This is a genomic window from Microbacterium hydrocarbonoxydans (genome assembly GCF_900105205.1).
Classification (GTDB): Bacteria; Actinomycetota; Actinomycetes; order Actinomycetales; family Microbacteriaceae; genus Microbacterium; species Microbacterium hydrocarbonoxydans.
The window spans coordinates 2424875-3336084 of record NZ_FNSQ01000005.1; the positions used below are offsets into that span (position 1 = coordinate 2424875).

Sequence of the window (911210 nt, forward strand, 5' to 3'; positions counted from 1 at the left end):
CGCATCACCCTGCTGCACGGAGCGGGCCTCAACGCCCACACCTGGGACACGACCGTCCTCGCGCTGCGGCAGCCGGTCCTGTCGATCGACCTGGCAGGTCATGGCGACTCCTCGTGGCGGAGCGACGCCGAGTACAGCCCGCGCACGCTCGCGGCCGATGTCGCCGCAGCGCTGGACGCCTGGACCACGGAGCCGCAGCTGGTCGTCGGCCAGTCTCTCGGCGGACTGACGGGAGCTGCCCTCGCCGCAGCGCGCCCCGACCTCGTCGCCGAGCTCGTCGTCGTCGACATCACCCCCGGCATCGACACCTCGGCGGGCCCGGCCGCACTCCGCGAGTTCTACGCGGGACCGACCGACTTCGCCACCAGGGACGAGCTCGTGGATCGGGCGATCGCATTCGGGTTCGGCGGCGCGCGCGCCGACACCGAGCGAGGGGTGTTCCTCAACACGCGCCGCCGCGAGGACGGCCGGATCGAGTGGAAGCACCACTTCGCACACCTCGCCGCCCAGACTCTGGCCGCCCACCACCCCGGCGACGACGCCGCTCCCTCAGCGCTGCACACCACCGGATGGGACGATCTCGCGCAGGTCGCCGTCCCCGTGACGCTCGTACGGGCGACCGCGGGCTTCGTCACCGCAGCGGATGCGGAGGAGTTCGCCCGACGCCTTCCCGAGGCTCGGGTCGTGGCGATGCAGGCCACCCACAACGTCCAGGAGACCGCTCCGGCGGAACTCGCCGCGCTGATCGGCTCCCGACTCGCCAGCCACGGATTGTGACGTTCCGTTCCACACTCCGCCCGACCCACCCGAGACATCCCTAGGCTCGACCCACCGGCACACAGCAACTGCCGCACCGAGAGGAATCACCCCATGTTCCGACGTACGCGACGACTCGCGCTGATCTCCGCGATCGCGGCGAGCGCCATCGTCCTCAGCGCCTGCTCCGGCGGCTCCGCACCCGAGGCCACGGAGCCTGTGGGCGAGCCCGACCCCGATGCGACGCTCCAGGTCGGACTGGTCCTCGAACCCACCAACCTCGACATCCGCCACACGAGCGGCGCGGCCCTCGAGCAGATCCTGATCGACAACATCTACGAGGGGCTCGTCAGCCGCTCTCAGGAGAACGAGATCGAACCGCGCCTGGCCTCGGACTACGAGGTGTCGGAGGACGGGCTCACCTACTCCTTCACCCTCAACGACGGGGTCACTTTCCACAGCGGCACGGCGCTCACCTCCGCCGACGTCGTCGCGTCCTACGAAGCGGTCCGCACCGATGCCACCCTGCAGGGCAACGCCGAGTTCGCCTCGATCGCCTCCATCAGCGCGCCGGATGCCACGACCGTGCAGATCGTGCTCACCGAGCCGAACCAGAACTTCCTCTTCGCGCTGACGGGCCCGGCCGGACTCGTCTTCCAGAAGGGCGACAAGACGGACCTCAAGACCGCCGAGAACGGCACGGGGCCCTTCACCCTGACACGATGGAACAAGGGCAGCTCCATCACGTTCGCACGCAACGAGGCGTACTGGGGCGAGCCGGCCGGCGTGGCAGAGGTCGAGTTCCAGTACATCCCCGACTTCACCGCCGGCGTGAACACCGCGCTCGACGGCGGCGTGCAGGTGCTGACCGCCGTCGACCCGAACCTTGCGCCTCAGCTCGAGGACTCGGGCGACTTCACCCTCACCACCGGCCGCACGACCGACAAGGCGACGCTGGCGTTCAACAACGCCAAGGCTCCGCTCGACGACGTCAAGGTCCGCGAGGCCCTGCGTCTGGCGATCGATCACGAGGGCCTCGTCGAGGCCGTCGGCGCCGGCGCCACCCTCTACGGCCCGATCCCGGAGCTCGACCCCGGCTACGAGGACCTCTCCGATGTGATCTCCTACGACCCCGAGAAGGCGAAGGAGCTCCTCGCCGAGGCGGGCCAGGAGGATCTCGAGCTCACTCTGACGATCCCGAGCTTCTACGGCACGACCGTGCCGAAGGTGCTCATCTCCGACTTCCAGAAGGTCGGCGTCACGCTCAAGGTGGACTCGGTCGAGTTCCCGACGTGGCTCGAGGACGTCTACACCAACCACGACTACGACCTGAGCTTCGTGCTGCACGTCGAGCCGCGCGACTTCGGCAACTTCGCGAACCCGGACTACTACTTCGGATACGACAACACCGAGGTGCAGGAGCTCTACACCGAGGCCCTCGCCGAGGTCGACCCCGACAAGTCCGCTGATCTCCTCGCCGAAGCCGCCCGGATCGTCTCGGAGGACCACGCCGCGGACTGGCTGTACAACGGCGCGACGATCACGGCCGTGAGCCCGCGCGTCGCGGGGTTCCCCGAGGACTCGATCAACTCGCGCATCAACCTGGCCGGCGTCACCGTCGCCACCGAGAAGTGACGACGCGCACGTCGTGATCCGCTACGCGCTCGTCCGGGGAGCCCTGCTCATCGCAGGGCTCCTCGTGTCGAGCGTCGTGATCTTCCTGACGCTGCGGGTCTTCCCCGGCGACGTCGCCCAGCTGATCGCCGGAACCCAGGCCTCCCCCTCGGAGGTCGAGGCGTTGCGGGAGTCCCTCGGACTCGACCGTCCCCTGCCCGCGCAGTACGCGGAGTGGATCGGCGGCATCTTCCGCGGGGATCTCGGCACCTCGCTCCTCTCCGGCGCATCCGTCGGCGAGGAGCTACTGCTCAAGGCCCAGGTGACCGTGCCCCTGGGCATCATGGCTCTGCTGATCGCCGTGCTCATCGCCGTGCCCTTCGGCATCCTCGCAGCCCTCCGTCGCGGCGGACGCGGCGGCACGGCGCTCAGCGTCGGCGCCCAGGCCCTCGCGGCGGTGCCCGTCGTCTGGGCCGGGATGATGCTCATCGTCGTGTTCTCGGTGTGGCTCGGCTGGCTCCCCCCTCAGGGCTTCCCCCGCACCGGGTGGAGCACGCCGGGTAAGGCCATCGAATCGCTCCTCCTCCCCGCCCTCACGATCGGCATCGTCGAAGGTGCCATGCTGATGCGCTTCGTACGCAGCGCGACCCTGCAGGCGGCGGGACAGGACTTCGTGCGCACAGCCGCCGCGAAAGGGCTCACCCGCACCCGCGCTCTGATCTCGCACGGCATCCCCGCCGTCGGCCTGTCGATCATCACCGTGCTGGGCCTGCAGATCGCCGGGATCATCGTCGGGTCCGTCGTGATCGAGCAGCTGTTCACGCTCCCCGGCATCGGACGGATGCTGGTCGCCGACGTCGGCACGCGCGACCTCATCAAGGTGCAGAGCGAGCTGCTGGTGCTCACCGGCTTCGTGCTCGTGGTGGGGTCCGTGGTCGACCTCATCCACCGCGCTGTGGACCCCCGGCAGAGGGAGTCCTGATGCCCGGCTGGCTGTCGAGACTCTGGCGCACCGCCACAGGGCGGTTCGGGCTGATCGTGGTCGCGGTCATCACGGTCACCGCGCTCGTCTCGCTGCTGTGGACGCCGTTCGACCCGCAGGAGTCCGACGTCCGCAACCGCTGGGCGATCCCGAGCTGGCCGCATCTGCTCGGCACCGACGACACCGGCCGCGACATCCTGAGCCTGCTGATGGCCGGCGCCAGGACGACCGTCTTCGTCAGCGTCGGAGCCGGCGTCGTCGCGACGCTCGTCGGGATCGCCCTCGCGGCTCTCGGGGCGCTCACCGCTCGCTGGCTGCGGGAGACCGTCGCCGTGCTGGTCGACATCCTGATCGCCTTCCCCGTGCTCCTGATCGCCATGATGATCTCCTCGGTCTGGGGCGGTTCGCTCTGGGTCGTGATCTGGTCGGTGGGGATCGGGTTCGGCGTGAACATCGCCAGAGTCACCAGACCGGAGCTGCGCCGGGTGCAGCAGAGCGACTTCGTGCTCGCGGCCAAGGCGTCCGGCCTCACCGCAGGGCAGAGTCTGCGCCGCCATCTCCTCCCCAACGTCGCCCCGGTGTTCATCGTGCAGCTCTCCTGGTCGATGGCCGTCGCCGTGCTCGCCGAAGCGGGGCTCTCCTACCTCGGCTTCGGAGCATCGGTCGTCGAGCCGAGCTGGGGACTGCTGCTCGCCGACCTGCAGCGCTACATCGGCGTGCATCCGCTTTCGGTGATCTGGCCGGGTCTGGCGATCACGATCACCGTGCTGGCGCTCAACCTCCTGGGCGACGGCCTGCGCGAGGCCACTGACCCGACGCTGCGCCACCGCGCGGCCGAGGTCCACACCCCGGCGGTGATCGCATGAGCCTCGAGGTGAACGACCTCGTCGTCCGGATCGACGGACGCCCCGTCGTGGACGGCATCTCCTTCGAGGTGCCGGATGGCACCCGACTGGGGCTGATCGGCGAGTCCGGCTCCGGCAAGTCGCTGACGGCGCTCGCCGTGCTCGGCCTCCTTCCTGAGGGGGCAGTCGCGAGCGGCAGCATCCGCTGGAACGGCACGGAGCTGATCGGCATGCCGGATCGCGAACTCGCCCGACTCCGGGGGACGAGATCGGCATCGTCTTCCAGGAGCCGCGCACGGCGCTCAACCCCATCCGCACCGTGGGCAGGCAGATCGCGGAGTCGATCCGGATCCACGAGGGAATCGGCCGCAGGGACGCACGGGCACGCGCCGTCCAGGAGGCCGCGCGCGTGCGGCTGCCCGACCCGGAGTCGATCATCGACCGATACCCGCACCAGCTCTCCGGCGGACAGCGGCAGCGTGTGGCGATCGCGATGGCGCTGGCCTGCCGACCCCGTCTGCTCATCGCGGATGAGCCGACGACCGCGCTGGACGTCACGATCCAGGCCGAGATCCTGTCGCTGCTGCTGAGCCTCGTCGAGGAGCAGGGCATGTCGCTCGTGTTCATCACGCACGATCTGGCCGTGCTCGCGCAGGTCGCGACGCAGGGGGTGGTCCTCGAGGACGGGCACGTTGTCGAGGCCGCCCCGGTGCGCACCCTGCTGAGCGCACCGACGTCGCCGATCACCCAGGGCCTCCTCCGCGATGCCACCGCGACCCTGTGGCGGCCGGAGGGAGGGCAGCGATGAGCCTGATCGAGGCGCGGTCGCTCCGGCGTGACTTCGTCGTCCCGCAACGCTCGTCCTTCGCACGCGCCCGCACGCAGACCGCCCTGGCCGAGACGGATCTCGACATCGCCGAGGGGTCGTCCCTCGGCATCATCGGCGAGTCGGGCTCGGGCAAGTCCACTCTCATCCGGCTCCTGCTGGGCCTCGACCGGCCGACCTCCGGCACGGTCACCGTCGATGGAAGGGCGGTGGATGCGTCCGCATCCGCTCGCTCACTGCATTGGCTGCGACGTCAGACCGGGCTGGTGTTCCAGGATCCGTACGCCTCACTGGACCCCCGGATGACGGCGGAGCAGATCATCCGGGAACCCCTGTGGGCGCTGGACATCCCCGGCGATCACCGCGCCAGGGTTCGCGAGGTGCTGGCGCAGGTCGGCCTCGAGCCCGAGATGGCGAACCGCTATCCGCACGAGTTCTCCGGCGGTCAGCGCCAGCGGATCGCGCTGGCGAGGGCGATCGCGCACCGGCCGCGCATCCTGGTCGGAGACGAGCCGCTGTCGGCACTGGACGTGACGGTGCGGGCGCAGATCCTCGAGCTGCTCATCGACCTGCGACGCACGACCGAGCTCACGCTCGTGCTCGTCAGCCACGACATCGGGGTGGTGCAGAACCTCTGCGACACCGTCGTCGTGATGAAGGACGGCGCTGTCGTGGAGCGCGGTGCGACGGCTGATGTGCTGCTGCATCCGTCGCAGGAGTACACGAAGACGCTACTCGCGGCGATCCCCGTCATGCCCGCTCCCCCGGACTGAGCGCGGTCAGCGACCGGTGCCCGCGCCGAAGAATCTGCGTCGACGTGTCGGACGCAGCGCGCGCCGCATGTAGACGGTCCCGAGATCCCGCCCGAACTTGTGCCCGACCCGCCCCATGCGGCCGGCCTCGACGAATCCGAGCTTGGCGTGCAGGCGGATCGACGCGTCTGCTTTGCTGTCGCTGATCACGGCCACCATCTCGCGGATCCCGAGCTGCTCGCACGCGTCGATGAGCGCCTGGAGCAGTGCCGCACCGAGACCCTTGCCCCCGGCGCCGGGACCGAGGTAGATCGAGTCCTCGACCGTGTACCGGTAGGCGTTCTTGCCCGCCCAGGGCTGGGCCAGTGCGTAGCCGATCACGACTCCGGTCGGCGACACCGCGACGAGGAAGGGCAGCCCCAGCTTGCTCAGCAGGGCGAACTTCTCCCGCCAGTACGGGATGCTGCTGCGGCGCTCGTCGAGGGTCACGACCGAGTTGCTGACGAAGTGGTTGTAGATCTCGCGCACGTAGGGCAGATCTCCCGCCCTGGCCGGGCGGATCGAGTACGAGAACACATCGGGCTGCTGCTGCGGGCGCAGATGGCGCGGCAGCACACGGCGGCGGTCACCGGGCTCGAACTGCATGCGCTCAGCTTAGAGGCGAGCCGTCCTTGATGCGCCAGTCGATCGGGTCGACGCCGAGGCCTTCCAGCAGGGCATTGGCCCGGGAGAAGGGCCGGGAACCGAAGAATCCCCGGCTGGCTGACAGGGGGGACGGATGCGCGGACGCGATCACCGGCGTGCCCCCGAGGAGCGGCTGCAGGTTCCCGGCATCCTTGCCCCAGAGGATGGCGACGAGCGGCCGATCCCGTGCCACGAGAGCGCGGATGGCGAGCTCGGTCACCTGCTCCCATCCCCAACGGCGGTGGGAGCCTGCCTCGCCGGGGCGCACCGTGAGCACCCGATTCAGCAGCAGGACGCCCTGATCGCTCCAGGAGGTCAGATCGCCGTGAGGTGCCGGCGGGATACCCAGGTCGCTCTCCAGCTCGCGGTAGATGTTGCCGAGGCTGCGCGGCAGGGGACGCACGTCCCGGTCGACGGCGAACGAGAGTCCGATGGGATGCCCGGGCGTCGGATACGGATCCTGACCGGTGATGAGGACCTTGACGTCGGACATCGGGCGCGCGAAGGCGCGCAGCACGTGATCGCCGGCCGGGAGGTAGCCGCGACCGGCCGCCTGCTCCTCGCGCAGTCGATCGCCCAGCGCGCTGATCGTCTGCTGCGCCGGCGCCAGCGCCTCGGCCCACTCCTGATCGATCAGACCGTCGACGGCGAGCTCGGCGAGAGTCCGCGGCCCCATGCTCAGTCGATCGGACGCACGCGCAGCGGACCCCGCGCCAGCAGGTGGTTCGCGGACTGGGCGACCGGGCGCATCGTGATGAGGTCGAGGTTGACGTGCGCGGGGGCGTCCAGCGCATAGGCGATGACGTCCGCGACATCCTCGGCGCGCAGCGGCGCCTCGACGCCCGAGTAGACGGCCTCGGCGGCGACCGCGTCACCGCCCAGACGGTTCAGGGTGAACTCCTCGGTGCGCACCATGCCAGGGGCGATCTCGGCCACGCGGATGGGCTCGCCGTTCAGCTCCAGGCGCAGCGCGTGCACCAGCATCGCTTGCGCGGCCTTCGCGGCGTTGTACCCGCCGCCACCCGGGTAGGCGACCTGCGCGGCGGTCGAGGTCACGAACACCGTGTCCGCATGCCCGTCCGCAGCAGCGGCGCGCCTCAGCAGCGGCAGGAGCCCAGCGACGAGTCGCTGGCTGGCGAGCACGTTGGCGTCGTACATCCACTGCCAGTCCTCGGTCGATGCGTTCTCGATCCGGTCCGTGCCGCGTGCACCGCCGGCGACCTGCACCAGCGCGTGCACAGGCCCCGAGGCCTCGAGCTCCGTGACGAGCGCCGCGACCGCCTCCGGGTCCGTGAGGTCGCACGCGACCGCCGAGGCTCCGGTCTCGGCGGCGAGCGCCGCCAACCGGGACTCGCGCCGAGCGACTCCGACGACGCCCCACCCGCGAGAGCGGAGGGCACGCACCGTCGCCTCCCCGATTCCCGAGCTGGCACCGGTCACCACTGCACGCCTGTTCACCATGCCTCCACCGTACGATGTTCTGCGCCGAAACGCCGCTCCCCCGCCCCGGGTCGTCGCCCCGGTCATCCGGTCGACTGCACCGTCTGCACACTCCCTCTCGGCTCTCCTGCGAGCACGAGCCCGACCCCGATCCCGCACAGGACGAAACCGGCGAGCGTGACCACGGTCATCGGCTCGCCGAGCAGCAGACCGCCGGCCAGCGACGTCGCCGGCGCCATCAGGAAGAGGAGGGCCTGCAGCGCGGTGATTCCGACTCGGCGCAGCAGCCACCAGTACAGGCCGTAGGCGATCACCGTCGGGAAGACTGCGGTCAACGCCACCGCGAGCCAGAACGAGCCGGATGCCGGCGGCGCCAGCGTCCCCGTCGCCGCGGCGATCACGAGCAGCAGCACCGCCGTGACGGTCACGTGAATGGTCAGAGTCACGAGCACACCGGTTCTCACCGGCGACCTCCGCTGCACGAACGTGCCGAGTATCAGACACGCCATCGCGATGACGGGCAGTGCGTACGCCAGCACCGGAGCATCCGACGAGCCGAACTGCGAACGCACTACGAGAAGGACCCCGACCGCGCCGACGCCGAGGCCCATCCACTGCGCGCCACGCACCCGCAGCCCGAGGATGGGGCCGACCAGCACCGCCACCACGAGCGGCTGGACGGCATCGATCAGGGCCACGGTGCCGGTCGCGATGCCGGCGGCCACCGCGCCGTACACCGCCACGCAGTAGCCGAACTGCGCGAACACGCCGATCGCCGCCTGCACCCGCAGCTCGTGGCCAGAGACGCCCTTCGCTGCTCCCGACACGAGCGTGACCGCGATCAGCAGCCCCGCGAGCGGCACGAATCTCCAGACGAGCAGGGTGAGCGCAGAGACGTCGACCGTCGCGAAGGCCGGAATGATGAACCCCGAGCTCCACGAGACGATGAACGTTGCTGCGGCAGCCACCGTCACGGCGGCCTGAAGTACACCGATCTGTTTACTCATGACCTCGACTATACAGACTGGTATAGTCGAGGTCATGCCCCACCCCGTTCCGGAACTCGCGCCCCTCACTCCCGGTGGGCGGCGGGTACTCGACGCCGCGTCGCAGCTGTTCTACGAGCGAGGCATCCATGCCGTGGGCGTCGATACGATCGCCGAGGCGGCCGGCGTCACCAAGAAGACGCTCTACGACCGATTCGGATCGAAGGAGGCGCTCGTCGTCGCGTATCTGCAGCACCGCGATGCGCGGTGGCGTGAGCACGTGGCCCAGCAGCTCGCACTCGTCCCCGAGCCCGGGATCGATCGTGTGCTCGCGATCTTCGACGCCGCGATCAGCTGGTCGGATGCGAACAGCCCCAAGGGATGCAGCGCGATCAACGCCCGCGCCGAGATCGCCGACGGCACGGACGACCACCCGGTGTTTCCCGAGGTCTCCCGCCAGAAACTCTGGCTACTCGGCGTCTTCGAGGAGCTCTGCACCGAGGCGGGGCTTCGGGATCCTCGCGCCTCCGCGCAGGCGATGATGCTGCTCTACGAGGGCGCGATCGTCACGGTCGGGATGACCACGTTCGCAGAGCCCTTCGCTGTCGCGCGCCGCTGGGCCGCCGCGCTGCTCGCCCAGGCCTGAGCGCCGGGGGCGCCGTCCGCCGCTCGCAGGGCTCGGTCTGTTACGTCACATTTCCCACCCGCTGTTGACAGCCGGCGATATTCCGTACTGTCGCATGCAACGACATCAGTCGCATCGACCTTCCAACCGTTCCAGGGGGAACACATGTCCGCACCCGAGACCTGGCGCTTCGAGACCAAGCAGATCCACTCCGGCGCCGCTCCCGACCCCGTGACCAAGGCGCGCGCGACGCCGATCTACCAGACCACGTCGTACGTGTTTGACAGCGCGGACCACGCGGCGAACCTGTTCGCCCTCGCGGAGTTCGGCAACATCTACACGCGCATCCAGAACCCGACCCAGGATGTCCTGGAGCAGCGCCTCGCGGCCCTGGAGGGGGGCACCGGCGCCCTCGTCCTCGCCAGCGGCCAGGCGGCGTCGACGTTCGCGGTCCTCAACATCGCCCAGGCCGGCGACCACATCGTCTCGTCGAGCTCGATCTACGGCGGCACTTACAACCTGTTCAAGTACACGCTCGCGAAGCTCGGCATCGAGGTCACGTTCGTCGAGAACCAGGACGACCCCGAGGAATGGCGCCGCGCGCTGCGCCCGAACACGAAGCTCTTCTTCGCGGAGACGATCGGCAACCCGCAGATCAACATCCTCGACATCCGCACCGTCGCCGATGTGGCGCACGAGGGCGGCGTGCCGCTGATCGTCGACAACACGATCGCGACCCCGTACCTGATCCGTCCGTTCGAGCACGGCGCCGACATCGTCGTGCACTCCGTCACCAAGTTCCTCGGCGGCCACGGCACCACCATCGGCGGTGCGATCATCGACGGCGGCACGTTCGAGTGGTCGAAGAACGTCGAGCGCTTCCCCGGCCTCACCGAGCCCGACCCCTCGTACCACGGCGCCAGCTACACCGCCGCTGTCGGCGACCCGCTCGCCTACATCATCAAGGCCCGCGTGCAGCTGCTGCGCGACCTCGGCTCGGCCATCGCGCCGCAGAGCGCCTGGAACCTCATCCAGGGCATCGAGACCCTGTCGCTGCGAATCGAGCGCCACGTGCAGAACGCCCAGGAGATCGCCGAGTGGCTCGACGGCCGCGACGACGTCGCCTCGGTGAACTACTCGGGTCTGCCCTCGTCGCCCTGGTACGCCAAGGCGAACGAGTACGCCCCCAAGGGTGTCGGCGCGGTGCTGTCGTTCGAGCTCAAGGGCGGCGTGGAGGCCGGTCGTGAGTTCGTCAACAGCCTGTCACTGTTCAGCCACCTCGCCAACATCGGCGACGTGCGCTCGCTCGTCATCCACCCTGCGTCCACCACGCACGCGCAGCTCACCCCCGAGCAGCAGCTCACCGCGGGCGTCACCCCCGGTCTCGTCCGCCTGTCGGTCGGCATCGAGAACATCGACGACCTCAAGGCCGATCTCGACGAGGCACTCGCCGCAGCCCGCCGCGTCTCGGAGGCCGCCCGCGCCTGATCGAGCGCTCGCGACGAACATTCGGATGCCCCGGGCTTCGGCTCGGGGCATCCGTGCGTCTGCTGCAAGGTTCCGCCGCGACGTGCGGCTCCGACGCTCGGCGGGCACACAGGGTCGGCCGTCGAGAATGAGAGGCCCGACCGAGGAGCTCACGATCGCCGTCACGACGAATCACCCGACCCGCCGCCGCTCCTCCGCGCGCGCAGGGCGTGCCGTCGCCGCCGTCGGGGTCATCCTGATCCTCGCCATCGCATGCGCCTGGATACCGGGCGTGGTGGGCACAGCCGCCGCCGCGATCCTGCCCTGGCTCGGTCTCGTGCTGCTCGTCCTGGTCGCGCTCGCCGTCTTCGTGGCGAGGCGGGTCCTGGTGGTGCTGCTCGTTCCGGCGCTGCTGTGGGTGCTCGCGATCGCCCCCTCCGCACCCGGCTTCGCCTCGTCTGCCGCTGAAGGCTCCTCGTCGATCACGGTCGTGAGCCAGAACGTGCGTGCGCACTCCGGCGGCGCCGCGGATTCGGCGGCGGAGCTCGCCGCCTCCGGAGCCGACATCGTCGCTCTGACCGAGCTCGACGGCGACAGCCTGACCGCCGCGAGCGAGACACTGGCCGCCGAGTACCCGCACTCGTACGCGGTCGGCACGGTCGCGCTGTGGAGCCGTTTCCCTCTCACAGACGCGCAGCCGCTGACGCTCGGGCTGGACTGGAAGCGCGCACTGCGAGTGGTCGTCGACACGCCGGATGCCGAGGTCGCCGTCTACGTCATGCATGCGGCATCGGTGCGCCCGGGGCAGCAGCACGATCGCGACCTCATGCTCTCCGGGATCGCCGACGCCGTCGCAACGGACGCGGCCGAGTCGGTCGTGGTGGTCGGTGACTTCAACGCCGCATCCGCCGATCCCGCACTCGGCCCGATCCGCGCCCAGCTCGACTGGGTGAGGCCGACCGACGGCACGCTGGGTCTCACCTGGCCCGCAGCACTCCCCCTCGCCCGCATCGACCAGGTCTTCGTCCGCGGCGCGGACGTGCTCGGCTCCACCACCACCAGAGTCGGCGAGAGCGACCATCTCGCCACCGTGACGACCCTCGCGGTCCGACCCGCGAAACCGTAACGTTCGAGCGCGGCCCCCTTCGCCACGCGAGAATGGGGAGTATGGACTGGCAGACGACCTCTGAAGACACTGTGCCCTCGGCGCCGGTGACGGAGGCCGATGTCCGGCTGCTCCGCGCCAGGCCTCCGGCGACAGGAGCCTGGCGCGACGGCGACCCCGTGGGCGGCCGGCGGTTCGCCGCCTTCGGTCCGTTCGCGACGGAGAGCGGAGCGGAGCTCCCCGGCTTCCGACTCGCGTACGAGACGTGGGGAGAGCTGAATCCCACCCGCGACAATGCGATCCTGGTGCTGCATGCCCTGACCGGCGACAGCCATCTGCGCGGCGAGGCGGGTGCCGGGCATCCGACGGCAGGCTGGTGGGAGGCCGTCACCGGCCCCGGGGCGCCGCTGGACACCGACCGCTGGTTCGTGATCGCCCCCAACATGCTGGGCGGATGCCAGGGCTCGACGGGACCCGCGAGCATCGCCCCCTCCGGGTACGAGTGGGCCTCCCGCTTCCCGTACCTCACGATCCGCGATCAGGTCGCAGCCCAGGTGCGTCTCGCGGACGCACTCGGGATCGAGTCGTGGGCCGCTGTGGTCGGCGGCTCGATGGGCGGCATGCACGCCCTCGAATGGGCGGTGTCGCATCCCGAGCGCGTGCAGAGGCTGGCCGTGCTGTCCTCACCGCCGGTCACGACCGCCGACCAGATCGCGCTGAACTCCGTGCAGCTCGAGACGATCCGGATGGACCAGCGCTTCCAGGGCGGCGAGTACTACGACCTCGCGGACGGAGACGGCCCGCACCGCGGACTCGCCCTCGCCCGCCGCATGGCGCTGCTGAACTACCGGAGCCCGATCGAACTCAACCAGCGGTTCCAACGATCCTGGCAGTCGGGCGTGTCTCCCCTCGGCCACGGCGGCCGTTTCGCCGTGGAGTCCTACCTCGACTTCCATGGCAACAAGTTCACCCGACGCTTCGACGCGAACAGCTACATCACGCTCGTCGAAGCCATGAACTCGCATGACGTCGGCCGCGACAGAGGCGGTGTCGAAGAGGCGCTGCGGGCCGTCACGGCGACCACGCTGGTGCTGGGGATCGACAGCGACCGCCTGTTCCCCGTCGACGGGCAGCACCGGATCGCACGCAGCATTCCGAACACGCTCGACGGAGCGGATGCGGTCGTCCTCTCCAGCGACTTCGGGCACGACGGCTTCCTCATCGAGACCGAGGCGGTCGGCGCGCACCTGCGACGCCTGCTCGCGAGCTAGTCCTCCTCGAGTCTCCACGGGAGCGATCCGGTCCGCAGCCGCAGACCGTCCCAGGCGAAGTCCGTGCCCTCGGCCGAGGAGATCACCCGAGTGGCGAAGTGTCGCGCGACCCCGGCTGCGGCGAGCGCGGCGTCTGCGTTCTCGTATGCCGCGAGATGGTGCAGGGTCACCCACGTCGGCGGGTACAGCGTCCACTCCCCCGTGGCGTGCCTGGCAAGAGCCTCCGCCGGGCTGACCCAGGCGGTCTCCTCGACCTCGTCCGGCGAGGGGCGCAGTACGGTGTCCACCGCGCGTGCGAGGAAGAACCAGGTCCGAATGCGCACCGGCGCCTCCGCCGGCGGCTCCCAGCACGAGAGCAGCACCGGATCCGCGATGACCAGACCCACCTCCTCGGCGGTCTCCCTGACAGCGGCGCGGCTCGCGTCCTGCCACTCCTCGGCCTGATCGCGACGATCCCCCGGCTCCACCTTCCCTCCCGGGAAGACCCACGCGCCGGCGAACGAGCCTCGCTCGGGACGCCGCATGAGCAGCACCTCGACACCGCGCCCCGCCGGATGCAGGAGGACGGCAGTTCCGGCGACGGGCAGATCGTCGACGTCGGTGGGATCCTCGCTGGTCACAGCCTCACTCTACGGCGGCTCCGACGGCTCAGGCGCGGGCGCCCACGGGCATCCGCGCTTCCGCACGATACGAGAGCAGCGCGATCGCCAGTCCGGCGACGGCGAGAGCAGCGCCCGTCCAGGACGGCGCGGTGAAGCCCCACCCCGCGGCGATCACCACACCGCCGAGGAACGCTCCGAGGCTGTTGCCGATGTTGAGGGCGGAGTGGTTCATCGCGGCCGCGATCGACTGGTTGTCGCCGGCGACGTCCATCAGCCGGGTCTGGATCGTCGGGCTCAGCACCGAGGACACGAACCCGACTATGAGCACCAGGAGCGCCAGCGTGATGATCCAGAACGCCAGCACGGCGAGGAGCGCGAACACGACGGCCATGGCCGCCAGGCCGAACAGGAGCGTCCGGCGCAGATCGATGTCGGCGAGGTGGCCTCCGACGAGGTTGCCGGCCGTCATCCCCACGCCCATCAGCACCAGCACGATCGGCACCGCCCACTCCGGCGACCCCGCCACCTCGGTCACCAGCGGCGCGATGTAGCTGTAGACGGCGAAGAATCCGCCGAACCCGATCGCACCGATGCCGAGGGTGAACCAGACCTGAGGGATGCGGAACACTCCGAGCTCTTCTCGCATCGTCCGACCCGGCGAGCCGGGGTGCTCCGGGACGAACAGGACGATGCACAGCGTGGCCAGAGCGAACACGAGGGCGACGACGGCGAAGGCGGCCCGCCATCCCCACAGCTGCCCGAGGAACGTCCCGAGCGGCACGCCCACCACGTTGGCCACGGTGAGACCGGTGAGGATGAAGGCCACGCCCTTGGCACGGTTGCCGGGGCCCATCACGTCCGCCGCGACGAGGGCGCCGATGCCGAAGTACGCCCCGTGCGGCAGCCCGGCGAGGAAGCGAGACGCGCCGACCAGCTCGAAAGTCGGGAGGAACACCGTCAGGGCGTTGAACAGGGTGAGTGCGAGCGCGAGGCCGATCATCACGCGGTGCCGCGGGAAGCGCGCGACGAAGCCGGCGATCGTCGGGGCGCCGACCACGACGCCGAGCGCATAGAGCGAGATCAGCCAGCCGGCCTGACTCAGTGCGTCTTCGGGGCTGCTCGCCCAGAGGGTCGGCAGCAGCTCGTCGGCGATGTTGGGCAGCAGGCCCATGACGACGAACTCGGTCATGCCGATGCCGAAGCTGCCGATGGCGAGGGAGAGGAGCGCCCACTTCGCCGCACCCCTCGATTCAGTCGAGGGATTCACCTGACCATGCTACTGGCTGACGAATGCCCGAGGTGTCGTCCCCAGGATCCGGCGGAAGTGTCTGGTGAGGTGCGCCTGGTCGAAGAATCCCGCCTCCGCAGCCGCCGACGCGGGGGCGGCGCCCTCCAGCAGTCTCCGGCGCGCGAGGTCGACGCGGCGGCTGAGCACGTACTGGTGCGGCGCGAGTCCGTAGGTCTGCGAGAACGACCGTGCGAGGTGGCTGGGGTGCACTCCGAGTTCGGTCGCGACCTCGGCGATCGTGAACGACTCCGTGAAGCGCTCGTCGAGGAGGGAGCGCACGCGGCGCGAGAGCGGCGCGTCCTCCACGCGCCGCTCGCCGGTGCCGAGGTGGAGCAGGATGAGCTGCCGTACCGCGAGCGTCCAGTGCTCTGCCGCGAGGAGGTCGCCCGGTTCGGCGAGCGCACTGTGGATCCGCTTGGCTGCCGACACAGCCGCGACGCTGCGCACCGTGGGGCGGGACACCGAGAGTCCTGCCATGCGTTCCGGCAGCCACTCGCTGTCGAGGGAGACCACGCGCTTGCGGTAGATCGTGCCGTCGACGGCCGAGCGGCCGTCGTGTGAGATCCCGGGAGGCAGGATCGTCACAGCGCCGGGCGCGGCGATGTGCGAGGCGCGACCCAGATCGTAGGAGACCGCGCCGTCGTCCACGAGCATGACCGCCCATCCGTCGTGCGCATGCGGCGGGTACGCGTGATCGAAGGCCGCCCGGTACACCTCACGGACGGAGGGGACCGGCGGATGCCACGCGCGCAGGGAATCCGGCATGCAAGAAACGTACAAGACCGGACCGTGTGCGTCCGCGATCGTGGACGGTATGAGCACTGCATCCCTCCCGGTCGCCTCCGACGCCGTCCCACGCTTCGACACGAAGGTGGTGGTCCTCCTGCGCGATGACCTCGCCGCATGGCAGGAGTTGAACGTGACATCGTTCCTCATGTCGGGGGTCGCAGTGAGCGCGCCAGGCATCACGGGCGAGCCCTACCGCGACGGCGACGGCAACACCTACCTTCCGATGCTCCGCCAGCCGGTGCTCGTGATGACGGCCTCCGCGCCCCTGCTCGCTGCCGCCCGCGCCAAGAGCCTGGCACGCGGGGACGTGTCGATCGCGATCTACACTCGCGAGCTGTTCACGACCGGGCATGACGAGGCGAATCGCGCAGCGGTCGCCGCCGTCGCCGCGGACGATCTCGATCTGGTCGGCATCGCCCTGCGGGGTCCGCGCAACGCCGTGGACCGCCTCGTGAAGGGTGCGCGACTGCACGGCTGAAGCGCGGCTGCGCCTGTTCCGAGCGACTGCGTCGTCAGTCGGACTCCTCGATCGCCGCCTCGAGTCGCTCGATCTTGGCGTCGAGCTCGCCCGAGTACCCCGGACGGATGTCGGCCTTGAGAACCAGCGAGACGCGCGACCCGAAGGGCATCACGGCCTCGGTGGCGCGCTTGACGACGTCCATGACCGAGTCCCAGTCCGGGCCCTCGATCTCGGTGAACATGCTCGTCGTGCGATGAGGGAGTCCGGACTCCCGCACCACTCGGACGGCAGCGGCGACCGCGTCGTGGACCGAGGCATCGGAGCGCTCCGATCCGTCGGAGGGCACGCCACTCGGCGCGACGGAGAAGGCGATCAGCATGGGTTCACTCCCGGGGGCTCGACGAACGGTGGGCGGGCACCCGCACGACGGCGCGGAGGCCGACGACGAGAGCCACGATGAGGAGGAGGTTGCGCGCGGTCAGCATCACGACCGGCAGCACCTCGGCGCGGAGCAGCGCGTCGTAGTTCAGCGGATAGACGAGGCAGGTGAGGGCGCACAGCGCGAGCACGACCACCGCGGGGACGTTCGCCCTCGCCCGATCCCACACGAACCACAGGATGACCGGGGCGATCAGCCAGGTCTGGAACTGCGGCGACCCGACCTTGTTGACGACGATGAGCGCCGCCACCAGGGTGAGCGCGAGAGGCGGGAAGAGCCGGGCGAAGGATGCGCCGCGCATGGCTTTCAGCCCGCCGATGGCGGCGACGATCAGGACCAGGACCACCATCAGCGGCGTGAGCACCGCGCTGACGGCATCCGCTCCCGGTGCGGAGATCTGGAAGGTGAGGATGTCGAAGCTGTACTCGATCCGCGCCGCACCCGATACGGCGAGCCACAGGAAGGGGGTCGCCGCGACGGCCTCGATCTGCAGTCCACGCCCCGTCTGCTCGGTCAGGAACCCGAAGATCTCGGAGTCGGCGCCGAGCGCCCACAGCACGAGAATGATCCCTGCCGTCACGGCTGTCGCGGTGAGCAGCACGCGCATCCGGCTCCTGACCGCCACTACGGCTGCGAGCAGCAGCGCCCCCGGCCAGATCTTGATCCAGGCGCCGACCGTGAGCAGGACGGCCGCCAGCGCGGGGCGACCGACCAGCCACAGGCCGCCGAGCACTGCGACCGGCACGGTGATCGCATCGATGCGGTACATCGCGATCGGACCGAGCATCAGCAGCGCGGCGGTCCAGAACCAGCCGGCGACCCGCCGCTGCGGCACGGGCCTGCGGCCGAGCAGCACTGCGAAGGCGATCGCGTCGAGGACCGTGACGAGCACCGCCCACGCGACGAGGTAGGCCTGTGAGGCGTCGAGCACGGCGATCAGCGGCGTCGAGAGCATCTTGGCGATCAGCATCGGCACCAGCGCCAGCTGCGGGTACACCCAGGTCTCGGTGATGCCGACCACCGGTCCCCCCGACAGCGCCGCCGACGACCACGGCTCATAGACGAGCACGACATCGCCCATCGGCTGACTCGGGAACATCCAGCCCGCCACTGCGATCCAGACGTGCACGGCCGCGAACGCACTCCACAGCGCGGTCGTCCGCAGGGTCGAGGCGCGGCTCACGCGAGGACGTCCGCGATCGCCCGAGGAAGGGCCTCGGCGACATCGAGGGCGACGATCGGATGCCCGTGGGCACCGCCGACCTCGCCGATGCCGGCGGCGATCCTGCCGGCGTGACCGTGCAGCCAGGCGCCGGCGGCCGCGACCTCGGCGATCGGAGCATCGGGGTTGGCTGCCAGCATCGCCCCCAGCACCCCGCCGAGGACGTCGCCGGTACCGGCGGTCGCCAGCCAGCTCGTGCCGGCCCCCACTCGCAGAACGTGTCCCTCGGGGTCGGCGATCACGGTCTGCGCTCCCTTGAGCAGCACGACGGCGTCGAGCTCGGCAGCGACGACCGCCGCGGCCTCGGCGCGTTCGTCCGGCACCTCGGACCCCAGCTGCTCCTGGAGTCGCGCGAATTCCCGTCCATGCGGGGTGAGCAGTAGCGGGGCGGTGCTGTCAGGGGCGAGATCGAGCGCGCCGGCGTCGACCACCACCGGCACCGAGCCGCCCAGCAGCTCCCGAAGCTCCGCCGTCGCCGCCGCGCTGCGGTGCGCCGCATCCGTTCCCGAGCCGATCACCCACGCCCCGACCCGCGCGCCGGATGCGTGCGCGCTGACGACCGTCTCCGGGCGTCGAGCGATCACCGCATCCGCCGCACGTCCCTCGCCGATGTATCGCACGAAGCCGGCTCCGGCACGCCAGGCGGCCTCGACGCCCAGCACCGCGGCGCCGGGATATGCCGACGATCCCGTGCGCAGTCCGACGACCCCGCGGGAGTACTTGTCGTCGTCCGCCGTCGGCACCCGCAGGAATCGTGCGGTGTCCTCGCGGGTCCAGTCGCGTGCATCGGGCATGACTCCACGTTAGTCCGGCGACCCGGCACACCCCAGCCGCGCAGTAGCGTCGAGGGGTGAGCATTCTCTTCTCCCCTGTCACCATCCGATCCCTCACGTTCCGCAATCGGCTCTGGGTGTCGCCGATGTGCATGTACAGCGCGATCGACGGCGTGGTGCAGGAATGGCACCATACCCACCTCGCCCAGTTCGCGTCGGGCGGCGCCGGCCTGATCGTCGCCGAGGCGACCGCAGTGGTGCCGGAGGGGCGCATCTCGCCGCGCGATGCCGGTCTGTGGAACGACGAGCAGCGCGACGCCTGGACCCCGATCGTGGACGCGATCCATGCGCGGGGCGCCGCAGCCGGCATCCAGCTCGCGCACGCGGGCCGCAAGGCGTCGACCTGGTGGCCGTGGGCCGCGGAGCGCGGATCTGTCCCCGAGGCGGACGGCGGCTGGACCACCACAGCCCCCTCGGCCATCGCGTTCGACGGCTTCGCAGAGCCGACCGCGCTCGACGCCGACGGTATCGAGGCGGTCGTCGAGGGCTTCGCCTCGGCGGCGCGTCGTGCACTGGACGCGGGCTTCGACGTGCTGGAGGTGCACGGCGCGCACGGCTACCTCCTGCACCAGTTCCTCTCTCCCCTGTCGAACCGGCGCGAGGACGAGTACGGCGGGTCGCTCGAGAACCGCGCCAGGCTGCTCCTGCGAGTGGTGGACTCGATCCGTGCGGTCGCCGGAGACGGTGTGCCCCTGTTCGTCCGGATCTCGGCGACCGACCACGCAGAGGGCGGTTTCTCCCCGGACGAGGCGGCGACCGTCGGGGAATGGGCCGCGGCTCGCGGCGCCGACCTCATCGACGTCTCCAGCGGCGGGCTGGTCGCCCATCAGCAGATCAGCGTGTTCCCCGGCTATCAGGTGCCGCTCGCGGAGACCGTGCGTCAGGGCGGACGCATCCCGGTCTCTGCGGTCGGACTGATCACGGCTGCCGCGCAGGCCGAGCAGGTGCTCGCCGAGGGCTCGGCCGATGCCGTCTTCGCCGGCCGTGAGTGGCTGCGGGATCCGCACTTCGCCCTGCGCGCCGCCCATGAGCTCGGCGCCGACATCGCCTGGCCCCCGCAGTACGAGCGCGCGCACTGGCGCTGACCCGCGCACCCACGACGAAGCCCTCCGGTCCTCGAGGATCGGAGGGCTTCGTCGTACTCGTGAGTCAGTGACCTCGGATGCGACGGGTCGCGTCCTGCACCTCGCCGACGAGCTCCTCGAGGATGTCCTCCAGGAAGAGCACGGCGGTGGTGCGGCCCTGCGAGTCGCGTACCTTGGCGAGGTGACGACCGGCGCGGCGCATCAGCGCCAGAGCATCCTCGAGGTCGGTGTCCTCCTGTACGGGCACCATGTGGTTGATCCGCTTGGACGGCAGGGGCTCGACGAGCTTCTCCGCCGCACCGGGACCGTCGGATGCCCGCAGGATGTCCTTGAGGTGGACGTATCCGACCGGCACGCCCTCGTCATCGACGATCACGTAGCGCGAGAATCCATAGCGCGCGACCGCCTTCTCGATGTCGTCCGGAGTGGTCGACTGCGGCAGCGTCACGAGGTCGCTCAGCGGGACGGCCACGTCGCTGGCCTTCTTGTCGGTGAACTCCACGGCCGCAGCGACGGTGCCCGCGGTATCGGTGAGGACACCTTCGCGACGCGACTGATCGACGATCGTGGCGACCTCGTCGAGCGTGAACGTCGACGCCGCCTCGTTCTTCGGCTCGACGCGGAAGAGCCGCAGCACCCCGTTCGCGGCCGCGTTGAGCAGCCAGATCACGGGCATGAAGACCTTCGACACCAGCACGAGCGGCGGCGCGAGGATCAGGACAGCGCGATCCGGCACCGAGAACGCCAGGTTCTTCGGCACCATCTCTCCGAACACCACGTGCAGGAACGACACGATCAGCAGCGCGATCGTGAACGACACCGCGTCCACCACGCCGTCCGACCAGCCGACCGCATGCAGCGGCACGGCGAGCAGGTGGTGGATCGCCGGCTCCGAGACGTTCAGGATCAGCAGCGAGCAGATGGTGATGCCGAGCTGCGAGGTCGCGAGCATCAGGGTCGCGTGCTCCATCGCGTAGAGCGCGGTCTTGGCAGCGCGCGACCCGCGGTCGGCCTTCGGCTCGATCTGCGAGCGGCGCGCGGAGATCACCGCGAACTCGGCGCCGACGAAGAACGCGTTCGCCACGAGCAGCACGACCAGCCAGGCCAGTCCTCCCCAGTCGTTCATCGTCCGACCACCTCTCCCGGCTGATCCGGACTCGGGACGTACCTGACGCGGTCGACGCGTCGCCCGTCCATGCGGACCACCTGGAGCTTGCCGGTGTCGAGGTCGACCTCGTCGCCGACCGACGGCACGCGTTCCAGGACGCTCATCACGAATCCGCCCACGGTGTCGTAGACATCGCCCTCGGGGACCTCCACCCCGGCGCGTCGCCGGAGCTCGTCCGGCCTGAGCTCGCCGGGGAAGGTGATGCCGTCGCGTCCGCGGACGACTCCGGCGCGGGTGCGGTCGTGCTCGTCCGACACCTCTCCGACGAGCTCCTCGACGAGGTCCTCGAGTGTCACCAGCCCTGCTGTGCCGCCGTACTCGTCCACCACGACGGCCAGCTGATAGCCGCGCGCGCGGAGCTCGGAGATGAGCGCGTCGACGTGCACGGTCTCCGGGACCCGGAGCGGATCGGTCGAGAGGGCGCCCACCGGCACCTCGGCGCGGCGATCGCGCGGCACCGAGATCGCCGCCTTGAGGTGGACGACACCGGTGATGTCGTCGAGATCGTCGTCGTAGACGGGGAACCGGCTGTGACCGGTGCGACGGGCCAGCTGGATGACGTCATCCGCAGAATCTCCCACCGCGAGCGCGTGCATGCTCGGCCGAGCCGTCATCACGTCGGCGGCGGTGAGCCGCGAGAAGGTCAGAGTGCGATCGAGCAGGCTGGCGGTGTCGGCCTCGAGCAGTCCTGCGCTTGCGGAGCGGCGGACGAGCGACGACAGCTCCTCCGCGCTGCGGGCTCCGGAGAGCTCCTCCTTCGGCTCGATGCCGATGCTGCGCAGCACGCCGTTCGCGCTGCCGTTGAGCACGACGACCGCCGGCTTGAAGACCGTGGTGAACGCGATCTGGAACGGGATGACGAGCTTCGCGGTCGCGAGCGGCAGCGCCAGCGCGAAGTTCTTCGGCACGAGCTCGCCCAGGATCATCGACAGCACGGTGGCCACCAGCATCGCGACGACCGTCGCGATCGGGGCGACAGCGGCCTCGGGGATCTTCCACGCCACGAGGGTCGGGCCGAGGATGTTCGACAGCGCCGGCTCCATCGTGTATCCGGTCAGAAGCGTCGTCAGGGTGATGCCGAGCTGGGCGGACGACAGATGCGTCGAGGTGTGCTTGAGGGCGCTGATCGTGAGCGAGAGACGGGATTCGCCCCGAGCCTGTCGAGCCTCGAGGTCCGCGCGGTCCAGATTGACCAGTGCGAACTCGCTCGCGACGAACAGTCCGGTGCCGACAGTGAGCAGAAGCCCCACGCCCAGCAGGATGTAGTCCATCAGAGATTCCCCTCGCTAGCGAGGAGCGGGCTGTGGGGCGATGTACTGCAACTGGGAGGGTCGTCCATGGTGTCCACGATTCTACGGGATCGCCGTGCTGACAGGGATGTCTACCAGCTCACCGGCAGCGCCTTGCCCTCTTCATACCCGGCGGCGGACTGCAGCCCGACCAGCGCGCGATCGTGGAACTCGGGGACGGTCGAGGCTCCCGCGTAGGTGAACGACGAGCGCACCCCCGAAGTGATCATGTCGAGGAGATCCTCGAGACCGGGGCGCAGCGGATCGAGGTAGATCTTCGACGAGGAGATGCCCTCGGCGAAGAGCTCCTTGCGAGCCCGCTCATAGGCGTCGAGGCGTCCGAACCGCGCCTGCACCGCCTTGGTCGACGCCATGCCCCACGACTCCTTGAAGAGCCGCCCGTCCGCATCGCTCTGCAGCTCGCCCGGCGCCTCGATCGTGCCCGCGAACCAGGAGCCGACCATGACGGATGCGGCTCCCGCGGCGAGCGCGAGAGCGACGTCCCGCGGGTAGCGCACTCCCCCGTCGGCCCAGACGTGAGCGCCGAGCTCCCTGGCTGCCTCGGCCGTCTCCAGCACCGCGGAGAACTGCGGTCTGCCGACTGCGGTCATCATGCGGGTGGTGCACATCGCCCCCGGCCCGACGCCCACCTTGAGGATCGTGGCGCCGGCGGAGACGAGGTCCTCGACGCCGTCGGCGGTGACGATGTTGCCGGCGACGAGCGGGATCCCGAGTCCCAGCTCCGCGACGGTACCCAGGGCCTTCAGCATCCCCTCCTGGTGACCGTGCGCGGTGTCGAGGACCAGCACGTCTACTCCGGCCGCGGCGAGCGCCTCCGCCTTCGCCGCCACGTCGCCGTTGATCCCGACGGCTGCGGCGACCGCCAGACGTCCGTCGCCGTCCAGCGCCGGGCGGTACAGGGTCGAGCGCAGTGCGCTGCGGGCGCTCAGAGTGCCGACGAGGTGACCATGGTGCACGATCGTGACCATCTCGACCCCGGCATCGGTGATCACGTCGAACGCGTGTCTCTCGGACCCGATGTCGTCCGCGTCGAGCGACGGCGTCCCGGCGTGCACCAGGTCTCCGAGCTGCGCATCGGCGAGCGCCGTGGCCAGCCTCGTCGCCGGCAGCACTCCGACGATGCTGCCTCCGTCGTACGGGGCGGTGCCGCGCGCCACGACGATGCCGTGGCCCGCAGTGGGCGGCATCAGTCGGAGCGCATCGGAGACGGTCGCCTCGGGGGGAAGCACGATCGGGGTGTCCCACAGCACCGGCTGCGCCTTGACGTCGCGGATGGCGGCATCCAGCGACTGCAGGGCCATGTCCTGCGGCAGCACTCCCAGGCCGCCGCGGCGCGCCAGCACGGCCGCCAGTCGCGGACCGGTGACGGAGTTCATGTTCGAGGCGACCAGCGGCAGTGTCGCCGGGGTGCCGTCCTGCGGCGCCAGATCGACCTGCAGGCGACTGGTGACGGCCGATCGTCGCGGCACCAGGAACACGTCGGAATACGTCAGATCGACTGTGGGCGACTCACCGGAGAACTCCATACCCCCACGGTACTCAGATCACGCCGCCCGAGGCGCATGGCTTCGACGATTCGCACAGCGAAACACGTTAGGCTTGGTGGTCGAGAGTGTGCGGGCCCGGACGCATCCTGCGTCCTGGTGTGCATATGTGGACTTCAGCGATGAAAGAGGGCGATCGAGCGTGTCGAACCAGGTGACCGGCGTCGGGGGCGACGGGGGGTTCGGAGCCAATTCCTGGCTCGTGGAAGAGCTCTACGAGCAGTTCAAGGTGAACCGCGATTCCGTCGACAAGGAGTGGTGGCCGATCCTGGAGAGATACCAGTCGGATGCCGCCACCGGCGCAGCCCCTGCGGCTCCCGCAGCCGCGGCCGAACAGCCGTCGCACCCCGTGACCGCTCCGATCCCCGTGATCGGAGCCCAGCCCGTCGCGCGCACCACGACGAAGCCCGCAGCCGCCGCCCCCATCCCCGCGCAGGCCCCGAAGCCCGCACCCAAGGCGGACTCGGCTGAAGCCGAGAAGCCGACCGAGGAAGACAAGGTCACCCCGCTGCGCGGCCTTCCCAAAACCCTCGCCGCCAACATGGACGAGTCGCTGACCGTTCCGACGGCGACCAGTGTGCGCACGGTGCCGGCGAAGCTGATGATCGACAACCGCATCGTCATCAACAACCACATGGCGCGCACGCGCGGCGGCAAGATCAGCTTCACGCACCTCATCGGCTGGGCGCTGATCCGCACCCTCGACGAGTTCCGCAGCCAGAACGTCTTCTACGCGGAAGTCGACGGCAAGCCCTCCGTGGTCGCGCCCGCTCACGTGAACCTGGGCATCGCGATCGACCTTCCGAAGCCCGACGGCACGCGCGCGCTCATGGTGCCCAGCATCAAGCGCGCCGACACCCTCTCGTTCAGCGAGTACCTCGTCGCGTACGAGGACCTCGTCAGGCGTGCCCGCAACAACAAGCTCACCGCCGCGGACTTCCAAGGCACCACGGTCTCGCTGACCAACCCCGGCGGCATCGGCACCGTGCACTCGGTGCCCCGTCTCATGAAGGGGCAGGGCTGCATCATCGGCGCCGGCGCGCTGGAGTACCCTGCCGAATTCCAGGGCGCGAGCGAGAAGACGCTCAACGAGCTGGCCATCGGCAAGACCATCACGCTCACCAGCACCTACGACCACCGCGTCATCCAGGGTGCCGGATCCGGCGAGTTCCTCAAGAAGGTGCACGAGCTGCTGATCGGGCAGCGCGGGTTCTACGACGACATCTTCGCGGCCCTCCGCATCCCGTACTCCCCTATCCGCTGGAACCCGGACATCGCCGTCGACCTCGCCGAGCGCGTCGACAAGCAGTCCCGCGTGCAGGAGCTCATCAACTCGTTCCGCGTACGCGGCCACCTGATGGCCGACATCGACCCGCTCGAGTACGTCCAGCGCTCGCACCCCGACCTCGAGATCGAGAGCCACGGCCTCACGTTCTGGGACCTGGACCGCGAGTTCGTCACCGGCGGCTTCGGCGGGCGCAGGGTCGCGAAGCTCCGCGACATCCTCGGAGTCCTGCGCGACTCGTACTGCCGCACGCTGGGCATCGAGTACATGCACATCCAGGACCCGGAGCAGCGCCGCTGGTTCCAGGAGAAGGTCGAGGTCAAGTACCAGAAGCCCGGCCACGACGAGCAGCTGCGGGTTCTGCGCAAGCTCAACGAGGCCGAGGCGTTCGAGACCTTCCTGCAGACGAAGTTCGTCGGCCAGAAGCGGTTCTCGCTCGAGGGCGGCGAATCGCTCGTACCGCTGCTCGACGAGATCCTGCAGGGCGCCGCGACCGCCGGCCTCGAGGGCGCGGCGATCGGCATGGCACACCGCGGCCGCCTCAACGTCCTCACCAACATCGCGGGCAAGACTTACGGACAGGTCTTCCAGGAGTTCGAGGGCACGCAGACGCCGGGCAACCAGCGCGGCTCCGGCGACGTCAAGTACCACCTCGGCACCGAGGGCACCTTCATCGCCGACGACAAGTCGGAGCTTCCGGTCTACCTCGCCGCGAACCCGTCTCACCTCGAGACCGTCGACGGCGTGCTCGAGGGCATCGTCCGCGCCAAGCAGGACCGCAAGCCGATCGGGACATTCGCGTGGCTGCCGATCCTCGTGCACGGCGACGCGGCCTTCGCGGGCCAGGGCGTCGTGGTCGAGACGCTGCAGATGTCGCAGCTGCGCGGATACCGCACGGGTGGCACGATCCACGTCGTCGTGAACAACCAGGTCGGATTCACGACCCTCCCGAACGACTCGCGCACCTCGGTGTACTCCACGGACGTCGCCAAGACGATCCAGGCCCCGGTCTTCCACGTGAACGGCGACGACCCCGAGGCGGTCATCCACGTCGCCCAGCTGGCCTTCGAATACCGCGAGCGGTTCCACCGCGACGTGGTCATCGACCTGGTGTGCTACCGCCGCCGCGGACACAACGAGGGCGACGATCCCTCGATGACGCAGCCGCTCATGACCGACCTCATCCAGGCGAAGCGCTCAGTGCGCAAGCTCTACACCGAGTCGCTGGTCGGCCGCGGTGACATCACCGAAGAGGAGTACGACGAGGCCAAGGCCGACTTCCAGAACCGCCTGGAGATCGCCTTCGCCGAGACGCACGCCGCCGAGACCGGAGCCAACCAGGTCGTCCAGGAGCTCCCGGTCGAGGAGCAGGTCGGGGCGCCCGAGATCACCGGTGTCTCGAACGAGGTGATCCAGCTCATCGGCGACGCGTTCGTCAACAAGCCGGAGGGCTTCACCGTCCACCCCAAGCTGCAGCAGCAGCTCGAGAAGCGCCACGACATGAGTCGCAACGGCAACATCGACTGGGGCTTCGGCGAGCTGCTCGCCTTCGGCTCCCTCCTCGTCGAGGGCACGACCGTGCGTCTGGCAGGCCAGGACTCGCGGCGCGGCACGTTCGTGCAGCGCCACGCCACCCTGCACGACCGCGCGAACGGTCAGGAGTGGCTGCCGCTGTCGAACCTGTCCGAATCGCAGGGACGCTTCTTCGTCTACGACTCGCTGCTCAGCGAGTACGCCGCCCTCGGCTTCGAGTACGGATACTCGGTTGAGGCGCCCGAGGCTCTGGTGCTCTGGGAGGCGCAGTTCGGCGACTTCGTCAACGGCGCCCAGACCGTGATCGACGAGTACATCTCCGCCGCCGAACAGAAGTGGGGACAGCAGTCCAGCGTGACGCTGCTCCTGCCGCACGGCTACGAGGGCCAGGGACCTGACCACTCCTCCTCCCGCATCGAGCGCTTCCTGCAGATGTGCGCACAGGACAACATGATCGTCGCGCGTCCCTCGACGCCGGCGTCGTACTTCCACCTGCTGCGTCGTCAGGCGTACGCGCGTCCGCGCAAGCCGCTGATCGTCTTCACGCCGAAGGCGATGCTGCGTCTGCGCGGAGCGACCAGTCCCGTCGAGGCCTTCACCCAGGGACGTTTCGAACCGGTGATCGACGACGGCCGCGGTCTCGACCGCGCCGCCGTCAAGCGGGTGCTCGTGCACTCGGGCAAGGTCCACTGGGACCTGAAGTCCGAGATCGAGAAGAACCCGAACCCCGAGATCGCTCTCGTCCGGCTCGAGCAGCTGTATCCGACGCCGATCGAGGGCCTGAAGGCCATCACCGACTCCTACCCGAACGCCGAGCTGGTGTGGGTGCAGGAGGAGCCGGAGAACCAGGGGGCATGGCCGTTCCTCGCCCTGGCGTTCGCGGACGTCCCCGGCGACCGGTCGTTCCGTCCGGTCTGCCGGCCGGCATCCGCCTCGCCCGCGACCGGATCGTCGAAGGTGCACGCGGCCGAGCAGGCGAAGCTCCTGCGCGACGCGCTGACCCTGGGCTGAGACTCACGCACGCAGAAAGGGCGTCTCGACTCGGTCGAGGCGCCCTTTCTGCGTGCTGTGCGCAGGTCGGCCGTCAGTACCAGATGTCCAGAGCAGGTGACGGGAACGAGACGAATGCGCGGTCGAGGGACTCGACGATCGGCGCTGCAGCGGCGATGCGACCGGCGCCGTGCAGCGCCGCCGCCCGCACACCCCCGGCGAACAGGATCGACAGCGCCGAGATGTCGAGCGCGGCGTCAACCTCCGACGCTCCCCCTTCGACGGCTGCGACGGTCGCCGTCCCGTCATTCCCGATCTGCAGCCTCCAGTCGCCGGCCGCGAACCCGAGCGGGTCGCTGACCCGCAGCACGACGTCGAGCGGTGCGGAGTAATCGCGTGAACGCAGGACGGTCGGAAGGTCGAGGATGCGCAGCCAGCCGTGGTCGTGGACCGTCTGCTTCACTCCGCGCGGGTCGTGGACCAGCCACGGGAGAGAGTCGTCCAGCGGCCGCAGATCGGCGGTGACCTCGTCCACGAGGTCGTGCTGCAGGGCGAACCTCCACAGCGCCGCCGTCGCGTCCTGTGTCTCGGCGACCAGCAGGCGGACGTCGAGACCGAAGCGGAACGACCCGCCACGCTCGCTCACTGTGAAGGCCATGGCGCCGCGCACGGCCCCGGCCCCGTCGAGGAACCGGATGCCACGCACCTTGTCACGGTCGGTGTCGCTCGGCGACAACCCTGCGATCCCGGTCCAGCGCGTCGCCCAGCCCGGGATCTGCCCTGCGCGCGACGACCTCGCGCGCTCATGGATCGCGCCGAGCTCGGTCGCCAGCGTCTCGCGGTCGACGTACTCGAGGCGTCCGTCACCCGCTGTCCCTGCCCACCCCGCGCGCCGGGTGTCGACGGTGAAGCGCGACATCGGGAGCGCCGAACCGAAGCCGTACCGACCGTAGATCGTCGCCTCAGAAACGGTGAGCCCGGCGATCGGCACGCCGGCGGATGCCGCGGCACGCAGCTCACCCTCCAGGAGCGCCCTGGCGATGCCGCGACGGCGGTGGGTCGCAGAGACCGTCACCCCGCTGATCGCCCACATCGGGATCTCGCCACCACCCGCCGTCGTGAGAGGGGTCACCCACGAGTCGATGGTCGCGACCGGCTGAGCATTCGGAGCAGAGGCCTCGTACACACCCGTGTTGCGTCGAGCCTCGAAGGCAGGTCTTCCGAAGGCGATCGCCTCATCCGAGGGCTCGGCCCCGAGGAAGCCTCTCGACATCGCGCGCTGGAATCGCTCCGACTGCGCCCGATCGGCGGTGTCGACGACACGGTAGGTCAGCGACTGCGCGGCGAGTCGATCGGTGGACGCAGGATCAGCGGGCAGTTCGCGTGAATCGATGGACGTCATGCCTCCACCCTAGGGCGAACGTCAGGACGCGACCCGCGTCAGTGCTGCGAAGCCTGCACCTCGCGCAGGCGGGCGAACACCTGGTCGCGCAGCTCCTCTGGAGCAGTCTCCTTGCAGGCGCGCGCCACGACCTCGGTGAGGGTGGTCGCCACGAGAGCCTCGTCCCGGCAGGACGGGCAGTTCTCCAGGTGCTCACGGATCTCGGTGTGCTCGGTGTTGCACACCTCGTTGCGGAGGTACTCCTCGAGATCCTTGCGGGCCTTGTCGCAGCCGCAGTCGGTCATTTCTTGCTCCTCGGGTCGGCCGCGGAGATTCCCCGCTCTGCGGCGTACTCAGCCAGCAGCTCCCGCAGCATCCGCCTGCCTCGATGCAGGCGGCTCATCACGGTGCCGATGGGTGTCTTCATGATGTCGGCGATCTCCTGGTAGGCGAAGCCCTCGACGTCTGCGAGGTACACCGCCAACCGGAAGTCCTCCGGCACCGCCTGCAGGGCGTCCTTGACGACGGATGCCGGCATGCGGTCGATCGCCTCGGCCTCGGCGGAGCGGCTGTGCGACGCCGTGGTCGACTCCGCACCGCCCAGCTGCCAGTCCTCGAGCTCGTCGATCGTGCCCTGGAACGGCTCGCGCTGCTTCTTGCGATAGATGTTGATGTAGGTGTTCGTGAGGATCCGATACAGCCATGCCTTCAGGTTCGTCCCCTGCGAGAACGTCGCCCAGGACCCGTAGGCCTTCACGAACGTCTCCTGCACGAGGTCGGCGGCATCGGCGGGGTTGCGCGTCATACGCATCGCCGCCGCATAGAGCTGATCCATGAACGGGATCGCCTGTTCCTCGAATTCGCGCCGAGGGTCGCTGACCGTCTCTGCGGTTGCCGTGTCATCCATCACCGGCCAGTCTAGGCGGCTGAGGTCGACCGACTCGCGTTCCAGCGTTGCGAGCATGCTCTCTCCTTCTCAGCGAGGCCCGGTCATTCGATCGACCGGACACCCGCGTTCACTAAGGTGGAAACCGATGAGCGCCAACAGGTATTCCCCCTCCCCCGCCCAGGGCGTCTACGCCGCGCCGTCCGTCGACGGCCCGGTGCACGCGACCGTGACCGTTCCGGGGTCCAAGTCGCTCACCAACCGCGAGCTCATCATCGCCGCGACGGCCGACGGGCCCGGTCGACTGATCGCCCCGCTGCACTCGGACGACTCCCGACGGATGGTCGAAGCGCTGCGCGCGCTCGGCGTCGGCATCGCGGAGGTCGACGGCGAGGGAGAGTTCGGACCCGACCTGGTCGTCACGCCCGCCAAGCTCGTCGGCGGCACGACGGTCGACTGCGGTCAAGCCGGGACGGTGATGCGGTTCATCGCACCGCTCGCCGGCCTCGCCCAGCACGACGTGCACCTGACCGCGCACGAGACGGCCCTGCATCGTCCTATGGGCGGACTCATCAGCGCGCTGCGCGACCTGGGCGTCGACATCGACGACGAGGGCACCTGGGCTCTCCCCTTCACCATCCGCGGACACGGGCGGATCCGCGGCGGCCGCGTCGAGATCGATGCCTCCGCGTCCAGCCAGTTCGTCTCCGGCCTTCTGCTCGCCGCCCCCCGCTTCGACGTCGGGCTGCATCTGGTGCACACGGGCGAGCACCTGCCGAGCCTGCCCCACATCGACATGACCATCGAGGCCCTGAGCAGGCGTGGCATCCGGATCGAACGTCCGGCCACCGGCGAGTGGCTGGTGGAGGCCGGCGTCCCGCGCGCCAAGGAGATCGCGATCGAGCCCGATCTCTCCAACGCCGCACCGTTCCTCGCCGCCGCGCTCATCACCGGAGGGTCGGTCTCGGTGACCGGCTGGCCGGTGCACTCCACGCAGCCGGGAGCGCTCCTCCCCGAGATCCTGCAGGCCCTCGGCGCCCACGTCGGCCGCCACAGCGGCACGCTGACGGTGAAGGCCGGCTCTGAGATCCGCGGGCTCGACCTCGACCTCTCGGCGGCGAGCGAGTTGACGCCGACCCTCGTCGGCCTGGCTGCTTTCGCATCCGGTCCGACCACGATCCGTGGCATCGGACACATCCGACTGCACGAGACCGATCGCATCGCGGCCCTGATCGGCAACGTCCGGGCGCTCGGCGGCGAGGCGGAGGAGCTCTCCGATGGACTCCGCATCATCCCCCGCTCGCTGCACGGCGGCAGCTGGGCCGCGCACCACGACCACCGCATGGCGACGACCGGGGCACTCATCGGCCTCCGTGTCCCAGGGGTCGAGATCGACGACATCGGCACGACCTCCAAGACCCTGCCGGAGTTCACGCTCCTGTGGGAGCGGATGCTGCAGGGCGCGTCCGCGTGAGCTGGCTCGACGACTCCGACGACCTCGAGGACGACTTCGAGGAGTACGAGAGCAGCATCCGCACGCGTCCGAACCCCAAGGGGAACCGCCCTCGGACCAAGCGCAGACCAGCACACGACGACGCCCAGATCGGTCGTGTGCTCGGCGTCGACCGCGGCCGGTACTCGGTGATGCTCGATGAGGGAACCCCCGACGAGCGGATGATCACGGCGGCGCGCGCACGCGACCTGCGCCGCAACCCGATCGTGACCGGCGATCAGGCCAAAGTCGTCGGCGACACGACCGGCGAGGACGGCACGCTCGGACGCATCATCGGGATCGTCGATCGCACCTCGCTGCTGCGCCGCAGCGCCGATGACACCGATCAGGTCGAGCGCGTCATCGTCGCGAACGCCGATCAGATGCTGGTGGTCGTGGCCGCGGCCGACCCCGAGCCGCGGGCGCGTCTGGTCGACCGCTACCTCGTGGCCGCACTGGATGCCGGCATCCGTCCCCTCCTCGTCGTCACCAAGACGGACCTCGCCGATCCGACCTCCTTCCTCGCGCACTTCGACGGGCTCGACCTGCGCGTGTTCACGAGCGCGCAGGAGGAGATGCCCGTCGACGAGATCGGTGCGGCGCTGGTCGGCCACTCGACCGTGTTCGTCGGTCACTCCGGGGTTGGCAAGTCCACTCTCGTGAACGCCCTCGTCCCCAGCGCGCTGCGCGCGACGGGGCACGTGAACCAGGTGACGGGGCGTGGACGTCACACGTCCTCCTCCACGGTGTCGCTTCGATACGTCGGTCCCGCCGGCACGGGGTGGGTCATCGACACGCCGGGCGTGCGCTCCTTCGGGCTCGGCCATGTCGACCCTGCCAACATCCTCGCCGCCTTCACCGAGCTCGCGGTGATCGCCCAGGACTGCCCCCGGGGGTGCACGCATCTGGCCGACGCTCCGGACTGCGCGCTGATCGAGGCCGCCGAACGCGGCGAACTGTCGGAGACGGGCCGGGCGCGCCTGGACTCGCTGCAGCGGCTGCTGCAGACCTTCGCCGACAAGGCGGAGCAGACCCCCGGACGCTAGGCTGGAGCGGTGACTGTGCGCCTCGAACCCGGAACCGCTGCCCCCGACTTCGCTCTGCTCGACCAGGACGGCCGGACCGTCCGTCTCGACGATCTGCGAGGCCAGAAGACGGTGCTGTACTTCTATCCGGCTGCCATGACGCCCGGTTGCACGACGCAGGCGTGCGACTTCCGCGACAGCATCTCGTCTCTCGAGGGCGCTGGCTACCGCGTGATCGGAGTCTCGCGCGACGAGCCTGCGAAGCTCGCGGCGTTCCGCGAGCGCGACGGCCTGACGTTCACCCTGCTCAGCGATCCTGACCATGCCGTCCACACCGCCTACGGCGCGTGGGGCGAGAAGATGAACTACGGCAAGGTCGTCGAGGGAGTGCTCCGCTCGACCTTCGTGCTGGACGAGAACGGCATCGTCACCCTCGCGCAGTACAACGTCAAGGCCACAGGGCACGTCGCGCGGTTGCGCAAGCTGCTCGGCGTCGACGCCTGAGCGTCACGCCGCGGGGCGCTCGTTCTCGGCTCGAGTGGTCGCCAGCAGGAGCACGAAACCCAATGCTCCCGGCAGTCCCACTCCGACCGTGAACGGCCAGGAGATCGGCTGCACCGTCAGGGATGCGAGCGCGAGGGCGACAGCGAGCACCTGGAAGACGAGTCCGCCCGACCGCGCCCAGGATCGACCCGACCGCGTGCCGATCGCGAAAGCGAACAGCGCCGCCGCGCCGATCAGGGTCAGCACGATGAGCGCCAGGGCCGTCGGCAGCGACGCGGCATCGCCTGCGCCGAGGCCGAGGAGTTCGATGAGAGCGAAGACGGTCAGTGCCGCTCCCTCTGCGGCGAGGACGGCGGCGGCAGCGAGAGCCAGTCGGGGTGAGCGCACGATGTCTCCTGAGAATCGAATGAGAACCGGTGAAACCCTTGATTTCGCCGGTTTCATGTAACAGAATAGACAGCGTCATGTGCTCCCACAGCGGCGTGGGGCGGGCTTCGTGCTCGCATCACAAATCGCGGGCATCCGTCCGTATCTCAACAGGGTAGCTGAACCCGAACTGCACCCGAAATCCAAGTCGTCGCATGGCGATGGCTTAACAATCCACACCGAGGAGCCCCCATGGACTGGCGCGACAAGGCCGCCTGCTTGACTGTCGATCCCGAACTGTTCTTCCCCGTAGGGAACACCGGTCCGGCCGTCGACCAGATCGAGAAGGCCAAGACCGTCTGCGCCACGTGCACCGTGACCGAGATCTGCCTGCAGTACGCCCTCGAGTCCAGCCAGGATTCGGGCGTGTGGGGCGGTCTCTCCGAAGACGAGCGTCGTGCGCTCAAGCGTCGCGCCGCTCGCGCACGTCGCGCATCCTGATCTGACAGAAGAAGGCGCCCGAGACCGAGTCTCGGGCGCCTTTCGCGTTCCTCTGCTACTTCGTCAGCCAGCGGAGCGGGATGTCGATGACGACCTCGGTGCCCTCGCCCTCGCTCCCCCGCCACTCGATCGAGCCGCTGAGCTCTCCCTGGATCAGGGTGCGGATGATCTGCGTGCCGAGCCCCTGGCCGATCCGCCCCTCCGGGAGCCCGTGTCCGGTGTCGCGGACCGTGACCCGCAGGTTCTCCTCCGTGCGCGCGGCATCGATCGTGACGATGCCCTCCTGACCGGCCAATCCGTGCTCCACGGCGTTGGTGACCACTTCGGTGAGAGCCAGCGCGAGCGGCGTCGCGTACTCGCTCGGCAGAACGCCGAAGCGTCCGGTCGACTGCGTGCGCGCGCGGGTGTTCGGCGCGGATGCCACCTCGGCGACGAGCTTCAGCACCCGGTGGAAGACCTCGTCGAAGTCGACCTTCTGGGTCAGCCCCTGCGCCAGCGTGTCGTGCACGACGGCGATGGAGTCCACCCGGCGCATCGCCTGAGTGAGCGCGTCGCGGGCCTCGTCCGAGTGCGTACGTCGCGCCTGGATGCGCAGCAGCGACGCGACCGTCTGGAGGTTGTTCTTGACGCGGTGATGGATCTCTCGGATCGTCGCGTCCTTGGTGATGAGCTCCTGCTCCTGGTGGCGCAGTTCCGAGACGTCGCGGCACAGGAGGATCGCGCCGATGCGCGTCCCGTGGTCCTTCAGAGGGATCGCCCGCAGCGAGACGGTGACACCGCGCGCCTCGATGTCCGTGCGCCACGGCGCGCGCCCGGTCACGACGACCGGAAGCGACTCGTCGACCTGACGCGACGGCGGCACCAGCCGGGTCGTCACCTCGGCGAGGGACTCACCCTCGAGCTCATCGTCGAAGCCCATGCGATTGAACGCCGACAGCGCGTTCGGACTGGCGAACGTCGTGATGCCGTCCACGTCGATGCGGATGAGACCGTCAGACGCGCGCGGCGCTCCTCGGCGCGGAGAGGTGGGGGCAGCGGGGTCGGGGAAGCTGCCGTCCGCGATCATGCGGAAGATGTCGTTGGCGCATTCGTCGAACGTGATCTGCTGCCGCGAGGGCGTGCGCGCTTCACCCAGGTTCGTGTGTCGGGTCACGACGCCGATGACGCTCGATGCCGGGTCGGCGCCCCGACGTTCGATCACGATCGGAACGGCCCTGACGCGCGTCGGAGTCTCCTCGAACCAGTCCGGCGATGACGAGTCGACGATCTCCGCAGAGTCGAACGCCCCCTGCACCTGAGTGCGCCACTGAGGGCGGACCCGCTCGCCCACGATGTCGCGATAGAACAGCGTCGCCGCGCCGCTGGGGCGCGCATGCGCGACAGCGATGAACGATCCGTCCTCGGTCTGGATCCACACGACGATGTCCGCCGATGCGAGGTCGGCGAGCAGCTGGCCGTCTCCGGCGAGACGATGCAGCCATTCGACCTCGTGTTCGGTCAGAAGGCCCTGGGTCTGGGCGAGATCACTGAGGGTTGACACTCCACCAGCCTAGAGTGCGTCACCTCAGAGAACGGCCAGCGACGTCGCACGCCAGCGACGGTCGAGCCCCTCCAGGCGGATGGCCACCGCCCTGGTGCGCCCGGGTCCCGCCACGACCACCACCGCTTCGACCTTGCCGTCGACGGGCTCGGTCACCCTGGTCGACAGGATCTCGAATGTCGGCCGGGTGGGGGCGACGCCCCTGGCGCTGCGTGCTCGCGCCGAGAGATTCGACCGCGTCACCAGAGTCCGGTATGCCTCCTCGCTGAACCAGCGAGCGAGCTGGTCGACTTCACGCACCCCTGCCAGCACTTCGAGCACCCCCTGGGTGAGACTGCGCAACAGCGGCTGAGGATCCGGCAGCTCGTCGCGGGGCGTCGGCTGCGGGGCGAAGTATTCGTGAAGCATCATCGGCGGCACTCTCCATCGGGGAAGACTGCGGCCAGTAGAGCATGGGGCCGGAAGGCATCCGGCCGGAATCCGCGAACCATGTGGATAACTCGTACATGACCGTTCCGTCGTCGCCTACGGTGGGGCGCGTGCACTGGGACGGGCTGTTCGAAGACCTCGAAGGTCAGCTGGCTGCGGAGTGGGAGAGCGACCGCGCCGCCTTGGACGCGGAATCCGAGCGGCTCCGCATCTCGCGTCTGGAACTGCGCACCCGGCTGCGGATGCTGTGCTCAGCCGCGGCACCCGCGACGGTCGATCTGCCCGGCGGTCACCGCCTCCGGGCGCGCCTCCAGGCTCTCGGCGCCGACTGGATCGCCACCGTCGAGAGCGAGGGTTCGGGCTCTCGACCCTCGACACGGATCATCCCGCTCCACGCCCTACGCGGGATCGAAGTCGATCACGGACTGCTGCTGTCCAGCCTCGAACAGGACCTCGCATCCCACCCCGTGCTCCGCGAACGCATGTCGCTCGGCTTCGTCCTGCGGGATCTTGCCCGTCGTCGGGTTCCGGTCAGGGTGATCAGCATCGAAGGCGTCGATCTGCACGGAACGGTCGACCGCGCTGGCGCCGACCACCTCGACCTCGCTCTGCATGATCAGGGCGAGGCACGGGTGGCGGCCGCCGTGCGGGGCTTCCGCGTGATCCCCTTCCGTGCGCTGGCCTGTGTGCAGACTGCCGGCGATCAGATGCCGTGACCCCGCTGACTCCCCCACACCTCGGGGAAGCTCGCCGCGTCCGCCTGATGCCACAGCGCCATCCGACGCGCTTCCTCGGACTGCTCCGCCAGGTACTCGGACAGGCTCGGCTCCTCGATGCGCCAGCGCGACGGGGAGCCCAGCTGGGATCCTCGCAGCCGTCCCGCGTACACGAGCTCGATGACCTCATCGACCTCGATGCTCAAGAGCTCCGCGACCTGGGAGGGCGCGAGGAACCGCGGCGGGGGCGATGGGGAGGCGGACATGATCCCCATTCTCCCCCGGCGCGGGAGGGCCGCCGCAACCAGCGATGCTCTGTGGATAACTCCCGGCCCCCGCGGCGAAACTCTGTGACCATGACGCCATGAACAACTTCGCCCGATCTCGGCGTGCCTTCTGGGGCGACATCCGCTTCCTGATCGGTCTCGCGCTCGTCGCGCTGTCGATCGGCGGCGTCTGGGCTGTACTGTCCTCGTCCGGCACGACGACGCCGGTGCTGCAGGCCGGACGGACGGTGGTCACCGGCGAGCCCCTCGTGTCCGGGGACTTCCGAACCGTCGAGGTGAACCTCGGCGCGGTCGCCGGCGAGTACCTCGAGCCCGGGGACCTGCGCCCCGGCCTGATCGCGTCGCGGACCGTGGCCGAGGGAGAGCTCGTCCCGCGGAGCGCCGCCGAACCCGCAGACGCGCGCAGGTCGACCACTCTGGTGATCGAGAGCAGCACCGGCATCCCGAGCGACGTCGCGACCGGCAGCGTCGTGGAGCTCTGGCATGCTCCGGCCGTGGCGGACGGAGCGCCGGCAGAGCCGCCCAGGATCCTCGTCGCGGATGCGATCGTCGCGACGGTCACGAGGTCCGAGGGGATGCTCGCGGGCGACGCGACCGCCGTCGAGGTGGTGATCGATCGGGCGGACGTCGCGGAGGTCCTGGCAGCGATCACCGGCGGGTCCGTGCTCTCCGTCGTGCCGATCGGCGCCGGCTCGTGATCGCGGTGCTGCTCGCCGTCCCCCCGGTGCAGTCCGCACGGCTCGCCGCCGAGCTCGAGATGGAGGGCGTCCGGGTGGTGACTGCGGTGCAGCCCGACGCGATCCTCCCTCTCCCGCCGGACGTCGATGCCGTCGTCGTCTCTGCGGGACGCAGGACGCTCACCACCGAACTCATCGCCGCCTGTGATCGGGCCGGCGTCCGGATCGTCCCGCTCGGCGACACGGTCGGTCGCGCGGGACGCCGAGGGCTCCCGCCGGTGCTGCCCTCAGGGGCGCAGGGCTGGCAGGTCGTGGCCGCGCTCACCGCGGACATCCCGGAGCAGCCTGTGCCGACGGCGGCGCACCGCGTCACGGTCGTGTGGGGACCGTCGGGCTCTCCCGGTCGATCGACGGTGGCCATCCAGCTCGCGGTGGAACTCGCGCGAGCGGGATGGCGGGCGGCTCTTGTGGATGCCGACACCGTGGCGCCCTCGCTCGCCCTGCTGCTCGGACTCAGCGACGACGCGCCCGGAATCGCCGCCGCATGCCGACGCGCGGAGCGGGGCGGGCTCGATTCGGCCGAGCTCACCAGGCTCGCCTCAGCGCTGGAGACGAGCACAGGAGAGATCGCGGTACTCGGCGGTATCAATCGCCCAGGCAGGTGGCCCGAACTCGGGGCCGATCGGCTCCGCTCCGCACTGCAGGCCTGTCGTGGGTGGGCGCAGCAGACCGTGGTCGACGTCGCCAGTCCCTTCGGCGCAGACGACGAGGCGACCTACGACCTCGCGGGCCCGCGACGGCATGCCGCGACCACCGCTGCGCTGCAGGAGGCGGATGCCATCGTCGCAGTGGCATCCGCCGACCCGCTGGGCATCAGCCGCTTCGTCCGCGAGCATGCCGAGCTGCGGCGGCTCACCGCGCCGACGCCGATCAGAGTCGTGATCAACAGGGTCCGCCCTGGGCCGTTGGGTCTCGACGCCCGCGCGCAGATCCGGCGCACCCTCGAGCGGTTCTCCGGTGTGACGGACATCGCGTTCCTGCCCTGGGATCAGCGAGCTGCAGACGCGGCACTGCTGAACGCCCGCCCGATGGCCGACGTCACCCCCCGCTCGGCGCTTGTCGCCGCGGTACGTCGTCTGGCGGCGACGCACGCTCCCCCAGCGGCATCCGCGGTCACTGACGATAGCTCGAGAGGAAGTTCCCGAGTCGCTCGACGGCTTCTGCGAGCACCCGCGGCTCGGGGAGCGTCACGAGGCGCAGGTGGTCGGGGGTCGGCCAGTTGAAGCCGGTGCCCTGCACGAGGAGGATGTGCTCGGAGACGAGCAGGTCGTAGACCAGCTTGGCGTCGTCTCTGATCTCGTGCACGTTCGGATCGAGTCGCGGGAACGCGTACAGCGCCCCCTCCGGCTTGACGCAGGAGACGCCGGGGATGGACTCGAGCCCTTCCCAGGCGATGTCCCGCTGCTCGTGCAGGCGCCCGGTCGGCGCGATGAGCGCATCGATCGACTGCCCACCGCTGAGCGCCGCCTGCACCGCGTACTGCGCCGGTACGTTCGGGCACAGGCGTGTGGAGGCGAGCAGTGTGATCCCCTCGAGGAATCCCTTCGCGTGTCCTTGAGGCCCGGTGATGACGAGCCATCCCGAGCGGTAGCCCGCGACGCGATAGGTCTTGGAGAGCCCGTTGAACGTCAGGCACAGCAGGTCGGGGGCGAGCGTGGCGGTCGGGATGTGCACCGCATCGTCGAACAGGATGCGGTCGTAGATCTCGTCGGAGAGCAGGAGCAGCTGATGCTCCCTGGCGATCTGCACCATCCCCTCGAGGACCTTGCGGGAGTACACGACGCCCGTCGGGTTGTTGGGGTTGATGATCACGAGCGCCTTCGTGCGCGGCGTGATCTTCGAGCGGATGTCCTCGAGGTCGGGCTGCCAGCCGTCGTCCTCGTCGCAGAGGTAGTGCACGGGAGTCCCGCCGGCGAGGCTGGTCATCGCAGTCCACAGCGGGTAGTCCGGTGCAGGAATCAGGACCTCGTCGCCTTCGTCCAGGAGAGCCTGCATCGTCATCGTGATGAGTTCCGAGACGCCGTTGCCCAGGAAGACGTCCTCAGGATCGAAGCGAGGGAACCCCGGGATCTCCTCATAGCGGCTGACTACGGCGCGCCGCGCCGAGATGATGCCCTTGCTGTCGCTGTAGCCGTGCGCAGTCGGCAGCGCCGCGAGCATGTCATGCACGATCTGGTGCGGCGCCTCGAACCCGAAGGTCGCCGGGTTCCCGGTGTTCAGCTTGAGGATCCGATGGCCCTCGGCCTCGAGCCGCGCCGCCTCGACGAGCGTGTTCCCACGGATCTCGTACAGGACGTTCTTGAGCTTCGACGACTGGTCGAAGTGGCGCATCGGTGTCATTGAGCAAGCCTACAATGACGCGAAGAGGGGCCGATCCTCTCGGACCTGCCCCTCTTCGTCAGCGCTGCTACTTCTTCTTCTTGCTCTGTGCTCGGCGCTGCTCGCGGTTGCCTGCGGGAGTAGCCGGAGCCTCGGTGCGCTGCCCGAAAGCCCCTCGCGGGCCCTCCTCCGGCTCGGCCTGCTCGGCCGGAGCCTGACGCGCGGCAGCTGCCTGGCGCAGCTTGTCGGTGGCCGCCTGCTGGACCTGACCGCGGTCGTTGCGGACCTCGACCTCGCCGGCATCGTTCGCCGCCGAGTACTCGAGCCGCTGCTCGCCGCCGCCCTCGGACAGCCCCTTCGCCTCGACCTCGGCGGTCTCCGAGTCGCCTGCGCGGCGGACCTCGACCTCGAGGTTGTAGAGGTATCCGACGGACTCCTCCTTGATCTGGCCCATCATCGACTGGAACATGGCGTAGCCCTCGCGCTGGTACTCGATCAGCGGATCGCGCTGTGCCATGGCCCTGAGTCCGATCCCGTCCTTGAGGTAGTCCATCTCGTACAGGTGGTCGCGCCAGCGGCGATCGAGCACCTGCAGGACCACGCGGCGCTCGAGCTCGCGCGTCGCCGCTTCTCCGAGCGACTCCTCGCGGGCCTCGTAGGCGATCTTCGCGTCGGACAGCAGCTCGCGGGTCAGCCCCTCGGCCGTGATGCCGCCCTTGCGACCCGCAGCCTCGGACACGACCTCGTCGATGGTCACGCTCACCGGGTACAGGGTCTTCAGCTCCGTCCACAGAGCATCGAAGTCCCAGCTCTCGTTGTGGCCCTCGCCGGTGTGGTCGCGCACCACCCCGCTGATCGCATCCTCGATGAAGTGCTGCACGCGGTCGGCGATGTCGTCGCCCTGCAGGATGTGACGACGGTCGGCGTAGATCGCCTCACGCTGACGGTTCAGCACGTCGTCGTACTTGAGCACGTTCTTTCGCATCTCGGCGTTGCGAGCCTCGACCTGCGACTGGGCGCTGCGGATCGCGCGGGACACCAGCCCCGACTCGATCGGCACGTCGTCGGGGAAGTTGGTCCGGGACAGGATCGCCTCGGCGGCTCCCGACTGGAACAGGCGCATCAGATCGTCGGTGAGGCTGAGGTAGAAGCGGCTCTCGCCCGGGTCGCCCTGACGGCCGGATCGACCACGCAGCTGGTTGTCGATACGGCGTGACTCGTGACGCTCGGTGCCGAGGACGTAGAGCCCGCCGGCTTCGATGACCTTCTCGGCCTCCTCGGCGACGACCGCCTTCATCGACTCGTACGTCTCGTCCCAGGCGACCTCGTACTCCTCGGGCGTCTCGACGGGGTCGAGCCCCTTGCCCTTGAGCTCCTGGACGGCGAGGAACTCCGCGTTGCCGCCGAGCATGATGTCGGTACCGCGACCGGCCATGTTGGTCGCCACCGTGACGGCGCCGAGGCGTCCGGCGCGGGCAACGATCTCGGCCTCCCTGGCGTGGTTCTTCGCGTTCAGCACCTCGTGCTTGACGCCCTTCTTGGCGAGCAGTCGCGAGAGGTACTCGCTCTTCTCGACGCTGACCGTGCCGACCAGCACCGGCTGCCCCTGCGCGTGGCGCTCGGCGATGTCCTCGACGACCTGGGCGAACTTCGCCGTCTCGTTCTTGTAGACCAGATCGGACTGATCCTTGCGGATCATCGGCCGGTTGGTGGGGATCGGGATCACGCCGAGCTTGTAGGTCGACATGAACTCCGCCGCCTCGGTCTCGGCAGTACCGGTCATGCCGGCGAGCTTGTCGTACAGACGGAAGTAGTTCTGCAGGGTCACCGTGGCGAGGGTCTGGTTCTCGGCCTTGACCGGCACCGCCTCCTTGGCCTCGATCGCCTGGTGGATGCCCTCGTTGTACCGGCGACCGACCAGGATGCGGCCGGTGTGCTCGTCGACGATCATGACCTCGTCGTTCATGACGACGTAGTCGGTGTCCTTCTTGAACAGCGCGAGCGCCTTGATCGAGTTGTTGAGGAACGAGATCAGCGGCGTGTTCGCCGACTCGTACAGGTTGTCGATGCCGAGGTAGTCCTCGACCTTCTCGATACCGGGCTCGAGCACGCCGACCGTGCGCTTCTTCTCGTCGACCTCGTAGTCGACACCGGCCTCGAGGGTACGCGCGATCTTCGCGAACTCGGCGAACCAGCGGTTGGCCTCGCCCGACGACGGTCCCGAGATGATCAGCGGGGTCCGCGCCTCGTCGATGAGGATGGAGTCGACCTCGTCGACGATCGCGAAGTAGTGCTCGCGCTGGACCAGGTCCTCCTTGCGCCACGCCATGTTGTCGCGGAGGTAGTCGAAGCCGAACTCGTTGTTCGTGCCGTAGGTGATGTCGGCCGCGTACTGCTCGCGGCGCACTGCGGGGGTCTGGCCGGAGACGATGATGCCGGTCGACATTCCGAGGGCGCGGTAGACGCGGCCCATCAGCTCCGCCTGGTAGCTGGCGAGGAAGTCGTTGACCGTGATGACGTGCACGCCCTCGCCCGCGATCGCGTTGAGGTACGCCGGGAACGTCGCGACGAGCGTCTTCCCCTCACCGGTCTTCATCTCGGCGATGTTGCCGAGATGAAGCGCCGCGCCACCCATGATCTGGACGTCGTATGCGCGCATGCCGAGGGTGCGCTTGGCCGCTTCGCGAACCGCGGCGAAGGCCTCGGGCATGAGCTGATCCAGCGTCTCACCCGCGGCGTAGCGCTCCCGCAGCTCGGCGGTCTCGTTGCGCAACTCGTCGTCGGTGAGCTTGGAGATGTCCTCTTCCAGCGCGTTGACGGCCTTGACCACCTGGTTCAGACGACGGATGACCCGCCCTTCTCCGGCGCGCAGCAGCTTCTCAAGAGGATTGGCCACAGATGTCATCTCCCTGTCGATGGGTCCGGGGGCGCCGCGTGTCGGGCGCGCACCAGGCATACGTTGTCATGTTACCTGTCCGTGACCTGCACGTCGTCTGCATGGCGTGCCGTCATGTCGTTTCCGGGTATGTATATATTGGTCGACGACCCCCGGAGGCCTCTCATGTCGGTACGCCAGACCCTGCTCGCCATCCTCGCGCAGGGACCCTGTTACGGGTATCAGCTCCGGCACGAGTTCGACCGTCGCACCGGCTCGATCTGGCCGCTCAACGTCGGTCAGATCTACAACACGCTCGAGCGACTCGAACGCGACGGCCTGGTGGCGCGAGGCGCGACCGACGCGCATGGACACGTCTACTGGGAGATCACCGACGCGGGAGCCGCTGACGTCGATCGGTGGCTGGTCTCCCCCGTCGAGCGGGGCCAGGCCACCAGGGACGAGCTGGCGATCAAGATCGCCGTGGCCGCCACCCTCCCCGGAGCAGACGCCGCGGAGGTCATCGACACCCAGCGCGCAGCGTCCTCTCGCCGCCTGGACGGGCTTCGAGAGGTGCGAGAGTCTCGCGAGGACGACAGCCCGCAGGGACTCGCCTGGTCGTTGGTCGTCGACTCGATGATCTTCGCCGCGGATGCCGAGCTGCGCTGGCTCGATCACGTGCGGACGAGACTCGCCCAGCATCCTCAGCACACGCTCGCCCTCGAGCTGACCGCCGACCGCCCGAAACGGGGACGGCCCGCTCGAGCGGCCGGACCGGCACTCGTCTGAGTCGCGTTGCCAGTGTCCGCTCCGGCTCGGGCGTTCGCCTGAAGCGGATGCACAGCCAGCGCCACCACTCGGGAAACTAGGATCAGTCCTATGGCTGGAATATGGGGCAGACGCAAGCGTGAACAGGAAGAACTGGCCGCACAGGATGCCGATCTGGCTCGGCGCGCCGAGCAGGCACTCGTCTCGGCGGATGAGCGCATCAGGAGCACCTCCGATGAGCTTGCCTTCGCCGAGGCCGAGCTCGGCGAACAGCTCACGAAGGACCTGAAGAAGGCGCTCGCGGCCGTGCGCACCCATCTGCGCGAAGCGTTTCAGCTGCACCAGCTCAACCACGACGAGATCCCGGACACCGCCGAGGAGCTCCGCACCCGCAACGCGCGCATCATGCAGCTCTGCGACTGGGCGCAGGATCTGCTGGACGAGAAGACCTCCGATCTCGCCGCCTCGATCTCCAAGGTCCGCCGCGCGCCCGAGGTCATCGCCCAGGTCCGGGCGGATGCCGAGGCGCTGAGCGCACGGATCCCCCAGACCAACGAGACCGTCGCGCGCCTCTCCGCCCGCTACTCGGACTCGGCGATGCACCAGATCACCGCGAGCGCTGCGGAAGCGGAGCAGCTCATCGCCTTCGCCACGCACGGGGCATCGGTCTCCGAACGCCGTCGCGCCGCGAAGCAGAACGAGGAGGCCAACCTCGCCCTCGAGACGGCGACCGAGGCGACGCGGCGCGCATCCGCCCTGCTCGATGCGGTCGAGGATTTCGAGATCGAGGCGCTGCGCGCGGAGTCGACGCTCGCCGAGGTCGTCGCCGACTCGCGAGGCGACCTGATCGCGGCCAGGAACGCCCCGCAGGTGCCCGCGGTCGCCGAGGCGGTCGCGGCGCTGCAGGGCGCCCTCAGCTCACTCTCCCCCGCCGGTTCGCCCGGCGACCCCTTCGCAGAGCTCTCGCGTCTGCGCCAAGCCAACACCGCCCTCGACGAGGCCATCGCACATGCGCGGCATCGCGCCGAGCACCCCCTGCCCAGCATCGCGCAGGTCCAGCATGCGATCGACGACGCCGATCGTCAGCTCGGAGTCGCGCGCGGGCTCATCGCCGGGCACCGCGGATGGATCGGCGCAGACGCGCGCACCCGTCTCGCGGAGGCCGAGCGGCTCAGGGTCGATCTGTCCGACCTGCTGCCGGCAGAGGAGACCCGCGACGAAGCACTCGCCAGCGCACGGCGTGTGGCGCATCTGGCGTCCGAGGCGCTGCAGCTCGCTCAGCGGGACATCGACTCGTCCCGCCCGCAGGATCAGGGCTGGGGCGGCGGCGACGGCTGGGGAGGCGGCGGCTGGAGCGGTGGCGGTCGACGCGGAGGCGGCGGCGACGTCGCGTCCGGCATCCTCGGTGGACTCGTCATCGGCAGCATCCTGGACGGCATCTTCGACTGAGCGGGTCCGGCGCACACGCCAGAACGGCCCGGCCCCTCGGGGCCGGGCCGTTCTGGTGTCAGCTCACGAGGCGAGCGCCTCGGAAGGTGGGGCCTGCGTCTCGAGCGCGATCACACCGTAGTCCCAGCCCTTGCGTCGGTAGACGACGCTCGGGTGGTCGGTGCGCACATCGACGAACAGGAAGAAGTCGTGACCGACGAGCTCCATGCGGTCGACGGCCTCTTCGACGGTCATCCACTCCGCACCGAAGTTCTTGGTGCGGATGACGACCGGGGAGTAGACCTCGTCCTCGTCGTTCTGGATCGGCACGGCGCCCGTCGCGACTGCGCGAAGGACGTCTACGGATGCCGGCTGGACGTCGATGCCCTCGAGGGCACCGCTCTCCTTCTCGAAGTGCGCACCCCGGGGGTGCTGCCGTCCGTCGACCCGCTTCTCCTTGGCCCGGCGGAGCTGCTCGGCCATCTTGTCGACCGCGAGGTCGAGGGCGACGAACTTGTCGCCGTCCGTGGCCTCCGCTCGGACGACCGGTCCTTTGCTGACGAGCGTCAGCTCCACGGTCTCATCCGGAACGCGGCCGTTTCGGTACACCCGGTGGGTGACCTTCACATCCAATCGCTGCGCGCGTGACGCGAACGTCTGGATCTTGGCGATCTTCTCTTCGACAACGGTTCGGAAGCGATCGGTGATACCCACCCCGACGCCAACGATGCTCGTTTCCATTGCTGCCTCCTTGTCCCGGTCCTCCCGGCCAAGGGCGGACCGTGGTCGCCTTGTGACCCCCCACGGTAGTCCGCCTGCCGACGGATGTCACGGGTCATTTCCTGCGTGTCCCCGATGCGTTCGCATTCCGTTCGCTGAGACGTGGTGTCGCGGCGAGCGCGACGGCCGAGACGACCTCGAATCCGGCGTCGCCCAGCGCACGCGCCGCCTCGTCGAAAGTCGCACCGGTGGTCAGGACGTCGTCGACGAGGACGACCGACTCCCCTCGCCCTCGTCTGCGAGCGCGCATCGACCCTCGCACGTTCTCGATCCGCTGCTCGGCGTCGAGGCCTCTCTGGTCGGCGCTGCGGCGATCGAGGACCAGGAGCGGATGCGGGTCCTCCCCTGCCCCGCGGATGAGCAGCTCGGGAACCCGGTAGCCGCGCCGGCGGTACGACCGACGCGATGTGGGCACCGGCACCGCCCATGCGGAAGCCTCTGCGTCCGCCTTCGCGAGCTCGGGACGCAGGACCTCTCGCAGCACGCTGCCGAGAGGTCGGGCGAGCACGGTCTCGCCCGCATCCTTGAGCCTGCGGATGCAGAGCGCGGCGACCGATTCGAAAGGGAGTGCGGCTACGACTCGCAAGCCGGCCGGCGTGCGGAGCTCGAACGGCGAGGCGCCCAGTCGGGCGCGGCAGGGCGTGCACAGCACCGCGCCGGGCTCGTCGCACCCCGCACAGGAGGCGGCGAGAAGGAACGAGAGCAGGTCGGCGCCCACCGCCCGGAGCAGTCGAGAGGTCGATGGCATGCCTCGATCGTCGGGGGATGCGCCTCCGCCTGAGCGTCGTTCGTGCGGGCCCGCCCGACATCTGACCACTACCCGGCTGAACCGGGGGCCGTGCAGGAGGAGTGCTCAGTGGCCGGCGCGGGTGCCGAGGACTGTCACACCGACGATCGACTCGCTCCACGCCGATCCGCTGCGAGCGAAGACGGCTCCGCCCGCCCCCAGCACCCGGATGCCCGCCGCGGTCCGTGACCCGGCGATCGAGGCGGCGCCGGTCGGTGCGACCTCGGACGTGCCAGGACCTCCCACGACCTGAGTGAGGACGATGCGGTCTTCGGCATCGGACAGGACGCCGAGGCGATCGCTGCCGAGCCAGACGAGCCCGGACGCTGTGCCCTCCAGCTGCGCCAGCGGCTCGGTAGGACCGAGCTCCGTGGGCACTCCGTCGTCGTCCCTGATCACCGCGGAGACGACGACCCACCGCTGCCCTCCGACCACGAGCACCGCCGCGATCCTGGTGCCGTCGGCGGAGACGCGGATGGCGGACACCCCGGAGGCATCAGGCCAGGCGTTGGCTATCGGGCGCGGCGCCGCGTCGACGCCCATCACCTGCAGCGCGGCCGGAGCTGAGGAGGGCACCGACCAGGTGAAGTCGAACGGATCCATGGATGGACGCACGAGCGATGCCCGTTCGTCGAGGGCGTCGAAGCGGCCGTCGCCCGCGAGCCAGACGCGCCCGTCGGCGAGCTGGACGGCCGCATGAGAGCTGTCAACGGCGAGGTCGACCGCCCTGATCGGCTGCGACGACGCCAGTATCTCGTCCGTGACGCCCGGGATCGGAGTGATCTCGCCGCCGACCAGGGTACCGAACTGCCCGTCCTTCAAGACGACACTGCCCCCGTCGACCGGATCGTCGATGAGCTTCACGACGCCGGCCTCGAGGGTGCGTCCGTCGACGGTGAAGCGCACCTGGCTGATCTGCACGCCGGCTCCCAGGAGCGTCGCCTGCAGCTGCGTCCGCATCCTGGCCAACGTCTTCGCGGGAAGCCCCAGTGCCTCTCGGTTCAGCGCGACGTCGGCCACCTGGTCGGGATCGATCGGCACCGCATCCCTCGCCAGCTGCACTCCCGGCGGGAACGCGCTCTGCACCGCAGGGGCGAGCCATGGGCTCGGAGCCCCTCCGATGAGCGACTGCGCGATGGTCGTCGCGACGGTGGCTCGGCGCGGGAACCACCGCACATCCGGCACCAGTCGCTCCCAGGTCTGGTCGTAGTACTGCAGCGCATAGTCGTCATAGACGCGGGCGAATCGCGATTCGTCGATCACCACGCCGTCCGGGGCATCCGCGATACGCCATTGTCCGTTCGCGCGCACCACCACGAAGGCCGAGTTCGACGCCGCGACGGTCTGAGAGTACGCGCCGGTCGCATCCACGCTGGCGACCTGATCGAAGGTGACGCGCACATCCGCGGAGTCGCCGTTCGCCGATTCCGCGTCGTCCTCGACACTCGAGGTGAAGGATCGCGTCGCCGCGCTGGCGTCGATCGAGACGCCCGTGGTCGGCCGCCACGTCGAGGCCAGCTCGGGGGTGAGGAACTTCCGCGCCGTGTCCCAGTTGTCGGCCGGGGTGATCGCCGCCTCCATGAAGCCCTCGACGATTGCCGTGGGCCCTGCGCCCTCGACCGGGCCCGATGCGAGGGGCAGGAAGTCCTGCTCCTCTGGTGAGGCGCCCAGGGCGAGCCCCGGCTGCACGTCTCCCGTCGTCGGCAGACCCGTGCAGGCGGCCAGCAGCACGACGGCCGCGGCGATCGCGACGGTCTGGAGCGTGCGGCGAAGTCCGGCGCTCATTCGATGCTCCCTCGGTCGAAGAGCTCCGCCGGGATGTCGGCGAGCTGGATCGGCTGCGTGGCGTCCCCGAGCTCGGACAGCGGCTCCTGCGGCTCGACCGGGATGGGCGAGGGCCCCTCCAGCGCGTCCCCGCGGCGCGGGAGCGTGAGCACGAAGTTCGTGCCGACCCCGAGTTCGGACCAGACGGACAGGGTGCCGCCGTGCAGCGTCGCATCGCCGAGAGCGATCGAGAGGCCGAGGCCGGTGCCGCCGATGGTGCGCTGCCTGGAGGGGTCCGCGCGCCAGAACCGGTCGAAGACCCGTTCCGCATCGGCGGGGTCCATTCCGAGACCGAAGTCGCGCACACCCGCAGCGACCGCGTGCTGGTTGCTGTCGACGGTGACAACGATGGGCCGGCCCTCCCCGTGCTCGATCGCGTTGCCGATGAGGTTGCGAAGCACGCGCCGTACGCGCCGCGGATCCATATCCACGGGCGAGTAGCCGCCGGGAGCGACGAGTCGGAGCTCACTGCCGCGCCCGTCGGCGAGCGGCTGCATCTGCTCGATGATGTCCTCTGCGAGATGCGCGAGACTCGTCGCCTCGAGCTCCAACTGAACGGATCCTGCGTCGTACCGGCTGATCTCCAGCAGGTCGGACAGCAGGGTCTCGAACCGCTGCACCTGGGTGTGCAGCAGTTCGGTGGTCCTCGCGGTGGTGGGGTCGAACTCGCCGCGCTGGTCGTTCAGCATGTCGGCGGCGAGGCGGATCGTCGTGAGGGGTGTGCGCAGCTCGTGCGAGACGTCTGAGACGAATCGCTGCTGCACGAGCGACAGTTCCCCGAGCTCCTTGATCTGCGATTCGATGCTGTCCGCCATCGCGTTGAACGATCTCCCGAGGGTCGCGAGCTCGTCCTCCCCGTGCACGTCGATGCGCACGGCGAGATCTCCGGATGCGAGGCGGGCGCTGGTCTCTGCGGCCTCGACGATGGGTGTGGACACGGTGCGCAGCACGATGAACGAGATCGCTGCGACGATCGCCACGAGGCCGATGCCGGCGATCCACAGCGTGCGCTGCACGAAGGTGAGGGTGTTGTCGGCGTCAGCCAGGTCGTAGGCGAAGTAGAGCTGGAACGGTCCTGCTTCCGGGACCTGCAGCTGCTGGCCGACGATGATCCCCGGCACGACGCGGCCGCCGACGTCGAGCCCGACCGACTGCCAGGACTGACGGTCGTCGAACTGCACGACCCTGTTGCTCAGCCCCACACTGATGATGTTGGCGCTCAGCCCCGCCGAGAAGCCGTTGAGGGCCACGGCATCCGGGTCGGCGTTCATGCGGATGCCCGCGAAGCCCTCGGCCGTCGAATAGCGCCGGAGATCCGCCTGCACGCTGTCCCAGAGCTCCTGCAGCGCGGCTGGCTCGTCGCCGAGAGCCGCGGAGTCCAGGGTCACCTGCGCCAGGTTCACCGCGCGCGCCGCGTCTTCGAGCGCCTCCGTCTTGCGCGACTCGAACAGATCGTTCTGGATGACCAGGGCCATGGTCACGCAGGTGATCAGGATCGCCGTGGAGGTCAGGAGCAGAGTGATCGTGAGGGTGCGGAAACGTAGCGACCGCCGCCAGAGAGCGCGGGTGACGGTCGGCCAGCCTCGCCAGTCGCGGATGACAGCGACCGCCGTGGTGGTCGCTGAGGTCGCGGCCACGGGGTCCTCAGCCCGCGCTCCCGGCACGGTAGCCGACGCCACGCACCGTCATGACGATCTTGGGATTGTCCGGGTCGAGCTCGACCTTCGCCCGCAATCGCTGCACGTGCACGTTCACGAGTCGCGTGTCGGCCTTGTAGTGGTAGCCCCAGACCTGCTCGAGCAGCATCTCTCGGGAGAACACCTGCTGAGGCTTGGAGGCCAGCGCCACGAGCAGCTGGAACTCCAGCGGCGTGAGTGCGATCGGCGCGGTGCCACGGCGCACCTCGTGGGCGTCGACGTCGACGGTGAGGTCGCCCACCCGCAACTGCTCCCCCACCGTCTGCGGGGTCGGACGCAGACGTGTGCGGATGCGAGCGACGAGCTCCTTCGGGTTGAACGGCTTGACGATGTAGTCGTCCGCGCCCACCTCGAGTCCTCGCACGACGTCGGCGGTGTCGCTGCGTGCCGTGAGCATGATGACGGGGACTCCGGACTCGGCGCGGATGCGCGTGCAGATCTCGATCCCGTCCATCCCTGGCAGCATCAGATCGAGCAGCACCAGGTCGGGGCGCTGGGAGCGCCACTCCTCGACGGCTCGCGCACCGTCGGCGCAGAACACGGGCTCGAAACCCTCCGTGCGCAGCACGATGCCGATCATCTCGGCGAGCGCGGTGTCGTCGTCGACCACAAGAATGCGTGAGGTCATAACTGTTACCTTATGGCACTCAGTACCACGGCCCCCATGTCTGCGCGCCCGGCGGGTGTTGTGACACGATGGGAGCGCACGACGGAGGGAGTGCCGGTGAGCGGCCAGACGTGGACCCCTGCCCCGAAGAAGGGCATCATCCCCCTGCACCCGCTGACCTTCGGGATGCTGCTGGGCAAGTCCTTCGCGGCGCTCCGGCACAACCCCAAGGTCCTCTTCGGATTCGGCGTGCTGATCCAGCTCATCGTGGTGGTGCTGAGCGCCGGCGTGATGGGATTCGTCTTCGTCACGACCTTCGCGAGGATCGAGTCCCTCTCGCCCTCATCGCCCGACTTCGAGGCCGTGTTCGCGGGCATGATCGCGATGAACATCGTGGCCGGCATCGCCGTGGGCCTCGCCTCCATCGCCTTCACGGCCCTCATGCAGGGGGTCGTCGCTGCAGAGATCGGCTACGCATCGATCGGCGTGAAGGCGTCGCTGGGCACGCTGTGGCGCCGGATGATCCCGTCGTTCTGGCGGCTCGCCGGCTTCGCCTCGCTGTCGGTCCTGTTCATCTTCGGCGTCATCATCATCATCTTCCTGATCATCGCCGGGCTGATCGCCGGCGGCATCGGAGGATCGGCCGAAGCGGTGGGAGGGATGGTCGTCATCGTCCTCCTCCTGATCGCGGCCACCGTGCCGCTCGCGGTGTGGCTGACGACCAAGCTGCTCCTTGTCCCCTCGATCCTCGTGCTCGAACGGGCGAAGTTCCGTGACGCGCTGGTGCGCTCCTGGCGCCTCACGCGTGGACGGTTCTGGGTCGCGTTCGGCGTCACGTTCCTCATCGGCGCCATGATGGGGGTCGCGATGCAGGTCGTGAGCATCCCTGTCGCCCTCGTGAGCTCGATGGTCGGCTCCGTGATCGCGCCGACCGGGTCCACGGACGCGGCGGCCGTCCTGGCTTTCGTCTTCGCTCTCCTGGCACCGCAGATCCTGCTGCTCGTGCTCCAGGCCATCACCCTCGTCGTGCAGAGCACTGCGGGGACCCTCGTCTACCTCGACAGCCGGATGCGCTACGAGGGACTGGATCAGACACTCATCGGTCACGTCGAACGACGGGACCTCGGATGGACCGAGGAGCAACTCGGCGATCCGTTCGCCCTCGACCCCTCCCGTGCGGTGACGAGCGGTCCTCCGCCGAAGCAGGTTCCCGAGTGGGCGATGGCCTCCGCGGGATACGGCCCCCCGCAGTACCCGGCGCCGCAGTACCCGGCGCCGCAGTACCCGGCGCCGCAAGGCCCCGGCCAGCAATACCCGGGACAGCAGTCCCCGGCGCAGCAGTCCCCGGCGCAGCAATACCCGGCGCGGCAATACCCGAGTCAGTACTCCCCGCAGCCACCGGCATACGCACCACCGCCGGCATACGCGCCACCGCCGGCATACGCGCCCCCGCCCGCCGCCCCGACCGCCCCCGCCTCCGCCCCACCCGCACCGCCCTCATCGGATGACGTCTGGACTGCTCCGGGTGCCGGCGGCGAAGGAACGGCATGACCCGTCCTTTCGACGATGTCCTCGTCCCTGACGGCGATGAGGCGAGGAAGTGGGCCGAGCAGGAGCTCTCCGACCCGCGGTACGCCGATGCCACACCGACCTGGTTCGATCTCATGGCCCGCGACATCGGGCGGTTCCTGGCCGACCTGTTCAGCTCGGACAATGGGGCGAACGTCGGTCCGTCTGCGCTGATCATCGTCGGGATCATCGTGTTCGGCGCCCTGGTCGCCGCGCTCATCATCTGGGGGCGGCCGCGTCGGCCGAGCGCCGTGCGACGACCGTCCGGCGGGCTCCTGGGCGCCGACGACGACCGCTCCGCCGCTCAGCTGCGAGCAGATGCGGAGCGCAGTGCGCGCGATGGCGACTGGGATGAGGCGACGGTCCTGCGTTACCGCGCCCTCGCGAGAGGCCTGCTCGAGAGGGACCTCATCGATCCCGCTCCCGGCGCGACCGCTCAGGCCATCGCCCGCGAGGTCGCAGCCGTGTTCGCCGCCGAGGCAGCGGCGGCGCGTGCCGCGGCCGTCTCGTTCGATGACGTGCGCTACCTCCGACACCCCGCGACCGCAGAGAGCTACGCACAGCTCGCGGCCACCGACGATCGCCTCGCCGCCGCGCGGCCCGAGCTGGTGAGCGCATGACGGCCCCCGTCCAGATCGACGAGCAGCGGTCGACGGCCGAACGGGCTCCTCGCGGACGCCGACTGCGCTCCCTGCTCGGATGGGGCATCGTCGTCGTGCTCGTCCTCGGCGGCGTCTTCGTGGCGATCCAGGTCGCGGCCAGGATGCCGTCGGATCGCGGAGCCCTCGACCCCGAGAGCGTGGGCGACTCCGGAGCGATGGCCCTGGCACAGATCCTCGACGACCAGGGTGTCGAGGTCACCGTGCACCGCTCTCGCGCCGAGGCGCGCGCCGCACTCGACGACGGCGCCACGCTCGTGATGACGAATCCGTACACGCTGACGGACGAGGGGCTCGAGGAGCTGATCGCGCCCGCCGACCGCGTGATCTTCCTCTCCACCAGCACCCACCTGCTCAACCTCCTGCGGATCGGCGACAACGCCGCATCCGACCCCTCCCCGGTGGACGCGCAGTGCGCCGCGCCTGAATTCGCCCAGGTGGGGACGATCCGCCCGGAGCGCCTGTTCACTCCGGCCGACGGCGTGGAGGGATGCTTCGGCACCGACGAGGCGGCGGCTGTCCTGATCGACGAGTCCGACGGCGCCACGCGGGTCGTCGTCGAAGGGGCACGCCTGTTCAGCAACTCCTCCCTCCGCGAGGACGGGAACGCCGCCCTCGCCCTGGCCCTGCTCGGGCAGACGGATCGCGTCATCTGGTATGTCCCGAGCTTCGGCGACAGCGACATCGAGGGCGAGATGCCGGACACCCTCGGCTCGCTCACGCCGGGGTGGGTGACCCCGGCCATCCTGCTCCTGATGATCACCGGCGTCTCCGTCGCGCTGTGGCGCGGTCGGCGCTTCGGTCCTCTGGTCTCCGAGACCCTGCCCGTCACCGTCCGTGCCTCGGAGACGATGCACGGGCGTGCACGTCTCACCGCGAAGGCAGGCGATGCGGCGCACGCCGCCGAGGCGATCCGTGACGGGAGCACCCGGCGACTTGCTCGCCGATTGGGACTCGCGGTGAACGCCCGCCCCGAGGAGGTCGCGGACGCCGCCGCGGATCGGCTGAGGGTCCCCCGAGGGTCCCTGCACGACCTGATCGCTGGTCCTCTCCCCGGGGACGATCCGGCTCTGATCGAGATGGCGCGTCGGCTCCAGGAGCTGGAGAGCGCCGTCGACACCTCCTCCACCCCGATCCGCACACCCGACTGATGTCTCCCCTGCGCTGCACCGCCATCCACCTCTCCCTACGGAAGCCGAGGACACCACGTGACCGCTGAGAACTTCGACGACGCCTCGCTGCGCCAGGCCATGCACCGGGTCCGCACCGAGGTCGACAAGGCCGTGGTCGGCCAGGCCGGTACCGTCACCGGCCTCCTCGTCTCGCTCCTGGCCCGAGGACACGTGCTGCTCGAGGGCGTCCCCGGCGTCGCGAAGACGCTGGTCGTCCGCTCGTTCGCACGCGCGCTCGGCCTCGACACCAAGCGCGTCCAGTTCACTCCCGACCTGATGCCGGGAGACGTGACGGGTTCGCTCGTCTACGATGCGCGCACGGGCGAGTTCGACTTCCGCGCAGGGCCCGTGTTCACGAACATCCTCCTCGCCGACGAGATCAACCGCACACCTCCCAAGACGCAGGCTGCGCTGCTGGAGGCGATGGAGGAGCGCCAGGTGTCGGCCGACGGCGTCAGCCGTCCGCTTCCCGATCCATTCCTGGTCGCCGCGACGCAGAACCCCATCGAGCACGAGGGCACCTATTCCCTTCCCGAGGCGCAGCTGGACCGCTTCCTGATGAAGCTCGTGGTCGGAATGCCCGAGCGCGACGCCGAGGTGTCCGTGCTGCGCAAGCACGCCTCGGGATTCTCGCCGCGCGAGCTCACCGGCGTGGAGTCGGTGGTCACCGCTGACGAGATCCGCGCGGCCCAGAACGCCGCCGGCCGCGTCGAGGTCACCGACGACGTGCTCGGCTACGTCGTCGATCTGGCTCGGGCGACCAGACAGTCGCCCTCCGTCGAGCTCGGAGCAAGCCCCCGTGCGTCGACGGGTCTGCTGGCGGCGGCCAAGGCCTGGGCCTGGCTGAACGGGTCGACGGCGGTCACGCCCGACCATGTGCAGACCATGCTGGTGCCGGTCTGGCGCCACCGTCTGCAGCTGCGCCCGGACGCCCAGATGGAAGGCGTGTCGGCCGATGCCGTACTCACCTCCGTCGTCCAGCAGACCAGGGTGCCGATCTAGGTGTTCGTCACCGGTCGTCTCGCGCTCGCCGTCGCCGTCGGCATCGTCCCGCTCGTCCTCACCGGGCTCGCGGGATATCCGCCGTACGCGGCGCTCGGGATCTGGGTCGCTCTGTGCCTGCTGCTGGTCGGAATCGACGTGCTCCTCGCGCCGAGTCCGCACACGGTCGTCGTGACCAGACGGGTGCCTGCCCGCACGAGACTCGGGGAGCCGGTGCCGGTCAGCCTGGCACTGCAGAATCAGGGCTCACGAACGCTGCACGCGCTGATCCGCGACGCGTGGCAGCCGACGGCCGGCGCGAGCGACGCCCGCCATCGGCTGACGGTGCCGCCCGGCGAACGCCGACGTGTCGCCGTGCCCCTGCTCCCCCGCCGCCGTGGGGAGCTGTCGAGCGAGTTCGTGATGATCCGCTCCCAGGGCCCACTGGGGCTCGCCGGGCGTCAGGCACGTCATCGTGTCCGCGGCTCCATCCGCGTGCTCCCCGCCTTCTCGTCCCGCAAGCACCTGCCCTCGCGCCTCGCGAGGCTGCGTGAGCTCGACGGCAACACCAGCATTCAGGTGCGCGGGCAGGGCACGGAGTTCGACTCGCTGCGCGAGTATGTGCGGGGCGACGACGTGCGATCGATCGACTGGCGGGCGACAGCACGCGCCGGCACCACGATGCTGCGCACCTGGCGCCCGGAGCGCGACCGTCACGTCGTGATCATCATCGACACCGGCCGCACGGCTGCTGCGCGCGTCGGGGACGGGACCAGGGTCGACGCATCGCTCGAGGCCGCCCTGCTGCTCTCCGCTCTCGCCGCGCGTGCCGGCGACCACGTGCATCTGCTGATGTACGACCGCGTGGTGCGCGCCAGGGTGACCGGTGTCGAGGGCGCGGCTCTGCTTCCCGCACTGACCGACGCGATGTCCCCGGTGCACGCGCGCCTCGTGGACACGGACTGGCACGGGGCCTTCGCCGCGGTCCGCACCCTCACCACGCGTCCAGCGCTCATCGTCGTGCTGACCGCTCAGGACGCCGCCGAATCCGCGCGGGGCTTCCTCGGCGCGTTCCCCGATGCGTCGAGGGCCACCTCCATCCTGGTCGGCTCCGTGACCGACGACGGCATCGCGCGTCTTGCGATGCAGCGCGGCTCGCGGGAGGAGATCTACCTCGCCGCTGCAGCGGAGCGGACGATGCGCGACGCCGAGAACGTCGCCGACGCCGTGCGACGTGCCGGCGGCGAAGCGATCGCGGCGGACCCGGAGAGCCTTCCGCCGCGGATCGCCGACCGCTACCTCGAACTGAAGGCGGCTGGGCGACTGTGACCCCGTCTGCACCGGGAGGGAGCAGCGACGGCATCCCTGCGACCTTCGATGTCCTGGCCCCGTCGACCATGACGGCGCGCCTCACCGCGGAGGCCTTCGGCACGGCGATCCTGGTGCTGAGCATCGTCGGCGCCGCACTCTTCGCCTCCGGCATCGAAGAGGTCGACGCAGGCACCGGGATCGGCTTCGTCGGCGTGGCACTGGCCGCCGGCCTCGCGCTCACCGTCTCGTGGTACGCGTTCGGACCGATCTCCGGCGGCCACTTCAACCCGGCGGTCAGCATCGGGTTCGCAGCGGCGGGACGGATGCCGTGGCGCGACGTGCCCGCCTACGTCCTGGCGCAGTTCATCGGGGGGCTCGTCGCATCCACCCTGATCTTCCTCGTCGGGCTCTTCGGCCCGGACGGCTGGCTCGAGGCGAAGCGCACGACCGGATTCGCGAGCAACGGCTTCGGCTCCGCATCCCCCGCCGGATTCGGGATCTGGGCGGCGATCATCGTCGAGGCGCTGTTCGCGGCGATCTTCGTGCTGGTGGTCCTCGGGGCGACGCACCCGGTGCGGGGCTCGGGGTTCGGCGGACTCGCCGCCGGTCTCGCGCTGATGCTGATCCACCTGGTGATGCTTCCGATCGACCTCGCCTCGATCAATCCGGCGCGCTCGCTCGCGACGGCCGTCTACGGCGATGCGGATGCCCTGACGCAGCTGTGGGTGTTCCTGGTCTTCCCGGCGCTCGGCGCCCTGATCGCGGGCTTCGCGTACCGAGGGCTCTTCGACGCAGCCGAGAGGACCGCGTCCGCGACGATCTGAGGCCGTGGGGGTCAGCCCGCGAGGAGGCGGGGTGTGCCCGCCTCGTACTCGACCAGATCGCCGGTCTCGCCCTGCCGATGGGCGCGCCCTCCGACGACCAGCATGTAGATCAGGAACGCGGCGAGCGCGGCCGCCCCGATGCCGATCTTGAGCGGCCAGGGCAGCGCCCAGCCGGTGACGAAGCCCTCGATCAGGCCGGAGACGAACAGGGTGAAGACGAGTCCGATCGCCACGGTCGCGAGTGCCCGGCCCTCGGCGGCGAGGGATTCGCCCCGCGAGCGGTGCCCCGGCGCGACCCACGACCAGAACAGGTGGAATCCGGCGGCGCCGGCCACGAAGATCGAGGTCATCTCCAGGAGCCCGTGCGGCAGGATGTACAGGATCATCACGCCGACCTGGTCGTGCGCCGCCATCACCGCGCCGGATACCCCGAGGCCCATGGCGTTCTGCACCAGCACGTTCAGAGGCCAGAGCCCTGTGATGCCGAACAGGACGCACTGCAGCGCGATCCAGGCGTTGTTCCACCACACCATGCCCATGAACACCGCGGCAGGGTTCTCGGTGTAATAGCCCGTGAAGCTCTCGTCGGCGTACTGCTCCAGCAGGTCGGGCGGGCCGAGCGTCGCGATCAGTGCGGGGTCGGCGGAGATCCAGGCGGCTGTTCCCACGACGATCGCGATGAACGACACCGCGACCACGAGAGTCGTCCAGCGCAGGCGATAGAGGGCTGCCGGGAGCTGACGCGAGAAGAAGCGCGACGTCTGGGTGAGGATGTTGTCCGAGGCGCCCGTCAGACGCAGCCGTGCTCGCACCAGGATCGTCGACAGGTACGCCCCCTGCGGGGAGTCGCCCACCGACGTCTTCAGCTCGGCGAGATCAGCGGATGCCGCGCGATAGCGGACGATGAGCTCGTCGACGCCTGCGCCGTCGAGCCGAGCGCGACTGAGCTGCTCGAGCCGCTCCCACTCGGCGCGGCGTGCATCTGTCAGCGCATCGGCATCCACCTGATTTACTGTACTCATGTCTGCCCCGCTCGATGTGTCCGATGAGGTGCTCTCCGGCGAGGCCGTCGCGATCGACGTGCAGCCGGTGGGGTTCATCCTGCGGGCCGCAGGCGCGCTCATCGACATGCTGGTGTCCTTCGCCGTGTTCCTCCTCACGGTGTTCCTGCGGATCTGGCTCCTCGACATCGGCGTCCTCGATGAGGCGACGGACACGATCGCCGTGATCGCATCGATCGTCGTCAGCTTCGTCGTCCTCCCGATCACGATGGAGGTCGCGCTCGGCGGGCGCAGTCTCGGCAAGCTCGCGATCGGCGGACGCATCGTGCGGATCGACGGCGGCGCGACCGGATTCCGGCACGCGTTCATCCGCGCGCTGGTCGGCGTGCTCGAGATCTACATGACCTTCGGCGGGGTGGCCGTGCTCGCGGGTGCCTTCAGCGCCCGGTCACAGCGCCTCGGCGACATGGTCGCCGGCACCTACAGCCAGCGCGTGCGCACCCCGAAGCTGATCCCCTCGGTGCCCGTGCTGCCGGTCGACCTCGTCGGCTGGTCGCAGGTCGCCGATGTGGCCCGGCTGCCCGATCGGCTCGCGCGCCGCATCTCCCAGTTCCTGCAGAGCGCGCCGCGGATGGTTCCGGCCGCCCGCGCCCGCGTCGCCCAGGACCTGCTGACGGAGGCCGCACCCTTCGTCTCCCCTCTTCCGCCGGTCGCCCCGGAGGTGGTGCTCGTGGGCATCACGGTGCTCCGCCGTGAGCGGGAGCGCCGCGCGCTGCAGAATGCCGATCGGCGCGCCGAGAAGCTCACCGGGCGCCGCGTCGGCCTCTGACCTCGCCGCCGGGAGATGCCGCTACCCCTCGGCGCCGTCAGCGTCAGAATCTGATCGCGTCGATCACCTTGACCCGCAGTGCCACGAGGGCAGGGATGAACCCCGCGACGGCCCCGACGATGATGGACGCGGCGAGGCCGACGAACGCGGCCCGCAGGGGGAACGGCGGAATGTCCTGGATGCCGTAGAACAGGCTCGTGACCACCCAGTCCGACCGCAGCACGGCGACCACGACGGCGATGCCGACGAGACCGGCGACCGTGGTCGCGACGAGACTCTCGAGGAACACGGCGAAGAAGATCCGTCCGGACGATGCGCCGAACGCCCGGCGCACGCCGATCTCACGCACCCGCTGACGCATGGCGACGAGCTGGATGTTGATCAGGCTGAGCGCGCCGAGGCCGAGGATCACCGCCGCGATCCCCCGGTGATCATCTCGAACGTCGCCTGGGCGTCCATCGCGCCGGGCTGTGCCGCCCAGTCTGACCGGCTCACCGACACGGTCAGCCCCTGCGGCAGACCTGCCCGCAGGTCCATGGCGAGCACGGGGGCGATCTCATCGACCTGATCCGCTCCGAGCCAGACCTCGTACTGGGGCCACGCGTCCGCAGGGAGCGCCTCGACCCGTGCCCGATAGGCGTCGAACAGCATGTCGACGCGGAGCTCCTCGTCACCGAAGCCCTGCCTCGGGACGACTCCCACGACCTGATACGTGCCGCCGACGGAGCCGGTGAGGGAGAGAGTCGGATGCTCCGCCAGGGGCGTCCGCCCCATCCGGTCCCACAGCGGCTCGGTGATGACGACCGCCGGAGCGAGGGCCTCGGCATCCGATTCCTGCAGGAACCGGCCCTCCAGCAGCTTCTCGCGATGGATCTGCGAGTAGGCCGGGTCGAGGGCGCGGGCGGTGACATCGGCGACCCCGTCGGGGAGCTGCACGGGGACGAAGATGCCCTGCACGATCCGCGCGGTGTGCGTGAACTCGAATCGCTCCGAGACGCGCGTGAACCGCTCGTCGAAGGCGTCGAAGTCCACGGGTGATCCGTCGTCGCTGGCGACGCCGACGACCACGGTGGCGACCCGTCCTCCCCAGCGGTCGGACTGCTCCGCCTGGAACTGACGCTGATACTCCGAGATGGCGACGACTCCGGTCAACGCGGCCACCGAGACCGCGATGCCGATCAGGCTGAGCAGGACGCGGAGCTTGTGGACGCGGATCTCCGCCCATGCGTCGGCAAGAGCTCCGAGGAACCCGGTCACGATGTCCCTCCGTCGGTTGCGGACACGAGGGGCGGGGCGGAACCCGTGGGTGACGCCGCGGACTCCCCGGGGTGTGCGGAGGGAACCGGCGCCGCGAGGGTCGATGCCTCGAACGCGCGGCTGAGGTCGGCCGGCTCCAGGACGCCGGCGTCCAGCCGGTAGTGCCTGCGCGCACGGGCGGCCACATGGAGGTCGTGCGTGATCGTCACGAGCGCGGCGTCGGTCTCCGTCGCGACCTCGTCGAGCAGTGACATCACCGACGCACCCGTGTCGATGTCGAGGGCACCGGTGGGCTCGTCCGCGAGGATGAGCACCGGCCGACGGACGAGGGCTCGCGCGATCGCGACGCGCTGCTGCTCACCACCCGACAGGCGATCGGCGACCTGCTCGACGCGGTGGCCGAGACCGACCCGCTCCAGCATGTCGGCGGCGATCCTCCTGCGGTTCCAGAACACCCGCCCGCTCGCATGCCCGAGGGGCATCATCACATTGTCCAGGGCTGTGCGACCGGGCAGCAGGTTGAACTGCTGGAAGACGAAGCCGACGTTGTCGCCGCGCAGTCGGTCGAGTCGTCCCGATCGCATCCGTCGCACCTCCCGGCCCTCGAAGGACACCGAGCCGGTGGTGGGCGCATCGAGCATCCCGAGGATGTTCAGCAGGGTGGACTTGCCCGACCCCGACCTGCCGACGATCGACACGTGATCACCCGCGCTCACCTCGAGCGTGATGCCGCGCAGGATCTCGAGGTGCGAATCGTCCGCCAGACGAACGCTCTTGGTGATGTCCGCGAGAGCGACGAGGGTCACCAGCTGGCTCCGCTGTCGCACTGCTCGACGCCCGGCTCGACCTCGTAGCAGACCTCCTCGACGGGGGCGACGAATCCCGGCACGAACTGCCTGATCGACTCGCCCTCTTCGAGACCTTCCACCACCTCGACCATGGTGCCGTCGTTCACACCGAGCGTCACGGCCCGCTCCTCGGGCTCGGCGCCGTCGCCCTCATCGACCCAGACGTTGCCGCTGCCCGCTCCGCCCTGGACCGCGGTGACCGGGATCACCAGGGCATCGTCCACCTGCCCGAGGGCGAGGTCCATCGTCGCCGGGAGGCCGGCGAACACGACCTGATCCGCCGGGACGGCGCAGCGCACGCTCGCCGTCCCCTCGGCACTCACCTGCACCCGCACGCCCGTGCAGGTGAAGGGGGCCGGTCCTCCGGTGATGCTGACAGAGGCCTCGGCCGGGGCATTCACCAGCCGGTACAGCTCGACCGGCTGCACGGTCGCGAGCAGGTGGTAGCGGTTCGGCGTCAAGGTGTATATCTCAGTGCCGGCGGACGTCATCTGTCCCTTCACCAGCGCGATCGCAGAGATCTCCCCGGCCTCGGGAGCGGTGACGTCGATGTCCTTCCTCGGGTCGTCCTGCCGGACGGTGAAGAGCTTCTGCCCCGCCTTGACGGTCGTGCCGTCGGCGACGTGGACCGCGAGCACGGTGCCGTTGAGCTCCGTGCGCACGGCGAAGGCGTCGTCTCGAGCCACGTTGCCCGGCAGCGACAGCGCGTTCACGACCGACCCCCGCTCGACCGCGATCACGGGCTCACTGAGTGAGGCCCCCGGCGTCACCATCGCCTCGGAGCGGTCGGGGAAGAACGCGATCTTCACGAGCGCGGCGGCGCATGCGCCGAACACGAGGACAAGGAGCAGGGGGAAGATCCAGCGACGCCAGACGATCACAGCACGAGCCTTTCCGGCGACGCCGCCCTGGCGCACCCGCGGTCAGCGTAGCCCGGATGGAACGATGCCTCCTGTCAGGAGCGGCGTGTCCGAGCGTCGCGGATGGCCGACCCGGCCGCGGCTGCGTTCAGGCGCGGAGGGCCTCGTGACGGACGACGAGCCAGCCGGCAGGCACCGAAAGACGGTCGGCGTGCTGCGCGCACAGATCGTGCGCGTGCGGATGATCTGCGAGGCCCAGCGGCCCGAGCGCCGCCATCTGGTCGCCGTAGTCGTAGGTGAGCGTCGCCACTGCTTCTCGCGCGCAGCCGACCTTCGAGCAGAGTCTTCCGTTCATCTCCGCCAGACTACGTCTGCGAAGGCGCGACGAGCGGATGCCGCGCCGCCACGACCGACGGAGTCCGCCTAGACTTTCGCTATGCCCCGTCGTCCGCGCACCTCCGCCGCTCCCCGCCGCGGCGCTCGGCACGGCCGTCACGGTCGTCTGGGGCGCAGCGAGGTCGTACGGCCGCCGCTGGCACCGTTGGACGGTCGCATCGATCGCTTCGACCTCACGGTCGGGACGGCGGTGGAGTTCCTCCGCGGTACCTGGCCCGAGCTGCAGGACGTGCGCTTCGAGATTGGCGCGATGCCTGCATTCGAGGCCACCGACGAAGTGCCGCGCTGGTACCTGGACAGGGAGAATCGGCGGATCGTCCTCTTCCGGCTTCCCATCGAGCGGCTGCTGCCTCCCGGCCATGATGACAACGCGCACCGGCGGATGGCGATCGAGAGCGCCGTCTTCCGCGCGGCGGCCGAATACGTGGGTCGCGAGCCGTGGGATCTCGGCGGCCACGAGCACTGACCCGCGTCGCGGACGTGCCCCAGAGGCTCAGGGGTAGACGGTGATGCTCTGCTGCGCGCCTGCGGCCGGCCAGACCGGCCAGACCGCGAGCGCACCGGCCGCGGTCATCGTGACCGCGGCATGCACGGTGCTCGACGGAACCATCCGATAGACGGTCCGCGGCTTCAGCGCGACCGATGCCGAGGAGCCCGCCGGGACGGTGACGTCGATCGGATCGCCGCCGTCGACCGGAGCGAGCTGCATCGTCGCATCGGCATCCGCGTCGTTGGTGACGATCAGGCGCGGGGCCGGCCCTGCCGGCACCGACACGAGGACCTCGTCCTCGATCTCGGGCGCAGGCGTCACCCAGGCGAAGTCCGTCTCGGGTCCTGCACCGTCCTGCGCGCGAGCCGCGGCCAGCACGGGGGCATCCGCGTCGATCTGCACGGTGTACACGCCAGGATCGAGCGTCGACAGCGAGACCTCGGCCGGCTGGTCGGCAGTGAGCGGCACTGTGAACTCGTCGGCGATCGCGGCGGAGCCGACCTCGGTGACCGTCACCACCGCCTGCGCCTCGGCCTCCGGTGCCATGAGTCTGAGTACGGCCATCTCGGAGTTGTCCCCCGGGCTCTCGAAGACCTGGATACCGGGAATCACCGGATGCTGCTGAGGCGCGGGCACCGCGTCCTGCAGATCGATACCGGCAGGATCCAGCGTGCGCGTGAGAGACGACTGCAGCACGGCGCGCACGGGCGAGCCCGTCGCGGTGACCTGGACGATGGGGAGCTCGGAGCCGGCTGCGAGCGAGGTCAGCAGAACGGCGACCTGCGACTGTGCGGGGACGATCATCGTGCTCGACGCCCGGACCGACCCGTACAGGGTGAGAGCGACGGTCGAGGGCACGACGCCGGGGTTCGTGAGGACGATCAGATCCTCCGTGCCGGTCTCGACAGTGCCGCCGACGAGCCAGGATTCCGTATTGGCCGGGCGACAGGGTGCGGCCGCGAGACCGAACAGGTCGGGCTCCGACAGGGCGAAGGATTCGGTCGCGCCCAGCAGCGGGGCCGTCCGGCCCTCGACCTGGCCGACGAGGCGCTGCGCGGATCCGCCGTCCGCCAGATCGTCTGCGGAGAGGGGTTCGGATGCCGGTGCGCCCGCGCTGCCGTCGACGGTCGTCCGCGGGGAGGCGGCGGACACCATCTCGAGCGGATTCGAGGAGTCGCGTCCGATGGCGCGGAAGTCGCCGTTGCACACCAGCACCGTGTCGGCGGGGAGAGGGGTGACCGCGGTCTGCGCCGGCTCATGCGCGATCGTCGGCCACGGCGCGGACACGGCGAAGATGACTCCCACGACGCACGCGGCGGCGACGGCCGCTCCCGTGAGGACGCGAGCGCCGGTCGCGGCGACCCGGAATGCGCGGTTGCCGTTCATCGGCTCTCCTCCTCGGGGTCGTGTCGATCGTGCGACGTGTCGGGGTCCGCGATGTCAGAGTCCGGCGCGTCGGGACCCGCGGTATCAGGATCCGCGGTGTCGGAATCGTCCGGAGCAGGGTCGGCGTCCGCGCCATTCGGAGCCGCGACGTCGAGGTCCGTCGACGCCGCAGTCTCGGCAACAGCGTCGCCGGAGGGCGCGTCATCATCGACAGGCGCGACGACGGGATCGCCGCGGTACCGCTCCTCAGCGTGCCGAGGGAGCACCAGCGGCTCCTCCGGAACGCGTCCGACGATGCGGGACTTCGCCCTGGCAGCCCGGCGGGATGCCCGCGTCGGCACGGAGAGCAGCAGCGCGGCGAACACCAGCACGAGCTGCAGAGTGATCACGAGTCGGGAGGTCGCCTGCTGGCCTGGCGAGAGCTCGCCAGGCCGCGAGGCGTCGGCCTCGAGCCGATAGAGCACTCCGCGGTCCGTCGAGCCCGCCTGCACGAAGCCGGCGCGCTGGTCGAGAGAGGTCACGGCGGCGGTGCGCAGGATACGCGCCCGATCCGATTCGTCACCGGCCACCTGAGCGAGGAGCACATACGCGATCCCCTGTTCACCCAGCTCATCGGCCGCGTCGAAGTCACGGGCCGAGAGCAGGTCCACCGCGAGTGTCGTGAGGTCCGTACCCTGCGGCTCGGTCGCCGTCGACAGCATCGTGGCCTGCGCGCCGAGGGTCTCACTGCCGCCCCATGCCACGAGCATCGAGAGACCGCCATCGTTCTGCGGCGTGAGCACGAGCGTGCCGACGGGGCGGTCCTCCCCTGCCTGGGCCGCCACGTAGGCCGGAAGAGTGGATGCCGGACCGTCGTGCAGCACCGAGGAGCCCGCGTGGAAGGCAGCGAGCGCGGGTACCGCGCAGATCGCGACCGCGAGGCCGGCGACGGCGGCACTGAGAACCCGCACCCGCGGGAGCGTGAGAGCCGTGTCCAAGGTCACCAGGGCGGCGCCCGTCATTCCGATCCACATGAGGCTGAGTCCGGCTCCGGGCCAGATCGGTATCGCACTCCCCTGAGCGAAGGAGACCGTGATGCCCACGGCGAGGAAGGCAGTGGCGAATCCGGCGAGGGCGACGACGAGGAGGGTGACTCCGGCTCGCCAGCGCGGGGCGACGGCGGAGAGGAGCGCCAGGAGCGCCAGCGGAGCGAGCAGGACTCCGGCCCAGGGCGCCAGGTCCGACCCGATCACGGAGACCCACCGAGCGAGGTCGGAGGTCGGGAAGCCGGTCGCCAGCGCGAGCCTGCCTGCCGGGTCCGCCCCCGCGTGAGGTCCTGCCCAGACGGCGCCGGGGTCGGCGAGCACGGAGATCAGGGTGCCATGACCGAGTTGCCAGATCACCAGCGGTGCGAACAGCGCGATGGCGGGCACGGGCAGCCAGAGCAGTCGTATGGCACCGCGCAGGCGCGCGCCGGCCAGGGTGATTCCGAGCGCCACGACCCACAGGACCAGCAGGGCCGGTGCGAGCGAGGGAGCGCAGGCGGTGACGGCCGCGAACAGCACGGATGCGGCTCCTGCCGCGCCCCAGGATCGATGTGCCACCACTGCGGTGTGGAACAGCCAGGGCAGGAGCAGATGCACCAGCACCGCGGTGGGCCGGCCGTCGATCAGGGCGGTGAGGAACGTCGGCGCGAGCGCCCAGACGACGCCGGCGAAGATGCGCAGGCCGGAGCGGTCGGTGACCCGCGTGGACGCGAACCATCCGCCCAGCACCGCGAGCGGGAGGGCGAGGATCCACAGCAGCACGAGCGAGAACGAGGGGCCCGCCGGCCATAGCGAACCGAGCACCGCGACCACGCCGGCGAACGGGTCGGCAGGGCCGATGACGTCGGCCCCCAGGCCGCGCAGCCCCCAGGCCGCGTCGCTCCAGAGCGCGGCCACCGTCGTCCGCAGCGGCAGCAGTGCGCCCCCACCCAGGACCGGCCACGCCAGGAGCGTCGTGAAGGTCGCGATGCTCACGACGAGGGCGGCGAGCACGGTCCACGCTCCACCGCCGGAGAAGAATCGCAGCTCGCTGACGGCACCGCCTTCGCTGCCATGGCCGTCGTCGAGGCGGCGACGGAGATCCGAGCGGCTCACGCGCAAGGGCGCGATGCTCGCCCAGCTCGAGGTCCGGAACGCTCTGATCCGCTGACGGGATCGCGCGATCGCGGGGAATCGGAGCAGCACGGTCAGCGCGGCCGCCCACTCGGGGAGCACTGCTTCAGGGCGTTTCGCGATGAGGTCGGTGATCGAGCGCCAGAGCGCGAGCGGCAGAAGGCTCAGCCAGTGCAGCGGCACCGCGAATCCGGGCGCGTAGGCGAGACGCCGGTGCAGCTGTGCGACCCGGGTCGCGTAGGCGCGCCTGCCGCGCCCGGTCGGCAGCGCCGCAGGCCCGTCCGGAGACACCGACACCCGAGCCGCAGGCGCGAGGACCACGCGTCCGCCGCCGAGGCGCGCGCGTACTCCGAGGTCGAGGCCCTCGTCGGCTCCTGCCAATGCGGGGTCAGGACGCAGCGCGTCTCGCACCTCTCCGCGGATGAGGAGGCCGCGGATGTCGGCACCGAGCGCATCGTCGCGACCGTCGTGCTGTCCCTGGTCGAGTTCACCGGCGGCGAGCTCGACCGAACGACCGAGTCCGGTCATGCTCACCCCGAGGGACACGATCTCGCGGTCGTTGTCGGTGTGGACGAGCTTCGGAGCCACGATCGCCGCCGACGGCGATTTCTCCAGGGTCCCGACGAGGCGTTCGAGAGCACGCGGATGCGGGGCCGTGTCGTGCGCCAGCAGCCAGACGGCGGTGCCGTCGAGCACCCGGGGGCGCGCGAGTTCCACGGCATCCGCGAACGACGTGCTCTGGCGCGCTTCGATGATCCCCTCGACCATGCTCGCGACGGTGTCGCTCTCCCTGGCCGTGGTGGCGTCGCCGCACATCACCAGGGTGATGGCTGCCGCCGGTGTGCTCTGAGAGCGCAGGGCGTCGAGTGTGTGGAGCAGCTGCGCGCGGGCGGAGGAACCGGGGCGCGCCACGATGATTGCATGAACTCGGGCTGGCATGACGTGGTCAGCCTATGCGCGCCTCAGGTCCACGACAGGGACCGGATGCGGCGTGGCCGCGAAGCGAAGCCGGGAGCGTTCAGCTCGCGCGGCGCTTGAGCTTGCGGCGCTCGCGCTCCGAGAGGCCGCCCCAGATGCCGAAGCGCTCGTCGTTGTTGAGCGCGTACTCGAGGCATTCGCCACGCACGTCGCAGGAGGTGCAGATCCGCTTCGCATCGCGGGTCGATCCGCCCTTCTCGGGGAAGAAGGCCTCGGGGTCGGTCTGCGAGCACAGCGCATCGCTCTGCCAGGAGAGCGCGTTGTCATCGTCGCCCTCGGCCTTCCGAACTCCCGGAACACCGAGATTGACCGGATCGACGAACCAGTTCTCCGGTACGTCTGAACGGTAACCCGTCATCTCGCTCTCCAACCCTTTATTTCCGCCCCCTCGGCGGGCCGTGCTCAACTAATTACACCCGTGTCATTCGCATCGGTCAAGTCGCGGATCGTAAACCCTCAATCAGGTCTTGAAGGTTCTTGAGCTCGACACGGCGTGTCGCGGCCCCCTCGGCGGCTCACTTCGCGCGGGCGGAGGTGCCGTGACCCGGCGAGGCGACGAAGGCCTCTCCCACGCCGCTGAGTGTGAGCCGCGTCTCGTCGGCGGTGGCGAACACCGCTGTGCCGACCGGGACCGTCCGCTCGACGTCGGAATCCGAGCGCACGGCGACGCGACCATCGGTGGCGAGCACCATCGTGGGTCCCGCGACCTCGATCGGCAGGTCCTGACCGTCCAGCGCGACTCGACGCAGCGCGAAGTCGTCGACGGGCACCTCGTACTCGGTGACGGCCCCGACCTCTACGGGGCGCAGCACGGGCACCTCCCCCGTCGTGGTGTCGAGGATCGACAGGAGCTCCGCGACGTCGATGCGCTTGGGGGTGAGTCCGCCGCGCAGGACGTTGTCGCTCGCCGCCATGATCTCCACTCCGAGCCCCGAGATGTACGCATGCAGGAGACCCGCCCGCAGGAAGATCCCCTCGCCTCGGCGCAGCACCACGTGGTTCATCAGCAGCGCGACCACCACTCCCGGGTCACCGGGGTAGGTCTCGGAGATCGCCGACACCGCCCTCAGAGTGGTCGTCCACTCCCCCGCATCCGAGTCCGCAGCCGCACGCACGGACGCGATGATGTCATCGACCTCGACCTGAGCGTCCCCCGACAGCAGCCATCCGATCACATCGCGCAGCACGTCGCCGGGCTGCGAGAGACGCTCGACGAGGGCCGCGACACCGGCTCCGCCGTCGAGCGCGTCCAGGAGTCGCAACGTGTCGGGAACGGGCCGGAGTCCGCTCAGGGATTCGAACCGGTCGCTCAGCGCGACGATGAGCTCGGGCTTGTGGTTGTCGTCCCGGTAGTTGCGGGTCGGATCGTCCGCATCGAGCGCCGCCTCCCGCTCCCACCCCGCGCGGGCCTGCTCGCGCGTCGGGTGGACCTGGATCGACAGGGGCGAGGCTGCGGCGAGGAGCTTCAGCAGATACGGCAGCTCACCACCGGTCACGGCGTCGAGGGTCCCGTCGCCCTGCACGTCGGCGGGATCGCCGGGGTGGTCCCCGAACCAGACCTCCGCCTCCGGCCCGCTCGCGGGCGGGCGTCCTTCGAGTCCGGCGAGGAGAGTGGTCGATCCCCAGGCGTAGTCGCGGGGAGTGTTGGTGAGGCTGAGAAGCATGCCACCAGCGTATTGGCACCCGAACACACCGTGCCACGAGCGAAGACGTCGAGTGGGCGACCAGCCGCGCGCTGTAGCCTGAACCCGATGGCGCATTACACCAAGCACCCGGTGGCAGCCCCGCCCACCGCGCCGGAGCGCGAGTCGACGGGGCACCTTCTGCTGCGCGGGTACATCATCCTGGTGCTGTTCGCCGCCTTCGCGCATTCCGCCGTGTACAACCTGCTCGGCGAGATCGGAGCAGCGATCGCGCTCGCGGCGTTCCTGGTAGCCACCCTCGCGATCGGCATCCCGATGATCGCCCGTGGCCGCCCGCATGCCTTCGCCTGGCGCCGGCTCCCCTGGGCGGCGACCGGATACACCGTCCTCGCGCTGGTCTCGGTCGCGTGGTCGCAGTGGCGCGGAGCGACGCTCATCACGTGGGTCCTGCTCGCCGGTGTGACCGTGAACGCGCTGTTCATCGTGCACGTGCTCACGTGGCACGAGATCGTGAGAGCACTCGCGTCCGCTTTCAAGTGGATCCTCGGCCTCTCGCTCGCCGTCGAGCTCTGGGTGGCGCTCGTCGTGCACGAGCCGATCCTGCCGAACTTCTTCGTCCGCCCCGAGGGCGAGATCGATGCGCATTGGTACTGGGTACGCGGCAACCTGTTCGACGGAGGGCGCATCCAGGGCATCGTCGGCAACTCGAATCTCCTGGCAATCATCAGCCTGTTCGCCCTGCTCACGTTCGGGATCCTGTTCGCCGCCCGCGCCCGGTGGCGCACGACCCTGGCGCTGTGGGCACTGCTCGCCGCATATTTCATCCTCCGAGCAGGATCGGCGACCGCCTACGCGTGCGCGGCCGCGGCCGGCCTGGTGCTCGTCGTCGCCCTGCTGATGCGCCGCGCACCGACGCCAGGAGCGCGCACGCGACTGTATGTCGTCTTCCTCGGGGGCGGAGCGCTCGTCGCCGGACTCGTCTGGCTCTTGCGCGAGCCGCTCTTCGCCCTGGTCGGGCGGAGTGCCGATCTCACCGGCCGCTCGGACAAGATCTGGACGAAGGTGCTGGAGCGCGCCGCAGAGCATCCCGTCTTCGGCAACGGCTTCTCCAGCCCGTGGGTGCCCTTCGACCCCGCTTTCAAGGGGTGGATCACCGACCACCACATCACCGTCTTCCACGCTCACAACATGTGGCTGGATGTGCTGATGCAGCTCGGGGCCCTCGGTGTCGTCCTCATGGCACTCGCGTACCTCGGCCTCCTGTGGCGGTCGTGGTTCTTCGCCGTCGACCGGCCGAGGTGGGACCTGGATGCCGACCGCTCCTACTCCCCCCTCACGCTGCTGCCCAGCCTGTTCACGGTCGTCCTGCTCGTGCAGGGGCTGACGGAGTCGACGCCGATCATGCTGTGGGGCTGGATGCTCCTGGTGCTGCTGTCCTTCAAGATCAAGGCCGTGCCGCTGGTGGGCGTCGGCGAGCGCGAGCGCGTGATCGAGCGCGGCGAGAGAAGCCGGCGGGTTCCGTGACGTCTCAGGGCGGATTGGTGCGACTGCTCGGTTCGGCCGAGTTCGCGCGTGCCTATACGGTCGCGGTGCTCACAGCGGTCTTCTCCGCCTTCACGATCGAGCGCGCCGCAGCGCCCGTGACGCTCGCCACCGTGATCGCCGCGCTGTGCGCGTTGGGCGCCTGCATCCTCTGGGTGCGCCGGGAGGAGCTGTCGCTGCTGCGCATCGCGCCCTCCTCGCTCCTGGCGTTCCTCGCCTGGGCCCTGGTCAGTCTGGTCTGGACGACCGACAAGTCCGACACCGCCTTCGGGTGGATGGCGCTGTTCGGCTTCGCGTTCCTCGCGATCACGGTCGGCCACATCCGCGACACTCTGCAGACCGTCCGCGCGCTCGGCGACTCGCTGCGGATCCTGCTGCTGCTGTCCCTCGGTCTCGAAATCTTGTCGGGGGTGCTCCTCGACATGCCGTTCACCTTCCTCAGCATCCAGGGCGACCTGGCCGTCGGCGGTCCGGTGCAGGGGATCTTCGGCAGCCGCAACATGCTCGGCTTCGTCACGGTGATCGCCCTCATCACGTTCGTCGTGGAATGGCGATCCCAGTCGCTGACCGCCCGCATCGCGATCCCCTCGATCGCGCTCGGCGCCCTGCTCGCCTTCCTCTCGTCCTCGCCCACCGTGCTCGTGCTCGCCGCAGCGGTGGGTGTCGTGGCCGTCGCCCTGGCGATCGTGCGGCACACTCCGGCGGAGCGGCGCACGGTCGTGCAGTGGGTGCTCGGCGTCCTCGTGGCGATGGCGCTCACCGCCGCCTTCGCGCTGCGGCATGCGATCATCGCGTTGCTGGACGCCGGATCGGACTTCTCGATCAGGGCGACCCTGTGGAACACGATCCTCGACTTCGTCGCCCTCAAGCCGATCGAGGGGTGGGGCTGGTTCGGACCGTGGGCGCGCGGCGAGTATCCGTTCACGTACATCAACTTCCTCCTCGACGATCACCACCAGAGCGCTCTGAACGCGTACTTCGACGTCCTCCTCCAGCTGGGCACCGCCGGGCTCGTGCTGTTCCTCCTGCTCGGGGGTGTCGCGACCGTGCGGTCCTGGCTCGTGGCGAGCGTGCGCCGCTCCGTCGTCTACGCCTGGACGCCGCTGATGCTGGTCACGCTCGCGGTCGACTCGATGTTCGAGAGCTTCACGCTCGCAGGCGCCGGCTGGTTCATGCTCGTCCTGTGCGCGCTGCGCGCCGGGCAGTCCCGCTCGTGGCGCGAGAGCATCGACGCCGCGCACACCGGGACCATCCCCACCCTCCGAAGCAGCGGGCCTTAGCCAGGGCGGGCCTCAGTCGAGCGCGTCTTCGCGGAGCTTCGCCGCCCACCGCAGTGCGTCGCGGACTCCTTCATCGAGCGATCGCTCGGAACGCCACTCCAGAAGCGCCGCCGCACGGTCGACGATCGCGAAGGCGCCTGCCTGATCGCCGGGGCGCCGCGGCTGCTCGACCACGGGTACGGCGACGCCCGTCACTCGTGTGTACGCGTCGACGAGCTCCCGGACAGTGACGCCGTCCCCCGTGCCGAGATTGATCACCCGGTACGGGTTCTGTGCTGTGGCGACGTGGTCGAACCTCCGCACGGCGGCGACGTGCGCGAGCGCGAGGTCCCAGACATGGATGTAGTCGCGCAGGCCGGAGCCGTCTCTGGTGGGCCAGTCGGTGCCCGTGATCGCGAACGCCGCGCGCTCGGCGTGCGCCTGCATGATCTTCCCCAGTACATGGGACGGCGTCGGATTCTGCAGCCCCGTGCGCAGTCGGGGGTCGGCGCCAACCGGGTTGAAGTAGCGCAGGGCCACCGCGCGCAGATCGCCCGAGGATGCGGCATCCGCGAGGATCTGCTCGACCATCGCCTTGCTCGTGGCGTAGGGACTGGCCGGCGCGAGCGCGCCGTCCTCGTCGACTCCTGCGCCGCTGTCACCCGCATACACCGATGCCGACGAGCTGAACACGACGCGAGTCACGCCCGCGGCCCGCAGATGCTGGAGCAGGCGGATGGTCTTGCCCACGTTCGCATCGTAGTAACCGAGCGGGTCGGCGACGGATTCCGGTACGACGATCCGCGCCGCACAGTGCACGACGGCGTCGATGTCGGGGTGTTCCGTCATGATCCGCCTGACCAGCTCGGCGTCCGCGATATCACCGACATACAGGTTGCGGCCTTCGCCGAACGCCCTCATCCCGGTCGACAGATCGTCGAGCACGACGACGTCGATTCCGGCGTCGATGCACGCTGTCGCGACGGTCGAGCCAATGTAGCCGGCGCCGCCGGTGATCAGAACCTTCATCGCGGTCAGTTTAGTCATGGTGATAGGACGCTCCAACCGGCTCTCCGAAGATCCGAAGGTGCCGGGCGGTAGGCTACTCTCTGCTCGTCGAGTCCACCGGCACCTTTGCTGAGGTGCCGGTCGGCGCACTACCCACGGAGATTCCACCTGTGACACACGTCCTGCAGAACGTCGTCTTCCCTCTCGATCGCGACCCCGACCTCCTGCCGTTGTACGCAGACCCCGAGACCTGGTCCGTCATCGAGGAAGAACCCGTGCGCGTCTCCAATCGCGCCCACCTCGGCAACATCCTCGGCAGGCACCGCGCACGGATCGTCGCGGGTCGGCGTGTGTCGCTGGGCACGTATTTCAACGCTTTTCCCGCCGCGTACTGGCAGCACTGGACGAGCGTCCGCGACATCCGACTGACGGTCCGGACCACGGGCCCGGCGACCATCCTCGTCTACCGTTCCAACGGCAGCGGCATCCGCCAGCGTGTCTCCACCAGGGAGGTGACCGGCGACTCCTCCACCTCCTTCGACCTCGATCTGACGCAGTACAGCGACGGCGGCTGGATCTGGTTCGACATCGTCGCCGACGAGAAGCACGCGGTGCTCGAAGGCGCCGAATGGACCACCGAGCAGGAGCCCGCGCGTGCGGGCAAGGCCTCGCTCGGGATCACCACGTACAACAAGCCGGACTACTGCGTGGAGACGCTGCGCGCTCTGGCCTCCTCGCCCGACGCGCTCGAGTTCGTGGATCGCATCTTCCTCGTCGATCAGGGCACGCAGCTCGTCTCCGATCAGGACGGCTACGACGAGGTCGCCGAGCAACTGGGCGAGACGCTGCACGTGATCCGTCAGGGCAACCTCGGTGGTTCCGGCGGCTTCGCGCGCGCCATGCACGAGACCCTGAACAGGCCCGAGAGCGACTTCGTGCAGCTGCTGGATGACGATGTCCGCCTGGAGCCCGAGTCGCTGCGCCGGTCGATCGTGTTCGGGCGCTATGCGACCACGCCCGTCCTGGTGGGTGGTCACATGTTCGACCTGCTCGACCGCCCGAAGCTCCACGGATGGGCTGAGGTCGTCGACGAGAATCCGTTCATGTGGCGCAACCTGTACCAGGAGAAGATGCCCCACGACTTCGGCGTCGCCAACCTGCGCCAGTCTCCGCTTCTGCACATGCGGATGGACGCCGACTACAACGGGTGGTGGATGTGCCTGATCCCCCTCGATGCCGTCCGCAAGGTGGGGCTGTCCCTGCCGGCGTTCATCAAGTGGGACGACGCCGAGTTCTGCCTGCGCGCCGGTGAGGCGGGCTTCCCGACCGTCTCGATGCCAGGAGTCGCGTTGTGGCACGTGTCGTGGGTCAACAAGGACGACACGATCGACTGGCAGGCCTACTTCCATGCGCGCAACCGCATCGTGGCCGGCCTGCTGCACTCGAACGCCCCCCGGGGCGGCCGGCTTCTCACGCACAGCCGCCGCGTCGATCTCAAGCACCTGATGATGATGCAGTACTACCCTGTCGCGCTCCGAGCGTCGGCCCTGCGCGATGTCCTCGCCGGCCCCGACCACATGCGCAAGAACCTCGCCACGGCGATGCCGGCTGCCCGTGCACTGTCCGCCGAGTATCCCGAGACGATCGTGCATCGCGACCCCGCGCGCGTGCTGCACTCCCGTCACGGACGCCAGGTGTACAAGCGCCTCGCGAAGAACGACTTCGACAACCCGAAGGGACTTCGGCTGCGGTGGTTCACCCTGTCGACACTCCTCTCGCACTGGCTGCACCGACCGGACCCCGCGAACATCGAGCAGCCGGAGGTCGAGTTCGGCAAGGGAGACGCGCACTGGTGGCGTGTCCCCCTCTTCGACAGCGCCCTCGTCAGCGCCGCAGACGGCTCAGGCAAGAACATCTACACCCGCGACAGGGCGAAGTACCGCAGAATGCTGCGCGACACCGTCCGCCTGCACGCCCAGCTGCGGCGGAGGTGGCCCGAGCTGCAGCGCGAATACCGCGAGGCACTGCCCGAGCTCGTGTCCCCTGAGTCGTGGGCTGAGATCTTCGAGGAGAAGGCATGACCGCGGCATCCGCCGAGTTCGATCCGGCGTCGGCGACCATCGTCATCGTCACCTTCAACCGCTCGCACCTGCTGACCGGGCTGCTCGAGAGCATCACGGCGATGAGCCCGCAGCCGGGCCATGTGGTCGTGATCGACAATGCCTCATCCGACGACACGACCGAGGTCGTGGAGTCCTTCCGCCCCCGGCTGGGCACCGAGCTCGTCTACCGGCGCCTGGAGACCAACACCGGCGGCTCCGGCGGCTTCAGCGAGGGCATGCGCACGGCGTATGAACTGGGGTCCGAGTGGATCTGGATGATGGACGACGATGTCGAGGTCGTGCCGGACGGCCTGGCCAAGATGGGCAAGTGGGCGCCGCGCTTCAAGAGCATCCAGGGCCGCCGCTACGACTACGACGGCAGCGAGTTCTACTGGCAGTACCGGATCGCCGAGCGGATGGGGATCCCGATCCCCTTCGCCCCCTCAGGCTTCGACTCCTCCGGCTACAAGGAGATGAACAGCGGATGCTTCGAGGGCATGTTCATCCATCGCTCGATCGTGAAACAGATCGGCCTTCCCGACCCGCGCTTCTTCATCTACTGGGATGACCAGATGTACGGCTGGCTCGCCTCACGCAAGACGACCGCGGTGATCGTCGACGAGTTCGTACTGCGTCGCACCCGTGAGATCAAGCAGTGGGACATGGGCGTCCGGCACATGAACGCCTCGAGCAACGCGTACCGCTTCTACATCATGCGCAACCGCGCGTACATCAAGCAGTACTACCGCGTGCACGACAACTACAACCCGGTGCTGTTCGGGCTGGGGACGGCCATGACGTTCGCGAAGGAGCTCATCCGACTCCTGTTCGTCGAGCGCACCGTCCGCGGCACCAGCAATCTCTTCCGCGGGCTCAGGGAGGGCGGCCGCCTCGGCCGCGACCGCACCTGGCAGCCCATGGCTCCCCTGGAGGCATGAACCGATGACCGACGAACAGCAGCCCGACCTCCGCTGGGCACCCCTGCCTCCGAAGCCGAGCAACCGCGGACGCATCTGGTTGATCGTCGGCATCGTGATCGCCGTGCTGGCCATCGTCGGTGTGCTGCTGTTCCTCTTCCTGCCGCGCGGAGCGGCCCCTGAGCCGGTCGCGTCGCCCACGGCGTCCGCCACTCCGAGCGCGTCGCCGACGCCGACCCAGACGGCGGAGCCCACCGAGCCCCCGGTGCAGACGGAGGCCCCGCCCGTCGTCGATCCCAGCGTCGAGGCTTTCCGGACGCAGGTCGCTCCTCGGCTGCAGGACGCGGCGACGGGGCTGGACCTCGTCGCGAACGCCACCGGACAGGATGCGGTGTCGATCGTCGATCAGCTGCAGTTCGACCTGCAGAGCCTCGCCGACACTCCCGCGCCGTCGTCGATCCGCACCCAGTGGGACGACGGCCTGTCGAGCTACTCGCAGCAGCTCACCGACCTTCGTTCGGCTCTGAGCGCAGGATCGAGCACCACTGCGGCGCTCGACGGCGCCCGCACCGCGCTGAAGAACCTCGACGACCTCGTCGGTCGCTGATCCGCAGGATGCGCGCCTGTCGGCGCACGCATCAGGAGTTGTAGTCCGCGTTGTAGCGGTCGAGAACGTCGGTGATGGACGCGTCCAGAACGAGCGCGCCCTTGTCGAGGTAGAGGCCGCGCGTGCAGAAACGGCGCAGGTCACGCTCGTTGTGGCTGACGAAGAACAGCGTGCGCCCCTCTGCCAGCAGTTCGTCGATCCGCTTGTAGCATTTCTCGCGGAAGGCCTTGTCGCCGACGGCGAGCACCTCGTCGACGAGCAGGATCGGCTCGTCGAGCTGCGAGACCACGGAGAACGCCAGGCGCACCTTCATGCCGTTCGAGAGGTGCTTGTAGGGAGTGTCCTCGAAGCCGGCGAGTTCGGCGAAGGCGATGATGTCGTCGTAGCGGCGCGAGACCTCGTCGCGGGACATCCCGTGCAGACCGGCGGTCAGTCTGACGTTCTCGCGCACCGTGAGGTCTCCGACGAACCCGCCGGTGATCTCGATCAGGGGGGCGACGCCGCCGTTCACGGACACGGTCCCCTCGTCGGCGAGCAGCACCTTCGCGACCAGACGGAGCAGCGTGGACTTGCCCTGCCCGTTGCGGCCGACGACGCCGATCGACTCGCCCTGCTGCACGGTGAAGGACACGTCGCGGAGCGCCCAGAACTCGCCGGGGCGTGAACGGCGGGACGCGCCGGCGAACAGATCCTTGAAGCTGCGCTGACCGCGTCGGTTGCGCCGGAAGCGCACGCCGAGACCCTTCACCTCGATCGCGACCGACATCACAGCTCCTTCAGCACGGGGCGCTCGAGGGAACGGAACGTCCAGATGCCGAGCGCGAGGATCACCAAGGTCATGCCCACGCTCACCAGGAGCGTGAACAGGTTCCACTGATCAGGGAAGAACGGCATCCGATAGAGCATGAAGATCCCGGCGAGCGGATTGAACGCGCCCAGAGTCTGGAACATCCCGGGCAGGTCGGTGACGTTGTAGATGATCGGAGTGGCGTAGAACATCGCCCGCAGGATCAGCGCGGTCGTGCGCTCGAGGTCGACGTAGAGCACGCACAGCGGTGCGACGAGCAGCCCGAGCCCGACCAGGAGCACGGTCTGGAGGAACATCGCCACGGGCATCCACAGGATCCCCCAGCCCACCTGCACGGTCTGAGCGGGATCCTGCTCCACGAGCAGGTTGATGATCACGAACGCCGCGAGCACCGGCAGGGAGAACAGGTACTCCATGCCCTTGCTCAGCACGATGCGGTTGACCCAGATCGATCGAGGGATCGCCGTGGACCTGACCAGCCTCGCGTCCTTCTTGAAGGCGCGCGTGAAGTCGGACACGGAGGCGTTGAACCACACCCACGGCAGCAGCGCGCTGATCAGGAACACGATGTACGGCTGCTCGCCGACATCCCGACGGAAGATCTGGGTGAAGACGAACCAGTAGATCGCGCTCATGACGAGCGGGTCCAGGACCGACCACAGATACCCCAGGAGGCTCGTCGAGTACCGGACCTTCAGGTCGCGGGCAGACAGCAGCCACAGGGAATGCAGATAGCGCCGGGGCGTCCCGGGCGCCCCGACAGCAGCGTGACTCACGGTGTCGAGTCTACGAGAGCGTGTTGTTCCACAGCGACAGCGCCGAGCCGATCGCCATGTGCATGTCGAGATACTGATAGGTGCCGAGGCGCCCGCCGAAGTGCACGTCCTTCTCACCCTTCGCCAGCTCGCGGTAAGCGAGCAGCCCCTCGCGGTCGGTCGGGGTGTTGACCGGGTAGTACGGCTCGTCCTCGCGATTCGCGAAGCGGGAGAACTCCCGCATGATGACCGTCTTGTCCGACTCGTACACGTCCTTGCGCTCCGGGTGGAAGTGCTTGAACTCGTGGATGCGGGTGTACGGCACGTCCATGTCCGGATAGTTCATGACGCTCGTGCCCTGGAAGTCGCCGATGTTCAGCACCTCCTGCTCGAAGTCCAGCGTGCGCCAGCTCAGTGCGCCTTCGGTGTAGTCGAAGTAGCGGTCGACCGGTCCCGTGTAGACGACGGGCAGCTGTCCTACGGTGGCCTTCCTGCTCAGGGGCTGCGACTCGTCGAAGTAGTCGACGTTCAGCTTCACCTCGATGTTGGGGTGGTCCGCCATCCGCTCCAACCACGCGGTGTAGCCGTCGGTGGGCAGTCCCTCCCACGTGTCGTTGAAGTACCGGTTGTCGTAGGTGTAGCGCACCGGGAGGCGGCTGATGATGTCGCCGGAGAGCTTCTGCGGATCCGTCTGCCACTGCTTCGCGGTGTAGTCGCGGAAGAACGCCTCGAACAGCGGACGCCCGACGAGCGCGATGCCCTTCTCCTCGAAGTTCGCCGCCGACTTGACGTCGAACTCGCCTGCCTGCTCGCGCACCAGCGCACGCGCCTGGTCGGGGGTGTACGCCGACTGGAAGAACTGGTTGATCGTGCCCAGGTTGACCGGCATCGGGAAGACCGTGCCCTTGTGGGTCGTGTAGACGCGGTGCACGTAGTTCGTGAACGTCGTGAACCGGTTGACGTACTCCCAGACCGTCGGGTTCGAGGTGTGGAAGAGGTGCGCGCCGTAACGGTGCACCTCGATCCCCGTCTCGGGCTCGGCTTCGCTGTACGCGTTGCCGCCGATGTGGTGACGGCGGTCGATGACCGTGACCTTGCGGCCGGCGTTCGCCGCCCGTTCTGCGATGGTGAGCCCGAAGAAGCCGGAGCCGACGATGAGGAGATCCATCAGGCGGCCGTTCCGACGACGATGCGGGGGGTACCGGCCCACAGCGCGGCGTCCGTCGCCGCGCGGCCGTCGACGAGGAGCTTGATCCCGGGCAGCTGCGCGGGGGTGAGCTCCTTGTAGTCGGCGTGATCCGTCTGCAGGATCGCGATGTCCACGGCGCCGCCGATCTCGTACGGCTCGAAGCCGAGGCCCTGGAGCTCCTCATCGGTGTAGAGCGGGTCGTGGACGACGACCTGCGCACCTCGATCGACGAGCGCCTTGACCGTCGGGAAGACGCCGGAGAACGCGGTCTCCTTCACGCCGCCGCGGTACGCGGCACCCAGCACCACAGCACGCTGACCGGTGAGATCGCCGAGGATCCCCTCCGCCTGCGCCACGAGCCGCTCAGGCATCGAGGCGTTCAGCTGACGCGCCACCCGCACGATATCGGCGTCGGGGTCGGTCGAGAGGTACAGGCGCGGGTACACCGGGATGCAGTGTCCGCCGACCGCGATACCGGGCCGGTGGATGTGGCTGTAGGGCTGCGAGTTGCAGGCGTCGATCACCTTGTAGACATCGATGCCATGCGACGCTGCGAACAGACCGAACTGATTCGCGAGGCCGATGTTCACGTCACGGTAGGTGGTCTCCGCCAGTTTCGCCATCTCGGAGGCCTCGGTGCTGCCGAGGTCCCACACGCCGTTCGGCTTGGCGAGGTCAGGACGCTCATCGAACTGCAGGACCGCCTCGTAGAACTCGCGAGCTCGACGGTTGCCCTCGTCGGACAGCGCGCCGATGAGCTTCGGGTACTTGCGAAGATCCGCGAAGACGCGGCCGGTGAGCACGCGCTCCGGTGAGTAGGCGAGGAAGAAGTCCTCGCCTTCCTTCAGACCGGAGCCCTCTTCGAGCATCGGCTTCCAGCGGTTGCGGGTCGTTCCCACCGGGAGGGTGGTCTCGTACGAGACCAGCGTGCCCGGCGTCAGGTGCTCGGCGAGCGACTTCGTCGCGGAGTCCATGTACCGGAAATCGGGCTCCCACGTCTCGTCGTTCACGAAGACGGGTGCGACCAGGACGACGGCGTCCGCGCCGGGGATGGCATCGGCGTAGTCCGTGGTCGCGCGAAGCCGGCCGGCGGGGATCAGCTCTTCGAGCTTCTCCTGCAGGTGCGCTTCCCCGGGGAAGGGCTCCTGAGCGGCGTTGATGGAGTCGACGGCCTTCTGATTGACATCGACTCCGATCACGTCGTGACCTGACGAGGCGAACTGGACGGCAAGAGGGAGCCCGATCTTTCCGAGGGCCACGACGGCGATACGCATACGGTCCAGTCTAAGCGGGGGGAAACGGACGTTCGTCACACCAGGCGACGCACACCCGGCACACGTCGAGCGAGGATCACGAGGGCGAACGACAGGACGGTGACGATCCCCCAGACGGCGAAGGTCGACGGCAACGAGCTCGCGGTGTCGGAGAGCGCGGGAATGGCGCGGACGGCGAGCATGACCGCGAAATGAATGAGGAAGACGCCGAAGGAGGAATCCGAGAGCGTCCGCACGACGCCGGTCATACGGCCGGGCTGCCATCCGGCGAGGGCTCCGTTCGCCGTGACGTAGCAGCCCAGCGCGGCGATCACGACGACTGGGCCGTAGTAGCTGACCGGAAGAAGCGCATCGAGGTAGGGGAAGGTGCCTCGAGTGCCGTACTGCACGATGATCAGGGCGATCGCTGCCATCGTGATGAGAGCGGCCGCCGCGAGCCTCCAGCCCCGCAGGATCAGATCACGCAGTGCCCATCCCGCCAGGAAGAACCCCACGTAAGGCACCCACTGCGTCACCGCGGTCTGAGAGGAGGAGCGATCGTATCCCGCCGTCGTCAGGACGTTCGACGATACGAGGGACGCCACCGTCACGGCGAGGACCGCACCGGCGAAGATGTATGCACGGCGCTTCCCTCCGTCGCGCAGGAACGCCGCGAGGACCGGCGCGATGACGTACAGGCCGACGATCAGCCAGAGGAAGTACAGGTGGGTGTAGCTGCGTCCGTCGATGACACCCAGCACGAAGCTGCGCCAGCTCCCCGGCTGCCCTGTGACGGCCGGGTGGACCACGAAGACGTAGAAGATCGGCCAGAACACGAAGGCCGGCCCCAGGCGCAACAGGCGTCGCCGGTAGAAGGGGGCCGGTCCGCGATCGAACTGGCGGGGTTCCAGAAGCAGCGCGCCGCTGATCATGACGAAGACGGGTACGACCCAGACGAAGCCGAGATCCACGGCGACGGCGACCCACCACCGCACACTGCCGGACACGTCGGAGTTGCCCACCATGTTGCCGCACACATGGATCGCGATGACGCCGATGATCGAGATGATGCGCAGTACGTCGAGGGACCAGCGTCGGGTCGGATGCGCAACGGCGTGATCGGGCATCCGAACATCATATGCGCGCTCGCAACGCGCTTTCCTCAGCGCGCTCCGGAACCGCACGCCGCCCGATCGCTAGACTCGACGCCGACCCTCTCGCGGCGCCGAGTGAACGGCGCTCAGACATCTGGAGCTTCCGTGACCGAAACCTCTGGCATGCGCGCCCTTCTCGATCTGGAGGATGCCGCGCCGGCGGTACTGTTCGAGACCATTCCCGGCCTCGACGTGCCGATCTGGCCCCTCGCCCGCTGGCCGTTCTCCCGGGCGATCGCGGAGACCGACATCGGCACGGCGCTCCCGGTGTACCAACGCCCCACAGCCCGCCAGCGCGCCCTGATCGCCGCACGGCGCATGATCCCGAACCGCCACTCGACCAGGCACGCGCCGAAGGCCGATCACCTCTTCGTCGTCTCGGGATGGACCAAGGTACGCGGTCAGGGCGGCTACCGGAACTGGCTCGCGGACGACTTCTCCGAGGCGCTGGGCGAGTCCTCCATCGTGGCGCAGGATGCATACCTCGACGCCCTGAGCGGTGCGGACCAACGCCCGCTCAATCGATCCACGTACACCTACGCGCTGGCCAACGAGCGGATCATCCGAAGAACGGCGCGACGCCCGCTCGGCCCCCAGGACCGTGCGCGGGTCGAACGAGCGCTGCGCGCGATCTTCGACCTCGTCGCCTTCGATGTCACGGACGCGGGGAGGGAGCGGGCGATCGCAGACGCCCTCGGCCGGGCGGACCGGGCACGACACGCCCGAGACGAGTTCGCTCGTCTGCTCGACCGCGTGACGCCGCGCCGCATCTACATGCAGACCGCCGCATACGGCAACCGCGCCCCCGAGATCGCACTCGCGCACGAGCGCGGCATCGAGGTGGCCGAACTGCAGCACGGCTGGATCGGCAGCAGCCACGCGGCGTACAACTTCGGGGCCGCGATGCGAGAACCCGCCATGGTCCGGTGCCTGCCGGACACCCTGCTCGGCTATGGCGAGTACTGGGGGCGCGACATCCGATTCCCCGGACGTTTCGTGCCGATCGGCAAGCCCACACTCGATCGGACCACACTGAACGTGCTCCCCTGGGCTGACCGCCCCAGGACCGTGCTGTTCGTCTCGAGCAACTTCGAGCATGATCTCGTCGACAGCGCCCTTCTCGCCGTTCGAGACGCCCTGCCGTCCGACTGGAGTCTCGTTCTGCGTCCGCATCCGGTCGAACGAGCCACGGCCGCACAACGACATGCCGCGGTCCTGGCGCACGACGGCATCGAACTGGATCTCTCGGTGGACGGCGGCGAGGCTCTTGCCCGGAGCCGAGCGGTCATCGGATTCTCCAGCACGATGCTCTTCGAAGCCCTCGCATACGGCTGCCACACGGCGGTTCTCGAATCGGTTCTCGCCGAGCACTATGCGTCGGCCGATATCTTCCCCACCCGGATCGATCGCGAACTGACGCAGGTCGATGTGGCAGTCCAGGGATTCCTCTCACCTCCGACCGCTGTCGACCGCACCCTGTCCGACTCGGTCTGGCGACCCGACGGCACGAGCGCCTTCGCCGACTTCGCGCGCCTCTGAGTCTCAGCGAGTCAGCGCTGACGGCCCCTGAGCCTCGACAGCGACGTCGCGGCGAGAACGGATGCGGCGCTCATTCGCAGCCCGCCCTCGCGGTGCAGTGTGGAGGCGATTCCTCGCGCCAGCAGGGACCCCGGTCTGGCACGGTGCTGCCTCCGCTCCACCAGACGATCGAGTTCCTCGGCTGAGGAACTGGGAACCGCGGCGAGATCGAGCAGACGCCGGTCGACCAGCGGCAACGGCTGTTCCGCTCGCGGGGCTGCCGAGCGCAGCGCAGCGATCGCCGCGGCGAGATGCCGCCGATCCTCCTGGCTCCAGCCGGAGCCTCGTCGGTTGTGGATCGCGCCGATGACATTGACGCGGAGGATCTTCGTCACCACCGCGTCGCGCTGCCCCTGAGCGAGTGCCCGGAACGTCGCCGAGGTCAGGAGTCGATGCACGAAACGGAGGTCCTCCTCGACCGGCCTCGCCGTGAGGGAGGTCCGGGAAGCCGCATCGGCGTGTACGAGATATGCGGGCCCCCGGCTGAGAGAGATCGCCCCCGCCTGCGACCAGACCGTGGTCACGTACTGGACGTCCTCGCCGGTCGCCACCGCGGTGTCGAGTCGAAGGTCACCGAAGGTCCGCCGCGAGACGAGTCCCAGCGGTGCACTGCGATAGGACAGACGATCCTTGACCAGATCGAGCCGCCTCGACCGCCAGGGCCTGGTCGGAGGGGTCGGGACCACTCCCCCGCGCGCATGCGCCAGTCTGGGTATGACGGCGTCGGCGCCATCGCGTCGAGCGATGGCGACCCAGGAGTCGATCGCCCCCGCCTCGAGCTCGTCGTCGGAGCCCATGATCGAGGTGAAGCTCGCCCCGGCATGATCGAGGCCCTCATTGAACGGACCAGCGGGCCGGGGCACACCGTCGTGCAATTCGAGAAGCCGCACACGCGGGTCGCCTGTGAGCTCCCCGAGGCGTTGCGCGATGTCCTCCGATGCGATGTTGTGGCACACGACAGTCACTCGAAGAGGCACGTCGTTCATCAGCACGGAGCCGACCGCTCTCCGAATAGGTCGCGAGAGCTGATGAACGGCGATGATCACATCGACCACCGGCCCATCGACGCCGCCCTCCGCTCCCCGCGCGGCCCGGTAGACGGACTCGTAGTCACGCGCGCGCGACGCATCCGAGAAGGCCTCCCGCGCTCGGGCGCCGATATCTTCCTGAGATCGGCCGCGATTGAGGGCGAGGAGTCGCTCGACCGCATCGGCGAACGATCGCGGTGTCCGCTCCTCGACCAGGATCCCGTCGGGCGCCGTGACGAACTCGGTATGGCCGCCTCTGGCGCCCACGACCACCGGTGTCCCCGCGACGAGAGCTTCGGCGATCGCTATCCCGAACGTCTCCGACTCGGTCGGCAGCAGGAAGACGTCTGCCTGCTGCAGGTGCCTGGCCACATCCGCCTTCGGCACCGAACCCGAGAATGTCACGTGTTCGCTCACACCGGTGCGCGCAGCCTCCTGCCGCGCCGATTCACGCAGCGGGCCCTCTCCCACCCAGTCGAGCGACGCATCCATGCCACGCCGACGCAGCTCGGCGAGCGTCTGGATCGCGAGAATCGGTCCCTTGCCGGGAACCAGGTTGCCGACAGCGACGAGCCGTACCCGTGATCCGCTGCGCGGAGCGGTCGATCGCTCCTCCGGGGCGGCGACATGATTCGGGATCACCGCGACCTCGCCCGAACGCACCCGGGAGATGCGACGGGCCAGGGTGCGGCTCACTGCCACGACGCGATCAGGGCGCGCGAGCCCGCGCTCGGTGAGGGGCAGCGTCAGCCGCATCAGGCGGGGCACCGTCTCGGGCGCGAGCAGACCTGACCAGTGCTCGGTGTGCACCCAGGGAACAGTCACTCGCAGGAGGGACATCGGCAGGAGCGAGGACAGCGCCATGGAGTGGACGAGATCGGCGTCCCGCAGCATTCTCCGGATGAGCCGTGAGGCGCGAACCAGTTGATCCGGTCTGGATGGCGACATCGACGACCGCACGATCCGCACCCCGTCGCGGACCTCGCTCGCAGGGGCGGAGGGCGCGTCCGACGGCGGGATGAGGTGAAGGACGGTGACCTCGTTCGACTCCGCCAGCAGCCGCACGTCGTCAGCGACGAACGATCCTGCCCCCGGGGAGCGCGGACTGGGGAACCAGGTCGTCACGACGAGCACGCGCATGATTCCGACGCTATCAGAGGGCGGCGGACGGCTTCTGCGGATCCGGCCGACCGAGGAGCACGCCGGCTGTGGCGCGACTGTTGCGCTCGGAATCGCAGAGCTCTGCCCAGACGTCCCTGCTGTGGAAGCGCTCGCGGAGAGCGAGGACCTCGGAGATGCTCGCGGCAACCTGCTCTGTCCTCGGGTTCGGATCGACCAGTCGTCCCGCCTCCGCCGTGACGATCTCCGATGTCCCGCCGACGTCGGTGGCCACGATCGGGATGTCGAACGACATCGCCTCCATGATCGACACCGGCACGCCCTCTGACTCGCTGAGGTTGATGAACGCGTCGACGTACTCCCGCCCGTAGAAGTCGATCACGTCGTCGTGCGGGGTCTGACCACGAAGCTCCGCCTCGATGCGAGCGCTCCGGACCCGATCCTGGAGCGCGCCGAACTCCGCTCCACCACCGAAATGCACCCAGCGGAGGGCGGTCCCCTGTCCCGCGGCCTCCACGGCCTCGAATATGCGCTCGACCCGCTTCACCGGAATGACATGCGAGCAGCTGACCACGAGACGCGGACGGCCCTCGCCGCGCGGCTCGGGCAGGGCTCCCGGATCCGGTGTGCCCAAGCGGCTGACGACGACGTTCGCACCCGGATGACGCTCGGCGATGTAGTCGCGCGCATGCGCGGACACGGCGAGCACCGCGTCTACGGCGGCGTAGAGGTGTGCGCGGAAAGGGAGGTACCCTGGCGACTCGTAGAGGTCGTAGCGGTGCACGCGCACGAAGGCGCCCTGCGCGCGGTCAACGAGCCACGGGACCGCGAGGCCGCCGCCCAGCCCCCAGAACGAGTACAGGGTGATGTCGGCTCCGTCGTCGAACGACTCGCGCACGCGCCGCCCGGCCGCCATCCGCATCCCCCGGGCGCACGCGGCCGCGAACGCACCGAACTGCGCGGCTCCGACTCCGGCTCGGCGTTCGCTTCTCCAGGCTCGGGCCGCGATCCGCACTCGGCGAGGCGACAGCGCGGCCAGAAGGATCTCTCGCCGGCGGGAAGGGTACAGGTTTCCGCGATAGGTCACGCCTGCGGGCAGGGGCACGCTCGGCGACTCGCCGGCAGTGCAGTTGAAGACGTGGACCTCGTCGAAGGCCTCCACCAAGGCGGCGATCTCGCGCTCGACGAAAGCCGTGTCCCCGTATGCGAACGGGTACTCGTTCGTCAGCAGCACCAGCCGTCTCACGACGTCGTCTCCGAGGGGAGCATCCGATCGACCGCCTCGACCCAGATCCGCTGTTGCTCCTCTGCGGAGAGCGACGCGGCTGCCCGGTCGGCAGCATCCTTGAACCCCTCGACATCTGATGGCACCATCGCATCGAAGATTCGCGTCAGCGAGGCGGCGGAGAAGTCGTCGGCCACGACGCCGAAGCCGTGCGCACGCACGATCGCAGCCATCTCCGGGCTGGGGCCGATCACCACACCGAGTCTTGCCTGGACGAAGTCGAACAGCTTGTTCGGAAGCGCCCACCGGTAGTTGGCGTTGACCGGCGGCAGCACGAACACTCCGATGTCATGGTCGTTGAGTGTCGCAACCAGTTCGTCATAGGGAACGGCGTCATGGACTCGCACGTTCGAGGTCTGATCCGCGCGGACCTTCAGCTCGTTCAGGTAGACGGGATCGTTCGGGGTCAGATAGAGGTCGAGCGTCAGCGGGGTGGTGGACTGCTGCACCGCGTCGAGCATCAGGTCGAGGTGACGGTTGCGGAAGCACGCGCCGCTGTGCACCAGCGCGAGCGGTCGGTGCGTGGGTGTGGGGACGAGATCGGCTCGCGGCGTCGCGTTGGTCACGACCTCAGCAGTGATCCCGAACCGTCGCCGGTACTCCTCCGCGATCCCCGCTGCCACGGTGGTCACGCTCCGAGCACGCGTGACGTGTCGCCGGCAGATCCAGGCCAGGAACGGCGCGACGAACAGTCGCCAGCGCAGCATCTCGCTCTTCTGCGATGGCGCGAACTCGTGCAGGTCGGCATGGACGCCGTACGTCGGATCGAGCGACAGCGCCAGCGGCACAGCATCCACATCGTTGGCGACGATCACATCGAAGGCGGATCCCTCCAACAGCTTCCTGGCCGCGACGATCGCCTCGTTCTGCTCGTAGGCGAGCGCATACCGGCGAGTGAGGAGGAGCCGACGTGAGTAGCGCCAGACCTCTGTGTGCTCGGGAAGGGCGATGTGACGGTGGGCGCCGCGCGGCCGGGGTCCGTACCCGCAGGTCGTCACCTCGAACCGCCCCGAGAACGCCTCCACCTGTTTGCGCACTCGCGCGTCGGCGGAGATGTCGGAGAACGACAGGATCAGGAGCGAGCGCATCAGCGATGACCGGCCTTCGCGGCCAGGGTCGCCACGGCCTCCGTCCACGGCCCCATCGACTCCTCGGCGGACAGCTGGCGCGCGCTCGACGACGCGTTTCGTTTGAAGCGGGCGACATCGACCTCCGTCAGCGCATCGATGCAGGCGGTGAGCGAAGCGGCATCGGGCTCCGCAGTCACCATCCCTATGTCATGGTCACGCACGTACGGCTCCAGCTCGGGAGACGGCCCCACGATGACTCCCAACCGCGCCTGGATGAAATCGAAGAACTTGTTGGGCAGAGCGTGACGATAGCTGAAGTTGGCCGGTGGAAGGACGAACAGCCCCACGTCGTACTCGTTGAGGGTGGCGACCAGGTCCGCGTACGGCACCGGATCGCAGACCCTCACCTTGCCCGTGGTCGCCGCCTTCGCCCGCAGTTCGTCGAGGTAGTCCGGATGGTTGGGGGTCAGATAGAGATCGAGGGTGACGTCGGCAGCGCTCGCCCCGACCGCATCGACCATGAGCCCGAGATCGCGGTTGCGCAGACCCGCACCACTGTGGACGAGGCGGATGGGCTTCGACACCGCGGAAGGCTCGAGCGCGGCGAAGGGTGCGGCGTTCGTCACCAGCGCCGGATGGAAGCCGAACTCCCGGTCGTACTCCGTCGCCAGGCCTCGGCTGACGGTCGATGTGGCTGCGGCCTTCGAGACGTACTTGCGGCAGATCCACCGATAGTACGGCGAGATCCACCGCATCCACGCCGGATTCTCCTCGTGCAGTCGCGGCCAGTACTCGTGCAGATCGGCGAGCACTCCTCCGCTCGGCCGCAGCCGGAGCGCAAGCGGCACCGCCTGGACGTCGTTGGCGATCACCACGTCGAAGCGACGGCTGCGCAGGGCCTGCCATGCGAGCCGAACGCCGGCCAGCCGCCAGTAGGCGAGGCGGTACTGGCGCAGCGAGACGAACCGCCCGTAGGGGTTGTCGACGCGCGCTTCACTCGGCAGCTGCACGTGTCGGACGTCGTCGGAGGGCGACTCCTCATAGCCGCACGTCACGACGTCGTAGGTCCTCGCGAACAGCTCGACCTGCTTGAGCACTCGCGCGTCCCGCCGGATCGGCGAGAACGACAGAATGAGCAGCGACGGCTTCTCGCCGGACCCCACGGGCTCCTCGGCGACGTCGTCTCGAGGCGATGCGATCATCGTCTTCTCCAATTGTCCAGCAGGTAGTGAAGGTAGCGCACGGGAACGGCCTCTCGGTCGACCGCGTTCAGGAGTCGGGCCGGACGCACGACATCCCATCGCGACGCCGCACGGCGGGACGCGATCGCGCGCACGATCTCGTCCGGAGTGGCGCCCGTCGAGACTGCATCCAGCAGGCGGCGATCCGCGCGGGAGAGCGGGACGAAGGACCGCGGGCTGGCCTGCCGAACCCGCCGCACGATGTCCGACACGGCACCGACCCCCGCAGCGTCCCACTCTGCGGCGGACGGGCGGGCGAGAAGCGCATCGAGGACATGGATGCGCAGAAGTTTGACTCCCAGGGACGTCGCCTCGCGGACCGGCAGTGCAGACCACCACTCGCTGCCGAGGAGGTCGGTCACGGCGGCCAGCTGATCGGCCGCCGGCATGGGGGCGAGAGTGACGCGATCCCCGGCATCGGCGCCGATGACGTAGCACGGCAGGTCGCGCATCAGATCGATACGGGCGCCGCTGGTCCACAGCCGGGCGGTCATCGCGATGTCATCACCTGTGCGCAGCCCCTCCGCCAGCGTGGCGCCCGTCTCGCGCAGCACGTCACGCCGGATGAGTGCGAGCGGCGCGGTCCGGTAGAAGAGTCGATCGCGCACGGCATCGAGGCGCCGTGTGCGGCCGAGACGCGGCATCGGGTTCAGGAGACGAGCGCCCTGCTGGTGCCGCAGCGGGACGAGCGCGATGTCAGGCCGCTCGGAGCGCAGATAACGGCTCCAGGCGTCGAGGGCTCCGGGTTCGAGGTAGTCGTCCGATCCCATGATCGTCACGTAGTCGCCGGAGGCGGCATGCACGCCGAAGTTGAAGGGGCCGGCCGGGCTGGGGATCCCGTCGACGAACGCGAGGTAGCGGAGCCGTGTCCCCTCCGCCTTCCCGACGGCTTCCCGGATCTCTTCGATCGGCACCCCGTGGCACACCACCGTCACCCGCGCATCAGCGGACTCCGCGGACTCGAGCACGGAGTGCACGGCCCTCGAGATCGGCCGTCGTGCGTTATGGACGGCGATGACGACATCCAACATGGGTGTCATCTCACGAGACCCGCAAGGCGCGCCTGGACCGCGAACTCGGGAACGGCCGCCACGACTTCGTCGAACCGGCCGACCGCCGCGATACCGCCATCACGCATGAAGCAGATCTGGTCGTGGTCGCGGACGGTCGCCAGACGATGCGCGACCGAGATGAGGGTGACGTCGCCGCGTAGCTTCTGGATCGCATCCGTGACATCGGCTTCGGTCTTCGTGTCGAGCGCACTCGTCGCCTCATCGAGGACGAGAACGAGCGGGTCGCTGTACAGCGCTCGCGCGATGCCGAGACGCTGCCGCTGGCCGCCCGACAGCGACATCCCGCGATCGCCCACACGTCCGTCCATGCCGCCCGGCCGTGCTGCGACGACATCCCACAGCTGTGCGCGCCGCAGCGCATCCTCGACTCGGTCACGGTCCAGCTCCGAGGTCCAGGACAGCGCCACGTTCTGCGCGATCGATCCGTCGAACAGAGCGACGTCCTGCGGGACGTAGCCCACCTTCGAACGCCACGCAGCCATGACATCGTGCAGATTCTGGCCGTCGAGGCGGGCGGATCCCTCGGTCGGTTCGAGGAGTCCGAGGATCAGGTCGACCAGCGTCGACTTGCCTGCGCCGGAAGAGCCCACCAGGGCGAGCGTGCTTCCCATCGGCAGGGTCAGATTGACGCCGCTGAGCGCCGGGACATCCCCGCCGGGGTAGGTGAAGGCCACGTTCTCGAGGATGAGCCGCTCGGGCTCCCCGTCCAGAGGCTCGTGGCCGATCCGCTCCGCCCTCGCGATGTACCCTTCCGCGGCCTTGATGTCGCTGATCACCGCTCTGACATGGGGGACGTTCGACGTCGCCTGGGTGAGAACGGCCTGGAATCCCGTCAGAGAGGGCACGAGGCGGAACCCGGCGACGCCGAACAGCGCGACTGCCGAGACCGCCGACGCCGGACCGCCGACCACCATCGCGAAGCCGCCCACGAGCAGGAACCCTCCGATGAGCGCGGCGTCGAGCACGAATCGCGGGAAGGTCCCGAGGAAGCTGATGTTCGCCCTCGCGCGCGTCGTGTGGATCCGGTTGTCATGCACGACCTTCGCCACGTCGGGAGCCATGTTGCGCAGCGTGATCTCCTTGAGAGCCGCGACCATGTCCGTCATCAGCGATGCGACCTTGAAGGAGTAGTCGCGATTCACCCGTCCCGCCTCGACCGACTTGCGAGACATCCAGAAGTACAGGATGACGGCGATCAGCCCCAGATACACCATCGTGATCAGCGCGGTGAGAGGCTCGGCGACGACCAGCACGGCGATCACCGCGGCCGAGGTGCACAGGAGCTGCGGAAGTCCCAGCACCGGCAGCAGGAAGCCGGACGTGACGTTCGCGATGCCGACGTCGGCGAGGCGGACCAGCTGGGACGTGTTGCGCTTGAGGCGCTCCGTCCACGGTGCGCGGATGTAGGCGTCGAAGAGCCGATCGCCGATCTCGAGTTCGAAGGTGGCGAACCTGCGAGTCGCGAACCACTGCAGCGTGACAGCCAACGCGGACTTCGTGATGATCAGGAGCGACACCGCGAGGATGATCCAGATGTATCCGTCGCTTGTGATGGTGCCGATCACAGGCAGGGTGACATCCGCCTGCTGCACCATCGATGTGACGGAGACGGCGAGCATCATCAGGGCGATGACGTCGAGGAGGGACAGTGCGCACGACACGATCACGTACATCCACAGGAATCTCTGCGCGCGCGAAGGCAGCAATGGCACGATCGATCGCAGCGTGCTCCATATGAGCTTCATCTGCTCCTCACTTTCCGATGCATCATCACTGGGGTTCTTCCGGGTTTCACACTGGCCTCGACTCGGACGCGAGAACGTCCACGGCCCTGGCGGCGACGAGGTCGATGTCGACTGTCTCGGCCGCCCATCGGGCGATCGCCCGACGCTGTTCGATATCCACACGTGACTCGAGACTGCGTCTCATCGCAGCGGTCACGGCAGCGACGTCATAGGGCACGGCGTCACCTGCCGGCGATTCGTCCACGAACCGATGCCCCGGACCGGTACCCGCATAGATCACCGGCGTACCGCAGGCGGCGGACGCGTAGATCTTGGTCGGGAAGGCGAAGTCGTAGCCGCCGCCGGTGCGGACCGAAGCGAGAGAGGCGCAGGCCCCCCGCAACCAGACGGCGACCTGTTCAGGCTCCATCCGGGGCTTCATCACGATACTGCCGTCGGGCAGCCGGCTGGCCACCTCGGCGATGGCATCCCACTCCGCTCCCTGGCCCACGAAGACGAGCCTGGCATCCGGGTTCGTGGCGAGCAGCCGCTCGAATGCGTCGGCGAAGATGATCGCGCCGTGCACTTCGGATGCTGTACCGGCGTACACGAAGTACGGCGCACCGAGGTCGGCCGCTTCGCCCTCGGCACGGAACTGCTCGAGATCGATGCCGTTCCCGACCGTCACCGCATGCGTCGCCAGCCCCCACTCCCCCAGCCGCTCCGTCACGCCCGTGCTGACCGACAGGAGTCGGCGCGCACCTCGCATCGCGAACTTCTCCATCGCACGCACGACGCTCACCACCGCAGACGGGGCACCTGTCATGCGTGCGGCGTCCGACCAGACGTCGGCAGCGTAGTAGACGTAGGGGATCCGGCGTATCGCGCAAACGATACGCACGACGGACCCGGTGGTGGGAGGCGGCTCGACCAGGACGACGTCAGGCCTGCGCCCCGTCAGCAGCCTGAACAGCACGGGGAGGTCGAAACTCATGTACTGCAGGTACCCGCGGACATAGCCCGCCTTGTCACGCAACACGGGGGCACGACGAACCCGGACCCGAGGACCGAGATCGCTGACGACCTGACGGAGAGCCTCCGGCGCCGTACTCGTGAGGACGGTCACCTCGTGTCCTGAGCGTGAGGCGCTGTTGACGACGGCCCGCAGCCGGAAGGATGCAGCACTCGGCTCTGGAGCGAAGATCCTGCTGACGACGGTGAGACGCATCGCTTAGAGCACGACGACGGCGTTACTGCGCGCCGAGTCGAGGGCGGCTTCGACGACCGCGAGCGTTCGCAGCCCCTGAGCCATAGTGACGACGTCGGTCTCATGCCCGAGCACAGCATCGCGGAAGGCCTCATGCTCGACGCGCAGCGGCTCGCGCTTGGCGAACGCGTAGCGCGTGACGTCTCCTTCTGAGACCCCGCGGAACGACGACACAGACTCCCATTCGAGGGGGAACGTGCCATTGGCATAGAAGGTGAGGTCCCCCGTGGAGGTATCGGCGACGAACGCGCCCTTCTCCCCGGTGACCACGGTCAGCCTCTCCTTCATCGGGCTGAGCCAGTTGACGATGTTGTTGACGATCACGCCCGACGCGGTGCGCCCGGTGATCGTGATCATGTCCTCATGCTCCCGGCCGCTCTTGAAGGCGGTCTGGGCGAACACCGTCTCGTAGTCGCTCTGGACGACCCACGCGGTGAGGTCGACGTCGTGGGATGCGAGATCCTTCCCGACCCCGACGTCCGCGATGCGGGCGGGGAAGGGACCCTGGCGCCGGGTGACGACCTGGTACACGGCGCCGAGGTCGCCGGCTTCGATGCGCCGCCTCAGCTCCTGAACCGCCGGGTTGAAGCGCTCGATGTGCCCCACGGCACCCACCAGACCAGCCGAGGTGAATGCGTCGACCATCCGCTGACCGGCGTCGATGCTGTGCGCGATCGGCTTCTCCACCAGCGTGTGGACGCCCGCGGCCGCGAGCTTGAGCGCGGCGTCCTCGTGATACTGCGTCGGCACGGCGACCACGGCGATGTCGATCCCTGCCGCGATGAGCGCGTCGATGTCGGGGAGGATCTCCAGATCCCCGGCGACGCCGTGCGGGTCTCCCCCGGGGTCGGCGATCGCGACCAGGTCGATCCCGTCGATCTCGCGGAGGACGCGTGCGTGGTGGCGTCCCATCATCCCGACGCCGAGGAGACCGGCGCGCAGAGTCATCAGGAACCCGCCTTCGCGACGGCGTTGACGGCGGCGACGATGCGCTCGAGGTCGTCCTGACTCAGCGACGGATGCACGGGCAGCGACGCCACCTCGCGAGCGGCGCGCTCGGTCTCCGGCAGGTCGAGGCCGGGGGCGAAGTGGGTGAGGGAGGGCAGCCGGTGGTTCGGGATCGGGTAGTAGACACCCGCCCCGACGTTGTACTCGCTCTTCAGCGCGGCGACGAAGCCGTCGCGGTCCTCGGGAACCCGGATGGTGTACTGGTGGTAGACGTGAACGGCGCCCTCGGCGACCGGCGGAACCACGACTCCCTGCAGGTTCGCGTCCAGGAACGCCGCGTTCTGCTGACGCTGCCTGGTCCACGCGTCGACCTTGGTGAGCTGAACCCGGCCGATCGCGGCGTGGATGTCGGTCATCCGCGCGTTGAAGCCGATGACCTCGTTCTCGTACTGACGCTCCATGCCCTGGTTGCGCAGGAGCTTCACCTGGCGGGCGAGCTCGTCGGTCGCCGTCGTGACCATGCCGCCTTCGCCGCTGGTCATGTTCTTCGTCGGGTACAGGCTGAACATCGCGAACTCGCCGAAGGAACCGACCGGGCGCCCGTCGAGCGCCGCACCATGAGCCTGGGCGGCATCCTCGTACAGGGCGACGCCGCGCTCGGCTGCGAGAGCCTCGAGTTCGCGCATGCGGGCCGGGTGGCCGTACAGGTGGACCGGGAGGATGCCCTTGGTCTTCGGCGTGATCGCCGCGGCGACGGCCTCGGGATCGAGCGAGAAAGTGTCGGGCTCGATGTCGACGAACACCGGGGTGCCGCCGGTCAACGCGACGGAGTTGCCCGTGGCGGCGAAGGTGAAGGACGGGACGATGACCTCGTCACCCGCGCCCACACCGGCGGCGAGAAGCCCCAGGTGCAGCCCCGCGGTGCCCGAGTTCACCGCGACGGACGGACGACCGGGCACGAAGTGCTCCGAGAACTCCTTCTCGAACGCCGCGACCTCGGGGCCCTGCGCCACCATGCCGCTGCGGAGCACGCGGTCGACGGCCTCGCGCTCCTCGTCGCCGATGATGGGCTTTGCGGGGGGAATGAACTCGCTCACACGGTCTCCTTGGTCAGTTTTCCGTCGGTTTCGAAGAATCGGTCACCCGTGCTAGGGCAGACCCAGGTGTTCTCGGCATCGCCGCGCACCAAAGGCACGCCGGACTCCCCCACCCAGCCGATGCGACGCGCGGGGACACCGGCCACCAGGGCGTACGCGGGAACGTCCTTCACCACGACAGCACCGGCCGCGACAGTGGCCCAGGCGCCGATCGTCACGGGAGCGACGCAGGTCGCACGGGCGCCGATGGCGGCGCCCCTTTCGATGGTGACTCCGACGGGCTCCCAGTCGTGCGCGCTCTTGATGGTGCCGTCGGCGTTGATCGCACGCGGATAGGTGTCGTTGGTCAGAACGACGGCCGGCCCGATGAAGACGCCGTCGCCGAGCTTCGCCGGCTCGTACACGAGTGCGTAGTTCTGGACCTTGCAGTTGTCGCCCATGACGACCCCGGTGCCGATGTAGGCGCCGCGCCCGACGATGCAGTTCGCACCGAGCCGGGCGTTCTCGCGCACCTGCGCGAGGTGCCAGATGGACGAACCGTCACCGATCGTGGCGTCGGTGGAGACATCTGCGGAGTCGACGATCCGCACTCGAGAGAACTCTGCCACTTCACACGCTTCCTGCGCCGCCGCCGCAGGGCAGGCGCAGGGGAAAGTCTATCGGCTGAGGCGGCCACACCTGATGAATGGCCGAGAGCGGCCATGCGCCCTGTCAGAATGGTGTCATGCGTGAAACACCGAGCGGGTCCGTGCCGGACAGCACATCCTGGATCGTCATACCGCTCTACAACGAGGCGAGCGTCATCGGCGACGTCATCATGAACCTCCGGCCGCGCTTCACGCACATCGTCTGCGTCGATGACGGCTCGACCGACGGTTCTCCCGAGGAGGCGGCGCGCGCCGGAGCGCACGTCGTCCATCATCCGGTGAACCTCGGTCAGGGAGCAGCGCTCCAGACCGGGATCGAGTACGCCCTGACCCACGATTCCTGCGAGTACATCGTGACCTTCGACGCCGACGGCCAGCATCGTGTCGAGGATGCCGTGGAGATGCTCGAGACCGCACGCTCCGAGGGGGCTGCGATCATCTTCGGCTCGCGTTTCCTGGACGACCGCACGAATCCGGGATGGCTCAAGAAGGTCGTGCTGAAGACGGCGATCCGTGTGACCAACCTCACCACCGGGATGAAGCTCACCGACGCGCACAACGGACTCCGCGTGATCCGACGCGATGCGGCGGATCAGATCGACCTCAAGCAGGACCGCATGGCGCACGCGACCGAGATCGTCCTCGAGCTCGGTCGCACAGGTCTTCCATGGCGCGAGCACCCCGTCGAGCTGCTGTACACCGACTACTCGAAAGGCAAGGGGCAGAGCGTGCTCAACTCCATCAACATCCTGGTCGACCTGGTGGTGCGCTGATGTGGGTCCAGCTGCTGCTCATCGCAGCCATCGTCATCCTCGGACTGGTCGTCATGCGCCGCACAGGCGCCGACAGCCACCTGGCGATCCGCCGCATCCTCATGATGCTGTTCATCATCGCCGCGGTCCTGTCGGTGCTCTTCCCGCAGTGGCTCACCTGGGTGGCGTCGCTGATCGGCGTCGGGCGCGGGACGGACCTGCTCTTCTATGCCCTGGTCGTGATGTTCCTCACCTTCGTGTACACCCAGTATCGGAGGAACCTGGCCATGCAGCGTCAACTCACGCTCCTGGCACGGAAGATCGCTCTGCTCGACGCGGAGAACGACGAGCGCGCTACTCGCAGCCGGTGACCCGGTAGAGCGTGGCGTCGCCGACGCTCTCGACCTCGGTCAGGAGTGCCGAATCGCCGAGGTGATGCAGGCCATCGAAAGTCGTCCAGTGATTCTCGAAGAGCTGGCGGTCACCGAAGTCCAGCACGTGCGTCACACCGAGCCTGTCGACCGCGTCGCACACCTGATCTCCACCCGCGGCGAAGTCGCGGGCGAGCAGGTCGGCATCGGCTCCGTATCGCCCGGTGACGTGAGGGAACACCACGTCATGTCCGGTGTAGGCGAAGAGCAGCCCGGCCCCCGTGAGGGGGTCGCCGAGCACGATCGAATCGTCGTCCAGGTCGTCGCCGATCTCCTCGAACAGCGCGGCTTCGTCGGAGGACAGTCCCTGTGACTGCGCAGTGAAGAGGTAGCTGGAATTGCGCATGTACGACAGATCGTTGGCCAGGGCCGGCAGGTGACTCGCCGCCCCGAGCGCGAGCAGAGCGCCGACGACGACGGACGTGGCGCGTGCGCCACCGATCCAGCGCTCATGGAGCCACCCCGCGACGACAGCGGCCCCGAGGCCGGCCAGAGGGATGCCCCAGACCGCGAGCAGCGCCCCCACCCTGGTCGTGTCGTCGTACCAGACCCCCACGGCGAGGCTGCGGAGAGACAGGATCGGGAACCATGCCGACGCGAGATAGAAGGCGATCGACACGCCGCCGGCGAACAGCACCCACCACTGACGGTCCTTCACGACCCGCCAGATCCCGATCGCAGCGAGAGGCCCGAGCAGAAGACCTGCGGTTCGGCCGACCGGACTGAGCAGCGCGACCTCGCCCAGCGCCTGCCCCATGGTCTCGTTGGGAAGCCATTCGTGAGTCGTCACATTGGCGCGGATCCAGATGAACGCGATCACTCCGCAGAGGGCGATCACACTCACCGCGATCAGAGCCCTACGACGCGGCGAGGCCGAGGGCCACGGCCGCACGATCATCCAGAGCACGAAGGGAAGGCCGAGCGCGACGCCGCCCAGGAGCGAGGACGGATGCGCGGCCGCCGAGGCGCCACCCGCGGCGACAGCGACGAGGATCGACAGAGCTCGGCCTGATGCAGACTGCCCCGACCGGAATGCGCCGATGAGGAAGGCGAGGAACACCGGGATCAGCACGTTGCCCAGCAGGTTCGGGTACAGGACGCCCCAGGTGAGGAACCCGAGCGGGAAGACGCTGAATCCGAAGGCCACAAGCGGTGCCCAGACCGCGGCCATCGGGTGGCGCGGGAAGACCGCGGCGGCCAGGCACGCGAGCGCCACAGGCCAGATGACGGCGATCACCGCGACCGTGACGACGTTGGTGGCGGCGACCACGCCGCCCGACACAGGGACGACCAGCGCGACGATCGCATGCCAGAGGGTGGGATAGATCCCCGACGTCGACCCCGGGGTCACCATCGTCATATGCAGCGGAGAGGCATCCGCATTCCGGACGATGAACTCGACGGCGTTCAAGTGGAACAGACCGTCGTAGAGCTGGCTGGGATGCGACGGGTCTGCGATGCCGACGATCACGACGGCAGTCCACACCGCGAATGCTCCCGCCAGGGCGATCCAGATGGCACGAGGAGTGCGGCCGGCTGCGCCTTCGTCATGATGATCGAATCGGCGCAGCACCACTGCCACGATCGTGACGATCGCCGCCACGAGCGCCACCGGCAGCGGAGACCACCCCATGAACCACGGAGCGATGACGCTCGCTGCGGCGACGATCGCCATCGACAGGGCGATCGCAGCACCGAGGCGCAGCAGTGCGGTCGTGCGCAGGCACAGAGCGGCCGGCAGCCCCGGGAGGATCAGGATCGCGATCGCCGTGACCAGCGCGGGGATCTCGCCGATCCACGCTGACATCAGGCGTCCACCAATGCGATCGCGCCCTCGACCTCGCCGTCGTAGACGACCTCGCCCTTGTTGATCACGATGCCTCGCGTGCAGAGCTCGCGCACCATCTCCATGTCGTGGCTGACCACCACCAATGTCTTGCCCTGCGCGATGAGCTCCTCGAACTTGAGGCGGCACTTCTCCCTGAACGGCGCGTCACCGACCGACAGGATCTCGTCGACCAGCAGCACGTCGAGCTCGACGTGGATCGCGACCGAGAAGGCGAGACGCATGAACATGCCGGAGGAGTAGTGCTTGACCTCCTGGTCTATGAACTGCTCGATCTCGCTGAACGCCACGATCTCGTCGTAGCGCGCCTCGATCTCGTGGCGCTTCATGCCGAGGATGGCAGCGTTCAGGAAGACGTTCTCGCGACCGGAGAGCTCAGGGTGGAACCCTGCCCCGACCTCGATGAGGCCCGCGACTCGACCGCGGGTCAGAACCTCGCCGTCGTCCGGCTCCATGACGCCGGAGATGAGCTTGAGGAGCGTCGACTTCCCCGACCCGTTGAAGCCGAGGATCGCGACCGACTCCCCCTCGCCGATGACGAGGTCGAGACCCTTCAACGCCTCGAACTCGCTGGTGAGCTTGCGTCGTTTGATCCAGGCGACGACCGTGTCCTTCAGTGAGAACGCGTGGTTGAGGGTGAAGCGCTTGCGAACCCCGTCGATGATGATGCTCGGCTTATGCGCCGTCTGCTCGCTCATAGGTCTTGTGCGAACCTTCCTTCGAGGCGCCGGAAGACGAACTGTCCGAACAGCAGGGTGGCGACGGCGATGAGGAACGTCCACAGCGTGTTCCACGCCAGTCCCGGTGGAATGTCGATCATCGCCTCGCCGGCGTATCCGGCGGCGGTGACCATCCCCTCCGTCGCCGGTCGCCAGAAGGCGTAGTGGAAGAGCTCGACGCCCTGCGTGATCGGATTCAGAAGGTAGACCTCGACGATCCACTGCGGCCAGCCGAGCGTCTTGACGACCGCATCCTGCACCTGCACCCATCCGTACAGGACAGGGGATGCCCAGGTGGCGAGAAGCAGCATCAGCTCGACGATGTTCTCCGCGTCCCGGAAGCGCACGTTGACCGCTCCGAAGAAGAGGCCGAGACCCAGACTGAACACCATCACGATGATCATCCCCGCGAGGATCGCGAGGATCGAGACGATGGAGATGTGCGTGATCCAGCCGAGCAGGAGGCACACGACGAGGAGCAGACCGACCTGCGGCAGGAAGTGCACGAAGGCGACGATGATCGCCGAGACGGCGAAGAGCTGGCGAGGGAGGAACACCTTGCGCACGAGCGGAGCATTCCCGACGATCGAGGTCGTCGCGTTCTTGAATCCCTCGGAGAACAGATTGATCACGACGATGCCGGAGAACAGATAGACGGCATAGTTCGGGATGCCGCGATCCAGGTTCATGAACAGTCCGAGGACCACCCAGAAGACGAGGAACTGCGCCGCCGGACGCACATAGGACCAGGTCCAGCCCAGCACCGAGTTGCGGTATCTCGTCGTCACCCCGGTGCGCACCAGCAGGTTCAGCAGATACCGCCAGCGCACCACGTCGATGAGACCGCGGCTCTTGCCGGGGGTTTCGAAGTCGGAACGCGGGACGGCGGCGAAAAGATCTCGGGTATCAGTCACGGGCCCACTCACTAGGCGGCGGCGACGGGTGTCGCCGCAAACCTCTGTATTCTATGGCAGTCGCCTGAGACTGGGCGACGGAGACGCTCACGACACGTCTTGCTCGCGGAGGACGAGATCCGGATGCGTCTCGAGCAGACCCACCACCTGCTCCTGACCGAACGCCGCGTCGGTGTCGTGGAGATGCGAATATACGGTGCGCGCGAACTCGAGGTCGGCCGGGTGATCCACCGTCCACCGCAGTTCCGAGCGATCGATCGGCTGCGTCACCGAGCGCAGTCGGAACAGTTCGGGGCGCCGATAGATGCCCAGGGTGACATGCTCGCGCTCATCGGCCGCGACCGCCGACCCGTCGACCGCGCGCAGGGCATCGGCGCGGAACACCTCGACATCCAGTCCCCGAGGATAGGTCCGCTGGAGGGTGTTGGCCGTGTAGTCCGCTCCCCCGTCCAGGTGCGCGCTGATCACCTCGTCGATGACCCGAGGATCGCACAGGACGTTGTCGCCCGTCAGGCGGACGACGGTCTCGTCGTCGAACCGGTCGAGCACCTGGATGAACCGCGTCAGCACGTCATCGAGCGGGCCGCGCTGAACGACGTAGCCGGCGTCGGAGACCACGCGAGCCAGCGCATCGTCGGACGGGTCGTCAGAGGTGGCCAGCACGATCCGGTCGATCAGGGCGGACCGGGAGATGCGCTCGAGCGCCCTCAGAATGAGGGGCGTGCCGAGGATCGGCGAAAGCACTTTGCCCGGCAGACGATGAGAACTCGTCCGGGCCTGGAGGATCGCGAGCACCATCGTTCCATCCTATTCGGGACCTGCTGGCTAAGCTGGGAGGCGTGATCATCGTCCGCCCCGTTTCTCTCGACGACGCCGATGTGCTCCTCGAATGGCGTAATGATCCTGCGACGCGAGCGGCGTCGCTCAGCACCCAGCCGGTCGACCGCGACGCCCACGTCGAGTGGCTGATGCGCGCGATCGCCGATCCGCGTCGCACGCTGTACATCGGCGAGCTGGAGGGCACGGCCATCGGGACGATTCGCTTCGACGCGGAATCGGACACCGATGTTGAGGTCAGCCTGACCGTCGCTCCGCGCCAGCGCGGCAAACGGCTCGCCGGCCCTCTGCTGAAGGCGGGACTCGCCCTGTTCAGCGGCGACGCGGCGCAGAATCAGCGGATCACGGCGCGCATCCGCGAAGAGAACGCCGCGAGCAGGGCGCTCTTCACCTCCGCCGGGTTCGTGGAGCTCGGCAGCGCCGACGGCGTCCTGACGTACGCGCTGCCTCCGCGCGAGGTCAGGACAGAAGCTCCCAGCTGAGCGCGGTGCCGACCGTCGCGTCCGTCGCGAATGTCCGTCCGATGACCCGCGAGAGCTCTGCCGGAGGAAGACCGCCCGCAGGGCGCACGCTGCGCACGTTCGCGTCCGTGACCAGATCTCCCGCTGCCACATCGACGGTCACGTAGAGAGACGGACGCAATCTCAACGACTCCGCCTCCGCCCCTGTCGCCCAGACATGAGCCGAGCCCAGAGCGCGAGCGGCGGCGTCGCATCCATCGACGAGCAGACGGAGTTCGGCGGGCTCCAAAGAGAACGCGGAGTCCACGCCGCCGTCGCTTCGTCGCAGCGTGACGTGCTTCTCGATCACGGTCGCACCGAGCGCTGTCGCGGCGATCGACACACCGACGCCCATCGTGTGGTCGGACAGCCCGACCTTCACCCCGAACATCTCGGCCATGACCGGGATACGCCTGAGATTGGCGTCGTCGGGCTCGGCCGGATACGAGCTGGTGCACGCCAGCAGCGTCAGGTCCTCGCAGCCGCCACGACGCGCGGCCTCCACAGCGGCAGCGACCTCGCCGATCGTGGCCGTGCCGACAGAGAGGATGACCGGCTTCCCGGTGGCACTCACCTGCTCGATCAGCGGAAGATCGACGATCTCGAGCGACGCGATCTTGTACATGGGCACCTCGAGCTTCTCGAGGAACTCGACGGCGGTCTCATCGAACGGGGTGCTGAACGCCTGCATGCCCAACTGCTTCGCGAGCTCGAAGATCGGCTCGTGCCATTCCCAGGGAGTGTGCGCTTCCTGGTAGAGCTCGTGCAGAGTCCTGGACCCCCACAGCGCGTGTCCCTCGCTCACCCGGAATGCCGGCGAGTCCACATTCAGCGTGATCGTGTCCGCCGTATACGTCTGGATCTTGACTGCGTGCGCGCCCGCGTCGGCCGCCGCACGCACGATGTCGAGCGCCCGCTCCAGGGAGCCGTTGTGGTTGCCGGAGATCTCGGCGATGATCATCGGACTCTGGACCGTCTTCGTCATGTTGTGTCTCTCTCAGGCGAGGATCGATCGCACGGCGTCGATCACGCGATCCTGGTCGGCAGCGGAAAGGTTCGCGTACATCGGCAGCGAGATCTCCTCGCTGTAGTAGCGTTCCGCCACCGGGCACAGCCCGCGACGATAACCGAGGTCCTCGTAGTAGGGGTGCCAGTACACGGGGATGTAGTTCACCTGCACCAGGATCCCCTGTGCACGCAGCCGGTCGAACACCTCTCGGCGGCGGCCGTCCTGCACCCGGATGGGGAAGAGATGCCACATCGGGTCGACGTGCTCTCTCTTCGTGGGCAGGCGGAGTCCTTCCACGCCCCCCAACCCCTCGACGTACCGGTCGAAGACTCGGGAGCGGGACGCCTTGAACTCCTCGAGCCGTCGCAGCTGGCTCAGACCCAATGCGCACAGGACGTCGGGAAGACGATAGTTGAGCCCGAGCCGATGGATCTCCTGATGCCAGGCGCCCTCGTCCGGATTGCGCTGCAGCTCCGGATCCCGCACGAGTCCATGGCTCCGGAAGGCCCTCGCCGCGCCCAGGAGCGCTGCGTCGTCCGAGACCACCGCTCCCCCCTCGGTGGTCGTGAGGTTCTTGGTCGGGAAGAACGAGTAGGTGGTGAGGTCGGCGAGCGATCCGACGGGTCGGCCGTGATAGGTCGATCCGATCGAGTGCGCGGCGTCCTCCACGAGCAATGCTCCGACCGAGCGCGCGATCGGAAGCAGCGCATCGATCTCGGCGGGATGTCCGGCGAAGTCCACCGCGGCCACCGCCGCGGTCCGCTCGGTCGCCAGGGCGGTGACGGCATCGGGATCGATGTTGCCGGTATCCTCCTCGACGTCGGCGAACACGATCTCGGCGCCGAGCAGGGAAGCAGTCGAGGCGGTCGCTGCGAACGTGAGCGCCGGCACGATCACCTGGTCACCCGACGACACACCCGCGGCGGCGTAGGCGGTATGCAGTGCAGCCGTCCCGCTCGTCACCGCAACGGCTCCCTGGGAACCGGCGACTGCAGCGATCTGCCGTTCGAACTCCGCGACGGTGGGTCCGGTGGTGAGCCAGTCCCCGCGAAGTGCCGCTGCGACAGCCTCGATGTCCGACTCGTCGATGGACTGATGTCCGTACGGAATCGAATTCGTCACTAGTCCAGCGTCTCCAGGATGTCGCGGATTCCCTGCGCATCGAGCCACAGGTCATTGCTGTCGGACTGATAGGCGAAGCCCTCGGGGAGCTCGGTCCCTTCCGGCGCGGTGAAGCCCCAGTTCGCGATCGTCGGCAGCACGACATACCGGTCGCCCAGCCGCAGCGTGCGCCTCGCGTCGTCGAGACTGATCATCTCCTCGTGCAGCTTCTCGCCGGGTCGGATGCCGATCTCGTAGGTCTCGGCCCCTGGTGCGATCGCCTCGACGAGGTCGAGGATCTTCATGCTGGGGATGCGGGGGACGTAGAGCTCCCCACCCTGCATCTGATCGAAGGAGTCGACCACGAACTGGACGGCTTGAGGAAGCGTGATCCAGAATCGTGTCATCCGCGCGTCGGTGATCGGCATCGGCTTGCCTTCGGCAGCGAGTTTGCGGAAGAACGGGACGACGGAGCCGCGGCTGCCCATCACGTTGCCGTAGCGGACGACGCTGAACCGCGTCACGTAGCTGGCCGCGTAGTGGTTCGCCGACTGGAACAGCTTGTCCGCGGCGAGTTTCGTGGCGCCGTAGAGGTTCAACGGGCTGGAGGCCTTGTCGGTCGACAGGGCGACGACCTTCTTGACGCCTGCGTCGATGGATGCCTCGACGACGTTCTGGGACCCGACGACGTTCGTCTTCACGTATTCGAACGGGTTGTACTCTGCCGTGTCGACCTGCTTCAGCGCGGCCGCGTGCACCACGTAGTCGACCTCGTGCATGGCGCGGCGAAGCCGATCCTGGTCACGGATGTCGCCGATGAACCACCTCAGACGAGGGTCGTCCGCGAAGAGCTGCCGAGCCTCGTACTGCTTGAGCTCATCCCGGGAGTAGATGACGATGCGACGCGGATCCAAGTTATCCAACGCGTATCTGATGAAGGCTTTTCCGAATGATCCGGTCCCGCCGGTCACGAGAATCGATGAGCCCTGCAAAATGCTGATGATGGTCCTCCAAGTCCGAGACATAGCAATCCAGCGCACGCAGTCGCGGATAGCCGGCCAATAGGATCTTACTCGTGAGGTGCTTGATACGCGCAGACGCCGGCGAGGCGACCGGCACCGGACACGTGATGCGGTGTCTCACGATCGCCGAAGAGCTCAAGGCGCGAGGGCATGAGGTGGTCCTCCGGGGCTCCTTCGGGATGATCCAGTGGCTCCTCGCTCGGATCGCCGAAGTCGGCGTCGAGACGCAGGCTGAAGACTTCGGCTGCCTCAGTACCGACGAGCGCGACTACGACGGGATCGACGTCATGATCGTCGACTCCTACGTCCTTCCCTCCGGCGACATCACGCGTGTGAACCGCTCGGTTCCGACTCTGGCTGTGGTGGACGGGGACGCACGCGGAATCGACGCCGCCGCGTATCTGGACCAGAACCTGGGTGCCACGGGTGAGGGACTCAGCGCTCGACAGCGGACGCGGCTGCTCGCGGGTGCGCGTTATGCACTCGTCCGGCGGGAGATCAGGGATCTGCATCGTCCTGCCCCCCGCCCCATCGCCGATCCCAAGCGCATCTGCGCTTTCATGGGAGGCAGCGACCCCACAGGGGCGATGGTCGTGGTCGCGCGTGCTCTCGCTGCACTCCCTGGCGGCTTCCAGATCGACCTCGTCGTCACCGATCGCTGGCGTTCGGCCGTCACGGCGGCGGCCGGAGAGCACGTCCGACTCCACCATCCGACGCCCCGGCTGCCGGACCTGCTCGCACGCGCAGACGTCGTGATCTCGGCGACGGGCACGAGCGCGTGGGATCTCTGCACGATGGGTGTGCCGACGATCTTCACGACCGTCGCGGAGAATCAGCGTGCCGGGTACGAGGCGCTGCTTCAGCGGGGTCTCGCGCTCGGAGTCGACCTCGAGCACGATTCCTCGGCGGAGAGATCACTGGTCGACGCCGTCTTCAGGCTCATCGAGGATGAGCCGTTGCGCCATAGCCTGTGGGCCGCGTGCGCAGAAGCCTTCGACGGACGCGGACCCGAGCGGGTCGCCGACGCCGTGGAGCGCCTGGCGCTGCGACTCACCCCTTCCTGACGATCGTCACCTTGCCCGCGCCGCTCACCGTGATCGTGCCGTTCTGGAACGACTGCGAGCACCCGCCACCAGCCAGGCCGCACTTCTGCTCACCCGTCGGCCACCCCAACGCACCGGCGACACCACCGGCAGCACCATGCGCCGTCCGGATCGCGCCCGTCATCAGGAACGCACCACTGGGACCCGCGTTCACCAGACCACCCGCGAACGACTGCGCCGTGCCACCACCATTGGCAGACACCGACACCGTGTCACCCAACGGATAACCCAACGCCCCCGACGGACCACCCTTCGCACCGTAATAGTCCGCACCCGCCCCCGCACGAACGATCCGAGCCTTCCCGCCCACGAGATAGATCGTGCCGTGCTGGAACGACTGCGAGCACCCGCCACCGGCCAGGCCGCACTTCTGCTCACCCGTCGGCCACCCCAACGCACCGGCGACACCACCGGCAGCACCATGCGCCGTCCGGATCGCGCCCGTCATCAGGAACGCACCACTGGGACCCGCGTTCACCAGACCACCCGCGAACGACTGCGCCGTGCCACCACCATTGGCAGACACCGACACCGTGTCACCCAACGGATAACCCAACGCACCCGACGGACCACCCTTCGCACCGTAATAGTCCGCACCCGCCCCCGCACGAACGATCCGAGCCTTCCCGCCCACGAGATAGATCGTGCCGTGCTGGAACGACTGCGAGCACCCGCCACCGGCCAGGCCGCACTTCTGCTCACCCGTCGGCCACCCCAACGCACCGGCGACACCACCGGCAGCACCATGCGCCGTCCGGATCGCGCCCGTCATCAGGAACGCACCACTGGGACCCGCGTTCACCAGACCACCCGCGAACGACTGCGCCGTGCCACCACCATTGGCAGACACCGACACCGTGTCACCCAACGGATAACCCAACGCCCCCGACGGACCACCCTTCGCACCGTAATAGTCCGCACCCGCCCCCGCACGAACGATCCGAGCCTTCCCGCCCACGAGATAGATCGTGCCGTGCTGGAACGACTGCGAGCACCCGCCACCGGCCAGGCCGCACTTCTGCTCACCCGTCGGCCACCCCAACGCACCGGCGACACCACCGGCAGCACCATGCGCCGTCCGGATCGCGCCCGTCATCAGGAACGCACCACTGGGACCCGCGTTCACCAGACCACCCGCGAACGACTGCGCCGTGCCACCACCATTGGCAGACACCGACACCGTGTCACCCAACGGATAACCCAACGCCCCCGACGGACCACCCTTCGCACCGAAGTACTCCGAGATGTCGCCGACGACATACTTCCCGGCGGTGTCGCTGAGGTACGCGGTCCCGTGCTGGAACGTCTGGGAGCATCCGCCACCGGCCAGGCCGCACTTCTGCTCACCCGTCGGCCACCCCAGCTGTCCGGAGACACCGCCTGCGCGGCTGTGAGCCTTCCTGATCTCGCCGACGACGGCGTAGACGCCGGCGCCGCTCATGCTGACTGCGCCATTGGCGAATGCCTGCTCCTTGCCTCCGCCGCTCGCCGCGGACGAGACCAGCTTCGAGGTCGGGATGCCGAGAACGCCCTTCACCCCTCCGGAGGCGTTGTATGTCTTCAGCACCGAAGCGTCCGTGACCGACAGCGCTCGTCCGCCGACCTCCGAGATCACAGCGTTCTGGAACGTCTGCACGCATCGGTCCGTCCCGCTGGCACAGGTCTTCTCGGAGGTGGGCCAGCCCGCCGATTCACGGACGCCGCCGAGTGCGCCGTGCTCCGTCCGTGTGAGCCCGCTCAGCGAGAAGATCCCGCTCGGGCCGGCGTTGACCAGCACCTTGGTGAAGGACTGCGCCGTACCGCCACCGTTCTCTGTGACGGTGACGACCGCCGAGTTCGGATATCCGACCTTGGACACGCCGCGCGAGATCGCCCACTTCGCGATCGCTCCCTTGGCGAGGATGAGCGGTTTGCCCTTCTGCCAATAGGCGATCACATTCTGGAACACATGACCGCACACCGCGGCACCACTGCACTTGGGCGCGTCGAGACGGTTGCCCCAGGAGCCCTTGAGCCCACCGGCAGCCGCCCAGGCGGCGCTGATCGCCTGAGAGCCCTCGCCGACCTGACTCGACTGCGTCGAGCCGAACCAGTCCGTGAAGTAGTTGTAGAAGTTGCGGTTGCCGTAGGCCGAGCAGCTGTCACCCAGGCCGTAGCCTGCACGCAGCGCTGCCGCGTTGGGCTGGTACGGCGTGTAGTAGTAGAGAGCCGCCGTCGCCTTGTTCGCGACGTACACGCGTCCGGAGCCGCACGAGGCGTTCGGGTTGTAGAGGATGTTCCAGGTGTTCCCCGGCGCGTACCACTGGAACCACTTTCCCTCCATGTAGATCTGCATCTGCCGCGCGGCGCCATAGATCTGGTGGAAGAATCCGACGAAGTTCGGGTCGCAGGGAGCGGTGTCAGGGCAGCCCTGACCCAGCGCGATGTTGTATCGCCAGGCGCTCGGCCAGGTGTGCGTGATCAGCCCCTGCTCCTTCTGGAGCATCACGATCAGGACCTGCGGGTTGATGTTGCAGGACTGAGCGACCCGATAGATGATCCGGGCGGCTGTCTCGTTCGCCGCTCCCGTGTATCCGTTGCAGTACGCATCGGCTTGACGCGTCACCGAGGTGATCTTGAAGTCCTTCAGGCAGACGTAGCCGCTCTGACACTTCGACACCTTGCTGGTGAAGAAGCTCTGGATCTGCGCCTGGGTCATCGTGTTCTTGTTCGTGAACACCGCGTCGCTGATGATGTTGCCCGCGCTGAACCCCGCGAGGGTCGTCTTCACCTCGCGCGCCTGGACGGAGCCTGACGACGCCGCGATGGCGGCTGACGATGCCGGGGAGGCGGCTGAGGCGGAGGCAGCGGGAACGGCGACACCGACCACGAGCGCCGCGGTTGCGACGATGGTGGCGAGGATTCGGGGCATCCTCATGGTGTTTCGAGAGCGTGGGGCACGTCGAGACATGTGACCAGTGTGACGGAAGTTGCAGGATGATGCCACTGTTGCGGTAAATCGGGCGTTGCTCATCGGCGTGTCGCGTGAAGACACAGCCCGCGTTCAGGACCTCAGAGGTCGGCGTGCAGGCCCCAGACCCGCTCTGCGGCCCCGAGCCAGGAGAAGGAGCGCGAGCGGTCGGCACCGAGCACGCTGAGTCGGCGACCGGAGTCTCCGACCGCGTCCACGACGGCATCCGGCATCGACTCGGGATCGACCACAACTCCCCCGTCGGCGATGACGTCGTGGTGCACTCCGCTTTCGGCCGCGACGACCGGCACGCCGAGCGTCATGGCCTCGACCACGCGCCAGGGCCAGCTCGCGATCGTGCTCGTCGCCACGAGCGCCGATGCGGACGCGAAGACGGCGGCGCGGTCATCCGCTGACAGCACGCCGCGGATGTGCGCCCGGGATTCCGGGAGTCCGACCGATGCAGCGATCTCTGCGAGCTTCGGCTCCGACCCCTCAGGGGCGTCGAGCACGACGGCGTCCGTGCCCGCGGCGAGCGCCGCGCGGAATCCCTGGGCGAGCGAGTCGGCAGACCCCGTGAGCACGACGTATGCGGCGGGCATGGACAGCGCCTGACGGCGGGTCGCCGCATCGAACGGGACCACGAAACCCGAGGGCGCAGCGCCAGGGATCACCCGGATCCGATTGCCGAGCTTGGCGATCTCGACCAGACGTGCGCCGATCGCGTGCGAGGGCACGACGACCGCGTCCGCGTGCTTGACGGCCCGCTTCAGCATCCCGCGCTCCCAGGCGACCCTCGTCTTGGAGAGGCAGCCGGGTGCGTCCCACGCCTGCAGATCCCAGACCGTGACAGTGGTCTGGTCGTGGTCGTGCACCCTGTCGTGCCGCACGAGCGGGGCCATGAGGGTCGGAGAGTGGATGAGGCCACCTCCGACGCCTGCCACGATGCCCAGCTGCCAGGACCCGGCGAGTTCGCGACGGGCGAGCGAGAGACGGCGGATGTCGGAGATGCCCGGAACGGTCACCTCGGTTCCAGAGGGGACGATCGCGTCGACGACGCAGCCGGCAGGCGCCGTCGCGACCAGTGCTGCCGCGAGATCACTGGCCGCAGCGGCCTGATCGGCGTCCACGACATGCGTCAGCTGATCCAGAACAACACGCAGCCGAGCACCCATGCGACCACAGTAGTCGGCGAGGACCCGGATCCCCGGGAGCGCGTCGGCGTGCGGCCGGATCGCACCGCCACACCCCGGATATGCCGCTTCATGCTTGAATGCAGGAGTGAGTGACGGACGCCTGCCGGTACGTCGCCGTTGGTTGCGATGGACCATCGGCGTGATCCTGACTTTTCTCGTGCTCGCGATCGGGTGGGTCACGGTGCGCGGGGTCGGAGCGGTGCATGACCTCCAGCAGGTCGCGTCATCCTCGTCGAAGCTCAAGGAGGCGATCGGTCAGGGCGATCTCGAGCGAGCTGCATCGCTGTCGTCCCGCATCGCCCATCACGCGCAGTCCGCGCACGAGCTGACGTCGGATCCGATCTGGACCGGATTCGGATTCGTCCCCTGGCTCGGACCGAACTTCTCCGCCGTGAGCGAGGTCGCCACCATCGCCGACGATGTGGCGTCCGACGCCCTGGTGCCCGTCCTCGATGCCGCAGGCGCACTCGACCTCGCAAGTCTCGGTCTGTCCGGCGGCACGATCGACGTCACTCCCTTCGCGGCGATCGAGCCGTCGCTCGCGGATGCGAGCGACACCCTCAGCGGGGCCGAGGAGCGCGCCCTCCGGATCGACGCGGAATCGACGCTCCCTCCCCTCGCCGATGCCGTCCGAGAGATGCGCTCCACCGTCACACAGGCGGCGACCATCGTCGGATCCCTGCACGGGGCCGCGGCGCTGCTTCCGAGCATGCTCGGGGCCGAGGGGCCTCGGAACTACGTGATCGCGATGCAGAACAACGCAGAGCTGCGCTCCTCCGGCGGCATCATCGGGGCGATCGCCCTGCTGCACGCCGAGAACGGACGCATCACCCTCGTGCAGCAGGCATCGGTCCCCGACTTCCCCGCCCTGGACACGCCGATTCCTCTCAGCGAGGCGACCGTGGCGCTGTTCGAAGACCAGCCGGGGCGGTATATGCAGAACCTGACCAGCGTCGTCGACTTCACCGAGGCCGGCCCGGCGATCGCCCAACGCTGGCAGGACCGCTTCGGCCAGCGGGTCGACGGCGTCATCGCGGTCGACGCGGTCATGACCGAGAACCTCCTGGCCGCGACCGGGCCGCTCGCCTTCGGGCCCTTCACCGCGACGAAGGACACCGTGGTGAGCCAGCTGCTGTCCGAGATCTACGCCGCCGTCCCCGATCCGCGCGCCCAGGACAAGGTCTTCTCGCAGGCTGCAGGAGTGCTCCTGTCCGCCGCCCTGACGAAAGCCGATCCCAAGGACCTCCTGGCAGCCCTCGCGGAGTCGGCGGATCAGCGGCGCATCCGGATCTGGAGCGCGCACGAGGACGAGGAGAAGCTGCTAGCCGCGTCGTCCCTCGGTGGAGCGCTGCCCGTCGATGACACCGAGACGCACGTGGGCGTCCTCCTCAACGACACCACCGGCGGCAAGATGGATTACTACACGGATGCGGCGCTCTCGGTCGCGACCGGCACGTGCGACGGGAAGCCGACGACGCAGCTGAGGGTGACCTGGACCAATGACGCTCCTGCCGATGCGGCGACGTCACTACCGCCGTACGTCACGGCCGACGGGTTCTACGGTGTGCCTGCGGGGTCCACCCGCACCCTCGTCACGGTGTACGGCCCCGAAGGCGCCACTCCCTCGCACATCGATCGCGACGGGAAAGAGGAGAGCGTGCAGACGGCGCTCCTCGGCACGAGATCGGCCGTGCAGCACGAGGTCCTGCTGGCCCCCGGCGAGTCGTCGACGATCACCGTCGAATACCAGGGCACGGGGGCCGGCGAACGGCTCACCGTGGTCGATCACACCCCCATGATCGACACGCCGAAGACGGCCCGAGACGAACTGCGCTGCGCATCGTGACTTTCACCATCCGATGATGTAGTGTCGGTCTCACTGGGGAATATCTGGGTTCAGAACTCTGTCGTGGGGACAGAACGGGCCCACGCAGTCGGTTGCAGGGGTGTAGCCGAAGGCGATTCCGCGTGCATTTCTGGGGAGAATCATGCTGAAGAAACTGGCTGCCATCAGCCTTACCGCCGGCGCGCTCGTGCTCATCGCACCTGCTGTCGCCTCTGCCGCACCGAGTGGATCTGAGTCCTACTCGGAGCCACCGCGCGTGAGCGTCGATCAACCGATCATCGACACCTGCGAGGCCTCCACCGTCTCCTTCGGCGCGGGGTACTTCCTGCCGTCCGAGAAGGTCGGTGTGTCGGTCTCCGGGCTCGATGCCGGCGACTCCTCCGTGTCGGGCAACACCGCAGCAGCCGACGGAAGTCTCGTCGTCAGCTACCGTCCGCCGTCCGACGGCCAGGGCTCCTACGCCCTGTCATTCGACGGCTCGCGCTCGTACACCGCGACCATCACGGTCTCGCAGGGGCACGACTCGGCAGCCAGCTGCGATCACGACCCGGCAGTCACCGCGGGCACTGAGCTTCCGCTCACCGGCGGAGGTCTGGAGCTCGCCCTGACCGGCGGCAGCGTGTCGCCGTGGGTGCTGGGTGGAGGGGCCGCCGCAGTGGTGGCAGGTGGAGCACTCGTCGCCACAGGCATCGCGCGCCGCAAGCGCGCCTAGGTCAGATTCCCGCTCGCGCGGGGGTCGACCGGACGACGGTGATCCCTCCCCCTCCGATCACCGTCGTCTGGTGAATCCGGTCATGTACCGGAGGCCCACGACCGCCCCCTTCACTCTCAGGTGGCGGCCGTGGGCTTTACTCATGCCCGCCGGGTGCTTCACTCATGCCCGCCGTGTGCTTCACTCGTGCCCGCAGGTCGTCAGGGCGCCGGGGTCTCCGTCGGCGGGTGCAGCGTCTGCTGCATGAGATCGTGGATGAAGGCGTAGTCCGGCTCGAACTCGTCCACGCCGTTGTCGGGTGTGAGCTCGACGGTCGTCACGGTGTGCTTGCGCGCCTTCGTCATCAGCTCGAAGAACTCCGGCAGCTTGTCCTGCGGCAGATCCGTGCTGATGAGAGCGGTCCCCGCTGAGGCGACCTCATTGAAGCGCGTGAGCACGGTCTGCGGCGTGAACTGCGCGAGGATCGCCTCCTGCAGCTCGCGCTGACGCTTCATCCGGTCCCAGTCGCTCGTCGTGTACCGCGAGCGCGCATACCACTGGGCGGTGTCGCCGTCCATGTGCTGCTGCCCGACCTCGATCCATCCGGTCGCCCAGGCGTCGACGTCGTACGGGTCGGTGCCGTCGGGCGGACCGCCCTTGGGCAGACGCTCGGTCACGTTGATGTCTACTCCGCCGAGGGCGTCGACGAGGGCGGCGAAACCGTGCATGTCGACGAACACGTAATACGGGATCTCGATGCCGAGCACACCTTCGGCGGCATCCTTCGTCGCCTCGATGCCGGCGTCGGAGCCGTGTGCGGCAGCATCGGGGTAGAGGCTCTGCCCGTTGTCCTCGCGGCAGATCTCCGCCGCGTTGCGGACGTGGTTCATCCAGCCGTTCCAACCGCAGGAATCCGAACTGTGCCCCTCGAACCCGTTCGGATACAGCTCCTGCATCGGACTTCCCTCGCTGAACGGGGCATTGGGGAGCTCGCGCGGGATGCCGGTGATCGTGACGGCCCCGGTCGTGGCGTTCACAGAGACGACCGAGATGCTGTCGAACCGCATCGAGTCACGCCCCTCGCCGCTGTCCGCACCGAGCAGGAGGATGTTGTAATAGCCCTCGCTGGGCGGCAGGCTCGGTCCGCTCTGACCGAAGATCGTGCTGATCGTGCCTCTGGCCGTGCCGACGTACGATGCGGCGTACCCCATCCCGGTGCCGACGAGACCCAGCAGCAGCAGAGCGACCAGCGGGATCGCGAGCTTCGAGGGCCCAGGGATCCGGACGAGTCGGACCATCCTCAGCACGTCGAACGTGAGCACCGCCCAGAGGACGATGTAGCCGATCATCAGCACCTGCACGAGCGTGAGGACGACGGCCGAGAACCAGCCCGCCCCCACCGTGAGCCAGAGCACCACCGGTCGCGCGAAGAGCGCGAGCCCCGCCGCGACGATCACGAGGAACCAGGCGAGCAGCGTCGCCCCGAGCCCGAAGCGTCCCAGCCGGCGGTTGCCGGCGAGCACCTGAGCGGATCCGGGGATGAGGAGGTTCAGTGCGACGAGCCACCAGCCGCGCTTGGTCATGGTGCCGGCGTCCGTCGGATCGGGATGCCGCAGCGGGCGCGTCTCGATCAGCGGTCGCGCCGACCCTCGCGGCGGCGCAAGGGTCACAGCGAACCCTTCAGCCGATCGTTCTTCTCCTCGACCTGCGCCTCGAGGTCGAGGGCGAAGGCCTCGATGCGGTCGGCCAGGTCATCGTCCGACGTCCCGAGGATCCGGGCCGCGAGGATACCCGCGTTGCGCGCTCCCCCGATCGACACGGTCGCGACAGGAATACCGGCGGGCATCTGCACGATCGACAGGAGGGAGTCCATGCCGTCGAGGTATGCGAGCGGTACGGGAACGCCGATCACCGGCAGCGCTGTCATCGAGGCGAGCATTCCGGGAAGGTGCGCTGCACCGCCCGCGCCGGCGATGATCACCTTCACACCCCGGTCGCGGGCCTCACGGGCATACTGCATGAGCTTGTCCGGGGTGCGATGAGCGGAGACGACCTCCACCTCGTGCGGGATCGCGAAGTCCGTCAGCGCCTGAGAGGCGTCCTTCATCACGCGCCAGTCGGAGTCGGATCCCATCACGACGCCGACGAGCGGTGCGGTGGAGGAGTGCAATGGCTCAGTCACCCACTCAGGCTACGGTCTGCTGCTGGGAGAACCCCCCAGCGGCACGCCCGTGAAGCCCCTCAATCGAAGTGAGCCGCTGCCGCACGCGCCACGTACACCGCGTCGTCGAGGTCGTCCCCTGCGACATTGACATGACCGACCTTGCGGCCCGGCCGCGGCGCCTTGCCGTAGGTGTGGATCTTGGCGGAGGGATGCTCCGTCATCGCACCCGCGAATCGGTCGCCGAGCGAGCCCTCCTTCGGGCCGCCGAGGATGTTGACCATCACCGCCCAGGAGGCCCTGGGCGACGTGTCGCCGAGGGGAAGATCCGCCACCGCTCGGAGATGCTGCTCGAACTGGCCGGTCACGGCACCGTCCTGGCTCCAGTGCCCGCTGTTGTGCGGGCGCATCGCGAGCTCGTTGACGAGGATCCGCTCGTCGTCGGTCTCGAACAGCTCCACCGCGAGCATCCCGGTCACCCCGAGCCCCTCGGCGATCGACCGGCCGATGCCCTCGGCGACCTCTGCGAGCCGCTCGGGAGCGTGCGGCGCCGGAGCGATCACCTCGGCGCAGACCCCGTCGCGCTGGACGGTCTCCACGACCGGGTAGGCCACGATCTGCCCGCTGGGCCTGCGAGCGACCTGCTGAGCGAGCTCGCGGACGAAGCCGACCAGCTCCTCGACGAGCAGGGCCTCGCCGTCGTCCAGCCGCTCGAGCCAATCCGCCGCGTCGGATGCCGCGCGTACCACGCGGACGCCCTTGCCGTCGTAGCCACCGCGAGGGGTCTTCACGACCGCCTTCCCGTCGTGGTCGTCGAGGAATGCCTGCAGCTCCGCCTCGTCGCGCACCGCCGCCCAGTCGGGCTGCGGGACGCCGAGCTCTGCGAGACGCGCGCGCATGAGGAGCTTGTCCTGTGCGAACTGCAGGGCGTCGGGACCTGGATGGACGGCCACGCCATCGGCGACGAGCGCTCGCAGGATCTCCTGCGGGACGTGCTCATGATCGAAGGTGACGACGTCGACGTCCTTGACGAACGCGCGCACTGTCTCGAGGTCGTGGTAGTCGCCCACCGCGTGCGCGGCGAGCTGCGCCGCCATGCCCTCATCCTCTGCGAGCACCCGCAGTTCGAGTCCGAGCTCGACCGCCGGAGCGATCATCATCCTGGCCAGCTGGCCCCCACCGATCACGCCCACGCGCAGCGCCATGTGCGCCTCCATTCGTCCTGAACATTGTCTCGCATCGAGACGCACCGCGTGGACACCGAAGGCCTCGCGGCGACCGGCGGTCAGTAGCCGCTCGAGGAGTCCTGTCCTGACTGCGCGTCGCGGTGAGCGAGGATCTGACTGACCTCGATCTGGTCGGCCAGCGTCTCGTGCACGAGAGTGACATTCGGGACGTTGGCCAGGCGCAGCGGCGCATCGACGCCGTTGGACAGTGTGATGGTGCCGACCCCCCAGAGCCGCTGCAGCACGCTGCGACGGACGCCGATGCTGTAGCCGCGAGCGTGCGACATCTCCTGTCGGTTTCGCGCTCCGACACCGTGGTTCGCGATGACCCGGCGCGTCGTGACGGTCACCGTGCGCGAGTACCAGGCGACCCAGGGCACGACGACGAGGAGCAGCACGACCGCTCCGGCTGCTGTCAGGAGCATCCAGTTCTCGAACGGCGCAGGCAGATTGTCGAAGTAGTACGCCGTGGCACCGAATGCACCGATCAGGATCAGGGCGGACCAGAACAGCCGGCGCGCATGACCGCGGAACCGCGCGATGAGCAGCTCTTCGGTCGGCACACCGGGCGGTGGCATCGTCGGCCGTCCGCCGAGAGTCACTGGCTGGGTCACCCCTCCATTGTGCCCGCAACCGCAGACATCGCCCTGCTCCTCCGCCCGGGCGTGTCAGACGGCGGCGGGCCGGACGTGCACCACGTCGCCGGCCGAGATCGGATGCTCGACCCGGCTCGAGACGACCACGAGGCGCCCTGACGCGTCGAGCCGTGTGGCCGTCCCCTCGAGTGTCCTGTCGCCGGGGAGCGAGACTCGCACCTCCTGGCCGATCGTGGCGCATCGCCGACTCGTCTCCTCGTGCAGACCGCTGGAGACCGCGTCCCCGGTCCGAGCGAGCGCGCTCACCACCTCGTCGAGGCGGCGCACGTAGGTGGCGAGAAGCCGGTCGGCATCGACCTCGACACCGAGCACGGCGAAGGACGTCGCGGTCGGCACGGGGAGCTGGGCTGACGTCATCGCCGTGTTCACCCCGGTACCGACGATCACCGCCTCCCCCGTCGCCTCGGCGAGGACACCGCAGATCTTCCGCCCCTCGACCATCACGTCATTCGGCCACTTGAGGGACACCGCGGAGTGCGGCAGCTGCTCCGCGACCGCATCCGTCATCGCCACGCCTGCGGCCAGCGGGACCCAGCCTCGCGCCTCGATCTCGGCGGGGAGCCGACGCAGCAGCACCGACACCGCGAGCGAGGCTCCGGCCGGCGCCACCCATGAGCGGTCGAGTCGTCCGCGGCCGGCCGTCTGATTCTCGGTGAGCAGCACGGAGAGGTGCGGCCAGTCACGCGCGTCCGCAGCCGCCTCCCGAAGCAGCGCGTTCGTGGATCCCGCCTCCGGAAGGACATCGATCCTCGACCCGATGGCGCGGGCGAGCGGGAGATCCATCGTCAGACCTCTTCCTCGTCGGCCTCTTCGTCGTCGTCATCCTCGTCGGTGCGCACGGAGCCGATCTCGTTCGCCTGCCAGCTCTCCCACTTCTGCATGAGCTGCTCGATCGCCGCATGGAACTTCGCGGTCGCGACCCCTGGCGTCGTATCTCCGAAGTAGTGCTGGACCCACATGCGAAGCCGCGCGATCGCCGCCTCGTCCGCGCGCACCCGCTCCACCTCGGCGACGATGTCGGCTGCGCCTTCCGCCGTGAGCCACTCGCAATCCGAGAGGTAGCCGTTGGTGTCGACCGAGGCGCGCTCGTCGGTGGGGCGGGTGATCATCAAGGGCTTGCCCACGGCAAGACGGTCGTAGACCATCGCGGAGATGTCGACGACAGCCACGTCGGCCGCGGCCAGCTGCCAGCCGAGCTCCGCCCCGTCGTCGTACACGTGCTGCGCGGCGGCATCGGCGGCGTTGGCCGCGGCGATCGCCGCGATGATCCGGCGATGCGCCGCGCCGTACTCGTCGTCGACGACCCCGCTGCGGGGGTGCGGGCGATAGATCACGCGGTGCGTCCGGGAGGCGAGCAGCGCCGAGACGAGGGCTTCGCCGTGGGTCGCGATGGACCCGTAGTGCGCGCTCGGACGATCTCCCTCCCACGTCGGGGCGTAGAGCACGACCGTCCGCTCGTCGGGTGTGTACGGCAGAGACCCCGAGTAATGGTCGGCCTGCGGGCGCCCGATCTCGATCGTGCGGCTGTCGATGTCCCAATCCCAGAGCGTGCGGGAGAGGCGGTCTCGCGCCGCCTGTCCTGCGACCAGCGCATAGTCGTACGCCTTGTACTGGTTGGTGGTCATGTACATCTTGTCGGACTCGCCGTGATTGATGAACACATGCCACCGGCGCCCGTACCGGAACATCTGGAAGTTGCGCGTGTTCTGGTTCACGTACAGCACGACGCGGATGTCCTGCGTCGCGATGAAGCGCTCGAGGTCCCGGACGGTCGGGACGAAGGCGACGGGGGGCCCGTCCTCGTCGAGGAGCTTGTCGGCACCGGTGGCGGATCGGGACAGGACCACGACGGGCCAGCGCTTCGCCAGCTCGGTGAGCGGGCGGTACCACTGCCGCATCTGGTACATGTTGACCGCGCCGTCGGCGAAGTACACGGCCACCTGGTAGTGATCGGTGGGATGCGGCTCGCGGTCGGCCAGACGCCGCCGCACTCGTTGCACGGCCTTGCGCGAGGCCAGTGCCCGCTTCAGCAGACGGTAGGCCTTCTTCGCGTCGGACACTGCACCCATCCCTCCAGGATACCGTGGCGCGGCGTACGCCGACGGTGCTGCGCCCGGGCCCCGGCCGGAGCGAATCAGCGAACGCCCGAGAACCGCATGCCATGATCGTCATGTGCCTGACAACGACATCGCCGTCCCCGAGCCCGGGGTGTCGTTCGTCATGCCCGTGCTGAACGAACGGGCATATCTCGAGCACGCGATCCAATCGGTCCTCGCCCAGGAGCTCCCGGTTGCCGCCGAGCTCGTCCTCGCGCTCGGTCCTTCCACGGACGGCACGACCGAGCTCGCCCGGCGCCTCGCCGCGGACGACGACCGCATCCAGCTCGTGGACAACCCGGCAGCGCACATCCCCGTCGGACTGAACGCCGCAATCCGCGCCAGCCGGTTCGCGACGATCGTGCGGGTCGACGCGCACTCCGAGCTCTCACCCGGATACGCGGCACGCGCGCTCGAGACCCTCGACCGCACGGGAGCCGCGAACGTCGGCGGCGTCATGCGGGCCGACGGGAGGACGCCGTTCCAGAAGGCAGTGGCCCGCCTCTACAACTCCCCTGTCGGCCTCGGCGGCGGTGCTTACCACGGCGGCACGCACGAGGGCGAGGCGGAATCCGCCTACCTCGGCGTGATGCGGCGCGAGGTCCTCGACGCGGTGGGGCTGTTCGATGAGACGATCCGTCGCGGCGAGGACTGGGAGCTCAACCTCCGCATCCGACAGGCCGGTCACCTGGTGTGGTTCGACCCCTCGCTCTCGGTGACCTACTGGCCCCGGGAGAGCTGGGTGCGCCTGGCCAGGCAGTTCCGCGCGACCGGAGCGTGGCGCGGCGAGCTGGTGCGACGGTTCGGCCGCCGCAACGGCATCCGCTTCTTCGCTCCCCCGGCTCTCGTGATCCTGGTCGCGGTCGCTGTCGTCGTCGGCGTGCTCCAGCTGAGCGGCGTCCTCTCCGGGGCGCTCTCCGCCATCCTCTCGGCGATCGCGTACCTGCCGCTCCTCGCGTATGTGCTGCTCGTCGTCGCGGTCGCGGCTCTGCCCGGCGGCGGCGGGATCCGTCAGCGCCTCTGGACCCTGCTGGTGATGCCCACCATGCATCTGTCGTGGGGCCTCGGATTCCTCGGCGGCGTTCTCAGAGGAGCGCGCGACACGGTCGACGCGTCGCGGCTGGGCACCCGCAACACCCCGCTCCCCTGATCCGTCGGGCGGATCGGGGAGGCGTCACCGCGTCACGTACCCCTGGTCGAGGATGCGGGCGACCACTCGCTCGGCAGCATGGCCGTCGTCCCGGGAGTTGAACTGCGCACGCCACGCCATGTACCGCGCCCCGAAGGTCTTCTCGTGCTCGGGATCGGCCAGCGCGTCGACGAGTTCCTTCTGCGACCCGACGAGCGGTCCGGGTGCTCGCGAGGCGAGGTCGAAATAGAACCCGCGCAGCTGACCCCGGTAGTGGTCGAGGTCGGGCACCAGGAAGTACATCGGCTTGCCGGTGACGCTGAAGTCGAACATCACGGAGGAGTAGTCGGTGATCAGCGCGTCGGCAGCAAGGAGGAGCTGAGAGGTCTCGGGATACCCGGTGACGTCGATCACCCGCGCACCGGCGCGATCGCGACCCGTGTCGATGGTGCGTGAGTGGCCACGGACGAGCACGACGGCATCGGTCTGCCGTGCGAGCTCCTCCGGATCGACGAAGTCGACCATCTCCGTGCGGTCGTCACGCCACGTCGGCGCGTACAGCAGCACCCGCTCGCCCTGCTCGATGCCGAGCGCCGCGCGGATCGATGCGGCGTCCCCCGTCACGAGAGCGTCATTGCGGGGATACCCCTCGACCCAGATGGGTCGCCCGAAGAAGGCATATGCCTTGCGAAGGATGCGCTCGGAGTAGGTGTTCTGCGCGAGGAGTACATCCCAGCGGCGCGACTCCTTGACCACGGCGGCCATCCGGCGAGGATCGAAGCCGGGCCGGTGCAGCGCGAGGCGCTTGAGCGGCGTGCCGTGCCAGGTCTGCAGCACCCGCTGACCGGGCTTGCGCGCGAATCGCCGGCGCAGCCAGTCGTTGACGACGAGCAGGCGCGACGCCGCACGGGCACGCCACCACTCCGGGCTTCCCTCGACCACCGCGACCGCGCCTTCCGGCACCGCCACCGAGAGGTCCACCACGCTCCAGTAGCGCACCACGTCTGGTGCCTGCGCAGCAAGCGCCCTGTCGATCGCCTGAGGGTTGCAGCCGACCGTGCGGCCGTAGAAGCTCTCGAAGAAGACCGCGTTCTCGGTGGCGCCGGGGTGGGCGACGTACCGCCCCTCCAGGGTCGACTGGCCCTCCGCCGTCTCGTAGGCCGGATCCACCGGCGCTGCGATGCGCGCCACGGAGCCCCGCACCGCCACGCGCACGCCGGTCAGCACCTGCGGGGCCACGCTGAGGTCATCGAGCTCGGCATCCGCCACCGCGATCTCGTAGTCGCCGGTCGGCAGCGGCAGCTCTGCGCCGCCCCACCGCGAGGCGCGGAGCGGGAAGGTCGCCTTCCACGTCTTCCCTCCCCCGGTGATGCGCGCATCGACACGCGCACGCGGCCCGATCAGCTCCGCCGAGGCAGGACGCTGACCTTCCCCTGCGATGATCAGCGTCTCTGCCGCCTCATCGATCCGGGCCGTGGTCATACTGCTCCCTTCGGCGCGGGAATGCCCCGCGCGCGGATCGTCTCGTACACGCGTCGGGTGTTCCCGCCGTCGCGGAACGCATGCATCTCCGCGCTGAGCGTAGCGGACCGCTTCGACCTCGCAGCGAACACGCCGTCGTCGTCGAGCACCGCAGTCAGCTGCGCGAGCAGAGCCTGCCAGTCGCCTGCCGCGTCGTCGCCGGCCACATCCCGGAACCGGCCGTAGAAGCCGCGCGTGCGGGCATACTCGTCGGCATCCGGAGCGAGGTACAGCACCGGCATCGCGAGCAGTCCCACGTCGTAGGCGAGCGAGGAGTAGTCCGTGATCAGCACGTCCACCGCGGGGAGCACGGGGGTCACATCGGCGAGGAGCCCCGCCCCCAGCATCCGCACTCTCGTGCTCGGCAGCGGCGGAGCATACGATCCCTCCCCCAGCGGGTGCGACCGGACGAGCAGCACCGCGTCGCGCTGCTCGAGCGCACGGATGATCTCCACCCACTGCACGGCACTCGGAACTGCGGGGTCCGCCGCACCATCGCGCCAGGTGGGGGCATACAGGATCGTCCGCGTCGAGGGTACGATCGGGCCCACGACAGCCGAGAGGACAGCGGATGCCGTGGCTCGACGCTGTTCGGCACTCCCCGCGGAGAGTACGTCGACCCGCGGCTCCCCCGTGACCACCACGCGGTCGCCGCCGAGTGCGAAGGCCGACTCGAGGCGACCGCGCGAGCGGTGCGAGGCGGCGGGAAGGACGCGGATGCGCTGCGCGGTGCGGCGGTAGAGGATGCCGATCAGACGGCGCAGCACCGATGCGCCCGGCACGTCGGGGACCTGCGTCGTCGCGGGCGAATCGAGGCCGATGCGCTTGAGCGGGATGCCGTGCCACAGCTGCACCACGAAGGCACCCGGGATCGCATAGCGGTTGACGTCGCCCAGCCCGTGCGTCACCACGACCACCCCGGCGCGTGCGGTCGCCCACCAGCCGCGGAGTCCACCCTTGCGGACCGTCCGCAGCCCGAGAGCCGCAGCGTCCCGGTCCTCACGGTCGGAGGCGGTGAGCCACAGCGTCGCGTGTCCTTCGTCGGTCGCGAGGCGATGCAGCGCGAGAGCGCCGTCGCCGATGCCGGCGCCGCAGCCGAACACCCAGCGTTCACCGCGCGGGACGAGGAGAGTGCCGATGCGCCCGGCGAGGTACAGCGGGATCCGAAGCAGCTTGGCCGCATTGCCGGAGCCGAAGGAGAAGGACGCCACCCCGCGAGCCTATCGCGGGGTGGCGTCCTTCTCTGCGAGACGAGGAGCTGCGGCGGTCAGCCGGCGAGCTCGCCGAGCGTCACGTCGGCCTCGAACTCCTTGCCGTTGCGGATGTAGGTCACCTTCGCATCGCTGCCCGCAGCTGCCGCCCTGACCTGGGCGGTGAGGTCGCTCGCGCTCGTGACGGGCACTCCGTTGAAGGCGGTGACGATGTCGTCGGCCTTCAGCCCGGCATCCGCCGCTGCGCCGCCGCCGGTGACGTCGGCGATGTACGCGCCTGCCACCGACGCGTCCTCGACGCTCGCCGCATCGCGCACCGAGGCGCCGAGCAGACCGTGGCTCGCTGCGCCGTCGGCGATGATCTCCTCGGAGACGCGCTGCGCGATGTTCGACGGGATCGCGAAGCCGATGCCGATGGAACCGGACTCCTCGGAACTGCCCGAGCTCGCGATCGCGACGTTGATGCCGATCAGCTCGCCCTTGCTGTTGACGAGCGCGCCACCGGAGTTGCCGTGGTTGATCGCCGCATCCGTCTGGATGACCGCGATGGAGATCGTGTCGGTCGTCTGCTGGCCGGGGTTCCCCGGGAGGTCGAACTGGAACGGCCCCTCGCCTTCGCCGTCCTCCGGCGCCTGCTGGTCGTCCTGCGGGGCATCCTCGGCCGAGGAGTCCGGCAGCGCGGAGGAGGCGATCTGGATGCTGCGGTTCAGCGCGCTGACGATGCCGGTGGTCACCGAGTTCGACAGACCGAGCGGCGCGCCGAGCGCCACGGCGGTGTCGCCGACGTTCAGCTTCGACGAGTCCGCGAAGTCGATCGGCGTCAGGTCAGACGCATCGGTCAGCTTGATGACCGCGAGGTCGTAGATCGGGTCGGTGCCGACGACGGTCGCCGCGAAGATGCGGCCGTCCGAGGTCGTGACGCGGATCGTCGGATCGGCGGCCGCGCCTCCGAGCGTGACGACGTGCGTGTTGGTGAGCACGTAGCCGTCATCGCTGATGATGACGCCCGATCCGCTGCCCGCCTCGTCGGAGCCCGCCACCTCGATCGTGACGACCGAGGGCAGGGCCTCCGTGGCGACGGCCGTGGTCTCGTTCACCGAGCCAGGGTTGTTGACGGTCACCGTGTCGGGTCCCTGAGCGACTCCCGTGGAGCGGTCGTCGGAGATGCCGTTGAGGATCGCACCGCCGCCGAATCCGGCGACTCCACCCACGAGGGCTGCGGCGACCACGATCGCGGCGAACTTCACCCCGGCGCGCGGCTTCTGGTCCTTCGTCTTCACGGAACCGTCCGGCGACTGCTCCGGCGCGGTCGCGGTGTGGATGCCGAACGCCGCTCCCGGGGCCGTCGCGACCGGTGCCCCCGGGTGAGTGGGCCCGGTCTGAGCGGCCGCGCCGTACGGGTGGTGCTGGGGGGCGTTCCCGCTCGTCGGCGCGGGCGGCACGAACGCGGCCGGCGTCTCGAACGTGGGCGTCGGTGCGGCAGCGGCCGGCTGCGCCGGAGCCGACGGCTGCGCCGGCGACGATGCGAAAGTCGACGGCACCTCGTGGCCGTGGCCCTGGATGTCAGCGGCGGCACCGGTCGTCGAACGGTCGACGGCCTCTGCTGCCTCGGTGGGCGGCACGGCGTCGTTCGACGCGGGTGCCGAGTGGTCCTGGGTGCTGTCTTCGTTCATGGTGTGTGCTCCTTCAACAACGCCCCTTCAGAGTGACGCCTGTATCTGTGCGTTTCGTATGGCGAAGATGAGTTTCCGCTATGGCCTTAGCCTGTTGTTCATGAGTGTCATCCCCGGCGCATGGCGGCGCACGGCAGCGGGAGCCGGTCTGCTCGCATCCGACGGAACCGTCGCGCCCACCATCTTCGCAGAGATGTCGGCCGCTGCGGCCCGAACGGGCGCGATCAATCTCGGTCAGGGCTTCCCCGATCAGGACGGTCCGGCCGAGGTGCTCGAGGCGGCGCGCGAGGCGATCGCCAGCGGGGCCAATCAATACCCGCCGGGTCGCGGCATCCCCGACCTGCTCGCGGCGATCAGCGAGCACCAGCGACGCTTCTACGGCCTCGAGGTCGATCCGCAGCGTGAGGTGATCGTGACCGCGGGCGCGACCGAGGCACTCACGGCGACGCTCCTCGCTCTCATCGACGGGCCGGACGATGAGGTCGTCGTGTTCGAGCCGTACTACGACTCGTACGCGGCCGCTGTCGCCCTCGCCGGCGCCCGCCTGCGTACGGTCCCCCTGCGCGCTCCCGACTTCCAGCCGGATCTCCAGCGCCTGGCAGAGGCGGTGACCGACCACACCCGCATCATCCTCGTCAACGACCCGCACAATCCCACCGGAGCGGTGTTCGATCGCGCGGTGCTCGCCGAGGTGGTGCGGCTCGCCCACCTCCACGACGCGATCATCGTCACGGACGAGGTCTACGAGCACCTCGCCTTCCACGCCCCGCACACCCCCATCGCCACGCTTCCGGGTGCGGCCGAGCGCACCCTCACGATCTCCTCGGCGGGGAAGACATTCTCCGCCACCGGGTGGAAGATCGGCTGGGTGCACGGCCCTGCGGAGCTCATCACCGCCGTCCTGACGGTGAAGCAGTACCTGACCTACGTCAACGGTTCGCCGTTCCAGCCCGCCATCGCGGTCGGGCTGCGCCTCGACGATCACTTCTTCGCGGATGCCGCGTCGACCCTCGCTCGCAAGCACGAGATCCTCGGTGCCGGGCTGCGATCAGCCGGGTTCACGGTGCATCCGCCACAGGGCGGCTACTTCACGGTCGCCGATGCCACCGACCTCGGCGGAGCGGATGCCGTCGCGTTCTGCCGTGCGCTGCCCGAGCGTGCGGGGGTCGTCGCGATCCCGCTCGCCGCGTTCGTCTCGGACGAGCGGCGCGGCGACTACGCCGGTCTCGTGCGATTCGCCGCCTGCAAGCGCGTCGAGGTGCTCGAAGAGGCTGCGAGGCGGCTCGCGTCGAGCTTCTGACTCTCGGAGACGGCTCGAGCGGTCAGCTCGAACGGTCAGCAGGGCGCGACCGCGTAGCGACGCACCCGCAGCGACGGGTTGACCGCCCGCACCCGCTCGATGGCGGCGCGTTCGACGGCTGCCACGGCGATGCCCTCGGCGGTCCCGACTCCCGCCAGCACGACACCCTGCGGGTCGACGATCTGCGAGTGGCCCACCCCGATCGGCGTGGGATGGTCAGCGGCGATCACGTACGTGGTGTTCTCGATCGCGCGCGCGGCGAGCAGGGTGGTCCAGTGAAGCTCCTTGAGCGGACCTCGCACCCATTCGGCCGGCACCACGAGAGCATCTGCTCCGGCGTCGACGAGCGTGCGCGCCACCTCGGGGAAGCGCAGGTCGTAGCACGTCATCAGCCCGAAGCGGATGCCGGCGAGATCGAAGGTCGCGGCGCCCAGCTCCCCTGCCTCGATCCAGTCGGACTCGGTCTGCCCGAAGGCGTCGTACAGATGCTGCTTGCGGTATGTCGCGAGGATCCCGTCGCCGCGCACCGCAACGAGGGTGTTGCGCACGTGCTCGGAGTCCGTGGCCCTCTCGACGAGGCCGGCCACGATCACGACGCCGTGATCGGCCGCGAGCGCCGTGAGCGTCGAGACGAAGTCGCCATCGAGGGTCTCCGCATTCTCCGCGAGCGTCTCATCCATCGGGTCCACGAAGTAGCTCGAGTACTCGGGGAACACGATCAACCGGGCTCCCCGTGCTGCCGACTCGGCGGTGAGCCGCGCGATGCGCTCCCGGTTATCCGCGCGTGATGCCGTCGGCGCGAACTGGCAGACGGCGACGGGAACGGCGGCGGATGGGGTCTCGGTCATGCCCATATCCTTCCTCATCCGACCTGGCGCGGCCTCGATTCGCGCCCTCCTGATTCGCGTGTTAGGCTATAAAACGTGCCGCGGGGTGGAGCAGTTCGGTAGCTCGCCGGGCTCATAACCCGGAGGTCGCAGGTTCAAATCCTGTCCCCGCAACGAGAATGCGACACAAGAAAGGCCCCTGGTCGGAGAGATCCTGATCAGGGGCCTTTCGCATGCGCCCGCGCGGCGCCCGTTGCGTGCGGCGTCAGCGAGAGGTGCGACCGAGTCGCCCGCGCATCCTCTGGCTAGACTGTCCCACCGAACAGCCGCGCCACTTGCGAAGGTGCGAGCGGCAGCATCCGTGAGGGGGAGCTCCACCATGACGCAGACACCAGACGCCGCCACAGCGGACCGTGGCGCGTTCACATCCCGCCCATCGCGGCGGGCGACCATCGGCCTCTGGATCGGTGCGGCGGCGCTGCTCCTCTCCGCAGGGCTGATCGTGCAGTTCCTGCCCGTCCCTGCGCTGCTCGTCGCCGCCGCAGCCGCTGCGCTCGTTGCGGGCACCGCTGTGGTCCTCGGCGTACGAGGTCGGCGCTCCTCGGTGCCGCGCACGGGCACCGCGGCCCTCCTCGTCGCAGCGACCGCACTCATCGTCGATGTCATCCTCATCGTCGTGATCGCCGTCGGCGCGCTCGGAGGCAGCGGACTCAGCCAGGTCGAGGTGCGAGCCACGGGCGGCCCCGTCTTCACCGTGTCCTACGCGGACGACGCCCAGTCGTACGACGAGGAGTGGTCCGACAGCGGCTGGAAGCAGTACACGACCACGGGTGATACGGCGGAGATCACCGTGACCGCTTCGGACGATGACGCGGTCGCGACGGTGAGCTGCGAGATCCTGTGGAACGGCGAGTCGGTCGTGGAGCAGAGCGGCGTCGGCTCCGTCACCTGCCGCTACGACGCGAACTGATCGGGCCGCCCCTCCGCAGCCGATCTCCCCGACGGCGAGAGACCGTGTCCGAGGCGACGGTCCTCAGCTGCCGCCCCTGTCGATCACGGGGTGCTCCAGGTCTGCGTAGTCGACGAGGATCGTCGCGCGCTCCGCGGGCCGACACTCGCGGAGGTACAGTCGCTGGCCGCCGACGTATCGAGCATTCTCCTCGGCGTCGGGGTCCGGAGAGGATTCGTCTCGCACAGCCATCCGCGGGACGGACACGTCGAAAGGCACATCGAGGAAGATCGTCGCGTCCCAGACCTCGCGGAGCTCAGGCCTGTGCAGGAAGATGCCGTCCACGAGCAGGATCACTCCCCGCGGTACCGGATGCCGGGGACCGGTGAGGACCGCATCCGTCTCGACATCGTGAGCGGCGGACAGATACGTTCCCGTCCCGGCTCGGAAGGGGGCCACCACCTCGTGAAGGAATCGGTCGTAGTCGTACGAGTCGCGCCAGAAGCCCTCGGCAGACCCGCGGCCCCGCCGATATCGATGCTCGCGCTGATGGTGGAAGCCGTCGATGCTCACTCGCTCGACGCGATCGGACTCGCACAGGACGACGGCCAGGTCATCGGCCAGACGCGTCTTCCCCGCGCCGTCGACCCCGTCCACCCCGACGATCACGGAAGCGCCGGGGGTGGGTCGCGGGATGCTGCGAGCCAGCGCCGACAGGAAGAGGGATCGTGCCGTCGACTGGGTCATGCGGATCTCCGGTGGATGGATGCAGAATGGGCGCCCCCGAAGGGGCGCCCATTCTCGTGGTGTCGCAGCGGGATCACTCCCCCGCTGCGGACTCCAGTTCGAGCAGAGTGTTGACCGCGTCCGTGAGGCGCTTGTCCGCCTCGGCGAACGCCTCGAGGTCACCGGCCTTCAAGGCGGTCTCCCGGTCGGTGAGCGCCTGCTGAGCGGCGGCCAGGGCTTCCGCCTGGGCGTCGGTCGGCTCGGTGGGCTCGGTCGGCACCTCGCCCGTGTCGGGATCGGGCTCCGTCGGCTCCACCTCGTCGTCGCCGCCGGTCGCACCCGCGTCACCGCCGAAGAGGGTGTCGAGGGCCTCGGTCAGAGTGTCCTCGAACGCCACCTTGTCTCCGAACGCCACGAGAACCTTCTGCAGACGCGGGAGCTTCGTGCCCTCGGACGACTGCACGTAGACCGGCTGCACGTAGAGCAGACCGCCACCGACCGGCAGGGTCAGCAGGTTCCCGTACAGGACCTCCGACTCTCCCTGCTGCAGCAGGTTGAGCTGCGGCACCACGGCCGTGTCCGAGTTGTAGGTGTTCTGCACCTGACCTGGACCTGGGACCGTCGTATCCGTGTCGATCTCGAGCATCCTGAGCTGCCCGTATCCCTCCGCCTTCACGCCGGCCTCTGAGCCGGCATCCGAGTCGACGGCGAGGTAGCCCATCAGCACGTCGCGGTTGCTGCCGCCCTGCGCCGACGGGATGAACGTCGAGAACATCGAGAACCGCGGCGAATCCTGCCCCGGCATCTGCATCGTCAGGTAGTACGGCGGCTGCAGCACCGCATCGCTGCGCGGGTCGTTCGGGGTCTGCCAGCGGTTGTCCTGCTGGGCGAACGATCCGGCGGTGTCGATGTGGTAGGTGCCGAGCACGTCGCGCTGCACCTTGAACAGGTCGGTCGGGTAGCGGACGTGGCTCATCAGATCGCCCGACATCTCGCTGACCGGCTTGAGCGTCGACGGGTAGATCTTCTGCCACGTCTGCAGCACCGGATCCTCCGCATCCCAGGCGTACAGGGTCACGGAGCCGTCGTATGCGTCGACCGTCGCCTTGACCGAGTTGCGGATGTAGTTGATCTCGTCGATGGCCAGCGTCGGCGACGGCACGTTCGAGTCGGCGATCGCGTCGGACAGGCTCACGCTCGTCGAGTACGGGTACGTCGAGCTCGTGGTGTATCCGTCGATGATCCAGACGATCTTGCCGTCCACGACGCTCGGGTACGGGTCGCTGTCGAGCTCGAGGTACGGGGCCACCTTCTGCACGCGCGTCTTCGGGTTGCGGTCGTACAGGATCTGCGAGTCGTCGTTCACAAGGTTCGAGAACAGGATCTGCTCGGACTGGAACTTCAGCGCGTACAGCAGCTTGGTGAAGGTGTTGCCGATCTTCGGTCCGCCGTCGCCCTCGAAGGTCGTCTTCGTCTCGTTGGAGCCGTCCTTGCCGCGCGGGTAGTCGATCTCGACCGGGTCGGCACCGTCGGGACCGCCGACGATCGAGTACTCGGGCGAGGTCTCGCCGAAGTAGACGCGGGGCTCGAACTTCTCGCCGTCGGTGAGGAATCCGGACGACGGGATGCCGCGCTCGAGGAACACCGGCTCTCCGTCGCTGGTGCGCTGGTTGCCTGCGGCGGCGACGAGGCCGTAGCCGTGCGTGTAGACCGCCACGCGGTTGTTCCAGTTGGTGACGTCGACGCCATCCATGTCGAGGTCGCGCACCGACACCACGGTGTCCTGCATGACGCCGTCGATCTCGTAGCGGTCGACGTCGAGGTTCTCCTGGAACTGGTAGTAACCGCGGTACTGCTCGAGCTGGCGGACGGCCGGGCTGATGACGGCGGGGTCGACGATGCGGATGGATGCCGTGGTCTCGGCATCCTCGCGCAGCTGCCCTGCCTCGGCATCCGTCTCGGCCTCGAACGGCGTGGTCTCGAGGTCGGCGACCCCGTACGCCTCCTTCGTGCCGTCGATGTTCTTCTGGTAGAACTCCGCCTGGTAGGCGTTCTGGTTCGGGCGCACCTGGAAGGTGGTCACCGCCCACGGGAAGCCGACGCCGACGACGAGCGATGCGACGATCAGCAGCGCGGTCGCGGCGAGCGGGAAGCGCCACCGGCCGATGACGGCCGTGACGAAGAAGAGGATCGCGACGATCGCGGCGATGATCGTGAGGATCGCGAGACCGGGGATCGTGGCGTTGACCCCGGTGTACGCCGGTCCGACGATCCTGTCGTCCTGGGCGACCAGGGTCTTGTAGCGGTCGAGCCAGAGGCTCGCCGCCTGCACCAGGAGGTAGAGCCCCGCGATGACCGCGAGCTGGATGCGTGCCGGCTTCGAGATGCGCAGCTCGCCCTGGCCGATGCGGACCGAGCCGTACAGGTACGACACGAGCGCCGTCACGATGAGCGTGAGCAGCAGCACCGCCGATACGAAGGCGAGCAGGATCGAGTAGAACGGCATGGCGAACATGTAGAAGCCCGTGTCCATGCCGAACTGCGGGTCGGTGGCGTCGGTGGCGACGCCGTTCGCCCAGAGCCAGACCGTCTTCCACTGGCTCGCCGCGGAGAAGCCGGCGAAGAGCCCGAAGAAGATCGGCATGCCCCACATCGCCAGGCGACGCAGCGGCTCGATGACCTCCTGGTACCTGTCGAGCTGCGAGCTGAGCCGCACGTAGACGGGCCGCAGCCGGTAGGCGAGCTGGATGGCCACGAACAGCGGCACGGCCATGCCGAGGAATCCGACGACGAACATCACCGCCGTGGCGAACCATTGGGTGGTGAGCACTCCCGCGAAGCCCACCTGGTCGAACCAGAGGAATTCGGTGTAGAGCGACGCGAAGACGAAGAAGACGGCGATCAGCGCGGCGATGATCGCCAACGAGATGCCGAAGATTCGTCGCGAGGTTCGAGGAGTGGCCGGGTTCGGTGCGGAAGTCGAGGTCACCCTTCCATCCTAGGCTCGCCTTACTGTGCTGCGGCTGTCATCCCCGTCACGGGGAGGTCACGACGTCGCAGGACGGGAGCGAATCGACGTCGCCCCCCTCGGCGATGACATCCAGCGCCGCGAGGGATTCCTCGAGCGTCCCGGTGCTGATGACCGTGAGTCCGTCGGGCACGTGCCCGACCACCTCGTCGCAGTTCGTCGTGGGGGCGAGGAAGTACTCGGCCCCCGCGTCGCGGGCGCCGTAGAGCTTCTGACGGATGCCGCCGATCGGCCCGACCGTGCCGTCGGCCTCGATCGTGCCGGTGCCTGCGACGTTCTCTCCGCCGTTGAGCTCCCCCTCGGTGAGGGTGTCGATGATGCCGAGGGCGAACATCATGCCCGCGCTCGGACCGCCGACGTTGTCGAGCTGTAGCGTGACGTCGATCTCGAAGTCGTAGTCGGTACGCAGAGTCACCCCGATGAGCCACGTGGTCGCATCGCCGTCGATCTGCTTCTCGGGCGTGACCTCGACGACCTTCTCCTCGCCGACCCGCTGCACGGTCAGCTCGACGGGGTCGCCGCCGGCATCCTGGATCGCCTGGCGCAGCTGCTTCGCCGACGTCACCGCTGTGCCGTCGATCGCGGTGATGACGTCCTCCGCCTCGATGCTGCCCTCGGCGGGTGCGTCCTCGACGACCTCCTGGACCACCACGGCCGCACCGGTGTCGTAGCCCAGCTCGCCGAGAGCCGCAGCCGTCGCCTCGTGCTGGGAGTCGACCATCAGGGTCGCGTTGCGCTCATCGCGCTGCTCCGTGGTCACGCCCTCGGGGAACACCGACTCGAGCGGCACGACCGCTCGGGACGAGTCCATCCAGGCCAGCGCGAGCTCGAACCAGCTCGGCGTGCGCTCGCGGTTGCCCACGACCTGCACGGTGGTGAGGTCGAGCGAGCCGGCGGTCTCGAACGTCTCCGCACCTTCGACCTGGATCAGAGGCACCTGCTCGCCCTCGGGTCCGGCAGCCGTGCCGAGGGTGTCGTACACGGGACCCGGTCGCTGGATGACGTAGGGCGTGGGGAGGAAGGTCAGCACGACGAGCGCGATCAGCGCCACGATCAGCGACCAGACTCCCAGTCCGAGCTTCACAGACCGGGTTCGGTCCACAGGTTTCCTCCGTCGTTCGCGGGCGGCGTACAGCGATCTGCCCGCGTCGGGGTCTCGGGGCCGCTCCTGTGACTAGCGTAGATGCCACGGCTTCAGACGTGCTGAGAGGCGAGCGACATGTCAGACAACGACCCCACCCCCGAGGACTTCCAGGAGTTCCTGCGACGAATGATGTCCGGCCAGGGCGCCGGCGACATCGACCCCGAGGCGCTGCAGAACGCCTTCTCGGGTATGGAGGGGATCGAGCTCGACCCGGCGATGATGCAGACCATCATGGCGCAGCTGCAGGGAGCGTTCGGCGGGGATCCGTGGGAGAACGCGCTGCGGCAGGCGCTGCACATCGCGAACCGCGACGGCCTCGGCATCACCGACGGCTCGCGCACCTCGCTCGTCGACTCGTTCGCCCTCGCCGACCTCTGGCTGAGTGAGGCGACCACCATCTCCGAACTCGCGGAGGCGCCCAGAGCCATGACGCGCGGCGAGTGGGTCGAGGCCACGCTGCCCGTGTGGCAGGAGATCGCGGGGCCCGTCTCGACGAGCATCGCCGATGCGCTCACGAGCGCCCTCGACACTCAGGTGCCTGAAGAGATGCGCGGCGTCGTGCAGGGAGCGGGAAAGCTCATGCGGGGCCTCGGCGGCTCCGTCTTCGCCGCGCAGTTCGGCCAGGTGCTCGGCAACCTCTCGCTCGAGGTCGTGTCGGGCGGCGACGTAGGCATCCCCGTGCTCCCAGCGGGCACGGCGGCCGTGATCCCGCAGAACCTCACCGCCTTCGGCGAGGGACTCGAGATCCCCGAGGACCAGATCACCCTCTACCTCGCGACGCGCGAGCTGGCGTACGCGCGGCTGTACCGGCACGCCAAGTGGCTGCATCTGCATGTCATGGCGCAGATCACCGACTTCGCCCGCGGAGTGACGGTCGACGTCGACGCGCTCGAAGACGTCGCGAGCAGGCTCGACCCCTCCAACCCGGAGGAGTTGCGTGCGGCCATCGAGGGCGGCGCCCTGCTCCCGGCCCAGACGGATGCGCAGCGCGATGCCCTCGCCCGGCTCGAGAACCTGGTCGCGACGATCGACGGCTGGGTCGACGTGGTCACCGCACAGGCGACCTCCCGTCTGCCGGACGGGGCGCGGATCGCAGAGGCTGCCCGGCGCCGTCGCGCCGTGGGCGGTCCCGCCGAGGACGCCCTCGGCGCCCTCGTCGGACTCAAGCTCCGACCGCGGCGACTGCGTGAGGCCTCCGCGATGTGGCAGGCGGTCACCGACGCTGTGGGCATCGAGGGACGCGACTCCCTCTGGGACTACCCCGACCTCATGCCCACGTCGGACGACATCGACGACCCGACAGCGCTCGTCGCGCGCCTGCAGGCCTCCGCACGGGGCGAGCAGCCCGTCGCCGACGAGTTCGATGAGGCCCTCGCCCGACTGCTCGACGGTGACGACTTCTCGGGTGAGCAGGCAGACGGCTCCGGAGAGAGCGCCGAGGGACCGCTCGACGCGGATGACGACAGCGAGGGCGACAGCGGGACCGGTGGCGACCGACCGGTGTGACCGTCCGGCGTGACCCGGGCGCACTCTTCCTCCACAGGGGTGCGACCGGCCGCGACTTCTCCACGGATGGTTTGTACAGCGCCATCCGGCCTCCGCAAGTCCGCAGAATCGGTGGATGTCCCCGCTGACGCCCGCGACCACGACCCGCCTGGATCCTGCCGTGCCCCTGCTGTGGCGCGACGGCGAGACACTGCAGATCGGGATCGAGGGCACACTGCGGATCGCCGCATCCGAGCCCTGGGTCGAGAGACTCGTCGCGCGGATGGCCGCCGGTTTCCGACGCCCCTCGTTCGACGTGATCGCGCATGCGGCCGGAGCCCCTCGCGCGGAGGCTCGGCTGCTGCTCGCGCGCCTGGAACCGCTGCTCGTCGACGACCCGCAGACGCCACGAGCGGCATGGGTGGAGAGCATCCATCTTCTCGACGGCCGCTGCGAATACCGGATGCGCGATGCGCTGCGCGACGAAGAAGTCGAGGAAGGGTCGCGTCAGGATCCCGCGCACATCGGCGTCGTGCTCGTCGAGGGCGCGGCCGCGGCGCTGCAGTTCGGTCGATACCTCCGAGAGGACATCAGCCATCTGCCGGTCGCCTTCGAACCGGGACGGACGACGGTGGGACCGCTGGTCGTCCCCGGCTCGTCGCCCTGCCTGACGTGCCGCGATCGCGCTCAGGTGGATCGCGATGCCGCCTGGCCGCGCATGCACGCACAGCTGATCGGTCGCGCCGCCGGCCCGATCAGCGCGGCAAGGATCGCCGGTGCCGCAACTCTCGTCGCCCGGCTCCTCTCGGAGACCGGCTCCTCAGGATCGATCGTCGAGGTCAGCGCCGAGGGGCGCCACGAGTGGCGCTCGGTGTCGTTTCACGAAGAATGCCGGTGCCGCGAGCAGTCGTTCCTATCTCTGCCAGGAAGCGAGACGGCGCCCGCTCCCCTCGTCCCGCAGAGCGCGACCAGGACAGCGACAGCGTACGCGCGGCGCGCGTGACCCCGACGTAGGCCAGACGGCGTTCCTCGTCGATCGCCTCGAAGCCGCTGGCATACGAGATGGGCAGCGCCCCCTCCGCCCAGCCGACCAGATACACATGCGGCCATTCGAGGCCCTTCGCGGCGTGCAGGGTCGACAGCGTGACCGTCCGCATCGTCGGCTCGTGCTGGTCCTTGGCGCGGGCCATCAGCGCATCGCTGAAGCTGCGGAGATTCTCGTCCGGTCCGGCCTCCTCTGCCAGTCGCAGGATGGCTCGCCGCGCCTCCCAGCCGTCGCGCTGCGCTCCCCCGGCCTCGGGCGGCTCCTCGGTCAGCCCGAGCTCGCGGAGCACCCGCTGGACCCCCGGAAGGAACCCCTGCTCCGTCGGTGCGACGGCCGCCGCTCGGAGCGCGAGGATCGCCTGTCGAACCTCGGGCATTGCGAAGAACCGGGTGCCACCGAGGACCGAGGTGGCGATGCCTTCGGCGGCGAGCGCCTGCTGCAGCACGGCGGACTGCGCATGGGCGCGGTACAGCACCGCGATCTCCGCAGGAGACGCGCCGCCCTCGATCCGCGCCGACACCGCCGCCGCGATGCCCTCCGCCTCCTCGCGTTCGCTGTCGAAGGCAGTGACGGTTGGCGCCTCGGCATTGAAGGTCTCGCGGGCGGGCACGAGCTCGAGAGCACCGGGGCGTCCGTGCATGAGCGCGTTGGCGGCCTCGAGGATCGGCGCCTGCGAGCGGTAGTTGGTCTCCAGCCGCACCACCGTCGCGTCCGGATGGCGGCGCTCGAACTCGAGGAGGAACCTCTGCTCGGCGCCGGCGAACGAGTAGATCGTCTGGCTCGCGTCGCCGACCACGCAGATGTCCTTGCGATCTCCCAGCCACAGCTCCAGCAGGCGGTTCTGCAGCGGCGAGACGTCCTGGAACTCGTCCACGGTGAAGTGGCGGTACTGCTCGTGGACGGATGCCGCGACGCGCGGCTCCGCCTCCAGCATCCCTGCGCATGCCAGGAGCACGTCTTCGAAGTCGAGCTGATGCCGCTCATCCTTCAGCGCTTCGTACCGCTGCTGCAGCTCCGCGAGCTGGGTCTGGTCGATGCCGCTCACCGTGCGTCCGAGGGCGGCGTGCTGTTCGACGGAGAGCATCGACACCTTGCGCCACTCGATCTCCGAGGCGATGTCGCGCAGGGTGGCCGTGCTCGGACGAAGGCGCATCGCGTCGGCGGCCTGTCCGAGCATCCGCACCTTGTTGTCGATGATCGACGGCGCCGGCGATCCGGCGAGGGTGGGCCAGAAGAAGTTCAGCTGTGCGAGCGCCGCAGCGTGGAAGGTGCGGGCGGCGACGCCCTCGACCCCCAGTGCCCTGAGGCGTCCGCGAAGCTCACCTGCGGCCTTCGCGGTGAAGGTCACGGCCATGACCCGCGAGGGCGAATAGGCACCGGTGTCGACGCCGTGGGCGATGCGATGCGTGATGACACGCGTCTTGCCCGTACCGGCACCGGCGAGCACCGCGACGGGTCCGCGCAGCACGGATGCCGCCTCCCGCTGACGATCGTCGAGGGCTTCGAGCGCGCTCACGCGCGCTCCTCGAACCACGACACGATCAGGGCCCTGGCGATCGAGGCGGGGCCCGGCAGACCGACCGGTCCGTCACCCGCCAGCGCGCTGCCGATCTCGTCGCGGGTGAACCAGCGCACGTCGATGATCTCCTCGCCGTCCGGTCGCACCTCGTCCTCATCGATCGCGACGGCACGGAAGCCGAGCATGAGGGAGCGGGGGAACGGCCATGGCTGGGACGAGACATAGCGCAACGACGAGAGACGGACCCCTGACTCCTCCTCGAGCTCGCGATGCACGGTCGATTCGAGGGATTCGCCTGCCTCGGTGAAGCCGGCGAAGCAGGAGTACATCCGGCCACCCCAGTTCGCGTTCGCCCCGAGCAGCAGTCGGTCACCATCGGGGCTCTCGACCGCGACGATCACGGCAGGGTCGGTCCGGGGAAAATGCTCGCGTCCGCAGACGAGGCATCGGCGTGACCACCCGGCCTGACGGAGCTCGGTGCCCCCGCCGCACGTCGGGCAGAAGGGTGCATCCCGCAGCCAGCCGGCCACCGCGAGCGCCTCGATCAGCAGCTCCGTCTCCCCCGCTCCCAGCCGCGCACCGAGGTCGCGGAGGCCCAGCCAGGTCTCGTCGGGCGCCGTGTCGATGCTCCCGGTCTCGGGCGGCAGCACCGCAAGCAGCAGCGGCACCCCGTCGTCGCCGCGACCGAGCAGCGCCCAGGTCGCCTCGATGATCTCCTCGGGCGGAACCCGCAGGAGGGTCGCCGTGTCGAGGTCACCGCCGGCGATCCGCACGCGTCCATCGCGTACGGCGATCACCCTCGTCGTCGCATCGGCACGCAGCCGATCGATGACATCGGGTTCGACTCTGAGTTCTGCGGCACGATCGAGAGACGTGCTCATCACGGTCATCGACTCCCTCTCTCACGGGCGTGGCGGAAGCAGGACCACCCCTGCGCCCGCCTACCCTGGGGGTATGGGACGCTCTCCTTTCACTCTAGCCGCGGCGGTGACTGCCGCACTGCCCGGCGCGGAGGTGACCGGGGCCCGCGTTCTGACCGCTGACGGCGACGGTCGTTTCGACTCCGCGGTGGCCACGCTCGCCGACGGTCGCGAGCTCGCGATCCGAGTGGCGGACGACGACGAGGCCGCCCGCGAGCTCGCCGCCGAAGCCCTCGCACTGCGCGCGCTGACCGCCGGTGCCCGCGCCATGCTGCCGTTCTCGGCTCCGGAGTACATCGGGGAGACGCGTCTGTCCGAGGCGCGCGCTCTCGTGACCGAGCTGCTGCCCGGGTTCCAGATCGAGGCCTCCCTGGTGCCCCCAGGGCGGGGAGCCGCAGAGTCGATGGGCGCGGCGATCGCCGCGGTGCACGCTCTCCCTGTCTCCGTCGTGCGCGGTGCCGGGCTCATCACCCGCTCCGCCCAGGAGACACGAGACGAGCTGGAGCGTCTGATCGATTCAGCCGCCTCGACCGGGCGGGTCCCCGCGCGGCTCACGGTCCGCTGGCGCGACGCCGTCGCCGACGACGAGCTCTGGCGTTTCGAGTCCACCGTCGTGCTCGGAGGCGTCCAGGCGACGTCGTTCGTCTTCGACGACCATCCCGAGCGCGGCCCTGAGGTCACCGGGATCATCGGGTGGCACTCCCTCGCCGTCGGCGATCCCGCCGTCGATCTGTCGTGGCTCTCCACCGCACCCGCGGCTGCGGACGACGTCCACGCCGCCTATGCACGCGCATCCGACCGGGTCCCGGATCCGGCGCTGGAGGTGCGCGCGCGACTGCTTGCCGAACTCGAGTTCGCGCGCTGGCTGGTACACGGCGATTCGCTGCGCCGGCCGGACATCGTCGACGACGCGGCAGCACTCCTCGAGTCGCTGGCGGAGGGTCTGCACAGCGACGATCTGGGAGTCATCGCCTCGCGCACGGCCGGAGTGGATTCCGCTCTGGACGCGCTGGACCGCGTGCCTGCGAGCGCCACGTCGACCGCCGACACCTCGATGCAGACCGACGCCTACAACCCGAACGAGCTGTGGCACGACGACGACGGCACGAGCGACCTCTCAGAGGCGGCTTCCGATGCCGCGCGGCGTCTCGAGGTCGGCGGGCTCGAGACGGAGGATCTCTCGGCTGTCCGTGGCGATGTCCGCAGCGGATCGGCGGATGAGAGCGACGAGGATCGTCCGAGCGCTCGCCCGAATCGGTCGGACACCACGACGAACGCCGAGACAGCTGGCAGGGACTCCGACGAGGGATCGCCAGAGGATGAGGCTCAGCGTGCTGCGCGGGCGGCACTCCAGCGCTGGAAGAGCTCCGACTCGGAGTAGACCCGGTCCCCTCGGATGACGAGGTCGTCCGCGACGTAATACAGGGCGACGTCGATCTCCTCGAGCGGTACGCCGAATCTGCGGTGATACGCGAGGCGGTAGAGCGCGAGCTGCAGCATCCGCTCCTCCCGCTCCTCCGCCGTGCGCGGTGCTCGTCCGGTCTTCCAGTCGACGATCTCGATGCGACCTCCGCGGTCCTCCCGTCGGTAGACCGCGTCGAGCTTGCAGATCACGATGTGCCCGTCTTCACCCGCGGCAGAGCTGCCGCCGAGCGCGAAGTCGATCTCGATCTCGACCGCGATGGGCGCGAGGCCTCCCCACTCGCTGTTCTCGAATGTCTCCTGCAGGGTGGCGAGGTCCGCCGCATCCGCCGACGAGACCTCTGCGCCGCCCAGTTCCGCGCCGTCCATCGAATCGTCGTCGTCGATCTCCCACAGCGCCTCGTCGACCCGCTGCCCGACGCCCACCAACTCGCTGCGGCGTTCGACCCAGGCATGGAACAAGGTCCCGAGCCGCGTCTGCCGGTACGGGCGCTCAGGCATGGGACGCACGATGGATGAGAGCGTGCCGCCGAAGTCCGTCACATAGTCCTTGAACCGCGAGGCGGGTACACGAGTAGGCGGGGGCGCATCGGTGCCGCGCATCCGGGCGGCGCGTTCGGCCAGCAGCCGGGTCAGCTCGGGTGAGGCGGCCGGCTCGCGTGCGGCGGCGTCTCGGACCGCCTGTGCCGCGGATTCGACGACGCTCCGGCGAGCGCCGAGCGGGTCCAGCGGCCAGGTCAGCGTCGCTCCCGGCCCCTCGTAAGGGTTCTCATCGGGGTCGACCGGCGCGATCGGGTCGAGGCCGAGCACCTCCATGGCCTCGACGAGATACGGGCTCGGAACACGCGGGGACGTCTGCCCCGCCCAGTGCGAGCCGCTGAGCAGCAGGTCGGTCTTCGCCCTGGTCACCGCCACGTAGGCGAGTCGCCGTTCCTCCTGCTGCTGGTATTCGCGATAGGCGTCCTTGAACCGACGCAGAGCACCCCCCTGCGGATTCGCCTTCGAGACGCCGCCGGACAGTGAGGACTGCGCCAGCGCCTGCCTCTTCTTGGGATCGGTCTCGCCGCCCATCGCGGACTCCGGGTCCCACTGGAATCGGGGAAGTGCGTCTCGGTCGCCGCGCAACGCGAACGGCACGACGCCGAAGCCGAACCACCCCGAGGTGTCCGAGACGCGGCTCGGGAGCTCGTCGGCCACCAGACGCACCACCGCCACCGCATCCCACTCGAGACCCTTGGACCCGTGGATGGTGAGCAGCTGCACGACGCCGGGCTCGGGCGGCTCCGGGCGAGGCATCAGCTCGTCGGTGCTCTCCGCCTTGTCGAGCCAGGCGAGGAGGCTGCCGATAGTGCCGCGCTCATCAGCCGTGAGGAACGCGCGCACCTCGTCGGAGAAGGCGCGCAACTGCGTCGCCGCGACTCGCGCCGGCCCTCGCGTCTCGTTCGCCGCGAGCTCGATGTCGAGCCGCAGCTCGAGCTCGATGAGGCGGATGAGCTCGGGGATCGGCTGGGAAGACGCACGACGCAGCCTCTCGAGCATCTCCCCGCTGCGCGGATGCGCGATCGCCCTTCCGGCGTGATGGCCGCGAGCAGACGGTAGTCGTCGCGCACTGCGCGCACCACGTCGACCGCATCGATGATCGAGACCGCCTCGTCGGCGCCCCGCGAGGAGCGCAGTCGCAGCCTGACCTCCTCCGGCAACGGCATCATCGCCGTGTCCCGCTCGGCCAGGGCGCGCCCGAGGTCGTAGAGGGCGGCCATGTCGGCGACGCCCACGGCGAAGCGCGGTCCGGTCAGCAGTCTGATCAGCGCCGACCCCGCGGTCGGGTCGTGCACGACCCGCAGCGTCGAGACCACGTCGACGACCTCGGGAGTCGAGAGAAGGCCTCCGAGCCCGAGGATGCGGTGCGGCACGCCCTCGGCGGCGAGCGCAGCCGCGAAGGTCTGCATGTGCCGCTTCGAGCGGAACAGGATCGCGCCCGTGTGCGGCTTCTCGGAGGAGGGTGCGTGCGCCGCGCGACGCTCCGCGAACCAGGCCGCCACCTGCTGCGCCTCGTCATCGACGGTGAACGGATATCGCACTTCGACGGCGCCGGTGCCCGCGCCGGGACGCGGCTCGAGAGGGGGCACATCCAGGCCCGGCCGCTGGAGCGGCACGAGCACACGGTTGGCGACGTCGAGGATGCTGCTGTCGTTGCGCCAGCTCGTCATCAGGCTGTACGTCTCGGTGTTCTCCGGCGTGCTCGCGAACGTGCCCGAGAACGCGTAGAGGTTGTCGGCGCTCGCACCGCGCCAGCCGTAGATCGACTGGTGCGGATCGCCGACGGCCATCACCGCCGAATCCCGGAAGAGCTCAGCCAGGAACTTCGTCTGGATCACCGAGGTGTCCTGGTACTCGTCGAGGAGCACGACCCTGTGCTGTTCGCGCAGTTCGGCACGCACATCCGGGGCGGACTCGACGATGTCGTACGCGCCGCCGACCTGATCGGCGAAGTCCAGCACGCCGCGCCTGCTCTTCTCGGAGATGTAGTCCCGGACGAGCTCGGCCAAGGTGCCGAGGCCGAGAAGGTTGCCCGCGGCCTTGTCGACATCGGCATTGCCCCGGTACGGCTCGAAAGCGGTCGCCTGCTCCCGCGCGATCCGCACGGCCCTGTCGAGATCGACACGGTGATCGAGCACGTCGCCCGCGAGACGCTGCACCGCGTCGATCACGGTGCCGAGGGCGAAGTCGATCTCCTCGAGTTCGGGGAGATCGGACCGGAGGACCACCTCGCGCGCCAGCATCCACGACGCCGCCTGGCTCAGCATAGCGACATCGCTGTCCCGGCCGATCCTGGCCGCGTGCTCGCGCACGATGCCGTCCGCGAAGGCGTTGTAGGTCGACACCCGCGGCCGGATGAGGAGCTCGTCAGCGGGGCGCGGGGTGGCAGGCGTCCATCCGGTGCCGTATGCCTGCGCGAGCTCATCGAGCACGTGGAGCCGGACGAGCTCTCGCTGGCGCCCGGGCGCCGCGTCATCCACCCGTCGCAGCGCCCCGGATGCGACGATCTCGGGCAGGAACGGCAGCAGCCCCCGTCGCCCGTACTCGTCGATCACCGCGAGTCGTGCCCCGATCCGCTCGGCCAGCTCACCGGCGGCCTTGCGGGTGAAGGTGAGTCCGAGCACCTCGTCGCGGCGGACGTGTCCGTTGGCGACGAGCCAGACCACCCGTCCCGACATCGTCTCGGTCTTACCGCTTCCCGCCCCGGCCACGACCAGTGCGGGCGTCGGCGGAGCCTCGATGACCCGCTGCTGCGCCGGCGTCGGCGGCGGCTGTCCGAGAGCAGCGGCGACATCCGTCGCGGAGATGCCGAGTGCGCCCGGCCAGGTCTCTGTCGCGCCGGTGGCGAGTTCGATCGCCGTGCTCACGCGCTCACCGCCGGGACGGTGTGGATGCGGCAGGGGTTGATGCGGCGCTGCGTGTCGGCGCAGTGCGACTCGACCTGCGCGGTGAAGCTCGATGCCGACATCCCTCGTGCCGCCTCCCCCACCCTGCGGAGGAACGCCGTGCGCCCCTCGTCGTCGAGCGGATGCTGATGTGCGACGCGGTAGTCGCTCTTGGACAGGGTCTTCGAAACGATCACGAGACGCGCCCCGGCGAGCGCGTCCGCCGGCGCCCCCGGCACCAGCCCCTGCTGCACCGCGATCTGGTAGGCAGCCAGCTGGGCGTGCTCGACCACGCCCTGCTCCGATTCCGGGTCGCTCTTGCCTGTCTTGAGGTCGACCACGACGACCCGCTCTCCGGTCTCGGCACCGCCTGCGATGGGCTGCCACTTCTGGCCCCTGGCGTGCGGGTGATCTCCGGCGCCCGGCGGGTACGCCTCGATGCGGTCGATGTAGCCATGGATGATCGCCTGGTTCGCCGTGTCGTCACCGACGGGGTGGACGGACGGCACCTGATCGTCGCGGCGGGGGACGTCCACAGCGAAGCGGAACTCGACCTCGCTCGCCAGCTCCCGCCCGCCGTCGCGGCGCACGTCGCCGAGGTAGGTGTGCAGCCGGTCGATGAACGTGTCGGCCCTGCGGCGTTCTTTGCGCCCGATCCAGGCGGTCTCGAAGTCGAGCTCCGGCCAGTGCTCGGCGACGACGGCGCGCATGCGATCGAGGTCGCCGTCGGGCACCCGCTCCATCGCCTCGTGCACGATCGTACCGATGCCGGCCGTCGGCGGCATCACGGTGTCGCCGCCCAGAGCCGAGACCGCCCAGTTGAGCCCGCATTCCTCGTACGACTCCATCTTGGACGGCGAGACCCTGGCCGCCTCGATCTCGAGGTCGCGCAGCGCCGCCTCCGTCGTAGGCGCGATCACGCCGTACCAGTCCGACGGAGCAGCCCCGGGCACCCCCTCCCGGGCCAGAACCGCGAGCTGCTCAGCGGCGTCGCGGCGAGCCGACGCGGACGGCGAGGCGGTGAGCACCCGGCGGTGACGTGCGACGAGGCCTCGGAGCGTCAGCGGATGCTCAGCCGACGCGTGCAGCTCGGGAGGCTCCGGCGTCGGCAGGAAGGCGAAGAACGGGCTCGGCGTGAGGTCGTCGTCATCGACCGCGGTGATCAGCAGACGCCGGCGCGCGCGGGAGATCGCGCGCACGAAGAGCCGCAGTTCGTCGTGCAGAGCCGCGCGACGTCGATCCAGCGCATCCGGCGCAGTGGCGTCGACTCCGGTGCGCGCGGCGAGCAGTGCGTCGGCGAGGCGCCAGGTCTGGAGCATCCCGCCTCGCGGCCGGACGTTCGGCCAGATGCCGTCCTGCACCCCGGCCACCACCACGACCTCGAACTCCGTCCCCAGCGCCGTCGCGGGTGTGAGGAGCGTCACGCGCCCCGGCCGGTCGGGACTGGAGAGGGAATCCTCCGGCACTTCGCTGTCGAGGATGTCGCGCACGAACACCTCGGGCCGCTCGTTCGGTGTCCGCTCGACGAAGCGCTTGGCGGCGCCGAACAGCGACACGAGTGCGTCGAGCGCCCGCGCCGTCTCCGCGCCGCTGGATTGCAAGGACATCTCGCGCCAGGCGACCTGGAGCCGGCGCCCGTCGACGGCCCTCGCCTGATCCCAGACGCGCCAGAGCAGGTCGTGGATCGTCTCCCCCGCCGCCGCTCCCCCGGCGATCTCGGCGACCGTCGCGGCGAACCGCGCCGCCGTGCGCGACTCCTGCGAGTCGATCAAGGTGAAGTGGTCCGGCGCGGTCAGCGCCTGACGCAGCAGCTCGCGCGCGGGCGTGGAGCCGCCGTTCTCGAGTTCGATGTGACGCAGTCGGGCGCGGAGTCGCCGCAGTCCGATCGCGTCCATGCCTCCGAACGGGGTCCGCAGCGCTTCCTCCCACTCCTGGGGGGTGCGCTGCTCCGGCGGGGTGAGGGCCAGCCGGACGACGCCGACGATGTCCCTGACGATCGACTCGCTGCCGAGGGGCCGCTGCACCCCCGCCGCACGCGTGGGGATCTCGCGGGCGGCGAGCTCGGACTCGAGCTGCGAGACCTGCCGGGTGTCGTGGGCGATCACGCCCATGCGATCCCAGGGGATCCCGTCGACGAGGTGCCATTCGCGCATGACGCCGGCGATGCGATCCAGCTCCTCATGGGGCGAGGGGGCGACGAAGGTGGTGACGTCGGAGGCGGCGCTCTCGTCATCCGCGTCGAGGGAGGTGGGCGCCCGTCGATGGTCGACGCGACCTGCGGCTCCGATGGCCTGGGTCACCGTCCGCGTCAGGGCGGTCAGCGCCGGAGCCTGGCGGTGCGGAGCGTCGAGGACGTGCACCTCTCCCAGTGCGGTGGCCAACTGCGCGAACAGCTCCGGACTGGCGCCGCGGAACGCGCCGGAGGAGATGTCGGGATCGCCGAAGGCGAGCACCGCGACTCCCCTCGCACGGAGCGCCTGCACGATCGCGACACCGCCCCTGGTCAGCTCCTGCGCGTCGTCGATGAGCACGGCCTTCAGGTCGGCGAGCGGACCCAGTGCGGCAGGTTCGGCGAGCTGCAGGATCGCGCAGGCCTCGGCGAGGAGGTCGGCCGCATCCCGATGCGAGGCCCGCGCGAGATCGAGCACCGCCCGATACTCCACGAGGAAGTCCGCCACGGCGGACCAGGCGGCGTCGCCGGCCGCGCGCAGCTCATCCGGTCGGGCGCCGAGCTCGACGGACTCGGCCACGAACGCTCGGAGTTCCGAGCGGAAGCCCTTCGACGCGCGGACAGACGGACTAAGCGCGTCGGGCCAGCCGATGCGACCGTCTTCGGCATCTCCGGCGAGGAGTTCGGCGATCAGGCGGTCCTGGTCCGCTCCGGTGAGGAGCGCAGGGGGCTCGGCGCCCGCCCTGACCATCGCTCCGCGCACCACCTGGAACGCGAAGGAGCCGAGGGACCTGGCCAGCGGGCCCGGTGTCGCCTGCCCGATCCGCACGCCGATGCGGTCGCGTAGCGAGGTCGCCGCCTGCCGGCTCGGCGTCAGGACGAGGAGCTCTTCCGGCCGCATGCCCTCGCCGTCGAGCAGGTGCACGACCCGGTCGGTCAGCGTGCGGGTCTTGCCCGTCCCCGGAGCGCCGATGATGACGCCGGATGCGGTCACCGCTGCGCCGACGACGGCCCTCTGCGCAGCATCCTCTGTCATGTCCTCCACGCTACTGCCGCGCACCGACATCGGTTCGCGGTATCGAGCGACCTCGCGCTGTGCGCTCACGGCGAAACAGCGCCCGCGGGCGGTCCCGGCCGTCGCGGCGCCCGGTAGAGTTGGGCGCAGTCGTCGGCCCCCGCGGCCGACTCGACCACAGCAACGTCGACTGGAAAACAGGAGTACGCGTGGAAATCCGCATCGGCATCATCAACACCGGCCGTGAACTCAGCTTCGAGACCGCATCGAGCGCGGACGAGGTCCGCACCCAGGTGTCCTCGGCTCTCGAGCAGAACACCTCGCACCTGAGCTTCGCCGATGTGAAGGGCAACTCGTACCTGGTTCCGACCGCGAACCTCGCCTACATCGAGCTCGGCACCGAGGAGTCCCGTCGCGTCGGCTTCTTCGCCTGACACCGCGATGTACATCCTTCTCGCACTCATCGGGGCGTGCGTGCTCGGCATCGCCGCCCACTACCTGATCGGCGGCCGAGAGCTGCGCGGCGTGGCTGTGACCCCGGCGATCGCCACGGCCCTGGCCGCGGCGATCTACACGGGCATGCAGTGGCTGGGCGTCGGTGAGGACAGCATCTGGCTGTGGCTCGCGAGCGTGCTGGGATCCGTCCTGATCGCCGCTGCGGCGACCGTCGCGATCGTCGCGGTGCGTCGTCGGTCGGATGCCTCCGCCAGAGCCGCCCTCGGCATCTGAACGTCGTGCACGAGCGCCGCACGCTGCGCGGGATCCGCTTCAGCCTCGTGGTGCTGATGCTCGGTCTCGTGATCAGCGAGCCGTCCGCCGCAGCGACGACCCAGGCATGACCTACGAGGCGAGCCCCATAGCATCCATGCGGCGCGCATGCGCGCCCATGAGCTCGGTGTAGACCAGCTCGACCCTGTCCTCGCTCATCGCCGCGAGCTCGGGCTGGCGCAACGCGGACCGGCACACCAGGATCGTGTCGCCGACCAGACGACGAGCCCACATCGACAGGAGCGACCGCCACTCTCCGTCACCGTCGATGGTCTCCTGGATGATCGCCACGATCTCGTGACGCGCGTCGTCCTCGCTGAGGATCGCCGCGACCCGTTCGCCGGTCTCGCCATAGCTCGAGGCCAGCGCGAAGTAGAAGTCGTCGAGCATGCCGGCGGTGATGTAGACCGCGAGCAGCGTCTCCCGCGGACGCGCGCCGATCGTCTTGCGCCGGAACGCATCGAGGTTCTCCCGGAACGGGAGCATCAGCTGGGTGGGGTCGTCGCCGCGTTCAGCGATCACGTCGACGATCGCACGATGCTTGGTGAGGGCGGCCCCGGCGGCGCGAGACAGAGCCTCCTTCTCGGAGAGCTCCGGCGTCGCCCTGATCAGACGGGTCAGGGTCTCGAAGTAGCCGAGCTGCAGATAGGCGGCCTGACCGAGGAACCGGTTGAGCTCCGGCGCGAGCTCGGCGAAGTCCACGCGCGTCGCCGTGCCTTGATCGCCTCGGGTGCGCAACGTCAGTGTGCGCCGGGGCGTCCTTCGCTTCCAGAACCAGTTCACCACGGGGTTCACAATACTCGGGCGACGCGTCTCTTCCTGGCCCCGCCACCCGCTCGGGTAGGCTGGTCCCGTCCCCGCCGTCGGAGCGGGGCCCGCGCCTGTGGCACAAGAGACGGCGTGGATCCGTGAAATTGGCGATCTTCGCAGGTCGCCGGACAGGCATCTGAACATTGACTACCTTCGCTGATCTCGGAGTGGATCAGGACATCGTCGACGCACTCGCCTCCAAGGGCATCGTCGACGCGTTCCCGATCCAGGAGCAGACCATCCCCCTCGGCCTTCCCGGCCAGGACATCATCGGCCAGGCCAAGACCGGCACCGGAAAGACCTTCGGCTTCGGCATCCCCGTCGTGCAGCGCCTCGGTCAGAACCCGGAGCACGGCGTCAAGGCGCTCATCGTCGTCCCCACCCGCGAGCTCGCGGTGCAGGTCTACGAGGACATCGACCTGCTGACCAGCAACCGCTCGACCAGTGTGGTCGCGATCTACGGCGGCAAGGCCTACGAGGGTCAGATCGACCAGCTCAAGGCCGGAGCACAGATCGTCGTCGGCACCCCGGGGCGTCTCATCGACCTGGCGGGTCAGCGTCTGCTCGACCTCTCGAACGCGACCGAGGTCGTGCTCGACGAGGCCGACAAGATGCTCGACCTGGGCTTCCTCGCCGACATCGAGAAGATCTTCCAGCGCGTCCCCGCGGTGCGCCATACCCAGCTGTTCTCGGCCACGATGCCGGGGCCCATCGTCGCGCTGGCTCGTCGGTTCATGTCGAACCCGATCCACATCCGCGCGAGCGATCCCGATGAGGGACTCACTCAGGCCAACATCAAGCACCTGGTCTACCGCGCCCACTCGCTCGACAAGGACGAGATCATCGCGCGCATCCTGCAGGCCGAGGGCCGCGGCAAGACCGTGATCTTCACCCGCACCAAGCGCGCGGCGCAGCGCCTGGTCGATGAGCTCGGCGACCGTGGCTTCAACGTCGGCGGCGTGCACGGCGACATGGGCCAGGACCAGCGCGAGCGCTCGATGGCCGCCTTCAAGGCGGGCAAGAGAGACGTTCTCGTGGCGACCGACGTCGCCGCTCGCGGCATCGACGTCGACGACGTCACCCACGTCATCAACCACACCATCCCCGACGAGGACAAGACGTACCTGCACCGCGCCGGCCGCACCGGCCGTGCCGGCAAGACGGGGATCGCGGTGACCTTCGTCGACTGGGAGGACCTGCACAAGTGGGCCCTGATCAATCGCGCTCTCGAGTTCGGTCAGCCGGAGCCCGTCGAGATCTACTCCTCGAGCCCCCAGCTCTACGAAGACCTCGACATCCCGGCCGGCACCAAGGGCCGCCTGGTGTCTGCGCCCAAGACGCAGTCGGTGAAGACTGAGCGTGCGCCTCGCCCCGAGCGTGCGGCGGATGCTGCCGCTGAGGGCACCGCAGAGGGCGGGACTCGTCGCCGTCGTCGTCGTCGCGGCGGAGCGAACCCGGTCGGTTCGACGTTCGCCGAGGGGACCGCTGACGCCTCAAGCGGGGAGACGCCGTCCACTCAGACTGCAGACCGCGCAGCTGATGGCGGTGGCACCCACGACGGCGCGGGCAAGGAGCATCACGACGGCAAGCCGGCACCGGCTCGTCGCCGTCGCCGTCGCCGCGGCGGTGCCGGCGGTACGGGCGCCGCTCCGGTCGCCGGGGCCTGATCGACCTCGGAGGGGGCGGATGCTGCAGCAGCGGCATCCGCCCCCTCTGTCGTCCGCTCCGTGATCCGCCGGCCGGGCGTCGGTCGCCGAGGCGGATAGACCCAGGTGACCATGACGACAGAGATGATCATCAGCAGGAACCACGAGCTCAGCTTGCTCGCCGACACGGGCTGCCAGGCGATGACCTGGTCGGGGTATGCCCAGGCACCGGCCCACGTGCCGATGTTCTCGGCGAGGTAGATGAACACGGCGACTCCGGCGAACACGAGCAGGAGCGGCACCCGGAGCGTCCGCCTCCATACCCGCGCGTGCATGATCGTCGGCGACCAGAGCAGCACGACTGCTCCGAGTAGCACCCACCGGGCATCCCACCACCAGTGATGGGTGAAGAAGTTGACGTAGATGGCCGCCGCGACGACCGTGGTGAGCCAGCGGGCCGGGTAGCGCATGAACCCCAGGTCGAAGAGCCGGTGCACCCTGACCATGTACGACCCGACAGCGGCGTACATGAAGCCGCTGAAGAGCGGCACTCCCCCGATGCGCAGGATGCCGTCCGCGGCATACGCCCATGATCCGACATCCGTCTTGAAGAGCTCCATCGCCGTCCCGGTGAGGTGGAACATCACGACCACCCAGACCTCGCGCCCCGTCTCGAGGCGTGCCGCCAGCATCCCGATCTGGATCAGGATCGCGGTGAGGGTGAGCACGTCATTGCGCGCGACGAGCGCATCATCGGGGTACCAGAGTCGAGCTGCGACGATCGCGATCAGCAGCAGTGCGCCGAAGATGCACGCCCACGCCTGCTTGAGCACGAACACTCCGAGCTCGAGGATCCAGGCCCTGACGCCGCTCGATGACGCGTCCCGCAACAGACGGTGGGCGATCGCATCGATGCGATGCTCCAACGGGGTGGCTCGCTGCATGCCTCGAACCGTATCCGAGCCCCTCGACAGCGAGCAGGGAATATCCCGACAGGACGCCCAGGATCAGGGGTAGCGCGGCGTGGTACCGGTCGCCCGCTCGATGAGTCGCTGCACCATCTCGTCCGACGTCGTGTTCTCCCCGGGGAGATTCGGCTTGCCCGCGCCGTGATAGTCGCTCGAGCCCGTCACGATCAGGTCGTGCGACGCGGCGAGGGCGCGCAGCGTCCGCTTGCCCGCCTCGGTGTTCTCGCGATGGTCGATCTCGAAACCGCCGAGCCCCGCATCGATCAGCCGTTCGATGAACGGCACGGGCATCATCCGGTCACGCCCGGCCGTGACGGGATGCGCGATGATCGGCACTCCCCCGGCGCCCGTGATCAGACGCACAGCGGTCAGCGGGTCCGGCGCATAGTGCGGCTCGTAGTACCCCTCGCGCGGATGCAGGATGCCGTCGAAGGCCTCCGTGCGATCGCGGACGATCCCTCGCGCGATCAGCGCGTCGGCGATGTGGGGTCGTCCCACCGTGGCATCCAGGGTGGTCTGGGCCAGCACGTCGTCCCAGTCCAGGTCGTAGTCTCGGCCGATGCTGCGCACGATCCGCTCGGCCCGGCCGATACGGTCGCCGCGGATGCGGTCCGTCTCGGCGACCAGGTCGGCATCGAGGGGGTCGAACAGGTACCCCAGTACGTGGACGCTGCGCCACTCGTGCTTGGCGGAGAGCTCCATCCCGGGGATGAACGTCATGCCGCGCGCGGCGCTCGCCTCTGCGGCCTCGTCCCACCCGGTCGTGCGGTCGTGGTCGGTGAGCGCGAGGGTGCGTACCCCGTGAGCGTGGGCCTGCCGCACGACCTCGGCCGGTGACTGCGTGCCGTCCGAGTGGTTCGAGTGCATATGCAGGTCGGAGGGACCAGCGAAGCGAGGTGAGGGAGCGACGGCCATCCTCCGAGCGTACCGATGGCGGCGACCGTCGGACGCGCGGCCGGACGCGCGGCGCCCGCGGCAGGGACTTCACAGAGAGGACTTCTAGGCTTGAGGGGATGTTTCGTCTCCTGGGGATCCTCTTCACCGTGCTGCTCGCGATCGCGACGGCGGTCGTGGTGTGGCCGCAGCTCTTCCATCTCGAGCAGACCTTCCCGTTCGCGCAGATCGTGGCCGCACGCGGCGTGGTCCTGGCGGCTTTCCTGGTCGTCGCGGTGCTGTCCTTGCTGCTCCTGCTCGCGAAGCCCCTTCGAGGCTTCGCGGCGTCCGTGCTGATCGTGGCGCTGCTGGGAGCAGCCGCGACCGGCGCGATCGGCTACCTGCGCGGCTTCGGGGCCGACACGCTGCCCGAGCCGACGGAGTCGAGCATCCGGGTGCTCACCTGGAACACCGCGGGAGACGAGGTCTCCGCCGACGAGATCGCACAGCAGATCCTCGATCGCGGCGCCGATGTCGTGGCTCTTCCCGAGACGACGGAGGAGGTCGGTGAGCAGATCGCCGTGATGCTGCGCGAACAGGGCCATCCGATGTGGGTGCACCACGTGCAGTTCAAGCCCGATGTGGTCGACGGACCCAAGTCCTGGCACACGACGGTGCTCGTCTCGCCCGACCTCGGCGAGTACTCCGTCATCGAGTCCTCGGAGGACGGCTCGAACAACACCGGCTCGGTGCCCTCCGCTGTGCTGATGCCGGTCGACGGAAGCGGACCGGCCATCGTCGCCGTTCATGCCGTCGCTCCGCGTATGGAGGACATGGCCCAGTGGCAGAGCGACCTGCGCTGGATCGCGGACCAGTGCCCCGCCGGCGACTTCCTGCTGGCCGGTGATTTCAACGCGACGATCGATCACATGGCGGGCCTCGGAGTCGACGGCGGCGACATGGGCTACTGCCGCGACGCGGCGTCGCGCACGGGCAACGGATTCAGCGGCACCTGGCCGAGCTCGCTGCCGGCGCTGCTCAGCACCCCGATCGATCACGTCATGGCCTCGCCGAACTGGACGCCCACCGGCTCGGTCGTGATCGGCGGCGGAGGCGGCAGCGATCACCGGGGTCTCGTCGTGCAGCTCGAGCCCGCCGGCTGACATCCCGCGCTCCGCCCGCAGGTGACAGACTGGAGGGATGAGCACCGCAGAACCCGACACGATCGCAGAGCCCACCACCGAGACCGCGGCCGCCGCGAGCACGACGACGAACCGCAAGCAGCCCTTCCCGCGCGGATTCCTCGACACGATCTCCACCGGGTGGGCCGAACGACCGGAGTCGATCCCGACGCCCCGTGCCCAGGCGTCGTACGCGGCCGCGCGCCGCGCGGCCGTCTCGGCCGCCTTCCCGGGCCAGCGCCTGGTGATCCCGGCCGGCTCGTTGAAGCAGCGCAGCAACGACACCGACTACCCGTACCGCGCGCACTCCGCGTTCGCGCATCTCACCGGATGGGCGTCGGATGCCGAGCCCGACTCGATCCTGGTCTTCGACCCGACGGAGTCCGGGCACGACGTCACCCTGTTCTTCCGCGAGCGTGCCGACCGGACGACGACCGAGTTCTACGCGGATGCCACGGTCGGCGAGTTCTGGATCGGCCCCCGCCCCTCGCTCGAAGGCGTCTCGGCGGACCTCGACCTCGCCACCGCCCACCTGCAGGACTTCGCGTCCACCGAGGGCGAGCTCGTGCTCGACGAGCACGACGACCTCACCCGCTTCGTCTCGGAGCTGCGCCTGATCAAGGACGAGTACGAGATCGGCGAGATGCGCCGTGCCGTCGACATCACGGCCCAGGGGTTCGAGGACGTCATCCGCTCCCTCCCCGACGCCGTCGCGCACGCGCGGGGCGAGCGCGTCGTCGAGGGCGTGTTCCACCGACGCGCGCGGGAGGATGGAAACGGCGAGGGATACGACACGATCGCCGCCTCCGGCCCGCACGCCTGCTACCTGCACTGGACCCGCAACGACGGCACCGTCGTCCCCGGCGACCTGATCCTCGTCGACGCTGGTGTCGAGGCGGACAGCCTCTACACGGCCGACATCACGCGCACCCTGCCCGTCTCCGGCACCTTCACCGAGGTGCAGCGGCGGGTGTACGAGACAGTGCGCGAGGCCGCTGACGCCGCCTTCGCGGCAGCCAGGATCGGCGTGCGCTTCCGCGAGGTGCACGAGGCCGCGATGCGTGTGATCGCCGCCCGCGTGGCCGAGTGGGGCCTGCTCCCGGTGTCCGCCGAGGAGGCCCTCGACGCAGACGCCGGTGGACAGCACCGCCGCTACATGGTGCACGGCACCTCGCACCACCTCGGCATCGACGTGCACGACTGCGCGCAGGCGCGTCGCGAGATGTACTACGACGGCATCCTCGCTCCTGGCATGGTGTTCACGATCGAGCCGGGGCTGTACTTCCAGATCGACGACCTCACCGTTCCGGCCGAGTACCGCGGGATCGGCGTGCGCATCGAGGACGACATCCTGATGACCGAGGACGGACCCGTCAACCTGTCCGCCGACATCCCGCGCACCGCCGACGAGGTCGAGGCCTGGATCGCGCGAGTCCAGGGCTGACGCACCGAGATGCACGAGGGTGAGCTCGGCCTCTCTGACGATGACGCCGAGCGATTGATCGCTCAGCGCTTCCCCGAGCTCGCCTCCGTGCCGGTGCGGCGGGTGCACACCACCGGCACGGTCAACACGATCGTCCGGATCGGCGACGACCTGGCAGCGCGGTTTCCGCTACTGCCCGAGTCGGAGGCCGTGGTGCGCGCCGAATCGGACGCCCTGGCGGAGCTGGCCGAGTTCAGTGTCATCCCGTCACCGCAGCCGCACGGCGTGGGCGAGCCGACGCCGGAGTACCCCTCCGCCTGGTCGGTGCAGACGTGGCTGCCCGGTGAACCGGCGAGCCCGGTGGACCATGAGTCGTCGGATCCGCTCGCCCTCGACGTCGTCGCGATGGTCTCCGCACTGCGCGCGGCACCCGTCCGCGGGCGCTCCTTCGACGGGCACGGCAGAGGGGGCACACTCACCGACCACGACGAGTGGGTCGCCGAGTGCATCGGGAAGGGCGCGCACCTGCTCGACGCCGATCGGGTGCGACGGCTGTGGGCCGAGCTGCGCGAGCTGCCGTCCGTCGGCCCCGACGTCATGAGCCATCGCGACCTCACGCCGTTCAATCTGCTCGTCTCGCAGAATCGCCTGTCCGGGGTGCTCGACGGCGGCGGCTTCGGTCCCGCCGATCGAGCGCTCGATCTCGTCGTGTGCTGGCACCTCTTCGATGAGCGTCGGCGCGAGCTGATCAGGAGCGGGCTGGATGTCGAGACCGCGGAATGGCGGCGCGGCGCCGCCTGGGCGCTCCAGCAGGCGATGGGCCTGGTCTGGTACTACGAGCGCTCGAACCCGCCGATGAGTGCACTCGGCCTCTCGACCATGCGCCGGCTGCTGCACGACCCGGAGCTGTCGGCGATCGGCTGACTAGGCCGCGAAATCCGCGACGATCGGTGCGAGCGACGCGCCGATCTCGGATGCCGGACGCCGCTGTCCCTTGATCTCGAACGTGTGGCCGCCGCCGTCGATCCAGACCACCCGCGCGTCCTGGCAGGTGGCGACGACCTCCTCGAACTGCGACAGCGGCTGGATGAACGGGTCGTTCGTGCCCTCCACGAACAGCTGCGGGATCGCGATCGCCGGCAGGTGCTCGGCACGGGGCTTCTCGGGCTTGCCCGGAGCATGCAGTGGGTAGCCGAGGTAGGCGAGGCCGTCGACGACGAGTCCCTCCGCCACCGCCATCGAGGCCATCCGGCCGCCGTACGACTTCCCCGCGGCCCAGATCGGCGCCTCGGGAGCCTGCTGTCGCGCGACATCGACGACTGCTCGCCACGTCGCGATCGCGTGGGCAGCCGGTCCGGGCATCCGCCGCCCCTGCTCGACGTACGGGAAGTTGAACCGTAGCGTCCGGAATCCGTGTTCGACCAGCGCCTCCGAGAATCCGAGGAGAAAGGGATGGTCCTTGCCGGTTCCCGCCCCATGAGCGATCACGACGATCGCGCCTTCGCCGTCGCCCGCCCAGTCGGCGGAGACGGTCGTCGGGCCGGTGGGCAGCTCGACGCGGATCTCGGTCATCAGGCGCGCAGGTACGGGATGGCGAACGGCACGCGCATGACCTTGCCGCTCGAGGCGCGCACCATGCCCACGATCACGAGGACGAGGTGGAGCAGCGACAGCGCGAAGTACACGGTGATCGGGATGCCGATCGGATAGAACCCGGTAGGCGAGTCCTCGGTGAGCGTGAAGAGGATCACGAAGTGCGAGACGATGAGGACCGTCGAGACCAGCAGGTAGGTGAGGCCCCAGTTCAGTGCGGCACGCGCGTTCTCACGGGCGACACCGCCGAACCGGCGCGACGCTCCCCCGCTCACCGCCATGGCGATTCCGGACAGGAGTCCCCCCAGGAAAGGCACCGGGAACAGGATCAGGAGGCCGAGGGCCCAGGGCAGCAGTCCCCGCGGCGGAACGGCCGCCGGGTAGGTGCCTGCGGGGTATCCGCCGGTCGGGTAGGCGCCGGGAGTCTGCGGCGGGGCGTACCCCTGCGACTGGGGGTGGACGTACCCGGGCGCCTGAGGAGGCGCATACCCCGGCGCGGACACCTGAGGCTGGACGTACCCTGGAGCCTGAGGCGGGGCGTACCGGGACGCCTGAGGCTGGACGTGCCCTGGCGCTTGAGGCGGCAGGTCGCCGTATACCGGTGCGGCGACCTGTCCGGAACCTCCGGGCGCGGCGGGAGGTGCCGGCGGGACGGGTGGGTGCGCGGGCACGGAGTACGGCTGCGAAGGCTGTCCCGACTCGCGAGGCGCGTCGGCCATCAGGCCGTGCCCGCCGACGTGGGCGGCACCCCGGGCGCACCCGGCTGCTGCGGTTCATCGATCGGAGGAGCGGCGGGATCGGCCGGGCGCGGAGGAACGGCGGGGTCCGACGGAGGAGCGTCCGGACCCCCCAGCGGCGGAGTGGGTTCCGCGGCAGGAACAGGCGAGGACCCGGCAGCGGGCTCCTCCGGTGCGGGAGGGGTCGGTGCGGGAGGAGTCGGTGCGGGCTGGGCGCCCGGCGTGATCCGCTCGCCGTAGCGCGGCGGCTCGTCGAGGTTGACCGGCGCGCGCACCGGGGCGGGCGTCGCCGCACCGAGAGCCAGACGCGCCTTCGCGAGCGAGGATGCCTGCACCCGGACCTCGTAGTGGTCGGCGGCGAACTGGGTGATGCTCGCGAAGTCGCGACGCCGGCGCACGATCGCATAGGTCACGAGGCTCAGCAGCATGCCGAGGGCGACACCGATGAACACGAAGCCGACGAAGAGCTGGATCGGCACCTCGGGGTTCCCGATCACGAGGATGGCAGAGAGGAACAGGCCAATGAGGACGCCGTTGACGGCACCGGACCGTGCCGCTGCGGCATACCCGAGCCGGCCGGTGATCCGCTCGACCGTACGGACGCTCTGGCCGACGATAGCGATGTCGCGCGCAGGCACGTCCTCGGCGATCAGTTTCGACACCGTCTTCTGGGCACCTTCGTAATCACGGGTCGAGGCGACGATCTCGCCTTCATCGCGGCTGTCAGCTGGACGGTTGAGCATGCTCATCCCGCCATTGTTCCATGCCTGTCGATGAGCCGGACGGCGACGGGTCCTCTCGACCCTCCCGTACCGAGTCTCGGCGGCACCCGCACAGGCCCCGCGCACTACGCTGGACGGGTGAGCACACAACGGGTATTCGCCGCGCGCCTTGCAGGGTGCGCCGTCTTCGACCCCGTGGGCGACCGGCTCGGCAAAGTCCGTGATGTCGTCATCGTGTACCGAAGTACCGCGGCACCCCGGGTGATCGGCTTGGTCGTCGAGATCCCAGGACGCCGACAGGTGTTCCTCTCCATCGGACGGGTGACCTCGATCCGAGCGGGGCAGGTCATCAGCACCGGCCTCATCAACGTGCGGCGATTCTCGCCCCGTGCCGGCGAGGTGCGCGTGCTCGCCGAGCTCCTCGGCCGCCGGGTGAGCCTGGTCGACGGCAGCGGCTCCGCGGTGATCGAGGACGTCGCGATCGAACCCAACCGCCTGGGCGAGTGGGCCATCAGCCAACTGTTCCTGCGCCGGCCCAAGACCAGCGCCTCCCCCTTCGCGAAGGGCCCGACGACGTTCGCGGCATGGAACGAGGTCGCGGAGCAGCGTTCTCCCGGAGAGTCGCAGTCCGCAGAGCAGCTCGTCGCGTCGTACTCGGAGCTGCACGCGGCGGACCTCGCGAACACACTGCTCGACCTGCCCCAGCAGCGGATGATCGAGGTCGCCGAGGAACTCTCCGACGACCGGCTCGCCGATGCCCTCGAGGAGATGCCCGAAGACGAGCAGGTGCACATCCTCGACCGGCTCGGCGACGAGCGCGCCGCCGACATCCTCGATCAGATGGAGCCGGACGACGCCGCCGACCTCCTCGCGCAGCTCCCTCCCAGCCGTCTCGAGCAGCTGCTCGAGCTGATGGAGCCGGAAGAGGCCGAGGACGTCAGGATGCTGCTCCGCTACGGCCCCGACACCGCCGGCGGTCTGATGACCCCCGAGCCGATCATCCTCTCGGCCGATGCGACCGTGGCCGAGGCGCTCGCCCTGATCCGCCGACACGAGTTGCACCCCGCCCTGGCGGCGGCCGTGTTCGTCACGCTGCCCCCCTTCGAGACCCCGACCGGTCGACTGCTCGGCATGGTGCACTTCCAGCGGATGCTGCGCTACCCCCCGCACGAGCGGCTCGGCGCGATCATGGACGACAGCCTCGAGCCGGTGCGCGTCACGGCATCCGCCGCAGAGGTCGCCAGGATGCTCGCGAGCTACGACCTGGTCTCGCTGCCCGTCATCGACGCCGCGCACCGCCTCGTCGGCGCGATCAGCATCGACGACGTTCTCGACTACCTGCTGCCCGACGACTGGCGCACACACGACAGTGACGAGCCGACCGCCCCGAAGGAGGTGCGCTGATGGCACGCTCCCGGTCTCCACGCCTCGACGCACCGCTCGGACGCGGCACCTCGCGGCAGCGCTCGACGTCGCGCGACCGGTTCGGTCGGTTCACAGAGTGGGTCGCCCGCGCCATGGGCACCCCGGCCTTCCTGCTGATCCTGACGCTGTTCTGCGTCCTGTGGATCTGCTGGAACACCCTCCTTCCCGACCACCTGCGCTTCGATGACGCGGCGCTCGGCTTCACCGCCCTCACGCTCATGCTCTCGCTGCAGGCGTCGTACGCCGCTCCCCTGATCCTGCTCGCTCAGAACCGTCAGGACGACCGCGACCGGGTCCAGATCGAGCAGGACCGACAGCGGGCCGAACGCAACCTCGCCGACACCGAGTACCTCGCCCGGGAGATCGTGGCACTGCGCATGTCGCTCGAGGAGCGCAACTCGCAGGTCGTCACGCGCGACGTCCTGCGCCACGAGCTCAAGGCGCTGCTCGCTGAACTCGGCGAGCAGGACGAGACTCCCGGCGACCGCAGATCCACCGGCCGATCGTCCTCATGAGCACTGCCGACGCCGTCCGCACCGCCGTCGCCGCCGTCACCGATCCGGAGCTGCGGCGTCCGATCGGCGACCTCGACATGGTGCGGGAGATCACCGTGACCGACGGACTCGCCCAGGTCGGCATCGTGCTCACGATCGTCGGATGCCCGGCTGCCGCACGGATCGAGTCCGATGTGCGGGCGGCAGCGGCCTCGGTCGAGGGCGTGCGCGACGTCGCGGTCGATGTGGGCGTGATGACACCCGTCGAGCGCAAGGCGCTGACCGAGAAGCTCCGAGACGGACGCCCTCCCCGCCAGATGCCGTTCGGCCCCGACTCGCTCACCCGCGTGATCCTGGTCTCCAGCGGCAAGGGCGGCGTGGGCAAGTCCACCGTCACGGCGAACCTCGCCGCAGCCCTCGCGGCTCAGGGGCTGTCGGTGGGTCTCGTCGACGCGGACGTGCACGGCTTCTCGATCCCCGGTCTGCTCGGGATTCCCGCCGGCACCCAGCCGACCCGCATCGACGACCTCATGCTGCCGCCGGTGGCACACGGCGTGAAGACCATCTCGATCGGCATGTTCCTCCGCGACGGCGAGGCCGTGGTCGCCTGGCGCGGTCCGATGCTGCACCGCACGGTGCAGCAGTTCCTGACCGACGTGTTCTTCGGCGACCTCGACATCCTGCTGATCGATATGCCACCGGGCACCGGCGACATCGCGATCTCGATCGGGCAGCTGCTCCCCCACGCCGAGGTCCTCGTCGTCACCACACCGCAGGCGGCGGCCTCCGATGTCGCGATCCGCAGCGGCCTCGTCGCGCGTCAGACCGGCCAGCGCGTGATCGGCGTCATCGAGAACATGGCCGCGTTCGCCCTGCCCGACGGCACCGTCATCGACCTGTTCGGCTCCGGGGGCGGCGCTGCCGTCGCCGCAGCGCTCTCGGAGACGGAGCAGGTGCCGCTGCTGGCCAGCATCCCCCTCAGCCCCGCGCTGCGAGCCGGCGGCGACGTGGGTGTGCCGATCGTCCTCGGCGACACCTCGGATGCGGCGGCCGCAGCGATCCGGGAGCTCGCCACGACACTCGCGACTCAGGGGCGCCGCCTCGCCGGACGCTCCCTCCCGATGACGCTGGGATAGGACGATCATGAGCCTCACCGTCGACGAGCGGCTCCTGCGCGGGATGGCCCGCGATGCCGCGATCTACGCACTGACGCGCCCGGTGGCGATCGTGATGTGGGTCGCTCTCACTGCCGCGCTGGTGCTCAGCATCCTGAACCTCCGTGCGCCCGGGGTGAGGGAGGGCATCTCCGGCCTGCTGCCCGTCCTGAGCATCGGACTCATGCTCTACGCGGTCGTCATGACGATCGCGGGTGCCAGGAGGGCCGTGCGGGCGGCGACGCCTCCCGGCACGTCGGTGTGGGTACGGCTCGGCGAGACCGAGCTGCAGATCGGTGCGGGAACGCGGACATCGGACATCCCGTACACGACGTTCCAGGGCCTGCGTGCAGGGCGCGACGCAGTGATCTTCCGGATCAGCGGGAGCACAGCGGTCACAGCGGTCCCGCGTTCGCTCGTGTCGGACGAGGACATCGCCCGACTGCGCTCGCTGATCGGCTGATCGCGCCCACCCTCGGTGGCGTCGAGTCAGGCGGCGTCGAGGTCAGGTGGCTTCGCAGTCAGGTGGCTTCGCGGTCGTACGGCGGCGGGGTCGACAGCGAGAACTCGGGACGCACCTTCGGGGTCCGCACCGGCTTGACCTCGGGCTCCGCCACCACCGTCTCGGCACGAGCGGGCGACGGCGACCCGTCGTCCTCGAAGAGCGCGTCGCGGATGATGCGACGCGGGTCGTACTGGCGCGGGTCGAGCTTGCGCCAATCGACGTCGTCGATCTCCGGCCCCATCTCATCGCGCACGCGGGACTTGGTGTCCCGCAGGAACTCGCCGGCACGCCGAGCGAGCTTGGCGACGCTCTCCGCGTACCGTGGCAACCGCTCCGGTCCGATGAGCAGCGCAGCGATCAGACCGATCAGCAGCAGCTTCTCGAAGGTGATCCCGAACTGCATCTGTCCAGGCTACCGCCGCGCCTGCGGTTGTGCCGCGCACCGAGCGCATACCCTGGGAGAACACATATCCGAGTCGGGAGAAACAGGCAATGAGCGAGAACGATGCGAACGCACGTCTCATCCGCGAGACCATCGTGGAGCCGTCGCCGATCGCCCGCGCCCGCGCGCACGCCGTCGAGCTCGGCGCGAACCCGATCAGCGCTGCCGTCGGGTCGCAGATCGCCGTGCTCGCCGCCGCGACGGGCGCTCGTTCGATCGTCGAGATCGGCACCGGAGCGGGCGTCTCCGGTCTCTGGCTGCTGCGGGGCGCACCCCAGGCCGTGCTGACGTCGATCGACAACGAGCCCGAGCATCTGGCCGCTGCCCGCCAGGCCTTCTCCGACGCGCGCATCCCGATGACCAAGGCCCGCTTCATCACCGGTCGCGCCGCCGACGTGCTGCCGCGCATGAACGAGGCCTCGTACGACATCGTGCTCGTCGATGCCGATCCCGAGAACGTCATCGACTACGTCGAGCACGGCCTGCGCCTGGTCCGCACCGGCGGCATGGTGCTGGTGCCCCGCATCCTCGCCGGCGGGCGCGTCGCAGATCCCGTGCAGCGCGACGAGGTCACCTCGGCCTACCGCTCCCTCATTCAGGAGACGCAGGAGTCGTCCGCCGTGCTCGCCACCGTCTCGTCCTCGGGTGAGGGGCTGCTGCAGCTCATCAGCGTCGGCGACGCCTGAGCGGCACCCCGCTTCCTGGCATACGGAAGAGGGCGACGGATCGTTGATCCGTCGCCCTCTTCGTGAATCCGCGTGCGCGAATTCGAGTTCGATCAGGCGGGAGCCACGACGGCTGCCAGCACGTCGTGAAGTTCCTTCGCCTCTGCGTCGTTCACGGAGACGACCAAACGGCCGCCGCCTTCGAGCGGGACGCGCACGATGATGAGTCGCCCTTCTTTCACGGCCTCCATGGGTCCGTCTCCGGTCCTCGGCTTCATCGCTGCCATCGTGGGCTCCTTTTCCTCCGGTGGTATGGGATCAGTTTATCGGGTGTTACCCGAACCTGGATGTCGCCTATGAAAAATGCATCAACCCTTAACATTCACGGCACCTGCCAGAAGGTGTTGCCGAGGGCATAGATGTGGTGGATCCAGGTCCATTGGCCGAGCAGACACACCACGAGCACGCCGATGCGCCAGACGCGGGATCTCGGTACGGCGACCGCTCCCCACAGCGGACTCAGCGGCAGCAGCAGCCGGAAGGTGCTCGACTGCGGGAAGAAGACAGCGAGCAGGTACAGCAGATAGCTCGCGCTCCAGAGTCGCAGATCCGGACCGAGCGCGCGCACCTGCGGCAGGTACAGCAGTCCCGCCCCGACGGCGACGATCAGGAGGGCGAGCACCGCCGGCCCCCATCCGGTCGGGAGTCCCCACTGCGCGAACCAGAAGTGGGATGCCTGGATCCACCCGTCGAACGGCACGAATCCGTCGACGCCGCCGACGATCCACAGCCGACGCCAGGCGAGTTCCGTGGCGAGGTACGCATCGGCATCCCCAGTGACGACTCCCGCGATGACCTGCCACGAGAACCCGGCGATCGTCGCGAGTGCACCGAGCGCGACGATGTGCACGATCTCGCGCCCAGCCAGCGGATCCGAGCGACGGTGCCACCAGCGCAGGATACCGTGCAGTCCGAGGTAGAGCGCGAACGCGAGGATGCCCGGCCGGGTGAAGGCCATGATCGGGATGAGCAGGTACAGCCAGGCATACCGTCGCCGAATAGTCGCGTCCAGGGCGAGGAACAGCAGCAGGAGGAACAGCGTCTCGGCGTACCCGACCTGGAACATCGCGGCGATCGGACCGGAGGCGAAGAAGACGACCGCCCACATCGCTGCGCGCCGTCCGACGCGATCCTGAAGCAGGCGGTGCAATGCGAGGCACGCGAAGTACCCGGCGACGAACGACAGCAGGAACGCGCCCATCCCCCAGGACCCGAACGGGAGGCCGATCACCTTCGCGGCGATCGCGAACACCGGCATGAAGGCCCACTGGTTCTCCGCCACCTCGCCGGAGTCTGTGCGCGGAAGCTCCGTGGGATACCCCTCCTCCGCCACGAGCCAGTACCACTGGGCGTCCCAGCCGACCACGAAGTCGGCGAGAGACGGCTCGACACCGAACCGAGAGAACGCCGTCGACTGCGTCGCCGCCACGATCATCATCACCGTGGTCACGGCGCGAGCGGCGAGGTAGACGAGGGCGATCCGCAGCGGCAGCGGCGTCTCGGCCCAGCGCCGTGTGGCCGTCAGCGCGAACTGAGCCATGCGCGCAGTCCTCGCTCGACGGCGTCGATCTGCGCGAGCGGCACGCGCTCCTCGTCGTGGTGGGCGAGGTGCGGGTCCCCTGGTCCGTAGTTGACGGCCGGGATGCCGAGCGCCGAGAACCGTGCGACGTCGGTCCAGCCGTACTTGGGGCGGGGCTCGGCGCCGACGGCCGCCACGAACTCCTGCGCGATGGGCGCGTCGAGCCCTGGACGCGCCCCTTCGGCGGCATCCGTGATCTCGACGTCGAAGCCGGCGAGCAGGTTGCGGATGTGCGCCTCGGCGTCCGCGGCCGATTTGCTGGGCGCGAAGCGGTAGTTCACCTCGACCTCGCAGGCGTCGGGGATCACGTTGCCCGCGACGCCGCCGGTGATGCGCACGGCGCTCATGCTCTCGCGATACAGCAGCCCCTCGACCGGCACCTCCCTGGCGCGGTACTCGGCCAGACGCGCGAGGATCGGCGCGGCGCGGTGGATGGCGTTCTCGCCGATCCAGGCGCGAGCCGCATGCGCGCGCACACCTGTGGTGCGCACGATGGCCCTCATGGTGCCGTTGCAACCACCCTCGACCTGCCCGTTGGACGGCTCGCCCAGGATGGCGAAGTCGGCCTGGAACAGGTCAGGGCGCACGGCGGCGAGCAGCGCCAGCCCGTTCTTGGAGGCCTCGACCTCTTCGTTGTCGTACCACATCCAGGTGATGTCGACCGAGGGCTCGGCGAGCTCGGCCGCGAGCTTGAGCTGCACGGCCGTACCGCTCTTCATGTCGACGGTCCCGCGTCCCCAGAGGTGCGGGACGCCATCGATCTCCACGTCTCGGGTCGGGACGTTGCCGTTGATCGGGACGGTGTCGATGTGTCCGGCGATCGCCACCCGCTGCGCGCGACCGAGGTTCGTGCGCGCGACGATCGTGTTGCCGTGCCGGATGACCTCGAGATGGGGGTACGCCGAGATCGCCTCCTCGATGGCATCCGCGAGCGTCTGCTCGTCACCCGAGACGCTCGGGATGTCGCAGATCGCACGGGTGAGGTCGACGGAGGACGCTGTCAGATCGAGCACCATGCCCCCAGCCTACTTACCCGTCATCCGTGCGATCGCTGCCTGCCCAGCGCGATAGCGTGGAGACATGACTGAGGCGCGCACCGTGTGGGGTACCGGACTTTCGACGATCGCCGGTGACGGCACGGTCCTGGATGCCTGGTTCCCCCAGGTCGGCACGACCGCACCCACCGCGAGCGATGCCGCGGCATCACTGCTGACGATGGACCAGCAGGCCGGTCCCGACGACCGCCGCAACGTCAGGGTCGACCCCGTGCAGCTGCACATCGACCTGGATGCCGCTCCCGCCTCGACGGTCGATGCCTACCTGCGGCTGCACGCGCTGTCGCACCTCGTCGTGCGTCCGAACGAGCTCAACCTCGACGGCATCTTCGCGCACCTCCCGAACGTCGCCTGGACCAATGCGGGCCCCATGCACCCCGCGGATGCTGCGCGCCTGCGCCCCGCGCTGCAGCGCGCCGGCATCCAGGTGCAGGGCCTGGACAAGTTCCCCCGGCTCACCGACTACGTGCAGCCGGAGGGCGTCCGCATCGCCGACGCCTCCCGCGTCCGCCTGGGAGCGCACCTCTCGCCCGGTACGACCGTGATGCACGAGGGGTTCGTGAACTTCAATGCCGGCACTCTCGGCGCGTCGATGGTCGAGGGACGGATCTCGCAGGGCGTCGTCGTGGGCGACGGCAGCGACATCGGCGGTGGCTCGTCGATCATGGGCACCCTGTCAGGAGGCGGATCGCACCGCGTCTCGATCGGGGCGCGCACTCTGCTCGGCGCCAACGCCGGCATCGGCATCTCGCTCGGTGACGACTGCGTCGTCGAGGCCGGCCTGTACGTCACCGCCGGCACCAAGATCGTGCTCGTCGACGGCCCCGTCACCGCCGACGGCGGCCGCACGACGGTCAAGGGTGCCGAGCTGTCAGGTCGAGACGGGCTGCTGTTCCGCCGCAACTCGCTGAGCGGAGCCGTCGAGGCCGTGCGTCGCGCCGGAGTCGGAGTCACCCTCAACGAGGCACTGCACGCCTGACGGGGAGTGCCGTTCCTGGGGCCGGCGACTCGCGGCGCACGCGTCGTCCCAGGCTTCTCCCCTGTGCGCGTGATAGTGTCGGGCTGACGCTCCTCGCGATGCGAAGCGTCTGCGTCGTCGACACGCTCCCGCGCCACTTGCTTGGTTCTGGCCATTTCGAACGGCGAAACGATGCGCGATCCCGCGCCGTCGCCCACCTTCCCGCACCCGGCCGAATCATCCGTCGGTGCATTCTCGGAGATACCCCATGACTTCCTTCCTCGATCTCGGCGTGCCCGCCGACCTCGCCGCCGTCCTCTCGAAGGACGGCAAGACCGAGGCGTTCGCGATTCAGCGCGACACGCTTCCTGACTCGCTGGCCGGCCGTGACCTGCTCGGCCGCGGCCGCACCGGCAGCGGCAAGACGATCGCGTTCGCACTCCCGCTCGTCTCCCGACTCTCCGCCTCCTCCCGCACGAGCCGTCCGGGACACCCCCGTGGCCTGGTGCTGGCGCCGACCCGTGAACTCGCGACCCAGATCGCTGCGACCATCGCCCCGCTCGCCGAGGCGAAGGGCCTGCGCGTCACCACCGTGTTCGGCGGCGTCAGTCAGCGCCCGCAGGAGCAGGCCATGCGCAGCGGCGTCGACATCGTCGTGGCGTGCCCCGGCCGCCTCGAAGACCTCATGAAGCAGCGGGTCGTCCAGCTCGACGCGGTAGAGGTGACCGTGCTCGACGAGGCCGACCACATGGCCGACCTCGGCTTCCTGCCCGGCGTCACCCGCATCCTCACCGCCACTCCGGCCGGCGGGCAGCGACTGCTGTTCAGCGCCACGCTGGATCGCGGCATCGACACGCTCGCCCGCCGCTTCCTCTCCAACGCCGTCAGCCACGAGGTCGACGAGGAGAGCGTGCCCGTCGGCGAGATGACCCACCGGGTGCTCGTCGTCGACTCCACCGACAACAAGACCACGCTGGTGCGCGAGCTCGCCTCCGGCACCGGTCGTCGCATCCTCTTCACTCGCACGAAGCACCAGGCGAAGAAGCTCGCCAAGCAGCTCACCGCGGCGGGCATCCCCGCCGTCGACCTGCACGGCAACCTCTCGCAGAACGCCCGCGAGCGCAACCTCGGCGCGTTCTCGTCCGACCCCGCTGAGGGAGGCGTGCGCGTGCTCGTCGCGACCGACGTCGCCGCCCGCGGTGTGCACGTGGACAACGTCGATCTCGTCGTCCACGTCGACCCGCCCATGGAGCACAAGGCGTACCTGCACCGCTCGGGTCGTACCGCGCGTGCCGGCGCGGCAGGCACCGTGGTGACGGTCGTCCTGCCCGAGCAGCGCCGCGACGTCAAGGACCTGCTCCGCAAGGCGGCCATCTCGGCCGCCCTCGAGGACGTCACGTCCGCCGCGGTCACCGAGCTCGTGCCGGAGCGCGCGCCGCACGTGCGTCCCGCACCCGTCCAGGTGCAGCGCCAGGCGACGAAGCAGCGTCCGGCCGGCGGCGAGCGGAACTCCGCAGCGAACCCGCCGTCGCGTCGCAGCCGTCGTCCCCGCTCGGGCCAGGGCGGTCAGGGCGGTCAGGGCGCGCAGGCCGGCTCCCGCCAGGGCGGTCAGTCTCGCGCCGGAAGCCAGGGCGGCCAGTCTCGCAGCGGCGGCCAGGGCGGCCGCGGTCGCAGCTCGCAGGGTCGCTGACCCACAGACATCAGAGGCGGATGCGTCGATGCTCAGGCATCGGGGCATCCGCCTTCGTCATGTCCCGAGTCAGGACCGCACGGCCGCCAGGACCTCGGGATCGACGCAGCCGCGCGCGAAGCCCGCGATGCGCCTGCGGACCTCGAACCCGAGCACTCGGACGCCGATCCACTCCGCGATCGGTGCGAGCCAGGCGGGCCTGCACGAGAAGTTGTACTTCCAGACGGCGAGAGTGCCCTCAGGGACCGCGGTGAAGCGCCAGCCGCCGCCGAGCTTGATGAAGAACCACGGGCCCTCCTCCATCACCATGCCGACGTTCGTGGGCGGTGCGTAGGAGACGTAGCGGCTCACCATCGACAGGCCGAGCCGCTGCCGCGTGAACGTGCGTACGTCCTTCGCCGGCTTCTGCGCGTCGTCGAGGAAGTGCTGCTCGCTGATGAAGGGGTCCCAGCGCCGACGGACGCTGCCGGTCGTCTGCGAGACGGCGAACGCGGTCGCAGGATTCACAGGAACGATCGCCTCCGCGCTGACGACAGGCATCGCGGCTGACCTCAGCGGGTCTGGAAGGTGCGCTCCGGCGACCCCGTGTAGAGCTGCTGCGGGCGGCCGATCTTGGTCTGCGGGTCGAGCTGCAGCTCGCGCCACTGGGCGAGCCAGCCGGGCAGACGGCCGATCGCGAACAGCACCGTGAACATGCGCGTCGGGAAGCCCATCGCCTTGTAGATGACGCCGGTGTAGAAGTCGACGTTCGGGTACAGACGACGCTCCTTGAAGTAGTCGTCGGCGAGCGCGATCTCCTCGAGCTCCTGAGCGAGGTCGAGGAGCGGGTCGGTGACACCGAGCTCCGAGAGCACCTCTCGCGCCGCTTCCTTGACGAGCTTGGCGCGCGGGTCGTAGTTCTTGTAGACCCGGTGCCCGAAGCCCATCAGCTTCACGCCCTCTTCCTTGTTCTTCACGCGCTCCACGAACCGCGACACGCTCTGACCCGAGTCACGGATCTGTCCGAGCATCGTCAGCACGGCCTCGTTCGCCCCACCGTGCAGTGGACCGGAGAGAGCCTGGATCCCGGCCGAGATCGAGGCGAACTGGTTCGCCCCCGTGGAGCCGACGAGACGGACGGTCGAGGTCGACGCGTTCTGCTCGTGGTCCTCGTGGAGGATCAGCAGCAGCTCGAGCGCCTTCGACATCACCGGGTTCATCTCGTATGGCTCGGAGAGCACACCGAAGTTGAGCTTGAGGAAGTTCTCGACGAAGCCGAGCGAGTTGTCGGGGTACAGGAAGGCCTGTCCGACGCTCTTCTTGTGCGCGTAGGCGGCGATGACCGGGAGCTTCGCGAGCATGCGGATCGTGTTGAGCTCGACGTGCTCGGGGTTGTGCGGATCGGTCTGACCCTCGTAGTAGGTCGAGAGGGCTGCGACTGCCGAGGAGAGCACCGACATGGGGTGCGCGGTGTGCGGCAGCGCCGAGAAGAAGCGCTTGAGATCTTCGTGCAGCAGCGTGTGCCGACGGATCTTCTCGTCGAACTCGGCGAGCTCGGCCGCGGAGGGCAGCTCGCCGTAGATCAGGAGCCAGGCGACCTCGAGGTAGCTGGTGTTGCCGGCCAGCTGCTCGATCGGGTAGCCGCGATAGCGCAGGATGCCCTTGTCGCCGTCGATGAAGGTGATGTCCGACTTGGTGGACGCGGTGTTGACGAAGCCGTAGTCGAGACCCGTGTAGCCCGTCTGGCGGGTCAGCGTCGAGAGGTCGATGCTGTCGTTTCCTGCCGTGCCGCGCACGATCGGGAACTCCGCGGTGGTCTCACCGATCGTCAGCTTCGCCGTCGCCTGCTGCTCTGCCGCTGCGCTCACGCGGACCTCCTCATGGATTTCGATCAAAGCCGGATGGGGCGATGTCACGGCGCTGTGCGCCAGGCCGAATCGAGATCATCGATACACGACCGAATCGCCTTTACAGCCTAGTAGGCACGCAGGCCTACTGTGACAACCGACAAAAGAACCCCGATGGTGAGGCGGGAACCTACAGCGCCTGCGCGTGCAGCCGACGGGCACCCTCGGCGATGCGCTCCGTGGGAGCGGTCAGCGCGAGACGCACGTGCTGCTGCGAGGACGGACCGTAGAACGGACCGGGGCCCGCGAGGATCCCGAGGTCGGCCAGCCGCGCGATGCTCGTCCACGCATCCTCCCCCTCGGTCGCCCAGAGGTAGAGGCCCGCCTCGGAGCCGTCGATCCGGAATCCGGCCGCCTCGAGGGCCGGGCGCAGGAGATCGCGTCGCTCGCGGTAGAGGGCCTTCTGCGACGCCACGTGCTCGTCGTCGCCGAGGGCGACCACCATGGCGTGCTGCACGGGCTCCGGCGGCATGAGCCCGAGGTGCTTCCGGGCGGTGAGGAGCTCGCCGACGATCCTCGCGCATCCGGCGACGAACGCCGCGCGGTATCCCGCGAGGTTCGACTGCTTGCTGAGCGAGTAGACGCTCAGCAGGTTGGCCCTGCTGCCGTCCGTGACACGGGGATCGAGGATCGAAGGGATCGACTCGCTCGCCCAGCGTCCGTCCCACCCCAGCTCGGCATAGCACTCGTCGCTGGCCAGGACCGCCCCGAGCTCGCGGGCGCGACGCACCGCCGCCGCCAGCTCTTCGACCGTCCAAGTACGCCCGTCCGGGTTGCCGGGGGTGTTGATCCAGATCAGCTTCGTGCCCTCGGGCCAGTCCGCCGGGTCGTCGGCCGCGAGCGGGGTGGCGCCCACCACTCGCGCCCCGACCTCGTAGGTCGGGTAGGCGATGCGCGGATGCACGACGATGTCGCCCTCGCCGAGTCCCAGGAGTGTCGGCAGCAGGGCCACGAGCTCCTTGGAGCCGATGGTGGGAAGGACGTTGTCGACCGTGAGATCCGGCACGCCTCTGCGCCGCGCGTACCACTCGACGATCGCTTCGCGCAGGGCCGGCGTGCCGACGGTCTGCGGGTAGGCGTGCGCATCGGTGGCCTCGGCGAGCGCCCGACGGATCAGCTCGGGCGTCGGATCGACCGGCGAGCCGACCGAGAGGTCGACGATCCCCTGCGGATGCAGGGCTGCGCGCTCACGGAACGGGACGACGGCATCCCAGGGGTAGTCGGCGAGGTCGCGGACGCTCACGGACTACTCGCCCTGAGGCGGGAGGGCCGCGATGATCGGGTGGTCGTGCGCGATGACGCCGACCTTGGCCGCTCCACCGGGAGAGCCGACCTCGTCGAAGAACTCCACGTTGGCCTTGTAGTAGTCCTGCCACTCGTCGGGCAGATCGTCTTCGTAGTAGATCGCCTCGACCGGGCACACCGGCTCGCAGGCGCCGCAGTCGACGCACTCGTCCGGGTGGATGTACAGCGAGCGTTCGCCCTCGTAGATACAGTCAACGGGGCACTCGTCGATGCAGGCGCGATCCTTGACATCGACGCACGGGAGGGCGATCACATACGTCACCCCCTCAGTCTACGACTCGCGGCCTGTCCGATCGCCCAGGGAGGCGTCACGCGGCGCGGTCGGGACCTCGGTGATCAGCGGGGCCGGTGCCGGTACGGGCTCCTGCCGAACGGTCTCGGTGCGCACGGGCAGGCGAGAGAACGAGGGCCACGCGACCGTGAGCAGCACGAGGCCCGCCACGAGGTAGATCCAGATGCGGCCGCTGAGCGTGTCCTCCACGACGACCGAGCCGCCGGGACCCACCCCGGAGATGAGCACCAGCATCCCGAGCATCCCGAGCCCTGCGGCCAGGGTCGCGCCGCGGTCATGGGTGAGAGCGCGGATCGCGACGAGGATCGCGCCGCAGGCGATCGCGCCGACGACGAGCCCGAGCGGGACGGGCCCCCAGACCAGGCTGTGGCCGATGGTGCCGGCGACGCCGAAGACACCGCCGACGAGGGCCGCGGCGACCCAGGAGAGCACCCGGGAGATCCATCCGATACGCACGAGTCGATCCTACGCGGGGTCGAGTCGTGCGCAGGTCATGCGGCGAGGCCGACGAGCCGGAGGATCGCCGCGACCGCCGCCGCCGCCACGACGACGACGAGGAACGACTGCCGAAGCCACAGCAGCCCCGCCGCCACCAGGAGAGCGGGGACCCTGGCATCGACGACCACGGCCTGCCCCGCGCCGAGCGTCTGCACGGCGACGAGGGCGGCCAGCAGTGCGACCGTCAGCAGATCCGAGATCCGCGCCGGCCGCGGGGCCTCGAGCACCCGGGGCGGCACGAGGTATCCGGCCGCCTTCAGCGCGAGGCAGATCAGGGCGGCGAGCAGGATGGCGCTCCAGATGCTCATGACATGCCCTCCCTCGGCGTGGCTGCGGGCGCATCGGCTCGACCGAGCCAGTTGAACCAGCCGACGACGATCGCCACGACCGCGGCGACGAGCACGGGCAGGCCGGGCATGAGCACCGGAGTGAGGGAGGCTGCGACGACGGCGGCGGCGACCCCCACCGCGATGGCCTGCCGCTCTTTGAGGCGCGGCCACAGCAGCGCGAGGAACGCGGCGGCCGCCGCGGCATCGAGTCCCCAGGTCTGCGGATCGCCCAGCACGTCGCCCACCAGCGCTCCGACCAGGGTGGTGATGTTCCATCCGATGAAGATTCCGATGCCGGTCACCCAGAAGCCGACCTGGCGCAGCCGCGGGTCGACCTGCGAGATCGCGACAGCGGTCGACTCGTCGATCGTGAAGTGGGCCGCCGCGACTCGGAGGCGTGGCGTCGTGCCGACGATCGGCGACATCCGCATGCCGTAAGCGACGTTGCGTACACCGAGGAGCGCGGCGGAGGCGATGGCCGACGGCAGTGCCGACACTCCCCCGGCGGCGAAGACGCCGACGAAGGCGAACTGCGACCCTCCGGTGAACATCAGCAGGCTGAGGACGCAGGTCTGCCACACGTCGAGGCCGGATGCCACGGCGAGCGCACCGAAGGAGACTCCGTAGGCGCTGGTCGCCAGCACGACGCCGAGCGCCTCACGCCAGACTTCCCGTTCGGCGGTCACGGCCGGACCGTTCGCTCTGATGAACACACGTACATCATTCTGAACATCGTTTCATGCATAGTCAAGCGAACGATCGTTTGACATGATGAACACATGGAGGATCTGCGAACCCGCATCGCCCGCACCCTGCGCCGGGAGCGCGAGGGGGCCGGACTGTCCGTGTCGGAGCTCGCTCGTCGGGCGGGCATCTCGAAGGCCACGGTCTCGCAGCTCGAATCGGGGGCCGGCAACCCCAGCGTCGAGACTCTGTGGGCGCTGGGCGTCGCCCTGGGCGTCCCCTTCGCGGTGCTCGTCGATCAGCAGACGAGCGCGCCGACCCTGATCCGCGCCGGCGACCTCTCGGGTGTGCCGTCGGCGGCGTCCGTGTACAACGCGACCCTGCTCTCAGCGAGCCCGCCCGGCGCACGCCGCGACCTGTACGTGATCACGGCCGAGCCCGGCGATCCCCGCGTCTCGGATCCGCATCACCCCGGCACGACCGAGCACGTGATCCTCATCTCCGGACGGGCGCGAACCGGCCCGGTCGACGAGCCCGTGCTCCTGGAGCCCGGCGACTACCTGTCGTACCCGGGTGACGCGCCGCACGTGTTCGAGGCCGTCGTTCCCGGGACCAGCGCCGTGCTCATCTCCGAGCTCCGCTGATCTCCCCAATCCGCAGAGGCCCAGCTGCGCATCCTGATCAGTCAGCGGGCGCCGGCGACGGATCCGGGATCTCGTCCGGCTTGTACTTCGGCAGGCGGGATGCCGGCAGGATCGCCACGGCGCTGAGCCCTGCGAGCAGCAGCAGACCGAGCCGGAGTGTGCCGAGCCTGGACTCCTCGTTGACGGCGACCGCCGCATCGACCTGCTCCGGGGTGGCATCCGTCCCCTCGAGCACCGCACGCAGGTCGTCGTTGCTGACGAAGTTGACCTTGTCCATGTCGACCTGCGAGACGAGCTCCGGCGGCAGTTCCGGGTGCTCGACCACGGCTCTGCCGACACTCAACCCCAGCAGCGACACCAGCAGGGCGCCCGCCAGTGCCGTGCCGACCGCCGATGCGAGGTTCTGCGTCGTGCCGCGCAGCGAGCCGACGTCGCCCGCGAGCTCCGCGGGCGCGGCAGTGACGAGGACGTTGAAGACGAGGGTGACGAGCGCGCCCTGCCCGATGCCGAACACGATGAGTCCGAGGATCGTGGGCAGCGTCTCCCAGTTGTTGTCGACGACCACCGACAGCCAGATGAGCGCGACGGTCGTCAGGATGAACCCGAACACGCCGATCACCCGAGGCGGGTACGTCTTGTAGAACCGCACGACGAGCGTCGCCGTGATGAAGACGGTCAGGTTGAACGGCATCATCGCGAGCGAGGTGTCGAAGGGCGTCCGGCCCTGGACGATCTGGATGTACAGCGGGATCGTGAAGTTCACGCACGCTTCCAGCGCCACGACGATGAACATCGCGTACACCGCCGCCCGCTCCTTCGAGGAGTTCAGCACGCTGAGGTCGATGAGCGGCACCTTGCCCTCTGCCATCCGCCGTCGGGTCCACACGAAGAAGACCTGCCCGAGGACGATCCCGACCACGATGAACGCCGGCGCCGGCGACAGCCCGAGGATGCTGAACGGTGCCGCATCCGTGGCTGCGACCGCGCCCCAGCCGTTGAGGTTGTTGAACCCCAGGGTGAGCAGGACGATGGCCGCACCGATCAGCAGCGATGCGACGAGATCGATGCGGATGGAGGCATCGCCCCGATCGCCGCGGAGGGTGAAGCTGAACGCGAAGACCACCACCGCGATGCCGAGGACGATGAAGAACATCGGTCGCCAGCCGACCAGGGTGCCCAGGGTGCCGCCGATCAGGAAGGCGGTGACGCCGGAGATCGCCCGAGCCGAGCCGATCGCCCCGATCGCCGTCGCCTGCTGCGGGCCGCGGTAGTTCTCGGCGATCAACGCGACGATGGAGGGGACGATGATGGCGGCGGCCGCACCGGCGACCGCCTGACCGGCGATCGCCCAGCCGATGCTCGGCGACACGATCATCAGCACCGAGGACGCAGCGAACAGGCCGATCACGATGCGGAAGATCAGCACCCAGCCGATCCGCTGACCGAGCTTGGCGCCCGTCATGACGAGGGCGGCGACGGCCAGTCCATACATGACGATGGTGGTGCTCGCGACGGTGGGCGGCACGCCGAACTCGTCGACCATGCCACCGAGTGAGATCGGCAGGGCCGCGACGTTGAACGACATCAGGACCTGGGCGAGGAAGAGGCTGATCAGCGGCATCCAGGATGCCTTGACCGTCGCCTGCGCGGTGTGCGTCATGGGGTGTCCTCTCGACGGGCGGAGCAGGTCAGTGGTTGCGGCTGCGCGCGGGGGCCGACGCGAACAGATTCAGGCCGAGCGCGCGCGAGAGATGACCGATCGCGAGCTGCGATCGTACGGAGTTGCCCGCCGAGTCCAGCCGGGGCGAGAACCCGGCCACCGCACCCTTGCCCGGCGAGACCGCGACGATGCCGCCGGCGACTCCGGACTTCGCGGGGAGACCGATCTCGAACAGCCACTCCCCGAGCGCTCGTAGAGGCCGGTCGAGGCGACCACCGACAAGGTGTCTCGACACACGTCCGCCGAGACCACACGCTCGCCCGTCACGGGGTTCACCCCGCCGTCGGCGAGGGTCGCCCCCATCACCGCCAGATCGTGGGCGGTCACGCTGAGAGCGCACTGCCGCGTGTACACGTCGACGACCTCGTCCGGGTCACCGTCGAGGCGGCCGTAGCCGCGCAGCAGCCAGCCCATCGCCCGATTGCGCTCGTTCGTCTCGGCTTCCGAGGCGTACACGACGCCGTCGAGGCTGAGCGAGCGGCCCGCGAACGCCGACAGCCCCTCGCGGATGCGCTCCCACTTCTCGACAGCCGTGGCGCCCGGTGCCAGAGCCGTGGTGGCGATCGCGCCCGCGTTCACCATCGGGTTCATCGGGTGCCCGGCGTTCAGCTCCAGCGCCATCAGCGAGTTGAAGGCGAGCCCCGTGTTGTTGACGCCGACGATCTCGCGCACCCGCTCGTGCCCGTGCTCCTGGATCGCGAGCGCATAGACGAACATCTTCGAGATCGACTGGATCGAGAACGGATGCAGGGCGTCTCCGGCGTCGTGCAGCCCGCCGTCGACCTCGATCACGGCGAGACCGAAGAGCTCGGGATCGGCCTCGGCGAGCACCGGGATGTAGTCCGCCACCGTGCCGCTGCGGTCATCGGCGTATCGCCGGTGCGCCTCGTGCACGAGTGCGTCCACACTCTCCCAGCCGGGAAGTGCGCCGGTGGAGACCTGCTGCGGGATGCCGGACAGTGCCTCGACGTGCATTCGTGCTCCTCAGATCCGGGACGCCCCAGCCGTCACGCTCACCGTAGTGCGGATGGCCGACGGTGCATAGAGCGAGTGTCACGCGAGCACACGGCGAAACGACGAGACCCACCTGCCGCTCGGGAGCGGAGGTGGGTCTCGTCTGGAGTTCTGGTGGAGTGCGGCTCAGTACCAGTTCGTCGCCTGCGAGTGCGACCAGGCGCTGCAGGGCGCACCGTAGACGGAGGAGATGTAGCCGAGTCCCCAGGCGATCTGGGTCGCGGCGTTCGTCTGCCAGTCGCTGCCGGCCGACGCCATCTTGCTGCCGGGCAGCGCCTGCGGGATCCCGGTGGCGCCGCCGCCGGCGTTGTAGGCCTGGTAGTTCCATCCGGATTCCTTGGTCCACAGCGAGTCCAGGCAGGAGAACTGGTCGTCGCCCCAGCCGTATTCGCTCGCCGCCATCTCGCGGGCGGTGGCCTTGGCACCGTCGACGGTGTTCGCCTCCGCCAGCGCGGCAGCCTCCGCAGCCGCCTGCTCGGCGGCCTTCTTCGCCGCGTCGTCTGCAGCCTTCTTCTCCTGCGCCGCCGTCAACGCCTTCTGGAGCGCGGCGGTCTCGGACTCGACCTGGGCCGTGCCGGTGATCGCATCGACGGAGATGCCCGCGACCAGCAGCGCCGACATCTCGGCCCGGTCTCCGCCGAGGCGCTGGACGTCGGCGGCGAGTTCGTCGGTCGCGACCCGGGCGGGCGCTGCTCCGAGGTCCAGACCGGAGTCCGCGACCTGCGTGTTCAGGGTCTCCGCGGCCTCGATCGCGTCCTCGGCGAGGGCGATCGTGATGGCGGAGCTGTCGGCGGTCTTGGCGAGCGGCTCAGTGCCGGTGACGAAGGAGGAGACGTCGGCCACAGCATCCGGCAGCTCGGCGCCTGCGGCGGGACCGGAGGCCATCCCGACCGTGAGGGCCAGGCCGAGCACTGCACCGGTGACGGTGCCGAAGATGATCTTGGGACGGCGGGCGGTGATCGCGTTACGAGCAGATGCCGCCGCGTGGGCGCGCCGAAGCGCACGGGTGTTCTGAAGCATGGGTTCGACTTTCGGGTCGTCGTACGCCCGTCACAGGACACTCATCGGGAGGTTTGCCCCAGGCGCAAGGTAACGATTCTGCAACGGCGCGCCTGGGCGTTTCGTGAGAAAAGGGCCCTGTACAGCCATTTCGGCGGTACAGGACCCTTTCTCTTAGACGATTCTCAGGCGCTGGCGTCCTGACGCTTCAGCCGAGCGGTCTCACGCGCACGCGTGTTCGCATCGAGGTTGACCTTGCGGATGCGTACGACCTCGGGGGTGACCTCGACGCATTCGTCGTCGCGAGCGAACTCGAGGCTCTCCTCGAGGGTGAGCTGACGCGGCGGGGTCATCGACTCGAAGGTGTCGGAGCTCGCTGCACGCATATTGGTGAGCTTCTTCTCCTTCGTGATGTTCACGTCCATGTCGTCGGCGCGCGAGTTCTCGCCGATGACCATGCCCTCGTAGACCTCCTGCGTGGGCTGCACGAAGAACGACATGCGCTCCTGCAGGGCGATCATCGCGAAGGGGGTGACGACACCCTGACGGTCGGCGACGATCGAGCCGTTCTGACGCGTCGTGATGGAGCCGGCCCACGGCTCGTACCCGTGCGAGATCGCGTTCGCGATGCCGGTGCCGCGCGTCGTGGTGAGGAACTCGCTGCGGAAGCCGATCAGGCCGCGCGACGGGACGATGAACTCCATGCGCACCCAGCCGGTGCCGTGGTTCGTCATGTTCTCCATGCGACCCTTGCGGTTCGCGAGCAGCTGCGTGATGGCGCCGAGGTGCTCCTCGGGGGTGTCGATCGTGAGGTGCTCGAAGGGCTCGTAGGTCTTGCCGTCGATCTTCTTCGTGACCACCTGCGGCTTGCCGACGGTGAGCTCGAAGCCCTCGCGGCGCATGTTCTCGACGAGGATGGCGAGGGCGAGCTCGCCGCGGCCCTGCACCTCCCAGGCATCCGGGCGTCCGATGTCGACGACCTTGAGCGAGACGTTGCCGATCAGCTCCTTGTCGAGACGGTCCTTGACCATGCGAGCGGTGAGCTTGTGGCCCTTGACCTTGCCCATGAGAGGCGAGGTGTTGGTGCCGATCGTCATCGAGATGGCGGGGTCGTCGACCGTGATGGCCGGCAGCGGGCGCACATCCTCGGGGTCGGCGATGGTCTCGCCGATCGTGATGTTCTCGAAGCCGGCGATGGCGACGATGTCACCGGGGCCGGCGGACTCGGCGGGGTACCGCTCGAGCGCACGGGTCTTGAGCAGCTCGGTGATGCGCGCGTTCTGGTGGGTGCCGTCTGCACGGACCCAGGCCACGGTCTGACCCTTCTTGAGCGTGCCGTTGAAGACGCGCAGCAGTGCGAGGCGACCGAGGAAGGGGCTGGAGTCGAGGTTGGTGACCCAGGCCTGCAGCGGGTGCTCGTCGTCGTACGCCGGAGCGGGGACGTGCTCGAGGATCGCCTCGAAGAGCGGCTCGAGGTCGGGGTTGTCGGGCAGCGAGCCGTCGGCGGGACGGTTCTGCGATGCCGCACCGGCACGGCCGGACGCGTAGACGACGGGCACGTCGAGGAGCGCGTCGACGTCGAGGTCGGGCACATCGTCGACGAGGTCGGATGCGAGGCCCAGGAGCAGGTCGTGCGCCTCCTCCTCGACCTCGGCGATGCGAGCGTCGGGGCGGTCGGTCTTGTTGACCAGGAGGATGACGGGGAGCTTGGCCTCGAGTGCCTTACGCAGCACGAAGCGGGTCTGCGGCAGCGGGCCCTCGCTCGCGTCGACGAGCAGCACGACGCCGTCGACCATCGACAGGCCGCGCTCGACCTCGCCACCGAAGTCGGCGTGGCCAGGGGTGTCGATCACGTTGATCGTGATCTCCTTGCCCTGGGCGTGCTTGCCCTTGTAGGTGATCGCCGTGTTCTTGGCGAGGATCGTGATGCCCTTCTCACGCTCGAGATCGTTCGAGTCCATGGCGCGCTCATCGACGTGGGCGTGTTCGCCGAAGGAGCCCGTCTGACGCAGCATGGCGTCGACGAGAGTGGTCTTGCCGTGGTCGACGTGCGCGACGATTGCGACGTTGCGGAGGTCAGAGCGGAGGGCGTGCGCCATGCAGAAGTCCTAAAGAGTGTGGGTTTTTGTCGAGAAGCCGACGTTCCAGCCTATCGCACCCTCGCGAATCGTAGCTGAACAGGCCCTGTCCACCTCGAGCGTCACTCGAAGCCGATCGGCGGTGCGATACCGTGACCGCATGGGGGGCCAGATCTACGACACCGACCTCGCCGCTGCGCAGAATCCGTGGACGGCACCGGCTCAGCTCGCGGAGATCGCCACGCGGCGGGGAGATCTGCACGCGCTCGTCCTGAATCACCGGGCGTGCTACCCGCAGCTCCGGGAGTGGATACTCCAGGTCAACCCGGCCGCAGGAGCAGTGATGAACGTTCGACCTCTGGTGTCGGCTCCGGCTCCGCGAAGCGGGCGGGGCGGATTGTGCGCGCTCATCGGATGCGGCGGGATCGCTCTGCTGGGCTTCGCCGTCGTCATGGTCTTCGTCATCGGCGGACTGGTCGCGACCTCCCCGTCCCCTGATCCACAGACGGACGAGGGCACCTCGAGCCGCGGAGAGTCCCTGGCAGCTTTCGATGCGGAGCGGAGCAAGTACGACGAGCTCTACGCCCAGATCGAGACCAATCCGGTCGCTCCCCTGGTCGCCGACCTCCTGACGTTCCAGCGCTTGGAGAGGACGATCTCACAGCCCCCTGTGACCGACGCGTCGGTCGCCGATCATGCGAGCGAAGCCAGGAGCATCAGGGAAACACTCGAGCAGCGGATCGCAGACGCCGCGACGCGGCGGACCAATGCATCGGGCTCGGTCAGCGAGGCGATCGTCGACGAAGCCGGCCAGGGATTCATCGACATCGCCTGGAACGCGGACACCGAGTGCGGGACCCCCGGAGAAGCGGATGACGGACGTGTGACGATCGGCTGCATCTCGGAGGAACCGCTGACGGTTCACCTTGCGCCTGAGGACCAGCTCGGCGGCGACACCGCCATCCGTCTGGTCGTGCTGCATGAGCTCACGCACCTCTACATGCGCGCCGATAGCGATGCGAACGGGGCCGAGTTGGGGACATCCAGTGTCCTCGTCGAGCAGGGCTACTTCCAGGGCAGCAGCGAGGTGTTCGCCGACTGCTACGCGTTGACCTATCTGGGTATCAGGACCCTGACCTTCGACAGTCGCGACTACGGCTACGGCTACATCTGCACCGCCGAGGAGCGTCAGCTCATGCGCGAATGGGCGGCAGAAGTGCACGCGCCCATGCCGTAGTGACGCGCACTGCCGAGTACGATCGGTGTGCCATGAGTCTCCTCCCGAACGCCGCGCCCTCGCGCAGCCGCCTGTGGTGGGAGATCGCGATCGTGCTGGCTCTCGGCCTCGGCCAGTCGGCCGTGTACGCGATCGTCCAGCTCGCCTACCGGCTGACCGATGAGACGCCACTGGCCGACCAGACCGCGACGCTCAACCCCTCGCGCAGCGACCGGGAGATCTTCGACCTGATCTACCAGATCCTCTCGATCGGATTCTCACTCGTTCCGGTGCTGCTCGTGTGCTTCCTGCTCTGGCAGTCATCTCGCCCGCACCTGGGTCGCCTGGGACTCGACGGCACGCGCGTCGCATCCGATACGTGGCGAGGCGTGCTGTTGGTGCTCGCGATCGGCGTCCCCGGCCTGGGGCTGTATCTCGTCGGCCGGGCGACCGGGCTCTTCGTCGCCGTGAACCCTGCCGGCCTCGACGCCTACTGGTGGACGGTCCCCGTGCTTCTGCTGGCGGCGGCCAGGGCGTCGTTGCAGGAGGAGTTCGTCGTGCTCGGATACCTCTTCGCGCGGCTGAAGCAGCTCGGATGGGGCCCGTGGACGATCATCCTGACGACGTCGCTGCTGCGCGCGAGCTACCACCTCTATCAGGGCCCCGGTGCGTTCATCGGCAATCTCGCGATGGGGATGCTGTTCGGCTGGCTGTTCCAGCGCAGCGGACGGCTGATGCCGTTCCTCGTCGCGCACTTCCTGATCGACGCGACGGTGTTCGTCGGCTACCCCTGGGCTGCAGAGACCTGGCCCGCGCTGTTCGGGCTTCCCGGCTGAGGGCACCGGTCGCGCGCGTCAGTTCAGGTGTTCGCGATGACCACGGCCACCGCGGCCCAGACCACGATGAGACCGAGGGCCGCGAGGGCCCGGACGTCCCAGGTGCGGCTGATCGGCGTATCCCCGGTCGTGGCGGCCTCCTGCCAGCGATCGCGGATGTCGGTCAGGTCACGAAGCCCTGCCGGAGCCTTGGCCTCCTCGTCCCCGGAGGTGGGGCGCCGCAGCGGACGTGCCCTGGCAGGCCCGCCGTAGCAGGAGAGGTCTGAGCCGTCATCGAGGCTGAACAGCAGCTGCCAGCGCAGGTCGATGTCGCGAACCCGCGCCCAGCCGAAAGTGGTGCGACGCAGCATGTTCTGCACCGTCGCCCCATCCGCATCGACTCGGACCATCGAGACGAAGGCGATCTCGTAGACCACCCAGAGGCCGAGCAGCACCCAGGGAGCGAGAAGGAGCATCTGCCCCCATCCCGCCCGAACGACGGCGTCGCCCAGCAGGAAGATCGCGAGCAGCGTGCAGAGAACGAGGGAGACGGGCCCGGAGGCCGCACGGAATGTCCGTGCGGCCTCCGGTCGAGGTTCGGTGCTCACTCTCAGTGACCACCGAGGGTGATCGTCGCCCCGGGGATCGCCTTCAGGAGGCGATCGGTGTACTCCTGCTGCGGGTTGGCGAAGATCTCGTCGACCGTGCCCTGCTCGACGATCTTGCCCTTCTCCATGACGCACACGAGGTCGCTCGATACACGGACGACCGCGAGGTCGTGTGTGATGAACAGATACGTGAGCCCGAGCTCCGACTGGAGCTCGGCCAGCAGTTGCAGCACCTGGTCCTGCACCAGCACGTCGAGCGCCGACACGGCCTCATCGAGGACGATGATGTCGGGCTTGAGCGCGAGCGCACGGGCGATCGCCACACGCTGGCGCTGCCCGCCCGAGAGCTCGTTCGGGTAACGGGTCGCCAGCACTCGCGGCAGCGAGACCTGGTCGAGGAGTTCCTCGACCCGCTCACGCTGAGAGGCGCGGTCGCCCACCCCGTGGATCTGCAGGGGCTCGGCGATCGTGTTGCCGATGTTACGCAGCGGGTCGAGGGAGCCGTAGGGGTCCTGGAAGACCGGCTGCATGCGGCGTCGGAGGCCGAACGCCTGAGCGTTCGACAGGTTGGACACGTCCTGCCCATCGATCTCGATCGTCCCGCTGGTCGGCTCCTCGAGCTTGAGCACCATCTTCGCGACGGTGGACTTGCCCGAACCCGACTCGCCCACGAGAGCGAGCGTCTTGCCGCGAGGGATCGCGAACGACACATCGTCGACCGCGCGGAAGGCTTCGCTGCGGAAGCCCCCTTGGCGAATCCGGTAGTCCTTCGTGAGCCCGGCCACGCGCACGGTCGGCGGGATGTCGGCTAGGTCGTCGAGAGTCTCGATACCCCTGTCCTCCACCACGGCCTGGATCCGCTGCGACGCCACGCTGGGTGCCGCGCCGACCAGGCGCTTCGTATACGGATGCTGCGGGTTCTCCAGGATCTGCCGGCTCGGGCCCGCCTCCACGATGTTGCCGCCGTTCATCACGATGATCTTGTCCGCCCGCTCGGCCGCCAGGCCGAGGTCGTGCGTGATCAGCAGCACCGATGTGCCCTTGTCGCGAGTCAGCGACGCCATGTGATCGAGGATCACACGCTGCACTGTGACATCGAGAGCGGAAGTCGGCTCGTCCGCGATGAGCAGCTTCGGATCGGCCGCGAGGCCCATGCCGATCAGCGCTCGCTGGCGCATGCCGCCGGAGAACTGATGCGGGAACTGGTGCAGACGCTTCTCGGCATCGGCGAGCCCCGCCTGTTGCAGCACCTCGACGGTGCGGGCCTTGGCGGCGTCGCGGCTCTGGGCCACGCCGTTCGCACGGATCGCCTCCTTCACCTGGAAGCCGATGCTCCACACCGGGTTGAGGTTCGACATCGGGTCCTGCGGCACGAAGCCGATGTCTCGACCGCGCACGGCCTCGATCTCACGACGGTTGAGTGTCGTGAGCTCTCGTCCGTCGAGCGTGATGGAGCCCGCAGTGATCTGGCCGGTGCCTGGCAGCAGATTCACGATGGCCGTGGCCGTCGTGGACTTGCCGGACCCCGACTCGCCCACGATCGCGACCGTCTCGCCTGGCATGACATCGAAGCTGACTCCGTGGAGCACTTCGCGCAGACCCTCCTGCGTGCGGAACGCGACGCTGAGGTCGCGGATGCTGAGCAGAGGGACCTGTTCAGTGATGCGCTCGCTCATCGGCGTGCCCTCGCCTTCGGGTCGAGGGCGTCTCGGATGAGCTCGCCCAGAGTCACGAACGCCAGCACCGCCAGGGTGAGCGCGATCGACGGATAGATGAGTGCCATCGGAGCCACCCGCAACGAGGCTTGTGCCTTGCTGATGTCCAGCCCCCACGACATGACGTCACTGCCGAGTCCCACGCCGAGGAACGACAGGGTCGCCTCCGCGACGATCGCCGCCGCGAGCCCGAGCGTCGAGACGACGAGCAGTGGGGCAATGGCGTTGGGGATGACGTGGTTCAAGAGGATCTTGAACTTCGACTGACCGAGCGCCTGCGACGCCATGACGAAATCGGCCTGGCGCACGCGGAGCACTTCGGCGCGGACGACGCGGGCCGTCGAGGCCCAGGCGAACCCGCCGATCGCGAACGCGAGGGTCCACACCGACCGAGAGTCCCGGAACACCGTCATGACGACGACCGCCGCGAGGATGTACGGGATCGCGAAGAAGATGTCTCCGATGCGCGACAGGATCGAGTCGAGCCAGCCCCCGTAGAAACCGGCGAGAGCTCCCATGATCAGGCCGAGCACCGACGAGATCACCGTGGCGATGAGGCCGACCGCGAGCGAGGTCTGCGATCCCCACACGATGCGGGCGTAGATGTCGCATCCCTGGAACGTGTACCCCAGCGGGTGCCCCGCAGCAGGTCCCGCATTGCTCTCCGAGAGATGGCAGTCGGTCGGCGACGTCGCAGTGAAGAGCGTCGGCCATACCGCCATCACGAGGAAGACGAGCGCGAGCACGACGGACCCCCAGAACAGCGGACGCCGACGCACGTCGAACCATGCATCGCGCCACAGGTTGCTGGGCTTGTCGGCGATGCGCACGGCATCGACCGTGATCGACTCGGTCTCGACCGGGGCGACGTAGTGCTTCGGAGTAGTGGGCTCAGGCATAGCGAATCCTCGGGTCGAGCAGACCGTAGAGCAGGTCGATGAGCAGGTTCACCAGGACGTACAGGATGACGAAGACGGTCACGAAGGAGACGACCGTCGGTCCCTCGCCACGAGTGATCGCCTGGAACAGTGTGTTGCCGACACCGGGCACGTTGAAGATGCCCTCCGTGACGGTGGCACCCACGAGCAGCACGCCGAAATTCGTGGCCGAGTTGGTGATCACGGGGATCAGCGAGTTGCGCAGCACGTGCACGGGAAGCACGCGGTTGCGCGAGAGCCCCTTGCTGTAGGCCGTTCGGACCCAGTCCTGATTCAGAGTGTCGATGACCGAGCTGCGCATGAGTCGCATGCTCACTGCGTACAGGCTGAAGCCGAGCACGATGGCCGGCAGCCACAGCCCTCCCCAGTCGTTGTCCGCTCCCACCGTGGGTTTGAACCAGCCGAGCTGGATCGCGAGGAAGTACTGCGCGAGGAACGCCACGACGAAGATCGGGATCGCGATCGCGACGAGCGCCACGACGAGCGAGACGTTGTCGAACAGCTTGCCCTTCCGCAACGCCGAGATTGTGCCGATGACGATGGCCAGCACGAACTCGATGGCGATGGCCATGACAGCGAGGCGACCGGTGACCGGGAGGGTTGCCGCGAGTACCGCGGAGACCGGCCTGCCGGAGAACGTGTTACCCAGGTCGCCCTGGAACACGCCGGTGATGTAGTACCAGTACTGAACGATGAACGGGTCGTTCAGGTGGTACTGCTCGCGCAGCTGCTCGAGGACCGCCGGGTTCGGGGTCTTGTCGCCGAATAGCGCGAGGATCGGGTCACCTGGCATGGCGAACACGAGGAAATAGATGAGCAGGGTGGCTCCGAAGAAGACCGGGATCACCTGCAGAAGACGTCTCAGAATGTAACCGAGCATCCGCTTGTCCCTTCTTGAGGGCTAAGAAAGCGAGGCGAACACAAGCCTGTGAGGCGGTGACGAAGAATCGTCACCGCCTCACAGGTGAAGTGCCGTCAGACTTACTCGCCGGCCTTGGTGATCTCGTAGTAGAGCGGAACGGAGTTCCAGCCGAACGTCACGTTGTCGACGCTCTCTCCGTAGCCGCCGGTCACGTTCGAATACCACAGCGGGATCGCGGGCAGGTCCTCGAAGAGAACCTCCTGCGCCTTGGTGAAGTCCTCGACCTGGGCCTCGGCGTCAGGGTTGCTGATGCCGGCCTTGATCAGTTCGTCGAACTCGGGGTTGCTGTAGTCACCGTCGTTGGAGCCGGCGCCGGTCGCGTAAAGCGGTCCGAGGAAGTTGTACAGACCCGGGTAGTCGGCCTGCCATCCCGAACGCGCGGCGGTGGTGATGGAGCGGTCGTTGACCTTGGTACGCAGATCCTGGAAGGTCGGGTACGGGTCGCCGGACGCCTCGATGCCGAGCGTGTTCTTGATGCTGTTGCTCACCGCGTCGACCCAGGCGTCGTGGCCGCCGTCGGAGTTGTACGCGATCTTGAACTCGCCTTCCCACGGGGAGATGGCGTCGGCCTCGGCCCACAGCTCCTTCGCCTTCTCGGCGTCGAAGTCGAGGACCTCGCTGCCGGCGACATCCTCGGACCAGCCGGCGATGACCGGCGAGGTGAAGTCGGAGGCCGGGGTGCGGGTACCCGAGAAGATCGTCTCGGTGATCTCCTCGCGATTGATCGCCATCGACAGCGCCTGACGGCGAAGCTTGCCCTCTTCGCCGCTGAAGTGCGGGAGGAACTGGCCGATGGTGAACGACTGGAAGACGGCCGAAGGCTGGTTCACGGCGCGGTCGCCGAGCTCGTCCTGGAAGACCGGGAGCGAGTTCGTCGGGATCGCGTCGATGACGTCGACCTCGTTCGACAGCAGGTCGGCGTATGCGGCCTCCTGCGTGGCGTAGAACTTGATCGTGAGACCACCGTTGGCCGCCTTGCGACCGCCCTCGTAGTCATCGTTGCGGACGAGGTCGATCTGCACGTCGTGCTGCCACGCGTCGTCGCCGTCGATCATGTACGGGCCGTTGCCGATGGGGTTCTGGCCGAACGCCTCCATGTCCTCGAACGCGACGTCCGGGAGCGGGTAGAAGGCGGAGTAGCCGAGACGCAGAGCGAAGTCCGAGGCCGGCTTGTTCAGCGCGATCGTGAAGGTGTAGTCGTCGACCTGCTCGAGGCCGGTGAGCTCGGAGTCCTTCTCATAGCTGAAGCCCTCGATGTCCTCGAAGAAGTAGCTGGAGAGGTGACCGTTCGAGAGCTTCGCGCCCTCGTTCCACGCCTTGATGAAGTTGTCGGCGGTGACCTCTTCACCGTCGGTGAAGGTCAGCCCTTCCTTGATCTTGACGGTGAGGTTCTGCGGGTCCTCAGTGGTGATCTCCTCAGCCACGTCGTTGACCGGCTTGCCGTCGGCGTCGTAGTAGATCAGTCCGGCGAAGATCTCGTCGAGGATCTTTCCGCCGCCCACCTCGTTGGTGTTCGTCGGGATCAGCGGGTTCTCGGGCTCCGAGCCGTTCGTGGTGATGATGGCTTCCGGGTCGCCGGCCGGGCCGGAGCCGCCGTCGCCCTCATTGCCGTTTCCACCGCTCGCGCAGCCCGCGAGCGCCAGGGCGCCGATCGCGAACAGCGCGGTGCCCGCAAGGGCGATCTTGTTGCGCTTCACTTTGTGTCCTCCTGTGGACGGGATTTCATCAGACTGCGCGCTCATCGTCGAACGCGTAGGGATAGTTGACTGTAACCCGGCTTCGAACCGGCACCGCACTCGGCTAATGAACCGTTACTGAGTGGTGACCAACCGTAATATCGCGGAAACATGCGGAAATCCACGGAAACGAGAGACGGCGCCGCACCCTCGCGGGTGGCGGCGCCGTCTTCTGCATGTCATCGGCTCAGGCGAAGGCCTCCACCGGCGGGCACGCGCACACGAGGTTGCGGTCGCCGTAGGCCTGATCGATGCGGCGCACCGGCGGCCAGTACTTGCCGGCGACCAGCGCATGCACCGGGTATGCGGCATCCTCACGGGTGTACGAGTGGTTCCACTCCCCCGCGATGAGCGACACAGCCGTGTGCGGAGCGTGCACGAGGGGGTTGTCGTCGGCGGGCCAGCGGCCTGCTGCCACGGCATCCGCCTCGGCCTTGATCATGATCATCGCCTCGATGAACCGCTCGATCTCATCGATGTCCTCGGACTCCGTCGGCTCGACCATGAGGGTGCCGGCCACCGGGAACGACATGGTCGGCGCGTGGAAGCCGTAGTCGATCAGCCGCTTCGCCACGTCGTCGACCGTGATGCCGGTCGTCTCCTTCAGCGGACGCAGGTCGAGGATGCACTCGTGCGCCACGCGGCCGTTCTCGCCCGCGTAGAGCACCGGGTAGTGCTCGCCCAGGCGTGCGGCGATGTAGTTCGCCGACAGCACCGCCGCGGCCGTGGCGTTGCGGAGGCCGTCGGCCCCCATCATCCGCACGTACGACCAGGAGATCGGGAGGATGCCCGCGGAGCCGTACGGTGCCGCGGACACCGCACCGCCCTCGAACACGAATCCTCCGGCGTGCTCCGACTTCTGCGCGAGCGGGTGCGAGGGCAGGTACGGTGCGAGATGCGCCTTGGCCGCCACGGGCCCCACGCCGGGGCCGCCGCCGCCGTGCGGGATCGCGAAGGTCTTGTGCAGGTTGAGGTGCGAGACGTCGCCGCCGAGATCGCCGAACCTGGCGTACCCGAGCAGAGCGTTGAGGTTCGCGCCGTCGACGTACACCTGGCCGCCGGCGTCATGCACCGCGGTGGTGATCTCGACCACGTCCTGCTCGTAGACGCCGTGCGTCGACGGGTAGGTGATCATCAGCGCGGACAGCTCGTCCGCGTGCGCCGCGATCTTCGCTCGCAGGTCGTCGAGGTCGACGTTGCCGAGCTCGTCGCAGGCCACGACGACCACCTTCATGCCGGCGAGCACGGCCGAAGCCGCGTTCGTGCCATGGGCGGACGACGGGATCAGGCAGACGGTGCGCTGCGAGTCGCCGTTGGCGAGGTGGTAGCCGCGGATCGCGAGGAGACCGGCGAGCTCGCCCTGCGAACCCGCGTTCGGCTGCAGTGAGACGGCGTCGTATCCCGTGACCTCCGCGAGCCACGCCTCGAGCTGATCGATCAGCTCGAGGTATCCCGTGACGTCGGATGCCGGCGCGAACGGGTGGATGCCCGCGAACTCCGGCCACGTGATCGATGCCATCTCGGTGGCAGCGTTCAGCTTCATCGTGCACGAGCCGAGCGGGATCATGCCGCGGTCCAGCGCGTAGTCGCGGTCGGCGAGGCTCTTCAGGTAGCGCATCATCGCGGTCTCGCTGCGGTGCGCGTGGAAGACCGGGTGCGTGAGGTACCCGTCCTGGCGCAGCAGGCCGTCGGGAAGCGCACCGTGCGAGCCGGAGCCGAAGAATCCGAACGCCCGGTTCTGAGCGCCGCCGAAGACACGGGCCACCTGGTGGAGCTCGCTGACGGTGGTGGTCTCGTCGACCGAGATGCCGATGGTGTCGGCATCCGCCATGTTCAGCAGGATCCCGAACCCGTCATGCGCCTGCGCGACGAACTCCGCCGCCCGTCCTGGCACGCGCACGCGGAGGGTGTCGAAGAACGAGTCGTGGACCACTTCCACTCCGGCGTCGGCGAGCCAGTCGCGGAGCATCGAGGTCTTCGCCGCGACCTCCCTGGCGATCCCCTTCAGGCCGTCCGGTCCGTGGTAGACGGCATACATCGACGCCATCACGGCGAGCAGGACCTGCGCGGTGCAGATGTTGCTGGTCGCCTTCTCACGGCGGATGTGCTGTTCGCGGGTCTGCAGCGACAGCCGGTAGGCCGGCCGGCCGTCCGCGTCGACCGAGACGCCGACGAGGCGGCCGGGGAGCTGACGCTCGAGGCCCGAGCGCACGGCCATGTATCCGGCGTGCGGGCCGCCGAAGCCGATCGGCACCCCGAAGCGCTGCGTGGTGCCGACGGCGACATCGGCTCCCAGAGATCCAGGCGAGGCGATGAGGGTGAGGGCGAGCAGGTCGGCGGCGACGACGGCGAGTCCGCCGGCGACATGAGCGGCGTCGATGACGGCGCTCGGATCCCACACCCGTCCCGAGGCGCCCGGGTACTGCACGAAGACCCCGAAGAGCTCCTCTGGCAGCTGCTCCCCCGCGGCGAAGTCGACCGAGACGAGCTCGATGCCGACGGCGGCGGCACGCGTCTCGAGCAGCGCCTTCGTCTGCGGGAACGCGTCGGCGTCGACGGCGAACACCGGGGACTTCGTCTTCGAGGCGCGCCGCGCGAGCAGCATCCCCTCCACGACCGCGGTCGACTCGTCGAGCATCGAGGCGTTCGCCGTCGTGAGCCCGGTGAGCTCGGCGACCATCGTCTGGAAGTTGATGAGGGCTTCCAGGCGGCCCTGCGAGATCTCCGGCTGGTACGGCGTGTACGCGGTGTACCAGGACGGGTTCTCGAGCACGTTGCGCTGGATCACCTGCGGGGTGATCGTGCCGTAGTAGCCGAGACCGATCATCGGACGGTTGACCGTGTTGCGGGCGGCGAGCGCGCGCAGCTCGGCGAGGGCCTCGGTCTCACTCGCCGCGCGCGGGATGACCGACTCCTCGGTGGCGGCGGTGAAGATGGAGGAGGGAACGGCCTGGCGCATCAGCGCTTCGACCGGACTCCAGTCCTCGAGTGCGGACTCGACGCCGAGCGCGTCCAGCATCCGGCGCTGGGAGGAGGCGGTGGTTCCGATGTGACGATCGGCGAAGGAGACCACTGTGCGATCAGCCCTCCGTGAGTGCGACGTAAGCGTCGCGGTCCATCAGACCGTCGAGCGCGCCGGCGGCGACCGACACCTTGATGAGCCAGCCTCCGGCGAACGGCTCGGCGTTCACGAGCGAAGGGTCGTCGACCACGGCGTCGTTGATCTCGACGACGGTGCCGGCGACAGGGGCGTACAGCTCGCCGACCGACTTCGTCGACTCGATCTCACCGACGACGGAACCGGCGGTGATCTCGGTGCCGACGGCGGGCAGCTCGACGAACACGACGTCACCGAGCTTGTCGGCGGCATAGTCGGTGATGCCGATGGTCACGGTGTCGCCGTCTGCGGCGATCCACTCGTGCTCATCCGTGTAGCTGAGTGCGTTGAGGTCGGTCATTTGGTCCTCCGGTAGAAAGGCAGAGCGGTCACGGTCGCGGGAATCCTGGTCCCCCGCACATCAAGGAATACTGCGGTTCCCACCGCAGCGGAAGACGGAGCGATGTAGGCCATCGCGATCGGGTGCCCGAGCGTCGGGCTGAGAGCGCCGCTGGTGATCTCGCCGAGGACGGCACCGTCCTGATCGACCACGGGGTAGCCGGCGCGTCCTGCGCGCTTGCCCTCCGCCACGAGTCCGACGAGGACGGGGGCGTCGGATGCGGCATCCACGGCGCCCTTGCCGATGAAGGCCTCCTTGTCGGCCACCACGACGCGTCCGAGACCCGCCTGCGACGGCTTGATGTCGCGGGAGAGCTCGTGGCCGTAGAGCGGCATGCCCGCTTCGAGTCGCAGCGTGTCGCGGGCTGCGAGACCGGCGGGCACGAGTCCGTGCGCCTGCCCGGCGACGAGCAGGGCGTCCCACAGTGCCGGGGCGTCTGCCGCCTTCACGAGCAGCTCGAATCCGTCCTCGCCGGTGTACCCGGTCCTGGCCAGGAGGAGAGGGCTGCCGACGAACAGCGCGTCGGCCCAGGCGTAGTACTTCTGCTCCACCCACGGGGTGCCGAGGTCGGTGATCCCGGCCGTGGACGAGACGATCGCCTCGGCAGTCGGACCCTGCACGGCCAGAAGCGCGTACTCGTCCGAGACGTCTTCGACGTCGACGCCGCGGTCGCCGAGGAAGCCTTCGAAGCTCCGCTCCGATGCACCTGCGAGCTCCGGACGGTCCCGCTCGATCTTCGACGGGAAGGAGCGTACGCGCGAGGCGAAGGCCGCGTCGACGAATCCACGGTTGCCCGCGTTCGCGATCACGAGGTAGCGATCCTCGGCGAGGCGGTACACGATGACATCGTCGACGATGCCGCCGTCCTCGGCCAGCACCAGCGAGTACTTCGCCTTGCCCACGGTCATCGCCGAGAGCCGCCCGGCGAGCGCGTAGTCGAGGAACTCCCCCGCGAACTCTCCGGTCACCAGGAACTCGGCCATGTGCGAGATGTCGAACAGCCCAGCCGCCTGTCGCACCGCATGGTGCTCGGCGAGGTCGGACGTGTATCGCACCGGCATCTGCCATCCGCCGAAGTCGGTGAAGGAGGCGCCGAGCGCCTCGTGGCGCTCACGGAGCGGGGTGTAGCGGGGGTCCGACATGGAGTTCTCCCGGGCTGGGGCGGGCGGAACGACGGCGTCGCCGTTCCTCGGAACTCCCCCTCTGTCATGGGCCTGAGAGCTTCGCCCAGGGACTGGGCTTTCACCGTCGGCGGAGACGAGCGGATGCCGCGTCGCTCGAACTCGCTTTTCAGAGTGGCCGGAACCGCGCGGTACGCGTACCTGAGAGATTGGCGGGGAGGCTTGCTCCTTCGGTGCCCGGCTGCGTTCGCCGGGGCTCTCCCGCGTGGGTCATTCGGCCTGTCTTCACTTGTGGGGTCCAGTCTAGCGGGTCGACAGAGCCCCGCCGAGGGTGTTCGGTGCCGCTCTCATCTCCCGGCGATCTCGGCCCGCACCTCATCGCGCAGGCGGCCGAGGTTCTCCGGCTCGGGCGCAGCGCCCAACAGCGTCTTGGTGTACTCGTGCTGCGGGTCGAGGATGACCGCATCCGCCGGCCCGCGCTCGACGACGTCGCCCTTGTACAGCACCATGATCTCGTCGCTGAAATGGCGGGCGGTGGCCAGATCGTGGGTGATGTAGAGGACGCCGAGGTCGTCTTCGCGCTGCAGATCCGCGAGGAGGTTCAGGACCCCGAGCCTGATGGACACGTCGAGCATCGACACCGGCTCGTCCGCGACGATGAAGCGCGCACCGGGTGCGAGCGCGCGGGCGATGGCGACGCGCTGCCGCTGCCCACCGGAGAGCTCGTGGGGGCGCCGCTCCGCGAAGCTCTCCCCCGGGGTGAGCCGCACCCGCTCGAGCAGGTCGATCGCCCGGGCGCGCACCTCGTCTCCGGAGAGCTTCGGATGATGCAGTCGGATCGGCCGCTCCAGGTGATGCAGGATCGTGTGGAACGGATTCAGCGAGGCGAACGGATCCTGGAAGACCATCTGCACCTGCGAGCGGTAGCGCTCGACGGCTCGTCCGCGCATCCCGGTCTCCTGCCCGTCGAGCAGGATCTGTCCGCTGGTGGGCGTCTCGAGCTTCATGAGCATCCGGGCGATGGTCGACTTGCCCGATCCGGACTCTCCCACCAGGGCGACCGTCTTCCCGGCGGCGATGGTGAACGAGACATCCTTCACCGCGTGCAGCGTCGAGGTCTTGAGTCCCGAGCGCAGCGTGAAGTCCTTGACGAGGTTGCGGGCCTCGAGCGTGGGACCGGTCATCGGACCTCCTCCTGACTGGGCTGGTTGCCGGTGCGCACGAAGTCGCCGCGCGCGCCGGTCAGGCTGGGGAAGCTCGACAGCAGCCGTTTCGTGTACTCGTGCTGCGGCGTGCGGTAGATCTCCTCCGCCGTGCCCTCCTCGACGATCTCCCCCTGCAGCATCACCGCGATGCGGTCGCTGATCTCGATCAGCATCGGGAGGTCGTGCGTGATGAAGATCACCGCGAACCCGAGCCGCTCGCGCAGGCGCATGATCTCGCGGATGATCCCCCGCTGGACCACGACGTCGAGCGCCGTGGTGGGCTCGTCCATGATCATCACCTGCGGGTCGAGGGCCAGCGCCATCGCGATCATCATGCGCTGGCGCATGCCGCCGGACAGCTCGTGCGGGAAGCTCGTCAGCCGCGACGGGTCGACGCCGACGAGCGTGAGCAGCTCCTCCGCGCGCGCCTGCTTGTCCTTCTTCGACATCCCGGGACGGTGCGTGTCGAAGATGTCGAAGATCTGCGCCCGCACATCGATCACCGGATTGAGGGAGTTCATCGCCCCCTGGAAGACCATCGAGATCTTGTCCCAGCGGAACGCCCGCAGTCCGTCGCCGTCGAGCGCGACGATGTCGATGTCGTGCCCGTCTCGATCGTGGAAGACGATCTCCCCGCCGGTCATCAGCGCCGGCGCCTTGAGCAGTCGGTTCATCCCGTACGCGAGCGTCGTCTTGCCGCATCCCGATTCCCCGGCGAGTCCGAGGATCTCGCCGCGGTTGAGCGTCAGCGACACGTTCCGCACGGCCTTGACCGGAGGATCGACCTCGTACTCGATCGACACGTTGCGGGCCGTGAGCACGGCGTCCGGAGCGCTCATGCGGCGACCCCCTTCGTCTTGGCCGCCTTGCGCACACGCCGAGCAGCATCCGGCGCGGCGCGCAGCTTCGGGTTGATGACCTCGTCGATCGCGAAGTTGATCAGCGCGAGTCCCGCACCGAGCACGGCGATCATGACCCCCGGCGGCACGAACCACCACCACGCCCCTCGTCCGAGCGCCTGCCCGGACTGCGCGTCGTTCAGGATGGTCCCCCAGGTGATGGAGGAGTTCGGCCCGAGGCCGAGGTAGGACAGCCCCGCCTCGCCCAGGATGGCGAAGATGATCGCGAACAGGAACTGCGCGGTGAGCAGGGGCAGCAGGTTCGGCATGATCTCGACGAGGATGACGCGGAACGAGCGCTCCCCCGCGACCTTCGACGCGTACACGTAGTCGCGCGTGCGCAGCGACCGGGTCTGCAGGCGCAGGACGTAGGCGGCACCGGCCCACGAGGTGATCCCGAGCACGAACGCCACGAGCTGCCAGCTGCGCTGCGGCACGAAGGAGGCGATCACCATGACCAGCGGCAGGCCGGGGATCACGATCATCACGTTGGTGAACAGCGCGAGTGCATCCTCGCGCCACCCGCCGAGGTAGCCGGCCAGGACGCCGAAGACGAGGGAGAGCACGATGGCGATCCCGCCGGCGACGACGCCGACCAGGAGCGAGCCCTGGGCGCCGATCGCGAGCTGGGCGAACATGTCGTTGCCGAGCTTGGTGGTTCCGAGCCAGTGCTCCGCGGAGGGCGGCAGCAGCGCCGGATTGTCGGTGCTGCGCGGGTCCTGCGAGAACATCGGCGCGATGATCGCGAACAGCACGATCGCGAGGACGAGCGTGGCGCCGACGACGAACTTCGCCGACGAGGTCGGCAGCACGCGACGCTTGCGCGACCGCTGCGTGGCCAGCGAGATGGTGCTCGCCGGCTGGGTCATGGGCTGATCCTTGGTGATCAGCAGGGTGTTCTCGGTGTCAGACATTCTGGCGCGCCCTCGGATCGATGAAGCCATAGACGAGGTCCATGAAGAAGTTGGCGGCGAGCACGGTGATCGTGATGACGAGGAAGAGTCCCTGCATCAGCGCGTAGTCGTTGTTCGTGACCGCCTGGAACATCAGCTTGCCGATGCCGGGATAGGTGAACACCTGCTCCATGACGATCGATCCGGCGACCACGAAGCCCAGGGTGATCGAGAAGCCCGCGATCGACGGGATCGCCGCGTTGCGAGCTGCGTACGTGGTCATGATGCGCCGGGGACGCAAGCCCTTGGCCTCAGCGGTGAGCACGTAGTCCTCCGCCATGGTCTGCACCATCATGTTGCGCATCCCGAACATCCAGCCGCCGACCGAGGAGATGACGATCGTGAGGGCCGGCAGGACCGCGTGCGAGAGCGCGTTGGTGAAGAACGCCCACGTCGGCTCAGGGCCGTCCGGGAAGTCGAAGACGTCGTAGCCTCCGAAGATCGGGAACCAGCCGAGCCCGACGGCGAAGACGGAGACGAGCAGCAGCGCCATCCAGAAGTACGGGATGGACTGCAGCACCGTCGTCGCGGGGATCAGGTGGTCGACCCAGGTCCCGCGCTTCCACCCCGCCCAGGCGCCGAGGACGACGCCGAGGATGAAAGAGATGACGGTGACGGTGCCGACGAGGATGAGCGTCCAGGGCAGCGCCTGGCTGATCAGCTCGCTGACCGGGGTGGGGAACTTCGTCACCGAGACGCCGAGATCACCCTGGAACATGCGTCCCCAGTAGGCGATGTACTGCTCCCAGAGCGAGGAGTCATCGCCGCCGAGAAGCAGCTTGATGTTGCGGATCGTGGTCTCGGAGACCTCACCGCCTGCTCGCTGCATCTTGGCGATCATGATGTCGGCCGGGTTCCCCGGCATCAGCCGGGGAAGGAGGAAGTTGAGTGAGATCGCGGCCCACAGCGTGAACGCGTAGAACCCGATCCTTCGTGCATAGAACTTCATGTCACAGACCTTGCTTCCTCCTCCCCCGACTCACTGCTCAGTTGGCCGGCTCGAGCTGCGTCAGGACGTAGCCTGCCGCGATCGCGCCCCACGACGGCGGGAAGGCGTAGAGGTCGTCCTCCGTCGGCCAGCCCGTGAAGTCCTTCGTGTTGTAGAAGGTCTGCGTCGCGTTGACGACCAGCGGGATGTAGGGGAGGTCACGCACGATCTCGTTCTGGATCGTGCCGTACAGCTCCTTCTTCTCGGCCTCGTCGTTCGTGCTGATGGCGGCCTGGACGGCCTCGTCGACGACGGGGTTGTTGTAGCGGCTGAAGTTCCAGCGTCCTGCAGGGACCTCGGTGCCGACCGGGCTGGTCGATGCGACGTCGGTGCCACCGAACCAGTCGCGGTAGATCTGGAACGGGTCGGCGACGGAGGTGCCGATGACACCGCCGACGATCAGCTGGAAGTCACCGCCCTGACGGGCATCCGAGAACTCCTGCCACTGCACCGTCGATGCGGTGACCTTGATGCCGGCGGCCTCCGCCTGCTCGGCGATCAGCTTGGCCGCGTCGTTGTAGTCGGTCCAGCCGTCGACGGAGATCAGGCTGAGCTCGATCGGCGTGCCGTCCTTCGCATAGAAGTCGCCGTCCTTGGTGTAGCCGGCGGCCTCGAGGATCTCCCCCGCCTCCGCGGCGTTCGCCTCCTGCGGGCTGACCTCGTTCGCGGAGTCGGCCACCCACTTCTCGTCGCGGGGCAGCAGGGCGAAGGTCGGCGAGATGTCACCGGTCAGGCCCACGAACGCCTTGTCCTTGATGGCCGCACGATCGATGGCGACGTTGAGTGCCTGGCGCACCGCGACATCGGTCTGCGGGCCCGTGCATCCGAGCTCCGCGTTCGAGCAGGTGTACAGCACGGTCGGGTCCTGCGGGGTGTTGATCCAGTCGATCGCACCGTTGCCGGTGACGTCGTCGGGGTTCGGGATGAACATGCCGGTCCAGTCGAGCTTGCCGGCGGCGAGCAGGTCCTGCGCGGTCTGGTTGTTGTCCACCGCGATGTACTGCACCTTCTTGACGCCGAGCTCGTCCGCGTCACGGAAGTTCTCGTTGGCGACGAGGGTGTACGACTCGCTCGTGGTCTTGTCGACCACGTAGGCGCCGGACCCCACCGGATCCTCGTTGGCGAAGTTGGCGAAGTCCGTGACCTCGGACCAGACGTGCTCGGGAAGGATGTACGTCGAGCCCAGACGCTGGAACTCGGTCGTGTACTGCGCACTCGAATAGGTCAGCACGACCGTGGTGTCGTCGGTGGCCTCGGCCGAGACGAGGCCGTTGCCCTCGGGGTTGTTGGCTTCGTAGGTGAAGGAGAAGGCGACGTCGGCCGCCGTGAGGGGCTCGCCGTCGCTCCACTTGAGGTCGGGCTTGATGGTGATCGTGATCACCGTGCCGTCCTCGTTGTACTCGTACGAGTCGCCGATGAGCCCGATCGGCTCGGAGTCCGCGGTCTTGTTGAAGAAGAACAGCGGCTCGTAGATGGGTCCGAGCGCGCCATGGAGCACGGTCGGTGCGAACGGGTTGTAGTTCGCCGTGATCGGGGTCTGACTGCCGGCCCAGACACGAAGCGCGCGGTCGCTGTCGCCACCGCTCCCCTCGTTGCTGCCGCCTGCGCCACAGGCGGTCAAGCCCAGGGCGAGGACGGAGGCCCCCGCCACAGCGGTGAGCGCGATCTTGCGCCTTCCGTTACGGATCATTCTGAATTTCCTCTCGGTGCTGCACTGCAGGAGGGATTCTCCGGTTGGAGCCGAACCCCGGGATGGGGTCCGTGGCAGATCCCGGAAAAGGGATTTGTTAGGACAGTAACCTAACAAATCGATTTCGGGGCGACAAGGGTTCTTCCGGCCGTCGTATAACGTTTCGGCCTCAGCCCGAGGGATGTCATGAAGGTGCACTAACAGTCGCGATGACACTAAGATCGATCCCGGAGGTTAAGGTACCTATGACTCAAACCAGGGATATCGACGTGGCTGTCTCCACGGTGATCCTCACGCTGCGGCGCACCGACGACGGCGGGGCCGTGCTCGCCCTCCCCCTCGTGCTCCGCACCAGGGAACCTTTCGCCGGACAGTGGGCGCTCCCCGGCGGCTGGCTCACCACGACCGAGTCCCCAGTCGATGCGGCGGCCCGCACGCTCGCGGAGACCACCGGCCTCACCCCCAGCTACCTGGAGCAGCTCTACGCGTTCGGCGCCGTCGACCGCTCCCCCACCCGCGTCGTCTCGATCGTCTACTGGGCGCTGCTGCGTCAGGACGACGTCGACGCGCAGAGCGCCGCCCACCGCGCCTCCGGTCGAGCCCCGGAGAACGTGCGGTGGTTCGATCTCGACGACCTGCCGACGCTCGCGTTCGACCACACCAAGATCGTCGACTACGCGCTGTGGCGCCTGCGCAGCAAGGTCGGCTACAGCCGTGTAGCGCACGGATTCCTCCCCGCCGAGTTCACCCTCGCCGACCTCCGCGAGGCCTACGAGGCGATCCTCGGCAAGCACCTCGACCCCGCGAACTTCCGCCGTCAGGTCGAATCCGCGGGCAACCTGCTCCCCACCGACCATTTCCGCACCGGCAACCACCGCCCCGCCCGCCTGTACCGCTACAACACCGACGTCGAGCTCGCCGATCACGGCCCGCTCGGCCCAGAGGAGACGAGCATCCGATGAGCATCACCTTCGTTCCCACGCCGCAGGTCCCCGCACAGGATGCGTCGGTCGATCATCAGATCCAGGCGATCGTCTCCGGCGCCTCGACGGACAGCACCTGCACCACCGACCTCGCCGTCGGACCGTGGGACTTCGACTCCCGGCCCGGCTACGGCCCCGGCTCATCGATGGGCGATGTCATCCCCACGGGTGCGCCTCGCCAGGGCGAGCTGCCGCAGGAGTACCGCGACGCCGGCGAGGAGGAGCTCGACGAGCGGATCCGCGCGGCCAAGGCGACCCTCGGCGATCGGGTCGTCGTCCTCGGCCACTTCTACCAGCGCGAGGAGGTGGTGCGGCACGCCGACTATGTGGGCGACTCGTTCCAGCTGGCGACGGCAGCCAAGGAACGGACGGATGCCGAGGCGATCGTGTTCTGCGGCGTGCACTTCATGGCGGAGACCGCGGACCTGCTCTCGGGGCCCGACCAGGCCGTGATCCTGCCGAACCTCGCGGCGGGATGCTCGATGGCCGACATGGCCGACATCGACCAGGTCGAGGACTGCTGGGAGCAGCTCGCAGACGTCCTCGGAGACCTCGAGGCGAAGGACGAGGACGGCCGAGTGCCGGTGATCCCTGTGACGTACATGAACTCGTCCGCTGCGATCAAAGGCTTCGTCGGCAGGCACGGCGGGATCGTCTGCACCTCCTCCAACGCTGAGACGGTGCTCGAGTGGGCGTTCGAGCGCGGCCGCCGCGTGCTGTTCTTCCCCGACCAGCACCTCGGACGCAACACCGCGAAGGCGATGGGCGTCCCGCTCGAGCAGATGCCGATGTGGAACCCGCGCAGGGCACTGGGCGGATCGAGCGCCGCCGAGCTCGTGGACTCCCGCGTCATCCTGTGGCACGGCTTCTGCTCGGTGCATCGCCGCTTCTCAGTGGCTCAGATCGACCTGGCCCGCGCCGAGCACCCCGGCGTGCGGGTCATCGTGCACCCCGAGTGCCCGATGGAGGTCGTGGATGCCGCAGACGAGGCCGGCTCGACGGACTACATCCGCCGCGCCATCGCCGCCGCGGAGACCCCGACGACCTTTGCGATCGGCACGGAGATCAACCTGGTGCGCCGGCTCGCGGCGCAGTTCCCGCAGCACGAGATCTTCTGCCTCGACCCGGTCGTGTGCCCGTGCTCGACGATGTACCGCATCCATCCGGGATACCTCGCCTGGGTGCTCGAAGAACTGGTCGCCGGTCGTACGCCGAATCGCATCACGGTGACGGCCGACGTCGCCGATCCCGCTCGACTGGCACTGGAGCGGATGCTCGCGGCGAAGCCGCCCGTGGCGGTGAGCGCCTGATGGACGTCGTCGTCGTCGGCTCCGGGATCGCCGGGCTCACGGCGGCGCTGCATGCCTCGGAGGCGGGGCACGCGGTCACCGTGGTGACGAAGGGCGCACTGGGAGACGGATGCACCGGCCTCGCACAGGGCGGCGTCGCCGGGATCTACGGCACCGGCGACTCCGCCACGCAGCACGCCGCCGACACGATGACCGCCGGCGCCGGGCTGTCAGAGGCGGCGGCGGTCGACGTGCTGGTGCGCAGCGCCGGGGAGCGGATCGCCGAGCTGATCACCCGGGGCGTGGCATTCGACCGGTCTCCGACCGGAGAGCTGCTGCTCGGGCGGGAGGCCGCGCACAGCCATGCGCGGATCGTGCACACCGGCGGGGATGCGACGGGGGCGGCGATCGCCCACGCGTTGGTCGCGGCCGTCCGTCGGTCGCGCATCACCGTGCGGGAGCACGCGTTCCTGCTCGACCTCATCGTGCAGGACGGAATCGTCCGGGCCATCCGCAGCCTCACCGCCGGCGCGGAGTCCGAGCTCTCGGCCGATGCCGTGATCCTCGCCACCGGCGGGGCAGGTCACCTCTACGCCCACACCACGAACCCCGCCGGCGCCACAGGGGACGGCATCGCGGCAGCTCTGCGCGCGGGCGCCGCGGTCGCGGACCTGGAGTTCGTGCAGTTCCACCCGACGATCCTCGCGGAGGGACCGGCGTTCCTCGTGTCGGAGGCGGTCCGCGGCGAGGGAGCCACGCTGCTCGACGCCGACGGCCGGCGTTTCGTCTTCGACAGCCACCCGGACGGCGAGCTGGCACCTCGCGACGTGGTGTCGCGAGCGATCGCCAGGCAGGCCGCCGTCCAGGGGTCCGCCGTGCGGTTGGATGCCACGATGCTCGGCGCGACGACTCTCGCACGGCGTTTCCCCACGATCGATCGGGTGACTCGCGAACGCGGTTTCGACTGGGCCGCGCAGCCGATCCCGGTGACGCCCGCCGCACACTATCTGATGGGCGGCGTCGTCACCGACCTCGACGGGCGCTCCACGGTCCCGGGGCTCTACGCGGTCGGAGAGGTCGCGCGCACCGGCGTGCACGGAGCCAATCGTCTCGCATCGAACTCGCTCCTGGAGGGCGCCGTCTTCGGCGCTCGAGCGGCCGCAGCACTCGACAGCCCCTGGCCGCACCGGCCGCACGCAGCCGGGCAGACCTCGCCCTTCGACAGCAGCGCCAGCCACAGCGTCGCCGGTCGTCCGGATGCCGGTCCCACCCCCTTCCACCGCGCAGCCCTGCAGCAGCTGATGTGGGACGAGGTCGGACTCCTCCGTTCCGACGAAGGTCTCGGGCGCGCACTCGACGCCCTCCGCCGGTGGAGCGCCATGCCGCGGGACCCCCAGACGGTACCCGACCACGAGGACGCGAACCTCCTGCTCCTCGCCACCGCGACCGCATCCGCCGCCCTCGCCCGCACCGACTCCGTCGGCGCCCACTTCCGCGACCCCCTCGCCTCGCCCGTTCTGGAGACCGTCTGATGCTCACTCCCGCCCTGCTCACCCGTGTCGTCGGCGCAGCTCTCGAAGAGGATGCCCCCTGGGGCGACCTCACCAGCACGACCCTGCTCACGGCAGAGTCCACCGCGACGGCCGACCTGGTCGCCCGCGAACCAGGCGTCTTCAGTGGCGGCGATGTCTTCACCACGGCCTTCGCGCTCACCGATCCGTCGCTCGTCGTGGACGTGCACGTCGGCGACGGCGATGTCTTCTCGCCCGGAGACGTGCTCGCGTCGGTGTCGGGCGCTGCCCGCGGCATCCTCACGGCCGAGCGCGTCGCGCTGAACTTCACCCAGCGGATGAGCGGCATCGCCACGGTGACGGCGGCGTACGTCGACGCGGTACGCGGAAACCCCGCCCGCATCATCGACACCCGCAAGACCACGCCGGGGCTCCGCGCCTTCGAGCGGCACGCCGTGCTGTCAGGCGGCGGCCACAACCACCGGTACTCGCTGTCCGACGCGGTGATGGCCAAGGACAACCACCTCGAGGTGCTGCGCCGGTCAGGCGCTGACCTCGCCGTCGCACTACGAGACGCGCTGTCCCGCCTTCCCCACACGACGCACGTCGTCGTCGAGGTCGACCGGCTCGATCAGATCCCCGCGGTGCTCGACGGCGGTGCCCACACGGTGCTGCTCGACAACTTCAGCCTCGACGATCTGCGGGCCGGAGTCGCCCTGATCGGCGACCGCGCGACGACAGAGGCGTCCGGCGGCGTCAGCCTCGACACGGTCGCGGCGATCGCCGCAACCGGAGTCGATGTGATCTCCGTCGGGGCGCTGACCCACTCGGCCAGGGCACTCGACCTCGGCCTGGACGTGCGGGTCGACTGACCATGCTCTACCTCGACCACGCCGCGACGGCACCGGTCCGCCCCGAGGTCCTCGAGGCGATGCGCCCCTTTCTCACCGACGTCTTCGGCAACCCGTCCAGCCGTCACACGGTCGGCGAGGCTGCGGCGAGCGCTCTCGACGACGCCCGATCGCGCGTCGCCGCCGTGCTCGGGATGCGGTCGGGAGACGTGGTGTTCACGGCGGGAGGCACCGAGGCGAACAACCTGGCAGTGAAGGGCATCGTGCTCGCCGCCCTGTCCAGCGGTCGACGCCACCTCGCCGTCTCCCCCATCGAGCACGAGTCGATCCTCGAGTCGGCGGAGTATCTGCGGCGGTTCCACGGCGTCGAGGTGACCATGGTCGCGGTCGACGACGCCGGGCGGATCACCGTCGACGCGCTGCGGAGCGCGGTGCGCGACGACACGGCTCTGGTCGCGATCGGACACGCCAACAACGAGATCGGCACCGTCCAGGACGTGACCGCCCTCGGGAGCGTCGCTCGCAGTGCGGGGGTACCCCTGCACGTCGACGCCGTGCAGTCGGCAGGATGGCTGCCCCTCGCGGGGCTCGGCGCGGATGCCATCGCCGTCGCGGGACACAAGGTGGGGGCCCCGAAGGGCATCGGCGCGCTGGCCGTCCGTGGACGCGTGCCCCTCGAACCGCTTCTGCACGGCGGCGGTCAGGAACGCGGGCGACGCTCCGGCACCGAGAACGTGGCGGGAGCGGTGGCACTGGCCACGGCGCTCGAACTGGCAGAGTCCGAGCGCGCCGGCGTGAGCTCCCACATCGGAGCGTCGACGCAGCGGTTCATCGCCGGCGTCCTGAGCCTCGTGAACGAGGCCGCTCTCACCGGCGAACCGCTCGAAAGGCTCCCCGGCACGGCCAGCTTCACATTCGCCGGCGTGAGCGGCGAGGCCGTGCTCCTCGAACTCGAGCGGCGCGGAGTGGTGTCGTCCAGCGGGTCGGCATGCGCAGCGGGCAGTGACGATCCCTCGCATGTGCTCCTCGCCTGCGGTATCGACCCGCAGGTCGCCCAGACCTCCGTCCGCTTCACGTTCGGGCGCGAGCCGCTGCCGGCCGAACTCCCTGACCGACTCGCGCAGCTGGTCGCCGAGTCCGTGCGCGCCGTCGCCGGCCGGTGAGGGATCCCGCCCCACGCACCGGCCATAGACTCGGCTGGTGACCGCCTCCGCCCCGATCGTGACCCTGATCGTCCCCGGCCGCGACATCGCCGGTTTCGCTCCGGCCGCACTCGACTCACTGCGGGCGCAGACCGAGACCCGCTGGCAGGCTCTCCTCGTCGACGACGGATCGACGGATGAGACCGGCTCGATCTTCGAGGCCGCCGCCGCATCCGATCCGCGGTTCCGCGCCTTCCGTCATGAGGCCTCACGGGGCTTGGGGGCCGCGCGCAACGCCGCCCTCGACCGGGTCGACAGCGAGCTGGTCGGTTTCCTCGACGGTGACGACGAGCTGACGCCCACGGCACTCGAACGCCTCGTCGGCACGCTCGCCGAGACAGGCAGCGACTTCGTCGCCGGTGCGTACGTGCGGTCGCGCTTCGACGGCGAGGGCTACGTGCCAGGACGCGTGCAGCCCTGGGTCGAGGCTGCCACATCGCCCGCACGGTTCGGCACGAGCATCCTCGAGCACCCCCGCGCGAGCGCGAACATCGTGGCCTGGTCGAAGGTCAGCCGCACCGACCTGTGGAGCGACCTGAGATTCCCTGAGGGCGTGGCCTACGAGGACCAGGTCGTCGCGCAGCTCATGTACACGAGAGCTCGCGCCTTCGACGTCATCCCCGACACCGTGGTCCGCTGGCGTCTGCGCGCCGACGGCACCTCCATCACGCAGGGGCGCGCGCAGCTGCCCGTCCTCCGCGACTACCTTCGGGCCCTGCGCGGCGGTATCCGCGTCTTGCACGAGGCCGGTGCGCACGCGGCTGTCGCGGCACGACTCGAGCTCATCCTGGCGATGGACGTGCCGCCGCTGGTCGAGATCGCCGCCACTCATCCCGATCCCGACTACGCGGCCGAGGTGTCGGCGTTCACCTCCGAGCTCGAGGCGCTGCCCGAGTACGCCGACGCCCGACCGGACCCGACGCTCACGGCGGGCCTTGCGTGGTGAGCACGCCCGACAGGAGACCCATGGACGACTACCTCGACGACTATCTCGCCGAACTCTTCTCCCTCCGCGGCCGCACGGCCGTCGTCACCGGCGGCAGCTCCGGCATCGGACGCGGCATCGCCACCGCACTCGCCCGCGCCGGCGCGGCGACCGTCATCGTCGCGAGAGGCGAGGAGCGGATCGCATCCACCGTCGCCGAGCTGACGGACGCGGGATGCCGGGCGGCCGGCGTCGTGGGCGACCTCGGCTCGCGCGCCGGCATCCGCGCCGTCGCCGAGGCCGCTGCTGTGCCTTTCGGCGAACCGGACATCCTGGTGAACTCCGCGGGGATCAACATCCGCCCCTCCTTCACCGACATCACCGAGGAGGACTGGGATGCGACCATGACCGTGAACGCGCTTGCACCGTTCCTGCTCGGCCAGCGCTATGCGGTCGGGATGGCCGAGCGCGGCTTCGGACGGCTGATCCACATCAGCTCGCAGCAGGCGCACCGCGCCTTCGTCGGCAGCGGTGTCTACGGGGCCTCGAAGGGTGCGGTCGAATCCCTGATGCGCTCCGAAGCCGAGGCCTGGGGCGGCACCGGAGTCACGAGCAACACGCTGGTCCCCGGTTTCGTGCTCACGCCCCTCAACGCGCGCCTGCAGGAGGACCCCGCTCAGATCGCCGCCCTCGCTGCGCGGACGATGATCGGCCGCAACGGTCTCCCCGAAGACTTCGCCGCAGCGGCCGTCTTCCTGGCGGGCAGCGGTTCGGGCTATGTGACCGGGCAGTCCCTGTTCATCGACGGTGGGATGTCGGTGCATTGAGCCGGGGGCACTGAGCCAGGCGAACTGGCCCCGGCTCACGGCTCAGCCGGGTACACCCGATCGTCGGTGCGGGGCGCGTCGAGCAGCGGCACCGGGGCGGTGAGGGTCGCCACGGCATCCGCTCCCGCAGAGTCCTCGGGAGCCTGGTCGGCCCGGCGGTGGGCGAGCGCCGCGCCGACGCGGCCGGTCACCGCCTCCTCGATGACAGCCTCGGTCTCGATGACCCTGGTGGCCGCGACCTGCTGCGCGGCGAGCTCGGCATACAGCCCGCCGCGGGCGAGGAGCTCGGCATGCGTGCCCGATTCGACGATCTCCCCCGCTTCGAGGACATGGATGACGTCGGCGCCGATCACGGTCGACAGCCGATGCGCGATGGTCAGCGTCGTGCGCCCCTTGGCCGCCTCGTCGAGGGCCTCCTGCACGACACGCTCTGACACGGTGTCGAGAGCAGAGGTGGCCTCGTCGAGCAGGAGCACCGGCGGGTCCTTCAACAGCACCCTGGCGATCGCGATCCGCTGTTTCTCGCCACCCGAGAGGCGGTAGCCGCGCTCTCCGACGATCGTGTCGTAGCCGTCCTCGAATCCGGCGATGATGTGGTGGATGTTCGCCGCCGTGCATGCGGCGATCAGCTCGTCCTCCGTTGCGCCCGGACGCGCGTACAGCAGGTTCTCGCGGATCGTCGCGTGGAAGAGGTACGTCTCCTGCGAGACGATGCCGACCTGGTCGATGATCGACTCCTGAGTCAGTGTGCGCACGTCCGCACCGGCGAAGAGCACCGCGCCGCCGTGCGCCTCGTACAGCCGCGGGGCGAGGTAGAGGACGGTCGTCTTGCCGGCGCCCGAGGGTCCGACGAAGGCGACGTGCTGACCGGGCTCCGCCACGAACGAGACGCCCTGCAGAGTGGGACGTGCGTCAGCCGCCGCATCGGGATACCGGAACACCACATCGGCGAACTCGATGCGCCCGAGCGGGCCGGGAGCCTCAGCGACGGTGATCGCGTCCGGCGCGTCCTGGATCTCGGGCACGAGGTCGAGGTACTCGAAGATGCGCGCGAACAGTGCGGACGAGGTCTGCAGGTCGAGCGAGACACGCATGAGGCCCATCAGCGGCTGCAGCAGGCGAGCCTGCACGGTGGTGAACGCGACGACGGTCCCGGCGGTGATCGCTCCCGTGCCTCCGGCGATCAGGTAGCCGGACACGAGGTAGATCACGGCAGGCACGCTGGCCATCAGCACCTGGACGACCGCGAAGAATCCCTGACCGCTCATGGCCCGACGCACCTGGAGGGTCACCTGGTTGCGGTTCTCGGCCTGATAGCGCTGCGACTCGGTGCGCTGCCGGTTGAACGCCTTGGAGAGCAGCATCCCCGACACGCTCAGCGTCTCCTGCGTGATGGAGGTGAGCTCGGACAGCGACTCCTGCGTCTCGCCGGCGATCCGCGCCCGCACCTGTCCGACCTTGCGCTGCACCACGATGAGGAACGGCATGAGGAACACGGCGATCAGAGTCAGCCGCCAGTCGATCAGGATCATCGCGACGAGCGAGGCGATGACGGTGACGACGTTGCCGAGGATGCTGGTGACCGTGTTCGTCAGCACGCCGGAGACCCCGCCGACGTCGTTCTGCAGCCGCGATTGGATGACGCCGGTCTTGGTCCGCGTGAAGAAGCCGAGCTCCATCGCCTGCAGATGCTCGAACAGCCGGACCCGGAGGTCGCCCGTGACGCTGTTGCCGACGGTCGAGGTCAACCACGTCTGCGCGACTCCGAGCACCGCCGAGAAGAGGAAGAGGCCGACCATCGCCGAGACCAGCCAGAGCAGCAGCTGCAACTGCGGACCTCCGCCGTCGACCGGGAAGAGGGCGTCGTCGAAGATGCGCTGGACGATCAGCGGCGGGATGACCGCGATGCCCGCGCCGATCACGACGAGCACCCCCGTCCAGAAGATGCGCCAGCGGTAGGGGCGGAACAGGGAGACGACCCTCGAACCGAGTCCGGTGATCCGCGGCGCCTCGGCGTTGAGCCGTCGCTGCGCGTTCTCGTCCACGCCGCGGAATCCGCCGCGCCCGCCCACCATGCTCATGTCGCCAGCGTAGTCACCGCAGCAGACAAGGGATCCGGACCTCGACCCTGACCGTCCGCTGTGAGCGGATTCGGTGGGATCCGGAATGAAATGTCCGGACCCGCCGTTACGCTGAATGGTCCCCGCGCACTCGCGCAGTTCCTCCCTCTTCCGCGCCTAGGAGGCCGTATGTCCGCTGTCGACACCGGTTCGATCGCCACGCCCCCGGCCGCTGCCGCTCAGGGCGGTGAGATCGCACGCAGCGACATGCGTGTGATCTGGCTCCTGCTCGTCGCCGCATTCGTCGCCATCCTCAACGAGACGACGATGGGGATCGCGATCCCGCATCTCAACGTGGATCTCGGCATCCCGCCCGAGCTCGGTCAGTGGCTCACCAGCGCGTTCATGCTCACGATGGCCGTCGTCATCCCGACGACCGGGTTCATCCTGCAGCGCTTCACGACGCGTCAGGTCTTCATCGCCGCGATGATCTCGTTCTCGCTCGGCACCCTGGTGGCGCTCGTGGCACCGGGGTTCGAGATCCTGCTGGCCGGCCGCGTCATCCAGGCCGCCGGCACCGGCATCATGATGCCGCTGCTCATGACGACGATCATGAACGTCGTGCCTCCGCAGTCCCGCGGGCGGATGATGGGCCGGGTCGGCCTGGTCATCTCCCTCGCGCCCGCGATCGGCCCGACGCTCGCCGGTGCCGTGCTCGAGACGCTGCACTGGCGCGCCCTGTTCGCGATCATCCTGCCGATCGCCCTGATCTCCCTCTTCATGGGAGCCAAGTGGATGACCAACCTCGGCGAGACCAGGGTCGTCCCCCTCGACGTCCTGTCGATCCCGCTCGCAGCTCTCGGATTCGGTGGGATCGTGTTCGGCCTCAGCCAGTTCGGCGGCGAGGGCGGCTCGGGTGAGACCACCGGCATCATCGCGCTCGTCGTCGGTGCCGTCGCCCTGGCACTGTTCGTGTGGCGTCAGCTGCTGCTGCAGCGCGTCGACGACGCCCTCCTCGACCTGCGCGTGTTCCGCTCGGCCAACTTCACGTTCGCCGTCATCATCATGACGATCCTGGCGCTGTCGATGTTCGGCACGCTGACCCTGCTGCCGCAGTACCTGCAGAACGTCGCGGGCCTCAACGCCCTCGAGTCGGGACTCATCCTGCTGCCGGGCTCGGTGCTGATGGGTCTGCTCGGTCCGGTCATGGGGCGGGTGTACGACGCCCGCGGCACGCGACCGCTGCTGATCCCCGGCACCGTCCTGGTCTCGGCAGCGCTGTTCTACTACTCCACGGTGGGCGAGCACACGGTCTGGTGGGTGCTGATCATCGTCCAGGCCGCGATGTCGGTCGGTCTCGCGATGTCGTTCACCCCGCTGTTCTCCGCGTCGCTCGGGTCCCTGCAGCGTTCGCTCTACTCGCACGGCTCTGCCGTGCTGAACACGCTCCAGCAGGTCGGCGGGGCCGCGGGCGTGGCCGTCCTCACGGTGACGTACTCCGCGATCCTGCATGCGGGCGAGGCGGAAGGCCTGCCGACGGCCGTCGCCGGAGCCCCGGGAGCACGCATGGCCTTCCTCATCGCCGCGATCATCTCGCTCGCGGCCGTCGCGCTGAGCGCGTTCGTCCGCAAGCCGGCAGACGACGCGGGAGCCGTGCACGGCGGTCACTGAGACCGGCGGTCACTGAGACCGGCGGTCACTGAGACCGCCAGAAACACCGCAGCGGCGGCGTCTGATCGCTACTGCGTCTTCGGCGCAGGGAAGTGGCAGACGCCGCCGCTGCAGTATCCGGCGGCGGCATCGTCGAGCAGGTTCAGCGCGCCGGGGAGCTCGTGCAGCACAGCGGATGCATCCTGCTCGGCGGGGTCCTGTGTCGTGGCCATCATCCGATCGTACGCCTGCTGCGCGGGGGTGGCGTCGATTCGCGGATCGGTCGACAGTGCTCGGACAGGTTCCCTCCCGTACGGTGGACGAGTGCTCACACGACTCCTGGCCCGCCTGTTCTGGACCTTCAGCCGCTGGACCCTCACCGCAGAGGCGACCCCCACGCGGCCGACCATCCTGATCGGGGCCCCGCACACCTCCAACTGGGACTTCGTCCTGATGTTGGCCATCGCGTGGCAGCTGCGCATCGACGTGCACTGGCTCGGCAAGAGCAGCCTGTTCCGCGGATGGCGCGGTCCGGTCATGCGGCGCCTCGGCGGCATCCCCGTCGACCGGGCCGACCCTGCGCGGGTGGTGAAGGACGTCGTCGATCAGGTGAACTCGGGCGGCGTGTTCGGCCTGGTCATCACCCCGGATGGCACTCGAGGCGGCAACGAGTACTGGAAGTCCGGTTTCTATCGCATCGCGCGCGAGACCGGGATGCCGGTGACGCTGGGCTTCGTCGACCGCACCACGATGACCACCGGGCTCGGTCCGACCCTCGATCTCACCGGCGATGTGGCCGCCGACATGGACCGCATCCGGGCTTTCTACGCCGACAAGGCCGGGCTGCGCCCCGAACGGCGCACCGTGCCCCGGTTGCGTGAGGAGACCCCGGACGCTTCCTAGTCGTTCGGCGCCTCGTCCGCCTGCTCCAGCTCGGTGCGTGCGAAATCGAGGTCGTCGTCGGAGAGGGTCTCCGCCATCCCCACGACCGCCCCCGTGATCACCCTGATCTCCTCGCGCGCGGACTCTCCGAGATGGGGCGCGGATTCGAGGAGTCCGAGTCGAGCCTCGTCGGAGAGCTCCGACCACCAGTCCCTGATCGGCGGCAGGGTCATCCGTGCACCTCCGCTCTCGCGGGCGCAAGCCGCTGGACAGCATCGATGCCGCCCAGCGAGACTGGAGCCATGGAACCCGAAGATCTCCGCGGGCACGCTGTCGAGCGTGACGATCGCGCCGACGGACGCGATGAGACGCCCAACGAGCGCGCCGATCGCAACTGGGAGGAACTCCTCCAGGAGCTGCGGGTCATGCAGACCGGAACGCAGATCCTCACAGGGTTCCTGCTCGCCGTCGCCTTCACTCCTCGGTTCGAGGACATGGACGAGTTCCAGCGGGACGTGTACGTCGGGCTCGTCGCCCTCGCTGCGCTCGCCACGATCCTGGCACTCGCCCCTGTCGGCATGCACCGCGCCCTGTTCGGCCGGCGGCGCAAGCCGGAGCTCGTGCGTGTGGCCGCACGGATCGTGAAGATCGATCTCGTCGCGATCGCCGCACTCACCATCGGTGTGACGACGCTCATCATCGACTTCACGGTAGACCGGGCTGCGGGACTCATCGCGCTGGTCTCCTCACTCGTGGTCGTCGTGCTGCTCTGGGTGCTTCTCCCCCGCCTCGTCAAACGTGAGGCGGAACGCCGACGGGGCGTCGATCGCGGATGATCGACGCCCCGTGGCGGCGGGTCAGCGTCCGGCCGGGCTGCGGTTCTCCGCGCTGACCATCCAGGCGAACTGCTCGAGGCTCTCGATCACCGCGTGCAGGATGTCGGCGGACGTCGGGTCCTCCTCGTCGACGGCGTCGTGGACCCCTCTGATCGTGCCGACGGCGGCATCCAGACGCTCCGTGATCAGGTCGATCGTGTCGGTGGTCGACACCTCGCCGGCGGGGAAGGCGGGCAACGACGTCGTCTCGGCGATGGTGTCCGTCCGGCCGTCCGGCACGGCATGCAGGGCGCGCATGCGCTCCGCGACCGTGTCGCTGAAGGTGCGCGCGGCCTCGATGATCTCGTCGAGCTGACGGTGGGTGTCGCGGAAGTTGCGGCCGACGACGTTCCAGTGCGCCTGCTTGCCCTGCAGCGACAGCTCGATCAGGTCGACCAGCACGACCTGCAGATTGGCCGCCAGTGTGGGCGACGCGGTGAAGCCCTTCTCGGCGTTCTGTCGCCGCGTCGTCTTCGCGCCGCGCTTCGACGAGCCGGACTTCGGCTTGGGGGTGTCGGACTTCTTGTTCTCAGCCATGGGTTGTCCTCCTGCTCTCTGGCCTGCGACGGTAGCCGCGCGGGGAGGCCGAATCGAGGGGGTTGACACTGCCCGCGGTGACGTCCGATCGTGGCGCAGTGACGAATTCAGAGACACCGACTTCACAGACACCGACTTCACAGACACCGACGACACAGACGACCGGCAGCGGAGCGGAGGTGGTGATCGCCCCGATCACTGAAGCGGATGCCGGTGAGGTCCTCACCCTGCAGCGCGCCGCCTTCGTCTCGGAAGCCCAGATCTACGGCAGCGCAGACATGCCGCCCCTGACGCAGACGCTCGCCGAGGTGGAAGCGGAGCTCCGCTCGAGCACCGGCCTGACCGCCCGCATCGACGGACGACTCGTGGGGGCGATCCGCTACCGCGAGGACGACGGGGTGCTGCTGATCGGTCGGATCGCCATCGCACCGGACACCCAGGGCGAGGGCATCGGGCGCACGCTGCTCGCCGAGGCGGAGCGCTCGTCCACGGCACGCGTGGCCGAGCTCTTCACCGGCAGTCTGAGCGAGGCCAACATCCGGCTGTACGAGGCGTGCGGATACGAGGAGGCCGAGCGGGTGCCCCAGGGCGACGGCACCGATCAGGTCTTCCTGAGAAAACCTCTGCATCAGGTGGGAGACCCCTCCGAACCGCGCGCGTCGGGTTGAAAACGACCCCGCCGGTGCGGAATCGTGGCCCGGACACGTCGCGTCCGCGGCGTGACCGCAACCGGAAGGAGAGTCTCGTGCTCACCCTCACCGACAACGCCACCGCAATCGTCAACACCCTCGTCAGCCGTCAGACCGACGCTGACGACGCCGGCCTCCGCATCCACTCGACGCCGGCTCCCGGACCGGACGGCGGCGCACGCCTCGCCGTCCTCGTCACCCCCGACCCCGAGCCCGCGGATCAGGTCGTCGAGGTGTCCGGCACCCGCCTGTTCCTCGACGAGACGGCAGCGGCCGCCCTCGACGACAAGATCCTGGACGCCGGGGTCGATGACGAGGGCTCGGTGTCCTTCGCCGTGCTGTCGCAGGTCGCCTGACGGCTCGCCCCCAGGATTCACCGGATGCCGCGGCTCGCTGAGCCGCGGCATCCGTGCGTCCGCCGGGAGTGCGCGCGAGTGCGCGCACCCGGCGCTCGCGTAGGTTAGAGGGAGAGCGCGATCGTCGCCGCTCGAGGAGGACCGTTCACCGCATGAAGTTGGCACTGCTCCGTCGGTACGTCGTCCTCGCTGACACGCTGCACTTCCCGCGCGCGGCGAAGGAGCTCGGGATCCCGCTCGCCTCGCTCTACACCTCCCTCGACAAGCTCGAGGCCGAGGTCGGACACACACTCGTCAACCGCGAGGGCACGCCCCGGTTGACCAGTGTCGGGGAGCTGTTCCTCGTCGAGGCGCGCGCGACCGTCGCGGCGGCGCCGCCACCAGCCCCGAAGACCGTCGCCCCGGCCGGCGGCAAGGCCAAGGCATCGAAGGGCAAGGGTCGCGCGCCCATCGTGAAGGGGCAGCCGAAGCCCTACAAGAAGCGTCAGGGACGCTGAGGCTCAGTCTTCCGACACCTGTCCGGCCTCGACGCGCCACCGACGGTCGGTGTGGACGGCGTCGAGCATCCGCCGATCATGCGTGACCAGCAGCAGCGTCCCCGTGTACGACTCGAGGGCCTGCTCCAGCTGCTCGATGGCGGGGAGATCGAGATGGTTCGTGGGTTCGTCGAGCACCAGCAGATTGACGCCGCGGGCCTGCAGGAGCGCGAGCGCCGCTCGGGTCCGCTCCCCCGGCGACAGCCCGTCGACCGGGCGGGTGACGTGGTCCGCCCTGAGTCCGAACTTCGCGAGCAATGTCCGCACCTCCGCAGAGGCCATCTCCGGCACGAGCGACTCGAAGGCGTCGGCGAGCGCCGCGTCGCCGACGAGGAGCGATCGGGCCTGATCGATCTCCCCGACCTGCACGCTGCTCCCCTGCGCCGAGGTGCCCTCGACGGGCGCCTGGCGTCCCAGCAGCGCGCGCAGGAGCGTCGATTTGCCCGCTCCGTTCGGGCCTGTGATGCCGATCCGGTCTCCCGCGTCGACCTGCAGCGACACGGGGCCGAGCGAGAAGTCACCCTGACGGAAGACCGCTGAGTTCAGCGTCGAGACGACAGTGCTCGATCGGGGCGCCGAGCCGATGGTGAACTCGAGCTGCCACTCCTTGCGCGGCTCCTCGACCTCGTCGAGGCGCGCGATGCGGCTCTCCATCTGGCGCACCTTCTGAGCCTGCTTCTCGCTCGACTCCGTCGACGCCTTGCGCCTGATCTTGTCGTTGTCCGGCGCCTTCTTCATGGCGTTGCGCACGCCCTGGCTCGACCACTCGCGCTGGGTCCGAGCACGCGCGACGAGATCGGCCTTCTTGTCGGCGAACTCGTCGTACTTCTCCCGCAGGTGACGGCGCACGACGGCCCGCTCCTCGATGTATGCGTCGTATCCTCCGCCGTACAGCCGGTGACTGTTCTGAGCGAGGTCGAGCTCCAGTACGCGCGTCACGCTGCGCGCGAGGAATTCGCGGTCGTGGCTGACGAGCACGACGCCCCCGCGCAGCCCGCGGACGAAGGCTTCCAACCGCTCGAGTCCGTCGAGGTCGAGGTCGTTGGTCGGCTCGTCGAGGAACACGATGTCGAAGCGCGACAGCAGAAGCGCGGCGAGACCGACGCGGGCGGCCTGCCCGCCCGAGAGACCGGTCATGAGCGCGTCTGCTCCGACCCCACTGTCGCCGGGCAGCCCGAGGTCGGCGAGCATCGCGGGGATGCGCTCGTCGAGATCGGCGGCACCACTCGCCAGCCACCGGTCCAACGCCTGGGAGTACGTGTCGGCCGGGTCGGTGCCCGCCGGGACGAGCGACGGGTCGCCGAGCGCGGCCGCCGCGGCATCCATGTCCTCGGTCGCCGCCGCGCACCCGGTGCGCCGGGCGATGTACTGCGAGACCGTCTCCCCCTCGACGCGCTCGTGCTCCTGCGGCAGCCATCCGACGAACGCGTCGGCGGGAGCGAGGGACACCGTACCCTCCGCGGGCGGGAGAACGCCGGCCAGGATCCGCAGCAGCGTGGACTTGCCAGCGCCGTTGGCGCCGACGACTCCGATCACGTCACCGGGGGCGACCGTCAGATCGAGCCCCTCGAAGAGGATGCGGTGGCCGTAGCCGCCCGCCAGATTCTGGGCGACGAGGGTGGCGGTCATCTTCCCATCCTCTCAGCCGGCCGAGTACCTCACGACACCTGGGCTGGTGCTCGCGGCAGGCGACGACGGCGATGTGATGTGCCGGTCTGCACGCGGTGCCCCGGACCGCACACTCTTCTCGTCGAGACCTCTGCAATCTGGGGCATCCTGTGCAGACCGTACGGTCGTCGTCTGGAGCCGGGTCAGTCCCAGTCCAGGTACTCCTCGATGATCACACCGGTCTCGATCGGGTGGTGCATCGGGAAGAGGTGATCGCCGGCGATGGTCTTGATGCTCGAGCGGTCGGGGATCGTCACCTGCAGCGCCTCGGCGTTCGCGGCGGGAGTGTCGGAGTCCTCGGTGCCCTGCACGATCAGCACAGGGATCGCGGGGGCCACGTCGATGTCGACGTCCTCGACCCCCAGCAGCAGCAGTCCGTTCGCACGGTCAGGATGCGCCGCGACCAGGGCCCGGGCGATCGTGCCGCCGAATCCGTGCCCACCGACCCAGGTGTCCTCGATGCCGACCTGATCGATCACTGCGATGACGTCGTCGACACTCTCGTCGAGCGTGGCCTCGGAACCCGATCGGTGACCGACGCGGAGCACGTGGAAGCCCGCCTCCTCGGCGAGGTAGTGGGCAGCGACTCCCAGGACGTCCGCGGCAAGCCCCTGCTCCTGGATGAGCACGAGCTTCACGGGTCCGTCGCCCTCGTCCACGAACGGGATGGCGCGGCCCTCGGGCTCGAAGATCTGGGTGTCGGTCATGGGCGCACGGCTCCTCGTTCGGCGTTCAGGGATCGACATCCAGCGTAGCCGGAGACCGGCCGCGACCCCGCCCGCACTCTCGGCGCAGCCGACGGGCCACGAGTGTCCAGCAGGGGCGTAGAGTCAGGGCAGGAGCTGACCCCGGTTCCCCGAAGATGGGAACCCGTTGTCCGACATGACACACTCGTCCGCTGCTCACCGCACGCCCCAGACCGACGCGCTCCTGAGTCTCGGTCTGCTGGCCGGCTCCTCGATGGAGAACGAGCGCCGTCTGCCGATCCATCCGCGCCATTTCGATCGGATCGACGCCGACGTGCGAGCACGGATGATCGTCGAGCACGGCTACGGTGCCGACTTCCAGCTCGAACCCGGTTACATCGAGGCGCGCGTGGGGCGGGTCGCCGACCGGTCCGAGGTCATCGCCGCCGCCGATGTGCTGCTGCTTCCGAAGCCGCAACTCGCCGACGTCGCCGCGATCCCCGAGGGCCGGATCCTGTGGGGATGGCCGCACTGCGTGCAGGACGTGGCGCTCGCGCAGCAGGCGATCGACAGTCGACTCACGCTGATCGCCTTCGAGGCCATGAACCACTGGACGGCGCAGGGCGACATGAGCCTGCACGTCTTCCACAAGAACAACGAGCTCGCGGGCTACTGCTCCGTGCTGCACGCCATGAGTCTCGTCGGATCGACCGGCGACTACGGGCCGCGGCTCCGCGCCGTCGTCATCGGGTTCGGCGCGACGGCGCGAGGTGCGGTGACGGCGCTCAACGCGCACGGAGTCCACGACATCGAGGTCCTCACGCAGCGCGGAGCGGCTGCCGTGGGCTCCCCCATCCACAACGCCCACCTCACCCAGCTGAATACCGATGACGGGCCCACTCACCTCAGTGAGGTGAGCACGGATGACGGAGCGGTGCTCCTGCCCGACTTCCTGGCGACCTACGACATCGTCGTCAACTGCACGTTCCAGGACGTCGCGGCACCATTGACGTACCTCCGCACCGAGGACCTCGATCGCTTCTCGCCCGGCAGCCTGATCATCGACGTCTCGTGCGACGAGGGCATGGGCTTCGAGTGGGCGACGCCGACCTCCTTCGAGGCGCCGATGTTCAGCGTCGGGCAGGGCGTGAACTACTACGCGGTCGACCACAGTCCGTCCTACCTGTGGAACTCCGCCACCTGGGACATCAGCGAGGCCCTGATGCCCTTCCTGCGGACCGTGCTCGAAGGCCCGGACGCGTGGGCGGAGAACGAGACGCTCACCCGGGCGATCGAGATCCGCGACGGCGTGGTGCAGAATCCGAGCGTCCTGAGCTTCCAGGGACGCGACGCGGCGTACCCGCACGCGCTCACCGTCACACTCTGACGGATCGGGTCCGATTCCCCAGATGCGTGTCGTAGCCCGCGAGCGAGAATGCGTGGCGGACGGCGACTCTCTGCTGCCCTGTGACTCCGCTGCTCATCGGCATCCGAGGTACCTCAGTTGTTGAAGCGGAACTCCACGACGTCGCCGTCCTGCATGACGTAGTCCTTGCCCTCGAGGCGAGCCTTGCCCTTCGCACGCGCTTCGACGACGGAGCCGGTCTCGACGAGGTCGTCGAACGAGACGATCTCCGCCTTGATGAAGCCCTTCTCGAAGTCGGTGTGGATGACGCCGGCAGCCTGAGGTGCTTTCGAGCCCTTCGGGATCGTCCACGCGCGCGCCTCTTTGGGGCCGGCGGTGAGGTAGGTCTGCAGACCCAGCGTGTCGAACCCGATGCGCGCGAGCTGGTCGAGGCCGGACTCGTCCTGACCGGTCGAGGCGAGCAGCTCGGCTGCGTCCTCGGGGTCGAGGTCGATGAGCTCGGACTCGATCTTCGCGTCGAGGAAGATCGCCTTCGCCGGAGCGACGAGCGCCGCGAGCTCGGCCTTGCGCTCGTCGTTCGTGAGCACCGCCTCGTCGACGTTGAAGACGAAGATGACCGGCTTGGAGGTCAGCAGACCGAGCTCCCGGATCGGCGTCAGGTCGATGCCGGCGACGGACAGCAGCACGCCGCGCTCCAGGGCATCCTTCGCCGCCTTCGCGGTCTCGAGGACGACGGGCTCGATCTTCTTGCCTCGCACTTCCTTCTCGTACCGCGTGATCGCCCTGTCGACCGTCTCGAGGTCGGCGAGCATCAGCTCGGCGTTGATCGTCTCCATGTCGGATGCCGGGTTCACCGCACCGTCGACGTGCACGACGTCGTCGTCGGCGAAGCCACGGACCACCTGTGCGATCGCGTCCGCCTCGCGGATGTTCGCGAGGAACTTGTTGCCCAGCCCCTCGCCCTCGCTCGCGCCGCGGACGATACCGGCGATGTCCACGAACGACACGGCGGCAGGCAGGATGCGCTCACTGCCGAAGATCTCGGCGAGCTTGTCGAGACGCGGATCGGGCAGGTTCACCACCCCGACGTTCGGCTCGATCGTCGCGAACGGATAGTTCGCCGCGAGGACGTCGTTCTTGGTGAGAGCGTTGAAGAGGGTGGACTTGCCGACGTTGGGCAGGCCGACGATGCCGATAGTGAGAGCCACGGGGGTCGAGTCTACCTGTCGCCGATGCGACGATCCTGCGGGCGGTCGCCGGGGTGACCGTCAGCGCCGACAGTCAGCGCCGCACGGCACGGAAGGCGTGGGTCACGTAGGGCAGGTCGATCGTGCCGTCGCCGAGACCGACTTCGTCGAACAGCGCGTCCATCGCGCTCGCGATCTCCGCGCGTTCCTCGGGGGACGCGGCGATGAGGTAGCTGCGCGACAGCGCCATCTGGTGCAGCTGAGTGCGGGTCATCGGGCGGGTCCACTCCCAGGTCTGCGTCTCTGCGTCCGCGAAGGGAGCCTCGATGCGTGGACCCTCCGGCCCGTTGACCAGGTTCTCCGCCGGACTGCTGTGCATGATCTCCGTCAGTCGGTGCACCCACTCCACGCGCTCGTCGCGGATGTTCCAGATCAGTCCGAGCACGCCGTCTGTGCGGACGACTCGACCGATCTCGGCAGACGCCGCGACCGGCTCGACCCAGTGCCAGGCCTGCCCGAGCACGACGGCGTCGAGGCTCGCGTCCGGCAGCGGCAAGCGCTCCGCCGAGCCGCGGAACGTCGGGACGCCCTGGACGCTCCGCCGCAGTGTGGCGAGCATCGTCTCGTCCGGGTCCACTGCCACGACCTCGGCCCCGGGAGCCTGGGCGAGGACGCGCGTGAGCTTGCCCGTCCCTGCGCCGACGTCGGCGATGCGGCGCGACCCGTGCGGCATCGCGTCGAGCATCCACGCCACGGCCTCGAAGGGATACTCGGGCCTCCCGGCCTCGTAGTTCTCGGCCTGCGCGCCGAACGATGTCGCCCTGTCTGCACTCATGTCGCCAGCCTACGGCGCGTCCTCCTCGGTCGGCTCAGAAGCCGGGGAGAGAGTGGGGATGTGCCACTGGATTTCACTGCGATCGACTTCGAGACTGCGAACTCCAGCCCGGCATCCGCCTGTTCCGTCGGACTCGTCCGCGTGCGAGACGGCCAGGTCGTGGCCACCGCCGGATGGCTGATCCGCCCGCCGGCAGGTCACGACGAGTTCCAGGAATGGAACACCAAGATCCACGGCATCCGCGCGCACGACGTCGTGACGGCCGCCACCTGGGCCGATCAGTTCGACCGGCTGTGCGCCTTCGCCGGGGCCGACGTGCTGGTCGCCCACAACGCCGGATTCGATCTGAACGTGCTGCGTCGCGCCTCCGAGGCGACCGGGGGCGACTGCCCGCCCTACCGTTCGCTGTGCAGCCTGCAGGTGGCCCGCAAGGTCTACGAGCTCGAGTCGTACCGGCTGCCGAAAGCTGCCGAGGCCGCCGGCTTCACGGGCTTCTCCCACCACGACGCGCTCGCGGACGCGCTCGCCTGCGCGCACATCATCATGGATGCCGCCCGCCGCACCGCCTCCCCCGACGTCTTCGCCCTGGCGACAGCGCTCAAGCTGCGTGTCACGGAGCCCGTCGCCGCCGTGCCCGTCGCCGCCGTGCCCGAGCGCGCCGTCGCCTGAGTCGCCTCGGCCGCTGGCGCACCGTCGCCTGAGTCGCGCCATGCGAATGTCCGACCCCTGGCGCATCATGGGGTCATGGACGCTCTGACGATGGTTCTCCTCCTGGTCGCACTGGCGGCCGGCGTGGCCGGTGGCTGGTTCCTCCGTGCCTCGCGTGGGGCCGCCGACCTCGCGCGGGCAGAGGCAGAGCTCGCCGCTGCGCGCGACGATCGCGACCGGCAGTACGACCTCTACCGGGATGCCGTCGAGCATGCACGACTGGAGCAGCGTGCCGAGGCACAGCGCGTGCAGCAGCAGAACGCAGTGCTCACGGCACTGGCCCCCGTGCGTGAGAGCCTCCAGCAGATGCAGCAGAAGGTGTCCGCCATCGAGCAGGAGCGGCACGCGCAGTTCGGCTCGCTCGCCGAGCAGCTCCGGCGCGCCCAGGAGTCCGACGAGGCCCTGCGCGCGACGACCGAGTCCCTCGCCGGTGCCCTCAAGTCGACGGCGACGCGCGGCGTCTGGGGCGAGACGCAGCTCCGTCGCGTCGTCGAGGCCGCAGGTCTGACCCGTCATGTCGACTTCGACCTGCAATCCACCATCTCGTCCGACCGCGGGCAGGGGCGCCCCGACATGGTGATCCGTCTCGCGGGCGGCACCTCCATCGCCGTCGATGCCAAGGTGCCGCTCGACGCGTATCTCGAAGCCTCGGCTCTGCCCGCAGGCGACTCGTACGAGACGCAACGACGAGCGCACATGCAGAAGCACGTCAAAGCAGTGCGCGCGCACATCGACGCCCTCGCCAAGAAGGCGTACTGGTCGGGACTCGAAGCGAGCCCCGAGTTCGTCATCTGCTTCCTGCCGAGCGAATCCCTGCTGGCAGCGGCGATCGATGAGGACCCGACGCTGCTCGACTACGCGTTCAGCAAGCGGGTGGCACTCGCGTCGCCCGTGAACCTCTGGGCGGTCCTGAAGACCGTGGCGTACACGTGGACGCAACAGGAGGTCTCGACCGAGGCACGGGCGCTGCTGAACCTCGGCACGCAGCTGTACGACCGGCTCGGCGTACTGGCCGGCCACGCGGATGATCTGCGGCGCGCGCTGGAGCGCACGGTCGACAGCTACAACCGTTTCGCCGGCTCTCTGGAGAGCAGAGTCCTGGTCACCGCTCGCCAGTTCCCCGGCATCAGCGCCACGACGCTCGACGCAGTGCCGCCGACGATCACCGCGCAGTCCCGCAGGTTCACGGCAGCAGAGCTGGTGGAAGGCGTCTCGACCGCAGACGACGCCGCAGCAGCCGCAGATGCTTCCGCAGACGGAGCGTCAGCAGACGGCACTCGGTCAGACGACGCAACGGATGCTCCAGCTCTGCAGGCCGACGTGGGTGAGATCCGATCGCGGCTCGGCGCTCACCAGGCGATGGGTGCGGAAGGATGGGTGGCTGAATGATAGGCGGCTGACACGAAAGACAGCTGCGGTAGCGGAACGCCCGGGGTCAGGCGATGCCGGGTACGCCGCTGAGCAGCAGGATGACCAGGCCGCTCGTCACGACGAATGCGCCGACCATCCACCAGGAGCTGAGCTCGTGACCTTCATCACGGCGCACGCGGAACAACACGTCGGCACGTCGCGCGGGATCCGAGACCGGAGCCTTCGTCACGGCGGCGGGTGCGTGAGACAGGGGAACGCCCGCTTCGTCCACGGAGACACGCATGATGCGGCCGGTGCTCGTCGTGACGATCTTGGTCGGCGCGGCTTTGGAGCCACTCGTGTGCTGCGTTGTCATCGGTCTGCCCTCCTGTGCCTGCGGTGCCTGGCGGCTCCGTCGACGGCGACAAATCCAGTGTCAATTGTGACACGGGCGCGGAGGAAAGCTCGCCCGGCGCTCTAGAGGGCTATACCGGGTCGGTAACGATGACCTGACCGCGCTCAGGAGATCGACGTCAGAGCCACTTCGAGACGAGGTGCTCGGAAGCGATCCGACGCAGCGTCCCCGAGGCCCCGCGCAGCACGACGCTCTCGGTGTAGATGTATCCGCCGTCGCGCCGCACACCGTCGACCAGCTGGCCGTCGGTGACGCCGGTCGCGACGAAGATCGTGTTGTCTCCCCGCACGAGATCGTTCGCCTCGTACACGCGGTCCATGTCGAGTCCCGCATCGATGCCGCGCTGACGCTCATCGTCGTCACGCGGCCACAGACGCCCCTGAATGTGCCCGCCGAGCGCCTTGATCGCGCAGGCCGTCACGATCCCCTCCGGGCTGCCGCCGATACCGACGCACATGTCGGTGCGAGCCGCGTGACGGGCAGCATTGATGCCACCGGCGACGTCGCCGTCGCTCATCAGGCGGGTGCCGGCACCGGCATCCCGGATCTCCTGGATCAGCTGCTCGTGGCGGGGGCGGTTCAGGACCGAGACGACGATCTCGTCGACGGGCTTGCCCAGCGCGCCGGCGAGCTTGCGGATGTTCTCGCCGATGGGGAGCCGGATGTCGACCACGCCCACGCCTGCCGGGCCGGTGACGAGCTTGTCCATGTAGAACACGCTGGAGGCGTCGAGCATCGACCCGCGGTCGGACACGGCGATCACCGAGAGCGCGTTCTGCCGCCCGGCGGCCGTCAACGACGTGCCGTCGATCGGGTCGACGGCGATGTCGCACTGCGGACCGGTGCCCGTGCCGACGACCTCGCCGTTGAACAGCATGGGAGCGTTGTCCTTCTCGCCCTCGCCGATGACGACTCTGCCCTGGAAGGCGACCGTGCCCAGGAAGGCGCGCATCGCGTCGACGGCGGCACCGTCTGCGGCCTCCTTCGCGCCACGTCCGATGAATGGCACGGCGCGGATCGCGGCAGCCTCGGTCGCTCGCACCAGCTCCATCGCCAGGTTTCGGTCGGGACGAAGAGGGCTCAGATCCGCAGTAAGACTCACCATGCGGCCAGCCTAACCAGGAAGGCGCGTCAACCAGCCCGTTTTCGGGCTACAACGGACGAAGGAATCGCGATTCTTAACACGACAATAGGACAGGGGCGCTCGCGGGGTCACCTCGACAGCAGCACCGAGTCAGCCCCGATAGAGTGACAGCTGTCCCGGCTTCCCCTATCGCAGGAGTTCTCATGCCCGTCGCCACCCCGGATCAGTACGCCGAAATGCTCGACCGCGCGAAGGCCGGCGGCTTCGCGTACCCCGCCTTCAACGTCTCCAGCTCGCAGACGATCAACTCCGTCCTGCAGGGCCTCACCGAGGCGGGCTCAGACGGAATCATCCAGGTCACCACCGGTGGCGCCGACTACTTCGCCGGCCACACCGTCAAGGCTCGCGCGACCGGCGCGCTCGCGTTCGCCCGCTACGCCACCGAGGTCGCCAAGAACTACCCGGTGACCGTCGCGCTGCACACCGACCACTGCCCGAAGGACGCCCTCGCCGGCTTCGTCGAGCCGCTGATCACCGCATCCGAGGAAGAGGTGAAGGCCGGCCGCAACCCGATCTTCCAGTCCCACATGTGGGACGGCTCCGCAGTCCCCCTCGCGGAGAACATCGAGATCGCCAAGGATCTGCTGCCCCGGATGAAGAACATCAACGCCATCCTCGAGGTCGAGATCGGCGTCGTCGGCGGCGAGGAGGACGGTGTCGCGCACGAGGGCTCGAACGACGCTCTCTACACGACCTTCGCGGATGTCGACCAGGCCGTGCAGGCTCTCGGCCTCGGCGAGCAGGGCCGCTACATCGCGGCCCTCACCTTCGGCAACGTCCACGGCGTCTACAAGCCCGGTGGAGTCAAGCTGCGCCCCGAACTGCTCGGAGAGATCCAGGAGCAGGTCGCCGCGAAGTACAACACCGGAGCGAAGCCGCTCGACCTCGTCTTCCACGGTGGCTCCGGCTCCACGGATGACGAGATCGCCCTCGCGGTCGCCAATGGCGTCATCAAGATGAACATCGACACCGACACGCAGTACGCCTACACGCGCGCGATCGCCGACTACATGTTCAAGAACTACGACGGCGTCCTGAAGGTCGACGGCGAGGTCGGCAACAAGAAGCAGTACGACCCGCGTGCCTGGGGCAAGGTCGCAGAGACCGCCATGGCCGCTCGCGTCGTCGAGTCCACGCGCCAGCTCGGCTCCTACGGCCAGTCGAAGAGCTGACCCCAAGCTGCCTGACATAGAGATGCCCCCGACCGACCGGTCGGGGGCATCTCTGCGTATCCGGCGGCTAGCGCGCCGCCATCGTGTCCATGAAGGCGATGAACGCCGGGTCGTTCATCAGAGGGATCGCGACGCAGATCGATGCGACGAACAGCGTGACCGCGGCCCCGACGAGCGGGACCCACCAGCCTCGCCGTCCGCTGCGCAGCCGGCGGATCGAGAAGTAGGCGGTGAACGACCAGCCCGCTGCCAGCACGACGGCGGCGATCGTCCCCCAGAGCTTGCCCTGCGCGAAGTTCGTGAACTCCCCGTCTGCGCCGACGGCTCGCAGCACCTCGTTCATCGCGGTGGAGAAGTCGAGGTAGGACAGTCCGGTGACGACGACGTTGACGAGGCCGTAGGCGAGCAGCGCGATCGTCACGAAACGGTCGACCGGGCTCGAGCCCGCGCGACGTGGCTCAGTGGTCGGCGCTTCCGGCACGACGGGCGACTCGGCCGCGACCGGCATCGCGTCCAGCGGCGGCAGGCCTGCTGCCTTGCGCTGCTCCTCGAGGGTGGCGATCTCGCCGTACTGCGGCCGTTCGTCCGTCATGACGACATGCTATCCGCCGGGCCTCTGCGCGGCTCTCAGGATGATGCCGCGGAAACATGATGGCGGCCCCGGAGAAGTGGGGACTTCGCGGGGCCGCGGACTCGGAACGCTGGGGACGTTCGTCATCCAAGTGGGTTGAGAAACGCTGGGGACGTTTCACCACCTGTAGCGCCGAATGCACAGACGACTACAACTCACACTGTAGGAAAGCGCGTGCCGACACGCTAGAGGTATTTCTTCAGATAGTGAAACAACATCCTGCCCGCTGAACTACGGCAGGTTCACTCGGAGGCACTCGCCGACGGCTCGCTGCCCGCCAGTGCATCCGCGCCGAGCTGCAGAGACAGGCGCCGCGCGGCCTGCTGAAGCTTGCCGATGAGGCCGCGATCGAGCACGGCCTGGTCGGCCGGGAGCGAGATCGCGAGCGACGCCACCACGTCCGGCGCGATGACGGGGACGGCGATGCAGGCGTTGCCGATCGCATACTCCTCGCGGTCGACTGCGAAGCCCGGGGACTGCTCCAGGTGGGTCAGCAGCGTCCGCCGATCGCTGATCGTGCGCGGCGTGAGCTCTTCGAGCCGGTGCCTGGCGAGGTAGTCCAGGCGCTCGTCGTCGCTGAGGTCGGTGAGGATCTGCTTCCCGAGCGCCGTGGCGTGCGCGCTGGACTCCAGCCCCACCCACAGCTCGATCCGGGGATTGCGCACCGCATCGACGATGTCGACGAGGTGCAGTTCGCCGTCCCGATACCGGGACAGGTAGGCGGTCGCTCCCAGCTCCTCGGTCACGTCACGGAGCGCCGCGCGCACTCGCGCGAGGAAGATCCCTCTCGCGCCCGAGTCCGCCTGGAACGCCGGAAACCGGGAGCCGAGCACGAGGCCGTCCGGTTCGCTGCTCAGGTATCCCTCATGGACCAGCGTGCGCACGAGGTTGTAGGTCGTGCCCTGAGTGAGTCCGGTGATGGCGGACAGCATCTTCACCGGCAGAGGTCGCGGCGAGTTCGCCACGATGTCCACGAGCCGCAGAGCACGTTGAACGGACCCGATGAGGGTCGGCTCGGCCTCTGCGGCGCTCACCGTCTAGGCGCTTCCACCAGACGCGCGTCCCCCAGCGCCCGGGCGTCGCGCTGGCCGGAGGCATCCTGGCGCAGCTCCTTCGGAAGGGAGAACATGAGGTCCTCCTCCGCCGTCTTGACCTCTTCGACGTCTCGGTAGCCGGCGCCGTCGAGAGCGTCGAGCACCTCCCGCACGAGCACCTCGGGAACGGATGCGCCGCTGGTCACCCCGACCGTGGCGACGCCGTCGAGCCACTCCTGCTTGACCTCTTCGGCGTAGTCCACCCGGTACGCCGCCTTGGCGCCGTACTCGAGAGCGACCTCGACCAGGCGCACCGAGTTCGACGAGTTCGCCGAGCCGACGACGATCACGAGGTCGGCGTTCGCGGCGACCTTCTTGATCGCGACCTGGCGGTTCTGCGTCGCGTAGCAGATGTCGTCGGACGGCGGATTGTGCATCTCGGGGAACCGCGTGCGCAGCCGGTTGACGGTCTCCATGGTCTCGTCGACCGACAGCGTGGTCTGCGAGAGCCAGACGACCTTCGAGGGATCCTTCACCTGCACGGTGTCCGCCTCGGCGGGCGAGTTGACGATCGTGACGTGGTCCGGCGCTTCGCCGGCCGTACCCTCGACCTCCTCGTGACCCTCGTGGCCGATGAGCAGGATCTCGAAGTCGTCACGGGCGAAGCGCACGGCCTCGCGGTGCACCTTGGTCACCAGGGGACAGGTCGCATCGATCGCGTGCAGGCCGCGGTCAGCCGCCGCATCGACGACGGCGGGCGAGACTCCGTGAGCGCTGAAGACGACGTGAGCACCCGGCGGCACCTCGTCGACCTCTTCGACGAAAACGGCGCCCTTCTCCTCGAGCTCGGAGACGACGTGGATGTTGTGCACGATCTGCTTGCGCACGTAGACGGGGGCTCCGTAGCGCTCGAGCGCCTTCTCGACCGCGACCACGGCGCGGTCGACGCCGGCGCAGTAGCCGCGGGGAGCGGCGAGCAGAACGCGCTTGTTCCCCACGACCGGGTTATCCTGAAGCCGCCCGGCCGCCCCACGTACTCGTGGGATACGCGGCAGGGGCAGATGAACGGCAGTCGAGGTCACCCTTGAATTCTACCGCCGAGAACCTGAGCAGGAGCGGGAAGGGGACGCCGAGCGCATGACGGTCTTCGAAGCATCCACGCGTCCGGGCGAGACTCCGCCCGCGGATGCCGTGGCTCCCCGCGACTCCACCGCGGACGCGCCGACGTCCGTGGCCCGGCTGAACGGGACCATCCGCGACTTCGTCGCCCGATGGAACACCGTGTGGGTCGAGGGCGAGATCACCTCCTGGAACGTCCGCGGCGGCAACATCTTCGCCCGCCTCAAGGACACCCGGTCCGACGCGCAGATCTCCATCAGGATCTGGTCGAGCGTCCGCCCCCGCATCCCCTCCGATCTCGCCGTCGGCGATCATGTGGTCGCGGCGGTCAAGGCCGACTACTTCGTCAAGGCGGGCGACTTCAGCTTCGCTGTGTCGGCGATGAAGCACGTCGGTCTCGGCGATCAGCTCGAACGCCTCGAGAAGCTGCGACTGCAGCTGCGCCAGGAGGGCCTCTTCGATGCATCCCGCAAGAAGCGGCTGCCCTTCCTGCCGCACGTGATCGGGCTGATCACCGGTGAGAAGTCGGATGCCGAGAAGGACGTGCACCGCAACGCCGAGCTGCGGTGGCCCCAGGTCCGCTTCCGCACGGAGTACGCCGCCGTACAGGGCGACCGCTGCGTCCCCGACACGCTCGCGGCACTCGCCAGGCTCGACGCCGACCCCGATGTCGACGTGATCGTCATCGCCCGCGGTGGCGGCGACCCGCAGACGCTTCTCGGCTTCAGCGATGAACGCCTCGTGCGCGCCGTGGCAGCAGCCTCGACTCCCGTCGTCAGCGCGATCGGCCATGAGAACGACCATCCGCTTCTCGACGACGTCGCCGACCTCCGCGCCTCCACACCCACCGATGCCGCCAAGCGGATCGTGCCGGACGTCAGCGAGCAGCGGGCCCTGATCGCGCAGTTGCGGTCAAGAGCCACCTCTCGGGTCACCCAGCGCCTGTCGCACGACATCGCCCAGCTGGAGCAGCTGCGGTCCCGTCCGGCACTGCGATCGCACGATCCGATCATCGACTCGCGTTCGCAGGAGGTGTGGCTCACCCTCTCCCGCGGGCGGGACACCATCACGCGTCGGCTCGACGCGGCAGGCCGCGCGACCAGCGAGCTGCGCGCGTCGCTCCGTGCCCTCTCCCCCGCGGCCACGCTCGCGCGCGGCTATGCGATCGCCCACCTCGACGGAGGCGTCATCCTGCGCGACGCGGCGGATGCGCCGGCCGGAAGCGCCCTCACGATCACGGTCGACCGCGGCTCGCTCGCGGCGCGTTCCGAAGGCGAGATCGCCGAGGAGTCGGCATCCTCCTCCCGGTAGTGCGTCGGGCCGTCCGGCGGATGCCCCGGCGGTCCGTCCGCGGGACGGCCCTCCGGATGAGCACCGCCCGCGCACCGCGTAGGATGGAGGCGTGAGTGCGCTGAACGACACCCCTGTGGACACGCTGTCGTTCGAAGCCGCTCGAGACGAGCTGGTCAGGGTGGTCTCGGAGCTCGAGCAGGGGGCGCCCACGCTCGAGCAGTCGCTCGCCCTCTGGGAACGTGGCGAGGCCCTCGCGGCCCGCTGCGAGGAGTGGCTCCTGGGCGCCAAGCGCCGCCTCGACGCCGCACGCTCGGCCGCATCCGACTCCTCCGGCGCATCAGACTCCTCCGGGGACGAGTCGTGAACAAGCCGGCCCCGATCGTCGCGGAGCTCGGACGCCCGGAGACCCCCGCCGAGACCGCGGCCCGCAAGGCCGCCTCGAGCAAGGCCTATCGATCGAGCCAGACCGTGCGGAGCCTCGTCGCCGCCCTCATCGCCACTCTGGCGATCGTCGCGGTGATCGTCTTCGCCGTTCCGCGCGGGGAGCCAGCGACCACGGAGGACATCGACGTCGCCGGCATCGCCGCCGACGTGGAATCCACCGTCGGGAGCCCGGTCATCGTCCCCGAACTCGGATCGTTCTGGCGTGTCAACGCCGCAGGCCTCACCAGCGGCGCCCCGATGGTCTGGGACGTGACGCTGGCCCCGGCTGCCCAGAACGAGCGCGGCTTCATCAAGCTCGCACAGGCCTTCGGCACGGATGCGTCGTGGGCCCCGCAGCGTCTCAACGGCACGGCCCCGACCGACACCACGACCATCGACGGCGTGGAGTGGGACGTCTACGACCTCGGCGACGCCGGCGCGAAGCAGAACATCACCTACGCGATCGGGACCCAGGCGGGCGACGACTACCTGCTGCTCTACGGTTCCCGCTCGGCCGAGTCCGCCGCCGAACTCGCCGAATCGCTCCTCCCCCAGATCCGCGAACTCTCGGAGACCCGATGACCCCCGTGCTCACTCCCGCCGCCGCCTGGACGCAGATGCAGGAGGGCAACCGGCGATTCGTGGCCGACGCCCCCCGGCACCCCAACCAGGACGTGGCCCGGCGCAAGCACCTCGCTGCGGCGCAGCATCCCGTCGCCACGCTGTTCGGATGCTCCGACTCGCGTCTGGCCGCCGAGATCATCTTCGACCTCGGCCTCGGCGACCTCTTCGTCGTCCGCAACGCCGGACAGGTCATCGGCGAGTCGATCGTCGCGAGCCTCGAGTACGCGGTTGCGGTTCTGAACGTGCCGCTGATCGTCGTCCTCGCCCACGACTCCTGCGGCGCCGTGCGCGCAGCGATCGACGGCACCGCGATCGACGCGGCACCCCTGCCTCCGCACATCTGGAAGCTCATCGCCCCGATCGTCCCCGCCGCCCGCAAGGTGCTCGCCGAGAGCGGCGGAAGCACCGTCGCCGAGATCGACGCCGAACTCGTCGGCCAGGAGCACCTGCGCAACACCGTCAGAGACCTGCTGCAGTCGTCCGAGGTGATCTCGAACGCCGTCGCGGAAGGCCGTCTGGGCATCGTCGGCGCGAACTACCGACTCGCCGAGGGCACTGCGGTGCCCGTCATCACGGTCGGGATCGACGACGACGGAATCGACACCGAGGGGCACAGCCCCGCAACCAAGGAGGGTTCGGAATGACCGACCAGCACAGCGGCGCGGACGCGCAGGGATACCGCATCGAGCACGACACGATGGGCGAGGTGCGGGTTCCCGTCAACGCACTCTACGGCGCTCAGACGCAGCGTGCGGTGGAGAACTTCCCCATCTCGGGCAAGGGTCTGGAGTCCACCCAGATCGCTGCGCTCGCACGCATCAAGAAGGCGGCGGCGCTCGCGAACAAGGAGCTCGGCACGCTCGACGGCGCGATCGCGGACGCGATCGCCCAGGCGGCCGACCAGGTCGCCTCCGGCGCTCACGACGGCGAGTTCCCCGTCGACACCTACCAGACCGGCTCTGGCACGTCGTCGAACATGAACATGAACGAGGTCCTCGCGACGCTCGCCACCCGCATCCTCGGTGCGAACGTGCACCCGAACGATCACGTCAACGCGTCGCAGTCGTCGAACGACGTGTTCCCGACCTCCGTGCACATCGCCGTCACGCAGGCTCTGATCGACACGCTCATCCCGGCCCTCGACCACCTCGCCGTCGCCTTCGAGGCGAAGGCCGAGCTGTGGAAGGACGCCGTGAAGTCCGGCCGCACCCACCTGATGGATGCGACGCCGGTCACCCTCGGCCAGGAGTTCGGCGGTTACGCACGTCAGATGCGTCTCGGCATCGAGCGCGTCCAGTCGGCTCTCCCCCGCGTCGCCGAGGTGCCGCTGGGCGGCACCGCCACCGGAACCGGCATCAACACCCCGCTCGGATTCCCGCAGAAGGTGATCGAGCTGCTCGCGGCCGAGACCGAGCTGCCGATCACGGAGGCCAAGGACCACTTCGAGGCCCAGGCCAACCGCGACGGTCTCGTCGAGGCATCCGGCGCCCTCCGCACGATCGCGGTCTCGCTGACCAAGATCAACAACGACCTGCGCTGGATGGGCTCCGGCCCGAACACCGGTCTCGGCGAGCTGCACATCCCCGATCTGCAGCCCGGCTCGTCGATCATGCCCGGCAAGGTGAACCCGGTCGTCCCCGAGGCGGTGCTCATGGTCTGCGCCCGTGTCATCGGCAACGACGCCACCGTCGCCTGGGCCGGTGCGTCCGGTTCGTTCGAGCTCAACGTCGCCATCCCGGTCATGGGCACGGCGGTCCTGGAGTCGATCCGCCTGCTCGCCAACGCCTCGCGCGTGCTCGCCGACAAGACCGTCGACGGTCTGCAGGCGAACCTCGACCGCGCAGCCTCCTTCGCCGGCATGAGCCCGTCGATCGTGACGCCGCTCAACAAGCTGATCGGCTACGAGGCCGCGGCGAAGATCGCCAAGCACTCGGTCGCGAAGGGCATCACGGTGCGCGACGCCGTGATCGACCTCGGCTACGTCGAGCGCGGCGAGCTGACGATCGAGCAGCTCGACGAGAAGCTCGACCTGCTGTCGATGACCCACCCTGGTTGATCCCCTCCGGGGTGACCACCTCACGCTGACGACGGATGCCGCAGGGACATGTTCCCTGCGGCATCCGCCGTCTTCGGGTCTGGTCGGCATCCGATCGTGTTCATGCACCCTGCCCTGATGTCCCGTTCTGCACACGATGCCCCGTTCTGCACACCGGCGCCGGGGAAACATCCGCGGTTCGAGGCACCCAGTGCAGGCTGGGACAAGCCCACTTCCCCTGCGCCCTGTCCGGATGTCCCAATCTGCACACGATGCCCCGTTCTGCACACCGGCGCCGGGGAAACGTCCGTGATTCGAGGCACGCTGTGCAGGCTGGGACAAGCCGACTCCCCCTGCACCCTGAGCTTCTCCGGCGCCTTCTCCACCGGTCACGGCTTCACGCCATCGGACCCTGCGGCCCAGACGGCAGGGTTGTCGTCATGCTCTCCGCACCCGACACCATCCAGCGGCTCGTCGGGATCGCGCGCGGTTCGCACCTCCAGAGCCTCGGTTTCGATCGACGCACGTTGTCGCGCAGCGTGGATGCCGGGGAGATCGAGCGGCTGCGTCCGGGGGTCTTCGCGTCGGGTCGCGTACCGGACGACGTCCGCACCGCTGTCCTGCACGGCGGCGCAGCGACCTGTGTGACCGTGCTTCGCGCACAAGGAGTGTGGACGCTGCCCACGGCAGCCGCTGTGCATGTGTGGCTCGGTCCCGGCCGCCACGGTCATCCGCATCCCGACTGTGCCTGCGTCATCCACTACTACCGAGGCGATCGTGCCCTCGCTGCCGCATCGCTCACGGTGGCACTCGTGCACGTCCGACGATGCGCCGGCGACGAGGCGTTCTTCGCGGCCTTCGAGTCCGCGTGGCGACTCGGCAAGCTCTCGAAGGCGGCGCGGGGCAGAGTTCGAGCTGCGCTCCCGCAGTACGCGCGCTGGCTCGTCGATATCGCGCGGCCGGATGCGGACAGCGGGCTCGAGTCCCTCCTGCGGTTGAGACTGCACCTCCTCGGCATCCGACTCGATTGCCAGGTCGTGATCGACGGAGTCGGTCGCGTCGACTTCGTCATCGACGGGCGACTGATCCTCGAGGCGGACGGCAAGTCGAATCATGACGATGCATCACACCGGCACCGGGATCTGGTCAGGGACTCGGCGGCCTCGATCCGCGGGTACGAGACGCTGCGATTCGACTACGCGCAGATCGTGCACGACTGGCCGGAAGTACAGACGTCGGTCCTCGCTGCGATCCACCGTCTGTCGATGCAGGACTGACCTTCAGGGTCGCTCCGGCACGCACTCCGCCGCCCGCAGAGCACACAAAGCCCCGGATCGCACAGTCTTCGACGAGACACGTGCGATCTGGGGCATCGTGTGCAGAACAGGACAGGATCGGTGGAACGGGACAGGATCGGTGGAACGGGACAGGATCGGTGGATCGGGACAGGATCGGTGGATCAGGACAGGATCGGTGGATCAGGACAGGATCGGTGGATCAGGACAGGATCGGTGGATCAGGACAGGACAGGGGCCGCAGAACCGGACAGGGACGGTGGAACGGGACAGGACAGGGGCCGCAGAACCGGACAGGGACGGTGGATCGGGACGAGACCGGACTTCCAGAACGGGACGGGAGTCAGCAGCAGCGAGCGCCGGGGTCGGCATCCTGTTGGGCATAGTGCGCCCGCCAGAACTCGCGCTCAGTGAGCGGCACCCTATCGGGATGCCGCTCCCGCTCGTGAGCGAGATAGTCGGCGTAGCGCGACTGACCCGTCACACCGTTCACGTACCAGGCGACCGCCTTCCAGACACGCCGCGCGGTCCCGGTCATCGCCGCCATCAGTGCCCCCTCGTCGGCTGAGCGGATGCCGGCAGCGAGTCCCACTCCTTCTCCACGGCCCGCTCCTCCCGAGAGGAGAACAGACCGGCGGGAGCGAAGCGTCGAGAGGGCACCTCGGGATCCTCATGATCGACGACCGGCCCTGGGCGCAGCGCCTGGATGACCTTCACGAGCGAGATCGTGATCACGATCACCGACAGCACGAGGAACGTCGCCGACAGCACTCCCTGAATCATCGTGTTGCGGACGACGGCCTCCATCGCCGCGACGCTCGTCGCCGTGCCGAAAGACGTCTCCCCCGCCGCCAGCGCGTCACGGAAGGCGACGTGGTTGGCGAAGTACCCGACCTGCGGCACGGTGGAGAAGATCTTCTGCAGGGAGGCGGTGACCGTCACGACCGTCACGAACGCCAGCGGCAGAGCCACCACCCAGAGCGCCCGGAAGGTACGCCTTCGCGCCACGATCGTGAGCACCACGGCAAGGGCGATCGCCGCGAGCAGCTGATTCGCAATGCCGAAGAGCGGGAACAGGGTGTTGATGCCGCCGAGCGGATCGGTCACTCCCATGATGAGCACCGCACCCCAACCGGCCACCATCACCGCGGTGCAGATCCACGCTCCGGCCCTCCACGACGTGTCCTTGAAGCGCGGGATGACGTTGCCCACCGAGTCCTGGAGCATGAACCGCGCGACACGGGTGCCGGCATCCACGGCCGTGAGGATGAAGAGAGCCTCGAACATGATGGCGAAGTGATACCAGAAGGCCATCATCCCGGTGCCGCCGATCCATTGCTGCATGATGTGCGCGAGACCGAGGGCCAGCGTCGGGGCGCCACCGGTGCGCGAGACGATCGATTCCTCGCCCACCGCCTCGGCCGTGCTCGTGAGCATCTCGGGCGTGAGGTTCACCCCGGTCAGCCCGAGACTGTTCACGAACTGCACTGCACCCTCGACCGTGCCGAGGGTCGCTGCCGGCGACGAGTTCATCGCGAAGTAGAGCCCGCGATCGATCGAGATCGCGGCGACGAGCGCCATGATCGCCACGAACGACTCCATGAGCATCCCGCCGTAGCCGATGAACCGGGTCTGCTTCTCCTTCTCGATCATCTTCGGCGTCGTGCCGGACGAGATGAGGGCGTGGAACCCGCTCAGGGCACCGCAGGCGATCGTGACGAACAGGAACGGGAACAGTGCCCCCGACCACACCGGGCCGGTCTCCCCGCCCGCGAACTCGCTGAACGCGGGGACGGTGATCTCCGGCCGCACGAACAGGATCGCCACAGCGAGTGCGACGATCACCCCGATCTTCATGAAGGTCGAGAGGTAGTCGCGCGGTGCCAGCAGCATCCAGACCGGCAGCACGGCGGCGATGAAGCCGTAGATGATGATGCCCCATGCGATCGTGGTGCGATCGAGGGTGAAGAGCGCCTGACCCCAGTCGGTCTCGGCGACCATGCCGCCGCCGATGATCGCCGCCATGAGCAGCACGAAGCCGATGAGCGACACCTCGGTGATCTTGCCCGGCCGGATCCAGCGGAGGTACGCCCCCATGAACAGCGCGATCGGGATGGTCATCGCCACCGAGAAGACGCCCCAGGGGCTCTCGCCGAGGGCGTTCACGACCACCAGGGCGAGGATGGCGGTGATGATGATCATGATGAGCAGCGTCGCCACGATCGCCGCGGTGCCGCCGAAGCGCCCGAGCTCATCGCGCGCCATCTGCCCGAGCGAGCGTCCGCCGCGACGCATCGAGAAGAACATCACCAGGTAGTCCTGCACCGCCCCCGCCAGCACGACGCCCACGATGATCCACAGGGTGCCGGGCAGGTAGCCCATCTGCGCCGCCAGCACCGGTCCGACCAGCGGACCCGCGCCCGCGATGGCCGCGAAGTGGTGGCCGAACAGCACGCGACGATCGGTCGCGACGTAGTCCTTGCCGTCGGCCTTGTACTCGGCGGGCGTCGCCCGTCGGTCGTCGGGCTTCACGAGATTGCGCTCGATGAACTTGGAGTAGAAGCGGTAGAACACGAGGTACGTGCAGACTGCGGCGAACACGAACCAGATCGCGTTCACGGTCTCGCCTCGCACGATCGCGAGCATGGTCCAGGCCAGACCGCCGAGCAGCGCGATCGCCACCCACAGCACGATCTTCAGCGGCGTCCATCTCGGTTTCTCATCCACCGCCACAGGGGGAAGAGAGGGGTCTTCGACGGTCTTGGTCGCATCGCTCATAGCGCATCACTCCATCGTCTGCGTTCGATGCGACGAGCCTAATCCGGCCTCCGCGGGCAGGGGAAGCGGATCGCCGGTGCTCTCTGCCACACCTGCCGCCTCGCCGGCAGCATCCCCGCCACGACACACGACAGCGGATGCCGCGACACCGCGGCATCCGCTGTCCGGCGGGCTCGCCCTAGCTGAGCTCGCCCCCCTCCAGCAGTTCGGTGACGAGAGCGGCGATCGCGGAGCGCTCGGACCGCATCAGCGTCACGTGCGCGAAGAGATCGTGCCCCTTGAGCGTCTCGATGACGCTGGCGATGCCGTCGTGACGCCCGACGCGCAGGTTGTCGCGCTGGCCGACGTCGTGGGTGAGGATGACGCGCGAGTTCTGCCCCATGCGGCTGAGCACCGTGAGGAGGACGTTGCGCTCGAGCGACTGCGCCTCGTCGACGATCACGAACGCATCGTGCAGGGAACGGCCGCGGATGTGCGTGAGCGGAAGCACCTCGAGGATGCCGCGCTCGACGACCTCCTCCATGACGTTGCCCGACACGACCGAACCGAGGGTGTCGAAGACCGCCTGCCCCCAGGGCCCCATCTTCTCGCCCTGGTCGCCGGGGAGGTAGCCGAGCTCCTGGCCACCGACGGCGAACAGCGGACGGAAGACGATGATCTTCTTCTGCTGCTGGCGTTCGAGCACCGCTTCGAGGCCGGCGCACAGCGCGAGCGCCGACTTGCCGGTCCCCGCTCGTCCGCCGAGCGAGACGATCCCCACATCGGGGTCCGTGAGCAGATCGATCGCGATGCGCTGCTCGGCGGAGCGACCGTGCATTCCGAAGATGTCCCGGTCGCCGCGCACGAGCTTGTACTCGCCGTCGCCCGTCACCCGGCCGAGTGCGGATCCGCGCTCGGAGTGGATGATGAGCCCGGTGTTCACCGGAAGCCCCCTGGCGTCTTCGCTGATGCCGACCTCGCTCTCGTAGAGGTCGCTGATCTCGTCACCGGAGAGGTCGAGCGTGGTGATGCCCGTCCACCCGGAGTCGACGGCCTGCTCGGCCAGGTACTCCTCGGCGCGCAGACCGAGGGATGCGGCCTTCACGCGCATCGGAAGGTCTTTGGAGACGATCGTGACGTCCTGCCCGTCCTGCGCGAGGTTCATCGCGACCGAGAGGATGCGGGTGTCGTTGTCGCTCAGGCGGATGCCGGCCGGAAGGATCGACGAATCGGTGTTCGCGAGCTCGACGCGCAGGGTGCCGCCTTCGCCCACCTCCACCGGGAAGTCGAGTCGCCCGTGCTCGATGCGCAGATCGTCGAGGTGACGCAGCGCCTGGCGGGCGAAGTATCCGATCTCCGGGTCGTGGCGCTTTCCCTCGAGTTCGGTGATGACCACGACGGGCAGCACCACCGAATGCTCGGCGAAGCGGAAGAAGGCCTGCGGATCGCTCAGCAGGACGGACGTGTCGAGCACATAGGTCCGCAGGTCCTGGTCAGGATCAGCGGATGCCGCTCGCGTCGTCGACTTACGGGTGGACTGCTGCGCGGTGCTGGTGGACTGCTGCGCTGTACGTGAGGTCACGACCCACTCCCGACCCGGGGAATCCCGGTTATTCGAACGAGTCGACCAGGGGGTCACGAGTCGTCATCCTGAGGCCGACCCGACGGGCACCTTGCCCGATGCCTCGAAGCTACGACCAGGCGCCGACATTCCTCCGATCCGACACGCCACCAATTCGTTACGTGTTCATTAACGGGCGGCGTCGCCGGCCAGCGACGTCGTCGGGCGTCAGCGGCCGAACCGCCGATCGCGGTCGGCGTAGTCGCGGATCGCCCGGAGGAAGTCGACCTGCCGCAGATCGGGCCCGAGCGCCTCGACGAAGTAGAACTCGCTGTGCGCGCTCTGCCAGAGCAGGAAGTCGCTGAGCCGCTGCTCGCCGCTGGTGCGGATCACGAGATCGGGGTCTGGCTGCCCTCCGGTGTAGAGGTGCTCTCCGATCATCTCGGGTGTGAGATGCGCGGCGAGGTCCTCGATCGTGCCGCCTGATGCCTGGTGCGCCGTGACGATGCTGCGCACCGCGTCGACGATCTCGTTGCGCCCGCCGTACCCGACCGCGAGGTTCACGTGCAGTCCGGTGTGGTCGCGGGTGCGCTCCTGGGCATCTTCGAGCACGCGCGCGAGCTCGGGTGGAAGGATGTCGGAGCGGCCGACGTGCTTCACCCTCCAGTTGCCCTCCTGCGACAGCGCCTCGGCGAGCTCGGCGATGATCTCGATGAGGTCCGCGAGTTCGGCGGAATCGCGCTTGAGCAGGTTGTCGCTCGAGAGCAGGTAGAGCGAGACGACGGGGATGCCGAGCTCGTCGCACCAACCGAGGAACTCACGCATCTTCGCAGCGCCGGCGCGGTGCCCCTCCGCCGGGGTGGCGTAGCCCAGCTGCCGGGCCCATCGACGGTTGCCGTCGATCATCATGGCCACGTGACGCGGCACGGACGCAGGATCCAGGTGGCGGCGCAGCCGGCTGGTGTAGAGGCGGTACAGCGGCCCCCGCCCCTGACCCTCACGTGACATCACCTCCCTACGCTATCGTGCCGGCGCGTGGCGGCAGAGGGCGGACGCTCAGGGTATGTGCGCCTCGGGGAATGGCCGCGCGAATAGAGTGAGGGCGTGAGCACACCCGACTCCGCGGAACCAGACGTCCCCCAGCTTCCTCTCATGGAGGAGGCGGCCCACGACGCCGCAGTAGACATCAAGCCGACCTGGCGCGGATGGCTGCATGCGGCGACGTTCCCGGTCGCGATCGTCACCGGCATCGTGCTCATCACCGTGGCGCAGGGAGGGGCCGCCAAGTGGGCGGCCGCCGTCTTCATGGCCACGTCGCTGCTGCTCTTCGGCAACTCGGCGCTCTACCACCGCATCGACTGGAGCCCGAAGGTCAAGATCATCCTCAAGAGGATCGACCACGCGAACATCCTGCTCCTGATCGCGGGGACCTACACGCCTCTGGCGGTGCTCGCACTGCCACCGGAGAAGGGCGGTCTGCTGCTGATCCTGGTCTGGAGCGGCGCGCTGCTCGGCATCCTGTTCCGGGTCTTCTGGATCGACGCGCCGCGCTGGCTCTACGTCGCGCTGTACCTGCTGCTGGGCTGGGCGGCCGTGATGTACATGGCGGACCTGCTCGCCGCGAACCCCACCATGATGGCGCTCGTGATCGTGGGTGGACTGCTCTACACCGGCGGCGCGATCGTCTACGCGCTCAAGAAGCCCAATCCCTGGCCCGGCCATTTCGGCTTCCACGAGATCTTCCACCTGTGCACGGTGCTCGCGTTCCTCTGCCACTGGACCGCGTGCCTGCTCATCGCCCTCGAGCCGCTGTCGCCCTCGCTCGGCGCCTGACCTGCGCGGGCGCGGCTCAGCGCCGCGGGCTCAGCGACGGCTGACCCGACGGATCAGCGTCAGCGCTTCTCGGGATCGTCGTCGCCCTCGCGGACGATCGGCAGGTCGGCATCCGTCTCGGTCGCCTCGTCCGCGGCGCGTGCGGCCTCCTCGGCGTCGAGCTCCTCACGGACCTCTTCGCGGTAGCGGACACGGCGGATGCGTCGGTTCATGTCGAGGATCAGCAGGATCACGGCCACCAACAGGATGACCACGGCCGCGAAGCCCACGAAACCGGGAGTCACCGAGTCAGGGTTGACCGTCATCGTGGGTGTCGGCATCGGGGTCTCGGTGAGAGCAAGCACGGAGTCTGCCTTTCATGCGCAGGTCGCATAACCTGGAGTCACCAGCCTAACGACCGGAAGCGCCTCCCCGTGACAACCGCACAACAGCTCGACGACCGCTATGGACGCACGCGCCGCCGCCGCGCGCCGTGGATCGTGCTGATCGCCGTGGCCGCACTGCTGGTCGGAGCGTTCGGATGGTCGATCGTGACGACGCAGATGAATGCCGTCGACGCCGACGATCTCGGCTACGACCTGGTCGACGAGCACTCCGTCACCGTGCGGTTCCAGGTGACAGGGGTGCAGGGCAAGGATGTCGCGTGCGTGGTCGAAGCCCTCGATGAGGAGTTCGGGGTGGTCGGCTGGAAGGTCGTCGAGATCCCCGCCGGCGACGCCCATTCCCAGGCGCTGTCCGCCACCGTCCCGACCGTGTCGGAGGCGACGACAGGTTTGGTGAACAGCTGCTGGGTCGCTTAGACTCGTCGCAGACAGATGACGCCCTGGCACCGTGCCGGGGCGTCTTGGCATATCCCCCGCGGAACGTCGCCGGGTACCTACCGAAGGAGCTTCGTCATGTCTACTGACGCTCAGGTTCCCTTCCTCACGCAGGAAGCGTACGACCGGCTCGTCGCCGAGCTGGAACACCTCTCCACGACGGGTCGTGACGAGATCGCGAAGCGCATCGAGGCGGCCCGCGAAGAGGGCGACCTCAAGGAGAACGGCGGCTACCACGCCGCCAAGGACGAGCAGGGCAAGCAGGAGGCCCGCATCCGCACCCTCGAGAACCTCCTCAAGACCGCCAAGGTCGGCGAAGCACCGGCGAGCCGCGGGATCGTCGAGCCCGGCACCGTCGTGACCGCTCTGGTCGCCGGCGGCGAGGAGGTCTTCCTCCTCGGCAGCCGCGAGATCGCGGTCGGCAGCGACCTCGACGTCTACAGCGAGGCCAGCCCGCTCGGTCAGGCGATCCTCGGACTCAAGGTCGGCGAGAAGTCGTCGTACGAGGCGCCCAACGGCCGCGACATCTCGGTCGAGATCGTCAACGTCGAGACCTACACCGGCTGACGCGCAGTCGCGCAGGCGTCACAGACGCCACGAGAAGAGGCCCCGTCCGAGCGGACGGGGCCTCTTCTCGTGTCCGCTGTCAGTCCGGCACGATCATCGGGTGGAACCCGGCACGCCGGAGGGTGTCGAGGGTGTGCTCGGAATGCTCCGCACCCCGCGTCTCGACGCTGAGCTCGAGGATGACCTCGCTGATCTGCAGACCGTGGCCGTGCCTGGTGTGCATGGCCTCGATGACGTTGGCCCCGGCTTCGGCGATGAGCTCCGACACCCGCGCGAGCTGGCCCGGACGGTCGGGAAGCGGGATGCGGATCGTGAGGTAGCGACCGGATGCCGCGAGTCCGTGCGACACGACCCGCTGCAGCAGGAGGGGATCGATGTTCCCTCCCGACAGCACAGCCATCGTGGTGCCGGAGGCCGAGACCTTGCCTGCGAGGATGGCGGCGACGCCGGCCGCTCCCGCAGGCTCCACGACGACCTTGGCCTGCTCGAGCAGGATGAGGATGGCGCGGGCGAGGTCGTCGTCCGACACGGTGACGACCTCGTCGACGAGGTCCTTGATGATGTCGAACGGGATCGCCCCGGGGCGCGCGACGAGGATGCCGTCGGCGATCGTGGGACGCGTCTCGATGTCGACGGGGTGCCCGGCGTCCAACGACGGCGGCACGGCCGCGGCGTTCTCGGCCTGCACGCCGATGATGCGCACGGTGCGCCCGAGCTGCGCGGCGCGGGCCTTGACCGCAGCCGCGACCCCGGCGATGAGTCCTCCCCCGCCGATCCCCAGCACGATCGTGTCGACCTCGGGGGCGTCGTCGAGGAGCTCGAGTCCGAGGGTGCCCTGCCCGATCACGACGTCGCGGTGGTCGAACGGGTGGATGAGCATCGCGCCCGTGCGCTCGGCGAACTCGGCCGCCAGTCGCAGGGAGGTCGCGACGGTCTCGCCCTCGAGCACCACCTCGGCGCCGTAGCCTCGCGTGGCGAGGAGCTTGGGGACCGGCACCCCGAGCGGCATGAAGATCGTGGCCGGGATGCCGAGCGCCTGGGCGGCGAGCGCCACGCCCTGCGCGTGGTTGCCGGCGGACGCCGCGACGACGCCGTGCGAGCGCTCCTCGGCGCTCAGCTTCGACAGGCGGTAGGCGGCGCCGCGGATCTTGAAGGATCCGGTGCGCTGCAGATTCTCCATCTTCAGCAGCACCGGAGCACCGAGGACGTCCGACAGCGCCCGTGACGGCAGCGTCGGGGTGTGCGTGATCACCTCAGCCAGACTCTGAGCTGCGTTCTCGAACTCCGTCAGGCTGGGGACTGCGCTCATCGATTCCTCCGTCTCCGCTCGCGCGGAACTGTGCTCCAGATAAGGTCTGCGTTCGGTTGATCGCCCGTGCGCCACGATCCCGTGCTCACCGTGACCGCGGCCACATTGACGAAGGCCGCGAGCGGCACCGCGAACAGCGCGCCGGGAATGCCTCCGACCATGGACCCACCGGCCACAACGAGGACGACGGCGAGCGGATGCACCTTCACGGCCGAGCCCATCAGGATCGGCTGCAGGATGTGCCCCTCCAGCTGCTGGACGCCGAGGACGACCGCGAGCATGGCGAGCGCGATCAGCGGGCCGTTGTACACCAGCGCGAGCAGCACGGCGACGGCCCCCGTGACGACGGCACCCACGATCGGGACGAAAGATCCGAGGAAGACGAGGACCGCGACGGGGATCGCCAACGGCACTCCGAGCAGTGCGGCGCCGACGCCGATTCCGACCGCGTCGATGGCAGCGACGAGCAGCTGCGTCCGCGCGTAGTTCACGAGCGTCGCGAAGCCGTTGCTGGCCGCGGCGTCGGCGGCCGGGCGCGCAGCGCGCGGGAAGAGGCGCAGCGTCCAGCGCCAGATGCCGCGCCCGTCCGCGAGGAGGCAGATGAGGATGAAGAGCGACAGCACCGCGCCGGTGACGACGTGTGCCGCGGTGGTCCCGACGGCGAGGGCCCCGTTGAGCAGGACCTGGGTCTGCTCGTTGACGAACTCCATGCCCTGGTCGATCCAGCCCTGGATCTGCGCTTCGCTGAGATGCAGCGGACCTTCGAGCAGGAACTGGCGGAACTCCTCGACCGCCTGCGCGCTGCGAGCCTGGACGTCGGGGAGCTGCGTCCGCACCTGCCAGATCACGAGCCACAGGAGCAGCGAGACGATCGCGAGTGTGCCGAGGATGGAGAGGGCGACCGCGAGCCAGCGCGGGAACCGGTGGCGCAGCATCCACTGGAAGGCGGGCCACAGCAGGGCGGTGATGAGGATGCCGACCATCAGCGGGATCACGAGCAGCTTGAGCTGGATGACCAGCCAGATGATACCGGCCACGACCGCGGCGATCAGCAGCAGTCGCCACGCGTAGGCAGCTGTGACCCGGAGTCCGATCGGCACGGCGTCATCCGCCTCGGTGGTGACGGTGCGATCGGTCGATATCGGGCGCGGCCGGAAGAGATCTCTCAGCCGCGGACGCTGCTCTTCGCTCATCGCCCAAGTCTACGGCGCAGTCACAGGGAGCCATGACGCGGTGACGCCCGATGTCGGAGCGCGGCGATACGCTGACGACGTGACAGCCACCCTCAGCGCCGAGACCCTCAGCGTCGACACCCTCAGTGCGGCCCAGGCCCGTCGAATCGCACTGGCCGCGCAGGGCTTCTCGCGCGCTCGGCCGGCGTCGGTGTCGGCGCGACACCTGCACGGGGTGATGGATCGCCTAGGGGTGCTGCAGATCGACTCCGTCAACGTGTTCGCACGGTCGCACTACCTGCCGATGTTCTCGCGCCTCGGATCGTACGACCCCGCCGTGTTCGACCGGGTGTTCCACGCGCGCACGACCCACTACGTCGAGTACATGGCGCACGAGGCGACGTTCGTCCCGGTCGAGGACTGGCCGCTGTGGCGGTTCCGCATGGACCGGTTCCGCCAGCGCTGGGCGGGTCCGGACTCCTGGATGAGCAGCAACGCGAGGACCCTGGAGTGGGTCAAGGACGAGCTCCGCTCCCGCGGACCGCTGCGCCCCGCCGACCTGCGCGAGGACGCGCCTCGCGAGCGCGGGACTTGGTGGGACTGGGATGACGTCAAGCTCGCGCTCGAGCACCTGTGGCGCGTCGGCGATGTGGCGATCAGCGGTCGCAAGGGCTTCGAGCGTCGGTATGCGCTCGCCGAACAGGTGATCCCGGACGCGATCCTGTCGCAGCATGTGCCCCGCGAGGACGCGATCCGCGAGCTCACCCGTCGCGCCGCGCGCTCGTCCGGCGTCGCGACGCAGTCCGATCTCGCCGACTATCACCGCATCCGCGACCGAGCCGCCATCGCGCAGGCCGTCTCCGATCTCGTCGACTCCGGTGAGCTGCGCCCGGTGGTGGTGCGCGGCTGGGAGCGCGGCGGCCGCGCCCTCCCTGCCTGGCGGCATCGGGATGCGGTGCTCCCCCGCCGCATCACCGCTGCCGCCCTGCTGACCCCGTTCGACCCGGTCGTCTGGTTCCGTGAGAGGGCGCTGCGTGCGTTCGAACTCGACTACCGGATCGAGATCTACGTGCCAGCAGAGAAGCGCCGATACGGCTACTACTCGCTCCCGGTGCTCGTCGACGACCGGATCGTCGCGCGGGTCGATCTGAAGGCCGACCGCTCGGCGTCCACCCTCCAGGTTCAGTCCGCCTGGTGGGAGCCGCAGGCCCTGCCGGAGTCGGATGCGGAGCGCATCGCCGGAGAACTCGCGCTCGCGGCGGCGTGGCAAGGACTCGAGCACGTGTCCGTCTCCGGCTGGGGCACCGCTGCCGCAGACCTGCACGCGGCCCTCACGCGTCGCGTCGACACCTCGGTGCGCCGCCACGTGCACGCGAGAGAGAGCACGCCGTGAACCGGCGAGGCGCCTGGATCGTCGGCGGCGCAGTCGCGGTCGCGATCCTCCTCGTCGGCGGCATGTGGGTCTGGCAGACCACAGACGTGCCCACGGGTCCGCGGAGCTCGCCGACTCCGACAGTGGCATCGGCGCCGCCCTCCGACCCCACCGCACTCGCCCAGCGCGCGCTCGACGAGCACCTCGAGGGATGCACGGCCGAGGAGGCCGCGGGCGGAGCAGTGCCGGAGGGGTGTGGCATCCGCATCCCGTGGGGAACCGAGTTCGCCGCCGTCGACTCGGTGCGCTTCCGCATCGAGCGGATGCCCCTGCTGCAGCTGTCCGACGGCGGATTCGTCGCCGACGGCGGCATCCTCGTCGCGACCGTGTCGGGCACCGGGCAGGACTCCGCACCCCTGACGCAGACCTACCGCACCGAGTCCTGGACAGTGCGCGGCGACGCGACCGTGTCAGACGGCGAAGCGAGACTGCAGGTCTGGTGACCGCGCAGGGCCCTATGACTGCGCGGCGTCAGAACTGCACGCGCGGAGGCTCCGAGATGGCGCCGCTGTCGGCGACCTCGAAGAACTCGCGCTCGGTGAAGCCGAGGCCCTTCGCGAACAGGTTGTTCGGGAAGACCTTGATCTTGGTGTTCAACTCGCGCACGCCTCCGTTGTAGAACCGGCGCGCGGCCTGGATTTTGTCTTCCGTGTCGACGAGGGCCTGCTGCACCTGGAGGAAGTTCTGGCTCGCCTGCAGCTGCGGGTATGCCTCCGCGACGGCGAACAGGCTGCGCAGCGCCTGCTGGAGGTGCCCCTCGGCGATGCCCGCCTCTCCGGGGCTGCCGGCTGAGAGCGTCTCTGCTCGGGCACGCGTGACGTTCTCGAACACGGCCTTCTCATGCGCGGCATAACCCTTCACCGTCTCGATGAGATTCGGTATCAGGTCGGCGCGGCGCTTCAGCTGCACGGTGATACCGCTCCAGGCCTCGTCCACGCGCACGTTCAGCTGCACCAGCGAGTTATAGGTCGCCCACAGGTAGATTCCGATGAGCAGAATCACACCGACGACGATCAGTACCGGCACGAGCCATTCCATCAGAGGCCCACCCTTCCTCGTGTTTGTCTCATCCTATCGGCGCAGCCTGCGCGTCGACTGGGTGCCCCGCCCGTGCGAGTCCGTCGGAGCACGTCATGAGCCCAGGACCCTGTCGAGATAGCGGTTGGTGAAGCGGCGATCGGGGTCGAGCTCATCGCGGAGCGCCGTGAAGTCCTCGAAGCGGGGATAGATCTCCCGCAGCCGATCCGCCGTCAGCGTGTGCAGCTTTCCCCAATGCGGACGTCCGCCGTGCTCGAGCATGATCTGCTCCACGGCCTCGAAGTACTCGGAGGGGTCCGCCCGCCAGTACCGGTGCACCGCGATGTATCCCGTATCCCTGCCGTGGGCGGTCGAGAGCCACCGGTCATCCGCGGCCGCGAACCGCACCTCGATGGGGAACTCGATGCGCCAACCGCGCTGCTCGATGAGCGCCCGCACCGCGCGGAACGCGGGGACGACGTGATCCGCCGGGAGGGCGTACTCCATCTCGCGGAATCGCACCGTACGACTCTGTGTGAGCACGCGGTGCGACAGCTCGGTGTAGCGCCGATCACCGGTGAGCTTCACCGCGAGCCGGTTGAATGGCGGGGTGATGGCGGGAGCCACCTGGCCCGCCGCGCACACGAGACGGTAGACGCCGTTGGAGAGCAGGGTCTCGTCGATCCAGCGCCCGATGACCGGCAGCGGCTGACGACGCGTCGACTCCGGCACTCTGGTCTGCCGCTTGGTGAGGGCGACGTCGGTGTGCGGGAACCAGTAGAACTCGAAGTGGTCGGATGCCTCCACTCGGTGGTCGAGGCTCGCCAGGACGTCGTCGAGGGGCGCCGGCTCATCGATCGCCTCCATCGCGAATGCCGGCACGCACTGGAGCGTCACCTCGGTGAGGATGCCGAGGGCGCCGAGGCCGAGCGCGACGGCCGGCAGCATCTCCGCATTGTGCTCGTCGTCGACACGCAGGAACTCGCCCGCTGCGGTCACCAGCGTGGCCCCGACGACCTGAGCGGCAAGTCCCCCGAACCCCGCTCCGGTGCCGTGCGTCCCGGTCGATATGGCGCCGGAGATCGACTGCCGGTCGATGTCTCCGAGGTTCTCCATCGCCAGGCCGAACGGCGCGAGGAGCGCGGGGATCCGGTGCAGCCTCGTGCCAGCCAGCAATGTGACGCGACCGCTCGCCCGGTCTGCCGACACGAGTCCCTGCAGGTCGTCGAGCTCGAGCAGCACTCCCGGCGCGACCGCGATCCCGGTGAAGCTGTGTCCTGCCCCGACAGCCTTGATCGTCAGCCCCTGCGCGACGGCCGCGACGACCGCACGCTGGACTCCCTCCGGTGATCGTGGACGCTCGACCCGCAGCGGCTTGACCTGCGCCGACCGCGCCCAGTTCTGCCAGGTGCCGCCGATTCTCGTCACAGGAACGCCTTTCCCTCGCCGCGGTACGTCGGCAGTTCGTCGATGATCTCGTCACCGCTGACGAGGTGATAGCTGTCGATCCGCTCGGCAGGCTCGCCGCTCTTCGCATGCCGGAACCAGACACGGTCGCCGACGCCGAGGCTCTCAGCCGCGCGTCCCTGCAGCGGCGTCTGCACCTCGCCTGCCGCCTCCCGTGGCAGGGTGCGCAGTCCCTCGGGCCAGACGGGAAGCGGCTGGCGCGATGCAACCGCCGGTCCCGAGGCGATCCACCCGCCGCCCAGCACCGTCGCGATGTCGCGGGTCGGGCGACGGACGACGTCGAACGCGATCGCGGCGGCCGGCGCGGGCCGGAAAGAGCGGTAGCCGTCGAAGAGATGGCCTCCGAGCAGGCCGCTTCCCGCGCTCGCCTCCGTCAGCGACTCATCGCTGCCGGTGAACTCGAGGGATCCCGTCCCGCCTCCGTTGAGGAACTCGAGCGATGCGATCTCGGTCAGCGCGCCGACGATCGCGGCGCGCCGCTCGCGGAGCTCGGCGCGAGAGCGCGCCTGCATGAGCCGGATGACCGGCGCGTCCGGCCCGGCGTTGTCGCCCTGGCCGGCGATCTGCGCCTCGTACATCTGCAACCCGACCAGGGTGAAGCCGGGACGGCGGACGATCTTCCTGGCGAAAGCGGCGACCTCGCCCGCCGAGAAGAGCCCGGATCTGCGCACGCCGATGTGACCGAGCGCGGCGGAGCGGAGCGAGGCGTCCGCGTCGATGGCCACGCGGACGTCGGGGCGACGTCCGGCCGGCGCGATGCTGTCGATGATGTCGAGGTGGGCGAGGTCGTCGACCATGAGCGTGATGCGCCCGGCGGCCTCCTCGGAGGCGAACAGCTCCGCAAGCCCCGCCCGATCCACGGTCGGGTAGCCGAGCACGATGTCGTCGTGCGTCTCGGCGAGCCACAGCGCCTCGGCAAGGGTGAAGGCCAGGATGCCGCGATACCCGGGGAGCCGCAGTACGGCATCCAGCACGCTCCGCACCCGCACCGACTTCGACGCGACCCTGATGGGCAGCCCCCCGGCGCGGACCAGCAGGTCCATCGCGTTATGGCGGAGCGCGTCGAGGTCGATGACCGCTACGGGGGCCGGCAGATGGCCGGTCGCGGCGGACAGGCGCGGCCAGTAGCGGGCGGGGTCCTGCCATGCGGGCGACACGGAGAGGCGTCCCTCGTCGGGGCTCAGGTCGGCGGTGAGGTCGAGCACTCCTTCACCTTAGAGCGTGCACGCGTGCGGCTTCAGTCTTTCCGCCGAGTCGGAGACCCCTCGCGCTCCTCGGGCCGTCCAGAAACTCGCGGTTCTTGGAATCCCGATACTTTGCAGGTTTTCGCCGTCATGATCGGGGCTCGTTCCCGTCTTGGTCAGTGAGGCCGTCTCTGACGGGCTCACCGGCCATACCAGGCCGGCTGCCGGGGGGTAGCGATGCTGTCTCAGCAGCATCACGGGGAGACGGGCGCTGAGACGCTCGTCTCTCTGGCCCGGGGACGAGCGTCGTCCACACGCCCTCGCCGTATAGTCTGAGCGCACGCGTCAACGGCCCCCGTAGCCCAATGGCAGAGGCAGGCGACTTAAAATCGCTTCAGTCTGGGTTCGAGTCCCAGCGGGGGCACCCTGACGACGCTCTCAGTCGTCTGCGCTACCCGCGGCAACGCTCTCCGCGTTGCCTACGCCTCCCCGCCTCGCCTCGCGCACTCGACGCAGCACCAGGACCGCGAGGGCGACGGCGATCGCCGTGTAGACCGCATAGTCGAGGTGGCCGAGCAGGTGCTCGAGCCGCTCATGCTGGGTGCCGAGCGCCGCGCCCACACCGATGAGCAGGGAGTTCCACACCCCGCTGCCCACGATCGTGTAGGCGCTGAACCACACGAGGTTCATGCGCGTCGCGCCGGCGGGGATGGAGATCAGACTGCGGATCCCCGGTACCAGTCGGCCGACGAGCACCGTCCAACCGCCGCGGCGCTGGAACCAACCAGCCCCGCGTTCGAGGTCGGAACGGCTGACCAACCGGGTCGCGGCAAGCAGACGCACCGCGCGCTCGACCCCGATCGCGGCTCCGAGCCAGTACAGCAGCAACGCCCCGAGCAATGAGGCGAGCGTGCTCCACGCGATCAGCCACCCGAGGGACAGATCGCCGCTCTGACTCAGGTACCCCGCGAACGGCAGGATCACCTCGCTGGGGATCGGCGGCACCAGCACCTCGATGAACACGAGCAGGCCCACGCCTATGTCACCCAGCGCCGTGAGGACGTCGGCGGCGAGCCCGGTCAACCCCGAGAACCCGTGATCGGCCTCCGCTGCGGCCGTAGGAGTGGCAAGGCGAATCACCGGACCTACCGTCCGAACAGATCGCCGAGACCGGGGATCCCGAGGTCACCGAGCCGCTGACCCCACTCGCCCGCCGTGTCGCCGAAGCCCGAGACGGCCTCGCCCGCGGATCCGAGGGCGCCCTCGGCGGCCCCCGCGATCTCGTCGGCACCGAGCCCGCCTGCGATCGCCTCGAGATCGATCCCCTGGGCGAGGGCATCGAAATCCACGCCCAGTCCGGCGGCCTGCTCGAGAAGCGGTGCGGCGACGGCACTGCCGACCGCGCCGACCGCCACGACGCCGAGGGCACCGACAGCGGCTCCGCCCAGCGCACCGGCAGCACCGGCACCCTTCACGCGAGAGAGCAGTCCGCGCATGCGCCCTGGGCGCATCGCCTCGGATCGTCCTGCGGCCCTCGCCAGGTCGTCGGGCGAGGACGAGACCGGACGCTCGCCCGGCTCGAGCTCGGCATTCATGCGCTCCTGCACCTGCGCACGCTGCGCCGGGGTCAGCCGTGCGAACGCCTCCCGATGGATCTGCTCCACCCGCTGCGGATCGGCGGTCTGGAGAAGGTAGTCGTAGCGGGCGATCGCGGCGCGGTCGGCGTCCGACCCCGATCCGCCGGTGCGGGAGGCGCCGGCGGCGGCGGGCGGGGAGTACGGGTCATGGGAAGGCTGGCGCACCGGCGGAGCCGAGTACCGATCGTTCTCCGGCTGACGTCGGCCCGGTGCGTGAGGCGTCTGCCCCCGCGTGCCGTTGCGGTCCGTGCGGGATCCGCTCTCATCCAGGTCGAGCGCGCGAGCGGCCATCCCGAGCAGTCGATCGAGTTTTCCCATGGTGACGATTCCTTCGTGGCGTGTGGACGACCACGGGACTCGACAGCGTTGTGATGAGGGGTCCTCGGCCGTCCGCGGATACGGACGCCAGGTCTCCTCCACCCCGGATAGGGCCGGTGGGCCGGAACACGACACCGTGTCCGTAATGACGACACCACCGCAGACGGGAGTACTCCCCTTGCGCTGCCGACGGTAGCAAGCGCGCCTATGAACCGGGTGCGAGACACGCCCCGTCGCCGCAGACGACGAACGCCCCGACTCCAGAGGAATCGGGGCGTTCTCGGTGACGTGCTACTTGGCGGAGGCCGTCTCTGCGGTCTTCTTCGCGGCCGGCTTCTTGGCGGCCGGCTTCGCAGCGGCGGTCTTCTCGCCGGCGGGCTTCTCATCGGCGGCCTTGTCGGAGGCGGTCGCCTGCGCGGCAGGAGCGGTCACGGCGGGCGCCGGAGCATCCGCTGCCGGGCGCGGACGAGCGGCGAACTCCTCGAAGACGTAGCGCGGGTTCTGCACGGTCTCGAGGTTCACGAGATCGCGACCCAGCCACAGGTTGTTCCACCAGCCCCAGACCACGCGGAACTTGCGCTCCCACGTGGGCATCGCGAGTCCGTGGTATCCGCGGTGCGCGACCCAGGCGACGAAGCCCTTGAGGGCGATCTTGCCGGACTGGAAGACGCCGTTGTACAGACCGAGGCCGGCGACGGCACCCAGGTTCTTGTGGAAGTACTCCTTCGGGTCCTCCCCGCGGAGCACGGCGACGACGTTCTTCGCGAGCAGCTTCGCCTGACGCACCGCGTGCTGGGCGTTCGGCACGCAGAAGCCACCGACTCCGCCACCGGAGAGGTCGGGCACTGCGGAGACGTCACCGGCGGCCCAAGCGCCCTCGACGAACGCCTCGGGGGTGCCGACGCGCAGATCGGCACGGGTCTGGATGCGACCGCGCTCCTCGACGGGCAGATCGCCGCCGCGCACGACGGTCGGGTTCGCCATGACACCGGCGGTCCAGACGATCAGGTCGGTCGGGATGATCTCGCCCGTCGACAGCTCCACGTTGCCGTCGACCGCGCTGGTGAGCTGCGTGTCGAGGTGCACGTTGGCGCCGCGCTTCGCGAGGTCCTTGAGGACCCACTCGCTCGTCGGCAGCGAGACCTCGGGCATGATGCGGCCCATCGCCTCGATGAGGTGGAAGTGCGTGTCGTCGAAGGTCAGCTCCGGGTACTTGCCCACCAGCGACGAGGCGAGCGAGCGCAGCTCGGCGAAGACCTCGATGCCGGCGAAGCCGCCACCGACGACGACGACCGAGAGCAGACGGTCGCGCTCGGGACCTGCGGGCAGCGATGCCGCCTTGTCGAAGTTCGACATCAGGCGGTCGCGGATCGCGACGGCCTCCTCGATCGTCTTCAGGCCGATCGCGTTGTCCGCGATGCCCGGGATCGGGAATGTACGCGAGACGGCACCGGCGGTGACGACGATCTGGTCGTACGCGAACTCGTACGGCTCACCGACCGGCGGGGTGATCGTCGCGACCTTCTGGGCGTGGTTGATGTTCGTCACCTTGGCGGTGAGCACGTTCGTGCGCTTGAGGTGACGACGGTGGGCGACCACCGAGTGACGGGCTTCGATCGAGCCTGCGGCCACCTCGGGGAGGAACGGCTGGTACGTCATGTACGGCAGCGGGTCGACCATGGTGACGTCTGCCTCGCCCTTGCGGAGGTGCTTCTCCAGCTTCCACGCCGTGTAGAAGCCTGCGTAGCCTCCACCGACGATCAGGATCTTGGGCACAGTGCTGTTCTCAGGCACAGGGGGGAACTCCTCGGGAGTCAGGAATGTGGCGTGCGAGCGCGCGCCGATCGGATGCGCCGGGCAGCTGCGGTGACGCCAAGCGCTACCAGGATACCAGGGACTGTGAACGCGATGAGCGGCAGGGTACCGTAGCGCAGCGATTCAGCGCTGGGAAGCAGCGGTGAACCGGGGTCGGTGGGGGCGTCGGCCGCCGGGAGCGGCGGCACCTCGACCGGCGCGGCGGTCGGTTCGGGCTGCGGAACGGTGTCGGCGCGACGGAACAGGCGCACCCATTCCGCGAGGTCGCCCATCGGGTTCTCGGAGACCTTCGGCACGTCGGCGGTGATCGCCGCCTGCGCGTCGATCAACCCGTAGCCGTACAGCGGGTCGGGGAGCTTCGTCATCCCCGGCACCGCGATCGCGGTCTTGATGATCCGGTTGATGACGTTCGCGGCATCCAGGTCGGGATGCGCCGAGCGGATCAGCGCGGCGATCCCCGCGACGATCGGGGCCGCACCGCTCGTGCCACTCCACTGGATGACCTTGCCATCCGCCGAGACGCCGCGCAGTCCCTCGCTGGGAGCGGCGATGCCGATGGTGATCCCCTGCGTCGACGCCTCGAGGCTCGCGGTGCCCGTCTGGTCGACGCCGCCGACGGTGAGCACGCCGGGGATCGTCGCCGGCGCGCCGATGATGTTGGTGCCGCTCCCCCGGTTACCCGCCGCGACGACGACCACCACGTCGTGCTCGAACGCATACAGGAACGCCTCGTCCCAGCTCTTGTCCCAGTCCAGCGTGTTGGTCGTGAACGACAGGTTGATGATGTCCGCGCCGTTGTCGACGGCCCAGCGCATCGCCTTCGCGACCTGGTCGGTGAACGGCACGGCGGCCGCGGCGCCGAAGCCGACCGAGATCGAGAGCAGGTCCGCCTCGGGGGCGACGCCGATCATCCCCTTGCCGTCAGCGGCTCCCCGCCCGGCGGCGAGCGAGGCGACCCAGGACCCGTGGTTCCCGTCGATGGCCCCGACGGGTGTGCGTCCATCGGGAGACCCGGAGCCCGAGACATCCGTTCCGCCCACCACCGCCTCGTCGAAGACGCCGGGCACCTTGCCGATGCCGGTGTCGATCACGGCGATCGTCACGCCGTCGCCGCGAGTGGTCTGCCAGGCCTCGCGGATACGCGCTCCGTCGAGCCAGTACTCCGCTGCCCGCGTGGGATCTGCCGGGTCATCCGGCACGGGCGGCGGCGTGGCGGAGGCTCCGAGGAGCAGGACGGATGCCACGATCGTCGCGAGTGCGACGCCGCTGCGCAGCACCCCGCGCGGAGTCATGCCGACGAGGCCTCGACGTCGCGCAGGGCCGCACCCGGCTCTTCGCACCGGCAGCGCTCGGGCGACCAGGAGGAACGCTCGAGCGCGACGTCACCGATCGGATTCACGCCGGGACCGGCCGCGAGCGCGTGGCCGGCCAGCGCGTGCAAGCACTTGACACGGGTCGGCATACCGCCGGCCGAGATGCCGGCGATCTCCGTCACATCGCCGAACTGCGCGCGGTCCGCGAGGTAGGCCTCGTGAGCGGCGAGATACGCACCAGCGATCTCTTCGTCATCGGCGAGCAGGGCGGCCAGCTCCGGCATGACCTGCGTCGCCTCGAGCGTCGACATCGCTGCCGTCGCCGCCGGGTGGGTGAGGTAGTAGAAAGTCGGGAACGGCGTTCCGTCCGGGAGCCGCGGTGTCGTGGCGACCACGGTGGGATTCCCGCAGACGCAGCGCGCCGCGATGCCGACGACGCCGCGGGCCGTCCTGCCCAGCTGGGTCGAGACCACGGCGAGCTCGGCGGTCGTGGGAGCGGAGAAAGGCGGAGTCGTCACCCCACCAGCGTACGGGAGGCTCCCAGGGAGGATGCTCCGAGCAACGCCGACCGCGCGTGCCGCGGATTCAGCGCGCGACGGCGGCGGTGTCGCTGAGGCCGGCAGAGGTGAGGGTACGCAGCAGCTGCGGCATCCAGTCCGACTGCGTCTCCTGGAGCGTGTCGCTCACAGGCTCCTGCTCCCGCGGCAGCGCCGCAGGATCCAGGTCGTTGTCGATCAGATAGACGACCTCGCCCGGCTTGACGTAGTACAGCCGCTCCCGGGCCTGGGTGGTGATGAACGCCGGGTCGTTCCAGCGGTCGCGCTCCTTCTCGAGTGCGGTGATCTGGTCTTCGGAGACCTGGATCGACTGCTCGAGCGCGGCGATCTTCTGACGCTGGTCGATGAACGTGCCGAGCGTCGGCACGAGCACCCAGGCACCGAGCACGACCAGCGACAGCATGATCACCGAGAACGCCGAGAGACGGATGCCTGACGCCCATTCCCGCACGTCCACGCGGCGGTCCTGAGCGGCACCGGCCGCCCCGCGGACCGGGCGGGTCGTGCGAGCGGGCCGGGACCCGCGGGCGGGGCGGGCCGCCGGAGTCGATGCGGCGGCGCGGGGCGTGGCCGGAGACGCCGAAGGAGGAGCCGGTCGTCGTGCCACGGCTCCTCCTCCGTACGGTCGCCGCTCAGGCGGCGTGTGTCTGTCTCAGCTGCAGTCAGCCCTGGTAGCGCGGGAAGGCCGAACGACCGGCGAAGACCGCGGCGTCGCCCAGTTCCTCCTCGATGCGCAGAAGCTGATTGTACTTCGCGACGCGCTCGCTGCGAGCAGGCGCACCCGCCTTGATCTGACCCGCGTTGGTCGCGACGACGAGGTCGGCGATCGTGGTGTCCTCGGTCTCCCCGGAGCGGTGCGACAGCATCGCCGTGTAGCCGGAGCGCTGGGCGAGGCTGACCGCGTCGAACGTCTCGGTCAGGGTGCCGATCTGGTTGACCTTCACGAGCAGCGAGTTGGCGACGCCGCGCTTGATGCCGTCGGCGAGGCGCGTCGGGTTGGTGACGAACAGGTCGTCGCCGACGAGCTGGACCTTGGAGCCCAGGGCATCGGTGAGGAGCTTCCAGTTGTCCCAGTCGTCCTCGGCGAGCGCGTCCTCGATCGTGACGATCGGGAAGTCGTTCACCAGGCCCTGGTAGTACTCGATCAGCTCGGGTCCGCTCCAGTCCTTGTTGTCGAGGCGGTACACGCCGTCGGAGAAGAACTCGGTCGCCGCGACGTCGAGGCCCAGGGCGATGTCGGTGCCGGGCGTGAAGCCCGCCTTCTCGATCGCCTGGACGAGGAAGTCCAGCCCCTCGCGGTTGCTGGGCAGGTCGGGGGCGAACCCGCCCTCGTCGCCGAGGCCGGTCGCGTAGCCGGCGGCCTTCAGCTCTGCGCGCAGCACGTGGTAGGTCTCGACGCCCCAGCGGAGCGCCTCGGAGTAGGTCTCGGCACCGATCGGCGCGAGGAAGAACTCCTGCATGTCGATGCCGTTGTCGGCGTGCTCGCCGCCGTTGATGACGTTGAACAGCGGAACGGGCAGCACGTGCGCGTTGGGCCCGCCGAGGTAGCGGAAAAGCGGCAGATCGGCCGAGTCGGCCGCGGCCTTGGCGACGGCCAGGCTGACGCCGAGGATCGCGTTGGCGCCCGTGCGCTGCTTGTTCTCGGTGCCATCGGTCTCGATGAGGATCTCGTCGACGATGCGCTGCTCGCTCGCCTCGACGCCCTCGAGGGCCGGGCCGAGCTCGTCGATGATCGCCTCGACGGCCTTCAGCACGCCCTTGCCGCCGTAACGGCTCTTGTCGCCGTCGCGGAGCTCGTACGCCTCGAATGCGCCGGTGGATGCACCGGACGGGACGGCCGCCCGCTGGACGACGCCGTCATCGAGGAGCACCTCCACCTCGACGGTCGGGTTCCCGCGCGAGTCGAGAATCTCACGTGCGCCTACAGCCTCGATCAGTGCCACTGATGTGCTCCTTGCTCAGAGAAAACGTTGTGTGGAGCGTCGTCGATCCGCGCTCAGTCTAGCCCGCCCCGGACCTCGGCCCCCGGTCGGAGTCAGCGGGTCACACGATCACCGCGAGCGCCACGCCGTCCCAGCCCTTGACGCCGACCGTCTGCAGTGCGGTGGCGTCGAAACGCGGGTCCTCTCCGAGCATCCGCAGCGCGTCCCTGGTGCCGTTCACCTTCGAGTCGGTCGAGTCGGTGCGGACGATCTCGCCCTCGCGTCCGATGTTGTCGAGCACGACGACGGTACCGGTGTGGCCCAGCCGCGCCGCCCAGTCGAGGTAGATCGTGTTGGACTCCTTGTCCGCATCGATGAAGACGAGGTCGAAGCCGCCCACCAGGGTCGGCAGGACATCGGCTCCCCGGCCGATCCGGATCTCCACCCTGTCCCCCACGCCCGCCGCGTCGATGCTCGCACGGGCCACGGCGGCGTTGTCCGCCTCGGCCTCGATCGTGACGACCCTGCCGCCCTCGCCGACTGCCCGCGCGAGCCAGATCGTGGAGTATCCGCCCAGCGTCCCGATCTCGAGCACACGGCGAGCGCCGCTGATGCGCGCCAGCAGGTTCAGCAGCTTGCCGCCGACGGGTGCGACCTCGATCTCGGGGAGCCCTGCCTCGCGTTGCGCCGCGAGTGCGGCGTCGAGCTCGGGGTCATGTCCGACGAGCAGATCGGCGAGGTAGACGTCGGCGTTCGACCAGGCGGTGGGAGTGGATTCCATGACCTCAGCAAACCTCGCGGCTCCCCCACCGTCAAGGGGCCGGAGGCGGACCGCCGGCGCGCGGAGCGGAGAGCAGCCGACCGGGACCACCGGCGAGCTCCGGCTGCTCGCGGAACTGCCCCGTGAGGACGAGCACGGCGATGGTCGCCGCGGCGACGATCCACCCGGCGATCCCGAGCGGACCGGCGAGAGCGAGATCCGGCTGAGTTGCGGCGACCAGCAGGATCAGGCCGGCCGCGGCGTTGAGGGAGCCGTGCGCCAGGACGGCCGGCCAGACCGAGGCCGAACGCAGTCGCAGCCAGCCCAGCAGGACGCCCCAGGCGACGCATCCGCCGATCATGAGGAGCACGCCGGTGATGTCGGTGCGCCCGAAGTTGTAACCGAGCAGGATCAGTGGGCTGTGCCACAGTCCCCAGATCGCGCCGCTGAGCAGCAGCGCAGGCCAGGTGCCGAGCGGACGCAGCGCCGGGACGAGCCAGCCCCGCCAGCCGAGCTCCTCGCCGAAGGCGAGCAGGCTGTTGAAGAGAGCGGCCGCGGGGATCATCGCGATCTGCGAGATCACCACCAGCTCCACCGGTGGCATCGGGGAGCCGGCAGGCAGCGCCTTCGCGATCTCGGCCGCGAAGCCCGAGAAGGCGAGGTCGAGGTCGACGAAGCCGAGTGCCGCGGCGACGAGGATGCCGAGGGCGACGAGCACCGGAGGCACCAGCCAGCCGATGACCATGAGCCACACCACCCGCCTCGCCGGGCGCAGCGGCCACAGACCGAGGAAACGGAGTCGCGCGCCGGGCCTCGGGACCTTCATGGCGAAGGTGACGGCGAGCGCCGCCACGGCCGGTGTCAGCATCATCACGGGCAGCAGGTACCCGGTGCTCGGCTCGGCGAGACCGTCGCCGAGCCACAGGGGCAGGGCGACCAGCCAGGCGAGCCCGCAGGACAGCACGACGAAGACGAGGACGGCGGCGATGCGGAGACGGGTCATGACGGTTCCTCTGGTCGAGAGTCGGATGCGGCCCGGGTGCCCGGGGGTAGAACGGGGTGGATGCCGCGGTCAGCGACGGGCGGCGGCGGCGAGGACGGACGCGGCGGTGGCGGCGTCGTCGACCGTCACGACGAACACCCGGCCGTCGGTCCGCGTCACCTCGAGAGCGTCGCCCTCGCGCAGCACGAACCCTCGCCGGCCGTCCGTGCCGATGCGGTAGCCCCACCCCCCGAACTCGGCGAAGGGGTTGACGTGCACCGCCCGCACTGCGGCGATGTCCGCGGCGGGGATCTCGAGTCGCGGCCATCCCGCGACGGAGCGCACCCGGAGACCGGCCGCGCTCGCCCGCACCCGGAACGCGAGACCGGTCGCGATCAGTGCGACGAGCATCAGCGCGACGGCGGCGACGATCCACCCGGCGGCGATGCCCTGCGCGAGCAGCAGCACGCTCATCGCGATCACGATGAACGCGCTGATCCCGAGCACGACCTGACCGCCGGTGGCCACCGTCACGCTCCTCATCCAGACCGCGCGCTCGTGGTCGGCGAGTGCGAGCGGCGCCACCGGTGCACCGGATCCCTCGGTCACGAATGCCACCGCGGGCTGCAGGAACCACCCAAGGATCCCGAGTCCGAGCAGCACGACGAGGAAGGCCGGGATCCACGCGGCGATGTCGGGCGCGTCTGCGGCATCCTGCAGCCCTCGCTGCACGGACGTCGTCACCACCGCGACCAGGGACAGCACCCCGGCGACACCGAGGCTCGCGGCTCCGAGCAGTCGAGCCGTCGCCGACCACCGCGGCTGCATCGGGGAGCCCGCCCGGTTCCGCGACGAGCCGCGGTGTGCGAGGAACGCGATGAGCGCGAAGAGCAGCACGGTCCCGCCGCCGAGGCCGAGGAGCAGCACGAGCGGGGTCCATCGCGGACCGAACCCGTCGACGCCGTCGGGCCCCCAGTGCACGGCGGCGGGGTCCGGCAGATCGGGCAGCCATGACAGCACGACGATGGCGGCGAGCACGATCAGCGCGAGCGGGACGATCACCCCCACCCACAGGAAGGCGGTGCGGGCTCGGCGGATGTCGGGGGTCATGCGTCGGTCTCCTTGATCAGTGCGGCCAGGGTCGTGGGTGAGAGGCCGAGGGATGCGGCGCGTGCGACGAGCGCGGCGATGTCGTGGGAGAGCTCTGCCAGCGGAGCGGCGGACGCGGAGACGACCGCTCCCCTCCCCCGCCGCAGGTCGATGAGGCCCTCGTCTCTGAGTTGCTGATAGGCCCGGAGCACCGTGTGGACGTTGATCTCGAGCGCCTCGGCGACCTCTCGCGCAGGCGGCAGGCGGTCGCCGGGCACGAGGCGCCCGGTGAGGATGTCGGCCCGCACGGACGCCGCCACCTGATCGAAGAGGGAGCGCGCACTGTCGGCGTCGATTCGAATCAGCATCCGGTCCTCGGTTCTCTAATAGTTCTACGAGAACTATAACAACTGTACGAACCCTCCATCAACCTTCGTCTGCGTCCACACCTCCTCCACACTGTTCTCATGCGCATCACTCCTCGCCGTCTCGCGATCGGCATGAGCCTCTGGATCCCCAATCTGTGCAGCGGCATCCGCATCCGCCGGTTCAGCGACGACTGGACGCACGCGACCGTCGAACTGCACGTGAACGTCCTCACCCGCAACTACGTCAAGACGGCGTTCGGCGGCTCTATGTCGGCGATGACCGATCCCTACTTCTTCATGCTCGTGATGCACCAGCTCGGTCGCGACTACGTGGTGTGGGACACCCGAGGCGAGATCGAGTTCCTGAAGCCCGGCCGCGGAGTGCTCACCGCCGAGTTCGAGGTCAGCCGCGAGCGTGCGGCCGAGATCCGCGAACGGGCGCACGGCGGAGCCAAGGTCCTCGAGTGGTTCGAGACCGTGATCACCGACCGCGACGGCGACGTGGTCGCGAAGGTGCGCCGCGAGGTCTACATCCGCGAGAAGCAGCGCGTCACCGCGGCGCGGGTCTGACGCCCAGGGTCGACGAGCGGGCGATGAGCTCCGGCGCGAGCCGCACCGTCTCGTGCCCGGAGGCGGAGCCGGACACGATTGCCAGCACGAGTTCGAGAGCGGTGCGGCCGCTCTCCTCGAAGGGCTGGCGCACCGTCGTCAGATCCAGCGCCGTCGCGAGTTCGCCGTCGTCATAGCCGACGACGGCGAGCGGGCCGATGGACCATCGCGAGCGGATGCCGTCGAGCACCGCCGCGGGAGCGCGGATCGAGATCACCGGCGGTCTCGGCTGGCGCGACCTGGAGAGCTGGCCGCCGCCGTCGACGCCGCTCCCGCTGACGCTCGCCATCGGCGGCACCCTCGTGGCGGAGGGCGGCGCGACGGCATCCGGCACGCTCTCCTACACATACGATCCGGCCGCCCCGACGCCGGATGGCGGAGGACGCACCCTCAACCCGTTCCGCACCGGGCGTCGTACCCAGACCGCGAGAGAGCGGCGCGACGACGTCCTCGTCTTCACCGGGGATCCGCTCGATGACGACCTGGTGCTCGCGGGCGTCCCCTCCGTCGAGCTGACGCTCGCGTCGTCGAACCCGCGATGCGACGTGTTCGTCCGCCTCTGCGAGGTCGACACGAAGGGCAACTCCCGCGCCCTCACGGACGGATACCGTCGGCTGCCGGCCGACGTCGCACCGAGCGAGTCCCGGCAGGTCCGCCTGGAGCTGGCTCCTCTCGCGCACCGTGTCACGGCGGGATCTCGGCTGCGGTTGCAGGTGTCGTCCGGCGCGCATCCGCTGCATCTGCGGAACCCGGGGACCGAGGACCCCGTGCGCGACCACAGCCGACTTCTGCCTTCTGTGCAGACGGTCAGCCTCGGCCCTGGGACACCGGCGACCCTCACGCTTCCCGCCCTGGCAGCCGTTCCCGGTGCGCAGGATGTCGCGGAGACACGCGGCGTTCACCGACGCCTGGCACGATGAGGGGATGCCCCTCGCCCGCCGCCTGAGACTCGGCGACGCCGTCGCCATCGGCCTCGGCTCGATGATCGGCGCCGGCGTCTTCTCGGTGTGGGGCCCCGCCGTCGGAGCCGCGGGGCAGGGAATCCTGATCGCTCTGGCCGTCGCCGCACTGGTCGCCTACTGCAACGCGACGGCCTCGGCCCAGCTCGCCGCCGCGCATCCGGTCGCCGGAGGCACGTACGCCTATGCCAGGGCCGAGATCGGCCCCTGGTGGGGGTTCGTCGCCGGGTGGAGCTTCGTGATCGGCAAGATCGCGAGCTGCGCGGCGATGGCGATGACCTTCGCCGCCTACGCCGCACCAGCCGGATGGCAGATCCCGGTCGCCGTCACCGCCGTGGTGCTGCTCGCGGTCGTCAACTGCTTCGGCGTCACCCGGACGGCCCTCGTCACGCGAGTGCTCGTCGTGTGCTCGCTGCTCGGACTCGCCGTGGTGGTCGCCGTCGGACTCGGCACGGCGGCCACCGCCGCTCCCACGCCGCTGCTCTCGGCGGATGCCTATGGAGTGCTGCAGGGTGCGGGGCTGCTGTTCTTCGCCTTCGCCGGATACGCGCGCATCGCGACGATGGGCGAAGAGGTCATCGACCCCGCACGGACCATCCCGCGTGCGATCGCACTGGCCCTCGGCGGCGCGGTCATGGTCTACGCGCTCGTCGCCCTCACGGTCGTCCTGTCGCTGGGCGGAGCGACGGCGACGACATCCACTCCGCTCGCCGACATCCTCGCGGCGGCGGGCTGGGACGGCCTCTCCCCGGTGGTGCGCGTCGCGGCCGCCGCGGCATCCCTCGGCGCGCTGCTGGCACTGCTCACCGGGATCGGGCGCACCACACTCGCCATGGCGCGAGAGCGGGACCTGCCGCGCTTCCTCGCCACGATCGACGAGCGCTGGCAGGTGCCCCGCAGGGCCGAGGTCGCGATCGCGGTGATCATCGTCGTGATCGTGCTCGTCGCGGACCTCCGCGACGCCATCGGCTTCTCGTCCTTCGGCGTGCTGCTGTACTACCTCATCGCGAACGCGGCGGCGTTCCGTCAGCACGGCGCTGCCCGCCGCTATCCCCGAGCGCTGCAGGTGATCGGAGCGCTCGGATGCCTCCTGCTCGTCAACACCCTGCCGGTGCTCGCATCGCTCATCGGCACGGCGGCCGTGCTCGCCGGGGTGCTGTTCCGGATGGCGCGGCTGCGCCTGGCCCGCTGATCAGCGCTCGACCGCTGCTTCCGCCGTGTCCTGGCCCGCCGCCTCCGAGCGGTACGTCCGCGGCGCGATGCCGAGGACGTACCGGAAATCGCGGGTGAGGTGCGCGTGGTCGGCGTACCCGAGCTCGGCGGCGAGCCGTGCGAGATCCAGCCCTGGATCCAGGCGCAACCGCTCCGCCGCCTCCTGCAGGCGTCGTCGACGGATCATCGCGGCGGGCGAGACCCCGACATGACGATGCGCCAGACGCTGCAGGGTGCGCACGGACACCGCGAGGCGGCTCGCCGCCTCCTCGACCGAATCGGCGGCATCCGCCCCCAGGAGCACGTCGACGAGGGTGTTCGCGTGATGCGAGGCGTCGGACAGCGGGCCCACGCGCTGAGCGAGCCAGTCCGAGAAGACCGCGACGGCGCGCTCCCGACGCTCCTCGCCCGCCTGCCCCTCCGTCGCGCGCATGGCCGCCTCCACCGCGCTCGCCAGCTGCGGGGCGTCGACCGGCTGCCAGCCGTCGACGATCGCGGCCGGATCATCGGTCAGCGCCGCGACGGCGGCGGGGCGGAGCAGGGCGCCGACCGCCCAGCCGCTCCCCCGCAGATCGCGGTGAGCGGCCCTCGTCGTCGCGCCGGCGAGGACGACGGCATCCCCCTCGACCACCAGATTCAGAGCCGGGTACCCCACGATCTCCTGCCTCGACGATCGCCCGGCGTCGAGATCCCACTCGGGGATCCAGAACCACACGGCAAGATCTCGCGCGGACGCGGCCGGCGGGAGTCGATGGAACTCGGGCAGCCTCGACGGGTAGAGCACTCCGCGCGTCGCACTGACCATCGCCTCAGCGTATTCCTGTCGGCCGACGTCGCCCTGACTCTGTCGCAGGAGTTCAAGCGCGCACGACGAGCAGCTCCGTAGCGTGGCGTCATGAGCACTCAGAACACCGTCGGCGTGACCGGCGAGCACACCACGAACGGACGACCCCATAGCGCCACCTCGCTGACGCCCTTCCTGGCCATACCCCGGGCCCGGGAGGCCATCGACTTCTACCGCGACGTGTTCGGCGCGACGGTCGTCGATGTGACCGAATTCGGCGACGTCGTCGCGCACGCCGACCTCGACTTCGGCCTCGGCAGGCTGCAGCTCGGTGAGCCGAGCCCCGAGTACCATCTCGTCGCCGCTCCGCAGGGCGATGACGACTGCTATTCGCTCGGGCTGTACGTGCCCGACGTCGACTCCGTGGTGGAGCGCGCGGTCGCCGCCGGCGCGATCGTGCGCGAGGCGCCGTCCGCCTTCGTGTCGGGAGACCGCTTCGCGAGCATCCGCGACCCCTTCGGCGTGCGCTGGTCGGTCATGACGCGGGTCGAGGATCTGACCGACGAGGAGAGCGCGCGACGGGTCGCCGAGTGGGCAGCGTCCTTCACCTCGCAACCGGCGGACGGCGCGAGCTGAGGGTGCGCTCGGCTGCCGCGCACACCGCCGGCAGCAGCACTTCGGCGGTGCGCCGGTAGCCCAGCGGGCTCGGATGGAAGCGGTCGAGGCTGAACATCGCGTCCGGGTCGTCGAAGAACAGCGGACCGACGGCTCGGCGCAGGTCGACAGGATGCGCCCCGGAGGCGTGAGCGGCTTCCGCCTGCGCCTCCGCCAGCCTCCGCGACATGCTGGCGATCAGGCGACGCAGCGGTTGCGGCACCGGCCGCAGGGCGCCGAGGTCGGGGCAGGTGCCGACCACCACCTCCGTGCCACGGGCACGCAGCTGCAGGATCGTCTCGCGCAGGTGCAGGACGGACACCGGGATCGGGATGCGGTGCGTGACGTCGTTCCCGCCGACCACGATGATCGCCACATGCGGGGCATAGTCCACCGGCAGTCCCGTCAGCTGAGCGGCGAGGTCCGGTGACTCGGAGCCGACGACGGCTGCCGTGCGCAGGTGCACCGGCCGTCGCATCCGTCGCCCGAGGCCTTTGGCGAGGCGTCCTCCGAGAGTCTCCTTGCGGCGCTCCGCGCCGAGTCCCGCCGCCACAGAATCACCGAGCACCAGCAGGTCGATCGGCTCGCCCTCGAGCGACCGTCGCCACACCCGATCGGCGTCGATCGACTGCTCGCCCAACGGCTTGCCGATACGTCGCCGCGCGACGGCGGCCTGGTGCGTGAGGACGGCCCGGATGCCGAGCGCCACCGTGACGGCAGCACCGATCGTGACGACGGCGACGAGAGGCGGTCGACTCATGCCCCGATTCGACCCGACCGGTGTGAACGCCGGATGAACGGCATCCGCACGGAATTCAGGAGAGCGGCTTGAGCTCCAGTCCAGCCGTGCCGGCCGCGACCGTCGCGAACTCCGTGTACCCGTCGGCGGCGGAGCGCTCCAGCAGCGCCTTCACATTCTTCGTCCGACGCTCCAGGCGGACTCTGGCGCCGGATGCCACGAGGGCGGCCTTGTGCGCGACGAGCTCGCCCACTGGGACGTCAGCGTCGTGGATGAGCACGACAGCACGCTCCCCGGCATCCGCTCCGGTGGTCACGAGGTCGACGAGGCGCTCGAATCCCAGCGAGAAGCCGACCGCGGGCACCTGCTGGCCGAGGAAGCGTCCGATCATGCCGTCGTACCGGCCTCCGCCGCCCAGCGAATACGACACCGACGGGTGGGCGAGCTCGAAGATCGTGCCCGTGTAGTAGCCCATGCCGCGTACCAGGAACGGGTCGAAGACAAGAGGGACGTCGGCGGAGGCGCGCCCCACCGCGACGGCCTGGCCGATACCGACCAGGTGCCCGACGAGCTCGTCCGGCGCGCCCTCCGGCAGCGCCGTGCGGATCTGCTCCTCCGCGAAGGCGGTGCGTTCCCCGCTCTGGGGACGGGTGAGGAACGCCTCGAACGCGTCGACGGCCGCAGCATCCGCGCCCCGCTCGCGCAGCTCGGCGGCGACGCCGCCCGGACCGATCTTGTCGAGCTTGTCGATCGTGATGAGCACGCCCGGCCGCTCCTCGGCGGAGAATCCGAAGGTGTCGAGCATCCACTCGAGCACGCGCCGGTCGTTGATCCGCACGCTCGCCCCCTCGAGCCCGAGGGCATCGACCGCGTCGAGGGAGGCGACCATCAGCTCGGCCTCCGCGCGCGAGGAGTCGTCGCCGATGATGTCGATGTCGCACTGGACGAACTGGCGGTAGCGGCCCTTCTGGGGTCGTTCGGCACGCCAGACCGGACCGATCTGGATCGAGCGGAACACCCCGGGGAGCTGCCCGCGGTTGCTCGCGTAGAAGCGGGCGAGCGGAACGGTGAGGTCGTAGCGCAGGCCGAGGTCGGCGAGAGCCCCCTGATCCTCCGCCGCTGCGCGGATCGCCTCGGCATCCAGCCCCCGGCGCAGCACGTTATAGGCGAGCTTCTCGTTGTCGCCGCCGATGCCGGCATGCAGACGCGAGTACTCCTCGAGCGCCGGGGTCTCGATCTCGTCGAAGCCGTGCGCACGGTAACGGTCGCGGATGACGGAGAGGACGCGCTCACGGCGGGCCTTGTCGGCGGGGAGGATGTCGCGCATGCCGCGCGGCGGGTTCACAGTAGCCACCCCTCCATCCTTCCAGGTCGGCGGGGCCCGTCGTGGCGTCACCGACCGGATTCGGCCTCGCGGACCTCGTCCTCGAGGGCGCGCAGCCTCTCGCGCAGCGCCCGTTCGGCATCCCAGCCGCGTGCCCCGGCCAGAGCGACGAGCCCCAGCAGGGCATCTCCGAGCTCCTGTTCGGTCGCGGGAGCAGAGGCGGCCGGCTCGACGATGCCCGGTGCGGGCGCGGCGACCGCGCCGACACCGGCAGCGCGGCCGACGAGCTTCTGGGCGAGGGCGAGCGCGGGCATCCCTCGGGGGATGCCGTCGAGCACGCTGCGTCTCGTGCGCTTCTCCGCCGCCTTCGCGGCATTCCAGTGCACGAGCACCTCCTCGGGGGTGCTCGCCACCTCCCCGGCGAAGACGTGCGGATGCCGGCGCACCATCTTCTCGGTCAACGTCGCCGCGACGTCGTCGATGTCGAACGGGTCGTCCGGGTCCTGCGCCGCGATCGCCGCGTGGAACAGGACCTGCCACAGCAGGTCACCGAGCTCTTCGCGCAGATCCGCTCGGGAGCCGTTCTCGACCGCATCGATGACCTCGTGGGATTCCTCGATCAGGTACGGCACGAGGTCACGATGGGTGATCTGCTGAGACCAGACGCAGCGCTCGCGTACTTCGTGCATGGTGTCAGCTGCCGCGCGCAGCGGATCCGCGGCGGACTCGTCGGACATCAGCCCTCCTCAACGGGTGCTGACGGGGTCGCGACGCCGAGATGCCGATAGTGCCGGGCGCGCAGCGACACGATCACGCCCGAGAGGAGCAGGGCGAGGAAGGAGCCGACCAGCACGCCGAGGATCGCCTGATCGCGGATGGTGCCGTCACCGGCGAACGCGAGGTTCGCCAGCAGCAGCGAGACCGTGAAGCCGATACCGCCGAGAGCGCCCGCTGAGAGGATGTCCGCGAACGGCAGGGCGGGTGCCGCTCCCCGCGGACGGATGCGCATCGCGAGCCAGCCGAACACCGAGATGCCGATGATCTTGCCGACCGGCAGCGCCACCACGATGCCCCAGAAGGCGGGCGACAGCTCGGACGGCGCCAGGGCCGGGATCACGACGAACGCGGCGACGAAGGCGAACACCGGCAGGATCACGCCGTTGACGGTGGGCTCGAGGACATGTCGGGTGCGGGCGGCAGGGACGGGCGCCATCACGAGTCCGAGCATGACTCCCGCGATCGTCGCATGGATGCCGGACGAGGCGACGAGTCCCCATGCCACGATGCCGACGACGACCATCGCGACCGCGACCGCCGGGTGGCCCTTGGCGTGCAGCAGCCTGCTGAGGAGCCAGAAGACGGCCACCGCGAGGACCGCGAGCACCAGGTAGAGCCACTGCACGTCGTGCGCGAACAGGACGGCGATGAAGATGATGCCGATGATGTCGTCGAGGATCGCGAGCGCCAGCAGGAAGACCCGCACGTTCGAGGGCAGCCCTCGTCCGAACATCGCCAGCACGCCGAGGGCGAATGCGATGTCGGTGGCCGTCGGGATCGGCCAGCCGGTGGCGGTGGCCGAGTCCCCTGCGATGAGGAGGTAGACGGCGATCGGCACCAGCACACCGCCGGCGGCGGCGATCGCCGGCTGCACGGCTTTGCTCGGCGAGTCGAGCTCGCCGTGGGTCAGCTCGTGCCGCAGCTCGATGGCGACGACGAGGAAGAAGATCGCGAGCAGGCCGTCGGACACCCAGTGCTCGATCGAGAGATCCAGCACGGTTCCCGGCACTGCGATGTGCAGATCGAGCACGGCGGCGAGGGCGTCGTGCGAGGGGAGGTTGGCCAGGAGAAGACCCAGTCCAGCCGCGACGAGCAGCAGGACAGCGGGGAACTGCTGGCCACGGAGAGGGTTCGCGGAGATTCGCATCCCGTCCATCGTAGTTCGCGGGGGTATCGGATCGTCTCGGATCGTCATGCGTTCGGAGCACGACCCCGAGCCGGGATACTCTCGAACCGTGACCCCCGAACACGCCTTCCCCGAGCCCACCGACACCTCGGCCATCCGCATCATCGGCCGTTTCGAAGCGGGCCGCGGCATCCCGGACGCGATGCGCTCCGACGTCAGGATGCTCGGCGCCCTCCTCGGCCAGGTCCTGCGCGAGGCGGGCGGAGAAGACCTCTTCGCCGATGTCGAGCGTCTGCGTCTGGCGACCATCCAGGCCTACGACGAAGAGACCTCGGACGCGTTCGAGCGTGCGGCCGCCATCGCCGAGTCCTTCAGCATCGAACGTGCCGACGAGGTCGCCCGCGCCTTCACCTGCTACTTCCACCTCGTGAACCTCGCCGAGGAGCACCAGCGGGTGCGCGTGCTCCGCGAGCGCGCAGGACAGCCGGGGCGCGAGGATGCAGCGGACACGGTCGCGTCGGCATACGCGCGGCTGAAGACCGAGGTCGGCGATGAGGAGGCCCGCCGGCGCCTGGAGGGTCTGCGCTTCCACCCCGTCTTCACCGCGCATCCCACCGAGGCGCGCCGCCGGGCGGTGTCGTCGAGCATCCGACGCCTGTCCGAGCTCCTGACCCAGCACGATGCGGCCAGCGAGGGCGGCTCGGAGGAGCACCGCGCCCGGCGCCGCATGCTGGAGGAGATCGACACCCTGTGGCGCACCGCTCCCCTGCGTGCGCAGAAGCCGTCGCCGACGGACGAGGTCCGCACGGTCATGGGTGTGTTCGACGAGACGCTGTTCACGACCGTGCCGCACGTCTACCGTCGCATCGACGACGCGCTGCGCGGTGACGAGTCCGGCTCCACCGCGCCGGTCGTCCCCGCCTTCGTGCGCATCGGCTCGTGGGTCGGCGGCGACCGCGACGGCAACCCGTTCGTCACGGCATCCGTGACCCGCGAAGCCTCGCAGATCGCCTCGGACCACGTCCTGCGCGGCCTGGAGCGGGCGCTGGAGCGCATCGGCCGCACGCTCACCCTCGACGCCGAGGACACGCCGCCCAGCGCTGCCGTCTCGGCGCTGTGGGAGAGCTTCGCCGCCGCCGAGCCACGCACCGCGGAGGAGCTCGGTGCCCGCTCCCCCGGCGAGCCCCATCGTCGGGTGCTGCTGGCGCTCGCCCACCGGGTCGCGGCGACCAGACGCGGAGACGAGCAGCGCTACTCGCGTCCTGAGGAGCTGCTCGACGACCTCCGCACCGTGCAGTCGTCCCTGGCGGATGCCGGCGCGAAGCGCCACGCGTTCGGCGGCGTGCAGCACCTGATCTGGCAGGTCGAGACCTACGGCTTCCACCTGACCGAGCTCGAGGTGCGTCAGCACTCCCAGGTGCACGCGAAGGCCCTCGCGGAGCTGTCCTCCGGCGAGGCGATCAGCGCCCAGACCGAGGAGGTCCTGGAGGTCTTCCGCGCGATCGCCGACATCCAGCGCGACCGCGGCCTGCGCGCCGCCGGTCGCTACGTCGTGTCGTTCACGCAGGCGGCCTCGGACCTCGCGAACGTGTACGCGCTCGCTCGGCACGCGCTCGGCGACGATGCGCCGGTGCTCGACGTCGTCCCCCTGTTCGAGACCTTCGCCGACCTGCAGGCGGCTCCTGGCATCCTTGCCGAGGCTGTCACCTTCCCGGAGTTCCGGGAGCGGATGGCCGCGACCGGCAACCGCCTCGAGGTCATGCTCGGCTACTCCGACTCGTCGAAGGACGTCGGCCCCGTCGCCGCCAACCTCGCCCTCTACGAGGCGCAGGAGAAGATCGCGCTGTGGGCGCAGGAGTCAGGCATCGCGCTGACGCTGTTCCACGGCCGCGGTGGTGCCCTCGGTCGCGGCGGCGGACCCGCGAACTCGGCGATCCTCGCGCAGCCGCCGCACTCGGTCGACGGCCGCTTCAAGCTCACCGAGCAGGGCGAGGTCATCTTCGCCCGCTACGGCGAGCCCGCGATCGCGATGCGTCACATCGACCAGGTCGCCGCGGCGACGCTGCTCGCGTCGTCGCCGACGGTCGAGAAGCACACCAGCGAGGCGGCCGCTCGGTTCGCCGACATCGCCTCGGTGATGGACCGCTCCTCGCGCGAGCGCTTCTTCTCGCTGGTGAAGGCCGAGGGCTTCGCGCCCTGGTTCGCCACGGTCACGCCGATGGAGGAGATCGGTCTGCTCGCGCTCGGCTCCCGCCCCGCGCGACGGGGACTGTCGGTGGAATCGCTGGAGGATCTCCGCGCGATCCCGTGGGTGTTCGCCTGGACCCAGGCCCGCATCAACCTCGCCGGCTGGTTCGGGCTCGGCACGGCACTGGCGGCCGTCGGCGATGAGGCTCGTCTCATCGAGGCGTACCGTGACTGGCCGCTGCTTCGGACCATGATCGACAACGTCGCGATGAGCCTCGCCAAGACCGACGAGCGCATCGCCCGTCAGTACCTGGCGCTGGGCGACCGCGACGACCTCGCCCAGCTCGTGCTCGACGAGATGACGCTGACCCGCGAGTGGGTGATCCGCCTCACCGGCGGTGTCGGACTGCTCGAGAACAAGCCGATCCTGCAGCGCGCGGTGCAGCTGCGCACGCCGTACGTCGACGCGCTCTCGCTGCTGCAGCTGCGCGCGCTGCGAGCGCTGCGCGACCCCGCTGCTGCGGCTGGTTCGGGCGCCGACGACGAGCAGCGGCGACTGCTGCTGCTCTCGGTGAGCGGCGTCGCTGCCGGCCTGCAGAACACCGGATGACCCCGCGCCGAACCGTCTGACTGCGCGCCGTCCAGGTGAGAAGGCTCACCTCGACGCGCCCGCTAGAGTGAAAACTCCGCCCTATCCGGCGCCCTTCACGCGACACGATCGCACGCAGCATCCTCCCCCGATCAGAAAGCCCCCGCGTGACCTCTTCGTCTTCCGCCGACTTCCACCCGCTCGCTGCGACCGTGCAGCCCGTCTTCGACACGGTGCTCACGCGCAGCCCTCACGAGCCCGAGTTCCAGCAGGCCGTGCACGAGGTCCTGAACTCGATCGCCCCGGTGCTGGAGCGCACTCCGCAGTTCGTCGACGGCGGCATCCTGGAGCGACTCGTCGAGCCGGAGCGTCAGATCCTGTTCCGCGTGCCGTGGGTCGACGACTCCGGACGCCTGCAGGTCAACCGCGGCTACCGCATCCAGTTCTCCTCGGTGCTCGGCCCTTATAAGGGCGGCCTGCGGTTCCACCCCTCGGTCAACCTGTCGATCATCAAGTTCCTCGGCTTCGAGCAGATCTTCAAGAACGCCCTCACCGGGCAGGGCATCGGCGGAGGCAAGGGCGGCTCGGACTTCGACCCCCACGGCCGGTCTGATGCGGAGATCATGCGGTTCTGCCAGTCGTTCATGAGCGAGCTGTACCGCCACCTCGGCGAGCACACCGACGTGCCGGCCGGAGACATCGGCGTCGGCGGACGCGAGATCGGCTACCTGTTCGGCCAGTACCGCAAGATCACCAACCGTCACGAGTCGGGCATGTTCACCGGCAAGGGTACGGGCTGGGGCGGCGCGGAGGTGCGCACCGAGGCCACCGGCTACGGCGCGGTGTTCTTCGCCCAGGAGATGCTCGGCGTGCACGGCGACTCGCTCGACGGCAAGCGCGTCGGGGTGTCCGGTTCGGGCAACGTCGCGATCTACGCCATCCAGAAGGCATCGCAGCTCGGAGCCACGGCCGTGACGGCCTCCGACTCCTCCGGCTACGTCGTGGACGACGCCGGCATCGACGTCGACCTGCTCCGCCAGATCAAGGAGGTCGAGCGCGCGCGCATCGTCGAGTACGCGAACCGCCGTCCGAGCGCGCGTTTCGTCGAGGGCGGCAGTGTCTGGGAGGTGCCGGTCGACATCGCCGTGCCCTCGGCCACGCAGAACGAGCTCGACCTCGCCGGTGCCGAGGCGCTGATCGCCAACGGCGTGCGCGCGGTCTCAGAGGGGGCGAACATGCCCTGCGTGCCAGGCGCGGTCGACGCGTTCCAGAGCGCAGGCGTGCTCTTCGCACCGGGCAAGGCGGCGAACGCCGGCGGTGTGGCGACCTCCGCCCTGGAGATGAGCCAGAACGCCTCCCGCCAGCGCTGGAGCTTCGACGCGAGCGAGAACAAGCTGCGCGAGATCATGGCCGACATCCACAGCGCCGCATTCGAGGCGGCCGAGCGGTACGACGTCGCAGGCGACTACGTCGCCGGAGCGAACATCGCCGGATTCGAGCGCGTCGCCGGAGCCATGCTCGCTCAGGGAGTCATCTGAGGCGGAGCTCCGCCGCACGTCAGGCGCACGCCCGCGAATGCTGATAGACGAGAGAAGAGCCGCCTCCCTCCCCAGGTAGACGGCTCTTCCGCATGCCAGTGTCTCAGATCTCGTCGACCGGCACCTTGACGACCTTGTTGAAGCCGGTGACCGCCTGGTTCTCGTCGAACGCGACGACCTTCTTCCGGAACCCCCTCGTGATGATCGCCAGGTAGATCACGCCGAGCGCGGTCCAGATGAGCCCGCCCGTGAGCGCGTCGCTGTGCAGGTTCACCCAGAGCAGCCCGGTCAGCAGCATTCCGATACCGGGCATGACGATGTAGCTGAAGATCTCGCGGGGAGTCCTGCGCATCCCCTTGCGGATCGCGAACCACGCGATCACCGAGATGTTCACGAACGTGAAGGCGATGAGGGCGCCGTAGTTGATCCACGCCGCGATCAGCTCGAGCGTGAACGGGATCGCGAGCAGCGAGATCGCGCCGACGAGCACGATGTTGAAGGTCGGCGTGTGGGTGCGGGGATTGATGTATCCGAATGCCCGCTGCGGCAGCACGTTGTTGCGTCCCATCACGAGCAGCATTCGCGACACCGACGCGTGTGAGGCGAGCCCCGAGGCGAGCGTCGCGCAGAATCCTGCGGCCGTGAGGACCGCCATGAGCACGTTGCCGCCGACGAGCTCGCCGATGACCGGCAACGTCGAGTCCTCGACGTACTGCATGTCGCCACCGGGGGCGAACTCGTTCCAGTCCGGGAAGCGGAGCTGGGTGACGTACGCGGCGGTCAGGAAGATCGCGCCGCCGAGCAGCACGGTGAGGAGGATCGCCTTCGGCATGACCTTGGGATCCTTCGCCTCCTCCGCGTACATGGTGACCGCGTCGAATCCGATGAAGGAGAAGCAGACGATGGTGGCGCCCATGAGCACCGCGCCCATCGTCGCTCCGTCATGGATGAACGGTGCGGCCGAGGCGATCGTGGAGGCGCCCTCGCCCCGCAGCAGCTGCGCCACCACGAGGACCACGAAGACGACCATCACGACGATCGAGAACACCAGCAGGATCATGTTGAGGTTCGAGGTGCCGCGCATGGTCATGTAGATGATGCTCGTGACGAGGATGCAGTAGAGCACGACCCAGATCCACCCAGGGATGTCGGGGAACAGCGCCTCGAGGTAGCTGCGGATGATGAGGCAGTTCACCATCGGCAGCAGCACGTAGTCGATCAGCGACGTCCAGCCGACCATGAACCCGAGGTTGGGGTGGATCGATTCGCGGACATAGGTGTACGCCGAACCCGCACTCGGGATGGCACTGGAGATCTTGCCGTAGCTGATGGCCGTGAAGACCATGACCACGAGGGCGACGAGGTATGCCGCGGGGACGACGTTGTCCGTGTCACGGGCGACCATGCCGAACGTGTCGAACACCACAGTGGGTGTCATGTAGCCGAGGCCGAGGCCCACGATCGCCCACAGACCGAGATTGCGCCTGAGGGTTCCGCCACCCTGTGCGAGCGGCTTCGTCTTCATCGCCATGTGTACTCCTTCGGGAAAAGCGCACGGGTCGGACTTCGGGTCGTCCGACGCTGACGCTCAGTATGTACCCGGGAGTTTCGTCAGCGGAAGAGCTGATCTGATTCGAAATACGCTTTTAACACGTCTGTTCGACGCGCGATTCGAAGCAGACCGTCGATCACCAGCCCTCGCTCAGCACGCGGTCGAGCATCCCGACGACGTGGTCGGCGCTCTGGATCGTGAGGCACAGGGGCGGCTTGATCTTCAGCACGTTCGAGCGCTCGCTCGTCGTCAGGACGATGACGCCGAGCTCCCGCATCCGCTCGCAGATCGCGGCGGCCTCGGCATCCGCGGGCTCCATCGTCTCGTGGTCGCGCACGAGTTCGACGCCGAGATAGAGGCCGGCTCCGTGGATCGGTCCGATGAGCGGATGCCGCTGCGCCAGCGTGCGCAGCTGCTCGGCGAGGTGATCACCCACCGCGAGTGCGTTGCGCTGCAGGTCGTCCTCGACCATCGCGTCGAGCACCGCCAGGCCGACCGCGCAGCTGAGTGTGCTGCCGCCGGCCGAGGAGAAGAACTGCCCCTGGGCGCTCAGCGCGTCGGCGATGCGCCTCGAGGTGATCACGGCGCCGATGGGATAGCCGTTGCCCATGGGCTTCGCGATCGTGACGATGTCGGGCACGACGCCCGACTGCTCGAATCCCCAGAACGACGATCCCATGCGGCCGAAGCCCACCTGCACCTCGTCGGCGATGCAGAGGCCGCCGCTCTCGCGCACCCGGTCGTATGCGCCGGCGAGATACCCGTGCGGCAGCACCACGCCGCCCGCGTTGCCCAGGATCGACTCGCAGAGGAAGGCGGCCGGATCCCTCCCCTCCGCAGCGAGCACGTCGAGGTCGCTCGAGAGGTCCACAAGGTACTGCGCGGCCGTGTCGTCGCCGCGATACGTGCCCCGGAAGGGGTTGGGCACGTCGGCGACGTGCACCCAGTCGGGCCTCGTGCCCAGCGCATCCGGATTGTCGTAGGCGCTGGTCGTGACCGCATCGCTCGCCATGGTCCAGCCGTGGTACGCCTCGCGGAGCGCGATCACGGTGCGTCTCCCTGTGGCGGCCTGGGCCAGGTGGATCGCGAGATCCACGGCCTCGGATCCGCTGTTGACCAGCAGCACCGTGTCGAGCCCCGACCCCTCCGGCATCAGAGCGACGAGCCGTTCGCTGTACTCGGCGAGGCCGCGGAACAGGAATCGCGAGTTCGTCGCGAGGCTCCCCAGCTGTCGAGCGGCTGCTCGGGCGACGCCGGGATGAGCGTGGCCGAGTCCCGCGACATTGTTCACCATGTCGATGTAGCTGCGGCCGGTGGTGTCGATCAGGTGATGGCGCCAGCCGCGCTCGATCTGAGGAGGGTGCTCGTAGTACCGCTCCTGCGCCTCGGCGAAGATCCGCTGCCGGCGGTGGAGCTCCTCCTCCGCCTCGTCCCGCTGGACCCGGCCGTCGAGGCCGAGGATCGGAGCGGGATCCGCAGTGAGGCGGCGCCAGGCGGAGACGCGCTCGGGAGCCACGAGGTGCGCGGCGATCGGCGCACCGGGTGAGGGTGCGGCGAGTGAGGGAGCATCCCCTCGTCTCAGTCCGATGACGATCGTCCGGTTCTCGAAGGACGCGGCGAGGCGGCCGATGCTCTCGCCCCTCTCGATCCGTCCGCTGCGACTCGGCTCGATGTCTGCGCCGCGGAGCTCGAGCAGCCACCCATTGTCGAGCACCATCCGCACCCCGCTCTCGGTGATCTTCAGCTCCCCGGCGACCGGCGCGAGCATGCGCGACGAAGGGCCAGGCGCGACATGCACCTCGGTCTCGACGGGCCAGGTCGCGCCCGGGGTCGCGGTGTCGATCGTCGTGCGGGTGAGCCGGAACACCCCGTAGGGCACCACGGCCGCACGAGCACCCTGCGCGTGAGCCTCCGCCACGAGACGCGACTCGGCGTCCGGATGCGCCCAGCGGCCGGCATCCAGTCCCTCGGCCTCGACGCCGGGATCGACGACGACGACGCGACCGTCGAGGTCCGGGAGCAGCGTCGAGAGCGCGAACCGGGCGTCGTCCGCCGCTGAATCGCCCACGACGGAATCGCCCACCTCGTCCGGCGCTGACTCGTCCGGCGCTGACTCGTCCGGCGCTGGAGCCCCCGACTCGGACTTCACGGAGCGCGGCCCGTCGTCCGCCGCGTCGGCCGCGAACGGATCGAACTCCGCAGAGTCGAACCCGAGCCTTTCCAGCACATGCTCGGTCGCCTCGACGAGCGGCAGGGCGGTCGCTGCGTCGAAGATCGCCTGCTCCCCCTCGATCCGCTCACGGGCGTAGTCGTTGTCGCCGTCGATCTCGAGCTGTCGCCAGCCGCTGGCGACGAGGAGGGCTGCCCGCAGCACGACGAGAGGCCACACCCCTAGAGCCTCCTCGCGGGACAGCGGAGCGTCGGCGTGGAAGGCGGCGATGGTCTCGAGCACCCGCAGCGGGCGATCCGGTTCGTGATGCAGCATCGACGAGACGCACACCGCGAGCTCCGCCACCCGCCACCCCGTCGCGAGGTCCCCGAGATCGAGCACGATGTGCGGATGCAGCCGGGTGTCGGCCCCACGACGTCCGGTGACGTTGTCGTCGGTGAGATCGCCGTGGATCGGCTGCACCGGCAAGGCAGCGGCGACGACAGACAGCGCCGCGTGGGCCTCCTCAGCCGCCATCCGCACCCGCGAGCGCAGCGCAGCGTCGGTGATCGCCGGGGCGAGGGCCGTCGTCTGCTCGTACGCGACGCGCATGTCCCACATCTGCTCGCGATCGAGACCCGGATGTGTCAGACCGGCGAGCGCGTTCACGGACGCGGCGGCCAGAGTGCCGAACTCGGCGAGCACGACGGGGGCGAGGTACCCGGCATCCACCAGCGGCTCCCCCTCGGCGAATTCGCTGCGACGAACGGCGAAACCGCGCCATCGTTGGGTCAGCGCTCGGTCGAGGCCGGGGAGCACTGCGGGAACCGGAACCCCGGCTGCCCGGTACGCGTCGAGCGCCTGGTGCTGCGCATCGCGCGCGTCGTCGCCGAAGACCGGATTGTCCACCCGCAGCACGCTGCGCGACCCGTCCTCCTCGACGAGCACGAAATTGCGGTCCTGGTTGCTGCCGAGCTCGCTCGCCACAGCGTCGATGCCGTAGCACTCCCGTGCGATCAGCGCGGCATCGGCCGTGCTGACATCGGGTCGGACGAGTCCGGTGTCCGCGCTCACCCTCGGCCCGCCGCGCGGCCGTCGTGGTCGAGGGGTACGTCGTCGGCATGCCGGGCCAGCGAGCTGCCGTAGCGCTCGGTCAGCTGGACCATCAGGTCAGGAGTGTCCCGGTCGACGCCGAACACGTGCCCGGGGAAGTCGAGTTCCGGTTGAGCGGCCGAGATCTCGGCCTCCCTGTCGGGCGAGAACAGCTGCACCGGGTCGCCGACGGCGACCCAGCCGATCGGCACCACCGTGCCGGAGGGCAGCACCGCGCGCCGGTGCACGATCGCGTTCACCCGCACCTCGCACCGGTCGCCCACCAGCGCGCCGTTGAAGATCCGGGCCCCCGAGGCGAAGAACACCTCTTCGCCGACGGTCGCGCCGGCGATGCTCGCCAGAGTGCCCACGAGGGTATGAGATCCGATGTGCACCGCGTTCGCAGCGGTCGCGCGGATGAGCGCGTTCTCCATCACGATCACGTGCGCGCCGATGACGATCGGACCGCCCTCGGCGGTGATCACGGCGCCGTGCAGCACTTGGCAGCCGGGGCCGATCTCGACATCGCCGGAGATCACGGCGGTGGGAGCGACGACGGCGGTGTCATGGATCCGGGGGCGAGCCCCGAGGTGCTCGTACAACATGACGCCAGCGTAGTGCGGCGAGCGCCGTGCGCACACGCCCCTCTCTCGCCTCCCCTCCCCCTCCCCCCTCCTACTCCGACTCCGACTCCCCGCACCGGGCACAGCTTCGGATGCTGCGGGCGGCGCGCCGCGGCATCCACTCGAACACCGGGGTGTCGAAGGGATGCTCCGAAGCTGTGCCCACCGTCGACGGAACACCCGTTGACCGGGCGGATCGGCCGACCTACCCTGCCGGTATGACCGTGTCGAGTCTGTTCCCGATCCTCCGCACCGGCGACCTGCCCCGTCTGACCCGCTTCTACGAGGCCGCCTTCGGTGCCGAGGTCCGGTACAGGTTCGAGCAGGACGGGGTCGACGTGTACGTCGCCCTCACCGTGGGCGGCGGGACGCTCGGGATCGGACTGGAACACGACATCCCCCGCGGCGAGGCGATCGCCGTGTGGATCTACACCGACGATGCCGGTCGGGCCTTCACCGACGCGATCGCGGCGGGCACCGAGTCGGTCGCCGCGCCGGAGGACATGCCGTGGGGTGAGCGCGTCGCACAGGTGCACGACCCCGACGCGAACCTCCTGTACCTGGCGACACCTCCCCCGCCGAGCTGAGCGCGCCCCGGCGCTACTCGACCTTGGCCGGCTCCGGGAAGATCGCGGTGAACAGCTGGTTCACCCACTCCAGCAGCTCGGCATCCGGCAGCGGTTCGAGGCCCACGCCCACCGCGGCGGGCACGGTGGGCATCGGCACGACGAGCGCCTCGCCCCCGGCCACGAGCTTCGCCTTCGGATACAGCCTCTGCAGGCGCACCTTGATCGAGTCCTCGAGACGAGCGGGAGCGATGCGCAGGTTCGACCCCATCACGACGACGTCGGCGAGCCCGGCCCTGGCCGCCCTCCGGCGCAGCCGCGCGACGGCGATGAGTCCCGCGACCTCGTCCGGCGGCGTGCCGTAGCGGTCGGTGAGCTCGTCGATCACCAGATCGATCGCATCGTCCTTCGTCGTCGCGGTCGAGGCCGCCGACAGCTTCTGGTACGCCTCGAGACGCAGCCGCTCGCTGTCGATGTAGTACTCGGGGATGCGGGCATCCAGAGGCAGCTCCAGTCGCAGCTCCTGTCCGGACTCGACGTCCTCGCCGCGGAAGGTCGCCACGGCCTCGCCGATCATGCGCAGGTACAGATCGAACCCGACACCGGCGATGTGACCCGCCTGCTCGCCGCCGAGCAGGTTGCCGGCACCTCGCAGCTCGAGGTCCTTGAGGGCCACCTGCATCCCCGACCCGAGATCGTTGTTCACCGCGATCGTCTGGAGCCGGTCGGCCGCCGTCTCGCTGAGCGGTTTCATCTCGTCGTACAGGAAGTAGGCGTAAGCCCGCTCACGACCTCGCCCGACGCGTCCGCGCAGCTGGTGCAGCTGGCTGAGCCCGTACTTGTCGGCACGGTCGATGATGATCGTGTTCGCGTTCGAGATGTCGAGACCCGTCTCGATGATCGTGGTCGAGACGAGCACGTCGAACTTGCGCTCCCAGAAGTCGTCGACGACCTGCTCGAGAGCATGCTCCCCCATCTGACCGTGGGCCACCGCGATGCGCGCCTCGGGCACGAGTTCCGCGAGCTGCGCCGCCACCCGCTGGATCGACTGCACCCGGTTGTGAACGAAGAACACCTGGCCCTCGCGGAGGATCTCGCGTCGGATCGCCGCGGTGATCTGCTTGTCGCTGCGCGGACCCACGAACGAGAGGATCGGATGCCGGTCTTCCGGAGGGGTGGCGAGCGTGGACATCTCGCGGATGCCGGTGACCGCCATCTCGAGCGTGCGCGGGATCGGGGTCGCGCTCATCGCGAGGATGTCGACGTTCGTCTTCATCTTCTTGAGGGTGTCCTTGTGCTCGACCCCGAAGCGCTGCTCCTCGTCGATGATCATCAGGCCGAGGTCCTTGAACATCACCTGATCCGTGAGGATGCGGTGCGTGCCGATCACCATGTCGACCGTGCCGTCGAGCAGGCCGTCGAGGGTGAGACGAGCCTCCTTGTCGGTCTGGAAGCGCGACAGCGGACGGACCTTCACCGGGAAGCCCGCGAAGCGCTCGGTGAAGGTCTCGAGATGCTGCTTCACGAGCAGCGTCGTCGGCACCAGCATCGCGACCTGCTTGCCATCCTGGATCGCCTTGAACGCCGCACGCACGGCGACCTCGGTCTTGCCGAAGCCGACGTCGCCCGAGAGCAGACGGTCCATCGGGATCGGCCGTTCCATGTCGGCCTTGATCTCGTCGATCGTCTGCAGCTGGTCGGGTGTCTCGGCGAACGGGAACGCCTCCTCGAGCTCGCGCTGCCAGGGGGTGTCAGGACCGAACGCGTGCCCCTTGGCGCTCATCCGCGCCGAGTACAGCTTCACGAGCTCGACCGCGATGTCGCGCACGGCCTTGCGGGCCTTGCCCTTGGCCTGCGACCAGTCGCTGCCGCCCATCTTCGAGAGGGTCGGGCCCTCGCCGCCGACGTACTTCGAGAGCAGGTCGAGCTGGTCGGTGGGCACGTAGAGCTTGTCACCGGGGTACCCGCGCTTGGACGGCGCGTACTCGAGCACCAGGTAGTCGCGCACCGACTTGGTGGCGTTGCGCCCACCGGTCGACACCTCGCGCTGGGTCATCTCGACGAACCGGCCGATGCCGTGGGTGTTGTGCACGACGAAATCGCCCTGCTTGAGCTGCAGCGGGTCGACGACGTTCTTGCGGCGGGAGGCCAGCTTCTTGACGACACGCTGGTCTCCACCGATGGTCCGACCGTAGAACTCGTTGTCGGTGAGGACGGCGAGCTTCGCCTCGGCGACCTGGAAACCCGCCTCGACGGATCCTGTGACGAGCGTCGCGACGCCCGTGTCCGGTGCGTCGGTCAGCTCGGAGACGATGCGCGCGGCGATGCCGCGGTCGGAGAGCACGTCACGGGCGCGGTCGACGAGTCCGGCACCGGCCGCGATGACCACCACGCGCCAGCCCTCGGCCACCTTGGCATCGACGAAGGAGATGGCGCCGTCGACGTTGCCGTGGAAAGACGGGATGACCTGGGCGTCGATGGTCTCGGCATCCTCCCCTCCCATCGCGAACGGGCTCAGCCGCCACCAGACGCCGCCGCGCTCGCGCACGACCTCGCGGAGGCGGCCGATGGTCAGGAAGTCACCGGCGCCGAGGTCGATGGGTGCAGAGGCGCCCGAGGTGGCCGCGCTCCAGGCGGCATCGAGGAACTCGCGGTTGGTCTCCCCCAGCGTGATGGCGCGGGCGCTGGACCGCTCGGGGTCGACGACGGCGGTCGCGCTGCCCTCCGGCAGGTACTCGGCCAGCGACTTCAGCGGACCGGAGACGGCGGGCAGCAGCGACTCCATGCCCTCGACGGGGATGCCCTCGGCCATCTTCTCGAGCATTCCGGCGATCGCGGGGAAACCGCCGATCAGCGCCCTGGCGCGGTCGCGGACATCAGGAGTCAGCAGCAGCTCGCGGCTCGGCGGCAGATCGACCCCGTCGACGTCTCCGGGGAGCGAGCGCTGATCCGCGACGGAGAAGGCGCGGATCTGGTCGATCTCGTCGCCGAAGAACTCGACGCGGAACGGATGCTCCGAGATGGCGGGGAACACGTCGAGGATGCCGCCGCGCACCGCGAATTCACCGCGGCGCGACACCATGTCGACGCGCGAGTAGGCGCGCTCGACCAGCTGCTCGACCACACGGTCGAGCTCGTGACCGCGGCTGGCGGTGCGCAGCTCGAGCGGGGCGATCTCGCCGAGGTTCCCGGCGATGGGCTGCAGGGCCGCCCGCACGGAGGCCACGACGACGAGCGGGTGCTCGCCCGTCCACTCGGCGATGCGCCGCAGGGTCTGCAGGCGCTGGCCGACCGTGTCGGGACTCGGGCTCAGCCGCTCGTGGGGCAGCGTCTCCCAGGCCGGGAACGTGACGACCTCGGCCTCGGGGAGGTAGGCGGTGAGCGCCCCGGCGAGACTCTCCGCCCGCCGACCGGTGGGCACGACGGTGAGGAGAGCCGGCGGATGCCCCGCTGCACGACGCTTCTCGAGCAGCCCGGCGAGCGCCGGCGCATCGAGCCCGTCGACGAGGCCGAGATCGGCATCCGTCTGGGCCCACGTCAGGGCGTCACGAAAAAGAGATGCCTCTTCCAAGGCGCGCAGAATCCCCGGCACAGTCACCGGACAAGCCTAGCCGCGGCCGCCGACACCGGCATCGGAACCAGCGCGGACAGGCACTGCGCGAGCCGTAGGATGCCGGGATGGAACGTGTCACTCTCACCACCGAGCGGCTCGTCCTGCACGTGCCAGACGAGTCCGACATCGACGCGATCACCGCGGCCTGCCAGGATCCGGAGATCCCCCGCTGGACGACGGTCCCGAGCCCGTACACGCGTGCCGACGCCGAGGAGTATGTGCGGCTCATCGGCGAATGGTGGGCCGACGGCAGCGAGACGATCTGGTGCGCCTACCGCGACGGCGGGCTCGTCGCCTCGATCGGACTCCACCACATCGTCTCCCACCACACCGGCGGTCATGCCGAGCTCGGATTCTGGGTGGCGGCGTCTGCTCGCGGCAACGGCTACCTCGTCGAGGCCGCACGGGCCGTCGTCGACTGGGGCTTCGACGAGCTCGGTCTCGCACGGCTGGGCTGGCGCGCGGTCGCTGGCAACGTCGCGTCCGCGCGGTCGGCGCGGGCACTCGGGTTCCGCTACGAGGGGTTCGCCCGCCAGGCGCTCACGAGCACGCGTGGCCGAGACGACGGCTGGTTCGCCGGCCTCCTCCGCGCCGATGACCGCACACCGGTGCACTGGCCGGTGCTCTAGTCGAGCGTCGGAGGCGGGTGGCAGGATGGGCGCATGCCTGAGATGCCGGAGGTCCAGGGCCTGACCGCGTTCCTCACCGAACGCGCCGTGGGGCGCACGATCATCCGTACGAGCGTCGGCGCGATCGCGGCGCTGAAGACGTACGATCCACCGAACACCGCATTGCACGGAGCCGTGATCACCGCCGCGACCAGACGGGGGAAGTTCATCGTGCTCTCGTGTGGAGACGACCTGCACCTGGTGTTCCATCTGGCGAAGGCCGGCTGGCTGCGCTGGTACGAGACCCTGCCGGCGACGCCGATCAAACCGGGCAAGTCGCCCATCGCCGTCCGGGTCGGCCTCGACGACGAGAGCGGATTCGACCTCACCGAGGCCGGCACCAAGAAGTCGCTCGCCGTCTACGTCGTGCGGGACCCCGAGGAGGTCCCCGGCATCGCCCGCCTCGGGCCGGATCCACTCGACGAGTCGTTCACGCGCGAGGTGTTCGGTGGACTGCTCCAGGGGCGACGGACCCAGATCAAGGGGCTGCTGCGTGATCAGGGCGTGATCGCCGGCATCGGCAATGCGTACTCCGACGAGATCCTGCACGCCGCGCGGATGTCGCCGTATGCGATCGCCGACAAGCTCGGCGACGAGGAGATCGATCGCCTGTACGCCGCGATGCGGACCACTCTCACCGACGCGGTCGAGGCGGCCTCCGGCAAACCTCCCGCCGACCTCAAGGACGCGAAGCGCCGAGGGATGCAGGTGCACGCGCGCCGCGGGGAGACGTGCCCGGTGTGCGGCGACACCATCCGCAGCGTCTTCTTCGCGGACCGCTCGATGGAGTACTGCCCGACCTGCCAGACGGGCGGCAAGCCGCTCGCGGATCGTCGCCTCTCGCGGCTGCTGAAGTAGCAGCGCGTCGCCGGCGACGGATGCGATCAGCGGGGCGGCGGGGCGACCGACGCCCGGTCCACGAAGCGGGTGACGAGGGTGTGCAGCCCGGTCGAGCCCGCCTCCCCGTCGATCGCGGCGAACAGCACCTCTGCGGCGCGGGCGCCCAGCGCCAGAGTCGGCTGCTCGATCATCGTCAGCGGCGGCTCCATGACTGCAGCCCAGGAGCTGTCGTCGAAGCCGATGAGCGAGACATCGGCGGCGACACGCAGGCCTCGCGCGCGCAGCGCCCGCAGGGCTCCGGTCATCGCGTCGTTCTCGGTGCAGAACAGAGCGGTGGGGGCCTCCGGCAGATCGAGCATGCGCGTGACCTCGGCCTGAGCGTTCTCCTCGGTCTTGGCACCCACCATGACGAGGTCGGCGTCGAACACGATGCCCTCGTCGTCGAGGGCATCCAGGTATCCCTGGAGTCTCTCGCCGTCGGTCCACAGGTTCTTCGAGGCGATGTCGATCAGCTCGCGGCGGCGACGCGGCCGCTCCTGCACGGGGGGACCCCAGACGAAGCCGATGCGGCGGTGTCCTGCATCCAGCAGCCGGACCACCGCCTCGCGCGCCGCGGCCCGATTGTCGATGACCACCGCGTCGAGATCGAGTCCCGGCACGGCACGGTCGACGAGGACCACGGGGATGTCGCGTGCTCTCGCCTGCTCGATGTGCCCGGCCGACGCCACGTCGAGGGCCGCCGAGGCGACGATGATCCCGTCGACCCGCTTGTCGATCAGCACGTTCGTCGCCGCGATCTCCTCGTCGAGGTCCTCGTGCGTGCTGAGCACCAGCGTGTCGAAGCCGCGTGCACGGGAGGCATCGGAGATCCCGCGCACGACGCCGCCGAAGAAAGGGTTCGCGATGTCGGCGACGATCACCCCGAGGGTCTGGCTGACGCCGGTCGACATGCTTCGTGCGAGCGCGTTCGCGCGGTATCCGAGTCGCTCGGCGGCCGCGAGCACGCGCTCGCGCAGCTCTGGGCTCACATAGCCGTAGCCGCCGAGCGTCCGCGCCGCCGTGGACCGGCCGACACCCGCGGCCTCGGCGACCTCGGAGATGGTCGGGGGGACGGAGCGCTCGGAGGTCATCGCCCTCGCCCCTTTCCGCATCAGTGGTTCACCACATGCTAGCCGGGACGGGATCGCCGCTCCTGCGACCACGGGCGAATGCGCCCTCGACCAGGCACTGGTCGTGCGCCGCATCCGCCCCCGCCTCGAGCGCCCTCTGCAGCGCCGCACCCGACGGACGGCGATCGCGACGCCAGCCGGCACCATGCAGCGCGACGAGGAAGCCGGCGAGGAAGGCGTCGCCGCATCCCATCGTGTCGACGAGCTGCTCGCCCTCGGCGAGCAGGTGCGCGGGTGCTGTGCGCCGCTCGCGACCGTCGGTCACCAGCGCTCCGTCGGTGCCCCGCGTGCCCAGAGCGAGGCCGGCACCGCGGTGCACCGCCTCGTCGAGCAGAGCCCACGCCTCGCCGTCTGCGAGCCCGGCGCACGAGAGGAGCACCAGGTCGGCCGACGGTGCGACCCTGTCGAGATACGCGGCCGAGCGGAACTCGGCTTCGCTGGACAGGTCGAAGCTCACCAGCACGTCGTGAGCGCGCAGGCGCGGCAACTGCGATTCGGTGCGCGAATAGACGCTGGAGTGCACGAGGTCGAAACCGGCGGCATACTGTTCGCGTCCGGCGTCGAGGTCGATCGGGTCGCTGACCGTCACTCCCCCGCCGTTCCAGCCGAGGAAGACGCGGTCGCCGTCGACGACGCGCAAGGACGACACCCCGGACTCACCCGCGCGGGTGAGAGACCGGGTCGTGCCCACTCCGGCGTCCTCGATCGCCGCCCGCAGGAACGAGCCCGCATCGTCGTCGCCGAACACGCCGAGGTAGTCGGCATCCGCCCCGAGGCGATGCGCGTACACGGCGACGTTGACGGCATTGCCTCCCGGATAGTCGACGCCCCGGTCGAGGAACCGGTCGACGATGTTGTCGCCGAAGCCGAGTACGCGCATCTTCGGGTCGCCTCTCGTCTCAGTAGTCCATCACGCGGTAGTACCGGCGCAGGTCGAGTGAGTGCTCGCGCACACGCTCGAGGTGCTTGCTCACGCGGCCCATCACGGTGTCGAGGACGATCGGGGCGATCAGGGCTCGGTTCTCGGCGCTGAAGCCCTCGAGCGCGTAGTCGCGCGTGTCGAAGACGGTGACGTCCTTCGAGATGCGCTTGCTGAACGCCTCAGCCCGATCCGTGAGCGGGCGCGTACGATCCTCGCCCTGGAAGATGAGCACCGAGGTGTCCTCCTCCAGCAGTTCCAGCGATCCGTGGAAGAACTCGGCACTGTGCACGCGCGTGGTGCGCAGCCACTGCATCTCCTCGAGGATGCACATCGAGTACAGGTACGCGAAGGACCACAGCGGCCCGCCGCCGATGAGGAAGTAGTAGTCGGTGTCCTTGTGGGCGTCGGCGAAGGCTGCGGCGACCGGCTCCGCCTGCTCCGCGGCGGACACGAGGGCGTCGGGGAGGTTCACCAGCTCGTCCGCGAGCGAGGTGTAGCCGTCGAACTCGCTGCGCTGGTGCAGCAGCCGGCCGACGAGCAGCAGGAGCTGCATGTCGAACGGCCAGGTCTTGGGCTCCGAGACGAGCGAGTGATCGACGCCGCTCGCGATCGGCGAGTCCGCGTGACCGGTGAAGGCGACCGTCGTCGCCCCCGCCGCCTTCACGAAGTCGATCGCGCGGATGACGTCCTCCGTCGTGCCGGTGACCGAGGTGAAGACGGCGAGCGTGCGCTCGCCGAGGGTCGCCTCGCCGGTGACGACGAGTTCAGCGGCGATGGCGGAGCGGATGGGGAGGGCGGACCGTTCGCGCGCCAGCAGCTCGTAGGGCCACATCTGGCTGTAGGTGCCGCCGGCTCCCACCAGCAGGACATTGTCGATCCCCGTCGCGAGCAGCTGATCCACCAGCTGCTCGATCTGCGGGCGCAGCGCCACGGCGCTGGCGATCTGGGTTCGGAAGGCGGTCTCGTCGAAGCCGAGCATCATTGATCCTTTCGCAGGGCGGCCTCCGCCGACCCTGATCGATGTGGTACCGGTGTCAGGTGGGGATCATGCTGGCACAGATCGTTCGAGGTCGTCAAACATCCCTGATTTCCGGCACAACTCTGTCCAGTTCCAGATTGATTGAGATCGAGGCTGGTACCGGTGTCAGGTTTTCGCTACACTCGCCGTCAAGGCACGCACCGAAGTTCCAACGGCGGATCGGTGCCCGCGGTCCCCGCGGTCGTCGGTCCGCCTGCTCAGAGAGGCAGACCATGCGCACGACACGCACACTCCCGATCGCCGCAGCCGTCGCGGCATCCGCTCTCGTCCTGGCGGGTTGCGCCGGCGGGGCGCCGCAACCGGCCGCCGACGTCACGGCTGATCCGGTCTACGAGGGCACCCTGTCGATCCTGACGAAGTTCGGCGGAGCGCCGCTCGAGACCTACTTCGAGGACCTCGCGAACGCCTACGAGGCGGAGCATCCCGACGTCGAGATCGAGCTGATCCAGGAGACCGACCAGTCGATCAAGGACAAGACCAAGACGCTGACGGCATCCGCTGCACTCCCCGACATCTACTTCACCTGGACGGGCGACTGGGCCGAGAACTTCGTCGGCGGCGGCCTCGCCGCCGACCTCAGCGAACTCATCGCACCCGGCACCGAGTGGGGCGACCGCTTCGGCGAGGCTTCTCTCTCGGCGTTCCAGTACGACGGCAAGTACTACGGCATCCCGCTGTACAACAACGGCAAGTTCATGGGCTACAACAAGGCCGCGTTCGCCGCAGCGGGCATCGAGGTGCCGACCACGTTCGAGGAGCTCGTCGACACCTGCGGTCCGCTCCGCGCCGCGGGCTACGAGCCGATCGCCTTCGGGAACAAGGACGGCTGGCCGGCCCTTCACTACCTGCAGCAGCTCTTCGCCTACAACGTCCCGAGCGACGTCCTGCACGCCGACTTCGATCCCGAGACTGCGAAGTGGAGCGACGAAGGCTACGTCGCCGCGCTCGAACAGTTCCAGACCATCGTCGAGGAATGCACCGACAGCGGCAAGGGCACCAACGGAGTGCTCTACACGACGGCGCAGGAAGCGCTCGCCGGCGGTCGGGCCGCGATGTACTACCAGGAGATCCTCGAGTTCGACACGGTCACCGCGGAGGGCGCGACCCTCACGACGGAGGACTTCGGAATCTTCCCGCTGCCGACCCCGGAGGATGCCGCCGGCGACCCCGACGCGATCGAGGGCTCGCCCGAGGGCTACCTCATCAACGCCAAGTCGCCGCGTGCAGCACTGGCAGCGGACTTCATGAAGTTCGCGACCGAGCCTGAGAATGCCTCGCTGCTCTCGTCCCCGCCGTACGGGCAGCCCAGCACGGTCGTCGGCGCGGTGACCGAGGAGACGTCGAGCATGCCGGTCTACGAGGGCATCACGGCGGTCAACGAGGCGTCGCAGCTCGTGGTCTGGCTCGACACGGTCACCGTGCCCGAGGTCGCCGACGCCTGGCTGGCCGGCGGCGAAGCGATCATCAGCGGCAGCGCCACACCGGAGGAGGTGCTGGAGAGTGTCCGCACCGCGAACGATTCCGCCCGGTGAGACGCAGTCGGGGGCGGGCTTCCGCCTGCCCCCGACCGTCACCGAGGCGATCACCGCTCCGGCGCCGCGAGGCCGGATACGCGGCCGCCTCCCCCGCGCCGGAGCTCGGCGCCTGGCCGGGCTCGCGTGGGTGCTCCCCGCCCTGATCGTGCTCGCCGTCTTCGTCTACCTTCCTCTGGTGCAGAACATCGCGTTCTCGACGCAGGAGTGGGACATCTACTCCGGGGCATCCGAGTTCGTCGGACTCGAGAACTACGACAAGCTCTTCGCGGATCCCGTGTTCTGGACTGCACTCGGCAACAACGTCCTCTACGCGCTGCTCTCGATCCTGTTCCAGGTGGCTGCCGCGCTCGTGCTCGCCGCGATGATCGAGAGTCTGCGCAGCATCCGCTGGCGCAAGGTCCTCCGGGCGATCTACTTCGTGCCGTCCGCGATCTCTCTGACCGTCGCCGGTCTGCTGTTCTACTTCATCTACGAACCGAACCTGGGCCTGCTCAACCACATGCTCGACGCGATCGGTCTCTCCGGACTGGCGCAGCCGTGGCTCGGCCAGGAGTCCACCGCGATGGTCGCGATCATCGCGATGAGCCAGTGGCAGGGGTTCGGCTACTCGACGCTGCTGTTCGCCGTCGCGATCCAGCGCATCCCGTCGGAGCTCTACGAGGCGGCATCGCTCGACGGTATCGGCCCGGTGCGGCGGTTCTTCCACGTCACCGTGCCGCTGGTCAGGGAGATGACCGGCCTCATGATCATCGTCACCATCTCCGGAGCCTTCCAGGTGTTCAACGAGGTGATGGTGATGACAAGCGGCGGGCCCAACAACTCGACCCAGGTGCTGGCCACCTGGCTGTACCGCAGCGGGTTCGTCCGCAATGACTTCGGGTACGCGGCGGCCATCGCGACGGTGATCTTCGTCGTGACGCTCCTCATCGCCCTCGCGCAGCTCTGGTACACACGACGCAGAAGGGTGGAGTTCTGATGACCCGCACCGGATTCCTCGGCGCGATCGGACGCGTCTTCGTCTGGGCCTTCCTGCTCGCGCTGGTCGTGGTCGTCGCCTATCCGCTGCTGTGGATGGTGCTGAACGGCTTCAAGACCAACGCCGAGCTGTTCGGCAATCCGTTCGCCCTGCCGCTGCAGCTCACGTGGGAGAACTATGCCGACGCCTGGAACCGCGGCGTCAGCGACTACCTCACCGCGAGCGTGCTCGTCACCGTCACCTCCACCGTCGCGACGGTGTTCATCAGCGCATGGGCGGCGTACGGTCTGACCCGAGTTCGGATGCCCTTCGGGCGCACGGTGTCGGGAATCATCCTCGGCGGGCTGATGCTCGCTCCCGCCGTCGCGCTCGTGCCACTCGTGCGGATGTTCCAGGCGATGGGCCTGTACAACACCTTCTGGGCACTGCTCATCCTCTACACGGCTTTCCGCATCCCGTTCACGACGTTCCTCATCCGCGCGTACATGATCGACCTCCCGCGCGAAGTCGACGAGGCGGCTGAGGTCGACGGCGCCAGTCGGTGGACCGCGTTCTGGCGCATCACGCTGCCGATGTGCAAGCCGATCATCATCTCCACGGTGATCCTGCACGTGCTGTTCGCGTGGAACGAGTACCTGTTCGCGATGGTGTTCACCAGCGGGTCCGGAGTGCAGACGCTCCCGGTCGGCCTCACGAGCCTCTTGAGCAAGCACGGCACCGACTACCCGGTGGTGTTCGCCGGCATGGTCGTCGCCGCGCTCCCGGTCATCGTGCTCTTCTTCGCCAGCCAGCGCTACTTCATCAAGGGCCTCTCCGAGGGGATCGGGAAGTGACGTCGACAGCGCCGCTGATCGACCGGGTCACCGGTTCGAACTTCGCCTACCAGCACCTCCCGCTCGAGCGCTGCCTGGACGACATGGCCGACCTCGGGCGCGATCGGCTGGAGCTCTGGGGCATCGCTCCGCACGCCCCGGTGGCCTGGCTGACGGACGCGGAGGCACGCGCGATCCGCGACGCCGCCGCCCACCGAGGACTGCAGATCGCCTGCTTCACCCCGGAGCAGGTGATGTACCCGGTCAACATCGCTTCTCCTGATGACCGGTTGCGCGCATCGAGCATCGCGATGTTCCGCCGGGCGGCCGAGATCGCCGTCGAGCTCGGCGCGGGGATGCTGTTCCTCACCTCGGGGCGCGGCAGCGAGGACGAGCCCCGCGGGGCCGGCTGGGCCCGGTCGGTCGACGCGCTCGGAGAGATCAGCACGCACGCGGCGGGTCTCGGACTCGAATGCGTGCTGGAGCCGCTGCAGCGTGTCGAATCGAACCTCGTCGTGACCGCGGCGGATGCGGCGCGCATGCTGACCGACGTCGGCGCCTCGAGACTGGGGGTCGCATTGGACACCGTCGCCGCGGCCGCGGCGGGCGATGCGGTGGACGACTACTTCCGTCTCCTCGGCGAGCGCGTGCGCCATGTGCACCTGATCGACGGCACCCCCACGGGACACCTCGCATGGGGCGACGGGGAGCTCCCGCTCACCGGCATCGTCGATGCACTGGACCGCGCCTCCTACCGCGGACTCGCGACGATCGAACTGTTCGGCGACGGCCACTACGCCCTGGATCCGCACCCCGTGCTCGCACGCTCGATGGACGCGATCGCCGAGGCATGCCGACGCCCCGCACCGTAGCAATACGACGCGGAATGAATCACATCCGGATGCGTTGAGTACACTCAGAGCATCAACGTGCTCCGGGGTCGGTGGGAATCCGAACCGGCGGTGACAGTCCGCGAGCGTCTCGGTTCTCCGAGGTGCCGATCCGGTGGAAATCCGGGACCGACGGTGATGCGAGGCGCAGCCTCGCTAGTCCGGAAGGGAGGCAGCACGGTGCGCCGACGCGCGCGCGTTCTGCCTGCACCTCCCTCGCGGAGAATCCCCGGAGCCTCAGAGAGGACCACGGATGGCAGTGAACGAGACGGAGCGGCGGGCGATGACCCGAGCGCTCGAGCTCGCGACACGCGGCCCCCGCGGAGTGAACCCGCAGGTCGGCGCCGTCCTCCTCTCCCCCGGCGGCGAGATCCTCGCCGAGGGCTGGCACCAGGGCGCCGGAACCCCGCACGCCGAGGTCGACGCGCTGTCGAAGCTGGCACCGGATGCCGCGCGGGGCGCGACCGCCGTGGTGACCCTCGAACCCTGCAACCACACCGGTCGGACCGGCCCCTGCGCTCTCGCGCTCATCGAGGCGGGCGTCTCCCGCGTGATCTACGCGCTCGATGATCCCGGCGCCGTGTCCGGTGGCGGGGCCGATCGGCTGCGCGCTGCCGGAGTCAGCGTTGAGGCGGGAGAGCAGGCCGACACCGCCGAGGCGATCATCGGCGAATGGTTGACCGCCCAGCGTCTCGGACGCCCCGAGGTCACAGTGAAGTGGGCGCAGTCCCTCGACGGACGCGCGGCCGCCTCCGACGGCACCAGCCAGTGGATCACGGGACCCGAGGCTCGGGCCGACGTCCATCGGCGGCGCGCAGAGGCCGACGCGATCGTCGTCGGCACCGGCACCGTCCTCTCCGATGACCCCGCCCTGACCGCTCGCGACGGCGACGCCCTCCACGCGCATCAGCCGATCCCGGTCGTGATCGGCACGCGGACGACGCCCGACGACGCCGCGGTGCGCCGGCATCCGCATCCGCCCCTGCTCTTCGACACGCACGACCTGCACGAGGTCATGGCGGACCTGCACGCCCGCGGCATCCAGAGCGTGTTCGTCGAGGGAGGACCGACACTCGCGAGCGCCTTCATCGCCGCCGGTCTCGCCGACCGGGTGCTCGCCTACATCGCACCGGTGCTGCTCGGCGGAAACCGCACCGCACTCACAGACATCGGCGTCGGGTCGATCGACGCCGCCCGCCGTCTGACCGTCGAGGAGTGGCTGCCGCTCGGCGCCGATCTGCTCGCGATCGCTCGCCCCGCATCCGCCCCGGAAGAAGGAGACGCCTGATGTTCACCGGAATCATCGAGGAGATCGGCGAGATCACCGAGATCTCCCCCGCAGGCGACGGGTGGCGTCTGACCGTGCGCGCGCCGAAGGCCGCGGCCGACGCCGTGCACGGCGAGTCGATCGCCGTCTCGGGCGTGTGCCTCACCGTCGTCGGCTCGACCCCCGACAGCTTCGACGCCGACGTCATGAAGCAGACCCTCGACGTCGCGGCTCTCGGCGGAGCATCCGTCGGCACCAGGGTGAACATCGAGAAGGCGATGCCGGTCGGCGCGCGCCTCGGCGGACACATCGTGCAGGGGCACGTCGACGGAGTGGGCAGCATCGTCGAGGTGCGCCCCGGCGAGCAGTGGAGCGTCCTGCGCGTCTCGCTCCCCGACGACCTCGCCCCCCTCGTGGTCGACAAGGGGTCGATCTCGATCGACGGCACCTCGCTCACAGTGAGCGCCGTCAGCGCCGCCGACGCGACGACCCACTGGCTCGAGGTCTCGCTGATCCCCGAGACGCTCGCCGCCACCACACTCGGCTCCCGCGAGGTCGGCGACCGCGTCAACCTCGAGACCGACATCCTCGCCCGTCACGTTGAGCGCCTCCTGGCGTTCAGGGCAGCACCGGAAGGAGGCTCGCGATGAGCCTTTCCCCCATCCCCGAGGCCCTCGAGGCCCTGCGCGCCGGACGCCCCGTGCTGGTGGCGGACGACGAGAACCGCGAGAACGAAGGCGACGTCGTGCTCTCCGCCGAGCTCGCCACCCCGGAGTGGGTCGCGTGGACCGTGCGCTGGTCGTCGGGCTTCATCTGCGCCCCGATGCCGTCCGACCTGGCCGACAGCCTGAACCTCCCGCCCATGGTGGCGGCCTCGGAGGACGCGCGCTCCACCGCCTACACGGTCAGTGTCGACGCCGCGGAAGGCGTGACCACCGGCATCAGCGCCCACGACCGCGCACACACCCTCAACGTCCTGGCGAACCCCGAGTCCACTGCGACGAGCATCATCCGCCCCGGCCACGTGCTGCCGCTGCGCGCCGTCGACGGGGGCGTGCGCGAGCGGAGCGGCCACACCGAGGCGGCTGTCGACCTGATGAAGCTGGCAGGACTCCACCCGGTCGGAGCCATCGCCGAGGTCGTCGCCGAGGACGGCAGCATGATGCGCCTCCCCGGGCTGCTCGAGCTCGGCGCCCGTGACGGCGTGCCGGTCATCACGATCGAGCAGCTCATCGCCCACCTGAACGAGATCGACCCCGCAGGAGCGGCGCCGGTGCACCACCGACGGGTGAGCCTGCGTGCGGATGCGACCGTGCCCACCACGCACGGCTCGTTCCGGTTCCTCGCGTACAAGGACAGGGTCACGGGCACCGACCACATCGCCGTCGTCTCGGGCGAGCTCGGCGAGACGGCTCTGGTGCGGGTGCACTCGGAGTGCCTGACCGGGGAGGCCTTCGGATCGCTCAAGTGCGAGTGCGGCCCGCAGCTGGATGCCGCCCTCGACGCGATCGAGCACGACGGCGGAGTCGTCGTCTACATGCGCGGGCACGAGGGCCGCGGCATCGGGCTGATCAACAAGCTGCGCGCCTACAGCCTGCAGGAGGAGGGGCTCGACACGGTCGACGCCAACCTCGCGCTCGGCCTGCCGGCCGACGCTCGGGACTACGCCGCCGCCGCCGGCATCCTCGCGGACCTGGGCGTGTCGAAGGTGCGCCTGCTCACCAACAACACCGACAAGGTGAACCAGCTGCGCAGCCTCGGCCTCGACGTGGTCGAGCAGGTGCCGCTGATCGTCGGCGTGGGACCGAACAACCATCAGTACCTCGAGACCAAGCGTGACCGGATGGGTCACATCATCGGTGAGGCGGAGCTGGCAGAGGCTCTCGCCGACGGACGGAAGGACGACGCATGAGCGGCGCAGGAGCACCCCAGCACGAGAAGATCGACGGACGAGGGCTCGACGTCGTCGTCATCGCCGGCACCTGGCACGAGACGATCTCGAACGGTCTGATCGCCGGCGCGCAGCGGATCCTGGATGACGCGGGGGCCACGCACCGGCTCGTCCGCGTGCCCGGATCGTTCGAGCTCGCCGTGGCCGCCCAGGCGGCGTTCGCCGGTGGAGCCGACGCCGTCGTCGCGCTCGGCGTGATCATCCGCGGTGGCACCCCGCACTTCGAGTACGTGTCGGCGGCGACCACCGACGGGCTGTCCCGGGTCTCACTCGACGCGGGCAAGCCCGTCGGGTTCGGCGTGCTCACTCTCGACGACGAGAAGCAGGGTCTTGACCGCGCAGGCCTGGAGGGCTCGAAGGAGGACAAGGGTGCGGAGGCAGCGGATGCCGCGCTGCGCACCGCCCTGGTCATCCGCAAGCTGCGAGGCTGAGGTCAGCCTGCCCTTGCTGGCGACCTGACACCTCCCACTCCTACGGTGAGGGTATGGAGACCCTGCGCCACATCGTCCTGTTCGTGCACCTGATCGGCTTCGCCGTGCTGTTCGGCGCCTGGGCGGTGCAGGCCTTCGGCGGGAAGCGCGAGTTCACCCGGCTGATGAGCATCGGCATGACGCTCGCGGCCGTCGCGGGTCTCGCCCTGGCAGCTCCCTGGGGTCTGCCGGAGGGTGCGGAACTGAACTACGCGAAGATCGGCACCAAGCTCGTCGTGCTGCTGGCGATCGGCGCCCTGCTCGGGATCGGCACGTCGAAGCAGCGCAAGTCGGGCGCAGTGCCGGCCGCGATGTTCTGGCTCGTCGGCATCCTCACCGCGCTCAACGCCGGGATCGCGGCGATCTGGCGCTGACGCGCCGCCTCTTTCCCTTCAGCTGCGCAGCGGCACCACCACATCCGCGCCGGCCTCCTCGGTCAACCGCTCCCCCATCTGGGCGAAGGTCGGCTGCGCGATGAACCCACCGGCGAACAGCGCCTGGCCCTGCGCGAAACCCTGCGCCCGGCGGATGTCGTCCTCTCCCACGAACCCGAACACGTCGGCCAGCTCGGCGATGTCGCGGGGTGCGTTGACCCGCATCAGGCCGAGGTTGTCGCACTGCGAGAGCACGTTGGGGTGGATCTTGGTCGGACGCTGCGTCGACAGCAGCAGCCAGAGGCCGAACTTGCGGCCCTCCGCCGCGATCTGCACGAGCTGCTCGGTGACCGCTCTCTCGACGGCGGTCCGGGGATCGGGCGGGCAGATGTTGTGCGCCTCATCGATCACGATGAGGAGCGGGCGCCGACTCTCCCGTTGCGCCCACAGCGCCTCGAGCACCGCGAGCGCCGCGACCTTCGGCTCGGCCGGATGATCGAATCCGCCGAGATCCAGCACAGTCGCCCGCGGCCTCTCATCGACCACGTCGACGACGGATCCGGCTCCCCTGGACCAGAGATCCCACTCGAGCACCTGGAGGTTCTCCATCCGATTGGCGAGGCGGATGTGGGCCGGGTCGCCCGTCGCCCGGAACTCTCTGAGCATCTCCACGGCGGAGAAGTCCGTCGTGCTCACCGACCAGTGCAGAAGGGCGTTGTACTCCTCGGCATCCGCGATCGGATCGATCTGCAGCACCGCGGCCTTCGCGGCCGGCGACAGGTCGATGTATCGGGCGTGCACCTTGTCCCCTGGACCATGACCGGAGCGGAACACGCGGATGTCGCTGGCGGCGATCGCGGCCGCAGGCGCGGAGGGCGAACCCGGCCTCGCCTCGGCCAGCCGGACGAAGTCGGCATTCGGATCCAGGATCAGCATGGGCAGTTCGGTCCGGAGCAGGAGCTGCTCCAGAACCACGCCCAGGGCATAGGTCTTACCGCTGCCGCTCTGCCCGCACCAGAACGTGTGACGGTTGAATCGTCGTGCATCGAGGTGGACGGACACGTCCGCTTCATCCGTCAGAGTGCCGATGGTCAGATCTGTCATTGCGAGCCTCCCGTGCGTGCGTGACTCCAGCTTGGCTCGAAGCGCACTCGGGATCATCACACTTCTCGGGTGACGCGACGCGCCGAGGTGAGGGTCAGGATGGGCCGCATGACGGACCGACTGCCGCTCGCCGAGGTGCTGCGCCATCCGCTCGCGAGCGCAGGATCTCGCGAGTCCGCGGCGCTGCTCGTCGGTGCGACCACGCTGATCATCACCTCAGGCATCTCGCTGCTGGCCTTCTGGGGACGGACGCTGCCGATCTCCGGCCCCGGTTCGATCGGGCAGTTCGCGGCCATCGGCTCCGCCATGACCGCGATGGTCGTGTTCCTGGCCGCGCGCTCGCTCGTCCACGTCCAGCCCGCGTCGGATGCCCGCGGCGCGCAGCGGATGCGCTGGTTCGATGTCGCAGCCCTGGCTCTCGCCCACGGCATCATCGCGCTGCTGGGGTGGATCGCCATCGCCGAGATCGTGGAACGCAGCTTCGTGGGCGCCGAGGTCTTCACTGTCGCCGGCGCCGTGCTGAGCGGCGCCGCGATGGCCTGCACCGCCTACCTCGTCGCTCTCTCGGCCGCGGGCATGAACCAGGGGATCCTCTCGGTGGTGCTCATGCTGTTCCTCGTCGTCGGCTCGTTCGCGAGCATGCTGAGCGCAGCGGATGAGCAGTGGTGGAAACTGCACCTCAGCAGCCTCGGCGTGACCGACGATGTGTCCGCTCTCACCTTCAACGTCACGCTGATCATCGCGGGCGTCATCGTGACCACAGTGGCGCACTTCGGAACCGCGTCGATCGCGGCGGACTCGCCCGGAGCCGTGCGGGGTCGTCGCATCGTCCGTCTCGAGCTGACCGCCATGGGAGTCCTGCTCGCCGGCGTGGGGCTCTTCCCGGTCGACAGGTTCCTCGCGCTGCACAATCTGTGCGCCACGGGGATGGTGGTGGTGTTCATCGTGATGGTCATCGGCCTGCGCCGCACGGTGCCGGGGACCCCCCAAGTCTTCCTGACCCTCGGCTACGTGTTCGTCGCGTGCATCGTCGTGCTCGCCGTGTTCTTCGCCACGGGCTACTACACCCTCACGGCCGTCGAGCTCGTCGCCTTCCTGATCATCTTCACGTGGCTGCTGCTCTTCCTCCGCAACACCGGCGCGACGACCGAGACGGTCGCCTGAGCCGGTGCCGCAGCGGCGGTCGGGCTAGGAGGCCAGCGCCTTCGCCTTGAGCGTCTCGAATTCGGCGGAGGTGATCACACCGGAATCGAGCAGCCCCCGGGCCTTCGTGATGTCGTCCGCCGGCGACGACGATCCGGCGGTCTCTCTGATGTAGGCGGTCTGAGCCGCATGCAGTTCGGCGATCTGCTCGCCGCGCCGCTGTGCCATCCCCTGTCCGCGGGCGATGAGGTACACGAGGGACGTGAGGAACGGGAGGAAGACGAGGAAGATGACCCACACCGCCTTCAACCACCCGTTCAGCGAGCTGTCGCGGAAGATGTCGCCGATGATCGTGAAGACGACCATGAGGTAGGAGATGAAGACGAAGGACCAGAAGAACCAGGCCACGAGATCCCAGATGGACATGCGCGATCCCTTTCGATCGGAGGATGAGGAGCAGGTCCGAAGCTAGTCAGGCTCAGTGACGTCCGCGTCACCCTGCCAGGGTGACCCGGCATCCGCGGCGGGGACGGGATTCACCGACACCACCTCGATGTGCAGGTCGTCGAACGCCCCGAGGAGGCCGAGCAGGCGGGGCTGGTCGTCGACGGGACCGACGATGCTCGTCAGCCCGTCCGACCGCGCCCGCACCGAGAAGCCGTCCAGCGCCTGCGCGAGCTGTGCGCTCATCCGTCCGCGGACCAGCACTTCGAAGACCCGGGTCATGACAGCAGCCTCCCTGGGATGCACGAGCAGCGTGAGCGCGACCGTCCCATGATGGACGCGCCGGCCGCCGGCGTCCTCATCCTCCGCGGATGATCTGATGCGGCTGTAGATCAGGCCTGCGCGTCCTGCCATACTGACACCGGATCCGCCGATGACCGCCATACCTCCCCCGCCGGCACATGCCGTCGAGCGTCCGCGACTGCGCAGTCGACTCGACCGGTCGCTGAACGCGCCTCTGAGCGTGGTCGTCGCTCCCGCCGGTTCCGGCAAGACCGTGTTGCTGTCGCAGTGGGCCGCGTCCCACCCGGACGTGCGGATCGCCTGGATCGGGCTCGAGCCGACGGACAGCGATCCGCGCCGGCTCCTCGACCATCTGCTGCGGGCGGCGTCACCGCTCGGCCACCCGTCGAGGGATCTCGGCCGACCGCATGCGGTCAACGCGCGAGCCCTCGGCCGCCCTGTCCTCGACGCCCTCGTCGAGGAGTTCCGCGAGCATGGTCCCGTCGTGCTCGTCCTCGACGATCTTCACCATCTCGCCGGCTCGTCACTGCTGCCGGACCTCTGGTGGCTGGCCGACAACGTTCCCGCTCACACTCACCTCATCTTCTCCTCGCGCATCGACTACGGCCTCGGCTGGGGCCGGCATCGACTGAGCCATTCGCTCCTCGAGCTGCGACAGAGCGACCTCGCCTTCGACGAGGCCGCGAGTGCGATGCTGCTCCAACGGATCACCGGCGCTCCGGTCAGTCCCCGCACCCTGAGCGCAGTCCTGGAACGCACGGAGGGCTGGGCGGCCGGCATCGTGCTGACCGGTCTCGGTCTGCGCAGCGAAGCGGACCCCGAGCAGTTCGCGAGCGATCTCCGCGGCACCGATCGCCTCATCTCCGAGTACCTGAGCGAGCAGGCCCTCGCCCAGCAGTCACCCGAGCGCAGGTCGCTGCTGCTCCGCCTGTCCGCTCTCGACCGGATGTCCGCGGAGCTCGTCGAGTCGGTGACGCCGGTCGATGACGCCACGGCGCTGTTCGAGGAACTCGAGCGACAGTCGATGTTCCTCGTCGCCCTCGACCGGGATCGCGAATGGTTCCGCTTCCACCCGATGTTCCGCGAGCTCCTGCGCTACCGACTCAGGGCCGAATCCCCCGCAGCGGCGACGGAGATCCGCACCGCTGCGGCCGAATGGCATCTCGCGAGGGGAGACGCGTCCGCCGCCATCGACTACCTGCTCGACGCGGGATCGTGGGAGCGGGCGGCGGCCGTCATCTCAGGACGCGGCCGTGAGGTGCTCGAGCGCAGTGACACCGCGTCGATGAGCCGATGGCTGGATGCGCTCCCTGCCGACTTCCGGGCCGCCCGACCGGACGTCGAGATCCTGCGCGGGATGCTGCTCATGATGAACGGCGACGCGGCCAGAGCCGAGGACGTGCTCAGGGAACAGGACGATCGCAGTCCGACCCCCGGCCGATCGGCGATCGTGCAGACGTATCTCGCGGCGCGGGTGCAATTCCGACCCGACCCGCGCGTCGGACTGCAGGCTGCGGATGCCGCGACGACGACTCTTCGCGAGCATCCGGATCTCCGTCCACCCGAGCTGCTGGGTCTGACCCATCCGCACCTGCTGCTCACGAGTGCGCTGACCTCGGCGGGGCGCGCGCACTTCCTCGCCGGCGACCTCCTCGCCGCCCGACGCCGATTCGAGGAGGCGCTCGCCGAGCCGGGGGCGCAGTACAGCCTGTACCGCATCCATCTGCTCGGCTCCCTCGCGCTGCTGGAGGCGTGGGCTGGACGCGTGCGCCTCGCCGCGAGGCTCGCCGAGGAGGCGCTGGACCTCGCCGCCGAGACTCGCCTGCTCGCGCATCCGGCGCCGGCGGACGCCTACCTGGCCGCGGCACTCGTGGCCATCGAACGGGGCACGCCGGCCTCCGCCTCGTCGGCCCTGGACGAGGGCGCTCTGCGCGCCGCCGCGAACCACCGCACCCAGCTCATGTGGATCGCACATCTCGAGAGGGTCCTCATCGGCCAGGAGAGCGCAGATCCGGAGGCGCCTGTGCCGCCGCCGCCGCCACCGATCGTCGCGTCGGCGCTCGACGCGGAGGAGGCCCGCGGGCTCCGTCTCTCGCACGCGTCCGGTCGCGCGCTGCCGCGCCCATCCTCTCGACACTGGTCGCCGCTCGCGTTCGAGGCGGTCGCCGCCGCGCTGACGCATGATCGTCCTGACCTCGCTCGGGCACTTCTCGACGGGTCGTCTGCCGAGTCCGCGGAGTCGCTGCCCCGCGTGGGAGTGGAGCAGCTCATCCTGCGCTCGTGGCTCGAGAACCGCGAGCGCGGCTCCGGTGCGGGCGCGGACGGCCTGCGCAGGGCACTGGAGCTGGCGTCGCAGCACGATCTGGTCGCGGCCTTCGTGCGAGCCGGCCCCGAGGTCATGCGCATGATCGCCGACCTGCCCGGCACGGCGACTCCGTTCCGCGCCGAGGTGCTGGAACGCGCGAGCCTGCTCCGGCACGCCCGCCCGACGTCGCCCGAGCTGGCCGAGCAGCTCACCGACCGCGAGCTCGAGATCCTCGCCTACCTGCCGACGAGGCTGACCAACGTCGAGCTCGCGGCCCGCTGCTACGTGTCGCCCAACACCATCAAGACGCACATGGCGCACATCTACCGCAAGCTCGCCGTGCCCAACCGCAACTCCGCCGTCACACGCGCCCAGGACCTCGGTCTCCTCTGACGCGGCGGTATATCGCCCTCGACGGGTGACGCGGTCACGTCGCTCGCACCGGAGAGTGACACGGTGAGCGACACCGGTCTGCCCGAGGAATCCTCTCCTCCGCCTCAGCGGCGGCGGACCTCAGGCGCGCAGCGTGCCCGCAGCATCCGCATCACCGTCACCCGCCCGCTGCTGTTCGGCTTCGCGCTGGTCCTCGGCGGACTCGGCGCGTTCGTCCTCGGCGCCGCCGTGAGCTCGGTCGCGACGATCCTCGTCTACATCGCCATCGCCATCTTCGTCGCGCTCGGCCTCGACCCCGTCATCCGTCGGATGGAAGCGCGCGGGGTGTCGCGGACCCGCGGTCTGCTGATCGTCTCCGGCGGCTTCCTCGTCTTCCTCGCCGTGGTGATCGGGTTCATCATCCCGCCCGCGCTCGTCCAGCTGGGCGAGTTCACGCGTTCCGTCCCCGCGACCATCGCCGACTTCCGGGCCTCCGAGGAGTACGCCGCCTTCGAATCTCAGGTCGGGGATGTCCTCGGCACGGCGCTCAGCGATCTCGCCGCCTTCCTCGGCGACCCCGGCAACCTCCTCGCCCTCGGAGGCGGAGTGCTCGCCGTGGGACTCGGCGTGGGCAACGCCATCTCGGGCATGCTCATCGTGGTGGTCCTCACCCTCTACTTCCTCGCCTCACTCTCTGCCATCAAGTCGGCCTTCTACTCGCTCGCTCCCGCCCGCGACCGCCCGCGGCTCCGCACGCTGACCGAGCAGATCACCGACTCTGTCGGCAGCTATCTCATCGGGATGGTGATCCTCGCCGCGTGCAACGCCGTCTTCGCCACGCTGCTGCATCTGGTGCTGGGACTGCCCGCACCGGCGTTCATGGGCCTCGCCGCCTTCCTGATCACCCTGATCCCCCTCATCGGACCCGTGACGTACTGGATCTTCGCCACGGTCGTCGCCCTGTTCGTGGACCCGCTGCTGGCACTGATCTTCGCGGTGGTCTATCTCATCTACATGCAGTTCGAGGCATATCTGCTCACCCCGCGCATCATGAACCGCGCGATCGCCGTGCCCGGATCCCTCGTGATCATCGGCGCGCTCATCGGCGGGGCTCTGCTCGGGCTGCTCGGCGCCCTGGTGGCGATCCCGGTCACAGCGGCGATCCTGCTGGTCATCACGCAGGTCCACATCCCGCGGCAGAACGCGAAGCTCTGAGGAGGAGACGATCATGGCACGATCCACAGTCCAGGAGCTCCAGCGGCGGCTGGCCGCGCTCGAGGCCGAGAACAGCGCGCTCCGGAGCGGGGGCGCCGCGGATATGCCCGCCGGCTCGCCGGAGCCGGGCATGTCACCGCGCAGGTCCCGCGGATGGGGACGCGCACTCTCGGCGACCGTGCTCATCGTGCTGGGGACGCTGATCGCCCCCGTCGCCCTCGTGGCCGCGTGGGCCAATGTGCAGCTCACCGACACCGACCGGTTCGTCGCGAGCTACGCGGTCCTCGCGAGCGACCCTGCGGTGCAGTCCGCTGTCACCACGCAGGTCGTCGAGGCGATCGAGGGACAGGTCGACATCCCTGCCCTCACCACGGATGTGATCGACGGCGTCATCGAGCTCGGCACGGGTCCCGCCGCGACCCGTGCGCTGGAACTGCTCAAGGGTCCCGCCGCACAGGGACTCCAGTCGCTCATCGGCACGGTGGTCGCGCGCTTCGTGGAGTCCGAGGCGTTCGCGGATGTGTGGGCGACCGCGCTCCGCGTGAGCCACTCGCAGGTGGTGTCCGCTCTCCGCAACGATCCCGACGCGGCGCTCGTGCTCGGCTCCGACAACACGATCGGCATCCAGCTGGCCCCGATCATCGACGCCGCCAAGCAGGCCCTCCTCGACCAGGGCGTCGGCTTCGCGGCGTCGATCCCGGCCGTCGATCGGACGATCATCGTCGCGCAGGTCGACTCGCTCGCCTCGATCCGACTCGCCTACGAGCTCATCGTCGCGGCAGGGCTGTGGCTGCCGTGGGTGGCGATCCTCCTCCTGGCCGCCGGGGTCGTCGCCGCACGACGGCGATCGCGCGCGCTGATCAGCGCAGCACTCTCCCTCGCTCTCGTGATGCTGATCGTGCTCGCCGGACTCGCCATCGGGCGGGTGTTCTTCGACACGGCGCTGCGCAGCAGCGGGATTCCCGTCGACGCCGGCGGATCGATCTACGAACTGGTCGTCGGCGCCATGCGGGACACGGCGGTGGCGGTGCTCGTGCTCGCCCTCGTCACCGCCGTCGTCGGGTGGTTCGCCGGCCCGTTCGCGGTTCCCCGTCGACTTCGCGGTGCGGTCCACGAGGGTGCCGCGTCGCTGCGCTCCACGATGGAACGACGCGGAGTCAGCAGCGGACGCTTCGGCGTGTGGATGCATTCGCGTCGGGCTCTCCTGAGAGCCGCCGTCGTGGTCGTGGGAGGCGCCGTCGTGCTGCTCGTTCGCCCCCTCAGCCCCGCGCTCGTGCTGTGGACTCTGGCGCTGAGCCTGCTGGCGGTCCTCGTGCTGGAGCTGGTCGAGCGACCCCCTGCGGCTGACGGCGCTGCGGATGCCGCGAGCGGGGCGGCGTCGGTCGAGGAGCAGGATGGCGGGAGCCCGGCGCCCGCCCCTCTGGACGTGGCGAGCTCATGACACGGTCACCGCAGGAGGCGGATCCCTTCGCCGCTCGACGTGAGGCGGGGCGCGCCGCGCGTGCACGACTTGCGCGGACGCAGCTCGGGCAGTGGTCGCCGGGCCCTGACCGGTCGGACCCGATCGCACTGCTCGAGGAGCAGTCGATATCGAGAGTGCGGGAACTCACGCCGGTGCGATACGCGCGGATGTCCGCGTCGCCGCTCGCCTTCTACCGTGGCGCCGCCCTGCTCATGGCAGCGGACCTCGCCTCCCACGCCCACAGCGGCATCATCACGCAGCTGTGCGGGGACGCGCATCTGTCGAACTTCGGGCTCTACCGCACACCGGAACGAGTCCTCACCTTCGATATCAACGATTTCGACGAGACCCTGCCCGGCCCGTTCGAATGGGATGTGAAGCGCCTCGCGGCGAGCTTCGCCGTCGCCTGCAGGTATCGCGGGTTCAGCACTGAGGACGAGCGCGGCTGCGTGACGGCCGCCGCGCGCGGGTATCGCTCCGCGATCAGGGCTGCGGCGAAGGCATCGGTGCTCGACGCCTGGTACGACCGGCTCGACGCGGAGCGGGCGCAGCGCGTGGTCCGCGAGCAGCACCGATCCCTGCGCGTGGGCGACGCCGAGGTTGAGCGCCTGGATGCCACGATCCGGAAGGCGCGCAAGCGCGACAGCCGGAGGGCGTTCAGGAAGCTCGTGGAGCTGGTCGACGGCCGACTGCGCATCACCGCCGCCCCGCCGCTCATCGTGCCGATCGAGGACCTCGTGGACGACACCGGTTCTGCGGCCGACGATGCCGAGACCATGCGCCGGGTGCTGGAGGAGTATCGCGAGACGCTCCTGGGCGGACGGCATCCCCTCGCGGAGTACCGTTACCGCCACATGGCGCGCAAGGTCGTCGGTGTGGGAAGCGTGGGCACGCGGGCCTGGGTGATCCTGCTCAGCGGTCGTGACGACGGGGACCCGCTGCTGCTGCAGGCCAAGGAGGCGCAGGCGTCCGTCCTCGAACGCTTCCTCGGCGCGAGCGAGTACGACACCCACGGGGAGCGAGTCGTCCGGGGCCAGCGCCTCATGCAGGCATCGAGCGACATCTTCCTCGGGTGGCAGTCGATCGTGGGTCTCGATGGACAGCACCGCGACTTCTATCTGCGTCAGCTGCAGGACGGAAAGGGGGGAATCGACCCCGAGAGCATGACCCCGCGCGGGGCGGTCCTGTACGCGCAGGTCTGCGGGGAGACTCTCGCGCGCGCACACTCGCGCGGCGGCGACCGCGTCGAGATCGCGGGCTACGTCGGGGCGAGCACGACGTTCGACGACGCGATCGCCGACTTCGCCGCGGTCTATGCCGATCAGAACGAGAGCGACTTCCTCGCTCTCACCGAGGCCCTGGCTTCAGGTCGGCTCGCCTCCGAGCGTCGGCCCGTCGGGGGACAACGGTGAGCGCTGCCATGCGTTCCGACACGTCGACGCATCCTCCGGTCCGACCGCGGGGAGCGCATGTCGCCGCGACCCCGTCCGGCTGGCGCAGCGGGTACTGGGTCGTCCTCGCCCTTCTCGTCGCGACGTACGCGCTGTGCGCCGCGCAGCACAGCGCCGACCCCAGCCCGACCGCTTTCGTCATCCAGTTGCTGACGGTCGCTGCCGTGCTCCGGGTGACCGAGGTGCACGCCCGTGCTCAGCAGGTCGCGTGGGTGGCACTCGGCGTCGCCGGCATCGCCGCGATCGTCGTGGCGCTGCTCGGGATGACCGGGATGGTGCTCGACATCGCCCTGTCCGTGGCGTCGACCGTGGCCTTCCTGGTGGCTCCCGTCGCCATCATCCGCCATCAGGTGATGCGGCGCGGTCTGGACACCGAGGCGCTGCTCGCCGCGATCAGCGCCTACGTCCTCGTCGGGATGTTCTTCACGCTGGTCTACAACCTGGCCGCGCTGCTGACGGGCGCGCCGGCGTTCGGCGACGGCGTCGTCGATTCGCTCTCCACACAGCTCTTCTTCTCGTTCACGACCCTCACGACCACCGGCTACGGCAACATCGTGCCGGCCTCCCCCGGCATCCAGACGATCGCGGTCGCGGAGGCGATCACCGGACAGCTCTTCCTCATCACCGCGGTGGCTCGCATCATGCGCGGCTCCCGTCGCTCCCCGGACGAGACCCTCGCTGCACCCGCGCCGGCGGGCGTCGCATCGCACCCCCCGGAGGTGTCGTCATGAAGAGATGGAACGTCGTCCTGGTCCTCGGCGCCGCGCAGTTCGTGATGGTGCTCGACGGCACGGTCATGAACGTGTCGATCTCCACCGTCGTGGTCGAGCTCGACACGTCGGTCACCGCGATGCAGGCCGCGATCACCTTCTTCACCTTGACCATGGCCGCGTTCATGCTCTTCGGCGCGAAGCTCGGCGACGTCTGGGGTCGCCGCCGCGCCTTCGTGATCGGCTCGTGCATCTACGCCGCGGGGTCGTTGATCACCGCGCTGAGCCCGACGGTGGGGTTCCTGTTCCTCGGATGGTCGATCATCGAAGGGTTGGGCGCCGTGCTCGTCATCCCCGCGATCGCCGCACTCGTCGCCGACAACTACCGCGGTCGCGAGCGCGTCACCGCGTTCGCGGTGATCGGCGCGGTCTCCGGTGCCGCGGTCGCCGCGGGGCCGCTGATCGGCGGTGCGGTGACGACCTACTCCAGCTGGCGCTTCGTCTTCGTCGCCGAGGTCGTGATCATGCTGCTGGTCGTGCTCTGCGCGAGAGTCATCACGGATTCGACGCCGCGACAGCACATCCGACTCGATAGCGGCAGCGTCCTGCTGTCGTCGGCCGGCCTCGTGCTGATCGTCTTCGGCATGCTGCAGAGCAAGACCTGGGGGTGGGTGGTCCCCCTGAACACGCCGGAGATCGGCGGGGTCCCGATAGCGCCGCTCGGCGTCTCGCTGACGACCTGGTGCATCGCACTCGGCGTCATCCTGATCACGCTGTTCATCGGGTGGCAGCGTCGGCTGCTGCGCGATGGTCGACCGCCTCTGATGCAGCCCGACCTCTTCGCGATCAAGACGCTGCGCAGCGGACTCGCTGTGCTCGGAGCGCAGTACGCCGTGACAGCCGGTCTCTTCTTCATGGTGCCGGTGTACCTGCAGATGACTCTGGGATTCGATGCTCTCGAGACGGGTATCAGGATCTTCCCGCTGTCGGTCGCCCTGATCCTGTTCTCGATCGTCGGGACCGCGCTGTCCCGGAAGTGGTCGCCGCGCCGCATCGTGCGCGTCGGACAGGGGATCCTCGTCCTCAGCGCCATCCTCCTGCTGGGCGCCGTCACCGAGGACCTTCGCAGCGTGCTCTTCGGGATCGGCATGTTCTTCGCCGGCAGCGCCCTCGGCCTTCTGGCCTCCCAGCTCGGCAACGTGAACATGTCGAGCGTGAAGGAGAAGGACACGAGTGAGGCTGGCGGTCTGCAGGGCGTCTTCCAGAACCTGGGGTCGTCACTCGGCACGGCGCTCATCGGGTCGATCCTGATCGGAGCTCTCTCGACGTCCTTCGCCTCGGGGGTGGCCGTCAGCGAGCTGCCCAGCGAGGTCCAGGCCACCGTCAGTGCGGCGACCGACCGCGGCGTCACGGTCATCCCCGCGGCGGATGTCGCTCAGCTCGGGGCAGAAGCCGGCCTCACGGACGAGGAATCCGATGAGCTCGCAGAGATCTACCGCGAGTCGCAGCTCTCCTCGCTGCGGGTCGCCTTCGTCGGTCTGATCCTCATCAGCCTGCTGTCCATACTGTTCTCGCGAGGGATCCCGGCGGAGTCCATGGTGCGACGGCGAACGGACACCGACGAGGTCCCTCTCCGCGACTGATCCCGCATCTCGCCGTCAGCGGGCGTCTCGCGGCGCCGCCGTGCTCTCGCGCACGATGAGCTCGGTGCCCACGAGCGGAGTCTGACCGCGCTCGCCGCCGTCGAGCTCTACCAGCAGCACATCGACCGCCAGGGCTCCGACCCGCTCGGGATGCTGCTGCACCGTGGTCAGCGGCGGCCACAGCTGCGCGGCATCCGGCAGTCCGTCGAACCCGACCACGCTGACGTCCCCGGGGATGTCCTTCCCAGCCTCGCGGAAGGCCCGCACCACCCCGATCGCCATCTGATCGTTGGCGGCGAACACCGCGGTCACGCTGTCGTCCTCGCGGAGGCGGAGACCCGCACGGTATCCGGACTCGGCGGACCAGTCCCCCTGCAGCGGCTCGGGTGCGGCGAGTCCGCGCGACTCGAGCGTCAGCCGCCACGACTCGCGTCGTCGCTCGGCGGAGTACGACTTCGCAGGTCCCGCGACGTGCCAGACCGTCTCGTGTCCGAGGTCGAGCAGATGCTCGGTCGCGAGTCGCGCTCCCTGGGCCTGATCCGTGTCGACGAACGGATGCGCCGCGCCGCGGTTCGAGTCGACCAGCACGACGGGCAATCCGTCGGGGATCTCGACCTCGGCCTCGTCGAGCTGATGCGCCTCGATCACGATGATGATGCCGTCGACCGCATGCTCCTCGAGTCGCCGGAACGCCCCGGCGACGGTGTCGCGGGCGCTCGACTCGACCGGGATGAGCGTGAGGGCGTAGCCCATCTGCGAGGCGCGCACGGCGATCGCGTCGAGCGTGCGCTGGTTGCCGTAGGAGCTGAAGGAGAACATGATGACGCCGATCGCACGGAAGCGCCCGGAGCGCAGTGCTCGCGCCGCGCTGTTCGGCCGGTAGCCGAGACGCTGCATGGCGACCTCGACGCGCTCTCTGGTCGCCGCTCCGACATAGCCCCGCGCGTTCACGACCCGCGAGACGGTCTGCCCGGAGACGCCGGCCTCGCGGGCGACGTCCTCCATCGAGGGGTCACGCCGTCGCTGCGGCGGCTCTGCCGGCTGTTCCGAAGTCACGATCAATCATCCATTCATGTGTTGACGTTGACACACTAGCAGCGCATCGAATATGTTGACGTTGACACACGGCGCCGTGAGCGCTCGATCTCTAAGAAGGTTCTCGTCGATGACGACTCAAGATTCCACCGCCCTGGCGGACCACGGCATCCGCCGGCACGAGAAGCGCGACTGGAGAGGATGGGCCTTCGTCGGCCCGTTCATGGTCGTCTTCGCGCTGGTGTTCCTGACACCGCTCGCCTACGCGCTCTACCTCAGCTTCTTCCAGGAGAAGCTGATCGGCGGCACCGCGTTCGTCGGGTTCGACAACTACGTCCGCGCGCTCACCGACCCGCAGTTCTGGGAGGCGTTCGGCCGCGTCGTGCTCTTCCTCGTCGTCCAGGTGCCGATCATGCTCGCCCTCGCCCTCGCCGCGGCGCTCGCGCTGGACAGCGCCCGGCTGCGCGGAGCATCCTTCTTCCGGATCCTCATCTTCCTGCCGTACGCGGTGCCCGCGGTCGTCGCGGTGCTCATGTGGGGATACATCTACGGCGACCAGTTCGGTCTCACCTCGAACTTCAACGACTTCCTCGGCAGCGACCTCATCACCCCGTTCGCCCGCGAGTGGATCCTCGTCTCGATCGGCAACATCGTGACCTGGCAGTTCGTCGGCTACAACATGCTGATCTTCTACTCCTCGCTGAAGACGATCCCCACCGACATGTACGAGGCGGCGTCGCTCGACGGCGCCGGGGCCTGGCGCACGATCTTCTCGATCAAGATCCCCTCGGTGCGCGGTGCCCTCGTGATCGCCACGATCTTCTCGATCATCGGCAGCTTCCAGCTCTTCAACGAGCCCAACATCCTGCGCCCGCTGGCCCCGAACGTGATCACGACGTACTTCACGCCGAACATGTACGCCTACAACCTGTCGTTCGCAGGTCAGCAGTTCAACTACGCCGCCACGATCGCCATCATCATGGGCGTCATCACCGCGGTGATCGCCTACGTCGTGCAACTGCGCGGCTCGAAGTCGGAGGTGCGCTGACATGGCACTCCCCCTCGCCCGCCCCTCGCAGAAGCGCCACGACCCGATGAATCCGCGCAAGTCCAAGATCCTGCTGATCGTGATGGTCGTGTACGCGCTGTACACGCTCGTGCCGCTGGTCTGGCTGCTGTTCAGCTCGACCAAGACCCAGTCGGGCCTGTTCAGCTCCTTCGGTCTCTGGTTCTCGGACGACTTCGCGTTCATCGACAACCTCGTCGAGACCTTCTCGTACCAGGACGGCATCTTCCTGCGCTGGCTCGGCAACACGCTGCTCTACGTGGTGGTGGGCGCCGGCGGCGCGACACTGCTGGCGACGATGGCCGGCTACGGCCTGGCGAAGTACCGCTTCCCCGGGCGCCGCGCGGTGTTCGCCGTCGTCCTCGGCGCGGTGGCCGTGCCCGGCACCGCGCTCGCCGTGCCGACCTTCCTGCTCTTCAGCGAGCTGGGGCTGACCAATACACCCTGGGCCGTGATCATCCCGTCGCTGATCAGCCCGTTCGGTCTGTACCTGATCTGGGTGTTCGCCTCGGAGTCCGTGCCGACCGAGCTGCTGGAGGCCGCACGCATCGACGGAGCCGGCGAGTTCCGCACGTTCTTCACGATCTCGATGCGGCTGCTCGCCCCCGGCATCGTGACGGTCACCCTGTTCACCGTGGTCGCCACCTGGAACAACTACTTCCTGCCGCTGATCATGCTGTCCGACCCCGACTGGTACCCGCTCACCGTGGGGCTCAACCAGTGGAGCGCGCAGGCGATCGGCGCGGGATCGCAGCCGATCTACAACCTCGTGATCATGGGGTCGCTGCTCACCATCATCCCGATCGTCATCGCCTTCCTGCTGCTGCAGAGGTTCTGGCAGTCAGGTCTCACCGCCGGAAGCGTCAAGCAGTAGTTCCCGGCATCCCCCTCCGCACCGCCCGTCGGTCCGACGCTGGACCGCACCCCCGAAAGGACACAGCAATGAAGCACCTTCCCTCACCCGCCGCACGGCGCACCCTCACGGTGCTCGCGGCCGGAACCGTGGCAGCACTGGCGCTGGCCGGCTGCAGCACCGGAGACACCGGCTCCGGCGGCGGCGCTGCCGGCGACGGATCGTTCGACTCGATCGAGGCCGCTCTGGAGAAGGGCGGCGAGATCACGTACTGGTCCTGGACCCCCTCCGCCGAGGCCCAGGTCGAGGCCTTCGAGAAGGAGTACCCGAACGTGAAGGTGAACGTGGTCAACGCGGGCACCAACAACGAGGAGTACACCAAACTGCAGAACGCCATCAAGGCCGGCTCCGGCGCACCCGACGTCGTGCAGGTCGAGTACTACGCCTTCCCGCAGTTCGCCCTGACCGACGCCTTCGTCGACCTGTCGCAGTACGGCTTCGCCGACTTCGAGGACGACTACACCGCCTCGACATGGAACTCGGTCACCGACGGCGACGCCATCTACGGCCTCCCCCAGGACTCCGGCCCCATGGCGCTGTTCTACAACAAGGCGGTGTTCGACGCCGCCGGGGTCGACGTGCCCACCACCTGGGACGAGTACTACGAGGCCGCGAAGGCGATCCACGCCGCGAACCCCGACGCCTACATCACCAACGACACGGGCGACGCCGGCTTCGCGACCTCGATGATCTGGCAGGCGGGCGGCAAGCCCTTCGAGACCTCCGGCACGGATGTCACGATCGACCTGCAGGACGACGGCTCGAAGAAGTGGACCGAGAACTGGAACCGCCTCGTCGAGGAGGACCTCCTTGCCCCCTACTCCAGCTGGAGCGACGAGTGGTTCCGCGCTCTCGGCGACGGCAGCCTCGCGACCCTCGTCATCGGAGCCTGGATGCCGGGCAACCTGATCTCGGGCGCCCCCGACGGTGCCGGCGACTGGCGCGTCGCGCCGATGCCGACCTACGACGGATCCCCTGCATCCGCCGAGAACGGCGGCGGCGGTCAGGCCGTGACCACGCAGAGCAAGAACCCGGAGCTCGCAGCCGGATTCCTGTGGTGGCTGAACAACTCGGAGGAGAGCATCTCGACCTTCCTCGAGTCCGGCGGCTTCCCGTCGACGACCGCCGAGCTGTCGAGCGAGGAGTTCCTCGCCGACGCCCCCGAGTACTTCGGTGGCCAGAAGATCAACGAGGTGCTCGCTGCGGCGGCCGACGACGTGGTCGAGGGCTGGAACTACCTGCCCTACCAGGTCTACGGCAACAGCATCTTCGGCGACACCGTCGGCCAGTCGTACCAGAACGGCACCGACCTGAACGAGGGCCTGACGACCTGGCAGGACGCCCTGGTCGAATACGGCAACTCGCAGGGCTTCGCCGTCAACAAGTAATCGCACGTCCGGGCCGGACGGGGATCCGCTCCCCGTCCGGCCCTCCCATCGAAAGCACCTCATCGTGACCTCCTTCTCCATCGGCGAGACAGACTTCCTCCGCGCAGGGCTCCCCCACCAGGTGATCTCCGGCGCGATCCACTACTTCCGCGTGCACCCGGACCAGTGGCAGGACCGCATCCGCAAAGCACGCCTGATGGGGCTCAACACGATCGAGACCTACGTCGCCTGGAACGCGCACGAGCCGCGCAGGGGCGAGTGGGATGCGAGCGGGTGGAACGACCTGGGCCGATTCCTCGACCTGATCCAGGCCGAGGGCATGGATGCGATCGTGCGTCCGGGCCCGTACATCTGCGCGGAATGGCACAACGGCGGGCTGCCGAACTGGCTCACCCGTGGTGAGCGCGAACTGCGCTCCTCCGAGCCCACCTACCTCGCCGAGGTGAGCGCCTATCTCCGCCGCGTGTACGAGATCGTCACTCCCCGGCAGATCGACCGCGGCGGCCCGGTCGTCCTCGTGCAGATCGAGAACGAGTACGGCGCCTACGGCTCCGACAAGGCCTACCTCGAGGCGCTCGTCGCACTCACGAGGGAGGCGGGGATCACCGTTCCTCTCACGACCGTCGATCAGCCGACGGACCGGATGCTCGCTGACGGCAGTCTCCCCGAGCTGCACAAGACCGGCTCCTTCGGCTCCCGCAGCGCCGAGCGCCTGGCGACGCTGCGCGCGCACCAGCCGACCGGCCCTCTGATGTGCTCGGAGTTCTGGGACGGCTGGTTCGACTGGTGGGGCGGCGTGCACCACACCACCGATGTCGCTGAGGCGGCCTCGGATCTCGACGAGCTGCTCGCCGCCGGGGCCTCGGTCAACATCTACATGTTCCACGGCGGCACGAACTTCGGCCTCACGAACGGCGCCAACCACAAGGGCCGCTACCTGCCGATCGTCACCTCGTACGACTATGACGCCCCTCTCGACGAGGCGGGTAACCCGACCGAGAAGTTCTTCGCGTTCCGCGACGTGATCGCGAAGTACGCGCCGGTGCCCGAGGAGCTGCCCGCTCCCGCTGTGGCGGCACCCGCGTTCTCGGTGCCGCTCGCGTCTGCGGGCAGTTGGACGGATGCTGCGGCAACGGCCCCTTCCTCGTCGGCACCCGTCACCTTCGACGAGCTGGAGCACCTGAGCGCCCTGGTGCGCTACGACGTCATGCTGCCGGAGGGTCGAGGCGGACTGCTGCGCATCGACCCGGTCAGAGACCACGCGTGGGTGAGCGTCGACGGGCAGCCGGTCGGCACGCTCTCCCGGACCCGCCATGAACGCGCGCTGCGGGTTCCCGACGGACGGACGCTCAGCATCCTCGTCGAGGACCAGGGTCGAGTGAACTACGACCATCGCCTAGGCGAGGAGAAGGGCCTGATCGGCACTCCCTCGCTCGACGGGGTGCGGCTGACGGGCTGGGGCTCGACGCCGCTGGACGTCGCCGAGCTGGCTGCAGAGGTCGGTTCCCGCGTCGCGGATTCGTCCGACGACGTGATCAGCGGCCCGTCCGCGTGGATCGCGGAGTTCGATCTCGACTCCCCCGCCGACCTGTTCCTGGACACATCAGCCTGGAGCAAGGGCTACGCGTTCCTCAACGGATTCTTCCTGGGGCGCTACTGGCGGAACGGCCCGCAGCGCACTCTGTTCGTGCCCGCCCCGGCGACGACGACCGGGGCGAACCGGCTCGTGGTGCTCGAGCTCGAGGAGCTCTTCGTCCCGACCGCCGACTTCGTGTCGGGCGCGGTACTCGGGGACACGGAGGAATAGCGCCCGGCGACAGGCATCCGCCCACTACCGTGAGCTTGTGCCGCGTCGAAGGTTCTCCACACCCACGCCTGCTGCGCGCGCCCGCTACGCGAAGCGGCGTCAGGGGCGGTTGGCGCGGGTGGACAACGACCTCACCGCCGAGCAGTGGGCCTCGCTGCAGGAGGCCTGGGGCGGATGCGCGTACTGCGGAGCGGGTGAGGTCGCACTCCAGCGCGACTGCGTGATGCCGATCTCCCGAGGTGGCCGCTACACGGTCGAGAACGTGGTGCCCGCATGCGGGTCGTGCAATGCGAGCAAGCGCAATGACGAGGTCACGTCATGGCTGCGCCGCAAGCGACTCGACGAGCGCGCCTTCCTCAGTCGGTACGGCGAGATCCTCGTCGCCCTGCGCCAGGCCGAGTGAAGGGTCTCGCTATGGATTCCGACGAGAATCCCAGACGGCTGCGGAGAGACGAGCCGCGTCGGCCCTGGTGATGCTCTGCCAGTTGCGGCCGCCGCGTGCGAACGACTCCTGCACGCCGGGCGGCACCGTGGACGGGTCGACCGGACTGTCGAGCCATCCGCAGTCACGGACGTGCACGAGATCGACATCTCGTGCCTCGTCCGACGCGTCGTAGCGCCAGGGTCCGGCGATCCGCCCCAACCACAGCAGTCCGTCGGCGTCGCGCGTCCAGACGTACGCGCCCTCGGGCACCCCCGCGAACCGCTCGAGTCGGCGCGCCATCCGCTCGCCGTGCGCCGCGTCCACGGCGGCGAGCGCATCCGCGATCGAGTCCGGTACGCCGTCGAGCCTGCCGCCCACCCCGCAGACCCCGATCGCGAGCGCCCGGTCGACGGCCGCTCCGTCGGCCACGCCGTCGTCCCGCGACCGCATCGGGGCGCGGTACACGCCGGGAGCCTCGCCGTCGTCGCCCGCGCGGACCTCTGCCGCGCTCATCCGATCGGCACCAGCGTCGCGTCGATCCGTCCGCCCTCGATCGTGACCGTCATCATCGTGCAGACCGGCTGACGTCGGCGGTCGGTGGGCGAGCCGGGGTTGAGCAGTCGCATGCCGGACGGGGCGATGGTGTCCCACGGGATGTGGGAGTGCCCGAACACGAGCAGGTCAACCCCGGGGAACGCGGCGTCCATCCGCTCCTCGCGCCGTTGCTTGGGCCCGGTCTCGTGCACCACGGCGACCTCGACCTCTTCGACGCTCAGACGGGCGACCTCGGGCAGACGCTCGCGCAGCTCCGGGCCGTCGTTGTTCCCGTAGACGCCGTGCAGCACCCTCGACCGCACCTCCAGCAGGTCCAGGGTCGCGACGTCGATCCAGTCCCCTGCATGCACGACGATGTCGGCGTCATCGATCGCGTGAAGCACGGCATCCGGCAGGCGCCTGGCTCGCGCCGGGACGTGCGTGTCGGCGAGCAGCAACAGCCGTGTCGTCATGGTCTCTCCGATCTCGCAGCGGTCCCGCATCCGCTCCGACTCTACGCACGCGGGGATCCCGGCCATCGTCATACGCACCCAGCAAACGTTCAGGAAGGCGTAGGATCTCCCGGTGCCCTGGTATACCGGGCCCGGATCTAAGGAGCAGTATGAGTACGACCACAGCGCCCGCGAATCCGCGCTCGCGCGTCATCACCGCGAGCCTCGTCGGCACGACGATCGAGTTCTACGACTTCTACGCGTACGCGACAGCCGCCGTGCTCGTGTTCCCTGTGCTGTTCTTCCCCACGGGCAACGACACCACCTCGCTCCTGTCGTCGTTCGCCGTCTTCGGGGCCGCCATGGTGGCACGCCCGATCGGCGCCGTTGTGTTCGGCCACTTCGGTGACAAGTTCGGCCGCAAGGCGACGCTGGTCGCCTCGCTGCTCACCATGGGCATCGCGACGTTCATCATCGGTCTGCTCCCCACCTTCCAGCAGATCGGCTGGTGGGCTGCCCTCCTGCTGCTGATCATGCGACTCGCGCAGGGCTTCGCACTCGGCGGCGAGTGGTCGGGGGCCGCGCTGGTCGCCACCGAGAACGCCCCCGCAGGCAAGCGCGCTTGGTACGGCACGTTCCCGCAGCTGGGCGCTCCGCTCGGCTTCATCATCGCCAACTTCCTCTTCCTCGGCATCAACTGGCTGCTGCCGCATGCAGAGAACCCCGCCCTCAAGTCCGAGGCGTTCCTGTCGTGGGGCTGGCGCATCCCGTTCCTGTTCTCGGCCGTCATGGTCATCATCGGCCTGTGGGTGCGCCTCAAGCTCGTCGAGTCCGACACGTTCAAGAAGGCGGAGAAGAAGGGCGCGATCCGCAAGCTGCCGCTCGCGACAGTGTTCCGCCACCACTGGAAGCAGCTGATCCTCGGCACGTTCATCATGCTGGCGACCTATGTGCTCTTCTACCTGATGACGAACTTCACCCTCGCCTACGGCACGAAGCCCGCGTCGCTCGAGACAGCATCCGCGGCCGCACAGGCGGCTGCCGAGGCGACCGGCAAGGACTTCGACGCCGCGGCCTTCGCAGCCCAGTTCTACCCCGGCCTCGGGTTCGGCTACACCGACTTCGTGCTCATGCAGATCGTCGGCGTCGTGTTCTTCGGTATCTTCACGCTGCTCTCCGGTCCGATCGCCGATGCCATCGGACGTCGCAAGCTGCTGCTCTGGGTGACCGGCCTCATCATCGTGTTCGGCTTCACCTTCAACGCGTTCCTGCTCCCCGCCATGGATCCGAAGTTCACCGGCGCCCTCGCGCAGGCGTTCCTCGTGTTCGGATTCATGCTCATGGGTGCCACGTTCGGCCCCATGGGAGCCCTGCTGCCTGAGCTGTTCCCGACGAACGTCCGCTACACCGGCTCGGCGATCTCGTACAACGTGTCGTCGATCCTCGGCGCGGCCGTCGCTCCGCTCATCGCGCTGTGGCTCTGGGAGCTCGGCGACGGCGCCCCGTGGCTCGTGGGTCTATACCTGTCGGCGATGGGCGTGCTGACGTTCGTCGCGCTGCTGCTGTCGAAGGAGACGAAGGACAACGACTACCACGACGACCTCGGCGTCGCAGCGGCCGTGGAGCTCTGAGCACCGCCTTCTCGCATCCTTCGAATGGCCGTATCCCCGCCCGGGATGCGGCCATTCGCGCGTCACCGGGTGGCATCCCGTGCGCGGGCGCAGGGTCTGGATGCCGGAGCACGTCCGGTGCGGGGTCAATAACGCACCGCTACAGGTGGTTTACGGTGCGAAATCGACCCCGCAGGCGGCGGGAGATGCGAATTCGACCCCGAGTCAGTAGGCGGCGGTGATGGTGCGGGTCGCCCCGTCCAGCACCATCGTGCCGCCGTAGGGCACGATCCACTGCGGGCGCGTGTGACCGAAGGGGACGCCGACGCACACCACGGCATCCGGGTTGTAGCGCGCCACCGTCTCGATCACGGCATCGCGCTGCGCGGCCCGCAGCGCATCCGCCTCAGCCGCCGACGGCAGGAACTCGAAGTCGCTCACCGCCGGACGCGCGACGACGACCCCGGCGACGGCGTCGAGCATCCCCCGCTCCCCCAGGCCCCGCACCCAGCGCGCCACCCAGCTCGCGGACGGACGCTCCTCGCTCGTCTCCAGCAGAAGGATGCCGCCGCGCAGGTCGTACGCCGTCGGCAGCCGGTCGGCGAGGGCGAGCTGGTCGATGACCTCGAGGCAGCCACCCCAGGTCCGCCCCTCGACCCGCACTCGCGGACCAGACCAGGTCCAGTCCTCGGTCGCCACCCTGTCGCCGTACTCCGTGAGCGCACGCGGGTCGGCCCAGCGCCTGCCGACGTCCTCCGACTCCCCGGGTTCGGTGATCTCGACCGTGCCGCCCTCGAGCAGCGCCGCGCGCAGCGAGCGCAGATGCACATCGTCGACAGCGGGCCCTGGTCCCAGGTGCACCGCCGTGGACCCGCCGTAGTACCCGCGGACGCCCAGACCCCAGAGCCAGCTGAGGATGTTGGTGTTGTCGCTGTAACCCAGGAACGGCTTCGGGTCGGCGAGCGGGAGCGCCGCGTCGAGATGCGGCACCACCAGGATCTGGTCATCGCCGCCGATGGTCGCCAGGATCGCGCGGATGCTCGGATCGGCGAACGCCGCGTTGACGTCGGCCGCGCGAGCCTCGGGACTCGCATCGAGCACCCGGGTCGTCGGGTACTCGACGGGGACGAGCCCCGTGAGCTCGCGGAGTCTGCGGAGCGCCTGCTCGTGGAGCTCCGGAGCCACCGCGGGCGCGGCGAAGGCGGGAGACAGGACGGCGACGCGGTCGCCGGGGACGGGTTTCGGTGCAGCCAGCATCCGCCCAGTCTCGCATCTCTGCCGATTCCGCCGTCAACATAAGTTGACATCCAGCGGTGCGTCAACGAGTATTGACGCAGGAGGCCATCATGACCCTGAAGACCGCGATCGCCCAGGATGAGGGCGGCGAACCCCTGTCCGAGCTGCACCGGCTCGCCGCCCTGCGCAGCGAACTCGCGCGCGCCGAGGAGGTCCAGGTGCGCCGGGCCCGCACCCTCGGATACTCCTGGCAGGCCATCGCCAGCTCGCTCGGCGTCACGAAGCAGGCGGTGCACCGCCGCTTCGGCCGCCGCTGAGCCGTACAGCCCATCCACAGAATCGGTCCGCACACGAAGTACGGTCGAAGTACCCCTTTCAGAACGAGGTCCCGCATGTCCAGCACGGCGACGTCACGCCGACGCGGACGGGGCGCGCCGCACGACGGCCCGCGCGCCACCTTCCGCCAGCTCCTCCCCTTCCTGTTCGAGCACAAGCGCACCCTCATCGTGGTCGCGATCCTCAGCGTGCTCGGCGCCGCGACCTCCCTCGCCCAGCCGCTGCTCGTCGGCCGGGTCATCGAGGCCGTGCAGTCCGACGGAGCCCTCGGCGTCCTCGTCTGGGTGCTGGTGGCCCTCGTCGTCGTGTCGTCCGTCATCTCCGGCTATCAGCACTACCTGCTGCAGCGCACCGGGACCGCAGTGGTGTACTCCAGCCGTCGCAAGCTCATCGCCCGCATCCTGCACCTCCCGATCAGCGAGTTCGATGCCCGACGGACCGGCGACCTGGTGTCGCGCGTCGGAACCGACACCACGCTGCTCTACGCCGTGCTGACGCAGGGACTCGCGGATGCCGTCGGCAGCGCCATCCTTTTCCTCGGCGCTCTCGTCGCGATGCTCGTGATCGACCCGGTGCTGCTGCTGCTCATCGTGGTCGTGATCGGCGCCTCGGTCACCGTCGTCACCCTGCTCAGCGGTCGTATCCGCACCGCGTCCACCGCACAGCAGGAGAAGGTCGGCGAACTGGCCTCCGGCGTCGAGCGGGCCGTGGGCTCGATCCGCACGGTCCGCGCCTCCGGGGCGACGGAGCGGGAGACCGAGACGGTGTCGGCCCTCGCCTCGGACGCGTACGGCATCGGCGTCCGGATCGCCAAGATCTCCTCCCTCGTGGTCCCGATCGCAGGCGTGGCCCTGCAGGTCTCGCTCCTCGTCGTCCTGGGTGTCGGCGGGTTCCGCGTCGCAGCGGGTGCGATCACGATCGCCTCGCTGATCACCTTCATCATGTTCCTCTTCATGCTCGTGATGCCGCTCGCGACGACATTCGGAGCGATCACCTCCGTGAATCAGGCGCTGGGTGCTCTCGGGCGCATCCAGGAGGTGCTCGACCTCCCCACCGAGACCCAGGACGACGACGCCGTCGCGGCGTCGATCGACCGCGGGCAGGCCGACCCCGCCGCACCCGCGATCGAGTTCCGCGACGTGCACTTCCGCTACCCCGAGAACGTGGTGGCCGCGCGCCTCGCCGCGACCAGGGAGGCGCAGACCCTGCTCGCCGACGCGCACCTCGACACAACCGTGGACACAGCAGGTGACGCAGGACCCAGCTCCGCTGGCGACCCGACACGGGCGGCGGAGCGCGCGGTCCTGCGCGGCGTCTCGTTCGCCGTTCCGCGCGGCACCCGAGTGGCGCTGGTCGGCCCCAGCGGTGCAGGCAAGAGCACGATCCTCTCCCTCGTCGAGCGTTTCTACGACCCGACGGGCGGGTCGATCCGCCTGTACGGGCACGACGCGCGCACGTATCGGCGCGAGGAGCTGCGTGCGCAGTTCGGCTACGTCGAACAGGATGCGCCCACCCTCGCCGGCACTCTCGCCGACAACCTCCGCCTCGCCTCGCCCGACGCCTCGGATGCCGACTGCGAGCAGGTGCTGCGAGCCGTGAACCTCGGCGACGTGCTCGAGCGCGACCCGCTGGGCCTGGATGCCCCGGTCGGAGAGGACGGCGTCATGCTTTCCGGCGGTGAACGTCAGCGTCTCGCGATCGCGCGGGCCCTGCTCACGGATGCGCCCATCCTCCTGCTCGACGAGTCCACCTCATCCCTCGACGGCGTGAACGAGCAGCGGATGCGCGAGGCCATCGACGCGGTCTCGACCGACCGCACTCTGATCGTGATCGCGCACCGCCTCTCCACCGTCGTCGACAGCGATCTCATCGTGGTGCTCGAGGACGGCGTGGTCGTGGGTCAGGGCACGCATGCGGAGCTCGTGGAGTCGACGCCGCTGTACCGGGACCTCGCCCGCCACCAGCTGCTCGCCTGACTCCAGCTGCTCGCCCGCCGGGCAGCCTGCGCTCGGCCGCACCATCCGGTCGCGCGGTCAGCCTGCGGGCAGCACCTCGGGGTGCCACGCCGTCACGTGCACGGTCGAGCCGGAGATGATGTCCAGCGATACATCCCAGGAGAGCCGCTCCTCGCCGGGCCGCACAGCGATCCAGAGACTGCGCGCCGCGAGCTGCCCGTGCACCGAGTTCGCGTCCCAGCCGATGACCGCCGAGGCGGCCTCCCCCGGTTGCAGGGTGATCGACGAGGGGCCAGGGTCCTCCGCCATGAACGAGCGGCCTGGCTCGACGGCCACGTCGAGCAGATGCCCGTTCTGGTCTCCGTAGGCGACGTCCGGATAGCCTTCGACGACGCAGGCCTCTTCCGACACGTTCACGAGCGACAGTGCCTGTCCGCGGTGCCCAGTGGCGCCATCGGGCGCCGGCGCCAGGATCGTCGTGTTCGCGGACGTGCACGCACCCTCGATGGCGTCCCCCTCGGAGGGCGCGGCGGTGGGCACAGGGTCGCCGGACGCCGACGGGTCCGGCGCCGCGGCCCCGTCCGGGTCTGCCTGCTGCTGCGCTGTCGCCTGCTCGTCGCGCAGCTGAGCCTGGGTCGCCGAGTCGCCGGCGAGCGCGGCGAACGGGAGGGCGATGAGCGCGACGGCCGCGACGACCGCGACGGCGTAGTTAGCCCTGCCTACAGGAGGGCGAGGAGGCACCGCACCCGCAGCCGCATCCGCATCCGCATCTCCATCCGCACCCGACGACCGCGGGACGAGTACGAGCACGAGCGCCGGGATCCACCCCAGGAGCACCGCCCACCACGCGGTGAGCGGGGTGGCTCCCATGGTGCCGATCGCACCGCGGACGCCGAACGTACCGACCCAGGAGAAGAAGTCGCCGAGATCGAGGACGGCGCCGACCGCGAACGCGGTCAGGATCGCGGCGAGCCAACCGGCCGCGAAGACGGCTCGCCGGGTGCCGAGTCCTGTGGCGGAGCCCGCCGCGAACCAGGTGGCGAGCGTGGCGAATCCGCCGACGAGCACGACCGCCATCAGCACCTGCACGATCGCGGCCCACAGCACCGGGCTCCCGAAGACACCGCGCATCATGGGCGAGGGAATGAGCTGGGAGAGCGTCGCCATGCTCCCGCCGAGCGAGTACAGCAGGTGCGGCAGCCAGCCGCAGACGAACCACAGGAGGGCGAGCACGCCCCCGCCGATCAGACCACGCCGCATCTGCACATCCCCCCGGACACCACCGCGGACCCGCGGATCCTTCGACCATATCGTCCCGCCGGAAGACCGGCGACGAGGCGCGAGGGACCGCACGGGACGATGCGGAGCAGGATCGCCGCACGTGCGCGAGGGAGTACGCGAGGGCGGGATGCCGGAGACCACTCAGCCATGGGTACGTCTTCGTCGTCCCGCCCTCGCGGGTCTGTGGGCCAGGGGCCCTGGAGCGCCGGCTCCCCCGAACCGGCGCCCGGTCTGTCAGGCCTGATCAGCGTCAGGCCTTGTCTTTCTCAGGCATTGTCGAGCCGGTAGCGCAGGGAGGCGAGCTCCGCTCGCAGCGCCGCCGGAACCTTGTCGCCGAAGGTGTCGTAGAACTCCTCGGTGAGGTCGGCCTCGGTCTTCCAGGCCTCAGCGTCGACCGAGAACAGCTCCTCGAGGTCGGCCTCGGGCACATCGATGCCGTCGAGGTTGAGGTCGGCCACGTGCGGCAGGCGCCCGATGGGACTCTCGACGGTGGACACCTCGCCGGAGATGCGGCGGATGATCCAGTCGACGACGCGGGAGTTGTCACCGAACCCGGGCCACAGGAACCGGCCGTCGGCGCCGCGGCGGAACCAGTTCACCTGGAAGATGCGCGGAGCACGGTCGAACCGCAGGGTGCGACCGACCTTGAGCCAGTGTCCGAAGTAGTCCGCCATGTTGTAGCCGCAGAACGGGAGCATCGCGAACGGGTCGCGACGCAGCTCGCCGACGGTGCCCTCGGCCGCAGCCGTGCGCTCGGACGAGATGTTCGAGCCGAGGAAGACGCCGTGCGTCCAGTCGGTCGCCTCGACGACGAGCGGGACGTTGGTCGCACGACGACCGCCGAAGAGGATGACGTCGAGCGGCACCGCCTCCTCCCAGTCCTCGGCGATCTGCGGGCACTGGGCGGCCGACACGGTGAAGCGGGAGTTGGGGTGCGCGGCCGGCCGATCCGAATCCGGCGTCCAGTCGTTGCCCTCCCAGTCGGTGAGGCGAGCGGGCGCCTGATCGGTCAACCCCTCCCACCACACGTCGCCGTCCGGGCGCAGTGCCACGTTGGTGAAGATGGTGTTGCCCCAGAGGGTCTCGACGGCCGTCACGTTCGTCGACTCGCCGGTGCCGGGCGCGACGCCGAAGAAGCCGGCCTCGGGGTTGATCGCCCAGAGGCGGCCGTCCTCGCCGGGACGGATCCACGCGATGTCGTCACCGAGCGTCTCGACGCGCCAGCCAGGGATCGTGGGCCGCAGCATGGCGAGGTTCGTCTTGCCGCACGCCGACGGGAAGGCTGCGGCCACGTGGTAGGCCTTGCCTGCGGGGTCGATCACACGGATCAGGAGCATGTGCTCGGCGAGCCAGCCCTCGTCGCGGGCGATGACGGAGGCGATGCGCAGCGCGAAGCACTTCTTGGCGAGGATCGCATTCCCGCCGTATCCGGAGCCGTACGAGTACACCTCGAGCGTCTCGGGGAAGTGGACGATGTATTTGTCGTCGTTGCACGGCCACTCGACGTCGGGCTCGCCCGCGGCCAGGGGCGCACCGACCGAATGGACGGTCTTGACCCACGGTGCACCGTCGGCGATCTGGCGGGTGACCGCATCGCCGACCCTGGTCATGATGCCGATGGATGCCACCGCGTAGGCACTGTCGGTGACCTGGACGCCGATGTGCGAGAGGGGGCCGCCGACCGGGCCCATCGAGAACGGCACGACGAACATCGTGCGTCCGCGCATAGAGCCCTCGAAGATCTCGGTCATCTTCGCGAGCATCTCGGAGGGCGGAGCCCAGTTGTTGGTCGGGCCCGCATCCTCTTCGTTCTCGGACGAGATGTACGTGCGCCCCTCGGTGCGGGCGACGTCGCTGGGGTGCGAGCGGGCGAGGTACGACCCGGGACGCCACTCGGGGTTCAGCTTGATGAGCTTGCCCTCGTCGACGAGGCCGCGCAGCAGCCAGTCGTTCTCGGCGCGCGAGCCGTCGACCCAGTGGATCGACGCGGGCTGCGTGAGAGCGGCGATCTCCTCGACCCACGCTGCCAGCTCCGCCATGGCGGGGGTGTCATACGTCGGAGCCGTCCCGAACGTGCGCACGGATGCGACGGATGCTGCTCGGGGGGTGAAGACTTCGGCGATCGCCATGGCTGCTCCTTTGAAGTGGGGGGCGTTACCTCCATCTTCTTCCGGTTGTGGACGCACTTTCCGTCATTCTGGTCGATAAGAATTGGAGTTCTTTCGCTAGGATCAAGGAATGGTCACCTCAGGCATCCACCTCGCCACCCTCGGGCACCGGATCAGGCACCACCGCCTCGAGAAGGGCTTCACCCTCGACGAGCTCGGCGCGCTCGTCGGCGTGGCAGGGTCGCAGCTGAGCTTGATCGAGAACGGCAAGCGCGAGCCGAAACTGTCGCTGCTGCAGGCGATCGCCCACGCCACCGGCACGGAGGTGACCGACCTCATCTCCGGCGAGCCGCCGAACCGGCGTGCCGCTCTCGAGATCGAACTGGAACGCGCGCAGCAGAGCCCCGTGTTCCGCCAGCTCGGGATCGCCCCCGTGCGGGTCACGAAGAGCATGAGTGACGAGACGATCGAGTCACTGCTCGGCCTGCACCGCGAGCTCCAGCGTCGCGAGCGCGAGGCGATCGCCACGCCCGAGGAAGCCAGACGGGCGAACACCGAACTGCGCCTGCGGATGCGCGCGCAGCACAACTACCTCGGAGACATCGAGAAGCTCGCCGAGAAGCAGCTCCGCTCGGCCGGGCACGTGCAGGGCGCGCTGACCCACCGCACCGTGAGCATCATGGCCGAGAAACTCGGTTTCGAGCTGATCTACGTCAACGACCTGCCGCACTCCACGCGCTCGGTCACCGACCTCGAGAACGGCCGTATCTACCTGCCTCCCGCGTCCATCCCCGGCGGGCACGGCCTGCGGTCGATGGCCCTGCAGGCGATGGCGCACCGGCTGCTCGGACACACCCCGCCGACCGACTACGCCGACTTCCTTCAGCAGCGACTGGAGATCAACTACTTCGCCGCGTCATGCCTGATGCCCGAGACGGCGTCGGTCGCCTTCCTGCAGCAGGCGAAGAAGGATCGCAACCTCGCCGTCGAGGACTTCCGCGACGCGTTCGGCGTGACGCACGAGGCCGCGGGGATGCGCATGACGAACCTGCTCACGCAGCACCTCGGGATGTCGCTGCACTTCCTCCGGGTTGATGCCACCGGGGCGATCACACGGGTCTACGAGAACGACGACCTGCCGCTGCCGATGGATGTCACTGGAGCCGTGGAGGGGCAGCGGGTCTGCCGCAAGTTCCAGGCGCGAGCCGCCTTCACGCAGCAGAACCGCACCAATGAGCACCACCAATACACCGACACCCCGTCCGGAACCTTCTGGTGCTCGACGCAGACCGGCGCATCCACCGACGGCGAGTTCTCGATCACGGTGGGCGTCCCGTTCGACGACGCACGCTGGTGGCGCGGACGCGAGACGGCAGACCGGGCCGTGTCGACCTGCCCCGACGAGGCGTGCTGCCGCCGGCCGTCCGCAGACCTCACCGAGCGCTGGAACGGCAAGGCCTGGCCGAGCGCCCGTGTGCACACGCACATGTTCTCGCCGCTCCCCCGCGGCGCGTTCCCGGGCGTCGACGACAACGAGGTCTACAACTTCCTCGGACGTCACGCCAGCGAGTGAGTCGGCCTGCGGGCCTCACGCTCCGATGAAGCCCCCGAACCGGGCCAGTGCTGCGCGCACCGCGTCGTCATCGGCAGCCTGCTCGAACAACTCCGCCGGGGCGCCGAGCGAGGCGCTCGCGTGCGTCCAGCATCCGATCACCCGGCCGTGTGCGACGATCGTCGCGCGCACCATGCCGTTCTTGCCCGGGCCGACGAGCGCGAGATGCTCTGGCGCGCAGACCGTCGTGCGATCGGCGTAGGAGATGTAGTACTCGTCGAAGGCGCCCAGCGCGAGCACCGAGGGCGACCTCGTCGACCGCCGGGGACGCGATGCCGCGACGAACATCCCCTCATCGACCTCGACGACCCTGTCGATGGCGCGATCTCTCGCCTCGCGGGACTGCCCGAGCGTGAGGCCGGACCACCAGGCGAAGTCCGCGACCCCCGCCGGCCCGTGACCGTCGATATAGCGGACGAAGAGCTCGGCCAGCGGATCACTCGGCTCGGCGTGCTCGCGGATGTGCTGCTCGACGAGGACGAAGCGCTGCTCGCGTGCGATCCCCTGCTTCGCCACCACCGGCCCCTGACAGATCAGACCGTCGAGCGTGAGCTCGCTCAGCAGATGGATGCCGCGCTGACCGCCGGGCTCGATGCCGATCCCGGCGAACACGTCGAACAGCTCGGCGCGGGTCAGCCCACCGTCGCGCAGCCGGGGCTCCACCGCGCGCACCGCAGCGGCGACCATAGGCGCGTCGATGCCCAGGTCGCGGCGTCTGCCAGCCGCCTGCTGCCGTTGGCGCTCTGCCGTGACCGACATCACCCAGCGCAGGTCTCGCGCGGGGATGACGTGCAGTGTTCCGCGCATGGTCCACGACCGCACCAGCTCGCCTCGCCCGAAGGCGCGGTCGACGACCTGCATGGTCGGCTCGCCCCGAGTCCGGGCGGCCAGCGCCCACCTACCCGCGGTGAAGTCCTGGCTCTGCACCGCGAGCATGTGGGCCGCCGCCTCCGTCACCGAGCGTGCGGGAGCGCTGAGCCGGTGCGAACGCAGACGCTCCGACAGCAGGGTCTCGGTCTTCATGCCCTCATCATGCCGGGTACGACCGACACGCGCCGGACGATCCGGACGGACCAGCGGACGCGCAGGCGCGTCGGGCCAGGACACGCCGCCCCGCACGCTGTTCGTCTGCGTTCTCCGACCGCCGGACGGTCGCGCCGCCCCCTCAGGCGTGCAGCGTCACCTCACGACGCTCGGGCAGCACGACCGGATGCGAGCCCGCCATGACCTCGAGCACGCGGATGACCTGGCAGGAGTAGCCGTACTCGTTGTCGTACCAGACGTAGAGCACGACATCACGGTCGTTCGCGATGGTCGCGAGGCCGTCGACGATCCCGGCACGGTGGGATCCGACGAAGTCCGTCGACACGACCTCCGGACTCTCGACGTAGTCGATCTGCTGACGGAGTTTGGAGTGCAGCGAGACGCGGCGCAGGTAGTCGTTCAGCTCGTCCCGCACCGCGGGGCGCTCGAGGCTCAGGTGCAGCACGGCCAGCGACACGTCGGGCGTGGGCACCCGGATCGCGGATCCCGTCAGCTTGCCCTCGAGCTCCGGAAGCGCCCTGGCGACGGCCTTCGCGGCGCCGGTCTCGGTGATCACCATGTTCAGCACCGCCGAGCGCCCTCGCCGGTCGCCGCTGTGGAAGTTGTCGATCAGGTTCTGATCGTTCGTGAACGAGTGGACGGTCTCGACGTGGCCGCGCACGATCCCGTAGGCCTCGTCCACCGCCTTCAGGACCGGCGTGATCGCATTGGTGGTGCACGAGGCGGCCGTGATGATGCGGTCCTCGGGCGTGATCGCACGGTCGTTGATGCCGTGCACGATGTTCTTCAGCGCGCCCTTGCCCGGCGCCGTGAGCAGCACCCTGGCGACGCCGGTGGCTTCGAGGTGACGACGGAGACCCGCCTCGTCGCGCCAGCGGCCGGTGTTGTCGACGACGATCGCGTCCGCGATCCCGTACGCGGTGTAGTCGATGGTGGAGGGGTCGTCGGAGTAGATCACCTGGATCCGGGTGCCGTTGGCGATGATCTGCTCCGCCTCCTCATCGACCGTGACGGAGCCGGCGAAACGCCCGTGCACCGAGTCGCGCAGCAGGAGAGAGGCGCGCTTGACGAGGTCGTTGTCCGACCCGCGCCGCACGACGATGGCACGCAGACGCAGACCGCTGCCGCCCCCGTTGTGCGCGATCAGGATGCGAGCGAGCAGACGCCCGATGCGCCCGAACCCGTACAGGACGACGTCGGTGGGGGTCGCCGCGACCGCCCCGACCGCCGGAGCGAGCACGTCGGCGAGGTAGGCGTCGAGCGGCTCGTCGCTGTCGGCGTGCCCCTCGACGAGACGGGCGAGGTCGAGCGAGGACGCACCGGGGGCGAGCGCGTGCACGGCTTCGAGGACCGCGAGCGTCTCGTCGACGGCGAGCTGTCCGTGTCCGAGCTGCGCGACCCTGTCGTGGAGTTCGACGATGCCGGTCGCGGAGAGCCCCAGGAGCCGGTGGCCATGGAGCGAGGTGACCACGTCACGTTCGCGCTTGAGCGCGCCGATGAGCGGGATCATCCGCTCTGCCAGCTCTTCTCTCGCCGTCCAGTCGTCGTGGGGTGCGGCGGTTACGTTCATCTGCGTCCTTGCATGTGTGAGCGCGCCGAGGTCGCCGGCGCGCGAGATTGCCGGGTGAGCTTCGGGGGATGCCTCCAGGGTACGCGTCCGCCGCGGGAGGTCGGAAATCGGCATCCCGACGTCCTCCGTCGACTCATCGGGCCGTGATGGAACAGTCCGAAGACCGGATGCGTTGCCCTCCGACGCAGGCTCCACCGAAAGGGAACCGATGACAGAGACGACCGTCCGATCCGCCTGGCCTCCGCTGCTGATCGCGATCGCGCTGGAGGTCACGGCGACGCTGTCGCTGCGAGCCGCCGAGGGGTTCGCCCACCCCTTCTGGCTGATCCCAGTGGTGGTCGGCTACTCCGGCTCGCTGTGGCTCCTGTCCGTCGTGCTCGATCGCGGGATGCCGGTGGGCGTCGCCTACGGAATCTGGTCGGCCATCGGCGTCGTGCTCACCGCCGTGATGGGGACGGTGCTCTTCGGCGAGTTCCTCGGCACCGTCCAGATCATCGGCATCGGGGCGATCGTGGTGGGCGTCCTGCTGGTCGAGCTCGGGTCGCATCCCCGCGAACGCTCCCCCGAGGCCGCGGCATGACCTGGGTGCTGCTCGCCCTGGCGATCGCGAGCGAGGTCACCGCGACCCTGAGCCTGCGGGCCTCGGAAGGACTGCGCCGCCGACGCTGGATCCCCGTCATCGTGATCGGGTACCTCGCCGCCTTCACACTGCTCGGCACCATCCTCGCCCTGGGGATGCCGGTGGGCGTCGCCTACGGAGTGTGGGCCGCAGCCGGTGTGGCGATCACCGCGGTACTCGGACGCGTGATCTTCAAGGACCACTTCTCCGTGCTGATGGCCATCGGCGTCGCGCTCATCGCCCTCGGCGTCGCTCTGATCGAATTCGGCGGGGCGCACTGAGGCTGCGCTCCCCCAGGACTGCGCTCCCCTCAGAACTGCGCTCCGCCTCAAAACTGCGCATCCCCTCAGCACTGCGCATCCCTTAGAACTGCGCGGAGAACGCCCCGTCGGTCTTGAGCAGCTGTCCGGAGATCCAACGTCCTTCGTCCGAGACCAGGAACTCGACCGCGGCCGCGACGTCGGCGGGCGTGCCGAGTCGGCCGAGCGGTGTCGCGGCGGCGAGCGCCTGTCGGGTCTCGTCGTCCATCCATCCGGTGTCGATCGGACCCGGGTTGAGCACGTTCGCGGAGATCCGACGTGGACCGAGTTCACGCGCCGCCGAGATGACGATCCGATCCAGGGCGCCCTTCGAAGCGCCGTAGGGGAGGTTGCCGGTGACGTGGTCGCTCGTGAGCGCGACGACCGCGCCGCCGTCAGGCCCGGCCTGCCGGGCGAAGGCCGCGATCAGCAGCAGGCTCGCTCGCGCGTTCACGGCCACGTGTCGGTCGAAGCTGGCCGCGGTGGTGTCGAGGACGCCCGACTCGACGTCATGCGCATGACTGAGGATCAGCGCGGAGATCGTGCCGTGGCGGCGGTTGGTCTCGGCGACGAGCGCGTCCGGGCCGTCGTGCGTCGACAGGTCGGCATGGATGTCGGCGTCGGCGAGATCGCTCGTGACGACTGTCCATCCCGCGGCCCGGAGCCGTGGGACGATTCCTGCCGCGATGCTGTCGGCGCGCGCGGCGCCGGTGATCAGTGCGAGGGGCATGCCGCCACGCTACCCGAGCAGCGCGTCACCATCCCAGGCACATCACGCCGACCCCAGCCGCCATCGCCCAGGACTCGACCCTGAGCACTCGGGCGGCCCTCCGCCGATGCGCGGGGGCGAGATCCCACTCGGAGACGATCGTCCACAGGACGACGGTGACCACACCGATGATCGCCAGCACGGACAGGACGCCCGAGAAGCCGTGGGAGCCGTGCCCACCGTGCGCAGCCGACCCCGCAGCCGACGCCGCAGCCGACCTCGCAGCTGTCCCCGCAGCTGTCCCACCGCCCGACGTGGCGCCCTCGAATGCGCAGATCGCCATGACCAGCGACGCGAGCGCTCGATGACAGCAGGCGGCTGCCGCGGGAGTGCCGCGCACCCCGACCGTGCCCAGCATCGCCGATAGCAGGAGCACGAGACCGAGCGCCAGCGCGGTGACGGCGCCGCGCTCGACGACCGCGAGGGCGACCATGGCCCCTGCCATGACGAGCGCCGACTGCCGCCCCTGCCAGGGCACGTCGCGCCACGCGGCCAGGCAGGCCGCCGCTGACACGACGGCGGCGAGCGCCATCAGCCACGATGCTGCGGGGAGGACCTGATCCACCCTCGGATTATATTGATCAACCGCTCAAAATAGCCAGAGCCATGTGAATACGTCAGGATGGACCCGTGCCCCGTGTCGTCGATCACGATGAGCGCCGCCGGCAGATCGCCGAGGCGCTGCTCGTCGTCGCCGCTCGCGATGGGCATGAGAACGTGTCGTCCCGCGCCGTCGCCAAGGAGCTGGGCGTCGCGACCGGATCACTCTGGCACTACTTCGACGGCTTCGATGACGTGATCCGCGCCGCGGCCGCCGAGGTCACCCGTCGCACCGACCAGCGGATCGCCGAGGCGACCGCAGGACTCCGGGGCCTCGCCCTGCTCGACGCCCTCATGCGCGAGGTGCTTCCGGTCGACGAGCGCACCCGCACGGAGGCCCACGTGGTGGTCGGCTTCTGGGGGCGGCTCGCCACCCTCGCCCCGACAGCGGATGCCGGGGCGCCGACGCTCGCGACGTGGCAGGACAGCATCCGCGCAGCCCTCGCTCAGGCGATCGACGACGGCGAGCTGGCACCGGCGACGCCCACCGCCGCCGTGATGGCCCTGCTGCGTTCGATCACCTACGGCCAGCAGGTCGTCGAGGTCACCGAGCCCCAGGATGCCGACGCGCACCTCGCGGTGCTCGACAGCATCCTCGCGCCCTGGCGCATCTGACCCTCTCTCGACGCCGACACCGCATCCGGACGTGCTCTTGCGCGCTTCGTACTGCCGTCGTACCATCGACCCATCCGTTTATTGAGCGATCGCTCGAAAAAGTGAGGTACGACGATGTCCCACCCCCAGCCCGTCACGATCGATCGGATCGCCACCCCGCATCCGCTCGACCCCCTCACCGGCGCCGAGATCGCCGCGGCCCGTGCCGTGCTCGAGGCGGCAGGGCTCCTCGGCGAGACCGTCCGCGTGCCGATGCTGCTGCCTGACGAGCCGACCAAGCAGGAGCTCGCGGCCTGGACCCCCGGCTCCCCGATCGACCGCCGGGTCGATGCCACGCTGCTCGACATCACGACGGGTGTGGCGAGCGAGGTCGTCGTCTCGATCACGCGCGCGGAGGTCCTGCGCACCGAGCGCGTGCCCACCGACGCGCCGCCCTACGGCCAGCCTCAGTATCTCTTCGAGGAGTACGAGCGCGCCGAGGCGATCGCCAAGGCATCGCCCGAATGGCAGGCGGCCATGCGGCGTCGCGGTCTCGAGGAGCACATGGCGCTCGCCTTCTGCGGCCCCCTCGCCCCCGGGTACACCGGCCGGGCCGACGAGGTGGGGCGCCGCGTCATCCGCTCGCTGACCTTCCTCAAGTACAGCGAGGACGACTCGCCCTGGGCCCACCCCGTCGAGGGACTCGTCGTGCACATCGACCTCACGACGAACAGCGTGATCCGCATCGACGATGAGGGCGATGTGCCCGTCCCCGCCGGCCACGGCAACTACTACCCCGAGTCACAGGGCGCGGCACGCACGTCGCTGAAGCCGATCGAGATCACCCAGCCGCAGGGTCCGAGCTTCGACGTCACCGGCTCGCTCGTCGAGTGGGAGAACTGGTCGATGCGGGTCGGCTTCAACGCCAGAGAGGGACTCGTGCTGCACGACGTCGCCTTCGACGGCCGGTCGGTGCTGAGCAGGGCCAGTGTGCCCGAGATGGTCGTCCCCTACGGCGACACGGCACCTGGACGCTTCTGGATCAGCTACTTCGATGCCGGCGAGTACCTGCTCGGCAAGAACGCCAACCACCTCGAGCTCGGATGCGACTGCCTCGGCGTCATCCGCTACCTCGACGGCTACGTGGCCGACGACCACGGCCACCCGGTGCGCATCCCGAACGTGATCTGCATGCACGAGGAGGACTACGGCATCCTCTGGAAGCACACCGACCTCGCTGGACGCTCGGACGTCCGCCGCTCCCGCCGCTTCGTGATCTCGTACTTCTCGACGATCGGCAACTACGACTACGGCTTCTACTGGCACTTCTACCTCGACGGCTCGATCGAGGTCGTCGCGAAGGCCACCGGCATCGTGTTCGCCGGCGCCGGGGAGCCGGGCGTGCGCCAGAAGCATGCCACCGAGCTCGCGCCGGGCGTCTTCGCCCCGGTGCACCAGCATCTGTTCTGCGCGCGGCTCGACGTGGCGATCGACGGCGAGCAGAACCGCCTGTTCGAGATCGACGCGCAGCGCATCCCCATGGGACCGGAGAACCCCTTCGGCAATGCCTTCACGTGGTCCGAGACCCAGCTCGCCTCCGAGCACTCCGCACAGCGCGACGCGGATTCATCCGTGGCGCGCACCTGGGAGGTGCAGAGCACCACTCGCACCAACCGCGTGGGACGCCCGACCGCGTACCACCTGGTCCCCGAGCCGACCGCGTTGCTCATGGCCGACCCCGCCTCGTCCGTCGCCGCACGCGCGGCCTTCGCGACCAAGCACCTGTGGGCGACCCGACACGAGCAGGGGCAGATCTGGCCGGCCGGCCGGTATCCGAATGCGCATCAGGGCGGTGCGGGCCTGCCGGAGTACTCCGCCGCAGACCGATCGCTCGACGGCGAGGACATCGTGCTGTGGCACACCTTCGGCCTCACTCACATCCCGCGACCGGAGGACTGGCCGATCATGCCAGTCGACTACGCCGGGTTCTGGTTCAAGCCGTACGGCTTCCTCGACCAGAACCCCGCGATGGACGTCCCCGAGTCCTCTCAGGCGCACGTCTCCGCGGATGCCGGATGCTGCGGCGGCGGGGAGTCGTGCCGCTGCGACCACTGAACGTCCGGATCGGCCTCGATGGTCGGCGCGTCCGCGTCATCCCGCATCCCGTGGCGGAAGCAGGCGGCGAACGTGCCTCTCACGACAGGCTCGCGATCGCGACGCGCAGGATGCCGTCTGCATCCTGCAGCGCGACGGCGGCGGCGTCCGCCGTCGCGCCCGTCGACAGCATCAGCACCGCGAGCTTGACCGAGCCGCCCGCGGCATCCAGTGTCGCCGCGGCCTCGTCGACGCCTGCCCCGGTGAGTTCGGTCACCGTGCGGATCGACCGGGCCCGCAGCTTCTCGTTCGTCGCGAGCAGGTCGACCATGACCCCGTGATGGGTCTTGCCGAGCTTGATCATCGACAGCGTGGTGAGCATGTTGACGACCAGCTTCTGGGCTGTCCCCGACTTCAACCTGGTCGACCCCGAGATGAACTCCGGCCCCGTGACGACCTCGATCGCGATGTCCGCGACCCGGCCGATCTCCGACCCCGTATTCGAGGCGATGGCCACGGTCAGGGCGCCGACCGAGCGGGCGAACTCGAGTCCGCCGACGACGTAGGGCGTGCGCCCGGACGCCGATATCCCGACCACCGTGTCACCCTCGCCGACCTCCAGCTCCCGCAGCGACGCCGCGGCGGCATCCCCGTCGTCCTCGGCGTTCTCGACCGCGGAGCGGATCGCCGTCTCGCCTCCGGCGATGAGACCGACGATCATCGAAGGGTCGGTGCCGAACGTCGGCGGGCACTCGCTCGCATCCAGGACACCGATCCGGCCCGCCGTGCCCGCGCCGAGGTAGATCAGCCGGCCTCCCTCGCGCAGCCGTGGGGTGATGCCGTCGACCGCATCGGCGATCTCCGCGCTGCGCTCAGCGACCGCCTCGGGCACCAGGCGATCCTCGGCGTTCATCCGGCGCACCAGCTCCGCGGTGTCGAGCAGGTCGAGGTCGCCCCGCTCGGTGGCCGAGGCCTCGGTGCCCAGAGTGGAGAGGACATCGAGGAGCGTGGTCAGTCTGTCGTTCTCATTCGGCACGGTGGACGAACCTTTCATGGGGAAGATCACGGCGCTCGGCGAGCAGGAGAGCGCCGTCGAGGGCATCGCCGGAGGGCATGAGCACGGCGCGTCCGGCGGCGCGCAGGGCGCTCTCCAGGCCAGAGCGGAACCAGGCGTGCTGCGTCAGACCGCCGTGCAGTGCGACCGCGGGCGCATCAGGGACGGGCGCATCAGGTGTGCGTACAGGTGCGGCCGCATCAGGCGCCGCCGCGACGGCGGACGCGGTGAGCAGCCGGATGCTCTCGGCAGCGATCTCGCCGGCGACCGGGTCGCCCGCCTCGGCCGCATCGAGCACGATCGGCGCGAGAGTCGCGAGTCGACGTGGGAGCGAGCCGTCCTGCGCGAGCCAGCCGGGTACCGCCGAGGTCTCGCCCACGACGCCGCGGACCTTCCCGCTGAGTGCGGTGTCGGATCCCAGGCCCGCCGAGGCGCGCAGGACCGCCCGCAGCGCCTCGCGTCCGAGCCACGACCCGCTGCCGAAGTCGCCGACCTCCGGCCCCCATCCGTCGACGAGCCGGGTGCCGGCCGAGTCATCTCTGATGCCGAGGGCCGCGGCGCCCGTGCCGGCGATGAGCAGCACGCCGCCGATGCCGCCGAGTGCTCCGGCGTGCGCCGATACGACGTCGGAGGTCACCGCCGCAGGCACCCGCAGCAGCGCGGCGAGACGTTCGGCGAGTTCGGATGCCGCGGTCGGCGCCGCCCACGCCCCCGCGGCGCCCACCATGATGCCGCCGATGCCACCGCCCGTGAGGTTCTCCACCAGCGGGAGGATCGCATCGAGCGCGGCCTGCACGCCCCCGGCTGCGGCCAGCCCGGGAGCACCGACGCCGTCGTAGAGCGGCCGGCGATCGCGGCGGAGTCCGTGCTCCGGCCCGCCACCCAGCTCCGCGATCACCGCACGGCAGCGCGACTTGCCGAGATCGACGGCGACAAGAGCCGGTGCAGAAAGCATGGAAATAGTCTACGCAATCGGATTGGAGCGTGAAAGAATTATCCAGACCACCGGTCGACGTGACACCCGACGCCCCATCCGGACACGACGCGAGAGAGCCATGAGCATCCAGACGACGATCGCTTCTGCCGCCGAGACGCTGCCGCCGTCGCTCGCCCGCATCGCCCGCACGATCACGAACGACCCGTCCATCGTCGTCGACAGCACGATCACCGAGATCGCCGCCGCCTGCGCCACGTCGGTCGCCTCCGTGGTCCGCTTCTGCCGTGCGGTCGGCGTCGGGGGCTATGCGGCACTTCGCATGGCGCTGGCGACGGAGCTCGGCCGCGAGTCCGCGCAGTTCCCCGCATCCGCCGGTTTCGGAGCCGAGATCTCCGCGGCAGACACCCTCCGCGAGGCCACCGCCAAGGTCGCGTCCCTGGAGCTTCTGGCGATCGAGGAGACGATCGCGAATCTCGACTACGACGCACTGTCCGCCGCCGTGGATGCGATCGACTCCGCCGACCGCATCCTCCTCTTCGGAATCGGCGCGAGCGGGCTGGTGGCGGCCGATCTCGGGCGCAAGCTGCTGCGCATCGGGCATGCCGCCATCGTGCTGTCGGATGCGCACGAGGCGAGCGCTGCCGCCTCACTCGGCGCCAGGAAGACCGTGGCGATCGGGATCTCGCACTCCGGAACGACCCGCGAGACGCTGCACTTCGTCCAGACCGCTCGGGCAGCGGCCGCGACGACGGTCGGGATCACCGGAGCGCGCTCCTCGACCCTCGCCTCCGACGTCGATCAGGTTCTGATCGCGCACGCTCGCGAGCCCCGACTGCGCGCCGGAGCGATGGTCAGCAGGATCGCTCAGCTCGCCGTGGTGGATTGCCTGTTCGTGGGGGTCGCTCAGCGCCGTCATGCCCATTCGATCCACGCTCTCCAACGCACGGCCGACGCGACAGCGCCGCTGCGGTGACGATCCGCCAGCCGCTCGTCAGCGCCCTGTCGATGCGTGGCGACGGGCGGGATCGACGGACCCCGCCGTGCGCAGGAACACGATGATCCAGCTGAAGATCAGCACGGCGACGATCAGCTCGACGGCCGTCAGGTTGTAGTACCCCACCGCGAAGAACGCGGCCAGAAGGACGATCACCAGCACGTACGCCCATCCGAACGCGACGAACACGCGGGGCATCGCGCGCAGGAACCACGGCAGGCCCACCACGACGACGCCGAACACGACCGTCATCCCGGTGGCCACGGTGTTGTGGAGCAGGAAGAACTCGTCGACCGGGAAGAGCCCGACGCAGGCGAGAAAGATCCCCAACAGGATCAGTCCACCGCGCACGATGAATCGACCGCGGCGATCGACCGGGTCATCGACAGGCAGCCCGGCCGTGGCGTATCGGGCGATGGTCGTCACGAGCACGCCGGCGATGATCAGCGTGACGTTGAAGGCGACCGAGGCGCTGTTCGTGCTCATCCCGAGGGCCGAGAGGTTGTCGCGCCACCAGTGCACGTCGCTGGATGCGAGCATCGCTGCGAAGGCCCCGACGACGAGGAACACGGCCAGCACGAGCGACAGCACCAGCGGGCTGAGGGCGATCGCACTGAGGAAGGTCACGTACGCGGTCAGAGCGAATGCCACTGCCACGAGGACCGCGCCTGGGAAGGCGAACACGGGAGCATCGGTGAAGCTGCGCTCCAGCAGCTCGGCGATCCCCAGCCAGCCCAGGTAGGCGATCGCCGCATGGGCGAAGGCGATGGCCGCCAGGTCGTACCAGCGCAGGCGATCCCCGGGAACGCTGAAACCGTCGCGGACGCCGTCAGGCCCGACGTGGGCGGGCCGGGACACGAGCCGTCCGATCACGAAGGCGAGCACTGCAGTGCCGCCGCCACCGTAGGCCGCGAAGGCGCCGATCGATCCTGCACCGCTGATCGCCATCTCCCGCCCCCAGAAGGAGGGCAGCCCGATGAGGAAGCCGAGCAGCAGAAAGGCGGCTCCGACGAGGAGTGCCGTGGCTTCGAAGACCGAATCGGCTGTCTCGGGTCCGCGCAGCTGTCGCAGCACCCTCAGGATCTTCTCTCGCAGCTCTCGCATGGCCGACCTCCGTGCACATCATAGAAGCCGCACCGTTCCGGGCAGCGCGGTGATAACATCGCGGAACGGATCGTATACAACGTCGTCGTTCCCACCACCCGAGGTGATCAGTCATGAACGGTGCACCTGCTGCCCCTGCCGAATCGGTATCCACGCTCGTCGCGCGCAACATCAGCGAGTTCCGCGCCGCCGTGTCGGAGTCCTTCGTGCCCTTGCAGGTGTCGACGGCAGGTCCCGACCATTTCCGCGGCGTGATCCGCGGCGCCTCGGTCGACGAGGTGCATGTGAACGAGGTGCGGGCGACGTCGCACATCGTCGAACGCACCCCGGAGCTGATCGCGCGCAGCGATCGCTCGTTCTTCAAGCTCAGCCTGATGCTCGCTGGCACCGGTCTGCTGATCCAGGATGACCGCGAAGCCGTGCTCCAGCCCGGGGATCTGGCCGTGTACGACACCGACCGTCCGTACTCGCTCGTCTTCGACGACGACTTCCGCACCATGGTCGTGATGTTCCCGAAGCACCTGATCAGCCTCCCGTCCGACATGGTCGGACAGCTCACCGCCGTGCGGATCTCGGGCCAGGGCGGACTCGGCGGCATGGTCGTCCCGTACCTCACGCAGTTGGCAGGCAACCTCGACCAGCTCGCCGGCACCACGGGGGCGCGACTCGCGCACAGCGCCCTCGACCTGGTCACGACGGTCTTCACCCGCGAGCTCGGCCTCGACGAGGTCTCCGCCGATCCGCATCGCGCGCTGGTGCAGCGCATCCGCTCGTACATCGACCGCAACCTCGCGTCGACCGACCTCGGCCCCGCCTCGATCGCCTCGGCGCATTTCATCTCGACCCGCCATCTGCACGGACTCTTCCAGGAGCAGGGCGTGACGGTGTCGACCTGGATCCGCACGCGGCGCCTCGAGCAGTGCCGACGCGACCTCCTCGATCCGATGCTGGCCGACCGTCCGGTCGCCGCGGTCGCGGCCCGCTGGGGCTTCGTCGACGCCGCGCACTTCAGCCGGGCGTTCAAGTCCGCCTTCGGCATCTCCCCCAGCGAATACCGCTCCGCGCACTGACCCGCGCACCACCGGCTTGCCCCGCAGGGCACGCCGGTTGACTGTCGGCGCGCGATGGGGCCGCAGCGCTTGAGCCGACGGTGCGGCGCGACCGAGCATGAGGCAAGCACACCGCGAGGACGCGGTGCCCGGAGCGACGCAGCTCCGCCGCATGCGATGTCAGGACCCTCATGACTCCTCCCGCCTCGACAGATCCCGCCCTCGACGAATGGCGCACCTACGACGAGTTCGCCGCCGGAATCGACACGTATCGACTCCCGAACGCCTCCCTGTCGGGAACGGCGCTGACGCTCTCCCTCGACGACGGCTCGACACTCGCGCTGACCTTCGATGCGGTCGCCGTCACGTGGTCCGGATTCGGCACCACCGGAACCGACCCGTATGACGCGGTGGCCGTCCGCGAGGACGTCGTGTTCGTGAACATCCCGCTGGAGAGCCGTGAGCGCGAGGCGATCACGGTCGTGTACTCGACCTCGACGCATCGCGCCACCGTCGTGCGGTCGCGCATCGCGGCGGAGGCGACCGAGGGCACTCCTCAGGTGGGCCAGGAGTTCTGGGCGGCCACGACCGACGCGGGCGAGCCGACCGGCGAAGTGCCGGGGCCGAGCCGCGACCTCATCGGCAAGCGCAACGTCTACCGGTACAGCCCGGAGCACCTGTACGAGCACGTCTACGTCTCGAGCACCCGCTACGCCTGGCAGTGCCTGGAAGGCGTGCAGCGCGGACACGGCGACATGGACCTCTCGACGGTCTGGAAGTTCGCCGACGGCCTGTACCTCTTCTGCTTCCGTGAGTTCCGCATCGCCGTCGCGAGCGTCTGGCTGCACGACCTCGGCTACCAGCTGATGACCACGGGGATCTTCCTCGGTCTCAACGGCGACGGCGACGCCGAGCACTCCCGCGGCGGTGGCCACATCTACCCGCTCGGCTCGGTCGACTACCCCGACGCCCAGCCCGTCTGACCCGCCGCGACCACGGGGACGAGGAGACCATGACCGACACCACGACCAACGCCGAGATCATCGCCCAGCACTACGCAGCCAACGACCGAGGCGATCTCGACGGGATGCTGGCACCGTTCGCCGACGACGTGCGGTGGACCGAGGCCGCAGGCTTCCCCTACGCCGGCACCTACATCGGCCCCGACGCCGTGGCCGCGAACGTCTTCGCGCGCATCCAGGAGGACTGGGACGACTACACCGTCGCGATCGACGAGATCGTCGACGGCGGCGACGTCGTGGTCGGGATCGGGACCTACTCGGGGACCAACCGACGGACCGGACGGTTCTTCGCCGCCAGGGTCGCGCATGTGTGGAGGCTCGCGGACGGCAAGGTCGTCGCCTTCGAGCAGTTCACCGACACCGAGCTCGTCAACCGCGCGCTGCGCGACTGACGACGACCGCACTGCACCACACGCACCATCTGAACTCGAGAGGCAGGAATCACATGAACAAGCGAGTATCCGGCACCGCGGCGCTCATCGCCGTGGCGGCCCTCACCCTGGCCGGCTGTGCCGGCGGAGACGGCGGCGCAGGGGGCGAAGGCGCCCCCATCGTGGTCGGCTCCGTCAACACCATCAGCGGCCCGGCGACCTTCCCCGAGGCCTCGCAGGCCGCCGCCGCCGTCTTCGACGCCTTCAACGAGGCCGGAGGGTTGGACGGCCGCACGATCGAGTACAAGACGCTCGACGACAAGGGCGACCCTGCGACCGCCACGGCATCCGCCCGCGAACTGGTCGGCAGCGACGAGGCCGTCGCGCTCGTCGGCTCGGCCAGCCTCATCGAGTGCGAGATCAACGCGAAGTACTACGAGCAGGAGGACATCCTGTCGATGCCCGGCATCGGCGTCGATACGGGATGCTTCGCGAGCGACAACATCTCGCCGGCGAACGTCGGTCCGTTCAACGACATGACGCTGACGCTGCAGTACGGCTCCGAGGTGCTCGGACTCGATGACATCTGCATCCTGCTGGAGATCGCCGGCTCGACGCGCCCGACCTACCAGGCCGCGATCGACAAGTGGACCGAGATCACCGGCAAGGAGCCGAAGTACGTCGACGACACCGTGCCGTACGGCGCATCCGACTACACGCCCTACATCGTCAAGGCCCGCGAGCAGGGTTGCAAGGCTCTGGCGATCAACCCGGTCGAGCCCGATGCGATCGGACAGGTCAAGGCCGCCAACGCGCAGGGGTGGGATGACGTCACCTGGCTCTACCTGACCAGTGTCTACAGCGAGAACTTCGCGGATGCGATCGACGATGCCGGCGCCGGGATCTACGTCCCCGCCGAGTTCTACCCGTTCACCGACGACAACGAGATCAACGCGGACTGGCGCGAGCTCATGGAGGAGAACGACATCCCGCTGACCTCGTTCAGCCAGGGCGGCTACCTCGCGGCGAAGTACTTCATCGAGGTCCTCGAGGGCATGGACGGCGACATCACCCGTGAGACCGTCACGGAGGCGCTGCGCGGCATGGAGCCGATCGAGAACCCCATGGTCGGCACGCCCTACGCCTTCGGCACGCAGAACACGGCGGGCTGGCCGATCATCCTCGAGTCCGGCACGAACGCCTGGGAGAAGGTCGCCGAGGACTGGCTCCGCATCGGCGAGTAGCCGCTCCGCAGCCCACCTCAACCCACCACACGCCTGCCGCCGAGCGCATTCTCGGCGGCAGGTCCTCCCCCGCAGCTCCGCGAGCTGCTCCCCGGTCCCTCGGTCCGGGTCCCCCTCAGATCAGAAAGGACGCCTCATGCTGCAAGGCGCCATCGCCGGTCTCGCCGCCGGCGGTCTCTACGCGGTCCTCGGCGTGTGCCTCACCCTGATGTCGCGCCTCGTACGGGTCGTCAACTTCGCCCAGGCCGCGACCGGGATGTTCGGTGCCTTCAGCGCCGTGTGGTTCGTGCGCGAAATGGGTCTTCCGATCTGGTTCGGGTCGGTGCTCGGAGTGCTCGTCGCCGGTGTGCTCTCGGCCGCGATCGGGTGGATCGCGGCCACCTGGCTCTCCGAGGCCTCGACGACGACCAGGTCGGCCATGACGGTGGGGCCGCTTCTGCTCCTGATCTCGCTGTCGTTCATCCTGTTCGGCAACAAGCCGCAGCCGTTCACGCCGATCATCGCCGGGCCCGCGTTCTCGTTCGGCGGTGTCGTGATCAGTCAGGTGACGGTCGCGACGGTGGTCATGGCGATCATCACGGCGGTCGTGGTGCGGATCGTGCTGCGCCGCACGAAGGTCGGCACGCAGCTGCGCGCCCTCTCCGAGCGGCCGACCACCGCCGAGCTGCTCGGCATCCGCTCGCGTCCGCTGTCCATCGCCGTCTGGTTCGTCACCGGCGTGATCAGCGCGCTCGCGATCATCATTGTGGCGCCGTCGCAGTCGAACGACGCGACCAGCCTCGCGATGCTCATCGTGCCCGCGGCGGCTGCAGCCCTGCTCGGTGGCTTCCGTCGCCTCGACCTCGCGGTCGTGGGCGGCATCGTCCTCGGTGTGCTCGGCGGTCTCGTCGCGCAGATCGACGAAGTCGCGCTCGTGCGCAACTTCCTCCCGTTCCTGTTCATCGTCGTCCTGCTCCTGTGGACGCAGCGCAAGGAGGTGTGGGATGCCGCTCGCTGACCGTCCCTGGTTCCGTCTGTCCTGGCCATTCGCCGTCGCCGCCGCGGGAATCGGGGTCGGTGCCGTCCTGAGCGCCGCCCTCCCCGGATACTTCGTCTTCCTCGCGATCAGCGCGGTCATCGCCTCGATCGCGATCCTGGGGCTGGGCATCGTCACCGGCTCCGCCGGGATGATCGCCCTGTGCCAACTCACCTTCGCTGCCGTCGGCGCGTGGATCGTGTCGCTGCTCAACGTGATGCAGGCACCAGGAGGGTTCGTCGTGTGGCTGATCCTCGGGGCATCGCGGCAGGGTTCGTCGGCATCCTCGTCGGGCTTCCCGCCCTGCGCCTGCGCGGCGTCAACCTCGCCGTCGTCACGCTGGGTTTCGCCGCGGCGGCCGATGTGACGCTCGTCCAGATCCAGTTCCCCGGATCGTCGGACGGGACCGCCGTCGAGCGCCCTGGACTCTTCTCCAACGACCGTGAGTTCTTCTTCCTCTCGATCGTCGTGCTCGCCGCGTGCGGTCTGTGCGTCTTCTTCCTGCAGCGCGGGCGAGTCGGGTCGAGCTGGAAGGCCGTCGCCTTCTCCGAGCGCGGAACCGCAGCGGCAGGGCAGAGCGTCCAGACGGCGAAGCTGACGGCCTTCGCGGTCTCCGCCGCCCTCGGCGGCATCGCCGGTGGACTGCTCGCCGGCCAGGTGCAGCTGCCGTTCGCGTCGAGCTTCACGCCGCTGCAGTCCCTCGCGCTGTACGTGCTGGCTATCATGTCGGGCGCGCACCTCATCGACATGGCGATCCTCGGCGGCATCCTCTGGGTGCTGGTTCCGGAGCTGCTGAAGCGCTGGGGTGTGCCGCAGGATTGGGCGTTCGTGGTGTTCGGAGTGCTCGGGGTGCAGGCGCTGACCAGTGGGACGAACCTCGGCCAGAGCATCCGCAACCTGATCTGGAAGCGCGCCGACCGCAGGACCGCGACGGCGAAGCTCTCGGCGCTCCCCCCGGATGCCGATGCACAGGCCGCAGCCATCACGACGACGACCACCGCGACCGTCGACGAACGCGCTCTCGACGGCGCCCCCGTGCTCACGGTGGAAGGGCTGACCGTGCAGTTCGGTGCCCTGAAGGCTCTCGACGACGTGTCGTTCCAGGTGCCGGCCGCGTCGATCATGGGCCTGATCGGCCCCAACGGTGCCGGCAAGTCGACGTTCGTCGATGCGATCAGCGGTTTCCTCCCGAAGCACGGCGGTCGTGTGCTGCTGGGAGATCGTGACCTCGGCGGCCTGTCGCCGACGCGTCGGGCGCGGCTCGGACTGCGCCGGACGTTCCAGCAGGACAGGGTCCCCCCGGCTCTCACGGTCGGCGCGTACGTGCGCTTCGTCGCGAGAAGACGGCTGGCCACCGCCGACATCGACGAGGTGCTGGACTTCTTCGGATGCCCTCCCGCGCGGTCGCGTCTGTCGAGCGTGGATGTCGGCACCCGCAGGCTGGTCGAAGTGGCGGCGAACGTGATCGCTCGGCCTCGACTGCTGATCCTCGATGAGCCCGCCGCCGGGCTCTCGCACGACGAGCATCTGGCCCTCGCGGCCCGGCTGCGTGAACTGCCCGAGCGGTATGGCATCGCCCTCATCATCATCGAGCACGATCTCGACCTGGTGCGCTCGGTCTGCCCCACGCTCACCGTGCTCGATTTCGGTCGTGTGCTGGCGTCGGGCCCGCAGGCGGAGGTGCTCGCCGATCCGGATGTGGTGAAGGCATACATGGGAGAGACGGAGCTGCTGAAGTGAGCGAACTCGTACTGGACGGCGTAACCGTCAGCCGCGGTGCCGGACCGGTGATCTCGGATGTGTCGCTGACCGTCACCGGAGGTGAGGTGCTTGCCCTGGTCGGCCCGAACGGCGCGGGGAAGACGAGCCTGATCGAGTCGGTGTCGGGGGTGACGCCGCACTCTGCGGGATCGCTGCTGCTCGACGGCGAGCCGATCGACAAGCTGTCGCGGGTGTCGCGGGCGCGGAGGGGAATCGTGCACATCGAGCAGGGTCGGGCGGTGTTCCCCTCCCTCACGGTGCGGGAGAACATCTCGCTGACGGCTCGCACTCCCGCTGATCTCGACGCCGCGGTCGGGCAGTTCCCCGAACTGGAGAAGCGGATGGACTCGCCGACCGCGCTGCTGTCGGGCGGTGAGCAGCAGATGGTCGTGCTGGCACGGGCGTTCGCTGCGAAGCCCCGCATCCTGCTCATCGACGAGATGTCCCTCGGACTCGCGCCGGTCGTCTTCATGCGGCTGATGCCGATCGTGAAGTCGATCGCGGAGTCGGGAGTGGGTGTGCTGCTCGTCGAGCAGTTCACGCAGCTGGCCCTGAGTCTCGCGCGGAATGCCGTGGTGGTGGCGGGCGGGCAGGTGTCGTTCCACGGCACGGCGGAGGCGCTGAAGGCGGATCCGCAGCTGCTGCACCGCGCGTACCTCGGGGGCTGAACGGTGAGCGTCCGTTGTCTCGGCGGTGCGGGGCGGTCCAGGAGCGCGGACCGGTCCGGCGGTGCGGGGCGGTCCAGGAGCGCGGACCGGTCCAGGAGCGCGCAGTAGCCTGAGGGGATGACCGAGACCATCTCCGCCCGCGCCGTCCTGCTCGATATGGACGGTACCCTCGTCGATTCGACCGCCGTCGTGGAGCGGTTGTGGTTGGCGTGGGCCGAGCCGCACGGGATCGCGCCGGAGACGGTGTTGAGCGTGGTTCACGGTCGCCAGGGACATCAGAGCATGGCGATCATGCTCCCCGACCGCGATCATCGGATCAACCTCGAGGAGAACGCGGTCATGCTGGCGAACGAGAGCAAGGATGTCGACGGTGTCGTCGCCATCGCCGGCGCCGACGCGCTCCTGGCTGCGCTGCTTCCTTTCCCGCATGCGATCGTGACGTCCGCGGATGTGACCTTGATGAATGCCCGCATGGGGCAGGCGGGTCTGACCGTGCCGTCGCTGACGGTCACCGCTGAGAGTGTCTCGGCATCGAAGCCCGATCCCGAAGGCTTCCTCCTCGGCGCGGAGCTGCTGGGTGTCGACCCCGCCGATTGCGTCGTGTTCGAAGATTCCGGCGCGGGAATCCAGGCCGCCCACGCTGCGGGCATGCGCGTCATCGGAGTGGGGTCGCACGCCACCTCGCACCAGCCGACATTCCATGTGGATGACCTCACTCAGATCGCCGTCGTGCCGACAGCGGATGGGTTCGAGCTCACGATTCGGTGAGGCCGCGGGAGCGATTGCTTTCGGATCGTCGGTAGCGCGGGTTCGGCGGTGCCGTGTGGTGGGGTGCTGCCCGGCGGGCTCGCTGAGTCGGCTTGTGCGCTGCCAGGTGGGTCGCTGCACGGCAGGTTCACCCGGTGCGACGGAGCGCCACGGCCGGTGGGCTACTGACCGGTGGGGTGTTGTGTTGTCGGGTGTTGCCCGGTGGGGTGCTGCCCGGTTCGACGAGGCCGTGTTGTCGGGTGTTGCCCGGGGGGCTCGTCGAGTCGGCTGGTGTGCTGTGTCGTGGGGTGCGCCAGTGGTGGGCGGGGTCCCACCATCCTGGTCCTCTGACTTGGGGGAGGCCGTTGTTCATGCGGATCTCCCAGAGGGAGGTGCCCAGGGAGCGGTGGTGCCACCAGCACAACGGGACACCGTTGTCGGTGTGGGTGGGGCCACCGTGGGCGTGTTCGGTGACGTGGTGGATCTCACACCACGAGGCGGGGACGTGACAGCCGGGGATGAGGCATTCCTTGTCGCGGGCGATGATCGCGCGGCGTTGGTGGACGGTGAAGACCCGGTCGGTGCTGGTGATCCCGATGATGCGGCCCTCATCGAACAGGACCCGCTGGATCGCCCCCGAACATGCGGCTTGTGCGGCGACGGAGACGGGCAGGTGCGCGCCCGTGCGGGCGATCGTCGCCCACCCGGTCCCGGTGGCAAGATCGGTCGCGTCGACGGTGACGACCACGGTCGGTGCCGCCCCTCCCAGGGTCGGCATGTCCGTGTGGCGGGCGGCGATCGCGAGCGCAGCGGCGAGAGCGTCATGGCGTTTCTGTTCCGTCGTGCGGTCATCGAACACGTTCCGCGGATCCGAATTGAACGGATCCTCTTCGGGATCGGGCGTGCTCACGTCATCCGTGCTGCCATCGCTGGCAGAGCCATCAGAATCAGAATCCGCAGGCTTGAAGTGTGCGCCGGTGTCGCCGGTGTCGCCGGCCGTCTCAGGGTCGCTGGTGTCACCGGTGTCACCGGTGTTGGTGGCAGTGCTGGTGTCGCTGGGGGTGAAGAACACCCCGGGCATCGGAGCCCCGGGGCCTTTGGGGTTCAGGATCGCGTCCATGATCACCAGCAACTGGGCGGCGACCTCCGGGGTGAGATACCCGCGGATCGCGTGCAACCCGTTCTTCAACCGGCCGATCGTCACACCCCGGCGACGCCGCGCATCCTCATCCTTAGGCTCTTCCCCATCCGGATCGAAGATCGACGCAAGACCCTCCCCCAGACTCGACAGATCATCCGTCGTCGGCGCAGGACCATCGTCATCGACGCCCTCCTCCGCATCCGCAGCCTCGTCAGCGTCATCCACGTCACTCGCGTCGGGGTCGTCACCGTCGGGGTCATCGACCGGGGCGAGACCGTGCCCGCGGGCAGCACCGGCCAGGGCGAGGTCCGCGGCGAGACGCTGATCGGTGGTCAACCGGTCCCAGACCTTCTCGATCGGACCCGTCGCCGCCAGAAACCCCGCCACCCCCACCACCCCGTCCAACAGGGCCTCCCGCATATGCGGCCACCGGGCCGGGAGCCGCTCCCCCGACACCAGGCTCGACTCCCGCCGCACCCGCGTCACCGTCGTCCCCACCCGGGTCGCGGAGCGCACCTCGACCCGCACCGTCCGCTGCAGCAACTCGGTCGCGTTCCGACAGCCCACCGCATGCGGGAACCCCACCGCATCCGCCGTCGCGAGCGTCTCCACCACCACCGCTTCCGCCCGCCGAAACGCCGCCCCCGCCCGCTGCAGCACCTCGACCCGCTCCGCGTCTGACAACCCCGCCAACACGTCATCACACAACACCCCGGACAGGTCACTGATGACCTGATCCAAACGCTGCACGGTGCTGTTCATACCCGCCAGTCAACCCCACCCCACCGACATTCGCCCCCCGAAACCACCCCCCAGAACCCCAGATCAGACCCCGTATTCCGATCTCCCGGCATAGCGCGCGAAAGAGCGGGAAAGACGGGCAGACGGACCGAAGAGGGAGCAAGAAGGGGACGGGCAGAAGGACCGAAGAGGGAGCAAGAAGAGGACGGGCAGAAGGACCGAAGAGGGAGCAAGAAGAGGACGGGCAGAAGGACCGAAGAGGGAGCAAGAAGAGGACGGGCAGACGGACCGAAAGGAGGATGAAGAGGACAGGCAGAAGGACCCGAGAGGACGAAAGAAGAGAACGGGCAGAAGGGCCGAGGAGGAAAGGACGGCCGGCACCTTCGTCGACATGGAAGGAGAGGACCGGCAGAAGGACTCAAGAAGAAAGGAACAAGAGGGCGAAAGAGGAGAGGGCGAAAGACCGAGAGACGACAGCCGAGGGTCACCCCTGGGTCCGACTCGAGCACCCGCGGATCCCTTCCGCGCATCCCCTCCCGATGCTCCCGCTCCCCACCGCCTCGCTACATCCCCGCGTGATCGAACGCGATGGTCGGCACATCCACGACGTGCGAGCCTCCGTCGGCGACGATCACCGCACCTGTGACGTACGACGACTCCCCCGAACCGAGGAACCGGACGACCGAGGCGATCTCGGCGGGCCTCGCCGGCCTCCGCAGCGGTACGTCGGCGGTCACGGTGGCGTAGGCCTCCTCCCGCGATTCGAGGCCCGCGTGGGTGGCGAACTCGTCCATCTCGTCGTCGGCCATCGGCGTCTGCACCCAGCCGGGGCAGATCGCGTTGACGCGCACTCCCTGGCGTCCGTAGTCACGGGCGAGCGTGCGGGTCAGCCCGATCAGCGCGTGCTTGCCCACGGTATAGCCGGCCACCGACGGCCCCGCGAAGAGTCCGGCGAGCGATGACACGATCACGACCTGCCCCTTCGACTCGATGAGCGCGGGGAGCGCCTCCCTCGCCATCACGAACGCTGTGGTGAGGTTGGCGCGGATCGCCGCCTCCCAGCTCTCGTCGTCGGTCTCCGCGACCGGCGAGAATCCGTGGCCCCCCGCATTCGCCACCAGCACGTCGAGACGTCCGAAGGTGGCGAGCACCTCGGCGACCGCCGCCTTCGCAGATTCCGTGTCGGCGGCGTCGGCGATGATCGGATGCGCTCCGACGGCCGCCTCGACCGCCCGCAGCGGCTCTGCTCGTCGCCCGACGACGACCACGTGCGCGCCCTCGGCGGCGTATCGCTCGGCGATCGCTGCTCCGATTCCGGTGCCGCCGCCGGTGATGACGACGACGCGACCCGTGACGGTCGATCCCACTGAGGTTCCCATGCCTGCTCCTGTTCGTGACTTCGTGACTTCGTGACTTCGTGACTTCGTGACTTCGTGACTTCGTGACTTCGTGACTTCGTGACTTCGTGACTTCGTGATGTGATGTGATGACGCTGTTGGATGCCGCTGCCCGCATGCGGGACCGCCCGGTCAGGCCGGGAACCCCGATCGTGCCGAGTAGCCGAAATCGCTGAGGACGGTCGTCCCGTTGATCGCCCTGCTGCGCGGGGAGACGAGGTAGACCGCATGCGAAGCGATGTCCTGCGCCGTCTGCACCGGGAAGGCGGGGTCCGCGAACGCCTCTGCCCCGAGGTCGCCGCGGCTCATCGGGGTGTCCACGATCGACGGCGCGACTGAGTTGACCCGCACGCCGGTTCCGGCCAGGTCGACGGACAGCGCGCGGCCGAACTGCACGAGCGCAGCCTTCGACGCGCAGTACGGCACCATCCCGGCCGAGGCGACGAACGCCGAATCGCTCGCGATCAGGACGACGGATGCCGCTGCGGCCGCTCGCAGGGCGGGCAGCGCATGCGAGACGACGAGGAACGTGCCGGTGACGTTGACCGCGAAGACCGCGTTCCATTCGTTGACCGAGATCTCGTCGATCCCCGCCCCGACCGGCCCTGACACGCCGGCGCAGCACACGACGGCGTCCAGCCCGCCGAGCGCCCGGATCGCCGCGTCGACGGCGCCGGCCACCTCGATCTCATCGGTCACGTCCGCGACCAGCACCACCGGATCCACGCAGCCCTCGGCGGTCTCGGCGAGTGCAGGCCCGTCCCGATCGAGCAGCGCCACCCGCACGCCCTCCGCGGCGAGCGCCCACGCGGTCGCCCGCCCTATCCCGCCGGCCGCGCCCGTGATCAGCGCCGTCGTGCCGTTCAGCTGCAGGTCCATGGTCTTCGTGCGACTCCGCCCGCGACGCCGCGCCGCGCGCCCGGTGGCGCACTGTGAGGACGGCGGTGTCGTCCTCGTCATCCTGCTCCCCCACCTCTCCGCCGAGAACGGGGCCAGGCGTGCTGTGCACGCTGGCACCATCGTCCTTCGCTCAGGGTCAAGCAGCGCACCGGTGACGCGAGCAGACTCGCTGTATCGACGAACCCCTCGTCGTCGATGCCGTGCTGACACGGCCGTCACCGAGCAAAGGAGCCGACGTGGCAGACCCGACATCTGCGTCCACGACGCAGCAGGACCACACTTCTCTTCGCCCGGGCGCTCTGGGCGTCGCCGGGATCGTCTTCCTCGTGCTCGCCGCCGTCGCGCCGCTGACCGGCATCGTCGTCGTCGCCTCGCTCGCGATCGCCCTCGGCAACGGCGGCGGCACCCCGATGGCGTTCTTCCTGGTCGCCGCGATCCTGCTGCTCTTCGCCGTCGGCTACGCGCAGATGTCGAAGCAGCTGGTGAATGCGGGCGGCTTCTACGCGTTCGTGGTGAAGGGCCTGGGCCGCACGGGTGGGTTGATCGCAGGACTCATCGCGACCCTCGGCTACAACTTCTTCGTGGTCGGCACGATCGGCACCAGCGGCTTCTTCATGCAGAACATCATCCGCGACCTGACCGGGCTCGACGTGCACTGGCTGATCTGGGGCCTGCTGTCGATCGTCGTGTGCTTCGTCCTCGCGCGGGTCGGGGTCGACTTCAGCTCCAAGATCCTCGGCGTCTGCCTCGTGCTCGAGGTCCTGATGCTCGTGGTCTTCGACGTCTCCGTGCTCGTGCAGACCGGCTACGACCTGGGCGCGTTCAGCCCCGAGGCCGTCTTCTCGGGCTCGCTGCCCATCGGTCTGCTGCTGGCAGCGACGGGCTTCCTGGGCTTCGAGGCCACGGCACTGTTCAGCGAGGAGGCGAAGGAGCCGCTGCGCACGATCCCGCGCGCGACGTACACCTCGATCATCGCGATCGGCGTGATCCTCGGCGTGACCACCTGGGCGGTCGTCAGCGCGACCGGTGTCGCGCAGGCACAGGCCACCGCACTCGAGCACCTGCCGACCGGCGACCTGATCTTCTCCCTGTCGCAGCAGTACCTCGGCGGGCCGCTCACCACGGTGATGATGATCCTGCTGCTGGTCAGCCTGTTCGCCGCCATGCTCGCCTTCCACAACTCGGCGACCCGGTACCTCTACTCCCTCGGCCGTTCGCGCATCCTCCCGCAGGCCCTGGCCCGCACCCGACGCAACGGCGCACCGCAGCTCGCGGGCATCGTGCAGGCCTCGTTCGCGGCCGTCGTCGCGATCATCTTCGCAATCGCAGGAGCGGACCCCATCCTCACCCTCGTCCCCGCCATGCTGGGCTTCGGCACCCTCAGTGTGCTGATCCTGCAGGGACTGGCGGCGATCTCGATCGTGGTGCATTTCCGCCGGAACCGCGACCCCCGCTGGTGGAGCACGTTCATCGCCCCCGGCATCGGATTCCTCGGCATCGCCGCGATCTCGGTGCTGGCGATCGTCAACTTCAACATCGTGGCCGGCTCCGAGGAGCTCGCCATCCGCCTCATGCCGCTGCTGCTCGTGGTCGCCCTCATCGGCGGCATCGTCTACGGCGAATACCTCAAGAGGTCCCGACCCGCCGTGTACGAGGGCCTCGCCTCCGACCTCGAGCGCTTCAGCAGCCGCTGACGCTCGCCCACCCACACTCAAGGAGAGACATGACGACCCTGAACCCCGCCGACACCTCCACCTGGCTGCCGCTGGAAGGACTCGCCCCCGGCTTCGACGCCAACAAGGCTCCGCACTCGACCGCTCTCAGCGGTCGTGAGATCACCGTGGTCGACGCCCGAGGCACGCGCATCGCGCACCGCTTCGCCGACACCACGGTCACCTGGGACTACCGCCCCGGTGCCGAGGACCCGACGGAGGCAGCCTCCGACACCGACGATTACGAGGCATTCGAGGTCGACGACGACCTGTACTTCGTGCAGTTCCACCACAACTACCTGCCGAACGAAGCGGTGTCGCTGGTCGTCGATCTCCGCCATGGCAGGGCCCTCGCCATCATCTCGGTGATCCTGCCCGCGCCGGAGCAGGGCCGCACCCGCGTGCAGCACGTCTTCGCCCCCAGCATCATCGAGGGTGCATCCGTCACGGGCACGGAGGCGGCACCCACGACGACCCTGATCGGCCGTCGCGTCGAGTGGGTCTACAGCGAGGAGCACGCCTATGAGCACGTCTACCTCTCGGAACGCTGGTACTCGTGGCAGTGCCTCGCCGGTCCCGAGCGGGGTCTCGCCGACACCGACGAGAACAGCGTGTGGGAGGTGCGCCCCGGCATCTACATCTTCGCGTGGCGCGAGAAGGTGATCCCCTGCGCATCCGTCACGATCGCCGATCACCGCGACGTGAACGCGATCCGCTCGCACGGTGTGCTGTTCGGTCTCGACGAGTCGGGCGAGGTGCCCACGCACTTCACGTTCGGCGCCCACGGCCGCCTGCTCTCGACCACGCATCACGCGGACGGTCTGGAGCCCGCCCACTTCGGAGCGCTCTGACATGACGGCGGCCGACCTGATCGTGACGGGTTCGGTGATCCGCACCGCGGATCGCCGCACCCCGCTCGTCGAGGCGTTCGCGGTGCGCGACGGGCGCATCCTCGCCACCGGCACGCTCGCCGAGGTCTCGACGCATCGAGGGCCAGAGACGCGGATGCTGGACGTCGGCGCCGCGGCGGTGTACCCGGGGTTCGTGGACGTGCACAATCATCATGCGATGGCCGGCCGCACCGAGCTGTTCGAGCTCTTCCTTCCAGCGTCGCTGCCGCTCGAGGCGATCCTCGACCGCGTTCGCGAGAAGGCGGAGACCCTGCCGGAGGATGCCTGGATCGTCGGCGGTCCGGTGTCGACGACCCTGCTGCCGACACTGGCGAACACCGCGACGCGGATGCTGCTCGACGAGGCCGCGGGCGGGCGCCCTGTGGTCCTCGTCGAGGACTCCCGGCACAACCGGTGGGCGAACACCCGAGCGCTCGAGCTGGCGGGGATCACCACCGGTCACCTCCCGGCCGATGGCGAGGTCCTTCTGGATGCGGACGATGGGACCCCGACGGGCGTCCTGCTGGAGGCGGCCGGCATCCCGGTGCAGGAGGCGTATGACCGCAGCGGAGGGTTGACCCCCGAGCAGCACGTCGCAGCCTCGCGCCGCGGGGTGGAGATCCTGAACTCCTTCGGCATCACGACGTTCCAGGATGCGGGGGTATCGACCGACATCCTCGCCGCTCTCGCGGCGCTCGATCGGACGGGCGAGCTGAACGCCTGGGTGGTCTCGTCGCTGCTGATCAACGACGAGATCTTCGGATTCGACCCGATCGGCGCTGCCCTCCTCGACCGGGGTGAAGAGTATCGGACGCCCCACCACCGTCCCGACTTCGTGAAGATCTTCCTCGACGGAGTCCCGCCGGCACGCACGGCGTCGTTCCTCGAACCGTATGTGGCCGATGCGGTGCACGGTGCGCACTTCCACGGCGAGACGACGATGGGCTTCGACGAGCTCCACGGATGGCTGCAAGCGGTGGCCGAGCGGGGACTCGGCGCCAAGGTGCACTGCACGGGCGACGGATCGGCCCGGCTGGTGCTCGACGTGGCGGAGCGCATCCGCGCCGAGGGCCACGGCATCCCGATCCAGATCGCGCACGGGCAGTTCCTCGCCGAGGACGACATCCCTCGGTTGCGGGCGCTGGACGTGTCGGCCGACATCTCGCCGTTCATCTGGTTCCCCGGAGTGATCCCGGAGGCGCTCGCGGAGGTGTTGGGCGATCGCGCGGAGCATTCCCAGCCCAACCGTGCGCTGCTCGACGCCGGCGCGCTGGTCGCCGGCGGTTCGGACTGGCCGGTGAGCGAGTCGCCGAACACCCTGGAGGGTCTGCAGGGACTCGTGACGCGCGCCGACCCGCTGGGCCGCGCGCCCGGCGTGCTCTGGCCCGAGCAGGCGATCACCGCTGAGGAGGCGCTGGAGGTCTTCACCATCAACGCCGCGACGGCGATGGGGGTCGGAGGCGAGACCGGCTCGCTGACGCCTGGCAAGTCCGCGGACTTCGTCGTGCTCGCGCGCGATGCGATCGCCGGGCCGGCGGAAGACATCGTGCACACCGCGGTGGTCTCGACCTGGTTCGCCGGGCGCGAGGTCTTCACCGCGGGCTGACCTCGTGCCCGCCCGCGCCCGCCCGTGCCCGCGGGTGCCCGCCGATGCGCCGGCCGGTGCGGTGGTCAGTAACGCACCTATAGAGCGCGTTTCGGATGCGTTCTTGACCACCCACCACGGATGCGGAGCGCTTTTGACCCCGCTGCGGATGCGGTGCGTTATCGACCCCGCATCCGCACCACCGGCTCCGACTCCGCCCCCACCGGCGCGGCCCCGCCACCGCGCACGTGAGTGGTCAATAATCCACCCCTACAGCGTGATTCGGATGCGCTTTTGACCCCGCACCGCGGTTGCGGAGCGCTTTTGACCCCGCTGCGGATGCGGTGCGTTATCGACCCCGCATCCGCACCACCGGCTCCGACTCCGCCCCCACCGGCGCGGCCCCGCCACCGCGCACGTGAGTGGTCAATAATCCACCCCTACAGCGCGATTCGGATGCGCTTTTGACCACCCACCGCGGACGCGATGCGCTTTTGACCAACCACCGGCGATACGGCGCGCGGCGACGCTCGCCCGCCTCAGCCGCCGAGCAGGAAGCGAGCGCCGAGCTCGCCGATCATCGCGGCCGGCGCGTTGGTGTTACCGGTCGGCACCGTCGGGATCACCGAGGCGTCGATCACGCTCAACCCCGCCAGGCCGCGCACGCGCAGCAGCGGATCGACCACGGCATCCGCATCCGATCCCATCCGGCACGTGCCGACCTGGTGGTGGTACGTGATGGCGGTGCGGCGCACCCAGTCCTCGATGCCCGAATCCGGCACGTCGGGCCCTGGATACACCTCGGTGGCGCCCCATTTCTCGGCGAGCGCCGGCTGCGCGCCGATCCGGCGGCATTGACGGACGGATGCGGCGAGCGAGGCGACGTCCCTCTCGTCCTCGAGGGCCGCCAGGTCGATGAGCGGCTGGTCGGCGAGACGAGGACCCGACAGCGTGAGGGCGCCCCGACTGTGCGGCGTCACCAGGCCCGCCATCAGCGTGAAGCCGTCGTCTCCGCGCGGCTCGAGCTCGCCCCACATCGGCACCGAGAAGTGGATCGGCTGCGTGTCCGGCTCGGCGAGGTCGTCGCGACTGCGCCAGAACAGATGCGTCTGCGTCACCGAGACGCCGGGCTGTGGCGGTCCCACCGGCCGCTCGGTCGTGAAGATCACGGGAGAGAGCAGGTGGTCGTGCAGGTTCTTGCCGACGCCCGGCGCATCGAGCATGACGGGGATGCCGAGAGCAGCCAGCTCCTCGGCGGGGCCGATGCCGGAGCGCAGCAGGATCACGGGCGATCCGATCGCGCCCGCCGAGAGCACGATCTCGTCGGCGAAGACGTCTTCGGCATCCTCTCCCTCTCCGAGCCGGACTCCGACCGCCCGACCGTCCTCGACGATGACTGAATGCACCTCGCGACCGGTCAGGATCGTGAGCCGTTCGGCGACGGGCTGGGCATAGACCATCCACGTGTTCACGCGGCGTCCGTCTCGGATGGTCACCTGCTGCTGCGAGACGCCGTCGAGCGTGCCGCCGTTGTAGTTCGGATTGCGGGGCAGTCCCTCCTCCACCGCGGCATCGATGATCGATGCCTGGATGGGTGAGAGCTCGTAGTCGTCGGTGACGGGCAGCACGTCGTGTTCGAGGGCATCGAACACGGGCTCGACGGTGCTCCACCCCCACCCCGTCGCACCGTCACGCTCCCACCGGTCGTAGTCGGATGCGGCGCCGCGGACCCAGATCATCGCGTTCAGCGCGTGCGATCCACCGGTGACCTTGCCTCGAGGAAGGTGCAGTCGACGTCCGTCCGCATGCTCCTGAGGCACCGTGAAGAAGTCCCAGTCGTCGGCGGAGTGCCACAGCTCTCCCGCCCTCGACGGGTCATGGATCGCCGGGTTCGAGTCGTACCCGCCCGCTTCGATCAGCGTGACCGCGACCCCGGCATCCGCCAGTCGTCGAGCGACGATCGCACCCGAGGTCCCTGCGCCGACGACGATCGCCGACTTCATGCCTGCGCCTTGCGCCCAGGGCCCGACACGACCTGCGTCACGGCGACGGACTTGAGGCCCTCGACGCCGAACTCCAGGCCGTAACCCGAGCTCTTCACCCCGCCGAAGGGCACCATCGGGTGCAATCCGCCGTGCGAGTTGATCCACACCGTGCCGGACTCCATCCGGGTCGCCGCCTCGCGTGCGGCCTCCGGATCGCTCGACCAGACGGAAGCCCCGAGGCCGACGTCGACCGAGTTGGCGAATCCGAACGCCTCGTCCACGTCGCTGTATCGGATGACCGGGAGCGCCGGGCCGAACTGCTCCTCCTGCACGAGGGCGGCGTCGTTGTCGATGTCAGCGATGATCGTCGGGCGGTAGAAGAGCTCACCCAGCTCCGGGGCCGCCTCGCCTCCGGCAGCCACGCGCGCGCCGCGCCCCTTCGCCTCCTCGACCAGCCGGGAGACGATGTCGAACTGGGCGCGGTTCTGCAGCGGACCCAGCACGTTGTCCTCGTCGAGACCGTTGCCCATGGGCACGGATGCCGCGATCTCGGCCAGCGCGTCGACGACCTCGTCGTACACGGAGTCGTGCACGTAGAGGCGCTTCATGGCCGCGCAGGTCTGCCCCGTGTTGATGAAGGCACCCCAGAAGAGATCCTGGGCGATCGCTGCGACGTCCGTGCCAGGCAGGACGATGCCCGCGTCGTTCCCGCCGAGCTCGAGGGTGAGCCGCGCGAGGTTGCCGGCCGAGCTTTCGATGATGCGCCGCCCGGTGGCGGTCGACCCGGTGAACATGATCTTGTCGATGTCGGGGTGCGAGGCGAGACGAGCACCCACCTCGCGGTCGCCGGAGATGCCGATCAGGACGTCGTCGGGCAGCACGTCGTTCATGACTGCGAGCATCGCCAGCACGCTGAGAGGCGTGTACTCGCTCGGCTTGGCGACCACGGTGTTGCCCATCCGCAGAGAGGGTCCGATCTGCCAGATCGTGATCATCAGCGGCCAGTTCCACGGACCGATCGCGCCCACGACGCCCGCGGCCTTGTAGACGAGCTCGGCGTGCAGGCTCTCGTCGTCGACCAGGACCTGCGGGTCGAGCTGGATGCCGGCGTTCGTGCGCAGCCAGGCCGAGCACGCCCCCAGCTCGAAGCGGGCGTTGGGGCCGTTCAGCGGCTTGCCCTGCTCGCGAGACAGCAGGTGTGCGAGCGCCTCGGCGTTCGCGTCGATCGCATCGGCGGCGGCGAGGAGCAGCTCGCTGCGCCGTGCGTGTCCGAGTGCCTCCCACCCCGGCTGTGCGGCCTTCGCTCGGGCGATCGCGTCATCGAGATCAGCCACGGCATGAGCCGGCGCTCGCCCGATGACATCTCGAGTCGCCGCATCCGGGATCTCTCGTCCCGCGCCCTCCGGCGCCTGGATGCGGTCGAGCAGCGCTGCGGCTGCGGATGCGGCGGATTCGGACATCGGGACTCTCCTTCGAGCGGTACGCAGGCCAGGGAACTGGCGCTCGTCTCATTGTCGAATGCCCCGGCTCCCCGCACTTGTCGAGGAGCGCGCCGGAGATGTCCGAGTGCGAAGGGATGCGGTCGCCCGGGGTCAGACGAGGGTGAAGTCCTCGAAGATGAGGGTCGTCCGCGTGGAGCGGATCGAGGGGATCGCCTGGATGTCCTCGAGCACGATCCGGCGGAGGTCACGGGCGTCACTCGCCCGCACGAGCAGGATCACGTCGAAGTCCCCTCCGACCAGCGCCATGTGCTCGATCTCGGGGATCCGCCGCAGTCGCGCGCTGACCTCCTGCCACGTCGCCTGCTCGATCGCCAGGGTGACGTACGCGCTGGCGTGGTGGCCGAGCAGCACGGGGTCGGTGCGCACGGTGTAGCCGGTGATGACCCCGGCATCCGTCAGGCGCTTGATGCGCGCATGCGCGCCTGCCCTGGAGATGTGCACCGCCTCCGCGATCGCCGTCATCGAGGCCCGCGCATCGCGGCGGAGCTCGTCGAGGATCGCGTGATCCGTGTCGTCCAGCGTGAACATGGCACCCCTTCGTCCCGTCACTGCATCCTGACACTTCGACAGCAGGAACGCCAACTAGCGCTCAAACGTCCAGGATCCGTCGAGAGTTCTTGGACGACTGTCGCGGCGGGGGCAAGCTGGCTTCATCAGGTTCGGCAGAGAGGGCGGACGGATGGATTCTCGGGCATTGCTCCCGCGCGACGCGGCGGTGCAGCTCATCGACGCAGACGGGGCGACCGTCGCAGACGAGCAGTTCGCGCTGCCTGATCAGGCCGCTCTCCTGCGGGCCTACCGAGGCCTCGTCCAAGCTCGGCGCATCAACGACCAGGCCAGCGCTCTCGTGCGCCAGGGACGCCTCGCGGTCTACCCCTCGTCGCACGGCCAGGAGGCCTGCCAGATCGGCGCCGCGCTCGCTCTCGCCGACGGCGATTGGCTGTTCCCGACGTACCGCGACTCGGTCGCGGTCATCGCGAGGGGCGTCTCGCCGGCCGAGGCGCTGGTGCTCCTCAAGGGCGACTGGCACTCCGGGTACGACGTTCGTGCGCACCAGGTCGCCCCGCAGGCGACTCCTCTCGCGACACAGCTCCTGCACGCGGTCGGCTTCGCGTACGCGGCGAAGCAGCGCGGGGAGCAGACAGTGGTCCTCGCTCTGTGCGGCGACGGCGCGACCAGCGAGGGCGACTTCCACGAGGCGATGAACTTCGCGGCGGTCTTCCATGTGCCTGTCGTGTTCTTCGTCCAGAACAACGAGTTCGCGATCTCCGTGCCGCTCAGCCGCCAGACCGCCGCGCCCTCGTTGGCCCACAAGGCGATCGGGTACGGGATGCCGGGGCAGCGCGTCGACGGCAACGACGTCGCGGCGGTGCTCGCCGTGCTCGGCGGTGCCATCGAGAACGCCCGTTCCGGCGGCGGTCCGACACTCGTCGAGGCGCACACCTATCGGATGCAGGCGCACACCAATGCCGACGACGACACGCGCTACCGCGAGCGGGCGGAAGTGCAGGCGTGGGTCGCCCGCGATCCGCTGACGCGCCTGCGCGCACACCTCACTCAGGCCGGCGTGCTCACGGCGGAACTCGAGTCGCACTACGCCGCCGAGGCCGAGGTGACCGCGACGGCGATGCGCGACGCCCTCAACACCGATTCGGATCTCGACCCGGAGGACCTCTTCCGCTTCGTGCATCAGACGCGCACCCCTCAGCTCGAGGAGCAGTGGCAGATGCTGCGCAGCGAGATCGAACGGACGCACGAATCCGCAGGAGGTGCACGATGACGATCGCCCACGATGACGCCCGCGTGGACTCCCCTTCGCGCTCGGTGGCGACCCTGAGCATGGCCGCGGCGCTGAACCTCGCGCTCGCCGACGCGATCGAGTCGGACCCTGCCGTCGTGGTGTTCGGCGAGGACGTGGGTGCGCTCGGCGGCGTCTTCCGCATCACCGATGGGCTCACCGCGCGCTTCGGCGAAGACCGCTGCTTCGACACCCCGCTCGCCGAGTCCGGCATCGTGGGCACCGCGGTCGGCATGGCGATGAACGGCATGAAGCCGGTCGTCGAGCTGCAGTTCGACGCCTTTGCGCTGCCCGCGTTCGAGCAGATCGTCAGTCACGTCGCGAAGCTCGGAAATCGCACGCGCGGTGCCGTGCGGATGCCGCTGGTGATCCGCATCCCGTTCGGCGGCGGCATCGGCGGCGTCGAGCATCACTGCGACTCCTCCGAGGCGTACTACGCGCACACGCCGGGGCTGACGGTCATCAGCCCGGCGACGCCGCAGGATGCGTACTCGCTGCTGCGCGCGGCGATCGACTCGCCCGACCCGGTGATCTTCCTCGAGCCCAAGAAGCTCTACTGGAGCAAGGGCGAGGTGGACACCTCGGTCACCGCCGACATCGGCACCGCTCGCATCGCCCGGGACGGCACAGACGTCACGCTCCTCGCGTACGGCGCCTCGGTGGCGCTCGCGCTCGAGGCGGCGGAGGTCGCCGCTTCAGAGGGCCGCAGCGTGCAGGTCGTCGACATCCGCTCGCTGTCGCCGTTCGACGACGCCACCGTGACGGCTGCGGTGCGCGCGACGGGGCGCGCCGTGGTGATCGCTGAAGCGCCGGGATACGCGAGCGTGGCCTCCGAGATCCAGACGCGGGTGTTCGAGCGCTGCTTCGAGTACCTGGAGGCGCCGGTGCGACGCGTGACCGGATTCGACACGCCCTACGCGCCGCCCAAGCTCGAGCACTGGTATCTGCCGGACGTCGACCGCGTGCTCGACGCGATCGACTCGCTGCACTGGGAGGACGAATCGTGACCGCGCTGACCGGCAGGGTGTTCCGGCTGCCGGACCTCGGCGAAGGCCTGACCGAGGCGGGGCTCGTGCAGTGGCTCGTGGCCGTCGGCGACACGATCGTCACCGATCAGGCGATCGCCGAGGTCGAGACCGCCAAGAGCGTGGTGGAACTTCCCTCCCCGTTCGCAGGGGTCGTGACGGCGCTGCACGGCGAGCCCGGCGAGACAATCGATGTCGGCGCCCCCGTGCTCGAGGTCGCTGACGCCCCCGGTGACGCTTCGGAAGCTGCGCCCGGCGGCGCATCAGGCAGCGCTCGGGGTGCTGCGCAAGCGGATGCCGTCGAGCACGAGGCGTACCGCGAGGAGGAGCGCGCCGGATCAGGCAACGTCCTGATCGGCTACGGCACCTCGGAGCGCTCGACCACGGGCCGTCGCCGCACCCGCGCCGGGAGGGCTGCGGCAGCTGTGGCAGCTCCGGCAGGTCCCTCGACCGGGTCCTCGCACACCGCAGCCGCGCAGTCTCCCGCCGACCACTCCCCCGGTGACGTGGAGCCGAACGACGGACGGCGACGTGTCGCCGTCCGCTCCCCGCTCGTGCGGCGCCTGGCGCGCGACCTCGGCGTCGACGTGCACGCCCTTACGCCGACCGGGCACGACGGCGCCGTCACGCGTGCCGACGTCCTGGCCGCCGCCGTCGACGCCGCTGTGGACCGGCCCCTCGCTCACCCCATCGCCAGTGCAGCCGACGCCCGTGTCGACGGATTGGCTGTCGTCGCGCGCGAGCGGATGTCGCCCCTGCGCCGCACGGTGAGCGCGAAGCTGACCCGCAGCCGCTCGGAGATCCCCGAGGCGACCGTCTGGGTCGATGTCGACGCTACCGAGCTCTGGAACCTCCGGACGCAGATGGCTCCGGCGGGCGGCTCCGCCCCCTCGGTGACGGCCGTGATCGCTCGCTTCGTACTGCTCGCGCTCGAGGAGCACCCCGTACTGGCGTCCCGCCTGAGCGACGACGCCGCGGAGCTGCTCTCGTTCGACGGGGTCAATCTCGGCATCGCCGCCGACACCTCACGGGGACTCATGGTCCCCGTGATCCCGCGGGCTCACGAGCTGAGCATCCTGCAGCTCGACACCGCTCTGCGTGAGCTGAGCGCGACCGCCAGGGCGGGAACGATGCCGCCGGAGCGCCTGCGCGGTTCGACCTTCACCCTCAACAACTACGGCGGTCTCGGCGTCGACGGGTCGGCGGCGATCATCAACCACCCCGACGTCGCGATCCTCGGCATCGGGCGGATCATCGAGCGGGCGTGGGTCGTCGACGGCCAGGTGGTGCCGCGGCGCATCGCCCAGCTCTCGCTCGTGTTCGACCACCGGGTGTGCGACGGCGGGTACGCCGCGAGCTTCCTCCGCCGGGTCACTGAGCTCATCGAGCATCCGCTGCGAGCGTTCGGTCGGGTCTGAGGCCGCCTCGGCACTGGAGTCGATCGGCGGCGGTGCGCTACCATCGGCCTTTACTGACCGATCATTCGGTAAGTAGTCCAGGGGCGACGCGGTGTCGCTCTTCCCCCGACTGCAGAACGATGGAGTTCGCATGACGTCAGCAGTATCCCCTCGCACCTCGACCGCCCGGATGCCCGCCGAGGAACGGCGAGTCCTCGCCAGCACTCTCGTGGGCACCTCGATCGAGTGGTACGACTTCTTCATCTACGCACAGGCCGCCGGCCTCGTCCTCGCTCCCCTGTTCCTCGCTCCGATCGCCGAGGAGAACAAGGGATTCGCGCAGGTGCTGTCCTTCGCCACGATCGGAATCTCGTTCCTCTTCCGCCCCCTCGGCGCCATCATCGCGGGACACCTCGGCGACAAGCTGGGGCGCAAGAAGATGCTGGTGTTCACTCTCGTGATGATGGGGCTCTCGACCTCGCTCATCGGAGTGCTCCCCACATACGCGGCGATCGGCGTCGCCGCGCCCATCCTGCTCATCGTGCTCCGGATCCTGCAGGGGTTCTCTGCCGGTGGTGAATGGGGCGGCGCCGCGCTGATGGCCGTCGAGCATGCGCCGACGAACCGTCGCGGGCTCTTCGGCGCCTTCCCGCAGATCGGAGTTCCGATCGGCATGATCCTCGCGACGGCCACCCTGTGGATCCTGACGAGCTCGATGTCGCCGGAGGCGTTCCTCGAGTGGGGCTGGCGGATCCCGTTCCTGATGTCCATCGTTCTGATCGCCGTCGGCTACGTGATCAGGCGCGCGGTCGACGAGAGTCCCGTCTTCGAAGACCTCCGCCGTCGCCGTCAGGAGGCCTCGGCACCGCTCGGCCGCCTGTTCCGCAAGAACACCAAGCAGGTCGTGCTCACCGCGCTCATCTTCATCGGCAACAACGCCGCCGGCTACCTGCTCATCGCGTTCTTCGCCACATACGCCGTCACCGCGCTCGGCATGGAACGCCCTCCCGTGCTTCTGGCAACGACACTCGCGTCCTTCGGGTGGCTCGTGTTCACGCTCTGGGGCGGTCACCTCTCCGATCGCCTCGGGCGGGTCCGCACGTTCCAGATCGGCTACATTGCGCTCGCGGTCTGGGCGGTGCCGATGTGGTTCCTGATCGACACGGCGAACATCCTCTGGTACTTCGTGGCCCTGTTCGTCATGACGTTCGCGCTCGGTCTCTCCTACGGCCCGCAGGCAGCCCTCTACGCCGAGATGTTCCCCGCCAACGTCCGGTACTCGGGTGTCTCGATCGGCTATGCCCTCGGGGCGATCCTCGGTGGAGCATTCGCGCCGATGATCGCCGAGACTCTGATGAACCAGTTCCAGGCGGCCTGGACCATCGGCGTCTACATCGCGGTCGCTGCGATCATCTCCCTCATCGGAGTGTCGATGGTCAAGGAGACGAAGGGCGTCGACCTGCACGCCTGAGCGGTCTCCGACACATCCGGACAGCGGGCCGGTCGTTCACGCGACCGGCCCGCTGACGCTCTCGGACCCGAGCACCTCAGCCGCAGCAGACCGCGCCTCCGCAGCGGTCGCCGCTTTCAGCACGGCCTCTGCCGCCGTCAGGCACTGCTCCGCCGTCACCTCGGCCAGCGCGGCGGCGACCCGTCCGAGCGCTCGGGGCGTCATCGACAGCGACGAGACACCCAAGCCGATCAGGACGGGCGCGAGAGCCGGATCGGCCGCCGCCTCACCGCAGACGCCCACGGGCAGGCTCCAGACGCGCCCAGCGGCACCCGCCGCACCGATCAGACGCAGCACCGCCGGCTGCCACGGATCGTTCAGCTCGCCCAGCTCGCCGAGCAGGCGATCCGCGGCGAGCGTGTACTGCGCGAGGTCGTTGGTGCCCACGCTCACGAAGTCCACGACCTCGAGCATCTCGGACGCGAGCAGCGCCGCGGACGGCGTCTCGATCATGACGCCGACGCGTTCGAGACCCGCTGCCCTCGCCTGATCGGCGAAGACGCGCGCCTCCTCGACCGTCGCCACCATCGGTGCCATGACCTCCACCAGGGCGGACTCCGCCTCGGCGGCGAGCGCGAGCGCACGCAGCTGGTCGTCGAGCAGTCCGGGAGAGCGCCGCGCGACGCGGAGCCCGCGGACGCCGAGTGCCGGGTTGTCCTCGTCGTCCGCGTTCGCGAACGGCAGCGGCTTGTCGCTCCCCGCGTCGAGTGTGCGCACCACGACCCTGCGACCGGGGAAGGCCGCGAGGACACCGCGGTACGCCTCGACCTGCTCGTCGACGGAGGGCGCGTCGACCCTGTCGAGGAAGCAGAACTCCGTGCGGAACAGCCCGATGCCCTCGGCTCGGGCGTCGGCAGCGGTCGCGGCATCCGCGGCACCGCCGACGTTCGCCAGCAGGGCCACCGGTGTGCCGTCGGCCAATCTCCCCTCCCCGTCGAACGGGACCACGACCGCGGCGGCACGCGCCGCCTCGACCCGCCCCGCATCCGGCTCGACCTCCACGGTTCCCCGGTCGCCGTCGACGAGGACCACGGTCCCTGCCGCGATGCCCGTCGCCCGGTCCGCTCCGACCACCGCGGGGATGCCGAGGGAGCGCGCGATGATCGCCGTGTGAGAGGTGGGCCCGCCCTGCTCGGTCACCAGCGCCACGCAGTTCCCGCCGCCGAGGGCTGCCGTGTCGGCGGGTGCGAGATCGGTCGCCACCAGCACGAACGGCTCGTCGCGCTCGGGGACTCCCGGCAGGTCGACCTCGAGGATCTCGGCGATCAGGCGGTCTCTGACGTCACGGATGTCCGCCGTCCGCTCGGCCATCCGCCCGCCGAGCGCCCGCAGCGACCGCTCATGCGCCACGGCGGTCTCCCAGACCGCGCGTGCCGCGCTGCGCCCTTTCGAGCGCACGAGGGCCGACGCATCGGCGACGAGCTCGGGATCAGAGGCGAGCAGGCGGGAGGCGTCCAGGATCGCCCGCGCGTCACCCGTGGCCTGCGCCGTGCGAGAGCGCAGCTGGTCGGCGACCGCCACCGCCGCCCACTCGATCGCGGAGACCTCGCCCGCCCGGTCGGCCGGGTCGATCACCACGTCGGGGTCCGGTTCCGGCAGCGCTGCGGCGAGCAGCACCGCTGTCGCGGCCACACGTCCCGCACTGACACCGCGCCCGTGCAGCACGGTGCCGGCAGGGAGGGGAGCGGCCGACACATTGGGCACGGGCTTCTGCGACTCGTCGACCGCACGCTCGGTCGGCACGGCAGGCGCATCCCCCTCGCCGAATCCGTCGGCGAACAGCGTGGCCAGCCGGTCGAGGGCCGCCTCCGCATCCGCCCCCGATGCCGACAGCTCGATCTCGTCGCCCTGCCTCGCCCCGAGGATGAGCAGCCGCGAGAGGCTCGCCGCCGCCGCCTCAGGGCCGTCGGGAAGTTTCCGCAGTCGCACCTCGGCTCCGCTCGACGCTTCGGCGATGAGCGCTGCCGGCCGCGCGTGGATGCCGAGGGGATTGCGAACGGTCACGACGCGACGGTGCGCACCGGCGGCCAGCGGCTCAGGCGGCGCCTCGGGAGCCGCAGCATCCGGAGCACCGGACTCGTCGAGATGCCCGGTCTTCGCCCCGAGCGCTGCCATGGCCTCTCGGGCGACGTCGTCGAGGGTTCCGCCCGCTCCCGCAGAGACGACCGCGGCGAGCAGCCCCTCGACGAAGGGAGCGGGGGCGAGCCGAACAGGGACATCGCTCATGCGCAGCTCCAGCGCGAGCTCGGCGCTCAGCACGGCGGAGCCGAGGTCCATCAGCACCAGCACTCCGTCGCACTCGTCGGCCAGCTCGTCGATCGCCGATGCCACCGCGACGGCGTCCGTTCCGAGGATGGGGGTGCCGTCGGCATCCGTTCCCGCACCCGCAGCCACCCGCACGTGGACTCCCCCGCCCTGCACCATCTGCAGGGCAAGCTCCACTGCCGCCTCCCCGAGTCGTGCGCTGTGGGAGACGGCGACGATGCCGATCATCGGCGTCAGTCCGCCGACGCCGCGGCGAGTGTCTCGAACAGCAGCGTGGTCGATGCAGCACCGGGATCGAGGTGACCAGCGCTGCGCTCACCGAGGTAGCTCGCGCGCCCCTTGCGGGCGACGAGCGGCTCCGTCGCATCACGACCCGCAGCTGCCGCCTCCGCAGCAGCCGCCGAGGCCGCCCCGACATCGGAGCCGCCGGCGAGGGCGGCATCGAACGCGTCGACGGCCGGCGCCATCGCGTCGAACATCGTCTTGTCCCCCGCTTCCGCCTTGCCCCGCGCGACGATGCCCTCCAGACCCGCCCGCAGCGCCGCGGCGAGTCCTGCGCCGTCGAGTTCTGCGACCGGCCCTGCCGTCATCCCCATCCGAAGGAACAGCGTGCCGTAGAGCGGTCCGCTCGCGCCGCCGACCGAGCTCACGAGGGTCATCCCGACCGTCTTCAGCAGCTCATCGACCGTGCCGGGGACGCCGACGTCGAGCTTCGCCACGACGGCATCCATCCCGCGTGCCATGTTCGCCCCGTGGTCCGCGTCGCCGATCGCCGAGTCGAGCTCTGTGAGCCAGTCGCGCTTCTCCGCGATCACGTCGCGGAACCGGCGGATCCAGTCCGCGACTGCAGCCGTGTCGAGCGCCGCCATCACGCGCCCCACCGCAGACCAGGCGTGTTCACCGGAGCATCCCACAGTCGCAGGAGCTCATCGTCGGCCTTCAGCACCGTCAGTGAGCACCCGGCCATGTCGAGCGAGGTGATGTAGTCGCCCACCAGGTTGCGCGCGATCTGCACGCCCGCCTTCTCCAGCAGCGCCGCGACCTCGCCGTACATCAGGTAGAGCTCGATCAGCGGCGATCCGCCCATGCCGTTGAGCATCACGATCGCGGGTCCGGCGACGTCGAGGTCGGCGAGGATCGGCTCGACGAGCTGGCGGGCGATGTCCGCCGCGGGCGCGAGCGGCTCACGGTGCCGACCGGGCTCGCCGTGAATGCCGATGCCGATCTCCATCTGGTCGTCCGGGAGGTCGAAGGTGGGCTTCCCCGCCGCAGGCACGGTGCAGCTCGTGAGCGCCATGCCCATCGAGCGCCCCTGGCCGTTGATCCGCTTCGCCAGTTCGACCACCGCGGCGAGGTCCTGCCCCTCCTCCGCGGCTGCGCCCACCAGCTTCTCGAGCAGCACCGTGAGGCCGACTCCACGGCGGCCTGCGGTGTACAGCGAGTCCTGCACGGCGACGTCGTCGTCGACGATCACGGTGCCGACCTCGATGCCCTCCATAGCGGCGAGCTCTGCGGCCATCTCGAAGTTCAGCACGTCGCCGGTGTAGTTCTTGACGATGTGGAGGACCCCCGCACCACGATCGACGGCCTTCGTCGCGACCTGCACGCGATCCGGAGTGGGCGAGGTGAAGACCTCACCGGCGACGGCGGCGTCGAGCATGCCGACGCCGACGTAGCCGCCGTGCAGGGGTTCGTGACCGGATCCCCCTCCGGAGACCACCGCGACCTTGCCCTGCGCCTTCGGCGTCGCGCGCGTGATCACGTGGTTGTCCAGGTCGACGGACAGCTCGGGATGCGCGAGTGCGACGCCCCGCAGCGACTCTACAAGCACGTCGGCGGGGTTGTTGATGAGCTTCTTCATCGTTCGATCTCCCTTGATCTCTACGGCGGCGATCTTTCGCAATATCGGAAAGTTATTCGTCAATGTCGAATATGCTCGGGTGCGATCGAGTTGTCAAGGTCGACCTGACGACCGCCACGAGGATCCGGTTCACCGACGAGCCGGAGGGAGGAGGCGCCGATGATCCAGGCCATCGATCGTGCCGCCAAAGTGCTCGAGCTGCTGCAGGGAGCCCGCCACCTCGGCATCACGGATCTCGCGCTGGCACTGAGCCTGCCGCCGTCGACCGTGCACGGGATCGTGAAGTCGCTCCGCGCGCACGGTCTGGTGGCCAAGGAACGCGGGGGACAGCGATACATGCTCGGCCCGACCCTGCTCCGGCTCAGCAACGTCTACCTCGACACGCTCGACGTGAGGGCGCGGGCGATGCGATGGACACAGGAGCTCGCGCGGCGGACCGACCTCGCCGTGCGCCTGGGTGCCCCGCACTTCCATGAGGTACTGGTGATCCACCACGACCTGCGACCCGACGACAGCCAGCAGATGCTCGAGACCGGGGTCGCGATCCCCGCCCACGCGTCAGCACTGGGCAAGGTGCTGCTCGCCCACGACCTCGGCTTCCAGCGGACGGTCTTCGAGCAGCCGCTGCGCAGCCTCACCGGCGACACCATCACGGATGTCGCCCGACTCACCCTCGAGCTGCCGTCGATCGCCGAGCGCGGCAGCGCCTCGGAGGTCGACGAGGCGGTGCTCGGGGAATCGTCGATCGCGGCGCCCGTGTCGGATGCCTCGAACGACATCGTCGCGGCCGTCGCCGTCGTGATGCCGACATCGCAGGGCCCCGCACCCGACGCGGTGCTCAACGCCCTCCGCGAGACCGCGCGCAACATCTCGCGGGAGCTCGGTGCCACGACATGGCCGCCGCGCGTCGCGCCCGCCGAGGACTGAGAGTCAGCGCGACTGCAGCCCGTCGAGCGTCACCCGGAGGATGTCCTCCCCGAGCTCGTCTGGATCGACCGGTCCCCCCGGGCGATACCACTCGACGACGGAGTTGATCATGCCGAAGATGAGCCTCGTCGCGACCGCGGCGTCGACATCGCCACGGATGAGCCCCTCCGACTGCGCCTCCGCCACGATCGCCGTCACCCTCTGATCGAAGGCGCGACGGCGCACCAGAGCAGCCGACTCGACGTCGCCGTTGCCTCTGACCCGCAGCAGCAGGGTGACGGAGGGAAGCTTCTCGGTGAGCACGCGGACCGCGCCGCGGATGATCGACCGCAGGCGGTCTGAGGCGAGCGGATGCCGGGCCGTCGCCTCGTCCACCACGGCCTCGAGGGCGTCGAGGGCGTCGCTCAGCGCGAGCTCGAGGATCGCCGACTTCGACTCGAAGTGGTGGTACAGCGCGGACTTCGTGAGCCCCAGCGTCGCACTGAGATCAGCGACGCTCGTCGCGTCGTACCCCTGTTCGTTGAAGACCTTCACCGCGACCGCGAGCACCTGCTCGCGGTCGTAACCGGGCCGGCCGCGCCTGGGGGCCGACGCCTCTGATCCGGGGTGCGCCATGGGGCCAAGTCTGTCACCCCGCGGCGAGTTGCCATTCATCCGCCGATCTGAGATCGTATTCCTGACCGATCGGTCTGAAAATACCGCCAGCGTGGGCGATCGAGAGGATGACGATGTCCGAGGCCTATCTCGTCGATGGCGTCCGCACCCCCGTCGGGCGTTATGGCGGCGCTCTCGCCTCCGTGCGTCCAGACGATCTCGCCGCTCTCGTGGTGGGCGAGACCGTCCGCCGCTCCGGCATCCCCTCCGACGCGATCGACGAGGTCGTCCTCGGTGCCGCGAACCAGGCGGGTGAGGACAACCGCAACGTCGCCCGGATGGCGGTGCTGCTCGCAGGACTCCCCGATTCGGTGCCAGGGCTCACCGTGAACCGCCTCTGCGCCTCGGGGATGTCGGCGATCGCCCTCGCGTCGTCCGCAGTGCGCAGCGGCGATGCCGACCTCGTCGTCGCCGGCGGAGTCGAGTCGATGACCCGCGCCCCGTGGGTGCAGGCCAAGCCCGACCGCGCCTGGGCGAAGCCCGGTGCCGCATTCGACACCTCCATCGGCTGGCGCTTCACGAATCCACGGCTGGCTGCACGCGACAAGGCCACGTTCTCGATGCCGGAGACCGCAGAGGAGGTCGCGCGCCTCGACGGCATCAGCCGAGCGGATGCCGACGAGTTCGCGCTGACGAGCCATCTGCGTGCCATCGCCGCGATCGACGCCGGTCGATTCGCCCCCGAGATCGTCGGCGTGCCGACGCCGCGTGGGATCGTCGACACGGACGAGGGGCCGCGACGCGACACCACCAGCGAGGCGTTGCGGGCGCTGCGCCCGGTGGTCGCCGGGGGCGACATCGTCACCGCCGGCAACTCCAGCTCCCTGAACGACGGCGCCTCGGCGATCGTCGTCGCGAGCGCCGAGGCTGTCCGGCGCCACGGCCTTCGCCCTCGAGCCCGGATCGTCGCCTCCGCGACCGCCGCGCTCGCGCCAGAGATCATGGGGCTGGGCCCCGTCCCCGCCACGCAGAAGGCCCTCGCGAAGGCAGGACTGGAGGTCGCCGATCTCGGCGCGGTCGAGCTGAACGAGGCGTTCGCGTCGCAATCCCTCGCCTGCATCCGACGCCTGGGACTCGATCCCGCGATTGTCAACGCCGACGGCGGGGCGATCGCCCTCGGGCACCCGCTGGGCTCCAGCGGATCGAGGCTGATCGTCACACTGCTCGGGCGGCTCGAGCGCGAGGGTGCGCGCTACGGTCTCGCGACCATGTGCGTCGGGGTCGGGCAGGGCACCGCGATGATCGTGGAGCGTCTCGCGTGACCCTCCGCATCGAGGAACGCGGCGATCGCGTCACCGCCACGCTGGATCGCCCCGAGAAGCGCAACGCGATCGACCAGGAGACCATCGATGCGCTGCACGAGCTCTGCGCGGCGCTCGAGGCGACACCTCGCACGCTGATCCTCACCGGATCCGCCGGCGTCTTCGCGGCGGGCGCAGACATCGCGCAGCTCCGCGAGCGCACGGCGGAGGATGCCAGGAAGGGCATCAACGCGATGGCTTTCATCCGCATCCACGAACTGCCCATGCCCGTGATCGCGGCGATCGACGGGTACGCGCTGGGCGGCGGAGCGGAGCTCGCCTACGCCGCCGACATCCGCATCGCCACGTCCTCGCTGCGCATCGGGAACCCCGAGACGGGACTCGGCATCATCGCCGCCGCCGGTGCGACCTGGCGGCTGCCCGAGATCGTCGGCGAGGCCAGGGCGAGCGAACTGCTGCTCACCGGCCGGTCGCTCGACGCGGAGGAGGCGCTGCAGTGGGGCCTCGTGTCGTCCCTGCATCCGGCCGACGAGCTGCTGGCCGCAGCGCACGGCATCGCCGACCGCATCGCCGCGAACGACCCGTTAGCCACCCAGCAGACCAAACGCGCACTGCGGACGCCCAGGGCCCAGCACCCCGCCGTCGAGCTCGAACTGCAGGCGGAGCTCTTCGACTCGCCGGAGAAGCACCGTCGCATGACCGCATTCCTCGAGAGGAAGAGCCGATGAGTCCCCAGACGACCGGTCCCGAGACGGTCGGGATCCTCGGCGGCGGCCGCATGGGCGCGGGCATCGCCCACGCATTCCTCCTGGCGGGTTCGAAGGTCATCGTCGTCGAACGCGATGCAGCGAGCGCAGACGCCGCCAGACACCGCATCGAGGAGAGCATCCGTCGTTCCGTCGAACGCGACCCGTCGCTCGATGCGAACCGGATCGCCGATCGGCTCACCACCGGCATCGACATCGCCGGGTTCTCCGACGCCGCCCTCGTGGTGGAGGCCGTGCCGGAGGACCGGCAGCTCAAGGAGGAGGCACTCGGACGTGCCGAGGCCGCGATGGACCCGACAGCGGTCCTGGCGAGCAATACCTCCTCGATCTCCATCGACGACCTCGCCGCCGCCCGTGTGCTCCCTGACCGCTTCCTCGGTCTGCACTTCTTCAATCCGGTGCCGGCGTCGGCGCTGGTCGAGATCGTGCACGGGTCCTCGACCGGTGCCGACACCACCGCCCGTGCACAGGACTGGGTGCGCGCTCTCGGCAAGACTCCGATCGTCGTGCGGGACTCCCCCGGCTTCGCGTCGTCCCGCCTCGGGGTGATGCTCGGTCTCGAGGCGATCCGCATGCTCGAGGAGGGCGTCGCCTCGGCCGAGGACATCGATGCGGCGATGACCCTGGGGTACCGGCATCCGACGGGTCCGCTGCGCACGACCGACGTGGTGGGGCTCGATGTGCGGCTGGGTATCGCTGAGGAGCTGGAGCGCACGCTCGGGGAGCGCTTCGCCCCGCCGCCGCTGCTGCGGCGAATGGTCGCGGAGGGCAGGCTCGGCCGCAAGAGCGGCGAAGGTTTCTACGTATGGAACGAGGAGAGATGACCGAGTATCTGGCGAGCTATGTGCAGGGCGAGTGGTGGACCCCGTCGTCCGACGCTCGAGCATCCGAGGTCCGTGACGCATCCACCGGCGAGGTGATCACGCGGGTCTCCACCGACGGCCTCGACCTCGCCGGCGCGCTCGAGTACGGTCGCACCGTGGGGCACCGCAGTTTGGCCGCGCTCACCTTCCACCAGCGCGCCGTGCTCCTCAAGCAGTTCGCCCTCGCGCTCACCGCCCGCAAGGACGAGCTCTACGCACTGTCGGCGCGCACGGGCGCGACCACCTCCGACTCGTGGGTCGACATCGACGGCGGCATCGGCGTCCTCTTCTCGTACTCGGGCAAGGGCCGGCGCGAGCTGCCGAACAGCCGGGTGCACGTCGACGGCCCGGTCGAGCCGCTGTCGAAGGACGGCTCGTTCCTCGGCCGCCACGTCTACACGACGCTGCCCGGCATCGCTGTGCAGATCAACGCCTTCAACTTCCCCGTCTGGGGCTCGCTCGAGAAGCTCGCCCCCGCCTTCCTCGCGGGCATGCCGACTCTCGTGAAGCCCGCGACGCCCACCGGCTACGTCGCCGAGGCGATGGTGCGCATCCTGGTCGAGTCGGGGCTGCTCCCCGAGGGATCGCTGCAGCTTGTCAGCGGCAGCGTGCCCGACCTGTTCGAGAACCTGCGCCTGGGCGACATCGTCGGCTTCACCGGCAGCGCATCGACGGCGGAGAGCCTGAAGGCGCATGCCGTCGTGCAGACCGGCGGGGTGCGGTTCACCGCGGAGACCGATTCCATCAACGCCTCGGTGCTCGGCACGGACGCGGTCGAGGGCACGCCGGAGTTCGACGCCTACGTCCGCCAGCTCGTCACGGAGATGACGACGAAGGCAGGGCAGAAGTGCACGGCGATCCGCCGTGCGATCGTGCCCGAGAACACGGCGGATGCGGTGATCGCCGCCGTCCAGGCGCGCATCACGACGAAGACCGTGCTCGGGGACCCCCGTGCGGAGGGGGTCACGATGGGGCCTCTCGCATCGACCACTCAGCGCGACGAGGTACTGCGCCAGGTGGGCCGGCTGCAGGATGCCGGCGGACGCATCGTCGTCGGCACGACGGACGCTCCCGAGGTGCGCCGGATCGACGGCAGCACAGGACCGTCCCCCGACGGCGCCTTCGTCTCTCCCGTGCTCCTGCGCTTCGATGACGCGCAGGCCGACGCGGTGCACTCGATCGAGGCCTTCGGTCCTGTCTCGTCTCTGGTCACCTACACGAGCATCGACGAGGCCGCCGCACTGGTCGCACGCGGAGGAGGTTCGCTCGTGACCAGCATCGCCACGCACGATCCGCTCCAGGCCGTCGAGCTCGCCACCCGCATCGCCCCGTTCAACGGCCGCATGCTGCTGCTCGACCGCGACGACGCCCGGTCCTCGACCGGGCACGGATCGCCGCTCCCCAACCTCGTGCACGGTGGGCCGGGGCGCGCGGGCGGCGGCGAGGAGCTCGGCGGCATCCGGGCCGTGCTGCACCACATGCAGCGCACCGCGGTGCAGGGCTCGCCGGAGATGCTCACGGCGCTGACCGGCGTATGGCACGCAGGGGCGGCATCGCAGTCCGGCGGGCGGCATCCGTTCCGCAAATCCCTCGCCGAGCTGCGGATCGGCGACCAGATCGTGTCCGTGTCCCGCGAGGTCACGCTCGACGACATCGAGACGTTCGCGCGATTCACCGGCGACACGTTCTACGCCCACATGGACGAGGATGCCGCGGCAGCGAACCCGTTCTTCCCCGGACGCGTCGCCCACGGATATCTGCTCGTGTCCTGGGCTGCCGGCCTCTTCGTCGACCCGGAGCCCGGCCCGGTGCTGGCGAACTACGGGCTCGAGAACCTGAGGTTCCTGACGCCGGTCTCCCCCGGCGACACGATCCGCGTCGAGCTCACCGCCAAGCAGATCACGCCGCGCGAGACCGACGAGTACGGCGAGGTGCGCTGGGATGCCGTGATCCGCAACCAGGGCGATGAGGTCGTCGCGACCTACGACGTGCTCACTCTGGTGAACAAGGAGCCGACGCCAGAGGCAGTGCCCGCATGAGGCCGATGATGCAGCGCGACGCGGCCTCGACGATGCTCGGGATGACGGTCGAGCACGATGCCCCCGGCGAGGCCGTCGTCTCGATGACCGTGCGCGAGGACATGCTCAACGGCTTCGCGATCACACACGGCGGCCTCGTGTTCACCCTGGCGGACACGGCCTTCGCGATCGCCTGCAACGAGGACGAGCGGGTCACCGTCGCCGGCGGCGCCGACATCGCCTTCCTGAAGTCCACGACGGTCGGTCAGCGCCTCACTGCACGAGCGATCCGTCGTGTGGTCAGCGGTCGCAACGGCCTCTACGACGTCACGGTGACGGACGAGTCGGGCGACGTGGTCGCGGAGGTGCGCGGGCGCTCGCTCACGACGAACCGACCGCATCCCCGCTGACCTCTGCCTGATCCACCACGACGAAGGAGTCGACGATGAAGGGAATCCACGCCGAGATCGGCGTCGAGACCGAGCTGCACTCCCCCGATGCGCTCGGGCGACTGCAGCTGCAGCGACTGCAGTGGACCGTACACCACGCCTACGAGAACGTGCCGCTCTACAGGCGGACCTTCGACGAGCGCGGTGTTCGTCCCGACGACATCCGCACCCTCGACGACGTGCAGCGGTTGCCGTTCACGACCAAGGCCGACCTGCGCGACACTTACCCGTTCGGCATGTTCGCGGTGCCGATGGCCGATGTGCGGCGCATCCACGCGTCCTCGGGGACGACCGGGCGCCCCACCGTGGTGGGGTACACCGAGGGCGACTTGGGGCGCTGGAGCGACCTCGTCGCGCGGTCGCTGCACGCCGCGGGCATCCGCGCGGGAATGAAGGTCCACAATGCCTACGGCTACGGGCTGTTCACCGGCGGTCTCGGGGCCCACGCGGGGATCGAGCGCCTGGGCGCGACGGTCATCCCGGTCTCCGGAGGCCAGACGGCTCGCCAGGCGCAGCTCATCACCGACTTCCGCCCCGATGCGATCCTCTGCACGCCGAGCTACCTGCTCACGATCGCGGACGCGTTGGAGGCTGCCGGGATCGACCCGACGACCACCTCCCTGCGAGTCGCCGTGCTGGGCGCCGAGCCGTGGACGAATGAGATGCGACGCGAGATCGAACGGCGGCTCGCCATCGACGCGGTGGACATCTACGGGCTCAGCGAGGTGATGGGACCCGGCGTCGCCAGCGAGAGCGTGCTGACCAAGGACGGACCGCACATCTGGGAGGACCATTTCCTTCCTGAGGTCATCGACGCCGACACGGGCGACCGGCTGCCGGACGGCGAGCTCGGCGAGCTCGTGTTCACCTCGCTCACCAAGGAGGCGTTCCCCGTCATCCGCTATCGCACGCGAGATCTCACGCGCCTGCTGCCGGGGACGACGTATCCGGCGCTGCGGCGCATGGAGAAGATCACCGGGCGCAACGACGACATGATCATCCTGCGCGGTGTGAACCTGTTCCCGACGCAGATCGAGGAGCTCGTGATGGGGATCGAGACGCTGACTCCGCACTTCGTGCTCGAGCTGCACCACGTCGCGCAGCTCGACACGCTCACGGTGCGCATCGAACGGCATCCGTCGTTGAGCGCCGAGGAGTGCGATGCCGCGGCCGCCGTCCTCACTCATCGCATCAAGATGCACATCGGCACGAGCGTCGACGTGCGCGTCGAGGAGCCGGGGGCGCTCCCGCGCAGCGAGGGGAAGTACCAGCGGGTGTACGACCTGCGCTGAGCGATATCGCGGATGTGCTATATCGCTTATTCGCGATATCATCGGACCATGAGTCGTGCCGCCGAACTGATCCGTCACGCCCGTCGCCAGAGCGGGCTGACGCAGTCGACTCTGGCGAGACTTGCGAACACCCCTCAGAGTGTGATCAGCGAGTATGAGACCGGACGGCGTGAGCCGTCCTTCGATGCGGTCGACAGACTGATCTCGGCCGCGGGTCTCGTCATCGAGGTCGCTTCGCGACCTGTGGATGAGGAGAGCGAGCGCGCCAGGGTGATCGCTCGATCGAGCGAGTTGCGACGCACCCTCGTCCCGCTCGGGGCACAGCGCATCCGCCTGTTCGGCAGCGTGGCACGCGGCGAGGACTCCGAGACCAGTGATATCGATCTGGCCGTGGACGTCGCACCGACGGTGGGCGTGTTCGATCTGCTGCGGATGAGGCACGAGGCCGAGCGGATACTCGGACGAACGGTCGATCTCGTACCTTTCGACGGCCTCAAACCGGCGGTCGCAGAGAGTGTCGAGCGCGAAGCCATCACCCTGTGAGCAGACGTCTGTCCGAACGGCTCCGCGACATCGTTCGCGCCTGCGAAGCGATCGCTCGCTACGAGCAACGAGTCGACAGCGACGACGAGATCGTCTTCGATGCGATTCGAGCGCGGCTCATCGAGATCGGCGAAGCTGTGAAGGACCTCGGCGAGGCTGCGGTCGCGACGGAACCGGAGATCCCGTGGACAGAGATCGCCGGCATGCGCGACTACCTCGCCCACCGCTACTTCGATTCGACGCACGCCATCGTCATGACGACGGCTCGATCCGACGTCCCACTGCTCGCCTCTGCAGCTCGGAGAATGCTGGCGCGGGAGGCCACCCCGCCCCCGAAGCTGTGACGATTCAGCCGGGCGCCGTCGTCAGCCGCGCAGGGCGAGGGCGAACGGGAGCACCTCGGTGGCGCCGGCCTCGCGGAGCGTTCGCGCGGCGACCGTGAGCGTCCAGCGGCTGTCGGCCAGATCGTCGACCAGCAGCACGGCCCCTGCGGGCACGTCGAGGTGTGCGGCGCTGAACCTGTCCCACAGCCCGGCCAGACGGAACACGCTGTTGCCTCCCGGCTGACCGGTCGGTCCGCCGTTCACGAGGTCGAGCGCGCCGAGATACGGCAGTCGTCCGATCTCGGCGATGCCCCTGGCGAGGGAGTCGACGAGCAGCGGATGCGACCGCGAGGGCATCGCGATCACCGCGACCGGACGCTGCTGCCATCCCCAGTCGGCGAGCACCCGCACGCAGCCGGCGAGCACCTGCGGCGAGACGGCCGCGTCGGGCGCGCCCGCTGCGAAGAGCTCACGCAGGGTTCCGCCCCATCCGAGGTCGGTGAGCCGGGCGAGCGCTCGGCCCTCGCCGGCCTGCTCGCCGGCCGGGATGCGACCCTTGACCGGGACGTCGAGCCGGTCCGCGCCGGTCGGCCAGGCCTTGCGCGGCTCGATCGGAACACCCACGCGGTCGAGGGAGGCCGCCGCCTGAGTCGTGGCGGAAGCCCCCACCTCGCTCGGGAACCAGACCCCAGCGCAGTTGTCGCACCGGCCGCACGGGGCCGCCGTGTCGTCATCCAGCGTGCGCTGCAGGAACTCCATCCGGCATCCGTCGGTCTGCTCGTAATCGATCATGTGTTGCTGCTCGGCGCGGCGTTCGGCAGCGATGCGCTCATAGCGCTCGGCGTCATAGGTCCAGGGCTCTCCGGTCGAGACCCACCCGCCCTGCACGCGGCGGACCGCGCCGTCGACATCGAGCACCTTCAGCAGGAGCTCGAGCGGGGTGCGCCGGATGTCGACCATCGCCTCGAGCGCCGGCGTCGAGATCGGCTCCGGCCCGAGAGCGGCGATGACACGCTCGGCGCGCTCACGATCGGGCATGGACGCGGTCGCGAAGTAGTGCCAGATGTCGCGGTCCTCGACCCCCGGCAGCAGGAGCACATCGGCGCTCTCGCTCGCACGACCGGCACGACCCACCTGCTGGTAGTAGGCCACCGGCGAGGAGGGCGCACCCAGGTGCAGGACGAAGCCGAGGTCGGGTTTGTCGAAGCCCATCCCCAGCGCGCTCGTCGCCACGAGCGCCTTGACCTCGTTGCGCTTGAGCATCCCCTCGCTCTCCGTGCGCTCGTCCGTGTCGGTCTGGCCCGTGTAGGCGCGGACCTCGTGCCCGTGCTCGCGCAGCAGTCGAGCCGTGTCGACGGCCGCTGCGACGGTGAGCGTGTAGATGATGCCGGAGCCCGGCAGGTCGTCGATATGGCTGAGCAGCCAGGCCAGACGGCTCGCCGAATCGCGCAGCCGCAGGACGCCGAGGCGCAGCGAGGTCCGAGCCAGAGGCCCGCGGATCGTGAGCACCTCTGCCTGCTCGCTCCCGCGATCGACCGCACCGCTGCCGAGCTGCTCGGCGACGTCCGCGACCACCCTGCTGTTCGCCGTCGCCGTGGTCGCGAGCACCGGCACCTCGGCCGGCATCTGGTCGATGAGGTCGCGGAGTCGGCGGTAGTCGGGACGGAAGTCATGACCCCAGTCGCTGATGCAGTGCGCCTCGTCGACCACGAGCATGCCGAGCCGACGGACGAGAGCCGGCAGCTGCTGCTCCCGGAAGGCGGGATTGTTCAGACGCTCCGGCGAGACGAGCAGCACGTCGACCTCGTCGCGGTCGAGCCGCCCGAGCACCTCGGTCCACTCGTGCGCGTTGGTCGAGTTGATCGCGACGGCCCGCACACCTGCGCGCTCCGCGGCGGCGATCTGATCCCGCATCAGCGCCAGCAGCGGCGAGACGAGCACCGTCGGTCCTGCTCCCTGTCGACGCAGCAGCAGTGTGGCGACGAAGTAGACGGCGGACTTTCCCCAGCCGGTGCGCTGCACGACCAGCGCGCGGCGTCGGCGTTCGACGAGCGCTTCGATCGCCTCGTACTGACCGTCGTGGAAATCGGCGTCGGATCGACCGACGAGTTCCCGCAGCGCTGCCAGTGCGGCACTGCGTGTATCGGCGGGGGCGGGAGAAGTCATGCCCCCACTCTGCCCGAGGTGGCAGACACTGGGGTCCGATCCGTCCACAGGGCCGTATCGCCCCGCACCCTGCTGCGTCGTCTAGCGTGGAACGATGATCACCCGAGAACTGGCCGTGGCCCTGCGTGATGCCGGACTCGGGTGGCATCCTGCCGAGGGCGACCGGTTCCAGCTGGATCTTCCCGACGACGTCGAGCTCGAGGCGGAGGCCGACGTCTTCACGGTCAGCGCGATGACCATCGAGGCCCGTCAGACGCCGAGCGGCACCGATCTCGCCTTCAACGGGACGACGGAGTGGGCGCTCGACGCGGTCACCCTCGCCGACGCGGTGTGGCTCCCCCTCGAGGATCAGCTGCGCGAGCTGCTGCGCGGCACCTTCCGCTCGCTGACGCGCGTGAGCGACGCGTTCGTGGTCGAGGTCGAGATCGCCGGGGAGACGCTGAGCTTCGAGCATCCGGATCCCTCAGAGGCCTACGGACGCGCTTTGCTGGACCTGGTCTCCCGCTCGCGCTGACGCGCCGCAGATCCCGCTCGCCTTGCGTGCCGTCGACCGTCATGTCAGAATTACCTAACGAGCGGTCAGTAAAGACGGATCGCGAACCGAGGAGTCGATGATGACCAGCCCCGCAGATCTCTCCCTCGCCGGCAGCGAGGTGTCGGACGATGAGCGACGCTTCGACGAGCTCATCGCGAACGAGCAGCGCATCGAACCGCGCGACTGGATGCCGGAGGCCTACCGCCGCACCCTCGTCCGCCAGATCTCGCAGCACGCCCATTCCGAGATCATCGGCATGCAGCCCGAGGGCAACTGGATCACCCGCGCCCCGAGCCTCAAGCGCAAGGCGATCCTGATGGCGAAGGTGCAGGACGAGGCCGGTCACGGGCTCTACCTCTATTCCGCCGCGCAGACCCTCGGCATCACCCGCGACGAGATGATGGACCAGCTCATCAGCGGCAAGGCCAAGTACTCCTCGATCTTCAACTACCCCACCCCGACCTGGGCCGACATGGGGGCAATCGGATGGCTCGTCGACGGCGCGGCGATCTGCAACCAGGTGCCGCTGTGCCGGGCATCCTACGGCCCATACGGCCGTGCGATGGTGCGCGTGTGCAAGGAGGAGTCGTTCCACCAGCGCCAGGGGTTCGAGATCCTGCTGTCGCTGATGCAGGGCACCGATGAGCAGAGGAAGATGGCCCAGGATGCGGTGGACCGCTGGTACTGGCCGAGCCTTGCGATGTTCGGTCCGCCCGACGACCAGTCCCCGAACTCCGCGCAGTCGATGAAGTGGAAGATCAAACGCTTCTCGAACGACGAGCTGCGCCAGCGCTTCGTCGGGATGCTCGTGCCCCAGGCCGAGATCCTGGGGGTCACGCTCCCCGACCCCGACCTCCGATTCGACGACGAGACCGGGCAGTACGTCATCGGCGAGATCGACTGGGACGAGTTCTTCGAGGTCCTGCGGGGCAACGGCCCGTGCAACGCCGAACGGCTCGAACGACGCCGCACCGCTCACGAAGACGGAGCCTGGGTGCGCGAGGCGGCCGCCGAGTACGCCCGGAAGCAGGCGCTGAAGACGGAGGTCGCCGCGTGATGGCGACGCCGGGCGCCGACGAGCGCGAGCCCTGGCCGCTCTGGGAGGTCTTCGTCCGCGCCAATCGGGGCCTCAGCCACGTACACGTCGGCTCGCTGCACGCACCGGACGCCGACATGGCGATCCGCAACGCCCGCGACCTCTACACCCGTCGGGGCGAGGGCGTGTCGATCTGGGCCGTCCCCGCCGATGCCATCACGACCAGCGACCCCGACGCCAAGGGCGCGTACTTCGAGAGTCCGGCGGGCAAGAACTACCGTCACGCCGTCTACTACACGGCCTCCGAGGGGGTGCCGCACCTGTGAGCGATGTCCATGGCGACGTCTCCGTCGATGAACTCCGGCTGAGCGAGGAGCTCACCGGAACCGGCACCGCTGCGGCCTCCGCGGACATCGCCGAGTACGCCCTGTGGCTGGGTGACGATGCGCTCATCCTGTCCCAGCAGCTCGGCGCATGGATCTCGCGCGCTCCCGAGCTCGAGGAGGACGTGGCCCTCGGCAACATCGCCCTCGACCTGCTCGGTCACGCGCGTTCGCTGCTCCACTTCGCGGGCAGCTACGACGGCCGCTCCGAAGACGACCTCGCCTACTTCCGCGACGAGCCGGAGTTCCGGAGCTCCTGGATCGTCGAGCAGCCCAACGGCGACTTCGCACAGACGATCGCGCGTCAGTTCGTGGCGTCGACCTTCATGTTCGAGCTGTACTCCGCGTTGCGGGCGAGCACGGAGCCGACCCTCGCCGCGATCGCGGAGAAGTCGCTCAAGGAGGTCGACTACCACCGCGACCACGCCGTGCAGTGGGTGCTGCGGCTCGCCGGTGGCACCGACGAGTCACGGCGACGGATGATCCGGGCGCTCGACGACGTCTGGCCGTACGTTGACGAGCTGTTCCGCGACGAGCCGCTCATCGACCGCCTCGGCGCTGCAGCCGTGCGCCCGTCGTCGCTCCGCGACGGCTTCGACGCCGTCGTCGACGCGGTCCTCACGGAGGCGGAGCTGGCCGAGCCCACCGTGGCGGCGTCCTCGGCCGGCGGCAGGAGGGGTGCGCATTCGACGTCGCTCGGTCATCTGCTCGCAGAGATGCAGGTCCTCGCACGACGGCATCCGGGGGCATCATGGTGAGCCGATCCGCTCCTGCCGATGCCTGGCGGATCGCGGCGTCGGTGCCCGACCCTGAGGTTCCCGTGCTCACGATCGAGGACCTCGGCGTGCTCCGTGACGTCTCCGTCGAGGGCGACGCGGTGCGGGTGGACATCACTCCCACGTACAGCGGATGCCCGGCGATGGACACTATCCGCGATGATGTCATCCTGGCGCTGAACGCGGCGGGGTACGCGCACGTCGACGTGCGACTCGTGCTCTCCCCCGCTTGGACGACGGACTGGATGTCGGATGCCGGCAAGCGGAAGCTGTCCGAGTACGGCATCGCCCCGCCGACGGGACGCGCGTCGCTCTCTTCCGGGCCGATCCGTCTCGGCATCAGCGTGCGCTGCCCGCAGTGCGGCTCCCTCGACACCCGCGAGGTCTCGCGCTTCGGATCCACCTCGTGCAAGGCGCTGTTCGAATGCCGCGCCTGCCTCGAGCCCTTCGATCACTTCAAGGTGCACTGATGTCGCTGTTCGCCACGCCCGCGAAGACGACGGGTGCTCCGGGACGCGCCGCTTCCGTGCCAGCCCCCGCCGCGTCATCCGCGTCGAAGCGCGCCCGATTCCACACCCTCGCGGTCGAGGAGGTGCGCCCGCTCACCGAGGATTCGGTCGAGGTGACCTTCACGGTTCCGGCCGAGCTCGCCGAGGACTACGCCCATCTGCCTGGCCAGTACGTGGCTCTGCGCACCACACTCGACGGCACCGAGGTGCGCCGGTCGTACTCGCTGTGCCGCGCGCCCGAGCACCGCAGCCCCGCGCAGGTCGCTGCGGGCCTTCCCACCCGACTGAGCGTGGCGGTCAAGCGCGACGAGGGCGGACTCTTCTCGACATGGGCGCAGACCGCACTGCATCCGGGTTTCGAGATCGACGTGATGAGCCCGCAGGGCACATTCACCTCCGCACTGTCCGACCTCGACCGGCGCCATGTCGTCGGCATCGCCGCGGGTTCGGGGATCACGCCGCTCATGGCGCTCGCCCACACCGTCCTCACGCGGTCGGACACCTCGCGCTTCACGCTCCTCTACACGAACCGCTCGACGCTGGACGTGATGTTCCTCGAGGATCTCGCGGATCTGAAGGACCGGTATCCGACGCGCCTCACGCTGCACCACGTGCTCTCCCGCGAGCAGCGCACCGCCCCGGTGCTGTCCGGTCGGATCGACGAGGAGAAGCTGCGGACGATCCTGCGGGTGCTGATCGACCCGGCGGATGTGGACGAATGGTTCCTGTGCGGCCCCCTCTCGCTGGTCGACCTGTGTCGCACGGTGCTGGGCGATGTCGGCGTGCCGAAGGAGCATGTGCGGTTCGAGCTCTTCACGACCGGAGACGAGCCGAAGCATGCCGCGCGCCCCGTGACCGTGCGCGCCGGCGAGAAGACGATCCGCATCGAGGTGAACCTCGACGGGGTCTCCTCCACCGTGGAGAGCCCTGTCGATGCCCGGGAGTCGGTGCTCAACGCGGCACTGCGCGTGCGGCCGGACGCCCCGTTCGCGTGCGCGGGAGGCGTGTGCGGCACGTGCAGGGCCCGGGTGATCGAGGGCAGCGTGACGATGACCGAGAACTACGCGCTCGAACCCGACGAGCTCGAGCGCGGATACGTGCTGACCTGCCAATCCCACCCAACCAGCGACCGCGTCGTGGTCGACTACGACGTCTGAGGAGCATCCGATGATCGATCTCACGCTCGACGGCGACGTCGCGACGGTCGTGCTCAACGCCCCCGCGAGACTGAACGCCCTCGACGAACAGGCGCTGCGAGACCTCGGTCGCGCCTACGACGAGGCGGAGGCCGCCGGGGTGCGGGCACTCGTGCTGCGCGGTGAAGGACGAGCCTTCTGCGCCGGCCGCGACATCTCGACGGTCGACCCCCGCGACGATGACGTGATGGGTTACCTCGGCGGACTCGTGACGCCGCTCCTGCAGCGGATGTCGCGATTCCCCGCTCCGACCTTCGCGGTGGCGCACGGCGCCTGCCTGGGCGTCGGCCTTGGGCTGCTCATCGCGACGGACGTGGTGTACGTCGCGGAATCCGCCAAGATCGGCTCGCCGTTCGCCGCTCTCGGCGCCACTCTCGACTCGGGAGGGCACGCGCTCTTCGTCGACCGCCTCGGCGCGCACCGCACTCTCGACCTCATCTACACGGGGCGATTGATGACCGGCGCGGAGGCGGTCGCCGCCGGGCTCTTCTCCCGCGCGCTGCCCGACGAGGAGGTCGTGCAGGCGACGACGGATGCCGCGGCGAAGGCGGCGCGCGGCGCGACCGCCGCGTTCCTCGCGAGCAAGCAGCTGGTGGCGCGCATCCGCGACGAGCGACTGGCGCTCTGGGACTCCCTCGACATCGAGAACGCTGCGCAGGCGGCGCTCTGCGACACCGACGACTACCGCGAGGGCTTCGCCGCTTTCCAGGAGAAGCGGACACCGGAGTTCCGCGGGCACTGAGCGAGGGATCGCACGGTCACTAGCGGCGGGATGCGGCTCGACGCAAGGGCGTCGCCGATGTCGGATGCCGGTGACAGACTGCACGCATGATGCTCTCGGAGCTCGTCTCCACCGCCGACGCCGTCACGGCGACCTCCTCGCGCCTCGCCAAGATCGAGGCACTCGCGCAGCTCCTCTCGAACGCGGATGCCGACGAGCTGCCGACGGTGGTGGGGATCCTCCTCGCCACACCGCGTCAGGGCAGACTCGGCGTCGGATGGCGCGGCATCGGCGCACTGGACGTCACGCACTCCGACACTCCGACACTGTCGATCGACGATGTCGACCAGGCGTTCGGATCGCTCGCCCAGGCATCCGGCTCCGGCTCTGCGGGTGCGCGCACCGCCACGCTGGTCTCGCTGGCCACCCGCGCCACGGCCACCGAGTGGGATCTGCTCGCGCGGGCGATGCTCGGCGAACTCCGCACCGGCGCCCTCGGTGGTGTGCTGCAGGATGCGATCGCTCGCGCCTCCGGTCGCGCTCCGGCTGCGGTCAGGCGAGCGGCGATGCTGTCCGGTGACCTGGGCGAGACGGCCGTGCTCGCACTGACGGGCACCGAAGCCGACCTCGACGACGTCGGGCTCGTGGTCGGCCGACCGGTGCTGCCGATGCTGGCCTCGACGGCCGCGACTCCCACCGCCGCGCTCGAGATCACCGGCCGCGCGTCGGTCGAGTACAAGCTCGACGGCGCGCGCATCCAGGTGCACCGCCACGGCGACGAGGTCGGGGTGTACACGCGGAGCCTGGCCGACATCACGCACCGCGTGCCCGAGATCGTCGAGATCGTGCGCGGCCTCCCCGCCCACGACCTGATCCTCGACGGCGAGACCCTGTCCCTCGACGAAGACGGAGGGCCTCGCCCGTTCCAGGAGACGATGTCGCGGTTCGGCGCCGACGTCTCGCGCGACCTCGTGCTGCGTCCCTGGTTCTTCGACGTCCTGCACGTCGACGGACGCGATCTGCTCGACGAGCCGCTCTCCACCCGCCTCGCGGAACTCGAGCGCGTAGTGGGCGAATGGCGGATGCCCGGCATCGTCACCGACGACCCCGAGGCGGCCGAGCGGCTGTCGCGCGAGGCACTGATCGCCGGCCACGAGGGAGTCGTCGTCAAGGGGGTCGATGCTGCGTACGCCGCAGGGCGACGCGGCAAGTCCTGGGTGAAGGTCAAGCCCGTGCTGACCTTCGATCTGGTCGTGCTCGCAGCGGAATGGGGGTCTGGGCGACGAGCGGGATGGCTGTCGAACCTGCACCTCGGAGCGCTCGACCCGAGCGGGGAGTTCGGCGAACCGGGCGGACTGGTCATGGTCGGCAAGACCTTCAAGGGGCTGAGCGACGAACTGCTGCGGTGGCAGACCGAGCAGTTCCCGCCCCTCGAGACGAGGCGCACCCAGAGCACGGTCTTCCTGCGCCCGCACTTCGTGGTCGAGATCGCGATCGACGGTGTGCAGCGCTCCCCGCGCTACCCCGGTGGTATCGCCCTGCGTTTCGCCCGGGTGAAGGGCTACCGCCCCGACAAGACCCTGGCGGAGGCCGACACCATCCAGACCCTGCGCGCGCTCCTGCGCGGGTGAGCGCGCACGCGCGATCCAGCCTGCTTCAGGCGGTGGGCGTCAGTCCGAGGTCCTCTTCGCGGACCGTGCCCTGGAACGACCACGGGAAGTCGATCCAGAGGTCGGTGTCCTTCCAGGCGTAATCCGGCTGGATGATGGTCGACGGTTTCGTGTAGATCGTGACGGAGCGCACCTCGGCGCCCTTGTCCTCGAGCAGCTGCACGGCGAGTGCGAGGGTGCGCCCTGAGTCCGCGACATCGTCGACGAGCAGCACCCGACGGCCGTCCAGATAGGCCATGTCGAGCTCGGGCGGCAGCACCTCGGGAGCATCCAGCACCGTGCCGATGCCGGTGTAGAACTCGACGTTGATCGCGCCGCAGTTCTTCGCGCCGAGGCCGTACGCGATGGCCCCGGCCGGCAGCAGACCGCCGCGGGCGATGGCCACCACGACCTCCGGCATGAAGCCGCTGTCGAGGATCCGGCGGGCGAGGTCCCTCGTCGCCGCTCCGAAGCCGTCCCAGGTCAGCGTCTCGCGCTCGATCGATGCATCCGTCATCTCCTCATTCTCCTGCACCGTCGGCGCGATAGGATCGACGCGTCCGGCGTTCTGACGCCGGTGCCTGAAAAAGAGGCACGAAGCACCTCGCGATGACGCGGGAGCGAGACACATACGGAATGCGCACGATCTCCGTCCCTGTCTCGAAAGGCTCTCGCATGCCCACCGTCTCCGCGCACGTCGCTCTCACCCTCGCCCAGCACATCGACGCCGTCTTCGGCGTGATGGGCAACGGCAACGCCTACTTCCTCGACGCGATCGAAACCCAGACGGATGCCGTCTTCACCGCCGTCCGCCATGAGCAGGGCGCGGTGGTCGCCGCCGACGCGCACTTCCGCGCGTCCGGTCGCATCGCCGCCGGCACCTCGACGTACGGGGCCGGCTTCACGAACACCCTCACCGCACTCGCCGAGGCCGTGCAGGCGCACGTGCCGCTCGTGCTCGTCGTCGGCGACGAGCCGACTTCTGGTCCACGGCCGTGGGACGTCGACCAGATCGCCCTGGCCTCGGCGGTCGGTGCCCGCACCTATACCGTCGGGCACGCGGATGCCGCAGCCACCACCGTCATCGCGATCGGGCACGCACTGACCTACCGCGTGCCCGTCGTACTGGCGATCCCCTACGACGTGGCCTCGCGCGAGGCCGGCCCGGTGCCGGAGGCGCCCGCGCCCCGCATCCCTGCACCGCTCGCTCCCCGCGGCGAGTTCGCCGAGGGGATGCTGGACGACATCGCCGCCGCGCTGCGCGGAGCATCCCGCCCCTTCCTGCTCGCAGGACGCGGTGCCTGGCTGGCGGGCGCCGGTGATGCCCTCGGTCGTCTCGCGGAGCTGACCGGTGCGCTGACGGCCTCGTCGGCTCTCGGCCGCGGGGTCTTCCCCGAGACGCAGTACGACCTCGGCGTCACGGGCGGCTTCGGCGCGGACGGTGCCATGGACCTGGTCCACACCGCGGATGTCGCGGTCGTGTTCGGGGCGTCCCTGAACCAGTTCACGATGCGCTTCGGCGAGCTGTTCGCGCCGGGGACCCGCGTGTTCCAGATCGACATCGCCCCGGCCGCCACCCACCCGCACGTCGGCGGGTTCGTCCGCGCGGACGCCCGTGTCGCGGCCGAGGCCCTGGTCGCCCGCCTCGACGCCCGCCTCGACGGGCACGGCTTCGGACCTGACGCTCGCCACGCCGAGGCGACGGCGGATGCACCCGGCGTGTCGGCCGCGGCATCCGAAGCTGTGCCCCGGGCATGGCGTGAGAGCGTCGACGTCGCCGCCGCACGCGCCTACGACGAGGGCGACGAGCTCGCCGCGGACGGCCGGCTGGACCCGCGGTCGGCCGCGCGACGCATCGCCGAGCTCCTCCCCAGCGACCGGGTCGTCGTCTCGGACGGCGGGCACTTCATCGGCTGGGCGAACATGTACTGGCCGGTCGAGGCACCCGATCGCATGATGATGGTCGGCACAGCGTTCCAGTCGATCGGGCAGGGGTGGCCGAGCGTCGTCGGCGCGGCTCTGGCCCGCCGCGACTCGACCGTCGTGCTCACCTCGGGAGACGGCGGTGGGCTCATGGCGATCGCCGACCTCGAGTCCGCGGTGCGTGCCGCGCAGGGCCGGGGCATCGCCGTGATCTGGAACGACGCCGCGTACGGCGCCGAGGTGAACCTCTACGGTCTCAAGGGACTCGCCGAGGGCCCGATGCGGATCCCCGAGGTCGACTTCGCAGCGTTCGGCGCTGCCGTGGGCGCGGAGGGCGTGGCCGTGAAGACCCTCGCGGACCTCGATCGCCTCGCTGCGTGGACCCAGGAGGATCCGGCCTCGCGGCGGTTCCTGCTGCTCGACCTGCGCATCTCCGGCGACGTGATCGCGCCGTACCAGCAGGAGATCATCCGCGTGAACTCCTGACGGCGGGTATCGAGGTGTCCGGCGGCGCCTTCCGTCTGGAGTGACGCGCGCCGGACACCTGTGTCCCTCAGCGCAGGTCAGGCCTGTGCGCTGTAGTCCGGGAGCTCCTGCAGCGTCCAGGTGTTGCCGTCGGGGTCGTCGAACCAGACGAACCGGCCCCAGCCGAGGTCTTCGACACCCTTCGTCGTCACACCGAGGGCCTCAAGGTGAGCCTTGGCATCGTCGGCGTTCGGAACCACGACCTGGATCGTCTTCTGCTGCCCCGGTTCGAGCGGGATCTCCAGCCCCGTGCCGAAGGCGATCGAGCAGGCGGACCCCGGCGGGGTCATCTGCACGAATCGCAGACCCTCGTACGGCACCTGATCGTGATCGGGATTGAACCCGATCTTCGTGTAGAACTCCTTCGACCGGTCGACATCCGAGACCGGGACGAAGATCAGCTCGATCTTCCAGTCCATCATGCACTCCTCCTGTCGGGGCTCCCTCGCCCGTCGGCCCTCAGAGTACGCGGAGCCTCCGACACCCGCCAGAGCCACAGCACCTCGCATCTCACGCGGGCCCGAGCGCGGCCGCCGCATCCACACCCGTTACGAAGGAGAACTCCCCTCGGGAGGAGCGACGGCTCGAATCCCTCCTCCCCACAGGGCTTTCTCCTCCCGAACGGGCGGAAGAGCGAGACGCGCTCACCAGACGGATTCAGGATGCCGGCAGCAGTGCTCCGTCGAAGAACGCCGCCAGCTCCTCCGTCGCGTCGAGCGGCAGGACCGCGGCGACGTACTGATCGGGGCGCACCACGACGACGACACCGTCGCGGGACAGCTCCCGCGCCTCGAAGATGTCGGTCTCGGTCCACTTCGACGGACCTGCGGCGTAGACCTTCTCCCAGTCGGTGAGCCCCAGGGGACCCGTCTTCGGCTGGAAGAGCTCGGGCGCTGAGGTGACCTCGATCTCCTCGTACGGCTGCTGATAGACGGCCTTCACGTCGAAGACGGCATCCGCGTCCGCATCCGCCGGCGTGAACCGGGCGAACACCGGAGCGGCCGACTCGGCCCACGCGTCGAGCGTCGCCGCATCGCGACCCGCGAAGGCGTACACGCGCCAACGCCCATCGGCCTTGGCGTGGTGTCCGAGGTGCACGGCGTTCCCGTCGCCGACACGCACGACCTCGGCCGACTTGAAGCGCTTGCCGAGCGGGAATCCTGCGGCGAGCGCCTGATGCGCGTCCGAGCCGGTGATCATCGACGCCGTGTACTGCGTCATGAAGCCCGACGGGAACTCCGCTGTCGCGAGATAGTACGTCGCGAGGTCCGTGGGGTCGGTGATCTCCGAGGGCTTGCGCGCCATGAGGGTCGACCACTCGCGGTCGAAGTCGATCAGCTGCTGCGCGACAGGGCGACGCTCGGCCCCGTACGTCGCGAGGAGGGTCTCCGGCGCGCGCCCGGTGAGCACGGAGCCGAGCTTCCACCCGAGGTTGAAGCCGTCCTGCATCGACACGTTCATGCCCTGCCCCGCCTTGGCGCTGTGGGTGTGGCAGGCATCGCCCGTGAGGAACACGTGCGGCGTGCGACCCGATCCGTCGATCACGTCGTCGAAGCCGTCGGTGACGCGGTGTCCGACCTCGTAGACGCTGTGCCAGGCGACTTCCTTGACGTCGAGCGTGTACGGGCTGAGGATCGCGTTCGCCTTGCGGATGATCTCCTCGATCGGCGTCTGCCTGACGCGATGGTCGTCGTCCTCGGCGACCTCACCGAGGTCGATGTACATCCGGCTGAGATATCCGCCTTCACGCGGGATGTGCAGGATGTTGCCGGCCTCGGAGTTGATCGCGCACTTGGTGCGCCAGTCCGGGAAGTCGGTGTTGACCAGCACGTCCATGACGCCCCACGCGTGCGCGGCGCTGCCACCGACGTGGGTGCGTCCGATCGCCTGGCGCACGCCGCTGCGCGCTCCGTCGCAACCCACGACGTACCGGGCGCGCACGGTGCGCTCCTCGCCGGCGCGCTCCCCGGCGACATACCGCAGCGAGACCTCGACCGGGTACTCGCCGTCGTCGTGCACGGTGAGACCTGCGAACTCGATGCCGTAGTCGGGAGCGATGCGCCCTGGGCCGTTCGCGGCTGCTTCGGCGAAATAGTCGAGCACGCGCGCCTGATTGACGATCAGGTGCGGGAACTCGCAGATGTCGTAGGCGTAGTCGGCCGTGCGCGAGGTGCGGACGATCTCGTCTGGCCTGTCGGGGTTCGGGCCCCAGAAGTTCATCCAGCCGATGTTGTACGCCTCCGCGATGATGCGCTCGGCGAACCCGAAGGCCTGGAAGGTCTCGACGCTGCGCGGCTGGATGCCGTCGGCCTGACCGAGGACCAGCCGGCCGTCGCGCTTCTCGATGATGCGCGTGGAGACATCGGGGTACTGCGACATCTGCGCCGCGAGCAGCATCCCGGCCGGTCCCGAACCGACGATCAGCACGTCGATCTGATCCGGTACGTCGTCCGGGCGCTCTGCGCCGATGCCGGCGGCATCCTTCACGCGCGGGTCTCCGGACACGTAGCCGTGGTGGTGGAACTGCATCGTCGTCGATTCCTTCCGGACGTTTCTGTCGGGTCTTGCGTCCGTAGATCTCGTGTTCTATATTCGAACACGACGTTCTACTATTGAACAAAGCTTAGAGACGCCCGTCTCGGAACGCAAGGGAGCGCACGCATGCCAGAGGGCACACCGGCCTCGCAGACTCTCAGCCGCGGCATCCGGATCCTCGAGGTCCTCGCCGACGCGCGTGTCCCCCTCACGATCGACGAGATCGCCGCCCGGCTCGAGGTGCATCGCTCGGTCGCCTACCGGCTCCTGCGCACACTCGAGGACCACCGCCTCGTCGGACGGGACGCGTCAGGCTCCGTGACGCTCGGCGCTCGCATGGCGGCCCTCGCCGCTGGCGTCGCCCACGACCTGCAGGCCGAGGCGCTGCCCGAGCTCACCGCCATCGCGAACGAGCTCGGGATGACCTGCTTCCTGGGCGTCCTCGACGGCGACGACTGCATCACGCTCGCCAGCATCGAACCGCGCCACGCCATCGCGAGTGTCGCGCAGCGGCCCGGTGCCCGTCACCCCGTCACTGTCGGCGCGCCGGGCAAGGCCATCCTCGCGCAGCTGAGGCCGTCGGAATGGCCGACCGGCATCGAGCAGACCCTCCGTGACGAGGTCGAGCGCGCCCGCACCCGCGGATATGCGACGAGTCACGACGAGGTCATCCCCACCGTGCAGTCGGTGGCGGTGCCCCTCGTGCTCCGCGGGCAGCGACCGGCGGCGATCGCCGTCGTGCACGTCGCGACCGACCTCGAGGACGCCGAGATCGCCGCGAGGTTGCAGCGTTCGGCATCCGCGATCCGCGACGCCCTCGACGGCTGACGTCGTTCACAATTCAGCATGAATGAGAGACGGCAGATGCGTCGCCCCCGAAAGAACCGGAGCGACGCATCGCCTGCACCATCGTCGATGCTGAATTGTGGACGTCTGAGCGAGATCAGGCCCTGGCGAGACCCCGGATCGGGCTCACGGACTGCTCCTCCTCGTGGTCCGGTCCCAGTGGGATGCCGGAGCGGTCGCGCAGCAGCAGCGTCGCGACGAGACCGAGCACCGTCATGCCGGCGAGGTACCAGGTGACCGCCTGCGTCGAACCGGTCGCCTGCACGATGGCGGTCGCGATGGTCGGGGCGAAGGCGCCACCGGCGATCGCTCCGATCGCGTACGAGATCGAGACGCCCGAGAAGCGGATGCTGGCCGGGAACAGCTCGGTGTACAGCGCCGCCTGCGGCCCGTACGTGAAGCCCAGGCCGATCGTCAGGATCGCAAGGCCGGCGAACAGCAGGCCGACCTGGCCGGTGTTGACCAGCGGGAACAGCGTGAAGACCCCGACGAGCTGCATCACCCAGCCGATGATGTACGTGGTGCGCCGGCCGATGCGGTCGGACAGCCAGCCGGCGATGAGCGTCGTGATGAGCCAGGTGACGGCAGAGCCGGTGACAGCCCACAGCACGGGTCCGCGTTCGAGGCCGATCGGGCCTTCGGGGTTGGTGGCGTAGCCCTGGATGTATCCACCGGTCGTCATGTACCCGACCGCGTTGTTGCCCGCGAAGACGAGGGCGGCCACGATCACGAGCAGGAGGTGCTTGCGGAAGAGCTGCACGATCGGCATGCTCGCCTTCTCCTTGCGCTCGGCGAGCTCGATGAACACCGGGCTCTCCTCCACCTTGCGTCGCACGTAGTAGCCCACGAGGATCAGGACGACGCTGAGCAGGAACGGCACCCGCCAGCCCCACTGCAGGAACTGGTCTCCCGGAGCGATCGCGGTCATGAGTGCCATCACGCCGGAGGCGAGCAGCAGGCCGAGCGGCACACCGATCTGCGGGGAGGCGCCGAAGATCCCGCGCTTCGCCTTCGGGGCGTGCTCGACGGCCATCAGCACCGCGCCACCCCACTCGCCACCGGCCGAGATGCCCTGCAGGATGCGCAGCAGCACGAGGAGGACCGGTGCCGCGATGCCGATCGCCTGGTACGTCGGCAGGACTCCGATGAGGGCGGTCGCCGCGCCCATCAGGATGAGCGTCCACATGAGCACGGCCTTGCGTCCGAGCTTGTCTCCGAAGTGGCCGGCGAGGAATGCCCCGAGGGGGCGGAAGAGGAAGCTCACGCCGACGGTGGCGAACGCGATGAGGGCGCTGTTCGCACCGAGCGGCTCGAAGAAGAGCTGCCCGAACACCAGGCCGACGGCCGTGGCGTAGATGAAGAAGTCGTACCACTCGACCGTGGTGCCGACGACTGTCGCGAAGACGACGCGGCGCCGATCGGCCGCTGTCGCGATGGTTCCGGTGGGCGTGAACCCAGCCTGTGACTGCCCGCTCATGGGGTGTCTCCTTTGATTGTGACCGCATTGTCACGGCTCGCGTACGAGGGGTGTCGAGTTGCTTGCCGAGGGGTGACACGATGATATATGATTTCGAATACGACGCACAAGGCGTCGATCCACAGCGCGAGGAGGCGCCCCGTGACGGCATCCATGACCCGCCCCGGCAAGATCATCGCGATCCACCTGAGCTACGCCTCCCGCGCCGATCAGCGCGGGCGTCGACCCGCAGCTCCCTCCTACTTCTTCAAGCCGGCGAGTTCGGTCGGCGTCTCGGGCGGCACCGTCGAGCGGCCGGCCGGCACCGAGCTGCTCGCCTTCGAGGGCGAGATCGCCCTCGTGATCGGCGCCCCGGCCCGCCGCGTCTCACTCGGCGACGCCTGGAACCACGTCGGCTGGGTCACTGCGTCGAACGACCTCGGCCTCTACGACCTCCGCGCGAACGACAAGGGGTCCAACGTCCGCTCCAAGGGCGGCGACGGCTACACCCCGCTCGGCCCCGAGCTCATCGACGCCAGGACCGTCGACCCGGCAGCACTGCGAGTCCGCGCCTGGGTCAACGGCGAGCTGCGGCAGGACGACACGACCGCAGGGCTGATCTTCCCGCTCGCCCAGCTCGTGGCGGACCTCTCGCAGCATTTCACGCTCGAACCCGGCGACGTGATACTGACGGGCACCCCCGCAGGATCGTCCGTCATCGTCCCCGGCGACGTGGTCGAGATCGAGGTGGATGCTCCGGATGCCGACGGCGCACCGTCCTCCGGCCGGCTCGTCACCACCGTCACCCAGGGCGACGTGCCCTTCGACGCCGAGCTCGGGTCTCTCCCCGCAGTCGACGACCTGCAGCGCACGGAGGCCTGGGGATCCCGCGAAGAGGCCGGCCTCCCACCCGAGACGACCACGCCCGCCCTCTCCCCCGAACTGCGCGCGAAGCTCCTCGAGGCGCCGACCGCCGGCCTCTCCGCCCAGCTGCGCAAGCGCGGGCACCACTCCTGCTTCGTCGACGGGGTCGCGGCGAACATCCCGGGCAGCAAGATCGTCGGCACCGCCAAGACGCTGCGCTTCGTGCCCTTCCGCGAGGACCTGTTCGCCTCTCACGGCGGCGGCTACAACGCCCAGAAGCGCGCCTTCGACGCCGTCGAGGAGGGCGAGGTCATCGTGATCGAGGCCCGCGGCGACGCGACCACCGGCACCCTCGGCGACATCCTCGCCCTGCGGGCCCGGGCTCGCGGTGCGGCGGCCGTCGTGACCGACGGCGGCGTGCGCGACTTCGACGCGGTCGCCGAGATCGGACTCCCCGTCTTCTCGCAGGGCGCTCACCCCTCGGTCCTCGGGCGCAAGCACGTGCCGTGGGATGTCGACGTCACGATCTCGTGCGGCGGGGCGACCGTGCAGCCGGGCGACATCATCGTCGGCGACGGAGACGGTGTGATCGTCATCCCTCCGGCTCTGGCCGAGGAGGTCGCCGACGCCGCTCTCGCCCAGGAGGTCGAGGATGCCTGGATCGCCGAGCAGGTCGCCGCAGGGCACCCGGTCGACGGACTCTTCCCCCTGAACGCGGCGTGGCGCGAGAAGTACGAGTCGGCGACAGGGACCGGTGCCGGCTCATGACGACGGTCGCGAGCTCCAGCAAGTCCGAACGGGCATACGCCTGGATCCGCTCACGCATCTCGGCACACACCTTCGGTCCCGGCTACCGACTCGTCCTGGGTTCCCTCGCCGATGAGCTCGGCATGAGCGTCGTCCCGGTGCGCGAAGCCATCCGGCGCCTCGAGGCCGAAGGACTTGTGACCTTCGAGCGCAACGTCGGCGCTCGCGTCACGCTCGTCGACGAGAGCGAGTACGCGCACACCATGCAGACGCTCGGACTCGTCGAGGGAGCGGCGACCGCACTGTCGGCACCGCTGCTCGACGACGAGGCGCTGGCTGCCGCCGAGGCCGTCAACGAGCGGATGACGCAGATGCTCGGCCACCTCGACGCGCACGCCTTCACCGAGCTCAACCGCCAGTTCCACTCTCTGCTCTTCGAGCCCTGCCCCAACCCGCACCTGCTCGACCTCGTGCACCGCGGATGGGCCCGCCTGTCCGGCATCCGCGATTCGACGTTCGCGTACGTGCCTGGCCGCGCGCAGCACTCCGTCGAGGAGCACACCCAGATCCTCGAGCTCATCAGGGCGGGTGCCGATCCGCTCGAGATCGAGCTCGCCGCCCGCAACCACCGCCTGCGCACGAGGGATGCCTTCCTCGACGCGCTCCACACCCGCTCTCACCACAACTCAGGAGACGAGTCATGACCGATTCCCGCATCCCCGCAGACCTGCCCGATCACATCCAGCACTACATCGACGGCGCGTTCGTCGACTCGGTCGACGGCGACACGTTCGATGTGCTCGATCCGGTGACGAACAAGACCTACACGACCGCAGCCGCGGGCAAGAAGGCCGACATCGAGCTCGCCGTCGCCGCCGCCAAGCGTGCGTTCGACGAAGGGCCGTGGCCGCGGATGCTCCCTCGCGAGCGCTCACGCGTGCTGCACCGGATCGCCGACCTCGTCGAGTCACGGGATGCCCGCCTCGCCGAGCTCGAGTCGTACGACTCCGGCCTGCCGATCACGCAGGCGCTGGGTCAGGCCCGCCGTGCGGCCGAGAACTTCCGCTTCTTCGCCGACCTGATCGTCGCGCAGTCCGACGACGCCTTCAAGGTGCCGGGCAAGCAGATGAACTACGTCAACCGCAAGCCGATCGGCGTCGCCGGTCTCATCACGCCGTGGAACACGCCGTTCATGCTCGAGTCCTGGAAGCTCGGCCCGGCGCTCGCCACCGGCAACACCGTCGTGCTGAAGCCTGCCGAGTTCACGCCGCTCTCGGCGTCGCTGTGGGCGGGCATCTTCGAGGAGGCCGGGCTGCCGCAGGGCGTCTTCAACCTCGTGAACGGGCTCGGCGAGGACGCCGGAGACGCGCTCGTCAAGCACCCCGACGTACCGCTCATCTCGTTCACGGGCGAGAGCTCGACCGGACAGCTGATCTTCGGGAACGCGGCACCCTTCCTGAAGGGGCTCTCGATGGAGCTGGGCGGCAAGTCCCCCGCCGTCGTCTTCGCCGACGCCGACCTCGAGGCCGCGGTCGACGCGACGATCTTCGGCGTGTTCTCCCTCAACGGCGAGCGCTGCACCGCCGGCTCCCGCATCCTCGTCGAACGCTCGGTCTACGAGGAGTTCGTCGAGCGCTACGCCGCCCAGGCGAAGCGCGTGAAGGTCGGATACCCGCACGACCCGGCCACCGAGGTCGGCGCACTCGTGCACCCCGAGCACTACGACAAGGTGATGAGCTACGTCGAGATCGGCAAGACCGAGGGTCGCCTCGTGGCCGGCGGCGGTCGTCCGGAGGGCTTCGATGAGGGCAACTTCGTCGCGCCGACGGTGTTCGCCGACGTCTCCCCCGATGCCCGCATCTTCCAGGAGGAGATCTTCGGCCCGGTCGTCGCCATCACGCCGTTCGACTCCGACCAGGAGGCGCTGGCACTCGCCAACAACACGAAGTACGGGCTCGCCGCGTACATCTGGACGAACGACCTGAAGCGCGCCCACAACTTCGCCCAGTCCGTCGAGGCGGGCATGGTGTGGCTGAACAGCAACAACGTGCGGGACCTTCGCACCCCGTTCGGCGGCGTCAAGGCCTCGGGACTCGGCCACGAGGGCGGGTACCGCTCGATCGACTTCTACACCGACCAGCAGAGTGTGCACATCACGCTCGGCGGCGCGCACAACCCGACCTTCGGCAAGAACTGAGCAAGGACCCTGCAATGACCGACAAGACTGCGAAGACGCTGACCTCCTCGGGCTACTACGTGAGCCAGGAGGCTCCGATCCAGACCGACAACCCCATCGCGACGCCCACGAGCACCCCTCCCGACGTGCTGCGCTGCGCCTACATGGAGCTCGTCGTCACCGACCTGGCCGCCTCGCGGGTGTTCTATGTCGATGTCCTCGGCCTGTACGTCACGGAAGAGGACGACGAGGCGATCTACCTCCGCTCGACGGAGGAGTTCATCCACCACAACCTCGTGCTGCGCAAGGGGCCGATCGCCGCTGTCGCCGCGTTCTCCTACCGCGTGCGCTCGGCTGAGGATCTCGACCTCGCCGTGGCGTTCTACACCGAGCTCGGCTGCGACGTGCGCCGCAACCCGGAGGGCTTCGTCAAGGGCGTCGGCGACTCGGTGCGCGTGGTCGACCCGCTGGGCTTCCCCATCGAGTTCTTCCACCAGTCCGACCACGTCGAGCGCATGTCGTGGCGCTACGACCTGCACATCCCGGGCGAGCTCGTTCGACTCGACCACTTCAACCAGGTCACCCCCGACGTGCCCCGCGCCGTGAAGTTCATGCAGGATCTGGGGTTCCGCGTCACGGAGGACATCCAGGACGATGAGGGCACCGTGTATGCGGCGTGGATGCGTCGCAAGCCCACCGTGCACGACACCGCGATGACCGGCGGCGACGGTCCGCGTATGCACCACGTCTGCTTCGCGACGCACGAGAAGCACAACATCTTGGCGATCTGCGACAAGCTCGGAGCCCTCCGCCGCTCCGACGCGATCGAGCGGGGCCCGGGCCGTCACGGCGTCTCGAACGCGTTCTACCTCTACCTCCGCGACCCCGACGGTCACCGTGTCGAGGTCTACACGCAGGACTACTACACGGGCGACCCCGACAACCCCGTCATCACCTGGGATGTGCACGACAACCAGCGCCGTGACTGGTGGGGCAACCCGGTCGTCCCGTCCTGGTACACCGAGGCCTCGCTCGTGCTCGACCTCGACGGCAACCCGCAGCCCGTCGTCGCCCGCACCGACGACTCCGAGATGGCCGTCACGATCGGTGCCGACGGCTTCTCGTACACGCGACCCGGCGACGACGAGGCCATGCCGGAATACAAGCAGGGCGAGTACAAGCTCGGCCACCAGCTCTGACCGCCTCTTTCACAGGGTCGCACGCAGGTTCGCACGTTCGCATACAGAGGAGAGACGGATGCTGTCAGCAGACATCGTCGCGCAGATCGCGGCGGAACTCGCCGAGGCCGACCGGACCCACGGGGTGATCCCTCGCATCACCGCGCGGTACCCCGAGGCCACGGTCGAGGACTCGTACGCGATCCAGGGCGTGTGGCGTGACTCGCAGATCGCCGCCGGGCGTCGACTGGTCGGGCGCAAGATCGGACTCACGTCGAAGGCCATGCAGCAGGCGACGGGCATCACCGAGCCCGACTACGGCGTCATGTTCGACGACACCGTGTACGAGTCGGGGGCCGAGATCCCGGTCGATCACTTCTCGAACGTACGCATCGAGGTCGAGCTCGCATTCGTGCTCAAGCATCCGCTCGAAGGCCCTGACTGCACGCTGGAGGACGCGCTCGCCGCGATCGACTACGCCGTCCCCGCGCTCGAGGTGCTGAACTCGCACATCGAGCTCGAGGGGCGCACGATCGTCGACACGATCAGCGACAACGCCGCCTACGGGGCCATGGTGCTGGGCACGGTGCGCAAGCGCCCCGACGAGATCGACCTGCGATGGGTGCCCGGTGTGCTCTCGCGCAACGGCGAGATCGAGGAGACCGGGGTCGCCGCCGGCGTGCTTGGCCATCCCGCCACCGGTGTCGCGTGGCTCGCGAACAAGTTCCACCAGCACGGCGCGCGTCTGGAGCCGGGCGAGATCATCCTGGCAGGATCGTTCACACGCCCGATGTGGGTGTCGCGCGGCGACCAGGTGCTGTGCGACTACGGACCGATGGGAACGATCGAATGCCGCTTCATCTGAGACCGTCCCTCCGCGAGCAGCTCGCATCGGCCGACCGCCCGCTGATCGGGATGTGGGCGTGCTCCGGCAGCTCCCTCGTCACCGAGGTCGCCGCAGGCTCCGGCCTCGACTGGCTCCTCATCGACATGGAACACTCCGCGAACACGCTCGAGTCGACACTGGTGCAGCTGCAGGTGGTCGCCGGCTACCCGATCACCCCGGTCGTGCGCGTCCCGTCGAACGACACCGTGGCGATCAAGCAGGTGCTCGACCTGGGCGCGCAGAACCTCATCGTCCCGATGGTCTCGTCGGCCGAGGAGGCGCGCGCTGCGGTCGCCGCGACCCGCTACCCGCCAGAGGGCGTGCGCGGCGTCGGCAGCGCTCTCGCGCGCAGCGCCCGCTGGAACCGCGTCGACGGCTACCTGCAGGACTCCGCGCGGCACACGTCTCTGACGGTTCAGATCGAGACCGCAGCCGGCGTGGAGGCTGCAGCCGAGATCGCTGCCGTCGACGGGGTGGACGCCGTGTTCGTGGGCCCGTCCGACCTGTCGGCGTCGATGGGGCTGCTCGGTCAGCAGACGCATCCCGAGGTCGTCGCAGCGGTCGAGCGCGTCTTCGTCGCGGCGAAGGATTCCGGCACTCCGGTGGGTGTGAACGCCTTCGATCCCTCCGCCGCCGATGCGTACATCGCCGCGGGTGCGGACTTCGTGGCCGTCGGGGCCGACGTGGCGATGCTGGCACGCGCATCCGAGGCCCTGGCCGCCCGCTTCATCCCGGCATCCGACGACACGACCCGCGCCAGCTACTGACTCCTGCTGCCGCTGCCCTCGGGTGGCAGGATGGACGGATGCAGAGCAGCGAGCACCCGCGATGATCCGCGCGCTCGCGGCTATGCAGGACCGAGGATTCCGCTGGTTCTTCCTCGCGCGTGCCATCACGCTCATCGCCGGCTCGATGTCGTCGATCGCGCTGGCCTTCGCCGTGCTCGAGATCGACAACGACGCGCGATCGCTGTCGATCGTGCTGGCGGCGTTCACGGTGAGCAACATCGTCTTCCTGCTGTTCGGCGGCGTGGTCGCCGATCGACTTCCTCGGGCCCTCATCATCCAGTCCTGCTACGTCATCGACATCCTGACGATCGGTGCGATGGCCGTACTGCTGTTCACCGGAGCGGCCACGGTTCCGCTGCTCGCGCTGCTGTCGGTCGTGAACGGTGCGTCCACCGCGTTCGTCCTCCCCGCCATGCAGGGGATCATCCCGCAGCTGACCTCCCCGAGCACCTGCAGCAGGCCAACGCGATGCTGTCGTTCGTGCGCTCCGCGACCACGATCGGCGGTCCCATCATCGCCGGCATCGTGGTCGCCACCGCCGGACCCGCCTGGGCCATGGTCGTGCAGGCGATCGGCTGGGTCATCGCGATCCCGGTGCTGGCGATGGTCAGGCTTCCTCCGCCGGATCATGGCGGCGGAACCACGATGTTCCACGACCTCCGGGTCGGGTGGCGCGAGTTCTGGAGCCGCACCTGGCTGTGGGTGATCGTGCTCGCCTTCATGGTGATGAATGCGATCCACATCGGGGCCTGGGGCGTGGTCGGCCCGTACATCGCCAAGAACGACGAGAGGCTGGGCATCGCCGGGTGGGGGTGGGTCGTCAGCGCCGAGGGCGTCGGCATCCTGCTGATGACCCTGATACTGCTGTGGTTCCCGCTGAAACGACCGCTGCGCTACGGGATGATCGGCATGGCCGCCTTCGCCATCCCGCTCACGGTGCTGGGCGTGCATCCCGCCGTCGTCCTGCTCGCCATCGCCGCGTTCCTGGCCGGTGCCGGAGCCGAGGTGTTCAGCACCGGATGGAACCTCGCGATGATGGAGAACATCCCCGGCGACAAGCTCTCGCGCGTCGCCAGCTACGACATGCTCGGCAGCTTCGTGGTGATGCCGATCGGGACGCTCGTCTACGGCTGGCTGCTCACGCACAGCGACGTCGAGACCGTGCTCGTCACCTCGGGGATCCTGTACGCCGTACTCGCCGCCGTGACGCTGTTGGTGCCGAGCGTCTGGCGGATGGGGCGACCGGTGGATGCGCTGACCGGCCGCACGGCGTTGGCGGATTCATAGCAATCCGGGCGAGACTGTGGGCATGACCTTCGCCGCGCTCCAGCCGCTCGCAGACCGTGCCGCACTGTTCTCCGCCCTCCGTCAGGACTCCCTCACGACCGCCCTCGAGGACCTCGGTGACAATCGATGGGATGCCGACATGGCTGCCGGCACGCTCACCTTCACGTCGAACGCCGACCCGTCCCGACAGCTCGTGACGCGTGCACACCTGGTGGCGACCATCGCCCCAGGACCCCGCTCACTGCTGTGGGCGTGGGCCCACCCGCAGGGCGATCCCGCCGGCGTGGCGGCCCAGTTGCGCGACTACGGCCGCGAGCACGGGATCGCCGAGCTCAGCGAGACGGAGCTCCCCTTCCCCGCCGACGCCGCAGGCGACGCCGACTGGATCACCGCAGCAGCGCACACGGTCGGCGCCGTCGCCGTGGAGCTGACGGGCCGTGCGCCGTACTACCTGGCTCCGGTCGGCGGCGGCACGTACGCCGTGTTCCTGCTCGACGCGCCGCTGCCGCCACTCACGGTCGCGGCCGCCGCCATCGTCCTGCCGCGCATCCTCTCGACCGTCGCGCTGCCCGACGCGCGCACCTCGGTGTGGGATGCCGCGCGCCTCGCCGGCTGGAACCTCACCTGGACGGACGAGTCGTTCTCCGGCGCCACGGTGGCCGACAGCACCGGCACGGCGACCTTCCGGTTCGACGAGCGGGCGCGCATCACGAACATCGAGAGCAGTCTGCACCCGCAGGCCTGACGCTCGGCGAGGTGCCGCAGCATCCGGGATTATGGGATTCTGGTCGCATGAAGAACGCCATCGTCCGATTCGCCGCCCTGTACGTGTTCAACGTCGCGGTGCTGCTGCTCATCGGCCTGCTGTTCCCCGGCGTCTCCGTGGGATTCAACGCACTCTGGGCCGCTGTGATCCTCACGCTCGCCGCGCTCCTGGTGAAGCCGACGCTGACCGCGGCCTTCCGAAAGGCGGCAGCCAAGTCGGCGGCCGATCGCACGCGCCTCGGCGAGAAGGTCGTGCAGTACGTGTTGGTCTACCTGGTCGAGCTCATCATCTGGGTGCTCACCGTCTGGCTGACCGGGGTACGCGCATCCGGATTCTGGGATTTCGCCCTGCCCCCGCTCTTCCTGCTGTTCGTGTGGATGATCTACGACCAGGTCGACGACCGGCTCCAGGCGAAGGCCGGCGAACTCTACGACGCCGTGCAGGCGAGGGTCGGGCGAGGCGGGGCGAAGGGAACCACTCCCGGGGCATCGTCCGGGGCATCCGCCGCTCGGGACACGTCAGCCGCCCGCGACGAGTTGAACGACGGGCTCACGCCCGAGCAGCGGCGGATGCTCGACGAACTGGGCTGACCACACCCCGTCCCGTCCCGTCCCGTCCCGCACACGTTGCCCCGTTCCGACCCGACCCATCCCGTCCCGTCTCGCACACCCGGCTGACCACACCCCGTCCCGATCCGCACACACTGTCCCGTTCCGCGCACGAAATGGGGCGAAAGGTGTGCAGACCGGGACAAGGTGTGCAGATCGGGACCGGATCCACCCGGGACAAGGTGTGCAGATCGGGACCGGGACCGAGATCCACCCCGAACGGCCGGGACCGGGTCAGACGAGTCGTTCGGCCGCCTCGACGACGTTGGTCATCAGCAGGGCGACGGTCATGGGCCCGACTCCGCCGGGATTCGGCGAGACCCAGCCGGCGACCTCGGCGACATCCGGATGCACGTCGCCGAATACCAGGTTCTTCCCGGACTCGGGATCGGCCTCGCGGGTGACGCCCACGTCGAGCACGGCGGCTCCCGGCTTGACGTCCTCGGCGCGGATGAGGTGCTTGACGCCCGCTGCCGCCACGATCACGTCGGCCTCGCGCAGGTAGCGCGGCATGTCGACGGTACCGGTGTGGGTCAGCGTGACGGTCGCGTTCAGGTCGCGCCGCGTGAGCAGCAGGCCGATGGAGCGGCCGATCGTGACACCGCGCCCGACGACCACGACATGCTTGCCCTTGAGGTCGTAGTCGTTGCGCAGCAGCAGCTCGATCACACCGCGCGGCGTGCAGGGCAACGGGGTATGGATCGGGCTGTTGACGTTGAGCACGAGCCGCCCGAGGTTGGTCGGGTGCAGGCCGTCTGCGTCCTTCGCCGGGTCGATCCGCTCGAGGATCGCGTCGGTGTCGATGTGCTTCGGCAGCGGCAGCTGGACGATGTAGCCGTGGCAGTCCGGATCGGCGTTGAGCTCGTCGATCAACGCCTCGACGTCGGCCTGCGTGGCATCGGCCGGCAGCTCGCGCTGGATCGAGTTCATCCCGATCGCCTCGGACTGACGGTGCTTCATCCCGACGTAGAGCTGGGATGCCGGGTCGGCGCCGACGAGCACCGTGGCGATCCCCGGCACGATGCCCTTCGCCTTCAGCGCGGCGACGCGCTCGGTCAGCTCGGCCTTGATCGCGGCCGACGCCGCCTTGCCGTCGAGGATCTTCGCGGTCACTGCTGCAGGTCCGGGTAGAGCGGGAAGCCTGCGGCGAGCGCGTCGACACGGGCACGGAGCGCCTCGACGTCGGCGCCGGGGAGCAGGGCGAGCGCGATCACGTCGGCGACCTCGGTGAACTCGGCGTCGCCGAAGCCACGCGTCGCGAGTGCCGGCGTTCCGATGCGCAGACCCGAGGTGACCATCGGCGGACGCGGGTCGTTCGGCACCGCGTTGCGGTTCACGGTGATGTGGATGTCGTGCAGCAGGTCTTCAGCCTGCTTGCCGTCGATCTCGGCGTCGCGCAGGTCGACGAGCACCAGGTGCACGTCGGTGCCGCCGGAGCGCACGCCGATGCCGGCATCCTGCACGTCCTGCTGGGAGAGGCGCTCGGCGAGGATGGATGCTCCGCGCAGCGTCCGCTCCTGGCGCTCCTTGAACTCGGGGGTGCCGGCCAGCTTGAACGCGGTCGCCTTCGCGGCGATCACGTGCATGAGGGGGCCGCCCTGCTGTCCTGGGAAGACAGCCGTGTTGATCTTCTTGGCGAGGTCGGCGTCGTTCGTGAGGATGAAGCCCGAACGCGGGCCGCCGATCGTCTTGTGCACGGTCGAGGAGACGACGTGCGCGTGCGGCACCGGGTTCGGGTGCAGACCCGCAGCGACGAGACCGGCGAAGTGCGCCATGTCGACCCAGAGCAGCGCGCCCACCTCGTCGGCGATGGCACGGAACGCAGCGAAGTCGAGCGTGCGGGGGTAGGCCGACCAGCCGGCGATGATGACCTTGGGCTTGTGCTCGACCGCGAGGCGACGCACCTCGTCCATGTCGATCGTCGAGGTCTCGGGGTCAACGCCGTAGGCGACGATGTCGTAGAGGCGACCGGAGAAGTTGATCTTCATGCCGTGGGTCAGGTGGCCGCCCTGGTCGAGAGCGAGGCCGAGCAGCGTGTCTCCCGGGCGGGCGATCGCGTGCAGCACGGCGGCATTGGCGGATGCTCCCGAGTGCGGCTGAACGTTGGCGAACTCGGAGCCGAACAGGTCCTTGGCGCGCTGGATCGCGAGCTCTTCCGCGACGTCGACCTCTTCGCAGCCGCCGTAGTAGCGACGACCCGGGTAGCCCTCGGCGTACTTGTTCGTCAGCACGGAGCCCTGCGACTGCAGCACCGACACCGGGACGAAGTTCTCGGAGGCGATCATCTCGAGGAACGTCTGCTGACGCTTCAGTTCGCGATCCAGGACCTGCGCGATCTCGGGATCGACCTCGGAGAGTGGGGCGTTGAAGTAACGGTCGGTCATGACTTGCTCCTCTGACAACGGATTCGAAGGGTGTACCTATCGGCCCAGGCGCGCGGTCGAAGTCCGTGGTCAGTCGCTCCCCGGTGGTAGTCCACCCAGACGCCAGTCGCGACGGTTACGAGCATAGCGGATTTCCCTGTGCTCCCGACCGTCCGCAGGGTAGGTTTTGTTCATGGTCCTTCCCCATTCACTGCCCCTCGTTCCCCTGCCCTCCTCGGCCATCGCCGGAGAGGGCCGGATGCCGGTCTCGGAAGCCACGCGCGTCAGCGGCGACGCTCGGCTGACGACTCACCTGATCGAGGCGGTCGCGCAGCGCAGCGGCATCCGCCTCTCGGCCTCCCCCGACCAGCCGAGCCCTGACCGGTCGAGCGAGATCGCGCTGCGCCTCGACCCGTCGGTGGGCGGCCCGGAGAGCTACGCACTCACGATCGACGAGACGGTCGACATCGCCGGTGCCGACGAGGCCGGTCTCTTCTACGGCGTGCAGACGCTGCTGCAGCTGCTGCGCGAGGACGACGACGGATGGGGCCTGCTCCGCGCCGAGATCTCCGACTCCCCGCGCTTCGGCCGACGCGGCGTGATGCTCGACGTGACCCGCCACTTCTTCGACGTCGACGAGGTGAAGAAGTTCATCGACAGCACGAGCGCACTGAAGTTCAACCACCTGCATCTGCACCTGAGCGACGACCAGGGCTGGCGCATCCAGATCGACTCGTGGCCGAAGCTCACCGAGCTCGCCTCATCGACCGCGTCGCTCGGCGACCGCGGCGGTTTCTACACCAAAGACGACTACCGCGAGATCGTCGCGTACGCGGCCGAGAGGCACATGGTGGTGATCCCCGAGATCGACCTGCCCGGGCACACGCACGCGATCGGCGTCGCCTACCCGGAGCTCGTCGAGGAACCCGTCATGAACGACGGTCTGCTCTCCGAATCGGCGCGTCTCGGCCAGCCGCTTCCGGTCGCCGGTGAGCCGTATCTCGGCTGGGGCGTGGGGCACTCCAGCGTCCGCATCCACGAGGAGCGTACCTACGAGTTCGTGCGGGATGTCGTCCGCGAACTCGCCGAGATGACTCCCGGCCCCTACATCCACATCGGCGGGGATGAGTCCCTCGGCACCCCGCAGGACGACTTCGACCTCTTCGTCGAGCGTGCGACGGCGATCGTCGTCGAGGAGGGCAAGATCCCGCTCGCCTGGCATGAGGTCGGTGCGGCGAAGGACATCGCCGAGGGCACGATCGGGCAGTACTGGGGCAAGACGACGCCGGAGGGCACGCACGCTGCAGAGGCCGCTCACTTCGTCGAGCGCGGTGGCGCGCTGATCATGTCGGCGGCAGACGTCGCCTACCTCGACATGAAGTACGACGCCGACTTCCCGCTCGGGCTCACCTGGGCCGGGGTCATCGATGTCCGCACGGCCTACGAGTGGGAGCCCACCTCGATCCTCGATGTCCCGGAGAGTGCGATCCTCGGGATCGAGGCCCCGCTGTGGAGCGAGACCACCCGCACCTTCGGCGAGGTCGAGCAGCTGGTCTTCCCCCGAGCGGCGGCGCAGGCCGAGATCGGCTGGTCGCCGCGCGAGGGGGCTGGACGCGAGTGGGTATCGTTCCGCGAGCGGCTCGGCTCCCTCGCTCCGCTGTGGAAGGCTGGTCGGGTCGACTTCCACCCCGCAGCAGAGATCCCCTGGAGCGAGCGATGACATCCGATCCCGCGGCGAGCGGCTCGCTCGTCATCCACTCGGTCCGGCTCGTCGACGGCGGCGTGGTCGTGCCGGACGCCTGGGTACGCATCGAGCACGGCATCATCGTCGACCGCGGCACCGGAGGCACCTGGGCAGCTGCCGATGAGGTGGTGGATGCTGCGGCACTCGCCGGCCCAGGCGCCGTACTCACTGCGGGCTTCGTCGACATCCACGGGCACGGCGGCGCGGGGGCGTCCTTCGATGACGGCGTCGAGGCGATCCGCACAGCGCGGGCGCTGCACCGGCAGCACGGCACCACGCGCGCGGTCGTCTCCCTCGTCACTGCTCCGCTCGACGACCTGGCGCGCCGAGTCGCCGACATCGCGGATCTCACGGAGACGGACACCGACATCCTCGGTTCCCACCTCGAGGGCCCGTTCCTGGACCCCGCCCATCACGGCGCGCACGAGCCGACGCTGCTGCGGCACCCCGCGGCCGATGACGTGACGCGACTGCTCGGTGCGGGTCGCGGCACGATCAGGCAGGTCACGCTCGCCCCCGAGCTCCCCGGCGGCCTCGACGCGGTCCGACTGATCGTGGAATCGGGCGCGGTGGCCGCCGTCGGGCACACGAGCGCGGATGCCGGACTCGCCGTCCAGGCGTTCGAGGCCGGAGCCACACTGCTCACGCACGCGTTCAATGCGATGCCCGGCATCCATCATCGTGCGCCGGGTCCTGTGCTGGCCGCCGCAGCCGATCACCGCGTGGTCCTGGAGGTGATCGCGGACAACGTGCACCTCGATCCGCACGTGATCAAGCTCGTCTTCGATTCGGCGCCAGGCCGGGTCGCACTCATCACGGATGCGATGGCCGCAGCGGGCAGCGCAGACGGTCACTACGACCTCGGCGCCGTCAGCGTGACAGTCGAGGGCGGGATCGCGCGAGCGGACGACACGGGGTCGATCGCGGGATCGACCCTCACTCAAGACCTGGCGCTCCGGCGCGCTGTCGATGCGGGCGTGGCACTGGCCGACGCTGTTCGCGCGCTCACCGAGACGCCTGCGGATGCGATCGGTGTGGGCGACAGGTTCGGACGCCTCACCGTCGGGCACGTCGGCGACGCCGTGCTGCTCGACGCGCAGCTGCACGTCGCGCGCGTGTGGGTGGACGGCCGGCACTGACCCGCACGGTCCTGCGCTACGCGCGACGACGCGCAGCTCTGCGCACTCCGGTTCGGATGGGTGAGGGGCCGCCGTTCCCCAGATCGGCGGCCCCATCACGATTCCCCCTTGTCGAGAGCTGGCGGGTCGAGCACTCCTCCCCCGAGGCGCCCGACCCGCCATGCCGGTGCACTTACCCCTTGCACCAGCGCCAGGACCCCGCCCCCCGGTGGAGCCCCATGGCTGTCTCTATGGATGAGACGAAGAGGATCCCGATTCATTACGCGACTTCTCAGATTTTTTTCGAGAATGTTCGACCAGGATGATCGATTCGGCCATGACCGGCCATTTCTCTGCGCAGACCGATCTCTGCACGGATTCTCACCAGGGGTGGCGACGCTGGGAGATTGGAGAGAGAATGGAACAGGCGCGTGATGAAAATGGGGTTCACGCGTCTCTTCATGTGGAGGCGCATTCGCGCTCCGCGACAGATGGATGACAGTGGACCACGACAGCACTTCGCACGACGAGTCGATCGCCGACGCCGATCTCGTACTGCGCACCCGCTCGGGTGACGCAGCGGCGTTCGGTGAACTCTGGAGGCGGCACTATCCCTCCGGCATGTCCGTGGCCCGGTCCATCACCTCGTCGATCGATCCCGACGACCTCGTGCAGGAGTCGTACACCCGGATCTACCAGGCCATCATCAAGGGCGGCGGGCCCAACGGCTCGTTCCGCGCCTACCTGTTCACCAGCATCCGCAACACCGCGGCCGCCTGGGGCCGTTCGCGACGCGACACGGCGATCGATGAGCTCGACACCGTGGCGGACCCCGACAGCACGGAGCAGGCCGCGAACGAGGCGCTTGATCGCAGCCTCACGGCGCAGGCGTTCCGCAGCCTCCCCTCCCGCTGGCAGGAGGTGCTCTGGTACACCGAGATCGAGCAGATGAAGCCCCAGGAGGCCGCGACCCTGCTCGGCATGAAGGCCGGCGCGGTATCGCAGCTCGCCTTCCGCGCCCGAGAGGGTCTGCGCGAAGCATGGATCCAGGCTCACCTGCGCAGCGCAGAACCGGGGTCGGACTGCCAGTGGACCATCGAGCACCTCGGTGCCTACTCGCGAGGCAACCTGAGCACCCGCGACCACAAGCGCCTCGAGCAGCACCTCGAAGACTGCGCACGCTGCATGATCGTCGCCGCCGAAGCGAAAGACGTCTCGAAGCGGCTCGCCCTCGTCCTTCTCCCTCTGGTGCTCGGCGTCTCAGGGTCTGCCGGATACCTGGCCGCCCTGCAGGGCGGCGGGACTCCGATCGTGGCACTCGCTGCCATGCCGTCGACCATCACCCAGGGTGCGGTCGTCGCCGGCGGAAGCGGGCCCGCCGGTGGATCCACCGGTACCGGCGGTTCGGCCGGAGCCGGTGGCGCGGGAGCGACGACAGGTGGAGCAGGGACGGCAGGCGGAGCGGCATCCGGTGGCGGATTCCTGAGCGGTGTCGGCGCACTCGTCGGTGCCGGCTCGGCTGCACTGGTCGTCGCCGGTGTGGTGGCCGCGTCCACCATCATCCCCGGTCTCGCCGGAGCGAACCCCGCAGCATCCTTGCCGAGCGCGGGCGACACCGACTCCTCGGCGATCAGCGCGGACGTCGGACCGGACGATTCGATGTCGTCCGATGAGAAGACGGTGCTGATCGAGGACTCCGACGACGACGCCGACGAACTCGTCGAGCCGCCGGTAGAGGCTCCCATCACTCCGCAGCCCGCCGAAGACACGGCGCCCGCTCTTGCTCCTCCCGTGATCCCGGTCGACCCGGTGACCCCGGCTCCGCCCGTCGACCCGACCGATCCCGGAGACGGTGAGCCCGGAGGAGAGAACCCCGGAGGAGAGAACCCCGGAGGGGAAAACCCCGGAGGAGAGAACCCCGGAGGGGAAAACCCCGGAGGAGAGAACCCCGGAGGAGAGAACCCCGGAGGGGAAAACCCCGGAGGAGAGAACCCCGGAGGGGAGAACCCCGGAGAGGGCGAGAACGGCGGCGGGCTCCCGGCGGGCACGCCTTCGGTAGGCGGCGCAGACGTCACGTTCATCATCGACCTCGACAACATCGTGACCACCCACTACGTCGTCCCGGTCGCCGGAATCGTCGGCTCTGTGGTGAGCACGACGATCGGCGGAGGCACGGGCGGAAACGGCACGACGACGCTCTCGCCGCACCGCGACGACCCGTCGGTCGGATACGGAGAGATCGACCTCCGCCCGTCGCTCCAGCAGATCTGCGAGAACGCGACCGTGGAGTTCTTCTACGTCGCCGGCGACAGGGTCGGCCCCTCGACAAGTGTGACGCTGCGCGACCTGGGCGGATTCGATCCGGGCGCCCTCTGTCTCCTCACGCTCGACGACGCACAGAGCGTTGCCGCACCCGCCGATCAGGCATCACTCGCTCCGGCGGAGGTCGCCCCTGTCGAAGAGGCTCCCCCTGCTGCGCCCGCCGAGGCTCCTGCGCCGGTCACGGAGGAGCCCGCACCCGCGGTCGAACCGGCTCCGGTCGCCGAACCCGCTCCCGTCACGGAGCCCGCACCGGCCGCGGAGCCCGCGCCGGTCGAGGCGCCCGCTCCCGTGGAGGAGCCCGTGACCGCACCCGCGCAGAAGGCTGTCGCCGACCAGACAGTCGCGGTCGTCGACGAGACCGTCCCGGCACTCTGACCGGTCACCGCGGCGAATAGACTGGGGGTATGCCCCAGGATTCCGCCACCGTCCCCGGCGTCGACCGCCCGAACATCACCGCGCTCGACATCGTGCGCTCGATCGTCCTGGTCACAGCCGTCGGCTCGCTCGCGCTGTGGGGCTTCGCCACGTGGCCCTTCCCGTGGAACGTCGTCCTCGGCATCGGCGCCCCGGTCGTCGTGATCCTGGTGTGGGCGCTGTTCCTCTCCCCCCGCCCCGTGCTGCGGCTGCACCCGTTCCTGCGCGCGGCCGTCGAGCTCCTCATCTACGTCGGCGTCACGATCGCCTGGTGGCTGATGGACCAGCCGGTCGTCGGCACCGCCTTCGCCGTGGTCGCCGTCGGAACGGGCGTGGTGAGCGGACGGCGCCGGATCGCATGACCGCCGCCCTCGACCTCCTCGTCTCCGCCCTCGGCGACCTCGTCGACACCGACGCCGCATCCCTCGACGACGCACGCGCGGACCAGTCCGGCCACGCGGCGCCGGGGCGCCCGATCGCCGTCATCCACGCCGAGACCGTCGAACACGTCCAGACCGTCATGCGCATCGCCACCGAGACTCGCACGCCGGTCGTCGTGCGAGGGGCGGGCACCGGTCTCGCCGGCGCCGCGAACGGCGGAGAGGGCGAGATCGTGCTCTCCACCCGCCGCATGACGGCGATCCGCGAGATCCGCGCCGATGACCTCCTCGCGGTGGTCGAACCCGGCATCCTGAACGCCGAGCTCAACGACGTGCTCGCCGCGCACGGGCTCTGGTGGGCACCGGACCCGGCCAGCCGGGCGATCTCGACCGTCGGCGGCAACATCGCCACGGGCGCAGGCGGACTGCTGTGCGCGAAGTACGGCGTCGTCAGAGATGCCGTGCTCGGCGTCGACCTCGTGCTCGCCGACGGCCGACTGCTGCATCTCGGCCACCGCAGCGTCAAGGGCGTGACCGGACTCGACCTCACCTCGCTGGTGATCGGCTCCGAGGGGACACTCGGCGTCGTCGTCGGCGCCACCCTCAAGCTGCGCAGACTCGTCGAGGGCACGACCTGCACGATCGCCGCGACGTTCCCCGACGTCCGTGCCGCCGCAGCGGCCTCTGCCGCGGTGACCGCCTCCGGCATCCAGCCCGCCATCATGGAGCTGATGGACTCCGCGAGCCTCGCCGCCGTCGCCGCGCTGCTCCAGCTGCCAGCCCCGACACCGGGGAGCGCGCAGCTGACGATCCAGACCGACGGCCCGGCCTCCGTCGCGGAGGCGACCACGATCGCGACCATTCTCGCCGCGCATCACGGCGTGCCGCAGGTCTCCCACGACCGCGAGGAGGGCGAGCGGCTGCTCGCGATCCGTCGCGCTATGCACCCGGCGATGTCAGCCCTCGGTACCACTCTGATCGAGGACGTGTCGGTGCCCCGCAGTGCGATGCCCGCGATGTTCGACGAGATCGCCCGCATCGAGAAGGCCTACTCGATGACCATCCCGACGGTCGCGCACGCGGGTGACGGCAACCTGCACCCGAACTTCATCTTCGAGGGTTCCGAGCCTCCCGCCCAGGTCTGGGCGGCCGCCGACGAGCTCTTCCGCGCCGCGATCGCGCTCGGCGGGACGCTGACCGGCGAGCACGGCATCGGCACGCTCAAGAGCCGCTGGCTGGCTGACGAGCTGGGCGACGATCAGTGGGAGCTGCAGCGGCAGATCACACGCGTGTTCGATCCGCTCGGCATCCTCAACCCCGGCAAGGTCTTCGCCGTCGATGCCTGACATCCACGTCAGCGCCGCGGTGATCGTCGACGATGCCGGCAGGGTCCTCGTCGTCCGCAAGAAGGGCACGACGCGCTTCATGCAGCCGGGAGGCAAGCCGGAGCCAGGAGAGACACCCGCGCAGACGCTCGTAAGGGAGCTGCACGAAGAACTCGGTCTGCGCCTCGACGAGGGCGACCTCGTGCACCTCGGGACCTTCGTGTCAGCCGCAGCGAACGAGCCGGGTCACCGTGTGATCGCGGAGGCGTTCTCCGTGTCCATCGCCGCAGCCGAGGTGGCAGCCCAGGCAGAACTCGCCGAGCTCCGGTGGATCACGCCGGCCGACGCCGAGACGCTGCCGCTCGCACCGCTCAGCGTCGAGCACCTGCTGCCGCTCGCCTGGCCGACGACGCGCTGACCGCGCAGCGTCAGATGCCCTGCCAGGAGGGCTTGTTGGCGAAGGTGTACCGGTAGTAGTCCGCGAGGCGGAGGCGCGATGCCGCCGCCTCATCGACGACGACGGTCGCATGCGGATGCAGCTGGATGGCCGATCCGGGCAGGATCGCCGAGAGCGGCCCCTCGACGGCATCCGCCACCGCCTGTGCCTTGCCCTCCCCGAAGGCCAGCAGCACGAGGTGACGCGCCCGCAGGATCGTTCCGAGCCCCTGGGTGATGCAGTGCCTGGGCACGTCGCCGATCGAGTCGAAGAAGCGCGCGTTGTCCTCGCGCGTCTGCTCGGTGAGGGTCTTCACCCTTGTGCGCGATGCGAACGACGAACCGGGCTCGTTGAAGCCGATGTGTCCGTCGGTGCCGATCCCGAGGATCTGCAGGTCGACCCCTCCAGCCGCGTCGATGGCCGACTCGTAGTCGTCGCCGGCGTGCTGGATGGTCGCCTCTGCGCCGTTGGGCACATGAATGCGGCGCGGGTCGAGTCCGAGCGGCTCGACGACCTCGCGGGTGATCACCGAACGGTAGCTCTCGGGGTGGGCGGGGTCGAGCCCGACATACTCGTCGAGGGCGAATCCACGCACCTGCGAGACATCCCGTCCCTCGAGCCGTGCGCGGAGCGCCTGATAGACCGGCAGCGGCGTGGAGCCGGTCGCGAGACCCAGCACGGCGTCCGGACGAGCGTCGATCAGCTCGGCGATCTCGGCGGCGACGAGCGCACCAGCCGCTTCCGCGTTCTGGACGATGACGACTTCAGCCATGGGAAACGATCTCCTTGGAGGGGGTGGTGGCGCCCACGATCGCCGCGCCGAACGCGGCGGCCGGCGAGCCGGCGGGGAGCAGTTCGATTCTGTCATCCAGGTGCAGCGAGCGCATGAACGGCGAGGCGGCAGCCTCCGCTGCGAGAGCGGACCGCACGCCCACGATCAGCCGGTCGCCGAGCGAGGTGAGCCCACCGCCGATGATCACACGTTCGACGTCGGCCGAGAGCACCAGCGCACGAACGGCCGCCGCGGCGCCGTGGAAGAGGTCGGTGCGGAGTTCGCCCGCACGCTCGTCGCCGGCATCTGCGGCATCGAGGATGTCCCGCACAGGCAGCGCACCAGGACGCCCCCAGGCCCTCGCCAGGGCTCCCCCGCCGCAGAAGGTCTCGATGCAGCCGCGTTGGCCGCATCCGCACAGCCGCCCGTTCGGATCGACAGAGAGGTGTCCGACCTCGCCGGCGGTGCCTCGAGAGCCGCGCCAGATCGTGCCGTCGACGACGATCCCCGCCGCCACCCCGGTGCCGAGGTTCAGGTACGCCATGGAGCCGACAATGCCTCGGAGCACGGCTGCCCCGAGGGCCGCCGCCTTCACGTCGTTCTCGACGCGCACCGGTGTGCCGAGACGGCCGCCGACAAGGCCGGCCAGGTCGAGCGACTCGACGCCGAGGTTCACCGCGTGCAGCACTCGCCCGGATTCGGCATCGACGAGCCCGGGGATCCCGACTCCGACCGACTCGATGTCGGAGCGATCGAATCCGCCCTCGTCAGACAGCGCGTCGACGGTGTCGAGGATGCTGACGATGACCGCGTCCTCGCCCCATCCGGTGGGGCGGCGCAGCCGTGCCAGGATCTCCCCGGAGCGCGACACGGCGACGGCGTCGATCTTGGTGCCGCCGACATCCAGACCCACTCGAATCTGCCGACCGGCGAGGTCGGCGTCGATGGCATCCGTCATCGGATGTCGCTCCTGCTCATCATCGGGGCTGCAGCGCGGGTCACGACACGCCCAGCTGGCTGGACAGGACCATCACCGCGGCGCCGCGCAGGACGATGTCCTCCTGGAGCGTCCGTCGGATCAGCGCGTCCTCGAAGACGCCCTCGAGTGTGCGTGCGTGCAGTGTCTCCACAGCAGCATCGACGAACACTCCGTCGAGCAGGTCCCCGGGTCCGGAGAGGACGACTTCGGAGAGGTCGAGGGCTGCGACGATCGGGGCGATCGCGATCGCCATCCTGGTGCCGGCATCCCTCAGGATCTCGTCGCGCGATCCGGGCGCCGCGTCGATCTCGGGGCGCAGGCGGGTCTCGGTGAGCCAGGCCTCGAGGCAGCCGTCCTTGCCGCACGCGCACCGGGGCCCGCCGTCGGTTCCGACGACGACGTGACCGATCTCCCCCGCCGCGAACCGGCTGCCGAGCAGCGGCTGGCTGCCGGTGATGACTCCTGCTCCGACACCACGACCGATCTTGATCAGCATGAAGTCGGCCTTGGCCTCGCCGAAGGTGTACTCGGCGAGCACGGCAGCGTTGGCGTCGTTGCGGACGAGGACGGGAAGGTCCAGTTCGATCCCCAGCTTCGCCTCGAGAGGCAGGTTGCTCCACCCCAGGTTGGGCGAGCTGAGCACCACGCCGTCCGGACGGACGACGCCGGGCGTGCCGATGCCGACCCCGAGGATCGGCTGGGTCGCCGTATCGGCGAGTGCGCGCGCGAGCTCCAGCGTCGCAGCATAGGCTGCGTCTCCGTCCGCGGACTCGGGGCGCGGGACCTCCCGACGCTCCAGCACGTCGCCGTCGAGACTGAGCAGTGCGCCGACGAAGGCATGCGGTCCCGAGAGGTCGAGCCCGATGATCTGGTGACCGACGCGGTCGATGTCGATGAGGATCGGCGGCTTGCCCGGTCCGACGGTCTCACGCACGCCCATCTCGATGACGATGCCGTCGGCGATGAACTCGGCGACCAGATCGGAGATGGTGACACGGGTCAGTCCGGTCTCCCTCGACAGATCGGCGCGGCTCATCGCCCCCGAGTGGTACAGGGTCTGCAGCACCAATGCCCGGTTGTGCCCGCGCGCGTGCTCGGGAAGGACCTTCGAACGGGAGCGCAGATGGCGTCCGGGGCCGAAGGCGTGGGCGTTCGCACCGACGTAGTCTGACGACGTCGATGGACGTGATTCACCCGAAACGGACATGTTTGTTAGTAGACCTTACGAACAAAAATTGTGCAACCCCCGCTCCGTGTAGCACAGGGAGGGTTACGGAAACGTTACATTACGCTGAGTGCGCCCCGTCGGCGCCTCGCGCACGGTCTCGCAGACGGGCGACGAGACCCTCGACGATCTCCTCCCTGGCCTGCCGCGTCAGCGGCTTTCCCGGGACCCCCTGACGCCTCTGCACGGGCGTCGGACCGTCGAGAGGACGATACCGCACCCCTGATTCGGCGAGCCTTTGCAGATGCACCGGCAGACGAAGCGCGAACCCGTCGAACGGCGGCGCCTCTCCGCCCTCCCACAGCCGCTCGGCGATCGCCGCCAGACGCGGGAACACGGCGAAGTCGACGCGGTCGCGAGTCGGCAGATGCTCCGTCCAGACGTTCGCCTGGCCGCCGGCCGCGCCCTCCGGGACTCGTAGCGTGTATGCCCGTTCGATCGACAGCGGCGGCCCGACCCTGATCGGCTCCTCCGCCGACTCCGACTGCGGGTAGTCGAGATAGACCTCGAGGTCGGGGCACGCGATCACCGGGATGCCGCGGCGCAGCGCCTCCTGCATCGCGACGGGGCCTCTCCACGCGAGGATCTCGACGCCGTCGGGCACGTCGCCCTCGAGGACCTCGTCCCACGCGAGGGCGGTACGCCCCCGCCGTCGCACGTGCTCCACGAATCGAGCCGTGAACCACGGCTGCACCTCGTGCGGTGTCGCGAGGCCGAGCTCCTGCATCCGCCGGCGGGCGGCGGCACTCTGCTCCCATTCGGTCACGGGCACCTCGTCTCCGCCGATCCCGATCCACGGGGAGTCGAACAGGTCGCACAGGGCGTCGATCGCCGCGCGGCCGAAGTCGAGGGCGTCCTCGGTCGGTGCGAGCGTGCGGGGGTTCACGCCGAAGCGCTCCCACGGCGCGGTCGGCGCCTCGCCCAGGTCGGTGTTGCCGAGCTCCGGGTAGGCGGCGAGCGCGGCCTGGATGTGTCCCGGCAGCTCGACCTCGGGCACGATCGTGACGAACCGCTCAGCGGCGTACGCCACGAGATCCCGGATCTCGACATCCGTGTAGTACCCCTCGTGCACGCCCTGCTCCACCGTCGCGAGCGGACCGTGTCCGAGCTGGGTCGCCTCCCGACGCGCGCCGATCTCGGTGAGCCTCGGGAAGCCGGGCACGGCGAAGCGCCAGCCCTGATCATCGGTCAGATGCAGATGCAGGATCGACAGATGGTGATCGGCCAGCAGATCGACCAGACGGCGCACGTCCTCGACGGGACGGAAGTGCCGCGCCACATCGAGCATGACGCCGCGCCAGCGGTGAGCCGGTGCCCCTTCCCAGACCCCGGACGGGATGCGCGCATGCTCCGCTCCGGGCTCCCGCAGCTGACGCAGCACCGTCGCGCCGCGGAACACTCCGGCCTCGCTCGCGCCGATCACCTCGACTCCGTCGGCCGTGACCCGAAGACGGAACGCCTCGGAGGTGACCCTGCCGTCGGCGAACGGCTCTGATGCAAGGGCCTCATCGACGCTCAGCGTGATCGCGGGCGCCGAGTCGTCCGGCACATGTCCGGACCGCAGGCGCGCCGCAGTGGCATCCAGCGCATCTGGGGCGACGACCGGGGTGCGGACCGACCACTCGAACGCTCCCGCCAGGGGATCGATGGTCGAGTCGATCGACGGCACGGTGGCGCGATGCGCGGGCGGGGTCATCCGCAGTGCCCGTCCGGGGGCGGCCCCGGTCACGTCTGCGCCCCGGACCACCGGCACTCCCGCCACCAGCACCTCGGCGATGCCGGACGGCGGGGCGTGCGGCGACTCGAACGTCGCGCCTGCATCGATCGACCCGGGGTCGAACAGCACAAGGTCGGCGGTGGCCCCCTCCCTGATCACACCGCGGGGTGAATCTCCGCGGTCGAGGCCCAGCCGCGCGGCCGGGGTGCCGGCGAGATGGCGCACCGCCTCTTCGAGAGTGAGCACACCGAGCTCTCGCACGTAGTGGCCGAGGTAGCGCGGGAAAGTCCCCCGCCCTCGCGGATGGGGCTTCGCGCCCACGAGGATGCCGTCACTCCCCCCGCTGTGGCGAGGATGACGCATGATCGCCCTGACGTTGTCCTCGTCGCCGATGTGCATGAGGATCCCCGTCGCGCCGGCATCCTCGAGGATCGTGTCGAGCACGACGTCGATCGCGCGCGTCCCCGACGACGCGGCGATCTCGGCGACGGTCCGACCGACGAGTCCAGCGAGCCGCGCCGAGCGCGTGCCGGAGATCTCGATCGCCGTCCAGTCCGCGCGCTCCCCGTGGAAGCCGTCGCATCCGACCTCCTCGAGCTCGACCCGTACGGCTTCGCGACCGTCGTCGTCGAGAGCGGCGATCGCCCCCAGCAGGTCTCCGCCCGCAGCGAGCCTGCTCGGCAGGAGCGCCGCGAGGGTGGTCGCCCCCGGCAGGTAGGGATAGGTGTCGAGGGTGACGTCCACGCCGTCGCTGATCGCGTCGTCCACGAGCGCCAGGAGCTCCCCCGCCCGCCCGCGATTAGGAGCGAAGTTCATCGTCGCGTGCGTCAGATGGATCGGGCAGCCCGTGCGCCGGCCGATGTCGAGCGCCTCGCGGTAGGCATCCAGTGCGGCGCCGCCGTAGCTGCGGGTGTGCGGCGCCCAGTACCCGCCGCGCTCGGCCACGATCCGGCAGAGGATCTCGAGCTCCCCGGTGTCGGCGTACATCCCCGGCGTATAGGTCAGGCCGCTCGACATCCCGAAGGCACCGGCATCCATCGCCGCACCCAGGAGCGCGCACATCTCGGCGACCTCCTCCACGGTGGCGGGCCGATCCTCGTGCCCCACGACCATCATGCGCAGGTTGCCCTGGGGCACCAGCACGGCGGCGTTGGCCACTGCGGCTGCGTCGATCGCGGCGAGGAGATCATCCATCGACCGCCACGGCACCGCAGCCGGCGTGCCGTTCCACCCGGCGATCTGGGCAGGGATGACGGCGGCGGTCGCATCGTCGAGGGGCGCGTAGCCGAGACCGTCCTGCCCGAGAACCTCGGTGGTGACCCCTTGGCGGATCTTGGCGTCGTGCGCCGCGCCGCTCAGCACCGCCAGCTCGCTGTGCGCGTGCATGTCGATGAAACCGGGTGAGAGCACGAGACCTGTCGCATCGATCTCGACGGCGCCGTCCGGCAGGTCGAGTCGACGCGCGTCTCCCTCGCGGAGCACGGCGACGACCCTCGCACCCTCGATGGCCACGTCCGCGGTGAAGCGCTCGGCCCCGGTGCCGTCGACGACCGTGGCTCCCCGGTAGACCCTGACAGTCTTCTCGCTGCTCAGAAGCACGTCGCCACCGCCCCGACGACCCGAGGGTCGTCGGCATCGGGGTCGTCGATGACCGCCACCACACGCCACTTGTCGAAGGCCGTGCACGGGTGCGACAGTCCGAGGCGCACGACGTCACCTGGCTCCACGGATGACCCGTCGGCGAGGGCGAGGAAGGCGTGCTGGTCGTTGAGCGCCGTGATCCGCCCCGCGACGGTCTGCGGCACCGGGAGGTCGAGGTCGAACGGGACATCCCTGCGTCCCGCATCGAGGAGCGCGAGCCCTGGCTCCGGCTGCGAGACGACGCGCGACCAGGCGTGCATCGCAGAGCGCAGCGGATCGGTCGATGTCAGGGGCCCGAACGGCGACATGCGGGCGTAGAAGCCGTCGTCGTGGATCTGGAACGCCCCTGAACGCAGCACGATGTCGGCTTCGTCCCGGTGGGGCGACAGGACGGCGGCTGCGCGATCCGGGAACGCGCTCCCACCGGCGCTGAGGACAGGTCGGAGCCCCGACTCGTAGTCCAGACGCTCGTGCAGGGTGACGAGCGTCTGAAGGTACGCGTCGACAGCCGACACGGAAGCATCGCCGCGGTCGGGTCCGAACGGCCCCTCGTATCCCGTGACCCCCGCAAGCCGCAGCCCGGGCGCCGCGGTGATGGCCGCTGCGATGAGCTCGCCCTCCTCGAGCGTGCGGGCGCCCGTGCGTCCACCGACGCCACCGAGCTCGACGAGCACGTCGAGCGGACGCTCGGCCTCGACGAGCGCGTCGGCGAGGATCCCGACGGCGGCGACGGAGTCGGCCCAGCAGAGGATGCGCAGAGCGGGGTCGGCAGCGAGGAGTTCACCGAGATGCCGTGCCGCCGCACGGTCGGTGACCGCGTTCGCGATGAGGACGACCGCGACTCCCGCGTCGACCGCCACCTCGGCCTGCCACGGTGTCGCGACCGAGATGCCCCATGCGCCGGCGTCGAGCAGCCGCTGCCAGAGCGCGGGCGCCATCGTGGTCTTGCCGTGCGGTGCGAGCAGGACTCCCTCTCTCCGCGCCCAGTCGAACACCGTCGATTCGTTGTGGTCCAGCGCCGCCTCGTGCACCGTCAGCACGGGGGTCACGAGGTCGGACAGATGCAGCCCCGCCGATCCGACCTCTGACAGTCGCAGCCCCGCAGTGCGCGCCGGGAATCCCTTCGTCCAGGCGCCGAGAACAGGATCCGGGATTTGTAGAGGCATCTAACAAGGCTACTAGGCTGGTCGCATGACTGCGAAGATCCGCGTTTCGACCGACGCTGCCCCGGCCCCCGCCCACACCTTCTCGCAGGGGATCCGCAAGGGACCCATCGTCCAGATCTCCGGTCAGGGGCCGGTGGATCCCCAGACCAACGAGTACCTCCACCCGGGCGATGTCGCCGCGCAGACCACTCGGACACTCGAGAACGTCAAGGCGATCGTCGAGGCCTCTGGCGCGACCTTCGACGACGTCGTGATGCTGCGCGTCTACCTCACCACCCGCGAGGACTTCGCCGTCATGAACGAGGCATACGGCGCCTTCGTCACCGCCCACACGCCGAGCGGCGTGCTGCCCTCGCGGACGACGGTCTTCACCGGTCTGCCGCGCGAGGAGATGCTCGTCGAGATCGACGGTCTCGCCGTCGTCACGGACTGACTCTCGACTGCGGGCCTCTCGGCCCGGACCGTTGCCTCCCCGTTACCTGCGATCGCGTAGCATATCGCTAAGGACACGTGAGAAACCGGGGGGTGATGTTCGTGACCGATCTGATCTCAGCGCAGGACGCGAAGACCGAGAAGCTGACCGAGGCGACCGCCTCCGGTGCACAGCTCGATTCGGTCGCGCCTGCCGGCGATGCACCCACCGACTCCCTGCCGCCCGACAGCGGTGACCAGCCGCTCGCCTGGGCGCCCATCGAACCCGCGCCCAAGAAGAAGCGTCTCGGTCTGTGGATCGGTCTGGGTGCCGGAGCCGTCGTGCTCGGTGCCGCCGCGGCGTCGATGATCCTCATCGCTCCCGGCACCACGGTCGCCGGGATCCCGGTCGGCTGGCTGACACCCGGTGCTGCCGCCGAGGCCATCGAGGCGCACGTCGCCGAGACCGAGGTCACCCTCACCGGTGCCGGCGACGGCGTCGTGCTGACGGGCAGCGAGCTCGGCGCCACCATCGACGCACGCGGCCTCGCCGACGAGGCGTTCGCCGAGCGCCCGCTGTGGAACCTCGGGTCCTGGATGGGCGACCCGGTCGCCGGAGACATCGCCCTGGACTCGGAGAAGGCGGATGCCGCACTGCGCGATGCCGTGCCCTCCAGCTTCGTCGACCCCGTGGATGCCGGAGTGGTCTTCGACGCGAAGACCGCGAAGTACGTCGTCACGCCGGCCGAGACCGGAACCGCCGTCGACCTGGACGCTCTCACCGCGGCGATCGTCGACACCGTCGCCGACGGCGGCAAGACGTTGGAGTTCCCCGGCGGACCGGCAGAGGCTGCCCCCGCGGTCACCGATGAGGAAGCAACGGCCGTCATGACGTCCGTGAACACCATGCTCGGCACCATGGGCTTCTACATCGGCGACGAGCGCACCGTGCCCGTCACTCCCGCCGTCGCCGCGACCTGGTTCACCATCGAGGACGTCGACGGCGAGCTGCGCATCACCGCCGACCAGGACGCGATCCAGACGACCGTGGACACTCTGGCGGCCTCCGTCGACCGCGCTCCGGTCAACGCCACCAACATCGTCGACTCGGCGGGCAACATCCTGCGCACCGAGAAGGCCGGGGTCAACGGCCGCGCGATCGGCGACACCACGAACCTGGCCGCCGATGCGGCCGCGAAGATCGAGGCCGGCGAAGGGGTCTTCCCGATCGAGGTCACGGAGACCAAGTTCGAGTCGGTGAACCTGCTGCGCAAGATCGACGTGAACCTCAGCCGGCAGACGGCCACGCTCTACGAGAACGGCGCCGTGGTGCGATCCTGGGCGATCTCGTCCGGCAAGAGCGCGACGCCCACGGATACGGGCAACTTTACGGTCTACGCACACGTGCGCGAGCAGACCATGAAGAGCCGCGAGCCGGACGGCTCGATCACCGAGACGCCGAACGTCCCCTGGGTGACGTACTTCAACGGCGACGAGGGGTTCCACGGCACCTACTGGCACAACGACTTCGGCAACCCGCGCAGCCACGGATGCGTGAACATGCCGATCGACGTCGCCCGCTTCGTCTACGAGTGGTCGCCCGTCGGCCTCGAGGTGGCCGTCCACTACTGATCCTCGGCTGTCGGCGTCGCGGCCCGCTCCGCGCGCAGGCAGCACGAAGAAGGGGCCGGATGCTCGCGCATCCGGCCCCTTCTTCGTGCTGCGGTGTCTCAGCTCAGCGCGTCGACGATGCCGTTCAGCGTCGTGGACGGACGCATGACGGCCGTGACCAGCGCGTCGTCCGGCCGGTAGTATCCGCCGATCTCGACGGCCTTGCCCTGCACCGCGTTGAGCTCGGAGACGATCTTCTCCTCGTTCTCTGCGAGCGTGGCCGCGATCGGAGCGAACGCCGCTGCCAGCTCGGCATCCTTCGTCTGCGCCGCGAGCTCCTGAGCCCAGTACAGCCCGAGGTAGAAGTGGCTGCCGCGGTTGTCGATCGTGCCGAGGGCGCGACCGGGCGAACGGTCCTCTTCCAGGAACGTGCCGGTCGCCGCATCCAGCGTCTCGGCGAGGACCCGTGCCTTCTCGTTGCTCGTGCGGTCCGCGAAGTGCTCGAGGGACGCCGCCAGAGCGAAGAACTCACCAAGGGAATCCCACCGCAGGTAGTTCTCCTCGACGAGCTGCTGCACGTGCTTGGGCGCGGAGCCTCCTGCACCGGTCTCGAACAGCCCTCCGCCGGCGAGCAGCGGCACGATCGAGAGCATCTTGGCGCTGGTACCCACCTCGAGGATCGGGAACAGGTCGGTGAGGTAGTCACGCAGCACGTTGCCCGTCACCGAGATGGTGTCGAGGCCGTGGCGCATGCGCGCGAGCGTGTACCGGGTCGCCTCCTCGGGGGCGAGGATCGTGATGGTGAGGCCCTTCGTGTCCAACGTCGCGAGACCCTGGTGCACCTTGGCGATGATCTGCGCGTCGTGCGATCGGTTGGCATCGAGCCAGAAGACCGCGGGGACGCCGGTCGCACGAGCACGGGAGACCGCGAGCTTCACCCAGTCCATGACCGGGATGTGCTTGGTCTGCGTCGCACGCCAGATGTCTCCTGCGCCGACCTCGTGCTCGATCAGCACCGTCCCCTCGCTGTCGAGGACCTGGACGATGCCGGGAGCTGAGATCTCGAAGGTCTTGTCGTGGCTTCCGTACTCCTCGGCCGCCTGCGCCATGAGGCCCACGTTGGGCACCGTGCCGATGGTCGCGGGGTCGAGCGGACCGTTGGCGATCACGTCGTCGATGACGGCCTGGTAGACGCTCGCGTACGAGGAGTCCGGGATCACGGCGAGCGTGTCGGCCTCGCCGCCGTCCTTGCCCCACAGCTTGCCACCGTTGCGAACGAGGGCGGGCATGGAGGCGTCGACGATCACGTCGCTGGGCACGTGGAGGTTCGTGGTCCCCTTGTCGGAGTTCACGTAGGAGAGGCGGGGCCCCTCGGCGATGGCCTTGTCGAAGGCCGCGGCGATCTCGGCGCCGTCTGCGATGGAACCGAGGCCCGCGAGGATCGAGCCGAGACCGTCGTTCGGGTTGAGGCCCGCCGCTGCGAGCTTGTCGCCGTATCGGGCGAAGACGTCCTTGAAGAAGACGCGCACGACGTGGCCGAAGATGATCGGGTCGCTGACCTTCATCATCGTGGCCTTCAGGTGCACGGAGTAGAGGACGTCGTCGTTCTTCGCCGTCTCCAGCGTCTCGGCGAGGAAGGCGTCGAGGTGCGCAGCCGACAGGAACGTCGCGTCGATGATCTCGCGCGGCAGAACCTTCAGCCCCTCCTTCAAAACCGTGACGGTGCCGTCGGCCGCGGTGTGCCGGAAGCTCAGGACGTCGTCGTGGGCTGCGACCCAGGAACGCTCGTTGTGCTTGAAGTCGTCGTGACCGAGCGTCGCGACGCGGGTCTTCGACCCCTGAGCGAACGGCTTGTTGCGGTGCGGGTGCTTCTTGGCGTAGTTCTTCACGGCCAGAGGGGCACGGCGGTCGCTGTTGCCCTCACGGAGTACCGGGTTCACGGCGGAGCCCTTGATGCGGTCATAGCGCGCCCTGATGTCCTTGTCCTCGAGGGAGGACGGCTCGTCGGGGAAGTCGGGGATGTCGTATCCCTGCGCCTGCAACTCCGCGATCGCTCCCTTGAGCTGCGGGATGGATGCCGAGATGTTCGGGAGCTTGATGATGTTCGCCTCGGGGAGCGTGGCGAGACCGCCGAGCTCGGCCAGCGCGTCGCCGACCTGCTGCTCCGGGGCGAGCTTCTGCGGGAACGCGGCGAGGATGCGGCCGGCGAGCGAGATGTCCCGGGTCTCGACCTCGATGCCCGCCTGCCCCGTGAAGGCCTTGATGATCGGGAGGAAGGAGGCGGTGGCGAGTGCCGGAGCCTCGTCCGTGTACGTGTAGATGATGGCGTCGTCGGTCACCAGGAGGTTCTCCGTTCGCGAGGGCATATTTGTCTCGATACCAAGATACCTGAGCGGTCCGTCGCGCGTGGGCGAGGACGCCGTCGAGGCGTCCTGCCACCCCCCCGCGACTCTCTCCTCTCGCGGCAAATGTCGACGTTTGTGGGTGGGATGCCTCAGGAGGGGTTAGCCTGTGAACATGTCCGAACTGCGCATGGTCGAACTCTCCGCTGCGACGATCGTCGCCGTGAACAACATGTCGCTCAAGCCCGGACAGGAGCAGTTCCTCGCTCCGGTGTCCTACGGCATCGCAGCGACCGTCATCGATCCTCAGACGTCCTGGCAGCGTGTCGTCCTCGACGGCGACCAGGTCGTCGGCTTCGTCAGTGCGAACTTCGACCCCGATGCCCCGGAGGAGCACTTCCGCTCCGTGCTGTGGCGCATCAACGTCGACGCCGACGATCAGGGCAAGGGTGTCGGGCGCTTCGCCGTGGAGCAGCTGATCGACGAGGCGCGCACGCGCGGGTTCGATCATGTCAACGTCATCTACGAGGCCGGCGAGGACGGACCGGAGGCCTTCTTCCTCCGCGTCGGGTTCACCCCGGTCGGCGAGACCGAGTACTCCGAGGTCATCGCTCAGATCCGCATCACTTCGTAGACCGGCGGCGGGGTCTCGAATCCCCTCCCCCATCGAGGCCCCGTCGCCCTGTCCGGTCGACCGGTGGGAACCGCGATCGTCGTGCCATCGTCACGGATTTGTTGCGGACAACCACAAAAGCCTTGCGCGGGACACGTTCGGGTGCATATCATCGCTGTCAGCAGCATCGGCGAAACGCTTCGACGATGTGATGACAGTGACGATGGAGTCCCCCATGACGACGATCCACCAGGTGGCCGCTGCCGCCGGCGTGTCGATCAGCACGGTCTCCTACGCGCTCAGCGGCAAGAGGCCCGTCTCGGAGAAGACCCGTCTCCGCATCGAAGCAGCCGTCCAGACCCTCGGCTACGAACCGGACGCCGGAGCCCGGATGCTGGCCGGTCGTCGCACGAACATCTTCGCTCTCACCGAGCCGTTGCGCGCCGACACGCACGCGCCGACCCACATGGCCTTCGTGCTCGCGACCGCCGTCGCCGCGCGTCGCAGCGGCTACGACATCCTGCTGCTGACCGATGAGCAGGCCTCCGAGGGAATGAACCGGGTGGCGGCGAGCAACCTCGTCGACGCCATCCTCGTGCTCGACGTCGCACCGGACGACGAACGGGCCGACATCGCCCGGTCGGTGCGCACCCCGACGGTCTTCGTCGGCATCCCCGACGATGCGCACGACCTGACCTGCGTCGACCTCGACTTCGAGTCCGCCGGTCGTCTCGCCGTGGATCGACTCGCCGACGCCGGACACACCGCCGTCACGCTGCTCGGTCAGACCGAGGTCGCGTACCGCAAGTCGAACTTCCCGCGGCGATTGCTGCGCGGAGTGCAGGATCGCAGCTCCGAGCGGGACGTCGAGCTCGAGTGGGTCGCGACCGGCGCCACCACCACAGAGCCCGCCACTGTCCGAGCTGCGGCCGAGCGGGCACTCGCACGAGGCGACTGCGCGTTCATCGTGCATGCCGTCGGCGACGTCCACGAGGCGCTGCTCGAGAGCATCGCCGCACACGGGCTGACCGTCGGCGTGGACGTCTCGGTGATCTCCGCAGCCGCCTCGTTCGACACCTCGACCCTGCCGGTTCCGATCGACACCATCCCGCTCGTCCCGCAGCAGTCCTGCGACCTCGCGGTCGAACTCGCACTGCAGCAGCTGGAGAACGCCGGTGCGAGCGCCCGCATCCATCTCATCCCTCCCGAGTACCACGCCGCCGGCTCGATCGCTCCCGCCCGGGAATGACCACGGCTCAGGCGGCTTCTGCGTCCGCTTCGTCGAAACGCTTCGACGATTCAGATCACACAACTGAACATCCGACCCACTGATGTGTCCGGCCCTCCTGGGCCACCGAGAAAGGAGTGCCGACGATGGCACGCACGACCCGCAGGACGAAGACGTTGGCGGCTCTGGCCGCTCTCACCGCGACCGGGATCGCACTGAGCGGCTGCACCGCCGGCTCCGGCGACGAGGGGGGCGACGGCGACACCCTCAAGCTCTGGCACTACGAGGGCGCCGACAGTGCGATGGGCAAGGCCTGGGCCGAGGCGATCGACATCTTCGAAGAGGAGACCGGAGCGACGGTCGAGTTCGAGGAGAAGTCCTTCGAGCAGATCCAGAAGACCGCGTCCCAGGTGCTCGACACCGATGCCGCGCCCGACCTCATGGAGTTCAACAAGGGCAACGCGACGGCCGGCTTCCTCGCCTCGACCGGACTCATCTCCGACATCTCCGACGCTGTCGCGGAGTACGGATGGGATGAGAAGCTCGCCCCCTCCCTCCAGACCACCGCGAAGTACTCGGAAGACGGCGTGATGGGCGGCGACACCTGGTTCGGCGTCCCCAACTACGGTGAGTTCGTCGGCGTCTACTACAACCAGGACGCCTTCGCCGCCGCCGGCTTGGAGATCCCGACCACGTACGACGAGTTCGTCGACGTGCTCGACGCGTTCGTCGCTCAGGGTGTCACCCCGCTCGCCGAGGCCGGCGCCGAGTACCCGCTCGGACAGCTCTGGTACCAGCTCGCCCTGCTCGAGGGCGACCGCAGCTTCGTCGACTCGTACCAGCTGTACGACGGCGAGGTCGACTGGCAGGGCCCCGAGGTCACCGCCGCCTCCGAGACGCTCGAGGAGTACGTCGACAAGGGCTACATCGCCTCGGACGTCTCGTCGGTCAAGGCCGAGGATGCCGGTGTCTCCTTCATCAACGGCACCTCGCCGATCTTCGTGTCGGGCTCCTGGTGGTTCGGCCGCTTCGTCACGGAGGCCACCGGCTTCGACTGGACGATGACCGCGTTCCCCGGCGCCGATCTCTCGCTCGGCTCCTCGGGGAACCTGTGGGTCGTGCCCGAGAACGCCGCGAACAAAGAGCTCGCCTACGAGTTCATCGACATCACGATGCGGCCGGAGATCCAGGCGATCATCGGCAACAACGGCGGCCTCCCCGTCGCCGCGGACACCGCCGACATCACCGATGAGAAGAGCGCGGCCCTGATCGAGACGTTCAACGGCGTGCTCGACGCCGACGGACTCTCGTTCTACCCGGACTGGCCCGCGCCCGGATTCTACGACGTGCTCGTGCAGGAGCTCCAGGGCCTGATCACCGGAGCGCAGGACGCGGAGACGACCAACAAGAACCTCGGCGAGCAGTACGACGAGGGCACCTCGGAATTCCGTTGATCCACTCGCGGGGGCGACGGCCGCACTTCGTCGCCCCCGCATCTTCCTGGAGATGAACATGTCACTCGCCACACGCCGCGAGGGCCGCACGAAGCTGCCGCCCGAAGAGCCCTCGATCCCGCAGCGCAGCGGTGGGACGGGCGCCTACTGGATGTACCTGCTGCCCGGCTTCATCCTGCTGCTCATCGTCGTCATCGTCCCGCTCGTCTGGAACGTCTATCTGACCTTCACGAAGTGGAAGGGCGTGCGCACGCCGGAGTTCATCGGCCTCGAGAACTGGCAGAAGATCCTCACCGACAGCGACTTCTGGACCTCGTTCACGAACTCGGTGTGGATGATCATCGCCATGGTCGTCGTGCCCACGATCGTCGGGCTCATCGTCGCCGCGCTCCTGTTCGACGTCGTCGGCCGCAAGTTCGGCGGCCGGGTCGGCAGCTTCCTGCGCGCGACCTACTACCTCCCCCAGATCCTGCCCATCGCGGTCGCCGGCATCGTGATCGGCTGGATCGTGCGGCCAGGTGGTGACGGTGCGCTGAACCAGATCCTCGGCTGGTTCGGCATCCCCGCCTACGACTGGCTCGGCCAGATGCCCTCCGCGCTCATCGTGCTGATGGTGGTCATGGTCTGGGTCCAGCTCGGCTACCCCGTCGTCGTCTTCATGGCGGCGCTGCAGCGCGTCGACCCCGAGCTCTACGAGGCCGCCGAACTCGACGGCGCCAACTGGTTCCAGCGCTTCTCGGCGATCACCATGAGCATCATCCGCCCGGAGATCTTCGTCGTGACCCTGACCTGCACGATCGCTGCACTCAAGGTCTTCGGCCCCGTCTACATCATCACCCGCGGCGGCCCCGCCGGCGCCACCCTGGTGCCCGCGTACTACGCCTACCAGGAGTTCTTCACGAAGCGGAACGTCGGCTACGGCGCGACCATCGCCACCGTGCTGACCATCGTCGTGGTTATCGTGTCGATCATCTTCATCCGCGTGCAGAACTCTCTCGAGCGCAAGGAAAGGGCGGGTCTCTGATGCACGCCACCACCGCCATCGTCACCGGCAAACCGGCAACCAGCCGTCCGCGCGGCGGCATGACCAAGAAGCGTCCGATCGACTGGCTCATGCTCGCCCTCGTCGTGATCGGCGCGCTGCTCATCATCGCGCCGTTCTACCTCGTCGTCGTGAACTCCTTCAAGTCGCCCGTGGACTACGCGACGTCAGGACCGCTCGCCTTGCCCGAGACTCTGGACTTCGGCGGGATCATCAAGTTCTGGGAGCGCGTGAACTTCCCCGAGAAGGTGTGGAACTCGCTCTTCATCGCCGGCGTCGTCTCGGTGCTGGCCGTCGTCATCTCGATGCTCAACGCCTTCGCGATCGGCATCGGCCGCGTGCGCGGACGCAGCTGGATCGTGCTGCTGTTCCTGCTCGCGAACCTGTTGCCGCAGGAGGCGCTGCTCTACCCGCTGTACTACATGTTCAAATCCGTCGGCCTGTACGACAACGTGTGGTCGGTCATCATCGTCTTCACAGTGATCCAGGCGGCGTTCGGCACGTACCTGTTGTCCTCCGTCTACGGCACCTTCCCGAAGGAGATCCTCGAGGCGGCGTCCCTCGACGGCGCGAGCCGCTGGCAGATCCTCTGGCGGGTCGTGTTCCCGATCAGCCGTCCGACCCTGTCGGTGCTGCTCATCTTCTTCTTCATCTGGACGTGGAACGAGTTCCTGATCCCGCTGACCTTCCTCGCGTCGAACGCCAACCAGACGGTTCCCGTGGCGATCAGCGTGCTGCAGGGCGACCGGCTCATGGACGTCACGACGACGAGCGCGTCAGCGCTGCTCGGCATCATCCCCACGCTCATCTTCTTCCTCATCTTCCAGCGCACCCTCACACGCGGCATCACGGCAGGAGCAGTCAAGTAATGAAGTTCACCGACGGGTTCTGGCAGCTGCGCCCAGGGGTCACCGCGCTGTACGCGCAGGAGGCCTATGACATCGCCGAGACCACCGACACCCCCGACGGGCGAGGAATCGTCATCACGGCGCCCACCATGGTGATCGCCAAGCGCGGCGACACCCTGAACCGTCCCGTGCTCACGACCACGCTCTCGTCTCCCGCCGAAGGGGTGGTGCGCGTGCGCATCGCCCACCACGAAGGCGGACACTGGCACGGTGGGTTCGGCCTTCCCGGCGCAGCATCGGGGGCCGCCTCTGTGTCCGCGAGCGAGGCGGGGGGCGTCCTGGATGCCGGTTCGCTCGTCGCCCGGATCGCGCCCGGCGCGCCCTGGGACCTCTCCTTCGAGGTCGACGGCAGACGTGTGACCGGAAGCGGACACAAGGCCCAGGGCTACATCCGGCTCGCTCCGGACGCGCAGGTGGATGCCGGGATCGTCGACAACGCCCGCCAGGGCGGTTCGACCCCCCGCGGATCCGTCTTCGTGCACGAGCAGCTCGACCTCGGGGTCGGCGAGCTGATCTACGGTCTCGGCGAGCGCTTCGGCCCGCTGGTGAAGAACGGCCAGTCGGTCGACATCTGGAACGCCGACGGCGGCACGTCCAGCGAGCAGGCGTACAAGAGCATCCCCTTCCATCTCTCGAACCGCGGGTACGGAGTGCTCGTGAACGACCCCGGTCACGTGGCATATGAGATCGGCTCGGAGTCGGTCGAGCGCGTGCAGTTCTCGGTCTCGGGCGAGGTGCTCGAGTACTTCGTCATCGCCGGCCCGACGCCGAAGGAGGTCCTGGGCCGCTACACCGCGCTCACCGGGCGACCGCCGGTGGTGCCCGCCTGGTCATACGGGCTCTGGCTGTCGACGAGCTTCACGACCGACTACGACGAGCAGACGGTCACCTCCTTCATCGACGAGATGGCGGCGCGGGAGCTGCCGGTGTCGGTGTTCCACTTCGACTGCTTCTGGATGCGGGAGTTCAACTGGACCGACTTCGTCTGGGATTCGCGGGTGTTCCCCGATCCCGAGGGCATGCTGTCGCGACTGCACGACAAGGACCTCCGCGTCTGCGTCTGGATCAACCCCTACATCGCGCAGCGCTCCCCCCTGTTCCGCGAAGCCGCCGATCAGGGCTTCCTCGTGCGGCGCGCCGACGGATCGGTCTGGCAGTGGGACCTGTGGCAGGCGGGGATGGGACTCGTGGACTTCACGAACCCCGATGCCACAGCCTGGTACCAGGGCAAGCTCCGCGGGCTGATCGCGCAGGGTGTCGACTGCTTCAAGACAGACTTCGGCGAGCGCATCCCGACCGAGGTCGTGTGGGCCGACCGCTCGGACCCCGCGCGCATGCACAACCTGTACACCGACCTCTACAACCGTGCGGTGCACGACGTGCTGGTCGAAGCCCGTGGCGCCGACGACGCCGTGCTGTTCGCGCGCTCGGCGACCGCCGGCGGCCAGAGCATGCCTGTGCACTGGGGCGGCGACTCCACGTCGACCTATGCCTCGATGGCCGAGACCCTGCGCGGCGGGCTCTCCCTGGCGCTCAGCGGGTTCGCGTTCTGGAGCCACGACATCGGCGGGTTCGAGGGCACTCCGGATGCCGGGGTCTTCAAGCGCTGGACGGCCTTCGGCCTGCTCGGCTCGCACTCCCGCTTCCACGGCTCCAGCTCCTACCGGGTGCCGTGGGCCTTCGACGAAGAGGCCGTAGACGTGACGAGGCGCTTCACGCACCTCAAGATGCAGCTGATGCCGTACCTGTACCAACAGGGCATCGACGCCTCGCGAACCGGGCTGCCGGTGATGCGCCCGATGCAGCTGGAGTTCCCCGACGACCCCGCCGCCGGGTACCTCGACCGTCAGTACATGCTCGGGGCGGACCTGCTCGTCGCTCCCGTGTTCTCGGAGGACGGGGCCGTGGAGTTCTATCTGCCGGAGGGCGAGTGGACCTCGCTCCTGAGTGGGGAGACGGTGATCGGCGGGGGCTGGCGGCGGGAGACCCATGCCTTCGACTCGCTGCCGCTCTATGTGCGGCCGGGCACAGCGCTCCCCTGGGGTGCGCGCACCGACAGGCCGGACTACGACTACCACGACGGCCTTCGACTGCGGGTGTTCCCGGGCGGATCAGGATCGGCGTCGGTGAGGGTGACGAGCCCCGATGGTCGCGAGCGCGTCTACGAGGTCGATCTCTCGGAGGTGACCGGCTGACCGCCTCCGACCGAGGCCGGGGCGGGCGGTCAGCGCTTGTCAGGACGCTTGCGATCGTTCCACGCGGCGAGAGCGGATGCTGCGGCCCCCGCAGCGCGATCGATCGCCTCGGCTGACCGGCTGAGCATGTCCTGCGCCGCATCCTGCCAGGCCGATGTCGACTGCGGCGCCTCGCCGGCGCGCACTCTGGCGGCGTACTCGGCCGCCTCGAACGCGCGCTCCAACTCCGACACGGCGTCACGATAGGCGGCGAACTCAGCCGGCGCTGCGGCGCTGTCCGCGGCGCGCCGAGCCTCGACGGCGCGACCGGCGGCACGCAGGTATTCCGCCGTGGCCGGCTGCTTGACGTCGGTCATCTCCGGGTAGGAGATCTGCAGTGCGGGGTCGGTCTCGTACCGCATCCAGCGCGCGACGAGCGCCTCGTGCTGCGCGTGCAGCCTCTCCAACGGACGCGGCTCGGAGGCGGCGGGAATCGCGGCGCGAGCGGCATTGACCCGCACCTGCTTGGCACGCACGTCGGCCGCAGCGGCCTTGGCGTCGTTCTCCTTGGCGCGCAGGATCCGCTTGGCGCCGGCGAGCTGATCCGAGGTCGCGCGGCGCGCGCTGCGCTCCGCCGCGATGCGAGCGACGTCGGCGCGAGCCAGTTTGACCGACATCCTCCGCTCCACCGAGGTCTGCTGGGCGGCCTTGAGGTCATGGCGAGCCGCGTCGTACTCCAGCCGTCGTCCGCTCCGCCTGCTGCGGCGTCGCAGACCGTATCCCCCGGCGGCGACTCCGCCGGCTGCGACGGGCGCGATCCACCACCACTCGACGGCGAGCAGCAACGGGTCCATGCTTCGATGCTACCCAGCACCGCGCGTCGCCGCGCCGTCAGAGCGCCGACTGGGGCATCCTCTACCGCCCCCGCCGATCCGCTGCGGGGTCAATAACGCACCGCTGGACCGCTGCGGGGTCAATAACGCACCGCAAAAGGCTCCCAGAGGTGCTCAATTGACCCCGACAGGAGCGGCGGGCGAGAGGAAAGGGGGCGGGCGAGAGGAAAGGGGGCGGGCGAGAGGAAGGGCGGCGGGCGAGAGGTAGCGGCGGACCAAGGGCGGACGAGATCGACGGCGCTCGCGGAGTGAGCGCACGACTGCGGCCGCGACCGATGATCGGTCGCGGCCGCAGTGCGCTCGTCCTCAGCGGGTCGGCAGTGTCACACCAGCGTCTGCTGCCAGGCGGCGTGGAGCTGGGCGAACTTGCCCGTGCCCCCGATCAGGGAGTCGGGAGTGTCATCCTCGATGATCCGCCCGTGCTCCATGACCAGCACCCGATCGGCGATGGCCACAGTCGAGAGCCGGTGGGCGATGATGATCGCCGTGCGGTCCTTCAACAGTGTCTGCAGCGCGTCCTGGATGAGCCGCTCCGACGGGATGTCGAGCGAAGCTGTGGCCTCATCGAGGATCAGCACCGCGGGGTCGGCGAGGAACGCCCGTGCGAACGAGATCAGCTGGCGCTGCCCCGCCGACACGCGGCCGCCGCGCTTGTTGACGTCGGTGCCGTAGCCGTCAGGGAGCGACGAGATGAATCCATCGGCACCCACCGCCCGCGCAGCCGCCCTGATCTCCTCGAGCGAGGCGTCCGGCTTGCCGAGCGCGATGTTGTCGGCCACGGTCCCGCTGAACAGGTACGCCTCCTGGGTCACCATGACGATGGCCCGTCGGAGATCCTTCGGATGCAGATCGCGCAGGTCGACCCCGTCGAGGGTGACGGTACCGATCGAGGGGTCGTAGAACCGCGAGATCAGCTTCGCCAGCGTCGACTTGCCCGCACCCGTCGTCCCGACCAGGGCGATCGTCTGACCCGCTGGGATGTCGAGGGAGAAGTTCGGCAGGATCGTCTTCTCGCCGTTGTATCCGAAGGTCACCTCGTCGAACCTGACATGCCCGCGCGACTCCCAGAGGTCGACCGGCTTCTCGGGGTCCGGCACCGTCGGCACCTCTTCGAGGACGCCGGAGACCTTCTCCAGGGCGGCCGTCGCCGACTGGTAGGAGTTCAGGAACATCGCGATCTCCTGCATCGGCGCGAAGAAGTTGCGCACGTACAGCACGGCGGACAGGAGCACACCGACCGTCAGAGCTCCGTCGGAGACCCGGATGCCGCCCCACAGCACGACGATGCCGAGCACCAGTGCCGCGACGCCCATCAGGCCCGGCTCGAACGTGCCGAACAGCAGCATCGAGCGCCGGTTCACGTCCCGGTAGTCTCCGGCGATCTTCTGGAAGGTCGCGTCGTTACGCGGCTCCTTGCGGAACGCCTTGACCGCGCGGATGCCCGTCATGGTCTCGACGAACTGCACGATGACCTTGGCGCTGATCACCCGCGACTCGCGGTACACGAGCTGCGAGCGCGAATAGAACCAGCGCATCAGGAAGAACAGCGGCACGCCGCCGATCGCGAGGATGAGTCCGGACTGCCAATCCCACACGCACAGCGCGATGAAGGTGAACAGGCCGAACAGCACACCCGAGACGAGTTCGTTCAGGCCGCCGTCGAGCAGCTCCTTGATCGAGTCCAGGTCGCTCGTCTGGCGGGAGATGATGCGCCCCGACGTGTATGACTCGTGGAACTCCAGGCTCAGCCGCTGCGTGTGCAGGAAGATCCGCTTGCGCAGATCCAGCAGCACGGCCTGGGTGAGCTTTGCCGCGATGATCACGTACCAGGCGATCATCGCCGCGGCCACGGCACCGGCGAGAAGGTAGATGCCGCCGATCATGAAGGTCGGCATCCAGTCGGCACGCTCGAGCACGGCGGGGAGCGCGCGGTCGAGACCGATGCTGATCAGGATCGGTCCGGCGACCTGCAGCGCGGTGGAGATCACGAGCACGATCGCGGCGAGCGTGATCTGCGTCTTCAGCGGGCGCACGAGTGAGCCCAGCAGGCGCAGCGAGCGACGCCGGATGGCGCGGCTCTCCTCCCGGGTGTAGCGGGAGCGGTCCTCGTCCTGGGTTCCGGTGATGGCGGAGCTCATCGCTGCACCTCCTTCTCGGTGATGATGTCTTCGTCGGCGGCATCCTGCCGGATCCCGTCCTGGACGGCGGTCTCGATCTCGTCCTGCTCGTCGCGGATGATCGGGATCGCGCCGGTGCGCGCCGCCTCCTCCGCTTCGAGGCTGGAGATGACGTGACGGTAGTGACGGCTCGTCTTCAGCAGCTCGGAGTGGGTGCCGACCGCGGTGACGCGCCCGGACTCGAGCAGCGCCACGCGGTCGGCGAGGGCCACGGTCGACGGGCGGTGGGCCACGATCATCGCGGTCGTGTCGGCGAGCACATGACGCAGCGCCTCCTCGACCAGGGCCTCGGTGTCGACGTCGAGCGCAGACAGCGGGTCGTCGAGGACGAGCACCTTCGGGTCGGCAGCCACCGCGCGCGCGAGCGCGAGGCGCTGGCGCTGTCCGCCGGAGAGGCTCAGCCCCTCTTCGCCGATCACGGTCTCGACTCCCTCGGGGAGGGAATCGACGAACGACGCCTGCGCGACGTCGAGGGCCTCACGCAGCACGCGTTCGGCCTCCTCGCTGTGCACGTCGAGGTCTGCGCGTCCGAGCAGCACGTTCTCCCGCACGGTCGCAGAGAAGAGCGTCGCGTCCTCGAACGCCATCGCGATGTGCTGACGCAGCTCGGCCAGCGGCAGGTCGCGCACGTCGACGCCGTCGAGGGTCACCCGGCCGCCCGTGACGTCGTACAGACGCGTCGGCAGCGTCGTCAGGGTGGTCTTGCCGCTTCCGGTGAGACCGACCAGAGCCATGGTCTCGCCGGGGCGCAGCACGAGATCGATCCCGTCGAGCAGGTCGCGCTCGTGCGATCCCGCGTCCTGGTAGCGGAAGTGCGCCGCCTCGAATGCGAGCTCTCCGCGGGGCTCCGCGATGTGCACCGGATTCTCCGGGTCGGTGATCGTGTTCGTCTCCGAGTAGATGTCGAACACCCGGTCGGTGGCCGTACGTGCATCGAGCATGAACGAGAACAGGAAGCCGATCGACTCGATGGGCCAGCGCAGGACGACCGCCATCGCGAAGAACGCGAACAGCTGGGCCTGGTCGATCTCACCCTGCGAGATCAGCCAGATGCCGGACATGAGGCTCAGGCCGAAGGCGATCTGCGGCATGAGGTCGAGCCAGAACCAGATGGACGCGATCGCGCCCGCCTTGCTCATCTCGGTCTCCCGCAGCGTCTCGGCCTGGCGGCTGAATCGGCTCAGCGCATGCTTGCCCCGGCCGAAGGCCTTGAGCACGCGGATGCCGTGCACGCTCTCCTCGACGCTGGTCGCGAGGTCACCGGCCTGATCCTGGCTGCGGCGGGTGAGGGCGCCGTAGCGCTTCTCGAAGAGGTAGCCGCGGATCCACAGCGGGATGGCGGTGACGATGAAGATGACGCCCAGCAGCCAGTGCCAGCGGAACAGCAGCACGGACCCGATGATGATCGTCAGCACGTTGACCACGAGCAGCACCAGACCGAAGGCCAGCCACCGGCGGATGAGGCCGATGTCCTGCATCATGCGGCTCAGCAGCTGGCCGGACTGCCAGCGGTCGTGGAACGAGACCGGCAGCGTCTGCAGACGCGAGTACAGCTCGGTGCGCATCTTGTATTCGACCTGCGTGGCGGGGTTGAGCACGAACTGGCGACGCAGCCACACCATGAGCGCCTCGCCGAGGGCGAGGCCGAACACGGCGAGCGCACCCCACGCGATCGCGTCGATCGCTCCGGTCTGCACGGGTCCGCGGATGATCTGCTCGAGGACGATCGGGATCATCAGGGCGATGATCGCCGCGACGAGCGCGCTGGCGGCACCGCCGGCGAGCCGCCAGATGGCCGGTTTCACGAAGGGCTTCAGGCGCCACAGTGCGGCCGGTGTGGAGAGGGAGGACGAGGAGGAGGCGTTCTGCGATGAAGGCGAGGAAGACATGTCTCTCAGACGAGTTTCGTATGGGGAAGCGGTAGCTGGAGGGGTCGGACGCAGCAGCGGACTCGTCGAGTCCGGCATCCGAAGAGGTGGTGCGTGTCGGAAGAGGCTCTAGCGCAGCGGTCGCACCGGGGTCGAGCCGAGAGTGGCGATCTGCGCAGCGGCGATCGTTGTCATGGTGTCCTCCTCAGGGGCTCGGCTGTGTCGTCCGGTCGGTGCGACAGCCCACCAGCCTATTCCTGTGAACAAGCTGAGCGCAAGAGAGATTCCCGATCGGTTTCGGAGCGCCTCCTCGCGCTCGATCCCCGCTCCCCTGCTGGACGCCCTTGGCCCCTCGGCTCAGCGCTCGCCGGCCTCGCGCGCCAGGAGGCTCGACTTGACATCCAGACCCCAGGCGAACCCGCCGAGGGTTCCGTCCGACCGCAGCACGCGGTGGCACGGTACGAAGAGTGCAGGCGCGTTCCTGGCGCAGATCGACGCTGCAGCGCGCACGGCCCGGGGGTTTCCGAGCTGCGCGGCGAAGGACGTGTAGGTCAGCGGCTCACCGGGGGTGATCCGGCGCAACGCGGCCCACCCCGCGAGCTGCAGCTCCGTGCCCGTCTGGGCGACCTCGACGCCGTCGATCGCCGTCACCTCACCCGCGTAGAAGGCGCGGACCGCCGCCGCGGCATCCGTGTCGCCCTCCGTGATGCGGGCAGGACGGGTGGCCGTCGAGAGCCGCGCGACGATCGCCGCCCGGTCCGCCGTCCATCCGGAGGCGAGCACGCGCTGCCGGTCGTCGGCCAGGATCGTGAAGGGGCCGTCGGCGGTGTCGATGGTCTGGATGAGAGCGGTCATGGTGTCTCCTTCTGGGCGACGGTCGTGATCGGGCGTGCGGAACGCGGCGTCCGCACAGGTGCTGCGCGCCAGAGGTGGGCGCTGAGGTAACTGCGCCAGGGGGCGGTACGCTCCGCCCAGACGGTGAGCGGTCGCGCCTCGCCCGGGAGCCCTGCAGCAGCGGCGCCGGCGCGGAGCGCGACGTCACCGGGGAGCAGGATGTCGGGATCGCCGAGCACGCGCATCCGCACGTAGTCCGCCGTCCAGGGGCCGATTCCCGGCATGGCGAGGAGGGCGGCGCGCTGGTCGACCCCGTCATCCCCGACGGTCAGCCGGAGCGAGCCGTCGGCGAGCGCGGCGGCAGCTCCGACGATCGCCCCGATCCGGGCCGCCGGGCCTCGCAGGACCTCTGCGCCGTGCTCGGCGATCGCCGTCATCGTCGGGAACAGCAATCCCTGCTCGGTGCGCTCGCCCAGAGCATCCGTCAGCGCGGTGAGGGCCGTCCTGGCGGCGACGACGGTGATCTGCTGGCCGATCATGGCGCGGATGAGCATCTCGTGCGGGTCGGCGGAGCCCGGCACGCGGATGCCGGGCGTGCGCGCGACCAGCGGGGCGAGCTCGGGGTGCACGCTGAGCGCCTGGTCGACGGCGAGCGGATCGGCGTCGAGGTCGAAGATGCGCCGCACGGTGGAGACGAGCGGCGCGAGATCGCCGAGCCGCGCGACGCGGGCGCGCAGGTGCAGGCGCTCGGAGGCGTCGCTGCTCACCTCGAACCACGCCGGTCCACCCGCCATCCGCAGATGCCGTGAGAACGAGGTGGCGGTGGCCTCCTCGACACCCGAGACCGCGCGTGCAGCCATCCACTGGAAGATGCCGGATGCGTCGAAGGGGCCGCGATACGGCAGGACGAGGTCGATCGCCCCGGGAGCGGCGGATGCCGGCAGCCGCCGTCGCGCCCTCAGCTCGCCCGGCGTGAGTGAGAACACCTCGCGGATCGTGTCGTTGCACTGCCGGATGCTGGCGAATCCCGCCGAGAAGGCCACGTCGGAGATGGGCATGTCGGTGCCGACGAGGAGCATCCGCGCCGTATGCGCGCGGTGAGCTCTGGCGAGCGCGAGAGGGCCGGCTCCGAGCTCGGTCGACAGCAGCCTGGTGAGGTGCCTGGTCGAGTATCCGAGCCGCACGGCCAGGCCGGACACGCCTTCGCGCTCGACCACCCCGGAGGCGATCAGCCGCATCGCCCGCGCCGCCACGTCGCCGCGCAGATCCCAGGCCGGGGAGCCGGGAGCGGCCTCGGGGAGACAGCGCTTGCAGGCGCGGAAGCCGGCCTCGTGCGCGGCGGCGCTGGTCGGATAGAACGTGACGTTCTGCGGCTTCGGCGTGCGCGCGGGGCAGCTCGGGCGGCAGTAGATGCCAGTGGAGCGCACCGCCGTGACGAACTGCCCGTCGAAGCGGGTATCGCGGGCGCTGATCGCTCGATACCGCTCGTCGAAGTCCGTCGTGGGGAAGCTCATGCCTCCACTCTGCCATCGACCCCGGACACCGGCTGGCGGAAATCGGACATCGCTGTCCCGGTCCGCCACCGGCGTCCGGCCGATGCCTCAGTGGAAGAAGTGACGCTCTCCCGTGAAGAACATCGTGACGCCCGCCTTGCGAGCGGCATCCACGACCTCTTCATCGCGCACCGAGCCGCCGGGCTGCACGATCGCGGTGACACCAGCGTCGATGAGCACCTGAGCGCCGTCGGCGAACGGGAAGAACGCGTCGGAGGAGGCGACGGAGCCGGCAGCGCGGTCTCCTGCACGCTCGACCGCGAGGCGGCACGAGTCGACGCGGTTGACCTGGCCCATGCCGACGCCGACGGTGGCGTTGTCCTTCGCGAGCACGATCGCGTTCGACTTGACCGCACGGCAGGCCTTCCACGCGAAGATGAGGTTCTCCATCTCCTCGTCGCTCGGACGCTCTCCCGAGACGAGCTCCCAGTTCTTCGCGACCGACACGATGTCGTCGGGGAAGCGGTCGGCGTCCTGCAGCAGCAGGCCGCCCGACACGAGACGCACGTCGGAGCGCTCCTGCTGCCAGTCCTCGGGCAGCTGCAGGAGGCGGAGGTTCTTCTTCGCCTTGAAGACCTCGAGGGCGGCCGGCTCGAACGAGGGCGCGACGATCACCTCAGTGAAGATGTCCTTCAAGTTCTCCGCCATCTTGAGCGTCACCGTGCCGTTGGCAGCGATGACCCCGCCGTAGGCCGACACCGGGTCGCACTCGTGGGCACGCAGATGCGCGCTGGCGATCGGGTCCAGCGCGTTCGGGGCGGTGGTCGCGATGCCGCAGGGGTTCGCGTGCTTGATGATGGCGACGGCGGGCTTGACCATGTCGTAGGCGGCGCGCAGCGCGGCATCCGCATCGACGTAGTTGTTGTACGACATCTCCTTGCCCTGCAGCTGCGTCGCCTGGGCGATGCCGTGGCCGCCGACGCGGGTGTAGATGGCACCGCGCTGGTGCGAGTTCTCGCCGTAGCGGAGCGTCGCGAGGCGCTCGGCCTGGATCGTCAGGTGGGTCGGCAGGTCCTCCCCGTCGCCGAGCGTGCCCTCGGCGAACCACGACGCGACGGCCGTGTCGTAGGCCGCCGTGTGCGCGAAGGCACGGGCGGCGAGCTCGCGACGCTGGGTCAGCGTGGTACCGCCGTCTGCGATCGCCGAGATGATGCCGGGGTAGGACTGCGGCGAGACGACGATCGCCACGTTCGCGTGGTTCTTCGCGGCGGCGCGCACCATGGCGGGGCCGCCGATGTCGATCTGCTCGACGACGTCATCACCCTCGGCCCCCGAGGCGACCGTCTCGATGAACGGGTAGAGGTTCACGACGACGAGCTCGAAGGGAGCGATGTCGAGGTCGGCGAGCTGGCGCTCATGGTCCTCGAGACGCAGGTCGGCGAGCAGTCCACCGTGGATCTTCGGATGCAGCGTCTTCACCCGGCCGTCGAGCATCTCGGCGACGCCCGTGACGGCGGCGACGTCGGTGACCTCGAAACCGGCCTCACGGATGGTCGCGGCGGTCGAGCCGGTCGAGACGATCTGCACTCCGGCGTCCGCGAGGGCCTTCGCGAGCACCAGGAGGTCGGTCTTGTCGCTCACCGAGACGAGTGCGCGACGGACGGGGACGGTGTCGCGATCGCGGTACAGCGAGTGGTCGTGGCGGGGGCCGGCCATGATGGGCTCCTTCGTGCGAGGGGGGGCGTGCGTGGATCGGTTCAGGGTGCGGAGGTCAGCGACAGCTCACCGGTCGCGATGCGCTGCACCACGTCGATGAGGAGTCGGCGTTCGACGGGCTTGATGCGCTCGTGCAGTGTGTGCTCGGTGTCGCCGTCGAGGATCGGCACGCGCTCCTGCGCGAGGATCGGTCCCGTGTCGACGCCGTCGTCGACGACGATCACGCTCGCGCCGGTCTCGGTGACACCGGCGGCGAGCGCGTCGCGGACGCCGTGTGCGCCGGGGAACTCCGGGAGGTACGCGGGATGCGTGTTGATGAGGCGCGGCGAGAGGGCGGCGACCAGTCCGGCCGGGAGCAGCCGCATCAGGCCGCTGAGCACGACCAGGTCGGCGTTCCAGACGGCCAGCTGACGTCCGAGCTCCTCTCCCCATGCCTCGCGCGACTCGTGCTGGTGCCACGGGACGGTGAAGCGGGGGATGCCGAACTCCTCGGCGTGGGCGAGTCCGTCGGCTTCGCGGTCGGCTCCGACGACCACGACCCTGGCACGGAAATCGGGGTGACGAGCGGCCTCGAGGAGGGCGCGAAGGTTCGAGCCGGTGCCCGAGATGAGAACGGCGACCGTGAGCACGCGCCCAGTCTACCGGGGCCGACGGCGGGCCCCGAGCCGCATGTCAGAGCAGCGGATCGCCGGGGTCCCGACGCGGAAGTCGGAACTCGTCGACCGGGGCCGTCACGGTGGGGAACGGGTCGCCCTGCACCGGGCGGACCGCGGATGACGACGCACCGTCGCCGTGCAGATCGGAGGCGCTCATCTCGGCGATCCACCGATCCGTCCGCTCCTCGGCGAGCTCATCCCGGTGACGCGGCGAGAGCAACAGGATCGCGGCCCCCAGCAGCACCTCTCCGCCGAGCGCGAGGGCGAACGGCAGCACGGCGGGTCCGGCCTCGGCCAGACGCCCCGGCCCCATCGAGCCGCCGGCCAGCAGCGCGGCGATCGCGGCGACAGCGGCCGTCAGCACGCCGATGCCCGCGGCGATCGCGGCCCGCGGCGCGGCGCCGAGCGGCGTGCCCTCCCAGACGAGGCGCGAGCGCACCGCCCACCCCGCGAAGGCACCGACGCCGATCGGCACGATGATCACGATGAGCATCCAGATCGAGGTGCTCTCCGGCAGCAGCCCCAGGACCGGGATGCCCGGCACCACTCCGAGCTGCGTCCCGGCGGGAGACACGGCGGTGCCGACCCCGACCGCGAAGCCGGGCCCTGCGAGCCAGGACGCTGCCCACACGATGATCGTCGGGAGGTAGGCGAGATGACCGAGCGTGATGACCCCGGCCCCCAGGGCGTCGACGCGGGCGGCCTGGAAGAGAGCGACCACCTCACTGCCCCTCGTCGCGGTCAGGATCGCGACGGCCACGGCCGAGACCGCGGTCATGCCCACCACGGCGAACGCCGCGCCACGCACGGATGCGCTGGGGACAGGCCCCCAGTCGCCCCAGGAGTCGATCACGTCGTGCACCCGGTCGAGGAGCCCTCCGTCGCCGTCCTCCCAGGCGCTGCGCACGGCACCCGCCACAGCACCCACGAGGTAGACGACGGTCGGCAGCAGCACCGCCAGCACGAGCGGCACTCTGGCGGCTCCGAGCTTCGCGGTCAGAGCGACGCCGAGCGCGATCGCTCCGAAGGTCGCGGCACCGGAGACCGAGCCGAGCAGCCACGCGCCGGCACGGGCCGCGCGGCCCCCCGAGCGCGCCGCGAACAGCAGGGTGAAGAGCAGGAATGCCAGCGGGGTCACCGAGAGGGTGAAGGCGGCTGCGGCCGGCGCGATCCCCGTCGCCCTGAGCACGTCAGCGGACACATCGACATCGAGCGGCACACCGTGACCGAACTGCCACAGCGTCCCGGTCAGCGGCCAGAGCGCGCCCCAATCGGCTGTGACGCCGAACGAGAGCGTCCACAGGAGCGTGAGCGGCGCAAGGAGCACCACGAGTCCGACGGCCGCGGCGATGGCGGCATCGAAGGCGGCGAGGAGCGCGACGAGGAGGCGTTGCATATCGAATCGAGACTACGACGAGAACCCTGTCGTCGCCTGGGGGCGCGCGCGGCTCCGACGACACGATATCGTCTCCAGCGGAGGTTTCCCGATGACAACTGCCCCATCCCCCACCCGGTCCGAGGTCGAACCCACGAACGCTCTGGACCGCTTCTTCGAGATCAGCAAGCGCGGATCCACGATCGGCACCGAGATCCGAGGGGGCCTGGTGACGTTCGTCACGATGGCCTACATCGTGATCCTCAACCCGATCATCCTGTCCGGCTCGGCCGACGTCGCCGGCAACACGCTGGACTTCAGCGCCGTCGGAGCCGCGACAGCGCTCACCGCCGGCGTGATGACGATCCTGTTCGGCCTCATCACTCGCCTGCCGTTCGGCTTCGCCGCCGGCCTCGGCATCAACGCCTTCGTCGCGTTCTCCGTCGTCGGCCAGGTCACCTGGCCAGAGGCGATGGCGCTCGTGATGATCAACGGTCTCGTGATCGTCCTCCTGGCGGCGACCGGTCTGCGCAAGATGATCTTCGACGCCGTCCCGTTCCAGCTCAAGATCGCGATCACGGTCGGCATCGGCCTGTTCATCGCCTTCATCGGCTTCGTCAACTCCGGCTTCGTCACGTCCACCGGCAGCGCGTCCCCTCCGGTGGGTCTCGGAGTCGGCGGATCGGTCGCCACCGTTCCGACCGTCCTGTTCATCGTGACGCTGATCCTCACCGGCATCCTGGTCGCCCGCAAGGTCAAGGGCGGGCTCCTCATCGGCCTCGTCTCCGGCACGGTGCTCGCCGTGATCGTCGAGGCGATCTGGCACCTCGGTGCAGCATCCGACGACAACGCAGGGGGCTGGGGCCTCACGGTTCCGACCCTCACCGGTGCGCCGTTCGGTCTGCCCGATCTGAGCCTCATCGGCGCGGTCGACTTCGGCTTCGACTTCAGCAAGGTCAGCCTGGTCGCGATCGTGATGATCGTCTTCACCCTGGTCTTCTCGAACTTCTTCGACGCCATGGGTACGATGACCGGCCTCGCCAAGGAAGCCGATCTCGCGAACGAGAACGGCGACTTCCCCCGCATCAAGTCGGCGCTCGTCGTCGAGGGCGTCGGCGCGATCATCGGCGGTGGGACGTCATCATCGTCGAGCACGGTGTTCATCGAGTCCGGTGCCGGCATCGGCGAGGGCGCGCGCACCGGTTTCGCGAACCTCATCACGGGCGGCATGTTCCTGCTGGCGATGTTCCTCACCCCGCTCACCTCGATCGTCCCGACCGAGATCGCCGCGGCTGCCCTGGTTATCGTCGGCGCGATGATGATGGCGCAGATCAAGTACATCGACCTGACCGAGTTCAGCGTCCTCCTGCCGGTGTTCCTGACCGTCACGGTGATGCCGCTGACCTACTCGATCGCTAACGGCATCGGCGCGGGCTTCGTCAGCTGGGTCCTCGTGCAGGCGTTCTCCGGCAAGGCGCGGAGGATCAGCCCGCTGCTGTGGATCGTGGCCGCAGGCTTCGTGATCTTCTTCGCCCGCGGGCCGATCGAAGCGCTCTTCGGCGTCGCCTGAGCGAACGGATACGACAGGAGGGGCGGGTGCTGCGGCATCCGCCCCTCTCTTCGTCTGCACGCCCGACGGGCGAGATGCACCCGGGCATGAAAGAAGGCCCCGGAGTGGAGTCCAGGGCCTTCTCTTCGATTGTAGCTCAGGTCAGAGCGACTCGACGATCTCGCGCATCAGAGCGGCGGTCTCGGACGGCGTCTTGCCGACCTTGACCCCGGCGGCCTCGAGGGCCTCTTTCTTCGCCTGAGCGGTGCCGGCCGAGCCCGACACGATGGCGCCGGCGTGGCCCATGGTCTTGCCCTCCGGTGCCGTGAATCCCGCGACGTAGCCGACGACGGGCTTGGTGACGTGCGCCTTGATGTAGTCGGCCGCCCGCTCCTCGGCGTCGCCGCCGATCTCGCCGATCATGACGATCGCCTTGGTCTCGGGGTCGGCCTCGAACGCGGCGAGCGCGTCGATGTGGGTCGTGCCGATGACCGGGTCGCCGCCGATGCCGATGGCGGTCGAGAAGCCCAGGTCGCGCAGCTCGAACATCATCTGGTACGTCAGGGTGCCCGACTTCGACACGAGGCCGATCGGTCCCTTGCCGGTGATGTTCGCCGGCGTGATGCCGACGAGCGCCTCACCGGGGGTGATGATGCCGGGGCAGTTCGGCCCGATGATGCGGGTCGTGTTGCCCTTGCTCTGCGCGTAGGCCCACGCCTCGGCCGAGTCGCCCACGGGGACGCCCTCGGTGATGACCACGAGCAGCGGGATCTCGGCGTCGATGGCCTCGATCATCGCGTCCTTCGTGAAGGCGCCGGGCACGAACGCGATCGACACGTCTGCGCCGGTCTCCTTCATGGCCTCGGCGACCGAGGCGAAGACGGGGAGCTCGACGGCGTTGCCGTCCTTGTCGGTGTGCGCGACCGTGGTGCCGGCCTTGCGGGCGTTCACTCCGCCGACGACCTGGGTGCCTGCCTTGAGCATGAGCGCCGTGTGCTTGGTGCCCTCGCCGCCGGTGATGCCCTGGACGATGACCTTGGAGTCCTTGTTGAGGTAGATCGACATTTCTCTAGTCCTTGTGTCTCTCTGCGATCAGGCGTTGGCGAGTTCGGCGGCCTTGTCGGCGCCCTCGTCCATGGTGCTGGCGAGCGTGACGAGCGGGTGCGCGTACTCGGCGAGGATCGCGCGACCCTCGTCGACGCGGTTGCCGTCGAGGCGCACGACGAGCGGCTTGGAGGCCGTGCTGCCGAGGGTCTCGAGGGCGCCCTTGATGCCGTTGGCGACGGCGTCGCACGCCGTGATGCCGCCGAAGACGTTGACGAAGACGCTCTTGACCTGCGGGTCGCCCAGGATGACGTCGAGGCCGGCTGCCATGACCTCGGCCGAGGCTCCACCGCCGATGTCGAGGAAGTTCGCGGGCTTGACGCCGGCGTGCTTCTCCCCGGCGTAGGCGACGACGTCGAGGGTCGACATGACGAGTCCTGCACCGTTTCCGATGATGCCGACCTCGCCGTCGAGCTTGACGTAGTTCAGGCCGCTCTTCTTGGCCTTGGCCTCGAGCGGGTCTGCGGCGTCCTTGTCCTCGAGCGCCTCGTGCTCGGGGTGACGGATCTCCGAGGCGTTGTCGTCGAGGGTGACCTTGCCGTCGAGCGCGATGATGTCGCCCTCTTCGGTGCGCACCAGCGGGTTGACCTCGACGAGCGTCGCGTCCTCGCCCTTGTAGACCTCGAAGAGCTTGACGAAGACGTCGGCGACCTTCTCGACCAGGTCTTCGGGGAAGCGCGCTGCGCGAGCGATCTCGACGGCCTTGTCCTTGTCGATGCCCGTGAGCGGGTTGACCTCGACGCGGGCGAGAGCCTCGGGGCGCTCGACCGCGAGCTCCTCGATCTCCATGCCGCCCTCGACCGAGCAGAGGCTCAGGTACGAGCGGTTGGCGCGGTCCAGCAGCACGGAGAAGTAGAACTCCTCGGCGATGCGCGCACCCTGGGCGACCATGACGCGCTTGACGACGTGGCCCTTGATGTCGAGGCCGAGGATGGCCTTGGCGGCCTCGTACGCCTCGTCGGGAGTCTTCGCGACCTTGACGCCACCCGCCTTGCCGCGTCCACCGGTCTTGACCTGGGCCTTGACGACGACGACTCCGCCGATCTTCTCCGCGGCTGCCTTCACCTCCTCAGGGGTGTCGGCGACGATGCCGGCGAGGACCGGCACTCCGTACTTCTCGAAAACGTCTCGTGCCTGGTACTCGTACAGATCCACTGTGGTTCCTTCACTGGGCTGCTGTCTGGTAATTCTCTCGATGTCGAGACATCGACCAGTCCCCCAGCCTACTACCCCGATCTGGACGCACCTGAGCGTCGCGGAACGTCAGACACCGTGGCGCTCGGGCCGCGAGGTCCTAGGCTTTCGCTATGCGAGACTTCCCCGATTCGCGCGACGCCGTCGTCGCCGCCGCCCTCGAGCTCTTCCAGGCCCAGGGATTCGATCAGACCTCCGTCGAGCAGATCGCCAAGGCCGCAGGGGTCTCCCGGTCCACGTTCTTCCGTCAGTTCGGCGGCAAGGAGGACGTCGTCTTCGCCGATCACGAGCTGCTCCTCGACCGCCTCCGCGAGTTCCTCTCCGAGGGACACGAAGATCCGTGGGGCGCCGTGTGCGCGGCATCCGAGTCCGTGTTCGCGCATTTCGCGCACGACCCGGAGCTCGCCCGCCGTCGGTACCAGATCGTCCGTCAGGTGCCGGTGCTGCGCGAACGCGAGATCATCACGGTGTTCCGGTACGAGCGGCTGTTCGACGAGTACCTGCGCAGCGCGCTGCCCGGGGTGGATCCGCTGGATGCCGTCGGCTTCGCGGCGCTCGTGACGGCGGTGCACAACCACGTGCTGCGCCAGTTGCTCCGCGGACGCAAGAAGGTGCCGCTGTCGACGCTGCAGTCGGCACTGAACGATGTGCGCCGGCGCTACGGTGTGCCGGCGGATGCTGCGACCGACGAGCCGGACGACGTGGTGGTCGCGGTGTTCCCCCGGTCGATGCCGATCGCCGAGGTGACGAGAAGACTGCGCTCCCAGCTCGACTGAGCCGCGCCGTCCGCGAGCGGCGGGGTCGTGGAACCGAGTTTCAACGCGTACGATACTTGGTGCCACGAAGGAGTCACCATGAGCACCGCAGCCTCCCCCTTCCCCGGCGAGCGCGTCTCGTCGTACGACATCACCGGACGCCAGGACAGCGACTACTACGCCGTCTTCGCCGACATCCCCGAGGCCGACCGCGCCGCCTGGGATCGAGCGAAGGCATACATCGACGAGGTCGGGGCGCAGATGGCCGACGCGTGGGACCGTGCCGAGTACCCGCTGGACGCCGCTCGCCGCATGGGCGAGATGGACCTCGTGGTCGACGGCATCGAGCATCCGTCCCTCACGCGCCTCTCCCCTCTCGCCGCGGGGCTGGTGAACATGGAGATCTCGCGAGGCGACGGGTCGCTCGGCACCGTGCTCGCCGTGCAGGGCGGCCTGGCGCTGCGCACCCTGGCCCTCTTCGGCTCGCCGGAGCAGCAGGAGAAGTGGCTCACGGCGCTCGCTGACGGCTCGGTCTTCGGGTCGTTCGCGCTGACCGAGCCCGATCACGGCTCGGACTCCGTGTCCCTGGAGACGGTGGCGCGCCGCGACGGCGACCACTGGGTGCTCCGCGGCACCAAGAAGTGGATCGGCAACGGCGCATCGGGCGGCATCACGTTCGTCTGGGCGCGCGTCGACGATGAGACGGCTCCGGAGCACGGTGCCGTCCGCTGCTTCCTCGTCGAGCAGGAGACCCCCGGCTACACCGGCACCCCGATCCGCGGCAAGGCATCGCTGCGCGCGATCCACCAGGCGCACATCGTGCTCGACGACGTCCGCGTGCCCCTCGATGCGGTCCTGCCGGGCACGCACAGTTTCAAGGACGCCTCGGTCGTGCTCTACGCCACGCGCTCGGGCGTCGCCTGGTCGGCACTCGGTCACGCGACCGCCTGCTACGAGGCGGCCCTGGCGTATTCGAAGCAGCGCATCCAGTTCGGCAAGCCGCTCGCGAAGTTCCAGATGGTGCAGGAGCGACTCACGCACATGCTCGAGGACCTCACCGCGATGCAGCTCTACTGCCGCCGCCTCGCCGACCTCGAGACCGCGGGCGAGCTGCGTCCGACGCAGGCCTCACTGGCGAAGTTCCACAACACCCGAGCGGCGCGGCGGGTGGCCTCCATCGCCCGCGACCTGCTCGGCGGCAACGGCATCCTGCTCGAGAACGGCGTGATGCAGCACATGGCCGACATCGAGGCGATCCACACCTACGAGGGCACCGAGAGCGTGCAGGCGCTGCTGCTCGGGCGTGACATCACCGGGATGAGCGCCTTCGCCTGACACGACTCTCGGCGACCGGTCACGACTGTCCCAGACCGGTCACGACTGTCCCAGACCGGTCACGACTGTCCCGGACCGGTCACGACTGTCCCAGACCGGTCACGACTGTCCCGAATCGCACACAATGCCACGGAGGGCACACCAGTCCGGCCCGTTCGTGTGCTGTGCGGGGAATCCTGTGCAGATCGGGACAGCAGGCAGAGCTCAGTCGCAGCCGCAGCCGCCGGACGGCGTCTTCAGCATGAAGCAGACGTCGCACACGCCATAGTCCCGCTCGACCGGCTTCGGCGTACGTGCGACCTTCGGCGCCGCGGCGACACGGGGTGTCGTCGAGCGCTTCGCCTTCACCGGCGCGATCGGACGGAACTCGCTCGGATGCGTCACGTAGAAGTACGGAGCGCGTCCTTCGCTGGGCTGCAGGCGCAGAGGCGTGGAGCCGATCACGACCGCCTCGTCCTCCGTGAAGCCGTTCGTGTAGGTCTTGCCGATGTGCAGCGGAGCACCGGCGCCGCGGCGGATCGCCTCGATGTAGCGGCCGCGGTCGATGTACGAGGAGATGCCGACGGCATCCGTGATCGCCGTGATGAACTCGTGGTTCTCGACGGCGATGCGGTGCGCGCGGAGCGCCTCGGTGAGGGTGCGGTAGGGACGGGAGGTTCCGGTGGGGGTAGGGCCCTGGACTTCATTCATCTCTTCAAGGATCTCACGCCCGGACGTGGAAGACTGGCCGTATGGCTCGCGCGACGATCATCGGCTCAGGACCGAACGGCCTCGCGGCGGCGGTGGCACTGGCCCGCTCCGGGTACGAGGTGCGCGTCCTGGAGGCATCCGACACGATCGGCGGCGGCGTCCGCACCGCCGAGAACACCCTCCCCGGGTTCCTCCACGACATCTGCGCCGCCGTGCATCCGGCCGCGCTCTCGTCGCCGTTCTTCCAGGCTTTCGGGCTCGCGGAGCGGATCGAGTGGATCCTCCCCGAGATCTCCTACGCCCACCCGCTCGACGGCGGACGCGCAGGGATCGCCTGGCGCGACATCGAGCGCACCGCCGCGGGACTCGGTGTCGACGAACGCGCCTGGCTCGCACTGCTCCGCCCGCTCAGCAGCCACGTCGAGGGCGTCGTCGACTTCACCGGCAACCAGATGCTCCGGATCCCGCGCGACCCGCTCACGGCGCTCCGCTTCGCACTGCGGATGCTGGATCAGGGCACACCGCTCGCCCGCCGCTCGCTGCGCACCGACGAGGCCGCCGGCCTGATGTCGGGGGTGCTCGCGCACGCGAACACCCCGATGCCCTCGCTCGCCGGTGCGGCCGCCGGGCTGCTGCTCGCGGCCCAGGCCCACGCGGGCGGCTGGATGTACCCGCGCGGCGGAGCGCAGCGCATCGCCGACAGCATGGTCGCGGACATCGAGGCGCACGGCGGGACCGTCGAATCCGGCGCGCACGTCACGGACCTCGGCACACTGGACTGGGGCGACCCCGCCCGTGGCGACCTGCTGCTGCTGAACACCTCACCCCGCCTCACGCTCACCCACCCCGACATCCCCGCCGGATACGCGAGGGCGATCAGCGGATACCGCTACGGCCCCGCCGCCGCGAAGGTCGACTTCGCCCTCGACGGGCCGATCCCCTGGGCGAACGCCGACGTGGCACAGGCGCCCACCGTGCACGTCGGGGGCTCGGCCGCCGAGGTCTGGGAGAGCGAGAACGCCGTGGCCAGGGGACGGATCAGCGACCGACCGTACGTCCTGACCGTGCAGCCGTCGGTCTTCGACCCCACCAGGGCTCCGGAGGGCAAGGCGGTCCTCTGGACGTACATCCACGTGCCGCAGAACTCCGACCTCGACGCCACCGAGCTGATCACCCGCCAGGTCGAGAGGTTCGCGCCGGGCTTCCGCGACCTGATCCTCGCGCACCACTCGGTGCCCGCCTCACATCGCGAGGCGATCAACCCGTCCGAGATCGGCGGCGACATCCTGGGCGGCGCCTTCACGATCCCGCAGGCGCTGCGTCGGCCCGTGCTCGGCACCGCCCCGTGGCGCACCCCGATGCGCGGCGTCTACCTCGCCTCCGCCTCGACGCCTCCCGGTCCCGGCGTCAACGGCATGGCCGGTTGGCACGCCGCGCGCACCGCCCTGAAGGATGCCGGAAGACCCGCCTCCCTCGGCGATCTCTTCGGCTGACTGCTTCCCCGCACGCAGTTCAGCCTGCGCCGCTGCAGACGGATGCGGCCGAACTGGCCCTTCTGCGTCGGCCGAACCCCGGCCAGGATGGATCCATGCGCTACGAGATCCCCGCCCCGATGCTGGCGAAGGCGGCAGCATCCGTCCCCGACCCCGCGAAGACCGCCGGCGGACTCCTCTTCGAGCCGAAGTGGGACGGCTTCCGCGGTCTGATCGCCTGGGACGGGGAGGACGTCGAGATCGGCTCCCGCGGCGCGAAGCCCCTCACCCGCTACTTCCCCGAGCTGGTCGAAGCGATCCCGCGGCTGCTCCCCGGCCCCTGCCTCCTCGACGGCGAGATCGTCGTCGCCACCGGGCCGGACGGCGCGCAGCGACTGGACTGGGAGGCGCTCAGCCAGCGCATCCATCCCGCCGCGTCCCGGGTGAACAGGCTCGCCGTCGAGACGCCCGCGATGTTCATCGCCTTCGATCTGCTCGCCCTCGGCGACGAGGACCTGCAGGACACGCCGTTCGCCGAGCGGCGCGCCAGGCTCGAGACGCTGATGTCCTCGGTCGAGCATCCGCTGCACATCACCCGCACCACCCGCGATCGCGACGCCGCCGTGCGCTGGCTCGCCGAATTCGAGGGCGCGGGGCTCGACGGCGTGGTCGCGAAGCCCCTCGATCAGCCCTACGCGCCGGGCAAGCGCACGCTGGTGAAGATCAAGCACGCCCGCACCGCCGATGTCGTCGCGCTGGGATATCGCGTGCACAAGTCGGGCTCCGGCGTGGGCTCGTTGCTGGTCGGGCTGTACGACGCGGACGGCACTCTGCGCCAGGTCGGCGGCGTCGCCGCGTGGAGCGACGTGCGTCGCCGGCAGCTCGTCGAGGAGCTGGAGCCGCTGGTCGAACGCGACGACGCGGGCGACGCCGTCACGGGCGAAGGCGAACGCTCGCGGTTCAGCGGATCGAAGGACGTGTCGTTCGTGCGGCTGCGCCCCGAGCTCGTGCTCGAAGTCCGCTACGACCAGCTCGAAGGCGCCCGCTTTCGGCACACCGTGCAGTTCGAGCGCTGGCGCCCGGACCGGGACGCCCGCTCCTGCACCTACGACCAGCTCGACACGGTCGCCGGGTACGACCTCGCCGACGTGATCGGCTGAGCGTCAGTCCTCGACCGGATCGCCGTTCTCGTCCCAGTTCGCGGCCACCTTCTTGCTCGGCTGCACGCGCGGCGGCTCGCCGGGCATCTTGGGGAACTCCGGCGGGAACGACAGCTCTCCGAGTCCGTCCGCCACATCGCGCTCCCACCATTCCAGGAGCGTGTCGATGCGGCCGCGCTTCTCCTGCGCCCCCGCCCACGGATCTCCGATCTCCTCCAGACGCTGGGGGACGCTGCGCACCGTGAAGGCCGCGGGGTCGAGTCCGTCGAGCTCGTCCCAGTGCACCGGCGTCGAGACCGTGGCGCCGGGGAGTGCCCGCGGGCTGTACGCGCCCGCCATGGTGCGATCGCGATTCGCCTGGTTGAAGTCGATGAAGATCCGCTCCCCCCGCTCCTCCTTCCACCAGTTCATCGTGACCTGCTCCGGCATCCGTCGTTCCAGTTCCCGCCCGGCGGCGATCACGGCGTGACGGACGTCGAGGAACTCATGGGTCGGCTCGATGGGAGCGAACACGTGGAGTCCGCGGTTGCCGCTGGTCTTCACGAACGCGTCGAGCCCGACCTCCTTCAGCACCTCTCGAAGCGCGTGGGCGGCCGGTACGGCATCCGCGAACCCGGTGCCGGGCTGCGGGTCGAGATCGATGCGCAGCTCGACGGGGTTGTCGGAATCGGTGGCGAGCGACGCCCACGGGTGGAAGACGATCGTGTTCATCTGCGCGGCCCAGACGATGGCGCTCGGGCGGTTGAGCACGATCTGCGGATGCCGTCGCCCGCTGTTGTACGTGACGGTCACGGCGTCGACGTACTCGGGTGTGCCCTTGGGCGGGTTCTTGGAGAAGAAGCCCTCGCTGCCCACGCCGTCACGGAACCGTTCGAGGGACACGGGTCGGTTGCCGTTCGCCTCGAGGAACGGCACGCTGACCTGCTGGAAGTACTCCGCGAGCTCGGCCTTCGTGATGCCGTCCTTCGGCCAGACGACGCGATTCGGACTGGAGAGGGCGACCTCGCGCTCCCCGTCAGGATCGATGACGGTCAGGGTCACGCGTTCTGAGGCCATGCTCCGACCCTAGGGTCAGCGTGCGACGGACGGAACCCCTCAGTCGCCGATGTCGACGGCCATGATCAGGACCGACGTGAGGGCGTCGCGCTCGACGAGCATGCTGGGCCCTGCCGGGTCGATGATGACCCCCGCCATCTCGATGTGGCTGGACAGCAGATTCGCGAGCTGCTGCGGCTCGAACGGCAGCGGGCGGTCTCCCCGGCCCAGCGCGAGCACCTCGAGGGGGTGCGAGAACAGCTGCAGGAACCGCTTGCCGTCGGGCGTCTGCGCTTCGGCGATGCCCACCTGCCCGCTGCTGTTGCCCTCGTTCACGGCGACCCACATGCGCTTCACGGCGAGCGCATCGCCGAGCTTGGACGCGGTGTCCTGCTCGCGCGGAGCCGCGAGGATCGACTTCACCGTCATGTCGACGTCGGCCTGGTCGAGCGCCTTCTGCAGCAGTTCGGTGGGGAACACGACGCGATGCGGCGCGGAGGCGTTGTCGACGATGAGCCCGGCGAAGTCTCCGGACACGACCTGCTGGAGCACCGAGGTGACCGGCTGGGCGACGGCCGAGGTCGCGGACGGATCCTTCTCGAGCTGCACCGAGTCGCGCACGGCCGCGGCCGAGCTGAACGCGAGCATGAACTGGCGCTCGCCGTCACGCACCACGGCGACGGCCAGCGGCTTGCCCTCGCTGATCTGCGCACGGGCGTCGCCGTTCACGCGGATGTACAGGTGCCCCTGCAGCGCTTGACGCAGCACGCCGAGGAGCTGCTCGTTCGTCGCGCCCTTCTCGACCTCCTTGAGCGATTCGCGGAGCAGGACGTTGTCCTTCATGCCGGGGACGGTCTCGGTCTGCTCGGGCGGCTGGACGGGAGCGAGCGGCAGGCGGCGCTCGGGCTCGGGTGCAGGCGTCGCGACAGGCGCAGGCGCGGCAGCGGGTGCCGACATCGGCACGGAGGCGGATCCGGACGATGCTGCCGCATCAGCCGCGGGAAGCGTCACCTCAGGGCCCGCCTGAGCACCCACGCCTCGGAAGGCCTGGACCGAGATGCCGATGCTCGGTGCCGCTTCGGGGGTCTCGTCCGGCGTCGCCTGCGCATCGGATGCGTCGGCCGCCGAGACATCCTCTGACTCGGTGGTCTCGACTTCAGTCTCGGTCTGGTCGGCGACGACGTCGTCGGCGGACTTCTTGCGGCGTGAGAACAGGGCCATATCAGCCAGCCTAACCCGCGGAACCGCTAGATCTTCTCGATCGGCGCGACCTTGATGAGGAGCTTCTTCTGCCCGGCCGAATCGAAGCGGACATGCGCGATGCGCTTCGCCCCCTCGCCGGTCACGGCATCGACGCGCCCCTCGCCGAAGTCGGAGTGACGGATGCGGTCGCCCGCCGCCAGCTCGAGATCGCCGTTGTCGCGCATCTTGGCCGTGACACGGTTGGGGAACTTGTCCATCGCGGTCGACAGCGGCTTGAGCGAGTCCCTGCCGGGGAGCTGCTTGACGGCGAAACGATCACCGGAGCCGGATCCGCCGAACCCGCCGGCGCGACGCGCGTTGAGCGCGCGCGACTGCGACCCGCCCCGGGAGTTCACGTCTCCCGGCGACTGGCGCCAGTCGATGAGTCCCGCCGGGATCTCCTGCAGGAACCGGCTGGGCATGGCGACCGACACTTCACCGAACTGAGCCCTGGTCATCGCGAGCGAGAGGTGCAGGCGCTTGCGCGCGCGGGTGATGCCGACGTAGAAGAGCCGACGCTCCTCCTGGGGCCCGCCAGGCTCGCCCGCGGAGATCCGGTGCGGGATCAGGTCCTCTTCGACACCCGTGACGAACACGGCGTCGTACTCGAGACCCTTGGCCGTGTGCATCGTCATGAGCGACACCGATCCGGACTCGTCGTCGAGGTCGTCGGCGTCGGAGACGAGCGCGACCTCGGTGAGGAAGTCGACGATGGTGCCTTCGGGGTTGTTGCGCGCGAAGTCGCGCGCGACCGCGACGAACTCGTCGAGGTTCTCGACGCGGGCCTCGTCCTGCGGGTCGCGGCTGGCGCGCAGCGCGTCGAGGTAGCCGCTCTTGGAGAGCAGCACACTCAGCCCGTCGGCCACGGTCGTCGGCGCCGGCACTTCACCGGACGCCGGAAGCATGATCTCGGTCGCCTCGGCGAGCACTGCGTCGAGCTGGGCGATCCCGGCCTGGATCTTCGGGCCGAAGCCCAGCTGATCGGGAACCGAGAGGGCCTGGCGGAAAGTGATCCCGTGGTCCTCGGCGAACCGTGCGATCGCCGTCTCGCTGACGTCGCCGATGCCACGTCTCGGCTTGTTCAGGATGCGGCGCACCGCCATCTCGTCTGCGGGGTTCGCGACGGCGACGAGGTACGCCAGGGCGTCCTTGATCTCGGCGCGCTCGTAGAACTTCGTGCCGCCCATGATCTTGTAGGGCACGGCGGAGCGGATGAAGATCTCCTCCAACGCGCGGGACTGCGAGTTGGTGCGGTAGAACACCGCCATCTCGGAGTACGGCATCCCGGCGCGGTGCAGCGCCTCAACCTCGTCGGCGACGAACTGGGCCTCATCGTGCTGCGAGTACCCCGTGAAGCCGACGATCATGTCGCCGTCGCCCTTGTCGCTCCAGAGCTTCTTGTCCTTGCGGTCGAAGTTGTTGCCGATCACGGCGTTGGCCGCGGACAGGATATTCTGCGTCGACCGGTAGTTCTGCTCGAGCAGGACGACCCGAGCACCGGGGAAGTCGCGCTCGAACTCGCTGATGTTGCGGATGTCGGCACCGCGGAAGGCGTAGATCGACTGGTCGGAGTCGCCGACCACCGTGAGCGATGCACCCTCCAGCTCCGGCGAAGTCTCCGGTTCGAAGATCATCATGCCGTTGGAGGCATACGGATCGGCGGACTCGCCCGACACCGGCCGGGTGAGCTCGTGGATCAGCGCGTACTGGGCGTGGTTGGTGTCCTGGTACTCGTCGACGAGGATGTGCCGGAACCGACGGCGGTACGTGTCGGCGACCTGCGGGAACGCCCGGAACAGGTAGACCGTCTGACCGATGAGGTCGTCGAAGTCGAAGGCGTTGGCCTTCTGCAGCTGCCGCTGGTAGTCGGTGAAGAGCTCGACGAAGATCCGCTCGGCCGGGTCCGACATGTTGGCCTGGCGCGCGTAGGCCTCGGCATCCGAGAGCTCGTTCTTGAGCTTCGAGATGCGCGACTGGACGGATGCCGGGGTCAGACCGTACGCGTCGGCCTCGTGCTCCTTGACGAGCCGCTTGATCAGGGCCCGCGAGTCGCCGGAGTCGTAGATCGTGAACGACTTCGTGAAGCCGAACTGCTGTGCCTCCCGGCGCAGGATCCGCACGCAGGCGGAGTGGAACGTCGAGATCCACATGCCGCGCGCCGCGTCGCCGATGATCGCCTCGACGCGCTCGCGCATCTCGCCGGCGGCCTTGTTGGTGAAGGTGATCGCGAGGATCTGGCTGGGCCATGCCTCGCGGCTGCGGAGCAGTGACGCGATGCGTCGGGTGAGCACGCTGGTCTTGCCCGAGCCCGCACCCGCGACGATGAGCAGCGCGGGGCCGCGATAGGTCACGGCCTCGAGCTGCTGAGGGTTGAGGCCGGCGAGGAGATCGTCGTGCCCCTCCGCCCCTGTGGAGCGTGGGCCGACGGATCCGGGGACGATGAGGGGGGCTTCGGTCATGGCCTTATGAGTCTAGGCCGAGCCACCGACACGGGGGCACGGGAGGGCAGGCGGGGAGGCCGGAGCACGGCCTCCCCGCCCTCGTGACTCCTAGGCCGCGCGGCTGCGTCGGCGGACCGCGAGCGCGCCGCCCAGCATCAGCAGCAGCGCCAGCGCGATCGCGGCAGAGGGGATCTCCGCACCTGTCGCGGCGAGCCCCCCGCCGCTCTGCGTGACGCGGATGTCGGCCCAGCCGATCAGCTCACCGGCTGCGGAGTACACCGCGATACGGTGGGCGCCGAGCGGAGCATCCGTCGGGATCGTGACCGTGAGCGCTCCGTCGGCGGAGGCCGCACCCGTCGCCAGGCGCACCGGCTCGGAGTACATCCACACCGACACACGCTCGGAGGCGTGCGCTGCGCCCGCCGTCACCGTCACGGTCTGCCCCCGTGAGGCGACCGCCGGGTCGACCGTCACCCCGTTGCGGTTGTCGTCGGTGAGCGCCGAGCCGGGCAGCGGCGGCTTCTCGCCGCCGGGGTTGCCCGGATTGCCGGGGTTCTCCCCCGCCGTGCCGGGAAGGGTGCCCACCCTGAGAGCTTCCGAGGCGAATCCGTCGGCGAACCACCAGACCGGACGCTGCCCGTCGGCGGAGAGCGACGCCGGAGCCGTGGCGAATCCCTCGTTGTTGATGTCGGGCATGCCGGTGGGCCGCGCGAAGTGCGCGATCCCCGGCTGCGCCGAGCCGTTGAGCGTGATCTGCGCCGAGCGGCCCTGGCAGCCGTCGTCGCAGACCGCCCAGAGCACGTCGAGGACGCTGTCGTAGTCGAGAGCCATCACTCCGGGAAGCCCTGGCGCGATCTCGGAGACGAGCGTGGCCCCGCCGTCGGCGGCGAGCGCGAAGGCGTACACGTGACCGTTGTCCTCGACCGCGACGAAGAACAGCCCGCCACCGTGGCCGGCGTGGGTCGTCGAGTCGTACGCGGCGCCGGTCGTGATGTCGAAGAGCTTCCCGTCGAGGGCCGAGTCCGGCACCCACTGCACCGCCTCCATGCCGAGGTTCGCACCGACGGCCGGCAGCAGCGAGGTGAGGTCCCACTCCTGCTGGGCGACGAGGTCGCCGGCGGATGTCTCGGGATCGACCTTCAGCACAGTGTTGAGGTTCACGCCCTTGGCACTGTTGTCGCGCTCCGAGGCGACGTACACGGCGCCTTCGTCGTCGACGGTGATGCCCTCGGTGTCGGGGCCGGCCGCACCGGGGTTCGCTGCATCCTTCTGGAATCGCACCCGCTTACCCGAATCCCAGCCCGGGATCTGCGAGAAGGAGCCGTCGGCATGCGCCTTCAGCTTCCAGATCCGCCCCTCGCCGTTGTCGACGGCCCACAGGAATGCACCGTCCTTCGTCTCCTGTACGTCCAGACCCGAGCTGTCCTCGAGGAACGTCGGAGCCGAGTCGAGCACCCTGACCTCCGCCGACCCCGTCCAGGCCGAGACCGCGATCTCTCCGGAACAGACGTTCGCCTCTCCCTTGGTGCTGCGGGCCGTGACGCCGAAGGCGCCGGTCGTGTCGGGGCAGCGTCCCCAGGTCGTCGCGGCGTGGCCCGCGCCCCACGAGGCGGAGTCCACGAGCAGATCGCCGTCGAACAGCCGCACCGTGTCGCCGTCGCCGAGGCCGAAGCCCAGAGCGGCGCGCTCGATCACGAGGTGGCCCCCCGCGGCGATCGTCGTGCCGGCAGGGATCGGATAGGCATGCGCATCGTCGTCGTCCTTGACGACGACGCCGGACACGTCGAGCGTCGAGGCCGTCGGGTTGACGAGCTCGATCCAGTCGTCGGGCGATCCGCCGTCCGACTCGACCTCGTTGATCCGCACCGGGTTCCCGCAGGCGTTGCGCAGCCCCTTGGTCGATACGGCGATGTCGACGAAGTCGCCGCTGCCGTCCGCGCAGCGAGCCAGGACACCGGCCGCGTGGGCGGTGTAGACGTGCTCGTCGACGACGTTCAGGTTCGCGTCGCGCAGCGTGACGGTGTCGCCGTTGCCCAGTCCGAACACGAAGTCCTTCGGCTGGTCGAAGACGAGGTACGCACCGGGTTCCAGCACTGCGCCGGCCGGCAGCGGGGTCGTCTCGGCCGCATGACCGACCGGATCGCCGTCCATGACGGTCCACCCGGCCACATCCACCGGCGTGCTTCCGGTGTTGACGACCTCGACCCAGTCGGTGGCGTCGCCGTTCGACTCGATCTCGTTGATCGCCACATCGGGCATCACGCAGGAGTTCGCCGCGCCCGGCGTCGAACGGGCGAGCACGAAGGATCCCCGACCGTCTGGGCAGCGGGCGAGCGTGGCCGCAGCGAAGTCGCCGTCGATCGCCGCGTGTCCGCTCCACGGGAGCGTGTCGTCGATCAGCTTTCCCGCAGCGTCGAAGAGTCGGATGCGGTCGGCGCTGCCGATGCCGATCGGATCGCGGAAGGCGGCTTCCGCACCGCCGACGATGCCGATGGTGCCCTCCTCGACCACGAGGAACTCTCCCGCGGCGATCCGGGTGCCGGGGCCGAACTGCCACCGGTGGTCGTCCGAATTGTCGCGGATCTCATACCCCGAGATGTCGAGGTCGGTGTCGCCCGCGTTGTAGAACTCGATCCAGTCGGCCGGCTGCGAGTCGACCTCGTTGATGACGATCGAGCCCGCATCGGGGACGTCGGACGGGAAGACGTTCGCCGCCGCCCTGGTGCTCTCGGCGGTCGCCGCCCATTCGACGGTGCCGTCGACGTCCTCGGCTCCCCAGGTGACCGCGGCATGCCCTGTCCAGGCGGTCTCGTCGACGAGCACTCCGCCCGCGTCGAACAGTCGCACCTGATCGTCCTTGCCCAGACCGAAGGAGAAGTCTCCGACGCCCGCGGCGACCTCATCGATCACGAGATACGCCCCTGGCTCGATGACGCTCCCCTGCGGGAACGTGTACGACTCGTCCTCGCCGTTGTCGCGGACGACGAAGCCGCTCAGATCGATCGCCGTGGCAGAGGTGTTGACGAACTCGATCCAGTCGCCCGGCACCTCTCCGCTGGATTCGACCTCGTTGATGCGGATGCCGGTCTCGGCTCCGGTGGCGGCGAGCGGTACGGCGAGCAGGGCGGCGGCGCTGAGTGCGCAGACCGTCGTGACCGCAGCCGCGGAATGCAGGCGGGACATGGGGCTCCTGGGGGAATCAGTCGGGTATCCCCCCACATCACCGATTCCGCATGGCCGACGCGCGACTCCCCGGTGCACGGCAGGTGAACGGACGGTTGCCGTTCAGCCGCGCGTACCTCGTCTCGCCGTTCAGGTCCTCTCGCGCTCAGGCGATGCGCGTGCCCGGCGGGAGCCGCTTCGCCGGCGTGCGGGTCCGCGACCAGGCACCCGCGAACAGCCCTCCGGCGAGCACGAGCTGCACGCCCAGACCGACGAACCAGCTGGGCACGGTGCCGGCGATGGTCTCCTCGGGCGTCGGGTAGACGTACGGGTCGTCGGAGCACTCGTCGAAGCGCTGGTCGAGCGGAGTCTGCTGAGCGCTGCGCACACCGAGCTTGATCTGACCGAACATGTCGACCGGGTATCCGTTCGGATCGAACTCGGTCGGCGTCGCATCCGCGAGCACCACGAAGGGGTTGGCGGCGAGCACCCACCACACGAGGTCGAAACGCGGGACCTCGGTCGTGTAGGAGTCCCAGGACTCGCAGTCCACGTTGCCGACGTCGTCGTAGGGGCGGTTGTACTGCGTGGTCTCGGTGCGCACGGCCATCCCGCCGAGCAGAAACGCGATGAGCGTGCCGATCACCAGACCGGCGATCACGAGGTACGTCGTCGCGACGGAGAACAGCGGACGGGCGATCAAGCCGCTGAGCCCCACGCCGATCGCCGCCACGATGATGATCTCGACGATGAGCACGAGGAGCGAGACGAGCAGCACGAGCGGGTTCGAGCCGCCGCCGAGCAGCGAGACGGCCAGGAACGGGATGGCCACGACGAGGAACGCGAAGCCGGTCGCGACGGCGGCGACGAGCTTGCCCACCATGATGTCGCCGGTCGACGCGGCGGTGACCTGCACGGCGGCGAGGGTCGCGGCGTCGCGGTCGCCGTTGATCGCGTTGCCGCTGAGCGTCGGCGACACGAGGACGACGAGCAGCAGCACCATGTTCACGACGATCGAGAACACCCCCGCTCCGACGAAGTCGCCCCACGAGTAGACGGCGAAGGAGAAGCCGGTGACGGCGAGCAGCACGAGTGCGAACACGCCGAGCAGGACATACCAGCCCACGCTGCGCAGGCGCTGGGTGAGTTCGAGGCGGGCGATGATCCCGATGCTGGTGATGCTCATGCTCCGGCCTCCTCGGGGTTCTTCGCCGTCGCGGCGGGCGGGGGCGGCGGTGCCGAGGGCGGTGCGCCCGGTGTCGTCGAGGAGCCGGGAGCGGCGGCGGCCTGAGGTGCCGCGGACGGGCGGTGCAGGTTCAGGAACGTGTGCTCCAGAGCGCTCTGCGCCGGAGCGAACTCGGAGATGCGCAGGCCCGCGGTGACGAGCGTGTGCAGTCCGGTGGCCGCGGCCTCGTCGTCCACGAATCCGACGAGCACTCCCCCGCGGTCGGCGCCGATCGACTCGACCGGGATGCCGAGGATCTGGGCGACCTGCCATGAATCGGCGGCCTGGCGGGCGGCGTCGGCGCCGAGCATCCGGATCCGCCAGGCGCGACCGGTGTTCTGCGCCTCGGCGCCGTCGGCCACGGAGCCGGCGACGAGGAACACCGCGTCGTCGATGACCTCTTCGAGCTCGGAGAGGATGTGACTGGAGATCAGCACCGTCCGCCCCTCCGCCGCCAGGCGCCGAAGCAGCACCCGCAACTGGATGCGGGCCTCCGGGTCGAGCCCGGATGCCGGCTCGTCGAGCAGGAGCACCTGCGGGTCGTGCACGAGGGCGCGCGCGAGTCCGAGCTTCTGCTTCTGTCCGCGCGAGAGCACCTTGGCCGGGGCGTCGGCGAGATCGGCGAGATCCACGAGGGCGAGCAGCTGGGCGGCACGGTCGGCAGCGGCGTCCGGCGCGATCCCGTACAGGCGTGCGGTCGTCGTGATCGTCTCCCTGGCGGTCAGCGACGGCCAGGCGCCGAGGGCATCCGGCATCCAGCCGAGCAGGCGCCGCGCGGCGAGCGGGTCTTCGGAGGGGTCGACCCCGCCGATGCGGATCGTTCCAGTGTCGGGCGCGAGGAGCGACGCGAGCATGAGGAGCAGCGTCGTCTTGCCCGCTCCGTTCGGCCCGACGAGCCCGGTGACCCTGCCCGGCTCGGCGCGCAGCGTCGCCGCACGCACCGCCTGGACGCTCCCGAACGATCTGCTGACACCCTCGACGACGATTCCGGTCATGCGGTCAGTCTGGCATCCGCCGCGCCCGATTCGACGGAGGCCCCGACCGCCTGCCGTGCACCGGCCAGCGTCCAGCTGCCGATGCGATGATCGGACGGTGCGCACCATCCTCAACATCATCTGGCTGATCTTCGCCGGTCTCGCCCTGTTCCTCGGCTACATGCTGGCGGGCATCCTGCTCTGCATCCCGATCGTGACGATCCCCTGGGCCATTGCCTCGTTCCGCATCGCCCGATACGCGATCTGGCCGTTCGGTCGCGAGATCGTCAGCAAGCCCACCTCGGGCGTGGGCTCGTTCCTGGGCAACGTGCTGTGGGTCGTCCTCGCCGGGTGGTGGCTGGCTCTCGGCCACATCGTCTCGGGTCTCGCGCTCTGCATCACGATCATCGGGATCCCCCTCGGGGTCGCCGACTTCAAGATGGTCCCCGTCTCGCTGATGCCGCTGGGCAAGGAGATCGTCTCGCGCCGCGGCGCTTTCGATCGCACTCTCTGACCCCTGATCCCGCCCTAGAATGCGGGAGATGGATGCCGACCGCCTGATCGCCTGGGACGAGGAGCTGCGCCGGGCTCACAGCCGGCTGCGGGCCGCTCTCGAGGCCACCCGCTCAGCGCTGGATGACGGAGCCGATGCCCCGGATGCCGCCTCCGACCTCGTGCTGTTCTGCATCGGCTTCTGCTCGGCGCTCGACGGGCATCACCTGAGCGAGGATCGGGCGCTGTTCCCCGCGCTGCGCGAGGAGCATCCCGAGCTCGGCGAAGTCATCGACAAGCTCATGCAGGATCACTCGATGCTCGCCCATCTGCTCGGTGCGCTGCGCATGGCGGCCGAGGGCGGCGAGAGTCGGGACGCCCTCGAACGGCACCTCGATGGCATCGGGGCGATCATGGAATCGCATTTCCGCTTCGAGGAGCGGCAGATCCTCGCCCCGCTGCGGGCGCTGCGTCTGGATCGCGCGGTGCCCGAGGTGCTCGGTCCGCTCTGACCGTCACCGAGACGGCGCGCCGCGGTCAGCTGCGGAAGAAGCCGACGCCCAGATCGGGGTGGTCGACGAAGACGCCGTCCACGCCCGTCCGGGCGATGACGCCCCACTCGGCCTCGTAGTCGCCGTAGGCGTTCTTGCCCCCGGAGCTGCGGTACTCCGCCGCTAGGAACGCGTTCTCGGGGCGACACGTCCAGGTGAAGACCTGCAGCCCCCTCTCGTGCGCATCCGGGACGATCGTGTTGCCGGGGTCGAGCAGCATCCGCTTGTTGACGCTGATGCCGTCGACCTGACCGACCAGCGCGTCGAGCCCCTGCGGGGTGACGGTCGCCTTGTAGGTGAGCGCCTGCTTGCCCTGCGCGACGAGCAGGTCGTACGGACGCCCCGACGCCTCGATCAGGTAGATGTACGACGCTGAGATGCCGCGCGAGCGCAGCTGCTTGAGGATCGTGGATTCGAAGCACTCGATGATCAGCGGCAGCTCGCCGTCGGCCCAGCCGGCAGCGCGCAGCTCGCGTTCGATCAGTGGGGCGAGATCGAGACCGATGCTCGCGAAATAGGTGGCGTGCTTGACCTCCAGCACGACCCCGATCTCGCGACCGTGCTCGACCGAGCCCTCGCGCACGATGTCGAGCACGTCAGTCAGACGCAGGATCGCCTGCGATCCGCTGAAGCTGGCGCTCGACAGGCGCACCTCCGGCAGACGCTCGCGGCTGCGCAGCGTGCTGAGCTCGTCCCACGTGAAGTCCTCGGTGAACCACCCGGTCAGCGCCTGGCCGTCGACGCGCTTGGTGGTCTTGCGGTCCGCGAACTCGGGATGGTCGGCGACGTCCGTGGTCCCCGAGATCTCGTTCTCGTGACGCACGACGAGCACGCCGTCCTTCGTCGCGACGACGTCGGGCTCGACCGCATCCACCCCCATCGCGAGCGCGAGCTCGTACGACGATCGACTGTGTTCCGGACGATAGCCGGGCGCACCACGGTGCCCGATCACGAGAGGCGATTTCCTGGGCACGCTCTCAGCGTAGAACACCCTGATGAACCGCCCATCCGGGTATCGTTGAGGAAAGCGACCTACAACCCACTTTGGAGTGAGGCCCACATGAGCAACTTCGCCTTCAACAACCCGGCGTTCCAGCAGCAGGATCCGCGCAACGTCGCGACCTACCCGGGTGCCCCGCAGGGCGCTCAGGGTGCGCAGGCCGCGTCGTTCCAGCACGGCACGATGGATGCCGCCGCCAACGCGCAGCTGGAGGGCATGTACGCCGCTCCGCCCGCCGGCGCGATCGAGACCGACCGCATGTCGGTCGAGGACACCGTCTGGAAGACCGCCGGTCTCTTCGCCATCCTGCTCGTCACCGCCGCCGTGGGCTGGTTCCTGACCCTGGGTGGCGTCGCCGCTCCGGAGCAGAACCCCTACGACCGGTTCGAGCCGAACCTCCTCCCGTGGATCGTCGGCGCGCTCGGCGGCTTCGTCCTCGCGATGGTCATCTCCTTCACCTCGCGCAAGAAGGTCCGCCCCGCGCTGATCTTCGCGTACGCCGCGTTCGAGGGACTCTTCATCGGCGGCATCTCGGCGTTCTTCGAGGCGATCTGGCCTGGCATCGTCATGCAGGCGACGCTCGCCACCGTGTCGGTCGTCGGCGTGACGCTGGCGCTCTTCGCGAGCGGCAAGATCCGTGCATCCAAGAAGGCCACCAAGATCTTCATGATCGCGATGGTCGGCTACCTGGTGTTCTCGCTGCTGAACCTGGTGCTCATGTGGACGGGCGTCCTGCCGCAGGGCCAGGCCTTCGGTCTCTACAGCGCCGAGATCATGGGCATCCCGCTCGGCCTGATCATCGGCGTCCTCGTCGTGATCATGGCCGCGTACTCGCTGGTGCTCGACTTCGACCAGATCCAGCAGGGCGTCCGCAACGGCGCTCCCCGCAAGTACGGCTGGCTCGGTGCCTTCGGCATCATGGTCACGGTCGTGTGGCTCTACGTCGAGATCCTTCGCATCATCGCGATCGTCCGCGGCAACAACTGACGCGTACTCGCCTCACGAGGCCTGTCTCCCCCCGGGGAGGCGGGCCTCTTGCCATATCCGGGCACCTCGGCGCAAGGGGTTGGCTGAGAACACGCTGAGAGGGCACAGTGGATCACACGAGCCCTGGCACCCCAGGGCTCACGAAACAAAGGAGCTGAACATGAGCTTTCTCGGATTCCTTCTTCTCGGCCTCATCGCCGGAGCCATCGCGAAGCTGATCCTTCCCGGCAAGCAGGGTGGCGGATGGTTCATCACCCTCCTGCTCGGCGTCGTCGGCGCCCTCCTCGGCGGGTGGCTCGGCAGCCTGATCCTGAACCGTCCTCTCACGGAGTTCTGGGACCTGGGCACGTGGCTCCTCGCCATCGGCGGCTCGATCATCGTGCTGCTGATCTACGGCCTGATCGTCAACCGCGGCAGCAAGGCCCGCAGCTGACCTCATAGCAACACAGGAAACCGCCCTCTTCCCCAGCGACGCTGGTGAAGAGGGCGGTTCTCTGTCTATGGCGGGATGCTCAGCGGTCGGCGGCCTTCGCCTCCAGCAGCGCGCGCTCCCGGTCGTTGCCCGCGAGAGCGGCTGCGGCCGCGAACTCGCTGCGGGCCTCCTCCTCCCGCCCGAGCCGCCGCAGCAGCTCCGCGCGGGTGGCCGGCAGCAGGTGATAGCCGGCCAGCGCACCGGAGGAGGCGAGCCGGTCGAGGATCTGCAGCGCGGATGCGGGGCCGGTCGCCATCGCGACAGCCGCGGCGCGATTGAGCTCGACGACGGGCGAGGGAGCGATGCGCCCGAGCGCCTCGTAGAGCACGACGATGCGATCCCAGTCGGTCTCCTCCACCGACGACGCGAGCGCGTGGCATTCGGCGATGGCCGCCTGCAGCCCGTAGGGACCGCGGCCGGATCCGAGGGTGTCGGCGGTGGCCAGTGCGGCGCGACCGCGAGCGATGCGCGCACGATCCCAGCGCCGCCGGTCCTGGTCCGCGAGCAGCACCGGTTCACCGTGAGCGTCGATCCGGGCGGGGAACCGCGCGGCCGTCAGCTCCATCAGCGCGAGCAGGCTGTGCGCGTCGCGCTCCCGCGGCATCAGCGCCACGAGGACCCGGGTCAGCCGGATGGCCTCGAGACCCAACTCGGGTCGCATCCAGTCGGGCCCGCTGCTCGCCGCGTGCCCTTCGTTGAAGATCAGGTACAGCACCCCGAGGATGCCGCCCAGACGCGACGCGTGCTCGTCCCTGCCCGGCATGTCGAAGGGCACGTGAGCGGCGGCGAGGGTCTTCTTCGCCCGCACGATGCGCTGCTGCACGGTCGCTGTGGGGACGAGGAATGCGCGAGCGATCTGCTCGCTCGACAGACCCGCCACGACCCTCAGCGTCAGCGCCACCTGCGCCTCGCGGGAGAGCACCGGGTGGCACGCGATGAAGATCAGCCGCAGCACGTCGTCGTCGACGGCGTCGGGATCCCACGGGGGCGCATCCGCCGCCTCGGCCTGCTCGCGCTCGAGGTCGTGTGCGAGCACGGCCATGCGGTCGTCGAGACGCTCCCGTCGCCGCCAACCGTCGATCGCCTTGCGCTTCGCGACCGCCGTGAGCCACGCTGCGCCGTTGCGGGGCACTCCCTCGACGGGCCACTGCTGCAGGGCATCCAGCAGCGCCTCTTGCGCGAGGTCCTCGGCGAGACCGAAGTCCCCCACCACGCGGGTCAGCGTCGCGACGATCTTCGCCGACTCGATGCGCCACACGGCTGCGACGGCGCGCTCCGCAACACCCGTGTCGGGTGCGGAACGCGCCGTCTCGCTGGAATGAGGGTCGGTCATCTCACTGCTGGGCGCGACGCGCCTCTTCCTCTTCGCGCCAGCCCTTCTCCTTCTCGATCCACTCATTGTCGGCCGGGAAGTCGGATTCGTCGCTCACCCGGCGCACCTCGAGGAACGAGCCCTTGCCGAGCGGCGCGCGGCTCGCCCACTCCGCCGCCTCTTCACGGCTCGACACCTCGAGGATCCAGAAGCCGTTGAACAGCTCCTTCGTCTCGCCGTAGGGGCCGTCGGTGATCAGCGGCTTCTCGGCGCTGAAGTCGACGACGAAGCCCTCGGCCGCATCGCTGAGACCCTCGCCCGCAGCCAGCACGCCGGCCTTGATCATCGACTCGTTGTACTTGCCCATGGCCTCGATGACCTGCTCGAAGGGCATCTCCTTGTACGCCTCGACGGCCTCGTCGTTCGAGCGCATGATCAGCATGTACTTCATGGCGTTCTCCTTGGTCCTGGGATCGTCTCTCGACCCTCTCATTGAAGACGTCGAACGAGGATGCCGCAGATCGACATCGTCGCTGAAGAATTCCGGAATCTTTTCGGACCCGCTCAGCCGAGCTCGTCGATCGCCGTCCGGATGGCGTCCGCGGAGGCGCGGAGCAGCCCCGCCTCGTGCGCGCTCATCGGCGTCTCCCCGAGCGGGACGGCACCCGCGGCACCGACCACCGAGGGCACCGAGAGGGCGACGCCATGGATCCCGTACTCGCCGTCGAGCACGGTGGCGACCGGGAGCACGGCGCGCTCGTCGCGCAGCACCGCCTCGGCGATGCGTGCACAGCTGACGCCGATCGCGAGGTTGGTCGCGCCCTTGCCGCGGATGACGGTGTACGCGGCATCCCGCACCTCGATCGCGATGCGGTCGAGCTCCTCCACCGTGAACGGCTGATCGGCCGGCCAATCGAGGATCGGCACGGACCCGATCGTGGCGTTCGACCAGAGCGGGAACTCGGTGTCCCCATGCTCTCCGACGATGTCGGCGTGCACACTGGCGGTGCTGACGTTCGCCCGGTGCGCGAGCCTCCACCTCAGGCGGGAGGTGTCGAGCACGGTGCCGGATCCGAACACCCGGTGCGGCGGCAGACCCGAGACGCGCTGAGCCACGACGGTCATGACGTCGGCGGGATTCGTGACGATGATGAAGACCGCGTCGGGTGCGCGCTCGACGAGCTGCGGCATGAGCCTCTCCAGCAGACGGGCGTTGACGCTCGAGAGCTCCATGCGCGTCTGCCCCGGCTGCTGCTTCGCCCCCGCCGTCACGACGATCACGTCGCTCCCCTCGACGACGGCGAGATCGGATCCGCCGCTCACGGCCGCCGAGGTGAACTGCGTGCCGTGCGCGAGATCGAGGACCTCGGCATCCACCTTGTCCGTGGCGATGTCGTAGAGCGCGACCTCGGCCGCGCTCCCCCGGATCAGGGCTGCGTACGCCACGCTCACCCCGACGCTTCCCGCACCGATCACCGTGATCTTCGTCCGCGCTCTGGTCATACGCTCATCCTGCCCGAAGATGCGCGAACGGGCACGGACCGAGATGGTCCGTGCCCGTTCGTCGTCATGCGGGTGCGAGCGGAGCATTCACTCCCACTCGATGGTCCCCGGCGGCTTCGAGGTCACGTCGAGCACGACGCGGTTGACGTCGCGGACGCCGTTGGTGATGCGGTTCGAGATCTTCGAGAGCACGTCGTAGGGCAGACGCGTCCAGTCGGCGGTCATGGCGTCTTCACTCGACACCGGACGCAGGACGATCGGATGCCCGTAGGTGCGGCCGTCGCCCTGCACACCCACCGAGCGGACGTCGGCGAGGAGCACCACCGGGCACTGCCAGATGTCCTGGTCGAGCCCTGCCTTGGTGAGCTCTTCGCGAGCGATGGCGTCGGCCTCACGGAGGATCTCGAGGCGGTCCTGCGTGACCTCGCCGATGATGCGGATGCCGAGACCGGGACCGGGGAACGGCTGGCGTCCGACGATCGCCTCGGGGATCCCGAGCTCGCGGCCGATCGCACGCACCTCGTCCTTGAACAGCGCGCGCAGCGGCTCGATGAGCTCGAAGTCGAGGTCATCGGGCAGTCCGCCCACGTTGTGGTGCGACTTGATGTTCGCGGTGCCCGCGCCGCCGCCGGACTCGACGACGTCGGGGTACAGCGTGCCCTGCACGAGGAACTTGACCGGGGCGCCGCCGGAGGCCTTCGCCTCGGCGACGAGGTCGAGCTGGACCTTCTCGAACGCGCGGATGAACTCGCGGCCGATGATCTTGCGCTTCTCCTCGGGGTCGGTGACGCCCTGGAGGTGGCCGAGGAAGACGTCTGCCGCGTCGACCGTGATGAGGCGCACGCCGGTGGACTCGACGTAGTCCTTCTCCACCTGCTCGCGCTCGCCCTTGCGGAGGAGGCCGTGGTCGACGAACACCGCGGTCAGCTGGTCGCCGATCGCCTTGTGCACGAGGGCCGTCGAGACCGCGGAGTCCACGCCGCCCGAGAGAGCGGAGATGACACGGGCGTCGCCGACCTGCTCGCGGATGCGCTCGACCTGCTCGGCGATCACGTTGTCGCTGTTCCAGTCCGAGGCGAGGCCTGCACCCTTGTGCAGGAAGTTCTCGAGGACCTGCTGGCCGTGGTCGGAGTGCTTGACCTCGGGGTGCCACTGCACGCCGTAGAAGCCGCGCTCCTCGTTCGCGAAGGCCGCGACCTTGGTGGCATCCGTCGTGGCGAGCACGTCGAAGCCCTCGGGTGCTTTGGCGACCTGGTCGCCGTGGCTCATCCAGACGTTCTGCGCCGCCGGCTGGCCGCCGAGCAGCGTGCCGCCGTCGCCGGAGATGACCGCATCCGTCGCGCCGTACTCACGGAGGCCGGTGTTGGCGACCTCGCCGCCCAGCGTCTGCGCCATGTACTGGAAGCCGTAGCAGATGCCGAGCGTGGGGACGCCGAGGTCGAAGACCGCAGGGTCGAGACGCGGAGCCCCCTCTTCGTAGACCGAGGACGGCCCACCGGAGAGGATGATCGCGACCGGGTTCTTCTCGGCGATCTCGGCTGCCGTGGCGGTGTGCGGCACGATCTCGCTGTAGACGCCGGCCTCTCGCACTCGACGGGCGATCAGCTGCGCGTACTGCGCGCCGAAGTCGACGACGAGCGCAGGGCGCTGCTGGGTCTCGGACTGTTCGGTCACCGGACACCTTCCGTGGCAGGGGCGGAGGCCTCGGCGGCCTCCCTCGAAGCGAGGTAGGCCTTGACGTCGCGGGCGACGATGGCCTCCATGAAGAACGACAGCAGCGGGATGACGCCGCCGAGCGCGAGCAGGATGAAGCGCAGGAACGGCCAGCGCATCAGGCTCCACATGCGGAAGCACGCGAAGAGGTACACGACGTAGAACCAGCCGTGCGCGACCAGGATCGAGAGCGAGATGTTGAGTCCGTCGCCGGTCGATTCCAGACCCTCAGGCCCCTCGACGACGGGCGCGAACCAGAGCAGGCCCCCGGAGCCTCCCGCGAAGAGCTCGAGTCGGATCGGCGTGTACTTCAGCACCATCTCGGCGACCAGGAGGAGCAGCATGACTCCGGTGATGATCGACGCGATCTGGTAGAACTTCAGCGCACCACGGATCGCCGGAAAGCTGGCGACTTTCGGTTCGGGCATGCCACCAGTCTAGCCGGGGTGGATCCGCGTCGATTCCGGCCTCAGGGCGCCGGGGGCCGCGCCACCAGGAGCTCGCCGTCGCCCCTCACGTCGAGCGCTCCGGCGGCGTCCGGCACGAGCAGTGTGGTGCCCGCGGGGTGGGTCTTCCCGTCCACGGCGACCACGCCCGCGCTCACGATCACGACCGCGAAGCCTCGGTCGACGATCGCTGCTGCGCGCGCGGGAACCCGCTCGAGTCGAAAGTACTCGTCAGCGGCCGAGGGAAAGGCGGAACCTGATCCGGGCGCGGTGGAGACGAGTGCGGCGAGCTCTGTGGCCGATCGCGCGGTCGTGGTGACCGCGGCGAGCGCCCGGTCGAAGCCGAGGCCGAGATGGCCGACCGCCGCGCCGTCGATCGCGAAGTCTCCCCACTCGAGAAGGATCGACAGGTCTTCGGGCTGCTGCAGCTCGAGCAGCAGCACGCCGGCGCCGATCGCGTGCAGCTCGCCTGGGGGCACCCAGACCACGTCTCCCGCGGCGACCTCGACCTCGTGCAGCAGACCGAGCAGTGTGGTGGCGTCCTGACGCTCGACGAGCGCGGCGAGATCGGCGGCCTCGACGTCCTGCCGCAGGCCGATGTGCACAGTGCCGCCCTGCAGGATGTACCAGGCCTCGGCCTTGCCGTGCGCTCGTCCGAGGTGCGTCGCCGCGAAGTCGTCGTGCGGATGCGCGTGCACGGGGAGCCGCTGCCCTGCGTCCAGCAGCTTCACGAGCAGGCGCGTGTCGGCACCCCACCGTGCGACGTGGTCGGCCCCCAGCCAGGTCACCGGATCGTGCTCGATCGCATCGCGCAGGATCCGCCCGTCGGGCAGTGTGGTGAGTCCGACGTCCGGCTCGCCGTTGACGGTGGTCGTCGAGGCGATCCAGTCCTCGGGCTCGCGTGGCGCGTCGGAATCCTCGCCACGGAACGCACTGATCCGAGCGCCCCCTCGGTAGAAGCGCTCGGCCGGCCGGTTGGACGGCAGCACGATGGGTCTCACACGCCCTCCTTGGATCGCACGACTCCGGCGATGAAGCCTCCGACGAAGGTGTCGCCGAGTCCGACGGTGGTGGGGGACGCGACATCGAGCGAGAACGCCCCGACGCCCGCGGCATCGGCGAGGGCGGCTTCGACAGCAGCGACCAGATCGACCCCTCCCCCATGCCTGCCCATCACGGACGTCTTCTCGACGTCGGCCGCGGTCAGCGCATCGCCGACCCGGTAGCGTGTCGCCGCCACCCGGACGGCGCTCTCGAGCGCCGCGCGGTGCTGCCCGGCATCCGGCCCGATGGCGATCGCCCAATAGCGGGTGTGCACGACCAGGGTGCGCGCGGGGATGATCATGTGAGCCTCGCGGAGCGCCCGGATCACGTCGACGGCGTCGAGCAGGTTCACCGACCGGCCGAGGTACTCCTGCAGCTCGTCCTCGTTCATGCCGTACACGTCGATGTGCGGCAGGAGTCGCGCACGGACGGTCTCGGCGAAGCGCCGCGAATAGAACCCCGCGTCCTCGTAGTAGACGAGGGCGTCGGTCGGCAGGGAGCGCAGCGCGCGCTGGATCTCGGCGAGACGGAGCTCGAGCAGGTCGTGATCCTGCATCGTGTTGAAGCCGGACACGAGGAACACCTCCGCGTCCTCGAGCGTCGCGGCGAGGTCGGACGCCAGCAGCATCCTCCTGTTCGGCGGATCGTTCGCGAAGATCAGTCGGTTCGGAGCCGGCGCGAGGAGGTCGCCGTCGACCAGTCGCACATGCGCCCCCACCGGATACTGCACGATCAGATGCGGATCGAGCGTGTCCTCGGTGGCGGAGCAGATGTACGAGAGGGAGGCAGGGAGCAGCCGGCGCACGTTGTCGTCGATGCTGACGAGGTGCTGCACGCTGGGGATGCCGAGCGCATGCAGCACGAGCCCCGCTCGCACCCCGGTGCCACCGAGCGTGATCTCGTGGGTGAAGTGCGATACGAACGCCTTGATCACCTCCGAGGACGCGACGAACCGTTCCGCCCCGGTGCCGGAGGCCACGAAGGCGAGCACCGCCACCAGCAATGAGCGTTCATCGGTGATCGGCGCCGTGGTGGTGAGTTCGTGACGACGCACGCCGTGCGCGTGCGCGAGCCGGTCGAACACCGTCGGATCCCACCTCAGCTCGTAGTCGACGGTGCCGCCGAGTCCGAGTACGAGCGTTCTGTCCACGTCGCCGATCATCCTTCCGAGATCCGGATTCAGTACAGCGACGCCTTGCCGTCCGCACCGAACAGCTCGATCTTCTCAGCAGCGGTGGCCTTCATGGCCTCGAGTGCCGCCGGCTGGATCGCGTTCGGCTCACGCAGACGCTGATCGGTGCCGAGGATCTCGCGCATCCGGTTGTGATACGAGACCTTGATGTCGCTCGAGATGTTGATCTTGTTCACGCCCAGCTCGACCGCGCGGCGGAGTTCCGCATCCGGGTTGGACGAGCCGCCGTGCAGCACCAGCGGGATGCCGATCGCGGCCTTGATCTCCTCCAGCAGATCATGGCGCAGCTCGGGGTTCCGGTCGCTCGGGTACAGGCCGTGCGAGGTCCCGATGGCGATCGCGAGGCTGTCGACGCCGGTCTCCTCGACGAAGCGGACCGCGTCTTCCGGGTTCGTGTAGATGATCTCCGCCGCCCCCGACTCGCCGTAGCTGTCGTTCGCGCCGATCGTGCCCAGTTCGCCCTCGACCTGAATTCCCACGGCGTGCGCGGCGTCGACCACTTTGCGCGTGAGCGCGACGTTCTCGTCGAACGGCAGGAGCGAGGCGTCGATCATGACCGAGGTGAAGCCCGCCTTGATCGCCGAGATGATCTGCTCGTAGCTGCCGCCGTGGTCCCAGTGGATCGCGACCGGGACGCTCGACCGGTGCGCGCGGGCGTGCATCGCGGGGATGAGGTCCGTCGTGATGTGCGACACCTCGTCGGGGTGGATCGCGATGATGACCGGAGCCGCCTTCTCCTCACTGATGTCCATGATGCCGTTGAACATCGCCCAGTCGCTGATGTTGAACGCCGGGATGGCGAAGTTGTTCTCGTTGGCGACATCGAGGATGGATTTGCCGGTGTAGAGCACGTGATTTCTCCTGTTTCGTGGTGGTCGTGTGTCAGCGCGGAGCGGGTCAGCTCTTCACGGAGCCGGCCGTGAGACCGCTGATGAAATAGCGCTGGAAGAAGAGGAAGAGGATCAGCACGGGAATCGACCCGAGCACGCTCATCGCCATGATCTGGTTCCACTCGTACGAGTGCTGCCCCATGAGCAGCTGGATGCCGATGGGCACCGTGCGCATGTCGATGGTGCGGGTCAGCGTCAGCGCGAACAGGTACTCGTTCCACGCGATCATGAAGGTGTAGATGCCGACCGACACGATGCCGGGGATCGAGATCGGCACGAGGATCCGCCAGAGGGCGGTCATCGACCCCGCGCCGTCGACGCGCACAGCCTCGTCGAGCTCCTTCGGCAGCGTGTTGAAGTAGCCGGTCATCATGATGATCGCGTAGGGCAGCGTGAACACCATGTACGTGAGGATCAGCCCGAGATACGAGTTGTAGAGCCCGAGGGCCACCATGAGCCCGAAGTACGGGATCAGGAGGGTGATCGGGGGCACAGCCTGCACGCTGACGATCACCACGTTGAGGATGCGCTTGCCTCGGAAGTCGAAGCGGCTGAAGGCGTAGGCCGCCTGAATCGCGACGAGCAGGGTCAGGATCGTCACCGCACCGGCCACGATGTAGCTGTTCAGGAAGAACCGCATCGTCTCGGGGTTGGTGAAGATCGCGATGTACGCGTCGAACGAGAACGTGTCGGTGATCAGACGCGGAGGCAGTTCGAAGATCTGCGTGTTCGACTTGAACGAGCTCGACAGCATCCACAGCACGGGCCCTGCGGCGAAGACGGCGCCGAGGATGAGCCCGATCATGACGCCGGTCTTCGCGACGCGACGCTGGTTTTGCACGGTGAGAGCCATGATCAGTCCCTCGCTTTCTGGTGACGGACGTAGAAGACGGCGAGCACCATCGACATGAGCAGGACCAGCACGGCGGAGGTCGCCGCGAGGGAGAAGTCGTACTTCGCGAAGGCGAGCTTGTAGGTGAAGGTGCTGAGCACCTCGGTCACATCGATCGGGCCGCCACCCGTGGTCATCCAGATCAGGGCGAACTGCTGGGACGTCCAGATCAGGTCGAGCAGCACGAGGCTGACGATGATCGGTCGCAGCTGCGGGATCGTCACGTTCCAGAACCGCTGCACGGCGCCCGCGCCGTCGACGGTGGCCGCCTCGTTCAGCTCGTTCGGAATGCCCTGGAGACCCGCGAGCAGACTCACCATGAAGAACGGATATCCAGCCCAGATGTTGATGAAGATGATGGTGCCGAGCGCGAGCTGCGGCGACGCAAGCCACTCGATGTCGGTGTTGAGCAGGAAGTTGACGACACCGTTGGGGGCGAGGAGCATGCGCCAGAGGACGGCGATCACGGCGACCGTGAAGAGCCACGGCAGGACGTAGAGCGCCCGGAAGAACGATCGGGAGAACCGACCGAGCAGCGGACTGTTGAGCATCATGGCGAAGGCGAGACCGAGGACCAGGTGCGCCACCACGCTCGTCACCGTGAAGAGGATGGTGTTGCCCGTCGCCTTCCAGAAGCGCGGGTCGGACAGGATCTCCACGTAGTTGGCGATCCCGACGAACTCGGGCGACTTGTTCAGGATGACGTTGTCCTGGAAGGAGTACCCGATCACCATGACGATCGGCACGATCATCAGCACGAACAGCAGGATGATCGTGGGCGAGAGGAAGGCGTACGACTCGGTCGTCTTGCGCAGCTGCCGCCGGCGACGCGACAGCGGTACTCCGGTGACGATCACCTCGGTGTCGTCGGACGTTCTCAGACTCATGGGAAGCGGGGCTCCTTGGTTGGTCGGGTGCCGCATCGCATCGGGAGCGATGCGGCACCCCGTTCATTCGGGAAGCGGGAGATCAGAACTCCGCTGTCCAGGCCTCCTGCGCCTTCTTGAGCGCGTCATCGACCGACTGCTGCCCGTCGAAGGCCGACTGCAGCTGCTCTCCGAGCTGACGCATCAGCTCCTCAGCCACCGGGAGCCCGGTGAACTCGTTGGCCGGGTAGCCCGCCTGGTAGATCTCGAACGCCTTCTTGAACAGCTCGTCGTCCTCGACGAATCCGGGAACCGACTTCGAGTTGCCGGGGAAGGCGTTCGCCATCGTGGAGAGCTCGGAGTTCGTCTCCTCGCTCATGAGGAACTCCACCAGCTTGAACGCGGCCTCCTTGTGCTCCGAGTTCTCGGCCACGCCGATGCCCCAGGATGCATAGGGGATGCCTCGTTCTCCGTCGTAGCCGTCTTCGGCAGGAAGCGCCGAGATCGAGAACTTCAGGTCGGGGTTGGTCTCGCGGATCAGGTTGATGTGCGCGAGCGAGTCGATCATCATTCCCACGCGACCGTTGGTGAACTCCTCGACCTTGTCCTGCTCCTTCATGGTGAAGGAACCGGAGGCGATCGAGCCGTCGTCCCACATGCCGCCGATGAAGTCGACGGCCGAGGTCACATCGTCGTTCGTCAGGTCGGGCTGGCCGTCCTTGAGCATCGACCCGCCGGACGCCCACACCCACGACATGACGTCGTTCTGTACGCCGTTCGGTGCTTCGAGCGACAGCGGGAGGACCCAACCAGAGACGTCGCCGCCGAGCGCCGACACCTTCGACGCCGCGTCGGCGAACTCCGTGCGCGTGGCCGGTGGGGCGGTGACGCCCGCATCCGCCAGCAGCGTGTCGTTGGTGAACATCGGGTAGACGAAGTTCACCACCGGGATCATGTACGTGCTGTCGTCGACCTGGATCTGGCTGGCGAGCTCGCTGTCGTCGTAGTCGTACTCCTTCATCAGCGCCGTCAGGTCGGCGATCACGCCCTGGGATGCGAAGTCGTTGACCCAGGCGCCGTCGAGGCCGACGACATCGGGCATGGTGCCGGAGGCGGCTCCCGCGAACAGCTGCTCCTTGGTCGACGCGTACGGTCCGCTCACGAGCTTGACCGTGATCTCCGGGTTCGCGTCCTCGAACTCATCGATGAGCGCTCGGAACTCACCGTCGGGAAGCTCGGGCTCCCACCACTGGGCGAACTCGATGGTGACGTCGCCGCCATCCCCGCCCTCGGCTCCGCTGTCTCCTGCCGTGCACCCCGCCACGGCCAGGACCGTCACGGCTGCCGTCGCTGCACCGGCGAGCTTCAGAATGCGTCGCCCACGCCTCACTGTGATCATCACTTCTCCTCTTCGAGATCGTGCCGCATTCGCGCTTCAGTGCTTGTTCATGCGGTTTTGAGCAATGTTATGCCGTAGTTTGCGGGATCGTCAAGCTATTCTCTGCAAGAGTTCATACTTGTAACTACAGATTTCACGACTGTATCCGCATTCTTCCGCGAAAAACCAGAGTGATCATCTCGACATTCGGAATGCCGATCTCTGCCGAAGTCTGCCGATTTATCTGCGCAGCTGTGCTAGAGATGTCTGCATGGAAGCAACACCGTCGTCCAAGCGCCGACTCCCCGCTGGCCGCAAGGCCGACCTCGCCGCCTACGTCGAACAGGTCGGCGAGGTGACGGTCGGAGGTCTCGCCGAGCACTTCAGCGTGTCGATCGACACGATCCGACGCGACCTCGATCAGCTCGACCGTGAGGGCGTCGTCATCCGCACGCACGGCGGAGCCGTCAGCGCCGAGGGGCAGCTCAAAGACCGGGCGCTCGACGTCCGCCTGCGGCTGCAGACGGAGGAGAAGGAGACGATCGCGCGGCTCGCCGCAGGGCTCATCGACGACGGAGCGGTCGTGATGCTCAATGCAGGAACGACCACCCTGGCCCTCGCGCGAGCACTCCGCAACCACCGCGATCTGACGATCGCCACGAACAACCTGCGGATCCCCGCCGAGATCTCACCCTCGGCCTTCCGCGATCTCTACGTGTTCGGTGGCGCTGTGCGAGCGATCACCCAGGCCACGACCGGACCCGTCACGTTCATGATGACCCCCGGGGGCCCGGAGGTCGACATCCGCTGCGACCTGGCCCTGATCGCCGTGGGCGCCATCGACGAAGCCGGGTTCTCGACGTCGAACATGGGCGACGCGAACATGATGGCGGAGATGATCCAGCGCGCCGACCGCACCGCGATCCTCGCGGATTCCTCGAAGTTCGGCCGTCGCCTGTTCGCTCAGGTCACCACACTCGACCGGGCGGACTACCTGGTCACGGACACTCCCCCTGAGTCCGCTTTCGCGGCTGCTCTCGCGCAGGCGGAGGTCGAGGTCATCAGCCCCGCCGCGTGACCGCTCGCGTGATCACCGCGGCATCCGCCTGATCACCCCTCTCCCGCCGCGGCTTCCGGTGGGTGGTCGATTGCGCATCGCAACTGCCCGATTCGGATGCTCTTTTGACCCCGCACCGGCGGGAACGTGCGACCCCAGCGCGTGGGTGGTCGATTGCGCATCGCAACTGCCCGATTCGGATGCTCTATTAACCCCGCACCGGCGGGGAGGCGCCTCATCGACCGTCGGAGCGGCATGAGGCCGAGGCGGCTGAACCCGCCTCGGCATCCTGTGGGTGGTCAAAAATGCATCGCAACGGCCCGATTCGGATGCTCTTTCGACCATGCATCGGCGGGAACGTATGACATCACCGGACCGGGACGCCGCACGCACGGTGAAGCCGCCCGGCCGCCGCACGCACGACGAAGGCCGTCGGGATCGCTCCCGACGGCCTTCGTGCGTATCAGGCGGACGTGCCGCCTCTCGAGGTCAGAACCATCCGTTGAGGAGGTCCCACAACCAGTCGATGATGCCACCGATGATGCCGCCGATGCCGCCGGCGCGGTTGACGGTCACCGTGGCGGTCGCCGCGTCGCCGTCGGCCTGAGCCACCGCCACCGTGTACTTGCCCGGCTGCGTGCTCTTGGGCACCGTCACCGAGGTCGAGAGGGTGCCGTCGGCCGCGACCTGAACGGTGCCGACCTCGACGGCCGCGCCCTTCTTCGGTCGCAGCTCGACGGTCACGGTCTCGCCCGGCTGGTAGCCCTCTCCGGTGATCTTCAGCTTCTTGCCGGCGGTCACCTTCGAGGAGCCGAGGTCGATGGAGCCTGCGAACTCGACCGGCTCCTCACCTTCGATCGTGAACGGCACCTGCACCGTGGTCCCCGTGCCGGCGACGGCGACGGTGAGCTGCTGCTCGCCGAAGACGCCCGACGGGACCGTGAAGGTGAGCGACGCCCGACCGACCTCGTCGGTCGTGTCGACGATCGTCGGGTCGACCGCGCCCGCCGCGAGCTGCGTGCCGCCGAGCGACAGCGTCACCTCACCCGGCGCCTGCTCCCCCGCGCTGAATGCCAGCGACGAGAGCGCGACGGTGACCTGGTCGCCCGCGCGGTAGCCGTCTGCATCCGGCGCGCTGACCGAGACACCGACCGCGCGCTGGGCGAGGTCGGGGGTCGCGGTCTTGTTCGCGTCGAACCAGTCGACCATCGACTGCAGATCGATCTTCCCGGTGTCGCGCTTGCCCTCGCCCTCCTTGAAGGTGGCGAAGTTGTCTCCACCCGCGGCGAGGAACGAGTTCGCGGCGACCGTGTAGTCCGCGGCAGGATCGATCGGAGTCCCGTTCAGCGTGATCGACGTGATCCGCGAGCCCTGAGCGGCGGCGGGGTCGTAGGTGTAGACCAGGCCCTCCGACACTCCGAGCTTGAGGAACGGTCGAGCCGAACCCGCCGGCTGCCACTGCTCCTCCAGCACGCCCTTGAGCTGCGCCCCGGAGAGCGTCAGGGTCACCAGGGTGTTGGCGAACGGCTGGACCGTCGCCGCCTCACGGTAGGTGACGTTGCCGGCGGGATCGTTCGCGTTCGACGAGGCGTACGTGAGGTTGGCACGGATGCCGCCCGGGTTCATCAGCGCGATGTCCGCACCGGTGGACCACTTCTGCACGTCGGCGACGAAGTTGCCGATGGTGGACTCGCCACCGCGGTTCTCCGAGCCGTTCGTCTGCCGAGCACGGTTGAAGTCGGCAGTGATGTCGCCGACCTTGACCGCACCGAGCACGTCGGCCTCGGCCTTCGCCTTCGCGACGATGTCGGCGACCTCGGGAACCGCCGGGTACAGCGCCTTGCCTCCCGCGGTCAGCGGCTTGATCTCGTTGGTGATCGAGATCAGCTCCTTCGTCTTCGGATCGACCTGCAGGTTCATCAGGCCCAGGTTCTCGCCGTACTGACCGGCCGAGACGACGGGGCGTCCGTCGATCACGTGGTTGTAGGCGAGGTGGGTGTGCGCCGAGACGATCGCGTCCACGTCCTCGTCCACGCCGTAGACGATCTCGCCGAGGGGCGAGTCCGGCGTGATGCTCGACAGCTCGACGCTCGATGCGCCCTCGTGCACGAGCAGGATGACGACATCCGCCTCACCGTTCGAGGCGTCGCCGTCTCGCAGGTCGTCGGCCACGGCGTTCACCGAGTCGGCGATGCTGCGCACCTCGAGATCAGCGATGCCCTCAGGAGAGACGAGCGAGTCGAGGTCTTCGGTGACGGCGCCGACGAAGCCGACGCGCACGCCGTCGAGCTCCTTCACCCAGGCAGGTGCGAGCGCAGGCTCGCCCGTCTCGGTGACGAAGACGTTCGAGGAGATGTACTCCCAGTCCGCGCGGTCCTGCACGCGGTCGCGCAGGTCTTCCCAGCCCTGGTCGAACTCGTGGTTGCCCGCGGCGCTGACGTCGAGACCAGCCGCATTGAGTGCATCGATCGTCGGGTTGTCGTCGTTGATGAAGGAGGTGAAGGTCGATGCCCCGATCAGGTCGCCGGCGCCCGCGAAGATCGTGTTCGGGTTCTCGGAACGGAACTGCTGCACGGCTCCGGCGACCACAGCGGCGCCTGCGGCAGCGCCGTCGGCTTCGATGCGTCCGTGGAAGTCGTTGATCGTGACGACGTCGATGCTCACCGGCGGGATCTCCGAGGAGACGCCGACGATGATCGGGTCGTGGTCACTGGAGCGGAACGGGGTACCGGCCTCGGTGGCGCCGAACGCGTAGCCGCGGTCGCTCCACTCCGGCGAGTTGATGCTCCACACACCCGCGCCCGTGATGGACTCGGCCAGCGACGGCGAGGCGAGCACGTGGTCGAGCGAGCCGAGCTCGCCGTCGAACGTGTAGGTGTGCTCCTCCGGCGCCTTCTCCCGCGCCACGTCGCTCCAGCCCTCGCTGGTGAAGACCTCGATCGGGTCCTCCTTCGCGTAGGCGTTGAAGTCGCCGATCAGCAGGATGTCGCTGCTGCCGGTGGTCTCCTCAATGGTGGCGGTGAAGCCCTTGAGCGAGTTCGCCTGCTTCACGCGGTCGGCGTTGAAGAATCCCTGACCGTCAGCGGGCTCGGCTCCACCGCCCTCGGGAGCCGACTTCGACTTGAAGTGGTTCGCGACGACGGTGACGACGCGTCCGTCGATGTCGAATGCCTGGGCGATCGGCTCCCTGGCGTTGCCCCAGACGCTCTCGTCGGTCACGGTGAGGCTGTCGCCCACGGTCTCGACGGCATCCTTCTTGTAGATGATCGCGCTGGTGATGAAGTCGGTCGTCGTCGAGTCGTTCAGCTCGTCGGGGGTGCGGACGTAGTCCCACTCCTCGCTGCCGAGGGCGTCGTTCAGACCGTCGACCAGATCGGCGAGCGCCTCGTCGAGCGTGCCGCCGAGCTTGATCGAGTTCTCGATCTCCATGAGCGACACGATCTCGGCGTCCAGCCCGTTGATGGCGGCGACGATCTTCGACTTCTGGATCTCGAACTGAGCGGCGTTCGCCGCGCCCCGAGCGTTGGAGTTCTCGCTCTTCAGAGTCGTGAAGTAGTTGAAGACGTTGAAGGACGCGACCTGGACGTCGCCGCCCACCGACGGTGCGGAGTCGGTGCGCGGGTTCGTCGCCTCGAAGTCGACCTTCAGCTCGTCGGAGGACGAGTCGTCGATCGGCACGACGGGCTGCAGCCGCCAGTCGTCGAAGCCGTACTGCAGTACGTAGCCGTTGTCACCGAAGTCGACCGTGTCGCCGTTGCGCACGACGGTGTCCTTCGCGAAGTACGGCTGCTGCCCCGGGTGGCCGTTGTTGGTGACCTGGATCGACCAGCCGTCGTCGAGGAGGATGCGGTTCGCGCGGTTCGCCGCGGTGATCGCCGCCGCCTCATCGCCCGGACGCGTGGTCTCGGTGCTCTTGACGTTGAGGTCACCGCCGACGTTCAGCCACAGGGCGCCGAAGTTGAAGAGCTGGTGGCTCGACGCGAGGCGATAGCTGCCCTCGGGGGCGACGTACATGTTCTCGTACTGCTCGCGGTCGGCTCCGACCGCGGTGTCGGGAAGCGGGGTGAGCGCCGGCACACCGGCATCCGCCTGCACCACCGAGATGCCGGAGAGCGCCGTGGGGTTGATCTGGGTCTGACCGAAGTACTCGCTGACCGCTCCGGTCACCGAGACGAGATCGCCGATCTCGAGCGTCGGCGCCAGCGCGTTGAGGTAGACGAAGACGCCGTCGGATGCTCCCGGTGTCGCGTCCTCGGCGCCGCCGGAACCCTCGGTCTGGATGACGATGCCCTTGTAGCCGCCGGTGCGGTAGTCGGCCGTGACGACGCCCTCGACCGTGACGGTCTGGCCGCTCAGCGGCGAGACGCCCGTCGTGCCCTGCACCTCGGCGATGGACACCTCGGTCGGGTCGGGATCGGGGTCGGGGTCGGGGTCGGGATCAGGATCGGTGCCGCCGGTGTTCTGCGGCGTGATCGTCGCCGAAAGGCTGAAGTCGGCCTTGTTGTCGTCGGTGTCCTTGCCGTCGGTGCGGTTCAGGGACTTGACGTCGCTGTTTCCCGCGGGCGGGGTCGCCGCCGCGGTCTCGAACGTGTTCGAGGTTCCGTAGCCGAGCACGTCGACGACACCCGCGCCGCCCGTGACCGAGCCGGGGGCGAGGGTCACGGCCGTGGTTCCCTCGACGAGGGCGAGCGTGCCGTTCGTGCCGCTGGGGTTGAGCGTGCTCACCGCGTCGGCCGTCGGCAGCGCAGCGCCGTTGGCGCCGTTGCTGCCCGCCTGCACGAGGTAGTGACCGCCCGCGGGGATGACACCGGTCAGCGGCGCGACGCCGTTGGAGGGGCCGGTTCCCGTAGCCGAGCGGTACTGCAGCGACAGGCCGTCGAGCGTGACGGGCGACGCGGTCGGGTTGTAGAGCTCGACGAACTTGTTCGTGAAAGCCGCACCGGCGCTGCCTCCGGAGAGGTACGCCTCGTTGATGACCACCCCCGTCCCTGCGACGTTGGCGGACGCGGGCGCGGCGATCAGGGCGCCGGCGCCGAGAGCTGCGACGCAGGTGGCGGCGAGGATGCCGAGACGGCCCCCGCCTCTGCGATCTGACGCGGGAACCTGGCGGTTCGCGGCGTCGGGAGCGGACATCATCGGTGTTGTCTCCTCGGTATCGTCTGGCGACGGCTCTCGTGAAACCGTGGCTGTGCGCGCTCACAGCTCACGCACATGTGAGCGAGCTTACGGACGCCCTCGGACAACCTCAACGGAGTTTTCCCATTGGTCATCGAGCGCTCACCGAATGGCCTATCCGCACCCCCGACGAAGGTGGAACGCTGCGGCACGTCACGCTCGGATGCGCGCCCGAAGCCGCGCGAATGCGCGGATCCTCAGGCGGATCCGTCGGCGGCGGCAGCGTCCTCGAACTCCTCGACCTCGCGCTCCCAGGCGTCCTTGGCCAGTCGATACCAGAGGTAGAAGGCGAAGCCGGCGAAGATGGCCCACTCCGCGGCATAGAACACGTTCAGCCAGTTGACGGGCGACTGCTCCTCCGGCGCAGGGGAGGCGATGTCGGTGAGTCCTGCCGAGGCGGTCGTCGACGCGAGATACGGCCGGTACACGTCGAGCTGATCGGTGTCGTGCCACTGACTCAGCAACGCGGCCGTCGACATGCGGTCCATGCGCTGCGGGTCGTCCTTCGGCGGCACCGACGGGCCTTCATCCGAGATGAGACGGCCCGTGATCGTCGCCTCGGGGTCACCCGAGTTCAGCTCGTCCGCCGCCGCATCGGCGCTGGCGCGGTCGGGCGCCCAGCCGATCGCGACCGCGATGGCGGTGCGCTCGGCCACCCGCAGCTGACCGGTCACCCAGTAGCCCTCGACGCCGTCGTTGAAGCGACCGGACACCACGAGGAAGTCGTCGGGAACCCAGGTGCCCGACGTCTCGACCTTCTGTCCGACAAGCGGCTCCGGCAGGTAGGCGCCGGGCTCGACCACATCGGTGAGCGGCCGCACCTGCTCGGTGGCTCCGGCGGGAGGCGGATCGGTGTCGATGGCTCGTTCCAGCTGCCACTGACCGAGCCAGGCGAAGACACCGGCGACCACGAGGCACATCACGAGCATCCCGATCCAGCGTCCCCGGAGCATGACCTCGCGAAGGGTCGGCGGGAACAGAGCGGGAGCAGTCACGGTGACGAGCGGGGCCTCAGGCCTCGTAGGGCGCGAGGACGACCTCGACCCGCTGGAACTCCTTCAGGTCGGAGTATCCGGTGGTGGCCATCGACTTGCGCAGCGCGCCGATCAGGTTCGCCGTGCCGTCCGCGACGGGAGCAGGACCATAGAGGATCTCCTCGAGGGTGCCGATGCCGCCGACCTCGACGCGACGACCGCGCGGGAGCTTGGGGTGGTGCGCTTCGGGGCCCCAGTGGAAGCCGCGACCGGGTGCATCCGTCGCGCGGGCGAGCGCGACACCGAGCATGACCGCGTCAGCCCCCATCGCGAGCGCCTTGACGATGTCGCCCGAGGTGCCGACGCCGCCGTCCGCGATCACGTGCACGTAGCGTCCGCCCGACTCGTCGAGGTAGTCGCGGCGAGCAGCGGCGACATCCGAGACGGCCGTGGCCATCGGGGCGTGGATGCCGAGGGTCGCGCGGGTCGTCGACGCCGCTCCCCCGCCGAAGCCGACGAGCACGCCGGCCGCGCCGGTGCGCATCAGGTGCAGGGCAGCCGTGTAGGTCGCGGCACCGCCGACGATGACGGGCACATCGAGGTCGTAGATGAACTTCTTGAGGTTCAGGGGCTCGTCGACGCTCGACACGTGCTCCGCCGAGACGGTCGTGCCCCGGATGACGAACAGGTCGACGCCCGCGGCGGCGACCGTGTCATAGAACTCCTGGGTGCGCTGCGGGGTCAGGGAGCCGGCGACGGTCACGCCTGCCTCGCGGATCTCCGCGATGCGCTGCCTGATGAGCTCGGGCTTGATCGGCTCGGCGTACAGCTGCTGCATCCGCGCCGTCGCCTTGCCCTCGTCGAGACCGGCGATCTCGGCCAGCAGCGGCTCCGGGTTCTCATAACGCGTCCACAGCCCTTCGAGATCGAGGACGCCGAGTCCGCCGAGCTGACCGAGCATGATCGCGGTCTGCGGGCTCACGACGGAGTCCATCGGCGCTCCGAGCACGGGGATGCCGAAGCCGAAGGCGTCGATCGTCCACGCGGTCGACACGTCTTCCGGGTTCCGGGTGCGCCGTGAGGGCACCACCGCGATGTCGTCGAACGTGTACGCGCGACGCGCGCGCTTGCCTCGGCCCAGCTCGATCTCCATGGTCACCACCCCAGACTACCGGGCGCGCACGAGCATGCCGACGGCTGCGAGACTGGGAGCGGAATCGGAGGCACTGTGACGCACACCGGCGAGGTCGCCGTCATCGGCGGCGGCGTGATGGGTCTCGCGACCGCATGGGAACTCACGAGACGGGGGCTGAGGCCGGTCGTCTACGAGCGCTTCGCGCGCGGGCATCACGAGGGCGCCTCGCACGGCGCGACCCGCAACTTCAACAACTCCTACGACGAGGAGCACTACCTCGATCTGCTGGTCCGCTCCCGCGCGGGATGGGAGGCCCTCGGCCGCGTCGACGGCCAGCCGCTGCTGCGGTTGCACGGGCTCGTCACGCACGGCGAGGTCGACGTCGAAGGCATCGCACGGCGCCTGGACGCGCGCGGCATCCACGCCGAGGTGCTGTCAGCGGGCGAGGCCTCGGCCCGCTGGACGGGCATGCGCTTCGAGGATCCCGTGCTGTTCTCGCGTGACGCCGGTGTCGCCCGCGCCTCAGCCGCGCTGCTCGAGCTCGAGCGACGCATCGTCGGGGCCGGGGGCGAGGTGCGCTGGGAGACGCCCGTGAGGCGTGTCGAGGAGACGGATCGGGGTGTCGAGATCGTCCTGGCGGATGCCACGGAGCGGGCCGAGGTCGTCGTCGTCACCGCAGGCGCGTGGACACAGCGGATGCTTCCGAGCATCCGTCTCCCGCGGCTCGAGGTCACCGAGGAGTCCCCCGCGCATTTCGCCCCCTCGTCGTACGCGTCCTGGCCGTCGTTCAACCACTACGTCGACACCGCCCGCTACCCGGCGACCGTCTACGGCATGCCCACCCCGGGTGAGGGCGTCAAGGTCGGCTTCCACCGGGTGGGAGATGTGGTCGACCCGGACGCGCGCCCGCACGCGACGACGCACGCCGCTGCCCTGGCCACGTACGTGCGCGAGTGGATGCCCGGCCTCGACGCGGCATCCGCCGTCCCGATCAGCTGCACGTACACCTCGACCGACGACGGCACCTTCGTGCTCGATCGTCGTGGACGCATCGTCGTCGGCGCGGGGTTCTCCGGACACGGCTTCAAGTTCGCACCGGGCATCGGTGCCACGCTCGCCGATCTCGCGCTCGACCCGTCGGCGCTGGCGGCCGGGCCCTTCCGGCTTCCCTGAAGCCGGAAGGGCACGGCAGCGCGAGCGCGCGTCAGCGCGCCCGCGCCACCCGGCGCTCGTCCCACACCGGGGTGTCGGATTCGTACACCTCGCCGTCGGAGCCGAAGACGAGGAACCGATCGAACGAGCGGGCGAACCAGCGGTCGTGCGTGACCGCGAGCACCGTCCCCTCGAAGCGTCGCAGCGCCTCCTCGAGCGCCTCCGCCGACTCGATGTCGAGGTTGTCGGTGGGCTCGTCGAGCAGCAGCAGCGTCGCGCCCGAGAGTTCGAGCAGCAGCACCTGGAACCGGGCCTGCTGACCGCCGGACAGCGACTCGAACGTCTGCTGCGCCTGGCGCACCAGACCGTACCTGTCCAGCGCCGAGCTCGCCGCATCCCGCGGCATGCCCGCCCGTCGCTCGTCTCCCCTGTGCAGGATCTCGAGCAGCGTGCGTCCGACGAACTCGGGGTGCGCGTGAGTCTGCGCGAACAGTCCTGGCACGACCCGCGCGCCGAGCGTCGCCCGTCCGGAGTGCGCGACCTCCGCCAGCTGCTCGCCGGTCGACGTCACGTGACCGAGCGTCGGATCGGGGTCGCTCCCGCCGCGTGCGAGCAGGCGCAGGAAGTGGGACTTGCCGGAGCCGTTGGATCCGAGCACCGCGACCCGGTCGCCGTACCAGACCTCGGCGTCGAACGGATGCATCAGTCCCGTCAGCTCGAGGCGCCGCGCCACCACGGCCCGCTTCCCCGTGCGGGCGCCGCGCAGTCGCATGTCGAAGTCCTGGGCGGGCGGCCGCTCTTCCGGCGGACCCGCCTCCTCGAACTTGCGCAGGCGGGTCTGGGCCGCCTGGTAGCGCGAGGCGAACCCGTCATTGGCCGACGCCTTGACCTTGAGGGTCGCGACGAGCACTCGCAGCTTCTCGTGCTGCTCGTCCCAACGCCTGCGCAGCTCGTCGAGACGGTCCATGCGGTCGCTGCGCGCCTGGTGGTACGTGGCGAAGCCGCCGCCGTGCACCCAGGCCGACGCACCGGCGCCACCCGGTTCGAGCGTGATCAGCCGGTCGACGGCCCGAGCGAGCAGCTCGCGGTCGTGCGACACCAGCAGCACCGTCTTCGGCGTCTGACGCAGCTGCTCCTCGAGCCACCGCTTGGTCGGCACGTCGAGGTAGTTGTCCGGCTCGTCGAGCAGCAGCACCTCGTCGGGGCCGCGCAGCAGCGCCTCCAGAGCGAGCCGCTTCTGCTCACCGCCCGAGAGCGTCGTGAGCTCGCGGAATCGGGCACGCTCGTAGGGGACGCCGAGAGCGGCCACGGTGCACTGATCCCACACCGTCTCGTGCTCGTATCCCCCGGCATCCGCGTACTCGGCGATCGCCGTCGCGTACGCCATCTGAGTGTCGTGCTCGTCGCGTTCGATCAGGGCGTTCTCCGCGGCCTCGAGCGTCTCGGCAGCCGCACGGATCCGCCGAGGGGCGACCCGCACCAGCAGCTCCTGCACCGTCTGACCCGACTCGCCGTGGCCGACGAACTGGTCCATCACGCCGAGTCCGCCGTCGATCGTGACGACCCCGGCATCCGCCTGCTGGTCGCCGCGGATCACCCGGAGCAGGGTGGTCTTGCCTGCGCCGTTGGGTCCGATCAGAGCACTGGTCGATCCGGAGCCGACGCGGAACGTCGCCTCGTCCAACAGCGGCCTGCCGTCGGGGAGGGTCAGGGAGACCCCCGCTACATCGATATATCCCACCGTGCGCGCCATCCTTCCGCCCGCATGGCGAGCCGATCAGGATATCAGCAACAGGCGCACGCCGACGATCACCGGCGATCCACCACCGGGATGACCTCGGTGCGCGGGGCGGCGGGCAGCAGCATCCGGAACTCGGTGCCGACGCCCTCCTGGCTGGTGACGTCCATCGTGCCGCCGTGCGCGAGCACGATCGCCCGGGTGATGGTGAGGCCGAGACCGACACCGGGCACGGCGTTCCTGGTCGCCGTGGAGGCGCGGAAGAAGCGGGTGAACAGCATCCCCTGCTCGTCCTCCGGGATGCCGACGCCGGTGTCCCGCACGGCGAGCTCGACGCCGCCGTCGACCTGACGGACGCTCGCGCTCACACGTCCGCCTTCGCCGGTGAACTTGATCGCGTTCGAGAGCAGGTTGTCGAGCGCCTGACCGATGCGTCCGGAATCCACCGAGACTCGCACCGGGGTCGTGGGCACGTCGGCGACGATGTCGATGCCCTCCCGCTGCGCATGCGGGCCGGCGGAGACGACCGCGGAGCGGACCAGCTCCGTGACGTCGGCCTCGGCGCGCTCCAGCGGAAAACGCCCCGACTCGACCTGCGCCGTGAAGAGGAGATCGCCGACCAGGTTCAGCAGGCGCTGCGCGTTGCGCTCGATGATCCCGACGAACTCCTGCTGGTCGACGCTCAGCGGCTGCGCCGGATCGTTCTTCAGCAGATCGAGGAAGCCGATGATGGCGCTCAGCGGCGTGCGCAGCTCGTGGGAGATCATGCCCACGAACTCGTCCTTCATCCGTGCGACCTCGACCGCCCTCGTCTCATCGGTGATCACGAGGAGATACCCGTGCTTCGATCCGTCCGAGTCCTGGTACGGGGTGACGGTCACGCGCGCCGGGACGGTCGATCCGCCGACGGTCGCGACGTCGATGTGCGAATCCACCGGGACTCCGGCATCCGCATCGTCGAACAGCGCCCGCAGCCCTGGGTGCAGCCCGTCCTCGGAGCGCCCCGCGCCGTCCAGGGCGAACTGCGCCAGCACGTGCGAGGGGAAGAACCTGTCGACGCGGACCTCGGCGAGCGCCTCCTGCACGGGCATCCCGAGCAGGCGCACCGCACCCGGATTCCAGGCCGTGATCGTGCCGCAGTTGTCCGTGGCGATGACAGCCTGCCCGGTGATCGAGTTCCACAGGCTCGTGAACGATTCGGAAAGCGAGCGGTACTGCTGCTCGCTCGCCGTGAGCTGTTCGAGCATGGCCTGCTTCGCCGCCAGCGCCTCGGTCCGCTCGGCGACGTGCGCTTCGGCCTGGGCTGTGCGCAGGCGCTGCAGACGCGACAGCTCGTTGACGATGGCGCCGACTGTCGCGAACACGAGCGGGCCGATCACGCCACGCAGCCACGCGACCGGGTCCTCCGGGGGGTCGATGAGGTTCGGCATCAGCAGCGCCACCGACGAGAAGACGCCGACGATGATCACCTGGCGTCGGCCGGGTGCCGCGGCGATCCAGATCACGGGCAGCAGGACGAACGAGGAGAAGAGCGACGCCGGCCCTCCGGTGCCCGCCCTGATCGCACCGAGCCCGAGGATGTCGATCATCGGGATGAGCATCACGACCCAGCCGTCGTACACGCCGCGCACCGAGAGCACGGCGGCGAGCGCCGTCACCGCGGCGATCGTGACGAGCCCGAGGACGGCGACAACGGGGTCGGTGACCGGGATGTTGGGGATCGCCCACATGAGCACGGCGGCGACCCCGACCGCGATCGCGGTCGGCCCCTGCTTCATGAGCGGCGTCGGTTCGTCGAAGTACCGGCGCCACCCGCGTTCCATGGTGGCCTGCACGGTGCTGGTGGTGGTGTTCATCGCGGCACTTCCCGCAGCAGGCGGCGCAGATCCGCTCCGACGATCGGCTTGGGCAGCGCGGCGTCGGCGTCGGGGTAGTCGGCGACGTCCAGCACCGAGCTGACGATGAGGAAGCAGTCCGGGTAGCGCTCCTGCACGAGGCGGGCGCACTCCTCTCCGGAGATGCCCGGCAGGAGGAGGTCGATCACGGCTACGACGGGTGTGATCGTGGGGAAGGCGGCGATGGCGGACTCCGCGTCGACGGCCGCGAACACGTCGAACCCTTCGCGATCCAGGTATCGGCGCAGGAGATCGCTCTGGTCCGCACTGTCCTCGACGACGAGGGCCAGCGGCCGCCCGGAGGTCACAGCAGCAGCTCTCGCACGATGACGATCACGACGACGACGCCGAGAGCCAGCAGGGCCTGCGGGATCAGGAGCTTCTCGCGCCTGGCATCCGCCGCGATCTCCTCCTCCTCGGCTGCGTATGAGGGTGCGTCGGTCATGAGTCGACCCGTCCGATCTTCTCGGTCTTGATCCATGCGGCGTCGGCGCGACGCCATTCCTTGATGTACGAATCGACGGTGATGGCGCACAGCAGTGAGCCGTAGCCGCAGACATACAGCAGCAGTCCGGCGAAGAAGCGACCCCCTGGCAGCGGTTCGACGACCCTGGCGAGCCAGATGCCCAGCATCGAGATCGGGCCCCACAGGTAGAACACCACCGCCCACGTGAACCGGGTCTGGTCGGTGATCTCCGCACCGGTGCCGCCCAGCATCCCCTCGAAGAGCCAGGGGAAGAGCGCGATCACCATGAGGAGGAGCGCCCCCAGTCCCGGGAACATGAGCGCCTCGCGCCACGATTGGCGACCGATCCGGCCGTCGAGCTGCACCGCGTAGAGCATCGAGAACAGGTAGATGCAGGCGGCGGAGATCCACATGAAGCGGAACACGAACTCGGCGATGTCGCTGTGCAGGATGAGCAGCGCGAGCATCGCGGAGGCCGCGAGGATCATGAACGCCGGCAGCAGCAGGATCGTGAACCAGGCGAGCCCGAACGCGAAGCTGCCCAGATTGTGCTCGCGACGGGGTCGGAACCACAGGTGGCGGTAGATCGACGTCAGCTGCACGTTGCCCCTGGCCCAGCGCAGGCGCTGCTTCCAGAGGCTGTCGATCGTGCGGGGCTCCTCCGCCAGGACGACGGCATGCGGCTCGAAGACCATCCGTCGGCCCGCGAGCTGACCCTCGAAGGTGGTCATCGTGTCCTCGGCGAGCGTGCCGGTGGGGATCCGCCCGCCGATCGCCTCGAGGTTCGCACGGGAGTGCAGCTGCGCACCGCCGGCGAGGCAGGCGATCGCTCCCCCGACGTTCTGCGTTCGACGGGCGGAGAGCTGCCCGATCACGTACTCGATCGCGATGAAACGGGTGAGGTAGTTGCGGTCGCGGCTGCCCTCCGCGATGTACGCCGTGACGGCTCCGACCTTCTCGTCGGCGAGGTGCCGGCTCATCTTGCGCAGCGAGTCCCTCGCGAAGATGACGTCGGCGTCCATGATGAGCACGGACTCGGTCCAGTCGTCCGCGAGCACGACATCCAGCCCGTGGTTGAGGGTGTGCGCCTTGCCCTCGCCGCCCTTGTCGCGGCGCAGATGCACGACCCTCCCGGGGTACGCGGCTTCTTTCGCCCCGACCACCTGCGGGGTGTCATCGGTCGACGCGTCGTCGATCACGAAGATGCGCAGTCGATCGGCCGGATACTCCAGCTGCATGAGCCGCTCGATCGCCTGGCCGAGCACCAGCCCCTCGTTCCACGCCGGGATCAGCACCGCGACCCTGGGATGGTGAGGGGCCGCCTTGCCGTAGTGGTTGCGGAACGCGTGCACCGGCAGCGCGAGGAACTGCAGCCCCGTGTTGATCACCGGGAGCGTACCGACGAGCACGCAGAGCAGGAGGATCACGACGACCGTGGTCTCGATCCAGTGCAGGTCCGACATCAGCGCCCCTCCCATCCGTCCAGCATCTCGGCCACCCGCGTGTAGCGTCCGACCTCGGACGCGTCGTGGCTGTCCGTCGAGGCGACGATTCCCGCGCCCGCCTGCTGCAGCGCATCCAGGAGCGGGATGCCGGGGCACCCCCACTTCTCGTTGACTTCGACCAGCGTGTCGGTCTCGGCGGCCGCTCGAGCCCAGGCGTCGATGCGCTCGACCCCGAGATCGGCCTCGGACAGGCCGATCTTCGGCAGGAGCGAGAAGCAGTGCGCGAGCTGGTTGCCCGGATGCCGGCGCATGGTGGCGATCAGCGCCGAGACCAGCACGTCCAGCACATCCTGCGGGGCCCACCCCGCCTCGATGCGCTCGCGGACCACGCTCGGACCGAGCGGCCCGTCGACTCCGGGGAACTGATGGTCGGCGATGAGGATCCGGTCGATCCCGGACGGCAGCTCGGGGATGTCGAGCTCGCCCGCGGCATCCAGGATCTTCGCTTCGACGCCCGTGAGCACCGTGAGCTCCTCCGGCACGTGCAGCGCGCGGGCCGCCGCGAGGTACTCGGGGACCCACGTCGTCGAGCGGCGCACGTGATCGACGAGGCGCACCGTCTCGAGTCCGCGGGCGGACGCGGCCGCGACGTTCTCCTCGAGGGAGGAGACGGCGTCGTCCGAGAAGGTCGAGTGGACGTGATGGTCGCCGCGCAGCAGGGAGTGGGTCACAGCTCCTCCTGATGCCCGGCGTGCGCGGACTCGAGGACGTCGTCGATCTCGAGGATCACATCCTCCAGGAATCGCACGGATGCGATCTCGCGGAAAGGGACCTCGGCCGGGATCTCGCGCCCGAGGAACAGGTCGGCCACGAGTGAGGGGATGTCGACGCCGGCGGCGATCGTGAGGGGCAGCGCACCGGGGAACCGCGGGTTGACCTCGAGCAGCACGGCTCGTCCCGCACGGTCACGACGCAGCTGGACGTTGGCCACCCCGACCAGTCCGATGGCCTTGGCGATGGACGCCGCAGCCTGCTCGAGCTCATCGTCGTGCACGGTCCGACCAGCAATTGCGACCCCGGAATCGACGCGAGCTCGCGTGCGGGGAACGGCAGCGACGACCTTCCCTGTCGCGTCGGCGATCACGTCGACCGAGTACTCCTCGCCCGGGAGGTAGTCCTGGACGATGAGCCCCTCGTCCAGTGGGAGTGCCTCGAGGGCCGCGCGGTCGGCCACGAGTCGGACGCCGCGGCTGCCCGCACCCTGGCGAGGCTTGGCGAACACCGGGAACTCCCAGTCGACGCGCGCGGCGTCCGGACCCGCGAGCACGGTGCGCGGGGTCAGCCCCGTGGCCTCGCAGCGCTCGGCGAGCAGCAGCTTGTCGAGAGCCGTCGCGAGCGTCTCCTGCGAGGGAGCGGCGAGCACGGCGGGAGCGATCTCATCCCGACGGTCGGCGAGGGCGATCAGTTCGACGTCGACGGTCGAGATCACGAGGTCGAGCTCGTCGTCGGCCACCATCCGCGCGATCGCCGGCACGAAGTCGTCGTCGCGCCCCGGCGGCACCAGTCGGCGATGGGTCGGGGGCACCAGGTAGATCCCGCTCGCCCAGCCGTCCATGTCGGCGGCGAACACCTCGAGGTCGGAGCGTCGCAGGAGCGAGCGGATCACGGCCACTCCGGCAGGTCCCCCTGCGCCGGTCACCAGTACACGCGCGGTCATCAGCTCTCCCGTCGGGTGAGTTCGTGAGCGCCGATGAACTCGGCGGTCTCGCGGACGACCTCCAGTGGCTCGACCGCTGCTCCCCCGCCGAAACGCGACCAGTATCGGGCGGTGGCCGTCACGAAATCGGGCTCGAGGTAGTCCCGGGTCGCCGTCTGCGAGCCGAAGCACTCCAGCAATCGGAGCTTCTGCGCGATGAACTGGTCGATCCGCACGAAGCGCGTCGGTCGGAAGTCGATCGTCGCGGACGGGCTCTGGTAACAGGCGACCGTTCCGACGCGGCGGGTCGCCGCGATGGTCGCCTCGCTCACGGCCCGGTGATCCTGGTGGCGGTCGTTCGAGGAGTGGGTGTAGACGATGGTGGGCTGCACCTCCTGCACGACCTCCTCGATCAGCCGTACGGTGGCGCCACCACCGGAGATCTCCGTGTCGACGAGGTCCTTGACGAACAGGCGTGCGCCGAGCATCTCCGCCGAGGCGAGGGACTCGTGCTGGCGGCTGTCGGCGTCGCCGCCGCGTGCTCCGCGCGACAGCGTCAGGATCGTGATGGCGTCGCCCGCCTGCGCGTGGGCCGCGAGGATGCCGCCGACGCCGATCTCGACGTCATCCGGGTGCGCGCCGATCGCGAGCACGACCTCGTGCGGCCGGTTCGCCTCACGCCGCGCCCGCCCCTCGGCGACGAGCCGGGTCACGGCCTCGACCAGGCGGGTGTTGTCGAGCGGCTTGGTGAGGAACTCGTCCGCCTGCGCGCGGAGCGCCGAGACGGCGTACTCGACGGAGACGTGCGCGGTCATCACGATGACCGGCAGTAGCGGGTCGTCGCGGCGGAGCGCCGCCAGCAGCTGAAGGCCGTCGAAGCCCGGCATCTCGATATCGGTGACGACGACGTCGGGCGAGAAGCCAGCAAGGCGTTCGACGGCCGCGTGACCGTCGGTGGCGACGACGACCTCGCAGCCGGCGCGCCTCTCGAGCACGGTCTTCACGAGCAGGGCGACGTCGGGGTCGTCGTCGACGACGAGGACGCGGGGGGCATCCTGGGGCATATCTGCGGCTCTCATGGGGAAGTCCCCTGCCGGTCATGCTCCGGCGTGCCGCTTCCCGGCGACCTTCGTGCCGGGAGCTCGGGGGGAAGTCGAGCGGGTGTCTCTAAATACTGGCATATCGAGGCATCCGGGTCCGGCATCCGTCCCCTGCATCCGTCCTGCCCGTCCTGATCCACGGAGTTTGCCCCGTCCGTTCGGGGATTCTTCCCGGGGCACTGTCCCCTGCGTCCGTCCCGTCACTGTCCCGATCCGCACACTTTGCCCCGTTCTGCACAGGGATCCCGCGAATCCATCCGTCAATCGGGACATGCTGTGCAGATCGGGACGGGGCAGGACAGGACAGGACAGGAGGACCGGACCGGACCGGGTCAGGATGCCGAACGTGCCCGCTTCTCCTGCTGGAACACCCGGATCGCCTCGTAGCGCTCGGCCGAACGCGCACGGCGCTTCGTCGCCTCCTCCTCGCGATTCTTGCGGGGTGCGCTCGTGGTCAGGCCGTCGATGAGCGCCCTCGTCGCGAGCGCGATCTCCTCGACCGCCTGGTCGAACACGGCCTGGTTCGCGCGGGACGGTGCGGTCGTCCCCGAGATCTTGCGCACGAACTGCAGTGCGGCATCGTGACATTCGGCATCCGTGGCGGCCGGTTCGAGATTGTTCAGCGGGACGATGTTTCGGCACATAACCGGCACGGTACGCCGCAGGAACGGCGGGCGGAAGAGCAGGCTGCGACCGGCACCCTGACACCCTCGGGATGGCGCCCACCGCTCCCGGCTCACTACGCTCGGCTTCGAGCGCGGCATCCGTCCGTGAACGAACATCCAGAAACGGAGCGACCATGACGAACCCGCCACCCTCCGGTGACGCGCAGTACACCCCGCCGACCTGGAACGGCGCGCCAGCGGCCGGTGCCGACCCCGCCGCCTATCCGGTCGCGGGTCCCGCTCAGCCCGGAACGCCGCCGTCGACTCCGGGCAACGGTCTCGCCATCACAGGACTCGTCCTGGCGTTCCTCGTGGCTCCGATCGGCCTCATCATCAGCATCATCGCCGCCGTCCGCCTGGGCAAGGCGCGTGCTCCGAAGGGACTCGCGATCGCGGGCATCATCGTCGGCGCGGTGATCACCGTGATCTGGATCATCGGGATCATCCTGCTGATCACCGTCTTCGCGAGCATCTTCTCGATGTGCGCGGAGCTCGGCCCCGGCGTGTGGCAGGTCGACGGCGTCACCTACACCTGCAACTGAGATCGCACGACCGGTCCAATGACGGAGGGGCCGGATGCTCTCGCATCCGGCCCCTCCGTCATCTCGTCTCAGCGCTTGTAGTTCGGCGCCTCGACCACGATCTGGACGTCGTGCGGGTGGGACTCCTTGAGCCCGGCCGCCGTGATCCGTACGAACTTGCCACGCTGCTTGAGCTCCTCGATGGTGCGAGCGCCCACGTAGAACATCGACTGACGCAGTCCGCCGACCAGCTGGTACGCGACGGCCGAGACCGGTCCGCGATACGGCACCTGGCCCTCGATGCCCTCGGGGATGAGCTTGTCGTCGCTGGGCACATCGGCCTGGAAGTAGCGGTCCTTCGAGTAAGAGGTCTGCTTGCCACGGGTCTGCATGGCACCGAGCGAGCCCATTCCGCGGTACTGCTTGAACTGCTTGCCCGACTGGAAGACGATCTCACCCGGCGACTCGTCGGTGCCGGCCAGCAGCGAGCCGAGCATCACGGCGTCCGCACCGGCGACGAGCGCCTTGGCGATGTCACCCGAGTACTGCAGGCCACCGTCCGCGATCACCGGCACGCCGGCGGGGCGCGCGGCGAGCGAAGCCTCGTAGACCGCGGTGACCTGGGGCACGCCCACACCGGCCACGACGCGGGTCGTGCAGATGGAACCGGGGCCGACGCCGACCTTGACCGCGTCGACGCCCGCGTCGATCAGAGCCTGAGCGCCCTCACGTGTGGCGACGTTGCCGCCGATGACGTCGATGTGCGCGAAGCTCTCGTCCGCCTTGAGGCGGGTGACGAGATCGATCACGCCCTGCGACTGCCCGTTGGCGGTGTCGACGACGAGCACGTCCACTCCGGCGTCGCGCAGCGCCTCCGCGCGCTCCCAGGCGTCGCCGAAGAAGCCGATGGCCGCGCCGACGCGCAGCCGCCCCTGGTCGTCCTTGGTGGCGAGGGGGTACTTCTCGCTCTTGTCGAAGTCCTTGATGGTGATGAGCCCTGCGAGCTTGCCCTCGTCGTCGATGAGCGGCAACTTCTCGACGCGGTGCTTGGCGAACAGCGAGATGACCTCTCCCGCGGCGACGCCGACCTTGGCGGTGACGAGGCCCTCCGACGTCATGACGTCCTTCACGAACGTGGTCTGACGCTCGAAGCCCGAGACGAAGCGCATGTCGCGGTTCGTGATGATGCCGACGAGCCGCCCGTCGGGGTCGACCACGGGGAGGCCGGAGATGCGGTACTTGGCGCACAGCGCGTCGACCTCTTCGACGGTCGCGTCGGGGTTGGTCGTGATCGGGTCGGTGATCATGCCCGACTCGCTGCGCTTGACGCGGTCGACGTGTGCGGCCTGGTCGGCGATCGAGAGGTTGCGGTGCAGGATGCCGATACCGCCCTCACGGGCCATCGCGATCGCCATGCGGGATTCCGTGACCGTGTCCATCGCGCTGGAGAGCAGCGGGGTGGCGACCGAGATGCGGCGAGTGATCCGCGACGAGGTGTCAGCCTCGCTGGGGATGACGTCGGTGTGCCCCGGGAGGAGCAGCACATCGTCGTACGTGAGTCCGACGAAGCCGAAGGGGTCGTGCTGGTCCATGGATGATCCTCCTGCGGGCGCGATCTGGGGCGAGGGTGTACCAATTCTAAGCGTGGGGAGGCTGAGGAAATTCCCGGCACCCTTCGGGCCGTCCCGACGATCGCTGCTGCCGTCAGACCGGTATTTCGCAACTTCGTGATGGGATCGTTCTCAGCGTGAGCCGATCGTGCCTTGGTTGAAACAGAGCCGACACATTACGCTCATACCGTCGTACATCAAGGCCGATGAACAACTCCGTCATGGCCTGTGTACTCGGCTGGAGGTTCTGTGCGTCCGACGATCTCGGCGACTCGAAGCGGAATGCGGTGGGTCATCATCCTGCTCGCGTCGCTGCTCGCCATCGCATTCCTGTGGTTGCAGCCCCCGGCAGCGGCCTCCGCCGAAGAGACGGACGACGGCCAGGAGATCACCGAGTTCTACTTCGCCGGCGTCATCACCTTCGATGACGACCCGGTCGAAGGCGTCGTGATGTCCATCAAAGGCAACGGCTTCGAGGGCGACACCGAGACGGATGCCGAGGGCAAGTGGCGCCTGTACGTCCCCGAGAAGGAGACCTACACGCTCACCGTCGATGAGGACACTCTCCCGAAGGGCGTGATCGTCGATCCCGCCCTGCTGCCGGAGGGCACGCAGCCGATCGCCGGGACCACGGCGTCGTTCGAGGTGGAGTTCGGCCTCACCGGCACGAAGATCATGAACCTCTTCCTCGGTGAGGGCGAGCGTCTGACGACCTCCTTCATCGACCAGCTGCTGTCTCGCCTGGTGGGTGGGCTCAACTTCGGCCTCCTCCTCGCGTTGGCCTCGATGGGCGCAGCGCTCATCTACGGCACCACGCGCCTGTCGAACTTCGCGCACGCCGAGATGGTGACCTGGGGCGGCCTCGTCGCACTGGTCACGACGAGCTTCTGGCATCTTCCGCTGTGGCTCGGGATCGTGGCGGCCGTGGTCGGCGGTGGTCTGTTCGGCTGGGCCCTGGATGCCGGGATCTGGCGTCCCCTCAGGCGACGCGGTCTCGGAGTCGTCCAGCTGATGATCGTCAGCATCGGACTCTCGCTCGCCCTGCGCTACGCGTTCCAGTACCTGATCGGCGGTGGCACGCGTCAGTTGCCTGGCGCCAGCCCGGAGCCGTTCCGATTCGGCCCGATCTCGCTCTCCTACATCGACCTGATCGGCATCGTCGTGAGCGTCGTGGTGATCCTCGGCGTCGCGTTCTTCCTGACCCGCACCCGCATCGGCAAGGCCACTCGAGCGATCTCCGACAACCCGCAGCTCGCCGCGGCATCCGGCATCGACGTCGACAAGGTCGTCCGCTACGTGTGGATCCTCTCCGGCACGCTGGCTGCGATCTCGGGCATCCTCTGGGCGTACTTCCGACCCGGCGTCAAGTGGGACATGGGCATGCAGATGCTCCTGCTCATCTTCGCGGCCATCACGCTCGGCGGTCTCGGCACCGCGTTCGGCGCCCTGGTCGGCTCACTCATCGTCGGCATCGCGGTCGAGGTCTCGACGCTGTGGATCCCGTCCGATCTGAAGTATGCGAGCGCGCTGGTCGTGCTCATCGTGATCCTCCTCGTCAGACCGCAGGGCCTGCTGGGACGCAGGGAAAGGTTGGGCTGATCGCCATGGACTTCGGAAGCATCTTCTCCAATACGGCCACCTATCTCTTCAGCCCGGTCACGCTGGCCTACGCGCTGGCGGCGACGGGACTGGCCGTGCACTTCGGCTATGCGGGACTGCTCAACTTCGGCATGGCTGCCTTCATGGCGATCGGCGGGTACGGGTACGCGATCTCGGTGCTGACCTTCGGGCTCCCCTGGTGGATCGGCATGCTGATCGGCCTCCTCGGCGGTGCGTTCTTCGCCGTGCTGCTCGGCATCCCGACCCTGCGGCTGCGCGCCGACTACCTCGCGATCGCCACGATCGCCGCGGGTGAGATCGTGCGCCTGCTGTTCACGACGCAGATCTTCGACGAGTACACCAACTCCGCCGACGGGCTCGCGCAGTTCAACGGCGGCTTCCGCGACGCCAACCCGTTCCCGCAGGGCACCTACGGGTTCGGCCCGTGGACCTACAGTGCGAACGACCTGTGGAACCGCGTGTTCGGACTCCTCGTCCTCGTGGTCGCCGTGCTGCTGGTCTGGTCGCTCATGCGAAGCCCGTGGGGCCGAGTTCTCAAGGGCATCCGAGAGGACGAGGACGCCGTGCGCTCGCTCGGCAAGAACGTCTTCGCGTACAAGATGCAGGCGCTCATCGTCGGAGGCGTCATCGGCGCAGCCGGAGGAATCGTGTTCGTCCTCCCCTCCGCCGTCGTCCCCGGCAGCTACACGACCTCGCTGACCTTCTTCCTGTGGACGGTGCTGCTGCTCGGCGGCGCCGCCACCGTCTTCGGCCCCACGCTGGGTGCGATCCTCTTCTGGGTCGTCTTCGCCTTCATGGCGAACCTGCTGCCGTCGATGGCGAAGGCCGGTCTGCTGCCGATGTCCGACAGCCAGGCATCGACGCTCGTGTTCATCTTCGTCGGCATCGCCCTGATGCTGCTCGTGATCTTCCGACCTCAGGGCATTCTCGGAGACAAGAGGGAGATGACCTTTGTCAAATGAACTGACCCCCGACGAGAGCGCCCAGACGGCGCCCACCACGGGGAGCATCCGCCGTCCGAAGACCACCGGTCTCACCACGGGGCCGGCGGCCCCCGGCGTGCCGAAGGTCGACCCCATCCTCGTCGTCGACGCCGTGCAGCGGCGCTTCGGCGGCCTGACTGCCGTCGACGTCGATCACCTCGAGATCCCGCGCGGAGCGATCACCGCCCTGATCGGACCGAACGGCGCGGGCAAGACCACGCTGTTCAACCTGCTCTGCGGTTTCGACAAGCCGAACAGCGGCACCTGGTCGTTCGACGGCACCAGCCTCTCGGGCGTGCCCTCCTTCAAGGTCGCCCGCATGGGGCAGGTGCGCACCTTCCAGCTGACGAAGTCGCTGTCGCTGCTCACGGTGCTCGAGAACATGAAGCTCGGTGCTCCCGGCCAGCGCGGCGAGGGCTTCTGGTCGAGCCTGTTCCCGTTCCTGTGGCGCAAGCAGGACCAGGAGATCGAGGTGAAGGCGCGTGAGCTCCTCACCCGGTTCAAGCTCGACGCGAAGGAGAAGGACTTCGCTGCCTCGCTCTCCGGCGGGCAGCGCAAGCTCCTCGAGATGGCGCGGGCTCTGATGAGCGACCCGACCCTCGTGATGCTCGACGAGCCGATGGCCGGGGTCAACCCGGCGCTCACGCAGTCGCTGCTCGACCACATCCTCGACCTCAAGGGGCTCGGGATGACGGTGCTGTTCGTCGAGCACGACATGCACATGGTCCGCCACATCGCCGACTGGGTCGTCGTCATGGCCGAAGGACGCGTCGTCGCGGAGGGACCCCCCGAGGAGGTCATGGAGGACCCTGCGGTCGTCGATGCCTACCTGGGCGCGCACCAGGACCTCGACCTCGGCGCGGTCACCGGCCGCATCCCGGTCATCGAGAACGCGGCGGCCGCCAGGCTCCGTGAGCAGATCGAAGCAGAGGCCGAAGCGGAGCTCGAAGCGACGAGCACCCTCGACCAGGATCAGAAGGGCAACGCATGAGCGCGGACACCTCAGCCACGTCGCCGGCAGCCGCTGACGTCATCGTCGAGCTCAAGGACGTGCATGCCGGGTACCTCCCGGGGGTGAACATCCTCAACGGCGCGAACCTGGTCGCGCGGCAGGGCGAGCTGATCGGCATCATCGGCCCGAACGGTGCAGGCAAGTCGACGCTGCTGAAGGCGATCTTCGGGATGGTCAACGTGCGAAGCGGCGACATCACCGTGAAGGGCGAGAGCATCGTAGGCCTGAAGGCCGACAAGCTCGTCAAGCGCGGTGTCGCCTTCGTCCCCCAGACGAACAACGTCTTCCCCTCGCTCTCCATCGAGGAGAACCTGCAGATGGGGCTCTACCAGAACCCCAAGATCTACGACGAGCGCCTCGAGTTCGTGACGGGCATCTTCGCGGAGCTGGGCAAGCGCCTCAAGCAGCGCGCAGGATCGCTCTCCGGTGGTGAACGCCAGATGGTGGCGATGTCCAGGGCCCTGATGATGGACCCCTCCGTGCTGCTCCTCGACGAGCCGTCCGCCGGGCTCTCCCCCGTGCGCCAGGATGATGCGTTCATCCGCGTCTCCGACATCAACAAGGCCGGCGTCACGACCATCATGGTCGAGCAGAACGCCCGTCGCTGCCTCCAGATCTGCGACCGCGGCTACGTGCTCGATCAGGGCAAGGACGCGTACGAGGGCACCGGGCGCGACCTGCTCAACGATCCGAAGGTCATCGGCCTGTACCTCGGAACGCTCGGCACGGACGCCGCCTGACGCGGCTGACACGAGAGAGGGGCGGATGCTGCGGCATCCGCCCCTCTCTCGTTCTCCCGAGTCCTGCACGATCCCTGGTCCTGCACGATCCCTGGTCCTGCACGGCATCCCTGGGCGCGGACACGACGAAGGCCCCGGATGCAGCATCCGGGGCCTTCGCTCGTGATCAGTTGGTGCGGGAGATCAGGTTGTCGGCGCTGTACTCGTACGTGCCGATCGAGGCGCCCTGCGGGTCGCCGTTCTCGTCGAACGTGACCTCGCCGGAGTAGCCGTCGTAGTCGGCCGTGCCGCCGTCGTTGATGATCTTGGCGCAGTCCTCGAAGCTGGTGCACTTCTCACCGTCGCCGCTACCACCGGAGACCTCGGCCATCTTCTCCGCGATGTCCGCACCCTCGGTCGAGCCGGCTGCGAGCGATGCGAGAGCGACGAGCACGACGGCGTCGTATGCCTCGGCCGCGTACGTGAAGTCGTTGACCTCGGCGTTGCCCTCACCCGTCCAGAACTCCTGGAGGCGGTCGGTGAAGTCGTCCTCGAGCGCCGGGCCAGGCTTCGTGCCCTGAGCACCCTCGAGCGAGAACGGGAAGTTCGTGTCGGGCGACGAGCCGTAGTCCGACAGGTTTCCGTCGACGAGGTAGAACTTGTCCGGCGTGATGCCCGCGTTCACGAGCAGCGGGGCGATCGTCTTGAACTGGTCGAACGAGACGATCGCGACGGCGTCGGGGTTCTGCGCCTTGATGGTCTCGACCTGTGCGTCGAACTGACCGTCACCGACGTTGTAGGACGCGTCGGCGACGACCTCGCCACCTGCACCCTCGAACGTCGACTTGATGTTCTCGAAGAGACCCGTGCCGTATGCGTCGTTCTGATAGATGACGCCGAGGGTCTTGTGTCCGTCCTCGGCGATCAGGTTGCCGAGCACCTCGCCCTGGAGCAGGTCGCTCGGTGCGGTGCGGAAGTAGAGGCCGTTGTCGTCCCAGTCCGTGAAGTCGGGGCCGGTGTTCGACGCGGAGATCTGCAGGATGCCGGCGCTGACGTTGCCGTCGAGGATCAGGCGGGAGACGCCGGATGCCGCAGCACCGACGATGGCGGTGACGCCTGCGCCCTGGAGCTTGGTGATCGAGGTCTCGTACGCCTTGGTGTCGGTGTCGCCCTCGTCTTCGGCGGTCAGGTTGATCGTGACACCGGCATCGGCATCGTTGACCTCCTTGACGGCCAGCCCGACGCCCGATTCCATGGGCGGGCCGAGGAACGACAGCGAACCGGTCTGCGGCAGCAGCGACCCGAGCTCGAGGGTGAGGTCGGCGGCCGGCTTTCCGCCGTCGCCGGACGGCTCATCCGAGGGCGTGCTGGTGCAGCCTGCGACGACGATCGCCGAGGCGCTCAGCAGCGCGACTCCGGCGAGAATCTTGGCGCTGCGCGAGCGCGTGAATGCGGTCATGATGCTCCCTTGCGTGACTGGCCGTGGATTGTGACCACGGTCGGGTGCTCTAACACTAGGACCGAAAGGCTTCGCGTAGGGGTCGCCGATGTTTCGGTGCGTTAACGATCCGACACCGAGTTTCCCGCCGCTTGAGCCGCGAGTTCAGACCAGTTCCGGCTGCGCACTCCGTCGCCCACGTCGCGCGGCGAGCAGCAGGTCGATCACGAACACCAGGATCGCGATCCAGACGATGATGAACCCCGCCCATCGCTCGACCGGCATCGGCTCGCCGAGTACGGCCGCGCCGATGATGAACTGCATGATCGGGGTGATGAACTGGATCATCCCGATGATGGCGAGGTTGATCCGTCGTGTCCCTGCCGCGAAGAGCAGCAGGGGTACAGCGGTCGCGACGCCGGCGAAGGCGAGCAGCGCTGCGTGCCACGGGCCGTTCGCGCCCATCGTGATCCCTGTGGTCGTGGCGACCAGGATCAGCTGGACGACCGCGATCGGGATCAGCCAGAAGGACTCCAGCGTCAGACCGCTGACCGCGTCGACCGCTGGTCCGATCTTCTTCTTGATGAGTCCGTAGACGCCGAAGGACGCGGTCAGCGAGAGCGCGATCCAGGGGAACGATCGGTAGAAGAGCACGATGACGACCACCGCCACCGCAGCGATGCCGATCGCGACCCACTGCAGTCGGCGGATCCGCTCCTTGAGCACGAAGACACCGAGCAGCACGGTGGTGATCGGGTTGATGAAGTAGCCCAGGCTCGTCTCGACCACGTGGCCCGTGAGCGTGCCGATGAGGAAGACCTGCCAGTTGACGTAGATCAGGATGCCGGCCAGCGCGGTCCACCCGAGCAGCTTCGGCTGCCGGATGATCACACCGAAGGCGGACCAGCCTCGCGTCGCCGTGAGCAGGATCAGGCAGAAGGCGAGGGACAGCAGTACCCGCCAGGCGACGACCTCCCAGGGCCCCGTCGGTGTGAGGAGCAGGAAGTAGAGGGGCAGGACGCCCCACAGCAGGTAGGCGCCTCCCGCGTACGCGACCCCCGCGGTCTGAGTGGCGCGGGCGGAGGCGGTCGTCGGGGGCACCGCACAACCCTACCTGTGAGAGAAGAGGAAGACCGCGAGGACAGAGGAAGGGCCCGGATGCAGATGCATCCGGGCCCTTCCGAAGACGTTGTCTCAGCGGACGACGACTGCGAGCACGTCGCGAGCCGACAGGACGAGGAACTCGTCTGCGCCGAACTTCACCTCGGTGCCGCCGTACTTGCTGTACAGCACGCGGTCGCCGACGGCGACGTCGAGCGGAACGCGGTTGCCGTTGTCATCGATGCGGCCAGGACCCACGGCCACGACCTCGCCCTCCTGGGGCTTCTCCTTGGCGGTGTCGGGGATGACCAGGCCACTCGCGGTGGTCTGCTCAGCCTCGACCTGCTTGATGACGATGCGGTCCTCGAGCGGCTTGATGGAAACCGACACGGTCTACCTCTTCTTTCTTGACGCTGACAGGAAGACTTTTCGCACTCTCAACCCGAGAGTGCTAATCCAGTCTAGGCGTTCCGCTGGCACTCATGCAATGCGAGTGCCAATGGGCAGGGAAGGGCCGCGGCCTAAGCTGGAGACGTGGAGATCTCCGAGCTGCGCGCCCTGCTCACCCCTGACGGGCTGGAGCTGCTCGACAGCCTCGGACCCGTCGAGCAGGTCGGCGATGTCGCCCGTTCCGTGTCGCAGCTGCGGGCGGCCGGCCACTCCCCCGACCTCGTCTCGGCCGTCGTGGGCCAGGCACGTCTGCGGGCGAAGGCCACGGGAAAGTTCGGCGACTTCGCCGCGCGGATGCTCTTCACCCGCGCCGGACTCGAGCAGGCGACCCGGCTGGGCGTCGCTGCGCGCCACGCCCAGCGGCTCCGGCAGGCGGGGATCACCCACGTCTCTGACCTCGGCTGCGGGATCGGCGGCGATTCCCTCGCGTTCGCCGGCGCAGGACTCGACGTGCTCGCTGTCGACGCCGACGAGGTCACCGCGGCCATCGCCGCCTACAACCTGGCGCCGTTCGGCGAGGATGCGACCGTCCTGCACGGAACGGCCGAGGACCACGTCCCCGCAGGCGGCGTCGCCACGCAGGCTATCTGGATGGACCCCGCCCGCCGCACGTCCGGCCACAGCGAGACCAGTCGCGTGTCGTCGTCGGACTACTCGCCGCCGCTGGACTGGGCGTTCGATGTGGCATCCCGGATCCCCGCGGGGATCAAGCTGGGTCCGGGGCACGACCGGGACGCCCTTCCCGCCGACGCCGAGGCGCAGTGGGTCAGTGCCGACGGCAGTGTCGTCGAGCTCGTCGTCTGGACAGGCTCCCTCGCCCGCGAGGGTGTGCGCCGCGCCGCGCTCGTGGTCCGCGGCGAGCGCTCGCACGAGCTGACCGCCGGAGCGGATGCCGACGACGCGCCCGTCCGCGACCTCGGCGCGTTCCTGCACGAGCCCGACGGCGCGGTGATCCGCGCCCGCCTGATCGGAGACGTCGCTCGGACGCTGGATGCCGGGATGCTCGATGAGCGCATCGCGTATCTCACGTCCGACGCTGCGCTCACGAGCCCCTTCGTGCAGTCGTTCCGGGTGCGCGAGACGATGCCGGCCAACCCGAAGGCCATCAGCGCTGTGCTCAAGGCACACGGCATCGGCACGCTCGAGATCAAGAAGCGCGGCATGGACATCGACCCCGCCGCCTTCCGCAAGAAGCTGACGCTGCGGGGAGACCAGGCGGCCACTCTGATCCTCACCCGGGTGGGCGACCAGCGACGGGCCATCCTCGCGGACCGGGTGCCGGCACCGGAGTAGCGTCCGTCCCGACGGGCGACGCTAGCCTGCAGGGTCGTCGGAGGGAACCTCGACCTGTATCGGGTCCTGCTTCTCGCCGCCGACCTCGAACGTCTCGCCGGGCTTCACGGTCGCCTCGGCGGCCGGCGCCTCGCCGGAGACGATGAGGTATGACGTGCCGGTCGGCGTGTAGGCGAGCGTCACGCTCCAGGAGCTGCTCGCCCCTGTGGCGTTGTCGACGGTGACGCCCGAGACCTCCAGCTCGTGGCCCGGCACCTGCGTCTGCCCTGCCTCGGTGCATTCGAGTGCGTCGACGGCATCGACGACCAGGCAGTCCTGCGGCGCGCCGTCGACGACTCGCTGCGCCGACCAGACCGGGGCGTCGCCGAAGTATCCGATCACCGAGAACGAGTACTCCTCGAATCCCTGCGCGACCAGGTCCTCGGCGCTCTCGCGCTCTTCCCCCTGGAACTGCGCCAGCCAGTCCTCCTGGGTGTTGTCCCAGCGCTGGATGAACGCGACGATCTCCCCGTTCATCGTCCTCGTGGCCGAGGCCCAGATCTGCTGCGGGGCCTCGTCGCCGTCCGCAGCCGCCGCGGTGATGCTCACCCCGGCCCCGGCACCGCTCTCGAACTCCTCGGCCCGCTGGCACTGACGTGCGGAATCCTCCGCCGTGTCGATGGTGACGCACACCATCTCCCCGTCGTCCTTCGTCGCGAACCAGACGATGACGTCGTCATCCTGTCCGATCGCGCGTACGCTGCCCGGATCGTACTTCCCCTCGACCTGCAGCTCGGCCCGGCGCTCCTGCTGCTCGGGAGTGAGCGCCACAGCGTCGTCGCGACCGAACAGCGCCCACCCGGCCGCCACGCCGATGACGAGGAGAGCGACGGATGCCGCGGCCACCGCTTTCCAGTGCCGACGCAGCGTCTGCCGCAGTCCGGTCGCCGGTCGGGGGACGCTGGCGAGGCCCTCACCCTCGTCGCGAGCCTGGTCTGTGGATTCCGGCCCCTCAGGGGCCGCCCCGACGGCGGTCGGCGATCCGGATGCCGTCGCCGCGGGAACGTCGGAGGACTCCACGATCGCAGCATCGGCCCGCGATCCCTCACCATCCGAGGGCATCTCGATCGGCGCCGCCTCCGGCTCGGCGCGAGAGCCTTCCAGCTCACGCAGCCGCGCGGCATCCGCCTCGGTCAGTCCCCCGTCTCGCCCGTACGCCTTCGCCTGCAGGGCGCGCAGCTCGGCGGCATCAGTCTCCTGCAGCATCGTCGCCCGCCTCGCCCTTCGTCACGGTCAGATACTGCTGACCGTAGCCGAAGCGGTACTCGTACCGGGTGGCGACACCGCCGGCGTCCTCGACATCGAGGGCGAGGGTGCTCTCGGCGCCGGACAGCATCAGGCTGTCGTCGCACACCATCGGCGGATCGGGCATTGAGCCGTCGAACACCAGGCAGAAGCGCTGCGTGGCCATGTCGATCCCCGTCCAGATCGGCACCCCTGCGTCGTAGCCGACCACCGCGATCGAGCGGCGGTCCAGCCCCGTCGCCTCGGCGAGGGCTTCCGCCGCCTCGACCTCCTCCTGGCTGGCGAACGTTGCGGTGGTCTGGGGCGAGGTGATGTAGCTGCGGGCGATGATCGCAGGCTCCCCCTTCGGTGTGAGGAGCATCTGCACCTCCACGTCATAGCTCTGCGATTCGTCGACCACTGTCGTGAGCGTCGCATTCACGCCCTGGATCGACGCCTGCTCGCGGGTGGTGCAGGCCGGTGCCGTCGCCCGGTCGTCGCCCAGGACCAGACACACGTTCGCTCCGCCCTCCTTCGTCGCGAACCAGATCACCACCCCCTCCTCTTCCTGCAGGGCGCGGATCGACCCGGAATCGAAGTCGCCCGAGGCGATGAGCGCGGCCTGCCAGTCCTGCTGCGTCGTGGTCAGCTGCAGGGGCCGCGGCCCCCGGTCCGCGAACAGCAGCCACCCCAGCAGCACCCCGACGACGACGAACACCACGGAGACCCCGAGCACGACGGGCCACCGCCGGCGGAGCACCGTGCGCGCGGACACGTCGTGCGGCCCCGGATCCGTGGCGACGACGGCGTCTGTCGGCCTGCGGTGCGCCGGCTCGCGGTGGGGCGCCGACTCCCCGGGCTGCGACGCCGACTCCCCGGTCTGGGGCGCCGACTCCCCGGGCTGCGACGCCGGCGCAGCCGTGACAGGAGCGGTCGTCGCAGCGAGCCCGTCCTCCGACACTCGAGCAGCCTCCAGCTCGCGCAGTCGCTCGGCCTCCGCATCGCTCAGCGCACCGGAACGTCCGTAGGCGCGCGCCTGTAGGGCACGCAGCTCGACGGAGTCCTCGACGTCGAGCATCCGCTATCCGATCCTCTCGAACTGCATCCCCGCCCAGACCAGCCAGCCGAGGCTGTACACGGTCGCGCAGAGCCCGAGCACGAGCGCCCAGCGCGCGATGGCCCGGCTCTCCACGGGACGACGCAGTGACATGATCGAGGCGATCACCGCCACCACGGCGACGGGGATGCCCCACCCGACGAAGAACGAGGCGACCAGCGCGACGATCGCGGCCATCAGCGCCCACGGCGCGAGCCGGGTGTCATCGACACCGGACGCCGCCGACGGCTCCCAGTCGTCGTCCCGCTCGGGAGCGTCGATCACCGGACCGGTCACGACGATCGGCTCGACGCTCACCGGACCGGTCGGCAGCTTCGAATAGCCCTCACGGCGAGCGCCGGGGAGACGCGCCGATCCCACGGGTCGCTCGACCTCGCCGCTCGGCCCCTCCACGCTCGCACGGGGGGCTGAGGCTGCGGCCTCAGCGGCGGGGTCCGCACCCGCCGACCCTGACGTGCGGGACATATCGCTCATCACTGCACCGCGACGCGCTCGTCGACCTGGATCTCGGTGACCGGAAGCGTGGAGTCGGCACCGAAGCCGAGGGTCGACGGAGCGCGACCGGACGAGATCAGCTCGGCGGCGAGCGCGGCGATCATGGCGCCGTTGTCGGTGCACAGCGACAGCGGCGGAATGCGCACGGTCACGCCTGCCGCCTCCGCACGGGCGAGCGCCACCTCGCGCAGTCGGCGGTTCGCGATCACACCGCCGCCGAGCAGCAGGCGCGGCACGCCGAGGTCGGCGCAGGCGGCGAGGGCCTTCGTGACCAGCACGTCGACGACCGCTTCACGGAAGCTCGCCGCCACATCGGCGACTGGCACCGGCACACCGTCGGCCTCGCAGCGCTCCACCCAGCGGGCGACGGCCGTCTTCAGTCCCGAGAAGGAGAAGTCGTAACGGTGCTTCGCGAGGTCGGATGCGCGGGAGAGGCCGCGCGGGAATCGGATCGCCGTCGGGTCGCCGTCGAGCGCCGCTCGATCGATCTCGGGGCCGCCCGGGTAGGGCAGCGACAGCAGGCGGGCGACCTTGTCGAACGCCTCCCCTGCCGCGTCATCCATCGTCTCGCCCAGCATCTCCACGTCCGTCGTCAGATCGCGGACATGCAGAAGCGAGGTATGCCCGCCCGAGACGAGCAGTGCGATGGTCGGATACTCCAGCGGCTCTGATCCGGGGGTGAGGATGTCGGCGGCGATGTGGCCGACCAGGTGGTTGACCGCGTAGAGCGGCTTGTCGAGGGCGATCGCGAGTCCCTTCGCCGCGCCGACGCCGACCATGAGCGCACCGGCGAGCCCGGGGCCGCTCGTCACCGCCACGGCATCCAGGTCCTCGAGTCGCACCCCGGCCTCGACGAGCGCGGCGTCGATCGACGGCTGCAGCGCTTCGAGATGCGCTCGGGCGGCGACCTCCGGCACGACGCCGCCGTAGCGGGCGTGCTCGTCCATGCTCGACGCGATCGTGTTCGACAGCAGAGTGCGTCCGCGGACGATCCCGATGCCCGTCTCATCGCAGCTGGTCTCGATGCCCAGCACCAGCGGCTCGCTCATGCGCTCGTCTCCTTCACGGCATCGGCCGCCGCCTCGTCACGGTGGGCAGCTCGGGGATGCTGCAGCGCGAGGCGCATCACGATCGCATCCACGTCATCCGGCTGGTAGTACCTCGGACGGCGGGCGATCTCCTCGAAGCCCTCAGACCGGTAGAGTCCCTCGGCGCTCGGGTTGTCGGCGCGCACCTCGAGGAAGACCTCTCGTGCTCCGCGTTCCACGGCGGCATCGAGCAGGGCACGCAGCAGTGCGCGTCCCCGACCGGCGCCGCGGTGCTCGGCGTCGAACGCGATCGTCTGGATGTCGGCGTCACCGCTGCCCTGCAAGGCGCGGACGCCGCCGTAGCCGATGATCACGCCCTCGTGCTCGTCGACGAGGTATCGACCGTGCGGGCTGGAGAGCTCGAGCGCCATCGCCTCGGAGCTCCAGGCATCGGTCGGGAAGGAGCGGCGTTCGATCGCCATGATCGCATCGAGATCAGCCGGTGTGGCCGCGCGCAGTGTCATCGCCCCACCTTCTTCGGCGCCCCTGGCACCGTGACGTCCGGGTGGCGGAGGTACAGCGGCTCCTCACCGGCGAGGATGCGTCCGGCGGTGATCGTCCGCGCGCCCACCCTGGCGAGGTCCACGGCAGAGAGCGTCTCCGTGTCGATACGGCGGATTCCGGCGAGATGCTCGTCCGCCTCGACCCGCGGCACCAGCACGGTGTCATCGCGCACGAGCGGGATGCCGTCGGCATCCACTCCGTCGAACACCGTGATGGCGACCTCGCGCCGCCGGGCGTCGGTCACGATCGCGAACGGACCGGTCAGGGAGTCGCGTTCGATCGCGGTCAGGGCTGCGGCGTGGTGACTCGGCACGGGAACCACCGGGATGCCGCGGCCTCGTGCGAACGCGCGAGCAGCGGCGATCCCGATGCGGAGCCCGGTGAAGGGACCCGGACCCATCCCGGCGACCACGTGCGTGATCGGATCGGTGCCTGCGTCGTCGAGGGCTCGTGCGAGCAGTTCGCCGATGACCTCGGCGTGTCCGAGAGGATCTGCGGCCGATGCTTCGGAGCGGCGGCTGCCGTCGACGTCGATGAGGGCGACGGCAGTGCCCAGGGAGGTGTCGACGGCGAGGATCACCTCTCCAGGGTAGTCGTGGTTCAGCCGGGGATCGCTGAGCGTCCGCCGCGCGTGATCGTCACGTAGCGCGGGGCGTCCGCGTCGAGTTCTGAGGGGTCGAGCGCGTCGTCGCCGCCGACAGGTCGCTCCAGCTCGATGTCCCACCAGGATTCGGCGAGCTCCTCCGCCATGCCGCGGCCCCACTCGATCACGACGACCGAACGGGCGAGGTCGAGATCCAGGTCGTCGAGCTCCGCCTCCGACCCCAGGCGGTAGGCGTCGACATGCACGAGCGAGGCGCGTCCGACCAGCGACGGGTGCGTGCGGGCGATGACGAAGGTCGGGCTCTGCACGGGTCCCCGCACTCCGAGGCCCTCCGCGAGGCCGCGCGTGAACGTCGTCTTGCCGGCACCGAGGGGACCGGTGAGGATCAGGAGGTCACCCGCCTCGAGCTGCTCGCCGATGCGGAAACCCAGCTGCTCCATCGCGTCCGACGTCGCGATCTCGACTCGTCCGAGGAAGGCGGGGTCCACGCTCACGCGGACCTCCGCGGCACTCGGGCGCCGATGCGCGTGACGATCTCGTAGTTGATGGTCGATGCGGCGTTCGCCCACTCCGCCGCCGACGGGGCACCGAGCGTCGGGTCGCCGAAGAGCACGACCTCATCGCCGATCGAGACCGGCGAATCGCCGACGTCGACCACGAACTGGTCCATGGCTATCCGTCCCACGTTCGTGTAGCGGCGTCCTCCGATGGAGACCGGCAGGTGACCCGAGGCCTGTCGGGGCACGCCGTCGGCGTACCCCAGCGGCACCAGCACCAGGGTGGTGTCGTGAGTGGTGCGATGGTCGTAGCCATACGAGACACCGGCGCCCGCCGGCACCCGCCGCACCGCCGCGATGGCGCCGCGGAGGGTCATCGCGGGGCGGAGTCCGAGCTCGGCGGACGACCGGTCGTCGAACGGGGACAGGCCATAGATGCCGACGCCGATCCGCACCGCATCCAGGCGCATCTCGGGCAGATCGATCGCAGCCGCCGTCGCCGCGATGTGCCGGATCTCGGGGTGGATGCCGAAGGATGCCGCGGCAGCGACGCCCTCCTCGAACTTCGCGAGGGCCTCCCGGTCATCCTGCGGGGAGGTGTTGGAGAGGTGGCTGAAGAGCCCGATGATGCGCAGCCGGCCGATGCGCTCGAGTCGCGCCGCCTCCGCGAGCACGCGGCGCCAGTCGGCCGGGGCGATGCCGTTGCGCGACAGGCCGGTCTCGAACTTGAGGTGGACTCCGACCGGCCGGTCCACGGATGCGACGGCACCCGCCGCCTCGAGCTGATCGAACGACGAGATGCCCACCTCGATGTCGTGGGCTGCGGCCTGTTCGAACCTCTCACCCGGCGCGTGCAGCCAGGCGACGATCGGCGCAGTGATGCCCTGGCGGCGCAGGTCCAGGGCCTCCGGGATCTCGGCCACCCCCAGGCGCGTGGCGCCGCCTGCGAGTGCGGCGACGGCGGCCGCGGCCGCGCCGTGACCGTACGCGTTCGCCTTGACGACGGCGATGACCTGCACGCCGGTCAGACGACGGAAGTGGCGGACGTTGTCGGTGATGGCATCCAGGTCGATGCGCGCCTCGCGGAACGGAACGGTCACAGCGGCTCTCCTTCGGCGACGACGAATGCGGCGGCGAGTCCAGCGTCGTGGGTGAGGGTCAGGTGCAGTCGGGTGATCCCGCGCTCCTCCACGGCCTGCGCGGTGGATCCGGAGAGCACGAAGTGCGGGCGCCCCGAGGCTTCGGAGGCGATCTCGATCTCGATCCAGTGCACGCCGTCCGACCCGCCGAGAGTCTTGATCAGCGCCTCCTTCGCGGCATACCGCGCGGCCAGCGAGGGCAGCCGCAGCGCGCGCTCGCTCGGCGCGAAGAGCCGCTCCAGGAGTCGTGGCGTGCGTTCGAGGGTGCGCTCGAAACGCGGGATGTCCACGAGGTCGATGCCGGTCCCGATGATCACCTGTTCAGCCTAGTCGCGGCATCCGGGCCCGACCGCTGGCACCCCGTCCCCGACGGTTCCGTCCATTCCCGGTCCCCCTCCCCCCCCTCGACGCCATTCAGGGTCCCGCTCCCCCCTCAACGCCATGCCGAATGCATGCTCAGAGAACACCTGCATGCTCGATTCCCCGATCTCGGCCTGCATCCGTCGTACGGGCATGCATCCGTGCGGAGCACGTACCCTGCACAGCTCCAGGGCACCGGCGGTTCTGCACAGAGTGCGGGTTCTGGTCGTCGGGCGACGCCGACGACGTCGGATGATCGAAGGATGATCGACCCCGCAGACCTCCTCCGTATGCTCGGCGGGATCGCGCACGGTCGAACGCTGCAGCAGTACGGATCCACCCGGACGCGTCTCGCCACAGCGGCGCGCGCGGGGACCCTACGCCGCGTCCGGCCGGGGGTCTATGCCCTGCCGACGACGGACTCGAAGGTCATCGCCGCGGCCGCCCATGGCGGGGCGCTCACCTGCGCGGATGCCCTCCGCGCGCACGGAGTCTGGGTGCTTCCGCGCGTCGATGAGATCGTGCATGTGTGGATGGGCGGCTCCGGCCGACGGCATCCGCACAGCCCGTGCGAGTGCATCCCCCATCACTCTCCCGGCACCGCAGGCCTCGGGCCGGCTCCGGTCGCGGCGGCCCTCCTCCACGCCTATAGATGCCTCGATGAGGAGGCGTTCTTCGCGGCATACGAGTCCGCGTGGAACAAGCATCTGCTGTCCGCGCAGGATCGCCGGAGGATCAGGCGCGAACTCCCGAAGTCCGCGCACTGGCTCCTGGACCTCGCACGCCCGGATGCCGAGAGCGGACTCGAATCGATCCTCCGACTGCGGCTTCACCTGCTCGGCATCCGCCTGGACTGCCAGGTCATCATCGACGGTGTGGGGCGCGTGGACTTCGTCGTCGAGCGGCGCGTGATCATCGAAGTGGACGGTCGCCTGAACCACGACGGTCCCGACATGCGGCACAAGGACCTGATGAGGGATGCCGCGGCATCCCGTCTCGGATTCGAGACCCTTCGCTTCGACTACGCCATGATCATGCACGACTGGGATGCCGTCGCCCGAGCCGTCATCTCGGCTGTCGCTCGGGCCCGGCGATGATCCCGTCGCAGATGCATGCTCAGAAAACGGATGCATGCCCGGATCGTCGATCCTGGCCTGCATCCGTGATTCTGACCTGCAGGTGCAACCCTGCGGGCGAGAGACTTACTCGACCGTGACCGACTTCGCCAGGTTGCGCGGCTGGTCGACATCCAGGCCCTTGGCCGTGGCGAGCGCCATCGCGAAGATCTGCAGCGGGACGACCGCGAGCAGCGGCTCGAACATCGCGCCGGCGAGCGGGATGCGGATGACCTCGTCGGCGAACGGCAGCACGGCCGCGTCGCCCTCTTCGGCCACGACGATCACCCGAGCGCCGCGAGCGCGGATCTCCTGGATGTTCGAGACGACCTTGGAGTGCACCAGCGCCGAGTGGCGGGGCGAGGGCACCAGCACGAAGACGGGCTGACCCGGCTCGATCAGTGCGATCGGACCGTGCTTCAGCTCGCCTGCGGCGAAGCCCTCGGCGTGGATGTAGGAGATCTCCTTGAGCTTGAGAGCGCCTTCGAGTGCGATCGGGAAGCCGACGTGGCGACCCAGGAACAGCACCGAGCGGGTGTCGGCCATCCAGCCGGCGAGCTGGGTGACGTGCTCCTGCTCGCTCTCGAGGACCTTGGCGATCTTCTCGGGCAGCGCGCCGAGCTCGGCGACGTCGACGGACGCATCCTGCACCGTGCCGCGCACGCGGCCCATGTGCAGGCCGAGGAGGAGCAGCGCGGTGATCTGCGCGGAGAAGGCCTTGGTCGAGGCGACCGCGACCTCGGGACCTGCGTGCGTGTAGACGACGGCATCCGATTCGCGCGGGATCGTCGCACCCTGGGTGTTGCAGATCGAGAGCGTGCGCGCGCCGCGCTCGCTCGCGTACTTGACCGCCATCAGGGTGTCCATGGTCTCGCCGGACTGGCTGATCGAGACGACCAGCGTGTCGTCGCCGATCACCGGGTCGCGGTAGCGGAACTCGTGCGCGAGCTCGACGTCGACGGGGATCCGCGCCCACTGCTCGATGGCGTACTTGCCGACGAGCGCCGAGTACGCGGCGGTGCCGCAGGCGGTGATGATGATGCGGTTGATGCCGAGGAAGAGCTCGTCCATGCCGTCGAGCTCAGGGATGACGACCTGGTCGCCCTGGATGCGGCCGCGGATCGTGTTCGCGACCGCTTCGGGCTGCTCGGCGACCTCCTTGGCCATGAAGCTGGACCATCCGCCCTTCTCGGCGGCGGCGGCATCCCACGACACGTCGAACGGCTCCGCCTCGACGGGCGTGCCGGCGAAGTCGGTGACGGTGACCGACTCGGGCGTGATCGACACGATCTGGTCCTGACCGATGGCCAGTGCCTTGCGGGTGTGCTCGATGAATGCGGCGACGTCGGAGCCGAGGAAGTTCTCTCCCTCGCCGAGGCCGATCACGAGCGGGGAGTTACGACGGGCTCCGACGACCAGGCCGGGGTGGTCCTGGTGCATGGCGAGCAGCGTGAAGGCTCCTTCGAGGCGGTTCACGACCGCGCGGAACGCCCCCTGCAGGTCGCCGCCGTTGGTGCGGTACTCGCGTCCGAGCAGTGCCGCTGCGACCTCGGTGTCGGTCTCGCTGCGGAAGCTGACGCCGTCGGCGAGCAGTTCCTCGCGAAGCGCGGAGAAGTTCTCGATGATGCCGTTGTGGATCAGTGCGAGCTTGTCGTCGTCCGCAAGGTGCGGATGCGCGTTCTCGTCCGTGGGTCCACCGTGTGTCGCCCAACGGGTGTGCCCGATGCCGGTGTTGCCTTCAGCGAGGGCGGCGTCCTTCAGCGAGTCGCGCAGCATGGCGAGCTTGCCCGCCTTCTTGCGCATGCCCAGCGAGCCGTCGCCGTCGATCACGGCGACGCCCGCGGAGTCGTATCCGCGGTACTCGAGACGGGCGAGGCCTGCGAGCAGGATGTCCTGGCTGGGCCGCGGGCCCACGTATCCGACGATTCCACACATGTGGTCAAGAGTAAGCCTGGCTTTTTGCGAAGGTTCCGAACGAATCCTCCGCGCCCGGTCAGAGCTTGCGCAGGAGCACGCTCTCGACGCTGTGATCGATGCCCTTGTTGAGCACCAGTCGGGCCCGATGCCTGGTCGGCATGACGTTCTCGACGAGGTTCGGCATGTTGATCTCGTTCCAGTACCCGAGCGCCGTCGTGATCGCCTCGTCGTCGGTGAGGTGGGCGAAGACGTTGAAGTACGACGAGGGGTTCGAGAACGCTCCCTGACGGAGCGCGAGGAACCGGTCGACGTACCACTTCTCGATGTGGGCGGTGTCGGCGTCGACGAAGATCGAGAAGTCGAAGAGGTCGCTCACCGCGACATCGTTGGGTGCGGGCGGCGGCTGCAGGACGTTGAGGCCTTCGACGATGACGACGTCAGGCCGCCGCACCACCACATGTGCGTCCGGGACGATGTCGTATCGCATGTGCGAATAGAACGGCGCCCGCACCTCCGCGGCCCCGCTCTTGACCTCGGTGAGGAACTCGATCAGGGACCGACGATCGTAGGACTCGGGGAAGCCCTTGCGGTCCATCAGACCCCGACGCTCGAGCTCCGCGTTCGGATACAGGAACCCGTCGGTCGTCACCAGCTCGACGCGCGGCGTCCCTGGCCACCGGCTCATCAGCTCACGCAGCAGGCGGGCGATGGTCGACTTCCCGACCGCCACAGAGCCGGCGACTCCCACCACGAACGGCGTGGTCGTGTCATCCTCCTGGAGGAAGGAGCTCGTCGCCGCCCCCAGCCGCTTGGTCGCGGTGGCATACAGGCTGAGCAGTCGACTCAGCGGCAGATAGACCTCGCGAACCTCGGTGAGGTCGAGCCTGTCGCCGATGCCGCGCAGCTCCACGACCTCGGTCTCGGTGAGCGGCTGGTCGAGTCCCGCCGCGAGCCGTGCCCATTCATCGCGGCCGATCTCGCGATACGGAGACAGCGGCAGCGTGGGGTCGGCGGTGGTCACGAGTACATCGTAACGGCGCGCGCGTAGTCTCTATCCGTGCGCCTGGGAGTCCTCGACATCGGTTCGAACACCGTCCATATGCTTGCTGCCGACGTCCGCCCCGGCGGGCGGCCGCTGGCGACGACGAGCGACCGCACCGTGCTGCGGCTGATGCGGTACCTGACGGACGACGGCGCGATCTCGGAGGAGGGCGTGCGTGCGCTCGAATCGGCGGTCGTGCAGGCGCGCAGGGTCGCGGAGGCCGAGAAGGTCGACGAGCTGCTGGCCACCGCGACGAGCGCCGTGCGCGACGCCCGCAACGGCGCCGACGTGATCGCCCGCATCGAGACTGCGCTCGGGCAGCCGCTCCAGGTGCTCGACGGCGAGACGGAGGCGGAGCTGACCTTCCTCGCCGTGCGACGGTGGTTCGGCTGGTCGGCCGGTCAGCTGCTCCTGCTCGACATCGGCGGAGGCTCGCTCGAGGTCGCGGCGGGAGGCGATGAGCTGCCGGACGCCGCGGCATCCGTCCCGCTCGGCGCCGGCCGAATGACGGTGCAGTTCCTGCCGCACGACCCTCCGGGCGAGGATGACGTGGAGCGCCTGCGCGCACACGCCTCGTCGACGCTCTCGGAGATACTGCCCCGGTTCACCGCGCTGCCGCGGCCCGACCACGTGGTCGGCTCCTCGAAGGCGATCCGTTCGTTGGCGCGGCTCGCCGGCTATCCCGTGCCGGGGTGGTCCGGCATTCAGCGGATGGTCCTGCCGCGAGCATCGCTCGGGTCGTGGATCCCGCGTCTCGCACGCCTGCCCGCCTCTGCCCGTCAGGAGCTGCCCGGTATCACCGCCGACCGCACGTTCCAGATCGTCGCCGCTGCCGTGTCGCTGCACACGGCCATGACCGCGCTCGACGTCGATGAGCTCGAGGTGTCGCCGTGGGCTCTGCGCGAAGGCGTGCTGCTCCGCTACATCGAGCAGCTGAACTGGAGCGCGCCGCGGAACTGACAGCAGTCGGTCCCGCGGCGCGCTCGACGGTTCAGAGCGAGAGGCGCTCCCGCACCACGTCGACCAGACGATCGGCGTACGCACGAGCCGAGTCGGCGTCCGCCGCCTCGACCATGACGCGCACGAGGGGCTCGGTGCCGGACTTGCGCAGCAGCACACGGCCGGTCTCGCCCAGCTCGGTCTCGACCTCGCGGACGGCGGCCTGGACGTCGGGATCCGCGTCGACCGCGTCCTTGTCGACGTCACGGACGTTGACGAGCACCTGCGGGTACACGGTCATGACGCTCGCGAGCTCGGCGATCGTCTTGTTCTGGCGAGCCATCTCGGCGACCAGGTGGAGACCCGTGAGGAGCCCGTCGCCGGTGGTGGCGTACTCGCTCATGATCACGTGACCGGACTGCTCGCCGCCCAGGGCATAGCCGCCCCTGTTCATGTCTTCGAGGACATAGCGGTCGCCGACAGCGGTCTGACGCACGGTGATGCCGTGCTCGCGCATCGCCACGTGGAGTCCGAGGTTGCTCATCACGGTGGCGACGAGGGTGTCGTCGGTCAGGTGACCGCGTTCCTTCATCGACACCGCGAGGATCGCCATGATCTGGTCGCCGTCGATGACCTTGCCCTGCGCGTCGACGGCCAGGCAGCGGTCGGCGTCGCCGTCGTGGGCGATTCCGATGTCCGCTCCGAGTCGCACGACGGCCTCGGCGAGCTGGTCGAGGTGCGTCGATCCGACGCCGTCGTTGATGTTCCAGCCGTCGGGGTCGGCGCCGATCACCGTGACGTCGGCTCCGGCGTCGCGGAACGTCTCGGGCGAGACTCCGGATGCCGCACCATGCGCGCAGTCGAGGACGACCTTGATGCCGGCCAGACGGTTCGGCAGCGAGCCGAGCAGATGCACGACGTAGCGGTCCTCGGCGTCGGAGAACCGGTCGATACGACCGACGCCCGCACCGGTGGGGCGCAGCTTGTCGCCGGCCATCGCCTCTTCGATTCGCTGCTCGACGACATCGGGGAGCTTGACGCCGCCGCGGGCGAAGATCTTGATGCCGTTGTCCGGTGCCGCGTTGTGCGACGCCGAGATCATCACACCGAAGTCGGCATCACGGTCGCCGACGAGGAATGCGAGCGCGGGCGTCGGGATGACCCCTGCCTCGAGCACGTCGACTCCGGAGGAGGCGAGACCCGCTGAGACGGCCGCGGTGAGGAAGTGACCGGAGACCCGAGGGTCCCGGGCCACGACTGCGGTGAGGCGCTTGCCTTCGGCTTTGCGTGCCTCCGCAGTACGGCCCTGGCCCAGGACGACAGCAGTCGCCTGGGCCAGGGTGAGCGCCAGGTCGGCGGTGAGGATGCCATTGGCGAGTCCTCGCACACCGTCCGTGCCAAAGATCGGCATCGGAGCGGTTGACCTTAACGCTTCGAGTACTGAGGCGCCTTGCGGGCCTTCTTGAGTCCAGCCTTCTTGCGCTCCTTGACGCGCGCGTCGCGCGAGAGGAAGCCGGCCTTCTTCAGGGTCGGACGGTTGTTCTCCTCGTCGATGCCGTTGAGCGACCGAGCGATACCGAGACGCAGCGCACCGGCCTGGCCCGAGGGGCCACCACCGGAGATGCGCGCGATGACGTCGTAGCCGCCGGCGAGGTTGAGGATGGTGAACGGGTCGTTGATCAGCTGCTGGTGCAGCTTGTTCGGGAAGTAGTCCTCGAGCGTGCGGCCGTTGACCGTGATCGTTCCCGAGCCGGGGACGAGACGCACGCGGGCGATGGCCTGCTTGCGACGGCCGACAGCGGCACCCGGGACGCTGAGCACGGGGCGGGGAGCCGCCTCCACTGCGTCGGTCTCGGGGGTCGAGGTCGAGAAGTTCTGGGGGTTTTCGGTGGTGTCCTGGATGTCAGCCACGAGTATGTCCTTAAGTCTTTACGGCGCTTACTGGGCGACCTGGTCGAGGGTGTACGTCTTCGGCTGCTGAGCGGCGTGCGGGTGCTCTCCACCGACGTAGACCTTGAGCTTCGACAGCTGCTGACGGCCGATGCTGTTCTTGGGGAGCATGCCACGGATGGCCTTCTCGACAGCACGGACCGGGTTCTTCTCCATGAGCTCGGCGTAGGTGACCGACTTCAGGCCGCCCGGGTAACCCGAGTGGCGGTAGGCCAGCTTCTTCTGGAGCTTCTGACCGGTGAGCGCGACCTTGTCGGCGTTCACGATGATGACGAAGTCACCCGAGTCGATGTGGTTGGCGAAGGTGGGCTTGTGCTTGCCACGCAGGAGCGTAGCGGCGTGCGAAGCCAGGCGGCCGAGAACGACGTCAGTGGCGTCGATGACGACCCAGTCACGCTGGACCTCGCCGGCCTTCGGGGTGTAAGTGCGCGTCACGATAGTGCTGCTTTCTTGTTCGAACGGAGAAGTTCGTGAATCCCACTCCGGGGTGGTTCTTCCCTACAGGGATGAACACGCCAGTGGAGGGCTCACGTTCGTTAGTACTCGGCAGTCGAGTACCAAAGAGACAGCTTACGTCATCCAGCGCCGGAATCCCAATCGAGCCGTCACGTCAGTCGAACCGCGCGGTCACCAGGATCGGTCGATGGTCGCTGAGGCCCTGCGGCAGGGTCGTGACCCGCTCGATCTCGAACCCGACGGACGTCGCGAAGTCGTAGTGTCCGCGGAAGACCCGATAGCGCGTGTACGTGTGGTCGTCGCTCATCGTCAGCGCATAGCCGTGCTCGCGGACGGTCTTGCCGAGGTTCTCCTTGAACACCGGGTAGTTGTAGTCCCCGACCATCAGCTGCGGAAGGCGATCGCCGAGCGTCGCGAGCTCGGTGAGCGCGGCGCGGATCTGATGCCGCCGCAGCGAGTTCAGCGCTGTCAGCGGTGCCGCATGGAAGGACGCGGCGATGAACTCCCTGCCTGCGTCGATGTCGCGCAGCCGAGCTCCGAGCACCCGCTCGTGTGCCGGCTTCGCGATGCGGTCGTGCAGCGACTTCTTCAGCTCGATCGTCCGGATGCCCTGCAGGTGGAACGCGCTCTCGCGGTAGAACATCGCAAGTCCCAGGCGGTTCCCCTGCGTGGCATCGGCGAGCGCGAGGTCGCCGATCCGGTCGGGGAGGTCTGCGACGTCGCATTCCTGCAGGCAGAGGATGTCAGGATCGTGCGCCGAGGCGAGGGCCACGAGCTCTCCCGCGGCGCGGTGCTTCTGCAGGTTGTACGAGATCACCTTCATCGAGACTCACGCTAGTGCGTCCGCGTTGGATTCCGGTGGCAATCGTCCGTCCGGCCGGTGAACGCCGTGCCGCGAACGTCAGGGGTCAGGGCCGCGGCGCCGACCGCGCCCGACGCGGCGTGCGCGAGCGGGGGCGTCCTCCGCGCCCTCCTCGCTGACCGTCCCCGGGGGACAGGGCGTCGCGGATGGCCTGACGCTCGCGCCGGCGACGGGGCGCGTCGCTCCACCCGATCGCGAACCCGAGCAGGATCAGCGCGGTCGAGACCAGCAGCACGGCATCCGAGTCGAGCGTGGTCCAGTCCGCCCACAGGGCTCCGATCGACAGGACGACCCCGCACGCGCCGAGCGCGGAGAGTCCGAACTGCAGTCGGACCATCGACCGATTCTCCGACAGGAGCGGATCGATCAGGTTCACGTCGATGCGACGCGGCGTGCGGTCCGAGACCCATCGCGCCAGGGCGACCTCGCGGGCGCATTGCAAGGCCACCCCGCCGAGCCAGGCGAGCGCACCCAGGGCAGCGCAGACCGCGATCGCCGCCCCACTCGACAGGCTCAGGACATCGATGCCGTTCTCGATCGGCTGGTCCCAGTAGACCGGGTCGCAGCCGCGGCACTGCTGACGCAGGAACACCGACAGCATGAAGGCGGCCAGCGACACCCACGTCGCCGCCATCAGGATCGAGGCGATCCTGCCCAGGAGGCGCGCGCTCGGGGCCGTGAGCCAACGGGGCACGACAGCGGGTGACGCCGCGCTGCGCCGTTCGGAATCGGAGGCCTCCGCGCGTCGGATGAGCGGCTTCCACCCGCCGGTGAGGGCCACCATCCGCGCCGCGTCCCGCGCGACGAGCCGACGCCCCAGCCCCTGCAGCGCCGCGGCACCAGCGGTCAGCGCGGCGAAGACGAGGAGGGCGATCCAGCTCACCGCGTCCTCGCGCAGATCCTCCGTGAACAGGACGGCGAGCAGGAAGATGGCGCCCAGCACACCGACGCTCCAGAGCAGCACGGTGCCCGTGGTCTTGAGGTAGGTGGCCGGCGCGGCTGTCAGCTCTGTCCGCAGCGGGCGCTGCGGCACCGCATCCGGATCCATCCGTGCGCTCGCCTCCGCCGCACGGAGCGCGGCGAAGCGCTCGACGATCAGCACGCATGGCACGATCACGGCGAGTACGGCGCCGACGAGCAGGATCGCGCCCATGCTCGAGCGCAGGAGCGGGTCGAGATCGACCTGCCAGTAGAGCGAGGACAGTGCCTCCTCCCCCACGATCCCGACGATCACGATGCCGAGGAACGTGTAGAGGATGCCGACGATGAAGCCCACAGCGGTGTCGAGCACTGCGCGCCAGAACGACCACGCGGGCGTGAAGACCTCGATGAAGGATGCCGAACGCGCACTCATGCGCTCGTGCCGTCCCGGCGGGCGCGAGTCTGGCCGGCCCGCGTCGCGAGCAGGTCGTCTGCGGGGTACCCCACTTCGGTGAGCGTCAGACCGCGCGCCGCGAGCACCTTGAACTCGCTCGTGCGGGTCAGCGCGTCGCGCAGCAGGACCAGATCGTCGACATCGAGCCGCCCTTCGCCGACGGCGACGCACGCGCCCACGAGCGCTCGCACCATGCTGTGGCAGAACGCGTCGGCCTTCACCTCGGCGACGAGGACGCCCTCGGCATCGCGTGTCCAGCGGTAGTCGAGGAGGGTCCGGATCGTGGTCGCTTCCTCGCGCGGCTTGCAGTACGCGGCGAAGTCATGGAGCCCGATGAGGGTGCGGGCCGCGGCATCCATCACCACCTCGTCGAGCGGAGCACGGTAGGCGGTGGTGTCGTGGCGTCGGAGAGGGTCGTACCCGGAGGTCGCATCGGCGAGACGGTAGCGGTAGCGCCGCCATACCGCCGAGAAGCGTGCGTCGAAACCCTCCGGCGCGATGGACGAGCGTGTCACCGTGGCATCGGGGTAGGCGCCGAGCACGCCGCGCATGCGACGGGCGATCGAGGCGGCCGGATCCTGCGGCGCTCTGCCCTGGCGCGACTCGATGCGCGACCACTGCCCCTCGTCCAGGTCGACGTGCGCGACCTGACCCTCGGCGTGCACTCCGGCATCCGTGCGCCCGGCGACCACGAACTGCACGTCCGAGCCGACGATGCGGGCGAGGGCGGCCTCGAGGGTCCCCTGCACGGTGCGCAGGGTGGGCTGCTTGGCCCACCCTCGGAAGTGGGTGCCGTCGTAGGCGATGTCGAGACGGATGCGCACGGATAAAGCCTAGGCCGTGGCGGTGCGCGATCCGGGTCTGACGGGATACCTGCCGTCAGATGCCCCCGTCGATCGAGCGGATGAGGCCCGGCTCGTCGGGGACCATCACCTGGGTGTCGCGGTTGAGGCTCTCGCCGCGGAAGAACCTCTTGGACCGCGGGAACAGGTACCAGACGAACATCAGGACGAGTCCGAACGCGAGCGCTCCGATGCCGATTACGAAGGTGCCGCCGATGCCGAGCAGCACCGTATAGCCGTAGTCGACGTCGTACATGTCGATCGCCGACTGCACGAAGGCCCACGTCAGCATGGCCGCCCCGAGCACCGGGAACAGGCCCTTGAAGAAGAACTCGCGGGCCGAGCGGGTGAGGTCCTTGCGGAAGTACCATGCGCAGGCGAATCCGGTGATGGCGTAGTAGAACGCGATCGCCAGACCGAGCGACAGGATCGAGTCCTGCAGGATGTCGTCGCTGATCAGGGTCATGCCGATGTAATAGGCGATCGCCACGACGCCCATGACGATGGTCGAGAACGACGGGGTCTTGTAGGTCGGGTGCACGTCCTTGAATTTCGCCGGCAGAGCGCGGTAGACGCCCATCGCGAGGGTGCCGCGGGCGGTCGGGAGGATCGTGGTCTGCGTGGACGAGATGGCCGAGAGCACGACCGCGACCACGAGGACCCAGCCGAACGGGCCGAGCAGGCCGTCCTTGATCGCCAGGAAGAAGTCGTCGGCGTTGGCCTCGTTGCCGAGTCCGGTGCCCTCCGCGCCGAGGCCGGCGTACATCATCGCGGCGATCGTGACGCCGACATAGGTGACGAGCAGGATGACCGTCGTCAGCAACGCTGCGCGTCCGGGGATCTTCTTGGGATCCTTGGTCTCCTCGTTGAGGGCGAGACAGGTGTCCCAGCCCCAGTAGATGAAGAGCGCGAGCAGGATCGACTCGGTGAAGCCGGGCCAGCTCGTGAACGCGAACGGGTTCAGCCACTCCATCTCGAACGGCGTCGGGTTCGGCGCGGTTCCGGCGAAGAACTGCCAGAGCGCTGCCACGACGAAGATCGCCAGCGCGAGGTACTGGATGCCGAGCAGGACGTTCTGGATGCGTTCGCCGATCTCGACGCCGCGCCAGCTGACCCAGGTCATCGCGGCGATGAACAGCACCGCGACCAGCACGATCCGCCAGTCGTTGTTCTCGAGGTCGAACCCGATCAGCGACCAGAAGTACACCGAGGCGATCTGGGCGAGGTTGGCGAGCACGACCATTCCGGCGACCGCGACGCCCCAGCCTCCCATCCAGCCCACCCATGGACCGAAGGCCTTCGTGCCCCAGGTGAACGTCGTGCCGCAGTCGGGGACGGCGTTGTTGAGCTCGCGGTAGGCGAAGGCGATCAGCAGCATCGGCACGAACGCGATGATGAAGGCGATCGGCGCCTGCGCGCCGACGGCGAGCACGACATAGCCGAGCGTCGCCACGAGCGAGTAGACGGGGGCCGTCGAGGCGAGGCCGATGACGGTCGACCCCCACAGACCGAGTGTTCCCGCGGCGAGGCCCTTGCCGTCAGGGCGTTCGAGATGGATCGGCGTCGTAGCTGACATGCTCAGAAGATACGGGCACTACGGTTATCGCGTCAATCCTTTTCTTCGACCGACGGATTCCGTGGGTCCTTCGATGATTGCGCGACGGAATCCGTCGGACTAAACGCGGTCGATCATGGCGTCCGCGTGGTCGGCCACCCACTCGACGAGCGGCAGCATCCGCTCCATCAGATCGCGGCCGAGCGGGGTCAGGCTGTACTCGACGTGCGGCGGCACCGTCGGAAGCGATTCCCGATGCACCAGCCCGTCGTCCGCGAGCGTCCGCAGAGTGGATGCGAGCATCTTCTCGCTGATGCCGCCGACCTCCCGGCGCAGCTCGCCCCAGCGACGGGTGCCGTCGGAGAGCGCGGACAGCACGAGCACGCCCCATTTGCTCATCACATGATCGAGGACGACCCGAGTGCTGCATCCGGGCTCGAAGATCTGTGGCGTCGCTTCGCGGATCTGCGCATAACTAACCGTCATGTATGTACCTTACTTCAAAGTGGGTACCCACGATCCGGAATGTACGAAGAGGCACCGGCGGTTGTGGGTCATGTCACCTACGAAAGGACACCACCCCATGACCATCCTCGTCACCGGCGCGACCGGCAACCTCGGACGCCTCGTCATCGAAAGCCTCCTCGAGCGCGGCGCAGACCCGCAGTCGGTCATCGCCGGTGCGCGCGACGTCACGAAGGCGGAAGGCCTCGGCGTCCGCGTGGCCCGCGTGGACTACTCCGACCCTGCCTCCGTCCGCAGCGCCCTCGAGGGCGTCGACACGGTCCTCCTCGTCTCGGGCTCCGAAGTCGGCCAGCGCGTCGCGCAGCACAAGGCGGTCATCGATGCGGCGAAGGATGCCGGCGTCGCCAAGCTCGTCTACACCAGCGCCCCGAAGGCCACCACGAGCGACCTCGTGCTCGCGCCGGAGCACAAGGCGACGGAAGAGCTGATCGCCGCATCCGGCGTCCCCTCTGTCATCCTGCGGAACAACTGGTACACCGAGAACTACGCGGCCGACCTCGCCCGCGCCGCCGAGACGGGCGTGCTCGCATCGGGTGCAGGCGCCGGGCGCGTCGCCTCGGCCAGCCGCAAGGACTTCGCCGAGGCCGCCGCAGTCGTCCTTCTTGACGAGGGTCACCTGGGTCAGGTGTACGAGCTGGGTGGCGACGTGGCGTGGAACTACGACGACCTCGCGGGCGCGATCGCCGAGATCTCGGGCCGCGACGTCGCGTACCAGCCGCTGACCGCCGACGAGCAGCTCGCCGGGCTCCGCGCCGCAGGACTCGATGAGGGCACCGCCGGCTTCGTGGTCGCTCTGGATGCCGGCATCGCCGCAGGGGCGCTCGCCGACACCGACGGAACGCTCTCGCGACTCATCGGCCGCCCGACGACTCCGCTCGTCGAGGGACTGCGCGCGATCGCCTGATCGCTGCAGTCGCCAGACAAGGAGGCGCCGATCCTCACCCAGGATCGGCGCCTCTGCGTGCTCACGCGGACTTCTCAGTCCGACGATGCCTCCCGAGGATGGACATACGCGATCGTGAGCACGATCTCGGCGGTGGTGAGGCCTTCTGCCCCCAGGGCCTCTCCAACCGCCCGTCGCACGGCGCGCAGCGTCTTCGCCGCGCCCGCCGAGTATTCGATGCCGAGCGACGCTTCGACGAGCACGCCGGCATCGCCCATGCGGACGGACACCAGGGGCTCGTCGTCGCGGTTGATGCCGACGGCGACGGCGCTCTCGCCGACGAGGTTGGAGATGAGGGAGCCGGCGCGATACACGCTGCGGACCCCTGGAGTCGCCACCACGGCGGCCTGGATGCGTCCGGCGAGCTCCGGCTGCGCTGTCATGGTCATGACCGCTCTCCCCTCGTGTCGCCGATGCGCTGCACGTCGCGCACCGTCACGTCGATCCCGGTCACGGTCAGGTCGGTGTGCTGCTGCAGCCGCCGCGCGACCTCGCTTCGGAGCATCTCGACGGCCTTCGGGATCGACTCTCCGTAGACGGCGTTCACCTCGATCGCGATCCGCACCGGCGAACCGACCACGGTCACATCGCCATCGAGGGTGGACCGCCCGACGAGGATGCCGGGAACGGCGTTCTCCGCCGACCGGATCAGCCCGCGCACAGCACCCTCGGTGATTCCGAAGTCGACCGCCGGCTCCTCCTCGACGAACGGGATGCGTCGGCCTGCCCTGGCATCCAGTGCGATGCCGGTGAGGATCCGATCCACCCAGCTGTCGTCGACCTCTGGCATCGCCGCTGCATCCGCTTCGATCAGCTGCCCGCCCAGCCCCCGCAGCCGGTCGAGCGCATCGAGCGCGAGCTGGCACCCGGGTGAACCCTCGATCGAGGGATCGAGCGGCCGTCGTCCTGCGTCGAGGTAGTCGCTCAGCTCTTCGAGCGTGTGTCCGTCTAGGTCGCCGGGCTCGAGTCCGAGCTCGCGGACGTCAGGGGTCTGCTGGTCATCGGTCATCGCCAGGCCTCCATCCGCACGATCATGAACTTCCTGGCTCTGGCCAGCAGGCCGCGAGCGGTCGACACCGAGATCTCCAGCTCCTCGGCGATCTCCTCATACGAGTAGCCGCCCATCTCGCGCAGCACCCAACACTCGCGCTGGGCGGCCGGGAGTTCCTGCAGCGCCGCTCCGAGAGCCTCGATGCCCGCTCGCGCCTCCACGACACGAGCCGGCGCGCTGTGCGCCGGCGCCTCCTGCTCGATGTCGTCGACATCGAGCACCGGACGAAGCGCACGGATGCGGTCGACGGCCTTGCGGCTCACGATCCTCATCAGCCAGCTCTTGACCTTGCCAGGGTCGTCGAGCTCGGAGAACCGCTGCCACGCCGTCACGAACGTCTCCTGCACGATGTCGTCGACATCGGCCGAGGCGTTCAGCATCCGCTGCGTGTAGGCGCGCATCATCGGGGTGTACCTGCGGACGAGCACGGCGAATGCCGCGACGTCTCCGTCCATCGCCCGACCGGCGACGATCCGGTCGTCGGCCTGCTCGAGAGCAGAGCGAAATCCTTCCCCAGCCATACGGCGTCCCCCTCTTCCCTGCCCTGTGAGCCGTTCGGAGCGAACCCGTCATCGGATGGGATCGTCGATCCTCCGGTGACGGGGCCACGAGCCCCTGAAGCACTCACGTGTTCACGACCGACCGAGTCACAGAACCCGCGAATCGGCGCCGTCCGCGGCGGGGGTTGGGTCGGCTGCGACGTCGTCCTCCGTCGGGATGTGCACGTCGTTGATCGTGACGTTGACCTCGACGGCCTGCTTGCCGACATACTCGGCCATGGCGAGGGAGATCGCCGCACGAACGTCATCGGCGACCTTCTGCAGCGACGCCGGGTACTCGGCGACGATCGTCACGTCGACCGCGACCTGCGTCTCGCCGACCTCGACGCTGATGCCCTGGGCGAGGTCGGTGGAGTTGAGCGCATCGCGGATGGCGCCGACCGCACGCGCCGCTCCGCCGCCGAGGGCGTACACACCAGGAACCTCGCGAGCCGCGATGCCGGCGATCTTCGCGACGACGCCGTTTTCGATGATCGTCTCCCCCGTCGAGGCGACGGCCACGCCTGCGGGCGCGTCCTGGACTGCGGGCTGCTGTGCGTTCGAGACGTTCGTCATCGTGTGCTCCTCCATCGATCTGTCCTCCCCTGCGGGGCGGGTCGCAGTGCAGCGACACCACTAAGACGGATGCCGAACGGGAATCGTCACAGATCCGTCTGGGAATCTCTCTACAGTTCATCGGCAGTGGCACGCGCCGCCCGTTGCTGACACTCGACACGAAGGCCCGCTCCTCGGACGAAGAGCGGGCCTTTGCGTGTGCGGCGCGGGTCAGGGAAGGTCGCCGACCTCGAGCTCGTCGGGGTGGTCGGCGTTGTCGCCCGGCGCCTTCTGGCTCTCGCCGGGAGTCGCAGGATCCACCTCGGGATCGGGGTCGTTCGTCACGAAGTCGGCGTCGACGCCCGTCGCGTCGATCTCGGCGTTTTCGTCGGGTGCTGCCTGCGGGTCTGACATGATCGCTCCGATCGTCTGTTGCGGAAAGGGACGATCAGTCTCACTCGCGGGGTCAGACCGCGTAGCCCCCTTGACATGGGCAGCCGGGGATCACCCTGGTCGACCGCCATTGCAACTCGGCAAGACGTGATGCCCGGATACGACAAAACCCCCGGAAAACCGGGGGTTTGAATCTGTAGCAGGAGCGGGGCTTGAACCCGCGACCTCACGATTATGAGTCGTGCGCTCTGACCAGCTGAGCTACCCTGCCGCACCGCATCCGCATCGCAGCTACGAACACTGTGAGCCCCGAGTCAGGATTGAACTGACGACCCCTTCCTTACCATGGAAGTGCTCTGCCACTGAGCTATCGGGGCGTGCTGCCCCTCGCGGGGCAACCACACGAGAATACCATCACTGTGGCGTCCTCATGAAATCGAGGCGGTCAGTACGAGTACCGACCTGCGTTCTCACGGAGCCACGGCAGCGGATCGATCGTGCTGCCGTTGACGATGAGCTCGAAGTGCAGGTGCGCTCCGTAGGAGCGACCGGTGTTGCCTGTGTGGCCGACGATGTCGCCGACCTTCACGGTCTGCCCGGCCTTGACCTGCAGAGAGCCGTACTGCATGTGCGAGTAGTGGCTCGTGATGACCTTGCCGTCGATCACGTGATCGATGTAGACGGTCACGCCGTAGGCGCCGCCCTGCTCGGTCGCGATGCGGACGACACCGTCGGCGATCGCCTGGATCGGAGCGCCCTCGCCGGGCACGAAGTCGATGCCCTCGTGCAGACGGCCCCAGCGCATGCCGTATCCCGAGCTCATCCCGACGCCGACCTTGAAGGGCCACTGGATGGCAGCTTCGGCGTCGTTGGTGAAGACCTCGTTGGAGTAGTTGATGCCCTCTTCGGAGGCCACCTGGATCAGCGAGACGGTGGAGAAGCTGTCAGAGCGAGCGAGCGACTCGTTCCTCACATCGGAAGAGGTGACGAACGCCTGGATCTCGTCGTCGGCGGTGCCTGCCTTCGAGGACGCGGATGCGGCGACCAGCGAGGTGCCCACGGCCTGCGGGCCCTGCACGGCGGCGACCGCTTCTGCGGGAAGCGTCATGCCGACGGCGAGCAGTCCGGCGAGGCTCATCACGCCGACCGTCGCGCCGACGGCGAGGAACTTGCGGGCCTTCGGACGCCGCGTGGCGACGTGCTCGGTCGGTGCCTGCGGGGCAGGCTCGGCCTGCGGCTCGGAATCGGGAGCCGACATGGCTGCCGCGGCGATCGAGCGGAACGCGCGGGCCGCCGTCTCGAAAGCGTCGGCGGAGGACTCGGCGTCTGCGACATCAGACTCCGCCTCGTCAGGCTCAGCCTCGACGTCGTCCGCGAGAGACGACAGGTCTATCGGGGCGTCGACGGACTCGACGGCCGGTTCCACGACGTCATCCGCTTCGACAGGCTCTGCCGCAACGAGCTCATCCGAACCGGAGGAGGCAGTGGCTGCGGCGACAGCGGTCGCGGCGATGAAGACCTCAGCGGTGTTCAGTCGCTGACGCGCTGCCCGGCGCGAGGTCGGGGTGTCGGAGACGATGGGTGCGGCTTCGGAGACGGCTTCCGGTGCTCCTGCCGCGGGGGCCTCGAAGGCCGCAGTGCGGGGACGGCTGGAGCGGCGCGTGGGCGCAGAGGCAGCCTGGGGATTCTCGAAGGGCAAAGCAGATTCTCTCGGGTTAAACGTCAAGCTCGGGGGCGCTTACTACCCTCATCGATTCGGGCCGATGAAAGTAACGATCGGATAAACCCTAGCCTGCTCCACCTGGGAATGCCATGAATCGGTCACGTTTCATCCTGAAGAATTTCGGCGACCCGGTTGTGGACCTCGGTTCCACCGGCGATGAGCATGGGTCTCGCAGACGCGGTGTCGACCAGGGAGACAAGTCCGCCGGCCTCGCTCACCAGCAGCGCACCGGCGGCGTGATCCCACGGCTTGAGGCCACGTTCGAAGTACCCGTCAAGACGACCTGCGGCGACGAACGCGAGGTCGAGCGACGCGGCACCGGCGCGACGCAGGTCTCTGGCGATGGTCATCACGCGGCGCACGGTGGCGAGATCACCGTCGTGTGTCGCCGGGTCGTATCCGAAGCCCGTCGCGAGGAGCGCCCCGGCGGGCGCTTCGGTGGTGACGGACAGCCGCTGATCGCCGAGCCAGGCACCGTGCCCTCGCGCCGCGGTGAAGAGCTCGCCGGACGCAGGGGCGAAGACGGCCCCGGCCAGGGCCACCCACTCCCCCGGCCGGGCCGGTCCTTCGACCGCGGCGATGCTGACGGCGTATGAGGGGATGCCGTAGGCGTAGTTGACGGTGCCGTCGATCGGGTCGACGACCCAGGTGATGCCCGTGTCGCCCTCGGCGGCATCCGACTCCTCGCCGAGGAACCCGTCATCGGGGCGCGCCGTCTGGAGGAGTTCACGGATGAGCGCCTCGACCTCCCGGTCGGCATCGGTCACGATGTCGGCGAGGCTGGACTTCGTCGCGGCGAGATGCACGCCCTCGGCTCGCCGTGTGCGAGCGAGGTCGCCGGCCTCACGTGCGATCTGCGAAGCGATGTCGGCGAGTTCCTGCGCCAGGCCGCCGGTCACTGCTGAGGGCGCGGCGGAGCGGGCGGATACGCCTCAGGAGCCTGTGGCACGGGCGGCACGTCGGGTGCCTGCGCGTACGGCTCGGGCGCCGGCGCGGGCGGGAACTGCGCGACCGGGAACTGGGGGGCCGGAGGCTGCTGGTTCGGGTAGTGCTGCGTCGGATACTGCTGTCCCGGGTACTGCTCAGGCGCTGCGGGAAGGCTCTGCTGCGCGGGCTGCGCGGAGGGGTGCCCGGTGTAGTAGGCGTTCCAGTCCGGCGATCCGTCGATGAGCGCGGGAAGCGGTGTCGCGCCGTCCGCATACGTCGGCCAGGCCGGCGCGGCCGCGATGCCCTGAGCCGCAGGGGCCGGCTTGCGCGGAGCGAAGAGAGCGTTCAGCAGCGGGATGAGCGTGGTGCCGACGGCCGCGAGGATCGTCAGCGCCACGACGATGCGCCAGTACAGCTCGCCGTACTCGAACGTGTTCGGGAAGGTCAGGAAGAAGATCAGCATCGCGGCGAGCGCTCCGAGGAACACGATGGTCGCGATGTAGATGATGCGGGTGAACGACGTGACATGGCGCTGCGCGGCAGGGGTGAACAGTCGCACGTGCAGCAGCGCGAGCTGCAGGATGCCGACGACGAGCAGCAGCTGGAAGAAGCGCTCAGCGCCCGCGAAGTACTGATCGTCTTCGGGCAGCCAGATCTTCACCGCACCGACGAGCAGCGCGAAGATCCAGGTGACCATGCTCGACAGCGCGAGCCAGTCCGGACGGTTCGGCGCGAGCCCGGCCTCGAGGATCGCGATCCCCGCGAACGCCGCGAGCAGGAGGATGGTGAGGAAGGCCCGGCCGATCAGACCGTCCTGATCTCCGATCAGCACCCACACGACGCAGACGAGGGCCGCCGCGATGAGGGCGCCGATCGCGATCCAGAGCGCACCTCGGATGAGCAGGGACATGTTCTTCTTCTCGGCCAGCGGGGGCTGCGGGACGATCTCCGGCTGCGACATCGCGTTCCTCTCGTTGAGCGGCGTTGCGTTCATCCTTGCACGCGGCGGCGCGCGACTCACGTCGCCCGCACGATCGGTGGGGAGATCGACGGCGGGCCGACGAACGGCTCAGCCGCGGCGGGCGGATGCGGCGGCGAAGGCGGTGATGCGGGCCTGCGCGTCCGGCGTGGCCATGGATGCCCCGATCGACCGCGCCTCCTCGGAGAGCTGCTCGGCGAAGGTGCGCTCCGGCTGCGAGCGCACGAGCCTCTTGGCATGCCCGTAGGCCTCGGCCGCTCCGGCGAGCCAGAATCGGGCGATCTCCTCGGCACGCGCTCGCACCTGCTCGGCCTCGTGCGCGGAGTCCTCACCTTCGACCGCCTCAGCGACGAGTCCCCACTCGACGGCCTCGTCCGCGGTGAGCAGTCGATCCTGCAGCACGAGCTGCAGAGCCCTGCGCTGGCCGACCGCGCGAGCCAGCTGGGCGGACACCGACAGATCCGGCGTGAGTCCGATGTTGGCGTAGAGGCTCCCGAGGCGCGAGCGGGAGCCGACGACGGCGTAGTCCGTGCTCAGGAGGATCCCGAGTCCTCCCCCGGCCGTGGTCCCGTGGGCGGCGGCGACGACCGGCACGGCGGATTCGGTGAGCGAGCGGATGCCGGAGTTGATGACCTCGGCGAGCGCGGTGATCTCCGCACCCGACCCCATGCTCGTCGCCATCTCGATGACATCGCCGCCCGCGCAGAACGCCGGGCCTGCCGCATCGAGCAGGATGACCTTGACGTCGGACCGCGACGTCGCCTCTGCCGTGGCATCCCGCCACGCGTGCGCGAGGTCGGCGTTGAAGGCGTTGAGTCGTGCGGGGCGGTTCAGCGTCAGCCGAGCCAATCCTCCGTCGACGGCGAGCAGGATGGCATCGTTCATGGCTTCTCCTTCGAGCGCAGGACGTATGCGACCAGGGTAATCGCGATCAGGCGCGCTGCCGTACGCGCCCGACGAACGACTCCATGCGTCGCCGCGTGCCGTCGAGGCGCAGGTCGACCTGACCCGGCGCGAGCACCTCGTTCGGCGCGAGCGGATGCGCGAGTCGCACGTTCTCGTGGCACGACAGGTCCGTGCAGATGTAGGTGCCGACCGAGTCTCCCCGCGCTCCGCCCTCCCCCGCGAGCCGCGCCGAGAACAGCGCGACCTGGTTTCCCGGCTGGAGAGTGTGGCAGATGTTGCACATGCCCGAGCGTGCGCGGCCCGGATCGGATGCACGGAGCACGATGCCGGACACCTCACCGTCGTGCTGTGTGAGCACGTACCCGCGGCGGCCCGCACTCGGATCGCGCCACGCGAAGAAGTCGAGGTAGTCCCAGTCGATCAGCACGAAGTCGTGCGGCATCTCCATGACCCGCAGCTCGTCCGCATCCGCGTTGACGAAGGATGCACGGACCTCTGCCTCGGTGAGCGCTCGCATCCGTCCAGTCTATGAAGACGCGGCCCTCAGGGGCTCGCCGACCCGGCTGCGGGCAAGTCAGCCGGCGGCGCGCTGCATCGCCTCGTCGGCCTCCGTGACGATGTTGCGCATCGCGGTGGCCGCGGCATCCGTCTCTCCTCCGGCGACCGCGAACGCGACGTCCCGGTGCCACTGCACGGCGTTCGGATCGGCCACGTGCGGCATGAGATGGTGCGCGGTCCGGCCGCGGAGCACCGCTTCGACCATGCCGCCGAGGGCTGCGAGCATCCCGTTCCCTGAGGACTCCAGCAGGAGCCGATGGAACCGGATGTCGGCCTCGAGGTAGCGATCGTCATCGGCCGCGTGGTCCTCCTGCCCCATCGCGACGACCAGCGAGACGAGTTCGACCCGCTGCTCCGAGGTCGCGGTGCCAGCGGCCAGCCGGGCCGCCAGCGGCTCGATCACCGAACGCAGCTGGCTGAGCTCCCTGAGCTGCTCATCGCGCCCCGGTCCGGCGAGCCGCCAGGCGATCACCTCGGGCGCGTAGACGTTCCAGTCCGCGCGCGGTCGGACCTCGACCCCCGACTTGCGACGGACCCAGACCAGGCCGAAGGACTCGAGCACTCGGACGGCCTCGCGGGCGGCTGAGCGGGAGACGCCGCGCTCCTGGGCCAACTCGACCGTGAGCATCCGCGAGCCGGGCGGATGCTCTCCGTCGACGATCGCCCGCCCCAACTCGGCGACGAGCGAGTCGTGGACGGGGCTGGACGGGCCGGGGACGGTCATATGACGAGTATGCCTGTACAGGCGGCCTGATGTGCGTCGTCTGCGACCGGATGGTCTTTTATGTTGCGCATGTCGTGGTATGCGTGCTTATTATGTACGACATAAGGTCGTAAACCACGCCCGGATCAAGGAAGCTCATGGCACTCTTCACCCCCGCCGCCGATGCACTCATGACGGCAGTCAGCGACACCGCAGCCCCCGACCGCCCCGCAGGACAGCTGATCGCCGCCGCCGTGATCGGCATCGCGATCATCATCATCCTCATCACCTGGGTGAAGCTGCATCCCTTCCTCTCCCTCACGGTCGGAGCGCTGGCCACCGGCGCGATCGCCGGCATGGACATCGCCGCCGCCATCACCAGCTTCTCGACGGGCTTCGGCACGACCATGGGCGGCGTCGGCATCCTGATCGCGCTCGGTGCGATCTACGGCAAGCTCCTCGCCGACTCCGGCGGCGCCGACCGGATCGTCGACACGCTCGTGAGCCGTGCCAGCGCCCGGTCTCTCCCGTGGGTCATGGGACTCATCGGCGCCGTCATCGGCCTGCCGATGTTCTTCGAGGTCGGCCTCGTGCTGCTCGTACCTGTCATCATCCTGGTGGCGCGCCGCTCGGGTGCGCCGCTCATGCGCATCGCGATCCCGACCCTCGCCGGCCTCTCCGCCATGCACGGCCTCGTGCCGCCGCACCCTGGTCCGCTCGCCGCGATCGATGCGCTCGGCGCCAACCTCGGACTCACGCTCGCGTTCGGTGTCATCGTCGCGATCCCCGCCGTCATCGTGTCCGGCCCGCTCTTCGCCCGCTTCGCCGCCCGCTGGGTCGACGTTCCGGTCCCCGAGCTCTTCGTGACCGCAGAGGACGAGGGTGAGGCACAGCGCCGCCGGCCGTCGTTCGGAGCGACGCTCTTCAGCATCCTGCTCCCGGTGTCCCTGATGCTCGCGAAGGCCATCGCCGACATCTCCGCGGCAGGATCGGATGCTCCGTGGAAGGTCGCACTCGACTTCCTCGGCACGCCGGTCATCGCGCTGCTCATCGCCGTGATCGCCGGCTTCTTCATCCTCGGCCGCGGCGCCGGCTTCGACCGCACCCGTGTGAACGAGATCGTGGGCTCGTCGCTCGGCCCGATCGCCGGTATCCTCCTGATCGTGGGCGCCGGCGGTGGGTTCAAGCAGGTGCTGGTCGACACCGGCATCGGCAACGTCATCGCGCAGTTCGTGTCCGGCTCGTCCGTGTCGGTGCTGGTGCTCGCCTGGCTCGTCGCCGTCGTCATCCGCATCGCCACCGGCTCCGCGACCGTCGCGACGATCACCGCCGCCGGCATCCTGCAGCCGCTGACCGAGACGCTCGACTCGCCCATGGTGGCGCTGCTCGTGCTCGCGATCGGCTCCGGATCGGTGTTCCTCTCGCACGTCAACGACGCGGGATTCTGGCTCATCAAGGAGTACTTCGGCCTGAGCATCCCGCAGACGCTGAAGTCCTGGACGGTGCTCGAGTGCCTCATCTCCGTCACCGGTCTCGCCGGCGTCCTCGTCCTGAGCCTGTTCGTCTGAGCCCGCCATGATGTCCGTCAACGCACCCGTCCTGGTCTTCATGGGCGTCGCGAGCACCGGCAAGTCCACGGTCGCCGCGATGCTCGCCGGGCGCCTCGGCTGGGCCTTCGAAGAGGGCGACGACCTGCACCCCGAGGCGAACGTCGCCAAGATGGCAGCCGGCCACGCGCTCACCGACGAGGACCGCTGGCCCTGGCTCGATCGGATCGCCGAATGGATCGACGAGCGCATCGACGCCGGCGAACCCGGCATCGTCACCTGCTCGGCGCTGCGCCGCAGCTATCGCGACGTGCTGCGTCGGGAGGCTGTCACGTTCGTGCACTTCGCGGGTGACCGCGAGCTGATCCTCGAGCGGATGCTGCGCCGGCAGGGTCACTTCATGCCCGCCACCCTCCTCGACTCGCAGTTCGCGACCCTCGAGCCGCCGGAGGACGACGAGAGGGCGATCACGATCGACATCTCGTTGACCCCCGCGGAGCAGGCGGCGCAGATCGCGTCACGGCTGCGGCTGCATCCGGACTACTGAGGGCGGGGTTTGCGGCGGTCGCGGAGCTATCCCGCGAGCAGCTGCAGACCCCGGATCCCCTCGACCACGAGGTCGTGATCGTCTGCGGACGGGAGACCAGACACCGTGGCGACGGCGACCACGCCGACCCCAGCGACCCTGATCGGGACTGCGCCGCCCGCGACGGCGTAGGTCGAACGGTCGAGCCAGCCCGGCTCGTGCATGTCGCGGCCGCCCTGTGCGATGCGCTCCTCCAGCAGCGCCGTGCTCGTCTCGAGACGCAGGGCCGTCGCGGCCTTCTTCGCGGCCCAGACGTCGTTGTCGGCCGTGGCTCCGGGCAGCGAGGCGTGGAACAGCACCCCGCCGGCCGTCCGGATGTCGACGGCCACCGGAGCGGATGCCGCCAGTGCGCGCTCTGCGATCCCCCGCCCGAGATCCCAGGCGTCCTTGCGATCGAACCGGCGCAGCACCAGCTCGACGTGCTCCCGCTCCAGCTGGTCGAGCCTCGTCTGGTCACTCATCGGCAAACCCCTTTCGTCTGCGTGTCAGCCGGGCTCCCCCGACCCGTAGGGGCGAACCGGCTGCTGTCTCTGGAAGGCGTACTCGCCCCCTTGCCGGCCGCCGACGGTCGACTGTGATCGGCGACCGCGAGGGTGACATTCAAGTTACAGAACATCCTCGCCGTCCTCATTGTGGCGGACTTCGTCGGCCTCGTGTGCGCCGCTCTCGCTGTGTGGTTGGTGCGCGACACTGTCGCCGCGTACAGGCGAGCCCGCCTGACCTCGGCCATCGTTACTGGAGCAGTAATCCTGGCGCTGGCAATTCTTTCGCAGATCACGTCTCCTGCGGGTTGGCCGCTGGACGCGCTTCCGGTCTGGCAGCGTGGCGGACACTTCATTGCCACCTCAAGCGCATTCGTGATGTTCACTGCCTTCCTCTTCGTGTGGAGCTTGTCGAAGACGACAGTCGTTTCGACGTCTACGACACGCGCGCCAACGGACTCCGCCGAGGCGCTCTAGCCCCTTCTGCACGTGCCCTGGCAGGACCCGTCGTACTCGCCGACTGCCGGGATACTGTCACCCACATCGCCCCGCTCTTGGCACACTCGTAAGGGCCACCGTCGAAGCGTGGCCGCGACCGCGGCGCCTCCCGTCCAGGATGCAGCCGCGAAGCGCGATGGATGGGGCCCTCCTGAACATGTCGTGGTTAGCGGCCGAGAAGCGGCGAGTGCGCGGGTGGAGCACACATACTTGTCCGAGCTCCGCCGTCGACAGTTCATCGTCTTCGACGCAAAGCACGTCCTGACGGACACGCACGCCCACGGTGGCTGAGGCACGCGGGTACAGGTTCTGAGACGTTCTCGACCAAAGCGCACGGCACGCAACATCAAAGCGGATTCACGCGACGCTCCGGAACGTTCTCAGACCTGGCCACTGCCATCATCACCTCTAGCAACACCGGCGGCTTCAGTGTGCGTGAAAGCCAGTTGAACGGGCCTTGGGGCCGTGGTCGAGCCGCGCTAAGAGCTCCCGGAACGATTATGAGCACCGGAAAACGAAAAACGCCCCCGGTTGGGGGGCGTTTTTCTTTGCGTTTCGAGTTTCCTGGATTTCTCTTGCGAGAAGTACGAACAACTCGTGGTGGCGAGTGAGGGATTCGAACCCCCGAATGCTGAGCAGTCTGATTTACAGTCAGATCCCTTTGGCCGCTTGGGTAACTCGCCAGAGCGCGCCCGTCCGACTTCGACAGCCAACCGGGGGCACGATAGATAATCATACCTGCCAATGTCAGGCGCGAGAAATCGGACCCTCAGCTGCCGAAGACGCCTCGGTCGGCTTCCGCCAGGGACTCGGGCGTGCGCAGCAGGCCGCCCTCGGCGCGACAGGTGGCGGCGGCCACCTCCATGGCCCGATCGAGCAGCGCCTGCCAGCCCTCGGCATCCGCCGGGGTCCCGTCGACGAGCCCCTCCGCGACCGCAGCGAGGGTCGCGTCTCCCGCTCCGACGGTGTCGATGATCCGGCCGGGCAGCGACGCGATGGGCGCCGTGACGACCACGGCATCCGCTTCGAGTGATGCCCCGGCGGATCCTGCCGTCGCGAGCACCGCTCCGACTCCGATGTCGCGCAGTCGCGCGCGCAGGCCGCTCAGATCGCCGCCGTACAGGAGGTCCGCATCATCCGCTCCCACCTTGACGATCGACGCTCCTGCAGCCGCACGCTCGAAGCCCCGCACGAACTCCTCGCGGTCGCTGAGCATCCCCGTTCGGGGGTTCGGGTCGATGGCGAGCCGCGCACTGCCGACCGCCTCGAGCAGGGCATCCACCTCTGCGGGCACGTCGAACGGGAAGCAGCTCACCGCGACCAGCGCAGCGTCGGCGATCGCCTGCCGCGCCTCCTCCGAATAGCGGATGCTGCGTCGCTGCGCCGCCTCGTTGAAGACGTAGACGGGCTCGCCGTCGGCCGCGCGCTGGACGATCGCGCGAGACGAGCCGAGCGGCGCAGCGCTCGCGATGAGCCGAACCCCGTGGTCGTCGAGGTACTCGCGGATGTGCGCCCCCGCCTCGTCATCGCCGACCATTGCGATGAGCGTTGTCGAGACACCCAGCCGTCGCAGCCCGACGGCGACGTTCAGAGCCGCACCGCCGACCAGCTCCTGCACGCCTCCCCCATCTCGGATCTCGTCGATAAGCGCATCTCCGACGACGACGACATCGGACGCACGGGAGGATTCATCGCTCATTCTGCCGACCTTACCGCGAGACACAAGCGCATGCCTGCTCGCGCGGCATACACGCGGTCGCCCGCCGCGGCGCTACCGTGAGCGCATGAACACTCGTTCTGCTGCGGGAGCCCTGGCGGCGCTGCTCCTGATCACTATGCTCGCCGGGTGCGGCACGGCGGGATCCGGCACCGCGGGATCCGGCACCGGTGACCAGGATGACCCACCTGCGACGTCCGAGCCCGACACGACAGCCACCCCGTCGGCATCCCCCACTCCGACTCCCTCTGCGATCGCGCTCCCGACCGACTGCCGCGCGATACTCTCGGACGACGTGCTCGCGCAGCTCGACGGCATCCCTCTCAACGACGCGGCGTTCGGCCCCTCCGGTGTCGGCGACGACGGCACGCTCACGTGCATCTGGGGTGATCCCGGTGCCGACACGACGAATCTCGTCACGACGATCTCGCTCATGAACCGCGGCCCGGCCCTCGACATGCTCAACGCGCTCGTCACGGATGAGGGCTTCGCCTGCTTCACCCCGGATGGCGGAACCCGGTGCGAGAAGACCTGGCCGAACACCCAGTATCCGGTGACCGACGGCCGCACCCTCTTCTGGCGCGACGACGTGCTCATCGACACGCGCTACTCGAATTTGGCCCCCGAGGGCTACACGTCGAGCATCGTGGAGCACGTCTTCGACTGAGACACTCCCGCCCACTCCCCGCCCCACCGGTCGCCAGCCCCTCTCCGCCCCGCACCTCCGAGCACAGTTTCGGATGCCGGGGCCGACACCTCGGCCGACCCCACCCGTGCCCGGCGTGCCGCCGCCGATCTCCGAAGCTGTGCCCCGCACGGCAGCGGCGCTCCGTCCGGGCACGAGAAAGGCCCCGGGCGAATCGCCCGGGGCCCTCTCACTCACTCAGCACTCAGTTGTAGGTGCCCGGCGTGATGTCATCCGTTGAGAACGCGTCGAAGTCGACGTATCCGAAGTCGCCGTCTGCGTACGCCCCGTCGGATGCGAAGATCCGGTTCGGGTAGCGCTCGCTCTTGGCTTCCTCGGTGGCCTCGACCGTGACGTCGCGGTACTTCGAGAGACCGGTTCCGGCGGGGATGAGCTTACCGATGATGACGTTCTCCTTGAGACCGACCAGCGGGTCGCGCTTGCCCTGCATCGCAGCCTCGGTGAGCACGCGGGTCGTCTCCTGGAAGGAGGCGGCCGACAGCCACGACTCCGTCGCGAGCGACGCCTTCGTGATACCCATCAGCTCCGAACGACCGGACGCGGGGCGCTTGCCCTCGGCCACAGCCTCGCGGTTGATCGCCTGGTAGCGCTTGAGGTCGACCATCTCACCCGGGAGCAGGGTCGTGTCGGCGTGATCGACGACGGTGACCTTGCGGAGCATCTGACGGACGATGACCTCGATGTGCTTGTCGTGGATCGGCACACCCTGCGAGCGGTACACGCCCTGGACGCCGCCGACGAGGTAACGCTGCACCTCGCGAGCACCCATGACACGCATGACCTCCTTGGGGTCGAGCGTTCCGACGAGCAGCGGCTGACCGACGGTGACGTGCTGGCCGTCCTCGACGAGAAGCGTCGCACGCTTCAGCACCGGGTAGACCACCTCTTCGTCACCGTTGTCGGGCGTGAGGATGACCTTCTTGGCCTTGTCCGTCTCGTCGATCGTGATGCGGCCATCGGCCTCGGCGATCGGCGACGCGGCCTTCGGCGTACGAGCCTCGAAGAGCTCCTGCACACGGGGCAGACCCTGCGTGATGTCATCCGCCGATGCGGAACCACCGGTGTGGAAGGTACGCATCGTCAGCTGGGTACCGGGCTCACCGATCGACTGTGCGGCGATGATGCCGACGGCCTCTCCGATGTCGACGGTCTTGCCGGTCGCGAGCGAACGGCCGTAGCACTGCGCGCAGACACCGACCGCGGAGTCGCAGGTCAGGACCGAGCGCACCTTGATCGTCTCGACGCCCAGGCCGACCAGCTTGTCGATCAGCACATCGCCCACGTCGTCACCGGCAGCGGCGAGGACCTCGCCCTTGCTGTCGACCACGTCGGAGGCCAGGGTACGAGCGAACACCGAGTTCTCGACGTTCGCATCGCGCACCAGCTCGCCCTGCGAGTTCGGAGCGGCGATCGGGAGCTCGAGGCCCTTCGACGTGCCGCAGTCCTCTTCGCGGATGATGACGTCCTGCGAGACATCCACCAGACGACGGGTCAGGTAACCCGAGTCGGCGGTACGCAGAGCGGTGTCGGCGAGACCCTTACGGGTACCGTGCGTCGCGATGAAGTACTCCGCCACCGACAGACCCTCGCGGTACGAGGAGATGATCGGACGCGGGATGATCTCACCCTTGGGGTTGTTCACCAGACCACGCATACCCGCGATGTTGCGGATCTGCAGCCAGTTACCACGAGCACCCGACGACACCATGCGGTTGATGGTGTTGTCCTCCGGGAAGTTCGCCCGCATCGCGGCCTGAACCTCATCGGTCGCCTCGGTCCAGATCTTGATGAGCTCCTGACGACGCTCCGTGTCGGTCGTGAGGCCCTTCTCGTACTGGGACTGGACCTTCGCGGCCTGCTTCTCGTAGCCGGCGACGATCTCCGCCTTGTTCGGAGGCGTCAGGATGTCGCTCAGGGCGACGGTCACACCCGAGCGCGTGGCCCAGTAGAAACCGGCGTCCTTGATGCGGTCCAGCGACGCAGCCGTCTCGACCTTGGGGTACTCCTCGGCCAGCTTGTTGACGATCTGCGACAGCTTGTTCTTGTCAGCCTGCTCGCGGACGAACGGGTAGCCCTTCGGCAGCGTGTCGTTGAAGATCGCCTGTCCGAGCGATGCGTCGACGAGTCCGTGACGCTCGTAGCCCTCGGGCGCTTCGCCCTCGAGGAACGTCAGACCCGGGATGCGGATGCGGACCTTGGCCTGCAGGTCGAGGGTTCCCTCGTCCTTCGCCAGGATCGCCTCGCCCACCGAACCGAATGCACGGCCCTCACCGGCTGCGCCCGCCTTGACCGTGGTCAGGTGGTGCAGACCGATGATCATGTCCTGCGAAGGCAGGGTGACCGGGCGTCCGTCGGACGGCTTCAGGATGTTGTTCGACGCGAGCATCAGCACGCGGGCCTCGGCCTGAGCCTCGACCGACAGCGGCAGGTGGACAGCCATCTGGTCACCGTCGAAGTCGGCGTTGAACGCCGCGCAGACGAGCGGGTGCAGCTGGATGGCCTTGCCCTCGACGAGCTGAGGCTCGAAGGCCTGGATGCCCAGACGGTGCAGGGTGGGTGCACGGTTGAGCAGCACCGGACGCTCGCGGATGATCTCCTCGAGCACGTCCCAGACCTCGGGACGGGTGCGCTCGACGGCGCGCTTGGCTGCCTTGATGTTCTGCGAGTGACCGAGGTCGATCAGGCGCTTGATCACGAACGGCTTGAAGAGCTCCAGAGCCATCTGCTTGGGCAGACCGCACTGGTGCAGCTTCAGCTGCGGGCCGACGATGATGACCGAACGGCCCGAGTAGTCGACGCGCTTGCCGAGCAGGTTCTGGCGGAAACGACCCTGCTTGCCCTTCAGCATGTCGCTGAGGGACTTCAGGGCACGGTTGCCGGTACCGGTGACCGGGCGACCACGGCGACCGTTGTCGAACAGTGCGTCGACGGCCTCCTGCAGCATCCGCTTCTCGTTGTTGACGATGATCTCGGGAGCACCGAGATCGATCAGACGACGCAGACGGTTGTTGCGGTTGATCACACGACGGTAGAGGTCGTTGAGGTCGGAGGTCGCGAAGCGGCCACCGTCGAGCTGGACCATCGGGCGCAGCTCCGGCGGGATCACCGGGACGACGTCGAGGACCATGGCGGCCGGGCTCATGCCGGTCTCCAGGAACGAGTTGACGACCTTCAGACGCTTGATCGCGCGGATCTTGCGCTGACCCTTGCCCTCGGAGATCTGCAGGTGCAGGCTCTCCGCCTCGGCTGCCAGGTCGAACGCCGCGAGGCGACGCTGGATCGACTCGGCGCCCATGTAGGCCTCGAAGTACTGACCGAAGCGGTCCTGCAGCTCGTGGAAGACGTCGTCCTCGGGGCGCAGAGCGCCGACCTCGAGCGTGCGGAAGTCCTCCCACACGCGCTCGAGCTTGGCGATCGCCTCGTCGGCACCCTTGCGGATGAGCGACATCTCCTTCTCGGCGGCGTCCTTGACCTTCTTCTTCGCGTCGGCCTTGGCGCCCTCCGCCTCGAGGGAAGCGAGCTCCTCCTCCAGGCGAGCCAGGCGCTCGGCGATCTTCGCGTCGCGACGGTCTCCGAGCGTCTTCAGCTCGAGACGGATGTTGTTCTCCTGCGTGCCCAGGTCGCGGTGACGAGCATCCTCATCGACCGAGATGACCATGTAGGCGGCGAAGTAGATGACCTTCTCGAGGTCCTTCGGCGCCATGTCGAGCAGGTAGCCCAGACGCGAGGGGACACCCTTGAAGTACCAGATGTGGGTGACGGGAGCGGCGAGCTCGATGTGACCCATGCGCTCACGACGGACCGAGGACTTGGTGACCTCGACGCCGCAGCGCTCGCAGACGATGCCCTTGAAGCGGACACGCTTGTACTTTCCGCAGGCGCACTCCCAGTCGCGGGACGGGCCGAAGATCTGCTCTCCGAAGAGACCGTCCTTCTCCGGCTTCAGGGTGCGGTAGTTGATGGTTTCAGGCTTCTTGACCTCGCCGTAGGACCAGGCGCGGATGTGGTCCGCGGTGGCCAGGCCGATGCGAAGCTCATCGAAAGTGTTTGACTCGAGCACAAATTCTCCTGTGTAGGAATTCTTCTGAAGAAATCGGGGAGGTGGGCCGCCGCCTGAACGTGCTGCTCAGGCGGCGACCTGGACCTTAGATCTCGTCGATCGAGGCGGCCTCGAAGCGGCTGGAGATGTTGATGCCGAGCTCCTCCGCAGCGCGGAAGGCCTCGTCGTCGGTGTCACGCAGGTTGACGAGCGTGCCGTCTGCCGAGAGGACCTCGACGTTCAGGCAGAGCGACTGCATCTCCTTCATGAGCACCTTGAAGGACTCGGGGATGCCGGGCTCCTGGATGTTCTCGCCCTTGACGATCGCCTCGTACACCTTGACGCGGCCGAGGATGTCGTCGGACTTGATCGTGAGGAGCTCCTGGAGCGCGTATGCGGCGCCGTAGGCCTCGAGGGCCCACACCTCCATCTCACCGAATCGCTGGCCACCGAACTGCGCCTTACCACCGAGCGGCTGCTGGGTGATCATCGAGTACGGACCGGTCGAACGCGCGTGGATCTTGTCGTCGACCAGGTGGTGCAGCTTCAGGATGTACATGTAGCCCACCGAGATCGGCGCCGGGAACGGCTCGCCGGAGCGGCCGTCGAACATCTGGGCCTTTCCGGTGGAGTCGATCAGGCGGACGCCGTCGCGGGTCGGGATGGTCGCGTCGAGGAGACCTGCGATCTCCTCCTCGCTCGCACCGTCGAACACCGGGGTGGCGACCTTGGTGCCGGGGGCGGCCTCGAAGGCGTCCTTCGGGAGCTTGGCAGCCCACTCCGGGGTTCCCTCGACCTTCCATCCCTGCTTCGCGATCCACCCGAGGTGCGTCTCGAGAACCTGGCCGAAGTTCATTCGACCCGGGATGCCCAGCGGGTTCAGCACGATGTCGACCGGCGTTCCGTCCGCGAGGAACGGCATGTCCTCGATCGGGAGGATCTTCGCGATGACACCCTTGTTGCCGTGACGACCGGCGAGCTTGTCACCCTCGGTGATCTTGCGCTTCTGGGCGATGTAGACCACGACGCGGCGGTTGACGCCGGAGCCGAGCTCGTCGTCGCCGTCTTCGGCATTGAACTCCTTGACGGCGATGATCGTGCCCTGCTCACCGTGGGGCACCTTCAGGGAGGTGTCACGGACCTCGCGGCTCTTCTCGTTGAAGATCGCGCGGAGCAGACGCTCCTCGGCCGACAGCTCGGTCTCGCCCTTCGGCGTGACCTTGCCGACGAGGATGTCGCCGGGGCGGACCTCGGCGCCGATGCGGATGATGCCGCGCTCGTCGAGATCCTTCAGCAGCTCAGGGCTGACGTTGGGGAGATCACGGGTGATCTCCTCCTTGCCGAGCTTGGTGTCGCGGGCATCGACCTCGTACTCCTCGATGTGGATCGAGGAGAGGGTGTCGTCCTTCACCAGGTCCTGGCTGAGGATGATCGCGTCCTCGAAGTTGTAGCCCTCCCACGTCATGAACGCGACGAGGAGGTTCTTTCCGAGTGCCAGCTCGCCGTTCTCGGTGGCGGGGCCATCGGCGATGACCTCTCCGACCTCGACGCGGTCGCCCTCGTTGACGACGACCTTCTGGTTGTACGACGTGCCCTGGTTCGAGCGGTCGAACTTGCGCAGGTGGTAGTCCTGCGTCCCACCCTCGTCGAGCATGACGGTGACGCGGTCTGCGGAGACCTCGGTGACGACACCCGGCTTCTCAGCCGTGAGCACGTCGCCGGCGTCGATGGCCGTGTAGCCCTCCATACCGGTTCCGACAAGCGGCGAGTCGCTGCGCAGCAGCGGCACAGCCTGACGCTGCATGTTGGCACCCATGAGGGCGCGCTGTGCGTCGTCGTGCTCGAGGAACGGCACGAGCGAGGTCGCGACCGACACCATCTGGCGCGGCGAGACGTCGATGTAGCCGATCTCCTCCGGGAGGAAGAGGTCCACCTCGCCGCTACCGCCCTTGGGACGTGCGAGGACGTGGCTCTCGCGGAAGCGTCCGTTCTTGTCGAGCGGGGCGTTGGCCTGCGCGATGTTGAAGTCGACCTCTTCGGAAGCGGTCAGGTAGTCGATGTGCTCGGTGACGACGCCACCCTCGACCTTGCGGTACGGGGTCTCGATGAAACCGAACGAGTTGATGCGCGCGAACGTCGCGAGAGCACCGATCAGACCGATGTTCGGGCCTTCAGGGGTCTCGATGGGGCACATGCGGCCGTAGTGCGACGGGTGGACGTCACGGACCTCGACACCTGCACGGTCACGGCTCAGACCACCGGGGCCGAGAGCCGAGAGACGGCGCTTGTTCGTCAGACCCGCGAGCGGGTTGTTCTGGTCCATGAACTGCGACAGCTGCGACGTTCCGAAGAACTCCTTGATCGCGGCGACGACGGGTCGCACGTTGATCAGGGTCTGCGGCGTGATCGCCTCGATGTCCTGCGTGGTCATGCGCTCGCGGACGACGCGCTCCATGCGGGACAGACCGGTGCGGACCTGGTTCTGGATCAGCTCGCCCACCGCGCGGATGCGACGGTTTCCGAAGTTGTCGATGTCGTCGGTCGCGATCCGGATCTCGGCCTTCTTGCCCGAGCGGATGCCCGTGAAGGTCTCCTCGGTGCCCGCGTGCAGGCGGACGAGGTACTTGATCGTGGCGACAATGTCCTGCACCGTGAGGACGGAGTCCGTCAGCGGCGCGTCGAGACCGAGCTTGTGGTTGATCTTGTAACGACCGACCTTCGCCAGGTCGTAGCGCTTCGGGTTGAAGTAGAAGTTGTCCAGCAGCGCACGGGCGGCCTCGGCGGCAACCTGCTCGCCCGGACGCAGCTTGCGGTAGATGTCGCGGAGCGCATCTTCCTTCGTGACGATGGTGTCCTTCGCGAGCGTCTCCTCGATCGAGGTGTAGCCGGCGAACTCCTGGAGGATCTCCTCGCTGGTCATGCCCAGCGCCTTGAGGAAGACCGTGACCGACTGCTTGCGCTTGCGGTCGACGCGCACGCCGACCTGGTCGCGCTTGTCGATCTCGAACTCGAGCCATGCACCGCGGCTCGGGATGACGCGCGCCGACACGATGTCCTTGTCGGACGTCTTGTCGGGGGTCTTGTCGAAGTAGACACCAGGGGAGCGCACGAGCTGCGACACGACGACGCGCTCGGAGCCGTTGATGATGAACGTGCCCTTGTCGGTCTGGAGCGGGAAGTCGCCCATGAAGACCGTCTGGGTCTTGATCTCACCCGTGAGGTGGTTCATGAACTCGGCCTCGACGTACAGCGGAGCCGCGTAGGTCTTGCCACGCTCCTTGCACTCCTCGATCGAGTACTTCTCCGGCTCGAGGTAGGGGTTCGTGAACGACAGCTGCATCGTCTCGCCGAGGTCCTCGATCGGAGAGATCTCCTCGAAGATCTCGCCGAGACCGCTGTTCTCGTTCACGTCGGTGCGGCCGGCCTTCTTGGCCTCTGCGACTCGAGCCTTCCAGGCGTCGTTGCCGACGAGCCATCCGAAGGATTCCGTCTGCAGAGCGAGAAGGTCAGGGACCGTCAGCGTGTCGGAGATCTTGGCGAACGAAAGACGGGATGCTCCGCGTCCGTTCTTGGTGGTGGTGGATGTGGATGCGTTGCGAGCAGCAGCCAAGGGAATAACCTCCGTGAGCCCCGCAGGGCTTCTCGATTCCTTTGTCGTCAGGTGGAGTGTGCGCCCGAAATGCTCAACGAGCTGCCGACCACCATATGAGGGCAGGGAGAAGCGAGCGCAACTACCTACTATACGCACGATCTTGCGACATGGCAAGCTCGATCCTTGACCTTCTTCGGATGCTGCGGTAATGGCACCCGAAGAAGGCCGAGGATTCGTCGAGTCTGCGACTCACGAGGCGATGTTGAGTTCGTTGCCGGGGATCGAGGCCAGCAGCCGCCTGGTGTACGGATCACGGGGGTTGGTGAAGATCTCCTCCGAGGAGGCCGCCTCGACCAGGGATCCGTCCTTCATGACGCACACGAAGTCGCTGATCAGACGCACGACGGCCAGGTCGTGCGAGATGAACAGGTAGCTGAGCCCGTACTCCGTCTGCAGGTCGCCGAGCAGCGTCAGGATCTGGTCCTGCACGAGCACGTCGAGCGCCGACACGGGCTCGTCGCACACGATCAGCTCGGGCGAGAGCGCGAGCGCACGGGCGATCGCGACACGCTGACGCTGACCTCCCGACAGCTCGGACGGATAGCGCCGCAGCATCGACTGCGGCAGCGCCACGTCGTCGAGAAGCTGTCGGACGCGCTTGCGTCGGTCGGAACCGCTCCCCCGCTTGTAGAACTCCAGGGGCTCGGAGATTAGCCGCTCGATCGTGAACATCGGGTTCAGGCTCGAGTACGGGTCCTGGAAGATCGGCTGCACCTTCTGCCGGAAGTCGCGCGTCTCCGCTCGACTCAGCGAGGCGACGTCCTTCCCCTCGTAGCGGATGAGGCCGCTGGTCGGCTCGATGATCTTCAGCAGCATCCGCGCGGTCGTCGTCTTGCCCGACCCCGACTCGCCCACGATCGCGACGGTCTCGCCCCGCGGGATCGCGAGCGACACGTCGTTCACCGCGACGAAGTCCTCCTTCTGCCCACGGACCGGATAGACCTTGGTGAGGTTCTCGATCTCGACGATGTTGTCCGCGGACTCCGGCATGGCCGCCGCATCCACCGCCGCATCCTGCTCCGCATCCGACGCGCTCGCGCGCTCCTCGGTGCGGAACGCCTCCGGCCGCAGCCGAGCGACGGCCACCGACGGCGCCGCCTGCACGAGCGACTGCGTATACGGATGCTGCGGGTCCTCGAGGATCTGCTTCGCGGGCCCCTGCTCGACGACCTTGCCCCGGTGCATCACGATGACACGCTCCGCGCGCTCCGCGGCGAGTCCCAGGTCGTGCGTGATGAGGAGCACGGCCGTGCCGAGTTCCCGAGTCATCTCGCCGATCTGATCGAGGATGGTCTGCTGCACCGTGACGTCGAGAGCGCTCGTGGGCTCGTCCGCGATCAGCAGGCGCGGCTTGCAGGCGAGGCCGATCGCGATCAGCGCGCGCTGCCGCATCCCGCCCGAGAACTCGTGGGGATACTGCTTGGCTCGGCGCTCGGGATCGGGGAGGCCTGCGGCGGTGAGCGCCTCGACCACTTTCTCCTGCACGTTCTGCCTCGTCGCGAGGCCATGCGCGAGAAGGGTCTCCGCCACCTGGGTGCCGATCTTGGCGACCGGGTTCAGGTTCGACATCGGATCCTGAGGCACGAGACCGATGTCCCGCCCGCGGATCATCCGCAGCTCGCTCTCGGGGGCATGCGCGATCTCGCGACCGTCGAGTCGGATGCTGCCTGCAGCCACCCGTCCGCCGCCGGCGAGCAGCCCGATGATCGCCATCGCGGTCGTCGACTTGCCCGACCCCGACTCCCCCACGATCGCCACGGTCTGGCCGGGTGCGATCTCGAGGTCGACGCCCTCGACCGCGTGCACGACGCCGTCCATGGTGGCGAAGTCGACGGCCAGCCCTTCGACCGACAACAGCGGGGCGTCGGTCATCTGATTCTCTCTCGCAGCGCTCATCGTGCTCTCGTCCTCGGGTCCATGGCCTCGCGCAGCGCCTCACCGAACAGGGTGAAGCCGAGCGCGGTGACCGCGATGCAGATACCGGGCAGGAAGGCCAGCCACGGGGCGATGGCGAGCTCCGCCTGCGCGTAGGTCAGCATGCGACCCCACTCCGCGGTCTCCGGGCGTCCTCCGCCGAGGCCGAGGAACGACAGGGCGGCCGCGTCGATGACCGCGGTCGCCAGCGTCAGGGTCCCCTGCACGATGACGGGGCCGATCGCATTGGGGAGCACGTGCGACATCGTGATCTGGCCTCGGCCGAGGCCGAGGGTCTGCGCCGAGAGCACGTAGTCGCTGGAGCGCTGCTGCAGCATGGACGCACGCAGCAGCCTGGCGAAGATCGGCACCTGCGAGGCACCGATGGCGATCATCACCGCGAACGGCGTCTGCCCGAGGATCGCCGCGATCGAGACCGCCAGCAGCAGGTTCGGCACCGACAGGATGATGTCGACGATGCGCATGATGATCGTGTCGACCCACCCGCCGAACGTGCCGGCGAGGAGGCCGAGGATCATGCCGCCGACGAGACCCAGCGCGGTGGAGATGACGCCGACCAGCAGCGACGCCTGCGCGCCCCAGATGAGCTTGGACAGCACGTCCCCGCCGAAGCGGTCGAGGCCGAGCGGGAACTCGGGCAGCTCCCCGGGGCCCGGGATGTGCGTCGGGGTGATGGACTTCGCACCGGGGAGCGCCGTCTCTGGGTACGGCGCCAGCAGCGGGGCGAGCGCGGCGACGAGGAGGAACGCGAGCACGATGCCCGCGCCGATCCAGGCGGTGGGGTTGCGCCGCAGGCGGCGGAACACGTCGCGCCAGAATCCGCCCGGCTCCTCCTTGAGGTCGGACTGGGCGATCGCGACGGTGTCGATCAGGCCGCCGCCCTGTGCGGGTGGGAGTGCGACGCTCATGACGTCACCTCTTTTCGGAGAACGAGACGGGACATCACTGCACCCGCACTCTCGGATCGATGAAGCTGTAGGACACGTCGACCGCCAGGTTGATCAGCGCATAGGCGATCGCGATGAAGATGATGAACCCCTGGAGCACCGGGAAGTCCCTGGTGAAGATCGCCCTCGCGAGGAACGATCCGATACCGGGGAACGCGAACACGGTCTCCGTGAGCACGGCTCCCGAGATCAGGAGCCCCGTCTGGAGCCCGATCGTGGTGATCACCGGCAGCATCGCGTTGCGCAGGATGAACCGGCTGCGCAGCGTCGAGGCGCCGACGCCCTTGGCGCGGCCGGTGCGCACGTAGTCGGCGTTCTGCACCTCCAGGACGCTCGCCCTGGTGATGCGCACGATGATCGCGAGCGGGATCGTCCCGAGTGCGAGCGCCGGCAGCACGAGATGCAGGATCGCATCCCACGCCGCGTCGAACTCGCCCGTGATGAGCCCGTCCCAGACATAGAAGCCGGTCGGATGCGTCGCGTCGATCCGCGGATCCTGTCGTCCGTCGGACGGCAGCCAGCCGAGCTGCACCGCGAAGACGTACTTGAGGATGAACGCCAGGAAGAACACCGGGATGGTGATGCCCACGAGGCTCAGGACCACGGACGCGTGGTCCGTGAACTTCCCGTGCCGCCTCGCGGCCCAGTAGCCGAGCGGGATGCCGACGCCGACGGCGAAGATGAGCGCCACGACGCTCAGCTCGATGGTCGCCGGGAAGCGCCGGAAGAACTCCTCCACCACGGGCCGGTTCGTCTGGATGGACGTCCCGAAGTCGCCCTGCAGAAGCCGGCCGATCCAGATGAAGTACTGCTCCAGGATCGGCTTGTTGAAGCCGTAGAGCTCGTTGACCCTGGCGATGGCATCCGGGGTCGCCTTCTCACCGAGAAGGGCGACCGCTGGTCCGCCTGGCAGGGCCCTGACCCAGGCGAACAGCAGGATGCTGAGCCCGAGCAGGGTGGGGATGAGGAAAAGCAGTCGCCTGCCGATGGTGCGCAGCAAGAGGTCTCCGTTGTCAGAAGGTACGCCGGTCCCGGGCCCCCGCGACGAGCGCGGAGACCCGGGTGGGCATCTCAGTCGGTCAGACCTACTTGGTGAGGACGATGTCCGTGAAGACCTCGTCGTTCACCGGGCTGGCGGGGTAGCTCTCGACACGCGAGTCGAACGCCAGGGTGGGCGCGGGGTGCGCGAGCGGCACACCGGGGATGAACTCCGCGACCATCTCGTTGATGTCCTCGTAGAGGGCCGTCTGGTCCTCGAGGTTCGAGACGCCGCGCGCCTCGGTCAGCGCCTGGAACAGCTCGGGGTTGTCGAAGCCCCACTCCGAGCTCTTCTGTCCGAAGAACACGCCGACGAAGTTGTCGGTGTCGTTGTAGTCGCCGGTCCAGCCCAGGAGGTGGATGCCGTGGTCAGACGTGCCGGTGGTGCGGTCGAGGTACTCGACCCACTCCTCCGAGACCGGGGTGGTCTCGACGCCGACCTCGGCGAGCTGCGACGAGAGGACCGTGAAGATCTGCTCGGGGTCCGGCATGTACGGGCGCGAGACGTTGACCGGGTAGTTGAAGGTCAGCTTCAGCGGGTTGGACTCGTCATAGCCGGCCTCGGCGAGGAGCTCCTTCGCCTTCTCGGGGTCGTAGTCGTACGTGGTGACGTCCGGGTTGTAGCCGTTGACGACCTCGGGGACGAACTGGGTCGCCTTCTCGGTGCCCTCAGGCAGGACCTGGCTGATCAGCGCGTCCTTGTCGACCGCGTACGAGAGCGCCTCGCGGACCTTGGGGTCCTGCAGCTCTGGAAGCGCCTGGTTGAACGCCAGGTACAGGATCGTGAACGGAGGACGCGACACCATCGTGAAGCCGTCGTCCTCGAGAGCCTTGGTGTCGGCCGGTCCGACGAGGTCGTACCCGTCGATCGAGCCGGACTCGAGCGCCTGGCGGCGTGCGGTCGGGTCGTCGATCGTGCGGAAGATGATCTCGTCGATCTGCCCTGCCTCGCCCCAGTAGTCGTCGTAGGCCTTGAGGGTGACCTGCTCACCCGGCGCCCACTCGTCGAACTGGTACGGGCCGGTGCCGACCGGGTGACCCATCGCGTACTCGGACAGCACCGGCGCCTCGGCCGAGCCGCTGACGTCGTCTGCGCCGAACTCCTGCAGGGCCGACGGGCTCTGCATCGAGAAGGACGGCAGCGACAGCGACGCGACGAAGCCGGCGAACGGCTTGTTCAGGTCGATGGTGACCGAGTAGTCGCCGTCAGGGGTGCAGGACTTGTAGACCGCGTCGGCGGCGTTCGCTGCGTAGCCCTTGAAGAGCTTGTTGTAGTAGTAGCCGAATGCCTCGGAGGCGGCGAGACCGGTCCAGTTGAACCAGCGGTCGAAGTTCGCGCACACGGCCTCGGCGTTGAACGGCGTGCCGTCGTGGAAGGTCACGTCCTCCTTCAGCGTGAAGGTGTGGCTCATGCCGTCCTCCGACGACTCCCACTTCTCGGCGAGGAGCGGCGCGGGGTCGGCGGTGCCGGGCTTCGTGCCGACGAGGCCCTCGAAGATCTGACGGGAGACGCGGAAGCTCTCGCCGTCCTGGGCGAATGCCGGGTCGAGGCTGGCGGGGTCGGAGGACGCGGCGAACACGAACGTGCCGTCCACATCCCCAGAGCCCTCGGAGCCGCCGTCGCCGCGCTCGCTGGCGACGCATCCCGAGAGGACCAGCGCGGCGAGCGCTGCTCCGGTGACGGCGATGAGTCCTCGCCGACGCATGACTGTGTGGTGCATTGTGTGACCTTCCTGTCGAGCGCTGCAGTGCGCGTTCCGGAGGCGTCGTCGACTCCGGAAACGGTGATTCCTCGACGCTACCCAGTGGGCAGACCGATGCAAAACACCTCCAGGTTGCATTCCGGTATCGGATATTCTGCGTCGACGGCGATCCGGTAGTGTCCAGAACGTGCCCGACACGTCTCCGCTCGCCGCCTGCCTGGGCGAGGGCCTGGTCTCCTTCGTCCCCGCGACCGCCGCTCCTCTCGAGGACGCCAGAACCTTCCATCGCTCGCTCGCCGGAGCGGAGTGGAACACGGCGATCGCCCTCGCATCCGCCGGCATCCGCGCGGCCGTCGTGTCCCGCGTCGGCGATGACGGCTTCGGGCGATTCCTCACCTCCGAGCTGCGCAGGCACGACGTCGACGACTCGGCCGTCGAGATCGACGCCGACGCGCCCACCGGCCTCTACGTGAAGGAGCTCTCGCCTCGGCCCGATGGATCGATCGACGGGACGATGCACTACTACCGGGCGGGATCTGCGGCCTCGCGGATGTCCCCTGCCACGCTCGCCGCTCCCCCGGCATCCGCTCTGCTGGCCGAGGCGGCGCTCGTGCACACGACCGGCATCACCCCCGCTCTCTCCCCGTCTGCTCGCGCCACCCAGGACGCCGTCTTCGACCGGCCCCGCGACGGCCGGCTGCTGAGCTTCGACCTGAACTGGCGCCCCGCGCTCTGGCGTGGGCGCGAGGACGAGGGGCGCCACGTGATCGCCGACCTCGCCCGTCGTGCCGACATCCTCTTCTGCACGCGTCCGGACGCCGAGGCGGTGTTCGGCACCTCCGAGCCCGAGCAGCTGCGCGCGCTGTTCCCCGAGCCCCGATACCTGCTCGCCACGAGCCCGGACGGCGCCGTCGCGTTCGACGGGGCCGAGCGCACGGAGAGCCGCTCGCTCGACGTCCCCGTCGTCGAGTCGATCGGCGCGGGAGACGCGTTCGCCGCCGGATTCCTCGCCGGCGTGCTGACCGGCCTCTCGCTCACCGGGAGTCTTGCGAGGGCGCATCGGATCGCGACGAGGGTCCTCGTCAGCACCCGGGATCACGTCGACTGACGACCCGCGCGAGCAGCCGTCGGCTCTGCTCGGGTCAGCGACGGCGCCGGGTCAGCGACGGCGCCGTGTCACTGCGGCGTCGTGCGTGAGCTGCAGGGGGATGACAACGGGTTCACCGCGATGCTGCACCACACGGACGAACAGGATGTCGACGAGCGCCAGCTGCGCTATGCGGCTCGACATCGCCGCCATCCGGAACGGGGACTCCTGCGCGTAGGTGAGCAGCACGATGTCGGCGGCCAGCGCGAGAGTCGAGTCCGGTGCACTGGTGATGGCGACCGACAGTGCTCCCGCGTCCCTCGCGACCTCCACGGCTCTGACGACCTCCTGCGTCTCGCCGCCGTGGGAGAACGCGATCACCACGTCGTCCTGGTTGCGCAGCGATGCCGTCGTCAGCGCCAGGTGGGGGTCGGCCGAGTGCGCGACCGAGCAGCCGATGCGCGCGAGCTTCTGCTGCAGATCCTGCGCGGTGAGCGAGGACGCGGCCTGGCCGAAGAGGTCGACATGCCGCGCGGCGACGACCGCGCGCGCGACGCGGTCCAGCGCATCCGCATCCAGCCCCCGCGCCGTCTTCTCGATCGCGTCGATCTCCTGCGACGCGAGCTTGGCGGCGATGGCCGACGGCTCGTCCTCCGGATCGATCTCGGTGGTGTCCAGCCCGAACCTGGCCTGCTGCGCCTGCGCGAGCGTGACGGTGCGGGCGACAGCGACCCTCAGCTCCCGATAGCCGCTGAACCCCAGGGACTGCGCGAAGCGGGCGACCGTCGACAGCGAGGTGTGACAGAGCTGGGCGAGGTCGTTGATGGCCAGGTCGACGACGAGCGTGGGGTCACCGAGTATCGTCTCCGCGACCCGTGCTTCGGCAGCACTCAGTCGGGGAACGGATCGGCGCACCAGCGCGAGAACATCGGCGTCCACGGTGTCATCCTGCCTCAGTCGGGCCGTCCTGCACCGTCCGGCGGAAGATCGGCGCGGCGCGGCGCCCCCTTCAGGAGACGGGATCTGGCCGTCTGAGCGCCGATCCTGCTGGCCGCGCCCACCTCGATGACGGGCAGCGGCAGCGCGCGCCGAGCAGCCAGTCCGACGTTCACCACGACCGTCTCGGGGTCGCGCGCGGCGGCCCGCTCGACGAGCGCGCGCTGCGCGTCGTCCGCATCCGGTCGGTCCAGCAGGATCACCGTGAGCCCTTCTGCAGCGACCGCAGCGTCGAGCGCGGCGTCCTGCTCCTCGAGCGACGACCTTGCGACGTCGAGCCGCGCCCGGTGGCCGTCCTCGGCCAGGGCCTCGGCGACATAGGCACCCGCGCTGTCGACCGCGAGGGTCGAGCGGCGACGGGCATCGACGACGGCGAGCGACGCCTCATCCGCCGTCGCACCGCTGATCGCCCGGTCGACGATGTCGCGCGCGTCGTAGCCCCCAGCCGGCGACACCGCGGCCTCGCGCGCCCGGAGCTTCTCGGCCAGAGCCGCGACCCGCTGCGCCGCCTCCTCGACCCGGCCCCGGCTCAGCGATCCGTCGAGCAGTGCTGCGACGATGCCGTCGCGGGCGTCGAGGAAGTCGCGTCTGTCCTGATCTGCGAGCGCGGCCTCGCCCGGATTCGTCGGGTTGCCGATGCACAGCAGGTCCGTGCCGGCGGCGAGCGCGAGGGCTGCCCCACGACCGATGCCGACGGTCTCCCTGATCGCCGCCATGTCGAGGGCGTCGGAGATGATCACTCCGTCGAAGCCCCAGTCGCGCAGCATCTCGAGCACGCGCGGATTCAGCGTCGCGGGTGCCTCTCCCCATGCCGGGACGACGATGTGCGCGGTCATGATCGCATCGACTCCCGCAGCGATCGCCGCACGGAACGGAGCGAGATGCACGCGCTCGAACTCGTCGAGGTCGAGCGCGATCTCCGGAAGAGCATGGTGCGAGTCGACGTGCGTGTCACCGTGGCCGGGGAAGTGCTTGACACAGGCCGCCGCTGGGCCGCTCTGGATGCCGGCCACGGCCGCCCGCACATGGCGGGAGACGAGGGCCTCGTCGCTGCCGAATGAGCGCACTCCGATCACGGGATTGCGCGGGTCGGTGTTGACATCGGCGACCGGCCCGAGCACGACGTTCGCGCCGACCTCGGCCACGCGGCGAGCGAGCTCGGCCCCGGTCATCCTGGTGGCCTCGACGTCGTCGAGCACGCCGAGCTGCGCGGCGCCAGGGAGTGTGGATCCTGTGGCGGACTCCAGGCGGGTGACGCTGCCGCCCTCCTCGTCGACGCCGATCAGGGCATCCGGATTCGTCTCTCGAATCCGCGCGCTCATCTCGGCGAGGCCGTCTCCGATGTTCTGCCCGAAGTAGACGACACCGGCCAGGCCGTCGCCCAGTTCGTCGAGCAGCCACGCGGGCGGCTCGGTGCCGAAGAAGCCCGGCCAGAGCACTCCGTTGGCGAGACGGGCGAGGTCGTCGCTCATCCCTTCACCGCGCCCGCGACCATGCCGGCGGAGAGCCGACGCTGCACGATCACGAAGAACACCATGACCGGGATCGTGATGATCGTGGAGGCCGCCATGATGCTGCCCCAGTCGTTCGAGTGCAGCCCGAAGAACGACTTCAGACCGATGGACACCGTGTACTGATCGGTGGCGCTGCCGAGGATCGTCATGGCGAAGATGAACTCGTTCCACGCCGTGATGAAGCTGAAGATGCTCGTCGCGACGAGACCGGGCATCACGAGCGGCAGCAGGATCGAGCGGAACATCCGCCACCAGCTGGCGCCGTCGATGTACGCGGCCTCCTCGAGCTCTACCGGGACGGCTGCGACGAATCCGCGCAGCATCCAGATCCCGAAGGCGAGCGAGAGGGCGACGTACACGACCATCAGACCGAGGATGCTGTTGAGTAGACCGAGGCTCTTGACCTGCAGGAACAGCGGGATGACGAGCGCCTCCAACGGCACCATCTGCACGACCAGGATCATCATCAGGATGGTGGTGCGGAACTTGAACCGGAATCGCGCGACGGCCACCGCGGCGAGCAGGCAGACCAGGGCGCTGACCAGCACCGTGACGACCGCCACGATCGCGGAGTTGCGCAGGTACGTGCCGAACCCGCCGTCGGTCAGCACGAAGGCGAAGTTGTCGAAGGTGAACTCCTGCGGCAGCAGCGACTGACCGCCACTGGATGCCTTCGCATCGAGCGCGCTGGAGACCATCCAGTACACGGGGAACAGGGTGAAGATCAGGACGGCGGCGATCGCGATGCCGGTCCCGACGCGCGACATGACAGACGGGCGCGGGTTCACAGCTCGTCCTCCTTCATGAGGGAGCGGATGTACACGATCGTGATGCCGATCAGCACGAGGGTGAGCAGCACGGCGAGCGCGGCACCGAAGCCGTAGCGGTTCTGGCCGAAGGACTCGACGTACGACCAGACGCCGAGGTTCAGCACGGAGCGGTTGCCGCCGCCTCCACCTGGCATCAGGTAGACCTGCGCGAAGACCTTGAAGTCCCAGATCGTCGACAGGATGATGACCACCGAGAACACCGGCTTGAGGGTCGGGAAGATGATCTTCCAGAACCGCATCCACGCATTCGCCCCGTCGAGGGCGGCCGCCTCGAGCATCTCCTTCGAGACGCCGAGCAGACCGGCGAGCACCGTGATCGCGACGAACGGGAAGCCGTGGTGCACGACGTTCAGCAGCACGATCGCGTAGAACGACCACTGGTTGGTGAACCAGTTCACCGGGTCATCCATCAGTCCGAGGTCCTGCAGAACGGTGTTGAAGATGCCGCGGTCGGCATCGAAGATGAAGGTCCAGACGTACGTGCCGGTCACGGCGGGCATCGCCCACGCGACCATGATGCAGCTGGAGACGATGGTGCGCCAGACGGTGCCGAGCTTCGCCAGCAGGAGGGCGACGAGCGTTCCGACGGCGACCGTGACGAACACCGCGACCGCGGCGAACCCGACGGTGTTGGGAAGGACGACCGTCCAGAGCGTCGGGTCGGTGAGCGCCTCGACGTAGTTGTCGACGCCGATCCAGTTGCTCTCGCCGGTGTTGATCTCGCGCAGACCGTAGTCCTGCAGCGAGTAGATGACGACCTGGATCAGCGGCCACAGCATGAGCACCGCGAGGATGGCCAGACCGGGGGCGAGAAGGAGCCAGGGGCGGGCCGTGATCAGCGAGAAACCCCGCTTGGGCGGCCGGCCGCCGGCCACGGAGGCGGAGGTGGACTCCGTCTTCGTGGCCGGCAGCGGCGCGTGCACCATCGACATGAAGGGATGCAGCCTTACTTGTTGAGCAGCTCGGTCATCTCGGCGGCGGCATCCTTCGTCGCGGCGGCGACGTCCTTCTGCCCGCTGAGGATGGCCTGGATCATCGAGTTGGTGGTCTTCTTCGCCTGCACGGCTCCGAAGTTCGGGGTGACCGGCACCGAGGCGCCGCCCTCCACCATCTGCTGCGCGAACGGAGCGACGAGCGGGTCGGTCGAGGCGAGCGCCTCCTCCATCGCGGACTGGACGCCGGGGAAGTAGCCCGTCTCGTCCGCCCACTTCTCGGCGAACTCACCCGTGGTCATGAGCTTGACGAACTCCCACGCGAGGTCGGCGTTCTTGGTCGTGTTGAAGACCGAGAGGTGCGATCCGCCGAGCACGGACGGCGCGATGCCGCCGTCCTCTCCCGGGATGACCGCAGCGCCGATCTTTCCCTCGAGGTCGGGGTTCGCCTCGATGAGCGCCTTCGGGGTCCAGGACCCCGAGAGCATCATGGCGACGTTGCCCTGGGTGAACGCGTCACGCAGGTCCGTCTCCTTCCAGGTGGTCGCACCCGCGGAGGAGAAGCCGTGCTCGGTGGCGAGTCCGGTGTAGAACTCGATGCCGGCCTGCGACTCGTCGCTGTCGAGCTCGCTCGTCCAGGTCTTGCCGTCGAGCGTCGCGACCTCGCCGCCTGCGCCCCAGACCCACGGGTAGACCTGGAACTCGGCGTCACCGGCGACGGGGAACGGCAGCATGTCGGGCTTGGCGGCCTTGATGGCCTCGCCTGCGGTGACGATGTCGTCCCACGTCTTCGGCGCCTCGAGTCCGAGCTCCTCGAACACGTCGGTGCGGTAGACGATCGAACGCACACCCGCGTACCACGGCATGCCGTAGAGGCTGTCGTCGTAGGTGCCGGCTTCCGCGAGCCCGTCGACGAGGTCCTTGCGCAGGCCCTTCTCGCCGTCGACGTACTCGTCCAGCGCCTCGAGCGCGCCGGCGTCGGCGAACTCGGCGGTCCAGGTGGTGCCGGTCTCGGCGATGTCGGGCGTGGTGCCGCCGGCGATCGAGGTCACGAAACGATCGTGAGCATCCGCCCACTGGATCTCCTCGATCTTGACCGTCGCACCGGTCTCCTCCTCGAAGGCCGCGGACACCTCGTCGTAGAACGCGGTCGCGTCGGGGTTCGTGCCCTTCATGATCCAGACGGTGAGCTCCTGGCCCTCTCCGTCGACGGCTCCGCCGTTGTCGCCGCCACCGCCGGCACAGGCCGCCAGGCCCAGGGTGGCCACGGCGCCGAGCGCCACGACCGGAAGAATGCGCTTGTGCATCAGGGATCTCCTCTTTGAACGTCCTGGCGGCATCGGATGCCTACCACGTAGGAAAAAGTATTCATCACTAACTAATTCCCTGCAAGTTATTCTCAGAAACGTCATGCGGCCGTAACATCGCCCCTCGCGGGTAGGCTCTGCGCATGCCAGGGGCCCTCGACGACGCGACGCGCGCCACGGTCGCGCGCCATGCCGACCTGCCGACGCCGACCGCGATGTCCACGTTCCTCCGACTCCTCGGAGTGGCCCTCGGCGTACTCATCGTCTCATCCGTCGCGGTGGCGAGCTTCATCGTCATCGACGTGCTGAACCGTGTGGGAGACGGCGCGGTCGCCCTCGAGGACGACGCCGAGGTCGCCCCGCCCTCGCTCGGCGCGTATCCGAGCGACAAGGCCTTCAACGTCCTCATCGTCGGCACCGACGAGTGCGGGGCGGTCTCGACGAAACTGCTCGGCGAACGCTGCGAGAAGACCGACGAGGGCAGCCGCAACGATGTGAACCTCCTCGTCCACGTCTCCGCCGCACCGCGCAACGTCACGGTCGTCTCCTTCCCCCGCGACCTGGGCGTCGAGGTCCCGGAGTGCGCCAGGCCCGACGGCTCGACGGCATCCGCGATGGAGAAGGCCCCGATCAACTCCCTCTTCGACCACGCGGGGGTGTCATGCATCGCGAAGACGGTGAGCGACCTCAGCGGGCTGCCGATCGAGTTCGCGGCCAAGATCAGCTTCGACGGCGTGATCGCGATCACCGATGCGATCGGCGGCGTCGAGGTGTGCGTCGCCGGTGACGGCATCCACGACACCCTCGCCGGCATCGACCTGCCGGTCGGCACCCACACGGTCTCCGGAGCGAGCGCCCTCGCGTTCATCCGCACGAGGCACGGAGTCGGCGACGAGAGCGATCTGGCGCGCATCTCGAACCAGCAGCAGTACATGTCGCGGCTGGCCAGGAAGGTGCTGAGCGCGGAGACGCTAACGGACCCCGGAAAGGTGCTGCGGCTGATGAACACGGTCGCCGACAACATCGTGCCCAGCGAGTCGCTCAGCAACGCCCTCACCCTCAGCCAGCTCGCGTTGGCGCTCAACGACGTCAAGTTCTCGGACTTCGTGTTCGTGCAGTACCCGAACCTCGAGGATCCGGACGACAGCGACAAGGTGGTGCCGGACTACGACGCCGCCGCTCCCCTGTGGGCGGCGCTCATCGCGGGCGAGCCGATCGCCCTGTCCGGCGACGTGGCGACACACCGGAGCGTCGAGCTCGCGACGCCGCCGCCCTCCGCGCCGCCGACCGCGGACCCGACCGATGCGCCGCAGACGCGTGCGACGCTGCCGCCGGAGATCTCGGGCCAGAGCGTCGATCAGCAGACGTGCTCGGTCGGGAACCAGGCGGAGTGAGCGCGTAGTCTCGGAGCATGGGCAGGACGCGAGCACGAGACACGGAGCATCCGCAGGCCCGGCTCGACCACGGCGGCATCGCGCGCATCGTGCCGTCGGAGTTCACGACCGGCTTCGAGCTGATCGTCGATGACACGCCTCAATCGCACGTCGACCTCGACGATCCCACCCACCTGCACTTCGAGTACATCGTGCGCATGGGCGCCGTGATCGACCAGCTGCCGGCCGGCCCTCTCACCGCCGTCCATCTCGGGGCCGGCGCCCTCACCATCCCCCGCTACATCGAGGCGACGAGGCCGGGCTCCCGTCAACAGGTCGTGGAGCTGGAAGCCCCTCTGGCCGCTCTCGTCCGCGAACACCTGCCGCTCACGCGCGGAGCGGCCATCAGACTGCGGATCGGGGATGCGCGCGAAGGCGTGCGTCGACTGCCACCGGCGATCGTGGGCGCCTGCGATCTCGTGGTCTCAGACGTCTACTCCGGCGCCCAGACGCCGGCGCACCTCACCAGCCTCGAGTTCTACCGGGAGCTCGCGGAGCTCCTCACCCCCGGCGGAGTCCTGCTCGTCAATGTCGCCGACGGCCCCGGACTCGCCTTCGCCCGTCGACAGGTCGCGACGATCGCCGAGGTGCTACCCGAGATCGGCGTCCTCGCGGACACCCAGGTGCTCAAGGGCCGACGCTTCGGGAACCTCGTGATCGCCGCATCGGCCGCGCCGCTCCCGACCGAATGGCTCCCGCGGATGCTGGCGGCCGGCCCCCACCCGGCGAAGATCGCCCAGGGCGCAGAGGTCACGGCATTCGTGCAGGGTGCGCGGGTCGTGACGGACGCGGATGCGGTCGCCTCGCCGCGCCCTGACGCGTCGCTGTTCCTGCGCTGACCGCCCCTTCCCGCTGCCGGTCCGGTCGAGATCGGGTTCTCCGAGATCGGATGCGCGCGCCAGGGGCGTGCCGCCCCTCGACCGGCGCCGACCCGAGGCACACTGGTGTGGGGACCGCTGCGGAAGGAGAGCAATGAGTTTCATCCGAGGGTACGACCAGGAGACGCTGCGCGAGCTGGTCGATCTCGATGAATGTGCGGCACGACTCGAGGAGATCGAGGGTCAGCGGAGCCTTCCTGCCCTGCTCGAACGCGTATGGCTTCTGAAGGTCCTGGATCGACTGGACGAGGCGCTTCCTCTGGCAGACGAGGCCGTCCGACAGTCGCGCATGGCCGGCACCCGCAAGGACGTCCTCCGGGCCCGCGTGCTGCACGCCACGATCCTCCAGCACCGTGGCGCGCACGCCGCAGCCGAGCAGGAGCTCGCCACCTGCGCCTCGGAGGCGGAGGGCCAGCGCTGGGCGTCCATCGCCGCGTTCGCCCACCACCACCATGGCCGCAACGCGTACGAGGCCGGAGATTACGAGACGGCTCGCGAGAGCTTCAAGCAGTCGCTGTTCCTGCGCCGCGAGGCGGGGGCGCAGGACCGTGAGCTCGAGACCGTGCTGCTCGCGATCGAGGCGGCGGAGCGTCGCCGGACGTCGCAGCTCGTCGCCGGCTGATGCGCCTGTGCACAGCGATGTCGGCGGCATGGCTTAGCCTGATCCCATGGCGGAACTTGACCGGGTGCGCGTCTGGGGCGAAGCACTGATCACGCTGCATCTCGACGACAGCTGGTCGTTCGGCTTCGACCACGCGAAGAGGCGGGCCGGGCAGTGCGATTACACCCGCAAGCGCATCACCGTGTCGCGATATCTGGCTGCCCGGTTCGAGGACGACGAGATCCACCAGGTGCTCCTGCACGAGGTCGCGCACGCGCTCGCCGGGCATGAGGCCGCCCATGGCCCCGCCTGGAAGCGCGTGGCGAGAGACCTCGGCTACGTCGGCGGCACGACCCATCGCGGTGAGACCGCGGTCGAGCTCGCCCCCTGGGTGGGCGAGTGCCCGGTCGGTCACGTCACGTACCGCCATCGTCGTCCCGCGCGCGCCACGTCGTGCGCTCGCTGCTCACGCTCCTATGACGCCCGGTATCTGTTCGCCTGGACGCGACGCGAGATCACCGCGGACACGAAGCTCGCCGCGCAGATGTCGCGCTGATCAGCGCGGCGCGGCCTGGCTGAGGTGCGGCCGCTCCAGTCGATCCCGGTCCGGTCGCCGAACCGAGCACGACGTGAAGCCGACCGATGCGTGCCGTCAGCTCGTCGGATGCTCAGGGTCCGAGGCGGCGTCTGCTTCTCGGTGCGGCGCCGAGTCGGACGGATCGGGTTCGCCTGCGATCGGATCTCCGGCTGCCGTAGCGTCCGGCCCCGCTCCACCGGTCGCCGCGTCGCGCTCGTCCCGGGTACGCGCAGCCCGCCCACGCAGCAGCGCGGCCACCGCTCGCCAGCCGACGAGGAAGACCCCCAGCACCAGGGTCGCGACGATGATGAAGGCGGTCTGGGCGGTCTCGCCCGAGACGATCCGCAGCAGCATCCCGCCGATGACCGTCACCACCCACACGACGGCACCCCAGCCCAGTGACCAGGGGCGGCGAGGCCGGGCCGGCAGCAGCGCGGCGATCAGGTGACCGAGCAGCAGCGCGACGATGAAGGGCCACGCGGTGATCAGGAATCCACCGGGGTCCTCCTCGTGCGAGGCGCGACCGATGACGGCGAACACGAGCACGAACAGGGCGTCGAGGATGAGAGCGGGGACGTACCTCATGCCACGACCCTACGTCGCCGGCGCAGGATCCCGCGCCGGGCACCCGGCCTGTTGCGAGAGCGCGCACGGGCGGGTCACTCGAAGACGACGAACGCTCCCTCTCGGAGCACCGGCACGACATCGAGCGCGTCGACCTCGGCGGCCCGCGCGGTCGTCGTCGGGGTGACGCCGGATGAGAGCATCCGATCGGTCGCGGCGACGCCGTCGGCGAGCTCGCGCGCGGAGCCGCTCGCGCCGATCAGGTGACGAAGCGCGCGTCGCAGTGCGCGGAAACCCTCGGCGGCGACAGCCGCGTCCGGCGCCGTGTGGTCGATGCCCAGGTCGGTGAGGGCGGCGATGATCGCTCCCGCTCCGAGCTGGTCCTCGACGGCGAACCGGAGCATCCCGGCTCCATCCGCCTCACCGGCCGCGATCACCGCCACCGAGGTGCGCGACCCGTTGCGCTCCTGCAGCGTCGTCACGGCCCGCGCCACCGCCGAGGCGTTGCGCAGACCGCCGACCAGCACGACCGCACCCTGCACCTGAGCAGCGGCCGCGACAGCCGCGCCGTTGCGCGACCACCCCACTGCGTCGTCGAGCCGCACCGAGCCCCCCGAGGCCACGGCATCCGCGACGCTCGACGAGAATCGCAGCACATCGACCACCACCACGACATCCGCGGGTGCCAGGCGCTGCAGCCCCGCGACACCCCAGTCGAGGCGCACCTGATATGTGGACTGATCGAAGGGAGACGGCATCGCTCCAGCCTAGAGCCGACCGGATACGGCGACGCCCCGACGGTCGCGGCGGCGATCGTCGGGGCGTCGGCAGGGCGTCAGTCGGCGGCGAGCGCCTCGACCGGAGCCACCCTCGTCGCGAGCCGCGTGGGCGTGGCCGCCGCGACGAGCGTGAGCACGGCCGTCGCGGCGACGATGATGACCACGGGCAGCCACGGCACGTGCGGAGCGACGAGTCCGGCCGGCTCGAAATCGGGGAGCGTCGGGGTCGAGCCGAGCAGCGACTGCGCGGCGATCCAGCCGTAGACGATGCCGAGGACGAGTCCGGTGAGGGTCGCGGCGACCGTGATGTGGGTGGCCTCGAGCAGCACCATCCGGCGGACCTGGGTGTTGGACAGTCCGATCGAGCGCAGCAGCCCGAGCTCGCGCCGACGCTGCACGACCCCGATGGTGAGGAGGTTGACGAGCCCGACCGCCGCGATCACGGCGGAGACCGCCACGAGCACCATCATCACCGCGGCGAAGGCGTCGAACGGGGTGAAGAACTCCGCGGGGACCTCTCCCTCGACCTGCCCGATCAGCATCTGCTTGACCGATTCCAGGGCGACGGCGAACATCGTCACCAGCGTGACGCCCATGACCACCCCGATCGCCATGCGCGAGGACCGCTCCGGGTAGCGCAGCGCGTTCTCGGCCGCGAGCCTCGCCGTGGCGCTCGACCCGAACATGCGACCGACCAGCCGCAGCACCGGCGGCATGAACAGCACCGACCCGAGCGCGAGTCCCGTGAACGACAGCAGGCCGCCGAGGAACGCGATGACCACGCCGAGCGGATGCACGAGACCCACGGCGACGCCGGCGGCCAGCAGGATCGCCCCGGAGATCAGCAGCACCCACGCGCCGACGTGACGGCTGGTGCGGTTGACCTCATCGTGGGTGCGCTCGACGCTTCCGCCGATGGCCTGCAACGGGGTGACGGCGAGGACGCGACGCGACCCTGCCCAGGCGGCGGCCCAGGTGGTGAGGGCGACACCGAGCGCGGGGAGCAGGATGAACGGCTGCCAGAGGGAGAACCCCTCGGGCACGTTGGCGATCAGCCCTGAGCCGATCTGCACGCCGATCGCGGCGATCGCCAGCCCGGCGCCGAGACCCAGTACCGCGCCGATCACGCCGACCACGAGGCCCTGCGTGCCGACCTCCGAGCGCTGCGAGCGCGCGGTGGCTCCGATCAGACGCATGAGCGCGATCTGGCGGGTTCGCCCCGCGATGATGGTCGAGAAGGTGTTGGCGGTCACGATCGCCGCGACGTACATCGCGACGGCGGTGAGGAGCACCGACAGCAGGGCGACGATGAATGCCAACGTCTCGCTGTCGCCGATGAACGGATCGGCCTGCAGCACGGCCCCGAGGTAGGCCGTGGTCTCGACGAGCACGACGCCGAAGGCGGCGGAGAGCGCAGCGACCAGGATGCTCGCGCCCATGCCGCGATCATGCAGCCAGGCGAGACGGGGACCGGTGGCCGACGTCTGCGGCACGTCGGTGCGTGTCGCCGTAGTGATGACGGCGCTCATGCCGCGACCTCGGCAGCCAGCATGTAGGCGGAGATCTCTTCGGCGGTCTGGCGGGGGTGATCGGCGACGATCCGACCGTCGCCCAGGAAGAGCACACGATCCGCGTAGCTCGCGGCGATGGCATCGTGGGTGACCATCGCGATGGACTGACCGTGCTCGCGGCTCGCGGTGGCGAGCAGCTGCAGCACCTCGCGGCCGGTCTTGGAGTCCAGGTTGCCGGTCGGCTCGTCCGCGAAGACGAGATCGGGAGCCGTGGCGAGCGCGCGGGCGATCGCGACCCTCTGCTGCTGTCCGCCGGAGAGCTGGTGCGGCCTGTGCTGCAGCCGCGATCCGAGACCGAGGGTCTGGATGAGGCCGTCGATGCGGGCCTTCTCGATCGCGCTCGGACGCCGACCGTCGAGCTCGAACGGGAGCATGATGTTTCCGAGCGCCGTGAGCGTGGGCACCAGGTTGAAGGCCTGGAAGATGAAGCCGACCCGGCGCCGACGCAGGATCGTCAGATCGAGGTCGCCGAGTCCGGTGATCTCGGTGTCGCCGATCCAGGTCCGCCCCTCGCTCGGGGAGTCGAGTCCCGCCATGATGTGCATGAGCGTGGACTTGCCGGATCCGGACGGTCCCATGATCGCGGTGAACTGGCCGCGGCGGATTCCGACGCTGACGTCGTCCAACGCGTGGACGGTGCCTTCTCCTGCGCCGTAGGTCTTCTTGAGGTGCTGGACGCGGGCTGCGAGCCCGAGGTCGGTGGTCGTGATCTCCATGCCTTCGACGCTACGGAGCGGAGTGCACCTGCCGCGTCGCCCTGGCGACGCATCCGCGTACATCGCAAGGATGATCCCGCGGACGTCAGGCCAGACCGTGCTCGAAGGCGAACACCACCAGCTGGACGCGGTCACGCAGGGAGAGCTTGGTGAGGATGCGGCTGATGTGCGTCTTCACCGTCGCCTCACTGAGGTACTCCCTGGCCGCGATCTCCGAGTTGGAGAGTCCCCTGGCCGCCAGCGCGAAGATCTCCCGCTCGCGGTCGGTGAGGGCGGAGTACTGCGGGGGCACGGGCTTCGGCGCCTCCGCGAAGTGCTCGAACAGCTCTCTGGTCGCCGACGCGGCGATGACGCTCGACCCGGAGTGGACCGTGCGGATCGCCGCCAGGAGGAACTCGGGATCGGCATCCTTCAGCAGGAATCCGCTCGCTCCCTGACGGATCGCCCTGGCCGCCGCCTCATCGAGGTCGAACGTCGTGAGCATCACGATGCGGGGAGGATCGGGCTGTGCGAGGATCTCGGCGGTCGCGGTGAGACCGTCCATCACCGGCATCCGGATGTCCATCAGCACGACATCCGGTCGCGTGGTCGCGACGAGGGCGATGGCCTCACGCCCGTCGGCCGCCTCGCCGACGACATCGAGGTCGGGTTGCGAGGCGAGCAGCATCCGCACGCCGGCGCGGAACAGCGCCTGATCATCGACGAGGACGACCCTGATCATGCGGATTCTCCGATCGGAAGCGACGCGCGGACCACGAACTGCGCGCCCTGGCGCTCCGCCTGAAGGCTACCGCCCACGAGCTGCGCGCGTTCGCGCATGCCGATCACGCCGTGCCCTCCACCGACCTGCGGCTGCTCCCGGCCGACCGTGTTGCGCACCTGGATGTCGACCCGATCGGCGAGCCAGGCCAGATGCACGTCGACCGCCCCGTCGCCGTGGCGGATGGCGTTGGTCAGCGCCTCCTGCAGGATGCGGTACACCGCGAGCTGGATCGCCCCCGGCGGCTCACCCGGCGGTGTCGGATCGACCGTGATGCGCGGCTCGATCCCCGCCTGGCGCACCTGGGCGAACAGCGTCTCCAGGTCGGCCAGCGTCGGCTGCGGGCCGTCTCCCTGACGGTGGCGGAGCTGCGTGAGCAGCAGGCGTACGTCGCTCAGCGCTCCGCGCGCGGTCTGGGCGATCGTGCCGAGCGCCTCGGTCGCCATCTCGGGCTTCGCCGCCGCAGCGTATCTCGCACCGTCGGCCTGCGCGATCACCACGGCGAGCGAGTGCGCGACGATGTCGTGCATGTCGCGGGCGATGCGCACCCGCTCCTGCTCCTCGGCCGCGAGCGACTCCGCCTGCAGCTGCGCGGACCGGGTCGCGCGTGCCCTCAGGACGACGCGCCACAGCAGACCGCAGACCCAGGCGAACCCCAGCGCGAGCGCACAGAGCACGAGCAGCAGGGTGCCGGTGGTGACCTGATCCCATCCGCTGGTGGCACTGGACACGACCCCCGTGACGACCACCATGTACACGGCAGCCACGAGCGCGCCGAAGAGCGCCGAGCCGAACCCCCACCACAGCACCGCTCGTATGCCCCAGGCAGCCGTCGCGTACAGCACCAGGAGGATGGCGAAGTCGATCGGCAGCGGGCCGTAGCCGGCGATCATCTGCGCGATCGCTCCCGCCCAGGCTGCGGCGAGCGCGAGGCCGGGGGCGAGCCTGCCGATCGCGACACCGCCGCACATCAGAATGCCCGACACCACCACGGCCGCCACGGTCGTCCCGTCGACGCCCTGTCCCACGGCTCCCGGCCCGTAGAACACGATCGAGAACGGGGTCAGGATGACGAAGAGCAGCGCCGCCCCGACGATGTCGAGGGCCAGCGCCGTGCGCGAGAGCGGGCGGATCACTCCCCCACGCTACGCGGCGCGGTATGGAGCTCGCATCCGCCTGCAGATGTATCCGCCGGGGTTCACACCCTCGCGATGATCTCGCCGTGCGGCACGAGGAACCATCCGTCGCCGTCGTCGGCCCAGCGCTTCCAGGCGTCGCTGATGTCCTGCAGGTCGGCGACGGTCGCGAGATCGCTGTCCACCAGCTGTCGCGCGAGCGCGGACTCGAGGATGCGGTCGGCCCACATCCCGCCCCACCACGCCCGGTCGTCCGGAGTCGCGTAGCACCAGGTCGAGGCGGTCGCCGTGACGTCGTCGAAGCCGGCCGCCCTCGCCCACGCGAGGAGTCGGCGTCCCGCATCCGGCTCCCCTCCGTTCGCACGCGCAGCCTTCCGGTACAGGTCTAGCCAGCGGTCGAGCTCGGGGAGCAGCGGGAACCAGTGGAAGCCGGCGTAGTCGGCGTCGCGCGCCGCCACGACGCCGCCCGGCGCGGTGACCCGACGCATCTCGCGGAGTGCCTGCACCGGGTCGCCGACGTGCTGCAGCACCTGGTGCGCGTGCGCGACGTCGAAGCTGTCATCCGCGAAGCTCAGTGCGTGCACGTCCTCGACCGAGAATGCGATGTTGTCGACGCCGCGGTCCGCAGCGAGCGTCCGGGACAGCGACAGCGCGTTCTCGTCGATCTCGATGGCGGTGACCTGCGCGACCACTCCCGCGAAGTCGACGGTGATGCTTCCGGGTCCCGCCCCGACGTCCAGCAGCCGGGTCGTCTCGGTCAGGTGCGGGCGGAGGTACTCGGCGGAGTTCGCGATGTCGCGGACGCTGTGGGAGCGGAGGACGGACGCGTGATGTCCGTGCGTGTAGGTGGCCATGCCCCAGTCTGGCAGGGCGCGATCCGCATGCGCCATCCCGCGGATCAGTGCAGTTCGGCGACGGCCCGGCGGATCGCCTCGCGGTCCGGCTTGCCCGACGACAGGACGTCCAGTTCGTCGACCACGATCAGGCGGGCGGGTCGCGCGTGCTTGCCGAGTTCGGCCGCGACGACGTCGCGGGCGTGGGCGAGCTGCTCCGCCTCGCTGCGCCGCAGCGCCTCGCCCCGCTCAGCCACGATCACGGAGGCCTCGCCCCACCGGTCGTCCTGCACGCCGACGACGACCGCTCCGGTGAGGCCGGGTACCCGGCGGACGAGCCGCTCGACGCGGTCGAGGGAGATGTTGATCCCTCCGGAGACGATCACGTTGTCCGCTCGGCCGTGCACGCGCACCACGCCGTCCTCGAACAGTCCGAGATCTCCCGTGTGGTACCAGCGGATGCCGTGCTCGTCGCGCGAGAAGGCCGAGGCCGTCAGCTCCCCGTCGCCGAGGTAGCCGTCGGCCAGCATCGGACCGGCGATCCTCAGCTCGCCGTCGACCGTGCGCACGGCCACCGTGTCGAGCGGAACCCCGTCGTAGACGCATCCGCCGCTGGTCTCGGTCGAGCCGTAGGTGCGCACGAGCCGGATGCCGAGGTCGGCCGCGCGATCGCGAAGGGGCTCAGGCAGCGACTGGCCGCCGACGAGGATCGCGCGGTACGCCTGCAGCGCCGACCGGACGGGGCGGTCGTCTGAGGCGTCGAGGAGCGTCGAGAGCTGAGCCGGCACGAGCGAGGTATAGAGCTCGGGGATCGACGTCATACCCTCGGACGGACGCAGCATCGACAGTGTGGCCTCGGCGAACGAGGTGGGTGAGAACCGGCCGTCGAGCGCCGCCGGACGGGTGCCTGCGAGGAGCGAGCGCACCAGCACCTGGAGTCCGGCGACGTACCCGGCAGGCAGGGCGAGCAGCCAGCGGCCGCTCCCGATGCGCGCGGCCGTGGCATCGGCGCTCGCCCGCAGGGCCTCGCCGCTGAGCGCGACGCGCTTGGGGATGCCGCTCGATCCGGAGGTCGCAATGACCGCCGCCGTGCCCTGCGGAACCCAGTCGGGCGCGTCGCCGAGCATGCCGAATCCGAGTGCCGGGCCGCCGTCGAGCGCACGGGCCAACGCCTCGCGGAGCGCGGCCGGGTCCTCGGCATCCGTCGGGATCAGGGCGACCATGTCCGTCTCGATCCGCTCAGTAGTGCCAGGGGAAGGAGGACCAGTCCGCGTCCCGCTTCTGCAGGAACGAGTCACGGCCCTCGACGGCCTCGTCTGTCCCGTAGGCGAGGCGAGTCGCCTCGCCCGCGAACACCTGCTGCCCGACGAGACCGTCGTCGACCGCGTTGAACGCGAACTTCAGCATCCGGATCGCCGTCGGCGACTTGGTCAGCACCGTCCGCGCCATCTTCAGCGCCTCGCGCTCGAGCTCGGCGTGAGGCACGACCCGGTTGACGGCCCCGGCCTCGTAGGCGCGCTGCGCCGAGTACTCCTCGGCGAGGAAGAACACCTCGCGGGCGAACTTCTGACCGGTCTGTCGCGCCATGTACGCCGAGCCGTATCCGGCATCGAAGCTGCCGACGTCGGCATCCGTCTGCTTGAACCTGGCCTCCTCCGCAGAGGCGATGGTGAGGTCGCAGACGACATGCAGCGAATGCCCGCCACCGGCCGCCCAGCCCGGGACGACCGCGATCACGACCTTCGGCATGAAGCGGATGAGCCGCTGCACCTCGAGGATGTGCAGGCGACCTGCCCGCGCGGGATCATGCACGGTCGTCTCGTCATCGGAGTACTTGTAGCCGTCACGCCCGCGGATGCGCTGATCGCCGCCGGAGCAGAACGCCCAGCCGCCGTCCTTGGGGCTCGGACCGTTGCCGGTCAGGAGCACGGCGCCGATGCGCGGATTCTGTCGTGCGTCGTCCAGTGCGCGGTACAGCTCGTCGACCGTGTGCGGGCGGAAGGCGTTGCGCACCTCCGGCCTGTCGAACGCGATGCGCGCGACTCCCCCGTCGGTGCTCACGTGCGCCGTGATGTCGGTGTAGTCCTCGGCACCGGGCGCGAGCACCCATTCGTCCGGGTCGAAGAGGTCTGAGACGAATGCGTGGGTCACGGATCCACCCTATTCCCGCCCGGGTCGCACGCACAGACGGCGCCGCCCGCGAAGGCGACGCCGTCTGCGTTCTCCCGCTCAGCCGCGGCGGGCGCGGACCGTCTTGATCCATCCGTCGACGATGTCCCAGAGCGGGAACGCGACCAGGCCGAAGCCCGTGATCACCGTGAGGATCCGCATGGTCTCCTCCGTCACGCCGTTGTCGGTGAAGACGTAGCTCAGGAACTCCGGGTTCAGCAGCTCTCCCCGCACCAGCAACGTCAGCGACCATGCCGCGAACACGACCGCGAGAAGGGTGTTGACCACCGCTGCTCCGACCGTCCAGCGCCGCTGGGCGTAGACCACCACGGCGAGCAGGGCCTCGGCGGCGAACAGCGCGAAGAAGAAGGTGATGCCCCAGGGCCAGAGCGCGGGGTCGAGGATCGAGATCGGCTCACCGCCGGTCGGGAAGAATCCGATGAACGCGTCCCACAGCACGGCGCCCACACCGAGCACCAGGAAGATCAGCGATGCGATCGCATCCGCCCGTCCCGCCCCGTTCTGCGTCGGCTCCGGCAGTTGGTCGACGTTCCACTTCACACCGGTGTCTGCGCCGGTGCGTTCGAGGATGAAGAACACGAGCGTCACCCAGAACCCGACGTGCACGATGGAACCGAGGGCTGCGACCACCGAAGTGCCGATGATCTCGCCGGTCGGCGCGCCGTCGATGAGCTGTCCGAGCATGACTCCGCCGAACGCGCAGATCGGCACGATGATGAGCAGCAGCTTCAGCAGGCGCCACCACACGAGGTAGTACTTCGGCCCGATCAGGTGCAGTGGACGGTCGGCGTACCCCGCGGCCAGGATGCCGGGGTCGCCGAGCCCGGTGAGAACGGCGCGTTCGGCCTCGGTCGGCGACTCGCCCTGTTCGAGGCGGGCGTCGACCGCGTCGGCGATCGACGCCTCGAGCTCGGCACGGACGTCGTCCTGCAGTTCGGGGGCGAGGCTGCGGATGGTGGCGCTGATGTAGCGCTCGGTGAGCGTGGCTGTCGTGGTCATGTCAGTTCTCCTCGGCTGTGAGGGTCGCGATCGCCGTCGTGAGCGAGCGCCATTCTTCGGTCAGGGTGTCGGCGAGCCGGATGCCGGCTTCCGAGGTGCGGTAGAACTTGCGCGGCCTGGCCTCGTCGGTGTTCCACTCGCTCGTGAGGTACTCCTGCTTCTCGAGCCTGCGAAGCAGCGGGTACAGCGTGTTCGCGTCGGTGGCGAAGCCGTGGCGCTCGAGGTCCTCGAGCAGTCCGTAGCCGTACCCCGCCGTGCGCAGCAGCTGAAGGCAGGCCAGCACCACGGTGCCGCGGCGCAGTTCCTGCAGATGCTTGTCGAGGATCTCGTTCATGTCGATCACATTAGTGTGCGTCACACACCATTGTCAATGACACATCTCCGTGTGCTGCAAGCGTGGCGCGGGGCTCGGCCGTCGGCACGGCGGATCCCCCGAGGCGGCGCGGACAGAGCAGAATGAGCACATGCTCCCCGCACTCGCAGATCTGCTCGGCTCGGCTCGAGTCGTCTCCCTTCCGATGCACACGCGGTTCCGCGGTGTCGATACCAGGGAGGCCCTGCTCTTCGAAGGGCCGGAGGGCTGGGCGGAGTTCTCTCCGTTCGTCGAGTACGACGACGCCGAGGCCGCGACCTGGCTCGCGGCGGCCGTCGACTTCGCCTGGAACACGCAGCCCACACCACTTCGAGAGCGGATCGGCGTGAACGCGACGATCCCGGCGATCGACGCCGCGGCCGTCGCAGGGGTCCTGGCCCGGTTCGCCGGATGCCGGACCGCGAAGGTCAAGGTCGCAGAGCCGGGGCAGACTCTCGCCGACGACGTCGCCCGGGTGCGCGCGGTGCGCGAGGCGATGGGGCCGGAGGGCCGCATCCGTGTCGACGCCAACGGCCTCTGGAACGTCGACGAGGCCGAGCACGCCGTGCACGCACTGAACGAGTTCGATCTCGAGTACGTCGAGCAGCCGTGCGCCACGGTGCCGGAGTTGGCCGAGCTGCGCGCCCGCGTGAAGTACATGGGCATTCCGGTCGCGGCGGACGAGAGCATCCGCAAGTCGTCCGACCCCCTCGCTGTCGCACGCGAGAAGGCCGCCGACCTGCTCGTGATCAAGGCGCAGCCGCTCGGGGGCGTCACCCACGCTCTGCAGATCGTGACGGCCGCCGGACTCCCCGTGGTCGTCTCGAGCGCGCTCGACACCGCCGTCGGGCTCTCCCAGGGCGCGGCCCTCGCTGCCGCGCTGCCGCGCCTCGACTACGACTGCGGCCTGGGCACGTCATCCCTGTTCCTCGACGACGTAGCCGAGCTTCGCCCCGAGGACGGATCGATCTCGGCCGCGCGCGTGATACCGGATGGCGCCGCGCTCACCCGCCTCGCGGCAGCGGACGACCGGCGCGACTGGTGGCTCGAGCGCCTCGAGCGATGCTACGCCGTGCTCGACGCCCGCTGACAGAGACCGGTCCGGACCCTGACCTCCCCTCCCCGACACTCACCTGCATGCCGAGAAGACGGATGCATGCCGAAACGGGTCGTCTCGGCATGCATCCGTCTTCTCGGCCTGCATCTGTCTTAACAGCAGGCTCAGTTCACCGGATACCGCGCGGGCTCACTCGGCGAGCAGCAACTGGACGAGACGCCCGAGCTCCTCGCCGCTGGTGTGACGGAGCTGCCCTGAGTCCTGACCGGCCATCGCCCCGCGAACGGTCATGCCCTCCCAGATGATCATGAGCATGCGGGCGGCCTCCTCGGCCGGCACCCTGAGTTCGAGCGAGCTGACCGAGACGATGTCGGTGATGATGATGGCGATGCTCGACACCATCTCGCGCTCCTGCGCGAGGTAGGCGGCACCGAACTGCTGGTCACGCAGTGCGCGGATGCGGATCTCGCTCATGAGCATCACGCCCAGACGGTCGTCACCTCCGGCATCCATGATCTGCTGCACGAGCTCGACGGGGTCGCAGCCCTCGGACAGTCCACCGTCCGCGGCGATCTCGTCGACACGCGTGCGCACGGCATTGACGCGCTGCTCGGCGACGCTGCCGGCCAGCATCAGGAACAGCTCGTCCTTCGACTCGAAGTTGGAGTAGAAGGCTCCTCTGGTGAAGCCGGCGCGATCGCAGACCGCTTCGACCGAGGCGCCGTCGAGGCCGACCTCGGCGAACACCTGTGCGGCGGCGTCCAGAAGCCGGGCGCGCGTGTTCTCGCGGCTGCGGGTGGCGGGTGTCGTCATCGAATCCTCCTGCCTCTCATTCTCACACCCCGTACACAGTTTTCCGGGGACGTGCCACCTTACGATACATCTATGTATTGGATACACCTGTGTATCCAGCCCACGTTCCCTGAGGAGCCCCGTGTCCACACTCCTGTCGTCCCTCGGCCGCTGGTCCTACCGGCACCCGTGGCGCGTCCTCGTCTCCTGGCTCCTCGCCCTCGGCATCGCCGGCGCGGGTGCGCTCGTGCTCGGAGCGGGTACCGACAACTCGTTCTCGATCCCGGGTACGGAGTCGCAGGCGGGCCTCGAGCAGCTGAACCGATCCTTCCCGGCGGTGAGCGGCACGAGCGCGCAGATCATCGTCGTCGCGGCAGACGGCGATGCCATCACGGATGACCCCTACCGCGAAGACATCGATGATGCCGTCGAGCAGCTCGCCGATCTCGACGACTCCGTGCTGTCGGCAACGTCGCCCTTCGACGAGAACGTCAGCGGCATGGTGAATGAGAAGGAGACAGCCGGCATCATCCGCCTGCAGTTCGACGGTCAGTCGACAGACGTCTCGGATGCGACCAAGGACGACCTCCGCGGCGTCGTCGCCGATCTGGCGGACGAGCTCCCGGCGGGATCGCAGACCAAGCTCGGCGGCGACCTCTTCGCCACCTCCATCCCCGGCGTGACATTGACCGAGGCCGTCGGCCTCCTGATCGCCCTGCTCGTGCTGATCGCCACCTTCCGCTCGTTCGTCGTCGCCGGTCTCCCGCTCCTGACCGCCGTGCTCGGCGTGGGCATCTCGATGGCAGGCATCTTCGCCGCCACCGCGTTCGCCACCGTCTCCTCGACCACTCCGCTCCTCGCCCTGATGCTCGGGCTCGCGGTCGGCATCGACTACGCCCTCTTCATCATGGCCAGACACCAGGACCAGGTCCGCGAGGGTATCGACCCCGAGGAGTCCACGGCGCGAGCGGTCGGCACGGCCGGATCCGCGGTCGTGTTCGCCGGGGTGACGGTGCTGATCGCGCTGATCGGACTCGGCTTCGCCGGCATCCCGTTCCTGACGACCATGGGGATCGCCGCGTCCGCCGCAGTGGCGGTCGCCGTCGCCATCGCCGTGACGCTCACACCGGCCCTCCTCGGGTTCATGAAGGGGCGCGTGGCCGGCCGTCCGCGGCGAGCGCCGAAGGCGAAGAAGGGCGAGTCGACCCCCGCCGCCCATCGACGTTTCAGCGACCGATGGGTGACGGGTGTCACGAAGCGTCCGATCCTCGTGTCCCTCGCGGTGGTGCTCGGACTGGGCATCGTCGCCGTGCCCGCGCTCAGCCTGAATCTCGCGCTGCCCAACGCGGGTGTGCTGCCGCAGGACTCCGAGGCGCGGCAGAGCTACGACCTCGTCGGCGAGGAGTTCGGCCCCGGATTCAACGGCCCGCTGATCCTCACCGGGACGATCGTCACCTCGACCGATCCGCTCACCCTGATGGAAGATCTCGGCGACGAGGTCGCGAAGATCGACGGCGTCAAGGAGGTCGCCCTCGCGACCCCGAACGAGACCGCCGACACCGGCATCGTCCAGGTCGTCCCCGAGACGGCGCCGGATGACCCCGCCACCGCCGATCTCGTGCGTGAGCTGCGCTCGCACCACGACGAATGGCTCGACGAGTTCGGCATCGACCTCAAGGTGACCGGCTTCACCGCGGTCGGCATCGACATCTCCGACCAGCTCGGCAACGCGCTCCTCCCCTTCGGCCTCTTCGTGATCGGTCTGTCGCTGATCCTGCTGACCATCGTCTTCCGCTCGCTCTGGGTGCCGCTCACAGCCGCGGCGGGATACCTGCTCTCGATCGTCGCCGCGTTCGGCATCGTGGGCGCGGTGTTCGAATGGGGCTGGTTCGCCGATGCTCTGCACGTGGCGAAGGTCGGCCCGATCATCAGCTTCATGCCGATCATCCTGATGGGCGTGCTGTTCGGGCTCGCCATGGACTACCAGGTCTTCCTGGTGTCGCGGATGCGCGAGGACTTCGTGCACGACCCTGAGGCGAGGCATCCGGACCGTGCCGTCCGTCGCGCCGCCGCACTGCGCGCTGTCCGCAGCGGCTTCACGGGATCGGCGAAGGTCGTCACGGCGGCAGGACTCATCATGTTCGCGGTGTTCGTGGCCTTCGTCCCCGAGGGCGACTCGTCGCTCAAGCCGATCGCCCTCGGCCTCGCCGCCGGCATCGCGATCGACGCGTTCCTGGTGCGGATGACGCTGATCCCCGCGCTCATGGCGATCCTCGGCGAGCGCGCCTGGGAGATCCCCGCCTGGCTCGAGCGGATCCTCCCGAGCGTCGACATCGAGGGCGAGGCCGTCGAGCGCGAGCGCCACCTGGCGGAGTGGCCGGGAGACGATTCCGTCGTCGCGGCGGACGACCTGACCATCACGGATGCCGAGGTCGAGGGTCTGCACCTGCGAGTCGCACCCGGAGCATCCGCCGTGCTCACCGGCTCGTCGGTCGGCGCGCTCCGCGCACTCGCGCTCACCATCGCGGGTCGCGTGACGCCGGGAGACGGACGCCTCAGAGTGGCCGGACACCTGCTGCCCGGTCGCGCCGCCTGGGTGCGCGCGCACGTCGGTGCCGTGCTCACCGCTGACACGTCCGACCTGTCGGCGGACCTGTCCGAAGCGCTGCGAGGCAGGCCTGCGCTCGTCGTGATCGACGGCGTCGACCGCCTGTCGCCGCCCGCGCGCGATCAGCTCGCCGCGCGTCTGCGCGACGCCCGTCGGAGCACGGCCGTCGTGCTCACGGCGCTCTCCCCCGAAGCCGCTCTCGACGTCCTCGAGGCGGCCGGCCGCACCCCTGCCGACCTGATCGACATCGACACGCCCGTGGCGCACGGGCGCACCGCATACCCTGTGCCGCACGACGCAGACGACACCACCGAATCGACCGAGGTGACCGCATGACCCTCCCCATCGAGCGCGTCCGTTCGCGCAAGCCCATCACCTGGCTGACCATCCTCGGGATCCTGCTGCTGCCCGCAGCGGTCGGAGGCATCCTCGTCTCGGCGTTGCACAATCCGACCGAGCGTCTGGACTCGATGACCGCCGCGATCGTGAACCTCGACGAGCCGGTCGAGATCGACGGTCAGCTGACGCCGCTCGGACGCCAGCTCGCCTCGGGCCTCGTCGAAGGCTCGGACGACCTCGACTCCAACCTCACCTGGATCATCTCGAACGAGGAGGATGCGGCCGACGGCCTGGCGGACGGCTCGTACCAGGCGGTCATCACGATCCCCGAGGACTTCTCCTCCGCCGCGACGTCTGCGGGCCAGGCGGTCGCGGACGGCGGAGGCGATGCCGAGCAGGCGACCATCAGGGTGACCACCCCGGACGACGGCCTCGTCGCCGACGACCTCATCACGAGCCAGATCGCGAACGTCGCGGCGTCGAGCATGGGCACGCTCCTGTCGGAGGCGACGACGGAGAACATCCTCGTCGGCTTCACCACGATCGGCGACCAGATCGGCGACGCGGCGGACGGTGCGGTGAAGCTCGCCACCGGTGCACGGGATGCCGCGACCGGCGCGGCGGCCATCCCGGACGGCGCGACCCAGCTCGCCTCAGGTGCGGGCGACCTCGGTACGGGCGCGTCATCGCTGGCCTCGGGGCTCGACACCCTGGCGTCGAAGACGCGTGAGGCCGCGAACGGAGCCGCCACCCTCGGCGCCGGTCTCACCGACGGCGCGGCGCAGCTGGAGGCGACCGGAATCGTCCCGGCCCCGGTCTCCGATGCGGCGAAGGGCAGCGCCGCACTGTCGGGGCAGGTGGCGACCGGCGCCTCCGGCGTCTCGACCCAGCTCGCAGCGCTCATCGCGAAGTGCGACACGGCGGCGACGCCGGAGTTCTGCGCCGAGCTCGACACCGCAGGCACCGCGGCGAACACGCTGGCCACGACGACGACACAGGCATCCCGCGCTGCCGCCGGCACGGTCTTTGCTCTTCAGGAGTTCGACAAGGGTGCATCGGCCGAGCTCGCCTCGCAGTTCCGTGAGGCCGGCTCCGGAGCGACGACGCTCGCCGACGGCCTGAACCAGCTCGCCACCGACGGACTCGACCAGTCGGCGGCCGGTGCACGCGCACTCGCCACCGGAGCCGGTCAGCTCTCCGACGGAGCCACCGAGCTCGCGACCGGAGCCACCGAGCTCTCGTCCGGTCTCGACACGCTCGCGACCGGGACCGGTGATCTCGCGGGCGGTCTGCAGACGGCATCCGACTCACTCCCCTCGTTCAGCGACTCGGAGTCGACCTCGCTCGCCGCGGTGATCGCGGACCCCGTCTCATCCGAAGGAGCGGATGCCGGCACCATCTTCGGCCCGACCGCGATCCCGCTGCTCACGGCGGTGGTGCTGTGGTTCGGCGCGCTCGCGTCATTCCTCGTGATGCGCTCGTACACGGCTCGCGCACTGACCTCGCGGCGGTCGTCGGCAGCACTCGCCCTCCGCGCCTTCGCTCCCGCCGCGGCGATCGGGGCCGCTCAGGGCCTGCTGGTCTCGCTCATCGTGCAGTTCGTCGCGAGCTACGACGCCGCCGCCTGGTGGTCGTTCGCCGGTATCGCCGTGCTCGCGGGGATCGTCTTCGCCGCCGTGAACCAGGCGCTGGTCGCGCTGTTCGGGGGTGTCGGCCGCTGGGTGAGCGCGCTCATCGGAGTCCTCGCGGTCGCGACGGGCCTGATCTCGACCGTGCCGGGGTGGCTCGCCGACCTCGGTGCGGCGCTGCCCACGGCATCCGCGTTCTCGGGCCTGATCGCGGCGAACGGGGGCGCGGCCGCGGCCCTCGTGGTCTGGGGTGTGCTGGCGCTCGTCGCGACGACCCTGGTCGTGGCTCTGCGACGCACGACGTCGGCGAAGGCGGCGTTCGCCACCTTCTGACGATCACTCGTTCGCGTTCATCATCCATGACTCCGGAGATCCGGGGGTCCTCGGGCCCGCTACCGCGTGTCAGGCCAGGGAATACGCGGGTCGCGTCGCATGCGTGCTCGAGATCTCCGGAGTCGTGGAGTGGAATCCGTGACGCACGACCGATGCGCGGTACACGGGCAGCGCCCCGCGCACGTACGATCGGGGGATGCGTCGCCCTTTCATGACCTCTCCCGCCCAGCTCGCTTCGCTGGAGGGGCAGCAGTACCTCGTGCTGCGTCCGCGCACCGCCGTCTCCGACGTCTACCGTGCCGAGCAGCGGTCCGCGCTCGGACGCCTCGATGCGCCTCACCCGCATACCGAGCACGTCACGCTGCGCGCCTTCCATGAGCCGGAGCGGCGTGACGAGCTGCTCGCGCTGATCCGCGAGTGGGCCGTGGCACAGCGTCCGGTGGAGGTCGTCGCCGAGGCGGTCGACGTGTTCCCCGCCCCCTGGCAGGTCGTGATCCTGCGCCTCCGGCGCACGGCGACCCTCGTGTCCGCGTACGCCAACCTCAGTGCGGCGCTCGAGACGACGGACTTCCGCCGCCTCGACGAGCGCCCGACCGAGGAGTGGACGTTCCACCTCTCGGTCCTCTACGCGAAGACCCTCGCCCCCGCCGCCTGGACCGAGCTGTCGCACAAGTCGCGGAGATCGCTGAGCTCGCGCCCCTCCGAGATCGTGCACGACGCGGAGTTCGTCTGGTACGAAGACGGCGTCGAGCACGCGGAGGTCATCCCGCTGGGGATCCGCTCGTTCGGCTGACGCCGGCTCAGCTCAGGCCGGAGTAGGCGTGCAGGCCCTTGAAGAACACGTTGACGATCGTGAAGTTGAAGAGCACGGCCGAGAAGCCGACGATCGCCAGCCAGGCTGACGGGTTGCCGCGCCAGCCGCGGGTCGCGCGCGCGTGGATGTATCCGGCGTAGAGCACCCAGATCACGAAGGTCCAGGTCTCCTTCACGTCGAAGCCCCAGAAGCGGCTCCAGGCGTAATACGCCCAGATCGAACCCGCGATGAGCGTGAACGTCCAGAGGATGAAGCCGATGATCGTGAACCGGTACGCCATGCTCTCCAGGCGCTCCGAGCCGGGGAAGGTGCGCAGGAATCCCGGTCCGGTCTTCTCCGCCCCCTCCGAGATCAGACGCTCCCGGCGGGACTGCATGAGCTGGATGACGGACAGTGCGAACGCCAGGGCGAAGAACGCCGTGCCGAGCGACGCCACGAACACGTGGATGACGAGCCAGACGCTCTTGAGCGGGTCCATCAGCGGCGAGACGTCGACGTAGAAGTTCGTCGCCGAGAGGCCGAGCAGTACGACGACGAGGCCGGTGATGAAGGTGCCGAGGAAGCGCAGGTCGATGCGCGTGAGGACGACGAGGAACACCGCGACGATCAGCAGCGTCCCCATCATGGCGAACTCGTAGAGGTTCGCCCACGGCACCCGACCGGCGGCGAGTCCGCGGGTCAGGGTCGCCGCGAAGTGGAACAGGAAGGCGAGGACGGTCAGCGAGGTGCCGATGCGCGCCATCACGAAGCGCTGCGGAGCCGCATCGGATCCGGATGCCCCGCCGCTCGACCCGGTGGCCGCCTTCGCCCCTGCGCCGACCAGCTCGAACTCGCGGACGCTCGCCGCATCGGCCGACAGCTGAGACCGCCGGGCGAGGTCGAAGGCGAAAGCCACGAAGGCCGCCGCGTAGACCGCGATCGCCGTCCACAGCAGGATCGGCGAGATCACTTCGAGGTCGAACATGGTGTCAGTCTACTTTCGGGGTGTCGGATGCGGGTTCTGCGTCGTCGTCGGCCGCCGGCTCGTCGGCGACCGCGGTCGTCACTCCGGAGGCGTCCATCAGACGGGCGTGACCGGCGACGAGGTCGTCGACGGCCGTCGCGAGCGTCGGGTCCTCACCTCGGGCGAGGCCGGCGTACTCCAGCTCGACGCCGCCGTCGGCTGCGGTGGCCTTGACCCAGACGCGGCGACGCGGGATGAAGAGGGCGAGCATGAGTCCGCCGAGCGCGAGCAGCGCGAAGCCGAGCACCCACGGACCGGAGGCGTCGCGGTGGATCTGCAGCGACGCGAAGCGCTTGACGGACTGCGAGGCATCCGTCGCTCCCGCAGGCGATTCGTCCTCGAACGTCACCGTGCCCATGCCGTTCGGCAGGTCGGCGGTCTGGCCGGGCGTCAGCTCGATCGACTCGAGGTCGGTGGTGCGACCGGTGACCTTGGTCATCCCGGTGGTGTCGAGCACGTAGACCGACCGCGGGACTCCTTCGTTGATGCCCAGATCGCCGGTGTACACGTCGAGCGTGAGCGTCGGGTTCGTCAGGTCGCCGAAGCCCGAGAAGAAGGCCCCCGTGTCGAGCACGCCGGTGGTCGGGTAGAAGAAGCCGACGAGACCGACCTGCTCGCTGAGGCCGTCCGGGATCTTGATGACGCCGAGCGAGGTCATGTTGTTGTCCTGCGGAAGGAACGGCGTGCTGTTCGTGAACACGACCGTGCCGTCGGGGTCGCGCACGGTGATGGTGGGCGCGTAGCCGTTGCCGAGCAGGAAGACGTTGTCGTCGGCGACGCCGAGCGGCTCGTTCACCTTGACCGATCCGGTGCGCTCCTCGCCGTTCTCGAGCACCGTGACGTTCGCCGAGAAGTCACCTGCCTGACCGGAGCCAGGCTCGCCGAACGGCTGGTAGGTCACGTCGAAGCTGTCGAGGCGCATCGAGTAGGGCGCGAGCGCTCCGTCACCGACGAACCGGCCGCGGTTCATGGAGTCGTAGTCGAGCAGGGTGTTGGCGAAGGTCTCCCCCTCGACCAGCACCCGCTGCCCCGTGTAGGCGAATCCGCCGCCGACGCCGACCGTGATGAGAACGCCGACCAGGGCGAGGTGAAAGAGCAGGTTGCCTGTCTCACGCCAGTATCCGCGCTCGGCGGAGACGGAGGAGGAACGACCGGTGTCGTAGCGCTCGACCCGGTATCCCAGCGCCTTCAGCTGCTTCGTCGCGATGTCGATCGTGGCTGCAGCCTCGGCGGGAGCGTCCGTCGACGTGCGGCGAACAGCGCGGAAGTCCGCGAGCCGCTGCAGCCGAGCCGGGGTGCGCGGGGGGCGCGCCTGCAGGGCCTTGGCGTGGTGGCGGATGCGCGGGATCACGCATCCGACCAGCGAGGCGAACAGCAGCAGGTAGATCGCCGAGAACCAGGGCGACAGGTACACGTCGAAGAGCTTGAGCGCGTCGAGCACCGGGAAGAGATCGGGGTTCTCGCGCTCCCACTGCGTCACGCCGTTCGGGTCGGCCATGCGCTGCGGGAAGATCGACCCGGGGATCGCGGCGATGGCGAGCACGAGAAGCAGGATGAGCGCGGTGCGCATCGAGGTCAGCTGACGCCAGCCCCAGCGCAGCCATCCCACGAAGCCGAGACGCGGCTGCGTGATCGACTCCTCGCCGTCGACGTGGTCCGACGGGCGGAGCGGGTCGCTTGACCTCTCGGTTGTGCTGCTCACGTCATCCTTCCGATGCGTCTTCTTCTGATCAGAGCGGGAGGATGACACTGTTCATCACCGCCGTCAGTCTCGACATGATCTCCGTCCAGAGCCCCGTCAGCATGAGCAGGCCGAGGACGATCAGCAAAACTCCGCCGATGATGTTCACCACGCGGATGTGTCGGCGGAGGAACCCGATCGCCTTCGTCGCCCACCCGAATCCGAGCGCGACGAGCAGGAACGGGATGCCGAGCCCGAGCGAGTACGCCAGGCCGAGCATGCCCGCACGCACCGGGTCGCCCGCGTTGAACGAGAGGGCGAAGATGGCGGTCAGGGTCGGGCCGAGGCACGGCGCCCAGCCGATGCCGAGCGCGACACCCAGCAGCGGTGCGCCGATCAGGCCGGCCTTCGAGTCCACATGGAACCGCAGCTCGCGCTGCGCGAAGCCGAAGAGGCCGAGGAAGACGAGGCCCATCAGGATGATCACACCGCCGAGGATGCGCGTGATGAGCTCGCCCCACTGGAGCAGGAAGACGTTCGCCAGCCCGCCGAGCGCCGTCAGCGAGACGAACACCAGGCTGAAGCCGAGGATGAACAGCAGCACCCCGAGCACGAGTCGGCCGCGCGCGGGGGCCTCGACCGTCGAGACCGCGGTGCCGTCGGCCGTGCTCGCGGAACGGCGAGGCGTGACCGCTCCCCCGAGGAATCCGAGGTAACCAGGCACCAGCGGCAGCACGCACGGCGACAGGAACGAGACCAGGCCGGCGAGCATCGCGACGGGGATGGCGAGCCAGAGGGCGCCGGATCCGATGATGGCTTCGGGGTTCACCGCGCCCCCGAGAGGGTCACGAGTCCTCCGCGAGCGCGTCCTTGACGAGCGTCGAGAGGATCGAGGTGCCGTCGATCGGGCCGATGATGCGCGCGGCCACCCTGCCCTGCTTGTCGAGCACGAGTGTGGTGGGCGTCGCCTGGATCGGCACGGACGAGGCGAAAGCGAGCTTCGCCTCGGCGGTGTCGACGTCGATCAGGCTGGGGTATGTCACGCCGAACTCGTCGGAGAAGGCCTGCGCCGTGTCCGCCTGGTCGCGCGTGTTGATGCCGAGGAAGGCCACGTCGTCGCCGCCCTGCTCCTGCCAGACGCTCTCGAGGTCCTCGGCCTCGACGCGGCACGGCGCGCACCCGGCGTACCAGAAGTTGACGACCGTCACCTTGCCGGCGAGCTCGGAGCTGTCGAAGTCGTCGCCGTTCTCGGTGACGCCGCTGAACTCGGCGACCGGCTCGCCCCGCTCCGCGACGGGGATCTCGACGATCGCACCGTCGGCTGCGACGTATCCGGGGTTGTCACCGCTGAGGAACGAGTCGTTCACAGGATCGGGAGCGCAGGCGCTCAGACCGATGGCGAGCACCGCGGCGAGCGCGACACCGACCGCGCGGCGAGAAGGCCGGATGCGGGAGGGGCGGCCGCTGCGGATCGGACGAACCGTCGAGGCGAGTGGCACGATTCCCAGTTTACGCGGGGGTTCCTATGCATGGGCCGGACGTGCGAGCCGCCCGGAGGCGGTCAGAGCCGCGCCAGCACGTCGGCCACGCTGGCCCGGAATCGGGGGCACGTGGCGATGTCGTGCGATCGGCATCCCATCGCATGCTCGGTCATCTCGCGCGACCGCCGCATCTCCTCCATCCGGCTGTCGAGGTCGTCGAGGTGGCGCTGCAGCACCTGGTGACGCTCGGCGGCGCCGTCGTCGAGCATCACGCCGATCTGGTCGAGCGTCATCCCGGCCGCCTTGCTGCGCTGGATCACCGCGATGCGCACGACCTCGTCCTGCCCGTAGCGGCGCCGACCCGCCGCATCGCGCGCGGGGGTGAGCAGCCCGACCGACTCCCAGTGCCGGAGCACGTTCGTGGGCAGATCGAACTTCGCGGCGACCTCGCCGACGGACCATGGGTTCACGACGCTTGACTTCATGTTGACATGAAGCCACACACTGGACGAGAACGCAAGCGAGCACCCTCGGAAGGACCCCACATGTATGACGCGATCGTGATCGGCGCAGGCCCCGCCGGCCTCCAGTCCGCCTTGACTCTCGGGCGGATGCATCGCTCGACGCTGCTGCTGGATTCCGGCGACTACCGCAACGGCACCGTGCTGCACATGCACAACGTCGTCGCGAACGACGGCACTCCCCCGGCGGAGTTCCGGGCGACGGCGCGCGCGCAGCTCGCGGAGTACGCCGATGTCGAGATCCGCGACGTCGGCGCGACGACCGTCACTCCGATCGATGCGACGTTCTCCGTGCAGTTGGCCGACGGCGACACCGTCGAGGCTCGTCACGTGATCCTCGCCACCGGCGTCGCCGACGACCTGCCGCCCGTGCCGGGGCTGCAGGAGCTGTGGGGCACGAGGGCGTTCATCTGCCCGTTCTGCGACGGCCATGAGCATGCCGGGATGCCCATCGGCATCCTCGGTGCCGCGCCTCGCGCCGAGCACCTGATCGGGCTGCTCGGCCGCATCGTCGGCGACATCACGGTCTTCCCGGTCGAGCAGCCGTTCACGGCCGACGAGACCCGAGCACTCGAGGGCCTCGGAGCCCGCGTCAGCCTCGCACCTGTCACCACCGTCGCGCCCGACGGCGACGGAGTGCGGCTCAGCACGAAGACGGCCGAGCAGACGGTGGCCGGAGTCTTCGTGGCCTCGGGGTCGCTGCGCCATCGGGCGCCGTTCGCGGATCAGCTGGGCTTGACCCTGCTGCCCTCCGGGTCGATCGAGATCGACGACTTCGGACGCACCTCGCTCGCGGGGGTCTTCGCGGCGGGCGACCTCGCGCACCGCGCCTCGCTCCCCGGCCCGATGGCCTCCGTGCTGCTGGCAGCAGCGGCAGGGCAGCTGGCAGCGGTCGGCGTCATGCAGTCCTTGATGGCCCGCTGAGAGTGGTCGCGAGCCGGCGCCCGACGGGCACCGCGACGCACCGCGCCGCGCTGATCAGACCGCGCCGAGATGATCAGACCGCGCCGACGTCGACGGCGCCACCCGTCGCTGCGGGTTCGGCGTAGTCGACCTCACGCCAGACGTCGCCGACCAGCTCGAACGAGGTGACGCTCGACAGCGCGCAGCGGCGGGTACGCGGGTCGTGCCGGAGAGGCAGACCCGCGACCCGCAGGTGCGTGATCCAGATCGGCGCCTGATGCGAGACCATCACGAGATCGCCGTCATCGACGGAGCGCCAGGCCTCGGCCATCATCCCCAGCATCCGCTCGGCGATCGATGCATACGGCTCGCCCCAGCTCGGCAGCGACGGCTGACGCAGATGCCACCAGTTGACGGGGTTCAGCAGCGAGCGGCGCATCTGCGTACCCTCGAACACGTTGGTGGGCTCGATGAGTCGGATGTCGATCTCCGGCGTGAGGCCGAAGTGCTCTGCGAAGGGCTCGGCGGATTCCTGTGCGCGCTCCAGCGGCGAGGAATAGAGACCGGCCACCGAGCGATCCAGGCTCGCGATGTGGTCGGAGGCGGCGCTCGCCATCTTCCGCCCCGCGCGGCTCAGGTGGTAGTCGGGCAGCCGGCCGTACAGCACACGCTTCGGATTGTGCACCTCACCGTGGCGGACCAGATGCAGACGGGATGCCACCACGTCAGGCCCTGCGGTAGCGGGAGTCGCCGAAGCCGAGGATGAGGTACAGGTCTGCGATGCCGTGGGAGTCCATGTGGGCCTTTCCGTCGTGGCGATCCTACTGAGCGATATGCCACCGGCAGAGGAGGCGACACCCGCCCCCGTAGAATGGGCGGGTTCACCATTTCCCAGATCAGGAGGAATCCTCCGTGCTTCGCACCCACTCGGCAGGCTCGCTGCGAGCCGAGCATATCGGTCAGACCGTCACCCTCTCGGGTTGGGTCGATCGCCGTCGTGATCACGGAGGAGTCGCGTTCATCGATCTTCGGGATGCGTCCGGCATCGCCCAGGTCGTCATCCGCGACGAAGAGGTCGCGCACCCGTTGCGCAACGAGTTCGTGCTGAAGGTGACCGGCGAGGTCTCGCGTCGCCCCGAGGGCAACGCGAACCCGAACCTGCCCACCGGCGAGATCGAGCTCATCGCGACCGAGGTCGAGGTGCTGAACGAGTCCGCTGCGCTGCCGTTCCAGGTGTCGACCGCTGTCGCTGACACCGAGACGGTCGGTGAGGAGGCCCGCCTCAAGTACCGCTACCTCGACCTGCGTCGCCCCGCCGCGGCATCCGCTCTGCGCCTGCGCTCAGACGTCTACAAGGCCGTCCGCGACGTGCTGCACGGCGAGGACTTCACCGAGGTCGAGACGCCCACGCTCACGCGATCGACGCCGGAAGGCGCCCGCGACTTCGTCGTGCCCGCTCGCCTGCACCCCGGCAGCTGGTACGCGCTGCCGCAGTCGCCGCAGCTGTTCAAGCAGCTGCTCATGGTCGGCGGCGTCGAGAAGTACTACCAGATCGCCCGTTGCTACCGCGATGAGGACTTCCGCGCCGACCGCCAGCCGGAGTTCACCCAGCTCGACATCGAGATGAGCTTCGTCGACCAGGAAGACGTCATCGCGCTGATGGAGTCGCTCATCCAGGCGATGTGGAAGACCATCGGCGTCGAGGTGCAGACCCCGCTGCCGCGCATGACCTACGCCGAGGCGATGGCCAAGTACGGCTCCGACAAGCCCGACCTCCGCTTCGGACTCGAGCTCGTCGAGGCGACCGAGTACTTCGCGAACACGCCGTTCCGGGTGTTCCAGGCCGAGTACGTCGGTGCCGTCGTGATGCCCGGCGGTGCGAGCCAGCCGCGCAAGCAGCTCGACGCGTGGCAGGACTGGGCGAAGCAGCGCGGCGCTCGCGGTCTCGCGTACGTGCTCTTCAACGAGGACGGCTCGCTCGGCGGCCCCGCGGCGAAGAACCTCTCCGAGGCCGAGCAGGCGGGTCTCGCCGAGTTCGTCGGCGCCTCTGCGGGCGACTGCGTGTTCTTCGCGGCCGGTTCGACGAAGGAGAGCCGCGCTCTCCTCGGCGCCGCGCGCGTGGAGATCGGTCGTCGTCTCGGCTACCTGAACCCCGACGAGTTCGCCTTCACGTGGGTCGTCGACGCGCCGATGTTCGAGCCGGCAGCGGATGCCGTCGCATCCGGTGACGTCGCCGTCGGCGCCGGAGCCTGGACCGCCGTGCACCACGCGTTCACCGGTCCGAAGCCGGAGTTCCAGGACACGTTCGACACCGACCCCGGTTCCGCGCTGGCGTACGCCTACGACATCGTGTGCAACGGCTCGGAACTCGGCGGCGGCTCGATCCGCATCCACCGCGAAGACGTGCAGAAGCGCGTGTTCGAGGTCATGGGCATCAGCGACGAGGTCGCTCAGGAGCAGTTCGGCTTCCTGCTCGACGCCTTCAAGTTCGGCGCCCCGCCGCACGGCGGGATCGCGCTCGGCATGGATCGCGTCCTGCAGCACCTCACGAAGACCGAGTCGATCCGCGACGTGATCGCGTTCCCGAAGTCGGGCAACGGATTCGACCCGCTGACCGCGGCGCCGGCGCCGATCACCGCGGCGCAGCGCGCCGAGGCCGGTGTCGACTTCGAACCGGACGACGAGGCCTGACCTACGCAGAGGCCCTCTCCCGCACACGCGGGAGGGGGCCTTTTGCGTGTGCGGGCGTCGCGCGGTGTGCGCCACACAAGTCCGATTACGCTTCCGAAGTCCGGATTCGACCGATTCGGACGTGCGAGGCGCAATCGGACGTGCGAGGCGCACGACGGGGACGGATGCTCAGCGCAGCTGCGCGAGCGCCGGGGCGATGTTCTCGTTCCAGACGTCGACGCCGAGCTTCGCGATCAGCGCCACCACCACGACGAGGAACACCACCCGGATGAAGGTCGTGCCACGGGAGATCGCCATCCGCGAGCCGAGGTAGCTGCCGGCGACGTTCGCGACCGCGAGGATGCCGCCGAGCAGCCACAGCACCGCGCCGTGCGGGATGAAGAGCAGCAGAGCGCCGGTGTTCGTGGCGAGGTTGACGATCTTCGCCTTCGCACTCGCCTGGAGGAAGTCGTACCCCAGCAGGGCGACGAGTGAGATCACCAGGAACGTGCCGGTGCCTGGGCCGATGAGCCCGTCGTAGAACCCGATCACGAGTCCGGCGAGTCCCGCGGTGATGTGGTGCTTGTGACCGGTGAAGCGCAGTCGGGTCGCCGCGCCCATCTGCGGGCGGAACGCGGTGAACAGGGCGACGGCCAGCAGAGCGACCACGATGATCGGCTTGAAAGCCGCCGCGGGGAGGACGGTCGCGACCGCCGCACCGCCGAACGATCCGGCGAGCGCGATCGCGGCCATGGGCAGAGCGGTGCGGATGTCGGGTCTCGCCCGTCGGTAGTAGGTCACGCTGCTCGTGGCGGTGCCGAAGACTGAGGCGAGCTTGTTGGTGGCGAGGGCCTGAAGAGGTGAGATCCCCGGGATCAGCAGCAGCGCAGGGAGCTGCAGGAGGCCACCGCCGCCCACGACGGCGTCGATCCACCCGGCTGCGAACGCCGCGACGATCACGAGGATCAGGGTTCCCCAGGTGAGCTGCTCGAGCCCCAGCATCCCACCGATCTCCATCCGTCCAGGATGCCAGACTGGCAGCACCTGACCGGCCATGCCCCGGCCACCTCTCGTTCACCCGAGGCGGGATCGTCGGCAACCCGCGGCTCATAGTGTCCTCTCGCAACCCGACTCCGGCTCACGCTGCCGGACACCGAGAGGACCCTGATGACCAACTTCCACCGCCGCGCGCGCATCGGCGCCGGCATCGCCCTGTTCACCACCGCTGCGCTGGGCCTGACCGCGTGCGCCACGGGCGCGGAGACCCCCGCCGCCGGCAGCGACGAGGTCGATGCTGCGACCGCGACGTCCGTCGAGGACTTCGGCACCTTCGCCGAACTCGAGGAGGCCGCCAAGGCCGAAGGCCAGCTCAACGTGATCGCGCTTCCCCGCGACTGGGCGAACTACGGTGAGATCCTCGATCTCTTCGCGGAGAAGTACCCCGAGATCACGATCAACGAGGCATCCCCCGACGTATCGAGCGCCGAGGAGATCCAGGCCGCAAAGACGAACGAGGGCCTGGACACCGCGCCGGACGTGTTCGATCTCGGTCTCACCGTCGCGCTGCAGAACACCGATGTGTTCGCGCCGTACCAGGTGCAGACATGGGACGAGATCCCTGACGCCCTCAAGGAGCCGAGCGGCCTGTTCGTCGGCGACTACGGCGGATACATGTCGATCGGCTACGACTCGTCGAAGTTCGACGCCCCCGAGTCGCTCGACGACCTGAAGGATGCCGCCTACAAGGGCGCCGTCGCCATCAACGGCGATCCCACCCAGGCCGGCGCCGCCTTCGCGGCCGTAGGCCTCGCCACGGTGCAGTCGGACGGATCGCTCGACGACTTCCAGCCGGGCATCGACTTCTTCGCCGACCTGCAGAAGGCCGGCAACCTGCTCAAGGTCGACGTCACCACCGCGACAGTCGCGAGCGGCGAGACCCCGGTCGTCTTCGACTGGGACTACTTGAACGCGGCGCACGCCCAGGGCGACGATGGCAACAAGGACTGGAAGGTCGTCGTCCTCGACGGCACCGGCTACGCGGGCTACTACAACCAGGCGATCAACAAGGATGCCCCGAACCCGGCTGCCGCACGTCTGTGGCAGGAGTTCCTCTACAGCGACGAGGTCCAGAACCTGTGGCTCAAGGGCGGTGCACGCCCCGCGCGCATGGAGGCCATGACCGAGGCCGGCACGATCGACGCCGACCTCGCTGCCGCCCTCCCCGAGGTGCCCAGCGAGACGGTCGTCCCGACCGAGGAGCAGTCAACGAACGCCGGCACGCTGCTCGGCGAGAAGTGGGCAGCGGCGGTCCAGTGACCACTGCCACCGCTGCGGGGGCGGATGCCACGGCATCCGCCCCCGTCTCCCCCGCAGCGCACAGCGCTGGGCCCGCGACCACGTCGCGGGCCCAGCGCTCCGCGCCGTCCGTCGCCTGGCTCGGCCTGGTCCCCTTCGCCGCCTACGTCCTGCTCTTCCTCGCCGTCCCCACCGTCCTCGCCATCGGCTCGGGGTTCTTCACGAAGGACGGCACCTTCACGGGGGCGAACCTCTCGGCGCTCGGCGACCCCGTCGTCCTGACCACCTTCGCGAACTCCGCCGGCGTGTCATTGCTGACCGCCGTGGTCGGAGCGATCGTCGGCGCGCTCGTCTGCTACGCCCTGCTCGGCATGAACCCGGACGGCGTCGTGCGCTCGACTGTGGATGCCGCGGCCGGCGTCCTCGCCCAGTTCGGCGGCGTCATGCTCGCCTTCGCGTTCATCGCCACGATCGGCATCCAGGGCGTGCTCAAGCTGTTCCTCCAGGACGCCTTCGGGATCGACATCTTCGCAAACGGCACCTGGCTCTACGAGCTCCCCGGGCTGATCCTGCCGTACATCTACTTCCAGATCCCGCTCATGGTGATCACGTTCATGCCCGCCCTCGCCGCGCTGAAGCCGCAGTGGGCGGAGGCGAACCTCACGCTCGGCGGCACCCGTTCCAGCTTCTGGCTGCGGATCGGCATCCCTGTGCTCGCCCCCTCCTTCCTCGCCAGTCTGCTGCTGCTGTTCGCAAATGCGTTCTCGTCGTATGCCACCGCCGCCGCGCTCGCCAGCCAGGGGTCGCAGATCGTGCCACTGCAGATCCGCGCCGCTCTCACCAGCGAGACCGTCCTCGGGCGGGAGAACCTCGCCGGCGTGCTCGCGCTCGGCATGATCGTGATCGTCGGAGTGGTGATGGCCCTGTACTCGCTCATCCAGCGTCGGGCTGCGAGGTGGCAGTCGTGAACCGTCTCGGCCCCTCGGTCGCGACCCGGTGGATCATCGGCATCGTCGTCGGTGCGTTCTTCGCTATCCCGCTCGTCGCCACCTTCCTCTACACGCTCCGCGGCACCGACGGCGGGCTGTCGCTCGAGCGGTGGTTCGCGCTGTTCGACCCGGAGAAGTCCGCGGCCATCAAGCCGATCTGGACGGGGCTCGGCAACTCGCTGATCCTCGCCGTGGTGACCGTCGCGATCGTCCTCCTGCTGCTCGCCCCCACGATGATCCTCGTGAACCTGCGCTTCGCGAAGCTGAAGCCCGTGTTCGAGTTCGCGGTCCTGCTGCCGATCTCGATCCCCGCAATCGTGCTGGTCGTCGGCCTCGCCCCGATCTACCTGCAGATCGGGCGCGCACTGGGCACCGGCACCTGGACTCTGGCCTTCGCGTACGGCATCACCGTGCTGCCTTTCGCGTACCGCTCGATCCAGGCGTCGATCGACGCGGCCGACCTCCGCACGCTCGCCGAGGCCGCCCGCTCTCTCGGCGCCGGCTGGCCGACCGTCGTCCTGAAGGTGCTCGCCCCGAACCTCCGCCAGGGGCTGCTCGCGGCCTCGCTGATCTCGATCGCGGTCGTCCTCGGCGAGTTCACGATCGCCTCGCTGCTCAACCGTCAGGTGTTCCAGACGGCCATGCTCGTCGTCCAGAAGCAGGACCCGTACGCACCGGCGATCTTCACCCTGCTGGCCCTGCTGTTCGTCTTCCTCCTGCTCCTCCTCATCGGCCGCCTCGCCCGCGGCACCGGAAAGGCCCGCTCATGACCCTCCCCCAGACCGCCGACAACATGCTGCTCGCTGAAGCCGGCGAGGGCACCCGGGTGCAGCTGCAGGACATCGTGAAGAGCTACTCCGGCACCACAGTGCTGCACGGAGTCGACCTCGACATCGCCCCGGGCGAGTTCGTGTCACTGCTGGGCCCCTCCGGCTGCGGCAAGACGACGCTGCTGCGGGTGCTCGCCGGTCTCGAGGGGCTCGACAGCGGTGCGGTGCTCCTCGATGGCGGCGACGTGTCGCGGGTGCCGACGAACAAGCGCGACATCGGCATGGTGTTCCAGTCCTACTCGCTGTTCCCGCACCTGCGGGTGGCAGACAACACCGCCTTCGGCCTGCGTCGACGCGGTGTCGGCAAGGCGGAGGCGGCGAAGCGCGCGCTCGACGCTCTCGCTCTGGTCGGTCTCGCCGACTTCGCCGACCGCTATCCGCATCAGCTCTCGGGAGGGCAGCAGCAGCGCGTAGCCCTCGCCCGCGCGCTCGTGACCGAACCCAAGGTGCTGCTGCTCGACGAGCCGCTCTCGGCGCTCGACGCCAAGGTCAGGGTGCAGCTGCGCGATGAGATCCGCCGCATCCAGCTGCGCCTGGGCATCACCACGGTGTTCGTGACGCACGACCAGGAGGAGGCGCTGGCCGTCTCCGACCGGATCACGGTGATGAACTCGGGGCGGATCGAGCAGATCGGCACGCCGGAGCAGCTGTACACGACCCCCTCGACAGCCGGTGTCGCCGCATTCGTCGGCCTCTCCAGCGTCGTCTCCGGGGTCGCCGAGGGCGACCACGTCGTGGTGTGGGGGCAGCGCCTGCCGCTGCGCGCACCGGCCGACGGCCCCGTCGACGTCTACCTGCGCCCCGAGAACGTGCACTTCGCCTCGGAGGCGGATGCCGCGACCGACGCCCTCGTGCAGGAGAGCACGTTCCTGGGCAGCATGCGCCGCACACTCGTGCGCACCGAGTCCGGAGAGCTCGTGCGCCTGCAGCACGCGCCCGGCATCCATCCGGCCTTCGGCGACCGGGTACGCATCGCGGTCGCGCCGGAACCCGTGGCAGTGCATCCGCGCGGCTGAGTCGCCGCTCTATCCCCGGACCAGTACTCCGAGATACCGTAACCCTCGAGGGGTGACTTCCCTCGATCCGACAGCGAAGGGATGCCCCATGGCAGGCAAGTTCGAGTTGTTCACCGACAGTTCCGGTGGTCACCGGTTCCGTCTCAAGGCCGGCAACGGCGAGGTCATCGCGACGAGCGAGAGCTACACCACGAAGGCAGCGGCGCTGAACGGCGTCGACTCGGTCCGCCGCAACGCCGCGGACGCCGAGGTCGTCGAGGCCTGAGCATCTCCCGACACACCGAGACCCCCTCCTGCTGACTCAGCGGGAGGGGGTCTCGGTGTCATACAGGTCGTCCGGGTCAGAGCACCCTGGACAGGAAGTCCTGGGTCCGCGGATGCTGCGGATTGCCGATCACCTCGCGGGGATCACCTTCTTCGACGATGTGCCCGCCGTCCATGAAGATCAGTCGGGATCCGACCTCGCGCGCGAAACCCATCTCGTGGGTGACGACGAGCATCGTCATCCCCTCGTCCGCGAGTGAGCGCATGACCTGCAGCACCTCCCCGACGAGTTCGGGGTCGAGCGCTGAGGTGGGCTCGTCGAATAGCATCATGTCGGGGTTCATGCACAGTGCCCGTGCGATCGCGACGCGCTGCTGCTGCCCGCCGGAGAGGTGGCCGGGGAACGCATCCGCCTTCTCCGCGAGCCCCACGCGCCCGAGCATCTCGTGCGCGATCTTCGCCGCCTCCGCCTTCGAGCGCTTCTTCACGCGCTGCTGCGCGATCATCAGGTTGCCCATGACGTCGAGGTGCGGGAACAGGTTGAAGCTCTGGAACACCATGCCGATGCGGGTGCGCACGCGGTCGATGTCGACGTCGGGGTCGGTGATGTCGATGCCTTCGATGAGCACCTTGCCGCCCGTCGGCTCCTCGAGGAGGTTCACCGAGCGCAGGAGCGTCGACTTGCCCGATCCCGACGGCCCGATGATGCAGACGACCTCGCCCGCCGTGACGGTGAGGTCGATGCCCTTGAGCACCTCGTTGTCGCCGAAGCTCTTCACGAGCCCCTGCAGGTCGATCGCAGGAGCGTGGACATCAATCAGGTCGGTGATCATCGCTGCTTCGCCATCCGTCGTTCCAGCCACGCACTGAAGCGCGTGAGTGGGATCGTCACGATCAGGTACAGGACCGCCGCCATGATGAGCGGCGTCGCGTTGGTGTTCTGGGTGGCCGCGTCACGGGCGAAGTTGGTGAGCTCCTTCGACCAGATGAAGGTGCCCGCCACGAAGAGCAGCGAGGTGTCCTTCAGCAGCAGCACGAACTCGTTCGTCAGCGGCGGGATGATGATGCGGAATCCCTGCGGCACGATGATCCAGAACGTGGTCTTCATCGGCGACATACCCAGCGACCGAGCGGCCTCCGTCTGTCCCTTCGGGACCGCCTGGATGCCGGCGCGGATGGTCTCGGCCATGTACGCCGACGCCACCAGGATGAGACCGATCAGTCCGAGGACCACCGGTCCGCCGAGGTCACGCCCGGATATCCCCAGCGCGATCGGCAGGATGAAGGCCACGCCGAAGATCGTGAGGATCGCGGGCAGCCCGCGGAACAGCTCGATCCACGCCGTCGCGATCCACCGGAACGGTCCGATGCTCGACAGCTTCAGCAGCGCCAGGATGATGCCCAGCAGCAGCCCCGCGATGAACGCCACCGCGGTGAACCACAGCGTGTTCACGAGTGCGGTGGTGATGATCCCGGGGAACATCTTCGCCGCGATCTCGGGGTTGAAGAACAGCGGTCCGATCTTCGCCCAGTCGGTGCTGATCGCCGCCCAGACGACGATCGCGATCAGCACGGCATAGACGATGTACCGGTACAGCTTGCTTTTCGTGGTGCGCCTCAACGCCATTGTCAAGGTCTCCCTGCTCTACGTCGCTCGCCGATTACTTCGCGGTGAAGTACTCGTCGTAGATGGTCTGGTAGTCGCCGCTGTCGCGCAGATCCTGCAGCGCTCCGTCGATCGCCTCGCGCAGCGCATCCTTCTCGCCCTTCGCGAACGCGAAGCCGTACGACTCGCCAGTCTCGTACTCCTCGACGATCTTGTAGGCGCTGTCAGCCTTCTCGTGCTCGAGGTTCACCGGCTGGTCCTGCAGGATGGCGTCGATCTGGCCGGCCTGCATCGCGGGCCACAGCTCTCCGTCTGACGGGTACTGCACGAGCTCGGCGCCCTCGGCGTTCTCCGTGGCGTACGCCTCGCCCGTGGTGCCCTGCTGCACGCCGACGTTCTTGCCGGAGAGGTCGTCGATCGACTCGATGCCGGAGTCGGTGCGCACGAGCAGCGACTGGAGCGACTCGTAGTACGGCTCGGAGAAGTCGATGTTCGCCTTGCGCTCGTCGGTGATCGTCATCGCCGATGCACCCACGTCGCAGGTGCCCGCCGCGAGGGTCGTGCCCGACTGCAGCGCGTCGAATCCGACGTCCTGGACCGAGAGCTTGAGGTCGAGCTCCTTCGCGATCGCGTCGAGCAGGTCGATGTCGAATCCGGTGTAGCCCGTGCCGTTGTCGCCGCCCTCGAACTCGAACGGAGCGTAGGGGATGTCGGAGCAGACCGTGAGGGTGCCCGACTCGACGAGGTCGTACTCATCGCCGGCTGCCGGCTCTCCGGAGCCCGGGTTCCCGCCGCCCGTGGCGCAGCCGGCGAGGGCGAGGGTCACGGTCGCGGCGAGCGCGATCCCGGCGATGATGTTGCGACGCTGCATGTCAGCTCCTGAAAAGACGTGGGTGAGTTCCCAAGGACGGGTAGGTGAACATCTAAACATGCGCGGTCGCACCGAACATGCCGCGAGCCATCATCCGGGGATCACGTTTGTGTTGCAAGTGCGACGCGATATTACGGGCGTGTGACGACTCACACCTCGAAGTCGACGGCGACCCGGGATACGACGACTGAGCGCACGTAGGCCACGACCTCCTCGTGGGCCGGATGCACCTGGTACTCCTCCAGGGCGGCGATCGAGTCGAAGTCGGCCACCAGGGTCACGTCCCAGTTCGCGTCAGGATAGGCGACGTTCGCACCGGCGGAGATCGAGCGCAGCTGCGGCACCACTCCGTCGAGGGCGGTCAGGCGCCGCGCGACCTCGGCCGCCTGCTCTGCGCGTTCTGCCTGGTCCTCTGCGGCGAGCTTCCAGCTGACGACGTGCCTGATCATCGCGACTCCTTCTCCAGTGCGTCCTGCTGGACCGCGTCGACGAGGGCATCGCGCAGCCGGTCGGCCGACAGACGCCAGTGGGCATGCAGCTCGCCGTCGATGAGGACGACCGGGATCTTCTCCCACCACAGCTCGTACAGTGCGGGGTCGTCCTGGATGGACGCCTCGACGATCTCGATCCGCTCAGCCGCCGCATCCGGCAGCTCGGCGACCACCGCGTCGATGATCTCCGACGCGACGTCGCACAGGTGACAGTCGGGCTTGCCGATGAGGGTCAGCGTGGTCACGCCGACGGCACCTCGACATCGCGCCCCTGGGCGATCCACTCGCCGGTGCCGCCTTCGACGTTCGTCGCGTCGTAGCCGCGGGTCTCGAGCGCCTCGACGACGCGAGCGGACCGGCCGCCGGCCTGGCAGATCACGTCGAACGCCTCAGCAGGCAGCTCTTCGAGGCGGTTGCCGATCTCGGACATCGGGATGTTCACGGCACCCGGTACGTGGCCGACGGCGAACTCGTGCGCCTCGCGCACGTCGATGAGCGGGATGTTCGAGCGCTCGGCGAGCTCGGTGACGGTGATCGACTTCATGGCATGCTCCTGCGACGACGGGAAACCTGGGGGTAGAGACACAAAGCGCCCGTCCGGAGACAGGCGCTCGTGTCTGGCCGCTTACTTCTTGTTGCGGCGCTGGTGGCGAGTCTTGCGAAGCAGCTTGCGGTGCTTCTTCTTCGCCATGCGCTTGCGGCGCTTCTTGATGACAGAACCCACGGAAACCTCACTAAGTCAGGGGCTGGGCGTCGCACGGTGGCGGACACCCGGGTACGGGCAAGGAAAAATGCCTCGGATCAGTCTAGCAAACCACAGAGGCCCCGCCGCACGCGATCAGTCTTCGACCTGTTCGGTGACGAGGTACCGCCACACCAGGGCGTGCCCGAGGGCCACGAGGGTGATGAGGAGCAGCGCCTCGACCTGGATCGGTGCGAGCCCGAGCGGAGTCGCGATCTGCGGGAACACGCCGATCACCGCGGTGGCGGTGTAGACCAAGATCGTGCCGGCCTGCGTCCAGCGCACGGCGCGGGTCGTGCCGTCACCGCGCGAGCGCGAGACGAGGCGGAGCATGGACACGCCGCCGACGACGGCGATGACGACGAAGGGTGCACGCCAGAGGATCGGATTCTCGGTGCCGCCCACCTGCGCGAACAGCCCCATGAGCGCAGGCAGCAGGAAGGAGAGGTAGATGCCGCCGATCGTGCGGCGCATCGAGGGATCGCTCGACCAGTCGCGACGCGCGCGCACCACGTTCCACCAGAGACCGGTGAGCGCGAAGCACGTCGTGGAGAAGAGGGCGTAGAACGTGCTGACGTCCACGATCTTCTCCTGGGTGATCAGCCGACGTCGGCGATGGGACGCTGCAGTGCGTCGGCGACGGCGGACTCGGGCACGCGGAAGCTGCGTCCGAAGCGGATGGCGGGAAGCTCGCCGGCGTGCACCATCCGGTACACGGTCATCTTGGATACGCGCATCAGCTCGGCGACCTCAGCCACCGTCAGGAACCGCACGTCAGGCACCTCGGGCATCCCACGTACCCCTTTCTCGATTGAGCACACTCTATGGGGTAGCTGGGACGCGTGTAAACCCGTGTGACCTGTGTGATCAGCGAGGATCCCCGACGGTCGCGAACGCTCGCACCGGGAACGTGCCGAATCCATGCACCGCAGGAGGAGCCGCCGTGAACCGCGCGCCGCGGGCGGGCACGTCGGCGAGGCGGGTCAGGTGCTCGACGACATGGACGCCTGCGGCGAGCAGGATGCTGTGCGCTGGCCGTTCGCCCCCGCTCTCCGTGTCATCGATGTTGAGCGAGTCGATCCCCACCAGCGCGACTCCGGCGTCGACGAGGAATCGCGCACCCGCCTCGGTCAGGAACGGCGCCCCGTGCCCGTACTCCGGGGTCCCGAAGAACCGGCTCCACCCCGTGTCCAGCAGCACGGCGGCTCCGCGCAGGTCGCGATCCGCGAGGGTGGCCGCGTCGATCCCCCGCCGTTCCTGGCTCCACGCATCCTGCAGATGGAAGACCTCCGCCGGGAGCCCGACCAGCGTGGCGAGGTCGAGGGATGCGAGGTCGCCGCCCTCCGCATAGCGGTGGAACGGCGCATCCAGATACGTGCCCGTGTTGCCGATCATCGTGATGATGTCCATCGCGAACTCGGTGCCGGGGGCGTACTTCGCCCGTGAGGCCTCGCGCGTGAGATGCGAGGTGATCGTCGGCGCAGGCAGGCCCGGGTAGGTCACCAGGCCCGCTTCGATGGGGTGGCTCAGATCGATCACTCTCGATGCCTGCCGAGCCGGGGCATCGACGCCACGGCTCCCGCGGTGCGGTTCCTCGACGACCCGCAGGTTCGTCAGCTCGACGGAGCTGACCAGAGCGAGGCCGAGGTGGTGCACGAGCAGCGTCCCGATCTCATCCGCCCCGAGCTCGGGCCGCGGCAGGTCGAGACGAAAGGCGTCTCCACTCAGCCCACCCCCGTTCGCGAACGAGATCGTGAAGTCGAAGTGCGCGCGGTGCTCGGCGGATGCGGTGGTCATCCCCTCATCATGCCGCTGCTGCCCCTGTCATCGGGCGGAGCGGGACTTCGCCTGTCTCTCTCGAGCCTCGCGCAGCGCCTGACGCTCGATCTTGTGCGCCGCACGCAGGGCCTTCTCGGCTTCGCGCACCGCCTTCTGCGCCTCCTTGAGGCGTCGATCGCCGGCGAGCTCGACGGGATCCAGCGCGATCCACTCGTCGCTCACCTCGTGCGAGGCTCCTCCGGCGAGCGCCTCGATGTATGCCGCGACACCGTCGAGGAGACGATCCACACCGAATCGGAACGGATCGGCAGGCGAGGTGAAGACCCCGTCATCGATCGCACGGCGCAGCGCCGGGAACTCGTCCACCGTGATGACGCGGTCGTACAGCTCGGACTCCCTGACGGCGACCTCGTCGGCGCTGAGACCGGTGCCCCTGGACTGCTCCGTGTAGCCCGCCTGCACGATGCCGCACCATCGGGCGTCGCCGGTCACCGCGAGGGCCACCGCCATGCGCTCCTCGGCGGACAGCGGCGTCTCCTCCAGGGCGGCGAGGCTCGCATCGAGCCAGGCCGAACTGTTCGGCGTGATCGGCGAGCCGGTGATGGGCAGCGAGAGGATCCACGGGTGGCGCTGATAGAGCAGCACCTGCTCGGCGTAGAGCGCGAGCAGCTTCGGCCGCCAGCCCTCCCGTTCCCGATGCGATTCGGGAGGCAGGCCCGTCGCCTGCTCCTGCATCAGAAGCAGGAGATCGTCCTTCGCGCTCACATAGCGGTAGAGCGACATGGGCGTGAACCCCAACGCCGAAGCCACCGCGGCCATCGAGACGGCGCCGATGCCCTCGGCATCCGCCAATTCGACCGCGGCATCGACGATGCGCTCGACGCTCATCTCGCGCTTCGGTCCACGCTGCGGATTGGCGGCCACGCCCCAGGCGAGCGCGATCCCTCGAGGCAGTTCGGGTGGCTCGTTGTCGATCACCTGTCCAGTGTACTTCTGTTTATGTAGTAAACAGTGTGTTATGGTCATACACAATTGAGTATGACGCACACAGTTTTTACTCGATCAATACGAAGGGACACATGATGGAGACGGCCATCGAGATTCGCGGGCTGCGCAAGGCCTTCGCGACGAAGGTGGTGGTCGATGACCTCGACTTCACGGTCCGGCGCGGCGAGGTCTTCGCGCTGCTCGGGCCCAACGGAGCGGGCAAGACCACCACGATCAACATCCTCACCACCCTCGTCACCCCGGACGCCGGAGTGGCCAGAGTCCTGGGCTACGACACCCGGACCGAGACGGCGGAGATCCAACGCCGCATCAGTCTCACCGGTCAGTCCGCCGCCGTGGACGATGCCCTGACGGGCCTGGAGAACGTCGTCATGTTCGCGAGACTGGCGGGCCTGAACCGGGCCGAGTCCGCACGTCGGGCGACGGAGCTCCTCACCCGCTTCGACCTGACGGAGGCCGCGACGAGAGCGGTGCGCACTTACTCCGGCGGGATGCGGCGCCGACTCGATCTCGCCCTCAGCTTCGTCGTCACACCGGAGGTGCTGTTCCTCGACGAACCCACCACCGGGCTCGACACCCGCAGCAGGAGAGACCTCTGGGACCTCATTCGCACGGTCGCCGCAACCGGCACGACCGTGTTCCTGACGACCCAGTACCTGGAGGAGGCCGACCAGCTCGCCGACCGGATCGCGGTGCTCCACGGAGGCAGGATCGCCGCCCTCGGCACCCCCGCCGAGCTCAAGGCCAGGGTGGGCGGTGACACGGTCGAGCTCCATGACGCGCAGGGAGAACTCACCCGTGAGATCCCCACGGACGGCAGTGTCGCCGATCTGCGGCGGGCCCTCGACCTGCTCGACGAAGAAGGGCTCGACGGCGTCGTGACACTACGACGTCCGACGCTCGACGACGTCTTCCTCGCAGTCACCGCTTCACCTCGCATCCAGGAGATCGCATGAGCACCGCAGCCGTCATCCCGTCCCTCGCGCCGTCGGCTGCCCCGCCACGGCCCCGCCTCCGCGGGTTGACCGCCGAGTCCGTCTTCGTCGGCCGCAGCCTGCGTCACTCGCTGCGTGACGGCGAATCGCTGCTCATGGCGATCCTGCTCCCGGTGATGCTCATGCTGATGTTCACCTGGGTCTTCGGCGGCGCGATCGATCCCTCCGGCGCCTACGTCGACTACGTGGTGCCGGGGATCATCCTCACGTGCGCCGGCTTCGGCGCATCCTCGACCGCCGTCTACGTCGCCAACGACATGCGCACCGGCATCATCGACCGCTTCCGGACGATGCCTCTGCGCGCCAGCGCGGTACTCACCGGCCATGTGGTCGCGAGCCTGCTGCGCAACCTCGTCGCGACGACGATCGTCATCGGCGTCGGCATCCTCGTCGGCTTCCGCCCCGAGGCCTCGCTCGGGCAGTGGGTGGCCCTCGCCGGGCTGATCGCGCTGTACATCCTGGCGATCACCTACCTCTTCGCGGCGATCGGCCTCGCCGCGGGCTCACCCGAGGGAGCGAACGGCTACGGATTCGTGCTGCTGTTCCTTCCCTATCTGTCGAGCGCTTTCGTCCCGGTGGCGAGTATGCCGGACTGGCTGCAGCCGGTCGCAGCCCATCAGCCGATCACCCCGATCGTCGATACGATCCGGGGGCTCCTCACGACCGCACCACTGGATGCCGCGCCATGGGCCGTCGGATGGTGCCTTGCGATCCTCGTCTTCGCCGTGCTCTGGGGCACCTGGCTCTTCCGCCGCAAGGCCGGGCGGCGCTGAGCCCCGATCGAGCTGCGGCGCACCACCGGACTCAGCGGAGACATAGGACGTATGCCGCAGTTGCCCAGACTGGTCTGGGACGGTGAGCAGACGGCTCACGATGGCACCATCCGGGTCGCGCGGGCGTGGGGCCCGCGGCCTCGCCCCTGACGACTGCCCCCCGAATCGTCAGGGGCGACGTGCGTCCGGCATCAGTGGCATCGAGCCGGCTTCAGCCGCCGAGCCTCTTGAACGCATTGGCGACGACGTGCTTGGCCGACGCCGCCGCACGTCCGACGACCTCCGCCGCATGGGCGGCGCCGTCCGGCAGCGGGAGTCCCGGGTAGTCGATGTCCGGGGCGTCGTCACCGTAGGCATCCATGAGGAACGGCACGAGCCAGTCGTCGACGGAACCGAGCGGCTCGACCTCGAGGCTGTAGAAACGGCGTTGTCCGTCTTCGCGCACGCTGACGAGTTCGGCCTCGCGCAACACCTTCAGATGCTTCGAGACCGTCGGCTGGCTGATGCCCAGATCGGCGACGATCTGGCTGACGCTCGTGCCGGCATCCCCTTCGGTGGTGCGACGCAGGAGGAGCTGGAGGATGTCTCGCCTCGTACCGTCTGCGATCACGTCGAAGATGTCCGTCATGTGATCAGGGTAGTCGTCCCCGGCACGGAGTACCATGACGAAGGCTCGGCGAACGGCGTCGTGCAGTCGCGACCACGCGGCGAGTGGGAGAGCGAAGGGGGACGCGATGTCGGGCATCGTTTCGGCGTCGTCTCCTCGACAGCGGCTCCAGAACGCCGCGTCCTGGGGCAAGCACATCATCACGTCGTCGCCCTCGCGCTTCGCGATCGTGATCTTCGCGCTCCTCATCCTGGTCTTCACGGTGCTGCTGTCACTTCCGATCGCGTCGGCGGACCGCACCGTCACTCCCCTGGCCGACGCCCTCTTCACGGCCGTCTCGACCATCTGCGTCACAGGACTGTCGACCGTCGACATGGCGACCCACTGGTCGCCCTTCGGCCATGTACTGGTCTTCATCGGAGTGAACATCGGTGCTCTGGGTGTCCTCACGCTCGCATCGCTGATGGGGATGCTGATCTCCAAGCGACTGGGACTGCGCGCCAAGCTCCTGGCCGCGGGTGACACGAACCCCCTCCGTGCGCACGGAGGTGTGGTCAACGAGAGCCAGACCGTGCGACTGGGCGAGGTCGGCCAGCTCCTGACGACGGTCGCCGTCTCGGCGCTGATCATCGAAGGCGTGCTGGCCGTGCTGCTCTACCCCGCTCTCGTGATGGCCGGTGTCGAGCCGATCGCCGCCCTGTGGGAGGCCCCGTACTTCGCCGCGATGGCGTTCACCAACACCGGGTTCGCCCCGAACGCGGGCGGCGTCGCGGTGTTCGCGGACGACTACCTCGTGCTGACGCTGCTGATGGTCGGCGTGTTCCTCGGGAGCATCGGCTTCCCGGTGATCTACACGCTCGCCAAGCATGTCTGGCACGTGAAGAAGTGGTCGCTGCACACCAAACTCACCCTCGTCACCACCGTGCTGCTGTTCGTGCTCGGCGCCGCCGTCTTCCTCATCCTCGAGTACGCCAACCCCAAGACCTTCGGGTCGATGGATGCGGCCGACACCACGTTCCAGGCCTTCTTCCTCTCGGCGATGACCCGCTCCGGCGGCTTCAACGTGATCGAGATGGACGACCTGAACGGCTCGTCCCTGCTCGCCGCGAGCATGCTCATGTTCGTCGGCGGCGGCTCGGCCTCGACGGCCGGCGGCATCAAGGTCACCACCCTGGCCGTGCTCGCGATCGCCGTGTGGTCGGAGGCGAAGGGCCGCCAGTCCGTCGAGGCCTTCGGCCGCCGCATCCCCAGCGACGTGCAGCGCGTCGCCCTGAGCGTCGTCGCGTGGGGAGCCACGATCGTGGCGCTCTCGACGATCATCATCGCCCAGATCACGAAGGCCGACATCAGCCATGTGCTCTTCGACGTCATCTCGGCCTTCGCCACCGTGGGGCTCTCCACCGGGCTGACCGCCGAGCTGCCGGACGCCGGCTCCTACGTCCTCGCCGTCACCATCTTCATGGGGCGCGTTGGTACAGTGACTCTCGCCGCGGCGGTCGCCGCGACATCGCGAACGCAGTACTACTCACTGCCCGTGGAAAGGCCGATCGTTGGTTGAAGTCCTCCGGGGCGACGCTCCCGTCCTCGTCATCGGTCTCGGCCGGTTCGGTGCCGCCTGCGCGGGCGAACTCGACCGTCTCGACCGCGAGGTGCTCGCGATCGACGACAACCTCGAGCTCGTGCAGAAGTGGTCGGACCGCGTCACCCACACCGTGCAGGCCGATGCCAAGAACATCGACGCCCTCCGGCAGATCGGCGCCCAGGACTTCCAGGTCGCCGTCGTGGCGGTCGGTTCGTCGATCGAGGCATCCGTCCTGATCACCGCGAACCTCGTCGACCTCAAGGTCCCGCAGATCTGGGCCAAGGCCGTCTCGCAATCGCACGGCAAGATCCTCGCCCGCGTCGGTGCCAACCACGTCATCTACCCCGAGCGCGAGGCCGGAGAGCGCGTCGCGCACCTCGTCTCCGGCCGGATGCTGGACTTCATCCGCTTCGACGACGATTTCGTGCTCGCCAAGATGTACCCGCCCAAGTTCATCCGCGGCGTCGGCCTCAACGAGTCCGGTGTGCGGAGCAAGTACAAGGTGACGGTCGTCGGCGTGAAGAGCCCGGGCAAGCCGTTCCGCTACGCGGAGGCCAACACGATCGTCACGAACCACGACCTGATCATCGTCTCGGGCACCAACAGCGACATCGAGCGCTTCGCCGCCCTCGATCGCTGAGATCGCACGCGGGCGGTTCTCAGGCGTCGACGTCGAGGACGATCTCCACGTCGTCGTCCACGCCGATCTCCTCGCGGTCCTGCAGCGCCTTCTTGATCGGGACGATGTAGCCGCCGTCCTTCGGCCAGAGCGCCGTGGTGACCGTGGTGCTGCCGATCGTGACGGATGCCGGGATCATGCCCCACCCGTAGGTGACGACGCCGGCGACCTCGCCGATCATCTCGCTCTCGGCCGGCGGCACGGTGACGAAGTGGAACGGCGCGGGCCCGCGCCAGTACCAGATCTCCCCCGAGAACCGCAGCTGCATGTCAGGCGCCGGCCGCGAGTTCCCGGGCGCGGGCGAGCGCCGCATCCGCCGCTTCCGCGAACGTGCGATCGAGGTGCGCGTCCTGCAGCACGGCGACGGCGCGCTCGGTCGTGCCCTTGGGACTCGTGACCCGACGACGCAGTTCAGACGGCTCCTCCCCGGAGGCGTCGAGCAGGGCGGTGGCGCCGATGAAGGTCTGCTCCACCATCAGCCGCGCATCGGCGACGCTGAATCCCATGCCGACGGCCGCCTTCGTGAGCTCCTCGATGAGGAGGTAGACGTAGGCGGGACCTGAGCCGGAGATGGTGGACAGCGCATCGATCTGCGATTCCGGCACCTCGACCACCGCTCCGACGGTCTGGAACAGGCGGTGCACGAGCGCGACGTCGTCGGGGGTCGCGGCAGCGCCGGCCGCGAGACCGGTCATGCCCTTGCCGACGGTCGACGGGGTGTTCGGCATCGAGCGGATGACGCGGACCTCAGCGCCCAGGTTGTCGGCGAACGTCTGCAGGGTGACGCCGGCCGCGAGGCTGACGACGATCGCGTCGTCAGCCAGTGACGGAGCGATCTCCCGCAGCAGATCGGGCACCATCGCGGGCTTGACGCCGACCAGCACGATCCGCGCCTGCGCAGCCGCTTCGGTGTTGCCGTCGGGTGTGTCGGAGAGCGCGATGCTCGTGACGCCCTCGAGTTCGGAGAAGGCAGCCGCCTTCTCGGCGGTGCGGTTGGTCGCCGTGATGCCGCCGTCGACGCGGATACCCGACGCCACCACTCCGCGGAGGATCGCTCCCCCCATGGAACCGGCACCGAGGAACGCGAGGGCGGGGAGAGAATCAGCCATGTCGTCATCCTACGGCGGGCTCTTCCGGTGTCGACGGGCGAGCAGATCTAGACTCGACGCATGAGTGCATCCGGCGGCAGCAAGGCGATCATCGCGGCATTCCTGGCGAACCTGGGCATCGCCCTGGCGAAGTTCCTCGCCTGGGCGCTCTCGGGTTCCGCGTCGATGCTCGCCGAGGCGATCCACTCGGTCGCCGACTCCGGCAACCAGCTCCTCCTCATGCTCGGCGGCCGCAAGGCGAAGCGCGAGGCGGACAGGTCGCACCCCTTCGGGTACGGCCGGGAGCGCTACGTCTACGCGTTCGTCGTGTCGATCATCCTGTTCTCCGTCGGCGGACTCTTCGCGATCTACGAGGCGATCGACAAGCTCACCCACCCGCACGAGCTCGACAAGACCTGGTGGTGGCTGCCGATCGTCGTGCTCGTGGTGGCGATCGGGCTCGAGTCGTTCTCGCTGCGCACCGCCGTCAGGGAGAGCAACCTGGTGCGGGACCGCGACCAGTCGTGGGTGTCCTTCGTGCGCCGGGCGAAGGCCCCCGAGCTCCCCGTCGTGCTGCTCGAGGACGTCGGGGCCCTCACCGGACTCACGTTCGCACTGCTCGGCGTCGGACTCACCATCATCACCGGCAACCCGCTCTTCGATGCGCTCGGCACTCTGATGATCGGCATCCTGCTCGTGCTCATCGCCATCGTGCTCGGGGTGGAGACCAAGAGCCTCCTCGTCGGAGAGGGAGCGACCCAGGCCGACCACGACCGGATCGTCGACGCCATCAACGCGGGTGACGAGATCGAGAAGATCATCCACATGAAGACCCTGTACCTCGGGCCGGATGAGCTGATGGTCGCCGCCAAGATCGCGCTCAGCGCCGACAAGCCGCTGCGCGAGGCCGCTGACGACATCGACGCCATCGAAGGTCGCATCCGCGAGGCCCTGCCGATCGCGCGCGTGATCTACATCGAGCCGGACGTGTACCGTCCGTCCCTCGATCCCGAGCCCTCGACGGACGTCTTCGTACTCAAGTCCTCGGACTGAGTCGGCGCGGGCTCCGCGTCAGCGACGGCGCTCGAAGAAGTCTCGGAGCAGGGCTCCGGCGGCATCCGCCTCGACGCCGCCGATCACCTCCGCGCGGTACGGCAGACGTCGATCGCGGAGCACGTCGTACATCGAGCCGGCAGCCCCCGCCTTGTCGTCCCAGGCGCCGAACACGACCCGACTGATCCGCGCCTGCAGGATCGCGCCGGCGCACATGACACAGGGTTCCAGGGTCACCACGAGCGTGTGGCCCTCGAGGTTCCAGGAGCCGACAATCGCGGCCGCCGCTCGCAGAGCTGCGATCTCGGCGTGCCCGGTCGGATCATGCGTCGCCTCGCGGTCGTTGCGTCCTTCGCCTACCTGCATCCCCTGAGCGTCCAGCACCACAGCCCCCACGGGGATCTCCGAGGCCTGTGCCGCGTCGGCTGCCAGCTCGAGAGCTCGACGCATCGCGACACGATCGGAGGGCTTCATGCGTCGAGCCTACGACAGCGGCTGCGGTGTCCTTCCGCAGTCGATGTCGTGCCGGAGCCGTCCGCCCATTAGCCTGTATCCATGCGTGTCCACGTCGCCGACCACCCTCTCGTCACCCACAAGCTCTCGGTACTGCGCGACCACCGCACACCGTCGCCGGTCTTCCGCCAGCTGACCGAGGAGCTCGTGACACTTCTCGCGTACGAGGCGACCCGCAACGTGAAGGTCAGCCCGGTCGAGATCACGACCCCGGTCACCACGACCATGGGCGTGAAGATCTCTGAGCCGCGCCCGATCGTCGTACCGATCCTGCGCGCCGGCCTCGGCATGCTCGAGGGTCTCGTGAAGCTGCTCCCCACCGCTGAGGTCGGCTTCCTCGGCATGGTCCGAGACGAGACCACGTTCGAGCCCACGACGTATGCCGAGCGCCTGCCTGACGACCTCAGCGACCGCCAGTGCTTCGCGATCGACCCGATGCTGGCGACCGGTGGCTCTCTGGCCGCAGCCATCCAGTTCCTCTTCGACCGCGGAGCCAAGGATGTCACGGCGATCTGCCTGCTCGGGACGCCCGAGGGACTCGCTGCCATCGAGGCGCTCGTCGGGGATCGCGACGTGACGATCGTGCTCGGTGCGCTCGATGAGCGACTCAATGAGAAGGGCTACATCGTGCCCGGCCTCGGTGACGCCGGGGATCGCCTCTACGGCACCGTCTGACGCTCGATCGCGTGCGCCTCCCAGCCACGCGGGTGGCGCGCTAGTCGAGCAGCGCGACGCCGAACCCTGCGACGACGTCGCGCACCTCGTCGAGGTACCGCTGCGCCTGCTCCGTGAGCGGGATGGCCGAGCGTCCGATCCAGCCGATCTCGATCCGCTCGTCGACGTCGAGAGGTACCGCCACGATCTCGGGGTCGAGGTCGTCGCTGATGATGCCGGTGGAGATGGTGTAGCCGTCGAGTCCGATCATCAGGTTGAAGATCGTCGCGCGGTCGGAGACCCGGATCTCCCGCGCACTGGAGAGGGTCGAGAGGATCTCCTCGGCGAAGTAGAACGAGTTGTTGGCCCCCTGATCGAAGGTGAGCCGCGGCAGACCCACGAGGTCGTCCAGGGTCGCGCGCTCGCGGGAGGCGAGCGCGTTCCGCCGCGAGACGAAGATGTGCGGTTCGGCGACGAAGAGCGGATGGAAGGCGAGACCGGAATCCCGCAGCAGCTTGTCCAGCACATTCCGGTTGAAGTCGTTGCGGAAGAGGATGCCGAGCTCGCTGCGCAGCGTCCGCACGTCCTCGATGATGTCCCAGGTGCGAGTCTCCCGAAGGGAGAACTCGTACTCGGCGGCGCTGGATCGCTTGACCATCCGCACGAAGGCGTCGACGGCGAACGAGTAGTGCTGCGTCGAGACGCCGAGCAGACGGCGGGAGGGGGTCTGCCCAGATAGCGCTGCTCGAGAAGCTCGGCCTGCTCGACGATCTGCCGGGCATACCCCAGGAACTCGGTGCCGTCGGTGGTCAGCGTGACTCCTCGGGCCGATCGGGTCAGAAGGGATCGTCCGACCCGCGTCTCCAGGTCCTTCATGGCCGCAGACATCGTGGGCTGTGCGACGTAGAGCACGTCGGCCGCCGCGGTGATCGATCCTTCCGCCGCCACTTCGATGAAGTACTGGAGCTGCTGCAGCGTGATCCCGCTCGGTCGCCTGGCCATAGGAGAAGGCTATATCAGTTCATAGCGGAGCCGAATTACCCGATGACCCTGCTCTCCCTGCACGATGAGAACACCGCACTCCCGAGGCCAGTCGGCCTCTCCCTTCCCGGATTGGCCCCCTCATGGCGAACGAGATCACGTTCAGCATCACCACCACGCGCTTCGACGAGGACTACGCACCGTCGGACAGCTCGCGGATCACGACGAACTTCGCCAACCTCGCGCGCGGGGAACATCGCCGGCAGAACCTCCGCAACGCGCTGGCCATGATCGATCACCGCTTCAACGATCTCGCGCCCGGCGATGACCCCCGGCGGTACACCGTCGAGCTCGACATCGTCTCGGTGCATCTGCGGTTCTCCGACGGTGAGGACCGGGAGTTCCCCGTCCTCGAGATGCTCGATATCCACATCCTCGACCGGCTCACCGGAGAGCGCCACCAGGGCATCGTGGGGAACAACTTCTCCTCCTACCTCCGCGATTACGACTTCAGCGTGCTCCTGCCCGCAGCGAACGCGGGCTCGACCGGATTCACGACTCCGGATGACTTCGGTGTGCTGCACGGCAAGCTCTTCCAGCACTTCCTCGAGTCGGACGCGTACCAGGCTCGGTTCTCGAGCCTGCCCGTGATCTGCATCAGCGTCTCCACCAGCAGGACCTACCGCCGTACCGGGAACCACCACCCGGTGCTCGGCATCGAGTACGTCCAGGACTCCTTCTCGCTCACCGACGAGTACTTCGGGAAGATGGGACTCCAGGTGCGGTACTTCATGCCGCGTGGCAGTGCCGCCCCGCTCGCCTTCTATTTCCGCGGCGACCTGCTGAGCGACTACTCCGACCTGCAGCTCATCGGGACCATCAGCACGATGGAGACGTTCCAGAAGATCTACCGACCCGAGATCTACAACGCGAACGCGCAGGCGGAGAGCGTCTACCGTCCGAGCCTGGCGCATGAAGACTTCCGGCACACTGAGATCACCTATGACCGTGAGGAGCGCAGCCGTCTCGCGGTGACGCAGGGACGCTTCGCGGACGAGCACTTCGTCACGCCGCACCGGCGCGTGCTGGACCAGTGGGCCGCCTCCTACCCCGCTCCTGTCCGATGACCGGCGGTGCATCCACGGCCTCGCGTCGACTGCTTCCCACGTCGATCGTCGGGAGCCTCCCGAAGCCGTCCTGGCTCGCACGGCCCGAGGTGCTCTGGTCACCCTGGGAGTTGGAGGGCGACGAGCTCGTCGAGGGCAAGCAGGATGCGCTGCGCACGGCCGTTCACGAGCAGCGCCGCCGCGGCATCGACATCGTGAGCGACGGCGAGCAGACACGCCAGCACTTCGTGACCACCTTCATCGAGCACCTCGACGGCGTCGACTTCGAGAATCGCGAGACGGTCCGCATCCGCGACCGCTACGACGCGAGCGTGCCCACGGTGGTGGGGGCCGTCAGCCGTCGTCAGCCTGTGTTCGTGGAGGATGCCGCGTTCCTGCGCGCGCAGACCGATCAGCCCATCAAGTGGGCGCTGCCCGGCCCGATGACGATGATCGACACCCTGTCCGACCGTCACTACCGCAGCCCTGAGAGGCTCGCCTGGGAGTTCGCGACGATCCTCAATCAGGAGGCGAGAGAGCTCGAAGCCGCAGGGGTCGACATCATCCAGTTCGACGAGCCCGCGTTCAACGTGTTCTTCGACGAGATGAAGGACTGGGGCATCGCCGCTCTGGAGCGCGCTGTCGAGGGGCTGAGCGCAGAGACCGCCGTCCACATCTGCTACGGATACGGGATCAAGGCGAACACCGACTGGAAGGCGACGCTGGGCTCGGAGTGGCGGCAGTATGAGAAGTCCTTCCCGCTGCTCCAGAAGTCCTCGATCGACATCGTCTCGCTGGAGAGTCATCGGTCTCACGTGCCGATGGATCTCATCGAGCTGATCCGCGGCAAGAAGGTGATGCTGGGGGCGATCGATGTCGCGAGCAAGGAGATCGAGACCCCGGACGAGGTGGCTGACACACTTCGTCGCGCGCTCGAATTCGTGGATGCGGATCTGCTCATCCCGAGCTCGAACTGCGGCATGGCACCGCTTCCGAGGCGGGTCGCGCTCGACAAGCTCAGCGCACTGTCAGCCGGGGCACGGATCGTCCGCGCGGAGCTCGGCCACAGCGCCGACTGATCCTCGCGCTCCCATCGCGTCCGATTCGCCGTCGCGCTCACACCGTCAGGCGGTACCCCCGCTCGTCTCCGTAGTGTGTGAAACCGGCCCTCGCGAGGATCGGCGCCGACGTCGCGGTGCGTCCTTTGACGAGTGCGGTGGTCGCCCCGTAGGAGGCACTCACGCGGAGCCGCTCGGCGAGGACAGCACGGTAGGCACCGCGCCCCCGTGCCTCTGGGAGGGTGGCTGCACCCCACAGACGCGTGAACCCGTCGACGATCGTGCAGCCGCCGGTGCTGACAGCACGGCCATCGAGCCGGGCGAGCACTCGCACCTGCGTGCCGGCGGTGAGAGCCGCCGCGACCTCCGCGTGCTCCACGCGCAGGCCGTCCTCGTCGAGCGGACGTTGCTGCCAGACCGGGACGTTGATCGCATCGACCTCGCGCACCTGCTCGAGCGTGGTGACGACCTCTGCAGTCGCCCCGTGGGGGACGCCGAGGTCTGCGCCCTCGACCCGACGAGCGAAGACCGCGACCGTGTCGACATGCTCGGCACCGCGCCGCCGCAGCTCCTCTTCGAGGTCGGGTCGGTCGGCGGCGTTCGTCCAGAATCGGAACTCGCTCTCGCCCCACGCTCTTGTACGCTCGAGCGCGCGATCCACGACCGTCACCGGGTCGGCATCCGAGTTCACGCGAGAACCGCGTACTCCCCCTCCGAACCGCTCGGGGTACCGCACCAGCTGCAGGTCGCCCTCATGATGGTCGCTGTCTCGGGGAAACCAGACCCACGCCGCCGAGGCGCGCAGGATGTCGTCTGTCGTATGCATCCCGGCCCCTGTCTCAGTCGGCCGCACCGACGAGGCGGGCGAAGGCGCTCATTCGCGCCACCCCCTCCGGTGTACGCGGAAGGTCGTCGAGGAGCGCCGGGGAGTGGATCAGATAGGCCGCCACCTGCGCCCTCGAGATCGCGACGTTCAGCCGGTTCTGCAGCAACAGGAACTCCGGTCCCCTCGGTGCATCCCGGCCGCTGGATGCGGCGAGCGAGGTGATGGAGACCACGGCCTCCTTGCCCTGAAAGTTGTCGACCGTGCCGACGGGCACGTCGGGGAAGCCCGCAGCCGCCAGCGCATCGTGCACCGTCTGACGCTGCGCGTTGTACGGCGCGACGACGATGATGTCGCGTTGGGTGAGCGGACGGACGGTCGCCGGCTCGTCGTTGTCGGTGAAGGCACGTCCGACGAGATCCCGCACCAGCGCCACAACCTGCGCCGCCTCTTCCGACGACTGCGTGGCGTTGCCGCGGTGCCGGATCGGGATGACATGCAGACCCGCATCGATGCCCTCGATCGATCGCCCCTCCGTGCCGGGCGCTGACGCGAGCTGCCCCGCATAGGCCAGCCTCGACACGGGAGCCGCGACGCTGGGATGCATCCGCCATGAGCGCGCGAGGAAGTAGCCGTAGTCGGGACGCACGACGGCGTCGCCGTCCATGACCCAGCCCAATGCCGACGTGTCGACGGGTTCCGGATGAGCGCCCTGACTCACCTGCGGGAGCTGCTGCGGGTCGCCGAGCAGGAGCAGCCGCTTCGCCCCCGCCGCGACGGCGATGGTCGAGGCGAGCGAGAACTGCCCTGCCTCGTCGACGACGAGGAGGTCGAGGCCCGCTCGGTCGACGCGTGAGGTGTTGCTGAAGTCCCACGCCGTACCGCCGACGACGGCCCCGTGCTCGGCATGCTCGGCGAGGAACGAGGCCATGCCGGTCTTGGCCATCACCGTGTACGAGGGATCCGTTGACGGGTCCTTCGGCGCCTTGGCGACCTGCGCCGCCGGGACGCCGTCTGCCACCACGCGCTCGAGCAGGTTCTCGATGATCGCGTGGGACTGCGCGACCACGCCGATCGTGAACCCGTGATCGATCACCAGGCGCGCGATCACCTGCGACCCCGTGTAGGTCTTCCCCGTGCCGGGAGGACCCTGGACGGCGAGATAGCTGTGGTCGAGATCGAGCACCGCTCGGACGATCGCGTCGATGGTGTTCTCGCCCGGCGCGGGTATCGGCTCCCCCGAGACGGTGCGAGGAGGAACGCGGCGCAGGATGTCGGTGGCGGCATCCTGCGGAAACTCCGGCGCGGCCGCGTGCACGGTATCGGCCCACTCGTCGATGGCTCCCTGGAGGGAGACCACCCGCGGCGGAGCCGCCGGCGTCAGAGCGACCGGAAGCGCATCCCAGGTCTGCCCCTGGATCGCGGTCTCGGTGATGAGGTAGCCGTCGTCGAGCACCTCGGCGACAGTGACGCTGTGCGGCACGTGCACGGCCCTCGACGGGACGTCGGTGTCGAACGGGGCCGGCACCGAGTACAGGGCGAAGGGCTGCGCACCCGCCCCCAGAGTCGTCCCCGGTGAGACCTCGCCGCGGATCTCGACGTCGCGCGACATCACCCGGCGCCCCTCGCCCACGCTCCACTCACGACGCACCGCCGACGACGCACTGTCGACCCGCACCACGTCACGCGTCGCATCCCACATCGTGACGGGCTCGCGGAGACGCTGGAAGTGCGAGACCCAGAAGCTCTTCGCCTCACGAGGGAAGTAGTCGATCGCGGCCGCCGCGATGCGATGCACCTGACCGTCCTCCCCCGCTGCGGCGGCGCGCTCGGCGTCGGCCAGCAGCGCCACCGAACGCGGCGAGGGCTCGTAGATGACCTCGTCCGCCTCATCCGGTGGGGCGGGACTCACGCCCTCCGCCCGAGCGATGTCGATCAGCCAGTTGCGCAGCCGCCTGGTCGAGACGCAGTCATAGCGGTTGTAGTCGGCGAGATCGGCGAGGACCGCGTCGGCGTCGGCCTGCTCACCGGCTGCAGCGAGTTCGCGCGCCGCGACATACTGCACGATCGAGTCGTCGCCCTTCTGCACGTCGCTGGTGCGCACGTCGGCGCCCATGTAGAGCGGCTCGAGCTTCTTGATCGAGTACGAGCGGGACCCCACCCGCACGGTGCGCAGGACGAGCGGATACAGGTCGACGAAGACGCCTTCGCGCAGCAGCCGGTCGACTTCGCCCTCGCGCACGCCGTGCCGCGCCGCCATCGCCACGAGATGCGAGGTCTCGTATGGCGCGTAATGGTAGATGTGCATTCCGGGATGCGTCGATCGGCGGAGCGCGACGAAATCGAGGAACCGCTCGAACGCCTCACGCTCGGCGACGAAATCGTGCGCCCAGAGTGCGGTGTACTCGTCGCTGTTGTCGACCCAGCCGAACAGGTAGTCGATCCCCCACTGCGCTTCGCCGTCCGGCGCGGGCTCGGTGTACAGCGGATCGCCCTCGAAGTCGAAGAAGATGTCGCCGTGGCTGGGAACGGGCAATGTGTGGATCGCCGCCGCATAGTGCACGTCGTACGTCGGTGCACCGTCGAGGTCTGCCTGGATCTGCAGTCTCGCCTGCGCTCGCAGGGTCTCGAAGGAGTCGAGGTTCATCCCCTCGGGCGGCGCGGTCGCCTCGGCGAGTGCGTCGATCGTCTCGATGCCCGCCGCGCGCAGCCGAGCGCGCTGCACCGGACGCATGCGCGCCACCATCAGCAGATCGCGGTGCGCGACGACCTGCTCCTCGCACGTCGCGCATCGTCCGCACGCGACGATCTCGAGGTCGCCCCGATCGTCGCCCCATGCCAGCGCCCCATCAGCGGACGGATCCTCGATCCGGCGGTCCGCGATCAGGGCGCGAAGCCGTGCACGCCTGACGTGGAACAGCGGCAGGATGTCGTCCACCGTATGGGTGCTGAGCGAGCCGTCCCCGAGGATCAGGTCGACCTCGTCGGACCGCGGGATGCCGAGCCGATCGAGCTGATCGACATATGCCGCGAGCTGCATGAGAGCGGTCACGCGCGCCTTGCGAGCAAGCTTGGAGTCCTGGACACGCCACCGGCCGTCTTCGTCGCGCTTGAGGAAGTCGGCGAATCCGACGAACTCAGGCGTCGCGAACGCCGCCTGGAAGACCATCTGCGCATCGGAGCCGGTCAGAGCGCAGATGGTCTCCTGCACAGCGGCGGCCAGCGCTTCGGCGTCGACCGACGAGACCTTCTCGATGCGGTGCACCCGGTCGTCGCCGAGTTCGGCGACGTAGCGGGCGAGGACGTTCTGCTCGTGGACGTCGCCGAGCAGCGCGGCTCGCGCGAGGGTGGCGTCTTCGGGTTCCTCGACGGCGGGCACCCGGCCCAGCTTCGCGTCGATCGCTCGACACCACGCGAACTCGCACTCTGCGGCCGCCTTGAGGTCGCTGGCGCTCCAGATGACGCGCTGCGCCTGAGTGTCGATCCGCACGATGCTCCCGTTCTGTCGGATGCTTCGACACTAGCCGCGGCATCCGACACGGGATCACGGGGTGCGGCTCAGCGCCACCACTCATCGTCCGGGGTGACCGGCAGATGACGCTTGTGCTGGGTGGCGAGGTACCGCGATTCGATGCGTCCGGCGACCTCGGGGTCGACCGGCCGCCCCTCCAGGAAGTCGTCGATCTGCTCGTAGGTGAGTCCGAGCTCGTCCTCGTCGGCACGGCCGGGCTGGCCGTCGAGAAGATCAGCGGTGGGCACCTTGTAGGCGAGCTGGTCGGGTGCCCCGAGCAGCAGCAGCAACGACCGTCCCTGCCGCTTCGTGAGACCCGAGAGCGGGAGGATGTCTGCGGCACCGTCGCCGAACTTCGTATAGAACCCGGTGACCGCCTCGGCCGCATGATCTGTGCCGATCACGAGCAGACCGTCGTGACCCGCCAGCGCGTACTGGGTGACCATGCGAAGGCGTGCCTTGATGTTGCCCCTGTTGAAGTCGGTGATGTCGCTGGTGACGGCGAACTCGATGTCCTCCTCGACGCCGTCGACGCCGTTCTGGATGTTCACCTCGACGGACGAATCGGGTCCGATGAACTGCAGCGCCGCCTCGGCATCCGCTGCATCCTTCTGCACGCGATAGGGAAGCCGCACCGCCAGGAAACTGGCCTCGCCTCCCTCAGCGCGCACACGCTCGACCGCGAGCTGCGCGAGCCGCCCGGCGAGGGTGGAGTCCTGGCCGCCGGAGATCCCCAGCACGAAGCCCTTGGCACCGGTGGTCCGCAGGTAGTCGGCCAGGAACGACACTCGTCGCTCCACCTCGACCTCCGGGTCGATCTCGGCCTTCACGCCGAGCGCTTCAGAGATCTGCTGCTGCAGGGTCATGTGTTCCTCCGGTCTCCCTGACGTCAGTATCCTCCCTCAGTGTTACATCGAGATGACACCGGACGCATACACTTGACTTCGCGGCCGCCGATGCACCTGGCAGGATGGCGGAGTGAAACTTCTCGTCGCGGCCATGGCCTCAGAACTCCAGGCCTTCCCGGAGCATCTCGAGGGATTCGACCAGCTCGTCACCGGCGAGGGCAAGATGCAGGCGGTGTTCGCCCTCACTCGCGCGCTCGACGCCCGCGAGTACTCCGAGGTCGTGGTCGTCGGGACAGCCGGCGGGATCGACCCGGAGCTCGACGCGACCGTGCACGAGATCGGCAGTGCGCTGCAGCACGACGTCTTCGACCTCGAGGGTGTGGCCGGGCAGCATGTCTCGCTTCCCGCTCGCGTGTCCACTGGCCGCGACGGCGTGCTGATCGCGACCGGCGACAGCTTCGTCGGTGACGCGGGGATCACCTCTGTCATCCGGCCTTCCGGCGCGGGACTGGTCGACATGGAGACCTATGCGTACATCTGGGTCGCCCAGCAGTTCGGAGTGCCGATCCGTGCGTTCCGTGCGATCTCCGACCGCGCCGAGGATGGTGCGCTCCTGGACTTCCGTGAGGCGATCGCTCGGTGCAGCGTGCAGCTACGCGAGGTCATCCGCCGCGAGTACGGCGTCTGAGCGTCAGTCGTCCGACCACACGTGATCGGTGAGGAGACCCGACCCTCACCGGGCTTCGATGATGCTCGGACCGTTCGGGGTCGCGTGCACCGCGAGCTGTGCCGGGATCTGCTCCTGCATCGCCTCGACATGACTGATCACGCCCACCGTCCTGCCACCCTGGCGCAGTTCGTCGAGGGTGCGCATCGCGACGTCGAGCGTGTCTCCGTCGAGTGATCCGAACCCTTCGTCGATGAACAGTGTGTCGAGTCGGATGCCTCCCGCGCGGGCCGTGACCACCTCGGCGAGCCCGAGAGCGAGGGCGAGGGAACTCAGGAACGTCTCTCCTCCCGACAGCGACTGTGCCGGTCGCGTCTGACCCGTGAACGCATCGAACACGACGATGCCGAGACCGGATGCCGCGCCGCGCGCCGCGAGCGCGTCGGAGTGCCGCAGCTGGTAGCGCCCTGCCGACATGTCACCGAGGCGACGATTCGCCGCATCGACGATCTCCTCCAACTCGGCGGCGAGGACGAAGGTCTCCAGCGTCATCTTGCGGGTATTCGCTCCACGACCGGCGATGGCATCGGCGAGCCCCCGCAGCACCTCGTAGTCGGCCGCATCCGCCGCGGTGCGCTCGTGCTCGGCGGCGGCGGAGTCGATGAGCGCGGTGATCTGCTCCGCCACCGCGGACGCACGACCGGACTCGTCACCCGCCGTGCTCCAGAGCTGTCGGGCGAGTCGCGACTGCTCCTCAGCCGGAGCGAGGTCGATGGGCTCCTCTGGGAGGGTGCGCAGCTCGAGATCGAGGAGGATCGCGCGTTCCTTCTCGCGCTGCACGGAGTGCTCGGTGATCCGCACCTCCAGCGCGGTCCGTTCGGCGTGGGTGCGCAACGCCTTCTGCGCAGCGGCGGCATCGTCGAACCCGGAGGCATCGATTGCCGCCGCCAGCTCCGCTGCAGTCTCGTCGGCGGCGGCGGTGCGGCGCTCCTGCTCGGCGATCGCCTCGACGAGGGCGAGCGCCGACTCGACTTCCTTCGTGGCCGCGGACACCCTCTCGACCACCGAGCCGTAGGATCCCCTGGCCTCGGCGATGGCGGTGTCGGCGTCAGCCGCACGCTGCGCGAGTACAGCGTGGGCCTCGCGAGCGGACGTGAGCGCAGCGAGGTCTCGCTCGTGATCGCGGTCGAGCTCGCGGATGCGGTCGACGACCTCATCGCGCTGCCGCTCCAGGTCGGCGACCCTCGCCGAGGCCGCGGTGCTGGCGGAGTGCTCGTCGGTCGCCCTCGCGAGCTCGTCGTCTGCGGTGTCGACGTCGCGCCCGTCCGCCCCGGTCACCGCCGCCGCCAGCTGCGCACGAAGTGTCGAGACGACCTCCGACGCTTCGCGCTCCAGGGCGGCCGCCCGGTCTCGATCGGCTTCCACCGCGTCGACGTCGTCGGCGGAGACAGGGTCGGAGTGCACGGCGGGAGCGGGATGCTCCCGCGCACCGCATACGGGGCAGGGATCGCCATCGTGCAGCGTCGTCGCCAGCTCGCCCGCGAATCCGTCGAGCCGACGCTGGCGAAGACGCGCGAGCGCCGTCTGCATGCCCGCGAGGGCGCTGCTGGCTTCGGCCAGAACCTGCTCGGCCTCCGCCCGATCGGCCGTCAGACGGACGACCTCGCCCGCAGCCGCACGCCGGGCATGAGCGATCTCGAGCGCAGCGAGCAGATCTGCGGCTCGATCGGCCGTTCGTCTGGCCTCGTCACGATCCTTCGTCAGCGCATCCAGCCGGGCGGGGAGTACCGCTCGCTCGGTCTCTGCGGACTCGATGCGCGCAGCCGCGACCGCCACGGCCTCGGCCGCCGCGGTGAGTTCACGCTCGAGCGCAGGGGCCATCCGCTCGAGCTCGGCCGCCCGCTGCCACGCGCCGGTCTGACGGGTGCGTTCCGCCGCCCACGCGGCATGGTCGTCGGCGTCGATGCCGAGAGCCTCCCAGGCGGCGCGTGCGCGCTCAGCTGTCTGACGCGCCGCGTCGGAGGCGGCGGCGGTCCTGGTCGCTGCCGCGATTGATGACCGCAGGGCCTCCACCGCCCTCGCGTCACGCAGCTCGGCTCGCGCCTCCGCGACACGCGGCTCCTCGGCATCGAGACGATCGAGCGCTGCCCTGGCACGATTACGCTCCGCCTGCGCGCGCTGCTCGTCACGAAGTGCAGCGAGCGCGGCGTCCGCGGCGGCGGACCGTTTCTCAGCCTCGATCCGCTCAGCCGCTCGCCGCTCGGCGCGATAGTCCGCGCGTGCCTTGGCGCGACGCAGCTCCTCCAGCCGCTCCTCGATGGTCGCCGCGTTCCGTGGCGGAGCGTCCGCCTCCGCCCCTTCCCCTGCGGTGTCCGTGGCGTCGCCTGCGAGCTCGGCGTTCGCGACCAGCCTCTCGCCCTCGTCGAGGCGTGCCGTGACTGTGGCGAGCCGTGATCCCAGCTCCGCCTCGGCGGCCTTGCGCCGATCCTCGAAGCGAGCCTGGACGTCTTCGAACCGCTCCGTGCCGAACAGCCGCCGCAGCAGAGCCTGCCGCTCTCTGCTCCCCGCCAGGAGGAACTCCGAGAAGCGGTTCTGGGCGAGCAGGATCACCTGGAGGAACTGCTCACGGCTCAGCTGCAGGATCTCATCGAGTTCGAGGGCCGCCTCGCGCTCACGGGCGGCGAGGCCGACCCATTCGCCGCCGACGAGGACGTCGAGTTGCACCGCCGCTGCCTGCACGGTCATGCCACCGCCGCGCTTCTTGGGGCGCTCGTACTCCGGCGACCGGGTCACCCGGTAGCGACCGGCGGGAGTGCTGAACTCGACCACGACCTGCGTGACGTCGTCGGGCCGGCAGTGGTCGCTGCGCAGCCGCTTCTCGCCACCTTCGTAGCGGGGTACGCCGCCGTAGAGCGCGAAGCACACCGCGTCGAGGATGCTGGACTTGCCGGCTCCCGTCTTGCCGGCGATCAGGAAGATGCCGTCGTCGGCGAACGAATCGAAGTCGACGATCTGCCTGTCGCGGAACGGGCCGAACCCCTCGACCTCCAGGCGGTGCAACTTCATCGGTGAGTCTTCTTCCCGGTCGGTATCTCGACGCTCGTGGCGAGAGCAGTCAGATCAGAGCGTCGGCACGCACGCGGTCGTCGAGGACCTCGCGGATCAACTCGCCCTCGCGCACGGTGGCGCCGTGACCGGAACGCACATGTTCGAGGAACGCCTCGATCCGCTCGGGATCGGTCGCCGCTCCGCGCAGCCTGTCGACATAGGACCGCTCGATCGACTCCGCCCTCTCGGCCGGCTGGTGCTGCACCATCGCGCAATGCGGGTATCGCTCACGGAGTCGTCGCATCGGCTCCGTCTGCGCCAGCGCATCGGTATAGACCGCGCAGACCCAGTCATCGGCGTGGGCTGTGACGTTCTCGCTCGACAGGATCTCGTCGAGAGTGCCGGTGAGAGTGACGAGGCGACGCGGCACGGGCAGGTCGAGCCAGTCGACACCGACCAGGCCCGTTGCGTCGAGGTCGATGAGCCATGACCCTCGAGGCTTGTGCTGCTCGCCGAAGCTGTAGTGCAGCGGAGCACCCGAGTAGCGCACCCGGTCGCTGATCTGCTGGCGTCCGTGGATGTGGCCGAGCGCGACGTAGTCCGGCCCGTCGAACACAGACAGCGGCACGACGTCGAGCCCGCCCTGGCGCACCTCGCGCTCGAGGCCGATCGTGGCGTCGACACCGGCCGAGAAGCAGTGCGCGATCGCGACCGAGCGGCCGCCGTGCTCCTTCATCCCCGCGCGGACCAGATCCATCGCGTGTGCGACGGTCTGGGCCTGGGTACGGAGGTCGACGCCCTCCCAGTGCTGTCGAACGATGGCGGGCTCGAGGTAGGGGATGCCGTAGAAGTGCACCGGTCCGTCGGCATCGGACAGAGTGACCGGTGTCCCGATGCCGAGCGGATCGGTCAGCACGTGGATGCCGTCGCGCAGGAGCCGGGCCTGGAAGCCGAGTCGTGCGGCCGAGTCGTGGTTGCCGCTGGTGACGATCACCGTGGCGCCGGTCTCGTGCAAGGCGACCAGCGCGTCTCCGAGCAGTGTGTAGGCGGCACCGGCGGGAGCGGCGGAGTCGAAGACGTCTCCGGCGACGATCACCACGTCGACGGAGTGATCCCGCACCTGCACCGCGAGCGCGGCGAGCACCTCGGCCAGCGCATCCATGGTCGAGTTGCCATGGAAGGTGCGGCCGATGTGCCAGTCGGAGGTGTGCAGGATTCGCATACTCACACGGTACGAACCCCCACCGACATTCGGTCCGAGGCGTGCCGTGGCGCCCGTTCTCGACCCCCGGATCCCGGGCGCCCGGCGGTCAGTCGGACGCCCGGGCACGACGGTCTGCGCGTCGAACAGGCTCAGTGCGCGCCGACGGCGACCTGGCCGGTGGGCATCAGCTCCTCCTTCGGCCCTCGGACCATCAGCACCGCGATGATCGAGGCGCACACCATCAGGATCGACGCGACGATGAAGATCCACCCGTAGGCGTCGGTCAGCTGGATCGGCGTGAGCTCCCCCTGCGCATGTCCCCCGACGGACGCCGCGTACACAGCCGTGAACACCGACAGCCCGATCGAGCCGCCGATCTGCATCGCCGAGTTCGCGACGGCCGAGGCGACGCCGGCATCGTGCGACGCCACCCCGCTCAGCGCGAGGTTCTGCAACGGGATGAAGACGAAGCCCATCCCGACGCCGAGCAGCACCAGTGCAGGCGCGATCTGCACGAAGTAGGCGCCGTCCGGACTGATGCCGGCCAGCACGAACAGACCGGCGGCAGCGATCAGCGGCCCCACCACGAGCAGCGGACGCGGTCCGATGACGGTGAGCAGCTTCGTCGCAAGCGGCGCGATCACCATCGTCGCGATCGGCAGCGGGAGCGTCGCGACGCCGGCCTGCAGCGCGCCCATCCCGAGGACGAACTGCAGATGGAAGGTCAGGTAGAGCGTGGCGCCGATCATGATCGCTCCGGCGACACCCTGGATCAGGAACGCCCCTCCGCGCACGCGATCCGCCACCACCCGCAGCGGAAGCAGCGGCTGGGAGACGCGGCCCTCCACCCAGACGAAGACGCCGAGGAGCGCCAGGCCGAGCGCGAGGAAGGCGATCGTCAGCGGATCGCCCCACCCGTTCTCCGCGAGGCTGAAACCGTAGACCAGAGAGCCGAGCCCCAGCGTCACGGTGATCGCACCCCACACGTCGTAGCGGTTGTCACCCTCCGCCTTGCTCTCGGTGAGGAAGAGCGCGCCGCCCACGAGACCGGCAGCGACGAAGAAGAGGTTGACGAGAAGGCACCAGCGCCAGTCGGTGAACTCTGTGAGGAATCCGCCGAGCAGCAGCCCGACGGCGGCCCCCGTTCCCGCGACGGTCCCGAAGACCGCGAACGCCGTGTTGCGGTCGCGGCCGGAGGGGAAGGTCACGGTGAGCAGCGCGAGGGCCGCGGGCGCCAGCAGCGCTGCGAAGACGCCCTGCAGGCCGCGGGCGAGGACGAGCTCCCAGCCGGTCTGAGCGAGACCGCCGAACAGCGAGGCAGCACCGAAGCCGACCATGCCGATCATGAACGTGCGTTTGCGCCCGACGTAGTCGGCGATGCGTCCGCCCAACAGCAGCAGCGCACCGAAGGCGAGGGCGTACGCAGTGACGACCCACTGCCGCTGCCCGTCGCTCAGACCGAGCGAGGCTTGAGCACGCGGGAGCGCGATGCTGACGATGGTGCCGTCGAGGACGACGATCAGCTGGGTGAGGGAGATGACGACGAGCGCCCACCACCGGGTCTGGGGGCGGGCGCGCAGGGACGATGACATGGAAGAACCTCCGGTGTCGGGAACGATGCCGGAGGTTTCGAGCCTCGGACCAGCGCGCCTGTGGCGCCTGACCACCTCAGCCGACGGGGCTGAGCAGGCTTCCATATTACCGCAGCTGCGACCGAGCGTTCCTGAGCGGAAGGTCCCCTGACCCACCCTCGTCGCGACGATCGGCACGTGGTGATGAGTGATGCGCGATGCGCGATCACACGTGCGGTGTGCGGGGCTGCGCGATGCGTTCCGGGCTGCCCTCCACCCCACGGTGCCGGATTGCCCCTCCGGCAGGGGTTGTGCCCGCCTCGTCGTGACTACCGACTTCCGCTCTCACTCCTCCAGGTCGTGGAGCCAGTTCGCCTGCTGGATCCGATTGTCGAGCTCACGCAGCTGCTGCGCGACGGCGTCGGCGCGCGTGCGCACATCGGCGACGGGAAGCGCCGCGATCTGACGCAGCTCCGACCGCATCTGACGAAGGTACTGCTCGTTGGCTCCGGATGCCGCCGCAGCGGCATCCGTCAGCAGCGAGTGCTGGAGCCGGAGCACGTCCCGCGCTGCGAGCGCATCCGTCATCGTGCCGTCGCTGCCGAGATCGAGCCGCGAGTTGGTGGCGTTGATCCGGCGGATCAGGTCGCGCAGTTGCACGAGCACCGCATCCGCTTCGACGAGCAGCGCGGAGGCGTCCTCCGCGGGCTCCTCCCCCTCCTGATAACGGGCATTCGCCGTGATGCGGGCGCGGAGCTGCTCGATGCGCCGCTGCAGGTCTGCACGAGCCGTGAGTGCTTCTGCGAGTCTCATGGGTTCATCCTGTCAGCGCGCCGCCGCGTAACACAGCGTCACACGCGCTCGGATCATCGCGAACGCAGCAGGGAGGCGTGCTCGGGGTGCGCCTCGAACCAGTCGGCGACGTACCAGCACACCGCATCGACCTTGCGATCGCCGCGCGCCTCGATCTCGGCCACTGCGCCCTCGACGACGACCGCAGCGTAGCCGTGGCCGCGGAAAGTCGGGATCGTGAAGGCTCGCGTGAGGGCGATCGTGTGTCCGTCGTCGCGGTAGTCCAGAACGCTCACGAGCTGCCCGTCGCGCGTCAGCGTATAGCGGGACGAGTCCTTCTCATCAGTGAGGATGAAGCCGGCGGCAAGGGTCGAAGTGGTCACCTCTGCCACGTTACGCCCCGCTCGCACGCCGACGGTCGTTTTGACACGCCCGGACTTCTTCGGACATAATCCCCCCATGACTACCAACGCAAGCCCTTTGTCCGCCCAGGAGGCGAACAGGACTGCCGGGATGATGATGCCCGGTCGCGTTGGCATGTGTTGCCGAATGTGTCGCTGAACGAACAGCCACTCCGTCTGACCTGATTCCCCGCGATCTGCGAGGACTGGTCTCCGAGCACCCACCCCTGCTCGCTCTCCCGGCTCGCCCGGTCATTCATGCAATGCAGCAGAGCCTCTCTCCGGCTCACGTCCTGAGGACTTCATCATCATGTCGAACACCGCACTTCTCGAGCGTCCCGTCGCCACCGCCGTCCGTCCCGTCTCGTCGCAGCAGACCGGTGCACCGCTGGATGCCGACCTCCCTGCCGTCCGCTCACCCCGTGGCTTCGCCCTCTACGTCGGTCTCGACGAGATCAAGGCGGCCGAGGCCGGGGTCAGCCTCCCCCTTCTCGTCGACGCGCTGCGCCGCACGCTGGCCGAACTCGCCCCTGGCGCCGAGACGCACGCGACGGTGGCCCTCGCCCCGCACGGCTCCGGCGGTCGCGACCTCGACGTCGTCCGCCTCGCGCTGCACGAGCCCGGCGCGATCGCTCGCACCAAGGCTGCAGCCGACGAGGAGACCACGGACGAAGAGGGCGGCGTCGTCGTCGACATCTCGCGCAAGCGCGTGCTGATCGACGGGGAGTCCGCGTCCTTCACGTACAAGGAATTCGAGCTCCTGCAGTACCTCGTCCTGCGCGAGGGCCGTACGATCGAGCGCAGCGAACTCGTCTCCGCTCTGTGGCAGGCGCAGGATGACGAGACCCCCGGCGAGCGCACGATCGACGTGCACGTCCGACGTCTGCGCGCCAAGCTCGGCCGCTACGAGGACATCGTGCGCACCGTGCGCGGCATCGGGTACCGGTTCGACCGCCACGCCGACGTCGTGATCCGCTACGGCCACGGCACCCCCTCGCCCGACCGCTTCTGATCGCGATGTCAGGCCCGCCACGTATGGTGGGCGCATGACGATGACCGCGGATGCCGGAGCCGCCGACGCGCCTGCGGCGGAGGCTCCCCTCCAGACGGTCTATCGCCCCTCGGCACCGGTCGACCTGCGCGCCACGGTCGGCATGCTGCGCCGCGGTCCAGGAGACCCGACGATGGTCATCGACGGATCCGTGATCTGGCGCGCCCTGCGCACCCCTCTCGGCCCCGCGACCCTCGCGCTGCGTGCCGGCGGCGGAGAGATCAGGGCCACCGCCTGGGGTGCCGGAGCACAGCATGCGCTCGATACCGTCCCCAGCCTCTGCGGTGCCGACGACGACCCCACGGGGTTCGACCCCTCCCACCATCCGCTGATCGCGGAGGTCGCTCGCCGCTCCCCCGGTCTGCGACTGGCTCGTACGGGCGTGGTGTTCGACGCTCTCGCGTGCGCCATCCTCGAACAGAAGGTCACCGGCCTCGAGGCGTTCCGCGCCTGGCGGATGCTGGTCACGAAGTTCGGCGAGCGCGCGCCAGGTCCGACCCCCAGGCCGATGTACGCCGCACCCACGGCGCCGCAGTGGCGGCGGATCCCCTCCTGGGATTGGCATCGCGTCGCCGTGCAGCCACCGCAGTCGAAGACCATCGTGCGGGTGGCGGAGCGTGCGGACAGCATCAGCCGCGCCCTCCTGAACGCCCCCACCGGCGAGGAGCGCGACCGTGCGCTCACGAGCTTCCCTGGCGTCGGTGTCTGGACCTCCGCCGAGACCCGCATCCGTGCGCTCGGCGACCCCGATGCGGTGAGCGTCGGCGACTACCACCTCGCTCACGAGGTCGGTCATGCGCTGACCGGACACCGCACCGACGACGACGGGATGCTCAAGCTGCTCGCGCCGTGGGCGGGGCATCGTCAGCGCGTCATCCGTCTCATCTTCGCCAGTGGGGTGAGCGAGCCGCGGCGCGGCCCTCGCCTCTCCCCGGAAGACCATCGCGGGCGCTGACCGGCGCCCCGGTCCCGCACGGCGTTTAGGCTGAGGCCATGTCCCGCACCGCGCTCCGCCTCTCCGTCACTGCAGGGCTCCTCATCCTCGGAGTCGTGATCGGTCTGATCTTCGAGAACGTCTGGCTCGGCATCCTGCTCGCCGCGATCGTGTGGCTCGGTTGGTTCATCGGCTACGAATCGCGCCGCGGGCGCAACGCCGGCGTCAACGACGAGGATCACGGCATCGAGCTCTGAGCTCGCGCTCTCGTCAGTAGTACACGGCCAGCGGCCCGTGCGGTCCCTCGATCACCTGCACCGGGGTGTCGAAGACCCGGGTCAGCACATCGCTCGTCATGATCGCCGACGGCGGCCCGAACTCCACGACCCCACCGTCCTTCATCGCACAGATGTGGTCGGCATAGCGGCCTGCGAAGTTGACGTCGTGCAGCACGATGACGATGGTTCGCCCCAGCTCCGTCGAGGCTCGACGGAGGTGCTTCATCATCTGCACCGCGTGCTTCATGTCGAGGTTGTTGAGCGGCTCGTCCAGCAGTACGAACTCCGTGTCCTGCGCCAACACCATCGCGACGTAGGCGCGTTGCCGCTGACCGCCCGAGAGCTCGTCGAGGTATCTCCCTTCCAGCGCGCCGAGGTCGAGGAAGTCGATCGATCTGCTGATGACCTGCTCATCCGCAGGGGTCAGCCTGCCCTGGGAATGCGGGAAGCGTCCGAAGCCGACGAGCTGGCGCACGGTCAGTCGCGTGACGAAATGATTCTCCTGGCGGAGCACGGAGACGATCTTGGCGAGGTCGCGCGACTTCGTCGTCGCCACGTCGTAGCCGGCGATCTCGATCGCCCCGGCGTCCATCCCGCCGAGCCGTCCGATCATCGTCAGCAGCGTCGACTTTCCCGCACCGTTCGGGCCGATCAGCGCGGTGATCCCCCCTGCGGGGATGCGGAGGTCCACGGGGCCGATCGCGACGTCGTCGCTGTAGTCTCGGCGCACGCCATCGAGTGTGATCACAGCCTGCCCTTTCTGAGGATGACGATGAGGAAGAGGGTCCCGCCGACCAGTTCGATGAGGATCGAGACCATGCCCTGGGCGTAGAAGATGTTGCGCATCACGAAGTAGGCACCGGCGAGGATGGTGAATGCCGTCAGCACGGCCACGGGGAAGATCAGCCGGTGATCGTGCGAATCCGCGAACTGGTATGCCAAGGTCGCGACGAGGAAGCCCAGGAAGGTCATGGGCCCGACCAGCGCGGTCGACGTCGCCATGAGTACGGCGACCAGGAACAGCACGATGTAGAGCTCGCGCCGGTGGTCGAGGCCGAGCGAGCGCGACGCGTCGGCTCCGAGGGCCAGGAGATTCAGCCGTCGCGCGCGAAGCCACAGGAGCGCGGATGCGGCGACGCACAGCGGGATCGCGAGCGGCAGGTAGGAGGCGTCCGCGTTGGAGACGTTGCCGAACAGGCGGGCGGCGAGCACATCGAACTCGCTGGGGGTCAGCAGACGCTGCATGAACGTCGAGACGGCACCGAGGCCCCCTCCGATGATGATCCCGATGAGGAGCATGATCTGGAGGTTGCCGTAGCGCCCCGACAGCAGCCAGCCATACAGCGCCATCGCGAGGCCGACCATGATGAGCACCTGCAGGCCGAACTGCCACACCCCCTGGATGGCGACGAGTCCCGCGATTCCGAAGAGGTAGACGGTGCCCGTCTGCACGACCCGGTAGAGCGATTCGAAGCCCATGATCGACGGGGTGATGATGCGGTTGGTCGTGACCGTCTGAAAGCTCACGGTCGCGACGGCCTGAGCCACGGCCACCACCGCCATCACGGTCACGTTGGTCATCCGGAGCTTCGCGATCCGCCAGAATCCGGCGGATCCCACGGGCATGGGGTTCTCCCACGCGAGCAGGGCGAAGCCGAAGACCAAAGCCAGGACCACGAGGATGCCGACCACGATCGCGTACCGACGGCGCGCGTGGGCGGTGGGGAAGGCGCCGGAGGTGCGCGCCTCCGCCGCCATCAGGTCAGCCACGACGACGCTGCCTGAGCAGGAGGGCGATGAACACGATCGCGCCGACGACACCGAGAATCAGCGACACCGGCACCTCGAAGGGCATGATGATCGTCCGTCCGATGATGTCGCAGACCGTGACGATGGCGATGCCCAGGAGGCACACCCACGGCAGGTTGCTCCGCAGGTCGTCGCCGCGCACCAGGGACACGATGTTCGGGACGATCAGACCCAGGAACGGCAGGTTGCCGACGACGACCGTGACCACGCCAGTGGTGATCGCGATGAGCACGGTCCCCAGCAGGATCACCCGGTTGTAGTTCACGCCGACGTTCGTCGCGATCTCCTCCCCCAACCCCGCGATCGTCAGACGATCGGCGACGAGGAACACGATCACTGCCACGATCGCGACGATCCACAGCATCTCGTACTGTCCACGGAGCACGGAGGTGAAGCTGCCGGCGAACCACACGCCGATCGCCTGCAGGGAGTCCGTGACGAGCGCGAAGTACGTCGACACCGAACCGACGACGGCCCCGAGCATGATCCCGACGATCGGGACGATGAGTGACGAGCGCAGCGACACGCGACGCAGGAATGCGAAGAAGACCATCGTGCCGATGAAGGCGGCGACGACAGCCCCGAGCATCCGGAGCGGGATCGACGGGTTCGGGACGAGCACCATCACGGCAAGCAGGCCGAGGCCCGCCCACTCGGTCGTGCCGGTGGTCGTGGGTTCGACGAAGCGGTTCTGGGTGAGGAGCTGCATCACCAGTCCGGCCATCGCCATCGCCGCACCCGCGAGGACGAGGGCGATGGTGCGCGGGACGCGGGTGATCTGGAACATCGCCGCCCCGTCCGCAGCTCCCGCGATGTCATAGACACCGGTGAACAGGGACACGGCGAGAAGCGCGACGACGACGAGGACGCCGATGAGCAGTCGCACGTCGAAGAGCCGTCCGACGGAGCGGCGCGGCAAGGCGGGGGGTGCGGTGCGGGTCATGATCGAACGCCGAGCGGCGGCGGCACCCGCAGGGAACGGATGCCGCCGGTCGGCTCTACTTCTGAGCGGCCTCGAGTGCGTCGGCGAGGTCGTTGAGGAAGGTCGTGTACGTCTGGATGCTCTCGTTCAGGTACGTGTCCGTGGGCATGTAGACGATCTGGTCGTCCGCCACGGCCGTGACGCCGGCGAGCGCCTCGGAGCCTTCGAGGATCTCGGACGCCTGGATGTAGTCGGGGGTCTCGGCGGCGAACACGGCGTCGCGGTCCAGCACCAGGAGCCAGTCGGGGTTCGACGCGGCGATCGCCTCCACCGAGATGTCGTCTCCCTGGTGGTCGTCCGAGGCGTCATCGACCTCGAGCGCCGGCGTCAGACCGAGGATGTCGTAGATCGGCCCCAACGAGCGACCGACGGTCGGAGCGAGATAGCCGATCTCGCCACCCGAGGTGTTCACCGCCATCACGGTGTCGGCGTCGTCGTACGCCGCCTTGGCCCGCTCGACCGCCGCATCGAAGTCGTCCACCAGAGACTGAGCCTCATCCTGCTTGCCGAAGATCTCGCCGAGCACCGTCACCTGACGCTTCAGCTCCGCATCGAACGGCTCGCCCTCACGCGGCTCCAGGTCGATGATCGTGGCATCGGGCACGAGCTCGGCGATCGCCTCGTTGTGCTGGGTGAATCGCTGGCCGCTGATGATCAGGTCGGGCTCCACAGCGACGATGGCCTCGAGATCGGGCTCGCTGTGCAGGCCGATGTCGACGATGTCATCGTCCTCGAGATACGACACAGTGTCCGGCATGAGCGCCACGGCGCCGGCCGAGAGGTCGACGCCCCAGTCGGAGAGCGTCTGGAAGGTGCGGTTGTCGAGGGCGACCACCGAGGCGGGAGGGGTTTCGATCTCGTGGGAGCCGGTGTTGTCCTCGACGGTCACGGAATCTGCGGCAGCCGACTCGGACGGCTGCGCCGCCTCACTGCCGGACGCGCATCCGGCGAGGGCGAGAAGGCCGACGAGACCGACGCTCGTGACGGAGATGACTCTGGGCATGGACATGGAGAGACTCCTGTTCTGCGGGGTGGAAGCGCGCGACGGCGCGGGACGAGGGGACTTAGGCATGCCTAACTCGACGCCTCGAAGATAGGTTAGCCTTACTTTATGAGCGAGACGAAATCCGGCTTCACAATCGAGCGACGCGGACTCGATCTGCGCTTCCGCACCGCGACTCTGGTCGCCAGGGAATGGCTGGCACCCGACTATGTACGGCTACGGCTCAGCGGGAGTGAACTCGCCGGTTTCGACTCCCCCGGCGCGGACGACCACATGCGACTGTTCTTCCCCACCGGCCCCGTGAGCTCTGTGGAAGAGATGCGCGCGGCTCCGAGCCGGGAGTACACCCCCGTCGCCTGGGGATCCGACTGGCTCGATGTCGAGTTCGCGGTGCACGGCGATCAGGGCATCGCCGCACCATGGGCGGCGACCGCGCCGCTGGGCTCGTCGATCGGCGTCGGCGGGCCGCGGGGCTCGGCTTCCCTCGCCGGCACCCCCGGTTCGTGGCTGCTGGCGGGAGACGAGACGGCGATCCCCGCGATCCGCCGCTTCGCCGCGCTGATCCCGGACGGAGCTGCGGCACGCATCGTCATCGAGACCCGCACCCCCGGTCGCGAGGTCGACATCGACACCGCCGTCGCCGTCGAGTGGCTGCACCGCGGCGCCGCCCGGTCCGGCTCGATGCTCGCCGCCTTCCTCGAGGGGCTCGGAGAAGGGGACGCAGTCGGGCCCGACCCGTTCGTCTTCATCGCCGCCGAGCAGTCGGTCGTGAGGCCGGGACGGGCGCTGCTCGAACGCTGGGGCGTCGACCCCCATGTCGCGATCGTCAAGGGCTATTGGAAGCGCGGCGAGACGGAGTACCACGCGCCGCACTAGTGCGAATCGGGTGCCTGCTGGAAAGCTGGAGCCATGGCTCTTCTGGATCACCTGGGTATCACCGTCGACGAACTCGAGCGCGGACGAGCGCAGTTCCATCCGGTCCTCACCGCGCTCGGCTATCAGAGCGGCGGAGAAGACGACCACTCGATCTCGTGGCACAACGGCGACGAGACCGAGATCATCCTGTACATGTGGGACGAGGACTCCGGACCGCATCGCCACGGCCGCGTCGGCTGGCAGCACATCGCCTTCTCGGTGCCGTCGCGGGATGAGGTCGATCGCCTGCATGCGGTCGCTCTCGACGCGGGTTGGACCGCGGTCCGCGAGCCGAAGGAGTACCCGCGCTACTCCGAGCGCTACTACGCGTCCTTCGTCGAGGATGCCGACGGCATCCGCATCGAGTTCATGCACAACCCGCCGCGCGAGACGGCTTGACTCCCGGGCGTGTCGCGCCCTAGTGTTGCAAAGCTGTGCCGGACGGGCGCAGCACTCACGCCGAGGAGACGACGGATGTCCGCTGTGCGGAATCTTCCTTTCACCACGATCGGAGCGCTTCAGCAGAAGCGCAACGACCGCGATGAGTCGTACCCTCCGGCGCGCGCCGTGTGACAGCATCCGCTGTTCTCATGCCCCGCACCGTCAGGTCCGGGGCTTTCTTCATCTCTCACGAGATCCCCGACCTGTGGCTGAACACATCACCCAAGGAAAGGAATCATGGAGAGGCTCTCCACACGGCTGCTCTCGTGGGCGTCGATGATCGATGAGAAGACGCTCGATCAGGCGCACACCACGGCGCGCATGCCGTTCATCCACCCGCATCTGGCTCTCATGCCGGATGCGCACCTCGGCAAGGGCGCGACGGTCGGCTCGGTCATCCCGACGCTCGGTGCGATCATCCCCGCCGCCGTCGGCGTCGACATCGGATGCGGCATGATCGCCGTCCGCACCCAGTTCACGAGGTCGGACCTCACCGGTCGCGACCTCGCCGAACTGCGCGAGCAGATCGAGCGCGCGATCCCGCTGTCGGCCGGTCGCTACAACAACAGGATCGTGGCGACCGCGGAACCACGCATCGCCGAGCTCGAGACGCTCGCCGAGAAGAGCGAGTTCGACCCGGAGAAGTACGCCAAGAACTGGCGGCTGCAGCTCGGCACGCTCGGCTCGGGCAACCACTTCATCGAGGTGTCGGTCGACGAGCTCGATCGCGTGTGGCTGTTCCTGCATTCCGGATCGCGCGGCGTCGGCAACCGGATCGCCGGTCACCACATCGGAGTCGCACAGCGGCTGGCGAAGCAGTGGTGGATCGATCTCCCCGACCCCGACCTGGCGTACCTGGTCGAGGGCACGCCCGAGTTCACCCGCTACATCCGGGAGCTGCGCTGGGCGCAGCGGTTCGCGCTCCTCAACCGCGAGGAGATGATGGACCGGGTCGCGAGGCAGGTCTCGGAGTTCGTCGGCACCCCGGTCGACGAGCAGGAGCGCATCAACTGCCACCACAACTTCACAGAGTCCGAGAAGCACTACGGCAAGAGGGTGTGGGTGTCGAGGAAGGGCGCCATCCAGGCGGATGCGGGTCGCCCCGGCCTCATTCCCGGTTCGATGGGGACGGCGTCGTACGTGGTCGAGGGACTCGGCGATCCGCAGTCGCTGAACTCCTCACCGCACGGCGCAGGCCGCGAGTACTCGCGGTCGGCGGCGCGGCGCACGTTCTCGCACGAGCAGCTCAGGGCGGCCATGGACGGGATCGAGTTCCGTGACACGGATGCGTTCATCGACGAGATCCCGCAGGCGTACAAGCCGATCGATCAGGTCATGGCGGATGCCGCCGGCCTGGTGGCCATCAGGCACACGCTGCGCCAGCTCGTCAACGTGAAGGGCGACTGATCGGGATGGTGGGCCGTGGCGGAAGACCACGGCTCACCCTCTCTGCACGGGACGCGGATCGCACCGGTTCTCCCCGAACGCGGGATGACGATATACAACGTGTTCGTCCGTCGCCCGGCGCATGTAACGATGCGAGGATGACACGGTGCACCTCATGAACGACGCTCAGATCTGGACGATGATCGGTGCATTCACGGCGCTCATGTTCGGCATGCTGACCGTCGTCTCGAGCCTGTTCGTGCGCGTGGTTCGCACCGAGATCGGCGGCCTCCGCAGCGAGATGAACGCGCAGATCGGCGGCCTCCGCAGCGAGATGAATGCCCGGTTCGACACCGTGAACACGCGCATCGACGGTCTGGATCGGGACATGCAGGCCGTGGTGAAGCGCACCTTCGGACTCGACCGCGATTGACCGTCCCCGCCAGCCTCAGACCACCGTCGCGTCGACGGCTTCGGCATCCGCACGATCGGTGAAGGCCGCCTTCGGGACGAACACCAGGATCGCCGCGGCGACGAGTGCCGTCACGCCGCACACCACCCAGACGGTGATGTAGCCGGCGAAGGAACCGGCGGTGCCCTCGACAGCGCCGCTCGCGCCGTTCAGCAGCGCGATGCCGAAGACGCACGACGCGATCGCGCCGCCGACGGTCTTGACCGAGTTCGTGAGGCCCGTCGCGACGCCCGTCTGGCTGGGCGGAGCCGCCGAGGCCGCCGCCGCAGGCAGCGCGGCGACGAGTGCGCCCGACCCGAGGCCCACGATGACCATGTTCGTCACCACCTGCGCATACGAGTCGTGGAACGGCAGGAAGAGCAGGAATCCGACACCGACGAGAAGGGACGCGAGCATCAGCGTGACCCGAGGCATGAGCAGCCGGGCGACCGTCGGGAACAGGAGAGCCCCCGCGATCATCGCGATCAGGTAGAGCCCGATGATCAACGACGTCGCGAATCCCGTGGTGCCCAGTCCATAGCCGTAGACACCCGGATCCGTGCGGGCGAAGGTCGACAGCGGGGCCTGCGCACCGAGCACGCTCACCCCGAACAGGCCGGCGGTGAGGAAGACGGGACCGAGCGCCGGGGACCGGAACATCCGCACGTCGATGACGGGATCATCGCAGCGCAGCTCCCACAGCACGAACGGGACGACGAGAAGGATGCCGAGCAGCACGACGGCCCACGACCACGGATTGACGAGTCCGCCGTCGAGGCGGAGCAGGCTCAGGCCACCGGTGAAGCAGATCAGCGCGAGGGAGATCAGGACCACGCCGACCGTGTCGAACACCCCGCCCGTCGGCTCCGGCGATTCCTTCACCCCGAACAGGATGACGAAGAAGCAGACCACGATCAGCACCGCGGGGATGAGGAGCACCACCGTCAGCGGCAGGACGTCGATCAGCGCACCGCCGACGAGAGCGCCGATGATCGCACCGCCCTCGAGCGCGGCGACCAGGAGACCCGCCGCCTTCGCCGTGATCGACGAGCGGCCCTCCATCCGACGCGAGCGAGACCAGATGAGCGCGATCTCGAGCGGCAGCCAGACGACGTAGAACCCCATCAGGGTCCAGCCGATCAGGAACACCGGGAACGAATCGGTGAAAGGGAGGACGAGAGCGGCGGCTGCGGTCAGAGCGGTCGAGATCAACAGCATCCGCTTGTGTCCGACCATGTCGCCCAGCTTCGCGAACGCAGGGACCACGAGCGCGGAGAGCATGAGCTGCGTGCCCTCGAGCCAGTTCACGTCGGCATCGTGGATCCCGAGATGCCGGGCGATGTCGGTCAGCATGGGCGTGTAGTAGCCCTGGAGGACGCCGCTGGTGAACTCCACGAAGGCGAGGAACCCGACGACCGTCGCCAGGGTGCCCAGAGTTCGACTGCGCGTCATCGCGGCTCCTCGGTGAAAAGGCTGGTCCGGGCGCTCAGACGACCGGGAAGGGTGAGATCACCCTAGCCGCTCGAGGAGCGCACGATGGAAGCGCTCGCCCCGCTCGAGCGCGACGATCTCGACGCTCTCGTCCACACCGTGGATCGACGCCCGCTGCGCGTTCGACATGTCGAGCGGCGCGAACCGGTAGACGGCGGGCGCGAAGCGGTGGAAATGACGCGAATCCGTCGCCGCCATCATCACGTAGGGGACGGCGGGAATTCCCGGATGCGAGACGGCGAGTGCCTCAGCGAGCAGCGCGAACTGGTCATTGTCGGTCGCGGACTCCGGCGAGGGTTCGCTCGCCTCCTCGACGGTCACCGCCACGAGCGGATCTCGGATGCGGCGCCGCACCCGCAGCACCGTCTGCTGGGTGGTCTCCCCGAGGGCGATGCGCAGGTTGACGGTCGCAGACGCGTGCGACGGTAGCACGTTCGCCGCCGTCCCGCCCGACTGCATCGTCGGAGCCACGGTCGTGCGCACGAGCGCCGCGGCCTCACCGCCGAGGGCTGCGAACAGTCGGCCTGTGACCGACGGAGCCGCGCCGAGAAGACGCAGCAGGCGGCCCGCGAGTCCAGGAGTGTGATCGCCCAACTGGGAGAGCATTCGACCGACGGCCTTCGACGGCCGCGGCCGGAACGTGCCAGGCCCGAGCCGATCGACCGCTCTCGCCACGCGCCGCACAGCGGTGAGAGAAGGGGGTGCCGAGGCATGGCCGCCCGTGCCGCGTGCCGAGAGCGTGAGGGTCATGACGCCCTTCTCGCCGACGCCGATCATCGCCGCACGCCCCGGGACGAACGGCAGGGGCGCATCGACCACAGCCCCACCTTCGTCGACCACGAGCCAGGGGACGATCCCCCGCTCTCTGAGCACCCGTGCGATCTCCTCCGCGGCACGACCATACGTCTCCTCGTTGCCACCGAAGGACAGATAGACGTCGCGCGCCGGCGCGAACCCGTCGGCCAGCAGATTCTCGACCGCCTCGAGCACGACGATCAGCGGCCCCTTGTCGTCGAGGGCACCGCGCCCGTAGACCACGCCGTCGGCGATGACGCCATCGAACGGTGGATACGTCCAGTCGTCGCTCTCATCCACCGGGACCACGTCGTAGTGCGCCATCAGCACCACGGGGCCCTCGGCCGCGGCATCCGTGCCGTCCCCGGCCTCCCGGCCCGACCAGTGGAAGAGGAGGCCGAAGTCGGTGTGCCGCTCGAGGTCGAGGTGCTCGTGGACGAGCGGGTAGAGCTCGGCGAGCAGTGCGACGAACTCCTCGAACGGTGCCGATCCGCGCTCCTCCAGCTCTGCCGAGACGGTCGGAAGCCGGATCATCCGTGAGAGGCGATCGGCGATTCCGGGGCGAGGATCTGTCACGTCGGCCATCGTATCCCCGCGTCCTGCGGCGAGCCGAGAGCCCCCGACGCGAGAGAATCGAGTGATGAGTCTTTTCGCCCTGGCCCCGAAGCGCGGACCGCGCTGGCACCTCGCCACCCAGGCAGCGCTGGGCATCGCGGTGCCGATCGCCGCCATGACCCTGCTGGGCGAACCCTCGTTCGGTTACATCGCGGCATCCGGGGCCTTCACCGTCCTCTTCGCCGGCACGGCACCGGTGGTCGAGCGAGCGAGGATCCTCCCCTTCGTCGCACTCGGACTCGTCGGGAGCGCCGCCCTCGGAATCGCCCTCTCTCCGAACCTCTGGCTGGTGAGCATCGGCGTCGTCGTGGTGGCGGTGGCCAGCGCGGCCTTGGCCTTCGGATACCGTCTCGGCCCGCCCGGTCCGCTCTTCTTCGTGTTGGTCTTCGGTCTCTCGGCGCACGTCGTCGCGACCTCTCCGGTCGATCCGCTGACCTATCTCATCGCGCTCGCGGCCGGATGCGCGTTCTCCTACCTCGTCGCGATGGCCCCGCTGCTGCTCCCCCGCGCACGGTCGACCTCCGCTCGGCCGCTGCGTGAGCTCCTGCCTGGTCCCTCCTTCACGCCCGATTCGCGTCTGCTGCTGGTCCGAGTGGGACTCGTCGCCGTCGTCGGCGTCCTGCTGGGACTGCTGATCGACCCCGCCAGGACCTACTGGATCGTCGGGTCGGCGGTCGCGGTGATCGGCGTCGCCGCCGCCCGCCGTGCGGCGGTGCAGCGGGGGCTGCATCGGATGCTCGGCACCGTCGCCGGTGCCGGCGTCTACGCGCTCCTCGCTCTGCTGCATCCGTCCGGTCTGTGGCTGGCCCTGCTGCTGGGTGCGCTGCAGTTCGTGATCGAACTCGTGGTCGTCCGGCACTACGCGCTCGCACTGGTGTTCATCACGCCCCTGGTCCTGTTGCTGACGGGCGCTGCGACGGGGGAGATCGGATCCATGGACGTGGCGTGGGAGCGCATCGTCGACACCGTGGTGGGCGCCGCGCTCGGTGCCGTGTCGGGGCTGCTGCATCCCCGCGCCACCACGTCGAACGCCTGACGCTCGACGGTCGCTGCCACAGGGGCCATACTCGCACCATGACCCGCGCACCCGAGATCGCCGACTACCATCGCAGGCTCGACCCCGACGACCGACTGATCTGCGACCTCCTCGCCGATGAGATCGACCGAGGACTCCCTGAGGCTACGGCCAAGGTCTGGCATGCTCACCCCGTCTGGTTCCTCGACGGCAACCCGATCGTGGGGTACGACCGGCTGAAGGACGCGGTACGCCTGATGTTCTGGAGCGGGCAGTCTTTCGCCGAGCCGGGGCTCACCGCCTCCGGGTCGTTCGAGGCGGCGGAGGCGAGGTTCGTCGACATCTCGGAGATCGACACCGAGCGACTCGCGGTCTGGCTCTCGGAATCGCGGGTCGTGCAGTGGGACTACGAGCACATCCGCACGAACCGCGGCCTCGTCAAGCGCACCGATTTCTGATCGTGGCACGGGAACAGCGCGAGTGGATGCCGGGTTGCACCCTGTGATGACGAGAGGACATCGATGGAACTGACGCTGGTCACCTCCGCGTTCTGCGGCGCCTGCTCGCGCACCCGCACCGTCGTCGCGGATGCCGTGCGCTATCTCCCGGACGCGACCGTGACAGAGATCGACGTCGCCAGCGAACCGGACGCCGCGGAGGCGCTCGACATCCGCTTCACCCCGACTGTCATCATCCGCGATGCCGAGGGCACCGAGGTCTTCCGCGCCGAGGGCGTGCCGACGGTCCCTCAGGTGCTGACGGCTGCCGTCAAGGCGCTCCCCGCCTGAGCGCAGGCGCCGCTCTTGCGGATGTCCGACCCCGAGCGCAGAATGAGCCGCAGCGGGGCCGACGGCGGACCCGCCCGACATCGCTGGGGGCAGCCATGGCCAATCTCAATCCGTATCTCTCGTTCCGCACCGAAGCGCGACAGGCGATGGAGTTCTACCAGGGGGTGCTCGGCGGTGATCTCGAGATCAACGTCTTCGGCGAGTTCCCCGACATGGTGCAGAACCCCGAGCAGCACGACCTCGTGATGCACGCGCAGTTGACCACCCCGGACGGGCTGGTGCTGATGGCGTCCGACACGCCGGACGGCATCCCCTTCGAGCCGCCGCAGGGGTTCTCGGTGTCGCTCAGCGGCAACACCCAGGAGCGCACGCAGCAGGTCTGGGATGCGCTGTCCGAGGGGGCGGCGATCACCATGCCGCTCGACACTGCGCCGTGGGGCGGGTCCTTCGGGATGCTCGTCGACCGGTTCGGAGTGCCGTGGATGCTGCACGGCGACCCGGAGTGATCTGAAGGGCTCAGCGCAGTGCGTGGGCCTCGATGAAGGCGCGGAGGTCGTGCTCGTCGTCGGCCATCTCCGTCTTGTGCTGCGGAGCGTCCAACATGGAGCGCAGCTCCGCCGAGTACTCGAGTTCGATGCCGATCGCTTCGCGGATCGTGTCCGCGAACTTCTGCGGCTTGGCCGTCTCGAGCACCAGCATCGGCACGCCGGGCTCGACGTACTCGCGGGCGACCTTGACGCCGTCCGCGGTGTGGGGGTCGATGATGTCGCCGGTGGCCTCGTAGACGGCCTTGATGGTGGCGAGTCGGTCGTCGTGCGTCGAGGTGCCGCTGACGATCCCGAACTCGTCGACGAAACGCGCGAGCTCAGCGGTGAAATCGAAGTAGCCCTGGGTCTCGAGCTCGCTCCACGCGCTCACCACACGGGAGGCGTCACGGCCGACGAGTTCGAAGATGAAGCGCTCGAGGTTCGACGCCTTGGAGATGTCCATCGACGGGCTCGACGTGGCCAGGGTCTGAGCCGCGCTCCGCGGTCGGTAGACGCCGGTGCGGAAGAACTCGTCGAGGACGTTGTTCTCGTTCGCCGCGAGCACGAGGCGGCGGATCGGCAGTCCCATCTGCTTCGCGAAGAACCCGGAGAGGATGTTGCCGAAGTTGCCGGACGGCACCGTGAACGAGACCTCCGTCCAGCCCCCGGCATCCGTCGCGCGCAGCCATGCCCAGAAGTAGTAGACCGTCTGCGCGGTGATGCGCGCGAGGTTGATCGAGTTGACGGCGCCGAGGTGCTGAGTGCGCTTGAAGTCGAGGTCGCCCGCCAGCACCTTGACGAGGTTCTGGCAGTCGTCGAAGACGCCGTCCACCACGATGTTGTGGATGTTGTCATCGGCGAGCGAGAACATCTGAGCCCGCTGGAAGGCGCTCATGCGCCCCTTCGGCGAGAGCATGAACACCGAGATGCGGTCTTTGCCGCGCAGCGCGTGCTCGGCAGCGGACCCCGTGTCGCCCGAGGTCGCACCGAGGATGTTCAGCACCGATCCTCTGCGCTCCAGCGCGTACTCGACGACCTCGCCGAGGAACTGCATGGCCATGTCCTTGAAGGCCAGCGTGGGCCCTTCCGAGAGTCCGACGAGAGTGAGATCGTCGCCGATCGAGCGCAGCGGCACGACCTCCTCGGGGAACGGGTCGTAGGCCGCAGCGGTCATGCGGGCGAGATCAGCCCGCGGGATATCGGAGGCGAAGAGCCCGAGCACCTCGGTGGCGAGCTGTGGATACGTCAGCGCGCGCCAGCGCTCCAGCGTCTCGCCATCGACCGTCGGCATCGTCTCTGGCACGGCCAGCCCGCCGTCGGGAGCGAGTCCCTCCAGCAGCGTCTCGCAGTACGGCAGCGGCTGCATGCCGCCTCGGGTGGAGATGTACTGCACGGAAGCTCCTCGGTTCGGAATCGGCGCGGGGCTTCCATTCTCGCAGGTGCCGGGACGGTGGTTTCACGACGGCCCGACGCCGCCGGTATAGCGCCTCAGTCGCCCGCTGGCAATGGTGTTCCGCTGGCGCATCCGACCTCTTAGCGTGTAGTCATCAACAGAACCAGGAGCCCTCATGAGTGCGAAGACCCACACCGCGCATGACCCCCAGCCCATCCACGGCCAGGCTCCCACGAAAGCGCCTGCCCTTGCCGAGCCGCTGTACGAGCGCGTCGACATCGATCGCTACGTCGTCTTGCACGACGGCCCCGTCGGCTATGTCGAGCACGTGTCGCCGGTCTTCGTCTGCTACGTCGGGCATCCGTACCTGCGCGCGACGGAGGTCGCCCAAGTGCACGACTTCCATGACGCCGTGAAGACCGTCCTGCACCGTGCCGTCTCGATCCGGCGCGCTCAGTGAGCCACGACGTCTGGCCCGGTTCCCCCTATCCTCTCGGCGCGACCTTCGACGGTCAAGGCACCAACTTCGCCCTGTTCAGTGAAGCCGCGGAGAAGGTCGAGCTGTGCCTCTTCGATGAGGACGGCAACGAAGAGCGCATCCTGCTCGAAGAGGTCGATGCCTTCGTCTGGCACGGTTATCTGCCTGCCGTGCAGCCCGGCCAGCTCTACGGCTACCGGGTGCACGGCGCCTACGACCCCACCCAGGGGCAGCGCTTCAACCCGAACAAGCTCCTCCTCGACCCGTACGCCAAGTCAGTGGCCGGCCGCATCGAGTGGGGACAGCCGCTGTTCGGATACGACTTCGGCGACCCCGACTCGCGCAATGACGAGGATTCCGCCGCCCAGATGGTGAAGGGTGTCGTGGTCAACCCGTTCTTCGAGTGGGCCGGCGACCGCCTCCCGAAGACCCCCTACGCACAGACCGTGATCTACGAGGCGCACGTGAAGGGCCTCACCCAGCTGCATCCCGACGTGCCGGAGGAGCTTCGCGGCACGTACGCGGCCATCGCCCATCCCGCGGTGATCGAGCACCTGGTGCATCTGGGCGTGACCGCGATCGAGCTGATGCCGGTGCACCAGTTCGTGTACGACTCCACGCTCGAGGAGAAGGGCCTCTCGAACTACTGGGGCTACAACACGCTCGCCTTCTTCGCGCCGCACAACGACTACTCCTCCAGCGGGCAGCACGGCCAGCAGGTCCAGGAGTTCAAGGCCATGGTGCGGGCGCTGCATGCGGCCGGCATCGAGGTCATCCTCGACGTCGTCTACAACCACACCGCCGAGGGAAACCACATGGGCCCGATGCTCTCGATGAGAGGCATCGACAACGAGGCGTACTACCGGCTCGAGGAGGACAAGCGGTACTACACCGACTACACCGGCACCGGGAATTCCCTCAACGCCGGCAATCCGCACGCGCTGCAGCTCATCATGGATTCGCTGCGGTACTGGGTCACGGAGATGCATGTCGACGGCTTCCGCTTCGACCTCGCCTCCACGCTCGCCCGCGAGTTCTACGACGTCGACCGCCTGGCCGCGTTCTTCGAGCTCGTGCAGCAGGATCCGATCGTCTCGCAGGTGAAGCTCATCGCCGAGCCGTGGGACGTCGGCCCCGGCGGCTATCAGGTCGGCAACTTCCCGCCGCAGTGGACGGAATGGAACGGCAAGTACCGCGACACCGTGCGCGACTTCTGGCGCGGTGAGCCTCAGGCGCTCGGCGAGTTCGCCTCGCGACTGACCGGTTCCGCCGACCTGTACGAGCACTCCGGCCGACGACCGGTCGCATCGATCAACTTCGTCACCGCCCACGACGGGTTCACCCTGCGCGACCTCGTCTCGTACAACGAGAAGCACAACGAGGCGAACGGGGAGGACAACAACGACGGTGAATCCCACAATCGCTCGAGCAACCACGGTGTCGAGGGTCCGACCGACGACGAGACGATCAACCGGGTCCGCGCGCGCCAGCAGCGCAACTTCCTCGCGACGCTGCTGCTCTCGCAGGGTGTGCCGATGATCGCGCACGGCGACGAGCTCGGACGCACCCAGGACGGCAACAACAACGGCTACGCCCAGGACAACGAGATCACGTGGGTGGACTGGGAGTCCGCAGACCGCCCGCTCGTCGAGTTCACTGCGGCCGTCGCCCGGCTGCGCCGCGCCCACCCCACCTTCCGCCGCAGCCGGTTCTTCGACGGGCGCCCGGTCAGATCGGAAGACGGCGAGCGCGTCCCCGACGTCGTCTGGCTGCGCCCTGATGGCCGACGGATGGAGCCCGAGGACTGGGATTCCGGATTCGGCCTCGCGATCGGGATGTTCCTGAACGGCCAGGGGATCCGCGAGAAGGACCGTCGAGGTCAGCCGGTGACGGACCAGAACTTCCTCGTCTACTTCCACAGCGGCTCCGAGGCCATCGACGCCGTGCTCCCCGACGAGCGGCACGGGCGCGGCTGGGAGGTCGCGGTCGACACGGCCGGCGATCGCGCCGGTGGGGACCCCATCGACGCGGGTGCTCCGGTGACCCTCGAGGCGAACTCGCTGCTCGTGCTCCGCGAAGTCGATCAGAGCGAGGTCCCGACGGATGACTCGGTCGAGGCATCGCTGCGAGTGCAGACCGAACGCGCAGAGGCTCCGGCACCCGCACGGACGCCGGAGCTCCCTCGATGACCCGGCGACCGCTCTCGACGTATCGGCTGCAGATCCGTCCGGGCTTCACGCTCGATGACGCGGCGTCGGTGACCCGCTACCTCGCGGATCTCGGCGCGTCTTGGGCCTACCTCTCTCCCCTGCTCGCTGCCACGCCGGGGTCGGATCACGGCTACGATGTCGTCGATCCTTCGCGCGTCGACGACTCCCGCGGCGGGCCGGAGGGGCTCCGGCGCTTCGCCGAGGCTGCGCGCGCGGCGGGGCTCGGCATCCTCGCCGACATCGTCCCCAACCACGTCGGGGTCGCCGTGCCGCGCGACAGTCTGTGGTGGTGGGATCTGCTGCGACTCGGGCCGGGGTCGCGGTACGCGACCGCATTCGATGTCGACGATCGGGTCGCAGACGGACGAGTGCGGCTGCCGATCCTGGGCGCGCCTCTCGCAGAGGTGATCGGCGACGGTCAGTTGAAGATCGACCATGCCCCTGCCGCGGACGCTCCCGACGGCACGCTGTCGTACTTCGATCACGTTCTGCCGCTGTCCCCCGGCTCCGCCGCGCATGCAGACGACATCGCCGAGCTCCTCGAGGCCCAGCACTACGAGCTGCGGTTCTGGGAGGACCAGAACACCGATCTGAACTACCGTCGCTTCTTCGCGGTCTCGGAGCTCGCCGGCATCCGCGTGGAGGATCCCGACGTCTTCGAGGAGTCGCACCGCGAGATCCTCCGGTGGATCACAGAGGGCCTCGCCGACGGGCTGCGGGTCGACCATCCGGACGGACTGCGCGATCCCGGTGCCTATCTGGAGCAGCTCGCCGAGGCCACCGGCGGCGCCTACACGCTGGTCGAGAAGATCCTCGAGCCCGGTGAAGAGCTTCCCGGCTGGTGGCGCACCGACGGCACCACCGGATACGACGCGCTGGTCGAGATCGACAGGGTGCTGATCGACGGCGCGGGCGTCCGCTCTCTCGACGCGCTCGATCGGGAGCTGCGGTCGGGATCGGGTCTGCCCGCCCCGGAGTCCTGGCACGACCTCATCCACGGGACCAAGCGGATGATCGCCGATGAGCTGCTGCAGTCCGAGGTGCGCCGTCTGGTGCGCACTCTGCCGACCGAGATCGACGGTGCGGCCGATGCGGTGTCGGAGATCGTCGCGAGCTTCCCCGTGTACCGGTCGTATCTGCCGGCGGGTCGGGAGCACCTCGCACACGCGATCGAGGATGCCGTCCGTCGGCGCCCCGATCTCCAGGACGCGATCGCCGCGCTCGCGCCCTTGCTGGCAGACGCGAGCCTCGAGGTCGCGCAGCGCTTCCCCCAGCTGAGCGGTGCCGTGATGGCGAAGGGCGTGGAGGACACCGCGTTCTACCGCCTCACCCGGCTCGGCACCCTCACCGAGGTCGGTGGCGATCCCTCGATCGATTCGATCTCGGTCTACGACTTCCACGAGGCGCAGCGTGCTCGTGCTGCCTCTTGGCCGCATTCGCTCACGGCGCTCTCCACACACGACACGAAGCGATCCGAGGACGTACGCGCCCGACTCTCCGTGCTGGCCGAGGTGCCGGAGCGCTGGGGCGAGGTCCTCACCGACCTCCGAGCGGTCGCGTCGACCGGGCACGGACCTCTCGACGCGCTCCTCTGGCAGGCAGCGGTCGGCGCCTGGCCGATCTCGACGGAACGACTGCACGCCTACGGCCTGAAAGCCGCGCGAGAAGCCGCGGAGTCCACTCGCTGGCAGCACCCGGACGTCGAGTTCGAGAAGGGCGTCGCTGCGATCGCCGAGGCGGCGAACGGTGCGGCGCGGGAGATCGTCGAGGGATTCGTCGACGAGATCGTGCTCCCTGGCCGCAGCAACTCCCTGTCGGCGAAACTGCTCCAGCTCGCCGCCCCCGGGGTGCCTGACGTCTACCAGGGGACCGAGCTGTGGGACCACTCGCTCGTGGACCCGGACAACCGCCGACCCGTCGACTTCGTCGCACGCTCCGAGATGCTCGCGCAGCTCGACGACGATGTCGCCGGCGGCATCCTTCCTCCGATCGACGATTCTGGGCTCGCGAAGATGCTCGTCACCTCGCGCGCGCTGCGCGCTCGTCGCGATCACCCGGAGCTGTACGACGGATACCGCCCCGGCACCGTCGTCGGCGAGGCCGCTGAGCACGCCGTCGCCATGGATCGTGGAGGGGTGATCGCCGTCGCGACGCGGTTGCCGGTCGGGCTCGCTCGACGCGGAGGGTGGGGCGACACCGCGCTGCTGCGTCGGGAGACGCCCGCGGTCGACGTGCTGACAGGACGCCGCTTCGAGGCGGGCTCCGTGCGTCTCGACGATCTGCTCGCCACCTATCCCGTGGCGCTGCTGGTGGAGCAGCGATGATCGCCGTCTGGGCCCCGCGGGCCGGAAGCGTACGGCTGCGCCGGCTCACTCCGGCGGGAGCGACCGTCTCTGAGCACGACCTCGCGCCGGACGCCCGGGGTGGCGGCTGGTGGAGCTCCGAGGTCGAGCTCGCCGAGGGCGAGCGGTACGGCTTCCTCCTGGACGGGCGAGCAGACCTGCGTCCCGATCCGCGTTCCCGTCGTCAGCCGCGCGGCGTGCACGGCCCCTCGGCCCTGTTCGACGCGAGCCGTTTCGGGTGGACCGACGAGCATTGGGAAGGACGGCAGCTCGCAGGCGGTGTCGTCTACGAGCTCCATGTCGGCACATTCACACCCGAGGGCACGCTCGATGCACTGTCCGGACGCCTCGACCACCTGGTCGACCTCGGCGTCACCCACATCGAGCTCCTTCCTGTCAACGCGTTCAGCGGCACCTGGAACTGGGGCTACGACGGCGTGCTCTGGTACGCCGTGCACGAGGGCTACGGAGGACCGGCGGCCTACCAGCGCTTCGTCGACGCCGCGCACGCCCGCGGCCTCGCCGTGGTGCAGGACGTGGTCTACAACCACCTCGGCCCGAGCGGCAACTATCTCCCGGAGTTCGGCCCGTACCTGCGTGACGGGCAGAACACCACGTGGGGAGCGTCGGTGAACCTCGACGAACCCGCCGTGCGGGAGTTCATCATCGAGAACGCACTGATGTGGCTGCGCGACCTGCATGTGGATGCGCTGCGTCTCGACGCCGTGCATGCGCTGCACGACGAGCGCTCGCCGCACCTCCTGCAGGAGCTCGCGGAGCGGGTGGATGCCCTCGCTGAAGAGCTCGGTCGACCTCTCAGCCTCATCGCGGAGTCCGACCTCAACGATCCGACACTCATCCTGCCGCGCGAAGCCGGTGGCTACGGGCTCACCGCGCAGTGGTCGGACGACTGGCACCATGCCGTGCACGTCGCGCTCACCGGCGAGACGGAGGGATACTATGCCGACTTCGCCGCCCCCGACGCACTGCCGAAGGTGTCGCAGGGCGGGTTCTTCCACGACGGCACCTTCTCGTCGTTCCGCGGGCGCCCGCACGGATCGCCGCTGCCCGAGGACGTGCCCGCATGGCGGCTCGTCACGTTCACACAGGACCACGACCAGATCGGCAACCGTGCCGAGGGGGACCGCCTGTCGGCATCCCTCTCCCCCGGACGCCTCGCGGTCGCCGCGGTGCTGACGCTCACCGCCCCCGGCACACCGATGCTGTTCATGGGAGAGGAATGGGGCGCCTCGACCCCGTGGCAGTTCTTCACCTCGCACGAGGAGCCCGAGCTCGCGAAGGCGACTGCGGAGGGACGCATCGCGGAGTTCGCCCGCATGGGCTGGGATCCGGATCGCGTGCCGGACCCTCAGGATCCCGAGACCTTCCGACGCTCCCACCTCGACTGGGACGAGGTCGGAGAGCCTCACCATGAGTCGCTTCTGGCGCTGTACCGCCATCTGATCGCGCTCCGCCGCGAGCGCCCAGAGCTCACCGACCCCGACATGGCGCACACCGTCGTCACGGTGATCGAGGCCGAGGCCGCCCCTCAGTCGCGTGCGTACCGCATCGACCGTGGCGCGCTCTCGGTGCTCGTGAACCTCACCGGTGCCGAGGTCGAGTTCCCGGTGGATGCCGACGCGCGCATCCTCCTGGAGACCTCCGAGGTGAGCGTGACAGGGCGCGCGATCGGCCTGCCCCCTGAGTCCGCCGTGATCGTCGGCCCCGCCGCCTGAGCGGCTCAGGCGGCGTCGAGCCGCTTGGCGAAGCAGAGGGACAGCTCGCTGTCGACGTAGTGCCCGAACAGCGGAATCGAGACGTATCCCTCCCGCTGATAGAACCGCACCGCGTCGGGTTGCGCCGTGCCGGTCTCGAGCACGAGACGACGGATGCCGAGAACCCGCGCCTCGCCCTCGAGTGCGCGAAGCAGGGCAGCGGCAGCCCCCGTTCCCCGAGCGGAGGGTGCGGCGTACATCCGCTTGATCTCCGCGACGTCGGCGCCGAGGACATCGGCGGCGAGCGGGCGAAGACCCCCGCACACCAGGGCACGCCCGTCGCGATCGCGAGCGATCAGGAAGACCGGCACGTCGTCGGCCGAGGGGACGACACCCGGCTCGTGATCGTCACTCCCGTACCGAGCGTCGAGTTCGAAGCGCTGCGCCGCCCGCAGCCCTTCGGCATCCGGATCTGCCCACGGCACCCGCTCGATCGTCATGTCCATCGTCTTCTCCTCGTCCTGCCGAGCACGCCTGCCAGGCTAGCCACCCCAGGTTTCGATGACGTTGCGTCGACCGTGGTTCAGAATTTCGTTAATTCAGCAGAATCTGTACAGTTGGGTGCGTGACACTCACCGCCTCCCTCACGCATACCGCCGCCGTCGCTCGACTCGGGCATGCCCTGTCGGATCCGACGCGCGCGGCGATCCTGCTCGCTCTCCGGGAGCAGCCCGCCTACCCCTCCGACCTCGCGGAAGGACTCGGCGTCAGCCGCCAGCTGCTGTCCAACCACCTCGCATGTCTGCGGGGCTGCGGTCTCGTCGAGAGCATCCAGGACGGTCGCCGCAGCAGGTACCAGCTCGCCGATCGCCACCTCTCGCCAGCCCTCGATGAGCTCGTCCGGGTGACCCTGCTCGTCGAACCGGACTGCTGCGACGGAGACGGGTGCACGTGCTGATGTCGTCGACGACCCTCACCCCCACCCGGCGGGCGACGCTGCACCGCCGCATCCGCTTCATCGTGGCCTTCACGATCGCCTACAACGTGATCGAGGCCGCGGTGGCGATCGCCGCCGGCTCTGCCGCCTCCTCTGCCGCCCTCATCGGATTCGGCCTCGACTCCACCATCGAGGTGCTCTCGGCCGCTGCCGTCGCCTGGCAGTTCACGCGTCGCGATCCGGAGCGCTGGGAGAAGCCGACCCTGCGCGTCATCGCCGTGGCCTTCTTCGCCCTCGCCGGCTACGTCGTGGTCGCGTCGACGTCGTCGCTGATCAGCGGCGAGCGTCCGGAGCACAGCACGGTCGGCCTCGTGCTCACCGCGATCAGCGTGATCGTCATGCCGCTCGTGTCGTTCGCGGAAAGGCGTGCAGGACTCGAAGTCGGATCGGTGACGGCTGTCTCGGACTCGAAGCAGACGCTGATCTGCACGTACCTCTCGGTCGCCGTGCTGGTGGGTCTCGCCCTCAACAGTCTCCTCGGCTGGTGGTGGGCGGATGCCGTCGCCGGCTTCGTCATCGCCGTCTTCGCTGTGCGGGAAGGACTCGAGGCCTGGAAGGGCGACGCCTGCGCCACCTCGATCGGCATGATCCTCGAAGAGGATCACTCGCATGGGGACCACGATTCGACGCCGCGCTGACGGCGACCGCCCGTGACGATCTGACCCGGCCGCGTCACGATCGTGCATCAGCGGGGTCTTGATGAAAAGACCCGGAGCGGGCCTGGGGGATCGAGCCGGCTCCGCGTCTGAGCCGCGCTTTCTCCCCACTTCTGCGCGGCTCGCGGGTGGGGCTGCTCCCACAGCTCCACCCGCCCTCCCCTCGAGCGAGGGCTCGGTCTCAGATCCAGCCGCGCTCCTCCGCGAGCAGCACCGCCTGCTGTCTCGTCCCCACCGACAGCTTGGCGAGCACGGCGGAGATGTGGTTGCGCACGGTGCCGGGCGCCAGCGACAGCGACTTCGCGATCTGCCCCGTCGTCTCGCCCCGGCGGCCGGCGCGCAGCACGTCGAGTTCACGATCGGTCAGCGGCGAGCGCTCATCGCTCAGCGCGTCGGCCGCGATCTCGGGATCGACGTACCGCGCTCCACCCGCCACTCGCCGGATGACGTCGGCGACCTGATCAGCCCCCCGCGATTTCGGCAGGAACCCCGACACCCCCGAGGCGAGTGCGCGCCGGAGGACCCCTGGCCGCGCATGTCGGGTGACCACGACGCAGCGCGTGGCGATCGCGCGCTGCAGTCGCTCAGCCACCTCGACCCCGTCCAGCCCCGGCATCTCGAGATCGAGGAGGCAGACATCCGGCTGCAGTCGGAGGGCTGCGGCGAGCGCCTGCTCTCCGTCGGCGCATTCCGCGACGACGTCGATGTCTCCCTCGAGCCGCAGCAGAGCGGCGAGCGCGGAGCGGATCATCCCTTCATCGTCGGCGAGGAGCACCCTGATCATGACGCCATCCTCTCTCGGTCCCCGCCATCGGAGGAGGGAACCGTGACTGACACCACGAAGTCGCCGTCCTCGTCGCGGATCTCCAGCGTCCCGCCGGCCTCTGCGATCCGCCGTCTGACGCCATCGAGCCCCGAGCCGACGGGTTCGCCGGCTCGCGCTGCCGACACGTCGTTCGCGACGTCATACCGCCACCCCTCCGGGACCCGGCGCAGTGCGAGGCGCGCGTGTCCTCCCGCGCCGTGTCGCAGGACGTTGGTCGTCGTCTCGCGGATGACCGGGCCGAGCGCCGCAGCCGGTGCCTGATCTGCGTCCGGGGCGATGTCGGCCTCCACCTCGAGTCCCGCTGCACTGAGGAGGTCGCGCGCGTTCGCGACCTCATCGCCCAGCGGCACCGAGCGGAACCTCGTCGCCAGGTCCCGTGTGCCCTGCCTGGCTTCGTCCACGCTGATGCGCGCCGCCCTGAGCTGCTCGAGAGCGCCGTCGGGATCGCGCGCCATGAGGCGTTCTGCGAGCTCGAGCTGCAGGGCGATCACCTGCAGATGGTGGCCCTGCAGATCGTGCACATCGGTCGCGACGCGGAGGCGCTCCTGAGTGGCAGCGAGGCGTGACTGCGATGCCCTGGCCCTGTCGAGCGTGACGAGGACGTCCCACCACCAGAGCGAGCTCACCGACATCGCGGGGAGCATGATCACGTAGATCGTGGCGACCCATCCCGGCGCCCCCGACTGGACCGCACCACGTGCGCCGTCGATGACGGCGAGACAGATCAGCAGCACGGTGGCCAGGACGACGATGCGCAGCCGGATGCCGCGCGGCCAGTTCATCAACGCGAGCGACTGCACGATCGGCATCAGCGCCAGCAGCCAGCTGTCGGTCACGGCCCCCGCCGAGATTCCGTATCCCACCGCGATGAGGAGCGGCACGAGGATGCGACGCCAGGCGATGCCTGGTTCGGCGTCGACCCGATGCCGGTAGGCCGCCAAGAGCACCATGGTCGAGGTCCACCAGACGATGCCGCCTCCCGCCACGACGAGCAGCGCGGCCGGGGGTCCGGGGGTGGCGAAGACCTGCAATCCCCACACGAGCACCAGGAACAGTTCGAGGAAGACGACGGCGGAGAACGTGTACCACCACGTCGCCGTGATGCCGCGCGCCAGCTGGCGCGCGCCGGGCGGTGCGTCACCGAACGGATCGGCGGCGGCGGCGGAAGAGCTGTGCATGCCCCCACGATACGGGCGTGACAGTTGTCACGGATGCCGCGTGAGAACCACCTGCAAAGCAGTGACGGCGCGACACTGCCGCCGTCGGACGATGCGCGATGGACTGGATGCACAGCGACGGAGAGACCGGCGCAGTGACCGACAGGAGCACTCCATGAATCTCATCGAGACCTTCCAGGACTTCGTCGCCCAGGTCCCCGAGCTGGTCCAGCCGCTGATCGTGGCCCTGGCCGGAGCGATCCCCTTCATCGAGGGCGAGGGCGCGGTGTCCATCGGCATCATCGGCGGCATCCATCCCGTCGTCGCCGCCATCGCGGCCATCGTCGGCAACTTCCTCTGCGTCGCCGTGCTCGTGATCGCCAGCTCGGGCGCGCGATCGGCGATCGTGAACCGCAACCGCAGCCGTCAGGCGGTGCTCGCCGGCGGAGGTACGGGAGAGACCGAGGCGCTGGCCGCCGAATCCGACCGCAAGGGCGCTCGACGGGAGAAGTTCCAGCGTGCGTTCGAACGGTACGGCGTCCCCGGGGTCAGCCTTCTCGGCCCGCTCCTGCTCCCCACTCACTTCACGGCGACGATGCTCGCCGCCTCCGGAGTGGGCAAGGTGCGCATCCTGATCTGGCAGGCCGTCGCGATCATCGGCTGGACGACCGTCGTCGCCGTGATCGTCGGGAGCGCCGTCTACGCGATCCGCTGAGCCACGCGATCCGCTGAGCCACGCGATCCGCTGAACCACGCGATCCGCTGAGCCACGCGATCCGCTGAACCACGCGACCAGGCGTGGCGCAGCGGATCGTCCGCGGTTCAGTGGATCGTCGTCAGCGCCGAGCGGCCGAGTTCCCTCGTCTCGCGGCGACCCGGATGGCGGCGCCCCCGATGATCAGCACGATCGCGAGGGCCACGAGTCCCGTAGCGTCGCCGCCACCGGTGGTCGCCAGGCTCCCTGGCGAGGTGGACGAGACGTGCGGCGCCGCGTGATCGGTCGGCGTGACCGGCGTGATCGGTGTGATCGGTGTGACCGGCGTAGGGGGCGGCGTCACGACGGGAACGGCATTCGCGACGTTGGCGAGGGTGAGCTCGACGCCGGCCGCAGTGCCCGGCGTCACCTCGTAGGTGCCATCACCGGCATCGACGACACCCTCGCCGGTGATGCTCCACTCGCCCCAGACCACTCCCTCGATCACCGGCAGGTCGACCTCCTCGACGACGAACGTCGACCCCTGGGGCGCCCTGGCGCTGGTCGTCGACTGTCCGACGGCGACCGTCATGATCTGCGGCGGGGCGTCAGAGCCCTTCACCGAATAGCGCACGGTGTAGGTCGCATCCTTCGCCGCCTCGGCCTGCGGACCGGTGAGCGCCTTGGTGATCGAGAAGCGTGTGTACTCGACACCCGTGCCGTCGCCGCCACCCGTCTCCGTGACGGTGTGCGTCGCGGACGTCTCGGTGGTGTTCACGATCACGTGGTTGCCGAAGACCTCGCCCTCGACGACCGGTAGATCGGACTGCGTGTAGTACACAGCCTCGTAGGCGAAGCCGGACGCGGGCAATCCTGATGCGACGAGATCGAAGGACTGCCCGTCTGCGGCGAACACGACCTGATAGTTCGTCGTCGCCACCGGAGCCCATTCGCCGACCAGCACCCCGTTCTCGACCGGACGCTGGTTGAGCGTCAGTTCGCCGGTGTAATGATGGTCCGCGAGCCCTGCATCGAGAGTGTCGGAGATCGTGAATCCGCCGGCATCCACGTAGGCGCTCGGGATGCCGACCACCCACTTCAGGTGCCCGCCCGTCGACGCTCCGGCGTACTTGTACGGCTCAGCATCCTCGTTCAGATCCTCCGGCACGATTCCGCCGTCGCCCGGCAGATCGACGATCTCGACGGTGTCGCCGAGATCGAACTCCACCGTCTCCGACGTCGTGGTGTGCGAGGCCGTGGCCTGCATCCAGAACGTGCCGCCGATCTGCTCCTTGCCGGTGATCGCATCCGTCAGCGTGCAGACCACATCCGGCCCGCTGCCGTCGCCGACGGCGCAGGTCGCCATGACCGCACCCGTGCCCGGGTCCGTGATCGTGAACGTTCCTGCGGCCTGACGATGGAATTCCGGGGGCAGGGTCATGCCGAAGGTCTCGCCCGCAACAGCCCCGTCAGGAACGGACCACTCCCCTGAGATGCGCACCTGCTCCCACTGCGCCACCGGACCCGTCCCGCTGGTCTTCTCGATCGTGATCCCGCTCATGGCGCCCGGGTAGGTGACCGTCGGGGCCGCGGCCGCCGGCAATGCGACGCCCCAGAGCCCCGAGACCCCGACGATCACTCCCGCGGCGAGGGCGAGGAGGCCCCGCCATCGCCTCCTCTGTCCCGCCGTGACGGCCGCCTTCTCCCCCGCGGTCGTCGTCGCGTGCGTACGCACGATTCTGCTATCCCCAGTCATCGTCTTCCCCAGTCCGATACGAGCCGCTCCCAGTTGCGACCCATCTAAGAGAACAGACAAGTGGAGTTCGATTACGCGGAAGCCGATATACGACGGCGATATACCGGCACACAAGGCTAGGTCGATCGTCGCGGTGCGAGGCAAGGCAGTGAACTTCGGCGCTGCGCCCCGGTTAGGCTCGCGGAAGACACCCTGCGGAAGGCTCTCATGATCTCCCTCACGGCTGCACTGGGCATCGCCCTCGTCGAGCTGGGCCTCGCCCTCACCCCAGGGCCGAACATGATGTACCTGGTCTCGCGCAGCATCAGCCAAGGCTGGCGCGCCGGAATGATGTCGCTCTCCGGCACCGCCGTCGGCTTCGTCGTCTACCTTGTGCTGGCGAATCTGGGCCTCGCTGCCGTGTTCCTCGTGGTTCCCTGGCTCTTCATCGCGCTGAAGGTGGCCGGGGCCGTCTACCTCCTCTGGCTCGCGTACCAGGTACTCCGGCCCGGCGGGCGATCACCTTTCGAGACGAGCACGCTGCGCCGCGACTCCTTCGGCACGCTCTTTCGCATGGGCCTGGTGACGAACCTGCTCAACCCCAAGGTCGCGATCCTGTACCTGGCGCTCATCCCTCAGTTCATCGACCCCGCGCGTGGCAGCGTCGTCGCGCAGGGATTCCAACTCGGTGCCGTGCAGATCGTCGTGGGCGTCCTCGTGAACGGCGCGATCATCCTGCTGGCGGGATCGATCGCCATCTTCCTGCAGCGCACCCCACGGTGGATACGGTGGCAGCGTCGGGTCACCGGCACGCTCCTGGGCGCGATCGGGGTGAAGGTCGCAATCGATGCGCCGGCTCCAGCGGGTGCCTCATAGCGGGGCGGCGCGCGAGATGGAGAGTCCGAAAGACGCGAATCGCAGCTCGGTCGTCGCAGACCGAGCGATGATCCCCGGAAGGAAGCGCCAAAGTCGTACTATCCGTTTTTTGCTATGCATGGCATAATTGCGTCTTATGGCACTAACAGGCAGTACGACGGAGTTTCCTGCAATGCGACGGCACCCGCTGTCGCGCATGGATGGGCGTGACCCCCTCCAGGGGTTGCGCGCGGCCACCCCACTAGAGCTGCTGTTCGACCTCGCTTTCGTCACCGCCTTCGGGGTGGCGGCGAGCGAGTTGGCCATCCGTATCTCCGAAGGGCAGATCGCCGTCGCGGCGATCACGTTCGTCGCCGTCATGCTCGCAGTGAGCTGGGACTGGATCAGCTTCACCTGGTTCGCGTCGTCGTACGACACCGATGACTGGCTGTATCGCGTGACGATCATGGTGCAGCTGATCGGCGTGATCGTCTTCGTCACGGGCATCCCGGAGGTCTTCCGCTTCATCGCCGAGGGCGGCCGCCTCGACAACTCCGCCACCCTGACGGGATACATCGTGATGCGGTCGGCGACCGTGCTTCAGCGTGTGCGATCCGGCATCCAAGACCCCCGCCGCCGACGGACGAACATCCTGTCGGCAAGTCCCGTCGCGGTGGCGCTCGTCGGCTGGTGCGTTCTGACGATCGTCTCGCCGGAAAGGACGACGCTGATCGTCGTCGCGCTGGCGCTGTTCGCGGTCGAGATGGCCGGACCTCTGATCGCAGAGACACGGGGAGGCACGCCCTGGCACCCCCACCATCTCGCCGAACGCTACGGCCTCCTCACGATCATCGCGCTGGGCGAGGTCGTCGCGGGGACCGCGGCCATCGTGGCAGGTCTCAGCCACGCCGCAGGGTGGTCGGTGAGCTCGGTGGTCGTCGCGGTCGCCGGGGTCGCGATGGCGTTCGGCATGTGGTGGGCATACTTCCTCCTCCCGATCGGCGATGCCCTCGCCCGAGCGCGGCACCGAGGACTGCTCTGGGGATGGGTGCACGTCCTCGTCTTCATCAGCATCGCAGGCGCGGGAGCCGGCCTGCACGTCGCGGCCCTGGCGGTCGAGGGCGAAGCCCATCTCCCGGTCGAGGCGGCGGTCGCGGCGGTCGCCGTGCCGACCGCGGCGTTCTGCGTGGTTCTGCTTGTGATCGCGGTGACGCTGGGGCTGGGTTCGACTCCGCGCAGAGTCGGGCTGTTCCTCGGCGCCGCGTCAGTGGCGCTCGCAGGCGTCGCAGCAGCAGCGGCCGGACTCCCGTTGACGGGCTGCCTGGCGATCGTCGCGCTCGCACCGTGGCTGCTCGTGGTCACCCACGAGACCGCGGCGCGCGTGCCGTGATCTAGCGATGGCGCTCCAGCGCGCCGTGCCCTGCCCCCGTGGCGTCCATGATCGTCCGGACGAGGTCGAGCAGCGCACCATGCAGGTCATCGTCGATCGAATCATCGGCGAGCGCCCGGAAGTATGCGTCGCTGACGCCCTGGATCGCACGCCGGCCGGCATCCTCGAGCGGCGATGCGTCGACGCCCAAGCTCGGGAGTCCGAACTCCTTCGCCGGGAAGCGTCGTGACACCTCCGTCTCCGCCATCGCGACGATGCCGGGATTGCTGAGCGCCATTGCGCGGGTGAGCGCCGCCTCCTGCGCGTCGACGTCGTCTCGAGCGGCCCGCCACCACCTGTCGACGAGATCGAGGAACTCGATGCCCGGGTACTCGTGACCTAGCGCGATCAATCGCTGCTCGGCTCTTGCCGGCCACTCGGTGATGAAATCCAGCTTGGACGGGAAGTATCCCGTGACCGTGCGGGGCGCGACCTCTGCCGCATCGGCGATGTCCGCGATCGACGTCTTCTCGTAGCCCTGCTCGGCGAACAAGCGCAGTGCGGTGTGCAGGATGTGCCGCCGCCGGCGCGCTTTGGATCGCTCGCGCAGGCCTGACCGTTCACCATTGCTCGACATCCCGGAAGACTATCACCGGACTGCGAATTTACCTAGTTGCGTAACTTTGCCATCTATGGCAAGAATGGTTCTGACAGTTCTTCCCCCGTCCAGAACATCAGGAGTTCCCATGTCCAGCGCCTACTCGTACTCAGCCGGCATCCCCGTGAGCGACCCCACCCCGATCGTCGTATTCAGCCCCCTCGCTCTCGAGGTCCCCGAGCGGCCCGTTCCCCTCGAGCTGAAGGTCTCGGCACCGGTCACCGGCACCGATCTTCCCGTCATCGTTCTCTCCCACGGCCACGGCGGCGCCAACCACCTGTCGTCCCTCCGCGGCTACGGCCCGGTGGCGGACTTCTGGGCCGCCCATGGGTTCGTGGTCATCCAGCCGACGCACCTCGACTCGACGGTGCTCGGCCTTCGCGACACAGACCTGCCCGACGCGCCCCTGTTCTGGCGGAACCGGGCAGCCGACATCCGAACGATCATCGACCGGCTCGCCGAGATCGAAGCCGCCGTTCCCGGCCTCGGGGGCCGCGTCGACCGGGAAAGGATCGGCGCCGTCGGACACTCGCTCGGTGGGCACACCGTCTCCCTCCTGCTCGGGATGCAGGTGCTGGACCCCTCGGACGATCGCGAGAAGGACCTCAGCGACCCGCGGATCCGTGCCGGCGTCATCATCGGAGCCCCCGGGATCGGTGACGAGCATCTGGCAGAGTGGGCGCGAACCAACTACCCGATGCTCGGGTTCAATGACTTCAGCTCGATGACGGGGACGGCGCTCGTGATCGCAGGCGACAAGGACCTGAACCTCAACTTCTCCGACAGACTCAGCTACCGCTCCGACGCCTACACGCACAGCCCCGCGGGCAACAAGACGCTGCTGATGTTCCGGGACGCCGAGCACATCTACGGCGGGGTCTCCGGATACGACGCAGCGGAGACGAGCGACGAGAGCCCTGAGCGCGTCGCGGCACTGCGGGCATTGGTGTGGGCCTATCTGCGCTCGCAGCTGTTCACCGGCGATGCATCCTGGGCGAACGCGGTCGCCACCCTCGAGAACGCCGACGCACCGCTCGCGACCGTCGAGACCCGCTAGGGACCGCCCGATGTGGGGACCTTTCGCAGGGCTGATCGGGGGTGCCGCCGCGGGCCTCGCCAGCCTCGTCTTCCTGGTCGTCGCCTTCCGCTTCGACACGATCGCGACATCGACCGAGTACCGCAGCCGCGCGGCGCAGGTGCTCGTCCTGTTCCTGACCACCACGATCACGTCAGCGCTCGTCGTCGCGCCACAGGATCTGCGACTGCTGGGCGGAGAACTCCTGATCGCGGCGGTCACGTCCGGCACGCTCGTGACCGTGCTGGACCGAGCCGCACGCGGTGCGCAGCAGACTCAGACCCGATGGCCGGCGGTCGCAGGAATGCTCTTCACTCTCGCCGCCGTGATGATCGCGGGTGCGCTCCTGGTCGCCGGCATCGACGCGGGCCTGTACGCCTGGGCGGCAGCGAGCGTCGCCGCGCTGGTGTTCGGAGTCGACGGCGCGTGGGTCTTCCTCACGCGAGCCGGGGTCGCGCCCGGAACGGCAGACGACTGATCGACCGGTGCTTCACGAGCACGAGCTGCGCGCCGCTCGACCGGTCGTCGGTATCGACCACCGGTCGGGCGCTCTGCATCCGATGCCGTCAGTCAGAGGGCCTGCTGAACAGATTGACGACATTGCCGTCGGGGTCGCGGATGAGTGCCGACCTGTTGCCCCATGGCATCGTCGTGGGCGCGAGGACGACCTCCCTCGGCTCCGGTCGCAACCGTGCGAACTCGCCGTCGACGTCGGAGACCTCGAACTCGACGAACACCGACTGATTCGCGTGTGGGGATACGGCGTCGCCGAGCATCCCGACCGTCGCCCTGTCGGCGATCGCCAGAGTCGCCGCCGTTCCGGTGAACTGGGCGAAGACGGGGGCCGGTCGCTCGGCGGCGGTTCCGGTCACGAGCTCATAGAACGCGGCGAGCCTGTCGACGTCTTCGGTGATGATGCGGATGGACGAGAACGACATGCAGTACCTCCTGGGCACGGGATCGATGTGTGGTGAGACCATGCTCGCCGAGCATCGCGACACCGTCCTGTCGGTGTTTCCCGAATCGGTCTCGTCCGTCGTCAGTCGTCGATCACGGATCGCAGGTGACCGTACTGGATGCCGAGATCCTCTCGACGCAGGATGCGCGGCTCCGGTCGCTCGTCCGTCAGATCGACCGAGAGCATCCGATCGCCTCGGAATGCCCTGACGCCGTCGCGAAGTCGGCACCAGGCGATGAGGTACCAGTAGCCGTCCTTGCCGATCGAGCCCAGTGGCTCGACCTCGCGCACAGACTCCCTCCCCGCAGGATCCCGATAGCGGAGACGCACGACGCGTCCCGCCCTGAGCGCGGTAGCGAACGCCGGCGGCGTCGGCGACTCCTCAACGGGCTCGAGCAGGTGCACCCGCGACGCGAGCGCCTTCGCGCGCCGGGCCTCTTCGTCTGGCATGACGGCGAGGATCTTCCGCGCAGCGGTCGCAGCGGGCTGCCGGAACGGACTGCGTCGTAGACCGCCGAGCCCGATCAGCACCGCGATCGCTTCATCGAGTGTGAACCCCGCAGGACCCAGCGTCGCGGCGGCATCGATGACGTAGCCACCGGTCCGCCCCGGCTCCGCCCAGATGGGGAGGCCCGCCTGCTGCAAAGCGGAGAGGTCGCGCTCGACCGTTCTTCGGGACACCTCGAAACGCTCTGCCAGCCAGCGCGCGCTGCGCGGCCGGGGCGACATTGCGCGCAGCTCCTCGACGAGAGCGTAGAGACGGTCGGTACGGTTCACTCCCCCATCTTCGCGCCGCTCGCAGGGAACCGTCCGCGCCTCAGCCGGCGACGACGTCGTACGTGGTGCGGACCAGCCCATCGTCTGTGGCGTGGCTGCCGCGGACCGTGAGCAGCACGTCCTCGTCGAGCTCTCCGAACAGCGAACGCCCGGACCCGAGGATGATCGGCGCCACGGAGAGAGTGAGCTCATCGACGAGACCTGCACGGAGGAAGGACTGGATGGTGCGGCCCCCATCGATGTACACATCTCTTGCGCCGAGTTCGTCGAGCAGGCGAGTCACATCATCGATCGACGAAGCCGTGCGGACGCGAGGGTCTTCGATGACCGATCTCGTGGTGAGGACGAGAACGTGCCTGCCCTCGAACGGCCACTCCCCGAAGCCGAGCACGGAGTCGTAGGTGGCACGGCCCATGACGATGGCGTCGACCGTTTCGAAGAATGTCTCCCAGACCAGGGCGGGGCGGTCGGCGGTGGTCGGGACATCATGATGGCGGGCCGGCGGGTCGGTCAGCCATTCGAGCGATCCGTCGTCACGGGCGATCTTGCCGTCAGCGCTCGTGCCGATGAATACACGGCCACGCCAGTTGCGAGAGGTCATCTCCACATCTCCAGAAAGTGTTCGAGGGTTGTCAGGGGGGAAGTCCGGCCCAGGTTCACAGCCGACCGGAACAGGGAACCGTGCAGGGCATCGAGCAGCAGCGTGCCGCCTGCCTCCGCATCGGCAAGGTGGGAAAGATCCATCCCCGCGAGCAGCTCGGCAAGTCGTGCCGCCTGTCGACGCCACCCTTCCGCGAGCAGAGCGACGAGTTCGGGTTCCTGCAGCTCGCTGAGCACCTCCGACAGGGCGTACACGGCGCCGGCGGCTGAGTCGGCGCCGAACTCTCGGCTCACGTACTCGCGAAGCTCGGCATCGGCTTCGCGGCCCTCTGGCAGCGGACCATGCGGGATGAGCTGGATCCACCGACGCGTGAGCGCGTGCAGAAGACCCACCTTGGAACCGAAGCGCTTGATCAGGCCTGCCGGACCGATTCCCGCCGCCGGAGCGACATCCTGGAGCGACCAGGGCGTGAGATCAGCACGCTGCTCCAGTGCGCCGACGATGCGGGCGAGGAGCTCGTCGTCTTCGAGACGTCTAGGTCGGACCATACGGTTAGTAAATCACAATTCACTAACTCGGACGAGCCGGTGCCGGCCGGACGATGCAGGCGCGCTGTCCGACGCGAACATTCCGTGACCAAACCGTTGCATTCGTTACCTCGCCGTTATAGAGTGATCGCACGGTGAATGTTTGCTGTGGCATCCACCTCATGTGATTGCAGGACACTCTTGGTGCAAGGGACAAGGGCCGGTCGGGAGCCTCTCCGACCGGCCCTTTACTGTTGCCACTAATCTGTTCCCATGACCGATCGCAAGCTCGCCGTGCAGGCCTGGGAGAGCCTGTTCCGCGCTCAGCACGAGCTGTTCACCGAGATGAACGCCGACTTCGACCACGGCGACCTCGCTCAGGCCGAATACGACGTCCTCCTCACGGTCACGCGCTCCCCGGACATGTCCGCACGTCTGCGAGATGTCACCGCCAACATGCTGATCAGCCAGCCGAGCGTCTCGCGCCTGATCGACCGGATGGTCACGCGCGGACTCGTCTCCAAGTGCCCCGATCCCGACGACGGCCGTGGCGCACTGATCAGGGCGACGGATGCCGGAGCCAAGGCGTTCCGCAGCATCGCAACCGTGCACGGGCGCTCCATCGCGTCGCGCATGTCGCGGCTCGACGACGAGGAGCTCAGGACGCTCCGCGATCTCGCCGAGAAGCTGCGCACCCGCTGACGCCGGTCAACGGACCGCCGTGTGGGGCGGACTTCTCCCCGATGGGAGGAGAATCAGAGCGATTCCCTCCTCCCCTCGGGGAGATCTCCTCCGTTCGGGATGTTCGCCTTCGCGCAGGGTGAGCCTGCAATCCCCTTTTCTGGCAGGGTGGAGCCTGAACGCCGCGCGACCGCGCGGACACACGACCGCCCCCTCGGGGGGAACCAGGGAGGTCATCCATGGAGATCGCCGGAATCGTCGGCATCCTCGTCATCGTCGGAATCGCCGTAGCGATCGCCGTCGTCGTCCTGCTCATCCTGCTGCTGTTCGCACGCAGCTGGATCAAGGTGGCTCGCGCCGATGAGGCGCTCGTCATCTCGGGACGCAAGCAGAAGGTGCAGCGCGCTGTCATCTCTGCAGACGGCTCGACCAGGGACGAGATGTCGGAGTCGCCCGTCACGGTCATCGTGAACGGCAAGTCCCTGGTCAACCCGATCACCCAGCGCCACGAGATCATCTCGCTGCGCTCACGCCAGGTGTCGCTCAATGCCGAGGCGCAGTCCCTCGACAGCGTCACGCTCAACGTCGACGGCGTCGCGATCGTGAAGATCGGCTCGGATCCCATCCTCGTGCGGCGTGCAGCCGAGCGCTTCGCCTCGCAGGACAAGGCGATCGAGCAGTTCACCACGGAGCAGCTCGAAGGTGCGCTCCGCGGCATCGTCGCCACGCTCTCCGTCGTCGAGCTGATGCGCGAGCGGAAGAAGTTCTCCGACCAGATCGCCGCCGACGTCTCGCAGGAGCTCGCCGAGCAGGGTCTGATCCTGGACTCGTTCCAGATCAAGGGGATCACCGACAAGGTCGGCTACATCCAGTCGCTCGGTGCCCCCGAGATCCAGGCGAAGCGTCAGTCGGCTGAGATCTCGCAGACCAACGCCGACCGTGCGATCAACCAGAAGAACATCGCCAACCAGGAAGCGAACCTGGTCGAGCAGACGGCCCTCGACACGAACACCGCCAACGCCAACGCCGGCATCGGCCGTGCACGGGCCGAGGCCGAGCAGGCCGAGAACCTCGCCCGCGAGCAGGCTCAGCAGGCCGTCCTGCAGCAGCAGGCCGAGAACCGTCAGGCCCAGCTCGACGCCGACGTGAAGCGCGTCGCCGACGCGCAGCGCTACGAGGCCGAGACCCGGGCACAGGCAGAGCTCTACACGCGTGAGCGTGCGGCCGAGGCCGGCGCCATCGAGCAGGTCAAGCAGGCCGAGGCGCGCACCCGCATCGCCGAGCAGCAGGCCCAGGCCGACAAGGCCAAGGCCGATGGTGAGGCCGCAGCCGCGATCGCCCGTGCGACCGGTGAGGCCGACGCGCTGCGCGCCCAGGCCGAGGCCGAGTCCGAGGCCCGTCGCCTCCGCGCCAACGCCGAAGCCGACGCGATCCGCGCCGAGGGTGAGGCGCGAGCCGCCGCCGTCGAGGCCGAGGCGAAGGCCATCGCCTCGAACCAGGACGCCTTCCTGTCGCAGCGCGTCCTCGACGTGCTGCCGTCGATCATGGCGGAGTTCTCGAAGGGCTACGCCGCGATCGGCAACGTGTCGATCATCGGCGGCTCGAGCGAGGACGGCGCCTCGAACGTCGTCGGCGCCGACAGTGCCAAGGCGCTGAAGTCGGTGTTCGACAGCGTCAGCTCGGCGACCGGGCTCGACCTGGCCTCGATCATCCAGGGCCAGGCCGTCGGCCGCGGCATCGGCGAGGGTGTGGCCTCCGCTACGGCGCCGACCACCCGGAAGTCGACCCCGACCACCCCGCCGCCGCCCGCACCGCCGGCTCCCGCCGCGGAGTAGTCACCACAGTCAGCACAGCGGATGCCGCGGCCGGTTCGGTCGCGGCATCCGTCGTCTCCGGCGTCCACGGACCCACTGCTCTCGCGCGTTCGGTTAGTGTCGCGCGTTCGGTTTCCATGACTCCGGAGATTCGCCGGCATGTGCCGCCAGGTGACCGGATACCAGCCGAAGCGCCCCGGATCTCCGGAGTTGCGGAGAGCGGGCAGACTGGAGGAGTGCCGCCCGACTCCTTCGACCTCGCCACCATCGGCGCGGGTCTGTCGTTCGCGGCCGCCCTCGACGAGGTCGCAGCGGCACTCGACGAGAGCCGCGCCCTGGTCGTGAGCGCCCCGCCCGGCACCGGCAAGACCACGCTCGTGCCGCCCCTTCTCGCGTCACGCTCCCCCGGACGCGTCATCGTCACGCAGCCGCGACGGGTCGCCGCACGTGCAGCCGCCCGGCGGCTCGCCCAGCTCGACGGCACGCCGCTCGGCACTCGCGTCGGGTTCACCGTCCGCGGCGAGCGCGCGGTGGGACGCGAGACGCGGGTCGAGTTCGTCACGGCCGGCGTGCTGCTGCGGCGGATGCTCGACGATCCAGGACTCGACGGAGTCGACGCCGTCCTCATCGACGAGGTGCACGAGCGCGCCGTCGAGACCGACCTGCTCATCGGACTGCTCTCCGAGGTGCGCGAGCTGCGCGACGACCTGCACGTCGTGGCCATGTCCGCCACTCTCGACGCCGAGCGCATCGCCGCGGCCCTGGGCACGGACGACGATCCCGCGCCCATCGTCGACCATGACGTCCCCGCCTTCCCGCTCGCCGAACGCTGGGCGCCGAGCCCCGTGCCCCGTCTCGACGAGCGCGGGGTGACCAGAGGCTTCCTCGAGCACGTGGCCGCCACTGCGGTCGCCGGGGCGCAGGATCTCGTGCGCACCGAGCCCGCCGCCGACGTGCTCGTCTTCGCCCCCGGCGCCCGCGAGATCTCCGAGATCGCCCGCCGCATCCGCGACGCGGGCGGCGGGTTCGACGTGCGGGAGCTGCACGGACAGATCCCGGGCTCCGAGCAGGATGCGGTGATCCGCGGTCGCGCTCCCGCCGACCCACCGCGCATCATCGTCACGACCTCCCTCGCCGAGTCCTCGCTCACCGTGCCGGGGGTGCGTCTCGTGGTGGACACCTGTCTGTCCCGGCATCCGCAGCGCGATGCCGCCCGCGGCATGACCGGCCTCGTCACCACCGCAGCTCCCCGCTCCTCGTGCGTGCAGCGCGCCGGCCGGGCCACGCGTCAGGGTCCGGGCATGGTCATCCGCTGCATCGACGAGCGCTCGTATGCGGCGGCCCCCGCACGGCCGGTTCCCGAGATCGCGGTGGTCGACCTCGCGGATGCCGCACTGCTGCTCGCCTGCTGGGGCGCACCGGGGGCCACCGGCCTGCGGATGATCGACCCGCTGCCCATCGACCGTCTCGCAGAGGCGGTCGACGTCCTGCACGGGCTCGGCGCGGTCGACGAGGTGGGGCGCGCCACGCCCGAGGGCCGCGCCCTGGCTCGGATCCCGACCGACCCCCGGCTCGCGAGGGCGCTCAGGGACGGCAGCCCGGTGGTCGGCAGTCGGCTCGCGTCCGAGGTCGTCGCGCTGCTGGGCGGAGACCTGCGGATCGCGGAGGCCGATGTCGTCCAGGCGCTCGTGACGCTGCGTGGCGGACGGACCCCTGAGGCGCGGCGCTGGCGCTCCGATGCGGATCGGCTCGAGCGCATGGCGCCTGACGCACGTGGCATCCGCCCGGATCTCGACGGCGTCGGCGTCGTGATCGCCCTGGCCTTCCCCGAGCGGATCGCCCGGCGGGTCGAACGCTCCGCTGAGGGAGCGACGTTCATGCTGGCATCCGGAACCCGCGCCGGCGTACGCGGACCACTGGCCGCCGTGGAGTGGCTCGCCGTCGCCGACGTCGCACGGGCCTCCGCCCGGGCGGCCGCCGGGTCGGGTGCCATCGTCCGGTCCGCTGCCGTGCTCACCGAAGTGCAGATGGAGCTCGCGGCCAGCCACCTCATGACCGACCGGGTCGAGGCGACGTTCGTCGACGGCCGGGTTCAGGCGCGTCGCGAACGCCGGGTGGGCGCGATCCTGCGCTCGTCGGCGCCGGTGAAGGCGTCGGTCGCTGAGGGGCGTGACGCCGTGCGCCGGGCGCTGCGTCGCGACGGACTGCGCGTGTTCACCTGGTCGGATGCCGCCGTCGCTCTTCGTCGTCGCCTCTCCCTGCTTCGGCGGGAGCTCGGCGACCCTTGGCCCGATGTCTCGGATTCCGGTCTCGTCGAAAACCTCGACGCCTGGTTGGCCTCAGAGATCGACGCTCTGGCCGGCGGCACCCCCGCCAACCGGTTGGATCTGTCGTCCGCGCTGCGTCGGCTGCTGCCGTGGCCCGAGGCGGCACGCCTCGACGAGCTCACCCCCGAGCGACTCGAGGTGCCCAGCGGTTCACGCGTCCGCATCGACTATCCGGACAGCGACGACGACACGGCGCGCCCTGTCGTCGCGGTCAAGCTGCAGGAGTGCTTCGGCTGGGCCGACACCCCTCGGCTCGTCGATGGGCGGGTCCCCGTCCTGTTCCACCTGCTGTCCCCGGCGGGGCGTCCGCTCGCGGTGACGGACGACCTCGCCTCGTTCTGGTCCGGCCCCTACTCGCAGGTGCGCGCCGAGATGCGCGGGCGCTACCCCAAGCATCCGTGGCCCGAGGATCCCTGGGCGGCCGCGCCGACCCGGCATACCAAGAACCGCTCCGCGCGCTGAGCCCGACGCGGGCGTTCAGCCGAGGCGTGCCACCGGCAGCGCTCATGCCGTGCGACGCCGCAGGGTCAGCGAGGCCAGCACCAGCGCACCCACCCCGAAGGCGACGACCACGAGCACCGGGCCGTACACGTCGCTGCCCTCCTCCCCCGCGGTGACGGCGTTGATCGCGTCGATGGCGTGGCTCAACGGCAGCCAGTCCGAGATCGCGTGCAGCGCGTCGGGCATCTGGTCGCGGGGCATGAAGAGGCCGCCGAGGATGATCTGCGGGAACACCAGCAGCGGCATGAACTGCACCGCCTGGAACTCGGTCTGCGCGAACGCGCTGGCGAGGAGTCCGAGTGCGGTGCCGAGCAGTGCATCCACGACGGCGACGAGTCCGAGCTGCCACAGTTCCCCCTCGACCTCCAGCCCGCAGACCCCGACCGCGAACGACACCGTGACCACGGCCTGCAGAAGTGCCATGAGTCCGAAGGCGATCGCATAGCCGAGGATGAAGTCGGCCTTGGCGAGCGGCGTGGTCATGAGCCGTTCGAGGGTGCCGGAGCGACGCTCGCGAAGAGTCGTGATCGAGGTGATCAGGAACATCACGATGAACGGGAACAGGGCGAGGATCGCGCCGCCGAACTGATCGAACACACCGTCCTGGTCGCTGAACAACCACGCGAACAGACCGACCAACAGACTCGGCGCGATGAGCATCAGAGCGATCGACCGAGGATCGTGGCGCAGCTGCCCGAGCACCCGCCGTGCGGTCGCCAGCATCCGGATGCCGTTCATTCCGAGGCCTCCCGCCGTGCGCGCCGCGAGCGCAGGGGCCGCGCCGGGGAAGTTGCGGCCCGCTGGCTGTCGCGTTCGATGAGCGCGAGGAAGGCCGCCTCCGGGTCGGCGGCCCCGGTCTGCTCCTGCAACCCGGCCGGAGTCGTGTCGGCGATGATCCGCCCCGCGCGCATGAGCACCAGTCGATCGCACCGCAGGGCCTCGTCCATCACATGGCTGGACACGATCATGGTCACGCCTCGTTCCGCGAGGCCGCGGAACAGACCCCACAGCTCACTCCTCAGCACGGGGTCGAGGCCGACCGTCGGCTCGTCCAGGACGATGAGCTCGGGCGATCCGACGAGCGCCATGGCGAGTGACACCCTCGTCAGCTGGCCGCCGCTCAGTGAGCCGACGAGCTGTCTCGCCTGCCCGCCGAGTCCCACCTCGTCGATGACGCGATCGACGTCACCCTTCGGCGCCTTCAGCAGGGCCGCGAGGTAGGACAGGTTCTGATGCACGGTGAGGTCGTCGTAGACCGCGGCGCCCTGCGTCCCGTAGGCCACCCGATGGCGGAGGTGCTTGGAGCCGCCCGGCTCGCCGAGCACCGCGACCGTACCCGAGGCGATGCGCTGCACGCCGACGATCGAGCGCATGAGCGTCGTCTTGCCGCATCCTGACGGCCCCAGAAGTCCGGTGATCTCGCCGCGAGGGATCTCGAGATCGACGCCGTCGAAGACCTGGGTCGCACCGCGGCGCACCCGAAGCCCCGAAATCGCGACGGCCGGAGTATTCATGATGTGATGAATTATGCGCTCGGCGGCGGGCTCGGTCAATGCCCACCGCTCTCGACCGGGCACAGCTTCGGATCTCGGCATCGACACGCCGCCCGAGAACGGCCGGCGCCCGGGTGTCAGGGGCACTGCTCCGAACCTGTGCCCGGATGACGAAGGGCAGGGGGGAGGGGCAGGGGGCAGGGGGGCAGGGGGGCAGGGGGGGCAGGGGGGCAGGGTACAGGGGGGCGAGTCAGTCGAAGAGGTACCGCTGCACGGTCGGCCCCACGCGCGCGGTGAGCTCGTCGACGGATGCCGCGGCGATCGGTGCCAGCCTGAGGACGTATCGGGTGATCAGCAGCCCGGCGACCTGAGACGCCACGAGCGTCGCGCGCAGTTCGGCATCCGGCACCTCCAGCGTCCTCGCGATCTTCCCGATCAGCTCTCGCGACAGGAAGCCGGCCAGCAGCGGCGACGTGAGACGGCTGCCGATCGCGGTGCGGATCAGCATGACTCCGCGCCGGCGGATCTCCGGCTGCTCGAACGCATCGAGGATGTAGCGGACGAGCCGCTGCCCGACCTCGTCACGCGGTCCGGCGACGATGCCAGGCACGTCGACATCCGGTCGGAGCGGGATGCCGATGGCCTCGGCGAACAGGTCGGCCTTGGTCCCGAAGTAGTGATGGACGAGCGCCGAATCGACCCCGGCTCTGGTCGCGATCGAGCGGATCGTCGAGGCGTCGTACCCGCTCTCACCGAACTCGTCGACGGCCGCCGCGATGATGCGCTCTCGGGAGTCGGAGCCGCCGCGAGGGCGACCACGTTTCCTCGGAGCGCGCTGGTCGGTCATGGCGCCAGCCTACGACCCGAGCAGCAGGACCGCGGTGACATCTCAGTCGAGCAGGTGCCCCCTCAATCGAGGAGGTGTCGAAGGTAGCGCGGCGGATCCTGGAGGAACGAGCGCCAGTGGTTCACGAGTTCGAGGTCTCCCCACTCCGCCGGCCGGATGCCCCAGTCCCCCACTTCGAGGATGCGCGCACCCGGCAGGGCCGCCAGCACCGGCGAATGCGTCGCGCAGAGCACCTGACCGCCGTCGTCGACGATGCGCTGCAGCACGGCGATGAGGGCGAGCGTGGACTGGAACGAGAGCGCGGCCTCCGGCTCGTCGAGACAGTAGAAGCCCGGCGAGTCGAAACGACTGTCGAGGAGGGCCAGGAACGACTCGCCATGACTCATCTCGTGGAACGGGACGTCCGGCCCGCTGGTCGACGGGTTCGCCTCGAGATACGTGTAGAACGAGTGCATCGTCTCGGCGCGAAGGAAGAAGCCCCACCGGTCGGCGCCGACGCCGCGCTGCAGCCGCAGCCACTCGGACAGCGGCGATTCGGTCGGCCGGGTGCTGTGCATCGCCTGTCTCGACCCGCCCTCCGGCGAGAGCCCGTATGCTCCGGCGATGCCCTCGACGATGGTCGATTTGCCGCTGCCGTTCTCGCCGACGAGGAAGGTGACGCCGGGCGCGAGATCGATCCCCTCCCGCAGCACCTGGGCGACGGCCGGGATGCTCGTGGGCCAGAGCCGCCCCGGCTCCGGCGCATCGTCGGCCGCCCTGACCGCGACGATCGGCTGCTCGCGCCGACGACGACTGCCCGACGCCCAGATCGATTCCATGCGCACCTCCTCCGATCGGAGGATACCCGGTGCCACCGACGCCGCCGCAGCGGCGGGCGCGCGTCAGCACTCGATGACGTTCACCGCGAGACCGCCCTCGCTGGTCTCCTTGTACTTCGTCGACATGTCGATACCGGTCTGCCGCATGGTCTCGACGACCGCGTCGAGCGAGACGTAGTGGCTGCCGTCACCCCGCAGGGCGAGGCGGGCGGCCGTGACGGCGGTCGAGGCCGCGATGGCGTTGCGCTCGATGCAGGGGATCTGCACGAGCCCGCCGATGGGATCGCAGGTGAGCCCGAGATGGTGCTCCATGGCGATCTCGGCGGCGTTCTCGATCTGCCTGTTCGTGCCGCCCATGACGGCGGTGAGTCCGCCGGCGGCCATCGCGCAGGCGGAGCCCACCTCGGCCTGGCATCCGCCCTCGGCCCCCGAGATCGAGGCGTTCGCCTTGAAGAGCGACCCCAGTGCGGTCGCGGTGAGGAGGAAGCGTCGGATGCCGCGGCGGCGGTTCGCCTCGGCGACGGCCTCGTCTCCCTCCGATTGCTCGGACTCGATCGCACGAGTGCCGTCGAAGCCGAGCAGCGCACTGCCCACGAGCTCTCCGTACGGTGTCACGGCGTTGCCTGCTCCGAGTCCGGAGTCGGCGAGGAACCGCCACCAGTACATCGCGACGGCCGGAAGGATCCCGGCCGCACCGTTCGTGGGGGCTGTGACGACACGACCGCCTGCCGCGTTCTCCTCGTTGACCGCGAGTGCGAAGGCGCCCAGCCATTCGCCGGGGAGCTCCCGATGACCGTCGGCCTCCGCCTCTTCGAGCTGTCCGCGGATCGCACTGGCACGACGCTTGACCTTGAGCATCCCCGGCAGCACGCCGTCCGAGTGCAGGCCGTTCTCGACGCAGGCGGCCATGGCGTCCCAGATCGCATCGAGCCCCGCAGCGACGTCCTCTTCCGAGCGCTGCGCGGTCTCGTTGAGGCGAGCGACCTCGGCGATCGACAGGCCGTGCTCGTCGCACAGCGCCAGCAGCGACGCGGCATCCGCGTAGGAGTAGGGAAGCGGGGCGGCGGCGAGCTTCGCGTCCTCGCCGTCGCGCCGGATGAAGCCGCCGCCCACCGAGTAGTAGGTCTCCTCCGTAACGGCGACGCCGTCGGCATCCCACGCGATGATCGTCATGGCGTTCGGGTGGCCCGGCAGACGGGTGCGCGGTTCGAACACGATGTCCGTCTTCGAGAACGGGATCTCGTGGACGCCGTCGATCCGCACGGTCGCCCCTTCGCGAAGGTCGGTCCAGGCGGCGCGCACGTCGGCGGGGTCGCACGACTCGGGCGCGAGGCCTCGAAGGCCCGCGACGACGGCATCCGGCGTTCCGTGCCCGATCCCGGTGGCGCCGAGCGATCCGTAGAGCGTGCATCCGATGCGGGCGACGCGATCGACGGCTCCTGTCGAGCGCAGCCGGCGCGCGAACTCGAGTGCCGCCCGCATCGGCCCGACCGTGTGGGAACTCGAGGGGCCTACTCCGATGGAGAAGAGATCGAAGGCCGAGACGTACGCTGTCACCCGTCCAGCGTACGTCCTGCGTCGCACGTCGGACGATCCGGATGCCGCAGTCAAGGCCCTTCGCGGTTCCGGCTCGTGTGGTCATCCTGGTGATGCACTCGATGCGAAAGGGAAGACCATGACGAACAGCACTCCAGAGCAGGACCCGACCTCCGACCTCTCCCCCGAGGCGCAGACGCCCACACCGACCCCCTCGTCGGGTGACGCGGGCGAGCTCACCGATCCCTCGCAGACCGCCGAGAAGCCCGAGCAGGCGGAGTCGCCAGAGGATGCCGACCCCGACGAGGTCCCCAGCAACGACGAGCTCGAGGAGCCGAGCACCGAGAAGGAGCCGTCGGAGGAGCCGAAGGCCCCCGCACGCAACGACCCCGAGCCCGACCACGAGGCGGTCGGGATCGGGGTCATCGACGGTCCGGAGACCGACGAGAACGACTGAGCGACTCCTACCTCGCTCCGCCGCCCTCCTCCCCCGAGGCGTCCTGCCGCGCCGGGGGTGGGTTCGCGCCGCTACTCGACGAGCTTGCCCTCGGTGTCGACGTCGCGCATGAGCTCGGCGATCTCGGCAGGGATCTCCGGGATCGGCTCGTGGGTCACGCCGCCGAACGGCGACCACACCAGGTTGACCTGCAGAGTCGGATCGGTGTCGGGATAGTCGCTGCGGTTGTGGCATCCGCGGGTCTCGCGACGCTCGAGCGCGGCCTCGAGGGTGGCGCGTGCCGCCAGCGCGGAGGCCTTGAGGTCGAAGGCGTGCGCGAGGTCCTGGAACCCGGCGATGTCGGGGTGGATGCCGATGTCCTCCATGCGTCCCTCGATCATGTCGAGGTCCGCGAGGCCGGCGCGCAGGCCCTGCTCGGAGCGGACGACGCCCGCATGCTCGGTCATCGTGTTGCGGATCGCGCGCTGCAGTGCGCGCACGTTCTCGCGTCCGTCCGCGGCGAGGAGGTCGTCGATCTCCGCGCGGGCCTGCGCGACGGCATCCGCTGACCGACGCTGCGCGTCCAGTCCTGCGGCGTGAGCCATGGCCGCCTGACCGACGATGCGGCCGTAGACGAGGAGTTCGATGAGCGAGTTGCCACCCAGGCGATTCGCTCCGTGCAGTCCGCTGGATGCCTCGCCGATCGCGTACAGCCCGTCGACATCGGTCTGGTGGTCCTCCGGACGGACCCAGACGCCTCCCATCGAGTAGTGCGCGGTGGGCGCGATCTCGATCGGATCGGTGGTGATATCGAGCATCTGCAGCTCCATCATCGTCTGATAGACGCGGGGCAGACGGGTCATGATGGTCTCGCGCGGCAGATGCGAGACGTCCAGCCACACCCCGCCGTTCTCGGTGCCGCGTCCTTCGGCGATCTCGGTGTAGGCGGCGAGCGCGACGCGGTCGCGGGTCGAGAGCTCCATCCGCTCCGGGTCGTACTTCGACATGAATCGCTCGCCGAGAGCGTTGCGCAGGATGCCGCCCTCGCCGCGGGCCGCCTCGGAGATGAGCGTGCCTGCCGCGTTCTCGGGTTCGATGATGCCGGACGGGTGGAACTGCACGAGCTCGGGGTCGCGCAGGCGGGCTCCGGCGTCGACCGCGAGGCGGAACGAATCTCCGGTGTTCTCGTCGCGCCGCGATGAGGTGCGACGCCAGATGCGGTTGTGTCCGCCGGCGGCGAGGATGACGGCATCCGCGTGGATCAGGTAGCGCGTGCCGTCGGCCTGGTCGAAGCCGTAGGCGCCGAAGACGACGTTGTCGCGCACGAGCAGGCGGGTGATGTAGACGTGATCGAGGATCGGCACCTCGAGCTGCTCGGCCTTCGCGACGAGGGTGCGCTGGATCTCGAGGCCCGTGTAGTCGCCGGCGAAGGCCGTGCGGCGGAAGGTGTGCGCCCCGAAGAACCGCTGCGAGATGCGTCCGTCGTCCTCCCTGGCGAAGTCCATCCCCCAGCGCTCCAGATCGCGGATGCCGCGCTCCGCCCCCTGCGTCACGATCTCGACCGTGTGCGGATTGGCGAGCAGGTAGCTCTCCTTGATGGTGTCGGCCGCGTGCTGCTGCCAGCTGTCGTCCTGGTCCATGGTTCCGAGGGCCGCGTTGATGCCGCCGGCGGCGAGCGAGGTGTGCGCATCCTGACGCGGTCGCTTTCCGACCGCGAGCACGTCGATGCCGTGCTCGGCGACCTCGATCGCCGCGCGCAGGCCCGACCCGCCGGTGCCGATGACGAGGACCGTGGTGGAGATCTGGCGTTCGCGTGTACTCATGGATTCCACGCTAGGCACGGCGATCCGATAACTCCAATGCATTGTTCTACTGGTATCGATACACTGCAAACATGAACCTCGAGCAGCTCCGCGGGTTCGTCGAGGTCGCCCGCCTCGGCCACTTCACCCGCGCCTCCGAGCACCTGCACCTCGCCCAGCCGTCGCTGAGTCGACAGATCTCGACGCTCGAGCGAGAGCTCGGTGCCGAGCTCTTCCATCGCGCGCGCGGGCACATCAACCTCACCGCCGCCGGGGAGGCTCTGCTCCCCCGCGCCCAGCGGATGCTCGCCGAGTCGGAGGCGATCCGCGAGGAGATGGCGGAACTCGCCGGGCTCCGTCGCGGGCGGGTTCGCCTGGGCGCACCGCCCACCCTCTGCATCAGCCTCGTCGCCGAGGCGATCAGCACCTTCCATGCGGCGCACCCTGGCGTCGATCTGCACCTGACCGAGAGCGGATCGCGCCTGCTGGTGGAACAGCTGGCCGTCGGGGCGGTCGACATCGCCCTGATCACCGAGTCCGAAGGGCCTCCGCCCTCCGGCTTCAGCCTCGCCAGGATGCCGCTGCTCACCGAGGAGCTGGTCGTCGTCTCCGCCGCATCCGAGCCGCCGGTGTCGACCCTGCCGTCGATGAGCCTCGACCACCTCGCGACGCTCCCGCTGATCGCCCTCGACGAGACCTATGAGCTGCGGGCGACGACCGATGCGGCCTTCCGATCGGCGGGGCTGGAGCCGAGTCACGTGCTGGAGGGGGCGGAGATGGATGCCGTGCTCCGCTTCGTCGAGCGCGGGGTCGGCGTCGCCGTGGTGCCGGCGATGGTGCTGCTCGACCGCCCGGCGCTGCGGTCGGTGCGTCTGACGCATCCGATGATGAGGCGCACGGTGAGCCTCGCCCACCGTGCCGATGTGACGCCGGCCGTCGCCGTGGCCGCGATGCGGCACGTCATCGTCGCCACCGCGGCAGAGGTGGCTCGCCTGGACCCGGCGATCACGAGTCTGATCGACTGAGGTCGCTCAGCCGCGCTTTCGCGGCCTCTCCCAATGAAGGAGATCTCACTCGCTCTGCGTCTGCTCGGGAAGCGTCATGAGCACGAGCCTATCGAGGCGGGGGCACCATCGCTTCTCGCCCGCTTCAGGTCGGCCGCAACTCCGCGCTCGGCGAGATGTGGCGCCGGAACTGATTCCTGGCGCCACGTCCAGCGAAGGGGATCTCGCTCAGCGAAGGAGCGGATGCCGCATCCGACCCTGCGCAACGAGAGTTCTCCTTCGCAGGGCACGGGCAGGGCGCGGGGAGGGCCGGGCAGGGCGAGGGCAGGGCGAGGGCAGCGCGCGGGAAGCGTCGTCCGCCGAGGCACAGCGAGCCTGAGAAACAAGAAACCCCCGCCGCTTTCGCGACGGGGGTTTCTCTCGTGATGTGCGCCCGAAGGGACTCGAACCCCTAACCTTCTGATCCGTAGTCAGATGCTCTATCCATTGAGCTACGGGCGCTCCTGGACCGCTCAGCGGGCCGTAGAACAGCCTACAACAGACGCGACGGGAATGCGAAACGAGGGGTCAGTCGTCGTCGGCGGCCGACTTCTGCTTCTTCTTCCGCTTCGCTTTGGCGCGCTGCAACGACGACAGCGCCTGCAGGTCGACGAGGCGCAGCGCCTGCATCCGCGCCTCTCGCATCCGCTCGTAGTCGGGGTCCTGGTCGGGTCGCATGCCCTCGACGCGCAGCCTACGGTCGAGGTTGTGGCGCACATCTGCCCACGCACCCTCGCGCGCCTCCTCGACGATGACCCTGAGCGCATCGTCGTCCTCCATCATGTCGCGCAGCTTGGTCGCGACGCCGTGGGACTGCTTGGCACGTCGGCGCAGATTGCGGACATCGCGGTCACGGTAGTCATGGGTGCCCGACGGGTCGGAATGACGCCCGCGGGCGCGCTTGCGCAGCTGGGTGAGGTTGCGCTCGACCTCTTCGGATTCCTCGGCCATCGCCCGCAGCGCCTCGCGCGCGTCGGCGACGTACTTGTCCGTGTCGAAGACCCCGTTCTCGGCGATCGTGCCGATGAGGATGTGATTCTTCACGGCGAGGCGCGCCGCAGCGGTCGCGATCGCAACGCCCTCGGCGATGGCATCCGCAGTTCGTCCCACTGCTACCTCCTCCCTTCGAGAGTACCGGTATCGCTCCCCGATCCACTCGGCCAGAATGGATCGGAATCGCCCGGCTCCGACGACCCTGGAGGACTGCAATGAAGCGTCTGACCCTCTCCGGGAGCACGACCGTCATCACTGGTGCCGCGAGCGGCATAGGCGCGGCCATCGCGCGACTCCTGGCCGCGGACGGTGTCGCTCTCGCGCTCCTCGATCACGATGCCGCCGGCCTCGCCGCCCTGGCGGAGACCCTGCCGTCCACCGCCGTCACGACGACGCACGTCGTGGATCTGCGCGATGACGACGCCGTGTTCGCCGCAGCCGAGGAGATCACCGCCGCGCACCCCCGCATCAACGCCCTCATCACGTGCGCGGGGTCATCGATGCTGGGGACGCTTGAGCAGCTGACCATGGAGGAGATGCGCTGGCTCACGGACGTGAACCTCTGGGGCACCGTCTCGATCTCCAAGGCGCTGCTCCCTGCGCTCCGCGCAGCACCTGCCGCGCATATCACGCACCTCGCGAGCGTCTATGCGCTGGCCGCTCCCGCCGGCCGCATCCCATACGCGCTGAGCAAGTTCGCGGTGCGCGGGTTCTCCGAGGCGCTCCGACACGAGCTGGAGGGCACGTCGGTGTCGGTCGGTGCGGTGTACCCCGCGGGCGTGCGCACCGGGATCATCCTGCACGGCCGCTACGCCGCAGCGATCGATCCGGCCGTCGCCGCACGTGCCGCTGCCGCGCAGGCTGCGATGTATCACACGGAGCCCGCCGACGCCGCGGCTCAGATCGTGCGGGCGACCGAGTGGCGCCGGGCACGCACCATGGTCGGGCGGGAGGCGCGCCTCATCGACACGCTCGTGCGCCTGGCACCGAGTGGCTACTGGCGCGTCATGCGGCGACCGTTGCGCGAGGCGATCGACACGACCACGCCCCTGCGGTGATTCACCGAACGGTCCCCACCCAGATCGCCGAGGCCCAGGCCTGCTGCGAGGCATCGCATCCGACGGATCCGGGATAGCCGCGCACGACGGCCATGCAGTTCGCGAGGAATTCGGCGTCTCCGCCGAACATGGAGTGGTAGCTCTGAGATGAGGTCAGCGCACCCCAGACGCGGAACTGGTAGATATGCCCGAGCTCGTGCGCCATGGCCCAGTTCAGGCGGGCGGTGCTCCACTGCGCGATGTCGGCGCGGTACTTGATGAAGCCGTTGCTGTTCGCACACGCGGGAGCGGTGCCACCCGCGCACGACGCCGATTCGTACAGTCCCACCCCTGCGCCGCCGACCCGGTCGAGCGCCGCGCGCACCCGCGCGAATCCCTCCGGCCCGCTGGAGGGATTCGCTGGTCCGCCGGGCGCTGCGTACTGCGCCGTCTCCCAGGTCGACACGTCCTCCCCCACCCTGCTGATCAGCGAATGCACGGTCGCCGTCGCCGCGACCACGGTCGCCGGGTCGTCGCGTTCTGCGAGCACGACCTCCTGCGCATCGATCGCCGCGGCACGATGCGTGGCGGTGTCGACCTTGCCCTCCGCGCCGGTGATCGCAGCGCCCAGTGCGGCGATCTCGTCGACGAACGCACCCCGCACCTCGAGCACGGCCGCCCGTGCTGCGGTGTCCTCCTCCGCAGCTGCGACCGCGCCGTCGAGGTGATCGGTGCGCATCTGCGCCGACCTCGTCGACTCCGACAGCGCCTGCAGCTCGGCGATCGCATCCGCCCTGTCCTGGTCGAGACCGATCGCCCGCGCCGCGACGCCGGAGGCGAGCAGGATCGCCGTCACGACGGTGACGGACAACACCCTTCTCATCACGAGAGCACCGTCATTCCAGGAACCCCGTGGTGTCCTCGAGCTGCGCGTCCTGCTCGGCGATCGTCGCGCGCAGCGCCGTCAGGCGCTCCGCCAGGCGATAGTTCTCGGCTCGGGTCGCGTCGAGCTGCTCTTCGGCCTGCACGACGGCGGCTCGCGCCTCGTCGAGCGCCGCGACGCGCTGCTGGTCGGCGACGACGAGGAGTACCGTTCCCCCGACGAGGAGGAGTCCTCCGGTGACGACCGCGAGAGCCCTCATGTCGCTCCCCAGACCAAGACGCAATGTCGGAACGATTCCGCAGTGTCAATATATCTCGGCGCGGGGGCCGCTTCCAGATCACCGCACAGGAGCGGCGCTGCGGAACCGACGCAGTCGAAGGCTGTTCAGCACCACGAACACACTCGAGAACGCCATGGCGGCGCCGGCGAGCATCGGGTTCAGCAGGCCGAGTGCGGCCAGCGGGATGGCCGCGACGTTGTACGCGAGCGCCCAGAAGAGGTTGCCGCGGATCGTCGCGAGCGTGCGCCGGGCGAGACGGATCGAATCCACCGCTCCCCACAGGTCGCCCCTGACCAGCGTCAGGTCGGATGCTTCGATCGCGGCATCCGTGCCCGTGCCCATCGCGATGCCGAGGTCGGCCCGCGCGAGCGCCGCCGCGTCGTTGACCCCGTCACCGACCATCGCGACCACTCTCCCCTGCCCCTGCAGCGAGATGACCTCTTCGACCTTGCCCTCCGGGAGGACGCCGGCTCTGACCTGTTCGATCCCGATGCTCTCGGCCGTGCGCCGTGCCGCGCGCTCGTTGTCCCCGGTGAGCAGCACCGGCCGCAGTCCGAGGCTCCGCAGCGCACCGATGGCCGCGGCGCTGGTGGGCTTGATCTGATCCGCGACGACGAGCACTCCGCGTACCCGGCCGTCCCAGGCGACGGCGATCGCGGTGCGGGCGTCGTCCTCTGCGGAGTCGAACGCCGACGCGAGGTCCGCATCGAGTTCCAGCGCCCAGTCGGCGAGGAACGACGGCCGCCCCGCGACGACCGCGTGCGAGTCGACGATGCCGGTCACGCCCCGCCCTCGCACGTTCTGGAAGTCGTGGACCGCCGGCAGCTCCCCGATGCGCTCCGTCGCCGCCCGGACGACGGCCTGGGCGATCGGATGCTCCGAGGCATCCTCCACCGCGGCGGCGAGCCGCAGCACCTCGACGGGGTCCTCGCCCTCTGCGGGGACGATGTCGAGGAGCGTCATGCGCCCGGTGGTGACGGTGCCGGTCTTGTCGAGCACGATGGTGTCGACCCGACGCGTCGATTCGAGCACCTCCGGTCCCTTGATGAGCACGCCGAGCTGGGCGCCGCGTCCTGTCCCGACGAGCAGCGCCATCGGGGTCGCGAGACCGAGCGCGCAGGGGCAGGCGATGATCAGCACGGCGACGGCCGCGGTGAACGCTGCCGCCGCGCCCCCGCCGACCAGCAGCCAGGCGACGAGTGTGAGCGCGGAGATCGCGAACACGATGGGGACGAACACGGACGAGAGCCGGTCGGCGAGACGCTGAGCCTCCGCCTTCCCCGACTGCGCCTCCTCGACCAGGCGCGCCATGCGCGCGAGCTGCGTGTCGGCACCGATCCGCGTGGCCGTCACCAGCAGTCGTCCGCCGACGTTCACGGTTGCTCCCGTGACGCCGTCGCCGGCACGCACCTCCACCGGCACCGGCTCTCCGGTGAGCATGGAGGCGTCGACGGCGGATACGCCCTCCGCGACGACGCCGTCCGTGGCGATCTTCTCGCCGGGGCGTACGACGAAGACGTCGCCGACCGCCAGGCGATCCAGCGGCATCCGCTCTTCGCGCCCGTCCCGGAGCACCGAGACGTCCTTGGCTCCCAGCTCGCCGAGCGCTCGCAGTGCGGCGCCGGCCCGGCGCTTGGAGCGCTGCTCGAGAAATCGTCCGAGCAGGAGGAACATCGTCACTCCGGCGGCCACCTCGAGATAGATGCTGCCGAGGCCGTCTCCCCGCTCGATCGTGAACCGGAACGGATGGGTCATGCCCCACATCCCGGCGGTCCCGAAGAAGAGGGCGTAGATCGACCAGAGGAACGCGGCCGTCACTCCGACCGAGATGAGCGTGTCCATGGTGACCGCTCGGTGGCGGGCGTTCAGCACCGCCGCCCGATGGAAGGGCCAGGCCGCCCAGGTGACGACCGGGGTGGCGAGGACGAGCGACGCCCACTGCCACCCGGGGAACTGCAGCTGCTCGAACATCGCCAGGGCGATCACCGGGATCGCGAGCACGGCGGCGATCACGAGCCGACGGCGCAGACGCCGGTAGGCGGGGTCGGTGCCGACCGCCTCCTCCTCACGCGGCAGCGCCGCCGAATACCCGGTGCGCACCACCTCGGAGATCAGGTCCTCGACCGCGATCCCGTCAGCGACCTCGACGTGGGCCTTCTCCGTCGCATAGTTCACGGAGGCGGCGACGCCGTCGATGCGGTTGAGCCGCTTCTCGACGCGCGCCGCACACGACGCGCAGGTCATTCCCCCGATCTCGAGATCGTACGATGCGGTCCCGCCTGACCCAGCCATCTCAGGCGCGGGCTGCGCTGTAGCCGGCCTCGTCGACGGCGGCCAGCACGGCGGCGTCGTCGAGCGCGGAGTCGGAGGTCACGACGAGGGTTCCGGATGCGGCACTGACCTCGATGCCGGTGACCCCGTCGAGCTTGGCGACCTCGCTGCGGACGGACCCTTCGCAGTGACCGCAGGTCATTCCGGTGACGGCGTAGGTGGTGGTGCTCATGATGTGTCCTCTCGAAGTGCGATAGTTCCTGTCGGAATACCCCCCTGGGGTATCCCTCCGAGGACAACCATACCCCCCGTTCCGCTATTCCCTCAACGCGGATGCTCGGAAGGATGCTCAGCTCGGGCGCGACGCGGAGCTGAGTCGGCGCTCCGCAGCCGCCTGCCCGCTGGCGAGGTGACGCGGGATGATCTCGCGGAGTGCGTCCACATTCCGCGCGGCGACCGCCTCGAGGATGATGCGGTGCTCCTCCGCCATCGCGAGGAGGTCGTTGTGCTGGCCGAACAGCCACCTCAGGCGCGTGACGAAGACGCCTATCAGCTCGCCGAGCATCTCGTTGCCGGCCAGCTCCGCCGAGATCTCGTGGAACTCTCCGGCCGCGATGCGGGCGGCTTCCGTGCGGCCTTCGCTCGCGGCCGCGTGCTCGCGCTCGTAGGCGTCGCGCAATCGGGCGATGCCGTCAGGGGAATGCCGTTCGGCGGCGAAGACGAAGATCAGCGTCTCGATCGCCTCACGGACCTCCCCGAAATCCTGGATGTCGCGGTGGGTGAACTCGCGCACCACCGCCCAGGTCCGAGGCCGCGCCACCACGACGCCCTCGCCCACCAGGGTGCGGATGGCCTCGCGCACGGGAAGGCGTGAGACGTTGAGCTCCGCGGCGATGTCCCGCTCGACCAATCGGGAGCCCGGCGCGCGACGACCGAGGATGATGTCGTCGCGCAGAATGCGCGTCACCCTGACCGACTCGAGTTCGCCGGCTGCCCCCACCCCCGCCATATCGGGATTCTCTCACTCGGGACACCCCACGACAAGTTTGGTATCCCAACGGAGCGCATATGTTACGGCCGCGCCCCGGTCGAGCCCGCACGACACGCGCACGATGAGCGGATGCTCCCGCATCCGCTCACCGTGTGTGCGGGAAGTGTCAGGGCAGGCGATTCGCCTTCGCGAGGTTCGCCGTGAGCTCCTCGGCGTTCTGCTTCACCACGTACGCGGGACGGTCGCGCTCGACGCGCCACGACTCGCTCAGCGGACCGACGTTCACGGTGTCGAATCCCGCCTCGTCGTAGAAGCGGGTGACGAAGGCCACCGCCTCCGCGTCGTCGCCGGCCGTCGCGAGCGCGCGCCGACCGGGAGTGCCCGCAGGCGTGCCGTCGGTCGTGATGTCGGAGGCGAGGATGTGGTTGAACGCCTTCGCGATCCGCGAGGTCGGCAGCTGCTTCTGGAGCAGCTCGGAGGTCGTGGTCTCGCCCTTGTCGAGCGCCTCGATGTGGCCGTCACGCTCGAAGTAGTAGTTGTTCGTGTCGAGGACGATCTTCCCCGCCAGCTGCTCGGCGGGCAGCTGGTCGATGGCGCCGAGCGGCACCGTGACGACGACCGCTTCCCCTGCCTCTGCGGCGTCGACGGCGGTGGCCGCCTTCGCCCGCGGGCCGAGCTCTGCCACGAGGTCGGCGAGCGTCTCCGGCCCGCGCGAGTTCGCGATCACGACGTCGTATCCGTTCGCCACCGCGACGCGCGCGATCTGGCTGCCGATGTGTCCTGCACCGATGATTCCGAGAGTTGTCATGTTGGGGCCAACGTGCACGGCCTGACACTATTCCCGACGTGTCGCCGCGTGTCCGGTCAGATCGAGAGGAGGAAGCGCTCCTCGAGGCGACGGTATCCGAGGCTCTCGTAGAGACGGATCGCCGCGGCGTTGAACCCGAAGACGTGCAGGCCGATCGACTCGGCCCCGAGACACACGGCCTCGCGCTCGGCCGCCAGCATCATCGCACGCCCATACCCCCGTCGACGGTGCTCCGCGCCGACCTCGATGTCGAGGACGAAAGCGTGCGGGCGGCCTCCCCGGGTGCGCATGCCGAGCCACAGCACACCCACCTCGACCCCGTCCACCTCCGCCACGAACAGCTCCTGCCCGGCGGATGCGATGCCGTCGGGGAGTTCTTGCACCATCTGCCGGTGCGACTCGACTGCGGCATCCTCCGGCGAGTACCGGCCGGAGGCGACGAGGTCGTCGGCGAAGGCCGCCTCCGACGCCGCCGCGAAGCTCGTGAAGCGCTCGGGAGTCATCGGCAGGACAGTGACCTCCGGCGCGGCGTCACGATGCGGCACGGGCTCGAGAAGCATCTGGATCGATGCCACCTCGAATCCTCGACCCGCGGCGAACGCCTGCCCCTCGGCGTCCGAGGAGAAGACCGCGATGCTGATCCGGTCGACCCGATGATCAGCCGCGAAGCTGCGCAGCGCCGCGAGCAGCCCGTCGCGCTGCCCCTCATCCGGTGCGACCGCCCAGGCCAGATCGACCAGGAACAGGATGCCGTTGTTCGCCGCGATCCACACCGTGCCGAGCCGGCGGCCGTCATCGTCGATCGTGAGGATCACGGAGGTGGGGGTCTCGAGGCCCTGGGCGAGCATCTCGCCGAGGAACTGGTCGACGGCGGCATCCGCGTCCTCGCCCACGAGGGATCCGGAGTCGTGCCGGAGGGCGATCAGCCGCGCACGAGTCGTCGCGAACCAGTCGTCGTATCGGTCGGACGGCAGAGGGGCGAGCTGGACTGTCATGACTCCATCCTCTGCGCTCGAGGACAGGGCGTCGAGTCGACCGAGTGGCGGCGGGCGTGCGGCGTCACGCCGGCCGCTATCAGGCCTTGTGCAGCGCGTCCTCGACCGCCACCCAGGCGAGCATCGCGCACTTCACCCGCGCGACGTATCGCGAGACGCCGCCCAGTGCGGCCACGTCGCCGAGAAGCTCCTCATCCGGCTCGATCTTGCCGCGAGAGCGCATCGCCTCTCGGAAGGCGTCGATGCGGATCTGCAGCTCCGGCACCGAGAGCCCCTCGGCGAGCTCGGCGAGGAGCGATGCGGATGCCTGCGAGATGGCGCAGCCGTGCCCCTCCCACGCGATCGCCTCGATGCTGCCGTCGTCGGCGCGATGCACCTGCAGCGTCACCTCGTCGCCGCACGTCGGATTCACCTGGTGCGACTGCGCGGCGATCTCCTCCCGCAGTCCGAAGCCGTGCGGAGTGCGGGAATGATCGAGGATGAGCTCCTGGTACAGATTCTGCAGGTCGCTCATGCGCCCCTCCGGAAGAAGTCGATGGCCGCCTGCACCCCGTCGATGACGGCATCGACCTCGGCCTCGGTCGTGTACAGATACGTGCTCGCCCGCGTCGAGGAGATGATCCCCAAACGGCGGTGGAGGGGCTGCGCGCAGTGGTGTCCCACCCGTACGGCGATTCCCCGATCGTCGAGGAACTGCCCGACATCGTGCGAATGGATACCGGCGACGTCGAAGCTCGCGAGGCCCACCCGCGGCAGATCGATCCCCGCTCCGAGCACACGCACACCGTCGATGGCAGCGAGGCCGTCGACGAGACGTCGACCGAATGCCGCCTCGTGCGCGGCGATCCGTGGCATCCCCACGGCCGTGAGATAGTCGATCGCTGCGGCGAGCGCGACGGCCTGGGACACTCGCTGGGTACCCGCCTCGAAGCGCTGCGGCGGCGGCAGGTACTCGGCCTCGGTGGTGGTGACCGTGGTGATCATCGAGCCACCGGTGAGGAACGGCGGCATGGCTTCGAGCAGTTCGCGCCGTCCGTACAGGGCTCCGATGCCGGTCGGACCCAGCATCTTGTGGCCGGACAGCACCGCGAAGTCGACATCGAGAGCACGGACATCCAACGGCAGGTGAGGCGCGGACTGGCACGCGTCCAGCACCACGAGTGCGCCCACCTCGCGCGCCAGGGACACGACCGTCGAGACCGGGTTGATCACGCCGAGCACGTTGGAGACGTGGGTGACGGCGATGAGCCTCGTCCGCGGGCCGATGATCTCGGCCGCGACGTCGAGCCGGAGCGCGCCGTCGTCGTCGAGCGGGATGACGCGAAGCGTCGCGCCGGTGCGCGCCGCGAGCTCCTGCCACGGGATCAGATTCGCGTGGTGCTCCATCTCGGTCGTGACGATCTCGTCGCCCTCTCGGAGCCGGAACCGCTCTGCCGCCGCTCCCCCTCGACCGGACGCGGCGTTGGAGATCGAGTACGCGATCAGGTTGAGAGCCTCGGTGGCGTTCGACGTCCAGACGATCTCGCCGTCATCCGCCCCGACGAATCGCGCGACAGTGGCCCGAGCGTCCTCGAACACCTCGGTCGCCTCCGCGGCCAGGGTGTGCGCTCCCCGATGCACCGCGGCATTGAGGGTGCTGGCGAAATCACGTTCCGCGTCGAGCACGGCGAGGGGGCGCTGCGAGGTCGCGCCGGAATCCAGATAGGCGAGCGGATGCCCGTTGACCTGCGTCTGAAGGATCGGGAAGTCCTCGCGCAGACGCTGGACCTCGGCATCCGTCAACGCGGAGTCACTGCGCGCGGCCTCGTCGGTCCCACCGGAGATGCTCATCCTTCTAGCTTCTCATCCGAGGAGCTGCTCAGGGTCACCCTGGCCCCGTCCGCGCCGACCTCAGGGGACCACCACGATGCGCTGCCGCTCCGCCAGACCGAGAGCTCCTGTGGCCGGGTCGAGGTAGCGGACCACGACGTCGTGCGAACCGAGCGGCACGTCGAGCAAGCCCACGACCGTGGATCCGGTGGTCAGGAGCGCTTCCGTGGGGGGCGCACCATCGATGGCCACGGAGACCGTCGCCCCCTCGATACCCTGGAGCGTCAGCTCGACGTCATCCTCTGCACCATCACCGTCGGCATCGACACGCGAGGTGTTGGTGCCCGAGTCGACGACGGTCGGCACGGCGAAGTCGAGCGGACCGACGGCATCGCTGTTGGTCTGCGCGCCCGTGGTGGGCGAAGTCTGTCGAGCCGCGATCGACATCCCCTGCCGAAGGGTGTCCGGACCGAGACTCACCGAGAACGCGCCGGCCCCGTCCGCCGTCGTGGTCGCGATGACCGCTCCTCCCTCATCGAGGATGTCGATCTGCGCGCCGGGTGTCGCCGTCCCCGTGATCGCCGGCGGCACCGCGGATGCGTCGGTCACCTCCCACACGACTGTGACGACGCGATCGAGGGGCTTCGGGATCACCGGATCGGTCGGGCCGGAGGTCGGCGGGATGCTCGGGCGCACCGGAACGGATGGCACGCCGGGTACGGTCAGAAGGTCGGTCAGGAGATCGCTCGCCGGTGGATCCTCAGTCGCGGGGATCAGTGGCGGTGGGACCGGCGTCGGTTCTGCGACCGGCTGCGGTTCGGCGACCGGCGCAGGCTCCGCGACAGGTGTGACGATCGGTGAGGGCGATTCGACGACGAGCGCCGACGGCGGGTCTTCGACACCGGGTGCGCCTTGGCCGGCGAGCTGCGCGGCCACGGCGACGACTCCCACCGCGAGCGTCCCCACCAGGATCACGCCTCCGACCACGACGCCCCATCGCGCCACCGTTCCGACGGGATCGACTGCTGCGCCCGCCGGTGCCGGACTCCCCGCCGAGTACGCCGCGGCGGCAGGCCCGCCGAGGAGCACAGGGAGCAGGACGGCCCTGAGCTTGCTCGACGCCTGCGCGACCTCGGCACTGGCCATGGTGCATCGCCGACAGCCGTCGAGGTGCGCGTCGAAGCGGGCACGATCAGCGCGGGGGACGTGTCGCTTGCGCTCCTGCGCCACGATGCGCTCGCACGCCCAGCGGCACTCCTCGTCACGACCCGGCTCCTTGATGTGCGCGTGGAGCCACGCGATCTTGAATCCCTCGCGTGCCCGCGCAGCCAGCACCGACACGGCATTCGGCGTCATGCCCATGAGCGGAGCGATCTCCCGGGGCTTCATGCCCTCGACCTCGAGGTACCACAGCAGCGTCCGCCACCGCTCGGGAAGGTCCTTGAACGCGGTGGACAGCAGCGACTTGTCGGAGAGCAGGTCGAGGGAGTCCTCGGAGTCATCGACCGGCAGATCATCGATGTATTCGAGGGGAATGTCCTTCTGCTTGCCGCCCCACGTCGCCGCAGCGCTGCGCACCGCAGCGAACAGGTAGGGACGGAACGCGTCGGTGGGGCCACCGCCGTTGCGGATGGCGCTGAACGTCTTCGCGAATGCCTCGCTGACGAGATCCTCGGGATCGATGGAGTTCGTGATGGCCCGTGCAGCGCGCTTCGCCGCAGGTGCGTGGCGATCCCAGAGGACCCCGTAGGCGCGACTGTCGCCGGCTCGGGTGGCGAGCACCAGCTCGTCGTCGCTCGCGTCCGGGTCTACCCGGGTGCGAGTGGGGGCATGCGGTGCGGTAGTCATGAGACGTCCTGTCGGAAAGGTAGTACTCGGAGCGGGGCCGTATGCATACTTCTTCTGGGGGGCACGGGAAGGACCTGCGGGGTGTGGCATCCGCACGCCCTCCCCTCTGAGCGGTTCATCGGACGTCGCCGATCAGGACGGTGATTCCCGCACGTCCTGTAGCGGGATCGACATACCGGGCGGCGACGCAGGAGCATCCCGTCTCGACCTCGACGAGTTCCCCGTCACCTCCGGCCAGGGGCACCCGCAGCATCCGCGAGCGTCCCTCCAGGTCCACGACCTCGATCCACGATCCGCGCTCTGCGAACAGGTGCGCGCAGTCCGCCGGTCGCTCGGAGCCGTCGCCGGATTCGCCGGCTGTGGTCGCCGACTGCGGGACCGCGAAGGTCAGCGGACCCATGGTGACGACATTCCACGTCTCCGACGATTCGGGGTCGCTCACTCGGACCCGGACCGTCATGCCGTGATGGAGCAGATCGCCGGAGATATCGAGCGAGAACGACCCGTCGTCGCCCACAGTGGTCGTGGTCAGCACCACGCCCGCTTCGTCGAGTGCAGAGATGAGCACGCCGGGCCGACCGAAGCCCTCGATCAGCGGCGGGACGAAGGCGTCCTGCGAAATGGTCTGCGTCACGCGGAACGCCGGAGGCGTGTCTGCGCTCGGCGGACCGGACTCCGATCCGGGTGAGGGCATGGGCGATGGAGAGTGAATCGGCACCGGCGCGGGATCGGGTGTCGGTGGCGGTGCGGGTGCAGGCTCATCCACCGGGATCGGCGACGGTGCGACTGACTGTATCGCGCGGTGGTCCGAGGAAGCGGGCGGCACCGCGGTCGGCGGACGAGTGCCGATGTCCATCTGCTCCGAGTCGGCCTCCCTCGAGGAATCAGTCGGGACGGTGTCGGTCGGCGGAGTCGCCTCCGTCGGAACTGCATCGGTCTGAACGACTGGATCCGACGCCTGCGCGCGCGTGGCGGGGGCCGAAGGGCCGTCCGTGTGCGTGGTCGGAGCGTTGAGGGCGCCCGCGACGAGCACGATGGCCACCGCCACCACGAGCGCGGCTGCCGCCGGGACCGCCACGCCGCTCAGCGGAACGGATGCCGAGGCGTGCGCGCTCACGGGTCCGCCCTGGTGCGGGAGCAGCGGGTCGATCGCGGCCGATGCCTGTTCGGGGGCACGGACGTACGCGTCAGCCGCGGCTCCGCCCAGGACGGCGACAGGCAGAATGGAGCGCAGCCTGTGGGTCACCGTGTCGATCTCCGCGAACACCACCTGGCATCCTCGGCATTCCGCGAGGTGATCGCGGAAGCGCCTCTCGTCGTCGCCGCTGACCGGGAGATCACGCTGCGACACCAGTCGTCCGCAGAACCAGCGGCACTCCTCCGGCCTCGACGGGTCGTGGATGTGCGCCGTCAACCACGCCCGTCGGAAGCTCTCCCTCGCGCGATGGGCGAGAGCGGACACCGCATTCGGTGTGATCCCCATGAGCGGTGCGAGATCCCTCGGCTTCATGCCCTCGACCTCGAGATACCAGAGCAGGGTTCGGTGCCGGGCCGACAGCGTCGAGAAGACTGCAGCGACGCTGGACTGCTCCGCCATCCTCTCGATCGGGTCGACGACGTCCGGAGCCAGATCCCGTTCCGACAGCACTTCGATCGATACCGTCCTCCCCCGACGGCGCCAACGGACTGCGGTGTTGCGCAGGACTGCGAAGAGATAGGGACGGAAGACGTCGCGCGGCCCCCCTCCGTTCTTCGTCACGCGGAGTATGGAGGCGAACGCCTCGCTGACGAGGTCGTCCGGATCGGTGGCCGGCTCGATCGCCTTCGCCGCTCGACGCGCGGCGTCCACGTGACGCTGCCACAGGAGCGCGAAGTCGCCGATGTCCCCCTCGCGGACGGCTGCGAGGATCTGCTCGTCCGACGGCTCGTCTGGAAGCCCATCGAGGAGCACGTCCGGGTCGTGCGGCGGTGGCGGGCTCATGCGCATCCCCACCTGGACGACCATCGCGGAACCGGGCCGCGGCGGCCGGTGGCCGACGGAAGTGGGACGAGGCGTTGGGGGCGCCTCGTCCCATCGACTCTCGTGAGGGTCGAATCCGCCGGACGGGATTCGGCCGGGGAGGAACGAATCACGTGAAGCGGGGCGCCGGCAGGGTAACCGTCGCGAGGCCTGAGGCCATACTTACAGGACCCTGACAGCTCCGAATCGTGACGGATCCCGAGGAACTTTCTGCGCACGACGCTCACCGGTCGCTCTCCGCCGGCGACCCTACCGGCGCGAGCGCCAGGAACCGCATCTTGTTCTCGCCGTAGAAGCAGGTCTGGACCATGAACTCGCCGGACATGCCGACCAGCACCTCGACGTTCGACCACTTGGGCGTGTGACGCTCTTCGACGACCTCGTACAGCGTGTCGGATCCCGCCACCCTGACGCGCTGCCCGAGCTCCCAGCCGAGGATGATGTCGCCGCCGCAGTTGTTGTGCGCAGCGAACAGCGGGGGCACCTCGTCGATCCGATACGTGATCATCTCGGTGAACGTGCCGTCGCAGTGATCGAGCTCGACCATGCCGCCCTCGCCCCCCAGCCGGATCTCGGGCAGCTCGTCCGGCGCGAGCAGCTGATGCAGCTGCTTCTGCACCGCGACCTTGACGTTCCCGGTGGTCTTGTCGACCAGATCGGGCGCGAACACCGACGCGGCCAGGAAGACGGCCCCGAGAGTCACCAGCACGATGCTCGTCAGCAGCAATGCCCGCATCCGCCTACGGACCCGGCGCGAGGAGGGAGGCCCTCCGTCCGGCTCCGGTTCCCCGTCCTCGATGGCAGCGTGCCTCGTACGGACGTCTGTCGTCATGGTGCTGTCGGCCCCTCGACGTGCGTGGCACGGCGTGCCGCGCCACGTCGACCAGCGCCTGGCCGACCCGCACGTGCTGCGCGAGACGTGCGCGCCCTGCGGGGGGTGAGGATGACGAAGGTGAGCGCGGGAACACCGATCACGAGTAGCGCCCACCAGGGGAACCCGGCAGGATCTGTCGTGTCGGCGATCGTGGCGGCACCGGATGCCTCCGCCGGCGCGTCGATGCGCTCGGCCCGCACCAGAAGGCGGTGCGTATTGACTCCGGTCGGCGTGCAGGTCACAAGCGTGATGTAGTCCTTGCCCGGCACCTGGCGAAGCGCCTCCGTGTCGTCCGGCAGCACCGTGATGGTCCGATCGACCTCGTAGTAGAGGTCTTCCCCCAGGGTCGTCACGACGATGATGTCGCCGGACACGAGCTGATCGATGTCATCGAACAGCGTCGCCTGCACGAAGCCGTTGTGACCTGTCAGCACCGAATGGGTCCCCGCTCCGCCGACGGGCAGTGACGACCCGTAGAGATGTCCGATCCCACGGGACAGCGTCTCCTCATCGGTTCCATGGAAGATCGGCAGGTCGACGTGGATCCGAGGGATCCTGACCCGCGACATGGCGTCGGTCCCCTCGAGACGAAGCGTGTCGAAGTATGCCGAGGCGCCCTCACCGATCGCCGTCTGCTGGCCGTCGGCGCCGAGCGCGTACGGATCACGGAGAGGACCGGTGGGCAGATCCTCGTTGTAGGCCTCTGCCTCGGCGAGCATCTCCGAGATCGCCTCATCGGGTACCTGCTCGACCGACTGCACGTAGCCGTCGACATCAGTGTCGTGGCTCCAGGCGGAGAACCAGGACGCGGCCGTCGGATAGACCAGCACCACGACGCCGATGGTCGCGATGAGCATGACGATCGTCTGGCTCCACCCCCAGCGTGCCCGCCGCGCGCGAACGGTCGACGGACGCGGCGCGGGGGCATCCGATGAGGCGGTGTCGAGGAGGGTCATCAGCGCTTTCAGGTGAGGGAGGTGAAACACGAATGGGCCGTGCGGGGGAAGGAAGCTCTTCACCTCCCCCGCACGGCCGGTCTGCGGCTTACGCCTCGATGGCGGCCTTGCGGCGGCTGCGGATCGCGAGCAGGACTGCTCCACCGAGCAGCAGTACGCCTCCGGCGATGAACAGCGTCGTGCCGGCACCACCGGTCAGCGGCAGCTTGAATCCGGCGTTGGAGGGCACGTTGACGACCTCGAGGTCGACACCGACAGCCGTGGTGGCTGCGGTGACGGTGAACTCGATCGGCTCGGCGAGGAGTTCGAACCCGTCGGGAGCCACGATCTCGGCGAGCCAGTACGTCTGGTAGCCCGCGTCGCCTGCGGCGACTGCGGCGTTGTTCGCCCAGTCGGAGTAGCGCAGGCCCGAGATGGTGACGGTGCCGTCAGCTGCGACGGCGAACTCCGTCGCGCCGCCGAGAGCGATCGCGTTGGTGCCGTCCGCGGCATCCTGCTGGGTCGGGTACACCGAGAAGACGGCACCGGTCAGCGGTGCACCGGCCTTGTCGGTCTTCTCGACCGTGATGTCGCCCCACTTGGTGATGACCTCGGGGGTCACGGTGGGCCCGCCGGGCTCGCCGGGGGTGATGGTGAAGGATCCGAGGTTCGGGTACAGCACCGCGGTGTTGGCGATCTCGCCGATCTCGTTGACGGCGGCGGTGATGACGACCTGCACCTCGGTGCTGTTGTGGGCGGCGAGCACTGCGAGGCCGGCGGCCGTGAACTCGACCGTCACTGCGTTGGTGGCCGCGTCGTGCGTGATCGTGTAGTCGGTCGCGGCGAGCGCCGTGCCGTCGGCGAGGGTCACGGCGGCGCTGACGTAGTCGAGCTTGCTGTCGAGCGTGTCGACCACCTTGTATCCGTCGATGACGGCGACGTTCGGGATGTCGGCGGTGATCGTGAAGTCGATCTCATCGCCGAGCTTGATGTCGGCCGAGTCCTCGACGGTCTTCGTCGCGGCGGTCAGGGCGTTCTTCGGATAGACGTGCACGTCGTAGAGCCATGCGTCGTCATTCGCCGGATCCGTGAGCGGCACCGTCACGAGGAACGGCGCGACGCCGGTGGATCCCGCCAGCGGCGAGGTCTCGACCACGAAGTAGACGCCGAGGTCGAGGTTCGCCAGAGCGATCTCGCCGTTGGCATCCGTCAACGTCTCGCCACCCACGGCACTGGCCGTGTAGCCGGCCGCGGTGATGTCGGCGACGCTGTCCGGGTTCAGGTCGGCGAGGTCGCTCGCGTCGATCCAGCCCTGGTTGCCGGTGAGATCGATGGTGTCGACCTTGTAGACCGTGAAGCCGACGCCGGCGAGCGGCGGCAGTGCCACGTTCTGCTCGGTACCGTCGTTCGGCAGTCCCGTCGGGGTCTCCGGTGCCTCGTACTTGTGGATCGTCAGCGATCCCACGGCGTCGGGGTCGACGAGGTTGGGCGTCGCCGCACTCGCGGGAGCCGCCAGGGTCAGTGCGGCGATACCTGCGACGAGCAGGCCGGCCGCGACGCGGGAACCGCGTGGGGTGTTCGGAGTGTTCACTGTGTCTCTCTCTCGGTGGCCAGGTCGCCCTGGCAGGTGTTCAGCTGGTGGTGGTCGGGTCCTGCAGGTCAGGCCTGCGGGTCGTGGGTCTCGGCGTGAGCGTTGCGGCGGCGGACCCGGAGGGCCAGTCCGCCGGCGATCAGCACGACGAGGGAACCGGCGAGGAGGTAGGGCAGTGGCCCTGCTCCACCGGTCGTCGGAAGAAGCATCGCCGGCACGTCGCGCACGGTGATGAGCTGCCCGGTGGCGGTGACAGCCTCATCTCCGCCTGCGGTGATGCTGACCGTGCGATCGGCATTGATGACGAACTGCACGGGAGCAGCCAGCAGGGTGAAGCCGTCTGGTGCCGCCAGCTCGCTCAGCCAGTACGTTCCGGCCGGGATGCCGTCGATCTGGAACAGCCCGGTCTCGACATCGTCGAGGGTGAAGGGCAGCGCCGTTCCCGGCTCTCCGTTCACGTCCTCGAGGATCGCGAAGGAGGAGCCGTCCATGCGCACCCACGTGTCGTCGCTCGACTCCCCGATCTTCTCGATCTGCAATGGGATCCGGAACGCTTCGACCGGAGTCGTGGTGCTGTCGTCGTTGGACCGCACCGGCCCGCCGTCGGGATCTGTGCCGGTCGAGTGGGCCGTGTTCACGACCTCTCCCGCGTCGACATCGGCCTGGGTCAGGACGTACGGGGCGTTCGCGACGCAGTGCGCGATCTGGGCCGGGGCGATCGTCGCCGGAGTGCAGGTCACCGTGATGCTGCGCTGCGTGAGCCGGTCGTCGACCACGGCGATCCCTGCGACGGTGACGTTGCCGGTGTTGGTGACGTCGAAGGCGTAGAGGAGGTGGTCCCCGAGACCCGTCACGCCGTCCTGATCGACGTCGACGATCGAGACCGTCTTGTCGAGAAGCAGTGCGGGCGTCCAGACGGCCGGGATGATCTCGTCGTCGGTGTCGGTGACGTTCGGGCCGGTGGCCGGAGTGCCGGTGGTACGCGCCACGTTCGTCAGCGGTGCGTTGTCGAGGTCGCTCTGCTGCACGACATAGGTCGCCGTGCAGGTGAGCTTCGCCCCGCTCGCGAGCGTCACCGGAGCCGGCTTGTCGCACACCAGGGTGCTCATGTCCCCGACACCCGAGAACGAGTCCTCGGTGATGGTCACGTTGGTGAGGCTCGTGTTGGCCACCGTGTTCGTGAGCGCCTTCGGTGTGGTGTTGGTGGCGACGAACGTGTACGTCGCGATGTCCCCGACGGAGTCGTAGTTCGCGATGTTCGAGGTCTTCACCAGGTCGATGGACGGCTTGATGAACTCGACCGACGCGTTCTCCGGCGGGTTGAGGTTGGTGGTGACGTTGGCCGGGCCGTTGACGTAGGTGCCGTCGGTGTTGGACGTGACGTCGACCGTGATCGTGCAGCTGGCCTGCCCGAGGGCGAGATCTCCGCCGGTCACCGCGATCGACGTGCCTCCGGCAACCGTCGTGCGGACGAGGGCATTGCCGGTGACCTGCGCGCACGTCCCGCCGATGTTCGGCGTCGGAGCGATCACCAGTCCCGTGGGCAGTGCATCCGTGAACGTCCAGTCGCTCTTGGCGAGCAGGTCGGTCGTGTTCGTGATGGTGAATGTGAGCTTCGATACCCCACCACGAGTGACGACGGTCGGCGAGAACGACTTGTCCAGGCTCGGGGTGACATCGAGGAGTCGGATGTTGTCGAACCCGCCGTCGTTGCCGTTCGTGACGCCCGAGGCGTTGTACATCTTGATGCCGAGCGAGCTGCCCGCGTACTGGAAGGCCGACGTGGCCTGCAGCGACTGCACGTAGGCGGTCATGGTGGTGTTGGTGCCCACCGCGAGCGGACGGTTCACGACGACGGTCTGACGGGTCGGGCTCGGTCGGCACCCGTTGAGGACACCGCCGACGTTGGTGGCGAGTCCTCCTCCGTCGACCAGCTGGAACTGGTACTGCGGATCGCTCGCCTGCGTCGTGGTGCTGGCGGGGTTCGCGCAGTTGCCGTACACGGTGTCGACGCTGAAGGTGTAATACCGGTTGGGCGTGACGGGGATCGACGTCGTCGTCTGGAACATCACGCCGTTGGTGGGTCCAGAGCCGATGACATCGCAGGTGCCGGTGTTGCCGAGAGCGGTGAGCTGGCATTCGGTGTAGCCGGAGACGATGTGCTCGTTGTCGCCGCTGCCCGTCACCACACCCATCGCTCTCGCGAGCGTGCGGATGCCGTTGTAGCTCTGCACTCCGGCGACGGTGCTGCACTTGTTGGTCAGCACCGGCGTGGACGCCCACGCCGGAGCGAGCGAGTTGTTGTAGCTGAGGATGACGCCGTTGCAGCGGTTTCCGTTGATCCACGAGGTGCTGCCGGTGTAGGTCTGTCCCGCCGCCCCGACGTATTGCGCTGCGCCGTTGGCGGTGGTGTACGACTTCGCGCCCGTGGCGAGGTTGGTCATGCCGTTCTCGAAGTTCTCCGTGAACACCACGGTCGGGGCTTCGGTGACCCCAGCGGCCGCCTGGGCGGTCGGGGGTTGGGGCGGCGTGATGCCGAGGGACGTCGCGACGACGACCGCACCCACCGCCACGACGATGGCGCGCCACCACGCGGTGACTGCGGTGCGGGGTGTTCTCCCCCGTCGATGTGAGCGAATGCTCATGTGCGTCCCGATTCCGGCGGTCGGCCGCCTGCCGTCTCTGGCAAGGCGGCGAAGCGATCGCCTGTCCCCAAATTGCGTCTAGTCCCCAGTGCAAGACAGGTGGCCGAGGCTGCCCGTCATATATCCAGACTCGAGCGCGGAGGTTTTATGACGGGGCCACCGATATTCCGTTGATCCGATCCGACCGAGGCACCGTAGGCTCGCAGCATGTTCAGCGTCGAGACCCTCGCCACCTTCGTCGTGGCGGCGTTCGTCATGGTCGTCATCCCCGGGCCGACGGTGCTGTTCACGATCGGCAGGGCGATGGCGCTCGGCAGGATGGGCGGGTTCCTCAGCATCCTGGGCACTGCGCTCGGTTCGATCGTGCTGGTGGTCGCGGTCGCTCTGGGCGTCGGGACCGTCGTTGCGCAGTCGATCGTGCTCTTCACCGTCGTGAAGGTGCTCGGCGCCGGATACCTGGTCTTCCTCGGCATTCAGGCGATCAGGCACCGCAAGGATGCCGCCGCCGCAACGGCAGGCGCGCCGCAGAAGCGCTCCGGCGCACGTCTTCTCGGTGAGGGATTCGTCGTGGGGGTCACGAATCCCAAGTCGATCGCCTTCTTCCTCGCGATCCTGCCCCAGTTCGTCGACCTGCACGCAGGCTCGGTGCCGATGCAGCTGTTCGTGCTGGGTGCGATCGTCGTCGCGATCGGTGTCTCGTGCGACGCCGTCTGGGTGCTCCTCGCGAGCGGTGCCCGCGAGTGGTTCGGTCGCTCACCCCGCCGCCTCGAGGTGATGAGCGCCACCGGCGGCGGGCTGATGATCGGACTCGGAGCGTTCCTGCTCGTGTGGAGCGAGAAGCCGGCTGCCGCCTGAGAGGCGGCGTCTCACATGCGGGCGAAGCGCGCCCGCACGAACGAGAAGACGCCGTAGACGGCGAGGCCGACTCCGACGAGCCAGAGGATCGCGCGCCCGAGCGGCAGTTCGATGAGGCTGCGCAGCGCGGCATCCAGTCCCGCTGCCTTGTCGGGGTCCTGGGTCCACGCGGCGACGACGAAGAGCACTCCGGTGACGGCGACCGCCACGCCCTTCGCGATGTACCCGGCGACGCCGAGACCGACGATCGCCGGTCGCGAGACTCCGTCCGGCACGTCCATGGTCTTCTCGAATCCGCGCGTGAATCCGATCACGATGAAGCCGATACCCACTCCGGCCACGGTGAGACCGAGGATGCTGAGCACGGCCCCGCCGCCGGGTACCGCGAGCACGACAGCACTCAGGGTCTGCGAGGTCTGCTCCGATTCGACGTGCCCGCCGAAAGCGAAGATCAGCGCGAGTCCGGCGATCACGAGGTACGCGGCTGCGATGCCGATCAGCTTGATCCGCATCCCCCACTTGCGGGCCTCCTTGCCCGCAGCGAGCAGTCCGCTCGCGATCTGCCATCCGGCGAGCGCGATCAGCGCGACCGCGATCACTCCGAGCAGGAGGCCGCCGACGGGCGTCGAGCGGATCTGCTCCATCGCGCCGTCCTGATCGGCATCCCCGCCGCCGCCCGAGGCGATGGACACTGCGATGGCACCGATGATGATGTGCACGACGCCGACGACCACGAAGCCGGCACGTGCGATGCGTCGGAACGAGTCGGAGCGCTGGGCCGTGCGCGCGGCGTCCTTGGGGGTACTCATCTGTGCAGGATATCGACGGTGAGGATCTTCCTCAGGGGGCTTGCGCGACACGTGGGCCGACGTCACGGAACTGCGAGACTCAAACGCGTTCGACGGGTTGCCGCAGGATCGTGCGCAGCTTCGACGGATCCACTCTTCGGACGTCACTGAGGTAGATCTCGTGGTGCAGGCCGGTCATCCGCAGTCCGTTCTCGGGGATGAACTCGTTGTGCAGCCTGTCGAGCACCGGAGCCTCGTCGTCGTACGAACCGACGTGCAGCGTCTGCACGCACAGGCCCTCGTCGAGGCTCTCGATCCGCACCGTGCGCAGCGACGGAGACGACTGCTTCTTCGCGGCGAGCTTCGCCTCGACAGTGTCGACGGCCGTCGCGAACATCTCGCTCGTGACGTGGTCGGGGATCAGGATCATGAGCGTCCACAGCCAGGCCGACTTGTCGCGCCGCGAGGTGAAGGACTCCGTGTCGGGGGCATGCCACAACCCCTCCAGCGGCATCACGACCGTGTCGATGCCGAGTTGCTCCCTGCTCGCGAACTTCAGCGTGTAGGCGATCGGGAAGAGCGCCGCGACCGCCTCGGTGTACGCAGGCGCAGTGTTCGGGTCGCCGGCGCCGTCGACCATGAGGTACTGCATCGGGGGTACATCGAGCAGTCGGAATTCGCCCCGCTTCGCCCGATAGGCGTCGAGCGTCTTCTTCGGATCGATCGCCATCGCGTCTCCCTCTCCCGCGCGGACCGCCAGTGGCCCACGGTCCGTCCGGCACAGTGTGGCACGGACGCCCGACATCGAGTGGCGGCGCGTCTCGCGCCGCCACTCGATGACGTCACGCCGGTTCGATCGCCAGCCAGAGTTCGCACGACGCGTGTGCGCCGGTGAACTCGAGATAGCGGACGATCGACGGCCCGGGGCGCAGTCGCCACGGATTGGACGGGAACCATTCGGTCGCCGTCGCCGCCCAGAGGCTCTGCAGCGTCTCGGGGAACGGACCGGTGGCGGCGAAGACCGCCCATGCCCCCGGCTCCACCCGCAGGACGTCGAGATCCGCCGGCACCGGCGTCGTCGGCCGCAGCGAGACGCCGTGCAGATAGGTGAGCTCGGTGCCCTCCGGAGCATCAGGCGCGATGTCGGCGGTCACGGCGAGGATGCCGCTCGGCTCGGTGTCGTTCAGCTCCTTGAGCCTGGAGTGCTCCTGCGGCGCCATCGATGCGATATGGGCCTGGATATGCGGATTCGCTCCCTCATGGATGAGCGGGACTCGTGCGGCATGGCCGACGAGGACCAGTTCGGGGGTGGTGGTGATGGTGACGTCCATCGGGATGCTCCCTTCGACGCTCAGGCGGAACCGGAGCGTGGGTTGTGTGCGGAGAGGACCCCCGTCTCGGCGCGCGTCTGCCGGACCGATGCCGTGCACGGCGCGGAATGCGCGACCGAACGCCTCGACCGAGCCGTACCCGTGACGCACCGCGACATCCAGGATGTGCGGTGCGCCGGCGGCGAGCTCCGCTCCGGCCAGAGTCATGCGCCGGCGACGGACGTACTCCGACAGCGGCATGCCTGCCAGCGCGGAGAACATCCGCCGCAGGTGGTACTCGGTCGTGCCGTGCGCACGGGCGAACCCGCCGACGTCGAGGTCCTCCGCTCGGTCGGTCTCGACGAGATCGACCAGGGCGTTGAGCGTTCCGATCATGGGATCCTCCTTTCCCGACCATCGTGCCGCCCGCGCGGGGCCGGTCACCCGACTTCTCCGGTCCGTTCCGATCATCCTCGCGAGAGGATCAGCTCCGCTCCCCCGGATCGGCGAGGAGATCGGCGAAGGCCAGCTCCGCCGCACCGATCAGCAGGCGGTCCGCGCCGAGCGCGGCCTGGCGGATCTGCAGCCCTTCGGCACTTTCGGACATGGCGAGCTCGGCGACGGCATCCGCGATCTGCACACCGCGCAGCTCCGCGAGAGTGGCGAGGAACCCGCCGAGGACGATGAGCGCGGGGTTGAGCACGTTCACGGCGTTCGCGAGCGCGCTTGCGAGTACGTGCGACTGCCGGGTGATCTCCTCGGTGACGGTCGACGACTCGGCCGCGGACAGTGCGGTGTCGAGCGTCTCGTCGTCCGCAGCCTCCAGGCCCACCGCGTCGAGCAGCAGCCGACGGCTCACCTCCGCCTCCAGCACGCCGTCGGCGGTGCGGCGGTCCTCGTCGGCGGAGATGCGCGGCCGGTTCTGGCCGAACTCCCCCGCGTAGCCACCCGCCCCGGCGACCGGCCGCCCGTGGATGACGAGACCGCCGCCGATGCCCGACGCCCCGCCGTTCAGGTAGACGATGTCGTCGATGCCACGGCCGGCGCCGTACCGGTGCTCGGCGATGGCTCCGAGGGTCGCATCGTTGTCGACGACGGTCGGCAGCGAGGTCGCTGTCGCCACGAGCTCGGCCAGCGGCACGTCCGCCCATTCGAGGTGAGGGGCGTTGCGCACCACTCCGTCGGAGGAGCGGACGAGCCCCGGCACCGCGATCCCGATCGCTTCGACCCGGGAATCGGCGAGCGGACCGCGTCGCCAGGCGGCGATCCGATCGACGATCGTCGCGGCCACGGCGTCGGGCGTGGGCAGCGCCTCGTTCAGCAGGCGCTCTCGGACGAGGATTCCGCGATCGAGCCCGACCGCGGCGAGCTCGATCGCATCCACCTCGGGGTTCACCGCGATCGCGACCACGTTGGCCGATGCCGTCACGACGGGAGAAGGGCGACCGACGCGGCCGGGGACGTCCGGCACCCGCTCGTCGACGAGTCCCCGCTGCACGAGCTCGGCGACGAGGTCGGCGATCGTGGAGCGGTTGAGCCCCGTCCGCTCGGTCAGCGCCGCTCTGGACTGCGCGCCGTCCTCGTGCACCAGGCGCAGGATGCGGGCGAGATTGTTCGCGCGGGTGCCCGGTGCGGGAGTCGGGGAGGACGGCATCCCTTCACTGTAGGGGCTGGACGCCCCCTACGTCATGAGATATGTTGTGAAGCACAACTTATTCGATGACCTGCACAGGAGCAGCCATGACCACCCCCACCCGTGATGACAAGTTCTCCTTCGGCCTGTGGACCGTCGGCTACAACGGCGCCGACCCGTTCGGCGGCCCCACGCGCCCGGCGCTCGACGTGGTGCACGCCGTCGAGAAGCTCGCCGAGCTCGGCGCCTATGGACTCACGTTCCACGACGACGACCTGTTCGCCTTCGGATCGACGGATGCCGAGCGCCAGAGCCAGATCGACCGCCTCAAGGGCGCACTCGCCGACACGGGTCTCGTGGTACCGATGGTCACGACCAACCTGTTCAGCGCGCCGATCTTCAAGGACGGCGGCTTCACCTCGAACGACCGCGATGTTCGCCGCTACGCCCTGCGCAAGGTGTTCCGTCAGCTCGACCTCGGAGCCGAGCTCGGCGCCAAGACGTTCGTGATGTGGGGTGGTCGCGAGGGAGCGGAGTACGACTCCGCGAAGGACATCCGTCAGGCGCTGGAGCGCTATCGCGAGGCCGTCAACCTGCTCGGCGACTACGTCACCGACAAGGGCTACGACATCCGCTTCGCGATCGAGCCGAAGCCGAACGAGCCCCGCGGCGACATCCTGCTGCCGACGCTGGGCCACGCGATCGCCTTCATCGACTCGCTCGAGCGCCCTGAGCTCGTCGGCGTGAACCCCGAGGTCGGCCACGAGCAGATGGCCGGACTCAACTTCACCGCGGGCATCGCGCAGGCACTGTTCCACGGCAAGCTCTTCCACATCGATCTCAACGGCCAGCGCGGCATCAAGTACGACCAGGACCTCGTCTTCGGACACGGCGACCTGCACAACGCCTTCTCGCTCGTCGACCTGCTCGAGAACGGCGGCCCCGGTGGAGTGCCCGCCTACGACGGCCCCCGCCACTTCGACTACAAGCCGAGCCGCACCGAAGACGAGAAGGGCGTGTGGGAGTCGGCCGCAGCGAACATGCGCACCTACCTGCTGCTCAAGGAGCGCGCAGCGGCATTCCGCGCCGACCCAGAGGTGCAGGAGGCGCTCGCCGCCGCCCGCGTCGACGAGCTCTCGACGCCGACCCTCAACCCCGGAGAGAGCTACGACGACTTCCTCGCCGACCGCTCGGCGTATGAGGACTTCGACGCGAACGCCTACTTCGGCGGCAAGGGCTTCGGCTTCGTCCGGCTGCAGCAGCTCGCGACCGAGCACCTGCTCGGCGCCCGCTGATCGTCATGCCACTGGTTCTCGGGTCGACTCGTCGACCCAGTCGTGCAAGGTCGTGGTGGTCGACACCGCGACCGGATCCGTCGTCCGCTCGGGCCGGGCGGCGCACCCGGACGGGACGTCCGTCGACCCCGAGGCCTGGTGGCGCGCCCTCCAGGCGGCGATCGAGGACGCCGGCTCACTCGATGACATCGCCGCCTGGTCGATCGGCGGACAGCAGCACGGACTCGTCGCACTGGACGAGTCCGGTCGCGTCATCCGCGACGCGCTGCTGTGGAACGACACCCGCTCCGCAGGTGCCGCCCTGGACCTCATCGACGAGTTCGGCGCGGATGCCCTCGCGGAGCGCACGGGGCTCGTGCCCGTGGCATCCTTCACCGTCACGAAGCTGCGCTGGCTGCACGATCACGAGCCGGAGAACGCCGCGAGAGTCGCGGCCGTCGCTCTGCCGCACGACTGGCTCACCTGGCGGCTGCGCGGATTCGGACCGGAGAACCCCGTGCTCGATGAGCTCGTCACCGACCGGTCGGATGCGTCAGGCACCGGGTACTGGAATCCGCGGACCGGGGAGTACGACCGCGAGCTGCTGGTGGCCGCCCTCGGACACGACGCCGTGCTGCCTCGTGTACTGGGCCACGACCAAGAGGTGACGGATGCCCAGGGTCGACGGGTCGGACCCGGAGCCGGTGACAATGCCGCAGCGGCGTTCGGACTGGGTGCGGCCCCCGGCGACGTCGTCGTGTCGATCGGGACCTCCGGCACGGTGTGCGCGATCAGCACGGACGCGGTCGGCGACCCGAGCGGGACCGTCGCCGGATTCGCCGACGCCACGGGGAACTTCCTGCCGCTCGTCGCGACCCTCAACGCCGCTCGCGTGGTCGATGTGACGGCCGCGCTGCTGGGAGTGACGCATTCCGAGTTCAGCGACCTGGCGCTGCAGGCGCAGCCGGGCGCGGGCGGGCTGACGCTGCTGCCCTACTTCGAGGGCGAGCGGACGCCGAACCTGCCGGATGCCACGGCATCCCTCTCCGGCATGACGCTCGCCTCGACGACCAGGGAGAACCTCGCCAGGGCTGCCGTGGAGGGGATGCTGCGCGGGCTCGGCGCGGGCCTCGATGCGCTGCGGGCGCTCGGCATCCCCCTCGGAAGAGCTCTGCTGATCGGCGGTGGCGCGCAGTCCGAGGCCGTGCGGCGGATCGCACCCGAGGTGCTCGGGCTGTCCGTCGAGGTGCCGGAGCCCGGTGAGTACGTCGCGCTCGGCGCCGCACGCCAGGCCGCGGCGCTCGTGGATTGAGGAGATCTCCTCGTCGGGAGGACGAGTTCGGTGCATCCGTCCTCCCGACGCAGAGTTCTCCTCCCGAACGGGTGACGGACCGGCGCGAGGGACCGGATGCCGTCAGCCGGCGAGCACCCTGGCGTCGCGCTGCGCGATGATGCTCAGCTCCGCCGCCGCGAACGCATGTGACTGCGTCATCGCCCGCTCGGTGCGGTCGAGGCAGTCGCGGATCAGCTGCCCGAAGAAGGGGAACCCCGTCTTTCCCTTCGCGTCGAAGCGGAACTGCCCGTCCTGATCGACGAGCAGCACCTGCCCGCCGCCGTTGTCGGTCGTGATGTCGGTGTACTTGCGCAGCTCGATGTACCCGTCCGTGCCCAGCAGTATCGTGCGCCCGTCCCCGAACACATCGAGCCCGGCCGGGGTGAACCAGTCCACGCGCACGTAGCCTGTCGCGCCGTTGTCGAGCACGACGTGCGCGTCGCCGAAGTCCTGCAGTCCCGGCGTCTCGGGATGCGCGTAATTGGCCACGGTGGAGCTGACGATCTCGCCCGACGTGGCGCCCGTGTAGTACAGCATCTGCTCGAAGTTGTGGCTGCCGATGTCGCAGATGATGCCGCCGTACTGCTGGGGATCATAGAACCAGTCCGGTCGCCCGGAGCCGATCCGGTGCGGACCGAACGAGGCGACCTGCAGCACCCGGCCGATCGCCCCCTGATCGATCAGCTGTCCCGCGAGGATCGCCGCCTCCGAGTGCACCCGCTCGCCGTAGTACACGGCGAACTTCCGACCGGTGCGGTCGACGGCGTCGCGCGCGGCCGCGAGACCCTCCATCGTCGTGATCGCGGGCTTGTCGGCGAAGAAGTCCTTGCCTGCCTCGAGCACGCGGACCCCGAGCGGAGCGCGCTGATTCGCGATGGATGCGCTCGCCACCAGCCGCACGTCGGGATCGTCGAGCACCTCGCGCTCGCTCGCGGCCGCGCGTGCCTGCGGGAATCGCGCGATGAAGTCCGCGACCTTCACAGGATCCGGGTCGAACACCAGTGAGAGAGTGGCGCCGGCCTCGATCAGCTGCTCGACCATGCCGACGATATGGCCGTGGTCGAGCCCCACGGCGGCGAAGACGAACCCGCCGGGGCCGACGACAGGCTCGGGCAGCGGGTCGAAGGTGTAGTCGCGGGTCATCGGCCGGTCTCCTCGTCGCTCAGCTCGTAGGTGCGCAGTCGGCCGCACATCCCGAATCCCCGCTCCCCCACCGAGGGTACGGCCTCGTGCACGCGGGCGTCTGCGAGGTGGAGGACGGAGCCGGATGCCACGGCCTCAGCGAGCTCGAGAGACCGCTCGGCCTGAGCGAGCGGACGCGCGCGCACGAGGTCGCCCCACTCCACGGCTCGCTCGCGCACGCGAGCACCGGCGGCACGATGGAAGGCCTCGAGCTGTGCCCGGTCACCGGTGAGAACAGCATCCCGCAGCGTCTCGAAACCGAAGACCGCCAGGTCACGGCGACGCGATGCGCGCTCGGCCCGGCCGTCCGAGTCGCCGAGATCCGCCGCCGCAGCATAGGCCTCTGCGTCGGCGACGACGTCGGCGGGGAAGGTCATCACGGCGTCCCCCGCCTCAGGCAGCCCCGCATTGCTCATCAGCACGACCACCTGCAGATCGCCGTGGTTCACGGCTCTGTGGATCGTGCCGGGCGTGAACCACACGACGCCGCCCGGTGCGAGCGACGTCTCGCGGAACCCGTCGGCGTCGATCGACTGCAGCGCCCCACGGCCGGAGATCACCACATAGGCCTCGGTCGACACGAGGTGCATGTGCGGGCTCCCGCCGCAGACGCCGTCAGCGGCGGCATCCGCATAGACGTCGAGATGCGACAGCGACGTGCCGCCGGGGAACGAGGATGCGGTCATGACGCCGCCTCGATCAGCGACGTGCTCTTCTCGAAGAAGTGCGGGGCGACCGAGACGAGGTGGCCGGCGCGATAGTAGGGGTCGGATGCCGCAATGGGCAGCGCGACGAACCGCCGCTCGAATCCTGCCTGGTAGATGGCCGTCACCACTTCGACGGCATTCCGGCCATCCGCCCCATCGGCGATCGGGCGCCGACCCTCCCTCGTCGCAGCCAGCAGATCCCCGATCTGGCCGGCATGCCCGACGTGCGTCAGCGGAGTGCGCCCCTCGACGAGTGCGCGGATGCGGGAGACGACGTCCTCGTCCCCGCTCTCTTCCGGAAAGCCGTCCGCCCGCGCACGCTCCGCGGAGACCGCGAAAGGCAGCGACACCCGGGCGTTCGCGCCCTGGATCACGATGCCCTGCTCCTGGCCGTGATGCACGACCGAGCTCGTCAGCTGCGCGAGCCCCCGGTCGTAGCGGAGGATCGCGACCGAGAGATCCTCGACCTCGGCGTTGTCATGCTGCGCGTTCGCGAGCATCGCGGTGATCTCGGTCGGACGACCGAGCAGCCACAGCAGCAGATCGATGTGATGGATCGCGTGGTTGAGCGTGCATCCGCCGCCCTCCTTCTCCCACGTGCCGCGCCACCAGAGGTCGTAGTACGCCAGCCCTCGCCACCAGGCGGAGTCGACGTCGACGTGCGAGATCGAGCCGAGGAGACCGGAGTCGACGACGTCCTTCAGCGCGGCGAGGTCGTCGCGGAACCGGTTCTGTGCGACGACCGACAGGATCCGGCCCGACCGCTCCTGCGCCGCGAGCATCGCATCGCACTCCTCGAGCGAGGGGGCCATCGGCTTCTCCACGAGCACGTCGATGCCGGCATCGAGCGCCGCGATCGCGAGCGCCGCGTGGGTCGAGGGAGGCGTCGCGATGCTGACGAGGTCGAGGTCGGCCTGCGCGAGCATGTGCAGCGGGTCGTCGAACGCGACAGCGCCGACGAGGCCGAGATCGGCCGCCTTCTGCGCGGCTTTGCCCGGAACCACGTCCGCGAGCGCTGTGATCTCACAGTCCTCCGGGAACGCGAGGTACCCGGCGATGTGGGCGTCGGCTATGCCGCCGGTGCCGATGATCCCGACCTTGCGCATGCTGCACTCCTCACTGAGTCGAACCGTTACTACGTATTACTAAGACGTAGTAGATAGTATCGATACGCGGTCCCGTTCCGTCAAGCCCGAGAGGAGGGATGCCGTGGAGAAGCGCCCGACCAGCCACGACGTGGCCCACCTCGCAGGGGTCTCGCAGTCGACCGTCTCTTTCGTCTTCACCGGGCGCACCGGCATCTCCGAGGCGACCCGCCAGAGAGTACTCCGCGCCGCGACCGAGCTGAACTACCGCCCGAACCTCGCCGCCCGCTCGATGCGCACGCAGCGCACCGGGCGTCTGGCGGTCGTGGTGCCGATCGCCACCATGAATCCCCTCACGCTCCTGTCCGGCGCGGTATCCGCAGCACGCGACGAGGGATACGTCGTCGAGGTCGTCAGTCTTCCCGAGCCGATCGAGGCGCGTGCCGACCGTCTGTCCGAGGTCGTCGACTCCGGCCAGTACGAGGGAGTGCTCTCCTTCACCCCGGTGCCCGAGGTCGACACGACGCCGACCGCGACCGTCGTGCTCGCCGTCGGCGAGTTCGACGAGGCGATGCACATGACCGGGGAGTTCACCGACGCGCGCCCGATCGTCGAGATGATCGAGCACCTCGCCACGCTCGGCCATCGCCGCTTCCTGCACCTCGCCGGCGACGAGGACTTCCCCTCGGCTCGTGCCAGGCGGGCTGCCTACCTCGACACCGTCGGACGACTCGGGCTCGACTCGCTCGGCGTCGCGGAGGGCGACTGGAGCGGCACGGCGGGCGAGACAGCGATCGCCGCACTGCCCGATGATGCGCCGCCTCTCGCCGTGATCGCCGCCAACGACGTGATCGCCGCCGGCGCCATCAGAGCGGCCACTCGCCGAGGATGGCGACTGCCCGGCGATGTCGCCGTGACGGGCTGGGACGACCTGCACCAGAGCGCTTTCCTCGTCCCGTCGCTCACCAGCGTCGCGCAGGATCGCGAGCGCCTCGGCGCGTACTCGATGCAGCGGCTGATCGCCGCCGTCCGCGGTGGCGACGAACCGGAGCGGCCGACCGATCTGCTCACCGTCGTCTGGCGTGAGTCGACAGAATCCCCGCAACAGTAAGAGACCGTGACCTGGAGGCGCGCATGAAGATCCTGATCCCGAACACCATCGAGCTCGCCCTGACGGCCGACGTCGAGAGCGTCGTCTACGACATCGACGAGCCGATCCCCGCCGAGCATCGTGACGCGGAGGTTTTGGTCGCCTGGCACAACTCCGCGTCGTGGCTGCAGGAGGCCGCCCGCGCTCTGCCCGACCTTCGGCTCGTCCAGGCTCTCGCCTCGGGAGCCGATGTGGTGCTGGGCGCCGGCTTCGGCGACGACGTGCGCATCTGCTCCGGCCGCTCACTGCACGACGGCCCGGTCGCCGAGCACGCGCTGGCGCTGATCCTGAGCGCGGTGCGACGGCTGGATCGGTTGCGCGATGCGCAGCGCGATCATCGCTGGGACGAGGAGTTCATCGACGAGCAGAGCGCACCAGGCACCCGCGCGCAGCACACGCTCGCCGGGGCTGCGGTCACCATCTGGGGCTTCGGATCCATCGCCGCGACCCTCGCTCCCCTGCTGACGGCGCTCGGCGCCGAGGTGCAGGGCATCGCACGTACCGCGGGAGAGCGGTCGGGGTTCCCCGTGCACGCCGATGCGGATGCCGCGGCGATCCTCGCCGACACCGATGTCCTCGTGTCGATCCTCCCCGCCACCGACAACACCGCGGATCTGTTCGACGCGACGGTCTTCGGCGCCCTCAAGCCAGGTGCCGCCTTCGTGAACGTCGGCAGAGGGGCCACCGTCGACGAGCGGGCACTGGTCGACGCTCTCGAATCGGGGCAGCTGCGCGCGGCGGCCGTCGACGTCATGAAGTCCGAGCCGCTTCCGGCATCCGACCCGCTCTGGGACGCGCCGAACCTCCTGATCACCCCGCACATCGCCGGGAACCGACCGGTCGGCGCCGCGCGACTGGTCGACGACAACGTCAGACGCCTGCTCGCGGGCGAGCCTCTTCTCAATCAGGTGCGCCCGTAGGGGTGGACAGCGCGCGCCTACCGGCGCATGCTGATCGCATGACGGCATTCCAGACCACACATGCGTTCAGCGGCTTCAGCGTCGACGACATCGACGCCGCCCGCACCTTCTACGGCGACACCCTCGGCATGGACGTCACCACCAACGCCATGGGCTTCCTCGACATCGCACTGCCCGACGGCGGTTCGATCCTCGTCTACGCGAAGCCGAACCACACGCCCGCGAGCTTCACGATCCTGAACTTCCCGGTCGATGATGTCGAGGCGGCAGTGGACGACCTCAACGCGCGCGGAGTCGTGACGAAGATCTACGACGACTCCGAATTCGCCACCGACGAGAAGGGGATCCTGCGGGGAGGCCCTGATCGCGGGCCGGACATCGCCTGGTTCACGGACCCTGCCGGGAACGTGCTGGCGGTCCTCGCCGCGGGCTGAGCGCCCCTGGTCGCCACGATCGCCTTCGAGCGTTCAGGCGAGGAGGCTCTCGAAGAGCGCGTTGATCTCGGGATCGACGCGCTGCAGCTCGGGATGCGAGTCGTGCCAGTCGATGATCTCTCGCGCCGCGGTGTGCAGGGGGACGACCGGATTGAAGTCGGGCACGAGGCGGCGGATCTTCGTGTTGTCGAAGACGACCGAGTGCGCCATGTCGCCGGTGAGTTGACCGGCGTGCTGCGGAGCAGCCTCCTCGATCGAGGCGCTCGTGGCGTAGCGGATCTTCGGCTCGGAGCCTGCGGCGCGTCCGAGGATCGAGTAGATCTCGTTCCAGGTGTAGACGAAGTCGCTCGTGATCTGGAAGGTGTCGCCGCACGCCAGCGGATTGCCGAGGAGCCCGGCGAAACCCACCGCGAAGTCGTCGGCATGGGTGAGGGTCCACAGCGAGGTGCCGTCGCCGTGCACGACGATCTCCTGGCCGCGGCGGATGCGATCGATAGCGGTCCATCCGCCGAAGGCCGGGATCGTCCATCTGTCGTACGTGTGCGAAGGGCGCAGCACCGTGACGGGGAAGCCGCGATCGCGGTAGGCGGCTGTCAGCAGGTCCTCACAGGCGATCTTGTCGCGGGAGTACTGCCAGTGCGGATTGCGCAACGGCGTGGATTCGGTGATCGGCAGGCGAGAGACCGGCTTCTGGTAGGCGGATGCCGAGCTGATGAAGACGTACTGCCCGGTGCGTCCTTCGAAGCGGTCGATGTCGCGCTGCACCTGCTCAGGCGTGAACGCGATCATGTCTGCCACGACATCGAACTCGCGGCCTGCGAGAGCCGCGTCGACGGCCGCATCATCCGAGATGTCGGCGGTCAGCACTTCGACGCCCTCGGCGGGCGCCCTGCGCGACTGCCCGCGATTCAGGAGCGTCACCTCCATGCCCCGAGACGCGGCGAGCGCACTCGCCGCTGAGGAGATGATTCCCGTGCCACCGATGAACAACACCTTCGTCGCAGTCATGTCTCGACTCTATCGATCGGGTCCGACACCGGGCGGGGAGCCGCGAGAGGGGGAGGCTAGCGACCCGTGTCAAGGCCACGGAGGATGTCGCAGGTGCGAGGTAGCCTGGCGCAGAGCCGGCGATCGTCGCATCCACACCCCGCAGTGCGCGGATACGAGAAGAGGACCAGCATGGACGGGACGCCACCGAAGCTCTCCAGTGCGTCGAACGCGATCGTCGTGACCGGCGCACGCGAGCACAACCTGCGCGACGTGGACGTCGAGATCCCCCGCGACGCGCTCGTCGCCTTCACGGGCGTCTCAGGGTCGGGAAAGAGCTCCCTCGCCTTCGGCACGCTCTACGCCGAAGCGCAGCGCCGGTACTTCGAGTCCGTGGCGCCCTACGCGAGGCGGCTGATGAGCCAGGTCGACATCCCGGACGTCGACGCGATCGAAGGGCTGCCCCCGGCAGTCGCCCTCCCCCAGCAGCGAACGGCCGGCAGCGCACGATCCACCGTGGGCAGCGCCACCTCGATCGGCAATGTCGTGCGCATGCTGTTCTCGCGCGTCGGCTCGTACCCGCCAGGCGCCGCCCCGTTGTTCGCCGAGGACTTCTCCGCGAACACCGTGCAGGGCGCCTGCCCGAAGTGCCATGGCATCGGACAGGTCTACGACGTGCCTCTTCACCTCATGGTGCCGGACGACTCGCTCACGATCCGCGACCGCGCGCTCGACGCCTGGCCGCGGGCCTGGCACGGCAAGCAGCTCATCGACAGCCTGATCTCGCTGGGGTACGACATCGACATCCCGTGGCGGGAGCTCCCTGAGGAGCAGCGCCGATGGGTGCTCTACACCGAGGAGTCGCCGCAGGTCCCGGTGTTCACCGACCGCCCTCCGGCCCAGGTGCGAAAAGCCGTGGCCGCAGGAATCGAGCCCTCGTACATGAGCACGTTCGTCGGCGTGCGGCAGTACGTGCTCAACACGTTCGCCAATTCCAAGAGCGCGAAGATGCGGGAGCGCGCGGCGAGCTTCATGATCAGCGTCCGCTGCCCGATGTGCGAGGGGCGTCGTCTGAAGCCCGAGGCACTCGCGGTGACGTTCGCCGGTCTCGACATCACCCAGATGGCCGCGTTGCCGCTCGCCGACCTCGCCGCGCTCCTGGAGACGGCGCTGGCCCCCTCCGACGGCGCGCTCTCGGGCGACGCCGAGAAGGCGCTCGCACCCGAGAAGCAGCTCGCCGCAAGACGGCTCGTGAACGAACTGCGCGATCGGGTCTCGCCCATCATCGAACTCGGCCTCGGCTATCTCTCGCTGGATCGGTCGACTCCGACCCTGTCGTCGGGGGAACTGCAGCGCATGCGGCTCGCGACCCAGGTGCTCTCGCAGCTGTTCGGCGTCATGTTCGTGCTCGACGAGCCGTCTGCGGGGCTCCATCCCGCCGACGGCGAAGCGCTCGTGCGCATTCTCCGATCGCTCAGGGATTCAGGCAACACGGTGTTCTTCGTGGAGCATTCGCTCGACGTGATCCGGCACGCGGACTGGATCGTCGACATCGGTCCCGGCGCGGGAGCCACCGGGGGCACGATCGTCTACTCCGGTCCGATCGACGGCCTGCGGCACGCGGAGGCCTCGCAGACCCGCCGCTACCTCTTCGCCGAGTCCCTGTCCACCGACCCGTCGACGACACCTGTGCGCGCCCCTCGCGTGGCCGACAGCCACCTCGAGCTCGTCGACGTCGCTCGCAACAACCTTCGCAGCGTCTCGCTGTCGATTCCGCTCGGATGCCTCACCGCCGTCACCGGCGTGTCCGGTTCGGGCAAGTCATCGCTGGTCACTCAGGCCCTGCCGGATCTGCTGCGCAGGAGCCTGTCGAGCGAGGTCGACAGCGAGACCGTCGAGGCCCCGGCACAGCGCAGCGGCGCGACCGCGGATCCGCTCTTCTCCTCACCGACGTCCGAGACGACCGGGCACGCCTCGGGCCCGGCCGGACGCGTGCGTCGTGTGGTTCAGGTCAGCCAGAAGCCGATCGGACGCACCTCACGATCCAATGTGGCGACCTACACGGGGCTCTTCGATCGCGTCCGCGCACTGTTCGCCGCGACGCCGGAGGCCCGCCGCAGGCGGTACGCCGCGAGCCGCTTCTCCTTCAATCTGCCGAGCGGTCGATGCCCGACGTGCAAGGGAGAGGGCACGGTCGAGGTCGAGCTGCTCTTCCTCCCCACCGTCCATGCACCGTGCGGCACCTGCGGCGGCACCCGCTACAACCCGGACACGCTGGAGATCGAGCTGCACGGGCATACGATCGCCGACGTCCTCGCGATGAGCGTGCACGACGCCCGCACCCTGTTCGCCGACGATGCGGACGTCGCCCGTCACCTCGACGCGCTGCTCGACGTGGGACTCGGGTATCTTCCGTTGGGACAGTCGGCCACCGAGCTGTCGGGCGGCGAAGCGCAGCGGGTGAAGCTGGCATCCGAGCTGCGGCGTGCGCAGCACGGCGACACGCTCTATCTGCTCGACGAGCCCACCTCGGGGCTCCATCCGTCCGACACAGATCGGCTGCTCGTCCACCTGCAGCATCTGGTCGATGCCGGCAACACCGTCGTGATGGTCGAGCACGACATGCGCGTGGTCGCGCAGGCCGACTGGGTGATCGACATGGGACCGGGAGCGGGAGACCTCGGGGGCTCGGTCGTGGCCCAGGGGACTCCGCGGGCGGTCGCCTCGGCGAACGGGAGCACGACGTCGTCGTACCTCGCGGCTGCGATCGCGTCTCGGGACGCCGGAGCCTGATCGAACGCCCGTGCGAGAGACCACGCGCGAGACGGACGACGATCCCTGGCGCTGGGTCGGCCGCATGAAAACGGCTTCTGACCGGGACTCTGTTGCGGAGACGAGGGGATTTGAACCCCTGGTCCCCGTGAGGGGACTCCACCTTAGCAGGGTGGTGCACTCGGCCGGACTATGCGACGTCTCCAGGCATCCGGACCGTGAAGAACGGATGCACCCTGCAATCATAACGGGTTCGGAGGGCAGCCACGAATCGGCGATCGCTGCGGAGGGATCAGTCCCGGGCCGCGCTCGACTCCCGCACGACGAGCTCCGGCTGGAACCGCACCCGGCGGTCGTGCTCCACCCCGTCCAGCTGCTTGAGCAGCAGGTCGACGCCCGTCCACCCGAGCAGTCGCGCCGGCTGACGCACCGAGCTGAGCGGAACGACGGTCGCCGAGGCGAAGTCGATGTCGTCGTAGCCCACCATGGCGATGTCCTGCGGCACCCGGATGCCCGAGCCGAAGCTGAACGCCTGGAGCAGCCCGACCGCGAGCAGGTCGTTCGCGGCGAAGACCGCATCCGGACGCGACTCCTGCGGGCGCGCGGCGATCGCCTCACCGGCGGCGCGGCCCTGCAGCACGGTCAGCGCCGACTGCTCGAAGACCTCCAGGGAGGAGTCCGGATGCTGGGCGACCGCAGCTCTGACTCCTCGCAGACGATCGGCGACCTGCTGCACCGACGACGGCCCGCCGACGAACGCGAGCCGACGCCGACCGCCTGAGAGCAGGTGCTCGGCGGCGAGTCGTCCTCCCTCGACGTCGTCGACCGAGACCGAGGGCAGCACGCCCTCCTCGACCTCGCGGTCGACGAGGATCACCGGCATCCCTCCGGCGGCGAAGCGGTGCACGGCGGCGAGGTCGTCCGAGGCCGGGGTGAGCAGCACGCCGTTGACCCGCTGCTCCTGGAACAGCTCGAGGTGGGCGACCTGGCGCTCGTCGCGCTCGTCGCTGTTGCCGAGCAGCACGGTCATGCCGGCATCCGCGGCTCTGTCCTCCGCGCCGCGCACCACCTCGGCGAAGAACGGGTTGCCGATGTCTGGAACCACGAGACCGATGCTGCGACTCCGACCCGCGCGCAGCTGCCTGGCCGCATCGTTGCGCACGAAGCCCAGCTCCTGGATCACGCGCTGCACGCGTTCGACCGTGCGCGCCGACACCCGCTCGGGTTGATTGAGCACGTTCGAGACGGTGCCGACCGAGACGCCGGCCGCGGCAGCGACGTCCTTCACCCCTACCGCCATGGCGTGCCTCCGTCCGTCCGCGCTCGTGCGCCAACGACTACCTTCTCATCCTGCGTGGTGCACTCCGCGCCTACGACGCGCGGGCACGGCGACGACGGCGAGCGCCGCGCAGCCGATCCCGGCGATGAACAGCGGTGCGAGAGCCCAGGTCACGACGCCCGTGAAGACGGCTGCGGCCGCGAGGTACGCCGCGCCTGCGGCATCCGCCCGCACGACCGACGGCACGGCGCGGACCGCGCCGATCCAGCCGAGCGCGGGCGACCAGGCGCCGGCCGCGGCGAGCAGGGCGACGGAGAGGACGAGCAGACCGGCCCAGCCGACCACGGCGATCGCCTGACCGCCGGGGAGGGCACCGGAGCCGGCGACGAGGACGTCGATCGTCAGCACGGCCGCGATCACCGCCGCAGGGACGCCGACGACGAGGGACGACAGGATGCCTGCACGCACGTCCTCCCAGAACAGTCCGGCGCGGGAGTCCTCCGCCGCGACGAAGCGACGCAGGTGCCGGATGCCCGCGGCGAGGGCGATCGGCAGGGTCACGACGCCGAGCGCGACGACCGTCATCATCAGTCCGATCGTCAGCACCTCGCCGAAGAGGCCGAACTTCGCGGTCGCTCCGGGATTCACTCCCGGCTCGACGCCCGAGACGGTGGGACCCGCACCGGAGCGCGCCTCGCGCGTGGCTGCCCGCCGCGCTCGACGCTCCTCGCTCATGACGGACACGGTCAGCCCTTCAGTCCCTGCGTCGCGACGCCGTCGACGAGGAAGCGCTGGAAGACGACGAAGAACAGCAGCACGGGGACGAGTGCGACGAAGGACGCCGTGACCGTGGCGCCGTAATCCGACGACGAGGTCTGGTCGTTGTAGAGCCGCAGCGCGATCGGCAGCGGGTAGTTCTCGGGGCTCGTGAGGTAGAGCAGCGGGCCGAGGAAGTCGTTCCACGCCCAGATGAACGAGAAGATCGCGCACGTGATCAACGCCGGCTTGATGAGCGGCAGGATGATCGACCAGAAGATGCGCAGGTGCCCCGCACCGTCGATGCGCGCCGCCTCGTCCATGTCGCGCGGCATCTGACGGATGAACTGTACGAGCAGGAAGACGAAGAACGCCTCTGTGGCCAGGAACTTCGGCAGGATCAGCGGGATGAACGTGTCGACCCAGCCGAGCTGATTGAAGATGATGTACTGCGGGATGATCACGACGTGGAACGGCAGCAGCAGCGTGCCGATCATGGCCGCGAACAGCACGCCGAGTCCCTTGAACTGCACGCGGGCGAACGCGTATGCGGCGAGCGCCGAAGAGAGCACAGTGCCGACGACGGCCGAGACCGCGAGGATCAGCGAGTTCAGGAAGAAGCGCCACATCGGCACTCCGGCGATGCCCTCCATGACCTTGCTGTAGTTGTCGAGAGTCGGCGCCTGAGGCAGCAGACCGGGGTTCTGACCGAACTCGGAGTTCGGCTTGAAAGTCGACAGGAACAGCCACAGCAGCGGGTAGAGCACGACAGCCGTGAGGACCAGGAGACCGATGAACCAGATGACGGTCTGCCACGTCTTGCGCTTGATGCGGCGACGAGGGGCAGGCGGGCCGACCGGGGTGGTCTGCTGCGCGGCGAAGACCGGGGTCGACGCGGCGCCGGACGTGGTGGCCTGGTTGGACGTGCTCATTTGTCGTCTCCCGAGTAGTGCACCCACGACCTCTGGGTGCGGAAGAGGATGAAGGCGATGATCGCGACGACGACGAGCAGGACCCACGCGATCGCGGCCGCGTAGCCCATCTGTCCGTCGGAGAACCCTCGCTTGTACAGGTACACCGTGATGAAGTTCGTCATGCCGGCGGGGCCGCCGGTGCCGTTCGAGATGATGTACGCCGAGGCGAACACCTGGAATGCGCCGATCAGACCGAGCAGCAGGTTGAAGAACATCACCGGGGAGAGCATCGGGATCGTCACCGCGCGGAACCGACGGTAGGCGTTCGCGCCGTCCATCTCGGCGGCCTCGTACAGCTCCTTGGGGATCTGCTTGAGACCCGCGAGGAAGATCACCATCGTGGCTCCGAACTGCCAGACGGCGAGCAGGATCATCATGGGGAGCACGAGGCTCGGGTTGCCGATCCACCCGCCGAGATCGACGCCGAAGATCTGCAGACCGCTGTCGACCGGACCGTCGGAGGAGAACATGGCCCGCCACACGATGGCGACCGAGACCGAGCCGCCGATGAGCGACGGCGCGTAGAAGGCGGAGCGGAAGAAGCCGGCGCCCTTGTCTCGGTAGTTCAGGAGCATCGCGACAGCGAGGGCGGCCGCGAGGGTGATCGGCGTGCCGATGAAGACGTAGACGAGCGTGATCTGCGCCGACTGGATGAAGTTCGGGTCGCTCGTGAAGAGGCGGATGTAGTTGTCCAGCCCGATCCACTTCGGCGGCTGGAAGATGTTGTACTTCGTGAAGGAGAGGTACAGGGAGTAGATCATCGGCACGGCCGTGAGACCGAAGAAGCCGATGAGCCACGGCGTGAGGAACGCATAGCCGGTCGCTGTCTCTCGCCGCAGACGCGCGCGCTGGCCCGGCCGTGCGAGTTCGTTCTCGGGGCGGCGGCCGCTGCGCAGCGCGCGCCCCCGACCGGACTTCTTGCCCGTGACGATCGTCCTGGTCGCCGTCGTGCTCATGACAGCTCCTTCCGAAGTGGATGGGATGCGGTGGGCCGGGCGGATGCCGCCCGGCCCACCGAGGGGGTCACTGGTTGAGGACGACGTCCATCTCGGAGAAGAACTGCGTCACGGCCTCGTCGACCGTCGTGGTGCCGAAGTTCAGCTCGGTGCCCAGCACACGGAACTTCTCCTCCAGCGTGCCGTAGCCGACGATCGGGACCGGAGGTGCGTCGCCGAGGCGGTCGGCGATGGACTCCTCGTAGTCCTTCACGAGCTGGCTCATCGGGTCGAGCTCGGCGGCGTCGAGAGCGGTCTCGGATGCCGGCAGGCCGCGGTTGGTGCCGAAGATCTCACCGGACTCCGGCGAGTTCACCAGGAAGTTCACCAGGGTGGCCGCAGCCTCCGGGTGGTCCGTCTTGGCGGAGATGGTGTGCAGCATCGAGGGCTTCAGGTACAGGTCCTTGGCTCCTTCCTCGGTGACGGGCGGGGCCACGAGGCCGAGCTCGGTGTAGCTCTCGCCGAGGTTGGCGAGGTAGCCGGCGCCGAAGTTGTCCCAGGTCAGCTCGCTGGCGTTCTGCGCGGCGTCGAACGCGGTGAGCGGGGTGAGCTCCTCGACGACCTGCTGCGGCACGACGACACCGTCGCGGATGTCATCGCCGGACTCCCAGAACTCCTTGAGGCGCTCCTCGTCGAATCCGGGCTTCCCGTCCTCGTCGAACAGGTTCTTGCCCTCGCTGCGCAGCTGCAGCTCGAAGTTCTGGATGCGACCGGTCCAGTCGGACCCGCCCCAGAACTCGCCGCCGCCGGCCTCGGTGATCTCACCCATCCACTCGTCGTAGTCCTCCCAGTCGCCGCCGGCGAACTGCTCGACGCCCGCCGACTCGAGCAGCACCGGGTTGGTGAAAACGCCCCACGCGTTCGTGGAGGTGGTGATGCCGTAGGTGGTGTCGTCGACCACTCCGATGTCGAGGATGTTCTCCGACAGCGGCTCGGTGTCGATGATCGAGCCGAGGTAGGGCTCGAGGTCGAGCAGCAGCCCGTTCTCGGAGTACTGGCGCAGGTACGAGTAGTCGAACTGCATCACGTCGGGCAGACCGCCGCCGGCCGCCTCCGTCTGACGCTTCTCCCAGAACTCCGGGAAGCCGAGGAACGTGGCGTTCACCGTGATGTTCGGGTACTCCTCGTTGAACGCCTCGATGGCCTGGTTGTACAGGTCCGCACGGACGTCGTTGCCCCAGAACGCGAGGTCGAGCGTGACCTTCTCGTCGGGGTCGTAGGTGGGCTCACCCTCGGGGCTGCCGCCGCCGGCGCAGCCGGCGAGTACCAGCGCTGCGCTGGTGGCGACGGCCGCTGCGGCCGCCAGACGCTTCTTGCTGAACATCGTTGTCCTCTCTGGTGAACGTCCTCGTTCGGCAGGGCCGCGGAACGCCTATGTCCATGTGGTGCGGGTGCGATCTCCACCGTGGGGAAAACGCTTACCTGCACGCTAATCCAGATTGAAACGTTTCGCAACCGGCAATTCGGACGCGGGGATTACATCGATTACCGTCCGGTCTTCGATCCTCTCACGGCAGGGTCGTGTCGCTGTGCTCTCAGGTCGGTGACCGGGCTCTCGAATCCCGCTCGGTGAGTGGGGTGCGTCCCCAGGAGCGCGGGGGTCACGAGGGCTCCGTCGGCAGCAGCCGAGGCGTAGATCGCGGCCACGATCTCGAGCGACCGAGCGGGAGCATCGGCCGTCGCGGGCAGCGGCTCCCCGGCCAGCAGAGCGTCGAACACGTCTCGCAGCAACGGCGCGTGGTCGCTGCGCTCCTCCGCATCCGGGAACGCCCATGTGTCCGCCTCTGCCTCGAACCCGGGCGCCGGGGTGATCCGCCAGTTCTCGTGGCCGTGCCCGTAGAGATGATCCACCGTGATCGTGGCCTTCTGGGTGTCGATGCGGATCGAGCTGGTCTCCCGCGGCGACACGGCACTCGTCACGACCTGGGCGACCACGCCCTGATCGAACACGATCGTCGCGGTCGACACGTCCTCGGTCTGGGTCTCGCGATCCAGTCGCCACAGTCGACCCTGCACCGACGACCAGTCCCCCAGCAGATGAGCGAGGAGGTCGAGCTGATGGATGCCGTGGCCGAGCGTCGTCCCTCCGCCCTCGGTCTCCCACTTGCCGCGCCACGGCACCGCGAAGTAGTCGGCGTCCCGGAACCACAGGGTCTGGCACACCGCGACCAGCGGCCGACCGAGTGCACCGCTCTGCAGCAGCTGCCGCACGTGCGCCGCGGCGGTCCCGGTGCGCTGCTGGAAGACGACGGCCAGCCGCCGGTCCGCGGCGTCGGCCGCCGCCCGCATCTCGTCGAGCTCGTCGAGTGAGGGAGCCGGCGGCTTCTCGACGATCACGTGCGCACCGGCGGCGAACGCGGCGAGGGACTGCTCCCTGTGCGGCGCCGGCGGCGTGCAGATCAGCACGACGTCGGGATGCTCGGCCGCGAGCATCCCGTCGAGATCGTCGTAGGCGGCGGCGATGCCGTAGGTCTCGGCGAACCCCTGCGCCTTCTCGCGGCTGAGATCGGCGACGGCGACGAGCTCCGCTCGGGGGTATGCAGCCACCGCGCGGGCGTGCGCATGGGCGACCGCGCCGGTGCCCACGAGGGCTGCGCGCAGAGTCTTCTGGGATGTCATCGGTCCTCCTCAGGACGGTGGGGGTCGGTCATGCCCTGCCGTTCTGCACCAGGTGCAGCCGAGCGTATCGCCCGTCGGCGGCGAGAAGCTCGTCGTGCGAGCCCTGCTCGACGATGCGTCCGCGCTCGAGCACGACGATGCGATCAGCCTGGCGGATCGTCGACAGCCGATGCGCGACGACCAGGGTCGTGCGCCCGCGCATGAGGCGCTCGAGCGCCTCCTTCACGAGCCCCTCGGATTCGGGGTCCAGAGCGCTGGTCGCCTCGTCGAGGAGCAGGATCCGCGGATCGCGGACGAGCGCCCTGGCGATGGCCAGTCGCTGACGCTGACCACCCGACAGCCGTGCGCCGCGCTCCCCGACCACGGTGTCCCACCCCTGCGGCTGCTCCTGCACGAAGTCCCAGGCGTTCGCCGCGCGCAGCGCCCGCTCGACGCGGTCGGGGGTGAGGTCGGGCATGCCGTAGGCGATGTTGTCGAAGATCGACCCCTCGAACAGCACGGATTCCTGCGGCACCACCGAGATCGAGCGGCGCACGGTGCGCAGATCGAGGTCCTGCATGTCGTTGCCGTCGAGCAGGATGCGGCCGCTGGTCGGCCGGACGAAACCGAGCACGAGGTTCAGCAGCGTCGACTTCCCGGATCCGGACGAGCCGACGAAGGCGACCGTCTCGCCCGGCGCGATGCGCAGGTCGATGTCGATGAGGGCGTCGTCGTCCGCATCCGCATACCGGTGCGTCGCGGACTCGAGCACGATCTCGCCCGAGACAGCCGAGACGACACGCTTTCCCGAGTTCTGCTCGATGTCCGGCTCCTGCAGCACCTCGGCGATCGATCGCACCGACTCGATGCCGCGCGCGCCGACCGGGATGAGCATGAGCAGTTGGGTGAGACCGCCGGTGAGCAGGGTGAAGTAGCTCGACAGCATCACCACCTCACCGGGTGTGATCGGGAGGAAGCCCGTGAGCGCACAGACGGCAGCCAGCATCAGGCAGGCGACGCTGAGCAGCTGCATCGCCACCCAGGACACCGACGCGACCCGTCCGTTGAGCAGATCGAGGTCGAGTCCGGCCCTGCGCACACCGTCCGCACCGCCCGCGACGCGATCGATCGCCGTCTCCTCGAGTCCGTGCGCGCGGGTCACCGGGATCAGCGACGCCATCTCCCCGACCCGAGCGGAGAGCGTCTCGATCTCGCGCCGGAACACCTCGTTGCGGCGCTGCGACCTCTTGCGCATCCCGTATCGGATGCCGATGGCGATCGGCACGGCGAGGGCGTAGACCGGAAGGAACTGCGGCACCGTCACGGCCGTCATCCCGAGGGCGCCGAGCATGACCATGGTCGACGACAGCAGCGGATGCGTGACCTGCTGGAGCATGAGCTCGACGTTCTCGACGTCACGCACGACCTTGGTCTGCACGATCGACGAGCTCATGCGCGTGTGATAGCCGATAGAGAGGCTCTGCAACCGAGCCGTCAGGGCGTTGCGCAGATCGGCGCCGAGATCGCGGACGACCGTCATGAAGTTCTTCGTGTAGATGATGTGGTTCGGATAGTTCTGCAGCAACAGCAGCGCGGCGAGCGCGAACCACCACAGGACCTCGGTGACGTCGCCGTCGCTCGCCACGACGTCGATGATGGCCGCGGTGATGACGGGGAGGAACCAGAGCGGGATCTCCTTGATGGCGAAGGCGGTGATCGCGAAGGTGAGCCGCCAGGGCCGGCGGCCGACCAGCCGCAGCACCGAGCGCACCGGACGTCGTCGATCGACGAGCCCGGCGGGATGGGAAAGCGCTTTCTGTGCCATGGTCCTATCGTAGAGTCAGCACCGTCGCCGGGGAAGTGCGGCGACGATCCGATCACCGGGAGCGCACATGACCTTCGACGCCGCATTCGACTGGGCCCGCCGCCATGTCAGGGACGGCCGGCTGCCGACCGCCGTCGTCGGCATGGCGACTGCCGAGGGGATCATCGACCTCGAAGGTTTCGGAGCCGCGACGGATGCCGTGTACCCGCTGTTCTCGATCACCAAGATGCTCACCGGGATCACCGCGGCGAGGGCCATCGAGCGCGGACTGCTCACACCGAACACCCCGCTCTCCGCCGCGCTGCCCGATTTCGGGGCGGCGCGCGACGACATCGTGCGGCTCTGGCATCTCGCCTCGCACACCTCCGGCATCTCCGAGCCGCCGCTCGACACCGCCCTCCCGTTGCGTGACGAGCTGCTCACGCGGGGTCGCGACTTCGCCGCCGGAACCGCCTCGCGCTACTCGACGATCGCCTTCGAGGGCATCGCCGCCCTGATCGAGCATGCGACCGGCGTCACGTGGGACGAGGGGACGCTCGACTGGGCCTCGACCGTGGGCGCGATCGGCCTGACACTCGACACCACGCAGTCGGTGGGCGTTCCGGATGCCGCAGCAGGCGGCCTCGACCTCGATCGGTTCCACGCCACCCGCGCCCCGGGTGCCGGACTGCTCGGACGTGCCGAAGACCTGCTCCACGTCGGGGCCGAGCTGCTGCGCATCGGAGGCGGGCAGCGAGGCGGCATCCTCTCCCCCGCCGGTCTCGCGATGATGCGGCGTCCGCTGACGGGCGACATCCCACGCCTGGACCCGTACCCGGATGAGCGAGGCCAGGACTGGGGCTTCACGTTCAACCTGCGCTCCCGCGCGCCGGGACTGGTCGATCGCGACCTGTTCGGCCACGGCGGATGGGCGGGAACCGAGTTCTGGGTGCACCCGGAGGCGGGGATCTGCTGGGTGCTGCTCACCAATGCGGCGGTGCGCCCTGGGGTCGACGCCGACGAGCTCGACAACGCGGTGGTGGCCGCTCTCTAGCCCCCTTCCGTCAGCGCCGTACGGCTCGCCACACGTGGCGCTCGCTTGACAGGTCCATCCGCCGTGTCTAGTGTTGGACGCAGCGAATGAAACGATTCAAACCTCAATGAAGAGAGACCCAATGACCCGCGTCGCGTTCCAGCTGCAGGTTCGCCCTGAACTGCTCGACGAATACCTCGCCCGTCACTCACCCGTCTGGCCCGAGATGCTCGCCGAGATCGCGGCCGCCGGCCGCCGCAACTACTCGCTGTTCCTCGGCGAGGGAGGCACGCTGACCGGCTACTACGAGACCGATGACGACGCAGCTGCACAGGCCTACCTCGCCTCCTCCGCAGTTGCCGCACGCTGGGAGGCCGAGATGGCGCGATTCTTCGTCGATCTCGACGGTCGCCCTGACCAGGCGGCCACCGCACTCACCGAGGTGTTCCACCTCGAAGACCAGCTCGCCGACACCGGCGACTCCCCCGCATCAGACATCGACACCCGCACCGACACCGAAGGCAGCGCCTCATGAGCATCCTCTCGTCCGACAATCTCGCAGCTCTCGAACAGCAGGGCATCGAGCTCCCCAGCTGGGCGTTCGGCAACTCCGGCACCCGCTTCAAGGTGTTCGGCACGCCGGGCACCCCGCGCGACCCGTGGGAGAAGATCGCGGATGCCGCGCAGGTCAACAAGTACACGGCACTCGCGCCGTCCGTCGCGCTGCACATCCCGTGGGACCTCGTCGATTCGTTCTCGGACCTCCGCAAGCACGCCGAGGACCTCGGCGTGACCCTGGGCACCATCAACTCGAACACGTTCCAGGACGACGACTACAAGTTCGGCGCACTGACGCACGAGGACGCGGCGATCCGCCAGAAGGCGATCGACCACCACCTCGCCTGCATCGACGTGATGGATGCCACGGGCAGCCGCGACCTCAAGATCTGGCTCGCCGAAGGATCGAACTACCCGGGACAGGCCGACCTGCGCGGCCGTCAGGATCGCCTCCAGGAATCGCTGCAGCAGATCTACGCCCGCCTCGGCGATGACCAGCGCCTGGTGCTCGAGTACAAGTTCTTCGAGCCGGCGTTCTATCACACCGATGTTCCGGACTGGGGAACGTCGTACGCCCAGGTCTCGTCCCTCGGCGACAAGGCGATGGTGTGCCTCGACACGGGCCACCACGCCCCCGGCACCAACATCGAGTTCATCGTCATGCAGCTGCTGCGCCTCGGCAAGCTCGGCTCGTTCGACTTCAACTCGCGCTTCTACGCCGACGACGACCTGATCGTGGGAGCGGCCGATCCCTTCCAGCTCTTCCGCATCCTGTTCGAGGTCGTCCGTGGCGGTGGCCTGAACAACCCGGACGTGGCGTTCATGCTCGATCAGTGCCACAACGTCGAGGACAAGATCCCCGGCCAGATCCGCTCGGTGCTCAACGTGCAGGAGATGACGGCGCGTGCGCTGATCGTCGACCGCGACGCCCTGACCGCCGCACAGAAGTCGGGCGACGTGCTCGCCGCGAACGCCGTCTTCATGGACGCGTTCTACACCGATGTGCGCCCCGCTCTCGCCGAATGGCGCGAGTCCCGCGGCCTCGCCGCCGACCCGATGAAGGCTTACGCCGAGTCGGGCTACCAGCAGAAGATCGCCGCCGACCGCGTCGGTGGCGTGCAGGCCGGCTGGGGCGCCTGAGCCCGCATCCTGAGCCGTCGGAATGCGGGAGCCGATCCCCGCATCCCGACGCCCCATCGACAGAACGGATGACGCCGTGAACGACCAGGTGCTCGACGGCCCGCATGGGCCGCTGCGCGTGCGCGTCTATACGCCCTCCGCACCGGCCGGCCCCGGACTCGTCTGGGTGCACGGTGGAGGGTTCGCCGCCGGCGAGATCGACATGCCGGAGGCCGACTGGGTCGCCGAGCGGTTCGCCGAGCGCGGCATCGCCGTGGTGTCGGTCGACTACGCCCTGGCTCCCCTCCCTCGCACCCGGGCCGCCGCGGCCGGGGCACCTGAGCGAGCGGGCGTGCACTACCCGGTCGCCTCCGACGAGGTGGAGTTCGCCTTCCGCTGGGCGGTCGAGTCCGGTCTCGCCCGTGGCCCCTGGTCTCTGGGCGGAGCGAGCGCCGGCGGCAACCTCGCCACCGGTGCGGCACTGCGCCTCAGCCACGGTACAGGCCCCGTGCCCGCGCTGGCTGTGCTCGCCTATCCGACCCTGCACGCCGTGCAGGGCGCACCGGATGCGGCACTCCGCGCGGCTCTCGACTCGGATCCCGATGCCGACGTGTTCGGCCCCGAACCGGTGCGCGGCATGTACGAGAACTACCTCGGGGGGCCGATCGAGGACGCCGACATCTACGCCGTGCCCGGCACGGCATCCGTCGCCGAGCTCCGCGGCTTCCCCGCCACGATCATGATCACCGGCGAGGTCGACGAGCTGCGCGTCTCCGGCGAGGCCTTCGCCGCCGCGCTGCGCGACGCGGGCGTCGACCTCGACATCTCCATCGAACCTGGCACACGCCACGGCCACCTCAATCAGCCCGAACTCGCGGCGGCGACAGCATCGATCGACCGCTTCGCCGCGCGCATCCTCGCCACTTCTCCCGAGAACAAGGAACAGCCATGACCAACCCCACCGCCGCCGCCCTCATCGAGCGGTCGAACCGCCTGGGCGCCGACCCCAAGAACACCAACTACGCCGGTGGCAACACCTCGGCGAAGGGCACGGAGACCGACCCCGTCACGGGTCAGCCCGTCGAGCTGATGTGGGTCAAGGGATCCGGTGGCGACCTCGGCACGCTGAAGGAGCAGGGTCTCGCCGTGCTGCGCCTCGACCGCATGCGCGCGCTCGTCGACGTCTACCCGGGTCTTGACCGCGAAGACGAGATGGTCGCCGCGTTCGACTACTGCCTGCACGGCAAGGGCGGTGCCGCTCCGTCGATCGACACCGCGATGCACGGCCTCGTCGACGCCGCGCACGTCGACCACCTGCACCCCGACTCGGGTATCGCGATCGCGACCGCGGCCGACGGCGAGGAGCTGACCGCGAAGATCTTCGGCGACAAGGTCGTGTGGGTTCCGTGGCGTCGCCCCGGCTTCCAGCTCGGACTCGACATCGCCGCGATCAAGGCGAAGAACCCGCAGGCCATCGGCACGATCCTCGGAGGCCACGGCATCACCGCCTGGGGTGACACGTCGGAGGAGGCGGAAGCGAACTCCCTCTGGGTCATCGACACTGCGGCCGCCTACATCGAGGCGAACGGCAAGTCCGATCCGTTCGGCGGCGTCCGTGCCGGCTTCGAGGCGCTTCCCGAGACCGAGCGCCGCGAGCGCGCCGCGGCCCTCGCCGGCACCATCCGCGGGATCGCGTCGACCGACAAGCCGATGGTCGGTCACTTCACCGACTCCGACGTCGTCCTCGACTTCCTCGCCTCCGAGCGCGCTCCCGAGCTCGCGGCGCTCGGCACCAGCTGCCCCGACCACTTCCTGCGCACCAAGGTCAAGCCGCTGATCCTCGACCTGCCTGTCACGGCATCCGCCGACGAGCAGATCGCCCGCCTGCACGAGCTGCACACCGAGTACCGCGCCGACTACCAGGCCTACTACGACGCGCACGCGACGTCGGACTCCCCCGCGATCCGCGGCGCCGACCCGCTCATCGTGCTCGTGCCCGGCATCGGGATGTTCTCGTACGGTGCGAACAAGCAGACCGCCCGTGTCGCCGGCGAGTTCTACGTCAACGCGATCAACGTGATGCGCGGCGCCGAGGCGCTGTCGACGTACTCCCCCATCTCCGACGCCGAGAAGTTCAACATCGAGTACTGGGCGCTGGAAGAGGCCAAGCTGCAGCGCATGCCGAAGCCGAAGTCGCACCAGGGGCGCATCGCCTTCGTCACCGGAGCCGCCAGCGGTATCGGCAAGGCCATCGCCACCCGCCTAGCGGCCGAGGGCGCCTGTGTCGTCATCGCCGACCTCGACCTCGAGAAGGCGCAGGCGGCCGCTGCCGAGCTGGGAAACACCGACGTCGCGATCGGCGTCGCGGCGAACGTCGCCGATGCGGATGCCATCCAGGCCGCTCTGAACGACGCCGTGCTGGCGTTCGGCGGCGTCGACCTCGTCGTCAACAACGCCGGGCTCTCGCTGTCGAAGCCGCTGCTCGAGACCACCGAGAAGGACTGGGATCTGCAGCACGATGTCATGGCCAAGGGCTCGTTCCTCGTGTCGAAGGCCGCAGCCCGTGTGCTGATCGACCAGAAGCTCGGCGGCGACATCATCTACATCTCGTCGAAGAACTCCGTCTTCGCGGGTCCCAACAACATCGCCTACTCCGCGACCAAGGCCGACCAGGCGCACCAGGTGCGGCTGCTGGCCGTCGAGCTCGGCGAGTTCGGCATCCGCGTCAACGGCATCAACCCCGACGGCGTCGTGCGCGGCTCTGGCATCTTCGCCTCCGGCTGGGGCGCGAACCGCGCCGCGACCTACGGCGTCGCCGAAGAGGACCTCGGCCAGTTCTACGCCAACCGCACGATCCTCAAGCGCGAGGTCGTCCCCGAGAACGTGGCGGATGCCGTCTACGTGCTGACGGGTCCCGAGCTCAGCCGCACCACGGGCCTGCACATCCCCGTGGACTCCGGCGTCGCTGCGGCGTTCCTGCGATGACGGTCCGGTCCGTCGCCGCCGTCGACCTCGGTGCGACCAGCGGTCGCGTCATGATCGGCCGGATCGGCGACGGCCGGCTCGACCTCGAACTCGTCTCGCGGTTCCCCAATGGGCCCGTCGAGCGCGAGGACGGCCTGCACTGGGACTTCGGCGCCCTCTACGAGCACGTCGTCGCCGGGCTTGCCGAGGCCGTGCGCCGAGAGCCGGGCATCGAGAGCATCGGCATCGACTCCTGGGCGGTCGACTACGGCCTGCTCCGAGACGGGGACCTGCTCGCCGAGCCGTTCCACTACCGCGATGCCCGCACGGCACGCGGGGTCGACGAGGTGCACGCGATCGCCGGGTTCGACGAGCTCTACCGACGCAACGGGCTGCAGTTCCTGCCCTTCAACACGCTCTACCAGTACCGTGTCGACTCCCGGCTGGCGGATGCGGATGCCGCGTTGCTGATCCCCGATCTCATCGCCTTCCTGCTCACCGGAAGGGCCGTCGCCGAACACACGAACGCCTCGACCACCGGACTCCTCGGCGTCGACTCGGGCGAGTGGGACGCCGAGCTGGCGGAGCGCCTCGGCATCCCGTCGCGCATCCTGCCGACGCTCGTCGACCCCGGCGAGACGATCGGCACGCTTCGCGCGGATCTGGTCGCACGCATCGGCAAGGACCTGCCCGTGATCGCGGTCGGCTCGCACGACACGGCATCCGCTGTCGTCGCCGCTCCCCTGTCGACCCCGCACTCGGCGTACATCTCCTGCGGCACGTGGGGGCTGGTCGGCATCGAGCTGACCGAGCCGGTGCTGACGGATGCCGCCCGCGACGCGAACTTCACCCACGAGCTCGGTGTCGACCGCCGCTACCGGTTCCTGCACAACGTGACGGGGCTGTGGCTGCTGAGTGAGACCGTGCGGGCATGGGAGGCGGAGGACGGGTTGGCGATCGACCTGCCGGAGCTGCTCGCCGCGGCATCCGCGGTGACCGGCGACGTGCCGATCTTCGACGCGAACGACTCGTCGCTCAGTGCACCGGGAGACATGCCCGCCCGCATCGCGGCGCTGCTCGGTGCGGCTGCGCCGTCGACCCGACCCGGCTTCGCTCGGTCGATCGTCGAGTCGATCGCGGCCGCGTTCGGGGAGGCGGTGCAGACCGCATCCGATCTGTCCGGGCGGGAGCTCGACAGCATCCATCTGGTCGGAGGCGGCTCGTTGAACCGTCTGCTCTGCCAGGCCACCGCCGACCGCACCGGGCTCCCCGTACTGGCCGGTCCCGTCGAGGCGACGGCGCTCGGCAACGTGCTGGTGCAGGCGCGCGCGCTCGGTGCCGCGCCCGCCTCGCTCGAGGAACTGCGCGCGCTCGTCGCCGCGACCCACGAGCCGGAGCTCTTCTCGCCCCGCTGACCTCGGCCTCCCGCCCCCTCTCCCGGGTCTGGCCCCGTCCCGGCCCGCCCTACCCCCTACGGCCCGCCTGCACCCGCCGGCCCGCCTGCACCCGCCGGCCCGCCTGCACCCGCCGGCCCCGTGCACACCTGCATGCCCAGATCACGGATGGATGCCGAGAACACCCTTTCTCGGCATCCATCCGTCGTCTCGGCATGCATTCGTACCGAAAGACACGAAAAGGGGCGCCGAGGCCGAAGCCCCGACGCCCCTCACGAACCCGACTCAGAAGTCGAAATCGCCGATGTTGTCCGCGTTGAACTCGAACGGGTCGCCGAGCAGCACGACGCCGTCGGCTCCGACGGTGTACTCGCCCAGGTCACCGGCGTCGAAGGTGTCGCCCTCTTCGCCCGTGATCTCGCCCTCCACGAGCGCCTTGGCTGCGAAGGCCGCGAGGTAGCCGAGGTCGGCCGGGTTCCACAGTGCGAACGCCGTGACGGTGCCGTCCTCGACGTACTCGCGCATCTGGTTCGGGGTGCCGAGACCGGTGATCGCGACCTTGCCCTTGAAGTCGGAGGTCGAGACGTAGCGGGCGGCCGCAGCGATGCCGACCGTGGTGGGCGAGATGATGCCCTTCAGGTTCGGGTGGCTCTGCAGCAGGGCCGCCGTCTTGTCGAACGAGGTCTGGTCGTCGTCGTCGCCGTAGACGGTCTCGACCAGGGTGATGTCGGGGTAGTCGCTGGCGATGTACTCCTTCATCAGCTCGATCCACGCGTTCTGGTTTGTCGCGTTGGCCGACGCCGACAGGATGGCGACCTCGCCGGCTCCGCCGATCTGGTCAGCGATCAGGTCGACCTGCACCTTGGCGATGCCCTCGGAGTCGGCCTGGTTGATGAACAGGTCGCGGCACTCGGGGTTCGTGTCGGAGTCGAAGGTGACCACCTTGACGCCCGCGTCCCGCGCCTCGTTCAGCGCGTCGCAGATCGCCTTCGGGTCGTTGGCCGAGACGACCAGCGCGCCGACGGCCTGCTGCGTCGCGGTGTTGATGTAGCTGACCTGGGCGTCAGGGGTGGCCTCGGCCGGACCGACCTCGGCGAAGGTGCCGCCGAACTCCTCGACGGCCTTCTTGCCACCCTCGCTGGAGGTGTCGAAGTACGGGTTTCCGAGGTTCTTGGGCAGGAACGTGATGGCGAGGTTGTCGGACCCGCCCTCCCCTTCCGAGCCCGATCCGCCGGATCCGCCGCTGGTGTCGGCGCAGCCGCTCAGCACGAGCGCTGCGGCCACGGCGACCGCCGCGAAGCCGGCGATCCTCTTACGTGCAAACGTCATTGTTCTTCCTTTCGTGATGATCACCGCAGGCGGATGCCGGCGATGAGAGGCTGCCTCATGGTGCGGGAGAGGCTGCTACGCGGAGCGGCGGACCGGCCTTCGCACGGACGCGCTGCGCCCAGGCGAGGACGCTGGCTGCGACGACCGAGAAGATCAGCAGCCCGCCGGTGATGATGTTGATGACGTCGGAGGTGACCCCGGCGAGACGCAGGCTGCTGCCGAGCACCCCGATGAGGAGCACTGCGGCGACGACGCCGTGCAGGTGCCCGCGCCCGCCGAAGACCGAGACGCCGCCGAGTACGACGGCCGCGATCACCTGCAGTTCGAGACCTGTGGCGTTGTCGCCTCGGGCGCTGCCGAACCGAAGCGTGTAGAAGATGCCCGCGAATGCTGCGACGACGCCGGACAGCACGAACAGGATGAACTTCGTCCGTTCGACGTTCACGCCCGAGAATCGCGCGGCATCCTTCGACAGTCCGATCGCGAAGACCCCGCGGCCGAACGGCGTGAAGTGCAGCAGCACGACGAAGAGCACGAGCAGGATGAGGAACGGGATCACGATGTACGGGATCGTCGTGCCGGCGATCTTCGCCTTCGCCAGAGCGGTCCACGTCTCGGGGAAGTCGGTCACGGCCGTGGTTCCGAGGAGTCCGACCGCGAGACCGCGGAAGAGAGCGAGCGTGCCGATCGTGACGGCGAGCGAGGGCAGTCCGACGATCGTCACGAGGAAGCCGTTGAACGCTCCCCCGACGACGCCGACGAGGAGGGCTGCGAGCGCCGCGACCTCGAACGGCGCGCCCGATTCGGTGAGCACCCCCGTGACGACGCTCGCGAGACCCACCATGGATCCGACGGAGAGGTCGATCTCGCCGGTGATCATGACCAGGGTCATCGGCAGTGCGATGAGCAGGATCGGCGAGACATCGAGCAGCAGGTAGTTCGCGGTGATCGGCTGCGCGAACCCGCGGATCGTGACGGCGGCGACGATCGTCACCAGCACGAGCAGCGCGATGATCGCGAACTCGCGGTTGATGAAGATGCGCCGCCAGAGCGGACGGTCGTAGTCGCGGATGACGCGGGTCGAGGTCGTCGTCGTGGTGGTCATGATTCGTCCCTCGCCTCGATGAGCTGGCGTCTCTGTCTCACCGCGAGCACGCGGTCGAGCACGATGGCCCCGATGATCAGCACGCCGACCACGGCACGCTGCCAGAAGTCCGGAATGCCGAGGATCGGCAGCGCACGGTTGATGGTCATCAGGAGCATGGCGCCGATGGCCGCGCCCCAGACGGTGCCGACACCGCCGGTGATCGCGATGCCGCCGATGACGGCTGCTCCGACCGCATCCAGCTCCCAGCCGCTGCCGGCCTGCGAGCTGATCGATCCGTAGCGCGCGGCATAGAAGACGCCGGCGAGACCGGCGAGTGCCCCGGAGAGGATGAACGCCGAGAGCACCCGGCGGGTGACCTTGAGTCCGTAGAGCTCGGCGGCCGACGGGTCGGAGCCGATCGCGTAGTACTCGCGACCCCCGCGGGTGTTGCGCAGGTACCAGGCGGCGAGCGCGAGCACGATCACGGCGATGATCGACAGCACAGGGATGAACAGCACCTGCTGCGTGCCGAGGCCGAGGAAGTCCTTGGGCATGTCGGAGGCGTTGATGCGGTCGCTGCCGGTCCACAGCACGTTTATGCCGCGGTAGGCATACAAGGTGCCGAGCGTGATGACCATCGCCGGAACCTTCGCGAAGGCCACCAGAGCGCCGTTCACGAGACCGAGGAAGGCGCCGAGCAGGACGGCCGCGATCACGACGACCACGATCGGGATGCCGGGGACGTCGACGAACAGGCGTCCGGTGAGGTAGGCAGTGAGGCCCATCACAGAGCCGACCGACAGGTCGACGTTGCGCGTGATGATCACGATCGCCTGGCCGACCGCGACCAGCATGAGGATCGACGGCGTGAGCAGCAGGTCGCGCCAGCCGTCGGAGCTGAAGAGGAAGGCCGGGTTCTTGACAGTCGCGGCGATCACCACGACGACGAGGGCGGCGAGGATGCCGAACTCGCGCGCGCGGCCGATGCCGCCGGGCTTCTTCGCGATCGCCGGAGCGGCGGCCGCGGGTGCGGTGGTGGTGCTCATGAGTGCAGCTCCGATGAGTGGGTGGCGGCGAACATGACGTTCTCGCTGGTGGCGTCGTCGCGGGAGATCTCGGCGGTGATCCGGCCCTCGCGCATCACGAGGACGCGGTCGGCCATGCCCAGCACCTCGGGCAGCTCGGACGAGATCATCAGGATGCCCATGCCCTCGCCGGCCAGTTGCGACAGCAGCCGGTGCACCTCGGACTTGGTGCCGACGTCGATGCCGCGGGTCGGCTCGTCGATGATCAGGACGCGTGGGTCGGTCGCCAGCCACTTGGCCAGCACGACCTTCTGCTGATTGCCTCCGGAGAGAGTGGATGCCACGGTGTCGAGCGCGTGCGTCTTCACCTCCAGGCGCGAGGCCCACTCCTTCGCGGCGCGGTTCTCGATGCCGTTCGTGATCAGACCCCACTTCGAGAGGCGCCGACGGATGGCGAGCGTGATGTTGCCGCCGACGCTCGCGTCGATCACGAGGCCCTGCTTGCGGCGGTCCTCGGGCACGAGTGCGAGTCCGCTGCGCATCGCGGCGGTCGGGTTGCGGCGGGCGACGCCTGCGCCGAGCATCCGCACCTCTCCCTCGTCGTACGGGTCGACGCCGAAGACGGCGCGGGCGACCTCGCTGCGACCGGCACCGACGAGGCCCGCGAGAGCGACGATCTCGCCGGCGCGCACGTTGAACGAGATGTCGTGGAAGACGCCGGGCCGGTTCAGTCCGGTGACCTCCAGCAGCGGCTCGCCGACGACGGCCGCCTGCTTCGGGAAGAGCTCGGTGACGTCGCGTCCGACCATCTGTCGGACGAGGTCGTCGACGGTGGTCTCTGCGATGGGGGTCGTGGCGATATACGCGCCGTCGCGCATGACCGTGACGGTGTCGCACAGGTCGAAGACCTCGTCGAAGCGGTGCGAGATGAAGAGGATCGCTCGCCCCTCGTCGCGAAGGCTCCGGGCGACCGCGAACAGCCGATCGACCTCGACGCCGCTGAGTGCCGCGGTCGGCTCGTCCATGATCAGCACGCTGGCGTCGAGCGAGATCGCCTTCGCGATCTCGATGATCTGCTGGTCGGCGATCGACAGACCTTCGGTGATGCGATCGGGATCGAGCGTCACGCCCAGGCGGCGGAAGATCTGGTCCACCTCGGTGCGCATGGCCTTGCGGTCGATGCGGCCGAGGACGCCGGTGGGCTGACGTCCCATGAAGATGTTCTCGGTGACCGAGAGATCGGGGAACAGTGTCGGCTCCTGGTAGATGACCGCGATTCCCGCGGCCTTCGACTGGGCGGTACTGGTGAAGTCGACGTCATCGCCGTGCAGACGGAAGTCTCCGGAGTCGCGCCGATAGAGGCCCGCCATGATCTTGACGAGCGTCGACTTGCCCGCACCGTTCTCTCCGATGAGGGCGTGGATCGAACCGGGGCGAAGCGTCAGGCTGCCGGAGCGGAGCGCGACGACGGGGCCGAAGGACTTCACGACCCGATGCAGCTCGAGCGCGGTGGGGGGAGCGCTGCGGGCGGAGGCTGCGTCTACCACTGGCTTTCCTCTCCGTTGAGGGGGATGATGATCGGAATGAACTTTACCTGAATCGATTCAAGCTCGTTTCAGGCTAGTGTATGTGATGCCGGTCTCAGGTCAACCCCCGATGCCGAAGCGTGATCCGCCCGACGACGAGAGGACAGCCGAATGCCGATCAGCATCCGCGATGTCGCCGTTCGCGCGGGCGTCTCGGTCGGCACGGTCTCCAACGTCCTGAACCGCCCGGACGAGGTCTCCAGCGAATCCGTCGAACGCGTGACCCAGGCGATCGAGGAGCTCGGCTACGTGCGCAACGACGCCGCGCGCAAACTCAGAGCAGGGGTCAGCACGACCGTCGGATTCGTGGTCCTCGACGGGCAGAACCCCTTCTACAACGACGTGGTCCGCGGTGCCGAGGACGAAGCATCCAGCCATGGGATCGCCATTCTGTACGGCAATACCGACGAGGATCCGTCACGGGAGAAGGTCTACCTCGACCTGTTCCGCGAGCAGCAGGTGCGCGGGCTGCTCATCGCCCCGTACGGCGACGTCATGACGCAGCTGCGCCGGTTCCGCTCGAGCGGCATCGCGACGGTGCTCGTCGACAGGTTCAGCGCCGACAGCGGCTTCTCGTCGGTCTCGGTCGACAGCGTCGCCGGGGGACGACTGGCGGTCGAGCATCTGATCGAGGGAGGGCGGCGGCGCATCGCGTTCGTCGGCGGCCCCTTCGACATCCGCCAGGTCACGGATCGCCTGGCCGGCGCCAGAGCGGCCGCGGAGAATGCGGCCGTGCACATCGAGCTCGAGGTCGTTCCCACCTCGGCGATGACCGTCGAGGAGGGAGTCGCGGCCGGCGCACGCCTGCTCACGCGCCCGCGACGGGAGTGGCCGGATGCGCTGTTCGCCGCCAACGACCTCCTCGCGCTCGGTCTGCTGCAGTCCCTCGTCTCGGGAGGGCGCGTCCTCGTGCCGGACGAGATCGCCCTGATCGGGTTCGACGACAACCCGTTCGCGGCAGCGGCGGCGGTGCCGCTGTCATCCATCCGCCAGCCCAGTCGCATGATCGGCCGCACCGCGCTGCGCATCGTGCTCGAAGAGGCGGCGGACCCGGAGAGCATCCCCCGTCAGACGGTGTTCCCGCCTGAACTCATCGTCCGTCGCTCGACCAGCGGCTGACCCCACCCGCCCTCGCCCCCGACCCGCCCCCACCTGGCTCCACCCGGCCACCCGGCCCGGCTCCGCCCACTTGCATGCCGAAAAGACAGATGCATGCCGGAACCGGCGATTCCGGCATGCATCCGTCATCCGAGCATGCATTTGGAAGTCGACCCGGCGATTTCGGCATGCATCCGTCATCCGAGCATGCATTCAGCAGCGGACGAATGCCTCGGCCTCGGCGTCGGCGCCCGCCTCACCCGTCCCGCCGTACGGCCGCGCGAGCGGCCGCCGCAGCCCCTCGTAGTCGACCGAGGGCCAGCGGTCATCGACCGTGAGGACCTCCCATCCCTCTGGTGCGAGAAGCATGGTGTCCTCCACCTTGACCCCCGGCGCGGTCGGGTTCCACGCGAACGCCTGATGCTCGACGATCACGTCGTCGGTGGATGCGGTCGCGCGCGGGTCGCGGCCGGCATAGCCGGTCGGCCCGCCCTGGTGATGCCGTCGCCACTCGTCGGCGTCGAAGCCGAACCGCGCGTACGCCGCCGTCCCCGCGGCGAAGGCGTCCGAAAGCCGCGCTCCCGGCACGGACCCATCGAGGAACGCCCGCTCGACCCCCCACAGCGGCTCGTCGTCGACCGGCTCGCCGATCCATCGCGTCGCGTTCGCGATCAGCCCGTTCTTGCGTCCGCACACGACGACCATCACGCGATCACCCAGCACGCCGGCGGTGGGCAGCGGATGCCGGAACCCCTGACGCGCGGCACCGGCGACCAGCACGACGAGCGGATCGATCCCCCGCGTGACGAGCGCGGCCGACACCTCGGCGGCCACCATCCGTTCGCTCTCTGCGGGGTCCACCACGCCGAGCACGTCCGTCAGCGCCTCCGCCGTCTCCCGTCCGAGTGCGCGGTAGCGCCCGCGGTCCCCCGGCAGCAATCGGGCGCGAGCAGCCCGCAGCGCGGCAGCGACGTCGGCCTCCGGCACGGCCGCATGCTCGGCAGCCGCGATAGACGGCGGGGTCCACCACGGCACGCGGATCACCCGCTCGGCGTCCTCCGGCAGCAGCTCCTCCGCGATCAGCCGGTCGGCCTCGTTGTCGGCGACGAAGAGCGTATCTCCGGCATCCGAGGCCAGCACCGCCAGGACCGGCGGTCCGGCCAGTGAGACGTGGGTGCGCGCGCCGTCGAGGTACCACGACACCGCCTCGTGCGAGGTGAGCAGAAGCGGCTCTCCGCCGAGCTCCCGGCGCACACGCGCGACTCTCTCCTGCTTCTCGACGCGATCCTCGGATGCTCCGGCCATGCGACCCTCTCCTCGCAAAACGTTTTCTCGTAGTATGACGACAGCCGCGACCGAACGCGGGCGGAGTCGACGGAGGGATGCGGATGGCACGTGCCGCACGCCCCGGAATCACCGACGTCGCGAAGCTCGCCGGTGTCTCCCTCTCGACCGTGTCGCGGGCCATGAACGGCAACCCGACCGTCGATCCCGCACTCGCCGAGCGGGTGCGAGCGGCGGCCGCGCAACTCGGCTACACCGCGAGTCCCGTCGCTCGGAGCCTGGTGCTCGGCCGCACCCAGACCGTCGCGGTCGTCATCCCGGATCTGGAGAACCCGACGTTCCAGGCGATCCTGCGAGGACTCAGTCGGGCGGCCGCCGCCGACGGCTATCACGTCCTGGTCGCGGATTCGCGGGAGGACCTGGACGAGGAGCATGCGCTCGCGCGGGCCACGCGGTTGCGCACCGACGGCGTCATCCTGTGCGCGCCGCGCATGTCCGAGGACGAGCTCGCTGAGGTGCTCCCGGCCCTCTCCCCCGCCGTCGTCGTCAACCGCGGACCGCAGACCGGTACACCCGTCGTCGGTGCCGACTACGAGGCGGGCACGCGGCAGATCCTCGACCACCTGACCGCTCTCGGACACCGGCGGCTCGTGTACCTCGCGGGCGCGACCCGCAGCGTGACTCACCGCGCGCGACAGGCGGCGATCGCCGCGGCAGTGCGGGACGGCGACGGGCTCGAGGTCGAGGAGATCACCGCCGGCGTGGATTTCGACAGCGGCACCGCCGTCGCCGACCGGGTGCTCGCCACCGGCGCCACCGCGGTCATCGCCTACAACGACCTCGTCGCGATGGGACTGCTCTCCGCACTGACGATCCGCCTGATCGACGTGCCGCGGCAACTGTCGATCACGGGATTCGACGACATTCCGTTCGCGGCCTACACCTCGCCGCCGCTCACGACGGCTGCGGTCCCGGCGGTCGAGCTCGGCGCGGCCGCCTGGACCGCGATGCACGCGCAGCTCACGGCCGATGAGCCGACACCGATGCTCACGCTGACCCCGACCCTGGTCGTGCGCGGCAGCACGGCGATCCCGCACAGCGCCTGACGGGCACGCCACCTCCCGCATCCTCTGGCCCGAATCAGCCGCTGTGCTATCGTCAAGAAAACGTTTCCTGAGTTCGAGATCACCGAAGGATCACGATGACGAAGACCCGCTACGCCCTGGCCGGTGCCGGGGTCCGCGCGCAGATGTACGTCGAGGCGATCGTGGGCGCGCACCGCGACCGCGCCGAGCTCGTCGCGATCGTGGAACCGAATCCGGTGCGAGCGGCCTATCACTCCGCCCGTGTCACCGAAGCCGGTGCACCGGCTCCTCGCCTCGCCTCTCCGGCAGAGCTCGAAGACGTCATCCGCGACGCACGGGTCGACCGCGTCATCATCTGCTCCCGAGACGATCTGCACGCCGAGCTCATCGTGCGCTCGCTCGAGGCCGGCGCCGATGTCGTGGTCGAGAAGCCACTCACGATCGATGCGGCGAGCGCCGCATCGATCGAGGACGCTGTCGCCCGCACGGGCCGGCAGGTCGTGCTCACCTTCAACTACCGCTACTCCCCGCGTAACAGCGCTCTGCGCCAGGTGATCCAGGACGGCACGATCGGGGAAGTCACCTCTGTCGACTTCTCCTGGATGCTCGACACGAACCATGGCGCGGACTACTTCCGCCGCTGGCATCGGGAGAAGAAGAACTCCGGTGGTCTGCTCGTGCACAAGTCGAGCCATCACTTCGACCTGGTGAACTGGTGGATCCGCTCGCAGCCGACCCGCGTCTTCGCGTCGGGCGGACTGCGGTTCTACGGTGCGGAGAACGCGGCACGGCGGGGTCTCGGCGAGCGGCCCGCTCGCGGCACTCACGACGGCGGCGACCTGTTCGAGCTCGACCTGCGCGCCGACGAGCGGCTGACCGCGCTGTACCTCGACGCCGAGCAGCACGACGGCTACCGGCGCGATCTCGACGTCTTCAGTGCGGGCATCACGATCGAGGACAATCTGGCGCTCGTCGTCGACTACGCCTCGGGGGCGACGATGTCGTATTCGCTGAACGCGCATTCACCCTGGGAGGGGTACCGGGTCGCGGTCAACGGCACCCTCGGCCGGGCCGAGCTCGAGGTCGTCGAACGCGGTGCCGTGCTCGCCGGCGATGGCCTGCATCCGCACATCGATCCGAGCCTCTCGGGCGGCGACGGCACGACGACCCTCCGCCCCGAGGGCGAGCGGCTGATCGTGCAGCGGCACTGGGAGGCGGCGTACGAGGTGCCCATCGACGGCGGCGACAGCGGGCATGGCGGCGGCGACGAGCTGCTGCTCTCGGACGTCTTCATCGGACCGGGTGACGATCCGCTGGCACGTCCGGCGGACTGGTCGGACGGCATCCGCTCGATCGCCGTGGGCATCGCCGGCAACCGCTCACTCGAGACCGGGCTGCCGGTGAAGGTCTCGGACCTCGGCATCGCCCTCCTGGCCGACGGATGAGGATCGTCGTCACCGGCGGCTCCGGCAGGCTCGGGCGCACACTCGTGACGGGCCTCGCGGACGCAGGGCACGAGATCGTCTCGCTCGACCGGCGGCCGACGGAGCACCTCGACCGCGCCGGGGTCACGCAATGCGCTCTCGACCTCGAGGATGCGGATGCCACGGCGTGGACCCTCGCCGACACCAGGGCCGACGCGCTGATCCATCTCGCGGCGATCGCCGTGCCGTTCAGCGCCCCCGAGGACGTCATCCTCCGCACGAACGCCGCACTCGCCCAGTCGGTGCTCGGCGGAGCGGTACGCGCAGGCATCCGCCGCGTGGTCGCCGCATCCAGCCCGACCGTGATCGGCTACGGCGCACCCCGAGGCTGGACTCCCGAGCGCCTTCCGCTCGATGAGACGTCGCCCGTCGAGCCGTGGAACGCCTACGCGCTGTCGAAGCTGCTGATCGAGCAGGCCGTCGCGATGCTGCGCAGGCAGACCGGCGACGACGTCCGGTTCGCCTCCTTCCGGCCCTGCTACGTGATCACCCCCGACGAGTGGACAGGCGCCCCCACCCAGCAGGGGCATACGGTGCTTCAGCGCCTCGACGACCCGGCGCTGTCTGCTCCCGCGCTGTTCAACTATGTCGACGCCCGTGACGTCGCGGGTTTCGCCGACACGCTGCTGCGGGCACTCGACGACATCCCCAACGGCGAGGTCTTCTTCGTCGGAGCCGATGACGCACTCGCCCGGCGCCCGCTGAGCGAGCTTCTGCCGCAGTTCCATCCCGGCACGGAGCGGGCGGCGACGGCCCTCACCTCGACCGCGCCCGCCTTCTCCTCCGCGAAGGCTGCGAGGCTCCTCGGCTGGCGCCCGATGCGGAGCTGGCGCACCGAACTCGCGACCGCGCCCGCGCCAGCCACCGCCACCTCCGCCTGAAAGGCTCGACATGGACTTCGACGGCATCCTCTTCTTCCCGGTGACCCCCTTCACGGAGCGGGGCTCCGTCGACCACGAGCTGCTGGCCGCGCACGTCACGACCGGCGTGGAGGCGGGAGCCGGGGGCGTCTTCCCGGCGTGCGGGACGGGCGAGTTCCATGCCCTGTCGGCGAACGAGGCCGCCGCCGTCACGCGCACGGCGGTCGCTGCGGTGGCCGGTCGCGTGCCGGTCGTCGCCGGAGCCGGCGGGCCGCTCGGCCACGCAATGGAGGTCGCCCGTGCCGCAGCGGATGCCGGTGCCGACGCGCTGCTCATCCTGCCGCCCTACCTCGTCGGCGGCACTCAGGAAGGGCTGATCGGCTACGTCGAGCAGCTCGCCGCCGCGGCCGACCTCCCCGTGATCGTGTACCACCGCGGCACCGCGCAGTACTCGGTCCCGGCCATGCGACGACTCGCAGCGAACCCGAGGGTCGTGGGCTTCAAAGACGGCATGGGCGACATCGGCGCCACGCAGTCGATCGTGCGCGCCGTCGCCGAGGAGGGGCGCGCTGACTTCGCGTTCTTCAACGGTCTGCTCACCGCCGAGCTGACGCAGGGCGCGTATCGGGGCATCGGTGTGCCGCTGTACTCCTCGGCGGCTTTCGCGATGGCCCCCGACCTCGCGAACGCCTACTACCGTGCCTACGTCGACGGCGACGAGGCCCGACGCCTCGCCCTCCTGGACGGCTTCTACCGCCCGCTCGTCGACCTGCGCGACGAAGCCCCCGGGTTCGGCGTCTCGCTGATCAAGGCCGGGCTCCGCCTCTCGGGCCTCGCGGTCGGCTCGGTGCGCCCGCCCCTCGTCGGTCCGTCCCCGACGCAGGAGGCCCGACTGGCCGACATCCTCGCGGCGGGACGCGCGCTGCTGTGACGACCGTCCGCAGCCTCACGACGCGCCTCCAGAGGGTGCCGCTGACGCGCCCATGGGGCTCCGACGTGACCTCGGTGGGCGTGGTCGCGACCCATGTCGTGCGCTCGGACGGCACAGAAGGATGGGGCTTCTCCTGGAGTCCGCAGATCGGGGCGCGCGCGGTGCAGGCGCTCCTCGATCACGACATCGCCCCGACGGCGGTCGGCCGCACGGCGACTCCCGGCATCCTCTGGCGGGACATGTGGGAGCACCTGCATGAAGCAGGAGGCGGCGGCATCACGACGATCGCGCTCGCAGGGCTCGATCTGGCGCTGTGGGATGCCGAGGCCAGAGCGGCCGGCGTTTCGGTGTCGCAGCTGCTCGGCCGCCACCGCGAGCGTGTGCGGGCCTACGGATCCGGAGTGAACCTGCACTACTCCCTCGACGACCTGCTCGCCCAGGTGCAGCGCTGGATCGACGACGGCTTCGAGGCGGTGAAGATCAAGGTCGGTAAGCCCGATCTCGCCGAGGACGTCGAGCGGGTGAGCGCGGTGCGCGCGCTCCTGGGACCGGACCGCGCCCTGATGATCGACGCCAACCAGCGGTGGGACCTCGCAACGGCGACCTCGTCGATCGAGGCACTGTCGGCCTTCGAGCTCGCCTGGATCGAGGAGCCGCTGCGCGCCGACGACCTCGCGGGGCACGCCGAGCTCGCCCGGCGCATCGAGGTGCCGATCGCCCTCGGCGAGAACCTGCACACGGTGCACCGGTTCGACGACTTCCTCAGCGCCGGCGCCGCGCAGATCGTACAGCCCAACATCGTGCGGGTCGGCGGCATCACGCCGTTCCTCCGCATCGCCGAACGGGCGGCGGCGCACGGTGCAGCCCTGCATCCGCACCTCCTGCCCGAGCTCTCCGGACAGCTGGCGCTGGCGCTGCCGATGACGGGCCACGAGGTCCTCGTGGAGGATGTCGAGGATGCCGGGTTCGGCGCGCTCGGCGCCCTCGTCGATCCGTCGCCGGTGACCATCGCCCACGGCCAACTCGTCGAGAACCCGCATCGGGGGCTCGGCCTCCGCTTTGCACCGCTGCTCACCGCTGAATCCGCCCAATCCACCGACGCCATCCGAGAGGACCGATCATGACCGTCGCGCGACTCCCGCATCGCCGGAGCGGCGTGCTCACGCTTCCCGCCTGAGCGCGCCGTTCCGTCGCCGTCGGCTCAGGCCTGCGGCAGCGTGCCCGCGTTCGCACCCGCGAGGAGCTGCTCGACCTGATCGTGGGTCACCTCGATGCCCGGGAAGCCGATCAGGCGCCCGATCGGGAACGAGGCCATCATCTTCTCCATCGCCTCGTCGTTCGGCATCATCGAGGCCGCCGAGGAGTCCGCCCCGTTCAGCTCACCCAGGAAGCCCCCAAGGGCGCCGATCACGATGGGCCCTGCGACCGGGTGGGCCATCACGTCGCCGATGGACGACTCCATGGTGAGGGGCAGCGACACGACGTCGCCGTCCACATCCACGGTCGACGTCGAGCGGATGTCGCGACTCGACGCCGCGACCTCGACGCGGTACACCCCCGGCTCGACGATCCAGCGATCCACGCGCACATCCCAGTAGGCGAGGTCTTCACGGCGCACGACCAGGTCGACGGTGCGTGTCTCGCCCGCGGCCAAAGCCACCGAGGAGAATGCCTTGAGCTCTCGCGGGGCGCGCTGCACCGCGGAGGCGTGCGCTGCCACATACACCTGCACCACCTCGCGGCCGTCGCGCTCGCCGGTGTTGGTGACGTCGATGCTGACGACGAGGTCGCCGTCGGCTTCGGACGTGACCGAGGCCCGGCCGTACTCGAAGGTCGTGTACGAGAGTCCGTGCCCGAACGGGAAGGTGACGTCGAGCCCCTTCGCGTCGTACCAGCGGTAGCCCACGAGCACGCCCTCGCCGTAGCGGACGTGGCCGAACTCGCCGGGGAAGCTGCCGTACGAGGGGTTGTCCTCCAGGCGCACCGGGATGGTCTCCGTGAGCTTGCCCGAAGGGTTGACTGCGCCGTAGAGGACGTCGGCGACAGCGCCGCCTCCGGCCTGCCCGAGCAGCCAGGTCTCCACGATCGCCGGCACACGGCCTGCGAACGGCAGCGCCACGACTCCGCCGTTCGAGAGCACGACGACGGTCGCGGGGTTCGCGTCGATCACGGCATCGAGCAGGGCGAGCTGGTCGGCGGGGAGATCGATGTGCTCGCGGTCGAAGCCTTCCGACTCCTCTGCGGCGGGGAGCCCGAGCATCACGACCGCGACATCGGCGACGGATGCCACGGCGACCGCCTCGGCACGCAGCTCTTCCTCGGAGCGACCGGATGCGGCGACCGCTCCGCCTTCGACGGCGAATCCGGCGGCGTAGGTGACGCGGTCGCCGCCGACGGCGCGCAGTCCATCGAGGGCGTTGTCGACCCTGGTCGGGTTGATCAGGGACGACCCCGCGCCCTGGAACCGCGGCTCGGTCGCGAAGGCGCCGATCACCGCGATCTTCTGCTCAGGAGCGAGAGGGAGCACCCCGCCCTCGTTCTTGAGCAGCACGATCGAACGCCCTGCGGCCTCCCGCGCGAGCGCGTGATGACGGTCGACGTCGAGGGGTCCGGTGACGGCGGGCCGGCGCTCGGCCTTGCGCACGAGGTCGATCGCCCGCTGCGCGGCGGTGTCGAGCACGCTCTCGGCCAACTCACCCGCCCGCACGGCGGCGACCAGCTGCGCATCCGTCCGCCCGCCCGATGACGGCATCTCGAGGTCGAGTCCGGCTGCGACGCCCGCGACCCTGTCGTTGACCGCTCCCCAGTCCGAGACGACGAGTCCGTCGAAGCCCCAGTCCTCCCGCAGCACCTGAGTGAGCAGCCAGGGGTCCTCCGACGCGTAGACGCCGTTTATGCGGTTGTACGAGCACATCACGGTCCACGGCTGCGCGTCCGTGACGACGCGCTCGAAGCCGCGCAGGTAGATCTCGTGCAGCGGCCGGGGGTCGACATCGGAGCTCGCCCGCATCCGGTCGAACTCCTGGTTGTTCGCGGCGAAGTGCTTGAGCGAGGAGCCGACACCCTGAGACTGGACTCCGCGCACCGACGCCGCACCGAGCACTCCCGACACGAGGGGATCCTCGGAGAAGTACTCGAAGTTCCGCCCGCACAGCGGCGAGCGCTTGATGTTGATGCCGGGTCCGAGCACGATGGCCACGTCCTCGATCGCCGCCTCCACCCCGATCGCCGCCCCCACGCGCTCGATGAGCTCGGGGTCGAAGGACGAGCCGATGCCGACGGCGGGCGGGAAGCAGGTCGCCGGCACGCTGCTCGCGAGCCCGAGGTGGTCGGTGCCTCCGGCCTGCTTGCGAAGCCCGTGCGGACCGTCCGTCATCATGATCGAGGGGATGCCGGCTCTGTCGACCGCCTTCGTGGTCCAGAAATCGGCCCCGCTCGTGAGCGATGCCTTCTCTTCGAGAGTGAGGTCGGAGGCCGATGACTCGGTCATGGTGTTCCTTTCGCAGGCGACAGCGGTGTCTTGCGAAAACTATATGCGAGTAGGTATTGGATTTCAAACGTTGTTCAGGATTACCCTCGGAGCATGGCACGACGAGGTTCATATGCGAAGGGCGTCGCCAGGCGCCAGGAGATCCTCGAGAGCGCACTCGATGTGATCGGGCGCCGCGGGTACCAGAACGCATCGCTCAAGCAGATCGCCGAGGTCGTCGGCGTCACCCCTGCCGCCCTCCTGCACTACTTCGGCAGCAAGGAGGAGCTGTTCACCGAGGTGCTGCGCACCCGGGACGAGCACGACCTGATGGCACCGCACCCGGCGGACCCGACCGACGCCAAGGCCGCGTTCGTCGATGTCATCCGGCACAACACCGAGGTCCCCGGCATCGTCGAGCTCTTCTCACGGCTCGCCGTCGACGCGGTGGATCCGGAGCATCCGGCGCACCAGTACTTCCTCGACCGCAGCGAAAGGCTGCGCGAGAGCATCGCGGACGCCTTCGACCGCGACGACCGGCGTCAGGCGGTGATGGATCCCGCGACCATGGCGCGGGTGATCCAGGCGGTGTCCGACGGGCTGCAGATCCAGTGGATGATCGATCCCGCCGTCGACATGCCCGGGATCATCGCGGCACTGTTGGACGTGCTCTACCCGCCGAAGTCGACGGACTGACCGGGCCCCGCCCTCAGCCGCCGTTGCCGTTCGAGCAGGTCTGCTGCGCCGCCGAGTTGCCCTTGATCGAATCGGGCAGGGCGACGACGTTGTCCGGGGTGCTCGAGGGAGCGGGGGTCGCCGTGCCACCGGCATCCGCCGGAGCGGGATCGGTCACCACGACGCCGTCGCTGTCGGTGTTCTCGTAGGTCACCTGCAGCTGTGCGTTGGCGTTGATCGCGTCCCACATCTCCTGAGCGGCGGACTCGTTCGCGACGACCTTGTTCCGGTCCTCCCAGTCATCGACCGTCGGGTACTGGAGGAACACGATGTCCTCGAACGGGACGGACTTGACGGCGAGAGCGATCTGCACGATCTTCATCGGGTCGGCCAGTGAGTTGCTGGCCTCCACGTTGCGCAGACCCGTGTTCGCGAGTTTGAGCATCATCGGTGCGTTCCCGAGCGTGTCGCTGCTGATCAGCTTGCGCACGAGGCTCGACATGTACTGCTGCTGGTTGCCGATGCGGCCGAGGTCGCTGCCGTCTCCGACACCATGCCGGGTGCGCAGGAACTGGAGGGCCTGCAGGCCCTTCACCGTGTGGGTCCCTGCCGTCATGTCCAGGCCCGTGTACGAGTCCTTGATGGGCGTGGCAAGGCAGACGTCGACGCCGCCGATGGCGTTCGTGATCTCGATCACGCCGCCGAACGTCACCGAGGCCGCGAACTGGATCTCCTGACCCGTGAGCTGCGTGATCGTCTTGGCGACGCAGTTCAGGCCGCCGTCCGTGTAGGCCACGTTCAGGGGCTGCTTGCTCATCGCGGAATGTACTTCGCCCTTGGCGTCCTCGCACTCCGGGATGCCGAGCATGAGGTCACGGGGAAAGCTGACCACCGTGATCCGGCGGGGCTCCTGCGACACGTGCACGAGCAGGTTGACGTCGTTGAGGGTGCCCTCGGAGTCGCTGCCGGTGCAGCGATCGCCGAAGTAGTCCTTGTACGCCTCTTCACAGGTGTCGACGCCGGTCAGCAGGAGGTTGAAGCCCTCCTTGTACTCGCCGATGTTCGGCGGGAGCTCCGCCTCCCCGTCCAGCTCGACGGCGTTCGCCGTCACCGTGGTGGAGAGGTCGTAGAACACGTACGCACCCACACCGAGACCGCTCACGAGAACCACGGCGAGGCCGATGGCGATGAACTTCAGGAGCTGGTTGACGGGCCCTGGAGTGCGCAGCTGACCGTGGCGCGCGATGGTGCGGCGGCGTCGCGTGTGGGGACTCACTCGGGGCCTTTCGATTCAGCGTGCGGTGCGGGGGGTCACCGTGCCCTGTACAGCGGAGGGTGTGGGATTCGAACCCACGAGACATCTCTGCCCACTGGTTTTCAAGACCAGCTCCATCGGCCGCTCGGACAACCCTCCCGACAGACGAATCTGCCGACAAGCCGTGAGTCTAGCCGAGAACTATTCTCCCGCGCTGACCTGGGCGGGTGCTGGAAGCGTGTCCAGGGCGGTCGCGAGACCGCCGTCCTTCACGTCGCCGGTCACCTCTCCGGCGGCCTGCTTCACCTCGATCGGCGCCTGCCCCATCGCCACGGCACGTCCGTCGAGCCCGAGCGCCCACCCGAACATGCCGATGTCGTTGCGTCCGTCGCCCGCGACCAGCACTTCGCCGCGCTCGAAGCCGAGCTCGGTGCGCACCCGCTCGAGTGCCGTGCCCTTGTCCACGCCCTGAGGCGCGATGTCGAGCCACGCCGTCCAGCCGATCGCGTACGAGACCTCGTTGAGGCCCGCATCCGCGACGAGGCGATGGAAGTCCTCCTCGTCATGCCCCGGCGACACGACGACGACGCGCGAGACCGGCTCTGCGACGAGCTCCTCGAAACCGACCTGCCGCCCGCCGTCGAGAGTCCAGTCGTCGAGGTGCTGGGTGTAGAGCCGCTGCCCCGAGCCGAGTTCGACCATGTACCGCGCATCAGGCAGACGCTCACGCAGCAACGCGAGCACAGGCGAGGGGTCGAAGGTCTCGATGTGCCACCTCTCCCACTCGTCGCCCACGCGGCGCATGGTCACGGCGCCGTTCGAGCACACCACGAACTGCGGCGTCAGGCCGAGCTCGTCGACATAGCGCTCGGTCGCCATCCAGCTGCGACCGGTGGCGATCGTGACCTCGTGCCCCGCATCCCGCAGGCGTGCGACGGCCTCAGGCACCCCGGGGCTCATCGACTCGTCCTGCAGCAGGATCGTGCCGTCGACGTCGAGCCCGACGAGCCAGCGAGACGTCATGCCGTGGGCTCCAGGATCTCGAGCCCGCCGAGGTAGGGCCGCAGCACCTCGGGCACCCGCACCGAGCCGTCCGCCTGCTGATGGGTCTCGAGCAGCGCCACGATCCACCGGGTGGTCGCCAGCGTGCCGTTGAGGGTCGCGACGGGCTGCGTCTTGGCCGTCTGTCCATCCTGTGCCTGCGGCCGGTGGCGGATGTCGAGTCGACGCGCCTGGTACGTGGTGCAGTTCGAGGTCGAGGTGAGCTCGCGGAAGGCGCCCTGCGTCGGAACCCAGGCCTCGATGTCGTACTTTCGGGCGGCGCTGGAGCCGAGGTCGCCCGCGGCGACGTCGATCACTCGGTACGCCAGTCCGAGTGCGGTGAGCATCTCCTCCTGCAGCGCCACGAGCCGCAGGTGCTCGGCCTCGGCATCCTCTGGGTTCGTGTAGACGAACATCTCCAGCTTGTTGAACTGGTGGACCCGGATGATCCCGCGGGTGTCCTTGCCGTGCGACCCCGCCTCGCGCCGGTAGCAGGTCGACCAGCCGGCGTAGCGCAGCGCGCCAGCGCCCAGGTCGAGGATCTCGTCCTTGTGGTACCCGGCGAGCGCGACCTCGCTGGTGCCGACCAGGTAGAGGTCGTCGTCCTTGTCGAGGTGGTAGACCTCGTCGGCGTGCTCGCCGAGGAAGCCGGTGCCCTGCATGATCTCCGGGCGCACCAGGGTAGGGGTGATCAGCGGCACGAAGCCGTTCTGCAGCGCCTTGTCGAGCGCGAGGTTCATGAGCGCGATCTCGAGCCGTGCGCCGATGCCGCGCAGGAAGTAGAAGCGAGCTCCCGACACCTTCGCGCCGCGCTCCATGTCGATCGCGCCGAGGATCTCGCCGAGCTCAAGGTGATCGCGGGGCTCGAAGTCGAACGCGGGGACGTCGCCCACCCGACGGAGCTCGACGAAGTCGGCCTCGCCACCGGCGGGGACGCCGTCGATGACGACGTTCTCGATGCGCGCGAGTGCTGTCGCGAGCGCATCCGCCGCCTCGTTCGCGGCCTGCTGCGCCTGCTTGACGCGGTCGGCGAGGTCCTTGACCTGGGCGACGAGCGCGGCCTTCTCGTCCTTCGGCGCCTGCGCGACCCGCTTGCCGAACGCGTTCTGCTCGGCGCGCAGCTCCTCGAATACGGCGAGCGCCGCACGCCGCGATCGATCCGCCTCGAGCGCGGCGTCGACGGTGCCCTGGTCGTTGCCACGGGCGGCCTGAGAACGGCGGACGATCTCCGGGTTTTCGCGGAGGAGTGCGAGGTCGATCATCCCCCAAGTCTATGGGGACCCTCGCCGCCCGCAGCCGCGTCGGGACGGCCCTGATGCCGCGTTAGAGTAGCGCCATGATGATGAGCGCCCCCGCCCGGCGACAGGCGGCGCTCGTGTACAACCCGATCAAGGTCGATGAGAAGCACCTGCGCGCGAGAGTCCGCGCACTCTCGAGCGAGGCGGGCTGGGACCATCCGGCGTTCTATCCGACCACGATCGAGGACCCGGGTCAGCAGGCGACGGCGCAGGCACTGGCGCGCGGGGTCGACGTCGTGCTGGTGGCCGGAGGCGACGGCACGGTGCGCGCCGTGTCGGAGGCGATCGCGAACAGCGGCGTGCCTCTCGCCATCCTGCCCAGCGGTACGGGCAACCTGCTCGCGCGCAATCTCGGGCTCCCGCTCGGCGACGCGGACGAGATGATCCGCGCGGCTCTGGGCGAGTTCCGGCACGCGATCGACATCGGCTGGGCGCGGCTCACCCGTGCCGGCGGCGAGCAGGAGGAGCATGCGTTCGTGGTGCTCGCCGGGATCGGCCTGGATGCCGACATGATCGCCAACACCCGCTCCGACCTGAAGCGGTCGGTCGGCTGGATCGCCTATGTCGACGGAGCCGCGAGGTCGCTCGTGACCGCGGAGCCCTTCCGAGCGGTCTTCCAGATCGACGACGGCCGTCTGCATTCCACCAAGGTGCACAGCATCCTGTTCGCGAACTGCGGCCTGCTGCCCGCCGGTATCGCGCTGATCCCGGACGCGTCGATCACGGACGCCGTCCTCGACGTCGCGGTGATCCAGCCCACCGGAGTGCTCGGGTGGCTCGGGGTATGGCGCAAGATCTGGTGGGACAACTCGGTGCTGCGGCGTTCGCGCGCCGGACGCCGGGTCCTGGATCGACGCGGCAAGGACGCATCCGTGCACTACTTCCGCGGTCTCGCTGCCGAGGCCGCGGCGACGAAGCCGACGCCGATCGAGCTCGACGGCGACGAGTTCGGCACCGCGGTGCGCGTGACCTGCCGGGTCGACCCTGCGGCTCTGCTGCTGGCGCTGCCAGCCGACCACCCCGTCGCCACCCTCTGAACCGAGGGGCCGTCTGCGCCGGAGCCGGCCGATGTCAGCCTCGAACGTCGACCGTTCCGTCGAGGCCGCCGCCTACGAGGGTCAGGGTGAACGCGTCGTCGTCGACCTCATCCTCGCCGAAGTCGACGATGGTGGCGCGAGGCACCATGTCCATCGTGCAGACCTGGGAGTCATCGGTGACGAACGTCGCCGTGCCTGCCGCACCCGATCCCTCCAGGCTCTCGATGACGGGCGCGCAGGTCGACGATCCCCAGGTGAGCAGCACGAGGGCGCCGTCGTCGTACCAGGCGGCTGACGGCGTGTACTCGGTCGACGAGCCCGGCGTGCCGGTGAAGGTCGGGTCGCCGTCGACATCGACGTCACCGACGATGTCGCCATAGGTCACCTGCAGGGTGACCTCCGCGGTCGGGTCGACACCCTCGGGAAGGGCTCCGACAGACGCCCGCGGCGCCATGTCCGACGTGCACGCCGTCGCGTCCTCACTCGTGGAGGACGGCTCGACGAGAGTCACCGAGACGGTCTGCCCGTCCGCGGTGACCTCATCGACCTGAGGGATGCACGTGGAGGACCCCCAGGTCACGACGGCGAACATCCGGCCGTCGTCCAGCAGCGTGCCCTGGAGGTCGTCGGAGTCGTCGTCGGATGACTGACCAGGGCCGCTCGACGGATCGGACGTCGTCTGCGGGGCTGTCGCCCCCGGCCCGATCGTGCAGCCGGCCAGGAGCACGGCTGCGGCGAGTGCGGACAGGGATGCAGCGAGGAGGCGCGTGGGGGAAGCCATGCACACAGGGTATCGGGGGCACCCGGCGCAAGTACCCCCTTGACGGATTCGCTACTGCAGTGCCGAGGTCAGCCGGGCGAGGTTGTCGAGCACCGTGGACCGCAGCGGCTGCTGCATCCACTCCTCCAGCGTCAGCTCGCGACTGAGCGACCGGTATTCGTCTTCGACCGCGCGCATCTCGGTGACGAACTCCTCGCCCCGAACGAGCATCGAGACCTCGAGGTTGAGACCGAACGAGCGCATGTCCATGTTGCTCGACCCGATCACGGCGACCTGGTCGTCGATCGTCAGGCTCTTGGTGTGCAGGATGTAGGGCTTGCGATACATCCAGATGCGCACCCCGGCCTTGAGCAGCGCCTCGTAGTAGCTGCGCTGGGCGTGATAGACCATCGCCTGATCGCCCTCTTCGGAGACGAACAGCTCGACGGCCACTCCCCTGTCCACCGCTGCGGTGACCGCGAGCAGCAGCGCCTCGTCCGGCACGAAGTACGGGCTCACGATCATGATCCGCTCCTTGGCCGCATACAGCAGACCGAGGAAGAGGCGGAGGTTGTTCTCGACCTCGAACCCGGGACCGGAGGGGACGACCTGGCAGTCCAGGTCGCCGGAGCCCGCCTCGGCGTGCGAGATGTCGATCTCCTGCAGCACCTCGTCGGTCTCGCTGTACCAGTCGCTGAGGAAGATCGCGTTCACGCTCAGCACGACGGGGCCGTCGATGCGCACCATGAGATCGACCCAGTGCAGACCGCGCTTGATGTTCTTGGGGAGGTTGTACGTCGAGTCCGTGACGTTCTGCGAGCCGAGGAAGGCGACCTTGCCGTCGACGACGACGAGCTTGCGGTGGTTGCGCAGGTCGGGACGCTGCATGCGTCCCTTGAACGGCTGCACGGGGAGCATCAGATGCCAATCGGCGCCCATCCGGTTGAGTCGCGCGATGGTCTGGCGATACTTCGGCTTCCACCGGTTCGCCCAGTGGTCGAGCAGGACTCTGACGTGCACGCCGCGCGCTGCGACCTCTTCCATGGCGCGGAAGAAGTTGTCGGTCGAGGCGTCGGACTGCAGGATGTAGAACTCGACGTGCACGTAGTCCTGCGCCTTGCGGATCTCGTCCGCCATCGCATCGAGGGAATCCTGATACCCGGCGATCAGATGCGCGCCGTTGTCGCCCGAGATCGGCAGCGCGCCGAGGCGGTGGTTCATCTCGACGAGCGGGGGGAACCAGCTGGGGGCGTCGGGGCGCAGGGTCCCGAAGTGCAGATGCTCGCTCGTCTCGGCGATGTACTCGTTGATCTGGTCCTGCTTGCGCCGGCGGGCGCGCGGCAGCCGCGGGTTCCCGATCAGCAGGAAGAGGAGGACGCCGACGAACGGGATGAAGAACACGGCCAGCAGCCAGGCCATTGCGGCCGTGGGGCGCCGGTTGCGAGGGATGACGATGATCGCCGTGATGCGGATCGTCAGGTCGAGGACGAGCAGGAACGCCGCGATCCACCACGCCCAGGTGTCGGGTGTCATACCTCGTCCTCTCGACGGGTCGGCACTTCGACGGCACGCGCCTCAGTGGGCACCGGTGACGGTGCGCTGGCTACACAGTAGCCGATGGCTCGGACGCTGCTCAGGGGCGCGGCGGCAGGCCGCGAGCAGCCCGTTCCTCTGCCTCGATGCGTGCGTGCACCTTGCGTTCGGTGCGGTCGAATCGCAGGATGCCACGGAGCACGAAGAAGAACACCACGCTCACGCCGATGGTCGGGATGATCGACCATGCTGCCGCGAGCCAGAAGTTCTCCATATCTCCATGGTACGCGACCCCGCCCGCGGGAGCCCCACTGCTCCTGCACATCCGCCGGACCTCCCGATCCGGGTGCGCGCGCTGTGGATCCGCCCTGCTGCGCCCGCCGGGCGAAGACACTCTCGGGATGACAACCCTGCTCCGAGCCTCCGGCTCCGCTGAGTTCCTCAGCATCGTCCCCTCCCTGGCGGGCTTCACCCCGACCGAGAGCCTCGTGCTCCTCCCCTTCCACGGCACACGCACACACGGCGCGATGCGCCTCGATCTCCCCCGGGACGACGTCGCCCTCTCGGAGTACGCGGACGCTGCGATCGGTCTCGTCTCCCGCATCGAGGGGACGGATGCCGTCGCCGTCGTGGTCTACACCGACGATCAGGCCCACGCGACTCGCGACGGCCTGGTCCTGCCGTTCGCCGTCGAGGTCGACGAGATGCTCGGACGAGCCGACGACGCCGGGCTCCGCATCGTCGACGCCCTGTGTGTGACGGCCGACGGGTGGTCGAGCTATCTGGCGGACGATCCAGAGCTCCACGTCCTCGACCACGAGCCACCATCGGTGCCTGGCATCGGCGATGTCTCGGGCGACCACCTCGCCGGTGCACGTCTCGAATCGACGGACCTCGCTGCGAAGGAGCGTGTCGGACGAGCCCTGCTCGAGGTGTCCGCGCTGCTCGACGGCGCACCCCGCGGCACCGCGCGGACCGACCCGCAGGCGATCGCCGCTCTGGTGCTGCTCGAGGACCTTCCGGCGTTCTTCGAGTCGGTGCTCAGTTCCCCCGACGAGCTGCCGCCCTTCGCCACCGCGGCGCTGCTCTGGTGTCTCGACAGACCGATCTTCCGCGACGTCGCGCTGACGCAGTGGGCGACCGACATCTCCGGCGGCATGCGCACCCTGCGCTCCCAGCTCGCGTTCGCCGGCGAGGGCGAGGCGTTCCCCGACGACCTCGGAGACATCTTCCTCGGCAGGGGCCCGGCCCCCGACCCCGAGCGGATCCGGACCGCCCTCACGCTCGCGCGGTTCGTCGCGGCCCGCGCGCCGCGAGCATCGAGACCGGCGCCCCTCACCGCTGCGGCCTGGCTCTCGTGGGCGCTGGGGCGCTCCAGTCACGCCGCTCACTACCTCGACCTGGTGCGCGCGATCGACCCCGAGTACGGGCTCGCGGCCCTGCTCGAGACGATGATCAGCGCCGCGGTGCTGCCCGAGTGGGCGTTCCGCCGCGGCGCCGCCGACGCTACTTGACCAGCGGGAAGAGGATCGTCTCGCGGATGCCGAGACCGGTGATCGCCATCAGCAGGCGGTCGATGCCCATGCCCATGCCGCCGGACGGCGGCATGCCGTGCTCGAGAGCGCGCAGGAACTCCTCGTCGACGGGCATGGCCTCCACGTCTCCTCGGGCGGCCAGCTTCGCCTGCTCTACGAAACGCTCGCGCTGGATGACCGGATCGACCAGCTCGGAGTATCCGGTGGCCAGTTCGAACCCGCGGATGTACAGGTCCCACTTCTCCACGACACCCTCGATCGAGCGGTGCTCGCGCACGAGAGGCGAGGTATCGACCGGGAAGTCCATCACGAAGGTCGGACGCACGAGGTCGCCCTTGACGAAGTGCTCCCACAGCTCTTCGACGAGCTTGCCGTGCGTGGCCTGGGCGGGGAGGTCCACACCGTTCGCCTCGGCGAAGGCGATGAGGTCCTCGACCGAGTCCTGCGGGGTGACGGTGCGCCCTGACGCCGCCGACAGCGACTCGTACATCGAGATGCGGTCCCACTCGCCGCCGAGGTCGTACTCGGTGCCGTCGGCCCAGGTGACAGTCGTCGATCCCGCGACAGCGATCGCGGCCTGCTGCACGAGCTCCTGCGTGAGCGCGGCCATCTGGTTGTAATCGCCGTACGCCTGGTAGGCCTCGAGCATCGCGAACTCAGGGCTGTGCGTGGAGTCCGCGCCCTCGTTGCGGAAGTTGCGGTTGATCTCGTACACCCGCTCGATACCGCCGACGACGGCACGCTTCAGGTACAGCTCCGGTGCGATGCGCAGATACAGCTCGGTGTCGAAGGCGTTCGAGTGCGTGACGAAGGGACGCGCAGAGGCGCCACCGTGCTGCACCTGCAGCATCGGCGTCTCGACCTCGAGGTAGTCGTGGCTCCCGAACGTCGCGCGGAGGCTGGCGTTCACAGCCGCGCGGGCGCGGACGGTGCTGCGTGCCTGCTCGCGCACGATCAGATCGAGGTAGCGGCTGCGGACCCGACCCTCTTCGCTGAGCTCCGAATAGGCGTTGGGCAGCGGGAGGATCGCCTTGGACGCGATCGCCCACTCGTCGGTCATGATCGACAGCTCGCCGCGGCGGCTCGAGATGACCTCGCCGTGCACGAAGACATGGTCGCCCAGGTCGACGTACTCCTTCCAGTCGGCCAGCGACTCCTCTCCCACATTCGCGAGCGAGATCATCGCCTGGATGCGCGAGCCGTCACCGGCCTGGAGGGTGGCGAAGCAGAGCTTGCCGGTGTTGCGGCTGAAGACGACGCGACCGGCCACGCCGACGACGACGCCGGTCTCGGCACCCGCCTCGAGGTCGCCGTACTCCTCGCGCAGCGCGGGGATCTGGTGCGTCACAGGGACTCCGACCGGGAAGGCGCCGCCACCCGCATCCGCACGATCGGCGATCAGACGCGCGCGCTTCGCGAGACGCACGGCCTTCTGCTCGTGGACCTCTTCTTCGGTGGCGGCGGTGGCCGGCTCGGGCGCGGAAGACGCGTCAGTCATTCGGGGGCTCCTTGAAAGTCGAGTCCAGTTTACCGAGGTCCGATGCCCCACCCTGCGGCATCGTCTGGGTAGCCTCGGAATATGGCATCCCACCGCCGAGTCCCCTCCCCCGTCCGCGCGATGAGCGTTGCCGCCCTCGCCGTGGCCGCCCTCATCACTCCGGTCGCGGGAGCACCGGCGACCGCGGCCGCGAGCACCGATGTCGACGACTTCTCGTACGCATCCTGGGAGTCCGTGTTCGAGGTCGGCCTCGACGACGAGGGTCGGGCGGACATGCACGTCACCGAGACGCTGACCGCGCGCTTCCCCGACGCCGACCAGAACAAGGGCATCGTCCGTGGGCTCCCGATGACGTACGAGGACGCCTGGCTCGATGTCACCGTACTCTCCGTCACCGATGACGCCGGTACGCCCGTGCCGTACGAGACCGACGAGGACGACGGCCTGCTCTACATCCTGACCGGGGACGACGACTACGTCCGGGGCCTCACCACCTACGTCATCGAGTACGAGATGCGGGATGTCATCATCGCCGCCGACTCCGGCGTCGACGAGTTCTACTGGGACCTCCTGCCCCTCGACAGCACCCAGGGGATCGAGTCCTTCCGCGCGGATGTCGAATTCGATCCCGCCCTCACCGAGCGGCTGAACGGCAACAGGCGCTGCTACATCGGACCGTCGGGCTCGCGCGACGAGTGCGACCTGGCGCCGTCCGCCGACGGTTCCAGGTACAGCGTCGAGGCGACGGAGCTGTCCGCCGGCGAAGGCGTCACCGTCGCCGTCGGCTTCGAGTCCGGGACCGCCCTGCAACCCACCGCTCGCCGGCCGGACCCGGTCACCGACACGGTGCCGGCCATCGCCGCGGTGGGGGGCCTCGGACTCGCGGTCGGCAGCTGGTTCGCGGTGTCGTCGTTCCGGCGGTCGCGTCGACGCGCGAGCGGCCTCGTCATCGCCCAGTACGACGTGCCAGACTTCCTGCCGCCGCTGATCGCGGCCGCTGTCGTCCCGGGATCGAAGGATGCCATCCCCGCCGAGATCGTGCATCTCGCCGTGCGTGGAGCCTTGCGTATCGAAGAGGGCCCGGAGCCGGAGCAGCCGCGCCTCCGACGACTTCAGGGTGGTCGGATCCCCGACCAGCTCGACGGCGAGGCGATGGATGCCCTCTTCGCCGAGGCGGATGCGGACGGCGTGGCGGACCTTCCCGCGGAGAGCGAGACGTTCGCCGCGCGCATGAAGACGCTCGCCCAGAGCGGCGTGGCTGCCGCGGCGTCACGCGGACTCACGACGAAGGAGCGCAGCCGCGCGGCGATGGTGGTGCAGTGGTGCGCGATCGCGGTCGTGCTGGCCGGTTTCGCGCTGGGACTCTGGGGGCTCATCGCCGGACGAGTCACGGCGATCCCCGCCTTCGTCGCGATCGCCTTCGGCGTCTTCCTCGTGCTGCTGTCGTGCCTCTACAGCTTCTCGAAGCACACCGTGCTCACCCCCGAGGGCGCTCGCCAGTACGAGTACCTCCTCGGCGTGAAGGAGTTCATCCGGGTCGCGGAGGCCGATCGCCTGCAGATGCTGCAGTCGTACACCGGCGCCGAGCGGCGCACCGACGGCAGTGCGAACGTGATCGTCGTGTACGAGCGCCTCCTCCCCTACGCGATGCTGTTCGGCATGGAGGACGAGTGGGGTGCGGTGCTCGAGAGCGTGTACGCGTACGAGCAGCGCGGGGCCTCGTGGATCGGCGATCCGAACGCGCCGTTCGTCCGCGGGCAGCTCGTCGCGTTCGCCGCGACGTCGCACGCCGCCGCGTCGTACTCCGCGCCCAGCGCGGGAAGCTCATCGAGCGCCGGCGGGTCGTTCGGCGGCGGGTTCTCCGGCGGTGGGGGCGGCGGCGGCTTCTCCGGCGGCCGCTGACCTCACAGCAGCGGGGCCGAGGCGTCGCGCAGCGCGCGCTCGACCGTCGACTGCACCAGCGCGGAGAGGTATCCTCCGGGGTTCTCCACCCCGATGTCACCGAGGCGGGTGATCGACTGGGCGATGATCGAGCGGGAGAACTCGGTCGCGGTCTGGATCGCATCCGCGTAGGCCGCGCGATCGGCTTCGGCGATGACCACTGGCTCGCATCCGATCTCCACCGCGAGAGCCTGCGCGATCGGCAGCACCGCCGGCGGCGCCGTCACGGCGGCATAGCCGGCCTGGAGCTGACGGAGGTCGATCGTGGTGCCCGTGAATGTGATGGCGGGATGCACGGCGAGGGGGATCGCCCCACTCTCCGCCGCGGGCCGCAGGACCTCGATGCCGTAGCCGGGGTCGGTGTGCAGCACGAGCTGACCGAGCTGCCAGCCGCCGACCTCGGCGATACCGGCGATCAGTGACGGCAGCTGGTCGTGCGGCACGGCGACGACCACGAGCTCGCTGCGGCGCACCACTTCGAGCGCATCCAGCACGGGCACGTCAGGGAGCACCGCCGACGCGCGATCATCGTCCGACCCGCTCGTGATGCCGGTGACGGCATGACCCGCACCGGCGAGGGCCGCCCCGATCACCGGACCCACGCGGCCGGCGCCGATGATGCCGACGCCGAGTCGCCCGTCTCGGCGCGACGGATCACTCACCGTTCGGAGCCGGGGGCGCGGGAGGAGCGACCGGAGGCGCAGGCGGACCCACCGGAGGCGCAGGCGGACCCACCGGAGGCGCAGGCGGAGCAACCGGAGGCGCAGGCTGACCCACCGGAGGCGCAGGCGGACCCACCGGAGGCGCAGGCGGACGCGGCCCGGTCGCTGCTCCGGGGTATCCGCCCGGCACCTGTGCCCCGTCGGCATCCGTCACGTACTCACCCCAGCGGTGGGTGTGGTCCCTAGCCGCCGCCGCTGCCGCCGCAGCGCTGACGCTGTCGATGAGGTGCAGCGCGTCGTCGCGCTCGAGACCTGAGAGGTACCCGGTGATGAGCCCCTGCACCGAGTGCACCTGAGCTCCCGATACGCGCTGCGCACGGTCGATCGGCCCCTGTGACAGCGACACCCCCTGCAGTCGGGCGAGCGGGAAGATCGCGAGCTTGCGCCACACGATGCCGCGGCGCAGCAGGAGTCCGAACTCCGTCAGCGCGTACCCATGGCGCTTCCAGGACAGCGGTCGCCGCCACCAGGCGCGGCGCGGGATCGTGCGGTACGGATCGCCGTCGACGGGACCGAGGATGCCGTGCTCCCAGACGAGCGGAATGTCGGCGACCGGCGCATCCGGAAGGATCAGCGCGAGCACGCGCTCGACGTCCGCCCGCTTGCCCACGGGGAGCACGACGCTGAACTGTTGGGCGGAGCCGGACGACTGCTGCGCGGCGCTCTTGCCGCTCATGCGGTTGATCCTGATGGTCCACCAGCCGAACGGACGCCACAGCAGCGACTGCGTGACCTCGACCGCGAAGATCCGGCCGGGAGGCAGGGTCTCGGTGACCGTGGTCAGCAGGCCGTAAGTGATCCGCACGCCGTCCCGCGTCGGGGCGATCGAGTATCGCAGCGACTTCGAGATCTGCGCCCAGGTGATACCCACGACGGCGATGATCATCGGGATCCCGATGCCGAGACTGATGCCGAGACCGAGGAGGCCCTCGATAGGATCGTCGTCGACCATCGAGGCGATGGCCATGGAGCCGATCGCGATGCCGAAGATCACTCCGAAGAGCACCAGCCACAGCAGGCCCGAGATCGCCTGGGATCCGATGAGTCGACCGGTCGGGATCTTGACGACGCTCTCCGGCTCGACGTCGGCGAGGTCCACTCCGGCGAGCAGACCGTTGACGCCCTCGTTCATCGAGCCGACGAGCTGTCCACGGATGGATCCGGGTGCGCCGGGTGCTGGCGATCCCGGCTGCGGGATCGGCTGGGCACCGGCGGCCACGCCGAGCGACGACTGCCGCGCGGCCCGCGCTCCGGAGGCGAGACGGAGGATGTCTGACCGCACCGCCTCCGCCCGAGCGGTCGCGAGGTACTCGAGCTCGACGTTGGAATCGGTGCCGGCGCCTGCGACCTCGAGCTTCGCGAGGCCGATGATGCGCGCCGGGAACGGGCGCGTCAGGTTCACGCCCTGCACGCGGTCCAGCGGAGCGCGGCGGTGCGAGCGGAAGACGATGCCCTTGCGCACCTCGACGTGGTCGCCGGTGATGCGGAACTGCTGGAATCGCCAGATGAACCAGAAGATCGCCACGAGCACGACGACGAGCACGAGCACGCCGAGCAGCACGACCAGGATGAGGTTGTTCGAGAGGACCCAGTCGACGGGGTCGCCGCCGTTGTAGTCGTCATAGTGCGCCTCCTCGGGAGTGAAGAGGTCGACGAACCAGGCGATCAGCCGGTCACGCAGGTTCGCGATCGCGATACCCGCGATGATGATCAGCGCCAGCCCGCCCTTGAAGAGCGGGGTGAGCGGATGCATCCGATGCCACTCGCCGTCGGCGAGCGTCGCGTTCTCCAGACGCACGCCGCCCTGCTCTCCGGATGTGGAGGCGGATGCGGGTGCCGGGTGCTGCTGGTCGCTCACAGGCCCGTCCGACGGGTCTCGGCGACCTCGATGAGCGTGTCGCGCAGGGCTTCGGCCGCAGCCTGGGCGAGTCCGGGGATCTGCACGCCGGTGGTGGCCGCCGCGGTCACCATCTTGAGCTGCGAGACGCCGAAGGCACGGTCGAGCGGACCCTGCGTGATGTCCACGAGCTGCATGCGCCCGTAGGGCACGGCGATCATCCGCTGCCAGAGGATGCCCTTGCGGAAGACGATGTCGTCCGCGCGGAGCATGTATCCGATGGCCTTGGCCTGTCGGGGCAGGATCACGAGGGTCAGCAGCGTGATGAGGATGATCACGCCGGCAGGGATCCACACCCAGGTCTGCTCCAGCCACAGGGCGAGGACGGCCGCGACGGCCAGCACGACCGCGATGAAGATCGCGTTCTGCACGACCTGCGAGACGACGTAGCGCGGCGAGATCTGGTGCCACGACCCGTCGAGCTCGAGCCTCGCATCACTGCGCGCGGTGCGCAGCTGGGAGTACGTGCCCCGGTCCAGGGCACCGAGGTCAGTGACCTCCGCCGAATTCAGCGGGGCCGGGGTCCCCGGCTCGATCTGTGGGTTCTGAGTCATCAGGATCCTTCGGCAGTGTGCAGAACTGTTCGGCGACGAGCGCGGCGACGACGAGCACGATCGCACTTCCGATCAGCGCCAGCATCGCCACAGTCGACCCTACCGGGGGATCGATCGGCCTCGACAGGAGGAACGCGAACAGTCCGGCACCGAAGCCTGCCATGATCGCGCCGAGCAGGCTGGAGGCGCGGGCGAGGGTGACCGCCCTGGTGGCGCGGAACGGGTCGATGCGGATGCCGTCGCGCACGCTCGCGCGCACCGGCCACGCGACCCCCAGGGAGGCCGCCCCGATGAGCAGCAGCAGCACCGGAAGCAGCAGCGACGGCGTGAAGGTCGTCCGTCCCATGGCCGTCAGCACGTGGTCGAGCACGAACCCGCCGGCGCCGGCGAGCACGGCCAGGACGACGAGGACCCCTACGGAGGTGCGCTTCACGACGGGTCCTCCGCACGCAGCCCGGCGATGAGGTCCGCGATCGGGCCGTGCCCGGGGAGCGTCGCGCGCTGGTCGAGCTCGAACCACGGCTCGAGGACGAAGAGCCGCTCGGCTGCGCGCGGATGCGGCAGCTGCAGATTCTCGTCGTCCGAGGACTCGTCGCCGTAGGCGATCAGATCGAGGTCGAGCGTGCGATCGCCCCAGCGCTCATGGCGCTGACGGCCGTGCTCGTCTTCGATGGCGTGCAGCATCCCGAGCAGGATCGACGGGGCGAGTCGCGTCCTCACGAGCGCCACCGCGTTGACGTACCCCGGCGCGTCGGGGTCTGGGCCGTCGAGGCGCAGGGCCACGGTCTCGACGAGCGACGACAGCCTGACATCGCTGACGAGAGGAAGGCGGGCGATGCGTTCCGCGGCCGCCCGGATCGCCGCCTCGCGGTCGCCGAGGTTGGCGCCCAACGCGACGACCGCGACCGCCTCCTCGCGACCGGGACGGGGGCCGGGGACGCTCGGCGGATTGGCTAGGTTCCTGCTCATCGCGACTCCTCCGCGATCGAGTGCTGCTGCGACCGGTGCACGGTCACGGCGACGTCCGAGAAGGCGAGGGCGATCGGGGCATGCGGCTTGTGCACGGTGACCGAGACCTCCTGCACCCGACGATCGTCGAGCGCCACCTCCGCGATGCGCTCGGCAAGGGTCTCGATCAGGTTCACCGGCTCACCGGCGACGACGGCCGCCACCCGCTCCGCCAGCTCGCCGTAGTGCACGGTGTCGACCACGTCATCGGATGCCGCGGCATCCCGCAACGGCATCCTCAGGCGCAGATCGATCGTGAACTCCTGCCCGTTCTCGCGCTCGTGGTCGTAGACGCCGTGCCGGCCGAACACCGTCAGGCCGGTGAGGACGATCTCGTCGAGGGTTCCCATGGTCATCCTTCCCAGGCGTGAGCGATGGCGAGGGCGTCGCGGGTCGCGCAGACGTCGTGCACCCTGACGGCCCAGACGCCCGCGCGTGCTGCCAGGGCGCTGGTCACGGCCGTCGCCAGGTCGCGGCGGGCCTCCGACACCTCGGCGTCGGTGTGCACCCGCAGCAGCGTCTCGGCGAGGAACCGCTTGCGCGACGTCCCGACGAGCACGCGCGGCCCGAGGGCGACGATCTCGTCGAGACCGCGCAGCACATCCCAATTCTGGGCACCAGCCTTCGCGAACCCGATGCCGGGATCGATGATCAGGCGGGAGGGGGCGATCCCTGCGGCTGCTGCCGCGCTGACCCGCTCTTGCAGCTCCCCGGCCACCTCGCGGGCCGGCCGGTGGTACTCGGCGCGGGCGTACATGTCGTCGGAGAATCCGCGCCAGTGACCGATGGCATAGTCCGCGCCCGACCCCGCGACGACGGCGAGCATGTCGGCGTCGGCCAGACCTCCGGAGACGTCGTTGACGATGCGCGCTCCCGCGCGGACGGCAGCGGCGGCGGTCGAGGCGTTGAGCGTGTCGATGCTGACGGGCGCTCCGGCGGCGACGAGCCGCTCGATGACGGGGAGAACCCGCTCCTGCTCGGCATCGGCTCCGACCCGCTCGGCACCAGGCCTCGTCGACTCCCCGCCGACATCCAGCACCGTGGCGCCGTCCGCACGCATCCGCAGGCCGTGCTCGACAGCGCGGTCCACGTCGAGGTAGCGCCCGCCGTCGCTGAACGAGTCAGGAGTGACGTTCACGATGCCCCAGATGCCGGTCATCCGTGCGCCGCCCCTGCACCGGAGGCGCCGATCAGGGCGATGAGCTCAGCGCGTGCGATCGGCTCGGTGTACTCGCCGCGGGCTGCGATCGTCAGGGTCGAGGCCTCGGGCTGTCGCCCGCCGCGCATGGTCACGCAGCCGTGGCTCGCGTCCAGCACCACGAGCACGCCGCGGGTGTCGAGGTGCTCCGCGATCGTGTCGGCGATCTGCTCGCCCAGGCGCTCCTGCACCTGAGGACGAGTGGCGAGGATCTCGACGACCCGCACCAGGGCGCCGAGCCCGACGACCTGCTCGCCCGGCAGGTACGCGATGTGCGCGCGACCGGCGAACGGCAGCAGATGGTGCTCGCACACAGAGCGGAATCGGATGTCTCTCAGCAGCACCGCGCCGGACGCGAGCGTGTCAGGGGCGGGGCCCCGCGTGACGCTGATCGTGTGTGCGAGCGGCGCCCCGGCATCCTCTCCCACTCCGGAGAAGAACTCCGCGTACAGGTCTCCCATCCGCGCCGGCGTCTGCTTCAGACCGGGGCGGTCGGGATCCTCCCCGATCGCCTCGAGCAGTTCCCGCGTGAGCCGCTCGACGCGTGCGCGGTCGACTGCCACGACTCAGGCCGTCGCAGGTCGAGCCTGCCCGGCGCCCGCCGAGCCGGACTGCGTGCGCGGTGCCGCTGCCGGCGCCTCGACGGTCGCCGCCAGCGAGACGTCCTTCTTGGGAACCTCGATCGGCGGGCGCTCCGACACGGGCCGAGCCTCGCTGGAGAGCCAGAGGGGACGCTCGGGGAGCTTCTTGATCTCGGTGAAGATCTCCGCGATCTGGTTGTGGTCCAGCGTCTCCTCCTCGAGGAGGGCGAGCGCGAGTCGGTCGAGGATCTCGCGGTTCGCGCTGATCACCTCGTATGCCTCGTTGTGCGCCTGCTCGATGAGCGCCCGCACCTCGGCGTCCACCCGCTCGGCGACCTTCTCGGAGTACTCCCGGCCGCGGCCCATGTCGCGCGCGACGAACATGTCGCCGCCCTCGGAGCCGAGCTTGACCGGACCGACCTGCGTCGTCATCCCGTATTCGATCACCATCTTGCGGGCGATCGAGGTCGCCTTCTCGATGTCGTTGGACGCGCCGGTCGTCGGGTCGTGGAAGACGATCTCCTCCGCGACTCGGCCGCCCATCGCGTAGGTGAGCTGGTCCTGCAGCTCGTTGCGCGTCACCGAGTACTTGTCATCCAGCGGCAGCACCATCGTGTAGCCGAGCGCCTTGCCGCGCGGAAGGATCGTGATCTTCGTCACCGGGTCGGTGTAGTTCATCGCCGCCGCCGCGAGCGCATGACCACCCTCGTGGTAGGCGGTGATCAGCTTCTCCTTGTCCTTCATCACACGCGTGCGACGCTGGGGGCCGGCGATCACACGGTCGATGGCCTCATCGAGGGCGCGGTTGTCGACCAGCTGCGCGTTGGAGCGGGCGGTCAGCAGCGCGGCCTCGTTCAGGACGTTGGCGAGGTCTGCACCCGTGAAGCCGGGAGTCTTGCGGGCGACGACCTCGAGGTCGACGCTCTTGGCCAGCGGCTTTCCCTTGCTGTGCACCTCGAGGATCTTCTGACGACCGCGGAGGTCGGGCGCGTCGACGCCGATCTGACGGTCGAAGCGGCCGGGGCGCAGCAGTGCGGGGTCGAGGATGTCGGGACGGTTCGTCGCGGCGATCACGATGACGTTCGCGTTCGGGTCGAAGCCGTCCATCTCGACGAGCATCTGGTTGAGCGTCTGCTCCCGCTCGTCGTTTCCGCCGCCCATGCCGGCGCCTCGGTGACGGCCGACCGCGTCGATCTCGTCGATGAAGATGATGGCGGGAGAGTTCTCCTTGGCCACATTGAACAGGTCGCGGACTCGCGATGCGCCGACACCGACGAACATCTCGACGAAGTCCGAACCCGAGATCGAGTAGAACGGGGCTCCCGCCTCGCCGGCGACCGCGCGGGCGAGCAGCGTCTTGCCGGTTCCTGGAGGGCCGTACAGGAGCACGCCCTTCGGGATGCGAGCGCCGATGGCCTGGAACTTGCCCGGGTCCTGCAGGAACTCCTTGATCTCGTGGAGCTCCTCGATGGCCTCGTCCGCACCGGCGACGTCGGCGAAGGTGACCGTCGGCGTCTCCTTGTTCACGAGCTTGGCCTTGGACTTGCCGAACTGCATGACCTTGCCGCCGCCGCCCTGCATCGAGGACAGCAGCCACCAGAACAGCAGGCCGAGCAGCACCAGCGGGAGCAGGAGCGAGAGGATGCCGTCGAACCAGGTCGCACGCGGCACGGCATCGTTGAAGCCGTCCTTCGGGTCGGCGTCATTGATCGCCTTCACGACCTCGTCGGCGCGAGCCTCGACGTAGTAGAACTGCACGTTCTCCGAGCCCTCGAACGCCTTCGACAGCGTCATGTCCACCCGCTGGTCGCCGTCGGTGGTGACGACCTCGGTGACGGACTCGCCGGCGAGGAGCTTCAGACCCTCCTGGGTCGTGATCTGCTTCGGCGCGCCGAGGTTCGAGATCAGCAGGAAGCCGCCGAAGAGCAGCAGACCGATCAGAGCGACGTAGATCAGCGGATTCCGAGTGAGCTTCTTGACATCCATGGTCGGATCAGCGTATCGCGCACGCCCTAGGTGGCCGCTGTGCGTTCACCCACGGCGTAGCGGTGTCGGCAGAGGCGGTTCAGCTGTAGACGTGGGGCGCCAGGACCGCGACGTCGCGGAGGTTGCGGTAGCGCTCGTCGTAGTCCAGGCCGTACCCGACTACGAAGTCGGTGGGGATGTCGAAGCCGACGTACTTGCAGTCGATGACCACCTTCGCAGCCTCCGGCTTGCGCAGCAGCGCCAGCACCTCGATCGACTCGGCGCCGCGCGATCCGAAGTTCTCCAGAAGCCAGCTGAGAGTGAGTCCGGAGTCGATGATGTCCTCGACGATCAGGACGTGCTTGCCGTTCAGGTCGGTGTCGAGGTCCTTACGGATCTGCACGACGCCGCTGGACTTCGTGCTCGCGCCGTAGCTCGACACGGCCATCCAGTCCATCGGGGCGTGGAAGGGCAGCGCCCTCGCGAAGTCGGCCATGACCATGACGGCGCCCTTGAGCACGCCGACCAGGATGAGGTCCTTCCCCTCGTAGTCGATCGCGACCTGAGCGGCGAGCGAGTCGAGCTTGGCGAGGATCTCCTCCTCTGTCACGAGGATCTGGTCAAGGTCGTCCTGGATTTCCGCGGCGCGCATGGATCGATTTTAGGTGACGCACATCGATGCTCCCGCCACGGATCCGCGCGGGGCGCGCAGTATTCCGGGTGCGCCCGCAGCATCCGCACTACTCTGGGCGGTGTGACGGGCGGACGCCCCTGACGGAAGGAACTTCCCATGGCTCTCGACGACATCCTCGCGCAGGTCCCGATCGACGACATCGCCGCGAAACTCGGGGTCTCCCCCGACGTCGCGAAGACGGCCGTCGAGCAGGGCGGCGCGGTGCTGCTGGGCGGCCTCGCCAAGAACGCCTCCACACCCGAAGGCTCGTCTGCCATCGAGGACGCACTGAAGCGCCACGAGGGAACGGCAGGGGCTGCGAAGGTCGACGACATCGATCAGGCCGACGGCGGCAAGATCGTCTCGCACATCCTCGGCGACGACAAGGAGAAGGTGACGCAGAAGCTCACCGAGTCCAAAGACACCGCCGGCATCGACTTCGGAAAGCTGCTGCCGATCCTCGCACCGATCGTGATGGGCCTGATCGCCAACGCGAACAAGGGCAAGTCCCCGAGCTCCGGTTCGGCGGAGGCACCCTCCGGTGGCGGCGGGATCGGCGACGTGATCGGCGGACTCCTCGGCGGCGGCCACTCCTCCAGCGGCTCCTCGGGCGGCGGCGGCATCGGCGACATCCTCGGCGGACTCCTCGGCGGCGGGAACTCGTCGTCCGGCGGCGGAGGCATCGGCGACATCCTCGGCGGCCTCCTCGGCGGCGGCAAGAAGTAGCAGACGGCATCGAGACTCACCACTGCGGCCTCCCTCGAGGGGCCGCAGTGTCGTCTCTACCGCGCGGTGAACACGATCCGCCCGCCGGCGCGGGCAGCCGAGCACCCCGGCAGGTCGATCGGCCCCTGACCCGACCAGTCCGTCACGAGCCTCGCCACCTCCAGCGTCTGCAGCCGGGTGAGGCTCACGCCGAACTCGCTGTCGACCACGAGGCGGATGATCCGGTTGCGCAGTGCCGCGGGGTTGGCCGCGAGGGCTGCAACGCTCACCGAGATCCCGGCCTCCGCATGCTCGACGATGTCCTCGATCGTCTCGTGGATCATCTCGTCGAACGCCTCGGCGTCCTCGCGCAGCTGTTCGGCAGTGCGGACGAGCGCCTCGGCGATGCCGGGACCGAGCTCGGACTCCAGCACCGGCAGCACCCGCTCGCGCACTCGCACCCTGGCGAACCTGTCGTCGGTGTTGTGCGGGTCGTCCCAGACCTCGATCCCGGATGCCGCGCAGAACGCCCGCGTCGTCGCGCGACGCACGCCCAGGAGCGGGCGCACCCAGCGGAGGCCGTCGTCGTCGGTGCGCGTAGCCGCCATGCCCTGCAGGCTCGCGGCTCCGGAGCCGCGGGCGAGCCCGAGCAGCACGGTTTCGGCCTGGTCGTCGAGCGTATGACCGAGGAGCACCGCCGAGGCCTTCACGTCTGCAGCGGCATCCGCAAGCACCCCGTAGCGCGCCTCACGTGCCGCGGCCTCGGGACCGCCCTCGCCTCCCACGTCGACCCGCACGATCAACGCGCCCAGGCCGAGCGCGGTTGCCGTCTGCGTAGCGCGCGAGGCGACCTCATCCGACCCGTCCTGCAGCCCGTGATCGACGGTCAGCGTCCCCACACGGATCCCCCGCTTCGGCGCTTCGAACGCGGTCGCCGCGGCGAGCGCGAGCGAGTCGGCTCCCCCCGAGAGCGCGACGACCACCGTCGAGCCCTCCGGCAGATCGGCGAGCGCGGTGCGCACGGCCAGGCGGATCTCGGCGATGGCGGGTGAGAGTGAGGGCACACGCCCACGCTAGCCTGGCGCCGTGACTGAACAAGTGCTGAGGTTCCGGACCGAGCGGTTCAAGGCGTTCGTCGACGCGGTCGTCGCCATCGCGATGACGCTGCTGATCCTGCCCCTGATGGAGTCCGTGTCCGAGGCCGCTGGCGACAGGCTGACCACTGCCGAGTTCTTCACCGAGCACTCCGGACAGCTGCTGAGCTTCGGGTTGAGCTTCGTTCTCATCGCGACGTTCTGGATGGGCCACCATCGTCAGTACCGCGATGTGGAACGGGTCACGGGCCCGCTGCTCTGGATCAACGTCGCCTGGATGGCCACGATCGTCTGGCTGCCGGTGCCCACTGCGATGATCGGTCAGATGGACACGGATGCCCTGCAGGCCGTCGTGTACATCGGCACCCTCATCCTCACGCAGGTGACCACGCTGGCCGGCTGGCTGTACCTGCTGCGCCATCCCGAGCTCACAACCACGCCTGCCGAAGTCGCGCGGGCCGGGGTGATCGGCGACCTCGCGGCGATCATCCTGTTCCTGATCGCGCTGGCCATCGCCGTGTTCGTCCAGCCCTACGGCTACGCGGGTCTCCTGGTCCTGCTGCTCAGCGGCGTGGTCACCAAGGTGCTCCGGAGGATCGGCGGGCACCGCGCAGGCGGCGACTCGCCGGGGAGCGCCCCGCGGGTAGGCTAGTGCGCGGCATCCACCCGTCTTTTCTGAGGAGCACACGCATGGGCGCACACGACGCCGTCATCGAGATCCCGCGCGGCAGCCGCGTGAAGTACGAGGTCGACCACGAGACCGGACGAGTGCACCTCGACCGCGTGCTCTACACGACCTTCGGATACCCGGCCGACTACGGCTACTTCGACAACACGCTCGGCGAGGACGGCGACCCGCTCGACGTGCTCGTCCTGCTCGACCACGCCATCTACCCGGGCGTGGTCGTCGAGGTCCGCCCCGTCGCCGTGCTGAAGATGAGCGACGAGGCCGGTGGAGACGACAAGCTCGTCGCCGTCCTGTCGAAGGACCCCCGCTGGGCCCACATCCAGGACATCGGCGACATCGCCGAGTACACCAAGAAGGAGATCGCGCACTTCTTCGAGCACTACAAGGACCTCGAGCCCAACAAGTGGGTCAAGGTCGACGAGTGGGGCGACGCCGCGGAGGCGCAGCGCATCCTCGACGAGGCGATCGTCCGCTTCGGCGAGCAGGGCCACTGACACCTGCCAGCCGGGCCATCGGCCCGACGCACGAGACCCCCGGTTCCGCTCAGCGGCCGGGGGTCTCGTGCGTGACGGAAGGATGCTCAGACCGAGACGCCCTTGCCCGCCATGAAGTTGATGGGGTTGGTGTAGCCGCCGTTGATGTAGACCTCGAAGTGGAGGTGGCATCCGAACGACCCGCCGGTGTTCCCCGCGTAGGCGATGACCTGACCGGCCTCGACCCACTGGCCGCTGCGCACCGCGTAGCCGCCGGGCTTGATGTGCGCGTACCCGGTCGCGATGCCTCCGCCGTGCTGGATGCGGATGTAGTTGCCGTAGCCGCCGTTGTAGAAAGCGGCATCGACGGTGCCGGAGTGCGCGGCGTAGATCGCCGCCCCGCAGCCGTTGGCGAGGTCGACGCCGTAGTGGTAGCTCGAGGAGCATCCGCCGGAGTCGCAGATCGGCGTACGAGGACCGTATCCGGAACTGCGGTGGCCGCCGTGCGGGCGCACCCAGCCGCCGCGACCGGGGCTGCCACCACCGCCGCTGCTGCCGCCGTCGTTGCCTCCGGCGTTGGCTGCGGCCTCTGCGGCTTCCCGACGCTTGCGCTCCTCTTCGGCCTTGCGCACGCCCTCCTTGTAGCTGGCGACCGTGGTCGCCGTCTTGCTCTTGAGGGCGGCGAGCTGAGCCTCCATGGTGGCGAGGTTCTCGGTCTGCTCGTCGAGAGCGGCCTGGGCGGCATCCGCGGCGGCCTGGGCCTCGACCATCTTCTGTTCGGCGACCTGCTGCAGGCGGTCGCGCTCGGTGCGCGCGACGACGGCCTGATCGCTCAGCGACTGCGCCGAGTTGCGGGCGGCGACCGCGTTGTCGTAGACCGACTGGTTGTACTCGAGGAGCTTGTCCATCGTGCCGAGGCGCGAGAGCAACTCGTCGGCGTTGTCGGCGGAGCCGGCGAAGAACAGCTCGAGCGAGGTGTCGTCCCCGCCGTTCCGGTACAGCTGGGCGGCGACCTGACCGGCCTTGGTGGCCGCCTCGTCGGCGATCGCGGCCTGCGCGTCGGCCTGCGTCTGCAGCTCCTCGGCGACGCGGATGGCGTCGAAGAACTCCTGCTGGGCGACGTAGTAGGCGTCTGAGGCGATCTGGGCCTGGGCCTGGGTGTCGGCGACCTTCTGGGTGAGGCTCTGGATGAGCCCCTCGATGCGCTTGACCTCGTTGGCCTTGGCGGCCTCGTTCTTCATGGCGTTCTGGACGTCGTCCCAGCTCGGGTACGACGCGGCATAGGCGGCGGTCACACCGGAGGTGACACCGAAGGCGCTGAGCGCGACGACGCTGAGAGCACCGAGACTGATGGCGCTGCGGCGCGTCAGAGAGCCCTTCTGCCAGAAAGCCTTGCTCTCGGCGGGCGTGGGCGCGCAGCCGCAATCGTCGGATGCCGCCGCGGCAGCATCCAGCGTGGAGTGCTTGTCGTTCACACGGCCCCTTCCGCCGGTTTCACAAATGCCACACTAACAACATCTTTCACATCCGCACCAGGTGGCGGACAGCATCAGCGAGCACAGCGATACGAGTCCATCGTCCTCCTGAACACGCCCGGGAGGCAGCAGGCTCGCCCTCGATTCGCGTTTTGCTCGGATCTTCCCTTATGCTTGAGCGTCGGCAAGGAAGTCCCCTGGGACTGACTTCGGCCCCATCGTTTAGCGGCCTAGGACGCCGCCCTTTCACGGCGGTAGCACGGGTTCGAATCCCGTTGGGGTCACTCCTTCCGATACAATTGAAAACAAGTATGGCCCTGTAGCGCAGTTGGTTAGCGTGCCGCCCTGTCACGGCGGAGGTCGCGGGTTCAAGTCCCGTCAGGGTCGCTCTAAGCGACGGGCCCTTTTCTTCGAAGAGGGCCTTTCGTCTAGATGCGACAGGTTCGCCGGTCGCACGGCTCTGTAGCTCAGTTGGTAGAGCGCACGACTGAAAATCGTGAGGTCACGGGATCGACGCCCGTCGGAGCCACAGGGTGATCATTACAGTCACCTTAGGAACCCTCGCCTAGCTTCTACATGGCGGGGGTTTCCGCTTTTTCTGGCGAGAAGCGTTTCTGAACCGCTCCCCCGGGCCGTCCCGGCCTGACGTTGAGCGAGGATATCTCTCGTCCGCCGTGTGCGCGCGCGCCGCGAGACCGATGTCCCATCCAGGAGCCCGGCCGGTTCTATGCCGGTCGTCACGCTCCAGTATGTGACTTGAAACGCACACAAGAGGAAGCGACTGATCGCGCACACTCCTGATGTCGCCGGATCGCGCTACGTCCACCACTCGTCCGAACCGTGCCGCCTCACCGGCGGTCATACTCGTCTCGCGCAGCGAGCACCTCTTCAATGTGCCCCTCTGCCCAGCGGCCGAGCGCGGTCAGTGGCTCCCGCAGCGTGAGCCCCAGCGTCGTGAGGTCGTACTCGACTCGCGGGGGCATCTCGTCATACGCAGTGCGGGTCACGAGGCCGTCGCGCTCCAGGTCGCGGAGAGTGTCCGCGAGCACCTTCGCACTGATCCCCCCGACGCGCTCGCGGATCGCGCCGAACCGAGCGGGCCCGTCGCTCAGCGCGATCACGATCATCGCCGTCCACTTGTTCGCCACCCGCGCGAGCGACGTCCGGGAGGGGCAGGTGGGCAGCATCACATTCCAGACCGGATCATCCATCGGAACCGCCTCCCTTGGTTACGTTGAGGTAACAGGTTACCGAATGTAACCATGGGCTCACCACTACCAAGGAGAGAATCATGACCGACCTCAGTCCAGCCAGCATCGCCCGCACGTACTTCGACGCCCTGGGCCGCGGAGACATCCCGACCGTCATGGCGCAGTTCAGCCCCGACGTCATCTGGCATCAGCCCGGCACCCATCGCTTCTCCGGCGTGCACACCGGCATCGACGGCGTCGGCGCGCTGCTCGGCGGCATGATGGAGACCTCCGCCGGCACCTTCGCGCTCGCCGTCACCGGCCCCGCCATGGTCAACGGGGAGCTCGTCGCCGTTCCCGTGCGGTTCTCCGGCCGACGCTCGGAGACCTCGATGGACATGGCCGGGGTCGACCTGCTCACCGTGCACGATGGCAAGATCGTCGAGGTGCACCTCTTCTCCGAGGATGCACCCGCGGAGGACGCATTCTGGGGCCCGCGCGGCTGACGTCGTCAGGGGCGTGCGTCCGCCGCACAGAAGGAGCCACGAGGAGCCGGTCGTCGGCAGTCCGACACCTCACACAGCGAGCAGCGTGCGCACCTGGCCCGCGATCTCCTCGACGACCTCGTCGACCGACAGGTGGACGTTGATCGAGGCGGCCATCGTGAGGAACATGACGGCCGAGACGATCCTGGCGCGGGCGCGGGCGACCTCGGGGCCCACGCCGCTCGTGCGCGCGATGACCTCGGCGATGACTTCCTCGGTCTGCGCCGTCAGCGCCAGCGCATCCCGATGGTGCGGCTCCTCGGGATCCCCGAACACGATCTCCCGCAGGTAGGTCCGTCCGTTGTCGATCTGCTTCCGGTTGCACTCCACGACCGGCCGCACGACGGCGAGGACTGCAGCCACCACGTCGTCGATGCCGGCGGCGTCTGCTCTGCCGCGATCGATGGCCTCGGCGTACATCGAGTTCTGCACGAGCAGCAGCAGCTCGCCCTTCGTCCTGGCGTAGAGGAAGAGCGTGCCGGTGCCGATGTCCGCTCGGTCGGCGACCTCCTGCGTCGTGACGTCGTCGACGCCGCGCGCGGCGAACAGCTCTCCCGCAGCGGCGGTGATGCGCTCGAGCTTGTCGCGCTTGTTGCGCTCGCGGCGTCCGAGGGGGCTTGCATCGAGCGACATCGGTCCTCCTGGGAACAAATACTGATCAAGCTCAGTTATGAGAATAGTCACTATCGCGCGAGTGAGAATCGGATTCATTCTTTCACGCGTCCGCCGACCGGACCCGGCCGGCGGGGCTGCCGAAGTGACTCGACAGAAAGCTCACATCATGCCCGCACTCTCAGGAGCAGTCGTCCTCGTCACCGGCGCGAACGGCGGCATCGGCTCGCACTTCGTCCACCAGGCCCTCGCCCGCGGTGCAGCGAAGGTCTACGCCTCCGCCCGCACCCCTCGCGACTGGGATGACGAGCGCATCGTCCCCCTCACGCTCGACGTGACCGACCCGGCCTCGATCGCCGCGGCCGCCGCCGCAGCCTCCGACGTCACTGTGCTCATCAACAATGCCGGAGCGTCGGTGTCGAGCCCCGGCATCCTCTCGCACACGGACGAAGAGATCCGCTCGAACGTCGAGACCAACTTCCTGGGACCGCTGTTCCTCGCACGCGCGTTCGCCCCCCTCCTGTCCGGGCGCCCTGGCGCGGCGATCATCGACATCCACTCCGCCCTCAGCTGGTTCGCGGTCGCGGGAATCTACAGCGCGACCAAGGCCGCACTGTGGTCCGCCACGAACTCGCTGCGCATCGAACTCGCCCCGGCCGGAGTGCACGTCGTCGGCGTGCACGTCGGCTACGTCGATACAGCCATGGCGGCGAACGTCACCGACCCGAAGCTCGACCCCGCCGCGCTGGTCGCCGCAGTGCTCGACGCGACCGAGGCAGGCGAGTACGAAGTCCTCGCCGACGAGACGTCGATCCAGGTCAAAGCCGCACTGAGCGCCCCTCTCGAGGCGCTGTACCCTCAGCTCACGCAGAGCGCCCGCTGACCGCGAGGCGGCCGATCGGGGCACCACGGCGTCCCGATCGGCCCGCATCGCTCACGGAACGGCGATGACGGCCTTGCCCCGGAACCCTCCCGTCGACAGGGAGTCGAGCGCGGCCACGGTCTCGTCGAACGGGAACACGCGGCCGACGACCGGACGGATGCTGCCGCCATCGACGAGGTCGGCGATCCGGCCGAGCTGCTCACCACTGGCGCGCATCCAGAGGAAGGAGTACTCGACCCCGAGCCGCTTCGCCTGAGAACGGATGCGACGGCTCAGCGCACCGATAGCGAGACGCAGCAGCGGGTTCAGTCCCGCCTCCCTGGCGAACGCAGGCGTCGGCGGGCCCGAGATCCCGATCGTCCTGCCGCCGCGGCGCAGGATGCGGAGCGACTTCTCGAGGTTCTCCCCGCCCAGGCTGTCCAGCACCAGATCGTAACCGCCCAGAAGCTCCTCGAAGTCCTGGGACCGGTAGTCGATGACGTGATCGGCGCCCAGCAGACGGACGAACTCGGCGTTGGCGGCGCTCGCGGTCGTGGCGACCTCGGCACCGAGGTGCTTCGCGAGCTGGATCGCGATCGAGCCGACACCTCCGGCTCCCGCATGGATGAGCACCTTGTGCCCGGGGCGCACACCTCCGAGCTCGACCAGGGCCTGCCACGCCGTCAGAGCGACCAGCGGCAACGACCCTGCCTCCTCCATCGAGACAGTGGCGGGCTTGCGAGCGATATCACTCTCGTCGACGGCGATCCGCTCGGCGAACGCGCCGATGCGGTGGTCGCGCGGACGTGCATAGACCTCGTCGCCGGGCGCGAACCCGCGCACGCCCGCTCCGACCCGGATCACGGTTCCGGCGAGGTCGTGCCCCAGCGCGGTCGGCAGCCGGTACGGCAGGATGAGCGCGAACTCCCCCTGACTGAGCTTCACGTCGAGCTGGTTCACGCCCGCGGCCTGCACGCGTACGAGTACGTCGTGCGCACCGACGACCGGCTCCTGCACGTTCACGTCTCGCACGGGCGTCTTGTACTTCGACAGGACGAACGCTCTCATCGGTCACCTGCCTTCGGACTGTCGAAAATACGATTGGACTCTATTCTGAGTCTAGTCATTTTATTCACCACTCGACCGGAGTTTCATCTGCGGGCTCGAAAGTTTCATCCCGAGATTCATGCGCTGACATTGAAACCACACCTAAAATGCCGGTATGGGACCAGATCATCCCGCCGCGCCTGGGGCGCAGCGGAACCTCGGGCCGGAGGAGCTCTTCCGCCGTCTCGCCACATCCATCGCCGACGGAACGTACGCGCCCGGCGCCAAGCTGAGCGACAAGGCGATCGCCGACGACCTCGGCGTCACCCGTACCCCCGTCCGCGAAGCCGTGCAGCGCCTCGCCCGCGCAGGCCTCATGGAAGTGCATGCCAACCGCTACTCGATGGTGACCGACATCACCGACGAACGTTCACGGATCACGCGTGAGTTCGCAGCGTCGCAGGGCGGCGAGATCATCCGGGAGGCGGCCCTCGCGCTGTCCGAGCAGGACCTCGTGATCGCGTGCGAGCTGATCCGCGAGGCCATCGACTCCGTCGAATCCGGCCGAGGCTGGGTCGAGGCCCACGTAGGGCTCTTCGAGTTCCTCACCGACCGGGCTCTCAACGACCTGTATCGACTGATGCTGACCGATTTCTGGTATCTCGTGTTCCGCGACCTCTACCTCGGCGAGCCGCGCGCGAACACCCGGGAGTCACTCGAGGAACTCGAGTCGGCGATGCGCGAGCGCAGCGCGAACGCCGGAGTGCGCGCGGTGCGCAGGATGCTCTCGCTCAAGTAAGCCACGGAAGCGGCGCCGGAGGAGGTTCCGGTCCTCCCGCGCCCGAACGGGGAGGACCGGAGCAGTCGATGAGAAGGTCCGCATGCGCACCCACCCCCATGGGTACTCAAGACCGAGAGAACTCGAGGCACCATCCGGTTCGACCGACGGAGAGCGGCGATGAACGCGGCTCGTCGTGTTCTCAGCGTAGGGCGGGGGTGCTCACGACGCTCATCGGGACCTGACCATTGACTCGAGGGGTCGTGACTGGTAGGCCGCCGAGTGCGGATCCTCCCGCCCTGATCAGAGGATCAGCCGGTGCCCGTTCCACCCGTGCCCGACCTTGATGCGCGTGCCGAACGTGGATCCGAGCCACGGGTACAGCCAGAGATCGCCGGCAGCGTCACGTGCCAGCAGGTCGGGTCGCCCATCGCCGTTGTAGTCGGCGCCGCCCGTGAGAGCAGTCATCCCGCCCCACCCCTGACCCACCTGCGTCGGCGCACCGACGCCGGACCCGTTGCCGAGGTAGAGGAACAGCTTCCCCATCTTGTCTCTGGCCATGACGTCACCCGCGCCATCTCCATTGAAGTCGCCCGCGATCATTGCGTCATTGTTTCCCCAGCCTTGCGCGATCGCCCCCGCCCCGGCGACGCCGCCCCCGCCTGTCCCCGCATACAGGTGGAGGTAACCGTCAGCACGCACCGCCAGCAGATCGGCGATGCCGTCGCTGTTGTAGTCGGTCCCGCCTCCGATCAGGGGCAGCGCGTTCCATCCGCGCCCGATCTGGGACGACACGAAGCCGTTCGCACCGTTCCCGCGATACAGCCACAGCGTGCCATCTGTGCGTGCGGCCACGAAATCGCCCCTGTTGTCGCCGGTGAAGTCCCCGTGGACGAGGACCCTGGTCGAATCCCAGCCGGCGCCCAGCAGCTTCGTCGACCACCCACCCTTGCCATTGCCGTTGTAGACACTCATCCGCCCGACCGTGGACACGCCGAGGACATCGGCCTTGCCGTCCGCGTTGTAATCGGCGTTGACCGGCTTGGACGGCCGAGGCTCGAGCGGCGCAAGCGCCGTGACATTCACCTGACCGCAGATGAAGTACCTGTTGGTGACATTGACTCCGTTGCGGAACATCTCGAAGTGGAGGTGCGGCCCCGTGCTGTTCCCGGTGCTTCCCACCCGGCCGAGAACGGCCCCCCGAGGAACGACCGCTCCCACCTTCACAGCGAGGGAGCCGTAAACCATGTGGGCGTACCGCGTCTTGTGTCCACTCGGATGGGTGATCACGACCTGCGATCCGTAACCGGTCGTGGCGTTGGAGTTCGCGGCGGTCGTCACGGTCCCGCCCGCAGCAGCGTAGATGGGCGTGTTCGAGTTCAGGTTGATGTCGACGCCCTCGTGAGTCGGACGGCTTCCCGCCGGGCATCCCTTCACGAGATCGGCGACGCGTCCGCTCACGGGCATGACGAAGATGCCCTCGGCGGCCTGCGCGGCGGGAGGGGGGACGAGGACGCCCCCAACGACGGCGATCGCCGCGATGACTCCCGCGAGGAGTCGGGACACACGGTGCACAGCTGTCCCTGAGCGGCGATTCGATTGGTTCATGAATACAAACGTATGGAATCACTCGTGATCCGCAAACATCCATCCGCATAAAAGATCAGAATCGGCTCTGTTCACTCCGGCCTTCGGACATCACCACAGGCAGGTCCCGCATCACGACGACACTGTCGAACACAGCTGCTCCCTCGGGCAGAGCGTCGAAGAAGGACGACCGCAGGCGGTGCAATCGGGCGCCCTCCACGCTCCATTCGTCCGATGTCAGTGTCACGGCCTCCGCACGGCTCCCATCGCGACCGAGCGACCAGCCGACCCGTCCGGCGCGGTAGAAGTCGGACGCCTCCTGCACGGAGGAGAAGAACCGGCTGGACCACTCGCCTCCCACCTCGACATCTGCGGTGAGGCTGTGCGTGCCCGCCTCCATCGTCAGCGCGTAGCGATCAGCAGACTCCTCGATGCGGAATCTCGCTCGACGGTGCACGCCGGGGAACAATCGACCACCGAAGATCACCGGATGCCACGCGGAGCTGTGACGCTCGAAGATGAAGACCCCGCGCTCGACACCGCGCTCGCCATCCCACTCCACGGCGATGCGGTGGGCGGCATTCTCGGAGCGCAGGCCCGCACGGCCGGGCACGCCGGACGGCCGGATGGACTCGAGCCCGAGCACGCACACCCCGGCGAGAGCGGCACCGTCGATGATCTGCGGCCGGAAGCCCGCGGGCAGCAGGGACGCCGCCACACCGGGATCTACCCGATAGCTGATCAGGAGACGCCTGCGGAGCCTGGCATGGACGGTGCGGATGATCGACATGTTTTTGAATATAGCCCCATAGCGAAATTCCTACCAGCCTCTCGCGAGACGACCGAGCGCTCTAGGTTGGAGGCGTGGACAACGCCCTGCTCTTCATCATCGTGATCATGGTCGTCCTCGTCATCGCCGTCTTCCTGCCGCGATGGATCCGGAGGTCGAGCCGCTCTGCCGGCGACAGGGCGAGTCAGCGATACACCGAGCGCCGGCGGAGCGAGATCCTCGACGCGCTGTCCAGAACCGTGGTGGTCCACGCCCCCGAGTCCGTCGTGCGCGAGATCGTCGATACCGCCGTGCTGCAGCAGCCACGGCGGTTCAGTGCACTGTCGGACGGCGGGTACGGCATCCGCTTCATCGAGTCCGATGACGCGGTGGCCCGCCTGGTCGGCGATCCGCAGGGCACACGTCTGCAGCTCGACGGGTTCCGCGAGTACCTGGGGATACCGAACACCTCGGCCTCCTGGGCGGAGTTGCGCACCCGTGTCTCCGAAGCCGCGGTCGCTCGCGGGCTGACCGCACACGACGGCCCCGCGGCGGCCCACCGTCGCGACCCCGAGACCGAGCGGTGGAACATCGTCTGACCGCGGTCGAGCTGTATGCCGCGTACCGATTCCCGGATGATGAGATCGGCTGCACATCTCCCCGCTGTCGCAACTAGGCTGTGGTATTGCCGACGATGCACCGACTCGCTCGCAGCCGGCATGCGGCGGCACCAATCACCTCACAGTCTCAGTCCCTGTGACCTGCGCCGGAAAGGCTGACCCATGAGTGCTTCCCCCGACAACGACCGGACTCCCGATTTCTTCGACAAGCTGATCGAAGAGACGCCTCGGGAGCAGTCCGGCTTCACCGCATCCTTCCGCGGCTACGACAAGGCCGAGGTCGACTCCGCCCTCAGCACGCTCCGCAATCAGCTGCAGCAGGCCAAGGCGGACCTCGCCGAGACCGAGGCTCGGCATGAAGACGCCGTCGAAGAACTCCGCGAACAGGAGCGGACCGCTCGCGAGGAGCTCGAGGCCGAGCTCCTCGCCCTCAAGGCGAAGGCCGCCGAGACGGAGCAGCAGGTCGCGACACTGACCAACGAGCTCGTCGACACCCCGCGCGCGGAGGGCCAGGAGGCCCCGTCGAGAGAGCAGTTCGAGGCCATCCTGCGGGTCGCCGAGGAGCAGGCGAACGTCCTGATCCAGAACGCCGCTGTGCAGGCGGATCGCCTGATGGCCGCTGCTCGCGAAGAGGTCACGACGCAGCGCGCCGAGGCCGATGCCGACGTGACCCGCATCCTCGCGCAGGCGCAGCACGATGCCGACCAGGTGCGTCTGAAGATCGACACCGAGTACACGGCGCACCAGGCGACCCTCGAGCGCGAGGCGGCGCACGCCGCCGAGAAGGTCCACCAGGCGACGCAGGAGGCCACCGCGATCAGGACGGAGGCCGAGAAGGGTGCGGCTGCACTGCGCTCCCTCGTCACGCGGGAGACCACGCAACTGCGGGCAGACGCCGAACGCGACGTGCGCGAGATGAACGCTCGGGTCCTCGAGTTCGAGGAGACGCTCACCCGTCGCCAGGACGACGCCCAGCAGGAGTTCCTCGTGCTGCACAACCAGGCCGTCGCGCATGCGGAGCGCATCACCACCGACGCAAACGAGCAGGTCGCCGCATCGCTCGAGCACGCGCAGCGCATCTCAGCGAAGGCCGACGACTACGAGCGCCTGATGCGTTCGCAGGCGCAGACGATCGAGGCGGATGCCCAGGTGCGCGCCCGCGACACGCTCGATCGCGCCCGCGTGAAGTCGCAGAAGATCGTCGACTCCGTCACGAACCACACCTCGACCGTGCTGCGCGACGCGGAGGACCACGCCCGCCAGCTGCGCTGGCAGCAGCAGCAGCTCGCCAGCTTCATGGCGGAGGTGCGCGAGCTGATCCGCCCCGAGGGCATCTTCAGCGATGAGCCGACGGCGCTCGGAGCGGTCGCGACGGTGGCCGACGATACCGCCGCAGAGGACGACGTCGTCCCCTCCGACGCACTCGAAGACGACGCGGTGAACGACGACTCCCCCATCGAGGAGTTCCGCGGCGACGAGGCGCTCGAAGACGAACTCCTCGACGACGACGAGACCATCGACGGGAAGATCACCATCGAGGTGGTCGAGGCCGACGACAAGACCTCGCGCTAGACGATCACAGACGAGAACGGCCCCATCCCGGAGGATGGGGCCGTTCTCATGCTCGGCGCGGAGTCCGTATGCGGACGCCGTCTGATCAGGCGCGGCTGAACTGCGATGCCGCAGGGCAGTCGAACGGGTCGCGAGCCGCGAGGCCGACCCGGTTGAGGTACTCGATGACGATCGCGTAGGAGCGTCCGAGGCTCGTCTCGGTGTACGGCACGTCGTTGACCGCGCAGTAGTCGCGGACGATCTCACGGGCCTTCGAGAGATGCGGGCGCGGCATATTCGGGAACAGGTGGTGCTCGACCTGGTAGTTGAGACCGCCCATGAGCCATGTGGCCCACCATCCTCCGCGGATGTTGCGCGAGGTACGCACCTGCTTCGAGAAGAAGTCCAGACGGGCACTCGGGTCGATGATCGGCATGCCCTTGTGGTTCGGCGCGAACGACGCGCCCATGTACACACCGAACACGGCGAGCTGCACACCCATGAAGGCGAACGCCATGCCGAGCGGCAGCATGAGGAAGACGGGGACGAGCACGATGGCGAAGCGCAGCGCGATCAGGCCGAGCTCGATCCAGCGCCCCTTGGCCTTCTTGCTCGTCACGAGGTGCTTGATGCCCAGGAAGTGCAGGTTCAAACCCTCGAGAGTCAGCAGCGGGAAGAACAGCCAGCCCTGCTTGCGCGTGATCAGTCGGATGAGACCGCGCGACTGCGCGGCATCCGTCTCGAGGAACGAGATCGTGTCGACCTCGATGTCGGGGTCCTTGCCCACCTGGTTCGGGTTGCCGTGATGCTTGGTGTGCTTGGAGTCCCACCAGGAGTAGCTGATGCCGACGACACCGGCGGCGAGGATGCGTGCGAGGCGGAAGTTCGCCGGACCCGATGACAGGATCTGACGGTGCGCGGCCTCATGCGCGAGGAAGGCCACCTGCGTGAGGATGATGCCGAGCGCACCGGCGATGAGGAGCTGGAACCAGCTGTCGCCGAGGAGGATGAAGCCGGTGATGGCGCCCCCGAGGGCGACGGCGAGGCCTGCACCCACGAAGATGTAGAACCAGCCGGCGCGCTGCAGGAGTCCGGTCTCGCGGACGACCTGGGACACCTGCTTGTAGGCGTGGGTCATCGGCGGGATCTCTGCGTTGCCGGAATACGTCTGGCGCACCGGCCCGAGCGTGGCTGCGGTCTTTTCGACCTGTGAAATGGAGATGTTGCTCTCCTGTCGATTGGAGCCCTTGAGCTGTGGAAAGCCCAAGGCAGATCGCCCAACGCTTACCTCAGGCTAACCCGCCGCACATGCGCTGTGGGGAATACGTCGCGACTCTGTGACAACTCTGTGTGAGGTCACAGGAGGCGGTCAGGCGCGTGCCCGGCGCGGACGCCGCGACAGCCCGCGCGGCAGGCGGAAGGAGAAGGCCGATGAGCGCCGCTCAGGGACCCTCTCGAGGGCCGCGCGCGCGTCGTCGAGCGAGTCGAACGAGCCGAGCGCCGTTCCGCGCTGGTCGCGGACGACGTGGACGGTGCCGTCGAATTCGATGAAGCCGGCGAACTCGCCGGCCCTGGTCGCGACGTGCACGTCGGTGTCGGCCTGCTTCCAGGTCAACGGCTCGGAGGATGAAAATGTGGTCGTGGTCATGCTGATACTCATTGCTGTGTGACGGGCGCGCGTTGTCGCGACCCGTAAAAAAGTGAGATCGAGGGCGGATGCCGCGCGCATCGACGTGCGTGGTCCGTAATGGCCCTGATCAGTGGCTCCGAGGCGGCCTAGAGGGGGCCAGAACACACGGTGCGCACTCAGTCTAACAGATCCCGTGCGACGGGGCCTGTCGCACGTGTCTGCCTCGCTCACACGCCCTGGACGCCCACCACCAGGGTCGCCGTGTACCCGCTGCCCTCGTCTCCCATCACCGTGGCGAGCTGCAGTGCGGCGGAGTCCTCTCCGAAGACGTTGTCGCTCGACAGACTGATCTGGGCGAGATTGCGGGTCGAGCCCTCGTAGCGTGGATCCGCGTACACCGCGGCGCAGGCATCCTCCGGGAGTGCGAGCTGTGAGGTGACGATCGCGTTCGCCGAATCCGTGATCGCCTCGACGTCGGGATACACCTCGAAGTGGACGTGGGGCCAGCGGCCCGCATAGCAACCGGGGAAGATCGACGAGAAGGCCACTCTCCCCTCGGCATCCGAGACCTGCACTCCTCGGAGGTATGTGACGTCCTCGAGACCCGAGGAGTACATCGAGTACTCGCCTCGGGCCGTGCAGTGCCAGGCGTAGACCGCGACGCCGGCGAGCGGTACGCCGCCGTTCGCGAGGTCACGTACCAGGAGCTCGAGCTTGAGCGGGATGCCGTCGGCGGTCGCCGAGCCGTCGATCGATGTGGTGATGTCCGCACGGACGATACCCGACCGCTCGAGGATGTCCGGGCCATTCGAGCCGTCTCCCGGGTATGGCCCTGCCGTTTCCTGGGGGATCTCGCCTGCGGCCGTGTTCTCCATGCCGCTGGTGCTGTCGGCGCCGGACGTCGCCGCGTCTCCCCCGCCCGTCGCCGGCGCGCTCGTGGCGGGGGTGCACGCCGCCAGCACGACCGCACCGACGCCGAGCCCCGCGAGCGAGAGGACCCCGCGCCTGGTCACCAGGGTGCGGATGTCGAATGCCGCGCCCTGGTCGACGACCTCCTCGTCGACCCGGTCGAGCATCCGACCCTCGTACATGGGGCCTTCGGGCGTCTGGACGGGTTCGGGGATCCGGCTCATGATCGTGCTCCTGTCGCGGTTCGGGCGTGGACGCCATGCTCGCCGACGAGTCGATCAAGGCCCCGTGCCTGCGCTATGCGACGCCTATGAGCCCCTGTCCGCCGGGCTATGAGCGCCTCTCCACCGGTGAGTGCAGGACGAGGACGACCACGATGGCGATCAGCACGAGCGCCGTTACCGCCACCGGGATCGGCAGCGCGGCGTCCAACAGCACGACGACGGCACCGAGCGGGACCACGGTGTTGACCACCCGGTCGGCGTTCTCCCGAATGGCGACCCACCAGATGCCGAGCAGGAAGATGGCGATCGGGACGGTCACGGTGAACGACGCCTGGATGTTCGAGAGGTGGCTCACACCGGTGAGCACGTCGAGCTCGACCTCGATCCCGGCCGAGAACGCGGCGGCCGCGGCGAACACGATGTAGTGCGTGTATCCGTAGCGCAGCGATGAGGCGAACGTCGTGATCGCGCGGTGATGCGGCGCCCAGAAGTAGATCCACCAGAGCGACGCCGTGACCGCCAACGTGAGCGCGGAGATGGAGATGAGCGGAACGAAGGACTCCAGCTCGTGGCTCGCGTCGATGATGGCGTTCGCCGAGGCCAGCAGGCTCTCCCCCAGCACGATCAGGGTGAACAACCCGTACCGCTCGGTGATGTGATGAGGGTGCCACGGCGTCTGCATCCGGTACTCGGCGAAGACCGGGACGCTGATCTCGAGCAGCGCGCAGATCACGAAGGCCACGATCTGCGGCGGCCCCGACGGGACGATGAGGAAGATGATCCACAGCACCTGCACCACAGCGATGCCGATCGCGTAGCGCCGTGCCGCCGAGCGGAGCTCGCCCGCACCGCGTGAGGCACGCAGCCACTGGGCGATCATCGCGACGCGCATCACGATGTAGCCGATCACCGGAACTCGGAAGTCGCCGTGCTCGAAGGCGGCGGGGATACCGGCCGCGAGCACCAGGACTCCGCCCATCTGCACGATCGTGGTCACCCGATACAGCCAGTCATCGGTGTCGAAGGAGGTGGCGAACCAGGTGAAGTTCATCCACGCCCACCAGACGGCGAAGAAGACCATCGCGTACGAGGTGATGCCGTGGACGAAGTCGCCGTGGCTCAGGGCGTGGTGGAGCTGTGCAGATGCGATGCTCACAGCCACCACGAACACGAGGTCGAAGAACAGCTCGAGAGTGCTGGCCGGGCGATGCGGCTGTGCCGGATCTCGGGGAACCATGCGGGTCAGCCGGAAGCGCGGCGTGGAGAGGGTGTTCACGCGGTCAGAATATCGGCGGGATTCCGCCTCCGAGCGCATGTACTGGAATATAGGTTCATCCACTCGCGTGAATTACCTTCCGCTGAACGATCCGTTCCGCTAGAGTGAACGAAGTCTGCAGTGCCTGCTGCCAGCGCCACCGTGTGGGACGGTGATCGCAACCTCGTGATGTGGGATCACGGAGTGCAACAGGAACCCGAGGGGTCGGGATGCAGACGATGCCATGGACGTGGGGTCCGTGGTCTGGGGAAACACTGGGGAAATCATGGCGCACTGGGGAATTCTGCGTACATACACGGCTCAAGGGGCCTCGGCATGACTTCCGTCGAGGATGCTCTGAGCATCTCTCGCACGGGTTCGGTCTTCACGCCGATCGCGGCACCGCGAGCCACCAAGTCGGTCACGCGCACGGTGGTCACACCGCGTGTGTCCGCGACGCTGGAGCGACGTCGTCAGTGGGAGCGACGTTATCGGATGCGACTGCGGATCTCGGATGCTGGGGTCATCCTTCTCGCAGTCGGAATCACAGCAGCGGTCCAGCTGATGGCCGGTGTCGCAGGGGAAGAGGCCCTGCGGAGCGGCATCCCGCTGGCCACGCTCTGGTATCTGATGCTCAGCGCTCTGCATACACGTGATGCAGCGCTGTTCCGTGCCAGCGCCACCGAGTACCGCGGCGTGGTCCACGCCAGTGGGCTGGCGTTCGGGATCATCGCCATGCTCAGTGTCGTGCTGGGTTGGCAGACGATGCAGCTCGTGCTGCTCGTCGGCCTGCCGCTCGGTGTCCTCCTGCTGCTCGTCACCCGCTGGGCGTGGCGGCACTGGCTGACGGCGCAGCGTGCGCAGGGGCGTTTCGCCTCCCGCACGCTCGTCGTCGGCAACAGGGACGATGTGGAGTACGTCGTCCGCACGCTGCATCCGATCGGCGCCTCCGGGTACCAGGTGGTCGGCGCGACGCTCCTCGACGGCAACGCGCGTGACGTCGAAGTCGGCGGCGTGCACTTCCCCGTGCTCGGCAACGTCAACTCCGTCTCGACGGTCGCCGCCGAGCTCGGAGCCGACACGATCATCGTGGCGAGCCGTCCCGACGGCGAGCCCGACTTCGTGAAGCACCTGAGCTGGCAGCTCGAGGGCACGGCCGCCGAGCTCGTGCTCTCCAGCCGCCTCACCGATGTGGCAGGTCCGCGCATCTCCTTCGCGCCGGTCGAGGGGCTCCCGCTGATCCAGGTGCAGATCCCGTCGTACGAAGGCGGCCAGCATGTGCTCAAGCGCGCGCTCGACATCGCTGTCGCATCCGTCGCGCTCATCCCGATCGCTCTGATCACCCCGATCCTCGCTCTGCTGGTGAAGCTGGACTCTCCTGGTCCGCTGTTCTTCTCCCAGGAGCGGGTCGGACGCGACGGCCGGACGTTCAAGATCATGAAGTTCCGCTCCATGAAGACGGATGCCGAGCAGCAGCTCGCCGCCCTCAAGGAGCAGAACGAAGGCGCCGGTCTCCTGTTCAAGATGAAGGACGACCCCCGGGTCACGCGGGTCGGCAGGATCCTCCGCAAGCTGTCGCTCGACGAGCTGCCGCAGTTCTGGAACGTCCTCATCGGCGACATGAGCGTGGTCGGACCGCGCCCGCCGCTGCCGAGCGAGGTCACGGCGTACGACGGCACCGTGTTCCGTCGCCTCTACATCAAGCCCGGCATCACGGGTCTCTGGCAGGTCTCCGGCCGCAGCGACCTCTCCTGGGACGAGAGCGTGCGGCTCGACCTTCGCTATGTGGAGAACTGGTCGGTCATGAACGACCTGCAGATCATGTGGCGCACGGCCAAGGCCATGGTGCAGCCCAGCGGGGCATACTAGTCACAGAACACTGCGGTTCGGTTCGCCGGGGAGGCGGATGCGGAGCCGGAAGGCAGTGAAATGGGCGCGGGAGCGTCCGAATCGAGGGGAAAATCATCGTGCCATCAACCGTGCGGATACTTGGCACCCACGGCGTACCCGCCGCATACGGCGGCTTCGAGACCGCCGCCGAGAACGTAGGCCTGTACCTGCGCGATCAGGGCTGGAACGTCATCGTCTACTGTCAGATCCCCGGGGAGGGGCCGACGACCGTCGACGAGTGGAACGGACTCCAGCGCGTCCTGATCCGAGAGCCGCGGGATGGCTGGAAGGGCACGTCGGCGTTCGACCTGACCTCCATCCGCCATGCGATGCGCGAGCATGTCGACGGCGACGTCTGGCTCACGTTCGGCTACAACACCGGGGTGTTCGACGTCGTCCCCCGGCTCCGCAGGATCCCGAACGTCATCAACATGGACGGCATGGAGTGGACCCGCAAGCGCTGGGGCATCGTCAAGCAGGGCATCCTGCTGGCGAATGAGCGCCTGGCCGGATGGGTCGGAGACGTGCTCATCGCGGACCATCCGGTGATCGCGACCTACCTGCGCCGGCACTTCGGCTCGCGACGGGTGCAGACCATCACCTACGGTGCGCACGAGGTCGTCGACGCACCGACGGCTCCCGTCGAGGAGCTCGGGCTCACGCCCGGTCAGTACGCGACCGTCGTCTGCCGCCCGATCCCGGAGAACTCCGTGCTCGAGATCGTGAAGGCGTGGTCGTCGGAGAAGCGCGGCATGCCGCTCGTCGTCGTCGGGCCGTACGGCGACGACGATCCGTATCACGTGGCGGTGCGCGCGGCGGCATCCGAGGAGGTGCTGTTCCCCGGGGCGATCTTCGAGCCGGAGCGCATGCAGTCCCTCCGGTTCCACTCCGCGATCTACCTTCACGGCCACACCGTCGGAGGGACGAACCCGTCGCTCGTCGAGGCCATGGCCGCCGGCAACGCCGTGGTCGCCCACGACAACCCGTACAACACCTGGGTCGCGGGGCCCGACAACGCCTACTTCACCGGCGCCGAGGATCTCGCCGTCCTCCTCTCCGAGATCCTCTCGGACGACAACAGGAGGCAGCGCATGGGTGCCGCCAGCCGCGACCGATTCCACGCCGAGTTCACCTGGGCGAAGATCGGCGCCCAGTACGAGCATTCGCTCCGGACCGCTCTCGCGCGGCACGGACACGCACAGCAGCAGACAGGGGTACACGCATGATCGATGTCGCAGTGGTCGGACTCGGGAAGATGGGGCTCTCCCATCTGTCGATGATCAAGGCGCACCCCGAGGTGAATCTGGTGGGGGTGTGCGATGCGACCGGGTATCTGCTCGACATCCTGGCGAAGTACACCGGGGTCAAGACCTACAAGGACCTCGACAAGATGCTCGACGAGGCGCGTCCGCAGGCCGTGATCATCGCCACGCCGACGCACCTGCACGCCGGGATGATCCGCAACGCGCTCGAACGCGGCATCCACGTGTTCTGCGAGAAGCCGCTCGTGATCGATCCGGCAGACAGCGTCGAACTCACCGCCCTCGCAGAGCGGAAGGGGCTGGTGACGCAGGTCGGCTACCACAACCGCTTCGTCGGGGCCTTCAGCGAGGTCAAGCGGTTGCTCGAGCTCGACGCGATCGGCACCGTCAACACCGCTCTCGCTGAGGCCTACGGACCCGTGGTGCTCAAGCCCGCTGGTCGCACCTGGCGCAGCGAGCGCGCGACGGGAGGCGGATGCCTCTATGACTACGCCGCGCACCCGCTCAACCTGCTGACCTGGTATCTCGGTACGCCGGAGTCCGTGAGCGGCAGCCAGCTGACCAGCATCTTCTCGGCGCAGATCGATGACGCCGTCGCGAGCACACTGCACTACCCGAACGGCACCGCTCAGATCATCTCGAACTGGTCTGATGAGTCGCAGCGCAAGATGACGACGAAGATCACCCTGTGGGGCACGAACGGTCGGATCTACGCCGACCGTCAGGAGATCCACGTCTACCTCCGCGACACCGCGACCATCCCCGACGGATACCGCGTCGGGTGGAACGTCCGGTACACGACCGACCTCACCGATGCGCCGTGGTTCTACCTGCGTGGCGAGGAGTACAGCGCTCAGCTGGATTCCTTCGTGCAGCGGGCCCAGGCCGGCGCCTCGGCCGGCATCAACGATTTCGCCTCGGCGGCGGTCACCGACAGAGTGATCTCGATGATCAGCGAGGATGCGGTGCGCGGCGACGCCCGACTCACCGCGGACGCAGCATCCGATCTCGCCGTCAACACGGCACCGAAGGGGCGCATCGCGGCAGCGCTGAGCGCTCTGCGTGGAGGGAAATGACCATGACGACAACCACCCGCACCATGGACCGTCTGCTGTTCGGCGACAACCAGTTCTTCGGCGTCAACCACATGTCCGAGGAGAAGGCCCGCGCGCAGCAGATGCGGTTCCAAGACACCGACGCGATCATGGGCGTGCTCGATGCCGCGTATGACGAGGGCGTGCACACCTTCATGTGCACGACGCACGATCGCATCGCAGAGGTGACCGAGCACGTGCGCGCCCAGCCCGATCGCTACGCCGACATGACCTTCTTCCCCTGCATGCCGTACGCGCACAAGTACGCGAATGCGGTCACCGAAGACGGCTTCCTCGGAGCCATCCGCAAGTTCCTCCCCGAGGAGGGACTCCTCGACAGCATCGCCCGAGGAACGTCCTCTCTCGCCCGCAAGGACATCGAAGGCGTGACGACCCTGCTCATCGATGCCGAGATGAAGATGTTCGAGGGGCTCGACACCCCCGTGATCTGGCTGCAGAACGTCGTCGTCGATCTCTTGTCAGGACTCGGCTTCACGGACGCGTTCCGCATCTTCGCCGATCACGTGCGCAAGCGCTACAACGCGGAGCCGGGTTTCATCACCATGAACCTGCCCCGCCTGCTCGACGACCTCGACAAGGCCGGCGTCGAGAACCCGATCGTCTGCTCGAACATCAACAAGCTCGGCTTCCGGATGTCCGGCGGTGTCGACGCCTACCGCGAGGCGATGGAGAAGCGTCCGTTCCGCGCCGTCGCGATGTCGGTCTTCGCCAGCGGCGCGATCCCGCCCCGCGAGGCGATCGAATGGGTCACCGCTCTTCCGAACCTCGAGTCCATCGTGTTCGGTGCCTCGAGCCGGGCGAACATCGCCTCCACGGTGAGTCTCGTGGACGAGTTCTGGCCGCAGCGCTGATATGACCCAGGGGGATCCGAACGTCGTCCTGATCGCCAACCCGGGGGCCGACCTGTACGGCTCGGACCGGATGGTGCTCGAGACGGTGCGCGCGCTGGTCCGCGCTGGCCGCCGTGTCGTCGTGACCGTTCCGGCACCCGGCCCCCTCGTGCAGCTGCTCGAGGAGGCGGGCGCCGAGGTCGTCGAGTGCCGGACGCCGATCGTCCGCAAGGGCCTCCTGAGTCCGCGCGGCCTCCTCGATCTCGCGGTCACGGCCATACGATCCATCGGCCCGGGGCTTCGACTCATCCGACGAGTCGATCCCGGCGCTCTGATCGTGAACACCATCACTCCCCCGCTGTGGATCGCACTCGGACGGTGGAGCAGGCGGCTCACCGTGTGCCACGTGCACGAAGGGGAAGGGTCGGTCGCCGGCCTCCTGCGCCGAGCACTGTACCTGCCACTGGTCTTCAGTCACCGCGTGATCGCGAACAGCGACTTCACCCGCCGCGTTCTCGCGGAGGCATCTCCTCGCGTGCGCGACCGGACCGTGGTCGTCCACAACGCCGTCCCCGGCCCTCCCGAGGTGGCACCTCCTCGCATGCCCCTGAGCGCGCCGACCCGGCTTCTGTACGTGGGACGGCTCTCGCACCGCAAGGGCGTGCATGTGGCCATCGAGGCGCTCGACGCCCTGGTCCGCGACGACCACGACGCGACGCTGGACATCGTCGGCGCCGTGTTCCCCGGCAACGAGGCCTACCTCGACGAACTGCATGCCCAGGTGGAGCGCCGAGGGCTGAAAGAGCGCGTCTCCTTCCTCGGCTTCAAGGCGTCGGTCTGGGACGACCTCGCACGCAGCGACATCTCCGTCGTCACCTCCCTGGTCGACGAGACCTTCGGGAACACGGCTGTGGAGGCCGCGCTGGCAGCGAGACCCGCCGTGGTGAGCGAGGTCGGCGGGCTCCCGGAGGCGGTCAGCTCATCAGAGAGCGCGACTCTCGTTCCCCCCGGTGACAGTGCAGCGCTCGCGTCGGCGATCGCCGCGAAGATCGACGGCTGGCCGGAGCAGGCGAGACTCGCCTCCCGCGATGCGGTCGCGGTCGCAGACGCGTTCTCGTCGCAGCGGTACTCCGACGGCATCCTGGCCGCCCTGCGCCGCTGAGGGCGAAAACTCTTCGCCCACAGGTCTTGTCCCCCTTTCGGCGGACATGATACGATCACGCTCACTGGGGATAGTGTCATTTGGGGATGACACCGTCGACTGACTCGTTCTGAACGGGTCCATGTCGGCAACCCTGATTGGGGAATCTGGGGATCGACAATCATGATGATTGCGCGTACAAGCGTGTCCATCGCGGCCCTCGCGCTCTGCGTGAGTCTGGTCGCCTGCAGCGGCGGCACCGAGCCGCCGAGCGGAGCGGAGCCGACGTCATCGACGTCGTCGACCCCTGCTCCTGATGCGACGGCGGGCGGTGATCCCTCAGACGATTCGGGCGGATCCGCGCCCGATCAGCCGATCGCGAAGGTCGAGAGGGCGGGGCACTCGGGTGATCCGACAGTGACCGCACCTCCTGCCAGCACGGGGGATCCGGTCACCTACGACGATGGGGTGAGCGTCCGCATCGATGACGTCTCCTTCTCGAAGGAGACGGCCCAGGGCCCAGGGAGCTTTCCCGACCGCGAGTACGCCCGTCTGACGCTGACGATCGACAACGACTCCGCAGGTCCCATCGACCTCGGCACGTCGGTCCTCACCCTTCTCGATGCCGACGGTACCGCGGCCGTGCGCGTCTACGCGGCCGAGGCGGAGACGTCGGACTTCGCCGGCTCCGTCGCGGCAGGCAAGACCGCCACGGCGACCTATGCGTTCGCCGTCCCCGCCGATTCGCGCGACGAGGTCACGCTGGTCGTCGACTTCGACGGCGACCACACCTCGGCCGTCTTCCGCGGAGGGCTCGACTGATGCCCTCGACGCGTCCGACCACTGACACTCCACTCGACCGCATCTCATCACGAGGAACCTCCATGACCCGCACGACTCGCGGAGCAGATCGTCTCCGCCGCGTGATCGCCGTTCTCGCCACCGCAGCGACGGCTCTCGCGACGCTCGCCTTCATCGCGCTGCCTGCGGAGTCCGCCTCGGCCGAGACGGCGGGGCAGCCCGACACCGTGACCGCAGACGTGCTGCCGACCTGGCAGATCAACGGCGTCGTGTGGAGCCAGGCCGTGGCCGGCAACACCGTGTACGTCACCGGCAGCTTCACCAAGGCACGTCCGCCCGGGGTGGCCGTCGGCGGACCGGGCGAGATCGACGCCAACAACGTGTTCGCGTTCGACATCACGACGGGCAACCCGGTACCGAACTTCAGCCACGCCTTCGACGGACAGGGTCTGGTCGTCCGCGTCACGCCCGACGGGAAGACCGTCTACTTCGGCGGCGACTTCACCGCGGTCGACGGACAGGCGCGTGCGCACGTGGCCTCGTTCGACGTGGCAACCGGCGCGATGCTCGACTGGGCTCCTCGTGCCGACGGACAGGTGCGCGGCTTCGCCTTCGCCGGTGACACCGTCTTCGTGGGCGGCAACTTCCGCTCCAGCGGCGGACAGCCGCGCAGCGAGCTCGCGGCGTGGAGCAGCGCGACGAAGAGCATCCTCCCGTGGGCGCCGTCGGCGGCCGGCGACGGATTCGTCTGGGACATGGTGATGAGTCCCGACTCGTCACGCGTCATCGTCGGCGGCTCCTTCACCACTCTCAACGGTGCAGCGGCCTACGGCATGGCGTCCGTGGACGCGTCGACCGGCGCAGCGCTCCCCTGGGCGGCCACGGACCGGATCAAGACCGCGGGTCTCAACGGAGCCATCTCGAGCCTCAGCACCGACGGCACCCAGGTCTACGGAACGGGCTACGCCTTCGGCGCGGGCGCGACGTTCGAAGGCACCTTCGCCGCAGATCCGTACACCGGCTCGATCAACTGGGTCAACGACTGCCTCGGCGACACCTACGGCAGCTTCCCGCAGGACGGGGTGCTGTACTCGGTCTCGCACAAGCACGACTGCAGCGTGGTGGGCGCCTTCGGCGACACCAACCCGCGATCGCGCTGGACGAAGGCCATCGCCGAGAGCACGAACCCCACCGGCGTGATCACCAAGAAGGACGCGTACGGCTGGGACTTCACCGGTCTGCCGTACACCGAGCAGCTGAACTGGTACCCGGACCTCGAGTTCGGCACCTACACGAGCGCTCGCCAGGCGGCATGGTCGGTCACCGGCAACGCGAACTACGTCGTCCTCGGCGGGGAGTTCCCGAAGGTCAACAACGTCGCACAGCAGGGACTCGTCCGCTTCGGCAAGAAGAACGTCTCACCGCACGCCGTCGGACCGGTCTACAACGCAGGACTGACGCCCGCTCCTTACTCGAACGAGTCCGGAGTCGTTCGCGTGCCCTTCACCAGTGTGTGGGACCGCGACAACGCCACCATCACCTACGACGTGTTCCGCAGCCCCTCCGTCAAGATCGCGACGCTCACCCGGACGGACGGTCGCTTCTGGACTCTGCCCAACCTGAGCATCACCGACAGCGGACAGACTCCGGGCGCGCAGGTGCGATACCAGGTCAGGGCGAAGGATGCCGACGGCAACGTGCAGTGGAGCGCGTGGTCGCCCTACGTCACCGTGTCGGGCACCCCGACGGCCGCCTACCGCGCCGCCGTCCGTGCGAGCGAACCCAGCCACTACTGGCGCCTGGATGAGTCCACCGGTACGCGCCTCTGGGATGACGCGGGCGACGCACCCGGCACCGCGACCGGGCTGACGCTCGGCGCGAGCGGTGCCATGCTGAACGACTCCAATCCGGCGGTCAACTCGGCCGGCGGCAGCTCACCCAAGATGACCACCCAGGACGTCAGCGCCGCACCTGCGGCGGTCACTGTCGAGGCGTGGGTGCGGACGACCAGCACCAGCGGCGGTCGCATCGTCGGGTTCGGCGATTCGGCGACCGGGACCTCGACCTCGGGGATCACGGACCGCATGCTCTACCTCGACAACTCCGGCCGCGCGAACTTCGCGATCAACGACGGCTCCTACCGCACGGTGTACAGCCGCTCCGCCGTCAATGACGGGCAGTGGCACCACATCGTCGGCACCGTCGACGGTGACGGCATGCAGCTCTTCGTGGACGGCCGTCGTGTCGGTCGCGACCAGGCGCGCACGTCGCCGAAGATCTACAACGGCTACTGGCGGATCGGCGCCGATCAGACCAACGGCCTGACGAACAAGCCGACCAGCGCCGGGCTCTCCGGTCGGATCGACGACGTCGCCGTGTACTCGGCTGCGCTGAGCCAGTCCGACATCCAGTCGCACTATCTCGCGAGCGGCCGAGCCTCCAACTGGACGGCCGCGCCGACGGACGTCTACGGTGCCGCGGTCTCGACCGACGCGCCCGACGCCTACTGGCGCCTCGACGAGACCGCCAGCGGCACCATCGTCGACTCGGCGGTCGGCGGCACCACCGGCAACCTCAGCGGCACCGTGACCCGAGGACAGTCCTCGGCGATCGGCTCCGGCACCGCCACGACCTTCAACGGGTCGAGCGCGATGGTCGTCGCCCAGGAGGCGTGGAACGCCCCGACCACCTACAGTGCCGAGCTGTGGTTCAAGACCACGACCACCAGAGGTGGAACCCTCATCGGGTTCGGCAACACCGCCAGCGGCCTCAGCGCCTCGTACGACCGCCATGTGGTCATGCAGAACGACGGCAAGATCCAGTTCGGGAGCGGGCAGCCGCAGACCACCCTGGTCACGCCGACGGCCTACAACGACGGTCAGTGGCACCACGTGGTGGCGACCCAGGGAGCGGGCGGGATGAAGCTCTGGCTCGACACGCAGCTGGTCGGCAGCAACTCCATGGCCGGCTCCGAGAACTACCGCGGCCACTGGCGCATCGGCGCCGACCGCACATGGGGAAGCACGACGAGCAACTACATCGCGGCCACGATCGACGAGGTCGCCGTGTATCCGACCGCCCTGTCCGAGCAGCGCGTGCGCGATCACTTCGCCGCGAGCGGGCGCTCCGTCCCCGGTCGCGCACCGGTGGCGGCGTTCACGTCGACGACCGACAAGCTGAGCGTGGCGGTCGATGCGAGCACCTCGACGGACGCCGACGGAGGTCCGCTGGTCTACGCGTGGAACTTCGGTGACGGCACGCTCGCCACCGGCGCGACGGCCTCGCATGCCTACGCCGCCGGCGGGACCTACACGATCACCCTCAAGGTGACCGACAGCACGTCTCTGACGAACACTCTGACCCGTTCGGTCACGGTGGCGGCCAACCAGGCTCCGACAGCGTCGATCAGCGCCACTGCCGATCACCTGGAGGTGGCGTTCGACGGCTCGGCATCGTCCGACCCCGACGGCTCGATCGCCTCGTACACCTGGGACTTCGGAGACGGTGCGACCGGCACCGGGGTCACGGCATCGCACACGTACGCGACCGCCGGCACCTTCACCGCCACCCTCACCGTGACCGACGACAGCGGGACCACCGCGACGACGACGCGGACCGTGACGACGACGCTGGCTCCGAACCAGGATCCGACCGCCGCCTTCACGACGGCGACGGATCTGCTCGAGCTCACGGTGAACGCCTCGACGTCCACGGACGCCGACGGCACCATCGAGTCGTACGCCTGGAACTTCGGCGACGGATCAACCGGCAGCGGCGCCACGGCGACCCACTCCTACGCGAGCGTCGGCACCTACACGGTGCGCCTGACGGTCACGGACAACCGGGGCGGCACCGCAACCGTGACCCGCGACGTGACAGTCACGCAGAACGAGGCACCGGTCGCGGCCTTCACCACGTCGGTGGCGAATCTCGCGGTGTCGGTGAACGCCGGCGGATCCACGGATGCGGACGGGTCGATCGCGTCCTACGCCTGGGACTTCGGCGACGGAGCCACCGACACCGGGGCGACCGTCTCGCACACCTATGCGGCCGGCGGCACGTACACCGTGACTCTGACCGTGAAGGACGACCGGGGCGCGACGAACACGACGACCAAGACCGTCACCGTCGCCGCACCGCAGGTCTGGGCGCAGGATGCGTTCACCCGCACGGCCACCAACGGCTGGGGCACCGCGACGACGACCGGCGGAGCGTGGACGATGTTCCCGTCCAGCGCGACCGCACTGAGCAAGTTCGCCGTCAACGGCACCGGAGGCACCGTCACGCTCTCGGCCGGGAACAACTACTCGGCATCGCTCGCCGGCTCCACGCCGTCGACGAACACCGAGGAGCGGTTCACCGTCGCCTTCAACCAGCCGTCGACCGGTGGCGGGTTCTACTTCTCGGCACTCGGACGCCAGATCGACAACGCCAACGACTACCGCGCGAAGTTCCGCGTGGCCTCGAACGGCGTGGTGTCCCTCTGGCTGACGAAGACGATCGCCGGTGTGGAGACGGTCCTGTCGTCGACCGCCGTTCCGGGTCTCTCGATCACGGCAGCCGACCAGCTGAGCGTGCGGTTCCAGGTGACGGGCACCAACCCCACCACCCTCAAGGCGAAGGTGTGGCGCACGGCCACGACCGAGCCGACGGCATGGACCCTGACCACCACCGACGCCACGGCGTCACTGCAGGTGCCCGGCTACGTCGGAGTGAACAGCTACCTGTCATCGAGCGCGACGGCCGTACCGGTGGTCTACACCTACGACGACTTCTGGGCGGGACCCGCGCAGTAACTCCGAGGGGTAGGACATGACGGAGGGCCGAGGCGTTCACGCCTCGGCCCTCCGTCATGTCCGCCGAACCTTCGCGGAACGGGAAGCGGGGATCAGGGGAAGCGGGCCCCGATCGACGGGCTCACTGCGCCGAGGATCGCCGACACAGCCGCGGGGATGCTCCGTGGTGCCGCCGTGATGCCGGGCAAGAGGCGACCCGATCGGTCCGTGGCCGGACGACCCTCGACGGCCGTCGAGTTCGCATCCTGCCCTGTCGTGCTCCGGTAGGTCGCCCATGTCGAGAAGACGTACGGGTTCACATTCGCCGTACCCCGCGACCAGATGACGAACCACGTCGGGGCGGCAGCGCCATTGCGCTGGACCACGTTCCCGTCGGTCCGGATGTTGAGCTGGGCTGGCGTGTACCGATGGGTGTAGTCCTCGACGCACACCGTGCAGTTGCCGGCACTCTCACCCACGACGTTGTTCCCCATCGAGATGTCGCGGATGAGCCACGGCATCGTCGGGTCGGGGAACGGGCGCCGGGCGTTGTGACCGGGTACCGACGCATCGGTGGCGCTGCGACTGTCCTGCACGATGTTGACGGCGCGGTCGCCGCCGATGATCGTGTTGTTCCAGAGGTTGACGCCACCGGTGTTGTTGATCTTCACGCCGTTGCCGACGTTGCGCAGGACCAGATTGTTCACGAAGTCGATCTTCTGAGACAGCTCGAGGAATGCGCCGGCGCCCCGGTTCTCGATGATGTCGGAACCGGTGATCCGCACGTCGTACACCGCCTGGTCGAGCCAGACCCCGGGTCCGTCGTTGCGCAGCAGCGCCGCGTCGGTGATCGTCACCCCGCGGGACTTGGCGATCTTGACCCCACCTGACACGGGCGACGTGTTGAAGTGCTCGGCGTTGTTCTCGACGGCGAGGAGATCGTCGATGACGAGCGCATCGGCGTAGTTGGCGCCGAGCCCCATCAGCCCGTTGCGGGCGAGGGTCACGTCGCGGATGGTCGCGTTCGAGGACCCGACGAACAGCCCCGTCGACGCGTTGTCGTAGATGACGACGTTCTCGAGGGTCGCCCGCGGCGCCTCCACGGTCACGGCACCCATCATCCAGACCGACGTCGCGTAGTTGCGAACTCCGATGCCCCGCACGACTGCGCCTTCGCCTCGCAGCGAGAGCGCCTTGGTCAGGGTCGAGGTCCGGACGCTGTGGCCGGCCGGATCGCTGCCGAGGTAGAGACGGTCGTTCGCGACGTCGGTGAAGAAGGTGCCGGCCTTGAGCGCGGCGAGCGACGCCACCTCGGTCTGGGCGACGCCGTCGATCCAGACCTGCTCGGGGTGAGCGGCCATGGGATGCGCGGCGTTCAGCCACCGCCACCCTGCCGCAGTGCCGTCCGCCTCGCCCCGCGTGAAGGACGGAGTGGAGTCGAAGTCGTACTTCCAGTCGGCGCTGAACCAGCGACCTCCCGAGCTCTGCCAATTGCTCGCAGCGGAGGACCCGTCGAACCAGACGGCCTCACCGGGGTAGGACTGGATCGTCAGCTTCTTGCCCGACGGGATGACGACCGACTCATGGTAGGTACCGCCTCGCAGCACGAGAGTCGCGCCGGACGCCGCGCGGTCGACGGCGCTCTGCACGCTCGCGAACGGGGCTTCGGCGGAACCCGACCCACCGCTCGTCGCGCCGACTCTCACGAAGAGCGCTCCGGCCGGTACGGGGTAGTTCGTCGAACCGACGACTGCAGATCCGGCAGCGGTGCGCGTGCCCGCCACGTTCCAGACGGGCGCACCGCCCGCAGGCTTCGTCGGTGTGGTCGGCGTGGTTGGTGTCGTCGGCGTCGTGGGCGTCGTGGGCGTGGTGGGTGTCGTCGGCGTGGTCGGCGTGGTCGGAGTCGTGGGCGTCGTCGGAGTCGCCTCCTCCTTCGCCGTCACCCGGAGGTCGTCGAACAGCACGGGCAGCGCCGGCGTGCTGCGCGAGACGTAGAGCCGCACACCGGTCCGGCCTTCCGCGGTCAGCCGCTTCGCCGCACGGTCGGTCACAGAGAGCTTCCATGCCGAGGGCTTCGTTCCCGCTGCGCTCACTCGTGCATCGATCTTCACGGCATCCGTTCCCGCGAGACGGGTCTCGAGTACGAACGGAACTCCCGCCTTGACCCGGAGCTCGGGGACCCAGGTGTAGCCGAGGGTCGTCTGCACGCCGGCATTGACCCGGAGCGTCTCGAGCAGCACGACGCCCTTCGGATCGACGCGCACCTGCGTCTGGTAGAAGCCGTCGGCGGTGAGTCGGGACTGCAGACTCATGTACACGCCGGAACCGGACTTCGGCAGCTTCGGCAGGGTGAACACCGTCGATTGCGTGGAATCGGCGACGGACAGTCCGATCGGACGCGCGGACACGGTGGCACCCGGTGCTGCGGCGTTGAGCTTGGCGGTCCCGTTGGCCACGGAGACCGAGGCGACCGGCGACGCGTCATAGGTCGTTCCGTCTGGCGAGGAGCCGAGGCCCTTGGCCACGGTTCGTGTCATCGAGTCCTGCACGAGGACCACGTCCGTCGTCTCCGCCGCAGCGGGCGCGACGACGGCCAGAGGGAGTAACAGTGCGGATAAGGATGCGATCAGGGGGAGGGTACTTTTACGCATGAGGGGAGGCTCTCCGATGTGCTTCTCGGTACTGCAGGTTCGGGTAGGCAGTATCGACATCCGACTTCGGTGGCGGATGATAGTAGACCATAGCCTGGAAACCGTCGGCAGTTCCTGAGGATCAGCTGATATCGATTGAATAACTGTCCGCGAGCGCCGCCTCCTTCCGGTTCAGCCCAGCGCGGACATCTTCCGGAACCATATGGCCAGCCCCGCCCCGAGGTACAGCAGTGCCGCCAGGGCGAGGAGGCTATATACCAGCATGAACGCTGGCGGCCAGCCCCACAGCACGAAGGCGAGGCAGAGGACGCCGTAGTCCGTCGGCAACCCGAGAAGCGACCGTCCGAGTGAGAAGCCGCCTGCCTGGGCGGCCTGAGGCACTCCGCGCTTGCCTCTCAGAAGATCGTTCAGGATCATCCCGAAGAAGGTGACCGTCGAGATCACCGCGAAGCCGAGCGGAACCAGCAGCCAGAGCTCCGACGGCAGCGGGAAGAACCGGTACCACCCGATTGCGACCGCGATCGGCAGGGCCACGAGCTTCGTGGAGTCGAGCACATGATCGAGCCACTCCCCTGCGAGCGAACCTCCGCCTCGCAGGCGCGCGACCTGGCCGTCAGCACTGTCCCAGGCGTAGCCGATGGCGAGGAGCAGCCACACGACCACGCCGAGGACGATCGAGGGCGGCACCGTGGCCAGCAGGACGATCCCGGTGAAGGTGAACGCCGCACTGATCAGGGAGACCTGGTTGGGCACGAGACCGACGGTGAACGCACCGGCGGCGATCACCCTTCCGACCGGACGGTTGACGAACACCGAGTAGGCGGGGGCCCCACGGGCCCTGCCCTTCTGCGCTGCAGCGAGGCTCCGGTACGAATCTGCGAAAGTCAGGGGGTCACTCCTCGAGCTCGGAAGTCATCGAATGTCAGGGTGTACGGGACACTGCTGAACCCGGATCCCGCATAGGTCGAGATCCCGATGTGGCCTGCGGTCTGCAGGCCGGCCGTGGAATCGGTCGTGCTCAGCTGCCAGGCAGCCGGTTCGGTCGTTCCCGCCGCCCAGATCTTACTCCGCAGCGTGGTCGTGCCGACCCCGAACGCCTGCACGCGCACGTTATATATCGTTCCGGCGGCGAACGTGAAGCCGGCCATGTTCTGCGAGACCAGTGCCGTGCCCCCTCGGGCCAGCTGGGCCGTGACCGACCCGTCGGCCCCGATCAGCCATCGAGCCCGGTAGTCATCCGCACCGACGACGCGGGCGAGGGCTGCGACGTAGACGCGCGCTCCGGCCGGCAGCGCAGGGGCGGAGACCGTGAAGGTGAGGTCCGTGCTGGTCGACGTCGCGGAGTTCAGCGTCGCCGTGCGGGTCTGGCCCGCCGCCTGCGTCGTGAACTTCGCCGCGCCGTTGTCGATCGCGACGTTCGCCGCACTGCTGGTCTGCGCCCAGGCGCCCCCGGTCTGCGCCGTGCCCAGCAGGCCGTTCGCCCGACCGAAGTCGTCGGCGGCGAAGGCGGCGCCGGCCGGAGCCGTCACCGTCACGGACTTCGTCACGGTGTTCACCGCTCCGTCGTCGTCGGTCACCGTGAGGGTCACCGTGTATGTGCCGGCTGCGGCATACGGGTGCGAGGCTGTCGCTCCGGTCCCGGTCGTCCCATCGCCGAAGTTCCACGCATACGAGGCGATCGTGCCGTCAGGGTCCGTCGACGCCGACGCGTCGACGGCCACGGTGAGGTCGGTCGGCGAGGCCGTGAACGAGGCCACGGGGCTCTGGTTCCCCGGGACCGCCGTGACGGTCACGGGCTTCGTGATCGCCGCGGTCGCTCCCTTGTCGTCCGTCACAGTCAGGGTGACCTGGTACGTACCGGCCGCAGCATACGTGTGCGCGGCTGGCGTGGCCCCGGTGCCCGTCGTCCCATCGCCGAAGTTCCAGGCGTAGCCGGCGATCGTGCCGTCGGCATCCGTCGAGGACGATCCGTTCACGGTCGCGGCGAGGCCGCTGACCGAACTCGTGAAGGCCGCCGTCGGCGCCTGGTTCGTCGGAGGCGTCGGACCACCGGTGGTGGAGCCTGCCCAGAAGTTGTCGAACCGGGTCTGGAACGGGACGTTGGTGACAGAGCCACCCAGGTACACGCCGATGCCGACATGCCCTGCCGTCTGCAGACCGGCCGTCGAGCTGGTCGTGGTCGAGGTCCACGCGGCGGGCTCCGAGGTCCCGACCTTCCATACCTTCGCCCTGATGGTCGTCGGAGAGGTGCCGGTCGCCTCGGTGCGCACGTGGAGCGCATCACCGGCGCTGACCGTGAGTCCGGTCGGGACCGTCGTGAGGACCGTCGTGCTCTGCTGCAGCTGCAGCTGGACGCCGCCGGTCGGCGAGACGATCACACGGGACCTGTAGTCCTCGGTACCGACCCGACGCGCGGCCACGGTGTAGTAGGCGCTGCCGCCCGTCGGAAGCTGCGGGAGGACGACATCCACGTCCACCGCGGTGTCCGTCGACGAGACCCCGGTGAGGTACGCGTACCGTTGCGCGCCTCCGGCCTGCTGCAGCAGGGCTGCGTAGGCGCCGCTGACGAGGTAGTTGGAGGCCGTGTTCGACAGCGTCCACGCTCCCCCGGTGTTCGCGGTGCCGAGGCCGCTCGCGACGGTCCGGTTGAACGAGTCCGAGGCGTAGGTCACCGCACCGACCGGAGCCGTCACCGTGATCGATGCCGTCTTCTGCGTCGTGGCACCCTGGTCATCGGTCACCGTGAGGGTGATGGTGTTCGTGCCTGCTGCGGCGTACGTGTGCGATGCGGTCTTGCCCGATCCCGCTGCCGTCCCGTCGCCCCAGTTCCAGGAGTAGCCGGCGATGGTGCCGTCGGTGTCCTGCGAGGCGCTGGCGTCGACGTCGACCTTGAGGTCGGTCGCGGCCGAGGTGAACGACGCCACGGGAGCCTGGTTGGCCACCGCTTCGACGATCGTGGTCTCGGTATCGCTCGCGCCCTTGTCGTCGGTGACGGTGAGCGTCACGGTGTACGAGCCTGCGACCGCGTATGTGTGCGTCGCGGTGGCTCCGGACCCGGCAGGTGTTCCGTCGCCCCAGTTCCAGCTGTAGCTCGCGATGGTGCCGTCCGCGTCGGTCGAGCCCGACGCGTTGACCGCGAGGGCGAGCTTCGTGACCGCCGACGTGAAGCTGGCGTTCGGCGCGATGTTCGCCGGAGCGCCCGTCGTTCCCAGCGCGTAGTGCTGCGAGACGGTCGTGTCCGAGATCGGCGCGAGATAGACGGCGACCTCGTCGATCGCACCGTCGAACTCCCAGTCACCAGGACCCCAGGTGACGTCTCCGCCCACGTGCCAGTACCCGGTGTAGTCCTGGGCGTTGGTCTGGCCGTTCGAGCCCTGCAGCACGCCGTCGACGTAGAGCCGCATGCCGGTCGCGCCCTGTGTGGCGACGACCTGATGCCACTGCCCGTCGTTGTACGACGCGGATGTCTGCAGCGTCTCGGCGAAGCCGACCCAGACGCCGTAGATGAGCTTGCCGTCCGGCGTCATGTAGACGTGGCGGTCATACCCCGACGAGTTCCCGTCGGAGCTGTTCCCAAACCCGATGATCTTGCCGCCGGTGGTCGTGTCCGTCTTGAACCAGGCCTCGAGCGAGTACGACCTCGGGTTCGAGAACGAGTTCTGGCTGATGACCTGTCCGCCCTCGAACGATGCGGCCTGGTTGCTGACCCCTTCGAGGGCTCCGTTCGCGCCCTTGGCGACCGCGCCGAAGTAGTTGCCCTTCTGGTTGTAGCCGGAGGCATCGGCGGCCACGCTGCCCGTGGACTCGCCGAGGCGCCAGTACAGCGCGGGATCGGCGGCGTAGACGGCGGCGCCGTATGCATCCGCCGGTGCCGTCGAACCTTCGAGCTCGCGACCGGAGGCCGTGTAGTGCGCGGCGGCCTGCTGACGGGTCAGCGGGGCGCCGTAGATGGCGACCTCGTCGATGTCCCCGTCGAAGAACGCGGCTCCGGCCCAGGAGGTGTCGCCGCCGACGCGCCAGTACCCGTTGTAGGGCTGGGCGGAGGTGACGTCGGTGCGCTGCGCGACCCTGATGCCGTCGATGTAGAGCACCATGCCGCCGTCGCTGAGACCGGCCGACATGTAGTGCCACTGACCGTCGTTGAACGCGGTCGACGAGCTGATCGTCTGCGACGAGCCCGGGTACACGCCGAAGGTGACCCGGCCACTCGGCTCCATGTACACATGGCGGTCGTAGCTGCCGGAGGTGCCGGTGGAGCTGCTGCCGAAGCCGACGATCTTTCCACCGTTCGTGGTGGTCGTCTTGAACCAGGCCTCGACGCCGAAGGTGTCAGGGCCCGCGATAGCCGACGTGGTCGAGGCGAAGCCGTTGTTCGAGCCGTCGAAGTCGGATCCGCTGCGCGAGTCCGAGAGCATGGCTCCGGCTGTGCCGCGGGTGACGCCGCTGCGGACGGCGAGGTCGGATGCCCCGGCCCAGTCGTAGGAGAGAGTGGCCGAGGAGTCATCGAGCGGCCAGTAGCTCAGCGGAGCATCCTCGAGCACCGCGGTGCGGTAGGCGCTCGGAGCTGCGGACCCGGACGCCGTCACGGTCGTCGTCCCGCCGAGGATCGAGTGGCCCTCGTTGTCCGTCGCGCGCACCCGGTAGGTGTAGCTCGTGCCGTTCGTGACCGTCGTGTCGACGTAGGCCATGGGCGGCAGCCCCCAGTCCGCGGACTTCGAGCGCACGTTCTCGTAGGTCTTCACGACCACGTTGTCTCGCAGCACCTCGTACTTGAGGAACTCGCTGTCACGGTCGTAGTTGAGGGGCCAGCTGACCCTGATCGAACCGCCGGTGAGAGCGATCGACGATGCCGGCCAGGCCGTGTTCCAGAGGATCGGCCCCTGGGCGTTCGTGGACTTCCCGGCCACGGCGAAGCGCGCGAGTCCCTGCTGTCCGGTGTTGTTCACCCGGGTGAACTCGCCGCCGTACACGAGGTACTCGCTGTTGGAGGAGACGGACCACGGACCCTGCGATGCGCCGCTGACGTTGCCGGCGTTGAAGGCGGGGAACCAGTGCTGCAGCTTGGGGGCGGGGTTTCCGCCGAAGTCGTAGTAGCCGAGGTTCAGGCCGAAGGGCGTGGTGCGCTCGACGTCCTTCGTGACGGCGAGACCGCGATAGAACGTCCAGGGGTCGCTCTGCGGGAATCCGTCGACGAGGCTGCCGCAGTAGTGCGAGTGGCCGGCCGCATACACGGTGTCACCCATGGGCTCCACGTCGTACTGGTCGCCGTGGCAGTCGTTGACCCAGACCAGGTTGCCGGTGGCCCACGAAGCCCGGAAGGAGCCTTCGAGGTTGCCGCCGTTGCCGAAGACGTAGCCGGTGCCGTAGATGTCGTCGCCGTCGGACTTGAGCGAGAGGATCGCGGCATCCAGACCTGCGTTGCGGATCACGTTGTTGGCCGAGAAGGGCAGCAGTGAGGCATCGGATGCCGACACCATCGCCAGGCCGTACCCGGGGTTGGAGCTGCCGTTGAGGGTCTGGAAGTTTCCACCGAGGACCACCTTGTCGCCGGCGGGAGAGACCGTCACGACACGTCCCTGGCGCTGCTCCAGAACGGGCGCCCACGGCAGCAGGGTGCCGCTGCGGGTGAAGGCGGCGGCGCCGGAGCGGTCGTTGCCCGAGACGCGGCCGAACGTTCCGGTGATGTACACGGTGTCGTTGGTCGCTGCGACGCCCGAGGTGACGCCGTTGGAGTTCGGGTTGAACGCGGCGAGGTTTCCGCTGGGCAGATCGAACGCGGCGACGCGGTTGCGGGTCTGGGTGTTCACCGTGGTGAAATCGCCGACGATGTAGAGGCGCGTGCCGTCGGGCGAGGCCTCGACCTGGCGCACCTGGCCGTTGATCGACGGTGCGAACGAGGTGATCAGCGCGCCCGTGCGGATGTCGTAGGCGAGGAGGTTCGACCGGGGCGTCTCGTTGGTCCCGGCGGCGGCGCCTGCCGGGCGAGCGCTGGTGAACTTGCCGGCGGCGTAGACGACGTTGCCGACGACCGCCTGGTCCCAGACGATGCCGTTGATCTGCACCGTCGGCAGCGAGTCGGCGGTGACAGTCGCGGCCTCTCCCTCCGGCGGACTCACGTCTGCGTGAGCCGGCGAGATCGCCACGAGTGATCCGAAGACCACGGCGAGTGTCATCGCGATAGCGATCGATGCTGCGCGTACGCGGCGTCCCCAAGACAGTGCTGTATTGCCCATCGTTCATCTCCCCAGATGATGGACCGTTCGCGCTCAACCCCTACATTGGCACCGAACGATGATTCCCCAGTGATCCGTCGTTCGGAAGCAGTGACCTAAGGTCGAGGGCCGACGAAGACGACGTTTGGCGCAGCGGCCAATATATCGACGATAACACGCACGTCCCCCTCGGGAGAAGAGGGAACTGCAAACTGGAATACTGCATCCGCCTGGCCGCCGGCCGGGATGGACGCTGGCCACACAGTGGCACCCTCGCCGGAGACGCCGGCGGCGGGGAGACGCTCGTCACCGCCATAGGTCATCGTGACGTTGGCCCCCGCGGTGTCGACGGGCTCGTCCGAGCCGTTCGTGAGCCGGACCGTCACCTGGACCGCCGGGCCGCTGGGCTCGCCAGGGATGTCGTTGCCGGCGGTCACGGACTCGATCGCGGTGACCTCGGCCACGACGCCTTCGACGGCGGGCGCCGGCTCGTCGAGCGGCACCTCTTCGTCCTCGTCCGGCTTCGCGACACCATCCGTGGCACCCGGAGACGGGGTCTCGAACTCCGTCGCCTGCGGAGTCGGGGTCGCACCCGACGACGGGGATCCGTTCGGGCCGCCCTGTCCCGAGCCACTGTTGGCCAGCACTCCCCAGACGATCCCGCCGATCAGGAGCACGGCGATCAGCCCGACGAGGGCCCAGCTCCGCCAGCCCATCCGCCGTGGCGAATCCTCGAGTGACTCCGTCACTGGTCCCCTCCTCCGCGCACCGGTACTCCGCATCCAGGACGCGAATATTCCGCCATTCTAGGTCAGACGCGGCGGAGAAGAACGGGGTCGGCGTCCGCCTCGTCGAAGCGGACCTCCTTCGGGTCGTCCGCATGTCGGGATCGGTGGGTGAGCAATGACGCGACGGTGAAGAACAGGATGAACGCGGTCGCGCTGTCGATGAGTCCGCTCTCGGTGACGGAGCGGATGATGACGAGCGTGAGCAGCGGTGTGACCAGCCAGCGCCGACGGGCCGAGATGAGCGCGCTGGCGACGCACCAGACGATCAGCGCGGCGATGAGTGCCGTGCCGATGAGTCCGGTCTGGGCGAGCAGTGACGCCCAGCTGCTGTCGAGCACCTGCTCGTCGCGCCACTTGATGTCGACGGGGATCTTCTTGGCCGACAGGCCGATCCCGATCCACTTCTGCCACTCGCCCCAGTCCCAGCCGATCACGACCCGCCACACGTCGAAACGCGAGTCGAGCGCGGTGGAGGTGTCGTTCGACCCCGCGCGGGTGGCGAGCGCACTGAAGACGTCGGTGAACGAGGCGATCGCGTAGCCGAGCGGGAGCACACCGAGCAGCATGTAGAGCACACTGCGGTCGCGGATGCCGTTGACGAGCACCGCGACGCCGATGCCGACGCCGATCGCGAGGAGGCCGGTCCGCGATCCGCTGGCCACCGCGATGCCGACCAGCACTCCGACCGCCGCCAGCCGCCACACGCGCACGCCGCTGCGGAGCATCAGCACCACGAGACCGATGATCGGGGCCGCCACGAGCCCGGCCAGCTCATTGGGGTGGATCTCGGGGATCCCGCCGCCGAGACGACCCGTCGATGCCAGCGAGGGCAGTCCCGTGACGGCCGCGACCAGGGCGACCGCGGCCATCGCCGTGAGCAGGCACGCGATGCTCGTGACCCAGGGGACCGCTGTCAGCAGCAGCAGGATCGTCGCCATCACGACGAACATCCGGCCGACCAGCACGATCGTCGACGAGTCGTTGCCCGCGAGCATCGAGCCGAGGACGCTGACCAGCAGGACGACCGCGATCACGCCTGCCGGGGCGATGCCGACGGCGACTCTCTCGCGGGTCCGCGCCGCAAGGGCCACGGTCGCTCCGAGCGCGATGACCGCGATGAGCGCCTTCGCGATCACCACGGCATCCACCCCGCCGCTGTAGATGGTGGCACTGCGCCACGGGATGACGCTGACGATCAGGAGGATGTAGAGCCCGCCGACCGCCACCACCCTGGCGGTGCTCGGGTGGTGCGCTGACTGCTGCCGGGGCTGCCGTGCGAGCTCAGTCGGCTCGGGCATGCGAGTCTCCGGCGCCCGCTAGAGCCGGGTCACGGTCGCTGACCCTCCAGGACTCGGCGATCGAGCCGAGGGACTTCGTTCCGGTGTGCAGCATGACCACTCCCACGGGACGGATGCCCATGACCCGCAGTCGGGTGGTGACGGCGACGAGGTCGGTCGCGGACGTCGCGTTGTGACGGACGTTGATGATCACGCCGGCACCCGGCGCCATGAGCTGCTCGATCAGGGCGGAGGCACCCGGCTCGCAGATCACGACCACGACGTCGAACTCCTCGTGCATCGCCGCGACGACGTCGGGGAGCTCCGACACGAGGGTGTCGAGCGAGAGCGGCTCGTCAGCGACGAAGACGGCGTGCCCGTCCTCGCCGTCGGAGATCGATCCACCGTCCAGCACTTCGTTCAGCGTGTGCCCATGGCCGGTCACATGCGCCTCGCGGGTGTCGACGACGCAGGCGGTCGCCCCGATCAGGCGCTGGGCCTCGAGGAGGCCCGTGATGGCGTCGTCGTCGATCGCGCCGTCGGAAGCCGGGATGACGATGTGCGTCCGCATGTCGCCGCCGGCGAGGGCGACGAGGTTTCCGACGGCCTCCTCGTACGCCGCGATCGCGCCGTTGTCCGACTCCGGATGCAGGCGGCTGCGCCGCGGGATCTGTCCGATCACCGGGAGCCCGGACGAGCGACGCACATCGGAGATGGTCCGCAGGCGCCGGTTGGTGGTGGTGCGGTAGACCGCGACGATTGCGCCGAGCGCGAGGCCCGCGATCCCCCGAGTCCGGTGATGGCGGTGACCTGAGGCGAGATCGGCGCGGACGGCGCCACCGCGGGGAGGACCTGATCGAGGGCGACGGTGTAGCGCGCGTCGTCCTCGTCGTTCTCGGTCTCGCCGATCAGCTCCGACAGGTGGGTCGCCGCGGAGTTGGCGATGTCCGTCGATAGCTTCGCGGTGGGAGCGTCGGCGCGGACCACGAGCAGAACCGTGTCGGCGGTGTTCTCAGCGGAGAGCATCCGGCGGATGTCGCGATCGGCGTACTCGTCCTCATCGAGATCGAGGTCGTCGCGCACGGCGTCGATGACCTCGGGGCTGTCGACCAGGGGCGGGTAGGACTTGATGCGCGCGAGGCTGAACTGGTTGCGCTCGAACAGCGACGCCTCGGTCGAGTCGACGCGCAGCAGCAGCGTCGAGGTCGCCGCATACGTCTCGGGCAGCAGCTTGGTGACCACCCAGCCCATGCCCGCGCCGAGCACCGCGAGAACGACGATGACAATCCATCCCTCGCGCAGGATACGTCCGTAAGGGACATCTTCCATCGCCAACCCCCTCAGTCGAAGACAGGGCCTAAACGTATCATTCGCCGCCGGGACGACGACCACCGCTGGGGTCCTCCGACCGACCGGTCGACGACACGAGCCACCGGAGTCCCACCCCGCCGAGCATCGACGCCGCGGCGAGCGCGAAGGGCAGCGTCGACGGCTCAGCCCCGAGGGCGAGAAGGACGATCGCCGCCAGGATCGCGAGCACCGTGTCGGACAGTCGAATGACGAACACCGCGATCTGGCGACCACCGACCGCGCCGAGCGCGCCGTACGGGGTCACGATGGCGACCGACATCCCGTACGCCAGCCAGGCGATCACGGCGAGCGGGTCCACCGTGACGTCGAAGAGCAGCGGGCTCACCCAGGGGATCAGCACCACGGCGATGGCGCTCATCACCACGGTGCCGATCAGGAGGAACCCCACCACCCTGTCGGCCTCGCGGACGGACGCGCCCTTGCCCGCCTTGTGCTGATCCGCGAAGCGCACGAAGAGGAAGGAGGACAGTCCGCCGATCACGAGGATCAGCGGCGAGGTGTACGTGCGGGCGGCTTCGAGCAGGCCGACCGCCGTGAGGCCGGCGCCGGCGAGCACCAGCAGCCGCACCACGGTGAACAGCGAGGGCCGCAGCACCTGCTGGAGTCCGCGCCACATCCCGTAGCGCCAGACGGCGGCGAGGTCGGCGCCGCGCAGACCGACCAGCCGTCGGTCGACGCCGGGCACCAGGAACCAGCCGATGACCGTCGCGACGATCTGCCCCGCCGCGATCCCGCCGAGGAAGGCCGCCAGCGACAGGGCCCCCGCGAAGTGGACGGTGAGGATGATCGCGAGCGCGACGACGAAACCCACGGCATCCGTCAGCGCGGTGCGCACGAACGAGAGGTGCGCGATGAGGAGCCGACGCACGATCTCCTCGACGGCGAAGGCGGCGAGCGCCACCGCGAACAGCGCGGATTCCCACGGGTCGGAGAACCCGGTCAGCCACGCGATGAGGAAGGCGCCGACCGCGAGCACGATCGAGGTCAGCACGAGCATGGCCTCGAGACCCGCCCTGAGCGCGCGCTGCGAGCGATCGAGCACCACGAGCGAGTCCCCGATGAGCCCGGTGACGACGGCCGTGGCGACGATGACCACGCCATAGAGGATCGCGAAGCGGCCGTACTCCTCGATGCCGAGCAGCCGCGCGACGAGGATCTGCAGGAGCAGTCCGATGCCCGCCTGCGCCGCCTGCGCGATCACGGCCCCCAGAGCCTTGCGTTTCATGTCGCCTCCCCGGCTGACATCCTCCCACGCGACGCGACGCGATAGAGTCGACCCGTACGGCTGTGGGGGTCGTCGTGGATGGCGAGGGGAAGCCGTCCTCTGTGTGACGCCACCATGGACATCGACGTTTTCACGAGGGGGATCATGAAGGGCATCATTCTGGCGGGCGGTTCGGGCACCCGCCTGCATCCGATCACCCTCGGAGTCTCGAAGCAGCTCATCCCGGTCTACGACAAGCCGATGGTCTATTACCCGCTGTCGACGCTGATGCTCGCCGGCATCCGCGACATCCTGGTGATCACCACCCCGCACGACGCCGCGCACTTCGAACGACTGCTCGGCGACGGCTCGCAGTTCGGCATCTCGCTGACGTTCGCGCAGCAGGAATCCCCCGACGGCCTCGCGCAGGCGTTCACGATCGGCGCCGACTTCATCGGCGACGACAGCGTGGCCCTCGTCCTCGGAGACAACCTCCTCTACGGCCCCGGCCTCGGCACGCAGCTGAAGCGCTTCGCCGACATCGACGGCGGCGCGGTGTTCGCCTACTGGGTGGCCGAGCCGGAGGCGTACGGCGTGGTGTCCTTCGACGGCGACGGTCAGGCCGTCTCGCTCGAGGAGAAGCCGAAGGATCCGCAGAGCAACTACGCCGTGCCGGGACTCTACTTCTACGACAACGACGTCATCGAGATCGCCCGCGCCCTGGCACCCAGCGCACGCGGCGAGTACGAGATCACGGATGTGAACCGCGAGTACCTCGAGCGGGGGAAGCTTCAGGTCGAGGTGCTCCCCCGCGGCACCGCGTGGCTGGACACCGGGACGTTCGATCAGATGACGGATGCTGCCGACTACGTGCGCACCATGGAGCGCCGCACCGGCATGAAGATCGGAGTGCCGGAGGAGGTCGCCTGGCGACAGGGCTTCCTCACGGACGACGAGCTGCGGGAGCGCGCCGACGCCCTGGTGAAATCCGGATACGGCTCGTACCTCCTCGCACTGCTCGAGCGGGGGCGCGCATGACCCGCCTGCTCGTGACCGGCGGCGCCGGCTTCATCGGATCCAACTTCGTGCACCACGTCGTCGCGCACACCGACGCCCACGTCACGGTGCTCGACAAGATCACCTACGCCGGCAACCGCGCATCTCTCGCCGGCCTCCCCGCCGACCGCGTCGAGCTCGTCGAGGGCGACATCGCGGATGCCGAACTCGTCGACTCGCTGTTCGCGGGCGTCGACGCGGTGGTGCACTACGCGGCGGAGTCGCACAACGACAACTCGCTGCACGATCCGCGCCCGTTCCTGGACACCAACATCATCGGGACGTACACGCTGCTCGAGGCGGCCCGTCGCCACGAGCGCCGGTTCCACCACATCTCGACCGACGAGGTCTACGGCGATCTCGAGCTCGACGATCCGCAGCGGTTCACCGAGAGCACGCCCTACAACCCCTCGTCGCCGTACTCGTCCACGAAGGCGGGCAGCGACCTGCTCGTGCGGGCCTGGGTGCGCTCGTTCGGCGTGCAGGCCACGATCTCGAACTGCTCGAACAACTACGGCCCGTATCAGCACGTCGAGAAGTTCATCCCGCGTCAGATCACGAACGTCCTGCGCGGCATCCGTCCCAAGCTCTACGGGGCGGGACTCAACGTGCGCGACTGGATCCACGCGGATGACCACTCCTCCGCCGTGCTCACGATCCTCGAGAAGGGTGAGATCGGAGAGACCTATCTCATCGGCGCCGACGGCGAGAAGGACAACAGGTCGGTGGTCGAGCTGATCCTCACGCAGATGGGCCAGCCGTCGGACGCCTACGACCACGTGACCGATCGTGCGGGACACGACCTGCGCTACGCGATCGACTCCACGAAGCTGCGCACGGAGCTCGGCTGGCAGCCGCAGTACTCGGACTTCGAATCGGGACTCGCCTCGACGATCGACTGGTACCGCGCGAACGAGGACTGGTGGGCTCCCTCCAAGGACGCCACCGAGTCCTTCTACGCCGCCCAGGGACAGTGATGACGGAGTTCGGCAAGACGCTCACCGTCACCCGCACCCCGATCCCCGGGCTGCTGCTGGTCGATCTGCCGGTGCACGGCGACTCCCGCGGCTGGTTCAAGGAGAACTGGCAGCGCGAGAAGATGGTCGCCGCCGGACTGCCCGACTTCGGACCCGTGCAGAACAACGTGTCGTTCAACGACGCGATCGGCACCACCCGGGGCATCCATGCGGAGCCGTGGGACAAGTGGGTCTCGGTGGCGACCGGGCGCATCTTCGGCGCCTGGGTCGACCTGCGCGACGGCGACACCTTCGGCACGGTGTTCACCGCCGAGATCGATCCGTCCCGAGCGATCCTCGTGCCGCGGGGCGTGGGCAACTCGTATCAGACCCTCGAGGCCGACACGGCGTACACCTATCTCGTGAACGACCACTGGTCGCCGGACGCGGCGTACTCCTTCCTCAACCTCGCCGACGAGACGGCGGCGATCGCCTGGCCGATCCCGCTGGACCAGGTCGAGATCTCCGCCAAGGACCTCGCACATCCCCGGCTCGCCGAGGTGACGCCGATCGGCTCTCGCAAGACGCTGGTCATCGGCTCGGCCGGGCAGCTCGGACTCGCTCTGCGTGCCGCCCTCGGCGATGCCCCGCACGTCGAGTACGCGACCAGGCAGACCCTCGACCTCGCCGACCCCGGCCTCTCGAGCGCTCGCCGCTGGCGCGATTACGGCACGATCATCAACGCCGCCGCCTACACCGCCGTCGACCGCGCCGAGACGCCCGAGGGACGCACGCAGGCCTGGACGGCGAACGTCGCCGGTGTCGCGGCGCTCGCCCGCGTCGCGACGGAGAACGGCATCACGCTCGTGCACGTGTCGAGCGACTACGTGTTCGACGGGTCGTCATCCGCGCCGCACCGTGAGGACGACCCCGTGAGCCCGCTCGGCGTCTACGGGCAGACCAAGGCCGCCGGCGACGCCATCGCGGCGACCGTGCCGCGGCACTACGTCGTGCGCACCTCCTGGGTGATCGGCGAAGGACAGAACTTCGTGCGCACCATGGCGTCGCTGGCGGACAGGGGGATCGCACCTCGCGTCGTCGCCGACCAGATCGGGCGGCTGACCTTCACCGACGACCTCGCCGCGGCGATCCTGCATCTGCTGGCCGCCGATGCGCCGTTCGGGGTCTACAACGTCACCGGCGGAGGCGAGCCTCGCTCGTGGGCCGACATCGCCCGCGCGGTCTACCGCCTGACGGGCCACGATCCGGCATCGGTGAGCGACGTCAGCACAGCCGAGTACTTCGCCGGCAGCGAAGGACCTATCGCACCCCGCCCGCTCAACAGCATGCTCGACCTCGGCCGCATCGCCTCGACGGGATGGACGCCCCGCGACGCGGATGCCGCGCTCGAGGCGTACCTCGCGGGCCCCGTCGACTGACGCGCTAGAGCTCGCCCGGCTTCATCGCCTCGGCATCGATCGCCCGGATGATGCGCAGCGCGGCGGTGTCGGGCTTCGGCTCGCTGCCCACCGGCTCGGTCCTCCGGCGGCGCTGCGGCGCGTACACGACGAGCGAGTGGAACAGGAACCGCGCGAAGAACGCGACGATCAGCGAGAGTCCCGTCGCGAGCACGCTGGAGATGTGCCAGGACTCGACCATCAGGGCCATCACCGGGATGCGCAGCGCGGCCTCGACGTTGTTGAAGGTGAAGGATGCGGCGAAGCGACCGCCGAGCCCGCGGGCGTCGGTACGCATGTCGGCGAAGACGAAGCGCTCCTGCAGGATGAAGTTGCCGATGATCGTGACCTCGGCCCCGATGATCGCCGCCCAGATGTACGGCACTCCGGTGGCCGTGAGCAGCCACATGATGCCGAGGTTGGCGAGCGCGCCGATCAACCCGATCAGGGCGAACAGCGACATCTTGCCGAAGCGCAGTCGCGCCAGATGGGCGACGAAGGTGGCACCCTGCCGCAGGCTCGCCTTAGAGGTGCCGTGCCGACGCTCCGCGAACTCCATCGGGATCTCTGCGATGCGCAGGTCGGTGCGGGCGAGGATCTCGAGCAGGATCTTGAAGCCCTGCGGCTTGAGGGACGGCAGATCGAGCCGGCGCCGATCGACGAGGAAGAACCCGGTCATCGGATCGGTGCTGCGCGCGAGCCGGATCGGGAACATCGCCCGGGTGAGCCATGTCGCCGCCCTCGACACCCCGAACCGCACGGCAGTCCCGAGGCCGCTGGTGTCACCGCCCCCGATGTACCGGGAGGCTGCCACGACATCCGCCTCGCCCTCGTCGTGTCGACGCAGCAGCGCGGGAAGCAACTCTGGCGGATGCTGCAGGTCGCCGTCCATGACGATGCAGAGATCAGCGGATGCTGCCCGCAGGCCCACCACGACGGCGCCGCCCAGTCCGCCGGTGTTGTCGTCACGGTGGATCACGCGGACCGGCAGTGGAGCGTCGGCGGCGACGCGCTCGACCTCGGCGGCGGTTTCGTCGGTGCTGTCGTCGACGAACAGGATCTCGGCGTCATAGGCGGCGAGCGCCGTCGCGGTGCGGGCCACGAGCTCGGCGACGTTGTCGCGTTCGTTGAAGGTCGGCACGATGACGGTGACCGCTGTCCTCACGCGCCTCCCCCTTCGGCTGTACCGGAATCCGCTGCGGAGTCCATAGTTCCATGGGTTCCTATGGGCAGCGAAACCCGCACCTGCTAGGCTGGCGGGATGCGGCTGTGGGAGTCGCTGAGCGGATGGGGATCCGCTCTCTGGGGAATCACTGATCTGGGGAGATCATGGGGACGCGCATCGGCTACGCCGTTGGTGCCTTCGACTTGTTTCATGTCGGGCATCTGAACCTTCTTCGTCACGCCAAGCAGCACTGCGACATCCTCGTCGCCGGTGTCGTCAGCGATGAGATGCTGCGGCAGGTGAAGGGCATCGAGCCCGTCATCCCGACCGCCGAGCGGGCGGAGATCGTCCGTCACATCTCGTTCGTCGACGACGTCTACGTCGAGACGACTCCATCGAAGATGGACTCGTGGCGCGAGGTGCAGTTCACGCACTTCTTCAAGGGCGACGACTGGCGCGGCACCGACAAGGGACTCCGCCTCGAGCGCGAGTTCGCCGAGGTCGGCGTCGAGGTCGTGTACTTCCCGTACACGGCGCACACGTCGAGCTCGTCGCTGCGCCGTGCCCTCGACGCGATCACGGCGGGCGCCACCCTCGGTGGTGCCCCCGCGCTCGCGACGCGCTGAGTCCAGCTCTCGACGCGCTGGGTTCAGTTAGCCACGCCGAGCAGGCTCCGCGCCATGCGGGCGACGTGGGGTGGGGTGTGCGCCCCGAGCCAGACGGTCCACTGCAGCTGCGGCTCGCCACAGGTCCATTCGACGCACCACGAATGCACCGCGGTCGCGAGACGCTCTCCCTTCGCGTGCTGACGGACCCCGTCGCCACGGAGCAGCCATCGGACCGATACGCCCTCCGGCACGTCGATGTGGCGGAACTGGATGCGGGCGGATGCCTCGATCAGGATGACCCCTTCTGCGTCCCACGGCATGCGCGCGGCGATCGAGGCGATGGCACCGGCGTCGGTCGAGTCACCGGCGATCAGCACGACGCCCTCGATGTTCTCCCAGTCCGGATCCTCGACGTGCTCGCAGGCGGTGCTCATGCATCCAGCATAGGTAAGGTAAGCCTTACCTGCAATGGGTCACTGCCACGTCGGAGCGGTCCGCTGTCGAAGCGATCCGCTGTCGGCCCTCGTCCAGCCGGGCGGTTCTAGGCTGGATGCATGACCTCTCCTGCAGAATCCGCCATCACGATGTTCGGCGCCGACTGGTGCCGCGACTGCATCCGCACGAAGAAGCAGCTCGACTCCCTCGGCATCGAGTACACCTACATCGACCTCGTCGCCGAGCCCTCGGCGGCAGATGTCGCGAAGGAGATCTCGGGTCGCACGAACATCCCTGTCGTGGTCTACCCCGACTCCTCGCACCACGTCGAGCCGTCGAACGCCGATGTCGAGGCGAAGCTGCGCGAGCTCTCGCTGATCTGACCGGAAGGGGGCTCGTCGCGCACCGATACACTGGCGCGATGAGCACCGCGGCTCGGCCCGAACGAGCATCCGTCCGACTGTCCGCACGCACGATCACGCTCTACGCGGTCGGCTCGCTCGGCACCGGCGGCTACGCCACACTGCCCGGGCTGGTGCTGACCTACTTCCTCACCGACAACCTCGGCGTCGCCGCCCTCGCCGCCGGCCTGATCGTCACCGCAGCCAAGATCTGGGACGTCGTGATCGATCCGCTGATCGGCGCGGCATCCGACCGTCAGTACCGCCGCACCGGCTCACGCCGTGGCCTCATGGTGCTCGGGGCGCTCACGCTCCCGGTGTTCTTCGCCCTGACCTTCGCGGTCCCCCCTTCGTGGGGACCCGTCGCCGGGGCGATCTGCGTGCTCCTGGCCTTCCTCGGCACTGCCACCTCCTTCAGCCTCTTCCAGGTGCCGTACGTCGCTCTTCCCGCAGAGCTCACCTCTGGCTATGACGAGCGCACGCGACTGCTCGGCTGGCGCGTGGTCGTGCTGACTGCCGCGATCCTGCTGTTCGGCGCCGGCGGCCCCGAACTGCGCCGCGCCGGCTCCGATCCGGTACTCGGCTACCTGCTGATGGGCGTCGTCGCGGGTCTCACGATCGGCATCGGGATGCTCATCGCGTCCCGCACGGCGGATGTCGCAGCGCGGGTCACCGGAGCCGGAGAACTCGCGGAGACCGCGCCGACGAGCGTCCGCGAGCAGTACTCCGCCGCACTCGACACTCTGCGGCGCAGTCAGCCGTTCCGCGCGCTGCTGGGAACATTCCTGCTGCAGGCGCTCGCGACCGGCACGATGCTCGCCGGAGCCCAGTACGTCGCCACGTGGGTGCTGCGCTCCGAGGACGCCGTGACGCTCGTCTTCCTCGCGCTGGTCGGCCCGGCGCTCGTCGCCACCCCGGTGTGGACGGCCGTGTCACGCCGCATCGGCAAAGAGCGGGCGTTCGCCATCGCGAGCGCGGTCTTCCTCACCGCCGCGGCATCGCTCATCGTCGCGGCATGGGCCCCCGGAGCATGGATGTACGGATCGATCGCCCTGGCCGGCGTCGCATACGCGGGGCTGCAGTCCCTGCCCATGGCCATGCTCCCCGATGTGATCTCGCACGATGAGCGCCGCAGCGGCGCCGGCCGCGCCGGTACGTTCACCGGCGTGTGGACCGCCGGCGAGACGATCGGCTTCGCGTTGGGCGCCACCGCGGTGTCGCTGACCCTCGCGGCGACCGGGTACGTCTCCACGGTCGCCGGGGCGATCTCCGAGCAGCCGGATGCCGCCGTCGCGGGGATCGTCTGGAGCTTCAGCATCCTTCCCGCCGTGCTGATGGGCGCGAGTCTGCTCGTGCTGCGGCGCTACCGCCTGAGGCGCCACGACATCGAGTCCTGACGAGAGGCGCGGCCTAAGCTGGGATCCCGTCCGAAGGAGACGCCGATGACTTCTGCGACCAGCCCGTCCACCGCGACCACGCCCGCCCCCGCCCCGTCGGGGAAGGGCACCGAGTTCAGCGAGGCGGAACGCGAGCGCCTCGACGCCGCGATCGCCGATCTGCATGTCGGCACCCGCACGTGGTCGGCTCTGACGCTCGCTCAGCGGGTCACGCTGCTGCAGGCGGTGCGCACGAGCGTGGCGGCCTCCGCCGAGGACTGGGCGCACACCGCCGCCGTCTCGAAGGGTCTGGACGGGCGGCATCCACTCCGGGGCGAGGAGTGGCTGAGCGGACCGTACAGCGTCCTGGGCGCTCTGGACGCCTACATCGAGACCCTCACGCGACTCGCGAACGGCACGAACCCCCTCGACGGCGTCACGGTCGGGCGGGCACCGGGCGGTCGCACGGCGGTGCAGGCGTTCCCGCTCACCGGCATCGACCGCATCCTGCTCTCGGGCTACACCGGGGAGGTCTGGCTGAAGCCGGGAACGACCCCGCGCGGTGCACGTGCCGCCGCGGGTCTCGCGCAGCGCACGCCGTCGGAGTCCGGCGGCGTCGGCCTCGTACTCGGCGCAGGCAACATCACCTCGATCCCCGTGCTCGACGTGCTCTACGAACTGCTCGCCCACAACCGCACGGCGCTCCTCAAGGTCAATCCCACGCAGGATGCGCTGGTGCCGATCTACAAGCGCGCCTTCGCGCCGCTCATCGGTCCGGGGCTGCTGCGCATCGTGCGCGGCGGGCCGGCGGTCGGCGGCTACCTGACGACGCATCCCGATCTCGCGCATGTGCACATCACCGGATCTGCCGCGACCTTCGACGCGATCGTGTGGGGCACGGGGTCCGCAGCGACCCGGCGTCGCCGCGAGAACCGCCCTCAGCTGAAGAAGCCGATCACGGCCGAGCTCGGCGGCGTCTCGCCCATCATCATCGTGCCCGGCGAGTGGACGGATGCCGACCTCACCTACCAGGCCGAGCACGTCGCGACGATGAGGCTGCAGAACAGCGGGCACAACTGCATCGCGGGCCAGGTCGTCCTGATGTCCGAGGACTGGCCGCAGGCCGAGCAGTTCCGCATCGCGCTGCGCCGCGCCTACGCCCAGGCTCCGGAGCGGCCGATCTGGTACCCCGGGTCACCCGCACGGATGGACCTCGCCGCTGAGGCGTATCCGGATGCCCTCGTGCTCGGCGACCGCGTGCTGGTCGAGGTCGACGATAATGACGACGCAGGAGCGCTGCAGAGCACCGAGTATTTCGCTCCGGTGCTGGGTGTGGTGGCTCTCCCCGGCACCGGCCAGGCATTCCTCGATGTTGCGGTCGCCTATGCGAACGATCGCCTGCAGGGCACACTCGGTGCCAACCTGCTGATCGATCCGGCGACCGAGAAGTCGCTGGGCTCCGGGTTCGGACGCGCCATCGCCGAACTGCGCTACGGGTCCATCGCGATCAACGGCTGGACCGCATTCGGGTTCATCACGCCGACGCTCACCTGGGGCGCGTACCCGGGGAGCACGATCGATGATGTCGGGAGCGGCATCGGAGTGGTGCACAACGCGCTCCTGCTCGACGACGTGGAGCGCTCGGTGATCCGCGGACCGTTCCGTCCCTTCCCCCGGTCGCTGCCGGTGCTGAACGGCGGCGGCCGGCTCAGCATCCTCCCCAAGCCTCCGTGGTTCGTCTCGGCACGGACGGGGGCCGCGGTCAGCGAGGGACTCACCCGGTTCCGCGCGGACGGTGGCGTGATCGGCCTGCTGAAGACCCTCGCGAAGGCGCTGCGCGCCTGACAGGGCGCACCCGTCAGCGGGCGAATCGGTCGGTGGCCTCGCGCAGCGCGCGCTGGATGCCGGGCTCCGTGGCGGAGTGCCCGGCGTCGTCGACGACCACGAACTCCGCCTCCGGCCAGGCGGTGTGCAGGTCCCACGCGGTCATCATCGGCGTGCACACGTCGTGGCGCCCCTGCACGATCACGGCGGGGATCTGTCGGATGCGGTCGACGCCGGCGATCAGCTGCCCCTCGGTCCACCAGCCACGGTGGACGAAGAAGTGGTTCTCGATGCGGGCGAACGCCGTCGCGGTCTGCGGATCGGACATCGCCTCGATCTGCGCGGCGTCCGGACGCAGCGTGACCGTCGACGCCTCCCACCGCGACCAGGCGAGGGCGGCCGGCTCGTGCACGGCGGGATCGGGGTCGAACAGGCGCCGGTGATATGCCTCGATCATCCGCGACCTCTCGAGCACCGGGATTGGGGCGATGAACTCCTCCCAGAGGTCGGGGAAGAGAGCCGCGGCGCCTCCTTCGTAGAACCACTCCAGCTCCTCCCGGCGCAGCGTGAAGATGCCGCGCAGGACGAGTTCGCTCACCGCCTCGGGATGCGCCTGGGCATAGGCGAGCGCGAGTGCGCTCCCCCACGAGCCTCCGAAGACCTGCCACCGGTCGATGCCGAGGTTCTTGCGCAGCAGCTCGATGTCGGCGATCAGGTGCGCGGTCGTGACGAAGCGGAGGTCGGCGTCAGGAGCACTCGCGTGCGGCGTGCTGCGCCCGCAGCCGCGCTGGTCGAGGAGCACGATGCGGTAGCTCTCCGGATCGAAGAAGCGACGCTGCCACGCAGACGTGCCGCTCCCCGGCCCTCCGTGGAGGAAGACCACCGGCTTGCCGTCAGGGGCGCCACTGACCTCCCAGTACATCCGGTGCCCGTCGCCGACGAGCAACTCGCCGCTCTCGTGCGGTTCGATCGGCGGATACAGCGCATCCAGGTTCATCGTCATCGACCCCCCGGTCAGAACAACTCGTACGAGACCACGCTAGCGTGATCAGATGAGTTTCACGCCGCTGCGATCGAAGTCCCGCGATCTCTCCGCCTGGTTCGCCACCCGCCCCGATCTGTTCGAATCGGAGCGTTCGCCACGCAAGACCGCGACGTGGGGCATCATCGCGGGGATCATGGTGGTCCTGGCTCTGCTGGTCTACCTCAATCCGCTCGCCACGGTCGAGACCCTGGGCGGTCGCATCCGGAGCGGACTGGCCATCGCGGCGGCATTCGGAATGCCGCCGGTGATCTTCGTGATCTGCCTCGTGATGATCTTCCTCGGTGCCAGGCGATGGCGCGTCAAGGGCGGCGGAGTGCTGCGGAACGCGGTGATCCACGGCTACGCCGCCGGATTCCCGATCGAGCAGGTCCTGGCGGCCATCCGCACCGGGAGCGCGGACAGCGCCGGCGTGATCGCCGCGCTCGGTGCGCTGCAGAAGAACCGTGCAGACGAGCGACTGCTCACGATCTGGACGTCGGAGGCGGACAGAGCGATGTACGTGGGGGTGCTCCGAGTCGACGGGAACAAGGTGTGGATCGACACCGAGCCCTTCGCCGTCGAGCCCGACCGCTACTTCGACGCCAGGAAGCACGACCTCGCCGCGACGCGCGGCCTCACCAGCATCGACGGCGTCTGACTCGCTAGAGCTCGTCGCCCGCCACCGTCAGGGGCCCCTCGCAGACGTCGAGGCCGTTCTGATAGCCGTTGGCGAACCAGAACTTCCGCTGCTCGCTCGTGCCGTGCGTGAAGCTCTCGGGGTTGACCGACCCCGACTGCTGCTGGATGTTGTCGTCACCCACGGTGTTCGCCGCGTTCAGCGCGTCATCGAGCTCGGCGTCCGTCGGCGCCAGGAGATACGGGACGCCGTTCTTGTCCTTCTCCTTGGTCATCTGGCCGATCCATGCACCCGCGTAGCAGTCGGCCTGGAGCTCGATGCGCACGCCGTTGCTGTCGGGGCCGGTGCCGTTGTTCGGGTACCTGTCCATCGTCCCGCGGATGTACTGGATGTGGTGGCCCCACTCGTGGCCCACGATGTAGAGCTGGGCGAGGTCGCCGGCGGATGCGCCGAACTGCTGCTGCATGAGGTCGAAGAACGTCGGATCGATGTACACCGTCTCATCCGGCGGGCAGTAGAAGGGCCCCACCGCATTCGAGGCCGTGCCGCACGACGTCGAGGTCGCCCCGTCGACGATGATCAGCTGCGGGCGACGGTAGTCGTCGATGTTGTCCTCCCAGAAGCCGTCCAGCGCGAGCTGCGAGGCGGCCACGCGGCAGTCGACGTTCTCGTTCGCGTCCTCGCCCGTGAGGCAGTCCTCGATCACACTGCCGCCGGACGGCTCGCTCCCGCCGCCGGTCGCACCTCCACCCCCGAGGAGGCCGGTCAGGTCGATGCCCAGCAGCGGGCCGGCGATGAGCGCGATGATGCCGAGCAGTCCGACACCGCCGGCACCTGCCACGACGGCGCCGCGTCCTCGACGACGGGCGGTGTTGCCGGAGACATCGGCATCGGGATTGAACGTCATGCCATGAGGGTACTCTGCACCACGGCATCCCCCGAGTCGTAGGCTCGTGTCATGACGACCACGATCACGCTGACCGGTGCCGGTGGACAGATCGGATACGCGCTGCTCTTCCGCATCGCGGCCGGGGACCTGCTCGGCCCGGACGAGAAGGTGCGGCTGCGGCTGCTCGAGATCCCGCAGGGGCTGGGTGCGGCGGAGGGTGCCGCCCTCGAGCTGCAGGACGGCGCGTTCGGCCTGCTCGAGCACGTGGAGGTGACGGATGACCCCGCGGTCGGATTCGACGGTGCGGACCTCGCGCTCCTGGTCGGGGCCCGTCCACGGGGACCCGGCATGGAGCGCGGCGACCTGCTGGCCGCGAACGCGGGCATCTTCGGGCCGCAGGGCGCCGCGATCGCCGCGCACGCCGCAGAGGGCGTGCGCGTCACCGTCGTCGGCAACCCCGCGAACACGAACGCGCTGATCGCCGCGGCATCCGCCGACGGCGTGCCGGCCGAGCGGTTCAGCGCCCTCACCCGCCTCGACGAGAACAGAGCGCGCGCACAGCTCGCACAGACGCTCGCCGTGCCGGTCGACACGATCCGCCGGCTGCCCATCTGGGGCAACCACTCGGCGACGCAGTTCCCGGACGTGTCGTACGCGACGGTCGGCGGACAGCCCGTCGACGCCGCCCTCGAGGCCATCGTCGGCGACGTGCCGACCTGGCTCGCCGAGACCTTCATCCCCCGCGTCGCGAAGCGGGGTGCGGAGATCATCCAGGTGCGCGGTTCGTCGTCCGTGGCATCCGCCGCCAACGCCACGATCGAGCACGTGCGCGACTGGGTGCGGGGCACCGAGGACTGGACCTCCGCCGGCGTCGTCTCGCACGGCGAGTACGGCGTGCCAGAGGGGCTCATCTCCTCGTTCCCGGTGCGATCCGTCGATGGCGGATGGCAGATCGTCGAGGGTCTCGAGGTGAGCGACTGGGCCCGTGCACGCATCGACGCGTCGGTCGCCGAGCTCGTCGAGGAACGCGAGGCGGTGCGATCACTCGGGCTGCTCTGAAACGTCACCGCGGAGGCTCCGAGCAGGGCAGAATGGATGCCGGAGGTGCGCGATGAGCGAGACGATCGATCCCATGAAGGCGACGGCATCCGTCGATGAGGCCCTGACGAGCCCGCTGCACCTGCCGCACGCCGCCGCCGAGTGCCCGAAGTGCTTCACCGAACTGCAGCAGAACCGTGATTTCTGGCTCGCCCGCCCGGACGGCTCCCGCCTGGTCGGTCTCGTGGTCTCCCGCGACGGCATGCCGTCGGTCGTCGAGCAGCGGGATGATCTGACGCGGTTCGGCGTGCCGATCGAAGGCTTCCGTCACCCCGCCCCCGACATCCTGGAGAGCTGGAGCGACCGCCTGTCGCGCCTGATCGCCACGCTCAAGACCGGCGACGTCCTGGTCGTCGCGAACATCCATGCGCTGGGGCGCGACGCGGATGAGGGCGCGCGCACCGCGAAGGAGCTGCGGCGGCACGGGATCATCGTCAAGGTGCTCAGCCACAACGCCCGGCACCTGGCCGACGCGGCCCGCTGACCGGCTTCGCGGACGAAGCTCCTGAGACGGGGCTCTTCCGCCGACCCCTCAGACGGAGGCGATCCCCAGCGCGTCGAGCTCGAGCGACTCCGCTCCGCGGTCGAGACGGTCGATCTGCTCGGCCGTCCAGGTCTCGCCCGTCGGAATCTGCTCACCCTCGCGCCAGGCGCGATAGGCCAGCTCGTCCGGACCGTCGATGCCGTACGCATCCCGCAGTGCGACGACGCAACGCGCCGCCAGCTCCTCGTACTCGGCCGTGAGGGCGGGGAGGACCAGCGAGGACGACCAGTTCGGCTGCGCACTGTTCGGAGCCGACCAGCCGGCGCCGCGCAGAGCCGACTCGTCGGCATCCGCCACGACGTCCGTCGCCGGCGCCTCTGCATCCAGCCGGTCGCTCTGGCCGGCGAACTGCACGTATCGCGCGGGATCGGACTCCGACGCGATGATCAGGAACACCCGATCCGACACCTGGCGGAACGTCGACGCGAGACGCTGCCCGAACTCATCCCATTCGGACATCAGCGGTCGCCCAGCTTGCGCTCGACCTCGGCACCCTGAGGTGTCTCGAAGCGCGCGGACAGTCCCTTGGGCGCGAAGTTGAACGTCACCCGCGCACCGCCCTCGACGTCCCAGCGCGCGGACACCGTGTCCTTGACCTTCAGGTTCTTCGGGTCGCCCCATCGCGACGACCCCTCTCGCACCATCAGCGTGAACGCATCGCCGAGGAACGCCGTCGACTCCTCCGTGACTTCGCGGATGGTGTCGGAGATGTCGAGGGTCAGGTGCATCATCCGGCCGCGCGAATCGGTGGTCATCACATCGGTGAACGTGAAGTTCGAGACCGTGTTCATCAGGTACGGCGTCCCGTTCTCGACCTCGATGGTCCACCCGAAGCGCTCGACGGCGAGCTTCTGGGTCTCCTCCTGCGTCAGCGGCCACGGAGCAGCGATCCAGAAGTCCATCAGGTCGCAGACCTCGGCGGGGGTCATCACTTTCCAGCTCATACAAGAACCCTATCGATCACGTGCGGCGGAAGAGGATCACTGTGCGGCATCGGCGGCGGTCGCTGCCGGGAGCTCGGTCTGCTCTTCACCGAGATCACGGACCTCGACCGCATCGACGACACCCTCGTACACGCCCGCGTCGGTCTTCGTGAGCCCGAGCGACTCCGCGTCGATCGCATCGTGTCCGAGGAAGACGATGTGGGCGCGGTCGCCCGACTCACCCCGTTCGACTCCGACGAGCTGCACGCGGCGGTTGCGCCAGCGCCCCAGCACGCGGACGGCGAAGAGGCGATCGATCTCGCCGTCGGTCGCCGTGCGCCACCAGACGCCACGAGACGACTGGCGCATGCCCTCGCGCTCGTCGGGAGCGCACACGATGGCCGTCCCGTCGGGAAGCAGGTCGGCCAGCATCCGCTCTCCCGCGATCTCGGCCCACACTCCGACGAGCTCGGGTGAGCGCGGCGGGACGGGCTGCAGAACGAAGTCCGGTCGGGTGGACACCCACCCCTCGGCGACGTGCGCATACCCGGCGAGGATCTCCTCGCGACCGTCCGCGTGCGTCCGCCACAGGCTCGTGCCGGCCGGGAGGGCGCTGGGCGCGAGCCACCAGTACGGCACCATGGCGGAGGCGCTCTCGACGAACCCGGTGCCGCTGAGCGGAGGGTGATCACGGAAGGGCGGGACGACATCGCCGGTCCCGGGAGACTCGAGAGCGAGGTAGGACGCCGCGGGGATCCGGAGCGTGTCGATGTGGGGGGCGTCGGCGCTGAACGGAGAACCGGGGTAGGCGAGCCCGAGCTCGGCGAACAGCGCGGCGGGCGTGGTCGCCGCGACCACATCGTCGCGACGGACGACGTACCCGGCGACCCAGCCGATCGCCTGGCTCAACCACGCACGGCCACGCGCGGGCGTCACTGCCAAGATCAGTTCGGTCATCGTCTTCCTCCGGGGTCGGCCCCTAGCCACGGTGCGGGAACCGGGGTGCGCGTCTCGGTGATCCGCAGATCCCGATCGTTCGCCGGGATGAGCTTCACCCAGGCATCGCGCTCAAAGCTATCAAACCCGTTCTCCCGCGCTCGCGGGTCCTTCGTGACCGCCATCACGCGACCCTGATTGCTCGGCGAGATCTCGACCGGGATACCGCGGTACGACCCGGAGTGGGAGATCCGGAAGCACTCGAGCTTCTCCGTCGGATCCACCTTCCGCTCGAAGCGTGCAGGAGCATTCTTCGTGAACGCCGCTTCGTCGAATCCGGGCGTCGCCCTGTCCGTCTGCAGCACCCACCCCGAGCCCTTGTGGACGAGCCGGTAGTCGACGCCCTTCCACCGGGCGTGGAGGCCCCGCTTCTCCAGCGCGTCGGTCACGAGCCGGAGCCGGGGCTGAAGAATCCGCGACCGGGAACGTAGATGCCCACCAGACGGGGGCCATCAGGTCCGACCGCCCACAGACGCGCTCCTGCCGACAGATCCATCCGAGCGGATGCCTCGTACTCAGGCCGCCAGACGTCGTCGCGGTTCAGCAGGAAGCCGGATCCGGCGAACGGCTGGTCGTACTCGGCCGTGCCGTCGAACTCCGGCGAGAACGGCACGCCCAGCAGGTCGACGTCGTCGGTCTGGAACTCGATGAAGCCGTAGGAGTCTGCACCCGGAGCCGTGTACGGGTTCACCTGACCGCTGTTGGGCGTGTAGTCCAGGCGAGCGTCGGCCACGACCTGGTCGAGTCCGCCCCACGGATTCAGGTCGCTCGCGCGGGCGACGAACCCGCCGACCTGCGGCCCGTACTGACCGTACTGGTAGCGGCTGACATCGTCGAACGGGATCACCTTGACCAGGCGGGTGTCGGGCGTGGGCGCATCGATGAGACCGCGCAGTTCGAGGAGCTGAGCGCGCTGGTCCGCCGAGAGCTGCGACGCCGGCGTGTGCCGGAGGTCGTGCAGATCCTGGTTCGACAGACCGTTCGCCTCGGCGAACTCACGGATGATCTGATCGGAGCTGCGGTCGGGCCCGTCGCCGTGGCCGGCGCCGTTCGTCGGATCGACGGGGTCGCCACCGTCGCCGGGGCCACCGACGCCGCTGCCGCCGTCGAGGTCGTCTCCATCGATGTCGTCACCATCGATGTCGTCACCATCGATGTCACCACCGTCGGTGCCGTCACCATCGATGGAGGACTCGCCATCCGTGCTGTCGGCGTCCGCTGCTCCTGCCTCCTGAGCCGTGTCGCCGCCCTGCGCAGTCTCTGCGCCGTCGGTCCCCGTCTCAGAGCCCGCGGGCGTCACCTCGGGACCCGCCGTCGTCGCCTCAGGACCCGCAGTCGTCGCCTCAGCGCGCGCGGTCGTCCCGTCAGCGCCGGGGGTGGTCCGCTCAGCGCCCGCCGGAGACACTGTCGAGTCGGAGCCGGGCACGCGGACCTGGCTGCGATCGATCTGGAAGTCCGTGACGCGGATGGTGCCGTCCGGTCGCGCCTGGACGAGCTCGTAGCGCACGTCGAGCGTGCCGTTGCGGATCGCCTCGACCACGCGGGGGTCAGCGTCAGGGCTCTGCATGTAGGCATCGAGGCTGTCTGCGAGGCGGGTGTCGCGGCCGGCGATGTCGTTGAGGTACGCGGTCGTGCCCTGCTCGGCGCGAACGCCGTCGACGGTGCGATAGCCGAGCGAGGAATTGCCGCCCTTCGCCTCGTAGACGTGCAGCGTCGGCGACGGGTCGCCCGTGATGGTCACGTGGTCGAACTGGCCGGCGCCTGCGCCGCCCGGCGGGATCAGCGTGGTCTCTCCACGAGCCGCCGACACAGCACCGGCCGCCTGGTCGCCCAGCTGCTCGGACGAACCTCGGAGATCGGCCAGAGCGTCGCGCTCGGCGGTGATGGCCCTGTCGAGCTCGGCCTGCTGCCGAGGCGAGATGACGCCATCCCTCTTCAGGGTCTCGAGCGTCGCTTGCACGTCGTGCGAGGAGCCGTCGAGCAGGCGAGGGTCGATCCCCGCAGCATCCGCCAGCTGGTCGACGCGAGCTGCGGCGGCGTTCGCATCGGCCTGCAGGTCGGCACGAGCATCGACCTGCGACTGGTGCGCAGTCTGCGCGTCTCCATCGAGCCCGACCTCGGTCGTGTCGCCGCGGACGGCCCGATCGACGGGGAGGTCGTTGACATCCGGTCGGTTGTGGTCGGGCACGAACTGGTGCGTGTCCTCGTCATGCAGCCGACCGGCGCGGTCACGATACGTGTCGTCGGGGTCGCCCGCAAGAGTGCGACGACCGTCCTCACGCTCGAGGTAGTCCCGGCCGTGCGCATCCTGGGCCGGTCCGCCGTCACCCCACTGCTGCGCCGGCTGATCGCCGGTCGAGGACGTCGAATCGGTCGGCGCGTGCACGGGGGCGTCGTCGCCGTCAGCGCCGTCCGCCGTCGGGTCCGCGCCGTCGCCGTCGCCCTCTGCGGTGCTGTCGCCCGCGTCGGGATCCGCACCGTCCGCCGTGGGGTCGACACCGAGGTCGCCGTCAGGATCCACGGGCGGGGGTCCATCCACCCCGGCATCCGGGTCGGTCGACGTCGAGGAGTCGCCGGTCGACGTCGAGTCGCCGCCGGTGCCGACCGGGGCCGCCGGAGCCTCCGGCGTGGTCGACGTGCTGCCGCCGGCGCCCGTGCCGGACGAGTCCCCGCCAGCAGGAGTGTTCTCGGGAGCAGGAGTGTTCTCGGGAGCAGGAGTGTTCTCGGGAGCAGGAGTGTTCTCGGGAGCAGGACTGTTCTCGGGAGCAGGACTGTTCTCGGGAGCAGGAGTGTTCTCCGGAGCAGGACTGTTCTCGGGAGCAGGAGTGTTCTCCGGAGCAGGAGTGTTCTCCGGAGCAGGAGTGTTCTCCGGAGCAGGACTGTTCTCCGGAGCAGGACTGTTCTCCGGAGCAGGAGTGTTCTCCGGAGCAGGACTGTTCTCCGGAGCAGGACTGTTCTCCGGAGCAGGACTGTTCTCCGGAGCAGGAGTGTTCTCCGGAGCAGGACTGTTCTCCGGAGCAGGACTGTTGTCGCCGCCTGCGTTGGTGTTGCCACCGTCGCCACCACTGCCGCTGTTGCCGCCGTCGCCGCCGTTGCCCTCGGGCGTGACGTGGATGTCGGTCGCCGTGGGAGCGTCGCCGTGGTTCGAGGAGGCCGAGCCGCCCTCGCCACCGCTGCCGCCGACGTCGCCGCCCTGGCCGCTGGGGCCGTCGTAGTCGGAGCGCGGAGCTCCTCCGCCGTCGCCGCCCGAGGCGTTGGCCGCGTCGCCGGTGCCCGAAGGACCGTCGTAGTCGTTGACGTGCACGCCGCCGCCGCCACTGCCGCCCGAGGCCGCGCCAGGGTTGCGGCGTCCTGGCAGACGCGCGGACCCCGCGACGCCGAGACCGGTGCCCATGGCGATGGAGGCGGCGGTGATGTCCTCGCCACGCGCCACGGCGTCGACCACCGTGCCGCCGGCACCGCCGGCGCCGTTGGCGAGCGCCTGCACGGCGAACCGCTCACCGGCCCGGCCGAACGGGGCCACGATCCCGGCGGTGATGGAGCTTCCTGCGAACCCCGAGAGGAACGCGGCGCCGTAGTTGGCCTCACTGCCCTGGACGGTCTCGGCGAGTACGGACGACGCCGTGCCGGACACGATCTCGATGCCCGCCTTGGTGAGTTTCGGGAACCGGGTTCCGGCCCGCACGAGCCCGGGGATGATGCCGTGGAGGCGGGACGCGAGGCGTCCGGCGGTCGCCACGCACCGGGCGACGAGGCCGCCGATACGCGTAGCGATGACACCGATCCGAGCCGTGATCGCAGCGGCGCCAGCGACACCCGCGGCGCCGAAGGTCACGAACGACAGGGCGAAGCTGAGCCCCGCACCCGCGATGACCTCGATCACCAGCTGGGCGATCATCTGTCGGGTCTCCTCGAGGGTGTCCCGGATGGTCGTCGCGTACTCGCGGCAGATGTTGTCGATCTGGCCGATGCCCTCGTCGTCGCTGAGGAAGATCGTCAGCCCGTCGGCGAAGTCGTCGATCTTCTGCTGGATCGCCGCGATCTCGCCGCTCTCGATGCCCGCGAGCACGTTGTCGCCCAGGCGGATGTCGGTGCGCAGGCTCCGGATGTCGCTGAGGATGCCGGCCCAGGCGCTACCTGCAGCCTCGAGCTGCTCGGGGTCGCCGTCGGGGAACAGTGTCCCGATGAAGTTGAGGATCTGGTCCCAGACCCAGACAGCCGCGCTGTCGAGGCCCTGGACCATGGTGTCCGGCCGACCACCGAAGGCAGAGGGCGGCGGTGCGACGGAGGACTCGGCGATCGCCGGTCGCAGCACGAACGCGGATGAGGCGTCATAGACGATGCGCTCGGCGTTGGCGTTGGCCTGCGCGTGGGTGCCACCGGACGCCATCAGCGTGCGGTCGAGACCGCGGGTCGCGACGGCGATGTCGTAGAGGGTCTGGAGGGCTGCCGCAGCCATCGCGTCGTAGGACTCGGCGAAGGATTCCCCGCCGGGGTCGGTGCCGGCGATGCCGCCGAAGCCGCTGAGCGAGCCGCGCGCCTCGATGGCGTAGTTCAGGGCCTGCTGGGAGATGGCGTCGTATGCGTCTGCTGCCGCGGAGAACTTCGCGGGATCTATTCTCACCATCGGATCACACCGCCGTGGATCCGCCGCCGCCGCCGGCGCCACCGCCGCCGCCGCCCCACATGCTGCCGACCGACGACTGCGCGGACTCGTACTGCGTCGCGGCGTCGCCCGCCCACGTGGCGAGATACTCGGCGTAGGAGGTGAGGATGGTCGCGCCGACCTGCCAGGTCTGCACGCAGTTGACGAACTCGGTGTTGGCGATACCGCTCCACTGCGCGCTCACGGCGCCGGTGGCGCTGGCGGCGTGGGCCTGCAGCTCGCTGCAGTATCCGTGCAGCTGCTTCAGCGCGGACTCGAGTCCGCGGATGTCAGCCGTCTCGTACGTGTGCAGGCCGCTCATGCGCTGTCTCCCCTGGTGGCACTGGCGTCGATGGTGACGTCGGCAGGCATGGCCTGCACGTTCTCGGTGACGAAGGTCGCCTGCGTCGCCGACGCCTGCGCACTGCCTCCGCTGCTGTTTCCCCCGGTGCCGGGAACGCGGATGTTGACGTTCGACGAGCGCGATGCCGCAGTGAGCTGCGCCTCGTTCCCGTCATAGGTGCTCTGACCGCTCTGGAGCCGCATCGCGATGCTCATCAGCGCCTCACGGGTCACCCCGGCGCTGGTGAGGAACCCGGTCCATTCTTCGAGGAACGCGTCGGCCGCGCTCCCCGTCCAGGTCGATCCGACCACGGCGTTCACCGCGGCGGTGACCTGCGCGAGCTGCGCATCGAACTGCGCGACCGCACCGGTCATCGACGACGCCGAGAACCCCAGCGCCGGTGTGGATACATGGAACTGCACCACGAGGCACCCCCCTCACATCAGCAGACCCGGCGCACCGGGTGGAAGAACTTAGGAACGGAAGCTGTTGCCGATGTTGTTCTCGGACTCCTCGTAGGCGAGCGCTGCCTTCGAGAGCTGGTCGCTGATTCCGTTCAGCGATTCCTTGAGCTGGATGCCAGCGGCGTCCCACTGCTCGTAGAGCTCGTTGAACGTCTGCGAGGCGGATCCGCCCCAGTCGCCGGCGATGAGTCCCTGCACGAGCGACTTGAGGTTTCCGAGCTGCGACTCGATCGACGTCGCACCCGATGCGAGCTGGTTCGCGACGCCCGCGAGCGACTCGGAAGTTACCTTGATCTCAGCCATGTCATACCCCCTGCTTTATGCGGCGATGCCGCGGAATTGGTCCGGGTACATTCGTAACACACGAGACGGTCCCGAGCCGATGGGGAGAACTCCCCATCCATGCTTCCGACGGCGTCAGGAGATGCGCAGGACGGCGTCTCCGAGCAGCAGCCGATCTCCCGCGACGAGCGCGCTCGGAGTGCCGGAGACGAGGGCGTACTGCACTCCGTCGCGCTCGAGGAGAGTGCCGTTCGCCGAACCAGGATCGGTCGCGATCACGGCGCCGGCTGCCGGGGCGAGCACGAGGTGCACGCGGGACATGGCTCGTTCGGGATCATCGAGACGCAGCGGGACGCCCTGATATGCCGCCGCGCCACGCTCGGGCGAGCGCCCGAAGACGAGAACCTGATCGAGTCCGAGCAGTCGACCGTCCGGGAGCGTCACCGTTGTCGGGATGGCCGGAGCAGTCGGCGAAGCCTGCGGCTGCGGCGCGGACTGTGCGGGCGCGTCCGCCTGCGGCGCGGGAGCGCTCTGCGGCGCGGGAGCGCTCTGCGGTGCGGGAGCGCTCTGCGGTGCGGGAGCGCTCTGCGGTGGCGCTGGGACCACCCGCGGCGCAGGCTCCGGCGTGAGCGGCGCGGGAAGCGGGACCGGCGGAAGCGGCTCGGAAGGGCGCTGTTCGACGGGCGCTCCGGACGACGTCGACGCGGCACCGCCGGGGAAGGGCGGCACGACAGTTCCCGGCATGCCGATGAGCTGTCCGCACGACGGGCAGAACATGCTGTCCGGTCGTACGGCCTCGCCGCAGAACCGGCACTGAGTGCTCATCGACTGTCTCCCCCGTTGTGGTCGTCCGGCCGCCCTGCTCGCAGCCGTAGCGCCCGGGTCATTCTATCCCGCCCTCCGGGGGCGGCGGATCGTCACGCGGTCAGGTCGGGGACCTGCACCGGCATGTACGAACCGTCGCTGAAGAACACACCACTGCCCGGTGCCGCCCGGCCCACATGGGTGCGGGCGAGCTGCACGCCGAACACCTGAGTGCCGACGATCGTAGACGGCGGGGAGAGCAGGATGCCGGTGCGTCCCTTCTTCGCCTCGGTGAGCGCGACGGTGAGCGACGAGCCCGCCGATTCTGCGCCGACGCCGACGATGAAGCGCGCGTGCGAGCGAGCGGCCCCGAGGGCTCTGTCCAGTGGGGTGTCCCTGATGGACTCGCTGTCGTCGACGACGATCGTGAGCGGCGCATCCGCCGGTTCGAGTGCCGTGGCGATCTCATCCTCCGGGGTGCGCGGAGTGAGCACGGGCACGCCGTGGCTCTTGCCCACCTCGGCCAGGATCGAGCCGTCACGGGCCACGATCACCATCGGCGTCTTGTGCCAGCCGAGCTGGTGCGCGATCGCGGCCAGCGTGTGCGTCTTGCCGCTGCGGCGATCGCCGGCCACGACGAAGCCGCCGATGCCCGGCCAGTCGACGCTCACGCGCGACAGGTGGTCGCCACCGACCGCGACCACCGGGGTCTCGGCGGTCGCGCCGTCCAGCAGCGGCAGCGAATGGACGACGCTCAGACCGATGCGCGAGGGCAGCGGGTCGACGCGCATCGGCTGCGGCAGCTCGGCCAGCTGCGGGAACTGGCCGAAGTGCCCTCTGACGTACTCGACGATGCCGCGGGCCGCAGACGTCTGCCCCTCGCCGCTCGGGTCGGCGGAGAGCACCGCGAACTGCGCCTCGGTGCCTTCGGAGCCGAACAGGGCACGACCCGGGGGCATGTTCGGGGCGATGTCGCGGATCATGATGCCGGCACCGCGGTAGTCGTTGATGTCCCGCATCCGCAGTGCGTACTGCGTGTCGATGAACGTCGACACCTTGTCGGAGGAGACCGACCGGTCGGCCGTGAGGATCAGCCGCAGACCGACGGCCGGACCTTCGCGGAGCAGGCGCATGATCTGGTCGCGCACGAGCACCATGTCGTCGGCGCTCATCGAGGCACCGAGACGCTCCCATCCGTCGATCACGACCAGGTTGTAGGGCAGCGCGTCACGAGCATCCGCCTGCCGCCGCTGCTCGGCGATGCTGCCGACGCCGGCGCGGGCCAGGAGCGCCTGCCGGCGCGAGAGTTCCATGCCCAGCCGGTCGAGGAGGCGCGGCAGACGCGCGGCGTCCTGAGGGGTGATGACGGCGCCGGTGTGCGGGGCGTCGACGAACGGCAGCAGCGCCCCGGTGCCGTAGTCGACCGCGTAGATGTGCAGGTCGGCGGGGGTGAAGCGCTGCACGGCCTGGGCGAGCAGCGTGCGCACGGCCGTCGTGCGCCCTGAGCGGCTGCCACCGAAGAACAGCAGGTGCGAGCCGGTGAGCACGTTCCAGACGAGCGGCTGCTGCTTCTGCTTCGAGGGCACGTCGACGAGACCGAGCACGAGACCGCCCTCGGGCGCCGACGACTCGTCGAAGCGATCGAGCGGGAGCAGGTCGGGCAGCGGCAGCAGCCACGGCGACGGGCTGCGCTCGATGCCCAGGGCGGTCGCCGCCTGGTTCGCGAGCTGCACGAGTCCTCGCAGGTCGGTGTCGTCCTGGTCGGGACGATGCGACTGCGTCTCGGCGGCGGGGAAGCGCGGCGGCAGGCCGACCGTCTGCCAGTCGAACCGCGCAGCCGGAGGCAGCACACGGGTGGTGCGCTGGTGTCCGATGCGCAGCCCGGCGACGCGGGCGGTCTGGAACGGCGCCGGCGCCGCATCCAATCCGGCCCTGACGTAGCCGCGACCCGGTGTGGACGCCGAGATCAGCGCGGCATCCGGAACCCCGATGATGTCGGTCGAGTCGGCGCGATCGGTCACGCGGAGGGCGATGCGCAGGTTGATGTTCGACTGCATCTCGGGGGTGATGACGCCGGACGGGCGCTGCGTCGCGAGCACCAGGTTGACCCCGAGGGATCGACCCACTCGGGCGATGCGGACGAGGCCGTTGATGAAGTCGGGCAGCTCGGTCTTGAGCTCGGCGAACTCGTCGACCACGATCATCAGGCGCGCGAGGCCGAGCCGGGCGGCCGCCTCGGCATCCTTCTCCCAGGCGGCGTCGACGTCCTTGGCACCGATCTCGTCGCGGAGCACTCGCTCACGGCGCTTCAGCTCGGCGTCGAGCGAGGCGAGGGCGCGCTCGGTCTCGCGCGCGTCGAGGTTGGTGACCATGCCGACGGTGTGCGGCAGGCGGGCGCAGTCCGCGAACGCCGACCCGCCCTTGTAGTCGATCAGCACGAAGTTCAGCGCGTCCGGCCGGTTCGCGAGCGCCAGCGAGATCACCAGCGCCTGCAGGAACTCCGACTTTCCGGAACCGGTGGTTCCGGCCACCAGCGCGTGCGGACCGTCAGTCGCGATGTCGATCGCGTACTCGCCCTCGGCGCCGGCGCCGATCACGACGTACGACTGGCGCGGCACGACCTGCCACTGATCGATGATCGGCTGCGGGTCAGCGAGATCGATGCCGAGCAGCTCGGTGTAGCGCACGCTGCTGGGCACGGTGGCATCGTCGCCGACACCGCGGACGTGCTCGATCGAGCACAGCGCGCGGGCGATCTCCTCGGCGTAGCCCACGCTCACCTGATCGAAGAGCACGGGCGAGTGGTACGCGTCGCCGGACTCGACACGGCCGAGGAGCGGGTCGCCGGGGTCGGCGACGACGACCGTGGTCGCCTCCTCGGGGAGTCGCGAGCGGTCGGAGTCGATGGCGATCACGTGGATGCCGTACTTGGCACCCTGCTCGAGGATGGTCACCATCCCGGGGAGCATGCGGTAGCGGCGGGCACCGTCGACGACCAGCACGATCTGCGACTCGGAGTCCAGTCGCCGGTCCTTGCCGATGCGCATCCGGATGTCGAGGAGCGTGCCGATCTCGCGGATCCGCTCGCGACGGGTGAGGTCGGTGTTGCCGATCAGGGCGACGGGGCCGACACCGGGCTGCGCGTGCGGCAGCCACTGGACCCACGACCACGCGTGCTCCTGGTCGCGGTCGCACAGCACGGCCACCTGCAGATCCCGCGGCGAGCGCAGCGCGACGAGGCCCGTCAGCATGGCGCGCACGACTCCGCTGGCGACGTCGGCGGGGCCGGCGACGCCGACGGGACCGGATGCGAGGTCGACCGCGACCGGCGACGGCGAGACGCCGACCCGCCTGTCGTTGCGGCGCTCCTTCTGCGGACCGCCTTCGAAGCGCACATCCAGCGGCACATCGGCCACGCCGACCCGCGCCCGCAGAGCATCCTCCTCGCCGCGGCGGCGTTCCCAGAGCCGGGAGAGCGGACGGGTGACGACATCGCGGATGTACACGGGGTCGAGGTGGTGGTACCAGCTCGTCAGACGCTGCTGGCGCACGTGCACGGCGATCCGCTTGCGGGCCGAGTCGATCTCCTCGATCCAGTCGGCCTCGCTGCGCTCGCCCTTGCGGCGTGCGAGCTTCTTGTTCGCGAAGAACGAGCCGATCACCATGACCGGCGACGCGGCGGCCATCAGCAGCATGATCGGACGCTGGAACACGAACGCGAGGGTGATGCCGAGCACGACGGGCACGATCGCGGAGAGCCACGGGAGCGGCGAGGCGTCCTGCTCCTCGGGCTTGTCGCCGGGGAGCGTGATCACGGGCGGGATCTGCGACGGACGGATGCGGGAGGGGCGGTTGAACGCCCTGGCACCGACCTCGTCGATCGTGATGTCGGCGTCGGATGCGGGAGCCGCGCCGATGCGGATCACGCTGCTGCCCAGCTGGATCAGGTCGGCGGGGACGATGTCGGCCGCGCGGGCATCACCCGTGCCGTTCACGACGAGCGCACCGTCGGGGGCCGTCAGCTCGACGTGCGCCGTCAGGGGCAGCAGGGAGCCGTCGTCTGCGATGCCGCCCGACACTGTGATGGTCGCGTGCTCCTCGCTCAGGTGCGGATCGGCGATGCGTACGGCCGCCGTCGATCCGCGGCCGATGGTGGTCGGAACCCCCGGGGTCATCGGCACGGACTCCCCGGCGAACGGGCCGGCGACGAACTCCAGGCGCAGGGTGCCCGGCTCCAGCACCACCTGGTGGCGAGAGGGCACGACGACGCCGCTGCGGATGCCGGTGACGGTGAACGCCGACGAGGGGTCGGTGCCGGGGGCGAGCTCGTCGGCGGGGACGTCGAGCGACTCGCCGATCTCGGAGATCGTCGTGGCCTCGTCGACCTTGACGATCCAGGACTCGGGTTGGGGCGCGCCGGGGCGGTCGGCGACAGTCAGCCGAAGGCTCATGATGCGGGTATCCCTTCCAGAAGCCGGGCGAGGCCGGCGAGCGGAACTGCAGCGTCGGCCTGCTGCTCGTCGACGGGGACCGTGACGAGAGACAGCGGCGCTTCACTCTCCCACGAGGGAGCGACGAGCTCGGCGACATCCGCGTCCGCGTCATCCGTGACGCTGCCCCAGGCGAGGCGGCCGTCGTCGGCCACGACCCGGAACAGCAGCTGCGCGGGGAGGGCGGTGGCGTCGTCGTCGGCGCCCGCTGCGGTGCCGGTGCGCTCGATGCCGCCGTCCTCGGTGCACCGGAGACCGATGGACTGCGGGGTGCTGCAGACGATCGTGACGTCGCCCCACGTCTGCTCGACGAGATCGAGGGCCTCGACGTCGCCGACGACGTGCAGAGCGCCGATCGTCGGGGCCTCGGCAGGAGCGGAAGCGGCGACGAACGTCACCGTGAGCTCGATGGAGACGGATTGTCTCGCGTCATCCGTGAGCGTCAGCGGCACGATCGCGTCGCCCGCCGTCGTGCCGCGCAGGGCGAGGTGGGTGCCGCTGACCCCTGCAGAGACGCCGGGCGGCGGCGTGTCGACCTGGATGGTCGCTCCCCCGTCGGCCGTGCAGACCGCGCACACGATGCCCAGCGCCGAGAGCGGAACCAGAGCCTGCTCCCCGACGACGACGGGCAGGTCCAGGCGGTCGACGGAGACCTCCGGTACCGGGGGCGGTTCGAGCCGCACGCGGTAGACGGGAGAGATGCGCGTCGCCCCCGAGACCTGCGGGACGGTCAGGGTCTGGATGCCGAGGTCGGCGTCGAACCCCGCAGACACGAGCGTGACGCCGTCGTCGGCGCAGGCCACGTCGATGCCTTCCAGCGTGCCGACGCCCGCGCAGTCGATGCGCCAGCCCTCGCCAGAGCGGATCTCGGTGGTCTCGGTGTAGGACACCTCGACGGCTCCGCCCTGAGGGGTGGTCGCGTTCTCGTCGGACGCGTCGGCCGCGGCGATACCGGGAGCAGCGAGCGCGGAAGCCACCAGTACGGCGGCCATCGCGGCACTCCGCATCGCGACGAGAGCGCGAGCTCCTCGTCGGCGTCGGTGCGTCGAGGTCATGGGGCTCCCAGGTCGGAGGCAGGCCATGACTAGGATAGACGCGCCCGACCACGACGGAGAATCTGCAGCAGATCGATGAGCGACATCCCGCGCACACGCCGGCAGCAGAACGCTGCGCCGGTCGGCGAGCGACCGGCCGGCGCGATGATCACCGCCGCCCCCGTGCCGTGGACGGCGGCCCGCACGCCGGCCCCTGCGGCGCTCGACGGTCAGCTCGGCTGGGACTCCCCTCGTCCCAGCATGCAGGTCGCGCCCGGCGCCATCCGCACGCTCGAGACCTCGGGTGACGTCCTTCCCGAGCTCGAGGAGGCGCCGGAGAAGCAGCGTCCGCTGTGGCGGCATCCGGCGTTCCTGATCTCCATCGGCACGACCGTTCTCGCGCTCATCGCCTTCCTCGTCTTCGTGATCGTGGGCGGCCTGTCCGGGCGGGCCGCAGCATCCGATCTCACCCTCGAGGTCACCGACAACGTCGTGCGCGCCGACTGGTCGGGGCCGGATGTGCCCTACCAGGTGATCGTGGTCGACGGCCCGTCGGGTCCGAGTCTCGACGTGTCGCAGCTCGTCACGGGCACCGAGGCCTGGCTGCCGCGTGCCGCCGCCATCGTCGACGAGGGGTCCTGCATCGTCGTGCGCCCTGCCGACGGGAACGAGAAGGCGGAGGTCAAGCTCGACCGCGCCACGCTCGACGCGCAGGGCGCGGTCTCGGGATGTGTGGCGGATGCCCCGGCGGAGTGACGCACGGCTGACCGCCCTCGTGCTGGGATCCGTGCTCGTCCTCGCCGGGTGCGCGGGCGCCACCCAGCCCGCGGAGCCTGCACCGAGCCCCACCCACATCGATCTCGATGCCTGGGACGAGGAGACCTCCGGCAACGGCATCGTCCTGCTCGACGCGACCACCGCGCGCGCCACCGTGCTCACCGCCGTCCGTGAGGCCGGGCCAGCCACGATGACCGGCACCTTCACCTCAGGCGGTCGGGCGCTCACGATCGACGTGCACGGGTCGAGCGAGGAGACCGTCGCGCAGTTCACCGTCGACGGTCAGACCACCGTCGTCGTGTCGACCGACGGACAGACCTATCTCAACCCCACCGCGGCCACCGCCGGAGAGGCCGGGAGCGATCGTCCGGTCGGCGAGTTCTCCTGCGTCGCCGACGACGACCCGGCGGTCACGCGGTGGGGTGCCCTCCTGCACCCTCTGCAGGCACTCGCGGAGCACACCTCCGACGCCTCCGCTCTGGGAGCGCCGAGCGATGACGGCGTCGACCTCATCCTGGGGGCCGACGGCACTCAGGGCGCGCTGCGCGTGCAGACGCAGGGCCCGGCGCTGCCGGTGTCCCTCACCCGAGCGGATGCCGCAGGAAGCCTCCAGCTGGAGTTCTCCGGCTGGGGCGAGGCCGTCGACCTGCCCGACCTCGAGGCCGCAGCAGGCTGCTGAGCCCGCGGGCTCCTGAGCAACTCAGACGAACTCGGACCCCGCCGGCGGCGCCCACTTCGGCAGGCCGTTGCAGGCGGCGGCAACACGGTGAAGGCCGTACTGCGGGTGCGAGAACGCCTCCCAGACCCCCTTCGAGTCCTTCGTCTCGGCCGCCTCGATGAGGGCGCCGAGCGTCTCCGGCGACCCCGTGGCCCACTCGACGTAGTCGGAGCTGTCAACCCCGGCCGAACCGAGCTCGGCGATCGCACGCACCTCTTCCGCGGCGCGGATCACGTCGGTGAAGCTCTGTGGGATGCGCTCGTTGCACGAGACGACGGCGACGGTCAGTGCCGTCACGGGGTCGACGAGCTGTTCACATCGGCTGGCGCGCAGGTCGGCCATCATCTCCCTCTCATTCCTGCCCCGACGTGGACGGGGCAGACTTCTCGGGCCCGAGCAGGGCGACCGTTCTGGTGTAGATCGTCGCCCGATCGGACGTCACCTCGACATCGACGCCGGCACGGAGCCCGGCGATGCAGATCGCCGCGAGCGACGCCCGGACGTTCTCAGGCGCGACCATGGTATCGATCGGCACGCGGATGCCGCCGTGCGACCCGAGCACCTCGAAGAGTCCGTGCAGCTCCCGCGGGGCCGCGTCGCGCAGCGCACGCACCCCGCGGACGCCGAGCACGAACTCGGACTGCACGCGTCCCGCTGCACGCTCGACCGCGGCCGCCGGGCCTCGCAGGAACGGGACCGCCGCATCACGATCGTCGAATCCGACGCCGCCGATCACCGACGACCACGGCAGGTCGACATGACCTGCGAGACGGATCCCCTCGGCGCTGACCACCAGATAGTCGTCACCCGAGACCGGCCCGCCGCGCAGTCGACGCCGGAGCAGGGCGAAGCGCAGCAGCAGGATGCCGGCCGCGATCACGAGCAGCGCGAACAGGAGCACCGTCACCGGTCCGCCGAAATGCAGGAAGAGCACGGCGAACAGCCCTGCCGCGGCGAACGCCAGGACGACGGACGCGACCCCGATCACGACGGCGTTGACGCGCATCCGCCGACGGACGGCATCCCGATCGAGACGCGCGGCGAACGCGCGACCCCGACCGAAGTAGTCGCGCCACTCGTCCTCCTGGACCGCGGAAAGGCCCAGGGCGCTCAGCTCATACACGGCGAGTGCTCCGCAGTGTGCTCAGGCATCCTCGTCCTCGGTGCCCTGCGGCCGGTCGAGTTCGGCGAGGTCCTCGCGCGTCACGAGGCGCGAGGCGATCGTGTACTCCACCAGCCGCGCTCGGCGGTTGGTGGCGAAGGAGCGCTGTCCGCCGCGCATCCCCGGCACGCCGATGCGGTCGAGCTTGTCGCAGACGTTGTCGAGCTTGCGATTGAATCGCGTGACGGTCCATCCGAGCCGGGCAGCCGCCTTCGCGGAGGTGGGGATCTCGCTCATGCCCGTGCCGTCGCGCAGCAGCTGCGGCTCGGCGAGGGCGAGGATCAGCAGCCGCTGGCTCGCCGTCAGCGGCACGTCGCCGATCGTGGAGTCGCCGTCGGTGCTCTCGCGCTGGGTCGGGCGGAATGCCGGTTGCGTGGAATGCACGACGAGTTCGTACGTCGTGGGTCCGGCGCTGAAGACGACGGTCGTCGCATCGAACACGAGGGGCAACCGGGCGCCGGGCGACAGCCAGGCCTGCACGCCGCCGGTGCGGTCGGTCACGGATGCCGTGAGCCGCGAGCCGATGTTCGACAGCCACCAGAGGCCGCCGGACTCGGCGATCTCGAGGAAGCTGCGATGCAGGAAGAGGTTGTCGTCGATCGCCAGGTCGCCTTCGCGCCCGGCGGTGAACCTGCTGCCGGGCTCGATGGTGAAGTACTCGCCGGCGAACTCGACCGTGACCGTGCCGATCCCGCTCATTTCACGCACCCCCGCACCGGCTCCGAGGCGCGTCCGTCGTCGCGACGCAGCGCCACATCGACGCACACCTGACCGGGCGCGGCATCCGTGATCGTGACCGTCGTGTCGGTCGTGGTCGACGGGGTGCCCTCGCCGGTGAGGTCGACGGGGATCCAGATGAAGCTGTCCCCCTCGAGCTCGTCGGTGTTGGTCCAGGTGAAGGTGACGGTGTCGCCGGAGCGGGTGCCCTCGAGGTCCGAGACCTTGGGCACGACATCCGACACGATGTCCTTCGGGTCGACCTCGTCGCCCGTGGCGGCAGGCTCGGGCGTGGGCATGTTCGCGACCATGAGGTTCAGGCCGACGATGGCGCCGACGACCACGACGACGCCGGCGGCGACCAGTCCGATCGTGCGTCCGCGACGGCTGCGGGCCGAACGGTCGGGGGCATCAGCGGTCGCAGCCGCTGCAGTGGCCCCCGCGCCGGCTCCGGAGTTCTTCGCGGCGGAAGTCGCCGCGGGCGAGGTCTGCCCGGGCGAGCTCTGGGCGGGCTGCGACGACGGCGACGTGAACGACGGGGACGCAGGCGCACCCGCGGATGATGATGGATGCGGGGAGACGACGACGGGGCCGCGCGCGATCGTGCGATCGTCGTCGTCCGGCGCGGAGACCGGGGCAGCGCCCGGCGTCCGGAGCTGGGTGGCCTCGTCGACCGGATCGGGGCTGTCGAAGCGCGGCACATCGGGAGTCGGGAACGCGGTGCCCTTGGGCTGCGTCGCCGCCGACGGCCGGGTGAAGGATCCGACGTCCGGATCGATGCTGACGATCTCCCTGACGCGCGTCAGGCCGTCGCCGTCATCGTCGAGGTCCTCGGCCGGCGGGTGGTCGTCGACGATGTCGATCGGGGTGACCGAGTGCGACAGCTCGATCTGCACCTTCTGCAGCGCACGGGCGAAGGCCACGGCACTGGGATAGCGGGCGTCGGGGTTCTTGGCCATCGACCGCTCGAGCACGCGCTGCAGACTCTCGGGCGAATCCGGGCGTGCGAGTGAGGGCAGCGCGGCGCGCTCGATGCGTTCGATGAGGTCGGCGCTGGAGTTGCGCTCCCCCGGCCTCTCGAACGGCGAGCGCCCGGCGAGGAGGGTGAACAGCGTCGCCCCCAGCGCCCACACGTCGGTGCGGGGTCCGCTCTGGGGCGGATCCGCGAACGACTCGGGCGGCGACCACGGGATGGACATGCCGCCAGACGCTTCGCCCGTGGCCCCGGTCGTCGACGCGATGCCGAAGTCGGTGAGAGCCGGGCGGTTGTACTCGGTGACGAGGATGTTGGCCGGCTTGATGTCGCGGTGCAGGACGCCCGCGCGATGCGCCGTCTCGACGGCGCCCGCGACCTGCACGCCGACGCGCAGGGCCTCGGCGACGGAGAACGGCTCCTTGCGCGCGCGCAGCTGCAGGTTCGGCCGCGGGCAGTACTCCATCACGAGGTACGGACGTCCGTCGCCGGCCACTCCGGCCTGGTAGATCGTGACGATCGCAGGATGCGTCGACAGCATCGCCATGACGTTGGCCTCGTCGGCGAACTCCTGCGCCGCGCTGCTGGTGATCCGGTCGGCGAGCAGCACCTTGACCGCTACCCGCCGTCGCGGCATCTGCTGCTCGTAGAGGAACACGTCGGCGAAGCCACCCGTGCCGAGCGGCTCCACATACGTGAAGCCGGGCAGCTCGGGCGGCGGCGAGGGGCGCCGATTCACGGGAGGTCCTCGAACGCGACGGTCACTCCGTCGCCGAGGTCGACCACATCGCCCGAGATCACGATCGTCTGCTCACCCGGGTGCAGCCGCACGGGGTCGGAGCCCGAGCGAAGAAGAGTCGATCCGTTCGTGGTGTGCAGGTCGATGACCACGACCGTGTCGCCCTCGGGGCGCACCTCCAGGTGACTGCGGGAGATGTCCTGCTGCGGGCTCTCGACCGCGACGAGGTGCGGGAGGTTCGCTCCGCTCGCCCGGGTGGACCGCGGGCGGCGGCCGATGATGACGGTGCGATCCAGCGTCACCACCTGTCCTGTGGAGACACGTATGCGCCCCTCGCTCGGCACGACGTCGAGCGCGACGGTCGGTGCCTCCGGTGAGACGGGTGCGGCGTCCTTGCGGAGCGCTCTCGCCTCGGCCGCCGAGATGGTGGCCCCGTCGTGATCGCCTGCGACAGCGGCGTCTGCCGGCAGGCCCGCGCCGGTCGGCGGCGCTGCGGAGTCGGATGCGGGGCGGTGGATCGTCTGTCCGAAGAGCATCTCGAACTCATCGATGTCGGAGGGGGCGTCCGTGCTGTCCGCCGCAGCATCCTCGGCCGCAGCGTCGTCCTCCTCGGGGGCAGCATCGTCACCGACAGCAGCATCGTCACCGACAGCAGCATCGTCACCGTCAGCCGGGTCCGGCTCTGGAAGGAGAGTGTCCTCGATGTTGGGCTCGTCCGCCGCAGCGGCGGCAGCGGGTGCGGGCGCAGCGACCGCAGGGACCGCGACCGCAGGTACCGGAACCGGAGGGACAGCAGCCGGAGGGACAGCGACCGGAGGGACAGCAGCACCGGCGCTGACGGTCGGCAGAGCGACAGGTGCGGCGTCGGCAGCCGAGGAGAGGGCAGGCACGGCGACCGGAGACGCCTCCGCTGACGCTCCCGCTGACGAGCTTTCCGTCATGTCCAGGACCAGCGCACCCGCACGGACGACTCCGGCGATCACCGGCAGCTCGGCGTCATCCGCGGGCTCGACGACGACATCGACGCGGGTCGCCCCGCGGACCAGCCGCTCGTTCCAGGTCGTCACGTCGGTGCCGGTGATGCGCGTCTGGCCCTCTGCGGTCTCGACGACGATCTCGGGCACGCCGCGCACGGCGACGCGCACGTCCTGTCCGGCGATCACCACGGCGGCGAAGTCGGGCACGGAGGACAGGGATCCTCCCGAGCGCGAGGTCAGCAGATCGACGAGGGCTCCGAGTTCCCGGATGCCGTCGAACCCGGTCCAGGCGTCGGCGATCAGGGCGGCGTCAGCAGTGGCGGGCAGCACGAGCAGTGCCTGCTCGCGGACGAGGGCGTTCCACGTTCCCGGGCGATAGTTCACACGCATCAGCGGACTCCTCCTGCGGCTTCGCGCGGACGCGTATCCGCGATGTCTGGTTCGTCGGTCTCCACGAGGGTGCCGGGGCGGGAGGCGACGGAGATGGCGTCGATCACGACGGCGGTCACATTGTCGCGTCCTCCGGCGTGCACCGCGCTGGAGACGAGGAAGTCTGCCGCGCGCTGCGGGTCGGACTCGACCATCAGGATCTCCCGGATCGCTCCGTCGGTGAGTTCCGACGAGAGACCGTCGGAGCAGATCAGCATCCGGTCGCCCATTTCGGCGGGGAACAGCCAGTAGTCGACCTCGCCGTCGCTGCCCGCGCCGATCGCTCGGGTGATGATGTTGCGCCGTCGATCGGTCTGCGCATCCTCCGGTCGCAGCTCCCCGGCGTCGACGAGCTCCTGGACCACCGAGTGATCGACGCTGACCTGTTCGAGATCACCGTCTTCGAGGCGGTAGACGCGCGAGTCGCCGATGTTCAGCACGAGCCAGTAGCCCATGCCGTCGACCGTGGCGATGATGACACCGCTGAGGGTGGTGCCTGCGCGCCCGTTGCTCGAGGTCGACAGCGACTCGACTTCGGCCCGTGCGACCGCGACGGCGTCGCGCACCTCGTCGAGCGCGAGTGCCGGCTGCCCGATGTGCCGGGAGAACTCCTCGATGACGGCGGCGCTCGCTCGCTCGCCCGCCTCATGTCCGCCCATGCCGTCGGCGACCAGGAAGACCGGGGCGCTGGCGAGGAAGGCATCCTCGTTGAGTGTGCGACGCAGACCCGTGTGGGTCGCCGCACCGGTCGATACCGCCAAGGCGACGCTCATGCGTATCCCCCGATCGTCACGATGCGATCGCCGATCTCGATCGCGTCTCCCAGGCGCACCGGCACGCGCTGGCCCGCGGGGCAGGCGATGCGCTGTCCGTCGCGCACGATCGTCATGCCGTTGGTCGAGTACCGGTCGAGGATCCAGCCGCCGGAGGTCGAGGCGGCGGCCTCGAAGTGCGTCTTCGAGAGCGACAGCGTCTCGTCGCGGACCGGCACGAGGATCGCACCGTCCTCGGGGCCCGGATTGCGTCCGAAGACCGTGCGTCGCGACACCGTGACGCGGGTGCCGTCGTCCCAGGTGAAGACCAGTCGATGGCCAGGGATGCTGATGCGCGTCTCCTCGAGATCGTCCTCCTCGGGAGCGTCTGCGGAAGCGGCGATGCCGGCGGTGGGCGCGGCGGGGGCGGGAGGTGCGGCAGGCGCAACAGGCGCGGCGAACGCCGGCGCGGCGGGGAACGCGGGCGCCGGCTCCGGTGTCGCGAATGCCGGAGCAGCCGGTCGCTCCGGCGTGACCTGCTGCGACGACGCGCCCTGGGCGGCCGTGCGCGGCGGCGGCGCGTCCACCGTGATGCCGGGGACATACGCGATGAGTCCGCCGTCATCGGCCGGCTGTGCCGCCGGAGAGGTGTACGCCGGTGCCTCCGCCGGAGCGGATGCGGCCGGTGCTGCGGATGCGGCCGGTGCGTCGGAGAGGACCGGTGCAGCGGGCTGCGGGGCGGCCGGATACTCGGGTGCCGCGGGAGCCGCGTACTCCGGGGCCGCCGGAGCCGCGTACTCCGGAGCTGCCGGTGCCGCGAACCCGGGTGCGGGAGGCGCTCCGAAGGGGGCAGCCGGTGCGACGTCAGGCCGTGCGAACGACGGAGCAGGCGCGCCGCTCTGCGGAACCGGGATGCCGGGGGCAGCGGGTACGGACGGCGGCACCGGGATGCCGGGGATGGCTGGCACGCCCTGCGACGCGGCCGGCACGCCCTGCGCGAGCGGGGCTCCCTGCGGAACAGGCGGGGCTCCCTGCGGAACGGGCGGGGCGGCCTGCGGTGCACCCGCGGCACGCGCGTCCGAGGGACGCGGCGCGTGCGAGGCACCCTCGCCACGAGCATCCAGCATCAGCGACTTCGCGACCTTGTCGTGCCATCCCTGGAAACGACCGGACCCGTCGAACAGCGGGGTGAAGTATCCGACCACGATCCCCGCGGCGAGACCGAAGATCACGTTGCGCAGGAGCGTGCGACCGAAGCCGAGAGGAGTCCCGTCTTCGGAGATCAGGCGGAGGCCCTGCGTGCGCATGCCGATGGAGCCCGCACCGGCCTGCATGAACGTGTAGAACACGAACCACCCCAGCAGGACGAGGCTGACGATCGGTCCTCCGATCACCAGCGTCGCGACGGAGCCCTCGAGCGAGCCGGAGAGGTTGGCGGCGACCACGAGCACGAGCGTCAGGACGACGCCGATACCCCCCGCAATGAGCGCGTCGATCAGGTAGGCGATCGCGCGCCGGGAGATCGGCGCGATCTGGCCGAACGGGACCTGAGTCATGGTGTCTCGCTCTCGGGTGAGGTGGACGTCGTCGTACGAGTGCTGCTCTTGATGGTGCCAGGTTCGCGCCGGACGCGCGCGGCCGCGGCGTCCTTGAGGTTCTGCAGCCCCGTCGACACGGCGGTGCCGCCCATCAGGGATCGCAGGCTCAGCCGCGCCTTCGTGCGCTTCCAGAATCCGGCGTCCTTGCCGAGGCCGCCGACGATCGTGTCGACCTCCGCCCAGAACGCCTCGACCTCTTCGGCGCTCGGCTCCGAGGGGCCGAACACCTCGGCATCCGCCCGCTGGGCGAGGGTGGTGACCTGCGGAAGCGTGAGGGTCTCGGCGACCGTCGCCGCCTCTTCTGTCCGCGTGCCACCGGGAGCGATCCGCGCGCCGTAGTCGACGGCGCGATCGGCCAGCTCGTCCCATCCGCCGCTGATGCGGTCGGCCGCACGCTCCGCCTGACGCCGTGCGCGTCTTCTGGCAGCCTTCCAGGCGCCGATGAGGATGAACGGCGAGGCCAACAGAGCGAGGATCGCCAGCGAGATGCCGCCGATCGCGAGGATCGCGCCGATGATGCCCAGGATGTTGAGCGTCTCGTCGTCGCCCTTGCGGTCGTCGGGAAGCGTCGGAGGAAGATCGACCGGCTCCTGCGGCGGGGGCGGCGGCTGCAGCACCTGCGGCTTGGGGTCGACACGAGGCTTGGTGTTCTGGTCGTTGGGGACCTTGTCCTCGGGCGGCGTCGGGTTGAAGGTGAGCCAGCCGACGCCCTCGAAGTTGACCTCGACCCAGGCGTGCACGTTGTCGCCCGTCGCCTCGAAGACCGCTTCGCCTTGCTTGTCCTCATCGGGGTAGAAGCCCATCACGACGCGCGCCGGGATGCCGACCTCACGCGCCAGGAGCGCCATCGCCACGGCGTACTGCTCGTCGTCGCCGATCATCTGGTCGCCGCCGATCAGCGTCGAGATGCGCTCGGCGGTGTGCCCTGCCCGCGACAGCACCTCTCCTTCGAGACCATGGCTGAAGAACCCGCCGTCCGCGAGGAAGGTCTCCAATGCCCGCACCTGCTCGATGGGCGACTCCGCATCGGCGACCGTCTCGGACGCGAGCGAGGTCAGCTCCTCCGGCACGTTGCTCTGCGTCGGCAGCGGCACGGTGCCGAACTTCACCTCCGCGAGCTGGGTGTCGTCGAGCTCGCTCGGGATCACGGTGTCGACCGTGTAGGTGTCGCCGGCCGCGAGCTTCGACGTCACGACCGCGGTGCCGGTCTCGACGTTGTAGTACGCCGACCGCCGCAGCTCCTCCGCACGTTCGCCGGTGAACTCGATCTGCGAGACGGCTCCGGCATCGGGCAGCCAGACGCTCCGGTACTCGTCGACCTCGACCTTGAGGGTCACCGGGATGCCCTCGGCATCCGGCGACATGTTGGTGCGGACGGGGCCGAACGCACTCGAGGAGCCGGGGCCGCCGTCGGTGACGTTGTAGACCATGCCGTCGAACTGGTCCATGACGGCGATCCGCATGCGGGCGCCCTTCGGCAGACCGCTCACGGTGAAGAGCGTGTCCCCGGCCTCGTCGCGCACGTTCTTGCGGAACGCCTGGAGCGGACTCGGGTAATCGCGGATGTTGAACGGCGGGATGATCACGTCGCGGAAGACATGGCGCGGCTGCACGGGTGCTGCGATCGCACTCGTCGCGACACCGGCGCCACCGGCGATCGCGAGCACCGCCGCGCCCGCGATCAGGCGGCGCAGACGCATGTGCGAGGCACGGGAAGAGTCCACCTCGCTGACAGAGATCGCGGCGTTCTGAGGTGCCCAGAGCTGACGCAGCGCCAGCCACGCGATGGAGAGCACCGCGAAGACGAGTCCCTGCAGCACGGGGAACGCGGGCTCGGGGGTGCCGAGGGCGATCACCATCACGAGCATCACGCCGGCCGGCAGCAGCGCCCACGCGACCTGGCCGAGGCGCAGGGCGAGGGATGCCGTCAGCACCGTGACCACGAGGGTGAGGAGGAACGGCACGAGCAGGTGCCCGTCGGCCGTCGACACCGGCGCGACCGTCGTGAGCAGCTGCTTCCAGGACGTCACGGTGCCGATCGCGAGACGCTGCAGCGTGTCGATCGTCGGGATGAACCCGAAGATCGCCGTGTGCGGGAGCGCGAGAGCGCCGCCGAAGACGAAGTAGACGGCGATCGTCAGGCCGGTGACGATCAGGATGCCCCAGCGACGCCACGCGGCGACGACCGCGACGGCCAGCCCGAGGAGCAGCGCGCCGATCGTGCCGGGGAGGTAGGAGGGCCCTGCGAAGGTGGGCCAGAACCCGACGATGGAGACGCCGATCAGCAGCGCCGTGGCACTCACATCGAGGATCCAGCGTCGGAGCGGCAGTCCGCCCCATTCGGTGGCGAGAGCGGTCATGCGAGCACCTTCTGCAGTGCGAGGGGAACCTGTTCGAGCGCGCCGATCGTGACGACATCCGCATCGCCGATCCGGCGAAGTGCCGGCGCGGAGACCGACCGGTCGGCGACGACCGCCATCACCTTGGCGCCGTACGGGAGTCGCGAGCACGCGAGCCGAAGATCGTCCGTGCTCACTCGCGAGCCGCAGACGAGCACGACGACGCTTGCGAGCGGCATGGTCCTCGCGAGCACTCCGGCGAGGTGGTCGATGCCCCCGTCGCGGGGCTTGGAGCTCTCGACGGCCGAGAGCGAGTCGAGCAGCTGCTTGCCGGTGCCGGCTGCCAGCTCACGCCCCTGGACCCTGACGTCGACGCGCTGCGAATCGCGGATGGCCCGGAGGCCGATCGATCCGGCGGCCGAGATGGCCAGCTCGAAGTCCTCGTCGGTGGCGTAGTCGCCGCTGGAGCGCGAGAGCCCGATCACGAAGTGCGAGCGGCGGGTCTCCTCGTACTGGCGCACCATCATGGTGCCGGTGCGCGCGGTGGATCGCCAGTGCACGTGGCGCAGGTCGTCGCCCGGCTGGTACTCGAGCAGGGCGTGGAACGAGACGTCATCGCGCGAGAGATCCGCCGCGGGCAGCCCCTCGAGGTCGCGGAGGTAGCCGAGCGACTGCCCGTCGAACAGCACCGTGCGAGGGTGCACGTAGAGGTCGACGGGGTCGTCCCGACGATGGGCGCGCTCGAACAGTCCGAGCGGATCGCCGCGCACGACGCTCACCGGGCCGACCTTCACGACTCCGCGCTTCTGCGTCGGGATGGCGAAGAGCTCCTCCGCCTCCTCCCCCGGCGCCAGTCGCTGGATGCCGAACTCCCCTCGGCCGGAACCCACCGGCAGCACGACCCTGGACGGGAGGATCGCCCGTGCACCGCGGTTCGCGAGGGTGAGGGCGCCGACCGCGCGCTCGCCGACCACGACCCGGGTGCGAGCGAGATCCAGGGAGACGTCGTAGGCCGTACGGCCGATCAGGAAGAGCGCGCACAGCGCGACCGTGAGGGCGATGACCACCGCGGCGATCGTGAACTCCGCCCATCCGGCCACCTGCCCGAGGATCCAGAAGCCGATCGCGAGGGCCATCAGCACCCAGGCGAGCGGTCGGATGGCGGCGGCGATCAGACGGAGGCGCACCAGGATGCGCGCGCCGATGACCGCCGCGACGTCACGCCAGCCGGCGTCGCGGTCGATCGGCGCGGCCGCAGCCGGCAGTGCCTCCGTCGTCATCAGGCCGCTGCTCGTGCCTGCGGTGCGGCGACGTTCTCGAGCACGCGCGCGATGACGGAGTCGCTCGAGGTGCCGGCGAACTCCGCCTCGGCATCCAGGAGCAGACGGTGCTGCCACACCGGACGCGCGAGCGCCTTGATGTCGTCGGGGAGCACGAAGTGACGCCCCTGGGAGGCTGCGCGGACCTTCGCGATGCGGATCATCGCGATGGCTCCACGCACCGAGACGCCGAGGCGGATCGCCGGGTCCTCACGCGTCGCCTCGGCGAGCTCGGCGACATAGCGCAACACGGCGGGCTCGACGTGGACCGAGGCGCCGAGGTCTGCCATGTCGGCGACGGCGCTGGTGGTGATGATCGCCGAGAGGCCGGCCGAGGGGTTGCGGTCCGAGGCACCGGCGAGGATACTCTCGGTGACCGCGAGGTCGGGGTAGCCGATCGACGTCTTGATGAGGAAGCGGTCGAGCTGCGCCTCGGGGAGCTTGTACGTTCCCGCCTGCTCGATGGGGTTCTGCGTCGCGATGACGAGGAACGGGCGCCCGGTCTCGTGGGTGACGCCGTCGACCGTGACCCGCGACTCCTCCATGACCTCGAGCAGAGCGGACTGCGTCTTCGGCGAGGCGCGGTTGATCTCGTCGGCCAGCACGATCGACGCGAAGATCGGGCCCTTGTGGAACTCGAAGCGGTGCGACTGCTGGTCGTAGATCGTGACGCCCGTCACGTCGGACGGCAGCAGGTCGGGCGTGAACTGGATGCGCGTGCTGGTGCCCTGCACGGTCGAGGCCAGCGCCTTCGCGAGGCTGGTCTTTCCCGTGCCGGGGGCGTCCTCGAGCAGCACGTGGCCCTCGGCGAGCATCGCGGACAGCACGAGGCCGACGATCTCGCGCTTGCCCTGCACCGCCTTGTCGATGTTGTCGACGAGGCGCGTGAAAGTGCCGTGGAACCAGGCGGCCTGTTCGGGGGTCATGCTCATGAGTGTGGGTTTCCCTGTTCTGTGAAGGTCATCGGGTCGCGCCGTCGCCGGTCGCTCTAATACCAGACGAGTGCGTCGGCGTAGCGGTTGAGCTCGACGATGTAGACGCGGATGGATCGACCCGGGTTGCCGTAGAAGCATCCCAGCTGCACCGTGCCGTTCTCGGGCACGGCCCTTCTCGAGTTGCCGAACCGGCCGCCGTCGTCGCAGCGCAGCGTGTACGTGCCGGGACTCCGGAAGTTCTCCACCTTCAGCGTCACATAGGCGCAGGTCGGAGTGTCGCACTCGCCGGGCCAGCTGCCCGACGCGCCCTTCCCGGTCTTGAGCACCTCGGCGGGCGGGTCGCTGGTGCGAGCGGATGCCGATGCCACCGGTGTCCACTGCCCCGCGGAGTCCTGCGCGCGCACGCGGATGCTGTGCGTCTGCTGGTACCCGTTGCCGACGATGCGCTCACCGCTCTGCTGGGACACGGTCTGCCAGCCGTTGCCGATGTCGATCTGCGTGGTCTGGATCGCCCGGCCGTTGCCGGTCCCGTTCGAGTTCCAGCTCAGCTTCACCTGGGTGCCGAGGTTGTCTGCGCGGGCGACCGGCGTCGACGGCGGCCCGTAGGGCACGGCGGTCGCCTGGTTCGACGCGGCGCCGGCGTAGGTGCCGCCGTCGACGCTCGCCACCGCACGGACCCGGATGTTGTAGGTCGTGCCGTTGGTCAGTCCGCCGATGCGGTTGCCGCTCAGGGTCTGCCAGCTGCCTCCGCCGTTGAGCGTGTACTGGTAGCTGATCTCGCCTTCCCTGGCGCCGTTGCGCGAGCCCGGGTTGTAGGTGACGTCGACGTAACGGTCGTGCGGCGCGGCGGCGAGGCTGGTCGGCGCACCGGGCGCGACGACTCCACGCCGAGGAGCCGACATGCCGGACCATTCGCCCCAGCCCGCCTTGTTCTGCGCTCGGATGCGATACGTGTACGGCGTCTCGGAGGTCGGCACCGTGACGGCCTGCGACGTGGCTCCGGCCCCGGGGGTCATCGTGCGCACGAGGGACGATCCCTCGTAGACCTCCAGCGTGTAGCTGGCGATCGCGTCGCCGTTGGAGTTCGGGGGCTGCCAGTTCACCTGCATCTGGGCCTGGTTTCCGACCGGCGCGAGCTCGGTCGTCGTGGGCGCACCCGGCGCCATCGGAGGTCCTGCGGGGATCTCCGAGGCCGACCAGTTGCTCCAGCTCGACGGCTCGGGGGCGAGGTTGTGGGCCTGCACGCGCACCTGGTAGTTGGAGCCGTTCTCGAGGCCCTCCCAGACGATCGAGTTGCCCGTGACCTCCTTCTGCGCGACGCCGGACGGCGGCGCAGGAGAGATCTCGAGGGTGTAGCTCTGCACCGGCGAGCCCGGAGTGGTGGGCGTGGTCCAGTTGACCGTGAGCGACTTGTCGCCGAACTTCAGCGTGGGCGGGTTCGGGGTGTCCGGGCGTGCGTCAGGACGTGCTTCACCGGAGGCGGCCGAGGGCTTGCCTTCGCCGACGCGGTTGGTCGCCGTCACCTGGAACGTGTACTTGACGTTGTTGGTCAGACCGTCCAGCGTGCAGGTGGTCGACTGGCACTCCTTGGAGTACGCGTTGCCGTTCACCGACTTCACCGTGTACTTCGTGATCTCGGCACCGTTGTTCGACGGGGCGGAGTAGGAGAGGACGACCGTGCGGTCCTGCACGCTCGTCACCACGGGAGCGCCCGGTGCGTCGGGAACGCCCTGCACGGTCACCACGACCTGGCCGTTGACCTCGCGGTCGACGTCCTTGGTCGCATCCTGGATGCGGTAGCGCACCACCATGGTTCCGACGAACGTCGCCGCCGGGGTGACGACCAGCTCGTCGCCCTTCTTGGTCACGGTCCCCATGCCGGCTTCGACGTTCTGGGACACGATCTTGAGCGGCGTCTCGGGGAACGGGTTGTAGTCGTTGGCGAGCACGGGCACCGTCACGGACTTGCCCTGGTCGGCTTCCGAGATGGTGTCGGTGTTGGCGGTCGGCATCGCGCGCGTCGACGCTGAGACGAGCACGGTGACGGTGCCGTCGACCGGTTCGGTCTCACCGTCCGTGACCCGCACGTTCAGGGTCATCGCGGTGCCCTTCTTGGCGTCGGACGACGCCTTGACGAGCAGTTCGGAGCCCTTGACCTCGGCGGACACCCCGTCGCCGTCGCCGTCGACGAAGGTGAACTCGTGCTTGCCCTCGTCTTCGGGGTCGGGGTCGGTCGTCAGGGCGGCGAGGTCGAGCGACACGGCATCTTCACCGGGCGCGACCTGCATCTGGCTGTTGACGAAGACCGGCTGCTGGTTGTCCGGCGGCAGCACGTCGATCGGGATGGTCAGCGTGGCCTTGCGACCCTCGGGGTCGTCGGGGCCGTCGCCGTCGGTCACCTCGAAGGTGATCGCATCCTGGCCGAAGTAGCCCGCCTTGGACGTGTAGACGAGGTTCTCGGCATCCTGCACGAGGTCGGAGCCGTCGGAGTACACCGCGGTCACCTTCGCATGCTCGGTGATCCGCGCGGTGCCGCCGCCGGCGACCGTGACGTACTCGGACAGCGGGAGCACCTTGGTCTCACCGCTGATCACCTCGACGGGCTTCGTGAGGTCGACCATGGGACGCAGGCCCGAGATCGCCGGGACGAAGATGAACGCGGAGGCCTCGAGTCCGTCGCGGTCGGTCAGCGTGTAGCGGATGAGCTGCTGCTCCTCCTCGACGGTCACCCGCACGGAGCCGTTGTCGAGGGCGGTCGCGCCGTCACCCAGGGTGACCTCGAGCGCATCCGTGGTGCCGTCGGGATCCTCGTCGTTCTTGAGGATCGGGACGTCGGCGGTGAGGGTGCCGTCCTTGAGGTCTTCGGGGCGTACGCGGTCGTCGCGGGCGACGGGTGCCTGCAGCGGCACGTTCTCGTCGACGGTGACCTGCAGAGTCGCGGTCGAGGTGGCGCCGCGGGCGTCACGGATCGTGTACTGCAGCGACGTCTCGAGCGACTCGTTGGGCGCCTGCACCAGAACGCGGTCTCCGGACACACGCGCGGTCAGGTTCTCGGGGACCTCGAGTCCGTCGTTCTTCTCGCTGACGAGGACGATCTTGTCGCCCTCCGGGTCGGAGTCGTTGGCGAGCACCGGCACGGCGATCTCACGGCCGGGACGCACGACGACGGCATCCTTCACCGCGTACGGCGGCTGGTTGATCTCCTCGGCGGGGGCGATGCCGACGCGGATCGTGGCGATGCCCTCCTTTCCGAGACGGTCGCGCACGCGGTACTTGAATGTGTCGACGCCTGCCGACTCGTCGAACGCCTCGTACGTGAAGTAGTTCGCGCCGGTCTCGACGATCCGCCCCTTGGTCGGGCTGGAGGCGATGTCGAGCAGTTCGACGGAGTCGCCGTCCGAGTCGATGCCGTCGAGCGGCACCGCGATGCTGACCTCGGTGCCGGCCAGTGCTCGCGAGACGATGTCCTGCGGGCGCGGTGCGGCGTTGGTCTTCTCGTCGATCGGCATGACCTGGATCGTGACGTACCCGGCGGCCTTCTGCTGGCGCGAGTCGACGGCCTCGTAGGTGAGGTAGACGGTCTTCGCCTCGGGACCGGCCTTGAAGCGGACGAGGTCCTGGGAGACGAACGCCTCGCCGTCCTCGGGCTCCGGCGCCTCGACGAGTTCGGGCACCACGTGCAGGACGTCGTCGTTGGGGTGCGTGTCGTTGTCGAGCACGGGGATCGACACGACGTCGTTCGCACGGACGTACACGGTGTCAGGGTTCGCCACGGGCGGCATGATCTTGTCGGGCGCGGGGATCGGGATCACGACGACCTCGCCCTCGGCGGACTTCGAGCCGTTCGAGATGCGGTACTTGATGCGCACCTGGTCCTTGAGGGCACCCTGGTCGGTGATGCGCAGCGTCTCGTGGTTGATGACCGAGACCGAGACGCCCGAGTTGGGTTCGAGGCTCACCGACTGGACGACGAGGATGCCGCCGGCGGGGTCCATGTCGTTGGCGAGGACTCCCACGAGCACGTCGCCGCTGCTGGGCAGCAGCGCGACGTCGCGCACGGCGACGGGCGGCAGGTCCGTCTCACTGGCTTCCTGGACGTCGACGCGGACGAGTCCCTGCGCGTTCTTCGGACCCGCGGTGGCGAGGTACTGCACGTAGTAGGTGCCAGGCGCTTCCGCCGTGAAGGTGAACGTCTTGTTCGTGTAGTCCGGCGAGACGGTCGCCCCGGGGACCTCGTCGACGTTGCCGAGACGCAGCGATTCGCGTCCGGAGCTGGTGTCGTTCGTGAGCGGTGCGACCGTGACCTGCTCGCCGACGCGGGTGATGACGTGGTCGGCGTTGGTCTTCGGATCCGTGGATCCGGCGGGCCTCACGTCGAGCGTGATGGTGCCGACGTAGGTCTCGCCGAAGCCGTCGGCGATCGTGATCCCGACCTCCTTGCGGCCCTGCAGGCTCGCGGTGGCCTTGTAGGTGATCTGTCCGTCCGTGCTGAAGTCGACCTCGTCGCCCGGTGCGGGCTCGACGCCCTTGAGGTAGATGTCGTCGCCGTCGGGGTCGATGAAGTCGGGGAGCACGTTGTACGAGATCGTGCCGCCCGATTCGACGGTGAGCACCGTGTTGCGCTTGGGAACCGGGGCGTTGTGCACGTCGAAATCGTGCACGCTGAGCGTGACGGTCGCGGTGTCCTTGCCCTTTCGCCCGTCGTTCGCCTCGTACTGGAACGTGGTCGAGCCGGTGGCCTTCTCGTCGACGGCGATCTGCAGCGAGCCGCCGTTCTGGATGGGCTGCACCGTGCCAATGGACGGCTGCTTCTCGGCGAGGGCGGCGACGAGCACGTCTCCGTCTGGGTCGTTGTCGTTGTCGAGCACGGGGAGCAGCGTCGATGCGCCGGGGCGCACGCCGAAGTCGTCGTCCTCGGCGATCGGCGGAGTGTTCTCCTCCTTGCGGTCCGGAAGGGTCGTCTCCACCGTCTCCTCGGTCGAGTCGTCCTCGTTCTCGGTCTCGCCCTCCGGAGGGGTGAGGTCGTTCCAGTTGTCGACGCGCTGCAGGCTCTCGTTCGCCATCCAGGCGGCGCCGCCGACGGCGTCGTTGAGGATGATGACGTCGCGGTTGACGCGGAAGGTGAGTCCCTTGGAGTCCTCGGCCCCTTCGATCCGCTCGTTGACGTCGTTGCCCTCACCGGGACATTCGCGCAGGAACACCGCGGAACCCGCCCAGGCGGCGTAGGTGCAGCCGCGCAGCGAGACGGGCGCTGCAGGAGCGCCGTTGCCGCCCACGTCGGTGACGACGGCTTCGCTGCCGTCGAGGGGCACGGTGACCAGGGCGGAGTTCGTCGCGAGCGCGACGGCATCGGTCGTGGCGGATGCGGGCTGCAGCACGGCGTCCGCCGCATCCTTGATCTCGGTGCGGAAGCCGCCGGGAGTGGTCACGACGCCGGCTGCGGCGTCGAGGACGACCGGGGTGCGACCGACGGCGGTGATGCGGGGGGTCTCGGAGTCGTCGATGTCGCCGACGGAGGCGCTGGACGACTCGAGGGCTTCGCCTTCGTTGTCGACGGGAACGGTGACGACCTCGCCGCGTTCGGATGAGACACCGAAGACGGTTCCGTCTTCTGCGACGGTGACGTCGGCGTTCGCGCCGAGCTCGGCGACGGGCTCTGCCGCCTCGATCTTGAAGCCGGCGATGCCCTTGACCGGGAGGACCCAGAGGTCGCCCGACTTCTGGTCGAGGATGGCGGCGGTCTGATGTCCGAGGGCGACCTTGGCCGTCGAGGGGATGCGCGCGCTGTCGCCGAGGGAGACGCGGGATGGATCGATCGCGGTGACCGTCGACGCGCTCGAGTCGGTGACGAGGATGTTGGTCTCGTCCTGGAGGATGTCGAAGTTCTCGCCGATGGTGCGCAGGCCGCCGTCGAGCACGGTGGACTCGTGGTTGAAGTGGCCGACGAGCAGGCTGGAGGTCTTGGTGATCCAGACGCCGCCGTCGTTCAGATCGACCTTGGTGGTGGGGAATCCGTCATACGTGAAGGCCATGGTGGTGAGGGCGACGACTCCCACCGTCACCCCTGCCGCCGAGGCCAATGTCTTCGGTCTCGCACGCATCCATGACAACGCCTTCATGCCCGGTTCCCCCCCAGGGTCGTCCACTCACAGACTCTCAGCCGTCGCACAGAAGATGCACGGCACACCCGTACATCCTAACCGGCCGGAATACCGGCCACGATGGGGAGAACTGCCCACACCGCGGCGGACTCCCATCAGCCTGCTGCTGTGGCCCTCCAGCATCCTTCGACGTGGTCGTCGACCATTCCTGCCGACTGCATGAGGGCGTACATCGTGGTGGGTCCGACGAAGCGGAATCCGCGGCGGCGGAGCTCTTTGCTCATGGCGGTGGATTCGGGCGTGACCGCCGGCACTTCGGCGAACGACGCCGGCCTGTCTCGACGGGCCGGGGCGAACGACCACATCAGGGTGTCGAGCTCTCCCTGCGCCATCCCGCGGACGATGCGCGCGTTGCCGATCGTGGCCTCGATCTTGGCGCGATTGCGGATGATTCCGGGGTCGAGCATGAGGCGTTCGACGTCGGCTTCATCGAACTCGGCGACCGTCTCGGGGCTGAATCCGGCGAAGACCTCCCGGAAGTGCGGGCGCTTGCGGAGGATGGTGATCCACGACAGCCCTGCCTGGAAGCCTTCGAGCGCCATCTTCTCGAACAGGGCACGGTCTCCGCGCAGGGGCGTCCCCCATTCCTCGTCGTGATATCGCCGGTACTCGGCGTCGTCGCCGACCCACGCACAGCGCGCACGGTCGTCGGGGCCTGCGATCAGAGAGGTCATTGCCTCACGCTATCCGTGTGCGCCGACATCGCCGGTGGTCTGATCCGAATCCTCGAGTTCGTCGGCGGGCTCGCCGAGTCGACACGCGTGCCGTGTTGTGGGGTGCTGCCCGGTTCGACGAGGCCGTGTTGTCGGGTGTTGCCCGGTGGGCTCGTCGAGTCGGCTGGGGTGCTGTGTCGTGGGGTGCGCCAGTGGTGGGCGGGGTCCCACCATCCTGGTCCTCTGACTTGGGGGAGGCCGTTGTTCATGCGGATCTCCCAGAGGGAGGTGTCGAGGGAGCGGTGGTGCCACCAACACAACGGGACACCGTTGTCGGTGTGGGTGGGGCCACCGTGGGCGTGTTCGGTGACGTGGTGGATCTCACACCACGAGGCGGGGACGTGACAGCCGGGGATGAGGCATTCCTTGTCGCGGGCGATGATCGCGCGGCGTTGGTGGACGGTGAAGACCCGGTCGGTGCTGGTGATCCCGATGATGCGGCCCTCATCGAACAGGACCCGCTGGATCGCCCCCGAACATGCGACCTGCGCGGCGACGGAGACGGGCAGGTGTGCGCCCGTGCGGGCGATGGTCGCCCACCCGGTCCCGGTGGCAAGATCGGTCGCGTCGACGGTGACGACCACAGTCGGCGCCGCCCCACCCAGGGTCGGCATGTCCGTGTGGCGGGCGGCGATCGCGAGCGCGGCCGCGAGAGCGTCGTGTCGTTTCTGTTCCGTCGTGCGGTCATCGAACACGTTCCGCGGATCCGAATTGAACGGATCCTCTTCGGGATCGGGCGTGCTCACGTCATCCGTGCTGCCATCGCTGGCAGAGCCATCAGAATCAGAATCCGCAGGGTTGAAGTGTGCGCCGGTGTCGCCGGTGTCGCCGGTGTCGCCGGTGTCGCCGGTGGTCTCAGGGTCGCTGGGGTCGCTTGTGTCACCGGTGTCGCTGGGGGTGAAGAACACTCCGGGCATCGGAGCCCCGGGGCCTTTGGGGTTCAGGATCGCGTCCATGATCAGCAGCAACTGTGCTGCGACCTCCGGGGTGAGATACCCGCGGATCGCGTGCAAGCCGTTCTTCAACCGGCCGATCGTCACACCCCGGCGACGCCGCGCATCCTCATCCTTAGGCTCTTCCCCATCCGGATCGAACATCGACGCAAGCCCCTCCCCCAGACTCGACAGATCATCCGTCGTCGGCGCAGGACCATCGTCTGCATCGACATCTGCGGCGTCACCAGGGTCGTCTATATCGGAACTCTCCGCGTCGGGGTCGTCACCGTCGGGGTCATCGACCGGGGCGAGACCGTGCCCGCGGGCAGCACCAGCGAGGGCGAGGTCCGCGGCGAGACGCTGGTCCGTGGTCAACCGGTCCCAAACCTTCTCGATCGGACCCGTCGCCGCCAAAAACCCCGCCACCCCCACCACCCCATCCAACAGGGCCTCCCGCATATGCGGCCACCGCGCCGGCAACCTCTCCCCCGACACCAAGCTCGACTCCCGACGCACCCGCGTCACCGTCGTCCCCACCCGCGTCGCCGAACGCACCTCGACCCGCACCGTCCGCTGCAACAACTCGGTCGCGTTCCGACACCCCACCGCATGCGGGAACCCCACCGCATCCGCCGTCGCGAGCGTCTCCACCACCACCGCTTCCGCCCGCCGAAACGCCGCCCCCGCCCGCTGCAGCACCTCCACCCGATCCGCGTCAGACAACCCCGCCAACACGTCATCACACAACACCCCGGACAGGTCGTCGATGACCTGATCCAAACGCTGCACGGTGCTGTTCATACCCGCCAGTCAACCCCACCCCACCGACATTTGACCCCCGAAACCACCCCCCAGAACCCCAGATCAGACCCCGTATTCCAATCTCCCGGCATAGCACGGAAGAGCTGCGGGAAAGACGGGCAGAAGGACCCGAGAGGAGAGCAAGAAGTGGTCGAACGAGAACACCCCGAGAACCTTGAGAACTGAGAGCGGGACGCCGAGAGCCGAGCGTGAAAGCGGGCGACCGCGAGCTGCAACCCGAAAGCGGGAGACCGAGAGCCGAGCACGCAAGCCCGAGAGCCGAGAGCCGAGCGCCGAGAGCCGGAGACTCAGAGGCCCGACCAGAACAGAGAAGGAGGGAGAGAAGAGAGAACGAGAGGGTGAACGGCGAAAGAACGAGAGGGTGAAACGTCGACAGAACGAGCGGGTGAACGGGGAGAGGACGAAGTAGAGAGGACGGACCAGAGCAGAACGGACCGACAGAAGAAGGCACCGAACGCGTCGAGAGCGTGCGAGAAGAAGAACGAGAGAGCGCGAGAAGAGAACGAACGAGAGAAGAGAACGAACGAGAGAAGAGGCGCCGAGAACCTTTACCCCGACCGTCGGGTCAACCACTCCAGAGCAGCGGCCGGGTCGCTCATCACCGACGCGACCGCGGACTTCTTCTCCGACATCGCCACGGTGATCGGACGGTAGGCGACCGCGCGATCGGCGACAGCCGCCCCATCGCCGCCCGTCACTCCATCCGCGACGGCCACTCCATCGGAGTATCCCCGCTCGATCCCGAACCGCACCCTGCACGACCCGCGTCGGAGGACGAGCTGCCACACGTCCATCTGCACCGGGCCGAAGAAGTCGTGCACCGACCATCCGGCCTGCATCAGTTCGCGCGCCAACCAGGCCGCCGCAGCGTCACGCGCCGACAGGCGGGTGAGGAACTCGGCGACCTCGGTTTCGCCCACGACAACGCTCCCAGCCGACCAGCCAGTCCGACTCAGCCCGCGAACGTCGCGGCGTCGATCACGAAGCGGTAGCGGACATCGGATGCGAGCACGCGCTCGTACGCCTCGTTGATCTGCTCGGCGCTGATCACCTCGATCTCCGCGGCGATGCCGTGCTCGGCGCAGAAGTCGAGCATCTCCTGCGTCTCGCGGATGCCGCCGATGTTCGACCCTGCGAGCGACCGCCGTCCGCCGATGAGCGACCCGACGGTCACCTCCAGCGGCTCTGCGGGAGCACCGACGCAGACCATCGAGCCGCCCACGTCGAGCAGCCCGAGGTAGGAGCGCAGGTCGACGACCGCGCTGACGGTGTTCAGGATGACGTCGAACGAGCTGCGCAGCGAGCGGAACGTCTCGGGGTCGCTCGTCGCGAAGTAGTGGTCTGCACCGAGGCGCAGGCCATCATCCTTCTTGTTCAGCGTCTGCGAGAGCACGGTGACCTCGGCGCCGAGGGCGTGCGCGATCTGCACTCCCATGTGGCCGAGCCCGCCCAGTCCCACCACGGCGACTCTGCTGCCAGGGCCGACATTCCAGTGGCGAAGCGGCGAGTACGTCGTGATGCCGGCGCACAGCAGCGGCGCTGCGACATCCAGTTCCAGTGCATCAGGGATGCGGACGACGAACGACTCCGTGACGACGACCTGCTCGGAGTATCCGCCCTGCGTGATGGTGCCGTCGCGGTCGGCGCTGCCGTAGGTGAAGACCGCGCCGTTCGAGCAGAACTGCTCATCGCCGCGCAGGCAGTTGCGGCATTCTCCGCACGAGTTCACCAGGCAGCCGACGCCGACGCGGTCGCCCACGGCGTGCTTCGTGACGTCGCTCCCGACCGCGGCAACGGTGCCTGCGATCTCATGCCCCGGCGCGAGCGGATAGCTCTGCAGACCCCAATCACCGCGAACCGTGTGGATGTCGGAGTGGCAGATGCCGGCGAAGGCGATGTCGATCAGCACATCGTGCGGGCCGAGCTCGCGACGTTCGATGACGGTCTTCTCGAGCGGTGCGGCTTCGCTCGGTGCGGCATAGGCATTGACGCGGGTCATCGCAGACTCCTCGATGTGGTGGGGTGCGGCTCGGTCCGGATGAGCCAGATCGAGACTACTCGCGCCACCCTGGTGCCGCGCTGCACAGGGTCGGTACGGTGGGGCTACGACTCCGGAGGGGAAGTCCCATGCGCCGTTCATCCGTGCCCGCCCGCCTGCTGACCATCGTGATCGCACTCGTGATCACGCCCATCGCCCTCGTCCTTCTGTCGATGGGCGGGATGACGATGAACCGCTCGTTCTTCGAGTTCGGGTTCGACGGGGACATCGGTCGTCTCGTCGGCCCGCTGCTGCTGCAGTCGCTGGCCGTGGTGCTGCTGGCCCTCGTGGTCCTCTCCGGCATCTGGAGCTCGGCCGGCCTGATCGTCGTCGGCGTCTTCGCGCTCCTCCCTCTGATCGCCGCGATCGTGCCCGGCACGCTCCCCCTCGTGTTTCGGGCGGTCCCGCAGGAATGGGGCGACGGATTGGTCTACGGCATCCCACTCGCTGTCCTCACGGCGCTCGGCGCGATGGGCCTGGCCCTCTTTCTCGTCCGTCGCGATCCACGCCCGCGAGGCGTCGCCCTCAGTGTCATCGGGATCGTCGCGGCGCCCGTGCTGCTCGGCGCTGGCGCGTGGGCGCTCGCCTGGGGAACCGCGGAGGGGATGCTGTTCGCCCTGCAGCGCTTCCAGTTCGACCCGCGACCGGATGCCGTAGCGGCGGTCCTCGCCGGCATCCTGCTCGTGTTCGCCGGCGTCCTCGTGTCGCGCTGGTCGCCGTTCGCCCTCATCCTGCCGGCCCTCGTCCTGCTCGTGGGCAGTCTGCTGATGCTGGTCGCGCCCGAGTGGGCGAGCCGCGTGCTGTTCGCGCTGCCTCGAGGGGTGAACACGGTGATCCCCAGCCAGCTGCTCTACGGTGCCGCGGCGGCAGCGGGGATCCTGTACCTCGCCTTCACCGCCGTGCTGCTGCGGGTGCGGTCGCAGGCTCGGCTGAGCGGGACCGAAGACCCGCACGCGCCGGGCGCGGCAGCGCCGTACCCCTACCCGCCCGCGCAGCACCCGGGAGCCGAGGCCACGTATCCGCCCGCGCCGTATCCGGGGGCACAGGCCCCGTACCCGCCAGCGCAGTACCCGCCTGCACCGCACCCTCCTCAGCCCGGGCCCTGACTCCCCGGGTCGACACCCCACGCACGAGACCGGCCGGGATCGCAGGGATCCTGGCCGGTCTCGGTCGCTCGGTCGCTCGGTCGCTCGATCAGCGCTGCGTCAGCGCCCGCCGTCAGCGCTTCGCGTTCTTCTTCAGCGCCTTCTCCTGCACGGGAGCGTCGCCGGAGGCCGCGAGCGCCGCGTAGTACTCGCGGGCTTCGTCCTGCCGCTCGCGCTCCGCGCCGGAAGCGATCGGTGCGCGCACGTGCTCCGGCTCGTAGCCGAACGCGTCGACGAGATCGAGGGCGTGGGGGCGGAGGCGCGCGCACAGGCGGTCGATGTAGCGTGAGACCGCCGCCGCACGCTGCGTCGACAGTCGGCCGTGGATCAGATGCCAGGCGAGGTGCTTCTCGATGAGCTGCAGACCGAAGAGGTCACGCAGCCAGGTGAGCACCTTCTTCGTGTCGGCATCGTCGATGCGGTGGACGGCATCGGTGAACGCCTCCCACTGCAGCAGCTCGCCGTGTGCGCGAGCCGCTTCGATCAGCTCGGCCTGGTTCTCGTTGAACAGCCGCGCCCCGAGCGCCTTGTCCTTGCCGGCCGCACGCAGACGACCGGCGATGTCCGCGACCATCTGCTGCACACGCTCGGCGAGGAGCTGGTGCTGCTGCTCCTCGCGCAGCCCGTTCTCGACCGAACGCGCCACCTGGCCGAGGTCGACGACCGATTGGCCGAACTGACGCAGCCCGGCGCCGTGGAACACCTTGCCTGCCGTCATCCCGACGGCGAACTTCGCCAGCGCCGCGGCATCCTTGCCCGTGAACTGCTTGCCGTAGTCGGTGAGCAGACGCTTGCCGACGAGCTGGAGCAGCACGTTGTTGTCACCCTCGAAGGTGACGTAGATGTCGAGGTCGGCGCGGAGTCCGACGAGGCGGTTCTCGAACATGAAGCCGGCACCGCCGCAGGCCTCGCGCGCCTCCTGGAGCGTGTCGAGCGCATGCCAGGTCGACAGCGGCTTGAGCGCGGCGGCCAGGGTCTCGAGGTCCTCGCGGTCGTCGGGGGTGTCGGTGCGGCCGGAGAACACTCCGTCGAACTTCTGCAGGAACTCGTCGTGCGCGAAGATCTGCGCGTAGGTGGTGGCGAGTCGGGGCAGCAGGCGGCGCTGGTGCTTGCCGTAGTCGAGCAGCACGACCTCCTGCCCATCGGCTCCGTCGAACTGGCGCCGCTGCGTGGCGTACGTGATGGCGATCTTCAAGCCCAGAGCGGATGCCCAGGACGCAGCGCCGTCGAGCGAGACCCGACCCTGCACCAGAGTGCCGAGCATGGTGAAGAACCGGCGACCGGGGCTGTCGATCGCGCTCGAGTAGGTGCCGTCTGGGGCGACGTCACCGTACTTGTTGAGCAGGTTCGTACGCGGCACGCGGATGTGGTCGAAGCTGAGCCGGCCGTTGTCGATGCCGTTCAGGCCGCCCTTGAGTCCGTCGTCCTCACGACCGATTCCCGGAAGATCGACGCCGTCTTCTCCGCGAAGCGGCACGTAGAAGCAGTGCACGCCGTGGTTGACGCCGTTCGTGATGAGCTGCGCGAAGACGGTCGCCGCGATCCCGTGCAGCGCCGCGTTGCCGAGGTATTCCTTCGTCGCTCCGCGGAACGGGGTGTTGATGACGAACTCTTCGGTATCGGGGTCGTACGTCGCGGTCGTCCCGACCGCCGCCACGTCGGAGCCGTGTCCGATCTCCGTCATCGCGAAGGCGCCGGGGATCGAGAGGTCCATCACGCCGGGGAGCCACTTCTCGTGGTGCTCGGTCGTGCCGAGCTGCAGGATGGCCGACCCGAACAGTCCCCACTGCACTCCGGACTTGATCTGCAGGCTGGGGTCGGCGACGACGAGCTCCTCGAACCCGGCGATGTTGCCGCCGTTGTTCTCCTCGCCGCCCAGCGACTTCGGGAACGCGCGGTGCACGGCCTTGTTGTCGACGAGGAGGTGCAGCTGGCTGAGCACGCGCTCGCGGTGCTCGTCCTTGCCGAGCTCGTCCTTGCGCCAGAACGCCGAGTCCTTGATCATCTCGCGCGCCTCGCGGCGGGTGTCGGCCCACGTGCCCATGAGCAGATCGGTGACGCGGGCGATGTCGATCGACAGCTCGGCGTCGGTGCTGGCGGCGTGAGGGCGGGTCGTCTTCGGACGGACGGCGGCGTCGACCATGAGCGTTCCTCTCAGAGGGAAGTAGGGATGCCTCCATGGTAGGTCTGCCACAACCAGGAGCGAAGTGCCCTGTATCCATCCTCCAACGACGTCCCGGCACGAGTCCCCGCGGTGTTGTCGTCAGACCACAGTCCGCGCCTCACCACAGTCCGCCGGTCAGGTCTCGGCCGGCACGGCGCCCGGCGAGTCCGTCTTGGCCTGCTCCCACCGACGCTTCGTCCCCGCGCTCAGTCGCGCCCAGGTCCGGTCGCGGATGAAGATCGAGTCGATCGCGATCATGGTGAGAGAGAACCAGGGCAGGCCCATGAGGACACCGATGCCGATGTGGAACGAGAGGATGCCGACGAGCCCGAGCAGTCGGGTCGGGCGCGTGAGCAGCATGAGCGGGAACGCCACCTGCAGGATGATGGAACCCCAGGTCGCCGCGACCACCATCGGCCCCCACGCGGTCACGAGGTCGCTGAGCACCGGCCACGTGCCGAAGCGGGCGGTCTGCAGCGGGTTGTAGACGGCGTACCCCTCTTTCCAGGGATCGCCTCCCGCCTTGTACAGCGCGCCGGAGGCGTAGACGAAGCAGACCTGCGCCGTCAGCGCGACCAGTGCCAGGTTGTGGAACATGGTGCCCAGGAGCGCGGGTTGGCTGTCGGGAGCGAACCACTCCCCGCTCTTCGCCCGTCGCCGGGCGTCGAGCGACCAGCGCGCTGCCGGGTCGGCGAAGAAGAGCAGCAGCAACGCGATACGGAACATGTTGTCGCCCTGGTCGCCCACCATGTCGTTGGCCTCGATGAAGCCCACCCATAGGCAGAAGAAGACCGGAAGGACGATGCGGAAGCGCCAGCCCAGCACGAACAGCACGGCGAGGACGCCGAGCAGCAGGTAGAGCGCCGTGTAGAGGACGTCGTTGCCCATCGCCGCGTGGAAGGCGCTGAACAGCCAGATCTTCGGGAAGTCGCTGACGGGCTCGGCGAGTTCGCCGTTCCAGGCCGAACCGGAGCCGAACGTGTACAGGCGCGTGCCGAAGTTCGCCGCCAGCAGACCGATCGCCGTGACCCCGAAGAGGATGCGCGTCACGGCCAAGCCGTAGAGCGCCTTCTTGCCGTTGAAGAGCCAGTCGCCCACGAACGCCGAGATCCGATCGATGCCCGAGAGCACCATCGACCACAGACCGGCGATCATCGCCGACACGAAGCTCAGCAGTCTGGTCACGAACGAGCGCGGCGGGGTGGCATGCACGGGTGCTTTCGCGGGGGCGGTCGCGGGAGCGTCCGGAGAGTCCGGGGTCGTGACCGGGGCGTCGGGAGCGGATGCGGGAGAAGTGCGAGCGGGCTTCCGGGGCGCCGTCCTGGTGGGCGCGCTCACGGCTGGATCCTCTCGAACTGCCCACGGAAGGTGTTCGCGAAGTTCTCGCGACTCTGCCCTTCCTCTTCTATAGGTAGGCGCCACCCCGTCGTCGAGAAGGTGGGATCGGGGCGCTGCGCGCTCGGATCGTTGCGGTCGGCGTACGGCACCACGTTCTGCCGACTGACCCGGTACTGCACCTTGACCACGGCATCCGCTCCCCAGATCGCATAGGCGACCTGAGTGGCGTACGCGGTGGAGAGGTGCTCCTCGGCCATGTACGTCTCGGTCGACGGGTTCTCGCCCTCGAGCTCGTCGAAGGAGCGGACCATCCAGTCCTCCCACTCGGCCTCGTCGAAGTCCAGCCCGACGACCGCCTTCTGGTCGGCGTTCAGCTTGTTGTACGCGTTCATCTGACCGCTCGCCACCTCGCTCGACTGGATGCCGGCGCGAGGCGGGAACAGGTTGTACCTGATCATCGACAGCTCGACGTCGGTCGCGCTGACCCAGCCGGTCTCGATCTCCTCGCCGTCCTTCTCGATGACGGCGCGGACGTTGAAGTGGTAGTCGCCGTTGATCGGCTCCGGCGCGAAGACGCTCCAGGACTGACCGAACATCGGGAGCATGTAGCTCGCGAGAACCTGCTGAGTGGGGATCTCCCGCAGCGCCGAGTAGGGAGCGATCCACAGGAACGATGCGCCCACGTGCCAGAGCGTCAGGAGACAGGCCGCGAAGGCGATGAGCTTCACCCACCAGGTCGGTCGCGGACGCGCGGCGACCGTCGCATCGGCGACGTCTGCGTGCTCCTGGTTCGGCGAGGTCCTGCTCATCGTGCCCATCCACATCCCTCTCGCGGCTGTCGGCCGGGGCCGCCGTTGTGGCGACCCCGACCTCAGCGCACCTGCACTGCGATCTACTCCGTCTGGACCATCGGCCGTCGCGACCTGGCGATCCTCGTGACCCCGAGACCCAGCGTCAGCAGCAGTGCCGCCAGCGCGAGCCATCCGGTCTGGACGTCGCCACCGGTCGTGGCGAGGCCTGTCGCGACGACCTGGAACGTGGCCGCCACGCTGCCGGAGGTCACTCCGGTCAGCGTCACGGTGTGGGTTCCGAGATCGGTGCCGGCCGGGATCGTCCAGGTGAAGGTGACCGTGCCGTCTTCATCGGCGATCTGCGTGCCGAGCGCGATCGGCTCGGACGACATCACTCCGCTGACGGACTCACCGGGCAGGAATCCCGTGCCCACGGCGGTCTGCCGCTCACCGCGCTCGAGCACCGGCACCTTGATGGTGATCCCGATGTCCCCGCTCGGGTCCGCCGCGGCATCCGCTTCCGCCGACGCCGACGCCGATGCCTCTGCCGTGGCCGCCGCCGAAGCGTCAGCCGTCGCCGAGGCGGAGGCATCGGCCGCCGCCGAGGCGGACGCGGTCGCCGACGACGATGCGTTGGCCGCCGCAGCCGCCGAGGCGTTCGGATCGGCATCCGCCGACGCCGAGGCGTCAGCCGCACTGGTGGAGGTCGCATCGTTCTGCGCGGCCGCCTGCGCTGCGGCCGCCGATGAGGCGTTCGCATCCGTCGTGGCCGTGGTCGAGGCATCCGTCGAGGCGTCATCCGTGGCGGCCGCCGAGGCCGCGGCGTTCGCCGAGACATCCGCTGCCGCCGACGCAGTGCTGGTCGCGTCGGCCAGTGCCGCGGCGACCGCCGCAGCCTCCACCGAGGCGTTGCTGTCGTCGTCAGCCTGTGCCGAGGCCGCTGCCGATGCCGAGGCGTTGGTGTTGACCTCCGCCGAGGCGTCCGCCGCGGCGACGGCATCAGCGGAGGCATCGGTCGATGCGTCGGCGATGGCCGCCGCGCTCGCGTTCGATGCCGCGCTAGTCGAGGCGTCCGACGTCGCCGAGGATTCCGCCGCGGTGTCCGTCGTCGCATCGGCGAGTGCCGCTGCCTGTGCCGCGATCGCTGCACCGGCGTTGGCCTCAGACGTGGCATCGGCCGTGGCCGCCGTCGACGAGGTCGCCGTGGCCGCCGATTCCGCTGCCGCCTCCGCCGCAGGGTCGGCCGCTGCCGATGCATCCGAGGTCGCGTCGGCGAAGGCCGCCGCCTGCGCGGATGCCTCCGCGACCGCCGCGGTGGTGGCGTCTGCGTTGGCCGATGCGGATGCCGAGGCGGCCGCGTTCGTGTTGGCCGAGGCCTCGGACGAGGCATCCGTCGACGAATCCGTGGTGGCTGCCGACTCGGAGGACGCTGCGGAGTTGGACTCCGCGGCCGTCGAGGCGTCGGCGTTCACGTCATCCGATGCGTCCGCCTGTGCTGCCGCCTGCGCCGCGACCGCCGCCGAGGCGTTGGCCGTCGAGGTGACATCGGTCGTCGCCGCCGCCGACGCATCGGTCGTCGCTGCGGATTCCGCCGCAGAGGTGGCGTCGGCCGTGGCCGCCGCCGAGGCCGCAGAGGTCGCGTCGGCGAGCGCCGCCGCCTCCGCTGCCGCCTGTGCCGACGGGTCGCCGTCTGCCGTCGCGTCTGCGGAAGCGGATGCCGAGGCCGCCGCGTTCGTGTTGACGTCGCCCGGGTCACCGGCGGTCACCTCGGTGGTGTCCGTGTCGGTGAACGCACCGGAGGTCGCCGTCAGCGTGTACCCCGTACCGGGAGTCGTCCCCGCCGGGACCGGGTAGTTGGCCGTGAATGCGCCGAACTCATCCGTGGTCGCGGTCACCGGGCCGCCGACATCCGCCCCGCCGCCCGGCGCGGTCAGCTGCAGCGACACCGAGGAGCTCACGGGCCAGCCGGAACCGGTGACGGCCAGATTGCTTCCGGCCGGAACCTGCGGAGCGGCATCCACGACGACGGGCGCCGCGGTCACCTCCGTGGTGTCGGTGGCCGTCTGCGTTCCCACGGTCGCCGTGACGGTGTAGCCCGTCCCTGCCGGGGTGCCGGCCGGGACCGGGTAGTCAAGCGTGAATCCGCCGAGCCCACCGGTCGTGACCGTCTCGGGTCCGCCGATGTTCGCGCCTCCCGGCGCCGTCAGCTGCACGGTGATCTCGGTGTTCGCCGGCCAGTTCGCGCCGGTGATGGCGAGATCGGTGCCCGCTTCGACGGTGGCTGCCGCATCGATGGTCGCGGCGGCCGTCACCTCGGTCGTGTCGGTGGCGGTCTGGCCACCCACGGTCGCTGTGACCGTGTAACCGGTGCCGGGCTCCGCCGAGGCGGGAACGGGGTAGTCCAGCGTGAACCCGCCGGAACCGTCGGTCGTGACCGTCTCAGGACCGCCGACCGCCGCGCCGCCTGGTGCGGTCAGCTGCACCGACACCTCGGTGTTCGCCGCCCATCCCGTACCCGTGATCGGCAGGTCGGTACCCGCCTGCACCGTATCGGCCGCATCGACGGCCGCAGCGGCCGTCACCTCGGTCGTGTCGGTGTCGGTGATCGCTCCGGCTGTCGCCGTCACCGTGTATCCGGTACCCGGCTCCGCGGACGCGGGGACCGGGTAGGCCAGCGTGAACGCGCCGGAGCCGTCGGTCGTGACGGTCTCAGGACCACCGACGGTCGCCCCGCCGGGCGCAGTCAGCTGCACCGACACCTCGGTGTTCGCCGGCCAGTTCGTGCCCGAGACGGCGAGGTCGGTGCCCGCCTGGACGGTCGCCGCGGCGTCGACGGTCGCGACGGGAGCCGCCGTGACCTCGGTCGTGTCGGTCGCCGTGCTCGTGCCGTCCGTAGCCGTCACCGTGTATCCCGTGCCCGGCGCGGCCGATGCGGGGACAGGGTAGGCGAACGTGAAGCCGCCGGTCCCGTCCGTGGTCACCGTCTCGGGTCCGCCCACGTCCGCGCCCCCCGGTGCGGTCAACTGGACGGAGATCTCGGTGTTCGCCGGCCAGCCGGAGCCGGTGATGGGAAGTGTCGCGCCCGCCTGCACCGCATCCGCCGCGTCGATCGCCGCCACAGCCGCCGCGGCCGACTTCACGGTCGACGATGCGAGGTCGAGCTCCACGCCACCGCCGACGGCGGGGAGCAGATCGATTCCGAGAGCACGAACCGTGAAGCTGTCGCCGGGGATGTCGCCCGGACTGGACTGCTCGTTGATGGTGATGGTCGCAACGCCCGACAGCACACCCTGCAGCACCGGGTCGAGAGTCGACAGCACGGGAGTGGTGAGCGCGGCGAGAGCCGGCTGCACCAGCGGGATGACGCTCGTGAGCGCCGTGTCCACGAGGGGGCCCGTGGTTCCGGCGATCGCCGTCGTGACAGCCCCGACCACCGGGTTGAGCAGCGCGCCGATGTTGAGACCGGCGAGCGAGATGTCGGTGTCGACGACCGGTGCCGGAGTGGCGGTGCCCGCGAACTGCGCGAGGGAGCCGACCACGGTCACGTCGCCCGAGACCAAGTCGATTCCCGTGAGCGGGTTGGTGAGGTCGACGCCGATCGTCAATGTCGCGACGAGTGAGTCGAGCGTGGTCTCGAGGATCGAGGAGACCTTGCCGTTCAGACTCTCGGGGTGCGTGCCGGTCAGCGCGGAGGTGATGCCCTGTTGGATGGCGGCGATCGTGGTGGCGGAGAGCACCGCCGTGTTCGCCGGCATCGAGTTGAGGTCGGCGCCCGCTCCGGTCTCGACCAGGATCTGGGCGAGGTCGACCGTGATGGTGCCGTCGCTCAGGTCGACGAGAACCGAGCCCGTGGTGTTCTCGAGCGGCTCGAGCAGTACCTCGTCGGCGACGGTCTGGCCGACCGTGTCGAGGCCGGCGATGCCCACCGTGCCGCCGGTCGCCTCGAAGGCCGCGACGAGCGGAACGTCAGGGATCGCGTTGATCGTGTTGACGAGAGTGGTGACGAGACCGGTGAGCGCACCGCCGGGACCGGCGAGGTCGCTGACCGGGGTGACCGTGCCCTGGATCGTCGAGGCGAGTGTCGTCGACAGGCCCGCGACCAGGTTGCTGTGCAGGTCGAGACCGAGGTCAGCGATGCGGTACTCGGACGACACGGTGTCCGTGGTCGAGTCGGCACGAGAGGCGAGCGCGCCGATGCTCACGGAGGCCTCATCGAGGACTGCGTCGGTGAGGCCGGCGACAGTGAGCTGGTCGAAGAGGTCCGTGAGCTCGAGGGTGCCGGGGTTCACGCTGCCGTCGATCGCGCCGGCGTCGATGGCGCCACCGGAGGTGATCGTGCCGGAGGACGCGATCGACTGCGTCTGAGTGGGCGAGGAGCTGAAGCTCTGCGCGGCTCCCAGGTCACCGAGCTGCAGCAGACCCGGCGTGGTGCCGTCGGTCAGCAGTGCGATGTTCAGGGTTCCCACGTCGATGTTGAGCGCCTCGAGCAGGTCGAGATCGAGGCCGCCGAGCTCCGGGCCGGCTGCCGCGGGATTGCTGGTCAGCGTGTGACCGAGCGCCGCGATGTCGAGCCCGCCGAGCAGATCGGCCGGCAGTTGGACGATCTGCCCCTGCGCGACCGACGGATCGGTCGGCTCTGCGGCCTCGAGCGCATTCGCCGCCGTCGGCACCAGTGCACTGGCGAGGATGACCGCTGCGGCAGTGCCGCCCGCGAGCCCTCCTCCGATGACTCGGCGTCGCCGCAGAGTCTTCCCCCTCAGAAATTCCATTCGCCTCTCCCGTGATGCAGATGTTCCGCGTCACAAGGCCCTCCCCAGGCGTCGACACGAGTCGACCGAGCGCATGTCCAGACAGTATTACGGGGCGCGCAGGTTAAGTCCAACAATCGTCCAGAGAACACTCAGAATCCGTCACACGATGAGACAAATCGACCCCACGATCGAGGACCTGCCGACAGGTGGTCCACCGATGACCGCATCAGCCGGACGAAAGCATGCGCCCTCGGCACGCAGAACCGCCCCGCAGGAGCGAATCCTGCGGGGCGGTTCGAGGTGAGGGATCGACGCTGCCGAAGACGGCTACAGCGAGAGCCCGTGGCCGAAGCGGAAGAGTGGGTCCTCGGTGTCGAACGGCACATCGGGGCGGGAGTCCACGACGGCTCGCATCGACCTCGGGAGGTCGAACGGGAGCCGCCCCTCGGCGCTGACGACGCCACTCAGCACATCGAGCAGCGCCGCTCCGGACACTCCCCAGTTCACCGTGACCGCCGAGGCGAGGTCCGTGATCGGCTGCAGGATCGGCGGGCGGTCGGCCAGCACGTCCACCACCGTGGGCACCACCGCTGCGAGCTCGCGGACGTGATCGACGACCTCGTCCGCGAAGTCGAGCGATCCCGCGTGGAAGAAGTTCTCGAAGGTGGTGTCGCGCTGCTCGAACGGCGCCTGGATGCGGATGACGGCTAGATCCGCGTCGCGAGGATCCTCCACGACCTCGCCGTACGACGTCGCGACCGCGGGGTCGATGCCCTCGACGTAGAGCTTGAGGCCGACCGTGAACGGCAGGGCGCCCGTGTTCGTGAGCACCGTGATGGAGGCGCGCTGCGCCGCCTCCCCCGCTGCGCGGAAGTCGGCTCGCCCGACGATCTCGTCGGCGGCGTCCTCGTCGACGAACGGATCCTCGAAGAGGCCGAGCTCGAACTTCTCCCGAAGGATGCGCCGCGCCGAGACGTCGAGGCGGTGCTCGGAGATCGAGCCGTCCGCGACGAGTTCGACCAGCAGCTCGGGGCAGTCCTCACCCCCGAACTGGTCGGCGCCGGCGTCGAGCACCTTGATCATCCGCTCCCGGGGCGTGAGGTGCTCGACCCCCCAGGCGCGGGCGGGGAACGGCTGCCCGAAGATCTCGGCGTCGTTGATCAGCCCCCAGTCGGTGCAGACCAGGCCGTCGAAGCCGAATCGCTCTCGGAGGAGCCCGGTGATGACCGACCTGTTGAAGCCGAAGCCGACCTCCTCGTACTCGGTGCCGACGGGCATGCCGTAGTACGGCATCATCTGGCGGGTGCCCGCGGCCAGAGCATCCTGGAACGGCTTCAGGTGCAGCTCGAAGGCGCCGCCCGGGTAGACCTGCTCCCGGCCGTACGAGAAGTGCGGATCCTCGCCGTCCTTCTGCGGACCTCCGCCGGGGAAGTGCTTCGTCATTGTCGAGACCGAGCCCTGGCCGAAGGAGGCTCCCTGGAAGCCGCGGATGTATGCCGCTCCGAGAATACCCGCCAGTTCGGCATCCTCCCCGAAGGTGGCCGTCTGCCGGGCCCAGCGCGGTTCGGTGGCGAGATCGACCTGCGGATGCAGGGCGACACGGAGCCCCACCGCGGTGTATTCCTGTCGAGCTATATCAGCGAACCGCTCGACGAGTTCGGGGTCGCGAGTGGCCGCAAGGCCCAGCGTCTCGGGCCACTGCGAGAACGGGCCGGCGAGGATCGACGCCCCCGGGTTCTCGCTGAACGAGTGCCGAGGATCGGTCGACAGGGTCACCGGGATCCCGAGACGCGTGGAGGCCGCGAGACGCTGCAGTTCGTTCTGCCAGGCCGCGATCTCACGTCCCGTCGGCGCTGCCCCAGCAGGTTGAAGTGCGTCATCTGCTTGACGTCGATGAACTCTCGGGCACTCGGGGTACCGAAGATCGGGTTGGCCTCATCGAGGTCGCCGATCGCGATCATGGTGTGGAAGAAGAGCCCGGCCTTCTCCTCGACGGTCATCTCGTCGAGGAGAAGCTGGACGCGGTCGTCCACCGGAAGGCTCGCGTCGAGCCAGGGGCGTGCTGTCGTCACGTCGGTCATGGTCACTTGACTCCCTTGATGCGGTAGACGAGCACGGCGCCGGCGAGCGCCACGAGTGCGCCGAAGAGGTACCAGGTGGTGTATCCGCCGAGCGGTGTGGCCGCCCCCAGCGCGATGATGCCCGGTGCGATCGCGGGGGCGATCGACTGCGGCAGGGCGTTGGCGATGTTCAGCACGCCGAGGTCCTTCGCCACATCGTCCGGGTTCGGCAGCACCTCGGTCGCGAGCGCCAGGTCGACCGAGAGGAAGGAGCCTGCGCCGAGTCCGATGATCGCCTGCGCGACGATCACGATCGGGATGCTGGGCGCCACCGCGAGGATCACCAGGCCGACGACCATGATGAGGCCGGCGATCGCGACGAACGGCCGACGCTTGCCGATCCGGTCGGAGAGGAAGCCGCCGAGCGGTGCGGAGATCGCCATCGCCGCCATCGAGGCGAGGTTCGCGACGAGGATCGTACCGACAGCGCCCTGCTCGTCGAGCTCGAACCGGGTCACGAGATACAGCGGCAGGAAGGTCGCGATCCCGGCGTAGCCGAACATCACGAAGAACTTCGTCAGCCACGTCCAGCCGAAGTCGGGGTGCTTGCGGGGGTTGAAGACGAAGGATCCGAAGAAGGTGCCCACAGTGAAGCGGGTCGCGGGCTTCTCGGTGAGGCGCCGGTCCTTGAGCGTCAGCACGAAGACGATCACGAGGATCAGCGCGATGACGCCCGGCACCACGAAGCGCTCGAAGTCGCCCGGCAGGAAGTTGACGATGAAGCTGCCGGCGAGGATGCCGATCGGAGTCGTGATGCCGACGACGCCGGACACCTTGCCGCGGCTGGTCACCGGCACCTGGTCGGGCAGCGTCGCGTTGGCGGCGGCGAGCACCGCGTTCATGGCGGCCTGCACGAGGCACCAGGCCAGCAGCACGACGAGCACGGAGGTCGCGGCACCGATGATCACGAAGCCGCCGAGGCCGACGATGGCCCCGCCGAGGATCCACGGGCGACGCATGCCCCATCGCGAGGTCGTGCGGTCGGAGAGGCGCCCGACGAGCGGGTTGGCGACGAGCGCGAATGCCGCTCCGACCCCCATCACGAGCCCGAGGCTGGCCTCGGTGTTGGTGGGGTCGAGGCGCTGGATCTTGAACGCCATCGACACCATCACCGGGGTGAGCAGCGCGAGGTACACGCCGAAGTTCACGGCGGCGAGGCCGGGCGTGTAGCCGCGCGGCGTCTTGAACGGGGTGGTGCCGGGCGCTTTGAAGCCGGTGGTACCGACGGCAGCCGCAGCGGCGGCCGATGACAGCTCTGTCACGGGGGATCCTTTCGGGCAAGGTTCGCCGGGTCCTCTGCGACCGGGCGTGAGGATGACAATACCGGAATATCGACCGTTTGGTAAGTGAATGTCGACCGAGCGGTAATGAGAGAGAATGAGAGGGGAAGGGGGCAGCGATGACGACGGTGACCACGGCGGGCTCACGCCGGACCCGCGCTGCGGCGACGAGGCAGCGGATCATCGATGCCGCCCGCGCCCTGTTCGTCTCCGATGGCTATCGTGCGACGTCTCTCCGCGACATCGCGACGGCCGCATCGGTCAGCCACCCCGGGCTCCTCGGGCACTTCGCCTCGAAGGACGAACTGCTCGCCGAGGTCGTCGCCGGCTTCGAGGCCGAGAACGAGCGGGCCTTCGACCTGATCGCCGCCGCATCCGGTTCGGGTGAGCTGATCTTCGCCGACGTCGCCAGACGCAACGCCCGCACCCCGGGCTACCTCGAGCTGTTCGCCGCGTTGACAGGGGAGGCGTCCGCACCCGGGCATCCCGCGCACGAGCGGATGCGGGAGCGCTATGCCCGATTGCGGCAGCTCAGCTCCGAAGTGCTGGAGGACGCGGCGCTGCACGGCACCGTCGACGCCGACCGCGATGTCGCCGACGAGACCACCCGTCACATGGCGGGCTGGGACGGCCTGCAGCTGATCTCGCAGTATCTGCCGGATCGCGTCGACGTCGTCCAGATGCTCGAAGAGCGCGAGGCGCTCTGGGCGCTGCCCTACGGCTGGCGGGACGCGGACGAGCCCGCCCCGGCGGCCGCCGCCGCCGGACCCCTGCCTCCACTGTTCGGCGGCGACCAGGACGCCGACCGGGAGACGGGGTACGAGGCGGGGCGTCGACGACGCACGCAGATCCTCGCGGATGCGACCCGGCTCTTCTCGAAGGACGGGTACGGGGACACCAGCCTGCGAGACATCGCGGAGGCCGTCGGCGTCTCCAAATCCACGCTGCTGCACCACTACCCGTCGAAGGAGCTGCTGCTGAGCGCGGTCCTGTCCGAGCGCGACCGGGCGATCAGGGCACGCACCGAGGTCGTGCTGGCCGAGCGGGCCGGCGACGCGCTGCGCGGCATCCCCGATGGCGCCAGAGTGAGCGCGCTCGACGAGCCGGGACTGATCGAGGTGTACGCCGTGCTGTCGTGCGAGGCGGTGCCCGCTGCGCATCCGGCGCACGAATACTTCGCGACGCGGTTCGCCGAGGCGGTCGACTACTTCACCGAGCTCTTCCGTCTCGCACAGAGCGACGGCGACCTGCCCGCGCACCGAGACCCGGAGCACGAGGCGATCTGGCTGGTCGCGCTCTGGGACGGTCTGCAGTACCAGTGGCTGTACGACCGGGAGGCGGTCGACGTCGCGGCACTCCTGCGCGCCCATCTGGACGACGTGCTCCCCCGGCGTTGAACCCGGCGGCGCCGACCGTGCGGAGCGCCGCGGAGCTGCTGCTCAGGCTGCGGCGATGACCGCGAGCACTCCCTCGCCGTAGGCGTCGCGTTTCTTGGCGCCGATGCCGGTGATGCCGTCGAGGTCGGCCAGCGATGCGGGGCGGTGCTCGGCGAGTGCGCGCAAGGTGGCATCTCCGAAGACGATGTACGCGGGCACCCCCTGCTCGCGAGCGGTCTCGGCGCGCCAAGCGCGCAGCGCCTCGAACAGCCCGCGGTCGGCCTGATCCAGCGCATCCGCCGCACTCGCCTTGCGGGCGCGTGGAGAGGACGCGGGGCGCCCGATCGTGTCCTTGCGCAGCGGTACCGGCATCTCGCCCGTGAGCACTCCGCCGGCGTGCTCGCCCGGCGCGAGCGTGCCGTAGTCGCCCTGGGCGGCGAGGATGCCCCGTGCGAGGAGCTGACGGACGACGCTGCGCCAGTCCTGATCCGACAGGTCGGCGCCGATGCCGTAGGTCGCGAGCTTCTCGTGGCCCTGCTGACGGATGCGTTCGGTCGAGGCTCCGCGCAGGATGTCGATCAGATGACCCGCGCCGAACGACTGATTGCGCTCCCGCTTGAGGCGCACGATCGTCGAGAGGAGCTTCTGCGCCGGGATCAGCCCGTCGAATGTCGCCGTCTCCTCGAGGCAGGTGTCGCAGTTGCCACACGGCTGCGAGTCCTGACCGAAATAGCCGAGGAGGTTCTGCCTGCGGCACTCGACGGTCTCGCACAGCGCGAGCATCGCATCGAGGTGCTGGCCCATCCGCATCTTGAACGTGCGATCGCCGGGGCTCTGGTCGATCATGCGGCGCTGCTGCACCACGTCGCCGAGGCCGTAAGCCATCCAGGCGATCGACGGCTCGCCGTCACGGCCGGCGCGACCGGTCTCCTGGTAGTAGCCCTCGACGGACTTCGGAAGGTCGATGTGCGCGACGAAGCGCACGTCCGGTTTGTCGATGCCCATGCCGAAGGCGATCGTGGCGACCATCACGACGCCGTCTTCGCGCAGGAACCGCGACTGGTTAGCCGCTCGCACCTCGGCGGGCAGGCCCGCGTGGTACGGCAGGGCGTCGAAGCCCTGCGCGGCGAGATACGTCGCGGTCTGCTCGACGGACTTGCGACTGAGGGCGTAGACGATGCCCACCGATCCCTCCGGCTGCGCGCGGATGAAGGAGACCAGCTGCTTGCGCGGGTCGACCTTGGGCACGATCCGATACTGGATATTGGGCCGGTCGAAGCTGGCGACGTAGTGCTCGGCCTTCGCCCTTCCGTCGGTGCCGTCGAGGCGCAGCCGCTCGGTCAGCTCCTGGTGGGTCGCGCGCGTGGCCGTCGCCGTGAGCGCCATGCGCGGGACGCCGGGGAACCGCTCGCCGAGATCGCCGAGGGCGAGGTAGTCGGGGCGGAAGTCATGACCCCACTGCGACACGCAGTGGGCCTCGTCGATCGCGATGACGCTGAGCGTCCCGCGCTGCAGCAGCGCGGTCGTCTGAGGCGAGGAGAGACGCTCGGGGGCGACGTAGATGAGGTCGAGCTCGCCGGCGACATAGGCGCGCTCGACCTCGCGGCGCTCGTCGATCGCCTGCGTCGAGTTCAGGTATGCCGCGTTCACGCCGTTCGCGCGCAGCACGTCGACCTGGTCGTGCATGAGAGCGATCAGAGGGCTGATCACGAGACCCGTCCCCTCGCGCACGAGTGCAGGGACCTGATACGTCACGCTCTTGCCGCCACCGGTGGGCATCAGGACGACCGCATCGCCGCCGCCGATGACGTGCTCGACGATGGCGGCCTGGTCGCCACGGAACTCGTCGTACCCGAAGACCGTGTGCAGCGCCTCGGCCGCGGTCGGATACCGGCTCGGGGCCGCTCGCCTGGCGGGCGCGGGCGACGGGGCCACCGTCGCTGTAGCGCGACCGGCGGTGCCGCGACCCACGGTGCCGCGACCGCCCGTGGCAGGCCGACCGGCAGCGGTGGTGACCGGCGTCACGGGGCCCTGGCCCCAGTCGAGCGGCGGCTCGTAACCGGCGCCCTGCGGTTCCCAATCCATCGGCTCCGGCGGCTCGGAGGGCTCCCACCCTCCCTCGTCCCACGGTTCGTCCGCGTACGGCAGATCCTCGTACGGGTCACGGGGGGTCTGCGGCATCCCTCCAGCGTAACGACCCCCGCCGACGTCGGCTGCTTCGCGTCTCAACCGTGTCAGGGCAGCAGATCCAACATCGACGATCGTGCTCGCATTGCGTGGATGATCAACTCCGCGCCACTGTCGAATGTGAGCACGACAGTCTCGAGCAATCGCCCTCGGGTGTCGAATCCGAGACGCAGCTGACGCGCAGGGCTGTTCTCATCGAGGTCCTCGACCCACAGTGGCCAGCCTGCGGCTTGCACGGCGTCCTGGTCGGAGACGCCGTGTCTCCTGGCTCACTCGTGGACCTTCACGCCGCGACGGATGCGAGCGCTTCGCGGATGATGTCCGAGCGCGACTTTCCCTCACGCTCGGCGCGCGCGTCGATGAACGCGAGCTCCTCTGCCGTGAGACGCAACGCGACCACCTGCGAGGGTTCAGCTCCTCGTCCCGGACGTCCGCGTCCTCTCTTCTTGAGCGCCGGCACGTCGTATCCGACCTCCGCCTCCGCAGCCCACTGCGCGATCTGCTCCTCTGAGACCGGCACACCGCCGATCGACTCTCGCTCACTCATATGAATAATGTAATACGGAAATCAGGACCGCGGAAGGCCTGACGGGCGTAGGTTGGTGGCAGACGCCCGAAGGAGCCCCGATGACCGACATCACCGTCACCCGCGACGACGCCGCCTCCCGCTACGAGATCCGCTCAGGCGAGACGCTCGCGGGCTTCGCCGAGTTCGACCTGCGCCCCGGCGCCATCCGCTTCGTGCACACCGAGATCGATCCCGCGTTCCAGGGCCAGGGACTCGCTGGCATCCTGGCCGAACGAGCGCTCACCGATGCCACGGCATCCGGCGAGGCGATCGTGCCGCTGTGCCCGTACATCGCCAAGTACCTCACCACGCATGAGATCCCCGGCGCGGAGATCCGCTGGCCCCAGCGTCCTGGCACGGCACCCGCGGAAGCGTGATCCCGCGCGGTCTGAAGCTGCCCCGCCGGCCTACTGCAGGCAGGTGCCGGTGTAGTACTCGAACAGCGCCTCGCCCGACGCCTTGACGTCGTCGTCGTAGGCGGTCATGAGGGCTGTCGGGTCGTCGCCGATCGCGTCGACGGCGACCTCCAGATAACCCTCCCAGGCCTTCAGGTCGTCGGCGAGCTCAGGCGTCGGCGGCTCGAGCTCCTCGACGAGTGCGAGGCGGGCCTGGACGTCGCCCTCCGTGTTCATCCCCGCGATCAGCGGCGAGAAGGCGGTCGCCGCGGTCTGCGTGTCGTCGAAGAGCGGGCCGCAGAAGTCCGCATCGCCGCCGGAGGTGCATCCGGACAGCATGGCGGCCGATGCACCGAGGGCGAGCAGGATAATGGGAGTGCGTCGCGCGATCATCCGCCGAGCCTACGAGTCCGCTCGACAGCCGGGGTGCCGACGCACCTGAGCGAGGGAGAATCGGATGACGGAGATCGCGAGCACGTCGGACGTCGCAGGCGGCGACGCAGCGCGGATCGGCGAGCGCCGCATCATCCTCGAGCCGCGTGAGGTGCCCCTCGGCGGCGTGCGAGGCATGAGCGTGCTGCGCGTGCTGCCGCACCGCAACCTCCCCACGATCGGCGCCTGGTGCTTCCTCGATCGCTTCGGCCCCGCTGACACGCGCATGCGTGTCGAACCGCATCCGCACATCGGGCTGCAGACGGTGACCTGGCCGCTGATCGGCGAGATCCGCCACCGCGACTCGCTCGGCAGCGACGCCGACCTGCGCCGTGGCCAGCTCAACCTGATGACGGCGGGCAACGGCATCTCGCATTCGGAGTACTCGATCGGCGACGGGCCCGTGCCCCTCGACGCCCTGCAGTTCTGGGTGGTGCTGCCCGAGGGGGCGAGGCACGGAGACGGGGGCTTCGAACGCCACACGGACCTGCCCGCCGTGGCCCTCCGCTCCGAGCAGGGATCGGATGCCACGGCCACCGTCGTGCTCGGCGAGTTCGCCGGCGTGACCTCGCCCGCGACCGTGCATACGCCCATCGTCGGTGCCGAGATCACGGTTCCCCCCGGTGCCCGCATACGGCTGCCGCTGCGCGCGGACTGGGAGCACGCGCTGATGCTCGTCGAGGGCGACGCGGTCGTGTCGACGCACGAGCTCGCCCGCAACGACATGCTCTACCTCGGGGACTCACGGTCGGACGTCGAGGTGTCGAGCGCGGAGGGCGCCCTCCTCTTCCTCGTCGGCGGCGAGCCCTTCGAGGACGAGATCGTGATGTGGTGGAACTTCGCCGGACGCACTCATGAGGAGATCGTCGAGGCGCGCACCGACTGGGAGGCCGCCTCCGACCGCTTCGGCGTCGTCGAGGGCCACGACGTGCGCATCCCCGCACCACCCCTGCCCGACGTGAGGCTGATGCCGCGGGGCCGCAGGATCTGACCGCACGCAGCGGCGCCCCGCGCTCCGAAGAGCACGGGGCGCCGCTGATCGGATGCTACTGCGCGTCGACCGTGACGACCGTGCGCACGTCAGACTCGCCGTACTGCACGAGCCCGAGGTAGCGGGTGCCGGCGGTCAGGCCGGTCCAGCTGAGCTCGTAGCTCGTCGCCTGCCCGCGGACGGCGGGGATCGGGTTCGGGTTCGCGGTGAACGCGCCCTCTCCCTCAGGCTGGACGTTGGCGTAGGTCATGTCCCACGTCATCGGAGCGGTCGTCGAGTACACGTTGGCCACGACCAGGTAGGTGCCGGCCGTCGGTGCCGGCAGCGTCACCCGCTCATCGGCCGATCCCGTCGCCGACTGCCAGCGCTCGTAGTAGCGCAGGTCGTCGGGGCTCACGACCCGGTAGACCGTGAGGTCGAGGTCGCTTCCGGTGTCATCTGACGAATCGAGGTCGAAGCGCGAGAGGGTGCTGCCCTCCGGCACGTCCACGATCCACGACACGTCCTTGTTCTCGTCTCCCGATGCCTCGTCGCCCGAATGTCCGGCGACCCGGCCGTCCGGGTCCTCCAGCAGCGTGAACGGCGTCAGACCGGAGAGACCGAGGGCGAGGTCGCCGTCGACTCCCGGGGTCAGATCGACGGTCGTCGACCCGTCGACGCCGGTGCCCGAGACCTCGGCCGGAGCATCCGCCGTGACCGGGAACACCGCGATCGGCGAGCGCACCGCGTTGCTCTTGCTCTTCCAGGTCAGCGATCCCGTCGCCCACTGCTCGACCGGGGCGCTCTGGTTGTCGAAGGTGACGGTGTACGTCGCCTTCTGGCCGGGCTTGGTGAACTTCAGGGTCGACGGCTTCACCGTGGCCTTGACGCCGGGCAGATCCACGGATGCCGTGAAGGTGCCCTTCTCGGTCGCCGTCACCGTGCGGGTGACGGTCTGGGCGCTCGCGAGCGACCCGATCGAGAATGAGGCGACGTTCAGATCACTGCCGTCGATCGGCTCGCCGGGGTAGTCGGCCAGACCCTTGCCCTCGAGGAACGCGACCCAGTCGGGCACATCGTTCAGATAGAGCAGACCCGGGTTGAACATGCGCTTCGGGTCGACCTGACCCGCGCCCTGCTGGAAGGGATCCTTGTTCTTCGAGCCGTCCGGGTTGACCGTGTCGTATGCCGTGGTCATCATCGCGGACTTGATCTCGGCAGGCTTGGCGTTCGGCCGCTCCCCGAGGTAGACGGCAGCGAGACCCGCGATGTGCGGAGAGGCCATCGAGGTACCGGACAGGATGCCGAAGGTCGGCTTCTCACCCGGCGCGTTCTGCGTCGCAGCGAGGATCGCCACACCGGGAGCCGCGATGTCGGGCTTCATGATGTCGCTGCCGTCGGCCAGCATCGGTCCGCGGCTCGAGAAGCCCGCGATCTGGGGCACCGGCGTCACCACTCCGGTGGTGTTCTTGCCCACCAGCGAGATCGAGCGGTCCGTGCCGCCCTGCACGTACGCCAGCACGGCCGCGCGGTGCGCGGAGGCGAGGTGCACCGTCGGGACGGCGTGGAAGTCGTTGTCGAGCGAGTCGGCAGCTCCCGGCACGTTCACGAGGACCATGCCCTTGCCGCCGGCATCCTTCACGACCTGGGACTTCTCGGCCCTGGCGTTGTTGCCGCGGTCGCAGACCACGATGTGGCCGGCCACCTTCGCCGCATCCAATGAGCCGGGCAGGCACACCGCCGCGTCGGCGGCGGCCTTTCCGGCGGCCGGGGCGTCACCCGCGTAGATCGAGGGTCCGGTCACGGTCGTGCCGAACGGCACGCTCACGGATGCACCTGCCTGCGCGAAGCCGGGGAACTGCACCGTACCCTCCCAGGTCGGGATGGTGGAGGCTGCGACCGTCGTGTACCACGGCGAGGCGTGGTCGGCCGTGACGGAGTCGGGTCCGTCGTTGCCGGCGCTGGTCGCGACGAAGACTCCGGCCGCTGCGGCGTTGAAGAAGGCGATGTCCTCGGGGGCGAGGACGGTGGATGCCGCTCCGCCGCCGATCGAGTAGTTGATCACGTCGACGCCGTCGGCGACGGCCTGGTCGATCGCGGCGATCAGGTCGCTGCCCGCGCAGATGTCATCGGTGGTGACGGCCTCGTCCGGGCCGACGTAGCAGGCCTTGTAGGCCGCGACCTTCGCGCCCGGGGCGACACCGGACACCGTGCCGAAGTTCACGTTCTCGATCGACGCCTTGACGCCGAAGTTGCCCGCAGCGGTGCTCGCGGTGTGCGAGCCGTGGCCGTCGCCGTCACGCGGCGAGAGGTAGTCGTACTGGAAGTCGAAGCCCGCCGCCGCAGCACCGGCGGAGAAGTACTGCCCGCCGATCAGCTTCGTCGAGTAGTCGCTCTTGTCCCACTCCTGCGCTTCGACCATGGCGCCCCGGAACTGGCCGCCGTCGGACTTGTCGAAGTACACGTAGCTGCCATCGGTGTAGGGCTGGGTGCCCTTGTGGCGCTTGTCGCTCTTCTTCTGCTTCTTGAGATCCTTGCCGTCGAACGACGGGTGCTCGGGGGCGATGCCGGTGTCGATGACACCCACGACCACGCCTTCGCCGGCCTTCTCGACTCCGCCGGTCTGCTGCCAGACGCCGCCGCGGCCCTTCTTGTCGTCACCGAGACCGAGGAAGCTCGTCGACGTCTGAGCGTCGGGGTGCCTGACGAAGTCGGGGTAGACGCCGTAGACGTCCTTCGAGGCGCGGAGCTTGTCGACCTGCTCGCCGGAGAGCTCTGCGCTGAAGCCGTTGAGAACCACCTGATACGTGGTCTCCGGGGTGATGCCCGCCTCCTGCGCGACCGTCTTCTGCTCGGTCTCGAGGTGCTGGACATAGCGCTGGGAGTCCTTGGACTGGGTCTCGAGCTGCTCGCCCTCCGCGGGCTTGGTGGCCTTCAGACCCTTGACGTCACCGGTGTAGCTGGCGAGGGGGTCGGACTTGAGGACCACGATGTAGTGCCCTGGCGTGCCCTCGACCGGAGTGGGGTGATTCACCTCCTCCGTCCCTGCGTAGCCTGCGGTTGCCGTCGACGCGATGAACAGCGTGGCCAGGGTGGTGGCCGCTGCCATCCGGAGGGGTGTTCGACCCATGTGCTTCTCCCGATGATCACGGTACGACTGCGTTGCCGCACCGGCGTTCAAGCTACGCCCGCCTTCCGTCCCCGCACCAGAGTCGGGGATTATTCCTGGACGAACGGCCAGCCGAGTCGCCAATGGTCGACAGTAGGCTGGAGGTGTGGCCTCCTCCCCCGTCCTGACGACTCGAGTGCTGCTCGTCTGTGCCGCGATCGGCGTCGCCACGGGCATCCTGGGCGGGATCGCCGGCTGGCTCACGCTGCCGGTCCTCGCGGGACCGGCCTTCCTCTACGGACTCGTGCTGGGGTCGCATGTGCTGCCGGGGATCATCGCGCAGGAGGTGCTGCGCCGGCCGTTGGTCGCTCTCGTCACGCATGTGATCGCCGCCCTCATCTCCAGCGCGTTCAACCCCGCGTGGTCGCTGCGGTTCATCGGCACGGCGCTGCTGTTCGGCGCCATTCAGGAGGGCATCGCCGCGCTCACGCGCTACCGCGCCTGGGGTGCATGGCGCTTCTTCCTCTCGGCGGGAGTGATCGGGGTGGTCGTGGCGATCGTCGTCTTCTTCGCCGCGCACCTGGCCGTACTGCCGCCGTGGGCGCAGATCACGTATCTGGTGATCTCGGTCCTCGGACCGATCGTGTGGACGGCGGTGGGTCTCGCAGTCGGGGCAGCCCTCAGCCGCGCCGGCGTCGCACGGCGCTGACACCCCGTCATCCGATCCCGATGGACGGCGTGCAGATCAGGTAAGGCTCAGCTAAGTTGGTGGGGTACCTTCCGCCGAGACCGGGGACCTGCCGTGCGCACATCTGCGCCTCTTCTCCGCGTACGTGACCTCTCGATCACGCACGCCGACGCCGTGCACCCCTCTCCGAGCGACGTCGACTTCGACATCCACCCCGGCGAGGTCGTGCTCCTGCTCGGCCCCTCCGGATCAGGCAAGTCCACTCTCACCCTCGCGCTGAACGGGCTCATCCCGCACGCCGTCCCCGCGACCATGACGGGCACCGTCGAGGCCGGCGGGCTGCGCACCTCCGACGCCCACACGGCGACCCTGAGCACGCGGGTGGCGATGGTGTTCCAGGATCCCGACGCCCAGATCGTCACGGGAACCCTCTATGACGAGGTCGCGTTCGGACCCGAGAACCTGCTGCTGTCGCTCGACGAGGTGCGTGCGCGGACCGAGGAGTCCCTGCGACGGGTCGGCCTCTGGGAACGGCGGCGGGAGAACCCGGATCGACTCTCGGGCGGCGGGCGGCAGCGACTCGCGATCGCGTGCGCCCTCGCCATGGGGTCGCCGCTGATCGTGCTCGACGAGCCGACCGCGAACCTCGACCCGCAGGGCATCGACGACGTCTACGCCGCGCTGAGCGATGTGGTCGCCGCGGGCGACCGCGCGATTCTGCTGGTCGAGCACAATCTCGACGCGGCGATGGGTTTCGTGACCCGCACGATCGTGCTCGATCGTGCCGGTCGGCTCGCCTTCGACGGACCGCCGGCCGAGGTCATCCGCTCGCACACGCCGGAGCTGCTCGAGATGGGAGTCTGGCTTCCGGCCGCGACGCTCGCGGCGCTGCGGATGCAGGATGCCGGCACCCTGCCCCACGATGTGCTGCCGCTCACGCCGGACGAGCTGGCCGCCGCCGTCGCGGCCGTCGCGGCCGGTCAGCCGCGGGATGCCCAGCCGCAGGGGGCCGCCTCGCGGGCCCAGCCGCAGGCCGTGACTCCGCAGGCCGAGCACCCGCCCGCCCCGACCCCGCCGGCCCCGCCGGCCCCGCCGGCCCCGATCATCAGCGCTCGCGGCCTCACCGTCCGTCGGCACCGCAGCGAGATCCTGCACGGCATCGACCTCGACATCGAGCCGGGCACGCTCACCGCGATCGTCGGCACCAACGGCGCAGGGAAGACCACGCTTCTGCAGTCGCTCGCCGGAGTCGTGCCGCCGCCCAGGCACCAGGTCAGCGTCGACGGGATGGACCCCGGCTCCGCCTCGCCGCGAGAGCTCGCCGCCCGCATCGGCTTCGTCTTCCAGAATCCCGAGCACCAGTTCATCGCGCACACGGTCTTCGACGAACTCGCCCACGGCCTCCGGCTGCGGCGCACTCCGGATGCCGAGGTGCGGGAGCGTGTCGACTCGATGCTCGCCCGCTTCGGACTCGAGGCCAAGGCCGACGTGCATCCGTTCCTGCTCTCCGGCGGCGAGAAGCGCCGACTGTCGGTGGGCACCGCCCTGATCACGCGCCCCCGGGTGCTCGCCCTGGACGAGCCGACCTTCGGGCAGGACCGCGCCAGAGCATCCGAGCTCCTCGCGCTGCTGCACGATCTGCGAGACGAGGGCACCACGATCCTCATCGTCACGCACGACCTGCAGCTCGTCGCCGAGCATGCGTCGCACACGATCGTGCTGCGTGACGGCCGGGTGCACGCGGCCGATCGCACCGCAGTGCTCTTCCGCGCGGAGCGCGCGTTCGTGGAGGCCGGCCTGCGCCTTCCGCTGCTCCAGCGGGTGCTCGCCGCTGCAGGGAGGCCTGTCGCATGAGCACGCAGACCTTCGATCCGTATGCCGCAGTCACCGCCTCCTCCCCACGCCAGTTCCTGTATGCCCTGAATCCGCTGGCGAAGGTCGTCGGCGTCGCCCCCGCGATGCTCGTGCTCATCTTCGTACGCGACCTCGCCACCCCCGCAGCTTTCCTGGCGCTGGCGCTGCTGGTGATCGTCGTCGGCGCGCGACTGACCCTCCGCACAGCCGCCCTCCTCTTCCTCGCACTGCCCGCGGGCATGGCAGCGATCGGTCTCGGATTCTCGCTGTGGGTCGACGCGAGCCGCGTCGACGACACCGCCGGCGTGCTGCAGCTCGGCCCGTGGACCCTCTACCAGGGCGCCCTCGTGATCGGCTTCGCGACCGCGGTGCGCCTCGGGGCGATCATCGCCCTCGCGCTCATCGGCGGTCTCACGACCACGGGGCCCGACCTCGTCCGGGCGAGCGTGCAGCAGCTCCGCGTGCCCTACCGCGTCGGCTACACGGCCCTCGCCGCGTTCCGGTTCGTGCCGCGCTTCGGCCACGAGCTCGCGGTCATCCGCGCCGCTCACCGGGTGCGCGGACATCACGGCGGCAGCGGGCCGTTCGCCCGCATCGCCCGCGGCTGGGGGTACATCGTGCCGCTGCTGGCCGGAGCGATCCGCCATGCCGAACGCGTCGCCCTCGCCATGGACTCTCGCGCCTTCGGCGCTCACCCGACCCGCACCGAACGCCACCTCGTGCCGTTCCGCGCGCGCGACACCGTGTTCATCGTCTGCTGCCTCGCGGTCTCGGCAGCGATCTTCACGGTCTTCTTCCCCTGGCAGCTGCCCTGAAAGGCCTCCGCATGGCTTACAGCAAACTGGTCAAGCCCGAATCGTCCGAGCTCATCCACCTCAGCGTGATCCGGACCGAGCGACTGTCGGAGCACTGGATGAGGGTCACCCTGGGCGGCGGCGAGATCGAGAAGTTCCGCCCGATGGGCTTCGATCAGTGGTTCCGCCTCTTCCTGCCGATCGGCGGAGATGCCGGGCTCGACCGCGTTCCCGCGAAGGCGAACAAGATGTTCGGGTATCTGAAGTTCCTGCGCATCCCGGACGGCGAGCGACCCGTCATGCGCAACTACAGCGTGCGCGCATACCGGCCGGCCATTGCCGGGTCGGGCGCCGAGATCGACGTGGACTTCGTGCTGCACGGCACCGCGGCCGACGGCACGGCAGGACCCGCGTCGCGCTGGGCCGAGACCTGCGCCCCGGGCGAGCACGTGCTCATCATCGACGAGGGTCTCACCTTCAATCCTCAGCGCGGCATCGACCGCGTCGTGCTGGTCGGCGACGAGACGGCGCTGCCCGCGATCGCCTCGATCTGCGCCTCGCTGCCCGCCGATGCGACCGGAATGGCGATCGTGGAGGTCCCCTCCGACGAGGACGCGCTGGAGTTCCCGCATCCCGTCGGCATCGAGGTCGTCTGGATCGTGCGGCCGGAATCCGTCGCCCCCGGCGCCCTTGCCCTGGCTCGCCTCGCCGAGACCGCGCTCCCGGAGGCGCCCTTCCACGCGTATGCCGCCGGTGAGCAGTCGCTCGCGGCCGGGGTGCGCAAGCACCTCGTCGGCGAGCGCGGTGTCGACAAGAACGCCGTCAGCTTCTGCGGCTACTGGAAGATCGGCGCGTCATCCCCCGCGTCGAAAACCGCCCGCGAGGCTGCAGCGGAGCCCCTCGCATGAGCGGGACGGATGCCGCCGGCTCGAACCCGTACGCGGACCCGACCCCCGGTGCGAGGTCGGAAACGCACCCCTCCGTCGATGCCGGGTCGATTTCGCACCCCTCCGTCGACGCGGGGTCAGTTTCGCACCCCGAACGGGGTTCTGCGATGCAGAATCGACCCCGCAGCGAGGGCGGCCGCGGACGCTTCCGCTTCCCCACGGCCATCCTGCTGACCTGTGCCGCGCTCGGTGTGGCCGGCGGCGCCCTCCTGGCGCCGGCGAACTGGATCTCGACGTTCCTCTTCCTCGGCCTGCCGTTCGTCAGCGTCGGCCTCGCGGGGCTGTGGCTGCTGCCCTCGGTCGTCGCGCTGCGGTTGCTGCGCCGCCCGCTCGTCGGGCTACTGGTCGGCCTGCTCGCTGGACTCGTGATCGTGCCGTTCTCCGGCTACGGCTTCGGCAGCGTCGCCACCAACCTCTGGTGGGCCGCCTTCACGGAACTGCCGTTCCTCTTCGTCCTCTGGCGCTACTGGGGCACCTGGCTGCACTATCTCGGCGCGGTCATCGTCAGCATCGTCTACCCAGTGCTCGCATGGGCGTCGTTCAACCTCGGCAGCTTCGAGCTCTGGGTGCAGATCGCGTTCTTCGCGCTGACGTTCGCGAGCTGCCTGGGCGCCACGGCTCTCGGCATCCTGATCGCCGACCGGCTCCGTCGCGCCGGCGTCGGAGGACGTCTGCCCCGCTGACCCACGACCCGATCCGTCGCGATCCCGCCCTGCCCCTGCCCGCACTGCCCCGCCACCGCCACCGCCACCGCCACCGCCGCCACCGCCGCCGCCGCCGCCGCCGCCGAGCACAGCTTCGGATGCCGCGGCCGACACGCCGCCGCCACGCTCTGGAAACCGGCGCGTCGCACCACGAACTCCGAAGCTGTGCCCACGGCAGCGGGGCAGAGGGGCAGAGGGGGATGAGGGGGTGGGGATGCGGGGGTGGGGGGACCGGAGGCGGGCGATGACCACACAGAAAAGGCCCCGGATGCGGCATCCGGGGCCCCGCTGTCAGTGATGTGTCAGCGCTTGCCGACGATCTGACGACCGACGAGGTCGCGCATGATCTCGTTCGTGCCGCCGTAGATGCGGTGCACCCGCGCATCCGTGAAGGCCCGTGCGATCGGATACTCCATGATGTAGCCGTAGCCGCCGTGCAGCTGCACACCCATGTCGAGCACCTCCCACTCGCGCTCGGTCGCCCAGAACTTGACCTTCGCGGCATCCTCCGCAGTGAGTGTGCTGTTCTGGTAGGCGACCAGCGCGCGATCGATGTACGCCCACATGGCGTCCGTGGTCGCAGACATGTCGGCGAGCCGGAAGCGTGTGTTCTGGAAGTCTGCGATGCGCTCGCCGAACGCCTCGCGGTCCTTCGTGTAGGCGACGGTCCAGTCGAGAGCCGCCTGCGCGGCGGCGGCAGCGGCGACGCCGATCGACAGACGCTCGAGCGGCAGGTTCAACATCAGCTGGATGAAGCCCTGGCCCTCCTTGCCGCTGATGAGATTCTCGTCGGGGACGAACACGTCGGTGAAGCTGAGCTCGGCCGTGTCCCAGCCGTGGAAGCCCATCTTGCGGAGCTTCTTGCTCTGGTCGAAGCCCTCCATGCCCTTCTCCACGAGCAGCAGGCTGAACGCGTCGGGCCGGTTGCCCTCGCCGGTCTTGACGAAGGTCACCACGACGTCCGCCGTCGTGCCGGACGAGATGAACGTCTTGGCGCCGTTGAGGATGTATCCCCCGTCGACCTTCTTGGCGTTGGTCTTGATGCCGCGCAGGTCAGAGCCCGCGCCGGGGTCGGTCATCGCGAGCGCGCCGAGCACCTCGCCCGTGGCCATGCGAGGCAGCCACTTCTCCTTCTGCTCCTGCGTGCCCATGTGCACGAGGTACGGCACAGCCAGGTCGTCCTGGATGCCGAACGCACCGGCGAGCGACCCGGCGCCCGAGGCGATGACCTCTTCCATCACGATGGTGCGGAAGCGGTAGTCCTGCAGCATCCCTGCGCCACCGAACTCCTCGGGGACGGACAGACCGATGAGACCGGCCTCGCCGGCCGCCAGCATGGTCGCCCGATCGATCTCGCCCGCGGCATCCCACCGCTCGATGGCCTCGTTGCTCACGTGGCGCTTGACGAAGTCCTTGACGAGGTCGCGGAATGCCTCGTGATCCTCTTCGTAGATGTCGCGTTCCATTGCGTCCTCCCGAACGTTCGTGCGTCGTTGCTCCGGCGATTCTATGTCGGGCCGCCGACACGACGACAGCCCGTTGTGAGAATGCATCCCACAATCAGTGAGACTGGGTACCGCGATTGTCGGATGCCACCAGGCGGCATTCTGAGGGGGCTTCACGACCCGCGGCGCGCTGCCCCCTGAGGGGCGCGCGCGCGACGGTCAGTGCGCGTAGTCGGGCGCGGCAGGGAGGCCGAAGAACTGCTCGAGGGTGTGATACCCGCCCTGATGGTAGGCCGCAGCGAGCTCCCGACCGATGTACCGCAGATGCCACGGCTCCGGCTTGTAGCCGGTGATCCCCGACCCCGCCTGCTCATATCGGACGATGAAGCCGTACTCCCAGGCGTTCGCCGCCACCCACTCCCCCTGCGCGGCGCCGCCGAACGACTCGATGTCGCCGCACGCCGGATCGCAGGCGACGAGATCGAGGGCGAGCCCGGTCTGATGCTCGCTGTGACCCGCGCGCGCCGAGGAGGCATCCGCTCCCGCCTGACCGCTGTCGCGCACGTGCGAGTCGTGCGTCGCCACCTGCAGTTCGTACGACCGGTAGCCGTTGTTCGCGCCGATGCGTCCCGCCCCCTCCGCAGCTGCGGCGTCGGCCAGCTCAGCCACTGCCGTCGCCACGTCGGAGCGCGCCTGCCCGGACTCGGTGGTCGTCTGCAGCGGGATGTCGGCGAGGGACTGCGGATCGAACGCGATCGGGTCGAGAGGCCGCGCCTTATTCACGACCACCCAGACGTGGGCGGGGTCGTCGAGGGCGATGCACGGGGCGTTGCCGGCGACGACGGCCGCCCGGAAGCTCTCGCCCCCACCGAAGCCCGCGATGATCGCCGCATCGTCGGCGACCGAGATCGCCTGCTGCACGCGGGGCTCGGCGCACGGGTCCGCCGCGGTGGTCGCACCGACCTCGACGGCCGGCACCTCCTGCACGACGAGCGGCTGGGGCAGCGCCAGCTCGGTCTGCACGGAGGTCGCCACCGGAGCACCGGCGAGGGACAGCAGGATGCCGATGGCGGTCGCGGCGAGGCCGATCGGAAGTGCGGGGCCGCGGATCGGGGACCGCGGGGCCGCATGCTGAGGCTGCGGCTGGACGTGCATCCTTCCATTGTCTCTTAAGTGGAACCGGACAAATGTGCGAGTTCGAGTTGACTCCGACTCGTCGTTATGTTCGAATGTCTGACATGCGGTGGCAAGGTCAGAAGCTCGGTGACGTCGATGCCGCTGCGCTGCCCGGGCTCGAGGATCGCTCGAGCGTCCTCCGCACGGTGACCACGCCCGAGTTCGCGGGGATGACGTTCCACGAGGTCCTGTCGAAGTCGGCGCTCAACCACGTCCCGGGCGCATCCCGCATGCCCTTCGCGTGGACCATCAATCCTTACCGCGGGTGCAGTCACGCGTGCGTGTACTGCTTCGCCCGCGGCACGCACGAGTACCTCGACCTCGACGGCGGATCGGACTTCGACTCTCAGATCGTGGTGAAGGTCAACGTCGTCGAGGTGCTGCAGCGCGAGCTGCGCCGCGGCAGCTGGGAGCACGAGACCGTCGCGCTCGGGACGAACACGGATCCGTACCAGCGGGCGGAGGGGCGATACAAGCTGATGCCCGGCATCATCGACGCCCTCGCGACGTCGGGCACCCCGATGTCGATCCTCACCAAGGGAACGCTGATCCGACGCGACATCCCGCTGCTCGTGAAGGCAGCGCTGCGGGTGCCGGTCGACATCCAGATGTCCATCGCGATGTACGACGACGACCTGCAGAAGGCGATCGAGCCCGGCACGCCGACGACGCAGGCGCGACTCGACACCGTGCGGGCACTGCGGGATGCCGGGTTCCGCGTCACGGTCTTCCTGATGCCGATCATGCCGCACCTCACGGACTCGGTCGAGGCGATCGATACCGCTCTGCGACGTATCAAGGAGGCGGGAGCCAGCCGCGTCATCTACGGCGCGCTCCACCTGCGCGCCGGCGTGAAGCCCTGGTTCCTGCAATGGCTGGGCGACTACCGCCCCGACCTGGTCTCCTCGTATCGCGGGCTGTATCCGGGCATCACGGCCGAGGCGCCCAAGGGCTATCGGAAGTGGCTCGCCCAGCGCGCTCGCCCGCTGATCCGGCTGCACGGCCTCGACGGCCAGCATGAAGACGACTACCCGGTGCGCGGCATCCGGTCATCCGCGCTGCCCCCGCGCCCCGCCGCCGCGCCCGCTCCGGCGCAGCCCATGCTGTTCTGAGTCGGTCGGTGCCGTGCGGTGCCGCGCCGGGGAAGGCGCGCTAGGTTGGCTGCATGTTCCGCGGATATGTCGCCCTGCTGTTCCTCGCCGGTCTCGCAGCCGCCGTCTTCGGCACACTGATGCCGCTCGGAGGCGGAACGACACTGGCGATGGTCGGGGCGGCCGCGCTCGGCGCCTCGTTCGTGCTGATCGGGATCGCGGTGCTGCGGGACGGCGACCGCCTTCGTGACGCGGAGCGGGAGGCGCGGCGAGCGGAGCGGGAGACGTACGGGGTCTGACAGCTGACCGCAGGGTTGCCACTGCTGCTCTCGCGGTCGGGCTCGTTCGCGGGGACGCGTAGGCTCGGTCGTTATGGCTACCGGCTCCACGATGCACACGTTCGACGTCCAGTTGGCCGACATGGATCGTGCGGTGTACGACGACTTCTCGCTGCGCGTCGCGCGGCATCCGTCCGAGACTGACGCGTACATGCTCACCCGCGTGCTCGCCTATGGACTCGAGTTCGCGGAGGGCATCGCCTTCGGCGGCGGCATCTCCCAGACGGATGAACCCGCCGTGCTCGTGCGGGACCTCACCGGGAGCATCACGGCCTGGATCGAGGTGGGCGCGCCGGACGCCGAGCGGCTGCACTACGGCAGCAGACTCGCCGACCGCACCGTCGTCTACACGCACCGAGACCCGGCCAAGGTCATGGCGCCGTGGGCGGACAAGCGCATCCACCGCTCCGAGGACATCCGCGTGTTCAGCTTCGATCCCGGCTTCGTCGAATCGGCTGCGCCGCTGATCGAGCGGCGCAACACCGCCACGCTCACGGTGACCGAGCAGGTGCTGTACCTCGACCTCAACGGCACGTCGCTGACGACTGCGATCCACGAACACCAACTCGGCTGACCGGGCACCCGCATCCGCTGCATCCGGTGCTGCATCGCAGCATCCCACCTCGACGCCGCCTCGGGCGGAGAACTTCCCGTCGGGAGGATGCATTCCGCCAATTCTCCCGCCCCATGAGGCGTTCTCCTCCCGAGAGGGCTTCCGGAGAGGGTTCCGCCGCGCGGAGGCTCGCCCGCGCCGGCGGTCGCGCGCTCGGGAGGAGATATCGCGCTCCGAAGGACAGATCCCTCGATTCGCTCCTTCGATACGCGAGAACTCCTTTCCAGGACGTGCCCAGCGCGCCGCACGCGCCCCCAGACTCGGCGCCCGGAGACACGACGAAGGCCCCGCCCCCACACGTGCAGGGACAGGGCCTTCGAGCGTGACGGTCAGGCCGTGAGGTCGGCGGTGGTCGGCACGCGACCGGCGATCTCCTCGATCAGGTCGTCGTCGAGGCGGGCGTTCTCGAACGGCGCGTCGATCTCGGCGCGCTCGAGCAGCTCGCTCATGCGACGCTGACGCTGACGCGTGATGAGGGTCACGACGCGACCCGAGCGACCGGCACGGCCGGTGCGGCCGGAACGGTGCAGGTACGTCTTGTACTCGTCGGGGGCGTCGGCCTGGACGACCAGATCGATGTCATCGACGTGGATGCCGCGGGCAGCGACGTCCGTGGCGACGAGCACGTTGACCCGACCCGACGTCAGACGCTCGAGGTTGCGCGTGCGCTTGGCCTGGTTCAGGTCACCGTGGAGCGAGACCGCAGGGATCCCGGCGTCGTCGAACTGCTCGGCGAGCATGTCGGCGTAGGCGCGCGTGCGGGCGAAGACCAGGGTCTTGCCGTCACGGTCGACGAGCGAGGTGAGGATGTCGGCCTTGTCGCGGTGCTCGATCACGAGCACGCGGTGCTCGATGGTGCTCGAGTCCTGGTCTTCGCCGGCAACCTCGTAGACGGCCGGGTCGACGAGGAACTCGTCGACGAGAGCCGCGACTTCACGGTCGAGCGTGGCCGAGAAGAGGAGCTTCTGGCTCCCGTCAGCCGTGTGACGCAGGATGCGCTGCACAGGCTCGACGAATCCGAGCTCGCACATGTGGTCGGCCTCGTCGAGCACCGCGATGCGGCAGTCCGACAGGTCGAGCTTGCCCTGGTTGATGAGGTCCTCGATGCGACCGGGGGTGCCGATGACGATGTCCACGCCCTTCTTGAGCGCACCCACCTGACGCCCCTGGGGCACGCCGCCGTAGATCTGCGTGGTGAACAGACCGACGCTGCGCGCGATCGGCTGGATGGTGCGGTCGATCTGCAGGGCGAGCTCGCGCGTCGGCGCAAGGATGATCGCGCGAGGGGACCGTCCGAACTCACGACGCTTGCCGGCCTGCGACTGCAGCACCCGCTCGACGAGCGGAGCGCCGAAGGCGATCGTCTTGCCGGAGCCGGTGCGCCCGCGGGCCAGCACGTCGCGACCGGCGAGGACGGCCGGGATGCTGGCTGCCTGGATCGGGAACGGCGTCGCCGCGCCCATGCCGACGAGCGTCTCGACGATGTTGGATCCGAGGCCCAGATCGCCGAAGGTCACACCGTCGACCTCGACGGCCGCGACGGACTTCGCCTCGAGGCGCTCGTGCACGACGTCGTCGGTCGGCTCGAACTTCTTGGCGGGTGCCGCGCTCGACGTGGCGTTCCAGTCGTTCCGGCTGGGTCGCTCGTTGCGCGACGGCCGCCCGCGGGTGTCCGACGTCAGCGGACGGGGACGATCGGTGCGGTACGCGCCACCGGTCGAGGGACGTGAACGCTCGTCGCGGCCACCCTCGATCGAACGCTGAGTGCGGTCACGGTCGAAAGCACGACGCGCACGGTCGGCGTCGTACGAGCGCTCGGGGCGCTCGTACCCGCCACGGTCATCGCGACGCGGGCCTGCGCCACGGTCATCGCGACGCGGACGGTCGTCACGGTCGAAGCGGGGACGCTCGGATGCCGCGCGGTCGAAGCGCGGACGCTCGGTGCGGTCTCCCGAACGGGCAGGACGGTCGTCGCGGTTGAAGCGCGGACGCTCGGACGCGCCGCGGTCGTCGCGCTGCGGGCGGTCGTCGCGCGAGAAGCGCTGGCCACCGCGATCGTCGCGGAAGCCGCCGGAGCGCTGGTCGCGGCGGTCGTCACGACCAGGACGTCCGCCATCCCGGTGATCGTTGTCGCGGAAGCCCTGGCGCTGCGTGCCGGCACCGCGGTCGTCACGACGCGGACGCTCGTCACGCTGGCCGCCGCGCTCATCGCGGTACGTGCCGGGACCGGTCGGACGCTGGCCGCCACGGTCATCGCGACGCGGACGGTCGAAGCCCGTGGAGCGGTCGTTGTAGCGCAGACGGTCGTCGCGGTTGTGCGGCGCCTCACGACGACCCGACTCGGCACGGTTGCGGATGCCGCGGGCCTCATCGCGCCCGGCGCGCTCCTGCGACGACCAGCGCTGCTTGGGAGCGCCGCCCTCTTCGGCGGGACGGTAGCCGCGGTGACTGGCGCTGCGGCTACCGGGACGACGGTCGAAACCGGCCGCCGGGGTGCGCCGCTCGCCGGCATCCGCGCGTCCACCGCGGGAATCACGGGAATCGCGAGTGTCGCGAGCGCTGTCGCGTCCGCCGGCGTGGCGGTCGTGGAACGAGGTCTTGTTCGCGCCGTAGCGCGGCTCGAAGTTGGCGGACGGACGTCCGCCGCGGGGCTTCTTGTTCTTGGGCATGGGTGTGTCCTTCTGAGTTCTCGCACGAGAACAGCGCCGCGCACACGCGCGAGCACCCAGCGCCGGATCGGATGCGATCGGACGGGGTTCCGGACTGTCAGCGGCCGGGGCCATTCATGTGATGGTTGATTAGCGTCGAGCGACGCTCACCATCGGCCCCTGGACTCACACTTCTTACACAAAAACGTCCGCGCCATGCGCGGGTGTCCGAAGCCGACGCATCAAGTGTAGCGGTCGCACCTGAAAAACCGCCCACCCCCATTCCGGATGCGGCTCGCCATACGATGGCGGAGTGAACTCCGCTTCCCCCACCGGCACACAGGTCCATCTCCAGCTCGGCGACGTCAGCGCGCAGATCGCGCAGGTGGGCGCCTCGCTGCGCTCGCTGCGCATCGGTGCGGTCGACCTCATCGCGCCGTACCCGCTCGACGCGCCGACCCCGTCGTGCTCCGGCGTGGTGCTCGTGCCCTGGCCGAACCGGGTGCGCGACGGACTCTGGAGCGACGAGGGCACGGAGCGGCAGCTCGCGATCACCGAGCCGAAGTTCCGGAACGCCAGTCACGGGCTGCTGCGATTCGTCGCGTATGACATCGAGGACTCGGCATCGGCGACCACGCTCAGCGCCACGATCTTCCCCCAGACCGGCTACCCGTACCTTGTCGAGACGAGCGTGACCTACGTGCTGCGCGCCGACGGCATCGACGTCACGCACGCGCTCACCAACCGCTCGGCCACCGCCGCGCCTGTCGCGCTCGGAACCCACCCCTTCCTCACGATCGGCGATGTCGATCCGCACGACCTCGTCCTGCGGATCCCGGCGCAGACCGCCATCGACACCGACGAGCGGATGCTGCCCACCGGTGCACGAGCAGCGGATGCCTCCCTGCGCGATGGCGTCCGGATCGGCGACGTCAGCCTCGACACCGGATTCACCGACCTCGAGCGCGATGCCGACGGACTCGTACGGCACTCGCTGACCGCGCCGGACGGTCGCCGCCTCACCCTCTGGCAGGGTGCGGGCTTCGACTTCGTGCAGGTCTTCACGACCGAGAAGTACCCGGGTCAGACGCTCGCGGTCGCGATCGAGCCGATGACCGCTCCCGCCGATGCCCTGAACAGCGGCGTCGGCCTGCGCCGACTCGCTCCTGGTGAGACCTGGACCCTCGAATGGGGCATCACGCTCGACTGACCGGCGCCTCGGCTCCAGAACTCCGGAGAAGCGTGCCCGGCGTCGCCGAATCACGCCCACATCGGCGCTTGGCGCCCGGATCTCCGGAGCTGTGGCACGCCCCGCGGGCAAGACTTCCCGGAGTTCCGGCCGGGCCGTGTGCACAACTCAGCAGGAAACGGCGGACGCCCGCCCGGAAAACGGTTCCGGGCGGGCGTCAGGCGCAGCCGTGCTGAATACCGAACGCGGAGTCGCGGCTACTCGCCGCGCTCGCGCAGCTCGCGTCGCGTCAGCTGGTTCGCATGCGGCAGGTCGGAACCTGATGCCGAGCCAAAGGAGCCCGCAGTGGCCGGCGCCAGACCACCCGCAGGAACAGCACCACTCGAGGCACCAGTTCCACCGGAGGTGACCGGGCCGTCCGCCGGACCATCGCCCTCGACCGCCGCAGACCCGTCGTCGCCCGACTCGGCCCGCCGGGCCCGGCGCCGCTCCTTCGCCCCCTCCACGAGGTTGTAGAGCGTCGGCAGCACGATCAGCGTCAGCACGGTCGAGGAGATGAGCCCGCCGATCACGACGAGCGCCAGCGGCTGCGAGATGAACCCGCCGTGGCCGGTCACCCCGAGTGCCATCGGGGTGAGGGCGAGGATCGTCGCGAGGGCCGTCATGAGAATGGGGCGCAGACGCTTCTCGCCGCCGGCCTTGACGGCGTCGATCGTCGACAGTCCCTTTTCGCGATACTGGTTCACGAGGTCGATGAGCACGATCGCGTTCGTGACCACGATGCCGATCAGCATCAGCACGCCGATCAGCGAGGCGACACCGAGCGGGACCCCCGTGACGATCTGCAGCACGATCGCGCCGGTCGCGGCGAACGGCACCGAGACGAGGAGCAGCAGCGGCTGACGCAGCGACTTGAACGTCGCCACCATCACCACGTACACGATCAGGATGGCCGCGAGCATCGCGAGGCCGAGCTGCGAGAACGAGTCGGCCTGCTGCGAGGCGACTCCGCCGACCTCTGCCGAGGCGCCGTCCGGCAGGTCGACGGCGGCGAGCGCCGCGGTGACCGACTGGGTGGCGACCGCGAGGTTGTCGGATGCCGGGGGCACCGTGATCGTCGCGGTGCGGCGTCCCTGCTCCGTGGTGATGGAGGTGGGGCCGTTGCGCTCCTCGACGGCGGCGATGTCCTGCAGCTGCACCACGCCGAGGGGCGTCGGGATCGCGAGCTCGCGCAGAGCCTGTGCGGTGGCCGGCGGCTCGGACGTCGCGAGGTAGACGGTGAGCGCGGTGTCGTCGATCTCGACGGATCCGAGCTGCTGCGGGCGCATCGTGTTCGAGACGATGGAGCCGACCGCCGCCTCCGACAGACCCCGCTGGGCGGCCGCATCACGGTCGACCACGACGGCGAGGTACGGCAGAGCGGCCGCGAGGTTGTCGGTGATCTGGCCGATGCCGTCCCGCCCGTCGAGCTCGTCGACCACGGCGGTGGTCGCGGTCTGCAGGTCGTCGGCGTTCGACGCCGACACCGAGATCTCGATGTCGCTCGAGCCGAGGCCGGCGGATGCCGCCACAGACACCTCTCCGACGTCGGTGAGGTCTTCGATCGCGTCCTGAACCGAGGCGCGCAGCTTCTCCTGATCGGCGTCGCCGTCGGTGAGCACCGAGTACGTCACGCCGGCGCCGCCCGAGAAGGCATCCCGCAGCGCGGAGCCGCTCGATCCGATCGAGGCCTGCACGTGCGTGACCCCGTCGATGTCGAGCAGCGCATCCTCGACGGCGATCGCCGCTTCGGACTTGGTCTCCAGGCTCGCGGTCGGCCCGAGGTCCTGCGTGACGGTCATGGTGTTCTGACCGGAGTCGCTGAGGAAGTTGACCTTCATCAGCGGAGCGGCGGCGAGCGTGGCGCCCAGCACCACGACGGCGAGGATCACGGTGAGACCCGAGTGCTTGAGGGTCCACCCGAGGATCGGCCGATACTGGCGCTGCAGCCAGGTCGGCGGTGCGGCCGGGTCCTCAGGATCGATCTGCACGCCGTTCTCGTCGAGCAGCGGCTTGCCGGGGCGGAGGAACCAGTAGGCGAGCACCGGGACGATCGTCAGCGAGACGAGCAGGGAGGCGACCATCGCGATCGACACGGTCATCGCGAACGGCCGGAACAGCTCGCCCACCATGTCTCCCACGAAGACGATCGGCAGGAACACCGCGACCGTGGTGATGGTCGACGAGGTCACCGCCATCGCGACCTCGCGGACGGCGAGACGGATCGCATCGCCCTTGTCGGCGTCGCCGACGTAGTGGCGCTTGATGTTCTCGATCACGACGATCGAGTCGTCGACCACACGGCCGATCGCGATCGTCAGCGCGCCGAGGGTGAGGATGTTGAGCGAGTAGCCGAACGCCTGCAGGCCGATGAAGGTGATCAGCACGCTCGTCGGGATCGAGATCGCCGTGACGAGTGTCGACCGGACCGACAGCAGGAAGAGCAGGATGACGAGCACCGCGAAAGCGAGCCCGAGCAGCCCCTCGGTCGCGAGCGTCTCGATGGACTGCACGATGAACGGCGCCTGGTCGAAGATGATCGTGAACTCGGCATCCGGGAAGGCCTCGCCGATCTCGTCGAGCGCCGCGATGACCCCCTGCGACACCTCGACGGTGTTCGCGGCCGGCAGCTTCGTGATCGAGATCGACAGCGCGTCCTCGCCGTCGACGCGCGAGATCGACGACACCGGATCGGTCTGCTGCACGACGCTGGCGACGTCACCGATCGTCTCGTTCGTGCCGACCAGCGGCAGGGCGGCGATCTCCTCGACGGATGTGATCTTCGCCCCGGTCTGCACCGTGAGCGTCTGCCCGTCCTCGGTGATGTCGCCGCCGGGGAACAGCGTGCCGTTCTGCTGCAGCGCCGTACTGATGGCCTGCGTGCTCTGCCCTGCCGCCGCGAGCTTCGCGACGTCGGGGGTGATCGTGATCCGCTGTCCGACCCCGCCGATGATCTCGGCGGCGTTGACCCCGTCGACGTCCTCGAGGTCGGGGATGGCCACGCTCTGCAGCTCGGCCTGCGCGTTCTCCGCATCCTCGAACCCGGTCACCGCCACCTGGATCACCGGGAAGTCGTCGATCGACACCGTCAGCACCTGCGGGCTCACGTCCTCGGGCAGCTGGCCGGAGATGCGGTTGAGCGCCTGCTGGATCTTCTGCTCGGCGGTCGCAAGGTTCGTGCCGTAGGCGAACGTGGCCTGCACGATCGAGGCGTTCGTCGTACTCGTCGCCGTCGTGCCCTCGAGCCCCGGCACGCCCTGGATCGCCGACTCGATCGGCGTCGAGACGTCGTTCTCGACGACCTCGGGCGAGGCGCCGGGGTAGGTCGTCATGACCATCAGGTTGGGCAGCTCGAGCGACGGGATGAGCTCCTGCTTGAGGTTCGTCAGAGCGAGTCCGCCGAACACGGCGGCGACGATCGTGATCAGCGCGATCAGTGCGCGGTTCTTGAGACTCAGGACGGCGAGTTTCGACAAGGCGGGTTTCTCTCTCGGTCGGATCAGGCAGAAGCAGCAGAAGCAGCAGAAGCAGCAGCAGCAGAAGCAGCGTCGGTGGATGCGGGAGCGGACGCCGGAGAGGGGGTCAGGATCCCGGCGAGGGCGTCGCGGATGAGCTCTTCGTCGAGCGGCTCGTCGTGGATCTGAGAGTGCCAGAGTACGCCGTCGATGAAGACGGCGGCCGCGCGGGCACGGTTCACGCCGTGCACGGGCGCGATGAATCCGACGATCTCATCCGACCACTGCCGGGCGAATGCGCGCACCCGCGGATCGTGGACGGCGGCGGTGACCACGGCACGATCGGCCTGGATGGCGTGCGCGTCTTCGAGACCGCGCCGCACGAGTCGGGCAAGACCTTCCGGCGTCACCCCTTCGACGACCACGGCACGCCGGGTCTCGTCGATGCGCGCCTCGATCTCGACGGCGAGCGCGCCGATCGCGGCATTGCGCAGATCGTCGAGCGTGGCGAAGTACTGCGTCGTCGAACCGAGCGGCACGCCGGCCCTCGTCGCGACCTTGCGATGGGTGAGGGCGTCGACGCCGATCTCGACGATCAGCTCGGCAGCGGCCGTGACGATCGCGAGGCGGCGCGCCTCGGGATCACGACGGCGGCGTGTGCCCTCGCTCATCCGCAACCCCCCGTGCCGTCACTCCTGTACGCGAGTACATGTACTTTTGTACATTCTGCATTCCGAACCTGAGGGTTCGCCCGGTGAGCGCAGCGAGAATCGGGGCTGGCGCCTACTCGACCTGACCCCGCTCGAAGTAAGCGATGAGGTCGGCATCCAGCGGAGGCACCGCGATCGCCGAGCCGTCTCCCCGCAGCGACTCCGTCGCGAGGATGCCGGCGGCGACCGCCTCGCGAGCAGCCACGGGCGAGGTCTCAGTGGGTCCCCCGTCGCGCACGAAGCGGAGGAACTCGGCGACGAGGAGCGCATCGGCGCCATCATGCCCGGCATCCGCCGCCTCGGGGACGATGAACGTCTCGTCCGCATCGGCCGCTCCGCGATGCCGCCGGTTCCACAGTCTGACCTCGCTGCCCGCCGTGTCGCCGAAGTTCTCGATGCGCCCTTCCGTGCCGATCACCGTGTAGTTGCGCCAGTAGTCGGGGGCGAAATGGCACTGCTGGTAGGAGGCGAGGATGCCGCCGGTGAGCCGCATGTTCACCATCGAGATGTCCTCGACGTCGATCACCGGGTTCAGACCCGTGAGCGAGGTGGGCGGCCAGTTGTCGACGCTGAACCAGTCCGGCATCCGCTCGCCGACCCGCTCGCGTCGATCGGTGATGTCGCCGTAGACGCTGAGTTCGCCCATCGCGGCCACCTGCTCGGTGTACGCGCCGGCGAGCCAATGGATGATGTCGATGTCGTGCGCGCCCTTCTGCAGCAGCAGGCCGGTGGTGCGTCGTCGGTCGGCATGCCAGTCCTTGAAGTAGTAGTCGCCGCCGTGCCCGACGAAGTGGCGCACCCAGACGGCCCTGACGTCGCCGATCCGGCCGTCCTGGATCAGTCCGCGCATCAGTGTGATGACGGGCATGTGGCGCATGTTGTGCCCGATGTAGAGGCGGCTGCCGGTGCGGCGGGCCGTCTCGAGCATCGCGTCGGCATCGGCGAGATCGATCGCGAGCGGCTTCTCGCAGAACACCGCGACCCCCACCTCGAGCGCACGGATGCTGAGGGAGGCGTGCGTGTCGTCGGGCGTCAGCACCATCACGGCGTCGATCCCCGAGGCGAGCAGCTCGTCCAGATCGTCGGTGACGAGAGCGTCGGGGAGCAGGCGTCGTGCGTCATCGCGAGCACGTTCCGAGGGGTCGCAGACCGCGGTGATGCGCGATCCCCGACCGGGGCGGTGCACCTCCTCGCGGAGTGTGGCGCGCGCGCCGAAGCCGATGAGTCCGATGGTGAGATCCACGGTGGTCCTTCTGGGGTCGAGTCGTGTGCGCGCTGACGACCGCGTCAGCGCGAGTGAGGGGTGGGGGCGTCGAGATCGGTCGATGCCCCGGGGAAGAGCGACCAGGCGAACTCGTGCAGCTGCCCTGCGGAGTCGTCTGCGGCGAGCGCGCGGTCGATGATGATGCGCGCCTGCCGCTCGTAGAAGTCCGTCGGCCCGACCGTGGTCAGCGTGGGGGCGACGAGCTGCGCGTCGGGGGTGTTGCCCACGCCGATCACGGCGACGTCGTGGGGCACGCGGAGTCCGAGCATGTGCGCCGCGTTGATCGCCGCGATCGCGGCGAAGTCTGTGGTCGCGTAGATGGCACGGGGTCGGTCGTCCCTCGACAGCAGCTGCACGGCGGCGGCGAAGGCGCTGGCCTGCCCCTCGGTGTAGGTGACCGTCCAGTCAGGGTCGACGTCGATGCCTGCGGCCGCCATCTTCTCGAGGTATGGCGTGTACCGGGTGACCTGGCTGGGAGCGAGGCGCACGGCGCCCTCTGCGGCGAGGCAGCCGATCGCCGTATGCCGCTCGAGCAGGTGGTCCATCGCGATCTCGCATCCGGGGATCGCATCCGAGCGCACGACGTCGAAGCCCGCGGGCTCCAGGTGCTCCGAGAAGACGACCAGACGCTGACCGCGCCGCACGAGGTCGGCGAGCTTGCGCTCGGCATCCTGATCGATTCCCACTCCGTCGAGGTAGGCGACGTCGCTCTCCACCCGATCGAGTGCCGCGTGCCAGTCCCCGTCGGCGAGGATGAGCGTGGTGAGGCCGTGCTTGTTCGCCTCGACGTTCACGGCGTCTGCGACCGCGAGGGACCAGGGGTCGCTGAGCATGTGCAGCGACAGCTGCACCATGCCGCTGCGTCCGGTGCGGATCGTGCGCGCGGCGCTGTTCGGCCGGTAGTTGAGCTCCTCGGCGGCGGCGAGCACCTTCGCCGCAGTGGCCTCCGCGACTCCGGCGCCGGACGCTGCGCCCGCCCGCCCCGAGAACACGTACGACACCGTGGCGGTCGAGACCCCCGCGCGCTCCGCGACCATCCGGAGGGTGGGTCGCCGCGACGTCGTCGCCTGCTGCCTGCGCTCTGCCATCGGTCAGCCCTTCGATCCGCTGAAGGCGATGCCCTGGATGAACTGCCGCTGCAGGATCATGAACGTGACCAGCATCGGCAGCGTCGCGAGCAGCGCTCCTGCCATCAGCACCGGATAGTCGGTGCCGTGGATGCCGACGAGCTGCGAGAGCCCGACGGACAGCGGCATCTTGGCGGGGTCGGTCGTCACGATCAACGGCCAGAGCAGATCGTTCCAGGACCACAGCACAGTGAACACCACGAGAGCGATGATGCCAGGCTTCGCGAGCGGAACCATGATCCGCCAGAAGGTCTGCCACGGATTCGCTCCGTCGATGCGTGCGGCCTCCTCGAGCTCTGCGGGCATCGACATGAAGAACTGACGCATCAGGAACGTGCCGAACGCGCTGAAGATGCCGGGCACGATGAGCGCCTGCAGGGTGTTCAGCCAGCCCAGCGACTGGATGATCTCGTACTGCGGCAGCAGGTACAGCTGCGAGGGCACCATGAGCACGGAGAGGAACACGACGAAGAGCGCGTTGCGGCCGGGGAAGGGGATGCGCGCGAACGCGTAGCCCGCCATGGTGCACAGCACCACCTGCCCGACCGTGCGGCCGACGGTGAGCAGCACCGAGTTCGCGAACATCTGCGCGAACGGCATCGACTCGAAGACCTCGGCGAAGTTGGTGAACACCCACTCGCGGGGCAGCAGGCTCGGCGGCACCTGCACGGAGTCGGACAGCGTCTTGAACGAGGTCAGCAGCTGCCAGACGAACGGGAAGACCATCAGCACGGCGCCGACGAGCAGGATCGCGTGCACGATCCAGAGGCCGCGGTTGCGCGGCACGCCCGGCTTGCGGTGCGAGCGGTCGGGGCGGGCGCCGACGACGGCGCGCGTGTCGAGGGAGAGCTCACTCATAGTGCACCCACTTCTTCTGCAGACGGAACTGCACGACCGTGAGCAGCAGGATGATCACGAGCAGCAGGAAGGCGACGGCGGCGGCGTATCCGCGGTCGTTGTCGAGGAAGCCCGCTTCGTAGAACAGGTAGACGACGGTGCGGGTGTTGGGCATGGCCGGGTTGCTGCGGCCGAGCATCATGTAGATGAGGTCGAAGACCTGCAGCGCGCCGATCACGCTGATGACGCTGACGAAGAAGATCGACGGCGACAGCAGGGGGATCGTGATGGAGAAGAACTTGCGCACGGGGCCGGCGCCGTCGAGGTCGGCTGCCTCCATGATCGTGTCGGGGATGCTCTGGAGACCGGCGAGGAAGATCACGATGTTGGTGCCGAGCCCCGCCCAGATGCCCACCACGGCGATCGCGACGAGCGCGGTGTTCGGGTCGGTGAGCCAGCTGCGGCCGTCGATACCCACCGTGCCGAGCGCGGCGTTGAGGACGCCGTAGTCGCCGTTGTAGATCATCCGCCAGACGAGAGCGATCGCCGCGGGCATCGTCACGACGGGGATGAAGTACAGAGTCCGGTACGCGCTGCGGCCGCGGAGGCCCGTCGTGTTCAGCAGCGCGGCGATACCCACGGCGAGAGGGATGCCGATGAGGGCGATGACCGTGTAGATCGCGGTGTTGCGCAGCGCTCCGATCAGCTCGGGATCCTGGAAGAGCCGCGCGTAGTTCTCGATGCCGACCCACTCCGCGCCGCCGAACGGGCCGGAGCGGGTGAACGAGATGATGAGCGTGCGCACGGTCGGCCAGAGGTAGAAGACGGCAATGCCGAGCGCGGTGGGCCCGATGAAGACGAGGGCCCACCAGGGGGATGCTCCCGGGTTGCGCCGGCGACGGCGGATGCCGGGGCTCGTGGCCTCCGACATCCGCTCGGTCGAGGCGTGCGTCCTGGACGCGACGGCGGTCATGATCGATTACTCCTGCTCGGCGTCCAGGGCCGCCTGCATCTGCTCGGCGAGGTCCTTCAGGCCCTCCTTCGGCGCGACGGCACCCGACCAGACCTGCGACAGCACCTCGCTCTCGATGCTCGTCCACGCGGACGTGTTCTTCGAGACCGGGTACGGGACGGCGGTCTCGAGCGCGTCGATGTACACCTGCAGCTCGTACTGCGGCAGCGCGTCGACCCAGGCCTGCTGGGTGCCGTTGAACGCCGGGATCACGGTGCCGGTCTCGGCCTGGATCTTCGCGGCCTCCTCCCCGCTCGCGAAGGCGGCGAACGCCTTCGCCTCAGCCACGTGAGCGCTCTTCGCGTTGGCCACGTTGCCCACGCCGTGGATCACGCTCTGGTTGCCCTCGGGTCCCTCGGGCAGCGGCGCCACATCGACCGAGTCGGCGATCTCGGCGTTGTCGCCGTACGCGATCGCGGCCCACGAGCCGTTCTGGAACATGGCCACCTTGCCGGAGAGGAAGAAGTCCTCCGGATTGGTGTCCGTCATCTGCTGCGCGGTCGGCGAGGAGCCGGCTTCGATCAGGTCGGTCCACAGCTCGATGCCCGCGAGGGCCTCCGGCGAGCCGTAGCCGCTCTCCGTGCCGTCGGCCGAGATGACCTCGCCTCCGGCCTGGGCGATCGAGTTGTAGAAGTTCTCCTGGCCGTACTGACTCGCGGCGACGCCGAACTGACCAGCGGCGGGGTCGGTGAGCGCGGCAGCGGCGGCGATGAAGTCATCCCACGTCCACCCGGCGGAGGGGTACTCGACGCCCGCGGCATCGAACAGGGCCTTGTTGTACCAGAGGGCGACCGTGTCGAAGTCCTTCGGAGCGCCGTAGAGCTTCCCGTCGAACGTGTAGAGGTCGATGAGCCCCTGGGGGTAGTCGGCCGCATCCACTCCGGCATCGTCGAGCGGCGCGAGCTGGCCGTTCGAGGCGTAGAGCTGGAAGTTCGGGCCGTTCATCCAGAACACGTCGGCGGCGGAACCGCCCGTCGCCGCGGTCTGGAGCTTGGTGAAGTACTCCTTGTACGGCGTCACCTGGATGTCGATCGTGACGTTCGGGTTCTCCTTCTCGAACGCGGCCGCGATGTCCTCCATCGCCGGCTTCTGGTTCTCATCCCAGATCGCGTAGCTGAGCGTGACGTCGCCGCCGGACGAGCTCTCACCTCCGGTCGAGGACGAGCAGGCGCTGAGCGCGAGAACTGCAGCCGCGGAGGCGGCGAGGGCGCCGAGGGCGCGGCGAGAGGTGCGGGGCATCGATGTCTCCTTTGACGGGTGCGGGGGAATCGTTCGAGGCGGATGGCGATGTTAAACGATTAGCAGTTAAACGATTAGCAAGGAGACTAGCCGGGAATCCGACGGCCCGCAAGGACGAACTCAGACGTGCGGCATGCGGATCGGCGTGACGGTCGGCGCGACGGTCAGAGCGCCGTGCCCAGGGCGAGCCCGAGCGCTGCGGCGAGCAGTCCCAGCACCAGCATGCCGACGGCGTACGCTGCGGATGCCGCGCGCTCCCCGTCGCGCCAGAGCGCCACCGCGTCGAGCATCGCCGTGCTGAACGTGGTGTATCCGCCGAGCAGCCCCGCGCCGAGGAGGATGAGCTGGTCGGGCATCGCCGTCGTCACGAGGCCGAGGGCGAACGAGCCGCTGAGATTCACCACGAGGATGCCCCAGGGGAAGCGCCGCCCGGCGATCTTCGCGACCCCGACGTCGAGGGCGTAGCGGAGCATGGCGCCCACTCCTCCGGCGAGCGCGGCCGCGACGAAGAGCAGCGGGCTCATGAGTCGGCTCCAGATGCGTGCACGGTGCCGCGCGGGCGTCCGATGGCCAGACCCGCGGCCGCCGCCGCGAGGCCCAGGACCAGGCTCCCCGCGGTGTAGGCGAAGGCGAGCGGCGGTGCGGCCGCCCAGAGGGCGATCGTCCCGGTCATGAAGGCGCTGTACGTCGTGAAGCCGCCGAGCACGCCGGTTCCGAGGAAGACCCGCATCTCGGCAGTGGAGGGCAGCCGCGCTGCGAGGACGCCGATGAGCAGCGACCCTGCCACGTTCACCAGGAGAGTGGCGAGAGGGATGCCGCCTTCATCCGGCATCCACAGCCCGATCGCGAGCCGCATCGCGGTGCCGATGCTGCCGCCCGCGAACACGAGAAGGAGTCGGCGCAGGGTCACGCCGCCACTCTATCCGCGCCTTTGCGGGGCAGCCGTCGAATGTCAACCCGGTGGGCATCGGCGCCGCCCGGACGAACACTGGGGACATGAAGCCACTGTGGAAGCTCGACCGGACTCCGCCCACCGGGACCCCGTTCGACCCCGGCGCACGTCACGACGTCATCATCGTCGGCGCCGGACTCACCGGACTCACCACCGCCGTCATGCTGACCCGCGCAGGCCTCGACGTCGCGGTGGTCGAGGCCGGTCAGGTGGCGGAGCTCGCCACCGGGGGCAACACCGGCAAGCTGACGCTGCTGCAGGGTCAGCGGCTCGCCGAGATCCGCAAGCACCATTCCGCCTCCCTCGTGCAGGCCTATGTAGAGGGCAATCGCGAGGGCATGGACTGGCTGGTCGCATTCGCCGACCACGCGGGAGTCCCGTACGAGAGGCGCGTGGATCACTCGTACGCCCAGCAGCCGGACGGGCTCGAGGCCGTACGCGAGGTGCATTCGGCGGCACGGGAGGCAGGTCTCGCCACGCGGATGCTGACGCGCGGCGAGCTGTCCGACGCGGCCTTCCCCACCTCCGGCGCCGTCGCGCTCGACGACCAGGTGACGATCGATCCGGCTCGGGTGGCCCAGGCCCTCGCGGAGGAGCTGCTCGCCGCGGGCGGCACCCTGCATACCGGAGTCAGGGTCATGGCGACCCACGCCCTCCCCGAACCTCGCGTCGAGACGCCGGTGGGTCCCCTGTTCGCCGAGCACATCGTGATCGCGACGGGGTATCCGATCCTCGACCGGGGGCTGTACTTCAGCAAGATGCGCGCGTTCCGCTCGTACTGCGTCTCGTTCCGCACGTCCAGCCAGGTCCCGGCGAGCACCTTCATCTCGGTCGACAGCCCGTCGCGGTCGATCCGTCCCGTCTCGGCGGCCGACGGCCCCGGCGCAGCAGCGCAGCTCGTCGTCGGCGGCAACGGGCACGCCGTCGGACGCTCGGACGGCGAGAAGGCGGCCGTCGACGACCTGGTCGAGTGGACGCGGCAGTACTTCCCGGATGCCGAGGAGACGCACCGCTGGTCGGCGCAGGACTACGAGTCGCACAACCAGATCCCGTTCGTCGGCGCGATGCCGCGAGGGCTCGGCCGCATCCGTTTCGCGACCGGCTACGCCAAGTGGGGACTGTCGAACGCCCCGGCCGCCGCACTGCGCCTGACCACCGAGATCCTCGGTGCGGGCTGGCACGATCGTCCGTCGTGGATGGTCAAGATCGGCACCCGGCTGACGGTGCCGGCGGACCTCGCGCGCGGTGCGGTCGAGGGCGCGAAGGTCGCCGCCGCCGCCGCGAGCGGCTGGGTGCAGGCCGAGGCGACGCCCGTGCCCGTTCCGAGACCGGCCGATGGCGAGGGCGTCGTCGCCAACCGGGGCGGACGACCTGTCGGCATCTCGACGGTCGACGGAGTCACCAGAGCGGTGTCCGCGGTGTGCCCGCACCTGGGCGGCGTGCTCGACTGGAACGACGCGGAATGCACGTGGGACTGCCCGCTGCACGCCTCGCGATTCACCGCCGACGGCACCCGCATCGAAGGGCCGGCGCTGCAGGACCTGAAGCCGCTGCCCCGCACCAGCGGGAACTGAGGCTAGCTCGCCGCCGGCGCTCCGGCGCCCGGCGGGGGCGCGTCCCATCCCTGCTGCGGCTCGTCGCAGTTCTCGCGGAAGACGTACTGCGAGGCGAGCTTGCGCTGGTGGCTCGACCAGTCGATCGCGGGACGACGCTGCTCCGGCGGCAGGTAGCCGAGCCGATAGACGGCCATGAGCTCGAGGTCGTCCGGCACACGCAGCAGCTCGACGATCTCGTCCCAGCGCCCGGGGACCTCCATCGGGAACGAGATGAACTGGATTCCCATGCCGAGCTCGACCGTCGTCAGCCAGACGTTCTCCATCGCCGCGCCCATGCTGAACACCGAGTAGAAGGACGACAGCTGACCGGGACGGTACTCGCTGCGGTCCAGCATCACACCGAGCAGCAGAGGTGAGCCGGCGACGAGCTTGTGGTTCTCCTCACCCAGGGTCTTCGGCACCCCGAACGTGTTCATCAGCTTCTGGCCGCGCTTCGTGAACACCTGACTGGTGAACGGGCGCAGCGGCGCGGGGAGCTTGTCGAACAGCATCCCGCTGCGCTTCTCCTCCATCTCGGCCTGGCTGAAGCGGAAGTACGGCTTGTAGCGCTCGAAGAACGTGCCGTTCGACATCGCCTCCGTCATGCTCTCCCCCGAGATGCGCGCGATCCTGTCGATCGTCTCGCGGTTCTCGATCACCACGAAGCGCCAGGGCTGGCTGTTCAGCTGCGACGGCGCTCGGCCAGCGGCCTCGAGCAGGATGCGCTGGTGCTCCTCCGACACGGGATCGGGCAGGAAAGGCCCGTTCGTGGTCTTGCGGCGGCGGATGGCGTCGAGCAGTTCCATGCGTTCACTTCCGGTCGGTGGCGAGGCGCGAGCACACGAGGCCCGCGACGATGAAGGGGGCTGCGGCGAGCGCGACCAGCGGATGCCGCCGGCTGTGCGTGCCGAGGTACGGGATGGCGGCCAGCGGGACCGCTGCCGGCGCGAGGGCCAGTGCTGCGCGACGACTCGCATACCTCGGGCGACCCCAGAGGATCGCCGAGAACGCGGCGGCGGAAGTCACGCACGTGGCGATGTACATCGCGTGGTGGACCCAGCGGAAGTTCCTCGTGTCGACGAGGCGCATCGCCACCGCGGTGCCCAGTGCGCAATTGGCGGCATACGCGGCAGCGGCGCCGACGAACAGCGGCGCAGCATCCGTGCGTCTGCGTCGGCGGGCCATGTCCCGACCCTACGCCCACCCCCGGCATCCGCTCGCGGCCTTGCACCGGTGTCCCGACTTGTGCAAAGCCTCGGTGTCTCGCGGTGCGGGGTCGAGGACGCACCGCCCACCCCGTGCGGGGTCGAAAACGCACCGCCCGCCCCGCGCGGGGTCAAAAACGCACCGCCCACCCCGTGCGGGGTCAAAAACGCACCGGAATCGGGCGATTGGGATGCGTTAGTGACCCCGCACGGCCGCCGGCGGATGCGGCGGAAGCGGCGGATGCGGATGCGGATGCGGCGGGCGGCCGCTACAGGTTGCCGTCCGCGTAGACGCGCAGCGCGTCACGGACGAACTCGGCGCCCTGTGTGCCCCCGGCGGACGTCGCGTAGTTCGCGCCGAAGCGCGGGTCGGCGACGTACATGTCACCGAGTCCGATGACGTACGCCTTCACGTCGCCTCCCGGGACCGCCGCAGGCGTGCCGGCGATGCCGGTCAGCCACTCGACGTGTCGTCTGGCGATGTCCTGCGCCTCGGCGGATGCCGGATCGATGCCGCTCTCTGCGGCGGCGATCCAGTCCCGACCGAGGTCGGAGACGCGCTGCTGCCACTCGGCACGCTCGGCGTCGGACATCCCTCGCCACCAGCGGTCGCTGTCGGCATAGGCCTTGCGACCCCAGCGCTGCTCGACCTCCTCCTTGTACTGCGTGTGGTCGAAGCCGTCGAACATGTTCTCTGCCATGAGCTCCTCCCCTCCTTTCAATGCGTTGATGGTGTTCTCGACCGACGCGATCTGTCGCGCCAGCCTGTTCTGCTCCTCGCGCAGCAGCGCGAGGTGTGTCTCGAGAGCGGATTCCTCGCTCTGGCGCGCAGTGGCCGGGTTCAGCACCTCGGCGATCTGCGGCAGACCGAGGCCGAGCTCGCGCAGCAGCAGGATGCGCTGCAGCCGCACGAGCGCGCACTCGTCGTAGTGGCGATAGCCGTTGTGGGCGACACGCGACGGTCGCAGCAGGCCGATGTCGTCGTAGTGACGCAGCGTCCTGCTGGTCGTGCCGGCGAGTCGGGCGATCTCCTGGATCGACCAATCACGAACGCTCATCGCTTCCTCCTCATCCGGATCCGTTCATCGATGACTCCACCGTAGAAGTTGACGTTACGTCAATGTCAAGCACCGCAGAGCAATCAGAAGGCATCCTGCGACGTATGCTGGCATGTTGTCGTCATTTGACTATGTTTGGCCCACGAGGAGTTACATCCCCTCATCCGATGAACGGAAGGCAAGAATATGTCCCTCATGGCGGCAATGGAGCCGACGCTGATGAAGCGGCGCGTACAGGATGCACTCGACGAGGCCATCCTGCGCCTCGACGCGTGGTGGCTGGTGCTGATCGCGGCGATCCTCGTGTTCGGTGTCGCGTTCCTCGCGGCAATGGCCCTGTGGTGCTTCTTCAAGGCGGGCGGCAGACGCTTCAGCGGTAACTGGAAATGGGGCAAGAGCGGCGTCTCGGTGTGGATCGAATGCGTCTAGACCCTCGTCGCTTCCGGACATCGATCTCGATGTCCGGAAGTGACGGCTCCGCCGCGGACCGGCACCCCCTGCTGGAGGTCTCATCCGTGCGCTTCGCCTACGCGAAGCGTGCGACGGCGCTGAGCGACGTGTCCCTGGTCGTCGACCGGGGCGAGAAGGTGGGGCTCGTCGGACCGAACGGATCGGGCAAGTCGACGCTGATCCGCCTGGTCGCCGACCTGCTGCAGATCCGCGACGGCAGCATCCGCATCGCCGGCCGTCCGCATCACCTGCGAGCATCCCGAGAGAGCCTGGCGTACATCGCCAGCAACGACTACCTGCCGCAGTTCCTCACGGGCCGCGAGTACATCGATCTGATGCATCGCCTCTACCGGCACCACCCCGACACCGACCGCACCGACGAGCTCCTCAGCCGGTACCAGATGGACGCCCGCCAGTTCGACCTCATCGAGGACTACTCGCACGGGATGCGCAAGAAGATCCAGCTCATCTCGGCGCTTCTGCTCGAGCGTCCGCTCACGATCATCGATGAAACACTCAACGGCGTCGACGTCGATGCCCTCTTCGAGTTCGAGACCGACGCATCCCGGATCAGAGAGAGCAGGGGACTTCTGCTCTGCAGCCATGACTTCCGTCTGCTCGAGACGGTATGCGACCGCGTCGTCGTGCTTCGCCGGGGCGAGATCGCCTACGACCTCCCGCTCATCCGCGTCCGTCAGGAGTTCGGCTCCGTCGACGCACTGGTGAAAGCTGCGCTCTCATTGCCGTCGAGGACACCGGAGTGACCCCCTCGCTGCAGCTCGCCCGATTCCTCTCGGTCTTCCTGATCCGACGGGTCCTCCGCCGGGGAGCACTACGGACGGCCTCGGCCCGCTGGACAGTAGCCGTGGCCGCCCTGGTCGCGTTCGTGGGCTTCTGCCTGTTCGGGGTGGTGATCGTCCGCCAGCTCATCAGCGAGCCCGAACAGCTTTTCCCCCTCCTGCGCGTCGTCGGGGTCTCCACACCCGTGTGGGTGCTCTCGGCCTTCACCGTCGTGCGGGTGCTCTTCATGAAGTCGAGCGAGCTGGTCGAGCTCACGTTCTCCTTCCCCTGACCAACCGAGCGCGGACACTGGGGTTCATGCTCTTCGAGACGCTGGTCGTGGGCATCGGCGTCACCCTCATGCTCGGCGCGCTGATCGCGGGGACGATCTCGATCGGCGGAGTCGGAATCCTCGAGGAGCTCATCACCTGCCTGGTCATGCCATCGGTCGTGGCCTATCTCCTCGCGAGCCTCTCCTGCTTCGGTCTCGAACGGCTCCTGATGCGCCTCGGCGTGGCCAGGCTTCGTGCCTTCATCGTGCCTGTGGTGCTCGCGACGGGTCTCGTCGCCCTCCACCTCTGGGTATCGTCACAGTCCCAACCCGTGCTCTTCGCTGCGATCGGGCAGGGCGACGAGTACTTCGCGGTGCAGCTCCTCTTCGCCGACATCGCCGCCCACCACGGGATGACAGCTGCAGCGGGCGTGTGGTTCGCCACACTGGCTGTCCTCGTCTGGGCGGTCGCTGCCATCGCTCCACCCCAGTTCGACCCGACGCGACGGTTCGCCATCATCCCCCGTCTCTTCGGCTCCACGGAGTTCGGCGCATACTTCGCGGCGCACATCCGCGGCATAGAGACGATCACGGTCTGCGCCATCTCGCTCGGGGGCTCGTACGCGCTGTTCGTCGCCGACATCCGAGTCCCCCCTGTACTGCTCCTGGCGATCACGATGCAGTCCGTCTATGCCTATGTCTCCACGGAACCGCTGCGAGCGTGCGGACCCCGCCGCCACGGGCCGCTGCGGCGGTATCTCCTGATGATCGGACCGCAGCTGGCCATCCTTGCGATCATCGCATCGCCGCTCAGCATCCTGTCCGCTCTGACCGGGTCGAGGCCCCACGAGATCCTCGCCGTCGTCGGCTTCGCCGTGTCGAACGTCGTCGTGCTCACCCTCGCCGGAATCACGTTCCCGCCCGAGAAGGGCAATCCCTTCTCGGTGATCGCGGGGGCAGCCGTCGCCGGCCTCGTGACCGGGACGATCATGATCGGCACGAATCTCCTGGGCCTCCCCTTGCCGTTCACCGTCGGAGTGATGCTCATCCTCACTCTGCTCGCCGCCGTACTGTCCATCGCTGGGATGGACAGGATAGAAAGGACGTCTCGTCATGAAGTGGTTGTATAGGGCTGCCATCAGCATCGTCGGAGCACTCGTCGCCATCGCGGCATGCGCGGTCACCACCGCGATCTGGCTGATGTTCGCCGGCGGGTCAGCAGAAGGACGACACCTCGGATTCTTCGACTCGGTCTTCGTGGAGGTGCAGCCGGGCAGCGACGGCGCGATCCGACTGGGAGCCGGGATCAACGACCCGCTCCCGCTGATCGTCGGAGTGATCGTGGCTGCGATGTTCATCCTCGCCGTCTTCGCCGTGCACGACGGTCTTCTCGAGCGGAAGCGACAGCTCCTCGCCGAGGCCGGATGACGTGTGGACCCTCCGCACCACGCGCGTCACCGCGGTGGCCGCCTGCCGATGGCTCCTGCTTGCGGCGTGGCCGCTGAACGTCCTGTTCACGGGTTTGCTGGCGGTCACCGTCGTCCTGGGCCTCGTCACGGAGCAATCGGTGATCGTCCGCGCCTCGCTCACGCTCGCCGCCCACTACGCCATCGGCCTGAACGGGTCGTTCGCTCTGCATGAGCTCGGACACCTCGCGGTGCTCGCGCGCGCGAAAGGCGTCACGGCGATCACGCTCGAACGCTCGCTGTGGAGGACGTCGATCAGTCCGCACGGTCGACTCGGAGACCGGGATGCGGCGCTCGCCGCCCTAGCCGGTCCCGGTGCGTGCGTCGGCGTCGGTGTGATCCTGTGGTTGTCGGCACCGTCACTTCAACTGCACGGCTGGTATCTGGCCCACGTGGTGTTCCTGATCCCGTCATTCGCCGACGGGCGGACGCTGTTGTCGGCTGCTCACCGCGGCGCAGCCGATGCGGCCCGGCGCCGACGCGAACGACGCGGGAACCGATGATCTGTCACTGCGACCGCGTCCTGCAGACGCGACACTTCAGAACACCCCTTGACAGGATCGAGATATATCGTGTTACTCTGTGCAGACACGATATATCGTGATCCCTCGAACCAGGAGAAGCAGACATGACCGAGAAGTGGCTCATCGCCCCGGGCGAAGAACGCGTCATCGACATCGAGAACGTCACCCGACTGAAGATCGGCCTGGTCGGCGGTCAGGTCGACGTCATCGCGCACGACGAACCAGGCATCCGCATCGAGGTGCACGGTGTCACCACCAAGGACCTCCGTATCGAGGCGAACGACGGCGAGGTCGAGATCGACCACCCGCAGCTCGGCTGGGACAACTTCCTCGAGGTGTTCCGCAACTTCGGCTCGGGTGGCCCCAAGGCCGAGGTGAGCGTCGCCGTCCCCCGCTCGATCGCGCTGAACCTCGGCGTCGTCAGCGCCGGGGCGCTCGTCTCGGGCATCCGCAATGACGCCCGCCTCAACACCGTCTCCGGCGACCTCATCGTCGACACCCTGATCGGCGATCTGACCGTGAACTCCGTCTCCGGTGACGTGCAGGTGCGTGGGCTCACCGGCTCGATCAGCGCCAACAGCGTCTCAGGTGACGTCGCCGTCACGGGCACCATCCGCCGTGCGACGGTGGACATCGTCTCCGGGTCGACGCTCGTGGATGCCGCGGGCGACGTCAACACGATCAACGTCAACTCGGTCTCGGGCGGCACGACCGTCCGCCTCGACGAGTCGCTCGCGGCGAACTACGTCATCCGCTCGCTGAGCGGCCGCCTGCTGATCGACGGCGTCGAGCGCGGCTCGTCCGGGCTCAACAACTACACCGGCTCGACCGGCGAACTGGCCGGACGCTTCGTCGACCTGCGCGCCAACTCCGTCTCCGGCGGCGTCACGGTCCTCCGCCGCTCGCCGGCATCCATCACGAACGACGAGGAGTGGGAAGCATGAGTCCCGCAGTCTTCTCCCACGGCGACCTGAGGCTGTATCTGCTCTCGCTGCTCGCCGAAGCACCCCAGCACGGCTACGGCATCATCCAGGCGCTGACCGACCGCACCGGCGGCACGTACACGCCCAGCGCCGGCACCATCTACCCTCGGCTCGCGAAACTCGAGGACGAGGGGCTGGTCACCAAGACGGTCGACGGGCGCACCACGATCTACGCGATCACAGACGCCGGACGCGCCCAACTGGCGTCGCGCGAGGGTGACCTCGCCGGCATCGAGGCCGGGCTCACCGACTCGGTCCGGCTGATCGCCAACGAGGTGCGCCAGAGCGTCAAGGAGGCCATGAAGAGCCTGCGGGCCGACCTCGCCTCCGCCGAGAAGGACGACCGCGCAGCATCCAAGTCCCGCCCCCGCACGGCGAGCGACGACGAACGCATCGTCAGCCGCGAGGAGATGCACCGAGCGGATGCCGTCATCAACGCCTTCCGCGCGCGGGTGCGCACCGACCTCCGCACCCACGTGGCGAAGGGCGGCACGCTGCCGGCATCCGTCGTCTCCCAGCTGGAAGACGGACTGGATGCCGCAGCCAGAGGCATCACCTCGGCGCTGGCGTCTCTCGGGCGCTGAGCCCCCGGCCTGGCGTCAGGACGACGCTGAGATCAGGACGACCGCTCCGGATCAGGACAGGACCTCACGGATCCTCCTGACCCGGGGCGGTCGTCCTGTTTTCGGCGGCCCGACCTATTCCGTCCAGATCTCCGGCTGCTCGTCGGGAACCGGCTCCTGCAGCGGCACCACGAGCACGGACCGATGCTGGCGATGAGCGAGGCGCGCGGCCACCGAGCCGGTGAAGAACTCCCGGATCGACTCTCCGATCCCACGCTTGCGCGTGCCGACGACGATGAGCTGCGCATCGAGCTTGTTGGCGAGCTGCTTGATGGCGAGAGCAGGGTCGCCCACCAGCTGGCGCGCCGTCCAGGTCAGGCCCGTGCCGTCGAGTGCGGCGGCCGCCTCGGACTGCACCGCCTCGAACTCCGCGGTGCCCGCATCGAAGTTGATGTCGATCGGTGCCGAATGCACGTACCCGTCGGGATCCTCATAGGTCACGAACCGGGTCACATCGACGTGGGCGACCACGAGCGGCACCCGGAACAGCCGAGCGAATCGCGCGGCCTCCTCGATGACGCGGGCGGGTTGCCCCGGCTGCATCCCCACGATCACCGCTTTCTGCAGTGTCGCGTTCTGGACGGCCTCTTCCGAAGCCGTGGAGGTGTTGTCGGTCATGACGATCGCTCCCTTCACCAGCTGCCAACGGGCCAGTGCGGTCTGGCCGCGTGCTATTCTGAATGCTACTCTTACCGGCCTTCAGCCGGTGTCGTGAATGACTCGGGCCCCTGGTTGCCCGCAGCTTAACTCGTGAGGGGGTCTCAGGCATGGGCCGTGGCCGTCAAAAGGCGAAACACACCAAGATCGCCCGCGAACTGAAGTCGTTCAGTCCGTCGGTGAACTACTCGGCGCTCGAGCGCGAACTCGCGCACCCGAGCGACTCTGAAGACGCATACGTCGACAAGTGGGCCGACGAGTATGCAGACGAAGACGAGGACGAGCTCGAAAAGGCCTGACCGCCCTTTCTGCTCGTCGTCGAATCCCCCGTGCGTCGCACGGGGGTTTCGTCGTGCCCGAACGAGAAGCATCCTCCGCACCTGAGAGAATCGGCGCATGCCTCGTGTCGCCGCTCTCTATCGCTACCCCATCAAGGGCCTGACGCCGGAGGCGGTCGACTCGCTGACGGTGCAGCCGGATGGTCGGGTGGCCGGCGACCGCGTGCTCGCGTTCCGCTTCGCCGACGCCGTGACGCCGGAGGACCGCGACGGTCTCGACTACTGGCCCAAGGCCAGAGGGCTGGCGCTACAGGACTTTCCCTCCGTCGCAGCGCTTCGCACCGCCTACGACGACGACCGGCGTCTGGTACGGCTCGAGCACGCCGGATCGATCCTTGTCGAGGCGGGGCTCGACGACGCAGGGCGGAGGGATCTCGCGGATGCCGTCACAGACTTCGTCCTGGCGACTCCCGAGGGCCGCCGCCTCCGGCGCCCTGGCAGACTCCCCCTCGTCCTGGTCGGCGACGGCACGACCTCGCGGTTCCAGGACCGGGCCCGGGGGTACGTCTCGGTGCACAGCCGGGCGAGTGTGGATGCGCTCGGCGACGCCCTGCGCCTGGGTGTCGATGACCGACGCTTCCGCTCGAACATCGTGATCGACGGGGTACCCGCGTGGTCCGAGCTCGGGTGGACCGGCCGAGTGCAGGTCGGCGTCGTGTCCTTCGAGACCGAAGGACCCATCGTCCGGTGCCTCGCGACACACGCGGACCCCGACAGCGGCGTGCGGGATGCGAAGGTGCTCACCACCCTCACCGGAGTCATCGGGCAGAGCGAGCCGACGCTCGGCCGCCTCCTCCTCCCCGCTGCGGAGAGTGCCGTGACGTCCGGAACGATCAGCATCGGGGATGACGTCGTCACCACCTGAGCCGACCAGCTGAGAACGGCCCCGCCGGTCACCAGCGTCCGTGCCGGCGCTCCCAGTCCTCTTCGATCGTGCGCCGGCGCCCGGCGATCCATCCGGCCGGGATGACCGCGATCAGCACGCCCACCAGCAGCCACAGCGGGATCTGCCAGCTGTCCGTCGCGTCGTGCAGGAGCCCGATCAGCAGCGGGAAGACCGCCGCGACCGCATAGCCGATGCTCTGCACGAAGCCACTGAGCGCGACAGCGCTCTCCGGTGTGCGGGCACGGATGCTCAGCAGCACGAGCGCGAGCGGGAAGAGTCCGGGTGCGAGCCCGAAGAAGATCACCCAGAGCGGCAGTCCGACCGTCGGCAGGAAGAGGAATCCGGCGAGGCCGATCAGTCCGCAGGCGATCGCGACGAAGAAGACCGGCCGGGTCGCCTGGAAGCGCACGATCAGGATCGGCACGAGCAGCGAGCACGGGAGGCCCATCAGCCCGAACAGCGACAGCATCAGACCGGCGTTCGCGGGGGTCACGCCGCCGACGTCGATCAGGATGGTCGGCAGCCAGGCGAACGACACGTACGCGAGCGTGGAGGATGCCGCGAACACCAGCGCGATCGCCCACGCCATCGGCAGGCTCCACAGTCGCCCGAACACCCGGGGGTTCGCCGGAGCGGTGGAGATCGGACCCGTCGCGACGAAGACGTCATCGTCGGCGGTCGCGTCGCGTGTGGCGTCACCCGGTGCGGACCCGGTGAGATCGGCGCTCCTGGTGGGTGCTGCGGCGACGGCATCCGCGCGGTTCGTGACCAGCATGGTGATCCAGGGCACGAGAGCGATCGCGGCGAAGAGGCCCCACAGCCCGAGTGAGACCCGCCAGCCCGCCGAGTCGGCGAGGGGCACGGCGACCAACGGCGGCACAAAGGTCGACACCGCCATGGTCGTCGAGTAGACCGTCATCATCAAGCCGAGACGATCGGCGAAGTACTTCTTCACCAGCGGGGGCAGCAGCACGTTGCCGGAGCCCACGCCTGCGAACACGACCGCGGTCGCGGCCAGCAGCGATGTCGAGTCGCCCGCGAGACTGCGCAGCAGGAGTCCGGCCGCGATCAGGGCGATCGCGACGACGGCCACCCTCTCCAGCCCGAAACGCCGCTCGAACAGCGGCGTGAGCAGACCGAACACGGCGAAGCAGACCGGCGGTGCGGCACCGATCAGTCCGACCACGACGGAGGAGACCGGGAAGTCCTCGGCCACATGATCCAGCACCGGCGACAGGGATGCCACGGCGGAGCGGAGCGAGAAGGCGACCAGCACGATGCCGATCAGCGCGAGCGCGCGTCCTCGCCAGAGCGGCTGCGCGCCCGAGGTCACGAGGTCTGCGACCCCTCCACCCACGCGAGGTACTCGTCGCTGACGGTGCCGGTGACGTACCGGCCGTCGAAGCAGCTCATGTCGAGGTCGCTGAGCACCGATCCCTCGGTGATCGCGGCCTTGAGGTCCTCGACCTCCTGGTACACGAGGTGGTCGCAGCCCAGCTCCTCGGCGATCTCGGGGATCGTCCGGCCGTGGGCGATCAGCTCGTGACGCGAGGGCATGTTGATGCCGTAGACATGCGGATGCCGTACGGGCGGCGCCGCCGAGGCGAACGTGACCGAGGTGGCACCGG

General features: G+C 69.0%; 816 protein-coding genes, 11 tRNA genes, 6 pseudogenes and 4 riboswitches (2 of these 837 running past the window's edge). Of the genes and pseudogenes, 344 read left to right on the top strand and 489 right to left on the bottom strand.

Annotated elements, in window-relative coordinates; translation table 11 throughout:
* The 6 genes and pseudogenes from BLW44_RS12040 to BLW44_RS12065 form a co-directional block, all read left to right on the top strand.
* A protein-coding gene (locus tag BLW44_RS12040; protein WP_060926547.1) for an alpha/beta fold hydrolase crosses the window boundary here: on the top strand, positions 1-777 show its 3' portion. The gene continues 150 nt to the left of window position 1, outside the view; the window shows 777 of its 927 coding nt (coding positions 151-927); the start codon falls outside the window, past its left edge; its stop codon occupies positions 775-777.
* Between the two features lie 93 nt (positions 778-870).
* Positions 871-2391 (top strand): ABC transporter substrate-binding protein, encoded by a 1521-nt coding sequence (locus BLW44_RS12045; protein ID WP_060926546.1) that lies wholly within the window; start codon positions 871-873, stop codon positions 2389-2391.
* Positions 2392-2404: 13 nt separating this feature from the next.
* Positions 2405-3352 (top strand): ABC transporter permease, encoded by a 948-nt coding sequence (locus BLW44_RS12050; protein WP_060926545.1) that lies wholly within the window; start codon positions 2405-2407, stop codon positions 3350-3352.
* Positions 3352-4218 (top strand): ABC transporter permease, encoded by an 867-nt coding sequence (locus tag BLW44_RS12055; RefSeq protein ID WP_060926544.1) that lies wholly within the window; start codon positions 3352-3354, stop codon positions 4216-4218. Before BLW44_RS12050 ends, BLW44_RS12055 begins: the two co-directional genes overlap by 1 nt.
* A pseudogene (locus BLW44_RS12060) lies at positions 4215-5005 on the top strand (ATP-binding cassette domain-containing protein). The gene BLW44_RS12055 and the pseudogene BLW44_RS12060 overlap by 4 nt, the downstream one beginning before the upstream one ends.
* Positions 5002-5796 (top strand): ABC transporter ATP-binding protein, encoded by a 795-nt coding sequence (locus BLW44_RS12065; RefSeq protein ID WP_060926542.1) that lies wholly within the window; start codon positions 5002-5004, stop codon positions 5794-5796. Before BLW44_RS12060 ends, BLW44_RS12065 begins: the two are co-directional and overlap by 4 nt.
* A 6-nt stretch (positions 5797-5802) precedes the next feature.
* Here the strand turns inward: BLW44_RS12065 and BLW44_RS12070 are convergent, their stop codons facing one another.
* The 4 genes from BLW44_RS12070 to BLW44_RS12085 all read right to left on the bottom strand — a co-directional run bounded on the left by BLW44_RS12070 (position 5803) and on the right by BLW44_RS12085 (position 8906).
* Positions 5803-6420, bottom strand: a complete 618-nt coding sequence (locus tag BLW44_RS12070) for a GNAT family N-acetyltransferase (protein WP_060926541.1) — start codon at positions 6418-6420, stop codon at positions 5803-5805.
* A gap of 4 nt (positions 6421-6424) precedes the next feature.
* Positions 6425-7135: a uracil-DNA glycosylase gene (locus BLW44_RS12075; protein ID WP_060926540.1), complete on the bottom strand. Its 711-nt coding sequence runs from the start codon at positions 7133-7135 to the stop codon at positions 6425-6427.
* A 2-nt stretch (positions 7136-7137) separates the two neighbouring features.
* A complete protein-coding gene (locus tag BLW44_RS12080) occupies positions 7138-7920 on the bottom strand; it encodes an SDR family oxidoreductase (protein ID WP_174521348.1) in 783 nt (260 codons plus the stop codon).
* 62 nt (positions 7921-7982) lie between these two features.
* Positions 7983-8906, bottom strand: a complete 924-nt coding sequence (locus BLW44_RS12085; RefSeq protein WP_245647384.1) for a DMT family transporter — start codon at positions 8904-8906, stop codon at positions 7983-7985.
* A gap of 34 nt (positions 8907-8940) precedes the next feature.
* On the opposite strand from BLW44_RS12085, the gene BLW44_RS12090 reads away from it, so the two are divergent.
* From BLW44_RS12090 to metX, 4 genes are all read left to right on the top strand, one after another.
* Entirely contained in the window at positions 8941-9531 is a 591-nt protein-coding gene (locus BLW44_RS12090; protein ID WP_060926538.1) for a TetR/AcrR family transcriptional regulator, read from the top strand.
* Positions 9532-9675: 144 nt separating this feature from the next.
* Entirely contained in the window at positions 9676-10998 is a 1323-nt protein-coding gene (locus tag BLW44_RS12095) for a bifunctional o-acetylhomoserine/o-acetylserine sulfhydrylase (protein WP_060926537.1), read from the top strand.
* A 127-nt stretch (positions 10999-11125) separates the two neighbouring features.
* Entirely contained in the window at positions 11126-12103 is a 978-nt protein-coding gene (locus tag BLW44_RS12100) for an endonuclease/exonuclease/phosphatase family protein (RefSeq protein ID WP_060926536.1), read from the top strand.
* 41 nt (positions 12104-12144) lie between these two features.
* Complete coding sequence (metX, locus tag BLW44_RS12105) at positions 12145-13353, top strand: homoserine O-acetyltransferase MetX (RefSeq protein ID WP_060926535.1); 1209 nt, start codon at positions 12145-12147, stop codon at positions 13351-13353.
* On the opposite strand, the gene BLW44_RS12110 is transcribed toward metX, so the two are convergent.
* From BLW44_RS12110 to BLW44_RS12120, 3 genes are read right to left on the bottom strand one after another with little or no spacing between them, the layout of a single operon-like run.
* Complete coding sequence (locus tag BLW44_RS12110; protein ID WP_060926534.1) at positions 13350-13973, bottom strand: NUDIX hydrolase; 624 nt, start codon at positions 13971-13973, stop codon at positions 13350-13352. The genes metX and BLW44_RS12110 overlap by 4 nt on opposite strands.
* 28 nt (positions 13974-14001) lie before the next feature.
* Positions 14002-15222, bottom strand: coding sequence for an MFS transporter (locus BLW44_RS12115; RefSeq protein WP_060926533.1), 1221 nt, complete (start codon positions 15220-15222; stop codon positions 14002-14004).
* A gap of 9 nt (positions 15223-15231) precedes the next feature.
* Positions 15232-16008, bottom strand: a complete 777-nt coding sequence (locus BLW44_RS12120) for a helix-turn-helix transcriptional regulator (protein WP_060926532.1) — start codon at positions 16006-16008, stop codon at positions 15232-15234.
* A 49-nt stretch (positions 16009-16057) separates the two neighbouring features.
* On the opposite strand from BLW44_RS12120, the gene BLW44_RS12125 reads away from it, so the two are divergent.
* On the top strand, positions 16058-16510 hold the full coding sequence (locus tag BLW44_RS12125) for a DUF2000 family protein (RefSeq protein WP_060926578.1): 453 nt from the start codon (positions 16058-16060) through the stop codon (positions 16508-16510).
* 34 nt (positions 16511-16544) lie between these two features.
* Here the strand turns inward: BLW44_RS12125 and BLW44_RS12130 are convergent, their stop codons facing one another.
* The 3 genes from BLW44_RS12130 to BLW44_RS12140 are packed head-to-tail and all read right to left on the bottom strand — an operon-like array spanning position 16545 to position 18947.
* A complete protein-coding gene (locus tag BLW44_RS12130) occupies positions 16545-16871 on the bottom strand; it encodes a thiamine-binding protein (protein ID WP_060926531.1) in 327 nt (108 codons plus the stop codon).
* 4 nt (positions 16872-16875) lie between these two features.
* Entirely contained in the window at positions 16876-18114 is a 1239-nt protein-coding gene (locus tag BLW44_RS12135; RefSeq protein WP_245647383.1) for a hypothetical protein, read from the bottom strand.
* Positions 18111-18947 carry an NAD(P)H-hydrate dehydratase gene (locus BLW44_RS12140; RefSeq protein WP_060926530.1) on the bottom strand — a complete coding sequence of 279 codons (837 nt, stop codon included), beginning with the start codon at positions 18945-18947 and terminating at the stop codon, positions 18111-18113. The genes BLW44_RS12135 and BLW44_RS12140 overlap by 4 nt, the downstream gene beginning before the upstream one ends.
* 56 nt (positions 18948-19003) lie before the next feature.
* Here BLW44_RS12140 and BLW44_RS12145 point away from each other — a divergent pair, with 56 nt between their 5' ends.
* Entirely contained in the window at positions 19004-20071 is a 1068-nt protein-coding gene (locus BLW44_RS12145; RefSeq protein WP_060926529.1) for an NADH:flavin oxidoreductase/NADH oxidase, read from the top strand.
* Positions 20072-20135: 64 nt separating this feature from the next.
* On the opposite strand, the gene BLW44_RS12150 is transcribed toward BLW44_RS12145, so the two are convergent.
* The 3 genes from BLW44_RS12150 to guaB1 form a co-directional block, all read right to left on the bottom strand.
* Positions 20136-21197 carry a hemolysin family protein gene (locus BLW44_RS12150; protein ID WP_060926528.1) on the bottom strand — a complete coding sequence of 354 codons (1062 nt, stop codon included), beginning with the start codon at positions 21195-21197 and terminating at the stop codon, positions 20136-20138.
* On the bottom strand, positions 21194-22510 hold the full coding sequence (locus BLW44_RS12155) for a hemolysin family protein (protein WP_060926527.1): 1317 nt from the start codon (positions 22508-22510) through the stop codon (positions 21194-21196). The genes BLW44_RS12150 and BLW44_RS12155 overlap by 4 nt, the downstream gene beginning before the upstream one ends.
* A gap of 110 nt (positions 22511-22620) precedes the next feature.
* Positions 22621-24075, bottom strand: coding sequence for a GMP reductase (gene guaB1, locus BLW44_RS12160; RefSeq protein WP_060926526.1), 1455 nt, complete (start codon positions 24073-24075; stop codon positions 22621-22623).
* A gap of 160 nt (positions 24076-24235) precedes the next feature.
* Here guaB1 and BLW44_RS12165 point away from each other — a divergent pair, with 160 nt between their 5' ends.
* Entirely contained in the window at positions 24236-27922 is a 3687-nt protein-coding gene (locus BLW44_RS12165) for a multifunctional oxoglutarate decarboxylase/oxoglutarate dehydrogenase thiamine pyrophosphate-binding subunit/dihydrolipoyllysine-residue succinyltransferase subunit (protein ID WP_074731789.1), read from the top strand.
* Positions 27923-27995: 73 nt separating this feature from the next.
* Here BLW44_RS12165 and BLW44_RS12170 read toward each other — a convergent pair whose 3' ends face one another.
* Genes BLW44_RS12170 through BLW44_RS12180 form a run of 3 tightly spaced genes read right to left on the bottom strand, consistent with a single transcriptional unit; the run spans position 27996 to position 30246 of the window.
* Positions 27996-29303: a GNAT family N-acetyltransferase gene (locus BLW44_RS12170; RefSeq protein ID WP_060926525.1), complete on the bottom strand. Its 1308-nt coding sequence runs from the start codon at positions 29301-29303 to the stop codon at positions 27996-27998.
* Between the two features lie 38 nt (positions 29304-29341).
* A complete protein-coding gene (locus BLW44_RS12175; protein ID WP_056376255.1) occupies positions 29342-29587 on the bottom strand; it encodes a zf-HC2 domain-containing protein in 246 nt (81 codons plus the stop codon).
* Positions 29584-30246 carry a sigma-70 family RNA polymerase sigma factor gene (locus tag BLW44_RS12180; protein WP_060926524.1) on the bottom strand — a complete coding sequence of 221 codons (663 nt, stop codon included), beginning with the start codon at positions 30244-30246 and terminating at the stop codon, positions 29584-29586. Before BLW44_RS12180 ends, BLW44_RS12175 begins: the two co-directional genes overlap by 4 nt.
* Positions 30247-30316: 70 nt before the next feature.
* On the opposite strand from BLW44_RS12180, the gene aroA reads away from it, so the two are divergent.
* Genes aroA through bcp form a run of 3 tightly spaced genes read left to right on the top strand, consistent with a single transcriptional unit; the run spans position 30317 to position 33189 of the window.
* The gene (aroA, locus tag BLW44_RS12185) at positions 30317-31642 is read left to right on the top strand and encodes a 3-phosphoshikimate 1-carboxyvinyltransferase (protein ID WP_060926523.1); all 1326 of its coding nucleotides are present in this window, start codon (positions 30317-30319) and stop codon (positions 31640-31642) included.
* Positions 31639-32706, top strand: a complete 1068-nt coding sequence (gene rsgA / locus BLW44_RS12190; protein WP_060926575.1) for a ribosome small subunit-dependent GTPase A — start codon at positions 31639-31641, stop codon at positions 32704-32706. The genes aroA and rsgA overlap by 4 nt, the downstream gene beginning before the upstream one ends.
* 9 nt (positions 32707-32715) lie before the next feature.
* Positions 32716-33189, top strand: coding sequence for a thioredoxin-dependent thiol peroxidase (gene bcp / locus BLW44_RS12195; protein WP_060926522.1), 474 nt, complete (start codon positions 32716-32718; stop codon positions 33187-33189).
* A gap of 3 nt (positions 33190-33192) precedes the next feature.
* Here the strand turns inward: bcp and BLW44_RS12200 are convergent, their stop codons facing one another.
* Positions 33193-33576 carry a hypothetical protein gene (locus BLW44_RS12200; protein WP_060926521.1) on the bottom strand — a complete coding sequence of 128 codons (384 nt, stop codon included), beginning with the start codon at positions 33574-33576 and terminating at the stop codon, positions 33193-33195.
* Positions 33577-33807: 231 nt separating this feature from the next.
* Between BLW44_RS12200 and BLW44_RS12205 the strand changes: the two genes are divergently transcribed.
* A complete protein-coding gene (locus tag BLW44_RS12205) occupies positions 33808-34056 on the top strand; it encodes a WhiB family transcriptional regulator (RefSeq protein WP_028503730.1) in 249 nt (82 codons plus the stop codon).
* Positions 34057-34111: 55 nt separating this feature from the next.
* On the opposite strand, the gene BLW44_RS12210 is transcribed toward BLW44_RS12205, so the two are convergent.
* Positions 34112-35596, bottom strand: a complete 1485-nt coding sequence (locus BLW44_RS12210) for a sensor histidine kinase (protein ID WP_060926520.1) — start codon at positions 35594-35596, stop codon at positions 34112-34114.
* Between the two features lie 24 nt (positions 35597-35620).
* Positions 35621-36007 (bottom strand): Rv3235 family protein, encoded by a 387-nt coding sequence (locus BLW44_RS12215; protein WP_060926519.1) that lies wholly within the window; start codon positions 36005-36007, stop codon positions 35621-35623.
* A gap of 95 nt (positions 36008-36102) precedes the next feature.
* On the opposite strand from BLW44_RS12215, the gene BLW44_RS12220 reads away from it, so the two are divergent.
* The gene (locus tag BLW44_RS12220; RefSeq protein WP_245647381.1) at positions 36103-36741 is read left to right on the top strand and encodes a hypothetical protein; all 639 of its coding nucleotides are present in this window, start codon (positions 36103-36105) and stop codon (positions 36739-36741) included.
* On the opposite strand, the gene BLW44_RS12225 is transcribed toward BLW44_RS12220, so the two are convergent.
* Positions 36729-37007 (bottom strand): helix-turn-helix domain-containing protein, encoded by a 279-nt coding sequence (locus tag BLW44_RS12225; RefSeq protein ID WP_060926573.1) that lies wholly within the window; start codon positions 37005-37007, stop codon positions 36729-36731. The two genes, BLW44_RS12220 and BLW44_RS12225, sit on opposite strands and share 13 nt — an antisense overlap.
* A gap of 98 nt (positions 37008-37105) precedes the next feature.
* Between BLW44_RS12225 and BLW44_RS12230 the strand changes: the two genes are divergently transcribed.
* Complete coding sequence (locus BLW44_RS12230; protein ID WP_060926518.1) at positions 37106-37726, top strand: hypothetical protein; 621 nt, start codon at positions 37106-37108, stop codon at positions 37724-37726.
* A complete protein-coding gene (locus BLW44_RS12235) occupies positions 37723-38988 on the top strand; it encodes a CpaE/TadZ family protein (RefSeq protein WP_060926517.1) in 1266 nt (421 codons plus the stop codon). Before BLW44_RS12230 ends, BLW44_RS12235 begins: the two co-directional genes overlap by 4 nt.
* On the opposite strand, the gene BLW44_RS12240 is transcribed toward BLW44_RS12235, so the two are convergent.
* A complete protein-coding gene (locus tag BLW44_RS12240) occupies positions 38879-40105 on the bottom strand; it encodes a pyridoxal phosphate-dependent aminotransferase (RefSeq protein ID WP_060926516.1) in 1227 nt (408 codons plus the stop codon). The two genes, BLW44_RS12235 and BLW44_RS12240, sit on opposite strands and share 110 nt — an antisense overlap.
* A gap of 67 nt (positions 40106-40172) precedes the next feature.
* A complete protein-coding gene (gene secA, locus BLW44_RS12245; RefSeq protein ID WP_060926572.1) occupies positions 40173-42980 on the bottom strand; it encodes a preprotein translocase subunit SecA in 2808 nt (935 codons plus the stop codon).
* 165 nt (positions 42981-43145) lie between these two features.
* Between secA and BLW44_RS12250 the strand changes: the two genes are divergently transcribed.
* Positions 43146-43748, top strand: coding sequence for a PadR family transcriptional regulator (locus BLW44_RS12250; RefSeq protein ID WP_060926515.1), 603 nt, complete (start codon positions 43146-43148; stop codon positions 43746-43748).
* Positions 43749-43838: 90 nt separating this feature from the next.
* Positions 43839-45176, top strand: a complete 1338-nt coding sequence (locus BLW44_RS12255; RefSeq protein ID WP_060926514.1) for a coiled-coil domain-containing protein — start codon at positions 43839-43841, stop codon at positions 45174-45176.
* Positions 45177-45239: 63 nt separating this feature from the next.
* Here the strand turns inward: BLW44_RS12255 and hpf are convergent, their stop codons facing one another.
* The 5 genes from hpf to mtrA form a co-directional block, all read right to left on the bottom strand.
* Positions 45240-45896 (bottom strand): ribosome hibernation-promoting factor, HPF/YfiA family, encoded by a 657-nt coding sequence (hpf, locus tag BLW44_RS12260; protein ID WP_060926513.1) that lies wholly within the window; start codon positions 45894-45896, stop codon positions 45240-45242.
* Between the two features lie 94 nt (positions 45897-45990).
* Positions 45991-46683, bottom strand: coding sequence for a ComF family protein (locus tag BLW44_RS12265; protein ID WP_060926512.1), 693 nt, complete (start codon positions 46681-46683; stop codon positions 45991-45993).
* A gap of 105 nt (positions 46684-46788) precedes the next feature.
* Entirely contained in the window at positions 46789-48507 is a 1719-nt protein-coding gene (locus tag BLW44_RS12270; protein WP_060926511.1) for an LpqB family beta-propeller domain-containing protein, read from the bottom strand.
* Positions 48504-50183 carry an MtrAB system histidine kinase MtrB gene (mtrB, locus tag BLW44_RS12275; protein WP_060926571.1) on the bottom strand — a complete coding sequence of 560 codons (1680 nt, stop codon included), beginning with the start codon at positions 50181-50183 and terminating at the stop codon, positions 48504-48506. Before mtrB ends, BLW44_RS12270 begins: the two co-directional genes overlap by 4 nt.
* A gap of 7 nt (positions 50184-50190) precedes the next feature.
* Positions 50191-50871 carry an MtrAB system response regulator MtrA gene (gene mtrA / locus BLW44_RS12280; protein WP_060926510.1) on the bottom strand — a complete coding sequence of 227 codons (681 nt, stop codon included), beginning with the start codon at positions 50869-50871 and terminating at the stop codon, positions 50191-50193.
* A 96-nt stretch (positions 50872-50967) separates the two neighbouring features.
* Between mtrA and BLW44_RS12285 the strand changes: the two genes are divergently transcribed.
* The 6 genes from BLW44_RS12285 to BLW44_RS12310 all read left to right on the top strand — a co-directional run bounded on the left by BLW44_RS12285 (position 50968) and on the right by BLW44_RS12310 (position 57366).
* A complete protein-coding gene (locus BLW44_RS12285) occupies positions 50968-52401 on the top strand; it encodes a hypothetical protein (protein WP_074732087.1) in 1434 nt (477 codons plus the stop codon).
* Entirely contained in the window at positions 52398-53039 is a 642-nt protein-coding gene (locus tag BLW44_RS12290; protein WP_060927262.1) for a DUF4129 domain-containing protein, read from the top strand. The genes BLW44_RS12285 and BLW44_RS12290 overlap by 4 nt, the downstream gene beginning before the upstream one ends.
* Positions 53036-54229, top strand: a complete 1194-nt coding sequence (locus BLW44_RS12295; protein ID WP_060927263.1) for a DUF4350 domain-containing protein — start codon at positions 53036-53038, stop codon at positions 54227-54229. The genes BLW44_RS12290 and BLW44_RS12295 overlap by 4 nt, the downstream gene beginning before the upstream one ends.
* Positions 54230-54328: 99 nt before the next feature.
* On the top strand, positions 54329-55252 hold the full coding sequence (locus tag BLW44_RS12300; protein ID WP_245647427.1) for an AAA family ATPase: 924 nt from the start codon (positions 54329-54331) through the stop codon (positions 55250-55252).
* Positions 55253-56560, top strand: a complete 1308-nt coding sequence (locus tag BLW44_RS12305; protein WP_060927265.1) for a DUF58 domain-containing protein — start codon at positions 55253-55255, stop codon at positions 56558-56560.
* On the top strand, positions 56557-57366 hold the full coding sequence (locus tag BLW44_RS12310; RefSeq protein ID WP_245647422.1) for an aquaporin: 810 nt from the start codon (positions 56557-56559) through the stop codon (positions 57364-57366). The genes BLW44_RS12305 and BLW44_RS12310 overlap by 4 nt, the downstream gene beginning before the upstream one ends.
* An 11-nt stretch (positions 57367-57377) precedes the next feature.
* On the opposite strand, the gene BLW44_RS12315 is transcribed toward BLW44_RS12310, so the two are convergent.
* Positions 57378-58370 (bottom strand): stage II sporulation protein M, encoded by a 993-nt coding sequence (locus BLW44_RS12315; protein ID WP_060927266.1) that lies wholly within the window; start codon positions 58368-58370, stop codon positions 57378-57380.
* Between the two features lie 16 nt (positions 58371-58386).
* Between BLW44_RS12315 and BLW44_RS12320 the strand changes: the two genes are divergently transcribed.
* Positions 58387-59196, top strand: a complete 810-nt coding sequence (locus BLW44_RS12320) for an RDD family protein (protein ID WP_060927267.1) — start codon at positions 58387-58389, stop codon at positions 59194-59196.
* A gap of 43 nt (positions 59197-59239) precedes the next feature.
* Here BLW44_RS12320 and BLW44_RS18270 read toward each other — a convergent pair whose 3' ends face one another.
* The 5 genes from BLW44_RS18270 to BLW44_RS12340 all read right to left on the bottom strand — a co-directional run bounded on the left by BLW44_RS18270 (position 59240) and on the right by BLW44_RS12340 (position 62516).
* Positions 59240-59608 (bottom strand): ABC transporter permease, encoded by a 369-nt coding sequence (locus tag BLW44_RS18270; protein ID WP_254775128.1) that lies wholly within the window; start codon positions 59606-59608, stop codon positions 59240-59242.
* Positions 59605-60453, bottom strand: a complete 849-nt coding sequence (locus BLW44_RS12325; RefSeq protein ID WP_254775129.1) for an ABC transporter permease — start codon at positions 60451-60453, stop codon at positions 59605-59607. Before BLW44_RS12325 ends, BLW44_RS18270 begins: the two co-directional genes overlap by 4 nt.
* Positions 60450-61259: an ABC transporter ATP-binding protein gene (locus BLW44_RS12330; protein WP_060927269.1), complete on the bottom strand. Its 810-nt coding sequence runs from the start codon at positions 61257-61259 to the stop codon at positions 60450-60452. The genes BLW44_RS12325 and BLW44_RS12330 overlap by 4 nt, the downstream gene beginning before the upstream one ends.
* The gene (locus BLW44_RS12335) at positions 61256-62182 is read right to left on the bottom strand and encodes an efflux RND transporter periplasmic adaptor subunit (protein WP_060927305.1); all 927 of its coding nucleotides are present in this window, start codon (positions 62180-62182) and stop codon (positions 61256-61258) included. The genes BLW44_RS12330 and BLW44_RS12335 overlap by 4 nt, the downstream gene beginning before the upstream one ends.
* 127 nt (positions 62183-62309) lie before the next feature.
* A complete protein-coding gene (locus BLW44_RS12340; protein ID WP_060927270.1) occupies positions 62310-62516 on the bottom strand; it encodes a DUF3499 family protein in 207 nt (68 codons plus the stop codon).
* Positions 62517-62597: 81 nt separating this feature from the next.
* Here BLW44_RS12340 and BLW44_RS12345 point away from each other — a divergent pair, with 81 nt between their 5' ends.
* The gene (locus BLW44_RS12345; protein WP_245647423.1) at positions 62598-63023 is read left to right on the top strand and encodes a hypothetical protein; all 426 of its coding nucleotides are present in this window, start codon (positions 62598-62600) and stop codon (positions 63021-63023) included.
* A gap of 27 nt (positions 63024-63050) precedes the next feature.
* On the opposite strand, the gene BLW44_RS12350 is transcribed toward BLW44_RS12345, so the two are convergent.
* The 4 genes from BLW44_RS12350 to manA all read right to left on the bottom strand — a co-directional run bounded on the left by BLW44_RS12350 (position 63051) and on the right by manA (position 69213).
* Positions 63051-64433, bottom strand: coding sequence for a DUF5719 family protein (locus BLW44_RS12350; RefSeq protein ID WP_060927271.1), 1383 nt, complete (start codon positions 64431-64433; stop codon positions 63051-63053).
* On the bottom strand, positions 64430-67483 hold the full coding sequence (locus tag BLW44_RS12355) for a glycosyltransferase (RefSeq protein ID WP_338061385.1): 3054 nt from the start codon (positions 67481-67483) through the stop codon (positions 64430-64432). The genes BLW44_RS12350 and BLW44_RS12355 overlap by 4 nt, the downstream gene beginning before the upstream one ends.
* Before the next feature lie 106 nt (positions 67484-67589).
* Complete coding sequence (locus BLW44_RS18435) at positions 67590-67907, bottom strand: WhiB family transcriptional regulator (RefSeq protein ID WP_060927272.1); 318 nt, start codon at positions 67905-67907, stop codon at positions 67590-67592.
* Positions 67908-68064: 157 nt separating this feature from the next.
* Positions 68065-69213 carry a mannose-6-phosphate isomerase, class I gene (gene manA, locus BLW44_RS12365; RefSeq protein WP_060927273.1) on the bottom strand — a complete coding sequence of 383 codons (1149 nt, stop codon included), beginning with the start codon at positions 69211-69213 and terminating at the stop codon, positions 68065-68067.
* Positions 69214-69300: 87 nt separating this feature from the next.
* On the opposite strand from manA, the gene BLW44_RS12370 reads away from it, so the two are divergent.
* Both BLW44_RS12370 and BLW44_RS12375 read left to right on the top strand, forming a co-directional pair.
* Positions 69301-70716, top strand: a complete 1416-nt coding sequence (locus BLW44_RS12370; protein ID WP_060927274.1) for an O-antigen ligase family protein — start codon at positions 69301-69303, stop codon at positions 70714-70716.
* Positions 70713-72014, top strand: a complete 1302-nt coding sequence (locus tag BLW44_RS12375) for an O-antigen ligase family protein (protein WP_060927275.1) — start codon at positions 70713-70715, stop codon at positions 72012-72014. The genes BLW44_RS12370 and BLW44_RS12375 overlap by 4 nt, the downstream gene beginning before the upstream one ends.
* 12 nt (positions 72015-72026) lie before the next feature.
* On the opposite strand, the gene galE is transcribed toward BLW44_RS12375, so the two are convergent.
* Positions 72027-73022 (bottom strand): UDP-glucose 4-epimerase GalE, encoded by a 996-nt coding sequence (gene galE, locus BLW44_RS12380; RefSeq protein ID WP_060927276.1) that lies wholly within the window; start codon positions 73020-73022, stop codon positions 72027-72029.
* 149 nt (positions 73023-73171) lie between these two features.
* On the opposite strand from galE, the gene BLW44_RS12385 reads away from it, so the two are divergent.
* The 3 genes from BLW44_RS12385 to BLW44_RS12395 are packed head-to-tail and all read left to right on the top strand — an operon-like array spanning position 73172 to position 76627.
* Positions 73172-75082, top strand: a complete 1911-nt coding sequence (locus BLW44_RS12385; RefSeq protein WP_060927277.1) for a glycosyltransferase — start codon at positions 73172-73174, stop codon at positions 75080-75082.
* Complete coding sequence (locus tag BLW44_RS12390; protein ID WP_060927278.1) at positions 75079-76041, top strand: glycosyltransferase family 2 protein; 963 nt, start codon at positions 75079-75081, stop codon at positions 76039-76041. Before BLW44_RS12385 ends, BLW44_RS12390 begins: the two co-directional genes overlap by 4 nt.
* Before the next feature lie 4 nt (positions 76042-76045).
* Positions 76046-76627 (top strand): hypothetical protein, encoded by a 582-nt coding sequence (locus BLW44_RS12395; protein ID WP_060927279.1) that lies wholly within the window; start codon positions 76046-76048, stop codon positions 76625-76627.
* A gap of 31 nt (positions 76628-76658) precedes the next feature.
* Here the strand turns inward: BLW44_RS12395 and BLW44_RS12400 are convergent, their stop codons facing one another.
* Genes BLW44_RS12400 through BLW44_RS12420 form a run of 5 tightly spaced genes read right to left on the bottom strand, consistent with a single transcriptional unit; the run spans position 76659 to position 81759 of the window.
* Positions 76659-77393, bottom strand: a complete 735-nt coding sequence (locus BLW44_RS12400; protein WP_060927280.1) for an ABC transporter ATP-binding protein — start codon at positions 77391-77393, stop codon at positions 76659-76661.
* Entirely contained in the window at positions 77393-78211 is an 819-nt protein-coding gene (locus BLW44_RS12405; protein WP_060927281.1) for an ABC transporter permease, read from the bottom strand. Before BLW44_RS12405 ends, BLW44_RS12400 begins: the two co-directional genes overlap by 1 nt.
* 10 nt (positions 78212-78221) lie before the next feature.
* Entirely contained in the window at positions 78222-79358 is a 1137-nt protein-coding gene (gene glf / locus BLW44_RS12410; RefSeq protein WP_060927282.1) for a UDP-galactopyranose mutase, read from the bottom strand.
* A complete protein-coding gene (locus tag BLW44_RS12415) occupies positions 79358-80653 on the bottom strand; it encodes a nucleotide sugar dehydrogenase (protein WP_060927283.1) in 1296 nt (431 codons plus the stop codon). The genes glf and BLW44_RS12415 overlap by 1 nt, the downstream gene beginning before the upstream one ends.
* A gap of 35 nt (positions 80654-80688) precedes the next feature.
* A complete protein-coding gene (locus BLW44_RS12420; RefSeq protein ID WP_060927284.1) occupies positions 80689-81759 on the bottom strand; it encodes an acyltransferase in 1071 nt (356 codons plus the stop codon).
* 132 nt (positions 81760-81891) lie between these two features.
* On the opposite strand from BLW44_RS12420, the gene BLW44_RS12425 reads away from it, so the two are divergent.
* Positions 81892-83325, top strand: a complete 1434-nt coding sequence (locus BLW44_RS12425) for a hypothetical protein (RefSeq protein ID WP_139305279.1) — start codon at positions 81892-81894, stop codon at positions 83323-83325.
* A gap of 11 nt (positions 83326-83336) precedes the next feature.
* Here the strand turns inward: BLW44_RS12425 and BLW44_RS17525 are convergent, their stop codons facing one another.
* Genes BLW44_RS17525 through BLW44_RS12485 form a run of 10 tightly spaced genes read right to left on the bottom strand, consistent with a single transcriptional unit; the run spans position 83337 to position 95824 of the window.
* Entirely contained in the window at positions 83337-85532 is a 2196-nt protein-coding gene (locus BLW44_RS17525) for a glycosyltransferase (protein WP_060927286.1), read from the bottom strand.
* 13 nt (positions 85533-85545) lie between these two features.
* Positions 85546-86757, bottom strand: a complete 1212-nt coding sequence (locus BLW44_RS12445; protein ID WP_060927287.1) for a glycosyltransferase — start codon at positions 86755-86757, stop codon at positions 85546-85548.
* Positions 86754-87884: a glycosyltransferase family protein gene (locus BLW44_RS12450; RefSeq protein WP_060927307.1), complete on the bottom strand. Its 1131-nt coding sequence runs from the start codon at positions 87882-87884 to the stop codon at positions 86754-86756. Before BLW44_RS12450 ends, BLW44_RS12445 begins: the two co-directional genes overlap by 4 nt.
* Entirely contained in the window at positions 87884-89068 is a 1185-nt protein-coding gene (locus BLW44_RS12455; protein ID WP_060927288.1) for a glycosyltransferase, read from the bottom strand. Before BLW44_RS12455 ends, BLW44_RS12450 begins: the two co-directional genes overlap by 1 nt.
* The gene (locus BLW44_RS12460; protein WP_060927289.1) at positions 89065-90138 is read right to left on the bottom strand and encodes a glycosyltransferase; all 1074 of its coding nucleotides are present in this window, start codon (positions 90136-90138) and stop codon (positions 89065-89067) included. Before BLW44_RS12460 ends, BLW44_RS12455 begins: the two co-directional genes overlap by 4 nt.
* A gap of 5 nt (positions 90139-90143) precedes the next feature.
* Positions 90144-91925 (bottom strand): ABC transporter ATP-binding protein, encoded by a 1782-nt coding sequence (locus tag BLW44_RS12465; RefSeq protein ID WP_060927290.1) that lies wholly within the window; start codon positions 91923-91925, stop codon positions 90144-90146.
* A gap of 46 nt (positions 91926-91971) precedes the next feature.
* Positions 91972-93132, bottom strand: a complete 1161-nt coding sequence (locus BLW44_RS12470; RefSeq protein ID WP_060927291.1) for a glycosyltransferase family 4 protein — start codon at positions 93130-93132, stop codon at positions 91972-91974.
* A 3-nt stretch (positions 93133-93135) separates the two neighbouring features.
* Positions 93136-94122 (bottom strand): Gfo/Idh/MocA family protein, encoded by a 987-nt coding sequence (locus BLW44_RS12475; protein WP_217632053.1) that lies wholly within the window; start codon positions 94120-94122, stop codon positions 93136-93138.
* Positions 94119-95216 carry a DegT/DnrJ/EryC1/StrS family aminotransferase gene (locus BLW44_RS12480; RefSeq protein WP_060927293.1) on the bottom strand — a complete coding sequence of 366 codons (1098 nt, stop codon included), beginning with the start codon at positions 95214-95216 and terminating at the stop codon, positions 94119-94121. Before BLW44_RS12480 ends, BLW44_RS12475 begins: the two co-directional genes overlap by 4 nt.
* Complete coding sequence (locus BLW44_RS12485; RefSeq protein ID WP_245647425.1) at positions 95213-95824, bottom strand: acyltransferase; 612 nt, start codon at positions 95822-95824, stop codon at positions 95213-95215. Before BLW44_RS12485 ends, BLW44_RS12480 begins: the two co-directional genes overlap by 4 nt.
* A 116-nt stretch (positions 95825-95940) precedes the next feature.
* Here BLW44_RS12485 and BLW44_RS12490 point away from each other — a divergent pair, with 116 nt between their 5' ends.
* Positions 95941-96636, top strand: coding sequence for a glycosyltransferase family 2 protein (locus BLW44_RS12490; protein ID WP_060927294.1), 696 nt, complete (start codon positions 95941-95943; stop codon positions 96634-96636).
* Positions 96636-96986, top strand: coding sequence for a DUF2304 domain-containing protein (locus BLW44_RS12495; RefSeq protein ID WP_060927295.1), 351 nt, complete (start codon positions 96636-96638; stop codon positions 96984-96986). The genes BLW44_RS12490 and BLW44_RS12495 overlap by 1 nt, the downstream gene beginning before the upstream one ends.
* Here the strand turns inward: BLW44_RS12495 and BLW44_RS12500 are convergent.
* The 4 genes from BLW44_RS12500 to BLW44_RS12515 all read right to left on the bottom strand — a co-directional run bounded on the left by BLW44_RS12500 (position 96970) and on the right by BLW44_RS12515 (position 101323).
* Positions 96970-98853 carry a DUF6541 family protein gene (locus BLW44_RS12500; protein WP_060927296.1) on the bottom strand — a complete coding sequence of 628 codons (1884 nt, stop codon included), beginning with the start codon at positions 98851-98853 and terminating at the stop codon, positions 96970-96972. The genes BLW44_RS12495 and BLW44_RS12500 overlap by 17 nt on opposite strands.
* Positions 98853-99590 (bottom strand): ABC transporter ATP-binding protein, encoded by a 738-nt coding sequence (locus BLW44_RS12505; RefSeq protein ID WP_060927297.1) that lies wholly within the window; start codon positions 99588-99590, stop codon positions 98853-98855. Before BLW44_RS12505 ends, BLW44_RS12500 begins: the two co-directional genes overlap by 1 nt.
* Positions 99587-100525 (bottom strand): ABC transporter permease, encoded by a 939-nt coding sequence (locus BLW44_RS12510; RefSeq protein WP_060927298.1) that lies wholly within the window; start codon positions 100523-100525, stop codon positions 99587-99589. Before BLW44_RS12510 ends, BLW44_RS12505 begins: the two co-directional genes overlap by 4 nt.
* A gap of 87 nt (positions 100526-100612) precedes the next feature.
* Complete coding sequence (locus BLW44_RS12515) at positions 100613-101323, bottom strand: cytidylyltransferase domain-containing protein (RefSeq protein ID WP_060927299.1); 711 nt, start codon at positions 101321-101323, stop codon at positions 100613-100615.
* A 41-nt stretch (positions 101324-101364) separates the two neighbouring features.
* Between BLW44_RS12515 and BLW44_RS12520 the strand changes: the two genes are divergently transcribed.
* On the top strand, positions 101365-101844 hold the full coding sequence (locus BLW44_RS12520) for a GNAT family N-acetyltransferase (protein WP_060927300.1): 480 nt from the start codon (positions 101365-101367) through the stop codon (positions 101842-101844).
* Here the strand turns inward: BLW44_RS12520 and pseI are convergent.
* The 3 genes from pseI to pseB are packed head-to-tail and all read right to left on the bottom strand — an operon-like array spanning position 101822 to position 104997.
* Positions 101822-102847, bottom strand: a complete 1026-nt coding sequence (pseI, locus tag BLW44_RS12525) for a pseudaminic acid synthase (RefSeq protein ID WP_060927301.1) — start codon at positions 102845-102847, stop codon at positions 101822-101824. The two genes, BLW44_RS12520 and pseI, sit on opposite strands and share 23 nt — an antisense overlap.
* 12 nt (positions 102848-102859) lie before the next feature.
* On the bottom strand, positions 102860-103993 hold the full coding sequence (locus BLW44_RS12530; protein ID WP_060927302.1) for a DegT/DnrJ/EryC1/StrS family aminotransferase: 1134 nt from the start codon (positions 103991-103993) through the stop codon (positions 102860-102862).
* Positions 103993-104997 carry a UDP-N-acetylglucosamine 4,6-dehydratase (inverting) gene (gene pseB, locus BLW44_RS12535; RefSeq protein WP_245647426.1) on the bottom strand — a complete coding sequence of 335 codons (1005 nt, stop codon included), beginning with the start codon at positions 104995-104997 and terminating at the stop codon, positions 103993-103995. The genes BLW44_RS12530 and pseB overlap by 1 nt, the downstream gene beginning before the upstream one ends.
* 50 nt (positions 104998-105047) lie before the next feature.
* Here pseB and BLW44_RS12540 point away from each other — a divergent pair, with 50 nt between their 5' ends.
* Entirely contained in the window at positions 105048-106058 is a 1011-nt protein-coding gene (locus BLW44_RS12540) for a PseG/SpsG family protein (RefSeq protein WP_139305281.1), read from the top strand.
* On the opposite strand, the gene BLW44_RS17530 is transcribed toward BLW44_RS12540, so the two are convergent.
* Both BLW44_RS17530 and BLW44_RS12595 read right to left on the bottom strand, forming a co-directional pair.
* Positions 106045-109008, bottom strand: a complete 2964-nt coding sequence (locus BLW44_RS17530) for an LGFP repeat-containing protein (protein ID WP_175473393.1) — start codon at positions 109006-109008, stop codon at positions 106045-106047. The genes BLW44_RS12540 and BLW44_RS17530 overlap by 14 nt on opposite strands.
* Before the next feature lie 140 nt (positions 109009-109148).
* Positions 109149-110222 carry a glycosyltransferase gene (locus BLW44_RS12595; RefSeq protein WP_060927008.1) on the bottom strand — a complete coding sequence of 358 codons (1074 nt, stop codon included), beginning with the start codon at positions 110220-110222 and terminating at the stop codon, positions 109149-109151.
* A gap of 106 nt (positions 110223-110328) precedes the next feature.
* On the opposite strand from BLW44_RS12595, the gene BLW44_RS12600 reads away from it, so the two are divergent.
* Positions 110329-112089 (top strand): DUF4012 domain-containing protein, encoded by a 1761-nt coding sequence (locus BLW44_RS12600; RefSeq protein ID WP_060927007.1) that lies wholly within the window; start codon positions 110329-110331, stop codon positions 112087-112089.
* A gap of 256 nt (positions 112090-112345) precedes the next feature.
* Complete coding sequence (locus BLW44_RS12605; protein WP_245647404.1) at positions 112346-112801, top strand: hypothetical protein; 456 nt, start codon at positions 112346-112348, stop codon at positions 112799-112801.
* Between the two features lie 200 nt (positions 112802-113001).
* On the opposite strand, the gene BLW44_RS12610 is transcribed toward BLW44_RS12605, so the two are convergent.
* The 6 genes from BLW44_RS12610 to BLW44_RS12635 form a co-directional block, all read right to left on the bottom strand.
* Positions 113002-114450, bottom strand: a complete 1449-nt coding sequence (locus BLW44_RS12610; RefSeq protein ID WP_060927005.1) for an LCP family protein — start codon at positions 114448-114450, stop codon at positions 113002-113004.
* Entirely contained in the window at positions 114447-114914 is a 468-nt protein-coding gene (gene purE, locus BLW44_RS12615; protein WP_060927012.1) for a 5-(carboxyamino)imidazole ribonucleotide mutase, read from the bottom strand. The genes BLW44_RS12610 and purE overlap by 4 nt, the downstream gene beginning before the upstream one ends.
* A 107-nt stretch (positions 114915-115021) precedes the next feature.
* Positions 115022-116158 carry a 5-(carboxyamino)imidazole ribonucleotide synthase gene (locus BLW44_RS12620; protein WP_074731795.1) on the bottom strand — a complete coding sequence of 379 codons (1137 nt, stop codon included), beginning with the start codon at positions 116156-116158 and terminating at the stop codon, positions 115022-115024.
* 68 nt (positions 116159-116226) lie between these two features.
* The gene (locus BLW44_RS12625; protein ID WP_060927003.1) at positions 116227-116781 is read right to left on the bottom strand and encodes a PH domain-containing protein; all 555 of its coding nucleotides are present in this window, start codon (positions 116779-116781) and stop codon (positions 116227-116229) included.
* Between the two features lie 54 nt (positions 116782-116835).
* Entirely contained in the window at positions 116836-117606 is a 771-nt protein-coding gene (locus BLW44_RS12630; RefSeq protein ID WP_060927002.1) for a biotin--[acetyl-CoA-carboxylase] ligase, read from the bottom strand.
* A gap of 2 nt (positions 117607-117608) precedes the next feature.
* Positions 117609-118892 carry a CDP-glycerol glycerophosphotransferase family protein gene (locus BLW44_RS12635; RefSeq protein ID WP_060927001.1) on the bottom strand — a complete coding sequence of 428 codons (1284 nt, stop codon included), beginning with the start codon at positions 118890-118892 and terminating at the stop codon, positions 117609-117611.
* Between the two features lie 151 nt (positions 118893-119043).
* Between BLW44_RS12635 and BLW44_RS12640 the strand changes: the two genes are divergently transcribed.
* Positions 119044-120069 (top strand): glycosyltransferase family 2 protein, encoded by a 1026-nt coding sequence (locus tag BLW44_RS12640; RefSeq protein WP_060927011.1) that lies wholly within the window; start codon positions 119044-119046, stop codon positions 120067-120069.
* Positions 120070-120093: 24 nt separating this feature from the next.
* Here the strand turns inward: BLW44_RS12640 and BLW44_RS12645 are convergent, their stop codons facing one another.
* From BLW44_RS12645 to BLW44_RS12655, 3 genes are read right to left on the bottom strand one after another with little or no spacing between them, the layout of a single operon-like run.
* Entirely contained in the window at positions 120094-121530 is a 1437-nt protein-coding gene (locus BLW44_RS12645) for a CDP-glycerol glycerophosphotransferase family protein (protein ID WP_060927000.1), read from the bottom strand.
* Positions 121527-122780, bottom strand: a complete 1254-nt coding sequence (locus BLW44_RS12650; protein ID WP_060926999.1) for a CDP-glycerol glycerophosphotransferase family protein — start codon at positions 122778-122780, stop codon at positions 121527-121529. The genes BLW44_RS12645 and BLW44_RS12650 overlap by 4 nt, the downstream gene beginning before the upstream one ends.
* A 56-nt stretch (positions 122781-122836) precedes the next feature.
* A complete protein-coding gene (locus BLW44_RS12655) occupies positions 122837-124453 on the bottom strand; it encodes a S1C family serine protease (RefSeq protein ID WP_060926998.1) in 1617 nt (538 codons plus the stop codon).
* Positions 124454-124553: 100 nt separating this feature from the next.
* On the opposite strand from BLW44_RS12655, the gene BLW44_RS12660 reads away from it, so the two are divergent.
* Positions 124554-125753 (top strand): aminotransferase class I/II-fold pyridoxal phosphate-dependent enzyme, encoded by a 1200-nt coding sequence (locus BLW44_RS12660; protein WP_060926997.1) that lies wholly within the window; start codon positions 124554-124556, stop codon positions 125751-125753.
* 35 nt (positions 125754-125788) lie between these two features.
* Here the strand turns inward: BLW44_RS12660 and BLW44_RS12665 are convergent, their stop codons facing one another.
* Positions 125789-126601, bottom strand: a complete 813-nt coding sequence (locus BLW44_RS12665) for a carbon-nitrogen hydrolase family protein (RefSeq protein WP_060926996.1) — start codon at positions 126599-126601, stop codon at positions 125789-125791.
* Positions 126602-126680: 79 nt separating this feature from the next.
* Here BLW44_RS12665 and BLW44_RS12670 point away from each other — a divergent pair.
* Positions 126681-126754: transfer RNA gene (locus BLW44_RS12670), tRNA-Met, on the top strand.
* A 205-nt stretch (positions 126755-126959) separates the two neighbouring features.
* Positions 126960-127550 carry a hypothetical protein gene (locus tag BLW44_RS12675; RefSeq protein ID WP_060926995.1) on the top strand — a complete coding sequence of 197 codons (591 nt, stop codon included), beginning with the start codon at positions 126960-126962 and terminating at the stop codon, positions 127548-127550.
* A 63-nt stretch (positions 127551-127613) separates the two neighbouring features.
* Here the strand turns inward: BLW44_RS12675 and BLW44_RS12680 are convergent, their stop codons facing one another.
* From BLW44_RS12680 to BLW44_RS12690, 3 genes are all read right to left on the bottom strand, one after another.
* A complete protein-coding gene (locus BLW44_RS12680) occupies positions 127614-128276 on the bottom strand; it encodes a nucleoside/nucleotide kinase family protein (RefSeq protein ID WP_060926994.1) in 663 nt (220 codons plus the stop codon).
* 73 nt (positions 128277-128349) lie between these two features.
* Positions 128350-131244 (bottom strand): UPF0182 family membrane protein, encoded by a 2895-nt coding sequence (locus tag BLW44_RS12685; protein WP_060926993.1) that lies wholly within the window; start codon positions 131242-131244, stop codon positions 128350-128352.
* A 46-nt stretch (positions 131245-131290) separates the two neighbouring features.
* The gene (locus BLW44_RS12690; RefSeq protein ID WP_082724536.1) at positions 131291-132385 is read right to left on the bottom strand and encodes a YlbL family protein; all 1095 of its coding nucleotides are present in this window, start codon (positions 132383-132385) and stop codon (positions 131291-131293) included.
* Between the two features lie 117 nt (positions 132386-132502).
* On the opposite strand from BLW44_RS12690, the gene BLW44_RS12695 reads away from it, so the two are divergent.
* Positions 132503-133933 carry a zinc-dependent metalloprotease gene (locus BLW44_RS12695; protein ID WP_060926991.1) on the top strand — a complete coding sequence of 477 codons (1431 nt, stop codon included), beginning with the start codon at positions 132503-132505 and terminating at the stop codon, positions 133931-133933.
* An 818-nt stretch (positions 133934-134751) separates the two neighbouring features.
* Here the strand turns inward: BLW44_RS12695 and BLW44_RS12700 are convergent.
* Together BLW44_RS12700 and nudC are read right to left on the bottom strand one after the other, a co-directional pair.
* A complete protein-coding gene (locus BLW44_RS12700; protein ID WP_060926990.1) occupies positions 134752-136473 on the bottom strand; it encodes an ATP-dependent helicase in 1722 nt (573 codons plus the stop codon).
* Entirely contained in the window at positions 136470-137366 is an 897-nt protein-coding gene (gene nudC, locus BLW44_RS12705; RefSeq protein ID WP_060926989.1) for an NAD(+) diphosphatase, read from the bottom strand. The genes BLW44_RS12700 and nudC overlap by 4 nt, the downstream gene beginning before the upstream one ends.
* A gap of 64 nt (positions 137367-137430) precedes the next feature.
* On the opposite strand from nudC, the gene BLW44_RS12710 reads away from it, so the two are divergent.
* Positions 137431-138777 carry a phosphotransferase gene (locus BLW44_RS12710; RefSeq protein ID WP_074731797.1) on the top strand — a complete coding sequence of 449 codons (1347 nt, stop codon included), beginning with the start codon at positions 137431-137433 and terminating at the stop codon, positions 138775-138777.
* Here the strand turns inward: BLW44_RS12710 and BLW44_RS17535 are convergent.
* A pseudogene (locus BLW44_RS17535) lies at positions 138723-142165 on the bottom strand (UvrD-helicase domain-containing protein). The gene BLW44_RS12710 and the pseudogene BLW44_RS17535 overlap by 55 nt on opposite strands.
* 56 nt (positions 142166-142221) lie before the next feature.
* Positions 142222-145449, bottom strand: coding sequence for an ATP-dependent helicase (locus tag BLW44_RS12725; protein WP_060926987.1), 3228 nt, complete (start codon positions 145447-145449; stop codon positions 142222-142224).
* A 188-nt stretch (positions 145450-145637) separates the two neighbouring features.
* Between BLW44_RS12725 and BLW44_RS12730 the strand changes: the two genes are divergently transcribed.
* Together BLW44_RS12730 and BLW44_RS12735 are read left to right on the top strand one after the other, a co-directional pair.
* Complete coding sequence (locus BLW44_RS12730; RefSeq protein WP_053095596.1) at positions 145638-145862, top strand: DUF3107 domain-containing protein; 225 nt, start codon at positions 145638-145640, stop codon at positions 145860-145862.
* A gap of 7 nt (positions 145863-145869) precedes the next feature.
* Positions 145870-146157 carry a hypothetical protein gene (locus tag BLW44_RS12735; RefSeq protein WP_060926986.1) on the top strand — a complete coding sequence of 96 codons (288 nt, stop codon included), beginning with the start codon at positions 145870-145872 and terminating at the stop codon, positions 146155-146157.
* Positions 146158-146268: 111 nt separating this feature from the next.
* On the opposite strand, the gene BLW44_RS12740 is transcribed toward BLW44_RS12735, so the two are convergent.
* On the bottom strand, positions 146269-146982 hold the full coding sequence (locus BLW44_RS12740; RefSeq protein WP_060926985.1) for a ferritin-like fold-containing protein: 714 nt from the start codon (positions 146980-146982) through the stop codon (positions 146269-146271).
* Positions 146983-147149: 167 nt separating this feature from the next.
* Between BLW44_RS12740 and BLW44_RS12745 the strand changes: the two genes are divergently transcribed.
* A complete protein-coding gene (locus tag BLW44_RS12745) occupies positions 147150-148673 on the top strand; it encodes a DEAD/DEAH box helicase (RefSeq protein WP_060926984.1) in 1524 nt (507 codons plus the stop codon).
* Here BLW44_RS12745 and BLW44_RS12750 read toward each other — a convergent pair.
* Positions 148583-149596 (bottom strand): DUF817 domain-containing protein, encoded by a 1014-nt coding sequence (locus BLW44_RS12750; RefSeq protein ID WP_082724535.1) that lies wholly within the window; start codon positions 149594-149596, stop codon positions 148583-148585. The genes BLW44_RS12745 and BLW44_RS12750 overlap by 91 nt on opposite strands.
* A 63-nt stretch (positions 149597-149659) precedes the next feature.
* The gene (locus BLW44_RS12755; RefSeq protein ID WP_060926983.1) at positions 149660-150535 is read right to left on the bottom strand and encodes a PHP domain-containing protein; all 876 of its coding nucleotides are present in this window, start codon (positions 150533-150535) and stop codon (positions 149660-149662) included.
* A gap of 98 nt (positions 150536-150633) precedes the next feature.
* Here BLW44_RS12755 and BLW44_RS12760 point away from each other — a divergent pair, with 98 nt between their 5' ends.
* The 3 genes from BLW44_RS12760 to BLW44_RS12770 are packed head-to-tail and all read left to right on the top strand — an operon-like array spanning position 150634 to position 154021.
* Positions 150634-151656 carry an endonuclease/exonuclease/phosphatase family protein gene (locus BLW44_RS12760; RefSeq protein WP_060926982.1) on the top strand — a complete coding sequence of 341 codons (1023 nt, stop codon included), beginning with the start codon at positions 150634-150636 and terminating at the stop codon, positions 151654-151656.
* 37 nt (positions 151657-151693) lie between these two features.
* Positions 151694-153118 (top strand): aminopeptidase P family protein, encoded by a 1425-nt coding sequence (locus BLW44_RS12765; protein ID WP_060926981.1) that lies wholly within the window; start codon positions 151694-151696, stop codon positions 153116-153118.
* Between the two features lie 9 nt (positions 153119-153127).
* Positions 153128-154021: an aminoglycoside phosphotransferase family protein gene (locus BLW44_RS12770; protein ID WP_060926980.1), complete on the top strand. Its 894-nt coding sequence runs from the start codon at positions 153128-153130 to the stop codon at positions 154019-154021.
* Here BLW44_RS12770 and BLW44_RS12775 read toward each other — a convergent pair whose 3' ends face one another.
* The 3 genes from BLW44_RS12775 to BLW44_RS12785 all read right to left on the bottom strand — a co-directional run bounded on the left by BLW44_RS12775 (position 154022) and on the right by BLW44_RS12785 (position 156176).
* Complete coding sequence (locus BLW44_RS12775; RefSeq protein WP_060926979.1) at positions 154022-154669, bottom strand: alpha/beta hydrolase family protein; 648 nt, start codon at positions 154667-154669, stop codon at positions 154022-154024.
* Positions 154669-155193, bottom strand: a complete 525-nt coding sequence (locus tag BLW44_RS17540) for a DUF4870 domain-containing protein (RefSeq protein ID WP_175473394.1) — start codon at positions 155191-155193, stop codon at positions 154669-154671. Before BLW44_RS17540 ends, BLW44_RS12775 begins: the two co-directional genes overlap by 1 nt.
* A gap of 215 nt (positions 155194-155408) precedes the next feature.
* Positions 155409-156176: a YflT domain-containing protein gene (locus BLW44_RS12785; protein WP_060926978.1), complete on the bottom strand. Its 768-nt coding sequence runs from the start codon at positions 156174-156176 to the stop codon at positions 155409-155411.
* A gap of 111 nt (positions 156177-156287) precedes the next feature.
* On the opposite strand from BLW44_RS12785, the gene BLW44_RS12790 reads away from it, so the two are divergent.
* Genes BLW44_RS12790 through BLW44_RS12805 form a run of 4 tightly spaced genes read left to right on the top strand, consistent with a single transcriptional unit; the run spans position 156288 to position 159685 of the window.
* On the top strand, positions 156288-157553 hold the full coding sequence (locus BLW44_RS12790; protein ID WP_060926977.1) for a magnesium transporter MgtE N-terminal domain-containing protein: 1266 nt from the start codon (positions 156288-156290) through the stop codon (positions 157551-157553).
* Entirely contained in the window at positions 157553-158089 is a 537-nt protein-coding gene (locus BLW44_RS12795; protein WP_060926976.1) for a DUF1003 domain-containing protein, read from the top strand. The genes BLW44_RS12790 and BLW44_RS12795 overlap by 1 nt, the downstream gene beginning before the upstream one ends.
* Positions 158086-159204, top strand: coding sequence for a P-loop NTPase (locus tag BLW44_RS12800; protein ID WP_060926975.1), 1119 nt, complete (start codon positions 158086-158088; stop codon positions 159202-159204). Before BLW44_RS12795 ends, BLW44_RS12800 begins: the two co-directional genes overlap by 4 nt.
* Positions 159205-159211: 7 nt before the next feature.
* Positions 159212-159685, top strand: coding sequence for a YcxB family protein (locus BLW44_RS12805; RefSeq protein ID WP_060926974.1), 474 nt, complete (start codon positions 159212-159214; stop codon positions 159683-159685).
* Positions 159686-159743: 58 nt separating this feature from the next.
* Here the strand turns inward: BLW44_RS12805 and BLW44_RS12810 are convergent, their stop codons facing one another.
* On the bottom strand, positions 159744-160130 hold the full coding sequence (locus BLW44_RS12810) for a twin-arginine translocase TatA/TatE family subunit (RefSeq protein WP_060926973.1): 387 nt from the start codon (positions 160128-160130) through the stop codon (positions 159744-159746).
* Positions 160131-160219: 89 nt separating this feature from the next.
* Here BLW44_RS12810 and BLW44_RS12815 point away from each other — a divergent pair, with 89 nt between their 5' ends.
* Positions 160220-160855, top strand: coding sequence for an O-methyltransferase (locus BLW44_RS12815; RefSeq protein ID WP_060926972.1), 636 nt, complete (start codon positions 160220-160222; stop codon positions 160853-160855).
* A gap of 92 nt (positions 160856-160947) precedes the next feature.
* Here the strand turns inward: BLW44_RS12815 and BLW44_RS12820 are convergent, their stop codons facing one another.
* The 3 genes from BLW44_RS12820 to dapE all read right to left on the bottom strand — a co-directional run bounded on the left by BLW44_RS12820 (position 160948) and on the right by dapE (position 163489).
* A complete protein-coding gene (locus BLW44_RS12820; RefSeq protein ID WP_017203323.1) occupies positions 160948-161121 on the bottom strand; it encodes a DUF3117 domain-containing protein in 174 nt (57 codons plus the stop codon).
* Between the two features lie 95 nt (positions 161122-161216).
* Positions 161217-162434, bottom strand: a complete 1218-nt coding sequence (locus tag BLW44_RS12825) for a hypothetical protein (protein WP_060926971.1) — start codon at positions 162432-162434, stop codon at positions 161217-161219.
* The gene (dapE, locus tag BLW44_RS12830; RefSeq protein ID WP_060926970.1) at positions 162416-163489 is read right to left on the bottom strand and encodes a succinyl-diaminopimelate desuccinylase; all 1074 of its coding nucleotides are present in this window, start codon (positions 163487-163489) and stop codon (positions 162416-162418) included. The genes BLW44_RS12825 and dapE overlap by 19 nt, the downstream gene beginning before the upstream one ends.
* A 64-nt stretch (positions 163490-163553) precedes the next feature.
* Between dapE and dapD the strand changes: the two genes are divergently transcribed.
* Both dapD and BLW44_RS12840 read left to right on the top strand, forming a co-directional pair.
* Entirely contained in the window at positions 163554-164507 is a 954-nt protein-coding gene (gene dapD, locus BLW44_RS12835; protein WP_060926969.1) for a 2,3,4,5-tetrahydropyridine-2,6-dicarboxylate N-succinyltransferase, read from the top strand.
* Positions 164508-164754: 247 nt separating this feature from the next.
* A complete protein-coding gene (locus tag BLW44_RS12840) occupies positions 164755-166176 on the top strand; it encodes a DEAD/DEAH box helicase (RefSeq protein WP_074731805.1) in 1422 nt (473 codons plus the stop codon).
* 69 nt (positions 166177-166245) lie between these two features.
* Here the strand turns inward: BLW44_RS12840 and BLW44_RS12845 are convergent, their stop codons facing one another.
* From BLW44_RS12845 to BLW44_RS12875, 7 genes are all read right to left on the bottom strand, one after another.
* Positions 166246-166716, bottom strand: a complete 471-nt coding sequence (locus tag BLW44_RS12845; protein ID WP_060926731.1) for an SRPBCC family protein — start codon at positions 166714-166716, stop codon at positions 166246-166248.
* An 11-nt stretch (positions 166717-166727) separates the two neighbouring features.
* Positions 166728-168023 (bottom strand): citrate synthase, encoded by a 1296-nt coding sequence (locus tag BLW44_RS12850; protein ID WP_074731807.1) that lies wholly within the window; start codon positions 168021-168023, stop codon positions 166728-166730.
* A 169-nt stretch (positions 168024-168192) separates the two neighbouring features.
* Positions 168193-169305 carry a succinyldiaminopimelate transaminase gene (gene dapC, locus BLW44_RS12855; protein ID WP_060926732.1) on the bottom strand — a complete coding sequence of 371 codons (1113 nt, stop codon included), beginning with the start codon at positions 169303-169305 and terminating at the stop codon, positions 168193-168195.
* Positions 169306-169308: 3 nt separating this feature from the next.
* Positions 169309-169629: a ferredoxin gene (gene fdxA, locus BLW44_RS12860; protein WP_042542002.1), complete on the bottom strand. Its 321-nt coding sequence runs from the start codon at positions 169627-169629 to the stop codon at positions 169309-169311.
* Between the two features lie 9 nt (positions 169630-169638).
* Positions 169639-170115 (bottom strand): histidinol dehydrogenase, encoded by a 477-nt coding sequence (locus BLW44_RS12865; RefSeq protein ID WP_245647392.1) that lies wholly within the window; start codon positions 170113-170115, stop codon positions 169639-169641.
* A 35-nt stretch (positions 170116-170150) separates the two neighbouring features.
* Positions 170151-170465 carry an AzlD domain-containing protein gene (locus BLW44_RS12870; RefSeq protein ID WP_060926733.1) on the bottom strand — a complete coding sequence of 105 codons (315 nt, stop codon included), beginning with the start codon at positions 170463-170465 and terminating at the stop codon, positions 170151-170153.
* Complete coding sequence (locus BLW44_RS12875) at positions 170462-171172, bottom strand: AzlC family ABC transporter permease (protein ID WP_060926786.1); 711 nt, start codon at positions 171170-171172, stop codon at positions 170462-170464. Before BLW44_RS12875 ends, BLW44_RS12870 begins: the two co-directional genes overlap by 4 nt.
* Before the next feature lie 93 nt (positions 171173-171265).
* On the opposite strand from BLW44_RS12875, the gene BLW44_RS12880 reads away from it, so the two are divergent.
* Complete coding sequence (locus BLW44_RS12880) at positions 171266-171814, top strand: helix-turn-helix domain-containing protein (RefSeq protein ID WP_060926734.1); 549 nt, start codon at positions 171266-171268, stop codon at positions 171812-171814.
* 37 nt (positions 171815-171851) lie between these two features.
* Here BLW44_RS12880 and BLW44_RS12885 read toward each other — a convergent pair whose 3' ends face one another.
* The 4 genes and pseudogenes from BLW44_RS12885 to typA all read right to left on the bottom strand — a co-directional run bounded on the left by BLW44_RS12885 (position 171852) and on the right by typA (position 177646).
* The gene (locus BLW44_RS12885; protein WP_060926735.1) at positions 171852-173474 is read right to left on the bottom strand and encodes an MFS transporter; all 1623 of its coding nucleotides are present in this window, start codon (positions 173472-173474) and stop codon (positions 171852-171854) included.
* Between the two features lie 28 nt (positions 173475-173502).
* Positions 173503-174509, bottom strand: a pseudogene (glsA, locus tag BLW44_RS12890) (glutaminase A).
* Between the two features lie 165 nt (positions 174510-174674).
* Positions 174675-175568 (bottom strand): aggregation-promoting factor C-terminal-like domain-containing protein, encoded by an 894-nt coding sequence (locus tag BLW44_RS12895; protein WP_060926737.1) that lies wholly within the window; start codon positions 175566-175568, stop codon positions 174675-174677.
* Positions 175569-175732: 164 nt separating this feature from the next.
* Complete coding sequence (typA, locus tag BLW44_RS12900; protein ID WP_060926738.1) at positions 175733-177646, bottom strand: translational GTPase TypA; 1914 nt, start codon at positions 177644-177646, stop codon at positions 175733-175735.
* Positions 177647-177785: 139 nt separating this feature from the next.
* Here typA and BLW44_RS12905 point away from each other — a divergent pair, with 139 nt between their 5' ends.
* Positions 177786-178862 carry a variant leucine-rich repeat-containing protein gene (locus BLW44_RS12905; protein WP_060926739.1) on the top strand — a complete coding sequence of 359 codons (1077 nt, stop codon included), beginning with the start codon at positions 177786-177788 and terminating at the stop codon, positions 178860-178862.
* A gap of 32 nt (positions 178863-178894) precedes the next feature.
* Positions 178895-179677, top strand: coding sequence for a CPBP family intramembrane glutamic endopeptidase (locus BLW44_RS12910; RefSeq protein ID WP_060926740.1), 783 nt, complete (start codon positions 178895-178897; stop codon positions 179675-179677).
* Positions 179678-179700: 23 nt separating this feature from the next.
* On the opposite strand, the gene BLW44_RS12915 is transcribed toward BLW44_RS12910, so the two are convergent.
* The 13 genes from BLW44_RS12915 to BLW44_RS12975 all read right to left on the bottom strand — a co-directional run bounded on the left by BLW44_RS12915 (position 179701) and on the right by BLW44_RS12975 (position 195928).
* Positions 179701-180264, bottom strand: a complete 564-nt coding sequence (locus BLW44_RS12915) for a PH domain-containing protein (RefSeq protein WP_060926741.1) — start codon at positions 180262-180264, stop codon at positions 179701-179703.
* A gap of 2 nt (positions 180265-180266) precedes the next feature.
* A complete protein-coding gene (locus tag BLW44_RS12920; protein WP_060926742.1) occupies positions 180267-181940 on the bottom strand; it encodes a dipeptide ABC transporter ATP-binding protein in 1674 nt (557 codons plus the stop codon).
* Entirely contained in the window at positions 181937-182878 is a 942-nt protein-coding gene (locus BLW44_RS12925; RefSeq protein ID WP_060926743.1) for an ABC transporter permease, read from the bottom strand. Before BLW44_RS12925 ends, BLW44_RS12920 begins: the two co-directional genes overlap by 4 nt.
* Positions 182871-183797, bottom strand: a complete 927-nt coding sequence (locus tag BLW44_RS12930; protein ID WP_060926744.1) for an ABC transporter permease — start codon at positions 183795-183797, stop codon at positions 182871-182873. Before BLW44_RS12930 ends, BLW44_RS12925 begins: the two co-directional genes overlap by 8 nt.
* Before the next feature lie 101 nt (positions 183798-183898).
* Positions 183899-185536, bottom strand: a complete 1638-nt coding sequence (locus BLW44_RS12935; RefSeq protein WP_060926745.1) for a peptide ABC transporter substrate-binding protein — start codon at positions 185534-185536, stop codon at positions 183899-183901.
* Between the two features lie 226 nt (positions 185537-185762).
* Positions 185763-188594, bottom strand: a complete 2832-nt coding sequence (gene gcvP, locus BLW44_RS12940) for an aminomethyl-transferring glycine dehydrogenase (protein WP_060926787.1) — start codon at positions 188592-188594, stop codon at positions 185763-185765.
* A 61-nt stretch (positions 188595-188655) separates the two neighbouring features.
* Positions 188656-189033: a glycine cleavage system protein GcvH gene (gcvH, locus tag BLW44_RS12945; RefSeq protein ID WP_060926746.1), complete on the bottom strand. Its 378-nt coding sequence runs from the start codon at positions 189031-189033 to the stop codon at positions 188656-188658.
* A complete protein-coding gene (locus BLW44_RS12950; protein ID WP_060926747.1) occupies positions 189030-190214 on the bottom strand; it encodes a glycine cleavage system aminomethyltransferase GcvT in 1185 nt (394 codons plus the stop codon). The genes gcvH and BLW44_RS12950 overlap by 4 nt, the downstream gene beginning before the upstream one ends.
* 54 nt (positions 190215-190268) lie before the next feature.
* Positions 190269-190371: riboswitch (glycine riboswitch) on the bottom strand.
* Between the two features lies 1 nt (position 190372).
* Positions 190373-190467, bottom strand: a riboswitch (glycine riboswitch).
* Positions 190468-190540: 73 nt separating this feature from the next.
* Positions 190541-191377 carry an ATP-binding cassette domain-containing protein gene (locus tag BLW44_RS12955; protein WP_060926748.1) on the bottom strand — a complete coding sequence of 279 codons (837 nt, stop codon included), beginning with the start codon at positions 191375-191377 and terminating at the stop codon, positions 190541-190543.
* Positions 191374-192237 carry an ABC transporter ATP-binding protein gene (locus tag BLW44_RS12960; RefSeq protein ID WP_060926749.1) on the bottom strand — a complete coding sequence of 288 codons (864 nt, stop codon included), beginning with the start codon at positions 192235-192237 and terminating at the stop codon, positions 191374-191376. The genes BLW44_RS12955 and BLW44_RS12960 overlap by 4 nt, the downstream gene beginning before the upstream one ends.
* The gene (locus BLW44_RS12965; protein ID WP_060926750.1) at positions 192234-193211 is read right to left on the bottom strand and encodes an ABC transporter permease; all 978 of its coding nucleotides are present in this window, start codon (positions 193209-193211) and stop codon (positions 192234-192236) included. The genes BLW44_RS12960 and BLW44_RS12965 overlap by 4 nt, the downstream gene beginning before the upstream one ends.
* Positions 193204-194199, bottom strand: a complete 996-nt coding sequence (locus tag BLW44_RS12970; RefSeq protein ID WP_060926751.1) for an ABC transporter permease — start codon at positions 194197-194199, stop codon at positions 193204-193206. The genes BLW44_RS12965 and BLW44_RS12970 overlap by 8 nt, the downstream gene beginning before the upstream one ends.
* A 37-nt stretch (positions 194200-194236) precedes the next feature.
* Complete coding sequence (locus tag BLW44_RS12975; RefSeq protein ID WP_060926752.1) at positions 194237-195928, bottom strand: ABC transporter substrate-binding protein; 1692 nt, start codon at positions 195926-195928, stop codon at positions 194237-194239.
* Between the two features lie 245 nt (positions 195929-196173).
* Here BLW44_RS12975 and BLW44_RS12980 point away from each other — a divergent pair, with 245 nt between their 5' ends.
* Genes BLW44_RS12980 through BLW44_RS13010 form a run of 7 tightly spaced genes read left to right on the top strand, consistent with a single transcriptional unit; the run spans position 196174 to position 203516 of the window.
* Positions 196174-196890, top strand: coding sequence for an NUDIX hydrolase (locus BLW44_RS12980; protein ID WP_060926753.1), 717 nt, complete (start codon positions 196174-196176; stop codon positions 196888-196890).
* Positions 196887-198221, top strand: a complete 1335-nt coding sequence (gene nadA / locus BLW44_RS12985; protein ID WP_060926754.1) for a quinolinate synthase NadA — start codon at positions 196887-196889, stop codon at positions 198219-198221. The genes BLW44_RS12980 and nadA overlap by 4 nt, the downstream gene beginning before the upstream one ends.
* Positions 198221-199732 carry an L-aspartate oxidase gene (nadB, locus tag BLW44_RS12990; RefSeq protein ID WP_060926755.1) on the top strand — a complete coding sequence of 504 codons (1512 nt, stop codon included), beginning with the start codon at positions 198221-198223 and terminating at the stop codon, positions 199730-199732. The genes nadA and nadB overlap by 1 nt, the downstream gene beginning before the upstream one ends.
* Complete coding sequence (gene nadC, locus BLW44_RS12995) at positions 199732-200583, top strand: carboxylating nicotinate-nucleotide diphosphorylase (protein ID WP_060926756.1); 852 nt, start codon at positions 199732-199734, stop codon at positions 200581-200583. Before nadB ends, nadC begins: the two co-directional genes overlap by 1 nt.
* A gap of 2 nt (positions 200584-200585) precedes the next feature.
* A complete protein-coding gene (locus tag BLW44_RS13000) occupies positions 200586-201725 on the top strand; it encodes a cysteine desulfurase family protein (protein WP_060926757.1) in 1140 nt (379 codons plus the stop codon).
* Positions 201726-201762: 37 nt separating this feature from the next.
* On the top strand, positions 201763-202710 hold the full coding sequence (locus BLW44_RS13005; protein WP_060926758.1) for a glycosyltransferase family 2 protein: 948 nt from the start codon (positions 201763-201765) through the stop codon (positions 202708-202710).
* A 20-nt stretch (positions 202711-202730) separates the two neighbouring features.
* The gene (locus tag BLW44_RS13010; RefSeq protein ID WP_060926759.1) at positions 202731-203516 is read left to right on the top strand and encodes an SDR family NAD(P)-dependent oxidoreductase; all 786 of its coding nucleotides are present in this window, start codon (positions 202731-202733) and stop codon (positions 203514-203516) included.
* A 35-nt stretch (positions 203517-203551) separates the two neighbouring features.
* Here the strand turns inward: BLW44_RS13010 and BLW44_RS13015 are convergent, their stop codons facing one another.
* Complete coding sequence (locus BLW44_RS13015) at positions 203552-205597, bottom strand: ABC transporter ATP-binding protein (RefSeq protein ID WP_060926760.1); 2046 nt, start codon at positions 205595-205597, stop codon at positions 203552-203554.
* Positions 205598-205765: 168 nt separating this feature from the next.
* On the opposite strand from BLW44_RS13015, the gene BLW44_RS13020 reads away from it, so the two are divergent.
* Positions 205766-207247 carry a DHA2 family efflux MFS transporter permease subunit gene (locus BLW44_RS13020; protein WP_060926761.1) on the top strand — a complete coding sequence of 494 codons (1482 nt, stop codon included), beginning with the start codon at positions 205766-205768 and terminating at the stop codon, positions 207245-207247.
* Between the two features lie 68 nt (positions 207248-207315).
* On the opposite strand, the gene BLW44_RS18030 is transcribed toward BLW44_RS13020, so the two are convergent.
* Positions 207316-207459 (bottom strand): hypothetical protein, encoded by a 144-nt coding sequence (locus tag BLW44_RS18030; protein ID WP_167347462.1) that lies wholly within the window; start codon positions 207457-207459, stop codon positions 207316-207318.
* A 91-nt stretch (positions 207460-207550) separates the two neighbouring features.
* Between BLW44_RS18030 and BLW44_RS13025 the strand changes: the two genes are divergently transcribed.
* Positions 207551-208129 (top strand): 1-acyl-sn-glycerol-3-phosphate acyltransferase, encoded by a 579-nt coding sequence (locus tag BLW44_RS13025; protein ID WP_060926762.1) that lies wholly within the window; start codon positions 207551-207553, stop codon positions 208127-208129.
* Here the strand turns inward: BLW44_RS13025 and BLW44_RS13030 are convergent.
* Positions 208126-208341, bottom strand: coding sequence for a hypothetical protein (locus BLW44_RS13030; protein ID WP_060926763.1), 216 nt, complete (start codon positions 208339-208341; stop codon positions 208126-208128). The two genes, BLW44_RS13025 and BLW44_RS13030, sit on opposite strands and share 4 nt — an antisense overlap.
* A 69-nt stretch (positions 208342-208410) precedes the next feature.
* Between BLW44_RS13030 and BLW44_RS13035 the strand changes: the two genes are divergently transcribed.
* Positions 208411-208944 carry a DUF6328 family protein gene (locus BLW44_RS13035; protein WP_060926764.1) on the top strand — a complete coding sequence of 178 codons (534 nt, stop codon included), beginning with the start codon at positions 208411-208413 and terminating at the stop codon, positions 208942-208944.
* 21 nt (positions 208945-208965) lie between these two features.
* On the opposite strand, the gene BLW44_RS13040 is transcribed toward BLW44_RS13035, so the two are convergent.
* Positions 208966-209520: a Dps family protein gene (locus BLW44_RS13040; RefSeq protein WP_060926765.1), complete on the bottom strand. Its 555-nt coding sequence runs from the start codon at positions 209518-209520 to the stop codon at positions 208966-208968.
* A gap of 179 nt (positions 209521-209699) precedes the next feature.
* Here BLW44_RS13040 and BLW44_RS13045 point away from each other — a divergent pair, with 179 nt between their 5' ends.
* From BLW44_RS13045 to BLW44_RS13055, 3 genes are all read left to right on the top strand, one after another.
* On the top strand, positions 209700-210188 hold the full coding sequence (locus BLW44_RS13045) for a GNAT family N-acetyltransferase (protein WP_060926766.1): 489 nt from the start codon (positions 209700-209702) through the stop codon (positions 210186-210188).
* A 77-nt stretch (positions 210189-210265) separates the two neighbouring features.
* Positions 210266-210565: a hypothetical protein gene (locus tag BLW44_RS13050; protein ID WP_060926767.1), complete on the top strand. Its 300-nt coding sequence runs from the start codon at positions 210266-210268 to the stop codon at positions 210563-210565.
* A gap of 152 nt (positions 210566-210717) precedes the next feature.
* Positions 210718-211062, top strand: a complete 345-nt coding sequence (locus BLW44_RS13055; protein ID WP_060926768.1) for a LysR family transcriptional regulator — start codon at positions 210718-210720, stop codon at positions 211060-211062.
* 3 nt (positions 211063-211065) lie between these two features.
* Here BLW44_RS13055 and BLW44_RS13060 read toward each other — a convergent pair whose 3' ends face one another.
* Both BLW44_RS13060 and BLW44_RS13065 read right to left on the bottom strand, forming a co-directional pair.
* Positions 211066-212730 carry an ABC-F family ATP-binding cassette domain-containing protein gene (locus tag BLW44_RS13060; protein WP_060926769.1) on the bottom strand — a complete coding sequence of 555 codons (1665 nt, stop codon included), beginning with the start codon at positions 212728-212730 and terminating at the stop codon, positions 211066-211068.
* Positions 212731-212912: 182 nt separating this feature from the next.
* A complete protein-coding gene (locus BLW44_RS13065; RefSeq protein WP_060926770.1) occupies positions 212913-213476 on the bottom strand; it encodes an alpha/beta fold hydrolase in 564 nt (187 codons plus the stop codon).
* Positions 213477-213651: 175 nt separating this feature from the next.
* On the opposite strand from BLW44_RS13065, the gene BLW44_RS13070 reads away from it, so the two are divergent.
* Complete coding sequence (locus BLW44_RS13070; protein WP_060926788.1) at positions 213652-214842, top strand: N(5)-(carboxyethyl)ornithine synthase; 1191 nt, start codon at positions 213652-213654, stop codon at positions 214840-214842.
* A gap of 113 nt (positions 214843-214955) precedes the next feature.
* On the opposite strand, the gene ychF is transcribed toward BLW44_RS13070, so the two are convergent.
* Together ychF and BLW44_RS13080 are read right to left on the bottom strand one after the other, a co-directional pair.
* A complete protein-coding gene (gene ychF, locus BLW44_RS13075; protein WP_060926771.1) occupies positions 214956-216029 on the bottom strand; it encodes a redox-regulated ATPase YchF in 1074 nt (357 codons plus the stop codon).
* A gap of 73 nt (positions 216030-216102) precedes the next feature.
* Positions 216103-216843: a class I SAM-dependent methyltransferase gene (locus BLW44_RS13080; protein ID WP_060926772.1), complete on the bottom strand. Its 741-nt coding sequence runs from the start codon at positions 216841-216843 to the stop codon at positions 216103-216105.
* Between the two features lie 60 nt (positions 216844-216903).
* Here BLW44_RS13080 and BLW44_RS13085 point away from each other — a divergent pair, with 60 nt between their 5' ends.
* Positions 216904-217512: an exonuclease domain-containing protein gene (locus tag BLW44_RS13085; protein ID WP_060926773.1), complete on the top strand. Its 609-nt coding sequence runs from the start codon at positions 216904-216906 to the stop codon at positions 217510-217512.
* A gap of 75 nt (positions 217513-217587) precedes the next feature.
* Positions 217588-218940 carry a DNA recombination protein RmuC gene (locus tag BLW44_RS13090; protein WP_060926774.1) on the top strand — a complete coding sequence of 451 codons (1353 nt, stop codon included), beginning with the start codon at positions 217588-217590 and terminating at the stop codon, positions 218938-218940.
* Positions 218941-218986: 46 nt separating this feature from the next.
* Here BLW44_RS13090 and BLW44_RS13095 read toward each other — a convergent pair whose 3' ends face one another.
* Both BLW44_RS13095 and glpX read right to left on the bottom strand, forming a co-directional pair.
* Positions 218987-219277 carry a hypothetical protein gene (locus BLW44_RS13095; protein WP_060926775.1) on the bottom strand — a complete coding sequence of 97 codons (291 nt, stop codon included), beginning with the start codon at positions 219275-219277 and terminating at the stop codon, positions 218987-218989.
* 157 nt (positions 219278-219434) lie between these two features.
* Positions 219435-220421: a class II fructose-bisphosphatase gene (gene glpX / locus BLW44_RS13100; RefSeq protein ID WP_060926776.1), complete on the bottom strand. Its 987-nt coding sequence runs from the start codon at positions 220419-220421 to the stop codon at positions 219435-219437.
* A 182-nt stretch (positions 220422-220603) separates the two neighbouring features.
* Between glpX and fbaA the strand changes: the two genes are divergently transcribed.
* The gene (gene fbaA, locus BLW44_RS13105) at positions 220604-221632 is read left to right on the top strand and encodes a class II fructose-bisphosphate aldolase (RefSeq protein ID WP_060926777.1); all 1029 of its coding nucleotides are present in this window, start codon (positions 220604-220606) and stop codon (positions 221630-221632) included.
* Positions 221633-221699: 67 nt separating this feature from the next.
* Here fbaA and BLW44_RS13110 read toward each other — a convergent pair whose 3' ends face one another.
* From BLW44_RS13110 to BLW44_RS13120, 3 genes are all read right to left on the bottom strand, one after another.
* Positions 221700-222224 carry a DUF6264 family protein gene (locus tag BLW44_RS13110; protein WP_060926778.1) on the bottom strand — a complete coding sequence of 175 codons (525 nt, stop codon included), beginning with the start codon at positions 222222-222224 and terminating at the stop codon, positions 221700-221702.
* A 281-nt stretch (positions 222225-222505) separates the two neighbouring features.
* The gene (locus BLW44_RS13115; RefSeq protein WP_060926779.1) at positions 222506-223297 is read right to left on the bottom strand and encodes an IclR family transcriptional regulator; all 792 of its coding nucleotides are present in this window, start codon (positions 223295-223297) and stop codon (positions 222506-222508) included.
* The gene (locus BLW44_RS13120) at positions 223294-224379 is read right to left on the bottom strand and encodes a 4-hydroxy-3-methylbut-2-enyl diphosphate reductase (RefSeq protein WP_175473395.1); all 1086 of its coding nucleotides are present in this window, start codon (positions 224377-224379) and stop codon (positions 223294-223296) included. Before BLW44_RS13120 ends, BLW44_RS13115 begins: the two co-directional genes overlap by 4 nt.
* A gap of 55 nt (positions 224380-224434) precedes the next feature.
* Between BLW44_RS13120 and xseA the strand changes: the two genes are divergently transcribed.
* The 6 genes from xseA to BLW44_RS13150 all read left to right on the top strand — a co-directional run bounded on the left by xseA (position 224435) and on the right by BLW44_RS13150 (position 230068).
* A complete protein-coding gene (gene xseA / locus BLW44_RS13125; protein WP_060926780.1) occupies positions 224435-225727 on the top strand; it encodes an exodeoxyribonuclease VII large subunit in 1293 nt (430 codons plus the stop codon).
* A 91-nt stretch (positions 225728-225818) separates the two neighbouring features.
* Positions 225819-226073 (top strand): exodeoxyribonuclease VII small subunit, encoded by a 255-nt coding sequence (locus tag BLW44_RS13130; RefSeq protein WP_060926781.1) that lies wholly within the window; start codon positions 225819-225821, stop codon positions 226071-226073.
* Entirely contained in the window at positions 226070-226714 is a 645-nt protein-coding gene (locus tag BLW44_RS13135; protein WP_074731813.1) for a DUF4245 family protein, read from the top strand. The genes BLW44_RS13130 and BLW44_RS13135 overlap by 4 nt, the downstream gene beginning before the upstream one ends.
* Entirely contained in the window at positions 226711-227400 is a 690-nt protein-coding gene (locus tag BLW44_RS13140; protein ID WP_060926782.1) for a carbonic anhydrase, read from the top strand. Before BLW44_RS13135 ends, BLW44_RS13140 begins: the two co-directional genes overlap by 4 nt.
* Positions 227397-228812: a class II fumarate hydratase gene (locus tag BLW44_RS13145; RefSeq protein WP_060926783.1), complete on the top strand. Its 1416-nt coding sequence runs from the start codon at positions 227397-227399 to the stop codon at positions 228810-228812. Before BLW44_RS13140 ends, BLW44_RS13145 begins: the two co-directional genes overlap by 4 nt.
* Before the next feature lie 419 nt (positions 228813-229231).
* Positions 229232-230068: a DUF559 domain-containing protein gene (locus BLW44_RS13150; RefSeq protein WP_060926784.1), complete on the top strand. Its 837-nt coding sequence runs from the start codon at positions 229232-229234 to the stop codon at positions 230066-230068.
* A 361-nt stretch (positions 230069-230429) separates the two neighbouring features.
* Here the strand turns inward: BLW44_RS13150 and BLW44_RS13155 are convergent, their stop codons facing one another.
* From BLW44_RS13155 to BLW44_RS13170, 4 genes are all read right to left on the bottom strand, one after another.
* The gene (locus BLW44_RS13155) at positions 230430-230633 is read right to left on the bottom strand and encodes a YbdD/YjiX family protein (protein WP_060928346.1); all 204 of its coding nucleotides are present in this window, start codon (positions 230631-230633) and stop codon (positions 230430-230432) included.
* A complete protein-coding gene (locus tag BLW44_RS13160) occupies positions 230633-232864 on the bottom strand; it encodes a carbon starvation CstA family protein (protein WP_060928329.1) in 2232 nt (743 codons plus the stop codon). The genes BLW44_RS13155 and BLW44_RS13160 overlap by 1 nt, the downstream gene beginning before the upstream one ends.
* A gap of 178 nt (positions 232865-233042) precedes the next feature.
* Positions 233043-234425, bottom strand: a complete 1383-nt coding sequence (locus BLW44_RS13165) for a PhoH family protein (RefSeq protein ID WP_060928330.1) — start codon at positions 234423-234425, stop codon at positions 233043-233045.
* A gap of 207 nt (positions 234426-234632) precedes the next feature.
* Positions 234633-235412 (bottom strand): isoprenyl transferase, encoded by a 780-nt coding sequence (locus BLW44_RS13170; RefSeq protein ID WP_060928331.1) that lies wholly within the window; start codon positions 235410-235412, stop codon positions 234633-234635.
* Positions 235413-235556: 144 nt separating this feature from the next.
* Here BLW44_RS13170 and trhA point away from each other — a divergent pair, with 144 nt between their 5' ends.
* Positions 235557-236237, top strand: a complete 681-nt coding sequence (gene trhA, locus BLW44_RS13175) for a PAQR family membrane homeostasis protein TrhA (protein WP_060928332.1) — start codon at positions 235557-235559, stop codon at positions 236235-236237.
* 59 nt (positions 236238-236296) lie between these two features.
* Here trhA and BLW44_RS13180 read toward each other — a convergent pair whose 3' ends face one another.
* The gene (locus tag BLW44_RS13180) at positions 236297-236581 is read right to left on the bottom strand and encodes a hypothetical protein (RefSeq protein WP_245647476.1); all 285 of its coding nucleotides are present in this window, start codon (positions 236579-236581) and stop codon (positions 236297-236299) included.
* Between the two features lie 69 nt (positions 236582-236650).
* Between BLW44_RS13180 and BLW44_RS13185 the strand changes: the two genes are divergently transcribed.
* Both BLW44_RS13185 and greA read left to right on the top strand, forming a co-directional pair.
* On the top strand, positions 236651-237037 hold the full coding sequence (locus BLW44_RS13185; protein ID WP_060928334.1) for a DUF4307 domain-containing protein: 387 nt from the start codon (positions 236651-236653) through the stop codon (positions 237035-237037).
* 96 nt (positions 237038-237133) lie between these two features.
* A complete protein-coding gene (greA, locus tag BLW44_RS13190) occupies positions 237134-237622 on the top strand; it encodes a transcription elongation factor GreA (protein WP_060928335.1) in 489 nt (162 codons plus the stop codon).
* 79 nt (positions 237623-237701) lie between these two features.
* Here the strand turns inward: greA and ilvA are convergent, their stop codons facing one another.
* Both ilvA and BLW44_RS13200 read right to left on the bottom strand, forming a co-directional pair.
* Positions 237702-238931, bottom strand: coding sequence for a threonine ammonia-lyase (gene ilvA, locus BLW44_RS13195; RefSeq protein WP_060928336.1), 1230 nt, complete (start codon positions 238929-238931; stop codon positions 237702-237704).
* On the bottom strand, positions 238928-240124 hold the full coding sequence (locus BLW44_RS13200) for an AI-2E family transporter (protein WP_060928337.1): 1197 nt from the start codon (positions 240122-240124) through the stop codon (positions 238928-238930). The genes ilvA and BLW44_RS13200 overlap by 4 nt, the downstream gene beginning before the upstream one ends.
* A gap of 79 nt (positions 240125-240203) precedes the next feature.
* Here BLW44_RS13200 and BLW44_RS13205 point away from each other — a divergent pair, with 79 nt between their 5' ends.
* Together BLW44_RS13205 and BLW44_RS13210 are read left to right on the top strand one after the other, a co-directional pair.
* Entirely contained in the window at positions 240204-241496 is a 1293-nt protein-coding gene (locus tag BLW44_RS13205; protein ID WP_082724635.1) for a winged helix-turn-helix domain-containing protein, read from the top strand.
* Positions 241493-241978, top strand: a complete 486-nt coding sequence (locus BLW44_RS13210; protein WP_060928338.1) for a hypothetical protein — start codon at positions 241493-241495, stop codon at positions 241976-241978. Before BLW44_RS13205 ends, BLW44_RS13210 begins: the two co-directional genes overlap by 4 nt.
* Positions 241979-242006: 28 nt before the next feature.
* Here the strand turns inward: BLW44_RS13210 and BLW44_RS13215 are convergent, their stop codons facing one another.
* The 3 genes from BLW44_RS13215 to BLW44_RS13225 form a co-directional block, all read right to left on the bottom strand.
* Complete coding sequence (locus tag BLW44_RS13215) at positions 242007-242573, bottom strand: LemA family protein (RefSeq protein WP_060928339.1); 567 nt, start codon at positions 242571-242573, stop codon at positions 242007-242009.
* A 93-nt stretch (positions 242574-242666) separates the two neighbouring features.
* Positions 242667-243980 carry a D-arabinono-1,4-lactone oxidase gene (locus BLW44_RS13220; protein WP_060928340.1) on the bottom strand — a complete coding sequence of 438 codons (1314 nt, stop codon included), beginning with the start codon at positions 243978-243980 and terminating at the stop codon, positions 242667-242669.
* Positions 243977-245224 carry an alanine racemase gene (locus BLW44_RS13225; RefSeq protein WP_060928341.1) on the bottom strand — a complete coding sequence of 416 codons (1248 nt, stop codon included), beginning with the start codon at positions 245222-245224 and terminating at the stop codon, positions 243977-243979. The genes BLW44_RS13220 and BLW44_RS13225 overlap by 4 nt, the downstream gene beginning before the upstream one ends.
* Positions 245225-245554: 330 nt before the next feature.
* On the opposite strand from BLW44_RS13225, the gene BLW44_RS13230 reads away from it, so the two are divergent.
* Positions 245555-245627, top strand: a tRNA-Leu gene (locus BLW44_RS13230).
* A 14-nt stretch (positions 245628-245641) separates the two neighbouring features.
* On the opposite strand, the gene BLW44_RS13235 is transcribed toward BLW44_RS13230, so the two are convergent.
* The 11 genes from BLW44_RS13235 to BLW44_RS13285 form a co-directional block, all read right to left on the bottom strand.
* Positions 245642-246343 (bottom strand): DedA family protein, encoded by a 702-nt coding sequence (locus BLW44_RS13235; protein WP_245647477.1) that lies wholly within the window; start codon positions 246341-246343, stop codon positions 245642-245644.
* Between the two features lie 5 nt (positions 246344-246348).
* Positions 246349-247158, bottom strand: a complete 810-nt coding sequence (locus tag BLW44_RS13240; RefSeq protein WP_060928342.1) for a hypothetical protein — start codon at positions 247156-247158, stop codon at positions 246349-246351.
* A 291-nt stretch (positions 247159-247449) separates the two neighbouring features.
* Positions 247450-248934, bottom strand: a complete 1485-nt coding sequence (locus tag BLW44_RS13245) for an NAD(P)/FAD-dependent oxidoreductase (RefSeq protein WP_060928349.1) — start codon at positions 248932-248934, stop codon at positions 247450-247452.
* A 38-nt stretch (positions 248935-248972) separates the two neighbouring features.
* The gene (locus tag BLW44_RS13250; protein WP_060928343.1) at positions 248973-250265 is read right to left on the bottom strand and encodes a S8 family serine peptidase; all 1293 of its coding nucleotides are present in this window, start codon (positions 250263-250265) and stop codon (positions 248973-248975) included.
* Complete coding sequence (locus BLW44_RS13255; protein WP_060928344.1) at positions 250262-250804, bottom strand: DUF501 domain-containing protein; 543 nt, start codon at positions 250802-250804, stop codon at positions 250262-250264. Before BLW44_RS13255 ends, BLW44_RS13250 begins: the two co-directional genes overlap by 4 nt.
* Positions 250805-250871: 67 nt before the next feature.
* Positions 250872-251450, bottom strand: a complete 579-nt coding sequence (locus BLW44_RS18275; protein ID WP_254775130.1) for an FtsB family cell division protein — start codon at positions 251448-251450, stop codon at positions 250872-250874.
* Positions 251451-251505: 55 nt separating this feature from the next.
* Positions 251506-252786 (bottom strand): phosphopyruvate hydratase, encoded by a 1281-nt coding sequence (gene eno, locus BLW44_RS13265; RefSeq protein WP_060928721.1) that lies wholly within the window; start codon positions 252784-252786, stop codon positions 251506-251508.
* Positions 252787-252886: 100 nt separating this feature from the next.
* Positions 252887-253546 (bottom strand): O-methyltransferase, encoded by a 660-nt coding sequence (locus BLW44_RS13270; protein ID WP_060928722.1) that lies wholly within the window; start codon positions 253544-253546, stop codon positions 252887-252889.
* Between the two features lie 31 nt (positions 253547-253577).
* Positions 253578-254528: a CPBP family intramembrane glutamic endopeptidase gene (locus tag BLW44_RS13275; protein WP_060928723.1), complete on the bottom strand. Its 951-nt coding sequence runs from the start codon at positions 254526-254528 to the stop codon at positions 253578-253580.
* Positions 254529-254597: 69 nt separating this feature from the next.
* Positions 254598-255617 carry a DUF1648 domain-containing protein gene (locus BLW44_RS13280; protein WP_060928724.1) on the bottom strand — a complete coding sequence of 340 codons (1020 nt, stop codon included), beginning with the start codon at positions 255615-255617 and terminating at the stop codon, positions 254598-254600.
* The gene (locus tag BLW44_RS13285) at positions 255614-255964 is read right to left on the bottom strand and encodes a GntR family transcriptional regulator (protein ID WP_060928725.1); all 351 of its coding nucleotides are present in this window, start codon (positions 255962-255964) and stop codon (positions 255614-255616) included. Before BLW44_RS13285 ends, BLW44_RS13280 begins: the two co-directional genes overlap by 4 nt.
* A gap of 99 nt (positions 255965-256063) precedes the next feature.
* On the opposite strand from BLW44_RS13285, the gene BLW44_RS13290 reads away from it, so the two are divergent.
* Positions 256064-256534 (top strand): PaaI family thioesterase, encoded by a 471-nt coding sequence (locus BLW44_RS13290; RefSeq protein WP_060928726.1) that lies wholly within the window; start codon positions 256064-256066, stop codon positions 256532-256534.
* Here BLW44_RS13290 and BLW44_RS17545 read toward each other — a convergent pair.
* Positions 256515-256790: a substrate-binding domain-containing protein gene (locus BLW44_RS17545; RefSeq protein WP_245647491.1), complete on the bottom strand. Its 276-nt coding sequence runs from the start codon at positions 256788-256790 to the stop codon at positions 256515-256517. The genes BLW44_RS13290 and BLW44_RS17545 overlap by 20 nt on opposite strands.
* Between BLW44_RS17545 and BLW44_RS13300 the strand changes: the two genes are divergently transcribed.
* Both BLW44_RS13300 and BLW44_RS13305 read left to right on the top strand, forming a co-directional pair.
* Positions 256750-257493, top strand: a complete 744-nt coding sequence (locus BLW44_RS13300; RefSeq protein WP_167347504.1) for a CocE/NonD family hydrolase — start codon at positions 256750-256752, stop codon at positions 257491-257493. The genes BLW44_RS17545 and BLW44_RS13300 overlap by 41 nt on opposite strands.
* A 4-nt stretch (positions 257494-257497) precedes the next feature.
* Positions 257498-258724 carry an APC family permease gene (locus BLW44_RS13305; protein ID WP_060928729.1) on the top strand — a complete coding sequence of 409 codons (1227 nt, stop codon included), beginning with the start codon at positions 257498-257500 and terminating at the stop codon, positions 258722-258724.
* Here BLW44_RS13305 and BLW44_RS13310 read toward each other — a convergent pair whose 3' ends face one another.
* On the bottom strand, positions 258725-259549 hold the full coding sequence (locus tag BLW44_RS13310; RefSeq protein WP_074731818.1) for an AraC family transcriptional regulator: 825 nt from the start codon (positions 259547-259549) through the stop codon (positions 258725-258727).
* A 90-nt stretch (positions 259550-259639) separates the two neighbouring features.
* Here BLW44_RS13310 and BLW44_RS13315 point away from each other — a divergent pair, with 90 nt between their 5' ends.
* A complete protein-coding gene (locus BLW44_RS13315; RefSeq protein ID WP_060928780.1) occupies positions 259640-260164 on the top strand; it encodes a VOC family protein in 525 nt (174 codons plus the stop codon).
* On the opposite strand, the gene BLW44_RS13320 is transcribed toward BLW44_RS13315, so the two are convergent.
* The 4 genes from BLW44_RS13320 to BLW44_RS13335 form a co-directional block, all read right to left on the bottom strand.
* Positions 260133-260942, bottom strand: coding sequence for an SGNH/GDSL hydrolase family protein (locus BLW44_RS13320; RefSeq protein ID WP_074731820.1), 810 nt, complete (start codon positions 260940-260942; stop codon positions 260133-260135). The genes BLW44_RS13315 and BLW44_RS13320 overlap by 32 nt on opposite strands.
* Positions 260943-260997: 55 nt before the next feature.
* Entirely contained in the window at positions 260998-262248 is a 1251-nt protein-coding gene (locus BLW44_RS13325; protein ID WP_060928462.1) for a histidine--tRNA ligase, read from the bottom strand.
* Between the two features lie 65 nt (positions 262249-262313).
* Entirely contained in the window at positions 262314-262982 is a 669-nt protein-coding gene (locus BLW44_RS13330) for a nucleoside triphosphate pyrophosphohydrolase (RefSeq protein WP_060928463.1), read from the bottom strand.
* Positions 262982-264169, bottom strand: coding sequence for a Na+/H+ antiporter NhaA (locus BLW44_RS13335; protein ID WP_060928470.1), 1188 nt, complete (start codon positions 264167-264169; stop codon positions 262982-262984). The genes BLW44_RS13330 and BLW44_RS13335 overlap by 1 nt, the downstream gene beginning before the upstream one ends.
* 88 nt (positions 264170-264257) lie before the next feature.
* Between BLW44_RS13335 and BLW44_RS13340 the strand changes: the two genes are divergently transcribed.
* Together BLW44_RS13340 and gdhA are read left to right on the top strand one after the other, a co-directional pair.
* Entirely contained in the window at positions 264258-266945 is a 2688-nt protein-coding gene (locus BLW44_RS13340; protein WP_060928471.1) for a phosphoenolpyruvate carboxylase, read from the top strand.
* 146 nt (positions 266946-267091) lie between these two features.
* Positions 267092-268462, top strand: a complete 1371-nt coding sequence (gdhA, locus tag BLW44_RS13345; protein WP_060928464.1) for an NADP-specific glutamate dehydrogenase — start codon at positions 267092-267094, stop codon at positions 268460-268462.
* Positions 268463-268565: 103 nt separating this feature from the next.
* Here gdhA and BLW44_RS13350 read toward each other — a convergent pair whose 3' ends face one another.
* The 3 genes from BLW44_RS13350 to BLW44_RS13360 form a co-directional block, all read right to left on the bottom strand.
* Positions 268566-269993: an APC family permease gene (locus tag BLW44_RS13350; RefSeq protein ID WP_174521382.1), complete on the bottom strand. Its 1428-nt coding sequence runs from the start codon at positions 269991-269993 to the stop codon at positions 268566-268568.
* 157 nt (positions 269994-270150) lie between these two features.
* Positions 270151-273237 carry an aminotransferase gene (locus BLW44_RS13355; RefSeq protein WP_060928465.1) on the bottom strand — a complete coding sequence of 1029 codons (3087 nt, stop codon included), beginning with the start codon at positions 273235-273237 and terminating at the stop codon, positions 270151-270153.
* Positions 273234-273860, bottom strand: a complete 627-nt coding sequence (locus BLW44_RS13360) for a gamma carbonic anhydrase family protein (RefSeq protein ID WP_060928473.1) — start codon at positions 273858-273860, stop codon at positions 273234-273236. Before BLW44_RS13360 ends, BLW44_RS13355 begins: the two co-directional genes overlap by 4 nt.
* Positions 273861-274096: 236 nt before the next feature.
* Between BLW44_RS13360 and BLW44_RS13365 the strand changes: the two genes are divergently transcribed.
* Positions 274097-274465, top strand: coding sequence for a VOC family protein (locus BLW44_RS13365; RefSeq protein ID WP_060928466.1), 369 nt, complete (start codon positions 274097-274099; stop codon positions 274463-274465).
* 13 nt (positions 274466-274478) lie between these two features.
* Here BLW44_RS13365 and mfd read toward each other — a convergent pair whose 3' ends face one another.
* Positions 274479-278042, bottom strand: a complete 3564-nt coding sequence (gene mfd / locus BLW44_RS13370; RefSeq protein ID WP_060928467.1) for a transcription-repair coupling factor — start codon at positions 278040-278042, stop codon at positions 274479-274481.
* Positions 278043-278122: 80 nt separating this feature from the next.
* On the opposite strand from mfd, the gene BLW44_RS13375 reads away from it, so the two are divergent.
* Positions 278123-278686: a GNAT family N-acetyltransferase gene (locus tag BLW44_RS13375; RefSeq protein WP_060928468.1), complete on the top strand. Its 564-nt coding sequence runs from the start codon at positions 278123-278125 to the stop codon at positions 278684-278686.
* A 33-nt stretch (positions 278687-278719) separates the two neighbouring features.
* Entirely contained in the window at positions 278720-279583 is an 864-nt protein-coding gene (locus tag BLW44_RS13380) for an Fpg/Nei family DNA glycosylase (protein ID WP_074731826.1), read from the top strand.
* 26 nt (positions 279584-279609) lie between these two features.
* Here the strand turns inward: BLW44_RS13380 and BLW44_RS13385 are convergent, their stop codons facing one another.
* Genes BLW44_RS13385 through BLW44_RS13395 form a run of 3 tightly spaced genes read right to left on the bottom strand, consistent with a single transcriptional unit; the run spans position 279610 to position 282635 of the window.
* Positions 279610-280695 (bottom strand): LacI family DNA-binding transcriptional regulator, encoded by a 1086-nt coding sequence (locus BLW44_RS13385; RefSeq protein WP_060927347.1) that lies wholly within the window; start codon positions 280693-280695, stop codon positions 279610-279612.
* A gap of 28 nt (positions 280696-280723) precedes the next feature.
* A complete protein-coding gene (locus BLW44_RS13390) occupies positions 280724-281614 on the bottom strand; it encodes a PfkB family carbohydrate kinase (RefSeq protein ID WP_060927346.1) in 891 nt (296 codons plus the stop codon).
* A gap of 19 nt (positions 281615-281633) precedes the next feature.
* A complete protein-coding gene (locus BLW44_RS13395) occupies positions 281634-282635 on the bottom strand; it encodes an SIS domain-containing protein (RefSeq protein WP_060927354.1) in 1002 nt (333 codons plus the stop codon).
* Positions 282636-282907: 272 nt separating this feature from the next.
* Here BLW44_RS13395 and BLW44_RS13400 point away from each other — a divergent pair, with 272 nt between their 5' ends.
* From BLW44_RS13400 to BLW44_RS13440, 9 genes are all read left to right on the top strand, one after another.
* On the top strand, positions 282908-284227 hold the full coding sequence (locus BLW44_RS13400) for an ABC transporter substrate-binding protein (protein ID WP_060927345.1): 1320 nt from the start codon (positions 282908-282910) through the stop codon (positions 284225-284227).
* Positions 284196-285206 carry a carbohydrate ABC transporter permease gene (locus BLW44_RS13405; RefSeq protein WP_245647429.1) on the top strand — a complete coding sequence of 337 codons (1011 nt, stop codon included), beginning with the start codon at positions 284196-284198 and terminating at the stop codon, positions 285204-285206. The genes BLW44_RS13400 and BLW44_RS13405 overlap by 32 nt, the downstream gene beginning before the upstream one ends.
* Positions 285206-286039, top strand: a complete 834-nt coding sequence (locus tag BLW44_RS13410; protein ID WP_139305283.1) for a carbohydrate ABC transporter permease — start codon at positions 285206-285208, stop codon at positions 286037-286039. Before BLW44_RS13405 ends, BLW44_RS13410 begins: the two co-directional genes overlap by 1 nt.
* Positions 286036-286890, top strand: a complete 855-nt coding sequence (locus BLW44_RS13415; RefSeq protein ID WP_060927343.1) for a sugar phosphate isomerase/epimerase family protein — start codon at positions 286036-286038, stop codon at positions 286888-286890. Before BLW44_RS13410 ends, BLW44_RS13415 begins: the two co-directional genes overlap by 4 nt.
* Positions 286891-286944: 54 nt before the next feature.
* A riboswitch (FMN riboswitch) is annotated at positions 286945-287090 on the top strand.
* Positions 287091-287161: 71 nt separating this feature from the next.
* Entirely contained in the window at positions 287162-288196 is a 1035-nt protein-coding gene (gene ribD / locus BLW44_RS13420; RefSeq protein WP_060927342.1) for a bifunctional diaminohydroxyphosphoribosylaminopyrimidine deaminase/5-amino-6-(5-phosphoribosylamino)uracil reductase RibD, read from the top strand.
* Positions 288196-288825 carry a riboflavin synthase gene (locus tag BLW44_RS13425; protein WP_060927341.1) on the top strand — a complete coding sequence of 210 codons (630 nt, stop codon included), beginning with the start codon at positions 288196-288198 and terminating at the stop codon, positions 288823-288825. The genes ribD and BLW44_RS13425 overlap by 1 nt, the downstream gene beginning before the upstream one ends.
* Positions 288822-290087 carry a bifunctional 3,4-dihydroxy-2-butanone-4-phosphate synthase/GTP cyclohydrolase II gene (locus BLW44_RS13430; protein ID WP_060927340.1) on the top strand — a complete coding sequence of 422 codons (1266 nt, stop codon included), beginning with the start codon at positions 288822-288824 and terminating at the stop codon, positions 290085-290087. Before BLW44_RS13425 ends, BLW44_RS13430 begins: the two co-directional genes overlap by 4 nt.
* Positions 290084-290557: a 6,7-dimethyl-8-ribityllumazine synthase gene (ribH, locus tag BLW44_RS13435; RefSeq protein WP_060927339.1), complete on the top strand. Its 474-nt coding sequence runs from the start codon at positions 290084-290086 to the stop codon at positions 290555-290557. The genes BLW44_RS13430 and ribH overlap by 4 nt, the downstream gene beginning before the upstream one ends.
* A 53-nt stretch (positions 290558-290610) precedes the next feature.
* Positions 290611-290970: a hypothetical protein gene (locus BLW44_RS13440; RefSeq protein ID WP_060927338.1), complete on the top strand. Its 360-nt coding sequence runs from the start codon at positions 290611-290613 to the stop codon at positions 290968-290970.
* Between the two features lie 18 nt (positions 290971-290988).
* On the opposite strand, the gene BLW44_RS13445 is transcribed toward BLW44_RS13440, so the two are convergent.
* Entirely contained in the window at positions 290989-292074 is a 1086-nt protein-coding gene (locus tag BLW44_RS13445; RefSeq protein WP_060927337.1) for an ATP-binding protein, read from the bottom strand.
* Between the two features lie 108 nt (positions 292075-292182).
* Between BLW44_RS13445 and BLW44_RS13450 the strand changes: the two genes are divergently transcribed.
* Positions 292183-293238, top strand: coding sequence for a hypothetical protein (locus BLW44_RS13450; protein ID WP_060927336.1), 1056 nt, complete (start codon positions 292183-292185; stop codon positions 293236-293238).
* Positions 293239-293262: 24 nt separating this feature from the next.
* Here the strand turns inward: BLW44_RS13450 and BLW44_RS13455 are convergent, their stop codons facing one another.
* On the bottom strand, positions 293263-293643 hold the full coding sequence (locus BLW44_RS13455) for an SHOCT domain-containing protein (RefSeq protein WP_060927335.1): 381 nt from the start codon (positions 293641-293643) through the stop codon (positions 293263-293265).
* A 42-nt stretch (positions 293644-293685) separates the two neighbouring features.
* Positions 293686-293943, bottom strand: a complete 258-nt coding sequence (locus BLW44_RS17805; RefSeq protein ID WP_139305284.1) for a hypothetical protein — start codon at positions 293941-293943, stop codon at positions 293686-293688.
* Between the two features lie 151 nt (positions 293944-294094).
* Between BLW44_RS17805 and BLW44_RS13465 the strand changes: the two genes are divergently transcribed.
* From BLW44_RS13465 to BLW44_RS13490, 6 genes are all read left to right on the top strand, one after another.
* Complete coding sequence (locus tag BLW44_RS13465; protein ID WP_060927333.1) at positions 294095-296662, top strand: winged helix-turn-helix domain-containing protein; 2568 nt, start codon at positions 294095-294097, stop codon at positions 296660-296662.
* A 63-nt stretch (positions 296663-296725) separates the two neighbouring features.
* A complete protein-coding gene (locus BLW44_RS13470) occupies positions 296726-297856 on the top strand; it encodes an AI-2E family transporter (RefSeq protein ID WP_245647428.1) in 1131 nt (376 codons plus the stop codon).
* Between the two features lie 13 nt (positions 297857-297869).
* The gene (locus BLW44_RS13475) at positions 297870-299297 is read left to right on the top strand and encodes a hypothetical protein (protein WP_074731831.1); all 1428 of its coding nucleotides are present in this window, start codon (positions 297870-297872) and stop codon (positions 299295-299297) included.
* Positions 299294-300730, top strand: coding sequence for a DUF2252 domain-containing protein (locus BLW44_RS13480; RefSeq protein ID WP_060927332.1), 1437 nt, complete (start codon positions 299294-299296; stop codon positions 300728-300730). The genes BLW44_RS13475 and BLW44_RS13480 overlap by 4 nt, the downstream gene beginning before the upstream one ends.
* Before the next feature lie 8 nt (positions 300731-300738).
* Positions 300739-301500: an ion channel gene (locus BLW44_RS13485; RefSeq protein ID WP_060927331.1), complete on the top strand. Its 762-nt coding sequence runs from the start codon at positions 300739-300741 to the stop codon at positions 301498-301500.
* Positions 301497-303122 (top strand): MFS transporter, encoded by a 1626-nt coding sequence (locus BLW44_RS13490; protein ID WP_060927330.1) that lies wholly within the window; start codon positions 301497-301499, stop codon positions 303120-303122. The genes BLW44_RS13485 and BLW44_RS13490 overlap by 4 nt, the downstream gene beginning before the upstream one ends.
* 15 nt (positions 303123-303137) lie before the next feature.
* Here BLW44_RS13490 and BLW44_RS13495 read toward each other — a convergent pair whose 3' ends face one another.
* Positions 303138-304127: a LacI family DNA-binding transcriptional regulator gene (locus BLW44_RS13495; RefSeq protein WP_082724552.1), complete on the bottom strand. Its 990-nt coding sequence runs from the start codon at positions 304125-304127 to the stop codon at positions 303138-303140.
* 160 nt (positions 304128-304287) lie between these two features.
* Between BLW44_RS13495 and BLW44_RS13500 the strand changes: the two genes are divergently transcribed.
* The 5 genes from BLW44_RS13500 (at position 304288) to BLW44_RS13520 (ending at position 309734) form a co-directional block, all read left to right on the top strand.
* Positions 304288-305205 (top strand): carbohydrate ABC transporter permease, encoded by a 918-nt coding sequence (locus tag BLW44_RS13500; protein ID WP_060927329.1) that lies wholly within the window; start codon positions 304288-304290, stop codon positions 305203-305205.
* A gap of 46 nt (positions 305206-305251) precedes the next feature.
* Positions 305252-306097: a carbohydrate ABC transporter permease gene (locus tag BLW44_RS13505; RefSeq protein WP_060927350.1), complete on the top strand. Its 846-nt coding sequence runs from the start codon at positions 305252-305254 to the stop codon at positions 306095-306097.
* A 68-nt stretch (positions 306098-306165) separates the two neighbouring features.
* Positions 306166-307524 (top strand): ABC transporter substrate-binding protein, encoded by a 1359-nt coding sequence (locus tag BLW44_RS13510; protein WP_060927328.1) that lies wholly within the window; start codon positions 306166-306168, stop codon positions 307522-307524.
* 64 nt (positions 307525-307588) lie between these two features.
* Positions 307589-309331 carry a glycoside hydrolase family 35 protein gene (locus tag BLW44_RS13515; protein WP_060927327.1) on the top strand — a complete coding sequence of 581 codons (1743 nt, stop codon included), beginning with the start codon at positions 307589-307591 and terminating at the stop codon, positions 309329-309331.
* Positions 309332-309368: 37 nt separating this feature from the next.
* Entirely contained in the window at positions 309369-309734 is a 366-nt protein-coding gene (locus BLW44_RS13520) for an HNH endonuclease (RefSeq protein ID WP_074731834.1), read from the top strand.
* Between the two features lie 9 nt (positions 309735-309743).
* On the opposite strand, the gene BLW44_RS13525 is transcribed toward BLW44_RS13520, so the two are convergent.
* Positions 309744-310268 (bottom strand): hypothetical protein, encoded by a 525-nt coding sequence (locus BLW44_RS13525; RefSeq protein WP_060927325.1) that lies wholly within the window; start codon positions 310266-310268, stop codon positions 309744-309746.
* The gene (locus BLW44_RS13530) at positions 310265-310762 is read right to left on the bottom strand and encodes a metallophosphoesterase family protein (RefSeq protein ID WP_060927349.1); all 498 of its coding nucleotides are present in this window, start codon (positions 310760-310762) and stop codon (positions 310265-310267) included. The genes BLW44_RS13525 and BLW44_RS13530 overlap by 4 nt, the downstream gene beginning before the upstream one ends.
* A 149-nt stretch (positions 310763-310911) precedes the next feature.
* On the opposite strand from BLW44_RS13530, the gene BLW44_RS13535 reads away from it, so the two are divergent.
* A complete protein-coding gene (locus BLW44_RS13535; RefSeq protein WP_060927324.1) occupies positions 310912-312372 on the top strand; it encodes an MFS transporter in 1461 nt (486 codons plus the stop codon).
* A gap of 204 nt (positions 312373-312576) precedes the next feature.
* Here BLW44_RS13535 and BLW44_RS13540 read toward each other — a convergent pair whose 3' ends face one another.
* Positions 312577-313608 carry a S66 family peptidase gene (locus tag BLW44_RS13540; RefSeq protein WP_060927323.1) on the bottom strand — a complete coding sequence of 344 codons (1032 nt, stop codon included), beginning with the start codon at positions 313606-313608 and terminating at the stop codon, positions 312577-312579.
* Positions 313609-313697: 89 nt separating this feature from the next.
* Between BLW44_RS13540 and BLW44_RS13545 the strand changes: the two genes are divergently transcribed.
* Positions 313698-313904, top strand: coding sequence for a hypothetical protein (locus BLW44_RS13545; protein WP_060927348.1), 207 nt, complete (start codon positions 313698-313700; stop codon positions 313902-313904).
* Positions 313905-313979: 75 nt separating this feature from the next.
* Positions 313980-315899 carry an ABC transporter ATP-binding protein gene (locus BLW44_RS13550; protein WP_060927322.1) on the top strand — a complete coding sequence of 640 codons (1920 nt, stop codon included), beginning with the start codon at positions 313980-313982 and terminating at the stop codon, positions 315897-315899.
* Between the two features lie 57 nt (positions 315900-315956).
* Here the strand turns inward: BLW44_RS13550 and BLW44_RS13555 are convergent, their stop codons facing one another.
* Together BLW44_RS13555 and BLW44_RS13560 are read right to left on the bottom strand one after the other, a co-directional pair.
* Positions 315957-317138: a DUF4232 domain-containing protein gene (locus BLW44_RS13555; protein ID WP_139305286.1), complete on the bottom strand. Its 1182-nt coding sequence runs from the start codon at positions 317136-317138 to the stop codon at positions 315957-315959.
* A 287-nt stretch (positions 317139-317425) separates the two neighbouring features.
* On the bottom strand, positions 317426-319288 hold the full coding sequence (locus BLW44_RS13560; RefSeq protein ID WP_060927320.1) for a phosphoenolpyruvate carboxykinase (GTP): 1863 nt from the start codon (positions 319286-319288) through the stop codon (positions 317426-317428).
* 109 nt (positions 319289-319397) lie between these two features.
* On the opposite strand from BLW44_RS13560, the gene BLW44_RS13565 reads away from it, so the two are divergent.
* Entirely contained in the window at positions 319398-320840 is a 1443-nt protein-coding gene (locus tag BLW44_RS13565; RefSeq protein WP_060927319.1) for an XRE family transcriptional regulator, read from the top strand.
* 15 nt (positions 320841-320855) lie between these two features.
* Here the strand turns inward: BLW44_RS13565 and BLW44_RS13570 are convergent, their stop codons facing one another.
* Both BLW44_RS13570 and BLW44_RS13575 read right to left on the bottom strand, forming a co-directional pair.
* A complete protein-coding gene (locus BLW44_RS13570) occupies positions 320856-321902 on the bottom strand; it encodes a winged helix DNA-binding domain-containing protein (RefSeq protein ID WP_060927318.1) in 1047 nt (348 codons plus the stop codon).
* Positions 321903-322044: 142 nt separating this feature from the next.
* A complete protein-coding gene (locus BLW44_RS13575; protein ID WP_060927317.1) occupies positions 322045-323493 on the bottom strand; it encodes a glyceraldehyde-3-phosphate dehydrogenase in 1449 nt (482 codons plus the stop codon).
* Positions 323494-323701: 208 nt separating this feature from the next.
* Between BLW44_RS13575 and BLW44_RS13580 the strand changes: the two genes are divergently transcribed.
* Together BLW44_RS13580 and BLW44_RS13585 are read left to right on the top strand one after the other, a co-directional pair.
* Positions 323702-324073 (top strand): DMT family transporter, encoded by a 372-nt coding sequence (locus tag BLW44_RS13580; RefSeq protein ID WP_060927316.1) that lies wholly within the window; start codon positions 323702-323704, stop codon positions 324071-324073.
* A complete protein-coding gene (locus tag BLW44_RS13585; RefSeq protein ID WP_060927315.1) occupies positions 324070-324393 on the top strand; it encodes a DMT family transporter in 324 nt (107 codons plus the stop codon). Before BLW44_RS13580 ends, BLW44_RS13585 begins: the two co-directional genes overlap by 4 nt.
* Before the next feature lie 82 nt (positions 324394-324475).
* Here the strand turns inward: BLW44_RS13585 and BLW44_RS13590 are convergent, their stop codons facing one another.
* Together BLW44_RS13590 and BLW44_RS13595 are read right to left on the bottom strand one after the other, a co-directional pair.
* A complete protein-coding gene (locus BLW44_RS13590; protein WP_060927314.1) occupies positions 324476-325141 on the bottom strand; it encodes an SDR family oxidoreductase in 666 nt (221 codons plus the stop codon).
* A gap of 25 nt (positions 325142-325166) precedes the next feature.
* Entirely contained in the window at positions 325167-325745 is a 579-nt protein-coding gene (locus BLW44_RS13595; RefSeq protein ID WP_060927313.1) for a hypothetical protein, read from the bottom strand.
* Between the two features lie 65 nt (positions 325746-325810).
* Here BLW44_RS13595 and BLW44_RS13600 point away from each other — a divergent pair, with 65 nt between their 5' ends.
* On the top strand, positions 325811-326395 hold the full coding sequence (locus BLW44_RS13600; protein WP_060927312.1) for a TetR/AcrR family transcriptional regulator: 585 nt from the start codon (positions 325811-325813) through the stop codon (positions 326393-326395).
* A gap of 114 nt (positions 326396-326509) precedes the next feature.
* On the top strand, positions 326510-328489 hold the full coding sequence (locus BLW44_RS13605; protein ID WP_060927311.1) for a primary-amine oxidase: 1980 nt from the start codon (positions 326510-326512) through the stop codon (positions 328487-328489).
* Between the two features lie 79 nt (positions 328490-328568).
* On the opposite strand, the gene murQ is transcribed toward BLW44_RS13605, so the two are convergent.
* Positions 328569-329504, bottom strand: a complete 936-nt coding sequence (gene murQ / locus BLW44_RS13610) for an N-acetylmuramic acid 6-phosphate etherase (protein WP_060927310.1) — start codon at positions 329502-329504, stop codon at positions 328569-328571.
* Positions 329494-330477 carry an N-acetylglucosamine kinase gene (locus BLW44_RS13615; protein WP_074731836.1) on the bottom strand — a complete coding sequence of 328 codons (984 nt, stop codon included), beginning with the start codon at positions 330475-330477 and terminating at the stop codon, positions 329494-329496. Before BLW44_RS13615 ends, murQ begins: the two co-directional genes overlap by 11 nt.
* 100 nt (positions 330478-330577) lie before the next feature.
* On the opposite strand from BLW44_RS13615, the gene BLW44_RS13620 reads away from it, so the two are divergent.
* Positions 330578-331432 (top strand): MurR/RpiR family transcriptional regulator, encoded by an 855-nt coding sequence (locus BLW44_RS13620; protein WP_060928657.1) that lies wholly within the window; start codon positions 330578-330580, stop codon positions 331430-331432.
* Between the two features lie 18 nt (positions 331433-331450).
* Here BLW44_RS13620 and BLW44_RS13625 read toward each other — a convergent pair whose 3' ends face one another.
* Positions 331451-332557: a DUF998 domain-containing protein gene (locus tag BLW44_RS13625; RefSeq protein WP_060928656.1), complete on the bottom strand. Its 1107-nt coding sequence runs from the start codon at positions 332555-332557 to the stop codon at positions 331451-331453.
* Positions 332558-332670: 113 nt separating this feature from the next.
* On the opposite strand from BLW44_RS13625, the gene BLW44_RS13630 reads away from it, so the two are divergent.
* The 9 genes from BLW44_RS13630 to BLW44_RS13665 all read left to right on the top strand — a co-directional run bounded on the left by BLW44_RS13630 (position 332671) and on the right by BLW44_RS13665 (position 340455).
* Positions 332671-333627 (top strand): AraC-like ligand-binding domain-containing protein, encoded by a 957-nt coding sequence (locus tag BLW44_RS13630; protein ID WP_060928655.1) that lies wholly within the window; start codon positions 332671-332673, stop codon positions 333625-333627.
* Between the two features lie 170 nt (positions 333628-333797).
* Positions 333798-334589, top strand: a complete 792-nt coding sequence (locus BLW44_RS13635) for a MoaF C-terminal domain-containing protein (protein WP_060928654.1) — start codon at positions 333798-333800, stop codon at positions 334587-334589.
* 29 nt (positions 334590-334618) lie between these two features.
* The gene (locus BLW44_RS13640) at positions 334619-335020 is read left to right on the top strand and encodes a nuclear transport factor 2 family protein (RefSeq protein ID WP_060928653.1); all 402 of its coding nucleotides are present in this window, start codon (positions 334619-334621) and stop codon (positions 335018-335020) included.
* A 53-nt stretch (positions 335021-335073) separates the two neighbouring features.
* Positions 335074-336243 (top strand): ABC transporter substrate-binding protein, encoded by a 1170-nt coding sequence (locus tag BLW44_RS13645; RefSeq protein ID WP_060928652.1) that lies wholly within the window; start codon positions 335074-335076, stop codon positions 336241-336243.
* A gap of 136 nt (positions 336244-336379) precedes the next feature.
* The gene (locus BLW44_RS13650; RefSeq protein WP_060928651.1) at positions 336380-337240 is read left to right on the top strand and encodes a branched-chain amino acid ABC transporter permease; all 861 of its coding nucleotides are present in this window, start codon (positions 336380-336382) and stop codon (positions 337238-337240) included.
* Positions 337227-337625 carry a hypothetical protein gene (locus BLW44_RS18280; protein WP_254775131.1) on the top strand — a complete coding sequence of 133 codons (399 nt, stop codon included), beginning with the start codon at positions 337227-337229 and terminating at the stop codon, positions 337623-337625. The genes BLW44_RS13650 and BLW44_RS18280 overlap by 14 nt, the downstream gene beginning before the upstream one ends.
* Positions 337568-338998, top strand: a complete 1431-nt coding sequence (locus BLW44_RS13655) for an ATP-binding cassette domain-containing protein (RefSeq protein WP_254775137.1) — start codon at positions 337568-337570, stop codon at positions 338996-338998. The genes BLW44_RS18280 and BLW44_RS13655 overlap by 58 nt, the downstream gene beginning before the upstream one ends.
* On the top strand, positions 338995-339687 hold the full coding sequence (locus BLW44_RS13660; RefSeq protein WP_060928649.1) for an ABC transporter ATP-binding protein: 693 nt from the start codon (positions 338995-338997) through the stop codon (positions 339685-339687). Before BLW44_RS13655 ends, BLW44_RS13660 begins: the two co-directional genes overlap by 4 nt.
* Before the next feature lie 117 nt (positions 339688-339804).
* Positions 339805-340455 (top strand): HAD-IA family hydrolase, encoded by a 651-nt coding sequence (locus BLW44_RS13665; protein WP_060928648.1) that lies wholly within the window; start codon positions 339805-339807, stop codon positions 340453-340455.
* A 127-nt stretch (positions 340456-340582) separates the two neighbouring features.
* Here BLW44_RS13665 and BLW44_RS13670 read toward each other — a convergent pair whose 3' ends face one another.
* The 3 genes from BLW44_RS13670 to BLW44_RS13680 form a co-directional block, all read right to left on the bottom strand.
* On the bottom strand, positions 340583-342337 hold the full coding sequence (locus BLW44_RS13670; protein ID WP_074731838.1) for an HNH endonuclease signature motif containing protein: 1755 nt from the start codon (positions 342335-342337) through the stop codon (positions 340583-340585).
* 542 nt (positions 342338-342879) lie between these two features.
* On the bottom strand, positions 342880-343695 hold the full coding sequence (locus BLW44_RS13675; RefSeq protein WP_060927791.1) for an SDR family NAD(P)-dependent oxidoreductase: 816 nt from the start codon (positions 343693-343695) through the stop codon (positions 342880-342882).
* 150 nt (positions 343696-343845) lie between these two features.
* Positions 343846-344592, bottom strand: a complete 747-nt coding sequence (locus BLW44_RS13680; protein ID WP_060927790.1) for an SDR family NAD(P)-dependent oxidoreductase — start codon at positions 344590-344592, stop codon at positions 343846-343848.
* 257 nt (positions 344593-344849) lie between these two features.
* On the opposite strand from BLW44_RS13680, the gene BLW44_RS13685 reads away from it, so the two are divergent.
* Genes BLW44_RS13685 through BLW44_RS13695 form a run of 3 tightly spaced genes read left to right on the top strand, consistent with a single transcriptional unit; the run spans position 344850 to position 348821 of the window.
* The gene (locus BLW44_RS13685) at positions 344850-346307 is read left to right on the top strand and encodes an APC family permease (protein ID WP_060927789.1); all 1458 of its coding nucleotides are present in this window, start codon (positions 344850-344852) and stop codon (positions 346305-346307) included.
* 29 nt (positions 346308-346336) lie between these two features.
* Entirely contained in the window at positions 346337-347176 is an 840-nt protein-coding gene (locus BLW44_RS13690) for a molybdenum cofactor biosynthesis F family protein (RefSeq protein WP_060927788.1), read from the top strand.
* A 1-nt stretch (position 347177) separates the two neighbouring features.
* Positions 347178-348821, top strand: a complete 1644-nt coding sequence (locus tag BLW44_RS13695) for an amidohydrolase (RefSeq protein WP_060927787.1) — start codon at positions 347178-347180, stop codon at positions 348819-348821.
* A 518-nt stretch (positions 348822-349339) separates the two neighbouring features.
* Here BLW44_RS13695 and BLW44_RS13700 read toward each other — a convergent pair.
* The 3 genes from BLW44_RS13700 to BLW44_RS13710 form a co-directional block, all read right to left on the bottom strand.
* Entirely contained in the window at positions 349340-350803 is a 1464-nt protein-coding gene (locus tag BLW44_RS13700; protein ID WP_060927786.1) for a GMC family oxidoreductase, read from the bottom strand.
* Positions 350800-352245 (bottom strand): aldehyde dehydrogenase family protein, encoded by a 1446-nt coding sequence (locus tag BLW44_RS13705; protein ID WP_060927785.1) that lies wholly within the window; start codon positions 352243-352245, stop codon positions 350800-350802. The genes BLW44_RS13700 and BLW44_RS13705 overlap by 4 nt, the downstream gene beginning before the upstream one ends.
* Positions 352246-352377: 132 nt before the next feature.
* Positions 352378-352815: an Lrp/AsnC family transcriptional regulator gene (locus BLW44_RS13710; protein ID WP_174521374.1), complete on the bottom strand. Its 438-nt coding sequence runs from the start codon at positions 352813-352815 to the stop codon at positions 352378-352380.
* A gap of 151 nt (positions 352816-352966) precedes the next feature.
* Here BLW44_RS13710 and pdhA point away from each other — a divergent pair, with 151 nt between their 5' ends.
* The 4 genes from pdhA (at position 352967) to BLW44_RS13730 (ending at position 357978) form a co-directional block, all read left to right on the top strand.
* Positions 352967-354067, top strand: a complete 1101-nt coding sequence (pdhA, locus tag BLW44_RS13715; protein ID WP_060927784.1) for a pyruvate dehydrogenase (acetyl-transferring) E1 component subunit alpha — start codon at positions 352967-352969, stop codon at positions 354065-354067.
* Positions 354064-355092, top strand: a complete 1029-nt coding sequence (locus BLW44_RS13720; RefSeq protein ID WP_060927783.1) for an alpha-ketoacid dehydrogenase subunit beta — start codon at positions 354064-354066, stop codon at positions 355090-355092. Before pdhA ends, BLW44_RS13720 begins: the two co-directional genes overlap by 4 nt.
* Before the next feature lie 5 nt (positions 355093-355097).
* On the top strand, positions 355098-356528 hold the full coding sequence (locus BLW44_RS13725) for a dihydrolipoamide acetyltransferase family protein (protein ID WP_060927797.1): 1431 nt from the start codon (positions 355098-355100) through the stop codon (positions 356526-356528).
* A 130-nt stretch (positions 356529-356658) separates the two neighbouring features.
* The gene (locus BLW44_RS13730; protein WP_060927782.1) at positions 356659-357978 is read left to right on the top strand and encodes an MFS transporter; all 1320 of its coding nucleotides are present in this window, start codon (positions 356659-356661) and stop codon (positions 357976-357978) included.
* A gap of 36 nt (positions 357979-358014) precedes the next feature.
* On the opposite strand, the gene ptsP is transcribed toward BLW44_RS13730, so the two are convergent.
* Genes ptsP through dhaK form a run of 3 tightly spaced genes read right to left on the bottom strand, consistent with a single transcriptional unit; the run spans position 358015 to position 362143 of the window.
* Positions 358015-360510, bottom strand: a complete 2496-nt coding sequence (gene ptsP / locus BLW44_RS13735; protein WP_082724592.1) for a phosphoenolpyruvate--protein phosphotransferase — start codon at positions 360508-360510, stop codon at positions 358015-358017.
* A gap of 5 nt (positions 360511-360515) precedes the next feature.
* Positions 360516-361151: a dihydroxyacetone kinase subunit DhaL gene (gene dhaL / locus BLW44_RS13750; protein ID WP_060927795.1), complete on the bottom strand. Its 636-nt coding sequence runs from the start codon at positions 361149-361151 to the stop codon at positions 360516-360518.
* The gene (gene dhaK / locus BLW44_RS13755) at positions 361151-362143 is read right to left on the bottom strand and encodes a dihydroxyacetone kinase subunit DhaK (RefSeq protein ID WP_060927781.1); all 993 of its coding nucleotides are present in this window, start codon (positions 362141-362143) and stop codon (positions 361151-361153) included. The genes dhaL and dhaK overlap by 1 nt, the downstream gene beginning before the upstream one ends.
* A 159-nt stretch (positions 362144-362302) precedes the next feature.
* Here dhaK and BLW44_RS13760 point away from each other — a divergent pair, with 159 nt between their 5' ends.
* Positions 362303-363070, top strand: coding sequence for an IclR family transcriptional regulator (locus BLW44_RS13760; RefSeq protein ID WP_060927780.1), 768 nt, complete (start codon positions 362303-362305; stop codon positions 363068-363070).
* A 3-nt stretch (positions 363071-363073) separates the two neighbouring features.
* Here the strand turns inward: BLW44_RS13760 and BLW44_RS13765 are convergent, their stop codons facing one another.
* Positions 363074-363685: a TetR/AcrR family transcriptional regulator gene (locus BLW44_RS13765; RefSeq protein ID WP_060927779.1), complete on the bottom strand. Its 612-nt coding sequence runs from the start codon at positions 363683-363685 to the stop codon at positions 363074-363076.
* A 113-nt stretch (positions 363686-363798) separates the two neighbouring features.
* On the opposite strand from BLW44_RS13765, the gene BLW44_RS13770 reads away from it, so the two are divergent.
* Genes BLW44_RS13770 through BLW44_RS13805 form a run of 8 tightly spaced genes read left to right on the top strand, consistent with a single transcriptional unit; the run spans position 363799 to position 371262 of the window.
* On the top strand, positions 363799-364986 hold the full coding sequence (locus tag BLW44_RS13770; RefSeq protein WP_060927794.1) for a thiolase family protein: 1188 nt from the start codon (positions 363799-363801) through the stop codon (positions 364984-364986).
* Positions 364983-365714, top strand: coding sequence for an enoyl-CoA hydratase/isomerase family protein (locus tag BLW44_RS13775; RefSeq protein ID WP_060927778.1), 732 nt, complete (start codon positions 364983-364985; stop codon positions 365712-365714). The genes BLW44_RS13770 and BLW44_RS13775 overlap by 4 nt, the downstream gene beginning before the upstream one ends.
* The gene (locus BLW44_RS13780) at positions 365711-366577 is read left to right on the top strand and encodes a 3-hydroxyacyl-CoA dehydrogenase family protein (protein ID WP_060927777.1); all 867 of its coding nucleotides are present in this window, start codon (positions 365711-365713) and stop codon (positions 366575-366577) included. The genes BLW44_RS13775 and BLW44_RS13780 overlap by 4 nt, the downstream gene beginning before the upstream one ends.
* On the top strand, positions 366574-368655 hold the full coding sequence (paaZ, locus tag BLW44_RS13785) for a phenylacetic acid degradation bifunctional protein PaaZ (protein ID WP_082724591.1): 2082 nt from the start codon (positions 366574-366576) through the stop codon (positions 368653-368655). The genes BLW44_RS13780 and paaZ overlap by 4 nt, the downstream gene beginning before the upstream one ends.
* Before the next feature lie 5 nt (positions 368656-368660).
* On the top strand, positions 368661-369044 hold the full coding sequence (gene paaI, locus BLW44_RS13790; protein WP_060927775.1) for a hydroxyphenylacetyl-CoA thioesterase PaaI: 384 nt from the start codon (positions 368661-368663) through the stop codon (positions 369042-369044).
* A gap of 35 nt (positions 369045-369079) precedes the next feature.
* Positions 369080-370375, top strand: coding sequence for a phenylacetate--CoA ligase PaaK (gene paaK / locus BLW44_RS13795; RefSeq protein WP_060927774.1), 1296 nt, complete (start codon positions 369080-369082; stop codon positions 370373-370375).
* 48 nt (positions 370376-370423) lie between these two features.
* Entirely contained in the window at positions 370424-370918 is a 495-nt protein-coding gene (locus BLW44_RS13800; RefSeq protein WP_060927773.1) for a nucleotidyltransferase domain-containing protein, read from the top strand.
* Positions 370915-371262 carry a HepT-like ribonuclease domain-containing protein gene (locus BLW44_RS13805; RefSeq protein WP_060927772.1) on the top strand — a complete coding sequence of 116 codons (348 nt, stop codon included), beginning with the start codon at positions 370915-370917 and terminating at the stop codon, positions 371260-371262. The genes BLW44_RS13800 and BLW44_RS13805 overlap by 4 nt, the downstream gene beginning before the upstream one ends.
* 21 nt (positions 371263-371283) lie before the next feature.
* On the opposite strand, the gene BLW44_RS13810 is transcribed toward BLW44_RS13805, so the two are convergent.
* Entirely contained in the window at positions 371284-373407 is a 2124-nt protein-coding gene (locus BLW44_RS13810) for a RecQ family ATP-dependent DNA helicase (RefSeq protein ID WP_060927771.1), read from the bottom strand.
* A gap of 94 nt (positions 373408-373501) precedes the next feature.
* On the opposite strand from BLW44_RS13810, the gene BLW44_RS13815 reads away from it, so the two are divergent.
* The 8 genes from BLW44_RS13815 (at position 373502) to BLW44_RS13850 (ending at position 380194) form a co-directional block, all read left to right on the top strand.
* The gene (locus tag BLW44_RS13815; protein ID WP_060927770.1) at positions 373502-373921 is read left to right on the top strand and encodes a hypothetical protein; all 420 of its coding nucleotides are present in this window, start codon (positions 373502-373504) and stop codon (positions 373919-373921) included.
* A 100-nt stretch (positions 373922-374021) separates the two neighbouring features.
* The gene (paaA, locus tag BLW44_RS13820) at positions 374022-374999 is read left to right on the top strand and encodes a 1,2-phenylacetyl-CoA epoxidase subunit PaaA (RefSeq protein WP_060927793.1); all 978 of its coding nucleotides are present in this window, start codon (positions 374022-374024) and stop codon (positions 374997-374999) included.
* Positions 374999-375304, top strand: coding sequence for a 1,2-phenylacetyl-CoA epoxidase subunit PaaB (gene paaB, locus BLW44_RS13825; protein ID WP_056308954.1), 306 nt, complete (start codon positions 374999-375001; stop codon positions 375302-375304). The genes paaA and paaB overlap by 1 nt, the downstream gene beginning before the upstream one ends.
* Positions 375301-376119, top strand: coding sequence for a 1,2-phenylacetyl-CoA epoxidase subunit PaaC (paaC, locus tag BLW44_RS13830; protein ID WP_060927769.1), 819 nt, complete (start codon positions 375301-375303; stop codon positions 376117-376119). Before paaB ends, paaC begins: the two co-directional genes overlap by 4 nt.
* Positions 376113-376607, top strand: a complete 495-nt coding sequence (gene paaD / locus BLW44_RS13835; RefSeq protein WP_060927768.1) for a 1,2-phenylacetyl-CoA epoxidase subunit PaaD — start codon at positions 376113-376115, stop codon at positions 376605-376607. Before paaC ends, paaD begins: the two co-directional genes overlap by 7 nt.
* A complete protein-coding gene (paaE, locus tag BLW44_RS13840) occupies positions 376607-377803 on the top strand; it encodes a 1,2-phenylacetyl-CoA epoxidase subunit PaaE (RefSeq protein WP_082724589.1) in 1197 nt (398 codons plus the stop codon). The genes paaD and paaE overlap by 1 nt, the downstream gene beginning before the upstream one ends.
* 10 nt (positions 377804-377813) lie before the next feature.
* Positions 377814-378584 carry an enoyl-CoA hydratase/isomerase family protein gene (locus BLW44_RS13845; protein WP_060927767.1) on the top strand — a complete coding sequence of 257 codons (771 nt, stop codon included), beginning with the start codon at positions 377814-377816 and terminating at the stop codon, positions 378582-378584.
* Positions 378585-378670: 86 nt separating this feature from the next.
* Positions 378671-380194 carry an ATP-dependent DNA ligase gene (locus tag BLW44_RS13850; protein WP_060927766.1) on the top strand — a complete coding sequence of 508 codons (1524 nt, stop codon included), beginning with the start codon at positions 378671-378673 and terminating at the stop codon, positions 380192-380194.
* Positions 380195-380219: 25 nt separating this feature from the next.
* Here the strand turns inward: BLW44_RS13850 and BLW44_RS13855 are convergent, their stop codons facing one another.
* Positions 380220-380729 (bottom strand): phosphoribosyltransferase, encoded by a 510-nt coding sequence (locus tag BLW44_RS13855; RefSeq protein ID WP_060927765.1) that lies wholly within the window; start codon positions 380727-380729, stop codon positions 380220-380222.
* 158 nt (positions 380730-380887) lie between these two features.
* Between BLW44_RS13855 and BLW44_RS13860 the strand changes: the two genes are divergently transcribed.
* The gene (locus BLW44_RS13860) at positions 380888-382621 is read left to right on the top strand and encodes a thiamine pyrophosphate-binding protein (protein ID WP_074732105.1); all 1734 of its coding nucleotides are present in this window, start codon (positions 380888-380890) and stop codon (positions 382619-382621) included.
* A 77-nt stretch (positions 382622-382698) separates the two neighbouring features.
* Here the strand turns inward: BLW44_RS13860 and BLW44_RS13865 are convergent, their stop codons facing one another.
* Positions 382699-383079, bottom strand: coding sequence for a VOC family protein (locus BLW44_RS13865; protein WP_060928291.1), 381 nt, complete (start codon positions 383077-383079; stop codon positions 382699-382701).
* Positions 383080-383317: 238 nt separating this feature from the next.
* The gene (locus BLW44_RS13870) at positions 383318-385189 is read right to left on the bottom strand and encodes an FAD-dependent monooxygenase (RefSeq protein WP_060928292.1); all 1872 of its coding nucleotides are present in this window, start codon (positions 385187-385189) and stop codon (positions 383318-383320) included.
* 132 nt (positions 385190-385321) lie between these two features.
* Here BLW44_RS13870 and BLW44_RS13875 point away from each other — a divergent pair, with 132 nt between their 5' ends.
* Positions 385322-386023: an IclR family transcriptional regulator gene (locus tag BLW44_RS13875; RefSeq protein ID WP_060928293.1), complete on the top strand. Its 702-nt coding sequence runs from the start codon at positions 385322-385324 to the stop codon at positions 386021-386023.
* Positions 386024-386138: 115 nt separating this feature from the next.
* Here the strand turns inward: BLW44_RS13875 and BLW44_RS13880 are convergent, their stop codons facing one another.
* Positions 386139-387518 carry an MFS transporter gene (locus tag BLW44_RS13880; protein ID WP_060928294.1) on the bottom strand — a complete coding sequence of 460 codons (1380 nt, stop codon included), beginning with the start codon at positions 387516-387518 and terminating at the stop codon, positions 386139-386141.
* Positions 387519-387605: 87 nt separating this feature from the next.
* Between BLW44_RS13880 and BLW44_RS13885 the strand changes: the two genes are divergently transcribed.
* From BLW44_RS13885 to BLW44_RS13925, 9 genes are all read left to right on the top strand, one after another.
* Positions 387606-389129, top strand: coding sequence for a fumarylacetoacetate hydrolase family protein (locus BLW44_RS13885; RefSeq protein ID WP_074731840.1), 1524 nt, complete (start codon positions 387606-387608; stop codon positions 389127-389129).
* The gene (locus BLW44_RS13890) at positions 389126-389812 is read left to right on the top strand and encodes a GntR family transcriptional regulator (protein WP_060928295.1); all 687 of its coding nucleotides are present in this window, start codon (positions 389126-389128) and stop codon (positions 389810-389812) included. The genes BLW44_RS13885 and BLW44_RS13890 overlap by 4 nt, the downstream gene beginning before the upstream one ends.
* Positions 389809-391305 (top strand): 5-carboxymethyl-2-hydroxymuconate semialdehyde dehydrogenase, encoded by a 1497-nt coding sequence (hpaE, locus tag BLW44_RS13895; RefSeq protein ID WP_060928296.1) that lies wholly within the window; start codon positions 389809-389811, stop codon positions 391303-391305. Before BLW44_RS13890 ends, hpaE begins: the two co-directional genes overlap by 4 nt.
* Before the next feature lie 14 nt (positions 391306-391319).
* Entirely contained in the window at positions 391320-392483 is a 1164-nt protein-coding gene (gene hpaD / locus BLW44_RS13900) for a 3,4-dihydroxyphenylacetate 2,3-dioxygenase (protein ID WP_060928297.1), read from the top strand.
* Positions 392484-392541: 58 nt separating this feature from the next.
* The gene (locus BLW44_RS13905; protein WP_060928298.1) at positions 392542-393327 is read left to right on the top strand and encodes a fumarylacetoacetate hydrolase family protein; all 786 of its coding nucleotides are present in this window, start codon (positions 392542-392544) and stop codon (positions 393325-393327) included.
* Positions 393312-394115, top strand: a complete 804-nt coding sequence (locus BLW44_RS13910; RefSeq protein WP_060928299.1) for an HpcH/HpaI aldolase family protein — start codon at positions 393312-393314, stop codon at positions 394113-394115. The genes BLW44_RS13905 and BLW44_RS13910 overlap by 16 nt, the downstream gene beginning before the upstream one ends.
* 489 nt (positions 394116-394604) lie before the next feature.
* A complete protein-coding gene (locus BLW44_RS18535; protein ID WP_083389585.1) occupies positions 394605-395423 on the top strand; it encodes an MFS transporter in 819 nt (272 codons plus the stop codon).
* 22 nt (positions 395424-395445) lie between these two features.
* Positions 395446-396168 carry a DUF6882 domain-containing protein gene (locus BLW44_RS13920; protein ID WP_060928301.1) on the top strand — a complete coding sequence of 241 codons (723 nt, stop codon included), beginning with the start codon at positions 395446-395448 and terminating at the stop codon, positions 396166-396168.
* A 47-nt stretch (positions 396169-396215) separates the two neighbouring features.
* On the top strand, positions 396216-396779 hold the full coding sequence (locus tag BLW44_RS13925) for a phage holin family protein (RefSeq protein WP_060928302.1): 564 nt from the start codon (positions 396216-396218) through the stop codon (positions 396777-396779).
* Positions 396780-397031: 252 nt separating this feature from the next.
* Here BLW44_RS13925 and BLW44_RS13930 read toward each other — a convergent pair whose 3' ends face one another.
* Together BLW44_RS13930 and glyA are read right to left on the bottom strand one after the other, a co-directional pair.
* Positions 397032-397910 carry a bifunctional methylenetetrahydrofolate dehydrogenase/methenyltetrahydrofolate cyclohydrolase gene (locus BLW44_RS13930; RefSeq protein ID WP_060928303.1) on the bottom strand — a complete coding sequence of 293 codons (879 nt, stop codon included), beginning with the start codon at positions 397908-397910 and terminating at the stop codon, positions 397032-397034.
* On the bottom strand, positions 397907-399181 hold the full coding sequence (gene glyA, locus BLW44_RS13935) for a serine hydroxymethyltransferase (RefSeq protein WP_060928304.1): 1275 nt from the start codon (positions 399179-399181) through the stop codon (positions 397907-397909). Before glyA ends, BLW44_RS13930 begins: the two co-directional genes overlap by 4 nt.
* A 35-nt stretch (positions 399182-399216) precedes the next feature.
* Positions 399217-399301: riboswitch (ZMP/ZTP riboswitch) on the bottom strand.
* A 52-nt stretch (positions 399302-399353) separates the two neighbouring features.
* Between glyA and BLW44_RS13940 the strand changes: the two genes are divergently transcribed.
* The 6 genes from BLW44_RS13940 (at position 399354) to BLW44_RS13965 (ending at position 406881) form a co-directional block, all read left to right on the top strand.
* Positions 399354-400880 (top strand): family 20 glycosylhydrolase, encoded by a 1527-nt coding sequence (locus BLW44_RS13940; RefSeq protein WP_074731842.1) that lies wholly within the window; start codon positions 399354-399356, stop codon positions 400878-400880.
* Positions 400877-402043 (top strand): N-acetylglucosamine-6-phosphate deacetylase, encoded by a 1167-nt coding sequence (gene nagA / locus BLW44_RS13945; protein WP_060928306.1) that lies wholly within the window; start codon positions 400877-400879, stop codon positions 402041-402043. Before BLW44_RS13940 ends, nagA begins: the two co-directional genes overlap by 4 nt.
* Before the next feature lie 480 nt (positions 402044-402523).
* On the top strand, positions 402524-404719 hold the full coding sequence (locus BLW44_RS13950; protein ID WP_074731844.1) for a sigma-70 family RNA polymerase sigma factor: 2196 nt from the start codon (positions 402524-402526) through the stop codon (positions 404717-404719).
* 29 nt (positions 404720-404748) lie between these two features.
* Entirely contained in the window at positions 404749-405120 is a 372-nt protein-coding gene (locus BLW44_RS13955) for a YrdB family protein (RefSeq protein WP_060927985.1), read from the top strand.
* Positions 405117-406484, top strand: coding sequence for an FAD-binding oxidoreductase (locus tag BLW44_RS13960; RefSeq protein ID WP_060927984.1), 1368 nt, complete (start codon positions 405117-405119; stop codon positions 406482-406484). Before BLW44_RS13955 ends, BLW44_RS13960 begins: the two co-directional genes overlap by 4 nt.
* Complete coding sequence (locus BLW44_RS13965) at positions 406477-406881, top strand: NUDIX hydrolase (protein ID WP_060927983.1); 405 nt, start codon at positions 406477-406479, stop codon at positions 406879-406881. The genes BLW44_RS13960 and BLW44_RS13965 overlap by 8 nt, the downstream gene beginning before the upstream one ends.
* A gap of 10 nt (positions 406882-406891) precedes the next feature.
* Here BLW44_RS13965 and nagB read toward each other — a convergent pair whose 3' ends face one another.
* The 5 genes from nagB to BLW44_RS13990 all read right to left on the bottom strand — a co-directional run bounded on the left by nagB (position 406892) and on the right by BLW44_RS13990 (position 414399).
* The gene (nagB, locus tag BLW44_RS13970; RefSeq protein ID WP_060927982.1) at positions 406892-407671 is read right to left on the bottom strand and encodes a glucosamine-6-phosphate deaminase; all 780 of its coding nucleotides are present in this window, start codon (positions 407669-407671) and stop codon (positions 406892-406894) included.
* Positions 407664-408629, bottom strand: coding sequence for an ROK family protein (locus tag BLW44_RS13975; RefSeq protein WP_174521376.1), 966 nt, complete (start codon positions 408627-408629; stop codon positions 407664-407666). The genes nagB and BLW44_RS13975 overlap by 8 nt, the downstream gene beginning before the upstream one ends.
* Before the next feature lie 40 nt (positions 408630-408669).
* Positions 408670-409857, bottom strand: coding sequence for an ROK family transcriptional regulator (locus tag BLW44_RS13980; RefSeq protein ID WP_060927981.1), 1188 nt, complete (start codon positions 409855-409857; stop codon positions 408670-408672).
* Between the two features lie 79 nt (positions 409858-409936).
* A complete protein-coding gene (locus tag BLW44_RS13985) occupies positions 409937-413191 on the bottom strand; it encodes a family 20 glycosylhydrolase (protein WP_060927980.1) in 3255 nt (1084 codons plus the stop codon).
* Positions 413182-414399: an alanine racemase gene (locus BLW44_RS13990; protein ID WP_082724606.1), complete on the bottom strand. Its 1218-nt coding sequence runs from the start codon at positions 414397-414399 to the stop codon at positions 413182-413184. The genes BLW44_RS13985 and BLW44_RS13990 overlap by 10 nt, the downstream gene beginning before the upstream one ends.
* A gap of 25 nt (positions 414400-414424) precedes the next feature.
* On the opposite strand from BLW44_RS13990, the gene BLW44_RS13995 reads away from it, so the two are divergent.
* Both BLW44_RS13995 and BLW44_RS14000 read left to right on the top strand, forming a co-directional pair.
* A complete protein-coding gene (locus BLW44_RS13995; protein ID WP_060927978.1) occupies positions 414425-414832 on the top strand; it encodes a RidA family protein in 408 nt (135 codons plus the stop codon).
* A 95-nt stretch (positions 414833-414927) separates the two neighbouring features.
* Positions 414928-416442, top strand: coding sequence for a L,D-transpeptidase family protein (locus BLW44_RS14000; RefSeq protein WP_139305351.1), 1515 nt, complete (start codon positions 414928-414930; stop codon positions 416440-416442).
* 98 nt (positions 416443-416540) lie between these two features.
* Here the strand turns inward: BLW44_RS14000 and BLW44_RS14005 are convergent, their stop codons facing one another.
* Entirely contained in the window at positions 416541-418760 is a 2220-nt protein-coding gene (locus BLW44_RS14005; protein WP_060927987.1) for an NADP-dependent isocitrate dehydrogenase, read from the bottom strand.
* Positions 418761-418938: 178 nt separating this feature from the next.
* Between BLW44_RS14005 and BLW44_RS14010 the strand changes: the two genes are divergently transcribed.
* The 6 genes from BLW44_RS14010 (at position 418939) to yicI (ending at position 426203) form a co-directional block, all read left to right on the top strand.
* Positions 418939-419397: a GNAT family N-acetyltransferase gene (locus BLW44_RS14010; RefSeq protein WP_060927976.1), complete on the top strand. Its 459-nt coding sequence runs from the start codon at positions 418939-418941 to the stop codon at positions 419395-419397.
* A 214-nt stretch (positions 419398-419611) separates the two neighbouring features.
* Positions 419612-420625, top strand: a complete 1014-nt coding sequence (locus tag BLW44_RS14015) for a LacI family DNA-binding transcriptional regulator (protein WP_060927975.1) — start codon at positions 419612-419614, stop codon at positions 420623-420625.
* A 125-nt stretch (positions 420626-420750) separates the two neighbouring features.
* Positions 420751-422058, top strand: a complete 1308-nt coding sequence (locus BLW44_RS14020) for an ABC transporter substrate-binding protein (protein WP_060927974.1) — start codon at positions 420751-420753, stop codon at positions 422056-422058.
* A gap of 58 nt (positions 422059-422116) precedes the next feature.
* The gene (locus BLW44_RS14025) at positions 422117-423082 is read left to right on the top strand and encodes a carbohydrate ABC transporter permease (RefSeq protein ID WP_060927973.1); all 966 of its coding nucleotides are present in this window, start codon (positions 422117-422119) and stop codon (positions 423080-423082) included.
* Positions 423082-423969: a carbohydrate ABC transporter permease gene (locus tag BLW44_RS14030; RefSeq protein WP_139305288.1), complete on the top strand. Its 888-nt coding sequence runs from the start codon at positions 423082-423084 to the stop codon at positions 423967-423969. Before BLW44_RS14025 ends, BLW44_RS14030 begins: the two co-directional genes overlap by 1 nt.
* Positions 423969-426203 (top strand): alpha-xylosidase, encoded by a 2235-nt coding sequence (yicI, locus tag BLW44_RS14035; protein WP_060927972.1) that lies wholly within the window; start codon positions 423969-423971, stop codon positions 426201-426203. Before BLW44_RS14030 ends, yicI begins: the two co-directional genes overlap by 1 nt.
* Before the next feature lie 29 nt (positions 426204-426232).
* On the opposite strand, the gene BLW44_RS14040 is transcribed toward yicI, so the two are convergent.
* The 8 genes from BLW44_RS14040 to BLW44_RS14075 form a co-directional block, all read right to left on the bottom strand.
* Complete coding sequence (locus BLW44_RS14040; protein WP_060927971.1) at positions 426233-427036, bottom strand: hypothetical protein; 804 nt, start codon at positions 427034-427036, stop codon at positions 426233-426235.
* A 362-nt stretch (positions 427037-427398) separates the two neighbouring features.
* Positions 427399-429213 carry an ABC transporter ATP-binding protein gene (locus BLW44_RS14045; protein WP_060927970.1) on the bottom strand — a complete coding sequence of 605 codons (1815 nt, stop codon included), beginning with the start codon at positions 429211-429213 and terminating at the stop codon, positions 427399-427401.
* Entirely contained in the window at positions 429210-431141 is a 1932-nt protein-coding gene (locus BLW44_RS14050) for an ABC transporter ATP-binding protein (RefSeq protein WP_060927969.1), read from the bottom strand. Before BLW44_RS14050 ends, BLW44_RS14045 begins: the two co-directional genes overlap by 4 nt.
* A 336-nt stretch (positions 431142-431477) precedes the next feature.
* A complete protein-coding gene (locus tag BLW44_RS14055; RefSeq protein ID WP_060927968.1) occupies positions 431478-431975 on the bottom strand; it encodes a methylated-DNA--[protein]-cysteine S-methyltransferase in 498 nt (165 codons plus the stop codon).
* A complete protein-coding gene (locus tag BLW44_RS14060) occupies positions 431972-433468 on the bottom strand; it encodes a DNA-3-methyladenine glycosylase 2 family protein (protein WP_060927967.1) in 1497 nt (498 codons plus the stop codon). Before BLW44_RS14060 ends, BLW44_RS14055 begins: the two co-directional genes overlap by 4 nt.
* Before the next feature lie 87 nt (positions 433469-433555).
* Positions 433556-435163: a bifunctional phosphoribosylaminoimidazolecarboxamide formyltransferase/IMP cyclohydrolase gene (gene purH / locus BLW44_RS14065; protein WP_060927966.1), complete on the bottom strand. Its 1608-nt coding sequence runs from the start codon at positions 435161-435163 to the stop codon at positions 433556-433558.
* A gap of 41 nt (positions 435164-435204) precedes the next feature.
* A complete protein-coding gene (gene purN / locus BLW44_RS14070; RefSeq protein ID WP_060927965.1) occupies positions 435205-435792 on the bottom strand; it encodes a phosphoribosylglycinamide formyltransferase in 588 nt (195 codons plus the stop codon).
* A gap of 43 nt (positions 435793-435835) precedes the next feature.
* Entirely contained in the window at positions 435836-437215 is a 1380-nt protein-coding gene (locus BLW44_RS14075) for a cell division protein PerM (protein ID WP_074731846.1), read from the bottom strand.
* A 91-nt stretch (positions 437216-437306) separates the two neighbouring features.
* On the opposite strand from BLW44_RS14075, the gene BLW44_RS14080 reads away from it, so the two are divergent.
* Positions 437307-438764: an NCS2 family permease gene (locus tag BLW44_RS14080; protein WP_060928715.1), complete on the top strand. Its 1458-nt coding sequence runs from the start codon at positions 437307-437309 to the stop codon at positions 438762-438764.
* A gap of 141 nt (positions 438765-438905) precedes the next feature.
* On the opposite strand, the gene sucD is transcribed toward BLW44_RS14080, so the two are convergent.
* Both sucD and sucC read right to left on the bottom strand, forming a co-directional pair.
* The gene (gene sucD, locus BLW44_RS14085; protein WP_060928716.1) at positions 438906-439808 is read right to left on the bottom strand and encodes a succinate--CoA ligase subunit alpha; all 903 of its coding nucleotides are present in this window, start codon (positions 439806-439808) and stop codon (positions 438906-438908) included.
* Positions 439809-439835: 27 nt separating this feature from the next.
* Positions 439836-441002, bottom strand: a complete 1167-nt coding sequence (gene sucC / locus BLW44_RS14090) for an ADP-forming succinate--CoA ligase subunit beta (RefSeq protein ID WP_060928717.1) — start codon at positions 441000-441002, stop codon at positions 439836-439838.
* Between the two features lie 152 nt (positions 441003-441154).
* Between sucC and BLW44_RS14095 the strand changes: the two genes are divergently transcribed.
* Together BLW44_RS14095 and BLW44_RS14100 are read left to right on the top strand one after the other, a co-directional pair.
* Positions 441155-441817, top strand: coding sequence for a TetR/AcrR family transcriptional regulator (locus BLW44_RS14095; RefSeq protein ID WP_060928718.1), 663 nt, complete (start codon positions 441155-441157; stop codon positions 441815-441817).
* A gap of 78 nt (positions 441818-441895) precedes the next feature.
* The gene (locus BLW44_RS14100) at positions 441896-443131 is read left to right on the top strand and encodes an acyl-CoA dehydrogenase family protein (RefSeq protein WP_060928719.1); all 1236 of its coding nucleotides are present in this window, start codon (positions 441896-441898) and stop codon (positions 443129-443131) included.
* 204 nt (positions 443132-443335) lie between these two features.
* Here the strand turns inward: BLW44_RS14100 and BLW44_RS14105 are convergent, their stop codons facing one another.
* Entirely contained in the window at positions 443336-443821 is a 486-nt protein-coding gene (locus tag BLW44_RS14105; protein ID WP_060928720.1) for a hypothetical protein, read from the bottom strand.
* A 41-nt stretch (positions 443822-443862) separates the two neighbouring features.
* Between BLW44_RS14105 and BLW44_RS14110 the strand changes: the two genes are divergently transcribed.
* Complete coding sequence (locus BLW44_RS14110; RefSeq protein ID WP_074731848.1) at positions 443863-445314, top strand: phytoene desaturase family protein; 1452 nt, start codon at positions 443863-443865, stop codon at positions 445312-445314.
* Between the two features lie 95 nt (positions 445315-445409).
* Complete coding sequence (locus BLW44_RS14115; protein WP_060927014.1) at positions 445410-446453, top strand: ATP-dependent DNA ligase; 1044 nt, start codon at positions 445410-445412, stop codon at positions 446451-446453.
* 3 nt (positions 446454-446456) lie between these two features.
* Here the strand turns inward: BLW44_RS14115 and ligD are convergent, their stop codons facing one another.
* The 6 genes from ligD to BLW44_RS14145 form a co-directional block, all read right to left on the bottom strand.
* A complete protein-coding gene (gene ligD, locus BLW44_RS14120; protein ID WP_060927015.1) occupies positions 446457-447509 on the bottom strand; it encodes a non-homologous end-joining DNA ligase in 1053 nt (350 codons plus the stop codon).
* Between the two features lie 39 nt (positions 447510-447548).
* Positions 447549-448709, bottom strand: a complete 1161-nt coding sequence (locus BLW44_RS14125) for an SseB family protein (protein WP_060927016.1) — start codon at positions 448707-448709, stop codon at positions 447549-447551.
* 26 nt (positions 448710-448735) lie between these two features.
* The gene (locus tag BLW44_RS14130) at positions 448736-451189 is read right to left on the bottom strand and encodes an ATP-dependent helicase (protein WP_060927017.1); all 2454 of its coding nucleotides are present in this window, start codon (positions 451187-451189) and stop codon (positions 448736-448738) included.
* A gap of 90 nt (positions 451190-451279) precedes the next feature.
* Positions 451280-454354 carry a lamin tail domain-containing protein gene (locus BLW44_RS14135; protein ID WP_060927018.1) on the bottom strand — a complete coding sequence of 1025 codons (3075 nt, stop codon included), beginning with the start codon at positions 454352-454354 and terminating at the stop codon, positions 451280-451282.
* A 145-nt stretch (positions 454355-454499) separates the two neighbouring features.
* Positions 454500-455519 carry an ABC transporter permease gene (locus BLW44_RS14140; RefSeq protein ID WP_060927019.1) on the bottom strand — a complete coding sequence of 340 codons (1020 nt, stop codon included), beginning with the start codon at positions 455517-455519 and terminating at the stop codon, positions 454500-454502.
* The gene (locus BLW44_RS14145) at positions 455516-456553 is read right to left on the bottom strand and encodes an ABC transporter ATP-binding protein (RefSeq protein ID WP_060927020.1); all 1038 of its coding nucleotides are present in this window, start codon (positions 456551-456553) and stop codon (positions 455516-455518) included. Before BLW44_RS14145 ends, BLW44_RS14140 begins: the two co-directional genes overlap by 4 nt.
* Before the next feature lie 97 nt (positions 456554-456650).
* Between BLW44_RS14145 and BLW44_RS14150 the strand changes: the two genes are divergently transcribed.
* The gene (locus BLW44_RS14150) at positions 456651-457046 is read left to right on the top strand and encodes a YccF domain-containing protein (protein WP_060927021.1); all 396 of its coding nucleotides are present in this window, start codon (positions 456651-456653) and stop codon (positions 457044-457046) included.
* Positions 457047-457074: 28 nt separating this feature from the next.
* Entirely contained in the window at positions 457075-457536 is a 462-nt protein-coding gene (locus tag BLW44_RS14155; protein WP_245647405.1) for a hemerythrin domain-containing protein, read from the top strand.
* Between the two features lie 25 nt (positions 457537-457561).
* Here BLW44_RS14155 and BLW44_RS14160 read toward each other — a convergent pair whose 3' ends face one another.
* Positions 457562-458548, bottom strand: coding sequence for a glycerophosphodiester phosphodiesterase family protein (locus BLW44_RS14160; protein WP_060927052.1), 987 nt, complete (start codon positions 458546-458548; stop codon positions 457562-457564).
* Positions 458549-458635: 87 nt separating this feature from the next.
* On the opposite strand from BLW44_RS14160, the gene BLW44_RS14165 reads away from it, so the two are divergent.
* Together BLW44_RS14165 and BLW44_RS14170 are read left to right on the top strand one after the other, a co-directional pair.
* A complete protein-coding gene (locus tag BLW44_RS14165; protein WP_060927023.1) occupies positions 458636-459562 on the top strand; it encodes a Bax inhibitor-1/YccA family protein in 927 nt (308 codons plus the stop codon).
* A gap of 160 nt (positions 459563-459722) precedes the next feature.
* The gene (locus BLW44_RS14170; RefSeq protein WP_053098987.1) at positions 459723-459995 is read left to right on the top strand and encodes a GlsB/YeaQ/YmgE family stress response membrane protein; all 273 of its coding nucleotides are present in this window, start codon (positions 459723-459725) and stop codon (positions 459993-459995) included.
* Positions 459996-460074: 79 nt separating this feature from the next.
* Here the strand turns inward: BLW44_RS14170 and BLW44_RS14175 are convergent, their stop codons facing one another.
* From BLW44_RS14175 to BLW44_RS14225, 11 genes are all read right to left on the bottom strand, one after another.
* Complete coding sequence (locus tag BLW44_RS14175) at positions 460075-461367, bottom strand: RNA polymerase sigma factor (RefSeq protein ID WP_060927024.1); 1293 nt, start codon at positions 461365-461367, stop codon at positions 460075-460077.
* Between the two features lies 1 nt (position 461368).
* On the bottom strand, positions 461369-461797 hold the full coding sequence (locus BLW44_RS14180) for a YciI family protein (protein ID WP_060927025.1): 429 nt from the start codon (positions 461795-461797) through the stop codon (positions 461369-461371).
* A 113-nt stretch (positions 461798-461910) separates the two neighbouring features.
* Positions 461911-462849, bottom strand: a complete 939-nt coding sequence (locus tag BLW44_RS14185) for an L-lactate dehydrogenase (RefSeq protein ID WP_060927053.1) — start codon at positions 462847-462849, stop codon at positions 461911-461913.
* Between the two features lie 87 nt (positions 462850-462936).
* Positions 462937-464523 (bottom strand): glutamine-hydrolyzing GMP synthase, encoded by a 1587-nt coding sequence (gene guaA, locus BLW44_RS14190; RefSeq protein ID WP_060927026.1) that lies wholly within the window; start codon positions 464521-464523, stop codon positions 462937-462939.
* Positions 464520-464990, bottom strand: coding sequence for a DUF3817 domain-containing protein (locus tag BLW44_RS14195; protein WP_060927027.1), 471 nt, complete (start codon positions 464988-464990; stop codon positions 464520-464522). Before BLW44_RS14195 ends, guaA begins: the two co-directional genes overlap by 4 nt.
* A gap of 41 nt (positions 464991-465031) precedes the next feature.
* Entirely contained in the window at positions 465032-466009 is a 978-nt protein-coding gene (locus BLW44_RS14200; protein WP_060927028.1) for a class I mannose-6-phosphate isomerase, read from the bottom strand.
* Positions 466006-467202, bottom strand: a complete 1197-nt coding sequence (locus tag BLW44_RS14205) for an ADP-dependent glucokinase/phosphofructokinase (protein ID WP_139305289.1) — start codon at positions 467200-467202, stop codon at positions 466006-466008. Before BLW44_RS14205 ends, BLW44_RS14200 begins: the two co-directional genes overlap by 4 nt.
* A gap of 29 nt (positions 467203-467231) precedes the next feature.
* Positions 467232-468095 carry a ketose-bisphosphate aldolase gene (locus BLW44_RS14210; protein WP_060927030.1) on the bottom strand — a complete coding sequence of 288 codons (864 nt, stop codon included), beginning with the start codon at positions 468093-468095 and terminating at the stop codon, positions 467232-467234.
* Positions 468096-468141: 46 nt separating this feature from the next.
* The gene (locus BLW44_RS14215; RefSeq protein WP_060927031.1) at positions 468142-468987 is read right to left on the bottom strand and encodes a carbohydrate ABC transporter permease; all 846 of its coding nucleotides are present in this window, start codon (positions 468985-468987) and stop codon (positions 468142-468144) included.
* Between the two features lie 2 nt (positions 468988-468989).
* Positions 468990-469913, bottom strand: coding sequence for a carbohydrate ABC transporter permease (locus BLW44_RS14220; protein WP_060927032.1), 924 nt, complete (start codon positions 469911-469913; stop codon positions 468990-468992).
* Between the two features lie 82 nt (positions 469914-469995).
* A complete protein-coding gene (locus tag BLW44_RS14225) occupies positions 469996-471291 on the bottom strand; it encodes an ABC transporter substrate-binding protein (RefSeq protein WP_060927033.1) in 1296 nt (431 codons plus the stop codon).
* Between the two features lie 250 nt (positions 471292-471541).
* Here BLW44_RS14225 and BLW44_RS14230 point away from each other — a divergent pair, with 250 nt between their 5' ends.
* Positions 471542-472348: a DeoR/GlpR family DNA-binding transcription regulator gene (locus BLW44_RS14230; RefSeq protein WP_060927034.1), complete on the top strand. Its 807-nt coding sequence runs from the start codon at positions 471542-471544 to the stop codon at positions 472346-472348.
* Positions 472349-472816: 468 nt separating this feature from the next.
* Here the strand turns inward: BLW44_RS14230 and BLW44_RS14235 are convergent, their stop codons facing one another.
* From BLW44_RS14235 to BLW44_RS14245, 3 genes are all read right to left on the bottom strand, one after another.
* The gene (locus BLW44_RS14235; RefSeq protein WP_060927035.1) at positions 472817-477463 is read right to left on the bottom strand and encodes an ExeM/NucH family extracellular endonuclease; all 4647 of its coding nucleotides are present in this window, start codon (positions 477461-477463) and stop codon (positions 472817-472819) included.
* Positions 477464-477699: 236 nt separating this feature from the next.
* Complete coding sequence (locus BLW44_RS14240; protein WP_167347468.1) at positions 477700-478455, bottom strand: SURF1 family protein; 756 nt, start codon at positions 478453-478455, stop codon at positions 477700-477702.
* Between the two features lie 58 nt (positions 478456-478513).
* The gene (locus BLW44_RS14245; RefSeq protein WP_060927037.1) at positions 478514-479629 is read right to left on the bottom strand and encodes a GuaB3 family IMP dehydrogenase-related protein; all 1116 of its coding nucleotides are present in this window, start codon (positions 479627-479629) and stop codon (positions 478514-478516) included.
* Positions 479630-479704: 75 nt separating this feature from the next.
* Between BLW44_RS14245 and BLW44_RS14250 the strand changes: the two genes are divergently transcribed.
* The gene (locus BLW44_RS14250) at positions 479705-480784 is read left to right on the top strand and encodes an FAD-dependent oxidoreductase (protein WP_074731851.1); all 1080 of its coding nucleotides are present in this window, start codon (positions 479705-479707) and stop codon (positions 480782-480784) included.
* Between the two features lie 31 nt (positions 480785-480815).
* Here the strand turns inward: BLW44_RS14250 and BLW44_RS14255 are convergent, their stop codons facing one another.
* The 9 genes from BLW44_RS14255 to BLW44_RS14290 all read right to left on the bottom strand — a co-directional run bounded on the left by BLW44_RS14255 (position 480816) and on the right by BLW44_RS14290 (position 489747).
* Entirely contained in the window at positions 480816-482504 is a 1689-nt protein-coding gene (locus BLW44_RS14255) for an ABC-F family ATP-binding cassette domain-containing protein (protein WP_060927055.1), read from the bottom strand.
* A 68-nt stretch (positions 482505-482572) separates the two neighbouring features.
* Positions 482573-484357 (bottom strand): sensor histidine kinase, encoded by a 1785-nt coding sequence (locus BLW44_RS14260; protein ID WP_074731853.1) that lies wholly within the window; start codon positions 484355-484357, stop codon positions 482573-482575.
* The gene (locus BLW44_RS14265; RefSeq protein WP_245647406.1) at positions 484354-484704 is read right to left on the bottom strand and encodes a response regulator; all 351 of its coding nucleotides are present in this window, start codon (positions 484702-484704) and stop codon (positions 484354-484356) included. Before BLW44_RS14265 ends, BLW44_RS14260 begins: the two co-directional genes overlap by 4 nt.
* A complete protein-coding gene (locus BLW44_RS18035; RefSeq protein WP_167347467.1) occupies positions 484701-484841 on the bottom strand; it encodes a hypothetical protein in 141 nt (46 codons plus the stop codon). The genes BLW44_RS14265 and BLW44_RS18035 overlap by 4 nt, the downstream gene beginning before the upstream one ends.
* Complete coding sequence (locus BLW44_RS14270) at positions 484838-486325, bottom strand: glycosyltransferase family 2 protein (RefSeq protein WP_060927058.1); 1488 nt, start codon at positions 486323-486325, stop codon at positions 484838-484840. Before BLW44_RS14270 ends, BLW44_RS18035 begins: the two co-directional genes overlap by 4 nt.
* Positions 486325-487038, bottom strand: coding sequence for a PHP domain-containing protein (locus tag BLW44_RS14275; RefSeq protein ID WP_060927038.1), 714 nt, complete (start codon positions 487036-487038; stop codon positions 486325-486327). Before BLW44_RS14275 ends, BLW44_RS14270 begins: the two co-directional genes overlap by 1 nt.
* Entirely contained in the window at positions 487035-488024 is a 990-nt protein-coding gene (locus tag BLW44_RS14280; protein ID WP_060927039.1) for an ATP-grasp domain-containing protein, read from the bottom strand. The genes BLW44_RS14275 and BLW44_RS14280 overlap by 4 nt, the downstream gene beginning before the upstream one ends.
* Positions 488024-489067: a response regulator gene (locus tag BLW44_RS14285; protein ID WP_060927040.1), complete on the bottom strand. Its 1044-nt coding sequence runs from the start codon at positions 489065-489067 to the stop codon at positions 488024-488026. Before BLW44_RS14285 ends, BLW44_RS14280 begins: the two co-directional genes overlap by 1 nt.
* A gap of 368 nt (positions 489068-489435) precedes the next feature.
* The gene (locus BLW44_RS14290; protein WP_060927041.1) at positions 489436-489747 is read right to left on the bottom strand and encodes a DUF2277 domain-containing protein; all 312 of its coding nucleotides are present in this window, start codon (positions 489745-489747) and stop codon (positions 489436-489438) included.
* A 155-nt stretch (positions 489748-489902) separates the two neighbouring features.
* Between BLW44_RS14290 and BLW44_RS14295 the strand changes: the two genes are divergently transcribed.
* On the top strand, positions 489903-490310 hold the full coding sequence (locus BLW44_RS14295) for a hypothetical protein (protein WP_060927042.1): 408 nt from the start codon (positions 489903-489905) through the stop codon (positions 490308-490310).
* Positions 490311-490378: 68 nt separating this feature from the next.
* Here the strand turns inward: BLW44_RS14295 and guaB are convergent, their stop codons facing one another.
* The gene (gene guaB, locus BLW44_RS14300) at positions 490379-491881 is read right to left on the bottom strand and encodes an IMP dehydrogenase (protein ID WP_060927043.1); all 1503 of its coding nucleotides are present in this window, start codon (positions 491879-491881) and stop codon (positions 490379-490381) included.
* Positions 491882-492181: 300 nt separating this feature from the next.
* Between guaB and BLW44_RS14305 the strand changes: the two genes are divergently transcribed.
* The 4 genes from BLW44_RS14305 to BLW44_RS14320 are packed head-to-tail and all read left to right on the top strand — an operon-like array spanning position 492182 to position 496254.
* Positions 492182-493498: a branched-chain amino acid ABC transporter permease gene (locus BLW44_RS14305; RefSeq protein ID WP_060927044.1), complete on the top strand. Its 1317-nt coding sequence runs from the start codon at positions 492182-492184 to the stop codon at positions 493496-493498.
* Positions 493499-493503: 5 nt separating this feature from the next.
* On the top strand, positions 493504-494481 hold the full coding sequence (locus BLW44_RS14310) for a branched-chain amino acid ABC transporter permease (RefSeq protein WP_060927045.1): 978 nt from the start codon (positions 493504-493506) through the stop codon (positions 494479-494481).
* A 46-nt stretch (positions 494482-494527) separates the two neighbouring features.
* On the top strand, positions 494528-495493 hold the full coding sequence (locus BLW44_RS14315) for an ABC transporter ATP-binding protein (RefSeq protein ID WP_060927059.1): 966 nt from the start codon (positions 494528-494530) through the stop codon (positions 495491-495493).
* Entirely contained in the window at positions 495490-496254 is a 765-nt protein-coding gene (locus BLW44_RS14320; protein WP_060927046.1) for an ABC transporter ATP-binding protein, read from the top strand. The genes BLW44_RS14315 and BLW44_RS14320 overlap by 4 nt, the downstream gene beginning before the upstream one ends.
* A gap of 166 nt (positions 496255-496420) precedes the next feature.
* Here the strand turns inward: BLW44_RS14320 and BLW44_RS14325 are convergent, their stop codons facing one another.
* From BLW44_RS14325 to groES, 3 genes are all read right to left on the bottom strand, one after another.
* Positions 496421-497692, bottom strand: coding sequence for an ABC transporter substrate-binding protein (locus BLW44_RS14325; protein WP_060927047.1), 1272 nt, complete (start codon positions 497690-497692; stop codon positions 496421-496423).
* Positions 497693-497836: 144 nt separating this feature from the next.
* Positions 497837-498772, bottom strand: coding sequence for an EamA family transporter RarD (gene rarD, locus BLW44_RS14330; protein ID WP_060927048.1), 936 nt, complete (start codon positions 498770-498772; stop codon positions 497837-497839).
* A 93-nt stretch (positions 498773-498865) separates the two neighbouring features.
* Positions 498866-499162, bottom strand: coding sequence for a co-chaperone GroES (gene groES / locus BLW44_RS14335; protein WP_017203655.1), 297 nt, complete (start codon positions 499160-499162; stop codon positions 498866-498868).
* Between the two features lie 144 nt (positions 499163-499306).
* On the opposite strand from groES, the gene BLW44_RS14340 reads away from it, so the two are divergent.
* Positions 499307-500515 (top strand): class I SAM-dependent methyltransferase, encoded by a 1209-nt coding sequence (locus BLW44_RS14340; RefSeq protein ID WP_060927049.1) that lies wholly within the window; start codon positions 499307-499309, stop codon positions 500513-500515.
* A 21-nt stretch (positions 500516-500536) separates the two neighbouring features.
* On the opposite strand, the gene BLW44_RS14345 is transcribed toward BLW44_RS14340, so the two are convergent.
* The 9 genes from BLW44_RS14345 to BLW44_RS14385 are packed head-to-tail and all read right to left on the bottom strand — an operon-like array spanning position 500537 to position 507539.
* Positions 500537-501760 (bottom strand): hypothetical protein, encoded by a 1224-nt coding sequence (locus tag BLW44_RS14345; protein ID WP_060927050.1) that lies wholly within the window; start codon positions 501758-501760, stop codon positions 500537-500539.
* Positions 501744-502856 (bottom strand): PTS sugar transporter subunit IIB, encoded by a 1113-nt coding sequence (locus BLW44_RS14350; protein ID WP_074731855.1) that lies wholly within the window; start codon positions 502854-502856, stop codon positions 501744-501746. Before BLW44_RS14350 ends, BLW44_RS14345 begins: the two co-directional genes overlap by 17 nt.
* A gap of 3 nt (positions 502857-502859) precedes the next feature.
* Positions 502860-503360, bottom strand: coding sequence for a hypothetical protein (locus tag BLW44_RS14355; protein WP_139305290.1), 501 nt, complete (start codon positions 503358-503360; stop codon positions 502860-502862).
* Between the two features lie 8 nt (positions 503361-503368).
* On the bottom strand, positions 503369-504439 hold the full coding sequence (gene tsaD, locus BLW44_RS14360) for a tRNA (adenosine(37)-N6)-threonylcarbamoyltransferase complex transferase subunit TsaD (RefSeq protein ID WP_060927479.1): 1071 nt from the start codon (positions 504437-504439) through the stop codon (positions 503369-503371).
* Positions 504436-504942 (bottom strand): ribosomal protein S18-alanine N-acetyltransferase, encoded by a 507-nt coding sequence (gene rimI, locus BLW44_RS14365; protein WP_060927480.1) that lies wholly within the window; start codon positions 504940-504942, stop codon positions 504436-504438. The genes tsaD and rimI overlap by 4 nt, the downstream gene beginning before the upstream one ends.
* Complete coding sequence (gene tsaB, locus BLW44_RS14370) at positions 504939-505562, bottom strand: tRNA (adenosine(37)-N6)-threonylcarbamoyltransferase complex dimerization subunit type 1 TsaB (protein WP_060927481.1); 624 nt, start codon at positions 505560-505562, stop codon at positions 504939-504941. The genes rimI and tsaB overlap by 4 nt, the downstream gene beginning before the upstream one ends.
* Positions 505563-505582: 20 nt before the next feature.
* The gene (tsaE, locus tag BLW44_RS14375; protein ID WP_245647438.1) at positions 505583-506080 is read right to left on the bottom strand and encodes a tRNA (adenosine(37)-N6)-threonylcarbamoyltransferase complex ATPase subunit type 1 TsaE; all 498 of its coding nucleotides are present in this window, start codon (positions 506078-506080) and stop codon (positions 505583-505585) included.
* Positions 506077-507183 carry an alanine racemase gene (gene alr, locus BLW44_RS14380; RefSeq protein WP_060927482.1) on the bottom strand — a complete coding sequence of 369 codons (1107 nt, stop codon included), beginning with the start codon at positions 507181-507183 and terminating at the stop codon, positions 506077-506079. Before alr ends, tsaE begins: the two co-directional genes overlap by 4 nt.
* Positions 507180-507539, bottom strand: coding sequence for a holo-ACP synthase (locus BLW44_RS14385; protein WP_060927483.1), 360 nt, complete (start codon positions 507537-507539; stop codon positions 507180-507182). Before BLW44_RS14385 ends, alr begins: the two co-directional genes overlap by 4 nt.
* Before the next feature lie 306 nt (positions 507540-507845).
* Between BLW44_RS14385 and BLW44_RS14390 the strand changes: the two genes are divergently transcribed.
* Entirely contained in the window at positions 507846-508679 is an 834-nt protein-coding gene (locus BLW44_RS14390; RefSeq protein ID WP_060927484.1) for a DUF559 domain-containing protein, read from the top strand.
* 105 nt (positions 508680-508784) lie between these two features.
* On the opposite strand, the gene glmS is transcribed toward BLW44_RS14390, so the two are convergent.
* A complete protein-coding gene (gene glmS, locus BLW44_RS14395; RefSeq protein WP_060927485.1) occupies positions 508785-510632 on the bottom strand; it encodes a glutamine--fructose-6-phosphate transaminase (isomerizing) in 1848 nt (615 codons plus the stop codon).
* A 58-nt stretch (positions 510633-510690) separates the two neighbouring features.
* Complete coding sequence (coaA, locus tag BLW44_RS14400) at positions 510691-511635, bottom strand: type I pantothenate kinase (protein WP_060927486.1); 945 nt, start codon at positions 511633-511635, stop codon at positions 510691-510693.
* 36 nt (positions 511636-511671) lie between these two features.
* Between coaA and BLW44_RS14405 the strand changes: the two genes are divergently transcribed.
* Entirely contained in the window at positions 511672-512616 is a 945-nt protein-coding gene (locus BLW44_RS14405; RefSeq protein WP_060927487.1) for a Ppx/GppA phosphatase family protein, read from the top strand.
* 31 nt (positions 512617-512647) lie between these two features.
* Here BLW44_RS14405 and glmM read toward each other — a convergent pair whose 3' ends face one another.
* The 8 genes from glmM to BLW44_RS14445 all read right to left on the bottom strand — a co-directional run bounded on the left by glmM (position 512648) and on the right by BLW44_RS14445 (position 520121).
* Positions 512648-514006 (bottom strand): phosphoglucosamine mutase, encoded by a 1359-nt coding sequence (gene glmM / locus BLW44_RS14410; RefSeq protein WP_060927488.1) that lies wholly within the window; start codon positions 514004-514006, stop codon positions 512648-512650.
* Between the two features lie 14 nt (positions 514007-514020).
* A complete protein-coding gene (gene rpsI, locus BLW44_RS14415) occupies positions 514021-514506 on the bottom strand; it encodes a 30S ribosomal protein S9 (protein ID WP_042539158.1) in 486 nt (161 codons plus the stop codon).
* A gap of 27 nt (positions 514507-514533) precedes the next feature.
* Positions 514534-514980 (bottom strand): 50S ribosomal protein L13, encoded by a 447-nt coding sequence (gene rplM, locus BLW44_RS14420; protein ID WP_045253410.1) that lies wholly within the window; start codon positions 514978-514980, stop codon positions 514534-514536.
* Positions 514981-515155: 175 nt separating this feature from the next.
* A complete protein-coding gene (locus BLW44_RS14425) occupies positions 515156-515824 on the bottom strand; it encodes an endonuclease/exonuclease/phosphatase family protein (protein WP_060927489.1) in 669 nt (222 codons plus the stop codon).
* An 85-nt stretch (positions 515825-515909) separates the two neighbouring features.
* Positions 515910-517217 (bottom strand): hypothetical protein, encoded by a 1308-nt coding sequence (locus BLW44_RS14430; protein WP_060927490.1) that lies wholly within the window; start codon positions 517215-517217, stop codon positions 515910-515912.
* On the bottom strand, positions 517214-518062 hold the full coding sequence (truA, locus tag BLW44_RS14435; RefSeq protein ID WP_060927491.1) for a tRNA pseudouridine(38-40) synthase TruA: 849 nt from the start codon (positions 518060-518062) through the stop codon (positions 517214-517216). Before truA ends, BLW44_RS14430 begins: the two co-directional genes overlap by 4 nt.
* Before the next feature lie 55 nt (positions 518063-518117).
* A complete protein-coding gene (locus BLW44_RS14440) occupies positions 518118-519656 on the bottom strand; it encodes an APC family permease (RefSeq protein ID WP_060927492.1) in 1539 nt (512 codons plus the stop codon).
* Between the two features lie 99 nt (positions 519657-519755).
* Positions 519756-520121, bottom strand: a complete 366-nt coding sequence (locus tag BLW44_RS14445; protein WP_060927493.1) for a winged helix-turn-helix transcriptional regulator — start codon at positions 520119-520121, stop codon at positions 519756-519758.
* Positions 520122-520218: 97 nt separating this feature from the next.
* On the opposite strand from BLW44_RS14445, the gene BLW44_RS14450 reads away from it, so the two are divergent.
* Positions 520219-521064, top strand: coding sequence for an SDR family oxidoreductase (locus tag BLW44_RS14450; RefSeq protein WP_060927494.1), 846 nt, complete (start codon positions 520219-520221; stop codon positions 521062-521064).
* Positions 521065-521138: 74 nt separating this feature from the next.
* On the opposite strand, the gene BLW44_RS14455 is transcribed toward BLW44_RS14450, so the two are convergent.
* The 13 genes from BLW44_RS14455 to BLW44_RS14515 form a co-directional block, all read right to left on the bottom strand.
* A complete protein-coding gene (locus tag BLW44_RS14455; RefSeq protein ID WP_060927495.1) occupies positions 521139-521492 on the bottom strand; it encodes a hypothetical protein in 354 nt (117 codons plus the stop codon).
* Positions 521489-522112 (bottom strand): Asp23/Gls24 family envelope stress response protein, encoded by a 624-nt coding sequence (locus tag BLW44_RS14460; protein ID WP_060927496.1) that lies wholly within the window; start codon positions 522110-522112, stop codon positions 521489-521491. The genes BLW44_RS14455 and BLW44_RS14460 overlap by 4 nt, the downstream gene beginning before the upstream one ends.
* On the bottom strand, positions 522109-522675 hold the full coding sequence (locus BLW44_RS14465; protein WP_060927497.1) for an RNA polymerase sigma factor: 567 nt from the start codon (positions 522673-522675) through the stop codon (positions 522109-522111). Before BLW44_RS14465 ends, BLW44_RS14460 begins: the two co-directional genes overlap by 4 nt.
* Before the next feature lie 126 nt (positions 522676-522801).
* The gene (locus tag BLW44_RS14470) at positions 522802-523269 is read right to left on the bottom strand and encodes an Asp23/Gls24 family envelope stress response protein (protein ID WP_245647439.1); all 468 of its coding nucleotides are present in this window, start codon (positions 523267-523269) and stop codon (positions 522802-522804) included.
* Between the two features lie 210 nt (positions 523270-523479).
* Positions 523480-523662, bottom strand: coding sequence for a hypothetical protein (locus BLW44_RS14475; RefSeq protein WP_060927498.1), 183 nt, complete (start codon positions 523660-523662; stop codon positions 523480-523482).
* 176 nt (positions 523663-523838) lie between these two features.
* A tRNA-Met gene (locus tag BLW44_RS14480) sits at positions 523839-523912 on the bottom strand.
* A 34-nt stretch (positions 523913-523946) separates the two neighbouring features.
* Positions 523947-524018 (bottom strand) — tRNA-Thr (locus BLW44_RS14485).
* A 68-nt stretch (positions 524019-524086) separates the two neighbouring features.
* Positions 524087-525340 (bottom strand): M23 family metallopeptidase, encoded by a 1254-nt coding sequence (locus tag BLW44_RS14490; protein WP_060927499.1) that lies wholly within the window; start codon positions 525338-525340, stop codon positions 524087-524089.
* 122 nt (positions 525341-525462) lie between these two features.
* Positions 525463-526263 carry an inositol monophosphatase family protein gene (locus BLW44_RS14495; protein WP_245647440.1) on the bottom strand — a complete coding sequence of 267 codons (801 nt, stop codon included), beginning with the start codon at positions 526261-526263 and terminating at the stop codon, positions 525463-525465.
* A complete protein-coding gene (locus BLW44_RS14500; protein WP_139305291.1) occupies positions 526260-527285 on the bottom strand; it encodes a hypothetical protein in 1026 nt (341 codons plus the stop codon). The genes BLW44_RS14495 and BLW44_RS14500 overlap by 4 nt, the downstream gene beginning before the upstream one ends.
* A 75-nt stretch (positions 527286-527360) precedes the next feature.
* Positions 527361-528155, bottom strand: coding sequence for an enoyl-CoA hydratase/isomerase family protein (locus BLW44_RS14505; protein WP_060927501.1), 795 nt, complete (start codon positions 528153-528155; stop codon positions 527361-527363).
* Positions 528156-528201: 46 nt separating this feature from the next.
* Positions 528202-528693 carry an FBP domain-containing protein gene (locus BLW44_RS14510; RefSeq protein ID WP_060927502.1) on the bottom strand — a complete coding sequence of 164 codons (492 nt, stop codon included), beginning with the start codon at positions 528691-528693 and terminating at the stop codon, positions 528202-528204.
* A 57-nt stretch (positions 528694-528750) separates the two neighbouring features.
* Positions 528751-529458, bottom strand: a complete 708-nt coding sequence (locus tag BLW44_RS14515; protein ID WP_060927503.1) for a FadR/GntR family transcriptional regulator — start codon at positions 529456-529458, stop codon at positions 528751-528753.
* Positions 529459-529595: 137 nt separating this feature from the next.
* Here BLW44_RS14515 and BLW44_RS14520 point away from each other — a divergent pair, with 137 nt between their 5' ends.
* Together BLW44_RS14520 and BLW44_RS14525 are read left to right on the top strand one after the other, a co-directional pair.
* The gene (locus tag BLW44_RS14520) at positions 529596-531005 is read left to right on the top strand and encodes a GntP family permease (RefSeq protein WP_420811376.1); all 1410 of its coding nucleotides are present in this window, start codon (positions 529596-529598) and stop codon (positions 531003-531005) included.
* A 10-nt stretch (positions 531006-531015) separates the two neighbouring features.
* On the top strand, positions 531016-531531 hold the full coding sequence (locus BLW44_RS14525; RefSeq protein ID WP_060927520.1) for a gluconokinase: 516 nt from the start codon (positions 531016-531018) through the stop codon (positions 531529-531531).
* Positions 531532-531557: 26 nt separating this feature from the next.
* Here the strand turns inward: BLW44_RS14525 and BLW44_RS14530 are convergent, their stop codons facing one another.
* Positions 531558-532031, bottom strand: a complete 474-nt coding sequence (locus tag BLW44_RS14530) for a heme-binding protein (protein ID WP_060927504.1) — start codon at positions 532029-532031, stop codon at positions 531558-531560.
* A 132-nt stretch (positions 532032-532163) separates the two neighbouring features.
* On the opposite strand from BLW44_RS14530, the gene BLW44_RS14535 reads away from it, so the two are divergent.
* Positions 532164-532529: a hypothetical protein gene (locus tag BLW44_RS14535; RefSeq protein ID WP_060927505.1), complete on the top strand. Its 366-nt coding sequence runs from the start codon at positions 532164-532166 to the stop codon at positions 532527-532529.
* Positions 532530-533148: 619 nt separating this feature from the next.
* Here the strand turns inward: BLW44_RS14535 and BLW44_RS14540 are convergent.
* Both BLW44_RS14540 and BLW44_RS14545 read right to left on the bottom strand, forming a co-directional pair.
* Positions 533149-533233 (bottom strand) — tRNA-Tyr (locus BLW44_RS14540).
* Positions 533234-533319: 86 nt separating this feature from the next.
* Positions 533320-534249 (bottom strand): PfkB family carbohydrate kinase, encoded by a 930-nt coding sequence (locus tag BLW44_RS14545; RefSeq protein WP_060927506.1) that lies wholly within the window; start codon positions 534247-534249, stop codon positions 533320-533322.
* An 85-nt stretch (positions 534250-534334) separates the two neighbouring features.
* On the opposite strand from BLW44_RS14545, the gene BLW44_RS14550 reads away from it, so the two are divergent.
* Positions 534335-534934 carry a hypothetical protein gene (locus tag BLW44_RS14550; protein ID WP_060927507.1) on the top strand — a complete coding sequence of 200 codons (600 nt, stop codon included), beginning with the start codon at positions 534335-534337 and terminating at the stop codon, positions 534932-534934.
* Positions 534935-535157: 223 nt separating this feature from the next.
* Here the strand turns inward: BLW44_RS14550 and rpoC are convergent, their stop codons facing one another.
* The 6 genes from rpoC to BLW44_RS14580 form a co-directional block, all read right to left on the bottom strand.
* Positions 535158-539033, bottom strand: a complete 3876-nt coding sequence (gene rpoC / locus BLW44_RS14555; protein WP_060927508.1) for a DNA-directed RNA polymerase subunit beta' — start codon at positions 539031-539033, stop codon at positions 535158-535160.
* A gap of 85 nt (positions 539034-539118) precedes the next feature.
* Positions 539119-542622: a DNA-directed RNA polymerase subunit beta gene (rpoB, locus tag BLW44_RS14560; protein ID WP_060927509.1), complete on the bottom strand. Its 3504-nt coding sequence runs from the start codon at positions 542620-542622 to the stop codon at positions 539119-539121.
* 231 nt (positions 542623-542853) lie between these two features.
* On the bottom strand, positions 542854-544560 hold the full coding sequence (locus tag BLW44_RS14565) for an ABC transporter ATP-binding protein (protein ID WP_060927510.1): 1707 nt from the start codon (positions 544558-544560) through the stop codon (positions 542854-542856).
* The gene (locus BLW44_RS14570) at positions 544557-545507 is read right to left on the bottom strand and encodes an ABC transporter permease (RefSeq protein WP_060927511.1); all 951 of its coding nucleotides are present in this window, start codon (positions 545505-545507) and stop codon (positions 544557-544559) included. Before BLW44_RS14570 ends, BLW44_RS14565 begins: the two co-directional genes overlap by 4 nt.
* Before the next feature lie 34 nt (positions 545508-545541).
* Positions 545542-546546 carry an ABC transporter permease gene (locus BLW44_RS14575; RefSeq protein WP_060927512.1) on the bottom strand — a complete coding sequence of 335 codons (1005 nt, stop codon included), beginning with the start codon at positions 546544-546546 and terminating at the stop codon, positions 545542-545544.
* An 85-nt stretch (positions 546547-546631) separates the two neighbouring features.
* On the bottom strand, positions 546632-548305 hold the full coding sequence (locus tag BLW44_RS14580; RefSeq protein ID WP_060927513.1) for an ABC transporter substrate-binding protein: 1674 nt from the start codon (positions 548303-548305) through the stop codon (positions 546632-546634).
* A 169-nt stretch (positions 548306-548474) separates the two neighbouring features.
* Here BLW44_RS14580 and BLW44_RS14585 point away from each other — a divergent pair, with 169 nt between their 5' ends.
* Entirely contained in the window at positions 548475-549395 is a 921-nt protein-coding gene (locus BLW44_RS14585) for a sugar kinase (RefSeq protein WP_060927514.1), read from the top strand.
* Between the two features lie 51 nt (positions 549396-549446).
* On the opposite strand, the gene BLW44_RS14590 is transcribed toward BLW44_RS14585, so the two are convergent.
* Genes BLW44_RS14590 through BLW44_RS14610 form a run of 5 tightly spaced genes read right to left on the bottom strand, consistent with a single transcriptional unit; the run spans position 549447 to position 554953 of the window.
* Positions 549447-550313 carry a MurR/RpiR family transcriptional regulator gene (locus tag BLW44_RS14590; RefSeq protein ID WP_060927515.1) on the bottom strand — a complete coding sequence of 289 codons (867 nt, stop codon included), beginning with the start codon at positions 550311-550313 and terminating at the stop codon, positions 549447-549449.
* Positions 550314-550327: 14 nt separating this feature from the next.
* A complete protein-coding gene (locus BLW44_RS14595; RefSeq protein ID WP_074731861.1) occupies positions 550328-551842 on the bottom strand; it encodes a glycoside hydrolase family 3 protein in 1515 nt (504 codons plus the stop codon).
* Positions 551839-552672, bottom strand: a complete 834-nt coding sequence (locus BLW44_RS14600) for a carbohydrate ABC transporter permease (RefSeq protein ID WP_060928592.1) — start codon at positions 552670-552672, stop codon at positions 551839-551841. Before BLW44_RS14600 ends, BLW44_RS14595 begins: the two co-directional genes overlap by 4 nt.
* On the bottom strand, positions 552669-553646 hold the full coding sequence (locus BLW44_RS14605; protein ID WP_060928593.1) for a carbohydrate ABC transporter permease: 978 nt from the start codon (positions 553644-553646) through the stop codon (positions 552669-552671). The genes BLW44_RS14600 and BLW44_RS14605 overlap by 4 nt, the downstream gene beginning before the upstream one ends.
* Positions 553647-553660: 14 nt before the next feature.
* Entirely contained in the window at positions 553661-554953 is a 1293-nt protein-coding gene (locus BLW44_RS14610; RefSeq protein WP_060928594.1) for a sugar ABC transporter substrate-binding protein, read from the bottom strand.
* A gap of 143 nt (positions 554954-555096) precedes the next feature.
* On the opposite strand from BLW44_RS14610, the gene BLW44_RS14615 reads away from it, so the two are divergent.
* From BLW44_RS14615 to BLW44_RS14630, 4 genes are all read left to right on the top strand, one after another.
* The gene (locus tag BLW44_RS14615; RefSeq protein ID WP_060928595.1) at positions 555097-556347 is read left to right on the top strand and encodes an LCP family protein; all 1251 of its coding nucleotides are present in this window, start codon (positions 555097-555099) and stop codon (positions 556345-556347) included.
* A 17-nt stretch (positions 556348-556364) separates the two neighbouring features.
* Positions 556365-557225, top strand: coding sequence for a spermidine synthase (locus tag BLW44_RS14620; protein ID WP_060928596.1), 861 nt, complete (start codon positions 556365-556367; stop codon positions 557223-557225).
* Positions 557226-557358: 133 nt separating this feature from the next.
* Complete coding sequence (locus BLW44_RS14625; protein WP_060928597.1) at positions 557359-557886, top strand: hypothetical protein; 528 nt, start codon at positions 557359-557361, stop codon at positions 557884-557886.
* A gap of 46 nt (positions 557887-557932) precedes the next feature.
* Positions 557933-558421 carry a SprT-like domain-containing protein gene (locus BLW44_RS14630; protein WP_060928598.1) on the top strand — a complete coding sequence of 163 codons (489 nt, stop codon included), beginning with the start codon at positions 557933-557935 and terminating at the stop codon, positions 558419-558421.
* A gap of 96 nt (positions 558422-558517) precedes the next feature.
* On the opposite strand, the gene BLW44_RS14635 is transcribed toward BLW44_RS14630, so the two are convergent.
* The 11 genes from BLW44_RS14635 to BLW44_RS14685 all read right to left on the bottom strand — a co-directional run bounded on the left by BLW44_RS14635 (position 558518) and on the right by BLW44_RS14685 (position 568324).
* Entirely contained in the window at positions 558518-559027 is a 510-nt protein-coding gene (locus BLW44_RS14635; RefSeq protein WP_082724657.1) for a DUF3054 domain-containing protein, read from the bottom strand.
* A 74-nt stretch (positions 559028-559101) separates the two neighbouring features.
* A complete protein-coding gene (locus BLW44_RS14640) occupies positions 559102-559764 on the bottom strand; it encodes a 2-phosphosulfolactate phosphatase (protein ID WP_060928599.1) in 663 nt (220 codons plus the stop codon).
* Positions 559765-559841: 77 nt separating this feature from the next.
* Positions 559842-561314 (bottom strand): ABC transporter permease, encoded by a 1473-nt coding sequence (locus BLW44_RS14645; protein WP_060928600.1) that lies wholly within the window; start codon positions 561312-561314, stop codon positions 559842-559844.
* Positions 561311-562072 (bottom strand): ABC transporter ATP-binding protein, encoded by a 762-nt coding sequence (locus BLW44_RS14650; RefSeq protein ID WP_060928601.1) that lies wholly within the window; start codon positions 562070-562072, stop codon positions 561311-561313. The genes BLW44_RS14645 and BLW44_RS14650 overlap by 4 nt, the downstream gene beginning before the upstream one ends.
* An 85-nt stretch (positions 562073-562157) precedes the next feature.
* Positions 562158-562793, bottom strand: coding sequence for a response regulator (locus BLW44_RS14655; protein ID WP_174521385.1), 636 nt, complete (start codon positions 562791-562793; stop codon positions 562158-562160).
* The gene (locus BLW44_RS14660; protein ID WP_060928603.1) at positions 562790-563968 is read right to left on the bottom strand and encodes a sensor histidine kinase; all 1179 of its coding nucleotides are present in this window, start codon (positions 563966-563968) and stop codon (positions 562790-562792) included. The genes BLW44_RS14655 and BLW44_RS14660 overlap by 4 nt, the downstream gene beginning before the upstream one ends.
* A 62-nt stretch (positions 563969-564030) precedes the next feature.
* Entirely contained in the window at positions 564031-564822 is a 792-nt protein-coding gene (locus BLW44_RS14665) for a class I SAM-dependent methyltransferase (RefSeq protein ID WP_060928605.1), read from the bottom strand.
* 44 nt (positions 564823-564866) lie between these two features.
* A complete protein-coding gene (locus tag BLW44_RS14670; protein ID WP_074731863.1) occupies positions 564867-566024 on the bottom strand; it encodes an AMP-binding protein in 1158 nt (385 codons plus the stop codon).
* A gap of 16 nt (positions 566025-566040) precedes the next feature.
* Complete coding sequence (locus BLW44_RS14675) at positions 566041-566952, bottom strand: 1,4-dihydroxy-2-naphthoyl-CoA synthase (RefSeq protein ID WP_060927389.1); 912 nt, start codon at positions 566950-566952, stop codon at positions 566041-566043.
* 78 nt (positions 566953-567030) lie between these two features.
* Complete coding sequence (locus BLW44_RS14680; RefSeq protein WP_060927390.1) at positions 567031-567990, bottom strand: permease prefix domain 1-containing protein; 960 nt, start codon at positions 567988-567990, stop codon at positions 567031-567033.
* Position 567991: 1 nt separating this feature from the next.
* Complete coding sequence (locus tag BLW44_RS14685; RefSeq protein WP_060927426.1) at positions 567992-568324, bottom strand: PadR family transcriptional regulator; 333 nt, start codon at positions 568322-568324, stop codon at positions 567992-567994.
* Positions 568325-568454: 130 nt separating this feature from the next.
* On the opposite strand from BLW44_RS14685, the gene BLW44_RS14690 reads away from it, so the two are divergent.
* On the top strand, positions 568455-569432 hold the full coding sequence (locus tag BLW44_RS14690; RefSeq protein ID WP_060927391.1) for an o-succinylbenzoate synthase: 978 nt from the start codon (positions 568455-568457) through the stop codon (positions 569430-569432).
* A gap of 156 nt (positions 569433-569588) precedes the next feature.
* Here the strand turns inward: BLW44_RS14690 and BLW44_RS14695 are convergent, their stop codons facing one another.
* On the bottom strand, positions 569589-570212 hold the full coding sequence (locus BLW44_RS14695; RefSeq protein ID WP_060927392.1) for a TetR/AcrR family transcriptional regulator: 624 nt from the start codon (positions 570210-570212) through the stop codon (positions 569589-569591).
* 121 nt (positions 570213-570333) lie between these two features.
* Between BLW44_RS14695 and BLW44_RS14700 the strand changes: the two genes are divergently transcribed.
* From BLW44_RS14700 to BLW44_RS14710, 3 genes are all read left to right on the top strand, one after another.
* Positions 570334-573135, top strand: coding sequence for an MMPL family transporter (locus BLW44_RS14700; protein WP_082724561.1), 2802 nt, complete (start codon positions 570334-570336; stop codon positions 573133-573135).
* Positions 573132-575099: a YhgE/Pip family protein gene (locus BLW44_RS14705; RefSeq protein WP_060927393.1), complete on the top strand. Its 1968-nt coding sequence runs from the start codon at positions 573132-573134 to the stop codon at positions 575097-575099. Before BLW44_RS14700 ends, BLW44_RS14705 begins: the two co-directional genes overlap by 4 nt.
* A 196-nt stretch (positions 575100-575295) precedes the next feature.
* Positions 575296-575892 carry a 2'-5' RNA ligase family protein gene (locus tag BLW44_RS14710; RefSeq protein WP_245647431.1) on the top strand — a complete coding sequence of 199 codons (597 nt, stop codon included), beginning with the start codon at positions 575296-575298 and terminating at the stop codon, positions 575890-575892.
* Positions 575893-575899: 7 nt separating this feature from the next.
* Here the strand turns inward: BLW44_RS14710 and ccsB are convergent, their stop codons facing one another.
* From ccsB to BLW44_RS14735, 5 genes are all read right to left on the bottom strand, one after another.
* Positions 575900-576877 (bottom strand): c-type cytochrome biogenesis protein CcsB, encoded by a 978-nt coding sequence (gene ccsB, locus BLW44_RS14715; RefSeq protein WP_060927395.1) that lies wholly within the window; start codon positions 576875-576877, stop codon positions 575900-575902.
* A 4-nt stretch (positions 576878-576881) separates the two neighbouring features.
* The gene (resB, locus tag BLW44_RS14720; protein ID WP_060927427.1) at positions 576882-578618 is read right to left on the bottom strand and encodes a cytochrome c biogenesis protein ResB; all 1737 of its coding nucleotides are present in this window, start codon (positions 578616-578618) and stop codon (positions 576882-576884) included.
* A gap of 28 nt (positions 578619-578646) precedes the next feature.
* Positions 578647-579426 carry a cytochrome c biogenesis CcdA family protein gene (locus tag BLW44_RS14725; RefSeq protein ID WP_060927396.1) on the bottom strand — a complete coding sequence of 260 codons (780 nt, stop codon included), beginning with the start codon at positions 579424-579426 and terminating at the stop codon, positions 578647-578649.
* Positions 579427-579442: 16 nt separating this feature from the next.
* On the bottom strand, positions 579443-580096 hold the full coding sequence (locus tag BLW44_RS14730; protein WP_082724563.1) for a TlpA family protein disulfide reductase: 654 nt from the start codon (positions 580094-580096) through the stop codon (positions 579443-579445).
* Positions 580097-580158: 62 nt separating this feature from the next.
* Positions 580159-580563, bottom strand: a complete 405-nt coding sequence (locus BLW44_RS14735; protein WP_060927429.1) for a helix-turn-helix domain-containing protein — start codon at positions 580561-580563, stop codon at positions 580159-580161.
* A 60-nt stretch (positions 580564-580623) separates the two neighbouring features.
* Between BLW44_RS14735 and BLW44_RS14740 the strand changes: the two genes are divergently transcribed.
* Positions 580624-581523 (top strand): NAD(P)/FAD-dependent oxidoreductase, encoded by a 900-nt coding sequence (locus BLW44_RS14740; RefSeq protein ID WP_060927397.1) that lies wholly within the window; start codon positions 580624-580626, stop codon positions 581521-581523.
* 73 nt (positions 581524-581596) lie between these two features.
* Here the strand turns inward: BLW44_RS14740 and BLW44_RS14745 are convergent, their stop codons facing one another.
* Positions 581597-582226 carry a histidine phosphatase family protein gene (locus BLW44_RS14745; RefSeq protein WP_060927398.1) on the bottom strand — a complete coding sequence of 210 codons (630 nt, stop codon included), beginning with the start codon at positions 582224-582226 and terminating at the stop codon, positions 581597-581599.
* A gap of 188 nt (positions 582227-582414) precedes the next feature.
* Here BLW44_RS14745 and aspS point away from each other — a divergent pair, with 188 nt between their 5' ends.
* Positions 582415-584193, top strand: coding sequence for an aspartate--tRNA ligase (gene aspS / locus BLW44_RS14750; protein ID WP_060927399.1), 1779 nt, complete (start codon positions 582415-582417; stop codon positions 584191-584193).
* A gap of 168 nt (positions 584194-584361) precedes the next feature.
* On the opposite strand, the gene BLW44_RS14755 is transcribed toward aspS, so the two are convergent.
* Positions 584362-585189, bottom strand: coding sequence for a sulfite exporter TauE/SafE family protein (locus BLW44_RS14755; RefSeq protein WP_082724566.1), 828 nt, complete (start codon positions 585187-585189; stop codon positions 584362-584364).
* 150 nt (positions 585190-585339) lie between these two features.
* On the opposite strand from BLW44_RS14755, the gene BLW44_RS14760 reads away from it, so the two are divergent.
* From BLW44_RS14760 to BLW44_RS14780, 5 genes are all read left to right on the top strand, one after another.
* Entirely contained in the window at positions 585340-586488 is a 1149-nt protein-coding gene (locus tag BLW44_RS14760; protein ID WP_060927400.1) for an ABC transporter substrate-binding protein, read from the top strand.
* Positions 586485-587435: an ABC transporter permease gene (locus tag BLW44_RS14765; protein WP_139305292.1), complete on the top strand. Its 951-nt coding sequence runs from the start codon at positions 586485-586487 to the stop codon at positions 587433-587435. The genes BLW44_RS14760 and BLW44_RS14765 overlap by 4 nt, the downstream gene beginning before the upstream one ends.
* On the top strand, positions 587432-588226 hold the full coding sequence (locus BLW44_RS14770) for an ABC transporter permease (protein ID WP_060927402.1): 795 nt from the start codon (positions 587432-587434) through the stop codon (positions 588224-588226). The genes BLW44_RS14765 and BLW44_RS14770 overlap by 4 nt, the downstream gene beginning before the upstream one ends.
* Positions 588223-589302 carry an ABC transporter ATP-binding protein gene (locus tag BLW44_RS14775; RefSeq protein WP_060927403.1) on the top strand — a complete coding sequence of 360 codons (1080 nt, stop codon included), beginning with the start codon at positions 588223-588225 and terminating at the stop codon, positions 589300-589302. The genes BLW44_RS14770 and BLW44_RS14775 overlap by 4 nt, the downstream gene beginning before the upstream one ends.
* Positions 589303-589390: 88 nt before the next feature.
* On the top strand, positions 589391-589567 hold the full coding sequence (locus tag BLW44_RS14780) for a YegP family protein (protein WP_074731866.1): 177 nt from the start codon (positions 589391-589393) through the stop codon (positions 589565-589567).
* Between the two features lie 76 nt (positions 589568-589643).
* Here the strand turns inward: BLW44_RS14780 and BLW44_RS14785 are convergent, their stop codons facing one another.
* The 11 genes from BLW44_RS14785 to BLW44_RS14835 form a co-directional block, all read right to left on the bottom strand.
* Positions 589644-590399 carry an amino acid ABC transporter ATP-binding protein gene (locus BLW44_RS14785; RefSeq protein WP_060927404.1) on the bottom strand — a complete coding sequence of 252 codons (756 nt, stop codon included), beginning with the start codon at positions 590397-590399 and terminating at the stop codon, positions 589644-589646.
* Entirely contained in the window at positions 590396-591193 is a 798-nt protein-coding gene (locus BLW44_RS14790; RefSeq protein ID WP_060927405.1) for an amino acid ABC transporter permease, read from the bottom strand. The genes BLW44_RS14785 and BLW44_RS14790 overlap by 4 nt, the downstream gene beginning before the upstream one ends.
* 34 nt (positions 591194-591227) lie before the next feature.
* Entirely contained in the window at positions 591228-592043 is an 816-nt protein-coding gene (locus BLW44_RS14795; RefSeq protein ID WP_060927406.1) for a basic amino acid ABC transporter substrate-binding protein, read from the bottom strand.
* 149 nt (positions 592044-592192) lie between these two features.
* The gene (locus BLW44_RS14800) at positions 592193-592492 is read right to left on the bottom strand and encodes a Dabb family protein (protein WP_060927407.1); all 300 of its coding nucleotides are present in this window, start codon (positions 592490-592492) and stop codon (positions 592193-592195) included.
* Entirely contained in the window at positions 592489-592779 is a 291-nt protein-coding gene (locus BLW44_RS14805) for a glutaredoxin family protein (protein WP_060927408.1), read from the bottom strand. The genes BLW44_RS14800 and BLW44_RS14805 overlap by 4 nt, the downstream gene beginning before the upstream one ends.
* Positions 592776-593078, bottom strand: coding sequence for a rhodanese-like domain-containing protein (locus tag BLW44_RS14810; RefSeq protein WP_060927409.1), 303 nt, complete (start codon positions 593076-593078; stop codon positions 592776-592778). The genes BLW44_RS14805 and BLW44_RS14810 overlap by 4 nt, the downstream gene beginning before the upstream one ends.
* Before the next feature lie 81 nt (positions 593079-593159).
* Positions 593160-593258, bottom strand: coding sequence for a 30S ribosomal protein bS22 (locus tag BLW44_RS14815; RefSeq protein WP_003792170.1), 99 nt, complete (start codon positions 593256-593258; stop codon positions 593160-593162).
* Between the two features lie 114 nt (positions 593259-593372).
* Positions 593373-593858: a hypothetical protein gene (locus BLW44_RS14820; protein WP_060927410.1), complete on the bottom strand. Its 486-nt coding sequence runs from the start codon at positions 593856-593858 to the stop codon at positions 593373-593375.
* A gap of 17 nt (positions 593859-593875) precedes the next feature.
* A complete protein-coding gene (locus BLW44_RS14825; RefSeq protein WP_042538977.1) occupies positions 593876-594067 on the bottom strand; it encodes a helix-turn-helix domain-containing protein in 192 nt (63 codons plus the stop codon).
* A gap of 76 nt (positions 594068-594143) precedes the next feature.
* Positions 594144-595073, bottom strand: a complete 930-nt coding sequence (locus BLW44_RS14830; RefSeq protein ID WP_060927411.1) for a cyclase family protein — start codon at positions 595071-595073, stop codon at positions 594144-594146.
* A gap of 27 nt (positions 595074-595100) precedes the next feature.
* Entirely contained in the window at positions 595101-596033 is a 933-nt protein-coding gene (locus tag BLW44_RS14835) for a TetR/AcrR family transcriptional regulator (protein ID WP_060927412.1), read from the bottom strand.
* A 101-nt stretch (positions 596034-596134) separates the two neighbouring features.
* Here BLW44_RS14835 and BLW44_RS14840 point away from each other — a divergent pair, with 101 nt between their 5' ends.
* Positions 596135-597019, top strand: a complete 885-nt coding sequence (locus BLW44_RS14840; protein WP_060927413.1) for an ATP-binding cassette domain-containing protein — start codon at positions 596135-596137, stop codon at positions 597017-597019.
* Positions 597016-597831: an ABC transporter permease gene (locus BLW44_RS14845; protein WP_082724564.1), complete on the top strand. Its 816-nt coding sequence runs from the start codon at positions 597016-597018 to the stop codon at positions 597829-597831. Before BLW44_RS14840 ends, BLW44_RS14845 begins: the two co-directional genes overlap by 4 nt.
* A 211-nt stretch (positions 597832-598042) precedes the next feature.
* On the opposite strand, the gene BLW44_RS14850 is transcribed toward BLW44_RS14845, so the two are convergent.
* Positions 598043-598459 (bottom strand): ArsR/SmtB family transcription factor, encoded by a 417-nt coding sequence (locus BLW44_RS14850; RefSeq protein ID WP_060927432.1) that lies wholly within the window; start codon positions 598457-598459, stop codon positions 598043-598045.
* Between the two features lie 106 nt (positions 598460-598565).
* Between BLW44_RS14850 and BLW44_RS14855 the strand changes: the two genes are divergently transcribed.
* Together BLW44_RS14855 and BLW44_RS14860 are read left to right on the top strand one after the other, a co-directional pair.
* Positions 598566-599996: a TrkH family potassium uptake protein gene (locus BLW44_RS14855; protein ID WP_060927414.1), complete on the top strand. Its 1431-nt coding sequence runs from the start codon at positions 598566-598568 to the stop codon at positions 599994-599996.
* Entirely contained in the window at positions 599989-600660 is a 672-nt protein-coding gene (locus BLW44_RS14860; protein ID WP_047520565.1) for a potassium channel family protein, read from the top strand. The genes BLW44_RS14855 and BLW44_RS14860 overlap by 8 nt, the downstream gene beginning before the upstream one ends.
* Positions 600661-600679: 19 nt before the next feature.
* Here BLW44_RS14860 and BLW44_RS14865 read toward each other — a convergent pair whose 3' ends face one another.
* Both BLW44_RS14865 and proC read right to left on the bottom strand, forming a co-directional pair.
* Positions 600680-600967 (bottom strand): DUF1905 domain-containing protein, encoded by a 288-nt coding sequence (locus BLW44_RS14865; protein WP_060927433.1) that lies wholly within the window; start codon positions 600965-600967, stop codon positions 600680-600682.
* 1 nt (position 600968) lies between these two features.
* A complete protein-coding gene (proC, locus tag BLW44_RS14870; RefSeq protein WP_060927415.1) occupies positions 600969-601808 on the bottom strand; it encodes a pyrroline-5-carboxylate reductase in 840 nt (279 codons plus the stop codon).
* Between the two features lie 60 nt (positions 601809-601868).
* Between proC and BLW44_RS14875 the strand changes: the two genes are divergently transcribed.
* Positions 601869-602840: a cation diffusion facilitator family transporter gene (locus BLW44_RS14875; RefSeq protein WP_060927416.1), complete on the top strand. Its 972-nt coding sequence runs from the start codon at positions 601869-601871 to the stop codon at positions 602838-602840.
* Positions 602841-602858: 18 nt separating this feature from the next.
* On the opposite strand, the gene tadA is transcribed toward BLW44_RS14875, so the two are convergent.
* Positions 602859-603314 carry a tRNA adenosine(34) deaminase TadA gene (tadA, locus tag BLW44_RS14880; RefSeq protein WP_060927417.1) on the bottom strand — a complete coding sequence of 152 codons (456 nt, stop codon included), beginning with the start codon at positions 603312-603314 and terminating at the stop codon, positions 602859-602861.
* Positions 603315-603395: 81 nt separating this feature from the next.
* Between tadA and upp the strand changes: the two genes are divergently transcribed.
* Positions 603396-604028: a uracil phosphoribosyltransferase gene (gene upp, locus BLW44_RS14885; protein ID WP_060927418.1), complete on the top strand. Its 633-nt coding sequence runs from the start codon at positions 603396-603398 to the stop codon at positions 604026-604028.
* A 40-nt stretch (positions 604029-604068) separates the two neighbouring features.
* Here upp and BLW44_RS14890 read toward each other — a convergent pair.
* Positions 604069-605009 (bottom strand): annotated as a pseudogene (locus tag BLW44_RS14890) (LysR family transcriptional regulator).
* A gap of 122 nt (positions 605010-605131) precedes the next feature.
* Here BLW44_RS14890 and BLW44_RS14895 point away from each other — a divergent pair.
* Both BLW44_RS14895 and BLW44_RS14900 read left to right on the top strand, forming a co-directional pair.
* On the top strand, positions 605132-606115 hold the full coding sequence (locus BLW44_RS14895) for a putative oxygenase MesX (RefSeq protein WP_060927420.1): 984 nt from the start codon (positions 605132-605134) through the stop codon (positions 606113-606115).
* Positions 606112-607173: a methionine synthase gene (locus BLW44_RS14900; protein ID WP_060927421.1), complete on the top strand. Its 1062-nt coding sequence runs from the start codon at positions 606112-606114 to the stop codon at positions 607171-607173. Before BLW44_RS14895 ends, BLW44_RS14900 begins: the two co-directional genes overlap by 4 nt.
* 37 nt (positions 607174-607210) lie before the next feature.
* Here the strand turns inward: BLW44_RS14900 and BLW44_RS14905 are convergent, their stop codons facing one another.
* The 3 genes from BLW44_RS14905 to nadE form a co-directional block, all read right to left on the bottom strand.
* On the bottom strand, positions 607211-607978 hold the full coding sequence (locus tag BLW44_RS14905; RefSeq protein ID WP_060927422.1) for a GNAT family N-acetyltransferase: 768 nt from the start codon (positions 607976-607978) through the stop codon (positions 607211-607213).
* A gap of 13 nt (positions 607979-607991) precedes the next feature.
* Positions 607992-611465: a TM0106 family RecB-like putative nuclease gene (locus BLW44_RS14910; protein WP_082724565.1), complete on the bottom strand. Its 3474-nt coding sequence runs from the start codon at positions 611463-611465 to the stop codon at positions 607992-607994.
* Between the two features lie 68 nt (positions 611466-611533).
* The gene (gene nadE / locus BLW44_RS14915) at positions 611534-612352 is read right to left on the bottom strand and encodes an ammonia-dependent NAD(+) synthetase (protein ID WP_060927423.1); all 819 of its coding nucleotides are present in this window, start codon (positions 612350-612352) and stop codon (positions 611534-611536) included.
* 112 nt (positions 612353-612464) lie between these two features.
* Here nadE and BLW44_RS14920 point away from each other — a divergent pair, with 112 nt between their 5' ends.
* Complete coding sequence (locus BLW44_RS14920) at positions 612465-613022, top strand: phosphorylase family protein (RefSeq protein ID WP_060927424.1); 558 nt, start codon at positions 612465-612467, stop codon at positions 613020-613022.
* A 45-nt stretch (positions 613023-613067) separates the two neighbouring features.
* Here BLW44_RS14920 and BLW44_RS14925 read toward each other — a convergent pair whose 3' ends face one another.
* From BLW44_RS14925 to BLW44_RS14945, 5 genes are all read right to left on the bottom strand, one after another.
* Positions 613068-616067 carry an AAA family ATPase gene (locus BLW44_RS14925; RefSeq protein ID WP_074731869.1) on the bottom strand — a complete coding sequence of 1000 codons (3000 nt, stop codon included), beginning with the start codon at positions 616065-616067 and terminating at the stop codon, positions 613068-613070.
* 49 nt (positions 616068-616116) lie between these two features.
* Positions 616117-617271 (bottom strand): exonuclease SbcCD subunit D, encoded by a 1155-nt coding sequence (locus BLW44_RS14930; protein ID WP_060927560.1) that lies wholly within the window; start codon positions 617269-617271, stop codon positions 616117-616119.
* A gap of 131 nt (positions 617272-617402) precedes the next feature.
* Entirely contained in the window at positions 617403-618845 is a 1443-nt protein-coding gene (locus tag BLW44_RS14935) for an MFS transporter (RefSeq protein ID WP_060927559.1), read from the bottom strand.
* 324 nt (positions 618846-619169) lie between these two features.
* On the bottom strand, positions 619170-619637 hold the full coding sequence (locus tag BLW44_RS14940; RefSeq protein ID WP_060927558.1) for a DIP1984 family protein: 468 nt from the start codon (positions 619635-619637) through the stop codon (positions 619170-619172).
* Positions 619638-619690: 53 nt separating this feature from the next.
* Positions 619691-619999: a GNAT family N-acetyltransferase gene (locus tag BLW44_RS14945; RefSeq protein ID WP_060927565.1), complete on the bottom strand. Its 309-nt coding sequence runs from the start codon at positions 619997-619999 to the stop codon at positions 619691-619693.
* Positions 620000-620327: 328 nt separating this feature from the next.
* On the opposite strand from BLW44_RS14945, the gene BLW44_RS14950 reads away from it, so the two are divergent.
* From BLW44_RS14950 to BLW44_RS14960, 3 genes are read left to right on the top strand one after another with little or no spacing between them, the layout of a single operon-like run.
* The gene (locus BLW44_RS14950) at positions 620328-621029 is read left to right on the top strand and encodes a winged helix-turn-helix domain-containing protein (protein WP_060927557.1); all 702 of its coding nucleotides are present in this window, start codon (positions 620328-620330) and stop codon (positions 621027-621029) included.
* A gap of 34 nt (positions 621030-621063) precedes the next feature.
* The gene (locus BLW44_RS14955) at positions 621064-622023 is read left to right on the top strand and encodes a DNA-3-methyladenine glycosylase family protein (protein WP_082724570.1); all 960 of its coding nucleotides are present in this window, start codon (positions 621064-621066) and stop codon (positions 622021-622023) included.
* Between the two features lie 38 nt (positions 622024-622061).
* The gene (locus BLW44_RS14960; RefSeq protein WP_060927556.1) at positions 622062-622259 is read left to right on the top strand and encodes a hypothetical protein; all 198 of its coding nucleotides are present in this window, start codon (positions 622062-622064) and stop codon (positions 622257-622259) included.
* Between the two features lie 13 nt (positions 622260-622272).
* Here the strand turns inward: BLW44_RS14960 and BLW44_RS14965 are convergent, their stop codons facing one another.
* Genes BLW44_RS14965 through BLW44_RS14980 form a run of 4 tightly spaced genes read right to left on the bottom strand, consistent with a single transcriptional unit; the run spans position 622273 to position 626080 of the window.
* A complete protein-coding gene (locus tag BLW44_RS14965) occupies positions 622273-623028 on the bottom strand; it encodes an iron ABC transporter ATP-binding protein (protein ID WP_060927555.1) in 756 nt (251 codons plus the stop codon).
* Positions 623025-624038 (bottom strand): iron chelate uptake ABC transporter family permease subunit, encoded by a 1014-nt coding sequence (locus BLW44_RS14970; RefSeq protein ID WP_060927554.1) that lies wholly within the window; start codon positions 624036-624038, stop codon positions 623025-623027. The genes BLW44_RS14965 and BLW44_RS14970 overlap by 4 nt, the downstream gene beginning before the upstream one ends.
* A 4-nt stretch (positions 624039-624042) precedes the next feature.
* A complete protein-coding gene (locus BLW44_RS14975; protein WP_060927553.1) occupies positions 624043-625032 on the bottom strand; it encodes an ABC transporter permease in 990 nt (329 codons plus the stop codon).
* 55 nt (positions 625033-625087) lie between these two features.
* Positions 625088-626080, bottom strand: a complete 993-nt coding sequence (locus tag BLW44_RS14980) for a siderophore ABC transporter substrate-binding protein (RefSeq protein WP_060927552.1) — start codon at positions 626078-626080, stop codon at positions 625088-625090.
* Positions 626081-626182: 102 nt separating this feature from the next.
* Between BLW44_RS14980 and BLW44_RS14985 the strand changes: the two genes are divergently transcribed.
* From BLW44_RS14985 to BLW44_RS15000, 4 genes are all read left to right on the top strand, one after another.
* Complete coding sequence (locus BLW44_RS14985; protein WP_060927551.1) at positions 626183-626950, top strand: siderophore-interacting protein; 768 nt, start codon at positions 626183-626185, stop codon at positions 626948-626950.
* Positions 626951-626983: 33 nt separating this feature from the next.
* Positions 626984-627388, top strand: coding sequence for a VOC family protein (locus tag BLW44_RS14990; protein ID WP_060927550.1), 405 nt, complete (start codon positions 626984-626986; stop codon positions 627386-627388).
* Positions 627389-627667: 279 nt separating this feature from the next.
* A complete protein-coding gene (locus tag BLW44_RS14995; protein WP_060927549.1) occupies positions 627668-628837 on the top strand; it encodes an RtcB family protein in 1170 nt (389 codons plus the stop codon).
* Positions 628838-628991: 154 nt separating this feature from the next.
* On the top strand, positions 628992-629249 hold the full coding sequence (locus tag BLW44_RS15000) for a hypothetical protein (protein ID WP_060927563.1): 258 nt from the start codon (positions 628992-628994) through the stop codon (positions 629247-629249).
* Between the two features lie 15 nt (positions 629250-629264).
* On the opposite strand, the gene BLW44_RS15005 is transcribed toward BLW44_RS15000, so the two are convergent.
* Positions 629265-630719 (bottom strand): MFS transporter, encoded by a 1455-nt coding sequence (locus tag BLW44_RS15005; RefSeq protein WP_060927548.1) that lies wholly within the window; start codon positions 630717-630719, stop codon positions 629265-629267.
* 57 nt (positions 630720-630776) lie between these two features.
* A complete protein-coding gene (locus BLW44_RS15010; protein ID WP_060927547.1) occupies positions 630777-632138 on the bottom strand; it encodes a M20/M25/M40 family metallo-hydrolase in 1362 nt (453 codons plus the stop codon).
* A 55-nt stretch (positions 632139-632193) separates the two neighbouring features.
* Between BLW44_RS15010 and BLW44_RS15015 the strand changes: the two genes are divergently transcribed.
* The 4 genes from BLW44_RS15015 (at position 632194) to BLW44_RS15030 (ending at position 634477) form a co-directional block, all read left to right on the top strand.
* Positions 632194-633204, top strand: coding sequence for an FUSC family protein (locus BLW44_RS15015; RefSeq protein WP_074731872.1), 1011 nt, complete (start codon positions 632194-632196; stop codon positions 633202-633204).
* A gap of 38 nt (positions 633205-633242) precedes the next feature.
* The gene (locus BLW44_RS15020; protein ID WP_060927545.1) at positions 633243-633641 is read left to right on the top strand and encodes a DUF1801 domain-containing protein; all 399 of its coding nucleotides are present in this window, start codon (positions 633243-633245) and stop codon (positions 633639-633641) included.
* A gap of 63 nt (positions 633642-633704) precedes the next feature.
* On the top strand, positions 633705-633971 hold the full coding sequence (locus tag BLW44_RS15025; RefSeq protein ID WP_060927544.1) for a thioredoxin domain-containing protein: 267 nt from the start codon (positions 633705-633707) through the stop codon (positions 633969-633971).
* 95 nt (positions 633972-634066) lie between these two features.
* A complete protein-coding gene (locus BLW44_RS15030; protein WP_060927543.1) occupies positions 634067-634477 on the top strand; it encodes a VOC family protein in 411 nt (136 codons plus the stop codon).
* 10 nt (positions 634478-634487) lie between these two features.
* Here the strand turns inward: BLW44_RS15030 and thrC are convergent, their stop codons facing one another.
* Positions 634488-635891 carry a threonine synthase gene (gene thrC / locus BLW44_RS15035; RefSeq protein WP_060927542.1) on the bottom strand — a complete coding sequence of 468 codons (1404 nt, stop codon included), beginning with the start codon at positions 635889-635891 and terminating at the stop codon, positions 634488-634490.
* Between the two features lie 175 nt (positions 635892-636066).
* Between thrC and BLW44_RS15040 the strand changes: the two genes are divergently transcribed.
* The 4 genes from BLW44_RS15040 to treZ are packed head-to-tail and all read left to right on the top strand — an operon-like array spanning position 636067 to position 642657.
* Entirely contained in the window at positions 636067-636351 is a 285-nt protein-coding gene (locus tag BLW44_RS15040; RefSeq protein WP_060927541.1) for a hypothetical protein, read from the top strand.
* Positions 636348-638558, top strand: a complete 2211-nt coding sequence (gene glgX, locus BLW44_RS15045; protein ID WP_060927540.1) for a glycogen debranching protein GlgX — start codon at positions 636348-636350, stop codon at positions 638556-638558. The genes BLW44_RS15040 and glgX overlap by 4 nt, the downstream gene beginning before the upstream one ends.
* Positions 638555-640903, top strand: a complete 2349-nt coding sequence (treY, locus tag BLW44_RS15050) for a malto-oligosyltrehalose synthase (RefSeq protein WP_060927539.1) — start codon at positions 638555-638557, stop codon at positions 640901-640903. The genes glgX and treY overlap by 4 nt, the downstream gene beginning before the upstream one ends.
* Complete coding sequence (gene treZ, locus BLW44_RS15055; protein WP_060927538.1) at positions 640900-642657, top strand: malto-oligosyltrehalose trehalohydrolase; 1758 nt, start codon at positions 640900-640902, stop codon at positions 642655-642657. The genes treY and treZ overlap by 4 nt, the downstream gene beginning before the upstream one ends.
* A 5-nt stretch (positions 642658-642662) precedes the next feature.
* On the opposite strand, the gene BLW44_RS15060 is transcribed toward treZ, so the two are convergent.
* A complete protein-coding gene (locus BLW44_RS15060) occupies positions 642663-643142 on the bottom strand; it encodes a GNAT family N-acetyltransferase (RefSeq protein ID WP_060927537.1) in 480 nt (159 codons plus the stop codon).
* A gap of 119 nt (positions 643143-643261) precedes the next feature.
* On the opposite strand from BLW44_RS15060, the gene BLW44_RS15065 reads away from it, so the two are divergent.
* Both BLW44_RS15065 and BLW44_RS15070 read left to right on the top strand, forming a co-directional pair.
* A complete protein-coding gene (locus tag BLW44_RS15065) occupies positions 643262-643594 on the top strand; it encodes an ArsR/SmtB family transcription factor (protein WP_174521366.1) in 333 nt (110 codons plus the stop codon).
* Entirely contained in the window at positions 643594-644271 is a 678-nt protein-coding gene (locus BLW44_RS15070; RefSeq protein WP_060927562.1) for a cation efflux transmembrane domain-containing protein, read from the top strand. The genes BLW44_RS15065 and BLW44_RS15070 overlap by 1 nt, the downstream gene beginning before the upstream one ends.
* Before the next feature lie 199 nt (positions 644272-644470).
* On the opposite strand, the gene BLW44_RS15075 is transcribed toward BLW44_RS15070, so the two are convergent.
* Together BLW44_RS15075 and BLW44_RS15080 are read right to left on the bottom strand one after the other, a co-directional pair.
* Positions 644471-645073, bottom strand: a complete 603-nt coding sequence (locus BLW44_RS15075) for a response regulator transcription factor (RefSeq protein ID WP_060927535.1) — start codon at positions 645071-645073, stop codon at positions 644471-644473.
* Positions 645070-646293, bottom strand: coding sequence for a sensor histidine kinase (locus BLW44_RS15080; RefSeq protein ID WP_060927534.1), 1224 nt, complete (start codon positions 646291-646293; stop codon positions 645070-645072). The genes BLW44_RS15075 and BLW44_RS15080 overlap by 4 nt, the downstream gene beginning before the upstream one ends.
* 154 nt (positions 646294-646447) lie before the next feature.
* Here BLW44_RS15080 and BLW44_RS15085 point away from each other — a divergent pair, with 154 nt between their 5' ends.
* Complete coding sequence (locus BLW44_RS15085; protein ID WP_060927533.1) at positions 646448-646987, top strand: hypothetical protein; 540 nt, start codon at positions 646448-646450, stop codon at positions 646985-646987.
* 121 nt (positions 646988-647108) lie between these two features.
* Here the strand turns inward: BLW44_RS15085 and BLW44_RS15090 are convergent, their stop codons facing one another.
* Positions 647109-648701, bottom strand: a complete 1593-nt coding sequence (locus BLW44_RS15090) for an Ig-like domain-containing protein (RefSeq protein WP_074731874.1) — start codon at positions 648699-648701, stop codon at positions 647109-647111.
* Positions 648702-648929: 228 nt separating this feature from the next.
* On the opposite strand from BLW44_RS15090, the gene BLW44_RS15095 reads away from it, so the two are divergent.
* Positions 648930-649577: a LysE family translocator gene (locus tag BLW44_RS15095; RefSeq protein ID WP_060927531.1), complete on the top strand. Its 648-nt coding sequence runs from the start codon at positions 648930-648932 to the stop codon at positions 649575-649577.
* 196 nt (positions 649578-649773) lie between these two features.
* Positions 649774-650946: a low temperature requirement protein A gene (locus BLW44_RS15100; RefSeq protein ID WP_074731877.1), complete on the top strand. Its 1173-nt coding sequence runs from the start codon at positions 649774-649776 to the stop codon at positions 650944-650946.
* Position 650947: 1 nt separating this feature from the next.
* Here the strand turns inward: BLW44_RS15100 and BLW44_RS15105 are convergent, their stop codons facing one another.
* A complete protein-coding gene (locus tag BLW44_RS15105) occupies positions 650948-651562 on the bottom strand; it encodes a TetR/AcrR family transcriptional regulator (protein WP_060927529.1) in 615 nt (204 codons plus the stop codon).
* Positions 651563-651671: 109 nt separating this feature from the next.
* Between BLW44_RS15105 and BLW44_RS15110 the strand changes: the two genes are divergently transcribed.
* On the top strand, positions 651672-652640 hold the full coding sequence (locus tag BLW44_RS15110; RefSeq protein WP_060927528.1) for an alpha/beta hydrolase family protein: 969 nt from the start codon (positions 651672-651674) through the stop codon (positions 652638-652640).
* A gap of 10 nt (positions 652641-652650) precedes the next feature.
* Entirely contained in the window at positions 652651-653136 is a 486-nt protein-coding gene (locus BLW44_RS15115) for a hypothetical protein (RefSeq protein WP_060927527.1), read from the top strand.
* Between the two features lie 88 nt (positions 653137-653224).
* Here BLW44_RS15115 and BLW44_RS15120 read toward each other — a convergent pair whose 3' ends face one another.
* From BLW44_RS15120 to BLW44_RS15135, 4 genes are all read right to left on the bottom strand, one after another.
* A complete protein-coding gene (locus BLW44_RS15120) occupies positions 653225-653596 on the bottom strand; it encodes a VOC family protein (RefSeq protein ID WP_060927526.1) in 372 nt (123 codons plus the stop codon).
* 101 nt (positions 653597-653697) lie between these two features.
* Positions 653698-654393 (bottom strand): helix-turn-helix transcriptional regulator, encoded by a 696-nt coding sequence (locus BLW44_RS15125; RefSeq protein WP_060927525.1) that lies wholly within the window; start codon positions 654391-654393, stop codon positions 653698-653700.
* Between the two features lie 40 nt (positions 654394-654433).
* Positions 654434-654994, bottom strand: a complete 561-nt coding sequence (locus tag BLW44_RS15130) for a dihydrofolate reductase family protein (RefSeq protein WP_060927561.1) — start codon at positions 654992-654994, stop codon at positions 654434-654436.
* Positions 654991-655542, bottom strand: coding sequence for a TetR/AcrR family transcriptional regulator (locus tag BLW44_RS15135; RefSeq protein ID WP_060927524.1), 552 nt, complete (start codon positions 655540-655542; stop codon positions 654991-654993). The genes BLW44_RS15130 and BLW44_RS15135 overlap by 4 nt, the downstream gene beginning before the upstream one ends.
* Positions 655543-655794: 252 nt before the next feature.
* On the opposite strand from BLW44_RS15135, the gene BLW44_RS15140 reads away from it, so the two are divergent.
* The 3 genes from BLW44_RS15140 (at position 655795) to hrpB (ending at position 660805) form a co-directional block, all read left to right on the top strand.
* Positions 655795-656223, top strand: coding sequence for a MarR family winged helix-turn-helix transcriptional regulator (locus BLW44_RS15140; protein ID WP_060927523.1), 429 nt, complete (start codon positions 655795-655797; stop codon positions 656221-656223).
* 218 nt (positions 656224-656441) lie between these two features.
* Positions 656442-658037 carry an SPFH domain-containing protein gene (locus tag BLW44_RS15145; RefSeq protein WP_060927522.1) on the top strand — a complete coding sequence of 532 codons (1596 nt, stop codon included), beginning with the start codon at positions 656442-656444 and terminating at the stop codon, positions 658035-658037.
* A gap of 215 nt (positions 658038-658252) precedes the next feature.
* On the top strand, positions 658253-660805 hold the full coding sequence (gene hrpB / locus BLW44_RS15150) for an ATP-dependent helicase HrpB (protein WP_074731879.1): 2553 nt from the start codon (positions 658253-658255) through the stop codon (positions 660803-660805).
* A gap of 42 nt (positions 660806-660847) precedes the next feature.
* On the opposite strand, the gene BLW44_RS15155 is transcribed toward hrpB, so the two are convergent.
* The 5 genes from BLW44_RS15155 to BLW44_RS15175 all read right to left on the bottom strand — a co-directional run bounded on the left by BLW44_RS15155 (position 660848) and on the right by BLW44_RS15175 (position 665559).
* A complete protein-coding gene (locus BLW44_RS15155) occupies positions 660848-661582 on the bottom strand; it encodes an ABC transporter permease (RefSeq protein WP_060928778.1) in 735 nt (244 codons plus the stop codon).
* The gene (locus tag BLW44_RS15160; protein ID WP_060928779.1) at positions 661579-662358 is read right to left on the bottom strand and encodes an ABC transporter ATP-binding protein; all 780 of its coding nucleotides are present in this window, start codon (positions 662356-662358) and stop codon (positions 661579-661581) included. The genes BLW44_RS15155 and BLW44_RS15160 overlap by 4 nt, the downstream gene beginning before the upstream one ends.
* Before the next feature lie 229 nt (positions 662359-662587).
* Entirely contained in the window at positions 662588-663184 is a 597-nt protein-coding gene (locus tag BLW44_RS15165) for a TetR/AcrR family transcriptional regulator (protein ID WP_060928088.1), read from the bottom strand.
* 62 nt (positions 663185-663246) lie between these two features.
* Entirely contained in the window at positions 663247-664002 is a 756-nt protein-coding gene (locus BLW44_RS15170) for an AAA family ATPase (protein ID WP_060928089.1), read from the bottom strand.
* A 63-nt stretch (positions 664003-664065) separates the two neighbouring features.
* Positions 664066-665559: an L-serine ammonia-lyase, iron-sulfur-dependent, subunit alpha gene (locus BLW44_RS15175; RefSeq protein WP_060928090.1), complete on the bottom strand. Its 1494-nt coding sequence runs from the start codon at positions 665557-665559 to the stop codon at positions 664066-664068.
* A gap of 118 nt (positions 665560-665677) precedes the next feature.
* On the opposite strand from BLW44_RS15175, the gene BLW44_RS15180 reads away from it, so the two are divergent.
* Positions 665678-665995 carry a hypothetical protein gene (locus tag BLW44_RS15180; protein ID WP_060928091.1) on the top strand — a complete coding sequence of 106 codons (318 nt, stop codon included), beginning with the start codon at positions 665678-665680 and terminating at the stop codon, positions 665993-665995.
* A gap of 71 nt (positions 665996-666066) precedes the next feature.
* On the opposite strand, the gene BLW44_RS15185 is transcribed toward BLW44_RS15180, so the two are convergent.
* On the bottom strand, positions 666067-667797 hold the full coding sequence (locus BLW44_RS15185) for an L-aspartate oxidase (RefSeq protein ID WP_060928092.1): 1731 nt from the start codon (positions 667795-667797) through the stop codon (positions 666067-666069).
* A gap of 71 nt (positions 667798-667868) precedes the next feature.
* Here BLW44_RS15185 and BLW44_RS15190 point away from each other — a divergent pair, with 71 nt between their 5' ends.
* Complete coding sequence (locus BLW44_RS15190; protein WP_060928093.1) at positions 667869-668801, top strand: LysR family transcriptional regulator; 933 nt, start codon at positions 667869-667871, stop codon at positions 668799-668801.
* 407 nt (positions 668802-669208) lie between these two features.
* On the opposite strand, the gene BLW44_RS15195 is transcribed toward BLW44_RS15190, so the two are convergent.
* Both BLW44_RS15195 and BLW44_RS15200 read right to left on the bottom strand, forming a co-directional pair.
* Positions 669209-669281, bottom strand: a tRNA-Arg gene (locus tag BLW44_RS15195).
* Between the two features lie 66 nt (positions 669282-669347).
* Positions 669348-669929 carry a hypothetical protein gene (locus BLW44_RS15200; RefSeq protein ID WP_060928094.1) on the bottom strand — a complete coding sequence of 194 codons (582 nt, stop codon included), beginning with the start codon at positions 669927-669929 and terminating at the stop codon, positions 669348-669350.
* Between the two features lie 98 nt (positions 669930-670027).
* On the opposite strand from BLW44_RS15200, the gene BLW44_RS15205 reads away from it, so the two are divergent.
* On the top strand, positions 670028-670870 hold the full coding sequence (locus BLW44_RS15205) for an SDR family NAD(P)-dependent oxidoreductase (protein WP_060928095.1): 843 nt from the start codon (positions 670028-670030) through the stop codon (positions 670868-670870).
* 1 nt (position 670871) lies between these two features.
* On the opposite strand, the gene BLW44_RS15210 is transcribed toward BLW44_RS15205, so the two are convergent.
* The 15 genes from BLW44_RS15210 to BLW44_RS15280 all read right to left on the bottom strand — a co-directional run bounded on the left by BLW44_RS15210 (position 670872) and on the right by BLW44_RS15280 (position 688799).
* Positions 670872-671723 (bottom strand): hypothetical protein, encoded by an 852-nt coding sequence (locus tag BLW44_RS15210; protein WP_245647465.1) that lies wholly within the window; start codon positions 671721-671723, stop codon positions 670872-670874.
* Between the two features lie 22 nt (positions 671724-671745).
* On the bottom strand, positions 671746-671991 hold the full coding sequence (locus BLW44_RS15215) for a hypothetical protein (protein ID WP_060928097.1): 246 nt from the start codon (positions 671989-671991) through the stop codon (positions 671746-671748).
* A gap of 78 nt (positions 671992-672069) precedes the next feature.
* Complete coding sequence (locus tag BLW44_RS15220; protein ID WP_060928098.1) at positions 672070-674304, bottom strand: heavy metal translocating P-type ATPase; 2235 nt, start codon at positions 674302-674304, stop codon at positions 672070-672072.
* Position 674305: 1 nt separating this feature from the next.
* Positions 674306-674515 carry a heavy-metal-associated domain-containing protein gene (locus BLW44_RS15225; RefSeq protein WP_060928099.1) on the bottom strand — a complete coding sequence of 70 codons (210 nt, stop codon included), beginning with the start codon at positions 674513-674515 and terminating at the stop codon, positions 674306-674308.
* 117 nt (positions 674516-674632) lie between these two features.
* Complete coding sequence (locus BLW44_RS15230) at positions 674633-675292, bottom strand: GntR family transcriptional regulator (protein WP_060928100.1); 660 nt, start codon at positions 675290-675292, stop codon at positions 674633-674635.
* Between the two features lie 148 nt (positions 675293-675440).
* Positions 675441-676082, bottom strand: a complete 642-nt coding sequence (locus tag BLW44_RS15235) for an NADPH-dependent F420 reductase (RefSeq protein ID WP_060928101.1) — start codon at positions 676080-676082, stop codon at positions 675441-675443.
* Between the two features lie 56 nt (positions 676083-676138).
* Positions 676139-677077, bottom strand: a complete 939-nt coding sequence (locus BLW44_RS17550; RefSeq protein ID WP_060928102.1) for a GNAT family N-acetyltransferase — start codon at positions 677075-677077, stop codon at positions 676139-676141.
* 79 nt (positions 677078-677156) lie between these two features.
* Entirely contained in the window at positions 677157-677591 is a 435-nt protein-coding gene (gene sufU, locus BLW44_RS15245) for a Fe-S cluster assembly sulfur transfer protein SufU (protein WP_060928103.1), read from the bottom strand.
* Complete coding sequence (locus BLW44_RS15250) at positions 677588-678907, bottom strand: aminotransferase class V-fold PLP-dependent enzyme (RefSeq protein WP_074731883.1); 1320 nt, start codon at positions 678905-678907, stop codon at positions 677588-677590. Before BLW44_RS15250 ends, sufU begins: the two co-directional genes overlap by 4 nt.
* A gap of 60 nt (positions 678908-678967) precedes the next feature.
* Entirely contained in the window at positions 678968-680734 is a 1767-nt protein-coding gene (locus BLW44_RS15255) for a sigma-70 family RNA polymerase sigma factor (protein ID WP_060928104.1), read from the bottom strand.
* Between the two features lie 115 nt (positions 680735-680849).
* Positions 680850-682715 (bottom strand): RNA polymerase sigma factor, encoded by a 1866-nt coding sequence (locus tag BLW44_RS15260; protein ID WP_167347489.1) that lies wholly within the window; start codon positions 682713-682715, stop codon positions 680850-680852.
* A gap of 262 nt (positions 682716-682977) precedes the next feature.
* Positions 682978-683490, bottom strand: coding sequence for a hypothetical protein (locus BLW44_RS15265; protein ID WP_060928106.1), 513 nt, complete (start codon positions 683488-683490; stop codon positions 682978-682980).
* 92 nt (positions 683491-683582) lie between these two features.
* The gene (locus tag BLW44_RS15270; RefSeq protein ID WP_074731885.1) at positions 683583-684584 is read right to left on the bottom strand and encodes a class C sortase; all 1002 of its coding nucleotides are present in this window, start codon (positions 684582-684584) and stop codon (positions 683583-683585) included.
* A gap of 88 nt (positions 684585-684672) precedes the next feature.
* The gene (locus BLW44_RS15275; RefSeq protein WP_060928107.1) at positions 684673-686154 is read right to left on the bottom strand and encodes a SpaH/EbpB family LPXTG-anchored major pilin; all 1482 of its coding nucleotides are present in this window, start codon (positions 686152-686154) and stop codon (positions 684673-684675) included.
* Between the two features lie 68 nt (positions 686155-686222).
* On the bottom strand, positions 686223-688799 hold the full coding sequence (locus BLW44_RS15280; RefSeq protein ID WP_139305294.1) for a DUF7507 domain-containing protein: 2577 nt from the start codon (positions 688797-688799) through the stop codon (positions 686223-686225).
* Between the two features lie 207 nt (positions 688800-689006).
* Here BLW44_RS15280 and BLW44_RS15285 point away from each other — a divergent pair, with 207 nt between their 5' ends.
* A complete protein-coding gene (locus BLW44_RS15285) occupies positions 689007-689654 on the top strand; it encodes a LysE family translocator (protein ID WP_060928109.1) in 648 nt (215 codons plus the stop codon).
* A gap of 11 nt (positions 689655-689665) precedes the next feature.
* On the opposite strand, the gene BLW44_RS15290 is transcribed toward BLW44_RS15285, so the two are convergent.
* From BLW44_RS15290 to BLW44_RS15305, 4 genes are all read right to left on the bottom strand, one after another.
* Complete coding sequence (locus BLW44_RS15290; protein WP_060928110.1) at positions 689666-690463, bottom strand: DUF1206 domain-containing protein; 798 nt, start codon at positions 690461-690463, stop codon at positions 689666-689668.
* A gap of 79 nt (positions 690464-690542) precedes the next feature.
* The gene (locus BLW44_RS15295) at positions 690543-691172 is read right to left on the bottom strand and encodes a GyrI-like domain-containing protein (protein WP_060928111.1); all 630 of its coding nucleotides are present in this window, start codon (positions 691170-691172) and stop codon (positions 690543-690545) included.
* A 112-nt stretch (positions 691173-691284) separates the two neighbouring features.
* A complete protein-coding gene (locus BLW44_RS15300) occupies positions 691285-692148 on the bottom strand; it encodes an AraC family transcriptional regulator (RefSeq protein ID WP_060928589.1) in 864 nt (287 codons plus the stop codon).
* A gap of 88 nt (positions 692149-692236) precedes the next feature.
* The gene (locus BLW44_RS15305) at positions 692237-693406 is read right to left on the bottom strand and encodes an ROK family transcriptional regulator (protein WP_060928588.1); all 1170 of its coding nucleotides are present in this window, start codon (positions 693404-693406) and stop codon (positions 692237-692239) included.
* Between the two features lie 86 nt (positions 693407-693492).
* Between BLW44_RS15305 and xylA the strand changes: the two genes are divergently transcribed.
* Both xylA and xylB read left to right on the top strand, forming a co-directional pair.
* The gene (xylA, locus tag BLW44_RS15310) at positions 693493-694680 is read left to right on the top strand and encodes a xylose isomerase (protein ID WP_060928587.1); all 1188 of its coding nucleotides are present in this window, start codon (positions 693493-693495) and stop codon (positions 694678-694680) included.
* Between the two features lie 22 nt (positions 694681-694702).
* Positions 694703-695971: pseudogene (gene xylB / locus BLW44_RS15315) on the top strand (xylulokinase); the annotation flags it as partial.
* A 102-nt stretch (positions 695972-696073) separates the two neighbouring features.
* Here the strand turns inward: xylB and BLW44_RS15320 are convergent.
* Genes BLW44_RS15320 through BLW44_RS15330 form a run of 3 tightly spaced genes read right to left on the bottom strand, consistent with a single transcriptional unit; the run spans position 696074 to position 698987 of the window.
* Positions 696074-697135, bottom strand: a complete 1062-nt coding sequence (locus tag BLW44_RS15320; RefSeq protein WP_060928585.1) for a Gfo/Idh/MocA family protein — start codon at positions 697133-697135, stop codon at positions 696074-696076.
* A complete protein-coding gene (locus BLW44_RS15325; RefSeq protein ID WP_060928584.1) occupies positions 697132-697860 on the bottom strand; it encodes a cupin domain-containing protein in 729 nt (242 codons plus the stop codon). The genes BLW44_RS15320 and BLW44_RS15325 overlap by 4 nt, the downstream gene beginning before the upstream one ends.
* Positions 697857-698987, bottom strand: coding sequence for a Gfo/Idh/MocA family protein (locus tag BLW44_RS15330; RefSeq protein ID WP_060928583.1), 1131 nt, complete (start codon positions 698985-698987; stop codon positions 697857-697859). Before BLW44_RS15330 ends, BLW44_RS15325 begins: the two co-directional genes overlap by 4 nt.
* A 103-nt stretch (positions 698988-699090) precedes the next feature.
* On the opposite strand from BLW44_RS15330, the gene BLW44_RS15335 reads away from it, so the two are divergent.
* From BLW44_RS15335 to BLW44_RS15345, 3 genes are read left to right on the top strand one after another with little or no spacing between them, the layout of a single operon-like run.
* Positions 699091-700077, top strand: a complete 987-nt coding sequence (locus BLW44_RS15335) for a LacI family DNA-binding transcriptional regulator (protein ID WP_060928582.1) — start codon at positions 699091-699093, stop codon at positions 700075-700077.
* A 23-nt stretch (positions 700078-700100) separates the two neighbouring features.
* Complete coding sequence (locus BLW44_RS15340; RefSeq protein WP_060928581.1) at positions 700101-701036, top strand: NAD(P)-dependent oxidoreductase; 936 nt, start codon at positions 700101-700103, stop codon at positions 701034-701036.
* Positions 701037-701074: 38 nt separating this feature from the next.
* Positions 701075-701470, top strand: coding sequence for a VOC family protein (locus tag BLW44_RS15345; RefSeq protein WP_060928580.1), 396 nt, complete (start codon positions 701075-701077; stop codon positions 701468-701470).
* Between the two features lie 33 nt (positions 701471-701503).
* On the opposite strand, the gene BLW44_RS15350 is transcribed toward BLW44_RS15345, so the two are convergent.
* Positions 701504-702478, bottom strand: coding sequence for an NAD-dependent epimerase/dehydratase family protein (locus tag BLW44_RS15350; protein ID WP_060928579.1), 975 nt, complete (start codon positions 702476-702478; stop codon positions 701504-701506).
* 171 nt (positions 702479-702649) lie between these two features.
* On the opposite strand from BLW44_RS15350, the gene BLW44_RS15355 reads away from it, so the two are divergent.
* Complete coding sequence (locus tag BLW44_RS15355; protein WP_167347500.1) at positions 702650-705250, top strand: excinuclease ABC subunit UvrA; 2601 nt, start codon at positions 702650-702652, stop codon at positions 705248-705250.
* 95 nt (positions 705251-705345) lie between these two features.
* On the opposite strand, the gene BLW44_RS15360 is transcribed toward BLW44_RS15355, so the two are convergent.
* The 8 genes from BLW44_RS15360 to BLW44_RS15395 all read right to left on the bottom strand — a co-directional run bounded on the left by BLW44_RS15360 (position 705346) and on the right by BLW44_RS15395 (position 713656).
* Positions 705346-705434, bottom strand: a tRNA-Ser gene (locus BLW44_RS15360).
* 87 nt (positions 705435-705521) lie between these two features.
* Positions 705522-706529, bottom strand: a complete 1008-nt coding sequence (locus BLW44_RS15365; RefSeq protein WP_060928578.1) for a LacI family DNA-binding transcriptional regulator — start codon at positions 706527-706529, stop codon at positions 705522-705524.
* A gap of 45 nt (positions 706530-706574) precedes the next feature.
* Positions 706575-707243: a hypothetical protein gene (locus tag BLW44_RS15370; RefSeq protein ID WP_074732114.1), complete on the bottom strand. Its 669-nt coding sequence runs from the start codon at positions 707241-707243 to the stop codon at positions 706575-706577.
* A gap of 11 nt (positions 707244-707254) precedes the next feature.
* Positions 707255-708196 carry a carbohydrate ABC transporter permease gene (locus BLW44_RS15375; protein ID WP_060928384.1) on the bottom strand — a complete coding sequence of 314 codons (942 nt, stop codon included), beginning with the start codon at positions 708194-708196 and terminating at the stop codon, positions 707255-707257.
* On the bottom strand, positions 708193-709194 hold the full coding sequence (locus BLW44_RS15380) for a carbohydrate ABC transporter permease (protein WP_060928383.1): 1002 nt from the start codon (positions 709192-709194) through the stop codon (positions 708193-708195). Before BLW44_RS15380 ends, BLW44_RS15375 begins: the two co-directional genes overlap by 4 nt.
* 67 nt (positions 709195-709261) lie before the next feature.
* On the bottom strand, positions 709262-710557 hold the full coding sequence (locus tag BLW44_RS15385; RefSeq protein ID WP_060928382.1) for an ABC transporter substrate-binding protein: 1296 nt from the start codon (positions 710555-710557) through the stop codon (positions 709262-709264).
* 161 nt (positions 710558-710718) lie between these two features.
* Positions 710719-711852 carry a Gfo/Idh/MocA family protein gene (locus tag BLW44_RS15390; protein ID WP_060928381.1) on the bottom strand — a complete coding sequence of 378 codons (1134 nt, stop codon included), beginning with the start codon at positions 711850-711852 and terminating at the stop codon, positions 710719-710721.
* A gap of 28 nt (positions 711853-711880) precedes the next feature.
* Entirely contained in the window at positions 711881-713656 is a 1776-nt protein-coding gene (locus tag BLW44_RS15395) for an ABC transporter ATP-binding protein (RefSeq protein ID WP_060928380.1), read from the bottom strand.
* Between the two features lie 67 nt (positions 713657-713723).
* On the opposite strand from BLW44_RS15395, the gene BLW44_RS15400 reads away from it, so the two are divergent.
* The 6 genes from BLW44_RS15400 to BLW44_RS15425 all read left to right on the top strand — a co-directional run bounded on the left by BLW44_RS15400 (position 713724) and on the right by BLW44_RS15425 (position 720724).
* Positions 713724-714689, top strand: coding sequence for a serine hydrolase domain-containing protein (locus tag BLW44_RS15400; protein WP_060928379.1), 966 nt, complete (start codon positions 713724-713726; stop codon positions 714687-714689).
* Between the two features lie 121 nt (positions 714690-714810).
* Complete coding sequence (locus BLW44_RS15405) at positions 714811-715203, top strand: L-rhamnose mutarotase (protein ID WP_060928378.1); 393 nt, start codon at positions 714811-714813, stop codon at positions 715201-715203.
* Positions 715200-716366 (top strand): L-rhamnose isomerase, encoded by a 1167-nt coding sequence (rhaI, locus tag BLW44_RS15410; RefSeq protein WP_060928377.1) that lies wholly within the window; start codon positions 715200-715202, stop codon positions 716364-716366. The genes BLW44_RS15405 and rhaI overlap by 4 nt, the downstream gene beginning before the upstream one ends.
* Positions 716367-716442: 76 nt before the next feature.
* The gene (locus BLW44_RS15415) at positions 716443-717297 is read left to right on the top strand and encodes an alpha/beta hydrolase (protein WP_060928386.1); all 855 of its coding nucleotides are present in this window, start codon (positions 716443-716445) and stop codon (positions 717295-717297) included.
* Entirely contained in the window at positions 717294-719330 is a 2037-nt protein-coding gene (locus BLW44_RS15420) for a bifunctional rhamnulose-1-phosphate aldolase/short-chain dehydrogenase (RefSeq protein ID WP_060928376.1), read from the top strand. The genes BLW44_RS15415 and BLW44_RS15420 overlap by 4 nt, the downstream gene beginning before the upstream one ends.
* Positions 719327-720724 carry a rhamnulokinase gene (locus tag BLW44_RS15425; protein ID WP_060928375.1) on the top strand — a complete coding sequence of 466 codons (1398 nt, stop codon included), beginning with the start codon at positions 719327-719329 and terminating at the stop codon, positions 720722-720724. The genes BLW44_RS15420 and BLW44_RS15425 overlap by 4 nt, the downstream gene beginning before the upstream one ends.
* A gap of 264 nt (positions 720725-720988) precedes the next feature.
* Here the strand turns inward: BLW44_RS15425 and rhaS are convergent, their stop codons facing one another.
* Genes rhaS through BLW44_RS15445 form a run of 4 tightly spaced genes read right to left on the bottom strand, consistent with a single transcriptional unit; the run spans position 720989 to position 725691 of the window.
* Entirely contained in the window at positions 720989-722032 is a 1044-nt protein-coding gene (rhaS, locus tag BLW44_RS15430) for a rhamnose ABC transporter substrate-binding protein (protein WP_060928374.1), read from the bottom strand.
* A gap of 55 nt (positions 722033-722087) precedes the next feature.
* Positions 722088-723137, bottom strand: a complete 1050-nt coding sequence (locus tag BLW44_RS15435) for an ABC transporter permease (RefSeq protein WP_060928373.1) — start codon at positions 723135-723137, stop codon at positions 722088-722090.
* Positions 723134-724165: an ABC transporter permease gene (locus BLW44_RS15440; protein WP_060928372.1), complete on the bottom strand. Its 1032-nt coding sequence runs from the start codon at positions 724163-724165 to the stop codon at positions 723134-723136. The genes BLW44_RS15435 and BLW44_RS15440 overlap by 4 nt, the downstream gene beginning before the upstream one ends.
* Entirely contained in the window at positions 724162-725691 is a 1530-nt protein-coding gene (locus tag BLW44_RS15445; RefSeq protein ID WP_060928371.1) for a sugar ABC transporter ATP-binding protein, read from the bottom strand. Before BLW44_RS15445 ends, BLW44_RS15440 begins: the two co-directional genes overlap by 4 nt.
* Before the next feature lie 150 nt (positions 725692-725841).
* Here BLW44_RS15445 and BLW44_RS15450 point away from each other — a divergent pair, with 150 nt between their 5' ends.
* Positions 725842-726849: a LacI family DNA-binding transcriptional regulator gene (locus tag BLW44_RS15450; protein WP_060928370.1), complete on the top strand. Its 1008-nt coding sequence runs from the start codon at positions 725842-725844 to the stop codon at positions 726847-726849.
* Positions 726850-727041: 192 nt separating this feature from the next.
* Here BLW44_RS15450 and BLW44_RS15455 read toward each other — a convergent pair whose 3' ends face one another.
* Positions 727042-728133 carry a M24 family metallopeptidase gene (locus tag BLW44_RS15455; protein WP_245647375.1) on the bottom strand — a complete coding sequence of 364 codons (1092 nt, stop codon included), beginning with the start codon at positions 728131-728133 and terminating at the stop codon, positions 727042-727044.
* A gap of 83 nt (positions 728134-728216) precedes the next feature.
* Between BLW44_RS15455 and BLW44_RS15460 the strand changes: the two genes are divergently transcribed.
* The 5 genes from BLW44_RS15460 (at position 728217) to BLW44_RS15480 (ending at position 733596) form a co-directional block, all read left to right on the top strand.
* The gene (locus BLW44_RS15460) at positions 728217-729218 is read left to right on the top strand and encodes a LacI family DNA-binding transcriptional regulator (RefSeq protein ID WP_060926358.1); all 1002 of its coding nucleotides are present in this window, start codon (positions 728217-728219) and stop codon (positions 729216-729218) included.
* A gap of 95 nt (positions 729219-729313) precedes the next feature.
* Complete coding sequence (locus BLW44_RS15465; RefSeq protein WP_060926359.1) at positions 729314-730642, top strand: Gfo/Idh/MocA family protein; 1329 nt, start codon at positions 729314-729316, stop codon at positions 730640-730642.
* Positions 730639-731562, top strand: coding sequence for an NAD-dependent epimerase/dehydratase family protein (locus tag BLW44_RS15470; protein WP_060926360.1), 924 nt, complete (start codon positions 730639-730641; stop codon positions 731560-731562). The genes BLW44_RS15465 and BLW44_RS15470 overlap by 4 nt, the downstream gene beginning before the upstream one ends.
* A 10-nt stretch (positions 731563-731572) precedes the next feature.
* Positions 731573-732472 (top strand): 5-dehydro-4-deoxyglucarate dehydratase, encoded by a 900-nt coding sequence (locus BLW44_RS15475; protein ID WP_060926361.1) that lies wholly within the window; start codon positions 731573-731575, stop codon positions 732470-732472.
* Positions 732469-733596 carry a mandelate racemase/muconate lactonizing enzyme family protein gene (locus tag BLW44_RS15480; RefSeq protein WP_060926362.1) on the top strand — a complete coding sequence of 376 codons (1128 nt, stop codon included), beginning with the start codon at positions 732469-732471 and terminating at the stop codon, positions 733594-733596. The genes BLW44_RS15475 and BLW44_RS15480 overlap by 4 nt, the downstream gene beginning before the upstream one ends.
* 77 nt (positions 733597-733673) lie before the next feature.
* Here BLW44_RS15480 and BLW44_RS15485 read toward each other — a convergent pair whose 3' ends face one another.
* A complete protein-coding gene (locus tag BLW44_RS15485) occupies positions 733674-735962 on the bottom strand; it encodes a glycoside hydrolase family 3 C-terminal domain-containing protein (RefSeq protein WP_060926363.1) in 2289 nt (762 codons plus the stop codon).
* A 93-nt stretch (positions 735963-736055) separates the two neighbouring features.
* On the opposite strand from BLW44_RS15485, the gene BLW44_RS15490 reads away from it, so the two are divergent.
* Positions 736056-736637 carry a TetR/AcrR family transcriptional regulator gene (locus BLW44_RS15490; protein ID WP_060926364.1) on the top strand — a complete coding sequence of 194 codons (582 nt, stop codon included), beginning with the start codon at positions 736056-736058 and terminating at the stop codon, positions 736635-736637.
* Positions 736638-736650: 13 nt separating this feature from the next.
* Here BLW44_RS15490 and BLW44_RS15495 read toward each other — a convergent pair whose 3' ends face one another.
* The 4 genes from BLW44_RS15495 to serS form a co-directional block, all read right to left on the bottom strand.
* Complete coding sequence (locus BLW44_RS15495; RefSeq protein ID WP_060926365.1) at positions 736651-737892, bottom strand: LCP family protein; 1242 nt, start codon at positions 737890-737892, stop codon at positions 736651-736653.
* A gap of 53 nt (positions 737893-737945) precedes the next feature.
* A tRNA-Ser gene (locus tag BLW44_RS15500) sits at positions 737946-738030 on the bottom strand.
* Between the two features lie 42 nt (positions 738031-738072).
* A complete protein-coding gene (locus BLW44_RS15505; protein WP_060926366.1) occupies positions 738073-738894 on the bottom strand; it encodes an HAD family hydrolase in 822 nt (273 codons plus the stop codon).
* Positions 738891-740174: a serine--tRNA ligase gene (serS, locus tag BLW44_RS15510; protein ID WP_060926367.1), complete on the bottom strand. Its 1284-nt coding sequence runs from the start codon at positions 740172-740174 to the stop codon at positions 738891-738893. The genes BLW44_RS15505 and serS overlap by 4 nt, the downstream gene beginning before the upstream one ends.
* Positions 740175-740248: 74 nt before the next feature.
* Here serS and BLW44_RS15515 point away from each other — a divergent pair, with 74 nt between their 5' ends.
* The gene (locus tag BLW44_RS15515; protein ID WP_060926368.1) at positions 740249-741247 is read left to right on the top strand and encodes a diacylglycerol/lipid kinase family protein; all 999 of its coding nucleotides are present in this window, start codon (positions 740249-740251) and stop codon (positions 741245-741247) included.
* Positions 741248-741281: 34 nt separating this feature from the next.
* On the opposite strand, the gene BLW44_RS15520 is transcribed toward BLW44_RS15515, so the two are convergent.
* From BLW44_RS15520 to BLW44_RS18040, 3 genes are all read right to left on the bottom strand, one after another.
* Positions 741282-742028 (bottom strand): hypothetical protein, encoded by a 747-nt coding sequence (locus BLW44_RS15520; protein WP_060926369.1) that lies wholly within the window; start codon positions 742026-742028, stop codon positions 741282-741284.
* Between the two features lie 51 nt (positions 742029-742079).
* On the bottom strand, positions 742080-743540 hold the full coding sequence (cls, locus tag BLW44_RS15525; RefSeq protein ID WP_060926370.1) for a cardiolipin synthase: 1461 nt from the start codon (positions 743538-743540) through the stop codon (positions 742080-742082).
* A 100-nt stretch (positions 743541-743640) separates the two neighbouring features.
* Positions 743641-743814, bottom strand: a complete 174-nt coding sequence (locus BLW44_RS18040) for a hypothetical protein (RefSeq protein WP_167347454.1) — start codon at positions 743812-743814, stop codon at positions 743641-743643.
* Between the two features lie 127 nt (positions 743815-743941).
* Between BLW44_RS18040 and BLW44_RS15530 the strand changes: the two genes are divergently transcribed.
* Positions 743942-745054 carry a DUF4192 family protein gene (locus BLW44_RS15530; RefSeq protein ID WP_060926371.1) on the top strand — a complete coding sequence of 371 codons (1113 nt, stop codon included), beginning with the start codon at positions 743942-743944 and terminating at the stop codon, positions 745052-745054.
* Here the strand turns inward: BLW44_RS15530 and lysS are convergent.
* On the bottom strand, positions 745047-746573 hold the full coding sequence (gene lysS / locus BLW44_RS15535; RefSeq protein WP_060926372.1) for a lysine--tRNA ligase: 1527 nt from the start codon (positions 746571-746573) through the stop codon (positions 745047-745049). The two genes, BLW44_RS15530 and lysS, sit on opposite strands and share 8 nt — an antisense overlap.
* 81 nt (positions 746574-746654) lie before the next feature.
* On the opposite strand from lysS, the gene BLW44_RS15540 reads away from it, so the two are divergent.
* Entirely contained in the window at positions 746655-748475 is a 1821-nt protein-coding gene (locus tag BLW44_RS15540) for a DUF2207 domain-containing protein (protein ID WP_060926373.1), read from the top strand.
* A 2-nt stretch (positions 748476-748477) separates the two neighbouring features.
* Here the strand turns inward: BLW44_RS15540 and BLW44_RS15545 are convergent, their stop codons facing one another.
* The 10 genes from BLW44_RS15545 to hpt form a co-directional block, all read right to left on the bottom strand.
* Entirely contained in the window at positions 748478-749176 is a 699-nt protein-coding gene (locus tag BLW44_RS15545) for a DUF2520 domain-containing protein (RefSeq protein ID WP_060926374.1), read from the bottom strand.
* Positions 749169-751094 (bottom strand): PH domain-containing protein, encoded by a 1926-nt coding sequence (locus BLW44_RS15550; RefSeq protein ID WP_082724492.1) that lies wholly within the window; start codon positions 751092-751094, stop codon positions 749169-749171. Before BLW44_RS15550 ends, BLW44_RS15545 begins: the two co-directional genes overlap by 8 nt.
* The gene (locus tag BLW44_RS15555) at positions 751091-751687 is read right to left on the bottom strand and encodes a PH domain-containing protein (protein ID WP_060926375.1); all 597 of its coding nucleotides are present in this window, start codon (positions 751685-751687) and stop codon (positions 751091-751093) included. The genes BLW44_RS15550 and BLW44_RS15555 overlap by 4 nt, the downstream gene beginning before the upstream one ends.
* Positions 751623-752120: a DUF3180 domain-containing protein gene (locus tag BLW44_RS15560; RefSeq protein WP_060926376.1), complete on the bottom strand. Its 498-nt coding sequence runs from the start codon at positions 752118-752120 to the stop codon at positions 751623-751625. Before BLW44_RS15560 ends, BLW44_RS15555 begins: the two co-directional genes overlap by 65 nt.
* On the bottom strand, positions 752117-752656 hold the full coding sequence (gene folK, locus BLW44_RS15565) for a 2-amino-4-hydroxy-6-hydroxymethyldihydropteridine diphosphokinase (RefSeq protein WP_060926377.1): 540 nt from the start codon (positions 752654-752656) through the stop codon (positions 752117-752119). The genes BLW44_RS15560 and folK overlap by 4 nt, the downstream gene beginning before the upstream one ends.
* Positions 752653-753045, bottom strand: a complete 393-nt coding sequence (gene folB / locus BLW44_RS15570) for a dihydroneopterin aldolase (RefSeq protein ID WP_060926378.1) — start codon at positions 753043-753045, stop codon at positions 752653-752655. Before folB ends, folK begins: the two co-directional genes overlap by 4 nt.
* 2 nt (positions 753046-753047) lie before the next feature.
* On the bottom strand, positions 753048-753854 hold the full coding sequence (folP, locus tag BLW44_RS15575; protein WP_060926379.1) for a dihydropteroate synthase: 807 nt from the start codon (positions 753852-753854) through the stop codon (positions 753048-753050).
* A complete protein-coding gene (gene folE, locus BLW44_RS15580) occupies positions 753851-754456 on the bottom strand; it encodes a GTP cyclohydrolase I (protein ID WP_060926380.1) in 606 nt (201 codons plus the stop codon). Before folE ends, folP begins: the two co-directional genes overlap by 4 nt.
* Before the next feature lie 3 nt (positions 754457-754459).
* The gene (gene ftsH / locus BLW44_RS15585) at positions 754460-756460 is read right to left on the bottom strand and encodes an ATP-dependent zinc metalloprotease FtsH (RefSeq protein ID WP_060926381.1); all 2001 of its coding nucleotides are present in this window, start codon (positions 756458-756460) and stop codon (positions 754460-754462) included.
* Between the two features lie 79 nt (positions 756461-756539).
* Positions 756540-757091: a hypoxanthine phosphoribosyltransferase gene (gene hpt / locus BLW44_RS15590; RefSeq protein ID WP_060926382.1), complete on the bottom strand. Its 552-nt coding sequence runs from the start codon at positions 757089-757091 to the stop codon at positions 756540-756542.
* A gap of 138 nt (positions 757092-757229) precedes the next feature.
* Here hpt and BLW44_RS15595 point away from each other — a divergent pair, with 138 nt between their 5' ends.
* Positions 757230-757838, top strand: a complete 609-nt coding sequence (locus tag BLW44_RS15595) for a DUF937 domain-containing protein (protein ID WP_060926383.1) — start codon at positions 757230-757232, stop codon at positions 757836-757838.
* 56 nt (positions 757839-757894) lie between these two features.
* On the opposite strand, the gene tilS is transcribed toward BLW44_RS15595, so the two are convergent.
* Positions 757895-758881, bottom strand: coding sequence for a tRNA lysidine(34) synthetase TilS (tilS, locus tag BLW44_RS15600; RefSeq protein WP_060926384.1), 987 nt, complete (start codon positions 758879-758881; stop codon positions 757895-757897).
* Positions 758882-758903: 22 nt separating this feature from the next.
* Here tilS and BLW44_RS15605 point away from each other — a divergent pair, with 22 nt between their 5' ends.
* The gene (locus BLW44_RS15605; RefSeq protein ID WP_060926385.1) at positions 758904-759563 is read left to right on the top strand and encodes a TMEM175 family protein; all 660 of its coding nucleotides are present in this window, start codon (positions 758904-758906) and stop codon (positions 759561-759563) included.
* 38 nt (positions 759564-759601) lie between these two features.
* Positions 759602-760093, top strand: a complete 492-nt coding sequence (locus BLW44_RS15610; protein WP_060926386.1) for an inorganic diphosphatase — start codon at positions 759602-759604, stop codon at positions 760091-760093.
* Positions 760094-760179: 86 nt separating this feature from the next.
* Here the strand turns inward: BLW44_RS15610 and BLW44_RS15615 are convergent, their stop codons facing one another.
* On the bottom strand, positions 760180-761547 hold the full coding sequence (locus BLW44_RS15615; RefSeq protein WP_060926387.1) for a M23 family metallopeptidase: 1368 nt from the start codon (positions 761545-761547) through the stop codon (positions 760180-760182).
* 211 nt (positions 761548-761758) lie between these two features.
* Here BLW44_RS15615 and BLW44_RS15620 point away from each other — a divergent pair.
* The 3 genes from BLW44_RS15620 (at position 761759) to BLW44_RS15630 (ending at position 762076) form a co-directional block, all read left to right on the top strand.
* Positions 761759-761831 (top strand) — tRNA-Glu (locus BLW44_RS15620).
* Positions 761832-761860: 29 nt separating this feature from the next.
* Positions 761861-761934 (top strand) — tRNA-Asp (locus tag BLW44_RS15625).
* Between the two features lie 69 nt (positions 761935-762003).
* Positions 762004-762076: transfer RNA gene (locus BLW44_RS15630), tRNA-Phe, on the top strand.
* 319 nt (positions 762077-762395) lie between these two features.
* Here BLW44_RS15630 and BLW44_RS15635 read toward each other — a convergent pair.
* A complete protein-coding gene (locus BLW44_RS15635; protein WP_060926388.1) occupies positions 762396-762758 on the bottom strand; it encodes a winged helix-turn-helix transcriptional regulator in 363 nt (120 codons plus the stop codon).
* An 80-nt stretch (positions 762759-762838) separates the two neighbouring features.
* On the opposite strand from BLW44_RS15635, the gene BLW44_RS15640 reads away from it, so the two are divergent.
* A complete protein-coding gene (locus BLW44_RS15640; protein WP_060926389.1) occupies positions 762839-763243 on the top strand; it encodes a nuclear transport factor 2 family protein in 405 nt (134 codons plus the stop codon).
* A 69-nt stretch (positions 763244-763312) separates the two neighbouring features.
* Here BLW44_RS15640 and BLW44_RS15645 read toward each other — a convergent pair whose 3' ends face one another.
* On the bottom strand, positions 763313-763915 hold the full coding sequence (locus BLW44_RS15645) for a TetR/AcrR family transcriptional regulator (protein ID WP_060926390.1): 603 nt from the start codon (positions 763913-763915) through the stop codon (positions 763313-763315).
* A gap of 148 nt (positions 763916-764063) precedes the next feature.
* Here BLW44_RS15645 and BLW44_RS15650 point away from each other — a divergent pair, with 148 nt between their 5' ends.
* Positions 764064-764777 (top strand): SDR family oxidoreductase, encoded by a 714-nt coding sequence (locus BLW44_RS15650; RefSeq protein ID WP_060926391.1) that lies wholly within the window; start codon positions 764064-764066, stop codon positions 764775-764777.
* Between the two features lie 51 nt (positions 764778-764828).
* Here BLW44_RS15650 and BLW44_RS15655 read toward each other — a convergent pair whose 3' ends face one another.
* Entirely contained in the window at positions 764829-765824 is a 996-nt protein-coding gene (locus BLW44_RS15655) for an NADP-dependent oxidoreductase (protein WP_060926392.1), read from the bottom strand.
* Positions 765825-765978: 154 nt separating this feature from the next.
* Between BLW44_RS15655 and BLW44_RS15660 the strand changes: the two genes are divergently transcribed.
* A complete protein-coding gene (locus BLW44_RS15660) occupies positions 765979-766602 on the top strand; it encodes a GntR family transcriptional regulator (protein ID WP_060926393.1) in 624 nt (207 codons plus the stop codon).
* Positions 766603-766884: 282 nt separating this feature from the next.
* Here the strand turns inward: BLW44_RS15660 and BLW44_RS15665 are convergent, their stop codons facing one another.
* Positions 766885-768189 carry a VCBS repeat domain-containing M23 family metallopeptidase gene (locus tag BLW44_RS15665; RefSeq protein WP_082724493.1) on the bottom strand — a complete coding sequence of 435 codons (1305 nt, stop codon included), beginning with the start codon at positions 768187-768189 and terminating at the stop codon, positions 766885-766887.
* A 55-nt stretch (positions 768190-768244) separates the two neighbouring features.
* Positions 768245-768958 (bottom strand): DUF2071 domain-containing protein, encoded by a 714-nt coding sequence (locus BLW44_RS15670; protein WP_060926395.1) that lies wholly within the window; start codon positions 768956-768958, stop codon positions 768245-768247.
* Between the two features lie 74 nt (positions 768959-769032).
* Between BLW44_RS15670 and BLW44_RS15675 the strand changes: the two genes are divergently transcribed.
* Together BLW44_RS15675 and BLW44_RS15680 are read left to right on the top strand one after the other, a co-directional pair.
* Positions 769033-769536 (top strand): hypothetical protein, encoded by a 504-nt coding sequence (locus BLW44_RS15675; protein ID WP_060926396.1) that lies wholly within the window; start codon positions 769033-769035, stop codon positions 769534-769536.
* Positions 769537-769719: 183 nt separating this feature from the next.
* Entirely contained in the window at positions 769720-771129 is a 1410-nt protein-coding gene (locus BLW44_RS15680; protein WP_060926397.1) for a coiled-coil domain-containing protein, read from the top strand.
* A gap of 85 nt (positions 771130-771214) precedes the next feature.
* Here BLW44_RS15680 and BLW44_RS15685 read toward each other — a convergent pair whose 3' ends face one another.
* The 4 genes from BLW44_RS15685 to BLW44_RS15700 form a co-directional block, all read right to left on the bottom strand.
* Positions 771215-772330, bottom strand: coding sequence for a fatty acid desaturase family protein (locus BLW44_RS15685; protein WP_060926428.1), 1116 nt, complete (start codon positions 772328-772330; stop codon positions 771215-771217).
* 147 nt (positions 772331-772477) lie between these two features.
* On the bottom strand, positions 772478-772756 hold the full coding sequence (locus tag BLW44_RS15690; RefSeq protein ID WP_060926398.1) for a hypothetical protein: 279 nt from the start codon (positions 772754-772756) through the stop codon (positions 772478-772480).
* Between the two features lie 209 nt (positions 772757-772965).
* On the bottom strand, positions 772966-773871 hold the full coding sequence (locus tag BLW44_RS15695) for an intradiol ring-cleavage dioxygenase (protein ID WP_060926399.1): 906 nt from the start codon (positions 773869-773871) through the stop codon (positions 772966-772968).
* A 106-nt stretch (positions 773872-773977) separates the two neighbouring features.
* On the bottom strand, positions 773978-775108 hold the full coding sequence (locus tag BLW44_RS15700) for a low temperature requirement protein A (protein WP_060926429.1): 1131 nt from the start codon (positions 775106-775108) through the stop codon (positions 773978-773980).
* Between the two features lie 354 nt (positions 775109-775462).
* Here BLW44_RS15700 and BLW44_RS15705 point away from each other — a divergent pair, with 354 nt between their 5' ends.
* The 7 genes from BLW44_RS15705 (at position 775463) to BLW44_RS15735 (ending at position 786961) form a co-directional block, all read left to right on the top strand.
* Positions 775463-776995 (top strand): sugar transferase, encoded by a 1533-nt coding sequence (locus tag BLW44_RS15705; RefSeq protein WP_060926400.1) that lies wholly within the window; start codon positions 775463-775465, stop codon positions 776993-776995.
* A gap of 98 nt (positions 776996-777093) precedes the next feature.
* Entirely contained in the window at positions 777094-778242 is a 1149-nt protein-coding gene (locus BLW44_RS15710) for a DUF1972 domain-containing protein (RefSeq protein ID WP_060926401.1), read from the top strand.
* Positions 778239-779354 (top strand): Gfo/Idh/MocA family protein, encoded by a 1116-nt coding sequence (locus BLW44_RS15715; protein WP_060926402.1) that lies wholly within the window; start codon positions 778239-778241, stop codon positions 779352-779354. The genes BLW44_RS15710 and BLW44_RS15715 overlap by 4 nt, the downstream gene beginning before the upstream one ends.
* A 2-nt stretch (positions 779355-779356) precedes the next feature.
* On the top strand, positions 779357-780244 hold the full coding sequence (locus BLW44_RS15720; RefSeq protein ID WP_217632044.1) for a hypothetical protein: 888 nt from the start codon (positions 779357-779359) through the stop codon (positions 780242-780244).
* Between the two features lies 1 nt (position 780245).
* Positions 780246-781385 carry a glycosyltransferase gene (locus BLW44_RS15725; RefSeq protein WP_060926403.1) on the top strand — a complete coding sequence of 380 codons (1140 nt, stop codon included), beginning with the start codon at positions 780246-780248 and terminating at the stop codon, positions 781383-781385.
* A gap of 183 nt (positions 781386-781568) precedes the next feature.
* A complete protein-coding gene (locus tag BLW44_RS15730; RefSeq protein WP_060926404.1) occupies positions 781569-782186 on the top strand; it encodes a DUF4352 domain-containing protein in 618 nt (205 codons plus the stop codon).
* A gap of 62 nt (positions 782187-782248) precedes the next feature.
* Positions 782249-786961, top strand: a complete 4713-nt coding sequence (locus BLW44_RS15735; RefSeq protein ID WP_060926405.1) for a PKD domain-containing protein — start codon at positions 782249-782251, stop codon at positions 786959-786961.
* Between the two features lie 92 nt (positions 786962-787053).
* On the opposite strand, the gene BLW44_RS17555 is transcribed toward BLW44_RS15735, so the two are convergent.
* The 8 genes from BLW44_RS17555 to BLW44_RS15775 all read right to left on the bottom strand — a co-directional run bounded on the left by BLW44_RS17555 (position 787054) and on the right by BLW44_RS15775 (position 800464).
* Positions 787054-789591 (bottom strand): right-handed parallel beta-helix repeat-containing protein, encoded by a 2538-nt coding sequence (locus tag BLW44_RS17555; protein WP_157519575.1) that lies wholly within the window; start codon positions 789589-789591, stop codon positions 787054-787056.
* A 171-nt stretch (positions 789592-789762) separates the two neighbouring features.
* Positions 789763-790377, bottom strand: coding sequence for a CDP-alcohol phosphatidyltransferase family protein (locus tag BLW44_RS15745; protein WP_245647377.1), 615 nt, complete (start codon positions 790375-790377; stop codon positions 789763-789765).
* Between the two features lie 98 nt (positions 790378-790475).
* The gene (locus BLW44_RS18445) at positions 790476-795764 is read right to left on the bottom strand and encodes a PKD domain-containing protein (RefSeq protein WP_060926408.1); all 5289 of its coding nucleotides are present in this window, start codon (positions 795762-795764) and stop codon (positions 790476-790478) included.
* Between the two features lie 155 nt (positions 795765-795919).
* Entirely contained in the window at positions 795920-796552 is a 633-nt protein-coding gene (locus BLW44_RS15755; protein ID WP_139305296.1) for a hypothetical protein, read from the bottom strand.
* A 62-nt stretch (positions 796553-796614) separates the two neighbouring features.
* A complete protein-coding gene (locus BLW44_RS15760; protein ID WP_060926410.1) occupies positions 796615-797889 on the bottom strand; it encodes an O-antigen ligase family protein in 1275 nt (424 codons plus the stop codon).
* Positions 797873-798574: a hypothetical protein gene (locus BLW44_RS15765; protein ID WP_074731891.1), complete on the bottom strand. Its 702-nt coding sequence runs from the start codon at positions 798572-798574 to the stop codon at positions 797873-797875. Before BLW44_RS15765 ends, BLW44_RS15760 begins: the two co-directional genes overlap by 17 nt.
* The gene (locus BLW44_RS15770; RefSeq protein WP_074731894.1) at positions 798547-799197 is read right to left on the bottom strand and encodes a YveK family protein; all 651 of its coding nucleotides are present in this window, start codon (positions 799195-799197) and stop codon (positions 798547-798549) included. The genes BLW44_RS15765 and BLW44_RS15770 overlap by 28 nt, the downstream gene beginning before the upstream one ends.
* 37 nt (positions 799198-799234) lie before the next feature.
* On the bottom strand, positions 799235-800464 hold the full coding sequence (locus tag BLW44_RS15775; RefSeq protein ID WP_060926412.1) for a lipopolysaccharide biosynthesis protein: 1230 nt from the start codon (positions 800462-800464) through the stop codon (positions 799235-799237).
* 144 nt (positions 800465-800608) lie between these two features.
* Between BLW44_RS15775 and rfbA the strand changes: the two genes are divergently transcribed.
* From rfbA to BLW44_RS15790, 3 genes are read left to right on the top strand one after another with little or no spacing between them, the layout of a single operon-like run.
* Positions 800609-801481 (top strand): glucose-1-phosphate thymidylyltransferase RfbA, encoded by an 873-nt coding sequence (gene rfbA / locus BLW44_RS15780; protein ID WP_060926431.1) that lies wholly within the window; start codon positions 800609-800611, stop codon positions 801479-801481.
* Positions 801478-802476 (top strand): dTDP-glucose 4,6-dehydratase, encoded by a 999-nt coding sequence (gene rfbB, locus BLW44_RS15785; protein ID WP_060926413.1) that lies wholly within the window; start codon positions 801478-801480, stop codon positions 802474-802476. The genes rfbA and rfbB overlap by 4 nt, the downstream gene beginning before the upstream one ends.
* Entirely contained in the window at positions 802476-803894 is a 1419-nt protein-coding gene (locus tag BLW44_RS15790; protein ID WP_060926414.1) for a sugar nucleotide-binding protein, read from the top strand. The genes rfbB and BLW44_RS15790 overlap by 1 nt, the downstream gene beginning before the upstream one ends.
* A 4-nt stretch (positions 803895-803898) precedes the next feature.
* Here BLW44_RS15790 and BLW44_RS15795 read toward each other — a convergent pair whose 3' ends face one another.
* Positions 803899-805077, bottom strand: a complete 1179-nt coding sequence (locus BLW44_RS15795) for a glycosyltransferase (RefSeq protein ID WP_060926415.1) — start codon at positions 805075-805077, stop codon at positions 803899-803901.
* A gap of 164 nt (positions 805078-805241) precedes the next feature.
* Here BLW44_RS15795 and BLW44_RS15800 point away from each other — a divergent pair, with 164 nt between their 5' ends.
* Positions 805242-805703 carry an FAD synthase family protein gene (locus BLW44_RS15800; RefSeq protein ID WP_060926416.1) on the top strand — a complete coding sequence of 154 codons (462 nt, stop codon included), beginning with the start codon at positions 805242-805244 and terminating at the stop codon, positions 805701-805703.
* Positions 805704-805726: 23 nt separating this feature from the next.
* Here the strand turns inward: BLW44_RS15800 and BLW44_RS15805 are convergent, their stop codons facing one another.
* A complete protein-coding gene (locus tag BLW44_RS15805; protein WP_060926417.1) occupies positions 805727-806119 on the bottom strand; it encodes an SIP domain-containing protein in 393 nt (130 codons plus the stop codon).
* A 120-nt stretch (positions 806120-806239) separates the two neighbouring features.
* On the opposite strand from BLW44_RS15805, the gene BLW44_RS15810 reads away from it, so the two are divergent.
* From BLW44_RS15810 to BLW44_RS15820, 3 genes are read left to right on the top strand one after another with little or no spacing between them, the layout of a single operon-like run.
* Complete coding sequence (locus BLW44_RS15810) at positions 806240-806503, top strand: glutaredoxin family protein (protein WP_060926418.1); 264 nt, start codon at positions 806240-806242, stop codon at positions 806501-806503.
* A gap of 38 nt (positions 806504-806541) precedes the next feature.
* The gene (locus BLW44_RS15815; RefSeq protein WP_060926419.1) at positions 806542-807918 is read left to right on the top strand and encodes an MFS transporter; all 1377 of its coding nucleotides are present in this window, start codon (positions 806542-806544) and stop codon (positions 807916-807918) included.
* Between the two features lie 45 nt (positions 807919-807963).
* Positions 807964-809742, top strand: coding sequence for an aldehyde dehydrogenase family protein (locus BLW44_RS15820; RefSeq protein WP_060926420.1), 1779 nt, complete (start codon positions 807964-807966; stop codon positions 809740-809742).
* Between the two features lie 13 nt (positions 809743-809755).
* On the opposite strand, the gene pip is transcribed toward BLW44_RS15820, so the two are convergent.
* Positions 809756-810724: a prolyl aminopeptidase gene (gene pip / locus BLW44_RS15825; RefSeq protein WP_174521347.1), complete on the bottom strand. Its 969-nt coding sequence runs from the start codon at positions 810722-810724 to the stop codon at positions 809756-809758.
* A 49-nt stretch (positions 810725-810773) separates the two neighbouring features.
* On the opposite strand from pip, the gene BLW44_RS15830 reads away from it, so the two are divergent.
* Positions 810774-811403, top strand: coding sequence for a hypothetical protein (locus tag BLW44_RS15830; protein ID WP_060926421.1), 630 nt, complete (start codon positions 810774-810776; stop codon positions 811401-811403).
* Positions 811404-811407: 4 nt separating this feature from the next.
* Here BLW44_RS15830 and ypfJ read toward each other — a convergent pair whose 3' ends face one another.
* Entirely contained in the window at positions 811408-812289 is an 882-nt protein-coding gene (ypfJ, locus tag BLW44_RS15835; RefSeq protein ID WP_060926422.1) for a KPN_02809 family neutral zinc metallopeptidase, read from the bottom strand.
* 51 nt (positions 812290-812340) lie between these two features.
* Here ypfJ and BLW44_RS15840 point away from each other — a divergent pair, with 51 nt between their 5' ends.
* Positions 812341-813330 carry a malate dehydrogenase gene (locus BLW44_RS15840; RefSeq protein WP_060926423.1) on the top strand — a complete coding sequence of 330 codons (990 nt, stop codon included), beginning with the start codon at positions 812341-812343 and terminating at the stop codon, positions 813328-813330.
* A gap of 52 nt (positions 813331-813382) precedes the next feature.
* The gene (locus BLW44_RS15845; RefSeq protein WP_060926424.1) at positions 813383-813853 is read left to right on the top strand and encodes a recombinase family protein; all 471 of its coding nucleotides are present in this window, start codon (positions 813383-813385) and stop codon (positions 813851-813853) included.
* Between the two features lie 48 nt (positions 813854-813901).
* Here BLW44_RS15845 and BLW44_RS15850 read toward each other — a convergent pair whose 3' ends face one another.
* The 11 genes from BLW44_RS15850 to BLW44_RS15900 form a co-directional block, all read right to left on the bottom strand.
* Entirely contained in the window at positions 813902-814372 is a 471-nt protein-coding gene (locus BLW44_RS15850) for a TY-Chap domain-containing protein (protein WP_060926425.1), read from the bottom strand.
* A complete protein-coding gene (locus BLW44_RS15855; protein ID WP_139305297.1) occupies positions 814372-814857 on the bottom strand; it encodes a DUF6301 family protein in 486 nt (161 codons plus the stop codon). The genes BLW44_RS15850 and BLW44_RS15855 overlap by 1 nt, the downstream gene beginning before the upstream one ends.
* Positions 814858-814893: 36 nt before the next feature.
* Positions 814894-815793 (bottom strand): hypothetical protein, encoded by a 900-nt coding sequence (locus BLW44_RS15860; RefSeq protein WP_074731896.1) that lies wholly within the window; start codon positions 815791-815793, stop codon positions 814894-814896.
* On the bottom strand, positions 815790-816221 hold the full coding sequence (locus BLW44_RS15865; protein WP_060928777.1) for a hypothetical protein: 432 nt from the start codon (positions 816219-816221) through the stop codon (positions 815790-815792). Before BLW44_RS15865 ends, BLW44_RS15860 begins: the two co-directional genes overlap by 4 nt.
* Positions 816218-820459 (bottom strand): WXG100-like domain-containing protein, encoded by a 4242-nt coding sequence (locus tag BLW44_RS15870; RefSeq protein WP_074731898.1) that lies wholly within the window; start codon positions 820457-820459, stop codon positions 816218-816220. Before BLW44_RS15870 ends, BLW44_RS15865 begins: the two co-directional genes overlap by 4 nt.
* Positions 820460-820463: 4 nt before the next feature.
* The gene (locus BLW44_RS15875; protein WP_060928561.1) at positions 820464-820799 is read right to left on the bottom strand and encodes a hypothetical protein; all 336 of its coding nucleotides are present in this window, start codon (positions 820797-820799) and stop codon (positions 820464-820466) included.
* Positions 820796-821245 (bottom strand): WXG100 family type VII secretion target, encoded by a 450-nt coding sequence (locus tag BLW44_RS15880; RefSeq protein WP_060928560.1) that lies wholly within the window; start codon positions 821243-821245, stop codon positions 820796-820798. The genes BLW44_RS15875 and BLW44_RS15880 overlap by 4 nt, the downstream gene beginning before the upstream one ends.
* A 48-nt stretch (positions 821246-821293) precedes the next feature.
* The gene (locus BLW44_RS15885) at positions 821294-821587 is read right to left on the bottom strand and encodes a WXG100 family type VII secretion target (protein WP_060928559.1); all 294 of its coding nucleotides are present in this window, start codon (positions 821585-821587) and stop codon (positions 821294-821296) included.
* Between the two features lie 114 nt (positions 821588-821701).
* Positions 821702-822391: a hypothetical protein gene (locus tag BLW44_RS17815; protein WP_139305298.1), complete on the bottom strand. Its 690-nt coding sequence runs from the start codon at positions 822389-822391 to the stop codon at positions 821702-821704.
* 92 nt (positions 822392-822483) lie between these two features.
* Positions 822484-826821, bottom strand: coding sequence for an FtsK/SpoIIIE domain-containing protein (locus BLW44_RS15895; protein ID WP_060928557.1), 4338 nt, complete (start codon positions 826819-826821; stop codon positions 822484-822486).
* Positions 826818-827915, bottom strand: a complete 1098-nt coding sequence (locus tag BLW44_RS15900) for a hypothetical protein (protein WP_060928556.1) — start codon at positions 827913-827915, stop codon at positions 826818-826820. Before BLW44_RS15900 ends, BLW44_RS15895 begins: the two co-directional genes overlap by 4 nt.
* A 75-nt stretch (positions 827916-827990) precedes the next feature.
* Between BLW44_RS15900 and BLW44_RS15905 the strand changes: the two genes are divergently transcribed.
* Positions 827991-828650 (top strand): hypothetical protein, encoded by a 660-nt coding sequence (locus tag BLW44_RS15905; protein ID WP_060928555.1) that lies wholly within the window; start codon positions 827991-827993, stop codon positions 828648-828650.
* Positions 828634-829350 (top strand): hypothetical protein, encoded by a 717-nt coding sequence (locus tag BLW44_RS15910; RefSeq protein ID WP_060928554.1) that lies wholly within the window; start codon positions 828634-828636, stop codon positions 829348-829350. The genes BLW44_RS15905 and BLW44_RS15910 overlap by 17 nt, the downstream gene beginning before the upstream one ends.
* 21 nt (positions 829351-829371) lie before the next feature.
* On the opposite strand, the gene BLW44_RS15915 is transcribed toward BLW44_RS15910, so the two are convergent.
* From BLW44_RS15915 to BLW44_RS15985, 15 genes are all read right to left on the bottom strand, one after another.
* The gene (locus tag BLW44_RS15915) at positions 829372-829734 is read right to left on the bottom strand and encodes a hypothetical protein (RefSeq protein ID WP_060928553.1); all 363 of its coding nucleotides are present in this window, start codon (positions 829732-829734) and stop codon (positions 829372-829374) included.
* A gap of 7 nt (positions 829735-829741) precedes the next feature.
* Positions 829742-830512, bottom strand: coding sequence for a hypothetical protein (locus tag BLW44_RS15920; RefSeq protein ID WP_060928552.1), 771 nt, complete (start codon positions 830510-830512; stop codon positions 829742-829744).
* Between the two features lie 21 nt (positions 830513-830533).
* Positions 830534-831250 carry a hypothetical protein gene (locus BLW44_RS15925; protein ID WP_060928551.1) on the bottom strand — a complete coding sequence of 239 codons (717 nt, stop codon included), beginning with the start codon at positions 831248-831250 and terminating at the stop codon, positions 830534-830536.
* Positions 831247-832980 (bottom strand): serine/threonine-protein kinase, encoded by a 1734-nt coding sequence (locus tag BLW44_RS15930; protein ID WP_060928550.1) that lies wholly within the window; start codon positions 832978-832980, stop codon positions 831247-831249. Before BLW44_RS15930 ends, BLW44_RS15925 begins: the two co-directional genes overlap by 4 nt.
* The gene (locus BLW44_RS15935; RefSeq protein ID WP_060928549.1) at positions 832977-834347 is read right to left on the bottom strand and encodes an FHA domain-containing protein; all 1371 of its coding nucleotides are present in this window, start codon (positions 834345-834347) and stop codon (positions 832977-832979) included. The genes BLW44_RS15930 and BLW44_RS15935 overlap by 4 nt, the downstream gene beginning before the upstream one ends.
* The gene (locus BLW44_RS15940; protein ID WP_060928548.1) at positions 834347-835159 is read right to left on the bottom strand and encodes a PP2C family protein-serine/threonine phosphatase; all 813 of its coding nucleotides are present in this window, start codon (positions 835157-835159) and stop codon (positions 834347-834349) included. The genes BLW44_RS15935 and BLW44_RS15940 overlap by 1 nt, the downstream gene beginning before the upstream one ends.
* Entirely contained in the window at positions 835156-836694 is a 1539-nt protein-coding gene (locus BLW44_RS18450) for an RDD family protein (protein WP_074731903.1), read from the bottom strand. The genes BLW44_RS15940 and BLW44_RS18450 overlap by 4 nt, the downstream gene beginning before the upstream one ends.
* Entirely contained in the window at positions 836691-839096 is a 2406-nt protein-coding gene (locus BLW44_RS15950; protein WP_060928620.1) for a transglutaminase TgpA family protein, read from the bottom strand. The genes BLW44_RS18450 and BLW44_RS15950 overlap by 4 nt, the downstream gene beginning before the upstream one ends.
* A complete protein-coding gene (locus BLW44_RS15955) occupies positions 839093-840355 on the bottom strand; it encodes a DUF58 domain-containing protein (RefSeq protein WP_060928621.1) in 1263 nt (420 codons plus the stop codon). The genes BLW44_RS15950 and BLW44_RS15955 overlap by 4 nt, the downstream gene beginning before the upstream one ends.
* The gene (locus BLW44_RS15960) at positions 840355-841326 is read right to left on the bottom strand and encodes an AAA family ATPase (protein WP_060928622.1); all 972 of its coding nucleotides are present in this window, start codon (positions 841324-841326) and stop codon (positions 840355-840357) included. The genes BLW44_RS15955 and BLW44_RS15960 overlap by 1 nt, the downstream gene beginning before the upstream one ends.
* Before the next feature lie 56 nt (positions 841327-841382).
* Positions 841383-847430: an Ig-like domain-containing protein gene (locus BLW44_RS15965; protein WP_245647483.1), complete on the bottom strand. Its 6048-nt coding sequence runs from the start codon at positions 847428-847430 to the stop codon at positions 841383-841385.
* Positions 847431-847585: 155 nt separating this feature from the next.
* Positions 847586-848164, bottom strand: coding sequence for a DNA-3-methyladenine glycosylase I (locus BLW44_RS15970; protein WP_060928624.1), 579 nt, complete (start codon positions 848162-848164; stop codon positions 847586-847588).
* Positions 848161-849939, bottom strand: a complete 1779-nt coding sequence (locus BLW44_RS15975; protein ID WP_074731906.1) for an HNH endonuclease signature motif containing protein — start codon at positions 849937-849939, stop codon at positions 848161-848163. The genes BLW44_RS15970 and BLW44_RS15975 overlap by 4 nt, the downstream gene beginning before the upstream one ends.
* 569 nt (positions 849940-850508) lie before the next feature.
* Entirely contained in the window at positions 850509-850880 is a 372-nt protein-coding gene (locus tag BLW44_RS15980) for a hypothetical protein (protein ID WP_060928693.1), read from the bottom strand.
* 32 nt (positions 850881-850912) lie between these two features.
* Positions 850913-851959 carry an NAD(P)-dependent alcohol dehydrogenase gene (locus tag BLW44_RS15985; RefSeq protein WP_060928694.1) on the bottom strand — a complete coding sequence of 349 codons (1047 nt, stop codon included), beginning with the start codon at positions 851957-851959 and terminating at the stop codon, positions 850913-850915.
* A 128-nt stretch (positions 851960-852087) separates the two neighbouring features.
* Here BLW44_RS15985 and BLW44_RS15990 point away from each other — a divergent pair, with 128 nt between their 5' ends.
* Entirely contained in the window at positions 852088-853104 is a 1017-nt protein-coding gene (locus BLW44_RS15990; protein WP_060928695.1) for a hypothetical protein, read from the top strand.
* Between the two features lie 112 nt (positions 853105-853216).
* Here BLW44_RS15990 and BLW44_RS15995 read toward each other — a convergent pair whose 3' ends face one another.
* From BLW44_RS15995 to BLW44_RS16020, 6 genes and pseudogenes are all read right to left on the bottom strand, one after another.
* The gene (locus tag BLW44_RS15995) at positions 853217-855286 is read right to left on the bottom strand and encodes an acyl-CoA dehydrogenase family protein (protein ID WP_060928696.1); all 2070 of its coding nucleotides are present in this window, start codon (positions 855284-855286) and stop codon (positions 853217-853219) included.
* A gap of 156 nt (positions 855287-855442) precedes the next feature.
* Positions 855443-856645 carry an HTTM domain-containing protein gene (locus tag BLW44_RS16000; protein ID WP_060928697.1) on the bottom strand — a complete coding sequence of 401 codons (1203 nt, stop codon included), beginning with the start codon at positions 856643-856645 and terminating at the stop codon, positions 855443-855445.
* Positions 856642-857454 (bottom strand): DUF5819 family protein, encoded by an 813-nt coding sequence (locus BLW44_RS16005; protein ID WP_245647489.1) that lies wholly within the window; start codon positions 857452-857454, stop codon positions 856642-856644. The genes BLW44_RS16000 and BLW44_RS16005 overlap by 4 nt, the downstream gene beginning before the upstream one ends.
* A gap of 83 nt (positions 857455-857537) precedes the next feature.
* Positions 857538-862205 (bottom strand): choice-of-anchor G family protein, encoded by a 4668-nt coding sequence (locus BLW44_RS16010; protein WP_074731909.1) that lies wholly within the window; start codon positions 862203-862205, stop codon positions 857538-857540.
* Between the two features lie 309 nt (positions 862206-862514).
* Positions 862515-864268: pseudogene (locus tag BLW44_RS16015) on the bottom strand (glycoside hydrolase family 3 protein).
* 2 nt (positions 864269-864270) lie between these two features.
* Positions 864271-865569 carry an MFS transporter gene (locus tag BLW44_RS16020; protein ID WP_060928525.1) on the bottom strand — a complete coding sequence of 433 codons (1299 nt, stop codon included), beginning with the start codon at positions 865567-865569 and terminating at the stop codon, positions 864271-864273.
* 137 nt (positions 865570-865706) lie between these two features.
* Between BLW44_RS16020 and BLW44_RS16025 the strand changes: the two genes are divergently transcribed.
* Positions 865707-866984, top strand: a complete 1278-nt coding sequence (locus BLW44_RS16025) for a TetR/AcrR family transcriptional regulator (RefSeq protein ID WP_060928526.1) — start codon at positions 865707-865709, stop codon at positions 866982-866984.
* A gap of 42 nt (positions 866985-867026) precedes the next feature.
* On the opposite strand, the gene recQ is transcribed toward BLW44_RS16025, so the two are convergent.
* A complete protein-coding gene (recQ, locus tag BLW44_RS16030) occupies positions 867027-869144 on the bottom strand; it encodes a DNA helicase RecQ (RefSeq protein ID WP_060928527.1) in 2118 nt (705 codons plus the stop codon).
* Between the two features lie 289 nt (positions 869145-869433).
* Positions 869434-869697, bottom strand: a complete 264-nt coding sequence (locus BLW44_RS16040; protein ID WP_060928529.1) for a ribbon-helix-helix domain-containing protein — start codon at positions 869695-869697, stop codon at positions 869434-869436.
* 38 nt (positions 869698-869735) lie between these two features.
* On the opposite strand from BLW44_RS16040, the gene BLW44_RS16045 reads away from it, so the two are divergent.
* Positions 869736-870095, top strand: coding sequence for a GNAT family N-acetyltransferase (locus BLW44_RS16045; protein WP_338061391.1), 360 nt, complete (start codon positions 869736-869738; stop codon positions 870093-870095).
* 30 nt (positions 870096-870125) lie between these two features.
* Here the strand turns inward: BLW44_RS16045 and BLW44_RS16050 are convergent, their stop codons facing one another.
* On the bottom strand, positions 870126-870506 hold the full coding sequence (locus BLW44_RS16050; RefSeq protein WP_060928531.1) for a hypothetical protein: 381 nt from the start codon (positions 870504-870506) through the stop codon (positions 870126-870128).
* 64 nt (positions 870507-870570) lie between these two features.
* On the opposite strand from BLW44_RS16050, the gene BLW44_RS16055 reads away from it, so the two are divergent.
* Positions 870571-871536, top strand: a complete 966-nt coding sequence (locus BLW44_RS16055) for a pirin family protein (RefSeq protein WP_060928532.1) — start codon at positions 870571-870573, stop codon at positions 871534-871536.
* A 55-nt stretch (positions 871537-871591) separates the two neighbouring features.
* Here BLW44_RS16055 and BLW44_RS16060 read toward each other — a convergent pair whose 3' ends face one another.
* Positions 871592-874645 (bottom strand): S8 family peptidase, encoded by a 3054-nt coding sequence (locus tag BLW44_RS16060; RefSeq protein WP_167347497.1) that lies wholly within the window; start codon positions 874643-874645, stop codon positions 871592-871594.
* A 145-nt stretch (positions 874646-874790) separates the two neighbouring features.
* On the opposite strand from BLW44_RS16060, the gene BLW44_RS16065 reads away from it, so the two are divergent.
* The 5 genes from BLW44_RS16065 to BLW44_RS16085 all read left to right on the top strand — a co-directional run bounded on the left by BLW44_RS16065 (position 874791) and on the right by BLW44_RS16085 (position 879590).
* Positions 874791-875333, top strand: a complete 543-nt coding sequence (locus BLW44_RS16065) for an ECF transporter S component (protein ID WP_060928534.1) — start codon at positions 874791-874793, stop codon at positions 875331-875333.
* Positions 875334-875426: 93 nt separating this feature from the next.
* Positions 875427-877166 (top strand): ABC transporter ATP-binding protein, encoded by a 1740-nt coding sequence (locus BLW44_RS16070; protein WP_074731912.1) that lies wholly within the window; start codon positions 875427-875429, stop codon positions 877164-877166.
* A complete protein-coding gene (locus BLW44_RS16075) occupies positions 877163-877981 on the top strand; it encodes an energy-coupling factor transporter transmembrane component T (RefSeq protein WP_060928774.1) in 819 nt (272 codons plus the stop codon). Before BLW44_RS16070 ends, BLW44_RS16075 begins: the two co-directional genes overlap by 4 nt.
* A gap of 11 nt (positions 877982-877992) precedes the next feature.
* Positions 877993-878868, top strand: coding sequence for a siderophore-interacting protein (locus BLW44_RS16080; RefSeq protein WP_060928773.1), 876 nt, complete (start codon positions 877993-877995; stop codon positions 878866-878868).
* Positions 878869-879014: 146 nt separating this feature from the next.
* Positions 879015-879590, top strand: coding sequence for an ECF transporter S component (locus tag BLW44_RS16085; RefSeq protein ID WP_060928772.1), 576 nt, complete (start codon positions 879015-879017; stop codon positions 879588-879590).
* Positions 879591-879913: 323 nt separating this feature from the next.
* Here BLW44_RS16085 and BLW44_RS16090 read toward each other — a convergent pair whose 3' ends face one another.
* Both BLW44_RS16090 and BLW44_RS16095 read right to left on the bottom strand, forming a co-directional pair.
* Positions 879914-881077 (bottom strand): acyl-CoA dehydrogenase family protein, encoded by a 1164-nt coding sequence (locus tag BLW44_RS16090; protein WP_060927106.1) that lies wholly within the window; start codon positions 881075-881077, stop codon positions 879914-879916.
* Positions 881078-881275: 198 nt separating this feature from the next.
* Positions 881276-882211: a M15 family metallopeptidase gene (locus BLW44_RS16095; protein ID WP_060927105.1), complete on the bottom strand. Its 936-nt coding sequence runs from the start codon at positions 882209-882211 to the stop codon at positions 881276-881278.
* Positions 882212-882294: 83 nt separating this feature from the next.
* Between BLW44_RS16095 and BLW44_RS16100 the strand changes: the two genes are divergently transcribed.
* The 3 genes from BLW44_RS16100 (at position 882295) to BLW44_RS16110 (ending at position 884235) form a co-directional block, all read left to right on the top strand.
* Positions 882295-883344, top strand: coding sequence for an Rv2578c family radical SAM protein (locus BLW44_RS16100; RefSeq protein ID WP_060927104.1), 1050 nt, complete (start codon positions 882295-882297; stop codon positions 883342-883344).
* 53 nt (positions 883345-883397) lie between these two features.
* Positions 883398-883622 (top strand): hypothetical protein, encoded by a 225-nt coding sequence (locus tag BLW44_RS16105; protein ID WP_060927103.1) that lies wholly within the window; start codon positions 883398-883400, stop codon positions 883620-883622.
* Positions 883623-883695: 73 nt separating this feature from the next.
* Positions 883696-884235 (top strand): YaeQ family protein, encoded by a 540-nt coding sequence (locus BLW44_RS16110; protein WP_060927102.1) that lies wholly within the window; start codon positions 883696-883698, stop codon positions 884233-884235.
* Between the two features lie 368 nt (positions 884236-884603).
* Here the strand turns inward: BLW44_RS16110 and BLW44_RS16115 are convergent, their stop codons facing one another.
* Positions 884604-886943 (bottom strand): DEAD/DEAH box helicase, encoded by a 2340-nt coding sequence (locus BLW44_RS16115; protein WP_060927101.1) that lies wholly within the window; start codon positions 886941-886943, stop codon positions 884604-884606.
* Positions 886944-887235: 292 nt separating this feature from the next.
* On the opposite strand from BLW44_RS16115, the gene BLW44_RS16120 reads away from it, so the two are divergent.
* Positions 887236-888132 (top strand): aldose 1-epimerase family protein, encoded by an 897-nt coding sequence (locus tag BLW44_RS16120; protein WP_060927100.1) that lies wholly within the window; start codon positions 887236-887238, stop codon positions 888130-888132.
* 236 nt (positions 888133-888368) lie between these two features.
* Here BLW44_RS16120 and BLW44_RS16125 read toward each other — a convergent pair whose 3' ends face one another.
* The 9 genes from BLW44_RS16125 to BLW44_RS16165 form a co-directional block, all read right to left on the bottom strand.
* The gene (locus BLW44_RS16125) at positions 888369-891626 is read right to left on the bottom strand and encodes an efflux RND transporter permease subunit (protein WP_074731915.1); all 3258 of its coding nucleotides are present in this window, start codon (positions 891624-891626) and stop codon (positions 888369-888371) included.
* 23 nt (positions 891627-891649) lie between these two features.
* The gene (locus tag BLW44_RS16130; protein WP_074731918.1) at positions 891650-892276 is read right to left on the bottom strand and encodes a TetR/AcrR family transcriptional regulator; all 627 of its coding nucleotides are present in this window, start codon (positions 892274-892276) and stop codon (positions 891650-891652) included.
* Between the two features lie 112 nt (positions 892277-892388).
* Positions 892389-893558: a Gfo/Idh/MocA family protein gene (locus BLW44_RS16135; protein WP_060927099.1), complete on the bottom strand. Its 1170-nt coding sequence runs from the start codon at positions 893556-893558 to the stop codon at positions 892389-892391.
* Between the two features lie 44 nt (positions 893559-893602).
* A complete protein-coding gene (locus tag BLW44_RS16140; RefSeq protein WP_060927098.1) occupies positions 893603-894667 on the bottom strand; it encodes a LacI family DNA-binding transcriptional regulator in 1065 nt (354 codons plus the stop codon).
* 3 nt (positions 894668-894670) lie between these two features.
* Positions 894671-895564 carry a carbohydrate ABC transporter permease gene (locus BLW44_RS16145; RefSeq protein WP_060927097.1) on the bottom strand — a complete coding sequence of 298 codons (894 nt, stop codon included), beginning with the start codon at positions 895562-895564 and terminating at the stop codon, positions 894671-894673.
* Complete coding sequence (locus BLW44_RS16150) at positions 895557-896516, bottom strand: carbohydrate ABC transporter permease (protein ID WP_060927096.1); 960 nt, start codon at positions 896514-896516, stop codon at positions 895557-895559. Before BLW44_RS16150 ends, BLW44_RS16145 begins: the two co-directional genes overlap by 8 nt.
* A gap of 6 nt (positions 896517-896522) precedes the next feature.
* Positions 896523-897794 (bottom strand): ABC transporter substrate-binding protein, encoded by a 1272-nt coding sequence (locus tag BLW44_RS16155; protein WP_060927095.1) that lies wholly within the window; start codon positions 897792-897794, stop codon positions 896523-896525.
* A gap of 164 nt (positions 897795-897958) precedes the next feature.
* On the bottom strand, positions 897959-898318 hold the full coding sequence (locus tag BLW44_RS16160) for a fluoride efflux transporter FluC (protein WP_060927094.1): 360 nt from the start codon (positions 898316-898318) through the stop codon (positions 897959-897961).
* Positions 898315-898704: a fluoride efflux transporter FluC gene (locus BLW44_RS16165; RefSeq protein WP_060927093.1), complete on the bottom strand. Its 390-nt coding sequence runs from the start codon at positions 898702-898704 to the stop codon at positions 898315-898317. Before BLW44_RS16165 ends, BLW44_RS16160 begins: the two co-directional genes overlap by 4 nt.
* 86 nt (positions 898705-898790) lie before the next feature.
* On the opposite strand from BLW44_RS16165, the gene BLW44_RS16170 reads away from it, so the two are divergent.
* Entirely contained in the window at positions 898791-900320 is a 1530-nt protein-coding gene (locus tag BLW44_RS16170) for an FAD-dependent oxidoreductase (protein WP_060927092.1), read from the top strand.
* A gap of 2 nt (positions 900321-900322) precedes the next feature.
* Here BLW44_RS16170 and BLW44_RS16175 read toward each other — a convergent pair whose 3' ends face one another.
* The 3 genes from BLW44_RS16175 to BLW44_RS16185 form a co-directional block, all read right to left on the bottom strand.
* Complete coding sequence (locus tag BLW44_RS16175) at positions 900323-901147, bottom strand: nitroreductase family protein (RefSeq protein WP_060927091.1); 825 nt, start codon at positions 901145-901147, stop codon at positions 900323-900325.
* Between the two features lie 4 nt (positions 901148-901151).
* The gene (locus BLW44_RS16180; protein WP_060927090.1) at positions 901152-901526 is read right to left on the bottom strand and encodes a hypothetical protein; all 375 of its coding nucleotides are present in this window, start codon (positions 901524-901526) and stop codon (positions 901152-901154) included.
* A gap of 289 nt (positions 901527-901815) precedes the next feature.
* The gene (locus tag BLW44_RS16185; protein ID WP_060927089.1) at positions 901816-902604 is read right to left on the bottom strand and encodes a MerR family transcriptional regulator; all 789 of its coding nucleotides are present in this window, start codon (positions 902602-902604) and stop codon (positions 901816-901818) included.
* A gap of 219 nt (positions 902605-902823) precedes the next feature.
* On the opposite strand from BLW44_RS16185, the gene BLW44_RS16190 reads away from it, so the two are divergent.
* The 8 genes from BLW44_RS16190 to BLW44_RS16225 all read left to right on the top strand — a co-directional run bounded on the left by BLW44_RS16190 (position 902824) and on the right by BLW44_RS16225 (position 907662).
* Positions 902824-903033 carry a hypothetical protein gene (locus BLW44_RS16190; protein WP_139305299.1) on the top strand — a complete coding sequence of 70 codons (210 nt, stop codon included), beginning with the start codon at positions 902824-902826 and terminating at the stop codon, positions 903031-903033.
* A gap of 29 nt (positions 903034-903062) precedes the next feature.
* Entirely contained in the window at positions 903063-903818 is a 756-nt protein-coding gene (locus BLW44_RS16195) for an ATP-binding cassette domain-containing protein (protein WP_060927087.1), read from the top strand.
* Complete coding sequence (locus BLW44_RS16200) at positions 903815-904126, top strand: hypothetical protein (RefSeq protein WP_074731923.1); 312 nt, start codon at positions 903815-903817, stop codon at positions 904124-904126. The genes BLW44_RS16195 and BLW44_RS16200 overlap by 4 nt, the downstream gene beginning before the upstream one ends.
* Positions 904127-904152: 26 nt before the next feature.
* The gene (locus BLW44_RS16205; RefSeq protein WP_074731925.1) at positions 904153-905235 is read left to right on the top strand and encodes a hypothetical protein; all 1083 of its coding nucleotides are present in this window, start codon (positions 904153-904155) and stop codon (positions 905233-905235) included.
* Positions 905219-905533, top strand: coding sequence for a hypothetical protein (locus tag BLW44_RS16210; protein WP_060927085.1), 315 nt, complete (start codon positions 905219-905221; stop codon positions 905531-905533). Before BLW44_RS16205 ends, BLW44_RS16210 begins: the two co-directional genes overlap by 17 nt.
* Before the next feature lies 1 nt (position 905534).
* A complete protein-coding gene (locus tag BLW44_RS16215) occupies positions 905535-906074 on the top strand; it encodes a hypothetical protein (RefSeq protein WP_060927084.1) in 540 nt (179 codons plus the stop codon).
* A gap of 125 nt (positions 906075-906199) precedes the next feature.
* On the top strand, positions 906200-907039 hold the full coding sequence (locus BLW44_RS16220) for a DUF4097 family beta strand repeat-containing protein (protein WP_060927083.1): 840 nt from the start codon (positions 906200-906202) through the stop codon (positions 907037-907039).
* Positions 907036-907662: a PadR family transcriptional regulator gene (locus BLW44_RS16225; RefSeq protein WP_060927082.1), complete on the top strand. Its 627-nt coding sequence runs from the start codon at positions 907036-907038 to the stop codon at positions 907660-907662. Before BLW44_RS16220 ends, BLW44_RS16225 begins: the two co-directional genes overlap by 4 nt.
* Before the next feature lie 114 nt (positions 907663-907776).
* On the opposite strand, the gene BLW44_RS16230 is transcribed toward BLW44_RS16225, so the two are convergent.
* Positions 907777-908319 carry a universal stress protein gene (locus BLW44_RS16230; RefSeq protein WP_060927081.1) on the bottom strand — a complete coding sequence of 181 codons (543 nt, stop codon included), beginning with the start codon at positions 908317-908319 and terminating at the stop codon, positions 907777-907779.
* 149 nt (positions 908320-908468) lie between these two features.
* Here BLW44_RS16230 and BLW44_RS16235 point away from each other — a divergent pair, with 149 nt between their 5' ends.
* Together BLW44_RS16235 and BLW44_RS16240 are read left to right on the top strand one after the other, a co-directional pair.
* Positions 908469-908657 carry a DUF3073 domain-containing protein gene (locus BLW44_RS16235; protein ID WP_045254362.1) on the top strand — a complete coding sequence of 63 codons (189 nt, stop codon included), beginning with the start codon at positions 908469-908471 and terminating at the stop codon, positions 908655-908657.
* Between the two features lie 97 nt (positions 908658-908754).
* The gene (locus BLW44_RS16240; protein WP_060927080.1) at positions 908755-909561 is read left to right on the top strand and encodes an MOSC domain-containing protein; all 807 of its coding nucleotides are present in this window, start codon (positions 908755-908757) and stop codon (positions 909559-909561) included.
* 28 nt (positions 909562-909589) lie between these two features.
* On the opposite strand, the gene BLW44_RS16245 is transcribed toward BLW44_RS16240, so the two are convergent.
* A complete protein-coding gene (locus BLW44_RS16245) occupies positions 909590-910939 on the bottom strand; it encodes an MFS transporter (RefSeq protein ID WP_245647409.1) in 1350 nt (449 codons plus the stop codon).
* A protein-coding gene (gene purF, locus BLW44_RS16250) for an amidophosphoribosyltransferase (RefSeq protein WP_060927079.1) crosses the window boundary here: on the bottom strand, positions 910912-911210 show its 3' portion. 1174 nt of this gene lie beyond the right edge of the window; the window shows 299 of its 1473 coding nt (coding positions 1175-1473); its start codon lies off the right edge, out of view; its stop codon occupies positions 910912-910914. The genes BLW44_RS16245 and purF overlap by 28 nt, the downstream gene beginning before the upstream one ends.

Excerpts from the sequence above, each read along its gene's own strand:
- BLW44_RS12045 (WP_060926546.1), top strand. The coding sequence starts at position 871 with ATGTTCCGACGTACGCGACGACTCGCGCTGATCTCCGCGATCGCGGCG.
- BLW44_RS12055 (WP_060926544.1), top strand. The coding sequence starts at position 3,352 with ATGCCCGGCTGGCTGTCGAGACTCTGGCGCACCGCCACAGGGCGGTTC.
- BLW44_RS12065 (WP_060926542.1), top strand. The coding sequence starts at position 5,002 with ATGAGCCTGATCGAGGCGCGGTCGCTCCGGCGTGACTTCGTCGTCCCG.
- BLW44_RS12070 (WP_060926541.1), bottom strand. The coding sequence starts at position 6,420 with ATGCAGTTCGAGCCCGGTGACCGCCGCCGTGTGCTGCCGCGCCATCTG.
- BLW44_RS12075 (WP_060926540.1), bottom strand. The coding sequence starts at position 7,135 with ATGGGGCCGCGGACTCTCGCCGAGCTCGCCGTCGACGGTCTGATCGAT.
- BLW44_RS12080 (WP_174521348.1), bottom strand. The coding sequence starts at position 7,920 with ATGGTGAACAGGCGTGCAGTGGTGACCGGTGCCAGCTCGGGAATCGGG.
- BLW44_RS12085 (WP_245647384.1), bottom strand. The coding sequence starts at position 8,906 with ATGAGTAAACAGATCGGTGTACTTCAGGCCGCCGTGACGGTGGCTGCC.
- BLW44_RS12090 (WP_060926538.1), top strand. The coding sequence starts at position 8,941 with ATGCCCCACCCCGTTCCGGAACTCGCGCCCCTCACTCCCGGTGGGCGG.
- BLW44_RS12095 (WP_060926537.1), top strand. The coding sequence starts at position 9,676 with ATGTCCGCACCCGAGACCTGGCGCTTCGAGACCAAGCAGATCCACTCC.
- BLW44_RS12100 (WP_060926536.1), top strand. The coding sequence starts at position 11,126 with ATGAGAGGCCCGACCGAGGAGCTCACGATCGCCGTCACGACGAATCAC.
- metX (WP_060926535.1), top strand. The coding sequence starts at position 12,145 with ATGGACTGGCAGACGACCTCTGAAGACACTGTGCCCTCGGCGCCGGTG.
- BLW44_RS12120 (WP_060926532.1), bottom strand. The coding sequence starts at position 16,008 with ATGCCGGATTCCCTGCGCGCGTGGCATCCGCCGGTCCCCTCCGTCCGT.
- BLW44_RS12125 (WP_060926578.1), top strand. The coding sequence starts at position 16,058 with ATGAGCACTGCATCCCTCCCGGTCGCCTCCGACGCCGTCCCACGCTTC.
- BLW44_RS12130 (WP_060926531.1), bottom strand. The coding sequence starts at position 16,871 with ATGCTGATCGCCTTCTCCGTCGCGCCGAGTGGCGTGCCCTCCGACGGA.
- BLW44_RS12140 (WP_060926530.1), bottom strand. The coding sequence starts at position 18,947 with ATGCCCGATGCACGCGACTGGACCCGCGAGGACACCGCACGATTCCTG.
- BLW44_RS12150 (WP_060926528.1), bottom strand. The coding sequence starts at position 21,197 with ATGAACGACTGGGGAGGACTGGCCTGGCTGGTCGTGCTGCTCGTGGCG.
- BLW44_RS12155 (WP_060926527.1), bottom strand. The coding sequence starts at position 22,510 with ATGGACTACATCCTGCTGGGCGTGGGGCTTCTGCTCACTGTCGGCACC.
- guaB1 (WP_060926526.1), bottom strand. The coding sequence starts at position 24,075 with ATGGAGTTCTCCGGTGAGTCGCCCACAGTCGATCTGACGTATTCCGAC.
- BLW44_RS12170 (WP_060926525.1), bottom strand. The coding sequence starts at position 29,303 with ATGACGTCCATCGATTCACGCGAACTGCCCGCTGATCCTGCGTCCACC.
- BLW44_RS12175 (WP_056376255.1), bottom strand. The coding sequence starts at position 29,587 with ATGACCGACTGCGGCTGCGACAAGGCCCGCAAGGATCTCGAGGAGTAC.
- BLW44_RS12180 (WP_060926524.1), bottom strand. The coding sequence starts at position 30,246 with ATGCTCGCAACGCTGGAACGCGAGTCGGTCGACCTCAGCCGCCTAGAC.
- aroA (WP_060926523.1), top strand. The coding sequence starts at position 30,317 with ATGAGCGCCAACAGGTATTCCCCCTCCCCCGCCCAGGGCGTCTACGCC.
- BLW44_RS12205 (WP_028503730.1), top strand. The coding sequence starts at position 33,808 with ATGGACTGGCGCGACAAGGCCGCCTGCTTGACTGTCGATCCCGAACTG.
- BLW44_RS12215 (WP_060926519.1), bottom strand. The coding sequence starts at position 36,007 with ATGATGCTTCACGAATACTTCGCCCCGCAGCCGACGCCCCGCGACGAG.
- BLW44_RS12220 (WP_245647381.1), top strand. The coding sequence starts at position 36,103 with ATGACCGTTCCGTCGTCGCCTACGGTGGGGCGCGTGCACTGGGACGGG.
- BLW44_RS12225 (WP_060926573.1), bottom strand. The coding sequence starts at position 37,007 with ATGTCCGCCTCCCCATCGCCCCCGCCGCGGTTCCTCGCGCCCTCCCAG.
- BLW44_RS12230 (WP_060926518.1), top strand. The coding sequence starts at position 37,106 with ATGAACAACTTCGCCCGATCTCGGCGTGCCTTCTGGGGCGACATCCGC.
- BLW44_RS12240 (WP_060926516.1), bottom strand. The coding sequence starts at position 40,105 with ATGACACCGATGCGCCACTTCGACCAGTCGTCGAAGCTCAAGAACGTC.
- BLW44_RS12250 (WP_060926515.1), top strand. The coding sequence starts at position 43,146 with ATGTCGGTACGCCAGACCCTGCTCGCCATCCTCGCGCAGGGACCCTGT.
- BLW44_RS12255 (WP_060926514.1), top strand. The coding sequence starts at position 43,839 with ATGGCTGGAATATGGGGCAGACGCAAGCGTGAACAGGAAGAACTGGCC.
- hpf (WP_060926513.1), bottom strand. The coding sequence starts at position 45,896 with ATGGAAACGAGCATCGTTGGCGTCGGGGTGGGTATCACCGATCGCTTC.
- BLW44_RS12265 (WP_060926512.1), bottom strand. The coding sequence starts at position 46,683 with ATGCCATCGACCTCTCGACTGCTCCGGGCGGTGGGCGCCGACCTGCTC.
- BLW44_RS12270 (WP_060926511.1), bottom strand. The coding sequence starts at position 48,507 with ATGAGCGCCGGACTTCGCCGCACGCTCCAGACCGTCGCGATCGCCGCG.
- mtrA (WP_060926510.1), bottom strand. The coding sequence starts at position 50,871 with ATGACCTCACGCATTCTTGTGGTCGACGACGACACCGCGCTCGCCGAG.
- BLW44_RS12290 (WP_060927262.1), top strand. The coding sequence starts at position 52,398 with ATGACCCGTCCTTTCGACGATGTCCTCGTCCCTGACGGCGATGAGGCG.
- BLW44_RS12295 (WP_060927263.1), top strand. The coding sequence starts at position 53,036 with ATGACGGCCCCCGTCCAGATCGACGAGCAGCGGTCGACGGCCGAACGG.
- BLW44_RS12300 (WP_245647427.1), top strand. The coding sequence starts at position 54,329 with ATGCACCGGGTCCGCACCGAGGTCGACAAGGCCGTGGTCGGCCAGGCC.
- BLW44_RS12320 (WP_060927267.1), top strand. The coding sequence starts at position 58,387 with ATGTCTGCCCCGCTCGATGTGTCCGATGAGGTGCTCTCCGGCGAGGCC.
- BLW44_RS12340 (WP_060927270.1), bottom strand. The coding sequence starts at position 62,516 with ATGAACGGAAGACTCTGCTCGAAGGTCGGCTGCGCGCGAGAAGCAGTG.
- BLW44_RS12345 (WP_245647423.1), top strand. The coding sequence starts at position 62,598 with ATGCCCCGTCGTCCGCGCACCTCCGCCGCTCCCCGCCGCGGCGCTCGG.
- BLW44_RS12350 (WP_060927271.1), bottom strand. The coding sequence starts at position 64,433 with ATGAACGGCAACCGCGCATTCCGGGTCGCCGCGACCGGCGCTCGCGTC.
- BLW44_RS18435 (WP_060927272.1), bottom strand. The coding sequence starts at position 67,907 with ATGACGGGTTACCGTTCAGACGTACCGGAGAACTGGTTCGTCGATCCG.
- manA (WP_060927273.1), bottom strand. The coding sequence starts at position 69,213 with ATGCTTCTCAGCCTCACCAACACTCCCCGCGACTACGCCTGGGGATCG.
- BLW44_RS12370 (WP_060927274.1), top strand. The coding sequence starts at position 69,301 with ATGGCGCATTACACCAAGCACCCGGTGGCAGCCCCGCCCACCGCGCCG.
- galE (WP_060927276.1), bottom strand. The coding sequence starts at position 73,022 with ATGAAGGTTCTGATCACCGGCGGCGCCGGCTACATTGGCTCGACCGTC.
- BLW44_RS12390 (WP_060927278.1), top strand. The coding sequence starts at position 75,079 with ATGACCGCGGCATCCGCCGAGTTCGATCCGGCGTCGGCGACCATCGTC.
- BLW44_RS12395 (WP_060927279.1), top strand. The coding sequence starts at position 76,046 with ATGACCGACGAACAGCAGCCCGACCTCCGCTGGGCACCCCTGCCTCCG.
- BLW44_RS12400 (WP_060927280.1), bottom strand. The coding sequence starts at position 77,393 with ATGTCGGTCGCGATCGAGGTGAAGGGTCTCGGCGTGCGCTTCCGGCGC.
- glf (WP_060927282.1), bottom strand. The coding sequence starts at position 79,358 with ATGGATCTCCTCATCGTCGGCTCCGGCTTCTTCGGGCTCACCATCGCA.
- BLW44_RS12415 (WP_060927283.1), bottom strand. The coding sequence starts at position 80,653 with ATGCGTATCGCCGTCGTGGCCCTCGGAAAGATCGGGCTCCCTCTTGCC.
- BLW44_RS12420 (WP_060927284.1), bottom strand. The coding sequence starts at position 81,759 with ATGCCCGATCACGCCGTTGCGCATCCGACCCGACGCTGGTCCCTCGAC.
- BLW44_RS17525 (WP_060927286.1), bottom strand. The coding sequence starts at position 85,532 with ATGCGCGTGCTCGTCGTGACGACCTGGTTCCCCAGTCCGCGCTCCCCG.
- BLW44_RS12450 (WP_060927307.1), bottom strand. The coding sequence starts at position 87,884 with ATGCGCTCGCTCCTGATCCTGTCGTTCTCCGACATCTCCGCCGACGCG.
- BLW44_RS12455 (WP_060927288.1), bottom strand. The coding sequence starts at position 89,068 with ATGATCGCATCGCCTCGAGACGACGTCGCCGAGGAGCCCGTGGGGTCC.
- BLW44_RS12460 (WP_060927289.1), bottom strand. The coding sequence starts at position 90,138 with ATGTTGGATGTCGTCATCGCCGTCCATAACGCACGACGGCCGATCTCG.
- BLW44_RS12465 (WP_060927290.1), bottom strand. The coding sequence starts at position 91,925 with ATGAAGCTCATATGGAGCACGCTGCGATCGATCGTGCCATTGCTGCCT.
- BLW44_RS12470 (WP_060927291.1), bottom strand. The coding sequence starts at position 93,132 with ATGCGTCTCACCGTCGTCAGCAGGATCTTCGCTCCAGAGCCGAGTGCT.
- BLW44_RS12490 (WP_060927294.1), top strand. The coding sequence starts at position 95,941 with ATGCGTGAAACACCGAGCGGGTCCGTGCCGGACAGCACATCCTGGATC.
- BLW44_RS12495 (WP_060927295.1), top strand. The coding sequence starts at position 96,636 with ATGTGGGTCCAGCTGCTGCTCATCGCAGCCATCGTCATCCTCGGACTG.
- BLW44_RS12500 (WP_060927296.1), bottom strand. The coding sequence starts at position 98,853 with ATGTCAGCGTGGATCGGCGAGATCCCCGCGCTGGTCACGGCGATCGCG.
- BLW44_RS12505 (WP_060927297.1), bottom strand. The coding sequence starts at position 99,590 with ATGAGCGAGCAGACGGCGCATAAGCCGAGCATCATCATCGACGGGGTT.
- BLW44_RS12515 (WP_060927299.1), bottom strand. The coding sequence starts at position 101,323 with ATGGTGCTCGCGATCCTCCAGGCCCGGACGAGTTCTCATCGTCTGCCG.
- pseI (WP_060927301.1), bottom strand. The coding sequence starts at position 102,847 with ATGACGAAGACGGTCCAGAGTCCGATGATCATCGCCGAGATCTCCGGC.
- pseB (WP_245647426.1), bottom strand. The coding sequence starts at position 104,997 with ATGTCTCGGACTTGGAGGACCATCATCAGCATTTTGCAGGGCTCATCG.
- BLW44_RS17530 (WP_175473393.1), bottom strand. The coding sequence starts at position 109,008 with ATGCCCCGAATCCTCGCCACCATCGTCGCAACCGCGGCGCTCGTGGTC.
- BLW44_RS12595 (WP_060927008.1), bottom strand. The coding sequence starts at position 110,222 with ATGGGTGCTCGGCTGCGTGTTGTTCTGGATCAGCTGACGCATGTCGTG.
- purE (WP_060927012.1), bottom strand. The coding sequence starts at position 114,914 with ATGGGATCCGACTCCGACTGGCGCGTGATGAAGGACGCCTCTCAGGCG.
- BLW44_RS12620 (WP_074731795.1), bottom strand. The coding sequence starts at position 116,158 with ATGGAGGCGCACATGGCGCTGCGCGTGGGCGTGATCGGTGGGGGCCAG.
- BLW44_RS12630 (WP_060927002.1), bottom strand. The coding sequence starts at position 117,606 with ATGGATCTCCCGCTCGCCCGCGCCATCGGGTCGAGGATCGATGTCCTT.
- BLW44_RS12635 (WP_060927001.1), bottom strand. The coding sequence starts at position 118,892 with ATGGGTGCAGTGTCCGACGCGAAGAAGGCCTACCGTCTGCTGAAGCGG.
- BLW44_RS12640 (WP_060927011.1), top strand. The coding sequence starts at position 119,044 with ATGCCCGTGCTGAACGAACGGGCATATCTCGAGCACGCGATCCAATCG.
- BLW44_RS12645 (WP_060927000.1), bottom strand. The coding sequence starts at position 121,530 with ATGACCACGGCCCGGATCGATGAGGCGGCAGAGACGCTGATCATCGCA.
- BLW44_RS12655 (WP_060926998.1), bottom strand. The coding sequence starts at position 124,453 with ATGAACGAAGACAGCACCCAGGACCACTCGGCACCCGCGTCGAACGAC.
- BLW44_RS12660 (WP_060926997.1), top strand. The coding sequence starts at position 124,554 with ATGAGTGTCATCCCCGGCGCATGGCGGCGCACGGCAGCGGGAGCCGGT.
- BLW44_RS12665 (WP_060926996.1), bottom strand. The coding sequence starts at position 126,601 with ATGACCGAGACCCCATCCGCCGCCGTTCCCGTCGCCGTCTGCCAGTTC.
- BLW44_RS12675 (WP_060926995.1), top strand. The coding sequence starts at position 126,960 with ATGACGCAGACACCAGACGCCGCCACAGCGGACCGTGGCGCGTTCACA.
- BLW44_RS12680 (WP_060926994.1), bottom strand. The coding sequence starts at position 128,276 with ATGACCCAGTCGACGGCACGATCCCTCTTCCTGTCGGCGCTGGCTCGC.
- BLW44_RS12695 (WP_060926991.1), top strand. The coding sequence starts at position 132,503 with ATGTCAGACAACGACCCCACCCCCGAGGACTTCCAGGAGTTCCTGCGA.
- nudC (WP_060926989.1), bottom strand. The coding sequence starts at position 137,366 with ATGACCGTGATGAGCACGTCTCTCGATCGTGCCGCAGAACTCAGAGTC.
- BLW44_RS12710 (WP_074731797.1), top strand. The coding sequence starts at position 137,431 with ATGGGACGCTCTCCTTTCACTCTAGCCGCGGCGGTGACTGCCGCACTG.
- BLW44_RS12725 (WP_060926987.1), bottom strand. The coding sequence starts at position 145,449 with ATGACAGAGGATGCTGCGCAGAGGGCCGTCGTCGGCGCAGCGGTGACC.
- BLW44_RS12735 (WP_060926986.1), top strand. The coding sequence starts at position 145,870 with ATGTACATCCTTCTCGCACTCATCGGGGCGTGCGTGCTCGGCATCGCC.
- BLW44_RS12750 (WP_082724535.1), bottom strand. The coding sequence starts at position 149,596 with ATGCAGCGAGCCACCCCGTTGGAGCATCGCATCGATGCGATCGCCCAC.
- BLW44_RS12755 (WP_060926983.1), bottom strand. The coding sequence starts at position 150,535 with ATGGCCGTCGCTCCCTCACCTCGCTTCGCTGGTCCCTCCGACCTGCAT.
- BLW44_RS12760 (WP_060926982.1), top strand. The coding sequence starts at position 150,634 with ATGTTTCGTCTCCTGGGGATCCTCTTCACCGTGCTGCTCGCGATCGCG.
- BLW44_RS12765 (WP_060926981.1), top strand. The coding sequence starts at position 151,694 with ATGAGCACCGCAGAACCCGACACGATCGCAGAGCCCACCACCGAGACC.
- BLW44_RS12770 (WP_060926980.1), top strand. The coding sequence starts at position 153,128 with ATGCACGAGGGTGAGCTCGGCCTCTCTGACGATGACGCCGAGCGATTG.
- BLW44_RS12775 (WP_060926979.1), bottom strand. The coding sequence starts at position 154,669 with ATGACCGAGATCCGCGTCGAGCTGCCCACCGGCCCGACGACCGTCTCC.
- BLW44_RS12785 (WP_060926978.1), bottom strand. The coding sequence starts at position 156,176 with ATGAGCATGCTCAACCGTCCAGCTGACAGCCGCGATGAAGGCGAGATC.
- BLW44_RS12795 (WP_060926976.1), top strand. The coding sequence starts at position 157,553 with ATGGCACGCTCCCGGTCTCCACGCCTCGACGCACCGCTCGGACGCGGC.
- BLW44_RS12800 (WP_060926975.1), top strand. The coding sequence starts at position 158,086 with ATGAGCACTGCCGACGCCGTCCGCACCGCCGTCGCCGCCGTCACCGAT.
- BLW44_RS12805 (WP_060926974.1), top strand. The coding sequence starts at position 159,212 with ATGAGCCTCACCGTCGACGAGCGGCTCCTGCGCGGGATGGCCCGCGAT.
- BLW44_RS12810 (WP_060926973.1), bottom strand. The coding sequence starts at position 160,130 with ATGCAGTTCGGGATCACCTTCGAGAAGCTGCTGCTGATCGGTCTGATC.
- BLW44_RS12815 (WP_060926972.1), top strand. The coding sequence starts at position 160,220 with ATGAGCGAGAACGATGCGAACGCACGTCTCATCCGCGAGACCATCGTG.
- BLW44_RS12820 (WP_017203323.1), bottom strand. The coding sequence starts at position 161,121 with ATGGCAGCGATGAAGCCGAGGACCGGAGACGGACCCATGGAGGCCGTG.
- BLW44_RS12825 (WP_060926971.1), bottom strand. The coding sequence starts at position 162,434 with ATGGCTCAGTTCGCGCTGACGGCCACACGGCGCTGGGCCGAGACGCCG.
- dapE (WP_060926970.1), bottom strand. The coding sequence starts at position 163,489 with ATGGTGCTCGATCTGACAGCGTCCTCCGTCGACCTCACCCGTGCGATC.
- dapD (WP_060926969.1), top strand. The coding sequence starts at position 163,554 with ATGACTGAGGCGCGCACCGTGTGGGGTACCGGACTTTCGACGATCGCC.
- BLW44_RS12840 (WP_074731805.1), top strand. The coding sequence starts at position 164,755 with ATGACTTCCTTCCTCGATCTCGGCGTGCCCGCCGACCTCGCCGCCGTC.
- BLW44_RS12845 (WP_060926731.1), bottom strand. The coding sequence starts at position 166,716 with ATGCCTGTCGTCAGCGCGGAGGCGATCGTTCCTGTGAATCCTGCGACC.
- BLW44_RS12870 (WP_060926733.1), bottom strand. The coding sequence starts at position 170,465 with ATGAGCATCTGGAGCGCCATCCTGCTCGCCGCCCTGATCTGCCTCGCG.
- BLW44_RS12880 (WP_060926734.1), top strand. The coding sequence starts at position 171,266 with ATGGAGGATCTGCGAACCCGCATCGCCCGCACCCTGCGCCGGGAGCGC.
- BLW44_RS12885 (WP_060926735.1), bottom strand. The coding sequence starts at position 173,474 with ATGACGCACACCGCGCAGGCGACGGTCAAGGCATCCTGGATGCCGCTG.
- BLW44_RS12895 (WP_060926737.1), bottom strand. The coding sequence starts at position 175,568 with ATGCTTCAGAACACCCGTGCGCTTCGGCGCGCCCACGCGGCGGCATCT.
- typA (WP_060926738.1), bottom strand. The coding sequence starts at position 177,646 with ATGGCGCACGCCCTCCGCTCTGACCTCCGCAACGTCGCAATCGTCGCG.
- BLW44_RS12905 (WP_060926739.1), top strand. The coding sequence starts at position 177,786 with ATGGGGGGCCAGATCTACGACACCGACCTCGCCGCTGCGCAGAATCCG.
- BLW44_RS12910 (WP_060926740.1), top strand. The coding sequence starts at position 178,895 with ATGAGTCTCCTCCCGAACGCCGCGCCCTCGCGCAGCCGCCTGTGGTGG.
- BLW44_RS12920 (WP_060926742.1), bottom strand. The coding sequence starts at position 181,940 with ATGAGCGAGCGCATCACTGAACAGGTCCCTCTGCTCAGCATCCGCGAC.
- BLW44_RS12925 (WP_060926743.1), bottom strand. The coding sequence starts at position 182,878 with ATGCCTGAGCCCACTACTCCGAAGCACTACGTCGCCCCGGTCGAGACC.
- BLW44_RS12930 (WP_060926744.1), bottom strand. The coding sequence starts at position 183,797 with ATGCTCGGTTACATTCTGAGACGTCTTCTGCAGGTGATCCCGGTCTTC.
- gcvP (WP_060926787.1), bottom strand. The coding sequence starts at position 188,594 with ATGCTGGACGCGCTCGGCGTCGAGTCCGCACTCGAGGACTGGAGTCCG.
- gcvH (WP_060926746.1), bottom strand. The coding sequence starts at position 189,033 with ATGACCGACCTCAACGCACTCAGCTACACGGATGAGCACGAGTGGATC.
- BLW44_RS12950 (WP_060926747.1), bottom strand. The coding sequence starts at position 190,214 with ATGTCGGACCCCCGCTACACCCCGCTCCGTGAGCGCCACGAGGCGCTC.
- BLW44_RS12955 (WP_060926748.1), bottom strand. The coding sequence starts at position 191,377 with ATGACCGGTCCCACGCTCGAGGCCCGCAACCTCGTCAAGGACTTCACG.
- BLW44_RS12960 (WP_060926749.1), bottom strand. The coding sequence starts at position 192,237 with ATGAGCGCTCCGGACGCCGTGCTCACGGCCCGCAACGTGTCGATCGAG.
- BLW44_RS12965 (WP_060926750.1), bottom strand. The coding sequence starts at position 193,211 with ATGTCTGACACCGAGAACACCCTGCTGATCACCAAGGATCAGCCCATG.
- BLW44_RS12970 (WP_060926751.1), bottom strand. The coding sequence starts at position 194,199 with ATGAAGTTCTATGCACGAAGGATCGGGTTCTACGCGTTCACGCTGTGG.
- BLW44_RS12975 (WP_060926752.1), bottom strand. The coding sequence starts at position 195,928 with ATGATCCGTAACGGAAGGCGCAAGATCGCGCTCACCGCTGTGGCGGGG.
- BLW44_RS12980 (WP_060926753.1), top strand. The coding sequence starts at position 196,174 with ATGACTCAAACCAGGGATATCGACGTGGCTGTCTCCACGGTGATCCTC.
- nadA (WP_060926754.1), top strand. The coding sequence starts at position 196,887 with ATGAGCATCACCTTCGTTCCCACGCCGCAGGTCCCCGCACAGGATGCG.
- nadB (WP_060926755.1), top strand. The coding sequence starts at position 198,221 with ATGGACGTCGTCGTCGTCGGCTCCGGGATCGCCGGGCTCACGGCGGCG.
- nadC (WP_060926756.1), top strand. The coding sequence starts at position 199,732 with ATGCTCACTCCCGCCCTGCTCACCCGTGTCGTCGGCGCAGCTCTCGAA.
- BLW44_RS13000 (WP_060926757.1), top strand. The coding sequence starts at position 200,586 with ATGCTCTACCTCGACCACGCCGCGACGGCACCGGTCCGCCCCGAGGTC.
- BLW44_RS13010 (WP_060926759.1), top strand. The coding sequence starts at position 202,731 with ATGGACGACTACCTCGACGACTATCTCGCCGAACTCTTCTCCCTCCGC.
- BLW44_RS13015 (WP_060926760.1), bottom strand. The coding sequence starts at position 205,597 with ATGAGCATGGTGGGCGGGCGCGGCGGATTCCGCGGCGTGGACGAGAAC.
- BLW44_RS13020 (WP_060926761.1), top strand. The coding sequence starts at position 205,766 with ATGTCCGCTGTCGACACCGGTTCGATCGCCACGCCCCCGGCCGCTGCC.
- BLW44_RS18030 (WP_167347462.1), bottom strand. The coding sequence starts at position 207,459 with ATGGCCACGACACAGGACCCCGCCGAGCAGGATGCATCCGCTGTGCTG.
- BLW44_RS13030 (WP_060926763.1), bottom strand. The coding sequence starts at position 208,341 with ATGACCCTGCCGCCGATCAGGGACTGGTGGTCGGAGCTCTCCGACGAG.
- BLW44_RS13035 (WP_060926764.1), top strand. The coding sequence starts at position 208,411 with ATGGAACCCGAAGATCTCCGCGGGCACGCTGTCGAGCGTGACGATCGC.
- BLW44_RS13040 (WP_060926765.1), bottom strand. The coding sequence starts at position 209,520 with ATGGCTGAGAACAAGAAGTCCGACACCCCCAAGCCGAAGTCCGGCTCG.
- BLW44_RS13055 (WP_060926768.1), top strand. The coding sequence starts at position 210,718 with ATGAAGTTGGCACTGCTCCGTCGGTACGTCGTCCTCGCTGACACGCTG.
- BLW44_RS13060 (WP_060926769.1), bottom strand. The coding sequence starts at position 212,730 with ATGACCGCCACCCTCGTCGCCCAGAATCTGGCGGGCGGCTACGGCCAC.
- BLW44_RS13065 (WP_060926770.1), bottom strand. The coding sequence starts at position 213,476 with ATGACCGACACCCAGATCTTCGAGCCCGAGGGCCGCGCCATCCCGTTC.
- BLW44_RS13070 (WP_060926788.1), top strand. The coding sequence starts at position 213,652 with ATGACACACTCGTCCGCTGCTCACCGCACGCCCCAGACCGACGCGCTC.
- BLW44_RS13080 (WP_060926772.1), bottom strand. The coding sequence starts at position 216,843 with ATGAGTGCAGACAGGGCGACATCGTTCGGCGCGCAGGCCGAGAACTAC.
- BLW44_RS13090 (WP_060926774.1), top strand. The coding sequence starts at position 217,588 with ATGGACGCTCTGACGATGGTTCTCCTCCTGGTCGCACTGGCGGCCGGC.
- BLW44_RS13095 (WP_060926775.1), bottom strand. The coding sequence starts at position 219,277 with ATGACAACGCAGCACACGAGTGGCTCCAAAGCCGCGCCGACCAAGATC.
- glpX (WP_060926776.1), bottom strand. The coding sequence starts at position 220,421 with ATGGTGAGTCTTACTGCGGATCTGAGCCCTCTTCGTCCCGACCGAAAC.
- fbaA (WP_060926777.1), top strand. The coding sequence starts at position 220,604 with ATGCCCGTCGCCACCCCGGATCAGTACGCCGAAATGCTCGACCGCGCG.
- BLW44_RS13110 (WP_060926778.1), bottom strand. The coding sequence starts at position 222,224 with ATGACGGACGAACGGCCGCAGTACGGCGAGATCGCCACCCTCGAGGAG.
- xseA (WP_060926780.1), top strand. The coding sequence starts at position 224,435 with ATGACGGTCTTCGAAGCATCCACGCGTCCGGGCGAGACTCCGCCCGCG.
- BLW44_RS13140 (WP_060926782.1), top strand. The coding sequence starts at position 226,711 with ATGACCCCCGTGCTCACTCCCGCCGCCGCCTGGACGCAGATGCAGGAG.
- BLW44_RS13145 (WP_060926783.1), top strand. The coding sequence starts at position 227,397 with ATGACCGACCAGCACAGCGGCGCGGACGCGCAGGGATACCGCATCGAG.
- BLW44_RS13150 (WP_060926784.1), top strand. The coding sequence starts at position 229,232 with ATGCTCTCCGCACCCGACACCATCCAGCGGCTCGTCGGGATCGCGCGC.
- BLW44_RS13155 (WP_060928346.1), bottom strand. The coding sequence starts at position 230,633 with ATGGCGGCGATGACCGGGACCGCGCGGCGTGTCTGGAAGGCGGTCGCC.
- BLW44_RS13160 (WP_060928329.1), bottom strand. The coding sequence starts at position 232,864 with ATGAGCGATGCGACCAAGACCGTCGAAGACCCCTCTCTTCCCCCTGTG.
- BLW44_RS13170 (WP_060928331.1), bottom strand. The coding sequence starts at position 235,412 with ATGTCACGTGAGGGTCAGGGGCGGGGGCCGCTGTACCGCCTCTACACC.
- trhA (WP_060928332.1), top strand. The coding sequence starts at position 235,557 with ATGGAGGAGGCGGCCCACGACGCCGCAGTAGACATCAAGCCGACCTGG.
- greA (WP_060928335.1), top strand. The coding sequence starts at position 237,134 with ATGTCTACTGACGCTCAGGTTCCCTTCCTCACGCAGGAAGCGTACGAC.
- ilvA (WP_060928336.1), bottom strand. The coding sequence starts at position 238,931 with ATGAGCGCAGTCCCCAGCCTGACGGAGTTCGAGAACGCAGCTCAGAGT.
- BLW44_RS13200 (WP_060928337.1), bottom strand. The coding sequence starts at position 240,124 with ATGAGCGAAGAGCAGCGTCCGCGGCTGAGAGATCTCTTCCGGCCGCGC.
- BLW44_RS13215 (WP_060928339.1), bottom strand. The coding sequence starts at position 242,573 with ATGGAATGGCTCGTGCCGGTACTGATCGTCGTCGGTGTGATTCTGCTC.
- BLW44_RS13240 (WP_060928342.1), bottom strand. The coding sequence starts at position 247,158 with ATGGGAAAACTCGATCGACTGCTCGGGATGGCCGCTCGCGCGCTCGAC.
- BLW44_RS13250 (WP_060928343.1), bottom strand. The coding sequence starts at position 250,265 with ATGACTCCGCGCGGGGTGCTGCGCAGCGGCGTCGCACTCGCGACGATC.
- BLW44_RS13270 (WP_060928722.1), bottom strand. The coding sequence starts at position 253,546 with ATGGAATCCACTCCCACCGCCTGGTCGAACGCCGACGTCTACCTCGCC.
- BLW44_RS13275 (WP_060928723.1), bottom strand. The coding sequence starts at position 254,528 with ATGACCCGTCTCCGCATCGCCGCCGTCCTCGTCTTCGTCGTGCTGTCC.
- BLW44_RS13280 (WP_060928724.1), bottom strand. The coding sequence starts at position 255,617 with ATGACCCCCGACATCCGCCGAGCCCGCACCGCCTTCCTGTGGGTGGGG.
- BLW44_RS13285 (WP_060928725.1), bottom strand. The coding sequence starts at position 255,964 with ATGCTGATTCGAATCGACGCCGACAGTGCGCGCTCCCTCTTCGATCAG.
- BLW44_RS13290 (WP_060928726.1), top strand. The coding sequence starts at position 256,064 with ATGCGCATCACTCCTCGCCGTCTCGCGATCGGCATGAGCCTCTGGATC.
- BLW44_RS13300 (WP_167347504.1), top strand. The coding sequence starts at position 256,750 with ATGCCGTCGAGCACCGCCGCGGGAGCGCGGATCGAGATCACCGGCGGT.
- BLW44_RS13305 (WP_060928729.1), top strand. The coding sequence starts at position 257,498 with ATGCCCCTCGCCCGCCGCCTGAGACTCGGCGACGCCGTCGCCATCGGC.
- BLW44_RS13310 (WP_074731818.1), bottom strand. The coding sequence starts at position 259,549 with ATGGTCAGTGCGACGCGCGGAGTGCTCTACCCGTCGAGGCTGCCCGAG.
- BLW44_RS13315 (WP_060928780.1), top strand. The coding sequence starts at position 259,640 with ATGAGCACTCAGAACACCGTCGGCGTGACCGGCGAGCACACCACGAAC.
- BLW44_RS13320 (WP_074731820.1), bottom strand. The coding sequence starts at position 260,942 with ATGAGTCGACCGCCTCTCGTCGCCGTCGTCACGATCGGTGCTGCCGTC.
- BLW44_RS13325 (WP_060928462.1), bottom strand. The coding sequence starts at position 262,248 with ATGCGCGACATCCTCCCCGCCGACAAGGCCCGCCGTGAGCGCGTCCTC.
- BLW44_RS13330 (WP_060928463.1), bottom strand. The coding sequence starts at position 262,982 with ATGTCCGACGAGTCCGCCGCGGATCCGCTGCGCGCGGCAGCTGACACC.
- BLW44_RS13335 (WP_060928470.1), bottom strand. The coding sequence starts at position 264,169 with ATGCGAATCTCCGCGAACCCTCTCCGTGGCCAGCAGTTCCCCGCTGTC.
- BLW44_RS13350 (WP_174521382.1), bottom strand. The coding sequence starts at position 269,993 with ATGGCGATGAAGACGAAGCCGCTCGCACAGGGTGGCGGAACCCTCAGG.
- BLW44_RS13360 (WP_060928473.1), bottom strand. The coding sequence starts at position 273,860 with ATGTTGTACGAGCACCTCGGGGCTCGCCCCCGGATCCATGACACCGCC.
- BLW44_RS13365 (WP_060928466.1), top strand. The coding sequence starts at position 274,097 with ATGACCGTGTCGAGTCTGTTCCCGATCCTCCGCACCGGCGACCTGCCC.
- BLW44_RS13375 (WP_060928468.1), top strand. The coding sequence starts at position 278,123 with ATGGAACGTGTCACTCTCACCACCGAGCGGCTCGTCCTGCACGTGCCA.
- BLW44_RS13380 (WP_074731826.1), top strand. The coding sequence starts at position 278,720 with ATGCCTGAGATGCCGGAGGTCCAGGGCCTGACCGCGTTCCTCACCGAA.
- BLW44_RS13385 (WP_060927347.1), bottom strand. The coding sequence starts at position 280,695 with ATGACCTCCGAGCGCTCCGTCCCCCCGACCATCTCCGAGGTCGCCGAG.
- BLW44_RS13390 (WP_060927346.1), bottom strand. The coding sequence starts at position 281,614 with ATGCGCGTACTCGGCTTCGGCGACAACATCGTCGACCGGTTCCTCGAC.
- BLW44_RS13395 (WP_060927354.1), bottom strand. The coding sequence starts at position 282,635 with ATGCTCGGCTTCGACGAGACCGCCTTCCGAACCCAGATCGCCAGCGCC.
- BLW44_RS13400 (WP_060927345.1), top strand. The coding sequence starts at position 282,908 with ATGCGCACGACACGCACACTCCCGATCGCCGCAGCCGTCGCGGCATCC.
- BLW44_RS13410 (WP_139305283.1), top strand. The coding sequence starts at position 285,206 with ATGACCCGCACCGGATTCCTCGGCGCGATCGGACGCGTCTTCGTCTGG.
- ribD (WP_060927342.1), top strand. The coding sequence starts at position 287,162 with ATGGCAGTGAACGAGACGGAGCGGCGGGCGATGACCCGAGCGCTCGAG.
- BLW44_RS13425 (WP_060927341.1), top strand. The coding sequence starts at position 288,196 with ATGTTCACCGGAATCATCGAGGAGATCGGCGAGATCACCGAGATCTCC.
- BLW44_RS13430 (WP_060927340.1), top strand. The coding sequence starts at position 288,822 with ATGAGCCTTTCCCCCATCCCCGAGGCCCTCGAGGCCCTGCGCGCCGGA.
- ribH (WP_060927339.1), top strand. The coding sequence starts at position 290,084 with ATGAGCGGCGCAGGAGCACCCCAGCACGAGAAGATCGACGGACGAGGG.
- BLW44_RS13440 (WP_060927338.1), top strand. The coding sequence starts at position 290,611 with ATGGAGACCCTGCGCCACATCGTCCTGTTCGTGCACCTGATCGGCTTC.
- BLW44_RS13445 (WP_060927337.1), bottom strand. The coding sequence starts at position 292,074 with ATGACAGATCTGACCATCGGCACTCTGACGGATGAAGCGGACGTGTCC.
- BLW44_RS13450 (WP_060927336.1), top strand. The coding sequence starts at position 292,183 with ATGACGGACCGACTGCCGCTCGCCGAGGTGCTGCGCCATCCGCTCGCG.
- BLW44_RS13455 (WP_060927335.1), bottom strand. The coding sequence starts at position 293,643 with ATGTCCATCTGGGATCTCGTGGCCTGGTTCTTCTGGTCCTTCGTCTTC.
- BLW44_RS17805 (WP_139305284.1), bottom strand. The coding sequence starts at position 293,943 with ATGACCCGGGTCTTCGAAGTGCTGGTCCGCGGACGGATGAGCGCACAG.
- BLW44_RS13465 (WP_060927333.1), top strand. The coding sequence starts at position 294,095 with ATGACCGCCATACCTCCCCCGCCGGCACATGCCGTCGAGCGTCCGCGA.
- BLW44_RS13475 (WP_074731831.1), top strand. The coding sequence starts at position 297,870 with ATGGCACGATCCACAGTCCAGGAGCTCCAGCGGCGGCTGGCCGCGCTC.
- BLW44_RS13480 (WP_060927332.1), top strand. The coding sequence starts at position 299,294 with ATGACACGGTCACCGCAGGAGGCGGATCCCTTCGCCGCTCGACGTGAG.
- BLW44_RS13485 (WP_060927331.1), top strand. The coding sequence starts at position 300,739 with ATGCGTTCCGACACGTCGACGCATCCTCCGGTCCGACCGCGGGGAGCG.
- BLW44_RS13490 (WP_060927330.1), top strand. The coding sequence starts at position 301,497 with ATGAAGAGATGGAACGTCGTCCTGGTCCTCGGCGCCGCGCAGTTCGTG.
- BLW44_RS13495 (WP_082724552.1), bottom strand. The coding sequence starts at position 304,127 with ATGGAGGACGTCGCCCGCGAGGCCGGCGTCTCCGGGCAGACCGTCTCG.
- BLW44_RS13500 (WP_060927329.1), top strand. The coding sequence starts at position 304,288 with ATGACGACTCAAGATTCCACCGCCCTGGCGGACCACGGCATCCGCCGG.
- BLW44_RS13505 (WP_060927350.1), top strand. The coding sequence starts at position 305,252 with ATGAATCCGCGCAAGTCCAAGATCCTGCTGATCGTGATGGTCGTGTAC.
- BLW44_RS13510 (WP_060927328.1), top strand. The coding sequence starts at position 306,166 with ATGAAGCACCTTCCCTCACCCGCCGCACGGCGCACCCTCACGGTGCTC.
- BLW44_RS13525 (WP_060927325.1), bottom strand. The coding sequence starts at position 310,268 with ATGAGCGCGGCAGAGGTCCGCGCGGGCGACGACGGCGAGGCTCCCGGC.
- BLW44_RS13530 (WP_060927349.1), bottom strand. The coding sequence starts at position 310,762 with ATGACGACACGGCTGTTGCTGCTCGCCGACACGCACGTCCCGGCGCGA.
- BLW44_RS13535 (WP_060927324.1), top strand. The coding sequence starts at position 310,912 with ATGAGTACGACCACAGCGCCCGCGAATCCGCGCTCGCGCGTCATCACC.
- BLW44_RS13540 (WP_060927323.1), bottom strand. The coding sequence starts at position 313,608 with ATGCTGGCTGCACCGAAACCCGTCCCCGGCGACCGCGTCGCCGTCCTG.
- BLW44_RS13545 (WP_060927348.1), top strand. The coding sequence starts at position 313,698 with ATGACCCTGAAGACCGCGATCGCCCAGGATGAGGGCGGCGAACCCCTG.
- BLW44_RS13550 (WP_060927322.1), top strand. The coding sequence starts at position 313,980 with ATGTCCAGCACGGCGACGTCACGCCGACGCGGACGGGGCGCGCCGCAC.
- BLW44_RS13555 (WP_139305286.1), bottom strand. The coding sequence starts at position 317,138 with ATGCGGCGTGGTCTGATCGGCGGGGGCGTGCTCGCCCTCCTGTGGTTC.
- BLW44_RS13560 (WP_060927320.1), bottom strand. The coding sequence starts at position 319,288 with ATGGCGATCGCCGAAGTCTTCACCCCCCGAGCAGCATCCGTCGCATCC.
- BLW44_RS13565 (WP_060927319.1), top strand. The coding sequence starts at position 319,398 with ATGGTCACCTCAGGCATCCACCTCGCCACCCTCGGGCACCGGATCAGG.
- BLW44_RS13570 (WP_060927318.1), bottom strand. The coding sequence starts at position 321,902 with ATGAAGACCGAGACCCTGCTGTCGGAGCGTCTGCGTTCGCACCGGCTC.
- BLW44_RS13575 (WP_060927317.1), bottom strand. The coding sequence starts at position 323,493 with ATGAACGTAACCGCCGCACCCCACGACGACTGGACGGCGAGAGAAGAG.
- BLW44_RS13580 (WP_060927316.1), top strand. The coding sequence starts at position 323,702 with ATGACAGAGACGACCGTCCGATCCGCCTGGCCTCCGCTGCTGATCGCG.
- BLW44_RS13585 (WP_060927315.1), top strand. The coding sequence starts at position 324,070 with ATGACCTGGGTGCTGCTCGCCCTGGCGATCGCGAGCGAGGTCACCGCG.
- BLW44_RS13590 (WP_060927314.1), bottom strand. The coding sequence starts at position 325,141 with ATGCCCCTCGCACTGATCACCGGCGCCGCGCGCGCCGACAGCATCGCG.
- BLW44_RS13605 (WP_060927311.1), top strand. The coding sequence starts at position 326,510 with ATGTCCCACCCCCAGCCCGTCACGATCGATCGGATCGCCACCCCGCAT.
- BLW44_RS13615 (WP_074731836.1), bottom strand. The coding sequence starts at position 330,477 with ATGCTTTCTGCACCGGCTCTTGTCGCCGTCGATCTCGGCAAGTCGCGC.
- BLW44_RS13620 (WP_060928657.1), top strand. The coding sequence starts at position 330,578 with ATGAGCATCCAGACGACGATCGCTTCTGCCGCCGAGACGCTGCCGCCG.
- BLW44_RS13625 (WP_060928656.1), bottom strand. The coding sequence starts at position 332,557 with ATGCGAGAGCTGCGAGAGAAGATCCTGAGGGTGCTGCGACAGCTGCGC.
- BLW44_RS13630 (WP_060928655.1), top strand. The coding sequence starts at position 332,671 with ATGAACGGTGCACCTGCTGCCCCTGCCGAATCGGTATCCACGCTCGTC.
- BLW44_RS13635 (WP_060928654.1), top strand. The coding sequence starts at position 333,798 with ATGACTCCTCCCGCCTCGACAGATCCCGCCCTCGACGAATGGCGCACC.
- BLW44_RS13640 (WP_060928653.1), top strand. The coding sequence starts at position 334,619 with ATGACCGACACCACGACCAACGCCGAGATCATCGCCCAGCACTACGCA.
- BLW44_RS13645 (WP_060928652.1), top strand. The coding sequence starts at position 335,074 with ATGAACAAGCGAGTATCCGGCACCGCGGCGCTCATCGCCGTGGCGGCC.
- BLW44_RS13650 (WP_060928651.1), top strand. The coding sequence starts at position 336,380 with ATGCTGCAAGGCGCCATCGCCGGTCTCGCCGCCGGCGGTCTCTACGCG.
- BLW44_RS18280 (WP_254775131.1), top strand. The coding sequence starts at position 337,227 with ATGCCGCTCGCTGACCGTCCCTGGTTCCGTCTGTCCTGGCCATTCGCC.
- BLW44_RS13665 (WP_060928648.1), top strand. The coding sequence starts at position 339,805 with ATGACCGAGACCATCTCCGCCCGCGCCGTCCTGCTCGATATGGACGGT.
- BLW44_RS13670 (WP_074731838.1), bottom strand. The coding sequence starts at position 342,337 with ATGAACAGCACCGTGCAGCGTTTGGATCAGGTCATCAGTGACCTGTCC.
- BLW44_RS13675 (WP_060927791.1), bottom strand. The coding sequence starts at position 343,695 with ATGGGAACCTCAGTGGGATCGACCGTCACGGGTCGCGTCGTCGTCATC.
- BLW44_RS13680 (WP_060927790.1), bottom strand. The coding sequence starts at position 344,592 with ATGGACCTGCAGCTGAACGGCACGACGGCGCTGATCACGGGCGCGGCC.
- BLW44_RS13690 (WP_060927788.1), top strand. The coding sequence starts at position 346,337 with ATGACGACCCTGAACCCCGCCGACACCTCCACCTGGCTGCCGCTGGAA.
- BLW44_RS13695 (WP_060927787.1), top strand. The coding sequence starts at position 347,178 with ATGACGGCGGCCGACCTGATCGTGACGGGTTCGGTGATCCGCACCGCG.
- BLW44_RS13700 (WP_060927786.1), bottom strand. The coding sequence starts at position 350,803 with ATGAAGTCGGCGATCGTCGTCGGCGCAGGGACCTCGGGTGCGATCGTC.
- BLW44_RS13705 (WP_060927785.1), bottom strand. The coding sequence starts at position 352,245 with ATGTCCGAATCCGCCGCATCCGCAGCCGCAGCGCTGCTCGACCGCATC.
- BLW44_RS13710 (WP_174521374.1), bottom strand. The coding sequence starts at position 352,815 with ATGTTCACGCTGGACGACACGGATCACGCGATCCTCGACGAGCTCCGC.
- pdhA (WP_060927784.1), top strand. The coding sequence starts at position 352,967 with ATGGATTCTCGGGCATTGCTCCCGCGCGACGCGGCGGTGCAGCTCATC.
- BLW44_RS13720 (WP_060927783.1), top strand. The coding sequence starts at position 354,064 with ATGACGATCGCCCACGATGACGCCCGCGTGGACTCCCCTTCGCGCTCG.
- BLW44_RS13730 (WP_060927782.1), top strand. The coding sequence starts at position 356,659 with ATGACGTCAGCAGTATCCCCTCGCACCTCGACCGCCCGGATGCCCGCC.
- ptsP (WP_082724592.1), bottom strand. The coding sequence starts at position 360,510 with ATGATCGGCATCGTCGCCGTCTCCCACAGCGCACGACTCGGGGAGGCG.
- dhaL (WP_060927795.1), bottom strand. The coding sequence starts at position 361,151 with ATGGCGGCGCTCGACACGGCTGCAGTCGCGGACTGGATCCGCCGGTTC.
- dhaK (WP_060927781.1), bottom strand. The coding sequence starts at position 362,143 with ATGAAGAAGCTCATCAACAACCCCGCCGACGTGCTTGTAGAGTCGCTG.
- BLW44_RS13760 (WP_060927780.1), top strand. The coding sequence starts at position 362,303 with ATGATCCAGGCCATCGATCGTGCCGCCAAAGTGCTCGAGCTGCTGCAG.
- BLW44_RS13765 (WP_060927779.1), bottom strand. The coding sequence starts at position 363,685 with ATGGCGCACCCCGGATCAGAGGCGTCGGCCCCCAGGCGCGGCCGGCCC.
- BLW44_RS13770 (WP_060927794.1), top strand. The coding sequence starts at position 363,799 with ATGTCCGAGGCCTATCTCGTCGATGGCGTCCGCACCCCCGTCGGGCGT.
- BLW44_RS13780 (WP_060927777.1), top strand. The coding sequence starts at position 365,711 with ATGAGTCCCCAGACGACCGGTCCCGAGACGGTCGGGATCCTCGGCGGC.
- paaZ (WP_082724591.1), top strand. The coding sequence starts at position 366,574 with ATGACCGAGTATCTGGCGAGCTATGTGCAGGGCGAGTGGTGGACCCCG.
- paaI (WP_060927775.1), top strand. The coding sequence starts at position 368,661 with ATGATGCAGCGCGACGCGGCCTCGACGATGCTCGGGATGACGGTCGAG.
- paaK (WP_060927774.1), top strand. The coding sequence starts at position 369,080 with ATGAAGGGAATCCACGCCGAGATCGGCGTCGAGACCGAGCTGCACTCC.
- BLW44_RS13800 (WP_060927773.1), top strand. The coding sequence starts at position 370,424 with ATGAGTCGTGCCGCCGAACTGATCCGTCACGCCCGTCGCCAGAGCGGG.
- BLW44_RS13810 (WP_060927771.1), bottom strand. The coding sequence starts at position 373,407 with ATGACTTCTCCCGCCCCCGCCGATACACGCAGTGCCGCACTGGCAGCG.
- BLW44_RS13815 (WP_060927770.1), top strand. The coding sequence starts at position 373,502 with ATGATCACCCGAGAACTGGCCGTGGCCCTGCGTGATGCCGGACTCGGG.
- paaA (WP_060927793.1), top strand. The coding sequence starts at position 374,022 with ATGACCAGCCCCGCAGATCTCTCCCTCGCCGGCAGCGAGGTGTCGGAC.
- paaB (WP_056308954.1), top strand. The coding sequence starts at position 374,999 with ATGGCGACGCCGGGCGCCGACGAGCGCGAGCCCTGGCCGCTCTGGGAG.
- paaD (WP_060927768.1), top strand. The coding sequence starts at position 376,113 with ATGGTGAGCCGATCCGCTCCTGCCGATGCCTGGCGGATCGCGGCGTCG.
- paaE (WP_082724589.1), top strand. The coding sequence starts at position 376,607 with ATGTCGCTGTTCGCCACGCCCGCGAAGACGACGGGTGCTCCGGGACGC.
- BLW44_RS13845 (WP_060927767.1), top strand. The coding sequence starts at position 377,814 with ATGATCGATCTCACGCTCGACGGCGACGTCGCGACGGTCGTGCTCAAC.
- BLW44_RS13850 (WP_060927766.1), top strand. The coding sequence starts at position 378,671 with ATGATGCTCTCGGAGCTCGTCTCCACCGCCGACGCCGTCACGGCGACC.
- BLW44_RS13855 (WP_060927765.1), bottom strand. The coding sequence starts at position 380,729 with ATGACGGATGCATCGATCGAGCGCGAGACGCTGACCTGGGACGGCTTC.
- BLW44_RS13860 (WP_074732105.1), top strand. The coding sequence starts at position 380,888 with ATGCCCACCGTCTCCGCGCACGTCGCTCTCACCCTCGCCCAGCACATC.
- BLW44_RS13865 (WP_060928291.1), bottom strand. The coding sequence starts at position 383,079 with ATGGACTGGAAGATCGAGCTGATCTTCGTCCCGGTCTCGGATGTCGAC.
- BLW44_RS13870 (WP_060928292.1), bottom strand. The coding sequence starts at position 385,189 with ATGCAGTTCCACCACCACGGCTACGTGTCCGGAGACCCGCGCGTGAAG.
- BLW44_RS13875 (WP_060928293.1), top strand. The coding sequence starts at position 385,322 with ATGCCAGAGGGCACACCGGCCTCGCAGACTCTCAGCCGCGGCATCCGG.
- BLW44_RS13880 (WP_060928294.1), bottom strand. The coding sequence starts at position 387,518 with ATGAGCGGGCAGTCACAGGCTGGGTTCACGCCCACCGGAACCATCGCG.
- BLW44_RS13885 (WP_074731840.1), top strand. The coding sequence starts at position 387,606 with ATGATTTCGAATACGACGCACAAGGCGTCGATCCACAGCGCGAGGAGG.
- BLW44_RS13890 (WP_060928295.1), top strand. The coding sequence starts at position 389,126 with ATGACGACGGTCGCGAGCTCCAGCAAGTCCGAACGGGCATACGCCTGG.
- hpaE (WP_060928296.1), top strand. The coding sequence starts at position 389,809 with ATGACCGATTCCCGCATCCCCGCAGACCTGCCCGATCACATCCAGCAC.
- hpaD (WP_060928297.1), top strand. The coding sequence starts at position 391,320 with ATGACCGACAAGACTGCGAAGACGCTGACCTCCTCGGGCTACTACGTG.
- BLW44_RS13905 (WP_060928298.1), top strand. The coding sequence starts at position 392,542 with ATGCTGTCAGCAGACATCGTCGCGCAGATCGCGGCGGAACTCGCCGAG.
- BLW44_RS13910 (WP_060928299.1), top strand. The coding sequence starts at position 393,312 with ATGCCGCTTCATCTGAGACCGTCCCTCCGCGAGCAGCTCGCATCGGCC.
- BLW44_RS18535 (WP_083389585.1), top strand. The coding sequence starts at position 394,605 with ATGCTGTCGTTCGTGCGCTCCGCGACCACGATCGGCGGTCCCATCATC.
- BLW44_RS13920 (WP_060928301.1), top strand. The coding sequence starts at position 395,446 with ATGACCTTCGCCGCGCTCCAGCCGCTCGCAGACCGTGCCGCACTGTTC.
- BLW44_RS13925 (WP_060928302.1), top strand. The coding sequence starts at position 396,216 with ATGAAGAACGCCATCGTCCGATTCGCCGCCCTGTACGTGTTCAACGTC.
- glyA (WP_060928304.1), bottom strand. The coding sequence starts at position 399,181 with ATGACCGACCGTTACTTCAACGCCCCACTCTCCGAGGTCGATCCCGAG.
- BLW44_RS13940 (WP_074731842.1), top strand. The coding sequence starts at position 399,354 with ATGGTCCTTCCCCATTCACTGCCCCTCGTTCCCCTGCCCTCCTCGGCC.
- nagA (WP_060928306.1), top strand. The coding sequence starts at position 400,877 with ATGACATCCGATCCCGCGGCGAGCGGCTCGCTCGTCATCCACTCGGTC.
- BLW44_RS13955 (WP_060927985.1), top strand. The coding sequence starts at position 404,749 with ATGCCCCAGGATTCCGCCACCGTCCCCGGCGTCGACCGCCCGAACATC.
- BLW44_RS13960 (WP_060927984.1), top strand. The coding sequence starts at position 405,117 with ATGACCGCCGCCCTCGACCTCCTCGTCTCCGCCCTCGGCGACCTCGTC.
- BLW44_RS13965 (WP_060927983.1), top strand. The coding sequence starts at position 406,477 with ATGCCTGACATCCACGTCAGCGCCGCGGTGATCGTCGACGATGCCGGC.
- nagB (WP_060927982.1), bottom strand. The coding sequence starts at position 407,671 with ATGGCTGAAGTCGTCATCGTCCAGAACGCGGAAGCGGCTGGTGCGCTC.
- BLW44_RS13975 (WP_174521376.1), bottom strand. The coding sequence starts at position 408,629 with ATGACGGATGCCATCGACGCCGACCTCGCCGGTCGGCAGATTCGAGTG.
- BLW44_RS13980 (WP_060927981.1), bottom strand. The coding sequence starts at position 409,857 with ATGTCCGTTTCGGGTGAATCACGTCCATCGACGTCGTCAGACTACGTC.
- BLW44_RS13990 (WP_082724606.1), bottom strand. The coding sequence starts at position 414,399 with ATGCCTCTACAAATCCCGGATCCTGTTCTCGGCGCCTGGACGAAGGGA.
- BLW44_RS13995 (WP_060927978.1), top strand. The coding sequence starts at position 414,425 with ATGACTGCGAAGATCCGCGTTTCGACCGACGCTGCCCCGGCCCCCGCC.
- BLW44_RS14000 (WP_139305351.1), top strand. The coding sequence starts at position 414,928 with ATGTTCGTGACCGATCTGATCTCAGCGCAGGACGCGAAGACCGAGAAG.
- BLW44_RS14010 (WP_060927976.1), top strand. The coding sequence starts at position 418,939 with ATGTCCGAACTGCGCATGGTCGAACTCTCCGCTGCGACGATCGTCGCC.
- BLW44_RS14015 (WP_060927975.1), top strand. The coding sequence starts at position 419,612 with ATGACGACGATCCACCAGGTGGCCGCTGCCGCCGGCGTGTCGATCAGC.
- BLW44_RS14020 (WP_060927974.1), top strand. The coding sequence starts at position 420,751 with ATGGCACGCACGACCCGCAGGACGAAGACGTTGGCGGCTCTGGCCGCT.
- BLW44_RS14025 (WP_060927973.1), top strand. The coding sequence starts at position 422,117 with ATGTCACTCGCCACACGCCGCGAGGGCCGCACGAAGCTGCCGCCCGAA.
- BLW44_RS14030 (WP_139305288.1), top strand. The coding sequence starts at position 423,082 with ATGCACGCCACCACCGCCATCGTCACCGGCAAACCGGCAACCAGCCGT.
- yicI (WP_060927972.1), top strand. The coding sequence starts at position 423,969 with ATGAAGTTCACCGACGGGTTCTGGCAGCTGCGCCCAGGGGTCACCGCG.
- BLW44_RS14040 (WP_060927971.1), bottom strand. The coding sequence starts at position 427,036 with ATGGACCCGTTGCTGCTCGCCGTCGAGTGGTGGTGGATCGCGCCCGTC.
- BLW44_RS14045 (WP_060927970.1), bottom strand. The coding sequence starts at position 429,213 with ATGAGCTCCGCCATCACCGGAACCCAGGACGAGGACCGCTCCCGCTAC.
- BLW44_RS14050 (WP_060927969.1), bottom strand. The coding sequence starts at position 431,141 with ATGTCTTCCTCGCCTTCATCGCAGAACGCCTCCTCCTCGTCCTCCCTC.
- BLW44_RS14055 (WP_060927968.1), bottom strand. The coding sequence starts at position 431,975 with ATGACCGCTCTCATCCAGACCATCGACACCGCCGACGGCCCCTTCACG.
- BLW44_RS14060 (WP_060927967.1), bottom strand. The coding sequence starts at position 433,468 with ATGAGCTTCCCCACGACGGACTTCGACGAGCGGTATCGAGCGATCAGC.
- purH (WP_060927966.1), bottom strand. The coding sequence starts at position 435,163 with ATGGCCGGCCCCCGCCACGACCACTCGCTGTACCGCGATCGCGACACC.
- BLW44_RS14075 (WP_074731846.1), bottom strand. The coding sequence starts at position 437,215 with ATGCAACGCCTCCTCGTCGCGCTCCTCGCCGCCTTCGATGCCGCCATC.
- BLW44_RS14080 (WP_060928715.1), top strand. The coding sequence starts at position 437,307 with ATGACAACTGCCCCATCCCCCACCCGGTCCGAGGTCGAACCCACGAAC.
- sucD (WP_060928716.1), bottom strand. The coding sequence starts at position 439,808 with ATGTCGATCTACCTCAACAAGGACTCCAAGGTCATCGTCCAGGGCATC.
- BLW44_RS14095 (WP_060928718.1), top strand. The coding sequence starts at position 441,155 with ATGCGAGACTTCCCCGATTCGCGCGACGCCGTCGTCGCCGCCGCCCTC.
- BLW44_RS14100 (WP_060928719.1), top strand. The coding sequence starts at position 441,896 with ATGAGCACCGCAGCCTCCCCCTTCCCCGGCGAGCGCGTCTCGTCGTAC.
- BLW44_RS14105 (WP_060928720.1), bottom strand. The coding sequence starts at position 443,821 with ATGAATGAAGTCCAGGGCCCTACCCCCACCGGAACCTCCCGTCCCTAC.
- BLW44_RS14110 (WP_074731848.1), top strand. The coding sequence starts at position 443,863 with ATGGCTCGCGCGACGATCATCGGCTCAGGACCGAACGGCCTCGCGGCG.
- BLW44_RS14115 (WP_060927014.1), top strand. The coding sequence starts at position 445,410 with ATGCGCTACGAGATCCCCGCCCCGATGCTGGCGAAGGCGGCAGCATCC.
- ligD (WP_060927015.1), bottom strand. The coding sequence starts at position 447,509 with ATGGCCTCAGAACGCGTGACCCTGACCGTCATCGATCCTGACGGGGAG.
- BLW44_RS14125 (WP_060927016.1), bottom strand. The coding sequence starts at position 448,709 with ATGGCCCTGTTCTCACGCCGCAAGAAGTCCGCCGACGACGTCGTCGCC.
- BLW44_RS14130 (WP_060927017.1), bottom strand. The coding sequence starts at position 451,189 with ATGACCGAAGCCCCCCTCATCGTCCCCGGATCCGTCGGCCCACGCTCC.
- BLW44_RS14135 (WP_060927018.1), bottom strand. The coding sequence starts at position 454,354 with ATGTCCCGCCTGCATTCCGCGGCTGCGGTCACGACGGTCTGCGCACTC.
- BLW44_RS14140 (WP_060927019.1), bottom strand. The coding sequence starts at position 455,519 with ATGAGCATCACCAGCATCGGGATCATCGCCCGCCTCGAACTCACCCAG.
- BLW44_RS14145 (WP_060927020.1), bottom strand. The coding sequence starts at position 456,553 with ATGACCGGAATCGTCGTCGAGGGTGTCAGCAGATCGTTCGGGAGCGTC.
- BLW44_RS14155 (WP_245647405.1), top strand. The coding sequence starts at position 457,075 with ATGGATGCCGACCGCCTGATCGCCTGGGACGAGGAGCTGCGCCGGGCT.
- BLW44_RS14165 (WP_060927023.1), top strand. The coding sequence starts at position 458,636 with ATGAGCAACTTCGCCTTCAACAACCCGGCGTTCCAGCAGCAGGATCCG.
- BLW44_RS14170 (WP_053098987.1), top strand. The coding sequence starts at position 459,723 with ATGAGCTTTCTCGGATTCCTTCTTCTCGGCCTCATCGCCGGAGCCATC.
- BLW44_RS14175 (WP_060927024.1), bottom strand. The coding sequence starts at position 461,367 with ATGACCGACCCTCATTCCAGCGAGACGGCGCGTTCCGCACCCGACACG.
- BLW44_RS14180 (WP_060927025.1), bottom strand. The coding sequence starts at position 461,797 with ATGAAGTACATGCTGATCATGCGCTCGAACGACGAGGCCGTCGAGGCG.
- BLW44_RS14185 (WP_060927053.1), bottom strand. The coding sequence starts at position 462,849 with ATGACCAGAGCGCGGACGAAGATCACGGTGATCGGTGCGGGAAGCGTC.
- BLW44_RS14195 (WP_060927027.1), bottom strand. The coding sequence starts at position 464,990 with ATGCCCGAACCGAAAGTCGCCAGCTTTCCGGCGATCCGTGGTGCGCTG.
- BLW44_RS14215 (WP_060927031.1), bottom strand. The coding sequence starts at position 468,987 with ATGGCTCTCACCGTGCAAAACCAGCGTCGCGTCGCGAAGACCGGCGTC.
- BLW44_RS14220 (WP_060927032.1), bottom strand. The coding sequence starts at position 469,913 with ATGAGTCTGAGAACGTCCGACGACACCGAGGTGATCGTCACCGGAGTA.
- BLW44_RS14225 (WP_060927033.1), bottom strand. The coding sequence starts at position 471,291 with ATGATCACAGTGAGGCGTGGGCGACGCATTCTGAAGCTCGCCGGTGCA.
- BLW44_RS14230 (WP_060927034.1), top strand. The coding sequence starts at position 471,542 with ATGGAAGCAACACCGTCGTCCAAGCGCCGACTCCCCGCTGGCCGCAAG.
- BLW44_RS14235 (WP_060927035.1), bottom strand. The coding sequence starts at position 477,463 with ATGATGTCCGCTCCCGACGCCGCGAACCGCCAGGTTCCCGCGTCAGAT.
- BLW44_RS14240 (WP_167347468.1), bottom strand. The coding sequence starts at position 478,455 with ATGCTCCGGGGACGCTGGATCGGGATGCTCGTGATGTGCCTCGTGGTC.
- BLW44_RS14245 (WP_060927037.1), bottom strand. The coding sequence starts at position 479,629 with ATGGAGATCGAGCTGGGCCGAGGCAAGCGCGCGCGTCGCGCGTACACG.
- BLW44_RS14260 (WP_074731853.1), bottom strand. The coding sequence starts at position 484,357 with ATGAACACCACCACCAGCACCGTGCAGGCCACCATGGAACGCGGGTGG.
- BLW44_RS18035 (WP_167347467.1), bottom strand. The coding sequence starts at position 484,841 with ATGACCGACGCACCCTCATACGCAGCCGAGGAGGAGGAGATCGCGGCG.
- BLW44_RS14270 (WP_060927058.1), bottom strand. The coding sequence starts at position 486,325 with ATGTCGGACCTGCACTGGATCGAGACCACGGTCGTCGTGATCCTCCTG.
- BLW44_RS14280 (WP_060927039.1), bottom strand. The coding sequence starts at position 488,024 with ATGACCGCGCGTGTACTGGTGACCGGCGCAGGGGGACCTGCCGGAGTG.
- BLW44_RS14285 (WP_060927040.1), bottom strand. The coding sequence starts at position 489,067 with ATGCCCCAGGATGCCCCCCGCGTCCTCGTCGTCGACGACGACCCCGAC.
- BLW44_RS14290 (WP_060927041.1), bottom strand. The coding sequence starts at position 489,747 with ATGTGCCGAAACATCGTCCCGCTGAACAATCTCGAACCGGCCGCCACG.
- BLW44_RS14295 (WP_060927042.1), top strand. The coding sequence starts at position 489,903 with ATGACGAACCCGCCACCCTCCGGTGACGCGCAGTACACCCCGCCGACC.
- guaB (WP_060927043.1), bottom strand. The coding sequence starts at position 491,881 with ATGGACCAGCACGACCCCTTCGGCTTCGTCGGACTCACGTACGACGAT.
- BLW44_RS14305 (WP_060927044.1), top strand. The coding sequence starts at position 492,182 with ATGCGGTGGGTCATCATCCTGCTCGCGTCGCTGCTCGCCATCGCATTC.
- BLW44_RS14310 (WP_060927045.1), top strand. The coding sequence starts at position 493,504 with ATGGACTTCGGAAGCATCTTCTCCAATACGGCCACCTATCTCTTCAGC.
- BLW44_RS14320 (WP_060927046.1), top strand. The coding sequence starts at position 495,490 with ATGAGCGCGGACACCTCAGCCACGTCGCCGGCAGCCGCTGACGTCATC.
- BLW44_RS14325 (WP_060927047.1), bottom strand. The coding sequence starts at position 497,692 with ATGACCGCATTCACGCGCTCGCGCAGCGCCAAGATTCTCGCCGGAGTC.
- BLW44_RS14345 (WP_060927050.1), bottom strand. The coding sequence starts at position 501,760 with ATGCTGCAGGAGACTGATGCCGCCGAGCTGCGCGCCCTGCAGGCGAAG.
- BLW44_RS14350 (WP_074731855.1), bottom strand. The coding sequence starts at position 502,856 with ATGCTCGACGTCGAGGACTCCGTCGAGCTGCGTGCCCTACAGGCGCGC.
- BLW44_RS14355 (WP_139305290.1), bottom strand. The coding sequence starts at position 503,360 with ATGTCCCGCACGTCAGGGTCGGCGGGTGCGGACCCCGCCGCTGAGGCC.
- tsaD (WP_060927479.1), bottom strand. The coding sequence starts at position 504,439 with ATGAGCGAGCCGCTGGTGCTGGGCATCGAGACCAGCTGCGATGAGACG.
- rimI (WP_060927480.1), bottom strand. The coding sequence starts at position 504,942 with ATGACACTGCGCGCGGCCACACCGGCTGATCTCGATGCGATCATGGCG.
- BLW44_RS14390 (WP_060927484.1), top strand. The coding sequence starts at position 507,846 with ATGATCGACCCCGCAGACCTCCTCCGTATGCTCGGCGGGATCGCGCAC.
- glmS (WP_060927485.1), bottom strand. The coding sequence starts at position 510,632 with ATGTGTGGAATCGTCGGATACGTGGGCCCGCGGCCCAGCCAGGACATC.
- glmM (WP_060927488.1), bottom strand. The coding sequence starts at position 514,006 with ATGCCGATCTTTGGCACGGACGGTGTGCGAGGACTCGCCAATGGCATC.
- BLW44_RS14425 (WP_060927489.1), bottom strand. The coding sequence starts at position 515,824 with ATGAAGGTGATCTCGTACAACCTGCAGAAGCACCGCGCCGCGGGAGAG.
- BLW44_RS14430 (WP_060927490.1), bottom strand. The coding sequence starts at position 517,217 with ATGAGTGCGCGTTCGGCATCCTTCATCGAGGTCTTCACGCCCGCGTGG.
- BLW44_RS14440 (WP_060927492.1), bottom strand. The coding sequence starts at position 519,656 with ATGTCAGCTACGACGCCGATCCATCTCGAACGCCCTGACGGCAAGGGC.
- BLW44_RS14445 (WP_060927493.1), bottom strand. The coding sequence starts at position 520,121 with ATGACGGTTAGTTATGCGCAGATCCGCGAAGCGACGCCACAGATCTTC.
- BLW44_RS14450 (WP_060927494.1), top strand. The coding sequence starts at position 520,219 with ATGACCATCCTCGTCACCGGCGCGACCGGCAACCTCGGACGCCTCGTC.
- BLW44_RS14455 (WP_060927495.1), bottom strand. The coding sequence starts at position 521,492 with ATGACCATGACAGCGCAGCCGGAGCTCGCCGGACGCATCCAGGCCGCC.
- BLW44_RS14460 (WP_060927496.1), bottom strand. The coding sequence starts at position 522,112 with ATGACCGATGACCAGCAGACCCCTGACGTCCGCGAGCTCGGACTCGAG.
- BLW44_RS14465 (WP_060927497.1), bottom strand. The coding sequence starts at position 522,675 with ATGGCTGGGGAAGGATTTCGCTCTGCTCTCGAGCAGGCCGACGACCGG.
- BLW44_RS14470 (WP_245647439.1), bottom strand. The coding sequence starts at position 523,269 with ATGACGAACGTCTCGAACGCACAGCAGCCCGCAGTCCAGGACGCGCCC.
- BLW44_RS14475 (WP_060927498.1), bottom strand. The coding sequence starts at position 523,662 with ATGTCAGACCCGCAGGCAGCACCCGACGAAAACGCCGAGATCGACGCG.
- BLW44_RS14500 (WP_139305291.1), bottom strand. The coding sequence starts at position 527,285 with ATGAACGCAACGCCGCTCAACGAGAGGAACGCGATGTCGCAGCCGGAG.
- BLW44_RS14505 (WP_060927501.1), bottom strand. The coding sequence starts at position 528,155 with ATGAACGATGCCATCCTGCTCGCCGTCGACGGAGGATTGGCTCGGCTG.
- BLW44_RS14510 (WP_060927502.1), bottom strand. The coding sequence starts at position 528,693 with ATGCGAGCGCTCACCGAGGCAGAGGTCCGTGCATCCTTCGTCAACGCG.
- BLW44_RS14515 (WP_060927503.1), bottom strand. The coding sequence starts at position 529,458 with ATGACCGTCCCCGGCCCGTCCAGCCCCGTCCACGACTCGCTCGTCGCC.
- BLW44_RS14520 (WP_420811376.1), top strand. The coding sequence starts at position 529,596 with ATGGCACTCTTCACCCCCGCCGCCGATGCACTCATGACGGCAGTCAGC.
- BLW44_RS14525 (WP_060927520.1), top strand. The coding sequence starts at position 531,016 with ATGTCCGTCAACGCACCCGTCCTGGTCTTCATGGGCGTCGCGAGCACC.
- BLW44_RS14530 (WP_060927504.1), bottom strand. The coding sequence starts at position 532,031 with ATGAGTGACCAGACGAGGCTCGACCAGCTGGAGCGGGAGCACGTCGAG.
- BLW44_RS14545 (WP_060927506.1), bottom strand. The coding sequence starts at position 534,249 with ATGAGCGATGAATCCTCCCGTGCGTCCGATGTCGTCGTCGTCGGAGAT.
- BLW44_RS14550 (WP_060927507.1), top strand. The coding sequence starts at position 534,335 with ATGAACACTCGTTCTGCTGCGGGAGCCCTGGCGGCGCTGCTCCTGATC.
- BLW44_RS14565 (WP_060927510.1), bottom strand. The coding sequence starts at position 544,560 with ATGAGCGCTGCGAGAGAGAATCAGATGACCGACGCCCCGCTGTTGTCG.
- BLW44_RS14570 (WP_060927511.1), bottom strand. The coding sequence starts at position 545,507 with ATGAGCGTCGCACTCCCACCCGCACAGGGCGGCGGCCTGATCGACACC.
- BLW44_RS14580 (WP_060927513.1), bottom strand. The coding sequence starts at position 548,305 with ATGCACCACACAGTCATGCGTCGGCGAGGACTCATCGCCGTCACCGGA.
- BLW44_RS14595 (WP_074731861.1), bottom strand. The coding sequence starts at position 551,842 with ATGAGCGACGACCTCGCCCGTCTCGCCAACGGAGTGCTCTGGCCGGGC.
- BLW44_RS14605 (WP_060928593.1), bottom strand. The coding sequence starts at position 553,646 with ATGTCGATGGTGCACGCGCCGCTGCCGGCCACGAAGACGGAGTCCACC.
- BLW44_RS14610 (WP_060928594.1), bottom strand. The coding sequence starts at position 554,953 with ATGCACAAGCGCATTCTTCCGGTCGTGGCGCTCGGCGCCGTGGCCACC.
- BLW44_RS14615 (WP_060928595.1), top strand. The coding sequence starts at position 555,097 with ATGCCAGGGGCCCTCGACGACGCGACGCGCGCCACGGTCGCGCGCCAT.
- BLW44_RS14620 (WP_060928596.1), top strand. The coding sequence starts at position 556,365 with ATGGGCAGGACGCGAGCACGAGACACGGAGCATCCGCAGGCCCGGCTC.
- BLW44_RS14625 (WP_060928597.1), top strand. The coding sequence starts at position 557,359 with ATGAGTTTCATCCGAGGGTACGACCAGGAGACGCTGCGCGAGCTGGTC.
- BLW44_RS14630 (WP_060928598.1), top strand. The coding sequence starts at position 557,933 with ATGGCGGAACTTGACCGGGTGCGCGTCTGGGGCGAAGCACTGATCACG.
- BLW44_RS14635 (WP_082724657.1), bottom strand. The coding sequence starts at position 559,027 with ATGAGGTACGTCCCCGCTCTCATCCTCGACGCCCTGTTCGTGCTCGTG.
- BLW44_RS14640 (WP_060928599.1), bottom strand. The coding sequence starts at position 559,764 with ATGCCGTCTCCCTTCGATCAGTCCACATATCAGGTGCGCCTCGACTGG.
- BLW44_RS14645 (WP_060928600.1), bottom strand. The coding sequence starts at position 561,314 with ATGAGCGCCGTCATCACTACGGCGACACGCACCGACGTGCCGCAGACG.
- BLW44_RS14650 (WP_060928601.1), bottom strand. The coding sequence starts at position 562,072 with ATGGAGATCACGACCACCGACCTCGGGCTCGCAGCCCGCGTCCAGCAC.
- BLW44_RS14655 (WP_174521385.1), bottom strand. The coding sequence starts at position 562,793 with ATGATCAGGGTCGTCCTCGTCGATGATCAGGCGCTGTTCCGCGCCGGC.
- BLW44_RS14665 (WP_060928605.1), bottom strand. The coding sequence starts at position 564,822 with ATGGCCACCTACACGCACGGACATCACGCGTCCGTCCTCCGCTCCCAC.
- BLW44_RS14670 (WP_074731863.1), bottom strand. The coding sequence starts at position 566,024 with ATGGTCGCCCTGATCCCGACGGATGCCGAGGACCCGGCCGCGCTCCGC.
- BLW44_RS14680 (WP_060927390.1), bottom strand. The coding sequence starts at position 567,990 with ATGACCACGACAGCCACGCTCACCGAGCGCTACATCAGCGCCACCATC.
- BLW44_RS14685 (WP_060927426.1), bottom strand. The coding sequence starts at position 568,324 with ATGAACGAGATCCTCGACAAGCATCTGCAGGAACTGCGCCGCGGCACC.
- BLW44_RS14690 (WP_060927391.1), top strand. The coding sequence starts at position 568,455 with ATGCTCCCCGCACTCGCAGATCTGCTCGGCTCGGCTCGAGTCGTCTCC.
- BLW44_RS14695 (WP_060927392.1), bottom strand. The coding sequence starts at position 570,212 with ATGACGACACCCGCCACCCGCAGCCGCGAGAACACGCGCGCCCGGCTT.
- BLW44_RS14705 (WP_060927393.1), top strand. The coding sequence starts at position 573,132 with ATGACCCTCCCCATCGAGCGCGTCCGTTCGCGCAAGCCCATCACCTGG.
- BLW44_RS14710 (WP_245647431.1), top strand. The coding sequence starts at position 575,296 with ATGCGTCGCCCTTTCATGACCTCTCCCGCCCAGCTCGCTTCGCTGGAG.
- ccsB (WP_060927395.1), bottom strand. The coding sequence starts at position 576,877 with ATGTTCGACCTCGAAGTGATCTCGCCGATCCTGCTGTGGACGGCGATC.
- BLW44_RS14735 (WP_060927429.1), bottom strand. The coding sequence starts at position 580,563 with ATGAAGTCAAGCGTCGTGAACCCATGGTCCGTCGGCGAGGTCGCCGCG.
- BLW44_RS14740 (WP_060927397.1), top strand. The coding sequence starts at position 580,624 with ATGTATGACGCGATCGTGATCGGCGCAGGCCCCGCCGGCCTCCAGTCC.
- BLW44_RS14755 (WP_082724566.1), bottom strand. The coding sequence starts at position 585,189 with ATGGAGATCGGTGGGATGCTGGGGCTCGAGCAGCTCACCTGGGGAACC.
- BLW44_RS14760 (WP_060927400.1), top strand. The coding sequence starts at position 585,340 with ATGACCAACTTCCACCGCCGCGCGCGCATCGGCGCCGGCATCGCCCTG.
- BLW44_RS14775 (WP_060927403.1), top strand. The coding sequence starts at position 588,223 with ATGACCCTCCCCCAGACCGCCGACAACATGCTGCTCGCTGAAGCCGGC.
- BLW44_RS14780 (WP_074731866.1), top strand. The coding sequence starts at position 589,391 with ATGGCAGGCAAGTTCGAGTTGTTCACCGACAGTTCCGGTGGTCACCGG.
- BLW44_RS14785 (WP_060927404.1), bottom strand. The coding sequence starts at position 590,399 with ATGATCACCGACCTGATTGATGTCCACGCTCCTGCGATCGACCTGCAG.
- BLW44_RS14790 (WP_060927405.1), bottom strand. The coding sequence starts at position 591,193 with ATGGCGTTGAGGCGCACCACGAAAAGCAAGCTGTACCGGTACATCGTC.
- BLW44_RS14795 (WP_060927406.1), bottom strand. The coding sequence starts at position 592,043 with ATGCAGCGTCGCAACATCATCGCCGGGATCGCGCTCGCCGCGACCGTG.
- BLW44_RS14800 (WP_060927407.1), bottom strand. The coding sequence starts at position 592,492 with ATGATCAGGCACGTCGTCAGCTGGAAGCTCGCCGCAGAGGACCAGGCA.
- BLW44_RS14810 (WP_060927409.1), bottom strand. The coding sequence starts at position 593,078 with ATGAAGTCGATCACCGTCACCGAGCTCGCCGAGCGCTCGAACATCCCG.
- BLW44_RS14825 (WP_042538977.1), bottom strand. The coding sequence starts at position 594,067 with ATGCCCGAGGTGCCTGACGTGCGGTTCCTGACGGTGGCTGAGGTCGCC.
- BLW44_RS14830 (WP_060927411.1), bottom strand. The coding sequence starts at position 595,073 with ATGACCACCGCATCCGCCGAGCACCGCGCGCACTTCGACTTCACGATC.
- BLW44_RS14840 (WP_060927413.1), top strand. The coding sequence starts at position 596,135 with ATGATGGAGACGGCCATCGAGATTCGCGGGCTGCGCAAGGCCTTCGCG.
- BLW44_RS14845 (WP_082724564.1), top strand. The coding sequence starts at position 597,016 with ATGAGCACCGCAGCCGTCATCCCGTCCCTCGCGCCGTCGGCTGCCCCG.
- BLW44_RS14850 (WP_060927432.1), bottom strand. The coding sequence starts at position 598,459 with ATGACGGACATCTTCGACGTGATCGCAGACGGTACGAGGCGAGACATC.
- BLW44_RS14855 (WP_060927414.1), top strand. The coding sequence starts at position 598,566 with ATGTCGGGCATCGTTTCGGCGTCGTCTCCTCGACAGCGGCTCCAGAAC.
- BLW44_RS14865 (WP_060927433.1), bottom strand. The coding sequence starts at position 600,967 with ATGCAGCTGCGGTTCTCGGGGGAGATCTGGTACTGGCGCGGGCCCGCG.
- proC (WP_060927415.1), bottom strand. The coding sequence starts at position 601,808 with ATGGCTGATTCTCTCCCCGCCCTCGCGTTCCTCGGTGCCGGTTCCATG.
- BLW44_RS14875 (WP_060927416.1), top strand. The coding sequence starts at position 601,869 with ATGAGTGCATCCGGCGGCAGCAAGGCGATCATCGCGGCATTCCTGGCG.
- tadA (WP_060927417.1), bottom strand. The coding sequence starts at position 603,314 with ATGAAGCCCTCCGATCGTGTCGCGATGCGTCGAGCTCTCGAGCTGGCA.
- upp (WP_060927418.1), top strand. The coding sequence starts at position 603,396 with ATGCGTGTCCACGTCGCCGACCACCCTCTCGTCACCCACAAGCTCTCG.
- BLW44_RS14895 (WP_060927420.1), top strand. The coding sequence starts at position 605,132 with ATGGCGAACGAGATCACGTTCAGCATCACCACCACGCGCTTCGACGAG.
- BLW44_RS14900 (WP_060927421.1), top strand. The coding sequence starts at position 606,112 with ATGACCGGCGGTGCATCCACGGCCTCGCGTCGACTGCTTCCCACGTCG.
- BLW44_RS14905 (WP_060927422.1), bottom strand. The coding sequence starts at position 607,978 with ATGCATACGACAGACGACATCCTGCGCGCCTCGGCGGCGTGGGTCTGG.
- nadE (WP_060927423.1), bottom strand. The coding sequence starts at position 612,352 with ATGACCCTGCAGCAGCAGATCTCTGAAGCGCTCGGCGTGAAGGCCGAG.
- BLW44_RS14925 (WP_074731869.1), bottom strand. The coding sequence starts at position 616,067 with ATGAAGTTGCACCGCCTGGAGGTCGAGGGGTTCGGCCCGTTCCGCGAC.
- BLW44_RS14930 (WP_060927560.1), bottom strand. The coding sequence starts at position 617,271 with ATGCGAATCCTGCACACCTCCGACTGGCACATCGGCCGCACCTTCCAT.
- BLW44_RS14935 (WP_060927559.1), bottom strand. The coding sequence starts at position 618,845 with ATGTCATCGTCCCTGCGCGCCCGCCCCCAGACCCGGTGGTGGGCGCTC.
- BLW44_RS14940 (WP_060927558.1), bottom strand. The coding sequence starts at position 619,637 with ATGAGACTCGCAGAAGCACTCACGGCTCGTGCAGACCTGCAGCGGCGC.
- BLW44_RS14950 (WP_060927557.1), top strand. The coding sequence starts at position 620,328 with ATGTCGAACACCGCACTTCTCGAGCGTCCCGTCGCCACCGCCGTCCGT.
- BLW44_RS14955 (WP_082724570.1), top strand. The coding sequence starts at position 621,064 with ATGACGATGACCGCGGATGCCGGAGCCGCCGACGCGCCTGCGGCGGAG.
- BLW44_RS14960 (WP_060927556.1), top strand. The coding sequence starts at position 622,062 with ATGTCCCGCACCGCGCTCCGCCTCTCCGTCACTGCAGGGCTCCTCATC.
- BLW44_RS14970 (WP_060927554.1), bottom strand. The coding sequence starts at position 624,038 with ATGGCGGCGGAGGCGCGCACCTCCGGCGCCTTCCCCACCGCCCACGCG.
- BLW44_RS14975 (WP_060927553.1), bottom strand. The coding sequence starts at position 625,032 with ATGACCCGCACCGCACCCCCCGCCTTGCCGCGCCGCTCCGTCGGACGG.
- BLW44_RS14980 (WP_060927552.1), bottom strand. The coding sequence starts at position 626,080 with ATGTCCATGCCCAGAGTCATCTCCGTCACGAGCGTCGGTCTCGTCGGC.
- BLW44_RS14985 (WP_060927551.1), top strand. The coding sequence starts at position 626,183 with ATGAGCGAGACGAAATCCGGCTTCACAATCGAGCGACGCGGACTCGAT.
- BLW44_RS14990 (WP_060927550.1), top strand. The coding sequence starts at position 626,984 with ATGGCTCTTCTGGATCACCTGGGTATCACCGTCGACGAACTCGAGCGC.
- BLW44_RS14995 (WP_060927549.1), top strand. The coding sequence starts at position 627,668 with ATGGAGAGGCTCTCCACACGGCTGCTCTCGTGGGCGTCGATGATCGAT.
- BLW44_RS15000 (WP_060927563.1), top strand. The coding sequence starts at position 628,992 with ATGAACGACGCTCAGATCTGGACGATGATCGGTGCATTCACGGCGCTC.
- BLW44_RS15005 (WP_060927548.1), bottom strand. The coding sequence starts at position 630,719 with ATGACGCGCAGTCGAACTCTGGGCACCCTGGCGACGGTCGTCGGGTTC.
- BLW44_RS15010 (WP_060927547.1), bottom strand. The coding sequence starts at position 632,138 with ATGGCCGACGTGACAGATCCTCGCCCCGGAATCGCCGATCGCCTCTCA.
- BLW44_RS15015 (WP_074731872.1), top strand. The coding sequence starts at position 632,194 with ATGAGTCTTTTCGCCCTGGCCCCGAAGCGCGGACCGCGCTGGCACCTC.
- BLW44_RS15020 (WP_060927545.1), top strand. The coding sequence starts at position 633,243 with ATGACCCGCGCACCCGAGATCGCCGACTACCATCGCAGGCTCGACCCC.
- BLW44_RS15025 (WP_060927544.1), top strand. The coding sequence starts at position 633,705 with ATGGAACTGACGCTGGTCACCTCCGCGTTCTGCGGCGCCTGCTCGCGC.
- BLW44_RS15030 (WP_060927543.1), top strand. The coding sequence starts at position 634,067 with ATGGCCAATCTCAATCCGTATCTCTCGTTCCGCACCGAAGCGCGACAG.
- BLW44_RS15040 (WP_060927541.1), top strand. The coding sequence starts at position 636,067 with ATGAGTGCGAAGACCCACACCGCGCATGACCCCCAGCCCATCCACGGC.
- treY (WP_060927539.1), top strand. The coding sequence starts at position 638,555 with ATGACCCGGCGACCGCTCTCGACGTATCGGCTGCAGATCCGTCCGGGC.
- treZ (WP_060927538.1), top strand. The coding sequence starts at position 640,900 with ATGATCGCCGTCTGGGCCCCGCGGGCCGGAAGCGTACGGCTGCGCCGG.
- BLW44_RS15060 (WP_060927537.1), bottom strand. The coding sequence starts at position 643,142 with ATGGACATGACGATCGAGCGGGTGCCGTGGGCAGATCCGGATGCCGAA.
- BLW44_RS15070 (WP_060927562.1), top strand. The coding sequence starts at position 643,594 with ATGTCGTCGACGACCCTCACCCCCACCCGGCGGGCGACGCTGCACCGC.
- BLW44_RS15075 (WP_060927535.1), bottom strand. The coding sequence starts at position 645,073 with ATGATCAGGGTGCTCCTCGCCGACGATGAAGGGATGATCCGCTCCGCG.
- BLW44_RS15080 (WP_060927534.1), bottom strand. The coding sequence starts at position 646,293 with ATGCACAGCTCTTCCGCCGCCGCCGCCGATCCGTTCGGTGACGCACCG.
- BLW44_RS15085 (WP_060927533.1), top strand. The coding sequence starts at position 646,448 with ATGAATCTCATCGAGACCTTCCAGGACTTCGTCGCCCAGGTCCCCGAG.
- BLW44_RS15095 (WP_060927531.1), top strand. The coding sequence starts at position 648,930 with ATGATCTCCCTCACGGCTGCACTGGGCATCGCCCTCGTCGAGCTGGGC.
- BLW44_RS15100 (WP_074731877.1), top strand. The coding sequence starts at position 649,774 with ATGGATGGGCGTGACCCCCTCCAGGGGTTGCGCGCGGCCACCCCACTA.
- BLW44_RS15105 (WP_060927529.1), bottom strand. The coding sequence starts at position 651,562 with ATGTCGAGCAATGGTGAACGGTCAGGCCTGCGCGAGCGATCCAAAGCG.
- BLW44_RS15110 (WP_060927528.1), top strand. The coding sequence starts at position 651,672 with ATGTCCAGCGCCTACTCGTACTCAGCCGGCATCCCCGTGAGCGACCCC.
- BLW44_RS15115 (WP_060927527.1), top strand. The coding sequence starts at position 652,651 with ATGTGGGGACCTTTCGCAGGGCTGATCGGGGGTGCCGCCGCGGGCCTC.
- BLW44_RS15120 (WP_060927526.1), bottom strand. The coding sequence starts at position 653,596 with ATGTCGTTCTCGTCCATCCGCATCATCACCGAAGACGTCGACAGGCTC.
- BLW44_RS15130 (WP_060927561.1), bottom strand. The coding sequence starts at position 654,994 with ATGACCTCTCGCAACTGGCGTGGCCGTGTATTCATCGGCACGAGCGCT.
- BLW44_RS15135 (WP_060927524.1), bottom strand. The coding sequence starts at position 655,542 with ATGGTCCGACCTAGACGTCTCGAAGACGACGAGCTCCTCGCCCGCATC.
- BLW44_RS15140 (WP_060927523.1), top strand. The coding sequence starts at position 655,795 with ATGACCGATCGCAAGCTCGCCGTGCAGGCCTGGGAGAGCCTGTTCCGC.
- BLW44_RS15145 (WP_060927522.1), top strand. The coding sequence starts at position 656,442 with ATGGAGATCGCCGGAATCGTCGGCATCCTCGTCATCGTCGGAATCGCC.
- BLW44_RS15155 (WP_060928778.1), bottom strand. The coding sequence starts at position 661,582 with ATGAACGGCATCCGGATGCTGGCGACCGCACGGCGGGTGCTCGGGCAG.
- BLW44_RS15160 (WP_060928779.1), bottom strand. The coding sequence starts at position 662,358 with ATGAATACTCCGGCCGTCGCGATTTCGGGGCTTCGGGTGCGCCGCGGT.
- BLW44_RS15165 (WP_060928088.1), bottom strand. The coding sequence starts at position 663,184 with ATGACCGACCAGCGCGCTCCGAGGAAACGTGGTCGCCCTCGCGGCGGC.
- BLW44_RS15170 (WP_060928089.1), bottom strand. The coding sequence starts at position 664,002 with ATGGAATCGATCTGGGCGTCGGGCAGTCGTCGTCGGCGCGAGCAGCCG.
- BLW44_RS15180 (WP_060928091.1), top strand. The coding sequence starts at position 665,678 with ATGACGAACAGCACTCCAGAGCAGGACCCGACCTCCGACCTCTCCCCC.
- BLW44_RS15185 (WP_060928092.1), bottom strand. The coding sequence starts at position 667,797 with ATGAGTACACGCGAACGCCAGATCTCCACCACGGTCCTCGTCATCGGC.
- BLW44_RS15190 (WP_060928093.1), top strand. The coding sequence starts at position 667,869 with ATGAACCTCGAGCAGCTCCGCGGGTTCGTCGAGGTCGCCCGCCTCGGC.
- BLW44_RS15205 (WP_060928095.1), top strand. The coding sequence starts at position 670,028 with ATGAAGCGTCTGACCCTCTCCGGGAGCACGACCGTCATCACTGGTGCC.
- BLW44_RS15215 (WP_060928097.1), bottom strand. The coding sequence starts at position 671,991 with ATGAGGGCTCTCGCGGTCGTCACCGGAGGACTCCTCCTCGTCGGGGGA.
- BLW44_RS15220 (WP_060928098.1), bottom strand. The coding sequence starts at position 674,304 with ATGGCTGGGTCAGGCGGGACCGCATCGTACGATCTCGAGATCGGGGGA.
- BLW44_RS15225 (WP_060928099.1), bottom strand. The coding sequence starts at position 674,515 with ATGAGCACCACCACCTACGCCGTCACCGGAATGACCTGCGGTCACTGC.
- BLW44_RS15230 (WP_060928100.1), bottom strand. The coding sequence starts at position 675,292 with ATGGCGGGGGTGGGGGCAGCCGGCGAACTCGAGTCGGTCAGGGTGACG.
- BLW44_RS15235 (WP_060928101.1), bottom strand. The coding sequence starts at position 676,082 with ATGACAACTCTCGGAATCATCGGTGCAGGACACATCGGCAGCCAGATC.
- BLW44_RS17550 (WP_060928102.1), bottom strand. The coding sequence starts at position 677,077 with ATGACAGTCCAGCTCGCCCCTCTGCCGTCCGACCGATACGACGACTGG.
- sufU (WP_060928103.1), bottom strand. The coding sequence starts at position 677,591 with ATGAGCGACCTGCAGAATCTGTACCAGGAGCTCATCCTCGATCATTCC.
- BLW44_RS15250 (WP_074731883.1), bottom strand. The coding sequence starts at position 678,907 with ATGAGCATCTCCGGTGGGACCGACGAGGCCGCGCGCAGTGACTCCGCG.
- BLW44_RS15255 (WP_060928104.1), bottom strand. The coding sequence starts at position 680,734 with ATGACTACCGCACCGCATGCCCCCACTCGCACCCGGGTAGACCCGGAC.
- BLW44_RS15260 (WP_167347489.1), bottom strand. The coding sequence starts at position 682,715 with ATGAGCCCGCCACCGCCGCACGACCCGGACGTGCTCCTCGATGGGCTT.
- BLW44_RS15265 (WP_060928106.1), bottom strand. The coding sequence starts at position 683,490 with ATGCGGGCATTGCTGCTGACGAGCATCGTGCTGGTGACTCTCGGGGCC.
- BLW44_RS15270 (WP_074731885.1), bottom strand. The coding sequence starts at position 684,584 with ATGACCCTCCTCGACACCGCCTCATCGGATGCCCCCGCGCCGCGTCCG.
- BLW44_RS15280 (WP_139305294.1), bottom strand. The coding sequence starts at position 688,799 with ATGAGCATTCGCTCACATCGACGGGGGAGAACACCCCGCACCGCAGTC.
- BLW44_RS15285 (WP_060928109.1), top strand. The coding sequence starts at position 689,007 with ATGTTCAGCGTCGAGACCCTCGCCACCTTCGTCGTGGCGGCGTTCGTC.
- BLW44_RS15290 (WP_060928110.1), bottom strand. The coding sequence starts at position 690,463 with ATGAGTACCCCCAAGGACGCCGCGCGCACGGCCCAGCGCTCCGACTCG.
- BLW44_RS15295 (WP_060928111.1), bottom strand. The coding sequence starts at position 691,172 with ATGGCGATCGATCCGAAGAAGACGCTCGACGCCTATCGGGCGAAGCGG.
- BLW44_RS15300 (WP_060928589.1), bottom strand. The coding sequence starts at position 692,148 with ATGATCGGAACGCTCAACGCCCTGGTCGATCTCGTCGAGACCGACCGA.
- BLW44_RS15305 (WP_060928588.1), bottom strand. The coding sequence starts at position 693,406 with ATGCCGTCCTCCCCGACTCCCGCACCGGGCACCCGCGCGAACAATCTC.
- xylA (WP_060928587.1), top strand. The coding sequence starts at position 693,493 with ATGACCACCCCCACCCGTGATGACAAGTTCTCCTTCGGCCTGTGGACC.
- BLW44_RS15320 (WP_060928585.1), bottom strand. The coding sequence starts at position 697,135 with ATGACCCGCGACTACACCTTCGACCCGCTGCCCGAGCCTGTCGTCGGC.
- BLW44_RS15325 (WP_060928584.1), bottom strand. The coding sequence starts at position 697,860 with ATGACCGCATCCTCGTTCCCCGGCGGCACGTCGCTGTCGCATCTCGAC.
- BLW44_RS15330 (WP_060928583.1), bottom strand. The coding sequence starts at position 698,987 with ATGCGCAAGGTCGGGATCATCGGCACCGGCGGCATAGCCGACGCCCAC.
- BLW44_RS15340 (WP_060928581.1), top strand. The coding sequence starts at position 700,101 with ATGAAGATCCTGATCCCGAACACCATCGAGCTCGCCCTGACGGCCGAC.
- BLW44_RS15345 (WP_060928580.1), top strand. The coding sequence starts at position 701,075 with ATGACGGCATTCCAGACCACACATGCGTTCAGCGGCTTCAGCGTCGAC.
- BLW44_RS15350 (WP_060928579.1), bottom strand. The coding sequence starts at position 702,478 with ATGACTGCGACGAAGGTGTTGTTCATCGGTGGCACGGGAATCATCTCC.
- BLW44_RS15355 (WP_167347500.1), top strand. The coding sequence starts at position 702,650 with ATGGACGGGACGCCACCGAAGCTCTCCAGTGCGTCGAACGCGATCGTC.
- BLW44_RS15365 (WP_060928578.1), bottom strand. The coding sequence starts at position 706,529 with ATGGCGGTAGGGGTGAAGGACGTCGCTGCCGCGGCCGGCGTCTCGGTC.
- BLW44_RS15370 (WP_074732114.1), bottom strand. The coding sequence starts at position 707,243 with ATGAGCGAGGAGCGTCGAGCGCGGCGGGCAGCCACGCGCGAGGCGCGC.
- BLW44_RS15375 (WP_060928384.1), bottom strand. The coding sequence starts at position 708,196 with ATGAGCACGTCCAACCAGGCCACCACGTCCGGCGCCGCGTCGACCCCG.
- BLW44_RS15380 (WP_060928383.1), bottom strand. The coding sequence starts at position 709,194 with ATGAGCACGACGGCGACCAGGACGATCGTCACGGGCAAGAAGTCCGGT.
- BLW44_RS15385 (WP_060928382.1), bottom strand. The coding sequence starts at position 710,557 with ATGTTCAGCAAGAAGCGTCTGGCGGCCGCAGCGGCCGTCGCCACCAGC.
- BLW44_RS15390 (WP_060928381.1), bottom strand. The coding sequence starts at position 711,852 with ATGACATCCCAGAAGACTCTGCGCGCAGCCCTCGTGGGCACCGGCGCG.
- BLW44_RS15395 (WP_060928380.1), bottom strand. The coding sequence starts at position 713,656 with ATGGCACAGAAAGCGCTTTCCCATCCCGCCGGGCTCGTCGATCGACGA.
- BLW44_RS15400 (WP_060928379.1), top strand. The coding sequence starts at position 713,724 with ATGACCTTCGACGCCGCATTCGACTGGGCCCGCCGCCATGTCAGGGAC.
- BLW44_RS15405 (WP_060928378.1), top strand. The coding sequence starts at position 714,811 with ATGACCCGCGTCGCGTTCCAGCTGCAGGTTCGCCCTGAACTGCTCGAC.
- rhaI (WP_060928377.1), top strand. The coding sequence starts at position 715,200 with ATGAGCATCCTCTCGTCCGACAATCTCGCAGCTCTCGAACAGCAGGGC.
- BLW44_RS15420 (WP_060928376.1), top strand. The coding sequence starts at position 717,294 with ATGACCAACCCCACCGCCGCCGCCCTCATCGAGCGGTCGAACCGCCTG.
- BLW44_RS15425 (WP_060928375.1), top strand. The coding sequence starts at position 719,327 with ATGACGGTCCGGTCCGTCGCCGCCGTCGACCTCGGTGCGACCAGCGGT.
- rhaS (WP_060928374.1), bottom strand. The coding sequence starts at position 722,032 with ATGACGTTTGCACGTAAGAGGATCGCCGGCTTCGCGGCGGTCGCCGTG.
- BLW44_RS15435 (WP_060928373.1), bottom strand. The coding sequence starts at position 723,137 with ATGACCACCACGACGACGACCTCGACCCGCGTCATCCGCGACTACGAC.
- BLW44_RS15440 (WP_060928372.1), bottom strand. The coding sequence starts at position 724,165 with ATGAGCACCACCACCGCACCCGCGGCCGCCGCTCCGGCGATCGCGAAG.
- BLW44_RS15450 (WP_060928370.1), top strand. The coding sequence starts at position 725,842 with ATGCCGATCAGCATCCGCGATGTCGCCGTTCGCGCGGGCGTCTCGGTC.
- BLW44_RS15455 (WP_245647375.1), bottom strand. The coding sequence starts at position 728,133 with ATGGCCGGAGCATCCGAGGATCGCGTCGAGAAGCAGGAGAGAGTCGCG.
- BLW44_RS15460 (WP_060926358.1), top strand. The coding sequence starts at position 728,217 with ATGGCACGTGCCGCACGCCCCGGAATCACCGACGTCGCGAAGCTCGCC.
- BLW44_RS15465 (WP_060926359.1), top strand. The coding sequence starts at position 729,314 with ATGACGAAGACCCGCTACGCCCTGGCCGGTGCCGGGGTCCGCGCGCAG.
- BLW44_RS15470 (WP_060926360.1), top strand. The coding sequence starts at position 730,639 with ATGAGGATCGTCGTCACCGGCGGCTCCGGCAGGCTCGGGCGCACACTC.
- BLW44_RS15475 (WP_060926361.1), top strand. The coding sequence starts at position 731,573 with ATGGACTTCGACGGCATCCTCTTCTTCCCGGTGACCCCCTTCACGGAG.
- BLW44_RS15485 (WP_060926363.1), bottom strand. The coding sequence starts at position 735,962 with ATGACCGAGTCATCGGCCTCCGACCTCACTCTCGAAGAGAAGGCATCG.
- BLW44_RS15490 (WP_060926364.1), top strand. The coding sequence starts at position 736,056 with ATGGCACGACGAGGTTCATATGCGAAGGGCGTCGCCAGGCGCCAGGAG.
- BLW44_RS15505 (WP_060926366.1), bottom strand. The coding sequence starts at position 738,894 with ATGACGTCTCGCTGGCTCGTCGGGCTCGACGTCGACGGCACGATCCTG.
- serS (WP_060926367.1), bottom strand. The coding sequence starts at position 740,174 with ATGATCGACCTCGCACTCCTCCGCGAAAACCCGGAGATCGTCCGCCGT.
- BLW44_RS15515 (WP_060926368.1), top strand. The coding sequence starts at position 740,249 with ATGATGATGAGCGCCCCCGCCCGGCGACAGGCGGCGCTCGTGTACAAC.
- BLW44_RS15520 (WP_060926369.1), bottom strand. The coding sequence starts at position 742,028 with ATGGCTTCCCCCACGCGCCTCCTCGCTGCATCCCTGTCCGCACTCGCC.
- cls (WP_060926370.1), bottom strand. The coding sequence starts at position 743,540 with ATGACACCCGACACCTGGGCGTGGTGGATCGCGGCGTTCCTGCTCGTC.
- BLW44_RS18040 (WP_167347454.1), bottom strand. The coding sequence starts at position 743,814 with ATGGAGAACTTCTGGCTCGCGGCAGCATGGTCGATCATCCCGACCATC.
- BLW44_RS15530 (WP_060926371.1), top strand. The coding sequence starts at position 743,942 with ATGACAACCCTGCTCCGAGCCTCCGGCTCCGCTGAGTTCCTCAGCATC.
- lysS (WP_060926372.1), bottom strand. The coding sequence starts at position 746,573 with ATGACTGACGCGTCTTCCGCGCCCGAGCCGGCCACCGCCGCCACCGAA.
- BLW44_RS15540 (WP_060926373.1), top strand. The coding sequence starts at position 746,655 with ATGGCATCCCACCGCCGAGTCCCCTCCCCCGTCCGCGCGATGAGCGTT.
- BLW44_RS15555 (WP_060926375.1), bottom strand. The coding sequence starts at position 751,687 with ATGACTCAGAACCCACAGATCGAGCCGGGGACCCCGGCCCCGCTGAAT.
- folK (WP_060926377.1), bottom strand. The coding sequence starts at position 752,656 with ATGAGCAGGAACCTAGCCAATCCGCCGAGCGTCCCCGGCCCCCGTCCC.
- folB (WP_060926378.1), bottom strand. The coding sequence starts at position 753,045 with ATGGGAACCCTCGACGAGATCGTCCTCACCGGCCTGACGGTGTTCGGC.
- folP (WP_060926379.1), bottom strand. The coding sequence starts at position 753,854 with ATGACCGGCATCTGGGGCATCGTGAACGTCACTCCTGACTCGTTCAGC.
- ftsH (WP_060926381.1), bottom strand. The coding sequence starts at position 756,460 with ATGGATGTCAAGAAGCTCACTCGGAATCCGCTGATCTACGTCGCTCTG.
- hpt (WP_060926382.1), bottom strand. The coding sequence starts at position 757,091 with ATGCGCGCCGCGGAAATCCAGGACGACCTTGACCAGATCCTCGTGACA.
- BLW44_RS15595 (WP_060926383.1), top strand. The coding sequence starts at position 757,230 with ATGGCTCTCGACGACATCCTCGCGCAGGTCCCGATCGACGACATCGCC.
- BLW44_RS15610 (WP_060926386.1), top strand. The coding sequence starts at position 759,602 with ATGGGCGCACACGACGCCGTCATCGAGATCCCGCGCGGCAGCCGCGTG.
- BLW44_RS15635 (WP_060926388.1), bottom strand. The coding sequence starts at position 762,758 with ATGGATGATCCGGTCTGGAATGTGATGCTGCCCACCTGCCCCTCCCGG.
- BLW44_RS15640 (WP_060926389.1), top strand. The coding sequence starts at position 762,839 with ATGACCGACCTCAGTCCAGCCAGCATCGCCCGCACGTACTTCGACGCC.
- BLW44_RS15645 (WP_060926390.1), bottom strand. The coding sequence starts at position 763,915 with ATGTCGCTCGATGCAAGCCCCCTCGGACGCCGCGAGCGCAACAAGCGC.
- BLW44_RS15650 (WP_060926391.1), top strand. The coding sequence starts at position 764,064 with ATGCCCGCACTCTCAGGAGCAGTCGTCCTCGTCACCGGCGCGAACGGC.
- BLW44_RS15655 (WP_060926392.1), bottom strand. The coding sequence starts at position 765,824 with ATGAGAGCGTTCGTCCTGTCGAAGTACAAGACGCCCGTGCGAGACGTG.
- BLW44_RS15660 (WP_060926393.1), top strand. The coding sequence starts at position 765,979 with ATGGGACCAGATCATCCCGCCGCGCCTGGGGCGCAGCGGAACCTCGGG.
- BLW44_RS15665 (WP_082724493.1), bottom strand. The coding sequence starts at position 768,189 with ATGAACCAATCGAATCGCCGCTCAGGGACAGCTGTGCACCGTGTGTCC.
- BLW44_RS15670 (WP_060926395.1), bottom strand. The coding sequence starts at position 768,958 with ATGTCGATCATCCGCACCGTCCATGCCAGGCTCCGCAGGCGTCTCCTG.
- BLW44_RS15680 (WP_060926397.1), top strand. The coding sequence starts at position 769,720 with ATGAGTGCTTCCCCCGACAACGACCGGACTCCCGATTTCTTCGACAAG.
- BLW44_RS15690 (WP_060926398.1), bottom strand. The coding sequence starts at position 772,756 with ATGACCACGACCACATTTTCATCCTCCGAGCCGTTGACCTGGAAGCAG.
- BLW44_RS15695 (WP_060926399.1), bottom strand. The coding sequence starts at position 773,871 with ATGAGCCGGATCCCCGAACCCGTCCAGACGCCCGAAGGCCCCATGTAC.
- BLW44_RS15700 (WP_060926429.1), bottom strand. The coding sequence starts at position 775,108 with ATGGTTCCCCGAGATCCGGCACAGCCGCATCGCCCGGCCAGCACTCTC.
- BLW44_RS15705 (WP_060926400.1), top strand. The coding sequence starts at position 775,463 with ATGACTTCCGTCGAGGATGCTCTGAGCATCTCTCGCACGGGTTCGGTC.
- BLW44_RS15715 (WP_060926402.1), top strand. The coding sequence starts at position 778,239 with ATGATCGATGTCGCAGTGGTCGGACTCGGGAAGATGGGGCTCTCCCAT.
- BLW44_RS15720 (WP_217632044.1), top strand. The coding sequence starts at position 779,357 with ATGACGACAACCACCCGCACCATGGACCGTCTGCTGTTCGGCGACAAC.
- BLW44_RS15725 (WP_060926403.1), top strand. The coding sequence starts at position 780,246 with ATGACCCAGGGGGATCCGAACGTCGTCCTGATCGCCAACCCGGGGGCC.
- BLW44_RS15735 (WP_060926405.1), top strand. The coding sequence starts at position 782,249 with ATGACCCGCACGACTCGCGGAGCAGATCGTCTCCGCCGCGTGATCGCC.
- BLW44_RS17555 (WP_157519575.1), bottom strand. The coding sequence starts at position 789,591 with ATGCGTAAAAGTACCCTCCCCCTGATCGCATCCTTATCCGCACTGTTA.
- BLW44_RS18445 (WP_060926408.1), bottom strand. The coding sequence starts at position 795,764 with ATGACACTCGCCGTGGTCTTCGGATCACTCGTGGCGATCTCGCCGGCT.
- BLW44_RS15760 (WP_060926410.1), bottom strand. The coding sequence starts at position 797,889 with ATGCCCGAGCCGACTGAGCTCGCACGGCAGCCCCGGCAGCAGTCAGCG.
- BLW44_RS15770 (WP_074731894.1), bottom strand. The coding sequence starts at position 799,197 with ATGGAAGATGTCCCTTACGGACGTATCCTGCGCGAGGGATGGATTGTC.
- BLW44_RS15775 (WP_060926412.1), bottom strand. The coding sequence starts at position 800,464 with ATGAAACGCAAGGCTCTGGGGGCCGTGATCGCGCAGGCGGCGCAGGCG.
- rfbA (WP_060926431.1), top strand. The coding sequence starts at position 800,609 with ATGAAGGGCATCATTCTGGCGGGCGGTTCGGGCACCCGCCTGCATCCG.
- rfbB (WP_060926413.1), top strand. The coding sequence starts at position 801,478 with ATGACCCGCCTGCTCGTGACCGGCGGCGCCGGCTTCATCGGATCCAAC.
- BLW44_RS15790 (WP_060926414.1), top strand. The coding sequence starts at position 802,476 with ATGACGGAGTTCGGCAAGACGCTCACCGTCACCCGCACCCCGATCCCC.
- BLW44_RS15800 (WP_060926416.1), top strand. The coding sequence starts at position 805,242 with ATGGGGACGCGCATCGGCTACGCCGTTGGTGCCTTCGACTTGTTTCAT.
- BLW44_RS15805 (WP_060926417.1), bottom strand. The coding sequence starts at position 806,119 with ATGAGCACCGCCTGCGAGCACGTCGAGGATCCGGACTGGGAGAACATC.
- BLW44_RS15810 (WP_060926418.1), top strand. The coding sequence starts at position 806,240 with ATGACCTCTCCTGCAGAATCCGCCATCACGATGTTCGGCGCCGACTGG.
- BLW44_RS15815 (WP_060926419.1), top strand. The coding sequence starts at position 806,542 with ATGAGCACCGCGGCTCGGCCCGAACGAGCATCCGTCCGACTGTCCGCA.
- BLW44_RS15820 (WP_060926420.1), top strand. The coding sequence starts at position 807,964 with ATGACTTCTGCGACCAGCCCGTCCACCGCGACCACGCCCGCCCCCGCC.
- pip (WP_174521347.1), bottom strand. The coding sequence starts at position 810,724 with ATGACGATGAACCTGGATGCGCTGTATCCGCCGATCGAACCGCACGAG.
- BLW44_RS15830 (WP_060926421.1), top strand. The coding sequence starts at position 810,774 with ATGAGTTTCACGCCGCTGCGATCGAAGTCCCGCGATCTCTCCGCCTGG.
- ypfJ (WP_060926422.1), bottom strand. The coding sequence starts at position 812,289 with ATGACGTTCAATCCCGATGCCGATGTCTCCGGCAACACCGCCCGTCGT.
- BLW44_RS15840 (WP_060926423.1), top strand. The coding sequence starts at position 812,341 with ATGACGACCACGATCACGCTGACCGGTGCCGGTGGACAGATCGGATAC.
- BLW44_RS15845 (WP_060926424.1), top strand. The coding sequence starts at position 813,383 with ATGAGCGAGACGATCGATCCCATGAAGGCGACGGCATCCGTCGATGAG.
- BLW44_RS15850 (WP_060926425.1), bottom strand. The coding sequence starts at position 814,372 with ATGTCCGAATGGGATGAGTTCGGGCAGCGTCTCGCGTCGACGTTCCGC.
- BLW44_RS15855 (WP_139305297.1), bottom strand. The coding sequence starts at position 814,857 with ATGAGCTGGAAAGTGATGACCCCCGCCGAGGTCTGCGACCTGATGGAC.
- BLW44_RS15860 (WP_074731896.1), bottom strand. The coding sequence starts at position 815,793 with ATGACCGAACTGATCTTGGCAGTGACGCCCGCGCGTGGCCGTGCGTGG.
- BLW44_RS15870 (WP_074731898.1), bottom strand. The coding sequence starts at position 820,459 with ATGGTGAGAATAGATCCCGCGAAGTTCTCCGCGGCAGCAGACGCATAC.
- BLW44_RS15875 (WP_060928561.1), bottom strand. The coding sequence starts at position 820,799 with ATGAGCGGCCTGCACACGTACGAGACGGCTGACATCCGCGGACTCGAG.
- BLW44_RS15885 (WP_060928559.1), bottom strand. The coding sequence starts at position 821,587 with ATGGCTGAGATCAAGGTAACTTCCGAGTCGCTCGCGGGCGTCGCGAAC.
- BLW44_RS17815 (WP_139305298.1), bottom strand. The coding sequence starts at position 822,391 with ATGAGCACTCAGTGCCGGTTCTGCGGCGAGGCCGTACGACCGGACAGC.
- BLW44_RS15895 (WP_060928557.1), bottom strand. The coding sequence starts at position 826,821 with ATGAGCCTTCGGCTGACTGTCGCCGACCGCCCCGGCGCGCCCCAACCC.
- BLW44_RS15900 (WP_060928556.1), bottom strand. The coding sequence starts at position 827,915 with ATGACCTCGACGCACCGACGCCGACGAGGAGCTCGCGCTCTCGTCGCG.
- BLW44_RS15905 (WP_060928555.1), top strand. The coding sequence starts at position 827,991 with ATGAGCGACATCCCGCGCACACGCCGGCAGCAGAACGCTGCGCCGGTC.
- BLW44_RS15910 (WP_060928554.1), top strand. The coding sequence starts at position 828,634 with ATGCCCCGGCGGAGTGACGCACGGCTGACCGCCCTCGTGCTGGGATCC.
- BLW44_RS15915 (WP_060928553.1), bottom strand. The coding sequence starts at position 829,734 with ATGATGGCCGACCTGCGCGCCAGCCGATGTGAACAGCTCGTCGACCCC.
- BLW44_RS15925 (WP_060928551.1), bottom strand. The coding sequence starts at position 831,250 with ATGAGCGGGATCGGCACGGTCACGGTCGAGTTCGCCGGCGAGTACTTC.
- BLW44_RS15935 (WP_060928549.1), bottom strand. The coding sequence starts at position 834,347 with ATGCGTGTGAACTATCGCCCGGGAACGTGGAACGCCCTCGTCCGCGAG.
- BLW44_RS15940 (WP_060928548.1), bottom strand. The coding sequence starts at position 835,159 with ATGAGCGTCGCCTTGGCGGTATCGACCGGTGCGGCGACCCACACGGGT.
- BLW44_RS18450 (WP_074731903.1), bottom strand. The coding sequence starts at position 836,694 with ATGACTCAGGTCCCGTTCGGCCAGATCGCGCCGATCTCCCGGCGCGCG.
- BLW44_RS15950 (WP_060928620.1), bottom strand. The coding sequence starts at position 839,096 with ATGACCGCTCTCGCCACCGAATGGGGCGGACTGCCGCTCCGACGCTGG.
- BLW44_RS15955 (WP_060928621.1), bottom strand. The coding sequence starts at position 840,355 with ATGACGACGGAGGCACTGCCGGCTGCGGCCGCGCCGATCGACCGCGAC.
- BLW44_RS15960 (WP_060928622.1), bottom strand. The coding sequence starts at position 841,326 with ATGAGCATGACCCCCGAACAGGCCGCCTGGTTCCACGGCACTTTCACG.
- BLW44_RS15965 (WP_245647483.1), bottom strand. The coding sequence starts at position 847,430 with ATGCGTGCGAGACCGAAGACATTGGCCTCGGCGGCAGGGGTGACGGTG.
- BLW44_RS15970 (WP_060928624.1), bottom strand. The coding sequence starts at position 848,164 with ATGACCTCTCTGATCGCAGGCCCCGACGACCGTGCGCGCTGTGCGTGG.
- BLW44_RS15975 (WP_074731906.1), bottom strand. The coding sequence starts at position 849,939 with ATGAACAGCACCGTGCAGCGTTTGGATCAGGTCATCGACGACCTGTCC.
- BLW44_RS15985 (WP_060928694.1), bottom strand. The coding sequence starts at position 851,959 with ATGACCCGCGTCAATGCCTATGCCGCACCGAGCGAAGCCGCACCGCTC.
- BLW44_RS15990 (WP_060928695.1), top strand. The coding sequence starts at position 852,088 with ATGCGCCGTTCATCCGTGCCCGCCCGCCTGCTGACCATCGTGATCGCA.
- BLW44_RS15995 (WP_060928696.1), bottom strand. The coding sequence starts at position 855,286 with ATGGTCGACGCCGCCGTCCGTCCGAAGACGACCCGCCCTCACGCCGCC.
- BLW44_RS16005 (WP_245647489.1), bottom strand. The coding sequence starts at position 857,454 with ATGAGCAGGACCTCGCCGAACCAGGAGCACGCAGACGTCGCCGATGCG.
- BLW44_RS16010 (WP_074731909.1), bottom strand. The coding sequence starts at position 862,205 with ATGGAATTTCTGAGGGGGAAGACTCTGCGGCGACGCCGAGTCATCGGA.
- BLW44_RS16025 (WP_060928526.1), top strand. The coding sequence starts at position 865,707 with ATGACGACGGTGACCACGGCGGGCTCACGCCGGACCCGCGCTGCGGCG.
- recQ (WP_060928527.1), bottom strand. The coding sequence starts at position 869,144 with ATGCCGCAGACCCCCCGTGACCCGTACGAGGATCTGCCGTACGCGGAC.
- BLW44_RS16040 (WP_060928529.1), bottom strand. The coding sequence starts at position 869,697 with ATGAGTGAGCGAGAGTCGATCGGCGGTGTGCCGGTCTCAGAGGAGCAG.
- BLW44_RS16050 (WP_060928531.1), bottom strand. The coding sequence starts at position 870,506 with ATGATCGCGCGACGCACTCCCATTATCCTGCTCGCCCTCGGTGCATCG.
- BLW44_RS16055 (WP_060928532.1), top strand. The coding sequence starts at position 870,571 with ATGACGGAGATCGCGAGCACGTCGGACGTCGCAGGCGGCGACGCAGCG.
- BLW44_RS16060 (WP_167347497.1), bottom strand. The coding sequence starts at position 874,645 with ATGGGTCGAACACCCCTCCGGATGGCAGCGGCCACCACCCTGGCCACG.
- BLW44_RS16075 (WP_060928774.1), top strand. The coding sequence starts at position 877,163 with ATGAGCACGCAGACCTTCGATCCGTATGCCGCAGTCACCGCCTCCTCC.
- BLW44_RS16080 (WP_060928773.1), top strand. The coding sequence starts at position 877,993 with ATGGCTTACAGCAAACTGGTCAAGCCCGAATCGTCCGAGCTCATCCAC.
- BLW44_RS16085 (WP_060928772.1), top strand. The coding sequence starts at position 879,015 with ATGCAGAATCGACCCCGCAGCGAGGGCGGCCGCGGACGCTTCCGCTTC.
- BLW44_RS16090 (WP_060927106.1), bottom strand. The coding sequence starts at position 881,077 with ATGGAACGCGACATCTACGAAGAGGATCACGAGGCATTCCGCGACCTC.
- BLW44_RS16095 (WP_060927105.1), bottom strand. The coding sequence starts at position 882,211 with ATGCACGTCCAGCCGCAGCCTCAGCATGCGGCCCCGCGGTCCCCGATC.
- BLW44_RS16100 (WP_060927104.1), top strand. The coding sequence starts at position 882,295 with ATGCGGTGGCAAGGTCAGAAGCTCGGTGACGTCGATGCCGCTGCGCTG.
- BLW44_RS16105 (WP_060927103.1), top strand. The coding sequence starts at position 883,398 with ATGTTCCGCGGATATGTCGCCCTGCTGTTCCTCGCCGGTCTCGCAGCC.
- BLW44_RS16110 (WP_060927102.1), top strand. The coding sequence starts at position 883,696 with ATGGCTACCGGCTCCACGATGCACACGTTCGACGTCCAGTTGGCCGAC.
- BLW44_RS16115 (WP_060927101.1), bottom strand. The coding sequence starts at position 886,943 with ATGCCCAAGAACAAGAAGCCCCGCGGCGGACGTCCGTCCGCCAACTTC.
- BLW44_RS16130 (WP_074731918.1), bottom strand. The coding sequence starts at position 892,276 with ATGAGCGAGGGCACACGCCGCCGTCGTGATCCCGAGGCGCGCCGCCTC.
- BLW44_RS16140 (WP_060927098.1), bottom strand. The coding sequence starts at position 894,667 with ATGGCAGAGCGCAGGCAGCAGGCGACGACGTCGCGGCGACCCACCCTC.
- BLW44_RS16145 (WP_060927097.1), bottom strand. The coding sequence starts at position 895,564 with ATGAGTGAGCTCTCCCTCGACACGCGCGCCGTCGTCGGCGCCCGCCCC.
- BLW44_RS16150 (WP_060927096.1), bottom strand. The coding sequence starts at position 896,516 with ATGACCGCCGTCGCGTCCAGGACGCACGCCTCGACCGAGCGGATGTCG.
- BLW44_RS16155 (WP_060927095.1), bottom strand. The coding sequence starts at position 897,794 with ATGCCCCGCACCTCTCGCCGCGCCCTCGGCGCCCTCGCCGCCTCCGCG.
- BLW44_RS16160 (WP_060927094.1), bottom strand. The coding sequence starts at position 898,318 with ATGAGCCCGCTGCTCTTCGTCGCGGCCGCGCTCGCCGGAGGAGTGGGC.
- BLW44_RS16170 (WP_060927092.1), top strand. The coding sequence starts at position 898,791 with ATGAAGCCACTGTGGAAGCTCGACCGGACTCCGCCCACCGGGACCCCG.
- BLW44_RS16175 (WP_060927091.1), bottom strand. The coding sequence starts at position 901,147 with ATGGAACTGCTCGACGCCATCCGCCGCCGCAAGACCACGAACGGGCCT.
- BLW44_RS16180 (WP_060927090.1), bottom strand. The coding sequence starts at position 901,526 with ATGGCCCGCCGACGCAGACGCACGGATGCTGCGCCGCTGTTCGTCGGC.
- BLW44_RS16185 (WP_060927089.1), bottom strand. The coding sequence starts at position 902,604 with ATGAGCGTTCGTGATTGGTCGATCCAGGAGATCGCCCGACTCGCCGGC.
- BLW44_RS16190 (WP_139305299.1), top strand. The coding sequence starts at position 902,824 with ATGAAGCGGCGCGTACAGGATGCACTCGACGAGGCCATCCTGCGCCTC.
- BLW44_RS16195 (WP_060927087.1), top strand. The coding sequence starts at position 903,063 with ATGTCCGGAAGTGACGGCTCCGCCGCGGACCGGCACCCCCTGCTGGAG.
- BLW44_RS16205 (WP_074731925.1), top strand. The coding sequence starts at position 904,153 with ATGCTCTTCGAGACGCTGGTCGTGGGCATCGGCGTCACCCTCATGCTC.
- BLW44_RS16210 (WP_060927085.1), top strand. The coding sequence starts at position 905,219 with ATGAAGTGGTTGTATAGGGCTGCCATCAGCATCGTCGGAGCACTCGTC.
- BLW44_RS16220 (WP_060927083.1), top strand. The coding sequence starts at position 906,200 with ATGACCGAGAAGTGGCTCATCGCCCCGGGCGAAGAACGCGTCATCGAC.
- BLW44_RS16225 (WP_060927082.1), top strand. The coding sequence starts at position 907,036 with ATGAGTCCCGCAGTCTTCTCCCACGGCGACCTGAGGCTGTATCTGCTC.
- BLW44_RS16230 (WP_060927081.1), bottom strand. The coding sequence starts at position 908,319 with ATGACCGACAACACCTCCACGGCTTCGGAAGAGGCCGTCCAGAACGCG.
- BLW44_RS16235 (WP_045254362.1), top strand. The coding sequence starts at position 908,469 with ATGGGCCGTGGCCGTCAAAAGGCGAAACACACCAAGATCGCCCGCGAA.
- BLW44_RS16240 (WP_060927080.1), top strand. The coding sequence starts at position 908,755 with ATGCCTCGTGTCGCCGCTCTCTATCGCTACCCCATCAAGGGCCTGACG.